General features: G+C 65.9%; 852 protein-coding genes, 9 tRNA genes, 6 rRNA genes, 7 pseudogenes and 3 riboswitches (2 of these 877 cut by a window edge). Of the genes and pseudogenes, 426 read left to right on the top strand and 448 right to left on the bottom strand.

Annotated elements, in window-relative coordinates:
• Together JOE41_RS13740 and JOE41_RS13735 are read left to right on the top strand one after the other, a co-directional pair.
• Positions 1-569: pseudogene (locus tag JOE41_RS13740) on the top strand (cobalamin-independent methionine synthase II family protein) (its annotated part extends 516 nt beyond the left edge of the window); the annotation flags it as partial.
• A gap of 219 nt (positions 570-788) precedes the next feature.
• Positions 789-1421 (top strand): uracil-DNA glycosylase, encoded by a 633-nt coding sequence (locus tag JOE41_RS13735; protein WP_011690388.1) that lies wholly within the window; start codon positions 789-791, stop codon positions 1419-1421.
• Positions 1422-1489: 68 nt separating this feature from the next.
• Here the strand turns inward: JOE41_RS13735 and JOE41_RS13730 are convergent, their stop codons facing one another.
• The 4 genes from JOE41_RS13730 to JOE41_RS13715 form a co-directional block, all read right to left on the bottom strand.
• Entirely contained in the window at positions 1490-1912 is a 423-nt protein-coding gene (locus JOE41_RS13730; RefSeq protein WP_011690387.1) for a DUF3151 domain-containing protein, read from the bottom strand.
• Positions 1913-1914: 2 nt separating this feature from the next.
• Positions 1915-2934: a class II fructose-bisphosphate aldolase gene (gene fbaA, locus JOE41_RS13725; protein ID WP_209752670.1), complete on the bottom strand. Its 1020-nt coding sequence runs from the start codon at positions 2932-2934 to the stop codon at positions 1915-1917.
• A 208-nt stretch (positions 2935-3142) separates the two neighbouring features.
• A complete protein-coding gene (locus JOE41_RS13720) occupies positions 3143-3817 on the bottom strand; it encodes a TrmH family RNA methyltransferase (protein WP_011690385.1) in 675 nt (224 codons plus the stop codon).
• Between the two features lie 70 nt (positions 3818-3887).
• Positions 3888-4919: a hypothetical protein gene (locus tag JOE41_RS13715; RefSeq protein WP_245200717.1), complete on the bottom strand. Its 1032-nt coding sequence runs from the start codon at positions 4917-4919 to the stop codon at positions 3888-3890.
• Between the two features lie 278 nt (positions 4920-5197).
• On the opposite strand from JOE41_RS13715, the gene JOE41_RS13710 reads away from it, so the two are divergent.
• A complete protein-coding gene (locus JOE41_RS13710; RefSeq protein ID WP_011690383.1) occupies positions 5198-6028 on the top strand; it encodes an HAD-IIA family hydrolase in 831 nt (276 codons plus the stop codon).
• 21 nt (positions 6029-6049) lie between these two features.
• On the opposite strand, the gene JOE41_RS13705 is transcribed toward JOE41_RS13710, so the two are convergent.
• The 4 genes from JOE41_RS13705 to pyrE all read right to left on the bottom strand — a co-directional run bounded on the left by JOE41_RS13705 (position 6050) and on the right by pyrE (position 9379).
• Positions 6050-7093, bottom strand: a complete 1044-nt coding sequence (locus tag JOE41_RS13705) for a thioesterase domain-containing protein (RefSeq protein ID WP_209752668.1) — start codon at positions 7091-7093, stop codon at positions 6050-6052.
• 50 nt (positions 7094-7143) lie between these two features.
• Positions 7144-7737 (bottom strand): hypothetical protein, encoded by a 594-nt coding sequence (locus JOE41_RS13700; protein WP_043429315.1) that lies wholly within the window; start codon positions 7735-7737, stop codon positions 7144-7146.
• A gap of 151 nt (positions 7738-7888) precedes the next feature.
• On the bottom strand, positions 7889-8671 hold the full coding sequence (locus JOE41_RS13695; RefSeq protein WP_011690381.1) for a GAF and ANTAR domain-containing protein: 783 nt from the start codon (positions 8669-8671) through the stop codon (positions 7889-7891).
• Between the two features lie 123 nt (positions 8672-8794).
• Positions 8795-9379: an orotate phosphoribosyltransferase gene (pyrE, locus tag JOE41_RS13690; protein ID WP_011690380.1), complete on the bottom strand. Its 585-nt coding sequence runs from the start codon at positions 9377-9379 to the stop codon at positions 8795-8797.
• A gap of 148 nt (positions 9380-9527) precedes the next feature.
• Between pyrE and acsA the strand changes: the two genes are divergently transcribed.
• The 5 genes from acsA to JOE41_RS13665 are packed head-to-tail and all read left to right on the top strand — an operon-like array spanning position 9528 to position 14994.
• Positions 9528-11351, top strand: coding sequence for an acetate--CoA ligase (acsA, locus tag JOE41_RS13685; protein WP_209752667.1), 1824 nt, complete (start codon positions 9528-9530; stop codon positions 11349-11351).
• Entirely contained in the window at positions 11348-12349 is a 1002-nt protein-coding gene (gene pdhA, locus JOE41_RS13680; RefSeq protein WP_209752666.1) for a pyruvate dehydrogenase (acetyl-transferring) E1 component subunit alpha, read from the top strand. The genes acsA and pdhA (JOE41_RS13680) overlap by 4 nt, the downstream gene beginning before the upstream one ends.
• A complete protein-coding gene (locus JOE41_RS13675; RefSeq protein ID WP_209752665.1) occupies positions 12346-13326 on the top strand; it encodes an alpha-ketoacid dehydrogenase subunit beta in 981 nt (326 codons plus the stop codon). Before pdhA (JOE41_RS13680) ends, JOE41_RS13675 begins: the two co-directional genes overlap by 4 nt.
• Positions 13319-14755, top strand: a complete 1437-nt coding sequence (locus tag JOE41_RS13670; RefSeq protein ID WP_307800704.1) for a 2-oxo acid dehydrogenase subunit E2 — start codon at positions 13319-13321, stop codon at positions 14753-14755. The genes JOE41_RS13675 and JOE41_RS13670 overlap by 8 nt, the downstream gene beginning before the upstream one ends.
• Positions 14752-14994: an acyl carrier protein gene (locus tag JOE41_RS13665; RefSeq protein WP_011690375.1), complete on the top strand. Its 243-nt coding sequence runs from the start codon at positions 14752-14754 to the stop codon at positions 14992-14994. The genes JOE41_RS13670 and JOE41_RS13665 overlap by 4 nt, the downstream gene beginning before the upstream one ends.
• On the opposite strand, the gene JOE41_RS13660 is transcribed toward JOE41_RS13665, so the two are convergent.
• The 11 genes from JOE41_RS13660 to JOE41_RS13610 all read right to left on the bottom strand — a co-directional run bounded on the left by JOE41_RS13660 (position 14973) and on the right by JOE41_RS13610 (position 28979).
• Entirely contained in the window at positions 14973-16235 is a 1263-nt protein-coding gene (locus tag JOE41_RS13660) for an FAD-dependent oxidoreductase (RefSeq protein WP_209752664.1), read from the bottom strand. The genes JOE41_RS13665 and JOE41_RS13660 overlap by 22 nt on opposite strands.
• 80 nt (positions 16236-16315) lie before the next feature.
• On the bottom strand, positions 16316-18676 hold the full coding sequence (locus JOE41_RS13655; RefSeq protein ID WP_209752663.1) for a gluconokinase, GntK/IdnK-type: 2361 nt from the start codon (positions 18674-18676) through the stop codon (positions 16316-16318).
• The gene (gene manD, locus JOE41_RS13650) at positions 18666-19895 is read right to left on the bottom strand and encodes a D-mannonate dehydratase ManD (RefSeq protein ID WP_209752662.1); all 1230 of its coding nucleotides are present in this window, start codon (positions 19893-19895) and stop codon (positions 18666-18668) included. The genes JOE41_RS13655 and manD overlap by 11 nt, the downstream gene beginning before the upstream one ends.
• 5 nt (positions 19896-19900) lie before the next feature.
• Positions 19901-21349 (bottom strand): mannitol dehydrogenase family protein, encoded by a 1449-nt coding sequence (locus JOE41_RS13645; RefSeq protein WP_209752661.1) that lies wholly within the window; start codon positions 21347-21349, stop codon positions 19901-19903.
• The gene (gene uxaC, locus JOE41_RS13640) at positions 21346-22749 is read right to left on the bottom strand and encodes a glucuronate isomerase (protein WP_209752660.1); all 1404 of its coding nucleotides are present in this window, start codon (positions 22747-22749) and stop codon (positions 21346-21348) included. Before uxaC ends, JOE41_RS13645 begins: the two co-directional genes overlap by 4 nt.
• Before the next feature lie 4 nt (positions 22750-22753).
• Positions 22754-23659, bottom strand: coding sequence for a sugar phosphate isomerase/epimerase (locus JOE41_RS13635; protein WP_011690369.1), 906 nt, complete (start codon positions 23657-23659; stop codon positions 22754-22756).
• Positions 23660-23663: 4 nt separating this feature from the next.
• On the bottom strand, positions 23664-24830 hold the full coding sequence (locus tag JOE41_RS13630) for a Gfo/Idh/MocA family protein (RefSeq protein WP_209752659.1): 1167 nt from the start codon (positions 24828-24830) through the stop codon (positions 23664-23666).
• Positions 24827-25675, bottom strand: coding sequence for a sugar phosphate isomerase/epimerase (locus JOE41_RS13625; RefSeq protein ID WP_209752658.1), 849 nt, complete (start codon positions 25673-25675; stop codon positions 24827-24829). Before JOE41_RS13625 ends, JOE41_RS13630 begins: the two co-directional genes overlap by 4 nt.
• 2 nt (positions 25676-25677) lie before the next feature.
• Positions 25678-26601, bottom strand: a complete 924-nt coding sequence (locus JOE41_RS13620) for a carbohydrate ABC transporter permease (RefSeq protein ID WP_209752657.1) — start codon at positions 26599-26601, stop codon at positions 25678-25680.
• Positions 26598-27611, bottom strand: a complete 1014-nt coding sequence (locus tag JOE41_RS13615; RefSeq protein WP_209752656.1) for a carbohydrate ABC transporter permease — start codon at positions 27609-27611, stop codon at positions 26598-26600. The genes JOE41_RS13620 and JOE41_RS13615 overlap by 4 nt, the downstream gene beginning before the upstream one ends.
• Before the next feature lie 6 nt (positions 27612-27617).
• Entirely contained in the window at positions 27618-28979 is a 1362-nt protein-coding gene (locus JOE41_RS13610) for an ABC transporter substrate-binding protein (RefSeq protein WP_011690364.1), read from the bottom strand.
• 213 nt (positions 28980-29192) lie between these two features.
• Here JOE41_RS13610 and JOE41_RS13605 point away from each other — a divergent pair, with 213 nt between their 5' ends.
• Positions 29193-30257, top strand: a complete 1065-nt coding sequence (locus tag JOE41_RS13605; protein ID WP_011690363.1) for a LacI family DNA-binding transcriptional regulator — start codon at positions 29193-29195, stop codon at positions 30255-30257.
• 64 nt (positions 30258-30321) lie between these two features.
• A complete protein-coding gene (nadE, locus tag JOE41_RS13600; RefSeq protein WP_011690362.1) occupies positions 30322-31143 on the top strand; it encodes an ammonia-dependent NAD(+) synthetase in 822 nt (273 codons plus the stop codon).
• Between the two features lie 173 nt (positions 31144-31316).
• On the opposite strand, the gene JOE41_RS13595 is transcribed toward nadE, so the two are convergent.
• On the bottom strand, positions 31317-32273 hold the full coding sequence (locus JOE41_RS13595; protein WP_209752655.1) for a plastocyanin/azurin family copper-binding protein: 957 nt from the start codon (positions 32271-32273) through the stop codon (positions 31317-31319).
• Positions 32274-32719: 446 nt separating this feature from the next.
• On the bottom strand, positions 32720-33505 hold the full coding sequence (locus JOE41_RS13590; RefSeq protein ID WP_043429310.1) for an IclR family transcriptional regulator: 786 nt from the start codon (positions 33503-33505) through the stop codon (positions 32720-32722).
• A 199-nt stretch (positions 33506-33704) separates the two neighbouring features.
• On the opposite strand from JOE41_RS13590, the gene JOE41_RS13585 reads away from it, so the two are divergent.
• Genes JOE41_RS13585 through JOE41_RS13575 form a run of 3 tightly spaced genes read left to right on the top strand, consistent with a single transcriptional unit; the run spans position 33705 to position 36363 of the window.
• The gene (locus JOE41_RS13585; RefSeq protein WP_209752654.1) at positions 33705-34445 is read left to right on the top strand and encodes a CoA transferase subunit A; all 741 of its coding nucleotides are present in this window, start codon (positions 33705-33707) and stop codon (positions 34443-34445) included.
• 32 nt (positions 34446-34477) lie between these two features.
• Positions 34478-35182, top strand: coding sequence for a CoA transferase subunit B (locus JOE41_RS13580; RefSeq protein WP_209752653.1), 705 nt, complete (start codon positions 34478-34480; stop codon positions 35180-35182).
• Positions 35179-36363, top strand: coding sequence for an acetyl-CoA acetyltransferase (locus JOE41_RS13575; protein ID WP_209752652.1), 1185 nt, complete (start codon positions 35179-35181; stop codon positions 36361-36363). The genes JOE41_RS13580 and JOE41_RS13575 overlap by 4 nt, the downstream gene beginning before the upstream one ends.
• Here the strand turns inward: JOE41_RS13575 and JOE41_RS13570 are convergent.
• Positions 36360-36914, bottom strand: coding sequence for an ankyrin repeat domain-containing protein (locus JOE41_RS13570; RefSeq protein ID WP_209752651.1), 555 nt, complete (start codon positions 36912-36914; stop codon positions 36360-36362). The two genes, JOE41_RS13575 and JOE41_RS13570, sit on opposite strands and share 4 nt — an antisense overlap.
• 218 nt (positions 36915-37132) lie before the next feature.
• A complete protein-coding gene (locus JOE41_RS13565; RefSeq protein ID WP_209753633.1) occupies positions 37133-37726 on the bottom strand; it encodes a heme-binding protein in 594 nt (197 codons plus the stop codon).
• Positions 37727-37945: 219 nt separating this feature from the next.
• On the opposite strand from JOE41_RS13565, the gene JOE41_RS13560 reads away from it, so the two are divergent.
• The 8 genes from JOE41_RS13560 (at position 37946) to JOE41_RS13525 (ending at position 46681) form a co-directional block, all read left to right on the top strand.
• Positions 37946-39166 (top strand): sensor histidine kinase, encoded by a 1221-nt coding sequence (locus tag JOE41_RS13560; protein ID WP_209752650.1) that lies wholly within the window; start codon positions 37946-37948, stop codon positions 39164-39166.
• A complete protein-coding gene (locus JOE41_RS13555; protein WP_011690353.1) occupies positions 39163-39789 on the top strand; it encodes a response regulator transcription factor in 627 nt (208 codons plus the stop codon). The genes JOE41_RS13560 and JOE41_RS13555 overlap by 4 nt, the downstream gene beginning before the upstream one ends.
• Positions 39790-39859: 70 nt before the next feature.
• Positions 39860-40915: a zinc-dependent alcohol dehydrogenase family protein gene (locus tag JOE41_RS13550; RefSeq protein WP_011690345.1), complete on the top strand. Its 1056-nt coding sequence runs from the start codon at positions 39860-39862 to the stop codon at positions 40913-40915.
• A gap of 96 nt (positions 40916-41011) precedes the next feature.
• Entirely contained in the window at positions 41012-42163 is a 1152-nt protein-coding gene (locus JOE41_RS13545; protein WP_209752649.1) for a diguanylate cyclase, read from the top strand.
• Between the two features lie 108 nt (positions 42164-42271).
• A complete protein-coding gene (locus JOE41_RS13540; protein WP_209752648.1) occupies positions 42272-42589 on the top strand; it encodes a hypothetical protein in 318 nt (105 codons plus the stop codon).
• A 9-nt stretch (positions 42590-42598) separates the two neighbouring features.
• The gene (locus JOE41_RS13535; protein ID WP_209752647.1) at positions 42599-45319 is read left to right on the top strand and encodes a PEP/pyruvate-binding domain-containing protein; all 2721 of its coding nucleotides are present in this window, start codon (positions 42599-42601) and stop codon (positions 45317-45319) included.
• Between the two features lie 90 nt (positions 45320-45409).
• Positions 45410-46333 carry an alpha/beta fold hydrolase gene (locus tag JOE41_RS13530; RefSeq protein ID WP_011690341.1) on the top strand — a complete coding sequence of 308 codons (924 nt, stop codon included), beginning with the start codon at positions 45410-45412 and terminating at the stop codon, positions 46331-46333.
• A 144-nt stretch (positions 46334-46477) separates the two neighbouring features.
• On the top strand, positions 46478-46681 hold the full coding sequence (locus JOE41_RS13525; RefSeq protein WP_009357211.1) for a cold-shock protein: 204 nt from the start codon (positions 46478-46480) through the stop codon (positions 46679-46681).
• A 112-nt stretch (positions 46682-46793) separates the two neighbouring features.
• Here JOE41_RS13525 and JOE41_RS13520 read toward each other — a convergent pair whose 3' ends face one another.
• From JOE41_RS13520 to JOE41_RS13505, 4 genes are all read right to left on the bottom strand, one after another.
• Entirely contained in the window at positions 46794-47387 is a 594-nt protein-coding gene (locus JOE41_RS13520) for a recombinase family protein (RefSeq protein ID WP_011690340.1), read from the bottom strand.
• A gap of 577 nt (positions 47388-47964) precedes the next feature.
• The gene (locus JOE41_RS13515) at positions 47965-48204 is read right to left on the bottom strand and encodes a PLD nuclease N-terminal domain-containing protein (RefSeq protein WP_209752646.1); all 240 of its coding nucleotides are present in this window, start codon (positions 48202-48204) and stop codon (positions 47965-47967) included.
• Between the two features lie 737 nt (positions 48205-48941).
• A complete protein-coding gene (locus JOE41_RS13510; protein ID WP_209752645.1) occupies positions 48942-49226 on the bottom strand; it encodes a hypothetical protein in 285 nt (94 codons plus the stop codon).
• A 1118-nt stretch (positions 49227-50344) separates the two neighbouring features.
• Complete coding sequence (locus JOE41_RS13505; RefSeq protein WP_209752644.1) at positions 50345-50689, bottom strand: hypothetical protein; 345 nt, start codon at positions 50687-50689, stop codon at positions 50345-50347.
• Positions 50690-51350: 661 nt separating this feature from the next.
• Between JOE41_RS13505 and JOE41_RS21230 the strand changes: the two genes are divergently transcribed.
• Entirely contained in the window at positions 51351-51611 is a 261-nt protein-coding gene (locus JOE41_RS21230; protein ID WP_374068712.1) for a PLD nuclease N-terminal domain-containing protein, read from the top strand.
• A gap of 170 nt (positions 51612-51781) precedes the next feature.
• Positions 51782-52336 (top strand): hypothetical protein, encoded by a 555-nt coding sequence (locus JOE41_RS13495; RefSeq protein ID WP_209752642.1) that lies wholly within the window; start codon positions 51782-51784, stop codon positions 52334-52336.
• A gap of 603 nt (positions 52337-52939) precedes the next feature.
• Here the strand turns inward: JOE41_RS13495 and JOE41_RS13490 are convergent.
• On the bottom strand, positions 52940-53599 hold the full coding sequence (locus tag JOE41_RS13490; protein WP_209752641.1) for a hypothetical protein: 660 nt from the start codon (positions 53597-53599) through the stop codon (positions 52940-52942).
• A gap of 207 nt (positions 53600-53806) precedes the next feature.
• Here JOE41_RS13490 and JOE41_RS13485 point away from each other — a divergent pair, with 207 nt between their 5' ends.
• Positions 53807-54838: a DDE-type integrase/transposase/recombinase gene (locus tag JOE41_RS13485; protein WP_209752640.1), complete on the top strand. Its 1032-nt coding sequence runs from the start codon at positions 53807-53809 to the stop codon at positions 54836-54838.
• Positions 54838-55626: an IS21-like element helper ATPase IstB gene (gene istB, locus JOE41_RS13480; RefSeq protein WP_209752639.1), complete on the top strand. Its 789-nt coding sequence runs from the start codon at positions 54838-54840 to the stop codon at positions 55624-55626. The genes JOE41_RS13485 and istB overlap by 1 nt, the downstream gene beginning before the upstream one ends.
• A gap of 919 nt (positions 55627-56545) precedes the next feature.
• Here istB and JOE41_RS13475 read toward each other — a convergent pair.
• Both JOE41_RS13475 and JOE41_RS13470 read right to left on the bottom strand, forming a co-directional pair.
• Entirely contained in the window at positions 56546-56794 is a 249-nt protein-coding gene (locus tag JOE41_RS13475) for a hypothetical protein (RefSeq protein ID WP_307800703.1), read from the bottom strand.
• A gap of 412 nt (positions 56795-57206) precedes the next feature.
• A complete protein-coding gene (locus JOE41_RS13470; protein WP_209752638.1) occupies positions 57207-57455 on the bottom strand; it encodes a hypothetical protein in 249 nt (82 codons plus the stop codon).
• A gap of 260 nt (positions 57456-57715) precedes the next feature.
• Here JOE41_RS13470 and JOE41_RS13465 point away from each other — a divergent pair, with 260 nt between their 5' ends.
• From JOE41_RS13465 to JOE41_RS13455, 3 genes are read left to right on the top strand one after another with little or no spacing between them, the layout of a single operon-like run.
• Positions 57716-58051 carry a hypothetical protein gene (locus JOE41_RS13465; protein WP_209752637.1) on the top strand — a complete coding sequence of 112 codons (336 nt, stop codon included), beginning with the start codon at positions 57716-57718 and terminating at the stop codon, positions 58049-58051.
• Between the two features lie 30 nt (positions 58052-58081).
• Complete coding sequence (locus JOE41_RS13460; protein ID WP_011690323.1) at positions 58082-58570, top strand: hypothetical protein; 489 nt, start codon at positions 58082-58084, stop codon at positions 58568-58570.
• A complete protein-coding gene (locus tag JOE41_RS13455; RefSeq protein WP_011690322.1) occupies positions 58551-59024 on the top strand; it encodes a DUF1990 family protein in 474 nt (157 codons plus the stop codon). Before JOE41_RS13460 ends, JOE41_RS13455 begins: the two co-directional genes overlap by 20 nt.
• 106 nt (positions 59025-59130) lie before the next feature.
• Here JOE41_RS13455 and JOE41_RS13450 read toward each other — a convergent pair whose 3' ends face one another.
• Complete coding sequence (locus JOE41_RS13450) at positions 59131-59667, bottom strand: hypothetical protein (protein WP_011690321.1); 537 nt, start codon at positions 59665-59667, stop codon at positions 59131-59133.
• Between the two features lie 426 nt (positions 59668-60093).
• Here JOE41_RS13450 and JOE41_RS13445 point away from each other — a divergent pair, with 426 nt between their 5' ends.
• The 3 genes from JOE41_RS13445 to JOE41_RS13435 all read left to right on the top strand — a co-directional run bounded on the left by JOE41_RS13445 (position 60094) and on the right by JOE41_RS13435 (position 62283).
• Complete coding sequence (locus JOE41_RS13445) at positions 60094-60531, top strand: VOC family protein (protein ID WP_011690320.1); 438 nt, start codon at positions 60094-60096, stop codon at positions 60529-60531.
• 215 nt (positions 60532-60746) lie between these two features.
• Positions 60747-61085 carry a YciI family protein gene (locus JOE41_RS13440; RefSeq protein WP_209752636.1) on the top strand — a complete coding sequence of 113 codons (339 nt, stop codon included), beginning with the start codon at positions 60747-60749 and terminating at the stop codon, positions 61083-61085.
• A 202-nt stretch (positions 61086-61287) separates the two neighbouring features.
• Complete coding sequence (locus JOE41_RS13435) at positions 61288-62283, top strand: patatin-like phospholipase family protein (RefSeq protein ID WP_209752635.1); 996 nt, start codon at positions 61288-61290, stop codon at positions 62281-62283.
• A gap of 87 nt (positions 62284-62370) precedes the next feature.
• Here JOE41_RS13435 and JOE41_RS13430 read toward each other — a convergent pair whose 3' ends face one another.
• A complete protein-coding gene (locus JOE41_RS13430; RefSeq protein ID WP_209752634.1) occupies positions 62371-62730 on the bottom strand; it encodes a hypothetical protein in 360 nt (119 codons plus the stop codon).
• A 286-nt stretch (positions 62731-63016) separates the two neighbouring features.
• Between JOE41_RS13430 and JOE41_RS13425 the strand changes: the two genes are divergently transcribed.
• A complete protein-coding gene (locus tag JOE41_RS13425) occupies positions 63017-63898 on the top strand; it encodes a helix-turn-helix transcriptional regulator (RefSeq protein WP_209752633.1) in 882 nt (293 codons plus the stop codon).
• 201 nt (positions 63899-64099) lie between these two features.
• Here the strand turns inward: JOE41_RS13425 and JOE41_RS13420 are convergent, their stop codons facing one another.
• Positions 64100-64486 carry a hypothetical protein gene (locus JOE41_RS13420; protein WP_245200715.1) on the bottom strand — a complete coding sequence of 129 codons (387 nt, stop codon included), beginning with the start codon at positions 64484-64486 and terminating at the stop codon, positions 64100-64102.
• A 129-nt stretch (positions 64487-64615) separates the two neighbouring features.
• Between JOE41_RS13420 and JOE41_RS13415 the strand changes: the two genes are divergently transcribed.
• Positions 64616-64975, top strand: coding sequence for a hypothetical protein (locus tag JOE41_RS13415; RefSeq protein ID WP_011690314.1), 360 nt, complete (start codon positions 64616-64618; stop codon positions 64973-64975).
• Between the two features lie 35 nt (positions 64976-65010).
• Here JOE41_RS13415 and JOE41_RS13410 read toward each other — a convergent pair whose 3' ends face one another.
• Complete coding sequence (locus JOE41_RS13410; protein ID WP_209752632.1) at positions 65011-66780, bottom strand: alpha/beta fold hydrolase; 1770 nt, start codon at positions 66778-66780, stop codon at positions 65011-65013.
• Between the two features lie 205 nt (positions 66781-66985).
• Positions 66986-67384: a DUF1304 domain-containing protein gene (locus JOE41_RS13405; protein ID WP_209752631.1), complete on the bottom strand. Its 399-nt coding sequence runs from the start codon at positions 67382-67384 to the stop codon at positions 66986-66988.
• A 121-nt stretch (positions 67385-67505) separates the two neighbouring features.
• Here JOE41_RS13405 and JOE41_RS13400 point away from each other — a divergent pair, with 121 nt between their 5' ends.
• A complete protein-coding gene (locus JOE41_RS13400) occupies positions 67506-68543 on the top strand; it encodes a helix-turn-helix transcriptional regulator (RefSeq protein ID WP_209752630.1) in 1038 nt (345 codons plus the stop codon).
• Positions 68544-68570: 27 nt separating this feature from the next.
• Here JOE41_RS13400 and JOE41_RS13395 read toward each other — a convergent pair whose 3' ends face one another.
• From JOE41_RS13395 to JOE41_RS13380, 4 genes are all read right to left on the bottom strand, one after another.
• The gene (locus JOE41_RS13395) at positions 68571-68837 is read right to left on the bottom strand and encodes a hypothetical protein (protein ID WP_209752629.1); all 267 of its coding nucleotides are present in this window, start codon (positions 68835-68837) and stop codon (positions 68571-68573) included.
• 229 nt (positions 68838-69066) lie between these two features.
• A complete protein-coding gene (locus JOE41_RS13390; protein ID WP_209752628.1) occupies positions 69067-70002 on the bottom strand; it encodes a hypothetical protein in 936 nt (311 codons plus the stop codon).
• A gap of 24 nt (positions 70003-70026) precedes the next feature.
• Positions 70027-70746: a TetR/AcrR family transcriptional regulator gene (locus tag JOE41_RS13385; protein WP_209752627.1), complete on the bottom strand. Its 720-nt coding sequence runs from the start codon at positions 70744-70746 to the stop codon at positions 70027-70029.
• A 76-nt stretch (positions 70747-70822) separates the two neighbouring features.
• Positions 70823-71224, bottom strand: a complete 402-nt coding sequence (locus JOE41_RS13380; RefSeq protein WP_011690307.1) for a cytochrome c oxidase subunit 4 — start codon at positions 71222-71224, stop codon at positions 70823-70825.
• Positions 71225-71379: 155 nt separating this feature from the next.
• On the opposite strand from JOE41_RS13380, the gene JOE41_RS13375 reads away from it, so the two are divergent.
• Both JOE41_RS13375 and JOE41_RS13370 read left to right on the top strand, forming a co-directional pair.
• Positions 71380-71922 (top strand): GNAT family N-acetyltransferase, encoded by a 543-nt coding sequence (locus JOE41_RS13375; RefSeq protein WP_209752626.1) that lies wholly within the window; start codon positions 71380-71382, stop codon positions 71920-71922.
• 61 nt (positions 71923-71983) lie between these two features.
• Positions 71984-72556 (top strand): dihydrofolate reductase family protein, encoded by a 573-nt coding sequence (locus JOE41_RS13370; RefSeq protein ID WP_011690306.1) that lies wholly within the window; start codon positions 71984-71986, stop codon positions 72554-72556.
• Between the two features lie 25 nt (positions 72557-72581).
• On the opposite strand, the gene JOE41_RS13365 is transcribed toward JOE41_RS13370, so the two are convergent.
• Complete coding sequence (locus JOE41_RS13365) at positions 72582-73715, bottom strand: acyl-CoA dehydrogenase family protein (protein ID WP_245201115.1); 1134 nt, start codon at positions 73713-73715, stop codon at positions 72582-72584.
• 160 nt (positions 73716-73875) lie between these two features.
• Here JOE41_RS13365 and JOE41_RS13360 point away from each other — a divergent pair, with 160 nt between their 5' ends.
• The 10 genes from JOE41_RS13360 to JOE41_RS13315 all read left to right on the top strand — a co-directional run bounded on the left by JOE41_RS13360 (position 73876) and on the right by JOE41_RS13315 (position 84785).
• A complete protein-coding gene (locus JOE41_RS13360) occupies positions 73876-75618 on the top strand; it encodes an AMP-binding protein (protein ID WP_209752624.1) in 1743 nt (580 codons plus the stop codon).
• 30 nt (positions 75619-75648) lie between these two features.
• Positions 75649-76155, top strand: a complete 507-nt coding sequence (locus JOE41_RS13355; RefSeq protein ID WP_209752623.1) for a MarR family winged helix-turn-helix transcriptional regulator — start codon at positions 75649-75651, stop codon at positions 76153-76155.
• Positions 76156-76165: 10 nt separating this feature from the next.
• Positions 76166-76594: a DUF1761 domain-containing protein gene (locus tag JOE41_RS13350; RefSeq protein WP_011690302.1), complete on the top strand. Its 429-nt coding sequence runs from the start codon at positions 76166-76168 to the stop codon at positions 76592-76594.
• A 143-nt stretch (positions 76595-76737) separates the two neighbouring features.
• The gene (locus JOE41_RS13345; protein ID WP_209752622.1) at positions 76738-77370 is read left to right on the top strand and encodes a bifunctional 2-polyprenyl-6-hydroxyphenol methylase/3-demethylubiquinol 3-O-methyltransferase UbiG; all 633 of its coding nucleotides are present in this window, start codon (positions 76738-76740) and stop codon (positions 77368-77370) included.
• 130 nt (positions 77371-77500) lie between these two features.
• Positions 77501-78544, top strand: coding sequence for a LacI family DNA-binding transcriptional regulator (locus JOE41_RS13340; protein WP_307800702.1), 1044 nt, complete (start codon positions 77501-77503; stop codon positions 78542-78544).
• Positions 78541-79521 (top strand): sugar ABC transporter permease, encoded by a 981-nt coding sequence (locus JOE41_RS13335; protein WP_011690299.1) that lies wholly within the window; start codon positions 78541-78543, stop codon positions 79519-79521. The genes JOE41_RS13340 and JOE41_RS13335 overlap by 4 nt, the downstream gene beginning before the upstream one ends.
• 7 nt (positions 79522-79528) lie before the next feature.
• Entirely contained in the window at positions 79529-80491 is a 963-nt protein-coding gene (locus JOE41_RS13330) for a carbohydrate ABC transporter permease (protein WP_011690298.1), read from the top strand.
• 82 nt (positions 80492-80573) lie between these two features.
• Positions 80574-82184 (top strand): ABC transporter substrate-binding protein, encoded by a 1611-nt coding sequence (locus JOE41_RS13325; protein WP_209752621.1) that lies wholly within the window; start codon positions 80574-80576, stop codon positions 82182-82184.
• A 109-nt stretch (positions 82185-82293) separates the two neighbouring features.
• Positions 82294-83787, top strand: coding sequence for a glycoside hydrolase family 32 protein (locus JOE41_RS13320; protein ID WP_209752620.1), 1494 nt, complete (start codon positions 82294-82296; stop codon positions 83785-83787).
• Positions 83784-84785, top strand: coding sequence for a PfkB family carbohydrate kinase (locus JOE41_RS13315; RefSeq protein WP_209752619.1), 1002 nt, complete (start codon positions 83784-83786; stop codon positions 84783-84785). The genes JOE41_RS13320 and JOE41_RS13315 overlap by 4 nt, the downstream gene beginning before the upstream one ends.
• On the opposite strand, the gene JOE41_RS13310 is transcribed toward JOE41_RS13315, so the two are convergent.
• The 4 genes from JOE41_RS13310 to JOE41_RS13295 are packed head-to-tail and all read right to left on the bottom strand — an operon-like array spanning position 84772 to position 89132.
• Positions 84772-85551 carry an enoyl-CoA hydratase gene (locus JOE41_RS13310; protein WP_011690294.1) on the bottom strand — a complete coding sequence of 260 codons (780 nt, stop codon included), beginning with the start codon at positions 85549-85551 and terminating at the stop codon, positions 84772-84774. The two genes, JOE41_RS13315 and JOE41_RS13310, sit on opposite strands and share 14 nt — an antisense overlap.
• A 35-nt stretch (positions 85552-85586) precedes the next feature.
• Positions 85587-86528, bottom strand: a complete 942-nt coding sequence (mmsB, locus tag JOE41_RS13305) for a 3-hydroxyisobutyrate dehydrogenase (protein ID WP_209752618.1) — start codon at positions 86526-86528, stop codon at positions 85587-85589.
• Positions 86521-87633 (bottom strand): enoyl-CoA hydratase/isomerase family protein, encoded by a 1113-nt coding sequence (locus JOE41_RS13300; RefSeq protein ID WP_209752617.1) that lies wholly within the window; start codon positions 87631-87633, stop codon positions 86521-86523. Before JOE41_RS13300 ends, mmsB begins: the two co-directional genes overlap by 8 nt.
• Positions 87633-89132, bottom strand: a complete 1500-nt coding sequence (locus JOE41_RS13295; RefSeq protein ID WP_209752616.1) for a CoA-acylating methylmalonate-semialdehyde dehydrogenase — start codon at positions 89130-89132, stop codon at positions 87633-87635. The genes JOE41_RS13300 and JOE41_RS13295 overlap by 1 nt, the downstream gene beginning before the upstream one ends.
• A 312-nt stretch (positions 89133-89444) precedes the next feature.
• Between JOE41_RS13295 and JOE41_RS13290 the strand changes: the two genes are divergently transcribed.
• Together JOE41_RS13290 and JOE41_RS13285 are read left to right on the top strand one after the other, a co-directional pair.
• Positions 89445-90251, top strand: coding sequence for an exodeoxyribonuclease III (locus tag JOE41_RS13290; protein ID WP_043429281.1), 807 nt, complete (start codon positions 89445-89447; stop codon positions 90249-90251).
• A gap of 10 nt (positions 90252-90261) precedes the next feature.
• Positions 90262-91215 carry a hypothetical protein gene (locus JOE41_RS13285; RefSeq protein ID WP_011690289.1) on the top strand — a complete coding sequence of 318 codons (954 nt, stop codon included), beginning with the start codon at positions 90262-90264 and terminating at the stop codon, positions 91213-91215.
• Positions 91216-91222: 7 nt separating this feature from the next.
• Here the strand turns inward: JOE41_RS13285 and JOE41_RS13280 are convergent, their stop codons facing one another.
• The 5 genes from JOE41_RS13280 to JOE41_RS13260 form a co-directional block, all read right to left on the bottom strand.
• On the bottom strand, positions 91223-92287 hold the full coding sequence (locus JOE41_RS13280; protein WP_011690288.1) for a LacI family DNA-binding transcriptional regulator: 1065 nt from the start codon (positions 92285-92287) through the stop codon (positions 91223-91225).
• Positions 92288-92387: 100 nt separating this feature from the next.
• On the bottom strand, positions 92388-92642 hold the full coding sequence (locus tag JOE41_RS13275) for a hypothetical protein (RefSeq protein WP_052309746.1): 255 nt from the start codon (positions 92640-92642) through the stop codon (positions 92388-92390).
• A gap of 11 nt (positions 92643-92653) precedes the next feature.
• On the bottom strand, positions 92654-93550 hold the full coding sequence (locus JOE41_RS13270; RefSeq protein ID WP_011690286.1) for a carbohydrate ABC transporter permease: 897 nt from the start codon (positions 93548-93550) through the stop codon (positions 92654-92656).
• A complete protein-coding gene (locus JOE41_RS13265; protein ID WP_011690285.1) occupies positions 93547-94584 on the bottom strand; it encodes a carbohydrate ABC transporter permease in 1038 nt (345 codons plus the stop codon). Before JOE41_RS13265 ends, JOE41_RS13270 begins: the two co-directional genes overlap by 4 nt.
• Positions 94585-94590: 6 nt before the next feature.
• Entirely contained in the window at positions 94591-95877 is a 1287-nt protein-coding gene (locus JOE41_RS13260; RefSeq protein WP_011690284.1) for an ABC transporter substrate-binding protein, read from the bottom strand.
• 110 nt (positions 95878-95987) lie between these two features.
• Between JOE41_RS13260 and JOE41_RS13255 the strand changes: the two genes are divergently transcribed.
• Positions 95988-97925, top strand: coding sequence for a glycoside hydrolase family 13 protein (locus JOE41_RS13255; RefSeq protein ID WP_083812649.1), 1938 nt, complete (start codon positions 95988-95990; stop codon positions 97923-97925).
• Here the strand turns inward: JOE41_RS13255 and JOE41_RS13250 are convergent.
• The 19 genes from JOE41_RS13250 to JOE41_RS13160 form a co-directional block, all read right to left on the bottom strand.
• Positions 97922-98533 carry a hypothetical protein gene (locus JOE41_RS13250; protein ID WP_011690282.1) on the bottom strand — a complete coding sequence of 204 codons (612 nt, stop codon included), beginning with the start codon at positions 98531-98533 and terminating at the stop codon, positions 97922-97924. The two genes, JOE41_RS13255 and JOE41_RS13250, sit on opposite strands and share 4 nt — an antisense overlap.
• Entirely contained in the window at positions 98530-99093 is a 564-nt protein-coding gene (locus JOE41_RS13245; protein ID WP_156810740.1) for a DUF6286 domain-containing protein, read from the bottom strand. Before JOE41_RS13245 ends, JOE41_RS13250 begins: the two co-directional genes overlap by 4 nt.
• Before the next feature lie 110 nt (positions 99094-99203).
• The gene (locus tag JOE41_RS13240; protein WP_011690280.1) at positions 99204-99587 is read right to left on the bottom strand and encodes a hypothetical protein; all 384 of its coding nucleotides are present in this window, start codon (positions 99585-99587) and stop codon (positions 99204-99206) included.
• Positions 99584-99775 carry a hypothetical protein gene (locus tag JOE41_RS13235; RefSeq protein WP_011690279.1) on the bottom strand — a complete coding sequence of 64 codons (192 nt, stop codon included), beginning with the start codon at positions 99773-99775 and terminating at the stop codon, positions 99584-99586. The genes JOE41_RS13240 and JOE41_RS13235 overlap by 4 nt, the downstream gene beginning before the upstream one ends.
• Positions 99772-100233, bottom strand: coding sequence for an Asp23/Gls24 family envelope stress response protein (locus JOE41_RS13230; protein ID WP_011690278.1), 462 nt, complete (start codon positions 100231-100233; stop codon positions 99772-99774). The genes JOE41_RS13235 and JOE41_RS13230 overlap by 4 nt, the downstream gene beginning before the upstream one ends.
• Before the next feature lie 88 nt (positions 100234-100321).
• Complete coding sequence (locus tag JOE41_RS13225) at positions 100322-100771, bottom strand: hypothetical protein (RefSeq protein WP_011690277.1); 450 nt, start codon at positions 100769-100771, stop codon at positions 100322-100324.
• Positions 100772-101061: 290 nt separating this feature from the next.
• Positions 101062-102657: a glycoside hydrolase family 68 protein gene (locus JOE41_RS13220; protein WP_209752615.1), complete on the bottom strand. Its 1596-nt coding sequence runs from the start codon at positions 102655-102657 to the stop codon at positions 101062-101064.
• Between the two features lie 398 nt (positions 102658-103055).
• Entirely contained in the window at positions 103056-106847 is a 3792-nt protein-coding gene (locus JOE41_RS13215) for a glycoside hydrolase family 32 protein (protein WP_209752614.1), read from the bottom strand.
• 89 nt (positions 106848-106936) lie between these two features.
• On the bottom strand, positions 106937-108508 hold the full coding sequence (locus JOE41_RS13210; RefSeq protein ID WP_209752613.1) for a glycoside hydrolase family 32 protein: 1572 nt from the start codon (positions 108506-108508) through the stop codon (positions 106937-106939).
• A complete protein-coding gene (locus tag JOE41_RS13205; RefSeq protein WP_209752612.1) occupies positions 108505-109629 on the bottom strand; it encodes an ABC transporter ATP-binding protein in 1125 nt (374 codons plus the stop codon). The genes JOE41_RS13210 and JOE41_RS13205 overlap by 4 nt, the downstream gene beginning before the upstream one ends.
• Entirely contained in the window at positions 109626-110561 is a 936-nt protein-coding gene (locus JOE41_RS13200; RefSeq protein WP_011690272.1) for an ABC transporter ATP-binding protein, read from the bottom strand. Before JOE41_RS13200 ends, JOE41_RS13205 begins: the two co-directional genes overlap by 4 nt.
• Positions 110558-111523 carry an ABC transporter permease gene (locus JOE41_RS13195; protein WP_083812731.1) on the bottom strand — a complete coding sequence of 322 codons (966 nt, stop codon included), beginning with the start codon at positions 111521-111523 and terminating at the stop codon, positions 110558-110560. Before JOE41_RS13195 ends, JOE41_RS13200 begins: the two co-directional genes overlap by 4 nt.
• 93 nt (positions 111524-111616) lie before the next feature.
• The gene (locus JOE41_RS13190) at positions 111617-112594 is read right to left on the bottom strand and encodes an ABC transporter permease (protein ID WP_011690270.1); all 978 of its coding nucleotides are present in this window, start codon (positions 112592-112594) and stop codon (positions 111617-111619) included.
• Between the two features lie 157 nt (positions 112595-112751).
• On the bottom strand, positions 112752-114431 hold the full coding sequence (locus JOE41_RS13185; RefSeq protein WP_209752610.1) for an ABC transporter substrate-binding protein: 1680 nt from the start codon (positions 114429-114431) through the stop codon (positions 112752-112754).
• Between the two features lie 78 nt (positions 114432-114509).
• Positions 114510-115526: a LacI family DNA-binding transcriptional regulator gene (locus JOE41_RS13180; RefSeq protein WP_043430236.1), complete on the bottom strand. Its 1017-nt coding sequence runs from the start codon at positions 115524-115526 to the stop codon at positions 114510-114512.
• 339 nt (positions 115527-115865) lie between these two features.
• Entirely contained in the window at positions 115866-116333 is a 468-nt protein-coding gene (locus JOE41_RS13175) for a universal stress protein (protein ID WP_209752609.1), read from the bottom strand.
• 113 nt (positions 116334-116446) lie between these two features.
• Positions 116447-116522: transfer RNA gene (locus JOE41_RS13170), tRNA-Phe, on the bottom strand.
• A 48-nt stretch (positions 116523-116570) separates the two neighbouring features.
• Positions 116571-116644, bottom strand: a tRNA-Asp gene (locus tag JOE41_RS13165).
• Between the two features lie 96 nt (positions 116645-116740).
• A tRNA-Glu gene (locus JOE41_RS13160) sits at positions 116741-116813 on the bottom strand.
• A gap of 172 nt (positions 116814-116985) precedes the next feature.
• Between JOE41_RS13160 and JOE41_RS13155 the strand changes: the two genes are divergently transcribed.
• Positions 116986-118005, top strand: a complete 1020-nt coding sequence (locus JOE41_RS13155) for a PHP domain-containing protein (RefSeq protein WP_209752608.1) — start codon at positions 116986-116988, stop codon at positions 118003-118005.
• A gap of 40 nt (positions 118006-118045) precedes the next feature.
• Here JOE41_RS13155 and JOE41_RS13150 read toward each other — a convergent pair whose 3' ends face one another.
• On the bottom strand, positions 118046-118648 hold the full coding sequence (locus JOE41_RS13150; RefSeq protein WP_209752607.1) for a LysE/ArgO family amino acid transporter: 603 nt from the start codon (positions 118646-118648) through the stop codon (positions 118046-118048).
• A gap of 69 nt (positions 118649-118717) precedes the next feature.
• Between JOE41_RS13150 and JOE41_RS13145 the strand changes: the two genes are divergently transcribed.
• A complete protein-coding gene (locus JOE41_RS13145) occupies positions 118718-119599 on the top strand; it encodes an ArgP/LysG family DNA-binding transcriptional regulator (protein ID WP_011690264.1) in 882 nt (293 codons plus the stop codon).
• 40 nt (positions 119600-119639) lie between these two features.
• Here the strand turns inward: JOE41_RS13145 and JOE41_RS13140 are convergent, their stop codons facing one another.
• On the bottom strand, positions 119640-119987 hold the full coding sequence (locus JOE41_RS13140; RefSeq protein ID WP_011690263.1) for a VOC family protein: 348 nt from the start codon (positions 119985-119987) through the stop codon (positions 119640-119642).
• A gap of 184 nt (positions 119988-120171) precedes the next feature.
• Here JOE41_RS13140 and JOE41_RS13135 point away from each other — a divergent pair, with 184 nt between their 5' ends.
• The 4 genes from JOE41_RS13135 to JOE41_RS13120 all read left to right on the top strand — a co-directional run bounded on the left by JOE41_RS13135 (position 120172) and on the right by JOE41_RS13120 (position 124343).
• Positions 120172-121167, top strand: a complete 996-nt coding sequence (locus JOE41_RS13135) for a DMT family transporter (RefSeq protein ID WP_209752606.1) — start codon at positions 120172-120174, stop codon at positions 121165-121167.
• 9 nt (positions 121168-121176) lie between these two features.
• The gene (locus JOE41_RS13130; RefSeq protein WP_011690261.1) at positions 121177-121605 is read left to right on the top strand and encodes a metallopeptidase family protein; all 429 of its coding nucleotides are present in this window, start codon (positions 121177-121179) and stop codon (positions 121603-121605) included.
• 14 nt (positions 121606-121619) lie between these two features.
• Positions 121620-122546, top strand: a complete 927-nt coding sequence (locus JOE41_RS13125; protein WP_209752605.1) for a cation diffusion facilitator family transporter — start codon at positions 121620-121622, stop codon at positions 122544-122546.
• Positions 122547-122900: 354 nt separating this feature from the next.
• On the top strand, positions 122901-124343 hold the full coding sequence (locus JOE41_RS13120; protein ID WP_209752604.1) for a C40 family peptidase: 1443 nt from the start codon (positions 122901-122903) through the stop codon (positions 124341-124343).
• A gap of 47 nt (positions 124344-124390) precedes the next feature.
• On the opposite strand, the gene JOE41_RS13115 is transcribed toward JOE41_RS13120, so the two are convergent.
• The 5 genes from JOE41_RS13115 to JOE41_RS13095 all read right to left on the bottom strand — a co-directional run bounded on the left by JOE41_RS13115 (position 124391) and on the right by JOE41_RS13095 (position 131306).
• The gene (locus JOE41_RS13115; protein ID WP_307800742.1) at positions 124391-125251 is read right to left on the bottom strand and encodes an ABC transporter permease; all 861 of its coding nucleotides are present in this window, start codon (positions 125249-125251) and stop codon (positions 124391-124393) included.
• Positions 125252-125270: 19 nt separating this feature from the next.
• Complete coding sequence (locus JOE41_RS13110; RefSeq protein ID WP_209752602.1) at positions 125271-126239, bottom strand: ATP-binding cassette domain-containing protein; 969 nt, start codon at positions 126237-126239, stop codon at positions 125271-125273.
• Positions 126236-127390 (bottom strand): hypothetical protein, encoded by a 1155-nt coding sequence (locus tag JOE41_RS13105; protein WP_209752601.1) that lies wholly within the window; start codon positions 127388-127390, stop codon positions 126236-126238. The genes JOE41_RS13110 and JOE41_RS13105 overlap by 4 nt, the downstream gene beginning before the upstream one ends.
• Positions 127391-127496: 106 nt before the next feature.
• The gene (locus JOE41_RS13100) at positions 127497-130220 is read right to left on the bottom strand and encodes a PEP/pyruvate-binding domain-containing protein (protein ID WP_209752600.1); all 2724 of its coding nucleotides are present in this window, start codon (positions 130218-130220) and stop codon (positions 127497-127499) included.
• Positions 130221-130274: 54 nt separating this feature from the next.
• Positions 130275-131306, bottom strand: a complete 1032-nt coding sequence (locus JOE41_RS13095) for a universal stress protein (protein WP_011690254.1) — start codon at positions 131304-131306, stop codon at positions 130275-130277.
• 473 nt (positions 131307-131779) lie between these two features.
• Here JOE41_RS13095 and JOE41_RS13090 point away from each other — a divergent pair, with 473 nt between their 5' ends.
• Entirely contained in the window at positions 131780-132421 is a 642-nt protein-coding gene (locus tag JOE41_RS13090; RefSeq protein WP_043429272.1) for an NAD(P)-binding protein, read from the top strand.
• A gap of 58 nt (positions 132422-132479) precedes the next feature.
• Here JOE41_RS13090 and JOE41_RS13085 read toward each other — a convergent pair whose 3' ends face one another.
• Positions 132480-133115, bottom strand: a complete 636-nt coding sequence (locus JOE41_RS13085) for a copper resistance CopC family protein (RefSeq protein WP_209752599.1) — start codon at positions 133113-133115, stop codon at positions 132480-132482.
• Between the two features lie 113 nt (positions 133116-133228).
• Between JOE41_RS13085 and JOE41_RS13080 the strand changes: the two genes are divergently transcribed.
• Entirely contained in the window at positions 133229-134671 is a 1443-nt protein-coding gene (locus tag JOE41_RS13080; protein WP_011690251.1) for an NCS2 family permease, read from the top strand.
• A gap of 157 nt (positions 134672-134828) precedes the next feature.
• Positions 134829-135800, top strand: coding sequence for a formimidoylglutamase (gene hutG / locus JOE41_RS13075; RefSeq protein WP_209752598.1), 972 nt, complete (start codon positions 134829-134831; stop codon positions 135798-135800).
• 15 nt (positions 135801-135815) lie between these two features.
• Here the strand turns inward: hutG and JOE41_RS13070 are convergent, their stop codons facing one another.
• Both JOE41_RS13070 and JOE41_RS13065 read right to left on the bottom strand, forming a co-directional pair.
• The gene (locus JOE41_RS13070) at positions 135816-137777 is read right to left on the bottom strand and encodes a hypothetical protein (RefSeq protein ID WP_209752597.1); all 1962 of its coding nucleotides are present in this window, start codon (positions 137775-137777) and stop codon (positions 135816-135818) included.
• 122 nt (positions 137778-137899) lie between these two features.
• Positions 137900-138643: a FadR/GntR family transcriptional regulator gene (locus JOE41_RS13065; RefSeq protein WP_209752596.1), complete on the bottom strand. Its 744-nt coding sequence runs from the start codon at positions 138641-138643 to the stop codon at positions 137900-137902.
• 218 nt (positions 138644-138861) lie between these two features.
• On the opposite strand from JOE41_RS13065, the gene JOE41_RS13060 reads away from it, so the two are divergent.
• From JOE41_RS13060 to JOE41_RS13030, 7 genes are all read left to right on the top strand, one after another.
• Entirely contained in the window at positions 138862-140226 is a 1365-nt protein-coding gene (locus JOE41_RS13060) for an MFS transporter (protein WP_209752595.1), read from the top strand.
• 104 nt (positions 140227-140330) lie between these two features.
• Positions 140331-142121 carry a dihydroxyacetone kinase family protein gene (locus tag JOE41_RS13055; RefSeq protein ID WP_209752594.1) on the top strand — a complete coding sequence of 597 codons (1791 nt, stop codon included), beginning with the start codon at positions 140331-140333 and terminating at the stop codon, positions 142119-142121.
• Entirely contained in the window at positions 142118-142588 is a 471-nt protein-coding gene (locus tag JOE41_RS13050; protein ID WP_209752593.1) for a ribose-5-phosphate isomerase, read from the top strand. Before JOE41_RS13055 ends, JOE41_RS13050 begins: the two co-directional genes overlap by 4 nt.
• Entirely contained in the window at positions 142572-143393 is an 822-nt protein-coding gene (locus tag JOE41_RS13045; protein ID WP_307800700.1) for a triose-phosphate isomerase family protein, read from the top strand. The genes JOE41_RS13050 and JOE41_RS13045 overlap by 17 nt, the downstream gene beginning before the upstream one ends.
• Positions 143390-144190, top strand: a complete 801-nt coding sequence (locus JOE41_RS13040) for a sugar phosphate isomerase/epimerase (RefSeq protein WP_209752591.1) — start codon at positions 143390-143392, stop codon at positions 144188-144190. Before JOE41_RS13045 ends, JOE41_RS13040 begins: the two co-directional genes overlap by 4 nt.
• A gap of 1 nt (position 144191) precedes the next feature.
• Entirely contained in the window at positions 144192-145052 is an 861-nt protein-coding gene (locus JOE41_RS13035) for a phosphogluconate dehydrogenase C-terminal domain-containing protein (protein ID WP_209752590.1), read from the top strand.
• A gap of 189 nt (positions 145053-145241) precedes the next feature.
• Positions 145242-145478, top strand: coding sequence for a hypothetical protein (locus JOE41_RS13030; protein ID WP_209752589.1), 237 nt, complete (start codon positions 145242-145244; stop codon positions 145476-145478).
• 35 nt (positions 145479-145513) lie between these two features.
• On the opposite strand, the gene JOE41_RS13025 is transcribed toward JOE41_RS13030, so the two are convergent.
• From JOE41_RS13025 to JOE41_RS13010, 4 genes are all read right to left on the bottom strand, one after another.
• Complete coding sequence (locus tag JOE41_RS13025) at positions 145514-145750, bottom strand: hypothetical protein (protein ID WP_011690247.1); 237 nt, start codon at positions 145748-145750, stop codon at positions 145514-145516.
• Between the two features lie 165 nt (positions 145751-145915).
• Complete coding sequence (gene hutH, locus JOE41_RS13020) at positions 145916-147508, bottom strand: histidine ammonia-lyase (protein ID WP_209752588.1); 1593 nt, start codon at positions 147506-147508, stop codon at positions 145916-145918.
• 9 nt (positions 147509-147517) lie between these two features.
• Positions 147518-149212, bottom strand: a complete 1695-nt coding sequence (hutU, locus tag JOE41_RS13015; protein WP_209752587.1) for a urocanate hydratase — start codon at positions 149210-149212, stop codon at positions 147518-147520.
• Positions 149213-149417: 205 nt separating this feature from the next.
• Positions 149418-150245 carry an IclR family transcriptional regulator gene (locus tag JOE41_RS13010; protein WP_209752586.1) on the bottom strand — a complete coding sequence of 276 codons (828 nt, stop codon included), beginning with the start codon at positions 150243-150245 and terminating at the stop codon, positions 149418-149420.
• Positions 150246-150461: 216 nt separating this feature from the next.
• Between JOE41_RS13010 and JOE41_RS13005 the strand changes: the two genes are divergently transcribed.
• Positions 150462-150725: a hypothetical protein gene (locus tag JOE41_RS13005; protein WP_209752585.1), complete on the top strand. Its 264-nt coding sequence runs from the start codon at positions 150462-150464 to the stop codon at positions 150723-150725.
• An 87-nt stretch (positions 150726-150812) separates the two neighbouring features.
• Positions 150813-151730: an SDR family oxidoreductase gene (locus tag JOE41_RS13000; protein WP_209752584.1), complete on the top strand. Its 918-nt coding sequence runs from the start codon at positions 150813-150815 to the stop codon at positions 151728-151730.
• Between the two features lie 377 nt (positions 151731-152107).
• On the opposite strand, the gene JOE41_RS12995 is transcribed toward JOE41_RS13000, so the two are convergent.
• Positions 152108-153667, bottom strand: a complete 1560-nt coding sequence (locus JOE41_RS12995) for an HNH endonuclease signature motif containing protein (protein ID WP_209752583.1) — start codon at positions 153665-153667, stop codon at positions 152108-152110.
• A gap of 241 nt (positions 153668-153908) precedes the next feature.
• Here JOE41_RS12995 and JOE41_RS12990 point away from each other — a divergent pair, with 241 nt between their 5' ends.
• From JOE41_RS12990 to JOE41_RS12980, 3 genes are all read left to right on the top strand, one after another.
• On the top strand, positions 153909-155423 hold the full coding sequence (locus JOE41_RS12990) for an amino acid permease (protein WP_209752582.1): 1515 nt from the start codon (positions 153909-153911) through the stop codon (positions 155421-155423).
• A gap of 178 nt (positions 155424-155601) precedes the next feature.
• Positions 155602-155880: a hypothetical protein gene (locus JOE41_RS12985; protein ID WP_209752581.1), complete on the top strand. Its 279-nt coding sequence runs from the start codon at positions 155602-155604 to the stop codon at positions 155878-155880.
• A gap of 79 nt (positions 155881-155959) precedes the next feature.
• The gene (locus JOE41_RS12980) at positions 155960-156595 is read left to right on the top strand and encodes a LysE family translocator (RefSeq protein ID WP_011690238.1); all 636 of its coding nucleotides are present in this window, start codon (positions 155960-155962) and stop codon (positions 156593-156595) included.
• A 120-nt stretch (positions 156596-156715) separates the two neighbouring features.
• Here JOE41_RS12980 and JOE41_RS12975 read toward each other — a convergent pair whose 3' ends face one another.
• Both JOE41_RS12975 and JOE41_RS12970 read right to left on the bottom strand, forming a co-directional pair.
• Positions 156716-157465, bottom strand: coding sequence for a 3-hydroxybutyrate dehydrogenase (locus JOE41_RS12975; protein WP_011690237.1), 750 nt, complete (start codon positions 157463-157465; stop codon positions 156716-156718).
• 76 nt (positions 157466-157541) lie between these two features.
• Complete coding sequence (locus tag JOE41_RS12970; protein ID WP_209752580.1) at positions 157542-158921, bottom strand: MFS transporter; 1380 nt, start codon at positions 158919-158921, stop codon at positions 157542-157544.
• Positions 158922-159053: 132 nt separating this feature from the next.
• Between JOE41_RS12970 and JOE41_RS12965 the strand changes: the two genes are divergently transcribed.
• Both JOE41_RS12965 and JOE41_RS12960 read left to right on the top strand, forming a co-directional pair.
• Entirely contained in the window at positions 159054-159950 is an 897-nt protein-coding gene (locus JOE41_RS12965; RefSeq protein WP_043429262.1) for a LysR family transcriptional regulator, read from the top strand.
• 176 nt (positions 159951-160126) lie between these two features.
• Positions 160127-160873 carry a GAF and ANTAR domain-containing protein gene (locus tag JOE41_RS12960; RefSeq protein WP_011690234.1) on the top strand — a complete coding sequence of 249 codons (747 nt, stop codon included), beginning with the start codon at positions 160127-160129 and terminating at the stop codon, positions 160871-160873.
• A gap of 230 nt (positions 160874-161103) precedes the next feature.
• Here JOE41_RS12960 and JOE41_RS12955 read toward each other — a convergent pair whose 3' ends face one another.
• The gene (locus JOE41_RS12955; protein WP_209752579.1) at positions 161104-162018 is read right to left on the bottom strand and encodes a spermidine synthase; all 915 of its coding nucleotides are present in this window, start codon (positions 162016-162018) and stop codon (positions 161104-161106) included.
• Between the two features lie 216 nt (positions 162019-162234).
• On the opposite strand from JOE41_RS12955, the gene JOE41_RS12950 reads away from it, so the two are divergent.
• The 6 genes from JOE41_RS12950 to JOE41_RS12925 all read left to right on the top strand — a co-directional run bounded on the left by JOE41_RS12950 (position 162235) and on the right by JOE41_RS12925 (position 167434).
• Positions 162235-163194 carry a hypothetical protein gene (locus JOE41_RS12950; protein ID WP_209752578.1) on the top strand — a complete coding sequence of 320 codons (960 nt, stop codon included), beginning with the start codon at positions 162235-162237 and terminating at the stop codon, positions 163192-163194.
• Positions 163191-163613 (top strand): phage holin family protein, encoded by a 423-nt coding sequence (locus JOE41_RS12945; RefSeq protein WP_209752577.1) that lies wholly within the window; start codon positions 163191-163193, stop codon positions 163611-163613. Before JOE41_RS12950 ends, JOE41_RS12945 begins: the two co-directional genes overlap by 4 nt.
• Positions 163614-163646: 33 nt before the next feature.
• Complete coding sequence (locus tag JOE41_RS12940; protein ID WP_011690217.1) at positions 163647-164243, top strand: DUF3618 domain-containing protein; 597 nt, start codon at positions 163647-163649, stop codon at positions 164241-164243.
• An 81-nt stretch (positions 164244-164324) separates the two neighbouring features.
• The gene (locus JOE41_RS12935) at positions 164325-165458 is read left to right on the top strand and encodes a YihY/virulence factor BrkB family protein (protein WP_209752576.1); all 1134 of its coding nucleotides are present in this window, start codon (positions 164325-164327) and stop codon (positions 165456-165458) included.
• Between the two features lie 84 nt (positions 165459-165542).
• A complete protein-coding gene (locus JOE41_RS12930; RefSeq protein WP_209752575.1) occupies positions 165543-166397 on the top strand; it encodes a universal stress protein in 855 nt (284 codons plus the stop codon).
• 35 nt (positions 166398-166432) lie between these two features.
• A complete protein-coding gene (locus tag JOE41_RS12925) occupies positions 166433-167434 on the top strand; it encodes a zinc-dependent alcohol dehydrogenase family protein (RefSeq protein ID WP_209752574.1) in 1002 nt (333 codons plus the stop codon).
• Between the two features lie 40 nt (positions 167435-167474).
• Here JOE41_RS12925 and JOE41_RS12920 read toward each other — a convergent pair whose 3' ends face one another.
• Positions 167475-170636, bottom strand: coding sequence for a beta-phosphoglucomutase family hydrolase (locus JOE41_RS12920; protein ID WP_209752573.1), 3162 nt, complete (start codon positions 170634-170636; stop codon positions 167475-167477).
• A gap of 156 nt (positions 170637-170792) precedes the next feature.
• Entirely contained in the window at positions 170793-171812 is a 1020-nt protein-coding gene (locus JOE41_RS12915) for a polysaccharide deacetylase family protein (RefSeq protein ID WP_209752572.1), read from the bottom strand.
• 188 nt (positions 171813-172000) lie between these two features.
• Here JOE41_RS12915 and JOE41_RS12910 point away from each other — a divergent pair, with 188 nt between their 5' ends.
• Positions 172001-173926 (top strand): heavy metal translocating P-type ATPase, encoded by a 1926-nt coding sequence (locus tag JOE41_RS12910; RefSeq protein ID WP_307800699.1) that lies wholly within the window; start codon positions 172001-172003, stop codon positions 173924-173926.
• Here the strand turns inward: JOE41_RS12910 and ppsA are convergent.
• The 8 genes from ppsA to JOE41_RS12870 all read right to left on the bottom strand — a co-directional run bounded on the left by ppsA (position 173878) and on the right by JOE41_RS12870 (position 184244).
• Entirely contained in the window at positions 173878-176259 is a 2382-nt protein-coding gene (gene ppsA / locus JOE41_RS12905; RefSeq protein WP_209753631.1) for a phosphoenolpyruvate synthase, read from the bottom strand. The genes JOE41_RS12910 and ppsA overlap by 49 nt on opposite strands.
• Complete coding sequence (locus tag JOE41_RS12900) at positions 176252-179053, bottom strand: cation-transporting P-type ATPase (RefSeq protein ID WP_209752570.1); 2802 nt, start codon at positions 179051-179053, stop codon at positions 176252-176254. The genes ppsA and JOE41_RS12900 overlap by 8 nt, the downstream gene beginning before the upstream one ends.
• Positions 179054-179107: 54 nt before the next feature.
• Positions 179108-179929, bottom strand: a complete 822-nt coding sequence (locus JOE41_RS12895; RefSeq protein WP_011690208.1) for a glycosyltransferase family 2 protein — start codon at positions 179927-179929, stop codon at positions 179108-179110.
• Positions 179930-179947: 18 nt separating this feature from the next.
• Positions 179948-181363 carry a bifunctional PIG-L family deacetylase/class I SAM-dependent methyltransferase gene (locus JOE41_RS12890; protein WP_209752569.1) on the bottom strand — a complete coding sequence of 472 codons (1416 nt, stop codon included), beginning with the start codon at positions 181361-181363 and terminating at the stop codon, positions 179948-179950.
• The gene (locus JOE41_RS12885) at positions 181357-182391 is read right to left on the bottom strand and encodes an acyl-CoA dehydrogenase family protein (protein ID WP_209753630.1); all 1035 of its coding nucleotides are present in this window, start codon (positions 182389-182391) and stop codon (positions 181357-181359) included. The genes JOE41_RS12890 and JOE41_RS12885 overlap by 7 nt, the downstream gene beginning before the upstream one ends.
• Positions 182392-182516: 125 nt before the next feature.
• Complete coding sequence (locus JOE41_RS12880; protein WP_209752568.1) at positions 182517-182996, bottom strand: Dps family protein; 480 nt, start codon at positions 182994-182996, stop codon at positions 182517-182519.
• Positions 182997-183117: 121 nt separating this feature from the next.
• On the bottom strand, positions 183118-183795 hold the full coding sequence (locus JOE41_RS12875) for an O-methyltransferase (protein WP_209752567.1): 678 nt from the start codon (positions 183793-183795) through the stop codon (positions 183118-183120).
• A gap of 83 nt (positions 183796-183878) precedes the next feature.
• Complete coding sequence (locus tag JOE41_RS12870; RefSeq protein WP_043429257.1) at positions 183879-184244, bottom strand: thiamine-binding protein; 366 nt, start codon at positions 184242-184244, stop codon at positions 183879-183881.
• Positions 184245-184344: 100 nt separating this feature from the next.
• Here JOE41_RS12870 and JOE41_RS12865 point away from each other — a divergent pair, with 100 nt between their 5' ends.
• Entirely contained in the window at positions 184345-184980 is a 636-nt protein-coding gene (locus tag JOE41_RS12865) for a TetR/AcrR family transcriptional regulator (protein WP_209752566.1), read from the top strand.
• Here the strand turns inward: JOE41_RS12865 and JOE41_RS12860 are convergent.
• The 3 genes from JOE41_RS12860 to JOE41_RS12850 all read right to left on the bottom strand — a co-directional run bounded on the left by JOE41_RS12860 (position 184963) and on the right by JOE41_RS12850 (position 186850).
• A complete protein-coding gene (locus tag JOE41_RS12860; protein ID WP_209752565.1) occupies positions 184963-185253 on the bottom strand; it encodes a hypothetical protein in 291 nt (96 codons plus the stop codon). The genes JOE41_RS12865 and JOE41_RS12860 overlap by 18 nt on opposite strands.
• A gap of 61 nt (positions 185254-185314) precedes the next feature.
• A complete protein-coding gene (locus JOE41_RS12855) occupies positions 185315-186034 on the bottom strand; it encodes a GAF and ANTAR domain-containing protein (protein ID WP_011690200.1) in 720 nt (239 codons plus the stop codon).
• Between the two features lie 78 nt (positions 186035-186112).
• Positions 186113-186850: a GAF and ANTAR domain-containing protein gene (locus tag JOE41_RS12850; RefSeq protein ID WP_209752564.1), complete on the bottom strand. Its 738-nt coding sequence runs from the start codon at positions 186848-186850 to the stop codon at positions 186113-186115.
• 201 nt (positions 186851-187051) lie between these two features.
• Between JOE41_RS12850 and JOE41_RS12845 the strand changes: the two genes are divergently transcribed.
• Positions 187052-187300: a hypothetical protein gene (locus JOE41_RS12845; RefSeq protein WP_043429255.1), complete on the top strand. Its 249-nt coding sequence runs from the start codon at positions 187052-187054 to the stop codon at positions 187298-187300.
• 7 nt (positions 187301-187307) lie between these two features.
• On the opposite strand, the gene JOE41_RS12840 is transcribed toward JOE41_RS12845, so the two are convergent.
• The 4 genes from JOE41_RS12840 to JOE41_RS12825 are packed head-to-tail and all read right to left on the bottom strand — an operon-like array spanning position 187308 to position 189241.
• A complete protein-coding gene (locus JOE41_RS12840) occupies positions 187308-187613 on the bottom strand; it encodes a hypothetical protein (RefSeq protein ID WP_043429253.1) in 306 nt (101 codons plus the stop codon).
• 52 nt (positions 187614-187665) lie between these two features.
• On the bottom strand, positions 187666-187977 hold the full coding sequence (locus tag JOE41_RS12835; protein WP_011690196.1) for an AzlD domain-containing protein: 312 nt from the start codon (positions 187975-187977) through the stop codon (positions 187666-187668).
• Positions 187974-188750 (bottom strand): AzlC family ABC transporter permease, encoded by a 777-nt coding sequence (locus JOE41_RS12830; RefSeq protein WP_011690195.1) that lies wholly within the window; start codon positions 188748-188750, stop codon positions 187974-187976. Before JOE41_RS12830 ends, JOE41_RS12835 begins: the two co-directional genes overlap by 4 nt.
• A complete protein-coding gene (locus tag JOE41_RS12825; protein ID WP_209752563.1) occupies positions 188747-189241 on the bottom strand; it encodes a hypothetical protein in 495 nt (164 codons plus the stop codon). Before JOE41_RS12825 ends, JOE41_RS12830 begins: the two co-directional genes overlap by 4 nt.
• A gap of 88 nt (positions 189242-189329) precedes the next feature.
• Here JOE41_RS12825 and JOE41_RS12820 point away from each other — a divergent pair, with 88 nt between their 5' ends.
• Together JOE41_RS12820 and JOE41_RS12815 are read left to right on the top strand one after the other, a co-directional pair.
• Complete coding sequence (locus JOE41_RS12820) at positions 189330-190238, top strand: ABC transporter ATP-binding protein (RefSeq protein WP_011690193.1); 909 nt, start codon at positions 189330-189332, stop codon at positions 190236-190238.
• Positions 190235-191872, top strand: coding sequence for an ABC transporter permease (locus tag JOE41_RS12815; protein ID WP_209752562.1), 1638 nt, complete (start codon positions 190235-190237; stop codon positions 191870-191872). Before JOE41_RS12820 ends, JOE41_RS12815 begins: the two co-directional genes overlap by 4 nt.
• Before the next feature lie 86 nt (positions 191873-191958).
• On the opposite strand, the gene JOE41_RS12810 is transcribed toward JOE41_RS12815, so the two are convergent.
• Complete coding sequence (locus JOE41_RS12810) at positions 191959-192858, bottom strand: glycerophosphodiester phosphodiesterase family protein (protein ID WP_011690191.1); 900 nt, start codon at positions 192856-192858, stop codon at positions 191959-191961.
• A 50-nt stretch (positions 192859-192908) separates the two neighbouring features.
• On the opposite strand from JOE41_RS12810, the gene JOE41_RS12805 reads away from it, so the two are divergent.
• The gene (locus tag JOE41_RS12805) at positions 192909-194249 is read left to right on the top strand and encodes a DUF445 domain-containing protein (RefSeq protein ID WP_209752561.1); all 1341 of its coding nucleotides are present in this window, start codon (positions 192909-192911) and stop codon (positions 194247-194249) included.
• A 2-nt stretch (positions 194250-194251) separates the two neighbouring features.
• Here the strand turns inward: JOE41_RS12805 and JOE41_RS12800 are convergent, their stop codons facing one another.
• The 8 genes from JOE41_RS12800 to JOE41_RS12765 all read right to left on the bottom strand — a co-directional run bounded on the left by JOE41_RS12800 (position 194252) and on the right by JOE41_RS12765 (position 204672).
• Complete coding sequence (locus JOE41_RS12800) at positions 194252-195475, bottom strand: nitrate/nitrite transporter (protein ID WP_209752560.1); 1224 nt, start codon at positions 195473-195475, stop codon at positions 194252-194254.
• A gap of 43 nt (positions 195476-195518) precedes the next feature.
• Positions 195519-196301: a respiratory nitrate reductase subunit gamma gene (gene narI / locus JOE41_RS12795; protein ID WP_209752559.1), complete on the bottom strand. Its 783-nt coding sequence runs from the start codon at positions 196299-196301 to the stop codon at positions 195519-195521.
• Positions 196302-196303: 2 nt separating this feature from the next.
• Positions 196304-196924, bottom strand: coding sequence for a nitrate reductase molybdenum cofactor assembly chaperone (gene narJ, locus JOE41_RS12790; RefSeq protein WP_209752558.1), 621 nt, complete (start codon positions 196922-196924; stop codon positions 196304-196306).
• Positions 196921-198594 carry a nitrate reductase subunit beta gene (gene narH / locus JOE41_RS12785; protein ID WP_209752557.1) on the bottom strand — a complete coding sequence of 558 codons (1674 nt, stop codon included), beginning with the start codon at positions 198592-198594 and terminating at the stop codon, positions 196921-196923. Before narH ends, narJ begins: the two co-directional genes overlap by 4 nt.
• On the bottom strand, positions 198594-202304 hold the full coding sequence (locus JOE41_RS12780; protein ID WP_209752556.1) for a nitrate reductase subunit alpha: 3711 nt from the start codon (positions 202302-202304) through the stop codon (positions 198594-198596). The genes narH and JOE41_RS12780 overlap by 1 nt, the downstream gene beginning before the upstream one ends.
• Positions 202305-202353: 49 nt before the next feature.
• Positions 202354-203103 (bottom strand): LamB/YcsF family protein, encoded by a 750-nt coding sequence (locus JOE41_RS12775; RefSeq protein ID WP_209752555.1) that lies wholly within the window; start codon positions 203101-203103, stop codon positions 202354-202356.
• Complete coding sequence (locus JOE41_RS12770; RefSeq protein ID WP_209752554.1) at positions 203087-203977, bottom strand: hypothetical protein; 891 nt, start codon at positions 203975-203977, stop codon at positions 203087-203089. Before JOE41_RS12770 ends, JOE41_RS12775 begins: the two co-directional genes overlap by 17 nt.
• A 104-nt stretch (positions 203978-204081) precedes the next feature.
• Positions 204082-204672, bottom strand: a complete 591-nt coding sequence (locus JOE41_RS12765; protein ID WP_011690182.1) for a hypothetical protein — start codon at positions 204670-204672, stop codon at positions 204082-204084.
• Between the two features lie 84 nt (positions 204673-204756).
• On the opposite strand from JOE41_RS12765, the gene JOE41_RS12760 reads away from it, so the two are divergent.
• Positions 204757-206112, top strand: a complete 1356-nt coding sequence (locus tag JOE41_RS12760; protein ID WP_209752553.1) for an MFS transporter — start codon at positions 204757-204759, stop codon at positions 206110-206112.
• On the opposite strand, the gene JOE41_RS12755 is transcribed toward JOE41_RS12760, so the two are convergent.
• The 6 genes from JOE41_RS12755 to JOE41_RS12730 form a co-directional block, all read right to left on the bottom strand.
• Positions 206109-206576 (bottom strand): DUF2871 domain-containing protein, encoded by a 468-nt coding sequence (locus JOE41_RS12755; protein ID WP_209752552.1) that lies wholly within the window; start codon positions 206574-206576, stop codon positions 206109-206111. The genes JOE41_RS12760 and JOE41_RS12755 overlap by 4 nt on opposite strands.
• Before the next feature lie 111 nt (positions 206577-206687).
• Positions 206688-209048 (bottom strand): glycoside hydrolase family 65 protein, encoded by a 2361-nt coding sequence (locus tag JOE41_RS12750; RefSeq protein WP_209752551.1) that lies wholly within the window; start codon positions 209046-209048, stop codon positions 206688-206690.
• Between the two features lie 53 nt (positions 209049-209101).
• Positions 209102-209854 carry an HAD family phosphatase gene (locus JOE41_RS12745; RefSeq protein WP_209752550.1) on the bottom strand — a complete coding sequence of 251 codons (753 nt, stop codon included), beginning with the start codon at positions 209852-209854 and terminating at the stop codon, positions 209102-209104.
• A gap of 162 nt (positions 209855-210016) precedes the next feature.
• Entirely contained in the window at positions 210017-211027 is a 1011-nt protein-coding gene (locus JOE41_RS12740; RefSeq protein ID WP_307800698.1) for a LacI family DNA-binding transcriptional regulator, read from the bottom strand.
• Positions 211028-211203: 176 nt separating this feature from the next.
• Positions 211204-211821, bottom strand: coding sequence for an alpha/beta hydrolase (locus JOE41_RS12735; protein ID WP_209752548.1), 618 nt, complete (start codon positions 211819-211821; stop codon positions 211204-211206).
• Between the two features lie 31 nt (positions 211822-211852).
• Positions 211853-213073 carry a beta-ketoacyl synthase gene (locus JOE41_RS12730; RefSeq protein WP_011690175.1) on the bottom strand — a complete coding sequence of 407 codons (1221 nt, stop codon included), beginning with the start codon at positions 213071-213073 and terminating at the stop codon, positions 211853-211855.
• Positions 213074-213442: 369 nt separating this feature from the next.
• On the opposite strand from JOE41_RS12730, the gene JOE41_RS12725 reads away from it, so the two are divergent.
• The 7 genes from JOE41_RS12725 (at position 213443) to JOE41_RS12695 (ending at position 219380) form a co-directional block, all read left to right on the top strand.
• On the top strand, positions 213443-213700 hold the full coding sequence (locus tag JOE41_RS12725; protein WP_011690173.1) for a DUF6458 family protein: 258 nt from the start codon (positions 213443-213445) through the stop codon (positions 213698-213700).
• A gap of 290 nt (positions 213701-213990) precedes the next feature.
• Positions 213991-214800: a DeoR/GlpR family DNA-binding transcription regulator gene (locus JOE41_RS12720; protein ID WP_011690172.1), complete on the top strand. Its 810-nt coding sequence runs from the start codon at positions 213991-213993 to the stop codon at positions 214798-214800.
• A complete protein-coding gene (locus JOE41_RS12715) occupies positions 214797-215795 on the top strand; it encodes a 1-phosphofructokinase family hexose kinase (RefSeq protein WP_011690171.1) in 999 nt (332 codons plus the stop codon). The genes JOE41_RS12720 and JOE41_RS12715 overlap by 4 nt, the downstream gene beginning before the upstream one ends.
• A gap of 2 nt (positions 215796-215797) precedes the next feature.
• Positions 215798-217870 carry a fructose-specific PTS transporter subunit EIIC gene (locus JOE41_RS12710; RefSeq protein ID WP_011690170.1) on the top strand — a complete coding sequence of 691 codons (2073 nt, stop codon included), beginning with the start codon at positions 215798-215800 and terminating at the stop codon, positions 217868-217870.
• Between the two features lie 56 nt (positions 217871-217926).
• The gene (locus tag JOE41_RS12705) at positions 217927-218205 is read left to right on the top strand and encodes an HPr family phosphocarrier protein (RefSeq protein WP_011690169.1); all 279 of its coding nucleotides are present in this window, start codon (positions 217927-217929) and stop codon (positions 218203-218205) included.
• Positions 218206-218478: 273 nt separating this feature from the next.
• Positions 218479-219111 carry an SRPBCC family protein gene (locus tag JOE41_RS12700; RefSeq protein ID WP_209752547.1) on the top strand — a complete coding sequence of 211 codons (633 nt, stop codon included), beginning with the start codon at positions 218479-218481 and terminating at the stop codon, positions 219109-219111.
• 2 nt (positions 219112-219113) lie between these two features.
• Entirely contained in the window at positions 219114-219380 is a 267-nt protein-coding gene (locus JOE41_RS12695) for a Rho termination factor N-terminal domain-containing protein (protein ID WP_011690167.1), read from the top strand.
• Positions 219381-219406: 26 nt separating this feature from the next.
• On the opposite strand, the gene JOE41_RS12690 is transcribed toward JOE41_RS12695, so the two are convergent.
• Complete coding sequence (locus JOE41_RS12690; protein WP_209752546.1) at positions 219407-220462, bottom strand: Ku protein; 1056 nt, start codon at positions 220460-220462, stop codon at positions 219407-219409.
• A 40-nt stretch (positions 220463-220502) separates the two neighbouring features.
• Here JOE41_RS12690 and JOE41_RS12685 point away from each other — a divergent pair, with 40 nt between their 5' ends.
• The gene (locus JOE41_RS12685; RefSeq protein ID WP_011690165.1) at positions 220503-223040 is read left to right on the top strand and encodes an ATP-dependent DNA ligase; all 2538 of its coding nucleotides are present in this window, start codon (positions 220503-220505) and stop codon (positions 223038-223040) included.
• Positions 223041-223148: 108 nt separating this feature from the next.
• Here the strand turns inward: JOE41_RS12685 and JOE41_RS12680 are convergent, their stop codons facing one another.
• Both JOE41_RS12680 and JOE41_RS12675 read right to left on the bottom strand, forming a co-directional pair.
• Positions 223149-223403, bottom strand: a complete 255-nt coding sequence (locus JOE41_RS12680) for a hypothetical protein (RefSeq protein ID WP_245200712.1) — start codon at positions 223401-223403, stop codon at positions 223149-223151.
• Between the two features lie 75 nt (positions 223404-223478).
• On the bottom strand, positions 223479-223733 hold the full coding sequence (locus tag JOE41_RS12675) for a hypothetical protein (protein WP_245200711.1): 255 nt from the start codon (positions 223731-223733) through the stop codon (positions 223479-223481).
• Between the two features lie 488 nt (positions 223734-224221).
• Here JOE41_RS12675 and JOE41_RS12670 point away from each other — a divergent pair, with 488 nt between their 5' ends.
• Entirely contained in the window at positions 224222-225814 is a 1593-nt protein-coding gene (locus tag JOE41_RS12670; protein ID WP_011690162.1) for an MFS transporter, read from the top strand.
• 146 nt (positions 225815-225960) lie between these two features.
• Positions 225961-227016 carry an FUSC family protein gene (locus tag JOE41_RS12665; RefSeq protein ID WP_209752544.1) on the top strand — a complete coding sequence of 352 codons (1056 nt, stop codon included), beginning with the start codon at positions 225961-225963 and terminating at the stop codon, positions 227014-227016.
• A 9-nt stretch (positions 227017-227025) separates the two neighbouring features.
• Here JOE41_RS12665 and JOE41_RS12660 read toward each other — a convergent pair whose 3' ends face one another.
• The 9 genes from JOE41_RS12660 to JOE41_RS12620 all read right to left on the bottom strand — a co-directional run bounded on the left by JOE41_RS12660 (position 227026) and on the right by JOE41_RS12620 (position 237118).
• On the bottom strand, positions 227026-227802 hold the full coding sequence (locus tag JOE41_RS12660) for an SDR family oxidoreductase (RefSeq protein WP_011690160.1): 777 nt from the start codon (positions 227800-227802) through the stop codon (positions 227026-227028).
• 9 nt (positions 227803-227811) lie between these two features.
• Positions 227812-229719 (bottom strand): IucA/IucC family siderophore biosynthesis protein, encoded by a 1908-nt coding sequence (locus tag JOE41_RS12655; RefSeq protein WP_280873498.1) that lies wholly within the window; start codon positions 229717-229719, stop codon positions 227812-227814.
• A complete protein-coding gene (locus JOE41_RS12650) occupies positions 229716-230279 on the bottom strand; it encodes a GNAT family N-acetyltransferase (protein ID WP_209752543.1) in 564 nt (187 codons plus the stop codon). Before JOE41_RS12650 ends, JOE41_RS12655 begins: the two co-directional genes overlap by 4 nt.
• Positions 230276-231643, bottom strand: a complete 1368-nt coding sequence (locus tag JOE41_RS12645) for a lysine N(6)-hydroxylase/L-ornithine N(5)-oxygenase family protein (RefSeq protein WP_209752542.1) — start codon at positions 231641-231643, stop codon at positions 230276-230278. Before JOE41_RS12645 ends, JOE41_RS12650 begins: the two co-directional genes overlap by 4 nt.
• The gene (locus tag JOE41_RS12640; RefSeq protein ID WP_280873701.1) at positions 231640-233223 is read right to left on the bottom strand and encodes an aspartate aminotransferase family protein; all 1584 of its coding nucleotides are present in this window, start codon (positions 233221-233223) and stop codon (positions 231640-231642) included. Before JOE41_RS12640 ends, JOE41_RS12645 begins: the two co-directional genes overlap by 4 nt.
• A 188-nt stretch (positions 233224-233411) precedes the next feature.
• Positions 233412-233843: an ATP-binding protein gene (locus JOE41_RS12635; RefSeq protein WP_209752541.1), complete on the bottom strand. Its 432-nt coding sequence runs from the start codon at positions 233841-233843 to the stop codon at positions 233412-233414.
• Positions 233843-234172 (bottom strand): STAS domain-containing protein, encoded by a 330-nt coding sequence (locus JOE41_RS12630; RefSeq protein ID WP_209747986.1) that lies wholly within the window; start codon positions 234170-234172, stop codon positions 233843-233845. The genes JOE41_RS12635 and JOE41_RS12630 overlap by 1 nt, the downstream gene beginning before the upstream one ends.
• Positions 234169-236151: a glycosyltransferase family 2 protein gene (locus JOE41_RS12625; protein WP_209752540.1), complete on the bottom strand. Its 1983-nt coding sequence runs from the start codon at positions 236149-236151 to the stop codon at positions 234169-234171. Before JOE41_RS12625 ends, JOE41_RS12630 begins: the two co-directional genes overlap by 4 nt.
• A 409-nt stretch (positions 236152-236560) precedes the next feature.
• Positions 236561-237118, bottom strand: coding sequence for a hypothetical protein (locus tag JOE41_RS12620; protein WP_209752539.1), 558 nt, complete (start codon positions 237116-237118; stop codon positions 236561-236563).
• A gap of 225 nt (positions 237119-237343) precedes the next feature.
• Between JOE41_RS12620 and JOE41_RS12615 the strand changes: the two genes are divergently transcribed.
• Positions 237344-238081, top strand: a complete 738-nt coding sequence (locus tag JOE41_RS12615) for a GAF and ANTAR domain-containing protein (protein WP_209752538.1) — start codon at positions 237344-237346, stop codon at positions 238079-238081.
• 41 nt (positions 238082-238122) lie between these two features.
• Here JOE41_RS12615 and JOE41_RS12610 read toward each other — a convergent pair whose 3' ends face one another.
• From JOE41_RS12610 to JOE41_RS12580, 7 genes are all read right to left on the bottom strand, one after another.
• Positions 238123-238479 carry a GNAT family N-acetyltransferase gene (locus JOE41_RS12610; protein WP_011690149.1) on the bottom strand — a complete coding sequence of 119 codons (357 nt, stop codon included), beginning with the start codon at positions 238477-238479 and terminating at the stop codon, positions 238123-238125.
• Entirely contained in the window at positions 238476-239822 is a 1347-nt protein-coding gene (locus tag JOE41_RS12605) for an acyltransferase (RefSeq protein ID WP_011690148.1), read from the bottom strand. Before JOE41_RS12605 ends, JOE41_RS12610 begins: the two co-directional genes overlap by 4 nt.
• An 84-nt stretch (positions 239823-239906) precedes the next feature.
• Complete coding sequence (locus JOE41_RS12600) at positions 239907-240299, bottom strand: DUF1304 domain-containing protein (RefSeq protein WP_209752537.1); 393 nt, start codon at positions 240297-240299, stop codon at positions 239907-239909.
• Between the two features lie 41 nt (positions 240300-240340).
• Entirely contained in the window at positions 240341-241213 is an 873-nt protein-coding gene (locus tag JOE41_RS12595; protein ID WP_209752536.1) for a class II fructose-bisphosphate aldolase, read from the bottom strand.
• Positions 241213-242631 carry a GntP family transporter gene (locus tag JOE41_RS12590; RefSeq protein ID WP_209752535.1) on the bottom strand — a complete coding sequence of 473 codons (1419 nt, stop codon included), beginning with the start codon at positions 242629-242631 and terminating at the stop codon, positions 241213-241215. Before JOE41_RS12590 ends, JOE41_RS12595 begins: the two co-directional genes overlap by 1 nt.
• A gap of 92 nt (positions 242632-242723) precedes the next feature.
• The gene (locus JOE41_RS12585) at positions 242724-243623 is read right to left on the bottom strand and encodes an NAD(P)-dependent oxidoreductase (protein WP_209752534.1); all 900 of its coding nucleotides are present in this window, start codon (positions 243621-243623) and stop codon (positions 242724-242726) included.
• Positions 243624-243654: 31 nt separating this feature from the next.
• Positions 243655-245163 carry a four-carbon acid sugar kinase family protein gene (locus JOE41_RS12580; RefSeq protein WP_209752533.1) on the bottom strand — a complete coding sequence of 503 codons (1509 nt, stop codon included), beginning with the start codon at positions 245161-245163 and terminating at the stop codon, positions 243655-243657.
• A gap of 151 nt (positions 245164-245314) precedes the next feature.
• On the opposite strand from JOE41_RS12580, the gene JOE41_RS12575 reads away from it, so the two are divergent.
• Entirely contained in the window at positions 245315-246025 is a 711-nt protein-coding gene (locus JOE41_RS12575; RefSeq protein WP_209752532.1) for a FadR/GntR family transcriptional regulator, read from the top strand.
• 48 nt (positions 246026-246073) lie between these two features.
• Here JOE41_RS12575 and JOE41_RS12570 read toward each other — a convergent pair whose 3' ends face one another.
• The gene (locus JOE41_RS12570) at positions 246074-246331 is read right to left on the bottom strand and encodes a metal-sensitive transcriptional regulator (RefSeq protein ID WP_209752531.1); all 258 of its coding nucleotides are present in this window, start codon (positions 246329-246331) and stop codon (positions 246074-246076) included.
• Between the two features lie 151 nt (positions 246332-246482).
• Between JOE41_RS12570 and JOE41_RS12565 the strand changes: the two genes are divergently transcribed.
• Positions 246483-247373 (top strand): SGNH/GDSL hydrolase family protein, encoded by an 891-nt coding sequence (locus JOE41_RS12565; RefSeq protein ID WP_011690140.1) that lies wholly within the window; start codon positions 246483-246485, stop codon positions 247371-247373.
• 77 nt (positions 247374-247450) lie between these two features.
• A complete protein-coding gene (locus tag JOE41_RS12560) occupies positions 247451-247660 on the top strand; it encodes a dodecin (protein ID WP_011690139.1) in 210 nt (69 codons plus the stop codon).
• Positions 247661-247671: 11 nt separating this feature from the next.
• Here the strand turns inward: JOE41_RS12560 and JOE41_RS12555 are convergent, their stop codons facing one another.
• Entirely contained in the window at positions 247672-247869 is a 198-nt protein-coding gene (locus JOE41_RS12555) for a hypothetical protein (protein WP_209752530.1), read from the bottom strand.
• A gap of 86 nt (positions 247870-247955) precedes the next feature.
• Positions 247956-248852 (bottom strand): helix-turn-helix transcriptional regulator, encoded by an 897-nt coding sequence (locus JOE41_RS12550; RefSeq protein WP_245200709.1) that lies wholly within the window; start codon positions 248850-248852, stop codon positions 247956-247958.
• Positions 248853-249039: 187 nt separating this feature from the next.
• Here JOE41_RS12550 and JOE41_RS12545 point away from each other — a divergent pair, with 187 nt between their 5' ends.
• From JOE41_RS12545 to JOE41_RS12510, 8 genes are all read left to right on the top strand, one after another.
• Complete coding sequence (locus JOE41_RS12545; protein ID WP_209752528.1) at positions 249040-249885, top strand: aldo/keto reductase; 846 nt, start codon at positions 249040-249042, stop codon at positions 249883-249885.
• Positions 249886-249975: 90 nt separating this feature from the next.
• Complete coding sequence (locus JOE41_RS12540) at positions 249976-250947, top strand: aldo/keto reductase (protein ID WP_209752527.1); 972 nt, start codon at positions 249976-249978, stop codon at positions 250945-250947.
• The gene (locus JOE41_RS12535; protein WP_209753627.1) at positions 250941-251960 is read left to right on the top strand and encodes an NAD-dependent epimerase/dehydratase family protein; all 1020 of its coding nucleotides are present in this window, start codon (positions 250941-250943) and stop codon (positions 251958-251960) included. The genes JOE41_RS12540 and JOE41_RS12535 overlap by 7 nt, the downstream gene beginning before the upstream one ends.
• A 108-nt stretch (positions 251961-252068) precedes the next feature.
• On the top strand, positions 252069-252899 hold the full coding sequence (locus tag JOE41_RS12530; protein ID WP_209752526.1) for an aldo/keto reductase: 831 nt from the start codon (positions 252069-252071) through the stop codon (positions 252897-252899).
• 133 nt (positions 252900-253032) lie between these two features.
• Complete coding sequence (locus JOE41_RS12525) at positions 253033-253296, top strand: GlsB/YeaQ/YmgE family stress response membrane protein (protein WP_011690132.1); 264 nt, start codon at positions 253033-253035, stop codon at positions 253294-253296.
• A gap of 152 nt (positions 253297-253448) precedes the next feature.
• Positions 253449-253985 (top strand): hypothetical protein, encoded by a 537-nt coding sequence (locus tag JOE41_RS12520; RefSeq protein ID WP_011690131.1) that lies wholly within the window; start codon positions 253449-253451, stop codon positions 253983-253985.
• A 352-nt stretch (positions 253986-254337) separates the two neighbouring features.
• Positions 254338-256497, top strand: coding sequence for a glycogen debranching N-terminal domain-containing protein (locus JOE41_RS12515; protein ID WP_011690130.1), 2160 nt, complete (start codon positions 254338-254340; stop codon positions 256495-256497).
• 14 nt (positions 256498-256511) lie between these two features.
• Positions 256512-257567: a glycosyltransferase family 4 protein gene (locus JOE41_RS12510; RefSeq protein WP_209752525.1), complete on the top strand. Its 1056-nt coding sequence runs from the start codon at positions 256512-256514 to the stop codon at positions 257565-257567.
• A 106-nt stretch (positions 257568-257673) separates the two neighbouring features.
• Here JOE41_RS12510 and JOE41_RS12505 read toward each other — a convergent pair whose 3' ends face one another.
• Complete coding sequence (locus JOE41_RS12505; protein ID WP_245200708.1) at positions 257674-258555, bottom strand: putative protein N(5)-glutamine methyltransferase; 882 nt, start codon at positions 258553-258555, stop codon at positions 257674-257676.
• Positions 258556-258771: 216 nt separating this feature from the next.
• Here JOE41_RS12505 and JOE41_RS12500 point away from each other — a divergent pair, with 216 nt between their 5' ends.
• Positions 258772-261804: an alpha-amylase family glycosyl hydrolase gene (locus tag JOE41_RS12500; RefSeq protein ID WP_209753625.1), complete on the top strand. Its 3033-nt coding sequence runs from the start codon at positions 258772-258774 to the stop codon at positions 261802-261804.
• A 106-nt stretch (positions 261805-261910) separates the two neighbouring features.
• Here JOE41_RS12500 and JOE41_RS12495 read toward each other — a convergent pair whose 3' ends face one another.
• The 4 genes from JOE41_RS12495 to JOE41_RS12480 all read right to left on the bottom strand — a co-directional run bounded on the left by JOE41_RS12495 (position 261911) and on the right by JOE41_RS12480 (position 267155).
• Positions 261911-262954, bottom strand: a complete 1044-nt coding sequence (locus tag JOE41_RS12495) for an NAD(P)-dependent alcohol dehydrogenase (RefSeq protein WP_209752524.1) — start codon at positions 262952-262954, stop codon at positions 261911-261913.
• Positions 262955-263479: 525 nt separating this feature from the next.
• The gene (locus JOE41_RS12490) at positions 263480-263839 is read right to left on the bottom strand and encodes a VOC family protein (RefSeq protein WP_011690125.1); all 360 of its coding nucleotides are present in this window, start codon (positions 263837-263839) and stop codon (positions 263480-263482) included.
• Positions 263840-264052: 213 nt separating this feature from the next.
• Positions 264053-265708, bottom strand: coding sequence for an amidohydrolase (locus JOE41_RS12485; RefSeq protein WP_209752523.1), 1656 nt, complete (start codon positions 265706-265708; stop codon positions 264053-264055).
• Positions 265698-267155, bottom strand: coding sequence for an APC family permease (locus JOE41_RS12480; protein ID WP_209752522.1), 1458 nt, complete (start codon positions 267153-267155; stop codon positions 265698-265700). The genes JOE41_RS12485 and JOE41_RS12480 overlap by 11 nt, the downstream gene beginning before the upstream one ends.
• A gap of 155 nt (positions 267156-267310) precedes the next feature.
• Between JOE41_RS12480 and JOE41_RS12475 the strand changes: the two genes are divergently transcribed.
• Positions 267311-267919, top strand: coding sequence for a TetR/AcrR family transcriptional regulator (locus tag JOE41_RS12475; protein ID WP_209752521.1), 609 nt, complete (start codon positions 267311-267313; stop codon positions 267917-267919).
• 13 nt (positions 267920-267932) lie between these two features.
• Here JOE41_RS12475 and JOE41_RS12470 read toward each other — a convergent pair whose 3' ends face one another.
• The 12 genes from JOE41_RS12470 to JOE41_RS12415 all read right to left on the bottom strand — a co-directional run bounded on the left by JOE41_RS12470 (position 267933) and on the right by JOE41_RS12415 (position 276999).
• Positions 267933-269483, bottom strand: a complete 1551-nt coding sequence (locus JOE41_RS12470; protein ID WP_209752520.1) for an FAD-dependent oxidoreductase — start codon at positions 269481-269483, stop codon at positions 267933-267935.
• Between the two features lie 37 nt (positions 269484-269520).
• Entirely contained in the window at positions 269521-270105 is a 585-nt protein-coding gene (locus JOE41_RS12465) for an HhH-GPD-type base excision DNA repair protein (protein WP_209752519.1), read from the bottom strand.
• A 67-nt stretch (positions 270106-270172) separates the two neighbouring features.
• The gene (locus tag JOE41_RS12460; protein ID WP_209752518.1) at positions 270173-271225 is read right to left on the bottom strand and encodes a HoxN/HupN/NixA family nickel/cobalt transporter; all 1053 of its coding nucleotides are present in this window, start codon (positions 271223-271225) and stop codon (positions 270173-270175) included.
• A complete protein-coding gene (locus JOE41_RS12455; RefSeq protein ID WP_245201095.1) occupies positions 271225-272055 on the bottom strand; it encodes an urease accessory protein UreD in 831 nt (276 codons plus the stop codon). The genes JOE41_RS12460 and JOE41_RS12455 overlap by 1 nt, the downstream gene beginning before the upstream one ends.
• 47 nt (positions 272056-272102) lie before the next feature.
• A complete protein-coding gene (gene ureG, locus JOE41_RS12450) occupies positions 272103-272720 on the bottom strand; it encodes an urease accessory protein UreG (RefSeq protein ID WP_011690117.1) in 618 nt (205 codons plus the stop codon).
• Between the two features lie 12 nt (positions 272721-272732).
• A complete protein-coding gene (locus JOE41_RS12445) occupies positions 272733-273434 on the bottom strand; it encodes an urease accessory protein UreF (RefSeq protein ID WP_209752517.1) in 702 nt (233 codons plus the stop codon).
• Positions 273415-273900 (bottom strand): urease accessory protein UreE, encoded by a 486-nt coding sequence (ureE, locus tag JOE41_RS12440; protein ID WP_209752516.1) that lies wholly within the window; start codon positions 273898-273900, stop codon positions 273415-273417. Before ureE ends, JOE41_RS12445 begins: the two co-directional genes overlap by 20 nt.
• Positions 273901-273922: 22 nt before the next feature.
• The gene (gene ureC, locus JOE41_RS12435) at positions 273923-275653 is read right to left on the bottom strand and encodes an urease subunit alpha (RefSeq protein WP_209752515.1); all 1731 of its coding nucleotides are present in this window, start codon (positions 275651-275653) and stop codon (positions 273923-273925) included.
• Positions 275650-275997 (bottom strand): urease subunit beta, encoded by a 348-nt coding sequence (locus JOE41_RS12430; RefSeq protein WP_209752514.1) that lies wholly within the window; start codon positions 275995-275997, stop codon positions 275650-275652. The genes ureC and JOE41_RS12430 overlap by 4 nt, the downstream gene beginning before the upstream one ends.
• Positions 275998-276005: 8 nt before the next feature.
• Complete coding sequence (locus JOE41_RS12425) at positions 276006-276308, bottom strand: urease subunit gamma (protein ID WP_011690112.1); 303 nt, start codon at positions 276306-276308, stop codon at positions 276006-276008.
• A gap of 114 nt (positions 276309-276422) precedes the next feature.
• A complete protein-coding gene (locus JOE41_RS12420; protein ID WP_011690111.1) occupies positions 276423-276725 on the bottom strand; it encodes a DUF4193 domain-containing protein in 303 nt (100 codons plus the stop codon).
• Between the two features lie 130 nt (positions 276726-276855).
• The gene (locus JOE41_RS12415) at positions 276856-276999 is read right to left on the bottom strand and encodes a hypothetical protein (RefSeq protein ID WP_209752513.1); all 144 of its coding nucleotides are present in this window, start codon (positions 276997-276999) and stop codon (positions 276856-276858) included.
• A 104-nt stretch (positions 277000-277103) separates the two neighbouring features.
• Between JOE41_RS12415 and JOE41_RS12410 the strand changes: the two genes are divergently transcribed.
• Complete coding sequence (locus JOE41_RS12410; RefSeq protein ID WP_245200707.1) at positions 277104-278660, top strand: HNH endonuclease signature motif containing protein; 1557 nt, start codon at positions 277104-277106, stop codon at positions 278658-278660.
• 57 nt (positions 278661-278717) lie between these two features.
• Here JOE41_RS12410 and JOE41_RS12405 read toward each other — a convergent pair whose 3' ends face one another.
• Positions 278718-279353, bottom strand: coding sequence for a DedA family protein (locus JOE41_RS12405; RefSeq protein WP_209752512.1), 636 nt, complete (start codon positions 279351-279353; stop codon positions 278718-278720).
• Here JOE41_RS12405 and JOE41_RS12400 point away from each other — a divergent pair.
• A complete protein-coding gene (locus JOE41_RS12400; RefSeq protein WP_245200706.1) occupies positions 279344-280387 on the top strand; it encodes a 1-phosphofructokinase family hexose kinase in 1044 nt (347 codons plus the stop codon). The genes JOE41_RS12405 and JOE41_RS12400 overlap by 10 nt on opposite strands.
• A gap of 95 nt (positions 280388-280482) precedes the next feature.
• On the opposite strand, the gene JOE41_RS12395 is transcribed toward JOE41_RS12400, so the two are convergent.
• Positions 280483-281766 (bottom strand): MFS transporter, encoded by a 1284-nt coding sequence (locus tag JOE41_RS12395; RefSeq protein ID WP_232223568.1) that lies wholly within the window; start codon positions 281764-281766, stop codon positions 280483-280485.
• Positions 281767-282067: 301 nt separating this feature from the next.
• On the opposite strand from JOE41_RS12395, the gene JOE41_RS12390 reads away from it, so the two are divergent.
• The 4 genes from JOE41_RS12390 to JOE41_RS12375 all read left to right on the top strand — a co-directional run bounded on the left by JOE41_RS12390 (position 282068) and on the right by JOE41_RS12375 (position 286945).
• Complete coding sequence (locus tag JOE41_RS12390) at positions 282068-282796, top strand: GntR family transcriptional regulator (protein ID WP_209752511.1); 729 nt, start codon at positions 282068-282070, stop codon at positions 282794-282796.
• A 134-nt stretch (positions 282797-282930) separates the two neighbouring features.
• On the top strand, positions 282931-284277 hold the full coding sequence (locus JOE41_RS12385; RefSeq protein ID WP_011690105.1) for an L-fuconate dehydratase: 1347 nt from the start codon (positions 282931-282933) through the stop codon (positions 284275-284277).
• Entirely contained in the window at positions 284274-285746 is a 1473-nt protein-coding gene (locus JOE41_RS12380; RefSeq protein WP_209752510.1) for an aldehyde dehydrogenase (NADP(+)), read from the top strand. The genes JOE41_RS12385 and JOE41_RS12380 overlap by 4 nt, the downstream gene beginning before the upstream one ends.
• Positions 285743-286945, top strand: coding sequence for a fumarylacetoacetate hydrolase family protein (locus JOE41_RS12375; RefSeq protein WP_209752509.1), 1203 nt, complete (start codon positions 285743-285745; stop codon positions 286943-286945). Before JOE41_RS12380 ends, JOE41_RS12375 begins: the two co-directional genes overlap by 4 nt.
• Here JOE41_RS12375 and efeB read toward each other — a convergent pair.
• The 4 genes from efeB to JOE41_RS12355 form a co-directional block, all read right to left on the bottom strand.
• Complete coding sequence (efeB, locus tag JOE41_RS12370; protein ID WP_307800697.1) at positions 286938-288323, bottom strand: iron uptake transporter deferrochelatase/peroxidase subunit; 1386 nt, start codon at positions 288321-288323, stop codon at positions 286938-286940. The two genes, JOE41_RS12375 and efeB, sit on opposite strands and share 8 nt — an antisense overlap.
• Positions 288320-289549, bottom strand: coding sequence for an iron uptake system protein EfeO (gene efeO / locus JOE41_RS12365; protein ID WP_209752508.1), 1230 nt, complete (start codon positions 289547-289549; stop codon positions 288320-288322). The genes efeB and efeO overlap by 4 nt, the downstream gene beginning before the upstream one ends.
• A gap of 35 nt (positions 289550-289584) precedes the next feature.
• Positions 289585-290439, bottom strand: coding sequence for an iron uptake transporter permease EfeU (gene efeU / locus JOE41_RS12360; RefSeq protein WP_209752507.1), 855 nt, complete (start codon positions 290437-290439; stop codon positions 289585-289587).
• Between the two features lie 135 nt (positions 290440-290574).
• On the bottom strand, positions 290575-291579 hold the full coding sequence (locus tag JOE41_RS12355) for a LacI family DNA-binding transcriptional regulator (RefSeq protein WP_209752506.1): 1005 nt from the start codon (positions 291577-291579) through the stop codon (positions 290575-290577).
• A 150-nt stretch (positions 291580-291729) separates the two neighbouring features.
• On the opposite strand from JOE41_RS12355, the gene JOE41_RS12350 reads away from it, so the two are divergent.
• Entirely contained in the window at positions 291730-292728 is a 999-nt protein-coding gene (locus tag JOE41_RS12350; protein WP_209752505.1) for a family 43 glycosylhydrolase, read from the top strand.
• Here JOE41_RS12350 and JOE41_RS12345 read toward each other — a convergent pair.
• Complete coding sequence (locus JOE41_RS12345) at positions 292725-294272, bottom strand: alpha-N-arabinofuranosidase (RefSeq protein ID WP_209752504.1); 1548 nt, start codon at positions 294270-294272, stop codon at positions 292725-292727. The genes JOE41_RS12350 and JOE41_RS12345 overlap by 4 nt on opposite strands.
• Positions 294273-294454: 182 nt before the next feature.
• Here JOE41_RS12345 and JOE41_RS12340 point away from each other — a divergent pair, with 182 nt between their 5' ends.
• Positions 294455-295552, top strand: coding sequence for a S1C family serine protease (locus JOE41_RS12340; protein WP_011690096.1), 1098 nt, complete (start codon positions 294455-294457; stop codon positions 295550-295552).
• A gap of 30 nt (positions 295553-295582) precedes the next feature.
• Here the strand turns inward: JOE41_RS12340 and araA are convergent, their stop codons facing one another.
• The 6 genes from araA to JOE41_RS12310 all read right to left on the bottom strand — a co-directional run bounded on the left by araA (position 295583) and on the right by JOE41_RS12310 (position 302554).
• Positions 295583-297118, bottom strand: a complete 1536-nt coding sequence (gene araA / locus JOE41_RS12335) for an L-arabinose isomerase (RefSeq protein ID WP_011690095.1) — start codon at positions 297116-297118, stop codon at positions 295583-295585.
• Positions 297119-297152: 34 nt separating this feature from the next.
• Entirely contained in the window at positions 297153-297833 is a 681-nt protein-coding gene (locus JOE41_RS12330; RefSeq protein ID WP_209752503.1) for an L-ribulose-5-phosphate 4-epimerase, read from the bottom strand.
• Positions 297830-299587: a ribulokinase gene (gene araB / locus JOE41_RS12325; RefSeq protein ID WP_209752502.1), complete on the bottom strand. Its 1758-nt coding sequence runs from the start codon at positions 299585-299587 to the stop codon at positions 297830-297832. Before araB ends, JOE41_RS12330 begins: the two co-directional genes overlap by 4 nt.
• Before the next feature lie 116 nt (positions 299588-299703).
• Positions 299704-300420, bottom strand: coding sequence for a class F sortase (locus JOE41_RS12320; RefSeq protein WP_209752501.1), 717 nt, complete (start codon positions 300418-300420; stop codon positions 299704-299706).
• Positions 300421-300535: 115 nt separating this feature from the next.
• Positions 300536-301369, bottom strand: a complete 834-nt coding sequence (locus JOE41_RS12315; RefSeq protein ID WP_209752500.1) for a DUF4397 domain-containing protein — start codon at positions 301367-301369, stop codon at positions 300536-300538.
• A gap of 159 nt (positions 301370-301528) precedes the next feature.
• Positions 301529-302554 carry a LacI family DNA-binding transcriptional regulator gene (locus JOE41_RS12310; RefSeq protein WP_209752499.1) on the bottom strand — a complete coding sequence of 342 codons (1026 nt, stop codon included), beginning with the start codon at positions 302552-302554 and terminating at the stop codon, positions 301529-301531.
• Positions 302555-302725: 171 nt separating this feature from the next.
• Between JOE41_RS12310 and JOE41_RS12305 the strand changes: the two genes are divergently transcribed.
• Positions 302726-303529 (top strand): dioxygenase, encoded by an 804-nt coding sequence (locus JOE41_RS12305; protein WP_011690089.1) that lies wholly within the window; start codon positions 302726-302728, stop codon positions 303527-303529.
• A 20-nt stretch (positions 303530-303549) separates the two neighbouring features.
• Here the strand turns inward: JOE41_RS12305 and JOE41_RS12300 are convergent, their stop codons facing one another.
• From JOE41_RS12300 to arsB, 6 genes are all read right to left on the bottom strand, one after another.
• Entirely contained in the window at positions 303550-304761 is a 1212-nt protein-coding gene (locus JOE41_RS12300) for an MFS transporter (protein WP_209752498.1), read from the bottom strand.
• Between the two features lie 2 nt (positions 304762-304763).
• On the bottom strand, positions 304764-305210 hold the full coding sequence (locus JOE41_RS12295; RefSeq protein ID WP_209752497.1) for a low molecular weight phosphatase family protein: 447 nt from the start codon (positions 305208-305210) through the stop codon (positions 304764-304766).
• Between the two features lie 45 nt (positions 305211-305255).
• Positions 305256-306641: an NAD(P)-binding domain-containing protein gene (locus JOE41_RS12290; protein ID WP_209752496.1), complete on the bottom strand. Its 1386-nt coding sequence runs from the start codon at positions 306639-306641 to the stop codon at positions 305256-305258.
• 93 nt (positions 306642-306734) lie between these two features.
• Positions 306735-307712, bottom strand: coding sequence for a thioredoxin-disulfide reductase (trxB, locus tag JOE41_RS12285; protein WP_209753620.1), 978 nt, complete (start codon positions 307710-307712; stop codon positions 306735-306737).
• A 37-nt stretch (positions 307713-307749) separates the two neighbouring features.
• Entirely contained in the window at positions 307750-308172 is a 423-nt protein-coding gene (locus JOE41_RS12280; RefSeq protein WP_011690084.1) for an arsenate reductase ArsC, read from the bottom strand.
• Between the two features lie 26 nt (positions 308173-308198).
• A complete protein-coding gene (gene arsB, locus JOE41_RS12275; protein ID WP_209752495.1) occupies positions 308199-309296 on the bottom strand; it encodes an ACR3 family arsenite efflux transporter in 1098 nt (365 codons plus the stop codon).
• A gap of 107 nt (positions 309297-309403) precedes the next feature.
• Between arsB and JOE41_RS12270 the strand changes: the two genes are divergently transcribed.
• The gene (locus JOE41_RS12270; protein ID WP_043429231.1) at positions 309404-309754 is read left to right on the top strand and encodes a metalloregulator ArsR/SmtB family transcription factor; all 351 of its coding nucleotides are present in this window, start codon (positions 309404-309406) and stop codon (positions 309752-309754) included.
• 72 nt (positions 309755-309826) lie between these two features.
• Entirely contained in the window at positions 309827-310060 is a 234-nt protein-coding gene (locus JOE41_RS12265; RefSeq protein WP_011690081.1) for a CATRA conflict system CASPASE/TPR repeat-associated protein, read from the top strand.
• Between the two features lie 48 nt (positions 310061-310108).
• Here the strand turns inward: JOE41_RS12265 and arsA are convergent, their stop codons facing one another.
• The gene (gene arsA, locus JOE41_RS12260) at positions 310109-311872 is read right to left on the bottom strand and encodes an arsenical pump-driving ATPase (protein WP_209752494.1); all 1764 of its coding nucleotides are present in this window, start codon (positions 311870-311872) and stop codon (positions 310109-310111) included.
• A 117-nt stretch (positions 311873-311989) separates the two neighbouring features.
• Positions 311990-312062: transfer RNA gene (locus tag JOE41_RS12255), tRNA-Lys, on the bottom strand.
• Positions 312063-312303: 241 nt separating this feature from the next.
• Between JOE41_RS12255 and JOE41_RS12250 the strand changes: the two genes are divergently transcribed.
• The 3 genes from JOE41_RS12250 to JOE41_RS12240 all read left to right on the top strand — a co-directional run bounded on the left by JOE41_RS12250 (position 312304) and on the right by JOE41_RS12240 (position 314977).
• Complete coding sequence (locus tag JOE41_RS12250; RefSeq protein ID WP_011690079.1) at positions 312304-312963, top strand: hypothetical protein; 660 nt, start codon at positions 312304-312306, stop codon at positions 312961-312963.
• Between the two features lie 378 nt (positions 312964-313341).
• Positions 313342-313959: a DUF47 domain-containing protein gene (locus JOE41_RS12245; protein WP_043429229.1), complete on the top strand. Its 618-nt coding sequence runs from the start codon at positions 313342-313344 to the stop codon at positions 313957-313959.
• Position 313960: 1 nt separating this feature from the next.
• Complete coding sequence (locus JOE41_RS12240; RefSeq protein WP_011690077.1) at positions 313961-314977, top strand: inorganic phosphate transporter; 1017 nt, start codon at positions 313961-313963, stop codon at positions 314975-314977.
• Between the two features lie 7 nt (positions 314978-314984).
• On the opposite strand, the gene pstB is transcribed toward JOE41_RS12240, so the two are convergent.
• The 4 genes from pstB to pstS form a co-directional block, all read right to left on the bottom strand.
• A complete protein-coding gene (pstB, locus tag JOE41_RS12235; RefSeq protein WP_011690076.1) occupies positions 314985-315764 on the bottom strand; it encodes a phosphate ABC transporter ATP-binding protein PstB in 780 nt (259 codons plus the stop codon).
• Between the two features lie 46 nt (positions 315765-315810).
• On the bottom strand, positions 315811-316920 hold the full coding sequence (gene pstA / locus JOE41_RS12230) for a phosphate ABC transporter permease PstA (RefSeq protein WP_011690075.1): 1110 nt from the start codon (positions 316918-316920) through the stop codon (positions 315811-315813).
• Positions 316921-317853, bottom strand: coding sequence for a phosphate ABC transporter permease subunit PstC (gene pstC, locus JOE41_RS12225; protein WP_011690074.1), 933 nt, complete (start codon positions 317851-317853; stop codon positions 316921-316923).
• Between the two features lie 194 nt (positions 317854-318047).
• On the bottom strand, positions 318048-319169 hold the full coding sequence (gene pstS, locus JOE41_RS12220; protein ID WP_209752493.1) for a phosphate ABC transporter substrate-binding protein PstS: 1122 nt from the start codon (positions 319167-319169) through the stop codon (positions 318048-318050).
• Between the two features lie 234 nt (positions 319170-319403).
• Between pstS and JOE41_RS12215 the strand changes: the two genes are divergently transcribed.
• The 6 genes from JOE41_RS12215 (at position 319404) to JOE41_RS12190 (ending at position 326924) form a co-directional block, all read left to right on the top strand.
• Positions 319404-320531 (top strand): aromatic acid exporter family protein, encoded by a 1128-nt coding sequence (locus JOE41_RS12215; RefSeq protein ID WP_209752492.1) that lies wholly within the window; start codon positions 319404-319406, stop codon positions 320529-320531.
• An 85-nt stretch (positions 320532-320616) separates the two neighbouring features.
• On the top strand, positions 320617-321990 hold the full coding sequence (gene radA / locus JOE41_RS12210; RefSeq protein ID WP_209752491.1) for a DNA repair protein RadA: 1374 nt from the start codon (positions 320617-320619) through the stop codon (positions 321988-321990).
• A 111-nt stretch (positions 321991-322101) separates the two neighbouring features.
• Complete coding sequence (locus JOE41_RS12205; RefSeq protein ID WP_011690070.1) at positions 322102-322422, top strand: membrane protein; 321 nt, start codon at positions 322102-322104, stop codon at positions 322420-322422.
• A 119-nt stretch (positions 322423-322541) separates the two neighbouring features.
• On the top strand, positions 322542-324020 hold the full coding sequence (locus tag JOE41_RS12200) for a multicopper oxidase family protein (protein ID WP_209753619.1): 1479 nt from the start codon (positions 322542-322544) through the stop codon (positions 324018-324020).
• Between the two features lie 86 nt (positions 324021-324106).
• Positions 324107-326266, top strand: a complete 2160-nt coding sequence (locus JOE41_RS12195; RefSeq protein WP_209752490.1) for a heavy metal translocating P-type ATPase — start codon at positions 324107-324109, stop codon at positions 326264-326266.
• Positions 326267-326282: 16 nt separating this feature from the next.
• A complete protein-coding gene (locus JOE41_RS12190) occupies positions 326283-326924 on the top strand; it encodes a class I SAM-dependent methyltransferase (protein ID WP_209752489.1) in 642 nt (213 codons plus the stop codon).
• A gap of 56 nt (positions 326925-326980) precedes the next feature.
• Here the strand turns inward: JOE41_RS12190 and JOE41_RS12185 are convergent, their stop codons facing one another.
• Both JOE41_RS12185 and JOE41_RS12180 read right to left on the bottom strand, forming a co-directional pair.
• A complete protein-coding gene (locus JOE41_RS12185) occupies positions 326981-328156 on the bottom strand; it encodes an acyl-CoA desaturase (protein WP_209752488.1) in 1176 nt (391 codons plus the stop codon).
• A 13-nt stretch (positions 328157-328169) separates the two neighbouring features.
• Entirely contained in the window at positions 328170-329294 is a 1125-nt protein-coding gene (locus JOE41_RS12180; RefSeq protein WP_011690065.1) for a ferredoxin reductase, read from the bottom strand.
• A gap of 99 nt (positions 329295-329393) precedes the next feature.
• Between JOE41_RS12180 and JOE41_RS12175 the strand changes: the two genes are divergently transcribed.
• Entirely contained in the window at positions 329394-330596 is a 1203-nt protein-coding gene (locus JOE41_RS12175) for a CdaR family transcriptional regulator (protein WP_209752487.1), read from the top strand.
• 8 nt (positions 330597-330604) lie between these two features.
• On the opposite strand, the gene JOE41_RS12170 is transcribed toward JOE41_RS12175, so the two are convergent.
• On the bottom strand, positions 330605-332020 hold the full coding sequence (locus JOE41_RS12170; RefSeq protein ID WP_209752486.1) for a GAF domain-containing serine/threonine-protein kinase: 1416 nt from the start codon (positions 332018-332020) through the stop codon (positions 330605-330607).
• Positions 332021-332098: 78 nt separating this feature from the next.
• Positions 332099-333712: a peptide chain release factor 3 gene (locus tag JOE41_RS12165; RefSeq protein ID WP_209752485.1), complete on the bottom strand. Its 1614-nt coding sequence runs from the start codon at positions 333710-333712 to the stop codon at positions 332099-332101.
• A 360-nt stretch (positions 333713-334072) separates the two neighbouring features.
• Here JOE41_RS12165 and disA point away from each other — a divergent pair, with 360 nt between their 5' ends.
• Positions 334073-335149 carry a DNA integrity scanning diadenylate cyclase DisA gene (gene disA, locus JOE41_RS12160; protein WP_011690061.1) on the top strand — a complete coding sequence of 359 codons (1077 nt, stop codon included), beginning with the start codon at positions 334073-334075 and terminating at the stop codon, positions 335147-335149.
• Between the two features lie 30 nt (positions 335150-335179).
• Here disA and JOE41_RS12155 read toward each other — a convergent pair whose 3' ends face one another.
• On the bottom strand, positions 335180-336910 hold the full coding sequence (locus JOE41_RS12155) for an exo-alpha-sialidase (RefSeq protein ID WP_245200704.1): 1731 nt from the start codon (positions 336908-336910) through the stop codon (positions 335180-335182).
• 180 nt (positions 336911-337090) lie between these two features.
• Between JOE41_RS12155 and JOE41_RS12150 the strand changes: the two genes are divergently transcribed.
• The 8 genes from JOE41_RS12150 to JOE41_RS12115 all read left to right on the top strand — a co-directional run bounded on the left by JOE41_RS12150 (position 337091) and on the right by JOE41_RS12115 (position 346637).
• Positions 337091-338734: an ABC transporter substrate-binding protein gene (locus JOE41_RS12150; RefSeq protein WP_209752483.1), complete on the top strand. Its 1644-nt coding sequence runs from the start codon at positions 337091-337093 to the stop codon at positions 338732-338734.
• A 33-nt stretch (positions 338735-338767) separates the two neighbouring features.
• On the top strand, positions 338768-339724 hold the full coding sequence (locus JOE41_RS12145) for an ABC transporter permease (RefSeq protein WP_011690058.1): 957 nt from the start codon (positions 338768-338770) through the stop codon (positions 339722-339724).
• Between the two features lie 3 nt (positions 339725-339727).
• Positions 339728-341851, top strand: coding sequence for a dipeptide/oligopeptide/nickel ABC transporter permease/ATP-binding protein (locus JOE41_RS12140; RefSeq protein ID WP_209752482.1), 2124 nt, complete (start codon positions 339728-339730; stop codon positions 341849-341851).
• Positions 341848-342654, top strand: a complete 807-nt coding sequence (locus tag JOE41_RS12135; protein ID WP_209752481.1) for an ATP-binding cassette domain-containing protein — start codon at positions 341848-341850, stop codon at positions 342652-342654. Before JOE41_RS12140 ends, JOE41_RS12135 begins: the two co-directional genes overlap by 4 nt.
• 37 nt (positions 342655-342691) lie before the next feature.
• Entirely contained in the window at positions 342692-343621 is a 930-nt protein-coding gene (locus JOE41_RS12130) for a dihydrodipicolinate synthase family protein (RefSeq protein ID WP_209752480.1), read from the top strand.
• A gap of 68 nt (positions 343622-343689) precedes the next feature.
• On the top strand, positions 343690-344664 hold the full coding sequence (locus tag JOE41_RS12125; protein ID WP_209752479.1) for an ROK family protein: 975 nt from the start codon (positions 343690-343692) through the stop codon (positions 344662-344664).
• Entirely contained in the window at positions 344661-345347 is a 687-nt protein-coding gene (locus tag JOE41_RS12120; protein ID WP_209752478.1) for an N-acetylmannosamine-6-phosphate 2-epimerase, read from the top strand. The genes JOE41_RS12125 and JOE41_RS12120 overlap by 4 nt, the downstream gene beginning before the upstream one ends.
• A 27-nt stretch (positions 345348-345374) precedes the next feature.
• A complete protein-coding gene (locus tag JOE41_RS12115; protein ID WP_209752477.1) occupies positions 345375-346637 on the top strand; it encodes an N-acetylglucosamine-6-phosphate deacetylase in 1263 nt (420 codons plus the stop codon).
• Positions 346638-346639: 2 nt separating this feature from the next.
• On the opposite strand, the gene JOE41_RS12110 is transcribed toward JOE41_RS12115, so the two are convergent.
• The 3 genes from JOE41_RS12110 to JOE41_RS12100 all read right to left on the bottom strand — a co-directional run bounded on the left by JOE41_RS12110 (position 346640) and on the right by JOE41_RS12100 (position 349077).
• Positions 346640-347428 carry a glucosamine-6-phosphate deaminase gene (locus JOE41_RS12110; protein WP_209752476.1) on the bottom strand — a complete coding sequence of 263 codons (789 nt, stop codon included), beginning with the start codon at positions 347426-347428 and terminating at the stop codon, positions 346640-346642.
• Between the two features lie 75 nt (positions 347429-347503).
• Positions 347504-348229, bottom strand: coding sequence for a FadR/GntR family transcriptional regulator (locus JOE41_RS12105; RefSeq protein WP_209752475.1), 726 nt, complete (start codon positions 348227-348229; stop codon positions 347504-347506).
• A gap of 167 nt (positions 348230-348396) precedes the next feature.
• Positions 348397-349077 (bottom strand): hypothetical protein, encoded by a 681-nt coding sequence (locus tag JOE41_RS12100; RefSeq protein ID WP_209752474.1) that lies wholly within the window; start codon positions 349075-349077, stop codon positions 348397-348399.
• Positions 349078-349331: 254 nt separating this feature from the next.
• Here JOE41_RS12100 and JOE41_RS12095 point away from each other — a divergent pair, with 254 nt between their 5' ends.
• The 3 genes from JOE41_RS12095 to JOE41_RS12085 all read left to right on the top strand — a co-directional run bounded on the left by JOE41_RS12095 (position 349332) and on the right by JOE41_RS12085 (position 351218).
• Complete coding sequence (locus JOE41_RS12095) at positions 349332-350150, top strand: A/G-specific adenine glycosylase (protein WP_245200703.1); 819 nt, start codon at positions 349332-349334, stop codon at positions 350148-350150.
• 66 nt (positions 350151-350216) lie between these two features.
• Positions 350217-350651, top strand: coding sequence for a DUF3592 domain-containing protein (locus tag JOE41_RS12090; RefSeq protein WP_011690047.1), 435 nt, complete (start codon positions 350217-350219; stop codon positions 350649-350651).
• Positions 350652-350720: 69 nt separating this feature from the next.
• Positions 350721-351218, top strand: a complete 498-nt coding sequence (locus JOE41_RS12085; protein WP_209752473.1) for a hypothetical protein — start codon at positions 350721-350723, stop codon at positions 351216-351218.
• A 45-nt stretch (positions 351219-351263) separates the two neighbouring features.
• Here JOE41_RS12085 and dhaM read toward each other — a convergent pair whose 3' ends face one another.
• From dhaM to lysS, 9 genes are all read right to left on the bottom strand, one after another.
• Positions 351264-351938 carry a dihydroxyacetone kinase phosphoryl donor subunit DhaM gene (gene dhaM / locus JOE41_RS12080; RefSeq protein ID WP_011690045.1) on the bottom strand — a complete coding sequence of 225 codons (675 nt, stop codon included), beginning with the start codon at positions 351936-351938 and terminating at the stop codon, positions 351264-351266.
• Positions 351935-352567, bottom strand: a complete 633-nt coding sequence (gene dhaL / locus JOE41_RS12075; protein ID WP_209741658.1) for a dihydroxyacetone kinase subunit DhaL — start codon at positions 352565-352567, stop codon at positions 351935-351937. Before dhaL ends, dhaM begins: the two co-directional genes overlap by 4 nt.
• Before the next feature lie 2 nt (positions 352568-352569).
• Positions 352570-353571 (bottom strand): dihydroxyacetone kinase subunit DhaK, encoded by a 1002-nt coding sequence (gene dhaK, locus JOE41_RS12070; protein ID WP_011690043.1) that lies wholly within the window; start codon positions 353569-353571, stop codon positions 352570-352572.
• A gap of 462 nt (positions 353572-354033) precedes the next feature.
• The gene (locus JOE41_RS12065; RefSeq protein WP_011690041.1) at positions 354034-354543 is read right to left on the bottom strand and encodes an amino-acid N-acetyltransferase; all 510 of its coding nucleotides are present in this window, start codon (positions 354541-354543) and stop codon (positions 354034-354036) included.
• Positions 354544-354569: 26 nt separating this feature from the next.
• Complete coding sequence (locus tag JOE41_RS12060; protein WP_209752472.1) at positions 354570-356699, bottom strand: prolyl oligopeptidase family serine peptidase; 2130 nt, start codon at positions 356697-356699, stop codon at positions 354570-354572.
• A gap of 219 nt (positions 356700-356918) precedes the next feature.
• Positions 356919-359411, bottom strand: coding sequence for an ATP-dependent Clp protease ATP-binding subunit (locus JOE41_RS12055; RefSeq protein WP_011690039.1), 2493 nt, complete (start codon positions 359409-359411; stop codon positions 356919-356921).
• 369 nt (positions 359412-359780) lie between these two features.
• Positions 359781-360107: an Lsr2 family protein gene (locus tag JOE41_RS12050; protein ID WP_011690038.1), complete on the bottom strand. Its 327-nt coding sequence runs from the start codon at positions 360105-360107 to the stop codon at positions 359781-359783.
• Between the two features lie 136 nt (positions 360108-360243).
• Complete coding sequence (locus JOE41_RS12045) at positions 360244-360456, bottom strand: hypothetical protein (RefSeq protein ID WP_011690037.1); 213 nt, start codon at positions 360454-360456, stop codon at positions 360244-360246.
• A 2-nt stretch (positions 360457-360458) separates the two neighbouring features.
• A complete protein-coding gene (lysS, locus tag JOE41_RS12040; RefSeq protein WP_209752471.1) occupies positions 360459-361991 on the bottom strand; it encodes a lysine--tRNA ligase in 1533 nt (510 codons plus the stop codon).
• Between the two features lie 100 nt (positions 361992-362091).
• On the opposite strand from lysS, the gene JOE41_RS12035 reads away from it, so the two are divergent.
• The 3 genes from JOE41_RS12035 (at position 362092) to JOE41_RS12025 (ending at position 364782) form a co-directional block, all read left to right on the top strand.
• The gene (locus JOE41_RS12035) at positions 362092-363003 is read left to right on the top strand and encodes an alpha/beta fold hydrolase (protein WP_209752470.1); all 912 of its coding nucleotides are present in this window, start codon (positions 362092-362094) and stop codon (positions 363001-363003) included.
• Positions 363004-363029: 26 nt separating this feature from the next.
• Positions 363030-363884, top strand: a complete 855-nt coding sequence (locus JOE41_RS12030; protein ID WP_011690034.1) for an alpha/beta fold hydrolase — start codon at positions 363030-363032, stop codon at positions 363882-363884.
• A 61-nt stretch (positions 363885-363945) separates the two neighbouring features.
• Complete coding sequence (locus tag JOE41_RS12025; protein WP_209752469.1) at positions 363946-364782, top strand: alpha/beta fold hydrolase; 837 nt, start codon at positions 363946-363948, stop codon at positions 364780-364782.
• Between the two features lie 37 nt (positions 364783-364819).
• Here the strand turns inward: JOE41_RS12025 and JOE41_RS12020 are convergent, their stop codons facing one another.
• The 15 genes and pseudogenes from JOE41_RS12020 to dacB form a co-directional block, all read right to left on the bottom strand.
• Positions 364820-366304, bottom strand: coding sequence for a DHA2 family efflux MFS transporter permease subunit (locus JOE41_RS12020; protein WP_209752468.1), 1485 nt, complete (start codon positions 366302-366304; stop codon positions 364820-364822).
• 103 nt (positions 366305-366407) lie between these two features.
• Positions 366408-367337, bottom strand: coding sequence for a pantoate--beta-alanine ligase (locus tag JOE41_RS12015; protein ID WP_209752467.1), 930 nt, complete (start codon positions 367335-367337; stop codon positions 366408-366410).
• A gap of 1 nt (position 367338) precedes the next feature.
• Positions 367339-368274, bottom strand: a complete 936-nt coding sequence (locus JOE41_RS12010; RefSeq protein ID WP_011690030.1) for a Rossmann-like and DUF2520 domain-containing protein — start codon at positions 368272-368274, stop codon at positions 367339-367341.
• Positions 368267-369921 (bottom strand): annotated as a pseudogene (locus JOE41_RS12005) (PH domain-containing protein). The gene JOE41_RS12010 and the pseudogene JOE41_RS12005 overlap by 8 nt, the downstream one beginning before the upstream one ends.
• Positions 369922-369935: 14 nt before the next feature.
• The gene (locus tag JOE41_RS12000) at positions 369936-370448 is read right to left on the bottom strand and encodes a PH domain-containing protein (protein ID WP_043429222.1); all 513 of its coding nucleotides are present in this window, start codon (positions 370446-370448) and stop codon (positions 369936-369938) included.
• Complete coding sequence (locus JOE41_RS11995) at positions 370429-370956, bottom strand: DUF3180 domain-containing protein (protein WP_011690027.1); 528 nt, start codon at positions 370954-370956, stop codon at positions 370429-370431. Before JOE41_RS11995 ends, JOE41_RS12000 begins: the two co-directional genes overlap by 20 nt.
• A 3-nt stretch (positions 370957-370959) precedes the next feature.
• Positions 370960-371514 carry a 2-amino-4-hydroxy-6-hydroxymethyldihydropteridine diphosphokinase gene (folK, locus tag JOE41_RS11990; protein WP_011690026.1) on the bottom strand — a complete coding sequence of 185 codons (555 nt, stop codon included), beginning with the start codon at positions 371512-371514 and terminating at the stop codon, positions 370960-370962.
• Complete coding sequence (gene folB / locus JOE41_RS11985; RefSeq protein WP_209752466.1) at positions 371511-371870, bottom strand: dihydroneopterin aldolase; 360 nt, start codon at positions 371868-371870, stop codon at positions 371511-371513. The genes folK and folB overlap by 4 nt, the downstream gene beginning before the upstream one ends.
• Positions 371871-371879: 9 nt before the next feature.
• The gene (gene folP / locus JOE41_RS11980) at positions 371880-372815 is read right to left on the bottom strand and encodes a dihydropteroate synthase (RefSeq protein ID WP_209752465.1); all 936 of its coding nucleotides are present in this window, start codon (positions 372813-372815) and stop codon (positions 371880-371882) included.
• Positions 372816-372825: 10 nt separating this feature from the next.
• Complete coding sequence (folE, locus tag JOE41_RS11975; protein ID WP_011690023.1) at positions 372826-373470, bottom strand: GTP cyclohydrolase I FolE; 645 nt, start codon at positions 373468-373470, stop codon at positions 372826-372828.
• A gap of 9 nt (positions 373471-373479) precedes the next feature.
• Positions 373480-375549: an ATP-dependent zinc metalloprotease FtsH gene (ftsH, locus tag JOE41_RS11970; protein WP_011690022.1), complete on the bottom strand. Its 2070-nt coding sequence runs from the start codon at positions 375547-375549 to the stop codon at positions 373480-373482.
• 204 nt (positions 375550-375753) lie between these two features.
• Positions 375754-376305: a hypoxanthine phosphoribosyltransferase gene (gene hpt / locus JOE41_RS11965; protein WP_011690021.1), complete on the bottom strand. Its 552-nt coding sequence runs from the start codon at positions 376303-376305 to the stop codon at positions 375754-375756.
• A 29-nt stretch (positions 376306-376334) separates the two neighbouring features.
• The gene (gene tilS, locus JOE41_RS11960) at positions 376335-377396 is read right to left on the bottom strand and encodes a tRNA lysidine(34) synthetase TilS (protein ID WP_209752464.1); all 1062 of its coding nucleotides are present in this window, start codon (positions 377394-377396) and stop codon (positions 376335-376337) included.
• 69 nt (positions 377397-377465) lie between these two features.
• Positions 377466-378584, bottom strand: a complete 1119-nt coding sequence (locus JOE41_RS11955; RefSeq protein ID WP_209752463.1) for a zinc-dependent metalloprotease — start codon at positions 378582-378584, stop codon at positions 377466-377468.
• Positions 378585-378701: 117 nt separating this feature from the next.
• Positions 378702-380165: a D-alanyl-D-alanine carboxypeptidase/D-alanyl-D-alanine-endopeptidase gene (gene dacB / locus JOE41_RS11950; RefSeq protein WP_374068740.1), complete on the bottom strand. Its 1464-nt coding sequence runs from the start codon at positions 380163-380165 to the stop codon at positions 378702-378704.
• Between the two features lie 160 nt (positions 380166-380325).
• On the opposite strand from dacB, the gene JOE41_RS11945 reads away from it, so the two are divergent.
• From JOE41_RS11945 to JOE41_RS11935, 3 genes are all read left to right on the top strand, one after another.
• Positions 380326-380814 (top strand): inorganic diphosphatase, encoded by a 489-nt coding sequence (locus tag JOE41_RS11945; RefSeq protein WP_028270315.1) that lies wholly within the window; start codon positions 380326-380328, stop codon positions 380812-380814.
• A 163-nt stretch (positions 380815-380977) separates the two neighbouring features.
• Positions 380978-382315 (top strand): carboxylesterase family protein, encoded by a 1338-nt coding sequence (locus JOE41_RS11940; protein ID WP_209752461.1) that lies wholly within the window; start codon positions 380978-380980, stop codon positions 382313-382315.
• A gap of 3 nt (positions 382316-382318) precedes the next feature.
• Positions 382319-383071 (top strand): DUF429 domain-containing protein, encoded by a 753-nt coding sequence (locus JOE41_RS11935; protein WP_209752460.1) that lies wholly within the window; start codon positions 382319-382321, stop codon positions 383069-383071.
• 5 nt (positions 383072-383076) lie between these two features.
• Here the strand turns inward: JOE41_RS11935 and JOE41_RS11930 are convergent, their stop codons facing one another.
• Positions 383077-385512: a phosphoketolase gene (locus tag JOE41_RS11930; protein WP_209752459.1), complete on the bottom strand. Its 2436-nt coding sequence runs from the start codon at positions 385510-385512 to the stop codon at positions 383077-383079.
• Positions 385513-385690: 178 nt separating this feature from the next.
• Here JOE41_RS11930 and JOE41_RS11925 point away from each other — a divergent pair, with 178 nt between their 5' ends.
• Entirely contained in the window at positions 385691-386290 is a 600-nt protein-coding gene (locus JOE41_RS11925; protein WP_011690013.1) for a hypothetical protein, read from the top strand.
• Positions 386291-386333: 43 nt separating this feature from the next.
• Here the strand turns inward: JOE41_RS11925 and JOE41_RS11920 are convergent, their stop codons facing one another.
• The gene (locus tag JOE41_RS11920) at positions 386334-387197 is read right to left on the bottom strand and encodes an HAD family hydrolase (protein ID WP_209752458.1); all 864 of its coding nucleotides are present in this window, start codon (positions 387195-387197) and stop codon (positions 386334-386336) included.
• Positions 387198-387320: 123 nt separating this feature from the next.
• Complete coding sequence (gene serS, locus JOE41_RS11915; RefSeq protein WP_011690011.1) at positions 387321-388601, bottom strand: serine--tRNA ligase; 1281 nt, start codon at positions 388599-388601, stop codon at positions 387321-387323.
• Positions 388602-388690: 89 nt separating this feature from the next.
• Between serS and JOE41_RS11910 the strand changes: the two genes are divergently transcribed.
• Positions 388691-389785: a diacylglycerol kinase family protein gene (locus JOE41_RS11910; protein ID WP_209752457.1), complete on the top strand. Its 1095-nt coding sequence runs from the start codon at positions 388691-388693 to the stop codon at positions 389783-389785.
• 36 nt (positions 389786-389821) lie between these two features.
• Here the strand turns inward: JOE41_RS11910 and JOE41_RS11905 are convergent, their stop codons facing one another.
• The 3 genes from JOE41_RS11905 to JOE41_RS11895 all read right to left on the bottom strand — a co-directional run bounded on the left by JOE41_RS11905 (position 389822) and on the right by JOE41_RS11895 (position 391517).
• Complete coding sequence (locus tag JOE41_RS11905; protein WP_043429215.1) at positions 389822-390031, bottom strand: hypothetical protein; 210 nt, start codon at positions 390029-390031, stop codon at positions 389822-389824.
• A 92-nt stretch (positions 390032-390123) separates the two neighbouring features.
• The gene (gene pheA, locus JOE41_RS11900; RefSeq protein WP_209752456.1) at positions 390124-391107 is read right to left on the bottom strand and encodes a prephenate dehydratase; all 984 of its coding nucleotides are present in this window, start codon (positions 391105-391107) and stop codon (positions 390124-390126) included.
• Between the two features lie 83 nt (positions 391108-391190).
• Entirely contained in the window at positions 391191-391517 is a 327-nt protein-coding gene (locus JOE41_RS11895; protein WP_011690008.1) for a rhodanese-like domain-containing protein, read from the bottom strand.
• Between the two features lie 112 nt (positions 391518-391629).
• Between JOE41_RS11895 and JOE41_RS11890 the strand changes: the two genes are divergently transcribed.
• The 3 genes from JOE41_RS11890 (at position 391630) to JOE41_RS11880 (ending at position 395319) form a co-directional block, all read left to right on the top strand.
• Positions 391630-392373, top strand: a complete 744-nt coding sequence (locus JOE41_RS11890) for a peptidase E (RefSeq protein WP_209752455.1) — start codon at positions 391630-391632, stop codon at positions 392371-392373.
• Entirely contained in the window at positions 392366-393778 is a 1413-nt protein-coding gene (locus JOE41_RS11885; protein WP_209752454.1) for an amidase, read from the top strand. Before JOE41_RS11890 ends, JOE41_RS11885 begins: the two co-directional genes overlap by 8 nt.
• A 71-nt stretch (positions 393779-393849) precedes the next feature.
• A complete protein-coding gene (locus tag JOE41_RS11880; protein WP_209752453.1) occupies positions 393850-395319 on the top strand; it encodes a peptide MFS transporter in 1470 nt (489 codons plus the stop codon).
• 39 nt (positions 395320-395358) lie between these two features.
• Here the strand turns inward: JOE41_RS11880 and JOE41_RS11875 are convergent, their stop codons facing one another.
• Together JOE41_RS11875 and JOE41_RS11870 are read right to left on the bottom strand one after the other, a co-directional pair.
• A complete protein-coding gene (locus tag JOE41_RS11875) occupies positions 395359-395850 on the bottom strand; it encodes a DUF4190 domain-containing protein (protein WP_011690004.1) in 492 nt (163 codons plus the stop codon).
• A 96-nt stretch (positions 395851-395946) separates the two neighbouring features.
• On the bottom strand, positions 395947-396762 hold the full coding sequence (locus tag JOE41_RS11870; RefSeq protein ID WP_011690003.1) for a nuclease-related domain-containing protein: 816 nt from the start codon (positions 396760-396762) through the stop codon (positions 395947-395949).
• 264 nt (positions 396763-397026) lie between these two features.
• Between JOE41_RS11870 and pgm the strand changes: the two genes are divergently transcribed.
• Positions 397027-398676, top strand: coding sequence for a phosphoglucomutase (alpha-D-glucose-1,6-bisphosphate-dependent) (pgm, locus tag JOE41_RS11865; RefSeq protein ID WP_011690002.1), 1650 nt, complete (start codon positions 397027-397029; stop codon positions 398674-398676).
• Here pgm and JOE41_RS11860 read toward each other — a convergent pair.
• The gene (locus JOE41_RS11860; RefSeq protein WP_209752452.1) at positions 398666-399187 is read right to left on the bottom strand and encodes a 2'-5' RNA ligase family protein; all 522 of its coding nucleotides are present in this window, start codon (positions 399185-399187) and stop codon (positions 398666-398668) included. The genes pgm and JOE41_RS11860 overlap by 11 nt on opposite strands.
• 236 nt (positions 399188-399423) lie before the next feature.
• Entirely contained in the window at positions 399424-400029 is a 606-nt protein-coding gene (locus JOE41_RS11855) for a malonic semialdehyde reductase (protein ID WP_011690000.1), read from the bottom strand.
• A 206-nt stretch (positions 400030-400235) separates the two neighbouring features.
• On the opposite strand from JOE41_RS11855, the gene JOE41_RS11850 reads away from it, so the two are divergent.
• On the top strand, positions 400236-401591 hold the full coding sequence (locus tag JOE41_RS11850) for a uracil-xanthine permease family protein (protein WP_209752451.1): 1356 nt from the start codon (positions 400236-400238) through the stop codon (positions 401589-401591).
• 59 nt (positions 401592-401650) lie between these two features.
• On the opposite strand, the gene JOE41_RS11845 is transcribed toward JOE41_RS11850, so the two are convergent.
• Together JOE41_RS11845 and JOE41_RS11840 are read right to left on the bottom strand one after the other, a co-directional pair.
• A complete protein-coding gene (locus JOE41_RS11845; RefSeq protein WP_011689998.1) occupies positions 401651-402187 on the bottom strand; it encodes a hypothetical protein in 537 nt (178 codons plus the stop codon).
• Between the two features lie 49 nt (positions 402188-402236).
• Positions 402237-403133, bottom strand: a complete 897-nt coding sequence (locus tag JOE41_RS11840) for an SDR family oxidoreductase (RefSeq protein WP_011689997.1) — start codon at positions 403131-403133, stop codon at positions 402237-402239.
• 214 nt (positions 403134-403347) lie between these two features.
• On the opposite strand from JOE41_RS11840, the gene JOE41_RS11835 reads away from it, so the two are divergent.
• Both JOE41_RS11835 and JOE41_RS11830 read left to right on the top strand, forming a co-directional pair.
• Entirely contained in the window at positions 403348-403839 is a 492-nt protein-coding gene (locus JOE41_RS11835) for a DUF6328 family protein (protein WP_209752450.1), read from the top strand.
• A 57-nt stretch (positions 403840-403896) separates the two neighbouring features.
• Positions 403897-404559, top strand: coding sequence for a DUF6766 family protein (locus JOE41_RS11830; protein ID WP_011689995.1), 663 nt, complete (start codon positions 403897-403899; stop codon positions 404557-404559).
• 21 nt (positions 404560-404580) lie between these two features.
• Here the strand turns inward: JOE41_RS11830 and JOE41_RS11825 are convergent, their stop codons facing one another.
• From JOE41_RS11825 to JOE41_RS11815, 3 genes are all read right to left on the bottom strand, one after another.
• Entirely contained in the window at positions 404581-405705 is a 1125-nt protein-coding gene (locus JOE41_RS11825) for a glycerate kinase (RefSeq protein WP_209752449.1), read from the bottom strand.
• 84 nt (positions 405706-405789) lie between these two features.
• Positions 405790-406596 (bottom strand): alpha/beta fold hydrolase, encoded by an 807-nt coding sequence (locus JOE41_RS11820; RefSeq protein WP_209752448.1) that lies wholly within the window; start codon positions 406594-406596, stop codon positions 405790-405792.
• A gap of 34 nt (positions 406597-406630) precedes the next feature.
• A complete protein-coding gene (locus JOE41_RS11815) occupies positions 406631-406882 on the bottom strand; it encodes a DUF6480 family protein (protein WP_011689992.1) in 252 nt (83 codons plus the stop codon).
• 191 nt (positions 406883-407073) lie between these two features.
• Between JOE41_RS11815 and JOE41_RS11810 the strand changes: the two genes are divergently transcribed.
• Together JOE41_RS11810 and JOE41_RS11805 are read left to right on the top strand one after the other, a co-directional pair.
• Positions 407074-407862: a histidine phosphatase family protein gene (locus tag JOE41_RS11810; protein WP_209752447.1), complete on the top strand. Its 789-nt coding sequence runs from the start codon at positions 407074-407076 to the stop codon at positions 407860-407862.
• The gene (locus tag JOE41_RS11805) at positions 407846-408820 is read left to right on the top strand and encodes an NAD(P)H-hydrate dehydratase (protein ID WP_209752446.1); all 975 of its coding nucleotides are present in this window, start codon (positions 407846-407848) and stop codon (positions 408818-408820) included. Before JOE41_RS11810 ends, JOE41_RS11805 begins: the two co-directional genes overlap by 17 nt.
• Positions 408821-409074: 254 nt before the next feature.
• On the opposite strand, the gene JOE41_RS11800 is transcribed toward JOE41_RS11805, so the two are convergent.
• Positions 409075-409896 carry a class I SAM-dependent methyltransferase gene (locus JOE41_RS11800; RefSeq protein ID WP_209752445.1) on the bottom strand — a complete coding sequence of 274 codons (822 nt, stop codon included), beginning with the start codon at positions 409894-409896 and terminating at the stop codon, positions 409075-409077.
• A 53-nt stretch (positions 409897-409949) separates the two neighbouring features.
• The gene (locus tag JOE41_RS11795; protein ID WP_011689988.1) at positions 409950-410321 is read right to left on the bottom strand and encodes an STAS/SEC14 domain-containing protein; all 372 of its coding nucleotides are present in this window, start codon (positions 410319-410321) and stop codon (positions 409950-409952) included.
• A 38-nt stretch (positions 410322-410359) separates the two neighbouring features.
• Between JOE41_RS11795 and JOE41_RS11790 the strand changes: the two genes are divergently transcribed.
• The 4 genes from JOE41_RS11790 (at position 410360) to JOE41_RS11775 (ending at position 415450) form a co-directional block, all read left to right on the top strand.
• Positions 410360-412060, top strand: a complete 1701-nt coding sequence (locus JOE41_RS11790; RefSeq protein ID WP_209752444.1) for an ATP-binding protein — start codon at positions 410360-410362, stop codon at positions 412058-412060.
• Between the two features lie 367 nt (positions 412061-412427).
• Entirely contained in the window at positions 412428-413456 is a 1029-nt protein-coding gene (locus tag JOE41_RS11785) for a hypothetical protein (protein ID WP_011689986.1), read from the top strand.
• A gap of 127 nt (positions 413457-413583) precedes the next feature.
• Positions 413584-413922, top strand: a complete 339-nt coding sequence (locus JOE41_RS11780) for an STAS/SEC14 domain-containing protein (protein ID WP_052309626.1) — start codon at positions 413584-413586, stop codon at positions 413920-413922.
• A complete protein-coding gene (locus tag JOE41_RS11775) occupies positions 413912-415450 on the top strand; it encodes a bifunctional diguanylate cyclase/phosphodiesterase (protein WP_209752443.1) in 1539 nt (512 codons plus the stop codon). The genes JOE41_RS11780 and JOE41_RS11775 overlap by 11 nt, the downstream gene beginning before the upstream one ends.
• Here the strand turns inward: JOE41_RS11775 and JOE41_RS11770 are convergent.
• The 7 genes and pseudogenes from JOE41_RS11770 to JOE41_RS11740 form a co-directional block, all read right to left on the bottom strand.
• Positions 415447-416175 (bottom strand): glycerophosphodiester phosphodiesterase, encoded by a 729-nt coding sequence (locus tag JOE41_RS11770; RefSeq protein WP_209753617.1) that lies wholly within the window; start codon positions 416173-416175, stop codon positions 415447-415449. The genes JOE41_RS11775 and JOE41_RS11770 overlap by 4 nt on opposite strands.
• 67 nt (positions 416176-416242) lie before the next feature.
• Positions 416243-417061 (bottom strand): HAD family hydrolase, encoded by an 819-nt coding sequence (locus JOE41_RS11765; protein WP_209752442.1) that lies wholly within the window; start codon positions 417059-417061, stop codon positions 416243-416245.
• 36 nt (positions 417062-417097) lie between these two features.
• The gene (locus JOE41_RS11760) at positions 417098-417607 is read right to left on the bottom strand and encodes a YbhB/YbcL family Raf kinase inhibitor-like protein (RefSeq protein ID WP_043429208.1); all 510 of its coding nucleotides are present in this window, start codon (positions 417605-417607) and stop codon (positions 417098-417100) included.
• 10 nt (positions 417608-417617) lie between these two features.
• A pseudogene (locus tag JOE41_RS11755) lies at positions 417618-418631 on the bottom strand (carbohydrate kinase); the annotation flags it as partial.
• A 27-nt stretch (positions 418632-418658) separates the two neighbouring features.
• On the bottom strand, positions 418659-420023 hold the full coding sequence (locus JOE41_RS11750; protein WP_209752441.1) for a rhodanese-like domain-containing protein: 1365 nt from the start codon (positions 420021-420023) through the stop codon (positions 418659-418661).
• A gap of 88 nt (positions 420024-420111) precedes the next feature.
• Positions 420112-421464 (bottom strand): Na+/H+ antiporter NhaA, encoded by a 1353-nt coding sequence (nhaA, locus tag JOE41_RS11745; RefSeq protein WP_043429206.1) that lies wholly within the window; start codon positions 421462-421464, stop codon positions 420112-420114.
• Between the two features lie 141 nt (positions 421465-421605).
• Positions 421606-422400 (bottom strand): alpha/beta hydrolase, encoded by a 795-nt coding sequence (locus JOE41_RS11740; protein WP_043429204.1) that lies wholly within the window; start codon positions 422398-422400, stop codon positions 421606-421608.
• 255 nt (positions 422401-422655) lie between these two features.
• Between JOE41_RS11740 and JOE41_RS11735 the strand changes: the two genes are divergently transcribed.
• From JOE41_RS11735 to JOE41_RS11720, 4 genes are all read left to right on the top strand, one after another.
• Positions 422656-423762: a GTP pyrophosphokinase family protein gene (locus tag JOE41_RS11735; protein ID WP_209752440.1), complete on the top strand. Its 1107-nt coding sequence runs from the start codon at positions 422656-422658 to the stop codon at positions 423760-423762.
• Between the two features lie 6 nt (positions 423763-423768).
• Positions 423769-425271, top strand: coding sequence for a SulP family inorganic anion transporter (locus tag JOE41_RS11730; protein ID WP_209752439.1), 1503 nt, complete (start codon positions 423769-423771; stop codon positions 425269-425271).
• Positions 425272-425380: 109 nt separating this feature from the next.
• The gene (locus tag JOE41_RS11725; RefSeq protein ID WP_011689974.1) at positions 425381-425575 is read left to right on the top strand and encodes a YegP family protein; all 195 of its coding nucleotides are present in this window, start codon (positions 425381-425383) and stop codon (positions 425573-425575) included.
• 115 nt (positions 425576-425690) lie between these two features.
• On the top strand, positions 425691-426746 hold the full coding sequence (locus JOE41_RS11720) for a bile acid:sodium symporter family protein (RefSeq protein ID WP_209752438.1): 1056 nt from the start codon (positions 425691-425693) through the stop codon (positions 426744-426746).
• Between the two features lie 4 nt (positions 426747-426750).
• On the opposite strand, the gene JOE41_RS11715 is transcribed toward JOE41_RS11720, so the two are convergent.
• The 3 genes from JOE41_RS11715 to JOE41_RS11705 are packed head-to-tail and all read right to left on the bottom strand — an operon-like array spanning position 426751 to position 428307.
• The gene (locus JOE41_RS11715; protein ID WP_011689972.1) at positions 426751-427365 is read right to left on the bottom strand and encodes a TetR/AcrR family transcriptional regulator; all 615 of its coding nucleotides are present in this window, start codon (positions 427363-427365) and stop codon (positions 426751-426753) included.
• Between the two features lie 13 nt (positions 427366-427378).
• Positions 427379-428098, bottom strand: coding sequence for a PAS and ANTAR domain-containing protein (locus tag JOE41_RS21170; RefSeq protein WP_307800694.1), 720 nt, complete (start codon positions 428096-428098; stop codon positions 427379-427381).
• Entirely contained in the window at positions 428092-428307 is a 216-nt protein-coding gene (locus JOE41_RS11705) for a DUF1508 domain-containing protein (protein ID WP_011689970.1), read from the bottom strand. Before JOE41_RS11705 ends, JOE41_RS21170 begins: the two co-directional genes overlap by 7 nt.
• A gap of 332 nt (positions 428308-428639) precedes the next feature.
• Between JOE41_RS11705 and JOE41_RS11700 the strand changes: the two genes are divergently transcribed.
• Both JOE41_RS11700 and JOE41_RS11695 read left to right on the top strand, forming a co-directional pair.
• A complete protein-coding gene (locus JOE41_RS11700; protein WP_011689969.1) occupies positions 428640-429005 on the top strand; it encodes a helix-turn-helix transcriptional regulator in 366 nt (121 codons plus the stop codon).
• A gap of 77 nt (positions 429006-429082) precedes the next feature.
• Positions 429083-429586: a hypothetical protein gene (locus JOE41_RS11695; RefSeq protein ID WP_209752437.1), complete on the top strand. Its 504-nt coding sequence runs from the start codon at positions 429083-429085 to the stop codon at positions 429584-429586.
• A 148-nt stretch (positions 429587-429734) separates the two neighbouring features.
• Here JOE41_RS11695 and JOE41_RS11690 read toward each other — a convergent pair whose 3' ends face one another.
• The 4 genes from JOE41_RS11690 to JOE41_RS11675 form a co-directional block, all read right to left on the bottom strand.
• Entirely contained in the window at positions 429735-431498 is a 1764-nt protein-coding gene (locus JOE41_RS11690; RefSeq protein WP_209753615.1) for a biotin carboxylase N-terminal domain-containing protein, read from the bottom strand.
• 8 nt (positions 431499-431506) lie between these two features.
• Entirely contained in the window at positions 431507-433174 is a 1668-nt protein-coding gene (locus JOE41_RS11685; protein WP_245200701.1) for a 5-oxoprolinase/urea amidolyase family protein, read from the bottom strand.
• Between the two features lie 67 nt (positions 433175-433241).
• Entirely contained in the window at positions 433242-434573 is a 1332-nt protein-coding gene (locus JOE41_RS11680) for an MFS transporter (protein WP_011689965.1), read from the bottom strand.
• Positions 434574-434678: 105 nt separating this feature from the next.
• Entirely contained in the window at positions 434679-435437 is a 759-nt protein-coding gene (locus JOE41_RS11675) for a LamB/YcsF family protein (RefSeq protein ID WP_209752435.1), read from the bottom strand.
• 106 nt (positions 435438-435543) lie between these two features.
• Here JOE41_RS11675 and JOE41_RS11670 point away from each other — a divergent pair, with 106 nt between their 5' ends.
• Positions 435544-436254, top strand: a complete 711-nt coding sequence (locus JOE41_RS11670) for a GntR family transcriptional regulator (RefSeq protein ID WP_011689963.1) — start codon at positions 435544-435546, stop codon at positions 436252-436254.
• A 58-nt stretch (positions 436255-436312) separates the two neighbouring features.
• Here JOE41_RS11670 and JOE41_RS11665 read toward each other — a convergent pair whose 3' ends face one another.
• Complete coding sequence (locus JOE41_RS11665; protein WP_011689962.1) at positions 436313-437353, bottom strand: LacI family DNA-binding transcriptional regulator; 1041 nt, start codon at positions 437351-437353, stop codon at positions 436313-436315.
• 229 nt (positions 437354-437582) lie between these two features.
• Here JOE41_RS11665 and JOE41_RS11660 point away from each other — a divergent pair, with 229 nt between their 5' ends.
• The 7 genes from JOE41_RS11660 to JOE41_RS11630 are packed head-to-tail and all read left to right on the top strand — an operon-like array spanning position 437583 to position 444850.
• Positions 437583-438908, top strand: a complete 1326-nt coding sequence (locus tag JOE41_RS11660) for an extracellular solute-binding protein (protein ID WP_011689961.1) — start codon at positions 437583-437585, stop codon at positions 438906-438908.
• Positions 438905-439843, top strand: a complete 939-nt coding sequence (locus tag JOE41_RS11655; protein ID WP_011689960.1) for a carbohydrate ABC transporter permease — start codon at positions 438905-438907, stop codon at positions 439841-439843. The genes JOE41_RS11660 and JOE41_RS11655 overlap by 4 nt, the downstream gene beginning before the upstream one ends.
• A 2-nt stretch (positions 439844-439845) precedes the next feature.
• Positions 439846-440751 (top strand): carbohydrate ABC transporter permease, encoded by a 906-nt coding sequence (locus tag JOE41_RS11650; protein ID WP_043429197.1) that lies wholly within the window; start codon positions 439846-439848, stop codon positions 440749-440751.
• Between the two features lie 28 nt (positions 440752-440779).
• On the top strand, positions 440780-441973 hold the full coding sequence (locus tag JOE41_RS11645; protein WP_209752434.1) for a Gfo/Idh/MocA family protein: 1194 nt from the start codon (positions 440780-440782) through the stop codon (positions 441971-441973).
• Positions 441974-442000: 27 nt separating this feature from the next.
• Positions 442001-443005 carry a sugar phosphate isomerase/epimerase gene (locus tag JOE41_RS11640; RefSeq protein ID WP_011689957.1) on the top strand — a complete coding sequence of 335 codons (1005 nt, stop codon included), beginning with the start codon at positions 442001-442003 and terminating at the stop codon, positions 443003-443005.
• A 49-nt stretch (positions 443006-443054) separates the two neighbouring features.
• The gene (locus JOE41_RS11635; RefSeq protein ID WP_011689956.1) at positions 443055-443753 is read left to right on the top strand and encodes a ThuA domain-containing protein; all 699 of its coding nucleotides are present in this window, start codon (positions 443055-443057) and stop codon (positions 443751-443753) included.
• A complete protein-coding gene (locus tag JOE41_RS11630; protein ID WP_011689955.1) occupies positions 443738-444850 on the top strand; it encodes a Gfo/Idh/MocA family protein in 1113 nt (370 codons plus the stop codon). Before JOE41_RS11635 ends, JOE41_RS11630 begins: the two co-directional genes overlap by 16 nt.
• On the opposite strand, the gene JOE41_RS11625 is transcribed toward JOE41_RS11630, so the two are convergent.
• The 3 genes from JOE41_RS11625 to JOE41_RS11615 are packed head-to-tail and all read right to left on the bottom strand — an operon-like array spanning position 444847 to position 448274.
• Positions 444847-445821, bottom strand: a complete 975-nt coding sequence (locus JOE41_RS11625) for a ribokinase (RefSeq protein ID WP_209752433.1) — start codon at positions 445819-445821, stop codon at positions 444847-444849. The two genes, JOE41_RS11630 and JOE41_RS11625, sit on opposite strands and share 4 nt — an antisense overlap.
• A complete protein-coding gene (locus JOE41_RS11620; RefSeq protein WP_209752432.1) occupies positions 445818-447242 on the bottom strand; it encodes an MFS transporter in 1425 nt (474 codons plus the stop codon). Before JOE41_RS11620 ends, JOE41_RS11625 begins: the two co-directional genes overlap by 4 nt.
• Entirely contained in the window at positions 447243-448274 is a 1032-nt protein-coding gene (locus JOE41_RS11615) for a nucleoside hydrolase (RefSeq protein ID WP_209753614.1), read from the bottom strand. It lies immediately after the preceding gene.
• Between the two features lie 252 nt (positions 448275-448526).
• Between JOE41_RS11615 and JOE41_RS11610 the strand changes: the two genes are divergently transcribed.
• On the top strand, positions 448527-449504 hold the full coding sequence (locus tag JOE41_RS11610) for a LacI family DNA-binding transcriptional regulator (RefSeq protein WP_011689951.1): 978 nt from the start codon (positions 448527-448529) through the stop codon (positions 449502-449504).
• 11 nt (positions 449505-449515) lie between these two features.
• On the opposite strand, the gene JOE41_RS11605 is transcribed toward JOE41_RS11610, so the two are convergent.
• From JOE41_RS11605 to JOE41_RS11590, 4 genes are all read right to left on the bottom strand, one after another.
• A complete protein-coding gene (locus tag JOE41_RS11605; RefSeq protein WP_011689950.1) occupies positions 449516-450169 on the bottom strand; it encodes a DedA family protein in 654 nt (217 codons plus the stop codon).
• Between the two features lie 157 nt (positions 450170-450326).
• Positions 450327-450878 carry a hypothetical protein gene (locus JOE41_RS11600; protein ID WP_209752431.1) on the bottom strand — a complete coding sequence of 184 codons (552 nt, stop codon included), beginning with the start codon at positions 450876-450878 and terminating at the stop codon, positions 450327-450329.
• A 56-nt stretch (positions 450879-450934) separates the two neighbouring features.
• On the bottom strand, positions 450935-452035 hold the full coding sequence (locus JOE41_RS11595; protein ID WP_209752430.1) for an FAD-dependent oxidoreductase: 1101 nt from the start codon (positions 452033-452035) through the stop codon (positions 450935-450937).
• A 77-nt stretch (positions 452036-452112) separates the two neighbouring features.
• Positions 452113-452667 carry a cysteine hydrolase family protein gene (locus JOE41_RS11590; protein WP_209752429.1) on the bottom strand — a complete coding sequence of 185 codons (555 nt, stop codon included), beginning with the start codon at positions 452665-452667 and terminating at the stop codon, positions 452113-452115.
• A gap of 249 nt (positions 452668-452916) precedes the next feature.
• Here JOE41_RS11590 and JOE41_RS11585 point away from each other — a divergent pair, with 249 nt between their 5' ends.
• The 3 genes from JOE41_RS11585 (at position 452917) to JOE41_RS11575 (ending at position 454078) form a co-directional block, all read left to right on the top strand.
• Positions 452917-453258 carry a DUF1508 domain-containing protein gene (locus JOE41_RS11585; protein ID WP_209752428.1) on the top strand — a complete coding sequence of 114 codons (342 nt, stop codon included), beginning with the start codon at positions 452917-452919 and terminating at the stop codon, positions 453256-453258.
• A 68-nt stretch (positions 453259-453326) separates the two neighbouring features.
• Positions 453327-453728: a YidH family protein gene (locus JOE41_RS11580; RefSeq protein WP_011689945.1), complete on the top strand. Its 402-nt coding sequence runs from the start codon at positions 453327-453329 to the stop codon at positions 453726-453728.
• Between the two features lie 2 nt (positions 453729-453730).
• Positions 453731-454078: a DUF202 domain-containing protein gene (locus JOE41_RS11575; RefSeq protein ID WP_209752427.1), complete on the top strand. Its 348-nt coding sequence runs from the start codon at positions 453731-453733 to the stop codon at positions 454076-454078.
• A gap of 13 nt (positions 454079-454091) precedes the next feature.
• Here JOE41_RS11575 and JOE41_RS11570 read toward each other — a convergent pair whose 3' ends face one another.
• The 3 genes from JOE41_RS11570 to JOE41_RS11560 all read right to left on the bottom strand — a co-directional run bounded on the left by JOE41_RS11570 (position 454092) and on the right by JOE41_RS11560 (position 455288).
• Complete coding sequence (locus JOE41_RS11570; protein ID WP_156810593.1) at positions 454092-454268, bottom strand: hypothetical protein; 177 nt, start codon at positions 454266-454268, stop codon at positions 454092-454094.
• 50 nt (positions 454269-454318) lie between these two features.
• Positions 454319-454391: transfer RNA gene (locus tag JOE41_RS11565), tRNA-Lys, on the bottom strand.
• 12 nt (positions 454392-454403) lie between these two features.
• Complete coding sequence (locus JOE41_RS11560) at positions 454404-455288, bottom strand: SGNH/GDSL hydrolase family protein (RefSeq protein ID WP_209752426.1); 885 nt, start codon at positions 455286-455288, stop codon at positions 454404-454406.
• A 172-nt stretch (positions 455289-455460) separates the two neighbouring features.
• On the opposite strand from JOE41_RS11560, the gene JOE41_RS11555 reads away from it, so the two are divergent.
• Together JOE41_RS11555 and JOE41_RS11550 are read left to right on the top strand one after the other, a co-directional pair.
• Positions 455461-455904, top strand: a complete 444-nt coding sequence (locus JOE41_RS11555) for a DapH/DapD/GlmU-related protein (protein ID WP_209752425.1) — start codon at positions 455461-455463, stop codon at positions 455902-455904.
• A 136-nt stretch (positions 455905-456040) separates the two neighbouring features.
• Entirely contained in the window at positions 456041-456772 is a 732-nt protein-coding gene (locus tag JOE41_RS11550; protein ID WP_209752424.1) for a hypothetical protein, read from the top strand.
• Positions 456773-456779: 7 nt separating this feature from the next.
• Here the strand turns inward: JOE41_RS11550 and JOE41_RS11545 are convergent, their stop codons facing one another.
• Entirely contained in the window at positions 456780-457364 is a 585-nt protein-coding gene (locus tag JOE41_RS11545) for a histidine phosphatase family protein (RefSeq protein WP_209752423.1), read from the bottom strand.
• Positions 457365-457431: 67 nt separating this feature from the next.
• Here JOE41_RS11545 and JOE41_RS11540 point away from each other — a divergent pair, with 67 nt between their 5' ends.
• Entirely contained in the window at positions 457432-458163 is a 732-nt protein-coding gene (locus tag JOE41_RS11540) for an SDR family NAD(P)-dependent oxidoreductase (protein ID WP_209752422.1), read from the top strand.
• A 57-nt stretch (positions 458164-458220) separates the two neighbouring features.
• Here JOE41_RS11540 and JOE41_RS11535 read toward each other — a convergent pair whose 3' ends face one another.
• From JOE41_RS11535 to JOE41_RS11505, 7 genes are all read right to left on the bottom strand, one after another.
• Entirely contained in the window at positions 458221-458892 is a 672-nt protein-coding gene (locus tag JOE41_RS11535) for a DNA alkylation repair protein (RefSeq protein ID WP_209752421.1), read from the bottom strand.
• Between the two features lie 85 nt (positions 458893-458977).
• On the bottom strand, positions 458978-459907 hold the full coding sequence (locus tag JOE41_RS11530; RefSeq protein WP_209752420.1) for an NADP-dependent oxidoreductase: 930 nt from the start codon (positions 459905-459907) through the stop codon (positions 458978-458980).
• A 39-nt stretch (positions 459908-459946) separates the two neighbouring features.
• A complete protein-coding gene (locus JOE41_RS11525; protein ID WP_209752419.1) occupies positions 459947-460702 on the bottom strand; it encodes a lytic transglycosylase domain-containing protein in 756 nt (251 codons plus the stop codon).
• 125 nt (positions 460703-460827) lie between these two features.
• Complete coding sequence (locus tag JOE41_RS11520) at positions 460828-461103, bottom strand: hypothetical protein (protein WP_245200700.1); 276 nt, start codon at positions 461101-461103, stop codon at positions 460828-460830.
• 68 nt (positions 461104-461171) lie between these two features.
• The gene (locus tag JOE41_RS11515) at positions 461172-462080 is read right to left on the bottom strand and encodes a methylenetetrahydrofolate reductase (RefSeq protein ID WP_209752417.1); all 909 of its coding nucleotides are present in this window, start codon (positions 462078-462080) and stop codon (positions 461172-461174) included.
• 27 nt (positions 462081-462107) lie between these two features.
• Positions 462108-463115 (bottom strand): lipoyl synthase, encoded by a 1008-nt coding sequence (gene lipA, locus JOE41_RS11510; protein ID WP_011689933.1) that lies wholly within the window; start codon positions 463113-463115, stop codon positions 462108-462110.
• Between the two features lie 89 nt (positions 463116-463204).
• On the bottom strand, positions 463205-464632 hold the full coding sequence (locus tag JOE41_RS11505) for an L-serine ammonia-lyase (RefSeq protein ID WP_209752416.1): 1428 nt from the start codon (positions 464630-464632) through the stop codon (positions 463205-463207).
• A 273-nt stretch (positions 464633-464905) separates the two neighbouring features.
• Positions 464906-465003: riboswitch (glycine riboswitch) on the bottom strand.
• A gap of 146 nt (positions 465004-465149) precedes the next feature.
• Between JOE41_RS11505 and JOE41_RS11500 the strand changes: the two genes are divergently transcribed.
• Entirely contained in the window at positions 465150-465485 is a 336-nt protein-coding gene (locus JOE41_RS11500; protein WP_011689931.1) for a hypothetical protein, read from the top strand.
• Between the two features lie 3 nt (positions 465486-465488).
• On the opposite strand, the gene JOE41_RS11495 is transcribed toward JOE41_RS11500, so the two are convergent.
• Complete coding sequence (locus JOE41_RS11495) at positions 465489-466274, bottom strand: LysR family transcriptional regulator substrate-binding protein (RefSeq protein ID WP_209752415.1); 786 nt, start codon at positions 466272-466274, stop codon at positions 465489-465491.
• Positions 466275-466371: 97 nt separating this feature from the next.
• Between JOE41_RS11495 and JOE41_RS11490 the strand changes: the two genes are divergently transcribed.
• Complete coding sequence (locus JOE41_RS11490) at positions 466372-466776, top strand: DUF5997 family protein (RefSeq protein WP_011689929.1); 405 nt, start codon at positions 466372-466374, stop codon at positions 466774-466776.
• A 12-nt stretch (positions 466777-466788) separates the two neighbouring features.
• On the opposite strand, the gene JOE41_RS21025 is transcribed toward JOE41_RS11490, so the two are convergent.
• On the bottom strand, positions 466789-467268 hold the full coding sequence (locus JOE41_RS21025; protein ID WP_245200698.1) for a hypothetical protein: 480 nt from the start codon (positions 467266-467268) through the stop codon (positions 466789-466791).
• Positions 467269-467447: 179 nt separating this feature from the next.
• Between JOE41_RS21025 and JOE41_RS11480 the strand changes: the two genes are divergently transcribed.
• A complete protein-coding gene (locus tag JOE41_RS11480) occupies positions 467448-468068 on the top strand; it encodes an AAA family ATPase (protein WP_209752414.1) in 621 nt (206 codons plus the stop codon).
• Here the strand turns inward: JOE41_RS11480 and JOE41_RS11475 are convergent.
• From JOE41_RS11475 to JOE41_RS11430, 10 genes are all read right to left on the bottom strand, one after another.
• Positions 468055-468936 (bottom strand): hypothetical protein, encoded by an 882-nt coding sequence (locus JOE41_RS11475; protein ID WP_209752413.1) that lies wholly within the window; start codon positions 468934-468936, stop codon positions 468055-468057. The genes JOE41_RS11480 and JOE41_RS11475 overlap by 14 nt on opposite strands.
• A gap of 101 nt (positions 468937-469037) precedes the next feature.
• Positions 469038-470573 (bottom strand): glycoside hydrolase family 32 protein, encoded by a 1536-nt coding sequence (locus tag JOE41_RS11470; RefSeq protein WP_209752412.1) that lies wholly within the window; start codon positions 470571-470573, stop codon positions 469038-469040.
• A complete protein-coding gene (locus JOE41_RS11465) occupies positions 470566-471519 on the bottom strand; it encodes a carbohydrate kinase (protein WP_011689924.1) in 954 nt (317 codons plus the stop codon). The genes JOE41_RS11470 and JOE41_RS11465 overlap by 8 nt, the downstream gene beginning before the upstream one ends.
• A gap of 49 nt (positions 471520-471568) precedes the next feature.
• Positions 471569-472663 (bottom strand): LacI family DNA-binding transcriptional regulator, encoded by a 1095-nt coding sequence (locus tag JOE41_RS11460; protein WP_011689923.1) that lies wholly within the window; start codon positions 472661-472663, stop codon positions 471569-471571.
• A gap of 16 nt (positions 472664-472679) precedes the next feature.
• Positions 472680-474080 (bottom strand): NosD domain-containing protein, encoded by a 1401-nt coding sequence (locus tag JOE41_RS11455; protein WP_209752411.1) that lies wholly within the window; start codon positions 474078-474080, stop codon positions 472680-472682.
• 27 nt (positions 474081-474107) lie between these two features.
• On the bottom strand, positions 474108-475025 hold the full coding sequence (locus JOE41_RS11450) for a carbohydrate ABC transporter permease (protein WP_209753613.1): 918 nt from the start codon (positions 475023-475025) through the stop codon (positions 474108-474110).
• 92 nt (positions 475026-475117) lie between these two features.
• The gene (locus tag JOE41_RS11445) at positions 475118-476005 is read right to left on the bottom strand and encodes a carbohydrate ABC transporter permease (protein ID WP_011689920.1); all 888 of its coding nucleotides are present in this window, start codon (positions 476003-476005) and stop codon (positions 475118-475120) included.
• An 83-nt stretch (positions 476006-476088) separates the two neighbouring features.
• Positions 476089-477366: a sugar ABC transporter substrate-binding protein gene (locus tag JOE41_RS11440; protein ID WP_209752410.1), complete on the bottom strand. Its 1278-nt coding sequence runs from the start codon at positions 477364-477366 to the stop codon at positions 476089-476091.
• A 403-nt stretch (positions 477367-477769) separates the two neighbouring features.
• On the bottom strand, positions 477770-477949 hold the full coding sequence (locus JOE41_RS11435) for a PspC domain-containing protein (protein WP_011689918.1): 180 nt from the start codon (positions 477947-477949) through the stop codon (positions 477770-477772).
• A 71-nt stretch (positions 477950-478020) separates the two neighbouring features.
• Positions 478021-478410, bottom strand: coding sequence for a VOC family protein (locus JOE41_RS11430; RefSeq protein ID WP_209752409.1), 390 nt, complete (start codon positions 478408-478410; stop codon positions 478021-478023).
• Between the two features lie 160 nt (positions 478411-478570).
• Here JOE41_RS11430 and JOE41_RS11425 point away from each other — a divergent pair, with 160 nt between their 5' ends.
• On the top strand, positions 478571-479155 hold the full coding sequence (locus JOE41_RS11425; protein ID WP_209752408.1) for a hypothetical protein: 585 nt from the start codon (positions 478571-478573) through the stop codon (positions 479153-479155).
• Positions 479156-479270: 115 nt separating this feature from the next.
• The gene (locus JOE41_RS11420) at positions 479271-479876 is read left to right on the top strand and encodes a hypothetical protein (protein WP_209752407.1); all 606 of its coding nucleotides are present in this window, start codon (positions 479271-479273) and stop codon (positions 479874-479876) included.
• A gap of 3 nt (positions 479877-479879) precedes the next feature.
• Here JOE41_RS11420 and JOE41_RS11415 read toward each other — a convergent pair whose 3' ends face one another.
• The 4 genes from JOE41_RS11415 to JOE41_RS11400 all read right to left on the bottom strand — a co-directional run bounded on the left by JOE41_RS11415 (position 479880) and on the right by JOE41_RS11400 (position 484352).
• Positions 479880-480362 (bottom strand): pyridoxamine 5'-phosphate oxidase family protein, encoded by a 483-nt coding sequence (locus JOE41_RS11415; protein WP_209752406.1) that lies wholly within the window; start codon positions 480360-480362, stop codon positions 479880-479882.
• A gap of 112 nt (positions 480363-480474) precedes the next feature.
• Positions 480475-481998: an APC family permease gene (locus JOE41_RS11410; protein ID WP_011689913.1), complete on the bottom strand. Its 1524-nt coding sequence runs from the start codon at positions 481996-481998 to the stop codon at positions 480475-480477.
• Positions 481995-482930, bottom strand: a complete 936-nt coding sequence (locus JOE41_RS11405; RefSeq protein WP_209752405.1) for a universal stress protein — start codon at positions 482928-482930, stop codon at positions 481995-481997. The genes JOE41_RS11410 and JOE41_RS11405 overlap by 4 nt, the downstream gene beginning before the upstream one ends.
• Before the next feature lie 33 nt (positions 482931-482963).
• Positions 482964-484352, bottom strand: a complete 1389-nt coding sequence (locus JOE41_RS11400) for an NAD(P)/FAD-dependent oxidoreductase (RefSeq protein ID WP_209752404.1) — start codon at positions 484350-484352, stop codon at positions 482964-482966.
• A 141-nt stretch (positions 484353-484493) separates the two neighbouring features.
• Between JOE41_RS11400 and JOE41_RS11395 the strand changes: the two genes are divergently transcribed.
• The 6 genes from JOE41_RS11395 to JOE41_RS11370 all read left to right on the top strand — a co-directional run bounded on the left by JOE41_RS11395 (position 484494) and on the right by JOE41_RS11370 (position 491146).
• Positions 484494-485195: a TetR/AcrR family transcriptional regulator gene (locus JOE41_RS11395; protein ID WP_374068707.1), complete on the top strand. Its 702-nt coding sequence runs from the start codon at positions 484494-484496 to the stop codon at positions 485193-485195.
• A gap of 2 nt (positions 485196-485197) precedes the next feature.
• Positions 485198-486082, top strand: a complete 885-nt coding sequence (locus JOE41_RS11390; RefSeq protein ID WP_209752402.1) for a LysR family transcriptional regulator — start codon at positions 485198-485200, stop codon at positions 486080-486082.
• A 154-nt stretch (positions 486083-486236) separates the two neighbouring features.
• On the top strand, positions 486237-487151 hold the full coding sequence (kdgD, locus tag JOE41_RS11385) for a 5-dehydro-4-deoxyglucarate dehydratase (protein WP_209752401.1): 915 nt from the start codon (positions 486237-486239) through the stop codon (positions 487149-487151).
• A gap of 26 nt (positions 487152-487177) precedes the next feature.
• Positions 487178-488794: an aldehyde dehydrogenase (NADP(+)) gene (locus tag JOE41_RS11380; protein ID WP_209752400.1), complete on the top strand. Its 1617-nt coding sequence runs from the start codon at positions 487178-487180 to the stop codon at positions 488792-488794.
• A complete protein-coding gene (locus tag JOE41_RS11375) occupies positions 488791-490119 on the top strand; it encodes an enolase C-terminal domain-like protein (protein WP_209752399.1) in 1329 nt (442 codons plus the stop codon). Before JOE41_RS11380 ends, JOE41_RS11375 begins: the two co-directional genes overlap by 4 nt.
• Positions 490120-490225: 106 nt before the next feature.
• Positions 490226-491146 (top strand): AEC family transporter, encoded by a 921-nt coding sequence (locus tag JOE41_RS11370; RefSeq protein WP_209752398.1) that lies wholly within the window; start codon positions 490226-490228, stop codon positions 491144-491146.
• Between the two features lie 69 nt (positions 491147-491215).
• On the opposite strand, the gene JOE41_RS11365 is transcribed toward JOE41_RS11370, so the two are convergent.
• The gene (locus tag JOE41_RS11365) at positions 491216-492358 is read right to left on the bottom strand and encodes a hypothetical protein (RefSeq protein WP_209752397.1); all 1143 of its coding nucleotides are present in this window, start codon (positions 492356-492358) and stop codon (positions 491216-491218) included.
• Between the two features lie 287 nt (positions 492359-492645).
• On the opposite strand from JOE41_RS11365, the gene JOE41_RS11360 reads away from it, so the two are divergent.
• Both JOE41_RS11360 and JOE41_RS11355 read left to right on the top strand, forming a co-directional pair.
• On the top strand, positions 492646-493773 hold the full coding sequence (locus tag JOE41_RS11360; RefSeq protein WP_209752396.1) for a mandelate racemase/muconate lactonizing enzyme family protein: 1128 nt from the start codon (positions 492646-492648) through the stop codon (positions 493771-493773).
• Positions 493774-493783: 10 nt separating this feature from the next.
• Complete coding sequence (locus JOE41_RS11355; RefSeq protein ID WP_011689902.1) at positions 493784-494476, top strand: FadR/GntR family transcriptional regulator; 693 nt, start codon at positions 493784-493786, stop codon at positions 494474-494476.
• 191 nt (positions 494477-494667) lie between these two features.
• Here the strand turns inward: JOE41_RS11355 and JOE41_RS11350 are convergent, their stop codons facing one another.
• From JOE41_RS11350 to JOE41_RS11330, 5 genes are all read right to left on the bottom strand, one after another.
• Positions 494668-495489, bottom strand: coding sequence for an ABC transporter permease (locus tag JOE41_RS11350; RefSeq protein WP_209752395.1), 822 nt, complete (start codon positions 495487-495489; stop codon positions 494668-494670).
• Positions 495486-496328, bottom strand: a complete 843-nt coding sequence (locus tag JOE41_RS11345; RefSeq protein ID WP_209752394.1) for an ABC transporter permease — start codon at positions 496326-496328, stop codon at positions 495486-495488. The genes JOE41_RS11350 and JOE41_RS11345 overlap by 4 nt, the downstream gene beginning before the upstream one ends.
• Positions 496325-497155, bottom strand: a complete 831-nt coding sequence (locus tag JOE41_RS11340; protein WP_209752393.1) for an ABC transporter ATP-binding protein — start codon at positions 497153-497155, stop codon at positions 496325-496327. Before JOE41_RS11340 ends, JOE41_RS11345 begins: the two co-directional genes overlap by 4 nt.
• Before the next feature lie 5 nt (positions 497156-497160).
• On the bottom strand, positions 497161-498258 hold the full coding sequence (locus JOE41_RS11335) for an ABC transporter substrate-binding protein (RefSeq protein WP_209752392.1): 1098 nt from the start codon (positions 498256-498258) through the stop codon (positions 497161-497163).
• Positions 498259-498482: 224 nt separating this feature from the next.
• Positions 498483-498565 (bottom strand) — tRNA-Leu (locus JOE41_RS11330).
• A 365-nt stretch (positions 498566-498930) separates the two neighbouring features.
• Between JOE41_RS11330 and JOE41_RS11325 the strand changes: the two genes are divergently transcribed.
• Genes JOE41_RS11325 through pknB form a run of 7 tightly spaced genes read left to right on the top strand, consistent with a single transcriptional unit; the run spans position 498931 to position 508533 of the window.
• Positions 498931-499677 (top strand): DUF3662 and FHA domain-containing protein, encoded by a 747-nt coding sequence (locus JOE41_RS11325; RefSeq protein WP_011689897.1) that lies wholly within the window; start codon positions 498931-498933, stop codon positions 499675-499677.
• Positions 499674-500156, top strand: coding sequence for an FHA domain-containing protein (locus tag JOE41_RS11320; protein WP_011689896.1), 483 nt, complete (start codon positions 499674-499676; stop codon positions 500154-500156). The genes JOE41_RS11325 and JOE41_RS11320 overlap by 4 nt, the downstream gene beginning before the upstream one ends.
• Positions 500157-500158: 2 nt before the next feature.
• Entirely contained in the window at positions 500159-501835 is a 1677-nt protein-coding gene (locus JOE41_RS11315) for a PP2C family serine/threonine-protein phosphatase (RefSeq protein WP_374068706.1), read from the top strand.
• A complete protein-coding gene (locus JOE41_RS11310) occupies positions 501832-503292 on the top strand; it encodes an FtsW/RodA/SpoVE family cell cycle protein (RefSeq protein WP_011689894.1) in 1461 nt (486 codons plus the stop codon). Before JOE41_RS11315 ends, JOE41_RS11310 begins: the two co-directional genes overlap by 4 nt.
• Positions 503289-504749, top strand: coding sequence for a penicillin-binding protein 2 (locus JOE41_RS11305; protein WP_011689893.1), 1461 nt, complete (start codon positions 503289-503291; stop codon positions 504747-504749). The genes JOE41_RS11310 and JOE41_RS11305 overlap by 4 nt, the downstream gene beginning before the upstream one ends.
• Positions 504746-506578: a protein kinase gene (locus tag JOE41_RS11300; protein WP_011689892.1), complete on the top strand. Its 1833-nt coding sequence runs from the start codon at positions 504746-504748 to the stop codon at positions 506576-506578. Before JOE41_RS11305 ends, JOE41_RS11300 begins: the two co-directional genes overlap by 4 nt.
• A gap of 56 nt (positions 506579-506634) precedes the next feature.
• A complete protein-coding gene (pknB, locus tag JOE41_RS11295) occupies positions 506635-508533 on the top strand; it encodes a Stk1 family PASTA domain-containing Ser/Thr kinase (protein ID WP_307800692.1) in 1899 nt (632 codons plus the stop codon).
• Positions 508534-508587: 54 nt separating this feature from the next.
• Here pknB and JOE41_RS11290 read toward each other — a convergent pair whose 3' ends face one another.
• From JOE41_RS11290 to JOE41_RS11280, 3 genes are read right to left on the bottom strand one after another with little or no spacing between them, the layout of a single operon-like run.
• On the bottom strand, positions 508588-509229 hold the full coding sequence (locus JOE41_RS11290) for an aminodeoxychorismate/anthranilate synthase component II (RefSeq protein WP_209752390.1): 642 nt from the start codon (positions 509227-509229) through the stop codon (positions 508588-508590).
• On the bottom strand, positions 509226-509396 hold the full coding sequence (locus JOE41_RS11285; protein ID WP_011689889.1) for a hypothetical protein: 171 nt from the start codon (positions 509394-509396) through the stop codon (positions 509226-509228). Before JOE41_RS11285 ends, JOE41_RS11290 begins: the two co-directional genes overlap by 4 nt.
• A gap of 4 nt (positions 509397-509400) precedes the next feature.
• Positions 509401-510195, bottom strand: coding sequence for a class E sortase (locus JOE41_RS11280; protein WP_209752389.1), 795 nt, complete (start codon positions 510193-510195; stop codon positions 509401-509403).
• Between the two features lie 176 nt (positions 510196-510371).
• Between JOE41_RS11280 and JOE41_RS11275 the strand changes: the two genes are divergently transcribed.
• Positions 510372-510626, top strand: coding sequence for a cell division protein CrgA (locus JOE41_RS11275; protein ID WP_011689887.1), 255 nt, complete (start codon positions 510372-510374; stop codon positions 510624-510626).
• 120 nt (positions 510627-510746) lie between these two features.
• Here the strand turns inward: JOE41_RS11275 and JOE41_RS11270 are convergent, their stop codons facing one another.
• Entirely contained in the window at positions 510747-513029 is a 2283-nt protein-coding gene (locus JOE41_RS11270) for an immune inhibitor A domain-containing protein (protein WP_209752388.1), read from the bottom strand.
• Positions 513030-513181: 152 nt separating this feature from the next.
• Here JOE41_RS11270 and JOE41_RS11265 point away from each other — a divergent pair, with 152 nt between their 5' ends.
• Positions 513182-513793 carry a DNA-3-methyladenine glycosylase I gene (locus tag JOE41_RS11265; RefSeq protein WP_209752387.1) on the top strand — a complete coding sequence of 204 codons (612 nt, stop codon included), beginning with the start codon at positions 513182-513184 and terminating at the stop codon, positions 513791-513793.
• Between the two features lie 1017 nt (positions 513794-514810).
• Here JOE41_RS11265 and JOE41_RS11260 read toward each other — a convergent pair.
• Positions 514811-515692, bottom strand: a complete 882-nt coding sequence (locus JOE41_RS11260) for a rhomboid family intramembrane serine protease (protein WP_209752386.1) — start codon at positions 515690-515692, stop codon at positions 514811-514813.
• Positions 515693-515698: 6 nt separating this feature from the next.
• Positions 515699-516244, bottom strand: a complete 546-nt coding sequence (locus tag JOE41_RS11255) for a peptidylprolyl isomerase (RefSeq protein WP_011689883.1) — start codon at positions 516242-516244, stop codon at positions 515699-515701.
• A 155-nt stretch (positions 516245-516399) separates the two neighbouring features.
• On the opposite strand from JOE41_RS11255, the gene JOE41_RS11250 reads away from it, so the two are divergent.
• Positions 516400-517299: a hypothetical protein gene (locus JOE41_RS11250; RefSeq protein WP_209752385.1), complete on the top strand. Its 900-nt coding sequence runs from the start codon at positions 516400-516402 to the stop codon at positions 517297-517299.
• Between the two features lie 131 nt (positions 517300-517430).
• Positions 517431-518306 carry a glycosyltransferase family 2 protein gene (locus tag JOE41_RS11245; protein ID WP_209752384.1) on the top strand — a complete coding sequence of 292 codons (876 nt, stop codon included), beginning with the start codon at positions 517431-517433 and terminating at the stop codon, positions 518304-518306.
• A 47-nt stretch (positions 518307-518353) separates the two neighbouring features.
• Here the strand turns inward: JOE41_RS11245 and JOE41_RS11240 are convergent, their stop codons facing one another.
• The 12 genes from JOE41_RS11240 to dnaA form a co-directional block, all read right to left on the bottom strand.
• On the bottom strand, positions 518354-519268 hold the full coding sequence (locus tag JOE41_RS11240; protein WP_209752383.1) for a DMT family transporter: 915 nt from the start codon (positions 519266-519268) through the stop codon (positions 518354-518356).
• 132 nt (positions 519269-519400) lie between these two features.
• Positions 519401-519476 (bottom strand) — tRNA-Ala (locus tag JOE41_RS11235).
• 71 nt (positions 519477-519547) lie between these two features.
• Positions 519548-519700: a DLW-39 family protein gene (locus JOE41_RS11230; RefSeq protein WP_156810590.1), complete on the bottom strand. Its 153-nt coding sequence runs from the start codon at positions 519698-519700 to the stop codon at positions 519548-519550.
• A 23-nt stretch (positions 519701-519723) separates the two neighbouring features.
• Positions 519724-519797, bottom strand: a tRNA-Ile gene (locus JOE41_RS11225).
• Between the two features lie 98 nt (positions 519798-519895).
• Positions 519896-520543, bottom strand: a complete 648-nt coding sequence (locus tag JOE41_RS11220) for a DUF3566 domain-containing protein (protein WP_011689879.1) — start codon at positions 520541-520543, stop codon at positions 519896-519898.
• The gene (gyrA, locus tag JOE41_RS11215; RefSeq protein WP_209752382.1) at positions 520540-523248 is read right to left on the bottom strand and encodes a DNA gyrase subunit A; all 2709 of its coding nucleotides are present in this window, start codon (positions 523246-523248) and stop codon (positions 520540-520542) included. The genes JOE41_RS11220 and gyrA overlap by 4 nt, the downstream gene beginning before the upstream one ends.
• Before the next feature lie 66 nt (positions 523249-523314).
• Complete coding sequence (gene gyrB / locus JOE41_RS11210; RefSeq protein WP_011689877.1) at positions 523315-525405, bottom strand: DNA topoisomerase (ATP-hydrolyzing) subunit B; 2091 nt, start codon at positions 525403-525405, stop codon at positions 523315-523317.
• Positions 525406-525818: 413 nt separating this feature from the next.
• Positions 525819-526376: a DUF721 domain-containing protein gene (locus tag JOE41_RS11205; RefSeq protein ID WP_011689876.1), complete on the bottom strand. Its 558-nt coding sequence runs from the start codon at positions 526374-526376 to the stop codon at positions 525819-525821.
• Positions 526373-527572: a DNA replication/repair protein RecF gene (gene recF, locus JOE41_RS11200; protein WP_209752381.1), complete on the bottom strand. Its 1200-nt coding sequence runs from the start codon at positions 527570-527572 to the stop codon at positions 526373-526375. The genes JOE41_RS11205 and recF overlap by 4 nt, the downstream gene beginning before the upstream one ends.
• A gap of 36 nt (positions 527573-527608) precedes the next feature.
• Positions 527609-528493, bottom strand: coding sequence for a phosphogluconate dehydrogenase (NAD(+)-dependent, decarboxylating) (gnd, locus tag JOE41_RS11195; protein ID WP_011689874.1), 885 nt, complete (start codon positions 528491-528493; stop codon positions 527609-527611).
• Positions 528494-528543: 50 nt separating this feature from the next.
• Complete coding sequence (dnaN, locus tag JOE41_RS11190; protein ID WP_011689873.1) at positions 528544-529668, bottom strand: DNA polymerase III subunit beta; 1125 nt, start codon at positions 529666-529668, stop codon at positions 528544-528546.
• Positions 529669-530203: 535 nt separating this feature from the next.
• Complete coding sequence (gene dnaA / locus JOE41_RS11185; RefSeq protein WP_043429166.1) at positions 530204-531625, bottom strand: chromosomal replication initiator protein DnaA; 1422 nt, start codon at positions 531623-531625, stop codon at positions 530204-530206.
• A gap of 467 nt (positions 531626-532092) precedes the next feature.
• On the opposite strand from dnaA, the gene rpmH reads away from it, so the two are divergent.
• The 8 genes from rpmH (at position 532093) to JOE41_RS11145 (ending at position 537703) form a co-directional block, all read left to right on the top strand.
• Positions 532093-532230, top strand: coding sequence for a 50S ribosomal protein L34 (gene rpmH, locus JOE41_RS11180; protein WP_003800212.1), 138 nt, complete (start codon positions 532093-532095; stop codon positions 532228-532230).
• 42 nt (positions 532231-532272) lie between these two features.
• Positions 532273-532683, top strand: coding sequence for a ribonuclease P protein component (gene rnpA / locus JOE41_RS11175; protein ID WP_011693992.1), 411 nt, complete (start codon positions 532273-532275; stop codon positions 532681-532683).
• The gene (yidD, locus tag JOE41_RS11170) at positions 532676-533071 is read left to right on the top strand and encodes a membrane protein insertion efficiency factor YidD (RefSeq protein ID WP_011693991.1); all 396 of its coding nucleotides are present in this window, start codon (positions 532676-532678) and stop codon (positions 533069-533071) included. Before rnpA ends, yidD begins: the two co-directional genes overlap by 8 nt.
• Before the next feature lie 16 nt (positions 533072-533087).
• Complete coding sequence (yidC, locus tag JOE41_RS11165) at positions 533088-534062, top strand: membrane protein insertase YidC (protein ID WP_209752380.1); 975 nt, start codon at positions 533088-533090, stop codon at positions 534060-534062.
• Complete coding sequence (locus JOE41_RS11160; protein WP_011693989.1) at positions 534062-534628, top strand: R3H domain-containing nucleic acid-binding protein; 567 nt, start codon at positions 534062-534064, stop codon at positions 534626-534628. The genes yidC and JOE41_RS11160 overlap by 1 nt, the downstream gene beginning before the upstream one ends.
• 19 nt (positions 534629-534647) lie before the next feature.
• Entirely contained in the window at positions 534648-535298 is a 651-nt protein-coding gene (rsmG, locus tag JOE41_RS11155) for a 16S rRNA (guanine(527)-N(7))-methyltransferase RsmG (protein ID WP_209752379.1), read from the top strand.
• Between the two features lie 87 nt (positions 535299-535385).
• Complete coding sequence (locus JOE41_RS11150; protein ID WP_011693987.1) at positions 535386-536453, top strand: ParA family protein; 1068 nt, start codon at positions 535386-535388, stop codon at positions 536451-536453.
• Positions 536454-536518: 65 nt separating this feature from the next.
• A complete protein-coding gene (locus tag JOE41_RS11145) occupies positions 536519-537703 on the top strand; it encodes a ParB/RepB/Spo0J family partition protein (RefSeq protein ID WP_209752378.1) in 1185 nt (394 codons plus the stop codon).
• Positions 537704-543872: 6169 nt separating this feature from the next.
• On the opposite strand, the gene trxA is transcribed toward JOE41_RS11145, so the two are convergent.
• The 5 genes from trxA to JOE41_RS11120 form a co-directional block, all read right to left on the bottom strand.
• Positions 543873-544199 carry a thioredoxin gene (gene trxA, locus JOE41_RS11140; protein WP_011693983.1) on the bottom strand — a complete coding sequence of 109 codons (327 nt, stop codon included), beginning with the start codon at positions 544197-544199 and terminating at the stop codon, positions 543873-543875.
• Positions 544200-544236: 37 nt separating this feature from the next.
• Complete coding sequence (trxB, locus tag JOE41_RS11135; protein ID WP_209752377.1) at positions 544237-545193, bottom strand: thioredoxin-disulfide reductase; 957 nt, start codon at positions 545191-545193, stop codon at positions 544237-544239.
• Positions 545194-545400: 207 nt separating this feature from the next.
• Complete coding sequence (locus tag JOE41_RS11130; RefSeq protein WP_209752376.1) at positions 545401-547017, bottom strand: ABC transporter substrate-binding protein; 1617 nt, start codon at positions 547015-547017, stop codon at positions 545401-545403.
• A 167-nt stretch (positions 547018-547184) separates the two neighbouring features.
• Positions 547185-549284 carry a murein biosynthesis integral membrane protein MurJ gene (gene murJ, locus JOE41_RS11125; RefSeq protein ID WP_374068739.1) on the bottom strand — a complete coding sequence of 700 codons (2100 nt, stop codon included), beginning with the start codon at positions 549282-549284 and terminating at the stop codon, positions 547185-547187.
• Positions 549285-549353: 69 nt separating this feature from the next.
• Entirely contained in the window at positions 549354-549902 is a 549-nt protein-coding gene (locus tag JOE41_RS11120) for an NUDIX domain-containing protein (protein ID WP_011693979.1), read from the bottom strand.
• Positions 549903-550062: 160 nt separating this feature from the next.
• Here JOE41_RS11120 and JOE41_RS11115 point away from each other — a divergent pair, with 160 nt between their 5' ends.
• The 5 genes from JOE41_RS11115 (at position 550063) to JOE41_RS11095 (ending at position 556028) form a co-directional block, all read left to right on the top strand.
• On the top strand, positions 550063-551553 hold the full coding sequence (locus JOE41_RS11115; protein ID WP_011693978.1) for a CCA tRNA nucleotidyltransferase: 1491 nt from the start codon (positions 550063-550065) through the stop codon (positions 551551-551553).
• A complete protein-coding gene (locus tag JOE41_RS11110) occupies positions 551554-552138 on the top strand; it encodes a histidine phosphatase family protein (protein WP_011693977.1) in 585 nt (194 codons plus the stop codon).
• A 583-nt stretch (positions 552139-552721) separates the two neighbouring features.
• A complete protein-coding gene (locus JOE41_RS11105) occupies positions 552722-552943 on the top strand; it encodes a hypothetical protein (protein WP_011693976.1) in 222 nt (73 codons plus the stop codon).
• Between the two features lie 183 nt (positions 552944-553126).
• Positions 553127-554596: a glycosyltransferase family 87 protein gene (locus JOE41_RS11100; protein WP_209752375.1), complete on the top strand. Its 1470-nt coding sequence runs from the start codon at positions 553127-553129 to the stop codon at positions 554594-554596.
• Positions 554589-556028, top strand: a complete 1440-nt coding sequence (locus JOE41_RS11095; RefSeq protein WP_209752374.1) for an NAD(P)/FAD-dependent oxidoreductase — start codon at positions 554589-554591, stop codon at positions 556026-556028. The genes JOE41_RS11100 and JOE41_RS11095 overlap by 8 nt, the downstream gene beginning before the upstream one ends.
• A 25-nt stretch (positions 556029-556053) precedes the next feature.
• On the opposite strand, the gene JOE41_RS11090 is transcribed toward JOE41_RS11095, so the two are convergent.
• A complete protein-coding gene (locus JOE41_RS11090) occupies positions 556054-556704 on the bottom strand; it encodes an NAD(P)-dependent oxidoreductase (RefSeq protein ID WP_011693973.1) in 651 nt (216 codons plus the stop codon).
• A 79-nt stretch (positions 556705-556783) separates the two neighbouring features.
• Here JOE41_RS11090 and JOE41_RS11085 point away from each other — a divergent pair, with 79 nt between their 5' ends.
• Positions 556784-557188 carry a helix-turn-helix domain-containing protein gene (locus JOE41_RS11085; RefSeq protein ID WP_011693972.1) on the top strand — a complete coding sequence of 135 codons (405 nt, stop codon included), beginning with the start codon at positions 556784-556786 and terminating at the stop codon, positions 557186-557188.
• Here the strand turns inward: JOE41_RS11085 and JOE41_RS11080 are convergent.
• A complete protein-coding gene (locus tag JOE41_RS11080) occupies positions 557149-557862 on the bottom strand; it encodes an ABC transporter ATP-binding protein (protein WP_011693971.1) in 714 nt (237 codons plus the stop codon). The two genes, JOE41_RS11085 and JOE41_RS11080, sit on opposite strands and share 40 nt — an antisense overlap.
• Before the next feature lie 41 nt (positions 557863-557903).
• Positions 557904-558989, bottom strand: coding sequence for an ABC transporter permease (locus tag JOE41_RS11075; RefSeq protein ID WP_011693970.1), 1086 nt, complete (start codon positions 558987-558989; stop codon positions 557904-557906).
• A 201-nt stretch (positions 558990-559190) separates the two neighbouring features.
• On the opposite strand from JOE41_RS11075, the gene JOE41_RS11070 reads away from it, so the two are divergent.
• The 4 genes from JOE41_RS11070 (at position 559191) to JOE41_RS11055 (ending at position 565010) form a co-directional block, all read left to right on the top strand.
• Complete coding sequence (locus JOE41_RS11070; RefSeq protein ID WP_209752373.1) at positions 559191-560495, top strand: sensor histidine kinase; 1305 nt, start codon at positions 559191-559193, stop codon at positions 560493-560495.
• Positions 560492-561148 carry a response regulator transcription factor gene (locus tag JOE41_RS11065; protein WP_209752372.1) on the top strand — a complete coding sequence of 219 codons (657 nt, stop codon included), beginning with the start codon at positions 560492-560494 and terminating at the stop codon, positions 561146-561148. The genes JOE41_RS11070 and JOE41_RS11065 overlap by 4 nt, the downstream gene beginning before the upstream one ends.
• A gap of 99 nt (positions 561149-561247) precedes the next feature.
• Positions 561248-563242, top strand: coding sequence for a penicillin-binding transpeptidase domain-containing protein (locus tag JOE41_RS11060; protein ID WP_209752371.1), 1995 nt, complete (start codon positions 561248-561250; stop codon positions 563240-563242).
• Between the two features lie 85 nt (positions 563243-563327).
• Positions 563328-565010, top strand: coding sequence for an ABC-F family ATP-binding cassette domain-containing protein (locus JOE41_RS11055; protein ID WP_011693965.1), 1683 nt, complete (start codon positions 563328-563330; stop codon positions 565008-565010).
• 39 nt (positions 565011-565049) lie between these two features.
• On the opposite strand, the gene JOE41_RS11050 is transcribed toward JOE41_RS11055, so the two are convergent.
• A complete protein-coding gene (locus tag JOE41_RS11050) occupies positions 565050-565742 on the bottom strand; it encodes a GntR family transcriptional regulator (protein WP_011693964.1) in 693 nt (230 codons plus the stop codon).
• 143 nt (positions 565743-565885) lie between these two features.
• Here JOE41_RS11050 and JOE41_RS11045 point away from each other — a divergent pair, with 143 nt between their 5' ends.
• The 10 genes from JOE41_RS11045 (at position 565886) to JOE41_RS11000 (ending at position 579966) form a co-directional block, all read left to right on the top strand.
• On the top strand, positions 565886-567631 hold the full coding sequence (locus tag JOE41_RS11045; protein ID WP_209752370.1) for an L-lactate permease: 1746 nt from the start codon (positions 565886-565888) through the stop codon (positions 567629-567631).
• On the top strand, positions 567631-570456 hold the full coding sequence (locus JOE41_RS11040; protein ID WP_209752369.1) for an FAD-binding and (Fe-S)-binding domain-containing protein: 2826 nt from the start codon (positions 567631-567633) through the stop codon (positions 570454-570456). The genes JOE41_RS11045 and JOE41_RS11040 overlap by 1 nt, the downstream gene beginning before the upstream one ends.
• Positions 570457-570627: 171 nt before the next feature.
• Positions 570628-571398, top strand: a complete 771-nt coding sequence (locus tag JOE41_RS11035; protein ID WP_209752368.1) for a DeoR/GlpR family DNA-binding transcription regulator — start codon at positions 570628-570630, stop codon at positions 571396-571398.
• Positions 571395-572597: an MFS transporter gene (locus JOE41_RS11030; protein WP_209752367.1), complete on the top strand. Its 1203-nt coding sequence runs from the start codon at positions 571395-571397 to the stop codon at positions 572595-572597. Before JOE41_RS11035 ends, JOE41_RS11030 begins: the two co-directional genes overlap by 4 nt.
• Positions 572598-572662: 65 nt before the next feature.
• Entirely contained in the window at positions 572663-574162 is a 1500-nt protein-coding gene (locus JOE41_RS11025; protein ID WP_209752366.1) for a bifunctional phosphatase PAP2/diacylglycerol kinase family protein, read from the top strand.
• Between the two features lie 160 nt (positions 574163-574322).
• Positions 574323-575267: an ABC transporter ATP-binding protein gene (locus tag JOE41_RS11020; RefSeq protein ID WP_011693958.1), complete on the top strand. Its 945-nt coding sequence runs from the start codon at positions 574323-574325 to the stop codon at positions 575265-575267.
• A gap of 3 nt (positions 575268-575270) precedes the next feature.
• A complete protein-coding gene (locus JOE41_RS11015) occupies positions 575271-576197 on the top strand; it encodes an ABC transporter permease (RefSeq protein ID WP_209752365.1) in 927 nt (308 codons plus the stop codon).
• Between the two features lie 38 nt (positions 576198-576235).
• Positions 576236-577570 (top strand): sensor histidine kinase, encoded by a 1335-nt coding sequence (locus JOE41_RS11010; RefSeq protein ID WP_209752364.1) that lies wholly within the window; start codon positions 576236-576238, stop codon positions 577568-577570.
• Positions 577567-578319, top strand: coding sequence for a response regulator transcription factor (locus JOE41_RS11005; protein ID WP_011693955.1), 753 nt, complete (start codon positions 577567-577569; stop codon positions 578317-578319). Before JOE41_RS11010 ends, JOE41_RS11005 begins: the two co-directional genes overlap by 4 nt.
• A gap of 228 nt (positions 578320-578547) precedes the next feature.
• Positions 578548-579966, top strand: a complete 1419-nt coding sequence (locus JOE41_RS11000; RefSeq protein ID WP_011693954.1) for an amino acid permease — start codon at positions 578548-578550, stop codon at positions 579964-579966.
• A gap of 81 nt (positions 579967-580047) precedes the next feature.
• Here JOE41_RS11000 and JOE41_RS10995 read toward each other — a convergent pair whose 3' ends face one another.
• Together JOE41_RS10995 and JOE41_RS10990 are read right to left on the bottom strand one after the other, a co-directional pair.
• Positions 580048-580332 (bottom strand): hypothetical protein, encoded by a 285-nt coding sequence (locus tag JOE41_RS10995; RefSeq protein ID WP_011693953.1) that lies wholly within the window; start codon positions 580330-580332, stop codon positions 580048-580050.
• A gap of 53 nt (positions 580333-580385) precedes the next feature.
• Positions 580386-580871 (bottom strand): Hsp20/alpha crystallin family protein, encoded by a 486-nt coding sequence (locus JOE41_RS10990; RefSeq protein WP_209752363.1) that lies wholly within the window; start codon positions 580869-580871, stop codon positions 580386-580388.
• 260 nt (positions 580872-581131) lie between these two features.
• On the opposite strand from JOE41_RS10990, the gene JOE41_RS10985 reads away from it, so the two are divergent.
• Genes JOE41_RS10985 through JOE41_RS10975 form a run of 3 tightly spaced genes read left to right on the top strand, consistent with a single transcriptional unit; the run spans position 581132 to position 583733 of the window.
• Positions 581132-581407, top strand: coding sequence for a DUF1508 domain-containing protein (locus JOE41_RS10985; RefSeq protein ID WP_209752362.1), 276 nt, complete (start codon positions 581132-581134; stop codon positions 581405-581407).
• A gap of 22 nt (positions 581408-581429) precedes the next feature.
• Positions 581430-582341, top strand: a complete 912-nt coding sequence (locus tag JOE41_RS10980) for an intradiol ring-cleavage dioxygenase (protein WP_209752361.1) — start codon at positions 581430-581432, stop codon at positions 582339-582341.
• Positions 582342-582389: 48 nt separating this feature from the next.
• Positions 582390-583733 carry a M18 family aminopeptidase gene (locus JOE41_RS10975; RefSeq protein ID WP_209752360.1) on the top strand — a complete coding sequence of 448 codons (1344 nt, stop codon included), beginning with the start codon at positions 582390-582392 and terminating at the stop codon, positions 583731-583733.
• Between the two features lie 24 nt (positions 583734-583757).
• On the opposite strand, the gene JOE41_RS10970 is transcribed toward JOE41_RS10975, so the two are convergent.
• Positions 583758-584426, bottom strand: a complete 669-nt coding sequence (locus JOE41_RS10970; protein ID WP_209752359.1) for a DUF1345 domain-containing protein — start codon at positions 584424-584426, stop codon at positions 583758-583760.
• Between the two features lie 267 nt (positions 584427-584693).
• On the opposite strand from JOE41_RS10970, the gene rpsF reads away from it, so the two are divergent.
• The 4 genes from rpsF to rplI all read left to right on the top strand — a co-directional run bounded on the left by rpsF (position 584694) and on the right by rplI (position 586468).
• Positions 584694-584999, top strand: a complete 306-nt coding sequence (gene rpsF, locus JOE41_RS10965; RefSeq protein ID WP_011693941.1) for a 30S ribosomal protein S6 — start codon at positions 584694-584696, stop codon at positions 584997-584999.
• Between the two features lie 55 nt (positions 585000-585054).
• Complete coding sequence (locus JOE41_RS10960) at positions 585055-585633, top strand: single-stranded DNA-binding protein (protein WP_011693940.1); 579 nt, start codon at positions 585055-585057, stop codon at positions 585631-585633.
• A 125-nt stretch (positions 585634-585758) separates the two neighbouring features.
• The gene (gene rpsR / locus JOE41_RS10955; protein WP_003800144.1) at positions 585759-585998 is read left to right on the top strand and encodes a 30S ribosomal protein S18; all 240 of its coding nucleotides are present in this window, start codon (positions 585759-585761) and stop codon (positions 585996-585998) included.
• Positions 585999-586015: 17 nt separating this feature from the next.
• The gene (gene rplI / locus JOE41_RS10950; protein WP_011693939.1) at positions 586016-586468 is read left to right on the top strand and encodes a 50S ribosomal protein L9; all 453 of its coding nucleotides are present in this window, start codon (positions 586016-586018) and stop codon (positions 586466-586468) included.
• A gap of 136 nt (positions 586469-586604) precedes the next feature.
• On the opposite strand, the gene JOE41_RS10945 is transcribed toward rplI, so the two are convergent.
• Positions 586605-587027, bottom strand: a complete 423-nt coding sequence (locus tag JOE41_RS10945) for a DUF1801 domain-containing protein (RefSeq protein WP_043431235.1) — start codon at positions 587025-587027, stop codon at positions 586605-586607.
• Positions 587028-587187: 160 nt separating this feature from the next.
• On the opposite strand from JOE41_RS10945, the gene JOE41_RS10940 reads away from it, so the two are divergent.
• Positions 587188-587814 carry an FMN reductase gene (locus JOE41_RS10940; protein ID WP_011693937.1) on the top strand — a complete coding sequence of 209 codons (627 nt, stop codon included), beginning with the start codon at positions 587188-587190 and terminating at the stop codon, positions 587812-587814.
• A gap of 80 nt (positions 587815-587894) precedes the next feature.
• Positions 587895-588275 carry a zf-TFIIB domain-containing protein gene (locus JOE41_RS10935; RefSeq protein WP_011693936.1) on the top strand — a complete coding sequence of 127 codons (381 nt, stop codon included), beginning with the start codon at positions 587895-587897 and terminating at the stop codon, positions 588273-588275.
• A gap of 17 nt (positions 588276-588292) precedes the next feature.
• Here JOE41_RS10935 and JOE41_RS10930 read toward each other — a convergent pair whose 3' ends face one another.
• A complete protein-coding gene (locus JOE41_RS10930; protein ID WP_209752358.1) occupies positions 588293-588874 on the bottom strand; it encodes a hypothetical protein in 582 nt (193 codons plus the stop codon).
• 2 nt (positions 588875-588876) lie between these two features.
• Positions 588877-589344 (bottom strand): hypothetical protein, encoded by a 468-nt coding sequence (locus JOE41_RS10925; RefSeq protein WP_011693934.1) that lies wholly within the window; start codon positions 589342-589344, stop codon positions 588877-588879.
• Between the two features lie 689 nt (positions 589345-590033).
• Here JOE41_RS10925 and dnaB point away from each other — a divergent pair.
• On the top strand, positions 590034-591416 hold the full coding sequence (gene dnaB, locus JOE41_RS10920) for a replicative DNA helicase (protein ID WP_011693932.1): 1383 nt from the start codon (positions 590034-590036) through the stop codon (positions 591414-591416).
• Positions 591417-591425: 9 nt separating this feature from the next.
• On the opposite strand, the pseudogene JOE41_RS10915 reads toward dnaB, so the two are convergent.
• Positions 591426-592412 (bottom strand): annotated as a pseudogene (locus JOE41_RS10915) (acyl-CoA thioesterase).
• Between the two features lie 442 nt (positions 592413-592854).
• Between JOE41_RS10915 and aztD the strand changes: the two are divergent.
• Positions 592855-593949 (top strand): zinc metallochaperone AztD, encoded by a 1095-nt coding sequence (gene aztD / locus JOE41_RS10910; RefSeq protein WP_245200696.1) that lies wholly within the window; start codon positions 592855-592857, stop codon positions 593947-593949.
• A 108-nt stretch (positions 593950-594057) separates the two neighbouring features.
• Here the strand turns inward: aztD and JOE41_RS10905 are convergent, their stop codons facing one another.
• On the bottom strand, positions 594058-594492 hold the full coding sequence (locus JOE41_RS10905; RefSeq protein ID WP_209752356.1) for a DoxX family protein: 435 nt from the start codon (positions 594490-594492) through the stop codon (positions 594058-594060).
• Positions 594493-594642: 150 nt separating this feature from the next.
• Between JOE41_RS10905 and JOE41_RS10900 the strand changes: the two genes are divergently transcribed.
• From JOE41_RS10900 to JOE41_RS10890, 3 genes are all read left to right on the top strand, one after another.
• Positions 594643-596019, top strand: coding sequence for an MATE family efflux transporter (locus tag JOE41_RS10900; RefSeq protein ID WP_011693928.1), 1377 nt, complete (start codon positions 594643-594645; stop codon positions 596017-596019).
• Positions 596016-596612 (top strand): hypothetical protein, encoded by a 597-nt coding sequence (locus JOE41_RS10895; RefSeq protein ID WP_011693927.1) that lies wholly within the window; start codon positions 596016-596018, stop codon positions 596610-596612. The genes JOE41_RS10900 and JOE41_RS10895 overlap by 4 nt, the downstream gene beginning before the upstream one ends.
• Before the next feature lie 82 nt (positions 596613-596694).
• On the top strand, positions 596695-597087 hold the full coding sequence (locus JOE41_RS10890) for a hypothetical protein (protein WP_209752355.1): 393 nt from the start codon (positions 596695-596697) through the stop codon (positions 597085-597087).
• A gap of 61 nt (positions 597088-597148) precedes the next feature.
• Here JOE41_RS10890 and JOE41_RS10885 read toward each other — a convergent pair whose 3' ends face one another.
• On the bottom strand, positions 597149-597691 hold the full coding sequence (locus tag JOE41_RS10885; RefSeq protein WP_011693925.1) for a CGNR zinc finger domain-containing protein: 543 nt from the start codon (positions 597689-597691) through the stop codon (positions 597149-597151).
• A 71-nt stretch (positions 597692-597762) separates the two neighbouring features.
• Here JOE41_RS10885 and JOE41_RS10880 point away from each other — a divergent pair, with 71 nt between their 5' ends.
• Complete coding sequence (locus tag JOE41_RS10880; RefSeq protein ID WP_374068704.1) at positions 597763-598836, top strand: DMT family transporter; 1074 nt, start codon at positions 597763-597765, stop codon at positions 598834-598836.
• Between the two features lie 128 nt (positions 598837-598964).
• On the opposite strand, the gene JOE41_RS10875 is transcribed toward JOE41_RS10880, so the two are convergent.
• Positions 598965-599228 (bottom strand): hypothetical protein, encoded by a 264-nt coding sequence (locus tag JOE41_RS10875; protein ID WP_011691158.1) that lies wholly within the window; start codon positions 599226-599228, stop codon positions 598965-598967.
• A 222-nt stretch (positions 599229-599450) separates the two neighbouring features.
• Between JOE41_RS10875 and JOE41_RS10870 the strand changes: the two genes are divergently transcribed.
• A complete protein-coding gene (locus JOE41_RS10870) occupies positions 599451-599723 on the top strand; it encodes a DUF2277 domain-containing protein (protein WP_011693923.1) in 273 nt (90 codons plus the stop codon).
• On the opposite strand, the gene JOE41_RS10865 is transcribed toward JOE41_RS10870, so the two are convergent.
• From JOE41_RS10865 to JOE41_RS10835, 7 genes and pseudogenes are all read right to left on the bottom strand, one after another.
• Positions 599720-602059, bottom strand: a complete 2340-nt coding sequence (locus tag JOE41_RS10865; protein WP_209752354.1) for a cation-translocating P-type ATPase — start codon at positions 602057-602059, stop codon at positions 599720-599722. The two genes, JOE41_RS10870 and JOE41_RS10865, sit on opposite strands and share 4 nt — an antisense overlap.
• 38 nt (positions 602060-602097) lie before the next feature.
• Positions 602098-602328 carry a heavy-metal-associated domain-containing protein gene (locus JOE41_RS10860; protein ID WP_011693921.1) on the bottom strand — a complete coding sequence of 77 codons (231 nt, stop codon included), beginning with the start codon at positions 602326-602328 and terminating at the stop codon, positions 602098-602100.
• A 94-nt stretch (positions 602329-602422) separates the two neighbouring features.
• The gene (locus tag JOE41_RS10855) at positions 602423-602770 is read right to left on the bottom strand and encodes a metal-sensitive transcriptional regulator (protein WP_209752352.1); all 348 of its coding nucleotides are present in this window, start codon (positions 602768-602770) and stop codon (positions 602423-602425) included.
• Positions 602771-602846: 76 nt separating this feature from the next.
• Positions 602847-604045, bottom strand: a pseudogene (locus JOE41_RS10850) (MFS transporter).
• Between the two features lie 209 nt (positions 604046-604254).
• Complete coding sequence (locus tag JOE41_RS10845; protein ID WP_011693918.1) at positions 604255-604824, bottom strand: DinB family protein; 570 nt, start codon at positions 604822-604824, stop codon at positions 604255-604257.
• The gene (locus JOE41_RS10840) at positions 604821-605327 is read right to left on the bottom strand and encodes a universal stress protein (RefSeq protein ID WP_011693917.1); all 507 of its coding nucleotides are present in this window, start codon (positions 605325-605327) and stop codon (positions 604821-604823) included. The genes JOE41_RS10845 and JOE41_RS10840 overlap by 4 nt, the downstream gene beginning before the upstream one ends.
• 86 nt (positions 605328-605413) lie before the next feature.
• A complete protein-coding gene (locus JOE41_RS10835) occupies positions 605414-605746 on the bottom strand; it encodes a hypothetical protein (RefSeq protein ID WP_209752351.1) in 333 nt (110 codons plus the stop codon).
• A 219-nt stretch (positions 605747-605965) separates the two neighbouring features.
• On the opposite strand from JOE41_RS10835, the gene JOE41_RS10830 reads away from it, so the two are divergent.
• The 3 genes from JOE41_RS10830 to JOE41_RS10820 are packed head-to-tail and all read left to right on the top strand — an operon-like array spanning position 605966 to position 607657.
• A complete protein-coding gene (locus JOE41_RS10830; protein WP_011693915.1) occupies positions 605966-606166 on the top strand; it encodes a hypothetical protein in 201 nt (66 codons plus the stop codon).
• A gap of 60 nt (positions 606167-606226) precedes the next feature.
• Entirely contained in the window at positions 606227-607360 is a 1134-nt protein-coding gene (locus JOE41_RS10825; RefSeq protein ID WP_011693914.1) for a sialidase family protein, read from the top strand.
• Between the two features lie 9 nt (positions 607361-607369).
• A complete protein-coding gene (locus tag JOE41_RS10820) occupies positions 607370-607657 on the top strand; it encodes a MoaD/ThiS family protein (RefSeq protein ID WP_011693913.1) in 288 nt (95 codons plus the stop codon).
• Between the two features lie 5 nt (positions 607658-607662).
• Here the strand turns inward: JOE41_RS10820 and JOE41_RS10815 are convergent, their stop codons facing one another.
• The 3 genes from JOE41_RS10815 to JOE41_RS10805 all read right to left on the bottom strand — a co-directional run bounded on the left by JOE41_RS10815 (position 607663) and on the right by JOE41_RS10805 (position 610773).
• Positions 607663-607899, bottom strand: a complete 237-nt coding sequence (locus tag JOE41_RS10815) for a hypothetical protein (RefSeq protein ID WP_011693912.1) — start codon at positions 607897-607899, stop codon at positions 607663-607665.
• A 199-nt stretch (positions 607900-608098) separates the two neighbouring features.
• Positions 608099-609790: an alpha-amylase family protein gene (locus tag JOE41_RS10810; RefSeq protein ID WP_209752350.1), complete on the bottom strand. Its 1692-nt coding sequence runs from the start codon at positions 609788-609790 to the stop codon at positions 608099-608101.
• Positions 609787-610773 (bottom strand): TIGR03885 family FMN-dependent LLM class oxidoreductase, encoded by a 987-nt coding sequence (locus JOE41_RS10805; RefSeq protein ID WP_209752349.1) that lies wholly within the window; start codon positions 610771-610773, stop codon positions 609787-609789. The genes JOE41_RS10810 and JOE41_RS10805 overlap by 4 nt, the downstream gene beginning before the upstream one ends.
• Positions 610774-610901: 128 nt before the next feature.
• Between JOE41_RS10805 and JOE41_RS10800 the strand changes: the two genes are divergently transcribed.
• From JOE41_RS10800 to JOE41_RS10785, 4 genes are all read left to right on the top strand, one after another.
• On the top strand, positions 610902-612119 hold the full coding sequence (locus tag JOE41_RS10800) for a Re/Si-specific NAD(P)(+) transhydrogenase subunit alpha (RefSeq protein WP_307800691.1): 1218 nt from the start codon (positions 610902-610904) through the stop codon (positions 612117-612119).
• Positions 612119-612415, top strand: coding sequence for an NAD(P) transhydrogenase subunit alpha (locus JOE41_RS10795; RefSeq protein WP_011693908.1), 297 nt, complete (start codon positions 612119-612121; stop codon positions 612413-612415). Before JOE41_RS10800 ends, JOE41_RS10795 begins: the two co-directional genes overlap by 1 nt.
• Positions 612412-613785 (top strand): NAD(P)(+) transhydrogenase (Re/Si-specific) subunit beta, encoded by a 1374-nt coding sequence (locus JOE41_RS10790; protein WP_209752347.1) that lies wholly within the window; start codon positions 612412-612414, stop codon positions 613783-613785. The genes JOE41_RS10795 and JOE41_RS10790 overlap by 4 nt, the downstream gene beginning before the upstream one ends.
• A gap of 92 nt (positions 613786-613877) precedes the next feature.
• Positions 613878-614960, top strand: coding sequence for an ATP-dependent DNA ligase (locus JOE41_RS10785; protein ID WP_209752346.1), 1083 nt, complete (start codon positions 613878-613880; stop codon positions 614958-614960).
• Positions 614961-615043: 83 nt separating this feature from the next.
• On the opposite strand, the gene JOE41_RS10780 is transcribed toward JOE41_RS10785, so the two are convergent.
• Positions 615044-616363 (bottom strand): MFS transporter, encoded by a 1320-nt coding sequence (locus JOE41_RS10780; RefSeq protein ID WP_209752345.1) that lies wholly within the window; start codon positions 616361-616363, stop codon positions 615044-615046.
• Between the two features lie 367 nt (positions 616364-616730).
• Between JOE41_RS10780 and JOE41_RS10775 the strand changes: the two genes are divergently transcribed.
• The 12 genes from JOE41_RS10775 to JOE41_RS10720 all read left to right on the top strand — a co-directional run bounded on the left by JOE41_RS10775 (position 616731) and on the right by JOE41_RS10720 (position 628342).
• The gene (locus JOE41_RS10775; RefSeq protein WP_043431229.1) at positions 616731-617471 is read left to right on the top strand and encodes an IclR family transcriptional regulator; all 741 of its coding nucleotides are present in this window, start codon (positions 616731-616733) and stop codon (positions 617469-617471) included.
• Between the two features lie 167 nt (positions 617472-617638).
• Entirely contained in the window at positions 617639-618520 is an 882-nt protein-coding gene (locus JOE41_RS10770) for a shikimate dehydrogenase (RefSeq protein WP_011693903.1), read from the top strand.
• Positions 618520-620409 carry a bifunctional sugar phosphate isomerase/epimerase/4-hydroxyphenylpyruvate dioxygenase family protein gene (locus JOE41_RS10765; RefSeq protein ID WP_209752344.1) on the top strand — a complete coding sequence of 630 codons (1890 nt, stop codon included), beginning with the start codon at positions 618520-618522 and terminating at the stop codon, positions 620407-620409. Before JOE41_RS10770 ends, JOE41_RS10765 begins: the two co-directional genes overlap by 1 nt.
• Before the next feature lie 51 nt (positions 620410-620460).
• Positions 620461-621363 carry a protocatechuate 3,4-dioxygenase subunit beta gene (gene pcaH, locus JOE41_RS10760; RefSeq protein WP_011693901.1) on the top strand — a complete coding sequence of 301 codons (903 nt, stop codon included), beginning with the start codon at positions 620461-620463 and terminating at the stop codon, positions 621361-621363.
• A 4-nt stretch (positions 621364-621367) separates the two neighbouring features.
• Positions 621368-621973 carry a protocatechuate 3,4-dioxygenase subunit alpha gene (pcaG, locus tag JOE41_RS10755; RefSeq protein ID WP_209752343.1) on the top strand — a complete coding sequence of 202 codons (606 nt, stop codon included), beginning with the start codon at positions 621368-621370 and terminating at the stop codon, positions 621971-621973.
• Complete coding sequence (locus JOE41_RS10750) at positions 621970-623475, top strand: adenylosuccinate lyase family protein (protein ID WP_307800690.1); 1506 nt, start codon at positions 621970-621972, stop codon at positions 623473-623475. The genes pcaG and JOE41_RS10750 overlap by 4 nt, the downstream gene beginning before the upstream one ends.
• Entirely contained in the window at positions 623468-624286 is an 819-nt protein-coding gene (locus JOE41_RS10745; protein ID WP_209752342.1) for an alpha/beta fold hydrolase, read from the top strand. The genes JOE41_RS10750 and JOE41_RS10745 overlap by 8 nt, the downstream gene beginning before the upstream one ends.
• The gene (gene pcaC, locus JOE41_RS10740; RefSeq protein ID WP_011693897.1) at positions 624283-624747 is read left to right on the top strand and encodes a 4-carboxymuconolactone decarboxylase; all 465 of its coding nucleotides are present in this window, start codon (positions 624283-624285) and stop codon (positions 624745-624747) included. Before JOE41_RS10745 ends, pcaC begins: the two co-directional genes overlap by 4 nt.
• Before the next feature lie 85 nt (positions 624748-624832).
• On the top strand, positions 624833-626032 hold the full coding sequence (locus JOE41_RS10735) for a thiolase family protein (protein ID WP_011693896.1): 1200 nt from the start codon (positions 624833-624835) through the stop codon (positions 626030-626032).
• Between the two features lie 4 nt (positions 626033-626036).
• On the top strand, positions 626037-626696 hold the full coding sequence (locus JOE41_RS10730) for a 3-oxoacid CoA-transferase subunit A (RefSeq protein WP_011693895.1): 660 nt from the start codon (positions 626037-626039) through the stop codon (positions 626694-626696).
• A gap of 1 nt (position 626697) precedes the next feature.
• The gene (locus JOE41_RS10725) at positions 626698-627393 is read left to right on the top strand and encodes a 3-oxoacid CoA-transferase subunit B (protein WP_011693894.1); all 696 of its coding nucleotides are present in this window, start codon (positions 626698-626700) and stop codon (positions 627391-627393) included.
• Between the two features lie 124 nt (positions 627394-627517).
• Positions 627518-628342, top strand: coding sequence for an IclR family transcriptional regulator C-terminal domain-containing protein (locus tag JOE41_RS10720; RefSeq protein WP_209752341.1), 825 nt, complete (start codon positions 627518-627520; stop codon positions 628340-628342).
• A 10-nt stretch (positions 628343-628352) separates the two neighbouring features.
• Here the strand turns inward: JOE41_RS10720 and JOE41_RS10715 are convergent, their stop codons facing one another.
• A complete protein-coding gene (locus tag JOE41_RS10715; protein ID WP_209752340.1) occupies positions 628353-628814 on the bottom strand; it encodes a pyridoxamine 5'-phosphate oxidase family protein in 462 nt (153 codons plus the stop codon).
• A 110-nt stretch (positions 628815-628924) separates the two neighbouring features.
• Here JOE41_RS10715 and JOE41_RS10710 point away from each other — a divergent pair, with 110 nt between their 5' ends.
• Positions 628925-629911: a diacylglycerol kinase family protein gene (locus JOE41_RS10710; RefSeq protein WP_011693891.1), complete on the top strand. Its 987-nt coding sequence runs from the start codon at positions 628925-628927 to the stop codon at positions 629909-629911.
• A gap of 81 nt (positions 629912-629992) precedes the next feature.
• Here the strand turns inward: JOE41_RS10710 and JOE41_RS10705 are convergent, their stop codons facing one another.
• From JOE41_RS10705 to JOE41_RS10680, 6 genes are all read right to left on the bottom strand, one after another.
• Positions 629993-630721, bottom strand: coding sequence for an aspartate/glutamate racemase family protein (locus tag JOE41_RS10705; protein WP_209752339.1), 729 nt, complete (start codon positions 630719-630721; stop codon positions 629993-629995).
• Between the two features lie 8 nt (positions 630722-630729).
• Positions 630730-632169, bottom strand: a complete 1440-nt coding sequence (locus JOE41_RS10700) for an amidohydrolase family protein (protein WP_209752338.1) — start codon at positions 632167-632169, stop codon at positions 630730-630732.
• A 10-nt stretch (positions 632170-632179) separates the two neighbouring features.
• Positions 632180-633019: an aspartate/glutamate racemase family protein gene (locus JOE41_RS10695; protein WP_209752337.1), complete on the bottom strand. Its 840-nt coding sequence runs from the start codon at positions 633017-633019 to the stop codon at positions 632180-632182.
• Positions 633016-633699 (bottom strand): GntR family transcriptional regulator, encoded by a 684-nt coding sequence (locus JOE41_RS10690; RefSeq protein WP_209752336.1) that lies wholly within the window; start codon positions 633697-633699, stop codon positions 633016-633018. The genes JOE41_RS10695 and JOE41_RS10690 overlap by 4 nt, the downstream gene beginning before the upstream one ends.
• Before the next feature lie 83 nt (positions 633700-633782).
• Positions 633783-635141, bottom strand: a complete 1359-nt coding sequence (locus JOE41_RS10685; RefSeq protein WP_209752335.1) for an MFS transporter — start codon at positions 635139-635141, stop codon at positions 633783-633785.
• A gap of 252 nt (positions 635142-635393) precedes the next feature.
• Positions 635394-636233, bottom strand: coding sequence for an ACT domain-containing protein (locus tag JOE41_RS10680; RefSeq protein WP_209752334.1), 840 nt, complete (start codon positions 636231-636233; stop codon positions 635394-635396).
• 426 nt (positions 636234-636659) lie between these two features.
• Between JOE41_RS10680 and JOE41_RS10675 the strand changes: the two genes are divergently transcribed.
• The 17 genes and pseudogenes from JOE41_RS10675 to JOE41_RS10600 all read left to right on the top strand — a co-directional run bounded on the left by JOE41_RS10675 (position 636660) and on the right by JOE41_RS10600 (position 656629).
• Entirely contained in the window at positions 636660-638228 is a 1569-nt protein-coding gene (locus tag JOE41_RS10675) for a sugar transferase (protein WP_209752333.1), read from the top strand.
• Positions 638229-638243: 15 nt separating this feature from the next.
• Positions 638244-639356 carry a Gfo/Idh/MocA family protein gene (locus tag JOE41_RS10670; RefSeq protein ID WP_209752332.1) on the top strand — a complete coding sequence of 371 codons (1113 nt, stop codon included), beginning with the start codon at positions 638244-638246 and terminating at the stop codon, positions 639354-639356.
• Positions 639353-640348 carry an NAD-dependent epimerase/dehydratase family protein gene (locus tag JOE41_RS10665; RefSeq protein WP_209752331.1) on the top strand — a complete coding sequence of 332 codons (996 nt, stop codon included), beginning with the start codon at positions 639353-639355 and terminating at the stop codon, positions 640346-640348. The genes JOE41_RS10670 and JOE41_RS10665 overlap by 4 nt, the downstream gene beginning before the upstream one ends.
• Positions 640345-641520, top strand: coding sequence for a DegT/DnrJ/EryC1/StrS aminotransferase family protein (locus JOE41_RS10660; protein WP_209752330.1), 1176 nt, complete (start codon positions 640345-640347; stop codon positions 641518-641520). Before JOE41_RS10665 ends, JOE41_RS10660 begins: the two co-directional genes overlap by 4 nt.
• Complete coding sequence (locus JOE41_RS10655; RefSeq protein ID WP_209752329.1) at positions 641513-642181, top strand: NeuD/PglB/VioB family sugar acetyltransferase; 669 nt, start codon at positions 641513-641515, stop codon at positions 642179-642181. The genes JOE41_RS10660 and JOE41_RS10655 overlap by 8 nt, the downstream gene beginning before the upstream one ends.
• The gene (locus tag JOE41_RS10650; protein ID WP_209752328.1) at positions 642178-643311 is read left to right on the top strand and encodes a DegT/DnrJ/EryC1/StrS aminotransferase family protein; all 1134 of its coding nucleotides are present in this window, start codon (positions 642178-642180) and stop codon (positions 643309-643311) included. Before JOE41_RS10655 ends, JOE41_RS10650 begins: the two co-directional genes overlap by 4 nt.
• 113 nt (positions 643312-643424) lie before the next feature.
• Entirely contained in the window at positions 643425-644894 is a 1470-nt protein-coding gene (locus JOE41_RS10645) for an oligosaccharide flippase family protein (protein ID WP_209752327.1), read from the top strand.
• Positions 644894-646171 carry a glycosyltransferase gene (locus JOE41_RS10640; protein WP_209752326.1) on the top strand — a complete coding sequence of 426 codons (1278 nt, stop codon included), beginning with the start codon at positions 644894-644896 and terminating at the stop codon, positions 646169-646171. Before JOE41_RS10645 ends, JOE41_RS10640 begins: the two co-directional genes overlap by 1 nt.
• A gap of 338 nt (positions 646172-646509) precedes the next feature.
• Entirely contained in the window at positions 646510-647373 is an 864-nt protein-coding gene (locus tag JOE41_RS10635) for a glycosyltransferase family 1 protein (protein ID WP_209752325.1), read from the top strand.
• On the top strand, positions 647373-648545 hold the full coding sequence (locus JOE41_RS10630; RefSeq protein WP_209752324.1) for an acyltransferase: 1173 nt from the start codon (positions 647373-647375) through the stop codon (positions 648543-648545). Before JOE41_RS10635 ends, JOE41_RS10630 begins: the two co-directional genes overlap by 1 nt.
• Positions 648546-648582: 37 nt before the next feature.
• On the top strand, positions 648583-649320 hold the full coding sequence (locus tag JOE41_RS10625) for a DUF6492 family protein (RefSeq protein WP_209752323.1): 738 nt from the start codon (positions 648583-648585) through the stop codon (positions 649318-649320).
• Positions 649317-649703 (top strand): annotated as a pseudogene (locus JOE41_RS21020) (VanZ family protein); the annotation flags it as partial. The gene JOE41_RS10625 and the pseudogene JOE41_RS21020, both read left to right, overlap by 4 nt.
• 84 nt (positions 649704-649787) lie before the next feature.
• Complete coding sequence (locus tag JOE41_RS21015; RefSeq protein WP_245201042.1) at positions 649788-650381, top strand: acyltransferase; 594 nt, start codon at positions 649788-649790, stop codon at positions 650379-650381.
• An 8-nt stretch (positions 650382-650389) separates the two neighbouring features.
• A complete protein-coding gene (locus tag JOE41_RS10615) occupies positions 650390-653008 on the top strand; it encodes a WecB/TagA/CpsF family glycosyltransferase (RefSeq protein WP_209752321.1) in 2619 nt (872 codons plus the stop codon).
• Positions 653008-654372, top strand: a complete 1365-nt coding sequence (locus tag JOE41_RS10610) for an O-antigen ligase (RefSeq protein WP_209752320.1) — start codon at positions 653008-653010, stop codon at positions 654370-654372. Before JOE41_RS10615 ends, JOE41_RS10610 begins: the two co-directional genes overlap by 1 nt.
• A gap of 9 nt (positions 654373-654381) precedes the next feature.
• Positions 654382-655209, top strand: a complete 828-nt coding sequence (locus tag JOE41_RS10605) for a chain-length determining protein (protein WP_209752319.1) — start codon at positions 654382-654384, stop codon at positions 655207-655209.
• 244 nt (positions 655210-655453) lie between these two features.
• Complete coding sequence (locus JOE41_RS10600) at positions 655454-656629, top strand: DegT/DnrJ/EryC1/StrS aminotransferase family protein (RefSeq protein WP_083812722.1); 1176 nt, start codon at positions 655454-655456, stop codon at positions 656627-656629.
• Positions 656630-656640: 11 nt separating this feature from the next.
• Here the strand turns inward: JOE41_RS10600 and mscL are convergent, their stop codons facing one another.
• Positions 656641-657099: a large conductance mechanosensitive channel protein MscL gene (gene mscL / locus JOE41_RS10595; protein WP_209752318.1), complete on the bottom strand. Its 459-nt coding sequence runs from the start codon at positions 657097-657099 to the stop codon at positions 656641-656643.
• 161 nt (positions 657100-657260) lie between these two features.
• Here mscL and JOE41_RS10590 point away from each other — a divergent pair, with 161 nt between their 5' ends.
• Positions 657261-658337, top strand: a complete 1077-nt coding sequence (locus JOE41_RS10590) for an FUSC family protein (RefSeq protein WP_209753608.1) — start codon at positions 657261-657263, stop codon at positions 658335-658337.
• Between the two features lie 5 nt (positions 658338-658342).
• Here JOE41_RS10590 and JOE41_RS10585 read toward each other — a convergent pair whose 3' ends face one another.
• The 3 genes from JOE41_RS10585 to JOE41_RS10575 form a co-directional block, all read right to left on the bottom strand.
• Entirely contained in the window at positions 658343-658804 is a 462-nt protein-coding gene (locus JOE41_RS10585) for a hypothetical protein (RefSeq protein ID WP_209752317.1), read from the bottom strand.
• Complete coding sequence (locus JOE41_RS10580; RefSeq protein WP_209752316.1) at positions 658801-661140, bottom strand: molybdopterin oxidoreductase family protein; 2340 nt, start codon at positions 661138-661140, stop codon at positions 658801-658803. The genes JOE41_RS10585 and JOE41_RS10580 overlap by 4 nt, the downstream gene beginning before the upstream one ends.
• Before the next feature lie 88 nt (positions 661141-661228).
• Positions 661229-662494, bottom strand: a complete 1266-nt coding sequence (locus tag JOE41_RS10575; RefSeq protein ID WP_209752315.1) for an aromatic acid/H+ symport family MFS transporter — start codon at positions 662492-662494, stop codon at positions 661229-661231.
• Between the two features lie 136 nt (positions 662495-662630).
• Here JOE41_RS10575 and JOE41_RS10570 point away from each other — a divergent pair, with 136 nt between their 5' ends.
• The 3 genes from JOE41_RS10570 (at position 662631) to JOE41_RS10560 (ending at position 665784) form a co-directional block, all read left to right on the top strand.
• Positions 662631-663404 carry an IclR family transcriptional regulator gene (locus JOE41_RS10570; protein ID WP_209752314.1) on the top strand — a complete coding sequence of 258 codons (774 nt, stop codon included), beginning with the start codon at positions 662631-662633 and terminating at the stop codon, positions 663402-663404.
• A 118-nt stretch (positions 663405-663522) separates the two neighbouring features.
• Positions 663523-664713, top strand: coding sequence for a 4-hydroxybenzoate 3-monooxygenase (locus JOE41_RS10565; RefSeq protein WP_209752313.1), 1191 nt, complete (start codon positions 663523-663525; stop codon positions 664711-664713).
• 39 nt (positions 664714-664752) lie between these two features.
• Positions 664753-665784 carry an FAD-dependent monooxygenase gene (locus tag JOE41_RS10560; RefSeq protein WP_209752312.1) on the top strand — a complete coding sequence of 344 codons (1032 nt, stop codon included), beginning with the start codon at positions 664753-664755 and terminating at the stop codon, positions 665782-665784.
• Positions 665785-665841: 57 nt separating this feature from the next.
• Here JOE41_RS10560 and JOE41_RS10555 read toward each other — a convergent pair whose 3' ends face one another.
• From JOE41_RS10555 to JOE41_RS10535, 5 genes are all read right to left on the bottom strand, one after another.
• On the bottom strand, positions 665842-667677 hold the full coding sequence (locus JOE41_RS10555; RefSeq protein ID WP_209752311.1) for an iron ABC transporter permease: 1836 nt from the start codon (positions 667675-667677) through the stop codon (positions 665842-665844).
• The gene (locus tag JOE41_RS10550) at positions 667674-668771 is read right to left on the bottom strand and encodes an ABC transporter ATP-binding protein (protein ID WP_209752310.1); all 1098 of its coding nucleotides are present in this window, start codon (positions 668769-668771) and stop codon (positions 667674-667676) included. Before JOE41_RS10550 ends, JOE41_RS10555 begins: the two co-directional genes overlap by 4 nt.
• 45 nt (positions 668772-668816) lie before the next feature.
• Positions 668817-669878, bottom strand: coding sequence for an extracellular solute-binding protein (locus tag JOE41_RS10545; RefSeq protein WP_245200694.1), 1062 nt, complete (start codon positions 669876-669878; stop codon positions 668817-668819).
• A 212-nt stretch (positions 669879-670090) separates the two neighbouring features.
• On the bottom strand, positions 670091-670525 hold the full coding sequence (locus JOE41_RS10540) for an acyl-CoA thioesterase (RefSeq protein ID WP_011693861.1): 435 nt from the start codon (positions 670523-670525) through the stop codon (positions 670091-670093).
• 81 nt (positions 670526-670606) lie between these two features.
• Positions 670607-671110, bottom strand: a complete 504-nt coding sequence (locus tag JOE41_RS10535) for a GNAT family N-acetyltransferase (protein WP_011693860.1) — start codon at positions 671108-671110, stop codon at positions 670607-670609.
• A gap of 153 nt (positions 671111-671263) precedes the next feature.
• Here JOE41_RS10535 and JOE41_RS10530 point away from each other — a divergent pair, with 153 nt between their 5' ends.
• The 3 genes from JOE41_RS10530 to JOE41_RS10520 all read left to right on the top strand — a co-directional run bounded on the left by JOE41_RS10530 (position 671264) and on the right by JOE41_RS10520 (position 673072).
• Positions 671264-671770 (top strand): MarR family winged helix-turn-helix transcriptional regulator, encoded by a 507-nt coding sequence (locus tag JOE41_RS10530; protein ID WP_209752308.1) that lies wholly within the window; start codon positions 671264-671266, stop codon positions 671768-671770.
• Positions 671771-671945: 175 nt separating this feature from the next.
• Positions 671946-672188, top strand: coding sequence for a hypothetical protein (locus JOE41_RS10525; protein WP_052309733.1), 243 nt, complete (start codon positions 671946-671948; stop codon positions 672186-672188).
• Positions 672185-673072 carry a serine/threonine-protein kinase gene (locus JOE41_RS10520; protein ID WP_209752307.1) on the top strand — a complete coding sequence of 296 codons (888 nt, stop codon included), beginning with the start codon at positions 672185-672187 and terminating at the stop codon, positions 673070-673072. The genes JOE41_RS10525 and JOE41_RS10520 overlap by 4 nt, the downstream gene beginning before the upstream one ends.
• Here JOE41_RS10520 and JOE41_RS10515 read toward each other — a convergent pair.
• Both JOE41_RS10515 and purB read right to left on the bottom strand, forming a co-directional pair.
• The gene (locus JOE41_RS10515; RefSeq protein ID WP_011693857.1) at positions 673069-673740 is read right to left on the bottom strand and encodes a histidine phosphatase family protein; all 672 of its coding nucleotides are present in this window, start codon (positions 673738-673740) and stop codon (positions 673069-673071) included. The two genes, JOE41_RS10520 and JOE41_RS10515, sit on opposite strands and share 4 nt — an antisense overlap.
• On the bottom strand, positions 673737-675179 hold the full coding sequence (gene purB, locus JOE41_RS10510) for an adenylosuccinate lyase (RefSeq protein ID WP_011693856.1): 1443 nt from the start codon (positions 675177-675179) through the stop codon (positions 673737-673739). The genes JOE41_RS10515 and purB overlap by 4 nt, the downstream gene beginning before the upstream one ends.
• Before the next feature lie 190 nt (positions 675180-675369).
• Between purB and JOE41_RS10505 the strand changes: the two genes are divergently transcribed.
• Positions 675370-675675, top strand: a complete 306-nt coding sequence (locus JOE41_RS10505; RefSeq protein WP_209752306.1) for a hypothetical protein — start codon at positions 675370-675372, stop codon at positions 675673-675675.
• Positions 675675-677102, top strand: coding sequence for a hypothetical protein (locus JOE41_RS10500; RefSeq protein ID WP_209752305.1), 1428 nt, complete (start codon positions 675675-675677; stop codon positions 677100-677102). The genes JOE41_RS10505 and JOE41_RS10500 overlap by 1 nt, the downstream gene beginning before the upstream one ends.
• 30 nt (positions 677103-677132) lie before the next feature.
• Here JOE41_RS10500 and JOE41_RS10495 read toward each other — a convergent pair whose 3' ends face one another.
• Complete coding sequence (locus tag JOE41_RS10495) at positions 677133-677558, bottom strand: phage holin family protein (RefSeq protein ID WP_209752304.1); 426 nt, start codon at positions 677556-677558, stop codon at positions 677133-677135.
• A 60-nt stretch (positions 677559-677618) separates the two neighbouring features.
• On the opposite strand from JOE41_RS10495, the gene JOE41_RS10490 reads away from it, so the two are divergent.
• The 4 genes from JOE41_RS10490 to JOE41_RS10475 all read left to right on the top strand — a co-directional run bounded on the left by JOE41_RS10490 (position 677619) and on the right by JOE41_RS10475 (position 682748).
• Positions 677619-678737 carry a histidinol-phosphate transaminase gene (locus JOE41_RS10490; protein ID WP_011693852.1) on the top strand — a complete coding sequence of 373 codons (1119 nt, stop codon included), beginning with the start codon at positions 677619-677621 and terminating at the stop codon, positions 678735-678737.
• A gap of 149 nt (positions 678738-678886) precedes the next feature.
• Entirely contained in the window at positions 678887-680134 is a 1248-nt protein-coding gene (gene pdhA / locus JOE41_RS10485; RefSeq protein WP_209752303.1) for a pyruvate dehydrogenase (acetyl-transferring) E1 component subunit alpha, read from the top strand.
• Complete coding sequence (locus tag JOE41_RS10480) at positions 680131-681111, top strand: alpha-ketoacid dehydrogenase subunit beta (protein WP_209752302.1); 981 nt, start codon at positions 680131-680133, stop codon at positions 681109-681111. The genes pdhA (JOE41_RS10485) and JOE41_RS10480 overlap by 4 nt, the downstream gene beginning before the upstream one ends.
• A gap of 53 nt (positions 681112-681164) precedes the next feature.
• A complete protein-coding gene (locus JOE41_RS10475) occupies positions 681165-682748 on the top strand; it encodes a dihydrolipoamide acetyltransferase family protein (protein ID WP_209752301.1) in 1584 nt (527 codons plus the stop codon).
• Between the two features lie 103 nt (positions 682749-682851).
• Here the strand turns inward: JOE41_RS10475 and JOE41_RS10470 are convergent, their stop codons facing one another.
• Complete coding sequence (locus JOE41_RS10470; protein ID WP_011693848.1) at positions 682852-683232, bottom strand: hypothetical protein; 381 nt, start codon at positions 683230-683232, stop codon at positions 682852-682854.
• 187 nt (positions 683233-683419) lie between these two features.
• On the opposite strand from JOE41_RS10470, the gene JOE41_RS10465 reads away from it, so the two are divergent.
• A complete protein-coding gene (locus JOE41_RS10465) occupies positions 683420-685012 on the top strand; it encodes an AMP-binding protein (protein ID WP_209752300.1) in 1593 nt (530 codons plus the stop codon).
• Between the two features lie 6 nt (positions 685013-685018).
• On the opposite strand, the gene JOE41_RS10460 is transcribed toward JOE41_RS10465, so the two are convergent.
• Entirely contained in the window at positions 685019-685450 is a 432-nt protein-coding gene (locus JOE41_RS10460; RefSeq protein ID WP_011693846.1) for a universal stress protein, read from the bottom strand.
• Positions 685451-685517: 67 nt separating this feature from the next.
• A complete protein-coding gene (locus JOE41_RS10455) occupies positions 685518-686813 on the bottom strand; it encodes a PLP-dependent aminotransferase family protein (RefSeq protein WP_043431205.1) in 1296 nt (431 codons plus the stop codon).
• A gap of 122 nt (positions 686814-686935) precedes the next feature.
• On the opposite strand from JOE41_RS10455, the gene JOE41_RS10450 reads away from it, so the two are divergent.
• Complete coding sequence (locus JOE41_RS10450; RefSeq protein WP_209752299.1) at positions 686936-687781, top strand: isocitrate lyase/phosphoenolpyruvate mutase family protein; 846 nt, start codon at positions 686936-686938, stop codon at positions 687779-687781.
• Positions 687782-687825: 44 nt separating this feature from the next.
• On the opposite strand, the gene JOE41_RS10445 is transcribed toward JOE41_RS10450, so the two are convergent.
• Positions 687826-688671: a GerMN domain-containing protein gene (locus JOE41_RS10445; RefSeq protein ID WP_245200693.1), complete on the bottom strand. Its 846-nt coding sequence runs from the start codon at positions 688669-688671 to the stop codon at positions 687826-687828.
• 169 nt (positions 688672-688840) lie between these two features.
• Positions 688841-689407, bottom strand: coding sequence for an NAD(P)H-dependent oxidoreductase (locus JOE41_RS10440; protein ID WP_209752298.1), 567 nt, complete (start codon positions 689405-689407; stop codon positions 688841-688843).
• Positions 689408-689534: 127 nt separating this feature from the next.
• Between JOE41_RS10440 and JOE41_RS10435 the strand changes: the two genes are divergently transcribed.
• From JOE41_RS10435 to JOE41_RS10410, 6 genes are all read left to right on the top strand, one after another.
• Positions 689535-690185, top strand: a complete 651-nt coding sequence (locus JOE41_RS10435) for a TetR/AcrR family transcriptional regulator (RefSeq protein ID WP_209752297.1) — start codon at positions 689535-689537, stop codon at positions 690183-690185.
• A 359-nt stretch (positions 690186-690544) separates the two neighbouring features.
• The gene (locus JOE41_RS10430) at positions 690545-691531 is read left to right on the top strand and encodes an ABC transporter permease (RefSeq protein WP_209752296.1); all 987 of its coding nucleotides are present in this window, start codon (positions 690545-690547) and stop codon (positions 691529-691531) included.
• Between the two features lie 2 nt (positions 691532-691533).
• A complete protein-coding gene (locus JOE41_RS10425) occupies positions 691534-692550 on the top strand; it encodes an ABC transporter permease (RefSeq protein ID WP_209752295.1) in 1017 nt (338 codons plus the stop codon).
• Positions 692547-694817, top strand: coding sequence for a dipeptide ABC transporter ATP-binding protein (locus JOE41_RS10420; RefSeq protein ID WP_209752294.1), 2271 nt, complete (start codon positions 692547-692549; stop codon positions 694815-694817). Before JOE41_RS10425 ends, JOE41_RS10420 begins: the two co-directional genes overlap by 4 nt.
• A gap of 55 nt (positions 694818-694872) precedes the next feature.
• Entirely contained in the window at positions 694873-696582 is a 1710-nt protein-coding gene (locus JOE41_RS10415; protein ID WP_209752293.1) for an ABC transporter family substrate-binding protein, read from the top strand.
• A 110-nt stretch (positions 696583-696692) separates the two neighbouring features.
• Positions 696693-697790, top strand: coding sequence for a Gfo/Idh/MocA family oxidoreductase (locus tag JOE41_RS10410; RefSeq protein WP_209752292.1), 1098 nt, complete (start codon positions 696693-696695; stop codon positions 697788-697790).
• Between the two features lie 86 nt (positions 697791-697876).
• On the opposite strand, the gene ald is transcribed toward JOE41_RS10410, so the two are convergent.
• Positions 697877-698995 carry an alanine dehydrogenase gene (gene ald / locus JOE41_RS10405; protein ID WP_209752291.1) on the bottom strand — a complete coding sequence of 373 codons (1119 nt, stop codon included), beginning with the start codon at positions 698993-698995 and terminating at the stop codon, positions 697877-697879.
• Positions 698996-699231: 236 nt separating this feature from the next.
• Between ald and JOE41_RS10400 the strand changes: the two genes are divergently transcribed.
• Positions 699232-700452, top strand: a complete 1221-nt coding sequence (locus JOE41_RS10400; RefSeq protein WP_209752290.1) for a PucR family transcriptional regulator — start codon at positions 699232-699234, stop codon at positions 700450-700452.
• Between the two features lie 12 nt (positions 700453-700464).
• On the opposite strand, the gene JOE41_RS10395 is transcribed toward JOE41_RS10400, so the two are convergent.
• The 5 genes from JOE41_RS10395 to ptsP form a co-directional block, all read right to left on the bottom strand.
• Entirely contained in the window at positions 700465-701814 is a 1350-nt protein-coding gene (locus JOE41_RS10395; protein ID WP_245200692.1) for a D-arabinono-1,4-lactone oxidase, read from the bottom strand.
• A gap of 107 nt (positions 701815-701921) precedes the next feature.
• On the bottom strand, positions 701922-702152 hold the full coding sequence (locus tag JOE41_RS10390; protein WP_011693832.1) for a hypothetical protein: 231 nt from the start codon (positions 702150-702152) through the stop codon (positions 701922-701924).
• A gap of 98 nt (positions 702153-702250) precedes the next feature.
• Positions 702251-702649, bottom strand: a complete 399-nt coding sequence (locus tag JOE41_RS10385; RefSeq protein ID WP_011693831.1) for a helix-turn-helix domain-containing protein — start codon at positions 702647-702649, stop codon at positions 702251-702253.
• Between the two features lie 61 nt (positions 702650-702710).
• On the bottom strand, positions 702711-702989 hold the full coding sequence (locus JOE41_RS10380) for an HPr family phosphocarrier protein (RefSeq protein WP_011693830.1): 279 nt from the start codon (positions 702987-702989) through the stop codon (positions 702711-702713).
• A 33-nt stretch (positions 702990-703022) separates the two neighbouring features.
• Positions 703023-704708 (bottom strand): phosphoenolpyruvate--protein phosphotransferase, encoded by a 1686-nt coding sequence (gene ptsP / locus JOE41_RS10375; protein WP_209752289.1) that lies wholly within the window; start codon positions 704706-704708, stop codon positions 703023-703025.
• 160 nt (positions 704709-704868) lie between these two features.
• Between ptsP and JOE41_RS10370 the strand changes: the two genes are divergently transcribed.
• The 6 genes from JOE41_RS10370 to JOE41_RS10345 all read left to right on the top strand — a co-directional run bounded on the left by JOE41_RS10370 (position 704869) and on the right by JOE41_RS10345 (position 711277).
• Positions 704869-705597 (top strand): TetR/AcrR family transcriptional regulator, encoded by a 729-nt coding sequence (locus tag JOE41_RS10370; RefSeq protein WP_209752288.1) that lies wholly within the window; start codon positions 704869-704871, stop codon positions 705595-705597.
• A 57-nt stretch (positions 705598-705654) separates the two neighbouring features.
• Positions 705655-707628, top strand: coding sequence for a PTS mannitol transporter subunit IICBA (locus JOE41_RS10365; protein ID WP_011693827.1), 1974 nt, complete (start codon positions 705655-705657; stop codon positions 707626-707628).
• Entirely contained in the window at positions 707628-708782 is a 1155-nt protein-coding gene (locus tag JOE41_RS10360; RefSeq protein WP_209752287.1) for a mannitol-1-phosphate 5-dehydrogenase, read from the top strand. Before JOE41_RS10365 ends, JOE41_RS10360 begins: the two co-directional genes overlap by 1 nt.
• A gap of 146 nt (positions 708783-708928) precedes the next feature.
• On the top strand, positions 708929-709468 hold the full coding sequence (locus JOE41_RS10355) for an N-acetyltransferase family protein (protein WP_374068701.1): 540 nt from the start codon (positions 708929-708931) through the stop codon (positions 709466-709468).
• 107 nt (positions 709469-709575) lie between these two features.
• Complete coding sequence (locus JOE41_RS10350) at positions 709576-710025, top strand: MarR family winged helix-turn-helix transcriptional regulator (protein WP_209752286.1); 450 nt, start codon at positions 709576-709578, stop codon at positions 710023-710025.
• 25 nt (positions 710026-710050) lie between these two features.
• On the top strand, positions 710051-711277 hold the full coding sequence (locus JOE41_RS10345; protein WP_209752285.1) for an MFS transporter: 1227 nt from the start codon (positions 710051-710053) through the stop codon (positions 711275-711277).
• Between the two features lie 112 nt (positions 711278-711389).
• Here the strand turns inward: JOE41_RS10345 and JOE41_RS10340 are convergent, their stop codons facing one another.
• From JOE41_RS10340 to rraA, 3 genes are all read right to left on the bottom strand, one after another.
• A complete protein-coding gene (locus tag JOE41_RS10340) occupies positions 711390-712829 on the bottom strand; it encodes a sugar porter family MFS transporter (RefSeq protein ID WP_209752284.1) in 1440 nt (479 codons plus the stop codon).
• 211 nt (positions 712830-713040) lie between these two features.
• Positions 713041-714693, bottom strand: a complete 1653-nt coding sequence (locus tag JOE41_RS10335; protein ID WP_209752283.1) for an MDR family MFS transporter — start codon at positions 714691-714693, stop codon at positions 713041-713043.
• 110 nt (positions 714694-714803) lie between these two features.
• Positions 714804-715334, bottom strand: coding sequence for a ribonuclease E activity regulator RraA (gene rraA, locus JOE41_RS10330; RefSeq protein ID WP_209752282.1), 531 nt, complete (start codon positions 715332-715334; stop codon positions 714804-714806).
• Positions 715335-715444: 110 nt separating this feature from the next.
• Here rraA and JOE41_RS10325 point away from each other — a divergent pair, with 110 nt between their 5' ends.
• The 6 genes from JOE41_RS10325 (at position 715445) to JOE41_RS10300 (ending at position 721070) form a co-directional block, all read left to right on the top strand.
• A complete protein-coding gene (locus JOE41_RS10325) occupies positions 715445-716761 on the top strand; it encodes an MFS transporter (RefSeq protein WP_011693819.1) in 1317 nt (438 codons plus the stop codon).
• Positions 716762-716939: 178 nt separating this feature from the next.
• Positions 716940-717485 carry a TetR/AcrR family transcriptional regulator gene (locus tag JOE41_RS10320; protein ID WP_232223561.1) on the top strand — a complete coding sequence of 182 codons (546 nt, stop codon included), beginning with the start codon at positions 716940-716942 and terminating at the stop codon, positions 717483-717485.
• Positions 717486-717789: 304 nt separating this feature from the next.
• The gene (locus JOE41_RS10315) at positions 717790-719004 is read left to right on the top strand and encodes an NADP-dependent malic enzyme (RefSeq protein ID WP_011693817.1); all 1215 of its coding nucleotides are present in this window, start codon (positions 717790-717792) and stop codon (positions 719002-719004) included.
• Between the two features lie 125 nt (positions 719005-719129).
• A complete protein-coding gene (locus tag JOE41_RS10310) occupies positions 719130-719630 on the top strand; it encodes a DUF456 domain-containing protein (protein ID WP_011693816.1) in 501 nt (166 codons plus the stop codon).
• Between the two features lie 41 nt (positions 719631-719671).
• Positions 719672-720637 carry a hypothetical protein gene (locus tag JOE41_RS10305; protein WP_209752281.1) on the top strand — a complete coding sequence of 322 codons (966 nt, stop codon included), beginning with the start codon at positions 719672-719674 and terminating at the stop codon, positions 720635-720637.
• Positions 720638-720710: 73 nt separating this feature from the next.
• Positions 720711-721070, top strand: coding sequence for a nuclear transport factor 2 family protein (locus tag JOE41_RS10300; RefSeq protein ID WP_209752280.1), 360 nt, complete (start codon positions 720711-720713; stop codon positions 721068-721070).
• A gap of 17 nt (positions 721071-721087) precedes the next feature.
• Here JOE41_RS10300 and JOE41_RS10295 read toward each other — a convergent pair whose 3' ends face one another.
• Complete coding sequence (locus JOE41_RS10295) at positions 721088-721738, bottom strand: LysE family translocator (RefSeq protein WP_011693813.1); 651 nt, start codon at positions 721736-721738, stop codon at positions 721088-721090.
• A gap of 104 nt (positions 721739-721842) precedes the next feature.
• Here JOE41_RS10295 and JOE41_RS10290 point away from each other — a divergent pair, with 104 nt between their 5' ends.
• On the top strand, positions 721843-722298 hold the full coding sequence (locus JOE41_RS10290; protein ID WP_011693812.1) for an Lrp/AsnC family transcriptional regulator: 456 nt from the start codon (positions 721843-721845) through the stop codon (positions 722296-722298).
• Between the two features lie 37 nt (positions 722299-722335).
• On the opposite strand, the gene JOE41_RS10285 is transcribed toward JOE41_RS10290, so the two are convergent.
• The 3 genes from JOE41_RS10285 to JOE41_RS10275 form a co-directional block, all read right to left on the bottom strand.
• The gene (locus tag JOE41_RS10285; protein ID WP_011693811.1) at positions 722336-723004 is read right to left on the bottom strand and encodes a hypothetical protein; all 669 of its coding nucleotides are present in this window, start codon (positions 723002-723004) and stop codon (positions 722336-722338) included.
• Positions 723001-724497 carry a WXG100 family type VII secretion target gene (locus tag JOE41_RS10280; protein ID WP_209752279.1) on the bottom strand — a complete coding sequence of 499 codons (1497 nt, stop codon included), beginning with the start codon at positions 724495-724497 and terminating at the stop codon, positions 723001-723003. Before JOE41_RS10280 ends, JOE41_RS10285 begins: the two co-directional genes overlap by 4 nt.
• 84 nt (positions 724498-724581) lie before the next feature.
• Positions 724582-725049 (bottom strand): Lrp/AsnC family transcriptional regulator, encoded by a 468-nt coding sequence (locus JOE41_RS10275; protein ID WP_043431192.1) that lies wholly within the window; start codon positions 725047-725049, stop codon positions 724582-724584.
• 367 nt (positions 725050-725416) lie between these two features.
• On the opposite strand from JOE41_RS10275, the gene gluQRS reads away from it, so the two are divergent.
• Both gluQRS and JOE41_RS10265 read left to right on the top strand, forming a co-directional pair.
• Positions 725417-726313 (top strand): tRNA glutamyl-Q(34) synthetase GluQRS, encoded by an 897-nt coding sequence (gene gluQRS / locus JOE41_RS10270; protein ID WP_209752278.1) that lies wholly within the window; start codon positions 725417-725419, stop codon positions 726311-726313.
• A gap of 9 nt (positions 726314-726322) precedes the next feature.
• Complete coding sequence (locus JOE41_RS10265) at positions 726323-726928, top strand: HD domain-containing protein (protein ID WP_011693807.1); 606 nt, start codon at positions 726323-726325, stop codon at positions 726926-726928.
• Here JOE41_RS10265 and JOE41_RS10260 read toward each other — a convergent pair.
• The 10 genes from JOE41_RS10260 to JOE41_RS10215 form a co-directional block, all read right to left on the bottom strand.
• Positions 726925-728436: a carboxylesterase/lipase family protein gene (locus JOE41_RS10260; protein WP_209752277.1), complete on the bottom strand. Its 1512-nt coding sequence runs from the start codon at positions 728434-728436 to the stop codon at positions 726925-726927. The genes JOE41_RS10265 and JOE41_RS10260 overlap by 4 nt on opposite strands.
• An 81-nt stretch (positions 728437-728517) precedes the next feature.
• Positions 728518-729783 carry a low temperature requirement protein A gene (locus tag JOE41_RS10255; RefSeq protein WP_011693805.1) on the bottom strand — a complete coding sequence of 422 codons (1266 nt, stop codon included), beginning with the start codon at positions 729781-729783 and terminating at the stop codon, positions 728518-728520.
• Between the two features lie 122 nt (positions 729784-729905).
• Entirely contained in the window at positions 729906-731222 is a 1317-nt protein-coding gene (locus JOE41_RS10250; protein WP_209752276.1) for an ATP-binding protein, read from the bottom strand.
• A gap of 172 nt (positions 731223-731394) precedes the next feature.
• Entirely contained in the window at positions 731395-732018 is a 624-nt protein-coding gene (locus JOE41_RS10245) for a DUF305 domain-containing protein (protein ID WP_209752275.1), read from the bottom strand.
• A gap of 139 nt (positions 732019-732157) precedes the next feature.
• Entirely contained in the window at positions 732158-732673 is a 516-nt protein-coding gene (locus JOE41_RS10240) for a hypothetical protein (protein ID WP_209752274.1), read from the bottom strand.
• A 72-nt stretch (positions 732674-732745) separates the two neighbouring features.
• Positions 732746-733693 carry an L-lactate dehydrogenase gene (locus JOE41_RS10235; protein WP_209752273.1) on the bottom strand — a complete coding sequence of 316 codons (948 nt, stop codon included), beginning with the start codon at positions 733691-733693 and terminating at the stop codon, positions 732746-732748.
• A gap of 186 nt (positions 733694-733879) precedes the next feature.
• Positions 733880-735430 (bottom strand): amino acid permease, encoded by a 1551-nt coding sequence (locus JOE41_RS10230; protein ID WP_011693800.1) that lies wholly within the window; start codon positions 735428-735430, stop codon positions 733880-733882.
• 28 nt (positions 735431-735458) lie between these two features.
• Positions 735459-736874, bottom strand: coding sequence for an aspartate ammonia-lyase (locus JOE41_RS10225; protein WP_209752272.1), 1416 nt, complete (start codon positions 736872-736874; stop codon positions 735459-735461).
• Between the two features lie 49 nt (positions 736875-736923).
• The gene (locus JOE41_RS10220) at positions 736924-737967 is read right to left on the bottom strand and encodes an asparaginase (protein ID WP_011693798.1); all 1044 of its coding nucleotides are present in this window, start codon (positions 737965-737967) and stop codon (positions 736924-736926) included.
• A gap of 43 nt (positions 737968-738010) precedes the next feature.
• On the bottom strand, positions 738011-738706 hold the full coding sequence (locus JOE41_RS10215; RefSeq protein ID WP_209752271.1) for a FadR/GntR family transcriptional regulator: 696 nt from the start codon (positions 738704-738706) through the stop codon (positions 738011-738013).
• A 175-nt stretch (positions 738707-738881) separates the two neighbouring features.
• On the opposite strand from JOE41_RS10215, the gene JOE41_RS10210 reads away from it, so the two are divergent.
• Both JOE41_RS10210 and JOE41_RS10205 read left to right on the top strand, forming a co-directional pair.
• A complete protein-coding gene (locus JOE41_RS10210; protein WP_209752270.1) occupies positions 738882-739178 on the top strand; it encodes a type II toxin-antitoxin system Y4mF family antitoxin in 297 nt (98 codons plus the stop codon).
• The gene (locus tag JOE41_RS10205; RefSeq protein WP_011693795.1) at positions 739175-740404 is read left to right on the top strand and encodes a type II toxin-antitoxin system HipA family toxin; all 1230 of its coding nucleotides are present in this window, start codon (positions 739175-739177) and stop codon (positions 740402-740404) included. The genes JOE41_RS10210 and JOE41_RS10205 overlap by 4 nt, the downstream gene beginning before the upstream one ends.
• Positions 740405-740411: 7 nt before the next feature.
• Here the strand turns inward: JOE41_RS10205 and JOE41_RS10200 are convergent, their stop codons facing one another.
• Together JOE41_RS10200 and JOE41_RS10195 are read right to left on the bottom strand one after the other, a co-directional pair.
• The gene (locus JOE41_RS10200; RefSeq protein WP_011693794.1) at positions 740412-741029 is read right to left on the bottom strand and encodes a uracil-DNA glycosylase; all 618 of its coding nucleotides are present in this window, start codon (positions 741027-741029) and stop codon (positions 740412-740414) included.
• 356 nt (positions 741030-741385) lie between these two features.
• Complete coding sequence (locus JOE41_RS10195; protein WP_209752269.1) at positions 741386-742288, bottom strand: SRPBCC family protein; 903 nt, start codon at positions 742286-742288, stop codon at positions 741386-741388.
• 160 nt (positions 742289-742448) lie between these two features.
• Between JOE41_RS10195 and JOE41_RS10190 the strand changes: the two genes are divergently transcribed.
• Positions 742449-742955: a hypothetical protein gene (locus JOE41_RS10190; protein ID WP_209752268.1), complete on the top strand. Its 507-nt coding sequence runs from the start codon at positions 742449-742451 to the stop codon at positions 742953-742955.
• Positions 742956-743051: 96 nt separating this feature from the next.
• Here JOE41_RS10190 and JOE41_RS10185 read toward each other — a convergent pair whose 3' ends face one another.
• The gene (locus tag JOE41_RS10185; RefSeq protein ID WP_209752267.1) at positions 743052-744581 is read right to left on the bottom strand and encodes an amidohydrolase; all 1530 of its coding nucleotides are present in this window, start codon (positions 744579-744581) and stop codon (positions 743052-743054) included.
• Positions 744582-744593: 12 nt separating this feature from the next.
• Entirely contained in the window at positions 744594-745214 is a 621-nt protein-coding gene (locus JOE41_RS10180; RefSeq protein ID WP_245200690.1) for an SRPBCC family protein, read from the bottom strand.
• Positions 745215-745507: 293 nt separating this feature from the next.
• On the opposite strand from JOE41_RS10180, the gene JOE41_RS10175 reads away from it, so the two are divergent.
• The 4 genes from JOE41_RS10175 (at position 745508) to JOE41_RS10160 (ending at position 749729) form a co-directional block, all read left to right on the top strand.
• Entirely contained in the window at positions 745508-745909 is a 402-nt protein-coding gene (locus JOE41_RS10175) for a hypothetical protein (RefSeq protein WP_156810717.1), read from the top strand.
• The gene (locus tag JOE41_RS10170) at positions 745906-746961 is read left to right on the top strand and encodes a zinc-dependent alcohol dehydrogenase family protein (protein ID WP_209752265.1); all 1056 of its coding nucleotides are present in this window, start codon (positions 745906-745908) and stop codon (positions 746959-746961) included. Before JOE41_RS10175 ends, JOE41_RS10170 begins: the two co-directional genes overlap by 4 nt.
• Before the next feature lie 72 nt (positions 746962-747033).
• Positions 747034-748725: a DUF4389 domain-containing protein gene (locus tag JOE41_RS10165; RefSeq protein WP_209752264.1), complete on the top strand. Its 1692-nt coding sequence runs from the start codon at positions 747034-747036 to the stop codon at positions 748723-748725.
• A 221-nt stretch (positions 748726-748946) separates the two neighbouring features.
• The gene (locus JOE41_RS10160; RefSeq protein WP_209752263.1) at positions 748947-749729 is read left to right on the top strand and encodes an SDR family NAD(P)-dependent oxidoreductase; all 783 of its coding nucleotides are present in this window, start codon (positions 748947-748949) and stop codon (positions 749727-749729) included.
• A gap of 117 nt (positions 749730-749846) precedes the next feature.
• Here the strand turns inward: JOE41_RS10160 and JOE41_RS10155 are convergent, their stop codons facing one another.
• The 4 genes from JOE41_RS10155 to JOE41_RS10140 all read right to left on the bottom strand — a co-directional run bounded on the left by JOE41_RS10155 (position 749847) and on the right by JOE41_RS10140 (position 753891).
• Positions 749847-750506, bottom strand: coding sequence for a GntR family transcriptional regulator (locus JOE41_RS10155; RefSeq protein ID WP_209752262.1), 660 nt, complete (start codon positions 750504-750506; stop codon positions 749847-749849).
• Between the two features lie 120 nt (positions 750507-750626).
• The gene (locus JOE41_RS10150) at positions 750627-751649 is read right to left on the bottom strand and encodes a transketolase family protein (protein ID WP_011693781.1); all 1023 of its coding nucleotides are present in this window, start codon (positions 751647-751649) and stop codon (positions 750627-750629) included.
• Positions 751646-752554, bottom strand: a complete 909-nt coding sequence (locus JOE41_RS10145; RefSeq protein WP_374068699.1) for a transketolase — start codon at positions 752552-752554, stop codon at positions 751646-751648. Before JOE41_RS10145 ends, JOE41_RS10150 begins: the two co-directional genes overlap by 4 nt.
• Entirely contained in the window at positions 752554-753891 is a 1338-nt protein-coding gene (locus tag JOE41_RS10140) for an MFS transporter (protein ID WP_209752261.1), read from the bottom strand. The genes JOE41_RS10145 and JOE41_RS10140 overlap by 1 nt, the downstream gene beginning before the upstream one ends.
• A gap of 184 nt (positions 753892-754075) precedes the next feature.
• On the opposite strand from JOE41_RS10140, the gene JOE41_RS10135 reads away from it, so the two are divergent.
• From JOE41_RS10135 to JOE41_RS10120, 4 genes are read left to right on the top strand one after another with little or no spacing between them, the layout of a single operon-like run.
• On the top strand, positions 754076-754900 hold the full coding sequence (locus tag JOE41_RS10135) for a sugar phosphate isomerase/epimerase (protein ID WP_043431184.1): 825 nt from the start codon (positions 754076-754078) through the stop codon (positions 754898-754900).
• A gap of 48 nt (positions 754901-754948) precedes the next feature.
• Entirely contained in the window at positions 754949-755725 is a 777-nt protein-coding gene (locus JOE41_RS10130) for an SDR family NAD(P)-dependent oxidoreductase (RefSeq protein ID WP_011693777.1), read from the top strand.
• Between the two features lie 45 nt (positions 755726-755770).
• Positions 755771-757534, top strand: coding sequence for a dihydroxyacetone kinase family protein (locus JOE41_RS10125; RefSeq protein ID WP_209752260.1), 1764 nt, complete (start codon positions 755771-755773; stop codon positions 757532-757534).
• On the top strand, positions 757531-758022 hold the full coding sequence (locus JOE41_RS10120; RefSeq protein WP_245200689.1) for an RpiB/LacA/LacB family sugar-phosphate isomerase: 492 nt from the start codon (positions 757531-757533) through the stop codon (positions 758020-758022). The genes JOE41_RS10125 and JOE41_RS10120 overlap by 4 nt, the downstream gene beginning before the upstream one ends.
• Positions 758023-758034: 12 nt before the next feature.
• Here JOE41_RS10120 and JOE41_RS10115 read toward each other — a convergent pair whose 3' ends face one another.
• The 6 genes from JOE41_RS10115 to JOE41_RS10090 all read right to left on the bottom strand — a co-directional run bounded on the left by JOE41_RS10115 (position 758035) and on the right by JOE41_RS10090 (position 765324).
• Positions 758035-759144 carry a sulfite oxidase gene (locus JOE41_RS10115; protein ID WP_209752258.1) on the bottom strand — a complete coding sequence of 370 codons (1110 nt, stop codon included), beginning with the start codon at positions 759142-759144 and terminating at the stop codon, positions 758035-758037.
• A gap of 107 nt (positions 759145-759251) precedes the next feature.
• Entirely contained in the window at positions 759252-761372 is a 2121-nt protein-coding gene (locus tag JOE41_RS10110; RefSeq protein ID WP_209752257.1) for a M12 family metallo-peptidase, read from the bottom strand.
• Positions 761373-761518: 146 nt separating this feature from the next.
• Entirely contained in the window at positions 761519-762379 is an 861-nt protein-coding gene (locus JOE41_RS10105; protein ID WP_209752256.1) for an SDR family oxidoreductase, read from the bottom strand.
• Between the two features lie 2 nt (positions 762380-762381).
• Positions 762382-763386 (bottom strand): aldo/keto reductase family protein, encoded by a 1005-nt coding sequence (locus tag JOE41_RS10100; protein ID WP_209752255.1) that lies wholly within the window; start codon positions 763384-763386, stop codon positions 762382-762384.
• A gap of 50 nt (positions 763387-763436) precedes the next feature.
• Positions 763437-764510: an aldo/keto reductase gene (locus JOE41_RS10095; protein WP_209752254.1), complete on the bottom strand. Its 1074-nt coding sequence runs from the start codon at positions 764508-764510 to the stop codon at positions 763437-763439.
• A gap of 151 nt (positions 764511-764661) precedes the next feature.
• Positions 764662-765324 (bottom strand): hypothetical protein, encoded by a 663-nt coding sequence (locus JOE41_RS10090; protein WP_209752253.1) that lies wholly within the window; start codon positions 765322-765324, stop codon positions 764662-764664.
• Between the two features lie 190 nt (positions 765325-765514).
• Here JOE41_RS10090 and JOE41_RS10085 point away from each other — a divergent pair, with 190 nt between their 5' ends.
• Positions 765515-765934 (top strand): YchJ family protein, encoded by a 420-nt coding sequence (locus JOE41_RS10085; protein WP_209752252.1) that lies wholly within the window; start codon positions 765515-765517, stop codon positions 765932-765934.
• On the opposite strand, the gene JOE41_RS10080 is transcribed toward JOE41_RS10085, so the two are convergent.
• The 3 genes from JOE41_RS10080 to JOE41_RS10070 all read right to left on the bottom strand — a co-directional run bounded on the left by JOE41_RS10080 (position 765931) and on the right by JOE41_RS10070 (position 769271).
• Positions 765931-766761: a TIGR04086 family membrane protein gene (locus JOE41_RS10080; protein ID WP_209752251.1), complete on the bottom strand. Its 831-nt coding sequence runs from the start codon at positions 766759-766761 to the stop codon at positions 765931-765933. The genes JOE41_RS10085 and JOE41_RS10080 overlap by 4 nt on opposite strands.
• 157 nt (positions 766762-766918) lie before the next feature.
• Positions 766919-768904, bottom strand: a complete 1986-nt coding sequence (locus JOE41_RS10075; protein WP_209752250.1) for an acyl-CoA dehydrogenase family protein — start codon at positions 768902-768904, stop codon at positions 766919-766921.
• Positions 768905-768968: 64 nt separating this feature from the next.
• Entirely contained in the window at positions 768969-769271 is a 303-nt protein-coding gene (locus tag JOE41_RS10070) for a hypothetical protein (protein ID WP_011693766.1), read from the bottom strand.
• 292 nt (positions 769272-769563) lie between these two features.
• Between JOE41_RS10070 and JOE41_RS10065 the strand changes: the two genes are divergently transcribed.
• From JOE41_RS10065 to JOE41_RS10050, 4 genes are all read left to right on the top strand, one after another.
• Positions 769564-771012 carry a DUF3375 family protein gene (locus tag JOE41_RS10065; RefSeq protein WP_209752249.1) on the top strand — a complete coding sequence of 483 codons (1449 nt, stop codon included), beginning with the start codon at positions 769564-769566 and terminating at the stop codon, positions 771010-771012.
• Positions 771013-771014: 2 nt separating this feature from the next.
• Positions 771015-771950 (top strand): DUF4194 domain-containing protein, encoded by a 936-nt coding sequence (locus JOE41_RS10060; RefSeq protein WP_011693764.1) that lies wholly within the window; start codon positions 771015-771017, stop codon positions 771948-771950.
• Positions 771947-775411 carry an ATP-binding protein gene (locus tag JOE41_RS10055; protein ID WP_209752248.1) on the top strand — a complete coding sequence of 1155 codons (3465 nt, stop codon included), beginning with the start codon at positions 771947-771949 and terminating at the stop codon, positions 775409-775411. Before JOE41_RS10060 ends, JOE41_RS10055 begins: the two co-directional genes overlap by 4 nt.
• Positions 775412-775682: 271 nt before the next feature.
• Positions 775683-776405: a hypothetical protein gene (locus JOE41_RS10050; RefSeq protein WP_245200688.1), complete on the top strand. Its 723-nt coding sequence runs from the start codon at positions 775683-775685 to the stop codon at positions 776403-776405.
• Between the two features lie 64 nt (positions 776406-776469).
• On the opposite strand, the gene JOE41_RS10045 is transcribed toward JOE41_RS10050, so the two are convergent.
• From JOE41_RS10045 to JOE41_RS10035, 3 genes are all read right to left on the bottom strand, one after another.
• Positions 776470-776964, bottom strand: coding sequence for an FBP domain-containing protein (locus JOE41_RS10045; RefSeq protein ID WP_209752246.1), 495 nt, complete (start codon positions 776962-776964; stop codon positions 776470-776472).
• Between the two features lie 348 nt (positions 776965-777312).
• Positions 777313-777870 carry a TetR/AcrR family transcriptional regulator gene (locus JOE41_RS10040; RefSeq protein ID WP_209752245.1) on the bottom strand — a complete coding sequence of 186 codons (558 nt, stop codon included), beginning with the start codon at positions 777868-777870 and terminating at the stop codon, positions 777313-777315.
• Positions 777867-779852: an MFS transporter gene (locus JOE41_RS10035; RefSeq protein WP_374068696.1), complete on the bottom strand. Its 1986-nt coding sequence runs from the start codon at positions 779850-779852 to the stop codon at positions 777867-777869. The genes JOE41_RS10040 and JOE41_RS10035 overlap by 4 nt, the downstream gene beginning before the upstream one ends.
• A 219-nt stretch (positions 779853-780071) precedes the next feature.
• On the opposite strand from JOE41_RS10035, the gene JOE41_RS10030 reads away from it, so the two are divergent.
• From JOE41_RS10030 to JOE41_RS10005, 6 genes are all read left to right on the top strand, one after another.
• Positions 780072-781193, top strand: coding sequence for an iron-siderophore ABC transporter substrate-binding protein (locus JOE41_RS10030; protein ID WP_374068694.1), 1122 nt, complete (start codon positions 780072-780074; stop codon positions 781191-781193).
• 10 nt (positions 781194-781203) lie between these two features.
• A complete protein-coding gene (locus tag JOE41_RS10025) occupies positions 781204-782262 on the top strand; it encodes an iron ABC transporter permease (protein ID WP_209752244.1) in 1059 nt (352 codons plus the stop codon).
• Between the two features lie 158 nt (positions 782263-782420).
• On the top strand, positions 782421-783428 hold the full coding sequence (locus JOE41_RS10020; RefSeq protein WP_209753602.1) for an iron chelate uptake ABC transporter family permease subunit: 1008 nt from the start codon (positions 782421-782423) through the stop codon (positions 783426-783428).
• A gap of 1 nt (position 783429) precedes the next feature.
• Entirely contained in the window at positions 783430-784245 is an 816-nt protein-coding gene (locus JOE41_RS10015; RefSeq protein ID WP_011693755.1) for an ABC transporter ATP-binding protein, read from the top strand.
• Complete coding sequence (locus JOE41_RS10010; RefSeq protein WP_209752243.1) at positions 784242-785282, top strand: siderophore-interacting protein; 1041 nt, start codon at positions 784242-784244, stop codon at positions 785280-785282. Before JOE41_RS10015 ends, JOE41_RS10010 begins: the two co-directional genes overlap by 4 nt.
• A gap of 144 nt (positions 785283-785426) precedes the next feature.
• Positions 785427-786278, top strand: coding sequence for an SGNH/GDSL hydrolase family protein (locus JOE41_RS10005; protein WP_011693753.1), 852 nt, complete (start codon positions 785427-785429; stop codon positions 786276-786278).
• Here the strand turns inward: JOE41_RS10005 and JOE41_RS10000 are convergent.
• Complete coding sequence (locus tag JOE41_RS10000; RefSeq protein WP_011693752.1) at positions 786275-786562, bottom strand: YciI family protein; 288 nt, start codon at positions 786560-786562, stop codon at positions 786275-786277. The two genes, JOE41_RS10005 and JOE41_RS10000, sit on opposite strands and share 4 nt — an antisense overlap.
• A 22-nt stretch (positions 786563-786584) precedes the next feature.
• Positions 786585-787217 carry an NADPH-dependent F420 reductase gene (locus JOE41_RS09995; RefSeq protein ID WP_011693751.1) on the bottom strand — a complete coding sequence of 211 codons (633 nt, stop codon included), beginning with the start codon at positions 787215-787217 and terminating at the stop codon, positions 786585-786587.
• Positions 787218-787300: 83 nt separating this feature from the next.
• Here JOE41_RS09995 and JOE41_RS09990 point away from each other — a divergent pair, with 83 nt between their 5' ends.
• Genes JOE41_RS09990 through JOE41_RS09980 form a run of 3 tightly spaced genes read left to right on the top strand, consistent with a single transcriptional unit; the run spans position 787301 to position 790458 of the window.
• On the top strand, positions 787301-787780 hold the full coding sequence (locus JOE41_RS09990; RefSeq protein WP_011693750.1) for a MarR family winged helix-turn-helix transcriptional regulator: 480 nt from the start codon (positions 787301-787303) through the stop codon (positions 787778-787780).
• A gap of 46 nt (positions 787781-787826) precedes the next feature.
• The gene (glsA, locus tag JOE41_RS09985; protein WP_209752242.1) at positions 787827-789653 is read left to right on the top strand and encodes a glutaminase A; all 1827 of its coding nucleotides are present in this window, start codon (positions 787827-787829) and stop codon (positions 789651-789653) included.
• Positions 789654-789696: 43 nt separating this feature from the next.
• Entirely contained in the window at positions 789697-790458 is a 762-nt protein-coding gene (locus JOE41_RS09980) for an SGNH/GDSL hydrolase family protein (protein WP_011693748.1), read from the top strand.
• A 9-nt stretch (positions 790459-790467) separates the two neighbouring features.
• Here the strand turns inward: JOE41_RS09980 and JOE41_RS09975 are convergent, their stop codons facing one another.
• The 3 genes from JOE41_RS09975 to JOE41_RS09965 are packed head-to-tail and all read right to left on the bottom strand — an operon-like array spanning position 790468 to position 793281.
• Positions 790468-791223, bottom strand: a complete 756-nt coding sequence (locus JOE41_RS09975) for an FAD:protein FMN transferase (RefSeq protein ID WP_209752241.1) — start codon at positions 791221-791223, stop codon at positions 790468-790470.
• A gap of 55 nt (positions 791224-791278) precedes the next feature.
• Entirely contained in the window at positions 791279-791839 is a 561-nt protein-coding gene (locus tag JOE41_RS09970; RefSeq protein WP_209752240.1) for an FMN-binding protein, read from the bottom strand.
• Positions 791836-793281 carry a ferric reductase-like transmembrane domain-containing protein gene (locus tag JOE41_RS09965; protein WP_209752239.1) on the bottom strand — a complete coding sequence of 482 codons (1446 nt, stop codon included), beginning with the start codon at positions 793279-793281 and terminating at the stop codon, positions 791836-791838. The genes JOE41_RS09970 and JOE41_RS09965 overlap by 4 nt, the downstream gene beginning before the upstream one ends.
• A gap of 480 nt (positions 793282-793761) precedes the next feature.
• Here JOE41_RS09965 and rpmB point away from each other — a divergent pair, with 480 nt between their 5' ends.
• The 14 genes from rpmB (at position 793762) to JOE41_RS09895 (ending at position 816267) form a co-directional block, all read left to right on the top strand.
• Positions 793762-793998: a 50S ribosomal protein L28 gene (gene rpmB, locus JOE41_RS09960; protein WP_011693744.1), complete on the top strand. Its 237-nt coding sequence runs from the start codon at positions 793762-793764 to the stop codon at positions 793996-793998.
• Positions 793998-794165: a 50S ribosomal protein L33 gene (gene rpmG, locus JOE41_RS09955; protein WP_011693743.1), complete on the top strand. Its 168-nt coding sequence runs from the start codon at positions 793998-794000 to the stop codon at positions 794163-794165. The genes rpmB and rpmG overlap by 1 nt, the downstream gene beginning before the upstream one ends.
• A 5-nt stretch (positions 794166-794170) precedes the next feature.
• Positions 794171-794476 (top strand): 30S ribosomal protein S14, encoded by a 306-nt coding sequence (gene rpsN / locus JOE41_RS09950; protein WP_011693742.1) that lies wholly within the window; start codon positions 794171-794173, stop codon positions 794474-794476.
• A gap of 660 nt (positions 794477-795136) precedes the next feature.
• Positions 795137-796660: ribosomal RNA gene (locus tag JOE41_RS09945) — 16S ribosomal RNA — on the top strand.
• 517 nt (positions 796661-797177) lie between these two features.
• Positions 797178-800315 (top strand): 23S ribosomal RNA (locus JOE41_RS09940).
• A 222-nt stretch (positions 800316-800537) separates the two neighbouring features.
• Positions 800538-800654: ribosomal RNA gene (rrf, locus tag JOE41_RS09935) — 5S ribosomal RNA — on the top strand.
• The 16S, 23S and 5S rRNA genes sit together here, the layout of an rRNA operon.
• Before the next feature lie 112 nt (positions 800655-800766).
• Positions 800767-801792: a LacI family DNA-binding transcriptional regulator gene (locus JOE41_RS09930; RefSeq protein WP_209752238.1), complete on the top strand. Its 1026-nt coding sequence runs from the start codon at positions 800767-800769 to the stop codon at positions 801790-801792.
• A 248-nt stretch (positions 801793-802040) separates the two neighbouring features.
• Positions 802041-805103: a glycoside hydrolase family 2 TIM barrel-domain containing protein gene (locus JOE41_RS09925; protein ID WP_209752237.1), complete on the top strand. Its 3063-nt coding sequence runs from the start codon at positions 802041-802043 to the stop codon at positions 805101-805103.
• Between the two features lie 537 nt (positions 805104-805640).
• Positions 805641-807164 (top strand): 16S ribosomal RNA (locus JOE41_RS09920).
• A gap of 517 nt (positions 807165-807681) precedes the next feature.
• Positions 807682-810818, top strand: a 23S ribosomal RNA gene (locus JOE41_RS09915).
• A 221-nt stretch (positions 810819-811039) separates the two neighbouring features.
• Positions 811040-811156, top strand: a 5S ribosomal RNA gene (rrf, locus tag JOE41_RS09910).
• A 531-nt stretch (positions 811157-811687) separates the two neighbouring features.
• Positions 811688-811972 (top strand): HU family DNA-binding protein, encoded by a 285-nt coding sequence (locus JOE41_RS09905; protein ID WP_011693739.1) that lies wholly within the window; start codon positions 811688-811690, stop codon positions 811970-811972.
• 120 nt (positions 811973-812092) lie between these two features.
• Positions 812093-814249 (top strand): cytochrome c oxidase assembly protein, encoded by a 2157-nt coding sequence (locus JOE41_RS09900; RefSeq protein WP_209752236.1) that lies wholly within the window; start codon positions 812093-812095, stop codon positions 814247-814249.
• Positions 814249-816267 (top strand): NHL domain-containing thioredoxin family protein, encoded by a 2019-nt coding sequence (locus JOE41_RS09895; protein WP_209752235.1) that lies wholly within the window; start codon positions 814249-814251, stop codon positions 816265-816267. Before JOE41_RS09900 ends, JOE41_RS09895 begins: the two co-directional genes overlap by 1 nt.
• A 107-nt stretch (positions 816268-816374) precedes the next feature.
• Here the strand turns inward: JOE41_RS09895 and JOE41_RS09890 are convergent, their stop codons facing one another.
• From JOE41_RS09890 to JOE41_RS21010, 5 genes and pseudogenes are all read right to left on the bottom strand, one after another.
• Positions 816375-817367, bottom strand: coding sequence for a hypothetical protein (locus JOE41_RS09890; RefSeq protein WP_011693736.1), 993 nt, complete (start codon positions 817365-817367; stop codon positions 816375-816377).
• Positions 817368-817510: 143 nt separating this feature from the next.
• Entirely contained in the window at positions 817511-819238 is a 1728-nt protein-coding gene (locus JOE41_RS09885; RefSeq protein ID WP_209752234.1) for a helicase HerA-like domain-containing protein, read from the bottom strand.
• Positions 819239-819390: 152 nt separating this feature from the next.
• Positions 819391-819801: a VOC family protein gene (locus tag JOE41_RS09880; RefSeq protein ID WP_209752233.1), complete on the bottom strand. Its 411-nt coding sequence runs from the start codon at positions 819799-819801 to the stop codon at positions 819391-819393.
• Positions 819802-819810: 9 nt separating this feature from the next.
• Complete coding sequence (locus JOE41_RS09875; protein ID WP_209752232.1) at positions 819811-820257, bottom strand: helix-turn-helix transcriptional regulator; 447 nt, start codon at positions 820255-820257, stop codon at positions 819811-819813.
• Between the two features lie 44 nt (positions 820258-820301).
• Positions 820302-820524 (bottom strand): annotated as a pseudogene (locus tag JOE41_RS21010) (hypothetical protein); the annotation flags it as partial.
• 137 nt (positions 820525-820661) lie between these two features.
• Here JOE41_RS21010 and JOE41_RS09865 point away from each other — a divergent pair.
• The 10 genes from JOE41_RS09865 to otsB all read left to right on the top strand — a co-directional run bounded on the left by JOE41_RS09865 (position 820662) and on the right by otsB (position 833018).
• Positions 820662-821468: a hypothetical protein gene (locus JOE41_RS09865; protein ID WP_209752230.1), complete on the top strand. Its 807-nt coding sequence runs from the start codon at positions 820662-820664 to the stop codon at positions 821466-821468.
• Between the two features lie 131 nt (positions 821469-821599).
• A complete protein-coding gene (locus JOE41_RS09860) occupies positions 821600-821839 on the top strand; it encodes a hypothetical protein (protein ID WP_209752229.1) in 240 nt (79 codons plus the stop codon).
• 198 nt (positions 821840-822037) lie between these two features.
• Positions 822038-823027, top strand: coding sequence for an LLM class flavin-dependent oxidoreductase (locus tag JOE41_RS09855; RefSeq protein WP_209752228.1), 990 nt, complete (start codon positions 822038-822040; stop codon positions 823025-823027).
• A gap of 46 nt (positions 823028-823073) precedes the next feature.
• The gene (locus JOE41_RS09850; RefSeq protein ID WP_209752227.1) at positions 823074-823868 is read left to right on the top strand and encodes a FadR/GntR family transcriptional regulator; all 795 of its coding nucleotides are present in this window, start codon (positions 823074-823076) and stop codon (positions 823866-823868) included.
• Positions 823865-824611: a cache domain-containing protein gene (locus tag JOE41_RS09845; RefSeq protein WP_209752226.1), complete on the top strand. Its 747-nt coding sequence runs from the start codon at positions 823865-823867 to the stop codon at positions 824609-824611. The genes JOE41_RS09850 and JOE41_RS09845 overlap by 4 nt, the downstream gene beginning before the upstream one ends.
• A gap of 143 nt (positions 824612-824754) precedes the next feature.
• Positions 824755-826257, top strand: a complete 1503-nt coding sequence (locus tag JOE41_RS09840; protein ID WP_209752225.1) for an aminobutyraldehyde dehydrogenase — start codon at positions 824755-824757, stop codon at positions 826255-826257.
• Between the two features lie 72 nt (positions 826258-826329).
• The gene (locus JOE41_RS09835; RefSeq protein WP_209752224.1) at positions 826330-827604 is read left to right on the top strand and encodes a D-arabinono-1,4-lactone oxidase; all 1275 of its coding nucleotides are present in this window, start codon (positions 826330-826332) and stop codon (positions 827602-827604) included.
• 25 nt (positions 827605-827629) lie between these two features.
• A complete protein-coding gene (locus JOE41_RS09830; RefSeq protein ID WP_209752223.1) occupies positions 827630-829024 on the top strand; it encodes an ethanolamine utilization protein EutH in 1395 nt (464 codons plus the stop codon).
• A 97-nt stretch (positions 829025-829121) separates the two neighbouring features.
• Entirely contained in the window at positions 829122-830222 is a 1101-nt protein-coding gene (locus JOE41_RS09825) for a PP2C family protein-serine/threonine phosphatase (RefSeq protein WP_209752222.1), read from the top strand.
• 168 nt (positions 830223-830390) lie between these two features.
• Complete coding sequence (gene otsB, locus JOE41_RS09820; protein ID WP_209752221.1) at positions 830391-833018, top strand: trehalose-phosphatase; 2628 nt, start codon at positions 830391-830393, stop codon at positions 833016-833018.
• A 21-nt stretch (positions 833019-833039) separates the two neighbouring features.
• Here the strand turns inward: otsB and JOE41_RS09815 are convergent, their stop codons facing one another.
• The 3 genes from JOE41_RS09815 to JOE41_RS09805 all read right to left on the bottom strand — a co-directional run bounded on the left by JOE41_RS09815 (position 833040) and on the right by JOE41_RS09805 (position 835570).
• Positions 833040-833963, bottom strand: coding sequence for an AEC family transporter (locus JOE41_RS09815; RefSeq protein WP_209752220.1), 924 nt, complete (start codon positions 833961-833963; stop codon positions 833040-833042).
• A gap of 144 nt (positions 833964-834107) precedes the next feature.
• Entirely contained in the window at positions 834108-834536 is a 429-nt protein-coding gene (gene panD / locus JOE41_RS09810) for an aspartate 1-decarboxylase (RefSeq protein ID WP_011693710.1), read from the bottom strand.
• A 98-nt stretch (positions 834537-834634) separates the two neighbouring features.
• Positions 834635-835570, bottom strand: coding sequence for a LysR family transcriptional regulator (locus JOE41_RS09805; RefSeq protein WP_011693709.1), 936 nt, complete (start codon positions 835568-835570; stop codon positions 834635-834637).
• Between the two features lie 141 nt (positions 835571-835711).
• Here JOE41_RS09805 and JOE41_RS09800 point away from each other — a divergent pair, with 141 nt between their 5' ends.
• On the top strand, positions 835712-837175 hold the full coding sequence (locus JOE41_RS09800) for an amino acid permease (RefSeq protein WP_011693708.1): 1464 nt from the start codon (positions 835712-835714) through the stop codon (positions 837173-837175).
• A gap of 311 nt (positions 837176-837486) precedes the next feature.
• Positions 837487-841014 carry a bifunctional proline dehydrogenase/L-glutamate gamma-semialdehyde dehydrogenase gene (locus tag JOE41_RS09795; RefSeq protein WP_209752219.1) on the top strand — a complete coding sequence of 1176 codons (3528 nt, stop codon included), beginning with the start codon at positions 837487-837489 and terminating at the stop codon, positions 841012-841014.
• Positions 841015-841164: 150 nt separating this feature from the next.
• On the opposite strand, the gene JOE41_RS09790 is transcribed toward JOE41_RS09795, so the two are convergent.
• Both JOE41_RS09790 and JOE41_RS09785 read right to left on the bottom strand, forming a co-directional pair.
• Positions 841165-841545: a hypothetical protein gene (locus JOE41_RS09790; protein WP_011693706.1), complete on the bottom strand. Its 381-nt coding sequence runs from the start codon at positions 841543-841545 to the stop codon at positions 841165-841167.
• Between the two features lie 229 nt (positions 841546-841774).
• Complete coding sequence (locus tag JOE41_RS09785) at positions 841775-842629, bottom strand: LysR substrate-binding domain-containing protein (RefSeq protein ID WP_011693705.1); 855 nt, start codon at positions 842627-842629, stop codon at positions 841775-841777.
• Between the two features lie 133 nt (positions 842630-842762).
• Here JOE41_RS09785 and JOE41_RS09780 point away from each other — a divergent pair, with 133 nt between their 5' ends.
• Positions 842763-844280, top strand: coding sequence for an MFS transporter (locus JOE41_RS09780; protein ID WP_209752218.1), 1518 nt, complete (start codon positions 842763-842765; stop codon positions 844278-844280).
• On the opposite strand, the gene JOE41_RS09775 is transcribed toward JOE41_RS09780, so the two are convergent.
• From JOE41_RS09775 to JOE41_RS09765, 3 genes are all read right to left on the bottom strand, one after another.
• Positions 844213-845373 (bottom strand): N(5)-(carboxyethyl)ornithine synthase, encoded by a 1161-nt coding sequence (locus tag JOE41_RS09775; RefSeq protein WP_209752217.1) that lies wholly within the window; start codon positions 845371-845373, stop codon positions 844213-844215. The two genes, JOE41_RS09780 and JOE41_RS09775, sit on opposite strands and share 68 nt — an antisense overlap.
• Positions 845370-845519 (bottom strand): hypothetical protein, encoded by a 150-nt coding sequence (locus JOE41_RS09770; RefSeq protein WP_198011525.1) that lies wholly within the window; start codon positions 845517-845519, stop codon positions 845370-845372. The genes JOE41_RS09775 and JOE41_RS09770 overlap by 4 nt, the downstream gene beginning before the upstream one ends.
• Positions 845520-845597: 78 nt before the next feature.
• Positions 845598-845671 (bottom strand) — tRNA-Gly (locus JOE41_RS09765).
• Positions 845672-845937: 266 nt separating this feature from the next.
• On the opposite strand from JOE41_RS09765, the gene JOE41_RS09760 reads away from it, so the two are divergent.
• Entirely contained in the window at positions 845938-846384 is a 447-nt protein-coding gene (locus JOE41_RS09760; RefSeq protein WP_011693702.1) for an SRPBCC family protein, read from the top strand.
• A 30-nt stretch (positions 846385-846414) separates the two neighbouring features.
• Here JOE41_RS09760 and JOE41_RS09755 read toward each other — a convergent pair whose 3' ends face one another.
• Positions 846415-848181, bottom strand: a complete 1767-nt coding sequence (locus tag JOE41_RS09755; protein WP_209752216.1) for a CAP domain-containing protein — start codon at positions 848179-848181, stop codon at positions 846415-846417.
• Between the two features lie 156 nt (positions 848182-848337).
• Between JOE41_RS09755 and dcd the strand changes: the two genes are divergently transcribed.
• Complete coding sequence (gene dcd, locus JOE41_RS09750; protein ID WP_043430109.1) at positions 848338-848913, top strand: dCTP deaminase; 576 nt, start codon at positions 848338-848340, stop codon at positions 848911-848913.
• A gap of 103 nt (positions 848914-849016) precedes the next feature.
• Here dcd and JOE41_RS09745 read toward each other — a convergent pair whose 3' ends face one another.
• The 3 genes from JOE41_RS09745 to JOE41_RS09735 form a co-directional block, all read right to left on the bottom strand.
• Positions 849017-850207: a cation:proton antiporter gene (locus tag JOE41_RS09745; RefSeq protein WP_011693699.1), complete on the bottom strand. Its 1191-nt coding sequence runs from the start codon at positions 850205-850207 to the stop codon at positions 849017-849019.
• Positions 850208-850212: 5 nt separating this feature from the next.
• Positions 850213-850695, bottom strand: coding sequence for a cation:proton antiporter regulatory subunit (locus JOE41_RS09740; protein WP_011693698.1), 483 nt, complete (start codon positions 850693-850695; stop codon positions 850213-850215).
• A gap of 64 nt (positions 850696-850759) precedes the next feature.
• Entirely contained in the window at positions 850760-852163 is a 1404-nt protein-coding gene (locus tag JOE41_RS09735) for an MFS transporter (RefSeq protein ID WP_011693697.1), read from the bottom strand.
• A gap of 221 nt (positions 852164-852384) precedes the next feature.
• On the opposite strand from JOE41_RS09735, the gene JOE41_RS09730 reads away from it, so the two are divergent.
• The 6 genes from JOE41_RS09730 to mnhG are packed head-to-tail and all read left to right on the top strand — an operon-like array spanning position 852385 to position 858906.
• On the top strand, positions 852385-855429 hold the full coding sequence (locus tag JOE41_RS09730) for a Na+/H+ antiporter subunit A (protein ID WP_209752215.1): 3045 nt from the start codon (positions 852385-852387) through the stop codon (positions 855427-855429).
• Positions 855426-856064 (top strand): Na(+)/H(+) antiporter subunit C, encoded by a 639-nt coding sequence (locus JOE41_RS09725; protein WP_011693695.1) that lies wholly within the window; start codon positions 855426-855428, stop codon positions 856062-856064. Before JOE41_RS09730 ends, JOE41_RS09725 begins: the two co-directional genes overlap by 4 nt.
• The gene (locus JOE41_RS09720) at positions 856061-857680 is read left to right on the top strand and encodes a Na+/H+ antiporter subunit D (RefSeq protein WP_011693694.1); all 1620 of its coding nucleotides are present in this window, start codon (positions 856061-856063) and stop codon (positions 857678-857680) included. Before JOE41_RS09725 ends, JOE41_RS09720 begins: the two co-directional genes overlap by 4 nt.
• A complete protein-coding gene (locus JOE41_RS09715; protein ID WP_209752214.1) occupies positions 857677-858222 on the top strand; it encodes a Na+/H+ antiporter subunit E in 546 nt (181 codons plus the stop codon). The genes JOE41_RS09720 and JOE41_RS09715 overlap by 4 nt, the downstream gene beginning before the upstream one ends.
• Positions 858219-858497: a monovalent cation/H+ antiporter complex subunit F gene (locus JOE41_RS09710; protein WP_011693692.1), complete on the top strand. Its 279-nt coding sequence runs from the start codon at positions 858219-858221 to the stop codon at positions 858495-858497. Before JOE41_RS09715 ends, JOE41_RS09710 begins: the two co-directional genes overlap by 4 nt.
• A complete protein-coding gene (gene mnhG / locus JOE41_RS09705; RefSeq protein ID WP_209752213.1) occupies positions 858487-858906 on the top strand; it encodes a monovalent cation/H(+) antiporter subunit G in 420 nt (139 codons plus the stop codon). The genes JOE41_RS09710 and mnhG overlap by 11 nt, the downstream gene beginning before the upstream one ends.
• A gap of 17 nt (positions 858907-858923) precedes the next feature.
• On the opposite strand, the gene JOE41_RS09700 is transcribed toward mnhG, so the two are convergent.
• A complete protein-coding gene (locus tag JOE41_RS09700; RefSeq protein ID WP_011693690.1) occupies positions 858924-859187 on the bottom strand; it encodes a DUF4235 domain-containing protein in 264 nt (87 codons plus the stop codon).
• A gap of 150 nt (positions 859188-859337) precedes the next feature.
• Positions 859338-859480, top strand: a riboswitch (TPP riboswitch).
• A gap of 73 nt (positions 859481-859553) precedes the next feature.
• On the opposite strand from JOE41_RS09700, the gene JOE41_RS09695 reads away from it, so the two are divergent.
• From JOE41_RS09695 to JOE41_RS09670, 6 genes are all read left to right on the top strand, one after another.
• Positions 859554-860186, top strand: coding sequence for an ECF transporter S component (locus tag JOE41_RS09695; RefSeq protein ID WP_011693689.1), 633 nt, complete (start codon positions 859554-859556; stop codon positions 860184-860186).
• A 16-nt stretch (positions 860187-860202) separates the two neighbouring features.
• On the top strand, positions 860203-861822 hold the full coding sequence (locus JOE41_RS09690) for an ABC transporter ATP-binding protein (RefSeq protein WP_209752212.1): 1620 nt from the start codon (positions 860203-860205) through the stop codon (positions 861820-861822).
• Positions 861819-862622: an energy-coupling factor transporter transmembrane protein EcfT gene (locus JOE41_RS09685; protein WP_209752211.1), complete on the top strand. Its 804-nt coding sequence runs from the start codon at positions 861819-861821 to the stop codon at positions 862620-862622. Before JOE41_RS09690 ends, JOE41_RS09685 begins: the two co-directional genes overlap by 4 nt.
• Before the next feature lie 108 nt (positions 862623-862730).
• Positions 862731-864254, top strand: a complete 1524-nt coding sequence (locus JOE41_RS09680) for a UDP-N-acetylglucosamine 1-carboxyvinyltransferase (RefSeq protein WP_011693686.1) — start codon at positions 862731-862733, stop codon at positions 864252-864254.
• 73 nt (positions 864255-864327) lie between these two features.
• The gene (locus JOE41_RS09675; protein ID WP_209752210.1) at positions 864328-865554 is read left to right on the top strand and encodes a glutamate--cysteine ligase; all 1227 of its coding nucleotides are present in this window, start codon (positions 864328-864330) and stop codon (positions 865552-865554) included.
• A 28-nt stretch (positions 865555-865582) separates the two neighbouring features.
• Positions 865583-865906 carry a hypothetical protein gene (locus JOE41_RS09670; RefSeq protein WP_011693684.1) on the top strand — a complete coding sequence of 108 codons (324 nt, stop codon included), beginning with the start codon at positions 865583-865585 and terminating at the stop codon, positions 865904-865906.
• A 51-nt stretch (positions 865907-865957) separates the two neighbouring features.
• On the opposite strand, the gene JOE41_RS09665 is transcribed toward JOE41_RS09670, so the two are convergent.
• Genes JOE41_RS09665 through JOE41_RS09655 form a run of 3 tightly spaced genes read right to left on the bottom strand, consistent with a single transcriptional unit; the run spans position 865958 to position 867843 of the window.
• Positions 865958-867166: an O-succinylhomoserine sulfhydrylase gene (locus tag JOE41_RS09665; protein WP_209752209.1), complete on the bottom strand. Its 1209-nt coding sequence runs from the start codon at positions 867164-867166 to the stop codon at positions 865958-865960.
• Entirely contained in the window at positions 867167-867577 is a 411-nt protein-coding gene (locus tag JOE41_RS09660) for a rhodanese-like domain-containing protein (RefSeq protein ID WP_011693682.1), read from the bottom strand.
• Complete coding sequence (locus JOE41_RS09655) at positions 867574-867843, bottom strand: DUF1737 domain-containing protein (RefSeq protein WP_156810859.1); 270 nt, start codon at positions 867841-867843, stop codon at positions 867574-867576. The genes JOE41_RS09660 and JOE41_RS09655 overlap by 4 nt, the downstream gene beginning before the upstream one ends.
• Positions 867844-867925: 82 nt before the next feature.
• A riboswitch (SAM riboswitch) is annotated at positions 867926-868038 on the bottom strand.
• A 220-nt stretch (positions 868039-868258) separates the two neighbouring features.
• On the opposite strand from JOE41_RS09655, the gene JOE41_RS09650 reads away from it, so the two are divergent.
• The 5 genes from JOE41_RS09650 to JOE41_RS09630 all read left to right on the top strand — a co-directional run bounded on the left by JOE41_RS09650 (position 868259) and on the right by JOE41_RS09630 (position 874254).
• Complete coding sequence (locus JOE41_RS09650; RefSeq protein ID WP_209752208.1) at positions 868259-869554, top strand: NtaA/DmoA family FMN-dependent monooxygenase; 1296 nt, start codon at positions 868259-868261, stop codon at positions 869552-869554.
• Positions 869555-869558: 4 nt separating this feature from the next.
• Positions 869559-871163 carry an aromatic amino acid ammonia-lyase gene (locus tag JOE41_RS09645; RefSeq protein WP_209753601.1) on the top strand — a complete coding sequence of 535 codons (1605 nt, stop codon included), beginning with the start codon at positions 869559-869561 and terminating at the stop codon, positions 871161-871163.
• A complete protein-coding gene (locus JOE41_RS09640) occupies positions 871160-872194 on the top strand; it encodes a PLP-dependent cysteine synthase family protein (protein ID WP_209752207.1) in 1035 nt (344 codons plus the stop codon). Before JOE41_RS09645 ends, JOE41_RS09640 begins: the two co-directional genes overlap by 4 nt.
• A gap of 253 nt (positions 872195-872447) precedes the next feature.
• On the top strand, positions 872448-873488 hold the full coding sequence (locus JOE41_RS09635) for an EAL domain-containing protein (protein WP_307800688.1): 1041 nt from the start codon (positions 872448-872450) through the stop codon (positions 873486-873488).
• A gap of 151 nt (positions 873489-873639) precedes the next feature.
• Complete coding sequence (locus JOE41_RS09630; RefSeq protein ID WP_209752205.1) at positions 873640-874254, top strand: DinB family protein; 615 nt, start codon at positions 873640-873642, stop codon at positions 874252-874254.
• A 100-nt stretch (positions 874255-874354) separates the two neighbouring features.
• Here the strand turns inward: JOE41_RS09630 and JOE41_RS09625 are convergent, their stop codons facing one another.
• Positions 874355-875299, bottom strand: coding sequence for an aminodeoxychorismate lyase (locus JOE41_RS09625; protein WP_209752204.1), 945 nt, complete (start codon positions 875297-875299; stop codon positions 874355-874357).
• Between the two features lie 103 nt (positions 875300-875402).
• Between JOE41_RS09625 and cls the strand changes: the two genes are divergently transcribed.
• The gene (gene cls / locus JOE41_RS09620) at positions 875403-876878 is read left to right on the top strand and encodes a cardiolipin synthase (protein WP_011693674.1); all 1476 of its coding nucleotides are present in this window, start codon (positions 875403-875405) and stop codon (positions 876876-876878) included.
• Between the two features lie 36 nt (positions 876879-876914).
• On the opposite strand, the gene pabB is transcribed toward cls, so the two are convergent.
• The gene (gene pabB / locus JOE41_RS09615; RefSeq protein ID WP_209752203.1) at positions 876915-878963 is read right to left on the bottom strand and encodes an aminodeoxychorismate synthase component I; all 2049 of its coding nucleotides are present in this window, start codon (positions 878961-878963) and stop codon (positions 876915-876917) included.
• Positions 878960-879508: a low molecular weight protein-tyrosine-phosphatase gene (locus tag JOE41_RS09610; RefSeq protein WP_011693672.1), complete on the bottom strand. Its 549-nt coding sequence runs from the start codon at positions 879506-879508 to the stop codon at positions 878960-878962. Before JOE41_RS09610 ends, pabB begins: the two co-directional genes overlap by 4 nt.
• A 160-nt stretch (positions 879509-879668) precedes the next feature.
• On the opposite strand from JOE41_RS09610, the gene JOE41_RS09605 reads away from it, so the two are divergent.
• Positions 879669-880019 (top strand): DUF3846 domain-containing protein, encoded by a 351-nt coding sequence (locus JOE41_RS09605; RefSeq protein WP_011693671.1) that lies wholly within the window; start codon positions 879669-879671, stop codon positions 880017-880019.
• Positions 880020-880032: 13 nt separating this feature from the next.
• Here the strand turns inward: JOE41_RS09605 and JOE41_RS09600 are convergent, their stop codons facing one another.
• The 12 genes from JOE41_RS09600 to JOE41_RS09545 all read right to left on the bottom strand — a co-directional run bounded on the left by JOE41_RS09600 (position 880033) and on the right by JOE41_RS09545 (position 889633).
• The gene (locus tag JOE41_RS09600) at positions 880033-880413 is read right to left on the bottom strand and encodes a hypothetical protein (protein WP_209752202.1); all 381 of its coding nucleotides are present in this window, start codon (positions 880411-880413) and stop codon (positions 880033-880035) included.
• An 8-nt stretch (positions 880414-880421) separates the two neighbouring features.
• Entirely contained in the window at positions 880422-882023 is a 1602-nt protein-coding gene (locus tag JOE41_RS09595; protein WP_011693669.1) for a radical SAM protein, read from the bottom strand.
• Positions 882024-882375: 352 nt separating this feature from the next.
• Positions 882376-883134, bottom strand: a complete 759-nt coding sequence (locus JOE41_RS09590) for a prolipoprotein diacylglyceryl transferase (protein WP_209752201.1) — start codon at positions 883132-883134, stop codon at positions 882376-882378.
• A gap of 23 nt (positions 883135-883157) precedes the next feature.
• A complete protein-coding gene (locus JOE41_RS09585; protein ID WP_209752200.1) occupies positions 883158-884471 on the bottom strand; it encodes a Y-family DNA polymerase in 1314 nt (437 codons plus the stop codon).
• Complete coding sequence (locus JOE41_RS09580; RefSeq protein ID WP_209752199.1) at positions 884464-884895, bottom strand: LexA family transcriptional regulator; 432 nt, start codon at positions 884893-884895, stop codon at positions 884464-884466. The genes JOE41_RS09585 and JOE41_RS09580 overlap by 8 nt, the downstream gene beginning before the upstream one ends.
• A gap of 253 nt (positions 884896-885148) precedes the next feature.
• The gene (locus tag JOE41_RS09575) at positions 885149-886558 is read right to left on the bottom strand and encodes a rhodanese-like domain-containing protein (protein ID WP_209752198.1); all 1410 of its coding nucleotides are present in this window, start codon (positions 886556-886558) and stop codon (positions 885149-885151) included.
• A gap of 117 nt (positions 886559-886675) precedes the next feature.
• On the bottom strand, positions 886676-887059 hold the full coding sequence (locus tag JOE41_RS09570) for a rhodanese-like domain-containing protein (protein WP_209752197.1): 384 nt from the start codon (positions 887057-887059) through the stop codon (positions 886676-886678).
• A gap of 19 nt (positions 887060-887078) precedes the next feature.
• Positions 887079-887441: a co-chaperone YbbN gene (locus JOE41_RS09565; RefSeq protein ID WP_011693662.1), complete on the bottom strand. Its 363-nt coding sequence runs from the start codon at positions 887439-887441 to the stop codon at positions 887079-887081.
• Positions 887442-887499: 58 nt separating this feature from the next.
• Complete coding sequence (locus tag JOE41_RS09560; protein WP_011693661.1) at positions 887500-887796, bottom strand: rhodanese-like domain-containing protein; 297 nt, start codon at positions 887794-887796, stop codon at positions 887500-887502.
• A 33-nt stretch (positions 887797-887829) separates the two neighbouring features.
• Positions 887830-888171: a rhodanese-like domain-containing protein gene (locus JOE41_RS09555; RefSeq protein WP_011693660.1), complete on the bottom strand. Its 342-nt coding sequence runs from the start codon at positions 888169-888171 to the stop codon at positions 887830-887832.
• A 50-nt stretch (positions 888172-888221) separates the two neighbouring features.
• Positions 888222-888980 (bottom strand): sulfite exporter TauE/SafE family protein, encoded by a 759-nt coding sequence (locus tag JOE41_RS09550; protein ID WP_011693659.1) that lies wholly within the window; start codon positions 888978-888980, stop codon positions 888222-888224.
• Positions 888977-889633, bottom strand: a complete 657-nt coding sequence (locus tag JOE41_RS09545; protein WP_011693658.1) for a rhodanese-like domain-containing protein — start codon at positions 889631-889633, stop codon at positions 888977-888979. The genes JOE41_RS09550 and JOE41_RS09545 overlap by 4 nt, the downstream gene beginning before the upstream one ends.
• Before the next feature lie 128 nt (positions 889634-889761).
• On the opposite strand from JOE41_RS09545, the gene JOE41_RS09540 reads away from it, so the two are divergent.
• The 7 genes from JOE41_RS09540 (at position 889762) to JOE41_RS09510 (ending at position 894482) form a co-directional block, all read left to right on the top strand.
• Complete coding sequence (locus JOE41_RS09540; RefSeq protein WP_011693657.1) at positions 889762-890019, top strand: metal-sensitive transcriptional regulator; 258 nt, start codon at positions 889762-889764, stop codon at positions 890017-890019.
• A gap of 76 nt (positions 890020-890095) precedes the next feature.
• Positions 890096-890518 carry a DUF302 domain-containing protein gene (locus JOE41_RS09535; RefSeq protein ID WP_209752196.1) on the top strand — a complete coding sequence of 141 codons (423 nt, stop codon included), beginning with the start codon at positions 890096-890098 and terminating at the stop codon, positions 890516-890518.
• 139 nt (positions 890519-890657) lie between these two features.
• The gene (locus tag JOE41_RS09530; RefSeq protein WP_307800740.1) at positions 890658-890930 is read left to right on the top strand and encodes a hypothetical protein; all 273 of its coding nucleotides are present in this window, start codon (positions 890658-890660) and stop codon (positions 890928-890930) included.
• 241 nt (positions 890931-891171) lie between these two features.
• Complete coding sequence (locus JOE41_RS09525; protein ID WP_209752194.1) at positions 891172-892461, top strand: MFS transporter; 1290 nt, start codon at positions 891172-891174, stop codon at positions 892459-892461.
• Between the two features lie 72 nt (positions 892462-892533).
• Positions 892534-893799 (top strand): MFS transporter, encoded by a 1266-nt coding sequence (locus tag JOE41_RS09520; protein ID WP_209752193.1) that lies wholly within the window; start codon positions 892534-892536, stop codon positions 893797-893799.
• Positions 893796-894173 (top strand): metalloregulator ArsR/SmtB family transcription factor, encoded by a 378-nt coding sequence (locus JOE41_RS09515; protein WP_209752192.1) that lies wholly within the window; start codon positions 893796-893798, stop codon positions 894171-894173. The genes JOE41_RS09520 and JOE41_RS09515 overlap by 4 nt, the downstream gene beginning before the upstream one ends.
• Before the next feature lie 66 nt (positions 894174-894239).
• Positions 894240-894482 (top strand): hypothetical protein, encoded by a 243-nt coding sequence (locus tag JOE41_RS09510; RefSeq protein WP_209752191.1) that lies wholly within the window; start codon positions 894240-894242, stop codon positions 894480-894482.
• Positions 894483-894526: 44 nt separating this feature from the next.
• On the opposite strand, the gene JOE41_RS09505 is transcribed toward JOE41_RS09510, so the two are convergent.
• Positions 894527-895012: a MarR family winged helix-turn-helix transcriptional regulator gene (locus JOE41_RS09505; protein WP_011693650.1), complete on the bottom strand. Its 486-nt coding sequence runs from the start codon at positions 895010-895012 to the stop codon at positions 894527-894529.
• 125 nt (positions 895013-895137) lie between these two features.
• Between JOE41_RS09505 and JOE41_RS09500 the strand changes: the two genes are divergently transcribed.
• The 7 genes from JOE41_RS09500 (at position 895138) to JOE41_RS09470 (ending at position 904601) form a co-directional block, all read left to right on the top strand.
• On the top strand, positions 895138-896100 hold the full coding sequence (locus tag JOE41_RS09500; protein ID WP_011693649.1) for an SDR family NAD(P)-dependent oxidoreductase: 963 nt from the start codon (positions 895138-895140) through the stop codon (positions 896098-896100).
• Between the two features lie 2 nt (positions 896101-896102).
• The gene (locus JOE41_RS09495) at positions 896103-896996 is read left to right on the top strand and encodes an amidohydrolase family protein (protein ID WP_209752190.1); all 894 of its coding nucleotides are present in this window, start codon (positions 896103-896105) and stop codon (positions 896994-896996) included.
• 1 nt (position 896997) lies between these two features.
• Positions 896998-898224, top strand: a complete 1227-nt coding sequence (locus JOE41_RS09490; RefSeq protein ID WP_209752189.1) for an acyl-CoA dehydrogenase family protein — start codon at positions 896998-897000, stop codon at positions 898222-898224.
• Between the two features lie 139 nt (positions 898225-898363).
• A complete protein-coding gene (locus tag JOE41_RS09485) occupies positions 898364-898819 on the top strand; it encodes a MaoC family dehydratase (RefSeq protein ID WP_209742095.1) in 456 nt (151 codons plus the stop codon).
• 67 nt (positions 898820-898886) lie between these two features.
• Complete coding sequence (locus JOE41_RS09480) at positions 898887-900266, top strand: MFS transporter (RefSeq protein WP_209752188.1); 1380 nt, start codon at positions 898887-898889, stop codon at positions 900264-900266.
• Positions 900267-900308: 42 nt separating this feature from the next.
• Positions 900309-901898 (top strand): long-chain fatty acid--CoA ligase, encoded by a 1590-nt coding sequence (locus JOE41_RS09475; RefSeq protein ID WP_209752187.1) that lies wholly within the window; start codon positions 900309-900311, stop codon positions 901896-901898.
• Positions 901899-902027: 129 nt separating this feature from the next.
• Positions 902028-904601 (top strand): ATP-dependent Clp protease ATP-binding subunit, encoded by a 2574-nt coding sequence (locus JOE41_RS09470; protein WP_209752186.1) that lies wholly within the window; start codon positions 902028-902030, stop codon positions 904599-904601.
• Here the strand turns inward: JOE41_RS09470 and JOE41_RS09465 are convergent, their stop codons facing one another.
• The 3 genes from JOE41_RS09465 to JOE41_RS09455 form a co-directional block, all read right to left on the bottom strand.
• Complete coding sequence (locus tag JOE41_RS09465) at positions 904602-905225, bottom strand: LysE family transporter (protein WP_011693642.1); 624 nt, start codon at positions 905223-905225, stop codon at positions 904602-904604.
• 9 nt (positions 905226-905234) lie between these two features.
• Positions 905235-905798, bottom strand: a complete 564-nt coding sequence (locus JOE41_RS09460) for a dihydrofolate reductase family protein (protein ID WP_011693641.1) — start codon at positions 905796-905798, stop codon at positions 905235-905237.
• Positions 905799-905859: 61 nt separating this feature from the next.
• Entirely contained in the window at positions 905860-906675 is an 816-nt protein-coding gene (locus tag JOE41_RS09455) for a methyltransferase domain-containing protein (RefSeq protein ID WP_011693640.1), read from the bottom strand.
• Between the two features lie 217 nt (positions 906676-906892).
• Between JOE41_RS09455 and JOE41_RS09450 the strand changes: the two genes are divergently transcribed.
• Entirely contained in the window at positions 906893-907510 is a 618-nt protein-coding gene (locus JOE41_RS09450) for a dihydrofolate reductase family protein (protein ID WP_209752185.1), read from the top strand.
• Between the two features lie 16 nt (positions 907511-907526).
• Here JOE41_RS09450 and JOE41_RS09445 read toward each other — a convergent pair whose 3' ends face one another.
• Positions 907527-908030, bottom strand: coding sequence for a MarR family winged helix-turn-helix transcriptional regulator (locus tag JOE41_RS09445; RefSeq protein WP_209752184.1), 504 nt, complete (start codon positions 908028-908030; stop codon positions 907527-907529).
• A gap of 220 nt (positions 908031-908250) precedes the next feature.
• Here JOE41_RS09445 and JOE41_RS09440 point away from each other — a divergent pair, with 220 nt between their 5' ends.
• Positions 908251-910467 carry an efflux RND transporter permease subunit gene (locus JOE41_RS09440; protein ID WP_245200686.1) on the top strand — a complete coding sequence of 739 codons (2217 nt, stop codon included), beginning with the start codon at positions 908251-908253 and terminating at the stop codon, positions 910465-910467.
• 13 nt (positions 910468-910480) lie between these two features.
• On the opposite strand, the gene JOE41_RS09435 is transcribed toward JOE41_RS09440, so the two are convergent.
• The gene (locus tag JOE41_RS09435) at positions 910481-911410 is read right to left on the bottom strand and encodes an NAD-dependent epimerase/dehydratase family protein (protein WP_209752182.1); all 930 of its coding nucleotides are present in this window, start codon (positions 911408-911410) and stop codon (positions 910481-910483) included.
• A gap of 157 nt (positions 911411-911567) precedes the next feature.
• On the opposite strand from JOE41_RS09435, the gene JOE41_RS09430 reads away from it, so the two are divergent.
• The 11 genes from JOE41_RS09430 to JOE41_RS09380 all read left to right on the top strand — a co-directional run.
• Positions 911568-912311 carry a TetR/AcrR family transcriptional regulator gene (locus JOE41_RS09430; RefSeq protein WP_209752181.1) on the top strand — a complete coding sequence of 248 codons (744 nt, stop codon included), beginning with the start codon at positions 911568-911570 and terminating at the stop codon, positions 912309-912311.
• Between the two features lie 190 nt (positions 912312-912501).
• Positions 912502-913833, top strand: a complete 1332-nt coding sequence (locus JOE41_RS09425) for an extracellular solute-binding protein (RefSeq protein WP_209752180.1) — start codon at positions 912502-912504, stop codon at positions 913831-913833.
• A gap of 67 nt (positions 913834-913900) precedes the next feature.
• Entirely contained in the window at positions 913901-914809 is a 909-nt protein-coding gene (locus tag JOE41_RS09420) for a carbohydrate ABC transporter permease (protein WP_209752179.1), read from the top strand.
• Positions 914810-914811: 2 nt separating this feature from the next.
• Positions 914812-915714, top strand: a complete 903-nt coding sequence (locus tag JOE41_RS09415; RefSeq protein ID WP_209752178.1) for a carbohydrate ABC transporter permease — start codon at positions 914812-914814, stop codon at positions 915712-915714.
• A gap of 61 nt (positions 915715-915775) precedes the next feature.
• Positions 915776-917311 carry an alpha-N-arabinofuranosidase gene (locus tag JOE41_RS09410; RefSeq protein ID WP_209752177.1) on the top strand — a complete coding sequence of 512 codons (1536 nt, stop codon included), beginning with the start codon at positions 915776-915778 and terminating at the stop codon, positions 917309-917311.
• 94 nt (positions 917312-917405) lie between these two features.
• Positions 917406-917789: a hypothetical protein gene (locus JOE41_RS09405; RefSeq protein WP_011693634.1), complete on the top strand. Its 384-nt coding sequence runs from the start codon at positions 917406-917408 to the stop codon at positions 917787-917789.
• A gap of 312 nt (positions 917790-918101) precedes the next feature.
• Positions 918102-919970, top strand: a complete 1869-nt coding sequence (dnaK, locus tag JOE41_RS09400; RefSeq protein ID WP_209752176.1) for a molecular chaperone DnaK — start codon at positions 918102-918104, stop codon at positions 919968-919970.
• A gap of 2 nt (positions 919971-919972) precedes the next feature.
• The gene (locus JOE41_RS09395; protein WP_011693632.1) at positions 919973-920659 is read left to right on the top strand and encodes a nucleotide exchange factor GrpE; all 687 of its coding nucleotides are present in this window, start codon (positions 919973-919975) and stop codon (positions 920657-920659) included.
• 94 nt (positions 920660-920753) lie between these two features.
• The gene (locus JOE41_RS09390; protein ID WP_011693631.1) at positions 920754-921740 is read left to right on the top strand and encodes a DnaJ C-terminal domain-containing protein; all 987 of its coding nucleotides are present in this window, start codon (positions 920754-920756) and stop codon (positions 921738-921740) included.
• A 43-nt stretch (positions 921741-921783) separates the two neighbouring features.
• Positions 921784-922206 (top strand): heat shock protein transcriptional repressor HspR, encoded by a 423-nt coding sequence (locus JOE41_RS09385; protein WP_011693630.1) that lies wholly within the window; start codon positions 921784-921786, stop codon positions 922204-922206.
• A gap of 109 nt (positions 922207-922315) precedes the next feature.
• Positions 922316-922746, top strand: the 5' portion of a protein-coding gene (locus JOE41_RS09380; RefSeq protein WP_209752175.1) for an alpha/beta fold hydrolase. 403 nt of this gene lie beyond the right edge of the window; 431 of the gene's 834 nt are visible here — the first part of the coding sequence; the start codon lies at positions 922316-922318; its stop codon lies beyond the right edge, outside the window.

Here is a 922746-nt window from a genome sequence, read left to right as displayed (position 1 = left end):
GAATACAAGGCAATCATCGACGCCGGCCTCACCGTGCAGCTGGATGATCCCTCGCTTGCTGAAAGCTGGGACCAGATCAATCCCGAGCCGAGCCTGGCGGACTACCTGAAGTTCATCCAGCTTCGCGTCGAGGCCACGAACTGGGCACTCCGGGACCTCCCCCAGGACCAGATCCGCCTGCACGTGTGCTGGGGCTCCTGGCACGGCCCGCACACCACCGACATCCCCTTCGCGGACATCATCGGCTCGGTGCTTCAGGTCAACGCCGGAGCCTACTCCTTCGAAGCTGCCAACGTTCGGCACGAACATGAGTGGCGGGTCTGGGAGGACACCAGGCTCCCCGAAGGCAAGGTCATCATCCCGGGCGTCGTCTCGCACGCCACCAACGTGGTGGAGCACCCGGACCTGGTGGCGGACAGGATCGTCAAGTTCGCGGAGCTGGTGGGGCGCGAGAACGTCATAGCGTCCACCGACTGCGGGCTGGGCGCCGCGTCCACCCGCAGATTGCCGTGGCCAAACTGGAGTCCCTGGGCGAAGGTGCACGCCGCGCCACCAAGCGGCTGTGGTGACGGCCTAGGGTAATCTCCCTCACCTCGTGCACCTGAATGCCGGGTCTACCGATGACGGCCGGCCCGGCATTTCGCCGGGCTTGATAGACTGATAAGGATCGATCAGGAATCGGTCCACTCACCACATTTTCACACCACACCGTATCTGGCGTGCCGCTAATTGGCCTGCCCGCATCCGATGTGGCAGCGTCACCGATCCCGCAGGAGACACAGCAATACATGACAGCCCTGGCTACTGAATCTTTCCGCGAGCAGCTTCTGAGCCGCCGTTACGAACCCAACGTCGCAGTTGTCAATGAGCTGTGCGATACCTTCCAGAGCCTCAAGCCGGACACTGTGGTCCCCTACGTGGACCCGATGCACGACGTCGACGAGTGCCGCATCATCAGCCTGTACTCCAACATCGGCACCGCCGATGAATCCGGTTTCATCACCGCCGGCGACAGCGAAGCTGCCACCCGCATGCTCGGCGTGCAGTGGAAGCTGGGCCTGCGCCCCGAGTTCGTCATGCCCTGGAACGTCCACCCGTGGCACATCCCCGGCGAACCCAACGGCAAGTTCACGCCGGACCAGATTTCGGCCGGCCTCAAGCCGCTGCTGAAGTTCCTCGCGCTGGTTCCCCGTGCCTCCGTGATCGTGGCCCACGGTACCGAAGCCAACCGCCTGGCCCAGCTGCTCCTGAAGACCGAAGTGCCGCTGCTGTGGCGCCGGGGCCTGAAGACCTACAAGGTCCGCTCACTCAGCGGCCGCGCCTTCGCCGGAACCGAGGCGCGCCAGCAGCAGTACCTCGACGAAATGCACGTTGTGTACGCAGACGCCATGGCCCGCACCGGCCTCACCAAGGCTAACTAACCGCACTGAAGCACATACGACGGCGGCTCCCCACCCGGAAAGGTGGGGAGCCGCCGTCGTTAACCCAGTTACGTGCCTTCGATGGCCGCCTTGGCGGTGGGATCGGAGTCATTGAGGAACTTCTCAATGCGCTCCGGTTCCTCTGCCTCGCCGATGGCCGACGATGCACGGCCCAGCGCGTACAGGGCGCGCAGGAAGCCGCGGTTGGGCTCGTGTTCCCACGGGATGGGTCCTACGCCGCGCCAGCCGTTGCGCCGCAGCGAATCCAGGCCCCGGTGGTAGCCAACGCGGGCGTAGGCATAGGAATCGACAATCCGGCCCTCATTCCAGGCTTCCTCGGCCAGGATGGCCCACAGAAGCGAGGACGTGGGGTGCTTCGCCACAAGATCCAGTGCCTCCTGGCCGAGAGCCAGGTGCTGGTAGATCTCGGACTCCGCGGGCAGGAGCGTGGGCTCCGGGCCCATCAGGTTCCTGCGGAACTCGTCGGACATGATTAGAAGGTCTTTCCGGCCGAGCCGAGCTGCTTGGTGGCCTCAACCACGCGGGCAGCCAGTCCGGCTTCAGCGGAGGCGCCCCAGACGCGCGGGTCGTAGGTCTTCTTGTTGCCTACCTCGCCGTCAACCTTCAGCACGCCGTCGTAGTTCTTGAACATGTGGTCCGCCACGGGACGCGTGTAGGCGTACTGGGTGTCGGTGTCGATGTTCATCTTGATGGTGCCGTAGGAAACGGCGTCCGCGATTTCCTGGTCCGAAGAGCCGGAGCCGCCGTGGAAGACCAGGTCGAACGGGCTTTCCTTGCCGATCTTTGCGCCGACCTGGGCCTGGATGTCCTTGAGGATCTCCGGGCGCAGCTTCACGCCGCCGGGCTTGTACACGCCGTGCACGTTGCCGAAGGTCAGGGCGGTGATGTAGCGGCCGTTCTCGCCGGCGCCGAGGGCCTCGATGGTGGCCAGGGCGTCTTCCACCGTGGTGTAGAGCTTCTCGTTGATCTCGTTTTCGACGCCGTCTTCTTCGCCGCCGACCGTGCCGATCTCGACCTCGAGGATCATCTTGGCAGCGGCGGTGCGCTCCAGGAGTTCACGGGCGATGCGCAGGTTTTCCTGCAGGGTCTCGGCGGAGCCGTCCCACATGTGCGAGTTGAAGATCGGGTTGCGTCCGGCCTTAACCTCGGCCTCCGAAGCGGCCAGCAGCGGCAGGACAAAGCCGTCCAGCTTGTCCTTGGGGCAGTGGTCCGTGTGCAGCGCGATGTTGACGCCGTAGTTCTTGGCTACTTCGCGGGCGAATGCCGCGAAGCCCAGGGAGCCGGCAACCATGTCCTTGGTCGAGGCGCCTGACCAGTAGGCTGCGCCGCCGGTGGAAACCTGGACGATGCCGTCGGACTCTGCCTCGGCGAAGCCGCGCAGGGCCGCGTTCAGCGTCTGCGAGGACGTGACGTTGACTGCCGGGAAAGCAAAGCCGCCCGCCTTTGCGCGGTCGATCATCTCGGAGTAGATCTCTGGGGTTGCAATGGGCATGCTGACTCCTAAAGTGAATTTCGTCTACGGGTTGTGTTGACCCTGGAGTGAACCTCGTCGGCTAGCACCCATCCTAGCCATTTCTGCGCGGGGGCAGTGTTTCGGGTCACTGGCCGGGTAACACTTTGCGCTGCGCGCGCCCGAAGTGGCAGTACGCGGCAGTCCTTGCCTCGCCGGCATTGCCGCGAAGTGCCAACTCGGCGGGGTTTTAGACGTGCTGGCTGAACACGTGGCGGCGGATCCAGGCGTGCATGGCGATGGCCGCAGCGGACGCCGCGTTGATGGACCGGGTGGAGCCGAACTGTTCGATCGACAGGGTGTCCACGGCCGCCTCGTGGACTTCCGGAGTCAGGCCCGGGCCTTCCTGGCCGAACACCAGGACGCAGTTTTTCGGGAGGTCGTAGGTTTCCAGGGGCACGGAATCGGGGAAGATGTCGATGCCGATGATGGCCAGCCCCTCCCCCTGCGCCCACGCCACAAAGTCCTCAACCGTGGGGTGGTGGCGGACGTGCTGGTAGCGGTCGGTGACCATGGCTCCGCGGCGGTTCCACCGGCGTCGCCCAATGATGTGCACTTCCTTGGCGAGGAAGGCGTTGGCGGTGCGCACGACGGTGCCGATGTTGAGGTCGTGCTGCCAGTTTTCGATGGCGATGTGGAAGTCGTGGCGCTTGGAGTCGAGGTCCGCCACGATGGCCTCGTGCTTCCAGTAGCGGTACTTGTCCACCACGTTCCGGCGGTCCCCGTCGGCCAGGAGGTCCGGGTCCCAGTGCTCACCCTCGGGAAACTCGCCTTCCCAGGGCCCGACGCCGACCTCCGCCTTGGGTTCCGGTTCCTCCCCGGGTGGAGGAACGGGCAGGGCTGGGGTCTGGGGGTGGTCAGTCACCCCTCAACTTTAGCGGCGTCCAACCCGGCCGGTGGCCGCAGTGCCCCGGCCGGGACGGACACCGGACCGGCTAGCCGTCCAGCTTCCAGCGGTTCGCCCGGTACGAGTTGCCGATCTTTTCCAGGGCCTCCGGGTTGGCGCTCCAGTAGCTTTCGTGTCCGCTGACGCCAACCATCTGCGGCGTGCCCCACGGTGTCACGGTAAACAGGTTGACGGCCCGGATGGCGTCGCCCCCGGCATTGGTGCACGTGAAGCCGACCACGACAGCGGCCGCACGGCGGAACTCCCGGATTTCCGGCGTCGACGCCTCAAAGCCGCCGGCGCACTTGTGGCCGACGAGATGCTGCGGCAGTTCAGCGGCGGGGATGGCCTTGAGCTTTGCCTCGATGTCCTTGATCGCTGCCTGGACCTTCGCGGGTTCCTTGCCGTACTTGCCTTCCTCCGCCTCTGCGAAGAAGGCGAAGGCCGTGGAAATGCCGTCACCGTCACGCTCTTCGGTGCCCTTGGCGACCTGCTGCATGGGGGCGCCGGTGGACGGATCCTTGGTGATCCCGAACGTGTCGTCGCTGCTCCAGGCGGACAGGTAGGAGAACGAGGATTCCCCGGTGACAAACCGGTTGTACAGCGGGTCGTCGTCGGCCGGAATCTTGGCGGGACCCTGCAGTTCAGCCCACCCTGCCGGAAGCGGGAAGGCCCCGGCGGGCATGCCGTCCGAGCCGGGATCAGCCGACGGCGCCGCGGATTCCTCGGGGGCAGGGCTCTCCCCGGCCGCCTCCGATGACGCGGCTTCGGATGACGTTGCCGCAGGCGCAGGATTCCCTTCCGCCTGCGGCTTGCTGAACGCCGGAATGACCCAGACGAAAACGGCAACCAGCGCAACGATGACGGCGGCGGCAACGGCGGCCAGCACAATGATCAGGTTCTTGTTGTTGCGCTGGGGCTGGGCCGTGTGGGGCTGGGCCGCGTATGGGTGCTGCTGGAACTGCTGCGGCGGGTAAGGACGAGCCTGCCGGCCCTGCGGCGGGCGGGGCACCTCAGGGTACCTCTCAGTATCTCCGGCCCGGTTTTCTCCGGGCGGCGGTGCACTGTAGTTGTTGCTCATGGTGGGCCCTTTCAGGTGCTTGCGGGCATCCTGCGGTTCCCTGGATGCCTGCTGATGTCCGGCGGCGGGGATCCGCCGGCGCATGCCGGCACAACAAACCGCCGCGGATATCCCCCAATCCGTGGCCGCTGGCACCTGGTGCCAGCTACGAGCCTAACGGAACGGCACCGTCCCGGAACGCCGCGGCTTGTCCGTCATTCCCGGCCACCGGATGTTCCGCCGTCCGAAAAATGACAGACTGGGAGCCGGAACCGGCACATCAGCGTTGGAGGATCAGCATGGCAGAGTCAGACGAAGTACGTTCATCAGCAGCGGTTTACCGAAGCGGCCAGGAAATCGAATGCTGGCTGACTGACATGGACGGCGTCCTGGTCCACGAAAACCAGCCGATCCCAGGCGCCGCTGAACTGATCCAGCGCTGGGTGGACACCTCCAAGCGTTTCCTGGTGCTCACCAACAACTCCATCTTCACGCCCCGCGACCTGGCCGCGCGCCTGCGTTCCTCCGGCCTGGAGATCCCCGAGGAGAACATCTGGACTTCGGCCCTGGCCACCGCCCAGTTCCTGAAGGACCAGGTGCGCGGCTCGGATTCCGGGAACCGCGCCTACACTATCGGCGAGGCAGGGCTTACGACGGCGCTGCACGAGGCCGGCTTCATCCTCACCGACCAGAACCCGGACTTTGTGGTGCTTGGCGAGACACGCACCTACTCCTTCGAGGCCATCACGATGGCCATCCGGCTAATCCTGGCAGGCGCCCGCTTCATCGCCACCAACCCGGATGCCACCGGCCCGTCCAAGGACGGCCCCATGCCCGCCACCGGAGCCATCGCGGCGCTGATTACCAAAGCCACCGGCCGTGAGCCCTACATTGTGGGCAAGCCGAACCCCATGATGTTCCGTTCGGCCATGAACCAGATCGACGCCCATTCCGAGACCACCGCCATGATCGGCGACCGGATGGACACCGACATCATCGCCGGCATGGAGGCCGGGCTGCACACGGTGCTGGTCCTCAGCGGAATCACCCACAAGGACGACATTGCCGCCTACCCGTTCCGGCCCAACCAGATCCTGAACTCGGTGGCAGACCTCAAGAGCCAGATCTAGGCCCGGACCTGGCGGGCCGGCTCAGAATGCGGTCATCCTGTGCCCGCCGGAAGGCAGCGGGAAGATCTCATCCTGCAGTTCCTCGATGATGGGCCGGTAGACGAACGGGTTCCACTGCGGGCTGGCATGCGCGGGCAGTGCGTCCTCGGTGCGGCGGTCATTGGACACCATGTTGGCGGCAAACGTCTGTGCCCACGACTGGCGGGCCGTCTCGTAGTTCACGGTGCCATCACGGGGGTTACCGATGAAGGCCATCCTGGTCCCGCCCAGCATGCCGGCGAACCGGGTGGCGTCAAAGTGGTAGATGTAGGCGGATTCGGACTGGATCAGCACGCTGGACGGGGCAATCGGCGACAACTGCTCCAGGCTTTGGTCCAGCACCTGCCGCCAGGACCGTTCGTCCTTGTGCACGATGCGCTCGCCCAGCTCATACCCGCCGCGGAGCACAGTGGGAACCCGGAAGCCGCCCTCGTAGAGAACCACTACGCCTTCGAACCAGCTTTGGTCCAGGACGTCGAACTTGCTGTACGGGCTGGAGTCCAAGAGGATGAATTCAACCTCCACGCCGTGCAGTTCGCGCAGGCGGGCAGCGACCTGGGTGGCCACCATGCCGCCGAAGCTGTGGCCGTAGAAGTACAGGCTGGTCAGCTTTTTGGCGCGGACGTATTCAATGACCGCGATCACAATCTGGTCAATGTCCAGCCCCTCGTTGGAATAGCCGACGGCGGCAAGCTGGCCGCGCTGGCGCAGGGCTCCGCGCAGGGAGTTGAGGATCCACTGTGCTTCCTCCCAGCTGGTTTTATAACCTGGAAACAGGATCCAGCTTGAGTGCGGGTAGTAGCTCTCGGCAAAATCATCGCCAACAGTCAAGATTTTGTTGGTACGGCGTTCCGCCTGGACGTACCTGGTGAAGAACATATCCGCGGCCAGCAGCGACGCCGCGCCCGTCCCCATCAGGAAATTGCGCCGGGAAAAGCGCTTGAGTTCGGCGGCATGCTTGAGGAGGCGGCCCTCGGCTGATCCGGGGCCGCCCTCAGGCTGTGATGGGTCCTGGACACGCGGCACACCTCTACCGTAGCCACAGCGGAACCCGTATATGAAACCCGCGAAACCAGCTAGATCACGGGCTCGGCCGGACGCGCCGCCAGTTCGTCCGTTGAGTTGTTCCGGCCGGCTACGGCGCTTTCCCGCCGTGAAAGCTCCATCCCGATCGCGTCGTACTGCGCCAGCAGCTCCGTACCGGAAATCGCGGCGGGATCGTCCAGGAGACCGAAGACGGAGTCGCTGGCTGCCAGGAGCTCGTCGTCGGAATACTGGGCCAGGGGTCCGCATCCCGAAGGGTCGATGGAGGCCGCGAATTCGCCGGTGATTTCCAAGGTTTTCGAACCGGGTCCGGCGTCAAGGGCCAAGGAGTCCGGCCGCGGCATGAATTCGAGCGAAACGCCTGAGGCGCCGGAGCCGTCGCCGTCGGGGGCCACGCCGTCGATCGCGTTGAGGTCGTTGCGGAGCCCCACCAACGCGGGCGATTCAACGAATGCGGCCTGGGAGAGATCCACCCGGATGTGGGCAGTGATGCCCATGCGGCGGATGCGCCGGATAACATGCACCAGGGCGGGTCGGGATTCCTGGTTGAGGCTGCCCCGGACTTCGATCCGAACAACGTCGGCGACGACGTCCAGTTTAACGAGGGCGTGAAGTTTGCGGTCCATAGGTACTCCAAAAAAGGGTGTCTATGGCCGACGGCTCAACCTTGGACAGCGTATCCTCCGCCGGGCGGCACCACAAGCCCGAAGTTCAGGGCAGGGACGCTGCCCGTGCGACTGTTCGGCCCTGTTTCCAGGCCCTGCTTTGCAGGCCCTTCTACCCGGCCTGGCTTCGGCCCTGTCCGCGGTCCTGGCCCTGGCCGGGCTCCTCGAAGTGGGTCCGCGTGCCCGCTCCTCCCACGGAATCCACCAGCGACTTGGCGATGTCCCGCAGCTTGACGTTGCTGTTGCTGGACGCGTCAGTCAGGATCTGCACCGCCGCCTCCTGGCTGCAGCGGTTCTGCGCCATGACAATGCCTATGGCGATGTCGATGGTGGTCCTTGATTCCAGCGTGGCACGGAGGTTCGTGGCACTGTCCGTGTGCAGCGAGAACCTGACGGCCAGGCGGAGGGCCTGCGAGATTTCCCGGGTGTACTCCCGGGCTCGCGCCGCCGCCCTTTCATCAAACTTCCGCGGAACATCGGAGTAGAGGTTCAGGGCAGCCTTCGCATCGCCCTGCAGGGTGAAGGGCAGCGACAGCACCGACCGCAGCCCGTGGGAGGCGACGGCGTTGGCGTAGTCGGGACCCCACCGGTCCTCTTCGAAGAGATCCGGGACGTGAACCTCGCGTTCCTCCTGCGCTGCAGTCAGGCAGGGTCCCTGCGAAAGCCTGTACTGGATCTCGTCCACCTCGCGCGCCGAATCGCTGCTCCAGCCGATGGTGGCAGCCTTGCGGTCCCGGAGCAATGTGATGCCGCAGAGTGCGTCATCGCCGTCGCCCGCCATCTGGTGCGCGGAAAAGCGCGCCAATTCGTTGAGGAAGTCCTCGAAATCGGCACTCTCCAGAATGAGGTTCTGGATCTGGTCCACGGTGGTGGGTACTGGGTTGGACGGGAGCATGGCGCGTTCTCTCCAGGTGCGTGACTTGTAATTGAGCTACACAAATTGTAGGGTCACGCCTTGCGGCCATCCAAGCCGAATTAGCTTCCGGCTGAATCGTGCCGATACGCTGCCGCCATACCCCTAGCTCAGGCCGAGTTCATCCTTACCGAAGGCGAACAGGTAGGGAACACCGGTCTCGGCCTCGATCTTTTCCTTCGCACCGGTGTCGCGGTCCACGATCACGGCGACAGCCACAACGTTGCCGCCGGCCTTGCGGACACCCTCGACGGCGGTCAGCGCGGAGCCGCCGGTGGTGGACGTGTCCTCAAGCACCAGGACTTTGCGGCCCTCCACCGAGGGCCCTTCCACTTGTCGGCCCATGCCGTAGGATTTCTGCGCCTTGCGGACAACGAACGCGTCGACGCTGCGCCCGGCGTCCCCGGCGGCGTGCATCACGGCGGTGCCCACGGGATCGGCTCCCATGGTGAGCCCGCCGGCGCACTCAAAGTCGATGCCGGCCTCGTCGATTAGCGAGAGCATGACCTGGCCTACCAGCTTGGACGCCTCGTGGTGCAGCGTGATGCGGCGGAGATCAATGTAGTAGTCGGCCTCGGCTCCGCTGGACAGGATCACCTTGCCGCGGACCACGGCGAGTTCTTTGATGAGTTCAAGCAGGCGGGCACGGGCGGCGGCAGCATCTGCTGCAGGGGCGCTGGAGGCAGTCATGGGGTCCAGTTTAGTGGCTCCGCGGTTTGTGACGGCCCGCATCCGCGGTGCCGGGGGGCGGACTCCGGAACGGGGCTAGGACCGCAGGGTAAAGCCCACGGGACTTTCTACTCTATGCAGCTTTCCCGGCGAGGAGTCCGATTGAATCATGACGGCCGGAACCGCTCCATCGACCCGCTGGCCCGCAATCCCCAAGGACATCAGCGGCCTCGCCGTCCGCCCGAATATGGTGGACTACGATGCCAGCCGCGCGGCATTCTCCTGGGATGAGGAGCGGCACGCGCTGGCCGGACTGCCCGACGGCGGCGTCAACATTGCGTACGAGGCGGTGGACCGCCACGCCGCGGGAGAACGGGCAGGCCACGAAGCGCTGCGTTTCATCCGCTCCGACGGTACCGCCCGGTCCCTGAGCTACGCAGAGCTGGCGGAACAGACTGGACGGTTTGCCGGCGTCCTGCACCGGCTGGGTATCGGCCGCGGCGAACGGGTCTTTTCGCTTATGGGCCGCAGCCCGGAGCTGTATGTCGCCGTGTTGGGAACGCTCAAGAATGCCAGCGTGTTCTGCCCCCTGTTTTCCGCCTTCGGCCCGGAGCCCGTCCGTCAGCGGCTCCATCTGGGATCCGGCCGCGCCCTGGTCACCACACGGGCGCTGTACCGGCGGAAGGTTGCCCAGATACGTGACGAACTGCCGAGCCTGGAATTCGTGCTGCTCATTGACGCCGAGGGCCGGCCGGACCCCGGAACCTTGGATCTGGCCGAACTGATGCGGGACGCGCAGCCGCGCGAAACCGTCCCGACCCGCGCCGAAGAAATGGCCCTGCTGCACTTCACCAGCGGCACCACCGGCACCCCCAAAGGCGCCATTCATGTGCACGACGCCGTCACGGCGCACCACGCCACTGGCTTCTTCGCGCTGGACCTGCACGCGGACGACGTCTACTGGTGCACGGCCGATCCCGGCTGGGTCACCGGCACCTCCTACGGCGTGATCGCTCCCCTCACCCACGGCGTGACCACCATTGTGGACGAAGAGGAGATGGACGCGGAAAGGTGGTACCGGATCCTCGCGGAGCAGCACGTCACCGTCTGGTACACCGCACCCACCGCACTGCGCATGCTGATGAAGGCCGGTGCCGGGCACGCAGCAGGGCACGATCTGTCCGCCCTGCGTTTTGTGGCCAGCGTGGGCGAGCCGCTCAACCCCGAAGTGGTGGTGTGGGGCCAGGAAGCCTTCGGCCAGCCCGTCCATGACAACTGGTGGCAGACCGAAACCGGCGGCATCATGATTTCGAACTACCCCGCCATGGAGATCCGGCCCGGTTCCATGGGCCGGCCCCTTCCCGGCGTTGAGGCCGCGATTGTGGCCCGGGACCCGGACGGCAAAGCGGTGATCCTGAACGGCGAGGCCGTCCTCGTGACCGAACCGGAGGGGGTAGGCGAACTGGCCCTCCGTCCGGGCTGGCCTTCGATGTTCCGCGGCTACCTCCACGAAGACGAGCGGTACCGGCGATGCTTTGCCGGCGGCTGGTACCTCACCGGAGACCTCGCCAGGATGGACGCCGACGGGTACTTCTGGTTCGTCGGCCGGGGCGACGACGTCATCAAGTCCTCGGGCCACCTGATCGGCCCGTTCGAGGTGGAGAGCTCGCTGATGGAGCACGAAGCGGTGGCCGAGGCAGGGGTGATCGGCGTCCCGGATCCCGTTGCCGGCGAAGTGGTCAAGGCCTTCGTGGAACTCCGCACCGGGTGGCAGCCCTCGGAGTCACTCAAGCTGGACATCATCGGCTTCGCCCGCAAACGGCTGGGTCCCGCGGTGGCTCCCCGGCTGCTGGACTTCACCGACGCCCTGCCGAAGACCCGGAGCGGCAAGATCCTCCGGCGGCTCCTGAAGGCCCGCGAACTCGGCCTCCCGGAGGGTGACACCTCAACCATCGAGTCACCTCCCGGCCGCTACCCCGGAGCGCCCGTATGACCGGCACCTCAGCGCGCGGCACGGGAAACGCGGACTCCGACCATGCCCGCCACCTGCTCCGCCAGATGCTGCGGGTGCGGCGGCTCGAGGAGCAGTGCGTGGAGCTCTACAGCGCCGCCAAGATCCGCGGATTCCTGCACGTTTATATCGGCGAGGAAGCGGTGGCCGCAGGTGTTATGAGCACCCTGGCTCCGGACGACGCCGTGGTGGCAACGTACCGGGAACACGGCCACGCGTTGCTGCGCGGCGTGCCCGCAGGAGCCATCCTGGCCGAAATGTACGGCCACGTGGAAGGCTGCTGCCGCGGCCGCGGCGGCTCGATGCACCTGTTCGACGCCGGCACCCGCTTCTACGGCGGCAACGCCATCGTGGCGGGCGGACTGCCGCTGGCCGTGGGCCTGGCCCTCGCCGACAAAATGTCCGGACGCTCCCGGGTGACCGTCTGCTTCTTCGGCGAAGGCGCCGTGGCCGAGGGCGCATTCCACGAGAGCCTGAACCTCGCCGCGCTCTGGCAGCTGCCCGTACTGTTCTGCTGCGAAAACAACCTGTACGCCATGGGCACCGCGCTTGCCCGTTCCGAATCGCAGACCGATATTGCCCTCAAAGCCGCCGGCTACGAGATCGCCTCATGGTCCGCGGACGGGATGGATGTGCTCGCCGTCGAGGAGGCGGCCCGGCGCGCAGTGGACGCTGTCCGGGCGGGCGGCGGACCGCACTTCCTTGAGCTGCGAACCTACCGTTTCAGGGCGCACTCCATGTTCGATCCCGAACGGTACCGCGACAAGGCGGAGGTCTCCCGCTGGATGGAGCGCGATCCCATCGACACGCTGCGGACCGCTTTGGAAGCTGCCGGACAGTTGTCGGCAAAGGACTGGAAATCCATTCAGCAGGACGTTGACACCGAAGTGGATGCCGCGGTGGAGTTCGCCGAGGCCGGCACCCCGGAGCCGCTGGAAGACCTGACCCGGTTCGTCTACAGCGAGCGGAGCCCGGAATGAAGACCACCTACCGCGAGGCCATGCGCGCAGCCATCCGGGACGCCATCCAGCGCGATGAACGGGTATTCCTCATGGGTGAGGATGTTGGTGCGTACGGCGGGTGTTTCGCCGTGAGCCTTGGCTTGTTCGAGGAATTCGGTCCTGAACGGATCCGGGACACCCCATTGTCCGAAGCCGGCTTCGTGGGCGCAGGCATCGGGGCGGCACTGGGCGGGATGCGTCCCATTGTGGAGATCATGACCGTCAATTTCAGCCTGCTGGCGCTGGACCAGCTGGTGAACAATGCCGCCACGCTGCTGCACATGTCCGGCGGGCAGTTCAACGTGCCGCTGGTCATCCGGATGACCACCGGCGCCGGCCGGCAACTGGGTGCCCAGCACTCGCACAGCCTGGAAGGGTGGTTGGCGCACATTCCGGGCCTACGTATCCTGACCCCCGCAACCCTGGAGGACGCCCGCGGGATGCTGTGGACCGCACTCCAGGACCCGGATCCGGTGTTGATCTTCGAGCACGGCACCCTGTACAACGTGGCCGGGGACCTCGCCGACGACGCCGGCCCTGTGGATATCAGCACAGCTGCCATCCGCCGGCCCGGTGCGGACATTTCACTCATCACTTATGGCGGCACGTTGCCGGCGGTGCTTGACGCCGCCACCCAACTGGCAGGTGAAGGCATCGACGCCGAGGTGCTGGATTTGCGGGTACTGCGCCCGCTCGACGACGCCGCCGTCCTGGGGAGCGTGGCCAAGACCCACCGCGCCGTGGTGGTGGATGAAGGCTGGCGGAGCGGCAGCATCTCGGCCGAACTGAGTGCGCGGATCACCGAAAATGCCTTCTTCGACCTGGACGCGCCCGTGGGCCGCGTCTGCAGCGCGGAAGTGCCGCTGCCCTATGCCAAACATTTGGAACTGGCGGCGCTGCCTACGACGGAACGCATCGTCGCTGCTGCCCGGGAGGCGGTAGGGGCGCGTGGGTGATTTCAAGATGCCCTCCCTTGGTGCGGACATGGAGCACGGCAAGATGGTGGAGTGGCTCATCAAGCCGGGCGACTACGTGCACCGCGGCGATGTGGTGGCCGTTGTGGACACGGACAAGACGGTGATGGACGTGGAGTCCTTCGAAGAGGGCGTGGTGGCAGAACTGCTGGTGGATGTGGGCACCACCGTTCCCATCGGCACTCCGCTGGCCCGGATCACCCGGACACCCGACGACGGCGCTGGCCAGGCAGGAGGGCGGCCTGCGGGTCCGCACGCGAAGCCGGCTTCAGGAGCGGCAGAGGCAGCAGTCGCGGCAGCTGCCGCGGAGCCGGCAGCCGCTGCCGCTGCGCAAGTTCCTCCCCCGGTCCGGCACCTGGCGCACCAGCTTGGGGTGGATACGGCAGGGATACGCGGAACGGGAAGGCACGGCGCCGTCACCCGCGCCGATGTGGAGCACGCCGCAGCGGCCCGGCCCGGTCCGGCCGGCCCGGCAGCTCCGGCAGCCACCCCTGCACCTGCGCCCCACGGAGCCCGGGTGCGCTCCTCGCCGCGGGCCCGGCGGCTCGCGGACCAGCTCGGCGTCGACATCGGGGGTGTGCCCGGGACGGGGCCCGACGGCGCCGTCACCGAAGCTGACGTCCAGCGTGCCGTAAGCGGGCACACGGCCGCGGCTCCGGCAGAAGAGGCCCTACCGGAAGAAGCCACCGTTCCCGGGGCGGAGGCGCTGCCCCCGAAGGAGGCGCCGCCGTCGGAAGCGCAGGACCGCTTGTCCAGCCTGCGGCGCGCCATCGGCTCGCTCATGACCCGGTCCAAGAAGTCCATCCCGCACTACTACGTCAGCACCACGTTGGACCTGCGCGCCGCCATCACGTGGATGCAGCAGGTCAACGAACAGCGGCCGGTGGCCTCGCGGCTGGTCCCCTCGGCGCTGCTGTTGAAGGCAACGGCCCTGGCTGCCAGGGAGGTTCCGGAAGTCAACGGCTTCTTCACCGACGGGGTGTTCCGGCCGAGCAGCTCCGTGCACCTCGGCGTTGCGGTGGCCCTGCGGCACGGCGGACTGGTGGCGCCCGCCATCCACGACGCCGACACCCTGGCCGTGGATGTGCTGATGCAGCAGCTGCGGGACTTGGTCAGCCGGGCTCGGGCCGGGCGGCTGCAGCGCGCGGAAATGGCCGATCCCACCCTCACGGTGACGAATCTGGGCGACCTCGGCGTGGAGGCCGTTTACGGCGTCATCTATCCGCCGCAGGTGGCCATGGTGGGCCTGGGCAAGCTGGTGGAGCAGCCCTGGGCGCACAACGGGATGCTCGGTGTGCGGCCCGCTGTGACCGCCACCCTGTCCGCCGACCACCGGGTCAGCGACGGGCTCCGGGGCGGCCGCTTCCTGGCCCGCATCGACGAACTGCTGCAAAAACCGGAGGAGCTATGAACGAGCAGGACGCACGGCAGGCGGTGCAGACGGCCATCAGCCAGGTTGCGCCGGACGTTGATTTTGACGGCCTCGACGAGGGCTCCCGGCTGCGGCAGGACCTTGAACTTGATTCGCTGGATTTCCTCAGGCTGGTGGAATCCATCAACGAGGCTACCGGCGTGGACATTCCCGAACGTGACTACACGGCAGTGGCCACCGTCAAAGGCATGATCGATTACCTCGCCGCCCGCGGCTGAGCGCGGCGGGCAAAAGCGGGCGCATGCTCCGGCCTGGGTCCGAAGGCGATGAGGCGCGGCAAAAGCCGACGCACCACCGGGGCGTGCCGGACAAAAAACAGCAGGACCGGCGGAGCACCCGTCCTTCGTCCGGCGAACAGCGGAACGAACACCGCCCGGTGCATGACACGCTGGACGGTCTGGATAATGACGGTGGGCATCCGGCGCCGCCGTTCCACCGCGGCGAGGTCCTTGACCGACACGTTGCCCCTGATCAGGGCCGGTGCCAGCAGTGCAGCTGCCGCCACGGCGTCCTGGATGGCCAGGTTGATGCCCACCCCGCCCGCAGGGGACATGGCATGGGCGGCGTCGCCGATGCACAGCATCCCGTCCACATACCAGCGCCGCAGCCGATCCAGCCGGACGTCCAGCCAGTGAAGGTCATCGAGCGAACGGATGGAGTCCACCCGGTCGGCCAGGTCCGGGCGCAATGAGGCAACCCGCTCCCTGAACCGCTCCACGCCCTCGGAGCGGATCCGCGCATCCGCTCCCTTGGGGCCGAGGTACCCCATCTGGTAGTAGTCGTCGCGGAACAGCGCGATCATGGCTTCGCGGTCCCGGAACGCCGGGACGATGCCTGCCACTGCGCCTTTCTCCGAAGCATGGCGCGGGAGCTTGAACCACCAGGTGTCGAAGGGAACCGGATAATCCTTCGGCTGCAGGCCGGCGGCCCGGCGCAGCACCGAATGGCGTCCGTCGGTGGCCACCACAAGGTCGGCGTGCAGCGCCCCTTCAGTACCCTGGCCCCGGGAACCTCCGCGCGTCCGGTAACGGACGCCGGTGACGCGGCCGCCGTCGAACATTAACGAAGTCGCTTCATGCTCCATCAGGAGCGTGAAGGTGGGTTCGCTCGCGGCCTCGGTGGCCAGGAAGTTCAGGAAGTCCCACTGCGGCATCATCGCAATGTAGTTGTACGGGGGCTTCAGGGTCGCGAAATCGCCCAGCGTGACCAGTCCGACGCCCGGGATGGGAAAGGCGACGTTGTTCAGTTTGCTCTGCGGGAGCCTGCGGAATCCGTCGCCCAGCCCGAGCTCGTCGATCAGCCTGATGGTGGAGGCGTGCACGGTGTCGCCCCGGAAGTCCCGGAGGAAGTCCCCGTGTTTTTCGAGGACCGTGACTTCCACCCCGGCCCGGGCCAGCAGCAGTCCCAGCATCATGCCCGCGGGCCCTCCCCCGACAACAGCGCACCCCGTTCGCTCCATGCACCCACGCTACGCCGGACGCACGAAAGCCGCACGCGAAAATGCTGCGCGTACGGCTTTCGCTTGTTGCCGAAGCCGGGTCAAAGCCGGGTGTCGAAGGAATCGCAGAACACGTTCTCGTTGAACGTTCCCTGAAATTCCGAGCTCCCCATGATCTTCTCGATGGTTGCCCGGATGGCTTCCCGGGTTCCTGCGTGGGCGTGGATGGCGGTCTTCACCATCGGCACGTCAATGAGGTGGTTGGGCTGGTTGAGCGAGACGAATACGGTGGGGACCTCGGTGACGTACCACGGGATCTCCGCGGCCATCGGGGTGGACCACTTGATGCGGATGGCTGCCTCCTGGGCAAAGCCCTTCACATTGGCGAACACGAAGGCGGCATCGTACTTGTCCGCATAATCGCCGGTGGCTTCCTCCGAGATGACCGACATGAAGTTCACGTCGGTCTCCCCTGCGGCCTCCCGCTGGTCCGCCGTCTTGAAAAGGTGCACCTCGAAGCCGGCCGTTTCCAGTTCTTCCTTGACGGTGTCCAGGTAGGCGAGCGGGTCCGCGCGTGTGAAGTCGGCGCCGCCGGAGATGCCGTATAGGCGGATCCGTTTGTGTGTCACCGGGGTGATGGGCAGGTTGTGGGCAGTGTCCTTGACCAGGGTGACGGTCTTGTCCGCAATTTCCGCCGCAATGGCGCGGTGTGCGTCGCTACCGATCACCGCGAGTGCTTCCGCCGGCGGGACAAGCTCGTGCCGTGCCTTCCGGTGGAGGCCCAGTGAAGCCTTGAGTGCCAGTATCCGGCGCAGCGCGTCATGCAGCCGCTGCTCGGTGATCACACCGGACTTGTGGCCGTCCATCATGTAGCCGAAGTCTTCCGCGGGATTGCGGAAGAACAGGAACATGTCGCAGCCGGCGGCAATGGTGGCCGGCACCAGGTCCTTGCGCTTCATGGCCTGGGTGAGTCCGATCATCTGCGAGGCGTCCGTGAGGATCAGCCCGTTGAAGCCGAGCTCCCCGCGCAGCAGGTTCTGGAGCAACTCCGGAGACAGTGTGGCCGGCAGGATGTCCGCGTCCGCCATGCCGGGGCGGAAGTGCCGGGACAATTCCGGTGCCCCGATGTGCCCGATCATGATGGACTGCACGCCGTGGCCGATCATTTCGCGGTACACGTGCCCGTAGCTCCGGTTCCAGTCCTCGTAGCCAAGGGTGTTGTAGGACGTGACCACGTGCTGGTCACGTTCGTCGATGCCGTCGCCGGGGAAGTGCTTCATGGCGCAGGCGGTGGGTGACTCGCTGATGCCGTCGAAATACTCCTGGGCGCGCTCCACCACGATCTCCGGGGTGTTGCCGAAGGACCGGGTGGAGATGACCGTGTTCCGCCAGTTGTAGTGGATGTCCACGATCGGCGCGAAGGCCCAGTTGCAGCCCAGCGCCGCGGTTTCGACGCCGGCAACCTGGCCCATCTGCCGGGCGATGGCCTTGTCCGGGTGCGAGCCGGCCTGCAGGTGCGTGGACACGAACGTGCCGTCGTCGCAGCTGCCGGCTCCTCCCATTTCCGGGTTGGAGGCCACCAGCAGCGGGATCCGGGTCCTGGACTGGGCGTACCGGATGTGCTCCTGCACCGCGGCGGAGGGGCCGGGCCGGTACCGCATGCCGCCCACGTGGTAGTTCTCCAGCACGCTGTCGAGGTACTCCGGGGAGTAGTCGTTGTTGTGGTTGATGAACAGCTGCCCGATCTTTTCCTCGAGGCTCATCCCGGCGATCGTGGAATCGACCCAGGCAACGGCGTCGTCGTCGAGGTTGAACGGCGCAGCCTGGAGGTCGACGTCGAACTGCCGCGGTTGGGTGCCGGCGGCACCTTCGCGGGTGCCTGCTGTCGTGGAACGGGCGACGGCGGCGGTTCCGACGGCGCCAGCGTTCCCGGCGGCAATGCCGGCCATCGCTTCGGCTACCACCTGGTCTACCGGGGCGGCGATGTCCACCACGATGCCGGCTTCATCGGCGTCGAGCGGTTCCAGGGTTGCGAGCTGCGAATCAAGGAGGGCGGGTGGCATGAAGTGGCCGGTGCGCCCTTCAGTGCGTGCCCGGAGCACCTCTTTGCTGCCGTGCAGGTGCAGGAACACGGTGTCGGGGGCCTGTTGCCGGATGGCGTCGCGGTAGCTGCGGCGCAGCGCGGAGCAGGCGAGCACCAGTCCGCCGTCGCCGGCTTCGGCGAGCTCGGCGCCCACGGTGGCCAGCCAGGGCCAGCGGTCCTCATCGGTCAGCGGCATACCGGCCGCCATCTTGGCCACGTTTTCCACGGGGTGGAGGGAGTCGCCGTCGAGGAACGGTACGCCCAGCTCGCGGGCCACGAGGTCGCCGATGGTGGTCTTGCCGCAGCCGGAAACGCCCATGACGATGATCCGGTGCTTGGCCGTGCGTCGCGCTGTCACAGCCCGCGCGTCACCAGTCATGGACGGTGCCGTCCACGAGGCGGTTGTACGGGAGGTAGGCCTGCTGGTACGGGTAGGCGGCTGCGGCTTCGGCGTTGAATTCGACGCCGATGCCGGGCTTGTCTCCCGGGTGCAGGTAGCCGTCTACGAAGGTCATGGACTGTTCGAAGACCTCGTTGGTCTTGTGCGAGTGCTGCATGTATTCCTGGATGCCGTAGTTGTGGATGGCCAGGCCCACGTGGAGCTGCGCGGCGAAGCCCACCGGGGAGATGTCGGTGGGGCCGTGGAAGCCGGACTTGATCTGGTACTGCGCGGCGAAGTCCATGACCTTCTTCAGCGGGGAAATGCCACCAAAGTGCGTGGAGGCTGCCCGGACGTAGTCGATCAGCTGTTCCTTGATCAGGGTCTGGAAGTCGTACACGGTGTTGAATACTTCACCGATCGCCAGCGGAGTGGTGGTGTGCTGGCGCACCAGGCGCAGCCCTTCCTGGTTTTCGGCCGGCGTGCAGTCCTCAAGCCAGAACAGGTCATACGGTTCCAGTGCCTTGCCCAGCTTGGCCGCCTGGATCGGGGTCATGCGGTGGTGGCCGTCGTGCAGCAGCGGGATTTCCGGCCCGAATTCGTTGCGGACGGCCTCGAACACGGTGGGCAGGTGGCGCAGGTACGCCCGGGTGTCCCAGTCCTCCTCCAACGGGAAGGTGCCTCGCCCGGCGGGTTCATAGTCGTAACGCTCCCCCGAGGCCTGGGCCTGCGCGGCCACGCCGTAGACCGCCTTGATGCCGGGGACCGCGGTCTGGATCCGGATCGACTTGTAGCCCAGCTCCAGGTGTTCGCGGACCGAATCAAACAGCGAGGGGATATCCGAACCAGAGGCGTGGCCGTAGGCACGCAGGCCGTTCCGGGACGCCCCGCCCAGGAGCTGGTAGACCGGCAGCCCGGCCACCTTGCCCTTGATGTCCCAGAGCGCCATGTCCACTGCCGCGATAGCGGCCATGGTGACCGGGCCCCGGCGCCAGTAGGAGGAGCGGTACAGGAACTGCCAGGTGTCCTCGATCCTGTGCGGGTCCTTGCCGATCAGCAGCTGCGCGACGTGTTCCTTCAAGTACGCCGCCACCGCGAGCTCGCGGCCGTTCAGGGTCGCGTCACCGATGCCGGTCACACCGTCCTCGGTGGTGATCCGCAAGGTCACGAAGTTACGGGACGGGCTGGTGACGAATACTTCTGCTGCAATGATTTTCATGAACTTCAGCTGTTCCTTCCGGGAATCAGGTGGGCAAGTGTGGCGGTCTCGGAAGACGTTTGGCCGGTGTCCGTGCTGAAAGTGCCGCTCAGACCTGCCACCAGGGCAACGATCTGCGGGTCCCCGCCCAGCTGCGGGCTGATGAGGTTGAGTAGGGAGGCCACCCGCTCAGGGCCGCGGGCCCCGTTCGCCGTGCCGATGGCATCGGACATTGGGTCCTGAAGCTCCTTGTGTACGGCCACGAAGTCGATCCAGGCGGCCAGCATAAGGGCGCTGCCGGCACCGGAGCGGCCCTCGGATCTCTCGGCGGCGAGGACCGGGAGGGCCCGCATCCGGAGTTTCGTGGTGCCGTCGGCGGCAATCTGCGACAAATGATGCGCGATGCGGCCGTTGCCGAACCTGCCGCGGAGTGCATCCCGGTACTCGGGGATGTGGAGATCGTCGCCGCGAAGATGAGCCGCTGCCTCGTCCCAAAAAGCTTCCACGGCGTCCCGGCACGCCGGATCTTCGAGTGCTTGGGCCACCGTGGTGTGCCCCCGGAGCTGACCGGAATATGCCAGGAGTGAGTGGGCGCCGTTCAGGAGCCACAGCTTGCGGTTCTCGTAGGGTTCAATGTCGTCCACCACGACGGCGCCGGCATCCTCCCAGCGGGGCCTGCCTTTCGGGAAATCACCGCTGATGACCCAGTCCCGGAACGGCTCGGCGACCACAGGCGTGCTGTCCCGGTAGCCGCACGCCTGCTCCACCTCTGCGATGTCCGCGTCGGTGGTCCGCGGCGTGATCCGGTCCACGGACGTGCTGACAAAACTGACATTCTCGCCGATCCAGAGTGCAAGCTCGCTGTCCCAAGCTTCTGCCATTCCCGTGACTGCGCGGCGGGCCACGTCTCCGTTGCCGGAGAGGTTATCGCAGCTGACGACGGCGATCGGCCCTGACCCGGCGTCCCTGCGGCCGGCGAGGGCGGAGACCAGCCGGCCCAGCGGCGTCCGGGGCTTCCCGCCGGTACCGGCAACGTGCGCCAGCATGGCGAGATCTTCGGCAATTTCGGGCGCGCCTGCGTGGAAGCTGCCGTCCGGCGCCAGGCCGTATGCGGCCTCGGTGATGGTCAGCGTGACCATGGCGGTGGCCGGGGCGGAGACGAGCTCGCGAAGGCGCCCGAGGTCGGCTCCGTCCACAGCTTCGGTGATGCTTCCGATGACTTCGAAACTGTCCCCGTCGCCGGAACGCTCGATTAGCGTGAACAGGCCATCCTGCGCGGCCAGCGCCCGTGCTGCGTCGGGCCGCCGGCCGGTAAACGCCGCGATCCCCCATTCGGCACCGTTGCCGGCATGTTGCGTGTACCAGGCCTCGTGCGAACGGTGGAATGCTCCGAGGCCCAGATGCACGATCCGCACCGGGGCCTTGGGCAGCGGCATCAGTGCCCGGTTCAGCACCGGCGGTTGGTTGGCGCTCATAGCTTGAACACCCTTCGCGGGGAGGAGTCCACGATGTCCACGATCAGCTCGCGGGCGCGTTCTTCGCTGATCCGGTGCTCGGCTACCAGCCGTGCCAAAAATGAGGACTCGATCCTGCGCGAGGTGTCGTGGCGGGCCGGGATGGAGCAGAATGCGCGGGTGTCGTCGATAAACCCGGAGGACCGGGAGAAGCCGGCCGTTTCCGTGATCGCCGCCCGGAAGCGCAGCATCGCATCCGGCGCGTCCAGGAACCACCACGGGGCGCCTATATACACGGACGGATAAAAACCCGCCAAGGGCGCCAGTTCCCGTGAGAACACGGTCTCGTCCAGGGTGAACAGCACCAGATGGAAGTCCTTGGCCGTACCGAAGTCCTGCAGCAGGGGCCGGATAGCCTCGGTGTAGTTCACGGCGAACGGGATGTCATGACCCGTATCCGCGCCGAAAGCCTCGAACGTGGGACCGTGATGGTTGCGGTAAGAGCCGGGGTGGATCGTCATGACCAGCCCGTCTTCCACGGACATTCTGGCCATCTGGTACATCATGTGGGCCTCGAATGCCTCGCGGTCCTCCGGGCTGGCTTTGCCCGCCAGGGCGCGCTCAAACAGCCGCTCCGCGTCGGCGGCGTCCAGTTTCAGGGTTGCGGGCGTGCGGACGCCGTGGTCAGCGGACACCGCACCGTTTTCCACGAAGTGGCGCCGTCTTGATTCCAGTGCACTGATGTAGCCCGCATATCCGGACGCACCTGAACCGCCGACGCCGATGAGGCGTTCCACGTTGTCCCGCCATTCCGGATGGGCGATGTTCAGGTAAGGGTCCGGGCGAAAGGTTGGCAGGACGCGGCCGGCGAACGCAGGGTCCGCGGCCAGGGCCGCATGGCTGTCCAGGGAGTCCAGCGGATCGTCCGTGGTGGCCAGCACCTCAATGTTGAACTCTTTGAACAGCTGCCGTGGCCGGAATCCCGGTTCGGAAAGCTTGGCCGAAACAGCGTCGAAAATCCTGTCGGCATTCTCCACGGTCGGTTCCTCGTGCAAACCGAAGACGTGCTCGAATTCCTGCCGGATCCAATAACCGGAGGCCGTGCCCTCAAAGTCAGGCCACGCGGCACAGAAGTTGCGCCAGACCTGGCGCGAGTCCGCGGCGGTTTCGCCGAGGCCCAGCTGGTCCATCGGGACGCCCCCTGCGTGGATCAACCTGGTCACGTAGTGGTCCGGTGTGACCAGCAGGGCGGCGGGATCGGGGAAGGGCAGGTTCTGTTCAATCACCGCAGCATCCACGTGGCCATGCGGGGAGATGATCGGAAGACCCTCCACCAGGTTGTACAGCGAGCGGGCTATGTCCCGGACGCCGGGCTCCGCAGGAAGGAGCCGGTCCGGGTGGGCTGCCATAGAGTGCACCATGGTCTCAGCGTGCCCCTGCCCCTGCGGTAAGCCCGGCGAGAGCCGCCGTGCGCCGCAGGTAGTCAAGGTTCCCGGCAGTACGTTCGGCCAGGGGAAGCTCCGTGGAGAAGTCTTCCACCGTGACCCAGCCGTCGTAGCCATGGGCTGCCAACGCCTTGAAGTATTCAAGGACGCTGCCCTGTCCGGACTGCAGCGGTGCCCATTCGTTCTGGAACACTGCGGCACCGGAGGCATCTCTTTCATCCCGGCGGACCCACACGGCGTTCTTGACGTGGATATGCGCCAGGTAGTCCCCCAGCAGTTCGAAGGCAGGCAGGTAGTCTTCCTGCCCCTCGATCAGCAGGTTGCCCAGGTCATGGATGACTCCCACGTGCCGGGGATCCAGGCCCTCCAGCAGACGCCGGGCCGATGAAGCTGACGCCGTAATGGTGCGGTGGTGCAGTTCAACCAGCGCCTTCACGCCGTGGTGGGCAGCACGTTCCGCTACCCATTCGAAATCCCGGCGGGCCGCCTCAAACAGGACAGGGTAGGGGATGCCGCTCGGCTCTTCGTTCCCCCAACCTGCAGACCCCAGCGGCAGGGTTGTCACGCGGACCTGGCCCGCACCCAACGCGGCGGTGGCCGCCAGCATCCGTTCGACGTCGTCGTGGTTGTCACACCGCGCATAGCCACCGATACCGGAGAACTCCAGGCCGGCATCGCGGGTGATGGAGGCGATCCGCTGCAGGTTGCCTTCAAGTCCGGTCAGGGGGATCGTGGCTTTGTTGCCGGCCCAGAAACCGGGCTCGGGCGCCTCTGCCTGGTCCGTAATCCGCCATTCGATCCCGTCCCAACCCTGCGCGGCCAGGTTGGTGACGGCTTCCTCCGGAGTCCAGTCAGGCGTGGAGGCCGTGAATACTGAGAATTTCATCGCGTCAGGCGCTTTCTGTCGAAGTGGACCCTGTGCGGACTTCAAGGTCGTTGTACTTGCCCGCCAGGACGTCCTCGAAGAGGACCGCCTGGTTTAGGGTGGCCGACACGTAAACTGCACGCACGGTGGCCAGGGCATTGACTGCATCGCTCACGGTCACGCCAGGCTGGCGGCCCTCGGCGATGGCTCCCAGGATGTCGCGGTACTGGCGGACGTGCCCGGCCGGATACACCGTGGGATCCTTGGCCTCATAGTCCTCGGCCGGGTATTTGGACAGTTCCTCTTGGGCCTGGTTCCCTCCGCCCTGCAGCCCCATGTCGGCCGAAGCGCCGCCGGCGTCCCTGGCGTGGAAATACTGCAACTGGTCGTTGTCCACCACTGCGGAGCCTTCCGAGCCCATCAGTTGGACCCGTACTGTCAGCCCCGGGTACGCGGCCGTGGTGGCATGCAGGACTGCCAGGCCGCCGTTCTCGAACGTGACAGTGGCAACGGCCGTGTCCTCCACCTCGATCCGCTCGTGTGCCAGGCGGGCCGTGTGGGCGTGGATCTCTACCGGCCGGCCCATGAACCACAGCAACAGGTCCACCGTGTGGACACCCTGGTTCATGAGGGCTCCCCCGCCGTCCATTGACCATGTACCGCGCCAGTCGCCGGAATCGTAGTAGCCCTGCCCGCGCCACCACGCAACGGATGCGATGGCCGAGGTCAGCCGGCCAAACCGGCCCTTAGCCACTGCGTCCGCAACAGCCACGCTGGCCTGGTCAAAGCGGTGTTGGCTGATCACCGACGCAACGACGCCCTGCCGTGCTGCTTCGTTGGCCGCCGCCTCGATCTCCTGGGCCCGGCTCAGATCGACATCCAGCGGCTTTTCGATGACCACATGCTTGCCGGCCGCAAGGACTTCGAGGCCCTGCTGGATGTGCAGTCCGCTTGGAGTGGCAAGGGCCACCAGGTCAATGTCGGCCGCTGCGAAGGCGCTCTCAAGGGAGGTGTGCACCGAGGGCCTTGGCCTTCCGCTCGACTCGATGAAGTCCGCCAGCGACTCGGCCGCATCTGGGATGGCGTCAACCAGCGCCACAATGCTGGTCCCGGGGAATTCCTGCAGGGCAACCGCGTGGGTGCGGCCGATGACGCCACACCCGGTGATGGCCACTTTCAATGTCTTACTCATACCGTCTGGACTCCTGCTTCTGCTGTGACTTTGGCAAACGCGCGGGCGGCAATGCCGAACGCCGTAGGGCCGGAAAATCCGCCGAGGCCGTGCGCGCCGGCAAGATGCGGTTCAAGGGAAGCGAAGCCGTTGAAGCCGTCAGCCTTGAGCGCTTCCACGGTACGCAGCACGTCGCCGTCGCCCTCACCTGCGGGAACAACATGCCCGTTTGAAAAGAGCGCGTCCTTGACCTGCAGGTATTCCAGATGCGGGCGCAACTTCTTGTAGGCCTCGTCAAAGGGCTTCACACCTACCTGCACGAAGTTGGCCGCATCCCAGGCCACCTTCAACGCCGGCGAGTTCACGGATTCGATGATGTCGAGCACACGGTCCGGAACATCCCCGAAGATGTCCTTCTCGTTCTCATGCAGGAGGATCACCCCTTCTTCCTCGGCCACGTCGGCCAGCGCACGCATCCGCTCCAGGACGGCATCGCGGATGCTGTCCACCGGCACGGATTCGCCGTAGTAGAAGGAGAAGATGCGGATGTACTTCGCATCGAGGACCTTGGCTGCGTTGGCAGCCCGGCGCAGGCGCTCCACTTCGTGCTCCACCGGAACGCTGACATCGACCTTGCCAATCGGCGAGGCAATCGCAGACACCTTCATTCCCTTTGCCGTCAGCATGTCGGCAAGTGCGTGGAGCTGGTCATCGGACAGGTCCACGATGTTCGTGCCCCAAGCGCTGCGCACCTCGATGTGGTTGGCGCCCAGCGCCTGCAGCACGGCGATCTGGATGGCGGGGTCGTCGTCGATCTCATCCCCGAAGCCCGACAGAGCCCATGAGGCCTGAGTGGTTGAAACCATGGTTACTTAACTCCTCCGGCGGTCAGCCCGCCAACTAGATAACGCTGGAAAATCAGGTACAGAATGACCACGGGTGCCGCGCAGACAAGTGCTGCGGCCATCATCTGGCCGTAGTACGGGATAGCGCCCCCTTCTTGGGAAGCCCCGAAAATCTGCAGTGCAACGGCTGCGGTCTGGCTTTCCGGCCGGGTCATCACGGATGCAAACAGGACGTCGTTCCACCCGAGCAGGAACGCGAAGATTCCCGATACCACGATCCCTGGCCAGCTCAGGGGCAGGATGATCCTGAACAGGACGCCGAGGTTGCTGGCGCCGTCGATCCGGGCCGCTTCCTCGAGTTCACGGGGAAGCCCGCGAAGGTAGGTGACCATGACCCAGGTGGAGAACGGCATGGCGAACGTCAGGTACGTGACGAACAACCCCCACTGCGTCCCGATCACTTGGATGCCGAGGTACGTTGCAGCCGAAGAGAACAGCACAAACACGGGGAGAACCATCAGCGTTCCGGGCACCGATTGCAGGGCAAGGAGCCCACGGAGAATCGTGAGACGGCCCCTGAAGGTGTAGCGGACCAGGACGAATGCCGTTGACACAGACATGGCGGCCGAGACAACCGCCGTAGCGCCGGCCACGAGGACACTGTTCGCCAGTCCCGTCGCCAGGCCCACGCTGGTCCAGATCTTCGAGTAGTTCTCAAGCGTGAAGCTTGACGGCCAGAACTCGCCGTTGGCCACACCGATGTCCGAGTTCACCGAGGCAAGGAAGATGTAAAGCACGGGGATCAGGACAAGGGCACCAAGGAACACCAGGATAAACGCAAGGAGCGGACGGGGCAGCAGCCGTGTCACTTCATGCTGCCGGGAGGACCCGGGGCGGAGAACACCGGTGCTGGAGGTGCGGGCCCTGCTGGCGGTGGAGGTGCTCATTTCTTGGCTCCAGGTGACTCGGCGTCGTCGAGCTTGACGGCGCGAAGGTAAACGAACAGCGGGATGGCGATCAGAACCAGGGAGACGAAAGCCATGGCAGCACTCAGTCCGAAGCGGAAGCTTTGGAAGCTGGTGACGTAGGTAAGGATGGGGAGCACTTCGACGTCGGCTGGCGCCGGGACGCCGAACAGCACGAAGGGAAGGGTGAAGTTGTTGATGTGGTGCAGCATGCCGATCAGGAAGGCGAGGGCAAGCGGTCCCTTGAGGTAAGGGAAGATGACGTATCGAAGCTTGTTCCACCACAGGGCTCCGTCCAAGGCTGACGCCTCATGGACCTCGTGGTCCACGGATTGCAGTCCGGACAGCGCAAGCAAGTAGATGAATGGCCAAGAGGCCCAGATCTGGACCAGAACCAGCGTCCAGAAGGTCTGCGGCCCGTTGAGCCAGAGCCCGGTTTCGATGCCCACAGTTCCCAGGGCCTTGTCCACGATGCCGTCCGGCTGGAACATGGTGCGCCAGATCGTCGCAACCACAAAGGACGGGAGTACGTACGGGATCAGGAAGATGGACCGGACCACGGCGCGTCCCCTGAAGGCATTCTGAGTTGCCACGGCAGCCGCGATTCCGAGCGGAAGTGTGACCACCATGGCCAGCAGGGAGTAGCTGACGCTCAGCCAGGTTGCGTGGAGGAGCGGCGACGAAGTGAGCGCTTCGACGAAGTTCTCCACCCCGATGAACGGTGAGCTGATCCAGCGGCGCAGCGTGTACTGGTCCAGGTTGAGGGTGGACATGTAGATGCCCAGCACAAGCGGCACCACGATGATGATGAACATCAGTGCCCCGCCCGGGATGAGCATCCACAGCGGGCGGTTGCGTTCACTCAGGCCCTTGCGGCGGCCCTTGCTCTCGCCGGCAGGCGGCGGACCAGCCACGGAAGAGGCGGCCCGGGAGGCCCGGTTTGCGGCGGAGTCCGCCGCAACCCGGACTTCATTGGAAGCGTCTGTAGACATCAGAACTTATCCCTTGGCGGCCCGGTCAAGGGACGCCTGCCCCTTGGTCTGGGCGTCCTTGATTCGAGCCTCGAGGGCCGACTCGTCGAGCCTGCCGCTGGAAAGGTCCGGAATCGACTGAACAGTGACGTTGAGCAAGCCGAGCTGGATGTCGCCCCAAGCACCTGTAAACGGGGTGGCTTTGGACTTGGCGGCGGCATCCGCGATTGGCTTGAGCTTGGGATCAGTGAGGCTGGCCAACGCCTCGGCGTTTGCCGGCAGGTCGCCGAAGGTCTTTTGGTAGTTCAGCTGTTCCTCTTTCGAGGTGATCAGCTTGATGTAGGCGAAGGCGAGATCCTTCTCCTTCGAGTAGTCCGCCACCACGAGGTTATCCCCGGAGAGGATGCTCGCGGCTTCCGCGCCGTCACTCTTGGGGCTGGATTCACCCGGAGCGGTAGTGGGCATCAGTGCGTATTCGTACTTGCCTGCCACGGCCGACTTGTCCAGCGTTGGGATGGAGCTCGACGTCGTCATCATCAGATAACCGGCTTTTCCGCTGGCGAAGGCAGCAACCGCGTTGCTGTTGCTCCACCCGACGGAGGCAGGGTCCACAACTTTGTCATCGGTCAACCAGCCGAAATAAGTCTCGTAAGCCTTCTTGACGGTGGGATCATCCATCTTGAGGCTGTTTCCGTCCACCAGCGGATTGCCGGCTTGGACGGACATGGCCCAGATGAACTTCCACGGGTCGTAGGAGTCTTTGTATCCGGTGGCGATGCCGAACGTGCCGTCCTTGGTCATTTTCTTCGCCTGTTCGGCAAGCTCGTCCCAGCTGGTGGCAGGCTTCTCAATGCCTGCAGCCGCCAACAGCTCCTTGTTGTAAGCCATCACGAAGGGACGGCTTACGAACGGGATGCCGGCCTGGTGCCCCTCGTCGGGGCCGGAGATGCCCAATGCTGCAGGGTTGAAGCGGTCCTTGCCGCCGACCTTCTTCCAGTCGTCGTCGGACAGGGTCACGAAGGCTTTGGTGGCGAAGGCGGTCGGCGTGAACGTGGTGCCGAGCCCATAGATGTCCGGGCCCTGCCCTGAAACCACGGAGGTCTGGATGCGCGTCAGCTCGTCGTTGGCTGAGGCGAAGGTTTCAAACTTCACGTCGGCCCCGGTCTCTGCCTTGAACTTGGCCGCGATGTCGCTCTGCCACTTCTTCTGCTGCTCCGGGTACTGGCTGAGGACGCCGACCAGGACGTTGAGCGTCTTGCCCGTGCCGTCCACCTTTCCGTCGGCGTTTGTTGAACTGCCAGTAGTCCCTGCGCCCGCGCCGCAGCCGGTCAATGCCAAAGCCGCAGCCGTAACGATTGCCGCAAGCCCGGAAGACGATCTAAACCTCATTGTTTTCTCCTCTAGGACACCCACATGGCCACAACGTCATGTGGCGCACATCACTGCAGGCGATTCGAAACCCAGTCTAGGGATAAGGCAATGTTGCGGCAAGCGATTGCCAAAAGTTGCCAAAGGTGTTGAGATGTTACCTATTAGGCACTGCACCCAAGCCCGTAGCGCACACTGCCCGGGGCGATGCGTCAGCCATGAAAGGACTTATCCATGAGCTCTGCGGTGGTGGATGCAGGGGACAACGGGGCCGAGGTCCGCAGGCCGCCCGCCGAAAAAATGCCAACAATCAAGGACGTAGCCGAGCTGGCGGGAGTGGCCACCTCAACGGTTTCGCGCGCACTGTCCAAGCCGGACCGGGTAAACCGGCACACCCGGGAACGGATCGAAGAGGCCGCAGCCCGGCTCAATTACGTGCCCAGCTCGCAGGCTCGGGGACTCAGTTCGGGTCGCACGGACACCGTAGCTGTCCTGGTGCCGGACATTACCAACCCCTTCTATTTCGACATCATCAGGGGGACGCAGCACCAGCTCAAGGCCGCCGGGCTCACCCAGCTCCTGGTGGACACTGAGGAGTCCAGCGAGATGGAGCTTGAGGCACTTCACAAAATGCGGCGGTCAGCGGACGGGTTCATCCTGGCGGCATCGCGCCTGACGGACGCGCAGCTTGCCGACGTTTCCGGTTCGCAGCCGCTGGTTACCATCAATCGCGCCTCAGCGAACGCACCTACCGTGGTGATCGATACGCCGTCCGCCATGATCCAGGCATTGGAGCACCTCGCCTCCCTCGGCCATCACCGGATCTGCTACGTGAGCGGCCCGCCGACGTCGTGGTCCAATTTGCGACGCTGGAAAATCTTCGAGGAGGACTCCGCCCATAGAGGACTCGAAACGCACAGGATCGGCCCCTTCACCCCGAAGACCACATCCGGAGCGGCAGCTGCCGACGCTGCCGTGCGCACCGGGGCAACGGCGTGCATCGTCTTCAATGACCTGCTGGCCATAGGCATGCTGCAGCGATTGCGCGAGAGGGGCATCCGCGTGCCCGAGGACATGAGCATTGTGGGATGCGACGATATTTTCGGCGCTGATTTCTGCAACCCTCCGCTAACAACCATTTCCTCCCCGATCGAACAGGCTGGTCGCGTAGCCGTTTCGATGCTCCTTTCACAGTTGAATCCGCTCCACGGCGGAACCACCAGGCGCCTAGCAGTGATGCCCACCCACCTCACGGTGCGCGGCTCCACGGGGCCTGCGCCGGAGCCTGGCGTCCGCTAATTTCCGGCCGGCTCGGGACGGACACAGTTGAGCATGGTTGACACTGCTGACTAGTCTGGATCACATGCGCGAACTCCAGGCCAGGATCATTGAAGAAATGGGCGTCCAGCCCCGGATCGACCCCGCCGGGGAGGTGCGCAAACGCGTCACGTTCCTGAAGGAATACCTCAAGGCGACGCACACCAAGGGATTCGTCCTGGGCATCTCCGGAGGCCTTGATTCCTCGCTCGCGGGCCGGCTCGCCCAGCTTGCCGTCGAAGAGCTTGCGGCGGAAGGCACGGAAGCCAATTTTGTGGCGGTCCGCCTGCCCTACGGCGTGCAGCACGATGAGGACGACGCCCAGGCAGCGCTGGACTTCATCCAGGCCAAGACCGAGTGGACGTTCAACATCTCCGCCGCGGTTGACGGTTTCGAGGAAGAATTCGAGAAGACCGTGGGCAACGGCATCTCCGATTTCCACAAGGGCAACACCAAGGCCCGCACCCGCATGATCGCGCAGTACGCCCTCGCGGGCGAGCACAACTACTTGGTCATCGGCACGGACCACGGCGCTGAATCCGTCACCGGCTTCTTCACGAAATACGGCGACGGCGGCGCGGACATCCTGCCGCTGTTCGGGCTGAACAAACGCCAGAACAGGGCACTCCTCGCGGAACTCGGCGCCCCGGCACGGATCTGGGAGAAGGTCCCCACTGCCGACCTCCTTGACGGCAAGCCCGGCCGCACGGACGAGGAAGAACTGGGCCTGAGCTACGACCAGATCGACGACTACCTCGAAGGCCGCGACGTCCCGGACGCCGTCGCCGAATCGATTGAGCAGAAATACCTTCGCACCCGCCACAAGCGCACCGTCCCGGTGACCATCTTCGACACGTGGTGGAGGTAGCCTGACCCTGGGATCCACAGGGTCAGGCTCTGATCCAAAACGGGGCACTTTGGGCGCCGGTTGGACCGTTGCGGCCCGAAATAACGGCGTGTCCGTGTCAAAGTGCCCCGCGGCGGCCGGTCCTGGCTACCTCCCGGCCGCCGGATTCATTCACTGGAGTCCGCAGGTTCCGGTCAGTCCCGGACTTCCACGGTGCCCTTCATCCCCATGAAGTCGTGGAGGGCACAGATGTAATCGAACTCCCCGGCCTTGTTGAACTTCACGGTGAAGGTGCTCTTCGGCAGCATCAGGCCGGAACTGAGGTCACCGCCGGTGAAGTCGGCAGGATCGCCCACGGCTGCCAACTCGTCCGCCGGCTCCTCGCCGAAGGTGACGGTGTGCGGGGCTCCCATGCCGTCATTCACGAAGGTCACCTCGTCGCCAACATGGACCACGATGTGCGAGCGGACGAACCGCATCAGCATGGCCGTTTCGTTGTCGGTCCCTGCGATGACGGTATGGTCATCGGCTTTGGCCCGAGCCGCGTCCCATTGCTCGTAGCCGTCCCGCAGGATCTTCCGCTCCTGTTTGTTCGACTGACGGTCGTACTGCGACTGGGTGTAGGGGTACTCAGTGCCGGCATCCCGCACGTGAACGGTCCCCTTCATGGCCATGCCATGAACCAGGCAGTAGTACGTGAACTCGCCCGTGTCCGGGAATTTCAGCGTGTAGCGTCCCACTTCATTGAAGCCGCTGTCTGACACGTTCGTCATGACACCTGAGTTGTAGTACGACTTTCCGTCGTAGGACTTGCCGCCCTGCGCTTCAACGTACTGCGGATTGCCCGGGTTGAACGGCTGCGTGGACTCCAGCGACTGGCCTTCGGCAAGGAACGTCACGGTATGGATTTCTGCCGCGTTCGCTTTCCAGGTGATCTTGTCGCCGGCATTGATGTAGATATTTTCCGGGAGGAAGGACATCCCCTGGATCGCCTGGTCCGATGACTCGGAACCGACCTGGACAGTCCAGGTCCTGGGTGACTTCCCGCCGTCCGCGGCGGCGGTGCCGCTAAGTGCCACCGGCATCAGCAGCGAGATTAACGCCGCCAGGAGCGCGCGCACCAGTCGGCGGCTTTCTTTCTGGAGAGCCATAAGACTCATTCCTTCTGTGTGTTTTCCCTGTGTTGTTGTTGACGGCCGGGAGGCCGGTCTGACGGTTCCGGCATCGCGAATCACGACGTCGGCCCGGCAGACGCCAGCCACGTTTCTCCTCCCCGGGGCTACCCAGGCTTAGGCGGGAAAGAAGTCAGCATGATCCGACGCGCCCGTTATGAGGCGTGGCGCGCCTACGGGTGAACGTGAAATGTATTACCAGCTCGCAGCTACCGCGCTGCCCCCTCGCACGGTGCGGTGCCACGACAAATGGTCCATGCACTGTCCTCCGTTCATCGGAGGGATAACGATTACGGATCCGTTGGACGGTGAGCGCCCGGATGATGCAACCGACGTTGTGCGGCCGGGGCCGATCGGTTGGACACTGCCGATACAGTCCAATCGTGCTCTGGGACAACGGATTTGTCGATACTCACTGCTCAACGTCAGGCGCCGCCCGGCGACCGTGTGAGCAGCGTCGAGATCCGGTGCGCCTCTTCCATCAGGAGGCGGCCAAGCGTCTCCTGCCGCTCCCCCTTGAAACGCGGCTCAATCCCGGTCAGCGACAACGCCCAGGCGGGGCGCCCGCGCTGGTCGAATACCGCTGCACCCATCCCCCAGCTGCCCTCCAGCACGAGCCCCGGATTCACCGAGTATCCGGCCTGCCGCGTCGCGGCCAGGCTCTCCCGCACGAGTGCCTCGGTGTGGCCTGCCGCAAAACTGCCCGCATGATCGGGCCAGTCCGCCAGCAGCTCCTCCTGCTCCGTCTCGGGCAGGAACGCCATGATCGCGGTTCCGGCAGAGGCAACCCCCAGCGGGAAGCGGACCCCCTCGTGCAGGACGAAGGACCGCACCGGGAAGCTGCCTTCCTCCCGGAGCAGGCACACCGTTTCGGCGCCGCGGCGGATGGAGAAGAACGCGCTTTCGCCGGTCTCCTCGGCGAGCCGGCGGAGGCTGGGACGGGCGATGTCCTCGAGCGGGAAGCGGGCTGAGGCCACGGAGCCCATCAGCAGGATCTCCGGACCCAGGACCCAGTTCCCGCTCTGCGGATCCTGGTCCAGCAGCCCCTCCGAGGCCAGTGAGGAAAGCAGCCGGTGCACGGTGGGGCGGGTGAGCCCGGATTCCCTGACGAGTTCCACGAGCGGGGACCCTTCCGGTTTCCGTCCGACAATGCGCAGCAGGGACGCGACGCGGCTGACGACTTGTGCGCCCTGGACCGGTAATGAAGCCATCTTTTTCCTCGGACTTTGCGTTAGATCCTGCAACTAATCCATATTATGGACACTCGCCATCCTATCGTCCACACTGTAAAAACGCCGCTTTTCGCGCTAAAATCGTCCGTTGACAGTGTCCATTTCGGCACCGTAGGCTCCAACACCGGAGGAGCAGTCCACAAAGTGGATTGCGTCAAGAGCTCAATGAGGAGATGTGATGTCAAAGCTGAAATCCGGAGCGGCCGCCGCGCTGCAGGACGTACTGCGGGACGGCATGACGCTCGCCGTCGGAGGCTTTGGCCTCAGCGGCATCCCGGCTGACCTGATCGAGGCGGTCCGCGATTCCGGCGTCAAGGACCTCACCGTGGTGTCCAACAACATGGGCGTGGACGGCAAGGGCCTGGGCATCCTGATCGAAGCCGGACAGGTCCGCAAAGTCATCGCCTCCTACGTGGGCGAGAACAAGCTCTTTGCCGAGCAGTACCTTGCCGGCAAGCTGGAGGTGGAGTTCACCCCGCAGGGCACCCTCGCCGAGCGCCTCCGTGCCGGCGGCGCCGGCATTCCGGCGTTCTACACCAAGACGGGTGTCGGGACCCTTGTTGCCGAAGGTAAGCCGCTGGCCGAGTTCGACGGGGAGACGTACGTCCAGGAGCGCGCCATCAAGGCCGACGTCGCCCTGGTGCACGCGCACACCGCCGATACGGACGGCAACCTGATCTACCGTTACACCGCCCGGAACTTCAACCCGGTGGTGGCCACGGCCGGGGCCGTCACGGTGGCCGAAGCCGAAGTGATCGTGGAGCCCGGCCAGCTGGATCCGAACCACATCGTCACCCCGGGCGTGTTCGTCCAGCGCCTGGTGCGGGCCAGCGGCCGGGTCAAGGACATCGAGCAGCGCACTGTCCGCCCCCGCACCGAAGCCGCCGTAACCTCCGATGCCGTATCCGTTCCGGCCTGAGCGCCGCCCCTACTTTCTTCAGGAGAATCATCATGGCTTGGACCCGGAATGAAATGGCTGCGATCGCGGCCGAAGAACTGAACGACGGCGACTACGTCAACCTCGGCATCGGCATCCCCACGCTGGTGGCCAACAACCTGCCCGACGGCGTCCGCGTGGTCCTGCAGAGCGAGAACGGCCTGCTCGGCATGGGCCCCTTCCCCTACGAAGGAGAGGAAGACGCCGACCTCATCAACGCCGGCAAGCAGACCGTCACGGTCCTCCCCGGCGGCAGCATCTTCGACTCCGCCGCCTCGTTCGGCATGATCCGCGGCGGGCACGTCAAGGTCGCCATCCTGGGCGCCATGCAGGTCTCCGGCAGCGGCGACCTCGCCAACTGGACCATCCCCGGCAAGATGGTCAAGGGCATGGGCGGCGCCATGGACCTCGTCGCCGGCACCCCGCGCGTTGTGGTGCTGACCGAGCACAACGCCAAAGACGGCACGGCCAAGATCGTGAAGGAATGCACGCTGCCGCTCACCGGGCTGAGCTGCGTGGACCGGATCATCAGCGATCTCGCCGTTTTTGATCTTGAAAAGACGGACGACGGCGGCCGGCGGCTCACGCTGACCCGTCTCGCCCCCGGCGTCACCGTGGAGGAGATCCGCGGGAAGACCGAAGCCGCCTTCGACGTCGCCCCCTCCCTCGACGCAACCACGACCATTGAAGCCAGCACCCTTGAAGGAGCCACAGCATGAGCCTGCGCGAACAGTTCGGTAAAGATGTCCTGCTCACCGGCTGGGGCCACAGCCGCTTCGGCAAACTCACGGACGAGACCCTGGAGTCCCTGATCGTCCAGGTCGCCACAGAGGCGATCGGCAACGCCGGGATTGAGCCGGGCCAGATCGATGAGATCTACCTGGGCCAGTTCAACTCCGGCATGATGCCGCTGGCGTTCCCCTCCTCGCTGGCCCTGCAGGTCTCGGAGCAGCTGGCCAACGTCCCCTCCACCCGGGTGGAGAACGCCTGCGCTTCCGGCTCGGCTGCGTTCCAGCAGGGCACCAAGTCGCTGCTGGCCGGTACCGCGAAGACGGTCCTCGTGATCGGCGCCGAAAAGATGACCCACGCAGGTGCGGACGTCGTCGGGGCGGCCCTGCTGGGTGCCGACTACGACATGGCCGGCAAGGCCTCCACCACAGGCTTCACCGGCCTGTTCGCCGAGGTCGCCAAGCACTACGAGAAGCGCTACGGACCGGTGTCCGATGTCCTGGGCACCATCGCGGCAAAGAACCACCGCAACGGCGTCGACAACCCCTACGCCCAGCTCCGCAAGGACCTCGGCGAGGAGTTCTGCCGCACCGTTTCGGACAAGAACCCGATGGTGGCGGACCCGCTGCGCCGCACCGACTGCTCCCCCGTGTCCGACGGCGCCGCCGCGGTCGTGCTGTCTGTCTCGCCTACCGGCGGGGCCACCGCCCCGGTACGGCTCGCCGGCATCGGCCACGCGAACGATTTCTTCCCGGCCGAAAGGCGGGACCCCACCGCCTTCGCCGCAACCCGCGTCTCCTGGCAGCGCGCGCTGGGGATGGCCGGCGTCGGGCTGGAGGACCTGGACTTCGCCGAAGTGCATGACTGCTTCACCATCGCCGAACTGCTCATGTACGAGGCCATGGGACTGACCGAACCCGGCCAAGGTGCCCGCGCCGTCGAGGAAGGCTGGGTCTTCAAGGACGGCAAGCTGCCCATCAACGTGTCCGGCGGGCTCAAGGCCAAGGGCCACCCCGTGGGTGCCACCGGCGTCTCGCAGCACGTCATCGCAGCCATGCAGCTCACCGGCACCGCGGGCGGCATGCAGCTCGCCAACCCCCGCCGCGCCGCCGTGCAGAACATGGGCGGGGTGGGCATCGCCAACTACGTGAGCGTCCTCGAGGCGGTCTAGCCCCACCCAAGCAGGCAGGGCCAGCGTGCCCGGATCAGGGCCGCGATTTCGGCAAACCCCAGCCGCTCCGCGTTGTCCAGGGCGGAGCGGCCTAGGGGATCCTGGATCCCGGGGTCGGCGCCGGCGTCGAGGAGCTGCCGCACCACCTCCTGCTGCCTTGGTCCGCCGCTGTTGAGCAGGATGGCCTCCTGCATGGCGGTCCATCCCAGGCTGTTGACGTGGTTCACGGGCACGCCGGCTGCGATGAGGATCCGCACGGTGTCCGCATGCCCGTGTTCGCTGGCGGGGATCAGCGCAGTTCCGCCAAAGCGGTTGGTGCTCCGGACATCCGCACCCGCAACCAGGGTCAGCTGCAGGATCTCGTTGAACCCCTCGGCCCCGGCATATAGGAACGCCGAGTCCTGGATGGCGTCCTTGGCGTTGACGTTGCCCCCGGCCCGGATCAGCTCCGCCACCGTCGCAGCATCGTTGGCCTTAGCGGCCCGAATCAGCCGCTGGTCGAGCTCCGCCTGCGCCTCAGCTGACAACGCAGGACGTGTCGCTGCCGGCACGGCAGGCGGCCCCGAAGTTGCCGTTGGCGCGTCTGACGGCGCCTCGGGGGCGGAGGAGGTCACAGGAGCGGACGACGGCGGTGTCTCCTGCCGTTCCGGATCTCCGGGGCCCGCCTGGCAGGACGCAAGGCAGGCAGCAACGCCGGCGGAGGCGATGACAACCGCCGATACCTGCCGCGCCCTACGCCAAGTCCTGAACCGCCTCATCAGCCCAAAGCCTACTTTGCAGTTCCGGCAGCAATGGCCTCGGCACCGGCTGCTGCGCAGGCCTCGTCCAGGGCGCCGTCCGGGGCGCCGCCCACGCCGATGCCCGCCACGGAAACACCGTTGACCTTGAGCGGGACGCCGCCGGCCAGGAAGAGCGTGCCGGGGAGGTCCGCGATGCTGGGCCCGTTGCCGTTGATGCGCTTGGCGAGCTCGCTGGTGGGCGTGCCGAAGGCCGCGGCGGTGTAGGCCTTCTGCTGCGCCGCTTCAATGGTGTGCTCGGCGGCGTTGTCGCCGCGGAGGAGTGCCTGCACGGTTCCGAACCTGTCCACCAGGACGACGGTGACGAACGGCAACTTGTCCGCCTGGCACTTGGCGAGGGCAGCCTTGACCGCGTCCGCGGAGGCACCGACGCTGATCCGGTTCTGGGCCACCACGGTCTCCGGTGCCGGCTGGACGTCGGCTGCGGGAACAGCGGCAGGAGCAGCTGCGGGAGCCGCTGCCGGCGCAGACGCGGGAGCTGAGGTCCCGGCGTTGGCTGCGGCGGTGAGCCCACCGGTCAGGAGCAGCGCTCCGGCGGCAGCGGTGGCGGCGATCTTCTTGGACATCTTCACGGGTTCTCCTTGGAGTGGGATTCTTGCGCTTGCCCGGGTTCATGCCGCGGGCCTGGAATCCATCCTTTCCGCCCGGACGCGGAAAGGCATCGGGCGTTAGTCTGCTCCGGCCTACCCCATCAGGCTCGCCTTATCAGCCAAAAGGCTGAGAGACCAGCAACGGCGCGCGCCCTAGCATTGTGGGTAGCACTCCTCCACCGGAACCGGACCCCCATGCCCTCCTCACCACCACCCCTCCCGGCTGCGCCGGTCCCCTCGCCGGCACCCGGGCAACTCCCCCGCCACGGCGCCCCCGGAAGGGGTCCGCTGGGCCGCATTGACGCCGTCGTCCATCTTGGGTTTGCCGTGTTGCTGGTGGCGTCGGCTGTCCGGTACGTGATGCGGCACAGCCCCGCGGACAACCTGTGGGTGCTGGCCCTGGCCGCGGCCGTGTGTTCGCTCTACGCCGTGATCGCCGTGCTCTCGCAGCGCAGGCGGCCGTGGGCGGTGTGGATGTTCGTCCTGGTGGCGCTCTGGGCTGTACTGGTGATCGCGGCGCCCAGCTTTGCATGGTGCTCGTTCGCGCTGTTCTTCCTGTGCCGGACCGCCTTCAGCGGCTGGGTGGCATATTTGGCGGGCGGCGCGACGGCGGCGGCCACCGCCGTCGGGCTGTTCCGGCTGAGCGGCGGCAGCGATATTGCCATGCTTCTGGGACCCTTGGCGGTGGGCGTTATGTTGACGCTGATTTACGACCGGATTGAGCAGGATGCTGCGGAGCAGCGCCACCTGCACGCCGAAGTGTCGCTCGCGCAGGGGCGGCTGGCGGCCAGCGAGCGCCGCGCCGGCACCATTGAGGAGCGCGAGCGGGTGTCCCGGGAAATCCACGACACCGTAACCCAGGGCCTGGCCAGCAGCCTCCTCCTGCTGGAAGCCGCGAACCGGTCCTGGCCCGCCGAGGCCGCGCGGGAGGACGTGCTAACCGCCAGCGGGATGCTGCGCCGCAACCTTGCGGACACCCGCAGCCTGGTCCACGAACTCGCCTCCCCCGGGCTGGACACCGCGCCCTTGCCGGAGGCCCTGTTGCAGGCAGCGTCCCAGTATGTTCCGGGCGTGCGCCTGCTGGTCACCGGCGAGCCGCGCCCCGTCCCGGCCGATGTCCGGCATGCGCTGCTGCGCGTCGTCCAGAGCGCCGCCGCGAACACCAAGCTGCATGCGGGGGCGGCGAACGCCACAGTGACGCTGGGCTTCCTTCCGGGCGCCGTCACCCTGGATGTGTACGACGACGGCGCCGGTTTCGACCCGCATTCGCTGGCACCGCCGTCTGACGCCGGAGGCTACGGGCTCCGGGCCATGCGCCAGCGGGTGGAACAGCTGGGCGGCGTATTCTCGGTGGAAAGCACCCCCGGCGAAGGGACGATCGTGGCCGCGCAACTGCCCACCGGGGAGGAAAAGTGAACCCGATTACCGTGCTGCTGGTGGACGACCATCTGGTGGTCCGCAGCGGGCTCAAGGCGCTGCTGGGAACGCAGCCGGACATTGAGGTGGTGGCGGAGGCGGCATCCGGGGAGGAGGCACTGGCCCTGACGGAACAGCTCAGCCCCGCGGTGGTGATGATGGACCTCGCCATGGGGCCGGGGATGGACGGCATCGAGGCCATCAAACAGCTGCGCCGCCGCAACGCCCGGCAGGCCGTTCTGGTGTTCACCACCTACGATTCGGACGCGGACATTGTCCGGGCCGTCGACGCGGGAGCCATGGGCTACCTGCTCAAGGACGCGGCGCCGGACGAGATTTTCGCCGCGGTCCGCGGCGCCGTGCAGGGCAGGAGCGTGATGAGTGCACCAGTGGCCTCGCGGCTCTTCCAGCAGCTGCGGAACCCGGACGAGATCCTGACGCCACGGGAAGCGGAGCTGCTCAGCCTCCTGACCGAAGGCCTCAGCAACCGGGAGCTCGGCCAGCGGCTGTTCATCTCCGAGGCCACCGTCAAGACCCACCTGGCGCACATCTACGCCAAACTCGGAGTAGAAACCAGGGCCGCCGCGATCGCCACGGCGATCCGGCGCGAGGGGATGCGCTAGCGGATTCCGGCCGCCCGGAGCCGGGTTTAGACTCAGTCCTAGCCCAGCACTCGTTCGAAGGAGCCCCCCCATGCGCGCCACCATCATCCACGGCCCTGGAGACATCCGGGTTGAAGACCGGGACTACCCCACCATCCAGCTGCCCACGGACGTGGTGGTCAAGGTGACTGCGTCCTGCGTCTGCGGCTCGGACCTGTGGCCGTACCGCGGCGTCAGGCCGACCCGCAGGCCCACAGCCATCGGCCACGAATTCGTCGGCGTGGTGGAGAGTACCGGCGAAGGGGTGACTGAGCTGGCGGTGGGTGATTTCGTCATCGCACCCTTCGTGGTCAGCTGCGGCGAGTGCCCGCAATGCCTCAACGGCGTCACCGTTGCCTGCGACCACCTGGCCGGCTGGGGAGGCCGGGACGACACCGGCCACAAGATCGACGGCGGCCAGGGGCAGGCCGTCCGTGTTCCTCTTGCCGAGAGCACCCTGGTCAAGGTGCCGGGCGTCACCGAACCGGATGCTGAACTGACGGCCAACCTGCTGACGCTGTCCGACGTCATGGCCACCGGCCACCATGCGGCGCTGTCCGCGAAGGTGGCGCCGGGCCGGACCGTCGTAGTGGTGGGCGACGGCGCCGTCGGGCTTTGCGGTGTCCTTGCGGCCAAGCGGCTCGGGGCCGAGCGCATCATTGCCATGTCCCGCCACGCGGACCGGCAGGCGCTGGCCCGGGAGTTCGGCGCCACGGACATCGTGGAGGAACGGGGCGACGACGGCGTGGCCAAGGTCCGTGCGTTGCTGGGCGGCGTGCTGGCCGATTCGGTGCTGGAATGCGTGGGCACCAAGGAATCCATGGAGCAGGCCCTGCATTGCGTCCGTCCGGGCGGGGCGCTTGGCTTCGTGGGCGTCCCCACCGGCGGGGGCGAGGTCCCGCTGCGCTATCTGTTCGACTCCAACGTTTCCATCGCCGGCGGCATGGCACCCGCCCGAACCTACATCCCCGAACTGCTGGCGGATGTGCTGGCCGGCAGCATCAACCCCGGGCGCGTGTTTGACTCCGTCATGCCGCTGGAGGAGGCGCCGCAAGCCTACAAGGCCATGGACGAACGCCGCGCCATCAAGGTGCTGCTCACGCCCTGACCCGCCAGGGGCTCGGAATGCGATACTAAGTCTGCGTAGGGACTCGGTCCGGGAACGGTCCGGGTCTTCGCATTGGTTGCGAACTGGGGGAACTGAATGCAACTTGACACCTTGACCCTCCGGGTTGCCTTCGCCATTGTTGCGTTCACGTTGGCGCTCCTGTTCTACTTCGCTGCGTACCGGAGCACGCGGTCCCCTTACAGCGCCTGGTGGTGCGTGGCGCTGACGCTATTCCTCGCCGGTTCAGCGGCCTACCTCTTCAACGGAACACCGCAGCAGGTGTGGGCCAATCCGCTGGGGAACTGCCTGCTGGTTGCCGGCGGAGCATGTGTCTGGGCCGGTGCCCGGTCCCTGCGGGCAGCACGGCCGCGTTCCTGGCAACTGGCGGCGGGTCCCGCCGTGGTGTCGGTGTCATCAGCCCTGGAAAACCCGGGGGTTAACATCTGGGCCGGAGGCGCCGTCTTCCTTGCCCTGATGGGGCTGATGCTGGGCCTGGCGTCCCGCGAACTCTGGCGGTTGGAGCCCGGTTACTCCCGGGTCCGGATTCCGCTGGCCATCGCGGCGGCTTTCTTCGCCGCCTACTACTTCTGCCGACTGGTCGTATATCTGGCTGAAGGCCCGGACGGCCGGGTCTTCGTCACCTATTTCGGCTCCGCGGTGACCACCCTGGTGACCATGGTGCTGCTGGTGGTGGTGTCCTTCAGCATGGCGGCGCTCAGCAGCGAACAGCAGACACGCGCGCTCCGGGCGGTGGCCACCCAGGACGGCCTCACGGGGCTGCTCAACCGGGCGGCGTTCCTGGACCTCGCCTCCGAGGAGCTGCTGCGGCTGCGGCACACCCGTGCGCTCGGCACCCTGGTGCTGGCCGACCTGGACCACTTCAAGGCCGTCAACGACACCTACGGCCACGCGGCCGGCGACGCCGCGCTTCAGTCGTTCGCCTCCGCCTGCAACGAGACGGTCCGCTCAACCGACCTCGTGGGACGCTACGGCGGCGAGGAATTCATCTTCCTGCTGCCCGGTGTGAGCCCGGACCGGGCAGAGGCCATCACCGCGGAGATCAACAAGCAGCTCGAAGCGGTCCGGGGCCCGGACGGTTCCCGGATGCCCACGGTCAGTTACGGCATCGCCCCTATCGGCAAAGGAACGTCCGGCCTTGATGAGCTGATCGCAACGGCGGACGCGGCCTTGTACCGGGCCAAATCGCTCGGCCGCAACCGCACGGTCCGCGGGATCCATACTCCGTAGTCGGCGCAGGAACCGGACCGCAAAGTAGGGCATTTCTCCCCTTTGCGCTCCCCCGCCGCCGGGTCTAGCCTGATCCGCATCAGCATCCACCGCCGTCGAGGAGCCGTCATGGCCGGGTTTGTGCAGATCATCGAATTCCAGACCTCCCGCATCGAGGAGATAGAGCAGCTGGGCCGGCCGTCACGGACCGAGGGAGGCACTCCGCCCACGTTCCGCCGCATCGTGGCCACGGCGGACAGGGACCGCCCCGGGACCTACTTCACCATCGTCGACTTCGATTCCTATGAATCGGCGATGGAGAATTCCAGCCGGCCGGAGACGTCGGAGTTCGCCGCGAAGATGGCGGCGCTGTGCGACGGACCGCTGATCTTCCGCAACCTGGATGTCATGTGGGAGGACAACGGAGAGGCCGCGGAAAACGGCTAGGAGCCGGACATGGCTCACGTCAGCCCCGCTCCGGCGCCGGCCAGCGGCACCGGGAACAGCCTGGTGGTCGATCTTGCCGAGCTGGCATCAGGATCGCTGGCGCTCGTGGGCGGCAAGGCCCTGAACCTCGGCAAACTCGCCGCCGCAGGCTTTCCGGTTCCGGCGGGATTCTGCCTGACCACAACGGGCTACCGGATGGCCGCGCCGGCGGAACTGGACTACATCGCCGCCCGCCTGGACGGGGCGAACGGCCTGGACGGGGCGAAAAAGTACGACGGCGCTCCCGGGCTGCCGGACGACCAGCGGGACGGCCTCGCGCGGCAAGCCCGCGAGGCGATGGCCGCAGCACCGGTTCCGGCCGACGTCGAGGCCGCTGTCCGCGGGGCCTATGCCGCGATGGGCGACGCTCCGGTGGCGGTCCGTTCTTCCGCCACCGCTGAGGACCTGCCCTTTGCCAGTTTCGCCGGACAGCAGGACTCCTTCATGGATGTCATCGGCGCCGACGCCGTCGTCCAGGCCGTCCGGCGCTGCTGGGCGTCGCTGTGGACGGACCGTGCGGTGGCTTACCGCACAGCGAACGGGATCAGCAACCGCGAGGCGGGACTCGCCGTCGTCGTTCAACAAATGGTCGACGCCGGCACGGCGGGCGTGCTGTTCACCGCCAACCCGGTGACGGGCACGCGGACCGAGAGCGTCATCGATTCCAGCCCCGGACCGGGACAGGCGGTGGTGTCCGGGGCCGTTAATCCGGACCACTTCGTTGTGGACACGGCCACTAGCCGGATCCTGCAGGGGCCGCAGGGCCCCGGGACCAGCTTGGACCCGGCCCAGGTTCGCGAACTGACATCCCTCGGTGACGCCGCCCAGCGGCTGTTTGGTGCACCCCAGGACGTGGAGTGGGTGATCGACGCAGGCGGCAAGGCCTGGTTGACCCAATCGCGGCCCATCACCACGCTGTATCCGCTGCCGGAGGACGAATCACCCGGCGGGACCGGCGGCGCGGACCGCACAGCGAGCGGGGACACACGCGTCTACCTGTGCGGCACGCTGCTCCAGGGACTTACCCGACCTCTCACGCCCATGGGCCTCTCCGTGCTGGGCCTCATGAGGAACAGCAAGGGGCCATGGAAATACGTCAACCCGGGATTGCGGATGTACGTGGACCTGACGGCGGTGGTCCGCAACAAATCCGGCCGCAAGGCACTGTTGAGGTTGCTGCCGCTGGCTGACGGGAGATCGGCCGCGGTCTTCCCCGCGCTGCTGGAGGACCCGCGGTTCAGTATTGTGCGTCCGGCACGCAGGTTGCCGGGCAGGAAGCGCACGAAGGGCCATGCCGGGACAGAAGCAAAGGGCACTGAGGAATCCCAGAGCCTGGTGCTGATGGCCGGTCTCATTCCGGCCATGATCAGGGCACTGCTGTGGCCGGACGGGGAGCTTCGCCGGGCGCGGCGCTACCAGGACCGCCTCGAAGCCCGGCTTGCGCTCCCCCTCCCTGCGACTCCGGCGAGACGGCTGCAGCACGCGGAGGACGTCCTGGGAAGCACTGTCAACGGGATCATCCAGGCGACGTTGCCGGGTCCGTCCGTGGGATACCTCATGCTGGCGGCGGCCCGAAGGCTGCTGCGCGGGATTGCCAAACCGCGCGAACTTGAGGCGGTCCTTCGGGGGCTTCCCCACAACGTGACCACCATCATGGACCTGGAACTGTGGCAGCTGGCGGTGTCGCTTGGCCGGGACCCGGAGTCGCGAAGGGTGTTCACGGAGCTGCGGCCGGATGGGCTGGCGGCGCTGTACACGGCGGGCGGGCTGCCGGGCGTTGCGCAGGCGGGGTTGCGAACGTTCCTGTCCAAGTACGGCCACCGGGCCGTGGCGGAGATAGACCTGGGGATGCCGCGATGGGCCGAGGAACCGGACCACCTTCTGGGGATAATCTCGAACTACCTCCGGGTTGAGGATCCTGAGCAGGCTCCGGACCGCCAGTTTGCCCGTGCCGCCGATCACGCGGAAGCCCGGGTCAGCGAACTCGTGGAACGGGCGGCAGCCAGGAGCCGGCTGCGGGGGCGCCTGGTGGCACTGTGCCTGCGCAGGGCACGGCAGCTGTCCGGACTGCGTGAGCTGCCCAAGTTCTACATCGTGATGGTGCTGGCGGAGATGCACCGGCAGCTCACCGCCGTCGGCGAGGAACTGACGCGGACCGGCAACATCTCGGCTGCCACCGACGTCTTCTTCCTGGACTTTGAAGAACTGCGTGTTGCCCTCCGCGGTGCGGACCTGAAGGAAGTGGTCGCCGTGCGCCGTCGGATGTACGACGTCGAACTGCGGCGGCGGCGCGTTCCGCGCCTTTTGCTCTCGGACGGCACCGACGTGGAGGCCGCCATGATGGCGGCGGCGGCCGCGCTGCCCCAGGCGGCTGCCGCGGACCGCCTCACCGGGACTCCGGCCTCGGCCGGCACCGCCACCGGGAAGGTCAGGGTGGTCATGGATCCGGTGGGTGCCCATGTGGAACCAGGGGAAATCCTGGTGGCCCCCTCCACTGATCCCGGCTGGACGCCGCTCTTCCTGACCGCGGGTGCCCTGGTGATGGAGATGGGCGGCGTCATTTCCCATGGCGCAGTGGTGGCCCGGGAGTACGGCATCCCCGCCGTCGTGGGTGTGGCTGATGCCACCGTGCGGCTGCGTGACGGGCAGACCGTCACCGTGGATGGCGCGGCCGGAACCGTGACATGGTGAGGTCCGGCTGACCTTGGTACCGGGGCTTGCTCGGGGCGGGATGCGGTCGTTTTTCGAGGGAACGGGTTCCGCCGGGGCTATCGTTGAGCCATGGCGTCCCCCGAGTACGAGGAATACCCTTCCGCGGACGGGGTGATGGATGATGCGACGCTGAAGGATGCGGAGATCCGCGACTGGAACTGGGCCGTCCTTCCCAAAGGCTCGGTGAGCACTCGTTTTGCGGCGCCGAGCGGGAGTCTTGCGATGGTGGCCATGGGCAAGCCGCAGAACCCGCGGGTGGTGCTGGTTCCCGGTGCCACGGGCTCCAAAGAGGACTTCGCCGTGATGATGCCGGAGCTTGCCGAAGCCGGGTTCTATGTGCTGAGTTACGACCTTGCCGGCCAGTACGAATCGGCAGGCGCGGGGCCGGAGAACCTCGTCCCGCCCCGCAGGCATTATGACTACGAGCTCTTCGTGAACGACTTCGTCGCCGTCCTCGAGTCGGGCGGAGTCCCTGCCCATGTGGTGGGGTACTCCTTTGCCGCGATCGTGGCGCAGATTGCCTATTCAAAGCGCCCGGAGCTGTTTCGCAGCTTCACCCTTCTAAGCTGCCCGCCCCTGACGGGGCAGTGCTTCCGGGGGATCAGCCGGTTCGGGCGGTTCACCGGCTTGGCCAATGGCCGGGTGGGCGCTGCGCTGATGATCTGGGGCATCCGCCGGAACGTCAACAAGGTCTCCCCCAACCGGCTGCGGTTTGTCCGGAACCGGTTCCGGTTTACGCGGCGCCAGTCCGTGCGGGACATCTACGGGCTGATGAAGAATGTCCCGGACCTGCGGGAGCACCTCGCCGCCGCAACCGTGCCGAAATTCGTGGCGGTGGGCGAGCACGATTTGTGGCCGTTGCACTTGCACCGCCAGTTCGCGCAGTCCATCGGAGCCCGGATTTCGGTGTACCGCGGGGGGCACAGCCCGTCCGAAACGTCACCGCATCAGTTCGGCCGGGACCTGCTTGCCATGTACGCCGAGGGCGGCTGAAGCGGACATATAGTGTCGCAAGAGCACTTATACCCTTGCAAGCGAGGCGTCCGCCCCGTACGTTGGGGACAGCGGGGGACGTTCTCCGCTCTGCGGGCCGCCGTGTCTGCAGAGAGAATCAGAGTCACATAAAGGAATGCAGCCATGGCAACAGGCACAGTTAAATGGTTCAACGCCGAAAAGGGTTTTGGCTTCATTGCCCCCGATGACGGATCAGCTGACGTTTTCGCCCACTACTCGGCGATCGCTACCAGCGGTTACCGTTCACTGGACGAGAACCAGAAGGTCGAATTCGATGTGACCCAGGGTCCGAAGGGCCCTCAGGCAGAGAACATCCGCCCTCTCTAAAGGCTTAGGGTAACGGTCGCGGCGCTTAGCCGGGCCACCCTGCACCAACACCAGCCCCTCCGAACCTTTCCGGTCCGGAGGGGCTGTTGCGTTGGCTTCGCCAAGCTTCCGGTTAGCGGGCAGGTCCTGACTTGTGGCGGGCGCGTTGCACCGCCCGGTACACCGTGGACCTGGCCACTGAAAAGAGTTCTGCGAGTTCCCCGGTGGTGTGCTCGCCGGCATCGTGCAATTTGACCAGGTGGGCTTCCTGGGCCGGAGACAGCTTGGGTTTTTTGCCCTTCAGGCGGCCTTTGGCCTTGGCGATTTTCATGCCCTCGCGGGTACGGGCCCGGATCAGGTCGCTCTCGAATTCGGCCACCATGGCCAGGACGTTGAATAGCAACTTTCCGATGGGGTCCGTGGGATCGTGCACCGATCCGCCGATGCTGAGTTTCACATTCCGCTGGGCGAGCTCGTCGACGATTTCGTGGGCATCCCGAACGGACCTGGCGAGGCGGTCCAGCTTGGTGACCACGAACGTGTCACCGTCCCGGCAGGCCGCCATCGCTTCCCTGAGGCCCGGACGGTTCCGGTCAGTGCCCGTCAGCCCGTGATCTACGTAGATCCGGTCCGCGGTGATCCCCATAGCTGACAATGCGTCGCGCTGCGCCGTTAGGTCCTGCTGCTCCGTGGACACCCGCGCGTAGCCGACCAGCAAAGCGGTCATGCGCAACAGTGTGCCACGCGTACTTTTGGTGGACCAGATATGCCACCGTCACCGGGCACTTCAGCGGACGGGTCTTACGGTGGGGGTGCCCGGTCGAGCCTGCGTTTGTGCTGGTGAGGGGCGGGGTCGTCCGGAGGAGGACCGGCTAACGGGACGGCTTGTACGGGCGGGTGTGCGAGAAATGTTTCGCTGTGTTTCGTGGGGTGATGAGTCTGCGCGGGTGCCCGGAAAGGTACCTCGGCATGCGAACTTCTAGCGCGAGTGCCTTCCGGCTCTGATCTGAAGCACTACAAAGACAGCGAACGCGGCGATGGCCAAGAGAAGCGCCAAGATGAATAGCGTGAATGGCCAATGCGGCCCCTGATTACCAAAGCTGGACCACCGCTGACCCGTTACGGCGCCAATTTGGAGATAGACAATGACCCCCGCTGCGATCAAAGCGGCTGAAATCGCGATTATTCCAGTGATCCGTGCTGCCTTTCCATGACAAGGGTCCCCCAATTACTGTCCATGCCTCACGGTTGGCATTAGCATCATGCTTGCCTGGCCAGTCCCTATTCGGGCTACGTTGCCGCACTCAAAGCGTCTTGCCGTAACTCTGCGAGCCGAGGTGAGATGAAAGCCGGGATTTGGCGAACAACCAAGCGATGACACCAAACAGCGGCAGAATGAACATCGCCAGGACCCACAGGATCCGAGCTGTCTGGTCGAGCCGTTCTTCGCGGAGCACATCGAAAATACCCCAGATAATCGATCCCATGATGAACAGCGCGGACACCACACCGAGTGCTGCCAGAGCCCATTCCCAAAGTTCCATGTCGCTCTACCCCCATAGCCGATGCTGACAGGCTAGCAGTGCGACTCCACCGAACCAGCTAGCTGACACAAGGCCCGGTCGCTGTTGCAAATCATTCTGGGGGCCATCGGAGGATGACTTTTAGTCCAGGTCCCAAGAGGGCCAGTTTTTCGACCCGGTAGGGGTTTGGCTCACGATCCTGCATGACCATGATGCCGGCTACCTAAAGGGCGCCGGGCGGTATGCTCGCGCCTAGTATTTATGCAAAGGCGATACAAGCCACAGAAGAGGTAATGCGCATGGGGCCGGCGGTGCTTTTCGTTTCCCTTGTCACTTTCATTGGCCTTGGCATGATCCTTGCAGCCGGACCTCTGTCCAGAGGAGCAGCGAAGGTCAACCTCTTCTTGCCGGACGAGGAAGCAGTCGAGTACCAAAGAAGACGAAAGCGCTCTGTCCGAAATTATGGGATATCTATTGTCGCTGTAGCAGTGGCCTTCGCTCTCTACTACTTTGTCTTCGGCGGCAGATGATTCAAGCCAGCCCATACGCCCTGGCGGCCGGCTGGCGGCCCGGTCAGGGTAGCTTTCTCTTTTGGGCTCGCGGTGGATGCACATTTCGGCATCCGGTGTCTGATGCCCAGTTTTCGGCCCGGTAAGGGTTCGGCTCACGACCCCACCAAGCAGCGCACCGACACTACATAGCCTTCCAGGTCAGGGGCTGCGCCTCTGACCTCGCAGGATGACGATTAAAAGGGTTAGCTACCGGCGCGAGGTGAGTATGTTGTTGTGCAGCTTTATCCAGCCCTCTGACTCCCACTGGTTGGTGTTGGTGCCATCAACCACCAGGACGGCGGATGCGCTAGTGGCACTGCTGACTGTTACGACCTCGCCGCCGCTGGCCATACTGCCGCACCCTGCGACCCATAGCGAGGGGTTGGCGTCTGGAACAACGACCACGCAAGCCTCCCGGGTTCCATCGCTTTTGGCCGCGAAATACGAAACGCCTTTTTCCGCAGCAAGCAAACGCGCGCTTTCGGCCTTCACGTCGGTTCCTTGGAACGTGATTCCGTCCGGCAATCTATCTTCGACGCCGACCTCACGATCCAGAGCTTTGAATCCTGATTGGGCGGTACAGCCACCAAGCAGAATTGCCAAGCCGAACCCGGCCACAATCAGTTGAAATGAGTGACGATTAATAACACTGCCCCCTCAGACGTCGTTGCGCCGACACTACACCAGCCCGGTCAGGGTAGCTTTCCCTTGGCTTGCCCTTTTCTAGCCACTCGTGGCCGCTACTCGTCCGAGAGCCAATTTTCCGCCCGATCAGGGTTCCCCCAAGGACCAACCGCGCAGATACCGCTCGGGTAGGGTGCGTATGAACGAAAATCATTGGGGGAATAATGAAGCTTCTTCGATCGACGCTGCTCGCGAGCCTGCTAGTTTCAAGCCTCGCCGGCTGCACCTACGCAGAGCCCGTGCCGGACCCGGCAAGCGAGTCGAGTCGGCCGTCACCGACTCCCAGCGCGACGGCTGCTGCCGGTCCCGTGACTCTACAAGGTCAATTTCAGTCGCAAGGAGCGACCACCACTGGGACGGCCACCATCCGTGTCACAGAGTCCGGTGCATTCGTGCAGCTAGAAGACTTTACTACAGGTTCCGGAGACGGTGTCCGTCTCGTGCTGAGCCCTGGGACCGTGCGCCCCGGACCCAGTGGTGAACTGGAGCTGTCATCGTCGACACTCATTGAGCTGGGGCCGCAACCCCTCAGCCGATCGAGTAGTCAGCGCATCGAAATGGACCTCAGGATGTGGGAGGCGATGCCCGGGCCCGTTCGCAGCGTCGTGATCTATAACTTTGCCGAAAAGACGGCGTATGGCACGGCCAACCTTGTAGAGATGCCGCATTCCTAAGAGGCCGCGGCCAGCGGGTCGCCAAATTGGCAGTTGAGGTCTAGTTTGGATGCCCCCTCAACTCCCGGGGTCGCCGGACAAGTCCCGAAGCCCGGCAAAGGATCGATTACGGGCGCAGGTGCGACACAAAGCGATCACAGAGCACCGCCGCGAAGCGATCAAATCCACACCCGGCAACAGAATGGCCCAGGGCCCCGCTCATGGATCCATGAGCGGACGGTGCGCGTGCAACGGTTGTGCGGTGATCGTGGCCTAATTTCGCCGCGAGCGATTTTCTATCATTTCTTGTCGCAGCCTACTTTGGACTCGCTGGCGAACCTCGGTGGGGGCTTGGTCCAACACATCATTGGCATCGTCGCCGATGAGCCAAATAAGTCCCCGATGTCCCTGCTCATTCGATGAAACCAGTGCAATCGAATACATGCGGTCACCAGCCTCATCTTCCGCCCAAGTTTTGGCTTCCGACAAAGTCGCATCCGTTAGATCGAAGGTGCTGACCGAGTAGCCGGGCCCAGGCTCCTCAAAAAAGTACACGCGGAAAGTGCTCTGGTGTTGCTCCCAACGGCTGTCTCGTTCGTAGGACGCTTCGACGTGCATGCAGGTGATCTTACGCTTCGAAGAATGGGCCGGGCCCTGGGCCATTCTGTTGCCGGGTGTGGATTTGATCGCTTCGCGGCGGTGCTCTGTGATCGCTTTGTGTCGCACCTGCGCCCGTAATCGATCCCCAAATGAAACGGAGTCTACGGCGCCGGACACTCGAACCCTACTGCCGCTCTTTGGCCTCCATAGCCTGCAGGAGACCGTCTAGTTAGCCCCTGCGTAGGCGAAGCACCCGGACGGTGTGAAAAATGATCAACCCCACTCCGACGCTGACGAATATGGCGTCTGGCCAGCGCGGCGGTTCTGTGGCAAGCCTGTATACGGCTGGAACCATGATGAATATGGCGAGGCCGATACCGAGCCAGGCTGAGAACCTGATTCGCTTTTGCTCTTCCCACGTTTTGGCAGCGGGCTCACTGCTGGTGGCGTGATCGTTGAACGGTCTGCTGTAATGCTCGGGTTCCATGCGGCTGCCCCCTCAGGCTTGGTGTCCCGAGCCTACCCGAGCCACCCATCCCCTTCAGGAGCGGCTACTGGTCGGTGTCGGACCCGGAGAGGGTTGCCGTGTGACTATCTCGGGCCCGCAGTTGGCGGTAACGTCTACCGCATTCGATAGTGAACATCGCCTCCGGCGAGAGCACTGATCCTTGGGGGGAAAATGTTGTCGACCATAGCTCGCTCCACAATTACGAATCCTGTGATTCCTGGATCATGGTTGGCCCTGCAAAGCGTCGTTGCTCTGGCCTATGTCGCGCTGTTGATCGGAGCGTGGATAACCATCTTCCGGGCGAAGGATCAACCACCCAGGACACTCTTTGTGTGGGCGGTGATCGTCTTTGTGCTGCCGTTTATCGGCCCGCTTCTCTGGTTCATCGGAGGGCGAAAGGCTTCGCAACGAAACGGCTCTCTACCTAGCTAGGTTCAAATCGGTCTGTCGATGCTCTTAACCAAGTAGGCTGCGTCGCTTCCAGGTTGGCTCCCTGCTCCGAGAAGGGCAGTCGCTGGGAAAAGTGTCCCGCACAGGGTTCGGCTCTCGTTCAAGGTTCAATTCCTCCTGGCCTGCGTATCAGTGCGGGCTAGGATCAAAACATGGCAGCTGAGATAAGGGAGCCCTCGCCCCTCGGGAGGTGGGAAAAGGCCCTCACGCGGTCGTACTGGTGGGTTCTCTTAGTTGGCTTTTTGGTCTCCAGCATCCTCCGTGAACCACTTGGCTTCTGGCCCGCAATTGCCCTCACAGTCGCCGTCATGGCTGCCCTTACGCTCATAGTCTCGCGACTGGCAGCGGCGGAAAGGAAGATTCGTCTTCTCCGGGACGTGGAGCGCGGACTCATCGAATGCGCAATCCGATACCCCAAGGCTCTCCCCGGTTCACTGAGCAGCAGGTGGGAACAGGGAATCGCAGAAGTGAACAATGGAACTATCAAGTTCCAGCCTCTGCTTGCCGGCATAGGATCCCCCACGGAGCACGTGCGGGAGTTCAGCGAGCTGTCCTTCTACGGATTGCTCGACCTTCCCCCGAAGAAGCCAGCAGAGCTCCAGCGGTCCTGGAAAATCGCGGCAATCGGCACAGACAAGGGAGACCTGGAAGTAGCCACCGGAGAAGCAGGTCTCAGCCTATTCTCGGGCCCGGACGCCAGTCCGTAGGCCGGCGTCGCACATCTGCAACGGACATGCAGTCGGGGTCGTCAAGGCCAGCATCGGGACGAATACCGCCGAATCCCAGCTGCCGGGCATCTGGACTACAGGTCGTACCCACCGGACCTGGCAGTTAAAAACATTGCAGCGCTTGCAAATAGGGACAGCAGGGAGCCCGTGAAGCCAAGGCTCATAAGTGCGATCCGCCGGGAATCCAGCGGCTTGCCTTTCTGACGCGGGTTGCGCGATTCGAAGACGGCTATGGGTACAGTCATCACCAGGCCGACGATCATGTTGCGCGCTAATCATGATGAGGACTCGTTCCGGTTGACCCAGTCCCTACGACGTTCATCGCAAACACAAACAGAATCGCCACAGTCCAAGGCCACCCAAGTGGCGAATAAGTCCTGCCCTCGTACCCATGGGCACAGCTTACTGGTCCAGCCGACTAGCCAACAGGACCCGGAAATGCGGCCGGGGAAATCTTTCTAGGTGAAGGTGTTTCGGCCCGGTAAGGGTTGCAATCCTTCGGACCGCCAATTCTTGGCCACGATGGGCGACAGGTGCCGAAGGGGCCAGTTTTCGGCCCGGTAAGGGTTCGGCTTTGAAACATTAAAACGGCGCGTTGCCGGGGGCTGCCTGCTCCGCTGTGTGAGCCAGGAACCGGCCCGCCCGCCGGAAGTCACGGACGAGAAACCCTACCCCGGCCGCTATTACTCCCACACCAATTGCCATCAGCCAAGCGAACAGACTGTCACCGCGGAGAGCTGAGTTCATAACTTGGGGAATAAAGATGAGCGGATATAACGGCGCCAGAAGCAGTTGCGTGGCGAGGCCCTTTCGTAATTGCACCGCGGCGGCCCGGGTGACCGAAAGATGTTCCGGATCGATGGATGCCTTCCCTGCGATCTGACGACGGACCTGCTTCTTTTCCTCGTTTTCCAGGGAAAGAAGCACATCGATCCTCCCGAACTTTGCTGCCGGTGCCACTTTCTTCGCGTTGTAGACCAAGCCCCCAATCAGGGCGCCGAGAAATCCAAGGAGAATCCCGAAGGTTAGGAAGGTCGGCCACCTCTCCGGTGTGCCTGGGAAAGCCAGGGTTGCACCGATGGTCCCGGCCGCGACCAGGATGAAGAATCCGGCAGGGAAATAGCGGGTGTAATAGGTTTTCACGGCCTCGCCCAGGCCGTTGTCCTCGACGCCCTTGGCTCTTCTCATCGCGTCTACCCAGCGGTCATTGGACTCCGCCATGAGATCGTCAATACCGCTCATCGTCTTCTTCTTCCCCGAAGCACAAAACGCTGACAAGACGCCAGTGAAAACCTGCTTATGCGTCCTGTGTAGATCCTCAAATCCTGAACTATGAGCACCAATAAACCAATGGTCCCAGCCCGCTGTTCCTGGTCAACGAGTCCCCCATGCCTCGCCACTTTGGGTCCCGCGTGTCGGTGACGGTCGAAAACTGAGCCATAGTGACGGTTGAAAACTGAGCCACCGGAGAACCCGCGGATGCCGGCGACGGTGTTGGCGGAGCGTGTGGGCTGGTCCGGGTCCCCGGCATGGTTCCGGGAGAACGTGGCCAGGATCCGGCCGGAGTATGCCCCTGCCGATCCCGCGGACCGGATCAGTTACGAACCCGGGGACCAGGCGCAGTGCGACCTGTGGTTTCCCGAGGTGCGGATACCGGTCGGTGGCGGGAAGTCGAGGGTTCTGCCGGTGCTGGTGATGGTGTCCTCGCATTCGCGGTTCATCCTGGCGCGGATGCTCCCGTCCCGGATGACCGGGGACCTGCTGGCCGGGATGTGGGAGCTGATCGGGTCCCTGGGTGCGGTTCCGCGGCGGCTGATCTGGGACAACGAAGCCGGCATCGGACGGCGGAACAGCTACTCCGCCGGGGTCGCGGCGTTCGCCGGGGTCCTCGCCACCAGAATCGTGCAGGTCAAGCCCTACGATCCGGAGAGCAAGGGCGTTGTGGAGCGGGCCAACCAGTTCCTGGAGACCTCGTTCCTTCCCGGCCGGACCTTCACTTCGCCGGAGGATTTCAACGCCCAGCTCGGCCAGTGGCTTCCCCTGGCCAATGCCCGTCTGGTCCGGCGGACCGGAGCCCGGCCCGCGGAGCTGATCCGCCAGGACAAGGCGGCGATGCTGGGACTGCCGCCGGTTCCGCCCGTGACCGGATTCGCCGCAAGGGTCAGGCTCCCGCGGGACTACTACGTCCGGATGGGATCCAACGACTACTCCGTGCACCCGCACGCCATCGGCAGGTTCGTCGACGTCACCGCAGACTTGGAAACAGTCACGATCACCCTGGACGGGCGATGTGTCGGAAGCCACTCCCGGTCTTGGGGCACCGGCCTGACAATCACGGATTCGGACCATGTCGAGGCAGCCCGGAACTTGCGGAAAGCCTTCCAAAACCCGGCACCCGTCGGAGACACAGCCGGGCTGCGGGACCTGGCTGACTACGACCGGGCGTTCGGTGTCGTCCTCGATGACGGGCAGGTCGCCTGATGACCGAAGCCAAGGAAACCGCCGGCCAGATCGAGTACTACTCCCGGGCGATGAAGGCGCCACGGATCCGGGAAGCAGCAGCGAGGCTCGCGGACCAGGCCCGCGAGGCCGGCTGGACCCATGAGGAATACCTCGCCGCCGTCCTGTCCCGGGAAGTCGCCGCCCGCGAAGCCTCCGGCGCCGAAGCCCGTGCCCGGGCAGCCGGGTTTCCTGCCCGCAAGTCGCTCGAGGACTTCAGCTTCGACCATCAGCCCGGCCTCAAACGCGACACCATCGCGCACCTGGCCACCGGTGCGTTCCTGACCAAGGCGTCCAACATTGTCCTGCTCGGACCGCCGGGAACCGGCAAAACGCACCTTGCCACCGGGTTGGGGCTGCGGGCCACCCAGCTGGGCCACCGGGTCCTGTTCGCAACCGCCATCGACTGGGTCGCCCGGCTCCAAGCTGCTCATCAGGGCGGGAGGCTGCCGCAGGAACTGGTCAGGCTGCGCCGCTACGGGCTGATCATCGTTGATGAGGTCGGCTACATCCCGTTCGAGCAGGACGCCGCGAACCTGTTCTTCCAGCTCGTCTCCTCACGCTACGAGCACGCCTCGCTCATCCTGACCTCGAACCTGCCGTTCGCCCGCTGGGGAGACGTGTTCGGTGACCAAGTCGTCGCCTCAGCCATGATCGACCGCATCGTCCACCACGCCGAAGTCGTCACGCTCAAAGGCTCCAGCTACCGGCTCAAGCACACACGGACAGACTCGCTGCCCTCGACAAGACCGGAAAATACGGCAGAATAACCAACGTCAACGTGGCTCACTTTTCAACCCACGAAATGGCTCACTTTTCGACCGGCGCTGACACCCCGCCTGGAACGGCCCAATTTCCTCTCGCTCAGGGTTCGTTCGTGCGCCGTCGAGTGATCAGTTGCAATTCATTGCGGACCGAACCGCTGGGGCACACAATGAATCAACTACCGGTGGGGGTCGGGCACATGCGTCGAGGTCTAAGAATCGCTGTCACCGCGTTCGTATTCTCGCTCGCGCTCACCTCATGCGCGCCAAGTCCGCTGCCCAAAGAGAGTCATGGACCCGTGGTCTACGATCAAGGCCAAGTCCGGCTGTGTGGCACGGTTATCAGCCGTGGCCGGGACGTCCCGGTGATATCCGACATCGTGAATGGCTCAGTGCAGCCGATTGAGAGCACAAGTAGCACCGGACTCATTTATCTGAGCTTCACCCAGGACTGTGCGAGTGGCGCCTATTATCAAATCGCACCTGCGGATAGTGCGGAAATCTCGCAAGAGGTCACAGGCCCAGCAGGAACTGCGTTGGCAGTCGTACTTAAACCGACCAAAAAAGACTTCACCGTCATTGCGACGACCTCGTCAGGGATAAAGAAGAGCGTAGAGATCCGCCTAACAAGCCTTCCGGGCCCTTCCCCAGAGAGCTGAACTACGCGGCCGGAGGCATCATTCAGGTGACAGTACCAGCCTCCTGTCGGTGCCACTGACGGAATCACATCACTGCGACTGCACATCCTCCCTGTGGCTCAGACTGCCCGTTCTTTGTCGCTTTCACTCTGCGCGTCGCGAGTCGGCTCTCCGGTCTTCGCTCGTCGGACGAGCCCATATTCGGCCCGGTCAGGGTTCCAAGACCGACGTCGCACTGGCCGCTGGCGGAACCGACTTACGCAACGTTCTGAACCAGAGATTGGGACTCAGGCGCCGGCTTGCCTGTTCGCGGCCCGAGCGCCCTGGTGAGGGTGGACATGCTCACGCTGAGAGTCTCCGCGATCTCCTGCAGTTTCTTTCCCTGACGCCGCAGGTCCCTGGCTGCCGCAAGTTTCGTCGCCGGTCATCGCCGGCGGACGTCCGCCGAGTCGTCCCATGGCTTTCGCGGCCGCTAACCCTGCCCTCGTGCGTTCGGACAATCGGGAGCGTTCGTACTCTGCCAGAGACGGGAACATGTCGAAGATCAGCTTCCCGTGCGCGCTGGTCGTGTCCAGCCAGGGTTTCGGCTCACGATTCCCTTACGGGACAGCTCCATCCCGGGGTCTCACAACCTCAGTGCCGCGTATCCCCAGGGTTTTGCGATGCCGTCGCGGGCACCGCAATCGCGAGGCTTCCGGCGGCGACAGCGATCACCGCTCTAGTACGGTCAATAGTCTTGCGACACTTCGGGGATTCTCTGGAAAGAGGCTGGAACTAAAATGACCAAACTATCAGCATCAGCGCGGACAAGGGGCTTGACTGGGCAGGGATGTCCATAGCATCAATGAATTCAAAAGGATATTCAAGCGCCCGTTTCATTAGGTGTGGGGCACGACTGACCGGCTCGGTTCCGGTGGGCCCCAGCTCGCTGCAGCAAGCCTTTCGGACTTATCTCTTGTCTGCGTTTTCCATGGCAGCCCGTCGAGACCTGGTGACTGCTAGTCCGGTAGCGCTTCCTGCTGCGGCCAGGAAGAAGAGCAGCACCAGCAACGGACCGGACATCCCTGGGAAGAGCGGGTTGCGGCCGGTAAGGAAGATTGAAGCCAGTAAGCCCACGATCGAGATGCAAAATATCAGACCTAGTGCTCTCTGGATGCCGCGCTGGCGAGTCGGCAATGACTTGTTAGAAGTAGTCATGGACTTATTCTATCCGGTTGACTGTTAGCAAAATTGACAAGCTTGTAAATAATGGGGGAGTTTGCATTAAAACACGAAAGTTTGTTGGAATTCTGTCTGCTGGATTTCTCGTCGTCGCTGGCGCCACTGCTACTTCGCTGATGGAGGCGAAAGAGGCCTAAGCCTCGATTTGTGGGTACTCACAAGAGGTCCGCACCTACAACTCCATGCTCGCCTGGCTGGGTGTCGCATCCATACTCGTTCCTTGGGGGAACATGAAAATGATCAAACCAATGCTGACTGCCACCCTTGTCGCAGGCCTCACCGGATGTTCCTACACCGGTGCACCGGAGGACTCGGCAACCGACAGTCCTGTCGACCCCACCTCAACCTCCACTCCCGCACCGGAGAGCGGCCAGCCGCAGGTATTTGAGGGAAAATTCGTGTCACAGGCAGCCGTGACGCGCGGCACTGTCACCCTGACGGTAACTCCCTCGAAGGTGGAACTGGAACTGGCTGAGTTCTCGACCGGAGACGCCGAGGATCTGTACGTGCATCTCAACCCTGGCACGCTGGAGCCTTCGGCCATCGGAGAACTCGGACTAAATACCCCGTAGACATTTGTCGCGGCACCCCTGAAGACCCGAATGGGCACCCAGTACTACGATCTGACGGCCGAGTGGCCGTCTCTGCCGAGGACAGGAAGCGTAACCATCTACAGATACAGCTCAGAGTTGGAATTGAAACCAGACCGCCCAGGCGTGAATCACTATCTTCCCGGTGGTCGTGGCTTCCCCATTGGCATTTCAATCCTCCGACCGCCCATTCTTGGCCGCTATGGGCGATATGTGCTGAAGGGCGCATTTTTCGGTCGGTCAGGGTTCTCGTTCCATGACTCGCTGAAGGTGAGCATTTGCACCTGCAGTAGGCTTGCGATGTCCTCGGACAAGCGAATCTTTGGGGGAAGAACTATGGATATTGTCGTAGCTGCCGTATTTATGGCCATTTTCTTTTATGTCCTCTATGGGGTTATCCGTGCGGCGACGCGCGACGGAATCATTGCTGCCCGGCAAAGCTGGAAGGCTGATGCTACTCAGGATGGCCAAGAGGTGACGCATGACGAGCCCGCATCTTGACCAGTGGACTCTCAGCGACCACAATTACCGCCGTTCAGAAGTGACGGCTTTCGTCGGGAGCGGCGACGTGGTTTGGCAGCGTGTCGCCCAGGAAGTGCTCCTCTGGAAGATAAAAACCGCGAGTGGGTTTCTCGTAGACCCCCCGGGCCCTGTATCGCCGGGCGACCGGGTCGTCGTAACTGCGCGCCTGGGTGGCCTCACCGTCGCCGAACCAGTCCAAGTCATCGACGTGGTCCAAGAACCCGGGAGATCCGGGTTTTCGTACCGCACCATGCCTGGGCACCCCGTCGATGGAGAGGAAGCGTTTTTCGTGCACCGTCGTGGCGAGGAAGTGCACCTCACCGTTCGGTCGCTCACGCGAGCGGCATCACGACAGCCATGGCGGCGACTCTTCCCGCTCCTCCTGATTGCACAGTGGATTTTTCAGAGGCGTTACCTACGCGCGCTGCGGTGACGGACGGAACGGCTGCAACCCGCTACAAGCGGCCTCGAGATCCGGGAAGAAATCCCCTGGGCTGGTCGCTCCTCTCTGACCCCGGCACGCGGAAATCAGCGCTTTTTTATCCGTCGGTAATTCTTACTCCGGCGACGGCCCCTGTCCAAGGACCCGTCGGGTCGTGTCGCATCAGCATTGCGGCGACGTATCCCTCCTGCAACTCAACAACCTGCGACAAGACGCCTGAACAATCAAGATCGAGCGACAGTAGCTCCTTTGACCCGGGGCGGGAGAGGAACACTTGCGCATCCGGAATACCCACGCAGGCTGCCGTGACGGTGTACCGGCCGGCGGTCTGCACCTTTACGGTTTTGCTGAAACCAACCCCTGGTCCGTCGGCAGGGCCGGAGTCTTCAAGGAGCACGGAGCCTTGGGCCACTGCGAGGCTCTTCTCCAGTTCGGCGTAGTTGCGCGTTTCGGTATCCAGTATCTCCGGACCCTTCGTTGGGACGGAAGGAGCGGGGCGCGTGCTACGCACCGCGGTGGCCGTCGGATCACCGAAATCCTCATAGGTGCAGGCTGCCAGGACACCCGCCAGCAGCATGCTCAGGACTGTCGCCGCAGCACTACGGACTAGTCTCGTTCCCCCACGACCTGACATGGGCCGAGTCTACGGTCCGTTCGCCGAAAGGCAAGACACATGCGTTTCGATAGCGTTGTGAGCCCAAAGCGGCCAGAGCGCGCGGAATGGGTGGCATCAAAAGACCGTGAACTGCCGATTTCCCCAAAATCAGCGTTGTAATACCCGCCCAGAGGACGGTGGCGATTCCAATGGCTATCGCGAACGCCTGGTACCGTGGGCCGGCTCATTCGCGGGTTTCCGGCAGCGCGTTGAAGGGAAGATTCCTGAGGTTGGTGACATGGTTGAACACGGAAACAGCGGCACTGGGCGCACTGGGAGCCCCAACTGACGTATTTTTAGCCGGATTCGACTAGCCGCAGTGCTACGGCCACAGGGCGGGAGGATGTTAAGTCGAGTCCAGGCTCGCCTCTGGAGCAATTCAATCCGCTTTGGTAGCTTCAACGCATGGCCATCAAACTTGAGAATGTCGGTATCGCCGTTCGCGACCTCGAAGCAACAATCGCCTTTTTCACCGACCTTGGGCTCACGGTCATCGGGCGCGACACGGTCAGCGGCGAGTGGACCGATACTGCCGTCGGGCTGGATGGCAACCACGCCAAGATTGCGATGCTGCGGACCCCCGACGGTCATGGTCACCTTGAGCTCTTCGAATACATCCATCCCAAAGCGATCGAGTCGAACCCAACTCGTCCCAACGACATAGGCATGCACCGCGTGGCCTTCTCGGTCGACGACATAGACAAAGCCCTTGAGATAGCTGCGAAGCACGGTTGCCATCCTCTACGCGGCGTGGCGACCTACCGCGACGAATATAAACTCACGTACCTCCGCGGTCCCAGCGGAATCCTCGTGATGCTTGCCGAGAAACTGAAGAAAGACTGACACCCGAGCGGCCCAATTAGCCTGTGTTGGCCATGGCGGGCGGCGCCAGCCGACGCATAGAGGTGGACGCCCATCCGGCTCGTACCTCCTGGATCATCAGCTCGCCACGGTTGCCTCCTACGCAGAATGCTCGGGGAGCGTTCGGAATGCAGATGGTTGCCGTTAACTATCCATAACCGTTGCTGTCCGGCCCTCCTGCGGGGCACCATCGAGACATGACTAAATACCTTATCTCCTTCCCGAGCGAAGCCATGGTGCTCACCGCCGAAGAATTCCCGATCGTCTCCGCCGAATCCCACGCCGTGATCGAGGAGGCGAAGGCCGCAGGCGTCTACGTATTCGGCGGTGGAATCGATGAGGAAGTCGATCCCGTGCTGGTCTCCGCTGACGGGTCGGTGAGCCCCGAGATCTATCCTGGCTCTGAGCTCAAGGGCGGGTTCACCGTGCTGGAGCTGCCGACGCGCGAGGAAGCGGTCGAGTGGGCGAGGAAGATCGCGGTGGCCTGCCGTTGCTCGCAGGAGCTCCGCGAGTTCGGGTATGACCCGGCGAGCTAGCCGCCACTCGCGTTCGGCCCAGACGGTCCCGTTGCGCACCGCGGGACAGGCTGATAGCTTTCCGGTAATCGTGATCAATCGGCAGGAGGTGAGACCCATGAACGCAGTACCCAAGTGGGCGCTCCCCTTCAGTCCACGACCGCGCGACTGAGGCAGTCGTCGCCGGGGGCGCCAGACAGGCAATTCGCGAAAGGCGACTCCCATGAACACAACACCTGTTTCAACTCCCCACTTCACCTCGACGACGGCCTCCGAACGGCCGTTATCCGGCCAGGATCAGCCGCAGGTTGACGCCGCAATACGGATGGGCGCCGCGGGTGAGCGAGCGCTGGTCCTGGGTGGCGGCGGATCGACAGGCAACGCGTGGCTGATCGGCGTCGTCGCTGGCCTGTTCAGCGCGGGGCTGGACGTCACCACAGCCGACCTCACCATTGGGACGTCAGCAGGCTCGACGGCGGCGGCCCAGATAGCTGGTGCGACCCCTGCCGAGCTACTCGCCGCCGTTCTTGCTGCTGCGCCCCAGCAACGGACTGGTCCGGCCAGGGCCGACGGTGGACGCGTTCCCATTGGGCCGGTGGCCGACCAGATGCGGAGGACGGGCGAGATCATCGCCGCGGCGGAGGATGCGGCCGATATGCGCCGAAGACTGGGCGCAGCCGCACTCGGCATGGATGCGGCGTCCGACGATTCCCGGCGAACACAGTGGCGCGCTACCGTCGCCGCGCGGCTGCCCAGCCAGCACTGGCCTCAACGAACGATGCTCATCACTGCGGTCGACGCCCATACCGGTGAACCGGTCGTGTTCGACCGCCACAGCGGGGTGGACCTGGCGGACGCCGTGGCCGCCAGCTGCGCCAGTGGCTTCGCCTACAGGATCGGAGACAACCGATACATCGACGGCGGCTACCGCCGATCCAGCGAGAATGCCGATCTGGCAACCGGATACCGTCGAGTGCTGGTGCTGTCGCCATTTAGCGGCAGATCACGGGCACCGCTGGAGTGGGGCCTGCATCTGGCAGCGCAGGTGGACGAGTTACGCGCCCGCGGCAGCAAAGTCGAAACAATCTTCCCGGATAGCCGCTCCGCACACATGTTCGGCGCCAATGCGATGGACCTATCGCTGCGTCCGCCCGCTGCTCGAGCTGGTTACGACCAAGGCAAAGCCCTCGCCAAGCAGCTCACCGAGTTCTGGCGCTGAAGCCCTGAAACCCGCCGGTTCCGTGGCCGTGACGACACCTGGCTGCCTCGGATGGCCGAAGGGCAGGACAGATCGGCCCGGCCCCGGTTAGTCACCGCGTTCTTCCATGCCCGCACCTGGCTGGTCCTTCTGAACTTCATTCGGTGACATTGCGGCATGCCTTCCGGACGGTGCTCTCCTGACAACGGGCACAGCTGCTGTGTCGAAAAACTGATATTCCGTCGCCGGGACGCGGATTGTGCCGGCGGCTTCTGCCTTCCCTCGGATGAAATCGTGGTCGTCTCGCGAAAGTACAATCTGCCCGTGTTGATCCTGCTCGATGACCTCATGGGCGCCTTGGCTGATTTTGGCCGACACAGTACGGGGCACCACCAGGCATCCGGGATTTTCCAGAAGCCAGGTACGGGTCTCGGAATCGAGACGCTCCCACTCGTCTTTAAGGCTCATACCGGTGTGTGCCCTTCCGTTCCGGTTTGTCTTGAGGTGAATTCCGTCCAGAGTACGCCTCCGGTCAATCGGTTGACAGCTCTTTCACCGTCTCCGCGAGAGTCACTGTCTTGCACGCGTCAACTACGGCCGTGCCAGACCGGCTATCAGGCCGGGTGGGGAGCGTTGCGGGTTCACGCTTCATCTTTTCAATGCCACCGTCATTTCCATATGGCGGGGAGTCACGGCCGGTCCGGGTAACGCCAGTCCCTCCCTCGTCCCGGGGCGAGGGCGTAGCGTGAAAACCATGACACACAGTGACGACGTGCGGAAGTTCCTGACCTCCCGCCGCGCAAGGATTACGCCAGATGAGGCCGGGCTGCCCGTCTACGGTGGCAACCGGCGCGTTAGTGGCCTGCGCCGCGAGGAAGTCGCCATGCTCGCCGGGATGAGCATCGATTACTACATCCGCCTTGAGCGAGGCAACCTTTCCGGCGCCTCAGACAGCGTCCTCGAAGCGCTCGCGCGCGCTCTTAAGCTCGACGATGCCGAAACGGCCCACCTTTTTGACCTTGCCCGCGCCGCCACGGCCGCTCCCCGTGTACGGCGCAAGCGTAGCCCGCAGACAGTACGGCCGAGCGTGCAACGCGTCATTGATGCAATCACGGCCGCACCGGCTTGGGTCCGCAACGACCGCGGGGATGTCCTCGCCGCCAACGAGTTGGGCTCCGCGCTTTATCTGGACCTGATGGCCGAAAAGACCGCCCCGCCGAACAGCGCACGGTTCACCTTCCTGAACCCGAAGGCGCGGGACTTCTTCGCCGATTGGGAACGCGCGGCAGATGACATCGTCGCTGTCCTGCGGTCCACCGCCGGGAAAAACCCTTACGACAAGGACCTCACGGACCTGATCGGTGAACTCTCAACCCGAAGCGAGGAGTTCCGCACCCGCTGGGCACGGCACGACGTGAAGTACCACCGCGCCGGCCGGAAGCGGCTCCACCACCCGGTCGTGGGGGATCTTGACTTGAGTTTCGAAGCATTTGAACTGCCCGCAGACCCGGGACTGCGCATCAACGTCTACACAGCAGACCCAGGGACACCCTCCGAGGACGCGCTCAAAGTCCTCGCCAGCTGGGCCGCCACCCAGCGGAACACCGCAGAGGCCGCCGTGAAGGAGAATAAATAAACGACCGTCCCTCCACCGTGCTGATCGTCGGCGCAACCGGAAGCATCGGCCCGGCCGTCGACGGAGTCGACGCGATCGTGTCCACCCACGGACCTCCAGCGAACGGCGCAACGTCGTGGTGATCCTGGCCAGCGCATCTGGAACGTGAGGGCGCCTGGCTTCAAAGCACAGGGCTCCTCCCGGCCGGATGACCGGGATGCTCTAATCAACCCGGCGCAGGAGGCTCGCGGCAGCGAGCTGTTCCGAAACGTAGAACACGAAGGGCGGGATGTCACCGGTCCTCGCCAGGACGGCGCCGGAGCCGAGTGCGGCGAGGCCGACGGCGGCGGCTTCCCTCCCCCTGTTGGGCAGGGAAGCCAGGGCACCGGAAAGTGAACCCAGTGCGATCACGTGCAGCCACGAGTAGGCAAGGAACGGCCATCCGGGAAGGCCGCGCGCGGCGAAGCGCTCAAGATCCGAGGCGCGCAAGGCAAGCTGGGACACGAACAACGGCGCCCCTGCGGCGAGCGCGACGGCGGCGGCGGCCGCAAAGGCCCTTGTCCTTCCGGGCGGAAGGGCAAGGGCCACCCGCACGAAGGCAGCAGGCACGGCCGCGGTGCCTGCCGCGGCGATGTGCTGCCCGACGACCCATGAGCGCTTCGCGCCCCCGGGCCTTACGGCAAGAACCCCGGTGTGCCATAGATTGAAAGCAGGGAGGAGAGTGTGTTGGCTTGAGGGATGAGCGCACTTACCGCACCCGAGACCGTTCCCATCGACGGAAAGATCTTCGCGGGTGTTACCAACTCCGGCACCGGCGAGGTTGGTGCAGCAACCCGGTTTCACTACCACCAGGACGATGACATTGTGTGGGCTGAATACTCCGGCGGCGCAATACTCCGCGGCTATCTGGTGGGAACGCGCACGGCAGACACGCTGAATTTCCGCTACTCACATGTCAGTACCGACAGGCTGACGGCCAACGGCGTGTGCGAGTCGCGTATTGAAGTGCTCGACGACGGGCGGGTGCGCTTCCACGAATCGTGGGCCTGGGAGTCACGGCCGGAAACGGGGACCAGCGTCGTGGAGGAGATTCGCTGAGCCGGCGGTAGCTGAGCGGTAGCGGACCGCGAAGGTCAGGGCCTGCGGAGGAATTCCCGTACTGTCTCGACATACTCCGCCGTCCGCGTTGCCATTACCCCGTGGCCCGCGCCCGCGAAAAGCCGGACCTCAGCCGCTGGATAGAGCGCGCGGAGAGCCGCCCGCGCCCGGGGTGAGAATGCTTCGTCCCGCTCGGATTCGATCAGCAGCACCGGTGCCGGCGATGTGGCGGCGGCGGGCACCCCCTGCACCGCTTCGGCCGGCAGATGCGCGAAGTCGTTCATTTCGCGCAATGCGGACAGCAGATCCGCCTTGCCCAGCCGGCTGAGAATGTCCCCCAGCAGTGCGTCCCAGAACTTCGAGTCGCCGTTCGCGCCCGTTACAAACCAGCGGCGCCAATTCCAGCCGGTCAAGAAACGCACAGCGTCTTCCGGAAGGACGGCGAGGCAGCGGATAAGGAGCGGCAGCCCCGGGAGCGGGGCCGCGGCCGGGCCCCCGGTGTTCGCCAGCACGAGTCGGCGCACGCGTTCGGGATGCCGGCGGGCAAAGACCTGCGCCACGAACCCGCCGAACGACGAGCCCAGCACATCCGCCTCTTTGACCCCCTCGGCGTCGAGGATCGCGGCCAGTCCGTCCGCAAGCCCGGCGATTCCGGCGCCGGCGGGATAAGCCGGCGCAAGGACACGGAAGTCCCGTTCCAGCGCTTCGATCAGCAGCAGATACATGTCCGGCACCCGGGTCCCGCCGGAGGGGAGGAGCAACACCTGCTCGCCCGAACCGCCGGCGAGGTAGCGCCAGCGCACGCCGCCGACGTCGACCGTGCGGTATCGGTCGCCGGCACGGAAAGCGGCTAGTTTGGCGTCCAGGGCCGAAGCGGAAAGCCGTTCTTCCCCGCCGCGGCGGGGCGCGCGGCGGGGCGGCTGCGCGGGAGCGCGTTCGCTCCTCCCCGGGGGCGGCGGACGGCCTTCGAGGAAGCGGCCGACGACGGCATCGTACTCTGTCGGGTGGGTGACCGCCGCCCAGTGGCCGCCTCGCCCGAAAACGTGGGCCCTGGCGCCGGGATAGGTGGCCAGCAAAGCTTCGCGTTCGCGCGGTGTGAACCCGCGGTCGTCAGACGCAGCAATCAGCAGCACGTCCGCCGGTCGCTCGAAGGCCGATGCTGCGGAATAAAGGTCCGGATGCGCCGCCAGGTCAAGGAGCACTGCCAGCCGTGCCAGGGCCGATTCCTTGGTGTGTGCTGCGAAGAGGTCTTCCGTGTAGGCGCTGAGGAAAGCACGCTCGTCCTCTTCGGCCCCTTCGAGAAGCCGAGCAATCCTGGGACGGTAAAAAGCGGCGAGGGCGGCCTTGGGCAACACTGAGAACAGACGGACAAAGGCGCTCACCAGACGTGTGTGACCGCGGGTGTAGAGGCCGAACCCGGAAAGGACGAGCCTGTCCACCCGCTGCGGATAACGGCGGGCAAAGGCGTGGGCGACGCCGGCACCAAGGGAGTGACCGAAAACGTTCGCGGACGGGATACCCTCGGCGTCGAGAATGGCTGCGAGCCCGGTCAGGAGTTCTGCCATTGTCCGCACCGCGGGGTACGAGGGGGCGAGGACCCGGAAGCGGGGTTCGAAGGCGGTGATCGTGCGGAACGCGGACTCGCCGAACGAGAACCCGCCGCCCAGGACAAGGAGTGCCGGCCCGGCGCCCCTCGCGCCCGGGGGTGCCTGCCCCGGGACGTAGTTCCATTCGACGCCGCCGACAGTCAGGGAGCGGTACGGGTGCGTGGCCCGGAAGGCCCGTAGCTCGGCATAGCCGTCCATGCATCCTCCCGCCGGATGGCCTGATAGCAGGGAGACTACCCCGCTGCTTCCGCCCGTCGCAAGGGATGACGCGCAGCCGCCGAGGACCCCGGGCTCGTCCACTCGATAGCTATTTAGATGGGTTGTAGCGTTTTAGTTGCGAAGGTCCGTCTGTCCCCCATAGGCGGGCCTTCGTTGTCCGTGAAACTCGCTGGGCAGGCCCCGTTCAGAACGCCGAGGCGACCAGCGCAATCAGGGCGGGCACGGTAGCCGCGAGCGTTCCGGGAATGCTGTCCCCCTTCGTCGGGTAGTGCCCCAAGGCATCGGCCAGTACCATGGTGGCCCCGCCCAGGACCATGTAGGCGCAGCAGTAGGTGACCAGCGTCCGGCCAACCACCTCGCTCCCGGTATTCAGGGCCACTAGTCCCGCAATGACCCCCAGGGCAATGAGGAGGTTCCGGAAGCCCACGGGAATAGCCCACATCATGACCGCCGGGACGTTTTCGGCCGGGGTGCTCAGGAACTTCTGCACTGCGGGGCGGCGCAGGAAGAAGGCCTCGAGGGGAAACACCGCGATATAAATCAGGGCCTCGAGCAGGGCGAACAGCTGGGCAACTGCGTTCATGTTCGAAGCGTACGTCTAGGGTGGAGGTCTTCCCATCCCCGGCCGAGGGGGTTCAGCCAGGGTCCGGAAGATCCCCCAATGAGGGGATTGCAGTCCGCCTTCTGCGGCGGATACTGGAAGCATGTGGGCAGATCGCGCAGAGCGGGCCCGGCAGGAGATCGCCGCTATGGCGGCCACCGGCATGGGCGTGGCTGAGCTGCACGCCGCAGCGCTCGCCGTCGTGCATGAAACCGTACCTTTTCAGCAGGCCTGTTGGGCCGGCGTCGACCCCGCAACCCTGATCATGACCTCGATCACCAACTGGCCGCCCTGGCCGACGCCCGACGAATACGGCGTGCGCTTCGCCGAGACTGAATACGCCGGCACGGAGCCGAACCCCTTCGCGCAGCTGACCCGTCGGCCGATGCCGGCCGCCCGGCTGTCCGATGTACCGCACCGCGACGTGGTCAGGAGCGTGCGGCTCAACGACCTGCTCCGCCCGCAGGGGCTGGAGCACGAACTGCGTGCGGTATTCCGGACCGATGACGTGTGCTGGGCCGTGGGCGGGCTGTTCCGTGAGTCGGGTCCGGACTTCACTGACCGGGAAGTGGATTTCCTGAGTTCCATCGCAGCGGCCTTGGCCGCCGCCACCCGGGTCGCGGTGCGCGTGGAACGGCCCGCGTTGCGCGGGCCGGACGGTCCCGTGATCGTCCTGGTGGGACCGCGCGGCGAGGTGCGTGCCGCCACGCCGGCCGCCGCCACCTGGCTGGCGGCGCTGGAGGACCAGGTTCCCGGCCGTTTCGGCATGACCCTGTATTCCGTGGTGGGCGCCGCAAAGGCCGCTGCCTCCGGGACGGCCCGCATGAGGATGCGCGACGCCGGGGACCACTGGGTGGTGCTGCAGGCCAGCCGGCTCATCACCGGAGACGACCCTGGCCAGATGGTGGTCACGGTGGAACCGGCCACCACGCACGAAATGGTCACCTTCCTGCTCGCCGCCTACGGCGCCACGCCCCGGGAACGGGACGTCTGCCTTGAGGTGGTCGCCGGCTCGGCGACGACGGAAATCGCCGAGCACCTGTACATCTCGCCACACACGGTGCACGACCACCTGAAGTCCCTCTTTGAAAAGGTGGGAGTGGGGAGCCGCGGCGAACTGGTGGCCAGGCTGCTCACCTGAGGCTCAACCAGTGCTGTCCGGTGGCCTTTACGTCAGGGATTCAACCGACGTACCCCGGCCTTGCAGGAGCATCCTCCGGCCGTTGCCGCCGTCGGCCCAGACCCAGAGGACCGAGCCGTCGCGGGTGGAGTCATCCACCACGCCGGTGCCGGTCACGTGCCCGTCGGCGAAGCGGACGTGTTCGCCGGTCCGGAACCGCGGATGCTTGGTTCGCTTCCGGGACGTCCGGACAGACGGGAGGCTTCCCGTCCCGTGTTCTCCCCCGGCATCCGGGATGTCCTGGTCATTGCTCATCGTTACTCTCCTGGGATCGAAACCGGGAGTCCCCCGGTGGCCTGCGCCGACCCAATAAAAGATGGGCCGGCATCAACTGATGCCAGCCCATTACGACCCTGCCTGCTGCTCTCAGGTCACGTGACGCGCACGTAGTGGTTGCCAGCGTAGCCGTGCCCTTGGTATCCGGAACAACTCCGGCCGAGGAACCGAATTGTGACCGGGCACCGGAGGGCGCGGGCCCGAACAGCTACTGCCCGTCGTACCAGTCGAGTACCCGCAGCGCCCTGAGGGTGTTCCAGCGGCTCGGGCGTCCGTCACCGTCCTCCATGGCGAAGTGGATCCGGCCGGGGTGGGTGTTTTCCAGCAGCCATGTACCATCGGGTTGCCGTTTTGAGCGGAGCACCTCCACAGCTTCGGAGACGCGTTCGTCCGGGCGGTTGCCGGCGGCGCGGAAGTAGTCGAGGCCGCGCAGGACGTCGTAGAACCAGCGGGTCGGGTAGGAGAACTCCAGCCAGTCACGGTCGATCAGTTCGCCGGTGCTCTTGCGCCGAAGGAGTCCGCGCTCCAGCAGGTATTCCTCGCCGCGCTGCCTGGCCGCAACCGAGACCGGCGACCCGCCGGTAGCGCGCTCGTACTCCAGCAGGCCTTCCAGAACGTTGATCGTCGTCCCAAACGACGAACGCACCGAGCCTCTTTCCGCCTCACAGTTCCATCCGCCGTCGGCGAGCTGCTCACGCAGCAGACGCCCCACCACGACGTCGACGTTTTCGCCGAAGTACGCGCCGAGTGCGACGGCCATACCGTTGATACACGGCTCCACTTCTCCATCGAAGAACGGCTGGCCGCCTTCCTCCCAACGGCTGTTTTCGCGGACGAGGTCCACGGCACGGCGGGCCTGGCCGCTACGCGGGTCCAGCCCGAAATCCCGCAGCAGCAACAGGCTGTACGTGGTCGCCGTCCAGGGCTGGCCTTTCTCGGACTCATCGAACTGCGCCGGGAAGTACGTGCCGCCGTCCCACTGGCCGTTTTCATCCTGCAGCTCCAGCAGGCGCGCACCCCAGCCTTGGGTGGCCACGCGGGTTCGTTCGGCCTCCACGTCCTCGGGCGGTGCGCCCGTGAGGTCACGCAGGACCTGCCAGCGGATCGCGGGGTCGGAGTCAAGCAGCCAGTCGAGCGCCTCCATCCCCACAAGCTAACACCTGGCGGGCTATCGCTCCAGCTTCGCCTGCTCCGACGTCCAGCCCTGCCGGTGGAAGCGCTCGAACCCGTCCAGGAGGAGGTCAAGCGCGAACTCGAACTCGAACTGGTCGTCGCAGCCCTGCGAAACCACCGACCCGTCGTCGTGATTCGCGGCCAGGGCCACCTGCAAGATGTTCGGATACCGCTGCGCCATCTCGTGGAGCATGGCCGCCTGCGTTTCAGGGGCCAGATCGGCCGGCACCGCGTTGGCTGAATCGTCGAACAACTCCTGGGTAAACCCCCACATGCGGCTGCCGAGTGCATGCATCACGTGATGGGTGAGGTCGACGGAAAAACCGCCGGCCAGGAACATGCCGATGAACGAATCCATGTAGCCAAGGACCGCCGGCGTCCTGGTGGTGCGGGATTCAAGCACCTGGCGGGCCCATGGATGCCGCAGCAAGGACTTTCTCGCCGACAGGACCCTCAGCCGCACCGCGTTCTTCCAGCCGGCGTCGCTGGCGGGAGGATCGATTTCGGCAACAAGCACGTCCACCATGCCGTCAAGGAGTTCCTCCTTGTTGGCGACGTGCTTGTACAGCGCCATCGGCACCACGCCAAGCTCCTGCGCCAGCCTTCTCATGCTGAGTGACTCGATACCCGCTGCATCGGCCAGTACGACGGCGGCAGTCAGGACGCGGTCCCGGTTCAGCGGGATCCGGCGCGTGGCTTCCGCCTGCTGAGTCATGTGGGCACCTTAGCTAGCCGATTCTTGTCAACGAGTGTACTACGTACACCCGTGACTGCTGGAGGGCGCCCCGCTGCTAGTGGGCGTGATCCCCGCGGCTGTACTCGAAAACCCAGCCAATCAACGCAACCAGCGCAAATCCTGCACCGATGTAGACGATCCAAAATCCAATAGCCAGGCCCAGGAACCCGGTTGCCGCGGAGATGCCCACGGCAATCGGCCACCAGCTCCAGGGGCTGAACTGACCCTGCTCGCCTGCGCCTTCGTGGATCTCCGCGTCATGGCGGTCCTCTGGACGCATCCCTACCCGCCGGCCGGTGTAGCCGAGGTAGCCCCCGATCAGTCCGGCCAGGCCTCCGACCAGCCACAAGGCCAGGAAGCCCACTGGCTCGGTCCAGCCTGTGACAAAGCCATAAACCACGCCCACGGGTACGAAGAACATGGCCAGGCCTCCGAAAATCCATGATTCGATCTTCATGGCTCCTCCTTCTATGGCGCATCCAAGTCGGGGCTGCCCACACGCGGTTCCCCTAGCACCAACTGTGGCCTTCAGTACGGTCGGGCGTAAGGGACGAAGGACCCCCTCTCCGTCAATGCAACGGCAGGACAACCCCGCGCGGCTAGAGTCGGACGATGACTGCGGACGCCTCCACGCTGACTGATTCTGTTCAAATACGGCTGCTTCAGGACTCTGATGCCGAGCGGCTGAGTGCCGCCTACCAGCTGAACCGGGACCACCTCGCTCCTTGGGAGCCTGCCCGGAGTGACGAGTTCGTCACGCCCGCCGGCCAGCACGCCGTCATCGAATCGAAACTCGCCATGCATGCCGCGGGGCAGGAACTTCCGTGTATTCTCCTGGCGGGCAGCCGCATTGTCGGGGCGATCACTCTGACTGGCATCGTCCGCGGTCCGTTCCTCAGCGCCAACGTGGGTTACTGGGTGGACAAGGAATTCAACGGCCGCGGCATCGGCAGCGCCGCCGTCACCCGCGTCATGGCTGCCGCGAAGGACGATCTGGGGCTGCACCGGGTTCAGGCGGCCACGCTCAAACACAACGCCGCGTCCCGGAAGATACTGTGCCGCGCCGGCTTTGAAGAGATCGGCCTGGCGCCTTCGTACCTCAGGATAGCCGGCGCCTGGCAGGACCATATCCTGTTCCAACGCATCCTTGAGTGATTCACTGGGAGATACGACGGCGGTCCCGCTCGGGTGCCCGCCCTACCAGGGAGGGACCCACATGCGGAAGATCATTTTGATGGCGTCAGTGTCGGTGGACGGGTACTTCGAAGGGCTGGACCGTGACATCAGCTGGCACCTGGTGGACGAGGAACTGCACCAACACTTCAACGATGAGTGCAAGGGGCTGGGAGGGTTCCTGGACGGAAGGCTCACCTACGAGTTGATGGCCGACTACTGGCCCACGGCGGACCAGGATCCAAACAGCCCGGCGGTCGAGGTCGAGTTCGCGAGGATCTGGCGCGACATGCCAAAGTTCGTCTTCTCCCGGACCCTCACCGACGCCGACTGGAACACCACGGTGATGCACGACGTCGTGCCTGAAGAAATCGCGGAACTGAAGGCGCAGCCCGGCGGCGACCTTGCAGTCAGCGGCGCCAATCTGGCCGCAACGTTCATGCGGCTCGGCCTGATCGACGAATACCGGATCTACGTGCACCCCGTGGTCCTGGGCCAAGGCAACGGCCGGCCGCTGTTCGAGTCACCGGACGTCCGGCTGAACCTGAAGCTGTTAGGCACGCACACGTTCGGCAACGGAGTAGCTCTCCTCCACTATGAGCGTGGCCAGGACTAGCGCGGCTGCGGAATAACGCCAGCCCTCAGACGAACGCGGACTTCCCCGTCACGGCACGCGCCACGATCAGCGAGTTGATCTCGTAGCTGCCCTCGTAGGTGTAGAGAATTTCCGCGTCGCCAAAGAGCTTGCCCATCTCGTAGTCGCTGCTGATGCCGTTTCCGCCCATCAGCGACCTGCCCATCGCCACGGAAGCCCGCGCCAGCCGGGTGGTAGTGGACTTGGCCATGGCCGCCTGCACCATTTCCAGCTTGCCGTCCTGCTGGATCCGGGCCAGCTGCGCCATCAGCGCCAGGGAGGCACTGGCGTTGCCCAGGATTTCGGCCAGTTGCTGCTGTATCAGCTGGAAGCGCGCCAGTTCCTTGCCGAACTGCTTTCTTTCCAGGGCATACGCCCGGGCGACGTCGAACGCGGCCAGCTGGATCCCGGCACCTTGCCAGCCCACCCAGGCCCGCGAATCCCGCAACAGGTCGTTGGCCTTCGAAAAATCCGTGGCGCCCGGCAGGAGGTTGGATTCCGGGATCCGGACTTCGTCCAGAACGATGTCCGCGTTCTGCATGATCCGCAGGCCGATCTTGTTGGAAATCTTCGTGGCGGAGTAGCCGGGACGGTCCGTCTCCACAATGAAGCCCTTGATCTGCCGGTCCGCCTCGTCCCGTGCCCACACCAGCGCAAAGTCAGCAATAGTCCCGGCGCCGATCCAGCGTTTGGCGCCGTTGATCACCCATTCACCGCGCTCCAGCCGGGCTGACGTTTCGAGGCCGCCGGCAATGTCCGAACCGTGATCCGGCTCCGTCAGCGCGAAGGCCCCCAGCTGCGTAAAGGCTTTCAGCCCGGGAAGCCAGCGCTGCTTCTGCGCTTCCGAACCGAGCTCGTCGATCATTCCTACGATCAGCTCGTTGTGGATCCCTACCAGGGCGGACAAGGACACATCGGCACGGGCAACTTCCACATACATCAGGCCCTTGAAGAGTGCCGACGTTCCGTCTGTCTGCAGCCCGCCGAGCCCGAACTTTCCCATCTCTGCCAGCAGGCCAAACGGAAATTCCTCGCGGTTCCAGTATTCGATCGAGGCCGCGCGGATGCGGGACTGGAGGAATTCCCGCACTTCCAGGTACCGCGAGCGCTCCCCCGCCGGCAGCAAATCCACGATGTACATCAGGTCCGCCTCCGGGAACGGCGGCTGCTCCGGAACTGTGGTGGTTTCTCCGTCGTCACGTCGTTGTGGCTGCACCGGCACGCGTCCCTTCGCTCTTCCAAACCCTTGGATGTCCTAGTATATTGCACAGTGACATGGATCACTAGGCGAAAGGGCCCCCATGACAGTCACCGACGACTTCCGGGCCGCGAGGGACAGGCTTCTGGCCCTCCACGAGGACTACGACCAGGCGCGGGATGAGTTCCAGTGGCCACGCTTTGAAGAATTCAACTTCGCCCTCGACTGGTTCGACCAGATCGCGGCCGACCCCGCCAAGGGCGCCATGCCCGCCCTGGTGATCGTGGAGCAGGACGGCAGCGCTACCCGGCGGAGCTTCGCGGAGCTGGCCTTGCGCTCCAACCAGGTTGCCAACTGGCTAAGGAGCCAGGGCGTTCGCCGCGGCGACCGGATGATCATCATGCTGGGCAACCAGGTGGAACTGTGGGAACTCATGCTGGCCGGCATCAAGCTGGGCATCGTGCTGATTCCCACCACCACCCTGATGGGGCCGGCGGACCTGGCGGACCGGGTGGAACGCGGCGAGGCGGGCTGGGCCGCCGTCGGAAGTTCCAACATCGGCAAGTTTTCCGGCGTCCCGGGCAACTACAAACTGATCGAAATCACCGACGGCGGCAACGCCGCCGAAGCTGCCGCCGAAACGACGGCAGGTGTTGCCCGGTACGCGGACGCTGACGGTGCCCCGACAGACTTCACGCCGGACGCACCTACCAAAGCGGACGAAACCCTGCTCCTCTACTTCACGTCCGGGACCACGTCCAAAGCCAAGCTCGTGGAGCACACGCACACGTCCTACCCCGTGGGCCACCTGTCCACCATGTTCTGGATCGGCATGGGACCCGGCGATGTGCATCTCAACGTCGCTTCGCCCGGCTGGGCCAAGCACGCGTGGTCCAACGTCTTCACGCCCTGGATCGCCGAGGCCTGCGTGTTCATCTACAACTACAGCCGGTTCGATGCCAAGGCCCTCATGGAGCAGATGGACCGCGAGAAGGTCACCAGCTTTTGCGCCCCGCCCACGGTGTGGCGGATGCTGATCCAGGCCGACCTCACCCTGTTGAAGAACCCGCCCACCAAGGTGGTGTCCGCCGGCGAGCCGCTCAACGCCGAGGTGATCGACCAGGTGCACCGCGCCTGGGGCCAGACCATCCGGGACGGCTTCGGCCAGACCGAATCCACCGTGCAGATCGCCAACACGCCCGGCCAGCCGATCAAGATCGGCGCCATGGGCAAACCCCTGCCCGGTTATGACGTGGTCCTTGTGGACCCGGCAACGGGAGAAGAGGCCGACGACGGCGAGCTGTGCCTGCGACTGGACCCGCGCCCTGTGGGCCTGATGAAGGCCTACTACGGCGACCCGGAGAAGACTGCGGACGCCTTCCGCGACGGCTACTACCACACGGGCGACATGGCCAGCCGGGACGAGCGCGGCATCATCACCTACGTGGGCCGCGGCGACGACGTCTTCAAGTCCTCCGACTACCGGTTGTCCCCGTTCGAGCTGGAAAGCGTCCTGATCGAGCACCCGGCGGTGGCCGAGGCCGCCGTCGTTCCCTCCCCCGATGCGCTGAAACTGTCGGTACCGAAAGCGTTTGTGGTCCTTGCCGCCGGGCACCAGCCCGGCCCCGAACTTGCCGAGGACATCCTGCGCTACTGCCGCGACCATCTGGCTCCGTTCAAGCGCATCCGGAGGCTGGAATTCGCGGAACTGCCCAAGACCATCTCGGGCAAGATCCGGCGCGTGGAGCTCCGGCACAGCGAGGAGCTGCGGCACGGCGGCGGGCCGCTCCCGGAGGGCCTGGGCGTCGAGTACTCGGAGTCGGATTTCCCGGGTTTGAAAAGCTAGGCTGGAGCAACCCACTTGTCAGGAGGTGCCATGGGAAACCCGCTCCCGCGCGATCCCATCGCCGATGCCCAGCGCAACTGGGAACGGCACGGCTGGGGCGACGTTGCCGCGCCCATGGCTGCCATCACTGCCATCATGCGCACCCAGCAGATCCTGCTGGCCCGGATCGAGGGAGTGCTTAAGCCCTTCGGCCTGACGTTCGCCCGCTACGAACTCCTGGCACTGCTGAGTTTCGCCCGCAGCGGCGCGCTGCCCATGAACAAGGCCAGCGCGCTCTTGCAGGTCCACCCCACCTCGGTGACAAACGCCGTCGACCGCCTCCAGGACGCAGGCCTGGTGGTCCGCTCCCCGCACCCGACCGACGGCCGCACCACCCTGATCGAGCTCACCACCGAGGGACGCACCCTGGCCAAAAGTGCGACGGCGGCGCTCAACTCCGAGGTGTTCGGCCAGTCCGGTTTCGCCGGCCAGGACGTGGAGCAGCTGATCAGGATCCTGGGAAATTTCCGCCGGAACGCCGGCGACTTCGCCGATTGAGGAGAACGCATTGATTCCGGAAATCAACATCTGGGCCGTAGTACTGGCCACCCTGTCCAGCATGGTGGTGGGCTCGGTCTGGTACACCCCCAAGGTCTTCGGCAACTACTGGATGAAGCTCGCGAAAGTCACCCCGAGCGGGGACGCCAAGGACGCCGTCAAGCCCATCCTGATCACGCTGGTGGTCAGCTTCGTCAGCGCCCTGGTCCTTGCCGGATCGGCCGCCATTTCCCAGCACTTCTACGGCGGCAACTTCCTGGCCAACACCCTGATCACGGCCGTCATCCTGTGGGCCGGCTTCACCGCATCACGCTTCATCACCCACGATGCATTCGACGGCCGGCCCGCCGCCCTGACCGTCCTGAACTGCGCGCACGAACTGGTCACGCTGGTGGTTATGGGCCTCATCATCGGACTCTTCGGCATCAGCGCAGCCTAGCCAGGCCGCCCGGCCCGCGTTGTGAAGCCCAAGGAACTGGAGGACGCCGCGACGGCGTATCGTGGCAGTGTCACGGCGTAGCGCGGGCCGTCCCTGAGGGCACGCTGCCGGGACGTGAGTGCCGGCCAGCAAGGAGACCACGGATGAAGTTTGACGAGTCGTTCTGGGATGAACGCTACCGCCAGCACGGCTCTGTCTGGAGCCCCAATCCGAACCCGCACCTGCTGGCCGAGGCGGCCGGACTGCGCCCCGGCTCCGTGCTGGACGTAGGCAGCGGCGAGGGAGCCGATTCACTGTGGCTGGCACGCCAGGGTTGGCGCGTCACGGCGGTGGACATATCATCCGTGGCCCTGGCCAGGGCAGCCGAGAGGGCAGCCCAGGATGCTGAAGCGGCCGCGCGGATCACCTGGGTCCATCACGACCTGACCAGTTCCCCGCCGCCCTCCGGCACCTTCGACCTTGTTTCCGCGCAGTTCATGCACCTGCCCCTGGCCGAGCGGACCGAGTTGTACCACCGGCTGGCAGCCTCGGTGGCACCCGGCGGGACGCTCTTGGTTGTGGGCCACCACCCCTCCGACCTGGAAGTGGGAATCCGCCGCCCCAGCGAGCCCGGCCTGCTGTTCACCCCGGAGGAAATCGCGGCCGGGCTGGATCCGGACGAGTGGGAGATCGACGTCTGCGAAGCCCGGCGGCGGTCGGTGACGGACGCGGCCGGCAACTCGGTCGCCGTCACCGATTCAGTGCTCCGCGCCCACCGGCGGGCACCCCGGCCCTAGGGCGGCCCGGCTCGCCGGCCTACGCATCTCAACAACCAATACTTGACGGCGTCCTATGACGCAGGTTACAGTTTTTCTCGTCAGTTATACGAATAACTGATTCGTATAACCAAGGCCCAAGGAGGTGCCCGTGACTAAGTCCCGACCATCATCAGGTCCCACCATGCACGACGTAGCGGCAGCCGCCGGCGTTTCCCAGGCAACAGTTTCCTTGGTACTGAACTCCGCTTCCGGTTCCCGCTTCTCGGACGAAACCCGGAAGCGCGTGATGGATGCCGTGCAGCAGCTTGGCTACCGCACCAACGCCCACGCCAAGACTCTCCGGGACGGCATTTCGGGCATCATCGGCTTCCTGGGCGACGCCGTTGCCACCGCCCCTTTCGCAGGAAAGATCATCGAGGGGGCACAAGAGCGCGCCTGGGAGGACGGCCTCCTCCTGCTCACCATGAACACGGGTGGCGACAAAGCCCTGGAGGCAGCCTCGCTGGACTCCATGCTGTCTTACAAGGTGGCTGGCGTTGTCTACGCTGGCATGTACCACCGGCGACTCGACGTACCCGAGGCCCTCTCGACAGTCCCTTCGGTTGTGCTGAACTCGCAGGATCGCAAGCTGAGACTTCCCAGCGTTGCGCCGAATGAGGAACTGGGCGGCTACACCGCCACCCGACGCCTTCTCGACGCGGGGCATGAGCGGGTGGCGATGATCAACATCGAAACGCTCGAGAGCGAACTTCCCGCCGCCGTCGGACGCTATAACGGCTATACGAAGGCCATGACCGAAGCCGGACTGTCCGTCCGCCCGGAACTGGTGCGCTTCGGCAGCGGCAATGAGCTGGACGGATTTACCCACACCATGGACCTGATGACGGACGATAACCCGCCGTCGGCCATCTTCTGCGCGAATGACCGCACCGCGTGGGGCGCCTACCAGGCCGCCACCGAGCTGCATCTGTCGATTCCCCGCGATGTATCCATCATCGGCTTCGACAACCAGGAAACCCTGGCCCCGCATCTGCGGCCGGGTCTCACCACCCTTGAGTTGCCCTTCGTGGAAATGGGGCGCCGCGCGGTCGACCTCATCCTGCAGGGCGCCGAGCCGGACGGACGGGTCGAGTTCATGACCTGCCCCCTGATTGAACGGAACTCAGTGACACATCCAAAGGAGAAGCCATGAGCCGCACCTTGGCCCGATCCACGCCGGCACCGCCGCTGGCTCCAACACCCCGGCCCACAAGCAGGAAGCCTCTTCCGCTGCGCCTGAAAAGGGTCGGCAGGGCCTGGCAGTTATACGTATTACTAGTTCCGGCGCTGATTTACATCGCCGTCTTCAAGTACTGGCCCATGTACGGGGTGCAGATCGCATTCCGCAACTACAACCCCGTGGACGGTTTTACCGGGAGCCCGTGGGTCGGGCTGCAGCACTTCATACGGTTCATCAACTCCTACCAGTTCAGCCAGGTCGTGGGAAACACGCTCTGGATCGCCGTCCTGGGCCTGCTTGTAGCCTTCCCGATCCCGATCATCCTGGCCCTCCTGGTCAACCAGCTTCAGAGCGAGCGGTTCAAGAAGTTCACCCAGACGGTGCTGTACTCGCCGGCGTTCATCTCCACGGTGGTGGTGGTGGGCATCATGTTCGTCCTGCTTTCCCCGCGTTCCGGGCTGGTGAACAATGCGATCCAGTTGGCGGGAGGCGAACCCGTTTTCTTCATGGGCTCCGCCGAGTGGTTCCGGCCCATCTACGTGATCTCCGATGTCTGGCAAAACGCCGGCTTCGCCATGATTGTCTACCTGGCGGCCCTGTCCGGCATCGACCCTGCATTGCACGACGCCGCCAAGGTGGACGGCGCCTCCAAACTGCAGCGTATCCGGCACATCGATCTTCCGGGCATCATGCCCGTGATCACTGTCCTGTTCATCCTGGCCATCGGCAACCTGCTCAACGTCGGCTTCGAAAAGGCGCTGCTCATGCAGACAAACCTGAACCTGCCGACGTCGGAAATCATCCAGACGTACGTCTACCACGCAGGCCTGCAGCAGGCCCAGTTCAGCTATTCGGCCGCCATCGGCCTGTTCAATTCCATCCTCAACCTCGTGCTGCTGCTGACCTTCAACTGGGTAGCGCGCCGGGCCAACCAAGCAACCCTGTGGTGATGCCGCTATGACCCTGAACACCAAACCCGTGGCCGTTCCGGCCCCTGCAACCAGGCCCCAACCCGCTAAGCGCATGCAAACGTTCCGCGACAGGTGGGCAGACTCCGCCTTCAACATCGCCGCCGTCACCATCCTGTCGCTGTCCATCATCGCGGTGGTCTACCCGCTCTACTTCATCGTCATCGCATCCATCAGCGATCCGAACGCCGTCTACGAAGGCAAAGTCTGGCTGTTCCCGTCCGGTGTGACACTGGAGGGATACCAGCGGATCTTCGCGGACAGCCGGATCTGGAACGGCCTGGCCAACACCGTGATCTACACCCTGCTAGGCTCGGCGATCAGCGTGACCACCATCCTGTTCGGCGCCTACGCCCTGTCCCGCAAGGACATGCCGGGGCGGAAGATCCTGATGCTCCTGTTCGTGGTGACCATGTTTTTCGACGGCGGCCTCATCACCAAGTACCTGGTGGTCCGGGACCTCGGCATGCTGGACACGGTCTGGGCGGTTGTCCTGCCCGGCGCCGTGGGCGTGTGGAACCTGATCATCGCCCGGTCCTTCTTCGAAAACACCATCCCGGGAGAGCTCCGGGAAGCCGCCCAGATGGACGGCGCCAACGACTTCACGTTCTTCTTCAAGATGGTCCTCCCCCTGTCCAAACCGCTGATCATGCTCATGATCATGGTCCACGTGGTGGCGCACTGGAACTCGTTCTTCGACGCCCTCATCTTCCTGAACGATGACACGAAATACCCGCTGCAGCTGGTGCTCCGGAACATCCTGATCCAGTCGGACGTCTCCTCCGCCGGCACCACCGGTGGAGACATCGAGTCCTACGCCGCGGCGCAGAGAATCGGCGAACTGACCAAGTACGCCATGATCGTCGTCTCCAGCCTGCCCCTGATGATCGCGCTTCCGTTCATGCAGAAGCACTTCACCAAGGGCACCATGATCGGCGCCGTGAAGAGCTGATCCCCGAAGACGAAAAGCATTACCCGACGCCGGAACCCCCTTTCGCCGTCGCCACACCCCCCACCCAGAAAAGGAACGACCCATGGCTACCAGCCGCAAACTCGCCGTCCTTGGCGCCCTGATGGCAGGAACGATGCTGTTCACCGCCTGCTCGGGCAGCTCCAACGGTTCCGCCGCCATCAAAGACTCGTCCGCGGAGTTCGGCTTCCAGGAGACCGGCTTCCCGATCGTCAAGGACACGCTGACGCTCAAGTTCTCCGGAACCAAGTCGGCGCTCGCCCCCGATTACAACACCATGTCCCTGGTGCAGCAGTGGGAAAAGGACACCAACATCCACATCGACTGGGAGAACCTCCCGGAGACGGTGTTCAAGGAAAAGAAAAACCTCATCCTGGCCAGCGGCGACCTGCCCGACGCCTTCTTCAACAGCGGGCTCACCGACGCGGAAATCGCCACCTACTCGGCCAGCGGAACACTGATCCCCCTCGAAGACCTCATTCAGAAAAATGCCCCCAACCTGTCCAAGCTGCTCGCCGACCGGCCGGACATCAAAGCGGCCATCACCTCCTCCGACGGGCACATCTACTCCCTGCCCTCCATCGAAGAACTGGGACTCGTGCAGTTCCCCAACGAGATGGCCATCAACACCGCGTGGCTGAACAAGCTGGGCATCCCGATGCCCAAGACCGTGGACGAACTGCATGATGCCCTGCTCGCCTTCAAGACCAAGGACGCGTCAGGCACCGGTAAAACCATCCCGCTGAGCTTCATGCCCGGCTCCTGGTGCGGTGACATCGTTGACCTCATCGCCGCCTTGGGCGGAGTCCCGGACAACATGGACCACAGGATCGTCCAGGACGGCAAGGTCATCTACACCGCCACCCAGGACGGCTACAAAAAGGCCCTCCAGACCCTGCATACCTGGTATCAGGAAGGCCTGATCGATCCAGAATCGTTCTCCCAGGATGACAAGGCCTACCTGGCCAAGGGCAAGGCCAGCACCGAAAACCTGGGCTCCTTCGTCTGGTGGGAAGTCAAGGAAATGGTCGGCGCCGACCGCGCCGGCGACTACAAACTGCTCCCCGTACTTGAGGGCGTGGACGGCAAGCGGCTCGCCAGCCAGTCCAACAACCAGGAAATCGCCCGCGGCGCCTTCGCTTTGACCCGAACCAACAAATACCCTGCCGCCACCATCCGCTGGGCAGACAACCTGTACGATCCCATCCAGTCCGCCCAGGCCAACTGGGGCCCCATCGGTGAAACCCTGCAGAAGGACCCCGCCACCGGGCTGCTGACCCAGATACCCGCGGCCGCGGGAACCAGTGAAGGCGAACGCCGCCAGAAGGTTGCCCCGGGCGGCCCGAAGGCCAACACCGCGGAGAACTTCGAGAAGGTCGTGGCACCCGAGCCGCGCGCGGCCGAGCGGCAGAAGACCGTCGAGGAAAACTACAAGCCTTTCGCAGCCAACGACGGCTACCCCCCGGTGGCACTGTCCAACGAGGAAGTGCAGCAGATCAGCACCATCGAGACGGACGTGGCCGCCATCGTCAAGCAGACCACGGCGAAATGGATCGTCTCCGGCGGCATCGAGGCGGAGTGGGACGGCTACGTCTCGCAGCTGAAGAACATCGGCCTGGACAAGATGGTGGACGTCTACCAGCAGGCCTATGACAGGTACCAGAAGAACTCCTGACCTTCCCGCATCCCAGCCGCCGGGCACGGACTTCCGTGCCCGGCGGCTCCATCAGCCTGCCCGGGCCCCACACTTCCCGCGGCAACCCCACGAAACGAGACCCTGACCCATGAACACCGCCACGCCCACCCTTGGGGCCTACCGGCCGGCGATGCACTACGCCTGCAAGGACACCTGGCTCAACGACCCCAACGGTTTGGTCTTCCACGACGGCATTTACCACCTGTACTACCAGAACAACCCGTTCGGGAACGTCCACAGCAACATGTCCTGGGGCCACGCCACATCCACGGACCTGGTGAACTGGGACGAACAGCCGGTGGCCATCCCGTGCGACGAAACAGAGGAAATCTTCTCCGGCAGCATCGTGGTGGACCAGGACAACACCGCCGGCTTCGGCCTGTCCGGAACAACCCCGCTGGTTGCCGTCTACACCAGCGCCTACAAGGCCGGTTCGGCACACGAGGGCATGCAGGCCCAGTCCATCGCGTGGAGCACCGACGGCGGATACACCTGGACCAAGTACTCTGGCAACCCGGTCCTCACCAGGAACTCGCCGGAATTCCGCGACCCCAAGGTCTTCCGCTACGACGGCCCCGCCGGAAGCTACTGGGTGATGGCCGCTGTCGAAGCCCACGACTACGCGGTGCTGCTCTACCGCTCCGACGACCTTAAGAACTGGGAATACCTCAGCACCTTCGGCCCGGCCAACGGCACCGGCGGCATCTGGGAGTGCCCGGACCTCTTTGAACTGCCCGTGGACGGAGATGCAGGAAACACCAGGTGGGTCCTGACCGTGAACATGAACCCCGGCGGACCCAACGGAGGATCAGCAGGGCAGTACTTCGTGGGCGACTTCGACGGCGTGACGTTCACCTCCGAGACCACCGTCACGGACGGCATGCAGGACCCGGAGCGCGTGGTTGACTACCAGTGGCTCGATTGGGGCCGGGACTACTACGCGGCTGTGTCCTTCAGCAATGTCCCAGGCGGACGGCGGCTCATGATCGGATGGATGAACAACTGGCAGTATGCCAACCACATCCCCACTTCACCCTGGCGCAGCCCCATGAGCCTAGTGCGCGAAGTTGCCCTCGCCTCGATCGACGGCGAACCCCGGCTCGTCCAGCAGCCCGTGCCTGCATGCACCGAGGGTTCTGTTTCCGGACCTACCCAGCGACTGTCCCTGAACGGCGGAGTAACAGTCGACGGCGGCAAGGCAGTACAGCTGATCGAGGCCACCTTTACGCCGGGGACAGCAAGCGAGTTCGGTTTGGTGGTCTGCGGCTCCGGGAGCGGTTCATCGGGGACCCGGATCAGCATCCGCCCCGGCAGCGGACAACTCATGCTGGACCGAACCAACTCCGGCGACACCGGCTTCCACGAGGCCTTCCCGTCCATCAGCACGGCACCACTGCAGGCAGACGCTGGGACCTACTCCCTGCGGATCTTCGTGGACCACTGCTCGGTCGAAGTCTTCGCCCAGGGCGGACTAGTGACACTTACTGAGCTGATATTCCCGGATCCGGTGCACACCGGCATTACGGTGTTCTCCACCGGGGGAACGGCGGAAGCTTCCCTGCAGCTTACGGACTTGGCATGACCGCGCATCCCGACGATTACCCCGCCGCATCAGCTCCTGACGTCCTGGTGGTCGGCGAGTCCCTGGTGGACATCGTCTCCACAACAAACGGGACGACGGAACATCCCGGCGGATCGCCGGCAAACGTCGCCTATGGCCTCGGGTGCTTGGGCGTGGACACCTCGCTCTTGACGTCCATTGGCGGGGACCGGCGCGGTTCCGTGGTTGAAAATCACCTCGCCCGCGCCGGTGTCCGGGTCCTGCCCGGCTCCCGGCATCCCGGGCGCACCGCCACAGCCACTGCCACTCTCACCGCCGAAGGGTCGGCCCGGTACGACTTCGACATCAGCTGGGAACTTCCCACAGCCGCGCCGATCGTCATCCCCCGAATCATTCATACGGGCTCCATTGCAACCTTCCTGGCTCCGGGGGCAACGGCGGTTAGGGCACTCCTGGAACAGCCACGGCCGGAATGCATGATCACGTACGACCCCAACATCCGGCCGGAACTCCTGGGCACCCAGGCTGAGGCTCGCTCGATGTTCGAAGATCTTGTTCCATTGACGAACGTGGTCAAACTCAGCAATGAGGACGCCATGTGGCTCTACCCCGGGCGCAGTTTCGATGAAGTGGCCTCCCGGATTCTCAAGCTGGGAGCGGAAATGGTCGCCATGACCCTCGGCCCTGGCGGGTCCCTGCTGGCGACCCGAACCGCCAAGCTGTTTATCCCGGCCATCAAGTGCGCGGTGGAAGACACCATCGGCGCTGGCGACTCGTACATGGCAGCACTCATCTACGGGCTGCTCACCAGCGGGACAGACGGCCTGGCACCCTCACAGCTCACAACAATTGGCCATACAGCGGCGATGGCTGCGGCCATCACCGTGGGCCGCGCGGGTGCGAGTCCGCCGACAGCCGAGGAACTGGACGCTGCGCTGACGGCACATGCCTCCAGTGCCGGCATAGCCGGTATGGCGCTTCCTTTCGGGGCTGGTGACGGGGCCCCTAACGGTGCTTGAACTCGGGCTGTCGCTTCTCCGTGAAGGCGGCCATGCCTTCCTTCTGGTCATCGGTGGCGAACAGCGAGTGGAAGAGGCGCCGTTCGAAAAGCACCCCCTGGGCAAGTCCCGTTTCAAACGCGGCGTTGACGGACTCCTTGGCCACCATGGCCGCCGACTTCGACTTGGACGCAATCACCTCGGCCACTTTCACGGCCTCGTCCACCACGTCAGCGGCCGGCACCACCCGGGACACCAGTCCGGCACGCTCGGCCTCCTCCGCGTCCATGAACCGCCCGGTGAGGATCAGGTCCATGGCCTTGGCCTTGCCGACGGCCCGGGTGAGCCGCTGCGATCCGCCCATGCCCGGCAGGACGCCCAGGTTGATCTCGGGCTGGCCGAACTTGGCGTTGTCCCCGGCGATGATGAAATCGCACATCATGGCCAGTTCGCAGCCGCCGCCCAGGGCAAAACCCGAGACAGCCGCCACCACCGGAATCCGGAGCCTGGTGAAATCCTCCCAGCCGCGGAACCAGTCCGCAGCGTACATGTCCATGTAACCCTGGGCAGCCATCTCCTTGATGTCCGCACCGGCGGCGAACGCCTTGCCGGAGCCGGTGACCACCACGGCGCCCACGCCGGGATCCGAGTCCATGGCCGTGACCGCAGCAACGAGTTCGTCCATGGTGGCCTTGTTCAGCGCGTTCAGTGCTTCCGGGCGGTTGAGCGTCACCAGCCCCACGCGTCCGCGCTGTTCCACCAGAATGTTCCCGTACTCTTCCGTCATGCCTGACTCCTCACGTGGTTCTGTTTCAAAACTTCCTAGTGCGCGGACTTGTCCCGGATGTCCGTGATGATGCCGGAGAAGTCCCGGCCCGCGCCGCCCTCAGCCGCAAACGTATCGTAGATCTCCGATGCCAGCGGCCCCATCCGCGCGGCCACCCCGGTGCTCTGCAGCGCGTTGAGAGCCAGCTTGAGGTCCTTGGCCATCAGCGCCCCGGCAAAGCCCGGCTGGTAGTCGCGGTTGGCGGGACTGGTGGGCACCGGCCCCGGAACCGGGCAGTTGGTGGTGAGCGCCCAGCACTGCCCCGATGCCGCGGACGCAACATCGAACAGCGCCTGGTGGGTCAGCCCCAGCTTCTCGCCCAGAACGAACGCCTCACTCACCGCGATCATGGAGACGCCCAGGATCAGGTTGTTGCAGACCTTGGCCGCCTGGCCCGCCCCGTGGCCGCCGCAGTGGACCACGCGCTTGCCCATGACTTCCAGCAGCGGCCGGACGTATTCGAAGTCCTCGGGCAGGGCGCCCACCATGAAGGTCAGGGTGCCTGCTTCGGCCCCCACCACCCCGCCGGAGACGGGTGCGTCCACGGCCCGGTGGCCGGCAGCCACGGCGAGCGCGGACGCTTCGCGGGCCTCGTCCACGTTGATGGTGGAGCAGTCCAGGAACATGGTGTCCGGCCCGGCCACCTCCAGCAGTCCCGGCTGGCCGTCCGTTCCGCGGTAGGCGTCCAAAACGTGCCGTCCGCTGGGGAACATGGTGAGCACCACGTCAGCTCCGGCAACGGCATCGGCGGGCGTCGCCACCGTGGGGACGCCGTGCTCGCGGGCCGCGTCCAGCGCTGCGGGCACCACGTCGAATCCCGCCACCGTGTACCCGGCCTTGACCAGGTTGACGGCCATCGGCCCGCCCATGTGCCCCAGCCCGAGGAACGCGACGTGTTCCTTTGTCACGGGTTTTCCGGATTCCGGTGTTTCAGACATTGCGGGCCTCCTTGGATTGCAGGTTGAGTTCCCGGTCCCCCAGCGGCTCGAAGAACCTCTCGACGTCGGCGGTGGAAACCTCATGCAGGCTGGCCGGCTTCCACTGCGGGTTCCGGTCCTTGTCCACCACCTGTGCACGGATGCCTTCGCGGAAATCCGCACCTGCCAGGAACCGCAGGCCAACGCGGTATTCCTGGGCGAGGGCCTCCTCCAGCGTCAGCGTTCGTGCACGGCGGAGCGATTCCAGTGCCACCTTCACGGCCGTGGGCGACTTCGCCTCGATAGTGGCGGCCGCCTCCGACGCCTCACCGGCAGCGTCGCCGTCGAAAGTGCGGAGCCGGCGGAGGATGTCCTCCGCGTCGTCGCTTGCGTAACAGGCGTCGATCCAGTCCTGCTGTCCGGCCAGCACCGACACGGGCGGCTTTTCCGCGAAGCGTTCGACGGCGTCTTCCGCCGGTTCAGTTTCCAGCGCAGCTGCCAGCGCAGGGAGGTTTCCGGACGCCACGAAGTGGTCCGCCAGGCCCAGGAAGAGGGCGTCCGCGCCGCTCAGATGGGCGCCGGTCAGGGCCGCATGGGTGCCCGTCTCGCCCGGCGACCGGGACAGCAGCAGGGTGCCGCCGACGTCCGGCACGAATCCGATGGTGGTCTCCGGCATGCCGGTGCGGGTGCGCTCGGTGACTATGCGCACGGAACCGTGCGCCGAAATCCCCACGCCGCCGCCGAGCACCAGGCCGTCCATGAAGGCCACATATGGTTTGGGATAGCCGGCGATCAGCGCATTCAGCCGGTATTCGGTGCGCCAGAAGTCCGCGGTGGCTTCTCCGCCCGCAAGCATGTCCTCGTAGATCGCCACGATGTCGCCCCCGGCGCACAATCCCCGGTCTCCGGCACCGTGCACCAGAACGGTGGCCACGCCGTCGTCGTCCGCCCATGCGGTGAGCTGCCCCAGCATGGCCGCGGCCATGCCGGCGGTGAGCGCGTTCACTGCCCTGGGCCGGTTCAGCGTGATGACGCCGAGGCGCCCGCGCCGCTCAAACAGCATGTCCTCAGTGGGCGTCTCATCGGGGCGGTCTGTGTTCGTACCTGCGGTAGGTCCTGCGCTCATCAGCTGCCTTCCGGCATCACGTAGCTGGCGCCCTGGCGGATGCCGGAGGGCCAGCGGGTGGTCACGGTCTTGGTCTTGGTGTAGAAACGGAACGCGTCGGCCCCGTGCTGGTTCAGGTCCCCGAAGCCGGAGGCCTTCCAGCCGCCAAACGTGTAGTAGGCAATGGGCACCGGGATGGGCACGTTGATGCCCACCATACCCACCTGCACCCGGCTGGCGAAGTCACGGGCGGCGTCGCCGTCGCGGGTGAAGATGGCCACGCCGTTGCCGAACTCGTGCTCGCTGCAGAGGCGGAGGGCTTCGTCGTAGTCCGCCGCGCGGAGGACGCTGAGCACCGGGCCGAAGATTTCCTCCTTGTAGATCTTCATGTCCTTGGTGACGTTGTCGAAGAGCGTGGGGCCAACCCAGAACCCGCCGTCGTAGCCTTCCACGGTGAGGCCGCGGCCGTCCGCCACGAGGGTGGCGCCCTGGTCCACGCCGGACTGGATGTAACCCTCGATGCGCTCCTTGGCGGACGCCGCCACTACCGGGCCGAAGTCCGAGTCCTTGTCCAGGCTGTGCCCCACCTTGAGGTGCTTGACCCGTTCCTCCAGCTTGGAGACCAGGGCGTCGGCCGTGTCCTTGCCCACCGGGACCGCAACGGAGATGGCCATGCACCGTTCGCCGGCGGAGCCGTAACCCGCACCCATCAGCGCATCCACGGCCATGTCCAGGTCCGCGTCCGGCATGATCACCATGTGGTTCTTGGCCCCGCCGAAGCACTGTGCGCGCTTTCCGTGGGCGGCTGCGGTGGCGTAGATGTACTGGGCAATGGGCGTGGAGCCCACGAATCCGATCGCTTTGACCCTCTCGTCCTCGAGCAGCGCATCCACTGCTTCCTTGTCCCCGTTGATCACGTTGAACACACCGTCCGGGACGCCTGCTTCGGTGAAGAGCTCCGCGAGGCGCAGCGGCACGGAGGGGTCACGCTCCGAGGGTTTGAGGATGAAGGCGTTGCCAGCAGCAAGGGCAGGTCCGGACTTCCACAGCGGAATCATGGCAGGGAAGTTGAACGGCGTAATTCCGGCCACCACGCCCAGCGGCTGGCGCAGCGAATGTACGTCGATTCCGGTCCCGGCATTGTCCGAGAATTCGCCTTTGAGCAGGTGCGGGGCGCCGGCCGCGAACTCCACCACCTCGATGCCGCGCTGGATGTCCCCCTTGGCGTCCGGAAGCGTCTTGCCATGTTCCGAGGAGAGCAGCGCGGCGAGTTCGTCCAGGTGCTCGTTCACCAGGTCCACGAACTTCAGCAGGATCCGGCCGCGACGCTGGGGATTCATGGCACCCCACTCCACCTGGGCCTTCTCCGCGCTGGCAATGGCATTGCGGACTTCGTCGGCGCTGGCCAGCGGCAGCCTGGCCTGCACCTCGCCGGTGCAGGGATCGTAGACGTCGCCGAAGCGCCCGGAGGTGCCGTCGACCCGTTGCCCGTCTATGTAATGGGAAAGCTCGCGAACCATGGCGGAATGCTCCTTTGCATGTGACCTACATCATCCTGCTGCTGAATATACTCGGACTTCCTACTAAATTCCAGACCGCCGCCGTGGCCGCACGGGGCTGCCGCCGTCGTCGTACTCCTGCCCATCCGCTATCTCCGACGCCGTCGTGGGGCACTTTGAGGCGTATTCGCCGCAGAGAAGCCCCAACCAGCGGCGTGTCCGCGCCAATGTGCCCCGTTTTGGCCGGCAGCCACGGTGGTTGCGGGGCGAGCCTGCCGCCGCACTCCCGCCAGTCCGCTATCCCCGGCGCCCAAGTTCGGTAAGTTAGGAACTGTGAAGATTGCTACCTGGAATGTGAACTCCCTCCGTGCCCGAGCCGACCGCGTGGAAGCCTGGCTTGAGCGCAGCGACTGTGACGTCCTGGCCATCCAGGAAACCAAGTGCAAGGACGACAATTTCCCCTGGGAACTCTTTGAGCGCATGGGCTACGAAGTGGCCCACTTCGGCGTGAGCCAATGGAACGGCGTGGCCATCGTCTCCCGCGTTGGCCTTGAAGATGTGGAGCGCTCCTTCGTGGACCAGCCGGTGTTCGGCAAGAACGGCAAGGACGCCATCCAGGAGGCCCGTGCCATCGGTGCCACGTGCGGCGGGGTCCGGGTGTGGAGCCTCTACGTTCCCAACGGCCGCGCCCTCGACGACGAACATATGCCCTACAAGCTCAGCTGGCTGGACATGCTGAAGACCCACGCCCAGGCCTGGGTCACTGAAAATCCCGAGGCGCAGATCGCGTTGATGGGCGACTGGAACATCGCCCCGCAGGACGACGACGTCTGGGACATCGACTTCTTCCGCGCCAACGCAATGACCCACGTCAGCGAACCCGAGCGCGCCGCCTTCCGCGCCTTCGAGGACGCTGGATTCCAGGACGTGGTCCGCCCGCACACCCCGGGCCCCGGTGTCTACACCTACTGGGACTACACGCAGCTCCGCTTCCCGAAGAAGGAAGGCATGCGGATCGACTTCGTCCTCGCTTCCCCCGCCCTCGCCGCCCGCGTGACGGGCGCGTCAATCGACCGCGAGGAACGGAAGGGCAAGGGCGCCTCGGACCATGCGCCGGTCATCGTGGAGCTGGCCGACTGATGGGGCCGCTATGACGGGCAACATCTACCGGGGCCAGGCGGGCCTGCCTTTCTCTTCCGCACTGCGGATCTACGAGCCGCTGTCCGCGTTTCCCGAAGAGCAACGCGCTGCACTTCGGGCTGCAGGTGCCAGGTCGGCGTCGCGGGCAGCCGTGGAGAACGCCGAGTTGCAGGCGTCCCTCGGCCGGATCACGCGGCCCGGCGGCGACCCCTTCCCCACCGGGCGCACCGACCTGGTCCGGGTCATTCCGGCTCCCCCGGAACCGGAGCAGCCGCGCACGCAGAAGCCGGCCGTCGGCCCCGATGAGTCCGGAACGTCCGACGCCGGGGGGCCGGGTGACGCCGTAGACGGCGCCGACAGCGCGGACCAGGCGTTGTTGTACTGCCCCAGCCAGCTGGTGCTGCGCGCTGGCCTGGCCGCCAACGCACTGATGGAGGGCATCCACGGTCCGCTCGCGCAGCTGCTGATTCCGGAGGAACAGCGGGACAAGCACCAGGAACGGATCGACCTGGTGAAGGCCCGCGAAGGAACCAGCCGTGTCCACACGCGTGCTTCCACCTGGGGCATCCCGTTCAGCTGGTTCTCGCTGTTCAAGGAGTCCGACCCCCAGGACGTGGTGGAGTCCGGCGGTCGGATCATCACGGTCCGCGTGTGGGCACCGATCGGCGAAGCCCTGGAGCGCGTCCGCTATGCCGTGGCCAACCTGGCCCTGGCCGCCCCGGACCTGGACATGCTGGACGACATGACCCAGCTCACCGAGTGGCTGGAGCTCTTCCACCCCGGGTCGGTCGTGGAGTTGGATTACGGCGCCGTCGCGGACAAGGTGTATCCGGACGATTCACCCATGGACGTGCGGCTCGGCATCGAATGCCTGGCCGAAGGAGACATGACCGGGGCTGCCGCGGCCTACCGCCGGCTCGCCTCGCGCTGGATTCCCATCAGGCAGCTCGCCCGCGCATCCTAAGACGGAACTAGGCCTGCCCGTGGGACGGGGGCGGCGCCGTCGTCCTCCTGACGATCAGCTGGTGGGGCGCAACTTCTGAGTGGACCGCACCGACCGCGCCGTCCAGTTCGTCCAACAGCATCTTGGTGCCGAGTTCAGCCTGCTCGTCAGGCCGCTGACGCACCGTGGTCAGCCCCATGGCATCCGAGAAGTCGTGGTCGTCGATCCCGATGACGGAAAGGTCTTCCGGCACGCGGACGCCCATTTTGCTGGCTTCAAAAATGACGCCCATGGCCATCTCGTCCGACGCGCAGAAGATCGCAGTGGGTTTCGGACCGGGCCGGGCCCACATCCGGGTGAAGGCATCCTGCCCGCTCCGGACAGTGAAGTCGCCCCACTCGTCCCACTCAGGACGGACAGGCAGCCCGGATCCTGCCATGACGTCCTGGAACGCCTTGATGCGGACGCGGGGAACATCGAAGTTGAGGTCGGTTTCGTCGTCGCCATGGAGAAGGGCGATGTCCTTGTGGCCGAGGCTGATGAGGTGACGGACGGCGGTGGACGCCGCAGCGTAGTCATCGATGCCGATGTAGGGGCACTCTTCCACGTGGCCGCCCACCACCACCAGGGGGATGTCGATCTTTTGCAGATGCTCTATTTCCTCGTGGGTCAGAGCCATACACAGCACCAGGAGGGCATCGATCTGCTTGTAGACCATGGTCTTGCTGAAGAGCCGCTCGCGGTTGCTGCCGTGGCCGCCCAGGTTGAATAGCGACAGGTTGTACTGGCGCGCATGCAGTTCACGGTCCGCACCCTCGATGGCCTTGGAGAAGAACCATCGGCTGACGAACGGTGCCAGCACTCCGATGGTTTTGGTCCGTCCCGTGGCCAGGCCCGAGGCGGATGAAGATGCCACATAGCCCAAGGCGCCGGCCACCTCGAGAATTTTTTCCCGGGTGGCCGGCGAAACCCTTGGCAGGCCGCGGACTGCGCGGGAGACTGTGGCAGTGGAAACCCCGGCTGCGGCGGCGACGTCCTCAATGCTGACGCCCGAATGGCCGCCCCGTTGAGCCCTGTCTGTTGTGCGTGCCACAGTTTCCCCTTGCTTGCTGTTCGCAGATTCTTGCTACCTGTGCTTCCCCTGCGGCAACAAGCCAGTCTAATCCGCCCAGCCTTGAGCTCTGGATCAGCTCCTATTTCTTACGCGTCGCGGTCCTTGCGGGCAGGCGCCGGCGGAGCCGCACCATGCCGTAGAGGGCAAGAAGCACGCCCAGCAGTCCCAGCGCCCATCCGACCGCAGGCTGGGCGGTCACCTCCATCCAGACGGTGACCACCACCAGCACAACAGCCCAGAACCCGAGGAATCCGATGATGATGTCGAAGTCCTCCCCGGACCGGGCCCGCCGATGTTCACTGCGGACCCGTCCGTGGTTCTGTTTCCCGTCCACAGCCGAACCTGTCACTTGACGGCACCGGCGGTAAGGCCGGCAACAATCTTGCGCTGGAAGACCAGGACCAGGATCACCAAAGGAATGGTGACGATGGTTCCGGCGGCCATGATGGCCGTGTACGGAATCTGGTTCGGTTGTGCGCCAGCGAAGCTTGCGATGGCAACCGTTACCGGCTGCGTCGCGTCGCTGGACAGCTGGCTTGCAATCAGGAATTCATTCCAGGAGGAGATGAACGCCAGGATGGCCGTGGTGAAGATGGCCGGTGCCGCCAGCGGCAGGATTACCTTTCGGAATGCCTGCCCCTGGGTGCAGCCGTCCACCCGCGCCGATTCCTCAAGCTCCCACGGCATTTCACGGAAGAAGGAGGTCATCGTATACACGGTCAGAGGGAGCACGAAGGAGATGTTCGGGATGATCAGCGCCTGGTACGTGCCCATCCAGCCGATGTTGGTAAAGAGCTGGAACAGCGGGGTGATGAGGGCGACGCCCGGGAACATGGATGCGCCCAGGATGAAGCCCAGCACCAGGTACTTGAAGCGGAAGTTCAGCCGTGCCAGGGCGTAGGCCGCGAAGACACCGATCAGCAACGACACCACCGTGACGACGACGCCGATGAACACGCTGTTGCGCAGTGCATCCCCGAACCTGTTGCCAAAGGAGGTGTCGAAGGCGGTGTTGAAGTTGTCCAGCGTAATGTGCGTCGGCAGTATCGAGGTGTCGTAGGTGAAGTCCACATCGCGGAACGCCGTCACCACCATCCAATATGCCGGCGCCAGGCACCAGATGAGGATCACCGCGGCGCTGATGTATGTGCGCCCCTGTGCAACCTTTTCCCGGTTCTGCGCTGTCTTCCTGCCCTTGTCCTGCTTTGCCCGCAGGGCAGTCGCGGCTGTTCCGGCGCTCATTTCTTCCCCTTACCGGTGGTTCCGCTTTGTTCCACGACGTTCGCACCCAGGAAGCGTACAAAGATGAACGCGACGATGAAGATGATGATGAACGTAATGGTGGACAATGCTGCCGCCGCGTTGAAGCCTTGCCTGATCTGGTTGATCACCAGGATGGACAGCGTGGTGGTGTTGTTGGCCCCGCCCGTCAGGATGTATGGCAGGTCGAACATGCGAAGTGCGTCCAGGGTACGGAACAGGACTGCCACCATCAGCGCCGGCTTGACCAGCGGCAGGGTGATTAGGCGGAACCGCTGCCAGGTGCTGGCACCGTCAACCTTGGCGGCCTCATAGACCTCTGCGGGGATCATCTGGAGGCCGGCGAGGATGAGGAGGGCCATGAACGGCGTGGTCTTCCAAACGTCGGCGATGATAACTGCCCACTTGGCCGGCCACTCGCTGCCGGTCCACAGGATGGTGGTATTGAACAGCTTGTTCGCGATGCCCTCAAAAGCGAAGATGAACAGCCACAGCTTGGCAGTCACGGCGGTGGGAATGGCCCACGGGACCAGGACTGCTGCGCGGACCAGGCTGCGTCCCCGGAAGGTCCTGGCCATGATGAGGGCCATCCAGAAACCGAGGACGGTTTCCAGGGTCACGGTCACCACGGTGAAGAAGAACGTGGTGGCCGTCGCGGACCAGAACTGGGCGCCCAGTGTACCGGGAGGGCAGGCCACGGTGCCGCCGCCGGGAGCGGAGCACTGCTGGGCAAGCCAGTTCACGTAGTTCTGGACGCCTGCCGGGCCGCCCGCCGTGAAAAGCCCGGTGACGGGATCCAGGCCGGCGTCCTTTTGGAAGGACATAACGAGTGCGCTGATGATCGGGTAAACGATCACAACCGCCAGCGCGATGATCGTGGGGGCCAACAGCCACGATGCCCACCTGCCCTGGCTGGCGATCCGGTTGTCCTCCCCCACCCCCTTGGGTGCGTGGTGGATCTCGGGACTGCCCGACGCCGGCTTTTTTACCGGCGTCGGGCCCAATTCGGTAGCCATGAGGGGCTACTGTCCCGCGCTAGCTGATTCGATGGACTTTTGCATGTCCGACAGAGCGGATTCCACGGACTTCTCCCCCTTGATGGCAGGGTAGGCGTTTTCCTGGATGGCTTTGGTCACTGCAGGGTAGAACGGCGTCACAGGGCGCGGTACCGCGTTTTCGATGGACGTCTTCAGGACCGGCAGGTAAGGCAGCTTGGCCACGAGCTCTTTGTCCTCGTAGAGGTCACCGAGCACGGGGGCCAGCGAACCCTTGGTGGCGAAGAACTTCTGCTGCTCTGCGTCCGTCAGGAACTTCACGAAGTCCAGGGCAGTGGCCTTGTTCTTGGAGTACACGCTCACGGCCGCGCTGTGACCGCCCAGCGAGGAGGCGCCGGGGCCGTCCTTACCGGGGAGGGCGGTCATGCCCAGGACATCCTTGACCTTGGATGATGCTTCAGTGGTGGCCAGGTTGTACACGTACGGCCAGTTGCGGTGGAAGAGGAGTTTCCCGTCCTGGAACGCCTGGCGTCCTTCCTCTTCCTGGTAGGTGATGGCTTCCTTCGGGATGTTGCCGTCCGCGTAAGCCTTCGCCAGGTTCTCGAGGCCGACCTTGGCTTCCGGAGTGTTCAGGCTCGGCTTGCCGTCCTTGTCCAGCACGGAACCGCCGAAGGAGTTGATCGCCTCGGAAGCGTTCACGGTGAGGCCTTCGTACTTCTTGAACTGGCCCGCGTAGCAGCCGATGTTGTTGGCCTTGGCGATGGAGCACATCTGCATCATCTCGTCCCAGGTCTTGGGCGGAGTGGGGACGAGGTCCTTGCGGTAGTAGAGGATGCCGCCATCGGAAGACACCGGTGCTGCGTAGAGGGTGCCCTTGTACGAGCCGGCCTCAATGGTGGGTTCCAGCATGCCCTTGGTGTCAACCGCCATCTTGTCCTTCAGCGGCTGGAGCCAGCCCTTGGCGGCAAACTCAGCCGTCCAGACAACATCGACGCTGGCAACGTCATAGTTGGGGTTCTTTGCCTGGTAATTCTGGACCAGGTCGTCGTGCTGCTGGTCGGCGGAGTCAGTCTGTTCCTTGAACGTGACCTTCTCGTTCGGGTGTGCGGCGTTCCATTTTTCAATGAGGGGACGGACGACGTTGCTGTTGTCCTTGCCCTGGACGTAGGTGATGGGGCCACGGCCGTCGAGGCCTTGTTCAGCGTCGCCGCCGCCACCCCCGCCCGTAGTGCCGCCTCCGCCACCACAGGCGGAAAGTGTTAACGCCAAAACGCCGGCAGTAGCTGCCGGCAAAAGGAAGTTAGGGGATTTCATATGGAGAGACTCCTCGCTGAGTGTCGAGCAAAATCGGCGGTGCGGTTGAAGTGGTGCCCATCACACTAGTAACGTTGCGGTGAGAAATGCAAGCGTTTACACCGAAGTTTATGGAAAGGATATCTGTGGCACACAGCCCAGTCCCGACTGACGGCTCCTCGATTCCGGCGTGGTGGGCCAGCGCCGTCGTGTACCAGGTTTACCCGCGGTCCTTCGCCGATGCCAATGGCGACGGGATGGGGGATCTTCGCGGAGTGACGGCTCATTTGGACCACCTGCACAGGCTGGGCGTGGATGCCGTCTGGCTGTCCCCCTTCTACAAGTCACCCCAGGCCGACGCCGGTTACGACGTAGCCGACTACCGCGAAGTGGACCCGCTCTTCGGTACCCTGGCGGACTTCGACGAAATGTTGCAGAAGGCTCACGGCCTGGGGCTGAAGGTCATCGTTGACCTGGTGCCCAACCACACCTCGGACGAACACGCCTGGTTCCGGGAGGCCCTCGCGGCACCGCCCGGCTCACGCGAACGGGACCGTTACATGTTCCGGCCAGGCAAGGACTCCGTCCCCGGTTCGGGGAGCGGTGACCTGGCCCCGAACAACTGGAAGTCCATCTTTGGCGGCCCGGCCTGGACCCGCGTCACAGAGGCAGACGGCGCGCCCGGCGAATGGTACCTGCACCTCTTTGACACCAAGCAGCCTGACCTGAACTGGGATAACGCCGAGGTCAAGGAGGAAATGCGCTCGGTGCTGCGGTTCTGGCTGGACCGCGGCGTGGACGGCTTCCGCGTGGATGTGGCGCACGGGATGGTCAAGGAAGCGGGGCTTCCGGACTGGGAAGGCTCCGCAGCCATGGTGGAAGGAGCAACCGAGCTGCCTGGCGATGCCCATGGCGGCCATACCGAAGCCGAAGAACCGCACCGCGCCCACCCGGCAGCCGCCACTGACGCTGCCGCGGCGACAGCAGCCGACGACGACGAGCACCAGGCCGTCTCGCCGCTCTACCCGCCCTCGCCGTTCTTCGACCAGGACGGCGTGCACGAGATCTACCGCGACTGGCACCGGGTACTGGCCGAGTATGACGGCGACCGCATGATGGTGGCCGAGGCCTGGGTGGAGCCGGCCGAGCGGTTGGCCCGGTATGTCCGGCCCGATGAAATGCAGCAGGCGTTCAACTTCGACTTCCTGCTGGCCGGCTGGGATGCCGGTCGGACGGCGGTGGCCATTGAGGATTCCCTGCGGGCGGCCGCCACGGTAGGTGCCACCACCACGTGGGTCCTCAGCAACCACGACACGGTCCGGCACTCCACCCGCTTTGGGCTGAAGGACCCCACCACGTTCCCGAAGGGAATTGCTGCGGAGGATGAACAGCCGGATGCCGCGCTTGGCCTCGCCCGTGCCCGGGCAGCCAGCATGGTTTCACTTGCCCTCCCCGGTTCGGCGTACCTGTACCAGGGCGAGGAACTGGGCCTCCCGGAGCACACCACCGTTCCCGCCGAAGCGCGCCAGGACCCTACCTTCTTCCGGACGAACGGCATCGAGCGGGGTCGCGACGGCTGCCGTGTACCGCTGCCCTGGAAAGCCGCCGAGCCGGGCTACGGCTTCGCCTCAGCGTTCCCGGGCGAGGCACCTGCCGCTCCCTGGCTCCCCCAGCCGGAGTCCTTCGGCGAGCTGGCCGCCGACCGGCAGGACGGCGTCGACGGTTCCACGTTGGAGCTGTACCGTGCAGCGCTGGCGCTGCGCAAGGAACACCGGCTGGGCGCCGGGAGCTTCCGCTGGGCCGACGTGCACGCACCCGCGGACGGAGTGCTCGCCTTCCACAACGGGGATGTCCTGGTGATTGCCAACATGGGCCTTGCCGCCGCCACCCTGCCGGAAGGCTATCGGGTTGCGCTGGCCAGCGCGGATGAAGCGGTGACGGGCGGCCCGGCCGAATCAGGGACGGCCGAAACAGGCCCGGCCGAAACAGGTACGGCCGGATCGGGTACCCGCCCGGACGGCGCCCGGAAACTTGCGCCGGACTCCGCCGTATACCTCGTGGCGGTCTAGCGGACGCGTTCCGCCCTGCCGAAGCGGGAACGGGCGCCGGAGCCGATGTGGATAAGCACAGGGATGCGCTTGCCCACAACGGCGTCCAGCGCCTCCACGAGGGCTGAGACATCAGCCGCGAGGAGGTGCGGGGCCACGCCCTGGCGGGGCTGCAGACGAATCTTCAGCGCGGGCTCGCCACGGATCTCGTAGGTGGCCACAGTAGCGCCGGCCAGGTCCTGCCGCCCGGCCAATGCCGCGCGCAGGGCCTGTTCGGCGACGCCGCCGCCGATCCGCACGTTGCCGGGGAAACCCGCGGCGTCGTCCTCGGCAACGATCAGGTTGGCGCGGCCTTTGCCCTGCTGGGCCACCCAGGCGACCATCAAGGCAATCACCGCTGCCAGCACCAGCGCGATCACGGCCCACAGCCAGCTTTCCTCGCGGCCGGGGATGCCTGTCCGCTGGAGGAGCTGGCTCATGCCGCTCCACACACCGGCGGACCACTGCTGCCACCACGAAGCCACCGCCGGAACGGTGGCCAGCAGGACCAGCAGCAGCCCGATGACCAGCAGCTTCACACCCAGGATTCCGATGAGGATCCGGTTCAGCGTACGGGGGGTGTTGTTCATGCCCCGATCACCCCTGAAGCGGCCACGTTGACCCGCACTTCCGGCATCGGTTCAAGAGCCATTTCCCGCAGCTCCGCCAGCACGGCGGCCAGCACAGCGTTCTCGCTGACAGGCACCCCGGAGGTGGGCCGCACGTTGACAGTCACCTGGCGCTGCGCCACCACCACCATCACCTGTTCCTGCGTGACGTTCGCGGCCAGCCGGGCACGGCGGGCGAGCGCGGAGGCGATGACTTCATCGTCCACCACCACTCCGGCCCGTGGGTCCGGGAGCAAATGCCGCGCACGGCGGCCGGGCAGGACGGCGTTGAGCAGGAAAAACAGCCCCGCCATGGCGGTCACGGCCCCGATGGCGCCGAGCAGCAGCGGGGGCATGCCCTGGGGAAGCGCAATGATTCGTTCCGCGGCGGTCTGCGGATCGATGAGCCACGGCGGCTGCCCGACTGCGCGCACTGCGGCTTCGAGGAGGCCGTACCCGCACAGGACGATCACCAGAACCGCGGCAACCCCGGACACTGCGGCACGCGAGGAACGCGTTTCGCGGTCCAGGATCCGGCGCATACCGGCGCCCCGGGGATCCGGTTCTCCAGCGGCGGAGACGCCGGTACTCGTGCCGGAGGCGCCATTTCCCGCTGCGTGGCTGCCCTTTGAGCGGACGTCGGTGGCGTTGTTCACTGGACCCTTCCCCCTTCGCTGATGGCGGCGCCGCTGATCCGGATGTCCACGCGGCTCAGCTGCGCCCCGCTGAGTTCCGCCACGCGGTGCAGGATCACGGGCCTGGCCGCGATGGCACGCTCCCGGATGGAGCCGCCGAAGGCGGCGACGCGGCCGGGGTCGCGCAGGACAGTGGTCAGCGGCGGGATCCTGATAGGCAGGACGAGTGACAGTGCCAGCAGGCCGTCGTCGTCGGACCAGTCAGCCCGGACGTCGTGCGCCGGGACGCCCAGCGCTTCAGCGGCGGCTGCCCGCGCAAGGCTGGTGAGCGCCTGCGTACTGATGCGGTTGTGCCCGGCCATCACGGAGCCACCGGCCACGGTTCCGGCCGTGCTGCTCATGAGGATGAGCGCCGGCCCGTGATGGCATCGAACACGCTGCGCAGGTCAAGTTTCCCTTCCGCGGCGCGGCCAAGGAGGGCACCGATCCCCATGAACAGCAGCGAGACGAGGAAGCCCCAGATGCCGAACTGGAAAGACATAAAGGCCACGAAGGCCCCCACTGCTATTCCCACCACGGTCAGGTTCACTGGATGGCCTCCCTCTCAGTCCGGGCTTCCACGGGCAGGCCTGGCTTTGCCGGCGCCGCTACGTAGACGTCATTGATCTCCACATTGACCTCGATGACCTGCAGGCCAACGAGCTCCTCCACTGCGGCATAGACGGCGGCCCGCACCTGATCCGCCAGGGAATGCAGCGGCGTCCCGTAGACGGCCACGAGGTTGATGTCCACTGCCACCTGCGTCTCGCCGACCTCAGCGTGGACGCCGGCGGCGTGGTCGGAGCTGCCGACAGCGTCCCGGATGGCCCCTAAAGCGCGGGACGGGCCGGTGCCCAGGGAATAGACCCCCGGAACGGCCCGGGCTGCGATGCCTGCGACCTTGGCTACTGCCGTTTCGGAAATGACGGTGCGTCCGGTGCCGGCCGGCAGGGCAACGACTGGATCAGCGTGGGCTCCCGGCGCGGGATGTGGGTTCTGGTATTCCATCAGGCACTCCCCTTCTCTTGAACACCACACTATCCCTTGGCCGCGACAAGCGGCCGGACGCGGGTGAAAATCGCCAAGCCGAAGCCTGCTATTTGCAGTTGGCGGCGAGCCAGGCGGTAACCGGGGCCATCGCGGCGTCGAACTTTCCGCTGGAGTACACGGTCTGGTCGCTCAGCCCGGCGACAGCCACCGCATTGAGGTTGGCGAAATCGGCCTTGAGCCCGTCCGGAACGCGTTCAGCGGTTTCGCTGAGCTCCGCCTTGAGCTGTTCCAGTTCCGCCGTTTTGCCCTGGGCCGCCGAGAGCGGAAACAGTGACGCGCCGGTGGCCTGCTGGGAGATGGTGGTGCATGCCTCCGCCGCGGAGGGAAAGTCCCCAAAGGGCCCGGAGCTCTTGCTGGGGCTCGGCGTCGCGGTTGCCGTGGCAGGACCGGGGGCGGACGACGACGGCGCGCCGCCGGCTTCCGGCGCGGAGCATGCGGTGAGTGCCAGTGCGGCGAAGAGGGCTGCTGCGGTCAGAGGGCGTGCAATGTTTTTCAAAGGTCACTTTTCTGGTCGAGATTGCGCCGCCCGTTCCGTGGAGGCCTCGAGCGGCAATGGCGTTCTGTCCCCGGCGTGCGAGTCTAGCCGGAATGGCTCCCGGGATCCCAAGCGGCCGGCGCGGCGGCCCCCGGTAAAGGCGGCCGCGCGTCCGCATTTAGTCCGTATATATGTCCGTATATATGTCCGTATATATGTCCGTATATATAGGTATAAAAAGCCGCAGGGACGCCCGGATGAGATCCGGACGTCCCTGCTGTTTAGGCGGGTGTTGAGTTCCCCGCTGCGGGTTACTTGTAGAGGCCCTCGCCGCCAACATTGAGGTTGGTGGGCAGGTAGCCGAACGGGCCGAGGCCGTTCTTGCCGAAGGTGCGGTCCACCTGGGATACGCCGTCACGGAAGTTGATCTTCACGGTGGGCGAGAGTGAGCCGCCGCGGACGCCGTTCACGTTGTCAATGAAGGACTGCACCAGGCCGCCCGGCTGCACGTAGTGCGAGTAGGCCTGGAACTGGCGGCCGTTCTGGTTCGGGGTGGGTGCCTCCGGGGACTCGGACGGAAGGTTCAGGTCCGTCGGCGAGCCCAGGGCCAGGCCGCTGTTGTTCATCGGCTGGTAGTCCGAACGGACACCGTCGCCCACGAAGCCATAGACGCCGTCGGGGCCGCGCATGCCGGCCGCGTAGGTGAACTGGTGGCTGATGGTGAACAGGTAGTACTTGTTCTTGCCGCCTTCATTCTGGATGAAGATCTGGGGACGCTCGGTCTGGTCGTTGACGCAGTTGGCCGAAAGGATCGGCGGCAGGAAGGACCACTTGGTCAGATCCTTGTTGTCCGCCACTGCCAGCCCCACGTTGGCGGTCTGGTAGTAGGCGCCGCTGCTGTTGACCTCGTTGAGGTTCTCAGCGTTGGGGTCGCCGGCCTTGTAGCCAAGGTCCTCGGGCTTGCACTCGTATTCGCCGCGGGTGCCGCCGGTGTTGCCTTCGAAGACCATGAAGGTCTTGCCCGGGTGTGCAGGGTCGGCGAACGTGTACGGGTCGCGGAAGGCGAAGCCCGGGTTCTGGGCCTTGTTCTGGTACATCTTGCCGTCCGGCTCCAGCAGCTTGGTGTGCTTGAAGCCGTCGAACGTGACACCGTTCTGGTCGGCGTGGATCTTGCCCAGCGCCTTGGCGATGGCCGCGTCCGGTGCGATGCCGCCGCCGCCTGCATTGCGTTCGGCAACGTCGTAGAACGTGGTGGCCGTGTAGAACACATTGACCTGGTTGCCCTGCATCAGGCGGGTGGAGCCGGACCATTCGGTGTTGCCGATGGAAGCGCCGTCAGCGAAGACGTGTCCGCCGTAGTTCCACTTGTCCTTGGCCGGGTCGGCGTTGGTCTTGCGGAAGAAGTAGCCGATCCGGGCGTTCCAGTGGCGCTGGTCGAAGCCGTAGCCGGCGTGGCGGTCAGCGACGAGGGAGAAGATGACGTCCCAGCCCTTGTAGCTGATCTGGTTGGCGTTTTCGTCGGTCAGGGACCACGTGTCCCAGACCCAGACGTCGTCGTTCATCGCGGGGAAATCCTCAGGGATTTCCGGCATGGTGACATCCGGGCTCATGGAGTTCTGGCCGGGAGCCACGGTGGAGTCGCTCTGGGCCATGATCTGCTTGGCATCGGCGCGGGTCCACTTTGAGGTGAAGTCCGCCGCCGGATCGTAGGCCTTCTGGCTGTGGTCGGTGGGCAGCGGGAAGCCGGGGGTGGGTGCCGGCATCTGCTGGGTGGCGGGCGGGTCCGAAGGTTCGTTGGCCTGGGCCGACGGAACGGCAAGGAAGGCGGAAGCCGCCACGGCCGCCGCCAGTGCTGCGGCGGCGGGGCGCCACCGCAGCATCCGGTGTGTATTGGGGTGCTTGTGCATTTTTGCTCTTCTCGCGGAGTTGAGACCATTCGTGGAAGACGGGCGTGTGCCCTCATACCCCGAAACTCCGGTTGTCCCGATGACACGGCAGGCGTCATCGAGGACGCCTTTGTGTCGAGGGGGACGGGGCTTGGGTAGGGCCCCGGGAGGCGATTCGGAAAGGACTCCTTTCCTGCGCCGGTCTCTACGCTGGCACGTTGAAGCATGCTTATCAAACCGTGTTTCAAGGCTGCGAAAACCGAGTTTCGCTCTAATTGTGCAAGCGCTTACATTCCCCATTGCGCGCGCGTGCCACAGCTAATTTTCCGAGTCAAATGTTGCATCATAAATCAGACTTAGTGTGAAATGTCACGCTGCCGTCACCCGGAGTTCACCTTCTGCGACGGACCGGACCAGGCTCATCTCGAGCCTGTCACCAGCACGTCCTGATAGGCTGCCCGGCCGTCGAACACGTTCAGTCCCACCTTGCCGGCGGACAGGGAGGCATCATCGACGGCGAGGATTTCCACGCCGTCGAGCTTCACCGTCAGCCGCTCCCCCGCCGCGGCGGCTTCCACGCTGTAACTGACGCCGTGGCTGAGCAGCACAGGGACACTGGCCAGGACGCTGGCGGCGGAATCGAAGACGCCGTCCTGCAGCTTGAAGATGCGCGCCAGCCGCAGGTTCGGGTCGAGGTTGACGTAGTACGCTGTGGCACCGTCGGCCGAGGCCCGCAGCAGCACCGACCCCGCGCCGCCGTAACCCCGTTCCGGCACCCTGTCGCTGTTGAGCATGGCCCCCGCGTAGGGTCCGCTGCCGAAACGGACTGTCGCGGCCACCCGGACATCCGAGTACGTGGCGGCGCTCAGGGCGGTGGAGTCCTTGTCGAACGTGCCGGCCAGCCCTGCTCCCGTGCTTTCCCAGCGGCCGCCGGGAACCACGGAGTAGGAATCCAGGTTGTGCCGGGCCGTGCCGCTCACCGGGCCAAGGACGGCCGACGGCGCCGCCGCAGTGAGGCGGGAGGTGTCCGCCAGCTGGTGTACTTTGGCGGACACCAGCCGCGCGGACCCGCCGGTGGTGCTGAAAGACAGCCCGGTGGAGGACGGATCCGGGAAGACCAGGGAGGTGATGGCTGCCGTGCCGTCCCCGCCGAAGAGCTCCACCGAGGAGGAGTCCACCAGGGCCCGCAGCTTCACCCGCCGCTCGCTCCCCCCTCCGGCCAGCGCCACTGTTTCGGAACTCCATGCCGTGCTGGCATTGTCCGCCGCGGCACCCGCGAAATAGCGGGTGAAGTCTGCCCGGCCGGATTGCCCGCGGTCCACCGTCATGGTGCCGGTGCCGGTGCCGGTGCCGGTCGCCGAGGCTGTCCCCGTGCCGGCGGCGTAGCGGAGCAGTGTCTCCTGGGCTTCCCCTCCGGCAGCGCCGCCCGCAGTGCCTTTGCGGAGCCCGAAGGTGAAGCCCGAAGCCCCGCCGGAGGACGGGATGGCCACCTCGGCCTCCAGCTCGAACGACCGGCCGGAAGCAGCGGACAGCGGGTTGGCCGACGTCGGCGTGACCGTGACGTCGGACGCCTGCCACGTGGACGTGCGCAGCCCTGCCAGTTCGGTTATGGGTTCCTGCGTCAGCCGGGGCCCGACGCCCGGAATGTCTTTCAGGCTCAGCTGCCGGGGGACACTCAGCTGCCCGTTCCAGCGGCCGGTGGGCGGGCTGAAGGCATAGTCCCAGTTGCTCATCCAGCCCAGCATGATCCGCCGCCCGTCCGGGGCACCGAAGAAACTCATGGCAGCGTAGTAGTCGCGGCCGGAGTCGGCCTGGAGCACCTCGTCCGGGCCGGTGTCCGGGGTGAAGGACGTTCCGTTCCATGTTCCGGTGACATATTGCGCCGCGGAGCCGTTGGTGGGCCTGACGGCACCGGTGCTCCACCAGAGCACCCATCGTCTGGCGCCGGGCTGCCCTTCCACCGGCAGCTCGAAGAAGTCCGGGCATTCCCAGACCCCGCCGCGGACCCAGTCGCCGTAGCCGAAGGCGCTGGTGAAGGTCCAGTGGACCAGGTCGGTGGACGTGTGGAAGCGCAGGTGGTCCCCGCCGGCCACCACCATGATCCATGTGCCGGTGGCGGCGTCCCAGGTGACTTTGGGGTCGCGGAAGTCCCAGCTGCCGGCAGGACCGCCGGGGTTTTCCACCACTGGCTGGGCCTGCACGATGGACCAGGTGCGGCCGTGGTCCTTGCTGTACGCGGCGCGCACGGACTGGTTGCCGTTGGCGGCATCGTGGTTGAAGCTCGTGTAGAACGCAACGAGCCCCTGCCCGCCGTCGAACAGTCCGCTGGAATCATTGGCATCCACCACCGCGGAGCCGGACCAAGACTCCCCCGCAGCCAGGTGCGGCAGGGCTATGGGCAGCTGCTTCCAGTGCAGCAGGTCGGTGCTGACGGCGTGCGCCCAGCGGCCGCGGTCCTGGTGGAACAGGTGGTATTCGCCATCGAAGTACACCAGGCCGTTGGGGTCCGAACTGTTCCCGGAATTCTGGCTGTAGTGGTAGGCGGGCTGGTAGAGGCCGTTCATGTAGCTGGCGACGTCGTCTGCCCGGACGTTCTGGAAGTAGGCGCCGCCGCCGCTGACGCGCAGACCGAAGCCGCTGCCTGTCGCCGGCCCGGCCGGCCCGGCAACGGACTGGACGCCGTTGATCAGCGCGGTTGCCTGCCCGCCGCGGACGGTGAGTTGGATGCGGTTGAGCTGGCCGGCGGCAAAGCTGTCCGGCGGTACGGGCCCGCCGGCAAGGACGGTCCCGGTGGTGCGGTCCTTCAGCTGCACCGTTCCTGCTCCGGGGTCCACACTGAGTTCGATGCCGCCGGTGCCGTCGGGCGCGCTCCGGACCACGACGGCGGCCGTTGCCGGGGCGGCGACGTCCAGGTCAAGGGACGCGACGACGTCGGACGCCACCGCCGGGACGAAGCGTGCCGCATCCGCGCCGGCGGCCAGGCCGTCGGTTGCCCCGCGCAGGCCGCGGACGTCCGGTTCCCAGCTTCCCGAGGCGGTGCGCCAGCCCTGCAGGGAAGTGTCCAGGCCTTTGAGGGTCATGCCCTGGAACACGGTGCTGCCGTTGAAGGCGAGGAGGCCAATGTGCCCGGAGCCGTGCGCTGTGTCTGTTGCAGTGATGGCCGGGGCGTAGCCGTTGGGGTCCAGCAGGTCCGTCTGCCAGTGCACGGCGAGCTGCCCGCCGTCGGCCGTGACGCGCAGCCGGTATACCGCGTTGACGGTGATGGCGGTCGCGAAGGTGCCCAGGGTGGCGTTGTCCTCGATACGGTACAGCCGCAGCCTGCCGGCGTTGGCGTCCGCTTCGGCCCCGTACCCGGTGGTTCCGGCAGTGTTGGTGCGGAAGAGGACCGCGCCGACGGCGTAAGGCGACGTCACCTGGACATCAGCGGTGAAATCCGTGACCTGCGGCGCCTGGTCGGTGGCGACAGCCCTGATGTTGGTGCCGCCCGGAGCGGTCCCCCGAAGGCCGGTGGCCGAGGCGGTCCAGCCGGCACCGTCCGCCGCCTGCCAGCCGCTGACGTTGGCGTCGATGGTGCGCACCCGGGGCTCGCTGAAGTTCACCGAGCCGTTGTAGGCGTGGAGGCCCACATGGCCGTCCTGGTACCGCTGGTCGGTGGCGTCGATCCGCGGCACTCCGTCCACCGCCACATAGATCCGGGGCCCGTCCACGTGGACGTCCACGGAGTAGCTCCGCCCCGTGTCCAGCGGGACCGTGGCGGCAGGTGCCACATCCTGTCCAGTGGCCAGATCGAACAGCCGCACCCTGTCCAGGTTGGGATCGATGGTGGCCGCATAGCCGCTGCTGGCATCGGCAGCACTGCGGAAAACTAGGGCGCCTACGGCGTACGGGCTGCCGGGATCGACTGTGACTCCGGCCGTGTACCGGGCGGTGGAGCTGATGCGCTGTTCGCTGATGGCGGCCGCGTTTTGGTCCGGGGAGGCCACGGCGGACTGGCCGCCGTCGGACTGCCTGGTCCAGTTTCCGCTGATGCCCACCACGTCCGGCATGGGACTGTTGCTGCTGCCCAGCGTGATCGGCCCGGCGGGGAAAGGGCCGCCTGGAGCGGCTTGGGCGGGCGCGGCCAGCATGGCCGGGGCCAGCAGCGAGCCGGCTCCCAGCGCGCCCAGGCCTAGCGCGGCCGCGGTAATACCTGCAACTAACCTCTTTGACATTCAGATCACCTTTGATCTTGGAATTCTCTCCGATACGGACCTCGCTGCTCCAAAAGGGCGGTTACGGAGCAATCGACGGTGTGGGGCTCCTACGGGAACAGCGGGCGCGGGGCGCCGAAGACTCCCTCCATCCGCCAGGCGTCCAGCTGCAGCAGCCGGACTGTACCGGCGGCGGACAGCCTTACGTTTTCCCCGCCGAGCGTCGGATAGGCCCGGGCCGTGAGCGGTTTGCCGTTGGCGAAGATCTCCAGCGCCGAGCGGTCCACCAGCACGCGGAGGTGCAGTTTTCCGCCGGGCAGCTGCACCGGGCCGGACTTTTCCTCCGCGTCCACGGTCCGGTCCAGGCTGCTGTTCACGCGGTCCAGGAGCACATAGGACTGCTCGGAGCCGCCGCTGCCCACGGTGTAGCCGACCTCGATGACTGTTTCTTCCGCCCCGGCCGGCACACCGTCAGGGCCTCCTGGGCCGGAGCCAAGCACGCCCAGCCGGAAGACGCTCCCGGGCTCCAGTTCCAGGTCAAGCTCCAGGTCCAGCTGGTTCCCGGACACCCCGGCCAGGACCTCGCCGGTGCCCACCGTTCGGGGCCCGGTCCGGACGTGGTCGCGCCGCAGCAGCTCCACCTCCGGCACGGGAGCGAAGGCCAGCCTGCCGTGAGCATCCAGGGAGGCCACCCGCGGCAGGCTCATCACGCCGGACCAGCCGGCTTCGACCATGGCGCCATCCGTTCTGCCCTCCTGCAGCCAGCCGAACATGACCCGGCGGCCGGACTCGTCCGCGAAGGACTGCGGGGCGTAGAAGTAGCGGCCGCCGTAGTCCAGCCGGTGGAGTTCGCGCGGCGTGTAGGAATCCCCGGCATAACTGCCGGTCCAGTACAGCGGGTGGCGGGTATCGCCGTCGTGCCAGGCCGAAAAGACGAGCACGTCCGTGCCCGGCGTCTGGGATTCCAATGCCCTATCCCCCAGAATCCCGTCGCCTGCGCGGAACAGGTCCACGCACTCCCACATGGTGCCCTGCCAGTTAGTGGCTGCCGGGTCTCCGGAGGACGCGTCGCCGATGACCAGCGGGCCGATGTAGTCCCAGCGCCGGAGATCCGCGGATTCGTAGAGGAACGCCGTGCCGCCGCGCCCGCGGATGCCGGATCCCACGAGCTGGCGCCAGCGCGTGCCTTCCCGCCAGACGCAGTGGTCGCGGTAGGCGGTGATGTCCACGCCGGCCGGCGGCGCCGGGATCACCGGGTTTTCCGGGGCTTTGGTCCAGTTCACGAGGTCCGGCGAGCCGACCGCCACGCAGGGCAGTTCGCTGCCGCCCTGCCGTCCGGAGTACACCAGGGTGGGCGTCCCGCCGTCGTTCACCAGCACACCGGACCAGCAGCCGTCGGCATCCGGACCGCCGGAAGGCTCCAGTGCCACGGGCTCGTCGGTCCAGTGGACCAGGTCCGGGCTGGTGGCGTGCCCCCACAGGATGCGGTGGTGGAAGGCTCCCTCCGGGTTGTACTGGTAGAAGAGGTGGTAAGTCCCGCTCCACTGGGCCACACCGTTGGGATCGTTGAGCCAGCCGGCGGGCGAGACAAAGTGGAAGCGCGGGCGGAGCGGGTCCGCCTCGGCCCGCGCCACGAGTTCGTTCCGCGGCACCGTGGCCAAAGGATGGGTCATTTCGGTCATGAGGAAGCCTTGTTTTCTGTGCGGGATCCGTCCGTTGGCGGCGTCTCCGGTGTTTCGAGGGGCTCGGCGGACAGGGCGTGGCTTGCCGCAGTGGCCGGCGGCCGGTAAAGGTGGCAGCGCACCCAGTGCTCATTTGCGGGATCGCCCACACGGTGCCGGACGGGTTCGGTGGCGGAACAGCGCTGCTCCGGGTCGCCGTCGAACGCGCACGACGCCGACTCCATCACCGCTGCGCGCAGTGCCGCCCGTTCGCGGGGATCGTAGGATCCGGTCCGGGCGGGATCCGGCACCGCCGAGACCAGCAGCCGGGTGTACGGGTGGCCCGGGTTGGCCAGCAGGTCCAGCGATTCACCTTCCTCAACCAGCTCCCCGGCGAACATCACGGCGATCCGGTCCGCCAGATAGCGTGCGGAGGCGAGGTCGTGGGTGATGTAGAGCATGGAGATCCCCTGCTTGTCCCGCAACTGGCGCATCAGGTTGAGGATGCCGATCCGCACGGAAACGTCCAGCATCGACGTGGGTTCGTCCGCGAGGATCACTTCTGGTTCCACCGCGAGCGCCCGGGCGATGGCCACGCGCTGCCGTTGCCCGCCGGAAAGTTCATGCGGGTAGGAGTTGAGCATGTCCGGAGTGAGGCCCACAGTGGTCATCAGCCCATCCAGGCGGGTGCGCAGCTGCGCCGGGGTCCCGGCCTTGCCGTGCAGGGTGAGCGAGCGGGTGAGGAAGTGCTCGATCCGGTGGACGGGGTTGAGTGAGCCGAAGGGGTCCTGGAACACCATCTGCAGCTGCGAACGGTATTCCCTTGAGGCCTGGAAACGGTCCCTTTTTAGCACGTCCGTGCCATTAAGCAGGATCTGGCCGGCGGTGGGCTTCTCCAGCCGTGCGATGCAGCGGGCCAGCGTGCTCTTGCCGGATCCGGACTCGCCCACCAGCGCCACGATCTCACTTTTCCTGATGGCAAGGTCCACGCCGCCGAGGGCGCACACCGAGGCCCGTGAGAACAGCCCGCCGCTGTGGAAATCCTTGACCAGGCCTTTCACCGCCAGGGCGGGAGTGTCGCCGTGCCCCCGGTCCTGGCTCTTAGGTGCCGGTGCCGGCCGTGCTGATACCGGGGTGCTCATGGCTGTGCTCCTTGGAGGGCGGGAACGGGGGAAACGAAGTGTCCGGGCGAGGCTTCCCGGAGATCGGCGATGTTGCTGAACTTGACGCCGTCGGCCAGGCCGGCCAGGGGAACCCGGGGTCCGGTGAGCGGAGGGAACGCGCCCATCAGGGCCTGGGTGTAGGGGTGCAGCGGGGCGGCGTGGATGTCCTTGGCCTTGGCCGTCTCCACGATCCGGCCGCCGTACATGACGGCCATCCGGTGCGAGAGCTCCACCATGAGGGACATGTCGTGCGTAATGAACAGGACGGAGAACCCCAGTTCGCGCTGTAGCTCCTTGATCTGCGCCATGATCTCCTGCTGCACCACCACGTCCAGGGCGGTGGTGGGTTCATCCAGGATCAGCAGGGAGGGCTTGAGGGCCACGGCCATGGCAATGACAGCGCGCTGCCGCATACCGCCGGAGAGCTGGTGCGGGTAGGACTTCAGCCGGGCGGGGTCGATCCGCACGAGTTCCAGCAGTTCGGCTGCCCGCCGGAGCGACTCCTTCCGGGTGTAACCCGCGTGGGTGGTGTAGATGTCTATGATCTGGTCCCCGATGGTCATCACCGGATTCAGCGAGTTCATGGCGGACTGGAACACCATGGCCACGTCCTGCCAGCGGAAGCGGCGCAGCTCTTCCGGGCCCATGGCCAGGACGTCTTTGCCGCCGAAGCGGATGCTGCCCGCGGCGATCTCCGCCGGGTCGCGCAGCAGCCGCATGATGGCGTTGGCGATGGTGGATTTGCCGCAGCCGGACTCCCCGGCCAGGCCGAAGATTTCGCCGGTGCCGATGCTGAAGGAGACGCGGTCGACGGCGGTGGTGGAGCGGGTGTCGCCGCGGTACTTCACGGTGAGGTCCTTGATTTCCAGGACCGGTTCGTGGGAACCGAAGGACGTCTGGGAAACGGTCATGCCGATGCTCGCTTTCCGGATTGTGCGGGCTTGCGGGCCGGCTTGGCTGCCCCGGGCTTCTGTATTTTCCTCAGCTGTATTTTCCGCAGGCGCGGGTTGGTAACCTCGTCCACCGCGTAATTGATCAGCGACAGCGAGAACGCCACCAGCGCGATGCACAGGCCGGATGGCACAAACACCCACCAGCTGCCCGTGAGCAGTGCGCCTTCGTTGCCGGCCCAGTAGAGGTTGTTGCCCCAGGAGACCGTACTGACGTCCCCCAGGCCCAGGAACTCAAGGCCGGCCTGGGCTCCGATGCCGTAGATGATGCAGGCCAGGAGCGTTCCCATCACGATGGAGGCCATGTTGGGCAGGATTTCGCGGAACATGATCCGCAGGGGGCGTTCGCCGGTGACCACGGCAGCGGCTACGAAGTCCTTGGAACGGATGGACAGGGCCTGGGAGCGCAGCACCCGGGCCGAGCCCGCCCAGCCGGTCACCACCAGGACCAGGATCACCGTGCCCAGTCCCGGCGGAAGGAACGCGGCCAGGATCACCAGGAGCGGAAGTCCCGGGAGGAGCAGGAAGATGTTGGTGGTAAGGGAGAGGGCTTCGTCGATGAACTTGCCGAAGTAGGCCGAGGCCAGGCCCACCAGGATGCCGATGAACGTGGACGCGAAGCCGACGGTCAGGCCCACGAGCAGTGAGCTGCGCGCACCGTGGATGGTCAGGGCCAGGACGTCCTGGCCCTTGGCCGTGGTGCCCAGCCAGAACTCGGCGTCGGGCTCCTGGGACGCCATGCCGGTGATCTTGGAGGGATTGTCCGGGTACAGCACCGGAGCAAGCAGCGCCAGGGCGATGAAAATGAACAGGATGGCCGCGCCGGTCATGGCCTTCTTGTTGGTGAGGAGCCCGTGCAGCAACGTGCGGTTGGGCCTGCGGACGGAGGCTCCGGGCGGGAGGCCGGTGCCGCCGTCGGGCATCCCTGCAGTGTTCCCGCCGGTGCCGCCGGCGAGGCTCTCCCCCGGGACGGTGGAGTCGGTGGTTGCGATCGAAGTGGTCATGGTCCGTCCTTCCTAGTTGGCGCGGACACGCGGGTCGAGGCGGACGTAGAGGATGTCCACCAGGAAGTTGGCCAGCAGCACGGCGGCGGTGATGGTCAGGAAGAGGCCCTGCATGAGCGGGTAGTCGAGCCCCTGCACGGCGTTGAGGAGCTGGTAGCCCACCCCCGGGTACGCGAACACCACCTCGGTCAGCAGCGCCCCGCCCACCACGAAGCCCAGGCTCATGCCGAAGCTGGTCACGGACGGGAGCATGGCGTTGCGGGCGGCGTAGCGGAACATGATCCGGCCGGGGCGCAGGCCCTTGGCTTCGGCCATGGTGATGTAGTCCTCGGCGTTGGTGGCGATCATGGTGTTGCGCATGCCCAGCATCCAGCCACCCACCGAAACCAGCACGATGGTGAGGGCCGGCAGCACCAGGTGCATCCCGACGTCGGACATGAACTCCCAGCTGAAGCTGGGCTCAATGGTGTCGCTGAACGCGTGCCGGATGGGAAACCAGCCCAGCGTGACGCCGAAGAGGTACAGCGCGCCCATGGCGAGCCAGAAGTACGGGAAGGAGCCGATGAAGATCAGGATGGGAGGGAGCGCCGAGTCAATGGCGCCGCCACGCCGCCACGCGGCCAGGATGCCCAGCAGGTTGCCCACGACGGCGGCGATCACCAGCGCGGTTCCGCCCAGCAGGAGGGTCCACCCCACCTGCGAGGCAATCACTTCCGTGACCGGGGTGGGGAAACGGGAGATGGAGACGCCCATCTGGCCGGTGACCATGTTGTGCAGGTAGTCGACGTATTGCTCCCAGATGGGCCGGTCGTCGACGCCGAGCAGCTTGCGCAGCGCCTCGATCTGTTCGGGCTGCATGCGGTCCTGGGTGCGGGCGAACATGCGGGATACGGGGTCCCCCGGCATAAAGCGCGGGAGCAGGAAGTTCAATGTGATGGACACCCAGAAGGCGATCAGGTAGAAACCCAGGCGGCGCAGGATAAAGCGCACGGTTTCCCTCCATTCAGGAATTGCAGAGATGGGGGCCCGTTACCTAGGGCCCCAAGCGAGCTTGCGAACTTGGGGAGGTAACGGGGAAGGGCGCACACCCGGCGCCGGAAACAGCGCCGGGCGTGCGGTCTGGGACGGCCTCGGAGGGGCCGGGGCCTTACTTGGCCGGTTCCAGCGACGTCAGGACCAGCACCGTGGTGGGGGCGCGGACCGACAGGGTGGCGTAAGGGTTCTCTTCCGTGGGCCAGCCGGTGAACCGGGTGTTGTTGTAGGCGCCCCATTCCGGGCCGGCAAACAGCGGGACGGTCGGGGCAACCGCGCTGTACTCCTCCTGGAGCTTGTCCGCGATCTCGTGCTGCGCGTCCTCGTCAGCGGCAGCGGCGAACTCGGTCAGCAGGGCGTCGGCTTTGGGATCGCCGAAGCGGTGGTAGTTCTCAAAGGCCTTCTCCCCTACCGGCTTCACCGTGCTGGTGCCCATGATGCCCGCGAAGTACTTGTACGGGCTGGGATCGTTGGCGCTCCACACGATGCCGGAATCGAAGTCACCGGTCTCGTAGCCTGCCACCACGGCAGCCCAGTCCGGGGAATCAACCTTGGCCGTGACGCCCACCTCGGCGAGGTTCTGTGCGATCACGTTGGCCACGGACAGCCAGTCGGAGGACGCCGCGCCCACCGAGATCTTGAACTCGAAGGGCTTGCCGTCCTTCAGCGTGCGCTTGCCGTCCGCGCCCTTGGCGTAACCGGCCTTGTCCAGGAGCTTGTTGGCCTCGTCGACGTTGAGCTTGGTCCACTCGCAGTCGTCCTGGACGGCTTTGTTCTTCCACGTTTCGTAGTTGCCGGAAAGTCCGGTGCAGTCCGCCGGCTTGGTGTAGCCGCTCATGCCGATCTTGGTCACCTGGTCCCGGTCCACTGCCATGCTGAGGGCCTTGCGGACGTCCGTGTCGTTGAACGGGGCCTTGGTGGTGTTGAGCTGCCAGTTGATCATGGACCCAGTGGGCGGGAACCAGTACTTCCGGTGGTCCGGGTCCTTGGAAATGAAGGTCTTCTCGATGTTGGGCATGTACTGCGGCGCCCAGTCCACGTCGCCGTTCGCGGCGGCGAGGTTGGCGCCGTCGTTCCCGGCGAAGGCGAGCATCTTGATGCCGGCGATCTTCTGCTTCTCCGGCTGCCAGTAGTTGGGGTTTTTCTTCAGCACGAAGGACTGTGCCTGGAAGGTGTCCACTTCGGTGTAGGGGCCCGTGCCAACGGGCTTTTCGTTGGCATCCTTTTCGGGGTCGGCAATTTTGGACCAGACGTGGTCCGGAAGGATGCTCAGCTGGCCGAGGTCGAACAAGGCCGGGGACCAGGCGGTTTTGAAGCTGAACTTGACCTGGTTGGTGCCCTCGGCCGTAACGGTGTCCAGGTAGTCGTGGCCGCCCTTGATCTTCTTCTGCAGCGCGAACGTGGTGACCACGTCGGCAGGGACCAGGGGCTGGCCGTCGGACCACTTGACGCCGTCGCGGAGGGTGAAGGTGATGGACTTGCCGTCCTCTGCGGCTTTCCATTCGCTGGCCAGCCACGGAGTGGTGTCGCCGTTGGCCGGGTTGTAGATGAGCAGGGACTCGTAGATGGCCTGCTGGGTCATAGGTGCCACGGTGGGGGCGAACGGGTTGAAGTTCCGGACAAACGTGCCCATGTCCTCGCGGGGAATGGTCAGCAGAGCGGTCTGGGCCGAAGCATCAGCCTTCGCGGAACCGGTGTTGCCCGCGTTGGCGGAGCACCCGGTGAGCACCATGGCGCCCATGGCCAGTCCGGCCGCTGCGATGCGGGCAGACCTCAGGAATCGTGCTTGTGTCATGATGGGTATCTCTTTCCTCGTCTTCGCTGGTGAAGGTGAAGGTGTGGTTGGGGTTGCTGTTCAGTAGTTGATTTGCCGTCAGACTGAATAGCGTTCTAGCAGCGGACAGTCGACCATTTGCTGATGTGCAGTGATCGGCTGTCCGGCTGTAAGGCTTGCGAGTGTCTGGACACCCAGCGCACCCATCTCCTCGAAGGGCAACGCAACCGTGGTCAGCTTGGGCCTGAGGTAGGCCGCAATGAGTTCCTGGTTGTCGAAGCCGATCACGGCGATGTCTTGGGGGATGGCGAGCCCGCGCTCCTTGATAGCGTCGTAAGCGCCCATAGCCATCCGGTCGTTGAGGCAGAACAGGGCAGTTGGCCTGCCTGCCCCGGCCTGATATTTATCAAGAATTTCGCAGGCGGCCTCGTAGCCGCCATCCGCCGTTGCGTGTCCCGAGACGACGAGTTCAGGATCCAGTTCCAGCCCAGCTTCGGCCAGTGCTTCGCGGCACCCCTCCAAACGGCCGACGGCGGCGGGAATGTCCGGATCCAGGTTGATGACACCGATTCTGGTGTGGCCCGCTTGCAGCAAACGCTCGACGGCGACGCGGCCTCCGGCCCGCTCGTCAGGGACGACCGAGGGCAGCTTCCCGTCCGCGTCGAAGCAGTTGATCAGGACAGTGGGCACCTCGTTGGCGCTTTTGGGAACGTGCACGGCCCGGTGGTACGTGGCTGCGTAGAGAAGTCCTTCCACTCTTTGTTCCAGTAGCTTTTCAACGGCCGCGTCTTCCATGCCCTGGTTTGGTCCTGTTGCATCGGCCTGGTCGGAGGGCGCGATGAGCAAGAACCGGCGGGACAGCCAGGCCTGGTCCTGCGCGCCCTTGATGATGTCGACGGCGAACGGTGCCGTGACGATCTCTGTGACGATGCCATACCAGTCGCTGCGCTGCGACGCGAGGGCACGTGCACCCGCGTTAGGCCGGTAGCCGAGGGTCTGGACCGCTTCGAGGATGCGGTGCTTGGTCTCTTCCGAAATGCTGGCGTTCTCGCGGTTGCTCAGGACGAAGGAAACCGCGGTTCGGGACACTCCGGCGGCCTTGGCCACGTCCGCCATGGTGACGCCCCGGTGTGCGGGAGCGGTTTTGGGGACGGCAGGGGCCGACCGGGCCGGTGCGGCCGGACCCGACGCCGCTGCCTGTGTGCTCTTCGCCATTGAATGCTCCGAAAGTCTTGCCAGCGCTGGCCACCATGGTCAGCTGAAACCTATTTACTAACGCGCGTTACTTCGAGCGTGTGATTTAGGTTACGCGCGTTACTCCGATGCTGTCAACGACCAATTTTCGACGGCGGTCCCGGCCTCGGCGGATGACGGGCCGGCGCCGGCCCCAGGAGGGCGCTTGCCTCAGGAGGACGCTGGCCTCAGGAGGGCGCTGGCCCCAGGAGGGCGCCGGCCTCAGGAGGGCGCGCCATCTTGCGGGTCGGCCCCGTGAACCACCATCACGGGACACTGGGCATGTTCCGCGCAGGCCGAACTGACCGACCCCAGCAAGAGTCCGGCAAAGCCGCCGTGGCCGCGGGAACCCACAACAAGCATCCGGGCGCTGCGGCTTTCCTCGATCAGGACGTAGGCGGCATGCCCCATGACCGTCCGCTGGGTGAGTCCTTGAGGGGGCTTATCGCCGAAGGCAGCAGAGAGCGCTTCCTTGAGGACCTCCCTGGCGCCTGCTTCGGGGTCCCAGCCCGACGGCGTGGACCAGCCGAATCCCGTATCAACCGGGAAGTGCCAGGCCGCGACGGCCGTAATGGTGGCGTCCAGGGCCGGAGCAATCCGGGCGGCCCAGCGCAGTGCTGCGACCGACATGGCGGAACCATCAACGCCGACGACGATCCGAGGTTTCTCTTGGCTTTGTGACGGGCCCATGCCTGAGGATAGCGCCGTCCGCGGAGCCGAACATCGGGCCGAAGGGCACTACCTTCGCGAAAGCCGCGATTAAAGAAGAAAAGCACCAGTTCCGAAGAACTGATGCTTCCCAGTGGTGGCTCCGACCGGCGTCGATCCGGTGACCTTTCGATTTTCAGTCGAACGCTCTACCAACTGAGCTACAGAGCCTAGGTGACATGTCACCTTGACGGCCGGAATTTCTTCTGGCAATCAGAGCGACCCTGACGGGACTTGAACCCGCGACCTCCGCCGTGACAGGGCGGCGCGCTAACCAACTGCGCTACAGGGCCTTGCTATTTTCTTGCTGTCTGCAATATCGCTACTGCAATTTTTCAAGGCCTTTAGCCTACCAGACTTTTTTCTCCGGTTTGACCACATTCCTTGAGTACCCCCAACGGGATTCGAACCCGTGCCGCCGCCGTGAAAGGGCGGTGTCCTAGGCCGCTAGACGATGGGGGCCTGAACTCAATCCGGCTCTATCAGGGCAAAAATAAAGGGCCGAAGCCTTTCGTTTTTGCCCTTTCGAGTTGCTCCGAACTGGACTATAAAAGTGTAGGGCAGACCCCGGGAATATCCAAAATCGGCACCGCGCTGCCGCAGGATCCGGTGCAGTGCGGTGCAAGATGGACTAATGGATGCCGTTGATGCCCTCAATGAGATCGCGTTTTGGCTGGAACGCGAGCTGGCCCCCACGTTCAAGGTCCAGGCCTTCCGGAAAGCGGCCGGGATCATCGGCGCCCTCGATCCGGGCGAGGTCGCGGCCCGGGCGCGCAACGGCCGGTTGAAGAGCATGAAGGGGATCGGGGACCGGACCTTCGAGGTGATCAGGCAGGCGGTGGACGGCGATGTCCCCGACTACCTCGAGGGCCTGCGCCAACGCGGGCAGCAGCCGCTCGCGGAAGGCGGCACGGAACTGCACGCCGCCTTGCGCGGAGACCTGCACAGCCACAGCGACTGGTCCGACGGCGGGTCTCCGATCGAACTCATGGCCGATGCCGCCCGCACCTTGGGCCGGGAGTACCTTGCCCTGACCGACCACTCCCCCAGCCTCAAGATCGCCAACGGCCTGAGTGCCGACCGGCTTCGGGAACAGCTCGACGTCGTTGCGGACGTTAACGCCGACGGCGGCGGTTTCCGCCTGCTCGCCGGCATCGAGGTGGACATCCTGGAGGACGGGACCCTGGACCAGTCCCCGGACATGCTGGACCGGCTGGACGTTGTGGTGGCGAGCGTCCACTCGAAGCTGCGTTCCGACCGGCGCACCATGACCGCACGGATGATGGGCGCCATCAACGATCCCCACATGAACGTCCTCGGCCACTGCACCGGACGGCTGCTGCAGGGGTCCCGGGGAACGCGGCCCCAGTCGGAGTTCGATGCCGAACGGGTTTTCGCGGCATGCGCCGAGCAGGGTGTCGCCGTCGAAATCAACTCCCGTCCTGAACGGCAGGATCCGCCCGACGAGCTGATCCGGCTGGCCCTCGATGCCGGCTGCCTTTTCAGCATTGACAGCGATGCCCACGCTCCGGGCCAGCTGGATTTCCTGCAGTACGGCGCCGCCCGTGCGGCCTCGAACGGCGTGCCGGCCGAGCGGATCGTCAACACCTGGCCGCTGGACCGCCTGTTGGAGTGGTCCGGCGGCGGCACGTAACAGCCCGGAACTGACGGCCTGCCGGATGCTCAGACGGAACTCAGCTGACCAGAAGGGCGGCCATCGCCAGCATGACGGCGGCGATGACGGCATCAAGGATGCGCCACGCTTTCCGTCGCCGGAAGACCGGCGCCAGGAACCGTGCACCGACACCCAGGGCCGTGAACCAGGCGATGCTGGCCAGTCCTGCGCCGGCGGCGAACCACCACCGGCCGTCCGGGCCGTGCGTACTGGCCAGCGAGCCGAGCAGCAGCACGGTGTCGAGGTACACATGCGGGTTCAGCCAGGTGAAGGCCAAGCCGGTTCCCAGGACGGCCACCCAGCTGACAGCGCGAGCTGGTTCAAGCTGTCCAAGCACTTGCCCGCGGATGGCCCGCCAGGCGGCAAGGGCTCCGTAGCCCGCCAGGAAAGCGGCCCCCGCCCAGCGCACCACCTCGATCACGGCCGGCGCCCGTTCAATGACGACGCCGATGCCGGCCACGCCCAGCACGATCAGCACCAGGTCCGAGACGGCGCAGACCGCGATGACCAGCGCCACATGCGTGCGCTGGATGCCTTGGCGGAGGACGAAGGCATTCTGGGCGCCTATGGCGACAATGAGGGACAGCCCGCTGGCCAGTCCTGAGAGCACGGGAAGAATCACGCTTTCAACGGTATGAGGACTCTCCGCATGAAGCCAGTTAAAGATTCTTTGACTAGATAAGATCAGCTAATGATTGACATCCATCCGGATCAGGCGCGGACTCTCGCTGCCATCGTCTCGCAGGGGAGTTTCGACGCCGCCGCCAGCCACCTTTCCGTCACTGCCTCCGCCGTGAGCCAGCGCATCCGCGCGCTCGAGGTCGCCGTCGGCCGGCCCGTGCTGAGGAGGACGAGGCCCATCGAACTGACCGACTCCGGCCAGGCCGTGGTGCGGTTCGCCCGGCAGCTCGAAATGCTCTCGGCAGACCTCGCCGATGAACTGCAACCGGGGAATCCGCACCCGGACACCCGCCTCACGCTGGTGATCAACAGCGACTCGCTGCACACCTGGGCGCTGGCCGGGCTGGCCGCGGTGGCAGGCACGGTACAGCTCGAGATCCTGCGCGAGGACCAGGACTATTCGCTGGAGCTCCTTCGCAGCGGGGCAGCGGCGGCGGCCATCACTGCCACCGCCAAACCCGCCCCCGGCTGCACCTCGCGCCGGCTCGGCATTATGCGCTACCTCCCGGTATGCACCCCGGCCTTTGCCGGAACGTGGTTCGACGGCGGTGCGACGGCGGAGTCGCTGGCCACGGCTCCCGTCATCATCTTCGACCGCAAGGACGACCTGCAGGACCGGTACCTGCGCCGGTTCAGCCGAAAACCCGTGCAACCGCCGCGCCACTACGTGCCCGCGGCCCACGAGTTCGGCGAGGCAATCCGGCTGGGCATGGGGTGGGGACTGCTTCCCGAGCTGGAAATCGGCGACGACCTCGGCCAGGGCACGTTGCAGCTGATGGCTTCCAGGTCCTTCGTCGATGTCCCCCTGCACTGGCAGCAGTGGCGCTATGGTTCGGCCGTGCTGGACGGCGTGGCCGCGGCGATCCAGGGTGCTGCGCGCGTGCTGAGGTGAACGCTACAGACCCGAAGGCACTCCACCGCGGAGAGGGACGCTAGCACTGGCAGACCATCAGGGCGTTGCCGTCAGGATCCCGGAAGTTGAACCATTGCCCGTGCTGGATGTCCGCCGGATCGGCGCCCAGTTCAACCGCAAAAGTGTGCGCTGCCTGGACGTCTGGGGTGTCGAGATGAAAGGCGGGCACCTTGAAAACGACGTCCTGCGAATAAATCCTGCTGTCCAGGACGAGTCCGGTGCCCTCAACCGGCAGCACATAGAGGTGGCCGAAGAGGATCTCGCCGTCGGCCGGTACGCCCAGCAGCCGGCAGTACCAGTCCCTGGCCGCTTCCACGTCGCTGACCGGGACGAAGACGGTGCCAATTCTGGGCGTAATCGGATTCATGGAGCTCCTTCCCATCCCATGACCCGACAGCCAGGGATAGACGGTTTCGACGAGGTGGCTCGAGTCTAGATCGTGCGGGTCCGGACACGGGGTCTTTCGCAACGGGGAAACATTGGCAGGATCTCGACTAGACGTGGCTGATTTCCGCCAGCCCCACCGCTGCTGCAAGGACTAGATTGGCAGCATGGCAACCACCGCCGAATCCGGCCCCACGCCGTCCGCCGGCCCCCACGAAGGGTCTCCGCACGCCGCACCAGCACCGCAGCCCCCGTCACACGGCAACACCTCCGTGCCGCTTCCCTCCCCAGGCAAGACGCCGGTCAACAGGCTGGGCGTCGCCGCCGTCCTCGTCACCGTGGTCCTCTGGGCCTCCGCGTTCGTGGGCATCCGCGCCGTGGGCCCAAGCTTTTCACCCGGTTCCCTCACTCTGGGACGGCTGGCGATTGCCGCCGTCGTCCTCGGCCTGGTGGTGCTGCCCAAGCTGCGGATACTGCCCAAGGGCCGGGAGTGGTGGCCCATCCTCGCCTACGGCGTGATGTGGTTCGGCGGCTACAACGTAGCCCTCAACGCCGCCGAGCACCTGCTGGACGCCGGCACTGCCGCGCTGCTGATCAACGTCAACCCCATCCTGGTGGCGGTGATGGCCGGCCTGCTGCTCAAGGAGGGTTTCCCGCGCTGGCTGATCATCGGGAGCCTGATAGCGTTCGCCGGCGTCGCGGTAATAGCGCTCAGTTCCGGACAGCGTTCGACGGCGGATGTGGCCGGCGTGCTGCTCTGCCTCCTGGCCGCTGTGCTCGCCGCCGTCAGCGTGATCATCCAGAAGCCGGTGCTGAGGAAGTTCCCCGCGGCCCAGGCCACCTGGTTCGGCATCATGGTGGGTGCAGTCTGTTGCCTGCCGTTCAGCGGCCAGCTGGTGGCCGAGCTGCAGCAGGCTCCGCTCCCGGCCACCCTGGGGCTGGTCTATCTGGGGATCTTCCCGACGGCGATTGCCTTCACCACATGGGCGTACGCGCTGTCCCTCATCGACGCCGGGAAGCTGGCCGCCACCACGTATCTGGTGCCCGGCACCACCATCCTCATCTCCTGGCTGGTGCTCGGCGAAGTGCCCACTGTCTGGGGCCTTGTGGGCGGCGTGATCTGCCTGGTGGGAGTGGGGCTGACGCGGCGCAAATCCCGCTAGAGTCTTGGTATGCCCGCCAACCTGCCGCCCGGCCTGCCGATCGTCCCGGACGGGACGGACAACGACGCACCGTTCCCTATGACCGGGGCGGATTTCGAGTCGGCCGTCAGCGACGCCTTGGAGCGCATCCCGCCGGAGGTGGCCAAGGCCATGGACAACGTAGCCGTGTTCATCGAGGACGACTACGTCCCGCAGCCCGGCGAGGACCCGGAGACGGTACTGCTGGGGCTTTACGAAGGCGTTCCGCTCACCGAGCGTGACGCCTGGTGGGGAGCGGGGTCGCTGCCGGACCGGATCACCATCTACCGCCAGCCCATCCTGGAAATCTGCTCCTCCCGGGAAGAAGTGATCCAGGAAGTGGCGGTCACCGTGACGCATGAGATTGCCCACCACTTCGGCATCAGCGACGAACGGCTGCACGAACTCGGCTGGGACTAGCTAGCCTTGTAGGCATGGGACACGACCACAGCCACTCTCACGGCATCTCTGCCACTGGCACGGGCAAGCACCGCAAGCGCCTGATCGCAGTCCTCGGCATCACCCTGGCAGTGGTCCTGATCCAGATCATTGGCGCCGTCATTTCCGGTTCCCTGGCCCTGCTCGCCGACGCCGGCCACATGCTGTCCGACGCCGCCGGCGTGTTCATCGCCCTGCTGGCCGCATGGATTGCCACCCGGCCCGCGAGCGACCAGCGGACCTATGGCTACCAGCGCGCCGAGGTCCTCGCCGCCCTGGCCAACGCGCTGGTGCTGATTGTCATTTCCGTGCTGATCTTCACCGAAGCCGTCCGGCGGATCGGCTCGGCTCCCGAAGTCCAGACCGACGTGATGCTCTACGCCGCTGTCCTGGGTGCCGTGGCCAACCTGGTGTCCTTGCTGATCCTGCGCAGCGCCCAGAAAGAGAGCCTCAATGTGCGGGGTGCCTACCTTGAGGTGCTCGGGGACCTGCTGGGATCGTTCGCCGTCATTGCCGCTGCCGTGGTGATCATGGTGACCGGCTTCCAGGCGGCGGACACCATTGCCTCCATGGTCATCGCCGTGATGATCCTTCCCCGGGCGTGGCACTTGCTCCGCGACGTGGTGGACGTGCTGCTCGAGGCCACCCCCAAGGGCGTCGAGGTCCAAATGATCCGCGAGCACATCCTGTCCGTGCACGGCGTGGTGTCCGTGCACGATATCCACATCTGGACCATCACCTCCGGCGTGCCCGTCTTCTCGGCCCACGTGGTGGTGGAGGACGCCGTTCTCAGCGCACGCGGGGCGGACCAGGTGCTGGACAAGCTCGCCACCTGCCTGGGCTCACACTTCGACACCGAACACTGCACCTTCCAACTGGAGCCCGAAAGCCACTCCGAGCACGAGTCCCACCAGCACGCCTGAGCGGTAGCGCCCAAGGAGGAGCTCACTTCGCGATGGAAGGCGTCTCCGGGGCGGACGTCGGTGAACGGGGCGGCATACGCGGGCGCCCCGGCGGCCTTCACCCTGCCGCTAGCGTGTCGGCTACCTGTTAAGTCCCCTTTACTAAGTCCGTTTCCCCGACACGCCGCCGCCTAATGTGACGAAATGACATTGTTGTTGTTTATGTTATTGATGTGACTAGTGTTGCCAAAGTTGCGGCTAGCCACGTAGCCTCGGGTGTGCTGGGTCTCCGCAGCGGGGCATTTGCTTGTGACAATCACCGGTGAAAAATCAATCTCCTCGCTCACTCCAGCCTGACTGTTGCGAGGTTACTTGATGGGTTTGACCGGATCCGGCCGCAAAGCGGCTGTGCTGTGCACCGCCGTCGTACTCCTCGGATCCCTCGCCCTGCCGGCCGGGGCTGCGCCACTTCCGCGGACCGCAGTGGCCGCCCTGAGCGTTCCGGTCTCACCGGAAATCCCCTCTCCCGAAGAGATCGCGGCAGCCAAAGCCAGCGAAAGCGCGACGGCGGACCAGGTCACCAGAATCGACCGCATCCTGGCGGACGCGGCCGCCGCCCAGGAAGCAAGCTTTGCCGCCGCCATGCAGGCCAACAATGCCTACGGCGATGCCCTGGTCACCTTGGCGATCCGCCGGGATGCAGCCACGCTCGCCTCAGCGAGGGCAGCCTCCGCCGAGGCTGAACAGGCAAAAACCCGCAAGCAGGTAGGACAGCTGGCCGGGGACCTGTACCGCAACGGCGGACTCAATCCGGCGCTGAGCACATTTGTCAGCGGTAACGGCGAAGTGCTGAAGCAGGCCGCCACACTGGAAGCCATCTCCGCAAGCCGCAGCCGGGCATTTCAGGCGGCCGAAAACGCCGCTTCGGCGGCCAAGTCCCTGACCGCCGCGGCGGACGACGCCAACCGCGCCGCAGATGACGCGGCCAGAACGGCGGAGGACCGCAAGGTTGAAGCCGAACGCGCCAACGCCGCCCAGGCGAAGGCTGTGTCCGAGGCGAAGGCCCAGCGGACCGTGCTGGTGGACCAGCTGGCAAACCTCAAGAACACTACGGTGGCACTCGAATCCGCCCGGGTCGATGCCCTGGACCGCCAGCGCGCCCAGGAACGGCTGGCTGCCGTCACCGCCGCCGCGGCCGCCCAGGCTGCGACGCAGGACTCCGCTGCACAGACCAGGCCCGTCGCACCGGCCCCGGCCGCACCCGCCGCACCCGCCCCGGCGCCGCCGGCACCTGCTGCCCCTGCGCCTGCGAATCCGGCACCGCCAGCACCAGCTCCTCCTGCACCGCCGGCTCCTGCGCCCGCACCCGCAGCACCCGAGCCAGTCACCCCCGCGCCGGTGGTTCCCGCGCCCGCACCAGCCCCCGTCCCTGCCCCGTCCCCCGGCGGCTCCAACCAGACCGCCATTTCGGTGGCACTCAGCAAGGTGGGATCACCGTATTTCTACAAGTACGGCGGCTCCGGCCCGCTCGGGTTCGACTGTTCCGGGCTGGTGCAGAACGCGTTCGCCGCTGCCGGCAAATACCTTCCGCGCACGGCGGCCCAGCAGTACGCCCAGGCACCCGTGCACGTGCCTCTCTCCCAGGCGCTGCCAGGTGACCTCCTGGTCTGGGGATCGGCCCCCGATTTCTATCATGTGGGGATCTACCTTGGCGGTGGCCGCGTGGTCCAGGCCCTCAACCCGGAGGATGGCATCACGGTGACGGACCTGGCCTGGATGGCTGGCATGCAGCTCCATCCCACCGTGGCCAGGTACTAGGACTGCCGGCACCGGAGCCGCCTCCGTGAGGATCGGACGCTCCGGGGCTAGGACAGAACGTCCTTCGTGATGAACCGGCCGTAGGCGAGTGCCCCGAAGACTGCGATGTAGCCGGCCTGCAGCAACGCGTTCCCTGCAAAGGAATCCCACGCAATGGGCTGTCGCAACAGGTCTGCAAAACCGAACCAGTAGTGGCTGAACAACCAGGGGTGCAGCCACTCCAGCTGGGGCAGCTCGCCCATTACCTGGGACACCACGGACGCCACGATGGTGGCCGCCATGGCGCCCACCGGGACATCCGTCAGGGTGGACAGGAAGAGCCCGACGGCGGACAACCCCAGCAGGGACACCGTCAGGTAGGCGGCTACGAGGACCAGGCGCAGGACAGCCTCCTGGGCGGTGATCACGTCGCCCGACAGCAGCGTCACAGGTCCCACCGGAAACAGCGCAGCTCCAATGCCCGCGCCGGTCAGCGCCACCACCAACGGGGCCGCGATGCAGAACGCAGCAGCGCCCGCATACTTGACCAGCAGCAAACGCACGCGTCCGGCCGGCGCCACGAGGAGATAACGCAATGTCCCCAGGCCCGCCTCGCCCGCGATCGTGTCCCCGGCCACCACGCCCACCGTCAGCGGCAGGAAAAGCGGCACACACACCAGCAGCGCCGTCACCCCCACGAACAGCCCGTTCTGGCTGATCCTGTCCAGGAAGGCAGGACCGCGGCCAGGCGGGACAGCCGAGGAGACCCGGACGGCGACGGCCATCAGCACAGGCACGGCCGCGAGCGCCAACAGCATGGCCCAGGTCCGGCGCCGGCGGAAAAGTACGCTCAGTTCAGAGGCAAGCAACGGCCATCCGGAGGACGCCTTGGCCGGTGCCGGCCCAAGCGCCGTATCGCTGGCGGTCACGGCGCCTGCGGCCGCATCTCTATTGGGCAATGTCGAACCCCTCCCCCGTCAGCGCCACAAAGCGGTCTTCCAAGCTGCCCTGTTCCACAGCGAAGCCGCGCACCCGCACCCCCGCAGCCACAAGGGCGGCTACCACGGCCTCAGGCTCCACGACCTCCCCTGACTTCCCGCCGTCGCCGTAAACCAGCGCTCCATTGCTCCGACCGCCTGCCGGGGACATTCCCAGCGTCGCGAACACACCCTCGGCCAGGCCGGCGTCGGGCGTGACCAGGCGGATCCGCGTCTTGCCCGCGTCGCGCAGTTCAGCGAGCGTTCCCTGCGCCACCAGCCGCCCCGCACTCATGACCGCCGCGTGGGTGCAGATCTGCTCCACTTCGGCCAGCAGGTGGCTGGAGACGAAAACCGTGGCACCGTCCGCCGCGAGGGAACGAACCAGGGAGCGCACTTCCCGGGTTCCCTGCGGGTCCAGCCCGTTGGTGGGTTCGTCGAGCACCAGCAGTTCCCGGGGCGAGAGGAGCGCGTTGGCGATGCCCAGGCGCTGTTTCATGCCGAGCGAATACGCGCGGACCTTCTTCCCGGCCGCGTGCGTCAGGCCCACGCGTTCCAGCGCGGCCTCCACCCGGGCACGCCGCGTTGAGGTTGCGGCATAGGGGTCTGCAGCATCGAGGCGCCGAAGATTGGCCGCCCCGGAAAGAAACGGGTAGAACGCGGGCCCTTCCACCAGGGCGCCCACGCGCGGCAGGACCTCGTGGAAGCGGTCCGGCATGGCGAGCCCCAGCACACTGACTGAGCCTTCCGTGGCCGCCGCAAGGCCCAGCATCATGCGGATGGTGGTGGTCTTGCCGGAGCCGTTCGGTCCCAGGAAACCAAACACGGACCCCTTCGGGACGGCCAGGTTCACACCGTCCACGGCCAACTGATGGCCGAACCTTTTGCTGAGGCCGCGCGTCTCTATGGCCAGTTCCACGCCCCGGCCTGCGGCTGTCACCTCGCGGCGGCAGCGGTCAGCAGGCGTTCCGCGGGAACAGACCCGACAAAGACGCGCCCGTCATCGGTCAGCAGCACATTCATGACGGCGGTGCTGAACAGCCGCCCGCCCGGCACCGCAACAGCCGCCTGCTGAAGCAGCGGATCGCTGGACACCATCGCCCCGGCTTCCGCCGACCCCGGGCTGGCGGGGAATTCAACCACGCTCTCCCAGCCGGTACCGGTCACTGTGGGCCGCGGGTGTCCGGTGCCCGGATCCCTGGAGCCGGGAACTGCCGCATCGGGAACCGCGCCGCCTTCCTTGGCGTGTCCGGGCCAGCTCTCCGTGCCATGGGCCGGCACTTCGATTTCCTTGACGGTGGCGCCCGGCGGCGGGCTGAAGGCGAACAGCGAGGCGTCCGGCACCTGGAGCGACAAGGTGGTGAACGCCAGCTTGAACGCGGGTTCTTCCTGGCCGCGGGCCTTCAGTTCGACGCTGAGCGGCAGGCCGCTCTGGCCGTCAACGGCGATGGCAATCGAACCGATCAGGGTACCCTCGGTCCGAGGCGTGATCATCAGGTTGTATGCCGCCCGGCCCGCAACGGTGACCTCCGGAAGCACAGCAATTTCAGTCGTGGGATCAGCGGCGGCAAGCAGCCGTGCCGCCAGGTCCTCCGGCGTCGGCATCACACCGTCGGTGCCGGAACCCGGATGCTTGAACTGGCTGAAATCGTTGTGCTTGCCGGCATCGGCGGGGAGGGTCAGGTGGGTGGCGGTGTTGTCCTTGGAGCTGTACAGCCACACCTGGTCTCCGCTGCGCACGGCATTGCGTTCAGCGAGGCGGTCCAGCACCTGGACCCGGACGTTGCTAGGTCCGTCCATGAAGACCCGCGCGGTGTGCGGGCCGCTCAGGAGTTCCAGGGCCGAGGCGGCGCCACTGCCGGCGGACGGCCCGGTCTTGGGCAGTTCCGGTAGGCCGATCTGGGAGGTCTGCTCCAGGGTCCCGGAGAGGGACGGAGCAGCGTGGTGCGCCACCATCGCCAGGACTTCTTCCGTCGTTTTGGCGGGCAGGGGGTCGCCTGCGCTTGCGGGAAGGGACCCGGCCAGCGCAGCGGCGGCAATAACGGCGGGCACGGCGGCGGCAGGCATCCACCGCAGCCACTTTCTGGTCATGACAACTCCGCTCCAACATCGCAGCTTATTGATTCCAGAGTACGCTCCGGACCCGCCCGGTACACCCCCTCGGGACATCGCCCGTCCTGCCGTGACGCGGGGACGCTCAGCCCGCAGCCGGCGCGACGGTGCCGGCCCCGCCGTCGAGCGTTATCACCTGGCCGGTGCTGATAGTGGAGGTGGCGTCCGGGACGCCAACGACGGCGGGAATTCCGTACTCCCGGGCCACCACCGCGCCGTGGGAGTTGGGGCCGCCCATTTCCATGACGAGTCCGCCGGCCGTGAGGAACAACGGCGTCCACCCGGGATCGGTTGACGGGGCCACCAGGATTTCTCCGGGCTCCAGTGCGGCGCCCTGCGGATCCAGGATGACGCGAGCCTTGGCAGTGACGGTTCCCGCCGATGCCGGCGTGCCGGACAGGAAACCGTCTTGGGCACCCGTCGCCGCAACCTGCAGCGCCTCGGGTTCCGTTCCGTCCGAAAGCAGCACCCGGGGAATGCGGCGGCGGGAGAGTTCGGCGTCGTAGGCCTCGCGGCGTTCCGCCACGGCCTCCCGTAGCGACGCCCCGGCCAAGCCCCGGTGCGCTTCGGCAAAGTTGAGGAAGAAGATGTCGTCGGCGTCGGCGATGCTGCCGGACGCGGCGAGCTCCGCCCCCACGGCCATGAGCTGCTTCCGGGCCGAAGCCAGGCCTTCGACAATGTGGTACTTCGGCAGTTCGCGCAGCCCGGCAAACAGCCGGGTCCGCTTCAGCGCGCCCCGCACCATCCGGGCGCGCAGCCTTCCCGCCGGGCCCCCCTTGCTCCCCGCAACTGCCACCAGCCGCTCCATCTGGGCATCCGCCTCGCGGGCGGCCTTGGCGAACTGACGGTCCGGCGCCAGTGCAGGATCGTCGAGTTTGAGGTAGTTCGCCAGGACTCCGAGGATGTGCGCGGGGTCGTCGGACCAGCGGGGCATACCGAGGTCGATCTCCGCGACGGCCCGGTGGCCGTACCGTCCCAGGAAGCCCGCCAGCCCTGACTGCACGACGGCGGGAAGCCCGCCGTCGCTGTACCGCCGCGCCAGCTCAGGCGGGGAGGCCTCCTCGAAGATCGCGGCCGCCACGGGGTGGGCGCGGATGTCCGTGGCGAGCTGCCACAGGGCCAGGTCCATTTCCGTGGTCACGTTGTTGGGGAGCCCGCGGAGAACGGCCTGCAACGCACCGGACTCCCCGCCCTGTCCGGCCAGCTTCCCGGCTACCGCCAGGAGCGCGAAGCCCAGGGCCGGCAGTGGCAGCACTGCCGGGACGATGGGGAAGAGCCCCTCGCTGAGGATACGTTCGGCATGGTTCAGCCGTTCCGCCGGCGTGGCGGTGGCCGGAACCACGAGGGCAGCCCGGTGCCGTGCGCCGAAGGCGTCCACGCGGCGGAGGGCCGCTTCCGGCCGAAGCAGCGCCCGGAGCAGCGACTCCGGGACCTTCGCCCTGGCCGCCACCGGCAACACGTGCCGGAGGAGCCGCCACGGGGACCTGATGGTCACCGAAAACTGCGGGTCGGCGAACAGCCTGCGGAGCACCGTGGCGGACCTGGCCTCCATGATGTCGAAGACGCGGGGCACGATGGCGCGTCCCGCGCTGCTGCGGACCACCGGCGTGAGGTCAACGAAAAGCCGCTGCCCTGCCTGCCGGTAGGGTGCAGGACCGTTGCGCGGCTCGGGCACGTCGAAGCCGGCCGCACGGGCGACGGAGGACGCGATCAGCCGGAAACCGGCCAACCCCATCGGGGTGAGGGGGCGTGTCAGCCCCTGGGCGAGGCTGAAGCACAGAAAGACGCGTGTTCCCTCCGGCTCCGGCAGGTCGGGACGGGCGTCCGGCAGCGGATACAGCGTGGTGATGGGCCGGGACTGCACCAGCCAGAGCTTGTCCGCGGCGTCGACGGCCCATTCGATGTCCTGCGGCGCCTCGTAGTGCCGTTCCGCCCGGGCGCCCAGCGCGGACAGTTCCCGAAGCTGGGCATCACTGAGGGAAGGAGCGGAATCCGGTGCCAGAATGATCCGCTCGGTGCCGCCTCCGTGAAGCGGCCTGATGGCGATTCCCTTATCCCCGGGCTGCCGTAGCAGGATCTCGCTGGTGGCCGAGTCCACCACGAAGTGGTCCGGATTCACCGCTCCGGAAACCACCGCCTCGCCCAGCCCGGGACTGGCATCGATAACTGCCTCATGGCGCCGTCCCGTCACCGGGTTCGCGGTGAACAGGACGCCCGCCACGGTGGCAGCCACCATGCGCTGGACCACCACCGCGAGCGCCACTGTTGACGGGTTAATCCCGTGTGTGGCCCGGTAGGCCACCGCCCTGTCCGTCCAGAGCGACGCCCAGCACTGCCGGACCGCCGAAAGGACAGCGTCGGCGCCCACCACATTCAGGTACGTGTCCTGTTGCCCGGCGAAGCTCGCGAAGGGCAGGTCCTCGGCCGTCGCCGAAGACCTCACGGCCACCGGAACGTCCGTCCCCATCGCGGCATAGGACTTCCGGACCGCACTGGCAATCTCCTGCGGAATGTCCGCGCGCAGGATGAGCTCCCGTGCCCGGGCGGCCAGCCCGGCCAGGGCCGCCAGCTCATGGGGTCCGGTGGCGGCCAGCGCGCCGTGCACGTCTTCGAGCCCTGCCGGACCCACCGCCCGCCGGTAGGCGTCAGTGGTCAGGCAGAAGCCCGGCGGCACGGGCAACCCGGCGCGAGTGGTTTCGCCCAGGTTGGCGGCTTTGCCGCCCACCCGTAGCAACATTCCGGCGTCGATGTTCGCCAGGTTCAGCACCAGCCCGTCCGCCGACGCGTCCGGAGTGTTGGCCTGGTTCACCGCTGGCCTCCTGGGGAATGCGCCGGACGGAGTGACTGGAAAGTCGGGATAGGGTTACGCTGCGCCGAGCATGGGGCCGAAGCTGGGACGGTCAGCGAGCCGCGGGTCGTCCCGGTCCGGAACCACCAGCACCGGACCCTTGGCATGGTGAAGGATTCCGTCCGACGTCGAGCCCAGCAGCATTCCGGTGAAGCCGCCGCGGCCGCGCGTTCCCACCACCACCAGTTCCACGTGCCGGCTGGCTTCAACCAGCACGTCGATGGGGGAACCGTCCACGATGCGGGTCTCCACGGTCAGCTTGGGATAGTGGCTCTTCAGCCAGGCCACACCGGCGTCGAGCTGAACACGGATGTCGGCAAACAGGGCCTCCCGGTCCATGGGTGCGGGGACCCACGCCAGTGAGCCGCTGTACTGCGGCACGGCGCACACAACGCGAAGCGGCGCTCCGAGCCGGAGGGCCTGGTCCGCGGCCTCCAGGACGGCAATCCGGGCCTGCTCGGAACCGTCAACGCCCACCACAACAACGTGTTCCACCGGCTGGTGGCCGGACTTGGCCTGTTCGGCCTTGACGTGCTTGTCGTCCGTGGTCTCGCCCAGGCGGTCCGCGCAGATCAACGGCACGGTGACCGTGGGGCACTTCGCATGTGCCGGCAGGGCGCTGCTGACCGAGCCAAGGAGCCTGCCTACGAAGCCGCCCCGGCCGCGGGTGCCGAACACCAGCAGCTCTGCGGTTTCGGACATCTCCAGCAACACACCCGAGGCGTCGCCGTTCTCCACGGAGGCGTCAACGTCGATGTCGTAAGGGGCCACCTTGTCCAGGGCCTGCTTGAGGATGGCCTCCGCACCTTCGCGGATCACCGAGTCGTCTACGGTGGCATAGCCGCCGTCCAGGCCGGACGCTGCAAAGATCGGCACGGAGTATGCGGTCACGATATGCAGGGGGCGATGCCGGCGCTCAGCTTCCCGGGCGGCCCAGACGAGGGCGCACTGGCTGTGGTCGGAACCGTCCACACCCACCACAATCCCCTCGGGGGCGGCAGAACCGCCGTCGTCATCCCTTGACGGGTGCACCTGATCTCGGTCCATGGGGTCCGCCTCCTCGCGATACTGCCTGATGTTGCCGCTATTCTGCCAGAAGTGGCCGTCCGCCGCGTGAACCGGGAACCGCAACCTGCTTTTGGCTGAAAATCCGCTCTATTAGCCCACTATTCTCGGTTGCCGGACAGTAAGCAAGCACCCCAAAAGGGGTGCTCAAGCGGCTTCCGGAGAGGCTGCATACGCCTAAGCCAACTCCCACTTTTTACTCCCCGGAAACATAGAGATCCCACCTCCGATGAGCCAAATAACAAGTGTGAGATTGTTGGGGTAGCCAATGTCCGGCAAAGGCTATCCAGCGCTCCAAAAGTTCTGTATTGTCGAGGCGTTGCGAAACTGAGATATGTGTTTCAGAACACATTTACAGCTTTATGCGCGACGGCCGGACTTTGGGGGTTACGGAACGTGCAGGGGAACGAGGCCTGCACAGTGAACCATTCGAGGAGGAACGAGCAGTGTCGAGCATGCCAATTTATGGTGGGACCGAGCAGACCACTACGGTGATCATCGGCTCAGGGCTTCCGGGCCTGGCGATCGCCAGCGAGCTTCGGCGGCGCGGCGTGGACTCCATCACCGTGGATGCGCTCGAAACCCTGGGCGGAATCCAGTCCGCCAATACCGTGTCCCTGCCGCGCTGTGACGCGCCGAACTCAGCCACCTTGCAGGAGCGGAACGAAATCCTGCGGCACCTCAGGAACTACGCCAGCAGCCACAAGCTGGACATCCGCAACAACACCCGCGCCGTCCAATTGAACCTGCTGGGCACCGGCCTCTCCGAGCCTCCCGTGCACCAGTGGGCCGTCCACACGCCGGACGGCATCCTGCTGGCCCACCACATTGTCCTGACCCGGGGCGCACACAGCCAGCTGCGCCGTATGCTCGCGGACCTGGGGCTGGCGCTGGGGCAGAACCTGGTGGCCGCCATGCGGGCCATCGGAATGTACCTCGTGGGCGTCGGGGAACTCATCACTCCCACGCCCAAGGAAGTGCTCCGCCAGGCAAAGGTTGTGGGGCAGGCGATTTCCGCCAAGGTCTATCCGGAAAGTGTCCCGTCAGTGCTCACGGGAAGCTTTGCCGCGCTGCCGGCCCCGGCGTTGCTGAACTGACCGGGTTTCCCGCCCGCTCACGGCCCCGGCTGCCCGGGGCTCGACTGCGCGTCCTGATCTACTGCTCCCCGGCGGCGTCGTCCGCCCCGTTGTCAGTGGACTTGAGGTTTCGCTTCGCCAGAACGCCCAGCGCCACGAGGATGCCCAAGGCCGTTCCGGCGAAAAGCACCAGGCTCCAGGGGAACGGCTCCGACGCGTCAGGCGCCGGCTCAGGCGCGGTGGTGGTGCCAGGCTGCGCGGTGCCGGCCGTGGGGACCTCCCCCGCCGTCGTCGAACTGCCCGGCGTCGAGGCGGTGGCGCCGGAACCCGGAGCAGCGGCAGTGGCGGTGAAGGTGAAGGTGCCTTCGATCGGGTGCGAATCGGAGCTGACCACCCGCCACACCACAGTGAACTCTCCGGCCGGGGCGCCGGGCCGGAGCTTCTGCGACGCCACGTTGTCCACAATCTCCACCGGACCCTCCGCCCAGTTGGTGCCCGCCGCATCCTTCACCTGGAACTGTGAACCGAGGGCCAGCGGGTCCCTGTTGAAAGTCACGGAAACCTTCTCCGGCGGAGTGGCCACGGTGGAACTCTGGGCCGGGCTGCTGGACTCGGCGGCGTCGTGGGCGGAGGCGGGGGCAGCTGCGGCCAGCACGGCGGCCGTGAAAAACAGTGCCCCTATGAGGGCGCTCAGCAGGTGGCGGATGGAACGCATGCGGGGCTACTCCTGTGTGTTGGCTTCCTTACAGACTAGGCGAAATCGCAGGGTCGCAACCCGGCAACCTACTAGGATTCAAGTAATCCCCAACACTCTCCCCCGGAGGACTAATGCTTAAGCAGGGCTCTGCACTGGACCGGTACTTCAAGATTTCCGAACGGGGGTCAAACTACTCCCGCGAGATCCGGGGAGGCTTTGCCACCTTCTTCGCCATGAGCTACATCGTGGTGCTGAATCCCCTGATCCTTTCCGGCCCCGACTCCAGCGGCGCAACCCTGGGCTTCCCGGCAGTCGCCGCCGTCACTGCTTTTGCCGCCGGCATCCTGACCATCCTCATGGGCGCCTGGGCCCGGCACCCGTTCGCCATGGCCACAGGGCTGGGCGTCAACGCCTTCGTGGCCGTCACGGTGGCAACGAACCCGGGCCTGACCTGGCCGGACATGATGGGCCTGGTTGTCCTCTCCGGCGTCACCATGCTGATCCTGGTCCTCACCGGTTTCCGGACCGCCGTGTTCAAGGCTGTTCCGGATGGCCTCAAGACGGCCATCGTGGTGGGCATCGGCCTGTTCATCGCCCTGATCGGGCTGGTCAACGCCGGCTTCGTGCGCCGCATCCCGGATGCCGCCGGCACCACGGTCCCGGTGGGCCTCGGCTTCGACGGCAAGCTGCTGGGCTGGCCCACCCTGGTGTTCGTCTTCGGACTCATCCTGACCATCGGCCTGCTGGTCCGCAAGGTCAAAGGCGCCATCCTTATCGGCATCATCGCCTCCACCATCCTGTCCGTCATCCTTGAATTCACCCTGCACATCGGCCCGAGCTTCGACGGCAAGAACTTCAACCCGCAGGGCTGGTCCCTGGTGGCACCGAAATTCACCGAATGGGCTGCACCCGACCTGTCACTGATCGGCAAGGCCAACCCGATCGGTGCGTTCGAGCACCTCGGCTTCGTAGCCGCGACGCTGCTGGCCTTCGTGATCCTGCTCAGCATCTTCTTCGACGCCATGGGCACCATGGTGGGCCTGGCCAACGAAGCCGGCACCGTGGACAAGGACGGCAACATCCCGGACGTGGACCGCGTGCTGCAGGTGGATGCCCTCGGCGCGATCGTGGGCGGCGGCGCGTCCGTTTCCTCCAACCAGATCTACGTGGAATCAGGCGCAGGCATCGGCGAGGGCGCACGCACGGGCCTGGCTTCGATCGTCACCGGCCTGCTGTTCCTGGTGGCCATGTTCTTCACGCCGCTGATCAACCTGGTCCCGTTCGAGGCCGTGGCTCCCGCCCTCGTGGTGGTGGGCTTCATGATGGTTTCGCAGGTGGGCAAGATCGACTGGCAGGACTGGGGCATCGCGATTCCCGCGTTCCTGACCTTCACCCTGATGCCGTTCACCTACTCAATCGCCAACGGCCTGGGCGCCGGCTTCATCGCGTACGTGCTGATCCGCACATTCCAGGGCCGCGTGCGCGATATCCACCCCCTGATGTGGGCCGTTGCGGCCGCGTTCCTTCTGTTCTTCGGCATCGGGCCGATCGAGCAGGCACTCGGCATCCACTAAGCCACTTCATCCCCCTTCCCGCCGAGATGGCACTTCGCCTCGAAATCATTGCCGCGAAGTGCCATCTCGGCGGCGTTTAAGCGTGGTGTCCGGGATTCGGGACAGTCCGACGGCGCCGGGGCTGGTTTTCGGGGCTCCGCTGCGGTGAGCTTGGAGTATGCCTCACAGAGCCCTCACAGTCGATATCCCGCCGCTCACGTGGAGGGGCCGTTTCGACGGCGACGGCGCCGAGCACCGCCGCTGGTGGCAGGCGGTCGCCCCGTATCGCCACGAAACTGCCGCCCTGCAGCCGGAAAGCCATGCGCCCGGCCACCGCCCCGCCGTCATTCTCGGTTTCAGCAGCGATGCGGGAGTGCTGCGCAACAAGGGCCGAGTGGGCGCCGCCGCGGCCCCCGGCGCCATCCGCGCCGCCTTGGGGCCCCTCGCCTTCCACCTCCCCCGCGACGTGTTCGACGCCGGCGATGTGACCGTCAAGGACAACGCGCTGGAGGCTGGCCAGGCCCGTGCCGGGCTGGCTGTTTCCGAAATGCTCGACGCCGGCAACCTCACCGTGCTGCTGGGCGGCGGCCATGAGACCGCGTTCGCCAGCTACCTTGGCGTGGCCGGATCCGAAGCCGTACGCGGCGGGAAGCGCCTGGGCGTGCTGAATCTGGACGCTCACTTCGATCTCCGCGAGGCACCCGAGCCGTCCTCGGGCACGCCTTTCCTGCAGATGGCCAGGGCGGAGGAAGCCGCCGAACGCACACTGAACTACGCCGTCGTCGGGATCTCCGAGCCAAACAACACCCCCGTGCTCTTCAAGACCGCCGAACGGCTGGGCGTGAAGTACCTCCTGGACGAGGACTGCACGGCGGAAGCCACCCGGAAGTTCGTGGCCGATTTCCTGGACACCGTGGACGTGCTCTACCTGACCATCGACCTGGACGTGCTGCCCGCCGCCGTGGCCCCCGGGGTCAGCGCACCGGCTGCGTTCGGGGTGCCCCTGCCCGTGATCAGCTCGGTGTGCCGCCAGGTGGCTGCCAGCGGGAAACTGCTGCACCTGGACGTGGCAGAGCTGAACCCGAAGTTCGACATCGACCAGCGCACGGCCAAGGTGGCCGCACGGCTGGTCAACACGCTGCTGGGCTAGGCCTGTCGCCTGCCGTCAGTCCCGGAAGGTGACCACGGCGGTGGCCCACGGTCCCAGCGTTACCGCCAGAACCCCGTTCTCCGGTGATGATGCCTCCGCTGGCGCCGCCTGCGCCCGGGCGCCGGAGGCTGCCCCGATGACCGTGACCTCGGCCGCCCCCGAAGCGGCTCCGTGCGGAAGCGCGAGGTGGGCTGTGGCCTCACGGGGGCTGAGGTTGCCGACGAACAGTTGCAGGCCGGCGGCCGACTGCACCGGGTAGACCGTTACGGGGCTCTTTCCGGCTGGCCTTTGTGACGGCACGGGGGTAGCGGCCAGCACCGGATCCGCTTTGGACGCAGCGAGCCTCTGCAGCAGCTCGCCTGCCGGGTTGAGTGTGCCGTCTGCTGCGGTGATGCCGCGTGGCGGCCCGGCTTCGAAATAGGTCACGGAGGCGACGCCGTCGACGGTGAGCGCAGCGAGGCTGGCGAGGGTCCAGGCGGCGGTGAAGCTGTGGTCCTGGAACTCGTCCCCCTCGGCCTCCTGGTCCGGGGCGTGAAGCCTTGGTTTCAGCGTGACGGGTCCGACGTGCACGGGACGCCCGTCGCCGAGCTTCAGGGCGTTGGCCGCGGCGAGCCGCTGGACGGGGACAGTCTCCACAATGTGGGGAACTTCCGTGCTGTGGACCTGCGGCGCCAGGCTGAACGTCAGTGCGTCGGCGTCCTGCGGAACGGGGCTGCCGTCACTGCTGCCGGCAATCCAGCGGTTGAGTTCGGTGAAATGTGAGCGAGTGCCGGCCAGAAGCTGACCGTTGAAGCCTGCGTCGTCCAGCGATGCCTTCAGCGCGCCAAAAGCCGCCGGGTCAGTGCACTGCGTCCCGGGGTGGAACAGGGACAGACGGACGACCCGGGACAGCGATCCGCCCAAGGCGGTGCTGAGAACCTCCGCAACGCCCTCGGCTGATTCGGACACGACGCGCACGTCCAGTGCAGCGCCGTGGCGGTCCGCCTCCCGTGTTGCGGCGGCAAGCTTGCCGGGCCACAGTTCCCGGGGCTCGAACAGTTCCACCAGGACGGCGTCGAGGCCGGACAGCTGTGGTCCTCCGCCGGCGTTCCCGAAGCCCCCGGCGGCGGTTTCCACAGTGTCCACGGAAATCGCCAGCGGCGGAACAGTGCCGGACGGTTCGCCCACCGTGAACGCCGCTGGTTCGTGGCTTTCGCTGAGGGGGTTGTCCGGCGTCTCGATGCTGAGGGCTTCGATGCTGACCGACTGGTTCACGGTGTCCTCCGCGGCAACGTCCACCGGGATGGGCAGCGCGGACGGGGTGCTGTACGTCTTGAAGGAACCGTCGCTCCAGTTCCGCTGGTCCTCGGTCTCGAAGACGTCGCCGGAAAAGCCAAGGTCAAAGGCCGTCCCGGCGTCGGCCCATTCCAGCGAGGAAATGTCCTTGAAAACCAGGTCCGGCCTGATATCCGTGGGGAAGGCTCCGCTGGTAACGGTGCCGTCCGGCGAGACCACGTTGACATCCCGTCCGGCTTCGCTGGTGGGATGGAGGACAACCAGTCCGATCCGGTTGCGCCGGAAGGCCGTTTTCGCCCGGCCGGAGAAGGATACTTCGACTGTGGCCGGGGTGATCCGGAGCATCAGCATGCCTTCGTACGCCGGGACTGTGCCGGGTGCGGTAGTGCCGGGTGCTGCTGAGCCGGGTGCTGCGTAGTCAACGTGGATTCGGAGGCTGGTGCCGTCGTCGTCCTTCAGTTCCGCAACATCCCGGACCGACGGCGCAAAGGTGCGCCATTCGTGGTCCCGCACCACCGCCTTGATGGCACGGAGGACGGGGCGGCCCCCGTAGCTGATGTTGGCCAGTTCGTCCCCGATCAGCTCCGCCGTCCAGACGCCCACTGCGAGCTTGCGGATCTGCGGATCAAGGCGCTGTTCGAGCGGCGGGCGCCGGTCGGAAACCGCCGGGGCGGACAGTGTTGCGGAGTGCTCGGTAGACACGGGAGGCTGCTCTCTGGTGGCTGGTGACTGCGCCCAGCTGACCCCGGGCCGGTCCTGTGGACTTGACGATATCGGATGAGGCGCGGGGGCTCAATGGCCGTCCGCTAGGGCATCTTGAGCGGCTACCGAGCGGCGTCGTAGCCAGCAAGCAGGCGACGGGACGCGGTGTCCATGTGCGACGCCATGGCATCGGTCACTGCGGTGGCGTCGTGAGACTCCAGGGCCGTAAAAATGGCCCGGTGCTCCGCGAGCGCCGCGGCGGCATGGCCTTCGTCCGTCAGCGCACGGTCAACCCAGATCCGCAGCAGCGAGCGGATGCTCTGCAGGAGCTCCTGCAGCACCTGGTTTCCTGAGCTGGCGGCGATTTCCTTGTGGAAGGCGGCGTCAGCTTCGACGAAGGCCGCCAGGTTGCCCAGGTTCTTCTCCATCGAGTCGAGGTTGGCGCGCATTCGCGCCAGGGCTGCTTCGGTAATCCTCATCGCAGCAAGTTGCACCGCCTGAACCTCCAGGCCGCTGCGCAGCTCAACGAGTTCGCGGGTACGCGGCTCGCCGAGCATGAGGCCCCAGCTGAGTGTCCGCGGCAAGAGCTCCGAGACGCCGTCGCGCAGGTAAGTTCCGGATCCCGGACGGACGATCACGATGCCCAGGATTTCCAAGGCGGCAAGTGCCTCGCGCACGGCCGAACGGCCTACCCCGAGCGAAGCGGCCAGCTGGCGCTCGGCCGGAAGACGGGTTCCGGGCGCAATGTCGCCGCTGGTGAAGTAGGCCATTAGCCTCTCCGCCACCTCGGAGACGACAGAGCCCTGACCCATGGAACCGAGCGCGGCACTGATTTTGGCCGACGAGGCGGCGGAGTTTGCGGACACATTCACAGCGTAGCAACCGGACGCGGCAGCGCCGACAGAGCCGGCCCTCAACCCTTTGAAATTAAATCAGTCAACCGGTTGACCAATTTGCGCTTTCAGCCGTATGGTGGAAGTCACAGGCCTAGCCCCGCTTGATACGCCCCCGCCGCTAAGCCTCGAAACCAGCCCCACGCCTCCAGCGCAGGATGCGGCCGGGACATCAACATCTAGGAGTCAACGTGGACACCACACAATCGGTGGTCGAAAAAACTGCAATCAGGAAAGTGGCAATCCGGCTGGTGCCGTTCGTCGCCCTGATGTTCTTCATCAACTACCTTGACCGGACGGCCATCTCCTTCGCCGGCCCCAACGGCATGAACAACGATCTGGCCCTTTCGGCGGCTCAGTTCGGGTTCGCCTCCGGCGTCTTCTTCATCGGCTACATCCTGCTCGAGATCCCGAGCAACCTGGCACTGCACAAGTTCGGCGCCCGCCGCTGGCTCGCCCGCATCATGGTCAGCTGGGGCATCGTCTCCCTGCTGTTCACCTGGGTGGGCAACGTGGAGCAGCTCTACGTACTGCGTTTCATCCTGGGCGTGGCAGAAGCCGGCTTCTTCCCCGGCGCCATCCTCTTCCTGAGCCTCTGGGTTCCATCCCGGCACCGCAGCAAGATCCTCGCCCTCTTCTACTTGGCCCAGCCTCTCACCACCGTGATCGGTGCCCCGCTGGCCGGCCTCCTCATCCAGCAGCACGGACTCTTCGGACTCGCCGGCTGGCGCGTCATGTTCTTCGGCGTCGCCATCCCCGCCATCATCGTTGGCATCGTCGCCTGGTTCTACCTGGCTGACTCCCCCGCCAAGGCCAAGTGGCTGACGCAGGAGGAAAAGACCTGGCTGACCGGTGCACTGGAGCAGGAAAAGAAGGAAACCGCCGCCAGCAACAGGCACGTCAGCGTCCGCACCGTCTTCGGCAACGGCCGGGTCTGGATGCTCTCGGCAATCTACTTCGGCTTCATCTACGGCCTGTACGCGCTCGGGTTCTTCCTGCCCACCATCATCGCGGGCTTCGAAGGCATCTACGGCACCAAGTTCGACGTCTTCCAGAAGGGCCTGATCACCGCGATTCCGTACCTGCCCGCGGCTTTCGCGCTGTACTTCTGGTCCAAGGACGCCACCAAGCGCGGCGTCAGGACCTGGCACATCGCTCTCCCCGCCCTCATTGGCGGCCTGAGCATCCCGCTGGCACTGTTCGCCGGCTCGCCGGCAGCAACCATCGCAGTCATCACCATCACTGCGATGTCCATCTTCGCCGCCCTGCCCAACTTCTGGACGGTACCCACCCAGTTCCTCACCGGCGCAGCGGCAGCCGCAGGCATCGCCCTGATCAACACCGTGGGCAACCTGGCCGGCTTCAGCGCCGGGTACGTCACCGGCTGGCTCAAAGACCTCACCGGCGGGTACACGGTGCCAATGTTCGTCGTCGGCGGCTTCATGCTCCTGTCCTCCATCCTCATGGTGGTGCTGAGCCGCTCCGGCAAGGTCAGCGAAGGCGTCCCGGTCGAGGCACTGGACCCGGCAGGAGCCGGACACCACTCCGAGCCGTAGGCACGACCTCACCGTTCTTCTTCAACTAACCGGTGGTGGAGCCTGTCGGGACCGATCCGACAGGCTCCACCACCGGGGCCAGCCAATACTCCAGGAGCTTTCGCATGACCCGCCTGTTCAATGAACCAGCAGACTTCGCTGACGAGATGATCGAAGGCTTCGTTGCCTCCCACGGCCGCTGGGTGAAGCGCGTCTCCGGCGGCGTCGTCCGCAACACCAGGAGCGCACCGGACACGGCGGCGCTGGTGATCGGCGGCGGCTCCGGCCACTATCCGGCGTTCGCCGGCCTGGTGGGGCAGGGCCTGGCACACGGCGCCGCCATGGGCAACCTGTTCGCGTCCCCCTCCGCCCAGCAGATCTACCACGTGTCCAAGGCCGCCAACAACGGCGGCGGCGTGCTGCTGGGCTACGGCAACTACGCCGGCGACGTCCTGCACTTCAACCAGGCACAGGACCGCCTCCGCGCGGAAGGCATCGACTGCCGCAGCATCGCCGTCACCGACGACGTCTCCTCCGCCCCGCCGGCCGAACGCGCCAAGCGCCGCGGCATCGCCGGAGATCTCACCGTTTTCAAGGTGGCCGCCGCGGCCGCCGAGTCCGGCTACTCGATGGACGACCTCGTCGCCATCGCCGAGCGCGCCAACGACCGCACCCGCTCCTTCGGAGTGGCCTTCACCGGCTGCACCCTGCCGGGCGCCGATCACCAGCTGTTCTCCGTCCCCGAGGGCCGGATGGCCGTGGGCATGGGCATCCACGGTGAGCCCGGCATCGGCGAGGCAGACATCCCGACGGCGGACGAACTCGCCGAACTTCTGGTCGCCAAGCTCCTCACCGAGATCCCCGACGGCTTCGAGGCGTCAGCCGGTGCCCGCGTTGTCCCCATCCTGAACGGACTGGGCAGCGTTAAGTACGAAGAGCTGTTCGTGGTCTACCGCCACGTCGCCCGGCTCCTGGCTGAAGCCGGCCTCGAAGCCGTGGACCCGCAGGTCGGCGAACTCGTGACCAGCTTCGACATGGCCGGCACCTCCCTCACCCTGTTCTGGCTCGACGACGAACTCGAGACCCTCTGGAATGCCCCCGCCGATGCCCCGGCCTTCCGCCGCGGAGCGGTCACTGCCGAAGCGTTGGACGCGTCTGCCGGAGGCACAGACAACAGCGAGTTTGCCGACGTCGAACTTTCCATCCCTGAGGCCACGCCGGATTCCCGCGCCGGTGCCGTCCGGGTCCTGGCAGCGCTGGGGGCCGCCAAGGCAGTGGTGGACGCCAACGCCGATGAACTGGGCCGGATAGACGCCATTGCCGGCGACGGCGACCACGGCATCGGCATGGAACGCGGCGTCCGCGCCGCCGTCGACGCCGCACGCGACGCCGTCGCCCGCGGTGCCGGCTCAGCCACCACCCTGCACTACGCCGCGGACGCCTGGGCCGACAAGGCCGGCGGAACGTCCGGCGCGCTCTGGGGCATGGCCCTTCGGGCCGTCGGTGACGCGGTGGGCAACACGGAAACGCCCGGCGCCGGGGCCGTCGCCGCCGGAGTCGCCGGCGCTGCGTCCGCGATCATGGACTTCGGCAAGGCCAAGCCCGGGGACAAGACCCTGGTGGACGTCCTGGTCCCGTTCCGCGACGCCCTGGCTGCCGGCGTGAATGCCGGGCAGTCTCTCACCGAAGCCTGGGGCGCCGCTGCCACGGTTGCGCAGCAGGCCGCCGAAGACACCGCCCGGCTGCTACCCCTCATGGGCCGTGCCCGCCCGCACGCCGAGAAGAGCCTCGGCACCCCGGACGCCGGGGCGGTCTCCATGGCACTGATAGTCCGGGCAATCCACAACACTTTGGCGGAGTCGAAAGCTGCAGCGAACACCGCCACCCAGAACAAAACTGTTAAGGAGAACGCATGAGCGCCAAACTGCGCCTGGTCATCGGGTCCGACGACGCCGGATTCGAATACAAGGAAGCCCTGAAGGCTGACCTGGAGGCCTCCGAGCTGGTCGAATCCGTAACCGACGTAGGGGTGGACGCCACCAGCCACACGCCCTACCCGTCCGTGGCCATCGCCGCCGCCGAACTCATCGCCGCCGGCAAGGCCGACCGCGCCCTGCTGGTCTGCGGCACCGGCCTCGGTGTGGCCATCGCCGCGAACAAGGTCCCCGGCGTCCGCGCCGTCACCGCGCACGACAGCTTCTCCGTGGAACGCTCCGTCCTGAGCAACAACGCCCAGGTCCTCACCTTCGGCCAACGCGTCGTCGGACTGGAACTCGCCCGCCGGCTCGCCCGCGAATGGCTCACGTACACCTTCGACGAGACCTCCGCCTCGGCCGAAAAAGTCACCCTGATTAAGGACTATGAAGGTGTCACTTCCTGCTAGCACAGCAACAAAACCGAAGGCCATCATCGGCGTCAGCCTGAAGCTGTACTTCGGCTACCAGCGCTCAGTGGACTACTGCCGCGACGTGGCCGCCATCGCGTTCGCGCACCCCGCAGTCCAGAGCGGCGACATCGAGCTCTTTGTACTGCCCTCCCTTCCGGCACTGCCCGAAGCGGCCCGCATCCTGGGCGCGGCCGGTGCCGCCGCCGGAGCCCAGGACATCTTCTGGGAAGACGAAGGCGCGTTCACCGGAGAGGTGGGCGGCAGGACCGTGGCCGAAGTCGGCGGCCGCTACGCCGAAGTCGGACATGCGGAACGCCGCCGGATCTTCGGCGAGGACGACGGGATCATCGGGCTCAAGACCGCCGCCGCGTACCGCAACGGCCTCACCCCGGTCCTGTGTGTGGGCGAACTGCAACAGGGATCCGTCGAGGAAGCAGTCGCCCGGTGCACGGCCGAGATCGATGCCGCACTCAACCGCGCGCAGTCCCTTGGACCGGCGGCCCGCACCATCGTGGCGTACGAGCCGCAGTGGGCCATCGGCGCCCCGGAGCCGGCAACCCGGGAATACATCAGTGCCGTCATTACCGGGCTGGAAGCGCACCTGCGCACTCTGCCCGGACAGGAGGACAGCCGGGTAATCTACGGCGGCAGCGCCGGACCCGGCCTGATCACGGAACTGGACTCAGCCGTCGCCGGTCTCTTCCTGGGCCGGTTCGCGCATGCTCCAGAGGCGCTGAAGACCATCCTGGACGAGGCCGCCGCACGGCTGGGCCTGCTGGCCGGAACGGCGGCCAGAGCATGAGCTCAGCAATCGGCCTCAGCAGCTACGCCTTCTTCTGGCAGCTCTCGGACCAGGTCTCCGCACCGCTCAGCATCCACCAGGCCCTGGAACGCACCGCGGCCCTGGGCGTGCATCTGTTCCAGATCTGCGACTACGCCCCGCTGGAAGCCATGACGGACGCCGAACTCGAAGCCGTGCGGGCCACGGCGGACCGCCTTGGCCTTTCCCTGGAGCTCGGCACCAAGGGCATCCGTCCGGAGCATCTCAGGAGATTCCTACACATCGCCGGCATCCTGGGCGCGCCCCTGCTGCGGACCATGTTCAACGTCCCGGACCACACGCCCACTGCGGAGGAAGCGGTGGCGATGTTCACTGAAGTCCTGCCGGAGTTCCAGTCCGCCGGGGTGAAGATCGCGGTGGAGACCTACGAACAGGTTCCCACTTCCCGGATCCTGGATGTCATCCGCGGAGTGGACAGCCCCTACCTCGGCATCTGCAGCGACCCGGCCAACACGGTGGCGGCGCTGGAGATGCCGCGTGAGGTGATCGACGCCGTCGCGCCTTACGTCCTGAACATGCACATCAAAGACTTTGCGTTCAGCCGCAAGGAGGGGTGGGTCGGGTTCACGTACTCCGGCGCTCCCCTCGGCGAAGGCCTCCTCGACTATGACTACATGGCCGGGAAGTTTCAGCCCACAGAAAGAAACATCAACCAGATCGTCGAACACTGGCTGCCGTGGCAGGGCTCCGAGGCGGAAACCATCCGCCTCGAAAACCAGTGGACCCGGCAAAGCATCGATTTCCTAAGGAGCAAGTGAAATGTCAGCAGAACAATTGACCGTCGCCGTCATCGGAGCCGGTGGGAAAATGGGGATGCGCGTTTCCCGGAACCTCCAGAAGAGCGCCCACACCGTTTTCTACAGCGAGAACTCCCCCGCCGGCCAGGACCGGGTCCGCGCCGAAGGCCGTGGGATCACCTCCACCGACGACGCCGTCAAGGGCGCCGACGTCGTGATCCTCGCCGTCCCGGACACCGTCCTGGGCGTCGTATCCGAAGGCGTGGTCCCCCAGATGAAGGCGGGCGCGATCCTGCTCACCCTGGACCCCGCCGCCGCCTACGCCGGACTGCTGGCCAAGCGCGCCGACGTGGTCCAGGCCGTTGCCCACCCGTGCCACCCGTCCGTGTTCCTGGAGCGCACCACCAAGGAAGAGTGGGCCGACACTTTCGGCGGCGAGGGCGCCCCGCAGAACGTGGTTGCCGCGATCGACGAGGACGCACCGGCAGCGACCCGGGACTCGGCCGAGGCCGTCATCCGCACCATCTACGCGCCCGTCATCGACGTCCACTGGGTCACCGTGAAACAGCTCGCCATCCTCGAACCCACCCTGGTGGAAACCGTGGCCTGCATGATCGGCACCCTGCTCAACGAGGCGCTGCACGAGACCGTGCACACCGCCGGTGTGCCAGAGGAAGCCGCCAAGGCCATGCTGTTCGGTCACGTTCAGATCGCCCTGACCAACGCCCTCCGTGGTTCCAACCCGTTCTCCGAGGCCTGCGAAATCGCCATCCAGTACGGCAAGGACACCATCATCAAGGACGACTGGAAGAAGATCTTCGACGACTCCGAGCTTGACGGCGTCATCGCCAAGATGCTGAAGCTGGACGCCGTCAAACGCTAGGCAAATGGCCCTTCCCGCGCACTGCGGCTGCACTCCGGCTTCCGGTAGCCGGGCTTAAAACAGGCTGCCCCTCCGGGCTTCGGTGAACCCGAAACCCGGAGGGGCAGATGCCAGACATCCTACGTATTTTGACATCGCCAGTAGAATGGACTGAGGCCAACCGGCACATAGTTTAGAGAAAGTCCTGCAATGAGCTCAGCCACCATGGAATCCCAGACCACGGACATTCGGTCCATCCACCTGACCTTTGCGACCGCCGAAGAGGTCCACCACGGCCTGGACAACGCCGTCAAGGAACTCATCGAAGCTGCCGTCGAGGACGGCAACTGCGGCATCCGCGTCACCCGCCACGAGCCGGGCGCATTCACCGTGGCCTTGGACGAGTCCGTCCCCTTCGGTGAAACCTACGAGGACATCGCCGCCTAACTCCGCGGGTTGGATGCTGGCCCCGCGTCCTGGACTTATGTCCTCCGGACCTGGACGCCGTCCGATTTCATGAAGAGCTGGGTTTCCGGCGGCCCCGAAGGCACCAGCCAAAGCACGTTTCCACTCACGGAAATTTCCTCGACTTCACCCGCGGCCACAACATGCGCATGCTTGAGGATTTCGACCCGCTCGCCTGCTTTGAGGGTTCTCCAGTCGGAAACCGTGGCGGCAAATGCCGCCCGCCTGGACAGAACCGTCCCCCGTGCTTTCATTGAACTTCTACCCCTTTGTATATGTTCTTTTGCCACAACATCTTTGGTGTGGGCTTCATCACTACATCTTTAGTTCTACTACAATTCCCGGGCCCCCGCCTGTTGTGTCGCGCAGTATTTCGGGGGCGCCGGGAAATTGTCATTTTCGGTGCATAATATTCACTTTTAGGCCAGAATTCCGACGGCGGATTCGGCTGCCGCGCGGACCTCGCCGGAGGCGACGAGCCGGTCTGCGGCCTCCAGTTCCGGCGACAGGAACCTGTCCGTTCCCGGCCCTTCCACCACGTTGCGGAGCGCCGCAATGACCGCGGTTCCGGCCGGCCCCGGGGTCAGTTTTCCCCCGGATAGCTGCGTCCGCATGTCAATGGCCCGCGCCGAAGTGACCAGCTCGATAGCCAGGACGCGGCGCAGGTTCTCCACGGCTTTGCGGAGTTTCCGGGCAGCATGCCAGCCCATGGACACGTGGTCTTCCTGCATGGCCGAGCTGGGGATGGAGTCCACCGACGCCGGGACCGCGAGCCGCTTGTTGTCCGAGACCAGCCCGGCCTGTGTGTACTGCGCGATCATCAGGCCGGAGTCGACGCCGGGGTCCGCAGCCAGGAAGGCCGGCAAGCCGTGTGAACGCGCCGGGTCCAGCATGCGGTCGGTCCGGCGTTCGGCAATGGAACTCAAATCCGCCACGGTAATTGCCAGAAAATCCAAAACGTAGGCCACCGGGGCGCCGTGGAAATTGCCGTTGGAACTCACGCGGCCGTCCGGCAGGACAACGGGATTGTCGATGGCGGCGGCGAGTTCGCGCGAGGCGACCAGTGCTGCATGGTCCACTGTGTCGCGGACGGCGCCGGCCACTTGGGGTGCGCAGCGCAGCGAGTAGGCATCCTGGACCTTGGTGTCGTTGATCCGGTGCGATGCCACGATCGGCGAGTTGGAAAGCACACGCAGCATGTTGTCCGCGGACGCAGCCTGGCCCGGGTGCGGGCGGAGCGCCGCGTGCAGTTCGGGCAGGAACACCTGGTCGGTGCCGAGCAGCGCCTCGACGCTGAGCGCGGCGGTGATGTCCGCCGTCGTGAGCAGCTGGCGGATGTCCGCGATGGCCATCAGCAGCATGCCCAGCATGCCTTCGGTGCCGTTGACCAGAGCCAGCCCTTCCTTCTCGGCGAGGACGACGGGTTCGATCCCGTGCTCGGCCAGTAGTTCGGCGACAGGCTTTTGGCCCTTGTTCCCGTACAGCGTGCCGTCCGGACCTTCTGCTTCGCCTTCGCCCATGAGGACCAGGGCGCAGTGGGACAGCGGCGCGAGGTCTCCTGAGCAGCCGAGCGAGCCGAACTCGCGGACCACCGGGGTGATGCCGGCGTTGAGCACGTCCACCATGGTCTGCAGCACCACGGGGCGGACCCCTGTCCGGCCGGAGGCGAGGGTCTTGGCCCGCAGGAACATGATGCACCGGACCACCTCGCGTTCCACGGCCGGCCCCATGCCGGCGGCGTGGCTGCGGATCAGCGACTTCTGCAGCTGGGTGCGCAGTTCGTTGGGGATGTGCCGGTTGGCCAGCGCGCCGAAGCCGGTGGAGATGCCGTAGGCCGGGACCTCGCTGTGGGCGAGGTCGTCGATGTGGGCGCGGACCTTGGCTACCGTGTCGAGGGCTTCCTGGGAGATGGTCACCTTGGCGTCGTGGCGGGCGACCGCGACGACGTCCTCGGGGGTGACGCCGCTGGAGCCGAGGGTGACGGTCAGCGGTTCGTGGGTGGTGAGAGTCATTGGGTGTTCCTACTTTTCGTTCATGGGGATGCGGACGCCGCGTTCCTTGGCGACCTCGACGGCGCGGTCGTAGCCGGCGTCGGCGTGGCGGATGACGCCCATGCCGGGGTCGTTGGTGAGCAGGCGTTCGAGTTTTTCGGCGGCGAGGTCGGTGCCGTCCGCGACGGAGACCTGCCCGGCGTGGATGGAGCGGCCGATGCCGACGCCGCCGCCGTGGTGGATGGAGACCCAGGTGGCGCCGGAGGCGGTGTTGAGCAGGGCGTTGAGCAGCGGCCAGTCGGCGATCGCGTCGGAGCCGTCGGCCATGGCCTCGGTCTCGCGGTACGGGGAGGCGACGGAGCCGGAGTCGAGGTGGTCACGGCCGATCACGATGGGCGCCTTGACCTTGCCTTCCTTGACGAGCTGGTTGAACAGCAGCCCGGCCTTGGCCCGTTCGCCATATCCCAGCCAGCAGATGCGGGCCGGCAGCCCTTCGAACTCGACCCGATCGGCGGCGGCGTCGATCCAGCGGTGCAGGTGCTTGTTCTCGGGGAACAGTTCCTTGATGGCCTCATCGGTGACGCGTATATCTTCGGGGTCACCGGAGAGGGCCACCCAGCGGAACGGGCCAAGTCCTTCGCAGAACAACGGGCGGATGTAGGCCGGGACGAAGCCGGGGAATTCGAAGGCGCGGTTGTAGCCGCCCTTGCGGGCCTCGTCGCGGATGGAGTTGCCGTAGTCGAAGACCTCGGCGCCGGCATCCTGGAACTCCACCATGGCCTGGACGTGCTTGGCCATCGAGGCCTGGGCCTTCTTGGTGAAGCCTTCGGGGTCGGCCGCGGCCTCGCGGTGCCATTCCTCCACCGTGATGCCCTCGGGCAGGTAACTCAGCGGATCGTGCGCGGAGGTCTGGTCCGTGACGATGTTCACGGTGAGCTCGCCGGCGTTGTGGCGGCGCAGGATCTCCGGGAAGACCTCGGCCGCGTTGCCGACGTAGCCCACGGACCAGCCGCGGCGCTCTTCCTTGGCCTTGAGGACCTTGGCGATGGCGGCGTCGAGGTCCGTTTCCACCTCGTCGAGGTAGCGTTTGCCGGCGCGGCGGCGCAGGCGGGTCTCATCGACGTCGACAATCAGGCAGGCGCCCTCGTTCAGGGTGACGGCGAGGGGCTGGGCGCCGCCCATGCCGCCGCAGCCGCCGGTCAGGGTCAGCGTGCCGGCGAGGGTGCCGTTCTCGTCCCCTGTGAGTTTGCGGGCGATCGCGGCGAAGGTTTCAAAGGTGCCCTGCAGGATCCCCTGGGTGCCGATGTAGATCCAGGAGCCGGCGGTCATCTGGCCGTACATCATGAGGCCCTCGGCCTCGAGGCGGCGGAATTCGGGCCAGTTGGCCCAGTCGCCGACGAGGTTGGAGTTCGCCAGGAGCACGCGCGGTGCCCATTCGTTGGTGCGGAAGACACCTACCGGCTTGCCGGACTGAACCAGCAGGGTCTCGTCCTTTTCCATGGTTTCCAGGGTGCGGGTGATGGCGTCGAACGCGGCCCAGCTGCGGACCGCGCGGCCGGTGCCGCCGTAGACCACCAGGTCGTCAGGGCGCTCGGCCACCTCGGGGTCCAGGTTGTTCATGAGCATGCGCAGCGGGGCTTCCGTCTGCCAGCTCTTGGCGGTGAGCTCGGTGCCGCGGGCTGCTTTGACCGGGCGGGCACCGGTGGTGAAATCGGCGGGTGCCATGGGGGCGCTCCTTCGTTGTTTCGGTGGTTCGGGGGAAGAGGTTCTGTATCAACTAAAGCCTGTCGGCGGGCGCGGAAACAGGGCTTTCGGAAGGGTGCTGTCCGGTATTCCAGACGCGCGCCCCGTGCCCGAGTGGCTGGCAACTAGCGTCGCGGAAAGCGCGGTTGACGACGTTAACGGCGAGCTGGTTGGGACGGGCTGCGGACTAGCTCGCGGGGCGGCCGTGGATGCGGACGGAGAGTTCGTCCGCCACTTTCCGGACGCGGGCAGCGAGGGCCGGCCATTGGTCCGCCGGCAGTTTGTCCTCGAGGAACGTGACGGCGACTGCCGCCGTCGGCCATCCCACGTGGTCCGTGACTGCGGCGGCAATCGAGCCGAACCCTGGCGTAACCTCGCCGTGTTCGGTGGCATAGCCGCGCTGCCTGACCTGATCCAGGTGCGAGGAAAGCGCCGAATACTTCATGATGGCGCCCTCCACGTCGTGCCGGGCCGTGAAGGCGGCGGCATTCGGGTACAGCGCACGGACCTGCGACTTGGGCAGTGCCGCGAGGATGGCCCGCCCGCTGGCCGTGAGGTGGCTGGGCAGCCTGACGCCGACGTCGGTCACCAGGGACGGCCTGTTCTTGGCGCGTTCCTCCACGATGTACAGCACATCGCGGCCGTGCAGCACTGCCAGGTGAGCGCTTTCCCCCACCACGTCCACCAGCGAGGCGAGCATCGGCCGGCCGATCCGGGACAGCGGCTCCTGCCGCGAATACGCGGAGCTGAGTTCGAAGGCGCTGATGCCCAGCCCGTACCGCTGTTCCTCATGCAGGTGCATCACGAAGCCGTTGGCCTCCATGACGCCGAGCAGGTGGTAGACGCTTGAGCGCGGCAACCCCAGGGCCGTGGCTATGTTCGACGCCGCCATCGGCCCGCGCTTGGAGGCCAGGAGTTTGAGAATACGCAAAGTATTTTCCGCCGCCGGGACTTTCGACGCCACCTTCGCGGGCGCCTTTGCCGCTGTCCGTGCGGGCGCTTCGCCGTCCGCCATGTTTCCTCCATCGTTCGCGCCGGATCAAAGGGTGTCCGGTATCCCGTACTTAAGCGTGTTCCTTGCGCGACACCGCATACGGCAATCGAACCACTTTGCCGTCCGGGATACCAGACATGCGTGAGGGCGGGGACCGGCCGGGGGACTTCCGACCCTATGCCACTTCTCCCGCCCGGTGCTTCGATGGAGTCCACGCACTGTTGCGAGGAGGCCACGATGGTCTGGATTGCCGGGCTCTTCCTGGTTGCCCACGGCTTGATCCACCTCGCCATCTGGCTGCCGAAGGCCGATCCTAAGGCACCCTTCGACGCCGGCCACTCCCCTTTCGCCGGCAATGTCAGGCACACTGCGGCCGCCATGGCCGTTGCGGCCGCAGTTGTGTTGGCGGCCGCAACGGCCTCGGACTCATTGGCGGGGCATCCTGGTGGCCGCCAGCAACCATCACCGGGGCAGCCCTCTCAACCGCGCTGCTCCTGCTGACCTTCAACAAGTGGTGGCTCATTGCCCTCGGCATCAACGCCGCCATCATTGTGCTGAGCGTCCAGCAGAATGCCTAGGAACCCAGCCATGACCAAACCGCTGGCAGGAAAAGTCGCGCTGGTGGCCGGGGCCACGCGGGGCGCCGGTCGGGGCACCGCCGTCGCCCTCGGCGAAGCGGGCGCCACCGTGTACTGCACCGGACGCAGCGCCGGAGGCCGCAGGTCCGACTACAACCGGCCGGAGACCCTCGAGAAAACGGCCGTGCAGGTCAATGCCGCCGGAGGAGTCGGCATTCCCGTAGCGGTGGATCACCTGGACCCGGCGGCCGTACAGTCGCTCGTGCAGCGTATCGACGACGAACACGGACGCCTGGACATTCTGGTCAACGACATCTGGGGCGGGGAAAAACTCATCGAATGGGACGCTCCGGTGTGGGCCCACCACCTGAATTCCGGCCTGCTGATGCTGCACACTGCCGTCGATACGCACCTGATCACCAGCCATTTCGCGCTCCCGCTGCTCATCCGGAACCCCGGCGGCCTGGTGGTGGAAATGACCGACGGCACCCGCGAGTACAACGCCGGGCACTACCGGGTGTCGACGTTCTACGACCTCGCCAAGAACGCGGTGCTGCGGCTCGCTTTCAGCCAGGCGGAGGAACTGAAGCAGTTCGGCTGCACCGCCGTGGCCCTCACGCCGGGCTGGATGCGCTCCGAAATGATGCTGGAGCACTTCGGCGTCACCGAAGAGAACTGGCGGGATGCTGCGGCCGTCCAGCCCCATTTCGCCGCTATCTCCGAAAGCCCGCGCTTTGTGGGCCGCGCCGTTGCGGCGTTGGCGGCGGATCCGAACGTGCATGGTCGCACCGGTGGCTCGTTCTCGTCCGGAGGCCTGGCGCTGGAGTACGGCTTCACCGATATCGACGGTTCACGGCCGGACTGCTGGCGCTATCTGGTTGAGGTCCAGGAAGCGGGGCGCCCGGCGGACGCCAGCGGCTACCGCTGACGTCCGCCGCGTAGCTTGCCCGTTTGGCGGGCTCCGGCGCGGCAGTACCCCTGCCGACGTTGGCCAGCGCCACCGGCGCCCGCATCGTTGTGGCCGCCGCGCGCTGCACGTATCGGGGGCCGTGCCGGCGTCGGGCGCAAAGCTCACCGCGGACGATGTCGGAGCGTTAGTCACGTTGGCCTGCCAGATCGAGGACCACGCGTCCTTTTCAGCCTGGGCCGCGGCTTCTGCAACCGCAGTGTCTGCGGGGAATTTTACCCGAGGTTTTCCGTCGAGAATCCCAGGGCGCCGGGACATGAGTCCATCGCCCAACGCTCGGCAAGACAAAGGAGACCGGCCGCACTTTCCCATGCAGCACTCTCCGGTGCGGCACGTTCCTATGCAGCCGCGCAGGAGTCGTAGGCCAGGAAGAGCTCCCAGTCCTTGAAAGGGTCCTCGGCTAGCAGATGGTCCGTCCGATCGAATTCGGGTGGCGGTTCGTCCAAGTAGTCGGGCATGCCTGAACCCAGCACACCCGGCTCCACTGTCCCCGGGTCGGGGTCGCCTGGATCACGACTGGTGGCCATGGCCAGGATCTCGGCAGGCCAGAGGGGTGGTTCCCAGTCTGGTTGTTCGCTGGCGTAATGGCGGCCCGTGGGTGAAGTCCAGCCGGGCGGTTCATGGGTTCCGGCGCCGGCGGGTGTCCACGCAGTGCTGTGTTTGAGTCGGTGGTGTTTGCGGCACGGTTGGCCGAGGTTGCTGATCCCCGTGGGCCCGCCTTCATCCCAGGCGAGGAGGTGGTCTGCATCATTGTCCAGTGACTGGTTGTTACAGCCGGGGAACGGACATTTCCCGTCCCGCAGCCGCAGCCACTGCCGCAGCGCTTTGGGGATGCGGTAGCTCGTCCGGCCGATCTCCAACGGCGCACCATCACGGGGGTCAGTCAGCACCCTCAGGAACGACGAAGCCCCTTCGGCGACCAGGGCTCGCCCCATGGACGGCGGGACCGGCCCGTACCCATCCAGCATGGCAGGTTCCTCGGTCAGTCCCAGCAGCGAAAGCGCTGGAACGGTAATGAGAACCTGCGCTGCAGGGGAAGGCAACTCTCCAGCCGCTGAGTTGGCTGCAGTTTCGAGGCCTGAAGTGAGGAGCCAGGTCGCGGCGACGTCGGCGCGGAGCTGGGTAAGGGTCCTGGCTTCGTCAGCTCCCTGGAGGGATCTTGCAGCTGTGGTGATGCGGTCCCAGACGCCCGCTGCCTGGCTGGCGGGCAGGTACGCGGAGAGCCAGGCCATGCCGTCGCGATCCGGCGTGTATTCCACCCGGCGGTCGGCGGCGCTGCGACTATGGCGTTTTTCGATGCTGACCGGATGGTGCCGTTCCCGCCACGTACGGGCCTTCGCCCGGAACCGGGCCGGGACTAGGTCGCCGACAGGACAGCCGCGCACAGCGGAAGGCGCATCCGGGTCCAGGAAGTGTGCCTCTAATCCGGCAGCCCCCGCTTTGTCGAGGTTGTCGGTTTCGTCCACCATCACCCGGGCATGCTGCCAGGAAATGCTGCCGGACTGCAGCGCGGACAACGTCAGCGGCAGCGTGGTGGTTAGTGCATGGGCTTCCGCCAGGAGGGCACCGGCGGTGCGTTCGCTGACGGTCAGGACACACGCCACCTCAGCGGTCACGGCCATGTCCTGCACGGAGTGTTCCTGCGGGGACAGGGCGGGCGGCGCCATGGCTCTGGCAGCACGGGCGTATCCAGCAGCGAGGTGCACTTTCAGGGCTGCCATCCCGGCTTCCACCCGCGCCGCCGCAGCCAGCCCGTCCAGGCACGCATCCGCCTGCTCCCGAAGGGGGTCGTCACCGGTGGAGCCCGGGTTGCCCGGCCCGCGGCCGACACAAGCGGCCAGCACAGCGATGGATGCCTCAACGGCCTCCATCGTCTCCACAGCTGCACTGCTTTCCATATCCAAAGCATCCCAGGAGGCACCGACATTTCTTGATGGCGCCGCTCATGGCGCCTCCGCGGGCCCCCTGCCCGTTCGGGCCAGGCGAGACACTCCCGGCCCCGGCCGTTGGCAAAGATCCCGGAGGTTCAACAAACAGTCTGAAATGAAAGACACCAAACCTCCGTGAGGCTCATCACGTAGGGCGCGAAAATGGTCTGCTGGATAGCGATCCCCCTCCCAATGACGAGAAGGTATTCGCATGCAACAAGCTCCAACAGCAGCCAAAGCGGCGGCTCCCGAAAACACCACCACGGCCCCCGGCACCGCCGGAGGCACTGTCCGCGCCGCTGCGGGCACCGCCGTCGACGCTGTCCTGAACCGCGGACTCAACGTCCGCCACATCCGCTTCATGGCCCTGGGGTCGGCCATCGGCACGGGCCTGTTCTACGGCTCAGCCTCCGCCATCCAGAAGGCCGGCCCGGCGGTCCTCCTGGCTTACATGATCGGCGGCGCCGCCGTGTTCATGGTGATGCGGGCACTCGGCGAGATGGCCGTGCGGCACCCCGTATCCGGCTCCTTCGGCCAGTACGCCAGCCGTTATCTCGGCCCCCTGGCCGGGTTCGTGACCGGGTGGACGTATGTGTTTGAAATGGCGATCGTCGCCATCGCCGATGTCACGGCCTTCAGTATCTACATGGGTTTCTGGTTTCCGGACGTGGAGAGGTGGATCTGGGTCCTGGCCATCATCTTCTTCCTGGCCGCCCTGAACCTGCTCAGCGTCAAGGTGTTCGGGGAGCTGGAGTTCTGGTTCTCGCTGATCAAGGTCGTGGCCATCATCGCCATGATCGCCGGCGGTGCAGCCATCATCATCTTCGGCTTCCAGGCAGGCGGGGCCACCGTCGCACCGGGGATCGGCAACCTGGTGGAGCACGGGGGCCTGTTCCCCAACGGCTTCGAAGGGCTCCTGGCCTCGTTCGCCGTCGTGATGTTCGCCTTTGGCGGGATCGAGACCATCGGCGTCACCGCCGGTGAAGCGGCCGACCCCAAGAACGTCATTCCCAAGGCCGTCAACACCGTGCCCGTGCGCGTGCTGCTGTTCTACGTGCTGACCCTGGCCGTACTGATGAGCCTGTTCCCCTGGAACGAGGTGGGCACCAACGGCAGCCCCTTCGTCCAGATCTTCAGCGGCCTCGGCATTCCCGCCGCCCCGCACATCCTCAACGCCGTGGTCATTACTGCTGCCTTGTCCGCCATCAACAGCGACATATTCGGTGCGGGCCGCATCCTTTTCGGACTGGCCCGGCAGGGCCACGCACCAGCCAGCTTCGGCAAGGTCTCGCGCAACGGTGTGCCGTGGATGACTGTTGTGATGATGGCTGTCGTCCTGCTGGTGGGCGTGGTCCTGAACGCCGTCATGCCGGAGGACGTGTTCCTGCTGATCGCCTCAATCGCAACCTTCGCTACCGTCTGGGTGTGGGTCATGATCCTGGCATCCCATGTGGCCATGAAACGGGAGATCGCCCGCAAGGGGCTGCCGGCGTCGGAATTCCCGTCTCCCTGGTGGCCCGCGGCCTCCGTCCTGACCATCGCATTCATGGCGGTGGTGATCGCGATCCTGGGTGCGTTCGAAGACTCCCGTGTTGCCCTCTACGTGGGCGCGGTGTGGCTGGGCGTGCTGGTGCTGGCCTACCGGGTTTGGGTCCGCGGCCATGGCCGCGTCCGTGCCGAACTGGTGGATGAGACGGCGTCGAGCCACGCGGAACCGGGCAAGTAGTCCCCAAAAAATTCCGAGTGTTGGACGGTACAGAAGGGGTAGGAGTTACGCATGCGACGCGTGGGGTTTGGCCTTTAGGTTAGACAGCAGGCGCAGGCCGGACTATCGAACCTTCTGCTGCAGCTTCCGGACCGCCTGCACGTCCTGCCGGTCCAGGCACTGCAAAGGAGTGGTTTTGATGAAGGATCTTCCAGCTTCCCGGCCTACCCTCCCCCGTGACAGGCGCCGCTTGATCTCCTGGCTCAGCGACGCTGCGGAGAAAGTGCGTGCGGCCACCGTGCCTTTCAAGATCGGCGACGTTGTGCTCGGGGACGACCCGTTCAACGGCCGCAGGCTGGGCGTGGTGGCCGTGATCCGCGGCTCGTCGCTGGGCCTGCGGACGGCCGCTGACGCCCACCCCGATTTGGTGCCCGAGGTGATCTACTACGACTACCGCCAGGTGAGGACGCCGGAGTAGATCACCAGGAGTGGACGTCGGCGCAGGATTTCGGGGCGGGCGGCCGGTTCCCGGCCGCCCGCCGGCGCTAGAATCAGTCATGGTTCCGCTTAGCAATCTGCTGACATTTGCTGTGGCAGCCTCCGTCCTGATCGCCGTCCCCGGGCCCAGCGTGCTGTTCGTCATCGGACGCAGCCTGGCCCTGGGCCGCAAGGGCGGTCTGCTGAGCGTCCTGGGAAACGCGCTCGGAATGGTTCCGCAGATCGCTGCGGTGGCGCTCGGTGTGGGTGTTGCGCTGGCACAGTCAGTACTCCTGTTCACCATCGTCAAATTCGCCGGTGCCGCCTACCTCGTGTTCCTCGGTATCCAGGCCATCAGGCACCAGGGGAGAAGTACGACGGCGGCCGATCCCTCCCGCTCCGCCTCCACTTTCCGTGTCCTCCGGCAAGGATTCATCGTGGGCGCCACCAACCCAAAGTCACTGGTGTTCTTCGTTGCGGTGCTGCCCCAGTTCGTGGAGTACTCCGCTGGCGGGATCCCGCTGCAGCTGGCCAGCCTCGGGGCCGTGTTCCTGCTGATCGCGCTGGTGTCGGACAGCATCTGGGCGCTGGCAGCGGGCACGGCCCGCCAGTGGTTCGCCCGCTCCCCTAAGCGCATTTCCACACTGAGCACCACGGGAGGAGCAATGATGATCGCCCTCGGAGGCACCCTCGCCTTGACAGGCACAAAGCACTAGTTAGGGCCGCCCGCAGTTGGAAGCGAGCGGCATCGGGCATGTGGAAGCGTGCGTCTAAGCGAGGAACGAGCGAGCACGCGGAACATGTCCGGGCCGCCCGCAACTGCGGGCGGCAGCAAACTACCGCGCCGACCAGCCGCCGTCCATGGTGTAGCTGGCTCCGGTGACCATGCCGGCGTCGTTCGAGGCGAGCCAGGCGACCAGAGATGCGACCTCCTCCGGCTCCACCAGCCGCTTGATGGCGGACTCGGTGAGCATGATCTTGGCCAGCACCTCGGATTCGGGGATGCCGTGGACCTTGGCCTGGTCGGCGATCTGCGACTCCACCAGGGGCGTGCGCACGTAGCCGGGGTTGATGCAGTTGGACGTGACCCCGTGAGCCCCGCCCTCCAGCGCCGTCACCTTACTCAGCCCTTCAAGACCGTGCTTGGCGGAAACGTAGGCGCTCTTGAACGGGGAGGCCCGGAGCCCGTGCACCGACGAGAGGTTGATGATCCGGCCGAAGTTGTTCGCATACATGTGTGGCAGCGCCGCCCGGATCAGCAGGAAGGGCGCCTCCAGCATGAGGGTGATGAGCCGGCGGAAATCAGCCGGATCGAAGTCCTCAATAGGGCTGATGCGCTGGATTCCGGCGTTGTTGACCAGGATGTCGCAGTCCAGGCTGGTGGTTGCCAGGGCATCCACGTCCAGCAGGTCCACCGCCCAGACCGTACCGCCGACTTCATCGGCGAGTGCTGCCGCAGCGGCCTCGTCCACGTCCGCGATCACCACTTTGGCGCCCCGTGCGGCCAGGGCCCTCACACTGGCTGCGCCGATCCCGCCGGCTCCTCCGGTGACCAGTGCCTTGCGGCCGTTCAGCGTGTGTTCCATAACCAGCCTTCCTGTTCAAATGATTCAACGGGCCAGCCGGCTCCAGCAGGGCTGGAGCCGGCCACAATCCAGTAGCTCAACGTGCGGCTGCTACCGCCAGGCCTTCGCGCTCGGCGTCGGCCCGGTCAACTTCCTCGAGGGCAATGCCCTTGGTTTCCTTGAGGCTCAACACTGCCACCGTGGTGATGGCACACGCCACCACCAGGTAGATGGCGGTGGGGACCCACGATCCGGTGTCCTTGAGCCACTGCGTGGCCAGGAGCGGCGCCAGCGAACCGGCGAAGATCGAGGTGACCTGCGAGCCCAGCGACACACCTGCGTAGCGCATCCGGGTGGGGAAGAGCTCCGCCATGAGGGCCGGCTGGCCCGCGTACATGAACGCGTGCAGGCACAGGCCGATGGTCACTGCCAGGACGATGACCACGGCGTTCTTGGTGTCGAACATGGGGAAAGCGAAGAACGGCCAGGTGGCACCGGTGATGGCGCCCACCAGGTACACGGGCTTCCGCCCCCAGCTGTCCACGAGCCGTCCCACCTGCGGGATGACCAGGAAGTGGATGAGGTGGGCGATCAGCAGTGCCAGCAGGAGCGAGGACGTGTCGTATTTGTGGACGCTCTTGAGGTACACGATCGCGAAGCTGACCACGAGGTAGTACATGATGTTTTCCGCGAACCGGAGGCCCATGGCCTGCAGGATGCCCTTGGGGTACTTGCGGATGACCTCGCCGACGCCAAAGCTGACGGCCTGCTCCTGCTCCAACCGGGCTTTCGCTTCGAGGAAGATGGGCGACTCGGAGACGTTGGTGCGGATGTAATAGCCCACGAACACGATCACCGCGGAGAGCCAGAACGCCACGCGCCAGCCCCAGCTGAGGAAGTCGGCGCTGCTGAGGACGTTGGACATGATGAACAGGACCAGGGTGGCCAGCAGGTTGCCTACGGGAACGGCGGACTGGGGCCAGCTGGACCAGAATCCGCGGGACTCGTTGGGGCTGTGCTCGGCGACGAGCAGCACGGCGCCGCCCCATTCGCCGCCCAGCGCGAAGCCCTGGATGAAGCGCAGGAACACCAGGAGTGCCGGGGCAAGGTAGCCGATCTCAGCGAAGCCTGGGAGGCAGCCCATGAGGAAGGTGGACACGCCGATGATCACGATGGTGAGCTGAAGGGTGGGTTTGCGGCCCAGCTTGTCTCCGATCTGGCCGAAGACGATGCCGCCGAGCGGGCGGGCCACGAAGCCGACCGCGTAGGTGATGAAGGCCTGGATGATGCCGTCCAGCTCATTGCCGGTGGCCGGGAAGAAGTACTTTCCGAACACCAGGGTTGCTGCAGTGGCGTAGAGGAAGAATTCGTACCATTCCACTACGGTGCCAACCATGGAGGCTGCGACGATTTTCTTCAGGCCGGCGCCCTTTGGGGCGGAAGCGGCCGGTGTGGCAGAGCGTTGTTCTACGCTCATGTTGGTTCTCCTTAGTGTCCACGGTGACACGCGCTGTGATCCACAGCACTGAATGGGCTCAGATGAGTATTGCCGCAGAAACTCCGCGGTTCAATGGCCAAACCGGCACTCGTTGTGTGCAGAATTGCAGATATGGAAGCTAATCCTGATGACCTCCTCGTCCTGCTGGCCGTCTCGCGGTCAGCCAAATTCACGACGGCGGCGCAGGCCCTGGGCTTGAACCACACCACCGTTTCGCGCCGGATAGCAGCACTGGAGAAAACGCTGGGCGGCCGCGTCCTCTCCCGCGCCGCCGGCGCCTGGGAACTCACGGAACTGGGCGCAGAGGCCGTGATGGTGGCCGAGCAGGTGGAGAAGGCCGTGCGCAGCCTGGGCAAGCCCGGCCAGGCGCCCGACCCCATCACGGGAGTTGTCCGCATGACGGCCACGGACGGCTTCAGCGCCTACGTCGCCGCGCCGGCTGTGGCGAAACTGCGGCGCAAGCATCCGGGACTCAGCGTGGAGATCGTAACCGTCACCCGCAGGGCCCTGCAGCAGCGCTCCGGGCTGGACATCGAGGTGGTGGTGGGCGAGCCCCAGGTGCACCGCGCCGAGGCCTTCAAACTGGGCGAATACGTGCTGGGCATGTACGCCTCCCGGGCTTACCTTGCCGAAAACGGGACACCCGCAACGGTGGAGGAGCTGACGGAACATCCGCTGGTCTACTTCGTGGACTCCATGCTTCAAGTGGACGACCTCGACGCCCCGCGCAGGCTCGTCCCGGCCATGAAGGACGGACTGAGCTCCACCAACGTGTTTGTCCATGTCGAAGCGACCCGCGCCGGTGCGGGCATCGGCTTCCTGCCCTGCTTCATGGGCGACCTGCACCCGGACCTGGTCCGGTTGCTTCCGGATGCTTTCTCCGAGCGGCTCCCCTACTGGATGGTGCTGCGGCCCGACTCCATGCGGCGGCCGGCTGTGGCGGCGGTGGTGCAGGCGCTGCGGGACCAGACAGTGGAGCACCGGGAACACCTGCTAGGCAGGAGCTAGGACCTATGTTCATGACCCCCGGCACGGCGTAGTGTCAGAAGCAGGAGATGTCGGAGAGCCTTCGCTGGTGTGAGCGCGTCGAATCTGTGGATGTCCACCATCGTGGCTGCGGGCGACCAAGAGTCCGCCGCTCTTGCCCGGCCCCAAGGGCCCGGCCTTCTAGGATCGAGGCCGTCATGGCTCCCGGCACAGGCGACGCTCCGAGTCCTGAGCAGCTCCAGGACCTGCTGCTGGAAAGCCCGGGTTTCGCGGAGTTCCTCCTGGGCCTGACCACTATTTCGGCCTCCCGCCTGGGCGGACTGAACCCCATGCTGTGCGCCATCACGGTAGAGCGCGACGGCAGCCCCGCAACGGTGGCCAGCAGCGACAACGAGGCGCTGCGGATGGACGAGAAGCAGTACGCCTACGACGACGGTCCTTGCCTGACAGCCCTCCGGCAACAGCACACGGTCCTGGTCCCGGACCTGGGAAATGACAGCCGGTGGGAGAATTACGCCCGGGCCGTTTCGGGAGAAGGCATCCGTTCCGTCCTGGCGGTCCCCATCCGCACCGACCCCGGCGCCGCTGCTGCCCTGAACTGCTATGCCCGGAGCACCGACGCTTTCGACGCCGCCACCATCGCCTCCGTCGAGGAGCACACGGATTCCATTTCCCGGATCCTCCGCCTCGCGCTCCGGGTCCATCCTGCAGAGATCTATCCGGAGCACCTCCGGTCAGCCCTCAAATCGCGGGCTGTCATCGACGCGGCGGTTTCGCTGATCATGGTCCAGAACCGCAGCAGCAGGGACCAGGCCATGGAACTGCTGCACCTGGCCGCGCAGGCCAGCGACAGCAAGCTTCACACCATCGCCGCGGACATCCTCTCCGGTGCCGAACTTCCCGGCGGGGGCACAACTCCCGGCGGAGGCATCCGGCAGGAATGAAGGAAGCCCCCGCGCGAGTCAGGGACTCAAGCGCGGAGGCTTCCTGCCCTCCGGTCTTGGGGGAAAGCGGAGAGCTTCCACAAACTTACAACGCCCGTAGGGCCCAAAAGCAAAAAATAGCCCCGAAAGCCGATTCTTGAGGCAACTTTGCGCTTGCCGCGCCCTTTGTTGCACCGGCCTTGCGCGTTTGTTGCGGGAACGGGCCGGATGTCCTAATGCGAGCCCGGCTGCTAGTCCGGCGCGCCGGGCGAATGCGGTGCCGGATCGTGGCGGACGGCTGCGCCGGCGGCAAAAGCACGTACCTTGGCGTCATCCCAGATGTGGGCCGGGACGCCGCCGCCCAGGAGCCTGCGGGCCAGCCGGGGGTCGTCGTCGAACGGCTGGTCGCTGCCGGCCATCACCATGTTGCCGTACCGGCGCCCCTTGAGCATGGCGGGGTCGGCGATGATCAGGGTGTGCTCAAAGACGGCTGCGATGGTGGCGGCGTCCTCGCGGGCGTTCTTCAGGTCAGGAGCGTCCCCGGAATTCACCACGTAGATCCCGCCCGGGGCCAGCACCCGCCTGGCATGCTCGTTGAACTCGGCCGTGGTCAGCGGCCGTGGAGTGAGCGCCCCGGCAAACACATCGCGGATGACCACGTCGCGGGTCTGGGGCGTGAGCGACTCGGTGACCTCACGCGCTTCGCCCACACGCAGCCGCAGCAGCGGGGCCTTGGGCAGGTCGAACCAGCCTCGGACGTACTCCGCCAGCTTTCCGTCCAGCTCCACTACCACCTGGCGGGCTTCCGGGTACGCGGCATGGAAGTAGCGCGCCAGCGAGCACGCACCTCCGCCCAGGTGGAGCGCCCGCAGCTTCGGCCTGCCCTCCCGGGGCCACCGGGATTCGACCAGCGCGGACATCCACCGCATGTATTCAAAATCAAGGAAGAGCGGATCCGCCAGGTCGATGTGCGAGCTCATGACGCCGTTGATGCGCAGGAGCCAGCCGTTCGAATTGTCCTGGTCCGCGATCAGCTCGCAGTCCCCGGTGTCGATGTAGTACACGCCCTCAACCGGACCGTTTGGGCGGGTTCCCTTGGGCACTTCCACTACTCCCGGCGTCGAACGTTCAGCGTTCCTGCCGGCAGACCGGCCCTTACGTGCCATCTAGCCGGCCACCGCATTGCTCATGCTTCAACCCTAGTTGACCGGCAGGGGGCTTCAACTGCCACCCGAAATTTCCTCCGGCCGGAAAATTCCGGGCCAAAAAAACTAATACACCAAGGGTACTTACTATCTGATAGTAATCATGCTTACTATTTAGTAGCCAGTTATTGCTGGTTCTTGATCAGCAGCCGACCTTCTTGGAAAGAGAGTGCGAAGATGACAGAGAACCGATGGCCACAGGACGGTAGCTACGGCACCCCTGGGGTCGCAGAGCAAACGGCCGTCCCGGCGACGCCGGAAACCGACGCCGCCTATGACACCTCCTACGCGGCACCGCAAGGCACGTCGAAGACGGAGACGGCCAAGCACGAGGCCGGGGACGTTGCCCATCAGGCGACAGACTCCGCCCAGCACGTAGCGGAAACAGCTAAAGCCGAGGCAGCCAATGTCGCCGGTGAGGTCAAAGCAAACGCCAGGGATCTGTTCCACCAGGCGAGGACGGACCTGACGGACCAGGCCGGTACCCAGCAGCAGAAGGTGGCCAAGGGCCTCCACTCGATTTCCGGCGAGCTCCGCACCATGGCTGACGCCTCCGATCAGCCCGGCGTGGCCACTGACCTGATCCGCCAGGCGGCGGACCGGTCCGCCTCTGTGGCGTCATGGCTGGAAGGCCGGGATCCCGGATCCTTGCTCGACGAAGTGAAGACATTCGCCCGGCAGCGCCCGGGAACATTCCTGATGCTGGCGGCCGGAGCCGGAATCCTCGCCGGCAGGCTGACGCGCAGCCTCAGTGCCGGGGCACCGGACTCGACAGGCGCTACGCTCAGCGGCGGCACCTCACGGGCTCCGATTTCCAGCGTGCCCGGCTACGTTCCCGACACCGGGACAGCAGTTCCCCCGCCGCCGGTGCAGCTGCCGGCCCCCGATGCCAACACGGCCGGCCTGTCCGTCGCCGGAGCAGGCGCCGGCAGCTATGCCGGCACCAGCGCCTATACCGACGAGCGGACCGGCGCCGACAGCTATTCGGAGGACACGTACCCGCCCAACCCGCTGGCGGACGAGGGAACCGGGCACGACCAGTGGGCCGCAGACCCGCTGGCTAAGGACCCGCTGGCCACCGACCCCCTCGCCGACGATCCGTACCGTGACGACCCCCTGCGCGGAGGGCAGCGATGAGCAGTCAATTTCCGGAAACCACTCCCGAGGCGGCGCACATCAAAGCGGATAACACCTCCCTCGGTGACCTGCTCGGCGACGTGACGCGGGACATCTCCACGCTGATGCGCCAGGAGGTGGAACTTGCCAAGGCCGAACTGAAGCAGTCGGCTTCCCGGGCCGGAAAAGGCGGCGGGATGTTGGCCGGGGCCGGAGTGGCAGGCCACTTTGTCCTCCTGTTCCTCTCCCTGGCCCTCTGGTGGGCGCTGGGAACGGTCATGGGACTTGGCTGGTCCGCCGTCGTCCTCGCCGTGATCTGGGGCATCGTCGCCGCCGTCCTGGCATCCGTTGGCCGTAAGCAGCTGAACGCGATCAAGGGCATGCCGCAGACAGCGGAGACGCTCCAGGAAATACCTCCCACCCTTAAACCCAGCCACTAGACCCAGGCACAAAGAGAGCTCGAGGTACACACGATGAGTGAAAACCCGGACGCCATCCGCGCCGACATCGAAGCAACCCGCGCGCGGCTCGGCACCAATGTCGACGCCGTGGCGGACAAAGTCACCCCGTCGAACATCGTCCACCGGCAGACGGACAAGGTTAAGGACGCCGTGTTCGGAGTAAAGGAGAAAGTCATGGGAACAGCTGAGCACGCCACTGACCGGGTGCATTCCGGCACCGGCAGTGCGGGAGCCCACCTTTCGGACGCCGGTACGGCCATCGGGGACACTCCCCGCCAGGTCCGCGCCAAGACGCAGGGCAACCCGCTCGCTGCAGGCCTGATCGCCTTCGGCGCCGGGATGCTGTTCTCCTCGCTGATCCCGGCGAGCGAGAAGGAGCGCGAGGCCGCCGATGCCCTCAAGACGAAGGCCGAGCCGCTCACCACGGAGCTGACCGAAGCTGCCAAGGACGTTGCCCAGGGCCTGAAGGCCCCGGCACAGGATGCCATGGAGAATGTCAAGGCAACCGCCATGGAAGCGACGGACCACGTCAAGGCCGAAGGCCAGGGTGCAGTGGACGACGTGAAGTACCGCGCCGCAGACGCCAAGGACAACGTCCAACAGGTGTAGCCCGCCCCGGAAGACGGCCGGTTGCCCTCGCTGACGCGGTGGGCAGCCGGCCGCTGCGCTTTACCACGAAAGAAGATTCCAATGGCTAAGAACCCTGCCACCGAGAACGGCACCGCAGCCCGCCCCGACGCTGAAACGCAAGAGAGCAGCACTGCCAAAGCCCGCACTGCGCCTGCGCCGGATGATTCCCGCAAACCGGACAGTCCCGCCGATGTCAGCAAGCCGTCGTGGAAGTACATCGCGAAGAAGACCTTCCGGGAGTTCACCAAAGACCAGTGCCCGGACCTCGCTGCCGCACTGACTTACTATTCGGTCCTCTCAATCTTCCCGGCATTGTTGGCACTGGTCTCCCTGCTCGGTATTTTCGGCGACGCCCAGAAGACGACGTCCGGGCTTCTCGACATCGTGCAGGGCATAGCACCGGGTGACACCGTAAACACGATCCGCCCCTTGGTTGAAGACCTGTCAAGCTCCCCGGCGGCCGGCTTCACGCTGGTCATTGGACTCCTCACCGCACTGTGGTCCGCGTCGGGCTACGTAGGCGCCTTCGGCCGCGCCATGAACCGGGTGTACGAGGTCGACGAGGGCAGACCGTTCCTCAAGCTCCGGGGCACCATGCTCGGCGTCACTGTCGTTAACCTGCTGATCGTCGTCGTGCTGGCCGCGATGCTCGTGCTCAGCGGTCCGGTGGCGGAGTCCGTCGGGAACGTGATCGGCCTCGGCGACGCCTTCCTGGCCGTCTGGAACATCGCCAAATGGCCGGTGATGCTGGTGCTGGTCATCGCGGCGATTGCCGTCCTGTTCTACGCCACCCCCAACGTCAAGCAGCCGAAATTCCGCTGGATGAGCATGGGATCGGCCATAGCCCTCGTGGTCTTCCTGCTGGCGTCCCTGGCATTCGGCTTCTACGTTGCCAACTTCAACAGCTACAACAAGACCTACGGCGCCATCGGCGGTGTGATCATCGCGCTGCTGTGGCTGTGGATCCTGAACATGTCCCTGCTGTTCGGGGCCGAGTTCGACGCCGAGATGGAGCGCGGCCGCCAGCTCCAGGCCGGCATCGAGGCAGAAGAAACCATCCAGCTGCCGCCGCGGGACACCAAGCAGAGCGACAAGCTGCAGGTCCGGGAGGAAGAGGACATCCGGCGGGGACGCGACCTGCGTGAACGCCACGAGCGCGAGCGCCGGGACCGCGAACAGGACCAAAGCCCCTAGCGCAAACCGCATGCCCGGTCTCTACTGGGTGGACATTGCGCCCGGGTGGACATTGCGCCGCCCCCGTCTATGAGGGGAGGTTCCATGCCGGCTCCAGCACGGAATCCGGGCGGACCGGTCGCGGTGGGCTATGACGGATCCGAACCGTCCCAGCTGGCCGTCCGATGGGCCGCCGGGCACGCCGCCGCCACGAACCGGACATTGAAGATCGTCCACGCGTGGGTATGGCCCGTCTTCACCAAGAATCTTGGTCCGGTCAAAGGCGTTGAAGGCAGCGGGCTGAGGCATGCCGCCGAGGCCACCCTCCAGGAAGGCCTGGACCTGGCCCGCTCGGTTACGGCCGGACTGAAGGCCACGGTGGTCATCGACGGCGTTATTGAGCCCGGGCTCCCCGCCCAGGTCCTCCGCTTTGCGGCGGAAGGCGCGGGCGTGCTCGCCGTGGGCCACCGCGGCATGGGCCGGTTCCTGGGCCAGCTGGTAGGTTCCGCCTGCCTCGACCTGGCCGTCCACTCCCCCTGTCCCCTCATGGTGGTCCGCTACCCGGGCCGTCCCGGACAGCCAATAGCGGCCGGAATAGACGAAAAACCGCGGCACACGAAGGTGGTGGCGGAGGCGGCCCGCATGGCGGCCGGCTTGAACGTCCCGCTGCAGCTGATCCATGTGGCCGGGGACGAGCACCAGGCACAACACGGGCGGCATGCACCGCTCCACGGCAAGGAGCTGCTGGACCAGGCCGTGGAACTGGCCCGGAGCCTTGCCCCCGACGTCCCGGTGGAGGGCATCCTGCTGGAGAGCCACCCGGTAGCAAAGGACCTCCTGGCCGCCGCGGCGCAGGCCGACGTCCTGGTCCTGGGTGCGCATCACCGCGAGGGACATCCGGGGAGCACTGTGTCTTCGGCGTTGGAGCGGGCACTGTGCAACGTGCTGATCACGCGGTGAGAGCCGTGGCGGAATAATCGGACAGGAAGTGTGCCGTGCGTGCTTGGTGGGTTGGCAAACCGGGTCCCGTGGCGGGGCATCCCCTGGTGTTCGGTGACCGCCCCGACCCAAGCCCCGGGCCGGGCGAGGTCCTGCTGTCTGTTCGGGTGTGCGGAGTGTGCCGCACCGACCTCCACCTTGCCGAAGGCGATCTCCCGCCGCGCAGGACCGGCGTGATTCCCGGCCATGAAGTGGTGGGTGAAGTGGTTGACCTTGGCGAAGGCGCCACCAGGTTCCGGATCGGGGAACGCGTGGGTGTGGCCTGGCTGGGCGGCACCTGCGGACACTGCCGTTTCTGCCTCCGCGACCAGGAGAACCTGTGCCTGTCGCCCACCTTCACGGGCTGGGACCGGGACGGCGGTTACGCGGACCGCGTGACGGTCAATGAGGACTACGCCTACCGGATACCGGACGTTTTTCCGGACGAGCAGGCCGCACCCCTGCTGTGCGCGGGCATCATCGGCTACCGGGCCCTGGCCCGCGCCCAGGTTCCGGACGGCGGCCGCCTCGGCATCTACGGTTTCGGCGGCTCCGCCCACCTGGCCGCACAGGTGGCCATGCACCGCGGAGCCAGCGTGTACGTCATGACCCGCTCGGAGGAAGCCCGGCGCCTCGCCTTGGAGCTCGGAGCGGCTTTCGCCGGTGACGCCGACGACGAACCCCCCGTGCCGCTGGATGCGGCCATCCTTTTTGCACCGGTGGGGTGGCTGGTGCCGCAGGCGCTGCGCGCCCTGGACCGCGGAGGCACGCTGGCGGTGGCCGGAATCCACCTGAGCGACATCCCGCCGCTGCACTACGGATCGGAACTGTTCCAGGAACGGCAGCTGCGCAGCGTCACCGCCAATACCAGGGCCGACGGCGAGGAATTCCTTCGCGTCGCCGCGGAAATCCCGCTTCGTCCCACCACCGTCCCTTACCGGATGGAAGATGCCGCGCGGGCCCTGCAGGACCTCGCCGCGGACCGCATTACCGGGGCCGCCGTACTGCACATGGACTAGGCGCCAACGGGTGACCGGTCTCGGAGATTCCGTGCCCGGATCAGGTGGCCAGCCGGAATTCGTGGTCCTGCCCGGCATGCAGCAGGACGTGTTGGGTCCCAAGCCGGACCAGCACCGGCGAAGCGTCGCCCGGGTCCGCGGAAACCAGCAGGCGGCCTTTCTCCAGGTGCACCGCCAGCAGCTGGTCCCGGTAGCGCACATTGAAAGTAACCCTGCCGAGTTCCGCGGGCAGGCGGGGGGAGAAATCCAGGGCGTCCCTCGTAATGCGCAGGCCGGCGAAGCTGCGCTGGATGACGTCGATGGAACCGGCCATGGCGCCGAGGTGGATGCCCGCCCGGGTGGTGCCGCCCTGGGTGTCGTCAAGGTCCGCGTCGAGGGCTTCGCGGAACGTGTCCCACGCCCGTTCCGGATCAAGCTGCGCCAGGACGGAGGCGTGCGCCACCCTGCTCAACGTTGACCCGTGCGCCGTCCGGGCAAGGTAGAAGTCGACGGTCCTCGCGATCTGCTCCGCCGTCACCGTGTACCCGAGCCGGTCCAGGAAGGTGGTGAGCTGGTCTTCGCCGAGGACGTAGAGCAGCATCAGGGCGTCCGCCTGTTTGGCGAGCCGGTAGTGGTTGGTGCTGCTGCCCTCGGCTTCGAGGATGAGGTCCAGCCGCTGGACGTTCCGGTAGGTGCGGCGGTAGTGCTCCCAGTCCAACTCCTTGAGATTCTCATACCCGGCGAATTGGCTCATGATGCCGTCGGCGTGGAAGGGAACAAACACCCTGCGCCCGAGCCGCGCCCAGCCGTCAATTTCGTTGTCCGTGACCCGCAGCCTTTCCCGGAAGTCGTCCATGTCGAAGCCCCGCACGGAACTCATGATCCATACCGCCTGGTCGCATACCCAGGCCGCCATGACATTGGTGTAGGCGTTGTCATCCAGGCCGCCGCCGGGGTTGTCCGGGTAGCCCGTGTGGTACTCGTCCGGACCCACCACCGCGCGGATATGGAACCTGTCTGCGGCGGGATCGTACTCCGCCATCGACGCGAAAAGGCGGGCAACCTCCACGATGATCTCCGCACCGTGGTGGGTCAGCCAGGCGCGGTCCTGGGTCGCTTCGAAATACTGCCAGGCGTTGTACGCGACCGTCAGCCCGGAGTGGCGCTGCAGGTGGGAGTAGTCCGGCACCCACCGGCCGGAACGGGTGTTGAACAGGAGCCGGGGTGTCTCCTCCCTGCCGTCGCTCCCGCTTTGCCACGGAATCATGGCACCTGCGAAGCCGGCCGCCCTGGCCGCATCCCGGGCCGTTCCCAGCCGCCGCCACCGGTAGTCAAGGAGGGCCCGCGTCACGGCCGGAAGCCGGGATGTCAGGAGCGGAAGGACAAACAGTTCGTCCCAGAAAATGTGGCCCCGGTAGCCCTCGCCGTGCAGGCCGCGGGCGGGGACACCGGCGTCCAGCTCCGCCGTGTGCGCCGAAATGGTCTGGAGCAGGTGGAAGACATGCAGGTTCAGGATCAGCTGTGACTCGGTGGAGTCATCGACCTCGATGATGAAGGGAGTGAGCAGTCCCCGCCACGCCGCCTCGTGGCTGGCCAGCAGCACCTCGAAACCTCCCCCGGAGCGGTTGAGGACATCAACGGCCGCTGTCCGGGGCGAGGAAATGGCGTGGTCGCGGGAGGTCGCCACGGCCACGGTCTTGGTGGCAGTTGCCGGCTCGCCGTCCCGCAGCTCCACGTCAAAGCGGTGCACGAACAGTCCTCCCAGCTCCTCGGGCCTGGCCGGATGCAGGCTGGCCGGGACGTCTGTCCGGATGGCCACCGCCACCCCGATCCTGCTCTGGATGGTCTGGACGAGGACAACCTGGGTGGCGGCTCCGGGCCCGTCATCGGCCCCCGAAACCGTCACATCTGTCAGGTGCCGGTTGGACAGGAGCGCTTCCACCGCCACGTTCGAGTTGGTGATGTCCGTGTCGCAGCCACTACGGATACTCACCTGGCCACCCCAGCCGACGGCTGTCACCGTCATCTCGAGGGCGGCGAGGTGCGGTTCTGCCATGGAGACCAGCCGGCGCTGGACCACATCAAGCTGCCTCCCGGCGTCGTCCTCCAGCACAGCTTCCCGCGTCAGCAGCGCTCGCTTCAGGTCCAGCGTGCGCCGCTCGCTGCGGAGCCGCAGTCCACCTTCGGACCACCATTTTCCGCCCTCCACGCACAGGTCCAGCGGCAGCCAGTCCGGCATGTTCACCATGTGCTCGTCCTCGGTCTCCTGCCCCTGGATCACGCTGGTGAGCCGGTTGTAGACGCCGGCCAGGTAGGTTCCCGGGTAGTGCACGTCGTCCTTGCGGTGTTCGGGGGCCGCCCCCCGGGTTGCCATGTAGCCGTTGCCCAGGGTGGTCAGGGCCTCCCGGTGGCCCTCGTGGGCGGGGTCGAATCCCTCATAGACCAGCTGCCAGGGATCCGCGATGACCAGGCCAAGGTCCAGTTCACTGACGTCGTCCAGGACGAAATCGGCGCCCGCGGCTTCCAGCTCGGCCCGCTGTCCGGCCCGGTCGATCCCCACCACCAGCCCGAAGCCGCCGCGCCGGCCCGCTGCCACGCCGGCCACGGCATCCTCGATGACCACCGCCCGTTCCGGTGCCACCCCGAGTTCGCCGATGGCGTGGAGGAACAGCGCAGGGTCCGGCTTGCCGGCCAGTCCCAGCTGCGCCGCGGTGTTCCCGTCGACAACGACGTCGAAACCGTCTTCGAGGCCGGCGGATGCCAGCACCGCGCGGGCATTCCGGCTGGCGGTAGCGAGAGCCACCGGGACCTTCCCGGCCTTGAGGCGTTCGAGCAGCGCCAGTGTTCCGGGGAAAACAGGGACGCTCCGGAGCCTCAGTAGCCTTTCGAAGATCCCGTTCTTGCGCGCCCCCAGCCCCACCGCCGTCCACTCCGCGGGGCCGTCCGCGGGCCCGCCAGCCGGCAGATCCACCCCTCGCGAGTGCAGGAACGACGCCGCTCCGTCCTCCCGGGTGCGGCCGTCCACATAGCGCAGGTAGTCGGCATCCGTGAAAGGATCGCGCCGTGCGGTCGGCGGAATCCGGGGGTCCTGGAGGACGTCGTCGAACAATTCCTTCCATGCCGCCGCGTGGAGGTCCGCTGTGTCCGTGACGACACCGTCAAGATCGAAAACCACGGCGTCAACCGGGGCCAGCGCGGCGGCGGCGGTTGGCGACTCAGTCATGGCTCAGTCCTACCAGCATTGGCTTTGCCTGCCCAGTGACATTGTGCCCGTTTTCGGGCCGGCTTCCCGGCTGGCGGCCGGGCTGGCGGCCCGCTGGCTTCCCGGCTGGCGGCCGGGCCGGTTTCCCGGCCGGCGGCCCGCTGGCTGTCCTGCCGGCTACCCTGCAAGCAGGCTGTCCAGCGTGACGAAGCCGTAGCCGGCCTGGCGCATCCTTTCGATCATCTGCGGCAGGGCATCGGCGTCCAGGGTGGAGCCGTCGTCCGGGTTCGAGCCGATGTGCATCAGGACGATTTCGCCCGGCTGCAGGGCGGACAGCGCGCGGTCCGCCACAAGCTGTGCCGTGATGCCGCCGCTGGTCCCTTTCCAGCCGAGGGTGTCCACGGACCAGCGCACGGGCACGTAGCCCAGGTTGTTCACAGCAGCGATGGTGCGCGTGTCACGGGCACCGAACGGAAACCTGAACAAGGGACGGGGGTCCGCTCCGGCGGCCACTATTGACTGCTCCGCCGCGCGGACCTGGTCTACGATCCCCGCGTCCGGCAGTCCGGTGAAGTCGGGGTGGGTCTGGGAGTGGTTGCCCACCCGGTGGCCGCCGGCCACGATGGCAGCCACCCCGGCGGGATTGGCCGCGGCCCATGCCCCCGTCAGGAAGAACGTCCCACGGACTCCGGCACTCTCCAGGGTCTGCAGGATTGACGGCAGGCCGGCCGAGTTGGCGCCCGCGTCGAACGTCAAGGCAACGGACGGGCCTGCGCCGGGTACCAGCTCCACGTCCTGCCCGGCCAGTCCGGCAGGAAACGGGGCGGCCGGCGGAGGTGGCTGGGGAACGGGCAGCGTCTCCGGCGGTGGCGTGGGGCCGGGCGCAACAGGTGCCGGGGCGGTCGATTCGCCCGGAGTTTCGGGCGCCGGTGACGGCGGGGGCTCCGACGACCCCGGGACCCCTGGAACAGCGGTGGCCGGCGTCGAGGGCGGCGCAGTGGCTGAACTGGAGGATGCCCCGCTTTCGGGCGGAGGACCGCTTTGCGGGTCCGTGCCCCGCGGCGCGCCGGCCAGGATCACGGCCAGCACAACCGCGGCGATGACAGCAGCCGCCACCAGGGCCCCCGCCGCCAGCCGGCGACGGCGCGGATCAAGCGGAGGTTCAAGCGGAGGTTCAAGCGGAGGTTGGCCGGCCATGTTCAACCATGACAGCCAGGGCTCGTCCGCGCCTAGGGCTGAAGGGCCTGCCGGGCATGACCCCACTGTGCTTCAAGGACCTATTCCCCTACCCCCGCAGCCCGGGTTCAATGGAGTGTTACCCATAGGTGTGCCCGGGCCGGAGTGCCCTGGCGTGCCAGCCAACCAGACAAAGGCGGGACTTAGCTGTGAAACTTGTGCTCCGGTATCCGCTCGTTGCGGGCACGGTGCTGGCGCTGCTTGCTGTCGCCGTCCTGCTGGCATCGGGCCAACCGGTCATTGCCCGCTTTGCCGCCAGCGGCTATGCCCTCGCGGTGGCTGCGTACTTGTCCGTCGGGATGCTCCGGCGGCTGCGCCAAGGGCACTGGGGCATCGACATCCTGGCCGTGACGGCGATAGTCAGCACGGTGCTGGTGGGCGAGTTCATTGCTTCCATGATTATCGTGCTCATGATGGCTGGCGGCACGGCCCTTGAGGACTATGCGGCCGGGAGGGCGAAGAGCGAACTCAGTGCGCTGCTGGCGCGCGTCCCGCAGACAGCCCACCGGGAGCGGAACGGCGCTGCCAGCAACGGCACGGCCACCAACGGCGGCGCCGAAAACGGCGCCCACGAGGACGTCGCGGCCACCGACGTCCGGGTGGGAGACATCCTGCTGGTCAAGCCCGGCGAGGTGGTTCCGCTGGACGGTGTGCTGCTTTCCGACGCCGGCACGTTCGACGAATCGTCGCTCACCGGTGAAAGCATGCCGGTGGAGCGCGCCGCGGGCGAGGGCATCATGAGCGGTTCCGTCAACGGTGAGGCGGCCGTCCGCATGCGCGTCACCGCCGTCATGGAGGATTCGCAGTACAGCCGGATCGTGGAACTCGTGAAGGAGGCGTCGGAGAGCCGCGCCCCCATGGTGCGCCTGGCCGACCGCTACGCCATCCCCTTCACGGCGTTCGCCTATGCGCTGGGAGCCATAGCCTGGATCGTCAGCGGCAGCCCCACCCGGTTCGCCGAAGTGCTGGTGGTGGCCACTCCCTGCCCGCTGCTCATCGCTGCCCCCGTGGCGTTCCTCGGCGGCATGAGCCAGGCGGCCAAGTCCGGCATCATCGTCAAGTACGCCGGGGTCCTGGAGCAGCTCGGCAAGGTCCGGACCGCCGCCTTCGACAAGACCGGAACCCTCACCTACGGCAGGCCCTCGCTGGTGGCCATCGTGACGGCCGACTCCATGGACCAGGACGAATTGCTACGGCTCGCGGGCTCCGCGGAACAGTACTCCTCCCACGTCCTGGCCGCGTCCGTGATGGAGGCCGCCACCTCACGCGACCTCCGGTTCGAGACCGCCAGTGAGGCGCTGGAACAGGCCACGCACGGGGTGCGGGCAGTGTTCGACGGGCGGGAAGTAGTTGTGGGCAAGCCCTCCTTCGTGGCCGAATATGCGCCCGGCGTGGTGGAAACGGAACTGGTCAGCGGCCAGCTGGCCATCTACGTGGGCATCGGCGGGGTGTACGTCGGGGCCCTGGTCATGAGCGATCCGCTGCGCGCCGAGGCCCGGCGGACCCTGGCCGAGCTGTCCGCGCTGGGGGTCACCGAAACGGTGATGCTGACCGGCGACGCCCTGGCGACGGCCCAACACATCGCCGCCGAAGTGGGCCTTACGGACGTCCGTGCCGAGTGCCTGCCGCCGGACAAGGTGGACGCGGTTAGGTCCCTTCCGCTCCGTCCCGTGATGATGGTGGGCGACGGCGTCAACGACGCCCCCGTCCTGGCCGTGGCCGACGTTGGAATCGCCATGGGCGCGCGCGGTTCCACCGCGGCGGGCGAGTCTGCCGACGTCGTGATCATCCTTGACGACCTGTCCAAGGCGGCGCAGGCGGTGCGGATCGGGCAGCGCACTGTCCGGGTGGCTATGGAAAGCATCTGGATCGGCATCGTGCTGAGCGTGGGGCTCATGGTGGCCGCGGCGGCGGGCTACGTGCCGGCCATCGCCGGCGCCCTGTCGCAGGAACTCGTGGACCTGGCCACCATCCTCAATGCGCTGCGCGCGCTGAGCCCGGGCCGGCACGGAGCACCGCCGAAAGATCAGGCCGATGCCTCCACGTCCGCGATCACCCGCACGGTCTTGAGGTAGCTGTCCGGGTTGAGCGAGATGGAGTCGATGCCCTCGCCCACCAGGAAGGATGCGAAGTCCGGGTGGTTGCTTGGCCCCTGGCCGCAGATTCCAATCTTGATTCCGGCGGCGTGCGCCTTGCGGATGGCTTCGCTGATCATGGCAGTGACGGCCTCATCGCGTTCGTCGAACAGGGCGGCCAGCTGCTCGGAATCCCGGTCCACGCCGAGGACCAGCTGCGTGAGGTCGTTGGAACCGATCGAGAAGCCGTCGAACTTCGGGGCGAACTTCTCAGCCAGGACCACGTTGGAGGGGATCTCGCACATCATGTACACCTGCAGGCCGTTTTCGCCGCGCACCAGACCGTTCGCCGCCATGACAGCCAGCACGCGGTCCGCTTCGTCCGGCGTGCGGCAGAACGGGATCATCACGATGACGTTTGCGAAGCCGATGGTTTCCCGCACCCGTTTGAGGGCGGCACATTCCAGCGCGAAACCCTCCCGGTAGCGCTCGTCGTAGTACCGGGACGCGCCGCGGAATCCCAGCATGGGGTTCTCTTCGGGCTGTTCGAAGGAGCTGCCGCCGATCAGGTGTGCGTACTCGTTGGTCTTGAAGTCGCTGAGCCTGACGATCACCGGATGCGGATGGTACGGCGCCGCGATTTTGGCGATGCCCAGCGCCAGCGCCTCCACGAAGTACTCCCGCGGGTCCGCGTAGCCGCTGGTCAGCTCCTTGATCTGGCGGGCCTCGTCAGCGTCCGTGACGCGCTCCGGATGGACCAGCGCCATCGGATGGACCCGGATCAGGTTGCTGATGATGAACTCCATCCGGGCCAGGCCCACCCCCGCCGCCGGCAGCCGCCACCACTGGAACGAGGCCCCCGGGCTGGCGATGTTCACCATCACGGCGGTGCGGGTGGCGGGAAGTGCGCCCAGGTCCACGTCCTCGGTATCGAACGGGACCGTGCCCTCGTACACCCTGCCCTGGTCCCCTTCCGCGCAGCTGAGCGTCACCGCCTGGTCCTCGCCCAGGACGCTGGTTCCGTTTCCGGTGCCGACGACGGCGGGAACCCCCAGTTCGCGGCTCACGATGGCCGCATGGCTGGTGGTGCCGCCGTGGTCCGTGACGATCCCCGAGGCGCGTTTCATCACCGGGACCCAGTCCGGGTCCGTCATCTCCGTGACCAGGATGGCGCCGTCGCGGAAGGTGTCGATGTCCCGGGTGCTCCGGATGACGCACGCCGTGCCCTGCGCGATCGAATCGCCGATCGCCGCGCCGGAGGCCAGGACTTTGCCCGTGCCCCGGAGGTGATGGATGGTGAAGCGCGTCCCGCTCTTGAGCGCCTGCACGGTTTCGGGCCGCGCCTGCACCATGAACAGCTCCCCGGTGACGCCGTCGCGGGCCCACTCCATGTCCATGGGGCGGCCGTAGTGGTCCTCCACCGTCACCGCCCAACGCGCCAGGTCCAGGATTTCGGCGTCGTCCAGCACGAACGAGCTCCGCTCCTCCGCGGACGTGTCCACCGTCCGGGTCCGCGCGTGGCCGCCGCGGCTGTAGACCATTTTCCGGGCCTTGGAACCGAGGGTCTTTTCGATGATCGGGGCCAGGCCCTTGTCCGCCAGGAGCGGTTTGAACACCACGTACTTGTCCGGGTTGATACTGCCTTGGACCACTGTTTCGCCGAGCCCCCAGGCGGCGCTGATCACGGCCGCGCGGGGGAAGCCCGAATCGGTGTCGATGGAAAACATCACACCGGAGGCGCCGACGTCGGACCTCACCATCCGCTGCACCCCGATGGATAGTGCCACGTCAAGGTGCTCGAATCCCTTGACCTCGCGGTAGCTGATGGCGCGGTCCGTGAAGAGGGATGCGTAGCAGCGCCGGCAGGCGTCCAGGAGTTCGCGCTCACCGGAAATGTTCAGGAACGTCTCCTGCTGTCCCGCGAAGCTGGCGTCCGGCAGGTCTTCTGCCGTGGCGCTGCTGCGGACGGCAACCGAGAGCCGGTCCAGTCCCGCCCGTTCGGCGAGGGTGCGGTAATGGCTGCGGATGGACTCGGCGATGTCTTCCGGGAATTCGCTGGCCAGGAACAGCTCACGGATGGCCTCGCCCGTTGCCCGCAGCGTCGTCTTGCCGGCCCGGTACTCCGCGATCCGGGCGCGCATGGCGGCGTCGATGCCGTTGGCTCCGATGAACGTGCGGTAGGCGGCCGCCGTCGTGGCGAAGCCGTCCGGCACCCGTACTCCGCGGGACTTCAGCGAGCGCGTCATCTCCCCCAGTGAGGCATTCTTGCCGCCCACCTGGGGCACATGCTCCATCCCGATCTCGTCGAACCACACCACGTGGCTTTCAGCCATGGCTGCTCCCGCCGCTTGCTCCTCCATGGATTGATCCTCGTTTGCCGGGCTCCCGCAGGTCAGAGGCTTTGGACCTCATCTGCCGCTGCACGGCCGGCAGGCCGGCTGGCCGCCCGGCCGGCGGGACCAGCGGCGGCGCAGGAGCGGCGGGGCCCGGCCGGCGGCCCCGGACCATCTTGTAGATCCAGTCCGCGACGATGACGGCGGGCATGGCGGCGAGCGCCACGGCCAGGCCCCCGGGCGACGGCGGCGCGTGGCCCAGCAGTGTGGCGACGGGACCGATGAACAGGAACACAGCCAGCAGTCCCAGCTCTGCCAGCACGGCCCAGAGCAGCAGCCGGTTGCTGAACCAGCCCAGCCGCCACGGCGGCGCCGAGGCGCTGCGGCAGGCGAAGGCGTTGGCGAGCTGCGCCAGGACCACGGTGGTGAATGCGGCACCCGAGGCGGCCATCAGCACATCCGACGCCGGCAGTTCCGCGCCGGGGCGCCACCCCGCACCCAGTAGCACGGCGGTGTACGCGGTCATCTCGAAGAGTGCTTCCACCGGCCCCAGGAGCCCGAACACCCGGAACATCAGGGCCCGGTCCATCAGGTGCCTCCGCTCCGGCGGCCGTTTGAGCGCACCCTTGCTGGGGGCCTCGCTGCCGAGGGCCAGCGCCGGGAGCAGGTCGGTGCCGATGTCCAGGGCCAGGATTTGCAGCACGCTCAGCGCCAGCGGGAAGCGGCCGCCGGAGAGCGCCCAAATAACGAACGGGGTGAGCTCAGCGACGTTGTCCGTCAGGTGGTAAGTCAGGAACCGCCGGATATTCGCGTACGTGGCGCGGCCCTGCTCCACTGCGGCGATGATGGTGGCAAAGTCGTCATCCAGGAGCACGAGGTCCGCCGCCTCACGGGCTACGTCCGTGCCGCTCAGCCCCATGGCTACGCCGATGTCTGCCTGCTGGAGGGCCGGGCCGTCGTTGACGCCGTCGCCGGTCATCGCCACCACGTGGCCCTTGCGCTGGAGCAGGCGCGCCACCCGGAGTTTCTGTTCGGGCGTGACCCGGCTGACCACCACACCGTCGCGGTCCAGCAGGGCGGTCAGCACGGCGTCGTCCTCCGGCAGGGTGTGTCCCTCCAGGACCAGCTCGGGTGATCCGATCAGCCCGGTTTCCCGGGCGATGGCGGCGGCGGTGAAGGCATGGTCGCCGGTGACCATGGCCACCTTGATGCCCGCGTCGCGGGCGGCCTCGAGTGCAAGGCGGACCTCGGCCCGGGGCGGGTCATGCAGGCCGATCAGGCCCAAGAGTGTCAGATCCTGCTCAACCGACTCCAGCTTGAAGCTGGCGCCGGGCAGGCCGGGCAGGGGCCGCTCCGCCACGGCCAGGACCCGCAGGCCGTGGGAGGCCATCCGGTCCACCATCTGCCGGGCCCGGTCGGCGCCTTCCAGGCCGCACAGCGGAATCACGGACTCCGGGGCGCCCTTGACATACAGGGTGGTGCCCACGATGGCGGACTCGCGGAGCCTGCGTGGATCAAAGGCAAAGCGGTGCGAAACTTCGGGCTCGCCGGGATCGTGCCCGGGACCTGCCAGCCGGCTGGCCAGCGCGTGGATTGCGGCCTCCATGGGGTCGCCCTCGGCAATCCATTTGCCCTCGTGGAGCACCGCGCGGCCCACGGAGGCGGCCAGCGCCGCGGTGCTGAGGTGCCGGGCTTCCCCGGCCCCGCTCCCGGTGACCTCGGCCTCGGGCCCGTACCCTGCGCCGATGACGCTGAGCACGCCCTCCGGCGTCCAGACCTCGACGGCGTTCATCCTGTTCTGGGTCAGCGTGCCGGTTTTGTCCGTGCAAATGAAAGTGGTGGAGCCGAGGGTTTCCACCGCTTCCAGGTTCCGAACCAGGGCGTTGCGCTGTGCCATACGCTGTGCTCCGACGGCCAGGGACAGTGTGACCGTGGGCAGCAGGCCTTCGGGCACGAGCGCCACGGCCACCCCGATCGCGAACAGGAACGCGTCCCGCCAGGAAATGCCGACCAGCAGTGAAAGTACAAAGAATAGCCCGCCGATGCCCAGTGCCACAGCGGCGATGATGCGGACGATCCGTTGCAGCTCCCTCGCCAGCGGGCTGGGCGGCGCCTTTACCTTGCCGGTGAGGGCGGCGATTTCCGCGAGCCGGGTGCCGCCGCCGGTGACCGTGACGATGCCCTCCGCCTCGCCGTTGACCAGGAAGGTTCCGCCGAACACGGTGTCCCCCGGGGCCTTGGCCAATGGTTCGCTTTCGCCGGTGAGCATCGACTCGTCCACGGAGCACCCCGCGGCCAGCGCCAGCCGGAGATCCGCCGGTACCCGGTCACCGGCCACCAGCACCACGGCGTCGTCCGGCACCAGTTCGGTGGTGTGGACTTTGACGATGCGGTTGTCCCGGCGGACCGACACCATGGCTGGCAGCAGCTCGCGGAGCTTGGACGCGGCATGCTGTGCCCGCTCCTGCTGGATGTAGGCGAACACCCCGTTCACCACCACCACCACCACGATCGCCACGGCCAGCTGTGGCATTCCCGCGATGTAGGCCAGCAGTGCTGCGCACCAGAGCATGATGGCAAAGAAGTGTGTCATTTCGGCCAGCAGCCTGCGCCATCCCGGGACGGCGCGGGCCTGCGGCAGCCGGTTGGGTCCCACCTTGCGCAGCCGGAGGGCAGCCTCCTCGGAGCTGAGTCCGGCGGTCAGCGGCAACGCACCGGCACCGGATGCGGCACCCGGAATCACAGCCGCAGCCTGCCAATCACGGGCAGCACCGGACACGCGGAACCACGGCATTCACGGGGAACCCCATGGATCGAGGATGCGGCCCTAGAGGTCAGGCTCCTAGGGTCAAAGGTCACCACTGTCGCGGTGCAGCTCCAGCGAGGGCACGTCCCGCACTGGCAGGTCCATTGCCAGCGCCCGGAGGTAGGCGCCGAACCCCTGGGGTGCGCGGGCATGCGTGCGGCCCGACGTCAGCACCCGGATGGTGTCGGTGGCCTGCACCGTGTAAGCCTGTCTACGCAGGTTTTCCACAAGGATCCGGTCTTCGTGGACGCGCATCCGGGGAAAGCCGCCGGCTGCGAGGTAGGCAGAGGCACGGACACCGAAGTTGGCGCCGTAGATGTGCGGATGGTCCTCCCTGAACGGGTGCCGCTCCAGCCACCGGCGCAGGATCGCAGGCTCTGTTCCGGCGGGGTCCGGCTCCACGGATCCCAGAACGGCGTCGGCACCGGCATCGGCCAGTTCAACCTGGCGCACCAGCCAATTCCGCGGGACGGCGGAGTCGGCGTCGGTATTCGCCAGCCAGACGCGTCCGGCCCGCAGCCCCGCGGTGATTCCGGAAGCCAGGACTCCGGCGGCCCGGCTCGCCCCGGTGCTTCCCAGCCTGACTTGCACGGCCTCGAACCGCGGATCGGCGGCAACATAGCCGGAGGCGATGTCCGCAGACCGGTCAGTGCAGCTGTCGAGGACCACGGTGATGGCCAGATCCACCCCGGGCCGTTCACATTGCAGCGTGTCGGCGGCGGCACGGAGGGCCGCCAGCGCCCGGTCAAGGTGCTGGTCCTCGTTGTGGGCCGGCATCACCACCACCACCCGCTCGATGCCCTGCCCGGACCGGACCTCCCCGGCAGGATAGTCCCCTGCCCGTTCCGTCATCTCACTGGTCATCTCAGGTCACTGGCCATCTCAGGGTGCGTCCGGACCGCTGGCAGGATGCGGTTCCGGTACAGCGGCTCCGGCCCTGGCCCCGTCCGGGGCAACCAGGACTTCCAGGACGAAGTCCTTCTCCCGGTACAGCCCTTCCGTAGGCCAGCGGAGTTGCTGCCTGGCCAGTGCGTGGACGGTATCCCCGTCCAGTTCCCAGCCGGATACCGGGTGGCGCCAATGGCAGAGCACCAGGGTCCCGCCGGGGTTCAGCGAACCTTCCACCTGCGCGAACAGTTCCGCCAGCTCCTCCGCGGTCAGGTAGTACCCCGTCTCCGAGACCACCACAAGGTCGAAGCGGCCTTCCGGCCAGTGCTGCGGAACAGTGAGGTGCAGGGTCCGCGCGGAGGGATAGCCGGAGAGGCGCTCCGCAGCCTGTGCCAGGGCGGTGCTGCTGGCGTCAACCGCCACGAACTCCCGGCAGCGGGACGCCAGTTCCACGCTGAGCGTGCCGATGGAACAGCCGATTTCCAGACCCGAACCGTAGTTGGCCTCGGGCAGGATGGCCAGTGTGAGTGCCCGCTTCCGCCGTTCGTACCAGCTGGTGGTGTAGCTCCAGGGGTCGGCGCTGCGGCTGTGCACGGCATCGAAGATCTGCTCGGCGCCGCCCGCGCTGTTGGTTCCGCCGGCGGGCCGGTGCCAAGCGAACGTTTCCCAGGCGCGGGAGAAATGGTCCAGGAAGCTACCGGCAAGGAGTGCCTCGTCGCCGGGCTGGTCGGAAAGCGGTTGTGTCTGCGAGGAGTGGGCGAGGAGGGCCGCGGCTTTCGCCCGCTGCTCGTCCGGAGTGAGCGGCACACGGACCCAGGACTGCCAGGCGCGGTCCTCCGGTGATGCCCACAACCAGTACCAGACCGGGTATTCCAGCAGCCCGTGGCCGCCCTGCGCCGCCACTTCGGCGGCCACGGCGCCTAGGACGTCGTGGTCCGTGTGGCCGTCGGAGCGGTAGGGCGCCACGATCACCACCTGGTTCGCCGGGCGGCCGGACGCATCGATCGTTTCCCGAACGGCGGCGGCGATGCGGTCCCGGTCGGCGTCAAGGTGGCCGTCCCGGAAGTGCAGGAATTGCCGGGACGCTGCGGGGGCCAGCCCGGACACAGCGGCCCTGAACTCATGGAGCCGGACGGCGGCGAGCTGGTCCGGCGTCGTGGTCGGAGAGTCCGGGTGCGATGCCTCCCCGGCAGTGCAAAGCAGCACGTCCACAGCCGAGCCGGCGGCGTGCAGGCGGGACAGGAACCCTCCGGCGCCCAGGGTTTCATCGTCCGGATGGGCCGCCAGCACAATGAAGGTCATGGCGGCGAGTTCGCCCGGGTCCAGGGGAAGCTCGGGGAGGACGGACAGGCCGCTGGCCTCCCATTCGGACTCGGCGGTGCCGGTGTCCGCGTGCGAGAAGGTCACCATGAGCGGTCCCCTTTCAGGGTCAGGGCACCAAGCTGGGCGTCGTCGCGCATTGCGTGGTGCTGCCGGATGTACAGCGACAGGTCAGCCATGCGCTTTCCGTACGCTTCGTTGAAGGCCAGCGGGCCCGGGCCCAGGTTCTGGGCCACCACCGTCTGGACGCGTTCGACGGCGGTGGCAACGGTTCCGCGGATGCGCAGCGCCTCGCTCCACGCGCCGGAGCCGGACAGCTCACCGGCGTCGATCCGCGCCGCCGTCCGGGCCAGGTAGCCGGCCAGGGAGGCGATGATGCGGTCTGTTTCACCCAGGTGCGCCAGGGCGATCTGGTCCGGTTCACGCCCCTTGTCCGCGGCGGCGGCCAGCGCGGAGCGGAAATCGCGGGCCACGGCAACGGCTCCGCCGAACCAGCACGCCGCCACGCCCATCCCGCCCCAGGCGAAGCCCGGGCGCTGGAAGTACCAGCCTGGTCCGCCCACCGGCACGGCGCTGACGCCGTCAAAGTGCACGGTGCCGCTGGGAATTTCGCGCAGGCCCCGGCTGGTCCACTGGGGGGTCTCGCAGGAAACCCCGGGCGAGTGCAGGTCGACGGCGAAGGCGGCGCGGCCGCCTTCGAGGTGGGCGGTCAGCACGGCGCCGTCCAGCCGGGCAGCGAGCGAGCACCAGGGCTTGGAACCGTTGAGGACGTATCCCCCGGTGCCGTCCGCGGTGGCTTCGAGCCGCAGCCCCGGCCCCTCCGCGGCAAACACACCCCAGGCTCCGTCGGCCGTCCCGTCCACAGTCCTGCTTGCGGCCGGGTCCGCCTCTCCGGCTTGGGAACCGGCTTGGACGAGGATGGCGACGGCGTCAAGGTGCGGTTCGAGCACCCGGCCGGCGGCCACGTCGACCGCAGTCACGGACGCCAGCAGTTCCCACAGCTCCGCGGTGCTGCCTTCACCCGGGCGGGGCGCCGTCCGCCCGATCTGACGCGCCAGCGCCAGCAGTGCCGGCACATCTCCCGCTGCGTGACTCACTGCCTCGAGCATCGGCGCCATCGCCCCCAGCCGTTGCGGCGCCGAACTGATCCGCACGGCCCTCGCTTCTGACTGACCGTTGCCTCCGCGCGTCAACTCCTGGTCCGAACCTTGCGTGCCGGGATCCATTCCGCCTGCCGCTGCATTCAGTCTTCGTCCGGCACTGTGACCGGGGCCTTCGCCGTCATGGTCTCGGCGTTGACCATCCAGGCCAGCTGTTCCAGTCGCGAAATCCCGGCGTGAAGCAGGTCGGCGCTGGTGGGATCTTCCTCGTCCACCTCGTCATGGACGTCCCGCATGGTCTTCACGGTCCGCTCCAGCCGGGCGGTGATCAGTTTGACGGCGTCCTTGGTGGCAGTGAGTCCCTCGGGGAACGGGTCCAGACGGGTGTCGGCCGACACCGTGGCGCTCCTGCCGTCAGGCAGCGCGTGCAGGGCGCGCATGCGCTCGGCGGTTTCATCCGCGAACAGCCGGACGCTGGTGACAATTTCGTCGAGTTGCAGGTGGAGGTCGCGGAAGTTTGTTCCCACAATGTTCCAGTGCGCCTGCTTGCCTTGGACGTGGAGTTCGATCAGGTCCGTCAGGACCATCTGCAGATTGCTGGCAAGTGTCGGTGAGGCCTTCATTTCTTCCTCCGGTGCAGGCGGTGCGGGACTGGGCCGTCCCGCGTTAGCTCATTCTAAGCATACTTAGCATTTGGGCGGGGTCCGGCCAGTTTGGCGGCCGCCGGACGCCGCCCGGGGTCACTCAGCGCACCACGGCCAGCGCAAAGCCGTCCCAGCCCTTCGAGCCCACGGTCTGCACGACCGTCCCGTCCAGACGCGGGTCCCCACCCATCATTTCCAAGGCGCTGATGATTCCAGGCGCGTTAACCCCGTCCATGGACGGATCGAGCAGCGCCCCCTCCCACACCACGTTGTCCATCACGATCGCGGTGCCCGGCCGGCCCAGCCTGATGGCCCAGTCCAGGTACTTCGGATTGTTTTCCTTGTCCGCATCGATGAACACAAAATCGAAGGGTCCGCGGCCGTCGTCCTTCAGCCCCGGAAGTATGTCCAGTGCGGCCCCAATCCGGATGTCCACCTTGTGCCCCAGCCCGGCGGCGTCCACGTTCGCGCGCGCCACGCGGGCGTGCTTGGGGAGGTATTCACACGTGACGAGATCGCCGTCGTCCGGCAATCCCTGGGCCATCCAGATGGTGCTGAAGCCGGCCAGCGTACCGATCTCCAGGACGCGGCGGGCGCCGGAAAGCTGCACCAGCAGCTTGAGCAGCTTGCCTGCGTTGGGCGCCACTTCGATAGGCGGCATGCCGGCATCGGCGGCGGACGTGACGGCCCTCTTGAGCGGGCTGCCGGGGCGCACCACGACGTCCGTTAGATACTCTTCCACCGCCACCCACCGGGGCTCGGGCCTGTGCTCAACCATGGGGCCAGTCTGGCAGTTGACGCTGCCCTGCGGAAGGGAAGAACCAGTCAACAGAACACGGCAGCGGAAATCAGCTGCGGAAATCAGCCCGCGTCGGCGATGGCTGTTTCCAGCCGTTCCACTTTGGCGGTGAGCTCGCCGGAGTAGCCGGGGCGGATGTCCGCCTTGATGACCAGGGACACGCGGCTGCCGAAGCGCCCCACGGCCTCGGTGGCCTCCTTGACCACGGCGAACACCTCGTCCCACTCACCTTCGATGGTGGTGAACATGGAATCCGTGTGGTTCGGCAGGCCGGAGTCACGGACAACCTTGACGGCGGCAGCGACGGCGTCGTGCACCGAAGCGTCTGCGTCTGCCAGCGCAGTGGAATCAGCGGTGGAGTCGGCAGACGAATCGCCGGCAATGCGGGCCGGCCGGCCGGAGGGTGCAACGGAGAATGCGAGCAACATGGACCCAGTCTGCCACAGCGGCGAACGTCATATAGGAGTACATTCGGCGCTACCAATCAGTAACCCGGGCGCTCAGCGCCGGCGTTGCTAACCTTGAAAAATGAACCTCGCAGTGGAACGCAAGCCCCTTCGTGCGGATGCTGCGCGCAATGTGGACAAGATCATCACCGCCGCCCGGAAGTGCTTCCGTGAGTACGGCCCGGAAGTGCCGCTTCAGACCATCGCCGTGACAGCCGGCGTGGGACCAGCAACCCTGTTCCGGAACTTCGCGGACAAGGAGCAACTGGTCCTTGCCGCACTCAACCGCCAGCTCCGCCTGATGGTTGATCCCGTTATCGACGACGCCCTGGCCGGCCCTGATGCCGCCGCCGGACTGTTCCGCGTGATCGACTCGCTGATGGCGGCGGCCAGCGAAGATGCCAACCTGCTCGGAGCCGTGGCCGGACGCCGCGGGCTGCTGACCGGAATCACCGGCAGCCTCTTTGAGTCGGTGGCTGTCCTGCTGGGCCGCGGCCAGGCCCAGGGCACCCTGCGCACTGACATCTCCATGACGGACGTGATCCGCCTGCTGGCCATGCTGATCGGCGTCGTGGACACCATGGAACCCGGATCCGATGCGTGGCGGCGCCCCGTGGCACTGGTAGAGGATGCCATCCGCACCGAGCGCCCGCGCCGGCCGCTCCCGCCGCAGTCCCCGCTGCCGGGCACGGCCTTCGATTCAGTCGTCCTGGCCTGATTCGTCCTCCGGCCGTTCCGGGTCGTCATGGGTCCGGTCGTCGTGCAGACGGCCGGCGTCCTCGGACCCGCGGCTGTAAGGCGCCCTGCCCTCCGGGGCATTGATCTCGTCCAGCCGCTCGTTCAGTGCATGGGCCAATATGTCCCGCTGCAGGGCCGGCAGCGCGATTGCACCGTGGGTGTAGGCCTCGATTTCAAACTGGCCGGCAATGCCGCCAATGCTGAAATACCTCAGCCACAGTTCCTCAACGGTGAGGTCGGCATTCCGGAGCATCTCCTCAAAGCGAAGCCTTTGTTCATCTTCGTCCTTGCCCAGGGCCAAAGCGCACCCCCGTTCACCGGGGCAGCTGGGTGGAGGACACCAGCTCCGCGGACACGTCACGCAGCGACCTCTTGGCCCGCCGCGACTCCATCAGGAGGTCTTGCATTGCCGTGTCCTCGTCCAGGCCGTGCCGGGCCATGAGTATTCCCTTGGCCACCGCGATGATCTCGCGGTGGGCCAGGGCGTCGCGGAGGTCCTCGCTCAGCGTCCGGGCGCTCTCACGCGCCTGCACGTTGATCAGGAAGATGGTTGCCTGCGCTGCAAAAAGCTCCAGCAGGCGCACTGTGGTGTGGTCGAAGCTGTTCTCGGAGCGGGCGTAGACCTTCACGGCGCCCAGGGCGGACTCCCCGGCGAGCAAGGGCGCACTGACGGAAGACCGCAGGCCCAGCTCGGCCGCGGCGCGGGCCCACTCCGGCCAGCGCCGGTCATGCAAGGCGTCACTGACCAGCACGGGTTCGCCACTGGCCCAGGCAAGGAGGCAGGGCCCCTGCCCCAGCTCGTACTGGCGTTCGTCGGCAACCTGGACCATGGGATGGGAAGCACTCGCCGTATGCTTCCGGCCGTCAGAGTCGATCAGGGTGACGCCCGCTCCCGCGGCGCCGGGTACGGCCAATTCCGCTGCGGCGGTGATGAGCTCGAGGGCCTTGGACACCGTCTCGTCCGTCAGCAGGAGTTCGGACGCGCGGGCAAAAATGGCCGCCAGTTCGTCCGCGAGGGGCAGTTTCACCGCCATGGCCGCACCCACTCCACTGCTATGCCGCCCTTCGCGCGTTGACTGGAACTCTTAAAAGCATAGCCGCAGGGAGCTAAGTCAACCGTGGAAGTGGGTGGCCTCCGGCGTGGTATTGAAGTTTCGCAGCAGCTCCTCCGCCACGACGCGGAGCTTGACGTTGCGGTTATTGGAGACTTTGCTCAGGATCGTGAATGCCTCGGCCTGCGAGCAGCGGCTCTGGCCCATGACAATTCCCGAGGCGAGGTTGATGCTGGTGCGCGACTTCAGCGCTTCGAGGAGGTCGTCGTTGAGGTCCTTCGAGGCCCCGATGCGCACAGCCAGCCGTACGGCTTTGCTGGCACGTGCGGCGAAGGCTTCACAAATCACGATTGCCTCGTCGTCGAACGCTCCTGCCTCGGGTGCGAAGAACGCTACGGATGCGGCGGCATCCGGATCCAGCTGCAGCGGGAGTGCCAGGACGCTGAGCTGGCCCGCCTTCACCACGGCCCGGTTGTAGCGCGGCCAGCGGGAGTCGGCCCGGGCATCGGGCACGGAAACCGTCGCCCCGGCTTCAAGGGCCGCCAGCGAGGGACTAAGTCCGGTGGCCCGCTGGATTTCCCCAAGCAGCCGCGCGCCGGGTCCGCTTCCGGCGGAGGCCTCGGACCGCCTCGAGCGGACCAGCGTGACGGCGCACAGCACAGGCAGCCCGGTGGTCTTGCCGATGAAGCCGGCGGAGAAAACGGACAGCTCCGTGAGGAAGTCCTGCACGTCGGTGCTTTCCAGAACCAGGTCCTGCAGCCGCTCCGCCAGGTACTGGCCCAGCCGGGTGCCGGTCAAGTCCGGCCCCCGGTGCTGTTTCCCTCCGGCTGGCCGGAGGGAGGCAGCCCGTGCGAACGGCAGGGCCGGCGCCGGGCCGCAATATTGTGGCTTGCGCCACACGACCCTAGAATTATGGAGGTTACGCAGTCAGCCACCCCACCTCTTCGTGGAGTTCGACATGGTTTACGAACTACGTACAGCCTCCCCTTCGGCGCAGCCATGACGCGGCAACAGCTTGCCCTGCTCATGAACGGCGACGCCGACCCGCTGCGGATCATCTCCGCGGCCAGCACCTCCGAACTGCAGGCCCTTACGGATGCTCTTTTCAGGGATCTGGACACGTCGCATCCCGTGTTTGGGGCGCAGGTCTGGTACGACCTCGCCCTGGAGGAGCTGGAAAACAGGATCAATGGAGCCTCCCCAGAGGCAGACGGTTTTACTGGTACGGATTCGTTCGGAGCGGCCTAGGCCCGGGTCATTCCGCCGGCTTGTTGCCGGCCTGGCCTTCGTCCCGGGCTTCTCCGCCTGTTGCCGCCTCGCCGCTGGGTGGTGCCTCGCCGTCCTGGGCCAGTTGCGTCTCCCGCTGGTGGGCTTTCATGTGCTCCTCGTGCAGGTGGTCCGCCTCCTGAAGATGCTGCTGGAGCTTCTCCTCGGCATCCCTGCGGCGGCGGGACATCTCACGCATTTCACGGGTGGATTCGGATCCCGGCGATGGCACGTAGGGCCTGGACTTGGGGTCTCTTTCGGCAGCAGGAACCGCGGGCGCTTGTTCTTCGCTCATGGTGGCATCCTTCCACAGCATGCAGGGCACTACTAGGGCCTAATGGCCGTCGTTAGCTCCAGCCCAGCATCCTCAGCCCGGCCGCGGCTCCGGCCCCGGCCAGGACCACCACCAGGAAGGGGGCCCGGAACCAGAGCGCGATTCCGGCCGCCGCCAGTGCGCCCGCCCGGGCGTCAAAAGCCAGCGCCTGGCCCGACGCCACCGCGTTAACAACGGTGAGCGATGCCAGCAGGCCGATGGTCATGGTGCCGGCAATCCGGGACATCCGCGGGTTACGCAGGAGGCTGGCGGGGACCAGGTAGCCCAAAAGCTTCCAGGCGTAGCCAAAGAGGCAGGCCAACAACAGCCAAAGCCAAAGATTCATTTCGCGGCACCTCCCGCATCGGGGCGCGGACGCAGCTGAGCGCCTTCGTCCGAGGGCCCGTGGTGGTGTTCGGCATAGGGGTCCACATCAGGCTCCAGGCCTTCGTCGCTCCGTCCGTGGCTGAACCAGCCGATCGCCGCGGCCACAAAAGCTGCTATCAGGATGGGAACTCCCGCGGGGACGAACGGCACCGCCAATACCGTGGCCAGGGCGCACACCACAGCGATCGCCACCGGCTCGCGGCCCTTGAGCCGGGGCCAGAGCAGGCCCAGGAAGGCCGCCACCGCGGCGCCATCGAGCCCCCATTGTTTGGGATCCCCCAAGGCGCCGCCTGCCAGCGCCCCGACGGCAGTGAACACATTCCACAGCACGAAGATGCCGATGCCCGCCGTCCAAAATCCGCGCTTCTGCTCCCCCGGGTCGGTTTGCCCGGTGCTGGTGGCGGTCGACTCGTCGATGGTGACGTGGGCTGCGGCGTACTTCCGCCAGCCGCGCGGCTGCAGAAGCGCGTTGAGCTGCATGCCATAGATACCGTTGCGCATGCCCAGGAGCGTGGCCGCGCCCATGGCGGCCACGCCGGATCCGCCGCCCGCCACCACGCCAATGAACGCAAACTGCGAACCGCCGCTGAACAGCAGCAGGCTCAGCGCCATGGTCTGCCAGAAGTCCAGCCCGGACGTAACGCCCAGAGCCCCGAAGGAAATCCCGTAAAGCCCCGTGGCGATGCTGATGGACAGCCCCACACGCACGGCCGGGGATTGGAGCAGCTTCATGCCGGCCGCCCGGCAACAGGTCTGCCCGCAGGCGTCCCCGGCGCAGGCTTCCCCACTGCCGTTTTTCGCAGGCTCCAGGCCCAGAGGATCAGCGGCACCTGAAGCGGCAGCCGCGCGGTGTGCACCTTCCGCTGCCCCGGGCTCCCCGCCGGGCCATACGCCCGGCGCAGTGCGTCGACGTGCCCGGCAAGGAATACCGCCAACATCGCGGCGACGCCCCCGGCGGCAGCTTTGCGTGTGGCCGGGATCAGGAGTCCGACGGCGGCACCCGCCTCGAGCAGTCCGCTGAGCGCCACCCATTCATCACGGGTCATCACGGCGCACGGGCCGTTTGGCCGGGCTCCGGAGTCATCCCGGCACAGGAAGTCGGGAACCACCTGGTGGAAGAAGGCGGGGTCGCGGAAGTGCTTCATGGCGCTCGTCAGCAGCAGGGCGCTCAGGGCAGCCGCTGAGAGTGTCTGGGTGGCCCGGGCGGACCAGGTGAATGGCATGGATCCATGCAACCACAGCCGCGGACACCCCGGTAAACGGGACTTTCCGCCCGTGTCAGGAGCCACAGCGCGGCGTAGCTTGTTGACTATGAGCAGCGTGGTGGAAATGACCGGCGTCGTAAAGCGCTTCGGAACGGTAACTGCCCTCGACGGGCTCGACTTCAACGTGGCGGCGGGCGAGGTTCACGGCTTCCTGGGTCCCAACGGGTCCGGCAAGTCCACCACGCTGCGGCTTCTGCTGGGCATGCTGCGTGCCAACTCGGGCTCGATCCGGGTGCTGGGCATGGATCCCTGGCACGATGTTGCCGCGCTGCACCGGCGGCTGGCGTACGTGCCTGGCGACGTTGCGTTGTGGCCGAACCTGACCGGCGGCGAGGTGATCGACCTGCTGGGGCGGCTCCAGGGCGGACAGGACCGCGCCCGGCGGGACCGGCTGCTGCGGACATTCGACCTCGACCCCACCAAGAAGTCGCGCACGTATTCCAAGGGCAACCGGCAAAAAGTTGCCCTGGTGGCCGCCTTGGCCACCGACGCCGAGCTCTTCCTCCTGGATGAGCCCACCAGCGGGCTGGACCCGTTGATGGAGGACGCCTTCCGCGGGTGCGTGCGGGAGCTGCGGTCGCAGGGCCGCACGGTCCTGCTGAGCAGCCACATACTGAGCGAGGCCGAGGCGCTCTCGGACAGGGTCAGCATCATCCGCGCCGGCCGGGTGGTGGAGTCCGGGCCGCTGGAGCAGCTGCGGCACCTGACCCGGACGTCGGTCACGGCCGACGTCGCGCGCGTGCCCGCGGGCCTGGATCTCCTGCCCGGCGTCCACGACGTCGTGGTGTCGGACCACCGTGTGAGCGCCCAGGTGGACCCCGTGGCGCTGGGCCCGTTTCTGCAGGCCCTCACGGCCGCCGGACTGCACGCCCTGACCAGCCAGCCGCCCACGCTGGAGGATCTGTTCCTGCGCCACTACGGCCCGGCCGGATCGCTCGAATCGGCACGGCGATGACCCGCACCGCCGAGGCCCGCACCGCGACGACCCGTGCCTCCACGAACGGAACGCTGGCCGGCACCGGCGTTATGCTCCGGCTCGCCCTCCGGCGGGACCGCTGGATGCTGCCGCTATGGATACTGGGCTTCGCCATCATTGCCTACTCGACCGCGGCGGCCGGGGCCGGGCTGTACCCGGACGAGCCCAGCCGGGTGGCAGCCGCCACCGCCTTGAACGCCACGGCGTCCATGGTGGCCCTGTTCGGGCGGATCTACGATCCTGCCTCGCTCGGCGCCCTTTCGCTCATCAAATACACCGCTTTCATGACAGCCATCCTGGCCGTGCTGATGGTCATCCTCACCATCCGGCACACCCGGGGGGACGAGGAAAGCGGGCGGCTGGAACTCCTCGGCGGCGGGCGGCTGGGACGGGACGCACCGCTGGTGTCCGCGCTGGCCATCAGCTTTGCAACCAGCATCCTCACCGGGTTGCTCTCGGCGGCCGCGCTCGCCGTCGGCGGCCTGCCCGGCACCGGATCACTGGCCTTCGGACTGGGCTGGGCCGCCACCGGGATGGCCTACAGCACCGTGGCAGCTGTGACGGCACAGGTGACGGCCAGCGCCCGGGCGGCCACCGGGTTCAGCATCGGGGTCATTGCCGTGACCTACGGGCTGCGCGCAGTGGGCGACCTCGCCGAACCCGGCCCTTCGGTATGGTCCTGGCTATCGCCCATCGGGTGGAACCAGCAGATCCGGGCCTACGCCGGCGACCACTGGTGGGTCCTATCGTTGCCCCTGGCCCTCTGCGCAGCCCTTGTTCCTGTTGCGTTCCTCCTGCGGGCCCGTCGCGACCTCGGGGCCGGACTGCGGGATGAGCGGCCCGGCCCGGCCCGCGGAAGGCTCTCCGGCGTCCTTGGCCTCGCCGTGCGCCTGCAGTACCGCGTCCTGGTGGCGTGGGGTGTGGCCTTTGCACTCTTCGGGGTGGTCATCGGCTCGCTCGTCGGCAACGTGGCCGATTTCCTGACTTCGCCGGGCGCCCAGGACCTGATGCGGGCGCTGGGCGGCCCGCAGGCCCTCACCGACGCGTTCCTCGCAGCCGAGATCAGCATCATGGGGGTCCTCGCGGCGGCCTACGGAATTTCTGCCGCCAACCACCTCCGCAGCGAGGAATCGGCGGGGCACACTGAGGCCCTGCTGGGCACGGCCACCACCCGCATCCGCTGGGCGGGCAGCCACTACGCCGTGGCGTTGGCCGGCGTTGGGCTGCTGCAATTACTGACCGGGGTCTCCATCGGCATCGGAGCCGCAGCCGCCGTCGACAACGCGGAACTGGTGGGCAGGTCTACAGTGGCGGCTTTGGCCCAGATTCCGGCGGCGTGGGTGCTGACCAGTGCCGCCCTGGCCGTATTCGGATGGCTGCCCCGGATGACGGGGGCCGTCTGGGTGCTGCTGTTGGGACTGATTGCACTGGGTGAATTCGGTGTGCTCTGGAACGCTCCGGAATGGCTGATGGATCTCTCGCCGTTCCGGCACAGCCCGCTGCTTCCGGTGGACGCGGACGCAATCCCGGCGCTTGTTGCCCTCACGGCTGCAGCGGCGCTGCTTGGCGCACTGGGCTTCGCGGGATGGCGGCGGCGCGACCTTGCCCCCTGACGCTACCTTGCCGCCTGAACGGCACGAAGGAGCCTGAGCGTGGACGCCTGAACCGTGCGGCTGCGCCTATCAAGAGGCGCACCCCGTCAGCTGACCGGATGCCTTCTTTCGGACAGCCGGGCCAGCACCTGCGCCGGCCGGTTGGTGGTGATCTCGTGGATTCCCAGCTCCCGGCACAGGGCCACGTCCTGATCCGAGTCCACGGTCCAGACCCTGAACCTGCGGCCGGAATCCATCCAGCGTTTCACGGTGCGGGCGTGCTCGCGGACGTAGTCGATACCCGGTCCGGCCAGCCGGACTTCGCAGTCGTTCAGGATGCGTTCGCCCTCCGCCTGGGCCGCACGCATCACGTTCGCCAAGGCCCCGCCCGTGATGACGCCCAGGCCCAGTTCCTCGCGGATTTCCTCCGCGTTGACGTCATCCACCAGCTGGCAGACGAATTCTGCGGGAACGCTCTTGAGCAGGTGCTTCACGGAATCCGGGCTGAAGCTCATGAAGGAGACACTGACGTTGTCCACCTTCGAGGTGCCGGGATCCCAGCCCTCGGCTGCCAGCACCTCCAGCACCCGGTCCTCCAGCGCCAGCAGGTAGGGGCTGGGGTGCTTGAGTTCGATGGCGAGCCCGATGTCCCGGCCAGCCGCGCGGAGGATGTCCAGCAGCTCCGGCAGCGTCAGGAGCTGGTCGAACTTTCCGCCGTACTCGAGGGGAATCCTGGCGCCCTTCCAGGAGGAGAAATCCAGCAGCCGCAGTTCCTCGAGGGTCCGGTCGGCCACGGGCCCGGTGCCGTCCGAGGTGCGGTCCAGGTTCGCGTCATGCAGCAGGACCACGTGCTGGTCCCGGCTGAGGTGGACGTCGCATTCCACGCCGTCCGCGCCGTCCGCGATGGCCTGGAGATAAGCTGCGCGGGTGTGCTCCGCGAAGGCGGCACTGGCTCCACGGTGGGCGTAGACAAGGGGCCGGGCGGAGACAGACTCGTCGGTAGTCATGGTGACACGTTAGCGGACACCCGCAGCGGATGCGGGACTAGGCTGGGCACATGCAGGTGAACAGTGAACAAACCACCCGTCCCGCTGCAGCGAGCCCGCCGCATGCCGGCTCACCCGCTGCCGGGGCAGCCGTCGCACCGCCCCGTCCCGGCAGTGATGCCGAAAAAGCCGCCGCGCTGCGGAAAATGAAACTCCTGGCGCTGGGGCTGCTGATTGTGATGGCGGTGATTTTCGTCGTCGCTTTCGCCCTGCAGAAGCAGTACCCGTGGCTGGAATACGTCCGGGCCGCGGCGGAAGGCGGCATGGTGGGCGCTCTCGCGGACTGGTTTGCCGTGACCGCGCTGTTCAAGTACCCCATGGGGATCAAGATCCCGCACACGGCCATCATCCCGCGCCGCAAGGACCAGATCGGCGCGTCGCTGGGCGAGTTCGTCGAGACGAATTTCCTCTCCGAACAGGTTGTGCAGGAAAAGCTCGCCTCGGTGGACATCGCGCGGAAGGCCGGCGCGTGGCTGTCCGGCCCCGGCGGCGCCGAGCGCGTGGCGAAGGAGGGCGCCGCCGTCATCCGCGGCGCGTTCAAGGTATTGAACGACGACGACGTCCAGGCCGTGATCGAGTCAATGGTCCGCAAGCACCTGCTCACTCCGCCGTGGGGGCCTCCGGTGGGCAGGCTCGCCGAGAGGATCTTCGCCGACGGGCACCATCACACCCTGGTGGACCTGCTGGTGGACCGGACCGTGGACTGGGTGCGGGACAACCACGAAACCGTCAGCAGGCTGGTGTCGGACCGGTCCCCGCAATGGGTTCCGCAGTTCGTGGACGGACTGGTGGGAGACAAGGTCTACGTGGAGATCCTCAAGTTCACCAAGGCCGTGCAGGCCGATCCGCAGCACCAGGTGCGGCAGTCCATCGACACCTACCTCGCGTCGCTTGCGCAGGACCTGCAGCACGATCCGGTGATGATCGCCCGGGCCGAAGGCATCAAGGCCCAGGTGCTGGGCGATCCCGAGGTGCGCGAACTGGCATCCCGCACCTGGGGCACCATCAAGGCGGCGCTGCTTGGCGCCGTCGACGATCCGCACAGCGAACTGACCGTCAAGTTCAAGGCCGCCGTGCACGACTTCGGCACCCGGCTTGTGGTGGACCCCGAACTGGCGGGCAAGGTCAACGCGTGGATCGGTGACGCCGCGGGCTACCTGGTGAAGACGTACCGCTCGGATATCGCCGGCGTGATCACGGATACCGTGGCGCGCTGGGATGCCGTGGAAACCTCACAGAAGATCGAGCTGCAGGTGGGCAAGGACCTGCAGTTCATCCGGATCAACGGCACCGTGGTGGGCGCCCTCGCCGGGCTGGCCATCTTCACGCTGGCGCACCTGGCCTTCGGCTGACCCTAGGCGGCGACAACACTCGCTTTGATCCGGCCCCTGACGCCGAAGATGGTGAACACCAGCGCCACAATGGCCGTGACCACCAGCAGGAGCAGCCCGATCGAGTAGCTGTGGGTGGCGGCGTCATACGTTGCCCCCATCACCAGCGGCGGAAAGTAGCCGCCCAGTCCGCCCGCCGCACTGACCACTCCGCTGATGCTGCCCACCTTTCCGTGCGGGGCCAGCACGCCCACCCAGGCGAACACCCCGCCGGTGCCCAGGCCTAGCGCCGCCGCCATGGCGACGAAGGTCAGGCCGGCGGGGACCTCGCCGTCGGGCTGCAGGTTCACCACCCACGCCAGGACGGCGACGGCCGTGAGCGAGGTGATCACCACCGGTTTGGGCCCGAGCTTGTCCGCGAGCACACCGCCAACCGGGCGGGCCAGGACTGCCGCGAGGGCGAACCCTGCCGTGCGGGCGCCGGCGCCGCTGGGATCGAAGCTGTACACGTCCCGCAGGTAGGTGGGCAGGTACGTGGCGAAGGAGACGAAGCCGCCGAAGACGACAGCGTAGAGGAAGCACATTTTCCAGGTGATCGGTGTCTTGGCTGCGTCCAGGAGCTTGGGCAGCACCGGAGCGTTGCTTCGGGTCCAGCCCGGGGATTCCTTCATCAGGAACCAGACCAGGGCCGCCATCACGGCGAGGACGCCGGCGATCAGCAGGTGCGTGGGGAAGTACCCGATTGCGGCGACGAGCCGGGGATTCAGGAAGGCGGCCAGCGCCGTTCCGCCCATGCCGGCACCAAAGACGCCGGTGGCGAAGCCCCGCCGGGACGGCTCGTACCAGCCGCTCACAAAGGGGATTCCGACGGCGAAGACGGTTCCGGCGACGCCGAGCAGCAGTCCGGCGCCCAGCACCAGGGGAAAGGAGCGCAAGGTCCCGCCGGCGGACACGAGCAGGATCGGCAGGATGGAAGCGAGCAGCACGAAGGTGAACATTGCCCTGCCGCCGTACTTGTCCGTCAGGGTGCCCACGACGATCCGCCCCAGCGAACCGACGAACACCGGCATAGCCACCAGGACGCCCGTGGTGGCCGGGTTGAGCTGCAGGTTCTGCGTGTAGAAGGCACCGAGGGTGGCCACGGAGTTCCAGGCCCAGAAGCCTGCCACGGACGCTGCGGTGGCCAGTATCAGGTTCCGGGTCTGGCGCGTGGGCGCGGACGTTGGGGACGGTGCTGTTCCAGCCACTCTTCACTCCTTCGGTTCAGCCGGCTTTGGTCAGTCAGCCGCTTCAGCGGTTTCGGGTGTCCCTGTCCTTGGTCCCCACGGGCGACCAGCCGCGCCGGACGGCAACGTCACGCGAGCGGTACACGATGTAGGGGCGGAAGAGGTAGTGCAGCGGTGCGGTGAATGCGTGGACCAGCCGGGTAAACGGCCAGATGACGAACAGGGCCATGCCCACCAGGGTGTGCAGGTGGAAGGAGAACGGCGCCCCGGCCATGGCCGCGACGTCCGGCTGGAGGATGAACAGCGAACGGAACCACGGCGCTACTGTCTCGCGGTAGTTGTGCCCGTGCCCGCCCTCGAAAACGCTGGCCAGCGTGGTCCAGAGGCCGAACACGATGGCGGCGGTAAGCACCACGTACATGGTTTTGTCGTTCTTGGTGGTGGCCATGAACACCGGCCCGGTGGTGCGGCGGCGGTAGATCAGCAGGAGGATGCCGCCGAGCGTCCCCACTCCCGCTATGCCGCCGACAAACAGGGCGTTGAAGTGGTAGAAGTCCTGGCTCATTCCCACCGCCTGCGTCCATGCCATCGGAATGACCAGTCCAAAGAAGTGGCCCGCGATCACGGCCAGCAGCCCGAAGTGGAACAAGGGGGAGGCGATCCGCAGCAGCCGGGACTCGTAGAGCTGGGAGGACCTGGTGGTCCAGCCGAACTGGTCGTACTTGTACCGCCACACCAGACCGCCCACCAGCACCACCACCATGACGTACGGCAGGACGCCCCAGAGCACGGTGTCCAGGGCGGAGATTTCGACGGCGGATCCGGGCTCAGCTTCGAATGCCGGCATGGTCAGGCCCCCTTCACGGGCAGGAGTCGCGGATCGTAGGGGTCCAGTCCCACGGCTTCGGTGGGCGGGCCGTAACCGGCCATCCGCATCACGGCCTGCTCGTCCGCGGGCGATTTGCCGGGCAGGGTGGCGCAGACGGCCTGCAGGATCCGGGCGTGCGGCAGCTCGTCCCGCAGCAGCCCGAAGCGGAGCATCTCCAGGCTCGCCCGGAAACGGGTCAGCAGGTCCCGCCCGGCCGCCAGGTCCACCACGGCGGCGAATTCCAGGACCATCGGCAGGTAGTCGGGCAGTTCACCGCGGGTGTCCACCAGGACGTCGCTTTGCCGGTAGGTCTTCTTGAAGTTGCCCAGAACCTCGCCGCGGCGCCGGGTGTCCCCGTCCGTCCAATAGCTCAGGTGCAGGGCGTGACGCTTGCCGAGGTCGAATTCGCGGACGTAATGGGCCTGCACCTCCATGAGGGGCGTGGATTCCAGCAAGTCCAGCACCCCGGCGAAATCAGCGACGGCTCCGGGGAACTCCCCCAGTGCGTCCCGCATGAGCGGCGCCCTGCCGATCAGTTCCTCATCCGGGTAGGACAGGCACCAGGCCGCCGCAAGGTAGACCACCTGCTGGCGCCGGCTCACGGCTGCTCCCCCGGGGTGTGTCTTTCCGGGAACAGCCCGGGAGGGGCGCCGGTGCCGTCCCAGTTGAGCAGGTTCACCCGGCCGCGCAGGGTTGTTTCACCGGGGGCCTCGCCTGAGGTTTGGCGGTCCTTCAGGGCGTTGAAGGTTTCCACCGCCACCGGAACGGGCCGGCCGCTGGCTTCGCCGAACGGGGAGGAATCCTGCATGCCGGGGCCGCCGTCGAAGTCCAGCGAGCAGCCCATCTCCTCCAGGTCGTGAGCCTGTTCCACGTGGGCCTTGGGAATGACGTAGCGTTCCTCGTACTTCGCGATCGCCATCAGCCGGTACATCTCGTACATCGTTTGCCCGTCCATGCCCACGGATTCAGGGATGGAGTCGTCGGGGTCGTTGCCCAGGCTGATGCCGCGCATGAACGAACGCATGGCAGCGAGCTTCTTCAGCACCGCGGTGACCCGGTCCGCGTCCCCCGCGGTGAAGAGTTCCGCGAGGTATTCCACCGGGATGCGCAGCGCGTCGATGGCGCCGAAGAGGTTGCCGGTGTCCTCGCCGTCGTGCCCCTGGTCCCGCAGCAGGTCCACCACGGGCGAGAGCGGCGGGACGTACCAGACCATCGGCATGGTCCGGTACTCGGGGTGCAGCGGCAGCGCCACCTTGTAGACCTTGGCCAGGGCATACACGGGCGAGCGCCGGGCAGCGTCGATCCAGTCTTCCGGGATGCCCTGGGTCCGGGCCTCGGCCTGGACGGCGGGGTCGTTGGGGTCCAGCAGCACATCCATCTGGGCGTCGTAGAGTTCGCGGGGGTCGGTAACGGCCGCGGCGGCGGTGACGGCGTCGGCGTCGTACAGGAACAGCCCCAAATACCGCAGCCGGCCCACGCAGGTCTCCGAGCAGACCGTCGGCAGCCCCACCTCCACCCGCGGGTAGCAGAAGGTGCACTTCTCGGCCTTGCCCGTCTTGTGGTTGAAGTAGATCTTCTTGTACGGGCAGCCGGTGACGCACTGCCGCCAGCCGCGGCATTTGTCCTGGTCCACCAGCACGATCCCGTCCTCCACCCGCTTGTAGATTGCGCCGGAGGGGCACGAGGCCATGCAGGACGGGTTCAGGCAGTGCTCGCAGATCCGCGGCAGGTAGAACATAAAGGTCTGCTCGTACGCGAACTTGATCTTGTCCTCGGACTCGCGCCGGACCTTCTCCACGATGGGGTCCAGGTGGCCGTTCTCGACGGATCCGCCCAGGTCGTCGTCCCAGTTCGCGGACCAGGTGATTTTCGTGTCCTTGCCGGTGATCAGGGACTTTGGCCGGGCCACCGGGAAGTCGTCGCCCAGCGGCGCGTCCACGAGGGTCTTGTAATCGTAGGTCCACGGCTCGTAGTAGTCCTTGAGCTCGGGCTGGACGGGGCTGGCGAAGATCCCCAGGAGCTTCTTCACCCGGCCCCCGGCCTTCAGCACCAGCTTGCCGCGCTTGTTCAGCACCCAGCCGCCGTGCCACCGCTCCTGGTCCTCGTAGCGGCGCGGGTAGCCCTGGCCGGGCCGGGTTTCCACGTTGTTGAACCAGACGTACTCGGTGCCCGCACGGTTGGTCCAGGCCTGCTTGCAGGTCACGGAGCAGGTGTGGCAGCCGATGCATTTGTCCAGGTTCATGACCATGCCCATTTGAGCCATGACACGCATCAGTACTGCACCTCCTGGGATCGACGGCGGACGGTGGCAACCATGTCGCGCTGGTTACCGGTGGGGCCGAGGTAGTTGAACGCGTAGGCCAGCTGGGCGTAGCCGCCGATCAGGTGCGAGGGCTTGACCAGCAGCCGGGTCACCGAGTTGTGGATGCCGCCGCGTCTTCCCGTGGCTTCCGACTTCGGCACGTCGATGGTGCGTTCCTGCGCGTGGTGGACGTAGACCACGCCTGCCGGCATCCGGTGGCTGACGATCGCCCGGGCCACCAGGACCCCGTTGATGTTCAGGCACTCCACCCAGTCGTTGTCCTTGATCTGGATCGCCTCGGCGTCGGCGGGGCTCATCCAGACCGTGGGGCCGCCGCGGGAGAGCGAAAGCATCAGGAGGTTGTCCTGGTATTCGGAGTGGATGGACCATTTGGAGTGCGGGGTGAGGTACCTGACCACCACTTCCATGGCCCCGTCCCGGCCTAGTTTGGGTTCGCCGAAGAGCCGGTGCATGTCCAGCGGCGGCCGGTAGATCGGCAGGGCTTCGCCGATATCGATCATCCAGTCGTGGTCCAGGAAGAAATGCATCCGGCCGGTCAGGGTGTGCCAGGGCTTGAGACGCTCCACGTTGATGGTGAACGGTGCATAACGCCGGCCGCCCGTCTCCGAGCCGGACCACTCCGGCGAGGTGATCACCGGGACCGGTCCGGCCTGGGTCTGGGCGAACGTGATGAACTTTTCCTCGGAGCCCTCGGACAGGTCAGCCAGCTTCCTTCCGGTGCGTACTTCCAGGTCCTTGAAGCCCTGCACGGACAGCGCCCCGTTGGTGGTGCCGGAGAAAGCCAGGATGGCCTCGGCCATTTTCGCGTCGGTGTCGATCGCCGGCCGGCCGTCCGCGGCGCCGCCGAGCATCACGCCGTTGGAACGGCTGAGCCGCTCCAACGGGCCGGCGAGTTTGTATGTGACGTTCTTGACCGTGAAACCGAGCTTGTCGGCCAGCGGCCCGACGGCGGCGAGCTTGTCCGCGATGGCCGTGTAGTCCCGCTCCACCACCGAAAAGACGGGCATGTTCTGCCCGGGCACGGCGGGTATATCCGTGTTCCGCCAGTCCCGCACGATCCCGCCGGGCTGCGCCAGCTGGCCCGGGGTGTCGTGCTGCAGCGGCACGCTGACCAGGTCCCGGCGGATGCCCAGGTGGGTTTTTGCCATCCGGGAGAACTCCCGTGCCAGCAGGTGGAACATCTCGAAGTCCGTTTTGGTCTCCCATGGCGGGTCGATCGCCGGCGTGAAGGCGTGCACAAACGGGTGCATGTCCGTGGAGGACAGGTCGTGCTTCTCGTACCAGGTGGCGGCGGGGAACACGACGTCGGAGAGCAGCGTGGTGGAGGTCATCCGGAAGTCGGCTGACACCAGCAGGTCCAGTTTTCCTTCCGGCGCCTGCTCGTGCCACTTCACGTCCCGGGGCTTGAACCCTTCGGCGTGGTCCTTGCCCAGGACGTTGTTGTGGGTGCCCAGCAGGTTCCGCAGGAAGTACTCGTTGCCTTTGGCCGAGGAACCGAACAGGTTGGAACGCCACAGCACCAGCGTCCGCGGCCAGTTCTCCGGGGCATCCACGTCCTCGATCGCCGGGTTCAGCGTGCGGTTCTTCAGGGCGTCCGCGATGTAGCCCGGGGTGTCCTTCGCGGTGCCGGCGGCGACGGCGGCCTCCGCCTCGTCCGCGAGGTCCAGCGGATTCCGGTCGAACTGCGGGTAGAAGGGCATCCAGCCGAGCCGGGCGGACTGGGCCAGCGCGTCTGCGGTGTGCATGCCGTCCAGGGCTCCGGTGGACAGCGGGGATTTCAGTGCGTCCGCGGAGTAGCCGTCCTGCCGCCACTGGTCCGTGTGCATGTACCAGTACCCGGTGCCGATCATGGTCCGCGGCGGGCGTGACCAGTCCAGCGCGTTGGCCAGCGACACCCAGCCGGTGGCCGGCCGCGTCTTTTCCTGCCCCACGTAATGCGCCCAGCCGCCGCCGTTGCGGCCCATGCAGCCGGTCAGCATCACCAGCGCCAGGACTGCCCGGTAGGTGGTGTCGCCGTGGAACCACTGGCAGATCCCGGCACCCATGATGATCATGGAGCGGCCCTTGGACTGCTCCGCGTTACGGGCGAACTCCCGCGCCACCCGGATGCAGGCCTGGGCGGGGACGGACGTGATCTCCTCCTGCCAGGCCGGGGTGTAGGGCGTCGCGGCGTCGTCATAGCCGGCGGCCCACTCCCCCGGGAGCCCTTCCCGGCCCACGCCGTACTGGGCCAGCATCAGGTCGAACACGGTGGTGACCAGCTGGCCCTCAACCTCGATGACGGGCACGCCGCGGCGCAGCACGCTGCCCTCCCCGCCGGCATCCTCGAAGCACGGCAGCAGGACCTCGGCGCTGTCCCCGGACACTTCGCGCAGCGACAGCGCCGGTTCGATCCCTTCGAGGTCCAGGTTCCACTTACCCTCGCCGCTGCCGGAGTACCGAAAACCCATGGAGCCGTTGGGCACGGCGGTCCGCCCGGTCTTCTTGTCGAACAACACGGTGCGGAACGCAGCGTCCTCTGCCCCGGCTTCGGCGGGGAGGTCCATGGCGGTGAGGAATTTCGACGGCGTCAGCCCGCCGTCGTCGTGCCGTTCCAGCCGGACCAGGAACGGCAGGTCCGTGTACTGCCGGACGTAGTCGGAAAAGAACGGGACGTCGCGGTCCACGAAGAACTCCTTGAGCATGACGTGCCCCATGGCCATGGCCAGCGCGGCGTCCGTCCCGGCCTGGGCGGGGAGCCATTCGTCGGCGAACTTGGTGTTGTCCGCGTAGTCCGGGCTGACCGTGACCACCTTGGTGCCGCGGTACCGCACCTCGGCCATCCAGTGCGCATCCGGGGTCCGCGTGACGGGGACGTTGGAACCCCACATCATGAGGTAGCGCGCATCCCACCAGTCCCCGGATTCCGGGACGTCCGTCTGGTCGCCGAAGACCTGCGGGCTGGCCACGGGCAGGTCCGCGTACCAGTCGTAGAAGGACGTCATCACCCCGCCGATCAGCTGGATGAAGCGGGTTCCCACGGCATGCGAGACCATCGACATTGCCGGAATCGGCGAAAAGCCGGCGCAGCGGTCCGGGCCGTAGGTCTTGATCGTGTTCACGTGCGCCGCGGCCGCGATCTCAATCGCTTCCTGCCAGGAGACCCGGACCAGGCCGCCCTTGCCGCGGGCCTGCTGGTAGCGGCGCCGCCTGTCCGGATCACTGGCGATCTCGGCGAACGCCAGCACCGGGTCCCCCAGCCGGGCCTTGGCCTCGCGGTACATTTCCACGAGCACACCCCGGGCGTACGGGAAGCGGACCCGTGTGGGCGAGTAGGTGTACCAGGAAAAGGCCGCCCCGCGCGGGCAGCCCCTAGGTTCGTATTCCGGGCTGTCCGGACCAACGGACGGGTAGTCGGTCTGCTGGGATTCCCACGTGATGATGCCGTCCTTGACGTACACCTTCCAGGAACATGAACCGGTGCAGTTCACCCCGTGCGTGGAGCGGACCACCTTGTCGTGGCTCCACCGGTCGCGGTAGAAGATGTCGCCCTTGCGGCCGCCCTCCCTGAACACCGCCCTGCCGTCGTCGGTCTGGTCCCATTTCGTGAAGAATCGGCCCAGCTTCAACATTGCATCTGATGCGGGTCCATCTAACCCCGCATGGGGTCCGGAAGCCATGCCCTCAAGCTAGGTGGCAGGTTCAAGCCCCCGATAGGGCCGAACGGCACTACGCGAAGGGCTCGATCTCCACACCGGCTGCTTCCAGCGCTTTGCGCACGGCGGCTGCCGTTTCCACCGAGCCGGGAGTGTCACCGTGCAGGCACAGCGAATGCGGCTGCAGCCTGATCACGGTCCCGTCCAGGGCTTCCACTTCACCGTGCAGGGCGAGGCGGACCGCGCGTCCGGCGATCTCTCCGGCGTCCTCCAGCAGCGCGCCGTCCTGCGAGCGCGGCACCAATGTTCCGTCCGGGAAGTAGGCGCGGTCCGCGAAGGCTTCGTGGAACACCGGGTGGCCGGCTTCCGCGGCGACGGACAGCAGCGCGGACCCCTGCTGGCCCAGGATGGGCAGCCCGGGATCGTAGGCCTGCACGGCGGCGATCACGGCGGAGGCCTGCTCGGCGTCATGCACTGTGCGGTCGTACAGCGCGCCGTGGGCCTTGACGAAATCCACGGACGCCCCGACGGCGTGCGCCACGCCGTCGAGCGCGCCGAGCTGGTACAGCACCGCCCCGAAAAGGTCGTCGAAGGTCATGTCGATGGACCGCAGGCCGAAGCCGGGGAGGTCCGGGTAGCCGATGTGGGCCCCCACGCGGACGTCCAGCTCATAGGCCGCCCGGCACGTGTCCAGCATGGTGACGGGGTCTCCGGCATGCAGGCCGCAGGCCACGCTGGCGCTTGTGATGAGCGGGAACATGGCGGCGTCGTCCCCCATGGTCCAGGAGCCGAAAGACTCCCCCAGGTCAGCGTTCAGATCCAATGAATCCGCCTTTCAAGGTTGGGTCCCCACCTGGGGTGTTTGCGCCGGGGTCACTGGTGCCGGCGTCAAGGGCGGCCGGGGCACTGGTGCGGCCGGTTGTCCCGCCGCTGGCGGGCGTGCCGGCGGCTACTTCGCCGGGAATTGTGTCCGGCATGGGGCCAAAGGCCTCTTTGGCGCTTGCGACGACGGCGCGTCCCATCACGCGGTTGCCCACCCCGCCCACCACGGCTCCGACGCCGAACGGCAGTGCCCGGCCCAGGAGCGCGGTTCCCTGCCGCTGCAGGAGGTTGCGGAGGAACGCGCGCTGGATCCGGTCCCGAACCGATCCGAAGCCGGGGAAGGAAGTCTTGCGGGCGAATACGGAACCCCAGGCGTCCGTGGGACCCTTGCTGCGGCCCGCGGCCTGGCCGCTGAGGCTGCCGAGGAGGGCAGTGCCTTCTTCGCCCAGCATGATGGCCATGACCATAAGACCGGCTTTTTCCGGATCGATCATCCGGATGCCGTGCAGCTCGGCGAGGGACGTCGCGTACAGGGCGGTGGCTTCCAGGAAGCCGACGGTTGCAGCGGCCGAGAGGCCCAGCGCGGCGACTGTGCCGACGCCAGGGATGACGGCGGATCCGCCCACCAGTGCGCCGCCTCCGGTCACGGCCAGCAGGTAGTCGCGCTCCAGCTTGTCAGCCAGCTGCGCCGCCGTGGCACGCGGGTGCCTGCGCTGGAGCCGCCGGAGGTTGGCGAGCACCAGCGGGCGCTGGACTTCGACCGCGCGCAGCATCATGCTGTGCAATCCGGGCTTGGGCTTTCCCTCGGAGTCGAACACCGCCTTGTGCGCGGTCTTTTGTGCAATTCTCATTGCCGGGTTCTTCCGCATGGCCATCGTCACCTTTCCTGGAACGGGAACAAGCCGCCGGCGCAACCGTGGTTTGCCCCGTGCGGGGACAGCTCGTGGCTGCCACTCACCCTTAACACTAAGCCACCTTGCTACATCACCCAGGATTCGGCCACCGCAATATAGGCGGACGACGACGGCCCCCGCGGTCCGGGATACACCGACGGTGCGCCCGGCCATTCCACCCCGAACTCCGACAGCCGTCCCGTGCTGCAGGGCAGGTACACGTTGCTCAGGGCTGCGCTGTTTCCGCCGAGCTGGAATTCGGGCGCCAGGAACTGGCGGCGGTCCAGGACGCCGCTGATCTCCAGCTCCGCCTTGCCCCCGACGGCCCGGAAGCCGCGTTCGAGGTCGAGCTCGACGTCGAAATCGTCCTGGGTGTGGGTGATTTCAGCCAGCGGAAACCGGGCTGCCTCGGGAAAGTAGCGGGTCAGTTCATTGGCCAGGGTTTCGGCGAAGTAGCCGTTGGAGCCGTAGCTGCGCCAGCCCTGGCGGGTGGCGACCAGCAGGGCGTTTCCCGTGCCCCATCTGGACCACTCGGCCATCCAGAAGGAGGCGAAGCAGCTGGCGGGTTCGCCGGGGATGTGGACGCCGTCGCGGTCCACCGGATGCAGTGCCAGTCCCGGGTTGCTGCCGATGAATGCCATGCTGCGGCGCCATGAGCCTGCCGGACTGTTCCCCATGGGTTGAGCCTAACGGGGCAGTGGCGGAAATGGTTGCCGGCAGGCGCGGCGGCGCGGCTGGAGGAGCACGCCTAGACTGTCCATATGCCCACCCCCAGAGCCCTCAGGCCCTTTGCGCACCGGGAGTACCGGGTGCTGATCGCGGCGCTGGCCGTCTCGATTTTCGGCTCCGGCATGTGGGCCGTGGCCATGGTCTACCAGGTGATCCACCTGGGCGGCGGTCCGCTTCAGCTGTCCCTCGTTGCCACCGCCGGCAGCGTGGGACTGGTGGCGTTCGTCCTGGCCGGCGGGATCGCGGCCGACCGGGTGCCTCAGCGCCTCCTGATCATCGCGGTGGAGGGCACCAACCTCGCCGTGATCGCCGCCATCAGCGGACTGGCGCTGGCGGGCTGGCTGCAGCTGTGGCACCTTGCCGTGGGCGCCTTTGTCCTGGGTGTGGGGGCGGCGTTCTTCTTCCCGGCTTATTCGGCAATCCTGCCCAGGATCCTGCCGGCCGAGGACCTGCTGGCGGCCAACGGCATGGAGGGGACCATGCGCCCCATCCTGCAACAGGCGGCCGGCCCCGCCGTCGCCGGCATCCTGGTGGCAGCCTTGTCCCCCTCGCACGCCGTCACGGGCGTGGCGGCATGCCACCTGCTTGCCTTCATCATCCTCAACTTCCTCGGCCAGCACGCCCTCGAAGCGCCCGGCACCGAAGGCATGGGCGGCGGCCCCGCGGGTGGCACGGGCGGCGGCCCCGCGGGTGGCACGGGCGGCGGCCCCGCGGCGGAACGGGGCAAAACGTCCTTCTTCCATGACCTCCGCGAAGGTGTCAGCTACACGCTCCGGACGCCCTGGCTGTTGTGGACGCTGGTCTGGGCCTGCATCTCGGTGCTGTTCCTGATCGGACCCATCGAGGTGCTGCTGCCGTTCGTTGTCCGTGACCAGCTCGGCGGCGATTCGCGCATGTTCGGTTTCCTGCTGGCGGTGATGGGCGTCGGCGGGGCTGCCGCTTCGCTGGCCACGGCGTCCTTCGCGCTGCCGCGCCGCTACCTCACGGTGATGATGGTTTCGTGGGGTGCCGGCAGCCTTCCGCTCGCGGCCGTCGGAATCATGGACAGCTTCTGGATGGTTGCTGCGGCGCTCTTCGTGTTCGGCGCAACCGGAGGCATCGGCATGGTCATCTGGGGTACGCTCCTGCAACGCCGCGTTCCCCCGCACCTGCTGGGCCGGGTCTCCAGCCTGGATTTCTTTGTATCGCTGGCACTCATGCCCGTCTCCATGGCGCTGGCGGGTCCCGTGGCAGAGGTGGTGCCCACGTGGGTGATCTTCCTGGTGGCCGGCGGCGTGTGCCCCGTCATGGCCGTAGTGGCAATGGTGGTGGCCCGGATGCCGGCAGACGAGCTGGCCCACCCGCTGGACCGCAGTGCCGGGGACCGGGAGTCGGCGGACAGCCCCTAGGCCACGTTCCCCGCGCCGCGCGTTCCCAGTCCGCTGCGGGGCGCCGTCCGGGGAGCCGCCGTCAGCGCCTTCCGGAGGGCCAGGAAAAGCAGCACCAGGCCGGCGGACAGCAGGATGTGTCCGGTTCCGGCAATCCCGGCGAGGGCTTTGGAACCGGCGTCCGCGCCGGCGGCAACGAGCGACCCCTTGACCAGCATCATTCCGCCGGTCACCACCACGCCGGCGTTCCAGGTCCGGAAGAACCAGGCCGACAGCTTCGGCGCGGCAGCGGAGAGGCCGAAGACCTTCTCCAGCATCAGCACCATCAGCAAAACGACGAAGCCCAGCACCAGCCAGTGCGTGTGCACCAGGCCCAGCTGGGACTCCCCGGTAAAGCCGTAGGCCTTGGTGAACTCACGGTAGTAGAGGCCGGAGAGGACACCGGCGATGGCATAGGCAAAAGAGGCATGGAAGAGTTTTTTCACGTCTCCAGTCTTTCGCCGAAGCACGACGGCGGGATCAACCGTTCGGTTGATCCCGCCGGACCGTTCGGACTACTGCCCGTTGGGACCACTGCCCGCTGGGAGCACTGCCGCCTAGCTGCGGGCGCGCACTATCGGGATGGACGCCGTCGGAAGTCCGCTCGGGAAGATAGTGGGCTCCGGCGCGCCGACGGGGGCCAGCGGCACCCGGGTAACGTCGTTGCCCACGGTGAGCAGCTCGCCGCGGACGTCAACCTCCAGCGGCTCGCCGTCCCGGATGCTGAGGCCGATGGATTCCTGGCCAAGCTCCACGAAGAGCAGGCGGCCCCGCACCTTGAGGTGGAAGGTGAGGCCCTCCCATTCGGACGGCAGCCGCGGGTCGAAGAACGGAACCTCCCCCTGGTCGCGCAGGCCGGCGAAGCCGCTGACCAGCGAGCTCCAGACACCGCCGGTGGAGGCGATGTGCACGCCGTCGATCGTGTTGCCGTGGGTGTCGTCAAGGTCGATGTACAGCGCGTGGGTGAAGTGGTCCAGCGCGGCTTTCCCGTAGCCCACCTCGGCGGCCATGATCCCCTGGACGCAGGCGGACAGGGTGGAGTCGCCGGTGGTGATTGGATCGTAGAAGTCGAACGCCCGGCGCTTTTCCTCGGCCGTGAAGTCCTGCCATTGCAGGAACATCGCCAGCACGGTGTCCGCCTGCTTGAGGACCTGGTGGCGGTAGATCACAAGGGGGTGGAAGTTCAGCAGCAGCGGGTACTTGGACCGGGGCGTGCTCCAGTCCCACGGCTCCAGGGTCATGAAGTCGTTGTCCTGCGAATACACCTCGAGGTCTTCGTCGTAGGGCAGCTGCATCCGAATGGCGGCCTGCTCCCAGAGTTCGCGTTCGGCGTCGTCGATTTCCGGGTGGTCCAGGGCCGCCGCGGTGCGCAGGTTGAACCGCGCCATGACGTTTGTGTAGAGGTTGTCGTTCACCACTGCCGTGTACTCGTCCGGGCCCGTAACGCCGTGTATGTGGAACAGTCCGTCCTTGCCGAAGAAGCCGAGGGACACCCACATCCGGGCGGTTTCGATCAGCAGCTCAGCGCCCATCCCCTGCTTGAAGTCCGCATCGCCGCTGGCCCACACGTACCTGTTGGTGGCGAACGCGATGGCGGCGGCAATATGGAACTGGGCCGTTCCGGCGGCGTAGTACGCGCTGGCTTCGAGCCCGTTGATGGTGCGCCACGGGAAGAGTGCGCCGTCCACGCTCAGTTCCTTGGCGCGAACCTTCGCGTCCGGCAGCATCTCGTGCCGGAACTCCAGGACCTGGCGCGCGTTGTCCGGGTTGGTGTACGTCAGGTACGGCAGCAGGTACACCTCCTGGTCCCAGAAGTAGTGACCCTCGTAGCCGGAGCCGCTGACACCCTTCGCCGGGATCCCGGCAACGTCCGCTCGGGCGGTGGCCTGGGCCAGCTGGAAGAGGTTCCAGCGGATGGCCTGCTGCAGTTCAGGCTGGCCACCCACCACAATGTCCGTGGTGGCCCAGTAGTCCCGGTAGTGCGTCTCGCTTTCGGCGAAGATCGCGCTGACGGGCTGCAGGGCGCCCTCCGCTGCCTCGGACGGGTCCTGCGGGGAACCGCCGTCCACGGCTCCTTCGCGGAAGGCCCGCGCCACGGCGTAGCTGGCGCTCTTTTCGAGGCGGAACGGCTGGTCCGCACCCACGGCGAGGACGTACCGGACGCTGCTGTCGTCCTGGTCCACCAGGGTCTCGAACGGCTGGACGTCGGCCGACGTCCAGTGGTCCACGGCCAGGCCGACACGCTGCCGGGAGTCGGCTGCCTCCCAGGACAGGCGCAGCGAGCCGTCCCCGCCGTCGAGCCGTACCGGCAGCAGGACGCGGCCGGCGTGCCGTCCGGCGCGGCGCGGATCGTGCGTGGAGTGGTCTTCCACGGGCTGGTCCTGGCGGTTGATCACGGAGGATGTCACGTCCGCATAGACGTCCCGGTCCGCAGCAACTTCGAGGCTGATGCCCAGGGCGCCGCGGGTCTGGTAGCCCACTGCCCGTCGCTCGGTGGTGGTGACGGTGGCGCCGGAACGGCACTGCCAGGTGATCCGGCATTCGTAGATGCCGGTGGCGAAGTCAACGGAGCGGCGGTAGTCCAGCACCGTTGATTCGCTGAGGGTGAGCGTCTCGCCGTCGATGATTACCGTGAAGTTGTTGACATCCGGGATGTAGAGGATCCGCTGGCCCGTGCGGGCGAAGCCGTAGGCGTTCTCTGCGTGCTTGATGTCCCAGGTTTCGTGGAAGCCGTTGATGAAGCTGCCGGGCAGGTCAGCGTCGGCGGAGGCCCAGTGGGCGCCGCGGATGCCAAGATGGCCGTTGCCGAGGCTGAAGAGGGTTTCCAGGGTTCCGGCGTTTCCGGGCAGGTGGACGGTCTCCACGAGCTGCCAGGGGTCGTTCGGGAAACGAGCACGGTCAGAGGTGATGAGTGCCATGGCTGTTGGGGTTCCTTTTGGCGTTGGTGCAGGTTGGGGGGCGTGTTGTCGGTCTAGAGGAGTTCGTTCAGGTCCTCAACCACCAGGGTGGCGCCGGCGTCCAGGAGCGTCTGCCGGCCGGCTCCGCGGTCCACTCCAATCACCGAATGGAAGGTCCCGGCGTTCCCGGCCTGAACGCCGGACACGGCGTCTTCGACCACCACGCACTCCTCGCTGGGGAGGTTCAGCAGTTGCGCCGCGTATTCGTACGTGGCCGGGCTGGGCTTCCCGGGCAGCCCCGCGGCAGCGGCGGCGACGCCGTCCACCACCACCGGGAAGTGGTGCGCCAGTCCCGCTGCCTGCAGTACGGCCGGCGCATTCCGGGAGGAAGAGACGACGGCGACCTTGAGTCCCAGTGAGAGCACGGCTTCCAGGAAGCGCACGGAGCCTTCGTAGGGTGCTACGCCGCCGGCTTCAACGATGTCGTTGAAGACCTTGTTCTTGCGGTTGCCGAGGCCGTGGACGGTGTCATTGGCAGGATCGTCGTCCGCCGGGCCTTCGGGCAGCACGATGCTGCGCGAGGCGAGGAAGTCCCGGACGCCGTCGAACCGGGGCTTGCCGTCAATGTGGTCGAAGTAGTCGCTTTCGCGGTAGGCGTCCGCTTCGGGAACGTCCTGCAGGTAGCCGTCGAACAGTTCCTGCCAGGCGCGTTCGTGGACGATCGCCGTGGGCGTGAGTACGCCGTCGAGGTCGAAGAGGATGGCGGACGCGCCGGACCAGCTTGAGGTGGTGCTGTTACCGGTGGTGCTGTTGAAAAGCTCAGTCATGCGGTACTCGGTGTCCTTTCAGACGGCGGCAGGGGAAGTGCATGGATACTGCAGGTTTGGTGCGGACCGGAACCATCGGGTCCTGGGGCCGGGCCGGCGGAGTCGGGCGTCGGCGGCCGAAGCTGGCGTTTAGCGCTCAGCGTTTGCACTGACCGTTTTCACTCAACGTTTCCGTCGTGCGGTTTTGCGTTCGATCAGTTTGGTATCCAGCACGTGGCTGGCGGGGGCACTCAGCGGCCCCGGACGTTGGAGTCCTTCGATCAGCAGGTTGGCGGCGAAGGCGCCCTGATCGGCTACCGGCTGGGCGATTGTGCTCAGTCCAAGGAACCAACTCATCTGATGATCGTCTATCCCTATGATGGACACGTTTTTCGGCGCTGACAAACCGAGCTCGCGCAGGGCCATGAGGGCACCGAAGGCCGTTTCGTCGCAGCCGGCGAAGATCGCGGAGGGCATCCTGCGGTTTTCGATGAGCTCGGTCATTGCCCGGCGGCCGCCTTCGATGCTCGAACCGGCGTCCATGACCAGGTCCGGGTCCACGGTTAAGTGGTGCTCGGCAAGCGCCCGCTGGAAACCTCTCAGCCGGTCCGTGGCCGTGGCAACGGTGCGTTCCCCCGGTTCGCGCCCGGAGAGAATGGCGAGGTCCCAGTGCCCCAGGCCGAGCAGGTGGTTGGTCGCCTTCCATGCCGCGTCCTCGTTGTCGATTCCCACGTTGTCCCATGGGACGTTGTGCATGCCCACGCTCGCAACCGCCAGGCCGGAGGACGCCAGGGCGTCGATTTCATTGTCGCTCAGGGCGATGTTGAGCAGCAGGACGCCGTCCACCCGCTGCGCCAGGGCATCCAGGTCGCCGAAAACCTTGCGGTGGACGCTGGGTGTGTTGCGCAGGCTGATGAGCACAGTGTCGAAGCCGCTGTCGGCGAACACTTCCTCGGCCGCCTCCACGGCCTGGGCGAAGAACCACGCCGTGGCAGTGGGCGCGATGATGGCCACGGACCCTGTGGTGCCCCCGGCAAGGCGCGATGCCGCCGATGATGCTTTGTAACCGAGTTTGGTGGCGGCGTCCGCCACCTTCACGTGGGCCGTTTCCGAAACGTTGGGCAGCCCCCGGAGCGCCCGGGAAACGGTGCAGATGGACAAGCCCGACAGTGCGGCTACGTCCTGGATGGTCACGCGCGGTGCTCTAGCCATGCGACACGGGCTCAGCCCTTTCTTCTCCTGAAGTCCTGGGCCCGGTACATGGCCGAAGAAGAGTGTAAGCGCTTACAAATTTAGCGCGCAACTGGTTTTTTTCATGAGTGCGGATTGTTGCGGATTTACCTCAAACAACAGGGGCGCTGTTTTGCTCCTCAGCGCAGGACGTAGTGGCGCAGGAAGGCGCTCACGTCCACCATTTCCGCCTTGGAAATCGTGTGGCCCATTCCCGGGTAGGTCCGGGCGGTCAGCTGGGTATTCCGGTGGAGCCATTCCGCGGTGTGCTCCACGGCGGCGTCGTTGATCACCAGGTCGGCCTTGTCCCGGCCCCAAAAGAACGGCGGCTTGGCGTCGAACGATTCACTCATGGCCAGCAGTTCGTTGTCCAGGACGAATCCGGACAACCCCACCACGGCCCGGAAGTCCTGCGGCCGCAGCCGCAGCAGCGTGCTGGCCATGGCCATGCCCTGCGAAAAGCCCAGCAGGCTCACGCTGCTGTGCTGCGCCTTGACTGAATTGATCCAGTCGAACACCTTGTTGCTGACGGAAACGACGTCAGCGAAGTCATGGGTAAGGAAATAGTCCAGCAGGAACCAGCCGTAGTCGTCGCCGATCACCTTGGGCGCGCGCAGCGCCGCGCAGGTAAACTCGGGCGGCAGCTGGCCGAAGAGGTCCGACATGCGCACCTCGTCCGTTCCGTAGCCGTGCATCATGACCAGCAGCGGCGTGCCGGCGCGCTGGTTCTCCGGCCTGGACCATACGACTGTCTCCATCGCATCAGCCTAACTTTCCGGGGAGGCGGTCTCAGCCCGCAGTGATCACCAGTGAGGCGCTGTGGCCGCCGAAACCGAATGCATTGGAAATGCCAGCCTTAGCCGCGAGTCCCCGGGTTGTCTCCGAAACGATGTTGAGGTGGATGTCCGGGTCTGTGTTGTCGAGGTTGAGGGTGCCCGGAATGGCGCCCGTGCGGAGAGCCTGGATGGTGACGATTGCACCGAGCGCGCCGGCCCCGCCCAGCAGGTGCCCGGTGAGGGATTTTGTGGAGGTAACCGGAACCGAATGTCCGACGACGGCGCCGATGGCTTCCGCTTCGAGGCGGTCCCCCACCGGCGTGGAGGTCGCGTGGGCATGCACGAAGCCGATGTCCTCTCCGGTGAGGCCGGCAGCGGCCATGGCCTTCTGCAGGACGCGGCGCTGCATGGCGGGGTCCGCGGCAACAATATCCACGGCGTCGGAGGTGACGGCGCTGCCTGCGATGACCCCAAGCACCTCGGCTCCGCGGGCGCGGGCGTGGTCTTCGCGTTCCAGGACCACGATCCCGGCACCCTCGGCCATCACAAAGCCGTCCCGGTCCCGGTCAAAGGGCCGGGAGGCCGCCTGGGGGCTGTCGTTGCGGGTGGAGAGCGCCCTGATCTGCGAGAACCCGCTGATGGTCAGGCCGTTGATGCAGGAGTCCACCCCGCCGGCGATCACCACGTCGGCGGCGCCGCTCCGGATCATGTCGGCCGCCTGCGAGATCGCCTCAGCGCCGGAGGCGCAGGCGCTGACCGGAGTCCGTGCCCCGCCGCGGGCTCCCAAGTCGATGGAGACCCAGGCCGCGGGCCCGTTGACCATAATCCGGGTAAGGGTGTGCGGGGAGACCCTGCGCGGCCCCTTGACGTCCAGGGTCCGGGTCTGTTCCAGGGTGGTGTCCAGTCCTCCGTAGCCGGAGCCGATGACCACGGCGAGCCGCTCCGGGTCGGTCCCGGGCCGGCCGGCGTGCGACCAGGCTTCGCGGGCGGCGATGAGTGCCAGGTGGCCGCAGCGGTCCATCCTCTTGTATTCCAGGGTGGAGAGCAGCGACGGGACATCGGCCGTAACGCGTCCTGCGATGCGCACCGGCAGTCCGGCGGACCACTCCTCGTCGAGGGGTACGATCCCGGAGCGCCCGGCCAGGAGCGCGTCCCATGTTTCGCCGGCAGTTGAGCCGACGGGAGTCACGGCTCCCAGACCGGTGACTACAACCGCGGGGAATGGTTCTGACATGGGTAACACTGCTCCTGGGACTTGGTGACGCCGGATCCGTTGACGCTTCGCGCTGTTCATCGCGGATGCATTCCCCGGCTGGCAAGGGAATGCGTGCGCAATCCACAGTACGCGGGGCACACCGCCGGCCGCCGGTGTTACCTCGGGGCGACCATCAACCGCACGGCCGCCACCATCAGTTCGAAGTCGGCGCCCTCCGCGGATGGGTGCATTGCGTGCGCAGAACCGCGCAGAATAACGACTCGGACACAGCCCCGGCGCGCGGCGTCCGCTTCATTGAAACGGCCGGGGGTGGCCTGTAGCCTTTCGCTAGACAGCATGCTGATCAAGTTTTTGCCCGCAAGTCCCCTGGACAGCTAGGAGCAAGTCATGAGAATCGGTTCTTCCATTTTTCTAATCGCCATTGGTGCCATCCTGGCGTGGGCCATCACACCTGGCCTGATCCCGAACGTGGACCAGACCCTGATTGGCTACATCCTGATGGCGGTGGGCGTGATCGGCCTGATCGCATCACTGGTCCTTGCCTCGCCGGGGCGCACCCGCCGGGTGAGTGAAACCCGGTCAGTGGTGGACCCGAACACCGGGGAGCGCATTGTCCGCAACGAGAGCCGGGACGGCGGCATCTAGCCATGATCCTCCGGCCGCCGGTGTCAACGGACAGTCGCCCCGGTCGCCAGCGCAACGCATTGAGAACATCCCGGAAGCCGGGCCAGACCACCACGGTCGGGCCCGGCTTCCGGCGTTACGGGACGACCAGCATCTTTGTTCCTGTTGTTTTCATTGACAAACCAACAAGAACAAAGATAAAGTCAAGCAATTCAACATCATGTGATGGCAGTCACTGAGGCTTATCACTGACGCCAGTCACAGGGGCTTCGTCCCTGCAGGACCCGCACTATTTACGCAATGGAGGGTAAGTGTTCGCCGAGGAGCGCCAGCAGCTGATCGCAGGTCTAGTCGCCGAGAGCGGCCGTGCCAGCGTGACCGCCCTTGCCGAACGTTTCAACATCACCACCGAAACCGTCCGGCGCGACCTCGCCGCCCTGGAATCGGCCGGCACCGTCCGCCGGGTCCATGGCGGCGCCGTCGCCCCGGACCGCATCAGCACCACCGAGGAAAGCATCCTCGAGCGGACCATCCAGCGGCAGCCGGAGAAACTGCGCATCGCCGAAGCCGCCCTGGCTTTCATCCCGCAAAGCCCGGCCGGCAGCATCCTTGTGGACGCAGGCTCCACCACGGAAGCCCTGGCAGACCTGATCGCCCTGCGCCTGGCCGACCCCTCCGCTTCCCCGTCCGCCGGCTCGGAGAACGAACTGGTGGTCATCACCCACGCGATCCCCATCGCCGCGAAACTGGCCGGCGAGCCAGGCATCGCCCTCCACCTCCTGGGCGGCAGGGTCCGCGGCCTCACCCAGGCTGCGGTGGGGCAGTCCACTGTGGACGCAGCCCACCGGATCCGCCCGGACATCGCCTTCATCGGCGCCAACGGAATCCACTCGGCCTTCGGGCTGAGCACGCCCGATCCTGAAGAAGCCGCCGTCAAGGCTGCCTTCGTCCAATCGGCACGCCGCATTGTAGTGCTGGCCGATTCGTCCAAGCTGGATGCGGAAACGCTGGTCCAGTTCGCCTCGTTGAAAGATCTGGACACGTTGATTACAGACAGTGAACCCAGCCCGGAACTAGCAGCGGCGCTTGCTGACGCCGGCGTTGACGTGGTGGTCGCATGATTGTCACCCTCACCGCCAACCCCAGCCTCGACCGCACCGTGGCCCTCCCCTCGCCCCTGCTGCGCGGGGAAGTGCAGCGGGCAATCTCCGTCAGCCAGGAGTCAGGCGGCAAGGGCGTCAACGTCTCCCGGGCCCTGGTTGCTTCCGGACTGGAAACCGTGGCCGTCCTGCCGGGCGGCGACTCCGATCCCGTGCTGGCGGGGCTTCGTGACAGCGGAGTCCCCTTCGCCGCCCTTGCCATCCACGAACCGCTGCGCACCAACGTGGCGTTGACGGAACCGGACGGGGTCACCACCAAGATCAACGAACCCGGCCCGGTACTGAGCGAAGAGCAGCAGGAAGCCCTGATCGGGCTACTGCTGGAGCGTTCCCGCGGTGCCAGCTGGGTTGTCCTCGCCGGTTCGCTCCCACCCGGAGTTCCGGCGGACTTCTATGCCACCGTCACCCGGCGGCTACGCTCCACACACGCCGGCAACGGCACCCCACAGTCGACACCGCGCATCGCCGTCGACTCGTCCGGCGCTCCCCTCGCCGCCGCCCTCTCGGGTGGCGCGTCAGGCATGCCGGATCTCCTCAAGCCCAACGCCGAAGAACTGGCTGAACTGGCTGCCGCAGCCGGTTTCGCCACGGCGTCCACCGCTGACGAACTGGAAGCGGATCCGGAGGCTGCCGCGGCAGCCGCCGCCGCCGTCGTGCGTTCCGGTGTAGGTGCCGTGCTCGCAACGCTCGGTTCCAAGGGTGCGGTACTTGTGACGTCCGACGGCGCGTGGCTGGCCACGCACCCGCCGGTCAAAGCGGTCAGCACGGTCGGCGCGGGAGATTCCTCCCTTGCCGGCTACCTGCTCGCCTCCAGCCTGGGCGCCGCCCCGGCCGACTGCCTCCGTCAGGCGGTGGCACATGGTGCCGCTGCCGCCTCCCTGCCGGGCTCCACAGTTCCGGCGGTCCACCAAACCACCCCTGATGCCGTAACCATCACGGCCCTCCGGAAGGACTGACAGTGACTCAGCTCATTACTACTGATCTGGTCGAGCTAGACCAGAACCTGGGCAACTCGCCCGAGGACGTGATCCGCCATCTGGCCGGCAGGGTTGCCGCCACAGGACGCGCCACCGAGGCGGAAGGCCTCTTCACGGACGCCTTTGCCCGGGAGTCCAAAACCGCCACCGGCGTTCCTGGCGGAATTGCCATTCCGCACTGCCGCTCCACTGCGGTGACGGTGCCCACCCTGGCCATGGCCCGGCTCTCGCAGCCTGTGGACTTCGGCGCCAAGGACGGCCCGGCGGACCTCATCTTCTTCATCGCAGCCCCTGAAGGTGCGGACCAGGAGCATTTGAAGCTCCTGTCCAAGCTGGCCCGCTCGCTGATCAAGAAGGACTTCACCGCGGCGCTCCGCGCAGCCACCACGCAGGCCGACATTGTTGAACTGGTGGAAGGAGCCCTGGCCGACAAGCCCGCGGCCGCCGCAGAACCCGCAACAGCAAGCGCAGCAGCCGGGGCAAGCGCAGCCGCAGCACCGTCCGCCGGTGCCGCCACCGGTTCCCGGTCCGGGGGTCCCAAGCGCCTCGTGGCCGTGACGGCCTGCCCCACGGGCATCGCCCACACCTACATGGCCGCCGACTCCCTCGTCGCAGCAGCCAAGGAAGTCGGTGTGGACCTGCAGGTGGAAACCCAGGGTTCCTCCGGAGCCAAGCCGCTGGACCCCGCCGTCATCGCGGCCGCCGACGCCGTGATTTTCGCGGTGGACGTGGACGTCCGCGGCAAGGAGCGCTTCGCCGGCATGCCGGTCATCAACGCTCCGGTCAAGCGCGGCATTGACGAGCCGGACAAAATGGTCCAGGAGGCACTGGCCGCCGCGGACAACCCCAACGCCCGCCGGGTCCCGCACTACGGCGCCGAGGAGCAGGCTGAAGCCGAGGCCACCGAAAAGGGCGAGCACATCGGCCAGAAGCTGAAGAAGGCGCTCCTCACCGGTGTCAGCTACATGATCCCGTTTGTGGCCGGCGGCGGTCTCCTGATCGCCCTGGGCTTCCTGATGGGCGGCTACCTGATTACCCAGTTCGCGGACGCCATCGTGGTGGACAACAGCATCTTCAACCTGCCCACCGAATACCCTGAGAACGCCTGGGGCCCGCTCGGCGCCTACCTCGGTGCCGTGCTCTTCAAGATCGGCGCCCTGTCCCTCGGCTTCCTGGTCCCCGCATTGGCCGGCTACATCGCCTACGGCATCGCCGACCGCCCGGGCATCGCACCGGGCTTCGTGGCAGGCGCCGTCGCAGGGTTCATGGGTGCAGGCTTCCTCGGCGGCATCGTGGGCGGCCTCCTGGCCGGCTACATTGCCCATTCCATCGGCAAGATCCAGGTGGCCCGCTGGCTGCGCGGCCTGATGCCCGTGGTGATCATTCCGCTGGTGGCCTCCCTCGTGGCTTCCGGCCTGATGTTCCTGATCCTGGGCGCTCCGATCGTAGCCATCACCAAGGGCCTGAACGGTTGGCTCTCCGGACTCACCGGTGCCAGCGCCATCGCGCTGGGCGTCATCCTGGGCCTCATGATGTGCTTCGACCTCGGCGGCCCGGTCAACAAGGTTGCCTACTCGTTCGCCGTCGCCGGCCTGGGTGCCGCAACCCTGGACAACCAGGCACCGTGGCAGATCATGGCAGCCGTCATGGCCTCGGGCATGGTTCCGCCGCTGGCCATGGCCCTCGCTTCCACCGTCCTGGACAAGAAGCGTTTCAGCCTGGCCGAGCGTGAAAACGGCAAGGCCGCCTGGCTGCTGGGAGCGTCCTTCATCTCCGAAGGCGCCATCCCGTTCGCCGCGGCCGATCCGCTCCGCGTCATCCCCGCCAGCATGCTCGGCGGCGCAGTCACCGGTGCCATCTCCATGGCAGCGGGCGTAGGCTCGAAGGCCCCGCACGGAGGCATCTTCGTCTTCTTCGCAATCGACAACTTCGTGATGTTCGTCGTCTCGATCCTTGTCGGCACCGTCGTCACCGCCCTGGCAGTGATCGCCCTCAAGCGCTGGGCCGTCCGCAAGTCCGTTGATACCGTGGAGCCGGTTCCAGTAACTGTCTGACCCGGTTCGGTATTCTGACCAACCACCTGTCTCGACCTGATATCCAAGGAGCACACATGTTCGAACGCACCGCCACCATCGCCAGCCGCGTGGGCCTGCACGCCCGCCCCGCCGCCATCTTTGCCGAGGCAGCCGGCGAGTACCCGCACGAGATCACCATTGCCCGCCAGGGTGAGCCGGCCGACGAAGCCATGGACGCCGCCAGCATCCTGTCCCTCATGAGCCTGGGCGCCTCGCACGGCGACGTTGTGGTCCTCCGCGCCGAAGGCGACGGCGCCGACACCGCCCTGGAGCACCTGGTCCAGATCCTGGAAACCGATCACGACGCCGAGTAGCGGCACGGCGGGCTAGTACAGCCCGCCTCCGGTACGGCAGTCAGCGGCCGGCCCGTGCGCCACCTCCCTTGTACGGGCAGGCGGCGCACGGGCCGGCCGCTGCTTTTAACCCGGGGCTTGTAGCTCCCGGACTCTGGCTCACGGACATTTAACTAAGCAGCCTTAGTAAATCCTTGTGTTTGCCTGACGGCCCGATTAGCGTGGCATTGTGGCGACACGCCGATCAACACACCCGCAATCGGGGGCAGTCCCCGGCGGAAAGAGGATGAGACAGTGGCTACCCTGCAGGAAACCATCGAGGTGGATGTTCCCGTGTCCACCGCCTATAACCAATGGACGCAGTTCGAGTCATTCCCGGAGTTCATGCGGGGCGTGGAGTCCGTCGAACAGATCGACGAGACATCCCTGCGTTTCCGGACGGACATCGCTGGAGTCAGGCGCGAATACGGCGCGCAGATCACCGAGCAGCTGCCGGACCGGCGCATCTCCTGGGTCAGCACGGACAAGCCGCGCAACGCCGGCGAGGTCTCCTTCGAGCCCCTCGGGCCGGAACGGACCCGGGTCACCGTAGCGCTGGAATGGGAACCGGAGGGACTGCTGGAGAAAGCCGGCTCGGCGGTGGGCGCGGACACCCACCAGATCAGCGCCGACCTCAAGCGGTTCAAGCAGTTCATCGAATCCCGCGGGATTGAGACAGGCGCCTGGCGTTCTGCCGTGGACAACGGAGAAGTCGAGGAAACCGACGAAGAGGCAGGCTTCGCGGCCAACGCCCCGGCGCACCACGGTCACGAGTCCGCCGCCCACGCATCCCACCCGCAGCCGCCGCACACGCCTGCGCCTTCGCCGCAGCGTCCGGCAGGGGTGGACCCTTTCATTGACGACGCTGAACCATCGGATCCGAGCTGACCATGCCTGAGAAAAAGAACCCCGGCCTGAAGGATCCTGAGCTGTACGAAGAGCTTCGGGAAGACGGCGCCTCGAAGCAGAAGGCGGCCCGCATTTCCAACGCCGCCGCCAATAAGGGACGCTCCGCAGTGGGCCGCAAGGGCGGCAAGAGCGGCGACTATGAAGACTGGACGGTGGCTCAACTCAAAGCGCGCGCCAAGGAAATAGGGCTGACGGGTTACTCCCGCAAGAAGAAAAGCGAGCTCATCTCAGCGCTTAGAAACTCCTGAGCGCAGCTGCCATGGGTTACCGCACTTCAGGCCCCTTTTCGCCGGCTCTTGGCCGGTTCCTTGGCGGCCGTCTCCGCTGCAGCTGCCTTGGTGGCGGTCTTGGCGGGAGCCTTGGAAGCGGTTGTCTTGGAAGCGGTCGTCTTGGAAGCGGTCGTCTTGGAAGCGGTCGAACGGGCCGCCGTCGTCTTGGTACCCGCGCCTTTCGACGCTGCCGACCTGCCCGAGGCAGAAGAACGGGAGGCCTTCGCGGGAGCCTTCCCGGCGTCGTCGGCCTGTGCCGCATCGGCACTCCCGCCGCCCCGCTTCTTTTCCAGGCTTCGCTTGAGGGCTTCCATCAGGTCGATCACTTCGCCGCTGCCCGCTTCGGCAGCCTCTGCCCCGAACGTCTGTTCCGTGTCCAGGGACTCGCCCTGCTCGATCTTGGCGTCAATGAGCTTGCGGAGCTGCACCTGGTAGTCATCCGTGAACTGGCCGGGCTCAAAATCCCCGGCCATGGAGTCAACCAGGGCCGCGGACATCTCCCGCTCCTGGGCGGAGATCCGCACGGTGGTTTCCAAGGCGGGGAAAGCTGGCTCCCTGACCTCGTCCGCCCACAGCAGCGATTGCAGCACCAGGACGTCGTCTTTGATCCGCAAAGCGCCGAGCCGGGTCTTCTCCCGGAGCGCGAACTGGACCACGGCCACACGGTCCGTGTCCTCCAGTGCCCGGCGGAGGAGGACGTACGCCTTGGGGGACTTCGAATCCGGTTCCAGGTAGTAGCTCTTCTCGAACATCATGGGATCGAGCTGCTCGGACGGAACAAACTGAACCACTTCGATCTCGTGGCTGCTCTCCGCCGGGATGGACTTGAGCTCGTCACGGGTGAGGATCACCGTGCGGCCGTCCTCTTCGTAGGCCTTGTCGATGTCCGCGTAATCCACGATCTCGCCGCAGACTTCACAGCGGCGCTGGTAACGGATGCGCCCGCCGTCAGCGCCGTGGACCTGGTGGAGCCCGATGTCGTGGTCTTCGGTGGCGCTGTAGACCTTGACCGGCACGTTGACCAGCCCAAATGCGATAGCGCCTTTCCAGATGGCTCTCATGGATCAAGTGAACATCAGAGTTGCCCGGAGGTGAAGGCCTTTGGCCGGCAGTAGGGAACGTGTCCGGATCCAGGGCCGCGAACTGGTGGTCACCAACCTGGACAAGGTGATGTACCCGGAGACCGGCACCACCAAGGCGGACGTCCTGGCGTACTACACCGCCGTAGCGCCGGTTCTTGTCCCCGCCGCGGTGAACCGGCCCGCCACCCGCAAGCGCTGGGTCAACGGGGTGGGCACCGCGGAGGCACCGGGCGAAATGTTTTTCCAGAAGAACCTGGAGGACTCCACGCCCGGCTGGATTCCGCGAGCCTCGATCCGGCACAAGGAGCGCACCAATCAGTACCCGCTGGTCAACGACGCCGCCACCCTGATCTGGCTGGCCCAGATGGGTTCGCTGGAAATCCACGTCCCGCAGTGGCGCGTGGACCCGCACGGCAATCCCATGAACCCGGACCGGCTGGTGCTGGACCTTGACCCCGGCGAGGGCGCCGGGCTGGCCGAGTGCGCCGAAGTGGCACGGTTGGCCCGCGCCATCCTGAGGGACGTTGGCCTGGATCCTATCCCGGTGACCAGCGGCAGCAAGGGCGTCCACCTCTACGCCGGCCTCGACGGCACACAGAGCTCGGACCAGATCTCCGAGTTCGCCCACGAACTTGCCCGCGCCCTGGAATCGGACCACCCGGACCTGGCTGTCAGCGACATGAAGAAGACCCTCCGCACAGGCAAGGTTCTGGTGGACTGGAGCCAGAACAACGCGGCGAAGACCACTATCGTCCCGTACTCCCTTCGCGGCCGGCTCCGCCCCACTGTGGCGGCCCCCAGGACGTGGCGTGAGTTGGCCTCCCCCAAGCTGAAGCAACTGGACTACCGGGAGGTCATGCGGCGGGTCAAGGACGGCAAGGATCCGTTCGCGCCGGTCTCCGCGGGCGGCAGCCACGTGCGGGGCCATCCCGGCGGCGGGGGCTCCGCCGCCGGGCCCCGCGACAGTACAACTGCCGACGGCGGCAGCACGGACCCGAGGCTGGAAAAGTACCGCTCCATGCGGGATCCGGAAGGGACCCCCGAACCGTTCAGCGCCGACCGTCACGGGGCCGACCCCAACGCCGGCACCATCAGGGAGCGGTTTGTGATCCAGGAGCACCACGCCAGCCGGCTGCATTACGACTTCCGGCTGGAGCGGGACGGCGTGCTGGTGTCCTGGGCGCTTCCGAAAGGCGTACCAACCTCAGGGACGCAGAACCACCTTGCAGTCCAGACCGAAGACCACCCCATGGACTACCTCGATTTCGAGGGCACCATCCCCAAAGGCCAGTACGGCGCAGGGAACGTCACCATCTGGGACCACGGCTACTACGAATGCGACAAATGGATCGCAGGCAAGGAAGTCATCGCAACCCTCACGGGGGCGGACGGCGGCGGCCTTGGCGGGACCCGGAAGTTCGCACTGATCCGGACCAGCCGGGACAGCGACACCTCGAAATCGCCGGAGCAGGCCCAGTGGCTCATCCATCTGATGGACCGCAAAGGGCACGCGCCGGCAGCCACAGGCACTCCCCCGGCCACAGGTGGCCCCGCAGAGGCAGCGAAGCAGGACGAGCCGCCGCCGGATCTCTCGCCGGCGCCGGATTTCCTGCCAATGATGGCCAGCGCCGGGACCCCGGCCGACCTCCGCGGCCTGGACTGGCAGTTCGAACTGAAATGGGACGGTATCCGTGCGCTCATCATCGGCGACGCCGACCGGATCCGGCTCATCAGCCGAAACGGCAATGACATGACCGCAAGCTACCCGGAACTGACGGACCGCAGCTGCTGGCCGGAGCAGAGCTTCACCGCCGACGGCGAGATCGTCGCCGTCGGACCTTCCGGGCGGCCCGATTTCGGGCTGCTACAGACGCGGATGAAACTGACCAAAGCGGCCGACGTCGCCAAAGCGCGGGCAGCGACTCCGGTCCGGCTCATGGTGTTCGACCTGCTGTCCGACGCAGGCGAGGACCTCCGCAGGATGCCCCTCCGGAGGCGCCGGGCACGTTTGGAGCAGTTGGATTGGCCGGACGGCTGCCCCGTGCACCTGTCCGAAGTCCTGGACCACGAGGTGGAGCACATCCTCGAGAGCGCCAGGGAACTTGGCCTCGAAGGAATCATGGCCAAGCGCCTTGACGGCCGATATGTCAGCGGCGAGCGCAGCAGGTCCTGGCTGAAGCTGAAGTTCGAGCGCACCCAGGAAGTGGTGGTGGGCGGCTGGCGCCCCGGCAAGGGGTCCAGGCAAGGCTCCGTGGGGTCATTGCTGGTGGGCATCCCCGATGGCGCCAAGCTGCGGTACGTGGGACGCGTGGGCAGCGGATTCAGCGACCGGGAACTGAAGGAACTGCGGCTGCAGGTGGATACGCTGTCCAGGAAGACCTCACCCTTCACCGAAGTTCCCGCTGCCGACGCCTCCGATGCCCACTGGGTGGCTCCCGGACTGGTGGGCGAAGTTACCTTCGGGGAATGGACCGGCGGCGGGAAACTAAGGCACCCGGTATGGCGCGGCTGGCGCTTGGACAAGAACGCCGACGACGTCGTGGCGGAATCCGGATGATGCCTCATCGCGGGACGGCACGGAAATGCCCCGGCGCCCGCCTTGTTGCAGGCGGGCACCGGGGCATTGTCGGGTCCGTAGCACCGTAAGCCGGCGCGCTCGGAGCCCCTAGTCGTGGTGCGGAATCTGCGGCCGGCTGGTCCGGTGGATAGCACCCACCGCAGTCTCGTGTTCGCGGCCGTGCAGCGTGCCGCGGTCTTTGGGGTGCTTGTGTTTCCCGCTGCCGTCCGGCCACTTGGGCCCGTTTTCCGACGCAGGGGCGGCGACGGGCTCAGTCTCCGGCGCGGGTACCTCGTCCATGGATTCCGTCAGGTGACTGGCGAGTTCCGGCTCCAGCTGTTCCCCAGGATTCTTCTCAGCCATTTGTGCTCTTCCTTTCCGCATTGAAATGAAGTGTCCACCAATAGTAGGACTGCAGCTACTCCTTGTCTGCAGGCCCTACCAGCGGACTTTTTTCTGGGCAGGGCCTTGCTTGCCGCTTGCCTGCGTGGGCTTGTGGCCGTGCGAGACGCTCTGCGAACCTGCGCCGCCGCGGGACTTGCTTGCCAGCATTTCCCGCTGGGCGTCAGTCAGCCGCGATTTGATGCCCTGGCCGGCATCCGGCGCTCCGGCATCCCGGGCTTCGGCCTCGGGCACGTCGGGGCCCGGGCCTGGTGTCTGTTCGGCGTTCCGGGTGGTGTCTTTGTCAGTCACGGATGTTCTCCTTGGGGTGCGGAATCGGGTGGCGGTAATGAGCTGCGGACGCACACGCTGCAAGATCGCGGTGGAGAAGTCACGACGACGAGAGCCGGCCGGAGGATCAACACGGAAGTACGCCTCCCATGGGTCAACCTTAGGCAGTAATCCGGCCGGTTGGGAACCCCCGGATCGGACTGCCTCGGGCGCCGGCGCGAAGCGGTGTCCGGGCCCGTGCACCGGCCGGTTTTGGGTCCGTTTGGGCCCATTCCAGCCACTCGACCGAAAAAGCTTTGGCCACAGCAGGTCACATCGCAGGATTCCCAATGCTGGCGCGGTGAAACGGCGCAAAACAATTTCTCTTTTTGCACCGTCTCGGCCCTGGAAACAGGGGATCATACGCCACTGAACTCGGAAACTCCATGGAATTCGCGTAAAATTGAAAGCCTGCCCGGAGCGGGGCAGCTACAAGTCGCAAGCAAATGACCTCCACGGGAGAAGCCCAAATGCCCAAAGACCGAAGCATGACCGACTCTTCAGCAGGCGTGAACAACGCCCGCGGAACCGACAATATTTTGCCTGAGGGCGTTGCGCCCCAGGGCGCCAAGAAGCCGAGGCTGCTGCCTCGCCGCAGGCTCAAAGTCTCCGACGTCAACGTCGTCAACAAGCCAATGCTCAAAAAAGCACTCGGCGGAACCATCGTGGGTAACACCATGGAGTGGTACGACGTCGGCGTGTTCGGCTACCTGATCACCACCATGGGTCCGGTGTTCCTGCCGGAGTCCGACCCGTCCACGCAGACGCTGTTCCTGCTGGGCACGTTTGCCGCCACCTTCATCGCCCGTCCTCTTGGCGGCGTGATCTTCGGCTGGTTCGGTGACAAGGTTGGCCGCCAGAAGGTCCTGGCAGCAACCCTGATGCTGATGGCGGCCAGTACGTTCGCCATCGGCCTTCTCCCCGGCTACGCCCAGATCGGTTTGTGGGCGGCCGGATTGCTGGTGCTGCTGAAAATCGTGCAGGGCTTCTCCACCGGCGGCGAGTACGCCGGAGCCACCACCTTCGTGAGCGAGTACGCTCCGGACAAGCGACGCGGCTTCTTCGCCAGCTTCCTTGACCTGGGAAGCTACCTCGGCTTTGCAATCGGTGCCGCCCTCGTTTCAGCCCTGCAGCTGACCATGGGCCAGGCTGCGATGGAAGAGTGGGGCTGGCGCATCCCGTTCCTGCTCGCCGGTCCCCTGGGCCTCATCGCGGTCTACTTCCGGAGCAAGATCGAGGAATCCCCGCAGTTCCAGGCCACCCTGGACGCGCAGGAAGAACTCAGCAAGGACGCTGCCAAGTCCTCCGACGCTGCTTCCAAGAGCCCGGTGGGCGTTGTCAAGGCCAACTGGCGGCCCATTATTGTGGCCATGATCCTTGTGGCTGCGGCCAACACCGCCGGCTACGCGCTGACCTCCTACATGCCGACGTACCTCACGGATGCCAAGGGTTACGACCCTGTCCACGGCACGCTGCTGACCATCCCGGTGTTGGTCGTCATGAGCCTGTGCATTCCGCTGACTGGAAAGCTTTCGGACCGCATCGGACGCCGCCCGGTCCTGTGGATCGGTGCCGTGAGCACCATCGTGCTGGCCACCCCCGCCTTCCTGCTCATTGGCGTTGGCGAGATCTGGTCGACCCTGGCCGGCCTGGCACTGATCGCCTTCCCCGTCACGTTCTATGTGGCCAACCTGGCCTCGGCCCTGCCCGCGCAGTTCCCGACGGCCAGCCGGTACAGCGCCATGGGTATCGCCTACAACTTCTCGGTAGCGATTTTCGGCGGCACCACGCCTTTCATCGTGGCGGCGCTGATCAAGGCGACCGGCAACGACATGATGCCCGCGTACTACCTGATGGCTACATCAGCCGTTGGCGCAGTGGCCATCTACTTCCTGAAGGAATCCGCCAACCGTCCGCTGCCCGGCTCCATGCCTAGCGTGGACACCCAGGCGGAGGCCCACGAGCTGGTGGCCACCCAGGACGAGAACCCCCTGATCGACCTGGACGACATGCCGTTTGAGGATGAGCTGCGGGAAACCGAAAAGGTTCCTGCGAGGGCCTGACCTCGTAGTCAGTCGCCCCGCCCGACGAGGCCTGCTTTGCATGATGTTCCTTTGTGACAGCCGTGCAGAGCAGGCCTCCCGCGCGTCTGGCAGACTTTTTTGCGGAAGAGCGCACCGAACGAACGCACGAAAGACCGGAGGTACCCATGGCCCGCACCCTCAGGCGGCATCTCCGCGACCTGCACAGCCTCGGTCCGGCCAACAGTGATCACCTGTCCGCCCTCCGCGTTGCCGTGAGCGTGGCAGTGCCCTCGCTGGTCCTGCTCGTGTTCGGGCGGCCGGAGCTGATCATCTATGCCGTGTTCGGCGCCCTGACCGGAATGTACGGGCGTTCGGAGCCGCACCAGCTCCGCCTCCGGCACCAGGCCCAGGCCGCACTGGTCCTGGTGAGCGGGGTTGGCGTTGGCATCTTCCTGTCCGTCAACCACCTGCATTCATGGTGGCTCGTGGGGGTGGAAGCCGTCCTGGCCGGCGTCGGTTCGGTCTTCTCAGACAGAGTGAACCTGAAGCCCAACGGCCCCTTCTTCGGCATCCTTGCGCTGGGTGCGTGCGCCTCAGTGCCCACAACGGTTCCCTGGTTTGCGGCGCTCCTCATCGCCGCCGCCTCCGCGGCGTTTTCAATCCTCATCGGCTTTGGCGGCTGGGTGCGGGGCCGGAGGTGGCAGCCGGGAGCGGCCCGGGCCGCGGCACCCCTGCGGGGAGTGCGGCGCTACGCTGCGATGATCCACGCTGCGCGGTATGTGCTGGCGGTCGGAACTGCCGGCGCCATCGGAGTACTCAGCGGCAGCGGCCACCCGCACTGGGCCATGGCCGCCGCGGCTGTTCCCCTGGCCGGAGCCGACCTGCCCAGCAGCGTGCACCGCGGCCTCCACCGCATGATGGGGACGTTCCTCGGACTGGTGGTGGTCGCCGTCGTACTTCTTCCAGAGCCGTGGGCGCCGCTGACGCTCTTTCCGGGGGCGGAAGCGGCAGTGCTGGCCTTCCTGGTCATCATCTTCCAGTTCACGACTGAACTTTTCATGACGCGGCACTACGGCCTGGCCATGGTGTCCTTCACGCCTGTGATCCTGCTGATGACACAGCTTGCAGCCCCGGCCGACCCCTACGTCCTCATCACGGAACGTGCCGTGGAAACGGTCGTGGGGGCGGTGATCGGCATCCTGGTCATCGTGCTGGTCCGGCGCCGCCGCCGGACCAGCTAATCGCAGCAGCTACTTCGCGGGCCTGCGCGGGGGCCCGGACGTGAAGCGGGCGGGCAGCATCCTTGAGGCGGCGGCGACGATCTTGTACCGCCTGGTGGGGATGGAAACCGCACGGCCGCGGTCATTGTCCGCCAGTCCTTCCCGGACCACGCGGTCAGCGTGCAGCCACAGCCAGCGCGGGGCCACGGTCTTGTCCATGCCCATGCGGTCGTGGAATTCGGTGTGGGTGAATCCCGGGCACACCGCGGTCACCTTCACACCGCTGCCGGCATATGCCAGGTTGGCCCAGCGGCTGAAGGTCACCTGCCACGCTTTCGCGGCCGAGTAGCTCCCCCGGTTGGCGAAGGCGGCAACGCTGGCCACATTGATGATCCTTCCCGAACCCCGCGCCAGCATGCCCTGCAGCGCTGCGTGGCACAGTTCCATGGGCGTCTGGACATGGAGCCTGAGGTGCCGCCGTTCCTCGTCCAGGCTGTTCTTGTCGAAGGGCTTCAGCAACCCGATCCCCGCGTTGTTGACCAGGATTTCCACCGGCCGTGCGGGGTCGGAGAGGCGTTCGACGACGGCGGCCACCCCGGCGTCGTCCGTCAGGTCCGCGGACAGCACCTCCGCGGTGATGCTGTAGTTGTTTTCCAGTTCATGCGCCGCGGCCCGCAGCCGCTCAGCGTCCCGCGCGACCAGGACCATGTGGTGGCCCTGCTCGGCGAGCTGGCGGGCAAACTCTGCGCCTAGGCCCGCGGTGGCGCCGGTGATCAGGGCTGTGGTTCCGGGAACTTGTTCCGTCATGGCAGAAGCCTAGTCCCTTGCGCCGGGCGCCTCACCCGGAACTTCCCGGGCGGACGTTGCGAGGGGGTTCGCCAGCCGGCCGGCCATCTGCAGGCCTCCGGACGGGTCCGCCAAGTCCAGCATCTGCTGGTTGTTGCGCAGCTGCAGCCTGTTCAGGCAGGAGAACTGGAAGTCGGGCGCAAACAGGTCGTGGCGGGCAAACTGGTCTGCCAGCTCCGGGTGTTCCGCCTGGTAGTCGCGAATGGCTTCAGCCGCGATGCGCCAGAATTCCTTGCCGCCAAGCACGCCATCCTCCTCGAGGAGGGCACCGAGGAACCGGAAGATGCAGTCGAACACATCGGTGAAGATTGCCAGGACCTTCTCGCCGTCGGGAATATCCGCCTTGATCCGGGACACGGCGTCCGGCAGCTCGAGCCGGTCCCCCATCACTACGATTTCCTCGGCAATGTCCTTCATCACCGCACGCACGGGCACGCCGTTTTCAAGGACCAGGATCACGTTCTCCCCGTGCGGCATGAACGCCAGCTCGTAGCGGTACAGGCAGTGCACCAGCGGGACGAGATAGGCCTCGAAGTACCGCCGAAGCCACTCCGCCGGTGCGAGTCCGGACTGTTCGATCAGCGCGGACGCCATGGGCCTGCCGGCCGAGTCAACGTGCAGGAGCGAGGCCATGGTGGCCAGCTGCTGCCCGTCCTCCAGCAACGGCAGCGGGCTCTCCCGCCACAGCGCCGACAGCATTTTCCGGTACGGCGAATCCTTGGCGGATGCCGCCTCGTAATAGCCGTTGTGGTATCCGATGGCGGCCACCTCGCGGATCATCGCAAGTCCCCGGCCCCGCAGGGCCTCGTCGCCGCCGATCAGCTCCTGAAGCCAGTCGTTGATGGCCGGGGTGGCCTTCATGTACAGCGGCGAGAGCCCGCGCATGAAGCCCATGTTCAGGACAGACATGGCCGTCTTGACGTAGGCCTTTTCCGGCGCGGACGTGTTGAAGAATGTCCTGATGGACTGCTGCGCCTGGTAGCTGTCAGCCCCGATGCCGAGGTGGACAACGTGCTGCCGGGCGATTTCGGCGGCAAAGGTCACCGTCAGCTTGTTCTCCCACTGCCAGGGGTGCACCGGCATCAGGAAGTACCGGGCCGGGTCCAATCCCAGGTCAGTGAGCTCGGCATCGAAGAAGGCCAGGACGCCCGCGCCGAGTTCGGCGTCAAGGTGGGCGGCATAGTCCAGCCCCTCGCTGGAGGTGAACACCGCCTTGCTCCGGTGCACTGCGATCCATTCCAGCTGGACGGGAGCGCCGGCTTCCGGAGCGAAGGCACGGTAATCGTGGATGCCGAAGCCCAACCGGCCGTTGTTGGCCACGAAACAGGGATGCCCCTCAGTCATGCTCCGTTCAATGGCCTGGAAGTCCGTGGCCGCATCCGCGCCGCGCGTCACACCGGCCGCCAGCTCAGCGGAGGACGGCTGGCCCATCCACTGCTTGTATGCATGGCTGGAGAGCGTGCTGCTGATCTCCTCAAGGTAGACCGGGAGCATCTCCGGCCGGATCCCCAGGGTGTCGCGGAATTCGGTGATGAACCGAAGCGCGTCCAGGGGCGCGTCCTCCCCCTCCCGGCTGCACGTGATCGAGCCGGCATCCACGGACCAGTGCTCAAGGGGCAGGATCGTAGCGGAAAAGCGGTATTCAACCGTGGCGTCATCACTGAGCACCCGGTAGTCCCGGGACCGGGCTGCGGATTCCCTGCCGCCCCCGGCCGGGTCCCCGGCGCTGGTTGGTTCCGGGCAGAGGATGCGCTCATGGGAGAACTCGGCGAGCGCCTTGCGGACAAGGTGGCGGTTGGCCGCCGCCCAGCGTTCCGGGGTGAGGTGCGTTGCCGCGTTGCCCGTGGTCAGGACGGCTTCCAGGTCAGCGATGGTCATAGTGATGCTCCGGGGTGGGTCGGGGATGGATGGCGGGCGGCGCGGGCGGCATGGAAGGCTTCCCGGGTGCAGAAACTGAGGAGGGCCTGCTTGTCCGGCAGGGCGATCTCCCCGGCAGGCCGGAATCCCAGCCGTTCGTTGAGGACATGGATCTTGTGGTTCCGGGCGTCCGGCTCAACCACCACGCGCTCCACCCTGTCCTTCGCGAAGAGCCGGTCCAAAACCGCTTCCATCACGGCGGCGGTATAGCCGGTGCGGGGCGGCCCGGCCGGCGGTGCCACCAACAGGTGCATGCCGATGTCCCCCGGCTGGACGGCATAGAGGCCGGCCAGGGGTGAGAAGGCCGGAAGGTACTCCTCCATCAGGAAGGCGGGAACTCCGCCGTCGAGCCCCAGCAGCGCGTGGTGATGCCCGCTGGACTGGATCTTTGAGTACTCCCGGACAACGTCCGGCACGGTGGCGGACTGCATCCCCCAGAAAGCGGCATAAGGACGGGTCACCCAGCCATGGAGGAGCTGCGCGTCGGATTCCGGGTCGAAGCAGCGGAACATGAAACTCATGCCGGCACCAGTGCCGGCGCCGGCACCCCGAACTCCTGGAAGGCAATGCTTTGTTCCACGGGATAGATCTCACGCCCGCAGATTTCGCGCAGGATGCAGGAGTTGCGGTAGGCGGCCATGCCGAGGTCCGGCGTAACGAAGCCGTGAGTATGGAGTTCGGCGTTCTGGACGAAGATCTCGCCGGGCTCGACGCCAGTGCTGTAGTTGCGCTCCACCGCGAACCTGCCGGTGCCGTCGCGGGCGATGCGGTCCTGCACTCCGGACAGGAACCCCGGCTCGCGGTAGCCGTAGCCGGTGGCAAGCACCACGGCGCCGGTGTCCAGCGCGTAGTCCGCGCCCTGCTCCTCGTGCCGCAACTGCAGGGTGTGCGTACCGGCTGCCGGGTCCCAGGAGGCCCCGGTGAGTGCCGAGTGCGTCAGCAGCCGCGTATCCACGACGCCGGAGAGGCTCTTGGCATACAGGAGGTCGTAGATGGCGTCGATGAGCTCGGAGTTGATGCCTTTGTACAGGTTCTTCTGGCTCTTGATCAGGCCGTCGCGCTGCTCCTCCGGAAGCCCGTGGAAGTAGTCCACATACTCAGGCGACGTCATCTCCAGGGTGAGCTTGGTGTACTCCAGCGGGAAGAACCGCCCGGACCGGGTGACCCAGTTCAGCCCGTATCCGTGGGCGTCGATCTCCTGCAGCAGTTCGTAGTAGATTTCGGCGGCGCTCTGGCCGCTGCCCACGATGGTGATGCTCCGCTGCTCCTGCAGTTCACTTTTCCGCGCCAGGTAGTCGGCGTTGTGGAGCACCACACCGCCTCCGTTGGCTGCCGCCTCGATTATTCCGTCGCAGGCTGCCGGTAGGTACGGCGACGTTCCGGTGCCCAGCACCAGCCGCCGCGCGCGCAGCACCTCAGGCCCGGCCGGACCGTCCACGGACAGCGTGTACACGCCGTCGTCGTACGTGATCTCCTGGACGTCCGTGCCGAACCGCACCGATTCGAGTTGGCCGGCCACCCACTGGCAGTACTGGTTGTACTCGGCGCGGAGCGGGTAGAAGTTTTCCCGGATGTAGAAGCGGTAGAGCCTGCCCGTCTGCTTCAGGAAGTTCAGGAACGAATACGGGGATGTGGGGTCGGCCAGCGTCACGAGGTCCGCCATGAACGGGACCTGCAGGTGGGCGGGCTCCAGCATCATGCCGGGGTGCCAGTCGAACGAGTCGCGGCGTTCCAGGAACACTGCGTCGAGCCCGTCCACAGGCTCAGCAAGCGCGGCGAGTCCCAGGTTGAAGGGTCCAACGCCGATTCCGGCGACGTCGTATATGCGGCCCGGGGTGCCGACGCCTGAAGTACTGGAGCCAGCGGCGCCGGAGGCTGCGCTCACGCTGCGGCCTCCTGCCCGGCAAGCAGCGCTTCGCCCGTGCTGCGGAGCAGGTCGATGATCGCGTTGATGTCCTCCGGGGTGGCCTCGGCGTTGAGCAGCGTGAACTTCAGGTAATGCCTGCCGGCCACCGTGGTTCCGGCCACCACCGCGTCGCCCGAGGCAAACACCGCGGCCCGGATGGCCGGATTGAGGATATCCGCGATGTCCTCCTCAACGCGGGTTCCGTCAGCAAGGACCGGGCGGTACCGGAACACGAGCGTGCTCAACTGCGGCTCGGCGGCCAGCTCAAAGTCCGGGTCCGCGGCCAGGGCCTGCCCGGTGCGGGCCGCCAGGTCGATCGCTTCGTCCAGCAGGGCACCTACGGCATCCGCCCCCATGATCCGGAGCGTGAGCCAGAGCTTCAGCGCGTCAAAGCGCCGCGTGGTCTGGATGCTCTTGTCCACCTGGTTGGGAATCTCCGCCAGCGCGGCGCTCTCCGGATTGAGGTAGTCCGCATAGTAGGTCACATGCTGCAGCATGGCCCGGTCCCGCACCAGCAGGGCACTGGAGCTGACGGGCTGGAAGAATGTCTTATGGAAGTCCACGGTGACCGAGTCGGCCAGGCAGATTCCCTCCAGCCGGTGCCCGTAGCGGCCGGAAACCATGAGCCCGCCGCCGTAGGCGGCGTCGACATGGAACCACGCCCCGTAAGCCTTGGAGAGGGCGGCCAGTTCCGCGAGCGGATCCACCGCGCCGAAATCGGTGGTCCCGGCGGTTCCCACGACGGCCATCGGCACCAGGCCGGCGTCGGCAGTCCGCGCGAGTGCGGTCTTCAGCGCGGCGTGGTCCATCCGGTGGTCGGGTCCATACGCGACCGGCACGACGGCGTCGTACCCCAGCCCCAGCATGGACGCCGATTTGCGGATGCTGAAGTGGCTGTCCTCCGAAGCGAAGACACGCAGCTTGTCCAGCAGGCCCGGCAGCCGGAGGGACTCGTTGCCGGGCAGCTTCCGCAGTCCGGCGACTGCGTGGTTGCGGGCAATAAGCAGCGCCTGGAGGTTCGACTGGCTTCCGCCGGACGTGAACACGCCGTCGGCCGTGTCGCCGAGGGACAGCCGCTCCGCGGTCCAGTCGATGAGGCGGCGCTCGATCATGGTGGCGCCCGCGCTCTGGTCCCAGGTGTCCATGGAGGAATTCACGGCGGACAGGATGCTCTCCCCCACCAGCGCCGGGATGACCACCGGGCAGTTCAGGTGGGCCGCGTACTTCGCGTCGTGGAAGTAGACGGCGTCCTTCAGGTACACCTCTTCAAGTTCAGCCAGCGCGGCAGCGGTGTCCGGGAGGGGGCGTCCCAGGTCGACGGCGGCGACGCGTTCCCTGAGTTCGCGGGGTCCGACGCCGGAGAACGGTTTGGTGGTCCGCTCCAGTTTGGTGGCCACGGCATTGACGCCCTGGAGGACCTGGGCCACGTAGCGCGGCGCATTGCGGGAGTTGAACAGGTGGTTGGTGGCGGCGAGGGCGAGCTCCACCCGGGAGCCGAAATCGTGCCCGGCAGTCGGGGCAGGCAGGCCCAGGGGTTTTTCGTCCACAGGGGGCAACAGCGTCACAAGGTTTTCCTTTGGTAGGCGTTTGGCGGCGCGCTAACGTAGCAAGGCAAGCCTTACTTAGGTAAACCTTTTAGTCAAACTTTTGTGAGCTAATTATGAAATTGGCGTATTTCGGGGGTGTTCGGGGTCAACCGGGCGTCATTGACTGTCCCCTACGCCGCGGTTGGGGCAGAATTTGCCGCCTAGTGCGTGGCGCTGGCTGCTGTCCTGCGGCGGCAGAGCAGCGTCCAGCGGTTCCCGGTGTCCTCCTTGGCGTAGGAAAACTGGTCCAGGGCCACCTTGGCAAGGGCGAGTCCGCGGCCGCTCCCGGACATGTCGTCCGGCAGTTCCGCCGCCGTCAGGTCGATGCCGGCGGGCCGGGCATTGTCCGTGAACTCGGCATACAGTCGCGCCGGTTCGCATTCCACCGCCAGGACGAACCGCACGGGGTCGGTGCTGGACGGCTGCGAGTGCTCGATGATGTTGGACGCCACCTCGATGAGCGCAGTCTCGAACCGGATGCGGTCCATGGGCTCGATTCCGGGTTCGCCCGCCCAGACTTCCTCCAGCAGGTCATGGACCAGCTCCAGGCTTTCGGGAACCGCGGCGGCCCGCAGGCCGAACTGGCTGCTCATCAATAGGCCCCATCCACCGAGGCGACCGGCTGAAGCACCTTGTTCAGGTTGGTCATTTCCAAGACCGCCGTGATCTGCGCCGTGGGGTTGGCCAACCGGAGGTCACCGCCGGCCTGCCGCGTCTTTTTCAGCCCGGTAATCAGCGCGCCCAGGCCGGACGAGTCAATGAAATCGGTGCCGGCCAGGTCAACCACCAGCCGAACCGTGCCGTCGCTGATGAGCGCGTCAATGTTGGCGCCGAGGTGCGGCGCCGAGACCATATTGAGCCGGCCCACGGGACGGATCACGCCCACTCCGTTGGCCAGGGTCTCGTTGGTGAATTCGATCATTGACTTACCTCTTTCTTCTTGTTGCTGTCCAGCCAGGCGTCGTAGCCGGGGTATCGCACAGCCTCGATGACCACGCTGAAGATCAGCAGGTCGAAGGCTATCCATACAAAGTTGACGGAGCTGCCCAGGACGTCGCCCTGGCCCAGCAGCAGGCGGATGACACCCACAACGGCGGCCAGGACCAGGACAATCATGGCAATCAGCTGCGGCCGGACCAGGTGCCACGGCAGCCGGTTGCGTTCCTGCAGCGTCTTGGGGGTGACCCTGAAGTCCAGGTCCCGGCCCAGGAACACGTTCCCGAATGCGGAAGTGACGGACTTGATCCAGGTGGGGAAAAGGGCCAGGGAATACTGCTGGCCGCGCCATGTCTTCACGCCGCGCCCCACCACCAGGAACAGGATCTGGTTGACCACCAGGAACGGGACGAGCCGGAGGAAGAACTCGTTGCTTAGCGACTGCACCGGCAGGATCCCCAGTGTGAGGTAGATGACGGGGGCGGCGATGTAGGCCACCGCGGCGAACCCGGCAAGATAGCTCCACATGGTTGCCAGGTACATCAACCGCTGGGCAATACTCAGCCCTTTTTGCAGCAGCGGATTCTCCCGGAACATGACCTGCATGGTTCCCTGCGCCCACCGGAGCCGCTGCGTGAGCATCGAATCGAGGTCCTCGGGGGCCAGCCCGTCGGCCAGCTTTTCGTGGTGGTAGGCCGACTCCCAGCCGAGGGAATGCAGCCGCATGCACGTGGCCATGTCCTCGGTGACGGAGATGGTGGCCAGGGGCATGACGGCCTGTGCCTCGCCGGCCTTCTCGGCGTTGACGGATTCGATCAGGACGCGGACGGTTTCCACCGCTCCCAAGGGAGACCAGTCGCGCTGGGAGAGCCTGTCCAGCGCAACGTCGTCGATGACCGCAAGGGAGCCGTCTGCGTCGATCGTCCGGGACAACCCCTCGATGGAGTTCAGCTCGGCGTGCAGGGCCGCGAAGTCTTCAGCAACGAGGTTCCGCGCCACGGTGTCCACGCGTTCCTGGAACCGGTAGGTGACGTCGGCAATGCTCTGGCCGTCGCTGAGCTCACGGCGGACCTGCCGCAGGTCGGTCGCCACGGTGGTCAGCGCCGCGGCCAGCCGTTCCTGCCCGTGGCCAAGCTGCCGCCTCGCCTTCGCCACCACCTTGTCCGCCGTTCGAAGCGCCTTGTTCAGCGCCAGCTCGGTTTCCGAGACGTAGCGCATCACGCCCAACTGCATCAGGGCTTCACGGCGGATGATCGCGTTGGAGCCGCAGAAGAATGCGGCGTTCCAGCCGTCCTTGCCCTGCTGGATGGGACCATAGAACAGCGGCGCCTGGCTGCCCAGGGGATCATTGGGCGGGACATTCACAAACACCTGGGGAGTCTGGACCAGCGCCATCTTCCGGTCGTTGAAATAACCCAGGGTGTGGTCCAGGATCTTGGGGTCCGGCACCTGGTCGGCGTCAAGGATCAGCATGAATTCGCCGTCTGTGGCGAGCAGCGCGTTGTTCAGGTTGCCGGCCTTCGCATGGCGCGGGCGGTTGGTCCAGTCCTCGGACCGGGTGATCCAACCGATGCCTTCCGCTTCCGCGATGGCACGCAGCTCGGCGCGGTTGCCGTCGTCGAGGATCCAGGTGCGGTGCGGGTACTCGATGTTCTTTGCTGCGCGGGCCGTTCCCATCACCAGGTCAAAGGGCTCGTTGTAGGTAGTGATGAACACGTCGACGGTCAGGCCCGGCGGCGGCGGCGGTGTATCCCGCTGCCGGTAACGCCACATGGTGACGCCGAACAGCAGGGAATCCACCAGGGAGTATGTCTCGGCCAGGACCAGAGGAACCGCGATCCACCATGCCTCCCAGTTGATCGACACCATCCAGCGCCAAATGATGTAGTTCAGGCCCAGGATGGCCGTGGCCAGGACAATCAGCCTGATCGTCAGCTCTCGCAGTCTCAGCCGGCGCGGGTTCATGGCTGCCTCCGTACAACGGTTGCGGTTACGTCGTCCACCACCGGGCAGAAACCGTGACCCGCGCCCGCGAAATCCACCCAGGGCTCGCCCGTGCCGTCTTTGGACTTCGACCAGGCGGTATTGCCGTCCAAGGTGGTATAGGCGATGGGCGCCCGGGCACGCCTGATTAACCGGTCCTGCGGAAGTCCACATGCTTCCGGCCCGGATTCCACCACGTCACGCCCCAGCACGCCCGGCTGTCCCCCTGGATCCTCGTCGCTTCAGTCAGCCGCCCGGTGAGGATCCGGCTCCGGTGTGAGACCGATGGAGCGGGAAAAGCGGACTGTCCTGAATCAGTCCAACCTTATCTGCACGGCACGGAAAGGGCTAAGGCTCGGAGCGACGTGTGAACCGGGACCGCGGTGGGAGGTCAGCCGGCTGCGACTTCCTCCTGCGTTGGCCCCTCGGGTTCCGTGAGGTGCCGCTGATGGAGTTCCTCCGCGGCCAGTTCGTACCAGGTGTGCGCCCCGAAGACGGGGCTGCGGGTGTCCAGGTGCCGGTACAGTGCGTCGGCCAGTTTGCCGAGGGCGTCGTCGGACAGCGCCTTGACGGTTGATGCGGGATCCAAGTTCCCCTCGAGGTACTCGGACAACTCCAGGCCGTCAATGGTGCGCTGCTCGCCGGCGGCCGCCGGAGCGCCGTCGACGTCGAACGCGGTGGCGGCCTCAGCGTCCAGGAGGGCGTTGATTTCCCCGTCCAGGATCTCTTCGCCGCCTGCAAGCCCGGCATGCTCAAGGCAGATGGGAAGTTCCGCGGGCTCGGCCAGGGTGAGCCGGAAAGCATCGGCGCCGCCGGCGGCCTGGTGGTCGGCAATGTGGCGCAGGTACATCAGGACCTCGGGGTCCAGATGGGAGGCATTGTGGAGGTCCACGGTAATATCCTGCTCCGGCGAGAGCCGGCGCCCGCGGCGCATAATGTGCAGCAACACGGGGTAATTCGACTGAGTCAGGCATCCGGCGACTTCCAGGGTCACCCGTCCGGGATCAACATCCACACGGACCAGCACACGCAGCTTATGGTTCAAGGGTTCTCCCAATGAGACGTCCAAGAGCCAGCTTCATAACTCACCTAAACCATACGAAATTGTTGCCCGCGCCACAAGCTGACCTTCCGGCCAGAGTCACACGGCTACGCCCGGATCTAGACTTGAAACATGGACAAGATCACGCTGGACACATCGGTGGCGGGACAGTTGCAGGATCTGGTCATCAGCAGCCAGGACGTCAGCGGATTCCTGGCGGAGTTCTGTGAGCTTTCCGCCGACTCCCTCTCACGCACCCTGGGCCAGGACGTTTCCTGCGCGGTCACACTGAACCGGCACCACCGGACCACCACGGCAGCCTGGAGCAACCCGGAGGCCCGCCTCTTCGACGAGATCCAGCGCAACTACGGAGAGGGCCCCTGCCTCCACGCGATGTCGACGGGCACCACGGTGCTGGTCCGGGACACGCGCACTGACTCCCGGTGGCCGGAATACGGCCACGCAGTTGCCTCGCTGGGGCAGTTGAGCGTGCTGGGCATCCCCCTCACCCTTGACTCCGGCGCTTCCGCGGCGCTGAATGTGTTCGCTCCGGCCCCGAACGTTTTCAGTACTGCCGCGATTCAGAAGGCTGAGCTCTTCGCTGTGCAGGCCGAGAAGGCGCTTCGCCTCGCAGTAAGAATCGGCGTGCAGCAACAACTGGCTGAGGACCTGCACTCCGCCACGGAGTCCCGCACGGCAATAGACCTCGCGGCCGGGATCATCATGGGCCAGAACAGGTGTTCACAGGAGGAAGCGATGGCCATCCTCACCAAGGCTTCCAGCGGACGGAACCTGAAGCTCCGGGTCGTGGCGGAAAAGCTCGTGGAATCATTTACCCCCGGGTCACCCTCCACGCATTTCGACGGCTAGGGCGCCGTCAACAGTCGGGCGCAAACCTAGGAAGCAGTGACCTAGGAAGCAGTGACGGGGTCCGTCGGCGGCTGCTCGGGCCAGTCGATGAACTGGCCGTACGCGTCGTGCTTTTTCAGGTAGCCGTAAATGAAGGGGCAATGCGGGATGATCCGCTTGCCGGCGGACACCACGTCATCGAGGGCGAAATGCGCCAGCACCTTTGCCAGGCCCTGCCCTTTGAACTCCTCCGCCGTATCGGTGTGGATGAAGTCCACGTGCCCCGGTCTGTCCACGAAACGCGACTGGACCGCCAGCTTCCCGCCGACACGCAACTCGTACCGGTGAAGGTCATCATTCCGGGTGGTGGTGACGTCCGGGCTGAACGTGTCTTCAGTGGATACCGTGTTCTCCGTCATGGTTCGACATTGGCACTTAAAGGCCCTTGTGGCAATGGTCCGCCGGAGGCGTCCGGCGGACCGCCGGGCCGCACAGGAATCCGGCCAAGCAGGAGCACGGCCAGCGCAAAGCATGCCGCTCCCCCGCCCAGGAGGGCGAGCGTCAGCCCGTTGATGGCCGCGTCAACCACCGGGATGAAGACCGCCACGACGGCGAGGACCACCGCGGCGGCGGGCCGGCGGCGGGAGTGGGCTGACGCCGTCGGCCGTTCTTCCAGCCTCCCGAAGACGGCCAGCGCAGGCAGCAAAAGCGCCATGACGCCGAGCAGGACCATCGGCCGCGACCACCACCAGGCGGCCGTCCCGGCCGGCGGTTTGGGGAAATCGGTGAGCAGGATCAGCCCGGACATCGCGGCCAGTAGCGGCAGGTGCCACAGGTAGATGGTCATGGCGCGCCGTCCGGCCATCCCCACCACGGTCTGGACCCACTGTGCCGAGGCCGCCCCGCCGAGCACCGGCCGGGCGAGCTGGAGCGCCGCCGCCTGCGCCGCGCCCAGGAGCAACAGGCAAAGGTTGGGAGGATTCAGGTTTACCAGCATGTTGCCGCGGTACAGCCCCAGGCCGGTGACCAGGCCCAGAATGAGGTTGCTCGCAATGATGACACCCACCAGCGTGGACGCGCCGGGCTTCCCGGCCGGGGCATCGGCGAGCAGGAACCCCAGCTGCTGGACAGCGCACCAGAGGAACAGGATGTTGGCGTAGGCCAGCAGCGGCAGGGATCCGCGAAAGCAGTCGACGGCCACCACCAGGGCGGTGAGGCCGGCAAGTGTCAGCCACGGTGCGCGGTCATGGAGTGCCGCCAGCCAGGGGATGTTCAGCTGGGCCGCCAGGTACGCAGCCAGGAACCACAGCGGCATCCCGGCGCCGGTGACGATCAGCTCAACCACCTGCGCTTCCACGCCCGACAGCCGCGCAGCCCACAGCGCGGCGAACATCACGGCCAGCAGCGCGGCGGCCGGACGGACAAGCCGCAGCAGCCGCGCCTGGGCGAACTCGACGCCGTTGCCGCCGCGGGCCTTGAGCCGCCGCCAGGACTGCAGCCCGGTGATTCCGCCAGCCACGAAAAAGAGCGGCATCACCATGAAGATCCAGATGATCGGCTCGAACCAGTCCTGCAGGGCGAGGGTGTTTTCGGTGGTGACGGTGCCGTCGGGGTGAAGCACGGGACTGACCATCATGGTGTGGCCCACCACCACCAGGGCCAGGCAGAAGAAACGGGCAAGGTCGATCACCGCGTCGCGGTCCGGTGCAGGAAAGTCCTGCCCTGCGCTTGCCTGCGGCTTCTGCTGCTGCGGAACACCCATTGCGCTCCTTACGGAGGCGGAACGATTCTCTGCGTACTGTCCATTGTCCGCCGGGCCTCCGTCAAGGGCCATAAGCCATGCCGCTCAGGCGGCCAGCAGCCCCAGGAGGCCGAGCGCGACGGCGAGAAGCGGCGTCGTGCCTTGTGTGGCGGCCTCGCGGAGGTACTTGCGTCCGCTCAGCGCCAGGACGGCGGCAGCGAGCAGCATGGAACCGCAGGAAGCGAAAATCAGGGTCCAGCCCACCGGCGGCTGGCCCCACAGGACCGCGCCGATGCCGATCAGCGCGCCGACGGCAAGGAACAGGTTGTAGAAGCCCTGGTTGTAGGCCATCGGCCGGGTGGTCTCGGCGTCGGCCTGCGAGGCGACCCCGAAGCGCTTCCACGTGGCCGGCCGGGTCCAGGTGATGGATTCCATGGTGAAGATGTAGACGTGCAGCAGGGCGGCGATGAACGCAAAAACGAGGGAGGCCGGGATCATGGCTCGATCCTAGCCTCCCCCGTTGGAGTTTTTTCGCGGACTCAGCGCGTGAGGGTGGACAGGGCGCCCGCGGCGAACTCCCTGGCCGAGGCGTTCCACTTCACGAGCAAACCCTGGAGGTTCTCGCCGTCCGCACGGTGCGGGCCGGTTTCGGATTCCAGCGTGGCCAGCACGCCGGTGCGCAGTTCGGTGTTGAAGTTCACCTTGCCCACGTTCATGGCGGCGGCCTTGACCAGCTCCTCCGCCGGAATGCCGGAGGCGCCGTGCAGCACCAGCGGGATATGGGTGCGCACTGCGATGTCCTGCAGCACGTCCCACCGCAGCTGCGGCTCGCCCTTGTACTTGCCGTGCACGTTGCCCACGGCCACGGCCAGCAGCTGGGCGCCGGTGCGGGCAACGAAGTCTTCCACCTGGGCGGAGTCGGTCAGCCCGGCGGCGCCTTGCGCAGAAGACCCGACGGAGTCCGCCCCGAAGGCGCGGTCCTCGTCACCGGCCAGCCCGCCCAGTTCCGCTTCAATCACGACGTCGGCATGGCCTTGCGCTTCCAGCACGGCGCGCACTTCGCGGACCAGGGCGATGTTTTCCTCGTAGGGCAGCGACGAACCGTCCGCGAGGACCGAATCCGCCCCCGCCGCGACGGCGTCGGCAATCACCCGGAGATCGGAGGCGTGGTCCAGCTGCACGGCAATCGGGACGCCGGCGGAGTCCGCCAGCCCGCGGAGTGCCGTGATGAGCCGCAGACCGTTGGGGGTGCCGGCCGTCTTCGGAGCCACCAGCAGGATGGCCCCGCGGCCGGCTTCTTCCGCCGCCTCCACCACTGCCAGGGCCGTGGTGAAGTCGTAGCAGGTGAAGGCCGGGACTGCTGCGCCCTGTTGGAGGGCGGAAACTACCAGGTGGTCGAGTCGGGCACGCATCAGGCGCTCAGGCCTCCCACGAGGATCCAGGCAACAAAGGTCAGCGCGAAGCCGGCCAGGCCCAGGATGGTGGTGAGGACCGTCCAGGTGCGGAGACCGTCGGACACGGACAGGCCCAGGTAACGGGTCACAATCCAGAAGCCCGAGTCGTTGACGTGGCTGAGCCCGAATGCGCCGAAGCCGATGGCAACCAGGATGAGCGCTGTCTGTACCGGCGAGTAGCCGCCGTCAGCCACTGAGGCAGCAAGCAGGCCCGCTGTGGTGATGATGGCGACGGTGGCGGAGCCCTGCGAAGCGCGGAGGATGGCGGCGAGGATGAAGGCCATCAGGATCACCGGGAGGCCCGCAGACTGCAGTCCTTCGGCCAGCGCCTTACCGATGCCGGAAACTGTCAGGACCTTGCCGAACACGCCGCCGGCGCCGGTTACAAGGATCACGATGGCTGTGGGAGCCAGCGCAGAGTCCATGACTTCACCGGTGTGCTGCGAGGACCAGCCGCGGCGGATGCCAAGGAAGTAGTAGGCCAGTCCCAACGCCGTGAGCAGCGCGATCAGGGGTGCGCCAATGAACGCGGCGAGCTGGGACGCGAAGGAATCCTTGGGCAGCATGACCGCGCCCACCGTGCCCACCATGATCATGAGGATGGGCAGGACAATCAGGGTGATGATCATGGCAGGACTGGGCGCCGTTTTGACGGCGGTGAGCACGGACGACTTCGACGTTCCCTGGGGCGCATCCTGTTCAACTTCCGACTTGCCGCTGCCGAAGAGGCGGAACTGCTCGGCCGTGGTGGACAGCATGCTGTATTCGCGGCGGTTCAGCTTCTTGGCCACAAAATAGCCGAGGAACCCCACGGGGATGCAGATGAGCAGGCCAAAGATTGTGGCCCAGCCGATGTCTGCCTTGAGGATGCCGGCACCGCCGACGACTCCGGGATGCGGCGGAACGACGACATGGATTGCCAGCATGATGGCGCCGACAGGAAGTCCGATCTTGACCGGGTTCACACCAGCAGCTTTGGAAAAGCCGTAGATGATGGGAATCAGGATGATGAATCCGACGTCGAAGAACACCGGTATGGCGAGCAGGAATGCTGCTGCCGTGAGGGCTGCAATAACCCGGCGGGGGCCCAGCAGTTGGGTGAACTTTCCGGCAAGCGACTGCGCCCCGCCGGAGATTTCGATCATCTTTCCGAGCATCGCGCCGAGGCCTACCAGGATGGCCACGGAACCGAGCGTCCCGCCCATGCCTTCCGTGACCGTTTTGATGATGTCCGGAAGGGGGATTCCGGCGACGAGTGCTACGCCGACGCTGACCACAAGCAGCGCCAGGAAAGCGGGAATCTTGAACTTGATCACTGCCACGAGCAGCAGGGCTACGCCTGCGACTGCTATGGCCAGAAGAGCTAGAGCGCTCATAGGGTGTCTCCTTTGACGTCGCCGGCAACGCCCGGCGAGGTGGTTCGACGACGACGGAGGGGGGACCGCCGTCGTCGGGCTTTAGGTGGGGATTAAGCGTTGCGCTTGGTGGGGGCGACGACCTTGATGACGGCGGAGTCGTCGGCCGCGGCGAGGCCCTGGGCCTGGCCCAGGAGGTAGAGCTGCTCGGCTGCGGCGGCAACGGGGGCCGCCAGGCCGGCGGCCCGGGTGGCCTTGCCCACGATGCCCATGTCCTTGACGAAGATGTCCAGGCGGCTCAGCACCTCTGCACCACCCTCGTTGTAGGCCTCCAGGATCCGCGGGCCGCGGTTGGAAAGCATGAACGAACCCGCTGCACCGGCTTCGAGGGCCTTGAGGGTCTTCTCCTGGTCCAGGCCGAGGGCGTCGGCCAGGGCAAGGGCTTCGGCAGCGGCGGCGATGTGCACGCCGCAGAGGAGCTGGTTGACGGTCTTGAGCGCCTGGCCGTCGCCGGGCTTGTCGCCCACAACGGTGAGGGTGGAGGCCAGCAGCTCCAGGGCGGGGCGGGCCTTTTCCTGCGCCTCGGGCGATGCGCCCACCACGATCAGCAGGTCGCCTTCACCGGCGCGCTTGGGGCCGCCGGAAAGGGGCGCGTCCACCAGTTCGACGCCGTATTCGGCCAGCCGGTCCACCGTGGCCGGGATGGCGTCGGTGCCTACGGTGCTGCCGAGGATCACGACGGCGCCCGGCTTGAGCACGGACGCCACGCCGTTCGCGCCGAAGAGGACGTCGTTGAGCTGCTCGCCGTTGCGCACTGCCAGGAGCAGGGCGTCGGCACCTTCGGAGGCTTCGCGGGCAGAGGCGAAGGTGCGGATCCCGGCTTCTTCGGCGAGCTTGAGGCGCGGCTCGGCGATGTCGAAGCCGTGGACGGTGAGCTGGCTGGCCAGGCGGGTGGCCATGGGCAGGCCCATGGCGCCGAGCCCCAGGACGGTGATGGTGTAGTTGCTGGTCATGGTGTTCTCCATTGAATGAGTGGCGGGAGGCTTAGAAGGTGTTGCTGAGCTTGCGGGTGACCTCGGCGAGGGACTGGTCGTCGCCCACGTTGCCGGCGAACACGATGAACGGGATGCCCTTGGCGGGGCCGTCCACCGGTTCCCACAGGCTCACGATGCCCGGGAGCATGGGGCCGCGGACGATCGCGTGGCGGATTTCCAGGCCGTGCGCGGCGACGTCCGAGGACGTGATGCCGCCCTTGGCGATCACGAAGCGCGGCGGAAAGGTCTTGAGCGTGCGGTTCACGACCGCGACGACGGCAGCGGACACCGTCCGCGCGATCCGCAGGCTTTCGGCGGCGTCGTCGGTCCTGATGAGCAGTCGGCTGGTGTGGACGATGACATCGCCGCCACGCAGCGCCTCCACCACCATGTCCACCGTCTCGTCAAGGTAGCTGGCTGCGGCATCGCCCAACAGCTTCTCGACGTCGATCTCGACGATGCGCGCTGCGCTGTGCTGTTCGGTGAGGGCCTTGAGCTGGCGGGTGGTGACGCCGACATGGGAGCCGACGACGATGAGCCCGCCCGCTTCCGAGGGGGTGTTGCCGGCGTAGGCCTCTTCGCCGCTGAGCTCGGCGCGGATCTCCTGGCCGATCCGGGCGCGGACAAACGGCGGACCCACGCGGTACAGGAGTTTCTTGCCGCGGCGTTCGGCTTCCTCGAGGCCCAGAGAGAGGGCGCGGAGGTCGTTTTCGGAGACGATGTCGGCCACGATCGGGGTGGACTCGGTGGCGGACTCGATCGCGTCGGCGATGGCCTTGGCGGAGATGTGCGGATCGGTGGAAGCCCGAATGATGTTCAGGTCCAGGACGATCACGGAGTCCGCGGCAAAGCGCCCCTGCGACTTCTCCTCCACATACTTGGCCATTTCGGAGTTGGCGAAGCCGAAGGAGGCATCCTTCGCGAACTCGGTCTCGGCCACCGGCGTCAGCGTGCCTGCTTCGTCCCCCGTACCGCGCATGTAGTGCACGCCGCCGATGGTGACCCGGCCGGCGTCAGGGAACGCCGGAATGATGACGACGCCGTCAGTCGCCTCGCCGCTGACGGCGGCCACGGTGGCGGCGATGACATCCGGCTCGAGCGGGTAGTGGCCGCGGAGGGTGGAGTCGCTGCGGCTGACGAAGCCGAGGCGAAGGCCGGAACCGGCGGTGCCGGCTTCGCTCCCGGCTGAGCCTGCTGCGGTCAGGGCGTTGCGGACGATTTCTTCGTTCCGCGCGGCAGCCTCTGCCGCGTCCAGGCTGCGGGTGTTGGTCAGTACGTAGACGGCGGGCTTCGTCTGGTTGTCCCGGATGTGGGCGAACGCCCAGGTGAAATCCGCCACGTCCCAGCGGGTGAGGACGGGCAGGTCCGCAACGGACTGGGTGCCGGTGGGGTCGTCGTCGAGCACTACGAGCACTCGGGGGGAGGCTGCCGAAGACGCCGCCACAGCGTCGGCAACCAGCTCAGCGGGAATCTGGACCTCTGCCGGAAAGGCTGCCAGTACATCTGCTTCAAGGGGCACTTTGCACTCCGTTGTGTATGAAATCTCTGTGCGGGTAGGTATTTGTAAGATGTCAGACATCTAACATTTGAATGCTAGTGTGGCACAAGGCACAGGGACGCGCAAGTAGACTTGTCGGACAAATCGTCGCTCACCGCTGAACGGGGGAAAATTGGCACGTAAATCACTGGTCGGCGTGGTGGCCGATGAGCTCCTGGACCGGATCATTGCCGGCGAGTTTCCTCCCGGCTCCAGCGTCCCCGGCGAGCTGGAGCTGAGCGCGAAGCACGAGGTCAGCCGGATGACCGTTCGCGAAGCCATGAAAACACTCGAAGCACAGCGCATCCTGAGCGTGGAGCGCGGGCGGGGGACGTTCGTCAACCCGCTCAACCGCTGGGCTTCCCTGGAAGCAGTGCTCCGCGCAGCCTCTGAGGGCGTGAATGACGCCTCCGCCGCAGTCCAGCTAATTGAGCTCCGCCGGATGCTGGAAACAGGGGCGTGCGAACTCGCGGCGGGCCGCATCAGCGACGCCGAGATAGGTACCCTGCACGGCTACGTGGCAGCCATGCGCAAGGCCCATGACACCGACGACCTGGCCGGCTTCGTGGAAGCCGACCTCGCCTTCCACGACGTCATCCTGCGCGCCTCGGAGAACGTTTTTGTGGCCGTCCTGTTCGAGCCGCTGCACCGCGTACTGGAAAAGCGCCGGACGCAGACGTCGAAGTTCCGCGACATCCAGGAGCATGCGATCGGGCACCACCAGGCAATTGCGGACGCCCTGGAGTCGCGGGACGCCGGCCGCTCACGCAGTGCCATGGACGCGCACATGCAGCAGACCCTGGATGACCTGAAGACATACGTGCTCGAGGCGAACACCGCCTGACGCCTTAGCCTCCCGGCGAGGGAGCGGCCGCTAAGCGGGGGCTCGCGGCTAGGCGAGCGAGAGGAAGAGCTTCTCCAGTTCAGCCCTGTCCAGGCTGGGGTCCTCCTGCTGCAGGCACTGCTGAAGGCCCGTGGCAATGATGGAGAAACCGGCCCTGTCCAAGGCGCTGGAAACAGCGGCCAACTGCGTGACTACACTCTTGCAGTCGCGGCCCTCTTCGATCATCCGGGTTACAGCCGCGAGCTGCCCCTGCGCGCGGCGCAGGCGGTTGATGACCGGCTTCATGTCGGCGGGATCGAGTTCCATTGCTTCCTCCGTGGCTCTAGGACTTTATTCATCTTATACCCCCCTTGGTATTAACTGCTGCTTGTGTAGCTGGACTCACACCGGCCCGGGCCTTGGGATCACGCGGAATTGCGCCCTTCGACCCTGTTGCCGGGCCCGTGATGGGGTCACCATGGGAAACGTGAGTACGTTCAGCATTCCTGGACCGGCGCGGATACCCTCCGCGGCGACCACTCCGGCTCCGCACCCCTGGAACCGATACGTGGCACTGGGAGATTCCTTCACTGAGGGGTACGGCGATCCGGAGCCGCAAAGCCCGGGCGGTGTCCGGGGCTGGGCAGACCGGGTAGCGGAGGAACTGAGCCTGGGCCACCAGGACTTCGCCTACGCAAACCTGGCGGTCAGGGGCCGCCTTCTCCAGCAGATCATGGATGACCAGCTGGGGCCCGCGCTCGAACTCAGACCTGACCTTGTCACACTCTCGGCCGGCGGCAACGACCTCGTGTTCCGCGGCAGTGATCCGGACAAGCTGGCAGAGAGGCTGGATCCGGCCATCGGGCTCCTCAGCGCCACCGGGGCGACCGTGGTGCTCTTCACCGGACCGGACTGGGGGAACACTCCGGTCTTTGGCCGCATCCGCGGCAAGGTGGCCATCTTCAACGAAAACCTGCGCACCATAGCGGCCCGGCACGACGGCGTGGTGGCCGACCTGTGGACACTGCGCCAGTTGGCGGCTCCGCACATGTGGGATCCCGACCGCCTGCACTTCTCCCCGCTGGGCCACCACACCATTGCGGCGATGGTGCTGGAGACGCTCAATGTGCCCCACACCCTGAAGCCGCTGGAGCCCAAGGTGCTGCCCGTCAGCAGTTGGCGGGAGGCCAGAAGCAGTGACCTGGTCTGGGCCAAGGACTACCTGTTCCCGTGGGTGGTGCGCCGGGTCCGGCAACGGCCGGCGAACCTGGGCCTGAAAGCCAAACGACCGGAACCCGGCCCGATATTCGGTCCGGGCGTGGCACATGGCCCGTTCCCAGCCGGCCCGCTTACCGCCGGAAAGCCCTAGTCGCGCTGCGCTGCGTCCGCTAATCTGCAGGGACGGCCCGCAGTTCCGGGTGTCAATGGAGATTATGAGGAGCGAAGTTGTCGAATCACACCTACAGCATTTCTGAAATTGTCGGAACTTCAAACGAGGGTGTGGACGCAGCCGTCCGCAACGGGATCGCCGAGGCCGCGAAGACCCTCCGCAACCTGGACTGGTTCGAGGTGAAAGAAATCCGCGGACACCTTGAAAACGGTCAGGTGGCCGACTGGCAGGTGACCATCAAACTGGGATTCCGCTTGGAGCGCTGAACCCCGAAATATCAGCGGGACGTTTCCTGTGACGTCTTGCGCCGCCAGACGGTGGGCGAGCCGTTGTAGGACGGGAAAATGTGTCCTTCGAAGAAGGTGTGGCCATCATGCGGCGCGTCCGCGGGAGCCCACAGTCCGGATGCCGGGCAGTGGGTTCCTGTGGCGCCGGCGGTGGCCACCCGTTCCCTGAGCAGTGCGATGCGCTTCATCGTTGAATCCCATCCTTGGTAGTCGAAAAGGTCTATTCCAAGGCTAGGAAAGCGGCCAGGATCCCCCAATGGGCGTATGCCCAAAATCAGCCTGTTTCGTGTGGCAGCTGCACAACTGCAGCGGCCGGTCCCGACGCCACACCGTCCATCCCGGCCCCGAAGCTGCCCAGCAGCGTTAAGGAATCGGCCGAAGCCGAACCCGGTTTCGCGGAGAATATCCGGAGGACCTGGTCCGGGTCCTCCGGGAGGACCAGGTTTTCAAAATCCAGCTCCAGGTCTCCGACCACCGGGTGGCAGAGCCGTATGCTGCCCGCCGAAGGAGCGGCCACGCGGTGCCCGGCCCACCATTGGCGGAAGTGTTCGCTATGGACCGCGAGTTCGCCCACCAGTTGATTGGCCTGGGCGTCGTTCGGGTGCCGCCCGACATCCACGCGCAAGGCTCCGACGGCGTCGGCTGCCACGGCCTTCCAGCCGGGGAACAGTTCGCGGGCGCGCGGGTCCAGCAGGAGCCAGCGCGTGAGGTTGCGCTCCCCTGCCGGCATGGCCGGGAAATCCGCAAACAGCAGGAAGGCTAGCGGGTTGCCGGCCAAGACGTCGCTCCGGCGGCCCAGGACCAGCGCGGGGACGTCACCCACCGCGCCGAGGAGCTGGCGCAGGGCCGGGCGGACACCCTGGGCCGGGATCGGCGAGCGCTGAGATTCGGCGCAATTCTCCAGAAGGTCCATCATGTGCGCCTGCTCGCTGGAATCCAGGCGCAGGGCCCGCGCCACTGAATCGAGCACCGCCCTTGACGGGTGGATGTTGCGGCCCTGCTCCAGGCGTGTGTAGTAGTCCGTGCTCACGTCCGCCAGCCGGGCTATCTCCTCGCGGCGCAGCCCGGCGACCCGCCGGGCGCCGGAGGTTCCGGGCAGCCCCGCATCCTCCGGCTTCAGCCGTGACCGCATGGCCTTCAGGAATTTTCCAAACTCGGCGCTCTGACCCATGCCTTCCATTGTGCACGGCCGGGGAGCTTCCGCTCCACAACGAACGTAGGACTGTCAGTCCTAGGAAAAACAGGAACAGGCATGGCTACTGACAGGGCGTGGCTAAGTGCATAGGCTCGAAACGTAGCCAGCACGAAAGCGGTTTCCCGCTTGCCCTTCGACGATCCCTCGACCGGAAGAACCGACGATGTCACAGACGCAGCAAAACACCATCCCGCAGTTGACCCTCAACAACGGAGTCAAGATCCCGCAACTCGGCTTCGGCGTGTTCCAGGTGCCGCCGGAAGAAACGCAGCGCATCGTCGAAGATGCGCTCGAAGCCGGCTACCGCCACATAGATACCGCCGCCGCCTACCGAAACGAGGCCGGAGTGGGGGCTGCGATCTCCGCGTCGGGCATTCCCCGCGAGGACATCTTCATCACCACCAAGCTCCGCAACGGCGAACAGGGCAACGCCCACGAGGCATTCCAGAACAGCCGCAAGGCACTCGGCGTCGAGTTCCTGGACCTCTACCTGATCCACTGGCCCGTCCCCTCCCAGGGGCTCTACACCGAAGCTTGGAAAGCGATGGAAAAGCTGTACGCCAACAGCCAGATCCGCGCCATCGGCGTCTCGAACTTCCTCGGCGAGCACCTCGACACGCTCCTCCCGGCGGCGGACGTGGTCCCGGCGGTGAACCAGGTCGAAATCCACCCCACCTTCCAGCAGCAGGAACTGGCCACCAAGTGCAGGGAACTCGGCATTGCCGTGGAGGCGTACAGTCCCCTCGGCCAGGGCGCGGACCTGAATGCAACGGCCGTGAAGGATCTTGCCGGCAAATACGACGCCACTCCGGCCCAGATCGCGCTGGCCTGGCACCTCGCCCAAGGCACCATCGTCATCCCCAAGTCTGCCGATTCGAAGCGCATGCGGGAGAACCTGGGGGCCGTCGCAGTGGAGCTCTCCCCTGCCGAACTCAGCGAAATTAGCGCCCTGGAGTCGGGTGCCCGCGCGGGCGCCGATCCCGCCGTCGCCGCCTTCAGCCAGATGTAACCGACCGTCGGTGATTGAGCCTGTCGAAACCGATCTCGACAGGCTCGATCACCGGAGCAACTGAACCACAGCCAGATAGGACATCTCAGCATGCAGTACACACACCTTGGCCGTTCCGGCCTGCAGGTTTCCCGCCTGTGCCTGGGCACCATGAACTTTGGACCCCAGACCGAAGAAACGGTCGCGCACTCCATCATGGACTCCGCCCAGGACTCCGGGATCAACTTCTTTGACACCGCCAACGTATACGGCGGCACCGACCACCGCGGCTGGACAGAGGAAATCATCGGCCGCTGGTTCGCCCAGGGCGGCGAACGCCGCGAACGCACAGTGCTGGCCACCAAGCTCTACGGCACCATGACGGACCGGCCCAACGAATCCAAGCTGTCCGCCCTGAACATCAGGCGGGCGCTGGACGCGAGCCTCAAGCGGCTCCAGACCGACTACATCGACATCTACCAGTTCCACCACATCGATCGGAACACCCCCTGGGACGAGATCTGGCAGGCCATGGAGGTGGCTGTCCAGCAGGGCAAGATCCTCTATGCGGGCAGCAGTAACTTTGCCGGCTGGCACATCGCCCAGGCGCAGGAATCCGCTGCCCGCCGCAACTTCACCGGCCTGGTCAGCGAGCAGTCCATCTACAACCTCCTGACCCGTGACCTGGAGCTGGAAGTCATCCCGGCCGCACAGCAGTACGGGCTCGGGCTGATCCCCTGGTCGCCGCTGCACGGCGGCCTGCTGGGCGGCGTGCTGAAGAAGGAGCGCGAAGGCGTCCGCCGCACCGAAGGACGGGCGGCCGAAACCCTGAAGAAGCACCAGGAGCAGATCCGCCAGTACGAGGACCTGGCCGACGACCTGGGCCACGAGCCCGGAGACGTTGCCCTCGCCTGGCTGCTGCACCAACCCGCGGTCACCGCACCGATCGTCGGTCCCCGCACGCAGGAACAGCTCGACGCCGCCATCCGCGCACTGGACGTGACGCTCGACGAAGACGCGCTCAAGCGCCTCGACGACATCTTCCCCGGGCACCGCACCGCCCCGGAAGACTACGCCTGGTGAGTCTTCCGGCTACGGTTGCGGCGCCGTCGGACATCCTGTTCATCGGCGGAACCGGTGTGATCAGCGCGGCGGCGGCAGAACACGCCGTCGCGCTGGGCCACCGGCTGACGATCCTGAACCGCGGGAAATCGGCCGGCCGTCCGACTCCGGAAGGCGCAGAAGTCGTCACCGCCGACATCCGGGACAGCGCGGCCGTGCGCGAGGCGTTGCGCGGCCGCACCTTCGACGCCGTCGCGGACTTCATTTCGTTCACCCCGGAACATGCCGCGGCCGCCATCGAGCAATTTTCCGGCAGGACCGGCCAGTACGTGTTCATCAGTTCCGCCTCCGCCTATCAGAAACCGCCCGCCCGGCTGCCGATCCTGGAGTCGACGCCGCTGCGCAACCCCTTCTGGCAGTACTCGCGCGACAAAATAGCCTGCGAGGACCTGCTGATGCGGGCGTACCGCGACGACGGCTTCCCGGTCACGGTGGTCCGCCCTTCACACACTTACGACCGCACCAAAATCGCCCTGTTGGGCGGCTGGACGGACATCCACCGGATGCGGGAGGGCCTGCCGGTGCTGGTCCACGGCGACGGAACCTCGCTATGGACGCTGACGCACAGCAGGGACTTCGCCAAGGCCTTCGTGGGCCTGCTGGACCGGCCGCAGGCGGTGGGCGAAAGCTACACCGTCACCTCGGATGAGTTCCTTCCCTGGGACCAGGTGTACCGGCTGTTTGCCCGGGCGGCAGGCGTCGCCGAGCCGGAACTGGTGCATGTGGCTTCTGAAACCATCGCGGCCCACGATTCCGAACGCGGCCCGTGGCTGCTCGGAGACAGGGCACACTCCGTGGTGTTCGACAACTCCAAGGTCAAGTCCCTCGTGCCCTCATTCCAGGCCTCCATCCCGTTCGCGGACGGCGCCCGAGAGATCGTCCGGTGGCATGATACCCACCCCGAGTTGCAGCAGGTCGACGACGGTTTCATGGAACTCAGCGACCGGCTGGTCGGCTGGTCCCGCCGGCGGTAGGCCAACGGTGGCCACCCGTTCGATTCCGCGGCCCGGGCCTCGGAATCGTTGGAATACCGTGCCTTCTGACATCTGTGCAAACCGACTCCGATAGGAAAGACTTTCCAAATGGCACTCTCACCAGTGATTGAGCTCAATGACGGACACCGGATTCCCCAGATCGGACTGGGGACCTGGCCGCTGGACGATCACCAGGTGGCTGCCGCCGTCGTGAACGCCGTGGAAGCCGGGTACCGGCACATCGACACCGCCGTGAAATACGGCAACGAAAAAGGTGTGGGAAACGGCATCCGCTCCAGCGGCCTTGACCGATCAGAACTGTTCATCACCACCAAACTGGACGGAGAATTTCAGGGGCAGGACAGGGCGGTGGCCGGCCTGGACGGATCACTCAAACGCCTCGGACTGGACTACGTGGACCTGCTTTTGATCCATTGGCCACTCCCCCGGCGGGATGAATTCATCTCCACCTGGAAAACTTTCGAGCGGCTGCAGGCGGACGGAAAAGTGCGGTCAATCGGTGTGTCCAACTTCAAACCGGCGCACTTGGAGCGACTCATGGCTGCCTGCGATGTTGTACCTGCCGTCAACCAGATCCAGGTCAGTCCGGCCATCACCCGGATAGTGGATATTGCCTACAACCGGCGCCATGGAATCGTCACCGAGTCGTACAGCCCCCTGGGTGCGGGCAGCGACCTCCTGAACGCGCCAGTGCTGGGGAGAATCGCCCAAAAGCATGGCAAGACCCCCGGTCAAATAGTGCTCCGCTGGCATGTTGAGCAGGGCCTTGTCGCCATCCCCAAAACGGCCAATCCAGAACGCATGAAAGAGAACCTGGACATCTTCGGTTTTACGTTGGACGCGGACGACACATCCGCCATTGCAACGCTGGACGGAGGCGACGAGTCCGGGGTTAATTCCGACGTTCAAGGCCACTGAAAATCGGCGCTCCCAGGAATTCACAGGGTCGCCGACTGGCAGATTAATACTAAGCATGATTAGTATTAGGTAGAAGGATGTAGCGTGCCCGGGATCCGGGCACCTCCTCAATGAAAGAAGAAGGAACGATAAAATGGGTTTTTTCGCATTTCTGATTCTGGGCCTTATCGCTGGAGCAATCGCTAAGGCAATCCTCCCGGGCCGTCAGGGCGGTGGCATTTTCATCACCCTGCTCCTGGGCGTCGTAGGAGCTTTCCTCGGCGGCTGGATTGGTAGCCTGCTCTTCGGTGTTGGCATCAACGAGTTCTTCTCGCTGTCCACATGGCTCCTGGCCATTGGCGGCGCGATCATCGTCCTGCTTGTTTACGGCATGATCACCAAGCGCACGGCCCGCTAAAGCGGAGACCGGCCTGAGAAACGGCCCCGGGATTTTTCCTGGGGCCGTTTTTTCATTCAGGCCCTACAATCTGCGGGCCCTAAACGGCGGGCGACCGTCCCCTTCACCGGCCCGTCCACGTACGGAACCTTCTCACGGAGCAGGAGTACATCATGAAAGCAAAACTTCTTTTCGGTACCGGAATGGCAGCAGGCTTTGTCCTGGGGTCCAGGTCCGGACGCGCCGCGTACGAAAAAATCAAGGCGAGGGCTGCGGCGCTCTGGGACAGCAAGCCCGTTCAGGACAAAGTGGCTGCCGCAACCGAGGCGGTCAAGGAAAAGGCTCCCGAGGTTTCCGACCAGCTAACGGAAGCCGCCCGCCGCGCCGGCACAGTAATCAGTTCCGCTGTGCACCGGGACAAGCCAAGCGACAGCGCCAAGGACAGCCCGGCTGCATCCGGCGTCCCCGCCACCGAAGGCGAGCTGCCCGCCGGTGACTATGTCCCCTCGCACAGCACTCATCCGGAGACCGTGAACCTCGGGACTGCTGACAGCAGTACCGCCGGCACCACGGACAGCGCCACCGCCGGCGGCATGCCTGACACCACCAGCGATCCTGCCCTCAATGACTCAACCGGCCAGGACTGGTCCGATGAGGGAGGCGCGACGCCCGCCGGCGCCGCCACCAACACGAATCCTGAGCGGACCTAAAAACCCGTCAACAGCTGTGCCGACCCGTCCGGACCATTGGTTCGAGGCGGGTCGGCCCATGTCTGCCCGCATTCCCCCGCCTCGCGCCGCGCGTCCCAGGGCCCTGCGCTCCCGCGCTGCGCGCATCCCGGGGCCCCGCGAGGGCCCGTCGACACGCATCCGTCCCAGTCCATCGCACGGGCCCCTGGCAAGGGTCCAAAGGTCCTTGTCGGGTGCTGCGCGGAATTTTAGAATGTGGGTGGCTAAGCAGTCAGCCATTGAATCCCCCGGTCCGGAGTGATTTCATGAGTTCTCGACGCCTGGCCCCCGTTCCCCCGGCACCTGCGGCGCGGGCCCTTGCCCGGCGGCGTTCATGAGCGGCTGGAACCTGGACACGGCCGGATCGGTCGGCCCCAATGCTGTCACCATCGTTGAGGGATCATCATTCTTCATTTCCGCCGGCAACGGTGACCTGGACCCCGGGCTGGCCCACGGCGTCTTCTACCAGGACACCAGGATCCTGTCCCGCTGGAACCTGCTGGTGAACAACCACGTGGTGGAAGGTCTCCTGGCAGTGAACCCGGAGCCGTACCGGGCCGTCTTCACCGGCCGGGCACCCCAGCCCGACGGGGCAGCCGATCGGCCCATGGTGGTTGAGCGGGACCGGCAGGTGGGGGACGGTGTCCGCGAGACACTGACCCTGCGGAACTACTCCAGCAGCCCGGCGCCCTGCAGCATCAAGCTGGCGGTAGAGGCGGACTTCGCGGACCTGTTCGAAGTGAAAGCCGGCAGGAAGACCCGTCAGCTCCGCCCCTCCCACCGGCCGGAGGGTGACCGGCTGATCATCAGTGGCCGCCACAACGGGCGGCTGCTCGGCGTGACCATTCGCGCGCCGGGAGCGGACGTGAACCGCCACGGGGTGATGTTCAAAGTGACGGTTCCCGCTAAGGGATCGTGGACCGCCACCATCGTGGTCACGCCCAGCTCCGACGGCAGCGAACCGGCGGGCAGGTTCTCCGCCAGCACTCCGCAGCACGAATCGGCTCCCGCCCTGCGCCACCGCACCTGGGGCGCGGCTGCGCCCGTCATCAGCATGGACAATCCCATGCTCGAAAAGATCCTGCGCCAGAGCCAGCGGGACCTGGGATCGCTGCGGATCACAGACCCCGCGCATCCGGACCGCACGGTAGTTGCCGCCGGCGCCCCGTGGTTCATGGCACTGTTCGGCCGCGACGCCCTGCTGACCTCCCTTATGGCGCTTCCCGTGGATCCCGCTATCGCGCTGGGCACGCTGCAGACGCTTGCCGAACACCAGGGCCAAAAGATCAACAAGATCACTGAGGAACAACCCGGACGGATCCTCCACGAAGTGCGCCTCGGGTCCGGCGCCGCCTTGTCGCTGGGCGGAGAAAGGACTTACTACGGAACGGCGGACGCCACGCCTCTGTTCGTCACGCTCCTTGGTGAAGTCAGTCGCTGGGGACTGGAACCGCGGGCAGTGCAGGAGCTCCTGCCCAACGCGGACCGCGCGCTGGAGTGGATTACTCACCACGGGGACCGCGACGGGGACGGCTTCGTGGAATATGAGCGCGCCACCCGGCATGGCCTGCTCAACCAGGGCTGGAAAGACTCCTACGACGGGATCAATTTTGCGGACGGCACCCTCGCCGAACCGCCTATTGCCCTGTGCGAAGTGCAGGGATATGCCTACAGCGCCTACGTGGCCCGGGCACTGCTCGCACTGGATGCCGGCGACACCGCCCTCGCCCGGAGCTGGGGCGACCGGGCGGCCGCACTGAAGGATGAGTTCAACCGCAGGTTCTGGCTGCCGCAACGCGGCTACTTCGCGGTGGCCCTGGACAAGGACAAGCTGCCCGTGGACTCTTGTGCCTCCAACATGGGGCACTGCCTGTGGTCGGGAATCGTGGACGACGACAAGGCGCCCTTCGTGGCGCAGCGCCTGATGGAGCCGGACATGTTCTCCGGCTGGGGCGTGCGTACCCTGTCGTCAAGCATGGGTGCGTACAACCCCGTGAGCTACCACAACGGCTCCGTGTGGCCGCATGACAACGCCCTGATTGCCGCCGGACTGATGCGATACGGCTTCATTGAAGAAGCGCAGCGGGTGGCCATGGCCCTGTTCGACGCCGCGGAAGCGTTCGGCGGGAGGCTGCCGGAACTTTTTTGCGGTTTCCCACGCGAGTCGGGCAGGCCCCCGGTGGCCTATCCGTCGTCGTGTTCTCCACAGGCCTGGGCCTCGGCCACTCCCATCCACCTCATCCGTGTCCTGCTGCGCCTTGATCCTTCCGCTCCCACCGGCCGCCTCTGGGTGAGCCCGGCCTTCCCTGAGGGATTCGGCTACCTGAAGAAGGAACAAGTGCCGCTGGCTGGCTCCCGCCTGACCATCGAGGTGTCAGGCAACGCCGTGCAAGTGACGGGGCTGCCGCCGTCCATTGAGCTGCATCTGGGGACGCAGGAACCCCTGGCGGACCTCATCCGGGTCCACCACGACCACGGCCGGAAGGCCGGCTGATGTAGGAGGCGCAAATGCGTATTGGCATCCTGGCACCACCATGGATACCCGTTCCCCCGCCAAGCTATGGCGGAACGGAATCGGTGGTCCACACCCTCGCCGCGGGGCTCGCCGAAGCGGGGCACGATGTTGTGCTCGCCGCCTCGAACGACAGCACCTGCCCCGTGCCGAGGGTTCAGGGATTATCGGACTCCTCGGAGCTCAGCATGGACTCGGGACGGCAGGAGCTCCTGCATGTGCTCCGCGCTTATGACGCCATGGAAGACGTGGACGTCATCCACGACCACACGCTGCTCGGTCCGCTGTGCCAGCGGACCATGCCAGGGGTTCCCCGCGCCACCACTTTGCACGGACCTTTCGACGAGGAACTAACCCTGATCTACCGGGCCATGCAACGGGAGACAGCACTCGTAGCCATCTCGCACCATCAGGCCTCCACCGCGCGGGGAGTGAAGATCGACGCCGTCATCCACCACGGCATCGACGTCCGGGGCGTCCGGTACAGCCCGTCGCACACAGGCGGAGCGTGCTTCCTGGGACGGATGCACCCGAACAAGGGCCTCCTGCAGGCCATCATGGTGGCACGCCGTGCAGGCATCCCTTTGCGGATCGGCGCGAAGATGCGCGAACCGTTCGAACTCGATTACTTCCACGACGTGATTGAACCGCTGCTCGGCCCGGATGTTGAATACCTTGGCGAGCTGGGCACGGCGGACAAGTACCGGCTGCTCGGCGAGTCCGTTGCGCTGCTGAACCCGATCCAGTGGCCGGAACCGTTCGGAATGGTGATGATAGAGGCCCTGGCCGCCGGCACGCCGGTGGTGGCCACACGCCGGGGCTCGGCTCCTGAAATCATCAGTGACGGCGAAACAGGGTTCCTGGCGGACAGCCTGCAGGGCCTCGCCGAGGCACTGCAGGGCTGCAGCTGGCTCCGCCGCAGTGACTGCCGGCGGTCGGCTGAGCAGCGCTTCAGTTCCCAACGGATGGTCCGGGAGTACATCCGGTTCTATTCGGAGCTCCTGGAGGGATCGCCCCGCGCCTCGAAGCAGGCCGCCGCCGCCGGATTCTGACGTGCATGGATTCCGCCGCCGCCGGATTCTGACGTGCATGGATTCCGCCGCCGCCGGATTCTGACGTGCATGGATTCCGGCGTGCACGGCGGAGCGCAACGACCCGTCAGTCCCGCCTGAGGCCGATCGCCACCGTGGCGTCCAGTTCAGGGTCGCTGGCCAGCCGGGCGGCGAGTCCCGCGCTCCGCATGAGACCGATGGTCCGCCGCGCCTGCCTCCGGCTTGTCTCGATCAGCACGTGGCCGCCCGGGGCAAGCCAGGCCGGCGCCCCGGCAATAACCCTCCGCTGGATATCCAGCCCGTCCGGTCCGCCGTCCAGCGACATCAGCGGCTCATGTGCGCGGGCTTCCGGGGGCATGGTCCCGATCGCGGCCGTTGGCACATAAGGGGCGTTGGCTACCAGGACCGTTATGCGGCCGCGCAGCCGCGCCGGCAGGGCTTCGAAGAGGTCCCCTTGATGGACATGGCCGCCGGCCGGCTCGATATTTCCCTTGGCACATAGCACCGCAGCCGGGTCCAGGTCCGCGGCATGCAGTTCGATTCCGGCCACGCGTGCTGCCAGCGCCGCCCCGACGGCGCCGGAACCGCAGCACAGATCCACGACGCGGGGCCCGCCGCCGCCGTGGGTGGCGCGGAGCAGCAGCTCCGCCTGCCGGACGAGGAACCCGGTGCGGCGGCGCGGCACAAACACTCCTGCCGTGACGCCGATGCGGAGCCCGCAGAATTCGGCCCAGCCGAGGATATGCTCCAGCGGCAGGCCGGCCACGCGCCGCTCGATCATCGATTCCAGCTCCGCGGCGGAGGCAGCCGCGCCGGTGAGCAGGAGCGCTTCCTCCTCGGCGAATACGCAGCCCGCGGCCCGGAGTCGTTGGACCGACTCATCCGGACGACGGCCCTCCGGACTGTCCGAAGGCACGGTCCGCGAGGGCGGTATAGGGCGTTCTGGCGGCAACGGCAGCTCCCTCAGCTCCGGGTTGGTGGGTTTCATGCTACCGAATCCGGACTGATACCAAGCAACCTTGGGATTTGCTGGAAAAAGTCGGTGCAAGCGCTTACAGTTGTGACTTGGCTCTCAGAAGCCGGTCTCCCGCATCGTCCTTCACAACAGCAATGTAGCTTTCCGGAAGGTTTCCTTATCGTGTTTTTCCGCAGTTCAAACCCCAAGAATCCACCCTGCAACCAGCCGGGCAGGGGCCTCGCCGCGGTGGTTGCAGCACTGGTTGCCGCAGCCGCTCTGGCGGCCCCCGCCCAGGCGGCCCCCGCCCAGGCGGCCCCGGAGCCGAAAGGCCCGGGTGCGCCGTCGGCCTCCCACTCGCTCCGCGCCCCGGTGACGGACGAGAACTTCTACTTCGTGATGGCGGACCGTTTCAGCAACGGAAGCAGCGCAAACGACGACGGCGGACTGGGCTCCGATCCGATGCTCTCCGGGTACGACCCGACCAAGAAGGGCTTCTACAACGGCGGTGACCTCAAGGGCCTGCTGGACAAGATCGACTACATCCAGGGCCTGGGCACCACGTCCATCTGGCTGACGCCCAGCTTCAAGAACAAAGCGGTCCAGCCTGAGGACAAATCTGCCGGTTACCACGGGTACTGGGTCACCGACTTCACCCAGATCGACCCGCATCTGGGCACCAACGCCGAACTGAAGGCGTTGATCGACGAGGCGCATTCACGCGGCATGAAGGTCTACTTCGACATCATCACCAACCACACCGCGGACGTGATCGGCTACAAGGAAGGCGCCCGCACGGCGTACAAGTCCAAGGACGTCGCGCCATACAAAACAGCCGACGGCGAGGTTTTCGACGACCGCGACTACGCCGGCACGGACACCTTCCCGGAGCTGGATCCAGCCACTTCGTTCCCCTACAGGCCGGTCCTGGACGAGGCCGAGAAGGACCTCAAGGTTCCGGGCTGGCTCAACAATCCCGCGCTCTACCACAACCGCGGCGACACCACCTTCCAGGGCGAGGACTCCTTTTACGGTGATTTCTTCGGCCTGGACGACCTCTTCACCGAGAACCCGGAAGTCGTTGACGGCATGACGAAGGTCTACGAAGACTGGATCAAGGATTTCGGTGTGGACGGCTTCCGGATCGACACCATGAAGCACGTCAATGACGAATTCTGGCAGGAGTTCGGGCCCAAGGTCCTTGAATACGCCAAGGAACAGGGCAAGGACGAGTTCTTTATGTTCGGCGAGGTCTTTGACACCTCCAAGAGCTTCACCTCGCAGTTCACCACCCGCAACAAGATGCAGGCCGTGCTGGACTTCCCGTTCCAGGACGCAGCGCGGAACTTTGCCTCCCGGAGCCAGTCCGCCAGCCAGCTGGAGACGTTCTTCGCCGGGGACGACTGGTACACGGATGCCGACTCCAACGTCTACGAACTCCCCACCTTCCTGGGCAACCACGACATGGGCCGGATCGGCAGCTTCATTGCCGCGGACAACCCCGGTGCGGACGACGCCGAACGCGTTGCCCGGGACCGGCTGGCCCACGAGCTGATGTACTTCTCGCGCGGCAACCCGGTGGTGTACTACGGCGACGAACAGGGCTTTACCGGCCCCGGCGGGGACCAGGATGCACGCCAGACGCTCTTCGCCAGCCAGGTGCCCGAATACCTGGACGATGACCTGCTGGGCACCGACGCCACGCATGCCACGGACAACTTCAACACCGGCCACCCGCTGTACAGCAAGATCAGCGAACTAGCAGCGCTGACCGCTGAGCACCCGGCACTGCGCAACGGCGCCCACCAGAACCGGTACGCCGCGCAGGGCCAGGGAATCTATGCGTTCTCCCGCACTGACGCGAAGGACCAGCGCGAGTATGTCGTGGCGGTGAACAACAGCGGCACCGCGCAGACTGCCGCGGTGCCCACCTATATCGCCAAGCGCAACTACAGCCGGATCTACGGCGACGCCGGCGGTTCTGCTGCCGAGTCCAAGACTGCCGACGACGGCAAGCTCACCGTTACCGTCCCGCCGCTTTCCGCGGTGGTCTACGAATCGTCAGGGCGGATCCCCCGCTCCAAGGCGGCTCCCGCCGTCGGCCTCCAGGAGCCGGCCACGGCGGAAGGCGACAACGGCAGGATCCGGGTGGCGGCCGACGTCGACGGTTCCTCGTTCTACGAGGTCACCTTCCAGGCGCGCACAGCAGGCGGGGAATGGGAGCCGATCGGCACGGACGACACCGCCCCGTACCAGGTCTTCCATGACGTCACGGGACTGAACCCGGGCACCGCCGTGGAATACCGCGCGGCGGTCCTGGACAACGGCGGACACACCTCGGTCAGCGCGGCCCGCACGGGCACGGTCCCCTCCCCGGTCCTCGCCATGCAGAAACCGGCAGAGGGCAGCAGCGTGGACGGCAAGGTGGAAGTCAGCGCCACGGCCAGCCCGGAGAAGGCTGGTTACACGGTCAGCTTCGAACGCAGCGTGGACGGCGGCGGGTGGGCTCCGATCGGGTCGGACAGTTCCTCGCCGGCGTACACCGTTTTCGATGATCTCACGGCGCTGGCACTCGCCGACGGCACACAGCTCCGCTACCGGGCAACCATGTCCGTCCCGGGCGCGGAGAACGTAGTCAGCGACATCCGGACCGTGGTGGCCGGTGAGATCCCGCAGCCGGACTCCGTGACCGTGGCGGGCAGCCTGAACTCCGAGATGGGCTGTCCGGACGACTGGCAGCCTGCGTGCCTAAAGGCCTTCATGGCACTTGACCCGGCGGACAAGGTCTGGCGCCTGACCGTGCCGGAACTGCCGGCGGGAACGTATGAGTTCAAGGCCGCGCTCAACGGCAAGTGGGACGAGAACTACGGCGCCGGCGGCGCGTTCGACGGCGGCAACATCGTGCTGGAGCACCCGGGCGGGGCCGTGACGTTCCGCTACGACCACACCACGCATGTGCTGAGCCCCGTTTACGCCTCACAGCAGCCCGGAGCCGTGGCCGCGGCAGGGAGCATGAACCTGGAACAGGGGTGCCCGGAAGACTGGATGCCCGGCTGCGACCAGGCCCAGTTGGTGCTGGACCCCGCCGACCTGGTGTGGAAGCTGTCAGTGCCGGCCCTTCCGGCCGGCAACTATGAGTTCAAGGCCGCGCTGAACCGGTCCTGGACCGAGAGCTACGGCGCCGGCGGTTCGCCTAACGGTGCCAACATCAGCCTGGCGCACGACGGCGGCCCGCTCACCATCCGGTACGACCATTTCACGCATGTGATGACTTCCGGATAGCGGTTCCGCTGGTGAAACAGTAAACGCAAAAGCAGCGCCGCCCTCTCGTGAGGACGGCGCTGCTTTGTGGTTGCGACCGCTTCTAGGGTCGCTGCCGTGCTGTGCGCTAGTTGAGCGTCGCGGTGTCGATGACGAAGCGGTAGCGGACGTCGGAGGCGAGGACGCGTTCGTAGGCTTCGTTGATCTTCTCGGCCGGGATGACCTCGATCTCGGCGCCCAGGTTGTGCTCAGCGCAGAAATCGAGCATTTCCTGGGTCTCGCGGATGCCGCCGATCATGGAACCGGCGAAGGAGCGGCGGCCGGCGATGAGTGCGAACGCGTTCACGGGGAGCGGCTCGGCCGGTGCGCCGACGTTCACCAGGGCACCGTCAAGGGTCAGCAGCTGCAGGTAGGAGCTGATGTCGATCGAAGCGCTGACGGTGTTGATGATCAGGTCGAAGCTGCCGGCCAGGTCGCTGAAGGTGTTCTCATCGCTGGTGGCGTAGTAGTGGTCCGCGCCCAGTTTCAGGCCGTCTTCCTGCTTCTTGAGCGACTGGGACAGCACAGTGACCTCGGCGCCCATGGCGTGGGCGATCTTGACGGCCATGTGGCCGAGGCCGCCCAGTCCGACGACTGCGACCTTCTTGCCGGGGCCTGCACCCCAGTGGTGCAGCGGCGAGTAGGTGGTGATGCCGGCGCAAAGCAGCGGCGCGGCGACGTCGAGCTCGATGCCCTCGGGGATCCGCACCACGAAGTCTTCAGTCACCACGACGTGCGTGGAGTATCCGCCCTGGGTTATGGTGCCGTCGCGGTCAACAGCGCCGTAGGTGCCGATGTTGCCCTTGAGGCAGTACTGTTCCTCGCCCTTCTGGCAGTTGACGCACTCGCGGCAGGAATTCACCATGCAGCCGACGCCGACGCGGTCGCCTACTGCGTGCTTGGTGACTTCGGAGCCAACTTCGGTGACGATCCCGGCGATTTCGTGTCCCGGTGCCAGCGGGTACTGCTGGGGTCCCCAGTCGCCGCGGACGGTGTGGATATCCGAGTGGCAGATGCCGGCGAACTTGATGTCGATCAGCACATCGTGCGGGCCGACGTCGCGGCGTTCGATGGTGGTGGGAACCAGGTCTCCGTCAGCGGACGGTGCGGCGTATGCGTTAGCGGTAAGCAATATTCTCTCCAATGTTGGGTGAGCAATTCGTCTGGTTGGGTGGAAGTCTTGTGGGCGGATCAGCACTTTGAGCGCTGTGCGGTCGGCCATTGCGCTGTAGCCGGCAGCGGCATCGTCGAGGGCTACAGTTTGGTAGAACACCTTGCCGGGCTGAATTGTTCCCGAGAGGACGTCCGGTACTTAGTCGGCGTGCGCCGTCGTCGGCTGCTCAGTTGTCTGCTGTTCCGGCCGGCGATGGGGTCTCTGTTGCCATGGTGGTGCTCCTTAGGAGGTTTTCGCTGCCGGACCAGCAAACCGTGTTCCTCCCGCGCACGGAAGGTTCTGTTGATACGGGTACTGGCAAGGCCTCCCAGACAGCCAAGGAACAAGGGGGGCGGAATGGTTGAGTCAACGTCGGCTCGATTCGTCACGAAGGGGAAGTTAGGGGCTTCCCCAGCGTCCCGGAAACGGCCTTGCGCCCGCTAGCGGAGTTTCATTGACTGACTGAAGCGTCCGCGGACCCTTGGAATTCGGCGACGCGAAATGTCAGCTTAGGCAGAGGCAAAACGGGTGGCCGGCAGGGTCCAGAAAGACGCGGAAGGTGGTGCCGGGCTGTGTCTCAGCCTTGGTGGCGCCCAACCTGATGGCCTCTTGTTCGCCGTCGTCCAGGTCCTCCACCACCATGTCCATGTGCATCTGCTGCGGGTGGGCCTGGCCAGGCCACTCGGGCGCCTGGTAGCCGTCCACCTGCTGGAAGGCAATGCAGTTGCTGCCGTCGTCGGGCCGGATCTCCACCCAGCCATCGTCAACCCTCTCGTTCCAGCCGAGCAGGGCACCATAAAAGCCCGCGAGGGCTTTCGGATCGGGGCAGTCGATAACAAAGCTTGGGAAGCGTGCGATAGCCATAGCGGCATGTTACCGGCCCGCCGCGGGGCCTGTCCTTAAACCCCGCCGTCGCCCTCCAGGACCCCCATCTCGTCCGGAAGCGAGGCGCGGGTGTGGAACATCAGTGTGACGTTTTTCTTCGATTTGGGGAAGAACGAGGGGCTTCGATAACGGCCGGATTGCGGTTTCGGTCATGTTCCGGGTTGTCCGTAGGTACAGGCCAGGCCGGCCGCACTACCGGGCTGACCCGACCGTCAGGTGCTGCGCCCGCCCGTCTACGAACGTGGCCAGAACCCGGGCGGCAGCCAGGTCATCCGGGGCAACCGTCAGCGGGTCGACGTCGAACACTGTGAAGTCCGCGCGCTTGCCGACGGTGACGGACCCGGAGACAGCCCACTCCCCTGCCGCTTTGGCAGCGTGCGAGGTGTAGCCTTCGAGCGCCTGCAAAGCCGTGAGGGCCTGGCCCGGAACCACCGGCTGTTCGCCAGGGTGGCCGGACCGCCGTCGTAGCTGCGCGTCCGCCAGGATGGGCAGCGGCTCGAACGGGGCAATCGGCCAGTCTGATCCGAGCCCCAGGGTAGTCCCCGTCGAGCGGAGGTCGGCGCACCGCCAGGCGTTGTTCGCGCGTTCCGTTCCGAGCCGCGTGGACCAGTTGTCCGACTGGTCGGCGCGGGAGTAGTGGGTGCAGTGCGTCGGTTGCATGCTCGCCACCAGGCCCGCGCGGGAGAACCGCTCAATGAGGGCGTCCGGGACGGTTTCGAGGTGTTCGATCCGGTGCACGGCCTCCGGTGCAGCCGACCGCACCGCGGGAGGCAGGGACTCGAAGGCGCCCAGGACCGCAGCCACTCCGGCGTCGCCGATCGCGTGGGTAGCGGTGGAAATCCCGCGGCCGGCGAAGAAGCGCACCGCGGCCGCATACTCCTCCGGGCGGGGCCAGAACGGGGTCACCGACTCCCCATAGATATCGGGCTCAAAGAGCCACGCAGTGCCGTTGTCCACCGTCCCGTCAACGAACAGCTTGATGCCGGCCACCTCCCAGCGTTTGCCGCCCACCCCGATCTGCTCCGCGAGCCGGCGCCAGTCTTCCTCGCCGCTGCCGGGCATGCACCACGGTGAGATCCGCAGTCGCAGCGGGAGGCCGCCGTCCATGCCGTCCGCGGCGTCCTCTTCAAGCGCCCGGAAGAGCTCCAGTGAGCCCTCTCCGCAGTCCATCACGTGCGCTCCCGTCAGCCCGGAGCGGGAGAACTGCCTGAAGAGTTCCGCCAGCCTCGCCTTCCGTTCGTCGAAGGACTCCGCCGGCATCAGCCGCGCCACCAGCTCGATGGCTGCGGCCTCCAGCAGGAGCCCCGTGGGCCTGCCGCCGGGATCGCAGACCACCTCCGACGCCTGGTCAAAGGCCCTCGGTCCGGTGACGCCCGCGATTTCGAGCGCCCGGGAACTGGCCAGTGCGGAATGCCCGTCGAAGAGGCGGATAAGGCACGGTTGTCCGGAGACGACGTCGTCAATAAGCTCGCGGTGGGCGGCGGCGGATCCGAACACATTGGGGTCAAGGCCCCAAGCGCGCACCCAGTCCCCGGGCGGGGTTGCCTCCGCTGTGGCACGCAACAATGCGCGCACCTCGGCAAGGTCCTTGGCGCCGGACAGGTCGCAGCCACGCGTCAGATCCAGCCCGAAGACAGGGTGGATGTGGCAGTCCACCAGGCCGGGGGTCAGCACGGCGGAACCGAAGTCGACGACCTCCGCGGCCGGCCACGCCTCCGCATCCGAACGGCTCCCGACGGCGGCAATCACGCCGTCCCGGACAGCCACGGCCTGTGGCGCGGGGCCTTGGGCGGACCCGCCCTCCATGGTGTGGATGGTGTCGGCAAGGATGATCACATCAGGATTCATGGGTTTCGAAGCTTCCAATCTGCGCGAAGGTCGCGGGACGGTGGCGGCGCACCCAGCGGGCGGCCAGGAGCCCGGCGGTGAAGACGAGCGGCGCCACCAGGATGAGGATGGTGTTGGTCAGCGTGTCGGCGAAGGTCAGCAGCTCGATGTTCAGGCCGATCAGCAGCACCACGCCGAAGAGCAGGATGGCCGACGCCAGGCTGAGCGGCACCATGAGTTTGTGCGTCGCCGCGGCGGGATTTCGGCGGAGGTAGAGGAAGGCTGCGACTGACACCAGGCCCTGGAGCCCCACAATGCCGAAGATCCCCGGCGTATTTACCCAGATCAGGAGCTGCTGGTAGGGGTCGGCGTTGAGCAGCGCGCAGACGGCAACGACCACGGCTGCGAGGATTGTCTGCAGCTGGCCGGCGCGGTGCGGGGACTGGAACCTGCGGTGGGTTCGGCCGAGGAAGGCGGGCAGCACGCCGTCGCGCGCCAGCATGTAGACGTAGCGGTTGATCGCGTTGTGAAAGGCCAACTGCGAGGCGTAGACACTGGTGACGATCAGGACGTACATCACCACTTCGGCCCACGGGCCCACGTAGTGGTTGATGGTCTGGAAGAACATGCCGCCGGCCAGCTCGCCCGCGGCTTCGACGGCGCGGTCTTCCCCGTAGGCCTGGACCACGGTCCAGACGATGAAGGCGTAGAAGACTGACATGAAGCCGACGGCGATGTACATGGCCCGCGGCACGGATTTGTCCGGGTTGCGTGCCTCGGAGCGGTACAGCACGGTGGATTCGAAACCCATGAAAGCGGCGAAGCAGATGCCCAGGATTGCCAGGACGCCGGGGCCAAAAGCGTTTTCCGGGCTGAAGGAACCCGCGCTGATCCCGTGGGCACCGCCGCTGCCGAGGATGCCCGCTCCCATCACCGCCAGGATGCCCGTCTCGGCAACCAGGAGCACGCCCAGCACCTTCGCACCGACGTCGATCCCCCGGTAGCCGAGGAACCATACGGCGGCAACGGCGGCGAGGGCGATGGCCGGCCAGGGCACTTCCAGTCCGAACAGCACTTTGAACATGTCGTGGGTCTGGACGGCGAAGAGTCCGTAAACGCCGATCTGGAGGCAGTTGTAGGAGACGATCGCCAGGATGGCGGAGGCCAGCCCTACGGTCTTGCCCATGGCCAGCGAAATGTACGTGTAGAAACCGCCGGATGCCTTGACATGGCGGGTCATGGCCATGAAGCCGATGGCGAAGAGGGTGAGCACGATGCCGGCCATGAGGTAGCCGGCCGGGGCGCCGATGCCGCCCACGCCGATGGCTACGGGTGCCACTCCCGCCATGACGGTGAGCGGGGCTGCGGCCGAGATGACGAGGAAGGCAATGCCTCCCGTTCCCAGGGCATTGCGCTTGAGGGAGCCGTCCGCGGACGACGTCGGTGGTCTGGTTTGGGTATCCGGCACGAGTCCGTCCTTTCTGGGGAGCCCTGCTAAACGAAAGGCTTTCGTTTATTATGGAGGCGTGTGGCGCAGAGCACAATACTTTTCCCAAAACGGACCAGCGCAGTCCCTCCGGCTAGGCTGGGCTTGACCTTCAAGAGCTGCAGTCAGGAGAACCCATGGGGCGCCCGCTCCTCCCGCTGATATCCGTGGAGGCCCTCACCACGGCTGCCTTGGAGCTGGTCGATGAGAGCGGCGACTTCAGCTTCCCGAAGCTGGCAAAGAAGATCGGCGTCAGCCAGTCCTCCATTTACAACCACGTCAGCGGCCGGGACGAGATCCTGGAGCTCCTGCGCCACCGGATCATCACCGAAGAGCCGTATCCGCCGGTGGACCACAGTGACTGGGAAGCGGCCCTGCGGGTCCTGATCCGCGCCTACCGGGACGCATTCGTCCGGCACCCGCGGCTGGCACCGCTCCTGGTCCTGCAAACGATCACTGATCCGGACGTCATCGGGCTCTACGAAGACCTGGCACTGGCCCTCGAGGCGGCAGGATTCCGGGGGCGGGACGTCGTGGCGGCCATCTCCACCATCGACAGCTTTGCCCTCGGTGCGGCGCTGGACCTCGCGGCCCCGGACATCGTCTGGGACCCGCCGGCGGAGGGGTATCCCACTCTCAAGCGCGCAGTCGGCAATGCAGGACCGTCGGAGGAGCGGGGCGGGCACGCCTTCGACTTCGGCCTGGACGTGATCATCGGCGGGCTACGGGCCAAGCTGGCCGGTTAACGCCGGGCTGCGCTCAGCTGGGGTCCGCCGGGGCCGGGCTGGCCGCGAGGTTCCGGGTGGCCGGCCCCTGGATGACGGTGCCGTCGGTACTGAACCGGGAACCGTGGCACGGGCAGTCCCATGTCACGTCGGCCGCATTGAACTCCACCGTGCAGCCCAGGTGCGTGCAAACGGCCGAAACGGCGCTGACGCCGCCCGCAGGACTGACGTAGACGGCGGTCTTTGCTCCGTCTACGTCCACGACCCTTCCTTGACCCGGGGCGGCCTCGGGCGGTGCGGCCGGCGCCCTATGAGGAGGCTCCCTGGGAGGAGCCGCCTCCCGAAGATCTGACGCCGGAGGCACGGCACCTTGTGCTGGGACGGTCCTGGTGCTGTCAAACAATGCCGCCCACGGGTTGGTGCGGCCGCAGAGCAGATCCCGGAGGATCAGGGCGGCGGCCGTTCCGTTGGTCAGCCCCCATTTGCGCAGCCCGGTGATCACGTGGACATGCCGGAAGTCCGGCGACAGGTGCCCGACGAAGGGCAGCCCGTCGGCGGGCATGGCGTCCTGGGTGGACCAGCGGAAGGCGATCTCTCCGGCGCCGAGGCGGTCCCTGGCGAAGGCGGCGAGCCTGCCGTACCGTTCGGCGGAGTCAACCTGCTCCGAGGCGGGGTGCCCTTCACCGCCGGCAAGGACGTAGCTGACGCCGTCGACGTCGGCAGTCAGGATGGAGCGCATCGGTTCTTCAACGCTGACAAACGTGGAATCCAAAGGGGCAGCGTCAGTGCGGGCAGCAACGATGTACGAGCGGTGCGCGTAGGTTCGCCCCGCGAAGAATCCGTTATCGCCGAACGGCATATTCGTGGCGACAATGATTTCCTTCGCCCGGACCGATCCGCGCTCCGTGTCGACGACAGCCGGAAAGCCGTCCCGGAAACCCGTGGCGGGTGAGTCCTCGAAGACGAAACTTCCGCCCCCGTCCACAGCTCGGGCCAGCCCCTGCACGTACCGGAGTGCGTGGATCTGCGCCTGGTTATCAAAGCGGACCGCCCCGGCGACCGGGAACGATCCAACCGGGAACGGCAGCGGCACCTCGGCGGTGAAGAACGAGGGAAGTCCCAGCCCGGCCGCGAGCGCCGCTTCTTCCCGGACCAGGGCGAGCGCACGCTCCGATTCCGCGTAGGTGTAGTTGGAAACCCGCCTGAAGCCGCAGTCGATTCCTTCGCCCGCCACAGTGTCCGCCACGTGCTCAATGGCGGCTTCGTTGGCCTGGCCGTAGGTGCGGGCCGCCTCTTTGCCGTGGCGGCCCGCAAGTTCGGTGTAAGCCAGCCGGTGCAGGGACGTGACCTTGCCGGTGGTGTTCGCGGTGACTCCGGTGCCCACGCGGGCTGCTTCAAGCACGGCCACCGTCTGGCCTGCCCGCTTGAGGGCCAGCGCAGCGGTCAGGCCGGCGATGCCGCCACCGATCACGGCCACGTCAACGTCGAGGGCATCATGCAGGTCCTCATCGAGGGCGGCGTACTGCACCGGTCCGCCGGTGGCCGCCCACAGGGAAACAAGCCTGCCTGCAAGCCGATCACCCACGGTCCCGCCTTTCACGCCCTGGCCTTTTCCCGGGCAGTCAGTGCCCGGCGGTCTTTGCGGCCTTGGCAGCGGCCTTGGCCGCCTGCTTACTGGCGCGCACCTTGGTCAGCGACTCCGGGTCAACGATGTCTGCCACGGACAGGTACGAATCCTGCTGGCCGTAATGGCCAGCAGCCTCTCGCCAGCCTTCGGCCTGAAGCCCGCACTGCTTTCCCAGCAGCGCGAGGAAGATCTTGGCCTTCTGCTCGCCGAATCCCGGCAGCGCCTTGAGCCGGCGCAGCACCTCCGGTCCGTCGGGGTCACCCTGCGTCCAGATGGCCGTGGCGTCCCCGTTCCAGTCCTGGTGCACCGTTTCGGCGAGGGCCTGGACACGTCCGGCCATGGATCCGGGGAACCGGTGGACCGCCGGGCGCTCCTTGAACATCTCAACGAAGTCCCGGGGGTTGTACCCGGCGATCGCCGCAGGATCCATGGAGCCGATGCGCGTCCGGATCTTCTCGGGACCGGCAAATGCCGATTCCATGGTCACCTGCTGGTCAAGCAGCATGCCGGTGAGCAGTGCAAACGCGTCGTCGCTGAGTAGTTTGTCCGCTGCGGGGTCCCCTGTGATGTGCAGTTCCATGCGTCCTATCCTCCCACCCGGTCCTGCCCGCGTCATGGGGTGCGTCTTTGGCCGCCCGGCGGGCAAGCTATACGGCCGTTGAAGCGCCCTTCACCCGCCCCCGCCACGCGGCAACGCACCACACGGCCAGCAGCACACCTACCAGCAGCAGGCCGGCCTCGCCCAGGTCCACCGTGCCCAGCCAAGTGGTGAGGGGATCCTCCAACCCCAACGCCGCATTGAAGAATCCGCCCAGGGTGATCGCTGAAATGAACAGCGCGGATACGGCCGAGATACCGGTGACCAGGGCGTTGAAACCGAGCTTCCGCTGCGGGTTGTGGATGGCTGACCGGTACATGCGCATCATGGCCACGCCGTTGACCGTGTCGCACAGTGTCATGGCCGCGGTGAAGGCCATCGGGAGCGCCAGCAGAGCCAGCGGGGAGACCCCGGCGAGGGAGGCCGCCGTCGTCATCACCAGCAGCCCTATGGTGGTGGCCGTATCGAAACCCAGCCCGAACAGGAAGCCGATCACGTAGATGTTCCGCGGCCGCCGGACCTTGGACAGCGGTTTGGCCAGCAGGCATGCCACGAATCCCTTCGCTTCAAGGTCCCCTTCCCGCAGCTCACCGCCGCCCTGCACGTTCCGGTAGGCCCGCGCGGCCCGCAGGAACGCCGAGCCGTTGAACAGGCCCATGGCCAGCAGGAACAGCCCGGAGACGCCGCTGCCGATCAGGCCCAGGACCAGGTTTCCGGTGGTTCCGTCCTCCATGAACTGACCCACCATGGCGGCACCGCCCACCACCAGCGCTCCGGCCAGGATCACCACCGAACTGTGGCCCAGGCTGAAGGCGAACCCCACGCTTACCGGATCCTTGTGCTGGGCCACAAACTTCCGCGTCGAGTTGTCGATCGCGGCGATGTGGTCCCAGTCGTAGCTGTGTTTGATGCCCGCCAGGTAGGCGGTGAGCACCAGCCCCAGCGCCAGGGGTTGCGCGGCACCCGCCGAACTGACAAGCAGCAGGACGACGGCGGCAAGATGCAACGCGGCCACCGCACCCAACGCGAACAGCAGGCGGGTCCGGAGCGGCAATTGCTCCCGATCCCGGTACATCGCGGCGAACCCGGTCAGCGGGGTCATCAGTACTTCCTCAGGTTCAGGGGTGACTGCCCGTACCAGCGTTCACGCAGCAGGGCGGTGCAGGCGCCCAGCAGCCGGTTGAGTTCCTCCGTGGAGTTGGAGAGCGACCGCAGCACCAGGCCGGTGGTTCCGCCGACCGATGCGGTCAGGGACACCCCGGTGCAGGCATCGTGCCCGGCAGTCAGCGCGTGGAACTCGTCGGCCAGCGCCTGCTCCACCCGGGCGTCCACCACCACAAGCGAACCCAGGTGGCTGTAGCCCTCCATGAAGCCCATGCCGGTGACGTCGTTGAGGGGCGGCCGGATCAGCAGGTTGTCGAGCGCCAGGAGCCCGGTACCGCCGGGCGTCTCCACCTGGATCTCATTGCGGAGCCGCAGTTCCTCGTACCGGAACGATGCCCCGTCCGGGGACCACCCCGGCGTCACCACTTCCGCCATCACCAGGCTCGACGACGGCCGCACGGTGATGCGGGTGTTCTGCCGGTAGCTGGCCTGCCGGTACGCGATCAGCTGGTCCGGGGCCAGCTCGAGCTGTGCCCCCTCCCCCAGCCGCAGGCACATCCGCTGTTCGGCGAAGGACCCGGGAGTCCGGTAGATCTTCGTGGCGGACTGTGTGGTCAGCAGAAGCTTCGCGCCATCCCCAACCTCAACGTCAATGACGTAAAGATCGGCCCCAAGGTAGGCCCCGCCCGGATTCACCACGACATAGCAGACCTGCCCTGAGTCGTCGAGATAGTGCGGCCGCAAGATCCGCAAGGCGCCCCGGTGGTACTGATGTGCGGCCACGGACCTACACCCGCGAACAGCGACGCGCAACGCAAGCTCCCCCATCGGGGTTTCAGTCTCGACGAGCTCGACCTCCGGGGCCGCCGTCGTGCTCACGATGCCAGGTCGAGCATCAGGACATCGCGCCGCACCCATTCGATGACGGCGTCAAGGCCTTCGTCGGTCTTGAGGTTGGTGAAGCAGAACGGCTTCTCGCCCCTGAACTCGCGGGAATCCCGTTCCATGACGGCGAGGTCCGCGCCAACGTGCGGTGCAAGATCGGTCTTGTTGATGATGAAGAGGTCCGACTTGATCATGCCCTGGCCGGCCTTGCGCGGGATCTTCTCGCCCTGGGCCACGTCTATGATGTAGATCGAAAAATCCACGAGCTCGGGGCTGAACGTGGCCGAGAGGTTGTCGCCGCCGGATTCCACGAAGATGACCTGCAGGTCCGGGTGGCGCTTCTTGAGTTCCTCGATGGCCGCGGTGTTCATGGACGTGTCCTCGCGGATGGCGGTGTGCGGGCAGCCGCCGGTTTCGACGCCGATGATCCGGTCCTCGGGCAGGATGCCGTTGGCGGCCAGGATCTTGGCGTCCTCGATCGTGTAAATGTCGTTGGTGATCGCGGCCATGGAGATCTCGCGGCTCATGTGCCGGGTGAGCCGCTCCACGAGCTGCGTTTTGCCGGCGCCAACCGGTCCGCCGATGCCGATCTTGATGGGTTCAGACATTGTGTCCTCCTGCTAGCTCATGAACATGCGGGCACGTTGACGCTCGTGCCGCATCTGCGAAATTTCCAGCCCGGGGCTTACGGCCCCGAAGTCGTCCGGCGCCAGGCGGCCGATCCGTTCGACGGCGGCAGCGACGTCGTCGGACGCTTTCCTCAACAGCCGCTGGCCGGCGTTCTGCCCCAGCGGGATGGCGCGGACGGCGTTCTGGGTCAGTGACGTGACGGCGGCGAAAAGGTACGCGGCGAGCGCTTCGGTGAGCGGCACGCCCAGGGAACGGGCGACGACGGCGAACGCCAGCGGCTGGTGGCCGGCGGCCCGGCCTGCACCCACCAGCGCCCGGTACTCCGCCAGCTCCGGGGAAGGGAACACCTCGGTCCCGATCTCCAGCAGCCGTGTCCCCATTTTGGTGCTGGCCTCCCGCAGCTGCCGCGGCAGGAGCTGCGCCGTGAGCAGTGCGTCCAGTTCCGCAAAGGAAACGCCTTCATAAAGGAACCTGATGGCCAGCCCGTCGGAGTAGCTCAGCTGCTGCCCCACAAACGCGGACAGCCACACGCCGAAGGACGCCTCATCATGAACCAGGCCGCGCTCAATGTAGGTCTCAAAGCCGAGCGAGTGCGCAAACGCCCCGGTGGGCAGGGCGGAGTCGGTCAGCTGCTGCAGCGCGAGCTGGTAGCTACCTGCCGCGGCCACGGCGTCAGTGCGAGTGTTCGGCATGGCGGAAGGGGACCGGCATGACGCGTTCCTGGCGTTCGTAGGGCACCCCGACATGTTTGAGGTAGTCCTCCACAGTGTGGTCGTACTGGCACACCATCACGTCGGCCGCATACTCGGAGCCGGCATCGAAGAACTGTGCCTGCAGGTGCCGGTTGCCGAGCGAGTGCGCCACCACGCCCATTTCGTGGATGCTCCGGGGCGCCACCACCAGGACGTCGGTGGGCAGCACGGAAATCACGATCATGTTGGTTTCGGCCACATGCAGGATGTCGCCGTCGCGCAGGTCCCCGGAACCGGCGGGCAGCCGGATGCCGACTTCCTTCCCGTGGTCCGTGGTGACACGCTGGATCCGCTTCACCAGCTGGGCGCTGGGCAGCACCACTTTTTCCTGGTGCAGCCCGGCGAACGCTCCGGCCTCGGAGGCAGGGAGCTCGTGCAGGTTGCCGAGGATTTTCTCGATGATCACGTGGGGCTCCGGGGTCGGGATTCTAGAAGAGGAAGTAGCGCTGGGCCATGGGCAGGACGTCGGCCGGTTCACACGTGACGTCGTCGCCGTCCACCGTCACCTTGTATGTTTCCGGGTCCACCTGGATGTCCGGCGTGGCGTCGTTGTACTTGAGGTCGGCCTTGGACAGCGAGCGGATCCCGGACACGGCCCGGATGACCTTCTGCAGGCCCAGCTCTTCCGGGACCCCGGCGTCGATCGCGGCCTGCGAAAGGAAGGTTATGGAGGACTGCTGCACCGCCTTGCCGAACGCCGCGAACATGGGGCGCATGGTGCGCGGCTGCGGCGTGGGGATCGAGGCATTGGCGTCGCCCATGAGGGCGTAGGCGATCTGGCCGCCCTTGAGCACCAGCTCCGGCTTCACTCCGAAGAACGCGGGGTCCCAAAGCACCAGGTCAGCGAACTTGCCTTCCTCCACCGAGCCGATGGAGTCGGCCATGCCCTGCGCGATGGCGGCGTTGATTGTGTACTTCGCCACGTAGCGCTTGAGCCGGAAGTTGTCGCTGTCTTCGGAACCATGGGCACCGCCGGCCGGGTCCTTCAGCACGCCGCGCTGCTTCTTCATCTTGTCCGCCACCTGCCAGGTGCGGGTGATCACCTCACCCACCCGGCCCATGGCCTGGGAGTCCGAGGACGTGATGGCAAAGATGCCCAGGTCCTGCAGGACGTCCTCGGCAGCAATGGTCTCTGCGCGGATTCGGGAATCGGCGAACGCCACGTCTTCCGGGATGTCCGGGTTGAGGTGGTGGCACACCATGAGCATGTCCAGGTGCTCTTCGATGGTGTTGCGTGTGTACGGAAGCGTGGGGTTGGTGGACGCGGGCAGCACGTTGGGCAGCCCCGCGATCTTGATGATGTCCGGGGCGTGGCCGCCGCCGGCACCCTCGGTGTGGAAGGTGTGGATCACCCGGCCGCCAATGGCACGGATAGTGTCCTCCACGAAACCGCACTCGTTGAGGGTGTCGGTGTGGATGGCTACCTGGACGTCGTATTCGTCCGCCACCTTCAGGGAGTTGTCGATCGAGGACGTGGTGGAACCCCAGTCCTCATGGACCTTGAGCCCGATGGCGCCTGCCCGGATCTGCTCGGCCAGCGGTTCGACGGCGGAGGCGTGGCCCTTGCCGAACAGCCCGATGTTGATGGGCATTCCCTCGGTGGCCTGCAGCATCCGCTGGATGTGCCATTTGCCGGGCGTGACGGTGGTGGCCTTGGTGCCTTCGGCCGGCCCTGTTCCGCCACCCACCATGGTGGTCACGCCGCTGGTGAGCGCGGTGGGCACCTGGTCCGGGGAGATGAAGTGGATGTGCGTGTCCACGCCGCCGGCGGTGAGGATCTTCCGTTCCCCGGCGATGATTTCGGTACTGGCGCCTATCACGATGTCCACGCCGTCGGTGATCTGCGGGTTGCCGGCCTTACCGATCTTGATGATGTGGCCGTCCCTGATCGCGACGTCCGCCTTGTAGATGCCGGTGTAGTCGAGGATGACGGCGTTGGTGATGACGGTGTCCGGCACATCTTCATCCCGCGTCACCTGGCCGTTCTGGCCCATGCCGTCGCGGATTACCTTGCCGCCGCCGAACACCACTTCCTCGCCATAGACCGTGAGGTCCTTTTCTATCTCAAGGAACAGCTCGGTGTCCGCGAGGCGGATGGAGTCGCCCGTCGTAGGGCCGTAGAGGTCCGCGTACTGCCTGCGGGTCAGTTCGAAGCTCATTTGGCCTCCGTCTTCGCTTCTTGCCGGGCATTGCCGGCATCGAGCGTGCCGTTGACGGCGTTGCTGAGGCCGTACACCTCGCGGCTGCCCGACAGCTCGATAAGCCGGACCGTCTTGCTGTCCCCCGGCTCAAACCGGGCCGCGGTGCCCGCCGGAATGTCCAGCCGGCGGCCGTGGGCAGCAGTGCGGTCAAACTCAAGGGCGGCGTTCGCTTCAGCAAAGTGGTAGTGCGAACCCACCTGGACGGGCCGGTCACCGGTGTTAACAACGACGACGTCGATCGCGTCGCGTCCGGCGTTGACCACCACGGGCGTGGAACCAAGAACATACTCGCCTGGAATCATGGCCGGCCCTATCGGATCGGATCGTGGACAGTGACGAGCTTGGTGCCGTCCGGGAACGTGGCTTCGATCTGGACGTCGTGGATCATTTCCGGCACGCCCTCCATGACGTCGTCCCGCGTCAACAGCGTGGTGCCGTAGCTCATGAGGTCGGCGACGGTCCGCCCATCCCGGGCGCCCTCGATCAGTTCGTAGCTGATGATTGCCACGGATTCAGGGAAGTTCAGCTTCAGGCCGCGGGCCTGTCGGCGCCGGGCAAGGTCTGCGGCGACCACGATCATGAGCTTTTCCTGCTCACGGGGCATCAGATGCATCGAAAATCCCTTCAACGTACTGCTTGTGTAACCACAGTAGGCCGGTCACGTTTCCGCGAGATTTCCGGGGCCCGTCTCCCGGTTCAGGGGCGGCGGGAGACGGCGCGGCGGCCCTTAGCCTTCACATTCAACGCAATAGGCGTGGCCGTTCTTTTCGCGGGCGATCTGGGACCGGTGCCGGACCAGGAAACAGGAATAGCAGGTGAATTCATCCTGTGCCTGCGGGATGACCTGGACTACCAGTTCCTCGGCGACGAACTCGCCGCCGGGGACCATGCCGTCATCGAGGGCGTCGGTCTCATCCAGTTCCCGGACAACGCTTCGCGCGTCGGGGGCGTTGGCGGACTGGAGCGCCTCCAGGGAGTTCTCCTGGGATTCCTTGACGTCGGATCGTACTTCGTCGTAATCGGTTGCCACTTTGGGTGTTTCTCTTTTCTGATGTTCTTGCCCTGACGGGAATGCAACCTACACCATCGCACCCTTATTCCCGATACACCACAACGAACTAAGTCGAAGTGGTGTAATGTTCGGCACGCTGCGGAAGAAATCAGGTGGCGGGGGCTGCAGTGGAGCCCCTGACCGGCGGCCGGGTGGCCAGTTCAACATGGGTTTCCAGTACTTCCTTGTCCGCCAGTCCGCCAGCCGCAGAACTGGAGCGCCGTGCGCCCATTTCCTGCAGCGGCCGGGCCACGGATGTCAGGTTGGCACGCGGCGAGGTGGCGGCGCTTCCGGCGGTGTGTGCCAGGGCAACCCTGATGCCGGGTTTTTGTCAGACCCTGCTGTCATGCTGTGGGTATGGACGGCAAGGCGGTTGCGGAGACGTTGGAGGCCATGGGGGCCTCCCTTGCTGCGTTGGCTGCGTGTGCCGGCCGCGGGGCCGGGAACGGCGCCGGGAACCTGGCCTCGTCTGGTGCTGATCCTTTGCGGGACGAGGCGGACGCGTGCCTGGACGGCCTGGCGGGGGTGGGTGGCCTGGAGGCCATGCTGGCCGCGGTGAAGGTGCACTTCGCCGCCGGGTACGTCCGCGCTGCCGCGGCCTTGGCGGCCCCGGCCGTTTCCCCGCGGGAGCGCACCGCGCAGGAGATGGCGGTCACGGCGGAGGTGGCCTGTGTCCTGACGGTGGGTGAACGGTCGGCAGCGGCGTTCCTGGCGGAGTCAGCCCTTCTGAGTACCGGGTTGCCGCTGACGCTGTCCGCGCTGCGGGCTGGGGGCATTTCGTGGCAGCACGCGCGCATCATGTGTGATGAAACATCCGGTCTGGACCCGGTCGCGGCTGCTGCCCTGGAGGCTCATTTCCTGGACCCCGGGGCTCCCTTTGCTGCGCGGGGCTGCCCGGCCGGGCAGCTGGTGCCGGGCAGGTTCCGGGCCAAGGCGCGCAGCTGGCGTGAGCGGCACCATCCGGTCAGCCTCGAAGCACGCCACCGCAAGGCCGTGGAGGACCGCCGGCTGGACTATGCCCCGGACCGGGACGGGATGGCCTGGCTCTCGGCCTATGTGAGTGCGGACGTGGCAGCGGGGGTGTGGGCCCGTGCCACGGACGCGGCGCGTGCCCTGCAGGGCCCGGCCGAATCCCGGACCCTGACCCAGCTCCGTGCGGACGTCGCCGCTGACTGGCTCATCGCCGGCGTTGCCGAGGGTGTTCCGTCGCCGAAGGCGCAGGTGTTGGTGACCGTCCCGGTGGTGTCGCTGCTGGGCGCGGGGACGGAACCGGCCACCCTGGACGGGTATGGTCCTGTTCCGCCGTCCATGGCCCGACGGCTTCTCGGCGAGGGCGCCGGATCGTTCCTGCGTGTGCTGACCGACCCGCGCAGCGGGGCGCCGCTGGAGATCGGACGCAGCAGATACCCGGTTCCGAAAGCGATGCGCCAATGGCTGCGGCTTCGGGACGGCCGGTGCCCGTTTCCCGGCTGCAACAACCACTCCCTGGATAACGAAGCGGACCACCTGCTGGCCTGGTCCGCAGGTGGCGGCACCGGTATCACCAACCTGGGCCAGCCATGCCCGAAGCACCACCGGCTCAAACACACCACAGCATGGACGCCGGTCGGGGCCACCCGGGACCAGCCACCGGGCTGGATCTCACCCGCAGGACGCTCCTACCCCAGCGAACAACAGGACTGGGAACCACCACACTGGCCCGACCTACCCGCCGGAGCGGAGGGCAACCCCGCAGGCGAAGACCCCGCGGTGGAGGACGACGACCCGGAGTGGGTACCGGACTGGGAACCACCCCACTGGCCGGACCTACCCGCCGGCGCCGAGGGCAACCCCGGCGCCCCCGGTCCCGGAGAGACCGGGCCACCATTACCCGCCGACCCCTTCCCCGACTGGGCCCTATTCATCGCGGCCTAGGACCACCCGCGCCTCCGCTGCCCAGTCAACCTTGGTAAGGAGTTGCCGCCTTGGGGGTCACCGTTGTGGATGCGCGCTGCTGTCTGCAGCCGTCGACTGCCGATGCCGGCGGATCCGCCATGTGACCAGCACGCCGACTGCCACTGCGGCAACAACGATGGCAGCGGCACTTCCGGCAGTGCGTGCCACTTCGTCGTACAGGTTCCCGGCAAGGTATCCGAGTGTCACGAACAGACTCCCCCACAGCACGCCGCCGGTGATGTTCCACAGCGCGAAGCGCCGGTAGGGCATGCCGCTCAAGCCGGCCAGTGCCGGCATCACGGCGCGGAAGAAGGCGGTGAAGCGGCCAAGGAAGATGGCCGGACCGCCCCGCCGCTTCAGGAACTCCTGGGCTTTCTCCAGCTGGTGGCGCTTCCGGTCGAAGGTCTTGAGCGACATCAGCCGGGGGCCCAGGTGCTTGCCGATTTCGTACCCCGCCGTGTCGCCCAGGATCGCGGCGGAGACCACTACGGCAATCATCGCCGCGAGCGGGATGCTGCCCTTGCCGGCGATTACACCTCCCACCACCGCCGCGGTTTCGCCGGGAATGACAAAGCCGATAAAGAGGGCGTCCTCGGCGAAAACGAACGCGAACACAACACAGGCCACCAGTACCGGGCTGGCGTTGAGGAGTCCGTCGAAGAATGCCTGCATCAGCAACAGTGTGGCAGTTGGGACGGGTTGCCGTCAGCCCTTCAGGTCCCGGCGTCTCCTATGCTGGGGCCATGGACGCCTCGCAGCAGTTGGGCAGTAAGCCGATTCTCACCCTGACGGTGAACCCGGCATTGGACATCAGCACCTCAACCGAGCAGGTCAGCAGCGGCCATAAGCTCAGGTGCGGCGCGAGCCGCCTCGACCCGGGCGGCGGCGGCATCAACGTGGCGAGGGTAATCCAGCGCCTGGGCGGACAAACCCTGGCGGTGTACACCGCAGGCGGACCCACGGGGGAAGCCTACCGCCGGCTGATCGAAGCGGAGCGCATCCCGACGCTGGCGGTCCCCATCCAAGGGAGCACCCGCCAGGACTTCACCGTGGATGAGACGTCCACCGGGAAACAGTTTCGGTTCGTGCTTCAAGGCCCGGAGCTCAGGGAACCGGAGTGGCAGGCCTGCCTGGACCTTGTGGCCGCTTCCATGCCGATGGGCGGCTACGTGGTGGCCAGCGGCAGCCTTCCGCCGGGAGTCCCGGACGACTTCTATGCGCGGGTTGCCCGCCTGGCACGTCAGGCCGGTGCCCACTGCGTCGTCGACGCCTCCGGGCCGGCACTCACCGAGGCGCTGGCTGCGGGAGTGTTCCTGGTTAAACCGAGCCTCCGCGAGCTGGGGACGCATTTCGGTGCCGCCCTCGACAGTGAGCAGAGCCAGGTGGACGCCGCATCCGCCCTGGTGGCTGACGGGGCGGCGGAACACGTCGCCCTGACACTCGGCGAGTCCGGTGCCCTGCTCGCGTCGAAGTCCGGCCTCATCCGGCTAACGGTGCCGAAGGTGCCGGTGGTCAGCACGGTGGGGGCCGGCGACAGTTTCCTGGGTGCTTTCGTACTCCGGCTAGCGCAGGGGCAACCGCTGGACGCGGCGTTCCGGGCCGCCGTGGCCGCCGGCAGTGCCACCGTCATGACCCCTGCCACCGAACTTTGCCACCGGGCCGACGTGGAACGGCTGGAGGCTGAGCTCGCCAACACAGCACCGTGACCGGCCGCGGACGTCCTGCTTGCCCTCGTTCCGCCTCAGCAGCGGACGCGTCAGGCGGCGGCAACCTGTCCGGGTTGCCGCCGCCCTTTCTGCGGTTATGCGACCGCTACGGGCTCTTTGACCTTCAGGGGTTCAATCTTGCCCATGACAAAGAGGTAGTTGGCGGCACCCACGAGCGAGATGGCTCCGATGACCGCCAGCGGGGCCACGAAGGAACCCGTCTGGTCCACCAGCACGCCGATGAGGATCGGGGTGAAGATTCCGGCCAGGTTGGAGGCGAAGTTCTGAAGTCCGCCGATGGATCCGACGTGCTTGGAACTCGGGGCAACGTCCGCGGGTAGCGACCAGATGCCGGTCGCTGCGACGGTAAGGCTTGAGTAGGCAACGGAAAGCAGCGCCAGGGCCATCCAGGCTTCCGGCACGAGGGCGGCAAACATGATGACCGAGCCACCTGCGAGGCCGCCAGCGATAGCGGTCTTGCGGACCTTAGTAACGGATGCCCCGGCCCGGACCGCGCGGTCCGCCAGGTATCCGCCCAGCCAGCCGCACAGCACCGCGCAGATGCCGGGGATGGCACCGAAGAAGCCAAGCTTGAGCAAGTCGAATCCGCGTTCCTTCACGAGGTAGCTCGGGAAGAAGGTGATGAAGAAGTAGATGGCGCTGTTCAAGCAGAAGAAGCCGAACATCATGCTGAGGATGGTGCGGTACTTGAAGAGCGAGCGCCACGGCAGCTTGGCGGCGTTGGCGTCGTCGCTGCCTTCGCCGCGGGCGCCCCCTTCTTCGATGTACGCCACTTCGGCGGCGTTGGCACCGGGGTGCTCCTGGGGGCTGCGGTACACCTTCCACCAGACGGCCGCCCAGATCACGCCGGCGATGCCGATGATGATGAATACCGCGTGCCAAGACGTCAGCGCCACGATCAGGGTAACGATGGGAAGCGCAATGACGGCCCCCACCCGGGAACCCGAATCCCAGATGCTTGTGGCAAAAGCCCGTTCACGGACGGGGAACCAGGTGGCCACCACCTTGGCTGCCGTGCTGGGCGCGGGGCTTTCGCCGACGCCCAGGAGGAAGCGGGCCGCGAAGAGGGACCAGAAGCTCGTCGCCGCGGCGGTCACCATGGTGAACACGGACCACCAGAGCGCCGCCAAGGAGAAGGACTTGCGCGGTCCGACCTTATCCACGTACCAACCGGCAGCCAGCTGGCAGAAGTCGTAGGCCCAGAAGAAGGCGGCAAAGATCAGGCCCTGCTGGGTGGCGGTCAGTTCGAAGTCCTTGCCCATGAAGGGCAACGCAACACTGAGGCTGGAGCGGTCCAGGTAGTTGATGCTCAGCCCGATGAAGGCAAGCCAGATAATGACCCAGCGCTTCCGGGTCATGAGGCGGGGATTTTTTGGGGATGACGTACTGGCAACTTTACTTCCGAGCGCAGTCATGTGGTCTCCTTCGACGTGAACATGGCTTCGGGCGCCTGTGGCGCCGGGGGAAGACACCGAAGATATCGATGCCAAATCATATAGGAATCTGGTTAATCATATAGAAAATGTGATCCGGATCAAGTCCCCCTCAAAAAACGTGCGCAGCGGCACCCCCATGCCCGGCGAATGGCCCGGTGGAATATGATTCCCCCAGCGACTCCCACCCGAACAACACACCCAACCAGCACTAAGAGGTCAGCGCGTGCCCCCACGTCAGTCTTCCGATATCTCCCGCGGCAAAGCAGCCGTCAGCGATGTGTATTCGTCCATGCGCGCCTCCATCCTCGAAGGCGAAATCGCACCCGGCACGCGGATCAACATCGACGCCGTATCGCGGAGCCTGGGCGTATCGCAGACGCCGGTGCGCGAAGTGCTGCAGCGGCTCGAGGGCGACAACCTGGTGGTCTACAACCCCGGCCGGGGCTACAGCACCACGCCCCTGCTGGACCTGGCCGAACTGCGCTCCCTCTTCGAGTTCCGCCTGCTGGTGGAGCCCTGGGCGGCGCGTTCGGCGGCCGTTGACCGGCTGGCCAATCCCTCCGCCGCACTCGAGAAGGAAATTACGGCGTTCCGCGGTGCCATGACGTCCTCGGGAGACCTGCGGCAGGACTTGGTGGCCCACGACACCCGCTTCCACGACACGATCCTGGCCGCCGCCGGCAACACCGTGGTCCGCCACGCCTTCGCGCAGACGCACTGCCACCTGCACACCTTCCGCCTCTACCCGGCCGATGTCGACGGCGCCATCACCGTCGCCGAACACTCGGCCGTCCGCGAGGCCATCAGGGCATGCCAGCCCGAACGGGCCGAAGCGGCCATGGCGGAGCACATCCGGAACTCGTTTGCCCGCTTCGCCCAGGCCTTCGAAGGCCATGCAGACCTCGCGCCGCTGGAGGACGGCGGCCCGCCCAGGCGGCACATCGTGGATTAAGTCCAGCGCCCCGGCCCCTCGGCCGGGGTTCTTTTTTGCCATCGCTACTTGATCTGGATCACAGTTCCTATATGATTGTGGAAATTCATATAGGAAATCACTACACCTTTCAGATCGCCCGAGAGAAGAGATCCATGCCTTCCATCACATCCATCACCACGCAGGACGTCCGGTTTCCCACGTCCCTGGAACTCGATGGGTCCGACGCAGTCAATGTTGACCCCGACTACTCAGCCGCCTACGTCGTCATCCGCACCGATGCGGGCGATGAAGGCCACGGCTTTGTGTTCAGCTGCGGCCGCGGCAGCGAAATCCTCACGGCGGCCATCAACTCCTACGCGGAGCTGCTGCGGGGCCGGGACATCGAGGAACTGATCTACGACCTCGGGAGCGCCTCCAAGCGCCTCATCCACGACTCGCAGCTCCGCTGGCTCGGCCCGGAGAAAGGTGTCACCCAGATGGCGGCCGGCGCGCTGGTCAGCGCGCTCTGGGACATCCGCGCCCGCCGCGAAAACAAGCCGCTCTGGCTGCTCCTGAGCGAAATGTCCCCGGAAGAGATCGTTGACGTCGTCGACTTCACCCACATCCGTGACGCCCTGAATCCGCAGCAAGCCCTGGACATCCTGCGCGCAGGCCAGGACGGCAAGGCGGCCCGCATCGCAAGCCTCAGGGCGGACGGCTACCCCGCCTACACCACGTCGCCGGGCTGGCTGGGCTACAGCGACGAGAAGCTGGTCCGGCTCAGCAAGGAGGCCGCCGCAGCGGGCTTCTCCATGATCAAGCTCAAGGTCGGCGGCGACCTCGCCGACGATCGCCGCCGCATGGCCCTCGCCCGGCAGGCCGTGGGCAACCTGCCCATCGCCATCGACGCCAACCAGCGCTGGGAAGTGTCCGAGGCGATTGAATGGGTCAACCAGCTGGCCGAGTTCAATCCCTACTGGATCGAAGAGCCCACCAGCACCGATGACATCCTGGGCCATGCGGACATCCGGAAGGGAGTAGCCCCGGTCCGCGTCGCCACGGGCGAGGCGGTAGCCAGCCGTATTGTGTTCAAGCAGCTGCTTCAGGCAGGGGCCATCGACGTCCTGCAGCTGGATTCCACCCGGGTGGGCGGCGTCAACGAGAACATCGCCAACCTGCTGCTGGCCGCCAAGTTCGGCGTCCCGGTCTGCCCGCATGCCGGAGGCGTTGGCCTGTGCGAGCTGGTCCAGCACTTCTCCTTCTTCGACTACGCCGCCATCACCGGCAGCCAGGACGGCCGCATGATCGAATACGTGGACCACCTACACGAACACTTTGCCGAACCGGTGCGGATCGTTGGCGGACGCTATGCCGCCCCGGAACGCCCGGGCACCGGCGCCGAGATGCTCAGCGCCTCACGGACGCGCTGGGAATTCCCCTCCGGCGCAGGGTGGCTTGAAGTGGGCAACCGCGCCGCCGTCACCGGCGCGAGCCTTGCACCTGCCGGAGCCGGCCGATGAACACCACCGCCGGCCAGCTGAACGCATCAGTCGAGGCCGCCCACGCTGCCTTCGAAAAAGCCCGCCTGGCAGGTCCCGGAACACGGGCAGCCTGGCTCGAAGCGGTGGCCGCCGGCCTGGAAGGCGACACTGTGACCCTCATCGGAATCGCGGCCGCGGAAACCCACCTCGCCGAACCACGACTCCAGGGCGAGCTGAAGCGCACCGTCTTCCAGCTCCGGCTCTTCGCCGACGAGATCCGCCGCGGCGAGCACTTCGACGCGACGATCGACCATGAGGATGCCGCCTGGGGCATGGGGCCGCGGCCCGACCTTCGCCGCTACAACGTGCCGCTCGGCGTGGTCGGCGTCTTTGGGGCGTCCAACTTCCCGTTCGCCTTCAGTGTGATGGGCGGTGACTCCGCGTCGGCCCTGGCGGCCGGCTGCGCCGTCGTCCACAAGGCACACGACGGACACCGGGAACTTGCGGTCCGCACGGCCGAAACGGTGACCACCGCACTCGAGGCTGCCGGGGCGCCGTCGGGCCTCTTCTCCCTGGTCACCGGCCGCCAGGCTGCGGAGGCGCTGGTTGACCACCCGCTGGTGAAGGCCATCGGGTTCACGGGTTCGACGGCGGGCGGCCGGGCTTTGTTCGACCGTGCAGCTGCGCGGCCCGAACCGATCCCGTTCTTTGGCGAACTGGGCGGCATCAATGCCGTTTTCGTTACCGGCAACGCCTGGTCCGCGCGCCGCGAGGAGATCCTCGGCGGCTTTGCCGGCTCCTTCACCCTGGGAATGGGTCAGTTCTGCACCAAGCCGGGTGTGCTCTTCCTCCCGGCCGGGGAAACTGAGAAGGTCCGGGACAGCCTCCGGAAAGCCCTCGCGGACTTCGCGCCGGCGCCGCTGCTCAGCCAACGGCTGCACGAAGGGTTCCGGCAGGCAGTTGCCGGGCTGCGGGACACGGCGGGCGTGCAGGTGCTGGTGGACGGCGATTTCGCCGAGTCGCCGGCGCCCACCGTCCTGATGACCACGGCCGATGCTGTCCGCCGGGATCCCGGCATCCTCCGCCAGGAGATGTTCGGACCGGCCAGCCTGGTGGTCGAATACAACGACGACTCCGAGCTCGCCGCCCTTGCCGGCCTCCTGGAAGGCCAGCTGACAACCACCCTGCAGGCGGAACCGGACGACGACGTCGCCGAACTTGCCGGCAGGCTCGCGGACATCAGCGGACGCCTGCTCTGGAACGGCTGGCCAACGGGGGTGACCGTCAGTTACGCCCAGCACCACGGCGGGCCGTACCCGGCCACGACGTCGGGCACCACCTCCGTGGGGACGGCCGCCATCCGGCGTTTCCTCCGGCCGGTGGCCTTCCAGTCCTTTCCGGAGCCGCGGCTGCCGGAGCCGCTGCAGGATGCGAACCCGTGGAACGTCCCGCAAAGGGTCGACGGCGTTTGGCAGCGGCCGTCCGCACAGCCGGACGGCCAGCCGTGACGGCGCTGCCGGCTCCGGTCGCGGCAGTCCTTCCGGAGGATGCGGAGGATGCGCTCCTCATCGGCCGCCTGTGGGACGTGGAAACCTCCGGCCCCCGGGTTGTGGCGGTTCAGGGCGGGGATGTGTTCGACCTGCAGCACCTCGCCGGCACAGTGTCGGAGCTGCTGGAACGAGCGGATCCGGCGGCGGACGTGCGTGCCGCCATGAGTACGCCGCGGTGGAAGACGGCGGACGTCGTCAGTGCGTCCCTGAGGCAGGACATCACGCGTCCGCACCTGCTGGCCCCCGTTGATCTGCAGGTCATCAAAGCCTGCGGGGTGACGTTCGTGGACAGCATGATCGAGCGGGTCATCGAGGAGCGCTGCGGCGGGGATGCTGGCCGGGCTACCGAAGTGCGTGACCTCGTGGGCAAGGCGCTGGGCGGCAGTATCGGCGAGGTACGGCCGGGCTCCCCCGAGGCCGCCGAAGCCAAGCGCGTGCTGATGGCCGAAGGGCTGTGGTCGCAGTACCTCGAGGTGGGCATCGGCCCCGACCCCGAGGTCTTCACCAAGGCGCCCGTGCTGTCATCCGTCGGACTGGGTGCCGGCGTCGGAATTCCTGCGTTCTCCTCCTGGAACAATCCGGAGCCGGAGCTGGTCCTGATCGCCACGTCCGGGGGCAAGGTGGTGGGTGCGACGCTCGGCAATGACGTGAACCTCCGCGACGTTGAAGGACGGAGTGCCCTGCTGCTGGGCAAGGCCAAGGACAACAACGCCTCCAGCGCCCTGGGGCCGCTGATCCGGCTGTTCGACGGTGGGTTCACCCTCGAGACCCTGCGGCAGGAAGAGATCCTGCTCCGGGTGGAGGGCGCGGACGGGTACCGGCTCGAAGGCCGGAACACGGTGGCCCGGATCAGCCGGCCGTTCGAGGAGCTGGTGGCCGCGACTTTCGGCAGCCACCACCAGTACCCGGACGGCTTCGCGCTCTTCACGGGCACACTGTTCGCGCCCACGCAGGACCGGGACGAACCCGGGCAGGGCTTCACCCACAAGATGGGGGACGTGGTCACCATCCGCAGCCGCCACCTCGGCGCCCTGGTCAACACGGTGGGTGCCGCCGAAGAGCTTCCGCCCTGGCGCTTCGGGCTGCGTCAGCTGTTCGCCTACCTCGCCGGGGAGGAGCGCTCCGCTTCAGCTGCAGGCGCCGCCAGCGTCAGCTGAAGAGGCCTTCTCCGATGAAGCCGCCGGGCCTCGTGCCCGGCGGCACCGCGGCCAGGGCGGAGCCGGTGTGCTTGAGGTACTCCACGGCCAGGGTGTCCTGCTTGGCCATCGCCATCTGCATGGGCACATAGTGCGTGCGCGGGTCCTTGACGAAGGCGATGAAGAACAGCCCGGCGTCGAGGTGCCCAAGCCCGTCGGATCCGTCCGTGTAGTTGTACCCGCGGCGCAGCATCCGGACGCCGCCGTTCTGGTCGGCATGGGCCAGCCGGACATGTGAGTCCATGCCCATCAGGGGCTTGCCGTCCTTGCCCTTGATGGTGAAATCAGGGGCGGTGAATTCCTTGCCGCCGGACAGCGGGGCGCCCTCGGCCTTGGTCCGTCCGATCAGGGCTTCCTGCTCGCCCAGGGACGTCCGGTCCCAGATCTCGATGTGCATGCGGATGCGGCGGGCCACAAGGTAGCTTCCGCCCTCCATCCAGGCTTCTCCGGGCCGGGTGCCTGCCCCGGCCCAGACGTGGTTCTCCAGCAGCTCCGTGTCTTCGACCTTGAGGTTGTTGGTGCCGTCCTTGAAACCGAACAGGTTGCGGGGCGTCTGCTGTGCGCGGGACGTGGAGGCCGTGCGCCCGAAGCCCAGCTGGGACCAGCGGACGCGGACCTTGCCGAACCCCAGCCGGGCCAGGTTGCGGACGGCGTGGACGGCCACCTGGGGATCGTCAGCGCAGGCCTGCACGATGATGTCCCCGCCGCTGCGTCCCGCCTGCAGGTCATCGCCCGGGAAATGCGGCAGGTCGATGAGGGCATCAGGGCGCCTGCCCTCGAGCCCGAACCGCACCTTTCCGTCCTTTTCGAACAGGCTGGCACCAAAGCCGAAGGTCACGGTGAGCTTGCCGGCGCTGAGTCCCAAGGCCTCGCCGGTGTCCTGCGGCGGGGCGTCATAGGAGCCGCCGGCCGCGCCGGTTTCGCCGGTTTCGCGGCCTTGCGTCATGGCCTCCGAGGCGGCCGTCCAGTCCGTGAGCAGCCGGATCAGCTCGTCGCGGTCCTCGGTGAGGACATCGAAGGCCGCCATGTGCAGCCGGTCCTGCGCCGCCGTCGTAATTCCGGCCTGGCGCTCCCCGTGGAACGGGACGGTGTCATCAGCCGGTTCCACGGCCGGCTCTGCCGCGAAGACGGCGTCGCGGCCCCACAGCCCGGCGGCAATTCCGGCAAGCGCCCCGGCGCCACCGACCCCGGCGAAGGAAAGCAGGCCCCGTCGAGAGACGCCGCGGGCGGCGGCGGCTTTGGCGTCCGCGGCACCGTTGGGGGCGCTGTCAGCTGAGGCCGGGGCCTGGGAGGCGTCCCCCACCCCGTCCTGGCCGCCGCCGAAGGGGCAGCCGCTCACAGTACGACTGCCGCGGTGAGGTTGGACAGCGGCTCACCCAGGGAGTCCACCAGGGCGGCGAGGCGCTGGACCTGCTCGGGGCTCAGTTCGTTGTAATAGGCAAAACCGTCGCCCTTGGCGTGGGTCTTCAGTTCGGCCTGCAGGGCGGCGAACTTGGTGTCGAGGCTCTTGGAAAGCTCCGGGTCCTTCTGTGCCAGCACCGGCTTGAGGTTTTCGAAGGCAATCCGCGCGCCGTCCACGTTGGCCTGGAAGTCCCAGAGATCGGTGTGGGACCAGATTTCCTCTTCACCCGTGACCTTGCCCGTGGCTACCTCGTCCAGCAGTTCCTTGGCTCCGTTGCCCAGCTTGTCCGCGGTGAGCTCCACGGTCCGCGTGCGCTGGGCCAGTTCCTCCGTGTCCGCCACCAGCTGCGCCGCGAGCTTTTCGCGCTCCGGTGCGGCCAGCGGCTGGAAGCCGGCCGGCGGAAACAGGTCCTTTTCCGCGCGGTGCCAGCCGGTCCATTCCTCGCCTTCGGCCAGGTCCGCTTCGCGGGCGTCCAGCTTGGGATCGAGGTCGCCGAAAGACTCGGCTACCGGCTCGATGCGTTCCCAGTGCATGCGCGTTGCGGCATAGAGATTCTTTGCCGTGGCCGCGTCGCCGGACGCGTACGCCTCGGCGAACTTCTTGGTCCCGGCCAGGAGCTGTTCGGTCTGGTCCTTGACGTAGGCCACGTACTGGGCCGTCCCATGGTCGCTCAGCGCCTTGAGGTCGCTGTCCACCGCGGGCTGGCTGCCTGATTCCGTCACCTCGAAGCCGGCCCGGATGCCGTCACCCTCCATTCCGGGCTTGCAGGCAGTGGTGTACTTCCCGGCAGGGACCGTGACCACCAGGTTCCGGGTCAGTCCCGGCCCGATGTTTTCCACCTCGCCCAGGATGCGCAACCCGTCTTCCGCCAGCAGGTAGAACTCGGTGACCTGCTCGCCGTCGTTCTGGACCGCGAAAGTGAGGTTGCCGCTTTTCGCGGACGCCGTGGACATCTTGCAGGCATCGCCGGTGCTGGTGACCTGGATGGGGCCCGCAGCCCCGGCCGTGGAGGCCGGCGCTGCGTTGTCCGTGCAGGCGGCCATTGTCAGCGGAAGGACTGCGACGGCGGCTGCCGCTGCCAGGCGGGCGGCCGCGCTGTGCCGGCGGCCGGGCGTGCGGGCGGCCGCTGAGCGGTCAAATTCGGGCAGGCTGGGGCTGGGCATGGAGGTGTTCCTTTGGGGGATGCGAGGGGTGGGGGTCAGAAAGCCGTTACGGCAGCCCGGGCGGCTGTGTCCGGCTGCGATGATGCGCGGCCGCGGCGGTTGGAACGAAGGTAGAAGAACAGCACGGCCGGGACATACAGCAGCCATGCTGCCGCTTCCAGCCAGGTGGTGGCAGGTGAGAAGTTCAGGGTGCCTTTGAGGACGGTCCCGTACCAGGACGACGGCGGGACGGCCGCCGAAACGTCGAAGGCCAGGCTGTGGAGTCCAGGGAGGATCCCGGCCTCCTGGAAGTCATGGACGGCGTAGGCAAGCACGCCCCCGGCGATGACGACAAGCGCGGCGCCGCTCCAGGTGAAGAACGCTCCGAGGTTGATCCTGAGGACTCCGCGGTGGAGCAGGAATCCGAGCAGGACGGCAGTGGCCAGCCCCAGCAGTGCGCCGAAGAGCGGCGTTGCCGACTCTCCGGTGGCCTGGGCCGCCGCCCACAGGAAGAGCGCAGTTTCAAGGCCTTCCCGGCCAACAGCCAACGCGGCGACGACGGCCAGCCCCCAGCCGGCGCCATCTGCCGCCCTGTCCACTTGCGAGCGGAGTTCGGTGCCGAGGGAACGGGCGGTACGGGCCATCCAGAAGACCATCCAGGTCACCAGTCCCACGGCCACCACGGAAAGGCCGCCGCCGATGGCTTCCTGCGCCTCGAACGTGAGCCCGCGCGGACCGAAGGTAAGCAGCGCACCGAACCCCGCCGACACGGAGACGGCCACTGCGACGCCGGCCCAAAGCCTGGGCAGCAGGTGCTGCCGCCCGGTCTTGAGGAGATATGCCATCAGGAGCACGACGATGAGAGTCGCCTCAAGGCCTTCGCGCAGGCCGATCAAGTAGTTTGCTGTCATTAACGTAGAGCCTCAATTATCGGAGCCAAGGTTAGGCTTGCCTCATACGAGGATCACCCAAGGTCGAGAATTAAGCAACTCAAACGTGCCCTAATTAGCCGTACGTTACGTGCCGGGTTCCGGCTCAGCTCCGACCTAGGGGGCCGAGTCCCGGATCTTCAGCTCGAAACCGGCCTCGACCCGGAGGCCCTCCGCGGCAGGCTCCACGCCCTCGATCCTGTCGACGAGCAGTGCGACGGAACGCTCGGCGATTTCCGCCATGCCGGGCGACACCGTCGTGAGGGACGGCGACGCGAAACGGGCCTCATCGATGTCGTCGAAGCCTGCCACTGCGACGTCTTCCGGCACGCTGATGCCGCGGATCAGGAGCTCGTGCAGGGCGCCCAGCGCGATGGCGTCATTCAGGCCAAAAACGGCGTCGAACCGGACGCCGCTGCCGAGCAGGCCGCCCACTGCGGAGGCACCGCCGTCGCGCCGCCAGTCGCACTGCACCACCAGCGCGGGATCGAAGTCCACTCCCGCAGCATCCAATGCCTGCCGGTAGCCGTTCAGGCGCAGGCCGGGACTGTCCGTTGTGTCTCCTGCCGAGGCACCCAGGACGGCGATGCGGCGCCGGCCCCCTGCGAGGAGATGGCCGGTGATCGCCGCTGCGGCCTCGGCGTTCTTCATGGTCACGAGGTCGAACCGCGGATCCGCAATGTGCTCCCCCAGCATGACAACCGGCTTGGCGCCCCGGTGCGCGGCGACGGTTCCGGCATCAAGGGTCAGCGGGGTGAAAAGCAGACCGTCCGTGAGCTGGCGGAACGGGCCCTGGAGCGCACTCAGCTCGTTCGCGGCGGTGGCCCCGGACTGCTCCACCAGGACGCGGTAGCCGCGGGCGGCCGCAACGGTCATCAGCCGGGACGCGAGTTCCGCGTAATACGGGATGGAGAGGTCGGACAGCACCAGCCCCAGCATGCGGGTCTTCCCGGAGCGCAGGCTTCGCGCCGTCAGGTTGGCTTCGTAGCCCAGTTCCGCGATGGCATCCAGCACTTTTTGCCTGGTGGCCGGCCGGATGAACTCGTAATCGTTGAGCACATTGGACACGGTCTTCAACGAGACGCCGGCGGCGCGCGCAACGTCATTCATGGTCACAGCCACAGGTGATTCCCTTCCCGGCAACACTTTCAGCTACATCGTTGCAGACCGGCACGGTTTTTGCCCTGTCCAGGCACTATACAACGTTATAGAATTGGGCCTGGCCGCAGCATCCGAACCGGCCCGCCGCCCGCAAGTCCCGAAGGATCAGCCATGCCGCCTGCCGCATCCCCCCTCTTCCGCTGCCCGGTGTTTGACGGCGCCGCCGATCCCACCGTCATCCACCGTCGCGGCACGGGCGAGTGGTGGATGTTCTACACGGCCCGCCGCGCCACACTCGCCACAGGCGGCGTTGACTGGATCACCGGCACCCGGATCGGAATTGCCGTCTCCACCGACGCCGGAGCAACCTGGCAGTACCGCGGCGTGGTGGAGGGGCTCGATCCGGAAGACTCCCCCGGATTGAACACGCACTGGGCCCCGGAAGTCGTGTGGCACGACGGCGGATATCACATGTTCCTGACCTGGGGCGCGGGCGCTCCGGGCACCTGGGCCGAGCAGACCAGGCGTCGGCTTGTGCATTTCACCAGTCCAGACCTGGAGCAGTGGACGTTCGAAAGCCGGGTGGACGTCGGCTCCGAGAACGTCATCGATGCGGCGTTCGCGGTAGTCGCGGACGGCCGTCCGCGCCTCTGGTTCAAAGACGAAGTGGACGGCTCCACCACCTGGTCGGCGGTCCGGGAAGGAGCCCCGGAAGAAGCTGACGGTCGCTGGCGGGCCGAGGGCCAGGTGATCGGGCTGCCCGCCCACGAAGGTCCCAACGTTTTCCGGCTGGGCGGCTGGTACTGGATGGTGGTGGACGAATGGCGCGGCCAGGCCGTGCACCGCTCGGCCGACGGCCTGTCCTGGACCCGGCAGGAAGCCGGCGGCGGCCTCATCCTGGACGCTCCGGGCGCCGGCGCGGACGACGCCACCTACGGGCGGCACGCGGATGTGGTCACGCAGGGCGATCACGCCTACATCTTCTACTTCACTCATCCGGACTGGCAGGACACCGAGATGGCCAATGGCCTGGCGGATCCGTCCCGGGCTGTCCGGGAGCAGCGCACCAGCATCCACGCTGCACGGCTGCATGTGGAAGGGGACGTCCTGGTCTGCACACGCGACCTGGACGCCCCCGTTCACCTCGACCCGGCACTGCTCGAGGACTAGCTGCCCGCCCCGTCGACGGCCAGGCGGATCATGCTCCAGGAGACGGCGGGGAGCTCCGCGGTGAGACGGCCGCCGTCGAGCTTTACGCTGACGTTTTGGCCGGGCAGCACCGAGGTGGAGTCGTCCGCCGTGGCCTGCCAGTACGGGTCCTTGTTGGCGTACGTGACCGACTCGATGACCTTCGCGTTGCCCAGCCCGGCGACGGCGGCGCTCAACGTGATTGAGTCAGTGGCCGAGCGGTTCACGGCAAACACCACGGCTTCCCCGGCGGCGGCGTCGAAGGTGGCCACGGCGGACAGCGCGGCAAAGTCCGCGGTCTTGCCGCCGCTGAGCCGCGGGGACTCGACGGCGAGCTGCAGCACCGTGCCCTTGGCGTGCTCCGACGTCAGGGCGAACGGGTGGAAGGTGGTCTGCTTCCAGGCGCGGCCGCCGGGTTCTGTCATGATCGGGGCGATGACGTTCACCAGCTGCGCCAGGCTGGCGGAGTGGACGCGGTCGGTGTTGCGGAGCAGCGTGATGAGGAGGTCGCCCACAACCACGGCGTCCGCCACGGTGTAGCGGTCCTCGAGCAGCACGGGGGCCACGGGCCAGTCCTTGCCGGCGGGCGTCTTGGATTCGTCGCGGCTCATGTGCCAGACGTTCCACTCGTCGAAGGAGATGTTCACCTGTTTAGTGGACTTCTTGACCGACTTCACGTGGTCGATGTGCGCCACGATGTCCTTGATGAACGCCTCCATCCGGTGGCCCGAGGAGAGGTGTTCCTGCAGGTCGCCGAAGTCCTCGAAATACTGGTGGGCGGAGATCAGGTCCACGAGTTCGTAGGTTTCGGTCAGGACCACGCGCTCCCACTCACCGAAAGTGGCCATGGTGGGCGCGGAGCTGCCGCAGGCCACCAGTTCCAGGTCCGGCTCCACCATCCGCATGGCGCGGGCGGTGTCGGCAGCGAGCCGGCCGTATTCCATTGCGTTCTTGTGGCCGATCTGCCAGAAGCCGTCCATCTCGTTGCCCAGGCACCACATTTTGATGCCGTAGCCGTTTTCGGCCCCGTTGGCCCGGCGCTGGTCGGAAAAGGCCGTGCCGCCGTCGATATTGCAGTACTCCAGCAGGTCCAGGGCCTCCTGGGTCCCCCGGGTTCCCAGGTTCACGGCCATCATCGGCTCGACGCCGGCCTTGGCGGACCACTTGGCGAACTCGTCCACGCCAACGTGGTTGGGATCGGTGGAGTGCCATGCCAGATCAAGCCGCGCCGGCCGCTCCTCCACCGGCCCCACGCCGTCCTCCCAGCGGTAGCCGGAGACAAAGTTCCCGCCCGGATAGCGCACCGTGGACACGCCCAGCTCGCGGGTAAGTTCCAGGACGTCCGTCCGGAAGCCGTCCCCGTCGGCCTTCGGGTGGCCCGGCTCGAAGATGCCGGTGTAGACGCAGCGTCCCAGGTGCTCCACAAAAGCGCCGAAGGTGCGGCGCCGGACCGGCCCTACGGTGAAGGCCGCGTCCAGGGTGATCTTGGCGGTTATCCGGCCTGCGGCGGATTCGGTAGTGCTCACGTAGGCATCCTCGTTTTCATATTTTCTACAACGTTATAGAAAACCATTGTTAGCGTTCAACATCAGGACGTCAAGAGGGGACTTCCGGACCTATGGCCCTTAGGGAACGGCGGGCTACTTTTTAAGGGCAAAGATCTGTGAGGCCGGCGCCTCTAAAAACCAGGCCAGCGAAAGGGAGTCCGATGATCTCAGCGCGAGCCGGGACCGGCGTCCGGGCCGGCGCAGCCCTGGCCCTCTTGGCAATCCTGGGCTCCGCCGTGACCGGATGCACGGGGGCGGACCAGCGCCCGGCCCCTGCGTCCTCCTCAGCTGCAGGATCCCCTGCTACAGGCTCCTCCGGGACAGCCCCCGCTACCCGGCCGGGCACCCCGCAGGCTGCCGCGGACATCCCGTCCATCGTGGAGAACGTCCAGCCGTCCGTTGTCACGGTGCTCACCCACGGCGGACTGGGCAGCGGCGTGGTCTTCGCGGCGGAGGGACTGATCCTCACCAACGAGCATGTGGTGCGGGGCAACACCGAGGTGGAGATCGCCTTTGCCGACGGCCAACGGGTTGCAGGCACAGTCAAGGCCACGGATGCCATTTCGGACCTGGCCCTCGTGGAGGCGAAGCGCACAGGGCTTCCTGCCGCAAAGTTCCAGTCCGAACTCCCCCGGGTGGGCGAACTGGCAATCGTGATCGGCTCTCCGCTGGGTTTCGAAAACACGGCGACGGCGGGCATCATCTCCGGTTTGCACCGCGAGATCCCGGGGTCGGCGGCCAGCAGCCAGTCGCTGGTGGACCTGATCCAGACTGATGCGGCCATCAGCCCCGGGAACTCCGGCGGCGCGGTGGTGAATTCCCGGGGCGAGGTGATCGGCATCAGCGAGGCGTACATCCCGCCGCAGTCCGGGGCGGTGGCGCTGGGCTTCGCGATCCCCGCGGCGACCGCCGTCCGGGTAGCCGGGCAGCTGCGCGAGGACGGGACAGCGGACCACGCCTTCATCGGACTCCGCCCGGGCGAGATCACCTCGCAGATCGCAGACACGCTGGGACTGGAAAACACCCGCGGCGCCCTGGTGCTCTCGGTGGTGGACGGCGGCCCCGCGGACCGTGCGGGCATCCGGCCCGGGGACGTCCTTGTCTCCTTGGACGGCAAGGAACTGGCCTCACCCGAGGACCTGCTCGCCGAACTCCGCGGCAAGAACCCGGACCAGACCGTTAACGTCGGCTACCGCCGGGGCACGGAAGCCAAGGAAGCCAAGGTCACCCTCGCTGCCCGCCCCGCCTCGGGGGGCTGAGCGGACAGCCGAGGGGCTGAGCTGAACCCCTTAGAGCCCGCCGGCCAGCCTGTAGTAGGCGGCGTTCCAGTTCAGTTCCTTCTTGAACTGCCTGATGGTGGTGCCCTCGTCGATGGTGAGGAGCTCGGTCTTCGCGATCTCGGCGAAGTCCTCGAACACGTCCATGCCCACCTGGGTGGAGAGCACCGTGTGGTGGGCCGCGCCGGCAGTCAGCCAGGCCGCGGCGGAGGTCGCGAAGTCCGGCTTCGGAGACCACAGCGCACGCGCCACCGGGAGGTTGGGCAGGGGCTCGTCCAGGTCCACGACGTCAACGGCGTTCGCCACGAGGCGGAAGCGGTCGCGCATGTCGGACAGCGCCACTACAACGCCAGGGCCGGCGTCGGTGTCAAAGACCATGCGGACGGGGTCTTCCTTGCCGCCGATGCCCAGCGGGTGGATCTCGACGCGCGGCTTGGTGGCGGTCAGCGACGGGCAGACCTCCAGCATGTGCGCGCCCAGGATCTTTTCCTGGCCGGGGGCGAGGTGGTAGGTGTAGTCCTCCATTAGTGATGCACCGCCGGGCAGGCCAGAGCCCATCACTTTGGCGGCGCGGACCAGGATGGCGGTCTTCCAGTCGCCCTCGGCGCCGAAGCCGTAGCCGTCCGCCATCAGCCGCTGCACGGCCATGCCGGGCAGCTGGCGCAGTTCACCCAGGTCCTCGAAGGAGGTGGTGAACGCGGCCGAGCCGTTGGCCTCGAGGAAACTGCGCAGGCCCAGTTCGATCCGGGCGCTGTAGCGCAGCGATTCGTGCCGCGCTCCCCCGGCCTTCAACTCGGGGACCACTTCGTAGAGGCGCTCGTACTCCGCAACGAGCGCGTCGACGTCGGACTCCGCGGCGCCGTGCACGGCGTCGGCGAGCTCATTCACGGACCAGGTGTTCACAGAGACGCCGAAGCGGAGCTCGGCCTCGGTCTTGTCGCCTTCGGTGACGGCCACGTTGCGCATGTTGTCGCCGAAGCGGGTCAGTTTCAGAGTGCGGACGGCGGCCCAGCCGGCGGACGCGCGCTGCCAGACGCCCACTTGCCGGGTGACCTCCGGGTTGGACACGTGGCCCACCACGGTCTTGCGGGGGATGCCCAGGCGGGACTGGATGTAGCCGAATTCGCGGTCGCCGTGGGCGGCCTGGTTGAGGTTCATGAAGTCGAAGTCGATGTCCGCCCAAGGCAGCTCAACGTTGGCCTGGGTGTGCAGGTGCAACAACGGTTTACGCAGCAGGTCCAGGCCCTGGATCCACATCTTGGCCGGGCTGAACGTGTGCATCCATGCCGTCACGCCGATCACGGAATCGTCGGCATTGGCTTCCAGCGCGGTGCGGCGGATGGCGTCCGAATCCGTAAGGACGGGCTTCCAGACCACCTTGACCGGAACGTCTGAGGATCCGTTCAGCGCGTCGGCAATCTCCTGCGACTGCGCTGCGACCTGTTTGAGGACGTCCTCGCCGTACAGGTGCTGGCTGCCGGTGAGGAACCAGACCTCGTACTGGCTGAGCGATGTTCCGTTGGCGGATGTGTAATTGGGGTTGCTCATGGGGGCTCTCCTGAAGAAGTGTGGGTGGCCGGCGCTACTGGCCGTAAACGTTCTGGTAGCGGGCATAGAGGGAATCGATGCTTGCCTGGTCGATGCTGAGCGGTTCGCCCAGCTGCCGGGAGATGTGGACGGTGCGCGCCACTTCCTCACACATCACGGCGGCCTTCACCGCGGACCGGGCATCCTTGCCGATGGTGAACGGGCCGTGGTTCTGCATCAGGACCGCCGGCGATGTGGAGTTCCGCAGCGTCTCCACGATTCCCTGGCCGATCGAGTCGTCGCCAATCAGCGCGAACGGACCCACCGGGATGCTGCCGCCGAATTCGTCGCTCATCATGGTCAGCACGCAAGGAATGGCCTCTCCGCGGGCCGCCCACGCCGTAGCGTAGGTGGAGTGCGTGTGCACCACGCCGCCCACTTCCGGCATATGCCGGTAGACGTATGCATGCGCCGCAGTGTCCGACGACGGCGAGAACGGCGGATTGGCCCACTCCCCGTCCGCCGGGGCGCCGTAAAGGTCGGTGACAACCATGCTCTCGGGGGTGAGGTCTGCATACGAGACTCCGGACGGTTTGATGACCATCAGGTCCTGTCCGGGAACACGGGCGGAGACGTTGCCGGCTGTCCACACCACCAGTTCATAGCGGGTCAGCTCGGCATGCAGTTCGCACACCTCGCGCCGCACCTGCGCAATGGTTTCCAGGAGACTGCTCATGCCGGCACCTCCTCTCCTGCTGCTTCGATGGAGGTCGCCTCAGCGGCGGCGGCAAACGACGGCCTGGCCCCACGCTGGATCGCCTTGAGGCGGTGCATCACGCTGTTGGTGCCGCGGCCGAAGTAGTCGTGCAGCGCGCGGTACTCGCGGAAGAGTTCCTCGTAGGCGGCAACATTTTCCGGAATCGGAATATAGACCCCGCCGGGCTCTGAGCCCATGGCGGCGGCTGCGGCGCGGATGTCCGGGAATTCACCTGCCGCGACGGCGGCGTGGATCGCCGAGCCCAGCGCCGGCCCCTGGGCGGACCCGATGGTGGAAAGCGGCAGTCCGGTGATGTCTGCGTAGATCTGCATGAGCAGCTTGTTCTTCAGCAGGCCGCCGGCCACGATGAACTCCTTGACCGGAACTCCCGAGTCGCGGAATGCCTCCACAATGGTGCGCGTGCCGAAGGCCGTGGCTTCCAGCAGCGCGCGGTAGGTGTCTTCAGGCCGAGTGGCGAGGGTCTGGCCCACCACAACGCCGGACAGTTCGTGGTCCACCAGCACGGAGCGGTTCCCGGAGTGCCAGTCCAGGGCGATGAGCCCGTGTTCGCCGATGGCCTGGCGGGATGCCAGGTCCGTCAGGTATTCGTGGATGCCCAGGCCCTGTTCGGCGGCAGCCCGGTGGTACTCGGGCGGGACGCCGTTGCTGGTGAACCAGCCAAAGATGTCGCCCACACCGCTTTGGCCCGCTTCGTAGCCCCACAGCCCGTCCACGATCCCGCCGTCCACCACACCGCACATGCCCGGGACTTCCCGCAGCTCGTCGCCGTTCATGACGTGGCAGGTGGAAGTGCCCATGATGGCCACCAGCTGACCGGGCTCCACGGCCTTCGCCGCCGGGGCCGTGACGTGCGCGTCCACATTGCCCACGGCCACGGCGATGCCTTCCGGCAACCCGGTCCAGGCCGCGGCCTCGGCCGTCAGCCTGCCTGCGGCGTCGCCGAGCCGGCCAATGGTGTGCTCCAGCTTGGAACTGACAAAATCCTTGAAGTCCGGGTTCAGTGCGGACAGGAATTCTTCGGACGGATAGCCACCGTCCTGGTAGATGCCCTTGTACCCGGCGGTGCAGGCGTTGCGGACGTAGTTGCCGCACAGTTGCCAGACTATCCAGTCGGCGGCCTCCACCCAGTGGTCCATTGCGGCGTATGCTCCCGGGTCCTCCTCCAGCAGCTGGAGCCCTTTGGCGAACTCCCATTCGGAGGAGATGAGCCCGCCATAGCGCGGCAGCCAGCTTTCTTCGCGGGCGGCGGCCAGGGCGTTGATGCGGTCCGCCTGCGGCTGGGCGGCATGGTGGCGCCACAGCTTGACGTAGGCATGCGGGCGGTTGGCGAATCCGGGAAGCTCGTTCAGCGGTGTGCCGTCGGCCTTGACCGGGACCATGGTGCAGGCCGTGAAGTCGGTGGCGATGCCCACCACGGCGGCGGGATCGATCCCGGCGTCGGCTATGGCAGCGGGCACCGCCCGGCGCAGGACTTCGCGGTAGTCATCAGGCACCTGCAGGGCCCATTCCCCGGGAAGCCGCGCAGCGGCTCCTTCCGTTACGCCCGCCAGATCCGCCGGAAGGGCCTCAGTGACCACGGCATGCGGGTACTCAAAAACGCCGCTGCCCAGTTCCTTGCCGTCCCGAACGCGGACCACCACGGCCCGTCCGGACAGCGTGCCGTAGTCCACGCCGACAACGTAGCTGTCGGAACCGTCTGCTATGACGTCCATCAATTCCTCCAATAGTTTCCGCCGCTCTGCGGTTGCTCCTAATTGTTAGCGCTAACAAACTGAAAGTCAACAGAAGGGGGAGGGCCAACAGGGAAGGAGGCCTGCCGCAGCTCCGCTTACTCAAGGGCCGCGGTGACAATCACGTTGTCGCTGTAGTCCATTCGGTCCTGCAGCCACCTGCCGCCGCAGGTGACGATCTTGAGTTCGTGCGGACCGTAACGGCGGAAAAGTGAACCACCATCAAAGCTGTCTTTGGCCATCAGCTCCACACTGACCACCCGGTAGTTCAGCGCGGGCGCGCCCCGGCGTCCCACCTGGACCGCAGTTCCCGGTGCCAGTGTCTTCAATTGCGAAAATGGCGCCTGCTCGGAGGTTGTGTCGACATGCCCGGCGATCACCGCTGTCCCGGCAGCCGCTCCGGGGGCCGGGCCGAACCTGTACCACCCGGCCTGGTCGAAGCCCTCAGGGATCTCCATGGCCCTATCTGGTGAGACCCCCACCGGTACCACTGTCATATTGATGGACGTTCCGTCGACAGAGAGTGAGATCGGGGCCGGCGCTGCCTCAGCGGATTCCGGCAGCTTGGCCGGCCGCCGCGGAATGGATTCCTTGCTCTGGGCGGGGCTCTGCGACGCGGCCGGCGCCGCGGCAGGCGGGGAGGGAGTCGCGGCCGGCAAAGCACCTTCGCTCCTCACTGCCGCCGAGGGTTGCGGAACGGGCTCGGAGGGAGCGCACGCCGCGAGCAGGAGCGCCGCTGCGGCCCCCGCGGCAGCCCGGCGCAGAAAGGAATAACGACGGTGGGACGCCCCTGCCGTCGTGGCGCCTGGTTTCATGACCGGTCCTTCCCGCGGCAAGCACCTTCAGGGCTTGCAACGTTGGCTGGTGAGAAATAGGGCCCGGCCGCCAACAATCGTCGGACGGCCGGACCTACTGCTGCTGGACCGCTTGTTAGCCTTTACGCCGGCCGCCAATCGTGCGGGCTACACCCACGCCGCCGAGGAGCAGCGCCAGGGCTGCAGCACCGAACCCCACCGTGACAACCGCCGGTCCTGCCGCTGAGGTCCGGGACGAGCCGTCACGGGCTCCCGGTACCGAACCCGGCGCGGAATGCAGCCCCTCGATGGTCTGCACGGCCAGCTGGAGATTATTGTCCGCCAGGCTGCCCCAGGCGTAGACAATCGTGTGCGTGCCTTCGGCGACAGTGACGTCAGCAGGGCCGATCACCGGCGTGGTGGCGCCGGTCGCCGCCACTGCTGCGGAGATGGTGGCGGGGTCCAGGCTGAGTGTCTGCTCGCCGGGGTTGGCCAGGTTGGAAATAACAGCTGTTCCGCCGGCCAGGACATCCACCGCGGGCGCCGCAGCTGCGTGCCGGACGGTCAGCTTGCCTTTGCCTGCTGCGGTCTGCGAGACGTCGTTGGTAAAGAAGTTCGCCGTCGGCTTGCCCGCCGCGTCGAGGTTGGCCACGGCCGTATAGTTCCCGCTCGCGGCGAGCGTCACGGTGACTGGACCGATGACAGGAGCCGATGCATCGGCGGCATCCGAGGCAGTGATGGCGATTTGATAGGCACCTGCCGGCAGCTCCAGCGGCCCGGCAAGGGTCCCGGGAGCGAAATCGTCAAGGGTGCGGTCGCCGTTGACCCAGACATCCACGGTGAGCCCGGGAACGCCGTGCAGCACCGAAAGCCGGGCGTCTCCGTCGGCCGCCTGGGCCGGGCCGGCGAGGGCGATTGCTGCCGCAATTGCGGCTACTCCGGCGCCGGCTGTGAAAATGCTTCTGCGCATGTCCTTCTCCTTCATCGGCCCGGCAGGCGGGCAATTTTGCTTACACCCCTAACTACCGGCGCAGCATCGAATCTGGATGCACATGCATATAAATTTCTTCAAAAAGTCTTCTCGGGGGGACAGGATGCAGCGCCCGGCCCGTTATCGGGAAGGGTGCAGTCAGCGGGGACTGGCATCCGGTCGGGCCGTGCTAGCACGCACCACGATCCTGGGTTCCACCACGGTTGTTCCCGCCGCCGCGCCGTCCTCGAGCAGCCTCAGCATCAGGTCCACGCAGCGACGGCCGAGCTCCTCGAAGTCCTGGCGGACGGTGGTTAGCGGGGGCGTGAAGTAGCCCGCCTCGGGCTGGTCATCGAAGCCCACGACGGAGACGTCCTGGGGCACTCGCACGCCGGCTTCGCTGAAGGCGCGCAAGACGCCCAGCGCCATCTGGTCGTTCCCTACGAATACCGCTGTGGCATTGCGTTCGACGGCGAGCTTCTGTCCGATGCCGTAGCCGCTGCCGGCGCTCCAGTCCCCTTCGACGAGAAGGTCGGCAGGCAGCCCCTCTGCCGCGAGGGCCTCCCGCCAGCCTTCGGCCCGCTCGGCGGCATCGATCCAGTCCCGGGGCCCGGAGATATGCCCGATGCGCTCGTGGCCACGCTCAATCAGGTGCTCGACGGCGAGCCGTGCCCCCATCTTCTGGTCCACCATGGCTCCGCTGAACCTGCCTGCCCCGCTGGAACCAACCACAACCACGGGCACGTCCAGGTTCAGCTGTTCCAAGGCCTGCAGGGTTCCGGCGTGCGGCACCAGGGCCACGATGCCGTCCACACCCTGGTCCATAAAATGACGCGCGGCATCCGCGATCGATTCCGCGCCGACCTCGCGGATGGCCGCGATGCTCACGAAGTAGCCGGCATCGCGGGCGGCCTGCTCCACGCCGAGCAGCGTGTTGGCGGGCCCGTACTGCGACAACTCGCTGGCCAGGACGCCTATGGTGTGCGAACGCCGCGTCACCAGGCTGCGTGCCGCAGTGTTCCGCCGGTACCCCAGTTCGGCAATGGCCGCCTCAACGCGTTCCCTGGTCGCCTTGCTCACGTTGGGGTGGTTGTTGATGACGCGGGATACGGTTTGGTGCGAGACGCCGGCACGTTCCGCTACATCTTCAAGTCGCGGAAGGCGCCGCTCGCTGCTGTAGGCCATGAAGCTATTGTGCGCGAGCCGGCAGCGCATCCACGAAACGTCCGGGATGTCCGCCGGATTCCTCGTAACTGAGTGTTGGGCAAAACATCATCGACCGTAGCCCGGGCCACTTCCTGATTCGATCAAAACCTAATGGTTGAAGATTCAAGTAAAAGCTCCTAGAATGGAGACATGACGCAGACACTTGACCGCCCGCCCGTTCTCTTCCTGAGCCACGGCGCCCCTCCCCTCGCCGACGACGCGCGGTGGACCAGCGAGCTCAGCGCCTGGTCCGGCGCCTTCGGCAGGCCCACGGACATCCTGATGGTGTCCGCACACTGGGAAAACGCCCCGGTGACCCTCAGCGCCACCACGCGGAACCCCGGACTCGTCTACGACTTCTGGGGCTTCCCGCAGAAGTACTACGACGTCAGCTACGACGCCCCCCGGGCGGTGGAACTCGCCACTGAGGTGGAGAAGCTCGTTTCCACCCATGGCCACCACGTGGAACGCGACGAGGAACGCGGCCTGGACCACGGCGCTTACGTGCCGCTCGTGGAAATGTATCCGGAGGCTGATATCCCGGTGCTCCAGATGTCCATGCCCACCCTGGATCCGCAGGGCCTGTTCAACCTGGGCAAAACGCTGGCCCCGCTGCGGGACCGTGGCACGCTTATCGTCGGATCCGGCTTCACCACGCACAACCTCCGCTGGTTCAACCCGGCCGGCGGCCCGGACACCGCACCGCCGGCCGCTTCGAGCGAATTCGACCACTGGGCCCAGGAAACCATGGCGGCCGGCGACGTCGATTCCATCCTGGATTTCCTGCACAAGGCACCGGCAGCGCTGGAGGCGCATCCGCGCAGCGAGCACTGGGCACCGCTTTATGTAGCCCTGGGTGCCGCCTACGAGTCCGGCGACCTGAACGCGAAAACGGCTATCGACGGCTTCTGGTTCGGCCTCTCCAAGCGCTCCTGGACGCTGACGGGGAAATAGCGGGCGTTAGCCGGGCGGGTTTAGGGAAGGATCCTCCGTGGGCGGCGTGAGGCGACGACGGCAATGACGGCTGCGGTCCCTGTGGCGGCAGCCGTGGCGTAGGCCATGTTCGTGTAACTTCCCAGCCAGGCTGCCAGTGCGGGTCCGGCGGCAGGGGCGATGGCGGTGACAGCTGTGAGCGGTGCGGCGAACAGTCCCTGCAAAGTGCCAAGATGTTGGGTTCCCCACCGGTCAGCCACCACAGTGGCCTGCAGCAGGGTCTGGCACCCTCGGACCGCGCCCGCGAGCATGCCGGCGGCCATTAGTGCGGGCACCGGCCCGGGCATGACGGCGAGGAGCAGGGCGGCGCCGGTGGCGGTACCGGTGATGACCGGCAGCCGCGCGGCCTGCGGGATGGCGCCGAAGAGCAGACGTCCGCCGACCTGTCCGGCGCCCACGAGACCGAGCCCGAGCGCGGCCGTGGTGTAGTCGGCTCCTTTTTCGATCAGCAACGGGATGACATTCAGCGTCACGGTGTAAAGACCCAGGCACAGCAGGACCATGAGGGCCTGCAGGCCAAGGAATTCACCACTGCGCCTGACGGTGCGCACCGCGTCCCGTCGCTCAGCCGCAGGTGGCGTGATAGCGGCAGGGGCCCAGTCCCGGTTCAGGAAGCGGGCGTGCAGCGGAACGGTGATGATCCCCAGGGTGCCGGCGAGGATGATGAAGGCGCCTCTCCAGCCGAACGCGTCGGTCAGGGCTGCGGTGAAGGGCGCGAAAATGGTGGATGCGAACCCGGCGACGAGGGTCAACACGGTCAGCGGCCGCATGCGCGCGGGCCCGTACCAGCGGCTGATCACCGTGAAAGCCGGCTGGTACAGCACGGCGGCCTGCGCGGCCCCGGCGACCAGCCAGGCCGCAAAGAACACGGGCAGGTTCGGTGCAACCGACACTATGGCCAGCGCCAGCACTCCGATGAGGGACCCGCCGATCATCAGCGTGCGCGGCCCCGTCCGGTCGAGGATCCTGCCGACGAAGATCCCGGCCACCGCGGAAACCAGCAGGCCGGCCGAAAATGCGCCTGTCACGCCTGCCGGGCCCCAGCCGGTGTCCTCGCTGATGCGCGGGACTGCCGCGACCAAGGCGTAGTACAGCACGCCCCATGCGGTCGTCTGGGTGAGGCACATTGCGGCGAGTCCGCCGCGCGGTGCACCCTCCGCGACGAGGATCCGGGTGGGAGCGGGCGCTGGCACGGTCAGTTCCCGGTGAGCTCCGCATACAGCTTCCGGACGCGGCTCCTGATGTCATCCCGGACCAGGCGCATGCGTTCCATGCCCGCGATACCGCGCTCAGAGGGCTCGTCCGTATCCCAGACCTCAAGTCGCTTGCCCGCGGGGGCTTCGACCTTTGCCTCGTTGCCCAGGACGATGACGACGTCGACAGCGTTCAGTACGTCGTCGGTGACGGGTTTGGGGTGTTCACCCGTGATGTCGATGCCGAGCTCCGCCAGCGCGTCCACGGACTGCGGGTTCAGCGACTTGCCGGGTTTCGTCCCGGCAGAGTGCACCGTGACGGTCCCGGCGGCGATCTGGTTCATCAGTCCCGCGGCGAGCTGGGACTTCCCGCCGTTCTTGCTGCAGACGAACAGGACGCTGGGCGTTTTGTCCTGCAGGCCCGGGCGGTGTTCAGTGTGGTCGGTCATGTCATTACTCCAGTGTGGTCAGTTGACGAAAGCGCCCGAAGGAGATCAGTTGCCGTCGGAGCGGCCGTGGGCCAGGCCAGTGGGGAATCCGACGAGGACCGGCTGGGGTGTTCCGCAGCAGCCGCCGGAGGTTTCGGCCACAAAACCTCCGGGCGTGGCCGCGGGGATGTCGCAACTGGTGCCGATATCGGAGGAGCAGACACCGGTTTCGGGCAGCTCGAGCTGGACGGTGTCGGCCGCCTGCCGGTCCCCTGCCAAGGCCGCGGCGACGGAACGTACTTGCTCATAGCCGGTGGCCAGCAGGAAGGTCGGGGCCCGGCCGTAGGACTTCATGCCGACAATGTAGAAATCGGCCTCCGGGTGGGCCAGCATCCGGGCGCCATGGGGTTCGACTGTGCCGCAGGAGTGGAACTCGGGGTCGATCAGCGGGCCGAGCTCACGCGGGGCTTCCACGCCGGGGTCGAGTTCCAGCCGGAGCTCACGGAGGATGCCCAGGTCCGGGCGGAAGCCGGTGGCGGGAACCACGATGTCGGCGTCGAGGGTGCGGCCGTCCGTTGAGGTCAGGGTGACGGCGCCGTCGGCTGCTGTGAGGGATGCGATCCCGAACCCGGTGTGGAGTTCCACGGCGCCGGAGTCGACGAGGCCGCGGAGCCGGCTGCCGAGCTGGCCGCGGGCGGCAAGGCCGTCAGCATCGCCGCCGCCGTAGACCTTGGCCGCGGAGGAGCCGCGGATGGCCCACACGATTTTCGTCCCGGGCACCTGGGCCGCGAGCTCGGAGAGATTGATCAGGGTGTTGGCGGCCGAGTGGCCGGCGCCGACGACGACGGCGGTGCGCGCGGCAAAGGCTCCCCGGTCACGGCCCAGCACGTCAGGCAGCGGAGAGGAGATACGGGCAGCCGCGTCAGCCTCGCCGGGGGCGGGCAGTCCGGAGGTGCCGAGCGGGTTGCGGGTGGACCAGGTGCCGGAGGCGTCGATGACGGCAGCAGCCCGGTAGTCGCGGACTTCGCCGTCGGCGTGTTCCACCCGGACCACGAAAGGTGTGGTGTCGCGGTCACGGCTGTGGGTTTTGTCCATGCCGTGCCGGGTCACTGCCACGACGCGGGCGCCGGCGTGCAGGCGGGACGCGATGGCGGGAAGTTCAGCCAAGGGAGTGAGGTAGTGGTCGATGAGTTCACCGCCGGTGGGCAGTGCGGTCGGCTCCGGGGCTTCCCAGCCGGTCCCGGCGAGCAGGCGGACGGCTGCTGCATCGGTGTTGTACTGCCATGGTGAGAACAGCCGGATGTGGCGCCACTGCTCGATGGCGGAGGCAGGGGTTGCGCCCGCCTCAAGGATCAGCGGCTCCAGGCCGCGTTCCATCAGGTGTGCTGCCGCGGCAAGGCCGATGGGCCCGGCTCCAATGACAGCTACGGGAAGGGTGGTTGTTACATCCATGGTGTCCTCTGATTCATCCGGCGGGGTGGCGGTTCAGTGCGGGGGCTTGCCGGTCCTTGTGGGACCGGCAGGCGGCGGAGGGGCTGTGAACTACTAGGCGTGGGTTGGTTCTTCGACCAGGGCGGTCGCGATGCTGTCCGCATCATCCAGTGCGGCGAGGTAGCGTTCGGCGTCGAGGGCGGCGGCGCACCCGGTGCCTGCAGCGGTGATTGCCTGGCGGTAGCGGTGGTCCACGGCGTCCCCGCAGGCGAAGACGCCGGAGAGGTTGGTGACCGTGGTGGGCGAGTCCACCTTGATATAGCCCTCGGCATCCAGGTCGACCTGGCCCTCGACGAGTTCGGTGCGCGGCACGTGTCCGATCGCCACGAAGATGCCCGTTGCGGGCTGTTCGCGGGTTTCTCCGGTCCGCGTGTCGGTCAGGGTGACGCCGGTGACCTTGGGATCGCCGTGGATGGCGGTGACGGCGGAGTTCCAGGCGAAACTGATCTTCGGGTTGTCCTTGGCGCGCTGCGCCATGATGCGGGAGGCGCGGAGTTCGCCTTTGCGGACCACCACGGTGACGGTCCGCGCGAAGCGGGTCAGGAAGGTGGCTTCCTCCATGGCGGAGTCCCCGCCGCCGACGACGATGATGTCCTGGTCGCGGAAGAAGAAGCCATCGCAGGTGGCGCACCAGGAGACACCGTGGCCACTGAGCTTTTTCTCCTCGGGCAGGCCCAGCTCTTTGTAGGCGGAGCCAGTGGCGAGGATGACGGCGGGTGCCTCGTGGATGTCTCCGGTGCCGGTGACCACGCGCTTGAGGTGTCCGGTCAGCGCCACTTCCGTGACGTCGTCGAACACCACCTGCGCGCCGAACCGCTGCGCCTGCTCCTGGAGTCCGTCCATCAGCTCGGGACCCTGGACGCCCGCGGGGAAACCCGGGAAGTTCTCCACTTCGGTGGTGTTCATCAGGGCGCCGCCGGCCGTTACCGAGCCGGCCAGGACCAGGGGCTTCAGGCCGGCGCGCGCGGCGTAGATCGCAGCCGTGTAGCCGGCGGGGCCGGATCCGATGATGATCAGCTGTTCGGTGCTCACTTCGGTACTCACGGGAGGTCTCCTAGGTTTCTGGCGGTTACTTGGCGGCGGGGGTAAGGGAAGCGATGAGGTCCTCGATGCGGGCCTTGATGTCGTCCCGGATGGGGCGGACGGCGTCCACGCCCTGGCCGGCCGGATCTTCGAGTTCCCAGTCTTCATAGCGCTTGCCGGGGAAGATCGGGCAGGTGTCGCCGCAGCCCATGGTGATGACGACGTCGGATTCCTTGACGGCCTCGGTAGTGAGGACCTTGGGGATTTCGGCGGACATGTCGATGCCGAGTTCGGCCATGGCCGCCACGGCGGCCGGGTTGACCTTGTCCGCGGGCTGGGAGCCGGCGGAGCGGACCTCGATGGCGCCCTTGGACAGGGTGGTGAGGAACGCGGCGGCCATCTGGGAGCGGCCGGCGTTGTGGACGCAGACGAACAGGACGGAGGGTTTCTTGGCGGTTTCGGTGCTCATCGGGGTTCTCCTGAAGGTTCTTGGGGTCAGATGGAAAGGGGGCTGGTGGTGAAGTGGCGTTTCCGGGCCCAGAGGGCCACGTAAACCAGTGCAACAAGGACGGGGACTTCGATCAAGGGTCCGACGACGCCGGCCAGCGCCTGCCCCGACGTGACGCCGAAAGTGCCGATCGCCACTGCGATGGCGAGCTCGAAGTTGTTGCCCGCGGCAGTGAAGGCCAGTGTGGTGGTTTTGGCGTAGCCCAGGTCCAGCCATCTTCCGATCAGCATGCCGGCGCCGAAGACCACCAGGAAGTAGACCAGCAGGGGCAGGGCGATCCGGACGACGTCAAGCGGGCGGGAGGTGATGGTCCCGCCCTGCAGGGCGAAGAGCAGCGTGATGGTGAACAGCAGCCCGTACAGCGCCCACGGTCCGAGCTTCGGCAGGAAGGTTCCTTCGTACCAGGCGCGGCCCTTGGCCTTTTCGCCGATTGTGCGGGTGAGGAAGCCGGCCAGCAGCGGGATCCCCAGGAAGACCAGGACGGAAGCGGTGATGGCCCAGAAGGAGAAGTCCGCGCTGGTGGTGGGCAGGCCCAGCCAGCCCGGCAGCAACTGCAGGTAGAACCAGCCCAGCGCGCCGAACGCGATGACCTGGAAGACGGAATTGATGGCCACCAGCACAGCGGCGGCTTCGCGGTCCCCGCAGGCGAGGTCGTTCCAGATCATCACCATGGCGATGCAGCGGGCCAGGCCCACGATGATCAGGCCGGTGCGGTAGTCGGGCAGATCCGGGATGAAGATCCAGGCCAGGGCAAACATGAACGCCGGGGCGAGAACCCAGTTCAGCACCAGCGAGGTGATCATCAGCTTCCGGTCCCCGACCACGCGGTGCGCCTGGTCGTAGCGGACTTTCGCGAGCACCGGGTACATCATCACCAGCAGCCCGATGGCGATCGGCAGCGAAACTTCGCCCACCTTGACTGCTTCAAGTGCAGTGTTCAGGCCGGGAACGAAGCTGCCGAGGAACAGGCCCAGGACCATGGCAGCGATGATCCACACCGGCAGGAACCGGTCCAGGGTGGAGAGTTTGCCAACGACGGCAGCCTCGCCTTCACGAGTGGGCGAAGAGACGGTCTGGGTGCTCACGGGACTCCTGTGCTGCGTTTATGGGGCTCTACGAAAGATTGATGGTTGTCGATATGAAGTATTCCCAACTATATCGATGAATGTCAATCTGTGTGCATAATAGACCCATGAATTCTCTGCAAACTGTTGAGCCGGCCCTCGACGAGGCCTGCTGCGCGCCGTCCGGTCGGCCCGTCCTCAGCGCTGAGGATGCACGGCGCAAGGCCCTCGTGTTCAAGGCCCTCTCCGATCCCAACAGATTGCGGCTGCTGTCCATCGTCAAGAGTGGCGGGTCCGGGGAGGCCTGCGTCTGCGATCTCACCGAGCCCCTGGACCTGGGGCAGCCCACCGTGTCGCATCACCTTAAGATCCTGGTCGATGCCGGCCTGCTGCACCGGGAGAAGCGCGGCACCTGGGCCTACTACTCCATCGTTCCCGGCGCCATGGAGCAGACGGCCGGCCTCCTGGCGTCCCTGTGACCCACAGTCCGGCGCCGGGTGCCACTGTCCGGGCGAAGGCCGCCACAAGGACTGCAACCAGGGAGAACACTTATGGATAACGAGACCACCGCCACCGAGGACCGGCTGCGCGCGATGCTGGAGAACGTCAGGACGGCCACCGCCAACACCCGCCAGGCGATGGACTCACCGGGCGACGAGAACTGGGTGCAGGATGGCGAGTCCGATGCCGAATACCTGCGGGGCATCCAACGGGACACGATCGCCAGGCTTGAGGCCACCGCCCGGGACATCGAAGCACTGCTGGCCCAGCGCCTGGACGGCTAGCCAGCAGCGTCTTCGGGCCCCGCCGCGCAAGCGTCTTCGGGCCCCGCCTCAGGCCGGCAGGGAGCTGAGGACGGTCAAGGCAGACAGCTTCTCCTCGCCGATGGGTTCCTCGGGCAGCAACGGAATGAGCGCTACCCGGTCCGTCAGGGTGTGCACCTTTGTGATTTGTTCAATTTCGCTCGCGGCGCGGGCCCGCAGGAACGGCGTCTGCGGGTGCGCGGCTGCGATCGAGTTGTTGATCACCCAGGCCCATGGATGAATTCCGGCCCGTTCCAGGTCACTCTTCAACTCTTCGGCTTCCAGTACCGGCGTTGTTTCGGCCAGGGTAACGAGGACAACCTTGGTCTGGGCCGGGTCCTGCAGCCGCATGAGGGGCGTCACGAATCCCATGGTGTCGCCGACCTGGCGGGCAATCTCCCGGTGGTACGAACCGGTGGCGTCCAAGAGCAGCAGGGTGTGTCCGGTGGGTGCCGTGTCGATCACCACGAAGTGCCGGCGGGACTCTTGGACCACCCTGGAGAACTGCCTGAACACAGCCACCTCGTCCGTGCACGGGGACATCAGGTCCTCGGCCAGCGCGGCGCGTCCGTCATCGTCCAGGTTCCGGCCCTTGGTCTCCATCACATGGATGCGATATTCCTGGATGGCCGCTTCCGGATCGATGCGGGAAACCTTCAAGCCCGGGATGGAACCATGGAGCGTCTCCGTCAGGTGGGCCGCGGGATCGGTCGTGGTGAGGTGGACCGCATGCCCGCGTTTGGCCAGGGCGACCGCAATAGCAGCAGCGACAGTGGTCTTCCCGACTCCGCCCTTGCCCATGCACATCACGAGGCCGTGCCCGTCGAGCTCGACTTCGTCCACCAGGGCAGCCAGCGGGGCATCCTCAATCTCGGGAACCAGCGCGGCGTCGTCAGTGATGGGGGCGCCGGAAGTAGGCGCGAACAGGGATTCAAGCGCCGGAATGCCGACCATGTTGCCCGGCTTCAGGTCCAGGACATCGCGGGGCAGGCCGGCGACCGCATCGGGAATGGCCTCCATGGCAGCAGCCTCCCGGGCGCGCAGGGCCTGCGCCAGGGCCTCCTCCCCCGCCGCGTCGGGCAGGACGCCGTTGACGACGACGTAACCGCTGCCGATCCCGATCTGGTTGAGCTCCAGATACGTCCGCTCGATCTCGCCCAGCGACGATGTTTGCGCACGGCTGACCAGCACAAGCCGGGTCTTCGCCGGGTCCGTGAGGGCCTGGACCGCCTTTGCATATACCTGCTTGTGCTTCTCAAGTCCTGACAGGGGGCCAAGGCAGGACGGGTCCCCCTTGCCTGCCGCCAGGAAATCCGTCCACGAGCCAGGCAGCTGTAACAGCCGGATCGTGTGGCCCGTCGGGGCGGTATCGAAAACGATGTGGTCATACTCCCTGTACGAGCTGTCGTCGGCGAGCAGGTTCGTGAATTCGTCGAACGAGGCGATCTCCGTGGTGCAGGAACCTGAGAGACTCTCCGCGATGCCAGCCAATTCAGTCTCGGGCAGCAGTCCGCGGACGGGGGCTATGATCCGTTCCCGGTAGGCTTCGACGGCCTGTTCAGGGTCAATTTCCAGCGCAGTGAGACCTGGTACATCCTGGATGGCAGTGACGGTGTTCCCGATGGTCACGCCGAAGACCTGTCCCACATTGGACGCGGGGTCGGTGCTGACCAGCAAGACCTTCCGGCCGGCCCTGGCAAGGGTGAGCGCTGTTGCACACGCCACGGAGGTCTTGCCCACACCGCCCTTCCCGGTGAAAAACAGGAAGCGGGGTGCGTTCTGGAGAAACTTCACCCGCCCAGCATATCGACGATGGTCGATGGACGTAAGGGCGGCCACCTCCTGGCAACAAAAAACCTCCGGCCTCCTGTCACCAGGAAGCCGGAGGTTTTCCACTCTTCGCTAAAAGAGTGGGCCCTGTGGGGATCGAACCCACGACCCACGGATTAAAAGTCCGATGCTCTACCAACTGAGCTAAAGGCCCCAGCTGACTGCCGTGAATATGCGCAAATGCGCACGTCAGCGAACTATCAGCCCAGTCCATTTCTGGACGTTAAATACTGTACCCCACGCAGGGGGCAGCTTTGACACAACGGCGCGCGTCGACGTCGTGCGTCAACGGTGAGAACCGAACATCAACAATGGCCGCAAAGGCGTCCCCAATACTCCTTAAGCAGCCCGGCGGCAAGCTCGATAACAGAACAGCACAGGAGTAGCGTGGGGGCATGAGCGAGCAAGCTGGATCCAAGCCCTACGGCGGTGCAAACCGGCATCACAAGCCCAAGCCTTTTGCGCCCATCGACTTTGAGCCGTTCGCGGGCGGCGCAGACCCTGCCCGGGTCTCCGAGGCTGCGCACCTTGCCGCCCAGGCACTGGTGCGCCACGGCCGCGACAGCGACGATCCCAAGGTGACCAAGCGCCTGGTCAAGCTGGCGGACGAGCAAGGCCTGGAAGCCATTGCCGAAATGTGGGCGGAAAGCCCGGCAAGGTCACTGCCCGGCGCGCTCTGGCGGCTCTACGCGCTGCGGGCCGCCACCATCCAGGACCCGGAGCGGATCTCCGTGTACTTCAAGGCCGGCAAGGACACGGCGCAGGTTTCCAATGTGGTGGCCGGCGCTGCCGAACCGCCGGGGGCGGACGAAATGAAGACAATGGCGGATGCCATCCTTTCCGGAGCGTTCGACGGCGAGTTCGACGTCGCGCTGGAACGCTCCGCCGCGTTCTGCCGGGTGGTTGCCCTGGGCCAGGCCACCCTGGCCGACGGCGCCGAGCACAGCAACGAGAACCACGCCAGCAAGCTGACCCGCAATTCCCACCTCCTGGTGAAGACCGCCGAGGATCTGGAACACGCGGCAAACGCCTGGCGGCTGGGCGAACTGGACTGAGGCGAACTGGACTGAGGCGAACCGGACCGGGGCGCGCCGGTCTGGGGTGAACCGGGCCGGGGCGCGCCGCGAGGCATCCGTGCGGCAGCGCCCGCTGCGCAAGTCCGCCACTGTTACGCACGGAGGGGCCCGGCTGTCAATGTTGACTTGGTTCAGCCAAAGTAGAAAACTGAAACCGGTGCCGAACCGCGAAACCCCCGGGCTTCAACATTTAGCCGCCTAGAGCGGCCTACCGCCGAGAGGCGTATCCGGTTCGGCACCACTTTTATGCCCGCGTGGATCTGCCGGTAAAGTAATCCCCATGTGCGGGTCAACGTCAAGTCACATGGCCCGCGGGCCACATTCCCTGCCGCTCCCTGCCTTCACCGGAACCCGAAGGTGAAGCTCCGCCTCTTTCCGCAGGAGCCCGCAGGGCTGCACCTGCTCTCGCAGATGGCCCGCCAGATCGTCCTCGCCACCGCGACGCTGGCCGAAATCCTCGGCGTCCCGGCCACCGAGCACAACCGCCTGGTCGAAGACATGCACGATCACGAAGCCAAATCCGCGGAACTGCACTTCGCGCTGCTCACCCACATGCGCACCAGCTTCGTGAATCCGCTCCCCCGCGAGGACATGTACGCCCTCTCCCGCTACCTCAACGAGGCCATGGAGAAGCTGGACGCCGCTGCGGAACTGGTGGCCCTGTACAAGCTCGAACGCCTCCCCAGGCGCGCGGCGGACCAACTCGAGATCATCAGCCGGCAGGCCGAGCTCACCGTGGATGCCATGCGGCAGCTCAACAACCTGGACGACCTCGAGGATTACTGGATCGAGATCCTCCGCCTGGCCAAGCGGGCGGAACGGACCCACCGGGTGTGGGTTGCGGACATGATCAAGGACATGAAATGGGCCCAATACGCCCGGAACCGGGACATTGCCAACCAGCTGGTGGAAGTCACCAAGGACATGCGGCGGATCGCCACCCAGGTAGGCAGCATCATCGTCAAGGAATCCTGACGTGACCCTGTTTTTCTTCACCGTGGTGGTGCTGTTTGCCGCCGCATTCGCGTTCCTGAACGGCTTCAGGGACGCGTCAACGTCCGTGGCCCTGGCCGTACGGACCCGGGCACTGACCCCCACGGTGGCCGTCCTGCTTGCCGCCCTCTTCAACTTCGTCGGCGCGGGACTCAGCGGGCTCCTGGCGCTGCAAGTGAGCAGAACCTGGATCTCGCTGCCGCCAGGGGAAAACGGCCTGACCATCCTCATTGCCGGCCTGCTCAGCGCCGTGGCCTGGGGCATTTACACCTGGTGGCGCGGTATTCCCTCCTCGTCCACGCACGCACTGGTAGGTGGGCTGGCCGGCGCAGGCCTGGCCAGCGTGCTGGTGGGCGGCAATGCCGTGGACGGGGTGAACAACTCTCTCTTGTTCCAGGTAGTCCTGCCCCTTTTGGTGTCCCCGGTCATAGCGTTTGTGGGCGCATACCTGTTGGTGTGGCCGGCCACGTGGGCGGCCCGCTACACGCCGCCCAGCGTAGTCAACAGCCGGTCGCGCCGCGCCCAGGCCATTGCTGCCGGAGCAGTGGCCTTCGGCCACGGCCTCCAGGACGGACAACGGACCGGGGCGGTGCTGCTTCTGGCGCTCCTCGCCGCCGGGCTGTCCGACGGCGGCGGCATTCCCGGCTGGGTGCCGTTGCTTACCGCGGCAATGCTGGCGGCCGGAACCCTGGCCGGAGGCTGGCGCATTTCCTACACCATCGGCTACAAGCTCACCCGGATCGATCCGCTCCGGGGCTTCGTGGCCCAGCTGTACAGCTCCGTGATCCTGCTGCTCGGGGCCATCGGGCTGCAATGGCCCATTTCCACTACGCACACAGTGACGGCCGCCGTGCTGGGTGCCGGGAGTAACCAGGGGTTCCCGGTGACCAACCGCAAACTGGTCCTCCGGATCCTGGCGTTTTGGGTCCTCACACCCGTGCTGACGGCGGCTGCCGCCTTCGTGCTGGAGCTTTCGCTCTCACCCCTGACGGAGCTTTAGGTTTCGCTTATCCGAAGCGGCCGGAGACGTAGTCCTCCGTGGCCTTCTGGGTGGGGTTGCTGAAGATGGTGTGGGTGTCTCCCACCTCGATCAGCTTGCCCGGCTTGCCGGTTCCCGCGATGTTGAAGAACGCGGTCCGGTCCGAGACGCGCGCGGCCTGCTGCATGTTGTGCGTGACGATGACCACCGTGTACTGGTCTTTAAGGTCGTTGATGAGGTCCTCAATGGCCAGCGTGGAAATGGGGTCCAGGGCGGAGCAGGGCTCGTCCATCAGGATGACCTGCGGTTCCACGGCAATGGCGCGCGCAATGCACAGGCGCTGCTGCTGGCCGCCGGAAAGGCCCGACCCCGGCTTCGCCAGGCGGTCCTTCACCTCGTTCCACAGGTTGGCACCCTGCAGGGAGCGCTCCACGAGGGCGTCGGCCTCGCCCTTGGAGATCTTCTGGTTGTTCAGCTTCACCCCGGCCAGGACGTTGTCCCGGATGGACATGGTGGGGAACGGGTTGGGCCGCTGGAACACCATGCCGATCTGCGAGCGGACGGTCACGGGGTCCACGCCCGGTCCGTAGAGGTTGTCTCCGTCCAGCAGCACTTCGCCTTCAACCCGGGCGCCCGGAATCACTTCGTGCATGCGGTTCAGCGTCCGCAGGAACGTGGACTTGCCACAGCCGGACGGGCCAATGAATGCCGTGACGGACTTGGCTTCGATGTTGATGTTGACGTCCTCAACGGCCAGGAACTTGCCGTAGTAGACGTTCAAATCCTTGACGTCGATGCGCTTAGACATGGTATTCCTTCACTTGCTGGATACGAATTGAATTTTACCGGCGGAGCTAGCGGCCGGTCTTGGGTGCGAAGATCCTGGCGATGAGCCGTGCGCCGAGATTCAGGAGCATGACCAGGATGATGAGCACCAGCGCGGCGCCCCAGGCCCGCTGCGAGGACGGATCCGGGTTGGACGGCGAGGTGGGGTTCAGGATCTGCGTGTAGATGAAGGTAGGCAGCGAGGCCATCCAGCCGCCGAACACATTGTTGTTGATGGACGTGGCGAAGCCTGCGGTCACCAGGATTGGGGCGGTTTCGCCAATCACTCGTGCAATCGCCAGGGTGACGCCGGACGCAATGCCGGAGATCGCCGTCGGAATGACCACCTTGAGGATGGTGCGCCACTTGCGGACGCCCAGGGCGTACGCCGCTTCACGGAGTTCGTTGGGGACGATCTTGAGCATTTCCTCGCTGGAGCGCACTACCACCGGGATCATGAGGACGGAAAGCGCGACGGCTGCAACGGCGCCCGTCTTGGTGCCGGGCCCCACGACGGCGAAGAAGAAAGCGGCGGCGAAGAGGCCGGCAACGATTGACGGGATACCCGTCATGACGTCCACAAAGAACGTGATGGCCCGGGCCAGCGGACGGTCCTCGCCATACTCCACGAGGTAGATCGCGGTCAGCAGGCCCACCGGAACCGAGATAACCGTGGCCAGCAGGGTGATCTGGATGGTGCCCATGAGGGCGTGGTAGATGCCGCCCACTACGGGCGCACCCTCTTCAACGCTCTTATTGTCGAAGGCGCCGGTGACCCCGTTCATGGAGGTGGTGAGGAAGCCCGGGTCCAGGAGTCCGGGGAGTCCGTTCACCAGGACAGTCCAGATCACGGAGATCAGCGGCAGCAGGGCCACCAGGAAGGAACCGACCACCAGGCAGGTGGCCAGTTTGTCCTTGGCCCTGCGGCCTCCTTCAACGGCGGCACTCCAGCCCACCAGGCCGGCCGTGAACAGGATGGCGGAGACGATGCCCCAACCGAACGCGTTGAAGCCGATCACGGCCAGGATGGCGGCGCCGACCACCAGGGCAATGGCCAGGACGACGTACGGGGCGAATTTGGGCAACTGCCCTTTGGTGAGCGCGGAGCGCTTGCGGACGGGAGTGAGGGTGGAGGTCATTTAGTTGGCTCCCGAGAATTCTTTGTGCCGGCCGATGATCCAGCGGGCAATCATGTTGACGCCCAGCGTGATGACGAACAGGACCAGGCCCGCCGCGATCAACGTGCTCACCTTCAGGCCGCTGGCCTCCGGGAAGTTCAGGGCGATTTCGGCGGCGATGGTCTGGTTGCCGGACTGGATCAGGCTGGCGGTGAGGGCACCGGAGGACAGCACCAGTGCCACGGCCATGGTTTCGCCCAGGGCCCGGCCCAGGCCCAGCATCACGGCGCTGACGATGCCCGGGCGGCCAAACGGAAGGACAGCCATTTTGATCATTTCCCAGCGGGTGGCGCCCAGGGCCAGGGCGGCTTCCTCGTGCAGCTTGGGGGTCTGCAGGAAGATTTCGCGGCTCAGAGAGGTGATGATGGGAAGGACCATGACAGCCAGCACGATGCCGGCGGTGAGGATGGTCTTGCCGGTGGCGGACGCGGGGCCCTGGAAGATGGGCAGCCAGCCCATGTTGTTGGCCAGCCAGTCGTATGCCGGGGAGATCTCCTTGGCCAGGAAGGCGGCGCCCCAGGCGCCGTAGACCACCGACGGGATGGCAGCCAGGAGGTCGACCACGTAGCCCAGGCCGGAGGCGAGGCCGCGCGGGGCAAAGTGCGAGATGAAGAGCGCAACTCCGATGGCCACGGGAGTGGCAATGACCAGCGCAATGACGGCAGCGATCACGGTGCCGATGACGATCGGCCAGATGTAGGCGAAGAAGCCTTCGCCGCCTTGGATCTTGTCCGGCGAAGCCACGAGGGCCGGGATCGCCTGGACTACCAGGAACAGGGCCACGCCGAAGAGCACGGCAAGGATCAGGCATCCTGCGGCCAGGGCGGCTCCGGAAAAGACCTTGTCTCCGGCGCGTCCTGCGCCCCGGGACTGTGTCAGGGAGGTGGTGGTCACAAACGATCCTCTGGGTTCGAATAGAACCGACTGCATGGTCCGGGCTGAGCCGGCAAGCAGCGGTGAAACTGGCAGTACTTCGGACAAACACCTAGGTTCCCTGCCCCGGATGGCGGTCTATGACCGCCCCATCCGGGACAGGGAACCTGGCTCAGGCTCGTGTTTCCACTATGCCTTGCTGTGCAGTGAATTCCCTAGGACTTGACCTTGATGGTCTCGATGGCCTTGGCAGCCTTCCCCTGGAGTTCCTTGGAGAGGGGTGCGGACTTCGCGGCGTCTGCTGCAGCCTGCTGGCCGGCGTCGGAAACCACGTAGTTTTCGAAGGCCTTCACCAGGTCAACGGTTTCCTGGGTGGCGTAGGTGGAGCAGACCACGTGGAAGGAGACCAGGACAACCGGGTAGGCGCCCTCGATGGTGGTCTTGCGGTCCAGCTTGATGGACAGGTCGTTGGCGGAACGGCCTTCAACGGGCTTGCCGGCGTCCACGGCCTTGGCCGCAGCCTCGGCGGAGATCTTGGTGAAGGTATCGCCCACCTTGACCTGGGCGATGCCAAGCTTGCCGCTGACGGCCGAGTCATCGGCGTAGGTTACGGCGCCCGGGGTGTCGGTGACGGTCTTGACCACGCCGGAGGTGCCCTTGGCGTTCTCGCCCTTCAGGGATGCGGGCCAGACGCCGGCAGCCTTGTCGGTCCAGACCTCAGGAGCTGCGGCGGCCAGGTAATCGGTGAAGTTGCTGGTGGTGCCGGAGTCATCGGAACGGTTGACCGGCGTGACCTTGAGGTCCGGCAGCTTGGCGTCCGGGTTCATTGCTGCGATCGCGGGATCGTTCCAGTTGGCGATTTCGCCGCGGAAGATCTTGGCCACGGTGGCGGCATCCAGCTTCAGTTCCTTGACATCCGGAATGTTGAAGGCGATGGCGATCGGGGAGATGTACACCGGAATGTTGATCGCACCCTCGGGGCCGCACTTTTCCTTGGAGCTGGCGAGCTCCTCGTCCTTGAGGTAGGCGTCGGAACCGGCGAACTGGGCCGAACCGTCGATGATGGCCTTGCGTCCGGCGCCGGAGCCATCCGGGGAGTACTGCACGTTGGCACCCTGGTTTGCGGATGCGAAGTTGGTCTTCCATACGTCCATGGCTGCACCCTGGGCGGAGGAACCGATGCCGGTCAGCGTGCCGGTGACCTTCGCTCCCGTGGCAGACGGGGCGCCGGACTGTGCCGTATTCGTGGCGTTGTCGGAACCGCAGGCGGTGAGCGCGAGTGCGCCGGCTGCGATGACAGCGATAGCCGCGTGGCGGCCGAAGCGGAGTGCCTTCACTGATGTACCCCTTCCAGGGATTTCTGATGCGTAGCGGACCGGAGACGTCCGAACATAAGAAGTTGCGTACTTTTTGTACCTTTATTGAAGTTATGGGCCCTAGGTAACGGGATATGGGGACGAAGGTGAACGGAGGGTTAACGACGGCGGGACATCCGCTTACATGTGCAGCGTCACCATTGCGCACATCACATCTCCGGTCGTAGTGCAACGCCAGTGAATAGACTGGAAAGCATGGCCATCCCAGCAGGACTTTCAGCAAGCGGGCGTTTCCTGCGCGGCCGCATCCGCACCGGCCTGGTCCGGAGCCGCAACTCGCTGATCCCCGCCGTCCAGATGACCGGGTGCGCCGTGGGGGCTTATGCCTTCGCCGAGTACGTACTGGGGCATTCGGGTCCCCTTTTCGCGGCGACGTCGTCGCTGATCGCGCTGGGCTTCTCGCGGGAGCCCCGGCTGCGCCGGGTGGTTGAGGTGGGCCTGGGCTGCACCATCGGCATTGCTGTGGGCGACCTGCTCCTGCACTGGCTGGGTGGCGACATCTGGGTGGCTGCCGTCGTGCTCCTCACCTCCATCCTGCTGGCGCGTTTCCTGGACAGCGGCAACATCTTCACCACGCAACTGGGGCTTCAGTCGCTCCTGGTGGTGCTGCTGCCGGCGCCCGCCGGGGGGCCGTTCACCCGCAGCATCGATGCGATAGTGGGTGGACTGTTCGCGCTGCTGGTCACCATCCTCATCCCCAAGGATCCCCGACGGGAACCGCGCAAGGACGTCCGGAAACTGCTGCACGAGCTCGCCGAGGTACTGCGCGAATGCGCCCAGGCCCTACTTGAAAGCGACTCCACCCAGGCGTGGCATGCCCTGATCCGCGGCCGAAACTGCCAGCCCCTGGTGGACGCAATGCGCCATACCCTGCGCGCTTCCGGCGAGGTGGCCACGCTCGCACCTGCGTACCGCCGGCACCGGGATGAACTGGACCGGCTCGAACAGTCGCTGGACTTCATCGACCTTGCGCTCCGTAACAGCCGCGTTTTTGCGCGCCGGCTGACGAGCGCCATCAACCATGCGGCGTTGTCCGACGAAGCCACGGAAAACATCGCCGAGGTGCTGCAGGAAACCGCTGCCGCCATCGACGAGCTCTCCCTGGGCCTTGCCGAAACGCACGAGGGCGCGCGGCGGGCCCATCTCCGGACGGCCCGGCAGGACCTGAGCGGGATCGCGCTGCGACTTCACCCGAAGCTGCTGGAAGTCCAGCGCCTCGAGGGCGAAACGGTGGTCATGCTGTTTCGCCCGCTGATGGTGGACCTTCTCGAGGCCAGCGGAATGGACGCCCGGGAGGCCCGGGACATCCTCCCGCCGCTGTAGCAAGAGCCCGCAGGTTGAGCTCCTCGACACCAGGATCCCGACGAGCTGGCGCCGGGATGTCACTGCCCCCGGATAGTGTGGAGAAATGGCAACTAAGACTTCCCGGGCGTCCAAAGCCCCGGCCTACAAATGTGCCGAATGCGGCTGGACCACCGTCAAATGGGTGGGGCGCTGTGGCGAGTGCCAGGCGTGGGGCACCGTTGAGGAAACCGGCGCTGCCGTTGCACGCACGACGGCGGCCACCACCGTTCTGGAGCCCGCCCGCCGGATTGCCGACGTCGATGCCACCACCGCGGCGTTCCTCCCCACGGGCGTGGACGAACTGGACCGCGTGCTCGGCGGGGGGCTTGTCCCGGGCGCCGTGATCCTGCTGGCCGGCGAGCCCGGCGTGGGCAAGTCCACGCTGCTCCTGGATGTTGCCGCCAAATTCGCCCGCACGGCGCAGGACGTCCTCTACATCACGGGCGAGGAATCCGCGGCGCAGGTCAAACTGCGGGCGGACCGGATCGACGCCGTCGCCGAATCCCTGTACCTGTCCGCCGAGACTGACCTGGGCCAGGCGCTCGGGCAAGTGGAGAAGCTCGAACCGCGGCTGCTGGTGGTGGACTCCGTCCAGACGCTCAGCAGTGCCGACGTCGAAGGCAGCGCCGGCGGCGTCTCCCAGGTGCGCGAGGTGGCCGCCTCCCTGATCGCCGCGGCCAAGCGCCGCAACATGACCACGCTTCTGGTGGGGCACGTGACCAAGGACGGCTCCATCGCCGGCCCCCGCCTCCTGGAGCACCTGGTGGACGTGGTCTGCCAGTTCGAGGGCGAGCGCCACTCACGGCTCCGGCTGCTACGGGCCGTGAAAAACCGGTACGGACCCACGGACGACGTCGGCTGTTTCGACCTCAACGAGGACGGCATCGTGGGCCTCGCCGATCCCAGCGGCCTGTTCGTCTCCCGGACCAAGGAGCCTGTGTCCGGCACGTGCATCACGGTGACCCTGGAAGGCCGGCGGCCGCTGCTGGCGGAGGTGCAGTCACTCCTGGCTGAGAGCGCCAGCTCGCAGCCCCGCCGTGCCACCAGCGGCCTGGACAGCTCCCGGGTGGCCATGCTGCTTGCCGTGCTCCAGCAGCGCGCCGGCTGCCTGCTGCACAAGGATGATTCCTACGTGGCAACGGTGGGCGGCGTGAAGCTCAGCGAGCCGGCAACCGACCTTGCCGTGGCCCTGGCCGTGGCGTCGGCCAAGGCGAAGAAGCCGCTGCCCATCCGGCTGATTGCCTTTGGCGAAGTGGGGCTGGCCGGTGAAGTCCGTCCCGTTCCGGGCATCAACCAGCGCATCCAGGAAGCCCACCGGCTGGGCTTCACGCATGCCGTGGTCCCCGCAAGCCCCAACGGCCCGGGACCGGTTCCGGCCGGTTTCTCCGTCCGGGAAGTGGGGCATCTGGCCGAAGCCCTGAGCCTGCTCATCAGCTGAGCGTCAGATGGTGGACCCGCCCGGCGTGGATCAGCGACTTAGGACCCTAGTGGAGCCCGTGAACCGGGCGCACTGTTGGCATAGGAAGTGCAGGCCACGAAGGGAGCAGCCATGATGTGGGGTTACGGTCCGGACATGGGTTGGATGTGGCTGTGGGGAGTACTGATGCTGGTGGGCATAGCCCTGCTGGTGCTGGTTGCCGTGCGGTTGTTCTCCGGCGGCGGCCGCGGCGGGTTCCAAAGCGGTGGCTTCACTCATACCGGCCAGCCGGGACCGGGCGGTCCGTGGCCTGGGGCCGGCGGTCCGGGACCGGGCGGCCCCGGACAGGGACGCAGCCGGGCGCGGCAGATCCTCGACGAACGGTTCGCGAAGGGGGAACTGACCTCTGACCAGTACCGCGAGCAGGTCAGGATACTCGGCGAGGAGCACTAGTGCCTCCCGCCAGCACGCCTCCCGCGGGTCCGCAGCCGGGTCCGCAACACTCCGCCAGCCCGCCCGGCCCGAAACCCAGCCGCGAACCGACGGCTGGCCACCGTCCCGCAGCCCGCCCCATGAGCCGGCGCAGCGCCCTGCTCCTGGGCGGTCTCGGCGCGGCGGCCACTGCAGCCGGCGGCGCGGGGCTGTGGTGGTCGGTGGCTTCCCGGTCCTCATCCCGGCCGGCCCCGGTAACCGGCGCCGAATTGTCCCAGCCGTCCGAGCTGCGCAGCGCCGGCGGCCGGCTGGAGGTCCGGCTCGACACTGCGGCGGGCCGGATTCAGCTGGCCGGGCAGCAGGCCCGGGCCATGGGTTACAACGGCGGGAGCCCCGGCCCAACCCTCCGCCTGCGGCCGGGCGACGTGCTGAGCGTCCGGCTGGCCAACAACCTTGACCAGCCAACAAACCTGCATGTCCACGGACTGCACGTCTCCCCCGAGGGCAGCGGGGACAACGTGTTCGTCGTGGTGAATCCTGGCACCGTCCATGACTATGAGTACCGGCTGCCGGCAGACCATCCCCCGGGAGTGTACTGGTACCACCCGCACCACCACGGCATGGTGGCCGACCAGATTTTCGCCGGCCTCTTTGGCGCGATCATCGTGGAGGATCCGGAACCCGTTCCGGTCAGCACCGAACGCGTCCTGGTCATTTCCGACACCACGCTGGACGGCGGCGGGAACGTTGTCCGGGTGTCGCAGATGGAACGGATGCTGGGCAGGGAGGGCGAACTGCTCCTGGTCAATGGCCAGAGCAATCCGGAATTCACCGCTATGCCGGGTCAGCGAGAGCGGTGGCGCATCATCAACGCCTGCGTGGCCCGTTATCTCCCGCTGCGGCTTGACGGCCAGCAGCTTCAGTTACTGGGCATGGACTCGGGCCGTTACCGCACGCCGTCGCCCGTGGAGGAACTGCTCCTGGCACCAGGCAACCGGGCGGACCTGCTGGTTGCCACAGCCGCCGGCGAGTCGGTCTTGCGAGCCGCATATTACGACAGGGGCAGCATGGCCGGCATGATGGGCCAGCGCGGGCCCCGGCAGGCAATCCAACCGGGGGCGGCGGGCGCGGCGCTGGCGACGTTGCGCGTGGCCGGAAGCACCGCACCATCTCCAACGCCCCCGCCGCCACTGCCGGCAGGCAGGGACCCGGACGACCTGCGCACGGCCGCAGTGGCGGCGCGACGGCAGGTCACGCTCTCTTCCGGTGCAGGGATGGGCATGGGCGGGGGCATGATGGGCTTCACCATCGACGGCAGGGAGTTCAGTCCGGCGCGGACGGACACCGTGGTGGCGGCGGGGAGCGTGGAGGAATGGACCCTGACCAACGCCAGCCCCATGGACCATCCGTTCCACCTGCACGTCTGGCCGATGCAGGTCATCGAGGAGGGCAGCCGCGCGCCGGACCGGCCTGAGTGGCGCGACGTAATCAACGTTCCGGCGCAGGGCCGGGTGAAGGTCCGGGTGGCTTTCAGGGACTTCTCCGGCAGGTCCGTCTACCACTGCCACATCCTCGATCATGAGGACCTCGGAATGATGGGCGTCATCGAAGTCCGGTAGCAGGAGACCCTTGCCATTTATACCCCCCGGGGGTATGTTGTCGGTAGATCCCCATCACCAAGGGTGAAGCCTCAAAGGAGCACATCATGGAACCCCGCCACGGTGCAGGCCAACTGCACACCGGGCAGCCGGATCAGGGCCAGCCGCACGCCGGCCACTCTGCGCATCCGGAGCACGGCACCCACCATCTGCCCGGCCAGGGCACTCAGCCGGCCGGCCACGGGCCCGTTGACGACGAACACATGGTCCACAGCCACGGCCAGCATGCCGGCCACAGCGTGGCGATGTTCAAGAACAGGTTCTGGCTGACGCTTGCCTTGGCCGTGCCGGTGGTCTTCTTCAGCCCGATGTTCGGGCACCTCCTGGGCTACATGCCGCCGGCCTTCCCCGGCTCCACCTGGATCCCGCCGCTCCTGGGCACCGTGATCTACCTGTACGGAGGCAAGCCGTTCCTCCGCGGCGGGCTCACCGAACTCAAGTCCCGGAAACCCGGCATGATGCTTCTGATCGGCATGGCCATCACGGTGGCCTTCGTTGCGTCCTGGGCCACCAGCCTGGGGATCGGCGGATTCGATCTGGACTTCTGGTGGGAGCTGGCGCTTCTCGTCGCCATCATGCTGCTGGGCCATTGGATCGAAATGCGGGCGCTCGGCTCGGCCCAGGGGGCGCTGGATGCCCTGGCTGCGCTGCTTCCCGACGAGGCGGAACGCATCACGGACGCCGGCTCCGAAACCGTCGCAGTTTCCGAACTCCGCTCCGGCGATCTCATCCTGGTCCGCTCGGGCGGGCGGATGCCGGCTGACGGCATCGTCAGCGACGGGCAGGCGGAGTTCGACGAATCCATGATCACGGGCGAGTCCAGGACCGTCCTGCGTTCGCCGGGAGATCCGGTGGTGGCCGGAACGATCGCGACGGACAACGCTGTCAGGGTACAGGTCTCCGCCATCGGCGAGGACACGGCCCTGGCCGGAATCCAGCGGCTCGTTGCCGAGGCTCAGGCGTCGTCCTCCAAGGCCCAGGCCCTCGCGGACCGGGCAGCGGCGTTCCTCTTCTACTTCGCCGCTGGCGCCGGCGTCATCACCTTCGCCGCCTGGACGCTGATGGGCAGCATTTCCGACGCCGTGACACGCACCGTGACGGTGCTGGTCATTGCCTGCCCCCATGCGCTAGGGCTTGCCATCCCGCTGGTGATCGCCATTTCCACCGAACGCGCAGCCCGGGCCGGCGTGCTGATCAAGAACCGGATGGCACTGGAGCGCATGCGGACGGTCGACGTCGTGCTTTTCGACAAAACCGGAACCCTCACCAAGGGCGAGCCCGAACTCAAGGACGTGGCCGCAGTTGAGGGGATGGACCGGGACGGGCTACTGGCTCTGGCCGCCGCCGTGGAATCGGACAGCGAGCATCCAGTGGCACGCGCAATCGTCGCGGCCGCCCGCGGGCGCGGGCTCACCGTCCCCAAAGCCACGGACTTCAGCTCCATGACCGGCCGCGGCGTCCGTGCCGGCATCGACGGCAGGACTGTGTATGTGGGCGGTCCCGCCCTGCTCCGCGAACTGGGAGCAAACGAGCCGGAGACGCTTGCAGCCGTCACGGCAGCCTGGATGGACCGGGGAGCCGCCGTCCTCCACGTGGTGGACGACGGCGGGCGGGTCCTTGGCGCCGTCAGCCTTGAGGACGCCGTGCGACCGGAATCCCGCCAGGCTGTGGCGGCCCTGCAGAACCGCGGGATCAAGGTGGCCATGATCACCGGGGATGCGCGCCAGGTGGCCCGGGCGGTCGCCGCCGACCTCAAGATTGACGAGGTCTTCGCTGAAGTGCTCCCGGCGGACAAGGACAAGAAGGTCGCCGAACTCCAGGGCCGCGGACTCCGGGTGGCCATGGTGGGCGACGGGGTCAACGACTCCCCCGCACTGGCCCGGGCGGAAGTGGGCATCGCGATCGGCGGCGGGACGGATGTGGCAGTGGAGTCCGCCGGTGTGGTCCTGGCCGGCAACGATCCACGGGCCGTGCTGTCCATGGTGGACCTTTCCCGGGCGAGCTACCGGAAGATGTGGCAGAACCTCGTCTGGGCCACGGGCTACAACATCATTGCGGTGCCGCTGGCCGCCGGTGTGCTGGCCTTCGCAGGGGTCGTCCTGTCCCCCGCCGCGGGTGCCGTGCTGATGTCCGCCTCCACCATCGTGGTGGCCCTCAACGCGCAGCTGCTGCGCCGGCTGAAGCTCAACCCGGCGCAGGCGCGCTGAACACGAGGAGCCACCGATGCCGGAAGCCAGCCAACGGAATTCGTCCTTCGGACAACACTTCGCCCGCGTAGGTCCGCGCATGGACGCGCGCGGCGCAGCGGACCACCGGCGGCGCCTCGTCGAGGCAGCGCACGGCACCGTCGTCGAAATCGGGGCGGGCTACGGCGCCACCTTCCCCTTCTACCCTTCCGCCGTGACCAGCGTGCTGGCGCTCGAACCGGACCCGACGCTCCGGGCGCTGGCGCTGGCGGAGGCAATCCGGGCACCGGTTCCCATCACGGTCCAGGACGGCACAGCGGAATCACTGCCCGCGGCGGATGGATCCGTGGACGTAGTGGTCTCCAGCCTGGTCCTGTGCAGCGTGGCGGACCAGTCCGCCGTCCTGACGGAAACGCTGCGGGTTCTCCGGCCCGGCGGCCTCCTGCTGTTTTACGAGCATGTCCGCTCCGAACACCCTGTACTGGCAGCTGCCGAGGACCTGTTCACCCCGCTATGGAGCCGGCTGGCCGGAGGATGCCATCCGAACCGGGACACAGCCGGCCGGATCGCGGCCGCGGGCCTCACGCTGCAGCACGTGGAACGCTTCGGGTTTTCAGCCCTCCCCGGCAATCCGCGGATAGCCCACGTTCTCGGTGCAGCGGAAAAGTTGCGGACATGACAAGGGCGCCTGCCGCAATGGCAGGCGCCCTTTCACTCAAACCTGGGAGTAGGTGGTTAGGCCTTCCTGGGCGGCAGCGCCAGCTTGAAGACCTTTGCCCACGTGGAGCCGACCTGCTTCCAGATCGGGCCCGTGGTGTACGGCAGGCCGTAGCGCTTGCAGATCTCCTGCACCTTGGGCGCCACCTCGGCATAGCGGTTGGACGGAATGTCCGGGAAGAGGTGGTGCTCAATCTGGTGCGAAAGGTTTCCGGTCATGAGGTGCATGAACTTGGAACCGGAGATGTTGGCTGAGCCGATCATCTGGCGCACATACCAGTCCCCGCGGGTCTCCCCTTCCACCATTTCCTCGGTGAACGTGTCCGTCCCCTCGGGGAAGTGCCCGCAGAAGATCACCGCGTGGGCCCAGACGTTGCGCACCGCATTGGCGGTCAGCGTGCCGTAGAGCGCCTGCTTCCCCGAGCCGGTCAGCATCGCGACGGCGGGAGTGGCGGCGTAATCCTTGGTGAACTGCTTGAGCGCCTTGACGCCCAGGGCCTTGAGGTCCTTGACCAGCGCTTCCTTGGACTTCTTGCCTTCCTTGTAGTCCTGGAGCTCAAGGTCGTAGATCGCGATGCCCCACTCGAAGACCGGTGCCAGGATGGCGTTATACAGCGGGTTGCCGAGGTTGAACGGCTTCCACTCCTGCTGGGGGTCCATCCGCAGCAGGTTGTATCCGACGTCGTTGTCCTTGCCCACCACGTTGGTCCAGCGGTGGTGCAGGTCATTGTGGGTGTGCTGCCAGGCGCGTGCCGGGGTGACAAAGTCCCATTCCCAGGTGGTGGAGTGGATATCCGGGTCCCGCATCCAGTCCCACTGGCCGTGCAGCACATTGTGCCCGATCTCCATGTTTTCCAGGATCTTGGCCAGGCTGAGCAGGGTGGTGCCGGTAATCCAGGCAGCCTTGTTCCGGCTCACCAGGAGCGTCGCGCGGCCGGAGATCTCCAGCCCGCGCTGGATCTTGATCATCCGTCGGATGTACGCGGCGTCGGAGGCGCCGCGCTTCGCCAGAATGTCGTCCTTGATGGCATCAAGTTCGCGGCCCAGCTCAGCCACCTGCTCGTCGGAGAGGTGTGCTGCGGCCGGCGGACGGACCAGGGGGCTGCCGGACGCGGCCAGCGCACCTCGCCGCGTCTTCGCGGGCACGACGGCGTCTTCCGTGGTCTCGGCTTCGTGGTTGGTAACTATTGCCATGCGGTGGTGCTCCTCAAATGTCGAGGTTAACGGGTCCGGCGGCTGCCGATACACACGTCTGGATTAGTTGGCCCGGCTCGCCGTGGACTTCGCCGGTGCGGAGGTCGCGGACATGCCCTGCCCGCAGGGGGATGAGGCAGCTGTGGCAGATGCCCATCCGGCAGCCGCTGGGCATCAGCACGCCGGCGTCTTCGCCGACGTCCAGCAGCGGCGTACTTCCGTCCGCCTCCACCTCGCGGTCGGAGGCTTCAAAGGTGACCAGCCCGCCGTCGTGCCCTGCACCGGCTGCCAGGCTGGTGGTGAAGCGTTCGATGATGAGGTTGATCGGGTCGGCCGCAAACGGCCCCTCCGGCTGGTGGGATTCGCCGTCCGCCGCGGAACTTTCGGCCGCCGCAGCGGCGGCCTCTGCGGACCACAGCGCCTCGGCGTCGTCCAGGAAGCCCTCCGGGCCGCACGCATAGGCTGCGCGATGGCGCCAGTCCGGGCAGAGTTCGTCCAGCACGGCGGGAGAGGTGAAGTCCATCCGGCCGCGTTCGCCGGTAAACCAGTGGGTGACCTTGAAGTTGGGGAACTGGTCGGCAAGCTCCGAAAGTTCTTCCCGGAAGATGCTGTCTTCCGGGGTCCGGGCTGAGTGGATCAGCACGACGTCGGAGTCCGGGCGGTGCGGCACCAGCGTGCGGACCATGGACATGACGGGGGTGATGCCGCTGCCGGCGGTAAGCATCAGCAGCGGGCGGGGGTGCTCCGGGAGGACGAAGTCGCCCTGCGGCGGAGCCAGGAACAGCACGTCGCCGGGGCGGGTGTTGCGGACCAGTACGCCGGAAACGGCACCTACGTCGGTGACCGTGATGGCGGGATCCTGCCCGGCGGGGGCGCTCAGGGAATAGGAACGCCAGTGCCGCACGCCGTCGAGTTCGACGCCGATGCGGGCCCACTGGCCGGCCTGATGGGCCTTCCAGCCGCGGCCTGGTCGGAAGAAAATGGTGGCGGAATCGGCCGTCTCGGCGACCACCCTGGTGACTATGCCGCGCAACTGGCGGGCAGAGAACACAGGATTGAAGAGCGACAGAATATCTTCTGGAGCTAGCGGGGTGGTCAGTACAGATGCGGCGCGCGCCAGCTTACGGAGCCGGATCATGTTATTAACCTTATGTTGGATCGAGGCATATTTCTTCTCCCAAGGCATACGATCGAACGTTCTAAACTGTTCCCCCGAAACAACTTATGGAAGTCTCTCATGAACCCTCCGGCCTCGAAGAGTCCCGCCGCTCCGGCTTACGATCCGCCGTGGCTCGCCCTGCCCCGGGAGGTCAGCGACCTGCTGCGTCCCAAGATGCCCGGCATCGTAGAGGCCATCATCGACGCCGTCCCGCAACTGGTTCCCGCCTACGCCAGGCCTATCGAGGGCCGCTTCGGGCGCGGCCTGCGGCGCGGGGTGGCAGCGGCACTGGAGCGGTTCCTGCAGCTGCCGGGCACCAGGCTCCCCGCCCTGTCCGAGGAAAGCCGGCAGCTCGTGGCGGGGCTCGGCAGCGGCGAATTCCGCCAGGGCCGAAGCATGGACGCCCTGCTGAGCGCGTACCGCATGGGTGCCCGCGTGACGTTCCGGGAGATGTCCCGCATCTCGATGGAAAAAGACCTGGGCCAGAGTGTCGTGGTGGACCTGGGCGAATCGATCCTGGCGTACATCGACGAACTGTCCGCCGTGAGTGCCGAGGCCTACGCCTTTGAACAGTCCGAGCGAGCCGGGGCCGTGGACCGGCGCAGGACCGAACTGCTGGAGCTGCTGCTGATGGGCCAGGCGGACGAAGCGGCCCTGCGGCAGGCGGCCTCCATGGCCGACTGGTCGCTGCCGGCGAGGCTCGTGGTGGTCACGCTCCCGCTGGACCGGTCCGCAGGGCTTCGGCTGCAGCTGGGGCCGGGAACACTGGTGGTTGAGCGCGAAACGGATGCCGTGGCACTTGTCCCGGCCCGGAAGTCCGAGGCCGCCCGGGCGGCGCTGGAGAAGGCGTTGAAGGGCAGGTCCGCTTCCGTGGGGCCGGCCGGCAGCTGGGAGAAGGTACCCGACTCGCTGCGGCTCGCCGTGCTGGCGGCCTCGGTGCTGCCGCCGCGGGAAGGCCCCGAGGATCCGCCCATCTGGGCGGATGACCACCTGGCCCAGATCGTGCTCGGCTCCGAGCCCTCGGCCATCGCGGAACTGGCGGAGCGCAGGCTTGCGCCGCTGGAGGGCCTGCGTCCGGCGCAGCGCGAACGGCTGGCGGAGACCCTCCTCTCCTGGCTGCGGCACTGGGGCCAGCGGGCTCCGGTGGCGGCCGAGCTTGGCATCCATCCGCAGACAGTGGGTTACCGGGCGGCCCAGCTGCGGGAGCTCTTCGGCGATGCGCTGGAAGACCCTCGGGCCCGGTTCGAGCTGGAACTGGCCCTGCATGCGGGGCGGCGCTAGGCGGCCGTTCATCGGGCGGACGCCACTGCGCTGCGGCTTTGCAGCCGCAGCTCAAGGTCGTTCATCACGATGGCGGCCAGGTCCTCCAGGGCGCGGGAATCCTCGGCGGTGAACTCCCGCGGCTGGCGGTCCAGGATGCAGATGGTCCCGAGGTTGTAGCCGTCGGGAGTGCGCAGCGGCACTCCGGCATAGAACTGCAGTCCGAACTCCCCCGCGACGAGCGGGTTCGCCAGGGTGCGAGGGTCTGTGACTGCGTCCGGAACCACCCAGACCTCGTCCTGCAGGATGGCGGAGGCGCACAGCCCGGGGTCCCGCCCGATCTCGCCTACCTCGGTCCCGTGATGGGCCTTGAACCAGATCCGGTCGTGGTCCACCACGCTGACGATGGCCACGGGCACGGAGAACATCCGCGCAGCCAAGCCTACGATCCGGTCGAACGTGCCGTCCGGGGGCGAGTCCAGGATCCGGTAGCGTTCGACGGCGCGCATCCGCGCCTCTTCGTTCGCGGCGGAACCGTACGACGGCGGTGCTTCCGCCGGCACCTCGGACGGAGACGGACTGATGCTCCGCCGGCGCCCGGCGGCGCTGATGACTTCCTGCCGGAGGGCAAGGGAAACGTCCCGGGCACCCGGCCGGGCCGAAGGCTCGCGGGACAGCATGGAACTGAGCAGGGCAGCCCATTTCGGTGCCACGACGTCGGGGATGTGCGGATCCCGCAGGAGCCGTGCCATGGCTGAGGCGATCGGCGCACCCGGGTACACCGGATTGCCGGTCAGACCCTCGAGCAGGACCAGCCCCAGGGAGTACACATCGCCGGGCGGTCCCACCGGCTCGCTGGCGGCCTGTTCCGGGCTGAGGTACTGCGGGGTGCCGGAACTTTCCGCGGGGCCGGTGCGGTTACCGTCCCCGAGGATCATGGCCACGCCGAAATCGCTCAGCTTGGCACGTGGCCGGCGGTCATCGTTGTTGTAGTCCACCAGGAGGATGTTGGCCGGCTTGACGTCGCGGTGGACGATGCCGTGATGGTGGATATACGCGAGTCCGTCGGCGAGATCGTGGCCGATCAGCGCCAGATGCGCGGCGTTGATGGGACCCTGGGCCGCGCGTGCGCGCAGGTCCGGTCCGCGGACCAGTTCCATGACCAGGTACGTGCGGCGGTGCCGGGGATCGCTGAAGTCCGCTCCTGCGTCCAGCAGGGTGACCAGCGCGTGGTGGCTAATTCCGGCCAGGATACGGACTTCCTCCCCCTGGCGGCGCGTGTGGTCCAGGTTTCCGGGATCGTCGCGGAAGAGTTTGACCGCGACTTCGCGCTGCAGGAGTTCATCGAAGGCCCGGTAGACGCCGGACTGGCTCCCGCGGCCAATCAGGGCCTCAATCCGGTATCGGCCGCTGAGGAGGTAGCCGGGTTCCATGCTTGCAGCCATGATCGGCCTCTCAGCTGTTTATTTGATAAGTATGCTTATGATATCCCGGCGATGGTCGCGGAGTCGACGCAAGGCCCGCTATTTGGCGGGGTTGTGCGTGCCGATCGGCAGCAGTGTCAGGTCCGGGTGGTTCTTTTCGATCCGGCGCAACGCCCAAATGTCGTTGAACAGGGCCAGGTATTCACCGTCGGAGCGCAGCAGCACCTCGGCGCCCGGCACGTTGGCCAGGGCGGGCATGGCGTCCGCCGTCGAAATCCTTGCCATCGAATACGGGAGCCGCTCCAGGCGCATCGGCGCGCTGAAGTCGTGCGCCATGCGGTCCTCCACCACCTCGAACTGCATGGGGCCGACGGCGGCGAGCACCGGCGCCTGGTCGCCGCGGATGTCGGAGCGGAGCACCTGGATGACGCCTTCGTGCTCGAGCTGCTCAATGCCGCGGCGGAACTGCTTGAAGCGGCTGGGGTCCTTGGAGCGTGCCACTTGGAAGTGCTCCGGCGCGAACAGCGGGATCGCGGGGAACTCCACGGGTTCGTCCAGGAACAGGCTGTCACCCACCCGGAGGGACGAGGCGTTGACCAGGCCGACCACGTCGCCGGGGAACGCTTCGTCAATGACCTCGCGCTCACGGCCGAACACCTGCTGGGCGTACTTGGTGGCGAATGACTTGCCGGTCCGCGTCTGCGTCACCACCATGCCGCGCTCGAACACGCCGGAGCATACGCGGATGAAGGCCACGTGGTCGCGGTGGGCCTTGTTCATGCCGGCCTGGACCTTGAAGACAAAGCCCGCGAACGGGGCATCCACCGCACGCGGTTCGCCTTCGACGTCGGGCCGCGGCGCCGCCGGCGGGGCGAAGTCCACCAGGGCGTCGAGGATTTCCTTGACGCCGAAGTTGAGGGCCGCGGAGCTGAAGAGGATCGGAGTGGCCTTGCCTGCGTGGAAGGCGTCGACGTCGAACTCCAGGTTGGATTCGATGACCAGCCCCGCTTCGTCCACGGCGTTGGACCAGTCCTCGCCCTGGTTGACGGCGGCTTCCTCGGGGGTGAAGTACTCGGTGAGCGCGATGTTGGCGCCGGCGTTGTTGCGCTGGAACCGGGCGAAGCGGTCGTTGCGGAGGTCCCACACGCCGCGGAAGTCGCCCGAGATGCCCACAGCCCAGGTCAGCGGCATCGGCTGGAGTCCCGTGCGCTCGGTGATTTCGTCCATGAGGGCCAGCGCATCCAGGCCGGGGCGGTCCCACTTGTTGATCACCGTGATGATGGGCAGGTTGCGCTGCTTGCAGACCTCGAAGAGCTTCATGGTCTGTGTTTCCAGGCCCTTGGCCGCGTCAACCAGCATGACTGCGCAGTCGACGGCGGCCAGGACGCGGTAGGTGTCCTCGGAGAAGTCCGCGTGGCCGGGGGTGTCCAGCAGGTTGATCACGGTGTCCCGGTAGGCGAACTGCAGGGCTGCGGAACTGATGGAGATGCCGCGGTCCTTTTCCATCTGCATCCAGTCCGAGACCGTTTCCTTGCGGTTGGCCTTGCCGCTGGACGCGCCGGCCGTGCCGATCACCTTCGCATGCAGGGCCAGCGCTTCGGTGAGCGTGGACTTGCCGGCGTCAGGGTGGGAAATGACCGCGAAAGTCCGACGCCGGGCAGCCTGCTTGTGAATCTCCTGGACTCGGGCGGGGCTAAGGACTTCTTGAGACACGGTGCTACTTTCGCTGCGACATGGGGGCTGGTAAGGGATGCGAACGTGAGGTGAACGCGATTTTAACGCGGGGGCCGGCAGGCGTGAACTGTGCAGCCAAGGTTTCCAGTTTATCGCAGGGCGGCAGGAGCCGCCGGTGGGCGCCCCAACTGCCGTCTCCCGCCGCCGTCGCCAGGGGCCTTCCGGAGCGCCGGCAGCACCAGTCCAAACGGGCCACTTTGAGGCTTGTCCGTGCGGTTAATGCGCTTCTTTGCCCCTAGTATGGAGCCAGTGGGGAAATGAGTACTTTTGATCCTGCCGGCGGAATCGTAAAACCGGCATACTTGCAGGCAGCGGCTTGCACCTTTGAAGGGAAAACCTATGGCTCGGAGCCCTGAAGATTCGCTTAAGGCGACTCTGGGCAGAGTGGCTCCAGGCACCGCTCTGCGCGATGGCCTGGAACGCATCCTCCGCGGGCGCACCGGCGCGTTGATCGTTCTGGGCTCGGACCGCACCATTGAATCCATCTGTTCCGGCGGATTCGATATCGGGATCGACTTCTCCCCCACCAGGCTTCGCGAACTCGCCAAAATGGACGGCGCCATCATCTGCGACAAGGACGCCGGCAACATCCTCCGGGCCGCTGTGCAGCTGGTTCCGGACTCGAGCATCGAGACCCAGGAGTCCGGCACCAGGCACCGCACGGCCGAACGCGTCGCCATCCAGACCGGCGTCCCGGTGATCTCCGTCAGCCAGTCCATGCAGATCATCGCCCTCTACGTGAACGGCCTGCGGCACGTCCTGGAAGGCTCCGAGAAGGTCCTTGCCCGCGCCAACCAGGCGCTGGCCACCCTGGAACGCTACCGTTCCCGCCTGGACCAGGTCACGAGTTCCCTGTCAGCGCTGGAAATCGAGGCCATGGTGACAGTCCGGGACGTCGCGGTGACGCTGCAGCGCCAGGAAATGGTGCGCCGGATCTCCGAGGAAATCTCCCAGTACGTCCTTGAGCTCGGCGAGGACGGACGGCTGCTTTCGCTGCAGCTGGATGAACTCACAGTGGGCCGGGGACCCGGCAGCGATGTGATCATCCGCGATTACGCCGGACCCAACGCGTCGCCGGAGGACATAGATGGGGCCGTCAGCGCCCTGCTGAGCCTCGGCCCCACCGAGCTGATCGACCTGAGCAGGATCGCCGGCATTATCGGCTTCGCGGGCGGCGTTGAGACCCTCGATGCAGTCGTGCAGCCGCGCGGATACCGCCTCCTGTCGGGCCTGAAGGCGGTGCCCAAGGCCGTGGCGGACAGGCTCGTTGACCACTTCGGCGGCCTTCAGTACCTGATGGCAGCCACCATCGATGACCTCATGACCGTGGACGGCATCGGCGACCAGCGCGCCCGGACGGTCCGGGAGGGACTAAGCAGGATGGCCGAGGCGAGCCTGCTGGACCGGTTCCTCTAGACGTCGCCGCGCACCAGCTCGCGGCTTGGTTTACACCGGGCCAATGTCCACGCTGCCGTCTGCCATGTTGAACGTGAAACGGCGCTCCAGCCGCCCGTTCCCGCCGGCCGCCGTCCACTCCACCCCGTACCTGACGTCCAGCGAACCGCGCCCCACATCCTGCGCCGTCACGGTGCAGACAGGGGTGAAGTACAGCGATTCCTCGCCGGGCTGCAGGTCTGCCGGGCCGAACTCTTCCGCCCCCGGACCAGTCAGCCGCACGCCGGCCAACACCTCCGGGCCGCTGTTGCGTGCGCGCCCGGTGAAGGCAAGGATGTCCCCCGCCTTGTAGCCGGTGGTGACCGGCCCGTAGTTCAGGTCCTGCGCCTCGCGGGTTCCGACCACTTGGGCTGACTCCGGCGAGTACCCCTGGCCGATCTCCTTCCACGTGTGGACGTCCCACTGCCCCGCATCGGCGGCCAGCACGTGGAATTCGCCGGCGTTCTGCCACACCTCGGGACGGCCGGGCGTGATGGAGCGCAGTTCCATGTCGAATACCATCCCCGATGCCGCGGGGCCGGAAGCCCTTCCGGAAGGCTGGTCTGGCCGAGCAGAGTCCTGGCGGGCGTCACGGCGGTTGCCCTGACGGAGTGCGGCGGCATCCGTGAGCTGGGCCGGCGGAATGGAGCAGAACACAATTTCCCGGTAGCCCTGGCGCTCGTAGAGGACTCCGATGTTCCCGTCGGGCAGCCTGGCCGCCGTTGAATACGCCGAGCTGCCCGGGCAAATGACGAGCTTCGCCGGCCAGCTGGCCCCGTTGTCCCGGGAGAGGCTGAGCACGGTGTTGCGGCGCAACGCGGTGTCGTGGTTGTTGGTTGCCAGCAACCACGCGTCCGTTTCTGCGGTGGCGTGGCCTAGCGGAAGCGGCAGACCGTCAAATCGGGTCACCGAGCCGTTGTCGCTGGGATCGGGAAGGTCCGCAATGGCGGTCAGCGGACTCCAGCTGTGCCCGCCGTCGCCGGAGAGCGCTGATAGCCGGCGTGGAGTGGCGCGGCTGTGGAGCAGGAGCCTGCCGTCGTTGAGGCAGGCGACCTTGTTCTCGTTGGGTGCCGCCTCGCCAACTGTCGGCGCGCCTGCTTCCCCACCCGCCGTCGAAGGACCGATGAACTCCCCCAGCGTCCAGGTTTCGCCGTGGTCGTCGCTGTAGGCGGACGCCGCCAAAATGTTCCCCTGCACCAGGACCACATACTGCTGGACGAGTCTCCCGGAGAACGGCCCGGCATGGATTTGGATGCCCTGACCCGCCGCGGCGAAGATTCCGGTAATTCCGCGGCCCCGGCCGGCCGCGAGCTTGAGCTGGTCCGTGAGTCGGCGGTGCCGCCAGGTCAGCCCGTCGTCGTCGGAGTAGCTGACGTCGCAGTGCTGGACGTCGCCGTCGTTCCCCGCTCCTTCGGCGGCTTCAAAGAAGCCTGCGCGAGTGCCGGCCGCGTGGAACATGAAGATCCGGCCCGTTTCGGCGTCCACCAGCAGGCTTGGATCCCCGTACCCTTCAAGCCCGACGCCGGTGCGCACCACCTGCTGGGCTTGCCAGGACCGGCCGCTGTCCCCGCTGCGCCGTAGCAGAAGATCTATCGGGCTGGGAAGATCATCAAGGTTGGGTCGTCCGTCATAGGCGGCGAGCAGGGTGCCGCGGGCCGTCACAGCCATCGCGGGAATCCTGTACTGCCGGTAGCCGCCCCTGCCGCGTTCAGCCAGTACGTGTTCCGTGGCGGGACGCGCCATTGGAATGCCATCGGCTGAAGAAAAGAGGTGGGATGTCATATCTCCAGAGTAAATGCCCGGTAACGCAAGTCAAAGCGACCCCGCTCACACTTGACGGAAGCATGTGACCACCCTTACAGTTTTTCCTACGAGCATCGGACGTCCTACATCCGATAACTATTCTGAACGGTGAGGCATCTCATGGATAAGACGATCAAGAACCGTCCGCTGGTCAACTCCGCCAGCCGCCGGAGTTTCCTGAAATTGAGTGGTGCGGCGGGCATCGCGGCTGCTTTCGCCAGCTCACTGGCGGCCTGCGGGGGCCCTGCTGCCACCACGGCAGGCGCTTCCGGTTCAACGGCGCCGATCAACAAGGACCTCATCATCGAGGCCGGCATCTCCTACGCCCTGTCCACCGGGTTTGATCCGCTGTCCTCCTCCGGCGCCACACCCCTGGCCGCCAATCTGCACGTCTACGAAGGCCTCATCGAACTGCACCCGGCCACCCGCGAGCCGTACAACGCCCTGGCTGCCGCGGACCCCAAGATGGTCAGCCCCACCACCTACCAGGTGTCCCTCCGCCAAGGCGCCAAGTTCCACGACGGCACTCCGGTCACGGCAGACGACGTTGTCTTCTCGTTCACCCGTGTGATGGATCCGGCAAACAAGTCGCTCTTCTCGCAATTCATCCCCTTCATCAAGGAAGTCAAGGCCGTTGATGCGGCCACGGTCGAGTTCACCCTCAAATACGCTTTCCCGGGCTTCGGCCCGCGGATTTCCGTGGTCAAGGTTGTCCCCAAGGCCCTGGCCAACTTCCCGCTGGGCTCGGAACAGCTCAAGGCCTTCGATGCCAAGCCGGTGGGCACCGGCCCGTACAAACTCATCTCGGCAGTCAAGGACGACAAGATCGTTTTCGAAGCCAACCCTGACTACAACGGCCCCATGCCGGCCCTCGCAAAGGGCATGACCTGGCTGCTGCTCTCCGACGCCGCAGCGCGCGTCACCGCCATGCAGTCCGGCCGCGTGCAGGCAATCGAGGACGTCCCCTACCTGGACGTGGACGGCCTCAAGACCAAGGCCGCCGTGGAATCCGTCCAGTCCTTCGGCATGCTGTTCCTGATGTTCAACTGCACCAAGGGACCGTTCAGCGACAAGCGCGTCCGCCAGGCCCTGCACTACGGCCTGGACAAGGACTCCATCATCAAGAAGGCCCTGTTCGGCAACGCCAAGGCAGCCAGTTCCTACTTCCAGGAGGGGCACCCGGACTACGTCAAGGCGAAGAACGTCTACTCCTACGACGCCAACAAGGCCGCGGACCTGCTCAAGGAGGCCGGGGTCACCAGCCTGGAGTTCGAACTGCTGACAACGGACACCGCCTGGGTCAAGGATGTCGCCCCGCTGATGCTCGAATCCTGGAACAAGATCCCCGGGGTGAAGGTCACACTCAAGAACCTGCAGTCCGGTGCCTTGTACGCGGACCGCGTGGGCAAGGGCGACTACAGCGTGGTTGCGGCTCCGGGCGACCCCTCGGTCTTCGGAAACGACGCCGATCTGCTGCTGAGCTGGTTCTACGCCGGGGACACCTGGATGAAGGGCCGCGCCAACTGGGCCGCCACCCCTGAGCGCGCACAGCTCGTGGACCTCATGGCCAAAGCCGGCCAGTCCGCCGGGGACGAAGCCAAGAAGCTGACCGGCGAAATCGTCGACCTCGTTTCCGAGGAAGTGCCGCTGTACCCGATCTTCCACCGCCAGCTCCCCAGCGCGTGGGATTCCACCAAACTCAGCGGCTTCAAGCCGCTGCCCACCACCGGCGTCTCCTTCGTCGGCGTCGGCCGCACGGCCTAGGCCAAAGCCACACCAGATCAACCGGAGAATACATTGGTCACGATATTGCGTCTGCTCGGCCGAAGGCTCGCAGCACTGCCCCTGATGATTTTGGGCATCACCTTGCTGGTGTTCCTGGTCCTGCAGGCCGCACCCGGCGACCAAGCCAGCAGTGCCCTCGGTGAGGGCGCCAGCGAGGAAGCCAAGGAACAGTACCGGCAGGACAACGGCCTGAACGACCCGTTGTTCCTGCAGTACCTGGGCTTCCTCGCCAAACTGCTCCGCTTTGACCTGGGAGTCACCACTCCCCCGGCGAAGTCTGTGGCCACCATGATCGGTTCGGCCTTCCCGCTGACCCTCCAGTTGACGCTGCTTGGCGTGCTGATCGCCGTTGCACTGTCGCTGGCCTTCGGAATCGTCGGGGCTCTCTACCGGGACAAGTGGCAGGACCAGCTGGTGCGGGTGTTCTCAATCGCGGCGGTCGCCACGCCGTCGTTCTGGCTGGGCATCCTGCTGATCCAGTGGTTCGCCCTCGGCTCCAGCCCGATGTTCCCTTCGGGCGGCATCGCGACGCCGGAATCCGGTTTTGGCGGCTGGCTCAACTCGATGGCCCTGCCGGCCCTCGCCCTCGGTATTCCGGTCTCGGCGTCCCTCATCCGCGTAGTCCGCACCTCCATGGTGGAGGAACTGGACCGGGACTACGTCCGCACAGCCATCGGCAACGGCGTCCCCTACCGCGAAGTAGTGTCCCGGAACGTGCTGCGGAACGCCCTGGTCACCCCGGTGACCGTGCTGGGACTCCGGATCGGCTACCTGCTGGGCGGCGCCGTCGTGATCGAAATGATCTTTGCCCTTCCCGGCATGGGCCAGCTGATCCTCAACGGCATCACCAACCTCGACGTCAACCTGGTGCAGGGCGTAGTGCTGACCATCTCGGTCACCTTTGTCCTGGTGAACATCGCCGTCGACCTTCTCTACCTGCTCATCAACCCCCGAATCAGGACGGTCTGACCCATGCGAAGCAAACTCGCTGAACGGCTCAGTGCCCCCGGGATCCGCTTCAAGGCCCTACCGTGGAGCTCCCGCTTTGCGCTCGTGTTCCTGGTGGCCGTCATCGCCGCCGCCATCCTGGCTCCGGTACTCGCCCCGCACGACCCGCTCGAAACCTTCATCCCCGCCACCTCGCCCGGCGGTGAGCACCTCTTCGGCACCGACCGGCTGGGCCGGGACATCTTCTCCCGACTGCTGTACGGCTCGCAGTCCTCGCTGCTGATCGGCCTCGGCGCCGTGGCGCTGGCGGTAGCGGCAGGCGCCCTGCTGGGATCCCTGGCAGCCACGTCCAGCAAAGCTGTCAATGAACTGATCATGCGCCTGATGGACATCCTCATGGCGTTCCCCGGCATCGCCCTGGCCGCGGTCCTGTTGGCCGCCTTCGGCAACTCGATACCCACCATCATCGTGGCGATTGCGGTCATCTATACCCCGCAACTGGCCCGCGTGGTGCGTGCCAACGTGCTGTCGCAGTACGGCGAGGATTACGTCCGCGCCGAACGGGTGATCGGTGCAGGCCGGTTCTACATCCTGCTCAAGCACATCGTCCGGAACACCGCAGCCCCCGTCCTCGTATTCGCCACGGTCATGGTGGCGGATGCCATTATCCTCGAGGCCTCGCTGTCCTTCCTCGGCGCCGGCGTGCAGGATCCTGCTCCGTCCTGGGGCAACGTGATCTCCTACGGCCGCAACCTTGTCCTCTCGGGCGGCTGGTGGGCCACCACCTTCGCCGGCCTCACCATCCTGCTGACCGTCCTGGCTCTGAATATCCTGGCCGAAGGCCTCACCGACGCCATGGTGAACCCGAAACTGCGCAGGGCTCCCGTCGTAAAGGACGACGACGGAACTGCTTCATCGGTTGCCGGCGCCGCTGTGGACACTGAGGTTGCCACGTCCGTCGCCCAGCCGTCCGTGGTGGAAGAACACGAGCTCGACGGCGTCCGCGCGGCTTCCGGTGATGCCCTCACCGAGGAGCACTACAACACGTCAGCCCTGCTGACTGATGCAAAGGTGGCCGCCGCCAGCCCGCACGTCCTGCTCGACAGGGAACTGGAACTGCTGGCGGCCATCGAAGCCAAACGCACCGACCGCCTCCCCCAGGTCCCGTCCGGCGCACGCAACGTCCTGGAGGTCAAGAACCTGTCCATCCGTTTCCCGGGCCGCTTCGGCGACACCGCGATCGTGGACAACGTCTCCTTCACGGTCCGCGAGGGAGAAACAATGGGCCTCGTTGGTGAGTCCGGCTGCGGCAAATCGATCACCTCGCTTGCCATCATGGGGCTCCTGCCCAAGACGGCGCAGATCTCCGGATCCATCACGTTCGATGGCAAGGAACTGCTGGACCCGGCCACCGGCCACAGCAGCCCCAAGGCCTACGAAGGGCTGCGCGGCCAACAGATCGCCATGGTCTACCAGGACGCCCTGAGCTCCCTGAACCCCTCCATGAAGATCAAGGAGCAGATGGAGCAGCTGACCCGCCGCGGCGGACGCAAAACCCCCACTGAGCTGCTGGAGATGGTCAAGCTGGATCCCGTCCGCACGCTGGCCAGCTACCCGCACGAGCTCTCGGGCGGCCAGCGCCAGCGCGTGCTGATCGCCATGGCGCTCTCCCGTTCACCGAAGATCGTTGTTGCCGACGAGCCCACCACCGCCCTGGACGTCACCGTCCAGAAGCAAGTTGTGGACCTGCTCAACGAACTGCGCGAACAGCTCGGCTTCGCCATGGTCTTCGTCAGTCACGATCTTGCGCTCGTTGCATCCCTGGCGCACCGCATCACGGTCATGTACGCGGGCCAGGTGGTGGAATCCGCGCAGGCCTCCGAGCTCCTGCAGAACCCGAAGCACGAGTACACCCGGGGATTGCTCGGTGCCGTCCTGTCCATCGAGGCCGACGCCGTCCGCCTGCACCAGATCCCCGGCACCGTGCCGTCCCCGCGCGACTTCGCCCCGGGCGACCGCTTCGCGGCGCGCTCACTGCGTGCCGACGCCGATCCCAACCAGCGGCTGGTCCTCACAGCCGTTCGATCCACCCAGGGCAACGACGCTGACCACTACTGGGCGAGCCACCTGAAGGAGGACGCGAAATGAGTGAATCAACCGGCAAGCCGGTCATCGAACTCAAGGACCTGAAGGTCTACCACCGTGCGCGCACCGGCGGGCTGTTCCGGCCGAACATCGTCAAGGCAGTCGACGGCGTGGACTTCACCATCAGCCGAGGCGAAACCGTCGGCATCGTGGGTGAGTCCGGCTGCGGCAAATCAACGCTGGCTTCGGTACTCGTGGGGCTCCAGCAGCCGACGTCGGGCCAGGTCCTCTTCCATGGCAAGCCCGCCATCAAGCGCAACGCAGCCATGCGCAAGGAATTCGGCCGCTCCGTCTCCGTGGTCTTCCAGGACCCGGCAACTGCCCTGAACCCGCGCATGACCATCCAGGACATCCTGACCGACCCCCTGCAGATCCACGGCATAGGCACCGGGGCCACCCGTGCTGCCAAGGTCAAGGAACTCCTGGCGCTGGTAGGACTGCCGCAATCAGCGGCCGAGGTCACGCCGTCGCAGGTGTCCGGCGGCCAGCGCCAGCGTGTGGCGATCGCCCGCGCCCTGGCGCTGGATCCGGACATCATCGTCGCGGACGAGCCGACGTCGGCCCTCGACGTCTCCGTCCGCGCCCAGGTGCTGAACCTGCTGTCCGACCTGAAGACCCGCCTGAACCTCGGCATGGTGTTCATTTCGCACGACATCCAGACCGTCCGCTACGTCTCGGACCGCATCTGCGTCATGTACTTCGGCAAGATCGTCGAACAAGGCACAGCCGCACAGGTCTTCGACAACCCGGGCAACGACTACACCAAGAAGCTGCTGGGCGCCGCGCCCAGCCTGCTCCACATCTAGCTTTTCCCTTCATCAGTTCCAAACAACGGAGAATTCTGTGTCCACTCAGTTCCAGGGCGTCATCCCCCCGGTCATCACCCCCCGCCACGCCGACGGCAGCATCGACACCTCGTCGCTGAAGAACGTCACCAGGCACCTGATAGATGGCGGCGTGTCCGGCCTTTTCGTCCTCGGGTCCTCCGGTGAAGTCCCCTACATGACCAACGCGGAGCGTGAACTGGTGGTCTCCACCATCGCCGACGCGAACGCGTCTGTTGGTGCTCGCGCAGTACCCCTGATCGTGGGCGCCAACGAGCAGACGACCAACCGCGTCATCGAAGAGGCCAAGAAAGTCATCGACCTCGGCGCCGACGCGATCGTGGTCACGTCCATGTACTACGCCATCGGCAACGCCGCGGAAACCGAAACGCACTTTCGCAGCATCCACGCCGCCGTCGACAAGCCGATCTTCGCCTACGACGTCCCGGTCCGCACCCACTTCAAGCTGCCCACGGACCTGCTGGTCCGCCTGGGCCGCGACGGGGTGATCGCCGGCGTCAAGGACTCCTCCGGCGACGACGTCTCGTTCCGCCAGCTGCTCCTGGAGGCCAAGGACATCCCGGACTTCGACATCTTCACCGGCCACGAAGTCGTAGTGGACGGCGCCCTCCTCGGCGGCGCCCAGGGCGTTGTCCCGGGCCTCGGCAACGTTGACCCCGCCGGTTACCGCCGTCTGTTCGACGCCGCCCAGGCCGGCGACTGGGCCACCGCCGCCCGCGAACAGGACCGCCTGGCCGACCTCTTCGAAATCGTTTACGCCCCCAACGGCCGGGTTTCCGGCGGAGCCGCCGGCCTGGGCGCCTTCAAGACCGCCCTGCAGCTCATGGGTGTCATTGAATCCAACACCATGAGCCAGCCCATGCTGTCCCTGAACGACGACGAAGCCGCCGCGATCCGCACTATTCTCGAGCGCAACGGCCTGGTCTAGGTCCAGCCCCGGCAATCGGGGTTCGGACCACGTGGTCGAGGAGGTCGAGATCCTTTGTTAGGAAAAAGATGATTCACGCAATCGGCGTTGACCTGGGTGGCACCAAGACTGCTGCCGGGGTTGTTTCGGGGGCCGGGGAGGTGCTGTTTTCGGCGACCATTCCGACGCTGAACCGCGACGGCGGCGAAGCGATCCTGAACGCGACAGCGGCGCTGGTTTACGAGCTCACTTCCCGGGCCAGGGCAAATAACCTTGGGATTGTCGGAGTGGGCGTCGGCTCGGCCGGCGTCATTGATGCCGGGCGAGGTGTGGTGGTGTCAGCAACGGATGCCATCCTGGACTGGGCCGGGACTGAGCTGGCGGCGGGGCTCGCCGGACGGCTCGGCCTCGCCCCGGAGTCGGTGCGTGCCGTTAATGATGTCCACGCGCATGCGCTCGGCGAGGCATGGACCGGGGCTGCCGCCGGAACCTCAAGTTCGCTGCTGGTGGCCTTCGGCACAGGGGTCGGCGGCAGCTTAGTCCTGGCGGGTACTCCCGTCCTGGGTCACCGCTACGTGGCCGGTCACCTGGGCCACATAGCGTCCCCCTTCGCGTACAGCCGCGGCCGGGCCCTGCCGTGCGTCTGCGGAAGGGCCGGCCATGTTGAAGCGATTGCGTCCGGGCCGGCGATCCGCGAGGCCTACGTGCGCCTCGGCGGCTCCCCCGAGGTCCCGGACACCCGAGCGGTTTTCGGGTTGGCGCACGACGGCGATGCTGCCGCCGCGACGGCGGTCAGGGACGCCGCCACCGCTGCCGGGCAGGCGGTGGGAGGCCTCGCCAATGTTCTGGATCCTGAACTCCTGGTAGTGACCGGCGGCCTGGCCGACGCCGGCGAACTATGGTGGAAGCCGATGGAGGCAGCCCTTCGGGCTGAATTGCTGGCTCCGCTCGCGGGGATGCCTGTCCGCCCGGCCGCCCTGGGCAACACTGCTGCCGTGATCGGCGCCGCCAGCCTTGTCCTCAACCCGCCCAGCTCCGTAGAAGACTTCCGGGAGACACTTTGATCCTCACGCCACAGGGCCTTACCGCTCTCCGTTCACAGCTGGTTGTCTCCTGCCAGGCCTATCCCGGGGAGCCCATGCGGGACCCCCGAACCACCGGACAGATTGCCGCGTCAGCGGTGATAGGCGGGGCTGCCGCGGTCCGTGTCCAAGGGCTGGCGGACGTCCAGTTCACCCGCGCCGCCGTCGAAGTTCCCGTCATCGGACTCTGGAAGGACGGCCACGACGGCGTGTTTATCACCCCCACGCTTCGCCACGCGCTGGCCGTGGCGAACGCCGGCGCCCATGTGGTGGCCCTGGACGGCACGCGCCGCGAGCGCCCGGACGGGCTATCGCTCGCGGAGACGATCGCCGGCATCCGTGCCGAATCCCACGCGCTGGTGATGGCCGACTGCGGTTCCCTGGACGACGCCGCGGCAGCTGTGGACGCAGGGGCCGACATGGTTGGCACCACCCTGGCCGGTTACACGGGCGAGCGCCCCAAGACAGCAGGCCCCGACCTTGCCCTGCTGGAGCAGATCGCCTCCGCGGAGCTCGGCAGGCCGCTGATCGCCGAAGGACGGATCCACACCCCTGCCCAGGCCCGCCAGGCGCTCGACGCCGGCGCTTTCGCCGTCGTTGTCGGAACCGCCATCACCCATCCGGCTACTATCACCGGCTGGTTCTCCGACGCCCTGCGTTCCTGATCCGCCCCTGCACTGAAAGCAGCACTCTTGACCCCGGCAGACCTGTTCCCTTCAACTTCCCGGCATCCGGCCGAAGGCCGGACCTTCGTCTTGGCCGGTACGGTGCTCTCCGACGGGCGCGCCCTGCCGGACCACGTAGTGGCCGTCGTTGGCGACAGAATTGCGTTCGCCGGACCGCAGGACTGCTTTGACGCCGCGGACTACCCCCGGGCAGTGGAGCTGGAGCTGCCTGCCGGGGGCTTCATTCTCCCAGGGCTGGTGGACCTGCACTGCCACGGGGCGGCGGGCGGAGACTTCCCCGGCGGCAACGGGGACGCGTGCCGCACGGCAGTGGACTTCCTGCACCGACACGGCACCACCACGCTTCTGGCCAGTCTTGTCACGGCCTCCCGTGACGACCTGCTCACAGGGATCAGGTCCCTTCGGGTGCTCGCCGGTGAGGGCCTCATCGCCGGCATCCATTCGGAGGGGCCGTTCCTGTCCGCTGCCCGGTGCGGTGCCCAGAATCCCGGATGGCTTCGGCACCCCGACCTTGCCCTGGCGGCCGAAATGCTGGCGGCAGCCGGCGGTACGTTGAAGAGCATGACCTATGCCCCGGAACTGCCCGGTGCCCGGGATTTGGTGAGCCTGCTTGCTCAGCATGGCGTCACACCGTCACTGGGCCACACCGATGCGGACCCAGGCACCGCGGCTTCCTCCCTCGAGCACGCTGCGGAATCCCTGGCGGCTGCTCCCGGCTCCTGGGCCGGTACGCGGCCCACCGTGACGCATCTTTTCAACGGCATGCCGCCGCTCCACCACCGGAATCCGGGACCGGTGTCGGCATGCCTGCGGCTGGCGCGCGCCGGAACCGCCGCCGTCGAACTCATCGCCGACGGAGTCCACCTGTCGCCTGAGACAGTGCGCATGGTGTTCGAACTTGTGGGAGCGGAAAACGTTGTGCTGGTCACCGACTCGATGGCCGCAACCGGCCTCCCGGACGGGGACTACGCTCTGGGGCCGGCGGCCGTTTCGGTCCGCGACGCCGTCGCCACCCTGCAAAGCAATGGCGCGCTTGCCGGCGGCACAGCGACCATGCTTGATGTGGTGCGCCGGACCGTCGCCGCCGGGGTGTCGGCCGCCAACGCCGCCGCTTCCGCGAGCTGCGTGCCGGCCAGAATCCTGGGAATGGACAATGAAGTCGGGAGCGTTCGGCCCGGCATGCGTGCCGACCTCCTCGCTGTGGACGCGCAATTCAGTCTGCTCACGGTGCTGCGGGCCGGGACCCTCCTCGGTTCCGCCGCAAGCTGACCCTAGCGGCCGGGGCCGGTTCCAGCGGCGCCGGCCCCGACAGCCACCGGAGCTGCGGTCCCTGGCGTCGTTGCGCGTCCCATCAGGGCAGCCGCACCTTCGTCCCCAATCACCGTCACGTGCGGATGGCGCTGCAGGACGGACGCCGGGCAGTCCGCCGATACCGGTCCGGTAAGGGCCCGGTGCAGTATTTCCGCCTTATCCGCACCGTGCACCACCAGCAGGAGCTGCCGTGCCTCAAGGATGGTGCCGAGGCCCTGGGTGATGCATCGCTCCGGCACGTCCCGCGGCGAGTCGAAGTAGCGCGCATTCGCTTGCCGGGTTCGTTCTGCAAGGACTTCTACCCGGGTGCGTGAATCGAGCGCGGACCCGGGCTCGTTGAAGGCCAGGTGGCCGTTGTGGCCGATGCCCAGCAGCTGGATGTCGATCCCGCCGCAGGCCGCGATGGCCGCTTCGTAGTCGCGGGCAGCCCGTTCGGGATCGGCTGCGCTTCCGTCCGGGACGAACACGTTGGCCGGGTTGAGCCCGAGCCTCCCGGTGACTTCGCGTCGCACAACCTCGGCATAGCTTTCAGGGTGGCCAGCAGGCAGGCCGACGTATTCATCCAAGGCAAAACACCGGATGCGCGACATCTCCAGCCCGTATCCGGCGAGGGACCGGTAGACCGGCAAAGGGGATCCTCCCGTGGCCACTCCCAGCACGGCGTCAGGATTGCTTCGGATCACGGCGGCCAGGAATCCCGCGCCAACTGCTCCGGCGGCCGCGGCGTCCTGAACTGTGAAGAATTCCATGCTTATGAGGCTCTTTCCTTGTTGGGTCCGGCCTGTGAGGCAGGTTTGTTGTGGTTGTGGTGCCGGTTGGCAGGCCTAACGGGCTGCGACTATCCTGAGTTTTCCGCGGATGCCGTCGAAGTGGCGCTGCAGGCGTTCGGAGGCCAGCGCCTTGTCGCCCGCCGCCACGGCCTGGTAGATGTCGGCGTGGTCCCGCACCTGTTTGCCCAAGTCCACAGGTCCGGGGCCCAGCTCCAGGTGAATTTGACGGTAAACCTTCCAAAAGACGTCCATCAGGTTCATCAGGAGGTCGTTGCGGAGCGGAGCGAATAGCCGGCGGTGGAATTCGGCGTCGTGGATAAACAAGGGTTCCCCCCTGGCCGCCGCGTCCTCCATTGCAGCCAGGGCGCTGCGGAGATCGTCCCGCTGCCCAGCGGTCATCAGGTCCATGGCCGAACCGATCAGGCCGGATTCCAGTGCCTGGCGCACGTCCACCAGCTCCATGGCTTCATCGCCCCGGTGGCGCAGGGAGAGCCGCCCCCGGAAGGCAAGGCCGTCCGCCAGGGCGTGGAAGTTATTGGGCGCCACGAACGTGCCGAAGCCGTGGCGGATCTCGATGACGCCGAGCGCCTGCAGCACCTTCAGCGACTCCCGGATGGTATTGCGTCCGACACCCAGGATCGCGGACAGCTCGCCTTCAGTCGGGAGCGCATCGCCAACATCGAGCCCCTGCTCCAGGATCAGCTCCATGATCCGCGTCTGCAGGGCGTGCGATCGAAGCTGCGCACTGAAGCGGGCGGATGACACTTCTTGCGGGGCCATTGTCACGGCTGTCTCCTCGGAGTCCGACCTGCCGCAGAGGCAGGACTAACTTCATTCTACTGGAGATGGGACGTCCCTTGTCCTATTTTGTGACAAAAGTTTGCATCCTCCCTGATGACCGGAGTGCGTCATCAGGGCGGGCAGGGGTGCGGACTGACAGGTAATGCCTAGAGCAGTTGGAAGACGGCCTTGGAGCTGGACTTGGTACCCAGCCGCGCGACGAACATGTAATAGGCTCCGCCGGCGCCGGGCTTCGCGGCCACAGCGCCGCAGCCGGGAACGCTGCGGTTGCGCTGCCACGGGAAGTTGGCGGTCTCGCTTTGGCCCGGCGCGATGGTCTTTACGAGGTCCCCGCTCTCAACCTGGCAGTCAACCGAGGAGAAGATGCGGTCGGAGCCGCTGGTGACGGTGTACTCCATCTGGGACGTGCCCAGGTTCACCTCACACGCCGCTTTCCCGCCGTTGGTGACTTTCAAGCTGAGCAGGGGGGTTTCACCCGCCGCGTAGGCAGCCTTATCGGTGGAAGCAGAGACCGTGACCAGGGCCTGGTCACACGTGGGCGTCGCCGGCGTACTGGGCGTGGGTGACGCGGAGGGCGTGGCCTCAGGCTTGGCGCCCTGCCCGTCCGATCCGTTCCGGTCAGTGGAAGAGGCCTGCTCGGAGGACCGCATGGCCCCGGATACGGCTGCGAAGCCCCCCAGCGCCACCGAGGCGACGAGAAGCAGCACCAGGCCAACGAACAGCCTGCGACGGCGGTAGACAGCCTTCAGCGGGGGCCGTCCAGCCTGCCGGCCGGGGGTGCCCTTCGGTTTCGAACCGTTCTTTCCTGAAGTGCCTTGCCTGACCATCCTTCTAGGCTAGAGAACGCCGGGCGCATTGGGGCACCACCACGCCGGGAGGCGGACCGCGGGCCAGTATCCACTACAGTATTTGCATCGAAGCCTTAGCCGTACCCACTGCCCTGCCCCCGGCGAGTCGCCCCGCATTACCGCCGCTTGCCGCCCTCCATGACGCCCTTGACGACTGGTTCGGAACCACAGCCAGGGATCTGCCGTGGCGCGACCCCGAGTGCTCCCCGTGGGGTGTCCTGGTCAGCGAGATTATGCTCCAGCAGACGCCCGTTGTCAGGGTCCTGCCCGTCTGGGAAGACTGGCTCCGCCGCTGGCCGTCGCCGGCGCACCTGGCGACCGAGGCCTCCGGCGAGGCAGTCCGGCACTGGGGCAGGCTTGGCTATCCCCGGCGGGCCCTGCGCCTGCATGCAGCCGCCGCCGCCATCGTGGAGAAGCACGACGGCGGCGTGCCGGGAACGTACGACGAACTGCTGGAACTCCCCGGGGTGGGCAGCTACACGGCGGCCGCCGTCGCCGCCTTCGCCTTTGGCCGCCGCGAAACCGTGGTGGACACCAACATCCGCCGCGTCCACGCGCGGCTCTTTTCCGGCACCGCGCTGCCCTCGCAGTCACTGACAGCGGCCGAAATGCGACTGGCCGCCGAACTGCTGCCGGCCGACGTCGGACTCTCCGTCCGCTGGAACGCGGCGGTCATGGAGCTGGGGGCACTGGTCTGCACGGCGAGGGCGCCGAAGTGCGGTGAATGCCCGGTGCGGGGGGCGTGCGCGTGGCTGGCGGCCGGCGAGCCGGCGCCGTCGTACACCCCGAAGGGCCAGTCCTGGCACGGCACCGACCGGCAGGTACGGGGAGCCGTGATGGCCGTCCTCCGGCTGGCGGACGGACCGGTGGCTCCGGACATGTTCCATCAGCCCGCTGCGGACCTTGGCTTCGAAGCCGAAGGCATCGGTGTTCCGCTGGCAGCGCTGCACCGGCTGAACTCCGCACCCGAGCAGCTGGAGCGCGCCCTGGCCGGACTGGTCAGCGACGGCCTGGCGGAACTGCACCCGGCCGGCCTGACGCTGCCCGCCTGAAGGCCGTCCGGAATGTGAAGCGACGCAGGCAGTGGCATACTGCTTGCTGACGCGAAAGGGAGAACCGTGAAAACCGTGCTGTACATCGTCTGGGCCTTGTTCGTCGTCGCGGCCGCTGTGTCGATCACCGTGGCCGTGCGTAAGGGCAAACGCCTGGAGAAGCTCGCCGAACAGTGGCCCAGGGTCCAGGCCACCGTGACCGGCAGCAATGCCGGATGGTCCAGCGCCGTTGGCTCCTCCGGATCGCGCCACCGCCTCTACCGCCCCACCTACCGCTTCGCCGACCCGCACGGAACCCTGTACTTCGGGGAGTCGGACGTCCCGTTCCGCACCGAGCCGGTGCCTGGTTCAACCGTGGACGTGGCCTACAACCCGGCGGATCCGAACCAGTCCATCCACCAGGCATCCAAGGAGAAGGCCGGCATGGGCTGCATGATCGCCTTCTTTGCCGTCTTCGCGGTGGCCTCTTTCCTGTTCATCGGCATCTTTCCGGTCAGCTAGCGCCCGGCGTTCCCGCTCATCCGCCCGGCAGCATCTGGCGGCGCAGCCCGGACGGATCTACGCTGAAGCATGCGCAGCTTGGGCGTATTTTTGGTAGCTGTCACGACGTCGCTGATCCCGTCCGCGTGCCTGCCCGAGGCAGTGCCGTGCCCGGCAATTGCGCAGGCGCCGGTGGTGGCGCTGACGGTGGCGGCCAGTTATGCATCCACGGCCAAAGCCATCCACCTGAAGGCCTGCCAGGACGGCACGTGCCGGGAAGCCGACCTTGAGCTGATGCCCGGCAGCACCGCCGTGGACCAGGGCTGCGAACCCTCGTCGGGCCCGGACGGCACGTGTTCAGCAACGTCCTCGCCTGACGGCACGCTCACGGGGATGCTGATGATGGACATCCTGACCGAATCGCGCATTGACGCAACGGCCACCGGCACCTCCACGGCGGGGGCTCCGTTGCCTGAGCGGACGCTGAGCTTCATGCCCAGGGCGGAGTACCCGTACGGAGAGCAGTGCGGAAAGTTCATCACAGCAAGCTTGGTGCTGGATGCAGAAGGCCTCCGGCAGGCCGAGTGACGGCGGGGTCCGCGCAGCGCAATGCTCCGGCCGACGGAGCGGTCCTCAGGGCTCCCCGAACCCCGCTTCCACCAGGCCGCCGACGTACTTTACGGCCCTGGCTGCGTCCGGACCCCAGGCCTCGACGTGGAGGATGGATCCTTTGCCCGCGCCCAGGGTCATCAGGCCGGTCATGGAAGCGCCGTCCATACCGTTGACCGTCACCTCCGCATCCAAACCGGCCAGTCCGCCGGCGATCTTCGCTGCCGGCCGGGCATGCATGCCGGCCTGGTTGACCAGTTCGAAATCGCCCGTGGCTTCGGGGGGTCCCAGCGTCTCCGCCTCGGACGGCGCCTCCGGCGCCGGTGCGCGGCGGACCGCCTCGGCAGCCTGCTTCACTCCCGTGGCGTCCGCCCCCGACTGCGCCGCAACCGCTGCCGCCACCAACCCCTCGACCAGGGGAGCATCGGCCAGCAGGACAGTGTCAGGATCCGGCAGGAACTCCACCGCCGATTCTGCCGTCATCACGGCGGACCCGAGGTCCGTGAGCACCACGATGCCGTCTTGGCCGGCCGCCTGTTCCAGGGCGGCCATGACCTTTTCGAGGCTGGTGCCGATCCGGCCGTCGTCGGTACCGCCGGCCGGAAGGATCACGACGTCGGGCGCCATTTGTGCGGCCAGCTCCGCCGCGCCGTCGGCGATCTTTTCGCTATGGGACACCACCACGAGGCTGACCGTCATCCGGCCGCACCGGCCGCGGCGCGCAAGATGAGTGCGGTGGAAACTGCGCCGGGGTCCCGGTGGCCGGCGCTGCGTTCGCCCAGATAGCTGGCCCGTCCTTTGCGGGCGATGAGCGGATCAGTGGCAACGGCACCCGCCTCGGCGGCTTCCGCGGCCGCCAGAAGGACCTTGAGGACATCCCCGTCCCCCGCAGCGGCCTGCGCTGCCGCGGCGTCGACGGCGGGCGTCCAGGCGTCCACCATCGTTTTATCGCCGGATTCGGCCTTCCCCCGGGCCACAACGCCGTCGCGGGCGGCCTGGATGGCAGCAGCGAGCGCGGCGGGATCGATGTCCTCCGTATCGCCCAACGAGGTGGAGGCACGCAGGAAAGCCGTGCCGTAGAGGGGCCCGGCCGCTCCGCCCACTTTGGACATCAGTGCCATGGCCGTGAGTTTCAAGGCAGCTCCCGGGGTGGCGGGCGGCGCTTCGGCGAGTTTCTCCATCACCGCCTTGAAGCCGCGGTCCATGTTTTCGCCATGGTCGGAATCCCCGATGGCGCGGTCCAGCTCAATCAGTTCCACCCGGTGGTCCGCCATCGCCTGCGCGGAAAGGGTCAGCCACCTTACGGCCCAGTCAACGTCCAGCCCCACGGTCAGATGCCCCAGCGCAGCGCGGCAGTGTGGACCGGGGCGTCCCAGAGGCTGGTCAGTTCGTCGTCGAGCCGAAGAACAGTGATGGAGCAGCCCTGCATCTCCAGTGAGGTGATGTAGTTGCCCACCAGGGAGCGCTCCACCGTGACGCCTTTCTCCGCGAGAACCTGCGCTGCACGGCGGTACACGATGTAGAGCTCGCTTTGCGGCGTCCCGCCCATGCCGTTCACGAACAGGAGCACTTTCTCGCCGGAGGCAATGCCCAGGTCGGACAGGATGGGCTCCAGGAGGCGGTCGGTGATGCCGTCGGCGTTTTCCATGGGGATCCGGTGCCGTCCGGGCTCGCCGTGGATCCCGATGCCGATTTCGATTTCGTTCTCTTCCAGGTCAAAGCTGGGCACCCCTGCGTGCGGGACCGTGCAGGCGGACAGCGCGACGCCCATGCTGCGGACGTTTTGGTTGACCCGGTCCCCAATGGCGGCGACGGCATCCAGGTCATCCCCACGTTCCGCTGCCGCACCGGCGATCTTCTCCACCAGGACAGTTCCGCCTACGCCGCGCCGGCCCGCCGTGTACAGCGAGTCCTCCACGGCGACGTCGTCGTTGACCAGTACGGTGCGGACCTGCACGCCTTCGGCTTCCGCCATTTCGGCGGCCGTTTCGAAATTCAGGACGTCGCCGGTGTAGTTCTTGACGATGTGGACGACGCCGGCACCCGAGTTTACGGCGAGGGTCGCAGGAATGATCTGATCAGGGGTGGGCGAGGTGAAGACGGCACCCGGCACAGCGGCGTCGAGCATTCCCAGCCCGACGAAGCCGCCGTGAAGCGGTTCATGGCCGCTGCCGCCGCCGCTGACAAGGCCCACTTTCCCGGCCACGGGGGCGTCCTTGCGGGTAATGAACTTCGGCTCGGCGCTGACGGTCACAATGTCCGCATGCGCAAGGCCGAAGCCTTCCACGGACTCGTCTACTACAGCGCGGGGATCGTTGATCAGCTTCTTCATTGGAGTGCTCCCTGGAGTGACCTGGCGGCTTTGTCTTGACCCTACTACCGCGGCCGGAGCAACGGTAGCGCCCTGTCGAATCGTGCAGCCACGTCGGGATTAAGGGCAAAAGAAAGGGACAGCCCCCAATTGACTGTCCCTTTCCTTTCCTGTCTTGTATCCCCCGGCCGGGCTCAGCGGTTTCCCCAGGAGCCCGGGAGAAGATCCGGCCACGCCGCGGCGCCGATATGGAATGCTGACGCTTCACAGGGCCGGCCCAGAGGATCACTACGGGTCGGATCCGCAGGAAGATCCATTTGGAACGCCGAAAAATCCGGAAAAAATGGCGTATTCGCGCATTTCTGTCCTTTGAAGTGGTTTCGGAATTCGGGTACTACCAAGCAGCCGTGATTAATTTTATACATCGATTCGATATATGGGAAGGGCTAGAAGTGAGACTTAATCCGCACGGCGGGGGAAGGCCTAGAGGAACCTGATCATGCGCGTATTGCCCAAGGTGTTGGGCTTGACCCGGGCGAGGTCCAGGAACTCCGCCACGCCTTCGTCATGCGAGCGCAGCAACTCGGAATAGACCACCGGGTCCACCGCCGTCTGGTCCGCCATGACGTCGAAGCCGTGCTTCTTGAAAAAGTCCACTTCGAAGGTCAGGCAAAACACGCGCGAGACGCCCAGCGCCCTGGCTTCCTCCAGGAGGCTTTCCACCAGGACGTGCCCTACACCCTTGCCGCGCCAGGCATCGGAGGCAGCCAGGGTTCGCACCTCCGCCAGGTCCTCCCACATGACGTGCAGGGCGCCGCAGCCGATCACCTCGCCGTCGGCCGACTCCGCGATCCTGAACTCCTGCAGGCTTTCGTAGTAAGCCACCGTCTCCTTGGCCATGAGGATCCTCTTGTCCGCCAGCGGAGCCACGAGGCGCTTGATGGCAGCTACATCGCTGGTGCGGGCAGGGCGGATGCGGAAGGTCTCAGTCACAGCCCCATCTTACGAGCCGGAGATGGCTAGAGCCCCAGTTCAGCGGGCAAAGGCGCGTCCTGGTCAAGCACGTTCCTCGCCAGGAAGTGCTCGACGACCCCGTACCAGACCTTGGCGTGCTGCGGCTGCAGGATCCAGTGGTTCTCGTCCGGGTAGTAGAGGAAGCGATGCGGCGTCCGGCCGTTGTCGTCGGCCGCCAGCTGCGACTTGGACAGCAGTTCGTACCAGAGCCTGAGCCCCTCGCCGATGGGCACGCGGTAGTCCTTGTCACCGTGGATCACCAGCATGGGGGTGCTGATCTTCTCGACGTGCAGGTGGGGCGAATTCGCCAGGGCCATCTCGGCCGTCATTTCCTTCAGCCAGTACTGCGACGCGTCGGTGGTGGGGCCGAACTGGTCCAGGGCCCACAGGCTGGCATGGGTGACGATCGCGTTGAAGCGGTCCGTCTGCCCCGCCACCCAGTTGGCCATGTAGCCCCCGAAGGAACCGCCCATGGCAGCCGTCCGCGACGCATCAATGTCCGGCCGTTCCACCACGGCGTCCGTGATCGTCATGAGGTCCGTAAATGGCGCCTTGCCCCACTCGCCCCAGCCCCGCTGAATGTAGGACTGGCCGTAGCCGGTGGAGAGGGCGGGATCCGGCAGGAGGACGGCATAGCCCCTGGCCACCAGGAGCCACGGGTTCCAGCGCCACGTCCATGCGTTCCACGAGCCGAGGGGTCCGCCGTGGATCCAGAGCAGCAGCGGCGCCTGGTTCTGCGCGGAGGCACCCTCCGGCAGGGCAAGGTAGGCGGGAATCCGGGCGCCATCAGCGGCAGTCGCCTCTATTCGCTCCAGTGATCCCTGGATACGGGGGCGCTCGGCGGGAGCCTGGAGCCTGGTGACCTGTCCGCTCGCCAGGTCGATCCGTACCGCCTCGGGCGGAAATTCGTACGAGCTCCGCAGCGCATAGGCGCTCAATCCGTCCGGTGAAACCACGACGTCGGCATAAGCCGCCGCGTCGAGCGTCACGCGGGTGACTTGGTCCTCGCCGGCCCCGGCCCCGGCCGCGGCGGGAGTGATCCTGAAAACGGGGGAGGCGCCGTCGTCGTCGGCCGTTACCAGGAGGGCAGAGCCGTCCGGCAACCAGGCAGCTTTGATGGCCCAGCGGTCCCACTCATGGGCCAGCGGCCTGAGGTTGTCCTCCGGCTCACCCGGCGCACTGACGTCCAGCAGGTGGAGCTTGACCCGCGGAGCCTGGCGGGGAGTGGTGTCGGATTCACTCAGCACAACGAGCGTGCGGCTGTCGGGGCTCACCGGCCCCGCGAAGTAGCTCATGCCTTCCCGGTCCAGCAGGATCTTGTGCGTTGCGGTGGCCACGTCGATGGCCACCAGGACGGAACGTGAGTCCGCTTTGGCGAGGGGCTTATCGAAGCTGGTGTAGATCGTTCTGCCGTCGGGGCTGACCACGGAATCCGCATTGCGCAGCATGCCTGCCGCCTCCGGCGTGAGGTTCCGGAGCTTCAGCGGTGCGGCCGCGTCAACCGTCGCCGGCTTGCCGGGATCCTTGTCCTCACGCGGCTCAACGGCGAAGATACGCGGCTGGTCCGGCCCCAGGTCCGCATCCCAGTACCGCACCGGGTAGCCGCTGTGAAGGATCGCGGACACCTTGTTGTCCTTGCGGCTCTTCCGCCGCGCCTCGTCCGCTTCCTCGTCGGCGGAACCCGCCAGCACGGACGCCGTGACGAATGTGGCGCCCGAGTCCTTTGCAGTGATCACCTGGCTGATCCCGCCTGCGCGCGAAAGGACCACGCGGGCTTCGCCGCCATCCGCCGGCAGTTGCCAGAGGGCGCTGACGGGGTCGTCATCAGGGCTATCGGGATCGGGGCGGGCCGACGTGAAGTAGAGGTCCCCCGTGGAGGCGAAAGCCGCGCCGGCCTCGCCTTTGGCGCTCCGGGTGATGCGGCGGGCATGCTTCTCCCCCGCGGGGTCCAGCTCCCACAAGGCAGTGACATACTCGGTACCCTTGCCGTTCAGCGTGGAGACGGTGGTCACCAGGCGCTGTCCGTCCGGGCTCAGCGCCAGTCCACTCACTCGGGGTATGGCGAGGTAGTGGTCGATGTCGTGGAAAGGGGTCGCCGGTTGTTCGCTCAGGATCGCTGAGTCCTCAGAAGCCATGAAGAGATTCAACACCGGACGTGCGCCGGATCACAGTAAGTTCACTACTAGTGAAACACTGCTCTCACAACCTGCCCGCGCCGAACTGGAAGGCGCGGGGCGCAAGTCGGGACGAATGTCTCGGCCGGCCGCGCCGGGCTCAGCCACGGGAACGGAAGCAGGACAACGCGAAAGGCCCGCCGGCTCCTTGCGGAGCTGGCGGGCCTTGGCGGTAATGCTCTAGACGCTCGGGGCGATTTCGGGGATGCGCGGCTTGGCGTTTCCTTCGAAAGTGAACTTGGCGTCGTCACCTTCGCCGTCCACATCCACCACTACGATGTCGCCCGCGTGGATCTCTCCGAAGAGGATCTTCTCGGACAGCTGGTCCTCGATCTCGCGCTGGATCGTGCGGCGCAGCGGCCGTGCACCCATGGCGGGATCGTAGCCGCGGGTGGCCAGGAGGACCTTGGCGGCCTTCGTGAGCTCGATACCCATGTCTTTGTCCTTGAGGCGCTTCTCCAAGCGGCTCACGAACAGGTCCACGATCTCGATGATCTCGTCCTGGGTAAGCTGCGGGAACACCACAACGTCGTCAACACGGTTCAGGAACTCGGGGCGGAAGTGCTGCTTGAGCTCTTCAGTGACCCGGGCGCGCATCCGGTTGTAGCCGGTCTGCGTGTCCGTGCCGGACTGGAAGCCGGTGGCAACGCTCTTGGAGATGTCCCGGGTGCCGAGGTTGGTGGTCATGATGATCACGGTGTTCTTGAAGTCCACCACGCGGCCCTGGGAGTCGGTCAGGCGGCCGTCTTCCAGAATCTGCAGCAATGAGTTGAAGAGGTCCGCGTGGGCCTTTTCCACTTCGTCGAACAGCACCACGGAGAACGGACGGCGGCGGACCTTTTCGGTCAGCTGACCGCCTTCCTCGTAGCCAACGTAGCCCGGAGGCGCACCGAAGAGGCGCGACACCGTGTGCTTCTCGGAGTATTCGGACATGTCCAGGGTGATGAGGGCATCCTCTTCACCGAAGAGGAACTCCGCGAGGGCCTTGGCGAGCTCGGTCTTGCCGACGCCGGTGGGGCCGGCGAAGATGAACGAGCCGCCCGGACGCTTGGGGTCCTTGAGGCCTGCACGGGTGCGCCGGATGGCCTGGGACAGGGCCTTGATGGCCTCGTTCTGGCCGACGACGCGCTTGTGCAGTTCGTCTTCCATCTTCAGCAGGCGCGAGGACTCTTCCTCGGTCAGCTTGAAGACCGGAATGCCGGTGGAGTTGGCCAGCACCTCGGCGATGAGATCCTCATCCACCTCGGAGATGTCGTCCATGCCGCCGGTCTTCCAGTGGCGTTCCTTCTCGGCCCGCTCGGCAATGAGCTTCTGCTCCTTGTCGCGCAGGGAGGCGGCGCCTTCGAAGTCCTGCGCATCAATCGCGGACTCCTTCTCCATCTTGAGTTCGGCGATGCGCTCATCCATGGCCTTCAGCTCCGGCGGAGCGGTCATCCGGCGGATACGCAGGCGTGCACCGGCTTCATCGATGAGGTCAATCGCCTTATCCGGCAGGAACCGGTCCGAGATGTAGCGTTCGGACAGGTTGGCTGCGGAGGCGAGGGCACCGTCGGTGATGGTCACCCGGTGGTGGGCCTCGTAGCGGTCACGCAGGCCCTTGAGGATCTCGATCGCGTGAGCCACGGAGGGTTCCTTGACCTGGATCGGCTGGAAGCGGCGCTCGAGCGCTGCGTCCTTTTCGATGTGCTTGCGGTATTCGTCCAGCGTGGTGGCACCGATGGTCTGAAGCTCGCCGCGCGCCAGCATGGGCTTCAGGATGGATGCGGCATCGATGGCGCCTTCGGCGGCACCCGCACCCACCAGGGTGTGGATTTCGTCGATGAACAGGATGATGTCGCCGCGGGTGCGGATCTCCTTGAGGACCTTCTTCAGTCGCTCTTCGAAGTCACCGCGGTACCGGGAGCCTGCGACCAAAGACCCAAGGTCCAGCGTGTAGAGCTGCTTGTCCTTGATGGTCTCCGGGACGTCCCCGCGGACAATCGCCTGGGCGAGTCCTTCGACGACGGCTGTCTTGCCGACGCCGGGCTCGCCGATGAGGACAGGGTTGTTCTTGGTGCGCCGGGAAAGGACCTGCATAACGCGTTCCATTTCCTGTTCGCGTCCGATGACCGGGTCCAGCTTGTTCTCGCGCGCAGCCTGGGTCAGGTTGCGGCCGAACTGGTCCAGGACCACGGAGCCGGCGGGAGTTCCCTCCGGCTGACCGGCACCGACGCCTGCGCCGGTGGTCTCCTTGCCCTGGTAACCCGAGAGCAGCTGGATCACCTGCTGGCGGACGCGGTTGAGGTCCGCTCCGAGCTTCACGAGCACCTGGGCGGCCACGCCTTCACCCTCGCGGATGAGCCCCAGCAGGATGTGCTCCGTGCCGATGTAGTTATGGCCCAGCTGCAGGGCTTCGCGGAGCGAGAGCTCCAGCACCTTCTTGGCGCGCGGGGTGAAAGGGATATGGCCGGACGGGGCCTGCTGGCCCTGGCCAATGATCTCCTGCACCTGCTCGCGCACGCCGTCGAGCGAAATGCTCAAGGACTCCAGAGCTTTGGCGGCAACGCCCTCACCCTCGTGGATCAGACCCAAGAGGATGTGTTCGGTACCGATGTAATTGTGGTTCAGCATGCGTGCCTCTTCTTGGGCAAGCACAACTACGCGACGGGCACGGTCCGTAAATCGCTCAAACATTTCGCCACACTCCTAGCTACGACGTACTTTGATGCTACGTGGCTGACCCGGACTTGTGGAGCGTGTTCGCCACAGGGGAAACCCGGGTCGGGCTCCGGGGGTTGACGCCTCCTGCCGGCGGGGGTTCCGGACCACCCGCTCCCGGTGCGTATTGGCTGTGTTGCGGGCCGGGAATCCGGCCGCCGGCGGGGCCCAATTGCGCCGCACCGGCCCGGTACTTGTCTCCGGCCAGTTTCCCGCCGCAATAACCCCGGAATAATCGCCGCCGCTTTACCCTGGCCGCCCGGCACTGCCGGGCAGGGTATTCAAATGGCAATGCCCCCGCCGATTGGCAGGGGCATTGCTTTACCACGCAAAACTGCGGCAGTGCTAGGAATTTGCCTTCTGGTAGGCTTCCTGAATTTCAGCCTGGATGCGGCCGCGGCTGTTAACCGCATAGCCATTCTCCCTGGCCCACTGACGAATCTGTGCAGAGTCCTGATTACGGCCGCCGGAGACCTTGGTGCGGGTGGCGCGGCCGGTGGACGTCTTACGTGCGCTTGAAACAAACCGCTCCACGGAGGAGCGGAGTTCTGCAGCATTGGCGGCTGACAGGTCAATTTCGTAGCTGACGCCGTCAAGGCCAAATCGGACAGTTTCGTCCGCGGTTCCCCCATCCAGATCATCGACAAGGATGATTTTTACTTTCTGTGCCATATAAATTCTCTCTTTTGGAAAGGACGGGTATGCAGAAAAGCAGGATGTATCTGTAAAAAGTATCCCTCGGTTTATGGCAACGCGTCAAAGCGGCAAAAGGTTCCTGTGAATGGTGGGCAGGAATATGCAGGAAGTATTAGTTTGTTCCGTCGCCGTTGCCGGCATTCGTTCCGGTATTTGGCGCGCCATTCGGTCCGGGCTTGGATTCGGCCGCACTGGCGTCAGCCTCGGCCTGGGCCCGCGCTTCAGCCTGGCGCTCCGATTTGTCCGCATTAAAGATTGACTTCATGGCAAACCAGAACAGCAAACCGACCACGAGGGAGGGCAGGAGGACTGCGACGTACTCCACGGTCAGTGCCCTTCGGGCTTCAGGAGCGGGAAAAGGATGGTCTCGCGGATGCCGGCCCCGGTGAACAGCATCACCAAGCGGTCAATGCCCAGCCCGATGCCGCCCATGGGCGGGGCGCCGTACTCCAGCGCCCGGAGGAAATCCTCATCCAGCTGCATGGCCTCGACGTCTCCGGCCGCTGCATGCATTGACTGTTCCGTGAGGCGTTCCCGCTGGATTACGGGGTCGATCAGCTCGGAGAAGGCCGTGCCACGTTCCATGCCGCCGATGATCAAGTCCCAGGCCTCGATCAGGCGGTCGTCGTTGCGGTGCTGGCGCGCGAGCGGCTGCGCGGAGGGCGGGTAGTCGTAGACGAACGTGGGGTTCAGCAGCGTGGGTTCCACGATTTCGCCGAACAATTCAACGGCCAGCTTCTCGGCATCCCACTTCGGATCCACCTTGACGTCGTGCTTGGCCGCCACGGCCCGCAGTTCCTCCACGGTGGTGCCCGGCGTGATTTCCTGGCCCACGGCGTCGGACAGTCCGGGGTAGACGGCCAGCCAGGTCCATTCGCCGTCGAGGTTGATCTCCCCGGCTTCGGTCTGGATGGTGCGGCCCACACCGGCGGCGTCAGCGGCGTCGAGGATGATCTCCTTGATACGGTCCGCCATGACGAACTGGTCGGCCCAGGCTTCGTAGCATTCCAGCGTGGTGAATTCCGGGCTGTGCGTGGAGTCCACGCCCTCGTTGCGGAACACCCGGCCCATGTCGTACACGCGGTCGATGCCGCCCACCACTGCCCGCTTGAGGTACAGCTCGGTGGCAATGCGCAGGGTCATCTTCTGGTCGAAGGCGTTCATGTGGGTTTCGAACGGCCGGGCCAGGGCGCCGCCGTGGACCAGTTGGAGCATCGGGGTTTCCACCTCGACGTAGTTGCGGCGGTGCAGGCTTTCCCGGATGGAACGGGTGATCGCGGCACGGGTGTAGACCATCTCGCGCGCTTCATCACGGACCATCAGGTCCACGTAGCGCTGGCGGACGCGGGTTTCCTCGTTCAAGCCGGCGTGCAGAACAGGCAGCGGGCGCAGCGCCTTCGACGCCATGGCCCAGGAGTCGGCCATAACGGACAGTTCGCCGCGGCGGGAGGAGATGACCTCACCCTTGATGAAGACGTGGTCGCCCAGGTCCACCAGGGACTTCCATTCGGCCAGGGACTCTTCGCCCACGTTGGCAAGGCTCAGCATGGCCTGCAGGCGTGTGCCCTTGCCGTCCGTGCCGCCTTCCTGGAGCGTGGCGAAGCAGAGCTTGCCGGTGTTCCGGATGAACACGATGCGGCCTGTGACGCCCACAATGTCTCCGGTGGTCTCGTCGGCCTCAAGGTGCGCGTACTTCTCCCGGATCTCACTCAGGGAATGCGTGCGTTCAACACCCACCGGATAGGCCTCGACGCCGCGCTCAATCAGCTTGGCGCGCTTCTCCATGCGAATGCGCATCTGCTCGCTGGCGTCCGCCGGTTCGGCAGCATTAATCGGGGTGGGGGTGTTTTGGGAAGTCACAATCCCTAAGTTTACCGGGAGTTCCCCGGCTTGTTTTCCGGCCGCCCGCGATCCGGCTCACCCGGAAGGACGCTGCGTGGAGGGGAATAGACTCGGGGCTGTGGAAACTCGGACGATTAGCACGGACGACGGCGACGGCCACCTTGAGCTGCACTCTTTCGGTAGCGGCGGAAACAGCGCCGGGCAGCCCGGCATCGTCGTCATTCACGGAACGCTGGTAACTGACGCGCTATACCGCCCGTTCGCGATGAAGATCGCGCGCCTGCTGGGGCGGCCGGTTCATACCTATAACCGCCGCGGCCGCGGCGGTTCCTCGGGCCAGCCTGAAGACTATTCGGTGGCCACGGAGGTCAGCGACCTCCGTGACGTCATGCGGGCAACCGGCTCCACGGACGTGGTGGCCCACAGCTATGGCGGCTTCGTGGCCCTGCAGGCGGCCCGGACCGAACCGATCCGACGGCTCGTGACGTACGACGCCGCGGTTTCCCTGTCCGGCAGCCTGAGCCGGCGGTGGCGGCCGGAACTTGAACACTCGATGGCGGCCGGACAGCTTGACCACGCCTGGGCGCACCTGGTGCAGGGCCTGGAAACAGCCGGGCCGATCTCCAAACTCCCGCTGGGTGCCTTACGCATGCTGAGCATCCTGTCCGCCCGGACCCGCCTTGGCGCCGAAATGCGGCAGCTGCTGCCCACCGCGGTGGTGGAAATGCGGGCCGTGTTGGACGCCGACGCCGAGCTGGCGGACTTCGCCGACGTCACCACACCGACCCTGATGCTCAGCGGAGGCTGGAGCCCGCCGTACTTCGCCGAGACCGGCCGCCTGCTCGCCGAGGCAGTCCCGTCGATCGAGTTCGCACTCGTGCCCGGGCAGCTGCACGAGGGCCCGCTACGCCCCGGGCATCGCCTGGCCCTCACCACCGCGCGCTTCCTGGCCAACGACGCCGGCCTCCGGCTCCAGCGGATCCGCGCCGCCGGGTACCCGCTGGGCAACCGTTTTAGGATGGGCCCGTGAAGGAAATCCGCGAACGTGGGGGAACAGTGAAGCAGCAGCTCATCACCACGCACGACGGCGGGCGGCTGGCTTTGTACAGTTACGGAACCGTGGATGCCCCCGGCGAGCGCCGGGTTGTGGTGATCGGCGGAGCCTTCCTCACGGCACTGATCTACCGGCCGTTTTCCGAGGCACTGTCCAAGGGCCTCGGCGACGGCTGGGCGGTGGACGTCTACGACCGGCGCGGCCGCGGAGAGTCCACGCCGCAGCCGGCGGACTACTCCATGGCCACCGAGATCGCCGATGTCAGGACCATCATGGACGCCACCGGCGCCCGCAACCTTTTCGGGCACAGCCTGGGGGGCTCCGTGGCGCTCAATGCGGTGCAGGAGTTCGTCGGCACCGCACACCAGCCGGACAGGCTTGCGGTCTATGACGCTGCAGTAAACATCGACGGCAGCGTGGATACGTCCTGGCTGGACAGTTTCGAACGCTCAGTCAACGAGGGCAACGTCCCGCACGCCCTGGCCAAGCTCAAGAAAGGCATGCAGCCCGGCACTGCCATGGCCAGGATTCCGGAGCCGGTCCTCGCCGGGCTGATGGCGCTGGTGTCGCGGACCAAGGTGAACCGGCTCTTCAAAGAGGTCATGCCCAGCGGCGTGGGCGAGCTCAAGGCGGTGTTCGACGAAGCCGACCACGTCCGGGATTTCTCCGTCCTCCCGCCGAACACCAGGTTCATGGTCGGCTCCAAAAGTCCCAGGTACTACAAGGTGACAGCCGAACTGCTGCACCGGGCCGTTCCCGGGAGCGTCCTCCAGGTGTCACCCAAATGCGTCCACGCCTCCATACCCGCGGCCGTGAAGGAACTGGTCGCGGACATCTCCGCCTACTACAAGGGCTGATGCACGTGCTTGCCGGCCCCTCCTGCTGTGCGGTTCCTGCCGCCCCGGGTAGGCTCGGAACATGACGCGCGAGAACATCAAAACACCCGACGGCGGAACGCTGGAGCTGTACACCACGGGAGCGGAGCTGGCTTCGGCGGGCTCGGGCGTCGTCGTCGTTCAGGCCTCAATGGTCACCGCCGCGGACTATACGCGCTTTGCCCAGAAGCTGAGTGCGTCGCTGGGCCGCCCGGTGCACACGTTCAACCGTCGCGGGCGGGGCGAATCGTCGGCGCAGCCGAACGACTACACGCTGGACGTTGACATCCGGGACCTGGACACAGTGATGAGGCACACGTCCAGCACGGATGTCTTCGGCCACAGCTTCGGAGGCGCCGTGGCGCTCCACGCCGCACGGACGCTCCCGGTGGAACGGCTGGCAGTCTACGATCCCGCCGTCTCCGTGAACCACAGCGTCAAGGCCGACTGGATCGCCGAGTACGAACGCGCCACCGCGGCCGGCGACGACGACCGTGCCCTCGCCGTGCTGCTCCGGGGACTTGAGACGGGCGGGGCCTTGTCCTCGCGGATGCCGCTCTCCATGCTGACCCTGGCCAACAAGCTGACCGCCGGAACACCGGTGGGCAAGCAGCAGCGCGAACTGATGAAGACCGGCGTCCGGGAGATCAAGGCGATCATCGCGGCGGACATGCCTGCCGAGCCGTTCCTGGCATTGCCGCTCGAGACGCTCATTATTGTGGGCGAGAAGAGCCCGGCCTACTTCGGGATCGCGTGCGGCCAGATCCACGATGTCCTGTCCGGTTCGAGCTACACCATCCTGCCGGGAGCCGGCCACGACGGCGTCAACCGTGCGCCGGACAAGCTGATCACCGAACTCAGCGAGTTCTTCGCCGGCTGACCGCCGTTTCACCGCGCACAGCGCCCAAAGCCGGGAGCTAGTGCGCTGCAGGGGCCGTATGCTCCGCGCCGGCGGTCTTGCGCATCATGGCGGAAAGACCGACGGCGGCCACGGCTATGATCGCGGCCGTCAGGAACGCCGCGTGCATGCCGGCGACGATGCCTGATCCCGCGGACACTACGGCGTAGATCGAGACCAGGAGCGCGGTTCCGGCAGCACCGGCCACCTGCTGCAGCGTGCTCATGATGGCCGATCCGTGCGAGTACAGGTGCGGCGGCAGCGGGTTGAGTCCGGTGGTGAACGCCGGAGTGAACAGGAGCGCCAGGCCAAGGCTGAGGACCACGTGCAGCGTCACGATCCACCAGACGGCCGTTTCCGCATTCAGCATGGAGAACTGCCAGAGGGACAGCACCATCATGACCGAGCCGGTGACGGTCAGCGGAAGCGGGCCCACCTTGTCGAAGACACGGCCGATGAACGGGCCCAGCAGGCCCATTGCCAGGCCTCCGGGCAGGAGCGCCAGGCCGGTCTCCAGGGATTTCAGGCCGCGGATTTCCTGCAGGTACAGCGGGAGCAGGATCACGGCGCCGAACAGGGCGATCATGGCCACCACCAGGAGCAGCACGGACACGGTGAACATCCGGAAGTTGAACGCGCGGAGGTCCAGCAGGGGTCCTTCGGACTTCTGCAGCTTCAGCTGGCGGAAGACGAACGCCGCCATGGCCACCAGGCCGATTGCCAGCGCAGCCACGGCAGGGGCGCCGGGACCGCTTTGTCCGCCGTGGCCTCCGCCGATCTGGCTGAGTCCGTAGACCAGTCCGCCGAAGGCGGGAACAGTCAACAGCACGGACAGGATGTCCAGCCGGGTCTTCTCGGATTCGCCGATGTTGGTGAGGTAGCGGGCCCCGATGGCGAAGGCGGCCAGGGCGATGGGCAGGACGAACACGAACATAAAGCGCCACGTGAAGTGCTCGAGGATCAGCCCGGACACTGTGGGGCCCATGGCCGGGGCCACCGAAATGGCGATGCTCACGTTGCCCATGACGGCGCCGCGGCGCTCGATCGGGACCAGGGTCAGGATGGTGGTCATCAGGAGCGGGAGCATGATGGCCGTGCCGCCGGCCTGGACGATGCGGGCCAGCAGGAGGACTTCGAAGCCCGGAGCCAGCGCGGCGAGGAGCGTGCCGCCCGAGAACAGTCCCATGGCCAGCATGAAGACGGCCCTGGTGGACAACCGTTGCAGGATAAATCCGGTGGTGGGGATGACCACGGCCATGGTGAGCATAAAACCCGTGGACAGCCACTGCACCGTGGGGGCGTCGACGCCAAGGTCCACCATGAGCCGCTGGAGGGCGACGTTCATGATGGTTTCGTTGAGGATCACTACGAAGGTGGCAACGAGCAGGGTGACGATGATGGTGACCGACTCGCGGGACATCTTCACCGGGGCCGCCGTCGACGCCTCCACAGCGGCGGGGGGCACGGGGTCGCCGTGGGCGTTGGAAGAGACGTCTGTAGACATGGGGATCCCCTTAGGGAGATGTGAAGTGGTTTCCGGCGAGCATCGTCGCTGCAGATTCCAACAGTCTATCCCCCGGGGTAATTCCCGTCACTGGAAAAAAACCTCAGGAACTGAGCGGCACGTTGTCAATGAGCCGGACCGGCCCCACCTTCGCCGCGATGATGGCCAGGCCTTCGCCGCGGAATGGTGTTTCCTTGCAGTTCTCGGCCAGGGGCTCAAGGGTCTCCGGGTCCACCACGTCGAAGTAGTCCAGTCCCACCAGGGGCTGGGATTCCACCAGGGCCTGGGCGGACTCCAGATCCAATGGTTCGTGGGCGTTGGCGCGCTCCTCGAGGAGCCTCAGCGCGCGGGACAGCACCAGGGCGGCCTCGCGTTCCTCACCGGACAGGAACCTGTTCCGGCTGCTCAAGGCCAGCCCGTCGGCGGAGCGGACGGTTGGAACAGCCACGATCTCCACGGGGAAGTTCAGGTCCGTCACCATGCGCCGCACCAGCGTCAGTTGCTGGGCATCCTTCTGGCCGAAGTAGGCGCGGTACGCCGGCAGGCCCGCACCGGCGCCGGTCACGAAGGCGCCTCCGCCGGGGAGCCCGGTCCCGGGGATGCCGTAGTGCAGCAGCTTGGCCACCACCGTGAGTGCACCGTCGAAATGGCCCGGGCGGGATGCGCCTTCCCATTTCCCGGCCAGCCGTCCGGCCGTCACCCGGACCAAGGGCTCGCCGCCCGGATAGACCTCCTCCACGGCAGGTGCGAACACCAGGTCCACGCCCTCGGCGTCCAGGAGTTCCATGTCCGCTTCGAGGGTGCGGGGGTAGCGGTCCAGGTCCACAGCCTCGCCGAACTGCAGCGGATTGACGAAGATGCTGGCCACCACAACGTCGTTTTGTTCGACGGCGGTGCGCGCCAGCCTGGCATGGCCTTCGTGCAGGGCGCCCATGGTGGGAACAAGTCCCTGCGACGAGCCCTGTTTTTCCGTCAGCAGCCGTGCGCTCTCGGCCCTCAGCTGCGCTGCGGTGGTCACCAGTTTGATCGCCAAGTCAGTTTCCTCCAGTGGCCTGCGGCCCGTCGTTGTCCACACCGTCGTTGTCCACACCGTCCAGGGCTTTCCGGATGGCATCCAGCTGGTCCGGTTTCAGCAGTCCCCGGCTCCCGGCGCGGTGCGCTGTGGCCCGCGCCATGGCCAGGTAGGCCTCCAGAATATCGCCGCCGGCACCGGCGTCGTGTTCCCGCAGGGCCTCCGCATGCGCGGCGACCGTGCCGACATCGCCCCGGGCCACCGGGCCTGTGAGGGCGGACTCGCCGGAGGCAAGCGCGTTCTCCAACGTTGCCCGCAGCAGTGGTCCCAGCATGCGTTCGGGGGATTCCACGCCCACTTCGCGCAGCAGCTGTGAGGCCTGGGCTACGAGGGTGACCAGGTGGTTCGACCCGTGCGCCAGGGCCGCGTGGTACTGGGTACGGTCGCCTTCCGCAATCACCACCGGCTCGGCGCCCATCTCCACCACCAATGCCTGCGCAATGGGCAGCATTGCAGCGTCCGCCGTCACCCCGAATGTGCAGTCCAGCAGCCGGGTGAGGTCCAGGCTCATGCCGGTGAAGGTCATGGCGGGGTGCAGCGCGAGCGGAACGGCACCGGCTGCCCGCACCGGGTGCAGGATGCCCACGCCGAAGCGGCCCGAGGTGTGGGCCACGAGCTGTCCGGGCTGCCAGGCGCCGAGCTTGGCGAGGCCTTCCACAAGCCCGCCGAGGGCGTCGTCGGGGACTGCCAGCAGCACCAGCTCGGAGCGTTCCACGATGTCCTGCACGTCGAGCACCGGCACGCCCGGGAGCAGGGTTTCGGCGCGTTCCCGGCTGGCGTCCGAGACGGCGGAAACCCCGACGACGGCGTGCTCCGCGGCGCGCAGCGCCGCACCGAGGACTGCGCCCACCTTGCCGGCTCCAATGATTCCGACGCCGAGGCGTCCTGGCTTAGCCATGGTGCGGGCCTTCCTGGTGGGTTTGTAGGTCGACAGGCTTGGTTTCGACGGGCTTGGTTTCGCTCCCCGCCTCCACAGCCGCTTCCGGCGCGACCTGCGCGAGCCATTGCTCGCTGGTCTGGCGTTTGCGGGCTTTCCGGGCACGGGCGGCCTGGGCATCGAACAGGTCGCGGGCCTCGTCCAGTCCGGCTTGGATGACCCGCGGGGACACCGGTCCGGCCGTGGTGTGCAGTACGAGGTCCGCCACCCGGAAGCGCCTCGCCAGCGGCCCCTGGTGCAGGGCCATCGACTGCGTGCGCTGGTGCGGAACCACCACCAGCTCGCGCCACAGGCGGCCGGAACGGATCAGCAGCGCCGTATCCGTGGCGGTGAACCCGTTGCGGCGCCAGCCCAGCGGTGCCAGCAGGCGCACACGGCGGGGGCTGGTGACGAACCCGCCGTCGGGCTCTTCGCCCGAAATCCCCCGGAGGGTGACGGGCTGGAGGGAGACGGACCCGCCGGAGACATCCCGGCGGGGGCCAGACCGGTCAGGCCGGCGGCAAAAACGCGGGCGGGGTCCGGCGTACCCGGGTCGGGGAGCACCAGCGCAAGCATCCTCATGACGTCTGCCAGGACGCCCACCGGGAGAAGCGTGGTGCGCGACGCGCCTTCCCCGTTGCTGCCGGGGCCGCCGTAGCCGGCCACGTTCACCTGCATCCGGTACCAGCCGAAGATCCGCCACAGCGGCGGCTGCGTGACTTTTACGGCCTGGATCCTGCCGGGCGGCAGGGTCTGCGCCTGCGTATCCAGCAGCCCGTAACGGAGCCGGATGCCGTCGGGCGAAATGGCGGCGGTGAAGTTGTAACCCTTGTTGAACGCCCCCCAGTACGCGGCTGCCAGGCCGAGGACGGCGGGGATCAGGTAGAAGTAGAAGCCTCGGCTTTCAGTGATGGCGGACAGCACCACGGAAGCCACCGCGCCCAGGACCACGAAGAAGCTCTGCTCACTGAGCAGCAGCGAACCGACAAGGCGCGACGGCGGCACGGACAGGACGGCGTATTCCGGCGCCTCCGGCAGGGCTGCTTCGGGTCGGGCGGGGTCGGGTTCCAGGCCGGCCGCCCGGGCCAGGATGGTGGCCCGCAGCTGGCGGGCGTCGTCAATGCGAAGGTAGGCGAGGCGCACGGCCGATTCGCCGGCGTCGGCCACCTCGAACTTGAGTTCGGCGAGGCCGAAGATCCTGGCCAGGAGCGGCTGCATGATGTCGATGGCCTGCACCCGGTCCAAGCGGGCCTGGCGCTGCTGCTTGAACAGGAAGCCGGTGTTCACCCGGACGAAGCCCTCGGCCACCTGGTACCGGGTGAAGTACCACGTGGTGATGAACCCCAGGACGGCCAGCACCAGGACCGCTCCGCCGCCGGCGAGCAGGAACGGCACGCGTCCGGTAAACATGTCATCCATCAGGGGCCTGCCCTGCAGGAGCCGCTCGAAGGTATCGCGGCCGAAGAAGAAACCGATGGCGGCAAGCGCCACCCAACCCCGGATAAACGGTGAGGCGGGATGCACCCGCAGCCACTCGCCGTCGGGCTTTCCGGTGATCTGCCCGGCAGGGCCGGGGCTCGGCCCGGCAGCACCCTGGGCAGGCCCGGGTCCGGCCCCGCCGGGTGTCACAGCGCTGTCAGGGGTCACAGCCCGGCCAGCCGTGCAGCGCCCCGGGCGGACAGCTGCTCGCGGAGCCGCGCCCCCTCGTCGGCCGGCAGGCCGGGAATCTCCGCATTGGTCCCGGCCGAAGCGGTGTGCAGCTTCAGCGTGCAGAGGCCCAGGCCGCGTTCCACGGGACCCACACCGATGTCCACGTACTGCATCCGGCCGTAGGGAACCACCAGTGTGCGCTGGAAGAAGATGCCGCTGCGGATCAGGAGGTCGTCGTCGCGCTCGGCGTAGCCGATGGCCCGCACCTGGCGGGGTATCAGCAGCAGCCGCCAGACGGCCAGCAGCAAAGTGACTGCCGGGACGGTGACGGCCAGCCAGAGCGGGACCCACTCCCACCAGCCCGCCAGCCTGAACACGAGCGGCAGCGACAGCAGTGCCACGGCGATGAGGTTCCCCAACGCCCATTCGACCAGTCGGACTGTCACGTATTTGGGCGAAACCCGGAGCCAGGAAATCCCCGGCGGATCAATCGCCTCGGTAGGCATATTCGCCTTCCCCTTTGGGCTTGCGGGCGCCCCGTCCCGGTGTTCCCGTGGCCCCGTCGGCGTCGCCGTCTTCGGGCGGAATCCGGCAGAAGCGTTCCACCACAAGCCCCACGATGATCATGGCCAGTCCCCCGCCGGCCATGGAAAAGGCCAGCCAGGTGATTCCCTGGTCGCTGCGCAGGTTCCAAAGCCTGAGCAGGTCCAGGAAGATTCCCGCGTGCCAGCCCAGCAGCACCGTTCCGGTGTACGCACATGCCTGGGCGAGGACCAGGGTCCAGGCGGCCAGGATGGGGTTCAGCATTTTCTTCTTCTTGCCGTTCCGCCAGCGCAGAACGCGGATCCCCAGCACCAGCGTGAGCGCCACGATCACTCCCATGGTCACCAGCCCGGTCTGGGGGAGCACGGGGGTGGCAAGGCCGTAGCGGGTGGTCATGACGGTCGCGAACCAGCCGGCAATGGCAAGGACCAGCCCAACGACGATCAGGAGGAACGGATTGACGGGTTTCACGGCCTACTCCACTGCCCCTGCCGTGGGCAGGCCGTCGAAGTCGCCGAAACCGTCGAAGGGGGCAAGGTCCGGGAAGTCCGCGGCCCTGGCGGCGAGTTCGCCCACCCGGACGCCGTTAAGCTCTGCCGAGGGGTCGATGAGCGACCACGGGTAGAGCACAAACGCCCGCTCCGCGGCGCGGGGATGCGGGAGGGTCAGTGCCGGATCCGAACTCACGACGTCACCGTAGGCGATGATGTCCACGTCCAGGGTCCGCGGACCCCACCTGACTTCGCGCACCCGGTGGTGCTTGTTTTCCACGGCCTGGCAATGGCGCAGCAGCTCCGAGGGCGGCAGCGAGGTTTCCACGGTGATCACCATGTTAAGGAAGTCAGGCTGGCCCTCAGGTCCGCCGACGGCCTTGGTCTGGACTACCGGGGAAACCGCGATCAGCCGCACTTCCGGACGGTCCACGAGGTCCGCGACGGCGCTGGAGAGGGTGTCGTTCCGCTCGCCCAGGTTGCTGCCGAGGGCCAGTACCGCCCGGACATACGGGTTGTTCGAATACGGCGGGTTCATGACCGCCGCCGATGCACGCTGACGGAGACGTCGCCGAACTCCACCTCAATGGGGGCCTTGGGCTTGTGCACCGTGATGTCCACGGCGGCCAGCGGGAATTCCTTCAAGAGGTCTTCGGCGATGCGGACGGCCAGGGCCTCGATCAGGTTAAGCGGGTCGCCGGTGATCCAGTGCTTGATGCGTTCGGCCACCTCGCCGTAATGGGCGGTGTCCAGGACGTCGTCCGAGGCGGCCGCCTTGGTGAAGTCCAGGTGCAGCACCGCGTCAACGATGAACGGCTGGCCGTTGCGGCGTTCAAAATCGAACACCCCGTGATGGCCGACGGCGGTAACACCGCTCAGCGTGATTGTGTCCATGGTGGCTGCCTAGTTGGTGGGACTGGAATGGCTGAGCGGTCCGGCGGACATCCGTGCGGCAACCTTGACGGCGTCAAGGCTGGGTCCGACGTCGTGCACCCGCACAGCCCATGCGCCGCGGGCGGCGCTGATGGCTGTAATGGCGGCAGTCGCGTGGTCCCGTTCGCCGGGTGCGGCAGCCTTGCCCGCCACGGTCAGCAAGGTACCGAGGAAGCGTTTGCGGGAGGCGCCCACCAGAAGCCTGTGGCCCAGCGCCTCCAGCGGAGCCATGTTCCGCAGGAGCTCCCAGTTCTGGGCATCATTCTTGGAGAAGCCCAGGCCCGGGTCCACGATGATCTGTTCCGGCGCCACTCCGGCCGCATACAGTTTGTCCCGCACGCCCACCAGTTCAGCGGCTACTTCCTCCGCCACGTTGCCGTAGTCCGTGAGCGAGTTCATGGTCTTGGCATCGCCGCGGCGGTGCGTCAGCACGTACGGAGCACCGGTACGGGCGGCCAATTCGGCCATCTCGGGCTCCATCGTCAGCCCGGAGACGTCATTGATAATGGTGGCACCGGCCTTGAGGGCAGCGGCAGCCGTAGAAGCGTGGGTGGTATCAATGCTGACCAGGGCGCCGGCCTTGACCATGGCCTCGACCACCGGCAGGACACGGCGCTGTTCTTCTTCGGGGCTGACTTCCTCCGCGCCTGGGCGGGTGGACTCGCCGCCGACGTCGATGATGTCGGCACCCGCGTAGAACATCCGGAGGCCGGCGGCGATGGCGGTGTCCGGCGTCGGGTGCGTGCCGCCGTCGCTGAAGGAGTCCGGGGTGACGTTCAGGATGCCCATCACCAGCGTGCGGTCCGTGGGGAGATCTTCAAACTTGGCTGCCGGCCGCGGTTTACGCAGGATGGGCAAGGGGCTTGTTGCGGGTCCGGTTCCAGGGGCTGCAGCTAGGGAGTCCATAGTCTGTTTATTACCTTCCGAGTATGAGGCTCATGGCTTCGGCACGGGTGGCCGGGTCATGCAGTTGACCGCGCACGGCGCTGGTGACGGTCTTGGCACCGGGCTTGCGGATGCCGCGCATGGACATGCACAGGTGTTCGCATTCCACGACCACGATCGCTCCGCGCGGCTTGAGGTGCGTTACCAGTGCTTCGACGATCTGGGTAGTGAGCCGCTCCTGCACCTGGGGGCGTTTGGCGAACATGTCCACCAGCCTGGCGAGCTTGCTCAGCCCCGTGACCTTGCCGTCGTGGGACGGAATGTAGCCAACGTGCGCCACGCCGTGGAACGGCACCAGGTGGTGCTCGCAGGTGGAGTAGAACGGGATGTCCTTGACCAGGACCAGCTCCTCATGGTCCAGGTCGAAGGTGGTGGACAGGATTTCCGCAGGGTCGTGGTGCAGGCCGGCGAAGACCTCAGCGTAGGCCTTGGCCACCCTTTTAGGGGTGTCCAGGAGGCCGCCGCGGTCCGGGTCTTCCCCGATGGCCAGCAGGATTTCCCTGACCGCCGCCTCGATCCGTGGCCGGTCAACCTTGATATGGCCGGCATGCTGCGCGTGGTCTGCAGCTGAGGGACCGGGGCCGGCGGAAACGTCGTCGTCGTCGAAATGAGTCACAGAAGAAGCTTAGCCGTGCTGCGGTCCGTCGGTGCTGACGTCCGTAACACCGCCGCCGAAGGTCTCCTGCCCTGCCACGCCCTGCGGGTGCGGCGGCCGAGCGTCCAGCGGCTCCTCCAGGCGGGCTTCCTTGGCTTCCTCCTGGGCTTCACGTTCGGCCCGCTCGTGCCGGGACTCGACGGGGCCGGCGCTCTGCACCGGGCGGGTTTCCTTGGAGAGCCACACCTCGCGGAAGTCGCGTTTGCGGATGTCCCGGAAGACGTACGCAATCTCGGCCTGGTTAAGGGTCTCCCGCTCCAGCAGTTCCAGGGCCAGGGAGTCGAGGATGTCGCGGTTCTCGGTGAGGATCGCGTAGGCCTCGTCGTGGGCCTGGTCGATCAACCGGCGCACTTCCTCATCCACGATGTAGGCGATCTGGTCGGAGTAGTTGCGCTCGTGGCCGGCATCGCGGCCCAGGAACGGCTCGCCGCCGCCCTGGCCGAGGCGTACTGCGCCGACTCGTTCACTCATGCCGAATTCCGTGACCATCTTGCGGGCCGTCGCCGTGGCCTTCTCGATGTCGTTGGAGGCGCCGGTGGACGGATCGTGGAAGACGATTTCCTCGGCCACGCGGCCGCCCATGGCGTACGCCATTTGGTCCAGCAGCTCGTTGCGGGTGACGGAATACTTGTCGTTCTCCGGAACCACCATGGTGTAGCCCAGGGCGCGGCCGCGGGGCAGGATGGTGATCTTGGTGACCGGTGCCGAGTTCCGCAGTGCGGCAGCCACCAGGGCGTGTCCGCCTTCGTGGTAGGCCGTGATCTTGCGCTCGTGCTCCTTCATGACGCGGCTGCGCTTCTGCGGACCGGCCATGACGCGGTCGATGGCCTCGTCCAGGGCACGGTCGTCGATCAGGTTCGCATTGGAGCGCGCCGTCAGCAGGGCAGCTTCATTGAGGACGTTGGCGAGGTCGGCGCCGGTGTAGCCGGGGGTCTTCTTGGCAACGGCCTTGAGGTCGACCCCGGGAGCCATCGGCTTGCCCTTCGCGTGGACCTGCAGGATCTGGTCGCGGCCTACCAGGTCCGGGGCTTCAACGGTGATCTGGCGGTCGAAGCGGCCGGGGCGCAGCAGGGCCGGGTCCAGCACGTCGGGGCGGTTGGTGGCGGCGATCAGGATGACGTTGGTCTTGACGTCGAAGCCGTCCATTTCAACCAGCAGCTGGTTGAGGGTCTGCTCGCGTTCGTCGTTGCCGCCGCCGATGCCGGCGCCGCGGTGACGGCCAACGGCGTCGATTTCGTCCACGAAGATGATGGCGGGTGAGCTGGCCTTGGCCTGCTCGAAGAGGTCGCGGACACGGGACGCACCCACGCCGACGAACATTTCAACGAAGTCGGAACCCGAGATGGAGAAGAACGGCACTCCCGCTTCACCGGCTACGGCGCGGGCCAGCAGGGTCTTACCGGTACCCGGAGGGCCGTAGAGCAGCACGCCCTTGGGGATCTTGGCCCCCACGGCCTGGAACTTGGCCGGTTCCTGGAGGAATTCCTTGATTTCCTGGAGTTCCTCCACAGCCTCGTCAGCGCCGGCGACGTCGCTGAACGTCACCTGGGGCATGTCCTTGTTGACCAGCTTGGCCTTGGACTTGCCGAACTGCATGATCTTGGACCCGCCGCCCTGCATGCGGGAGAGCAGGAACCAGAAGAGGACGCCCAGCAGCAGCACGGGAATCAGGAGGGAGAACAGCCCGGAGAACCAGTTGTTTTCGATGGGCTGGTCGGTGTAGCCGCTCGAGGGGTCGGCGTCGGTTACGGCCTTGACCACGTCCGCGGCGCGGGCGTTGACAAAGAAGAACTGGACGTTCTTGCCCTTGTCCTGACCGTCGATGACCAGGTTGTCCTTGAGGACAAGGTCTACGCGGTTCTCCGCATCAAAGATCTTGGCCTGCTCCACCTTGCCCTTGTCCGCAAGGAGCTCGAGGCCCGGTTTTGTGTCGATCCGGGTTGCGCCTCCGGGGGCGAGCGTGGCAAAGGCCAGCAGGAGCATTCCGACCACAACAACGATCCAGATGCCCGGGCCCTTGAAGAAACTCTTAGCTTTCATCTGATCGGGGGCTGGCCCCGTCCCTCCTGGTAGTGCTGCACGGCGACTGGTCTGCGCGCGTGTGGTGCTGCGTCAGCTTCTAGCTATACACCGTTCGGAGTGAATCACGCACGGTGCAGGGCAAAAGTTCCCTCTAGGCGTAGCGGTACAGGGCCGCGGCCCGCTGGGGGTCCGGCCGGCCGGGAGGGATCCCGGGAAAGGCGGCTATTCGTAGACGTGGGGCGCGAGCGTTCCCACGAAGTCCAGGTTGCGGTACTTCTCGGCGTAGTCCAGGCCGTAGCCCACTACGAATTCGTTGGGGATGTCATAGCCGACGTATTTGACGTCGATCTGGACCTTGGCCGCCGTGGGCTTGCGGAAGGCGGTGCAGATTTCCACGGACGCGGTGCCGCGGGATTCCAGGTTGGTCTTGAGCCAGGACAGCGTCAGTCCGGAATCGATGATGTCCTCAACGATCAGGACGTCCTTGCCCATGAGGTCCGTGTCGAGGTCCTTGAGGATGCGCACAACGCCGGACGACTGGGTCCCGGAACCGTAGGAGGAAACTGCCATCCAGTCCATGGAAACGTGGCTGTGAAGTGCCCGCGCCAGGTCTGCCATGACCATGACCGCGCCCTTCAATACGCCGACGATGAGGAGCTCCCGGCCCTCGTAGTCCTTGTCGATCTGTGCAGCGAGCTCGGTAATCCGCTGCTGGATCTGATCCTTGGTGTAGAGAACGTGCTTGAGGTCTGCCTGGACGTCGTTTGAATCCACCAATGGCTCCTGTGTAGATGCGGGTGCGACTATTCTTGGGGCGGCTTTTGAGGCCGGAATACTAGCTTCCCACAGCGCGCGGCTTCGCGGGGACCGCCGTTGGCGGCATCTCCTGCCCGGCCCGGCGGATTCTGCCCTTCGCCAGCGAGGATTTGCGCCAGCGACAGCCGGTAGGCGCTCACTCCGCCGGGGAGTTCCACGGGGCCGGCGGAACCCTGCCGGCGCAGGAGTGCCTCCGCGGCAAGCAGGCGCTGATAGCTCGGCTGCTGGCCTCCGACGGCGGCGGCTGCCTTGGCAATCACCCGGAACCGGATGGCGGGGGCCAGCTCGCCCAGCGCAGCTTCGGGGAGGCTGATCTCCCCGCCGGACTGCTCCGCCAGTTGCTCATACGTGCTGTTGGCCACGTCGTCGAGGTAGTCGGCGTCCAATTGCAGGATGGCGGCCGTCCTGGCCAGGGACTCCGCGACGCCGGGACCGAGCTTGTCTTCCAGCATGGGGAGGACCTCCACGCGTGTCCGTGACCGGGCAAAGGACGGGTCGGCGTTGCTGGGGTCGTGCCACGGGTCCAGTCCTTCGACCGCGCAGATCTCCAGGGTGTCGGCGCGGCGGAGGCCCAGGAACGGCCGGAGCAGGAGTCCGCGGACGGGCCGCATTCCCGCCAGCGAGCGTGTTCCGGAGCCCCGGGCGAGACCGAGCAGCACCTGTTCCGCCTGGTCGTCCAGGGTGTGGCCGAGGAGGATTACATTGGCACCGGCCTGGGCTGCTGCTTCCTCCAGGGCCGCGTGGCGGGCGTCCCGGGCCGCGGCCTCGGGGCCGATCCCGGTCGACGCGACGTCAACCTGCCGCACGTCCACGGGGGAAAGCCCCAGGTCCCGGAGGACGTCGGCGGTTTGGGCGGCGACGGCGGCGGAGCCGGGCTGCAACTGGTGGTCAACGACGACGGCGCCCACCGACACGGGGTGGCCGTCCACGTGGCCGCGGCGGCCGAAGTAGGATGCGACGGCCGCGAGGGCCAGGGAATCCGGGCCGCCGCTGCAGGCGACGAGTACCCGTTCGGGGTAGCCGGCCTCGGCCAGGGCGTTCTGCAACATTTTGCGCGCCTTGCCGACGACGGGCGACAACCGGCCGGGCCGCCGTCGTCCGCTTGGGGCGTGGGACAACTAGAGCCCCATCCGCTCGAGCCAGAGCTTGGCGTCATGGATTTCCGGTTCCGTGGGCAGGTTCGCAGCGGATTCCCAGACCCGGTTGAAGCCTTCCATGCCGGCCACGTCCACCACGGCGCGGACGAATTTGGCGCCGTCCGTGTACTGGCGCATCTTGGCATCGAGGCCCAGCAGGCTGCGGATGAATTTCTCCACGACGCCCCGGTCCTTGCCCCGGGCGTTGAAGCGCTGCCGGATGGTCTTGACGGACGGGACGATGCTGGCGTCGACCGCGTCCATCACCACGTTGGCGTGGCCTTCCAGCAGGCTCATCACGGCGGTCAGGTGTGACAGGGAGGCTTTTTCTTCCGGGTCCTGGAGCAGGTCCAGGATAGCGCCGCGCCCGGGAGCCGTTCCGGCGGCCGTGCGGTCCTTGAGTGACTTGGCCGCAGCCGACGCGCGCTCGAGGAGGGTGTCGACGTTGCCCAGCAGGTGCTCGCTAAGGTTGTCGATCTCGTTGAGCATGTGGTGGCGCAGCCAGGGTGCGGCCGCGAACTGCACGCGGTGCGTCTGTTCGTGCAGGCAGACCCACAGCCGGAAGTCCTCGGGGGCAACGTTGAGTTCGCGCTCCACCTGGACGATGTTCGGCGCAACCAGCAGAAGGCGTCCGCCGGCGGGGGCCGTTGAGTCTTCGGCGAGTGCCGAGAAAGGATCGTACTGGCCCAGGACCTTGCTGGAGAGGAAGGCGAGCACGGCGCCCAACTGGCTTCCCGTGATGGCGCCGCTGACGGACGCCGCACCGGGGCTCATGGTTCCGCGGCGGCCCTCCAGCATCTTTTCCATCGCCGGCTTCAGCATGACGGCGAAGCTCTGGGTGTTGGCCTTGGCCCAGGAGGCGCGGTCCACCACCAGCACGGAGGAATCGCGGAGGTCCCGCGCGGCTTCCAGCCCGGTGATGTCATGGACGTGCGGCACGGAGATGTCCGCCATCAGGCGCAGGTTCTCCACGGCCGTCCCGATTTCGGCGGAACCCAGCGAAGGGCCTGCCGGAGCCAGCCGCGCAGCGGTTGACGCCGCGAGCTCCCAGTTGATCAGCGCCTGGGCCTGTACCGATGAATCGCCTGCAGTTGACTCCATAGCGTCCATCAGATCACAGCACCCCGAGGTTGCGCCTTAAGTTCGCTGACCGGCGAACCGGCCGCGTGCCGGACGGGCGGGCGTTGCGGGCGGCACTGCTCCGGCGGGGGCCGCCCGCTAGCGGCAGCCGCAGGACGCCAAGGCTGACGCCGTGCGGTCCAGCGCCGTCCTGTTTCCCGCAGCGCCGGGCTCCAGGCCGTTCCCTATAAAGGAGAACACCAGGAGGCGTCCGTCGGCGTCCACAACATAGCCGCTGAGGGCAATCACGGAATTCAGGGTTCCGGTCTTTGCCCGCACCAGCCCCGCACCGCCCTCCGTGGACGCATCGGTGTACCTGCTGCCCAGCGTTCCGGTCAGGCCTGCCACCGGAAAGCCGCCGATGGCTGCCCGCAGGCTGGGCTCGGTTCCGGAGGTGATGGCCCTGACGATCTCCGACAGCTGGCCGGCCGATACCTGGTTTCCCAGTGACAGGCCGGAGACGTCGGCCACGCGGAGGCCGTCCGTGGGGATTCCCAGGTCCTGCACCTGCTTGTACACAGTGGACGTGGCGCCGTCATTGCTGCCGGGTTGTCCGGTGGCCAGGGCCGCCAGGCGGCCCAGCACCTCCGCCAGGTAGTTGTCCGAGGTCTGCAGCATCAGGTCCACCTGCTGGCGGAGCGTGGCGGACTGGACTTCGGCCAGCACCTTGCCGGTTTCCGGGGCTTTGGCGCGCTCGACGCCGGGAGCGACGGACAACCCGGCGGCGGCACCTGCCGCTGTGAGCTGGGCGGAGAACGCCTCCGCCGCGCTCATGGCTGCGTCCTGCGGGCGCGGTCCGGTGGTAACCGCGGGATCGTACCTGGCCGAGTTGAGGGCCAGCGGGAACAGGGGCGCGGTCTCCCCTGCGGCCACATCGTCCGGGCTCCACGTCGGGTTCAGGGCGGGACCGGTAAATAAGGAGTCGTCCAGCCGGACCTGCACCGGACCCTTGACGCCGTTTTCCTGCAGAGACTTGACCGTGAGCCGGGCAAGCGTGGCCAGCCCGGCGTGCCCCATCACGGCGTCACGGGAGGACTCCCCGGCACCCAGCAGGACGTCGCCGCCGCCGGTCAGCACAACCGATCCCGCCTCGGCGCCGGCAACCACAGTGGTGCTGAAACGCTGGTCCGGGCCAACGGCCCGCAGGGCGGCAGCGGCTGTCAGAAGCTTCATGTTGGAGGCAGGCACCCTGCCGTTCGAGCCGTCCCGGTCAAACAACACCTGGCCGGTGGCGGCGTCCTGCACCACGCCGGCGAATGACCCGCTGCCGTCGGTCTTCAGGGTGGCGTTGAGCTGCGCGGCGAGCGTGTCCGGCCACGGGACGGGGGCCGAGTCCTTGAGGGGTGAAATGCCTTGCGGAAGGGAAAGGTCCCGCGGGACCTGCTGCCAGGCGGGAACCGCGGACGCAGTGCTTTCCGGGTTTGGCAACTGGCCCGTCAAAGCGGGGGCGACGAGCATGGCCGCCGGGACGGCGAGGGCCACGATCAGGATGGTCAGCAGCGCCAGCGGCAGCTGCCGCCTGATGTTCTCAAACCAGGGATGCGTGGCCGCGCGGCTCATCATGCGTTTCATGCTGCTGCTGGTCCTTTAGTCCTGAAATGTCCCCACTAGTTCATGAAACCTGGGCCTATCGCTATATCCTCAATAGTAGTCGGCGGCACCGACACTCCTTTTGCTGGTATTTCCGTGTGCCGCGAACACCCCTGAAGTCGAGGAGCATTCCATGAAGCATGACGTGACCATCGAGATCCCCAAGGGATCACGCGTCAAGTACGAAGTCGATCACGAGACCGGCCGCGTCCGCCTGGACCGCGTCCTGTTCACCTCCATGCAGTACCCCACCCACTACGGCTTCTTCGAGAACACCCTCGGCGAAGACGGCGACCCGCTGGACGCACTGGTGCTCCTGCAGGACTTCGATCTTCACCCGGGCGTCATTGTTGAAGCCCGCCCCATCGGCGTGTTCAACATGACCGACGACGGCGGCGGGGATGCCAAGGTTCTCTGCGTTCCCACCGACGCCCGCTTTGACCACATCAAAGAGGTCAGCGACGTGAGCGAATACCTGATCAAGGAAATCGAACACTTCTTCACCCGCTACAAGGACCTGGAGCCGGGTAAGTGGGTCAAGGCCGAAGGCTGGGGCGACCGCGCCGCTGCCGAAGCCGAGCTGGAAGCCTCCATCAAGCGCTACGTTCCGGCAGCGCACTAGCAACACCCCGTCGCACACTGGCGCGAACGGACACTTGAGGCCCTGGAATCTGCGGATTCCGGGGCCTTAAGTGTCTGTTCGCGCGCTGGAGGGTTCACGGGAACCCGGCGCCCGCCGTCGTCGTTTTCAGGGGTGTGCCAGGAATCCGTGAAATCGTTGCCCTATGAATGCCCCCGCCGTTAGTCCTCCGTGCTTCAGTCCTCCCTGCGGGCCGGTCACCGGCTGGCGGGACGGCGACGTCGTGCGCGCCACGGGAATTCCCTACGCCACGGCGGGCCGTTTCCAGCCGCCGGCAAGTGCACCCGACTGGACCGAGGTTCGTGCAGCCACCTCGCTTTCGCCGGCGTGCCCGCAGGGTCCGGTGCCGTTCCTGGATGACATCCTGGGAACCCGCTACGGTGAGCTTCCCGGTAGCGAGGACTGCCAGCGCCTGTCGATCACCATTCCGGCGGACCTCGCAGACGGCGAGCGCGTCCCTGTCATGGTGTGGCTCCATGGCGGGTCCTATACCTCCGGCTCCGGGGATCTGGCCATCTTCGACCCCAAGGCCCTGGTTGCCGAGAACCGGGTCATCGTTGTGTCCGTGACGTATCGCCTGGGCCTGTTCGGGTACCTCGCGACCGGCACGGGACGCCCAGCCAACCTTGGCCTGCTGGACCAACTGGAGGCGTTCCGCTGGGTGCAGCGCAACATCGGCGCCTTCGGCGGCGATCCGGAACGCGTCACCGCCTTCGGCCAGTCAGCAGGCGGCGACGCCGTCGCCCATTTGATGGCGACCCCGGAAGCACCATCACTGTTCCAGCGCGCCATCATCCAGAGCGCACCCCTGGGCATTACCCGGGGCCGGGAAAAAATGAGCGCTGCCATGGGCGTCGCCGCGGAACATGTCACCGAAGACACCCCGGCGATGGACGTGGTTGCCATTGAAGGGCGTGTTTCGCAGGTGGCCCGGAAGTTCGGGCTGAAGGCTGCAATGCCCTTCGGCACGCAGTACGGACACGCACCCCTGCCCCCGGAACACGAGATTGAAGCCGCGTGGAACGCAGCCGCCCCTGGAATCGAGGTCCTGATCGGCCATACCGCCGACGAGGCGCGCATGTTCCTGCCTGGCAACCCCGTCGCCAGCCGTCTCGCCAGGGTTCCGGTCGTCGGGACCGCCGTCGTAGACGCAATCAGCCGGGCCGTGACCGAAGCCGTGTACGGCCGGTCCGCCAGGAAGTTCGCCCGGCGGCACGCCCGGGCGGGAGGAAAAGCGTACAGCTACGTGCTTACGTGGGCCGCGCCCGGCAACTTCTTCGGGGCCGCCCACACTGTTGACCTGCCGCTGCTGTTCGGCGACCAGCAGACGTGGGCGGGCGCCGGCCTCGTCGCGGGCGCCTCCTGGGACGAGATCAACGCCCAGGGCCGTGCCCTCCGCGCCGTCTGGGCCCGGTTCGCTTCCGGGGAAGGCCTCGGGAACGGCGGGGAACTCCCCGGCGCACTCCGCTACCGCCCGGTTTAGCCCGTGAAGACCTTGGGCGTGGACCTCGCGGCGGCCACCAGGAAGACCGCGGCGGCAGTCCTTGACTGGACGCATGGCGGTGCAAGGCTGATCCATTTGTCCCTGGACGTCACTGACGAGGACATCGTGGAGCTGTTCGACAGCACTGACATGACGGGCATCGACTGCCCCGTGGGCTGGCCGGACGCCTTCCTGCCCTTCATCGCCGGGCACCTGAACTCCGACGCCCGCCCGGTGCTGGACCACGACGGCATCGAGGGCCGCCGGCTGCTGGCCTACCGGGACACCGACCGGTTCGTCACCGGCGCCACCGGGCTGATCCCGCTCAGCGTCTCCGCGGACCGGCTGGCCCACCCCGCCATGCGCTGCGCGGTCATCCAGGCCAAGATCGCCCGGGACTACGGGCCGCAGGCCAGGGACGGGTCGGGCAGGCTGGCGGAGGTCTACCCGGCGGCTTCGCTGAAACTCTGGGGAATCCACGCCCGCGGCTACAAAGGGCGCGGCACCCCGGAAGCGGAGCGGCTGGCCCTGATCCTGGACAGCCTGGCCCAAGCCGCGCCCTGGCTGGACCTGGCCGGACATCCTAAGGCCCTCGCGGCCTCGGACGACATGTTCGACGCCGTCATCGCCGCCCTCACAGCCCGTGCGGTCAGCCTCGGCCAGACCTTAATGCCGCCCGTGGACCACGCTGCTGCCGCGCTCACCGAGGGCTGGATCCATGTGCCGTCAGGCCCGCTCGCAGCCCTCACCGGGTAGCCGGATCACCCGCCGCCGAGCGTCCAGTCGCTGATCTCGGCCTGGTCTTCGCCGTGGCTGCGTGTGTGGTTGTGCGCCCGGATGCGGCTGTCCTGCAGCGACTGGCGCAGCAGGGAGTGCCGCTCCGCCAGGCCGGGAACCCGGTCGATCGCGTCGATGGCCAGCTGGAAGCGGTCGATCCCGTTGAGCATGGCCATGTCGAACGCCGTCGTGGTGGTGCCCTCTTCCTTGTATCCCCGGACGTGCAGGCCTTCCTGGTTGGTCCGCCGGTACGCCAGCCGGTGGATCAGGGACGGGTAGCCGTGATAAGCGAAGATGACGGGCTTGTCCGCAGTGAAGATGCCGTCAAAATCGCGTGACGTCAGCCCGTGGGGGTGTTCGCTGGCGTCCTGGAGCCGCATCAGATCCACTACGTTGACCACCCTGATCTTCAGCCCCGGCGCACCGTTCTTGAGCAGTTCGGCCGCCGCCACGGTTTCCACCGTGGGTACGTCTCCGGCGCAGGCGAGGACCACGTCCGGCTCCTCCCCCGGCACCTCCGAGCCGGCGAACTCCCAGATGCCCAGTCCCCGCTGGCAGTGGTGAGCGGCGTCGGCCGGCCCCAGCCAGGTGGGTGAGGGCTGCTTGCCGCTTACAACGATATTGACGTAGTCCCGGGACGCCAGGCAATGCTCCATGACGGACAGCAGCGTGTTGGCGTCCGGCGGCAGGTACACACGGATGACCTCGGCCTTTTTGTTCACTGCGTGGTCGATGAAGCCCGGATCCTGGTGCGAGAAGCCGTTGTGGTCCTGCTGCCAGACGTGGGAGGACAGGACGTAGTTCAGCGATGCGACCGGCTGGCGCCAGGCGAGCTCCCGGTGGACCTTGAGCCACTTGGCGTGCTGGTTGAACATCGAGTCGACAATGTGGATGAAGGCCTCGTAGCAGCTGAACACTCCGTGCCGGCCGGTCAGCAGGTAGCCTTCCAGCCAGCCCTGGCACAGGTGCTCGCTGAGCACCTCCATCACGCGGCCGGCGCGCGCAAGGTGTTCATCGGCGTCGTCGATCCGGTACTGCCACACTTTGTCCGTGACGTCGTAGACGTCCTGCAGGCGGTTGGACGCCGTCTCGTCGGGGCCGAAAAGCCGGAAAGTCTCAGGGTTTTGGACAATAACGTCCCGCATCCAGCCGCCCAGGGTGAGCATGGCGCTGACCCGCTCAACGCCCGGCCGGGGCACCTCGACGGCGTGCTTGCGGTAGTCCGGCAGCTTGAGGTCGCGCAGCAGGATGCCGCCGTTGGCGTACGGTGTGGCACTCATTCGCAATTCCCCCGCCGGAGCGTTTTGCGCGACGTCGGGCCGCAGACGTCCGCCGTCGTCGAAGAGTTCCTCGGGCCGGTAGGACTGGAGCCATTGTGCCAGCTGCGCCAGGTGCTCCGGGTTGGTGCGGACCTCGGACAGCGGCACCTGGTGGCTCCGCCAGGTGCCTTCCACCTGTTTGCCGTCCACCTGCTTGGGGCCGGTCCAGCCCTTAGGTGAACGCAGTACGATCATCGGCCATTGGGCGGCCCCTGCCTCGTCTGCCGACGGAGTCCCGGCGGCGCGGCGCTCGGCCTGGATGGCGCGGATTTCGGCGAGGCAGGTGTCCACGGCCGCGGCGAAGTCGCGGTGGGCCCCCTCGAAATCGTCCGGGTCCTCCACGGTGACGAAATGGGGTGTGTGGCCGTAGCCGCGGAGCAGCTGTTCGAGCTGGGCCTCCGGCATCCGGGCCAGGACCGTGGGATTGGCGATCTTGTAGCCGTTCAGGTGCAGGATGGGCAACACGGCACCGTCAGCCACGGGGTCCAGGAAGTTGTGCGAGTGCCAGCTGGCCGCCAGCGGCCCGGTTTCGGCCTCGCCGTCACCGATCACGACGGCGGTAATCAGCTTGGGATTGTCGAAGACGGACCCGTAGGCGTGCGCCAGGGAATACCCGAGTTCACCGCCCTCGCTAATGGAGCCCGGAGTCTCGGGAGCCGCGTGGCTGGGGATGCCGCCCGGGTAGGAGAACTGCCGGAACAGCTCCGCAAGCCCCGCTTCATCGTTGCCCACGTTGCTGTAGATCTCCGAGTAGGTGCCCTCCAGCCAAGCATTGGCCACTACCGCGGGACCGCCGTGGCCGGGCCCGGCGATGAACAACATCTCCTGCCGGTCCCGCCGGATGACCCGGTTGAGGTGGGCGTAGACGAAGTTGAGCCCGGGGGTGGTGCCCCAGTGGCCCAGGAGCCTGGACTTGGTGTCCTCCGCGCGGAGGGGTTCGCGCAGCAGCGGGTTGGAGCGGAGGTAGATCTGGCCCACGGACAGGTAGTTGGCCGCCCGCCACCAGCGGTGCACGAGCCCCAGGTCGCTGCTGTCTACCTCTGTCCTCACGTCATTCGTTGTGGTGTCACTGACTGTGTCCCCACCGAGGGCGTTGGCCATGGCGGTCCTCCGATTCCGTCAATGCCGCCGTCGGCAGCGTCCTCCCCCATCGCAACACCTTCCCGGCTCCGGCACAACCTCCGGGCGGGGCGGGTCGTCCGGCCCATCGCGGCAACTTTCCGCTTCACCACTGTTCCCGTCACCGGGGGGACGGTCACCGGGTATTCTGTGATCCACAATGTTCACGCTGACCATCAACCAAACGGACAGCCGGCGCGACGGTGACCGGGTACCGCAGTTGCTCAAGGACCTGCGGCACATACCGGCGCGCCTTGACTTCGACCGCTCAGTGGAGGACGAGGTCCAGGGCATCGTTGAGTTCCCGCAGCAAGCGGTGGAGGCGGCCCTGATCGCCCTGCGCTGCGGCAGCTGGTTCGTGGGGATCGGCGTCGGGCCGGTGAATGAGCCGCTGCCCAACCAGATCAAGGACGCCACCGGGCATGGCCTGATCTATGCCCGCCGCGCCGTGGACCGCCTGCGGAACGGCAAAGAACGCGTCCCCGTTGCCGTTGACGGTCCGTTCGCCGATCTCGCCGCGGAAGCTGAGGCCGTCCTGAAGCTCCTCGGCCACATTGTGCATGACCGCAGCGCAGCAGAGTGGCGCGTCCTGGACCTGCTGACACCCGGAGTCCGGGGCCAGCAGAAAGCTGTTGCCCACGAGCTTGGCATCACCACCCAGGCCGTCAGCAAGGCCGTGGCCAGGGCCCAGTGGAACGAGGAACACGCAGCCCGCCCGGCAGCGGCCCGGCTGCTCCAGCTGATCCTCGAGGTCCGCTGAGCCGGTGCTGCCCGCGTTTGGCCGGCGCCCCGGAAGCAGTGACTTAGGAAAGCAGGCTGCGGAGAACGTGAGCGGCGCCGTCGTCGTGGACCGACATGGTGACCTCGTCTGCAGCGGCAAGCACTTCGTCGGGGGCCTGCCCCATGGCGACGCCGCGGCCGGCCCACGTAAGCATCTCGATGTCGTTGCGGCCGTCACCGATCGCCACCGTGAGGTGCGACTCGATGCTCAGGTGTCCGCGCAGGTGCTCCAGGGCGCTGGCCTTGGTCACGCCTTCGGCCGCGATGTCCAGCCAGGCGGTCCAGCCAACGGAATAGGTGACACCGGACAGGCCGATGTGCTTGATCGCCTCGTTGAATTCTTCGGATGTGTTCTCTGAACTGAACACCACAACGCGCACAGCGGTGGCATCCAGCATGGTCTGGAAGTCCACGCCGATTGCCTCCACGCCAAAGCTGGCGTCCTGGAAGCGCTCGGTGGAAAGGAAGTTCCCGTGTTCGTCCTCCAGCGCGTACTTGGCCATGGGAAGCCGCTTGCGGAGGGCACGGAGCGCCGGGCCCGGATCGAACGTGGCCTTGCGGATGACTTCGTAGCCGTCGGGGTGGGCCGGATCGAGCCGGAGCGTCACGCCGCCGTTGCAGCACACCGCGTAGCCCGTGTCGATGCCGATCTGCTCGATGATGGGCAAGGTGGCATTCAGGGACCGGCCGGTGGCAATCAGGACTTCGTGGCCGGCGGCCACGACCGCCTGGGCCGCATCACGGACGGGAGCCGACATATGGCCGTCATGGTTGACCAGGGTGCCGTCGACGTCCAGGGCCACCATGAGCTTCTGGGCGGGGTCGTTCTTGCCGTTGTTTCGCTGGTCGTCGTTGCCAGCGACTGAGGTTTCAGTCAATGTTGTCATTCACCTAGTACAGCAGACGCCCCGGGACACCCGCTAGGACGCACGCCACAGCCACTGTGAACTTGTGGTAAACACCCACAGTTTGTCCACACTGTGGGTGTTTACCTAGGGAAAATCCGGGAACTACAGTACCGGCAGTACTTCCAGGCCGCCGAGGTACTTCTGGAGTGCCCTCGGGACGTTCACCGAGCCGTCCTCGTTCTGGTGGTGTTCGAGGATGGCCACGATCCACCGCGTGGTGGCCAGCGTGCCGTTCAGGGTGGCGACGGCCCGGGTCCCCTTCGGTGCGCCGTCCTCGTTGAGCACGCGCTCACGGATGTTCAGGCGGCGCGCCTGGAACGTGGTGCAGTTAGAGGTCGAAGTCAGTTCGCGGTAGGCGCCCTGCGTGGGCACCCAGGCTTCGCAGTCGAACTTGCGGGCCGCCGAGTTGCCGAGGTCGCCCGCTGCGGTGTCGATTACCCGGTAGGGGAGCTCGCACTTGGCCAGCATCTCCTCTTCCCACGCAAGCAGGCGCTCATGCTCGGCGGCGGCCTCTTCCACCGTGGTGTAGATGAACATTTCCACCTTGTTGAACTGGTGGACCCGGATGATGCCGCGGGTGTCCTTACCATGCGACCCTGCTTCGCGCCGGTAGCAGGAGCTCTGGCCGGCGTAGCGGATGGGGCCTGCAGAGAGGTCCAGGATCTCGTCCGCGTGGTAACCGGCCAAGGCCACCTCCGAGGTGCCCACCAGATACAAGTCGTCTTCGGCGAGGCGGTAGATCTCGGCGTCGTGCTTGACGTCGAATCCGGTGCCCTGCATCGTTTCCGGACGGACCAGCGTGGGGGTGATCATAGGGATGAAGCCAGCGTCGATGGCCTGTTCCATGGCCATCTGCAGGAGTGCCATCTCCAGCCGGGCGCCCACGCCGCGGAGGAAGTAGAAGCGTGAACCGGACACCTTGGCGCCGCGCTCCATGTCGATGGCGCCGATGAGCTCGCCGATTTCCAGGTGGTCCTTCGGCTCGAAATCGGGGAATTCGCGGGGTTCGCCGACGGTCTTGACCACGATGTAGTCGTCCTCGCCGCCCTCCGGCACGCCGTCCACAATCAGGTTGGGTATGGCGCGGAGCAGTTCCTCCTGCTGCGCCTGGGCAACGTCGGCTTCAGCCGATGCGGCCTTGACCGAGGCGGCCAGGACTTTGACCTCCGCCAGCAGGGCCTGCTTTTCCTCGCCCTTTGCCTGTGCCACCTTCTTGCCGAACGCATTCTGCTCGGCGCGGAGGTTTTCGAAGCGGATCAAAGCCGCACGCCGTGCCGCGTCTGCCGAGATGATCGCATCCACCACGGACTCGTCGGCGCCGCGGGCGCGCTGGCTGGCACGGAACTTGTCCGGATTTTCGCTGAGGTCTTTTACGTCGATCACCAGACAAGAGTATCGAATCCGCCCGCCATGACGCGGTGGGCCGTGCGCACGCCGGGGCGGACCTCTGCGCGGGATAGTGTTGGAGCACCATGAACGATTGGCTGCTCTACCTCATCCTTGCTGCGGCCCTGGCTTTCGCGGTCTCCAGCTGGTGGGGCGTGCGGCGGCTGAAGGCGCTGCATACGCGCAGCGCCGTCCAGGAGGACACGCACCATCCGGGCATGGCGCAGCAGAAGGTGGCCGTGGTCATGAACCCGGTCAAGGCGAAATCGTCGGAAGCCCGTGCACTCATCCAGCGCGCCTGCCTGTCCGCCGGCTGGGAAGCCCCCCTCTTCTTCGATACAACTGCCGAGGACCCCGGGTACGCGCAAGCCGAGGCGGCAGTCGCAAGCGGGGCCGACGTCGTCCTGGTGGGCGGCGGGGACGGCACCGTGCGTGTAGTGGCTGAGAAGCTCGCCCGCACGAACGTGCCCCTGGGCCTGGTTCCGCTGGGCACGGGAAACCTGCTGGCCAGGAACATCCACCTGGACGTCAACGACCTCCACGGCAGCATCCAGACAGCGCTCTTTGGGCACCAGCGGCACATCGACACGGCCCGCATGGGTATCAGGAACTCCCGGACGGGTGCCTCGTCAGAGCACGCATTCCTGGTGATTGCCGGCATGGGCATGGATGCCGAAGTCGTCGGAGACACCAACGACGGGCTGAAAAAGGCGGTGGGCTGGCTCGCCTACACGGAGGCAGGAGTCCGGCATCTGCCGGGGCGGCGCAAGAAGGTGTCCATCGCCCTGGACGACCAGCCGGAACAGTCCCGGAAGATCCGCAGTGTGCTGTTCGCCAACTGCGGCCTCATTCCGGGCGGCATCGACTTCATTCCGCAGGCAATGATCGACGACGGAATGCTGGACGTGGTGGTGATGAGCCCCCGCAGCGCCATCGGGTGGATCGCGATGTACACAAAGGTCATGTTCAAGCACAAGGGGAACCTGCCGGTGATGAGCTATTACCGTTCCGGCAAGATCGTCATCAAGTGCGCCGAGCCGGTGGCCACCCAGGTCGACGGCGACCCGTGCGGCGAGGCGACCGACGTTACGGTTCAGGTGGAGCCGCGGTCCCTGCTGGTCCGGGTTCCGGAACGCAAGGGCGGCGAAACGCCCGCAAGGGAAGCGTCGGCCCCGCATTAGGCATCCGGGAGGGAGGCCACCTGCGGAGACCGGGACCTAGGCGCTGGCCTTCTTCTCTTCGGCCTCCGCTGCGGCCTTTGCCGCGGCACGGGCTTCGGACTGCTCACGGATCATGGCTTGCTCCTCTTCGAAGCGCAGGCGATCCGCCCTGTCTGCGTCGTCTCCGTCCCAGTCCTGGTTATCGGCAGTCGGCTTGGGATTGACTATCATTCCCTGGCCGTCGTTATCGCTGCTGGATCCTGACATGACCCGCTCCTTCCGGTAGAGGCCTTCCCCAATGGATCAGGCAAGCATACGCACTGCGGTGCAGGCGGGGAAGTACCCGGAAGGGCATTTGCCTAAGCTGTGGGCGAACCTTGCGGGGCATGAACAGGCTCGATCGATGCCCCTTTGAGTATCCCCGCCACCCATTCATGTGCAGCCTGGAATGCTTCGTCAGAGGTGTGCTGGGCCACGTCCGGGCTCTGCGCATCCGCCCGCGGGTAGGACCCCAGGAAGCGGGTGGCCGGGCTGATCCGGTGCAACCCCGCCAGGGCATCGGCCACACGCGCGTCCTCCACGTGGCCGTCGGCGTCGATGCTGAAGAAATAGTGGCCAAGGTACTGCCCGGTGGGCCGCGATTCGATGCGGCTTAGGTTCACGCCGCGGGTGGCGAACTGGTCCAGGATCTCCATCAGCGCACCCGGCCGGTCCTCCGGCAGCGGAACCACGACGGTGGTCTTGTCCGCACCGGTGCGGTGGGGCAGCGCCCCGGGCCGGCTGACCAGGACAAACCTCGTGACGGCACCGGGGTTGTCCCCAATGTTCTCCGCCAGCACATGCAGTCCGGGCTGCTCAGTGGCCACAATCGGGGCGCAGATGGCGGCGTCGTAGTGGACGCCGCCCTCGTCCAGCAGCCCCATGGCCCCGGCCGCCGTGGAGGAGGCAGGAATGTATTCCACATCAGGCATGTTCGCTTCCACCCAGAGCCGGCACTGCGCCCAGGCGTGGCCGTGGGTGGAGATCCGGCGAATATCCTCGATTTCCACGCCGGGGCGGGCAACCAGGACAAAGCTGATGGGCACCAGTGCCTCGCGGACGATCCTCAGTTCCGCACCGGACGCGATGGCATCCAGGGTTGCCGTCACGCCGCCCTCCACGGAATTCTCGATGGGCACCATGGCGGCGTCGGCGGAGCCGTCACGGACCTTGTCCAGCGCCGTGTTCACGTTGGAGGAGGGGATGCGGACAGCCTCGCCTGCGCCTGGCACCTGCATCAGCGCAGCCTCCGTGAAGGTTCCCTCCGGACCGAGGAAAGTGTAGGTGACGGGTTGGGCGGGCATGGACTGTCCTTCGTGATCATGTCAAGGCCGCCCCGTGGGCGGCCTATGGGGAAATGCTGGCGCCGCGCGTTCCGGAGCGCGTGCTAGAGGATGACGGGTTTGAGGCCGTTGTCCGACACCAGCGGCAGGCCCGACTCGAGCCATTGGTCCATTCCGCCGGCCACGTTGAAAGCGGAATAGCCTTGCCCAACAAGCCACTTGGCCGCCCGGAAGGAACGGCCGCCGGTGCGGCAGATGACATATACGTCCTCGTCCGGGTCCAGCTCGCCGAGCCGGGCCGGCAGCTGGTCCAATGGAATGTGCAGGGCACCTTCGGCGTGTCCGGCCGACCACTCGTAGTCCTCCCGCACGTCAAGGATTCTGGCGTCGGCGGGAACGTCGGTCACGGTCACGGTTTCGAAGTCGCTCATGGAAGTCCTCTCCGGAGAATGCAGGTCTGCCTCCAGCGTAGCCTCCGCGGGAGGCGGGCACGCCGAATCCGGGGCACGTTACGCTTCAATGGACCGCAAAGGAGAATCGTCGATGGCAGCCCAACAGCCAACCATCCTGGCCACGTCCGGCGGATATAAGGCCGGCCGGCGCTCACGGCTGGAGTTTGACGCCCTGCTGCACCACGCCGTCGAACTTTCCGGCGTCACCGGGCGGGCCCCGCGCGTGACGCACATCGGCACTGCGGCGGGTGACCAGCGCTCTTTCAACGCGGAACTGGACCAGGCCGCCAAAATAGCCGGCTTCGATTTCAGCCACCTCAATCTCTTCACCATGCCCAGCATCGACGACCCGGAAGCGCACCTCCTGGAACAGGACGTGGTGTGGGTCAACGGCGGTTCGGTGGTGAACCTCCTGGCAGTCTGGCGGGCGCACGGTCTCGACGGAATCCTGCGGCGCGTGTGGGAAGCAGGCGTGGTCCTCGCCGGCGTCTCGGCAGGGTCCATCTGCTGGTTCCAGGGCGGCACCACCGATTCGTACGGCCCGCAGCTGCGACCGGTGACCAACGGCCTGGGATTCCTGCCGTATGCCAACGGAGTGCACTACGACTCGGAGGTCCAGCGCCGCCCGCTGGTGCACCGGCTGGTGGCCGACGGCACGCTGGGCGAAACCCACTGCACGGACGACGGCGCGGGGCTGGTCTATTTCGGCACTCACTTGGCGGAGGCGGTCACCGAAGTGCGGGGCAAGGCAGCCTACCGCGTCACCCGCCATATCCAAGGTGGCGGCGCCGCGACCGCCGCCGAAGAGCGGCTGGAGGCCCGTTTCCTTGGCTGACATCCACGAATTATCAGCGGTCGGGCTCCGTGACGCCCTGCACTCGGGCGGGCTCTCCGCCCGGGAGGTAACGGAGCATTTCCTCGCCCGGATCGAAGCCCTGAATCCAGGCCTCGGCGCTTTCATCACCGTGACCGGGGAACAGGCCCTGGCCGATGCCGCGGATGCGGACGCACGCTACGCCCGATCAGCCGGGCAGCTTCCGCTGCTCCACGGCATGCCGGTGGCCTTCAAGGACCTGACGGATGTGGCCGGTGTGGTGACCACCCACGGGAGCGCGGCCCTGGAGCACAAACCTGCGTCCGTGGACGGCGCGTTGGCGGCGGTGTTGAGGGGCGCCGGTGCCATCTCGCTGGGCAAGACCCAGGTTCCGGAGTTCGGACTGACCGCCTACAGCGAAAACCTGATCGCACCGCCGTCGCGCAATCCGCACGCGCTGAGCCGCAGCTCGGGCGGATCCTCGGGCGGAAGCGCCGCCGCGGTGGCCGCCGGCCTGGTTCCGTTCGCTCCGGGGTCCGACGGCGGCGGCTCAGTGAGGATCCCTGCGGCGGCCTGCGGCCTGGTGGGTCTGAAACCGGGGCGCGGGCTCGTCCCGGCCGGTGAAAGCACCGGCGATCCGGCCCGGCTGGTGGTGGCAGGCCCGCTGGCCCGGTCGGCCGGGGATGCCGCCCTGATGCTGGACGCGCTGGTGGCCGAGCCCGAAGCCGACGGATACCTTGCGTCTGTGTCCCGGCCGCCGGGCCCGCTGCGGATTGGCGTGAGCCTGGACAGCCCGTGGCAGGCTATTTTTCCGTTTACGCCCGCTGCGGAATCCATGGATGCGCTCAACGAAGGCGTCCGCTTGCTGGAAGCGGCCGGCCACTCCACCGCCGAAGCGGCCGTCCGGTATGACAACCGCTACCCGGATGCGTTCACCACGGCGTGGACCGCCGGCGTCGGGAGCGCCCGGATTGCGCCGCAACGCGAAGCACTCCTGACCCCGCTGACGCGCACGTTCCGGCGGCGCGCACAGCAGCGGAGCGCGTCAAAACTCAACGAAGCCCTGGGCTTCCTGCGGCAGTTTGAACGGGACACCGTAGCCCAGTACGCGCAGTGGGACCTCATGCTGATGCCGGCACTCGCCCAAACCCCCCGCCCCGTCGGCTGGTTCACGGGGGCCTCACACGGTGACGGTTACTGGCCCGTCTCGGAATGGGCCGGCGACGCGGACGGCGACTACCGGAAGCAATGTGAGTACGCCCCGTGGTCCAGCATGGTCAACGTGTGCGGCCTGCCCGCCATCAGCATTCCCGTGCACTGGACGGGGGGCTTACCCGGCGCCGGACTGCCCATGGGCATCCAGCTGGTGGGGCCGGCGGGATCCGAGAAGGTACTGCTGCAGGTGGCGGCGCAGATCGGGTTCTGACGGCGTGTCCGCCTTGCTTTCCTGCCAGCGGCAATGTGACAATCGCGCGGCCGGGTGCCACCCTTAAGTAAATGAGCACAACTCATTTATCCGACCGCCCCGCTACAACGCAGGGCGATACGTCATTTTTTGGCCACCCAAAGATGCTGGCCAGCCTCTTCTCCGTAGAAATGTGGGAGCGTTTCTCCTTCTACGTGATGCAGGGCATCCTCCTCTATTACATGTACTTCACGGCCGCGCAGGGCGGCCTCGAAATCGAGCAGGGCCTGGCCGCCGGCCTGGTGGGCGCCTACGGCGGCGGAGTCTATCTCTCCACCATTCTGGGCGCGTGGCTGGCCGACCGGCTCTTCGGTTCGGAACGGGTCCTGTTCGGCTCGGCCGTCCTGATCATGGCGGGCCACATCGCCTTGGCGCTTGTCCCGGGCATTCCCGGACTCATCGCCGGCCTGGTGCTGGTGGGCGTCGGCTCGGGCGGCCTCAAGGCAAATGCCACCGCGCTGGTGGGCACCCTGTACGGGGAGAAGGACGAACGCCGCGACGCAGGCTTCTCCATCTTCTACATGGGCATCAACGCCGGCGCGCTGATCGGCCCGCTGGTTACCGGCTGGCTGCAGGAAAGCCGGGGGTTCCACTGGGGCTTCGGCGCCGCCGCCGTCGGAATGGCCCTTGGCCTGGGCATCTACGCGATGGGACGCGGGAAGCTCCCCGAAGCGGCGCACCACGTGCCCAACCCGCTCCCTGCGGCCCAACGCACCAGATACGGGCTGATCTTCCTGGGCATCGCCGCCGTGGTGGCGGTTCTCCTGGCCACCGGCGCCGTGAACGCCGAGAACCTGGCCATGTCCATGGCGTACGCGGCCATCGGCGCTTCCGTGCTCTACTTCGGCCTGATCTTCTCCAGCAGGAAGGTGACGGGCGTCGAGCGCAAGCGCGTGGTGGCCTTCATCCCGCTGTACATCGCCTCCGCGGCGTTCTGGGCACTGTTCCAGCAGCAGTTCACGTTCATTGCCGTGTACTCAGAGGAGAAGCTGGACCGGAACCTCTTCGGCTGGGAGATGCCTGCCGCCTGGGTGCAGTCGATCAACCCGGTGTTCATCATCATCTTTGCCGGCGTCATGGCGGCCCTGTGGACCCGGATGGGCAACAAGCAACCCGGCTCGGCCCTGAAGTTCTCCATCGGCCTGTTCGTGATGGGCCTGGCCTTCCTGGCCTTCATTCCGCTGGCCGGCAGCGGCAAGACGCCCCTCCTGGCACTGGTGGGCATCCTGTTCCTGTTCACCCTGGCGGAGCTTTTCCTCTCCCCCATCGGGCTGTCCGTCACCACCAAACTGGCACCCCAGGCCTTCCATACGCAGATGGTGGCCCTGTTCTTCCTGTCCGTTTCGCTCGGCACCACCCTGGCCGGCATACTGTCCGGGCTGTATAACCCGGACGACGAACTGCCGTACTTTACCGGTATCGGCGGCACGGCCATGGTGCTGGCCGTCGGCCTCGCTGCCGCCTCGCCGGCCATCAAGAAGCTGATGGCCGGCGTACGCTGACCCGATGCCGGGGTGCGGGACTGGTCGGACTGAACCCGCCTAGTACCCGTACCCGGCGTTGGCCGCCGCGAAGATCGCCGCCACGGCAAATGTCAGTACAATCGCCGTCAGCGCCAGGCCGATGTAGCCGAGGACCAGGCCTCCTATGGCGAGTCCGCGGCCGGCAGGCTCGCGGAGCAAGGCCAGATGCCCCAGGATCACTGCGGCAAGCTGCGGCAGGATGAAAAGACCCAGTCCGAGGAACACCGCGATGCCGCAACACAGGCTGGCGATGCTCAGGCCCTTGGGCTCGGGTGGCATCCCGTAATAGGACGGCTGCCCATAGGCGGTGCCATACGGCCCGGGCTGCTGGCCGTATTCCGGTTGGCCATACCCCGGCTGGCCGTACGGCCCGGGCTGCTGGCCAAATCCGGGCTGCTCACCATAAGGGGCACCAGGCGGCACGGGCTGTGATCCCTGAGGTGGAATATACGACGGCGGCTGGTAGCCCTGGGGCGTCCCCTCGTCGCCGGGGGCAGGCTGGTTCGTCATTGGGAAATCCCTTTTTTGGTGGCTATAACCAGCCTACCAACGCGTCGCCCGGGCGGGCGCTGCCGTGATACACCCGTGATATGCCGGCCAGCCGGACTACCGGCTCCAGAGCGGCGCCGAGAGCGAGAACGCCACGATCCCCAGGACCAGCAGGCTCCACAAAAAGGCTGCCAGCTTGCCCGCGGAGGCTTGGTTTCCGAGTTGCGGGGGACTCGCCGCGGACCGGTATCCGACGCGCGCCGGCACCGGCGATGGATAAGCCCCGCGCTGGTACGGACGAGGTGCGGGATGGCGGGCCGCGTTCCCGCGGACGTCCGGCACTGCAGGCGCCTGGGGCTGCGTGAGTTGCTGTCCCAGGTGCGAATACAGGCCAACCACCGTCTGCGGATCAAGCACCGCCGGGAGCGCCGCAATCCGTGCCACCACGCGGTTGATGCCCAGCACTTCGATTCCGGATTCTGTTACCTCTGCAAAGTCGGGGTGGCCGGTGAGGCAAATGATGGAGCGGACCAGGCGCCGGTGCGGCGCGCCGAGCAGTGCGGCCACGGCTGCCGCCTGCCCCAGGGCGCCCTCCACTGCCGGGTTCCGCGAGTAGCCGTTCTGCCTCAGGATGCCGTCCCTGACCTCAACGGTGCCAGACCAGTTCTTGGCATCCACCACCACAACGCCGCCCGGCCCCACCAGGACGTGGTCGAGGTTGGCCAGCGGCCGGCCGGGCCAGTGAACGTCGTGCAGCATGAACCAGCCGTCCGGGGTCAGCCGGCCCAGCCGGCCGGCAGTGCGGCGCTCCCCCTCCGCCCCGGCGCCCCACGTTTCGGCCGCGCGTTCGGCATGGTCCAATTGGCGTTTGAGCCGTGCAATCCGTTCCGCGGCCAACCGTGACTGTTCTGACGCTCCCTCGCCTGCTGCCATGGAATGTCCTCCCCTTGGATTCGCCGCAACGCTGACGGCGGCGGAGGGCCCGCCGTCGTGATTTGTTTAGAAAATTAGCAGCCGCGGGATGGCCGGTATATAGGTAGTTTTGGCGCGGCCACTCGCTTTTTCACAGCCAATTACTGCCCCCAAATAAATGCAAAGAGGAATGAATTGGTAAATGCCGGATGAAATTCGGCGTCATAGGGCCCGGATTCCGGACAAAGCGTGTTGCGTCCCGCCGTCGTCTGGCATGCTGGTGCCATGGCTAGCCGCGCGGGCACAGTTGCCCAACCCCAAGACCTTGTTGACCTCACTGCGCTCCTGGATGCGTACTACGATGTTTCCCCCGATCTGAGCGATCCGGGCCAGCGCGTTGCGTTCGGCACCTCCGGCCACCGGGGATCCAGCTTGAAGGCTTCGTTCAACGAGCCCCACATCGTGGCCATTACCCAGGCGATCGTGGAATACCGCGCCGGCCAGGGCATCACCGGACCGCTGTACATGGCAAAGGACACCCACGCCCTCAGCGAACCGGCACAGAACTCCGCACTCGAGGTGCTGGCAGCAAACGGCGTGAACGTGCTGATCGACGCCCGTCACGGCTACACGCCCACGCCGTCGCTGAGCCACGCCATCCTCACCCACAACCGGAACGCCCCTGCCGGCGCACCCCAGGCTGACGGTATCGTGGTCACTCCCAGCCACAACCCGCCCGGAGACGGCGGCTTCAAGTACAACCCGCCGCACGGCGGACCCGCTGACACGGACGCCACCGGCTGGATTGCCAACCGGGCCAACGAACTCCTTGAAAACGGACTCCGGGGCGTCAAGCGCATCCCGGTAGCCGATGCGCTGGCGGCTGAGACCACCGGCAAGTTCGACTTCCTCAGCAGCTATGTGGACGATCTCCCGTCCGTCCTGGACCTCAACGCCATCCGCGAGGCCGGCGTCCGGATCGGCGCCGACCCCATGGGCGGCGCCTCGGTGGACTACTGGGGCGAGATCGGCGAGCGCCACCACCTGAACCTCACCGTGGTGAACCCCACGGTTGACCCGCAGTGGGCCTTCATGACCCTGGACTGGGACGAAAAGATCCGGATGGATTGCTCCTCCCCGTCGGCAATGGCCTCACTGATCAACCGCATGTCCAGCGGCGCAAATTTTGACGTCGCCACCGGCAACGACGCCGACGCTGACCGCCACGGGATTGTCACACCGGACGGCGGCCTGATGAACCCGAACCACTACCTCGCCGTCGCCATCGACTACCTTTACCGCCACCGCACCGGCTGGAACCCGCAGTCCGTGATCGGCAAGACCCTGGTCTCGTCGTCCATCATCGACCGTGTGGCCGAAAGCCTTGGCCGCAAGCTCGTCGAGGTGCCGGTGGGTTTCAAGTGGTTTGTTCCCGGGCTGTTGTCCGGCGAGGGCGCGTTCGGCGGCGAAGAATCCGCTGGCGCTTCCTTCAACAAGATGGACGGCAGTGTGTGGACCACCGACAAGGACGGCATCCTGCTGGCGCTGCTGGCTTCGGAAATCACCGCGGTCACCGGCAAGTCACCCTCGCAGCTCTACAAGGGACTCACTGACCAGTTCGGCGATCCCGTCTATGCCCGGATCGACGCCGCAGCAACGCGCGAACAGAAAGCGGCGCTCGGCAAGCTTTCCCCGTCCGACGTCACCGCCACCGAGCTCGCCGGTGAAACGATCACGGCCAAGCTCACCGAGGCTCCCGGCAACGGCGCGTCCATCGGCGGCCTGAAGGTGGTCACGGAAAACGCCTGGTTCGCCGCCCGCCCGTCCGGCACCGAGGACGTCTACAAGATCTACGCAGAGTCGTTCAAGGGCGCCGATCACCTCAAGCAGGTCCAGGCTGAGGCCAAGGCCCTGGTTGACGGGGTTATTTCGTAAGTTCCCACAGATGGAGGATGCGCCGGACGGAATGGTTTCCGTCCGGCGCCATGTCCACCAGGGCGACGCGGTCCAGTACGACGACGTCGCCCGGTCGAGGGCGCTTGTCCCCGTGATGGGACACATGGGGACGGTAGTTTTCCAGGATGTGGTGCGGCGTGGGCACACGGCCCGGCAGCCCCATAACGGTTCCCACGAGTGACTCGTGAAGGTCCTGCAAGGGCCGGCTGGGCTCGACGAGGCTGACCGGGACGGACTCCTGCCGGCCGAAGCCGGCATCCTCGCCAATGGTGAGCCGCGAACCGAGGGCAGCCCGTACGGGCTCGTCGATAAGGCCGGCAATCCGGTCGTCGAGGCCGGCGACCTGCCCGCCGCCGCCGGTACCGGCGTCGCCGGCCTGCATCTCGACGTCGAACCTCACCAGGGTGATATGCAGGGGCCAGTCGTCGCGGGGAAAGACGAGCCCGTCAGAGACGGGCTCGGTGAAGGCCACCAGAATCAGGTTGCGCATAGGGCCAGTTTGCCACGGCGCCGTTCAGCCTGCGCCGTCCCCGCGGGAGCGCGGGCACAGTAGCCAGAGTGGCGATTTTGACTAAAATGGGAACTGGCCCCGGATACATGCCGTGCACTCAACCGCAGAAATGTTGTCCAGAGTGCCTCCGGCGTGTCCCCCATCGTGCCCGGGGCCTCTTAGCGCGGCGGGCCGCTTGCTGAGCCGTTGCGGGACCGCCCGGGACGGGTGCGGACTTAGACGGTGCGGACCACATCTTCGTAGGCGAACTTCGGCTTTGCTGCGCCCCAGGCGTCGGGACCGGGCTGGCCGATGTTGACCACCAGGAAGCTCTTCTGGTCCCCGGCGGGGAAGAACGCCGCGTCAATGGCGGAGAAGTCGGCGCCTGTCATGGGGCCGGCCGCGAAACCGAGCGAGCGGACGGCCAGGATGAAGTAGCCGGCCTGCAGGTGGGCGTTGTTGTTGCCCGTGATCGCCGCAAGTTCCGGTGCGGCGTCGTACATGGCCTTGGGCGCGTTGTAGCCGGGAAGGAAGTTGTCCCACTGGTCCTGCCAGGCGGTGTCGTAGCTGAGTACGGCCACAAGCGGGGCGGACGCCGTCTTGGCGCGATTACCTGAAGAGAGGGCCGCCACCAGCTGTGCGCGGGCCTCGTCGGAGCGAACATACGTGACGCGCAGCGGCTGGGAGTTAAACGCGGTGGGGCCAAACTTGGTCAGCTCGTAGATGGCGCGGGCCTGCTCGTCCGTGACCTCTCCGGTGAAGGTGTTGGCCGTACGGGCTTCGGCGAAGATCGCGTCCACTGCGGCTGCGTCGATCACTGCTTCTTCATGGGCAATTGTCATCTGCCTACCTTTCGCTGGGCCTGCGCACCCGGAGGCGGCCGGCGGTTCTGCTCTCCATAGTTGCAACTTCAAGCGAATCTTTCCTCTTCCCGCAACCGCGCGTGACGTTCCACACAGCGGCGAACTGCACGGCCCGCGCGGTAATGTTGCTCCGGAAGATTCCTTCCCCGCTCCCGACACCCATTTTCTTTGAAAGGCTCCCGGCCATGAGCATGCTTGGTACCAAATGGAAGCTTCACGGCAACGGAAAGTCGGTCCGGCCCGGTGAGGTGGTGGCACCCGGTGAACGGCTCACCTGGCCCCTCACCATCGGGGTGGGAATGCAGCACGTGGTGGCCATGTTCGGTGCCACGTTCCTGGTGCCCATCATTACCGGCATGCCGCCGGCCACCACACTGTTCTTCTCCGGCATTGGAACTTTGCTCTTCCTGGTGATTACGCAGGGCAAGGTGCCCAGCTACCTCGGTTCGAGCTTTGCCTTCATTGCCCCGATCATGGCCTCCCAGCAGCAGTTCGGGATTCCCGGCGCACTGGGCGGCGTGGTTCTCGCGGGCGCCGGGCTGGCCGTCATCGGCGCCGTGGTCCAAAAATTCGGGGCCGGCTGGATCAACCGCCTGATGCCCCCCATCGTCACCGGTGCCATTGTGGCCCTAATCGGGCTGAACCTGGCGCCGGCCGCGAAAAACAACTTCGACGCCGCCCCCGTCACCGCGGCGATCACCCTCGCCACCATCATCCTGGTCAGCGTGCTGTTCAAGGGCATCCTGGGCCGGCTCAGCATCCTGGTGGGCGTGGTGGTGGGCTACTTGGTGGCCATGATCCGCGGCGAGGTGGACTACGCCAAAATGGACGCTGCCGCGTGGGTGGGGCTGCCGCATTTCCAGACTCCCGAATTCCACCTTGGCGTGGTGGGCCTCTTCGTTCCCGTGGTGCTGGTGCTGGTTGCCGAAAACATCGGCCACGTGAAGTCCGTGTCCGCCATGACCGGCCAGAACCTCGACGGCGTGTCCGGCCGCGCCCTGATGGCGGATGGTGCCGCCACGGTGCTGGCCGGCTTCGGCGGCGGTTCCGGAACCACCACCTATGCCGAAAACATCGGTGTCATGGCCGCCACAAAAGTGTATTCGACGGCGGCTTACTGGGTGGCCGGCATCTTCGCGATCGTCCTGAGCTTCTCCCCCAAATTCGGCGAACTGATCGCCACGGTTCCCCCGGGGGTGCTGGGCGGGGCCGCCACCATGCTCTACGGCATGATCGGCATCCTGGGCGTCAAGATCTGGGTCCAGAACAAGGTCAACTTCTCCAACCCGGTCAACCTGACCACCGCAGCGGTGGCCCTGATTATCGGCATCGCCAACTACACCTGGACCATCGGCGAACTGACGTTCACCGGCATCGCGCTGGGCTCAGCTGCCGCGCTGGTGATCTACCACGGCATGAAGGCGATCGCGAAGGCCCGCGGCAGCGTCGCGGAACCGGAAACCGAACAGGCGGGGCTGCCCCCGGCAGTCAAGGCCGCAATCAACGCCGCGGCCAAGCGGACGCCGAAAAAGCGCCCTTAAAAACGCGGGCGGGCGGCCGCAGTGCAGCCGCCCGCCCGGGCTGTTAAGCCGACGCCGAATTATCCGGCGTCGAAACTGTCGTCGCCGCGGTCCTTGGGCGCCTTGCTGTCCGGCAGGTCGGTGCCGCTGCCGTCCGGAATCCCGGCCGCGTCCGGGTTAGGTTCCGAGGAGAACGGCCGTCCGGCGTCGGGATCCTCCGTATTGGACTCATCCATCTCCGCATCCGCGGACGGCACTGCGACGTCGCCTTCGGCTGACTGCCCTGTGTTCTCCGGCTCGGTGTTCTCCGGCTCAAAGCCGGGGTCTGCGCTTTCGTTTTCTGCGTTCATCTGGTCCTCCGTTCCTCCGAAGCGTCCTGCTCCGGGTTCTCCTGCACTGTCCTGGTCCTCGGCGCCGAACTGGCTGAGGTCAGGCACCCCGGCGGGGTAGGTTTCGCCGTCGGGGCTGTCCTGGCTCAGGCCGGCCGCGTCGAAGGCCTCTTCCTCACGCGGCTGGGCGAATTTCTTCGTGTCCGCGCCGCCCATTTCCTGCTCGACTGTGGGCGTTCCGTAGCCGCCTTCTTCCTCGATGGGCGTGCCTTGGTTCTCCTGCGTCATGTCGTTCCTCCTGGGTAGTCGGGCGTGAATGGAAAGTCTGTGGCAAGCGCTAGAGGCCCTTACCGCCTGTCACCGGAAGAACTGCCCCGGAGATGTAGGAGCCGTGGTCGGAAGCAAGCAGGACGTAGGCTGCAGCGAGCTCCGCGGGCTGTCCCGCCCGCCCGAGGGGAGTGTCCTGGCCGAACTTCGGCAGCTTTTCCGGCCATTCAGTGGCGGGAATCAGCGGCGTCCAGATGGGTCCGGGTGCAACGGCGTTGACCCGGATGCCCTTGGGGCCAAGCTCCTGGGCCAGCGCCTTGGTGAAGGCGACCTGGGCGCCCTTCGTCATGGCGTAGTCGATGAGCCCCGGCGACGGGTTGAAAGCCTGGATGGAGGCGGTGGTGATGATGGATGCGCCCGCCTTGAGGTGGGGCACTGCCGCCCTGGCCGTCCAGAGCAGGGAATACAGGTTCGTCTTGAAGACGCGGTCGAATTCCTCAGTGGGAAGCGTCTCAAAGCTGTCGCGGTTCTTTTGGTAGGCCGCGTTCAGCACCACCACGTCCAGCCTGCCGAACTCCGCCAGGGTATCCGCCACGATCCGGGTGCTGAACTCTTCGCTGCGGCCGTCGCCCGGCAGCAACAGGGCCCGTTGCCCGGCCTTGCGGATCCACGCCGCCGTGTCCTGGGCGTCGGCTTCCTCTTCCGGGAGATAGGAAATCGCGACGTCGGCCCCCTCGCGGGCGAACGCAATGGCCACGGCCCTGCCGATCCCGGAATCCCCGCCGGTGATGAGCGCCGCCTTACCGGTGAGCGCGCTGCTTCCCTCGTAGCTTTCCTCGCCGTGGTCCGGCTGCGGCTCCATGGGAGCCGTAAGCCCGGGCTGCTCCTGGACCTGCTCCGGGAACGGCCCCTCGTGGTAGCCCGTCCTGGGGTCCCGCGGCTGGTGGTCCTTCTTGTTGTCCGTCATAGTCCACCTCGCTAGCGTCTCGGTTTTGTGCTGGGTCCGGTCCGTGACCGGCCCTTCGAAACTATCCCAGCAGACAGGGCAAGTCCATCGTTTTGGACAAATTAGTCAGCAAACTTAGTATTGCCCTGCAAACGGAGTATTGCTTGACGAAGGCTTCAAGCCTAGGTTGAGAGTTAGTTGCGCGCGGCGGCGTGCCAGGCCCGGAGGTGAGCCCATGTCAGAAGGCGACGCGGTGGTTGGCGACGGCAGGAACGAATCCGTCAATCAGCAGATGGACCGCAACTGGGGAGAGCTGATCCAGGAGCTCCGGGTACTGCAGACGGGAGTGCAGATCCTCGCGGGTTTCCTCCTGACCATTCCTTTCCAGGAGCGGTTCAAGACACTGGACGACTACCAGGTGGGGCTCTATCTGGCCAACGTGATCCTTGCCGCACTGACCACCGCCGTCATTCTCCTTCCGGTCAGCGTGCACCGCAGGCTCTTCCGTAAGCAGCTCAAGAAGACGCTCGTCTCGAGTGCGGACCGGATAGCAAAAGTGGCGCTTACCGGCGTCGCACTCCTCAGCGCGGGAACAGCGTCACTCGTGTTCGATGTGACCGCCGGGCGGGATGCCGGACTCCTCGCAGGCGGAGGACTCCTCACCGCCATGGTCCTGCTGCTTGTCCTCGTGCCGAACTGGCTCCTCAAACGGGCATCGAAGGTTTAACCACAGTGCCAGGGCGGGACCTGCGCCAGAATCCAATCAAACCCTCCGGGAGGCGCCATGAAGAAGTGGGTTAAGGAACACGGGCTGATGCTTGCCAACATTGGACTGTTCGCACTGTTCTTCAGCGGCATGATAGTCAGCGGCGCAAGCGACTACAGCGAAGACCAGCTCGCGCACGGACAGCCGGCAGTAGGAATTGCCGGCTACCTTGCCACCGGCGCATTCCTGGAAGCGACCTTCGAGAACTGGGAATCGGAATTCCTGCAGATGGGCATGTATGTCATCCTGACGGTCTTCCTCTTCCAGAAGGGCTCCTCGGAATCCAAACCGATGGACCGCACAGCGCCGCAGGACCAAGACCCTCGGAACGCAACGGTGAAGGCCTCCACTCCGTGGCCTGTGCGCCGTGGAGGGGTGGTGCTCAAGTTGTACGAACACTCACTGTCGATCATGTTCCTGCTGCTGTTCCTCGCATCCTTCACCCTCCATGCCGTCGGCGGCAGTGAGGAATACAGCCAGGAGCAGCAAAGCCACGGACAGCCTGGCGTGACGCTCCTTGGCTACCTCGCCACGAGCCGGTTCTGGTTTGAGTCATTCCAGAACTGGCAGAGCGAATTCCTGGCCGTAGCCGTCCTGGTCGGGGCTTCTGTCTACCTGCGCGAACGGGGCTCCCCCGAGTCCAAACCTGTGGCGGAACCGCACTACGAGACCGGCGCCTAGCTGCAATCCTGGGGTGCCGCGTCAGGCCCCTTCGAGGACCTGGCTTGTGGCCCAGGTGAGGTACTTCGCGGCGTTGGCGATGGCGTCTTCCGGGCTGGTTGCGACGTCCAGCAACTGAGCCGCGGCCACCACGCCGTGCTCGGCAAGGTCCTCCGGGGTGACCAGGATGCGACCGGCCACCACTATGACCGGGATGCCCCGCTCGCGTGCTGCGTCCGCCAGGGCAATCGGGGCCTTGCCGGTCAACGACTGCGAGTCCATTGACCCTTCACCGGTGATCACCAGGTCAGCCTCAGCCAGCTGGCCGGCAAGGCCGGTCAGGCCCGCCACCAGGGCGAAGCCGCCTTCGAGGGTGGCGCCGCTGAAGGCAAGGAACGACGCCGGGAACCCCCCGGCCGCGCCGGCTCCGGGAACGTTGACGTCGCGTCCCGTGGCCTGCCGCAGAACGGAACCCCAGTTGCGGAGCCCGGCGTCCAGCAGCTCCACGGCGTCCGCGTCGGCCCCTTTCTGCGGGCCGAAGACGTGGGCCGCTCCATCGCTTCCGAACAGCGGGTTCTGGACATCCACTGCGATCCGGAACTTCACGGACCCCAGCCGGGGGTCCAGGCCCGACACATCCACGTCCACAACGTCCACGAGGGAACCGCCGCCCAGGGGAACCACGTTTCCGGCCGCGTCCAGCGGCTTCAGGCCCAGGGCGCGCAAAGCGCCGCTGCCGCCGTCGGTCATGGCAGAGCCGCCCACCCCCAGCACGATTTCCGAGGCTCCGGTGTCCAGTGCGGCAGCGATCAGCTGGCCACAGCCGTAGCTGTGGGCGCGCAGCGCATTCGCGGGCGTAGGTTCCATGTGCGCGAGCCCCGATGCCTGGGCGGTCTCAATCACTGCGGTTGCACCGCCGAACGCATCCTTGCGGAGGGCCCAGGCGGCACCGATGGGCGCCAGAATGGGACCGACGACGGCGTTCAGCCGTTCCTCGTAGCCGGCGGCGACGGCAGCTTCCAGGGTGCCCTCCCCGCCGTCGGCCACGGGGAATTGCGTGGCGACCGCATCCGGATAGACGCGCAGCGCCCCCTCGGCGATGGCGCTGGCCGCCTCGGCAGCGGTAAGTGACCCTTTGAACTTGTCCGGAGCAATGAGAATGCGCATGTGTCTATCCTGCCAGCATCTCCCGGAAAGCGCTTGCCTGACCTGTAACGTAGCAGACGCTACGAGGCGGCCGGACGGGCAGGACTACTGACGGTTCACGGTCTGTTCCGGGGCACCGGAGCCGGGGAGGCCGGTAAAGCCGGTGATCGCGTCGGCCACCTGGGCCGTGCCGGTGTGCTGGACTACGTGACCGCAGCCGGGGACCTCCACCAGCGTCCCCGCCGGTGCGCGCCGCGCAAGGATGCGGCACCACTCCCCTGTTGCGATGGGGTCGGAAGCGCCGCGAAGGATCATCACAGGCGTGGTTAGCCCGCGGATCCGCTCCTCGGTCCGGTAGTTCATCATGACCCGCAGCTCCTTGAGGTACCAGAGTGGCCCGCAACGCAGGTAGTCACTGAACACCAAGGCGTTCGAACCGGGGGTTTCATGGAGGAGCGCGTCCTTGGTCAGCGCCAGGATCTGGCGGGGCAGCGTGCGGCGCCGGACATCCACCACGGGTCCCATCAGCACCACGTGCGGCACCTGTTCCGGCCGCTGCAGGGCGGCTTCCAGGACGAACTGAGCCCCCATGGAGTGGCCCACCAGGACCCGCGGCCCCACCCCGGCCTGATCCAGGACGTCATGGATAAAGGCTGCCTGGTCCGCCACCATGAGCTGGCGGTCCGGGCGCGGAGTGGAGCCGAAGCCCGGAAGGTCGATCGAGATAGTGTCCGCCACCCCGGCCAGGACGTGGTGCAGCCGGACAAGGTAGCGGTGGGAGACGCCGATCCCGTGGATGAGGACAAAGGTCGGGGCGTCCGCGCGGGGCCGGACGTCCGATGTGGCACGCGAAGCGTACATCCGACCGCGGAGGCCCCCGGCTTCGACGTCTGTGGTTACGGCACCCTTCATCCGTCGACAATAGCCCTCCGCGGCCAGGATCCAGCTATTCCTCGTGCCCCTGGTCGCCGCTCATGGAGTCTTCCGCTGGTGGCGTTTCGCCGGGCGGAACACCGCCGCCGGGCTCCAGTCCGGTGATGTTGCCTTCCAGCGGGTCGGGGTTCGCGGTGGCCGCCGGGTCCTTGGATGCCCGGTCTTTTGCTTCCGTTTTGTCAGTTTCCGGCCGCCCGGAGGCCGCTTCGGCGCTGCCGGGCCGGTCCGGATTCGAGGGGTCGTTCTCCGGGTGGTAGGTGCTCATGTTTGGTCCGTTCTTCGGGGTCCGCCTCGTGGGATAGCGGAGACGTGCAGGCTGATGGGTGGCCAGCCTAGCCTTCCCTGATTACCGCGACAAGGACTCACAGGCAGTAGTAACGTGGGCTTTCCTGAGCTATACGCAGCCAATGAGGGCGCACGCGGCCCGGGAAACGGGCCCGGACCAAGGGGGTAGCAATGCCGCAATCCTATGACCGCAATTCTTCCGGAAGAGGTCCCACGGGAACTGGACTGACCGAGCTTGTGCTGGTGCGTCACGGCGAGAGCGCGGGGAACGTGGCCGCGACGATGGCCAGACAGGCCGGAGCCCACGTCATCGACGTTCCGGCCCGGGACGCCGACGTGGAACTTTCCGCCACCGGACGCGATCAGGCCCTCGCCCTGGGCAGGCTGTTCGCTGATTTTCCGGAGGATCAGCGGCCCGCGGGAGTGTGGTCTTCGCCCTACGTCCGCGCCCGGCAGACGGCCGAGCTCGCCGTGAAAACCGGCGGCTGGCCCGCAGGTATCCTCATTGACGAACGGCTCCGCGACAGGGAACTGGGCATCCTGGACATGCTGACCTCCGCGGGCGTGGAGGCCCGGCTGCCGGAGGAGGCGGCGCGGCGGCGCTGGCTGGGGAAGTTCTACTACCGGCCACCCGGCGGCGAGTCCTGGGCAGACGTCGTGCTTCGGCTCCGCTCCCTCCTGGCCGATCTTGAACGGCAACCCGGCGGCGGCCGGATCATGCTCGTGTGCCATGACGCCCTGATCCTGCTGTTCCGCTACATCCTGGAAGGGCTCACCGAACCGGAACTCCTCGATATTGCCGCGACGTCCACCATCCTCAACGCTTCCCTCACGCGGTTCGTCCGCCCTGAGGGAGGCGGGCCCTGGATCCTGGAGAGCTTCAACATGGCCGACCACCTGGTCAGCGAAGGCGTGCCGGTGACCGAACATGCGGGAGATGCCAATGTCCACCCCGCATAGCAAAACGGCGGCACAGCCGGTCACGCCCACCCTGCTGCGCGACTGGCCGCTTCCGGGAGGCGGATCGGGCAAGGACGACCGCGGATCCGTGCTGGTCATCGGCGGAGCCCGAAAGACCCCCGGCGCGGCGCTTCTGGCGGGCACGGCGGCCCTGCGCGCCGGCGCGGGCCGGCTGACCCTGGCAGTCGCCGGTTCCACCGCGGTGCAGGTTGCGGTGGCCCTCCCGGAAGCGGGGGTGGTGGGCCTCGCTGAAACGCACGACGGCGCCGTCGAAGGTTCCGGGGTATCGGTCCTGGCCGAAGAACTGGACAAAGCCGCGGCCGTCCTGGTGGGACCGGGCCTGGACGACATGGACGAAGCGGAGTCCCTCCTGAGGGAGCTGCTGAAACTGGATTCCGGGAACGCCGGCGGCGACGGACGAAACCCCGGCGGCTCCGCCAGCAGGCCGGCGCTGGTACTCGACGCCTACGCTTTGGGCTGCCTTCCGGGGCTCCTCGGCGAACTCGGACCATGGGCAGGGCGGCTCATCCTGACCCCGAACGTCACCGAATCCGGAGTCCTGCTGGGACGGGAGGTCGAGGACCTGCACCGGGACGTTGCGGAAATTGCCCGGCGTTACGGTGCCGTGGTGAGTTGCCAGGGTGTCATCGCCGACCCCGGTCCGGGCGGGAAGGAGGGCGGAAGCCCGGGGAACGCCCCCGGAACCGGCAATATCCAGCTGTGGGAAATCACCACCGGCTACGGCGGCCTGGGCACCTCCGGCAGCGGGGACATCCTGGCCGGTGCCATCGCAGGCCTGCGCGCCCGGGGAACATCGGATGCACAGGCGACGTGCTGGGGCACCCACCTCCATGCCGCCGCCGGCGACAGGCTGGCGAGCCGGTTCGGCAGCCTCGGGTACCTGGCCCGTGAACTGGCTGATGAACTGCCCGCCCTGATGATGGAACTTGGCACCTAAAGGCTTCCCAACCGGCCAGGACCGCCGTTGAGGACCTGGCGGGCACAGCGCCCAGAACCGACGACGGGCATACGCCGGATCCCGACGACAACCGGGATTGAGCGACTCTTCCCGGCGCAGCGCCCCCGGCCCCGGGGGCCTGCCCGAACCGGAACCGGGCGACCTGCGCGCGGATCCGTCCGAGGCGGACGGCGACCCCTTAACCAGCATGGGCCGCGGCTAGCATCGGGCCGCACGGGGTGCGGAAGCGGCTCCTAGTTCCTTGCCTCCAGCACCGCAAAGTATCCGGGGATGAGGTCGGACCGCGCGGGGTTGGACAAGGGCATCGTCTCGATCGTCGTGGGCCCCTCCTCGATTAGCTCCCAGCGACTGGCCGGGAATGCCAGGCTCCGCTCCTTGGGGCCGAAGCGTCCCGGCATCGGCAGCCCGCGAATGGCGCCTTCAAGCGGCGCGGGAATGGACCGGAGCGTTGCGCCGAGGTGCGTCACGTAGTCCACGGCGTTTCCCCGGAAGTTGGTTTCGGCCAGGAAGACGCGGCCGTTCGCCCGCGTAATGGCGCGGGCATTTTCAGCCAAGGCATGCCGGTCACGTTCGCCCAGGACGTGCAGCACGCCGCGGATGAATACATTCGCTCCACCTCCTGCCTTGCCTCCCGTGTCCAGTACGGCAAGCTCCTCCAGCAGTCCGCTGCCCGCACCGGATGCCGTCATATCAGCGACGGCGTAGGAAATGTTGGCCAGACCGGCAGTCTCGGCGCGGGCACGCCGGACTGCGTGCGCAGAAACGTCGACCCCCACCGCATGCGGGAAATGCCCGGCCAGCTGCCTGGTGAAGCTGCCGTTGCCGCACCCGATGTCCACAATCGGCAGCCCGGGGTCCAGGTGCAGCCTGAGCCTGTCCACGTAGCCCTGCATCTCGTGGTCGCTTCCGGAGTCCCACAGCACGTCGCCGGAGGCTCCCGTGGTTTTCACATTGGACCAGAACCGGTCCCAGGCAATGTGATGGTCCCGCGGCGCGCCCGCGGACAACCGCACTAACTTGGGGACCAGCAGATACTTTTTCAGGGCGGCGAGCATTGTCCAAATATAAGGGCACCGGTGGTGACGCCCGGAAAATTAGGCGCCACGGGTCATGTGAGAGCAAGCCACGTCAGTGCGTCCCGCTCAGATGTGAAGAACTTGGTGGGGCACGGCACCGCGTTGATCCCCAGGAAGAAGTTTGCCAGGACCCGGTCAACCGGCGAGGACCCCAACAGGGCTATCCGGGAGGCCTGGCACGGGCGGCCGAACACTGCGCGGGCGCCGCGGGACACGTCTGCGGTGGTGGCCATGTCCACCAGCATGGGGTGCCGGTCATCGCCGCATAACTGGTTCACCCTGAGCATGGCGCGCTCCGCATCCGCGGCCGTTATCGCGGCCCCCCGCGGCCACGTCAGCCGAAGGATTCCGTCGCCTCCCAGCGTCAATCCCGCTTCCGTGCCCACCTCGCTGTCTCCGGACATATCCGCGCTTCCTCCCGCCAGGGTTTGGCCTGCACGGAATGCGTGCGACCCATGTCACCCTACAATGTACTCAACCGGGGACCGAAGGGGGCAGTGTGGTAATTCAGACGGCGGAGAATTCACTCGTACCACGCACGGCCATCGTGGCGGATCCGGACAGCGGACGCCTGTCCGCCACGGCCGGGGTCCTGGTAGCCGCGGGGTTCGAGGTCTCCACGGCCTCAAGCCACGAAATTTTGACCGGGCTCCTGGAGCAGCACAAGCCCAGCATCATCGTCGCGGACCATTCTTTTGGGGGCCCGCCGGTGGATGCACCACTGCTTCTCCTCGTCGATCTGGCCGACGAATCCGCGGCGGAAAGCCTCCGGACGCTCGGCATGGCGGACTACATCGCGAAGCCTGCCGCGCCGGACGAGCTGGTCCACAGGGCGGACGTCCTGATCAGCCGCGCCGCACAACGCTCCGACGCCCGGCAAAGCGCCGAACGGCTGCGTGAAAAGCTCCGCCTGGTCTCCTCCAACATCCGTGCCACGCACGATCCCCGCCTGATTTCGGATTGCCTGGTGACGGGATTCGGGGAGACGTTCGGTGCCGACCGCGTACTGTTCACCACGTTCGACGACGACCGCGTGCCCCGGATTTCCGCCGAGTGGCACCGTCCCGGCCTCCCCCCGGTCCCGGACGGACTGGGGCTCCAAGAGTCCTCCGCGCACCGCGTAGCGGACCGGCTGTGGTCGGAGGCCGAAGTTCTTGCGGTGGAGGACCACCACGTCCACGAATGGTCCCCTGAGGACCAGGAACTGGCGGCCTGGTCAGAAGATATGGGCCCGTGGGCGTCCGCATTCGTTCCCGTGGGCGAGGGAAAGTCATCGCTGGGCGTCATATGGATTGCGCAGCTGGACGAGCCGCGGGTCTGGACACGCACCGAAATCTCCCTGATCCAGCACGTTGCCGGCAACGTGGCGTACGGGCTCATCCAAAGCCATCTGATGAGCGCCCAGCAACAGGTGGTCAAGCAACTGCGGCAGCTTGACCAGGCGAAGACCGACTTCCTGGCCACCGTCAACCATGAGCTCCGGACCCCGCTGACGTCCATCTCCGCCTACCTGGACATGATCCAGGACGGTGTGGGGGGGCCCGTGCCCCCCGAAGTGAGCCGGATGCTGGACATCATTGTCCGTAACTCAGAGCGGCTCCGCCGGCTGATCGAGGATATGCTCACCGTTTCCCGCCAGGACTACGACGGCGCCAACCTGCACCTGGGTCCGGTCCAGCTGGGGCACACCCTGCAGATCGTGACGGTGGCGCTGCGTCCGCTGGCGGAACTGGGTGACGTTTCCATCTCACTGGAGCTCTGCGACGGCGACCCCGCGATTATCGCCGATGAAGTCCAGCTGGAGCAGGTGTTTACCAACCTTGTTTCAAATGCCATCAAATTCACGCCACACGGAGGCAGGATTGTTGTCAGCTGCCGTTTTCAGGCAATGACGGACGGGGAGCCGGGGGTAAATGTTCATGTCCGCGACACGGGGGTCGGAATCCCGGAGGAAGAAATCCCGCATCTTTTTACCCGGTTTTTCCGTGCCTCCAATGCCACTTCCACTGCCGTGCCGGGCAGCGGCCTGGGGCTTGCCATTGCGCACGACATCGTGAAGTCGCACAGGGGGTATTTGGCGGTCAGCTCCGAGCTCGGCGCAGGCACCACCATCACTGTTCAGCTGCCCGTTTCCGGCCCGTAACCTGTGGCCGGACCTTAAACGAAACTGCCCCCGGATATAGAATCCGGGGGCAGTCTTCTCGCCGAACTAGTTAGGCCACCAACCGATGGAGGACTGCGTAGTCGTCGTCTTACTTGAGCTGCTGACAGTTGTGTCCGACTTAGGAGCGGCGTTGGCGGGTGCTGCAAATCCAGCGACAGCCAGAACGCCGGTGAGCAAGAATGTTGCGGCAATCTTCTTCATCCGTTGGTCCTTTCAATCAATTAGGTTCGATCATGCATTACGAGCGTCATTATACGGCCGGATCATCAACGTAAAAGCCATGTAATACGAAAGTAATTCCCAGGACCCGACTCCAGCGGGGGCAGCGAGGGTGGATAATTGGCAAATGCCGTCTCCCCGGAATTTGACTCCCTACGTAGTGGCCGAGCTGCAGGCCCGTGAAAGCGCCAGAAATCGCGATTATGCCGCAGCAAAAGCGCAAGCCGCCGCAGCCGCCGCCCTGGCTTTGGAGTCCGGGGATTACTCCGGCTGGTGGAACATGATCTACCTGAAAGCCGAATGCCTCCGTGACGAGGGTTCGATCTCCGAGTGCTTGGAAATTGCCAGGTCCCTTGCCGAATCTCCGCTTTCGGCGGATCACGCCCTGCTGGCCGCCCGGGCGTACACGCTGCTGGCTGTGGCACAGCAAGGGCTTGGCCGGCTTCCCGATGCCGTGTCGTCGGCTGCTGCAGCTGCCAACCTGGTGGCTGGCGACGCCGAGTACGTTTATCTCCATGTGGAAGCACAGCGTGCCCTTATCGCAGCCCTCGCCGAGAGCCGCCGACTGGACGAAGCGTGGGAACAGTGCCTCCTGCTGGAAGGCCTGCTCACGGAGCTTGTGGATGAGGACACCGCCGGCAAGGCCTATTGGGTGATCGGAAACGTCGCGTTCCTTACCGGCAGGGTGACAGACGGAGGCCGCTACCACGATATGGCTGCGGAGAGCCTCTCACCGTCAAAGGACGTGGACCTCTGGGCCAGGTTCAACCGCGCTTCTGCGGTGATGCGCCTGGAGGCTGAGCTCACCGAACCTGCAACGCTTCGCTGCATTGAACGGGCAGAACTCGCCACTGAAGTGGTGGGCGGCAGCGACCGCGACCTTCTCGAGATGTCCTTCGCCCGTGCGCACTGGAATTTCCTGACCGGCGACATGGCCACCGCCATCAACATGCTCAGGCCGCTTTGCACCGAAGCCGGGATTTTAGCCACCCAAACGGCCGGAGAAGCCTCTTTCCTGCTGGGAAAATCCCTCCTTGCCAACGGTGAGCGCGACGAAGCGCTGCAGCGGCTGGCGGATGCTGCCGAGCTGTTCGACAATGCCGCCGCCTCGGAACGCAGCGCCCAGGTGCGCGCGTTTGCGGCCGATGTACGCTAACGCTCTCCGGACGCGGATGGACGGTGTATTTTAGTCGCAAGGCCTCACCGGAGTTTCGGCGGGGCTCGGGAGGCCAAACGGCTCCTCTCATATGTTCGGGGGATTGATGTCTAAGCCGCTTGGATTGATGCAAGAGCAGATTGTCCGGATCGTGCTTCCCCGGGACGAGCACTTGGACGAACAGTCGGCACAGCTGCTGGCTGCCGGCCTGCAGGCGCCGCAGTGGGGCTCCCCGTTGGCCGTACTGATGGATGTGACGGACGTAGCGTCGGTGAGCCGGGCGGCGAGGGCAGTCTTCAGCAATGTGAGCACCGTGGCTGCATGGGCACTGCTGGGCCGTACGCCGGTGGACCGGATCCTGGCCCATTTCATCCTTGGCGGTGACTTCAAGTCCGGGCCCGCGAGCTACTTCACGTCCGAAACTGACGCACTCAAGTGGTTGAAGGAAACCACCCATGTTCACTGACGGCGATCCGCGCCTGGGCAAGCTGCTGGACGGGATCGTCCGCCTTGCCGCAGGAGAGCTGCACTCCAGGATTGAAGTGTCCCCCGCCAGGGACGAACTGGATGCCGTCATCATGGGAACCAACCTCCTCGCCGAGGACCTGCAGATTATGTACCAGGAGCTGGAACAGCGGGTGGAACTGCGCACACGGCTGCTCAACGAGGCGCATCTGGAAATGCAGAAGATGGCACTCACGGACTCTCTCACGGGCCTGGCGAACCGTGCCGCTCTGGTCAGCGCCATTAATGAGGCACTGGCGGAGGCCGGGCAGGGTGGCCTGCCGCCGGCGCTCCTGCTGCTGGACCTTGACGCCTTCAAGGGCATCAACGACACCCTTGGCCATGCTGCCGGTGACCAGGTCCTGGCCGCGGTCGGGGAGCGCATCAAAGGTTCAGTCCGCGACACGGACACAGTGGCCCGCCTGGGCGGAGACGAATTCGCCGTACTGATGCCCGCTACCACGCTGGCCCGCGCCGCGAGCGTGGGCAACCGCATCCTCGCTTCCCTGGACGGCCAGGTGGAACTCGAGAACGACTCCGTCCAGTGCGGTGCCAGCATGGGGCTGTGCATTGGTGGAGCCGGCCAGAGCGCGGAACAGCTGCTCATCGAGGCTGATGTGGCCATGTACGCGTCCAAGGCCGGGGGCCGCAACCGGCTCAAGGTGTTCGAACCGGCGATGCTGCACGCCCGCCAATTGCGCAGCCAGCTCATTGAGGACCTGCGGACGGCCATTTCCGGCTCGGAGCTGGTGCTTTATTACCAGCCCGTGGTGGACCTGACCACAGGGCGGATCGAAGGCGCGGAAGCCCTGGTCCGCTGGAAGCACCCGTCCCGCGGGATGGTGATGCCGGACGAATTCATTCCGCTGGCGGAAGACGCCGGACTCATTTCCGAGCTGGGCGGCTGGGTCCTGCGCACCGCCGTACGGCAGTTGAGGGACTGGCGGGCAGAGGGCCGTGCGGGCGACGAATTCTCCATGCGCATCAACATCTCCCCCACGGACCTTCAGCGCCTCGAGTTCATCGAAGAGGTCCGGGATGCCCTCAGCGAGGCGGAGCTCAACCCGGAACTGCTGGTTCTCGAGCTGACCGAAGGTGCCATCGTCAGCGGCAACGAACTGGACCGCTACTCCTTGAACAGCCTGCGGAAGCTGGGTGTGGGGCTGGAAATCGACGACTTCGGCACTGGCTACTCCTCGATCAGCTACCTGCGCAGGCTCCCCGTGGACAAGGTCAAAGTGGACCGCTCGCTGCTGAAGGACCTGGGGACGGACCCGGCCCAGCCAGCCCTGATAGCGGCAATCCTCCAGCTGATCCGGGCCTGCGGCCTCGAGGCGGTCTGGGAAGGCGTGGAGAACGCGGAACAGGCAGAGCATCTGGCCAGCATTGGCTGTGTCAGCGCTCAGGGATATTACTTCGGCCGGCCGGTCCCGGCGGACGAGTTCGCAGCCGTGCTGGATGCTCAGCGGGCGTCACGCCACGGCGGCTAATCCCACTGCCCCCGGTCCTGGAGCACCTGTTTGAGGAGATCTGCCCGGTCGGTTACGATGCCGTCAACGCCAAGGTCCAGGAGCCGGTCCATCTCTGCGGGATCGTTGATGGTCCACACATGGACCTGGAGGCCGTGCCGGTGGGCGCGGCGGACAAAGGCCGGCGTGACCACCCGGATGCCACCGTAGCTGACCGGAACCTGAAGCGCGTGGACGCCCCGCAGGAGCCGCCGCATGACCGCTCCCGGAAGAACCGGGCCGAGCATTGTGAACAGAGCGTTGGAAACCATGCCGGCGGACGCCGCGACCGGCCGGCTCAACTGCTTAACGACAGCCCGGCGCCGGCGGTCGGAGAAGCTCGCAATCAGTACGTGGTCGTGAACGCCGTACCTCTCAATCGCGGCGGCAAGGCCGGTCACAGAGTTCCAATCCTTGACATCAAGGTTTAGCCGCACGTCGGGAAAGGCCCGGACCATCTCTTCGAAGAGCGGGATGGGTTCCACGCCGCCGATCCGTGCCCGTGCAACGGTCCCGGCAGGGAGCCGGGCGATGCGGCCCTGCCCGTCAGTGACACGGTCCAGCGAGGGGTCGTGAAACACCAGGAGCACGCCGTCGGCGGTGGTGTGAACATCCATTTCCAGGTACCGGTAGCCGAGTTCGACGGCCGCGCGGAACGCCGCCATCGAGTTTTCCAGCCCGTCCGGAGAAAACCCGCGGTGCGCCATCGCAATCCGCGCGGAGGCGCTTCCGGCGGCGAAGAAAGGCTGGGAGTCCGTCAATTCAGTCGCCTGGCTAGACGGGCTTCACGCCAAGTCCGGCGAGCTTGGCTTCGAGGATCTGGGCCACGCCGTCGTCGTCGAAATGGGGTGCCTGTTGCCCCGCTGCCCGGATGGCCTCCGGGTGGCCACTGGCCATTGCGTAACCGTCGCCCGCCCAGCGCAGCATCTCTATGTCGTTGGGCATGTCCCCGAACGCCACCACATCAGCGGCGTCAATGCCCAGGGTGGCGGCGTATTCGGCCAGCGTCACGGCTTTGTTGACGCCCGGCAAGGCGAGCTCCAGCATGGCCACGGTGGGTGCTGAGTGGGTGGCCGAAGCGAGGTGCGCCACCGCGGGTGACACCTCGGCCAGGAAGTCGTCGGCGGTGCCTTCGCGGACGATGGCCAGGAACTTCACCACGGCGTCGTCCGCGGTGAGGGTGCTGGCCAGCGGGGCGGGAGTAAATTCAGTGAGGAGCTCACTGGAATCGTTTTCGATGAAGCCCGGCTCCAGGTGGAAGCCGGTGAGGGTTTCCGCCGCGAACAGCGCGGATGGCCGCAGCTGCTTGATGATGCGGCGCGCTTCGAAGACCGCGTCCAGGGCAAGCGAGCGTGCGGACACCAGGCGGCCTGCCTCGAGGTCCCACACCACTGCGCCGTTCGAGCAGATCACCGTTCCCGCATGCCCCAGCTGATCCTCCAGGGGGTGCAGCCAGCGGGGCGGACGTCCGGTCACGAAGACCAGTTCGACGCCGGCGTCACGGCACGCGTGGAAGGCGCGGATGGTCCGATGGCTGATTTTGCCGTCATGCCCGAGGATCGTTCCGTCAATGTCACTTGCTACCAGCCGCATACTGCCAGTCTACGTTGGCCCGATAGTGGCGGCCGCTCAGCGCTCGAAGATGCCGGTGAGGGTTCCGCGGCCCAGCACGTGCCCGGCCAGTTTGGCTTCCAGCTTTGCCGGGCTGAACCCGGCGTCCAGGCCGAGGTGCTCCACGTCGAGGGCGTAGACGGTGACGATGTAGCGGTGCGGGCCGTGTCCGGGCGGCGGCGCGGCCCCGAGGTAGCCGTGGAAGCCGCCGTCGTTCTTCAGCTGCAGCGCACCGGCCGGAAGGAGCCGGCCGCCCTCGGCGCCCGCACCGGCGGGCAACGACGTGGCGCCCGCGGGGAGGTCCAGCACCGCCCAGTGCCAGAAACCGCCACGGCCCGGGGCATCGGGATCGAACACCGTGACCGCATAGCCCTTGGTTCCGGCCGGCGCGCCGCTCCAGCTCAACTGCGGCGATTCATCCTTGCCGCCGGCGCGCATCTTGCCGCTGCGCTGGGCGGGCGGCAGGGTTTGGCCGTCCTGGAAGGACTCGCTGCTGACGTTCAGGGACGGCGAATGGTGGGAAGACATGTGCTGCCTTTCAGTTGCTGGCGGAGTCGGCATTCCTCAGGTCGTCTCCGGAGAGCGCGGCGTTGCGCTCCAGGCTTTCGAGCTCGAAGTGGTTGAGTTCCGCCCTGGTGGGCGGGTTGGCTCCGGGGCGGGACACGGTGACGGCTGCAGCCCACGCGGCATGGGCCAGCAGTTCACGGAGCGATTCGGCCGGCAGTTCCCGCAGCTCCTTCCGGTTCTGTGCACCGTCCAGGCCGCGGTCCACCAGGCCGGAAATCAGTGCGGCCATAAAGGAATCCCCGGCACCCACAGTGTCCGCCACCTCCACCTTGGGCGCAGGGAATTCGGCTTCGCCGGCGGCGGTGATGCCCCAGGGGCCGGCCGCTCCGCGGGTCACCACCACCAGCGCGGGCCCTCCGGGACCGCCCAGGGAAAGCCAGCGCCGGGCCGAATCCAGGACGTCCACACCGGGGTACAACCACTCGAGATCCTCGTCGGAAGCCTTCACGACGTCAGCGAGGCTGACGAACTTTTCCGCCTGCCTGCGGGCGTAGTCCACGTCGGTGATGATGGTGGGACGGCAGTTGGGGTCGAAGCTGATGGTGGCGGACGGGTGGGCGTGTTCGACGGCGGCAAGCACCTCGGCGGCGCCCGGCGCCAGCATCGTGGCAATGGAACCGGTGTGCACCAGGGTGGTGCCCTGCAGCATGAACGGCAGCCGGTCCGCGAGGCCGGGAAGCTCCCAGGCGAGGTCGAACGTGTAGCTGGCGGCGCCGTCGTCGTCTATCAACGCGGTGGCCACGCTGGTGGGCAGGGCATCCGGACCCTGCGGCACCATCACCGAGCTGGATTTCAGGTGGGCGGCCACGGACTCGCCGTAGGCGTCGCGCCCGAACCTGCCGATGAACTGCACGGGATGGTCCAGCCGCGCCAGTCCAACTGCCACATTGAGCGGGCTGCCGCCCACGTGGGCCTCGATTCCCGAGGATCGTTGGACAACGTCGACCAGGCCTTCGCCAATAACTGTGAGCATGGTCATACTCTGCCAGAGAACGGGTGCGCGCGCTCCTGATTACGCCGAAGGGCCCTTCTCCAAGGGGACGCCAGCTCTTCCGGCATCCTCGAACCTCGCGTCCAGATGCACCACGTCCCTGCCTGCACGCTGCAGCAGGCTGGCCGCCACCCCGGCGCGGTAGCCGGTTCCGCAGTGGACCCACAGCTTCCCGGCCGGCACTTCGTCCATGCGGGTGAGGAGCTGGTGGACGGGAACGTTGACGGCTCCGGCCACGTGGGAGGCGGCGAACTCGTCCGTCCGCCGTACATCGAGGACCGTGTCACCGTCGGCGCGGCCGGCCAGCAGGCCGTCCCAGCCGACGCGCGGGTAGGAGTCGACGGCGGCGTCCGGCGCCAGTGCGCGCGGTTCGGTTCCGACGGCGGCATCCGGCGAATCGATGCCGATGCGGGAGAGATCGCGGATGGCTTTTTCGACGTCGTCCCGCGAGCCGACGAGGGTGAGCTTCTCATCCCACGGCAGGACCCAGCCCAGGTAGGTGGTGAAGTTGGAGCCGCTGCCGTATTCGAAGCTGACACTGCCCTTGAGGTGGTTGCTGGCAAACGCCACGCGGCGGCGGAGGTCGACCACCCATTCGCCGTCTTCCAGGCGGCGGGTGAGCTCAGCCGGGTCCACCGATTCCGGGACCGCGAGGTCCGCGGGACCCGGGCCCTTGGCGTTCATGGCCCCCATGTGCGCGTAGTACGCCGGGTACGCGGAGAGGTTGGCGATGAGTTCCTGGACGAAGTGGTCCTCGTCCGGATCGGTCAGGGCGTGGTTCGCGGTGAGCTGCTCACCGACAGTGGAGGAACCGGAGCGGGTGGCCGGCCCGGACGAACAGAACGACCCGAAGCCGTGGGTGGGGAAGAGCGCTGCGTCATGCCGGGCCTCGGCCACGAGGCGGCGCACGGACGCGTACTGGTCGCGGGTCAGGCCGACGGTGTCGGACGGAGCCACGAGGTCCGTCCGGCCGACTGATCCGTAGAGCAGGCTGCCGCCGGAGAAGACCGCCTGCTTGTCGCCGTCGTCCACGATGAATGACAGGTGCGTGTGGGTGTGGCCCGGAGTGGCCACGGCCCTGACGGTCAGCGTGCCCACGCGGACGGTCTGGCCGTCGGTGATGGCTTCGCGCTCGAACTGGACCGGGTCCGCGGCGTTGACCAGGTAGGTCGCAGCATGGGACTTTGCCAGTTCCAGGCCGCCGGTGACGTAATCGTTGTGCAAATGCGTCTCGGCGACGTGGGTGATAGTCACCCCCGCTTCGCGGGCGGCGGCCTCCACGCGGTCCGTGTCCCGCTGCGGGTCGATGACGAGGCCCACCGTGCCGTCGTGGACCAGGTAACTCCGGTCCCCCAGTTGCGGGGTTTCGATGACAACAACGTCCATGGCATCCTCCTCGGGCGGTGGCGGCGGCTTCCGCACCCTAGCAAAACCATACCCCTAGGGGTATGGTGCGGCAAGGGGGGTCAGGCCGTCAGCCACGGCTTTCGTGCTGGTAGACGTCGGGGATGCCGTCCTGGTCCGAGTCGACCTTCTCGAGTTCCTCCGCGCGGCGGTACTGGCGGTTCCTGGCCCGCAGCACCACGGTGGCCAGGATTGCGGCGAGCAGCGATGCGGCCAGGATGCCCACCTTGGCGTGGTCATCGTGCAGGCTGCCGTGGCCGAAGCTGAGTTCCGCGACGAGCAGGGACACGGTGAAGCCGATTCCGGCCAGCAGCGAGACGCCAAAAACATCGATCCACTTGAAGGATCCGTCCAGCCGCGCCCTGGTGGCTTTGGTGAGGATCCAGGTGGTGCCCATGATGCCGATCGGCTTGCCGAGGACGAGCGCCATGATGATGCCGATGGCCACGGGGTCAGCCAGGGCGGAACCCAGGCCTTCCCAGCCGCCTACGGCCACACCGGCGGAGAAGAAGGCGAAGATGGGAACGGCCACGCCGGCGGAAATGGGACGGAACCGGTGTTCGAAGATCTCCGCGAGGCCGGGGCCTGCTTCGGGACCCCCGCTGGCCTTGGACCGAAGGACCGGCACGGCGAATCCGAGAAGGACACCGGCCACCGTGGCGTGGATGCCGGAGGCGTGCACCAGTGCCCAGGTGACGATGCCGAGCGGCAGCAGGATGGCCCAGGCAGCCATGAAGTGGGCGCCGAAGAAGCGGCGGTACCTCTGGGCCAGGAAGGCGTACAAGGCAAGCGGGATGAGGGCGAGCAGCAGCGGGGCCGCCTGGATGTCGCTGGAGTAGAAGAACGCGATGATGCTGATGGCGATGAGGTCGTCCACCACCGCCAGGGTGAGCAGGAAGATGCGCAGGGCGCTGGGCAGGTGCGAGCCGATGATGGCCAGCACCGCGACGGCGAACGCGATGTCCGTTGCGGTGGGGATGGCCCAGCCGCGCAGGGTTTCCGGGCTGTAGATGTTCACGGCGGCGTAGATCAACGCGGGAACAAGCACGCCGCCGGCCGCGGCCGCCACGGGCACGATCGATTTGTTGAGCTGGCGGAGGTCGCCTGCCACGAACTCACGCTTCAGTTCGAGGCCAACCAGGAAGAAGAAGATGGCCAGCAGTCCGTCGGCTGCCCAGGCGCCCAGGCTCAGCTCGAGATGCCAGGGTTCGTAGCCGATTTTGTAGTCCCGCAAGGCGAAGTAGCTGTCGGAGACCGGCGAGTTTGCCCAGATCAGGGCAATGACGGCGGCGGCCACCAGGAGGGCGCCGCCGACTGTTTCCTTGCGCAGGATCTCACCGATGCGCAGCGATTCGGCGTAACTGCCGTAGCCAAGGACGGTGCGCGGTTTGGCGTCGGGGGCGGGCGTGGGTGCGGGGCTCATGAAGCGTCCTAAACGTTGAGTCGACAAAATCATGCCGACCAGACTTCCCGGCGCACCTTGGACCAGTCTAGGCGACAGACTCCGCCGCCGGGTAAACACGCCGGGCAGACGCCGGACCTCCGGAGCCGCCGGGGCCTCCGTTCAGCCCAGGAGTTCCTGCACCAGGTCCCGGCACTTGCGGTAAGCCGGCGCCTTGGGGTCAATCAGGGAAAAGTGGTCGCCGGGCACGTTCAGCAGCTGCACGGGCGCACCCGCGGCCTTGGCCGCGCCGGCGTAGGTCAGGGATTGGCTTGCGGGAACATCGTCGTCGTCGCTGCCGTGGACCGCGTAAACCGGGACACCCAGCGGGACCGCGCTCATGGGGTCAACAAACTTGTGCCGTTTCGGGTACTTCGCTGACGAACCGCCCAGCAGGTTGCTGACCGCGCCGTTGCTGAGGTTCAGCTTTTCAGCCTCGGCCAGGTTCAGGAGTCCGGCCTGGCTGACCACCCCGGTAAGGTGCACGGCACCGTCGTCGTTCTTCCGCTGCAGCTGGCGGTCGGCGTCCGGCGCGCCGAGCTGCCCCAGGCGGGAACGGCCAGCCGCCCAGACTGCAAGGTGCCCGCCGGCCGAGTGGCCCAGCGCCACCACTCTTTCGAGGCCCAGCCCGTGCATCGCGGCAACGTCCCGGAGCTTGTCGATGCCCGCCAGGACGTCCTCGAAAGTGTGCGGCCAGCCCCCGCCGTTGCCGGCGCGCCGGTACTCCAGGTTCCAGGCCGGCATTCCGTGCATGGCGAGGTCCCTGGCCAGCGGTTCGCCCAGTTCGGCGCCGTACTGCGAGCGCCAGTACCCGCCGTGGATGACCACCACCACGCCCCGGGTTCCAGGTGCGTCCGGCAGGAAGAGTTCGCCCCACTGGCTGGGGTCATCGCCGTATTGGTACTTGTGCCGCTTCACTGCGTCCTCCTTCGGGCCCGACGAACAGGAAGCGGACAGTGCCCCCAGTGTCACCGCTGCGGCAGCGCCCAGCCCCGTGGAAAGAAGGGTCCGACGCTGCACATCAGCCATGTGCCGAGCCTACCTTGGGAGCCGGACAGCTTTGCGCCAGCTGGGTCGACGGCGTCGCCGTGCACCTTGCGCCGGCGCTACGGGCCGGTCCGCCGCGAGGGTGTTAACCGCCCGGCTGTCGCAGGCCGCCCGTAAGCTGGAACCATGGCTACCAACTGGGACCGCCTGGACGCAGGCCTGCGCGAATCCGTGCAGGAAAACGTGGAGCTCTACGAACGGGTCCGCCCTGCCCTGAAGCTGGTCACCCGGGAAGTCCTGCTCACGCTGCGCAGCATGCTCAAGGACACCGAGGTGACGCCCCTGTTTGTCACCGGCCGCACCAAAACGGTGGAGTCCTTTAAGGAAAAGATTTCCCGCACGGAGAAGCCGCTGGAACCGGCCGGGCCGCCCGTACTGAAGTTCCCCGACCCGTTCCGGACCCTCAATGACATGGTGGGCGTCCGGGTGATCACCAAGCTGCCGGCGGAGAACGCGGTGGTGGCAAACCTGATCAAACGCCAGCGCCAGCTCTTTGACTGCCGCGGCGACCGGGAGAAGGACATCGGCTCCATTGAGTCCGGCACGTACGGCTACTCCAGCCGGCACCTGATCCTGCGGACCATCCAGAACGAAGCCGTCAAGGATTACCAGAAGGTGTTCAACCCGGACCTCCAGCCCAACGGCAGCTACTTTTTCGAATGCCAGATCCGCACGGTCTTTGCCCACGCGTGGAGCGAGATCGAGCATGATATCCGCTTCAAGGCCGAGGATCCCCGCGCCTGGACTCCGCACTTTGACCGGCAGTTCACCGCCACGGCGGCAATGCTGGAAACAGTGGAGGGCGCCTTCGCGGACCTGCACGAACGCTATGAGGAAGTCCGCGGCTACTGGGACACGGACGGCGAAGGCGGTGCGCAGCTCACCCCGAACCGGATCCGCGACGTCTGGCGGACACTTCTTCCGCACGTTGACCGTAAAGTGGATGATGACTGGGGCTGGGCAGCTGAACTCATGGCCGCCCATGGCCTCAACCAGACCGTGCAGCTGGCAGAGCTCCTTAGCGCCAACCGGATCACCGAAGTCCGCAAAGCCCTGGACCACAGGTATTCCCCCGGGCCCGACCGGCTGCTGGATGACCTGCTGCTGTGGCAGTACGGCACCAAACACATCGACCTCACCGCGGAGGCGCCCGACGCCGTGCCGCACCCCCGGCGCGACAGCCTCCTGCGGCGGCTGAAGCAGATCGAGCGCTACCGCCAGACCAAGCTCTAGGACATCATGAAGCCCGAACAACTCCAATCCGTCCGGGCTACGCTCCGTTCCCCGCGCCGGCTCAAGACGGAAGCCCTCGCCGGACTGGTGGTGGCGCTGGCGCTCATCCCGGAGGCGATTGCGTTCTCCGTCATTGCAGGCGTTGATCCCCGGATCGGGCTGTTCGCGTCCTTCACCATGGCCGTCACGATTTCCTTCGTGGGCGGCCGGCCCGCCATGATCTCCGCGGCCACCGGCGCGGTGGCCCTGGTGATCGCACCGCTGATGCGGAGCCACGGCCTGGACTACCTGATCGCCGCAGTGATCCTGGCGGGGGCCTTCCAGATCCTCCTGGCGCTCCTGGGCGTCACCAGGCTCATGCGCTTCATTCCGCGGTCAGTGATGGTGGGGTTCGTTAACGCGCTGGCCATCCTGGTGTTCATGGCTCAGCTGCCCGAGCTGATCAACGTGCCGTGGCTGGTCTACCCGCTCGTGGCCGTTGGCCTGGTGATCGTGATTGGACTCCCGCGGCTCACGTCAGCAGTACCGTCCCCGCTCGTGGCGATCGTGGCCCTGACGCTGTTTGCGGTGCTCGCCAAGATCGACGTTCCCGCCGTCCAGGACAAGGGCCAGCTTCCGGAAAGCCTGCCCACCCTTTTCATTCCCAACGTGCCGCTGACGCTGGAAACCTTCCAGATCCTCGCCCCCTTCGCGCTGTCCATGGCGCTTGTGGGCCTGCTCGAATCCCTGATGACGGCGAAGCTTGTTGACGACATCACGGACACCCGCTCGAACAAGACCCGCGAGTCCTGGGGCCAGGGCGTGGCGAACATCGTCACCGGCTTCCTGGGCGGCATGGGCGGCTGCGCCGTGATCGGCCAGACCATGATCAACGTCAAGGGATCCGGCGCCCGGAGCAGGGTCTCTACGTTCCTGGCCGGCGTCTTCCTGCTGGTCCTGGTGGTGGCGCTGGGCGACGTTGTGGGCCTGATACCCATGGCAGCGCTCGTGGCCGTGATGATCTTCGTCTCCGCCATCACGTTCGACTGGCACTCCATCGCCCCGAAGACGCTCAGGCGGATGCCCAAATCCGAAACAGCCGTCATGTTGATCACGGTGGGCACCGTGGTGGCCACCCACAACCTGGCCATCGGAGTAGGCGTCGGCGTCCTGGCGGCCATGGCCATGTTTGCCCGGCGGGTGGCGCATTTCGCCACGGTTGAACGGACGGAGATCGAGCTCAATGGCGAGACCGTGGCAACGTACACCGTGGACGGAGAGCTCTTCTTCGCCTCCTCCAACGACCTCTACACCCAGTTCGAGTACGCCCGCGATGCCGCACCCACGGTGGACCGCGTCATCATCGATTTGCATGCCTCGCACCTGTGGGACGCATCCACGATCGCTGTCCTGGACGCTGTCACCGAGAAGTACCGCAGGCACGGCCGTGAAGTGGAGCTGATCGGCCTGAACTCCGCGAGCACCCAGATGCGTGAGCGGCTCGCCGGAAAGCTCAACGCCGGGCACTGACGGACCAACAAAACGTTGTGTTGTTTGTGTGACAAGAATTGTCATCTAGGCTGGTTAGGGAGGAGCCTGCGACCACCTTGCAGGCGCACCACCTTGGGGGAGGTCCAGCATGGCAGGAAAATTTGAACTCGTCGCCGCCGAACAGGGCGGCGTCCGCATCCGGCTCGTCAACGGCGCAGGCAACATTCTTGCCGTCTCAGGGATCTACCGGGACAGCGCTGCGGCCGCTTCCGGCGTCACAGAGATTCGCGAGCACGCGGCCACCGCGCACATCGCAGATTACAGCGGCCCGCCGGCGCAATAGAGCGGCGCCACGGGGTGCCCGGTGGCGGGCCAGGCCGTGGTGCCGACGCGACATAAATGTCAGACGTCTGTTCACGAACTGGCCGGATCAGGGGTCGGAGTGTGAGCATTATTGGATGCTTGAGGCAACCAAATCCCACGAACACCCCAAGGCCGGCGCCGATGCTGATGCCGCACCGCTGAATCCGGCACTGGCGGCAGAGGCCAAAATCGCGCGAATCGCGGTCACCGTCTTTCCGCTGCTGGTGGTGGCTGCCGGCATTGCCGGTTTCCTGCTGCCGGGCGCCTTCAAGCCGATGGCCCCCGGCGTCCCGTACCTGCTGGGCGTCATCATGTTCTGCATGGGCCTGACGCTCACCCCGCCGGACTTCGCGTCCGTGGTCAAGCGGCCCTGGGCCGTGGTTCTGGGCATCGTGGCCCACTACGTGATCATGCCGGGCGCCGGCTGGCTGATTGCCGTGGCGCTCAACCTCCCGCCCGAGCTGGCCGTGGGCCTCATTCTGGTGGGCTGCGCGCCGTCCGGGACCGCCTCCAACGTGATGGCCTTCCTGGCCAAGGGGGACGTTGCCCTCTCGGTGGCCGTGGCCTCGGTCTCCACGCTGATCGCCCCGATCGTCACTCCCCTGCTGGTCCTCTTCCTGGCCGGATCCTTCCTGCAGATCGACGCCGGAGCGATGGTCGTGGACATCGTCAAGACCGTCCTCCTCCCGGTGATTGCAGGCCTGCTGGCACGGCTGTTCCTCAAGAAGCTCGTCGCGAAGGTGCTTCCGGCACTCCCCTGGGCCTCCGCCGTCGTGATTTCCCTGATTGTGGCGATCGTGGTGGCCGGCAGCGCCAGCAAGATCGTGGCCGCCGGCGGCATCGTGTTCCTCGCCGTTGTGCTGCACAACGGCTTTGGCCTGGGCCTCGGATACCTCGCCGGCAAGCTCGGCAGGCTGGATGACAAGGCCCGCCGCGCGCTGGCCTTTGAAGTCGGAATGCAGAACTCCGGGCTGGCCGCCACACTGGCCACCGCGCACTTCAGCCCGCTGGCCGCACTGCCCTCGGCGGTGTTCTCGCTATGGCACAACATCTCGGGCGCGATTGTGGCCGCATGGCTGGCCCGGCGCCCGCTGACTGATGCCCCTGGCCGCGATGCCCAGGTTCATAGCGCAGCCGCCCGGGACGCCTGAGCGCTCAGTTCCGGTGGTGCTCGATCAGCCAGCCGGCCATCTGCTGGGCCCGCTTTGACGCCAGGAAGTCCCCCTCGGTGGCCGAGATGATCGAGCCCTTCATCAGGATGTGCCAGGACCGGGCGAATTCTTCGGTGCGACTCAGCCCGGCTTCCTCCGCCAGGGCCTGGATGTGGCCGCGGATCCTGGTGAGGTAGCCGATGCTCGCCTTCCCCAGTGGATGGTCGGGACCCATCTCCAGCAGAACATTGATGAACGTGCAGGCCTCGAAGTCGTCGCGGTGGAACCAGTCACCGAACACGTCGAAAATCGCGAGCAGCCTCTCCTCGGGAGTGGTGCCGCGGCGGCGGGCTTCGGAGACGATGAGGTCCACGGTCCACACCTGGTCACGGAGCGCCAGGAAGGCCAGGACCAGGGCATCCTTGGACGGGAAGTGCCGGTAGAACGTCGCCTTGGCTACGCCGGAGCGGCTGATGAGTTCATTGGTTCCGACATCGCGGATCCCGCGGCGGGAAAACAGCTCATAAGCGGTGGCAAGAATGCGGTCCACGGGGTCATCGCGGCCCGCCATTGCCTGGGCGGGCAGCAGGGTGGAACGGTTGGCGTCGTCGGCAGTCATCGTAGAAGGAATTTTACATGGAGCCCTGTTGACGCCTCCCCGCAGGTCCGTGGACGCCGATTGTTCCGGGCCTGCGTCCGGCAGGCCCGCGGTGGAGTGCCTGAACGAAACCGTCCAGCAGTGCGGGGTCCTTGGCGTTGTTGGCCAGGGCCACGAGCTCTGTTGCGGTCCTGGCCAGCTTGATGTTGCTGTGCTGGCTGTGGGCGACGAGCAGCTTGAACGCCTCCTCCGATCCGATGCGCAGGGCACCCATCAGGATGCCTTTGGCCTGCTCTATGGTGCTGCGGCTGGCGTTGGCCGCTGTAACGGCCGCCCTGGCGAACTGCTCCGTCTCGCGCTGCAGCATCTTGGTGAGGTCTATCACGAAGGCGTCAATGTGGCTCAGCCTGCCCGCCTGGTCAAGCACGCCCTCGCCCGTCGTCAGGATCCTGTGCTCGCGCAGGCGCGCGTCAATTAGCCGGTCGTAGCTGAAGAAACTTCCCCCGGCGTTCCGGATTCGGGTCAATATCTCCAATCCGCGGCTTCGGTCGTCGGGATGCTTGTGCGAGAGCAGCAGGTCCAAGGTGGGCACGATCTCGCCGCGCCGATATCCGTGAATATGGAAAAGCTCCTCGGACCAGTCGAGCTTGCCGGTCACCGCGTCATACCGGAACGTCCCGGCGATGCATTCCCCGGCGGCGAGGAGACTGGAGTGCGCCTGCGGGACTTTCCGCGCGGTCACGGGGCTCACCACGCAGGGAAATCTGCGACGGCGGCCGGCCGCCTGAGCGATTCAGTGACAAAGCCCATGCCTGCGTACTCGCGCACCGCGGCGATCCCGGCTACTGCGGCCCGCTTGTCGGGGAACGGCCTCGACAGCGCCATGACCGTGCCGTCGGGTGCTGTCAGTTGAAATCTGAAGGAAGTGTCTGAGTCGGCGAATAGTTCGAACATGCCTGCCATTGAGCCCTCCTGAAACCCGGAGTCATGCCACTCCCGGTGACGCCATTGTCAGCGGAAGCAGCCTGAATCCATCCCCGGGTAGCCGGCCGCTTCTGAACAGCCGGTTCGAATTGATGAATTCATGAAATTCTGAACTACCCAACGCATCCGCGCAAGTGGCGCCCACGGACTAAATCCATCGATCATCCCAAACCAGCCGGAGCTACGATGTACATGCACTTCACGCCAACTGGCCGTGGGGGCGAGACAGACTTTTCTGTCTGGCATAAGCTGTATTCCTTGAACAAGCGTTATGGTTATCGCCCGGCTGTGGACGGAGGAAGGGAAGCCCGATGAAGGACGAGTTGCCCACAGGTCTGGTCCTGAGTGATGTAAAGGCCGAACTTTTCAAGTCCATGGGACACCCTGTACGGATCCAGGTCCTGGAGATGCTCGCCGACGGCCCCGTGGCCGTCAGCCGCCTGCGGGACGATACCGGCCTGGAGCCCTCGAACCTCTCCCAGCACCTTGGCGTGCTCCGCCGCCAGCGCCTGGTCATCCCTTCGCGCCAGGACGGCCGGCTGTTTTACGAGCTGTCCTGCCCCGAAGTGAGCAGCCTCCTCCTCTCGGCGCGCTCCCTGCTAGGCACTGTCCTGCAGTCGACCCGGCTGACCCTGAAGTCCGTGGACGTGCCCGCGAAGGAAGCGGTGGGCCACTAGCCTCCCGGCAACTCGCACGGGGCGGCGCCTTAGGGTTGTCTGCAGATTCCCTTCGGTATCCGTGTGAGGATGAAGCTGTGAGCCCCGTTCCCAAGCGTGCCGGTGTGTTGTTCGATTCCGGCCGGATGTTCTACGGCAGGCTGCCCCGGGCCATCATCGGTGGCAGCGCCTTACTGTTAGCAGGAATCCTGCTGGCAATCTTCATTACCGACGCGCTGCAGTCGGAACCCGTGGCATGGACTTCCATTGCATGCGCCCTCATCCTGATCACTTTCCTGGCGTTCGGCTTCTCCAGGATCCAAGTCCTCGAAAATGAAGTGCGGTTGCGCTGGTTTCCGTTCTACCGCCGCAGGATTCCCATTGCGGCGATCCGACGGGCCGCCCCGGCAACAGTCCACGGCCTGCGTTACGGATTCGGGCTGCGGTTCGGCGCCTTCGGGCTGGGAATCATCCAGGATACGGGCCCTGCCGTCCAGCTCGACGCCGGGCGGGGATATCTGCTGAGCCTTGGGTCAACGGACCGCCAGGCACGGTTCCTCGCAGCGCTGGCGGCTGCGGGCGTCAACGTCCAGCGCTTCTAACACCGGGTGCATTCTGCCCGCAGGTGTTCACGACGCGGGCGACGTACCCCTTTTCAAGCCACTGGGCGCGCCATACCGGCGCTTCGAATGCCTCGCTCAGCGGCCCGCACCACGGCATTTGGGCCCTCGCGCGAGCCGCGGAATTCACCTAGCCGATCAGCGCGAGCACCGCCCCGACACTGACCACGCCGCCGGCCTCGGCGCGGATGCCTGTCACCGTTCCGTCGCGGTGCGCCGTCACCTGCGTTTCCATCTTCATGGCTTCAAGAACGACGACGGCGTCCCCCGCCGACACTTCGGCGCCCGGCTCCACGAGCCACTTCACGACGGTTCCGGCCATGTCAGCGCGCAGCTCGCCGGGGTCGGCTGCGGAACCTGCGGCAGCACCGCCGTCGGACGCTCCATCCAGCGAGACGCCTGCGGGGAGGGCTCCGCCCGAGCGTGCCCAGCCGTCCAGCAGGTCAGCGGGCAGCCCGACTGCCAGGCGGCGGCCGTCCAGTTCGACGGTGATGGTGCGGCGTTCGCCCTCGGGGGCGGTGGTGCTGTAGCCCGGATCCGCCGGGATGCGGTCCGCGAAGTCCGTTTCGATCCAGCGGGTGTGGATGCCCAGCCCGGTCTCGGAGGTGAAGTCCGGCGATTGGAGCACCGCGCGGTGGAACGGCAGCACCGTGGCCACGCCGGTGATCTCAATTTCGGCCAGCGCACGGCGTGCCCGGCGAAGCGCCTGCTGGCGGTCCGCTCCGGTGACGATCAGCTTGGCAAGGAGCGAATCGAACTGCGGTGCGACGAAGGATCCGGCGCGGACGCCGGTGTCCAGGCGGATGCCCGGGCCGGTGGGGGCGTGGAACTCGGCGATGGTTCCGGGCGAGGGCAGGAAGCCGCGCCCCACGTCCTCGGCGTTGAGCCGGAATTCGAAGGAGTGGCCGCGGGGTTCGGGGTCCGCGGTCATGCGCAGCGCCTCGCCGTCAGCGATCCGGAACTGCTCCTGGACCAGGTCGATCCCCGTGGTTTCCTCGGTGATGGGGTGCTCCACCTGCAGCCGGGTGTTCACTTCCAGGAAGGCCACGGTGCCGTCCGCGGCAACCAGGAATTCCACCGTGCCGGCGCCGGAATAGCCGGCTTCCCGGCAGACCGCCTTCGCCGCGCTGTAGATCTGCTGCCGCTGATCGTCGCTGAGGAACGGTGCGGGTGCCTCTTCCACGAGCTTCTGGTGCCGGCGCTGCAGGGAGCAGTCGCGGGTCCCGACTACTACGACGTTGCCGTGGGTGTCGGCCAGGACCTGGGCCTCGACGTGCCGCGGACGGTCCAGGTAGCGTTCCACGAAGCATTCGCCGCGGCCGAAGGCTGCCACGGCTTCGCGGACTGCGGAGTCGAAGGATTCCTCGATCTCGTCCATGTTCCGGACCACCTTGAGGCCGCGGCCGCCACCGCCGAAGGCCGCCTTGATGGCGATGGGTAAACCGTGCTGTTCCGCGAAGGCTCGGGCCTCCGCCGCCGAATCCACGGGACCGTCACTGCCGGCCACGAGGGGGGCGCCGGCGCGGACGGCGATTTCGCGGGCGGTGATCTTGTTGCCGAGCTGCCGGATGGCTTCCGGCGCCGGGCCGATCCAGGCCAGCCCGGCATCCAGCACTGCCTGCGCGAAATCGGCGTTCTCGGACAGGAAGCCGTAGCCGGGGTGGACGGCGTCCGCACCTGACCTGGCAGCCACCTCGAGCAGCTTGGGGATGTTCAGGTAGGTATCCGCCGGGGAGTTGCCGTCCAGGCTGAAGGCTTCGCTGGCAGCACCCACGTGCATGGCATCGGCGTCGATATCCGCGTACACGGCGACGGATTCCAGCTGGGCGTCGTCGCATGCTCGGGCAATCCGGACGGCGATCTCACCACGGTTGGCAATCAGGACCTTGCGCATCAAGTTACTCACTTTTCTTGGGGAGTCTGTTCGGGGGAAGTCTGTTCGGGAACAATGCGGAAGCGGATGCTGCCGCCGATCGGCACCTGGGCGGCAAGGTCCAGCTGGTGGTCCACCACCACGCCGATCACCGGGTAGCCGCCCGTGATCGGGTGGTCTGCCAGGAAGAGGACGGGAAGGCCCTCGGGCGGGACCTGGATGGCCCCGGCCACGGTGCCTTCGCTGGGCAGTTCGCCTTGCCGGCTGCGTTGCAGGGGCGTGCCGTCCAGCCTCATGCCCACCCGGTTGGACTGCGGCTTCACCACCCAGTCCTGCCCGCACAGGGAGTCAATGGCGGACTGGTCGAACCAGTCGGCCCGCGGGCCCAGCACAATGTCCAGGACGGTGACGCCGTCCCCGGGGAAGTCCGGCTGGAGTTCGGGACTGCCCACCACGCCGGATTCGGTGACGTCGCCGGATGCCAGGAGCTGCCCGGCGGCCAGCGGTGCAGGCCCGATGCCGGACATCGTGTCGGTGGAACGGCTGCCCAGCACCGGCGCGGCGTCCACCCCGCCACGGACGGCCAGGTAGCTGCGGAACCCCGACTCCGGTGCACCGAGCGTAAGGATTTCGCCGTCGAGCAGGGCAAACGGGGTGGCCATGGGGACGGTGCGCTGCCGCGCAGGCTTGCCGGCGTCAGAATCGGATCCAGCGTCCGACGGTGAATCAATTGTCAGGGCCGATGGCGCCCCGGCGACGGCAAGGACCTGGTCCCCGACGGCCTGGACCCGAAGACCGCCGGCCACGCTTTCGATGGCTGCGGCGGAAGAACGGTTGCCCACCAAACGGTTGGCCCTGCGCAGCGAAGCCCGGTCCAGCGCGCCGGCGGCAGAGACGCCCAAGGCAGAGTGGCCGTGCCGTCCAAGGTCCTGGAGGAGGCTTTGCAGCCCGGGCGAAACGACCCGCAGCCCGGAAGGTGTTTCCTGGCCCGGCAGCTCCTCCGGCATCCCTGCAGCGGGTGCAGCGTCGGACGCTGCCGGCTCCGTTGCCATGGTCACAACGTCGCGGACGGCGCGGAACTGGACCCGGTGGCCCGGGCTGGCCAGGGCCGGCTCGGCCCGGTTGAGGTCCCACATGCGGGCGCCGGTGCGGCCGATCAGCTGCCAGCCGCCCGGGGACCTGCGCGGATACACCGCCGAATAGTTGCCAGCCAGGGCCACGGATCCGGCGGGCACGGCGGTGCGCGGTGAGCTCCGGCGCGGTACTTCCAGCGTCTGGTTCTCCCCCACCATGTAGCCGAAGCCGGGCGCGAACCCGGCGAAAGCCACCGTCCAGACCTGGCCGGTGTGGGCTTCGATGACGCCGTCCGTCCCCAGGCCGGTGAGCCGCCCGACTTCGGCGAGGTCCTCGCCGTCGTACACGGTGTCGATGAACACCAGGCCGCCGTCCTGTTTGGCCCGGGCAGTGAGGTCCAGCTCCAGCAGGAGCCCGCCCATGCGGCGGGCAGCCGCCGGCGAATCCGCGCGGACCATGACGGTCTGCGCTGCCGCAAGTACGTCCACCTGGCCCGGCAGCGGCGCTTCCAGGAGCAGGGCCTGCAGGGCGAGGACCTCCTGCGTTCCGGAAAGCTCCGCGAGCACCGCGCGCGTTCCTACGGGCCGCACCGAAAGGACCTTGTGGACGGTCAGGGTTTCCATGGCTGCTGCTTTCATCGTTGCCGGTGGCTTGAACGGGATTTCGTGCCGGTCAGGTTGACCGCGCCGGCTAGGCGTGGGAGTCCGCCAGGAGGCGCTCTTCTTCAGCGGTTTGCGGGTTCCGGCCGAGGGCCAGGCCCACCACGGTAACTGCCGCGGCCACCAGGAGATAGGCCGCGATCAGGAACCAGTCGCCGGAGACGGCGTAAAGGGCGGTGAAGATCAGGGGTGCCACGGCTCCGCCGATCACGCCGGCCAGGGTGTAGGCCAGCGAGCTGCCGGCGTAGCGCAGGCGGGCCGGGAACTGCTCGGTGATGTAGGCGGCCTGCGGGCCGTACATGAAGGCGTGGAACGCCAGGCCGATCACCACGCCGATAATGAGCATCAGCACGGACTTGCCCTCGATCATGAGGAAGAACAGGGGAATGTAGAGGGCCGTGCCCACCGCGGCGATGCCGTAGACCAGGCGGCGGTTGAAGCGGTCCGTGAGGGCGCCGGCCAGCGGTATCAGGAACAGCTGGAACGCCGAGCCGATCAGGATGGCGGTGAGGACGTTGCCGGTGGTCAGGCCGAGTTCCTTCGTGGCGTAGACGGCCACGAACACGGTGAACAGGGCGTAGAGGACGTCCGGGCAGACCCGGGACAGTGCGGCGGCAATAAGCGCGCGGGGTTCCCTGGTGAACACCTCGGTGATAGGGGCCTTGGGCTGTTCGCCGTGGGCCGCGATGGCCTTGAACACCGGGGTTTCCTCGAGCTTGAGGCGGATGATCAGGCCGAAGACCACCAGCAGTGCGGACGCGAGGAAGGCGACCCGCCAGCCCCAGGAGAGGAAGGCTTCGGTGCTGAGCGTGGCTGCGAGCACGGCCAGGACGCCGTTGGCCATCAGGTTGCCGGCGGGCGGGCCGATCTGGGCCGCGGAGGACCAGAAGCCGCGCTTGTTGGCGTCACCGAATTCGCTGGAGAGCAGGACGGCACCGCCCCATTCGCCGCCGACGCCGATGCCCTGGGCCAGGCGCAGGAGCACCAGGATGGTGGGGGCCGCCACGCCGATCACGGAGTAGTCGGGGAGCAGGCCGATAAGGACGGTGGCGACGCCGATCAGCATCAGGGTGACCACCAGGACGTGCTTGCGGCCGATCTTGTCACCCAGGCGGCCGAAGATGACGCCGCCGATGGGCCGCGCCAGGTAGCCCACGGCGAAAGCCGAGAAGGAGAGCAGGAGTCCGACGAACTCGTCATTGCCCGGGAAGAAGATCTTGGGGAAGACCAGCGCCGAGGCCACCGAGTAAATGGCAAAGTCGTAGTACTCCAGCGAAGTGCCGGTGAGGCTGGCGATATAGGCCTTCAGGGCGCCGGGCGGGATCTTCCGGCCGGAGCGGGCGGCCGAGTGGTGTGTGGTCATGGTCTTCCTTCAAGGGTGCGGTGGTGCTGCCTGCGTGCTGGGGCGCGGTTGCTTGGCGGAACTTTTTACTCCGCCGAGCGGTAACGGGGTGAAGCGAACGCGGTCTTAGGCAAAAGCTCTGATGTCGATGCCGGCGTCGGAAAGCGCAGCCCTTACTGCGACGGCCATGGCAACGGCCCCGGGGGAATCGCCATGGACGCAGATGCTGTCTGCATTGATTCTCAGGATGGAGCCGTCCACGGTGCGGATGGCGGAGTCGGCAGCCATCCGCAGGACGTGTTCGGCCACCTGGGCCGGGTCATGCAGGACGGCTCCGGGGAGCGAGCGGGAGACGAGCGTACCGTCGGGGTTGTAGGCCCGGTCGGCGAAGGCTTCGGAAACAGCGCGGAGTCCGGCTGCTTCGGCAAGGCGCAGCACCTCCGAGCCGGGAAGGCCGAGGATGGGCAGCGAGGCGTCGATCGACTTGACGGCGTCGACGACGGCGCGTGCCTGGGCGGTGTGGGAGACGATCGCGTTGTATAGCCCGCCGTGCGGCTTTACGTAGCGGACGCGGGCGCCTTCGGTGGCGGCCAGCGCCTGCAGCGCGCCGATCTGGTAGACGATGTCGTCAGCCAGTTCGCCGGGATCGATGTCCACGAACCGGCGGCCGAAACCGGAGAGGTCGCGGTAGCCCACATGGGCGCCGATCATCACGCCGGCCTGCACGGCTTCGCGGCAGGTGCGGCGGATGACCGTGGGATCGCCCGCGTGGAAACCGCAGGCCACGTTGGCGCTGGACACGGATTGGAACATCGCCGTGTCGTCGCCCAAGGTCCAGCGACCGAAGGACTCGCCTACGTCGCTATTCAGGTCCATGTACACCATTGTGATCCTCGTCTCATTGATTTGCTCCTACTAGGATGCACCAAATTTAGCGATTGTTCAACAATCCTTCGATTCAACGATGTGACGATCGTGTAAATTCTGGAGTATGGCCACTTCAGCAGCAGCAACCCGGGGCACCTCCGCAGCACTCTCAAGCGCATCAACGGCAGCAGCCCGGCTGCGCGTCGCCGTGCCGTCGGTGGCGGACAGGGTGGCTGATGAGCTGCGCCTGCAGCTGGCTGAAGGGGTCCTGCTCCCGGGCGCGCGGCTGACCGAGTCCACGATCGCCGAGGACCTTGGCGTCTCCCGCAATACCGTGCGCGAAGCCTTTGCTGAGCTCGCGAGCGAACGGCTGGTGATCCGCCACCCCAACCGCGGGGTTTTTGTGGCGAGCCTGGAAGCCGGCGATATCCACGACGTCTACACCGTGCGCCGGACCATCGAAGTCAGCGCCATCCGCGGCGGGGGCAGCCCGGAAGCCGTGGCCGCCGTCCGGGCCGCGGTGGAGGAAGGCAAGCTCGCGGCCGCAGCGAACGACGACGAGGGGCTGGGCACCGCGAACCAGCACTTCCACGGCGCGATCGTGGCCCTGGCCGGCAGCCGCCGGCTGAACACCATCATGTCCCAGGTGCTGGCCGAGATGCGGCTGTTCTTCCACAAGGCAACGATGGATGCGCACTTCTACAGCGGCTACCTCAAGGACAACGAGGAAATCTGCGAGGCCCTGGAGGCCGGTGAACTCGAGCGGGCCGCCGAGCTGCTGCTGGCATACCTGGACCGTTCGGAAGAGAAGCAGGCCGAGGTCCACGGGGAGTAGGGCGTGCCTGCCCTCCTAATGCCGGCTTAGCCCCCCGATGAAAGCCCCACCGGGGATTTCAGGCCACGGGAGGGGCCGTGGAGTCACGGACAATCACCTGCGTGGCCAGTTCGACGCGGTGGGAATCGAGGACTTCGCCGCGTGCTTGGCGCAGCAAGGAACGCAGCGCTGCGCGTCCCATTTCCTCCAGGGGCTGGGCCACCGAGGTCAGCGCGGGGACGGATTCCTGGCCCTGGCTTGTCCCGTCAAAGCCAATAAGGCTGATGTCGTCGGGGATCCTGAGGCCGTGGCGACCCGCTTCACTAAGAACGCCCAACGCAATGCTGTCGCTTCCGGCAAAGACGGCCGTGGGGCGCTGCTCGAGCTCGAGTAAGGCTTTGAGGCCGGACACTCCCGCGTCCCTTCGGAACTTGCCGCCGGAAACAATGTATTGAGGGTCGACGGGTACGCCCTGGGCCATAAGAGCCGCCATGTAGCCGTGCAGGCGAGCCTGGTTGCATTCAGAGCCCTCGATGCCGCCGATGTAGGCTATGCGCCGATGCCCGAGCTCCAGCAAGTGTTCCGTGGCGGCCTTGCCTCCGGCCCAATTTGTCGCTCCCACACTGACCACATCGGCCGAGGGCGGGTTGAGGGGGTCAATTACGACGACGGGAATTTGCCGGCGGCGGAACGCATGCAGTTGCGCCTCGCTGAACGCTGACGTCACGACGATCATTCCCGCCCTGCCCTCATCCAGCATCCGCTGGGCGCGGCCCTCGGGACTGATCCCGCCCGAAGGCGCCTGGCCGGTGACGCTTACCAGAATCTCAACATCGGCACCGGCGGCAAAGCGCAGTATCCCATTCAGGACCTCGACAGTGTAGGCCGAATCGAGGAAGTCAATGACTACCTCCACGACGGTGGCAGCCTCCGCAGCGGAACGGCGCTGGAGCGGGGACTGGTATCCGGCCTTCTCCAGGGCGGCCAGGACGCGGGCGCGGGTTTCCGGCGCAACATCGTCACGGCCGTTCACCACCTTCGACACCGTGGGCGCCGATACCCCCGCCTGCCGCGCCACAGTGACGAGCGTTGGTTTGTCCTGACGGGTCTTGGTTGCCATAAGATTCGAAACCTTTCGATAATTTCGCCGCTCCAATTGTGCATAAACTGACGCACGCTGGTCAAGCAGGGTCAATGGGCCATATTTAAATCCTCGGAAACCCCTTGACTACGGCACTTTTGTGGCATTAGTTTAGACCGTGACCTAAATCACGAGTGCGAAACATTTCGAGTGATTCCCGGAGGCTGTGCCTCGGAATACTCACCAAGCGATCACAGATGGAGAAGCAATGAAGCAACCCCAGTCCTCCCGGCGCTCCTTTCTTGCCCTTGCCGCCCTTGCACCTTTCGCCGCCATGGTGACCAGTGCCTGCGGGACATCGGGGCCGGGCGCCTCCAGCGGCGGGGGTGCCAGCATGTGGTACCTCTCCGGTGAGCCGAACCAGACCACCATGCAGAAGGCGGTGGATGCGTTCGGTTCAGCGAACCCGGACAACAAGGTCACAGTGACCTACTTCCAGAACGACGCATACAAAACCAAGATCAAAACGGCGATCGGCGCCGGCCAGGCGCCGACCATCATCTATGGCTGGGGCGGCGGGACCCTAAAGACCTATGCCGAGGCTAAGCAGGTTGAAGACCTGACCAGCTGGCTGGCAGAGAACCCGGACCTGAAGGACAAATTCTTCCCCGCATCCTTCGGCGCCGCCACCGTGAACGGTAAGGTCTATGCGCTGCCCAACCAGTACGTGGCCCCGATCGTGCTGTTCTACAACAAGGAACTGTTCGAAAAGGCCGGCGCCCAGCCGCCAAAGACCTGGGACGACATCATGTCCCTCGTCAAGACCTTCAACAACATGGGTGTGGCGCCCTTCTCCCTTGGTGGACAGTCCCGGTGGACCTCCATGATGTGGCTGGAGTACCTGCTCGACCGCATCGGCGGAGCCGAAGTCTTCACAGCCATTTTCGAAGGCAAACCCGATGCATGGAAAGATCCAGCCGTGATCGAGACGGGCACCAAGATCCAGGAGCTCGTCTCGGCGGATGGCTTCATCAAGGGCTTCTCATCCATCGCTGCTGACTCCAATGCTGACCAGGCCCTTCTGTTCACGGGCAAAGCAGCCATGATGCTCCACGGTTCCTGGACCTACGGCGCTATGAAGAAAGGCGGCCAGAACTTCGTCCAGGACGGCAAGCTCGGCTTCGTCCAATTCCCGGTCGTTGCCGGCGGCAAGGGCGATCCAAAGAACGGCGTGGGAAACCCCGCCCAGTACATGTCCATTTCCTCAAAGGCCTCTGAAAAGGAAAAAGAGACGGCGAAGAAGTTCTTCAAGGACGGCATCCTGACCGACACGGTCATAGACACCTACATCAATTCCGGGTCCGTTCCCATTGTCAACGGCATCGAGGACAAGCTCAACACGTCTCCGGACAAGGACTTCCTGAACTTCGTCTACGACCTGGCCAAGAACGCACCGAACTTCCAGCAGTCGTGGGACCAGGCACTCAGCCCGACCGCCGCCGAAGCCCTGCTGAACAACATCGACCAGTTGTTCCTCAAGTCGATCACGCCTCAGCAGTTCGCCGAGAACATGAATGCCACCCTCGGAAAATGAGTAACGCCGTCTCCACCGCCCCAAATACTAAGGCGGCCGCCAGAACTGCAACCGTAAAAGGCGGTCAGCGTGACAAAGCCCTCGCATGGCTGACAGCGCCCGCCTTGTTCTTCTTCGTGGTATTCGCCGTCGTGCCGCTGGCCGGTGTACTCATTCTGAGTTTCGCCAGTTGGGACGGGATCGGTGCCATCGGATCAGCGGGACTGGGCAACTGGTTCTCAGTGCTTGCGGACCCGGGGCTGTACAACGCTCTGGGGCTGACCTTCCTGATCATGCTCGCTTCGTGGCTCGTCCAGACTCCCATCAGCCTCCTTTTGGGTGTCTTCACCGCCGGCAGCCAGCGCTACCGGGCGGCCCTGGCGGTGCTTTATTTCCTGCCTTTGCTGCTCTCCTCCGCAGCAGTCGCGATCGCCTTCAAAGCCCTGCTGGACCCGAACTTCGGCCTGGCCACGGGCCTCGGATTGCCGTTCCTGGCCCAGGACTGGTTGGGGGTCCCGCACCTGGCCGTGGGTTTGGTCATCTTCGTTATTGCCTGGCAGTTCGTGCCTTTCCATACGCTCATTTACCAGGGCGGAGTGCGGCAGATTCCTAAATCACTTTATGAAGCAGCCGAAATCGATGGGGCGGGAACAATCAAGCAGTTCTTCCACATCACTCTTCCCCAGCTGAAGTACACCATCATCACTTCCTCCACCCTGATGGTCGTGGGGTCGCTGACCTACTTCGACCTGATCTTCGTCCTCACCGGCGGCGGCCCGGGAAATTCAACCCGGATCCTGGCCCTGGACATGTACCTGCGGGGCTTCCGGGCCAACCTTATGGGCCCGGCAAGCGTCATCGCCGTCATTCTCGTACTCATCGGCCTTGCACTTGCCTTGTTCCTCCAGCGCCTTGGAGGCAAGGACAAGCAAGGCAGCCAATTGGAAGGTATGTAGGGGTGAGCACTGTACTGAAAAGCAGCGCGGAGGAAACTCCCGCCGGCGCCCCATCGAACCCGGCCGCCCCCAAGCGGGGGCTGGGTTCACGGATGAGGCGGCTGAACGTCCCAGCAGGTCTGGGCGGCTGGATCTGGCTGGCCATCATCATCATTCCGGTCTACTACGTGGTGATCACCAGTCTGAAGACGCAGGCAGGCTACTTCGGCCAGAACCCGCTGGCCCTGCCCGCAGAGCCAACCTTGGAAAACTACCAGATGGTCCTTGAGGCCGACTTCGCGAAGTACTTCATGAACAGCACCATTGTCACGCTGGGTGCCGTCATCCCGACGGTGCTGATCTCCTTCATGGCCGCGTTCGCAATAGTCCGGGGCAAGGGCAGGTTCCTTAAGCTGGTCAACGGCATGTTCCTGATGGGACTGGCAATCCCGCTGCAGGCAACCATCATCCCGATCTACCTGATGATCATCCGCCTCAATCTTTACGACAGCCTGCTGGCACTCATGCTTCCCTCCATTGCCTTTGCCATTCCGTTGACGGTGCTGATCCTGTCCAACTTCATCCGCGACGTTCCGAACGAACTGTTTGAGTCGATGCGGCTGGATGGGTGCAGTGAATGGCAGACCATGTGGCGGCTTGCCCTGCCGCTGACCCGCCCTGCGATCGTGACCGTCGCCATCTACAACGGCCTCCACGTCTGGAACGGATTCCTGCTTCCGCTGGTCCTCACCCAGAGCCCTGGCCTGCGGGTCCTTCCCCTGGCGCTGTGGACCTTCCAGGGTGAATACAGCGTCAACATCCCGGCCGTGCTTGCCTCGGTGGTGCTCAGCACCTTGCCAATCCTGGTGCTTTACGTCGTGGGCCGCCGGCAGTTGCTCAGCGGCCTCACCGCCGGATTCAGCAAGTGATACACGGCCCCTTAGAAAGGAGACACGCATGACCACCGCAAAACCACTGCGCGTCGGCATGGTGGGCTACGCGTTCATGGGCGCAGCCCACTCCCACGCCTGGCGCACGGCGCCCCGGTTCTTCGACCTTCCGCTGCAGCCCCGGCTCACCGCCGTTGCCGGCCGGAATGCCGACGGAGTGCGGGCCGCAGCAGACAAGCTTGGCTGGGAATCGGTTGAGACCGACTGGCGGCGCCTGATCGAGCGCGACGACATCGACCTGATCGACATCTGCACGCCGGGCGACACCCACGCGGAGATCGCCATCGCAGCCCTCGAGGCCGGCAAGCACGTGCTGTGCGAGAAGCCGCTCGCGAATTCCGTTGAGGAAGCTGAACGGATGACTCTCGCGGCGGAGACTGCCGCCAAGCAGGGCATCCTCTCGATGTGCGGCTTCAGCTACCGCCGTACTCCCGCCCTGGCACTGGCCAAACGGTTCGTGGAGCAGGGCCGGCTCGGCGAGATCCGCCACATCCGGGCGCAGTACCTGCAGGACTGGCTCTCCGACGCCAACGCCCCCATGACCTGGCGGCTGGACAAGAGCAAGTCCGGGTCCGGCTCCCTCGGCGACATCGGTGCGCACAGCATCGACGCCGCCCAGTGGGTGGCCGGACAGAGCATCACCGGCGTTTCGGCGCTGCTTGAAACGTTTGTCCCGGAACGCCCGCTGGCCGGGGACCTCGTGGGCCTCGGCGGCCACGGCGACCTCAGCGGCGACGCGCCCCGCGGGAAGGTCACCGTGGATGACGCCGCCATCTTCAGCGCAAAGTTCGACGGCGGCGCTGGCTCCACGGGCGCGATCGCCGTCTTCGAAGCCACGCGGTACGCGCTGGGCCGGAAGAACGCCATGCGTTTGGAACTGAACGGCACCAAAGGCTCCCTCGCCTTCGATTTCGAGGACATGAACGTCCTGTCCTTCTACGACGCGGCGGAGTCCCCGGACGCCGGCTTCCGGAAAATCTTCGTCACCGAACCCGAACACCCGTACGTCGGCAACTGGTGGCCCACCGGCCACGGACTGGGCTACGAGCACGGCTTCACGCACCAGGTAGTGGACCTCGTCACCGCAATCGGTGAAGGCCGCCAGCCGGAACCGTCCTTCGCGGACGCGTTACAGGTCCAGCGGGTTTTGGCCGCCGTGGAGGCCAGCGCCGCCAATTCGAGCCAGTGGCAGAAGGTCTAGGAACGTGAACGCAGGAGAAGGAACGCCATGACACGACCAATCACGCTTTTTACCGGGCAGTGGGCCGACCTGCCGTTCGAGGAGGTGGCCCGGCTCGCCGGCGAGTGGGGCTTCGACGGGCTGGAGATCGCCTGCTGGGGCGACCACTTGGACCCCCGCCGGGCGGCGGAGGACGACAACTACCTCCAGGGCCGGCTGGACATCCTGGAGAAGCACAACCTGAAGGTGTTCGCCATCGCCAACCACTTGACCGGGCAGGCGGTGTGTGATGACCCCATCGACGAACGCCACCAGGGCATCCTGTCCGCGGAGGTCTGGGGCGACGGCGAAGCCGAAGGAGTGCGCCGCCGGGCCGCCGAGTCCATGAAGGACACGGCACGGGCAGCCGCCCGCCTCGGGGTGAAGACCGTAACAGGCTTTACCGGCTCGTCCATCTGGAAGGCGGTGGCCATGTTCCCGCCTGCTTCCGAGGCAATGATCGACGCCGGCTACCAGGACTTCGCGGACCGCTGGAACCCCATCCTGGACGTCTTCGACGAGGTGGGGGTCCGTTTCGCCCTGGAGGTCCACCCGTCCGAAATCGCTTACGACTACTGGACCGCCAAGCGCACACTGGAGGCGATCGGGCACCGCAAGAGCTTCGGCCTGAACTTCGACCCGTCCCACTTCATCTGGCAGGACCTGGATCCGGTGATGTTCCTGCAGGACTTCGCGGACCACATCCTCCACGTGCACGTCAAGGAGTCGGTCCGCCAGCTCGATGGCCGCAACGGGCGCCTGGGTTCCCACCTGGCATGGGCGGACCCCCGCCGCGGCTGGGACTTCGTCACCGCCGGGCACGGGGACGTCCAGTGGAACCGGATCTTCCGGACCCTGAATGCCATCGGCTACACCGGCCCCACCAGCATCGAGTGGGAGGACGCCGGCATGGACCGGCTCGTCGGCGCACCGCAGGCACTGGCCATGGTCAAAGAACTCGCCCGGATCGCCCCGCCGGCAGCAGCTTTCGACGCCGCCTTCTCCAGCCGCTGACCCACACTTTCCGGCCCCGGCCGGCAGCCAAACAAAAGGAACCCCCGACATGACAGAACGCAAGAACGCCCTGGTGGTCCGCGGCGGCTGGGACGGCCACCAGCCGTACGAGGCCACGGAACTCTTCATCCCCTACCTCAAGGACAACGGCTACGACGTCCGCGTTGAGGAATCCCCCAAGGTCTACGCCGACGCCGAATACATGGCAGGCGTGGACCTGATCATGCAGTGCATGACCATGACCACCATCGAAAAGGACGAGTTCGCCGGGCTGCGGACCGCCGTCGAAAACGGCACGGGCCTGGCCGGCTGGCACGGCGGGATCGCCGATTCCTACCGCAACAACTCCGACTACCTGCACCTGATCGGCGGCCAGTTCGCCTGCCATCCCGGCAAGCACCCGGACGAGTGCGTCGGCGAGCAGTCGGACAACTACGTGCCCTACACGGTCAACATGCTCCCGGCAGCTGCGGAGCACCCCATCACGCAGGGCATCGCTGACTTTGACCTCGTCACGGAGCAGTACTGGGTCCTCAGCGACGACTACATCGATGTCCTGGCCACCACCACCCAGAAGGTCCGGGAATGGGATCCGTGGAACCGGGAGGTCACCTCGCCTGCCATCTGGACCCGCCAGTGGGGCAACGGCAAAATCTTCGTTTGCACTCCCGGCCACCGCACCGAAGTCCTGCAGGACAAGAACGTCCGCACCATCATTGAAAGGGGTTTGCTGTGGGCAAGCCGTTGAACGTAGGAATCATTGGCTGCGGCAAGATCGTTGCCCAGTACCTGACCAACTTCCGCAGGCTGGAGCAGGTGCGTCTGGTGGCTGTTGCAGACCTTGACACCGCCCGCGCACAGGAGATCGCAGACAGCTACGAAGGCGTCCGGGCCGTTTCGGTCGATGAGCTGATTGCGGCGGACGATATCGACCTCGTCCTAAACCTCACTATCCCCGCCGCCCATGCCGATGTTGCGCTCAAGGCCATCGCTGCCGGCAAAAGCGTCTACGGCGAGAAACCGCTCGCTGCCACCACCGACGAAGCCCGGGAGGTCATAACCGCCGCCCGCGAAGCCGGCGTTGTGGTCGGTTGCGCCCCGGACACAGTGCTGGGTACCGGCATTCAGACGGCCAGGAAGGCCATCGACGACGGCCTGATCGGTTCCCCGATCGCGGCAACGGCTACCATGGTCACGCCCGGCCACGAGCGCTGGCACCCGAATCCGGACTTCTACTATCAACCCGGTGGCGGACCGCTTCTGGACATGGGCCCCTACTACGTGAGCGCCCTCGTGACGCTGCTGGGTCCCGTCGTCTCGGTAATGGGCGCCGCCAGCCACACCCGCACTGAGCGCACCATCGGCTCCGGCGAGCGTGCCGGACAGGTCATTCCAGTGAACATCGACACGCACGTCACCGGTGTCCTGGTCCACGCGTCGGGGGCCCTTTCGACCCTGGTCATGAGCTTCGACGCCGTGCAAAGCAAGTCCCCCAATATCGAAATCCACGGGGAGAAGGGTTCGCTCTCCGTTCCTGACCCCAACCACTTCGACGGCGACGTGCAGCTCTTCCGGCTCGGAGGCGAGTCCTGGGAAACGCTCCCTGTATCCGCCGGATACATCGACTCGGGCCGCGGCTACGGCATCGCGGACATCGCAGCAACCCCGGCGGGCGCCGAACCGCGCGCCGGCGGGGCGCTGGCGTTCCACGTGCTCGAAGTCATGGAGTCCGTGCTCGCGTCAGCGCACACGGGAGCCTCGGTGCGGATTGCCAGCACAGTCGAGCGGCCCTCGGCCGTCGAACTGGCGGATCTGGCCGCTCTGCCGCAGGAAATCAACTCCTAGCTAAGCAATCTCGCCCTCATCCGGTCCACGTCGGCCACGCCGGCGTAGGCAGCCTGCGTGCCCTTCCGGGTAGCGGCGAGTGCCGCCGCCACGGAGGCGAAGGCAGCGGCTTCGGCGAGCGGCTCGCCGGCGGCGAGCCGTGCGGCCACGGCGCCGGTGAACGCATCACCGGCGCCCGTGGTGTCCACCGCATGGACCGTGACCGGCGCGATCCGGGTGACACGGTCCGTCCCTGAAACCAGCGAGTCGAGCACTACCGAGCCGCTGGCCCCCAAAGTGACCAGGACCCGCTGTAGCCCGCGCTCGGCGAAACGCTCCCGGACGCCATCCCACGCGGCGTCGTGCGCTTCCGCACCAGGCATCTCCCCGGACCCCAGAAACAGCGACGCCTCGTGCGCATTGACCAGCAGGACATCGGTCAGTTCCGCCAGGCCCGGGGGGATCTCGCCATAAGGTGAGAGGTTGAGCAGGACTGTCGCGCCGGCGTCGTGCCCTGTCCGGGCGGCGGCTTCAACGGTGTCCAGGCTGACCTCTAGGCAGAGACACACCACGGAGGCGCCGGCGAACACGTCCGCTGACGCCGCGACGTCGGCGGGAGCAAGGGTTCCGTTGGCTCCCGCCGAGATAATGATGTTGTTCTCGCCGTGCGCGTCCACCGCGATCACGGCGACTCCCGTAGCGGCGGACTCCGAGGTGCGCACGTGCGAGATGTCCACGCCGGCGCCGGCGGTTGAGGAGAGGAGCATCTCGCCGTTGGAGTCGTCGCCCACGGCGCCGACGAGGCTGACCGCCCCGCCCAGCAGGCTGGCTGCCACGGCCTGGTTGGCGCTCTTGCCACCGGGATTCACGGCGAATCCGGTGCCGTGGACCGTCTCTCCCGGCAGCGGGAGCCGTTCGCAGTAGATGGTCAGGTCCGCATTCAGGGAGCCGACGACGACGATCCGGCCGTGCGCTTCCGCTCCGGCGCTCATTCGGCCACCTCGGCTTCAACCGGCTTGGGGATCAGGAGCGAGGCGCCGAAGGCGGCAACGGTGATGACCAGACCGACCACCACGACGGTCAGGTAGGACGCCTTGGCATCGCCGAGGGCGGAGGTTGCCACCAGCACGGCGGGCAGCACCAGGAAGCTGAGTCCGGCGCCGAGGTTGAAGGCACCTGCGTTCATGCCCGGCAGGAAGCCCGGGTTTCCGGCGGGAGAGAGTACCACTCCTAGTCCGTTTAACATGATGTTGACCGTACCGGCGTACATGATGCCCAGCAAGACCGTTCCGGCGATCATCATCGGCAGGCTGCCCAGGCCGAAGAACGCAATCAGGGCGAGCGCGGCGATGCTGCCCAGCAGGCCGATGCGGAGCACCCTGGTGTAGCCAAGGACCGGAGCCAGCCTGCCGCTGAGCGGGCCCACCACCCAGCCAAGCAAGGCGTACGGGGTCAGGATGATCAGCGACATTTCCGTGGGACCCACTCCGAAGCCCGGAGCCGCCGCCTGCACGTAAGCGGGGACGATGCCGTTGATGACTGCGAAGATTCCGGTCATGGTGAGCGTGGTGGTCAGCAGGGGCGCCCACGTGGAGCGCTGGCGCAGGTGGACGGTTTCCACCATGGGCTGCTTGGAGCGCTTTTCCACGGTCCAGAAGGCGTAAAAGGCGACGGCGGCGACGGCCACCAGCCCGATGGCCAGCACGAGGGTGCCCGCCGAGAAGCCGCCCACCAGCTTGGAGCCCTCGTTGAGGGCGGTCAGCAGCGCGCCGACGGCCACAACAATGAAGAAGACGCCGAGCCAGTCCATGGTGGTGCCGGCCGCGGGCTTGCTTTCGCCGGCGAGCAGCGCGATCAGCGCAGTGGCCACCAGTGCCAGGACCACCATCAGCCAGAAGATGCTGCGGAAGCCGAAGTGCTCGGCAAAGTAGCCGCCCACGAAGGAGTCAACGCCTGCCACGCCGCCGTTGACCGCCGTGATGAGGCCCATGAGCGTGCCGTATTTGCGCGGGTTGCTGACGGCGGAACGCAGCATGATCAGGCACAGCGGAACGGTGGGGCCGCTGACGCCCTGGATGATGCGGCCTACGAAGAGCCACGTGACGTCCGGGGCGAGCGCGGCAATGACCGAGCCGACGGCCATCAGCAGCATCATGCCGATCAGGATCTTCTTCCGTCCGATGATGTCGCTCAGGCGCGGCAGGAAGAGGGAAAACAGCGCGGCCGCGGTGAAGAACCAGGTCTGGGACAGGCCGATGACGGCCTGGTCGGTGTTGAGTTCCTTCCCCATGGTCACCAGGGCCGGGCTGAGCATGGAGGCATTGAGCTGGAACGCAACGCAGGCGGCCAGCAGGGCCACCATCAGGGCAGTGACGTTGCCGCGGGTGGTCTTGGTTTCGGTGAGGGTGGTCATCTACTTGACCCCTCCGGTTGCTGCGCCGGCTGCGACGACGGCCGGTGCCGCGAGCGCGGGTTCGCCGATCCGGATGAGGGCGTCGGTGACGAGGTTCCAGAACCTTTCGTGGTCCAGGTCAACGGCCACGGAGGTGTTGCAGTCTGCCGGGGCCGGGGCACGGAAGTCTGCAACGGTCATCCCGAGGGTCAGCCTGCCGTGCAGTTCGATGTCCACAGGAACCTTACGGGTGGTGACGATGCTGGGATCGATCACGTAGGCCACGGCGCAGGGGTCGTGGACCGGCGGGTAGTCGAAGCCCTGGGCGTCCTTGTAGGTCTTGGTGAAGAACTCCATCAGTTCCATGACGAACCTCGCGGGCGCGGTGCCCACGGCGGCGATCTTCTCGACCACCTCTGGGGTGGCGAGCGCCTGGTGGGTGAGGTCCAGGCCCACCATGACCACGGGCCAGGCCTCGTTGAACACGATGTGAGCGGCTTCGGGGTCGATGATGATGTTGAATTCGGCCACGGCGCTCCAGTTGCCCACGTGGTAGCCGCCGCCCATCAGGACGACTTCCTTGACGCGTTCAACGATGCGCGGTTCCTTGCGGGCGGCCATGGCGATGTTGGTGAGGCCGGCGGTGGGGACAAGGGTCACGGTGCCTGGCTCATGCGCCATGACCGTATCGATGATGAGGTCGACGGCGTGGCGCGGGTCCAGCTCTATGGCGGACTCGGGCTGGGCGGGGCCGTCCATGCCGGTTTCGCCGTGGATGTCCGGCGCGGTTTCGATGGTGCGCACCAGCGGGCGGTCGCAGCCGGCGGCGAAGGGGACGCCCGTGATGCCGGCGATCGTGCCGACGGACAGGGCGTTGCGGGTGACTTTTTCGAGGGTCTGGTTGCCCACCACCGTGGTGACGGCAAGCAGTTCGATATCGGGGTTGCCGTGCGCCAGCAGCAGGGCCACGGCGTCGTCATGCCCGGGGTCGCAGTCCAGGATGATCTTCTTGCGGGCAGGGGTCACGGGGTTGGGGTCCACGTCTATCTCCACGTCGTTGGGGGCCCGCCCGGAGGCGGGGTGCAAAAGCAAACAGGGAGAGCATGACACCTCCGCAATGATTACGTCAAGCGCTTAACGTTAATTGCGTTAAGCGCTTGATGCCTTGTGCGGCAAGAAGTCTCACGTGGAGCGGCGTAAGGGTGCGCCGGGCCCACTACGATCGAGGGTATGGAATCCGCGCACCACGTACAGCACCCGCCGGGCACGGGACCCAGGGCCGCAGCGCCGCGGGTCACGGCGGCCATGGTTGCCGCCCGCGCGGGGGTTTCCACGGCCACCGTGTCCCTGGTGGCCAACGGCAAGACCCGCGGCCGTGTGTCGGAGGACAACATTTCGCGGGTGCGGGACGCCATCTCCGAACTGGGCTATGTGGTGGACGGCATCGGCAGCTCCCTGGCCAAGGGCGTGAGCTCGATTGTCATCCTGGTGGCGCCGGACATCTCCAATCCGTTCTTCGCCAAGGTGATCGCCGGGGTGCGCGAATCCCTGGGCGCGGACTACCAGCTGCTTTTGTCCGTCACGGAGGCCGGAGAGTTTCCGCAGGCCGACGACGTCCGGAAGCTGATGGCGCTACGGCCCGCAGGGCTTCTGGTGGACGCCCCGGACGCCGAATTCCTGGAGGAACTGTCGGCCGCGGGCCCGCTGGTGCTGCTCGACGCTCCCGGCCTGGAAGCCTACGCCCCGTCGGTGAACCTTGACGTGGCGCACGGCGCCCGGGAGCTGGCGGCGCACCTGGCCGCCGCGGGGCACAAGTGCGCGGCCTACGTGGACAGCGTGACGGGCACGGCCACCTTCGACGTGCGGCGCACCGCGTTCCTCGAGGAAGCAGCTGTGCGCGGGATTTCAGTGCCGCCCGAATGCATCATCAGCACCACCATCGACGTCGGGACCGCGGCCGCGGCGTTCGCCCGGGCGTGGCCGCAGTGGCGGCGGAACGGGGTCACCGCCGTCGTCTGCGGTACCGATACGCACGCCTACGGCGTGCTGCAGGAAGCGCGCGTTGCGGGGGTGCGGATCCCCGAAGAACTGGCGGTGGCGGGATTCGATGACCTGCCGTATTCCGCGACCAGCAATCCTGGCCTGACAAGCGTTCACCTCCCGGCCACGCCCCTCGGGCTCAAGGCCGGCGAGCAGTTGCGCTCCCTCATGGAGGGCCGCCCGCTGGAGCAGCCCCAGGTGACACTGGAAAGCTCCTTGGTGGTCCGCGGCTCTACAGCCTGACGAAACTCCACTCAGCGCTGGTTCTGGTCCACGCGTTCACGCTGCCGCCGGTAGGCCCTGATCGAAACCCAGGCAATCACGGCCGCTAGCGCGGCATAGACGGCGTAGTTGAGGTACTTGGAGTACTCCTCGATCAGCCGGTACTGCGCTCCGAGGAGCACACCGAGACCGATCAGCAGGGCATTCCAGAGCCCGCTCCCGGCAATCGTGAAGATGCTGAACGTGGCCAGGTTCATTTTCTCCGCACCCGCGGGCAGGGAGATCAGGCTGCGCACACCAGGCAGGAACCGGCCGAAGAACACCGCGGATTTGCCGTGGCGCTGGAACCAGTCGGCCGCCTTCTCGAAGTCCTCACGATCCATCAGCGGAAGCCGGGACAGCCCGCGGATGGCCCGCTCCAGGCCAAGCTTCGCGCCAATCCAGTACAGCAGGAGCGCACCGGCGTAAGCGCCGAGCGTGCTGGTGACGAACACCAGGGCCAGGCTCATGCTCCCCTGCTTGGTGAGGAAGCCCGCCAGCGGCAGGATGACTTCGCTCGGGATGGGCGGGATGATGGTTTCGGCAAAGGTGAACAGTCCCACGCCCCACTCCCCCAGCGTGTCGATACCGCGGGCGGCGAAGCCGGCTATCCCCGTGAGCTCGTCAACGGCATTTGCGGGCATCATGGCTGGCCCCGATTCAGGTCAGGTTCTTGCCTCACGGATGCATACCCCCCGTTGTCCGGACGCACCGTCAACACCAGCCACAGCGGGCAACGGGAGTCGACAGCCTATCGCTGCCAGCCTAGCCGAAGGTTGCGGAGTGCCGGGAAAGCGCCGCCGCTCAGCGGGCTGCGGGACGGATCCTCAGGAAACCGAAGGCGGCGGAGAGCAGGAGCATCCCGCCGCCGATGGCCATCAGGTATCCGGCAAGGGGAACGGTCCCCGCCGCGGCGCTGCCGGAATCCGGCGGAGCGGCTGTCAATGTCCGCGCTGAGCGGGACGGCACCGGCGACGACACCCTCGCCGGAGTGGCAAAGCCTGCAGCTGACGGCGTACCGGCCGACGCTGAAGGGGCGGACGCTGACCCCAGACCGGCCACGCTTTCCTGCGACGGCAGGTTTTCTGCTGCGGAACCGGGAACTGCGGGCTGGGTGCCTGCGGGACCGGACCCGCCCTGGGGTGGTTCGGGACTGGCTGGCCCGGCAGGGGCAGTTGCCGAAGCTGTGGGCGCCGGGGAAGGCGGGCCGCCGGAAACGCAGAAGCCGCCCGCGGCAGCCGGAACCTGCTTGTCCGGGCAGGGTGCGGCACTTGCGGGCGCCGCGACACCCAGGAAGAAGGCGGCGACGACGGACAGCACCGCGAGGATGCAGAGAACCAGCCGACCGTTGCGCATGTCACCCTACGCTACCCGCTCCGGCAAAATCCGTCCTGCGGCCCGGCGGCCTGACCCTAGCGCCGGGCGGTGAAGCGGGCGGGTGCGCCCCCGCCGTCGGCCAGGTCTGCAAGCACCCGGCCAACGGCCGGGGTGAACTTGAACCCGTGGCCGGAGAAGCCGGCCCCCACCACTACGGGACCGAAACGGTCCAGCACGAAGTCCTCGTTGGCGGTGCTGGTGTACGTGCAACTAATGGGAGCCGCTGACTCCGCATCCACGCCCGGCAGCCACTCCCGGACGTAGCGCATCAGCGCCTCCAGCTGGACAGGTTCGGGCGTGAAGCTGCGCCCGTCCGGGTCCGTCACCGGCCCCACGCCGTGCCAGCCTGCCTTGATGCCCTCGCCCGGGGTGAGCATGCCATAGACGGGGCTGTACCAGTACGCGTCGCGGGGGTCGTCCGGATCGGGGTTGTGGTTGAAGCTGGGCCAGGTCAGCGAGTCGTCCAAGGGCGTGAAGTGCGCCGGCTGCTCCTGCGTGACCACGAGCCTCGGGAGCGGGACCGTGCTCCCGAGAAGCTTGCTGGTCCATGCGCCAGCGGTGACCACCACACGGCGCGCGGTGATCTCGCCGGAGTCAATGACCACGACGGCGCGGTCGCCCTCAACGCGGATGTCGCGGGCCGGCGTCGAGTATTCAAAGCGGGCGCCGTGCGCCTCGGCGGCGTGGCGAAGCGCCAGCAGCGCGTCAGCGGCACGGACCCGTCCGGAGCCGGGCACCACCAGGACGTCACCCCTGAAGTTCATCCCCCGCCAGCGCTCTGCCGCCTCTGTTGCGGGAAGGAAGTGGCTCTCAATGCCGCGCTCGGCGTGTGACGACCGGACGTCCCGCAGCCGCCGGACGTTGCCGTGGTTCACCAGGCCCACGAGGTCCAGGAGCTGCATGCCTGTTGCACCCTCGAGCTCGTCCCAGAGATCCTTGGCCTCGGTGACCAGGTCCAGGTAATCGCCCTCGGCGTAGGCCATGTTGAAATTGCGGGTCGCGCCGTGGGAGGCGCCGATGTGATGCCCCTGTTCGAATTGCTCCAGGAGAACAACGGACCTGCCGCGGCGTGCAAGCTGCCACGCAGCAGCGGACCCCATTGCCCCTCCGCCGACCACGACGACGTCAACTTCCATCACAGCTCCACCCAACTCCGTCCCGCGGCCTCGTCAAGAGGCCTGTTGCCGGGACCTATTCTTCCGGGTTGCCGGTTTCACCCTGCGAAAGTTACGTCCTGGGTGTCTTCAACCGCAGCAGTGCGGCCTGGTGCCGTGTGGTACTTCCAGTAGAGGTTGGTGTGCGCGATGACCTTGTCCGGCGGCGGGGCGCCCCACTCGCTCTGGTCCTCGGTGGTGTGCGCATCACCAACGAGCGTCACGTCGTAGCCGCGGACGAAGGCGCCGTGGATCGTGGAGCGGATGCACTCGTCCGTCTGCGCGCCCGCCACCACCAGGCGCCCGACAGCCGCCGCGGCCAGGACATCTTCAAGGTCGGTGTCCTCGAAGGAGTCCGCGAACGACTTGTGCACCAGCGGTTCCGGTTCCTGGCGCGTCAGCTCCGGGACGTACTCCCAGGGTGCGCTTCCCTTTTCCAGTTGCTCATCCGAGTGCTGGATCCAGACGATCGGCACGCGTTCGCCGCGCGCTTTGGCCACGAGGGTGGCGATATTGGCGACGACGGCGTCGCGCTGGTGAACATCGGCCACCACCCCGTTCTGGACGTCGATCACCAGCAAGGCGGTGTTGGGTCGATCCGACAGTGTGGTCATAACGAGCTCCTCAGTTTGTGCCGGGATGCGCGACGGCTCTGCAGTGGCAATCCGTTGCATGCATTTTACGTGGGCTTAACTTGATCGGTCTTGTGAGCCTACAAGGGGCCGCGACAGACTTGAAGCACTTGATGAACTGATCAATTGATCGTTCGACCAGACCAGCGGAGGTTGTTCGCAGAGATGCGTTCGGCCCGTTTCGCGGCGAAGCTGCCGGCGGGCCGGCTCCGCAGACCGGAAGGATTAGTTATGGCCGGGAAGTTCGAAGTTTTCGTTGATGCAGAGCTGCAATACCGGTTCCGGCTGACGACGCCGGAGGGAGCCGAACTGGCTGTGTCAGGCGCGTACCGCGACAAGCCGTCGGCAGTGGCGGCCATCGAGGCGGTCCGCGAATGCGCGGGAATGGGACTGATCAGCGACCTCTGCCCTGCCGGCAATTCGGTCCAGGCACCCACCGAGGCACCGGCTGCTGCGACGCCTGCCCCGGCCCCGGCGGCCTGCGACACCCGGCGGTTCCCGGTTGACGGGTTCCGCAAACACGCCGCGGCCCGCCGTGCCCCGGCCGTGCCCCACTGGTCGGGGGCAGCCTGACCCGCGGCCGGTAACGTGGTGGGCAGTAGAGGGAGCATGCTGCGACCTGCCGCGCGGAGGGATTCACATTGCCAGAAGATTCGAACACCGGAGCACCTGATCCGAGGGGCCGACTGACGTCCCGGATCCTCCGAGGCGGCACCGAACCCGATCCGCGCTTTACCCTGGCGAACGAGCGGACGTTCCTGGCGTGGATCCGGACGTCGCTGGCACTGCTCGCCGGCGGCGTTGCGGTCGAAGCTTTTATGGCCGAGCTCCTGGGTCCCGAACTGCGCAAGACCATTTCGGTCCTGCTGCTCGTCCTGGCGTTGCTGATCGGGGGCGGCTCCTTCTTCCGGTGGGTGAACGTGGAACGCGCCATGCGGCGGAAAGCGCCTATGCCACTGCCGCTCATGGCGCCGGTGCTGGCAATCGGCGGAGCCCTAGTGGCGGCCATCATGGTGGTGTTCGTGATCGTCCGGCCGGCCTGAGCATGGCCACCCGGAGCGGTGCCGCCTGGCACGGCGATTCCGGCCTCCAGCCGGAACGCACCGATCTTGCCTGGAGCCGCACCACCTTGTCGATGGTGATCGCTGCGGCCGTTTTCCTGCGGTGGCTGCCCCACCACGGCTGGTTCGTCGGGACGCTCGTCGGCGGCGCCGTCGTCACCGCCCTGGCCATCAACCTCACCCAGAAACGCCGGTTCCACTGGGCCGTCCGGGGTATCAGACAGGAAACCATGCCACCGCATATAGGTTCGACGGCGGCAGTGGCCGCGAGCGTCGTCGTCCTCGCCCTGCTGGGGATTTACACCGTACTGTTCCTCCCGCTGCAGCCGTGACCGGTGCGGGCGGTCAGAAGAGCGCCAGCTGGCCGTCTAGTGATCCGTCGGAGTCGGGCAGCGCCCCTTCGGCCGCGCTGAGTCCCACCATGTCCTTGACGTCCGGCAGCAGCTCGCCAATGCAGGTCTGACCCTCCAGCACCGGGATCACCGCCATGTTTGCACTGCCATCGATGCTTGAATCTGCCACTGGGTGAGTTTATTGCAGGGCACCGACGCTGACGGGGCGACACTCCAACGTGCACCCGGTGGGGCTCGAACCCACGACCCGAGGATTAAAAGTCCCCTGCTCTCCCAGCTGAGCTACGGGTGCGCCGTACCCCGCTCACGCCCGGCCCTCCATGGCGACGGCTGGTTGGCCGGAACTGTTGACCGGAGCAGCAGCGGGCCGCTTCGCGGTCGGTTCCGTGGCAACAGCAGGCCTGTGGACCCGTCGCCACGCCCAAGGCAGCAGGTACCTGCGGGCCCACACAAGGTCCTCGGCCCTGGCGCGGCGCCAGTCGCCCTGCGGCAGGTCCCCCGCCTGCAGAGGCTGCAGCGGGTGCCGCACCCCGAGCGCATCGAGCACCCTCCTCGCCACGGCATAGTGACCCAGCGGTGACAAGTGCAGCCTGTCCCGGTCCCACATCCGCGGGTCCCGGAGCTCCCGCAGGCCCCAGAGATCGGCGATCACGGCGTGATGCCGGGAGGCGATCTCCCGGACGTTTTCATTGAACACCGCAACCTTGCTCCGGTTGCGGCCGAGCACCGGCGTTGACCCCCAATCAGGCCCGGTGAAGAGCACCAGGGTGGCACCGGAAGAACTCAGCAGCGCCACGCCGTCGTCGAGCTTGTCCGCGAGCTTGTCCGGATCGCTGCCGTGAAAGACCATGTCGTTGCCTCCGGCCGAAAGCGTGATCAGATCCGGCTGCAGGACCAGCGCGGGGCCGGCCTGGCGGGCCAGGATCTGCTCCAGCAGCAGGCCGCGCACGGCCAGGTTGGCATACGCGAAGTCCGTATGCCCTGCGCTCAGCTCCTCTGCCACCCGGTCGGCCCAGCCGCGGACGCCGCCGGGACAGCGGGGGTCCGGATCCCCCACTCCTTCGGTGAAGGAGTCCCCCAGTGCCACGTACCGGCGCCACGGATGCCCGTCTGCGGCAGCCGGATATCCCGTGCTGCGCACACCACCTTGGGGCTGGCGGCCTGACAGGTCCTTGTCATTCGTTGTCACCACACACCTCCTTGTGGGAAGCCTGCGCCCTTTCTCTGATTAACCACGGAACCGGTCCACATGTTCCGAAAATCGGGCGGAATGCCGTGTTTGTGAAAGGAATGCCTGCTGCTCGCCGGGTGTTAAAAAGAATGTCCGTTGTTATCGGTGACAGCGGACTGACGGGAAGGTAATGAGCAGGAAAATCGAAACAGTCGAGGACGACGCCGGGAAGGTCATCAGCTACCACCGGCACCCCAACGGCGGCGGCCTGATCGGCCGTGGGGCCGAGGTGGACGAGTCATCCTTCATCAGTCCAACCGCCTACGTGGAAGCAGGCGCCCAGGTGGGGCCCGGGTGCCGGGTGGGCGGCGGCAGCTGGATCGACCGGCGTGCGCGGGTCGGCCACCGGGTGGTGATCGGTGATGCTGTGTACGTGGGGCAGGGAGCGGTGATCGGGCACCGGGCCCGGATCGGCAGCCACTCCAAGATCGGAGCGGGCGCCATTATAGGTCACGGAGTCCGCCTTCACGGCGACAGCAAGGTCGCCCAGGGCAGCCGCCTCCCGGCCAGGACCAGGGCGTCGGCAAGCCCTCCGCCACCGTCCCTTACGGATGGTGACCGCCAGGCCGCGTGAAGCTTGCCGCCCTGCCGGTGGGCGTCCCTGTTCTGCACCCAAGCCAGGCAGGGCCCAAAGCCTCTCGTGGGTCGCGCCGGAGTGGGATTACGTTAAGGCATACCCACCGTTAGGTCATTGAAAGCGGGGACGCGTGATGGGTGGCGCAAGGGATCCTGATGGCGGATATGGCCGCGATGATCAACCTGACGAGGTTGTCCCCGACGGTGAGGACGCGGGCTACTTCGACGATACCGCTGCCCCGGAAGAAGCTCCCCTCCCCGAAGTTCCGGCGGCTATCATCCGGGAAACGGTGGTTGCCCGGCAAGAGGAACGGTTCGGCGGCATCAAGATCGGCGCGGCCTTCTTCGGCTGGCTGACTGCAACCGCAATGACCGTCCTGCTGGCGGCCTTGGCCATGGCGGCCACCCGGACAGGCCTGCTGACCGCCGCGGATACGGCCGCAGGTTACGGTCAGGCTTGGTCCTGGCCCGGGGGCGTCACCGGCGCTGCCCTGCTACTCCTGATCCCTCTCCTCGCCTACTTTTCGGGTGGCTATGTCGCGGGACGGATGGCGCGGTTCAACGGCGTCGGCCAGGGACTGATGGTGTGGCTGTGGGCGGTCATTGTGGCTGCGGCAGCAGCCGTCGTCGCCATGGTGAGTGGCATTGTCGGCGGGGGCCAGTTGAATGTCCGGAACACGCTCAACGAATTGCTTCGCCTGCCCGTGAACGAGGGCCCGCTGGGCACGGGCAGCATTGTCGCGGCCATCGCCGTCGCCGCGTTAGCCCTGCTGGGCTCCGTCCTGGGCGGCATGGTAGGAGTTCACTACCACCGGAAAGTGGACCGGGTGGGATTCACTCCGACGGAAAACTACTACCAGCCTTAGTCCGGGCTCAGGCCTGGACGGAAGCTGCGAAGCGTTCGCCGTTGAAGTATTCCAGCTGCCAGCCGTCAACGGCGTGGTGATGGGCGAGGTTGAGCACGGCGTTGTCGACGCTTTGCAGCGTGCGGCCGATGGCACGGCTAAGGCTCACGCGGATGAGCGTGCCGTGGGCGACCACCAGGACGCGGCGTCCGCGAAACTCTTCGGCCAGTGCTTCCAGCGCGGCCAACCCGCGGGAGGCTGCCTGGTCTTCGCTTTCCGCGCCGCGGAAACCGCCGGGGATGCGCAGGGCTTCAAGTTCGGGACCGGCCTGCAGGCCCTCCGCCTGCCCGAAGCTGCGCTCGGTGAGTTCCGGCACGTGCCGGGCCACGCTGAGGCCCAGCCCGTCGGCAATCAGGCTGGCGGTTTCCGCGGCACGGCTCAGCGGCGAGGATACGATCGCGTCCCACTCGTGGCCGGACAGGACGGCGGCGGCGTCGCGTGCCTGTCCGCGGCCGACGTCGTTGAGCGGAATGTCCGTGGATCCCTGCAGCCTGCGCTGCGCATTCCAGTCAGTCTGGCCATGGCGGACAAGGGCGAACGTCGTAAGGGTCATGCCTTCCATTGTGCCTTGACCCGTTGGCATTATCGTTGGAGACCATCTATCCGACGCAGGAGGGGCGATGGCACGCATCTTTATCACTGGCTCAACCGACGGACTTGGACGGTCTGCCGCGCAGTCCCTCCTCGACAAGGGCCACCACGTCATCGTGCACGCACGGAACGTCCAACGGCTGGCCGTGATACGGGATCTCCTCGCCCTCGGCGCCGTCGGCGTAGTCGGCGATCTGTCAGACATCGAGCAAACACGCGACCTCGCCCGCCAAGTGAACCGGAGCGGGCCGGTGGACGCGGTGATTCATAACGCGGGCGTGCTCCACGGCCCGCACATCTTCCAGGTCAATGTCGTCGCCCCATGTCTTCTGACCGCCCTCATCCATCGCCCTCGCCGGCTGATCTACCTCAGCAGCGGCATGCATCGCGGCGGCCGCGCCTCCCTTGCCGCCATCGGTCAGGGTGCGCATCTCCAAAGCGTCTCCTATTCCGACAGCAAGCTCTACATCACCACCCTTGCCGCAGCCATTGCCCGGCTGTGGCCGGACGTTCTGAGCAACTCAGTGGACCCCGGCTGGGTCCCCACCAGAATGGGCGGCGCCGGCGCTCCGGACGACCTGCGGCTCGGTCACCTCACCCAGGAATGGCTTGCCACCAGCGACGACCCGGAGGCAGTCACGAGCGGCGGCTACTGGCACCATCAGCACAGGGAAAAGGCACACCCCTCCGCCAACGATCAACGGTTTCAGGCTGAGCTTCTCAACCTCCTCGCCCGACTCACCGGGGAGAGCCTCACCTAGGGTCCCCGCACCGCGGGCTCAGACGGAAAGCTGGTTCGACCGGAGTCCTTCCGGGAATCAGCCCGCGCTCTGCCGGCGCACGATCTCGTTGATCCAGATCGGGGCGAAGGGCGAGGTGCAGTTCGGCGGCGTGGGGTAGTCCTTGAGCACCTCGAGCCGTTCACCGATATCGATCGCCCGGGCACGGTGCCCGGCATGGTGGATCCCAATCTGCGCAAGGCAGGTGTTCATTGCCCACTGCAGGCGGTCAGGGGCATCCTTTATCTCCGTCTCGATGGTGTCGAGGAGCCCTGACAGGTCGAGTCCCTCAGGATTCTTCGCGGCCCGCTCGCTGGTCAGCGCCCAGCCGGCGCTGGCGACCACCGGATCGGGATCCGCAGTCCAGGCCACGCGCAGCCCTTCGGCATGCGGGCTCCGCTTGACCACGTAGTTCACCAGCCAGTCCTGTACCTTGGGTGCCCGCGACTGACGCAGCATGGCATCCAGTTCCCCGCGTTCGAACTCCTTGGGCCGGCAGATCAACAACCCGAGCAGCCGGGCCGCGGTGTCTTCCGTCGCCCACAGCTCGCGTGCAAGGGCCTGCTGGGGCTTCAGCCGCTTGGCGATGGCGCGCAGCCTGGAGAGGTTCACGCCGTGATCATCGCCGTGCTTCTCGTTGACTGAGCGCATCCTCGGGTCTTCGAGTTCGGCCAGTTCGGCTTTCAACTCGGCAACTGTCGTCTCGGACATTCCATCCTTCCGGTCATTTACCCGCTGCGTCCCAGCCTAAGGCCCAACGAAGAAAGGGCGGCCGGAATTCGACCGCCCCTCCGCATCATGCGGCGTCGTCGACCGTAATCACAATCTTGCCGCGGGTGTGCCCCTCCATGTTGAGGCGGAAGGCATCTGCCGACTGCGCCAACGGGAAGGTTTGTGCCACCTCGACCCGGAGCTTGCGCTCATCGACCAGGTCGGCGAGTTCCTGCAGCTCGGCGCCTACGGGGTTGACCCACATCCAGGTACCGCCATGCTGCTCGACCTCGCTGTCCGCGATGGAGGCATGCCTGCCTCCATCAGCCAGGACAGCCAGCGTGGATTCCAGGTTGCCGCCCACGAAGTCCGCGACGACGTCTACGCCCTCGGGGCACAAGGCTCGGACCCTGTCTACGAGTCCTTCGCCGTATTGGACGGGCTCGGCACCGAGCGACCGGATGAAGTCATGATTCTTTTCTGATGCGGTTGCAATCACCTTGGCGCCGAGCGCCGCGGCAATCTGGATACCCAAGGACCCGACGCCGCCCGCGCCGCCATGGATCAACACGGTCTCCCCCGCCTTGAGGTCCAGGCGGTTCAGGACCTGATATGCCGTCAGGCCGGCCAACGGAAGTCCTGCGGCCTCGTTCCATGTCAGGGATGCGGGCTTGCGGGCCAGGAGCCGTTCCGGCAACGCGATGTATTCTGCGAAACTACCGCCGTGGACATAGTCCTTGCGGCCATAGGAAATGACTTCATCGCCTGGCCTGAAATGCGGGGCGTCAATGCCGGCCGACTCGACCACCCCAGCCACGTCCCATCCGGGAATGGCCGGGAATTGCAGGTCCATGGCCGGGTCCAAGTAGCCGGCCATGATCTTCCAGTCGACGGGATTTACCGCTGCCGCCTTGACCTTGACCAGGACCATCCCCGGCCCGACCTTGGGTAGCGGCTGCTCCGTCAGCTCAAGGACGTCCGGACTTCCGTATTCGCTGTAAGTAATTGCCTTCATGAACGCCTCAACGGATACTTTCCGGACACTATTCCGGACCTACCCGGCAGGCCTCGACTGTTCCGCGTATGCGTTTGCCTGGCCGCGCACCTGGCGGACGTAGGATTCGGATTGATTGTAGGAGAGCACGGCAGCGGTCCAGCCCCGGGCGGTGGTGAGGTCACGGCCGCCTTCACACAGGTACGTAGCGGCACTGAGTGCGGCGTCGTCGATGTTCAACGGGTCGGCGACACCGTCGCCGTTCCCGTCCCGCCCGGCCTGTTCCCAGGTGGAGGGGATGAACTGCATGGGTCCGACAGCGCGGTCCCAGAGGGCATCGCCGTCGAGCACGCCGTCGTCCGTGTCCGGGATCGCGGCGAAACTGTCGCCGTCGAGGCTGGGCCCGATAATTGGTCCGCTGACCTGCCCGGCGCTCGACAGGCTGCCGCCTCCGTGGCTCCCGTGCGCGGACTCAACGAAACCGATGGCAGCCACCGTATTCCATCCGATCCGGCACACAGGCGTGGCCGCGTTGGCGAGCTCCGCCGCAGCTGCATAGGCCTGGAGTGCCCGGGCCGGTATGCCTGTCTGCGTCGCGGTCTGCCCGAGCCATTCCGCGTCCATCGTGCTGTCAGTAATATCCACGGCGCGGGCGCTGAAGCCCTGCAGCGTCGCAAGTTTCGCGCCAGATTGCGGCGGTGCCGACTGGCTCCAGGACCCAGCCGCGCCGGACGGACCGAGCACCCAGAACAGGAGCCCGGTGATGACGCAGGTCGCGACAAGGCAGAAGACGGCTAGGCGTTTCAGGCGGAGCATGGACTCGAGGGTTCTCCCTTCCGGTGTGTTTTGATCAGCCGGAAGCAACTTACACCATCTTCCGGTTGTTCAATTCTTGGCACCAAAAAAGCCCCGGACCCAATGGTCCGGGGCTTAGTCGCCTGCTACCGCTCGATGCTGACGGCGAGATCCAGGTGAATGCCGCTGTCGGCCACAAGGCGGTCCTGGAGGTAACGGGCCAGGCTCGAATCGGTGGCGGTGTGAACGCTATTCGCCACCGCCCCCCGCAGGAGGGCCTGCGTATCCGTGGACTTAACCACGTCGAGCGGTGCCCAACCACGATGGCTGGAGGTAAGTCGCTCAATATCCGTGCGGAAAGAGCGCTTGTGGTCCTCGCGGACAGTGGCACGGACGGTGAACGGGATGAAGGCAATAGGCAAAAGAGGTCCTCTCAAGAGGCAACCGGTGATCGGCGCCCCGAAGATTACAAGTCGCATCGGGGCCCCTGTTATTCCCCCGAAACAGCCGACGAGTCCGACGTCACGGGCGGCGGGGAAAGCGGCCGTACCGCAGAATGACCGTCCGGTTTCCGCGCTGCACCTCGGATCAAAGCGGACTGGAGTGCTGCGGAGGCGGTCGCCTGATCCGGTCCGCCGGGGGCCGGGTCAAGGTTGTTGAAGCTGTAGAGGTGGATGCCGGCAATGATCCCCGCCGCGCTTTCCAGCCCGGCCACCAGGCTCTCCGGCGAGTAGCGGTCGCCGCTCAGGAGCTTGCGCGCCAGCGGCCCCTTGCGGCTGAGGAACTTGAGGGAACTTCCGACGCCGATCTGCGTCGCCAGCGAGACCAGCTTGGTCCGCGGGACGGTCCCGGCCACGCCGGCCCAGACGGGCAGCTGCACCCCTTCGCGGCGCAGGAGTGCCGCGAAGTCAAGGATTTTCGGCGCAGAGAAGCACATTTGCGTGACAACGTTCGATGCGAGGTGCTGCTTGGCCAGCAGGGCGTCCAGCAGGTCCACCGGCCCCACCGAGGGGTGGCCTTCCGGGTAACCGGCAACTCCTGCCCGCATCCTGCCGCCGGTGTACTGCGCGATGTCTTCCAGCAGGGGAAGGGAGGACGCGTACGGGCCTGCGGGCTGCTTCCGGTCTCCGCCGATCACAAACACTTCGTTGATGCCGGAGACATCGCAGTCACGCAGGATTCCGGTGAGTTCGGACCGGCCGGGCACGCTCCGCGCCGCGAGATGCGGAATGACAGAATAACCGAGCACGCCCAGCTGCACGGCGGCACGCATGGTCCGCTCAATGCCGTGGTGGGGCAGGCACGTCACGGTGAGCGTCGTGGTCAAAGGCACGTGCGCCTTGACCTGCTCAACGATTCCCTCTGAAGGGATGATTTCGATCCTGGTGGGGAACATCATTGGTCCTCTCTGGCGGTCAAATGGTTCTCAGGAGTGTGCTGCGATGAGCGAGCTGGCTTCCTGGCGGGTGCTGCCGGAGGACTCGATGTGCGCGAGTTCGGCCGGGATGTCCCAGCCCTTCTTGCGCATCGCGGTGGCCCAGAGCCGGCCGGCACGGTAGGAGGAGCGCACCAGCGGTCCGGACATCACGCCGAGGAAACCGATCTCTTCGGCCTCCGTGGCGAGGTCGACGAATTCCTGCGGCTTGACCCAGCGGTCCACCGGCAGGTGGCGTTCGGACGGGCGCAGGTACTGGGTGATCGTGATCAGGTCGCAGCCGGCCTCGTGCAGGTCGCGCAGGGCCTCGGAGATTTCCTCCCGGGTTTCTCCCATGCCCAGGATCAGGTTGGATTTGGTGACCATTCCCAGGTTCCGGCCCTGCGTGATGACGTCCAGCGACCGGTCGTAGCGGAACGCGGGGCGGATGCGCTTGAAGATCCGCGGGACGGTCTCGACGTTGTGCGCGAAGACCTCGGGCTTGGAGTCGCAGATCGCGGCGATGTGTTCGGGTTTGCCGGAGAAGTCCGGGATCAGGAGTTCGACGCCGGTGCCCGGGTTCAGTTCGTGGATCTTGCGGACGGTCTCGGCGTAGAGCCAGACGCCCTCGTCGGCGAGGTCGTCCCGGGCCACGCCGGTCACGGTGGCGTAGCGCAGCTGCATGGCCTGGACCGAGCGGGCCACCTTGGTGGGCTCAAACATGTCCACCGGTGAAGGCTTGCCGGTATCGATCTGGCAGAAATCGCAGCGCCGGGTGCATTCGGAGCCGCCGATCAGGAAAGTGGCTTCCTTGTCTTCCCAGCATTCGAAGATGTTCGGGCAGCCGGCCTCTTCACAGACGGTGTGCAGGCCTTCCTTCTTCACCAGGTTCTTGAGCTGGACGAACTCCGGGCCCATCTGGACCTTGGCCTTGATCCACTCCGGCTTACGCTCCACCGGAGTAGCCGCATTGCGCTGCTCAATACGCAGCATCTTCCGGCCTTCTGGTGCCAGTGTCATGGTTCTCTTTCCTTTGTGCGTGCGCCGGTAGTCCGGCAAAATTTTGGTGCGGGAGGGGTTGCTGGAGCCGTCCCGGTCGGGCTAGGGAGTCAGCATTCGACGACGTTGACGGCGAGGCCGCCCATGGCGGTTTCCTTGTACTTGGAGGACATGTCCCTGCCGGTCTCGCGCATGGTCACGATCACCTCGTCCAGGGACACCCGGTGCGTGCCGTCGCCCCAGAGCGCCATCTTCGCGGCATTGATGGCCTTCGCCGCCGCGATCGCGTTCCGCTCGATACAGGGGATCTGCACCAGCCCGCCGATCGGATCACACGTCAGCCCCAGGTTGTGCTCCATCGCGATCTCCGCCGCGTTCTCCACCTGCTGCGGCGTCCCGCCCATCACCTCGGCCAGGCCCGCAGCGGCCATCGACGACGCCGAACCCACCTCACCCTGGCAGCCCACCTCCGCCCCCGAAATGGACGCCTGTTCCTTATAGAGCACCCCGACCGCACCGGCAGCGAGCAGGAACTTCACCACCACATCATCCCGGTCCTCCCGGCTGGCCCGGTCCATGCCCGGCGCGAAATGCAACGCGTAATACAACACCGCCGGGATGATCCCGGCCGCCCCGTTCGTCGGCGCCGTGACCACCCTGCCGCCGGACGCGTTCTCCTCGTTCACCGCCAACGCGATCAGGTTCACCCACTCCTGCCAGTACTTCGGATCCCGGTACTCCGGGTCCTGGCCCCGGTTCTCCTTCAGCAAACGCTCGTGCCAGTCCGGCGCACGACGGCGGACCTTCAGCCCGCCGGGCAGCAGCCCCTCACGCTTCAGGGACACCGCCACGCACTCCTCCATCACCGAGTAAATGTGCAGCAACCCCTCCCGGATCTCCGCCTCGGACCGGGAGGCGCGTTCGTTGACGAACATGATCTCCCCAATGGACAGGCCCTTGGACTGGCACCGGCCCAGCAGCTCCGCCGCAGTCCGGAACGGCAGCGGCAACTCCTTCTTCGACTCCTCCAACTCCTGCTGCGCCGCGTCCTCCTCGCCCTCACGGACAATAAACCCCCCGCCCACCGAGAAGAACGTCGCCGCATGCAGCACCTCCCCGCCAGCATCCGTGACAGTGAAAGTCATCCCGTTCGTGTGCCGCGGCAGGATGGTCAACGGCCGCAACACCATATCCTTCACCCCGTACGGCAGGACCACCCCGGCACCATCAACAGCACCGGCCAGCCGCAGCATCCCGGACTCCGCGATCGCCGCCAGCCGCTCCTCCACCTCGGCCGGGAGGATCTTCTCCGGATGGAACCCCTCCAGCCCCAGCAGGATCGCCGTCATCGTCCCGTGACCGTGCCCCGTCGCGGCGAGCGAACCATACAAATCCACCCGCAGCCCGGCCACCCTCTCCAGGGCACCGGAAGCCTTCAGCTCCCCGGCGAACACCGCCGCAGCCCGCATCGGACCCACCGTATGCGAACTCGAAGGCCCAATCCCGATGGAAAAAAGATCAAAGACACCAACAGCCATGGCCGGGTTCCTTAGCTGCCCAGGCGCTGCGGGGCGGACTGGGGACGCGCACTGGGGCGGCAGGACACGCAGATGCGGCGGCCTGCAAAGGTGGAAGAGGACGGCTGAATCGTCACGAGAGGAACTCCATAATTCAGGTGGCGCAGGGCGCCACGTTGATTCGGGTTCCTCCCCGCTCTGTATTTGACCTGAGAGTTTCCGCGGACCCTGCTGTTACAGCGTGCCGCTTGCACCGTCGGTGAGCCCGGGGACCGGACTACTTTCCAGAGTTGCCTCGCCGCGGCGGTACGTGGGCCTGAGAGATTCCTGGGGAGGATTTGCTCCTACGGCGCCTGCTGAACGTACCGGCAGGACTCTCCCGCCGCAGATCAAAAGCGTGTATCACTTGTCGGTGACACGGCTCACACATTATCTGTTGCCGGGACGACACGCAACAGAGTCACGTCATATGGGTCATTCGTGCCGCTGACGGGAGGGATCCGTCGGTGGCCGAGGCACCGCTTGCTACGCTGGAACCATGAAATCCCGCCTCGCCGCCCTGTCCGCTGCTGCCCTCATCGTTGTACTGACCGGCTGCGGGCAGGTCCAGGACGCAGCCGAAAAGGCCGTGAGCGACGGCGCCTCCCAAGTTGCCACAGCAGCCGCCGACCAGGTCAAGGGACAGGTGTGCGCGCTCGTGGAGGACGGGCTTGTCAGCGTCAAGGACAAGGAACTGCTGGGCGGCCTCGTGGCCGGGGCCGACACCGCCGGCGTGCCGGCCGAGATCACCACTCCGCTACGCCAGATCGCCGAGGCGGGCGATCAGGTTCCCGCCGAGTCCGTCACCGCGCTCAAGGATGCCTGCACCGCCTAAGCCCTAGCGCTTGCCCTTCTTGCGCGATCCCTTGCCGCGGCCCTTGTCCGGATTGGGAGCGTATCGCTGGGCCACCTTGGGTTTTTTGACGCCGGTTCCCCGCCGGTCCGGTTTCGGTTCCTTCTTGGGCGGCTCCACCTTCGCCGACGGCTGGCGGGAGCTCTGGGCGGTCCGTCCGCGGACAATCCCGATGAACTCCTCGATCACTTCATCCATTGCCTGGTCCGCCGCCTCATCCCCGGCCCCACGCGTCGCTTCACGCGTGGCCTCATTGGGCCAGGCAAGGGCGATCTGTGTGGTGGGTGCGCCGGTGAGCTTCCGCGCCACCGTGTCCTTGACGTTGAAGTGGCGGGCGACGGACATCGGCAGGATCACGAGCCCGGCACCCGAGGCAACCACCTGCAAAGCAGCTTCCGGGCCGCCGAGCTCCGCCACATCCAGAAAGGTCTCTGCGGCAAGGTCCGCCAGCGCCACCTCTTCGAACACCGAAATCTCATGTCCCTTGGGAGCAACCACCACCGGCTGCTCCTCATACAGGGGAATCACGTTCAGGCCCTCACGCTCCACCGGCAGGCGGACGAAACTGAGGTCGGCGGAACCGTCACGGAGGACCAAAAGCTGGGCGCCGTCGTCGGACATAAAGGACTGCAACGGAACATCCGGCATCCGCTCTTCCCAGCGCCTGATCCACTTCCCCGGCGTTACTCCGGCAACGTAGGCGAAGCGCAGCACGCGCCCTTCCGGTTCAGCGGGTGCGGATGCTTGCGGGGATTCTTCTTCAGCGGACACACGTTCACAGTACCGCCAGAGCTGCGGGAGAGCCCTGCTGGTGCTGTTTGGTGCTGCTCTGGTGCCTTGTAGGCGGTCCGCCGGATACCCTTGAAGTATGACCTCTGCAAACTCCCAGTCCATGAAGCCGGCCACCGTTGCCAAGAAGCTTGGCATCTACCTGCCCGCAACACCCCAGGAGTTCCAGGATTCGGTTATCACCCGCGCCGATTTCGCCGAGCTCCAGGCCAACCCGCCGGAGTGGCTGGCCGAGCTCCGCCGCAACGGCCCGCACCCCCGCCCGGTGGTGGCGCAGAAACTGAACGTTTCCATTAGCGGCCTGGCCCGCGGCGGCGTCGAGGAAGCACTGACCTCGGCGGAGATCACCGCGCTGCTGCAGGCTCCCCCGGCTTGGCTGGTGGCCGAACGCTCCACGCACGCTGCAGTCCGCGCCGAAGCACAGCGCGTCAAGGACGAGGCCGCCAAGAAGGACGCCAAGAAAGCCCGTGCCAAGGCCGAGTAAGGCCCTGACGGCTTAATGTACGGGACGAAGGTCGTCCGGATCGCCTCGGTGGAACATTCGCCGGGGCGCCACGCCTTCGAAAAGGACCCACACCGTGGAGGCATCTTCGGTCATGGCGTCAACAATTCCCGACGCCGTGACGCGGTTGCCCCGCACAATCGCCACCTTGTCGCCGGGACGCAGTTCCGACCAGTCAGTTTCCTGCCGCAAGGGTTCACCGGCCGGGTCTGCGGCCTGGTGCCCGTGCGGAATCTGCGGACCTGCACCGAACAGCCATGCGGAGACATCGCTGCGCAGCACGAGATGCGGTCCGCCCGTTGCACTCACGCTTCCCGTGGGCACGTAATAGCCGCGGCCCGCCCCCGACCCGCCGGCGGCCCTGTCCAGGGCATCGAGAAGGCGCCTGGTGAGGTGGCCCTGGGGACCAATCTCCCGGAGCTCGTCGAGCTCTTCCGGGGAGAGCCGTCCCAGCACAGCAGCTATATCGGCCATGATGGATCCCTTCTAGCGGATGGTGCCTGAAGAACCACGCTAGAACCCCGTCATTAACGGCGCGTGAAATCGGGACGGCGAACAGAAAACAAGTTCCGCGGGGGACGAACAGCGCCGGCCTGGCGTTAAACGATCAACTGCCGGCCCCCTTCGCTGCACCAACTATCCGCCCCAAGGAAATGAGCCACCCCCTGTTAATCGTCCTCACCGGAATTGACGGTGCCGGAAAGACCACCGCCGCACGCGCAGCCGTGGAAGCCGCCCGCCTGGCCGGCGGCAAAGCCGTGTTGCTGCGCAACCATGCCGGCCGCCGCAACATGACGCAGTGGTCGGAGCGCTCCGGAATTCACCTCAACCGCCGCGTGGCGGATGCACTGGAGACCGGGATCCGGACGGTCAACGTTCTGGTGTCCCACGCCCGCGCGCGCAACTTTTCAGGCCTGGTGGTCATGGACCGTCACCTGTACTGCCAGCTTGCCCTGCGCAGCGTCCGGGGCCTCCCGCCCGGCCGGTTGCTCCGCTGGCTGCTGCGCCGCCTTCCCGCACCGGACCTGGTGATCCACTTCGACGTTAGTTCGGAGCAGGCCCTAAAACGCATCCTCCTGCGGGGAACGGACACCGAAACACTCGAGGAACTGACGGCCCTCGGCGAGGCGTACCGCGCCCTTCCTGAGTTCGCCGGATTCGTCCGCATCGACGCCGGCGGGGCGCAGGACGAGGTGCTGGCTGCGCTCACCGACACAATCAACGGCGCAGCCGGCGGCGCAGCCACAGGGGCTGGACGGATCAGCGCGAAATAATCGACGTCACTGCGCTGACGAAGGGAGGCAAGGCAACCACCGCCGCCAGGCCCAGAGCCGCGCGGCCGCCCCAGGACGGCGCTGTTGCCCGCCGCAGGGCACGCGCGGACCGGACTTTATCCGGACCCGTTTGCAGAGGTTCCCGCCCGGCGCGGCCAAAATGCGCGAGCCACAAGCACAGCATGACAACCAGCGCACCGATGCCGAGCAGGATGCCGGCGGGCGGGAAGAGGATGGCTCCGACGAGCGGGAGGTAGTACTTCCAGTCCCGGCCGGTCGGAAGGGGAAGACGCTGGCTGAACGCGCCGGCCACGGCGGCCACCACAGCGCCGTGCAGGACGGCCAGCGCGGAAAAGAGGATCACGGAAAGCCAGCCGGGCCCCACAATCGCGAAGTCGATGTTCTCAGCCCGAAGCGGGTCCACGGAGGCGCCGAAGACCAGGAGGAGCAGCACCCCCAGCGCGGGGCCTGCCCAGCGGCCGGCGGGGAGCCAGCGGCGGATGAACAGGTAGATGAACGCGGCGGCGAAACCTGCCGGAAGTCCGCCAAAGAACAGCAGGGCAATGCTGCCCTCAATGGTGGGAAATCCCACGTTGGCCTGGGCCTCGGTCAGTCGACCCTGGGCCGACGCCGGCGAGGTGGCGGCCAGTATGCGCATCGCCAGCCTGCCGCCGGCCCACGCGACCATGATCCCGGATGCGAGGGCGGCCGCCGTTGCCACGTTGGCCCACCAGAGGTAGAGCCGCAAGGGGGAAACCGGGGCGCCAGGGTCGGCGGGCCTCCGGACGAGGTGCCCGCCCCATACGATGACCATGATGACGGCAACCAGCAGGAATAGAGTGCAAACAACCACGATGGCCAGCGCCACGGTTCATCACCACCAATGTTTGGTTGATTCATTCTGTTCCCGCCTCGGGTTGTTGAACAGAGGCCCTCACCTGCCCGACGGGCTATCCGGCGTCATCGCGTTCAGGACAAGCCCGTGACGGCCAGTTTCCGAACAAAGGCCGCGCCGCCCTCCACGCACACTTCGGTGCCCAGGCTTCCGGACATCGGGAAGACCAGATCGCTCAGGACGACCCTGCCGCCTTGGGCAAAGACCTCCACCGAGCACTGGTCGACGATTACGCGGAGCCTTAGCACGCCGGCTTCGAGCTTCACCGGTGCCGACTCGGCAGACGCGAACTTTCCGTGGAAGGCGGTGTTTCCGGAGTTGCGGCGATCCAGGGTGAGCAGGCCCGTCACGGCATCGAGGCTGAGAACCGTTGCGGCGCTCCCGCCGGATGCGCCGAGAAGCCGGAAAACAACGGTCCGGGCCGTGCCGGGCAGGATCTCGGCGTCGATCAGCTGGGCTGATCCGGGCATTGCGTCGGGCAGTTGCAGCACGGAGTCGTGAAGTTCCACGTCCTGGATGGCGCAGGCCGGCTCGCCGCTGGCCAATGGCAGTACCGGGCGCTGCACCAGGCGGGGCAAACCGTCCACCGTCGCGAGCTCGATCTCGCGGGCAAGCGACATCCCGGAACGCCATGGAGACGTGGGCAAGAAGTTGGCGTAGTCCCAGTTGTTCATCCAGCCGATCATGATGCGGCGGTTCTCCGGGGCATTGCTGAAGGAGACGGCGGCGTAGTAGTCACGTCCCCAGTCGAGCCACAGACAGCGGCTGAGATCCGTGGTCCCGTCGGCATCGGCTGGAACGAGTGAATCAGGGTCGGCAGTGAACTTCACCCCGTCGAAGTCGCCGACGAAGTACTGCCCTCCCGAGCCGCCGGCCACGGCACCCGGATTGACATTGACTACGAGGACCCACTTGACGTTGTCCGGGTCTCCGTCGACGGGGAGCGGGAACAGGTCGGGGCACTCCCATTCGCCTCCTGTGGCGTTTGCAGGGCCGAAGGTGCTCAGGTGTTCCCAATCCTTGAGGTCGGCCGAGCGGTACAGCACAACCTGCTGGCGCCGGGCCTCCACCGCCACCATGACCCAGCAGGAACCGGCAGCTCCCTCGTAGCGGAATACTTTGGGATCCCGGAAATGGGCCGAGTCGCGGCCAAGCACCGGATTGCCTGCGTACTTGTTCCACGTCATTCCGGCGTCCGTGGAGAACGCGAGAGACTGGGCTTGTGTCCCTTGGTGCACCGAGCCTTCCTTGAAGGCGCTCGTGTAGATGGCCACCAGGGCCGGGTCTTCCACTGTGCCGAATCCCGACGTATTGCCGTGGTCCACCACGATGCTGCCGGAAAAGACGTCTTCTTCCTCGTCGCAGGCGATGGCAACCGGGTGTTCGGTCCAGTGCAGAAGGTCGGTTGAGGTGGCGTGCCCCCAGGACATGTTGCCCCAGACGTTGTCGAAGGGGTTGTTTTGGTAGAAGAGATGGTAGACGCCCTGGTGCCACACGAGTCCGTTGGGGTCGTTCAGCCAGGTGTTCTTGGCTGTGTAGTGAAGTACCGGCCGGAAGTCGGGGGCGGTGTCTTCGGCGGGGGCGGCAGGGTGCATTGTTGTTTCAGTCATCGGAGTTCCTTCGGGACGTCCGGGCCAGTTCCTGCGAGCGGATCAGTTCTGCCCGTGTCGGCGGGTTCGCCCCGTGCCGTCCGACCGTTATGGCCGCAGCGAGCGAGGCGGCTGTTCCGACGCGCGTGAGCTTGCCGTAGCCGAAATCGTCCTCCGGGTCCTCGATGAGGCCAGCGATAAGCGAGGACATGTAGGAGTCGCCCGCGCCGACAGTATCTTTGACGACCACTGGCGGTGCCGGCACTTCGATCTCGGCGGCGTTGGACCGCAGATAGGACCCGGATGCGCCATCCGTGATGATTGCCAGTTCTGTCCCGAGATCGAGCAGCCGCCGCGCGACGCCGTGAGGAGGCGTGCGCGGGTAGAGCCACTGGGCATCCTCCGCACTGAGCTTCACCACGGTAGCGAGGGCAACTGTGTGTTCGAAGGTCCTGAGCGCTTCAGCGTGGCTGTGGAGCAGTGTGGGGCGGATGTTGGGGTCGTACGTGATCAAGCAGCGGCGGGAGAAGAGCTCCAGCAAGGATCGGACCCGGGTTGCTCCGGGCTCCATGAAGGCGGCCAGTGAGCCCGTGTGCAGCACCTTCGGGAGGAAAGTGGGGCTGATTTGGGGGAGGTTCCATTCGAAGTCGAATTCGTATTCTGCGGAACCGTTGCTGTCCAGCAGCGCCCTGGCCGTGGATGTGCGGTTGAGGTGTTCGGCTCCCGGAAGCAGGCGTACTCCCGCGGTGTCCAGGTGTCGTTGGATGCTCCTGCTGCGTTCATCGCTGCCCAGTGCGGTGAGAAATGCGGTGCTGACGCCCAGGCGGCCGAGTCCGTACGCGACGTTCATCCCTGATCCGCCTGGGAATTCGACGGGCCCTCCCGCGGTATCAATGATGTCGATTATCGCCTCGCCGACGACGACGACATCTGTTTCAGGGCAGGGGGGAACTGGGGAGCTGTGCATTCGAGGTCCTTAGAAGGTTGGGCGCGTCCTCTAGTGGACGCGCTCGAGGTCAGGTGTTGGCGCGTGGAGGTGAGTCCGGTGCTGCTCTGGTCGAGGCGCCCTTATGTTCGGGGGAGGCGACGGAATCGCGCAAAACCATGGGACAGGGCAAGACAGTCGGATGAGCGGCGAACAGCCGCAGGTCAGTTTTTCCCTCAATGGCGTCGATCAGGTTGTCGGTTGCCCACGCGCCCATTTCGTAGTGGGGCAGGGCGACCGTTGTCAGTGCGGGGTAGAGGTTTTCCGCGATGAGTTGTTGGTTGTCGAAACCGACGAAAGAAATGTCGTCCGGAATGCTAAGACCAAGTTCCCCGGCGGCCCGGTACGCGCCCATGGCCATGCGGTCGTTGTAGCAGAATACGGCCGTGGGCCGGTCCTCCTGCTTCAAGAGGCGGAGGGCCGCCTCGTAGCCGCCGCGCACCTCCGAATGCTCGGACTGGACCAGTTCTTCGTGGAACGTCAGCCCTGCGTCTGCCAGCGTGTCCTTGAAGGCCGTCAGCCGGGAGTGAGTTGCCGGCACGTCGTCGGTGTTATTGAGCATGCCGATCCGGGTGTGCCCGGCGTCGATCAGGGTCTGCACGGCCGACCTTGCGCCGCCCACTTCGTCGGGGATGACGGCGGAAACAGTGTGGCTGATGTCTTCAGAGTCCACCAGGACGGCCGGCAGTCCGGCCAGGTTCTTGGGGACAGCCAGCTCCCGGTGATACATCGTGGCGTACAGGATGCCGTCCACCTGCCGGTCCAGCAGATCCGCCACCTGGCTTTCCTTGGAATCCTGGGAACTGGTGCTGGTGGAGTTGATGATCATGATGCGGTAGCCGCGGGCCCGCGCCGTTTCCTCGGCCCCGAGGATGATCCTGCCTGCGTGCGGGGTGGTGGCGATTTCCTCGCTGATGAACCCGATCATCCCTGAGCGTTGAGTGCGCAGGGCCTGGGCGAGCCGGTTGGGCCCGTAACCCAGCCGTTGGGCCGCTTCGTGGACTCGTTCCCTCGTTCCTGCGCCCACTCGGGCGTACGCGACATCATTGAGGACGTGGGAGACGGTCGTGACAGAGACCCCGGCCGCGGCCGCCACGTCCTTGATACCGACTGATCTATTGGTCATTTGGTCTCCCACGTCCTTATGTTGTTGCTGATTCTACGTGCGGCTCAACAAGTGCGTGGGCTGCCTGGAAACCGACGGTGGGTGTGGCCCTCAAGGCGTTCACGGCCCTGTCTGCGATAACTTGGGCGTCGCTTCCGGAATCAAGGATCGTATTCCGAGCTGATTCGGAGTCGACCACGACGGCCGTAACGGCGAGGCCGTCCGACGCCTCGGTTGTTAACAGAGCGTCCACCTGAGCGGAAAAGCAGGACTCACTTGGCTTTGATTGGACGTCCATCGCCACCACGTGGTTGTTGGAGACGAAGTTACCAACCCCCGACGTGAGCCGGATGATGACAGGCGTCGCACCTGTCGGCCGGATGCTCTGTGAGTCGATGACCTCGGAGAAGTGGTTGCCGATGACAGAGTTGTTGCTGCCGCTGACACGGAGAAGCCCGTAGAGGTCGTTCAGTCCGTTGTCGACTCCCAGGAAGGGCGTCCAGGGCTCATGGTCACGCAGGAAGTGATTCGTGGCCACGAGGTTTTCTGAACTGTTCGCTGCGAGGATCAGCATCCCGGGGTAGAACGAATGCAAACGGTTATTGGTGACGCTTGAACGCGTGACGCCTACGAAATGGATGCTGCTTGCGCCACGGGGGAAGACGTTGTTCGCAGTTACCAGGAGGCCGCCGTGGTTCTCGGCGTAGATTGAGTGACCTTTGAAGCCTGCTCCGACCAGGTTGTCGGTGATCTTCGATGCCTGCCCCCACCCGCGCAGCTCGATGCAACTGCCGCATTCAGCGATGAAGTTGTCGTGAATGGAAAGTGCGTCCGCGTTGTAGATGGTGAGGGCGTTCTCAAGGTAGACAAACCCCATGCCGGTTATGCGGAAAGAGTCATTGGCGTTCGCAACATAGATACCGGTCTTGCCGTTGACGTAGGTGTTTTCCGGATGCAACCCCGAGCCATCCGGGTCGAAGTGCAAGCCGTCGATGCAGAAGTTGGAGAACTCCACCGAGCTGATCCGCGGGCTCCCGCTCCGCTCAACGTAGAAAGCGGCTCCCTTGGATTCCTCCCCGTCTCCACCTTCGTCTCCGCCGGGCGGAATGTCGACGATAATCCGGCTCCCACCGGGCCACAGCTCATGGAGCCCGGGCCATTCGTCTTCCGGAACATTGAACCGGATGCTGGACGACGTAAAGCCGTGTCCCGAGCCATGGATCCTGAGGAAGCTGATGTCGATCAAAACCTGCGTACGAAGGTGGTAGTCCCCCGGCGGAATGTAGATCACCGCGCCCGGCTTTCCTCCATTGTTCGCATCGGTGACCGTCTGCCGGTCCTTGATGTCAGCGATGATGCTGTTGATGACTTCACCGACGTCCTCGGACGGATTGCCGACGGGCCACGTGGTCACGTCGTAGTAGTTGTTGCTTGACACAGGTTCTTCCCTTTGTGTTGTGGTGTCTCAGCCCTTGACGGCGCCGAGCGTCATGCCTGCGACGATCTTGCGCTGCAAGAGGAGTGTGAGAAGGATGACCGGGATCGAGTAGACGGCGGCCAGCGCCGTCATGGATCCCCAGTCCAGGCCGAACTGGGTCTGGAAGTTCGCGATGACCACCGGCGTGGTCTGGGAGCGGATCGCCGTCATGAGGAGGGCGAAGAGGAACTCGTTCCAGGAGGCCAGGAAGGCGAAGATCGCGGTGACTGCGATGCCGCCGGAGACCACCGGGATGACCACCCTCCACAGGGCGCCGAGCCTGCTGCAGCCATCCACAGTGGCCGCTTCCTCCAGGTCCTTGGGCACGGCTTCGAAGAAGCTGGACATCAGCCAGATGGACAGCGGCAGCGAGATGGTGGTGTGGGCGATGGAGAGGGCAATCGGGGTGTCCGAAAGTCCCACGGAGGACATCATCGATGCCAACGGAATGCCGATGGCTACCGGCGGCACCATGCGGGTGACCAGTGCGGCCATGATGAACACCCGGCCGCTCGGTGTCTTGTAGCGGGTGATCCCATACGCCGCGGGAACCGCCAGGATCAAGGACAGCAGGGTGCTGATGATGGCGGTCTGTGCGCTGTTAATGAACGACGCCAGCACACCACTGCGGCCCAAGGCGTTGGCGTAGTTCTCCAGCGTCCATTCCCTGGGGAGAATGGTGGGCGGAACGGCGATGGTGTCGATCGGGGTCTTGAAGGATGTGAACAGCAGGTACAGGAATGGGAATCCGTACAGCACCATGGCTCCTGCCAGCAGGATCCAGAGAATGATCCGGGTGCTCCGCTTTCCAGCCTCGAGACCTTCGGCGTGGTGCCGGCGGGGGCGGCGGCCGTTACCTGCCGCCGTCGTCGGAGCCTCCTGGCTGTTGTTCTGTGCGGGAGGCACGACGCCGGCGGGCCGGGGACGGTAGGCCACCTCCCCGGCGGCGTTTCCGCCGGTTGTTCCTCCGCCAGTGGGGCGCGTCTCGGCGATGCTCATCAGTTGTCCTTTCCTGGCCGCCAGATGGTGGTCACCGCGAAGAAAGCGACGGCGAGCATCGCCAGCAGGTAGATGGTTCCCATGGCACTGGCCAGGCCCGGATCGCCGAAGCGGATCATAGTCCGGTAGATCAGCAGGCTCATGGTTTCCGAGGCGGACTGGGGGCCGCCGTTGGTTTGGATCAGAATGGTGTCGAAGGCCCTGGCGGCATCGATCCCGCGCACCACCAGCGCCACGGCGATGACCGGCCGGAGCAGCGGCAGGATGATCCGGAACAGCAGCGCGGGGGCCTTGGCGCCGTCGAGGCGGGCAGCCTCAATGAGGTCGCCCGGGATGTTCTGGAGTCCGGCGAACAGCACCAGGCACATGAAGGACGTGGTGAGCCAGATATCGGGAACAGCCACGGAGAACAAGACGATGTCCGGGTTGGAGAGCCAGCCGATCTGGTTGGGGTCTTGCAGGATGCCGGCTTGGTGAAGGAGGGTGCCGATCAGGCCGAAGTTGTCAATCATTAGGAACTTCCACAGCAGCCCGGCGACGATCGGCGCGATCATCAGCGGGTACAGGAAGACGGTCCGCCAGATCTGGGACTTCCTGCCCAAAGTGGTGAACAGGAGCGCCATGCCCAGGCCAAGGGCGAACTCGAGGGTCACCACCACCACGGTGTAGGCGAGGGTCCGCCAGCCGGCCCCGATGAAGTCCTCGGACGCGAAGGCCCGCACGTAGTTGTCCAGGCCGACGAAGTCGCGGGGACCGCCGACGATTGGGGAAATTTTGAAGAAACTGTCCGCGATGAGGCGGAACAGCGGGTAGGCGACAAAAACTGCCAGGAACAAGGCCGCCGGGGTCATCAGATACAGGGCGAAGCGGCGATCATTGATACGCACGGGATACTCTTCCGCTGGTTGGGTCCGCGGCCGGCACCCCTTCTGCCGTCATTGCAGCATCAGGCGGTGCCGGCCGCGAAGTCTCATTTGACGAGGGCCTGGATCTTGGTCTTGGCTTCAGCCAGGAGGGACGCGCTGTCCCCTCCGGCCACTGCCTTCTGCAGCGTCGGAACCAGGACCGTGTCCACAATCTGCTGCCACTTCGCCGTTGCCGGGCGGGTTGCCGTGGCCTCGCCGTTGAGCGTCTCGATCAACGGCTTGAAGCTCTCATAACCGGGCTTGTCCTGGTACTTCTCGAAGGCCGAGATGCGGGCGGCGAGCCCCAGTTTGGACTCGATGCCCAGGTCGTTGTGGTCGTAGGCGCACTTGATGAACTTCTTGGCGGCGTCTGCGTTCTTCGTCGTCTTGGGGACGGAGAGGTACCACGGTCCCGGGACGCCGGCGACGCCGGCGGATCCGCCGATCATGGGCGCCGCGCCCACCTTGCCGTAGACAGCTGCGTCGGCGGGGATCTGGCGGTAGGCGTGGGCCCAGAACCTGGTCATCGCGGTCTTGCCCTGGTTGAAGAGGTTCTGCGCGGCAGCCCAGTCGACCTGTGCCGCTCCGGACGGCGCGGACTTAACAAGGCTCGTGTAAAAATCGAGGGCTTCCTTGTGGGCCGCGTTGTCGACCACGACGTTGTTCTGGTCGTCCAGGACCATCGGGGACCCGGCCTGGAGAACATGGGCCAGCCATTCGGTTTCGACGGCACCCTTCACGTCGGTGCCGTACATGCCATCCTTGGTGAAGAACTCCGAGATGTCCTGGTACTGCTTCCAGGTGGTGGGGGCTGCAAGTTCGTATCCGTACTTTGCCTTGAAGTCGGCCTTGTTTTTGGCGTCCTCGAAGAGGTCCTTGCGGTACAGGATGATTTCGGCATTGGTCCAGGCGGGCATGCCGATGAAGTGGCCATCAACGTTGGCTTCCTTGACCAGTGCGGGGAAGATGTCCTTCTTGGCCTCATCGGTGAAGAGCTCGTCGATGGGCTGGACCGCATCCTTGAAGCTGGGGAGCCAGACGGAGTCCAGAGCGGCGACGTCGAAGGAGACAGTGCCGGAGGAAAACTCGCTGGAGAGCCTGTTGAACAAGCCGTCGTAGGGCAGTTCGACGAAGTTGACGTCGAGGCCGGTGTCCTTTTTGCAGGCCTCGGCAACGCCGGCGAGCTCGGCGTGCCCGCCCGCTTCGACAAGGACGTTGACGGAGCTTGCGGCGCTGCCGGACGACGCCGGACCCCCAGCGCCGCATGCGGTGGCCGTCAGGGCCACGGCCGTGCAAAGGCCGCCGATGGCGGCGAGCCTGGAGATGGTCTTTCGAGTGGACATCGCTGTCGACTTTCTCTCGGAACGGAATGGAAAGAATGTTTGCGGGGTGAAGAATCGTTTTGCCAAAACGACTTGGCAACACCCTAGGGGCGTCCGTTCAGGCGTGTCAAGCGTCACAATGCAAATTTTTTGGGGCCTTGACGCATGGGCGGGAGCAGCCCTAGAGTCGACGTCGAAGGCAGAAGAAACGGTTTGGCATATTTTGGCCGATTTGGCAGGTTTTGGCATCCGCCGGGTCCATCCGTGACAACGGAACCGAAGCACCGACGGACGTCTCCGCGTACGGCTGTATGTGGGGAGGCTGACTCACGGTCTCAGCCCGAGGCGCACATGGCAGTATGGCCCAGTTGCAGCCCGGCACCGGCCGGAGCTGCACTGCGCCCGATCCCGTTGAATCGCGGCGTTACTCCTTGGGCATGACGATCCACAACGCGATGTAGACCAGCTCGCCTACACCGAACAGGCCGAACAGCACAAAGCCAATGCGGACGAGGGCTTTTGAAATACCGAACCGGGCTGCGAGGCCGGCGCAGACGCCAGCGATCATCTTGCCGTTCCTGGGCCGTACCAATGCTGCGCTCATGCGGCCACAGTACCAGCCGGCCTCAGGGTCCGGTCCAGAGTCCCTTGCCCCCCAGTCCAGGTGAAGACGGACTAGTCCTGGTGCAGCTGCACGTAGTTCCCGCAGCCGTCGTCCAGCACCACAGAAATCCCCGTGGGGCCCTCTGTCGGTTCGCCCTGGAAGATGACGCCGCGGGCTGCCAGCCGCTTATGCTCAGCCCGCACATCGGGGACTCCGAAGACGATCGCCGGCAGCCCGGCGTCGTGGAGCCCGTTCATGTAGGTCGCTGCGATCGGATTGTCGCTGGGCTCGAGCAGGAGACCAACCGATCCCGAACTGCCCCCGGCGGAGCCGGGATCCTTCACGATGTACAGGTTGTATTCGGGCATGGCCATGAGCGTTTCAAAACCCAGCGTGTCCGTATAGAACTGGTGGGCAGCGGCCGGATCCTTGACATGGATACTGCACATTTTTAGTCGCATGGTGCCTAGGCTACCGGTGCGCGGCCCGGCCGGGAACGGGGCCGGGAGGCCACCTTCTGCCAGGCCCCCGGGGTCGGCCCATTGACGCACCGGGGCGGGGGGATTCCAATTGAAGTAGCGGAAACAGCCCGCCCGGGCAGGTTCCGTTGGAGGTGGAACGGTGTCTGTCATCACGGAATCGGTCCCCATGGGGCCCTTACAGCTAGCAGTCTGTGCCGCCGTCGTGGTGTGCGGCGTGGCCGGCGCCGTCTCTTCGGCGCGGTACCACGCCAGGCGCGATGCCGGGCAAATGACGGACGCCGTCTTCTGGGACGGCTTCGCCGGACTGGTGGTGGTGTTCCCGGCTGTCCTCATACCCTTCCTGGCGTCGCCGTGGCTGGGCCTCGGCGCGGGATTCCTTGCCGCCGCCACCGCCGTGGCCGCATATGTGTGGAGTCCCCGCGTGATGGCACGGCAGGAAGCGAGGCTCCACGATGCGGCCGCACAGGCAGAGATTGCAGCCGCGGCCGCAAGGCACCGCACAGTGCTGAGCAGATGGCAGCGCTATGAGCTGGATCCCGCGTGCTGCATCGACTACCCCGACATGACAGATGTGCGCCGGCCGGAAACGGCGGCCCTGATAAAGGCCATGCGGGAGGCTGAACGGCTCCGGGCAGTCGAGCCCGCCAGCTACCTTCCGGCCGTCACCCGGCTCGAACATGCCCTGGGCCGCGCGGAAGCCGCAGCGGGCGTGCCCTCGCGTTAGGGTTCGCGGGCGCCCCCCCGAATGGCACCGTGCCGTGGGCGTCGGCAGCCAGCGACGTTAACCGGTGTGTCGGAACCATTGGCAAGGCGGCAGGCGGCGGCGGTAGCATCCCATAATGGAGCCTTTAGCCACGGATACACGAGACCAGCACGGCAGGTTGCGATCTGACCGGGGAGTCTGGCGGCAGGCAACAACCCTCGAAGCCGCCGGAGAACTGACTGCGCGGTGGCTTGAATCCCACAGTGAGTACCAGCCTGGAACCTTTGCGCCCAGCATCGATAAGGAGACGCGGCCCATCGCCGCCGAACTGGCGGAGATCAACAGGAACGGCCTCTTCACCAAGGAATCCCAGCCGGGCATGCGCGGCGATACCGGCCATGCACAGAGGCAGTATGTAACCGGCTTCTGCAGCGCCGAGGCCGCAGCTGAACTCGTTGCCCTGTCCACCAGGTCCGAACTCATCACCATTGGCCACGCCCCCGGCGAGGTGAGCGCGGCCGCCGTCCCGGTGACGTTCGACGGCGGTGCAGTGGTCACCGTCCTCGGGTCCAGCGAAAACCCGGTGGACGAAGACGCACTCCGCGACTGGTCCGAGGAAACCAACGACGCACTGGCCCTGCTCCTCGCAGATTCCTGGTACGTGGAAGTCCTGGATCCGGTGTGGGGCCGGAACGACGTCCTGTTGCCGGAGGTGCTGGCGGCCCTCCGGCAACTGCAGTGAGGACTACAGGTCCACTGTGCCGCTTTCGCCAACGCTCATGCGGCTGTTCGTCACCTTCGACTTGACCCACTGAAGAACCGTGGCCGCCCGGCCGCCCGGGCTGGTCCAGTATTCAGCGGAGTCAGAATCAACGCGCAGCAGCACAACCTCAGGCGTGTCCGGGCCGTCCGGGAACCAGGCCTCGACCACCTGGTTCCACATGTCGTGGATCTTCTGCCTGTCGGTAACGATTTCCGCGGTGCCGGCCACGGATACCCATTCGGTGTTCTTGCCGAAGGACACGTTCACCCTCGGATCGGCGCGGATATGCGCCACTTGGGAAGTTTCCGATGACGTGAAGAACCACATGTCGCCGTCGTCCTTGACTTCCTGGACGGCCAGCGGCCGGCTCACCAGCGCGCCTTCTTCGTTGATGGTGGTCAGCATCCCGATGTGGGAATCGTTGATGATCTTCGTGACTTGGCCGATGTTCTCAGTGTCAGACATGCACTCACCTCGTTCGTGTCGAACGGGGAAGTTCCCCGCCAGCCCAGCCTATTAGTAAGTTTGCTTACTTTCAACGATGGTCCGGAGCTTCGGTACGCCAGTGGGCGGCGGCTCAGATTCCCCGCGCCAGCACCTGTCCCTTGAAGAACTCCGGGCGGAGCCTGGACATCACCAGCATCAGCACCACTCCCAGCAGGATCACGCCCATGCCCAGGATGAACACCAGGCCCACACCGCCCACGGAGGAGCCGGACCCGTAGGCGGGATCCATGGAGTCATAGGCGGTCTTGAAGAACATGACCAGCAGGATGACCCCGCCCAGGAGCGGCGCCAGGAATTTGAAGAAGAAAGCATGGACTCCGCTGAAGGCCTGGGCGCGGAAGAACCAGACGCAGGCCAGGGCCGTGATGCCGTAGTAGAAGCAGATCATCATCCCCAGCGCGGTAATGGTGTCCCAAAGCGCGTTCTCGGAGGTGGTCCGGGTAATGACGTAGAACGCTGCAGCGGCGATGGCTGCGGCAATGGTTGCATAGCTCGGGGACTTGTAGGTGGGGCTGATCCGCCCGAACTTGGCCGGGAGTGCCTTGTAGTGCCCCATGGAGAGAAGCGTACGGGCGGGCGACACAAACGTGGACTGCAGTGAGGCGGCTGAACTGCTCAGGATGGCCAGCGACATCAGGATGGCGAACGGACCCATGACCGGGCCGGCGAGGACGGCGAAGATGCTGCCCTGGTTATCGGGGTTGCCCGCGCCCAGGCCGGTGTCGCCGATGCCGGCGAATGCCAGGGTGGAGAGCGCCACAGTCATGTAGATGATCACGATGACCAGAACGGTGACGGTCGCGGCACGGCCAGGCGTCTTTTCCGGGTTCCGGGTTTCCTCGTTCATGGTGAGCGTGACGTCCCAGCCCCAGTAGATGAAAATCGACAGGGACACCCCGGCAGCGAAGGAAGAGAACGAGTCAACGGCGAACGGGTTGAACCAGTCGGGCGAAATGGCCGTGGCATCAAAAGCCGACCCGTTGGCAACATGGCTGAACGCAGCCACCGCAAACCAGCCGAGCACCAGGAGCTGGAACGCCACCAACACATACTGGACACCCTTGGTGGTCTCCATGCCGCGGTAGGAAATCCAGCACGCCAGCGCAATGAACACCAGCGTTGTGGCGATATTGAGCGGCAGGTTCTTGCTCAGCTCGCCCAGTTCCGGATTGCTGAAGAGCTGGGCCAGCATGAGGTAGAAGAAATCGACGGCAACGGCGGCAAGGTTGGACAGCACGATAATGGTGGCCGCAATCAGCCCCCAGCCGCCCATCCAGCCAATCCACGGTCCGAATGCCCGCGATGCCCACGTGAAGGACGTACCGGCGTCGGGCATGGCGTTGTTGAGTTCGCGGTAGCCGAACGCCACGAGCAGCATGGGGATGAATCCCACCAGGAAAATGGCCGGCAAGTGGACCCCGACCTCGGACACCGTTGGCCCGAGCGCTGCGGTGAGGGTGTAGGCCGGGGCGATGCAGGAGACGCCGATGACGACTGCGCCGATCAGCCCTACTGATCCGGCCTTCAGGCCTTTGGCACTAATGCCCTTGTGATCGGACTGCGATGTCGCGGACGTCGCGTGCTCTGTGGTCATGATGGTGCCTCTCCGGAGGTTTCATTCGACGTTGAATGGGTCTGGTGCTTGAGTGCGTAGTCGCTCGGCACCACGATCATGGGCACCGGCAGGGCGCGGAGGATGCGATGTGCGGTGGCACCCAGGAAGATGGACCGGCTCCTGGCCAGCCGGCTCGATCCGATCACCAGGACTTCGCCGTCCTCCCAGTCGAGCCGGTCCACGGCCTCCTCGATACTCCTGCCCTGAGCCACCACGACGTCCGTCTTCGCGGCGAACCGGGAGCCCGCTTCGCCGCCGGGAAGAGCGGCCGACACTCGATTGCCGGCATGGTTGCGGGCCGCTTCGGCGACGTCCGGCGACGCGCCGTCGTCGAGGCTTAACCCGCCGTCGTCGAGGGTCAAAAGGGACACTACCCGCAACGGCACATCACGGTTTGACGCCATCGAAACGGCGTAGTCCAGCAGCTCGCCGGCGCCGGGGCGGGCGCCGAGTCCGCAACTGATCCGTGTCAGGGCTTCCCTGCGGTGGTATCCGTGGGGTGCCAGGGCCACCGGGACGGTGGCTGCGTGGAGCAGCGCACCGGCCACGGATCCGATCGTGAACCGCTTGAACAGCCCGTTGCTCGTGGCCCCGATGATCAGCATGTCCGCCTGGAATTCCTCGCACGCATCCATGAGGGTCTGGGCGTCCGACTCGCCGCTGCGAACGTGCCCTTCCGCCGGGACATCGGCCGGGACCAGCGCCAGCGCCTCGTCGAGCCACGTCCGGGCCTGCTCATGGAGCAGGTTTTCGAATCCGGCCTTCGGCGCGTGGGCCGCGCTGAACGGCGACACCTCGGGAATGGCCACCACAAGGTCCAGCGTGGCTCCACGGCCCCGGGCCAGTGACACGGCCAGATTTACGGCGTCATGGCCCCTGGCATTTGCTGAATACCCCACTACGTAGCGCATCTGGCCGTTCCTCTCTGAACTGTCGTTGGATTCCTACTGCGTGACCGAAGCGCGGTGGGCGACGGCGGCAACCCGTGCGGCGGTCATCTGACCCATCCGGATGGCACCGTCGACGTGCTGGTACCCTTCGGCCGCCAGGTCGGAGGAACTCCAGTAGATGGGGCCCACGGGCTGGTGCTGGTCCTTGCCGTACCGGTGCAGGCCACCGAGGTCGTAGCTGGAGGCATAGGCGCCGCGCGTCCATTCCTCAGCGCCCCAGTCGGACTCGTAGTACACCTCGGGCTCCAGCGCCTTGTCGCCCAGGAAGGCCGCGATGGATTCCAGGATGGTGCGCTTGCGCTCTTCGGCGCTCAGCTCAAAGACGGCGTCGGCTTTCTCGTCCGAGACGAAACCCACCAGGGTGCCTCGGGAATCCCCGTGGTTGGTGTTGTCGTACACTTCCTGCACCAGCGAGCCGGCGCTGAAGCAGGTGCCGGAGAGACCCTCCTCGCGCCAGAACGGGGTCTTGTAGACGGCGTGGACCTTGATGACCAGTCCCAGCGACTGGTGCTGGTGCATCTGGTGCTGGCGGCGGGGCAGCGGCGGGTTGAAGGAAACCCTCGAATACAGGTTGGGCGGCACCGCCATGATCACATAGCGGGCATTCACCGTGGCCCGTTCCGACACCACGGTGACGCGCGGGCCGCCGTCGTGCTCTTCCGTCCAGTTAATGGTGCGCACCGGGCTGTTAAGAACGACGTCGTCACCCAGTTCGCGTGCCTGCAGCAGCGAAACCTGCTGCATGCCTCCCACAACCCGCTTGTCCAGGATGAAGTCCTCATCCGTCAAGTGGCTGAAGGATCCGGCGGAGGCAGCCATCAGGACGGCCTGCAGTGCGGAGAACGCGTGGGCGGGCTTGGTCAGCATGCCGCCGGCGATGAACAGGCCGATGTTGTTGCAGGCCTCCTCATCCGGGGAGTTCTGGCGGAGCCAGTGATGGAAGGAGACGGTGTCCAGCTCGCGGGCCTTGGGGTGGGCCCAGGGCTCGGTGGGGCCGATTTCCGCCGCCAGCCCGTCCAGCAGGCCAATCAGCTTGTCCATTTCCGCGGCCGTGGTGTCGCTGACCGGGAAGGAGTCCCCGGTGTAGCGGGTCTTCCTGCCATCGGCGCCGATGTAGATCGACTCGCCTTCGCGGTAGCGGGAGTACGTTTCCAGGCCCAGCTCGTCCAGGAGTTCCAGCAGCACCGTCTGGTCCGGCGAGACCCACTGGCCACCGATTTCCAACATGGCGCCGTCAACGGTGTCCGTCCAGGTGCGGCCGCCCACCCGGTCGCGCGCTTCCAGCACGGCCACGCTGAGGCCTGCCTTTTTCAGTTGGCGGGCCGCGGTGAGTCCCGAGGGGCCAGCGCCTACGACGACGACGTCGCGGTCAAGTTCCAGCATGATGTCCTCTCTGTGGCCGCGGGAGTGATGCGTACCACTAAATGAATGCCATTCATTTAGGAAAACTATAGCGGCTCCGACGCCGTCGCGGAAGGGGTCAATGGAATAATGCTGGGGACCCCGCCAGCAGAAAGGCCGACGATGCCGGCAGCCGCCCGCCAGAACACCCAACCCTCCGCTGACCCCACCGAAACAGAGACTCCGCCGAAGCGACGCGCGGGCCGGCCTGCTTCAGCGGTACTGGACCAGGCGGTGATTACCGAGGCAGCGCTGCGCCTGATCGGAAGAAGCGGCTATGACGGGCTTACCATGGCCGCACTGGCCCGCTCACTCCACGTGGCACCGTCCGCCCTCTACAACCACGTGACGTCCAAACGTGATGTGCTCGTCCTGGTGGAGGACCATCTCGCGGCCCTCGTGGACGTGTCCGCGTTCGGCCGTGAACCGTGGGACGAAGCCGTGCGGCGGTGGGCGTGGAGCTACCGGGACGTTTTTTCCAAGCACACGCCACTCATCCCGGTGATCGCGGTCCTGCCGGTCACGGACGCGCCCCAGACCCTGGCCATGTACGAGACCGTGAGCGAAGGGCTGCGGGAGGCCGGCTTCCCCGAGGAGCGCATCATCTCCTCGATCGTGGCGCTCGAGTCCTTTATTTTCGGCTCGGCTTTCGACGTCACGGCGCCGGCGGACATCTTTGATCCGGGCAGCATGGCGGAATCCACGCCCAATTTCACGGCTGCGGTGCAGAGCCTTGCCGAACAAGGCCACGAAAAGCCTGCCGACATCGCCTTCAGCCTGGGCCTGGAGGCATTGATCTCGGGGCTCGGGACGCTGCGGAAGTAGGAATGTTCACCTTTGACCAGCTAGCAGGGTTCATTGCCGTCGCGGAAGAACTTCACTTCGGCCGGGCCGCAGAACGGCTCAACATGACCCAACCGCCCCTGAGCCGCCAGATCCAGAAGCTTGAGAGGACCGTGGGCGCGGCGCTGCTGGAACGCGACAACCGGAAGGTCCGCCTGACGGCCGCGGGCACGGCTTTCCTGGAAGAAGCCCGACGCCTCATGGCACTGGCCAATCGTGCGCCTCTCACGGCACAACGAATCGCGTCCGGCAGCTCCGGCCTGATACGGATCGGCTTTACGGCGGCCAGCGGCTTCAGCATCCTGGGCCCGCTCCTGGAGAAGATTTCGGCAGGGCTGCCCGGCGTGGATATCGACCTGCAGGAACTCGTGACGGGTGAGCAGGTCGCCGGGCTGCAATCCGGCGAGCTCGACCTCGGCCTTGCCCGGCCTCCAATCAACAGGGACATTTTTGCTTCGCACGTGCTTCAACGCGAGACGATGGTGCTTGCTGCGCCGTCCGGGCACCCCCTGACGGAACTCAACCGGCACGTCAGGGAAGACGACCTCAAAGACGTGCCCCTCATCATGCATTCACCCGGCGAAGCCAGCTATTTCTACGACCTTGCGGTCAGGATGCTCCAAATCCAGCATGCCAACGTGGTTCACACGGTCAGCCAGATCCTCACTATGGTGTCCCTGGTTGCGGCGAAGCGCGGAGTAGCCCTGGTCCCCCGATCCACTTCCCTTCTTGGCGTTCAGGGCGTCGAGTTCGTGCCGCTGGAAGGCAGTGCGAACTATCCGGTGGAGCTGCACGCCGTCTGGAACAGCAGTATCACCAACCCCGCCCTGTCCCAAACCCTGAAAGTCCTGGGATACCGGGACGATTGAGTCCGGCTGCACCGGGAGACGTGGCTGGTAGGCGATACCGCGAGGGTATCAATGCATACAAAAATGAACTTAGACAGGCATCACATGGCTCCCTAGGCTGAAGGGGAAAACATCTACTGCCGCACCGACGCGGCGCCGACATGGAGGACTCATCGTGGCCAAACATTCACCCCAGGAACTTGCCAGCGTTCTCAAAGACGGGTTGCTCTCCTTCCCGGTGACCTCGTTCGATTCGCAGCTCCAGTTCGACGAGGAAAACTACCGCAAGCACCTTGCCTGGCAGGCCAGCTACCCGGTGGCGGGCCTCTTCGCCGCCGGCGGCACAGGCGAAGGGTTCTCCCTGACGCCGGCTGAATCCGCCCGCGTGGTCCGCGCCGCCGTCGAAGAAGTCGGCAGCACCGTTCCGGTTCTGGCATCCGCGGGTGGGTCCACGGCCCAGGCCATTGAAAACGCCCAGGCCGCAGAGACCGCCGGCGCGGAAGGCATCCTGCTGCTGCCGCCGTACCTGACGGAAGCGGACCAGGGCGGCCTGATCGAGCACGTCAGCGCCGTTTGCAGTGCCACCTCGCTCGGCGTCATCATCTACAACCGCGCCAACGCGATCTACAAGGACACCACCGTGGCTGCCCTGGCGGACCGCCACGAGAACCTGATCGGCTTCAAGGACGGCGTGGGCGACCTCGAACACGACGCCCGCGTTTACGCCAAGCTCGGTGACCGCCTGTTCTACCTTGGCGGCCTCCCGACGGCCGAGACCTTCGCCCTGCCGCTGCTGCAGCTGGGCATGAGCACCTACTCCAGCGCGATGTACAACTTCGTCCCGCAGTTTGCCCTGGACTTCTACCAGGACGTGCGCAACCACGACCGCGTGGCTGTAAACAAGAAGCTCAACGACTTCGTCATCCCGTACCTGGATATCCGCGACCGGGTCAAGGGATACTCCGTTTCCATAGTCAAGGGCGGACTGGATGCCATCGGGCGCTCCGCAGGCGGCGTCCGTCCCCCGCTGCAGAACCTGGCCCCGCAGGACCTGGCAGACCTCAAAGCGCTCATCGCCACCGTCTCCTGATCCAGCGTCTCCTAGGAGTAACCACAATGACACTCACCGGACATTCCCTGATCGCCGGGCAGGCCGTCGCCGGCGAAGGCAAGACTGCCTTTGGCTTCAACCCCGCCAGCAACGAACAGCTTGAGCCCGCCTACACCCTGCTCACCGAGGACCAGCTCAAAGCCGCCACCGCCGCGGCCGGCGAAGCCTACCCCTCCTTCAGCACACTCGATCCCGAGACCCACGCGAGCTTCCTGGAAGCCATCGCGGACAACATCGAGGCCATCGGCGACGACCTGATCGTCCGCGCCGGACAGGAGACCGGACTGCCGGCAGCCCGACTACAAGGTGAACGTGCCCGCACCACGGGGCAGCTCCGGCTGTTCGCCACGGTGGTCAGGCAGGGCGACTTCCGGGGGGTCCGGATCGATCCGGCCCTGCCGGAGCGCACGCCCCTCCCCCGCGCCGACATCCGCCAGCGCCAGATCCCGCTGGGACCCGTGGCGGTGTTCGGTGCCAGCAACTTCCCGCTGGCCTTCTCGACGGCGGGCGGAGACACCGCTTCGGCCCTCGCCGCCGGCTGCCCCGTGGTCTTCAAGGCGCACAACGCCCACCCCGGCACCGGTGAGCTCGTCGGCCAGGCCATTGTGAAGGCGGTCCGCGAGGCAGGCCTGCACCCCGGCGTCTTTTCGCTCATTTACGGCCCCGGCAGCAGCATCGGCCAGGCCCTTGTGGCGGACCCGGCCATCAAGGCTGTGGGCTTCACAGGTTCGCAGAGCGCCGGCATTGCGCTGATGCGCACCGCAGCAGCCCGCCCGGAGCCCATCCCGGTCTACGCGGAAATGTCCTCGCTCAACCCGGTCTTCGTGTTCCCCGGCGCCCTCAGCGGCTCCGCCGAGCAGATCGATGCCCTCGCCCAGCAGTACGTCACCGCCGTCACAGGCAGCTCCGGCCAGCTCTGCACCTCCCCCGGCCTGCTGTTCGCCCCCGCAGGTGAGCTGGGCGACAAACTGACTGCCGCCGTCGGCCGCGCAGTATCCGCCTGCGCCGGCCAGACCATGCTGACCGCAGGCATCGCCGGCTCGTGGAACACCGGGGCCGAGGCGCTCGGATCCGCCGCCAACGTGACCGTCGTCGGCCAGGGAACCGCCGGTCCCACCGAAAACGCGCCGGCCCCCACCATCTTCGGGACCGACATCGCCGACTTCGTCAGCAACCACGTCCTGCACGCCGAGATCTTCGGCGCGGCCAGCCTGGTGATCCGCTACTCCACCGCCGGGGAACTGATCGAGGCCACCAACCGGCTCGAGGGGCAACTCACCGCATCCCTGCAGCTCACCGAAGAGGACTACCCGACGGCGGCGCAGTTGCTGCCCGCCCTCGAACAGAAAGTGGGTCGGATCGTCGTGAACGGCTGGCCCACCGGCGTCGAAGTGGGCCATGCCATGGTCCACGGCGGTCCCTTCCCCGCGACGTCGGACACCCGCACGACGTCGGTCGGCACCCTGGCGATCAACCGTTTCCTCCGCCCGGTCGCCTACCAGAACCTGCCCCAGGAACTGCTCCCCGCTCCGCTGCAGGACGCCAACCCGTGGCACCTGAACCGCCGGATCGACGGCACGGTCGAAGCCGCAGCCGACGCAGAAGATAAGGTCAACGCATGAGCACCCAGCCCACCATCGCCACGGTTGAGGTAGTTCCCGTCGCGGGGTACGACAGCATGCTGATGAACCTCAGCGGCGCGCACGGACCGTTCTTCACGCGCAACGTGGTGATCATTACCGACTCGGACGGACGCTCCGGACTCGGCGAGGTCCCCGGCGGCGAGAAGATCCGCACCACCATTGAAGAGGCCGGGGCGTTCATCGCCGGCAAGCCCGTGGCCCGCTACCGCTCCCTGCTGCGGGAAATCGCGGCCGAGTTCGCGGACCGCGATGCCGGCGGCCGCGGGCTGCAGACCTTCGACCTGCGGACCACCGTCCACGCTGTCACCGCCGTCGAATCCGCCCTGCTGGACCTGCACGGCCAGTTCCTGGGCGTCCCGGTGGCCGAACTGCTCGGTGACGGGCAGCAGCGCTCCTCCGTTCCGATGCTCGGCTACCTCTTCTTCATCGGCGACCGCCGGCGGACGGACCTGCCGTACCTGGTGGAGGATGCGCCGGCGGACCGCTGGGAGCGGCTGCGCCGGCAGGAAGCCATGACACCTGCGGCCGTCGTCGCGCTGGCCGAAGCGGCGCAGGAACGGTACGGCTTCAGCGACTTCAAGCTCAAGGGCGGAGTGCTCTCCGGCGACGACGAAGTGGACGTGGTCACCGCCCTGGCCCAGCGCTTCCCCGACGCGCGGGTCACCCTGGACCCGAACGGCGGCTGGCTCCTGGACGAGGCCATCCGGTTCGGCAAGCGGATGCAGGGCGTGGTTGCCTACGCCGAGGACCCCTGCGGCGCCGAGGGCCGCTTCTCCGGCCGTGAGGTCATGGCCGAGTTCCGCCGCGCCACCGGGCTCAAGACGGCAACCAACATGATTGCCACGGACTGGCGCGAAATGGCCCACGCGATCCGCAGCAACGCCGTCGATATTCCGCTGGCAGACCCGCATTTCTGGACCATGCACGGCTCCGTCCGGGTGGCGCAGCTTTGCCATGAATTCGGGCTCACCTGGGGCTCGCACTCCAACAATCACTTCGATATTTCGCTGGCGATGTTCACGCACACGGGTGCAGCAGCCCCCGGCGAGATCACCGCACTGGACACCCACTGGATCTGGCAGGACGGCCAGGGGCTCACCAAGGACCCGCTGCAGATCAAGGGCGGCGCCATCGAGGTCCCGGACGCGCCCGGCCTGGGCATCGAACTGGACCGGGACGCTCTGGACAAGGCACACCAGTTGTACCTGGAGCACGGGCTGGATGCCCGGGACGACAGCATCGGGATGCAGTATTACGTCGACGGCTGGTCCTTCGACCCGAAGCGCCCGTGCCTGGTGCGCTAGGCGCCCTGCGAAGGAACTGAAGCTTCCGCACGGCCGGCCCTCCTGATGCAACAGGAAGACGGCCGTGCGGGACCCAAGACATACAGATAGATAGAAGGGCGCACTTTTGGGCGGGGTTGTCTCCGGAATACTCATCGTCTCCGCTGTGATTGCCGTGGGCTATTTCGCCGCCCGCTTCCGGATTTTGGGACCGGAAGTCCAAGGCGCGCTGACCCGAACCGCCTATTACGTCACCAACCCGGCGCTCCTGTTCACCGTGGTGGCCGGCAGCGATATCCGGGCGGCCCTCGGAACGGACGCCCCGCTGGCGCTGCTCTCGGCAGCGATCGTGGGGCTTCTTTACTGCATGGCCAGTTTCCTGTTTTTCCGGCGGCCGGCAGCCGAGACCGCCGTGGGCGCCATGGCCAGCAGCTACGCCAACGCGAACAACATCGGCATTCCTGTTTCCTTGTATGCAGTGGGCACGGCGCAGCATGTGGCCCCCGTGCTGCTGGTGCAGATCCTGGTGATGGCGCCGTTCTACCTCACGGTCCTGGGCCTGGTGTCAGGCTCCAAGATCTCCTGGAAGAAGCTGCTCCTCCAGCCTTTCGCCAACCCCATGATCATCGCCTCCGGACTGGGCGCCGCCGTTGCCCTGACAGGCTGGAGCGCCCCGGACCTGGTACAGAAACCCATCGACATGCTGGCCGGGGGCGCCGTGCCCATGGTGCTGCTGGCCTTCGGGCTGTCCCTCGCCGGACGTGCACCGCTACAGAAGGATGACGGCCGGGTTGAAACGCTCGTGGCAACGTTCCTGAAGATTGCCGGGATGCCGGTGGTTGTCTGGGTCCTTGGCCGGTTTGTCTTCGGACTGGAAGGGCAGCATCTGCTGGCAAGCGTCATCATGGCCGCCCTCCCCACGGCCCAGAATGTGTTCCTCTTCGCGTCGCCGTACGGCCGCGGCATGACCGTGGCCCGCGACGTCATTCTCTGCACTACCGTGCTGAGCGTCGGGGCGCTGCTCGTGGTGGCGTTGCTGGTGCATTAGGGCCGGGTTAGTGCCAACGGTGCGGGGGCTGCGGGCCCCAACCCTGGCGCACCCTGTCGTAGTCCGGAATTAGCGCCAGGGAGGAGGGTTTCTTGCAATGATCTCCGGGGTGAGGATCATCCCGCCGAAATCGGCCCGTGCCTGTGCCAGTATTTCCGGATCCGGGTCGATATTGGCATACCAGAGCCGCAGATCTTTGGCCTCCACCAGATGCTTGCCTCCACCAAGGCTGGTGATGTTCCACTCGGAGAGGTCGTTGGCGTGTTCCAGGTGGGCGTCGGTGAGGAGCTGGATTCCGTGGGCGTCGGGGACGCAGCGCGCGTTCAGGTGCCTGTTGTAGCGGACGTGATATTCCTCGACGTGGGGAAGAGTCGGCCTGGCATATGAGAGTTCACTCCAGCTGCTGGGGGCGGCGCTGTATTGGACGAATGCCAGGTCCGTATCTGCAGGGAACGCTGTCATGGCACGGGTGACCTGGGCTAGCCGGTCCTGCCAAGCTATGGTGTCGTCCATAACCCCGTAACAGGCCCGGCCCAGGGGGCTCATCGACGCCCAGGTAAAGCGGCGCGGCTCTGACCGCAGGTAGGCCACCCTGGCCATGGCGAATTTGATCGCCCCGACTGCCAGTGCCTGCCCAAGGTTCGGGTTCCTGGTGCGAGTTTGGTGGATCCTGCGTGACAGGTAAACGTCGGCGTCCTCGAAGCGGCCCCACGCCGTGGCGGCTTCGGCGATTTGCGCTGTAAGGACCGTAGGGACGTGCCAGGCGCGGCGTTCTTGCTCGGCGTCCAGCAGTGCCAGATCATCGGTCTGGTAGGACACGAACGCGTTCAACTGGAGCGGCACGTCCACCGCGCCGCTTAACCATTCCGGGAAAAACGCCTCCGGCGCGGCGGCGACCCGCCCGGATTTCCCGAGGGTCTCCAAATGTTGGGCGAAAGCAGCGAACCAGGCGCGCACTCCTTCCTCGGTTCCGGCCCTGCTCATCAGCGCCACCGGACCGGCGTCCGAGTCCGAGACCCCTGCCGTGAACACGTCATGGCCCCAGCCGGCGTCATCGACGGCCTGGTTCGCCATCTGGACGGCTGCCTCAACTGCCTCAAAGACATCCTTCGAACCACGGGGCCGGAACTGCAGCCACAGTTCTTCGTACTGGGCCTTCCGCCACGCCTTTGACAGGGCAGTCCAGACAATCTCGACTTCGGCTCCCGGCATCCGATTCCCCAATCCGCAGTTCTTCCACAAGTCTCCGGCGAACCTACCTGATTCCATTGCCAAAAGGGCTCTTGCGATCAATAACTTGTCTCGTAACCCCCATCCGAGACTCGTGACTGCATATCTGCCAATGAGCTGGCCCATCAGCCTTCGCAATCCCAGCCCCACGTCGCGGCCGAACGCCGCCGACCGCTACTACGGTAATCCACTACTTGTGATACAAGTTTATAACTTGTATCATAAGAACTGCGGGCGATGATGCCCCCTTCCGATTCCGAGGAGCACCCATGAGCACCGTCGATCTCATTCGCCATGTGAAACTTTCCACAGCGAGGCTTCCCCTCGCCGTGCCGATCAGTGATGCCAAGGTATTCACCGGCCGCCAGAAGCCCATGACCGAAGTGGTGTTCCTGTTCGCTGAAATCACCACCGAACAGGGCCACAGCGGCATCGGCTTCAGCTACTCCAAGCGCGCCGGCGGACCGGCCCAGTACGCGCATGCCAAAGAGGTAGCCGAGGGAATCATCGGCGAGGACCCTAACGACATCGGCAAGATCTACACGAAGCTGCTCTGGGCAGGCGCCTCCGTGGGCCGCTCGGGCGTGGCCACTCAGGCGCTGGCCGCCATCGACATCGCCCTCTACGACCTCAAGGCAAAGCGCGCAGGGCTTCCCCTGGCCAAGCTTCTGGGCTCCTATCGCGACTCGGTCCAGACGTACAACACGTCCGGCGGCTTCCTGAATGCCTCCCTGGATGAGGTCAAGGCCCGCGCCACCCAGTCCATCGACGACGGCATCGGCGGCATCAAGATCAAGGTTGGACTCCCCGACAGCAAGGGGGACCTGCGCCGCGTGGCCGGAATCCGCGAACACATCGGTTGGGACGTGCCGCTCATGGTGGACGCCAACCAGCAGTGGGACCGCGCCACTGCCCTGCGGATGGGCCGGCAGCTCGAGGAATTCAACCTCATCTGGATTGAAGAGCCGCTGGATGCCTACGACTTCGAGGGCCATGCCCACCTGGCCAGCGTCCTGGACACCCCCATCGCCACCGGTGAGATGCTGGCCTCCGTGGCGGAGCACAAGGGCCTGATCAACGCCAACGGCTGCGACATCATCCAGCCTGATGCGCCGCGCGTCGGCGGCATCACCCAGTTCCTGCGCCTGGCTGCGCTGGCGGACGAACGGGGCCTGGGCCTCGCACCGCACTTCGCCATGGAAATCCACCTCCACCTCGCGGCCGCCTACCCCCGCGAACCGTGGGTGGAGCACTTCGACTGGCTCGACCCGCTGTTCAATGAGCGCCTCGAAACCAAGAGCGGTCGCATGCTGGTTCCGGACCGCCCGGGCCTCGGCGTGTCCCTCAGCGACCAGGCCCGCGCCTGGACCACCGAGTCCGTGGAGTTCGGCGCGTAACCTTGAACCCATGAGCCGGAACCTGACCGCGGACCTCGCCGCCGACCTTCGCACGCGCATCGTTGACGGCGTGATCCAGCCGGGCGACAAGCTGCCCAGCGAAAACACGTTGATCGGCGAGTTCGGCGTCAGCCGCACCGTGGTCAGGGCAGCCCTGACCCGGCTGCAGGCAGAGGGACTGGTGGAAACCGAACGGGGGCGGGGAAGCTTCGCGCTGACCCCGCCCCCGCACGGCGATCCCCATGCCCCAGGCGGCCGGCCGGTGACCAGTCTGGAGGACCGGCTCCACCTGCTCGAGTTCCGGGTGGGCGTAGAAGCGGAGGCTGCAGCCTTGGCCGCCCGCAACCGGACGGACCGGCAACTGAGGGCCGTGCAGAAAGCTCTGGAGGACTTCACATCCAGCAGCGGCCACCCGGCGCATGCGATGAAGTCCGACTTCGAATTCCACAAGGCCATCGCCGCCGCGTCGGGAAACCCTTTCTACTCGGATTGCCTGGCGTCGCTGGGCCAGACCATGATCGCCATGCCCCGCACCCGGCTGATGACCGGCGACGAACACTATGCCCGCGAACACTTCGATCAAGTGGTCCACGAACACGAGTCGATTTACGCGGCCATCGCGGAGGGCGACGTGCCGTCGTCATCGGCTGCCATGCGCAGCCACTTGGCCAACTCGAGGCGGCGGCTCCGGGCCGGGCGGTAGCACTTCCGGCCTCCCGGTCGCGCGCAGCGCGAGCTTTACTCATCGCCGTCTTCGAACTCCCCAGCAACGTAATTTCGCCCGCTGGGTGGTGCCGGCCGGCCTGCGGGTGGTCGCCCTGCTCGTCAACCTGGGCGGCTTCGTGGCCCCGTTCGGCTTTTCGGCATCATCAAAGAACAGACGACGGCGGCGGGTCACCCGGACGACGATGGCGCCCGGCCGGGCCTCCGCAGCATGGCCTCCTCCAGGAGCGCCACCACGGTGTAAAGGATGATCGAAACAAGGGTGATCACCACCACCGACGCCCACACCTCGTTGTTCCTTGCCCGGGACACGGCGGAGATGATGGCGTAACCGATTCCCTTGCCGGTGGCGAGCCACTCCGCCAGCAACGCGCCCGTGATCGCCCCCGGAATGGAGATCTTCACGGCCGTGAAGAACGCCGGCAGGGACGAGGGCAAAGCAACCTTCAGCAGGGCCGTCCAGCGTGAGCCGCCGTAGACATCGATCACTTCGATCATGGCCGGGGACGCCGAGCGAAGCCCGAACACGATCGTCACCAGGGCTGGGAACAGCACCACGATCCCGCCGATGGCAGCAACCGCCGGTTCCTGGCGGCCGAAAATCAGGATTATGATGGGTGCCAGCGCCACGAGCGGAACCGAGCGCAGCAGCATGGCGACCGGCATCAGGGCATTCTCCACACCGCGGAACAACACGAACACACCGGCAATCACAACGGCTCCCACCATTCCCGCGGCGAACCCCAGGAATGAATCCACCATGGTTTGGCCGAGGTTCTGCAGGATGGCCTGCCGGTTAGCCTCCGCTGCCGGAACCGAGAACAGGAAGTTGAAAACATCCAGCGGTCCTTTGCCGACGAACGGCGAGATGTTGAAGACCTTCAACAACGCCACCCACAGCAGCAGCACCACGGCCAGGGAAACCAGCAGGCCGACGACCGCGCGCCCCGCGTCTTTCAGCGCGGCCAGGACAGCCGCGGATCCCGGCATCATGCTGCCGCCCGGCGTCCGGAGGACCACGGCGCAATGAATCGTGCCAGCAGCGCAAACACGCCATAGCCGGCGCCGGCAAGCAGCCCCGCCACCAGGGCAACTCCCCACGCCCTGGCAATTTCGAGGTTCTGTTGCGCATTGACCAGCGCCGGGCCGATCCCGCGGTCCACGCCGCCCACATATTCGCCCAGCACGGCGCCCAGCACGGCGGCCGGAACGGCGATTTTCAGCGCGTTCAGGATTCCGGGCAGGGCGGAGATGAGCTGTACCTTGACCAACTGCTTCAGCCGTCCTCCGCCGTAGACGGCGACGAGGTTCAGGCTTGCCCTGTCGGCGCTCTTGAGCGCGGCCAGCGCACCCACCACGGTGGTGAAGAAAACCGAGATGCCCGCCAGCAGGACGGCCGTGCCCGAGGATTCCCCCCGCGCGGGCGAGCCGATAACGATGAAGGCCAGCGGACCGATGGCAACGATGGGCAGGCAATAGCTGATCACCGCCAGCTGGGTAATCAGCCGTTCCAGGGACGGAAGCACCAGGACACTCGCGGACAACAGCAGCGCGCCGGCGTTCCCCCACAGATATCCCGCGGAAGCCTCCGCCATTGTCACGGCCAGGTTGGGCCAGTAAAACCCGACGCCGTCACTCGCCAGCTGTCCCAGAACTTCCGGCGGCGTCGGAACGGCGCCGCCGGAACCGTCCGCACTGGCACCCACTCCGGAAAGCACCGTCGCGGCAGCTAACCACCAGAGCACGACGGTGGCCGCTACGCCGATCCCGGCCGCGGCCCACGGCGGCAGCGGCCGGGCCGCCGTCGTACTTAACAGGAACGACCGCGTCATGGTGATTCCACCTCCTCAAGGGGTGCACGGGCGCCGAAAAGGAGCTCGGATGCCCGGTCACACAGCGCATGGAACTCCGGGGTCCGCATCATTTCCGGGGTCCGCGGCCGGGGCAGGTCCACCGTGATGATCTCCTTGATCCGCCCCGGACGGGCGCTCATCACAGCCACCACATCGGAGAGGAACATGGCCTCCGCGATGCCATGGGTGACCATCAGGGTGGTGGCAGGCTTCTCCGTCCAGATCCGCAGCAGTTCCAGGTTCAGCCGCTGCCGGGTCATGTCGTCCAGCGCCCCGAACGGCTCATCAAGCAGCAGCACCGACGGCTTGAGCGCCAGGGCCCGGGCAATGGACACCCGCTGGCGCATGCCGCCGGACAGCTGGGCCGGCTTGGCCTTCTCGAAACCCTTCAGTCCGATCAGCTCCACCAGGTCGTCCACCATGGCGTGGTCAACCGGAAGACCGGCCACCTCAAACGGCAGCCGGATGTTGGACACCACGCTCCGCCACGGCAACAGCGCGGGATCCTGGAAGGCGATCCCCAGCTCGTGCCGCGTCCGCAGCTCGGCCGGTGTGTGACCGTCCACCCTCACGTCTCCGGTGGTGGGGGTTTCCAGCCCGGCAAGGATCCGCAGGATGGTGGACTTGCCGCATCCTGAGGGTCCCAGCAACGAAAGGAACGTCCCCTTGGAAGTCATCAGGTTGGCATCTTCCAGCGCCACTACGCTCTTCCTGCCCATCCGGAAGCTCTTACCCAGGTGCCTGAGCGATATGCCGGTTCCGGAAAGCAGTCCCCCGGCCACGGCCTCCGTGCTCACGTCAGTCATGCGTCCTACTTCAGGTCCGGGTTCTCGGCATAGACCTCGTCGAGGAGGCTCAGGTCAAAGATCGCGTCCGCGGTGGTGTCGTAGCCGGCGAGCTTGAGGATCTCGATGTTCTTGTCCATCAGCTCCTTGGATACCGTGAACAGGCCGTTGCCTTCCGTCTCCGGTGTGGCGATGAGCTTGGTGTTCTGGGCTTCCGCCTGGCCCTTTTCCTTGGCCATGGTCAGGCCCAGCTCCTTGCCATAGACCTCGACGGCGAGCCGTGCAGACTCATCGGGATCGGCCAGGGCGTCTTTCCAGCCCTTGATGGTCGCCGCCAGGAAGGCCTTCAACTCCGGCCTCTTGTCCTTGATGGACTCGTCCGTGACCACGAAGCTCTCGGCAACGAAGGGCAGGCCGTTATCCGCAAACGGCAGGACCGCCGTCTTGTGTCCGCCCAGTTCAAGGGTGAGCACTTCATTGGTCAGGTACGCGAAGAACCCCTCGACGTCGCCGTTCAGCAACGGCTGCGGATCGTATTGCACCGGTACCTTGGTGACCTTCGTGGGGTCGATCTTGTTGACTTCCAGGAGGGCATCGAACAGCGTTTCGTTCACGCCTGCCTGCACGCCGATCTTCTTGCCCACGAGGTCCTGCGGTGCAGTGATCGAGTTGGCAGCCAGCGAAACGATGGTGAACGGGTTCTTCTGGTAGGTGGAACCAATGATCTTCAGCGGCGCTCCCTCGTTGAGCACCACCGGGGCCACACCCACGGGCGACGACGTGCCCACCAGGGCCTTCCCGGAGAGGACCATGGTCTCCGCCGAAGCCCCTCCCGGGCCGCCCGCGATCAGGTTGACGGCGCTGAAGCCCGCGTCCTTGTAATAGCCCTTGCTGTCGGCAAAGTACTCGCCGGCGAACTCCGCGTTCTTCAGCCAAGACAACTGGACCTCGAGTGTGCCGAAATCGGCAGCCGCCCCTGAACCCGTGCCAGAGGCAGCCGGGGCAGCGGATCCTGATCCTCCCCCGCAGCCGGTCAGCGCCACAAGCGCCGCCGATGAAAACCCTGCCAGCACCATCCGCCGCGATGGGCGCAGGGCGCCTTTTTCCGAACTGAAAGCCGTCATTCTTCTTCTCCAAATCGGGGGGCGGTCAGGTATGCAGGCGGCCTCGCAGGCCGTCAGGCTCCGACACTATGGAACGGTTGTTTCAGGAATCAGCCCGAGCCGTTTCAGAGAAGTTAACTGTCGTTTAGGGGCGCTGGTCCGGCGGGCGGGACGACGGGCCCGTCAAAGAGTGGCGCGTTAAAGCAGAAGAGCCCCGGTCCTAAGACCGGAGCTCTTCATTTGCGTGCGCGAGGGGGGATTTGAACCCCCACGCCCTTTCGGACACTGGCACCTGAAGCCAGCGCGTCTGCCGTTCCGCCACTCGCGCGCAACTTCTTTCACCCGACAGGAGCCCGTTTTCCGGACTGCCAGCCTCGTAAAAGCAGCGAGATCAAGCATAACGGACAACCACGGCAAAACACCAATCGGGCTCTGCGGCTGCCCCTGCGGGCCAAATCGTTCCCCGCACCGCCCCCCCGGGATATGCCCCTGGAACGGCACCGTCCGCCCCGGACCGGGCCCGGCTGATGCGAACTATTCTCCCCGCCCCGGCGTTGTGCATTAAGGTCATTCACAGCCCCGCCCAGTAGTATCAGATGTAGGAGTGCCCGTCCCCGGCGCACTCCCGGCTGTGTTTTGAGCTGAGTTCCGAATCGTGTGCTGCCCCGCAGCCGTCAGGAGAGGAGAGGTGCCATGGGAATGCTGGACAAAGTCGAGCGCGGCATCGAAAAGGCCGTCCGCGGTGTCTTCTCCACCGGCTCGCGGGCCCAGGTTGAGCCTGTGGAAATCGCCAGCCGGCTCCGCCGGGAGGTGGACCACAAGGCCATCACCATCGCCGCCGGGCGCACCCTCGCACCAAATGTGTTTGATGTCCGCCTCAGCGAAGACGACTTCAAGCGCGCCCAGGAGTGGGGCACGCCCCTGGCCGAAGAACTCTGCGATGTGGTGATCAACCACGTACGCAGCCAGGGCTACACGCTTCAGGGTTCAGTCCGCATTTCCTTCCGGCGCGATAGCGAAATCCGCGCCGGCGATTTCGAAATCGACTCAAGGACGGAAAAGGCCTCAGGTTCCGCAGCAGCCCCGCCCTTGCCGCGCAACAACGTGCCCGCTGCGCCCAGCCGCCAGCCTGTACGGCTTCAGCCGGTCCTGGACATTGACGGCCAGCGCTACTCGCTGAACGCCGCGTCCATCGTGCTGGGCCGCTCCTCGGAGGCGGACATCCTGGTGGACGATACCGGGGTCTCGCGCCGCCACCTCGAAATCCGCACCACCAACGGCACTACGGAGGCCGTCGACCTGGGATCCACCAACGGCAGCTACGTCAACGGACGCAAGGTCGTCGGCAGCGTCGACCTCACTGACGGCTCCACCATCACGATGGGACGGACCAAAATCATCTTCCGCCTTTTGCCCGCCAACTCCGGTGGCCGCCCGTGAGCGAACTGACTATTACGGCATTGCGATTCGGGTTTCTCCTGCTGCTCTGGGTCCTCATCTTCAGCATCGTGTCGGCAATGCGCCGGGACCTGATGATCGGCAGGAAAGCCGCAATGGGCGCTCCCACCGCCCGCCAGGTACGCAAGCATCCTGAACTGGCCGAAACCGCACCGCCGCCCGCGAAGCAGCAGGCCCGCCAGCTGGTTGTGACGGAAGGTCCGCTCAAAGGCCACACCATTCCCCTGGCAGACAGCCCCATCCTTCTTGGCCGCGCCCAGGAGGCCACGCTGGTCCTGGAGGACGACTACGCCTCCGGCCGGCACGCCCGGCTCTTCCCGCAGGGCAGCCGCTGGTTCATCGAGGATCTTGGCTCGACCAACGGCACGTACCTGGCCAATCAGCAGCTCACCCGAGCCCTCCCGGTGGAGCTCGGTGTCCCCGTGAGAATCGGCAAGACGGTCATCGAATTGAGGCCATAGCCGTGGCCGTCCCGGAAATTCCCGCCGACAAGGGCTCCACCCCTACGCGGCCGCTCATCATGCGCTACGCCGCCCGCTCGGACGTGGGACGAATCCGAGCCAAAAACGACGACTCCGCCTACGCCGGACGCCATCTGGCCATCGTGGCGGACGGCATGGGCGGCCACGCCGGTGGCGACGTGGCTTCCGCAGCGACCGTCCTGGACATGCTCCACCTGGACCACGGTCACTACGACGGCGATGCCGGCACCGTGCTGGCGGATGAGATCCAAACCGCAAACTCCCTCCTGTCTGAACTGGTCCACATCAATCCAAAGCTCGCCGGCATGGGGACCACCGTCACGGCGCTGCTCCTGGCCGAAGGCAAACTCCACTTCGCCCACATCGGCGACTCCCGTGCCTACCGGCTCCGCAACGGCGAATTCAAGCAGATCAGCGTGGACCACACCTTTGTGCAGCGGCTCATCGACGAAGGCCGGCTGCGCCCCGAGGAAGCGGAAACCCATCCGCACAAGAATGTGCTGATGCGGGTCCTGGGCGATGTGGACGCCAGCCCGGAGCTCGACCTGGCCACGCTTGACGTCGAACCCGGCGAACGGTGGCTGCTCTGCTCGGACGGCCTGAACTATGTTGCGGGGCACGTCGTGGAACGCACGGTACGTGAGACCAAGGACCTGCGCGAATGCGTCGAAACGCTCGTGGACCTCACCCTTGAAGCCGGCGCACCGGACAACGTCACGGTTGTGATGCTTGAAATCGCGGAACAAACCCCCGACGACGTCCGTACAGCCGCCGTCGAGATCGTCCCGCCCCTTGCCGGGGCGGAGGAGGCGGCCAAGGCGTCCACTCCCGTCGCTCCAGCCAAGTCTCCGTCCGCACTTCCGCAGGACGCCAAGCCGAAGGCTGCCGAAGACAAGGGCAGCAGCGACTCCGGCGGAGAAGACGCCGGCACCGGGCCGGCATCCAAGCCGGGCGAGCCAACCACGACGACGGACCCTCACCTGGGCGAGCATCTCTCTGCCGCCGTCCTCCGCGAAGAACTTTCCACACGTCCCCACGAGTTGGTCGGCGCAGCCGCCGCCGCTGCCGAATCCGGATCCATTCCCACGATTGCCGGCCGCACCGTCGCACGCCGTGCCGCGACCGTCCTTACCCACAAATCGGATCAGGACCGCGAGGAAACCGACGAATACAAGCCCGCCGCCAAACCGCGCCGCTGGGTCACGATCGCCACGGCTGCGGCCCTGCTCGTCATCCTCAGCGTTGGGCTGTGGCTCGGATATGCCTGGACCCAGACGCGTTACTACATCGGCGAATACGATTCGCGGGTTGCCATCTACAACGGTGTCTCCCAGCGCCTGGGACCAATCCAGCTCTCAACGCTGGAAACCGTAACGGACATCCGCATGTCCGACCTTCCGGAGTTCTCGCAGCAGCGGGTCCGCCAGACCGTGCCGGCACGCGACCTTTACGACGCACAGCGGATCGTCAAGAACCTCGACCTGACCGGGACGACGTCACCGGCGGAGGATTGCCCTAGCGCCTCCGCCACGCCCACGGCCTCCCCAACCGCTTCGGGCGCCGCGCCGGCGCCCGGCGGCACGGCTGCACCCCCCGGATCACCGACGAAGTCCGCTACCCCCAGCCCGTCCACCAACGCTTGTGAGGAGGCCAAGTGACACAGATTGAGCCCACCCCCAAGCCGCGGAGGAACACCGAACTGGCGCTGCTGATCCTTGCCCTGGCCGTGGGCATCGGCGCCAATGCCCTGGTGGGCGTGGACCAGGAAAAAGCCTTTGACCAGGATTTCTGGTTCCAGTCCAGCCTGCTCGCTGCCGCCGCCCTTATCTTCCACATCGTGCTGCGGATCCGTGCGAAATATGCCGATCCGGTAATACTTCCGCTGGTGGTCGCCCTGAACGGCCTGGGCCTGGCCATGATCCATCGCCTGGACGCCCCGGGGGACGATACGGGCAACAACCAGCTCCGCTGGACCCTGATTGCCATGGCCGTGGCCATCGCGGTCATCTGGTTCCTCAAAGACCACCGGATTCTCCGGCGGTTTACGTTCATTTCCCTGGCCGCCAGCGCGCTCCTGCTGATCCTGCCGCTGATCCCGGGCATTTCGGCCGGTGAAATCCTCGGCGCGCGTGTCTGGATCAAGCTGGGCCCCATGACCTTCCAGCCTGGCGAAATCGCCAAAATTACATTGGCCATATTCTTCGCCGGGTATCTTTCCTCCAACCGGGACCTGATTCTCCTCGCAGGCCGCAAACTAGGCCCGTTGCAGTTCCCCCGGGTCAAGGACATGGGTCCGATGATCACCGCCTGGCTGGTGAGCATCGGAGTGCTGATCTTCCAGCGGGACCTCGGGTCCTCCGTGCTGTTCTTCGGCCTCTTCATTGTGATGATCTACGTGGCCACGAGCCGGATCAGCTGGGTAGTGATCGGTGTGGCCCTGATCCTGGGCGGCGGATATGTGGCGTCCAAGGTTTTCTCCCACGTTGGCCTCCGCATTGACGGGTGGCTGAACGCCTTCACGGACGAGGTCTACGGGCGCCAGTTCGGCGGTAGCTTCCAGATTGTGGAAGGCCTGTTTGGCATGGCCAACGGCGGCCTCGTGGGCACCGGCCTTGGCCAAGGACGACCGAACCTCGTTCCATTTGCCAACAGCGACATGATTATCGCCTCCTTCGGCGAGGAACTCGGCCTGATCGGGCTCTTCGCGATCGTGCTGATGTACCTACTGCTGTTTACCCGCGGTTTCCGGGCCGCGCTGGGCACGCGGGACGCCTTCGGGAAGCTGCTGGCCTGCGGCCTGTCCTTCGCCATTGCACTCCAGTGCTTCGTGGTGATTGGCGGCGTAACGCGGCTGATTCCGCTGACCGGACTCACCACGCCCTTCCTGGCAGCAGGCGGATCCTCGCTGCTGGCCAACTGGATCATCGTTGGCTTGCTGCTGATGATTTCGCACACCGCACGCGGCCCGGTGGACACCACTCCCATGCCGCAGGGTGCCGCGCCCGGCGAACAGAAGCCTGTTCCGCCTTCTCCGCCGCGTCCGGCCAAGCAGCCCGGCCGGCAGCCCCCGTCCGCCCAACCCGACGCGCCAACTGAAGCGGTGAAACAACTATGAACCACGCCATCCGGAATTCATGGATCGCCGCTGTAGCCATGTTCGCGCTGATCTTCGGCGCCCTCAGCTATGTGCAGGTGGTGGGTGCCGACGAACTGCAGGCCAACCCCTGGAACAAGCGCGCCATCCTGCAGAACTACTGCAACGACCGCGGAGCCATCATTGTGGGCGGGAAACCCATCGCGCAGTCCGTTCCCGCCTCGGAAAGCTGCAAGTTCCAGCGGACCTACACGGAGCCTGAACTGTACGCCGGCATCACGGGGTACTTTTCCAAGAACTACGGCGTCACCGGGCTGGAAAGTGCGCTCAACGAGCAGCTGGCCGGCAGCTCTGACCAGCTCTTCCTGGACCGCGTGGGCCAGCTTTTCCTCGGCAACCAGCCCAAGGGCGCCTCCGTGGAACTCACCTTGGACCCTGCCATCCAGAAGCTCGCCTACGACCTGATTCCGGACGGTCAGCGCGGCTCCATCGTGGTGACGAACCCGAAAACGGGTGACATCCTGGCCATGGTCTCCAAGCCGTCCTACGATCCCAACCTGATCGCGACCCAGGACGCGGCCGCGGAGGCGGCGAACTTCAACGAGCTGAACAAGATTCCGGGGATCAACCTGAACCCGAACGTCAGCGGCCCCACCGGTGCGCTCCTGGCGCCCGGCTCGGTGTTCAAGCTCGTGGATACGGCCGCCGCACTCAGTTCGGGCAAGTACAACAAGGACAGTGAGCTGCCCAACCCCGCCGAGATGAGCTTCCCCGGGATCCAGTACAAGCTGCCGAACTACGCCGGGGGCAACTGCTACACCCAGACCACGGCGAGCTTCGCTTTCGCGCTGCAGCAGTCCTGCAACACACCGTTCGCTTCCATCGCCCGGGACCTGGGCCAAAAGGCGATCGCCGACCAGGCCGCGAAGTTCGGCTTCGGGGAGGATCTGGGCGACCAGCTGAAACTCGATTACGCGAAGAGGGCGTTCCCGGAGGAGGAGCTGGACCCGGCAGGGCTCGCCCAGTCCGCGATCGGCCAGCGCGACGTCCGGGCTACCCCGCTGCTGATAGCGCTGATGACGTCCGCCATCGCCAACGGCGGGGTCCAGATGCGGCCCAACCTGATCAAGACCGTGAGGTCCCCGGACCTGAGGGTCATCAGCGAACCGAAACCAGAGGTTCTCCGGACCTCCACCAGCCCGGAGATTTCCCGGCAGATCACGGAGTGGATGACCGGTGTGGTCAGTGAGGGCATCGGCCGCGGGGCGGCCGTACCTGGCGTCCAGGTGGCCGGCAAGACCGGCACTGCCGAGCTGGGAACCGACGGCTTGAACAATTCATGGTTTACCGGGTTCGCCCCGGCCAACGACCCCCAGGTGTCGGTGACCATCGTCATGCAGGGCGTGGACATCACCACCGGTGCACAGCTAACCAGTCCGAACGCGAAGAAGATTTTTGAGGCGGTGTTGAATAAGTGAGGCCTACATCAGGAATCACCCTCGGCGGGAGATTCCAGCTGACCACGCGTATTGCGATTGGCGGGATGGGAGAAGTCTGGAAGGCCAAGGACCTTATCCTTGGCCGGATTGTCGCCATCAAGGTGCTCAAAGAGGAGTACACGGGCGATCCCGGGTTCCTCCAGCGCTTCCGTGCGGAGGCGCGTCACACGGCGTTGCTGAACCATGTGGGCATCGCCAACGTCTTTGACTACGGCGAAGAGGAGGGATCGGCGTACCTGGTGATGGAGCTGGTCCCGGGCCAGCCCCTGAGCAGCATCATCGAACACGAACAGGTCCTTTCCCCGGACCGGACGCTGTCCATGATCGCCCAGACCGCCCGGGCCCTCTCGGTGGCCCACTCACAGGGTCTGGTGCACCGCGACATCAAGCCCGGCAACCTGCTGATCACTCCGGACGGCCGCGTCAAGGTCACCGACTTCGGCATCGCCCGGCTGGCGGACCAGGTCCCGCTGACCCAGACCGGGCAGGTCATGGGCACGGCCCAGTACCTCGCGCCGGAGCAGGCCACGGGCCAGACCGCCACCGGCGCCTCGGACATTTACTCGCTCGGCGTCATCGGCTACGAGTGCCTTACGGGTCACCGCCCGTTCTCCGGCGAATCGCAGATCGCCATTGCCCTTGCCCAGGTCAATGACGCACCGCCGCCGCTGCCGGAAACGCTGCCGACGCCGGTGCGTGCCCTCCTGATGTCCATGCTCGCCAAGGATCCCAAGAACCGCCCGGCCAACGCCATCAAGCTGTCCGAGGCAGCGGAAGCCATCCGCAACGGCGACATCGCCGCCGCGCACGCCGCCGTTCCCGGAATGCTGCTTTTCGAAGCGGCCACGGGACCGATCACCGCGCCGGTGGACATTCCCACCGCCGCCACCGGCGTCATCGAATCACCCGAAAAGGACAAATCGACGACGGCGACGTCCGCACTCCCGGTGGTCGGTGCTGCGGGCGCCGGCGCAGCGGCAGGGCTTGCAGCAGGGGCCGCGGCCGGGGCAAGCGGTCCGGGCAGCACACTGTCACGTGCTGACGCCCTGGCTGCCCAGCGCAGCTGGGACCAGGAAGAGGAGCAGGACCGCTACGACGAACCGGTGGACGAGCCGCAGCGCCGGGGCCGTAGCCCCTGGACGTGGCCGCTCATCGCCCTTATCGTGCTCGTCCTCTTCGCACTGGCGGGTATCCTGCTGACCCAGGCAGGCATCTTCTCCCCGTCCGGCCCTGTCGAATCTTCGGCCACGTCGAGCAGCGCGAAGCCCAGCAGCAGCAGCGCCTCACCGACGTCCACTTCAGCCAGCCCCACACCCAGCAGCGCAAGTCCCACGCCCACTCCCACGCAGTCGACTCCTGAAACCATCAACCTGATCCCCGATGCCTACCTGGGCCAGCCGTACAACACGGTCCGCAGCCAGCTCGTCGGCCTGGGATTGACCGTCAAGGGCGACCCGGTCTTCAGTGACGCAGCGCAGGGAACGGTCACCAACATCGAGCCTTCCGGCCCGGTAGCCCCGGGCGAGACCATCACGGTCACTTATTCGAAGGGCCCGGACCCGAGCCAGGAGTCTTCGGTGCCCGCGATCGGCGTTGGCAGCTCCGAGGCCCAGGCGCAGAAAGCGATCGAAGACGCCGGATTGCGCTGGGTAAAGGGAGCAGATGTGCCCGGCAGCGCCGGGCAAAAGGCCGGGACCTTTGTTAGTTCAGAGCCGGGCGCCGGACAAAAGGTGCCCGCCGGATCCGTGGTGACCTACCACCTCGCGGCTGAACCCGTGCCCACTCCGAGCACGTCGACGACGAACTAAGGCGCACCGTGCCGAACTCACCCCGTCTCCCGTCGCACAGAGAGGACAGCCTCCCAGTGAACACCCAGCGCGTCCTCAACGGACGGTACGAACTCGGTGAGCTGATCGGCCGCGGCGGTATGGCGGACGTCCACCGGGGCCTGGACACCCGGCTGGGCCGGACAGTGGCCATCAAGCTGCTGCGACCGGACCTTGCCCGGGATCCACAGTTCCAGGCGCGGTTCAAGCGCGAAGCCCAGGCCGTGGCCGCGTTGAACCATCCTTCGATCGTTGCCATCTACGACACCGGGGACCACGCAGTGCCGGGCGGTCCCGAGGACACTGTCCGCGTGCCGTACATCGTGATGGAATTCGTGTCCGGAAAGACCCTGAGGGATCTCATCCGTGCGAAGGAAGTCAGCATCGACCACGCCATCGACTTCACGCTCGGCGTGCTCTCCGCCCTCGAGTACAGCCACCGGGCGGGAATCGTACACCGGGATATCAAGCCCGCCAACGTGATGTTCTGCGAAGACTCGGACACCATCAAAGTCATGGATTTCGGGATTGCCCGCGCCATGGCCGATTCGTCCGCCACCATGACCCAGACCCAGGCGGTCGTGGGCACGGCGCAGTATCTCTCTCCGGAACAGGCCCGCGGTGAAACTGTGGACGCCCGGAGTGATCTCTACTCCGCGGCGTGCCTGCTGTACGAAATGCTGACGGGAAGGCCTCCGTTCATCGGTGACAGTCCCGTATCAGTCGCCTACCAGCACGTCCGCGAGATTCCGGAACCGGCCAGCAGCCTCAACCCCGAGGTGTCAGAGGCCCTGGACAGCGTCCTTTCGAAGGCCCTGCAGAAGAACCGTGCTGACCGTTTCCAGGATGCGGCCGCATTCCGGCGGGCACTCCGGGCGGCCCGCAACGGCATCCCCGTGCCTGATGTGGCGGCGGGCGAGGCCCCGACAGATCCCAACAACACGGTCCCGGCCGGGGAGCGGACGGCCCTCGCCGCGCCTTACTCGCTGACGGGGGCAAGCTTCCTCGATGATTCACCGAGCGGCCGGCTGCGGCCCGTCCATGACACCCTTGGCGACGACCAGGCGATTCCGGCGCAGGTTTATGAGCCCTCGGAATCCAGTGATCTTCCCCTCGGGTTTCCGCCGGAACGTGAGCGCACCCCGCGGCAGAAGTCCCGCCGTCGAACCTGGATTGCCACGTTGGTGATCTTCACCCTGCTGGTGCTGGCCGGCGGCGGCCTCTGGCTCTACAACATGATGAACCAGGCGCCCCCTCCGGTGGCGAAGGTAGAGGTGCCGGCCGTATCGTCGCTGACGGAGTCCGAGGCGCTTCAGCGGTTGTACAACGCCAGGCTGAGCCCGCAGATCACCAGGTTGCCGCACGACACCATCACCAAGGGCACGGCCATCGGCACGGTGCCGGCCGCCGGCACCGCCATGGAACCGGACTCGAAGGTAACCCTGAACATCTCCGACGGCCCGAGCGCCGTCAAAATCCCGGATGATCTGCCGGGGCGGACCGAAGCGGCGGCCCGGGACGTTCTTCGCCAGATCGGCCTCGCCGGCGCCCCCGGAACCACCATGGCCAACAGCGCCACCGTTCCCACCGGAATCGTGATCACCACCAAGCCGGCGCCGGGTCAGACCGTCGCAGTCGGAAGCACCGTGGAAATCGTGGTGTCCACCGGCAAGGTGGCCATGCCCGAACTCCGCGGGCTGCCCAGGGCGGAGGCGGAGACGGCACTCAAGAACCTGGGCCTTGGGATCGATGTGAAGGAAGTCGAAAACTCCGAAGTTGAACCGGGGAAGGTCACCGAGCAGAGCGACGCCGTCAACTCGCTGGTGGAGCAGGGCAAAACCATCTCCATTATTGTTGCCAAGGCGCCGGCGCCCAGCCCCAAGCCGACTCCAACGCCGACGCCCACGCCTACCGAGACGAGCCGGGACCGGGGATAGTAGGCCCGCCCTGTCGCCCGAGGAGTTTGCGCCTGAAGGATAGGCGCGCCGCCCTCAGTGCTGGATGAGGGGACTCAGTTTGGCAGCCCGCTCGGCCGCGCCGGCCATGCCGAGTGATTCTAGCCAGTTGCCCAGCATCTGGTAACCACCCTCAGTGAGGACCGACTCCGGGTGGAATTGCACACCGCAGAGCGGTGCCGTCCGGTGCTGCAGGCCCATGATCACGCCGTTTGCCGTCTGGGCTGTGATCTCGAGGATGTCCGGGATGGTTTCGCGGACGGCGGCCAGGGAGTGGTATCGCGTGGCAGTGACAGGGGAGGGAAGTCCCGCGAAGACGCTGGCTCCTTCATGCTCCACGAGGGAAGTCTTGCCGTGCATCAGCTCCGGGGCGTGCGTCACCGTGGCCCCGTAGGCTTCGGCCAGTGCCTGGTGGCCCAGGCAGACGCCGAACATCGGCTTGTCGTGGCTGCCGCACCACTTGATCAGATCAATGCAGACGCCGGCCTCCGCGGGGGTGCCGGGGCCCGGGGAGATGAGGACGCCGTCGCGCGCGTCGGCCATCTCGATTGCCTCAGCAAGGGTGACGTCGTCGTTGCGGACCACCGTTGTTTCGGCGCCGAGCTCCTGGAGGTAGCCCACCAGGGTGTAAACAAAGCTGTCGTAGTTGTCTACGACCAGGATCTTGGTGGTGCTCATTGTCGAGTTACTAAACCAATCGTTGAGTCGGTGAACTGGGTGAACTGTGACATCCAGGGGAAGAGGAACTGAACCATCAATACCAGCACGCCGGCCAGCAGCACCAGTGAGGTGGCAATCCTGAACCACAGCGGCCCGGGCAGGTGGCGGAAAATCCATCCGTACATGGCGTCAGCCCTTCCCGAGTGCCTTGGCCACTTGGGCCGCGATTTCTGCCGGCGGTCCAGCCGAGGCGGGCTGCCAGTGGTCCAGCAGTGAATAGGCAATGATGCGTTCCTGCGAGCCGAAGCGCGGATTGCAGCTGGTCATGGTGAGGTAAGCCTCCGTGGGCCGGGCGGCGGGCTGGGTGGGTACGGGGAGCAGCACATCCGTGGCCGACGGAAGCACGATCTGGTTGTTCCTGAAGACGTAGACATAAAACCCGTCCCTGGTCTGGACGTAGATCTTGTCCCCGGGGACCAGGGTGTGGATGTTGTCCAGGACCGCCCCGTGGGTCTGGCGATGGCCGGCCACAGCGAAGTTGCCGGTTGCCCCGGGCATCGCCGTGTCACTGTAGTGGCCAAGGCCCAGCGTATCCAGGACGTCCGTGGAAGTTCCCTGCACGATGGGCCGGGTGTAGTCCGCGCCAAAACGGGGGATGTATATGATGCCGATGGTTTGGCCGTGTCCTGGCGCTTCGGCGACCTTCGGCGGACCGTAGTCGGTCGGGGCCGGTGTCGAGGCGTCAGGCGCATCGGATGCCGCGGGAGCTGCGGAACCGCCCAGTTCCTGGGCGAAATTTTTGATCGTCTCGCTCTGCTTCGCATCGGACTCCACATTGGTCCACCAGAGCTGCCATGCGACGAACAGGAGCAGGATGACTCCCACCGTGATCAGCAGTTCGCCAACGATCTGGACGACTATACGGAGAACCCCGACGCCGCGTGCCGGCACGGCAGCAGTCGTCTCCTTCTCCAGCAACACCACGTGGTCTCCTCAATTGGCTGCCTGGACTGGCGCCGGTGTGTTCTGAACTACAGCTAGAATTGGCTGCTAGTAAGAATTCAGACCTGACCAAAGGCGCCAACCCCGCCGGCATATTCCTTCCTGCAGGATATCAAGCCGGAGGCTCCGCCCTTGATTCAGCCCGACGAGGAGGACCCGTGCCCGAGTCAAAGCCACGAAAGAAGACCGTTCCCGCGGGAAAGCCGGCTTCTGCATCGCAGGCGTACAAGCCGAACGCGGTGTGGTTCAAGCCCGTCATGTTCGGCCTGATGATCCTCGGGCTGCTGTGGATCATCACCTTCTACATCAGCGAGGGTGCCCTTCCGGTCAGGGATTGGGGATCGTGGAACATCGTGGCCGGATTCGGCATTGCCATCGCGGGTTTTTTGATGACCACCCGGTGGCGTTCGTAGCCCCAGGCGTCCGTTTGGCCGGCACCGTCCGGCGAGCACCCCGCGTTTAACGAAAAGCCGGACCGGCACATTGTGCCGGTCCGGCTTTTACTTTGCCGGTTTATTGCCGGCCGCTGCTGATTACTGGCCGGGGTTGAGCACGTGGATCGCCAGGTCGGTGCCGGCGTCGGACGTGACGGAAATCTCCACGCCGTGACCCGCAACCTTGACGCTTCCGTACGGGTTGTCGGAGCTGTAGTAGGCCAGCGGATCGCTGTCCTTGAAAACTCCGATCGGGGCGCTGCTCGGTGCGCAGGCGTCAAGTGAGCTGATCGACGGACTGCGCTTGGTGCCGGTCTGCACTTCCTTCGCGATGCACAGCGGATCCGTAGCCTCCAAACCGAAGGTCGCGTCGAACGGCTGGCGGCTGTTGCCGGGCATTGTTCCGTCGGACCACTTCAATGGTGCCGGGCGGGCATCCACGGGCAGCGCCGAGCCGGCGCCGGGGTGCGCCGACACATTGTTGTCCGCGTATGAGTCGTCGATGTACCAGACCAGCATGCCGTTCTGGTACTTGAAGAAATCCACCCAGTTCGGTGCCGAGATTCCCTTGGTGAAGGCATACGGTCCTTCCGCGAGCGTGGCGTCGAAACCCACGTACTCCCGGTTCTCCACGAGGTAGTACTGCTCAGTGGTCTGGGTTACGGAACCGCTGCTCATTTGCCACGGGTCCTCGGCAATCCACCGTCCCGCGCCGGATTCGACGTCGTCACTCAGGATTACGGTCTTTCCGGCCGAAATCGTGATGTCGTCTATGAAGGCACCGGGGTTGTGGACGCCTCCGTCGGTCTGGTACCTGAAGCGGAACAACGATTCCAGGCCCGCGGCGTCATAGGAGTAGCGCAGCTGCCCCCAGGAGGCGGAGCCGCTGAGTGGACGCCCGGCGGACTTCCAGGTCTTTCCGCCGTCGGTGGAGTACTCACCGTAGAGGTAGTCGTAGTTCGCTTCGACGTCGTACCACGCATTCGCCGTAATAGTCACGCGCGATTGGGCCGGGACGGCGTGGGCCAGGGATTTGTTGAGGTTATCCGCGCTGCCCGTCCACCACGCCTTGCTCCCTGAGGAGGGAGCTGTGTAGTTCGTGGTGGTGGTCTTGTCCGGCAGGTTGACCCGGACGGCCTGGTCCTTGCCGTCAACCTGAAGTTGGGACGGATTAAGGACAAAGTCCCCGCTCGATCCCGTGGTCACCGTGCTGTGATCGAGCCAGCCGAGGAAGAGTTTCTCTTCGGGTCCCATCAGGCCCGGGGTGGTGCCGATCCCTTCGTTGGCAGTAGAACCGTGGCCCAACCAGGAGCCTGAACTCATGAGGGTCCAGAACGCCGTACTGTTGGTGGCAGCTCCGGTGGTGTCATAGAAGTCCGGCAGTCCGAGGTCGTGGCCGAATTCGTGGGCGAACACGCCGACTCCGCCGTTTTCGGGTTCCGTCGTGTAATCACCAAGCCAGTATTTCGAGGATCCGATCCGGGTACCGCCGGAGAGGTTACCCTCCGGTCCGGCAGAGCCGAACTGGTTGCCGAAGGCGTACCAGCGGTGCGACCAGATTGCGTCCTCGCCCAGGGTGCCGCCGCCGCCTTCCTCGCCTTCGCCGGCGTGGACCGCCTGGAAGTGGTCGATGTAACCGTCCGGTTCATCGAAGTTGCCGTTCCCGTTGAAGTCGTAACGGTCCCACACATCAAATTGTGCAAGGTACGCGTCAATTTCAGCCGGTGTCTTGCCGGCCGCCAACTGGGAATCCCACCACGCGTTGCCGGAGTCCCGGACAAAAGCCCATGCGCCGCCCGTGTCCTCGGTGGCGTTGTCGCCGTAGAAGGATCCGTTGTTGGGCACCTTGACCCAGTTCGTCACCGTATTCGTGACCGAGTACTGGTTGTTGGAAACGGCCTCGTAGTAGCCCTTCATGGATTCGCCGCTGCCATTGAAAAGTTCTTCGTAGTAGGCGGGGCTGAAGTCCTTGGTCCACAGCGTGGTGTTGTCCACCGAGCGGTCCGGTTCAGCAATCGTGTTGTGCAATGGACCGGGCGTCGTTCCGAACCGCCCCGAGCCCTGGTCGCCGAACTCGGCCAGGATCGTGAAGATCTTGTCCTGTTTGGCTGTCTCTACCTCGGCGAATTTGTCCGGCGCCAGCTGGACCACGCCGTCGTCATTGGCTTTCGCCTGCCCCTTGGCCACCTTTTCAATGGCTGCCTTCCGCCGTTCAACGAGTTCCTTCGTCCGCGGTCCGGGACGGTTGTCCTGCCGGACTGCCGCGGCGGCCCCGCCCGACCCTTCGTCGACAGGTGGTGCGGCTACGGCAGGGGCCTGGATGCTGAGCATCCCGAGAACGACCCCCGCCACGCCGGCCACGGCAATTTTGGTTTTCCTCACACGTACCTCCCAGTAATTTGTGATCAGAGCCAAAGCATAATGTGAGAGTCATCGTTCGGCTATGGAATTCGCGGTCACCGGCGCATATCCTTCCCCGGCCGCTGAATATGCTGGAGTTTGCAGCACGATGCAGGACTAGCTAAGGACCCTAGATGACCCCGGATGAACGCGGCACCATCATCGGCAGTGACGGTCTGGCCCGGCCGCCGTGGGCTGCGGTGGACCCGCTGCTCCAGGCCTACTACGACACTGAATGGGGCATGCCGGTCCGTGACGAGCAGGGCCTGTTTGAACGCATCAGCCTGGAGGCCTTTCAGGCCGGATTGTCCTGGGCCACCATCCTGCGGAAGAGGCCAGCTTTCCGGTCTGCGTTCCACGACTTCCAGCCCGATATGGTGGCAGCGTTCACTGAAGAGGACGTCGAACGCCTGATGCTCGACGCCGCCATTGTCCGGAACCGGCTCAAGATCAGGGCAGCCATCACGAATGCCCGCGCCACCATCGCACTGCGGGATGACGGTGGTTTGGTGGACTTCGTCTGGAGCTTCCAGCCTGCGGTGACGCCGCGTCCGCAGAATCACGCGGAGATCCCCACAACATCGCCCGAATCCGTTGCCCTGTCCAAGGCCCTGCGCCGGAAAGGTTTCGCTTTTGTGGGGCCCACCACGATGCACGCGCTCATGGAGGCGATCGGCATGATTGACACGCATCTGGTAGATAGCCACCGGCGGGGCTCCTCCGGTGTGTGGACGGAGCGGGCCTGAGTTATCCCAAGCTGTGGGGAAACTTATCCACAGTGTTGAAAACTTCCGGATTGATGAGCGGCATTTCCGCTGGCCATGGCCTGCGCCGACCCACTCGGAGGATAAATGACAGGACCGTAAGTTATTAACAGTGTGGATTGTCTGTGGATAACCGCTGGGGGACCGCAAATCCGCCTGCACCGGGACTCTGACAGCGGCTAGGTTCCGGCTGCCGACCCCACGGCGCCCGCCGGGCGGACTTATCCACTTACGAACAGCGCTATCCCCAGAAGTTATCCACAGCTGGGGATAAACCGGGGGATAATTGGACCCCCGGTGCCAAAGACTGCGCCTTCCAGCTGAATTCCTTGGTCAAGCTACGATCCCGCGAGTTATTAACACTGTGCATAACCTGTTGACTAGCCCCTGGACCGCTCGTGACTCAGACGCCGAAGGTGCTCGTCCGGACCCTTGGTGAGGGCGGAGGATGCAAGTGCGTATACCCCGCGCCGGGCAGCTTACGGGAGTGCGATCAGCTCCGGCCCTTGAGGCAAGCCGGGCAAGGACCCGCCTTGGCGGCCGAGTTGTCCACTTAACCACAACCCGGAGGAACAACTTTATCCACAGATGTGGACAATCTTCCGGCTTCCGGTCGCTAATCGCCAGCCGGCAAGGGGTCCGCGGGGCAGCGGGCCCGAACTACACGCGTGTAAGTTACCAACAATGTGGATAACTACTGTGGAAAACTTTCCGGCGGGCGGGTAGTTGCCACGCACCGGAAGGAACGGGGTGCGTGACAGGCGTGCGTGGCAGCGAACTGATGGCAGCCGTACGCAGACCGGCTGGTGTGGAACGGAGAGCCGCCGGGGTGGGGTGCGGCCGCAGGAAGGGCACAGGACAGCAGGATAGGCCGCAAAGCGGCACCAAAGGCGTGGGGTTTGCAGGCAGCAGAATGGGCCGCAGGGCGGCGGCCGGCGAACAACGGCACGGGCGTACGCACATGCCGTCACAGGCGGTGCGGGTTAGCGCTGGGAGTGCTTAGGCGCCGGCCATTCGCAGGGCCGTGGCGGCGACAAGCAGGCCCAACACGAGCACAAGGCCTGCCGACTGCCAGAGCCAGCGTCGCGGACCGCGGGGAGCGTAAGCGATTGCTGCGGCGCAGGCAGCGCCCGTGACCAGGCCGCCAAGGTGGGCCTGCCAGGCAATCTGGGGGACGATGAAACCGATAACACCGTTGATGGCGATCAGCACCCAGAGCTGCTTCGTGTCCCCGCCGCGGTGGCGCTGCACCACCAGCATGGCGCCGAAGAGTCCGAAGATCGCACCGGACGCCCCCACGACGCCGGCGAGCGGCTGGCCGGGAGTGTAGGCAGGCGTCAGCAGAAGGTAGCCGACGGATCCGCCCACCGCGGCCAACAGGTAGAGCGCGAGGAAGCGGATGCGCCCGAGGAGGGGTTCCAGTGCTTGCCCGAACATCCACAGCATGTACATGTTCAGCACGATGTGCAGGATGAAACCCTGGGAATGGAGGAACGCGGAGGTCAGCATGCGCCATGGTTCGAAGACCCCGTACTCGGGGGTGGCGTAGACCGTGGCGAAAGCGAAATTCTGGTAAATGCCGTCATTCGGAACTATCCATTGGAGCACGTAGACGAGCGCACACACTGCGATGATCCCGAAGGTCACCAGTGGCCGGCCGGCAACGGCGGTTCCGCCGTAGACCGTCCTGGCTGCCGGCGTCGTACGTTTTGTTTCGTTGACGCAATCAATGCATTGGAATCCGACGGCGGCCGCCCGCTGGCATTCCGGGCAGGCCGGGCGCCCGCAGCGCTGGCACCGGACATAGGAAGGCCTGTCCGGGTGCCGGGGGCACACCGGAATCTGGGCGGACGGCTCAGCCGCCGGAATTCCGTAACTCATGAGGGGTTAGAGCTGCTCGACGTCGATGCTGTTAATAACGACATCCTCGACCGGGCGGTCGCCCATGCCCGTGCGGACACCTTCGATGGCGTCCACGACCTTCTTGGATTCCTCATCAGCAACTTCACCGAAGATGCTGTGCTTGCCCTGCAGCCAGTCGGTGGGGATGGTGGTGATGAAGAACTGCGAGCCGTTGGTGCCCTTGCCCATCTGGATGCCGGCGTTGGCCATGGCAAGCTTGTACGGCTCGTTGAAGGTCAGCTCGGGGTGGATTTCGTCGTCGAACTTGTAGCCCGGTCCGCCCACGCCGCGGCCCAGGGGATCTCCGGCCTGGATCATGAAGTCCTTGATGATGCGGTGGAAGATGGTGCCGTTGTACAGCGGGGTTCCGGTCTTGTCCTCACCGGTTTCCGGGTGGGTCCAGGCCTGCTCGCCGGTGGCCAGGCCAACGAAGTTCTTGACCGTCTTGGGCGCGTGGTTGCCGAAGAGGTTGACGACGATGTCGCCGAGGCTGGTGTGGATGGTTGCTTTTGCAGTTGCGATGGCAGTCATAGGCCCATTGTTCCACGTCGGCCCAACACGGCATCAGGCCTTCCACACAGTTCCGCGCTAGGTGAAATCGGCCCGAAATGGGCCTGAAGAATAGCCGGTGGGGGTCAACCCACGTAGGCTAACAACAGAACCGTCACATTAATCGGGAGGTAGTTGTGAAGAAATCGGATCGTATTGCCCGTGACCTGGAGCAGTCAGTCAGCAGCGCGGTAGAGAACGCCAAGGATTGGGCAGCCCCCCGCGTAGAAGCAGCCGTGGACTGGGCGGTTCCCCGCCTGCAGCACGGCATTGACACAGCATCCCCGAAGATCCAGGAAGGGCTCAAATCTGCAGCCCACAACCTGGCCGACGGCGTCGCCACCGTAACGCCGCGCATCCAGGACGGGCTTGCACACCTCGCGCCCAAGATCCATGACGTTGTGGACAGTGCCACCCCGCGCCTCCACGAAGCACTGGACAAGGCCACGCCCGTCATCTCCCAGGCCCGCGACCGGGTGGTCGTGGAGTACCTGCCCAGGCTTTCGGACCAGATCGGCCACGCATCCGAGGCAGTGCACCGCACGCTCGAAAGCGCGCCGGCACACGTGGATGCCGTCGCCCAGAAGCTTGCGGATTCCGGTGTTGTGCATTCCATCCAGGATCAGGCCCAGGCCGCAGGGCACCAGCTCAAGGCTGCCGCAGCGGAGGCCACCCGGGTTGTTACCGGGGAAGCGGCCAAGCCGCAGAAGCCGAAGCACCGCGGACTTCTTATTTTCGGCGTCATCGCCGCAGCCGTCGCCGCCGGCGTTGCAGCATGGAAAGCATCCAAGCCCGTTGAGGATCCTTGGAAGACCCCCGCGCCGGTAACCCCGGCACCCGTTCCCGCGACGACCGTCAACGACGTCACTGCCACGGCCAAGGACGCTGCGTCAGACGACGCCGCGGCGAAGGCTGCCGACGCCGCCGACGATGCCAAGGACGAGGCTGCCAAGGTTGCCACGGATGCCAAGACTGCTGTGAAGAACATCGCTTCGAGCATGAACAACAACGGCTCCGCCAAGGCAAACGAGAACTAGAAACCGGCCGTAACGGCACGGCACAAAAACAGGGGAGGCCCGCACATTTGTGTGCGGGCCTCCTCCGTTGTTTCCCCGACCTTCACCCGCAGTCCCGGGGTGAGGCCCACAAGGGTGCTAAATTTGTGGTGATGTCACCCGATAGATCCCCCGAGGATGCCTCGCACGACGCTGCGCTTATGCCGGGCGTATCCATCGTCATACCGGCGTACAACGAGGCAAGCGTCATCAGGCAGTGCCTCATTGCGGCCATCTACCAATCGGTGCCGGCGGCGGAGATCATCGTTGTGGACAACATGTCCAAGGACCGCACGGCGGACATAGTGCGCCAGATGCAGCAGGAATATCCGGAAAGTCCCATCATCCTGCTGAGCCAGGACCGGGACCAGGGCCTCATACCCACCCGGAATTTCGGCCTCAACCACGCCACCGGCGATGTCCTGGGCCGGATTGACGCGGACTCCGTCGTGGAACCGGACTGGGTGGAACAGGTCCAGAAGGCTTTCCTCGACCCCGCTGTCCAGGCTGCCACTGGCCCGGTGGTGTATTACGACATGCCGATGCGCCGCTTCGGACTCAAAGCGGACGACAAGATGCGCCAGCTAATGCTCAAGCTTGCCAAACACCAGTACCATTTCCTCTTCGGTTCCAATATGGCCTTGCGCCGTTCAGCGTGGGAAACCATCCGGGACGAAACCTGCCGGGATGAGAAGGACGAGATGCATGAGGACATTGATCTGTCCCTGCATCTGGCGGACCATGAACTGCGCGTGCAGTACTGGCCCCAGATGGTGTCCGGAATGTCCGCCCGCCGCCTCGAGGACTCACCGCGCGACTACCGGTACTACGTGACCAGGTTCGACCGGACCTATAAGGCCCACAACGTCAAGAAGATGGCCCTCAAGGCACCGATGGTGGTGTTCTTCTCCGTGTACTTCCCGGCCAAGCTCCTGCGGGCCATTCACACCGTGAACTCCGCCCAGCCCGTGCGCCGCGGCGGCCAGTAGCTCCAGTCGGCTGGACGGCCCGGCGCACCCACCAGGACCGACCGGGTTCAGTCCATACCCAGCTCCGCCAGGCGGGCTTCGCCGGCGGGCGGGGGCCGTCTGCGCCGCTGACCAGCCACCACGACGGCGAGCCCTACCAGAATGAGTGCCAGCCCGGCATAGGTCCCTCCCGGCAGCGTCTCAGCCAGGAACACGGCGGCCAGCAGCGCAGCGCCGGGAATCTCCAGCAGGATGATCATCGAAACCAGCAGCGGGCTCATGGTGGCCAGCAGGTGGTTGAACGCCGTGTGCCCCACCAGCTGGGCGCACACGGTAATGGCCACAATTCCCAGCCAGCCGGCGGCCTCGAAGCCCACCAGCGGCTGCCCGGAGGCAAGGGCCAGCAAGGCCACCAGGGCAGCGCACATGCCGTAGCAGAGTGTCGTATAGGTGCCGGTGCCCATGGTCTCGCGTGCCTTGCCGCCCGCCAGCGTGTAGAGGCCCGCCAGCGCGCCTCCTGCCACGGCCAGCACGTCCCCCAGCAGCGCATCCGGGGAGGTGCCCATGTCGAACCCCGTGATGGCGACAACGCCGCCGAACGCCATTCCAAGGCCTACCAGTACCTGCCAGCGGTGGCGTACGCCCCTGAACAGCTGGAACACTGCGATCCAGCCGGACTGGAGGCAGACCAGCGCCGTGGCCGCGGCTACGGACGTGAGCTGGAGCGAGGTGATGAAGCAGGCGAAGTGCAGTGCAAGAGCTACTGCTGCCAGGGCCGACCAGCGGAACTCGCGGCGCGTCACCTTGCCGAACTGCCGGGGGTTTCCCACCAGGACCGGAGTGGCCATCACCGCGGCTCCGATGGCGTTCCGCCAAAAGGCGATGGCGAGGGCACTGACCGTGGTGGCGCCCAGTGTGGCGGCGATAAGGGGCCCGGATGAGGCCACGCCGAGCACGCCCAAGGCGGCAAGGAAGAAGTTCACCGTTCCAACAGTAGTGGTGCCTCCCCGTGGTGCCGGTGCGATGGGCTGTCGTGGACGACTACGCGGAGCGCACGGGTCGAAGGCAAAGCAAAAGGCCCCGGATTGCGTTTCCGCATTCCGGGGCCTTCCTTATGGTGGAGGCACGGGGACTCGAACCCCGAACCCCCTGCTTGCAAAGCAGGTGCGCTACCAATTGCGCCATGCCCCCATAAGAAGCAACCCGTCAATCATACCCTAGTTCCGGATGCCTTCTGACCAGCATCCGTACCGGGATCCGGACTATTCGACAGTGTCAGTCGAATCGCTCCAGACCGTCTTCCGGGCTTCGGATTCCTGCACCTTCTTGAAGAGCAGCGCGCCTGCGATAGCCACTGCAACAACCAGCAACTTCTTCACATGCACCCCGTTCCGGTCCGGTTTTATCCGAACCATTTCCAAAACCTGTGCAGGTTCCGTGGGCGTACCAGGACTTGAACCTGGGACCTCTTCGTTATCAGCGAAGCGCTCTAACCGCCTGAGCTATACGCCCCGATGCCTCATCGGGCCGAGACATGACTTTACAGCACATCCCGGCCCGATCTCAAATCGAGGCATTTCACCGGTGGAATTCCGGCGAAATTCCGTGGACTAATCGTCCGTGAGGGTCACGCCGATGCCACCGACAAGGGTGGCGGAGATGTTGTACAGCACGGCCGAAAGCATCGACAGGGCAGTCAGGAGCACCACATTCACCACGGCGATGATGACCGCGAACGAGGCCACCTGGCCCAGCGAAGCGACCTTCTTCAGTTCGAACCCGCCGCCTTCGGAACCGGCAAGGGTTCCAAGCAGGCTGTCCACCTGGTCGAAGATGCCCGTGAGGTCCAGGACGGTCCACAGGACGATGGCCGCAACGACAGTGACGATGCCAAGCGCAACGGACAGCAGGAAGGCCATCTTCAGCACGGACCAAGGGTCCACCTTGCTGATGAGAAGCCGGGCACGGCGGACCTTGGCCTTCGGAGCCGGCTTGACCAGGCCCGGGGCACCCTGGGCGCCGCCCTGGGCAGGCCGCTGGGCCGGAGCCCCGGGACGTTGACCCTGGGGTGCCTGGCCGGGGCGCGGCCCCTGCGCCGGACGCTGGCCGGGGACCACGGGGCGCTGGGCCGGAGCACCCGGCGTCGAAGGCCGCTGCTGGGGACGTACGGGGGCGTTCACGCGCGGAGCGGACGCCGGCTGCCTGATCCCGCCGGGAGTGTTGCTGTTCGGCTTGGGATATGAGTCGGAATTACTCACTCGTTACCTCCGGTATTTTCTTCGTCCAGCTCAGCGTTGTCCGATGACTCGTCGGATTCCACGGCCGGTGCTGAATCTGCCTCTGCGGACCCGCCATGGGATCCGGCATCTTCAGCCAACGTTACGTCATCCCCGGCCGCAGCCGGGCTTCCTGCCGGGTTTTCCGGGTCGATGCCATCGGCCTCCTCACCCTCCAGGCCGCGTTCGCTGTTCCGCGCCACCTCGATGATGCGGTCGTTTTTGTCCGGCTTGGCGAAGATGACGCCCATGGTGTCACGGCCCTTGGCAGGCACTCCGGCCACCGAGGACCGGACCACCTTGCCGCCTTCCATGACAACGAGGACTTCATCCTCTTCCTGGACAATGAGGGCACCTACGAGATGGCCCCGCTCTTCCTGGTATTTTCCGACCTTGATGCCAAGGCCGCCGCGGCCCTGGAGGCGGTATTCCTCCACCGCGGTCCGCTTGGCGTAGCCGCCTTCGGTGACGATGAAGACGAACGAGCCGTCCTTGACGACGTCGGCCGCCAACAATTCATCGTCCTCGCGGAACTTCATGCCGGTCACGCCGGAGGTGGCCCGGCCCATCGGACGCAGCGCATCGTCGGTGGCCGTGAAGCGGATGGACTGGCCCATCCGTGAAACCAGCATCAGGTCATCGGTTTCCGAGACAAGCTGGGCGGAGACGAGTTCGTCGCCGTCGCGCAGGTTGATCGCGATGACGCCGGCGGAACGGTTGGTGTCGTAGTCCTCCAGGCGGGTCTTCTTGACCAGGCCGCGCTTGGTGGCCAGCACCAGGTACGGGGCGTGCTGGTAGTCGCGGAGGTCCAGCACCTGGGCAATGTGCTCATCCGGCTGGAACGCCAGCAGGTTGGCTACGTGCTGGCCCTTGGCGTCACGCCCTGCTTCCACAAGTTCGTAGGCCTTGGCGCGGTAGACACGTCCCAGGTTGGTGAAGAACAGCAGCCAGTGGTGGGTGGTGGTGACGAAGAAGTGCTCCACAACGTCGTCCCCGCGCAGCTGGGCGCCCTTGATGCCCTTGCCGCCGCGCTGCTGGGAGCGGTAGTTGTCGCTGCGCGTGCGCTTGACGTAGCCGCCGCGCGTAATGGTGACCACCATTTCCTCTTCGGGAATGAGGTCTTCCATGGACATGTCACCGTCGAAACCCATCAGGATCTTCGTGCGGCGGTCATCTCCGTGCTTGGCGACAATCTCGGAAAGCTCGGTACTGATGATTTCCCGCTGGCGCTCCTCCGAGGCAAGGATCGAGTTGTACTCGGCGATCAGGGCCTCGAGTTCAGCGTGGCGGTCCTGGATCTTCTGGCGTTCCAGCGCTGCAAGCCGGCGAAGCTGCATGTCCAGGATGGCGCGGGCCTGCAGCTCGTCGATGTCCAGCAGCTGCATCAGGCCGTCGCGGGCCGCTTCAGTGGTGTTGGACGCGCGGATGAGGGCGATGACCTCGTCCAGCATGTCCAATGCCTTGAGGAGGGCACGCAGGATGTGCGCCTCCTCTTCGGCCTTGCGCAGGCGGTACCGGGTCCGGCGTGCGATGACGTCCATCTGGTGGGCGACCCAGTGGCGGATGAAGGCATCCAGGCTGAGCGTCCGCGGAACACCGTCCACAATGGCCAGCATGTTTGCAGCGAAGTTGTCCTGCAGCTGGGTGTGCTTGTAGAGGTTGTTCAGCACCACCTTCGCCACGGCGTCGCGCTTGAGCACAATCACGAGGCGCTGGCCGGTACGTCCGGACGTTTCGTCGCGCAGGTCGGCGATTCCGGAGATCTTGCCGTCCTTGACGAGTTCAGCGATCTTGATCGCCAGATTGTCCGGGTTGGCCTGGTAGGGCAGTTCGGTGACCACCAGGCAGGTACGGCCCTGGAGTTCCTCCACATTGACCACGGCCCGCATGGTGATGGAGCCGCGGCCCGTGCGGTAGGCGTCCTCGATCCCCTTGTGGCCCAGGATGGTGGCCCCCGTCGGGAAGTCCGGGCCCTTGATTCGAAGCAAAAGCTCTTCCAGCAGCTCTTCGCGGCTGGCAGTCGGGTTGGCCAGGTACCACTGCACGCCGTCGGCAACCTCGCGGAGGTTGTGCGGCGGAATGTTGGTGGCCATGCCGACGGCGATGCCCGAGGACCCGTTGACCAACAGGTTGGGGAAGCGGGCCGGCAGGATGGTGGGTTCCTGGTTCTTGCCGTCATAGTTGTCCTGGAAATCGACAGTTTCCTCGTCGATGTCCCGGACCATTTCCATGGCAAGGGGGGCCATCTTGGTTTCGGTGTACCGCGGTGCTGCTGCGCCGTCATTGCCGGGCGAACCGAAGTTGCCCTGGCCCAGGGCCAGCGGGTAGCGCATGGTCCAGTCCTGGATGAGGCGCACCAGGGCATCGTAGATGGCCGTGTCACCGTGCGGGTGGTACTGGCCCATGACCTCGCCCACCACGCGGGCGCACTTGTTGAAGGAGCGGTCCGGGCGGTAGCCGCCGTCGAACATGGCGTAGAGAACCCGGCGGTGGACCGGCTTGAGTCCGTCGCGGACGTCCGGCAACGCACGGCCGACTATAACGGCCATGGCGTAGTCAAGGTAGGAGCGCTGCATTTCCGTCTGCAGGTCCACCTGCTCCACGCGGTCGACCAGCACGTCGCCCTCCAAAACGGGCTCAACGGGGCCGGCGGAATCCGCAGGAACCTCGGGTGTTTCGTCACTCATAGTCTATATTTTCCGTTTCAGGTATATGTCGCTTCAGGAATACTTGCGGGCTTGTTCGCAGGCCCGTTAGATATCCAGGAACCTGACATCCTTGGCGTTTTGCTGAATGAAGTTTCGGCGTGATTCAACGTCCTCGCCCATTAGCACGGTGAAGATCTGGTCGGCCGCGAGGGCGTCGTCCATGGTGACCTGCAGCAGAGTCCGGTGGTCAGGATCCATGGTGGTGTCCCACAGTTCCGTGTAGTCCATCTCGCCAAGGCCCTTGTAACGCTGGATGCCGTTGTCCTTCGGAATGCGGCGTCCTGCGGCCTGACCGGCCAGAAGCCGGGCGTCGCGCTCCCGGTCGCTGTAGACATAATCGTGGGGCGCGTTGGACCACTTGATCCGGTACAACGGCGGCTGGGCGAGGTACACATAGCCGTTCTCGATCAGCGGCCGCATGTAGCGGAACAGCAGCGTCATCAGCAGCGTGGTGATGTGCTGGCCATCCACGTCGGCATCGGCCATGAGCACGATCTTGTGATAGCGCAGCTTGGCGAGGTCGAAGTCCTCGCCAATGCCGGTGCCGAATGCAGTGATCATGGACTGGACCTCGTTGTTGCCGAGGGCCTTGTCCAGCCGTGCCCGCTCAACGTTCAGGATCTTGCCTCGCAGCGGGAGGATGGCCTGTGTTTCCGGGTTCCGGCCGCGCTTGGCCGAACCGCCGGCGGAGTCACCCTCCACGATGTAGACCTCGCACTTTTCCGGGTCCTTCGAGGAGCAGTCCGACAACTTGCCCGGCATGCCGAAGGACTCCAGCGGGCTCTTGCGGCGTGCGTTGTCGCGGGCCTTGCGGGCGGCCATGCGGGCCTGCGCTGCGGAAATTGCCTTGCGGATGACGTCGCGGGCCGGGCCGGGATTGCGCTCCAGCCAGTCGCCTAGGCCGTCGGTGACCACGCGCTGGACGAAGCCCTTGACCTCGGAGTTGCCGAGTTTGGTCTTGGTCTGGCCTTCGAACTGGGGTTCCGCCAGCTTCACGGAAATGACGGCGGTCAGGCCTTCGCGGATGTCATCACCCGTGAGGTTGTCGTCTTTTTCCTTGATGATGTTCTTCTCCCGCGCGTAGCGGTTGATGAGCGACGTCATGGCGGCGCGGAAACCCTCTTCGTGGGTTCCGCCCTCGTGCGTGTTGATGGTGTTGGCGTAGGTGTGGACGCTCTCGGAGTATGCGTTGGTCCACTGCATCGCCATTTCCAGGGCGATTTTCCGGTCTTTGTCCTCGGTTTCGAAGGCGATGACGTCCTCATGGACAACGTCGACCTTCTTGCCGGAGTTCAGGTGTTTCACGTAGTCCAGCAGGCCGTCGTCGTACTGGTACACAACTGTCCGGTATTCGGCGGCGACTTCGCCTTCGGTGGGAACGTTATCGAGATCCAGGTCCCCGTCTTCCGACGACTCCAGTGCCTCACGGCGCTCGTCCGTCAGCGTGATGCGCAGGCCCTTGTTGAGGAACGCCATCTGCTGGAAGCGGGCACGCAGCGTTTCGAAGTCGAATTCCGTGCTCTCGAAGATGCTTGCATCGGGGTAGAACGTCTGCGTCGTACCGGTCTGGTCCGTCTCTTCACCTTTGACGAGGCTGCCCTGGGGTTTGCCGCCATCGGCGAAGGACATCCGCCAGACGTGGCCCTGGCGCCGCACTTCCGTGTCCACACGGCTGGAAAGCGCGTTGACCACGGAGATGCCCACGCCGTGCAGGCCGCCGGAGACGGCATATCCGCCGCCGCCGAATTTTCCGCCGGCGTGCAGGATGGTCATGACAACCTCAACCGTGGGCTTGTGTTCGGTGGGGTGCATGTCCACGGGGATGCCGCGGCCGTCGTCCACCACTTTGACGCCGCCGTCGGCCTGCAGAACAATTTCAATGTGGGTGCAGTACCCGGCCAGGGCTTCATCCACGGAGTTGTCCACCACTTCGTACACGAGGTGGTGGAGACCGCGGGGTCCCGTGGAACCGATGTACATGCCGGGGCGTTTCCGGACAGCTTCGAGTCCTTCAAGGACGGTGATGTCGCTCGCACCGTATCCCTTGCGTTCGGCTGCCTCCGCCGGCGCATCAGGTGTACGGGCATCCTCAGCTGCGGGTTCCACTGCCGGGATATCTGCATTGTCGTTAGCCACAGGCGCTTTCGACTCCTCTGTATTCGTATGGCCGGCCGTCACCGTCTCCGATAGAAGAGGCTCCTGCCAACAGGCACGTCACTGATGACGCCGATTACTTCGTTGACTGGCGGAACCGTCCCCCGGCCGCAAAAAAGCGCCGGAAAACGGACTCAGTCAACGTTTCACCGGCGCCCAGTTATCTACCACGATTCTACCGTGCTGGAGAGTGTAATCCCGCATTCCAGGCCCGCAAACGCGGGGGAATATGGTGCTGGCAGGCCGTTGGCCCCACCTGCAAGGCTCCAGGGGTCCGGGTTCTGGGTTCCTATACGGCCACGGGTCGTTGGAGCGCCCTACACGCCGTTTGACCATTTTTCAAGAGTCCGTGCCAGCGGCTGCCGGGAACGCACGGGCAGCCAACGTGTTCCGCGCTATCCGTACGTGTCGCGGGGACCGCGGCCGTTGACCGTCCGCCCGCCCTTCCGCCAGCTCGGAGCCGCCGGTCCGAGGACCTGGATCTTGGTGACCACGCCCTCGCCCAGTTCGGTCCGGAATTTCTCGAGGAGGCTGAAGCTGAGCAGGCGCAGCTGGGTGGCCCACGCCGTGGAATCGCACCGAACGTGGAGCGTAGTGTCGGTGAAGCTCTCCGGCGTGCAGTGCGCCGAAATTTCCGGACCCACGAGGGTGCCCCACTCCGCCATCACGGACCCGACTGCCACCGGTGACGTCCAGCCGCGTTCGGCCACTAGCCGCCCCACCACTTTGCCCAGGCCCAGCGGGTCCCGGCCCGTGCCGTGGAACTGGGTGAAACCCCGGGTTCCGGCACTGCTGCGCCCCGGCTTCTTGGCTGCGCCGCCGGGAAGCGGAGCCTTCCGTCGGATTTCACCGCGGGCAGCGGCCGCCTCGCGCATCCGGTTGAGCGCCGCCTGGGCAGCATCGATGTCGTCTGGGTCGCGGCCCGGCTGCAGGCCGCCAGCATCTTTATTCATCGGGATTCCGACTCATCGATTCCTCCCGGGACCACCTTCACCCGCCGCCCGGCCAGCTCGTCTGGAATGTCGGCGTCGACGGCGGCGGTCACCAGCACCTGTTCGGCACCGGATACTATTGCCGCCAGTTTACGCCGCCGCTGAACGTCGAGTTCGGCAAACACGTCGTCAAGGATAAGAATCGGTGCGGAACCTCCGGTGCGGGCGTCGTCGAGCATCACGTAGTAGGACGCCAGCCGCAGGGACAGGCACATGGACCACGTTTCGCCATGCGAGGCATACCCTTTCGCGGGCGCCTCACCGAGGATAAGTTCGACGTCGTCGCGGTGGGGTCCCACAAGGGAGATTCCCCGTTCCAGTTCCTTGCGGCGGGACGCCGCAAAAGCCTGCACGTAGCGTTGGGTGAGTTCCTCGACGGACAGTGCCCGGAGGTCCTCGACGCGTTCGACGGCGGCGGGTTCCGCAGCGTAGCCGGCGCCGTCGTCGTCCAGTATGCCCTGGAGCGTGGAACGGTAGATCGCGTCAGCTTCCTTGGACCCGTCAGTCAGCTGGGCATAGGCAGCCTTCAGGTGGGGCCGGATCCGTTCCACCAGTTCCAGGCGAGCGTGAAGCAGCTCGGCGCCGGCCCTGGCCATGTGCTGGTCCCAAACATCGAGGGTGGCCTCGTGACCGGCTGTGAACTTCCCCGACCGGCCCGATTTGAGCAGCGCGTTGCGCTGTTTGAGGACACGGTCGTAATCGGTTCGAGTGGCCGAATGTCGCGGCATCAGGCTGACCAGCAGCTCGTCAAGGAAACGACGGCGGTTGGATGGATCCCCCTTCACCAGCGCAAGGTCTTCGGGTGCAAAAAGAACCGTCTGGCAGATACCCAGGATGTCGCGGGCACGGACGGGGTTGCTGCGGTTGATCCGCCCCCGGTTCGCGCGGCTGCCGTTGATTTCCAGCTCCAGCACGGTGGACTGCCCGCCCCGGACCAGCTTCGCCCTGATCAGCGCGCGCTCGGTACCGAAGCGCAGCAGCGGAGCGTCCGAACTGACGCGGTGCGAGCTGAGCGTGGCCAGGTACCCGATGGCCTCCATGAGGTTGGTCTTGCCGATGCCGTTGTACCCCACGAGCACCGTCACCCCGGGTTCGAGGGTGAGGTCCACCTGGGCATAACTGCGAAAATCGGTCAGCGAGAGCTTTTCTAGGTACACGCGGTCTTCAGGATTCCCGTACTGCCCGGATTGCCGCTACTTGGCCGGACGGGTGGCGTGCCCGCCGAACTGGTGGCGCAGCGCGGACACCATCTTCATGGCCGGCGAGTTGTCTTCGCGGGACGAGAAGCGGGCGAACAAAGCCGCTGTGATGGCCGGCGCGGGAACCGCATTGGCGATTGCCTCTTCAACGGTCCAGCGTCCTTCCCCGGAATCTTCGACGTAGTCGTCGATCGAGGCCAGGCCCGGATCTTCGTCCAGCGCCTTGACCATGAGGTCCAGCAGCCAGGAACGCACTACCGTTCCTTTCTGCCAGGCGCGGAAAGTCCCCGGCAGGTCCGTGACGATGTCCTTGGCAGCCAGCAGTTCGTAGCCCTCTGCGTAGGCCTGCATAAGCCCGTACTCGATGCCGTTGTGCACCATTTTCGCGTAGTGGCCCGCGCCGATGCCGCCAACGTGGACGAAGCTGTCCGCCCGGTCACCCTCGGGGCGGAGTGCATCAAAAGCGGGCATGGCCCGTTCAATATCGGCGGCATCGCCGCCGGCCATCAGGCCGTAGCCGTTCTGTAGGCCCCACACACCGCCTGACACTCCGCAGTCCGCGAAGCGGATGCCCTTTTCAGCCAGCGCGGCGCCGTGTTTCTGGTCTTCGGTGAAGCGGGAGTTGCCGCCGTCAATCACCAGGTCGCCGGCGTCGAGCTTGGAACCCAGCTCGGTGATGACGGCGTCAGTGATCTCGCCCGCCGGAACCATGACCCAGATGACGCGGGGAGCCGGAACAGCCGCGATGAGTTCGTCCACGGTGGCGACGTCCGTGACGTCAGGGTTGCGATCGAAGCCGGTGACTTCAAGGCCGCCCTTGCGCAGCCGCTCGCGCATGTTGAAACCCATTTTTCCAAGGCCGATTAGTCCGATGTGCACGGTAGGAACTCTTTTCTGCGCTGGTGTGGTGGAGGGGCTGCGGCTGCTGCCTAGTTGGGCAGGCGCACCGGCATGACCAGGTAACGGTAGTCGTCCTGGTCTTCGCCGTCGGCGTCGACCTGCGCCGTGATCATGGCGGGCTTGGGTGCCGTGGTGAAGGAAAAGCGCACGAACTTGGTTTCGATGACGCTCAGGCCCTCAATCAGGTAGTGCGGGTTGAACGCAACCGTGATTTCGTCGCCCGTCAGCTGGGCCTCAAGTTCTTCCGAAGCCTGCGCATCTTCGCCGGTGCCGGCGTCCAAGTGGAGCTGGCCGTCGGTGAAGGCCAGGCGGACAGGCGTGTTCCGTTCGGCGACCAGGGAGACGCGCCGGACAGCCTCGACCAGTTCCTGGGTCTGCACGGTGGCGTGGATCGGGGTGGCATCCGGGAACAGTGAACGGATCTTGGGGTAGTCGCCATCCACAAGGAGGGACGTGGTGGTGCGTCCGCCGCTTTCGAAGCCGATGAGCCGGCTGTCGTCGTCGGCCAGGGCGAGGTTGATGTCACCGCTGTTGCCCAGCGTTTTTGCAACTTCGTTCAGGGTTTTGGCCTTGACCAGGGCGCTGGTGGAGATTCCCGGGGTGACAGGCTTCCAAGGTACCTCGCGCATGGCCAGACGGTAGCGGTCTGTGGCCAGCAGGGTGATGAGGTCGTCTTCGATTTCCATCCGGACGCCAGTGAGGATCGGCAGGGTGTCGTCCTTGCTCGCGGCGATGATCACCTGGGAGACAGCCTGCGCAAAGGAATCGCCCGGGACGGTTCCGCTGATCGTGGGCAACGCCGGCAGCGGCGGGTATTCGGCTTCGGGCATGGTGGCCAGGTGGAAGCTACTGCGGCGGCAGGTGAGCGTGACTTTGTTGCCGTCGGTCTCGACGTCAACCGGGGCAGATGGCAGGCTGCGGCAGATGTCCGCGAGCAGGCGGCCCGAAACCAGAATGGTGCCTTCAACGCTGATGTCGGCCGGTATTTCAAGGCGGGCCGACGTTTCGTAGTCAAAGCTCGAGAGGCTGACGGTGCCTGCTTCGGCCTTGAGGAGGAGCCCGGAAAGCACCGGAACCGGAGGCCGCGGAGACAACGACCGGGCGGTCCATGTGACGGCTTCTGCCAGGACGTCCCGTTCGACTCTGAACTTCACGGAAGGGTGCCGCCTTTCATTGCTGCTGCCATTTTCTCAACGCGAACTCCCTTAGGGAACTCGAAAAACCTGCCCCCGGACACCGGAACCTGCATGGTCCACGCTTGCTGAACCACAAACAGACCCAAGGATGGGAGCGCTGCTGACAGCTTAGCCGGAAGATTCAGGATTTCCCCATCCCCGGCAGGCCCGGAGGCCCTTTGGGGCCGAGGCCACGAGGCTGTGTGTGGCGGAGAAGGAAATTGTTGTTTGAGGGAATTTCAATTTTTTGGGATTAGTAGTGTTAATAACTGCTGTGGAAACTGTGGATAACCCCGTCTCACGGCACGATTCCGCGGTTAAGCCCTGTTCATCCGTTGTGGGCGAAGCAGGTTTTAAACAGGGTGTGGATGGGGACAACTTTTTTGGCCGTTTCGCTGATCCACAGATGCCTTAAGGGTTTTAAGCCCATTAACCGGGGTTGTCCCCTTAACTATCCACAGGCTTATCCACATGCGCCTGTTAATAAGGTAAGAGTGCGGGGCGGAAGCCCGGCTTAGGAATCCCGCTGCTGCTGTTTGATGCGGTTGGTCAGCTCCGTAACCTGGTTGTAGATCACACGACGCTCGGCCATCAGTTCACGGATCTTGCGGTCGGCGTGGATCACCGTGGTGTGGTCGCGGCCGCCGAGCTCCTGGCCGATCTTGGGGAGCGACATGTCGGTCAGCTCCCGACACAGGTACATGGCGATCTGCCGTGCCGTCACCAGCGTGCGCGTCCGGGATTTGCTGCAGAGTTCCTCCATGCTGAGCTTGAAGTAGTCTGCGGTCTGCGTGAGGATCTGCGCGGAAGTGATCTCCTGGGCGCCGTCGTCCGTGATGAGGTCCTTGAGGACCATTTCGGCGAGAGCAACGTCCACCGGCTGCCGGTTCAGGCTGGCGAACGCGGTGACGCGGATGAGTGCGCCTTCGAGTTCGCGGATGTTGCTGGAGATTTTGGACGCGATGTACTCAAGTGCGTCGTCCGGCGCGGACAGACCTTCACTGAGGGCCTTCTTGCGGAGGATCGCAATACGGGTTTCCAGTTCCGGCGGCTGGATGTCGGTCAGCAGGCCCCACTCGAAGCGGGACTTCATCCTGTCCTCGAATCCTGCGAGCAGCTTGGGCGGCTGGTCGGAGGTGATGACCACCTGCTTGTTGTTGTTGTGGAGCGCATTGAACGTGTGGAAGAACTCCTCCAGCGTGCGGTCCTTGCCGGCCAGGAACTGGATGTCGTCGATCAGCAGGACGTCCACGTTGCGGTACGTGGTCTTGAAACTGGTGCCTTCATCGTCCCGGATGGAGTTGATGAAGTCGTTGGTGAATTCTTCGGAGTTCACGTAGCGGACCCGGATGCCGCTGTAGAGGCGGCGGGCGTAATGCCCGATCGCGTGCAGCAGGTGGGTCTTTCCCAAGCCGGAGTCACCGTAGATGAACAGCGGATTGTAGGCCTTGGCCGGTGCCTCAGCGACGGCGACGGCTGCGGCGTGTGCAAACCGGTTCGAGGAACCGATCACGAACGTGTCGAAGACGTACTTCGGGTTGAGCCGGCCGAATTCGTGGGACGTGCTCGGCAGCATGGGCTGCGGCTTCAGTTCCACCGTGGGATCAGTAGCGAGGGAAAGTTCGACGGCGGGTTCCGGCTCCGTGTGGACGGGCACCAGATCGGTGTCCACGTCGATTGCGCAGCGGATGTCGTCGGAGAAGACGTTGTGCAGGGCGTCGTCGAGAGCTTCTTTGACCTGGGTCTGCAGGACTTCGCGGGTGAGTTCGTTGGGTACGGCCACCAGGAGCGTTGAGCCGATGAGGCCCTGTGCCTGGGCGAGGATCACGAAGCCGCGCTGCCGGGGTGAAACCCGGTGGTCCTGCTCCAGAAGACTCACAACCCGCCGCCAGGAACTTCCGACAGTATTCGCGTGGTTGGCTTCGTCTACTGTCATCAATCAGTTCCTCAAACTTGCTTGCCTGCATTACCTGCAGCCACAAGTCCTGAACCAGGGGTCTGGTTCCGGCTTAATCCACAGGGTTATGCACAGAGCGTGGATAATCGGCTACTGAGCCACTCTAGGGGATGAAAAGCCTAGAAGATAGCTGGGTGCAGCCTTGTGGATAATTACACCGTTGTGGTTCGAAAACGTGCCCTGTGAGCCACTTCATCCACAGGCTGTGGGCAGAGGTTGACCACAGCAGCCGCAGGGTGGTGAAGACCAGTCCGGTTTGACTACGCGACGCTTCCTGGCCTAACGTTGTGAAGTCCTTTGTGTCCGCTTTTCGACCTCATTTGAATCTCTCTGACGTTCTGCGTCCTACGAGCCGAGGGCAGCGTGCATATACAAAACTTAGCGTCGGCCAGTTCTTCCCCTTTTTGATCGGGTGGGCGCACCTTTGATCCACTGGAGTAACTAACGTGAGCAAGCGGACTTTTCAGCCGAATAACCGCCGTCGAGCCAAGAAGCACGGCTTCCGCCTTCGTATGCGTACCCGTGCCGGCCGTGCCATCCTGGCAGCCCGTCGTGGCAAGGGCCGCACCGAACTGTCGGCCTAAATACACTGACTCGTCGGTCACCATCCCTTTGCGAGTTTAACGGTGCTAGCCACCAGGAACCGTCTGAGGACATCAACCGATTTTTCAACAACTGTACGTTCCGGCGTCCGCAATGGACGCCGGAACGTAGTGTTATATACGGTAGCTATTGCTGCTGACGAACCAAGCCGGATCGGATTCATCGTTTCCAAGAGTGTCGGGAACGCTGTTGTCAGGAACCTCGTTAAGAGGAGACTGAGGGAAGCCGGTGCTTTGTCGTTGCAGCAGTACGGTACCGGGTTCGCCATTGTGGTCCGGGCACTGCCTGCGGCCGCGGCTGCCAGCTGGGACCAACTGCTGGCAGACTACAACGCCGCTCTGGAAACGACCATGAAACGGCTGGGCGGCCGCCTTCCTCGGGCCGCTTCAGTGGTTTCACGGGAAACAAGACAGGAAGGGACACCGCGTGCGTAACTCGATTGCCGCCGTCGTCCGCTTCTTGAAACCCGCTGCCGTCCTGGTGGGCAGGACGCTCTGGAACCTGCCCCGCAACTTTCTTATTCTGCTGCTGATGACCTACCGCAAGGTGATTTCGCCCTTGTACGGCCAGGTCTGCCGCTTCTTTCCTTCGTGCTCGGCATACGCCCTCGAAGCAATCACGGTCCATGGCGCCGTCAAGGGAAGCTGGCTTGCGGCCCGGCGCCTGGTTCGCTGCCATCCTTGGAATGCCGGCGGTGTGGACCATGTCCCCGCCGGTCATCGCCACTGGCCTGAAAACCAGACCCCCACAATTGTTGTACTGAACAACCCGGACAAGTACCTGGCTGCACAGTCTGATGGAGAAGGCCGCACTGCGGCCTAACGAATAGGGATATCGTATGGACTTCTTTGAAACAATTATGTTTCCGTTCAAGTGGCTGGTGTCAGTCATCATGGTGGGCTTCCATGAAGGCCTGAGTGCCATTGGCCTGCCGGCTGCCAACGGCTGGACGTGGACGTTGTCCATCATCGGGCTGGTGCTGGTCATCCGTGCCGCCCTGATTCCCGTTTTCGTCAAGCAGATCAAGGCCCAGCGCGGTATGCAGCTCCTGCAGCCGGACCTGAAGAAACTGCAGGACAAGTACAAGGGAAAGACCGACCAGCTGTCCCGCCAGGCCATGGCGCAGGAACAGATGGCCATGTACAAGAAGCACGGGACCAACCCGTTCTCGGCCTGCCTGCCCATGCTGATCCAGATGCCGTTCTTCTTCGCACTGTTCCAGGTGCTCTCCGGCATCACGGCCGCCCGGACCAAGGGTGCCGGTATCGGGGCAATGAGCCACGAGCAGGTGGTGCAGTTCGACGATTCCAGCATCTTCGGGGCCACGCTTTCGGCTTCCCTGCTGCACGGCGGCGCCGGCAACCAGACCGCAGTCTGGATCCTCTCGATCGTGATGATCCTTGCCATGACGGCCTCGCAGTTCATCACGCAGAAGCAGATCATGGCCAAGAACATGTCCGAAGAGGCCATGGCCAGCCCGTTCATGCGCCAGCAGAAGATGATGCTCTACATCCTGCCGGTCGTCTTCGGCGTGGGTGGCATTAACTTCCCCATCGGTGTCCTCATCTACTGGACCACCACCAACCTCTGGACCATGGCACAGCAGTTCTTCGTTATCCGCCGCATGCCGACGCCGGGTTCCCCCGCCGCCAAGGCCCTCGCCGAACGCCGTGCCGCCAAGGGCCTTCCGGCCCTGCCCATCCTGGGAGGCAAGAAGGCCGACGTCGAGGCTGAAGCTGCCGCCGCTGCCGCGGTTGCCGAGGCCAAGGGCCAGCGCATCCAGCCACAACGTAAGAACAGGAAGAAGAAGTAATGTCTGTCGATAGCACCGAAAACGCCGTTTCCGGCGAGGCCATTGAAGACCAGGACGACGCCCAGGATGAGATCCAGGACGAGGGCAAGGGCTCTTCTGCGAGCCGGCTGGAAGAAGAGGGCGACGTCGCAGCCGACTACCTCGAGGAACTGCTGGATATCGCCGACATCGACGGCGACATCGATATCGAGGTCCGGAACGGTCGGACCTATATTTCCATCGTGGCCGAGGAAGAATCAGCGGGGCTCGAAAGCCTTGTTGGCCGCGACGGTGAAGTGCTGGAAGCCCTGCAGGAGCTGACCCGCCTGTCGGTCCTGTCAGCCACGGAGAACCGCTCGCGCCTGGTGCTGGACATCAACGGCTACCGGCAGGAGCGCGCCGGCCACCTGCAGAAGATTGCAGAGGACGCCGTGGCCTCCGTCAAGGAATCCGGAAACGCTGTGGCGCTGGAGCCGATGAGCGCCTACGAGCGGAAGATCGTCCACGACGCTGTGGCCGATCTCGGGTTCGTTAGCGAATCTGAAGGCGAAGGTGCCGGGAGGCACATCGTTGTCTCCGCAGACTGAAGACGCCGGGACACTGACCATGGTTGACATTACTGCCGCGGAACTCAAGGCGGCCGAGGCCATCTTTGGTGACCGCCTGGAACTGGCCGAGCGCTATGTGGAGCACCTGGCCACCTCCGGAACTGAGCGTGGGCTGATCGGACCCCGCGAAGTGCCGCGGCTTTGGAGCCGCCACGTTCTGAATTGCGCCGTCATTGAGCGCGAGATTGCCCGGGGAAGCCACGTCGCGGATGTCGGGAGCGGCGCCGGATTGCCCGGGCTGTGCCTGGCAATTGCGCGCCCTGACCTTGAACTGACGCTGATTGAGCCGCTGGAACGCCGCGTCATCTGGCTGCAGGAGGTCGTGGATGACCTCGGACTGACCAACGTCACGGTGATGCGAACCCGGGCTGAACTGGCCGTCGGTATGGTGAATGCCGATGTGGTCACGGCCCGGGCTGTGTCTGCATTGTCCAACCTGGCCGGGCTAACCATCCCCCTGCTCGGGGGCAAGGGTGAGGTCGTTGCCATCAAGGGACGCAGCGCCGGTGAAGAGATTGAGAAGGCTGCCAAAGCCATCCGCAAGCTCGGCGGCGTTCAGACCTCCGTGGTGGTTGTTGGGGAAGACCTCCTCGAGGAACCCACCACTGTAGTCCGCATCATCGTTAATAAGACGCAAAAGATTGCCTAGCAGCTGGCCCGGTGCCGCGGGTCTTTTGGGGGAAGCGGTTAGGCTAGTGAACGGCAGAAAAAGCCGAATGAGAGTGAGTGTGTCACAGTGACCAGTAGCGAAGCCTCCACACAGCGGATACCCCCGTTCGTGTCCCTGGGGTCCGCACGGGCTATGGTCGCGCCCTCGATTGCGCCGACTGACTCGTGGAATCATCTGAATTCGGTTGCAAGCCGTTCCAAGTCCACCGCAGTTTCACGTGAAACTTCCGGATCGGTCAGCGGAAACATCATGGACTCCATTGATGACTCGAGCCCCATCGCCCGTGAATTGGCCCACGAAAATAAACGGCGCGAGCGGCTGATCGGCCGGCAGCTCCCGAAGCCGGAGAAGACCCGTGTCTTCACCGTCTCGAACCAAAAGGGCGGGGTTGGCAAGACCACCACCACCGTCAACATTGCAGCCGCACTCGCTGCAGCCGGACTGAACGTCCTCGTCATCGACATTGATCCCCAGGGCAACGCCTCTACCGCCCTTGGTATTGAGCACCACGCAGACGTGGACAGCATCTATGATGTCCTGATCAACGATGTACCCCTCAAAGACGTTGTAGCCCAGTGCCCGGACATTGCGAACCTGATCTGTGCACCCGCCACCATTCACCTGGCCGGCGCGGAAATTGAACTTGTCTCGTTGGTCGCTAGGGAACAGCGACTCCGCCGTGCGATTGACGTCTACGCCAAGGAGCGCCAAAAGGCCGGCGAGGCACGTCTCGACTACATCTTCATTGACTGCCCGCCCAGCTTGGGCCTTCTGACAGTCAATGCCTTCTGTGCCGCCAGTGAGGTCCTGATTCCCATCCAGTGCGAGTACTACGCCCTGGAAGGTCTCAGCCAGCTGCTGAAGAACATCGAAATGATCCAGAAGCACCTCAACGCTGATCTGGTCGTCTCCACCATCCTCCTCACCATGTACGACGGTCGAACGAACCTTGCCGCGCAGGTAGCTGCCGAGGTCCGTGAACACTTCCCTGAACAGGTTCTCGGTGCTGTGGTGCCGCGGTCAGTCAGGATCTCCGAGGCGCCCAGTTACCAGCAGACTGTGATGACCTACGATCCGTCCTCCAGCGGTGCACTCTCCTATCTGGAAGCCGCAGCGGAAATCGCTGAACGTTAGAATTTTCAACAATTGCACTAGCCAGAGCCGGATCTGCCGGGCTCTTCCATTGGAGGGATTTATCCATGAGCGATAAGCGACGCGGCCTCGGTCGCGGTCTTGGCGCACTCATTCCAAGTTCCGCTCCGGCTAACGCATCCGGCAACGGCGCAGCACCTTCGCGTCCGGTGGATCTGTTTTTTCCGGAGGCCAGGAAGACGGCTACTCCAGTCGCGGTGATTCCCGTCGAGGACGACGCAGCTCCTTCAGTGTCCCCGGCCCCCAGTAAGTCCCCCGGCGTTACGCCGTCGCCTGATTCGAAAGCTCCTGTTCGAAAAACTGCGGCCAAGTCAGCCCCCGCCAAGAAGGCCGCTACCGAAAAGCCTGAGGGGAATGCCGACACTTCGGCTTCAGTAGCTGTAGTCGCCGACGCCGGGCCGGAACTGGTGGAAGTCCCCGGGGTCAGGTTCGCGGAGATTCCGGTTGGCGATATCCATCCCAACCGGAAACAGCCGCGTTCCGTCTTCGATGAAGACGACATGGCGGAGCTCATCCACTCCGTCCGGGAAATAGGCGTTCTCCAGCCAATTGTTGTCCGTACTTCAACCGAAAAGGGTGGCGAACCCTTTGAGCTGGTCATGGGTGAACGCCGCTGGCGGGCAGTACAGGCCGCGGGGCTGGAAACTATCCCTGCCATTGTCAGGGATACCACTGACGATGACCTGCTTCGGGATGCACTTCTCGAAAACCTGCATCGCAGCCAGCTGAACCCTCTGGAAGAGGCGGCCGCGTACCAGCAGCTGCTCGAGGACTTCGGTACGACGCATGAACAACTTGCCGACCGCATCGGCCGCTCCCGGCCCCAGGTGTCGAACACTCTGCGCCTGCTCAAGCTGCCGCCGTTGGTGCAGCGCCGGGTAGCTGCGAGCGTTTTGTCCGCTGGCCACGCACGCGCACTGCTGGCCCTGCCCGATGCGGCTGCAATGGAGCGTCTTGCCCAGAAGATCGTCGCTGAGGGAATGTCGGTTCGTGCAACTGAAGAAGCTGTCACTCTTTACCAGAGCCCAGCAACGCCGGCTAAGAACAACGTTCCCCGCCCGGGTGCCCGTCATGAGCGGCTGGACTATCTCGCGTCTTCTCTGTCGGATCGGCTCGATACCAACGTGAAAATCTCGTTGGGTGCCAGAAAGGGCCGCGTGAGCATCGAGTTTGCCAGCGTGGAGGACTTGAACCGGATCATGGAAGTTCTGACCCCGGGGTCAGAAAACTAGTTTTATAGTAAAAGTTCGGGGCCTGTTTCACGTGAAACAGGCCCCTTTTTTGTGGCTGGCGGGGGTAACGCTGTTGCCCAACCCTTTCGAGGTTGTGGTTCATCCTTTAGGAAACTGCCGGATCGCTGCCGGGGGTACGTAGCCGAAGGAAAGGCAGCCGCTCAAGTCCGGGCAGCAAGGATTGGAGCGGGCAACCCAGCCGCCCTGGTGGCGCACGGCGTTCTGTGTGAGTCGCTGCCAGTCCCAGGCTCCGTTGCTGCCGCCCCTGCGGTGGTGCCCCACCGGGGCTCTGGGGGCTGTACGCCGGGCGCGAGGAGCCTGACGGCACCACCTGGGCCGCTGGGCCTCGGAGAGCGCTCCGTGGCCGTTCTGACGGAAGCTGTTGCTGTAGTTCAACTGCGGAATCGCTGCACGGCCATGATTTGGCCCGTTTCCGCTCGGCGGCGAGGGCCCGGCGCTGCCAATTGTGGCAGCCACGCTGTCGATACTGTGTGTGGTGTGCGCACACAGCGGCAGGCGTTAGGACTATCAGGAGGCCCTCCCAAGCCTGTTGTATGTGCACGGTTCTACCGAGGCTGTGGTTGTGCCCCGTTGTTCCGGTGTTTTGAAAGTTGTCTTCGGTAGTGGACGTCGTTCGCGGGAGGAAGCCATATTCTGTATGCCAACCATGCAGTAATTGTGGTTCAGGGGCCTCACGACGCCTTGTGAGCATGATGTTCGCGGTAGCAGGTCGCCTCATGTTCTTGGGCCTGCTTGGCGAGTGGCGGTGTTTCCTGTGCGACGAACGGGCAATGTGCGGAGCAGGCGCCACTGTTCGTGTTGTAGTCGGAACTGTGCCAGAGGGTCCGCAGTTGGGTGCGTGGCGCCTGGTGGTCTCGCCGCCACGAGTGCGTCCCCGCCCGTGGCACGGTGTATATGTTTCACGTGAAACCCCGGGGCTTAGAACGTGGCACTGGTGGTCTGGCCGGGAGTTCTACCGCGCTACTTTCCGGGTAGATCTAGACGAAGTGAGGCCCCCTGGTATCGGCATGCGGCCGCCCGTGGTTAGGTAAAGTCGCTGCCCACGCTCTCGTTGTTTAGTGAACGCGGTCGCCGGCAGCCCTGTTGCCGCCGCCGCGTGATGGTGAAATCTCAATCATATTGGTCCAGGCGGTCTTCCCGACCGCACGGTGTCGCAAAGCCTTCGGTCCGTCTCAACCGTCCTTGATCGGCTCGCTGCCGGGTTCGCTGTGATTCGCTCGTCGCTTCAGGGTCCGACAGACTGCCTAGACGAGCAAGGGTTGCGCTGAACACTATGGTTTGTTTCACGTGAAACCTACTCGTGAATGCCGGTCCGATGTTGTCATACTTCTTTGAGCCCCGGTAGCCAGCTGGCAGGTGATGATCAGAGCGGCGCGGGACGGAAGGGAGCTCTGCCAGCCTGGTCCCATCGTCGTCAACAGCCCGATGACCACCACCCGAATGTGTACTCCCCCGTGAGTACGTAATGTGGCTGCGTCGGGGTGAGGGACCGAAATGGCAGCTGGGCGCCGAATACAAGGAGTCCGCAGGAAGCCTGATCGGGATCGCGTGCAGCCCTGTTTCCTGGCTTCCCCGGCATTGCTCGTAGCTAAGTAGGGAGCACAAACCGGCCGCAGCAATTATCGGTGCCGGAGTGCCAGTGGGCAGACCGGAGCACCTATTCGGGTTGGCCATGGAGTGTGTTCATACCCGAGCAGGATGCCAGGCCTCGTGAGCGTCGGGATGGGTTGAGGTAGCAAAAGCCATTCGTGTTTGCGTCGAGCGATTGACCAACCTGACAGATACCAGTCCGTGAGTTCCTCCGGCATTTGATCGATGGCCTTGGCATGGAGACGCAGTGCCGGTTGATCCCTTCAGCGAAGGAGTGGCAAAGAAAATGTATCCATGATCAAGTTTCTGTCTGATCTAGTTGCCGTCGTCGTCCAAACTCCTCCCCTGCCGACACTTGGCATGGGAGGACGCGGTCCTGATGTGGGGGCAGCTTCGTTGTGTGGATGAAGTTTGGCCCTCAGCCCGGGGCGGTCCTATGGCGCAGATTGGTCATTTGCATCTATTCCTTGAATGTTGCTCATCGGAATTCGGGATCCGCCAGCATCGAGGTGTGGCAGTCTTCAAGTGGTCATGACGCCACCAGTTCTGTCTTGAACGACGTCAGAGGTGAAAGCTCTCGTCATTCAGAATGGTCGACCTCGGTGGATAAGACGGTGCATAACATGGTGGATATCGCTGTGGATAACTTTGGGGATAAGCAGAGGTTCAAGGCCCCACCACCGGCCCCTCCCAGACGTGCGCAGGCCGGATGAAGGCCGGGTAGAAAGCGCCGCCGCAGCACCGTTTCACGTGAAACATTGCTTGTCGCTAACGAAACCTCCTCCAGTGCGTGTAATCATGCGGAAATCAGCTAAAAACAGCACAATTAATGATGATTGCAGACGCCCCGGAAGGGCGTAGCCTTTCCAATTCCCATAGGACACAGAAGATGACGCAAGCCACGTTAGGACTTCTGCCGACTCGGTACAAAGCTATGTCCAAAGTCACGAGTAGGGGACAACCTGGATCCGTGTGGACAAACATGTGGATAACTTCTGTGGAGAAAGAGGGAAGCGGTGGGGACAACTGATCTTCAAACCCGTTCCAGGAGACTAGACACCGGTCTTACCGCGGACGCGTGGAATCAGAATCATGGAGCCGTCAAGTGCCGCCGGAGTCCGCAAGGCTCTCCCAACCCGTCCAGCGAGGGGGGACGTGGGTGACCGGACGGCGCGGAGTCGAACCCGGCCGTACGCTCGGTCGAGGGGGCGGCGAAGAGCTAGTGGGCATTTGGTCGACGCCCGCCGTTACCGGAACAGCTAGTGCATGGCGCCATTTCGCTAAGCCGCTGGGACGGTGGCGTTACCGCTCTCGCGTACGCGCTGCTTGGTTATGGAAGCAACTCCGGTGGCCCCAAGAGCAGCCGTACATAGTCCAACGGGCCTGGCTTCGCATGGTGTCGCGGGCCCCTTGAGTTCCTCATGGGTGGTCGGATCGGTCGCAGGCTCCCGAGCTCAGACCATTTCGGGACTACCCAAACAAATGAGTCGTCGCGCCGGGCCTCTCTCTCCCGTTACGGAACTTGCGCCTACGTGGGGTGATGCCGCGGGGCCAAGGTTCGGACGTCCTGTGCCTGTGCCATCCCGGCTCCACAGAAGGAGGCTGAAGCGGTATCCATGAGTGCTGCGGAAGCGTCGGGCCTTAGGACCGTGGCTCATTCTTCGCCGGCCGTATTGGCATGAGGTTCACGGCGTACCAAAGGCCATGACCGCCAGGGCAAGGTGCGTGGAAGAAGTAGAGGGCATCGCTGGACGTCCGGTCATGACTGTTTTGGTCCTGGCTCTCCCCCGAGGAGGGCCGCAGGGAAGGCTCAGGAGTGTGCAGTCGCTTTGAACGGAATAGGTCCGGCGAGCAGTGCATGTGTTTGAGCTCCTGGTGGGCAACTCTCCTGATGGGAACTGCTAGCCTTGTCCACCTGCCCGCCCGTGGCACACGTTGACTTGGCGGCTCGAGTGGCGTCTCGTGACTTACGCCATGGACATTGGCGGTGCGACGTCGACCCGGATTGCGAATCGGACTGTCGGGAACCGCCGCCGGGACTCTGGGTTAGGTGGGTGATGGCACCTGATGCGGATACTGCGGCGGCTACGGCTGCGTGGGTCCTGGCGTAGACCTTGGTTCTTGGTTCTCCCTTGTTCTTCGGTCATGAAGAGAAGGATGCTCCGCCGACGTGGGCCCACGTAACTCGAGCTGCGGTGCCATTCCGGTGGAGCACTTATCCACATCCCTCGTTCCTTTGGTCCAGTCGTGGTTTGCCTGCAGGGTCAGTCCCGCCGTCGGTATTCAGTGACAACTAAGGGTTGGCTACCAGGTAGAGAGGTGGTGTTCAGGACGCAGGCGTTCGGCAGGGCGGCGCTGTGCATATCGCTTACCGGACTGCGCCGGTCCCAGTCCTAGTTTTGCGATCATTCGTTCCAGGTTGACGGGCTGGCTAACTGGGCAACGAGTCCATTGATGCGCGTCATGTTTCACGTGAAACATGACGGTGTACAGGGCGCGTCTGCTAGCGGACCCTCGGGTTGTAGGTCTATAGGCGACGGTTCCTTGAAGCTCGAGTTGCTGCGAACCGGATTACTTCATTTCGAGCGGCTTCCGGTCCACCGCCGGCAAGGTCATTTGCGCCGCTCTGTAGTTGCAGAAGCGGAAGTCTCAGGTTGTTTGGAGGAAGTAAGTAGGACGACGTACATATCGACTCGCGGCTGCCGGTGCGAACGTTCCTGCCCTGGATCAGTGGGGCCCGGCCGGGCCCCGACCACTCAGCTGCTATCCGGTTCTGATGTTGGTGTGACACCTGCCCATGAACGTAGTGCCGGGGATCCCTCTAAAGACTGGAATGGGCCAATGTCCTTCCCCGGGGGAAGTGTTGAGTTTGCCAAGCGTCCGCGGTCAGTAGGTCTGCTTTGCCGTCGAAGACTTCGGGTTTGACCGCTGCAACGGGGACGGCAATGTTTCACGTGAAACAGCTGACCCTCGATGCTGCCCGCCATAAGGCGGCGGATGGCTGCCTTAGGTGCCAAGCGCAGGGCACCGGTCGCAACTTCTGATCTGGGTTGCTAACGGAAGCAGAGATGGCGCGTCTTGTACGCATTGAGGCTCAGGGACCGACCGCCCCCACTCCCACCCCGTCTCCATCAGAGCTTGGAACAATGCTTGGTGATTCAGTCATACTCCCAAGGTCCGTGGTCACCCCAAACGGGAACTGGTCGGAAGTAGCTGTCCACGGAGGGAAAGCATCTACTTGGGTGCCCCCACCGGACGTGTCATGTTCGACCAGTTCTCTGCATTTAGTCGGTCGCCAGCGCTTCCTAGGGGCTGTGAACGGCAAATTCCGGGGCGAAGACCATGCCGAGCTTCCAAATGATTGGAATTCCTCCCCCGGGGGCTACTGGGGTCGGAATGATATGTTCGCTGGGCGGCGCGAGAGCCGGGGCGGGTTGCGTCGCCCATGGTCGCCTCCTTGAGTCAACGAAGGGTAAGCCTGCCCCGTTGGGCTGACCTCGCTCGACTTGAAGTCGGAGGGATGGCCTCCGCAGCACGCATCGTGACCGCATATTCCGTATTCCATGAATTGCCGGTATCGACCGCAACGCCGTCCAAGGCTCTTGCTCCGTGCGGCGCCCATGCTGCTGTGATTCTGGCGCCTGTGCTTGCCAAGTTGGAACCCTCCCCTTCCATCCGACGGTGGAGAACTTGGCTCCCTCCAAACCAGTGCGGCAGCGGGGTCAGGGGTCGGCCCCCCTTGGTCCCCTGAACGTTTCACGTGAAACAACGTCAGTCTGAGACAGGACTTGGGACTGAACGGCTGGCCCCCCGCTCGTCAGGTTTTCCGACAGCCTGATGTTCTCGAAGCACGTGTGGATTCTTCTTAAATCGGACCTCGAAGCGATTGCTTTGTACCGCCGGCTTTCAGCCAAGGCGGCAGGCGCCTCATCCAGCGAAATGGACCGGACTAAGAGCGGGAACTGACACTCCGCTGTTTCACGTGAAACAGCACCCACCCCGGGAATGAATTTCGCTTCGACTAACCGGTTGTGGCACCGCCAGGCAGCGAGGTTCGCTGCTGCGGTGAACGATGAACCGGCGCCGTAGGTCGGGGGCCGCACCAGTCATAGCCCTGACTTCCTGCCCTACGTCGTCTCCCCTATAACCTTCGGAACGCTACTCGGTTCCTGGTCAGTACCAGCCCATCACGCTGCGCCCCTGTGGACTCACGCTCGGACTTAACGTGACTCTTCGGGTTTGGTCTGGCGTTGACCTGGCGTAAGCCGACTCGTCAGGTGCCAGAGTCTTGAGTGGCCGGATTGTGGGGCCAATCAGCCTACCCCTATTCAGGTCCGCCTAGTGCTTCCGGCGGGAACGGCCTTGAGCGGAATTACGGTCATTAAGCAGCCGATATGAGTTTTATTTCGGCCCCACCTGGAGGTACCGCGTTCCCGGCCCGCACTGCTGACCCTTAAAAGCAAAAGCGGTGGCTGGCACCCTTGAGTGAGTGCCAGCCACCGCCAATGGCTATCCGGAATCCCGGGCAGGGTGAGGTCCGCCCAAAGTTGTCCGGCTACTAGGATAGGACGTCAGCGAATTCCTTCTCGAAGAACTGCTTCGGCTTGGCGCCGATGACCGTGTTCTTCACTTCGCCGCCCTGGAACAGGTAGACGGCCGGAATGGAGGTGATGCCGTACTCGGCAGCGATTGCCGGGTTGTCGTCAACGTTTACCTTGACTACATTGACCTTCTCGCTGTACTCAACGGAGATCTCGTCCAGGATGGGGCCCAGCTTGCGGCAGGGACCGCACCACTCAGCCCAGAAGTCGACGATGACCGGCTTGTCGGCCGAGAGTACATCCGTGCTGAAACTTGCGTCCGTTACGTCTTTTGCGTTGCTCATTACCTTGTTGTTTCCCTTCGGATCAATGGTGCGCTGTTTAAGCGTGGATGTCTGCGAGGTAGTGCTCGACGTCGATAGCTGCCACGCAGCCCGAGCCGGAGGCGGTGATGGCCTGGCGGTACGTGGGGTCCACGACGTCGCCGGCGGCGAATACACCCTTAACGCTCGTCCTGGAACTGCGGCCGTCAACGGCAATGGTGCCCTCGGGCGTGAGCTCGAGAGTGTCCTTGATGAGCTCGGTGCGGGGATCGTTTCCGATGGCCACGAAAACGCCCGTCACAGCCAGTTCAGATGCGGTGCCGTCAACGAGGTTCTTCAGCCTCAGTCCGGTGACCTTGTCCCCGCCGAGGACGTCCTCGACGCCTGTGTTCCACACGAACTTGATCTTCTCGTGCGCCTGCGCACGGTCGCCCATGATCTTGGACGCCCTGAGAGAATCCCGGCGGTGCACTACCGTGACGGACTTAGCGAACTTGGTGAGGAACAGTGCCTCTTCCATGGCGGAGTCTCCACCGCCGATAACGGCGATGTCCTGGTTCTTGAAAAAGAAACCATCGCAGGTTGCACACCAGCTAACGCCGTGGCCTGACAGTCGCTTTTCATTGGGAAGGCCGAGTTCGCGGTATGCCGATCCGGTGGACAGGATAATGGCGCGGGCCTGGAAGGTCTCCCCCGTGGCGATGGTGACTGTCTTGATGTCGCCGTCGAGATCCAAAGCAGTGACATCCTCGAACTGGATCTCCGTGCCAAAGCGTGCAGCCTGCTTTTCGAAGTTCTCCATGAGGTCGGGACCCATGATGCCTTCAGGGAATCCAGGGTAGTTTTCCACGTCGGTGGTGTTCATCAGTTCGCCGCCGGCAGTGACGGAACCGGCAAGGAGCAGTGGCTTCAGGTTGGCTCGCGCCGTATAAACTGCAGCCGTGTAGCCTGCAGGGCCGGAGCCGACGATGATGACATCACGTACCTGGGACGCGGTGTTTTCTGCGGTGCTCACTGAACGGTGAACCTCTTCCTTTGTCGATGCGCCTGCTGTTGCTGGCCGGCCACATGGCACAACCCATTGTTGATCCTGAATATTCCGGGCATGGAGGCAGACCAACAAGACGCCACCACTCAGGGTACCGTCTTGCCGGGCCGGGAGACACCGTGTTACCGGGCCACCGAGGTACTTCGGGCCCGTTCCTGCCAGATGTCAGGGAAGCTACTGAACCTTGATCTCAGCGAGGCGGAGACCGTAGCCGAAGCGGGTCTTCGGCGCAGCCAGCTTGGGGAGATTCTTGATGGACACGATCACGTACTGTGCCGTGACCGGCTCCGGGAGCGGCATGGTCAGGTCCGGTGAGGTAAAGCTGTTGGTTCCCACCTGCTTGGCGCCTTCCAGTGAGGGCCGGTCATTCGTCAGGACGCTGATGTTACCGCCGCTGCCGCCCAGCTGGCTGAGAGTAATGGAGGAGACTTTCGAGGGGCTCTTCAGCTTCACGACCAGGGAAACATCCGGAGCAAGCCCGCCCCAGTTGTCCGTGGCGAATTCCATGTCAGACCAGTAGCTTGCCCCGTTGCCATCGAATGTCTTTGAAAGGTCGCCGTCGTAGGTGGCGGCAAAATCGAAGGTACCCAGGCGGGAGACGCCCTCGACGGCGGGCGGACCTGCCACCGGCGCTGAGGACCCGCTGGCTGTCGGAGCCTCGGACGTCTGGGGCTGGGATGCATTGCTGGAGGTTCCCGGTGCAGGATTGCTCTGGGGTTCGCTCTTAAACAGGCTTCCCAGGTTGGAGACTGCAAAGATCAGTCCGACCACCAACACAGCGGCCAGCAGCCCGCCCACAAGCCAGCGCATTGACCGCGGCTCGCGCTCGGGAGGCTCTTCGTCGTCGTAGTATTCGTCTGTTTCGTCGCGGCCGCCGCCGGCGAATGCCGGGAAGGTGGCTGCCATGCGCTCCCGGGCGGTCCTGGCGGGGCCGGTGGAGGGTGCCTCCCCTTCCGGGTAGTCGTAGTCGCTGTTCTCCCAGAGGGACACCTTGGGAGAATCCGTAGCCGGAGCCTGTGTGTTGATGGCTTCGGTATTGCGACTCCCGGTGGGAACAGCGCGCTGCGGCGTGGTGGCCTGGGGTGCCGTGGAAGGGGCGTTGGACTCCTTGGCCGCAGCCGCGGCTCCGGCCGCAAGCCCCGCCGCACCTGCGACTCCGGCGCCCGACCCTGCGACTCCGGGGCCTGTTCCGCGTGCACCGCCGGTGCGCGCAGCGCCTGCATCGGAGCCAGAGGAACCAACAGAGGGGGCCGCCGCCGGTCGCACCGGTGCGGCACGTGGCGGAACGACAGGGGGGACCACCGGCGGTGACGACTGCTTGCGGTCCTGGGCGGCCGGCTGGTTGTTGCCGTAGTTGATGTAGCCGGCCTCGACCTCTTCTTCGTCGTACTGGCCGTCATACGTTTCCGGTTCGTGCGACCGTGCCTGTCCGAAGATTTCACTGCCCAAGGTGTCCGTGAAGAAGGGTTCCACGTAGGGCGGGTTGGAGGCAACCACAAGGTCCAGGAGATCGGCAGCAGAAGTGTGGTTGGTGATCAGGTAGGTGGTGGAATCGCTGACGCCAAGGTCCAGGATCTGCACATTTCCGGGCCGCTCCCCGGTGGCAACCTCGCGGGCGCTCTGGGCGACCTGCTCCGCATTGTCCGGACCCGCAACGAGGATGCTTACCGGCCGGTTGAGGACCTGGTCAACGCCATCCAGCACCAGATCATGGTCGTGTGAGGTCAATACGGTGGCGGTGACCTTGTAGCGGCCGCCGAGCACTGATCCAACATCGATCGGGTGGGACACGGGTTCCTCCTAGACTGTCCGGGGAACCGCGCCTCAATCATGCGAAAGCGGATACGCCGGTTAGCCGGTTAATTTCTGGTCTGTAACTACTACCCTAGTTAGCTTCTGATCCTAGCCGATGGTGCGTTACGGCCGTGTGAGACAGGCTCGGTGGACCCGAGGCGGTCTCACCTTTTCTTCTTGCGCCGACTCTCTGACCGCCTGCTGAAGTGCGGGTTGCGGCCGGCCGTGCCCTGGAAGGTGCGGCGGCCCGGCAACGGGATTTCCTCCCGCAGGATGCCGCCCCTCGCGGTGTTGGGCACTTCCTCGGCCGGCAGGTATTCGCCCGGGGAACCGCTCTGCTGCACATCGGGGTGCGCCGCCGGGTCGTCAACCTGCGGTCCCGCACGGAACGACGCAGCGTCGAATTCGCCGGATATTCTCGGGATCAGGCCGGTGTCCACCGAGACAGTGGCGCGCTCCGGCGTCGTTCGTTGCGGGGCGGAGGGGGTGCCGGCCGGGGAGCCCGGGGCAGGCTCCGCCGGTTCGGCGGCGGGGGCGGCCCCCCGGCCCAGGCGGCCGAGCAGCGGCTGCAGCAGGTCGCGCAGTTCCGTGACGCGGAAAAGTTTCAGCAGGAAGAGGTACGCCACGAGCATCACGGGCCCGACGACGACGATGGTCACCAGGGCCTGGATCCTGCCGCTCCAAGCGAAGCCGTCGGCACTGTAGCTCCCCATCAGCCACAGGGCGCCGGCGCCGGCCAGCGCGGAACCCAGCGCTGCATATCCCATCCGGATGTATGAATTGGCGATCCGGGGGCCGTCCAGGTGCCCCAGGAGGCGGCGGAGGAAGAACGAGCTCACAACCACGGAAAGGATGTTTCCGCCCGTGTAGAGGATGGCAATGGCGAAGATGATTCGGTCATAAGGCAGGAACTGGATGGCAAAGGCCGCCACCACATTGACGATTGCCAGAACCAGTTGGATGTAGAACGGCGTACGGGCGTCCTCATTCGCGTAGAAGACCCTGGACATCATGAAGTTGGCGCTCATGAACGGTGTGCTCAGGGCCAGGATGGTCAGGGTCTGGGCGAGCATTACGCCGTCCTGCACCTTGCCGCCGGAGAAGAACATGCCCAGCGGACCGGCCAGTGCAAACAGCGCCAGCGCCCCGAAGACCGTGGCCACCGCCATGGTGCGAAGCCCGTGGGAGAGCGCGTCCCGGAGCCCTGCCCGGTCTCCGTCCTGGGAAGCCCGGGTCATGCGGTTGAACAGCACTGTGGCGAGCGAGAGGGCGATGATGGAGTGCGGCAGCAGGTACAGCTGGCTGGCCACCTCCAGTACGGCGTTGCCGGGCAGGGTGGCCGCGGCGGTGAGGTCCCCCGCGCGCTCGAGGCGGAGCCGCTCCGTACCCGGAATCGTGGCAATGCGCATGACGTAAAGGAAGGCGAGCTGCCCGACGGCGGCAGTGAGGAGCGTCCAGACGCTCAGCTTCGCGGCCTGCCCCAGGCCGACCCCGCGCCAGCCGAACCTGGGCCGGAGACCCAGGCGGAGGCGGAACACCGGGATCAGCAGGATGGCTGTCTGGGCCACCACGCCGATGGTGGAGAAGCCGGCTATGAGGAAGGTCTGGGTGGGTCCCCAGTTGTCCAGGGTGTGCGGATTGGTGACGTTGGCGCCGAGGATCCAGATGAACATGCCCAGGCCGGCGATGGCCACAACGTTGTTCAGGATGGGTGCCCACATTGCCGGGCCGAATGCCCCGTTGGCGTTCAGCACCTGCGTCAGGAGGGCGTAGAGGCCGTAGAAGAAAATCTGGGGCAGGCACCAGAACGCGAAGGAGACGGCGAGGGATTTCTGTTCGGCCGAGTAGCCCTGCGTGGTCAGCTCGATGACCCACGGAGCCAGCAGGGTGACCAGCAAAGTCAGGCTGAGAAGCACCACCACAGCCAGCGTCAGCAGGCGGCTGATGTAGTCCGCTCCCCTGTCCGGCGCCTTGCTGGCCTTGATGATCTGGGGCACCAGGACGGCGTTGAACACGCCGCCGGCCACCAGCAGGAAGATCAGGTTCGGCAGGTTGTTGGCGTTGATGAAAGTGTCATTGACCGTGGAGCCCAGGCCCAGGGCCGCTCCAAGCATCCAGGTCTTGCCGAAGCCCAGGAAGCGGGAGACCAGGGTCCCGGCGGCCATGATGGCGCTGGAACGGGCCTCTCCGTGTTGGACAGTCCTTGATTCGGCCTGGGAATCGGCGGAGCCGGATTCGGGGGAAGCTGGATTGGCTGCTGACATGGCCTTCATCGTCTCAAAGGTGCGCATTTAGGCACGTGGGCGGCGCTTCATGGAATCAGTCACGGGACCTCAGAGGTGTTCCGGCAGGACTTCTCTGGCGAGGTCGGCAATACGGCGCTCATTAGGGAAGGACAGCTTGCGGGCAAGTTCCTGGATGGGCACCCAGGCGACGTCCACAGCTTCCTGGTCGGGATCGTTTTCGATGGTCAGCTCGCCGCCCGTGGCCCGGAGCAGGTAGTGATGGACGGTCTTGTGGACGCGGTGGCCGCTGACGGTGAACCAGTAGTCGATGCTCCCCAGCGGGGCCAGGATGTCGCCGCTGATGCCGGTTTCCTCGGCGATCTCGCGGACTGCCGCTTCCTCGTTCTTTTCCTTGCCCTCCGGGTGGCCCTTCGGCAGGCACCATTCGAGGCGTCCGCCGCGGTTAAGGCGGGCGATGATCGCGACCCTCAGTTCGCCGTCGGACGTGTCAACGACTACGCCGCCGGCGGAGATTTCCTCGACCGTGGGCAGCGAGGCCGGCCCGGGGTGCTGGGCGGGCGCGACATGGGCACCGATTGCCGACGGCAACGGTGGGTTTGTCCTCCTGCCAGGAGCACTCGGTACGGGATGGGCCATGAAGTCCACTCTAACGACTCTTGCCCGTTGGTGATGACCGGAACATGACAAGAAAGTGGACTGCGTATGACGCGGATTCCCGAACCTGCGGTGTAACGGCGCGGTTAGGCGGGTCCGATTGGTGCTTGTTGGCGTGGTTTTCTGACAAGCTTAAGTAACTATGGCGCACGCACATCAAAAGTCCGACCCGCACACCGTCGATTTCCAGGTGGACCCGGTGGTCCTGGAACTCGGGCAGCGCTTCGTCGACGCCGGGTATGAACTGTCGCTGGTGGGCGGGCCCGTACGTGACCTGTTCCTGGGCAGGCGCTCCCCTGATCTCGACTTCACCACGGACGCCACGCCGGACCAGACTCTGGCACTGATACGCAAGTGGGCGGACAACTTCTGGGAGATCGGCAAGGCGTTCGGCACCATCGGAATGCGGAAGTCCGGTTTCCAGATTGAAATCACCACCTATCGCGCCGAGGCGTACGATCCGGAGTCGCGGAAACCCATGGTGGCGTTTGGGTCCTCGCTGACCGATGACCTGCTTCGCCGGGACTTCACGATCAATGCCATGGCGCTGCGGCTGCCCTCAATGGAACTGATTGACCCCTTCGGCGGTGTGCGCGACCTCCACGCCTCCGTGCTGGCCACGCCCGGTGCACCGGAGACGTCCTTTTCCGATGACCCCCTGCGCATGATGCGGGCGGCCCGCTTTGCCGCCCAGCTCGGCGTGGCGGTCCGCGGGGACGTCAAGCACGCAATGTCGCAGATGGCGGAACGGATCAGCATCATTTCCGCGGAGCGTGTCCGCGAGGAACTGGTGAAGCTCATCTGCGGAGCCCACCCCCGCGTGGGCATCGACCTCCTCGTGGACACCGGCCTGGCCGAATTCGTCCTGCCGGAAGTGTCCGCCCTGCGCCTGGAGGCGGACGAACACCACCGGCACAAGGATGTCTACCAGCACTCGCTCCAGGTGCTGGAGCAGGCCGCCTCCCTGGAGACAGATTCCGACGGCGCAGTGCCCGGCCCCGATTTTGTGCTGCGGTTTGCGGCCCTCATGCACGACGTCGGCAAGCCGGCTACGCGCCGTTTTGAACCGGGCGGCGCGGTGAGCTTCCGCCACCACGACATGGTGGGTTCCAAATTGACCAAGAAACGGATGAAGGCCCTCCGCTTCGACAACGACACCATCAAGGCAGTGGCACGGCTCGTCGAGCTGCACATGCGCTTCTACGGTTACGGGGAGGCCGGCTGGAGCGACTCCGCGGTCCGCCGGTACGTTACGGACGCAGGGCCGCTCCTGGAGCGCCTGCACCGCCTGACCCGGTCAGACGTGACCACCCGGAACCAGCGCAAGGCGGACCGGCTGTCCTTTGCCTATGACGACCTTGAGGCGCGCATCGCCGCACTGCGTGAGCAGGAATCGCTGGAAGCGGTACGACCGGACCTGGACGGCGGCCAGATCATGGCCCTGCTGGGGCTGAAGCCGGGGCCCGTGGTGGGCAAGGCATATAAGTTCCTGCTTGAACAGCGGATGGAGCACGGCCCGCTCGATCCTGTTGTGGCAGAGGCCAGGTTGCGCGAGTGGTGGGCGGACCAGCCCGAGGCCGCCGAACACCAGCCGGCCGCCGGCGTCGAACTTTCCACTACCGAGGAGTCATAAGTGGTTTCACTCAACAGCACTGCCCGCCCCCAGCTCTGGATCCTGCGCCACGGCGAAACCGAATGGTCCAAGAGCGGCCAGTACACCGGACTCACCGACCTGCCCTTGACGGTAGAGGGCGAGCAGCAGTCCGTGGAGGCACGCAAAGTGCTTGACGCCGTCGACTTCGACCTGGTGCTGACCTCGCCGCTGCGGCGGGCACGCCGCACGGCGGAATTGGCGGGATTCCCCGACGCCGAACAGGAACCCCTCGCGGTGGAATGGAACTACGGCGATTACGAAGGAATCAGCTCCGACCTGATCCGGAAGGATAACCCGGAGTACCTGATCTGGACCCATGGCGTGCCCAACGGGGAAGCCCTGGAGGAAGTGGCTGCCCGGGCGGACAAGATTGTGGCACGTGTGCTGGAATCCGGCCTGGACAACGTGCTCATAGTGGCCCACGGACACTTCTCCAGGATCCTGACTGCGCGCTGGTTGGGACTGGACCCGCACGAGGGCCGGCATTTCATCCTGGGGACCGCGAAAGTCTGCACCCTCGGATGGGATAAGAAGACTCCCGCAATCGTCCGCTGGGGACTATAAAGACGATTTATAAATATTCGGGGAATCTTCCAAATTCAGTAGTCAAGACCCCTGAAGATAGTGTAATTTTATTCCTGACTCCAGTGCGCTTTGCCAGGGTCACCGGCGCCCGCTGTCCAGTAGTCAACTGGGCCGCGGCATAGCAGAAAAGGAGGTTGGGAAAATGATTACTTTGACTAGCGGATGGAAGATGACCATCACCGCCTTCCCGGCCTTTGCTGCTGCCTCGCGCCCACTTCACGGACTGACTGCCTCCTGACCTGCAGATTCCGGCCCTCGGGCCGGAATTGAGTTAACCGGCTTCCCATCAGGGAAGCTGCCTGGCAGTCAGCCGTCTACGCGGGCCCATTCGGTTGCGCAACACCCCATAGTTCGGAACCCAGCTTCTTGTTGGGGACTGCGGCGCAGCTGCATCCAGGGGCCAACCTTCGCCTGGCGAAATCCATCAATTGCCTCGGTCTTTATGTCCGGGCATATCCACCGGGCATTCCTATGCCCTAATTTCCGCCATTAATTCAAGCAATTAATTGGCCTTAATTGTCATGCCCAATTTCGGGCGCAATCAATCATCAAAGGATTCAACGTGAGCATCAACGCCACTGCCACCGCGCAGGCCGATCATGGCCGGCGCCGCCGAGCAACATCACGGGAGGAGGTAACCATGCTGAAAATACTCCGAAGCGTCCTGCGCTTTGGCTGGCAGCCGGCTCTGAAGAACAAGACGCTGTTCAACGGCCAGCTTCTGGACCAGAACCGCGAAGACGTCTACGTCGTACTGCACCAGATGGGCGGCATCATCCGCTGAGGCCAAGGCCCTGTTTCTTGAGCTCCCGTGCTGCAGTCGGGAACGGAAATATCCAGGAGGACCCGATGGCGACGACCCATATCCATGCTCAAAAAGCCCACGCGGCCACGCGTGGGCTTTTTGTTTGCCGGAGCAGCTGTATACCGGAGCCGGATCCCGCAGGAGCGACGGTAAGCTCGAGGAATGCAGGAGACAATGCCGCCGGCGCACCGAAAACGGTCCCGCCTGGTTATCCCCAGCCGAAGTGATCTCCTGCTCAGGAACTTCACCGAGCTGATCGGCGGACCGATGGGACGGCGGGCCGCACCGGGCATCGTCTCGCCGGGATTCTTCACCGTTGAACGCGTCCTCATTATCCTCACCGTGCTGGCAGGCCTGGCAAGCATCATGGTCAAGAACTACTGCCGGGTGAACGGCTGGGAGTCGCCGGGCCAGTTCTATTCCACCTGCTACTCCGATTTCCCGGAACTCTTCCGCAACCGGGGACTCGGCGAGGGCACCTTTCCCTTCTTCAGTGAAGGCAGTTTCTTCGAATATCCGGTCCTGATGGGCATCATCGCGGGACTGACGGCCATGCTGGTGCCCGGACAGGGCGCCACTGACGCCCGCATTCTTGGCTACTTCGACGTCAACGCCACCCTCATCGCCGCCGTGTGGATTGTCACGGTCCTTGCCACGGCGCGCATGAGCGGGCGCCGGCCCTGGGATGCCGCCATGGTTGCGGTGGCCCCCGGAATCATCCTCGCCGGAGTGATCAACTGGGACATGTGGGCGGTGGGCCTGCTCGCCGTCGGCATGTATTTCTTTTCCCGCGAACGGCTAGTGCTGGCCGGCGTCTTCATTGGCCTGGGAACGGCCACCAAGCTGTATCCCCTACTGGTCTTCGGTGCGATCCTCCTGCTTGCCCTGAGGACAGGAAAAATCCGGCCGCTGCTGGTCACCGCAGCGGCCGCCGTCGCTGCCTGGCTCGCCGTCAACGTCCCCATCGCTGCAATGAACCCCTCGGGCTGGAAGTACTTCTACCAATTCACGGAAGACCGCCCGGCCGGTTACAGCTCACCCTGGTTTGCGTACAACCTCGTGGCCGGGCGCCTGCAGTGGCTGCCCCTGGGGCCCGAAGCCATCAACACCCTGGCCCTCAATCTGTTCCTCATCAGCTGCGTTCTCATCGCCGTCCTGGCCCTGACGGCCCCCAGCAGGCCCCGCCTGGCGCAACTGGCGTTCCTGATCGTCGCAGCGTTTATCCTGACCAACAAGGTGTACTCACCCCAGTTCGTCATCTGGCTGATTCCGCTGCTGGCCCTGGCCCGTCCGCGCTGGCGTGACTTCCTGATCTGGCAGGGCATCGAAGGGCTGCACTGGGCGGCCGTGTGGATGTACCTGGGACAGGTGACCAGCGGCGGCCCGACGCAGCACAATATCGACATGCCGTATTACGTATTGGCCGTGGGTCTGCACATGATCGCAACGGCCTACCTGATGGCCCGTGTGGCCTGGGATATCCGTGACCCCGGCCACGATGTGGTCCGCCGCCACTCGGTGGACGATCCGCAGGGAGGCCCGTTCGACGGCGCGCGCGACTGGTTGCGCCTGAATCCGGCAGACCCGGCGGCGTCGGCACTCCCCTGGCGGCGGACGGCCGGCAATGCCTGAGGTCACCGTCGTAGGTTCGGGGCCGAACGGACTTGCCGCTGCCGTGACCATGGCCAGGGCAGGCCTCAAGGTGCACGTGTTCGAAGCCGCGGAAACCGCCGGGGGCGGTCTGCGGACCTCGGAACTCATGCAGCCCGGCCACCTGCACGACATTTGTTCGGCCGTCCAGCCGATGGCCCTTGCCTCGCCGTTCTTCCAAGCCTTCGAGCTGTCCCGCCGGATTGACCTCGTCACTCCGGAGCTTTCCTTCGGATCACCTCTGGACGGCGGCCGGGCTGCCTTGGCCTACCGTTCCCTGGACCGCACTGCCGCAGGACTCGGACCGGATGGGCCCGCTTACAAGCGGCTGATGGCACCCCTCGTGCGCCGGGCGGACGGCATTGCCGACTTCACGCTTAACCAGCTCCTGCGGATCCCGCGCGATCCCGTTGCCGCCGTGCTTTTCGGCGTGCGGACACTGGAGCAGGGCTCTGCGGCATGGGACGCCAGGTTCAGCGACGAGCTTGTGCCCGCCCTGCTGACCGGCGTCGCAGCACACTCGGTGGGGCGGCTGCCGTCGCTGGCACCGGCAGGGGCCGGCCTGATGCTCGGGACGTTGGCACACGCGCAGGGCTGGCCGATCCCCGTGGGCGGGTCCGCATCCATCGCCCGCGCCATGGTGCGGGACATCGAAGCCCATGGCGGGACAGTGGAAACCGGACGGCGGATCGAATCCCTGGCGGAGCTGCCGCCGGCCAGGGCGACCCTCCTGGACATCGCGCCGCCCGCGCTGGTCAGGCTCGCCGGGGATAACTTGCCGGCCGGATACCGCCGGTCGCTGGAGTCGTTCCGCTTTGGGAATGCCGCCTGCAAGGTGGATTTCATCCTGTCCGGACCTGTCCCGTGGGAGGCGGCCGGATTGGCCGACGCCGGAACTGTCCACGTGGGCGGCACACGCGCAGAGATGGCCGAGGCCGAGAACCAGGTGGCTTCCGGGAAGCATCCGGAACGGCCTTACGTCCTGGTGTCCCAACCGTCACGGTTTGACGATTCCCGCGCTCCGTACGGACGGCACATCCTGTGGACGTATTGTCATGTTCCGTCAGGTTCAACGGTGAATATGGCGGAGGCGGTGACGGCCCAGCTGGAACGTTTTGCGCCGGGCTTCCGGGACCTCGTGGTCCAGGTCCATGTGACCACGGCTGCCGGGCTGGCGGAATACAACCAGAATTACGTAGGAGGGGACTTTGCGGCCGGGCTTATGGATCTCCGCGGATTGATCCAGCGGCCGGTGATCAGTCCCGTGCCCTGGCGAACGCCCCTGGCAGGCGTGTACCTGTGCTCCTCGTCCACACCTCCCGGGCCCGGTGTCACCGGCATGCCCGGCTTCCATGCGGCAAGGTATGCCCTCAAGGACATATTCGGCCTGAAGGTCCCCCCGCTCCGTTTTTGAGGCTGCGGATTCCGGAATCAGGCAATCAGGACACGGGTTGGGCCGCGGCGACGGCGTCCGTGTTTGCTTCAGGGTTCGCCACCGTGAAACGGGCGCGGACGTGGGACGGTTTCTCCAGCTCGTCCAGCATGGCTACGGCGAAGTCCTGGGTGGTGATGGACCGCCCCGCAGGCGAATTGTCGGCCGTGACGTACTTACCGCTCCGGGCCCCCGGCTGCATCACGGGGGCGGGCGCCAGCATGGTCCAGTTGAGGGCCTCCGGGGCTGAGCGGATCTCATCGTAAGCGGCGGCCATGCTGCGGGCTTCGGGACGGTAGGGCTCGGGGAAGTCGGGGGAATCGCACAGGCGCACGCCGTTGATTTCGAGAGCCCCCGCTCCGCCCACCACCAGCAGTCGCGTTGTGCCGGCGCTGCCGAAGGCCGCCTTCATCGCAGCCAGCCATTCGCCGTGATCCCCGCCCGTGCGGCTGGGCACCGTGGCCAGCACAACGGCGTCGTGATCCCTGGCAACGCTGGTAAACGTGTGCACGTCCGCCAGTTCCGCCCGGCACGCGGTGGCGCCGGGTACCGCCGCGCCAGTCCGCGAAATGGCCGTGACGTCGTGGCCCCGCCGCAACGATTCTTTGACGATCTGGCCGCCCACCATCCCGGTGGCACCATACACTGCGATTTTCATGCCGCTCCTCGTATTGGGTACCGTAGGAATTCACAGTATCTCTAGGATACCTAGAGGCTTAGAAGAAACGAGGTACCGAATGGATACCCTTACGCGCGAGGCCACGCCAGGTGCGGACATCATGGATCCGCGGTGCCCGTCCAGGGTTGTGTTCCAGCGAATCGGCGACAAATGGGCGTCGCTGGTGGTCCAGGTGCTGTCCGACGGCCCCGTCCGCTTCTCCGAATTGCGCAAGCACGTCCACGTGATCACGCCCAAGGTCCTGACGCAGACCCTAAGAGCGCTGGAACGCGACGGGCTGATCACCCGGACGGTATACGCCCAGGTCCCTCCCCGGGTGGACTACCAGCTGACCGATTTGGGGTTGTCGCTGCTGGGCCCTCTCACTGTCCTCCGGGAATGGGCGGAGTCCAACGTTCCCAGCATCCTGAACGCCCGGGATGCCTATGATGAAGCCCGCGACGGGGCACTGCCTGAGGGCTGAAGGGAACGGATCCGCCCGTCCCGCATGGTGGCCACGGCATCCGTCAGTGACACGAATTCTGTGTCGTGCGTGACCATCACCGTGGCCACATTGAATTCGTCGGTGACCTCGCGCAGCAGCCGGACAATGCCGGCGCTTCGCTCGTGGTCCAGCGCCGCCGTCGGTTCGTCCACCAGCAGTACCTTGGGCCGGCCCATTAAGGCCCGTGCAATGTTGACGCGTTGGCGCTGACCACCCGACAACTGGTGAGGGCGTTTGTCCCGGACTGTACCGAGTCCGACGACGTCCAGGAGCTCGGCCGCGCGCCTGCGGGCGGCCGCCAAGGGTTTCCCGCGCAGGTGGTCCGCCAGTACGAGCTGTTCGGCCGCAGTCAGTGACGGCAGGAGGTTGGGTTGCTGGAAGATGATGCCGATCTTCTCCCGGCGCAGGGCTGTCAGCTCAGCGTCCCGGAGGCCGGTGATCACCTCGCCGTCGATTGTCGCAGCGCCGGACGTGGGCCGGATGAGCGCAGCGGAGACTGCCAGCAGGGATGACTTCCCGGACCCTGAGGGGCCCACGAGGGCTAGGAAGTCCCCTGCGCCGACGGCGAGACTGACCTGGTCCAGTGCCTTGAGGGTGGCGTCTCCGTCCGGGTACTCGAGCGTGACGTTGACGAGGTTGAGCGGGGTGTCCAATGAGTATTCCTTTCGAGGAATATAGCTGTAGTGGGGAGAAATCAGTTGCCGCCGAGGGCAAGTAGCGGGTCAACCCGGGTAACGCCGCGGACCGCCACGACGGCTCCGCTGAGGCCCAGGAGCAGGATTCCGGCAATGGGAACGAGCGTGGTGTCCGGTGTGACCAGGAACGGGGCAGCCTGTGCCGCAAAAATCCCGCCGAGCAGTCCTGCTCCGCCGCCGGTAACCGTCCCTGCTGCCAGCACCATCCCGGCCTGCGCCATCGCATCGCGGAGCACATACCCCGGGGACCCGCCCATTGCCTTGACGACGGCAATGTCGCGGGTCCGCTGAACAGTCCATACCGTCAGGAACGCCACGATCACCAGGGCCGAGATGCCGTACAGGAACGCCTGCATCAGCACCAGCGAGCCGTTTTCGCTTTTGAACGACCCCAGCGCCTGGAACGAGCCTTCACGGGTGGCGCTGACTGTTCCCGCCGCCGCGTTGGCGGCGTCCACGTCAACCCGGGCGCCGGCGTCGAACGTTACGGCCAGCACGGTGCCGAGTGATCCGTTGCCTGCGCGGGCCAATTGCCGCCAGTCGTTCAGCGACGTCCAGATGACGCCGGTATGCGAGTACCACTCGTCCGGGACGATGTCCGCAACGGCAAGTTCCGCCCCGCCCACCGCAAGGCGGCTGCCGGGGCTCAGGTGCAGGTCCGCAGCGAGGGTTTCGCCCACCACTACTGTTCCGTCCTCCGGGTCCCCCGAGTTTCCGTTTCCGGATCCGAAGACGGCCACGTTTGCGGTGCCGCCCGGGGCTCCGGCGGGGCCAACGGCCTGAGCGCGGGCCTGGCTGATGCCGAGCGCCTCCACCCCCGAAACCCCGTCCCGTCCCGACCAGGCGGCCAGCTGGTCGCGGCTCACTTCCGATTCGGTGAAGGATGCCTTGGCCGGAGTGCCGGCGGGGGCTCCGAACACGATCTGGTCGGCCCGCAGCGCGGTGATTGCCGACGTCGACTGGTTTCCCAAACCGGCGGTGAGGCCTGAGAGCATCACGAGCAACAAGGTGATCAGGGCGATAACGGCTGCCATCAGGGCAAAGCGTCCTTTGGCAAAGCGGAGATCGCGAATAGCGAGAAACACGGGTTTCCTTTCGTGGCGGTGTGGCGTGCTGGTTCCACTCTTCCGCCGCGTGCGGCACTGCACATCGGCAGGCCGGTTGGTCAGCCGGAGACAGCTGGTGGAACCGCGGATCAACCAAAAGGTTGATCTCGGGCCGCGGGGCCCCTTTTCGCCGGGAAACCCGGGCCCCGGAGGATACGCTGGATTGATGCGAGGCAAGTATTGATACCGGGTGAATCCAGCGGGTCCGCGATCATCCTGCGGCTGCTGAGGGTCAGCCTCCACGTGGGCTTCGCCGTCCTGCTCCTCGTGGCCACGGCGCGCGTCCTGGTGTCCGGCCCCGGGCTGACCGGCTGGCTCAGCCTGGCCCTCGCCCTGCTGCTAGCAACCGTCTACGTCATCGGCACCGTGCTGGAGAAGCGCCACTCCACGGATACGGACCGCTTCGATCCACGCTCTTATGCGGTGTGGTGGCTTGGCGCCGTCTCGGTCCTGTGGCTGGTGCTGATATGGTCCAGCGCGGACTTCGTCTGGCTGGCCTTTCCGCTTTTCTTCCTGCAGCTGCACATACTGCCGAGGCGCGTGGCCCTGCCGGTTATTGCGGCGTCCACCGTGCTGGTTGTGGTGGCGCTCTGGTTCCACAACCGTGGCACTGCCGGGCCGGCGCTGGAGCTGCCGATGGCATTGGGACCGGTCTTCGGTGCAGCCTTCGCCGTGATCACCGGCCTCGCATACCGGGCGCTCTACCTTGAAGCGGAGAACCAGCGGCTGGCGGCCGAGGAATTGCGCCGGACGCGCGGGGAACTGGCCCGCAGCCAGCACGACGCCGGCACGCTGACCGAGCGGGCACGGCTGGCCCGCGAAATACACGACACCCTGGCCCAGGGCTTCTCGAGCATTGTGCTGATGGGCCGTTCGGCTGAGAAGGCGCTCGACGACGGCGACACGGCAACGGCGCGCGAGCGGCTCCGGACGATGCAGGAGACTGCGTCCGCCAACCTCGCAGAGGCGCGCAACTTTGTCCGCGGCCTGCAGTCCCCGGCGCTTGAGCAGATGTCCTTGGCGGGCAGCCTCCGCCGGCTCTGTGAAAAGACCGAGGCCGAGGCGGCGGCACGCGGAGCCGGCTTTCGTTGCCGCTTCGACCTCGAAGGCACTCCCGTTGAACTCTCCAATCCATACTCCACCACGCTCCTGCGTGCCGCCCAGGCGAGCCTCGCCAACGTGTGGGTTCACGCGAAGGCAAGCACCGCCGTCGTGACCCTGTCCTTCATGGGAACAGAAGTGGCCATGGACATTTACGACGACGGCGTAGGCTTCCGGCCGGAGCCGGAGGGATCCGGGGGCAGCCCGCAGCGCAAGGACGGTTCCGGGTACGGCCTCCGCTCGCTCCGGGAACGGGTGACGGCCCTGGCGGGAACGTTGGACATCGAATCCGCGCCGGGTGAGGGAACCGTGGTGGCCATCCGGCTCCCGCTGGTGGAGAGTGCGGCGGCCGCCGGGAAGCCGGCAAACGGGGAGCGGGCATGAGCGGAATCCGGATCCTTCTGGTGGACGACCACCCCGTGGTCCGTGCCGGTCTCCGCGCCATGCTGAGCGACTTCGAGGGCATCACCGTGGCGGCCGAAGCCGGCGACGGTGCCGCTGCGCTGGCCCAGCTCGCCAGGCTCCGCACACTGGGCGAGCCCGTGGACGTGGTCCTGATGGACCTGCAAATGGGTGCAGGCATGGACGGCGTCACGGCCACACGGAAAATCAAGGCCGGCGAGGCGGGCATTCCCGCCCCGCCGGTGCTGATCCTCACCACCTATGATTCGGACGCCGACATCCTGGCCGCCGTCGAAGCCGGCGCCAGCGGCTACATGCTCAAGGATGCCCCGCCCGAGCACATCCGCCAGGCCGTGCTCTCCGCCGCGGCAGGCGGGACGGCGTTGGCCCCCGAGGTGGCCGCGCGGCTGGTGGGCAGGATCCGTAATCCCGAACCGGCGCTGTCCGCACGGGAAATCCAACTGCTGCAGCTCCTGGCCACCGGACTGCCGAACCGCGCCATCGCCCGGCGGCTCTTCATTTCCGAGGCAACCGTCAAGACCCACCTGGTGCACATCTACGGGAAACTCGGCGTGGACAACCGCACCGCGGCCATTTCCGTGGCGACGCAGCGCCGGATCATCCGGCCCGCATGAGCCGGCGTCCCGTCCGGCGCCGGCTGGCCGCCTGACGGGCTTCCTTCAGCACGATCATGTGACAAGAACTTTGTCGGGGCTTGCGGGCATAATGGCGCGATGGGGAACTTTCAGAAACTTTCGCTTGCTCTTGTTGGCCTCGTTATCGGCGGATCGCTGGTGGCCTGCGACGACGGCCGTGCCGGGGCGCAGGACGCAGCGAAGCAGCTCGCTTCGGCGGTGGCGGCGCTGGACGTCGGTTCCGTCGCCTTTGATGGTACCGACGCCGCAGCAGCCAACGAACAGCTGAAAGGAGTTTTCCAGGGGCTCGATCCTGCCAAACCGGCTGTCGAAGCAGGAGAGTTGACGCTGGAGAAGGACACTGCCACGGTCCCGTTGAACTACAGCTGGAAGATCGGCTCCGGTGAATGGAAGTACACTGCCTCCGCCGAACTGAAGAAGTCCGGTGACAAGTGGCTGACCGTGTGGAAGCCGGCCCTGCTGGTCCCTGAACTGGCGGACGGCGAAGTTGTCGGCGCCGCCACGGACTCCCCGCAGCGGGCAGATATCCTGGGCGCCGGTGACGCAAAACTCGTCACCTACCGGCCGGTGGTGAACGTAGGCATCGACAAGCCCAGGCTGGCTTCCGCCGACCCCGCCGCGTCCGCCACCCGGCTCGCCCAACTGGTGGGAGTGGACCCCGCAGCCTACACGCAGCAGGTCCAGGCGGCAGGCCCGGAGGCTTTCGTCACAGCCATCACCCTTCGCCAGGACGGCCGGACCATCACGGACGAGCAGATCGCCCGTATCCCCGGCGCCAGGTCCATCGCAGGCCTCCTGCCGCTGGCGCCAACCCGCACCTTCGCCCGCGCCCTATTGGGCACCGCTGCCGAGGCGAATGCCGAACAAATCGAAAAATCCGGCGGAGCCCTCAAAGCCGGGGACACCACCGGCACCGGCGGGCTTCAGCAGCAATATGACGCCCAACTCCGCGGCACCGACGGAATCCAGGTCTTCGCAGAAAAGGCCGGGCTTACCACCGAGGAAAGGCAGGCCTTGCCCAACCAGGGCCGCCGGATCCTGTTCCAGGTTGGGATGAAACCGGGAACGCCGGTGAAAACCACCCTGGACCCCAGGCTCCAGCAGCTCGCCGAGGACGTCCTAGCGGATGTTGGCCCTGCGTCCGCCATCGTGGCCCTACGCCCCTCCAGCGGCGCCATCCTGGCCGCGGCGTCAGGACCGGGCAGCAACGGCTACAACACTGCCATGCTGGGACAGTACGCTCCAGGCTCAACCTTCAAGATGGTGGATTCGCTGGCCATGATCCGCAACGGCATGACGCCGGACTCCAAGGTTGAATGCACGCCCACGCTCACGGTGGACGGCCGCACGTTCAAGAACGCCGAGGGCTATCCGGAGGACTCGCTGGGATCCGTCACGCTACGGGATGCGTTTGCGCACTCCTGCAACACCGCCTTCATCGCGGCCCGCGATTCCGTCAGCCAGGCCCAGCTTGAATCCGCGGCCACCTCCCTCGGTGTTGCCGTCGAGGCGCCCGGGCTGGGAGCGGATGCCTTCCTTGGCTCAGTCCCCGGGGAAGCTGAGGGAACCGAGCATGCCGCATCCATGATCGGGCAGGGCAAGGTGCTGCTCTCGCCGCTGGCTGCCGCCGTGATGGCCGGGTCAGTGGCCAAGGGCTCCCCCGTGTCCCCCACGCTCGTGCTGAACGCGGAAGCAGGGGCCGGCACCGCAGCCCCTGGGGCGGCCGGAACACCGACGGCCGCCGGAACTTCGCCGTCGTTGTCCTCCACCGCGCCTGCTCCCGCTAAAGCTGCGGAGAAGCCGGTCACGGCGGCAGAAGCTGCGGCCCTGGCCGACATGATGCGGGCTGTGGTCACCTCGGGCCACGCCGGATTCCTGGCCTCGGTGCCGGGGGAACCGGTGGGCGCCAAGACCGGCACCGCCGAATTCGGCAATGAAAACCCGCCCAAGACGCACGCCTGGATTGTGGCCGTGCACGGCGACCTCGCGGTAGCCGTCTTCGTCGAAGAGGGTGGCCTGGGAGCCACGACATCCGGGCCCCTGCTCAAGGACTTCCTGGTCGCTGCCGGTTAACCCGGCACTAGCGCAGGTAGGCGGGGTCGGGGAGCATACCGGGCCGCTGGAGGTACGGGCGGGCTGCCGTGGGAAGATTGAAGGCGTGGCTCATATTGACGTTTCCAATATCGATTACTTCCTCTCCGACGGCACGCAGCTGCTGAACGGGGTGACCTTCAAGGTTCCGGACGGCACCAAGACGGCTCTGATCGGACCCAACGGAACGGGCAAGACCACGCTTTTCCGTATCATTTCCGGCGACCTTGTGCCGGATGAAGGCGTGATCGGCCGGTCCGGGAACATGGGCATCATGCGCCAGTTCGTGGGCCAGGTCCGGGATGACTCCACAGTCCGCGACCTCCTCGTCTCCGCGGCGCCGCCCGCCCTGGCGGCCGCTGCCCGCGCCGTTGACGACGCCGAGCTGGCCATGATGGAGCACGACGACGAGCCCACCCAGATGCAGTACGCCCAGGCGATCGTGGACTGGGGGGACGCCGGCGGCTACGACGTCGAGACGGTCTGGGACGAGGTCTGCATGGCCGCGCTGGGACTTCCCTTCGACCGCGCGCAGCACCGCCCGGCGTCGAGCCTTTCCGGCGGCGAGCAAAAGCGGCTGGTGCTGGAGGCACTCTTTGCCGGTCCCGACGAGCTGCTGCTCCTCGATGAGCCGGATAACTACCTCGACGTCCCGGGCAAGCGCTGGCTCGAGGCCAAGCTGAACGAGTCCAAGAAGACCGTTTTCTTCATCAGCCACGACCGCGAACTGCTGAACAACGCCGCCGGCCGCATCGTGACGCTCGAACCGGGCATCAACGGGGCCGGAGCCTGGATCCACGGCGGCGGCTTCGGCTCCTACGTGGAGGCGCGGGCGGACCGCAACGCCCGCTTCGAAGAGTTGCGCAAACGCTGGGACGAGGAGCACGTGAAGCTCAAGGAACTCGTCAACATGTACAAGAACAAGGCGGCGTTTCGCTCAGACATGGCCAACCGGTATCACGCCGCCCAGACCCGGCTGGCGAAGTTCCTGGAAGCCGGGCCGCCCGAGGCCCTGCCCATCGAGCAGAACGTGCAGATGCGGCTCAAGGGCGGCCGCACGGCCAAGCGTGCGATCGTCGCGGAGAAGCTGGAACTCACCGGGCTGATGAAGCCGTTCTCCACCGAGGTCTGGTTCGGGGACCGCGTTGGCGTGCTCGGCTCCAACGGGTCCGGCAAGAGCCACTTCCTCCGCCTGCTCGCCACCGGGGGAACCGATCCCGAGCGGGAGCACCTGCCCGTGTCCGACGTCGAGATCGCCGAAGTGCCGCACGAAGGCACCGTGAAACTCGGCGCCCGCATCCGTCCCGGCTTCTTCGCCCAGACCCACGTCCGGCCGGACCTCCTGGGCAAGACCCTGCTGGAAATCCTGCACCGTGGAGACGAACACCGCTCCGGGCTCGGCCGTGAGGCAGCGGCCGGTGCACTGGACGGATACGGCCTGGCATCCCAGTCGGAGCAGAAGTACGAATCCCTGTCCGGCGGCCAGCAGGCCCGGTTCCAGATCCTGCTGCTGCAACTCTCCGGCGCCACCCTGCTGCTACTCGATGAGCCCACGGACAACCTGGACCTGCACTCGGCCGAGGCGCTGGAACGCGCCATCGACCACTTCGAGGGGACCGTCCTGGCCGTGACGCACGACCGCTGGTTCGCCCGGACCTTCGACCGCTTCCTGGTGTTCGGTTCCGACGGCAGGGTTTACGAATCCGCGGAGCCGGTCTGGGACGAGAAGCGCGTGGAGCGAGCCCGCTAGCAAACGACTGGCTGGGTGCGGGCCTGGCGGGTGTGCCGGTTACTCCGGCAGCAGTTCGGAGCGTACCCCGGCTTCCGGGCCGGCAGTTCCTCCCATGGCGGCCACCAGCCGCTCCCTCGCCCGCCCGAGGTGCTCGTCGAGCAGTTCGGCGGCGGCGTCTCCCTGGCCCGCCTCAATGAGTTCGAGAATCTTCTGGTGTTCGGCCTGGATCAGGGCGGTATCCAGCAGGTGCAGGGACTGGATGCGGACCATGCACAGCCGCACCTCACCCACGAGCGAGCGGTACATCCTGCTGATCCGCTCGTTGCCGACGGCGTCAATCAGGCTGGTGTGGAACCGCATGTCCGGTTCGACGACGTCGAGCGGAGCGCCCGTCTGCACCGCAGCGATGTCGCGGTTGGCCTGCAGGGCCGCTTCCGGTACGTCCCTGGTGCGGGCGAGCCTGCGGAGCACTTCGCTTTCCAGATAGGCGCGCGCCAGGTAGATATCCCGCACCGAGTCCGGTCCGAGGTCCACCACCCGGGCGGTCTTGTGCGTCCCGCGCTCCAATAGTCCCTCTGCGACGAGCTTCTCGATGGAGGCCTTCGCTGTGGGACGTGCCACCTCATAGGACGAGGCGACCTCTGTCTCGGTGAGGGTCTGGCCGGAACCGAGATCACCGGCAAAGATGCGGCTCCGCAAATCCGCGGCGATCGCATCAACGATCGAAACTGCTGCAATTCGGCCGGCCACCGGAGCTCCATTCCCGCCAAGAGTTCTTGATTCATCTCAATCTTGCCAGACAAGTCAACAAGTCTCTCTTGACCATCATGTGTACTTGTTAGACAATCGTAGGGCGCCACGGTGTTGTGACGCCTAACACAATCTGGAGACACATGTTTCAGCAGATCCTCGATCCCATTGCCGGATCCCTAGTGATTTCAGCCCTCTGCGCGGCGCTTCCCCTCGTCCTGCTCTTCGTCCTCCTGGGCGTCTTCAAGGTCAAGGCACCGAAGGCGGCCCTGGCCAGCCTGGCGCTTTCCCTCGTCCTGGCCATCGTCGGCTGGCAGATGCCGGTCAACCAGGCCCTGAGCGCCACCGCAGCCGGCGTCTTCTACGGCCTGTTCCCCATCCTGTGGATCCTGGTCAACGCGCTGTGGATCTACCGGCTCACAGTGGCCACTCCCTGGTTCGAAGTGCTGGGCCGGACCATCCGCTCCATCTCGAACGACCTCCGCATCCTCTCCATCCTGATCGCCTTCTGCTTTGGCGCGCTGCTGGAATCCCTGGCTGGCTTCGGCGCACCCGTGGCAATCTCTGCGGCCATGCTGATGGCCGCCGGCATGAAGCCGTTGAAGTCGGCTGTGGTGTCGCTGCTGGCCAACACGGCTCCCGTCGCGTTTGGCGCCATGGCTGCGCCGATCATCGCCCTGAACGGCGTCACCGGCCTGCCGCTGCACGACCTCTCCTCGATGGCCGGACGCCAGACCCCGTTCATTGCGCTCATTGTGCCGCTGCTGCTGGTGTTTATCGTCGACGGCCGGCGCGGCGTGAAGCAGACCTGGCCCGTGGCCCTGGTGGCCGGCGTCGCCTTCGGCGCGGCCCAGTTCGTTACCTCCAACTTCTTCGCCGTGGAACTCACCGACGTCGTTGCCGCCGTCGTGACAGTGGCCGCCGTGCTGCTGATGCTGAAGGTCTGGCAGCCGAAGGAAGCCATCGGAATGAGCGGTGCCGTGGAAACCGCCCCGGAAGCTGCCCACGCCACCGCCGTCGTCGGGTCCGCTGCCGGTTTCCGCCGTAGCGGTTCCGGCGCCGGGCCGGCGGCCGGTTCCGGTGCCGGACACCCGGCAGCGACAGCAGCTTCAGGCACCACGGTGCCGACCGACAACTCCCGGCCGGAACCACGGCAGATCTGGATGGCGATCGCCCCATACCTGATCATCATCGCGGTGTTTTCGGTGGCCCAGATCCCGTTCGTCAAGACCTGGCTCGGTCAGGTGGGCAGCGTGACATTCGCCTGGCCCGGCCTGGACATTACCGATTCGGCCGGCAAACCGGTCGCGGCCACCAAATTCAAGCTTGACCACCTCAAGGCCACCGGCACGCTGCTGATGTTCTCCGGCCTGCTCACGATGGTGCTGTACAAGGTCACTGCATCACAGGGCCTGCGCATTTACCGGGACACGCTCGTGCAGCTGCGCTGGACAATCGTCACCGTCACCGCCGTCCTGGGGCTGTCCTTCGTGATGAACCTGTCCGGCCAGACCACCACCCTCGGCTTCGCGCTGGCCTCCGCGGGCGGCTTCTTCGCCATCCTCTCCCCGCTGATCGGCTGGATCGGCGTAGCCCTCACCGGCTCCGACACGTCCTCCAACTCGCTGTTCGGCCAGATGCAGGCCACCGCAGCGGCGCAGACCGGCCTGTCTCCGGTGCTGATGGCCGCCTCCAACTCCTCCGCCGGTGTGATGGGCAAGATGCTGTCGCTGCAGAACCTTGCCGTGGCCTCGGCGGCGGTGGGCCTTGACGGCGCCGAAGGGACCCTCTTCCGGAAGCTGCTCGGCTGGAGCCTCGGCCTGCTGGCGCTCATCACCGTGCTGATCTTCCTGCAGTCCACCCCCGTGCTGGGCTGGATGGTTCCCTGATGGCTCCCCTGGACATGGCTGGCCTCCGCGCGGCGGTGAAAGATCCGGCCCAGGTGAGGACCCGGGCCATCGACCTGCACGCGAACGCCCATGACGCCTCGCATTTCCTGCTGATCCCGCAGGCTGTGGTCACGGCCGGCAGTGCCGCCGACGTGGGGGGACTGCTGCGCGCCAGCGCCGCCCAGGGCGTGCCGCTGACCCTCCGCTCCGGCGGCACCAGCCTGAGCGGCCAGGCGGTCACCGACGGCGTGCTGGTGGACGTCCGCCGCAACTTCAAGGACATTGAAGTGCTCGACGACGGCGCGCGGGTCCGCGTCCAGCCCGGCGTCACTGTCCGGGCGCTCAACGCGAGGCTGGCCCGCTACGGGCGGAAGTTCGGCCCGGATCCGGCCAGCGAGGCTGCCTGCACCATCGGCGGTGTGGTGGCCAACAATTCCTCGGGCATGAACTGCGGCACGCTGGACAACACCTACCGCACCCTGGAGTCGTTGACCGTGGTCCTGCCCTCCGGCACCATGATCGACACCGGAGCGCCGGACGCGGACCGGAAACTCCGCGCCCTGGAACCGGAACTGTACGCAGGCCTGGCCCGGCTGGCGGAGCGCGTCAGGAACAATCCGGACTCCGTGCATAGGATCCGGCAACAGTTCTCCATGAAGAACACCATGGGCTACGGGCTGAACTCCCTGCTGGACTTCCAGACCCCGGTGGACATCATGGCCCACCTGATCGTGGGCAGTGAAGGCACCCTGGGTTTCGTGGCAGAGGCTGTCTTCCGCACCATCCCGCGGCTCCAGCATGCCGCCGCGGGCCTGCTGGTGTTCCCCGACCTTGAGGCCGCCAACGCAGCCCTGCCGGCGCTCGTCGACACGGGAGCCGCCACTATCGAACTAATGGATGCGCTGTCACTCAAGGTGGGCCAGACGCTCAAGGGAACTCCCGCCGTCGTGCAGGACCTGGCGGTCCGGGAGCATGCCGCCCTGCTCGTGGAGTACTCCGCCGGCAGCGCCGGTGACCTGGCGGAACTCCAAGGCAACGGCGAGGGTGTGCTCCAAGGCCTCGGGCTGGCCGCACCTGCCCGGTTCACCGGCGACGGCCGGGAACGCGGACGGCTCTGGCACTTGCGCAAGGGCCTCTACGCCTCGGTTGCCGGAGCCCGTCCGCAGGGCACCACCGCGCTGCTGGAGGACATCGTCGTCCCCGTCCCGGTGCTGGGCCGGACGTGCCGGGAACTGATCCGGCTCTTCGACAAGTACAGCTACAGCAACAGCGTGATCTTCGGCCACGCCAAGGACGGCAACGTGCACTTCATGCTGACCGACGGCTTCGCCACAACGGCAGAACTGGACCGCTACAGCGCCTTCACTGAGGACATGGTGGACCTGGTCCTCGCCGAGGGCGGATCACTGAAGGCCGAGCACGGGACCGGGCGCGTCATGGCCCCCTACGTCCGCCGGCAGTACGGCGATGAGCTCTACGACGTCATGCGCAGCATCAAGCAGCTCTTCGACCCCGCCGGGATGCTCAACCCCGGCGTGCTGATGGATGAGGACCCGCTGGCGCACCTGCGGCACATCAAGACCGCGCCTCCCGTCGCCGAGGAAGTGGACCGCTGCGTGTCTTGCGGCTACTGCGAACCGGTGTGCCCCAGCAAGGACATCACCCTCACGCCGCGGCAGCGGATCGTCACGCTGCGCGCCGTCGAATCCGCGCGGCTGGCGGGGGACACGGCGCTGGTCAGGGAACTGGAGAAGGACTACGAGTACGAGTCCGTGGACACCTGCGCCGTGGACGGGATGTGCCAGACCGCCTGCCCGGTGGACATCAACACGGGATCACTCGTGAAGAAACTACGGAAGGACGACGCCGGCCCGCTCGCCAACGGGGCGTGGAACGCCGCCGCCAGGCACTGGGAAGGCGTCACCCGCGGCGCTGCCCTGGCGCTGACGGTGGTGGACAAGCTTCCGGCCGCCGCCATCACCCCGCCCAACAAGGCTGCCCGGGCAGTGCTCGGCAAAGACACCGTACCGCTGTATTCCGCCGAACTGCCGGGCGGCGGTTCAGTGCGGAAACGTCCGACGCCGACGGGCGAAGTTGACGCCGTCTACTTCCCGGCCTGCGTGGGAACCATGTTCGGACCCGCCGGCGCGGGGTCCGACGCACGGGGACGGGGCGTCCAATACAGCTTCGAGCAGCTGTGCGACCGGGCCGGACTCACCCTCCTCGTTCCGGAAGGCATCGACGGCCTGTGCTGCGGCACGCCCTGGTCCTCCAAGGGCATGGCCGCGGGCCAAACAACGATGCGGGAGAAGACCCTGGCCGCTCTCCGCGAAGCGACCCGGGACGGCGAGCTTCCGATCGTCTGCGATGCGTCCTCATGCACCGAGGGCCTGCGCCAGGCGGTCGAGTCGGATTCACCCGCAGCCGGGCAGCGCGCCCTGCGCATGGTGGACGCGGTGGACTTCGCCGCGGAACGGATCCTCCCCCGGCTCCCCGGCCACGGAAAGCTGGAGTCGCTTGCCCTCCACCCCACCTGCTCGTCCACCCGGATGGGCCTCAACGGGGCACTGGGCGTCGTCGCCGGGGCTGTGGCCGAACGGGTCGAAATTCCGGAAAACTGGGGCTGCTGCGCGTTCGCCGGGGACCGGGGCATGCTGCACCCCGAACTGACGGCATCGGCCACCGCGAAACAGGCCGCGGAAGTGGCCGAGATGGGCGCCGCCGCCCACGCCTCATGCAACCGGACCTGCGAACTGGGCATGACGCGGGCAACGGGTGCCCAGTACAGGCACGTGCTGGAGCTGCTGGAGGAAGTCACCCGCTGAAGCTGAAGCCGGACGCTCTCTCACTTCCTGCACGTTTTCCGCCAACGCTCTCTCACCAGTGAGAGAGCGTTGGCGGTTTTGTTGCCGGAAGTGAGAGAGCGTTGGATCTCCGGACCAAGTGATTCGCTCATAGCTTCTGATTAAATGATCATTTTCAGTTAGCATTTGAACATGAAGACTGAAGAGCGGCACCGGTTGATCGGTGAGTTGCTGCGGAGCCGCGAAGAGGTGACCGTCGACGAGTTGATGGCAGAGTGCGGAGCGTCCGGGGCCACGATCCGCCGCGACCTGGATACGCTGGCAGTCCATGGCGTCCTCCGCCGGGTGCACGGCGGGGCCAAGAGCCTGCTGCTCCGCGGCGAGAACCCCGGGTACGGGCAGCGGGAGCTGGAAGGGCAGGATGCCAAGGCCCGGATTGCCGCCGGCGTTGCCGGCCTGCTGCAGGACCGCGAACACGTCTGGCTGGACAGCGGCACCACCGCAACCGAAATAGCCCGCCAGCTGCGGCATCGCGAACTGACGCTGATGCCCATGTCGCTGCCCGCCCTCAACGCTTTGACGGCGGAAGGCCAGGCCGGGCATCATCCCGCCCTGCTGGTTCCGGGCGGAAGCCTGATTCCGGGGGAGCTGTGCTTCCGGGGCCCGCTCGCCGAGGCAAACATCCGCTCCCTCCGATTTGATACGGCCGTGGTGACGCCCTGCGCGGTCAACCTCAAAGACGGACTGCTGGCGCACGACCTCGACGACGCCGCCGTCAAGCGCGCCGGCCTGGAATCCGCTGGCCGGGTCATTGCCGCCTGCGCAGGCTCGAAATGGAACGCCGCAGCCGTGGCGCTCGTCGCCGCCCTGGACTCCGTGGACATCATTGTCACGGACAGGTCATTCGGCCCGCAGGAACTCACGCAACTTGGAAAACTCTCAGTGAAAGTAGTGAATGTATGAGCATCGCCGTCTCCACACAGAAGCTGAACGCTGCGGCAGCCGCCACGTTCCTGATCTTCGGGATCAACGGACTTGTGTTTGCCAGCTGGGCCGCCCGCATACCGGCCGTCACCGAAATCCTGCATGTCACCTCGGGACAAATGGGTACGCTGCTGCTTTGCACCGCGGTGGGTTCACTGATCGCCCTTCCTACCGCGGGATGGGTGGTGGGACGGATCGGAACCGCCAACACGGTCCGTGCCAGCGGACTCCTGGCAGCGGTGGCAGGCGTGGGCATCGCCCTCTCGCTGACGGCCGAATCAGTGCCCGGGACCGCGGTGGCGTTGTTCTTCTTTGGCATTGGCATCGGCTTGTGGGACGTTTCGCAGAACATCGAAGGGGCCGACGTCGAGCACCGGCTCAAGCGCACCATCATGCCTCAGTTCCACGCGGCTTTCAGCGGTGGCGCTTTCGTGGGCGCCCTGATCGGCGCTGGCCTCTCCGGTCTTGGAGTGGGACTGCCTGCCCACCTGCTGGTCATTGCCGCCGTCGTAGCAGTCCTGACCATGGTGGCGCCGCGCTACTTCCTGCCGCACATTGCCGCCGAGGTCCCCGCCAGCGGCGAATCAGCCGCACCCAAGGATGCATCCGCATGGCGGGACAGCCGCACGCTGCTGATCGGCGTTGTGGTCCTCGGTGCCACCCTGACCGAAGGTGCGGGAAACGACTGGATCGCCAAAGCCTCCGTGGACGGTCTGGGTACCAGCGAATCCACCGGCGCGCTGATGTTTGCGGTTTTCGTCCTGGCCATGACGGCCATGCGGTTCTGCGGCGGGTTCGTGATCGACAAGTACGGCCGTGTCGCCGTGCTGCGCGCCAGCATGGCCGCGGCCGCCGCGGGTCTTGGCCTCTTTGTGCTGGCGGGCAACGTGTGGCTGGCCACGGCCGGGGCCGCGCTGTGGGGAGTCGGCGCGGCACTGGCCTTCCCGATGGGCATGTCCGCCGCAGCCGACGATCCGAAGAAAGCTGCCGCCCGGGTATCGGTGGTTTCCACACTGGGCTATATCTCCTTCCTGGCGGGGCCGCCGCTCCTCGGCTACCTCGGTGACCTCACCGGCATCCACCTCGCCCTGCTCGCCATCATGGTGCCCATCCTGGTGGCGCTCCTCCTGGCCGGAGCGGCCAAGCCCTTGCCCGGTGCGCCAATCCGCAACGAGTAGTACCGGCCATACGCGCCAGCCGCAGCCAACCCCGGCAACCGCCGTGTCGGCGGTAGGGTGGGGAAATGCGAAGGATGCTGAGGAAAGGCCCGGGCCTGGTGGCCGGACTGGACCGGACATTACTCAAAGCCGTGTCCAACCTGCCGGGCGGAAACCATGATGTCCTGTTCCGCCGGCTCTCGGCGGCCGCGAACCATGGAAAGTTGTGGGTTGCGGTGGCCGGAGGGCTGGCCCTCATACCCGGCAGGCCCCGCCGTGCGGCCTTGCACGGGCTGATTGCCCAGGGCGTGGCATCGGCCGTCACCAACGTGGTGTTCAAAACGCTCCTTCCCCGGGCCCGGCCACTGCCTGAGCATCTTCCCGTGTTCCGGTTCGTCAACCCTCAACCCACCAGCTCTTCGATGCCATCAGGCCATTCCGCGTCCGCCGCGGCTTTTGCCGTGGGGGTGGGGCTGGTGCAGCCGGCCATTGGCGTAGCGCTGGCACCCCTGGCCGCCGGCGTTGCATATTCCCGGGTCCACACCGGCGCCCACTGGCCTTCGGATGTACTGTTCGGGTCGGCACTGGGAGCCGGAGCGGCCATGATCACCCGTAAGTGGTGGCCCGTGCGGCCGCCCTTCCCGGAAACCGCCCGCACCCCCGCCCAAGCGGCCACATTGCCCGGCGGCGAAGGCCTTAGCATCGCGGTCAACACGCTGGGCGGTTCATATGCGCCGGAAACCATAAAGGCATTGCAGGATGTATTCCCATCAGCGCATATACATGAGATTGACGAGGACGGGGACGTCGCCGCAGAGATCAGGGCGGTGGCCGACCGGCCCGGAGTAAAGGCGCTCGGCGTCTGGGGCGGTGACGGAACGGTTGGCACCGCGGCTGCAGTCGCGGTCGAACTTTCCCTGCCCTTGCTGGTGCTCCCCGGCGGGACGCTCAACCACTTTGCCCGCGACGCCGGAACCTCCACCCTCGAGGACGCCGTGGAGGCGGCTTCGGCCGGTGCGGCTGCCCGGGCGGATGTGGGGCACGTCCGGGTGGAACGGGGGCTCGCCGGAAGCCCCGAAAGGCTGGAACGGACCATGCTCAACACGGCGAGCATTGGCCTCTACCCCAACCTGGTACGCCGGCGGGAACAGCTCCGGCCGGCCCTCGGCAAACCGCTGGCCGGAGTGGCCGCAATGTTCCGGACGTTCGCGGCCGGCACGCCGACCACCATGATTGTGAACGGCGTCCGCCACAAGCTATGGATTCTTTACGTCGGCCGGGGCCGCTACTACCCCCGCGACCATGCACCGCTGGTGCGGCCGGTGATGGACGACGGCGTCCTGGACCTGCGGATGATCACTGCCGATGAGTCGTTCGCACGGATCCGGCTCCTGTGGTCCGTCCTGACGGGCACAGTGGCCACGTCCAAGATCACGCACTTGAGTGAGTCCACGAAGGTGACGGTGGAAGCAGCGGGGTCGCCCATGGCGCTGGCCGTGGACGGGGAAGCCATGCCGGGCGTGCGCCGCGTTGAGTTTTCGGTGCTCCCCGGAGCGCTGACCTACTACTCCCCGACGCCGGCGTAGGCCGCCTGGTGGTCATCCCTTGGGACTACCCTGATTCCACCCTGAATCATCCCTGAGACCGGCGAAAAGGGAACCCTGCGTCTGTAGCGTGGAGGGTACGAACGGAGCTGCGACGAGCAGAGCCGTCACCGCATCCACAGCTACGCAAAGGAACGCTTCCATGATTGAAGCAAGAGGCCTGTCCAAGGTCTACGGCGAGAAAACCGCCGTGGGCGGAGTGGATTTCACGGTCCAGGCGGGCCGGGTGACCGGCTTCCTGGGCCCCAACGGAGCCGGCAAATCCACCACGATGAGAATGATCATGGGACTGGACTCGCCGACGTCGGGCTCGGTCACCGTCAACGGGGTCCCGTTCACCAAGCACGCGGCTCCCCTCCGTGAAGTGGGAGCCCTGCTGGACGCCAAGGCCGTTCACACCGGCCGTTCGGCCTACAACCACCTGCTGGCCATGGCCGCGACGCACAGCATTCCCAAGAAGCGCGTCAACGAGGTCATCGAAATGACCGGCCTGGCCGATGTCGCCAAAAAGAAAGTCAAAGGATTCTCGCTGGGCATGGGACAGCGGCTGGGCATTGCCGCCGCATTGCTGGGGGATCCGCAGACCATCATCCTGGATGAGCCGGTCAACGGGCTGGACCCCGAAGGCGTGGTGTGGGTCCGTAACCTGGTGAAATACCTGGCCTCGGAAGGACGGACGGTCTTCCTGTCCAGCCACCTCATGAGCGAAATGGCCGTGACGGCGGACCACCTGATCGTGATCGGCCGCGGAAAGATCATCGCGGACGCCCCCATCAAGGACATCATCACGGGGAAGGGTGCGAGCCGCACCCGCGTCCGCACCGATGAGCCGGACCAGCTGATGCACCTCCTTGCCGGAACCGGGGTTTCGGTAGAGGCACAGGACCACGAACTGCTGGAGGTCAAGGGCCTGGATCCGCGCCAGATTGCCCGCGCAGCCCTCGACAACCACGTCATGATCTACGAACTCACCCCGCTCCAGGCAAGCCTCGAAGAGGCCTATATGGAGCTGACCAAGGATGAGGTCGAATACCACTCGCTTATCACCACGGGTGCCACGGCTCCCATGCAGACCGGAGGGAAGTAAGCCATGGGCTCTACGACTTTGGAACCAAACCCCTCCGGCCGCAGGGCGGAGGGCGGAGCAGGACCCCAGGCCGGCGGTCCCGCCGGGCAGCCCGCCCGCCCGCCCGGCAATTCGGCATCCCCGGGCCCCGGCCCCAGTTTCCTGCGGGTGCTGAACTCGGAATTCATCAAGTTCCGCACCCTGTTGTCCACGCTGATCCTGCTTGGCTCCACAATGCTGGTGATGGTGGGCTTCGGTGCCCTGGCGGCGTGGTCCACCGGCCAGTTCCGCGAGCAGATGGCATCGGACCCGGAAGCCGCGGCCCAGATGGCGGCCCAGGGCGGGGACATCGCGGTGAGTGCCCCAACGTCGGGCATTGCATTTGCCCAGCTGATCCTCGGATCCCTCGGCGTGCTGCTGATGAGCTCCGAGTTCACCACGGGAATGGCGCGTTCCACGTTCGCAGCCGTGCCGAAGCGGACGCCCGCCTTCGTGGCGAAATTCCTTGTGGTGGTAGTGGTGTCCTTCGTCCTGACAGGCGTCTCGACACTGCTGGCGGGCCTGGTGTCAGTCCCGATCCTGGACAACTACGGCCTGAGCCTGGACCTTGCCAGCTCCCAGTCGGTCAAGCTCCTGCTCGTCAACAGCCTCTACGTGGCGGCGGTGGCCTCCATCGGCATGTCGCTGGGCAGCATCATCCGTAATTCCGCGGGGGGCATCATGAGCCTGGTGGGCCTGTTCTTCGTGGCTCCCATCGCCTTCCAGCTCATTCCCGGCGACTTCTTCGAGGAAGCCCGAAAGTACCTTCCCGGCAACACAGTGACGCCCCTGACTGCAGTGGAACACATGGACGGAACCCTCGAGGTCTGGCAGGCGGCCCTGGTGCTGGGCGCGTGGGTGGTCATCCCGGCAGCCCTGGCCATGGTTCTGCTCAAGAAGCGGGACGTTTGAGCGGAAAGGGTGGCCGGGCCGCCGTCTAGGCTCATCACATGAACGAAGAACCGCCGGCAAAGGACGCATCAACCCCCACCCAGATTGATGCGTCCTTTGCCGAACTCGCAGACCGCCGCCGCGGCCGACTCCGCCGTTACCTGTACCGGCGGCCCAGGGTCATGGATGCGGTGGTGGTGCTCTGCTACCTGTTGCTGGTCACGCCCACCGCCGTGGACGCCGTGCTCGACGGCGGCTGGGCGGCCACCGCGCTGCTCGCCGCAGTCGCAGCGGCCCTCCTTTTCCGCCGGTCCCATCCGGTGGCCGTTGTTGCCGTCGTCGCCGTGCTGGAGGTGGGCATCACCGTCCTGCACCCCTGGGGCTCCAACGTTTCCGCGGGGCTGTGGTTTGCGCTATATGCGTTGGCCGTCCAGCGGTCCCGCCGGTTCTCCATCACGGCGCTGGCACTGGCAAATGCCCCGCTTTCCCTGTTGTACTTCCTTACCCTCGTGGGACCGCTGGAACGCGCCCTTCCCAACGGCGGCCCCGCAGCGCCGGAGAATTCGCAGCTGGTCTTTGGCATCGTTGCCGGCATCACCATCACGCTGTCCAACGTCATCGCCACCGGCATCGGCATCTCCATCCGGCAGCGGCGGGAACACGAAGCGGAAATCGCGGCCTGGGCGGCCCGGACCGCGGCACTCGGTTCAGTCACCGAACGCAACCGGATCGCCAGGGAGATGCACGACGTCGTGGCCCACTCCCTGACGGTGATGCTCACCCTGTCCGACGGCGCCGCAGTGGTGGTCAGGAAGAGCCCGGAGCGCGCCGCTGAGGTCCTGGCGGAGATTTCCCGGACCGGACGCACGGCCCTGGGAGACATGCGCCGGGTGCTGGGCGTCCTGCGCGACGAGTCGCCGGCGGGCCAGGCGCCCAGGCAACCCCTGAGCGCCGGCAACAGCCTGGCCAAACTTCTCGAGGGCTTCCGCACGGCGGGGCTGCCGCTGCACTATTCGCATACCGGGCCGGCCCTTCCCGAGGACGCGGCCTTCCAACTGACCGTCTACCGGATCGTGCAGGAATCGCTCACCAACGTCCTCCGCTACGGCCGGGCGCTGAGCCGGGTGGAGGTGGGCATGGTCCGGGTGGGCGGGACGGTCACCATTGAAGTGCTCGACGACGGCAGAGGCACGGTGGGGTACGGGGCGGCGGGCCCGGGCGGGCCTGGCGCAGCGGCGGGCGGCGCCAGGGCGCTTGGTTCCGGCCAGGGCCTGACCGGCATGCGTGAGCGGGCCGGCATTTACGGCGGTACGGTGGAAGCCGGACGCCCTGCCGGCGGCGGATGGCGCGTCCGGGCAGTTCTGAATTGGAATGGGGACCAAGGAAAAACATGAATGGCAATACACCGATCAAAGTCCTGCTGGTTGATGACCAGCCGCTGCTGAGAATGGGCTTCCGCCTGATCCTTGAGGGCGAGGACGACCTTCGGATCGTGGGGGAAGCATCCGACGGCGCCGAAGCGATCCGGCAGGTCAGGGAAGTGGACCCCGACGTGGTGCTGATGGATGTCCGGATGCCGGTCCTGGACGGAATCGAGGCAACCCGGGCCGTGACCTCGTCCGGCTCCCACGCGAAGGTGATCATCCTGACCACCTTCGATCTCGACGAATACGCCTTCGCCGGGCTGCAGGCGGGCGCTTCGGCGTTTCTGCTCAAGGATGTGGCACCGTCCGAACTGGTGAGTGCCGTGCGTGTGGTGGCGAGCGGCGACGCCGTGGTGGCGCCCCGCGTCACGCGCCGCCTGCTGGAAGCGTACGTCCGGGAGGGCAACCCGCCCGCAGTCAACGGACAACGGGCAGGCACCTCCGCCCCCGCAGCCGGCCGGGGTCGGCATTCGCTCGGAGAAGAGCAGCAGAGGGACCCCCTGCTGGAGGCCCTGACGCCCCGTGAAATGGAGATGCTGGAAGCCATGGCAGAGGGACTGTCCAACGCCGAGATCGCCCACAGGTTCTTCCTTTCCGAGGCGACGGTGAAAACGCACGTGCGCCGGATCCTCGCCAAACTGCATCTCCGGGACAGGGTGCAGGCGGTGGTCTATGCGTATGAGACCGGGCTGGTGGTACCCAGCAATCCGGACTATTAGCTACTCTTAGGTAGATTTCGGGCACATTTCAGAGTTGTCCTAAAGGTCACTCCTGTTGCGTATTGATGTGCTTCATTGTGTGAAGCTCCCTTTGTGGGTACGTCAAAATGTTCGACTGCACATGATCCGGGCGGTGGCTTCCGGTCTAGGGTGAAAAAGAAATGTGGCCTGCAACACGGTGATCCGTGTAGCCCGGGGCCCACACCCTCAACGAAGGACGGCGCTTCCATGCACGCTGACCAACAGCTTTCCAAGTCCCTGAAACCACGGCACCTTTCCATGATCGCCATCGCCGGCGTGATCGGGGCCGGGCTCTTTGTGGGTTCCGGTGCTGCCATCCAGCAGGCCGGTCCCGGCATCCTGCTCGCCTACATGGCCGCAGGAATTGTGGTGATCCTGGTGATGCGGATGCTCGGTGAAATGGCTGCAGCCAACCCCGAGACCGGATCGTTCTCCACATACGCGGACAAGGCGCTGGGCCGGTGGGCCGGATTCAGCATCGGCTGGCTCTACGCATGGTTCTGGATCATCGTCCTGGGGATCGAAGCCACCGCCGGTGCGGCCATCATGCACCGCTGGGTTCCGGGCATCGATCAGTGGGTGTGGGCCCTGGTCCTCATGGTCCTCCTGACGCTCACCAACCTGGGCTCGGTGAAATCGTACGGAGAATTCGAGTTCTGGTTCGCCTCCATCAAAGTCGCCGCAATTGTGCTGTTCCTGCTCTTCGGCGTGGCCGCCATCCTGGGCCTGATTCCCGGAGTTCCGGCACCCGGACTGGACAACCTGGTCAACAACGGCGGATTCCTGCCCAACGGCCCCGGAGCAGTCCTCGCCGGCATCCTGGTGGTTGTGTTCTCCTTCTTCGGCGCCGAAATCGCCACCATTGCCGCCGGCGAATCAGAGAACCCGGTGGACGCCGTCAAGAAGGCCGTGAAGTCCACTGTCTGGCGCATCCTGGTGTTCTACATCGGCTCCATTGCCATCGTGGTCACCCTGCTGCCGTGGAACTCCGCATCCGTGGCCAAGAGCCCGTATGTCGCAGTGATTGAACTGTTCGGCATCCCCGGCGCCGGCACCATCATGGACATTGTGGTGCTGACTTCGGTGCTGTCCTGCCTGAACTCCGGCCTCTACACCGCGAGCCGCATGCTGTTCTCCCTCGCCCGCCGCGGGGACGCACCCCGCGCCTGGACAAGGATCTCCGGCCGCGGCGTACCTGCCTCCGCCGTGCTGGCCTCAACCGTGGTCGGGTTCATCACTGTGGGCCTGAACTACATCGCCCCGGACACCGTGTTCCTGTTCCTCGTGAACACCTCGGGTGCGATTGCGCTGTTCGTCTGGCTGGTTATCGCCTCCTCGCAGCTCGTCCTGCGCCAGCGCATGGGTGCCGCCGCCAAGGACCTTGCCCTGAAGATGTGGCTGTTCCCGTACCTGACCTGGGTGGCCATTGCCAGTATCGTCGCGCTGCTGATCGGCATGGTGATCCTGGAATCCACACGGGAGTCGCTGCTGCTTTCACTGGGCCTGGCCGCTGTGGTGGTGGGCGTGGGTGTCTGGCGCTACCGCAAGGGTCTGGGCGCCACTGGCACCGTTACGGAAGAAGCCGCGCCGGAAGAGGCCGGAGTGAGTGCCGGCCCGGCGTCGTAATTCAAAGGCGCTAGCCCGGGAAAGGGCTTAGCGCAGCAGCAGGAGCGGGCACAGTCCGCCCGGAAAGGAGTCCGGCCACCTTCAGTCAGGGTGGCCGGACTCCTTTCCGTTTGGATCCGGCTGCACCGCGTCGAAGAACCGATGATCCCCGGCTGCGGCGGATGATCCGTGAACGCGGGAGCGAATGAAGCTGACGTCTGCCGCCGTGAGCTGGATGGCACCGTGCTGGTCGAGGACCACGGGCTCATCCGCAACCCGGGCGACGATGGTCGAAATCGTCCTGGGCAGCACAACACACCCGGGATTGTCCATGAGCCACCGGCGGGTCGCGGGATCAAGCCGGTGCCACTGTGATTTCAGTTCCATGTGTTGTATTGCCTCTTTCCCGGTCGGGCTGTTGTTCGATGTCGGAGCTGCGGCTAATCGCGGCTAATGGGAAGCCGTTTCTCGGCGGCATCGGTTCCAGGTGCCGTGGGAAGAGGGGTCCTGACTTCCAGGACGCCGTTCCGGAAGGACACTTTGATGTCCTGGTCCGTCACACCCTCCGGCAACGGCAGGTTGCGGGTGAAACGGCGGTACCTCAGTCCGGAAGGAAAGCGGTCCCCTTCGGAGTGGCCGCCGGCCCCATCGCGCCCGGCCTGGATGTGCAGCACTCCGCCGGCCACGGAAACCTCAATGTCCTTGTCCGGATCCGCGCCAGGCATCTGTGCCCGGACCACGAGGGTCTCCCCGTCGACGTACTCGTCGACATTGACTTCCTCGACGCTCACGGGGCTTGGCGCGTGCGCGTGTTCGAAGGGACGCGCCGTTGCACCGACGAACGAGGACGGTGTCCTGCCCGTTCCTTCCTGGGCAGACGGCCACCGGGCCGATTCGAACGGGGACCATTTCAACGCACCGGACATAGCTCTCTCCTGATTGTTCTCCTGGCAAAGGCAAACCGACATCCGTTGGCGGCCCGGACCCAAACCCCAGTAGATACCCATCCCCGGACCGGGCAACAGGGCCCAAAGTCCCCGGATGGTGCGGGACTGAACCCGGTGACCGGGGGAGCCCGCGCCCATGTCCGGAATTTATCCAAGCAGAGGACTTTCGCCCCTTACCGGTTGAAGGGATGCGGGACACCATGGATGGGAATCCCCACGATCACCTTTGGAAGGAAACCATGGCGGGACAATTTGAACTTTTCGCGGACGATGCAGCCGAGGTGCGTTTTAGGATGATCGCCCCCGACGGTACGGTGCTGGCCGTATCCCGGCCGTATCCGGATACCAGGTCGGCCGCTGCCGGCATCGAGGCAATGCGGGAATGCGCCGGCACGGGCCTGATCAGCAACCTCTGCCCAAGCGTCCTCGAGCCGGTGAAGGCCCGCACCATGAAAACCCCCGCACCTTCGGCAGTCGCACAGCGGGCTCACAGGAAAGGCCTATGCGCGGCATAGCCCGTCGGCGTTTGATGTGTCCATGACAACCTCAACGCAACTTCCCCGCGAGCCCCATCCCGACCATGACCGCGGCCTGGAATTCGACCTCTCCACCCTGATGAGCCGGCGTTCCCTGGGCCTTTTTTTCGGCGCCGGCACAGCCGCCGCGGCGCTGGCGGCCTGCACTCCCGGCGGGTCCGCTTCCGGAACCGCGAGCACGACGGCGGCCGCCAGCAGTTCCGCAACCAACACCCCGGCTCCGTCAGTGACAGGGTCCGCCACACCATCCGCATCACCCACGCTAACCCGGGCCATCGCCGAATGCGGCGTGGAAATTCCGCAGGAAACAGCTGGGCCTTATCCCGGGGACGGTTCCAACGGGCCCAACGTCCTGGAGGCGTCCGGCGTGGTCCGGCAGGACATCACCGCCAGCTTCGGAACCTCCACCACCAAGGCGGAAGGCATCCCGCTGACGGTCACCCTGACTCTCCTGGACAACGCCAGCGGCTGCAAACCCCTTGCCGGCGCCGCCGTCTACGCCTGGCACTGCGACCGGGACGGCAAATACTCGATGTACGACGCCGGACTTGAAAATGAGAACTTCCTCCGCGGTGTCCAGGAAGCGGATGCCAACGGGCAGGTGTCTTTCACCACCATCTACCCCGGGGCATACAACGGACGCTGGCCGCACATCCACTTCGAAGTCTTCGAATCCATGAGCAACACCACAGCGGCCGGCCAGGTGCTGGCGGTCTCCCAGATCGCCATGACGGAAGCCGCCTGCAACGAGGTCTACGCCACGGCAGGCTATGAGTCCAGCGCCCGGAATTTTCCGAACACCACGCTCACCTCGGACAACGTGTTTGGCGACGACGGCGGCATCCACCAGCTGGCCACCATGTCCGGTTCAGTGGCCGGCGGCTTCTCGGCAGGACTCAACGTCACGGTGTAGGACAGGGCCTCAGGCGCGGGCCGCCGGGTCACGGCTAGACTCGGAGCCATGCCTTCCCACGCCACTGCCGCACACCACATCCAGGACCTCGGCGCGTACGTCAGCGCCTCGCCGTCGAGCTTTCACGCAGTACAGGAAGCCGCGAGCCGGCTGGACCGGGCGGGCTTCACCGGCCTGGACGAACTGGCGGCGTGGCCGGCCGGCGGCGGCACGGATGGCGGCGCGGCAGGGCGGTTCTATGTGGTCCGCGACGGCGCCCTGATCGCATGGGTGACGCCGAAGAATGCCGGCCCGACCACCGGCTTCAACATCCTCGGGGCCCACACCGATTCGCCGTCGTTCAAACTCAAGCCCAAGCCCACCACGGGAAAATTCGGCTGGCTGCAGGCCGGTGTGGAAGTCTACGGCGGCCCCCTGCTCAATTCCTGGCTGGACCGGGAACTGCAGCTGGCCGGCCGGCTGGTGATGCTGGACGGTACGCAGTGCCTGACCGCCACGGGGCCGCTGCTGAGGTTCCCGCAGCTCGCCATCCACCTGGACCGCGCGGTCAATGAGGGCCTGGCGCTGGACAAGCAGCAGCACATGAATCCCGTCTTTGGGCTCGGCGATCCGGGAGCTGAGGACCTCCTCGCGCTGCTGGCGGAACGGGCCACTGCAGCGGCGCCCGGCTTGGCGCCGGTGGATCCCGCACAGATCGGCGGGTACGACGTCGTCGTGGCGGACACGCAGCCGGCCGCGGTTTTCGGGGCCAAGGGTGAGTTCTTTGCCTCCGGACGGCTGGACAACCTGTCCGCCACCCACGCGGGACTGGCCGCGCTCATCGCCCACGCCGAAGCCGGGAACCATCCGGACGGGGGGCCCATCGCGGTGCTGGCGGCGTTCGATCACGAGGAGATCGGCTCCAATTCGCGGTCGGGGGCCTGCGGACCGCTCCTCGAGGACGTTTTGGTGCGTATCTCGGACGGCCTCGGAGCGTCGGTCAGCCAGCGCCGGCAGGCCCTGGCGGCGTCGTTCTGCGTGTCGGCCGATGCCGGCCACGCGGTGCACCCGAACTACGCGGAGCGCCATGACCCGGTCAACCGGCCGGTGCTCAACGGCGGCCCGTTGCTCAAGATCAACGCCAACCAGCGCTACGCGACCGACGGCCCGGGTGCCGCCTTCTGGGCGCGGCTGTGCGACGACGCGGGGGTCCCGTACCAGGAGTTCGTCTCGAACAACGTGATGCCGTGCGGGTCCACCATCGGACCGCTGACGGCGACGCGGCTGGGCATCAGGACCGTGGACGTGGGCGTGCCGCTGCTGTCCATGCACTCCGCCCGTGAACTCTGCGGCGTGGAAGACCCGTTCCGGCTGGCCCGTGTGACCGAACTGTTCTTCCGGACGGCGGCTTAGCCAGAGAGTGAAACAGGGCAGGCGTTAGGCGAGCCCGATCACCAGGTTGATGGTGGCGGCCAGGATGACGGTGCCGAAGAGATAGGACAGCAGGCTGTGTTTGAGGGCTTCGGCTCGGATGAGGTGGTTCTGCAGATTGGTGTCGGACACCTGGTAGGTCATGCCCAGGCTCGTGGCCAGGTAGGCGAAGTCCGTGTACTGCGGAGGCCGGTCCTGGTTGAAATCGATGCCGCCCGCGTCCGATCCGCCGCGCTTCCCGGGACTGTAGTACAGCTCGGCGTAGCGCAGGGTGAAAAGGGTCTGCACCAGGATCCACGACAACGCGACGCACGCCAGGGCCAGGAGGCCGCCGCTCAGTCGCGAGCCGCCGTCGGATCTGTGCGAGTCCACGACAACGGCTGCAACTGCGGCCAGGCTCGCGACGTTGGCCACCAGGATCAGCAGGTCGGTGGTACTGCGGGACGGGTCCTCGGACGTCGCGTGGGCGCGGGTCCCGGCGGGATCGAGGCGTCCGACCACAAGCCAGACCCAGGCCACGTAGACCAGCGCGGCGCTGCCCCAGCCGACGGCCGGCGCCTCCACCCAATATCCGGAAAGTCCGGTGGCCGCAGCGGCCGCCAGCCCGGTCATAACCATGGCAAGAAACCGCAGCCGGCTTCGTTTCACCCTGGCGGGCAGGGGGCTGGTGTCCATATGTCGATACTCTAGTCAAACAAACAGGCCGCGCCCGGATCCGGGCTGTTTTTCCACATAGGGACCTGGAGCGTTTCCGCCCGGGGCGGACCCGGGGCTAGCCTGAAGCGGTCACGAATCGCCGAAACCGGCCTAAATGCACTAGGATATTGAAGTCTGTGCTGCGTCCTGCCTCCGTTTTGGGGACCGGATGCGCACGGCACCGCAAATGAACCTCCTGTTACGGAAATGCCGTAACCGCTTAGCCCAAAGGAGGTGGGTTCACATATGCGTCCTTACGAATTGATGGTAATCATCGACCCCGAGGTCGAAGAGCGTACCGTTGAGCCGTCGCTTCAGAAGTTCCTGAACGTCATCACCAACGATGGTGGAACCATCGAAAAGGTTGACATCTGGGGCCGTCGTCGACTGGCTTACGAAATCAAGAAGAAGTCTGAAGGTATCTACGCCGTGGTGAACTTCACCGCCAAGCCGGACACCGCCAAGGAACTTGACCGCCAGCTGAGTCTCAACGAGACCATCATGCGCACCAAGATCACCCGCCCCGAAGAGCAGAAGGTCGTTGCTGAGTAATTTCAGCACCGTGCATTCAATCTTTATCCCGCAGGAACGAACAAGGAGGCAGTAGATGGCAGGCGAAACCACTATTACGGTCATCGGTAATCTCACCAATGACCCCGAACTGAGGTTTACACCGTCAGGTTCGGCAGTAGCGAATTTCACCATCGCTTCTACGCCCCGCACCTTCGATCGCCAGTCGAACGAGTGGAAGGACGGGGAAACCCTGTTCCTCCGCGCTTCCGTCTGGCGTGAAGCAGCCGAAAACGTCGCAGAATCCCTCACAAAGGGTATGCGGGTTATCGTTTCCGGACGTTTGAAGAGCCGTTCCTACGAAACCAAAGAAGGCGAAAAGCGCACCGTTATCGAGCTCGAAGTCGATGAAATCGGCCCGAGCCTGCGCTACGCCAACGCCAAGGTCAACCGCACCCAGCGCTCCGGCGGCCAGGGTGGTCAGGGTGGCTTCGGCGGCGGCAACAGCGGCGGTGGGTTCGGTGGCGGCCAAGGTGCAAGCCAGGGCGGCAATACCGGCGGAAACTGGGGCGGCAACCAGCCCGCGGCAGCGCAGGAAGACCCTTGGGCAACGCCCGGTGTCAGCAATGCAGGCGGCGGCTGGGGCAACGGCCCGGATTCCGAACCTCCCTTCTAACCAATAATTCAGGTCCGGCTCGGAACCCGCCGGGATGCCTTACGGCTCCCGGGTGAGTACCGCCGTCGAACCACCACCATCCCGTGGATCAATATCCACGGGCTCCATAGAATAGGAGCTCCACGATGGCTAAGGCTGAACTCCGTAAGCCCAAACCAAAGTCCAACCCCTTGAAGGCCGCTGACATCACCGTCATCGACTACAAGGACGTAGCATTGCTGCGCAAGTTCATCTCCGACCGCGGAAAGATCCGCGCCCGTCGCGTCACTGGCGTCACGGTGCAGGAACAGCGCAAAATCGCCCAGGCAATCAAGAACGCCCGCGAAGTTGCTCTGCTGCCTTACTCCGGCGCTGGCCGCGGCTAAGGAAGGGATTAACTAAAATGGCAAAGCTCATTCTGACCCACGAAGTAACCGGTCTCGGTGCTGCTGGCGATGTTGTCGAGGTCAAGGACGGTTACGCACGTAACTTCCTGCTGCCCCGCGGTTTCGCACTGACCTGGTCCAAGGGTGGCGAGAAGCAGGTTGAGTCGATCAAGGCTGCCCGCGTTGCCCGTGAGCACGCTTCCCTGGAAGACGCTCAGAAGCAGGCCGCTGCACTCTCCGCCAAGCCGGTCAAGCTCGTTGTCAAGGCTGGCGAGACCGGACGCCTGTTCGGTACCGTCAAGCAGGGCGACGTGGCCGACGCTGTTGAGGCCGCCGGTCTCGGCCGCATCGACAAGCGCAAGGTTGAACTGCCGGCACACATCAAGTCGGTTGGTTCCTACCAGGCCAACGTCCGTCTGCACGACGACGTTGCTGCTGTGATCGAACTCGACGTAGTCGCAGGCAAGTAGTTCCTCCGGCCATTCGCCAGAGCGCTACGAAGTCCTGAACTGCTGAAGGCCCCCGCTTCGGATTCCTATCGGAACCGAACGCGGGGGCCTTTGTTCTTAAATTCCAGGCTGCTTTCAGTGCATGGTGTCCGCGGGGCTATTCCTGGTGCATCACCGTGGTGGAGTGCCGGTGGCCCGCCCGGATGAGTTCTGCCAGTACGGCTTCATCCACGTCTTCCAGCTTGTTGATGTAGAGGCATCCTGCGCCGACCTTGTGCTTGCCTAGCCGCGGCAGGAGCTCCGCAGCTTCGGGCGCGTAGGTCAGTCCATAGAGTGAGAGGCTCCCCTTTCGCGGGGAGAAGCCGACGGCTACCGTGTCCCCCTCGCGGCCGCTCTCATACCGGTAGTGATAGCTGCCAAAACCCACGATGCCGGGGCCCCACATCACGGGCGTTTCGCCGGTGTGTTCCTTCATGAGGGCCAGGAGCCGCAGGCCGTCCCGCTGGCGGGCCGGATTCTCCACACCGTCAAGGAAGTCCTCCACGGAGGCGTCCGTTGCCTGGGTCTTGTTTTCAACCATGACGGCAGTCTGGCAGACACCGCTGCGCTTGTCAGCAGGGTCGCGGCAGCGTTCCACAGCAGGGTTCGGTTGCCGCGGAATAAAGACGGGCCCAGGCGGGTTTACTCGATAGATGCAAACGCATGTAGTCTGATTTACCGTTGACCCTCAGGAGTAAACCGTGGAAACCCGCCGCATAACCGTCCTCAGCGCCGGACTGGGCGTACCGTCGTCGAGTAGGCTGCTGGCCGACCAACTCGCAGCCGCAGCCGAACGCAGCATCACTGCCGCCGGCTATGAGGTATCCATCGATGTGGTGGAACTCCGCGATCTGGCCGTGGACATTGCCAACAACTTCGTCACCGGGTTCGCGCCACCGCGGCTGGCCGAAGTGATTGCCGGTGTGGAGGACTCCGATGGCATCATCGCCGTCACGCCGGTGTTCAGCGCCTCCTACAGCGGCCTGTTCAAGTCCTTCTTCGATGTCCTGGACCCCAAGGCGCTGGAGGGGAAGGCCGTCCTCCTTGGGGCAACCGGCGGCACCGACCGCCACCAGATGGTTCTGGACTACGCCATGCGGCCCTTGTTCAGTTACCTGCGGACCCGCACTGCTGCCACCGGCGTGTTCGCCGGGCCCCAGGACTGGGGAAACACGGACGACGGCGGCTCGCCCCTTTCGGTGCGGATCGAGCGGGCAGCAGAAGAGTTCGCGGGACTTGTTGCAGCTTCGCGGCCGCAGCGTAAGCCGGACGCCGCAGAGTCCCTGCCGTTTGAACAGCTGCTGGCGGGAATCTCGAACAGCCGGTAGGCGCGGCGCCCGGCACCAGGCCGGGCGTGTCCTCCGCACGTTCGCCGAACTATTCCAGGGGTCCGCTCGTTGTGCGGGACATGAAATGCCCTGTGGATTCAGTAGACCTGGTAATGAGTGAGCGCAGCGGAGTGGAGATCGATTACTGTCCGCAGTGCCGAGGCGTGTGGCTGGACCGCGGCGAGTTGGACAAGATTATCGACCGCGCAGCCGAGTTGATGGGGCCGGGGACGCCGGCTGCTCCCGTTGCCCCGGCGGCTCCCGCTCCCGGGCTGATTCCGCCGCCGCTGTACAACAACCTTGACCCGCGCCGGGATGACAGGCGGCCGGATGACCGACGCTATGACGAGCGCAGGGACCGGCCCCGCTATGATCAGCCCCGCCATGACGACCGACGCTACGACGACCGACGGCGGCCCAAGAAGAAAGAAGGCTGGCTCGGGGAGCTCTTCGATTTCTGAGTGGTCAGGCTGGATGCTCAGTCGTCGAGCAGCGCAATGAACTCCCTGGCCTGTTTCATGGAAATGTCCGAGTGCCGGGTCAGTGCCGTTGCTGCTCCCTCAGTGTCACCGCTTTTGGCCAGCGTGCGGATCCGGCCGTAGATCTCGTCGTTCAGCATATTGCTGCTGACCTCCCGAGTGACGTCGCCTTTACTGGCGATCGCGCGGTAGCGGTACGGGAAACGCTCGGGAGCATCGTCGTCGTCATGCTCCGGGGCCTCAGGGGCCGCTGAGTGGAACGGCTGCGGGTGGGCGGCCAGGGCGCCGACGGCGTCGCGGGAGGCCCGCAGGCCCTCACCTGATGCTTCGTAGTAGAGCTTGATGGCCGCCATGGCTTGGCCTTGGGCGATCAGGGCGTACAGGCGCCGGTGCTGGTCTTCGGTGAGTTTGGCTGCTGCGGCCTTGGCAGCTTCTACCGGATCGCCGGGCGGCGTGCCGCGGCCCGTCTTGGCGGCAGAACCCGTTGCGCCGGCGGTGCGGCGTCCTAGAGCACGGGCCGCCAGCAGGACGGCGGCCCCTACGATGAGCAGGATCAGGACGGGGATCACTAGCGATTCCATTGCTAAAGCCGATCTACATAATTTTTTGCGGTCAAGAGATCTGAGTGCGTTGCCTGCCGCAGCATCTTGATGGCTTGCAGTTTCTGGCCGTTGCGGGCCATGGACTGCAGCTGGAGGGCGAACTGCGGGTTCAATTGGCCGCCGGGGAGGACCGGACCTTGGTAGCCATGCATGCCAACGCCGGGACTGGACCCGGCCTGGGCGCGCAAGGCCGCCCGTGCGTGGTCTGCCTGCTGGGACTGCTGTTGCTCGTTCTGGCTTGGCCGGGTGGCGGCATCAACCCGTGCCCGCGCGGCGGTGGCTGCCTGCACCTGGGCGGCGTAGTGAGCCTGCGACCGTATGGCCAGTTCCAGCTGATAGCGCTCCGCATCCGAGATCCCTGTGTCCCGGGGTTTCAGTGCCGTGGAAACCGCCCAGATTACTGCCACAAGGATGAGGGCAGGCAGCATAACTATGAATACATCGCCCATGGATAGAGCTTATGCCAGTTCGCTGTTATCCACAGCATATTCTCGGTTGCGCATACAGCGCTGAGAGGAAAGCGTCAATTCGGACCCCGTGGAGCGGCCTAAATCACACAACGGGTATATTCTCCGTCACTTGTCCCCGAGTTACTGGCCGGTATCCCCAGTGGGAACCTGCAAGCTGTGGATGAACGTTCCCTAAAAGAATCTTTCATCCACAGGCCATTTTTAGCGTTTCCGCAGGTCAGAGCCATATTCGGTCTCAAAGTTTCTTGGTTTCCACAGGTGGACACACAGGCTGTGCACAAGCAGCGGCCGGTAGTCCACAACTTATCCACAGGTGTGCATGCATGTGGGCTTGGTGCCCGGGGGAAGGGGTACTAACGTAGCGGGATACCTGTTTATGGGGCATCAGTACTTGGTTTCGGGAGTCCGCAGAAGCATATTGCAGGCGATCCCGGGCCCGCCCGGACCACGAATTGTGGATAACCTCCGCAAAATGGGGATAACCGGGCTTACGGCCGGAACAGCGGGCGCGGGCGCAGTCCCGCGCAGGAGGACTGTCAGTGCCGGGTGGTAGTACTTGTCCTGCCACTAAGCGGGGTTTCGCTGCGCCGCGGCAGCCCGATGGCAGATAGCTACAGCACCGACGGCATCAAGGAATGCGCCGCGGTACACAACGGAGGACGGCAGCTTTGTCAGTTACGCACCTGGACTCAATCGAGGGCACCCGGGGTTCCGAAGGCAGCCGCAAGCCGCCCCAGGACATCCCCGCTGAGCAATCAGTTCTTGGCGGCATGATGTTGTCCAAGGACGCCATCGCCGACGTAGTGGAGATCCTGCGGGGCCAGGACTTTTACCGCCCCGCGCACGAGACCATCTACGAAGCCGTGATTGACCTTTACGGCCGTGGTGAGCCCGCCGACGCCGTCACAGTGTCCGATGAACTGACCAAGCGCGGCGAGATCAACAGGATCGGCGGGCCCGCGTACCTGCATGAGCTCATCCAGACCGTCCCCACGGCAGCCAACGCCGGATACTACGCGGAGATCGTTGCCGAGCGTGCAGTCCTGCGCAGGCTGGTCAATGCGGGTACCAAGATCGTCCAGCTGGGCTACGGCTCGGACGGCGAAGTAGAAGACCTCGTCAACCAGGCGCAGGCCGAGGTATACGCCGTGGCCGAGCGGCGCACCGCCGAGGACTACGTGGTCCTCAAGGACGTCATGGAATCCACGGTGGACGAAATCGAAGCCTCAGGCCATCGCGGCGAGGGAATGGTGGGCGTACCTACGGGCTTCTACGAATTGGATGAACTGACCCACGGCCTGCACCCGGGGCAGATGATTGTCATCGCAGCCCGTCCGGCCGTCGGCAAGTCCACGTTTGCGCTGGACTTTGCCCGGTCCGCCGCCATTAAGAACAACCTCGCCACGGTGATGTTCTCCCTGGAAATGGGCCGGAACGAAATCGCCATGCGCCTGCTCTCCGCAGAGGCGACCATCGGCCTCCAGGATCTCCGGAAGGGCACCATCAAGGACGAACAATGGTCCAAGATCGCCACGACCATGGGCAGGATGAATGACGCGCCGCTGTTCATCGATGACAGCCCCAACATGTCGCTCATGGAAATCCGGGCCAAGTGCCGCCGGCTCAAGCAGCAGCACGACCTCAAGCTGGTCATCCTGGATTACCTGCAGCTCATGAGCTCCGGTAAGAAAGTGGAATCGCGCCAGCAGGAAGTCTCGGAGTTCTCCCGTGCACTGAAGCTGCTGGCTAAGGAGCTCCAGGTGCCCGTGATTGCCCTGTCCCAGCTGAACCGTGGCTCGGAACAACGCCAGGACAAGCGGCCCATGGTCTCTGACCTCCGTGAATCAGGCTCCATCGAGCAGGACGCCGACATGGTCATCCTGCTCCACCGCGAGGACGTCTACGACAAGGAATCGCCGCGCGCCGGCGAGGCGGACATCCTCATCGCCAAGCACCGTAACGGCCCCACGAAGGACATTGTGGTGGCCTTCCAGGGGCATTACTCGCGGTTCGCCAACATGGCGGCAGACGCAGGCGGCGGCGGCTTCTAGCCAACCCGACTATGCGGGCTCCTGCACGCCACCAGCGGAGAGCAGGTGGTTGGGCAGCCGGTTTCCCGGTGCCCGGCCACGGATTTCCAGCAGCTCCCGGGCATGGGCGTGCAGGCGCTAGTCCTCCTCCGAGACCGGCATCCACGGCGAAATCGGCACGGAGTTCCCCGCAGCGTCCCTGGCCACCATTACGGTCAGGCAGTACGTCGTCAGGTTCATCTCCCGCCCCTTGGGATCCCCGGAGCGGACGTGCACCGCAATGTGCATTCCCTTGGTGCCGGTGTACACGAGCCGCGCCTCCACTTCCACGACATGGCCGATCAGCAGTGGCCGGTAGAAACGCACCCCGCCGGAAAATACCGCCACGGTGTCCTTGCCGCAGTACCGGGACGCACAAACATAGGCGGCCTCGTCGATCCACTTCATGACGATGCCGCCGTGCACCTTGCCGCCCCAATTGACATCCGTGGGGGCGGCCATGAACCGAAGGACCACCCGTTCCGCGGTGCCGGCGTCCGTATATTCCTGTGCATTCATCGCCTGGACGATGTCCTCGCGGACCTTGATCCGCGCCAGGGCGTGGTCACGCTGCTCGATTTCCTCGGGAGTGGAAGGTTCGAACTGCGGGACGGGCGCCGGTTTACCGTCCGGGCCCACCGCCACAAAAATCACCATGCACTGGCTGCGCATTGTGGCCGCCCCGCCTTTGGGGTCGCCCGAGGACACCACCGTGCGGATATGCATGGAGGACCGGCCGGTATAGACGATCGTCGCGGTGACTTCCACCATGTCCCCGCTGTTGACCGGATCGGCAAAGTGGATGTTACCCACGTAGGCCGTGACACAGTACGACTTGGCCCAGCCAACCGCTGCGGCATAGGCCGCTTTGTCCACCCACTCGAGCACGGTTCCGGCATCCACGGAGCCGCTGTGGCCGACGTCCATGGGGGCCGCTAGAAAGCGGAGGGTCACTGAATTGGCGGCAGTCTCGCTCATGCTGAGAGTTTACTGATGACCCGGCATACCGGCGGGTCCGAATGACACAAAGGCCGCAGAACCCGCCACATGCGGGCGGGGCCGCGGCGCGCCTTGTCAGGACAGGCGGGTAGTCCTGCACATGACTGTTCAGCTTGCCCTTCTAATGAGAATGACTATCATTTAACTTATGAAGAATCAGCATAGCGTCAATCGCCGCCGCCTTAGACCCTCTTTTCCTCCACTTCGCCCGGCGCGGCGGCCCGGTTCGAGGGTTTCCCCTAACGGCTTTCCGGGAGCGGCGGGACTTGCCGTTGCCGCCCTCGTCCTGAGCGCTTGCGCCGCGGACCCGGGGCGGGGCGATGACGGCGCCCAGTCGGGAGGCGGCGCGTCATCCGCCGGGCAGTCCACCGGGTCGTCCAGTGCAAGCCAGGAGGTCCAGGGCCCCGCGCCCAGGCTGGTATTGACTCATGCCGGGGGCATCACGGTGCTCGATGCCACCTCACTGGAGGTCGTGGGGGAGGCCGAGCTTACGGGCTTCAACAGATTGAACCCTGCGGGCGACGGCCGGCATGTCCTGGTGTCCACCGGAAACGCGTTCAGGGTGTTCGATGCGGGCGTGTGGACGGAGAAGCATGGCGATCACGGGCATTCCTACGCCGTTGAGCCGTCCCTCACGGCTGCCTCGTTCGAAGCCAGCAAGGCCGGCCACGCTGTCTTTCATTCCGGCCGGACCGCCCTCTTCAGCGATGGTTCCGGAAAGGTGGAGCTCTTCGACCCGGCAGGACTGGGGGAGAGTGCGGGTGTCCTTCCGGACAGTGATGTCTACATGACTGCGGAAGCCCATCATGGCGTAGCGGTGCCGCTCGAGGCGGGCGAACTCCTCGTCACGCTCGGAGACGAGGAGTCGAGGCGGGGGATTGCCGTGCTGGCAGCGGGAGCGGGGCAGGACCGTGTGGAACTGGTGCGCAACGAGGACTGCCCCGGCGTGCACGGCGAAGCAGCCGCAGGCCCGGATACAGTCGTGGTGGGCTGTGAAGACGGCATGCTGATCTACCGGGACGGGAAGATTTCCAAAGTGGCAAGCCCCGACGCCTACGGGCGGATGGGAAACCAGGCGGGCTCGCCCAGGTCGCCGGTGGTTCTGGGTGACTACAAAGTGGATAAGGATGCTGCGCTGGAACGGCCCACGCGCGTCTCGCTCGTCAATACGGAGACGGCCACCCTCCAGCTGGTGGAACTCGGTACGAGCTATTCGTTCCGCTCGCTGGGCAGGGGTGCCGCGGGCGAGGCCCTGGTCCTGGGGACCGACGGCGCCCTGCGTGTCATTGACCCATTGACCGGAAGCATCACGTCCACCATCCCCGTCGTTGACGCCTGGGAGGAATCGGAAACGTGGCAGGACCCGCGCCCGACGCTGTTTGTGCAGGGCTCCACCGCCTATGTCACGGAGCCTGCAGAAAGCGCGATCCATGCCGTGGACCTTGCCTCGGGCAAAGTAACCAAATCGGCGGAACTCGCGCACGTGCCCAACGAGCTGATGGGAGTCTCGGGCTAGCATTCCGGCGCGGGAATACTTCTACAGGGTGGATGCAACGACGCCGGGCCAGCCACGTGAGTGGCCGGCCCGGCGTCGCGCAGGTCTTGGTCTTTGGCGCTTCCCGCCTTAGGCGAGGATGCGGAGCTTCGAGTTGCTGCCGCCGAACAGTGCCTGGTCGACGGCCAGCCTGCCGGCGCCGGTCAGGGCAATGGCCAGCGCTCCGGCTGCAAGCAGCAGCACCAGTTCATAACCGCCCGTTGCGGCAAAGACACCGGCGGAGGCATGCACAAGGAACAGGGCGCCGAGCATGTCCACGGCGAGAAGGGCTGCGAAAACGCGGGTCAGTACGCCCAGGACCAGCGCGATTCCACCCACAAGCTCGAGGGTGGCCACGGCAGGGGCCGCCAGCTCAGCAGCCGGGACGCCCATCTTGGCGAACGACGCCTGGGTGCCGGCAATGGTCCATTCGTTGAACTTCTGCCAGCCGTGGGCTGCGAACAGGAAGCCCGCTATGACGCGCAGGATAGTGAGTGCTGTGGTGGTCAGTGTGGACTGGGTCATGGGAATTTCACCATTTCGAGGTCGGGAGCATTGCCGTGCGTCCTCTTCGGACGCGGTTGAAGCTTCAGTACTCAACCTTGCCAGCTGGTTAGTTGAAGAGTCAACCAATGGGGTCGGCATGTGACAGGTCTCTCCAGCTAGGCTGGCTCCGTGCCAGAATCACGTGCCACCTCCCGGACTGTTCCCGCCAGCCGAAACGCCCGGGAAATCCTCCGCCTCGCCGTGCCGGCATTCGGCGCCCTCATCGCGGAACCGCTCTTTCTGTTGGCGGACTCGGCCATAGTGGGCCACCTCGGCGTGTCCCAGTTGGCGGGGGTGGGGCTGGCGTCGGCAGTGCTGCACACGGCCGTGGGCCTCATGGTGTTCCTTGCATACTCCACCACCCCTGCAGTTGCCCGGGCCATCGGCGAGGGCAAGCTTCCCAAAGCCCTCGCGGCAGGACGGGACGGTGTCTGGCTGGCGCTTGTCCTGGGCCTAATGCTGGCGGCGGCAGGGTTCGCCGGCGCCGAAGTGCTCGTTGACCTGATGGGCGCTACGGGCGACGTCCGCCGGTTCGCCGTGGACTACCTCCGCTGGTCCATGCCCGGGCTCGTCGCCATGCTGCTGATCTTCGCCGGGACCGGTGTGTTGCGTGGCCTCCAGGACACCCGGACCCCCTTGGCGGTGGCCTCTGCAGGGTTCACCCTGAATGTCCTCCTCAACCTGGCGTTGGTTTACGGCCTGGGCTGGTCCGTGACCGGTTCCGCCGTGGGCACCAGCATTGCCCACTGGGCCATGGCCCTGGTGTACCTGGTGATCGTCCGTCGCAATGCGCGTGATCACGGGGTTTCACTCCGTCCGGACTGGCGGGGCGTGCGTGCCATGACCAAAGTGGGGTCCTGGCTTATGCTTCGGACGCTCAGCCTGAGGATCGCGATCCTCGCGACCGTGCTGGTGGTCACGGCCCAGGGCCCGGTGAACCTGGCCGCCCACCAGTTGGCCATGACCATCTTCACCTTCCTGGCCTTCGCCCTGGATGCCCTGGCCATTGCCGCCCAGGCCCTGATCGGCAAGGAACTGGGAGCGGCAAACCCTGCCGCGGTGCGGGACCTGACCCGGACCATGATCCGCTGGGGTGCGTGGTTCGGGGTGATCACGGGAGTGCTGCTGGCAGCTGCGGCTCCGTGGGCCGGCGCCTTGTTCACGTCCGACGCCGGCGTCCAGTCCGCACTGATGCTCGCCCTGTGGGTGCTCGCCGCCGGACAGCCCGTGGCGGGCTATGTCTTCGTACTGGACGGCGTCCTGATCGGCGCCGGCGACGCGAAATACCTGGCGATTGCCGGCGTCGTGAACCTCGCGGTGTACCTGCCGCTGCTGGCAGCCGTCCGACTCGCCCATGTCGACGGTGCCGCCGGGCTGGCGTGGCTGTGGGTGGCCTTTTCGCTGGGTTACATGTCCGCCCGGGCGGTAACGCTGGGACTACGGGCAAGGACTGACAAGTGGATGGTTCTCGGGTCGAATCCGCTGCGCACTAAACTGGATCCGTGACCCTTCCCGCAACTCCTTCCGATCCCGCTGCCCTGACCGCTCCTGCTGCGGACCTGTGGAAGCCCGTGCTCACCAGGGCCCTGCTTGCCCTTGCCTTCGGTGCGGTGACGGTCTTCTGGGCGTCCCCGTCGGCGTCCGAAATGGGCTGGACCGGCGGGCTCTACTTGCTGGCGACCGGCGTCATACTGATCCGTGGAATCGGGAAGTTTGGCTTGGCGGCCAGGCAGCCTGCCGGCAAGGTCATGGCAGCCGCCGGGGCAGTCCTCACCGGTGCCGGTGTGGCCGTGGCGTTCCTGGGCAGTGAACTGGTGTTCGGTGTCCTGGCGGCCCTGGGCCTGGGCCTGCTGGGAGCTGCGGAACTCTATCTCGGTTTCCTGTACCGCGGACGCAGTGTCCTGGCGCGCGACTGGCTTGCCTCCGGGGTGATCGGGCTGGGGACTGCGGTGGCCCTGCCGTTCTTCATCAGCCTCGGAGCGCATGCGCTGTTGGGAGTGGCCGGTGGCGGAGCGATCATTTCGGGGGTTCTCTGGATCCTGGCCGGCCTGACCCTGCGGCACGATGCGCGGTCTGTTTCCAGCGAGGCCGTAAACTAGTAGGGAACGGTTCTACTTCGCGTAGAACAATCGCTTGACTTAAGCGGCAGGGCCCAGGCCGTGCTGCACGGGAGGAAACACCTTGGCACAGCAGAAACCAGGAGAACCGCGAAACTTGCGGACCTCGGTCAAGGGACCCCTCATGTTCTCCGCATTCTGGGCTGTCCTGGCCTTCTTTGCCGTGCTGATCTTCGCCTCCGGCGGCAGCGCCCGGTCCCCTCGTTTCGATCTCGCCTTCACGGGTGCGGGGATTGCGTTCATCGTGACCCTGGTCATCGCGGCGATGCTTTCCATGAGCCACAAGGACAATGCCGACCACCTGGGTAAGGGGTCCGGCGTCAACCTGAGTTCCAAGAAGTCTTCCGGCCATGGCGGCTATTCGGCGCGTCCGGACGCGCAGACTCCCGGTGCGCAGGCTCCCGGTGCGCGGGCTCCCGGTGCGCCGGATGCCGCACCCGGCGCCGATCCCCGCTAGATCCTCCGGGGGCTTCCCCGGCACCAGTTCCCTCAAGCAACGCTTCTTCCGCCACGCGTCCCTAGGACGCGGCTTTCCGTGCGCGGTAGGCGGCCACGTGTGCCCGATTGGCGCAGTTTCCGGTATCGCAATACCGCTTGGACCTGTTCCGGCTGAGGTCCAGCACGACGGCGTCGCAATCCTCCGCGGCGCACACCAGCATCCGGTCCATCTCCTTGCTGCGGATCACGTCCGCCAGCGCCATGGCGGCCTCGGTGCCCATCCGGTCCGCCAGCGGGGCCTCGCGGGTAGTGGCGTGCAGGTGCCAGTCCCATTCGTCGTGCTTGATCAGCTGCGGAAGGGCATTGGCTTCGCGGAGCAGGCGGTTCACCGTCCCGACGGCCGCGTCCTCGTCCATGGTCCAGAGCTCGGTGAGCTGGCTCCGCAACTTATGGACGCTGGCCAGTTCAGCCGCGTCCCGTGACCTCGCACCGGAGAAGCCCTCAGCCAGGAGGAAGCGGTCCAGGTCCGCGATCGTGGCGAGATGTTCTTCGCCGTTAGCCGCGCTGTTGATCAGTCCCACAACGGTGCGAAGTGCCACTTCAGTGTCAGGGGCAAAAACCATCTTGACTCCTTACAGGGGCGGGGCGTAATGTCATGACCATTACCCCACTTTACTCCTGACAGGAGGCAGCCGTGCCTGCCGCAAGCAAACGCGCCGATGCGTCCTTCCAGGGCGCCGCGTCCAGGGTCGGCGCCCCCCGCCGGCCGGCTGCCGGGTTCCTGGCATCCGGGCTCGGCGTGGCGCTATTCTCTTCAGCCGTCTTCGGCCTTTCCGGATCTTTTGCCAAGGCCCTGCTCGAAACCGGGTGGACTCCGGGTGCGGCCGTGACCGCGCGCCTGACTGGGGCAGCCCTCATCCTCGCGATCCCGGCAGTGCCCGCACTGCACGGCCGCTGGCGCCAGCTGAGGGACAACTGGCTGACCATCCTGCTGTTCGGGCTCATCGGGGTCGCAGCCTGCCAGCTGTTCTACTTCAACGCCGTCGAGCGGCTCTCCGTGGGCGTTGCCCTGCTGCTGGAGTACCTGGCCCCGGTGATCATCGTCCTCTGGCTGTGGGCCGCGAGCCGACGGCGTCCGCGCCCGCTCACCATTGCGGGAACGCTGCTTTCGCTGGGCGGACTCATCCTGGTGCTGGACCTTACCGGTGCCGTGAAGATCGACGTCGTCGGCGTCCTGTGGGGAGTCGCCGCAGCCGTCTGCCTGGCGATCTATTTCTTCATCACTGCAAAAGAAAATGACACCCTCCCGCCGATCGTCCTCGCATCCGGCGGCCTGATGGTGGGCGCCGTGGTGATGTGGCTGGCGGCTGCCACCGGACTTCTGCCGATGGCGTTCAGCACGGCGGACACCAAACTGGGGCCGTGGGTCACCCCGTGGTGGGTTTCGCTGGGCGGCCTAATCATCCTTGCCACGGTCCTCGCGTACGTCTCGGGCATCGTTGCCGCGCGGGCGCTCGGTTCGAAGGTTGCATCATTCGTGTCGCTCACCGAGGTGCTTTTCGCCGTCATCTGGGCGTGGCTCCTGCTCGGTGAACTGCCCGGTCCCATCCAGCTCCTCGGCGGTGTGCTGATTGTTGGCGGCGTCGTCCTGGTCCGCGTGGACGAGCTCCGCGGGCCGCGGGTAGCGCCGGCCTCTTCAGGCGGACCCGGTGCAGCGCCGGTGCCGGCGCCGCTGGACCACGCGAACGACGTCGAACCCGTCCCCTAATCTGCACCACGCGAATCTGCACCACGCGGCGGTCATCGCGTTAAGCGGCTTCGGTTTAAAGGCGGATGCCCCGGACGCTTTGTTGCGTCCGGGGCATCCGTTTCAGCGTTGCCAGCGGCGGGCGTTCCCTAGCGGGAAGCCTCTTCCTGCTGGGCGGCGTTCTTGCTGGCCTGCTTGCCGGCTTCTTCCAGTGCCCGGGCCACGCGGGCCAGGTCCGTTACGTGGCGGCCGGACCATTCGCTGCGGAACTTCTCCGCGTCCGGGCCCTTCCAGTCGGTGCTGTCAAGAGCTTTCGTCAGCTGCGACTTAGCCTTCTCGATCTCGGACGAACCAGCCTGAAGCTTGGTTCCGAGCGCCTTGAGCTGAGCAATGTCTGCACCCCAAATAGCCATTAGTTTTCTCCTTCAGTCAACGGACCCGATCCGATCGGCATCCCCAGCGGCCCCCGGCTCATCCGGAAGATCCATTACCTAGAAACTATCCCGCGGCCCGGTCACTGTCGATGGGCACCGCTCCCCATGCAGCCCTACCCGTGAGGGCAGCTGCCGGGCCAGTGGTATCCGTACTAGGCTTCGGACCTCGATCCCAGGCGGTCCAGAGCCTAGCATGGGACTATGTGCCGCAATATCCGGACCCTGCATAACTTTGAGCCCCATGCCACGTCGGCCGAGGTGGAAGCCGCTGCGCTGCAGTACGTGCGCAAGATCAGTGGCAGCACCAAACCGTCGAAAGCCAACGAGGAGGCGTTCAACCGCGCCGTGCACGAGATCGCGCACGCCACCCAGCACCTGCTCGATTCCCTGGTGACACATGCCCCGGCCAAGGACCGGGAAGAGGAAGCCGCCAAGGCCCGTGCCAAGGCGGCCGTCCGCTTCGGCGCCGCCTAAGCGCCCCGGCCGCCGGTCTTGCCGAAGCTGCGAAGCCGGAGCGAATTGGCCACCACCAGCACCGAGCTCGCTGCCATGGCTGCGCCGGCGATCATCGGATTCAGCAACCCCAGTGCCGCCACGGGTATACCGACTGCGTTATAGAAGAACGCCCAGAACAGGTTGGCTTTGATGGTGGCCAGCGTTCGGCGGGACAGTTCGATGGCCTGAGCCACTTGTCCCAGGTCATTGCCCATCACGGTCAGGTCCGCGGCTTCGATGGCCACGTCGGTGCCCGACCCCATGGCTATGCCCAGATCGGCCTGGGCCAGGGCTGCTGCATCATTCACGCCGTCTCCGGCCATTGCAACGGTTGCGCCGCCAGCCTGCAGTTTCCGCACGGCGTCGACCTTGCCCTCCGGCAGGACCCCCGCGAACACATCTTCCGGAGGGATGCCGACGGCGGTGGCCACCTGCTCGGCCACTGCGGCATTGTCCCCGGTCAGCAGGATCGGCCGGAGGCCCAGCTGCTTCAGCCGTGAAATCGCGGCAGCCGATCCGGGCTTGATGGTGTCGCGCAGGGAGACTATGCCCGCAGGTTCCCCGTCCACGGCAACCCAGATGGCGGTGGCACCGGATTCTTCGGCGGCCCCGAGTGCCTCCTGCTGTTCCGTCGTGACCGTTATGTCGTTGTCCCGCAGCCAGCCCGTCCGTCCGGCGATGACCAGCCGGCCTTGCACGGTTCCGGATACCCCGCCTCCCGGCGCGGAACGGAAGTGTTCGACGGCGGGAAGCCGCCCGCCGTCGTTCCTGCGCTCCGCGGAGAGAGCAGCAGCCGCAATGGCCTGGGCCACGGGGTGCTCGGAGGCGGCCTCGACGGCGCCCGCAAGGCGCAGCACTTCGGCGCTGCTGTACGTGCCGAAGGCCCGCGTGCCGTACACGGCCAGGTGGCCGGTGGTCACGGTGCCGGTCTTGTCCAGCAGGATGGTATCCACGGTGCGGGTATCTTCAAGCACCTGGGGGCCTTTGATCAGGATCCCCAGCTGCGCCCCGCGGCCCGTGCCGGTCAGAAGGCCCACCGGCGTGGCCAGGCCCAGGGCGCAAGGGCAGGCGATGACCAAAACCGCCACAGCCGCCGTGAACGCCGCGCGGATTTCGGCAGGCTCAATCACCGGGCCGCTGAAGACGATCCAGAGCACGAACGTGAGGACGGCGATGGCCAGCACAATCGGAACGAACACCGCACTGATGCGGTCCGCCAGGCGGGCGATGGGGGCCTTTCCGGTCTGCGCCCGGGCAACCAGCCGGGCCATCTGGGCCAGCGTGGTTTCGGATCCGACCCGGGTGGCACGGACCAGCAGGCGGCCGGAGGTGTTGATCGTGGCCCCGGTGACAGGGCTGCCCGGAGCCACCTCGACGGGTACCGACTCGCCCGTCACCAGGGAGGTGTCCACGGCCGAGGCACCGTCAACCACCACGCCGTCCGTGGCGATTTTCTCGCCGGGGCGGACCACTACGACGTCGCCCACCATGAGTTGGTCGGCGGGAATCCTGAGCTCGGCGCCGTCAACCAGGACCGCGGCATCCTTGGCGCCCAGGTTCAGCAGCGCCTTCAGGGCGTCGCCCGCCTTCTGCTTCGCGTTGGCTTCCAAGAAGCGGCCCAGCAGCAGGAACGTGGTGACCACGGAGGCCACCTCGAAGTACAGTCCGCCCGTACCCATCTCCATGCCGGGGTGTTCGGTCATGCGGGGATCGGCCAGCAACTGCCAGGCGGAGAACAGGTAAGCGGCCGTGACGCCCAGGGAGACCAGGGTGTCCATAGTGGATGCGAAGTGCCGGGCGTTGATGGCCGCAGCGCGGTGGAACGGCCAGGCCGCCCACGTCACCACCGGCAAGGCGAGCACCCCCGCCACCCAGCCCCAGTTGGAGAACTGGAACGCCGGAACCATCGATATCGCGAACACCGGGACGGTGAGGATGGCGGCAACGATGAGCCGCGTTTTAAGTTGGGCAGCGGCGGCAGGGTGCGTTAGGTGGTCGCCGTCCGCGGGCGGCCCACCGCTTTTGGTTGAGCCGGCCGAAATCTCAGCGTCGCCACCCCGTCTCGGGTAGCGCGGGGGCCGCACCCGGGCTTTGTAGCCTGCCGCCTCTACCGTGGCCGTGATCTGCTCGTCGGTGATGCCGGCGGGGACCGTGACCTGGGCCGATTCGAGGGGCAGGTTTACCGAGGCTTCGACGCCGTCGAGCTTTCCGAGCTTGCGTTCCACCCGGCCGACGCATGAAGCGCAGGTCATGCCTTCGATGTCGAGTTCGATGACCCGGGTTCCCGGCTGGTGCAGCAGTTGCTCGTTACTCACGGCGTGTCCTCAATTTGGGTGGGATGGGTTCGTGCGGTTCAGGCCTCGTTGGCCACCACCAGGTAACCGGCCTCGGCTACGGCTTCGCCGATCTCGGAACGGGAAAGGGCCTTATCGGATGTGATGGTGACGGTGGAGATGCCGCCGGCGTTGAGGTCGACGTCGACCGTTTCCACGCCTTCCAGTGCTTCCAGTTCTTCGCTCACGGAGGACACGCAGTGTCCGCAGGTCATGCCGGACACGTTCACGGTGGTGGATACGGGGCTCATGGTTTGCTCCTCTTTCTCGGTGGTGCCGGTGGTGCCGGCGGCACCGGATGGACCCGGTCGGGTCATCCGGATGGTGTGGTGGGTGGGATGACCGCTACCGCAGCAGGCGCCCGATGGCATCGGTGGCCTCCTTGACCTTGAAGTCGATGGCTTCCGCGCGGAGTTCCGGGTCCGGTTCGGAGGCGGCACCCACGACGCAGTGACCGATGTGCTCCTCGACGAGGCCCAGGCTCACTGCGTGCAGGGCCTTGTTCACGGCCGCAACCTGGGTGAGAATGTCGATGCAGTACTTGTCCTCATCCACCATCCTGGCGATGCCGCGGACCTGGCCTTCAATGCGTTTGAGCCGGCGCAGGTATGCCTCTTTGTTCGAGGTGTAGCCATGCTGGGGGACGGTTCCGGCGTCCACGGTCCGGGGTTCGGCGTCTTCTGCTGAGTCCATGTCCTCAAGATATACCCCTAAGGGGTATATGACAAGTACCCCCGGGGGGTATGGTGTGCGACTGCCGGGCCGGATGTCACGGTTTGGCGGCCGGTTCCGGCGACGGCGCCCGGCGGCCGATGCTGCCGACGCCGAGCAGGGACGCGGCGGCGACGGCCGCGGCAAGGACTCCGAGGCCCAGCGGCAGAGCTGAAGCTGTAGCCACGGCGCCAACCAGGAGCGGACCACCGGCGTCGCCAAGCTCCCGTCCCAGCTCGGCTGTTCCCATGGTCCGTCCCAAACGCTCAGGCGGAGTGGTGGCGGCAAGGTGCGCGAAGCCCAGCGGCGTGGCAACACCGATTCCCGTGCCGATGGCCGCCGCAGCGCAAAAAATGGTGACCGGTCCCGGAAGCAGTGCCACCGCGGCGATTCCGGCCGCCGTCAGCAGCAGCCCGGCTGTCATGCCGGGGCCGTCATGGAGCCGGCCCTCGTCACGCAGGCGGCCGATCCAGGGTTGGGTGGCAGCGGACGCGAGTGCCAGCACGCTGACCGCGGCAACGGCCGCCACAGGGTCCAGGCCGTGCCGCGTTGCCAGCGCAGGGAGGAAGCCGATGGCTGTGCCCAGGGCCCCGGTGGCTGCCGCAAGAACGAGCGTAGGCACGAGGAAGCTCCGATGGGTTACCTGGCGGGCAAGATCCAACAGCGTGTACCGCGGGCGGGGCAGAGGGGCCAGCTGCGGCAGCGTCACCATCGCCCACACCGCAGTGGCCGCCGCGAGGATGGCCAGGGCGGCAAAGAGAAGGGTGAAGCCGCCCAGGAAGATCAGGCCGGCACCGATCAGCGGGCCCGCGACGTACCCCAGGCTTTTCCACGAGCCGTAGCGGCCGAAATACGTTCCTGCGTTGCGGCCGGCAAGCCTGGCCACCATCGCCGAGGACGCCGGGAAAACGCAGAGGCGGCGGCGCCCTGGCCGATCCGGGCGAGCCCGAGCATCAGGGGGTTGGAGCCCCACAATCCGATCAACGACATCAGCGCAAACGCGAAAAGCCCTGCCACGACCACCGGCTTTGTGCCGATGCGGTCGCTCAAAGCTCCGAAGACCGGTTTCAGCACCACCTCGGCGAGGTCGTAAACAGCCAGGAGGACGCCCAGATTGAGCAGGCTCAGGCCGATATCACCGCTGTGGGCGCCCATCCCGGCTGCGATGCTGTGGGCACCAAAGGCTGTGACAAAGCCTGCGGCGTACAGTGGCGCGGTGACGGCTGCGGTCGGCGTGGGGATTGGCGCTGTGGTCACGGGATTGCTCCTGGCATGCGGCCGGCGCCGCTTTTCGCTTGACTATCCCCGGAATCCGGCCTGGCATTAAAAAGCTCCGGAGTGCGTTATTGGGGGATACGCACTCCGGAGCAGCTTCTGGGGCAGGTCCAACATCTTCCTGCGAACTCCAGCTTACGTGGCGGTAGCGGTGAGCGCCACCACCCTGAATAACTACTTTCGCTTTACTTTCACAGGGTCTTTCGTCCTGTCTTCCTGCCCCTTGTCTCTTGAGGCTGACTCCCGCCCAGGCTGAGCTGGGTGGCATGGAAGTCGAAATGTTCGATGGGATAGGCGTAGACCTCTGCCAAGGACATCCAGGGTGTGAAGAACGGGTCCCAACGGTCCGGAAAGGACATCCCGCGGGCCATCGCGGCGGCTGTCTCGCGCCGCATCCGCCGCTCAAGGGAGCGCGTCACCCGCCGGAGCTTCGCGGCCATCCGCCTGCGGTTGTACACGCGGGCCGCAGCCTTGGATCCGAGGTAATTGACGACGTCGAACGGTGCGGTTCCGGCATTCAGCATCCACGCAAACCCCCGGCTTAAAGGCGCCGGGAGCACCCCGAAGATCCGTACCAGGGGCAACAGGGCCTGCACCACCATGTAGCCGAAAACCATGTGGAACAGAAGCTCCTCGTTGGTCCAGCGGGTGCCGGCGCTGGTGCGGCGGAGGTCCGCGTCGGACGCGGAGGCCAGCCACCGCTCGAGTTCCCTGCAGTTGCGCTCATAGCCATGCAGGACCTTGCCCGGAACGGCGGTCACGCGGGGGTGTCCCGGTGGGCGCCCATATGTGCCGGGACCACCAGGACGGGGCGGTCCTGGTGGTGGGTCAGCCACGCAGCCACGGAACCGTTGAGGGCTGCCGAGAGGCGGTGGCCCAGACCGCGCTCGGGTGTTCCCACAATGATCATGGAGGCGTTGGCCTCCGCTGCCACACGCCCCAGGGCACGGGCGGGGTCCCCGGACAGGATCCGCAGCGTCCATTCCACCGATTTCGATGCGCAGGCGGCCCCCACGACGCCGCGGAGCTCTTCGCTCACGGCCCGGACGTCGGCGTCGTCCTTGTCCGGATGCAGGGACAGCCGGTGCGCTGACCGCGCCGGGTCCCACTCGACCAGGTAGCTTGCCTCGTCCACGTAGGCGCACAACAACGGAACGCCCAGTTTTTCTGCGAGGCCGGTAGCCGAGTGCAGTACCTCTGCGTGCTGGCCGGGCAGCACTCCGACCACCAGGGGAGGCGGACCGCTGAAGCGTTCAGGAGACATACTCCATTGTGGCCCCGCGTGCATTCATTGAACAGCGCGGCCACGCAGCAAGGTCACCCGGCACTGCCTGCGCCGGGGCGGCTTAGTCAGGGCCGCCCTCCGGAGCCTCCAGCGCAGGCTTGGGGCGCCGCCAGGTGAGGGTCACCGTGAAGTTTGAGCTGGTGCTGGCGGCGGCAATGAACGCCCCGGCTTCGGCCCACGCCCCGCACTGGAAGTTCGGCGACCGGCGTGGTCCGGCGGGCAGCCACGGCCGAGGCCAGGACCGTGGACTCCAGTTCCGCGCGGCGTGCCAGGATCCCGTCCACATCCAGCCTGAACAGCCCCGACGCATTGCCGCCTGCCGGGGCCTGAACGACGCGCACGGTGTACTCACCCGGCTCGGAACCTGATGCGAGTTCGAGTTCTATGTCGCCGTCCATGACAACCTTCTCAGTGCCGTGCGGAGCCTCCACAGCGGGCCTCCGACGCCTGTGGTGCGGGTGCGCGGGGCAGGCCCACAAGACAAGATTGGCGCAGTGGAAGTGCCGGCACAAGGGTCAACGGGCGCGCGGCCCGGGAACGGAGCGCCACGGCCGTTGGACCCTTGTACACCCCCTCGCCGCGGATTAACGTTGACGCATAAGGAGAGGTGGTCCGCGGTGGAAATCTACATGTGGTGGCTTGATCTGGACCTGGCCAGCAAGGAATGGCTGCGCGAGAATCTGCGCGCGGACGAACTGCCGTTGTTTGTGCTTCAAGGGATTGCCGAGGCCGGCGGACCGCACCCGGACACCGCTACGGGAGTCCTCACGAACGCGGACTGGGACTTCATCGAGACGCAGTCTGAATTCGTGGACTGACCCTGCAGGGCGCATAACGTCGCGCAAAAACCATTGCGGCCTCCGGGTCTGAGTGGTTGCATGGGGTGCATGGCCACCGAACAGAGTTATGTCCTAGCAATCGGAACCAAAAAAGGGCTGTGGCTGGCGACCAGCCACGACCGGCAGACATGGTCCATGTCCGGCCCTCATTTCCTGATGAGCGAAGTCCCCAGCATCGGCATCGACACCCGCGACGGCCGTACCCGCATCATGGTGGGTGTCCGCTCCGAGCACTGGGGGCCCACTGTCGCGCACTCGGATGACCTCGGCGCGACATGGACCGAGCCGGAACAGGGCGCCATTAAGTTCCCGGACGGCACTGACGCCGCGGTGGAGCGCATCTGGCAGATTTACCCGGACGCCGAATCCCGCCCCGGGGTTGTCTGGGCCGGGGCCGAACCCATTTCCGTGTGGAAGTCCACGGACGGGGGCGAACACTTCGAACTCAACCGCGGACTCTGGGACCACCCGCACCGCAGCGAATGGGGTGCAGGGTACGGCGGAGCGGCCGCGCACTCAATCGTCGTCAATCCCTCCGGGGAAAATGTGCACGTTGCCATGAGCACCGGCGGCGTTTACCGCTCGCTCGACGGCGGTTCCTCCTGGGAGCCGCGGAACAAGGGAATCTCTGCGTACTTCATGCCTGATCCCAACCCCGAGTTCGGCCAGTGCGTGCACAAGATCGCGGCCGATGCCGCCGTCGAGGGCCGGCTGTACGCCCAGAACCATCACGGCGTGTACCGCACGGATGACAACGGAGAGAACTGGGATTCGATAGCGGAAGGACTTCCGGCCGATTTTGGCTTTGTGATGCTCACCCATCCCCGGCGGGCAGGCACGGCGTGGGTGGTCCCGCTAAAGGCCGACGGCGAACGCATTCCGCCGGACGGGAAGCTGGCAGTACACCGGACGGACGATGCCGGGCAGACCTGGAAACGCCTTGATTCCGGGCTGCCGCAGGGCGAATACAACGCGGTGCTCCGTGACGCTGCCTCGGTTGATTCCGCGGAACCGGCCGGGGTGTACTTCGGAACGCGCGGAGGCTCGGTCTACGCCAGCCCGGACGAGGGCGAGCACTTCACCGAAGTGGCGTCACATCTTCCGGACGTCCTGTGCGTCCGCGCTGCGGTAGTGTCCGCGGCCCTGGTGCCAGACGCTCCGGTACCCGTTTAAGGGTCCGTTGTGGCTGACATCAGCGTGGTGCTGCCCAGTGTCCTCCAGCCGCTCGCCGGCGGGCAGTCCATCCTGACTACGCCCGCCGACGGTGCGGTGACTGTGGGGTTGCTGCTTGACTCGCTGGCCGGGGACTATCCGGTGCTTGCGAGGCGGTTGAGGGATGAGACCGGTGCCCTCCGCCGCTACGTGAATATTTACGTGAACGGGGACGAGGTCCGGCGCTTGCGGGGACTGGAAACTGAAGTGGCTGCCGGCCAGGAGGTGGTGATCATCCAGTCCGTGGCCGGCGGCTGAAGGGCTCAGGCTACTCGCCAAATGCTGCATTCGTCCGAATTGATCGCTTTGCGCATCCCGGTCTGACGGTCCATGATCCATACAACGCCGATGCCCGGCGCAGTTTCCTGCACGCGGCCCCGACGGATCACCACATCGTCATAGCTGGGACCCACGGAGAGGCGGGCTTCAATCTCGTCGCCGCGGTGCAGCTGGTCCAGGGCGCGAACGCGGGTCACATGGGTTTTGGCTTCCTTCAACATGGCGGGGCCTCCTGAGCTGGAGCTTGTGCTGTTGCCTGCAATTGCCGGCACATCCAGTGTCCTGCGCCATTGTTGCCGCCGCGTTTCACGCCGGTAATGGCCGCGTTAGCTTTCCGCGCCCGCGACGTTTCCGTGCCCCGAAGCAGCTGAAGGAAGCCCACCGCCGCGGCTGATCGGCGGTGTCATATCCGCCTCGGCGCTATATCCGCCTGTCGGCGGGGTGCTGGATCCGGAACCAGCGGTAGCCGTAGCGTTCCAGCTCGAGTTCGAAGCCGCCGTCGTCCGCCAAGGGGACATTGTCGCCGTCGAGCAGATCCCGCAGGATGGCACCGCCGAATGCCTCCTCCGGATCTTCCGGCGAGGAAACCCTTGCCGAGACGGAGGCCGGCTGCGCGGCCATGTTGTGCGCCAGGACCAGCGTTGAACCGGCGCGGGTGCAGCTGTGCAGGAGCACTCCGGGATTGGACTGCTTGATGAGCTCGAAGTCGCCCCAGGCAAGCTCCGGACTCTCCCGGTAGCTTCGGATCAGTGCGGCGATGAAATTCCACAACGAGTCCGGGTCACGCTTCGCCTGTGCCGCGTTGATGTTCTTAGGCCCGAAGTAGCCGTCAACTACCTGCGCCACCAGCTTGTCCGCCGGAGCGGTGGAGAACCCGCCGTTTGCCGTGTCAGTCCACTGCATGGGGGAGCGCACGGCGGAGCGGCCCTTCGCCCGCAGGTCCTCACCCATCCCGAGCTCCTCGCCATAGAAAAGGACCGGGGTTCCGGGGAGGGAGAACATCAGCGAGTAGACCATTCGGATCCGGGTGGGATCGCCGTCGAGCATCGGCGGCAGGCGGCGCCGGAGTCCCCGCCCGTACATCTGCATGTCCGGGTCCGGCCCGAAGGCGGCGAAAACCTCCGCGCGTTCCTCGTCGCTCAGCTTGTCCAGCGTCAGTTCGTCATGGTTGCGGACGAACATGGCCCACTGGTTGTCCGGATGGATGGCCGGCCTGCCGGCCAGGGTTTTGGCCAGCGGACGGGCGTCCTCCCTGGCCAGGGAAAGATAGAGGTTCTGCATGCTCAGGAAGTCGAACTGCATGTTCAGCTCGTTGCCGTCCGGACCGCCGAAGTATTTCAACTGCTCCTTGTAGGGGAGGTTGACCTCTCCGAGCAGCACCGCGCTGCCGTTGCGCCGGTTCAGGAAGCTGCGCAGCGCGGCCAGGTAGTCGTGCGGATCGATCTTGGCCGCGTCCTCCTTGGACACGCCCTGAAGCTCCAGGAAGAACGGCACGGCATCCAGCCGGAATCCGTCCAGCCCCATCTGGAGCCAGAACCCCATGGACTTGGCGATCTCGTCGCGGACCTTCGGATTGGCGACATTCAGGTCCGGCTGGTGCTTGGCGAACATGTGCAGATACCACTCGCCCGTCGCCTTGTCCTGGGTCCAGATGGACGTTTCCTCGCCGGGGAAAACCACTTGTTCCGACGTGTCCGGGGGAGTGTCCTTCCGCCACACGTAGTAGTCACGGTAGGGATTGTCGACGGACTTCCTGGATTCCTTGAACCAGGGGTGCTTGTCCGAGGTGTGGTTGATGACGAAGTCCGCGATCACCCGCATTCCCCGGTCCTTCGCCGTCCTGATGAACTCCACCACATCGCCCAGGGTGCCGAGCCGCGGGTCCACACCGTACATGTCGGTAATGTCGTAGCCGTCGTCCCGGTCCGGCGAGGGGTAGAACGGCATGAGCCAGATGCACGTGACCCCGAGGGCCGCCAGGTAGTCCACGCGCTGAATCAGGCCGCCGAAATCTCCGGTGCCGTCGCCGTCGTCGTCGAAAAAGGTTTCCGGGTCCAGGCAGTAGACCACGGCATTCTTCCACCACAGATCGGACGTCTCTGCGATCCTCATGCCGTCACCGCCTGCGTCCCGCTGCCGGCCCGCAGATGCGGCAGGACGTGTTCGGCAAACGCTTCGATGAAGGGTTTCTGCTGCTGGCCCACGAAGTGCAGGTAGAGCTCGTCGAAGCCCAGGTCCGCGTACTCCTGCAGCCATGTGGCGTGCTGGTCCAGGCTGGAGGAGATGTTGACGGCCTTCCGGACCTGGTCCTCGCCGACGTCGGTGCTGACGCCGTCAAAGTGGGCCGCTGTGGGAAGGTCCCAGGGGATGGGCGGCGCGAAGACGTTGGACCGCCACTGGTCCAGGGCTACGGAAACCGCGTCCTCTTGCCGCGGCGCCCAGGACAGGTGGATCTGGAGCACCGCCTTGCCCTTGCCGCCGTTGTCCCGGTAGGCGGCCAGCATCTCCTGCAGTTTGGCGTGCGGCTGGTTGACGGTGACCAGTCCGTCCGCCCAGGCCGCCGCACGCCGGGCTGTCTGCACGCTGATGGCGGGGGCGATGAGCGGCGGCCTGGTTTCCGGAACGTCCCAGAGGCGTGCCTGTTCCACGGTGACCAGTCCGTGATGGGTGACTTCTTCGCCGTTGTGCAGGCGCCGGATGACATCAACGCATTCCTCGAGGCGCTGCTGGCGTGTTTCCTTGGCCGGCCACGCATCACCCGTGATGTGTTCATTCATGTTTTCCCCGCTCCCCGGCGCCATCCAGAACCGCCCGGGGAACATGTCCGCAAGGGTGGCCGAGGCATGCGCGATGATGGCCGGGTGGTAGCGCTGGCCGGGAGCTGTGACCACGCCGAAGCGCAGCGAGGTGGTGGCCAGCGCAGCCCCCAGCCAGGACCAGGCGAAGCCGGAGTGGCCCTGCCGCGCTGACCAGGGTTCAATGTGGTCCGAGCACATGGCGGCGTCGAAGCCCGCCTGCTCCGCCAGTTGGACGTCCTGGAGCAGTTGTCCCGGGCTGATCTGTTCATGCGACGCGTGAAAACCGATAGTAGCCATCGTTAATGTCTACCGGCGGGGAGGAGGTGTGTCGAGGAATTACGCGTCTTTCTGCATAGACTCTAGCCAGTACCGACCCGGGGAAGCGATGAGCCGGGACAGCGATGACGCTGGAAAGGGAGTGGCGGGTGAAGCTAGGCATTGCGCGGGAACACCGTGAGGGCGAGCGGCGGGTTGCCGGAACACCGGAGACGGTGCAGCAACTCATTGGCCTGGGCCTTGAGGTCCTGGTCGAATCCCGGGCGGGAGCCGCGGCCGGCTACAGCGACGAGGCGTACGTCCGCGCGGGCGCCCGGGTCGTCCCCGTACTCGAGCCCGGATCACTCGACATCCTCGCCCACGTGCGCCCCCTGGAACCTGCGACGGCGGCGGCCTTGCGCCGCGGGGCCGTCACCGCGGGCCTCGCGTCGCCGTCGTCCGAATTGCCCACGGTCCGGGCGCTCGCCGCCGCAGGGGTGACCTCCTTCGCGATGGAACTGGTGCCGCGGATTTCCCGGGCGCAGTCGATGGACGCCCTGTCCTCCCAGGCCCTCGTGGCCGGTTACCGCTGCGTACTGGAAGCGGCCATCCGGCTGCCGAGGTTCTTCCCGCTCTTTATGACGGCGGCGGGCACCGTTCCGCCGGCACGCGTGCTGGTGCTCGGCGTCGGTGTGGCCGGCCTGCAGGCCATCGGCACGGCAAAACGGCTGGGCGCGCGGGTCTCCGCGAACGACATCCGGCCCGCCTCGGCCGACGAGGTCGCCTCGATGGGCGGCACGTTCATCAAGCTCGACCTGGAGACGGCAGAGGCCGCGGGCGGCTATGCCCGCGAGCTCAGTGCGGACCGCGGCGCCCTGCAGCGGCAGCTCCTGGCACCGCATGTGGCCCAGGCGGATGTGCTGATTACGACGGCGGCCGTCCCCGGCCGGAGGGCCCCGCTCCTGGTGAGCCGGCAAATGGTGCAGGGAATGCGGCCCGGATCCGTCGTGGTGGACCTCGCAGCGGAGTCCGGCGGCAACGTGGAGGGATCGGTGGCCGGCCGGGACATCCAGGTGGACACCGCCGACGGCCAGGGCACGGTGACGCTGGTGGGCCTGAAGGACGCCGCCTCCGCCATGCCCGCCGACGCCTCCCGGCTTTATGCGAAGAACGTGGCCAACCTGCTCGCCCTGGTGGTCCGCGGCGGAACCCTGTCCCTGGACTTCGGGGACGAGGTGGTGGCCGGCACGTGCCTGACGCACGACGGCGAGGTTAGGCACGCGCCCACGGCGGAGGCGCTGGCAGCGGGTCCCGGTGCAGCGGTTCCCGCTGACCCGCTTCCCACTGATCCCGGGAACCGCCGGTCCGATAACGAAGGGGTGGCCTGATGGACGGCATCAGCCTGCTCACGATCACCGTGCTGGCGGTCTTCGTGGGCTTCGAAGTGGTCTCGAAGGTGTCCAGCACCCTGCACACACCGCTGATGTCCGGGGCCAATGCCATCCACGGGATCATCCTGGTGGGGGCCATCATCGTGGCCGGGCAGGCCGCGGACCCGTGGGTCCTCGGCGTCGCGCTGCTCGCCGTGGTGCTGGCCACGGCCAACCTGGTGGGTGGCTTCGTGGTGACGGACCGCATGCTGGAGATGTTCCGCGGCCGCAAAGACGGGACGGGCCCGCGATGAGCATCCTGGACCCGACTTGGACGGGACTCCTCTACCTGGTGGCCGCAGTCTTGTTCATCCTGGCCCTCATGGGCCTGAACTCGCCCCGCACCGCCCGCCGCGGCAACCTCGTGGGCGCCGCCGGAGCTTTACTGGGCGTAGCCACCGTGTTTCTTTCGGCCCGGCTGGACAACATCCCGTGGATCCTCGGGGCGATTGCCGTGGGCTCCGCCGTGGCTGCTCCGGTGGCACGGCGCGTCAAGATGACCCAGATGCCGCAGCTCGTTGCCGCCTTCAACGGAGTGGGAGGCGGCGCCGCCGCCCTCGTGGCGTTGCTTGAACTCGCCCATACGGAGGACGCGTGGGTCCGGCTGGCCATTGCCTTCACCCTGCTGGTGGGCGCGGTGTCCTTCGCCGGTTCCGCCGTCACGTTCGCCAAGCTGCAGGAACTCATGACCACCCGGCCGGTGGTCTTCCCCGGACTGCCGGTGATCATGGGCTCGGTGCTGCTCGCCGCCGTGGGTGCCGGCACCGCCGTCGTTCTGATTGGTTCGCTGCCTCTGGCCCTGGTGCTGCTGGTGCTGGGACTCGCCGCGGGCATCTTGCTGGTGCTGCCTGTGGGCGGCGCGGACGTGCCGATCGTGATTTCGCTGCTGAATGCCTTCACCGGCCTGGCCGTCGCGGCCTCGGGCCTGGTGCTGGGCAACGTGCTGCTGCTTGTGGCCGGCACGCTCGTGGGTGCCTCCGGTACCATCCTGACCCGGGCCATGGCTGCCGCCATGGGCCGCAGTGTGGCGGGCATCCTGTTCGGGGCGTTCAGGGGAGGATCGACGGCAGGCTCCACCGCCGTCAGTGAGCGCCCGGTGCGCTCCTCCAGCGCGGAGGACGTCGCCGTGCTGCTGGGTTACGCGCAGCGCGTGATCATTGTTCCCGGCTACGGCCTGGCCGTGGCGCAGGGCCAGCATACCGCCGCGGAACTGGCCAAGGCCCTGCAGTTGCGCGGAATCCAGGTGGACTTTGCCATCCATCCCGTGGCCGGCCGGATGCCCGGGCACATGAACGTGCTCCTGGCCGAAGCGAACGTGCCGTACGAGGAACTGAAGGAAATGACCGAGATCAACTCGGAATTCAAAACCGCCGATGTTGCCCTGGTGGTGGGCGCCAACGACGTGGTCAATCCCGCCGCGAAGACCTCCTCCGGCTCGCCCATCTTCGGGATGCCCATCCTGGAAGTGGCCGACGCCCGCCAGGTGGTCTTCCTCAAGCGCTCCATGCGCCCCGGCTTCGCGGGCATCGAGAACGAACTGCTCTACGAACCGCAGACCACGCTCCTGTTCGGTGACGCCAAGGACTCGCTGACCAAGGTGCTGGGGGCGGTCAAAGCCCTGTAGCCGCCGGACCCCCGACCCGCCTGAGCGCTGCTGCGGAGGTTCCGGCCCTGCGGGGGTGGTGCGACGCGTACCGGCGGGTAAGAATGGGCGTTATGCAACTGCCGGTGATGCCCCCGATCGCGCCCATGCTCGCCAAAGCCGTCAGCGCCCTGCCCGAAGTCCCGGATTCCGGCCCGAAATGGAGCTTTGAACCCAAGTGGGACGGCTTCCGGTCCATCATCTTCCGCGACGGCGACGAGGTGGAGATCGGCAGCCGCAACGGCAAGCCCATGACCCGCTACTTCCCCGAACTCGTAGAGGCGCTGAAGGCGAACCTGCCGCCCCGCTGCGTCCTGGACGGCGAAATCATCCTGGTGGGTGCCTCCGGTGACCGGCTGGACTTCGAGGCGCTCCAGCAGCGGATCCACCCCGCCGCCAGCCGGGTCAGGCTCCTCGCCGCCCAGACTCCGGCCAGCTTTGTGGCGTTCGACCTGCTGGCGCTCGACGACGAGGACCTCACCGGCCGCCCGTTCTCGGAGCGGCGCAGCATGCTGGAGAAGGCCCTCGCGGGCAGTGCCGCGCCGATCCACCTGACTTCCACCACCCGGGACAACGGCACAGCTCAGCAGTGGTTCCACAGGTTCGAGGGCGCCGGACTCGACGGCATTGTGGCCAAGGCACTGGACGGCAGCTACCAGCCGGACAAACGCGTGATGCTCAAGGTCAAGCACGAACGCACGGCGGACTGCGTCCTGGCCGGCTACCGCGTGCACACCAGCGGACCGGACCGGATCGGTTCCCTGCTGCTGGGGCTCTACAACGGCGACGGCCAGCTGGCCAGCGTGGGCGTGGTGGGCGCCTTCCCCATGCAGCGCCGCAAGGACCTGTTCGAGGAACTCCAGCCCCTGGTGGCTGGCTTCGACGGCCACCCCTGGGCCTGGGCCAAGCAGGAGGAAGGCAGCCGGACGCCGCGGAACGCCGAGGGCAGCCGGTGGAGCGCTGGCAAGGACCTGTCCTTCATCCCGCTCCGGCCCGAGCGTGTGCTGGAAGTGAAATACGACCACATGGAGGGCGAACGGTTCCGGCACACGGCCCAGTTTGTCCGCTGGCGCCCCGACCGGGACCCTGCCTCCTGCACCTACGAGCAGCTGGAAGAGCCCCTCAAGTACGACCTCGCCGAGGTGCTGGCCACCTAGACGGCGCCTAAACCCAGGCGGCCGCCCCCCGGGAGGGGACGGGCCGCCGTCGTGCGTCTACTGTCCCTTTGAGGGAACGCGGCTTACTTCAGGCCGAGCTCCCGGGTGGGAGTCTTGAAGGATTCCTTGGCCGTGAGGGCCGAAATCGCCGCGATACCGCAGATGACTGCCGTGAAGATGCTGATCTGGACCCAGCCGCCGGGCTTGATGCCGCCCATTGCAGCCACGATCGCCGGGGCGAAACCGGCCATCAGGAAGCCGAGCTGGGTACCGATGGCCAGGCCGGAGAAGCGGACCTTGGTGCTGAACATCTCGGCGTAGAAGGACGGCCAGACTGCGTTGGAGGCTGCGTAACCGAAGGAGAAGAAGCCGATGGCGGCCAGGAACATCAGCGGGACGCTGCCGGATTCGAGGCTCAGCAGGAACACCGGAGTCAGGACGGCGCTGGCCACTGCGCCATAGATGAAGACGGGCTTGCGTCCGATCTTGTCCGACAGCATGCCGAACAGCGGCTGGGTGCCGAGGGCCACGAAGTTGGCGCCGACCACGAGCCACAGGGTGGTGGTGCCGTCAACGCCGGCCACGGTCTTGGCGTAGCTGATGGCCAGCGTGCCGAACACGGTGGACACGGCGGCGATGAATGCGCAGGCCACAACCCGGAGGACGTCGCGCCAGTGGTGCTTCAGCAGGTCGGCCACCGGCAGCTTGGAGATGGCGGCGGATTTCTGGGCTTCGGCGAATGCCGGCGGCTCGTGCAGGGTGCGGCGGATGAAGAAGGCCACCAGGACCACTACGGCGCTGAGCCAGAACGGGATGCGCCAGCCGATGCCGTACTTGACCTCGTCCGGGAGGGCGAGCACGGGGATGAAGACGAGGGCGGCGAGGATCTGGCCGCCCTGGGTGCCGGTGAGGGTCCAGGAGGTGAAGAAGGAACGGCGGTTGTCCGGGGCATGTTCCAAGGTCATGGAAGACGCACCGGCCTGCTCGCCGGCTGCGGAGAGGCCCTGGCACAGGCGGGCAAGCACCAGCAGGGCGGGAGCCCACCACCCCACCGTGTTGAAGTCGGGGAGGCAGCCGATGACGAAGGTTGAGGCTCCCATCAGCACCAGGGTGAACATCAGGACCTTCTGCCGGCCCACCCGGTCGCCGAAGTGGCCCAGGATGACGGCGCCCACCGGGCGTGCCACGTAGGCAAAGCCAAAGGTGGCAAAGGACATGATGGCGGCGTTGGCATCAGCATTGGGGAAAAACACGTGCGGGAAGATCAGCGCTGCGGCTGAACCGAAGATGAAGAAGTCGTAGTACTCGACGGCGCTTCCCAGGAAGCTGGCGAGGGCCGCCTTCTTCGGTGTCCCGGCCGGTGCAACGGTGCCCGGCGTCGTGGACGGGAGTGTCTGGCTCATGGTGTTCCTTTGTGTGACGACATTGTCGCGGATGGATCAGGATTTTCGCAGCTGCCGCACGTGGGGGGCCAGGCCTTGATTGGTGGGCCCTTGCTGGCGGCGGCCGGTGGTCCGTGTGAAGACCCGGACGAGTAGCCACATGGTGGGAGCTACTTGTGCGATATAGCAATGATGACTGTGAGGGCTGTCACCTGTCAAGAAAAATGATCACTATCTAGAAATAGCTCTCACAATGTGGCAACATCGAACTATGAGTGTGAATCAAACCACAGGGCTGGAAGCCGCCGGAACAGCCGCCGCGGCCACGGATGGAACAGCCGCAACGGCGAAGGCGCCCAGGGCTGCAAAGGATGACTCCCGGACGGACATGGTGGGCAAGGCCCTGGGTCTTCTCGTCCTGCTGGGTGATGAGCCGCGGGGCGCCAGTGCTGCGGAGCTGTCCCGGCGGGCGGAGCTTCCGTTCAGCACCACGTACCGGCTGCTGGGCTCGCTCACGCGCGACGGTTTTGTGGACTACGAGCCGGACGGCCGCCGCTACCATCTGGGCCTGCGCGTCTTCCAACTGGGCCAGCGCGTATCCAACCACCATGGATTTGCCGGAACGGCGCTGCCTATCCTTCGCCGGGTCACTGAGAAGACCGGGGAAGCGACCATCCTCTCTGTCCGCGACGGAAACCATCACCTCACCGTCAACAAGGTGGACGGGCCGCAGACGTTCCGCGTCACGAGTGATCCCGGGCATCTGGGTGCCCTCCACACTACGTCGGTGGGCAAGGCGCTGGTGGCTTTTGCCGAGGATGCCGAGCGGAAGCGCCTGGTGGAGGAGTTGGAACTTGAGCCGCTGACGGAATTTTCCATCACGGACCGGGAGGCCTTCCGGTCCGAGATCGAGCAGGTCCGCCGTCGCGGCTACGCCGTCATGGATGAGGAGAATGAGCTTGGCATGCGCGCCGTGGCCGTTCCTGTCTTCAATGCCCAGGGCTACGCCTTCGCGTCGCTGGCCACGGCGGTTCCGGTCTTCCGGCTCGGCCTGGAGGATCTGGTGGCCCTTGTCCCCGTGCTCCAAGAGGCCGCTGCGGAACTGTCTGCAAGGCTGCCGCAGAGATAAGCCGGGCCGCCCGCAGTGGTGGTCGTCGGCGTCGTCTTTTGTTCGTCATAAGAACATCAGTGCAATATATGAACATTTCCTGTACTGTAATCCCTATCACCCGGCACGCCGCCGGCGCCCAGCGCGTCCCCGGTACGCCGAGTGCCGTTGTCAAAGGAGCTATACGGATGAGCAATCGAGCAGAGTCCTTTTTGGTGGGCCTCGTAGGTGATGGCGTGATGCCGTCGCTCACGCCCCACATGCACGAGCGCGAAGGCGACGTGCAGGGCCTGCGGTACCTCTACCGCCCCATCGACCTGCTGGAGCTGGGCCTGCCGGGTGAATCGGTGGGCGAGCTCCTGCAGAGTGCCCACCGCATGGGCTTCAACGGGCTGAACATCACGCACCCGTGCAAGCAGCTGGTCCTGGACCACCTCGATGAAATTGCACCGGACGCCCGCCGCCTGGGTGCTGTCAACACCGTGATCATCCGGGACGGCCGCTTCACCGGCCACAACACCGACTTCTCCGGCTTCGCGGCCGCCCTCGCCTCCGGGCTGCCCGATGCAAAGCTTGACCGCGTAGTCCAGCTGGGTGCCGGCGGCGCCGGTTCAGCCGTCGCGTACGCCCTTCTCACCGCCGGCGTCCGCCACCTTGACCTCGTGGACACGGATGCCGCCCGCTGCGCCGAGCGCGCCGCCGAACTGGCCGGGTTCTTCCCCGACAGCTCGGTTACGGCCCGCACGACGGCGGAGCTGCCGCAGCTGATGCCGCTCGCCGACGGCCTGGTGCACTGCACTCCCGTGGGCATGGCCGCGCACCCGGGCGCGCCGCTGGATCTGTCACTGCTGGAGTCCCGGCACTGGGTTGCGGACATTGTCTACCGCCCGATCGACACCGAACTGGTCCGTGAAGCCCGCGCCAAAGGCTGCGAGGTACTTGACGGCGGACGCATGGCCGTGGGCCAGGCAGCCGACGCCTTCCGGATCTTCACCGGCCTCGAGGCCGACGCGGACCGCATGCGCGCCCATTTCCTGGAACTCGTTGCCGCCGAAGAGGTGACCGCCTGATGCGCACCGGAATCGCCACCGTGTGCCTGTCCGGCACGCTCAAGGAAAAAATGCAGGCATGCGCCATCGCCGGCTTCGACGGAATCGAAATCTTCGAGCAGGACCTGGTGACGTCCTCCCTTAGCCCCGAGGACATCCGGAAGACAGCCGCGGACCTGGGCCTGACACTGGACCTCTACCAGCCGTTCCGCGACTTCGACAGCGTCCCCGAGGACCTCCTCGCCGCCAACCTCCGCCGGGCCGGGGCCAAGTTCAAGCTGATGTCCCGCCTGGGCATGGACACCATCCTGGTCTGCTCCAACGTCGGCACGGCGACCATCGACGACGACTCCCTGCGCGCCGAACAGCTGGCCCGGCTCGCCGGACTCGCCGCGGACCACGGCGTGAAGGTGGCCTACGAGGCACTCGCCTGGGGCAAGTACGTCAATGATTACGAGCACGCCCACCGCCTGGTGGAGACCGTGGACCACCCGAACCTGGGCACCTGCCTGGATTCCTTCCACATCCTTTCCCGGGACTGGGACACGGCGCCCATCGAAGCGTTCAGTGCGGACAAGATATTCTTCGTCCAGGTGGCCGACGCTCCAAAGCTGTCCATGGACGTCCTGTCCTGGAGCCGCCATTACCGGGTCTTCCCGGGCGAGGGCCAGTTTGAGCTCGCCAAATTCATGGGCCACGTGGTGCGCGCCGGATACACCGGACCGGTCTCGCTGGAGGTCTTCAATGACGTCTTCCGCCAGTCCGACGTCGAACGCACGGCAGTGGACGCCATGCGCTCGCTGATCTGGCTGGAGGAGCAAAGTGCCAAATGGCTGGACGCAAACGAAAAAGCGGCCGGCCGCCGTCGCTATCCCATGGAACTGGCCACCCTCCCGCAGGTGGCCGAACCGGCCGGTTTCAACTTCGCCGAGGTCAAAGCGGCCGACACCGCGGGCCTGGAAAAGGTGCTGGGACAACTGGGATTTGAATTCAACGGCAGACACCGCACCAAGGACGTGCAATTGTGGAGCATGGGCCACGCACGCGTGATCATCAATGAGGCTTCGGCAGGCGCCGGGGACTCTTCGCCAGCGATTGCCGCCCTCGGCTTCGATGTCGATTCTCCCGTGATCGCCGCGGCCCGCGCCCAGCAGCTCAAGGCGCCCGCCGTGCCCCGCAAGAGCCAGGCCGACGAAGAAGTGTTCCAGGGATTCGCTGCGCCGGACTCCACCGAGATCTTCCTCTGCCAGGGCAGCCCGGACGGCACCGCAGCCTGGACCCGCGAGTTCGGCGAAGGGCTGGAGTTTCCGGGCGCCGGCGGACGCAACGCGGTGATCGACCACGTGAACCTCGCCCAGCCGTGGCAGCACTTTGACGAAGCTGTGCTGTTCTACACCAGCGCCCTGGCCCTGGAGCCGCAGCCGTTCGCGGAGGTGCCCAGCCCCAGCGGACTGGTGCGCTCCCAGGTGATGCTGACGGCCGACCGTGCCGTGCGCCTGGTGCTGAACCTTGCCCCGGTGATCCAGCAGGACGGCGCGGATTCGGGCACCGCGCACCGGAAGACCTACCAGGAGCACATCGCCTTCGCCGTGGACGACCTCGTGGAGGCAGCCCGCGCAGCCCGGGACCGGGGCCTGGATTTCCTGCAGATCCCGGCCAACTACTACGAGGACCTGGACGCGCGGTTCGACCTCGACCCCGCCTTCCTGGCCACGCTCCGGGAGCTCAACCTCTTGTACGACCGCGACGCCGACGGTGAGTTCCTGCACTTCTACACCGCCACCGTGGGCAGCGTCTTCTTCGAAATGGTGGAGCGCCGCGGCGGCTACGACGGCTATGGGGCGCCCAACGCGCCGGTCCGGCATGCCGTCCAGTACGACCACCTGCACCGGCTGGGCCGCACCAGCTGAACAGACCAGCCATCACCACCAACCATCAACAACAACTGAAAGGAGGCTGCTGTGCCTGAAGACATCAACCTTGAAATTTTCAATGCCGACCCGATCACCGAAGACGTGTCGGACGCGGCGCCCGAGGCCGGAACCGGAGCCGCACCGAAGACCTATGCGCCGCTTGACGCCGCTGTGGAATCGCAGGCGGACCTCAGCGCAGAAATGAAGTCGATCGGCGAAGCATATGCGGAGGCGCTCAAGAACGGAGCCAAGGCGGAAATCCAGCCCCGGCTGGACTACGCACCGTACCGCAGCAGCGTCCTGCGCCACCCGACCAAGGACCTGCACCACGCGGACCCGGAAACCATCGAACTGTTCTCACCGGCCTTCGGGCACATGGACGTTCACGCGCTGGAATCGGACCTGACCATCCAGCACAACGGGGAACCCCTGGGTGAACGCATCCTTGTGTCCGGCCGTGTGCTCGACGGCGACGGCCGTCCCGTAGCGGGACAGCTCGTGGAGATCTGGCAGGCCAACTCCGCCGGCCGCTACATCCACAAACGGGACCAGCACCCCGCCCCGCTGGATCCCAACTTCACCGGCGTGGGCCGCTGCATCACCGGTGCCGACGGCTCCTACAGCTTCACCACCATCAAGCCCGGCGCGTACCCGTGGAAGAACCACCTCAATGCCTGGCGGCCGGCGCACATCCACTTCTCGCTCTTCGGGCAGGAGTTCACCCAGCGCATCGTCACTCAGATGTACTTCCCCGGTGACCAGCTCTTCCCGCTGGACCCCATCTACCAGTCCATCGTTGACCAGGATGCCCGGGACCGCCTGGTGGCCACCTACGACCACGACCTCACCCAGCCTGAGTGGGCGATCGGCTACAAGTGGGACATTGTCCTGACGGGCTCCAAGCGAACCTGGACCGAAAACGAAGCATTTGGCACAGAAGGCGAGGAGTAGTCGGATGAGCAACCCCACGAAGCTGACCCCCACCCCCGGCCAGACCGTAGGCCCCTTCTACGGCTACGCCCTCCCGTACGAGAAGGACCGTGAACTGCTGGCTCCTGGTTCGCCGGGCTCCATCCGGCTGCAGGGCACGGTGTACGACGGCGCCGGCCACCCCATCCCGGACGCGATCCTGGAAATCTGGCAGCCGGACTCCGAAGGCAACGTCGTACACCGGACCGGTTCGCTGGTCCGCGACGGCTACACGTTCACCGGCTTCGGCCGGAGCGCGGTGGGCAACACCGGCGTGTACACCTTCACCACGGTCAATCCCGGCCCCACCGAGCCGGTTCCCGGAAAACCAGCGGCGGCTCCGTTTATTTCCGTGGCCGTGTTTGCCCGCGGCCTGATGAACCGGCTCTTCACCCGGGTGTACCTGCCGGAGAACGAGGAAGCTTTGGCGGCCGATCCGCTGCTGTCCTCCCTGGATCCCGAACGCCGCAGCACGCTGATTGCGCGCCGCGACGCCGATGGCGGACTCACCTGGGATATCCGGCTGCAGGGCGAGGGTGAAACCGTGTTCCTCGACTTCGAGGGTGCGGCTGCCGGGGGCGCCGCGCAGTGACTGCTTCCCACCTGTCGGATGGCGACGTCGGACTCCTTAGCCCCGTGTCGGCGTCGCCCTCGGTGGCGGTGCTGACGGGGGACCGTGCGGTCCTTGCGGCGATCCTCGCCGTCGAGGCCGGCTGGGCCTCGGTACTGGAGAAGGCCGGCCTCGCGCCAGCCGGCTCTGCCGCCGTCGTGGATGCCGCCGCGGACGTGGACCGCTATGACGTGGCCGGCATCGCCGTCCGCGCGCAGGGTGGGGCCAATCCGGTCATCCCGCTGCTGGCTGACCTCCGCGCGGAGGTCAAGGCACTGGACACGGAGAGCGTTGGAGCACTGCGTGCGGTGCACGCCTCGCTGACCAGCCAGGATGTGCTGGACTCGGCGCTGATGCTGCTGGCCAGGAACGCCGTGACCGCACTCATGACTGACGTTCGTGCAATCACGACGGCGCTGGCGGTCTTTGCGGAGCAGCATGCGGACACGCTGTGCGTGGGCAGGAGCCTGACGCAGCACTCGCTGCCGTTTACGTTCGGGCTCAAGGCGGCGCAGTGGTTCCACGGACTGGCCGCCGCTGTCCGGCGCCTCGAGGCGGTGGAGCTGCCGCTGCAGACGGGCGGCGCCGCGGGAACGCTTGCGGCCGGGACGGTGCTCACCAAGGGATCGGTGGATACGCCCTTCGACCTGTCGGGCAACCTGGCCGCGCACCTTGGCCTTGCGGTGGCACCGGGTCCGTGGCACACCAACCGGCTGGCTGTGACATCGCTGGGCGATGCCCTGGCAGCGGTGACGGACGCGCTGGGCAAGATCGCCGGCGACGTGCTGTTCCTCAGCCGGCCGGAGGTGGGAGAGCTCGCCGAACCCCGGGCCGCCGGTCGCGGAGTGTCCTCGGCCATGCCGCAGAAGCAGAACCCCGTGCTGTCCGTGCTGGTTCGCAGCGCCGCGCTGCAGGCACCCGGCCAGGCCGCGCAGCTGCACCTGGCAGCGGCCAATTTCAACGATGAACGTCCCGACGGCGCCTGGCACAGCGAATGGCCGGCCTTCCGCCAGCTCCTTCGGCTGGCACTCGGCGCCGCCGGGCACCTGCGGGAACTCGCGGAGGGCCTTCAGGTCTTCCCGGATGCCATGCGCCGCAACCTCGAACTGTCCGGGCCGCTGCTGCTCAGCGAGGGAGTATCCGCCGCCGTGGCGCCGCTGCTCGAAGAACGGGACGGCCGCACCGGCAAGCAACAGCTCCAGGACGTGGTGGACCGGACGCTCCAGGCCCCGCCCGCCGAGCAGTCCGGAACATACCGCCGACTGCTGCGGGAGGCCGCCCCGGCCAGCGCCCTGTCCGACGAACAGCTGGAAGAACTCCTGGATCCCGCCAGCTACCTGGGCCAGGCCGGCGAAATTTCCCGCCGCATCCTGGCCGCTTTCCCCGACTTTGCCGGCAGCGGTGAACCACCGGCTGACGCAGGCCGGCCCATTCCCGCCGGAACCACTACCGAAACAGACCTGAACGGAGACCCCCGTGGCTAGACCAACAGTCAAGGCAGTACTGCTCTCGCCCCAGCGCCCGCTGGGGGACAAGCCCTTGCTGGTGGTGGGCCCGTCGCTGGGGACGTCCTCACTGCTGTGGAGCCAGGCTGGCGCGCTCCTCGGCACCGACCACGACGTCGTCGCCTGGGACCTGCCCGGCCACGGCGTGTCACCGGCTGCGAAGGAAACGTTCGACGTCGCCGAACTGGCTGACGCCGTCGTCGACCTTGTTGACTCGATTGCCCCGGGCGAGAGGTTCCATTACGCCGGCGTGTCCCTCGGCGGTGCCATCGGCCTGCAGCTGGGAATCAAGCACGGCGAACGCCTCAAGAGCCTGTCGGTGCAGTGCACCGGTGCCAAGATCGGCACGCCCGAAGGCTGGCTGGAGCGCGCGGAGACCGTCCGCACCCAGGGCACGCCCGTGATGATCCAGGGTTCAGCCGAGCGCTGGTTCGCGCCCGGCTTCATGGATCGCGAACCGGAGCTCAGCGGCCGGCTCCTGCACTCCCTGCGCGATGCCGACCGTTTCAGCTATGCCTTCTGCTGCGAAGCCCTTGCCGGCTTCGACGTCCGCGCCGAGCTGGGCAGCATCCGTGTTCCCACGCAGGCTGTGGCCGGCGTGGAGGACGCGGTTGCGCCGCCGTCGTTTGCCAAGGAGATCGTCGAAGGAATCACCGCCGGCGGCGGCACCGCAAACGCCGTGACACTGGAGGGAGTGGCACATCTGGCTCCGTTCGAGGCGCCCGCCCATGTTGCCGAACTTCTGCGGAGCCTCATCACCTGGAGTGAAACCAGCGGAGCGGCCAAGTGACCGGCCCCGAGACCCCCGGCGGGGCGCCCGCCGGCCCGGAACGGCACGGGGTCGTCCAGCCGGGTGCCACCAGCCAGGACATCTACGACGGCGGCATGGTGGTTCGCCGCGAGGTGCTGGGCGCCGCGCACGTTGACCGCGCCAACGCCAACAAGGACTCCTTCACCGAAGACTTCCAGGACATGATCACCCGCATCGCGTGGGGTGGCATCTGGACCCGGCCGGGCCTGACCCGGCAGATGCGCTCCGCCGTCACGATCACTGCCATGGTGGCGCACGGGCACTGGGAAGAACTGGCGATGCACATCCGCGCAGCCATCACCAACGGCCTGAGCAGGGACGAGATCAAGGAAATCCTGCTGCAGACCGCCATTTACTGCGGAGTTCCCTCCGCCAACACCGCCTTCAAGACAGCGCAACAGGTCTTTAGAGACATGGACGCTGCCGCCCCGCCCAACTAGGCAGCAACAGGTGTCGTTTTGAGCCCTCATATCGACATTAACTGCGACCCAGTCGGGACTATCAGACGGAATTAGAGGAATAGTTATGAATCAAGCTTTTGTGTACGATGCCGTGCGCACGCCCTTCGGGAAGTTCGGCTCCGGCCTCGCTGCCGTCCGTCCCGACGACCTTGCCGCCCACGTGATCGGTGAGATCGTCAAACGCGCTCCAAAGCTCGACGTCGAGCGGATCGACGAGGTTGTCTTCGGCAACGCCAACGGCGCCGGAGAGGAGAACCGTAACGTCGCCCGGATGGGCACCTTGCTGGCCGGGCTGCCCGTGTCGATCCCGGGGACCACGGTGAACCGGCTCTGCGGCTCCTCCCTGGACGCGGCGATCATCGCCTCCCGCCAGGTCAATGCCGGGGACGCGGAGTTGATGCTGATCGGCGGCGCCGAGTCGATGTCCCGTGCCCCGTGGGTTCTGCCGAAGACCGAGAAGCCGTACCCGGCCGGCGACCTGAACCTGGCCTCGACCACCCTGGGCTGGCGGCTGGTGAACAAGGCGATGCCGAAGGACTGGACTATTTCCCTGGGCGAGGCCACCGAGCGTCTGGCTGAAAAGTACGGCGTCACCCGCGAGCAGCAGGACGAGTTCTCCGCGAACTCCCACAACCTGGCCGCCGCGGCGTGGGACGAGGGGTTCTATGACAACCTCGTTGCCCCGGTGCCGGGCACGGACCTGGTCCGTGACGAGGGCATCCGTGCCGGGTCCTCGGCGGAGAAGCTCGCGGGGTTGAAGACCGTGTTCCGAGCCGAGAACGGCACGGTCACCGCCGGCAACGCGTCCCCGCTCTCGGACGGTGCATCCGCGGCCTGGATCGGGTCGGAGAACGCCGCCGGGCTCCTGGGCATGGAACCGCTGGCCCGGATCGCCGGCCGCGGTGCGCACGCGAACGATCCGCAGTACTTCGGCTACGCGCCGGTAGAGGCAGCGAACAAGGCCCTCGCGAAGGCGGGCATCGGCTGGGACCAGGTAGGTGCCGTCGAACTGAACGAAGCGTTCGCCGCGCAGTCCCTGGCCTGCGTCAACGCGTGGGGCATCGACCACGCAATAGTGAACCGGCACGGCGGCGCGATCGCGATGGGCCACCCGCTGGGTGCTTCCGGCGGACGCATCCTGGGCACCCTGGCCCGGTCCCTGCAGGCCTCGGGGGAACGCTGGGGCGTCGCCGCGATCTGCATCGGCGTCGGCCAGGGCCTCGCCGTCGTCCTCGAAAACGTCACCACGGGAACTAAGGGCTAACAACATGCTGAATTTTATTGACACTGTCGGCGAGGCCGTCGCCGGCATCAAGGACGGGTCCACCGTGATGATCGGCGGCTTCGGCAACGCGGGCCAGCCGTTCGAACTGATCGACGCGCTGCTGGACTGCGGCGCCCGCGAGCTTACCGTGGTGAACAACAATGCCGGCCAGGGCGACCAGGGCCTCGCCCTGCTCATCAAGGAAGGCCGGGTGAAGAAGATGATCTGCTCCTTCCCGCGGCAGTCCGACTCCTGGCACTTCGATGCCAAGTACAAGGCCGGCGAGATCGAACTGGAACTCGTCCCGCAGGGCAACCTGGCCGAGCGCATCCGGGCCGCCGGCGCCGGCATCGGCGGCTTCTTCACGCCCACCGGCTACGGAACCATGCTGGCCGAGGGCAAGGAAACCCGCATCCTTGACGGCCGCGGCCAGGTCTTCGAGACCCCCATCCACGCCGACGTGGCGCTCATCAAGGCGCTCAAGGCGGACGGCGTCGGAAACCTGGTGTACCGCAAGACCGCCCGGAACTTCGGCCCGATCATGGCCGCCGCCGCGAAGCACACCATTGTCCAGGTCTCCGAGATTGTGCCCACCGGCGGACTCGACCCGGAGAACGTCGTGACCCCTGGCATCTACGTCAACAGCATTGTGAAGGTGGCCTGACATGAGCGCACAGACAAGCCGCGAGACCGGCTCGATCCAGAGCAGCGACCAGCCCCTGGGCCGCGACGACCTCGCCCGGCTGGTGGCGAAGGACATCAAGCCCGGCTCTTTCGTGAACCTCGGTATCGGCCAGCCCACATTGGTCTCCAACTACCTCGAACCGGAGCAGAACATCACGCTCCACACCGAGAACGGGATGCTGGGCATGGGCCCGGAAGCCAAGGGCGATGAGATTGATGAAGACCTCATCAACGCCGGCAAGATCCCCGTGACCGAGCTGCCGGGGGCGTCCTACTTCCACCACGCCGACTCGTTCGCGATCATGCGCGGCGGCCACCTGGACATCTGCGTCCTCGGCGCGTTCCAGGTCTCAGCCACCGGTGACCTCGCCAACTGGCACACCGGCGCGCCGGACGCCATCCCCGCGGTGGGCGGCGCCATGGACCTTGCCACCGGGGCCAAGGACGTCTTTGTGATGATGACGCTGCTGACCCGCGACGGTGCGTCCAAGATCGTGGAGGCCTGCACCTACCCGCTCACCGGCGTGGGCTGCGTGACCCGCGTGTACACGGACAAGGCCGTGTTCCTCACGGGCCCGGACGGCGTCCAGGTCCGCGAAACGTTCGGCTGCACCCTCGAGGAGCTCCAGGCCCTGGTGCCCGTCCCCCTCACGGCAGCCCCCGCCGTCGAACGCTAACCTCACCGCAGCGCGAACCGGCAGAAGATGACGCCAAATCCCCGATTTGGAGTCATTAGCTGCCGGTTCGCGCTCAGGGGAGACGACGGCGGCTAATAGGAGGCGGCTAATAGGATTGGTAACCATGACCGACGCAGCAGCCGAGACCGCGCCCAGGCCTTCCTCTGCGCCCCAGGCCAGTGACCAATACGTTCAATCGCTGGCCCGCGGGCTGGCGGTGATCCGCGCTTTCGACACCGACCACCCGGTGATGACGCTCACCGAAGTTGCTGCACGGACGGACCTGACCCGGGCCACTGCACGCCGCTTCCTGCACACCCTCGTGGAACTGGGGTACGTGCGCACGGACGGGAAGACGTTCGCCCTCACCGCGCAGGTGCTGCAGCTCGGCTACGCCTACCTGTCCGGGCTGTCGCTGCCCCAGCTTGCCCAGCCGCACCTTGAGGAGCTTTCGCTGCGGCTGGGGGAGTCGACGTCGGCCGCTGTCCTGGACGGCAAGGACATCGCCTACATCGCGCGTGTCACCACCCGGCGGATCATGAACGTGGGCATCACGGTGGGAACCCGCTTCCCGGCCTACGCCACCTCCATGGGCCGCGTGCTGCTCGCGGCGCTGCCGCCGGCCGCATTGAAGCAGTACCTCGCGGAGGCTGAGATCAGGCCGCTCACTCCCCGGGCCAGCGGCACCACGAAAGACCTTGTGGCTGCCCTGGACGCGGTCCGCGCGCAGGGCTGGTGCCTGCTGGACCAGGAACTCGAACTTGGCCTAATGTCCATAGCGGCGCCGGTGTACCACGGCCCGACGAAGGTGGTGGCGGCGATCAACGTGTCGCTGCAGGCCCAGTCGGTGGCCGCCAAACCGGATCCCAAGGCCTACCTGGAGATGGTGCGGAAGGAAACTGTGGAGACGGCCCGGCTGATTTCCGCGGACCTTTCAGCCAAGCACTAGCCCGTGTGGCTCATTCCTTCTTCCCCGGCGTGATCGGCTCCAGGGGCGGCCACCATTTGGTGGGCGGACCGATGACAAACCGGCGCCCGGTCAGTTCGCTGGGCGTGATCCGGACCAGGATGTCCTTGGCACCCTCCTGCCACGGCGACGGAGTCTCGTCAGGAGCGTCCTCGCCCGGCTGCACGGCCTCGGCGACCCCCTTGACCACCACGCTCCACGCGATGGTCCCGTAGACGTTCAGCCCGTCGGCTTCAAGAACCACCGGCTCCCCGGCGAGCACAGCGTCGAGCTTCGTCCCGGGACCGGTCCGGAAAATTATGGTGCCCTCGTCCGGCAGGTAGTTCACCGGAAAGATCTCCGGGGCAGCATGGCTGATGACGGCCAGCCGTCCCACTGACGCGGAGCGAAGGTGCCGCCAGCATTCACGGACGGTGAGTTCTGTTATTTCCGGCCCCGGCCCAGAGGTGTTCATGGTGCTGAGCCTAGGCGTCAGGTCCGCGTTGCGGCAAGGCAGTAAGACCCTGTTTTCAGTTACGCTTCAGTTTAGTGAGAACCCCCGACCATTTGCCCGTGAAGGATGCCATGACCCAGCACAATAATGAGCCGGAGAACACGAACACTCCGGAAGGCAGCGCCGCGCCGCAGGCCGGCACCGGTCCCAAGCGCGCCGCCGTGATCATCAATCCGGCCAAACCGGTGGACTTCGATATTCGCGGCATGATGGCCAAGCACTGTGCAGATGCGGGCTGGGATGAGCCCATGTGGATCGAAACCAGCAAGGAGGACCCCGGCGTCGGACAGGCGAAGGAAGCGCTGAGCCGCGGGGCCGACGTCGTGATTGCCGCCGGCGGCGACGGCACCGTTCGGTGCGTGGCAGAGGTCCTCTCCGGCACTTCCACGCCCATGGGGCTGCTGCCGCTGGGCACGGGAAACCTGCTGGCCCGCAACCTCGGCATGGACGTCACCGATATTGAAGGCGCCATGGCCGGTGCCCTGACGGGCGAGGACCGCAAGATCGACGTGGTCCGTGCCGTCCGGAGCGATCCGGACAAGGAGCAGCACTTCCTGGTGATGGCTGGCGTGGGTTACGACGCCACCATCATGGCGGACACGAATGAGGACCTGAAGGACAAGGTGGGCTGGCTGGCCTACGTTGATGCGGGCATCAGGAACCTTCCCGGCAAACCGGTGAAGGCGAGCATTGTCATCGACGGCAAATCAGTGGTCCATCGCCGGGTCCGCAGCGTCATGGTGGGGAACTGCGGCAAGGTTCAGGGCGGACTGGAAATCTTCCCCGACGCGAAGGTGGATGACGGCCTGCTGGATGTCGTGGTCCTGGCGCCCCGGGGCAAGCTCGGCTGGTTCTCCGTTGTGGCCGGCATGATCGGCAAGGGCAAAGGCAAGGACACGTCCGTGGAGTACTTCCAGGGCAAGGACGTGGAGATCACCCTTGAACACGCCGATGATTACCAGCTCGACGGCGACCATGAAGGAGACGGCAAGCACGTCCGCATGACCATGCTTCCCGGCGCACTGACGGTCAGGATGAACGCGCCCGCTGCCGCCTAGACGGCAGCGCGCAGCAGACTCAAGAGGGTTCGACGGCGGCCCGCTCCCAGTGGGCCGCCGTCGGTTCTTGCCTGGGCTGGATCAGTCCGTGAGCAGCCTGCCCCACCTCGGTGCGAGCAAGGGGGACCCGGCAAGTTTGAGGCTTTGCCACAGGGTCACGGCCACGGAGTCCAGCACCGGTACGCCGGTTTCTGCCTCCATTTCCGCTGCGATGTTGGCGCCGTACAGGTTGGTGCAAAGGTAGATCAGGGCGTCCGGCCGTGCCGCCGCGAGCTCCAGAGACCCCGGCCGCATCTCGTCCTCCGTGACCCGGGCAAACGACTCGTTGTCGCTCAGCCCGAGGGCCCGATGGCCGATGGTCTTGATGCCGTCCCGCTCGTAGGAGGCCATGATGGCGTGGTTGACGTCCGCCGTGTAGGGCGTGAAGAGCCCGATCCGCTCCGTGCCGAAGGATTCGAAAGCCGCCAGGTAGGCGAGCGTGGACGTTGTGGCCGGGATGCCCGTCGCGTCGACGATCTCACCGACCAGTTCGCGGTCGTGGTCGGCGCCGAGCCAGGAGCCTGACGTGCCGTTCCAGGCGATGACGTCCACGTCCGCCGTCGCCAGCAGCTCGGCGGCGGCCCTCATGACAGCGGGGTCGAACTGCCTGTCCGAGGAATCGTCCAGCGCGATGCGGGTAACGGGGATCCTGGTGAAGTGGATGGTGACGTCGTCCCGGCCGCCCAGGATGCGGTAGCTCTGCGGCTCCAGGCAGGTGTTGGAGGACGGCACGATCATGCCGATGCGGGTCTTACGTGCTTCGGAAGGCATGGCTGCTCCTACTTAGCTGCGGAGAGGGTGGCCGGAGTGGCGGCGGACGCCGTGGTGGACGAGAGGTGTTCGCGGAAGCCGTTCCGGGCCACGAAACGTCCCACGGCTCCGGGGTCATGGAAGCCGGCGCCGTCGAGCACCACCCTTCCCGCGGAAACCACGACGGCGGGCCAGCCGGTCAGCGTGCGGCCGTCGAACGGTGAGAAATCAGTGCCCATGTGCAGCGCACCGCCGTCCACCGTCCGTTCCTCGGCAGGATCGAAGATCACCAGGTCGGCGTCGAAGCCCTCGGCGATGGTTCCCTTGCCGGGGACTGCGTTGATGCGGGCGGGGCCGGCGGCGAAGACCTCCACAAAGTCCTCCACCGACGAGCCCGCGGACGCCATGGCCGTAAAGGTGACGGGCATCCGGGTTTCGACGCCAGGCAGGCCGTGCGGCATGGCGCGGATGTCATCGGTGCGCTCGCGCTTCTGCGAGAGGTCGTAGCAGGAGTGGTCCGAGGAAACCGTGTGGATGGCGCCGTCGGCCAGCCGCTCCTTGAGCGCGGCGACGGTTTCGGGGCTGCGCATGGGCGGGCAGCAGGCGTACCATTCGGGGAAAGCGGAGCCATACACCGTGTCATCGAGCGTGAGGTAGTGCGGGCACGTCTCGGAGAAGGCTTCCTGGCCGCGGGCCCGTGCCTCGGTGACCAGGTCGACGGCGCCCGGCGTGGATTGGTGCACGAAGTACACCGGTGCCTTGGTGTACTCGGCCATGGCCAGGGTTTCCTTGACCGAGATTTCCTCGGCGAGCTCGGGGCGGGTCCGGTGCAGGTGTTCGATGCCGATCCTGCCGTCGTCGGCGTGCTGCCGGGTGCAGTCGCTGATGATGGGGTCGTGTTCGGCGTGGATGTAGGTGAGGCCGTCCAGCCGGACCATCTCTCGCATCACTTTCAGGATGGTGTCGCCGTCCGCCATGGTGGTGCCGCGGTTGGTGGTGTACATCTTTACTGAACGCACCCCCTCGGCGGCGAGCTGCTCCAACTGCCAGGGCACGGTCTCGTCCCAGCTGACCACGGAGCCGTGGAGGGCGACGTCGCAGCGGGATTCCAGCGCCAGTTCCTTCTTGTGCAGGACGGCCGCCAGCGGGGTTTCCTGCGCGTCGCGGGGAATGCCGAAGTCGATGATGGTGGTGGTGCCGCCCCACAGTGCCGCGGTGGAGGTGGTGCGGTAGTCGTCCAGGGTGCGGAAGCGTCCGGTCACCTGGGCCACGTGGCAGTGGCCGTCCACGCCGCCCGGAATCAGCAGCTGTCCGGTGGCGTCGATGGTGCGGTTAGCGGCGGGGACGGGTTCCGCGGCATCGATGAGCTGTTCTATGCGGCCGTCGCGGACCACCACGTGGGCGTTCCGGCGGCCGAAGCTGTTGACCACGGTGCCGTGGGCGATGACGAGTTCGGGAATGCGGGACATCTTTGTCCTCCTAGTTCTTTGAAGCGGTGCGTGCTGACTGTGCTGACTGCGCGGCTGCCAGGGCGGCGTCGAGGTTTTCGGAGAGTCCCTTGCGGGCCTTGACCGGCGGCGGCGCGAAGGCTCCCGCGCGGTGCGGGCCGGATTGAAGTCCGACGACGGCCTCCGCCATGCGGATGCCGGCGGAGATGCCGTCCACCACCGGAACCGGGATCTGGCCGCTAAGTTCGCGGGCCAGCCCGGCGAGGGGCGCGCCGGCGAGGATGACGACGTCGGCCCCGTCCTCGGCGACGGCCTGCCGGCTGAGTGCCAGCAGCGTTTCCTTGAAGTCCTGCTGCACGGAGGCGATGCCGTTGAGCGAATCGTTGATGGAGCGGATGGAGGCCAGCCGGCCGCCGAGGCCGAAGCGCTCCACACAGTCCAGGTACCAGGGCCGGATCCGGTCGGAGATGGCGATGATGGAGAAGCGGTGCCCCTGCAGGGCTGCGGCGCACAGCGCGGCTTCGGTGATCCCGATGACGGGAACGTCCGTGAGCTCCTTCAGGGCGGGCATGCCCGGATCACCGAAGGCCGCGACGACGACGGCATCGACGGGTGCCGCGTCGATGCGGTCCGCGGGGTCGGCGCCGACAGACGGGCCGTCGTTGGCGGTTCCCGCGGTGTATTCGGCGATCACCTCGGCCACCGCGCCGGCGGCGATCAGGGACTCGAAGCGGGTTTCGATGTATTCGACACCTTGGGCCGCGGTGCGGACCACCAGTTCGGTGCCCGGCGAGGCGGAGCGCAGGGCCTCCGATTCGATCAGCGCCGTGACGTCGTCGCTGATATTGGGGTTGATGACGAGGAGTTTCATTTTTTCTTCCGGTGAAGGGCGGGTTCGGTTTTCTGGAAGTCGTCGGGGAACTGTTCGCGGTATTTGCCGATGTGCGACGCCGACTGCGCCGCGGCGCGGTCCGGGTCGCCGCTGGCGATGGCGGCGTAGAGTTCCCGGTGCTCCCGGATCAGTTCGGGCAGGTCGCTCACGTGCCGGAACAGCCAGTGCATGCGGCCCTGCAGGGGTTCCAGTGCGGACTTGAGGAAGCCGTTGTCCGCGATCCGGGTGATGGCGTCGTGGAATTCGCTGTTGGCGCGGTGGGCCTCCATGACGGCGCCCTTGGCGAGGCAGCGTTCGGCCTCGTCCAGCAGCCCGGCAAGGTATTCAAGGTCCTCGCCGGTGGCCCGGACGGCAGCAAGCCGGCAGGCAAGCACCTCCAGCGACTGGCGGACATCGAAGAGGTCCTCCACATCCTTGGGGCTGAGCGAGCTGACCTCGGCGCCGCGCGCACCCCGGTCGCTTAGGAGCCCTTCCTGGCGCAGCATCCGCAACGCCTCCCGGACAGGCAGCCGGGAGACGTTGAACTCTGCTGCCAGGTCGCGTTCCACCAGCCGGGTGCCGGGAGCGTAGTGCCCTTCGAAGATCCTGCTGCGGAGCGTGTCCCGGACAGTCTCGCGGAGGGGGCGTTCCTTGTCCTGGGTTTCTTCTGCGGTAAGCATGGTGCTCCATTCGGGTCTCTTGACGGGTGGTGCGCTCCCGGCGCCGGGAGGGGTGCTGCGGTGCCTAGCTTAGGGCCGCCAGCTTAGACAGGGAGGCGTTTGTTGTAGTCCAGCACCAGGACGGACACGCCCATGATGATCGCGGACCCGACGAAGTACAGCAGCGCCCAGGTGTAGGAGCCGGTGGCACCGACGATCAGCCCGACCGCGATGGGGGTGACGAAGCCGGAGATGTTGCCGCTGAAGTTCATCGCCCCGCCCAGGACGCCGGCGTTGGTCCGGCCGCCCAGGATGGAGGGAATGCTCCAGAACAGGCCGACCCAGCGGAGGAAGAACATCACCACGGAGAGGAGCACGACGGCGGTGGTCGGGTCTGCCACGACGGTCACCCCGACGAGGCCGCCCACCACAACGACGCTGGATGTTCCCAGCAGTGTGCGCATGACGCGGTTTGCCGAGGCCCCGGCTGCCCGCCACTTGTCGGCGATGGTGCCGCCCAGGATCTCACCGACGAAGCCTGCCCCGAAGATCACGAACGTGGACCAGCCGATGGTCTTCAGGTCGAAGCCCTTGGCCTGGGCGAGGTACAGCGGGCCCCAGGTGAGCAGGCCGTAGAACACGCCGTTGAAGCCCAGCCAGCCGAAGCACATGGCCCAGAAGGAACGGAATTTCAGGTAGGGCAGCAGGGCACGCTTGCCCTTGCTGCCGTCCAGCTCGGCCTCGGCGTCCTCGGCCGCGTGGGAGGCCTCGATGTATTCGGCCTCTGCGGCGTTGACTCCACGGTGCTGGCGCGGGTTGTCCCGGACGTACCACCAGACGGCCAGGCCCATCAGGACAGTGGCGGCACCGGCGATGACGAATGAACTGCGCCAGCTGCCGGTCGCGGCAATGAGGCCCGCGATGAGGATGCCGCCGAGCCCGGCGCCGAGCGGAGCGCCGGCGTCCAGGATCGTGGCGCCGCGGCCGCGTTCCGACTTGTGCATCCAGATCGCGTTGAGCTTGCCGCCGGCCGGCATGACGCCGGCTTCGGTGACGCCGATGCCGAGCCGGGCGATGAACATGCTGAGGAAGCCGCCGGCCATGCCCGAAGCGGCCGTTGCGGCGCCCCAGCCCACGCAGGAAGCGGTCATGACCTTGCGCGGGCCGAACTTGTCGATCAGCAGACCGACCGGGATCTGCATCAGGGCATAGGTCCAAAAAAAGGCCGAGAGCAGCAGGCCCACGAGTTCGGGAGCGAGGTTGAATTCTCTTTGGATGATGGGGAGCGCCACCGAGATGGAGCCGCGGTCGATGTAATTGACGGCGACCAGGACGAGGAGCAGCAGGAAGAGTTTCCAGCGGACGTTGGTGCGCCGTTGCACGCCGTCCTTGCCGGTTTGGCTCTCAGGGGATTGAACTGCGGCTGGATCGGTGCTGGAAGTTTCGGTACTTGGAAGAGACACAGCTTCTCCTTCACGGGGAAGATTGCGGGCAGGGGAAAGACTCTGGTGTTGTGGCTGGCCGCGGCCGGATCCGGCGGAGGCCTTACTGTCCCGGCCTGGATCTGGGTACGCCTTCATGGCGACAGGCTCCGGGAAGATGGTCACTTTTGGGATCCCGTTTTGGGATCCCAAAAACAAAGATAGAAGTGACCCGTGCCACTGTCAAGGGTTTTTTGCGCAGTGCCCGCCGGACGGCCTATTTACCGATTGTGACTACCGGCTGTCGCTGTGCGCCAGAATTTCCGCGAGCTCCGCCAGCCGGTGTGCCCGCGCTGATTCCGCCGGAGTGAACGGTTCGCCGGGCCGGTAGAAGGTGGCGGGCCCGTGCCACGCCGTCGGGATCTTCAGCACCGTCCCGGCGTCAGCGGTGGCCAGGAGTTCCTGGCGCCCCTCAGCAGCGACGGGGACAAGCCTGGCGGAAAGCAGCTCGGCAACGGCCAGCGGAAGCTCATCCGGGTTGCCCGCAATCCGGGCGGCGAGGCTGAGTGCCCTGGTCTGGCCGTCCGCCATGGCCAGGGCCGTGGTGGGCCAGACGTGCGGATGCCTGCCGCCGCCGTCACGCAGGGCGTCCAGGAGTTCACGTTCGCCAAGGTTCCCGGGCGCGGAGAGGACGAACTCGTCGAGTACGCCGCCCGCTACCGGATGGATGTGGATGCTGAGGATGTTCGTGTCCAGCCGCGCCAGGGCCTGCGTGACTTTCTGGAGCGACCCGGGCTGGTCGCGCAGCACTGTGCGTGCCCGCCAGAGGGCAGGGGCGGTATTCAGCCGTTTCCGGTGCCGCAGGGCGGGAGCGTGCAGCCAACTCCTCAGCATCCGGGCTGCGGAAGGCTCAGCCACCCAGATCACCAGCACTGTTGCCGTCAGGGTAAGGACCAGGACCTTGGCCACGTAGGGGAGGTGGGTTTCCACCACCGCAGCGTGCACCAGGAGCTCAATGGGCAGCATGACGGCGATATTCGCGAGGGTCAGCCGTGCTTTTGTCGGTTCCGGCATTTGCCCGCAAACTTCGCAGCTCAGGTCGGCCGCTTCGGTGGACTGTGCCTTGCGCTTCATACTCACATCATGGCCCGGCCCTGTTTCAATGGCGTTGCGACCGCGTCACGATCGCCAACATCCTTGGAATGGCGCGGATTTTTGGAGTACTTGCCCGGCCCGCAAGCTGCGGCCGGGAGGTTCCGGTTGCAGCTTGGTTGACGGCGCCGTGCAGGTAGTCCCGGGTGTCCTGGGCCTTAAGGCCGGCGCGTAATTTCCGCCTGCCTACCTAACGGTCATCCAGACGTCCGAGTAGCACCCGCATAAAGTACCGGACCGCTGCATAGAAAGCCGGGTAGGTTGCCCTCGTGACGGGGACAGGCGCCCACGGCTTGTATTGGGGAAGGCATCAACCGGTGCCGCCTACCAACGTCGGGGGGATAGGCAAATGGCGACCTCGTCTGCAGGCATATCGCTGTGGTCAGCCCTCAGTATGCGGGGGCTGAAATGAGCCAACTGGGTAAAACAAGCCCGTTCGTGCTGAAGTTCACTAGTCCCGGAGTGAGTTCCGGGACGGTCGCCGGCCCGCCACGGGCCGCCGTCGGGCATTCCCTTGGAGGCACCGAAGGGCAGCTGCCCGGGCGCCGGCTCTCCGGCCGAGAATGGGCGCGCTTCCTTGCCCGCTTCCTCCGCCTGACCGACACCCTGGTAGTCGTTTTTTCGGTGCTGATCGGATACGTGATCCGGTTTGACGGCGGGCACTCTTTTTCCGAAAGCGGCGACAATGCGGTGGGCGCCGTCCTGGCCGCAGGCCTCGTGGTGTTATGGACCGGCGCCCTCCGCTTTTACCGGACCAGGGATCCCAAGGTGCTCGGAGTCGGTGCAAGCGAATACAAACGCGTCGCCGTTGCAACCACCCGGGTGTTTGGCCTGCTGGCCGTGTTCCTGGTGGTATTCCGGCTGGAACCGGCCTGGGCCTTTTACGTCGCATCGTTTCCGTTGGGGCTCCTGGCCCTGGTGGGGAACCGCTGGTTCGCCCGCCGCTGGTACAACCGGAAACAGTCCGATGGTCAGTTCCTGGTAAGGGCGATGGTCATTGGACAGCCCGAAGATGTGCGCTACGTTCTCGGCCGGATCGCCAAGAAGACCGGTGCAGCATACGAAATCCTTGGGGTGTCGCTACCTGGTGCCCGCCGGGGAATGATGCTCGACGTCGACGGCCGCCGCGTTCCAGTGTTGTCCTCTACCGACGACGTTGTCCGGACCGTGGGATGGTACGGTGCCGAGGCCGTCATCGTGGCGGGACCGGTGCCGGGAGGCAACCAGTACATCCGGGAGCTGGGGTGGCGGCTGGAGGAGTATTCCGCCGAACTGGTCCTCGCTTCAACGCTCACGAATGTCGCCGGGCCGCGGATCCACTGGCGGCCGGTGGAGGGACTGCCTCTGATGCACGTGGACGTGCCGCAGTACAGCGGCGGCAAGCATGTTCTCAAGCGGCTGCTGGACATTGTGGTCGCCTCCGCGGCCCTCATCCTGCTGTCGCCGCTGTTCCTTGTCCTGGCGGTCATCGTCAAGCGGAACGGCCCCGGACCCGTGTTCTTCAAGCAGGAGCGCGTCGGCAAAGCAGGCCGCCCGTTCAGGATGATCAAGTTCCGTTCCATGGTCACCGACGCGGAAGCGTCACTCGCGGCACTGATGGCCCGCAACGAGGGCGCGGGCGTGCTGTTCAAGATGCAGAACGATCCGCGGGTGACCAGCTGCGGACGCTGGATGCGCCGCTACTCACTCGATGAACTTCCGCAGTTCTGGAACGTGCTCACCGGCGAAATGAGCCTGGTGGGCCCCCGGCCACCGCTGCAGCGCGAAGTGGAGGCCTACGAACGGCATACCCACCGGCGGCTGCTCATCAAGCCCGGAATCACCGGACTCTGGCAGGTCAACGGACGCTCGGACCTGCCCTGGGATGAGGCCGTGCGCCTCGATCTCTACTACGTCGAGAACTGGTCGATCATGGGGGACGTCATCATCATGTGGCGGACCTTCAAAGCAATGTGCATGCCTGCGGGCGCGTATTAAGTGGAGGGGACAGATATGGAATCGTCACAGGAGTCCTACCGCCGGGACCTTGACCTTATGGCATCCGCGGCACCGCTGCGGGCCGCCGTGATCGGTGCCGGCTACTGGGGGCCAAACCTAGCCCGGAATTTCAAGGCCAGCCCGGACTGGCAACTTGCAGCGATCGTGGACATGGACCGCGACCGGGCCGCCAAGCTTGCGGCAGCCCACGGCGGCGTGCCGGTCTGCGAATCAATTGACGAACTGCTGGACACCGTTGACGTCGACGCGGTGGCCATTGCTACTCCGGCGCACACCCACCACGGGATCGCCCTGACAGCGTTGCGCGCGGGAAAGCACGTGCTTGTGGAAAAGCCCCTGGCCGACAGCAGGGCCAAAGGCGTGGAGATGGTCGAAGAAGCAGAGAACCGCGGGCTAATCCTGATGGCCGACCATACGTACTGTTACACCCCCGCCGTCCTGAAGATCCGCGAACTGATCGCGGAGGGCTCGTTGGGCGAGATCTTGTTCATCGACTCGGTGCGCATCAACCTCGGGCTTGTGCAGCCTGACGTTGACGTGTTCTGGGACCTGGCTCCGCACGATCTGGCCATCATCGATTTCATCCTGCCCGGCGGCCTCCGTCCCGCTGAAGTGGCCGCCCACGGAGCGGATCCACTGGGAACCGGACGGGACTGCGTGGGGCACCTGACGTTTGCGCTGCCGAACGATGCCATGGCGCATGTGCACGTGAATTGGCTCAGCCCTACCAAGATCCGCCAGATGGTGGTGGGTGGTTCCCAGCGGACCCTCGTCTGGGATGACCTGAATCCGCAGCAACGGCTGAGTGTGTACGACCGCGGCGTCAGCCTGGACCGGAAATACCGTTCGCCCGCGGAGAAGAAGGCATTCGCCATTTCCTACCGGCTGGGTGACACATGGGCGCCCGCGCTGGCGGAACACGAGGCCCTCGGCCAGATGGTGGCGGAATTCGCCAGCAGCATCTGGCATCACCGGCCTGCGCGGACCAGCGGTACCTCCGGGTTGCGGGTGCTCTCCGTTCTGGAAGCGGTCAGCCGCAGCCTCAGCGGTGATGGGGCCTCGGTCGCCGTCACGGGCAACGAAACCCAGTTGGAGGGACGGCGATGAGCATGCTCCAGGGGGCGCGCGTCCTGGTCACCGGCGGAGCCGGCACTATCGGATCCACCATTGTCGACCACCTGGTCACCGCCGGCGTTGAACGGATAACCGTCCTGGACAACCTGGTCCGGGGCCGCCGGGCCAACCTGGACGACGCGGTGGCCACCGGCAGGGTGGAACTCGTCGAAGGGGACCTGCGCGACCGAGACCTCGTCCACGACCTCACCCGCGGCAAGGACATCGTCTTCCATCAGGCGGCCATCAGGATCACCCAGTGCGCCGAGGAGCCGCGGCTCGCCCTCGAAGTGCTGGTGGACGGCACGTTCAACGTCTTCGAGGCGGCGGCCGAACACGGTGTGGGCAAGCTGGTGGCGGCATCCAGCGCGTCGGTTTACGGCATGGCGGAGGAATTTCCCACCAGCGAACGCCACCACCACCACAACAACGACACGTTCTACGGCGCGGCGAAGTCCTTCAACGAGGGAATGGCCCGCAGCTTCCGCGCGATGACCGGCCTGGACTACGTCCTCCTGCGCTACTTCAACGTCTACGGGCCGCGGATGGATGTGCACGGCCTCTACACAGAGGTCCTGGTGCGCTGGATGGAGCGCATCGCGGACGGGCAACCGCCGCTGATCTTTGGTGACGGACGGCAGACCATGGATTTCATCCACACCCGTGACGTTGCCCGGGCCAACATCCTGGCCGCCGGAAGCAGCGCGCGCGAGGGTGTCTACAACGTGGCCAGCGGGGAAGAAACAAGCCTCCTGCAACTCGCCGAGGCGCTATTGCGGGCCATGAATTCCGAACTGCACGTGGAACACGGACCCGACCGCGCCATCAACGGCGTTGTCCGCCGCCTCGCGGATACTTCTGCGGCCCGCCTTGACCTTGGCTTCGCGGCCGAAACCGGACTTGAGGACGGGCTCCGCGAACTCGTGGACTGGTGGCGTCCGCTTCGCGGCGAAATTGCCGCCGCCCGGGTCGGAGGCGTGCGGTGACCATTAGCCAGGATCAGGCGCTGAGCCGGATCAACGTCATGAAACCGTGGCTTGGAGTCGAAGAAGCTGAGGCCGTCGCCGAAGTGATTGCCTCCGGCTGGGTGGCCCAGGGTCCCCGCGTGGCGCAGTTCGAGGAAGCCTTCGCCGCCGCCCAACAGGCGATGTTCGCCGTCGCCGTTTCCAACTGCACCACCGCCCTGCACCTGGCACTCAAAGTGGCGGGGATCGGTCCGGGAGACGACGTGGTGGTGCCGTCCTTCTCCTTCATTGCCACCGCGAACGCCGCCGGCTACGTGGGAGCGAGGACTGTGTTTTGCGACGTCGAAGAGGAGACCGGCAACGTTTCCGCACGGACCATTGCCGCAGCCCTGACCCCGGCCACGAAAGCTGTGATCGTGGTGGACCAGGGCGGAATGCCGGTGGACCTGGATCCCGTCCGGGCGCTGTGCGACCCCCTCGGCATCACGGTGGTCGAGGATTCGGCGTGCGGGGCGGGCTCCACCTACCGGGGCAGGCCCGTGGGGGCCGGCGCGCAGTTGGCCGCGTGGTCCTTCCACCCGCGCAAGATCCTGACCACGGGTGAGGGCGGCATGCTCACCACGTTGAACCCCGAGTGGGCCGGCCGGGCACGAAGGCTGCGGGAACACGCCATGAGTGTCTCCGCCAACGACCGCCATGCCGCCCTCCTGGCACCGGCGGAGGAGTACCTGGAAGCGGGGTTCAACTTCCGGATGACGGACATGCAGGCCGCCGTGGGGCTGGTCCAGCTGGGGCGGCTGGCGGAGGCCGTGGCCCGCCGCCGCAAAATCGTGGCCGGCTACCAGTCTGGTCTTGACCGCGTCGGAGGTCTGCGGCTGGTCCGTGATCCGGCCTACGGCACCAGCAATTTCCAGTCCTTCTGGGTGGAGGTCCTGCCGTCATTCCCCCTCAGCCGGGAGGAACTACTGGAGCGCCTGGCACGTGACGGCATCTCGGCCCGCCGCGGGATCATGGCCGCGCACCGGCAGCCCGCCTACGCCGGACGGGATACCGGCCAGGCCGACCTCTCTGTCACCGAACGGCTGACGGACAACACCCTGATCCTGCCGGTTTACCACCAGCTGACGCCGGGCGAACAAGCCCGGGTACTGCGGTCCATCCGCCTGGCGGGCGGTGAGGGAACCCGTGGCTGACCTTATTCTCATCGCGGCCAGCGGGCTCGCCCGCGAAGTGCTCGCCACAGTGCGCGACAGCGGCCAGTTCGACGTCGTGGGAATCCTCGACGACGATGCCGACAGGGCGGGCACCACAATGGACGGATCGCACATCCTGGGACCGATCAGCCACGCGCTCAACTACCCGGACGCGAAGATGGTGGTCTGCGTGGGCGCAGGCAACACGCGGGCCGGGATAGTGGCCAGGCTTGCCGGACTCGGCTTCCCGGAGCGGCGCTACGCCACCGTGGTGGACGCCTCGGTCCGGCTCCCGGAAGGGTGCCGGATCGGCCACGGCAACATCCTGCTGGGCCATGTCACCCTGACAGCCGACGTCACCATCGGCAACCACGTGGTGGTGATGCCCGGGGTAACCCTCACCCACGACGACGCGGTGGAGGATTTCGCCACGTTCGCGGCTGGCGTGTCGCTGGGCGGCGGTGTCCGGGTGGGACGGGCCGCCTACCTGGGCATGAACTCCTGCGTGCGGGAACGGACGGCCATCGGTGCCGGCGCCACCGTGGGGATGGGGGCCGTAGTCCTGGCCGACGTTCCGGCCGGAGAAACCTGGGCCGGCGTTCCGGCGCGGGCCATTGAACGCGTCATGCACACAGCTGCTGTTTCAGGAGGCGAACGATGACTCTTTCACCAACTTTCCCCTTGTCCGTACCTCTCGTTGACCTCGGTGCCCAACAGCAGGAAATCGCCGAGGAGGTCGAGAGCGGCATCCGGGAGGTTTTCGCGCGGACCTCCTTCATCGGCGGTCCCGAGGTCGCAGAGTTCGAGCAGGCCTACGCCGGTTTCCTCGGTGCCCGGCACTGCGTCGGCGTCGCCAACGGCACCGATGCATTGGAACTGGGCCTCCGTGCGGCCGGGGTCGGGCCCGGCGGCGAGGTCATTCTGCCGGCCAATACCTTCATTGCCACAGCCGAGGCCGTAAGCCGGATCGGGGCCACCCCGGTACCCGTGGACGTGGACCCCGATTATCTGCTGATCGATCCAGCCCGGGTCAGCGAAGCAGTGACCACGGCGACCCAGGCGATCGTGGCCGTACACCTGTTCGGGCAGACAGCCTTCGTTGAAAAGCTAAAGGCTGCCGCTTTCGGCTGCGGCGCCGTCATCGTCGAAGACGCGGCCCAGGCGCAGGGCGCGTCCCGGCACGGACGGTTCGCCGGCACCCTGGGAAGCGTTGCTGGCACGAGTTTTTACCCGGGCAAGAACCTCGGGGCGGCCGGGGATGCCGGGGCGGTCCTGACTAATGATGACGCGATAGCTGCCCGGGTCCGCCTGCTGGGCGCCCATGGCAGCTCCGTCAAGTACGAACACGACGCGATCGGCATGAACTCGCGGCTGGACACCATCCAGGCAGTGGTGCTGAACTCCAAGCTGCGGCGCCTTGCGGCCTGGAACGAACGACGGCGGGAGGCCGCCGCCCGCTATTCGGAGATGCTCAAGGACGTACCAGGCATTGTGCTGCCCCGCTCGGCCGATGGCAATTTCGACGTCTGGCACCTCTACGTCATCCGGATCCTGGACCGGGACCGCGTGCTCGCCGCGCTGAACGGGGCAGGAATCGGCGCCGGCATCCACTATCCGGTTCCGATGCACCTGAGCCGCGCGTACCGGCATCTGGGGTTGTGCCGGGGGTCATTCCCCGTCGCAGAAGAAGCCGCGGCAACGATGCTCTCCCTGCCGATCTACCCGCATATCACTGCACGACAGCAGGAGTACGTTGTCGGCCAGTTGCTCGCGGCCATGGACCGGTCATGACGCAGGGAAGCAGCGGGCCCGGGGCAGGGCTGCCGGTGTTGGATTTTTCGCAGCACACGTCTCCGGAAAGTGGTAGCGGAGCGGTAGGGCTCGCGCAGCGGGTTAGGGGAGGAGTGCTCTGGAATGCCGGGGGCACCGTCCTTCTTCGGCTCAGCAACATCGCGGTGATGGCTGTAGTGGCCCGCATCGTTGCACCGAACGAACTTGGGATTTTTGCCCTGGCCATGGTCGTACAGGCATTTCTGACGTCAATGGCGGAACTTGGCGTTGCTTCCGCAATCGCGCGGACGGATCTGGACATCGATAAGATTGCCCCTAGCGTGGCGACGATTTCCCTGTGCTTCAGCCTCGCGCTGGCCTCGGCGATGGCTGTCTTCGCCGAGCAGTTGGCCGTTGCGCTCGGGTCCGCCGAAGCGACCGGGGCGATTCGAATTCTCGCGATCAACGTCGCGCTTATCGGATTCTTCGCGCTGCCCGGGGCACAGATCCTGCGAGACTTCCGCCAAGACGTGCTGTTCTGGGCCAGCGTCATCTCATTTGCCGTGGGCAGTGGAGTGCTCGTCGTTCTGGCCTGGTTGGGCGACGGCGCAATCGCATTCGCTTGGTCACGCGTTGCGGGGCAACTAGTGACGGGTCTGGTGATAGTAGCCTGCCTACGCAAGATTTATTTCCCAGGGCTGGACACGAAGTACCTGTTACCCCTGCTCAGGTTTGGTATTCCGCTGGCCATGGCCAACCTGCTCAGCCAGGTTCTACTGAACGTGGATTATGTCTTCGTCAGCCAGTTCATGTCGACGGCGGATGTGGGCATCTACATGCTTGCCTTCAATGTTTCCAACTGGTCCGCGGCAGTCATAGCCACGGTGCTCAACACGTTGGTGCTCCCGGCATTTTCGACGATCAAGCGCGATGGCGGGGACGTGCGGGCTGCGCTGTTCCGCGCGGTGAGGACCGTAGCTTTGGTCGCCTGTCCGATTGCGGCTTTCACGGCTGCCTTCGGGACTGAACTCATAGTCACGATCTACGGGGAAAAGTGGGTCGCCGGCGGTCCCGTACTTACAGTGCTCTCCATCTTTGGTGCCGTATTCATCCTCAACCTGCTTTTTGCCAACATCATCATCTCGTCAGGTCGGACAGGCATCCTCTTCACCGTTCAGGCTTTGGCCCTCGTCGCGTTGCTTCCGGCGTTGTTCCTCGGCGTCACTTCAGGAGGCCTCGTCGGCGTGGGAGTCGCGCACATTGCGGTCATCGCTGGGGTCACGCTGCCGGTCTACCTCGTGGCAATGCGGAGAAGCACCGGGGCGGAGACAACGTTTGTACTCCGTGCCCTGCTCCGTCCGGCAGCGGGGGCCATCCTTGCCGCCGTGGTCGCGGCCCTGGTTACGGATGCGATTCAGGAACCGCTCTTGAGACTTTTGGCGGGCGGCGTCACGGGAGCGGTCGTCTTCGCGCTCTGGACGGGCCCGCTGCTGTTGGAGTTGCTGCCTGAGTGGGCCGTTGCCAGGTGGCGGGGCGCACGTGCACGGCGCAGCGCCGGACAACACCCGGACTCGGCTAACGGACAGACGAAAGAGGACTTGTGATGCTTCGCGTTCTGGTTCAGGTAAATCATCTCGGCCTGGGAGGCACGCAGATCAACGCTGTCGACCTGGCGGCGGCGTCCACGGAGTATGGATTCGAATCCGTAGTCGTCGGCCCCGAGGACACGGTGCCCGCAGTGGGGCCGTCGCTTCTGGACGTCGCGGCGGCACGCGGGGTGAAGCTGGAATCCTACGATCGCGGCTCCCTGGGTGTGCGCGGGGCGACGACGGTGCAGGGCGCCTGGACGCTGTCGCGCCTGGCATCACGCCACAGCGCCGACATAGTCCATGCCTACAGCACCGGTTTCAACAAGGCGGCCTATTGGGGCCCGTGCCTGCTCGGGAGGAGGCCGCTGGTGATCACCGTCTACGAGATGGAAGTCGATCCAGCGGTTCAGGAGCGGGCCAGCCTGATCGTCGGCACAAAGTACTTGTCCGAAGAACAAGCCACTCGGCCCGGAGCGACGGAGCTTATAAGCCCGCCCGTTGATTTGGACCGAGACAACCCCGATCTGGTTTCTGGCACTGCCTTCAGGGCCGTGCACAACGTCACTTCCGCACAGACTGCCGTCGTCATGGTCAGCCGGCTGGACGAAGAAATGAAGGCACTTGGAGTGGATGTCGCGATGCAAGCAGTCGATGCCATGTCCGATCCCGCCGTTGTCCTGATCGTCGTAGGAACCGGAACCGCCGGAGAACGCCTGAACCGGCAGGCTGCCGCCATAAACGCCAGGCAAGGCCGTCAGGCCGTGATCATGGCCGGTCCCACGTCCGATCCAAGGGCAGCCTATTCGGCGGCCGACATAGTTATTGGCATGGGCGGATCGGCGGCGCGCGGCCTGGCTTTCGGAAAGCCGCTCGTTGTCGCGGGTGAGATGGGCCAATTCCGAACGTTCGGGCCTGAAAACGCAGCGGCCCTGTTCCGCAACAGTTTTTGGAGCAACGTACCCTCCGCCGACGCCCGGGGCGAGTTGCTGGCATGTCTGCGTCCGTTGTTGGACAGCGCCCATCTTCGCGGGGAACTCGGCAGGTTCGGCAGGGATTTCGCCGCCGAGAATTTTGGGCTTCGGGCTATGGCCCGGAAACTGTCGGGGGTCTACGGATCGGCCGTCAGCACAAACGGTCCCTTGGTGTGGCTACGCGATTTTCCGTCACAGGCATCGGCCCCCATCCGGTGGTTCGGCCCAAGGGGGACCGGACCGCTCCCCCTTCCGCAACGGCCATTCCTGGACAACAAGGCGATGGCATGCGTGACTCCTGGCACCGAAAGGGATTCATAATGACGACTATCGGCCTTCGAGAGATACTGGCGCGGACCAAAGCTCAGGGGATGGCGGACACAACAAGGCGCGGGGTCCGCTCTCTATATGGCATTTTGAACGAGAGGATGGACCTCCGGGCCTTGGATTTTCCTCTGGACGATTGTGATATTGCCCCCGGTGTCCGTCCAGCCGCGCCGCTTCGGGAGTTCGCCCAGGGCCGACAGCACATCGGCTGGCTGTGCACCCCGCCCGGCGCCGGTTCCGGCGGGCACACGACACTGTTCCGGATGGTACGCGGAATGGAGGAACGCGGGCACCGCTGCACCCTCCTTCTGTACAACCGCCACAAAGGGAACATGGAACGCCACCGGGCAGTCATCAGGGAGTGCTGGCCGGAACTGACCGCCGATGTTCAAGAAATGCCAGCGGTTCTCGCTGGCTTTGACGCCTGCGTGGCGAGTTCCTGGGACACTGCGCACGTACTAGCTGCCCGGACACCCCGGGGATCCAACATGGGTTCCTACTACTTCGTTCAGGACTACGAACCGTACTTCTATCCGCGTGGCTCGCTCTATGCACTTGCCGAAGACAGCTACCGCCTCGGATTCACCCACTTGGCGCTTGGGGAAATGGTTGCCAGAACGCTTCGACGAGAGGTGGGTATCCGTTCGGAGGTTATTCCCTACGGCAGCGATCTGTCCGGTTACGGACTGGGCAACACGGGCCGGCGCTCCGGCGTCGTATTTTTCGCCCGGCCGGGCGTCGACCGGCGCGGATATGAACTCGGGCGCCTCGCGCTTGTGGAATTTCACCGACTTCATCCGGAGCAGGAGATACATACCTACGGGTCCAGGGTCCGGGGCTGGGGCATTCCGCTGACCCAGCATGGCATGTTGTCTGTCAGCGAACTCAACGAGCTTTACAACCGCACGATTTCCGGGCTGGCGCTGTCCTTTACCAACATCACCCTTGTCGCCGCGGAAATGTTGGCCGCAGGCAACATAGCTGTTCTCAACGATCACGAATTTTCGCGGCCAGTGCTCACCAACCCCGAAGCCGTGTGGGCTGCGCCCAGTCCTGCCTCACTGGCCCTGGCACTGAGCTCAGTGGTCACGGATCCAGGCCGAAATGACCGGTCCGTGCGTGCCGCAGCCCACCCGGGACCAAGCTGGGCCATTACCCAGGCGGAAGTTGCGCTGAAACTGACGGGGGCGTCCTGATGACTAATCAAGCAGCTCCAGGGCGAACTGTTCTGCACGCCGGTCCGGCTCCGGCCAGCCGGGTGGAATGGCTCGACGGAGTCCGCGCCTTGGCCGCCGTCTTTGTGGTTCTTCACCACATCTGGCTGATGAGTTATGGGGGCTATCCCGGTAACCGCGGACCTTGGCTGACGGACTGGATGGTCTACGGGCATCTGGCGGTATCCGTCTTTATCGTGGTTTCCGGTTTTTCGCTGACGCTCTCGCCAGCAGGACACGGTATGAGGCTGAAGGACGGCGGCCGGGGATTCATGCGGCGGCGCTTCTGGCGGATCGTGCCGCCGTACTGGGCGGCTCTGGGGATTTCGGTACTGCTGATTGGGTCCGGGCTGATCAGCTCTCCATCGGGGGAGCCTGTCACGGCCAGGGATGTCCTCGTCCATCTTCTTCTGATCCAAGACGCAGTGGGAAGCACGCCACCCAACGGGGTTTTCTGGTCCATCGCCGTCGAATGGCACATCTACTTCCTTTTCCCTTTGCTGCTTCTGTGCTTCCGGCGGTACGGCATGACGGTGACGGTCCCGGCGGTGGCTCTGCTCGTGGCGACGCTGCATGTGGGCGGCTTCTTTCTGCCAGCCCTCGCTGCACTCGATCGCTTCACGCCCGCATTCCTAGTGCTGTTTGCAGCAGGAGCCGCGGCAGCGCATCTGTCGAAGCGTGGCCACGCGGCAGCTTCCAGCGTGGCCATTGCAGCCGCTTTGACGGCCGGATTCCTGGCAGCGGCAGGGCTCGCGGGCTCGGAGTGGATAGTGTCGCAGTATTTCTGGGTGGATTTGGTTGTGGGCTGTGCCGCGGCTGCACTGTTCAACACCCTGGCCCAGGGCCGGTTGCGGCGGCTGGCCCGAATACTGTCCGCACGGCCGCTGGCCTTCGTGGGGGAATTCGCCTTCAGCCTGTACCTTGTGCACGCCTTGGTCCTTGAGTTGCTTCGTGTGCACGTGGTCCAAGCCGCCGGCCTCAGCGATGCCATGGCGTTCTGGACGCTTATGGCCTTAGGCATCCCCGCAGTCATGTGTATGGCCTATATGTTTTTTCTGCTGTGCGAACGACCATTCCTGACCATCCGCAGCTTCCGGGAGTTGGTGGGAGCGCTGAAACGACCATTCCGCCGCAAGGGCAAAGCTCGGGCATGACCGTGCCGGTCGGCAGACACACCAAAGGAATTTAGACATGAACACGATTACCATCTTGACGCCGTCGTTCCGTCCCGACTTCGACCGACCGGTCCAACTGCATGAATCCCTGCTTGAATTCACGGACGAATCCGTGACGCATCACGTGATCGTGCCCCGGCGGGATCTGGCATTGGTCAGCCCCCTGGAATCGCCCCGGCTAAGGGTGTGGCCCGAATCCGATTTCCTCCTGGCGGGGTTTGTCGCGACAGACCGACTTGCCGCCATGGTGAAAAAGCTGCCGTTCCTGCCTTCCATGGTGCGGTTCAGCGCATTAAACCTGCGTCGGCTTTGGCCTCCCGTTCGTGGCTGGGTGCTCCAGCAAATTTCGAAGTTGTCGGCCGGTCCGAAGCTTGGCACGGACGCCACCGTGATTATTGACTCGGACGTAGTACTCCTGCGGCCGATGCCTGCCGAACTCATCTTCCAGGGCAGGACGGTGCGTCTTTTCGAAATGCCAAATGCCATCTCCAGTGACATGGACCGGCATGTGAAGTGGACCCAAACGGCTCACCGGCTTCTAGGACTTCCCGTCCCGGAATCCGTCACCCACCCGGATTATTTGGGGGGAATCATCACGTGGGATCCGGATGCCTTAGCCGGGGTCCGTGTCGGGCAATTCATCGCAGACTTCGGACCAACGGATATTGCCGTCCACATCCAGTCGAACTCCATGACCAGCGCGGAAACCACAGGCCACGTGCTGTCTGCACTCCGTGCTGAGGCGAAAAGATGAGTACGCCCGCACGTCGCAGAACCCTCCTCGTGCTCCTTGGTGCCTACGTTGCGTCCCTGGCCTGCATTGCTTTCTGGCCCACTCCGGTGGACCGCCCACTGGCAGGATTCTTGAAAGATGTCCTAGCGGTCCTGCATACATACGACGTAACAGCAGGAATCCGCTACAGCCATGTGGAGGGCGCGGCGAACATCATGCTCTTTGTCCCGCTTGGCCTGCTGGTTGCCCAATTCTTCCCACCGCGACGCTTTTGGATAGCGCCTGCGACGGGCTTGTTGACGTCTACCGTGATCGAGGCCATCCAGTTCCTCCTGCTCAGCCAGCGCCAAGCCAGCTTGCGGGACGTCACCAACAACACGCTTGGCGCTCTGCTTGGAGCCTTCCTGGCCCACGTGACGAACCGCCGTCGCGGCGCGGCTCAAAGCGAGCCGGGAGCCGGAACAAAACGAAATTCCGGGAGGAACGACATGATCACCATTGCCAACACAGCTGACGTGGCGGACACAGCATCCATCGGTGACGGGACCCGGATCTGGCACCTAGCCCAGATCCGCGAAGATGCCAGATTGGGAAACAACTGCAATATCGGCCGGGGGGCCTATGTTGGTCCGGCCGTGCAGCTGGGCGACAACTGCAAACTGCAAAATTACGCACTGGTCTATGAACCCGCGCGCATATCCGACGGTGTCTTCATCGGACCCGCCGCTGTGCTCACCAATGACCTCCACCCCAGGGCCATCACCCCCGATGGAACACTGAAGGGTTCTGAGGACTGGGTGGCAGTCGGCGTCACGGTCGGCAAAGGCGCCTCGGTGGGTGCGCGTGCGGTCTGTATCGCGCCCCTCAGCATCGGCGAGTGGGCCACTGTGGCCGCTGGCGCCGTCGTGACCCGTGACGTTCCGGCCTATGCCGTGGTGGCAGGCGTGCCGGCGCGGCAGATGGGCTGGGTGGGCGAAGCGGGCCACCCGCTTAAGCAGGACGACGGCGGCAGCTGGCTCTGCCCGGCCACGGGGCGCCGCTACTTCGAAATCAACGGGCAGCTCGTGCCCGCGCAGAACTGAGGGACAACATGGAAAAGTTGGACAGAAACAAGGTAATCCTGGGCGGCACACCGGTTGACCTGATGGATCCCGAGCCGGCTCTGGAACTCATCCTTACCCGGGCCGGCCGCCGGGGATTGCCACCGCTGGGGGTGGCGTCCGTCAACTTGGACCACCTGCATCATTTCGGCGTCCGCGGTCGTTGGGCAGGCACGCTGCATGCAGACCCGGCCAGCCCTGTGGACTGGCTCTATTTGCTCGACGGCGCGCCGCTCGTGGCTCAGTCTCAGAGGCTGACCGGGCACCGCTGGCCCCGGCTGGCCGGCAGCGACCTCGCTTCCCCCCTCCTGGCACGAGCTGAGCAGCTGGGACTCAGGGTGGGTTTCTTGGGCGGCTCCGCGGCGAACCAGCGGTTGCTCGCCCGGAAGATTGAGGAAGAATACCCGCGGCTCCTGGTGGCAGGCATGTGGTCGCCGGACCGGGAGGAACTGGCCTCTGCGGAACATTCAGTGCGGATCGCCAAGGACATCGCCGAAGCCGGCGCCCAGATTCTCTACGTCGGGCTTGGCAAGCCCCGACAGGAACTGTGGATTGACCACTACGGGGCATTGAGCGGGGCCGCGGTGCTGCTGGCCTTCGGCGCAGCCGTCGATTTCCTGGCCGGCCGGGTACACCGTGCTCCACAGTGGGCAAGCGAACACGGGCTCGAATGGGGCTACCGGCTGGCGCTTGAACCCAAGCGCCTCGCCGGCCGCTACCTGATCGACGGACCGCCCGCTTATGTGAAGCTGCGGACAGCTTCCTGTACCGTTCCACCCGTGGTGCCGGAGCGCCTAGCCTCGGCCGTTCCCGCCCCGCGGACTCCCGGACGGTTCACCGGTCCAGAAGGCTCGACGGACGCCGTCGTGATTGTGGTCACCTATAACAGCATTCAGGGAATTGGTTCCCTTCTGCAGAGCCTGCGGGCCGAAACGGGCGACCTCACCCTGCGCGTGGTGGTGGCGGACAACGCCTCCGCTGACGGCACGCTGGGTTTTGTGCGCAGCCAGCATCCTGATGTGATCGCGTTTGCCACCGGCGGAAACCTGGGATATTCCGGCGGGATCAACGCCGCCATGCGCAAGGCCGGAGAAAGCGCCACCGTGGTGGTGCTCAATCCTGACCTGACCGTGGGACGCGGGAGCCTTACGACCATGCTGCATCGACTGGATGCTTCGCATGCCGGAGCCGTTGTACCCCGGCTCCTCAATGACCGCGGGTCACTAAGTCCCTCCCTGTTCCGAGAACCAAGCATCACGAACGCCTTCGGTGACGCATTATTAGGGCGCCGGGCTGCTAACCGTCCAGGCTGGCTTGCGGGTACAGACTTCAGCCCGGAAAGCTATGCCCACGCGCATACGGTTCAGTGGGCCACGGGGGCCGCGCTGATGGTTCGGCGCGACCTCGCCGACTCGCTGGCGTGGGATGAGTCCTACTTCCTTTATTGGGAAGAGACTGACTATTTCCGTAGCCTGCGGACGATGGGCGAAACTGTCTGGTACGAGCCCGCCGCCGCCATGACGCACGGCGGCGGCGGTTCAGGAAGTTCGGCTCAGCTGAACGCCCTCCTTGCCGTCAACCGGGTGCGCTATATCCGCAAATACCACTCGGCCGCATACTCCGCGGTCTTCCACGGCGCCGTAGTGCTGTCCGAGGCGCTGCGCTGCTGGAAGGCCGACCGGAGGGGTGTTCTCCGGACAGTTCTCAACGAAGACCGCTGGGCTGCCCTCCCCGGCCCCTGCAAAGACCCGGACGCGGGATACTTTCCGAGGGGTTCGGTGATCATACCGGCCCACAACGAGGCCAACGTGATCGCCAGGGCACTCGCCCCGCTGGCGCCGTTGGCTGCTGCCCGGCAGGTGGAAGTAATCGTTGTCTGCAACGGCTGCACAGACAACACCGCGGAGATTGCCCGGCGATTCGACGGCGTCACAGTGCTGGAATCCACAGCAGCGTCCAAACCGTCTGCCATGAACGCCGGGGACGCAGCGGCGACCGAATGGCCCCGGCTCTACTTGGACGCCGACGTCGAAATCACTGCTAATGCCCTGCGTGAGTTGTTCCTCGCACTGACCCCCGGCGGGCTGCTGGCGGGGCGTCCGGCTGCGCGCTATGACCTGCAGGGCGCCCATCCGCTCATCCGGGCGCAGTATCGGGCGCGGATGAGGTTGCCTTCCAATGCCACGAGCCTTTACGCTGCCGGCGCCTTTGCGCTGTCCAAGGAAGGGCATCTTCGGCTGGAGGAATTCCCGGAGGTGCTGGCGGACGACCTGTTCGTGGACAGACTTTTTGGGCCGGCAGAAAAGGCCGTTCTCGACGTCGACCCCGTGGTGGTGCGCCCACCGCGGAGCCTGAAGGACCACATGGCTGTGATGCGCCGCGTTTGCCGCGCCAACGCCCAGGTAAACAGGATGGAAGGACAGCGGAGCAGCACCGCGAGGACCGTTTCGGAATTGATCCGTTCAGTCCGCGGGCCGCTTTCGGCAATGGACGCCCTGATCTACGCGGGCTTCGCAATTGCCGGGCGCAAGGGGGCTGGCGTGCCTCGCCCCGGCTGGGAACGGGACGCCAGCAGCCGGCTGTCAACAACGGACGGGTTGCGACGCTGATGAATTACTCGGAGCTGCATCCGGCATCGGGTCTGACGCCCGCCGGGCCGCCATGGCTGCTGAAGGCAACCATGTTCTCGGTCATGGCGGTTCCGGCCTACCTGGTTCTGGAACCCATCGGGGCCAGTGCCAACCTCCCCGAACTGCTTGCGTTGGGTCTCTTTTGTTTGTGGACCATCTCCACTGTCCTGGGCCTGCACGACCCCGTGCCGTTCCGGCACCCCGGGCGTGCAGCATTGCTGATGCTGCTCCTGGCATCGTGCGTGAGCTACGCACACCTATTTGCAGGCCTCAGCGGAGCCAGCACCGTCGAGGGACGTGCCGCCGCCGACCGATGGATGCTCCTGATGATCGCGTCGGCAGGGATCGCTTTTGTTACGACTGAATCGGTGCGCAACCTTAATGATGCAAGGGCCTTGGTCCGGTGGGTTTTGGCTGGTGGAACGATCTGCAGCGTGGTGGCGATTATTCAGTTCAGCACGCACACGAATCCGATGGACTGGTTCAAGGTGATCATGGTCGGATTCGTCGAAAATGGAACCGCCAGTGCCTTCCAAGCGCGCGGCGCACTCATGCGAGTGGCAGGAACCACGTTGCACCCCATCGAATTGGGGGTTGTCAGTGCCATGCTGCTCCCGCTATCCATTTGGCGGGCATTTCATGATCCGAAGGGCCGGAAGACACTCCAGTGGATAGTGGTGGCACTGTTCGCCGTGGCGAATGCAATCACCGTTTCCCGATCAGGCCTAATCAGCATTGTGATAGCCCTTGCCATCACGGTCATGTTCGTGCCTCGGACTGCCAAGATGTGGGCAGCCGTGATCGTGCCGGTGGGTACAGCCGCAATGTTTGTGGGAGTGCCCGGTCTGATTGGCACCATGTTCTCCACCACTACGGCTGGCAGTTCGGATACGTCCATCACATACAGGACGGAAGATTATCCGTTGGCACTGCGCCTTGTGACTGATCGTCCGTTGTTCGGGACCGGACCGGGCACGTGGATCCCAGCACAACCTAAGGACATCTTTGATAACGAATACCTGCTGGTCGCCGTGACGATGGGCGTCATCGGGCTGATTGCTATGATCGCGTACCTCGCTGTCCCGGCGATTGCAGCATTGGCAGCTGCGCGGCATGCACAGGACAAAGAACTGAAGTTGTTGGGAGCATCAGTGGCCGCCGCCGGGCTTATAGCGACAGTGGCGTCCGGAACCTTCGACTCGATGTCTTTTCCGGTTTTTGCTTTGCTTTGTCCGTTTTTCACAGGTCTGTCAGGTGCCACCTGGCTGATGGTTAAGAATCAACTGGACCCGGTCCGGAATGCTTCCCTTGGAGCTGCATCCGGCAAAGTCCCCTGGGGGTAGGAAGAAGCCATGGATCCGATTTCCGTACTCAAGACGCTTTGGAGGCACAAGTGGGTGGCCATGCCAGTCGTTGTGCTGACCATGTTCGCATGCGTCTATGTCATGTTCTTTGCCGAGCGGAGCTATCAGGCCAAGATGAGCTATGCACTGATTACTCCTAAGGTGCCAACGGCCATCGAGCTGGAAACCAACCCCCAGCTGGCCAAGGTCAACGGCGACAACCCGTACCTCCGGAGCCCGGACAGCACCCTGTTGTCTCAAGTGCTGATGACCAAGTTGGGGGCCCAGGAGACGATGAAGTCCCTTCAGGAACGGGGTCTTGGCACCGAATACACGGTAGCCCAAGCCAGTTCCTTCGGGTCGGGAATGCTCCTCGAAGTGTCGGCATCGGGCACGTCTCCCCAGCAGGCGGTGGACACGGCCGTCGCTTTGGGAGATCGGTTGACCACCACATTGCACGATGTGCAGAAGATCAACGGGGCCGACGAAAGCTACCTCTTCTCCGCGCTCCCTGTCGATGGTCCGGGCCAGGCGGAGGAGATGTTTTCGAGCCGGCTGAGGACGCTGATCATTGTGGCCGTTGGCGGAGTGGTGTTGGTCTTCGGGGCTGTCTCTATCGCCCGTTCCCTTGAGCTGTCCAGCGCCGGCCGACGAACGAAGGAAAAGCCGGCCAGGCACGCCGGTACGCCCGAAGCGGAGGTCTTGGAGCCGGCAGGGCCCAGTACCGCCACAAGGCGTCAACGGGACCGTGGTGCCCACCATCCGTCGGACGCTGAAACCGGGTTATTGGACAACTCCCTCCGCGTCCCCGTTCCGGACAGGGAGCGCAGGACCTGAGCCGCCCGACGACCGCCCGTACCTGCCAGGGGCCCCGGCAGGTAACACGGGGGTGTCCGGCGGCAAGTAGACCAAGTACTGCCTTGCTCCACGGGGAGTACCGCGGTTTCCAAGCGGGTATTCCGCGCTGTAAAGGCGGTGCTCGGCGGAAAAAGGCGCGTACGTTACTCTCGTGACCGCACCGTCGGGTGGCGCGTTGAATGGAAGGGCATACCTATTTCCTTTTGACGAGCGGGAGGTCCCGGTGACCATCAGCGAAGACCGTGCGGTTAGCCACATCGGCGTGATGAGGCCATGGCTCGGGCAGGAGGAAGCGGACGCCGTCGTGCAAGTGCTTTCTTCGGGCCGGATGGTTCAGGGGCCTCGCGTGGGGCAGTTCGAAGAGGCATTCGGCTCTGCCCAACAGGCGCCGTACGCCGTCGCAGTCTCCAGCGGAACCGCCGCGCTCCACCTGGCGCTCAGCGTGGCCGGTGTCGAACCGCAGGATGACGTCGTCCTGCCCTCGTTCTGCTCAGCAGCGAACGCCGACGCCGTCAGTCGCCTGGGCGCCCGGACGGTCTTTGCCGATGTCGAGGCGGGAACCGGCAATGTGTCCCGGAGGACCATCGAGGAGGCCCTCACGCCGGCCACCCGGGCGGTGATCGCGGCGGACCAGGGAGGGATGCCAGTTGACCTGGAACCCATCCGCGAGCTGTGTGACCCGCTCGGCGTCACGGTCATCGAGGACGCCTCCTGCGGTGTGGGCTCCACGTACCAGGGACAGCCGGTGGGAGCCGGCGCCGAATTGACCGTGTGGTCCTTCGATTCGTTTGAGGTCCTGACCACCGGCGAAGGCGGAATGCTGACCACCCGGAATGAGGGGTGGGCAAGCGCAGCCCGGGACCTTCGTGATGAGGGCGGGAGCGGTGAGGGAACCGATCACCGCATGACCGACCTGCAGGCTGCCATCGGCCTGGTCCAGCTCGGGCGGCTGCAGGAAGCCGTCGCCCATCGCCGGGAAATCGTGGCCAGCTACCAGCTGGCGCTCGCGCGGATCGGCGGGCTCCGGTTCATCAAGGACCCCGACTACGGCACCAGCAATTTTCAATCCTTCTGGCTCGAAGTGCTGCCGTCCTTCGCCGTGGCCCGCAATGAGCTTCTGGAACGGTTGTCACGCGACGGCATATCCGCCGGCGCCGGGATCGCGGCGGTCCACCGGGAGCCGGCCTACAGGAACCGGGACACCGGCGCGGCAGACCTCTCAGTCACGGAACGGCTGGCGGACCGGCTGGTGGTCCTCCCGGTTTACCACGAGCTGACTCCGGGCGAGCAGTCACGGGTACTTCGCTCCGTCCGGCTCGCTGCCGCCGGAATTCCCACCACGGTGCGGCGGGGCAAATGGAACGGCGGGTTCCGGCGGGCCGACGCCGCCAGCGCCTGACTGCCTCGGAGTCAGCGTGGTCCTTCCGGTTCTTTTGACGTTCCTGCGCTGGTGAGTTCCCGGTCGTTGCCGGCGAGCTGGGTCAGCAGGTCCCGGATCTCGGCCAGCAGCGCTGTGTCTGCCGGGATGGGCTCCTCCTCGGGCTCCGCCGTGGCCAGCCGGCTCTTCACCAGTGAGTTGATCTTGTTCATGGGCGCTACGAAGATGAAATAGACCACGGCCGCCGTGATGAGGAAGGTCACGAACGCGGTGAGCACGCCGCCGATGTTGACGAACGTCTTGTCATTTCCGGGCCAGATGTGGAAGCCCAGCCCTTCCGTCTGGACGCCGCCGGCCGCTGCGATGATCGGGTTGACGATGTTCGTGGTGAACGCGGCCACCAGCGCCGTGAAAGCCGTGCCGACGACGACGGCGATGGACAGTTCGATCACGTTGCCACGAAGGATGAAATCCTTGAATCCTTTGAGCATGGGGTCCTCCGGTATTCGATTCAGTCGGTGATTTAACCGATTGACAATACCAGTCCGCGCCTTCGCGCCGCCGTCGTTACCGCGCCCGAGGCCGTAGGATTTGGGGTGGACGCCGACGCTGCCGCCATCAGACTGGCACCGTATGGAAAGGCGTGACCCCCGTGAAGCTGTTCGCCGAGATGTTCACGATTGCCCCCGGCAATAAGGACCATCAGGTCGCGATCCGGTGCGCAGTTGGTGTCTTTGTTCCGCTGATCATCCTTGTCCTGATAGGCCGCAGCGACCTGGCAATCTTTGCTTCCTTTGGCGCCTTCACCGGAATCTACGGCCGCGGGGAGATGCACCGGAAGCGGCTCTTCATCCAGGTGCGCGCCGGTTCGCTCATGCTGCTCGTCATATTGCTGGCAACCCTGTCCGCCCGCGCCGGCCAGGCCCTGGGGCTGTCGGACGCCGCGAGCACCTGGGCGCAGGTGGCGGCCACCACCGTGGTGGCCGGAGCGTGTTCGCTGGTGATCGCCTTGTGGCGGCACCGGCCGGCGGGCTCGTTGTTCCATATCTTTGCCTTCGCTGCCGTCGCGTCGATTCCCAGCCAGCCGCCGCTCTGGCAATGCATGCTTGTCGCCGTCCTCACCACCGTGTTCTGCCTGCTGGTCGGCATTTCCTCCCGCCTGGTCCGGAGCCGGCGGACGCCGTGGTCCATGCCCGAACCTGCCCGGCTGACGCCCGATGAAAAGCGCGCCGCCTGGCTCGAGGCCGTGGGCTACATCGTGGCAGCTGGCCTGGCGGGCACACTGTCCACCCTTGTGGGCCAGCGGCTGGGCTTCGGCCACAACTACTGGGCCATGGTGGCTGCCGTTGTACCGCTGGTGGGCCGCACCACCCGCCACCGGGTGGCCAGGGGCATCCAGAGAATCATCGGCACCGTGCTGGGCCTGATCTTGCTGGCGGGTGTGCTGCTGCTGAATCCTGCGCCCTGGCAGATGGTGCTGGTGATCGCCGCGTGCCAGTTCGGCGCCGAGATGTTCATTGCACGCCAGTACGTCCTGGCGCAGATCTTCGTTACGCCGCTGGCTCTCAGCGCCACGTTGCTGGCTGCGCCCGCTGCCCCCCAGGTGCTGTTGCGGGACAGGATCGTGGAGACAGTCATCGGCGCCGCCGTCGGCATTGCCGTAGTGGTTGCCCCCGCCGTGTGGCGGCGGATGCGGGCCCGGAGCGGCGCCCGGCCCCTCTCGGCGTAGGTGTTCTATTCGGCAACAAGCAGGGCCTGGGGTGCGGCCTGTTTCATGCGCGTCCGCAGCCACCGGAGCTGGAGCTCGGTGTCCCCCTCGCACTGCGACACGACGTCCAGAAGCTGTTCGTCGCGGTCACCCTTCGCCGCCTGCGCCACCATCATCCAGGTGACATCGATGTGGTTGACCAGCACGTACAGGTCCTGCAGGTCCAGGAGCAGGGCCAGGGGCCCGGAACGGACTTCCCGGATTCCGTTAGCTGTCAGCCGGTGTTCCTCCTCGCCTTCGGTTTCCTCCCCGTAGCGTTCAATCACGGGACTCAGCGCCTCGCGGTGGGCGTCGCACTGCTTGGCGAGTGTTTCGAGCAGGAAGTGCACATCGGGCTCCTCGCCGTGCCCGTGCGCCACTACTCGAAAAGAGCTCGCCAAGGCGGCTTCAGCTTCCTGCAGCAGGCCGAGGTAGACGGGAAGTTTCATGCCGGCCCCTGCCCGGGGATCTTTTCAAGCCGCACCGCCGCGTTCTTGAAGACGGGCTGTTTGGACACTGGATCCCACTCCGTCAGCGTCAGTTCATTGGCTGCCCGTGGCCGGCCGCCCTCGTCGGGGCCGGCAGTATCCCAATAACCGTAATGGAACGGGGCGAAAACGCACCCAGGCCTGATATCCGCCACCCGCACCGGCAGTTCCAGCGTGCCCCGGCGCGACGCCACACGGACCATGTCGCCCTCCGCCACCCCGAGCTTTCCGGCGTCCTCCCGGGACATCTCCAACCACGGCGCGGGAGCGGCGTCGTTCAACGGCTTGCTGCGTCCGGTTTTTGTCCTGGTGTGGAAGTGGTAGACCGTACGGCCGGTGGTGTACCGGAACGGGTAGTCCTCATCAGGTTCTTCGTGCGGGGGTGTGTAGTCAAGTGCCTTGAACCAGGCCTTCCCTGACTGGACGCTCGCTTTGTAAGTCGTGGAACCTACGGTGGCGCCTGTGAGCAGGTCGTGTCCGAATGATTCGCAGTAGGCCGGATCGGTGGGAAAGTGCCCGTCGGTGTACAGCCGTTCGGTGCCTTCCCGGTGTTCGTCATTGCATGGCCATTGGACGCCGCTGGCGCCGCGGAGCAGCTCGTAGCTCAAGCCGGTGTAGTCGCAGGGGCGGCCGCGTGTGCATTCCTTCCATGCCTCAAAACCGTCTTGGGGGCCGGTCCAGTCCAGCAGGGGCCCGCCGTCCTTGTCCCTGAAATCCATGCGGCGGGCGTAGTCCAGGAAGACGTCCAGGTCGCTGCGTGCTTCGCCGGGCGGGTCAACCGCCTTCTCCGAAAGGTGGACCGTGCGGTCCACATTCGTAAAGGTCCCGGTCTTCTCTCCCCAGCCCGCGCACGGAAGAACGACGTCGGCATATTGCGCAGTTTCGGAGAGGTAGATGTCCTGCACCACCAGGAACAGGCTCTCCTTGCGCAATATGTCACGGATCCTGGCGAGCTGGGGCATTGAGACGGCCGGGTTGGTGGCCGATATCCAGAGGAAGCCGATGGATCCCTGCTCCGCGTAGCGGAAGATCTGCATCGCGTGGGTAGGTGGTGACCAGTCCGGGATGACGGACGGGTCGATGTTCCAGATGCGCGCGAGTTCCTTCACATGTTCCGGATTCTCCCAGTTCCGGAAGCCCGGGAGGTCGCCGTCGGCCCCGCATTCCCGGTTGTTCTGCGCAGTTGGCTGGCCGTTCATTTGCAGGATTCCGCACCCTTGCCTGCCCAGCTGGCCGCGGAGCAGGTGAAGGTTGTTCACCTGGCAGGCGGAGGCTGTGGCGTGGGCGGACTGGTAGAACCCCTGCAGGACCGTGGACAGGACCCGTTCACTGGCGCCAAAGATTGCCGCGGCCCTGCGGACGTCCGAGGCTTCCACGCCGCAGACTTCGGCCACCCGTTCGGGCGTCCACTTGTCCACCACGCCGCGCAGCTGACCGACGTTGAGGGTGTGCGCGTCGATGTAGTCCTGGTCAATCCAGCCGTTGACGAACAGTTCGCGGATCAGGCCGTTCATGAGTGCCAGGTTGGTGCCCGGCCTGACGGGCAGATGGACCTCCGCCGCCCTGGCAACCTCCGTTTCGCGGGGATCCACACAGACAAGCCGCGGCGGGTTTGGCCCGGACAAGCGGTCCAGGAGACGGCTCCAGAGGACAGTCTGGGTCTCTGCCATGTTGTGTCCGTAGAGGAACACGGCATCGCATTCGTCGATGTCCGCATAGCTGCCGGGCTGTCCGTCCGCGCCGAAGCTTTCCTTCAGCGATGCGGCCGCAGTGGCGGTGCACAGTCGTGTGTTGCCGTCCATGTGCGGCGTGCCGATTCCGGCTTTGCCGATGATGCCCAGTGCGTAGTATTCCTCCAGGAACAACTGTCCGCTGGTGTAGAACCCATGGCTCAACGGACCTTTCGAGGCAAGCAGCTCCTTACTTCGGGCCACGATGCGTTCCATGGCCGTGTCCCAGTCCGTGTCAACCAAGCGGCCATTCTCGCGGATCAGCGGCCGGGTCAGGCGGTCCGGGTGCTGCATTCCCTGCCAGCTGCCAAACAGGCCCTTGGGCCCAAGCCGGCCATGGTTGACCCGGTCCGTGGCCCGTCCCCGGATGCCCACCATCCGGCCGTCCTTGACGGCGATGTCGCATCCGCAGCCGTTGCTGCAGAGAACGCAGGCGGACTGCACCCATTCATCGACCTCGCCTGCCTCGATGTCCGCCTGCAGCACCATGTCGACGCGCTCGGGCCATCGTCCTCCCTGGGCGTAAGGTGTGCGGGCGCCCCAGATGTCGGCAATACGGTCAACCATGAGCTCACCTCGAGGAAATAAGTAGGCTTACTTCCTGCCTAGGCTACACTCGTCAGGCATGCTTGATAACCCGCCGCGGTGCGGGGATTTAGGAAGGCCCGACGGCGGTCCGCTTGCCCGCCGCCGCGGTGACCGCCTGCGGGACCAGGGCGAGGGCTGCAACGGCGAGAACGGCCGCGGCGGCAAAGACATAGAAGCCCCAGGGGTAAGCGATTCCGGCGGCCACAAGGGTGCCTGTCACGGCCGGACCGAGGATGGCCCCCAGGCGTCCGACGCCTGCGGCGAAGCCCAGCGCGGTGCCGCGCAGCCGCGGCGGGAACAGCTGGCTCACCCAGGCGTACACCAGCACCTGTGAGCTGAAGACGAAGACCCCGGTGACGAAGACGGCCGCGTTCAGGAGCAGCTCGTTCTGGATTTTCACGCTAAGTACTGCCAGGAACACGGCGGAGAGCCCGAACCAGAGAAGCACGATCTTCTTGGTTCCGTGCTTGTCCGCCAGGATACCGGCCACTACCAGGCCCGCCACGGCGCCCACGTTCAGGACCAGCAGGAGGGAGAGCCCGGCGCTGAGCGTGTAGCCGGCGGACGACATGAGCTGCGGCAGCCAGGTATTCAGTCCGTACACCAGCAGCAGGCCCATGAACGAGGCCACGGCCACACCGGCGGCCACGAGCGGGTACGGTTTCCGCCCGAGGTCCTTGAAGCTGGCACGGTCTTCCACCGCAGGAGCGGGTTCTTTTGCCGCGGCCTTGCCGGGCGCCGGAAGGGAGATGACGGCGGGCAGCGTTTCCGGCAGCTTGAACCACAGGAACGGGACCAGCACGAAGCCCGCAAGGCCGCCAACTACGAACATGATGCGCCAGTCAGGGATGACCATGAGCGCCAGGAAGGCGGTGGCCACTGCGCCTGCGTGGTAGCCCGTCATGGTCCGGGTGGTGGACTTGCCGGCGGATCCCGCGGGGGCGTAATCGTTCATGTAGGCCAAAGCGGCGGGAAGGCAGGCGCCCAGCCCCAGGCCCGCCAGCAGCCTGAAGGCGCTAAAGACTGCCACGTTGGGGGCAAAGACCACGGCAATGGTGAAGATGGAGAACCACGTAACGCAGGCAACCAACAGGTTCCGTCGGCCGAATCGGTCGGAAAGCGGTGCAATGAACAGCGCTCCGAGGCCCACGCCCACCAGGGAGATAGTCGCAGCAAAGGTGGCGCCCACGGCGTCGAAGCCAAGGTCGTGGGTCTTGATGAGCGTGGGGATGACGGTGCCAAGCACTACCAGGTCAAAGCCGTCCAGGACCATGGCCAGCCAGCAGAGCCAGACGGGCCAGCGTGATTTGTTTTCCAACGACGTCGTTGACATTGCTACCTCAAAAAGTTGATTGGTGCGCTCTGTTTCCGTGCGAAACAAGCCGGGATCAAAGGTTCCCCACCCTGAGATTTGTACCACTGGGCAGTGTTATGTGGGACACTTCGAACCATTCAATGGAAGGGGAAGTATGGCCAACTCGGTTTCCGGGGACTCTGTGGTGGACCGCGTGGTCCGCGTCATTGCCGCTTTTCCGGAGGGTGTGAACGTGCTTCCGCTTTCGGAACTCGCCGGGCGGGCGGGGCTGCCGCTCACCACGGCCCACCGGCTGGTGCGCCAGCTGGCCGGACACGGCCTGCTGGACGTCGGTGCCGGCGGTTCGGTGCAACTGGGGCTCCGGCTCTGGGAGCTCGTTAACCGCAATTCGCCCACACTGGAACTGCGCCAGGCCGCCATGCCGTTCATGGAGGACATTCAGCAGGTGCTCAATCAGAACGTGAACCTTGCGGTGCTGGACGGCTGGGAAGCCCTTTTCGTCGAGCGGCTTTCCCGGCGCGGCTCGGTGGCGAACCGGGCGCAGGTCGCCGGCCGCATGTCCGTGCACGTGTCCTCGGCCGGGCTGGTCCTGATGGCCAACCAGCCGCACGCGGTCCAGGCGGACTACCTTGCGGGTTTCACGGATCCTGCCGGCAGGTTGACGGTGGAAGAACTGCGCATCCAGTTAGGCCAAGCTGCACACCAGGGGTACGCCCAGCTGGCCGGTGTGGTGGACCCGGACACCTGGGGCATTGCCGTTCCGGTGATGGACCGGAGGAAGCGGACGGTGGCTGCGATCGGCGTCGTGGTTCCCTTGCGTGAGATGCGCCTGCAGGCGCTGGTCCCGGCCCTGCAGACAGCCGCCCGCGGCATCGGCCGCCGTCTCGCTGAATCGCAGAGCCCTGCAGAGCTGCGGGTTCAGACCTAAATTCCGTTCAACGGAATCACTGTAACGCGGATCACGCATCGGGGCGCACACTGTTTCCAGACGATCCAACAGGCCCCGGGCACTCCCGCCGGGCCCCGCAACGAAGCGAGGAAACACCATGGCAGCCCGCAAAGTACTCACCACCCAAGTGGCCATTCTGGGTGCAGGACCGGCAGGCCTGATGCTCTCGCATCTGCTCGCCAAGTCCGGCATAGAATCCACCGTCATCGAAATCCGGAGCCGCCAGGAAATCCAGGAGACAGTCCGCGCCGGCATCCTGGAGCACGGCACCGTGAACATGTTGGTGGACAGCGGCGTCTCGGACCGCGTGCTGCGCGACGGTGACCGGCACGACGGCATTGAACTGCGCTTCAACGGCGAAAGCCACCGGATCGATTTCCAGGACCTGGTGGGGGAGTCGGTGTGGCTCTACCCGCAAACCGACGTGTTCATGGACCTGGCCGCTCGCCGCGAGGCCGACGGCGGAGACGTCCGCTACAGCGTAACGGACACCACCATCCACGACATCGAAGGATCCCCAAAGGTCTGGTTCACGGACGCCGACGGTGTGGAATATGAGCTGCAGGCCGATTTCATCACCGGCGCGGACGGCTCCCGCAGCCACTGCCGCTTCCAGATCCCTGAGGCGGACCGCAAATGGTACTTCCACGAGTACCCCTTCGCGTGGTTCGGCATCCTGGCTGAGGCGCCCCGGAGCTCCGACGAGCTGATCTACGCCAACTCGGACAACGGCTTTGCGCTGATCAGCCAGCGGACCGAAACCGTTCAACGGATGTACTTCCAATGCGATCCCAACGAGGACGTGAACAACTGGAGTGAGGACCGCATCTGGGACGCCTTCCGCAGCCGGGTCAACGGCAACGGCTTCGAGCTCAAGGAAGGCCCGGTCATCGACAAGATGGTGCTGAAGTTCCGCAGCTTCGTCCACGCCCCCATGCGCCACGGAAAGCTCTTCCTGGCCGGCGACGCCGCCCACACCGTCCCGCCCACCGGCGCCAAGGGCTTGAACCTGGCCATCCACGACGTCAAGGTCCTTTTCGAAGGGCTGGAAAGCTACTGCAAGGGCGGTTCCACGGTGCTGTTGGACGCCTACAGCGACCGCGCCCTGGAGCGCGTCTGGAAGGCACAGCAGTTCTCCTACTGGATGACCTCGATGCTCCACACGCCGGTGGACGCCGACGACTTCTCCCGGGCCCGCCAGCTGGGTGAACTCAACTCGGTGGTCTCCTCCCGCCACGGCCGGGCCTACCTGGCAGAGGCCTACACCGGCTGGCCCGGGGCCCACTAGGCACGAGGGCGGCAGCAGCTCCGGCCGTAGACTCGGGAAATGTACGGCATAACAATCGTGGGCGGAGGCATCGCCGGGCTGGCCCTCGCCGCGACGCTTGATCCGGATCGCTTCCACGTCACGGTGCACGAGCAGCGGAACACGCTGCCGACAGTTGAAACGTCCCTGGCCATGTGGCCGGAGGCCCAAAAGGCGCTCGGCGCCGTGGGGATCCTGCCGCAGATTCAGGCGGCAGGCTCCGCCTTTGACGCCATGGCACTGCGGGACGTGTCCGGGAAGGCGTGGTTCCGGGCCGCGGTTGCAGGCGTGATCGGCGTTTCACGCGCTGACCTGCTTCGCCTCCTGGACTCTGCCGTGCCGCAGTCCGTGACCCGGGTGTCCGGTGCGGTGACCGCGTTTCCCGACTCAGGGCTCCTGGTGGGAGCCGACGGCGTCCACAGTGTGGTCCGCCGGCAACGGTGGGGCTCGCGGTCCCTGGAACGGCTCAGTCCCTACCTCGCCTTGCGCGGGATCATCGATGAACCTGTCGCCGGGGATACGGCCGGCGAATACTGGGGCCGCGGTGAATTGTTCGGCATCGCTCCGGCATCCCGGCAACGGACCTACTGGTACGCGTCCTACCGGTCGGACCTGGGGCCCGGCGGCGTCGATATCGCCGCGGCACTGGATCTCACCCGCCGGCGCTTTTCAGGAAAGGCTCCGGGAATCGTTCGCGTTCTCGCCGGGGCAGCCCCCGAAGGGACGCTCGCCCAGCGGATCTGGACAGTGCCCGCCCTCGGGGACTACGCACGCGGGGGCACCGCGCTGGTGGGAGACGCGGCGCACGGCATGACGCCTAACCTTGGACGCGGGGCCTGCGAGGCCCTGGTTGATTCGGTTACCCTCGCCGGGCTGCTCAACTCGCGGCCGCTTCCGGAGGCGCTCGCGGCCTACAATAAGCGGCGCGTGCTTCGCAGCCAGGCCTTACGGGTGGCGTCTTCCGCGATGACCCGGCTTGTGCTTGACGAATCGGCCCAGCCGTTCCGGGACAGGATTCTCAGCGTCGCCGGGCGGCTGAGCCGCACCGCTTAGCGGGCGCCGTCCGCCTGGTTGCGCACCGCCGTCGGACGCGGTCTTTCGGGGCTGGGCTTAGGGCACCGGACTCGGCGCGGACGCCTTGGCGTCCGCTGTCTCCGCAACGGGCGATGCCGCGGGAGCAGTCGTGTCGGCAGCGGCGCCGGATCCGCCGCGTGTCCCGTCCTTCCGCCGACGCATGGCAGACCGGCCGCCCGACCTTCCGTAGACCAGGTACATCGTCAGCCCGGTGATGACCATCAGCAGCACCGTGTACACAAAGGTGTTGGAAACACCGTCCACGCCTTCTGCGCCGTCCGTGTTGGCCTTGATGACAAGGCCCAGCGGCTGGACCAGCGGGTGGGCCAGGAAGATGGCGGTGTCGTAGTCGTCCAGCATGCTGTTGAAGTTGAGGGCAGCGATGGCGGCAGCGGCGGGAAGGACCAGTGGCAGCAGGATGCGCCGGAAGACGTAAATCGTTCTTGCCCCCATGATGGTTGCCGCCTCCTCCAGCGATGAATTCACCGACGCAAAGGACGCCTTGAGCATCCTTAACGTGAAGGGGATCTTCACCGTGACAAACGCGATCAGGAGGATGACGGTGGTCCCGGTCAGGACGGCACCGCCCACCAGCGGATTCGGGTGGTCGTAGCTGATGATCAACCCCAAAGCCAGCAAAGCCGACGGCAGGATCCACGGGATGTGCAGCAGGTACTCGAACGACGCCGTTACCCAGTTCTTGTGTTTCTGCAGGATCCGCGCCACGAAGAGCAGGCCGCCCACGGCGATCACCGCAGCAAGCGCGCTGTAGACAACGCTGATGACAAATGGCCTCAGGCCGGAGGGCTGGGTCAGCACGCGCACATAATTGTCGAAGGTGAGACTGCCCGGCGAGAGCTGTCCGGTCTGGATGGCGGCGCCGTCTGCGAAGGAAAACAGCACAATCAGGACCACTGGCAGGGTGTACACCGCAAACAGCAGGTAGGCGGCCGCGTGGACGGCAATGTTTGCTGCCGGGTTGGAGATTTCCTGCTTCTGGAGCGCCGAGGAAACCTTGGATACGGAAAAGTAGGTGCCGCCCTTTTCCAGGCGCGACATGACCGCGAGCATCACGATGGTGGCCACACCGAGGATGACGGCGAGCAACGCCGCCAGGTCTCGGGAGGTGGGGCTGTTCGTGAACGTGAGGATCATCGGGGTGATGGTCTGGAAGTCGCGTCCGCCCAGGACCTGCGGCGCGCTGAGTGCCCCCAGGCCGGTCAGGAAGGACAGGATGGTGACGGCGAAGAGGGTGGGCTTCAGCATCGGCAGCACGATGCGGCGAAGGATGGTCCAGGTTGACGCGCCAAGGTTTCTGGCCGCTTCGATGGTCTGGTAGTCGACGCCTTTGAGGGCGTTCGCAACGAACAGCATGTGGTTGGTGGTGGTGGCGAAGGTCATCACCGCCAAAACGGCGAAGAATCCCGAAAACCATCCCGGATCCATCCCGGGAAAGATGTTCAGCAGGAATGCCGTGACGATTCCCTTGTCGCCGTAAATGAATTTGTAGCCCGCCGCCAGCACGATGCCGCCGTAGATGAACGTGGTGGCGTAGCCCAGGAACAGGATCCTGGAACCGCGGATCCTGAAGTAATGGGTGACCAGGACGATGAAGATGCCCACCACGTTCACCGTGATGGAGAGTGCCACTGCCAGCAGGAAGCTGTTGCCCAGGGATTTCATGGCGCGCTGGGAGGAGAAAAGCTTTTCGGCCGCCCGGCCCGAAAAGTTTCCTTCGGGGAAGAAGGTTTCGATCAGCACGTTCGCGTTGGGCCAGACGAGGAACGCCGCGATGAACCAGGTCAGGACCGTTCCCACGATGATGATGAACGGGGAACGGAACATGCTTCTGGCTGAGTTGCCGCTGCTCATCGGAGGGACGCTGCCTGATCCTGCGCTGCCTGCTCCTGACCGGCCGGATCCTGCGAGGCAAGCGCGGCGCCGGTATCGGGGTGGTACTGCAGCACGTGGCCCGGCTGCACGAATATCGTGGTTTCCGCCCCCGTCGCGGGATGCACCCCGCCGTCCTCCTTGACCAGCAGGCGGATGTCGGCGCCGTGGCTGCGCACCACGTAACGGCTGTGGAGCCCGTGATACGTGCGGGACACCACCTTTCCGGAAAGCCCGACGGCGGTGCTGCCGGCTGCGGGCGGCGTCAGCGAGGCTTTTTCCACCCGCAGGTAGGAGTTTGCTGCCGTGCCGAGCCCGGCGTCCGAGAGCCTGTTCAGTTCATTGATGAAGTCCGCGGTCAGGGCGGAGCTGTCGCCGATGAAATTGCATACGAATTCGGTGGCCGACCGGTCGTAGATGTCCTGCGGAGTGCCCACCTGCTCCACCACCCCCTTGTTGAAGACGGCCACGCGGTCGCTCATGGCCAAGGCCTCGTCCTGGTCATGGGTCACGTACACAGTGGTGATGCCGAACTCGCTCTGCAGGTCCTTGAGCTGTTGCCGCAATTGGTGGCGCAGCTTGGCGTCGAGATTGGACAGCGGTTCGTCGAGGAGCAGGATCTTGGGCCGAAGCACCAGGGCGCGGGCAACGGCAACCCGCTGCTGCTGGCCTCCCGACAGCTCTGCCACGTTCTTGTCCAGCTGTTCATCGCTGAGCTCCACCCGGCGCGCGATGTCGCGCACCAGGCGGTCGCTCTCGGCGGACTTTTCCTTCCGCACACGTAGGCCGAACGCGATGTTTTCCCACACACTCATGCTCGGGAACAGAGCATAGTTCTGGAAAACCATCCCCACCTGGCGCTTGTCGCTCGGCAGGCGCGTGACGTTCTTGCCGTCCACATGGACCGACCCCGCGGACGGCTCGATGAAGCCTGCCAACGTCCGGAGTGCCGTCGTTTTGCCGCACCCCGACGGGCCCAGCAGCGTGAAGAATTCACCGGGCCGGACGTGGAGGTCCAGGTGCGGGATGGCAATAAAATCGCCGAAGGAAACTTCGATGTTGTCCAAGCGGATCATGGGAAACCTGTCTTGTGGGACTGCGGAAGCGGGGGGCGGCCAGGGTTACGTCATGTACTCGAGCTCGATCTTTTCCACCCACGAGCCCATGTTTTCCTGGACGAAGTTCCAGTCGATCTCCTGCTGCTTCAGTCCGTTGAAGAACTCCACCACCTCCGGCCTGGCCTTGGCGGCGGCGCTCTTGTTCACCGGCATGGAGTTGAACTGCTGTGCAAACTCACCCTGGACGTCGGCACTGCCGAACCAGTCGATGAACTTTTGGGCCTGTTCCTTCTTGTCGGTTCCCTTCACCAGGGCGACCTGCTCCACGGCGAGGGGGACGCCCACGGACGGCACCACCGTTTCGACATTCACCTTGAAGGACTTCTCACGTTCCGCCACGATGGACGACGGCATCTGACCCATGTCCACGTCGCCAGACGCGATGCGGGCGAAGAGATCGGTTTTCGCGACGGCGGGGCTGCCGTTCTTGAAGTACTGCTCCACCTGCTTCCAGCCTTCATCGGAGATGCCCAAGTCACCGGAATCGTCCTTGTAGCGGGCGAGAATACCGGCGAATACCAGCTGCGCCGTGGCGGTTCCCAGACCAGTGACCCGCTCATAGCGTGTTTTGAACTCGTCTTTGGACCACAGGTCCGTCCAGTCCTTCGGTGCCTGCTCCTGGGTGAACTTATCCGAGTTGTAGCCGAGCATAATGGCCTGCTTAACCAGCGGCCAGTAGGCCTTGTCGTCGTCGCTGTCTGCGAGCGAGGGATCCACTTCGCCTGCCCAGGCAGGCTCATAGGCCTCGATCGCACCGGCCGCTTTGACCTGGGCGAAGTACATGTTGTTGAGGCCGAAGGCGACGTCCGCAATGGGGTTGTTCTTTTCGGCGATCAGTTTGTTGGTCGCGTCTGCGCCGCCGGCGCCCACAATCTCAATCTTGAAGCCGGCGTCCGCTGCCTTTTTCGTCAGCCACTCTCCGCGGCCCTCTCCGTTGGAGTTGGTGTACACCACCAGAGTGTCGCCCGACGCCCCTGCGGCGGAGGAACTTCCGGAGCTTTCGGGAGCCGCGCTGCCGGCGCCGCAGCCGGCTAGAAGGGTGATGGCGACGGCGGCGGCAACCATTGTCTTGAGTTTGTGCACGATTGAGACCCATTTCTGAACTGGAACCGGAGCATTGTCCGGCAAGCCTATAGCGGCTCATGCCGATTCGGGCCGTTTATAGCTATCGATTCGATAAACTACCCGGCCCCGGCGTTCGAGTCTTGTCCAGGCGCCCCAACAGCGCATGCCCGTGGCTTTAACGCATCGTGAACTTCCGGAGTACCCCGGAAGGGTCAGTCCTGTTCCAGGGTCTCGGTCAGGTGGTGGGTGGGGATGCGGTCGCGGTCGTAAGTGATCTCGGTATAGCCGTGGGGTTCGGGCTTGCCGTGCGGGTCGAGGTTCACGAACACGATTTCCTCGATGGTGAGGATGCTCTGCCGGGTGATCATGTTCCGCACTTCGGCGCGCATGGTCAGCGATGTCCGGCCGAATCGCGTGGCGGTCAGCCCCATCTCAATCAGGTCTCCCTGTACCGCGGAGCTGACGAAATTGATTTCGGAAATGTACTTGGTGACTGCCCGGCCGTTGCCAAGTTGCAGGATGGCGTAGATGGCCGCTTCCTCGTCGATCCATTTCAGCAGGCTCCCGCCGAACAGCGTGCCGTTCGCATTGAGGTCTTCAGGGCGCACCCATTTGCGGGTGCGGAAGGTAATGTCTGCCGATTCCATAAGGCGAGATTAGCCGACGGGCCTGCGCCTGCCGCAGTATGACGGCGCGCCAAGTCACGACTGCGGCAGGCGCTGCCGCAGTCAGGCCATGGCAGTGTGGGCGGCGCTGTGGGAATCGATCTTCTTGGCGTAGCAGTAGGAGTGCTCCATGCCGATGTAGGGGCCGAAGTTCGGAATTTCGTCAAAGCCGCAGCTTTGGTAGAAGTTCCTCCCGTCCGGCTGGGCGGAGCCCGCTTCGGCGGTGATGGAGGTGACGCCCATGCCGTACGCGTGCGCCTCCAGTGCTGCAAGGATGGAGCTCGCCACCCCCGAACCGCGGGTGTAGGGAAGTACGTACAGCCGCTTGATTTCGGCCGTCGTGGAGTCCAGCATCCTCAGTCCGCCGCAGCCCACCGGCTGGCCGGAGCTCTTCTCATAGGCCACCAGGAACACGGCGGTATCCGCTTCCGACGGCGGCGGGCCGGGTTCGTGGTCCTTCGTGCCGAAGCGGGCGTCCAGTTCCGCCTGCTGTGCCGCACGCAGGTCGGCGCCCACGGGGTTGGCCCAAGTGACCTGCCTGATGTTGAGACGGGGGTTGGTCTGCATCACTGCCTCGATTCGCCGAAGGGTTATGCAAAATAAGCCTAAGAGGGTGCCGTTACCGCGGTGTTTCCTGCGGGTAAGCGGCCGGAGAACAAGATGTCCGCCCGTGAGGATTTATCAAGTCCGTCTAGATATCAGATCGGCTAGTATTACTCAATGGCTTTGAACAGCAGTGCCGGATCCGGCTATTGGTACGGCGCCGACGGGCAGTTCGACCATGGCGCAGCCGTATTGCAGTCCCTGCGTGACTATCGCAATGCCGAGGTGGCAACGCGCCGGGCAACCAGGGATTCGATGGGCATGGGGGAGACGGATATCCTCGCCCTGCGATACCTCCTGCGCGCACGGGCCTCGAACAGGGCGGTTGTTCCCAAGGACCTCAGTACATTCCTGGGCATTACCAGCGCCTCCACGACTTCGCTGATAGACCGCCTCGTCGGCAGTGGCCATGTGCGTCGCGAGCCGCACCCCACCGACCGGCGATCGTTGATAGTCGTACCGACCGTCGAATCCGATACCGAAGTCCGGGCCACCCTCGGAGCCATGCATCGCAGGATGATGGCGGTGGCGGAGGGGCTGACCGCGGAAGAAGCCGGCGTCGTTATCGCTTTTCTCCAGCGAATGCGCGAGGCGATCGAGCCGGACGACCATCCCTTCACCTGAGTAGATAGTTAGACAAGCTAGTTATATTGACTACTTATATGTATGCTTACTATTAATAGGGTTGACCGTAGGTAGTTTGGCGCTTGGCATAGGGAGTTGGGTTCGCTTGGTTACGTTCACACGATTTGACGGACGGGGCCAGGGGACCGAAATGACTGCGGGGCCATCAGGCACCATGACCGATTCAGCCCGTATCCCGGACGGATCCGGCGCGGCTGGATACCCGCCCAAGCACTGCGGCGTTGCCATGGAATGGTCCAAACCGGCCGCGCAGACCATGTCGGCCTACTCCTACGATGCCGGCGAAGCCCTGGCCGACCTGCCCGAAGTGTGGCGGTGCCGATGCGGCTTCCAGCTCGACTCTTGGGTAAACGCGGCACCCGCCGCCAGCCTCCTGGCCGATATCCGCATGTCATGACCAGCGACTGCGGCGGCCAGCCTCCCGAGATATGGGATGCCGGTTCGGACACGCGCTATCTGCTGCATGAAAGGTTAGGCGTCGGTGCCACCGCCCAAGTGTTCCGTGGTACCGACCACCGTGACGGCCGTCCGGTCGCCGTTAAAGTGGCTGCACTGGCGGACAAGCGGAACGGGGAACGTATCGCCGCCGAGGCTGTCCTGATGGAGGGATTGCGCCATCCGGCGCTCGTAAAATTTGTTGACAAGGGCACCGGGGCGGCGGATTCCCGCTGGGCAGGCTGCCCCTTCCTGGTCCAGGAACTGGTGTACGGCAGCAGCCTTGCGGAAACAATCCGTTGGGGGCCAGTGCCCGGGAGCGAGGTAGCTCCTTGGGCGGTGGGTCTCCTGTCCGGACTGCGGCACCTGCATGCGCGCGGGATCGTGCACCGTGACATCAAGCCGGCGAACCTGCTGCTGAGCCGCCTGCGCAAGTGCCCTGTCCGGATCATCGACTTCGGCATCGCTGCACCTGCCGGAACCGAGCCGGAGCCCGGGACGTCTTCCGGCACCGTTCAGTACATGAGTCCGGAGCAGGCGAACGGCGAGACAGTCCGGCCGGCTGACGACATCTATGCCTTGGGGCTGGTGCTGCTCGAATGCCTGACGGGAGTCAAGGCCTTTCCCGGGACGGCCGCCGAGTCCCTGGTCGCAAGGACGCTGAGGAGCCCCGGCATACCGCAGCATCTCGGTTCACAATGGGCATCGCTGCTGGGATCGATGACAGCCAGGCATGCGGCGGAGCGCCCCACAGCACTGGAGGCCACGGCAGAGGCCGCGATGCTCCTGCAGCGCCCGCATCCCCTGCGCCGACGGGTGGAGGCGCGCTCGGGGAGCTACTGCTAGGCCTGTCTGCCGGTGGGGTCTTGCGCGGTCGGATCGGCCAGAGCCAGGCCGCCCACGGGGCTGTCGTCCCAGTGGATGAGCTTCCAGCCGTCGTCGGGATCGCCCTCCAGGGCCACAATGCCGGTGTTGTTCAGCACATGCTTCGCGGCAAAGTCCGGCTCAATGTTGCCTGCCCGCAGTCCTGCCCATACGCGGATGGCCGCCCCGTGGCTGACCACGGCAACGGATCCGGAATCCCCGATTCCGTTTGCCCGCTCCGCCACTGCAGCGATCGCGGCGTCATAGCGGTCGAAGAAGTCCCGGCCGCTGGGACCTGCAGGCATCCGGCGGTCCAGGTCGCCGTCGGCCCAGGAAAATATGGTGCCCAGGTACCGCTTGTGCGATTCATGGTCCGTCAGCTTTTCGAGCGCACCGGCTTCGATCTCGTGGATGCCCTCAATCACCTCAGTGTCCAGCCCGTGGAGCCGCGCCAGCGGCGCTGCCGTGATCTGGGTCCGGACCAGGGTGGAGGCGTAGAGGGAATGGATCCGCTCATTCGCCAGGGCGCGGGAAAGAGCCTCGGCCTGGCGTTCGCCGAGTTCCGTCAGCCCCGGTCCCGGGTGAGCGGTGTCCAGCTGCCCCAGGACGTTGCCGGGGGTCTGGCCGTGGCGAATGAGCAGAAGCCTCATTTGAGGTGGTCCACCAGCTGGTCCGCGATGCCTGTGTACTTGCCCGGTGTCAGGGCCAGCAGCCGGGCTTCGGCGTCCGCGGAGAGGCCCAGGCCCTGGACGAATTCCTGCATCCGGGCGGCATCCACGCGCTGTCCGCGGGTCAGGTCCTTGAGCCGCTCGTAGGGGTTTTCCATTCCTTCGACGCCGGCAATCGCCTCGGCGCGCATCACCATTTGGATGGCCTCGCCCAGAACTTCCCAGTTGGTGTCGAGGTCGCCCGCCAGGACGTCCTCGGCTACGTCCAGGCGCTCCAGGCCCTTGACCACATTCGAGATGGCCAGCAAGGAGTGCCCGAAGGCCACGCCGATGTTGCGCTGGCTGGAGGAGTCGGTGAGGTCGCGCTGCCAGCGCGAGGTGACCAGCGTGGAGCCCAGCACGTCCAGCAGGCCGGAGGAGATCTCCAGGTTGGCTTCGGCGTTCTCAAAGCGGATCGGGTTGACCTTGTGCGGCATGGTGGAGGAACCCGTGGCGCCCGCCACCGGGATCTGCGCGAAGTAGCCGATGGAGATGTAGCTCCAGATGTCGGTGCACACGTTGTGCAGGATCCGGTTGAACCGCGCGACGTCGGCGTACAACTCCGCCTGCCAGTCGTGGCTTTCGATCTGGGTGGTCAGCGGGTTCCAGGTCAGGCCCAGGCCCTCAACGAAGGACTTCGCCACGTGCTGCCAGTCCGCGCCGGGAACGGAAGCGACGTGGGCGGCGTAGGTGCCGGTGGCGCCGTTGATTTTGCCCAGGTATTCCGTCCTGGCAATCCGGTCCAGCTGGCGGGTCAGGCGGTGCGCGATGACGGCCAGTTCCTTGCCCAGGGTGGTGGGTGTGGCCGGCTGTCCGTGCGTGCGGGAAAGCATGGGCACGCTGCGGTTGTCGTCAGCCATCCTGCTGATCTGGGCCACCAGCGCCTTGGCGGCGGGCAGCCACACGTCCTCCACGGCGCCCTTGACGCCCAGCGCGTAGGAGAGGTTGTTGATGTCTTCCGAGGTGCAGCCGAAGTGCACCATGGCGGTAAGCCGCTCAATGCCGATGGCCGGCAGCCTGCGGCCGATGTAGTACTCGACTGCCTTGACGTCGTGAACCGTTACGGCCTCGATGTCGGCCAGCTCGGTGACCGACGCGGAGTCGAATTCCGTGACGATGGCGCGGAGCTGGTCCTGCTGTTCGGGCGTCAGCGGACCGGCGCCCGGGAGGACGCTGTTGCTGGTCAGGTGGATGAGCCACTCGACTTCCACGGCCACGCGATCCCGGTTGAGGGCCGCCTCGGACAGGTAATCCACCAACGGTGCGACCGCGGACTGGTACCGGCCGTCCAGCGGGCCTAGGGCGATCTTGTCCGGCGAGGCGGCAAGGGCCAGGCGTCCGGAAGGCGTACGGGTCTCAGCTGTGGCGGCAGTTTCAGGCATGTGCTGATTCTTTCACGAAGTCGCGCTGCCCCTTAAGCGCGCTGTCCGTGTGACTTCTCCCCGCCGGGCCTCAGGTTCGGGTGCCCTCCGTTTTCCACATAGCCGACGCCGCCAGTTCCATGCCGCTGCACCGCTCCGTAGCGTCGTTATTACCGACCATGGGGAACGACAAAAGTCAGGGGACAAGGGAATGAGCGGCAGCATCACTGCAGCGGATGCCAACACCTGCGGTTCGCGAAGCTTTGAGGTGCAGCAGCTGGCCTGGCGCGTCGCGGGCTTTGCGCACCGCCTCGATACGTCGATGCTCGCCTTCCGCCGGGTTCAACTCTCGGAGTGGCAGTCGCCGGCCGGCGAGGCGTACCGCACCGCCATCTCGCTGCAGGCGGCCGCGCTGAGTCGCGCACGGGAGCGGCTGATGGCGGCCTATGAAGCTGTCCTCCGCCACTCACAGCAGGTTTCTGTCTCATCCCAGCGGACGCCCGGCGGAGGGTACTGATGGCAGAGGCCACGCCCTCAGGAAGCGGCGGACAGCTACCACCGCTGGAGCCGGCAACGGACCGCAGCATGCGGATCCGCGGCGGAGTCGGAGGAATCAGCTTTCAACTGGAAGAGCTTATGGCCGGTGTGGCTGAACTTGACGGCATGGCTGACGAACTCGCTGCGGTTGAGATCGGGGTCCGGCGGATCTGGGAAGAACTGTGTCCCTACGAGAACGATCCCCGAACAAGCGGCACGGCCGCACTGATTGCGGTGGGTGAAGGGGGCCAGGCAGTCCGCGCCGTCAGGGAAGAACTCCAACACCTCAGCAGCCAGGTCCGGGCGAGCCGCCGGGACTACGAAACGGCAGAGTCATTGGCCGCCGCGGGGGTCCGCATGCCGGACGACGGCTGGGGCTTCCTGCCTGCGCTCTATCTGGACCTGAAGACCACGTTTGTGCCGAGCCGCGACGCTGCCGAGGCGCTCGCGGCGCCTTTGTCACTCGCACTGATGATAGGAATTTCCCCTGCGGAGCTGGCTCGCGCGTTGGCAGCCGAGGTTGCAGCAGGCCGGGGTTTCCTGGCCATTGGCCCGTTGATGCGGAGGCTGGCGGAGGGCACGCTTCCCTTCCTCAAGCCGCGTCCCGTCACGGCCGTCGAGGAACTCACCCGGGATGTGGTCGTGGACACCTCGCCCGCCGGCCTCCTCGCCAGGCTTCGCGAACTTGACGCTGAGGGCCACGGAAAGATCGAGGTGGTGCAAGTGGAGGCGGACGGCCGAAAAGCGTATATCGTCATCATCCCGGGAACCCAGCCCGGGGATCCGGCAGGGGGTTCGAACCCGCTGGATGAGGCCGGGATTGCCGAGGCCCTGGGCTATGGCTCGGAATACCTGAATGCTGCCGTGCTGTCGGCATTGCACCAGGCCGGTGCAGTCAAAGGGGATCAGGTAGTGGCTGTGGGCTACAGCCAGGGCGGGGCACATGCCATGAACCTCAGCAGTGACAAGGCGTTCCTCGCCGAATTCGACCTGAAGTATGTGCTGACGGCCGGTTCACCGGTGGGCGCGATTTCGCCGGCACCGGGAATCACGTCCCTCCACCTCGAACATCGCCAGGATTGGGTTCCCGGTAGTGACGGAACTCCTAACCCGGACACCAGGGAAAGGGTCACCGTCACGCTGACCGACAGGGTGTTCAGGCCGCCGGGTTTTGATCTCAACCTGGGGCCGGGCCACAACATTGGCAACTACGAGGAGGGCGCCAAGGCAGTGTCGGCCAGCAAAGACCCGTCCCTGGTCGCGAACACGGCGGTCCTCGCTGGCGTTGTTGGCGCGGGAGGGGCAGGGACCGCCACCCGCTTTGCCGTAAACCGGGAACCGAAGGCCCCGACGGCGCGCCAGCAGGACAGGCCGCTCCAAGGGGCAGCCAGGTGGGTCGGCCGCTAGGCGGGCAGGTGCTGGGGCGCGCTAGCCCGCTTAGCGCCGGACGCCGGTGATCCTGCCCGCAACGAGGGAGACCACCGTGATGATGATGGCAGCCAGCACGGCAGTCCAGAAGAAGGAGTCAATGGTGAAGTGGACGGGGGTGTAGCTGCTCAGCCAGGACGTCAGGAACAGCATGGCGGCGTTAATGACGATCGTGAACAGGCCCAGCGTCAGGATGGTGATCGGCAGGGACAGCAGGCTGACGATCGGCCGTACCAGTGCATTGACCAGGCCGAAGATCAGGCCAATGAAAAGGTAGGCAAGAATTACACCAAGCGGATCCGTTCCCTGTGTGACACCACCATGGGCAACGGCTTCCGTCGTTGCGGTGGTGGAGATATCCAGGCCGGGCAGGATCCAGCTCGCGATCCCGAGAGCCAAGCCGTTGATGAGAACCCGCAAGATGAAAGAGAACATGGCCCCATGCTTTCATACGGCGCAGGAAAGCGGCAGGACCGGAGAAGTAGGCTAGTTGGCATGACTTCACCAGAGAACCCCGCCGGGGGAATCAGGCCCCGTCCGGTCGTGGACAGGCTGCCCCGCTATGCCGCCGGCAAGCCCCCGGCCGCCGTCGAGGGCCTTGCCAGCTACAAACTGTCCTCGAACGAGAACCCGCTTCCGCCCCTGCCTGCAGTGCTGCAGGCCATCGCGGACCAGACGGACTTCAACCGCTACCCGGATCCGCTCAGCAGCAAGCTCCGGGGGGCGCTTGCGGAATTCCTGCAGGTCCCTTCCGAAGACATTGTCACCGGTGCTGGCAGCCTCGGCGCCCTGAACCAGCTCCTGGTGACCTTCGCCGGGCAGAACGACGACGGCAAAGCCGATGAAGTCATCTACGCCTGGCGGTCCTTTGAGGCCTACCCCATCTGCGTCGGGCTCGCCGGGGCTGAGAGCGTGCGGATCCCGCTGACGCCCGACGGCCGCCACGATCTCGACGCCATGGCAGCAGCCGTCACCGCGCGCACCAAAGTCATCCTGCTGTGCACCCCCAACAACCCCACCGGGCCCATCCTTGAAGCCGAAGAAACCGAACGGTTCATCCGCTCGGTCCCTTCGGACGTGGTCATCGTCATCGACGAGGCCTACCAGGAGTTCGTTCGCGCGGAGCACGCCGTGAACGGGATCGAGATGTACCGCAAGTACCCGAACGTGGTGGTCCTGCGGACATTCTCCAAGGCCCACGGCCTGGCCGGGCTTCGTGTGGGGTACAGCGTCTCCAACCCGGACCTTACCCAGCACCTCCGGGTCGCCGCCACGCCGTTCGCCGTATCCCAGATCGCCGAGCGCGCAGCCGTCACGTCCCTGCAGAACTTCAGCCAGGTTGTAGAAAGGGTACAAAGGCTGGTGGATGAGCGTGACCGCGTCACGGCCGGGTTGCGAGAGCTCGGCTGGTTCGTGCCGGACGCCCAGGGCAACTTCGTGTGGCTCGATCTGGGCGAAAACAGTGCGGACTTCGCAGCACTGGCGGGAGAACGTGCCCTGTCCGTGCGGGCGTTCGGCAATGAAGGCGTCCGGGTGAGTATCGGCGAGGAGGAAGCGAACACCCGTTTCCTCAAACTCTGTGCAGACTATACAAAGCCGCCACGGAGTTCCTAGCGCTTAACATAACGCCCCGCGTCCGCCTACTGCGGATAAAGTAAGGGACAGTAAGCCAATATATATGCCACATCTGGAATCTATTCCGGATGCGGCATATATCCCAGCGAGATTGCGACGCATTCAAGTGCGGCAAGCAAGGAGACGGTATGGGCGCCACACATCTGCCCGCTACCGAGTTCGACGGAACCGGGGTAGACGACCAGCTCGAGGCGGAAGCCGAGGCCGTACTGGGTGAACCTCCCACCCGAATGGTCCAGCTCCTGGGGCCGGACGGCACCTTGGGCGAGGACCCGGTCTTCTCCGCCTATGCCAACCGGCTCGACGCTGAAAAGCTGCGCGGGTTCTACGCGGACATGGCAGCCATCCGGCGGTTCGACCAGGAGGCAACCGCGCTCCAGCGCCAAGGGCAGCTGGCCCTGTGGGTGCCCCTGACCGGCCAGGAGGCCGCCCAGATCGGATCCGGACGGGCCAGCCGGCCGCAGGATTACATCTTCCCCACGTACCGCGAGCACGGGGTCGCCCTGACCCGCAACGTTGACCTGGCCGAGCTGCTGCGCCAGTTCCGCGGTGTGTCCAATGGCGGCTGGAACCCCAAAGACACCAACTTCCACCTTTACACCCTGGTCCTCGCGGCGCAGACTCCGCATGCCGTTGGCTACGCCATGGGTATCCAGCGGGACCAGAAGCTTGCGGCCGCCAACGCCACCCCGGACCAGCCGCAGGAACCGAAGGCCGCCGTCATGGTGTACTTCGGCGACGGAGCCAGCTCTGAAGGCGACGTGCACGAGTCCATGGTTTTCGCCTCTTCGTACAACGCGCCGGTGGTCTTTTTCTGCCAGAACAACCACTGGGCCATCTCGGTGCCCAGCACCGTGCAAACCCGGGTCCCCCTCGCCGACCGCGCCAAAGGATACGGTTTCCCCGGCATCCGGGTGGACGGCAATGACGTCATCGCAGTGCATGCCGTCACGGAGTGGGCTTTGGAACGGGCCCGTGAAGGAAAGAGCCCGGTGCTGATCGAGGCCTTTACGTACCGGGTCGGCGCCCACACCACGGCGGACGATCCCACCAAGTACCGCGGCTCCGATGAAGAGGCGCAATGGCGTGCGAAGGACCCCCTCGAACGGCTGGAGAAGTACCTCCGGGCCGAGGGTATGGCTGATGACGCCTTTTTCGCCACGGTCAAGGCCGACGGCGACGAACTCGCCGCCTATGTCCGCAAGACGACCCACGACCTCGAAACCCCGGACATCCGGACGGCATTCGCGAACACTTACGCCGAGGCCCACCCGCTGGTGGCCGAAGAGCTGGCCTGGTTCGAGGAGTACAGCGCGGGCTTCGCTGACGAAGCAAGTACAGACGAGGCAGACAAAGACGGGGCAGCCAACCGATGACCACCATGACCATCGCCAAGGCCATCAACGAGGGCCTGCGCGCGACGCTGAACAACAACCCCCGCACGCTGCTCATGGGCGAGGACATCGGCCCGCTCGGCGGCGTCTACCGCGTCACTGACGGGCTGATCGGCGAATTCGGCGCCGACCGCGTCGTGGACACCCCGCTGGCCGAATCCGGAATCATCGGAACCGCGATCGGACTTGCCCTCAGCGGCTACCTGCCGGTCTGCGAGATCCAGTTCGACGGCTTCGTTTTTCCGGGCTTCAACCAGATCACCACCCAGCTGGCCAAGATGCATGCCCGCAGCAACGGAAACCTCACCGTGCCGGTGGTCATCCGCATCCCGTACGGCGGCGGCATCGGCTCGATTGAACATCACTCCGAGTCCCCGGAGGCGCTGTTCGCCCACACGGCCGGCCTGCGCATCATCACCCCTTCCAACGCGCATGACGCCTACTGGATGATCCAGCAGGCGGTCGACTGCCAGGACCCGGTTATCGTCTTTGAGCCGAAGCGGCGCTACTGGCTCAAGGGTGACGTAGACACGGAGTCGCCCGGCGCTTCGGCGGATCCGTTCACGGCCCACGTGCTGCGCGAGGGCGCCGACGCCACCGTGGTCGCTTACGGTCCGCTGGTCCCGGTGGCACTCGCTGCGGCCAGTGCCGCTGCCGAGGACGGCCACAGCGTTGAAGTGATCGACCTCCGGTCCATCTCGCCCATTGACTTCGACACCGTTACCGAGTCCGTCAAGAAGACGGGACGCCTGATCGTGGCCCATGAGGCACCGACGTTCGGTGGCATCGGCGGCGAAATCGCGGCCCGTGTGAGCGAGCGTGCGTTCCTGTCCCTCGAAGCGCCGGTGATCCGTGTTGGCGGCTTCCACATGCCCTACCCCGTGGCCAAGGTGGAAGAGGACTACCTGCCGGACATCGACCGCATCCTCGAGGCGCTGGACCGCGCCCTTGCCTACTGACAACTGCGTCCTGAAGATTGCCTGCTGACGACGCCTTCCAAACCGAGGACCCCATGACTGTAAACAAGTTCAACCTCCCCGATGTGGGCGAAGGGCTGACCGAGGCCGAGATCGTTTCGTGGAACGTCAAGCCCGGTGACAGCGTCGCGATCAATGACATCCTGTGCGAAATCGAAACGGCAAAGTCCCTCGTGGAACTCCCTTCGCCGTTTGCGGGGACGGTCACCGAACTGCTCGTTCCCGTGGGGGTCACGGTCGACGTCGGCACTCCGATCATCAGCGTGAGCGACGCCGTGTCCGGCGACCCCACGCCTGCGGATGCGCCTGTTCCGGTGGCCCCCGCAGCTGCAGCACAGACGCCCGCAGCTCCCACCGCGAACGCCCCGATGTACGGGAAACTCTTCGAGGATCACGACGAGCAAGACAGCGGGACGCCAGGCGCGCAGGCTGTTCCCGCCTCCGGCAAGGCCGTAGGTCCCCTGGTGGGCTCGGGTCCCAAGGCCGACGCCGTCAAACGCCGCCCGCGCAAGGCGTCGCCGTCCGCGGCGGTACTGCCGGCACCGGCCGAGGCCACCTCGCCGGTAGTTGAGCCCGCCCCTTTGGCCGAGCCGGTCGAAACCCAAGGCATCTGGATCAACGCCGGCGCAGCTTCCGCCTCCGGCACCCCCGACACCGCGGGGGTTCCCGAAGAAGCTTCCGGGCGTCCCACCCTCGGCGGTACCATCAGCGGCCTGGTCAACCGGGTCCTGGCGAAGCCTCCGGTGCGCAAGATTGCCCGCGACCTCGGGATCGACCTCGCAGACGTTGTCGCCACCGGCGCGCGTGGCGAAGTCACCCGGGAGGACCTGGTGAGCTACCAGGCCCAGCGCGACGCCGAGGTGGACAAGGCGGACACCTTCTGGGGCAAGTCCGGCCGGCCCCAGGACCAGCGGATCGAGCGGATTCCCGTCAAGGGTGTCCGCAAGGCCACGGCCAAGGCGATGGTGGAGTCCGCGTTCGCCGCACCGCACGTGAGCATCTTCGTGGACGTCGACGCCAGCCGCACCATGGAGTTCGTCAAGCGGCTCAAGGTGTCGCGTGACTTCGAAGGCATCAAGGTCTCCCCGCTGCTGATCCTGGCCAAGGCAGTGATCTGGGCCGCCGCCCGCAACCCCAGCGTCAACGCCACGTGGGTGGACAGCGCCGACGGCAGCGACACGGCCGAGATCCACGTCAAGCACTTTATGAACCTGGGCATCGCAGCGGCAACCCCGCGCGGCCTGATGGTGCCGAACATCAAGAACGCACAGGACCTATCGCTCAAGGAACTGGCTCTGGCACTCAACGACCTGGCCACCACTGCCCGCGCCGGCAAGACCCGGCCCGCGCAGATGCAGGGCGGCACCCTGACGGTCACCAACATCGGTGCCCTGGGCATCGACACCGGCACCCCGATCATCAATCCCGGCGAGGTGGCCATCGTGGCGTTTGGCACCATCAAGCAGAAGCCGTGGGTCCTGGACGGCGAAGTCATCCCGCGTTGGATCACCACCCTGGGCGGTTCATTCGACCACCGGGTGGTGGACGGGGACCTCTCGGCGCGCTTCATGGCGGACGTCGCGGCAATCCTTGAGGAGCCTGCCCTCCTGCTGGACTAGGACGCATCGGACTGGATGAGGGCGTCCCGGACGGGAATCGCCAAGAACGAAGGAACCCCGCCGCTGGAAAATTCAGCGGCGGGGTTCCTTCGTGCCAGGCGGCCTAGTAGGCGGGGTAGTTCGCGAGCATCTGGGCCAGGGCCGGATCGGACGTCAGTCCGCTCAGGGCTACAGCCGCTGCGATCATCGCGCCGGAGAAGCCGGTGACGCACGCAGTGACCACCGCAAAGAACTTCCAGTCATCGCGCATGACGCTTCGGATGGTCTCCGGAAGATTCAGGCCGGGAGCGATCAGGTTGGGGGCGGTGTCCGTGGAACCGTCGTCGAGGAACGCGATCACCCGGTCATTGGCGCGGTCCACACGCATGGTGCTGATGTGGTTCCCGTGGCGGGCAAGAAGGATGTCGTGCCCTACTAGCTGGCGGCGCTGAAGCGTAAGAATGATGTTCCCCTGAGGTCGACGGTACTCGGATGTCCGCACCATCGAGCACCTTCCAATTTTATCGCTGTAAACCGCGTGATTCCGCCGAAAATCGGGTGAGGCTGCCCACCAGGGAGAGTGACGCCGGTCAAGCCGGGGACGCTGCATCCTTGACATGCCGAACTAGAGTTGCACCAGCTGCCGCCGGAAATTACCGCCAGCTGCTGGAGCGGATCAAAGGAGATGTTGCGTGTTCTCAAGCCCCTTTTCGGATGTTGTCATCCCGGACCAAAGCGTTTATGAGTACCTCTTCGGGGGTCTCACGGAAGCGGATCTGGACCGGACCGCCGTCGTAGACGGCAGCAGCGGCGCGGAAACCTCCTACCGCCAGTTGCTGGAACAGATCGACGCCGTGGCGGGAGCAGTCTCCGCACAGGGACTAGGTCCGCACGGGGTTGCCGCAATCCTCTGCCCCAACGTCCCGGCGTTCGCTGCCGTCTTCCACGGCCTGCTCCGGGCCGGCGCCACCATCACCACCATTAACTCGCTCTATACCGCCGATGAAATCACGCTTCAGCTGCAGGACGCCGCTGCAACGTGGCTGTTCACGGTGTCCGCCCTGCTTCCGGGTGCCGTGCAGGCGGCCGAGCGTGCCGGGATCCCGGCGGACCGGCTCGTGGTGCTCGACGGCGCCCCGGGTCACCCCTCGCTGAAGGACCTGCTCACCGCCGGAGCGCCGGTACCTGCCGTTTCCTTCGACCCGGCCACCCATGTGGCCGTGCTGCCGTACTCCTCCGGTACCACCGGGCGGCCCAAAGGCGTGAAGCTCAGCCACCGCAACCTCGTGGCCAACGTGGAACAGTCCCGCGGGCTTCTGAAGGTGAAGCCGCAGGACCGGCTTCTTGCCCTGCTGCCGTTCTTTCACATCTACGGGCTTACTGTCCTGTTGAACCTCGCACTGCGGGAACGGGCCTGCCTGGTCACCATGCCCCGGTTCGACCTCGCCGAGTTCCTGCGCACCATCCAGGACCACAAATGCACGTACCTGTTCATCGCGCCGCCGGTGGCCGTGGCGTTGTCCAAACACCCGCTCGTTGCGGAGTACGATCTCAGCACCGTCCACACCACGCTGTCCGGTGCCGCGCCGCTCGACGGGGAACTCGGCGCCACGCTCGCCGAACGCCTCCATTGCCGTGTGCTGCAGGGTTACGGGATGACGGAGATGAGTCCTGTGTCGCACCTGATCCCGGTGGATGCGCCGGACGTTCCGGTGAGCTCGGTGGGCTTCACGGTGCCCAACATGGAATGCCGGCTGGTGGACCCTGCCACAGGCGAGGACATCGACATCCCGGCGGAGGGAACCAGTGCCCCGGGCCACCTGCTGTGCCGGGGACCGAATGTCATGCTTGGATACCTCAACCGTCCGGAGGAAACGGCCGACACCCTGGACCCGGACGGTTTCCTGCACACCGGTGACATCGCGACAGTCCGGGCCGACGGTGTGGTGACCATCGTGGACCGGCTGAAGGAACTCATCAAATACAAGGGATACCAGATCGCACCGGCCGAACTTGAGGCGCTGCTGCTGTCGCACCCGGGCATCGCCGATGCCGCCGTGATTGGGACACCCGACGCCGACGGCCAGGAAGTGCCGATGGCCTTCGTCGTGCGTCAGCCGGGCGGGGAAGGGGAAGCGCTCGATGAAGACGGCGTCATCGACTTCGTGGCCTCCCGGGTGGCACCCTTCAAGAAGATCCGCCGGGTGGAGTTCATCGAGGCCGTGCCCAAGTCCGCCTCCGGGAAGATTCTTCGCAGGATGCTCAAGACGGCCCAGTCGGCCTGAGAAGCGCTAGTCGGCCACGTCAGTCTTGGCGATGTAGACGTCGCACGGGGCGTTGTGCGCCACGCTGTTGGCGACGCTGCCCAGGACCCGGCCGAGCCCGCGCATCCGGCGGTTGCCCACCACGATCATGCGGGCGTCGAAACGCTCGGCTTCCTTGATCAGGGCTTCCGCCGGTTTGCCCCGTGCCGCTGAGTAAGTGACCTTCAGTTCGCCCGTGCTCAACCGGGTGGCAACGTCTTTGGCCACCTTTTCGGCGTCCCCTGCGTCGGACACAATCCAGCGGTCGCTGCCGCTGCCGTAGACCTCTGTGCGGTCACTGTCAAAGGCCGTGACCACATGGAGGGTCGCGCCCAGTGACGCGGCCAGGCCCTGTGCTGTTTCTGCGGCCCGCATTGCGGTCTCGCTGCCGTCAACACCGACAACAATAATTCCGGTCATGCTCCTGCTCCTAAGGGATCGGTCAGCCTAATGAAAAATGCCCAGCTGCATGCAGTGATGCTTCAGGCTACAGCGCCGCGACGGCGTCCCGCAGTACCGGCGCGAGCCGCCGTACGCCCTCGGCAATGGTCTCGGGCGGAACCGCACTAAAGGCGAGGCGCAGTTTGTTGGACGGTTCGTCCGAATGCGTGAATGCCGCTCCCGGAATGAACACCACGCCGGCGTCGATCGCCTTGCGCAGCAGCGGGTACGTGTCCACGCCCTCGGGCAGCGTTACCCAGACGAAGAAGCCGCCCTCGGGCCGGGTCCAGCTGAGCCCCTCCGGCATGTACTCCTCCAAGGCGGCGAGCATCGCCTGGCAGCGCTCGGCGTAGAGCCCACGATAGGTTTCGATCTGCCCTTTCCAGTCGTAGTCACGCAGATAGGCGGAGACCAGCATCTGGTTCAGCGTCGACGGGCAAAGGGTCACGGCCTCGGACGCCAGGTAATAGCGGCGCTGGAGGTGTGCCGGCACCAAGGCCCAGCCAATCCGCAGCCCCGGGGCAAAGATCTTGGAGAACGAGCCCATGTAGATGACGTCGTCGGGATTGGCCGCCCGCAGCGGGGCGAGGGGCTTGCCGTCGAAGCGGAGGAGTCCGTAGGGGTTGTCCTCCAGCACCAGGATATTCGCCTTGCGGCATATATCCACGATCTCCTGCCGCCGCTCCACCGCCAGGGTGATGCCGGAGGGGTTGTTGAAGTTGGGGATGGTGTAGAGGAATTTGATGTTCTTCCCGGCGGTCTGCAGGGCGGCGATCCGGGCTTCGAGGAGGTCCGGCACCAGGCCGTGCTCGTCCATAGGGACGGTGGCCACCTCCACCTGGTAGGCCTCAAACGTGTTCAGGGCGCCCACGTAGGTGGGGTCCTCCACCAGGACCACATCCCCGGGGTTGCAGAACACCTTCGTGGCCACGTCCTGGGCAGACTGGGAACCGGCAGTGATCACCACGTTCCTGGGATCCGCGTCGAGGATTCCCTCGGCCGCCATCACCTCGCAGATCTGCGTGCGGAGCTCTTCCGTCCCCTGGCCGTTGCCGTACTGGAGCGCCGTCAGGCCCTGTTCGCTGATGATCTTCGCTGCCGTCTGGCCGAGCCGTTCGAGCGGCAGGGACTGCAGGTAGGGGCTGCCGCCGGCTAGTGACACCAGGCCCGGGCGGAGCGAGATGTCAAAGACGTCGCGGACGGCGGACTGCTTGATATTGGCTGCGCGCTCCGAGAAAAGTTCATCGTGGCGGTGGGCGGACGTTGCCGCGCGTTCGATTGCGTCAATGGCTTCGGCCGGCAGGACATCGGCAGCGGCGGCGTCGAGTGTTTCGTGGGTCACATTCACAGGATACAGCCATATGTTGTCAATTAGGCAACGTTTGTTGATAGAAAATCCGGTTCAGTTCCCGGCGCGGTCACGGAATGCTTTACCTTGGGCGACGCAGGGCATGGAATGGACCCATGACATCGCACAGTCGCTCGGGATCCCCTGCCGCCGTCTTCCACGCACTCCACGACGGCGCGGCGCCGCTGGTCCTGGTGAATGTCTGGGACGTGGCGTCCGCCCGTCTGGTGGAGGAGGCAGGGGCGGCGGCACTGGCCACGTCCAGTTCCGCCCTGTCATGGAGCCTGGGCTTTCCGGACGGGAACCATCTTCCGCGCGAGCTGGCCGTTGCGGCCCTTCGCCGCATCGCTGCCTCCACGGAACTGCCCGTTACCGCGGACATCGAATCCGGGTACGCGGACACAGGGGGCACGTTTGACGACGGGGAGCTGCGGGAAACCATCCGCAGTGTCCTGGCCGCCGGGGCCGTCGGTATCAACTTGGAGGACTCCGGCGACGAGCCGCTGACTGACGTGGGAGAACAGGCGCGCCGGATCGCCGTCGTCCGCCGCGCGGCGGAGGAAGCGGGCGTAGACCTGTTCATCAACGCCCGCACCGACACATACCTGTCCGGCAGGTTTGCGGACAGCGCCTTTACGGAAACCCTTCGGCGTGCGGATGCATACCTGGCCGCAGGGGCCAACGGAATCTTCGTGCCCGGAGTGCAGGACCTGCACGTGCTCCATGATCTGTCCCGGCGGATCGCCGGGCCCCTGAATGCGCTCGCCGGCCTGGGTGCGCCCTCCGTGGGGGAACTGCACGACGCCGGGGTCCGCCGGATCAGCATCGGCGGCAACACCGCGAAGGCTGCGTACGCCACCGTCTCCAGGGTGGCCGGCGACGTGCTCGGGGACGGCAACTGGTCCGAACTGGCCGGCGCCCGCAGCCACGAGGCCATGGATGAACTATTTCGGCGGAGCTAACTGCCCTGCCCCTTCGGAGGTCCCAATTTGCCGCAGCCTCCTGCTCACCGGAGGCTTAGGACGTCCGTCAGCCGCTGTCCGTCCACGTAGATTTCCGCACGCGCCGCGCCGACGGCAGACACGGCCGTGTGCGTGAGCTGGGCTTCGAGGCGGGGGAGGTCGCAAACGCCGCCGGGCCGGATGGTTCCGGTCAGGTTCACCACCACCGTGGTGCCGTCGAAGTAGGCGGAAACGTAGTCCAGCGCGGAATTATGCAGGGAGTTGTACAACCCGTCCGGGGAGTCGCCGCCGCCCAGCAGGACACCGAAGGCGGCCCGGAGCGGTTCCTCCGCTGCGGCGGTGCTGTGGAAGACGGCCACCAGGCTGTCGTTGCAGCCGAACCGCACGCCGGTGCTCCCGCCGTCGTCCAATGCCACGAAGTACACCGGCGTTCCGCCGGCGAGACCGCTTCGCGGCACCGCCTGGCCGGCCGCGCCAGATTCCTTCGGAGCTGCCAGGCTGCCGGATCCGGAGGCGCCCGGGCCGCCTGACGCTGCAGTGGCGGGCACGGTGCCGCCGGTTGTGGATACGGCGGTGGCGCCGTCGACGGCCGCGGCGCCGTTGATGCCTGCCTGCGGGATGATGCTGCCGCCCGTCATGGGTTTAGCCGCCGGGATGGAAACTGCAATGTCCGGTCCGGAGGGGGCGGATGCCGGGAGTGTGGCGGTTGTTGTTGTTGTTGCGGCGCCAGGGAACGGCGGCGGGAGAGGTTGCGGTTCCGGCACGCTGCCCGGCTGGGCGGTTGTACCTGCCAGGGACGCCGCAGGGGGCAGCGAGCAGGATCCGAGCCACAGCGGAAGTATCAACGCGGCGGCCGCCGCAGCTGCCCGGACCCCAGGCGTGACCATCATGAAGGCACCGCACTTCCAGCTCTCGCACGTCCCCGTCTCCACGTTACGGCGGTGCAACTGTGTACGGAATATGTGCTGAGTGACGGTTCTGCGTCAGCTCCATCACGGAATGGTGACGCAAAACGCCCCCGGCGCTAGCCGAGGGCGTCTGGCGCGGTTAAGGCTGTGGTCAGGCAGCCTTGGCGGCTGTTCCGGCGTTGGCCAGGGCGTCGAATACGCCCTTGATCTGCTCCACAACTTCGGCGTCATCCTTGGGGTGGACTTCGGCAAAGCGGACCATCGAGCCGGGGACAGCCAGCTTGGCATCTTCAAGGACCCGGGCGCCGGCGATGCCGACGGCCTTGCGGGCCTCGTCCTGTGCCCAGACTCCGCCGTACTGGCCAAAGGCGGTGCCGACGACGGCGGTGGGCTTGCCGTTGAGGGCGCCGGCGCCGAAGGGGCGCGACAACCAGTCGATGGCGTTCTTGAGCGAAGCGGGCACGGTTCCGTTGTGCTCCGGCGTGACCAGCAGCAGGACGTCGGCGCCGTTGGCGGCGGCGCGGAGGGCGGCGGCTGCAGCCGGAACCCGGCCCTCGACGTCAATGTCCTCGTTGTAGAACGGGATGTTGCCCAGGCTTTCGTGGATGACAACCTCAACCTGCTCGGGCGCGTTCAGCTGGATGGCTTCGGCGAGCTTCTGGTTGGTGGATTCGGCGCGCAGGCTGCCGACCAGCGTAAGTACGGTGCCCTTGGACATGTGAACTCCTAGTTTCCGGCCGCGGGAGGGGTCCGCAGGCTTATTGGTCGCGGAGGCTGGTGAGTGCCTTCACTCATGCTAAACGGACTACGGTCCGGATATTATTCCCCGGGCTAGAATAAAATCTGTGAGCCTCATCCCAATCCGCTCCGGATCGCCACAGGGCGGGGAAGCGGAACGCAGCGACGCCGCCCGCAACCGGGAACTGCTTCTCAGGGCTGCCCGTGAACTCATTGAGGAGTGCGGGGCGGACGGCCTCACCATGGACCGGCTGGCCGAGCGCGCGGGCGTCGGTAAAGGTACTGTCTTCCGGCGGTTTGGCTCCCGGGCAGGTCTCATGATGACGCTGCTCAGTGACTCGGAGGCCGAGTTCCAGGGCCGGTTCATGTTCGGTCCCCCGCCCCTCGGCCCGGGTGCTCCGCCACTGGACCGGCTTGCGGCGTTCGGTGCTGCGCGGATTGCCTATGTCCTGGAGTACGGGGAACTGGCCCGGGCCGCGGACGCCTCCGGCTACAACCGCTTCGATGTGCCGGCCGCTGTGCTCTGGCGCCGGCACATCGAAATGCTCCTGCGGGCGGCCGGAGTGACAGCGGATCCCTGGCTCATGGCAATGTCACTCAGCTCCACCCTGGACCCGGAAAGGTTGCTGTACGCCGTGCGGGTGCACCAGGTGACTCCGGAGCGACTTACCGAGTCCTGGCGCGAACTCGTCACCCGCGTGGTGAGCTGTCCCGGCGGCTTCGACACCCGGACAGGGAATACTTCGAATGAAAGGTAATCCATGGCCCGGGATTGCACGGGTCAAATCAATCCTCCGGATTTATTCATAACGATCTGATACAGGACGCCCGTGTTTCCGCTCCAGCTCACCAGGGAGGCCTCCGCATATGTGGTAGTTTCCTCTGGAATGTGACCCGCAACATAGTCCACCAGGACAAAGCCACTGGGCTCGCGGGGCGGCCAGACACCCGCTGGCCATGATCCCGAATCGGCGGCGGAACCCCTGCCGGTTGGGGGATGACGGAAGGATCGACTGCTGTGAATGCTGATATGACACCCGCCCGTAACGACGCCTCCGAAGCGCCGCCGTCACGGCGCGACGCGGAACTGGCTCCGGCGATCCTGAGCTAGGCAGACGTGTTCCGTTACCTCGCCAAAAGGGCAGCTACCTACCTGCTCATGATCTTCCTGACCACCACGGCGGGGTACTTCCTCGCCGTCAGCACGCTTCAGCCGGCGCTGCTGGAGCAGGAACGCATTCCGCGGCCGACGCCCGAGCAGGTGACAAACTCCTTCCGCCTCAAGGGCCTTGATCCGACGCTGAGCCCGTGGGAGCGCTACGTTGACTGGCTGACGGCAGTGGTCACGCGCTGGGACTGGGGCCGAAGCCCCAACGGCGCTTTCATCAATGCCGAGTTCGGCGACCGCGTCTGGATCTCCACCCGGCTGTTCCTGGCCTCCATCGTCCTCACCCTGATCATCGGCGTGGCACTGGGCGTGTACACCGCAGCCCGGCAGTACAAGTTTTCCGACCGCGCGATCACCTCTTACAGCTATCTCGTATACATCGTGCCCGCGCCCATCGCCTACTTCCTGGTCCAGCTGGGTGCCATCAACATCAACGAAACGGTCGGCGAACGGATTCTGTTCGTCACCGGCATCTCCACCCCCGGGCTGGAAGGCAACGGCTGGGTCCAGTTCCTGGACATGCTGGCCCACTACGCCGTGCCCACGTTTGCCATCACCATCGTGGGCTGGGGGACCTACCAGATCGCCCAGCGCCAGTACCTGCTGGACAACGTCAACGCCGACTTTGTCCGGACGGCCCGGGCCAAGGGCCTCACCCGCAACCAGGCCATCACCCGCCACGCCCTTCGGGTCTCGTTCATCCCGGTGGCGCAAAGCATTGCGTTCACCATTCCGGCCATCTTCGCCGGCGGATTCTTTGCCGAGAAGATCTTCGCCTGGCACGGCGTCGGCTCCTGGAGCATCGACGCGATCGCCTTGCAGGACGTGAACGCGGCCACGGCCACTTTGGCTTACGGCTCGGTGATTTTCGCGATCGGAGCCATCCTCGCGGACTTTGCCACCACCCTTGTCGACCCGAGAGTGCGGGTGCAGTAGCCATGACCAACCTGAACGCGGTAGACCCCGGCGCCGTCGCCGAGGAAGCAAGGATCGAGAACGACGACGTCGTGATCGCCAAATCCGCGATCATCCTGCGGCGTTTCCTCCGCAACAAGACCGCCGTGGCAGGCATGGTCATCTTCCTCGCCCTGACGGTGTTTTCCTTCGTGGGCGGCTATTTCACCCCGTGGGACAAGGAGACCATCGACCCCTTCAACATCGGCATGCCGCCGTCTGCCGACCACCTGCTGGGCACGTCCCAGGCGGGCATCGACCTTTACGCCCTCACGGTCGAAGGCACCCGGATCTCCATTTTCATCGGCCTGGTGGTCGGGCTGGTGTCGGTACTGATCGCCGCCGTGTACGGCTGCACCATGGCCTACTTCGGCGGCAAGGTGGACAAGGTCATGCTGTTCATCCTCGAAGCGCTGATCATGATGCCGGCCCTGCTGGTGGTGGCAGTGGCCACCAGCGGCGGCGGCAACGGCCTGCAGGAAAACCTTCCCAGCTGGCTGCTGCTAATCATCGTCCTGCTCGTCTTCAGCTGGATGGGTACCGCCCGCCTCATCCGTTCCCTCTCTATGTCGCTGATGCAGCGCGACTTCGTCAAGGCCGCCCAGTACATGGGCATCCCCGCCCGACGGATCGTCTGGCGGCACCTGGTGCCCAACATCGGATCCCTGCTGGTCCTGGACATCACCCGCGGCGTGACCGGAGCCATCCTGGCTGAGGTCGCCTTCTCCTTCATCGGCATCGGCATCAAGGTCCCCGATGTCAGCCTGGGCGTGCTGATAGGCCAAGCCACGTCGCAGGTGTCCACCTTCCCCTGGATGTTCTGGGTTCCTCTGGTGGTGATGTTCCTGCTGACGGGTTCGCTGGCCATGATGAACGACGGGCTGCGCGATGCGTTCGATCCCAGCTCAAGCTCCGTGGGCAGCGCCAAAATGGGCAGCGCCAAAAAGGGCAGGGCCCAGACGGGCAAAACAGCCAAGACCACAGCAAAGAAGAGCAAATGAGCAGCGAAACCACCGCCAGCACGGAAATGACTGCGGAGCGACTGCACGTTGCGGGGCTGCACACCCCGGGTGATTCCCCGGCGGATGCTGTCCTGTCCGTCCGGGACCTCAACGTCCGGTTCAATTCGGAGAACGGTGTTGTCCACGCGGTCCGCGGCGTGGACTTCGACCTCCTGCCCGGCAAGACCCTCGGCATCGTGGGGGAGTCCGGCTCAGGCAAATCCGTCACCTCCCTGGCCATCATGGGCCTGCTCCCCGCCATGGCCGAGGTCACCGGCTCGGTGCGGCTGAACGGCAGGGAACTGCTGGGCCTCAGCGACAAGGCCATGTGCGCGTACCGCGGCAACGACATCGCCATGGTCTTCCAGGACCCGCTCTCTTCCCTGACGCCCGTGTACACGGTGGGCCACCAGATCATCGAGGCGCTGACGGTCCACCACCCGAAGATGAGCAAACAGGCAAAGGAGGCCCGCGCCGTCGAACTTCTTCGCATGGTGGGCATTCCCAGCCCGAAGGACCGCCTGAAGGCGTTCCCGCACGAATTCTCCGGCGGCATGCGCCAGCGCGTCATGATCGCCATCGCGATTGCCAACAACCCGCGGGTGCTCATCGCGGATGAGCCGACGACGGCGCTGGACGTCACCATCCAGGCGCAGGTCCTGGAGGTGCTGCACACCGCGCAGGAAGAGACCGGAGCCGCCGTCGTGATGATCACGCACGACCTCGGCGTGGTGGCCGGCATGGCGGACGACATCATGGTGATGTACGCGGGAAAGCCGGTGGAGACCGGCAGCGTGGACGACATCTACTACAGCCCGCGGATGCCCTACACCATGGGCCTGCTGGGCGCAGTTCCCCGCGTGGACGTTGCGGAAAAGTCCTCGCTGGTGCCCATCGAAGGCATTCCGCCCAACCTGATCCACACGCCCACCGGGTGCTCCTTCGCGCCCCGCTGCCCCTTGGCGAGTGACGCCTGCCTGCAGGGGGAACCGGAGCTGTGGCCGGTCAGCGGCCCGCGGGCAGCGGGGAACCCCACCGGCAGCGGCGCCCACAAGGCGGCCTGCATCAAGACGGACTCCCTTGGCGCGGAAGTGGATGTCCACGAGATCTTCCGGGCCCCGGCCGTTCCGGTCTCCCGCTTCGACGCCGTTCCGCGGCAGGAGCGCCGGACCGTCCTGGAACTGAAGGACGTCCGGAAGCACTTCCCGCTGCTGAAGGGCTCACTCATTAAACGGCGGATCGGCACGGTAAAGGCCGTGGACGGGCTGAGCTTCGATATCCGCGAAGGAGAGTGCTTCTCGATTGTCGGCGAGTCCGGCTGCGGGAAGACCACCACCCTGCTGGAAATCATGGAATTCCACAAGGACCAGGACGGCGAGGTGACCATCGGCGGCCTGAGCAACAAGGCGGCCTCCGATGCCCGGACCAAGGCCGCCATGCGCAAGGAACTCCAGATGGTGTTCCAGGACCCCACCGGCGCACTGGACCCGCGCTTCACGGTCTTTGAAGTCCTGTCCGAGCCGCTCGAAAACGCCGGCCTGGCCAAGCCCGCGATCCGGAAACGCATCATGGAACTGATGGAGCTGGTGGGCCTCCAGCCGGATCACGTCAACCGCTTCCCCAACCAGTTCTCCGGCGGCCAGCGGCAGCGCATCGGGATTGCCCGCGCGCTCGCGGTCAATCCCAAGCTGGTGGTCCTCGACGAGCCCGTGTCAGCGCTGGACGTGTCCGTGCAGGCGGGCGTCATCAACCTCCTGGACAAGCTCCGCGCAGAACTCGGCCTGAGCTACCTCATGGTGGCGCACGACCTCTCCGTGGTGCGCCACATCTCCAACCGCGTGGCCGTGATGTACCTGGGAAAGATCGTGGAAATCGGGGATGTGAACAGCGTCTTCGACAACCCGCGCCACCCCTACACCCGCGCACTACTGTCCGCGATCCCGGTACCGGACCCGCAACTGGAACGCACCCGCGAACGCATCATCCTGCAGGGGGACCTCCCCTCGCCGCTGGATGCGCCCAAGGGCTGCAACTTCGCCACCCGCTGCCCGGTGTTTGCTGCGCTGCCTGCCGTGAAGCAGGAGAAATGCCTCACGCTCGAGCCGCCCCTGGAAACTGCCGCCCCTTCGCAGGCTGCCCCGGCGGCCCGGACAGCCGCGGCGTCAGTCCAAGATACCGGCCGGCTGGCGACGGACCAGCAGTTCGCCTGTTTCTTCCCGGACGGCGAACTCGACGCGGAAATGCTTGTTGTCCACGAAAGCCCATGACTTGCCCAGATCCCCCAATGCACCAACTCTCGCACCAAAAAATGAAGGGAAACCCATGAAGAATCTGACCAAGATTGGCGGGGCGGCCGCCCTAACGGCAGCGCTTGCGCTCACAGGCTGCGGCGGAGGCGGGACCTCCTCCGGCCCCGAGGCAGGCAAAGGCCAGGACTCCGGCAGCGACCTCACCAAGCTGATCAGCATCAATGCCAAGGACGCCAAGGACCTGGAACCGGGCGGCACCGTGACCCTTCCGCTGGGCAACATCGGTCCGGACTTCAACGGCTTTTCCAACAACGGCAACAGCGCGGACAACACCGCGCTGCACCGCCCCATCGACGGTGCGGGAACGTGGGGCTGCTGGAACTTCGACTTCGACGGCACAGCCACGCCGAACAAGGACTTCTGCGAAGACGTCAAGAGCGAGGTCAAGGACGGCAAGCAGACCATCACCATCAAGGTGAACGAGAAAGCCACCTACAACGACGGCACGCCGATCGACGTCAAGGCCTTCCAGAACACCTGGAACATGCTCAAGGGTGAAAACAAGGACATCGACATCGTCAGCTCCGGCGCGTACGAGTTCGTTGATTCCGTGAAGGCCGGTTCCAGTGACAAGGAAGTTGTGGTCACCACCACCCAGCCGGTATTCCCGCTGGATGCCCTCTTCACTGGCCTGATCCACCCGGCAGTGAATACGCCGGAAATCTTCAACACCGGCTTTACCGGCGACATGCACCCGGAGTGGATGGCCGGCCCGTTCAAGCTGGACCAGTACGACAGCGCCGCCAAGACCGTGACCCTGGCCCAGAACGACAAGTGGTGGGGCACCAAGCCGGTCCTGGACAAGGTGGTGTTCCGCCAGCTGGAGACCAGCGCCCAGATTGCAGCGTTCAAGAACGGTGAAATCGACGGCGTCTCGGCCAACACCATCGCGCTGTACAAGCAGCTCGACGGCACCAAGAATTCAGAGGTCCGCCGCGGCCAGCGCCTGTTCGCAGGTGGCCTGAACCTGAACGCCCAGAAGGCTCCGATGACCGACGTCGCCATCCGCAAGGCGATCTTCACCGCCGTGGACCGCGAAGCACTCCGGAAGGTCCGCTTCAACGGCCTGAACTGGGAAGAGACCAGCTCCGGCTCAATGATGCTGCTGCCGTTCTCCAAGTACTACCAGGACAACTACCCGGCCACGGAATCCGGTGCCGAAGCAGCCAAGAAGGTACTGACCGATGCCGGCTACAAGCCCAACGCAGCGGGCATCATGGAGAAGGACGGAGTCCCGGCCGCCTTCAAGATCAGCAACTTCGGTGACGACCCCACCACCCTGGCGTTCGTGCAGACCCTGCAGAAGCAGCTCCAGGCCGGCGGCATGGACGTAGGGATCGACCAGCGCGCCTCCGCCGACTTCGGCAAGGTACTGGGAAGCCGCGACTTCTTCCTGAGCGTTTCCGGCTACACCGTCGGCGCTGACGCGACCGACGCCGTCAAGCAGTTCTACGACTCCAAGACCAACGAGAACGGGTTGGGCGACGCGGAGCTGGACGCCGAGATCAAGGCCCTCAGCAGCATCGAGGACAACGCCGAGCGCAACAAGGCGGCCATGGAGGTTGAAAGGAAGCACATGGCCAAGTACTTCTCCATGGGTGTTGTGATGAACGGCCCGCAGATCTCGTTCGTCCGCACGGGCCTGGCAAACTACGGCCCGTCCCTGTTCAAGAGCCTGTCCCAGGTTCCGGACTGGACCAGCCTCGGCTGGGAAAAGAAGTAACAACAGCAACGCTGCGCTAGCGCCGGGGCCGGCATCTCCGTGATCTCTTCACGTGGGGGTGCCGGCCTTCGCCGTCCCCATAACTCCTCTCCGGGGGTAGCGTTGGTTTCATGACCACAGCAGCAACTTCGGGCTCCGGCCAGGGCAAGCCCGCGATCCGGACGGCGGTCGCCGGGTTCGGGTTGTCCGGCCGCGTGTTCCACGCCCCGTTGATCGCCGCCAATTCGGCCTACACCCTGGACGTCATTGCAACGTCCGACGCCGGGAGGCAGTCCGACGCGTCCGGCAGCTACCCGGCCACGCGGCTCGTGGACACTCCTGCCGATATTCTGGCGCGCGCCGGCGAACTTGACCTGCTGGTCCTGGGCACACCGCCGGCCACGCACTATCCGCTGGCCAAGGCCGCGCTGGAGGCGGGGCTCGACGTCGTCGTCGACAAGCCTTTTGCGGTGCGCAGCGCCGAAGGCCAGGAACTGATGGAACTCGCCGGCCGGCTGGGCCGTGTGCTGACTGTCTTTCAGAACCGCCGCTGGGACGGCGACTATCTCACCGTGAAGGGTTTGCTGGAAGGCGGCGTGCTGGGCGACGTGACCCGGTTCGAGTCCCGGTTTGAGCGGTGGTCCCCGGAAGTCTCCAAGGCATGGAAAGCGGGTGCCACGGCGGACGACGGCGGCGGGGTGCTTTTCGACCTCGGTACGCACCTTATCGACCAGTCGCTGCAGCTATTCGGGCCCGCCACGGTGATGCACGCGGAACTTAGCGCCCGGAGGCCAGGAGAAAAGACCGACGACGATGTCTTCCTGGCCCTGCAGCACGAGTCCGGTGTGGTCAGCCACCTCTGGATGAACATGCTTTGCGCCCAGCAAGGACCCCGCTACCGGCTGCTGGGCTCCAAGGGCGGCTTCACTAAGCACGGCGTCGACCCGCAGGAACCGTACATTGTGGCCGGCGGTGGGCCACTGGACGAGGAATATGGTATCGAGGACGCCGAATGGGCCGGCTCGCTGGGGCGCGACGGCCACCTGGACCGGCTGTCCACCGAGCGGGGAGCGTACCCGGCGTTCTACCGGATCCTGGCGGACAAAATCCACGACGGCGGCACCGCCTCGCCGCTGCCGCTTCCCGTGGACCCTGCGGGCCCGATCGAAGTGCTCAAATTAATCGAAAAAGCACGGGAACTGGCAACGCGTAACTCCGTTAACGCATGAACGGCGTCCATCCGGAAAGCGTGCGTCTAAGCGACGGTGGGGAGCGAGCACGCGGGGATGGACGCCGTTCATGCGCCGGTCAGGAGTTATGCGGAGACCAGTTCGTGCCAGTCGGCTACGAGCGGCAGGTCATGCGCTTCGGAGACCGAGTGGTGGGCGACCTGCCCGGCGGCGATGTTGAGGCCGGCTGCGAGGGCGGGGTCCTTCTCAAACGCGGCCTTGACGCCGAGGTTGGCCAGGGCCACGCCGTAGCGCAGGGTCACGTTGGTCAGGGCGTAGGTGGACGTGTTCGGAACCGCGCCGGGCATGTTGGCCACGCAGTAGAAGATCGTGTTGTGGACCTTGTACGTGGGTTCCTGGTGCGTGGTGGGGTGGGTGTCCTCGAAGCAGCCGCCCTGGTCCACTGCGATGTCTACGAGCACGGAGCCGGGCTTCATCCGGGAGACGAGCTCGTTGGTGACCAGCTTGGGGGCCTTTGCGCCCGGGATCAGCACGGAGCCGATGACCAGGTCCGCGTCCACGACGGACTTTTCGATTTCGTACTTGTTGGACGCGACCGTCTTCAGCCGGCCCTGGTACTGGGCGTCGAGTTCGCGCAGGCGGTTGATGTTGATGTCCAGGATGGTCACGTCCGCGCCGAGGCCCAGGGCCATGGCTGCGGCGTTGGTGCCGGCGACGCCGGCGCCGAGGACAACAACCTTGGCCGGACGGACGCCCGGGACGCCGCCGAGGAGGACGCCCTTGCCGCCGGCGGGGGCCATCAGGGAGGTGGCGCCGACCTGGACGGACAGGCGTCCTGCAACCTCTGACATCGGGGCCAGAAGGGGCAGGGTGCGGCCTTCCTGGACCGTCTCGTAGGCGATCGCGGTAACGCCGGAGTTGATGAGCTCCCTGGTCAGTTCGGGCTCGGCGGCCAGGTGCAGGTAGGTGAAGAGGATCAGGCCCTTGCGGAAGCGGTGGTATTCCGCGGCGATGGGCTCCTTGACCTTCATGACCATGTCGGCGCGGGCCCAGACGTCATCGGCTTCGGTGACGATCTCGGCGCCGGCGATGGCGTATTCCTCGTCCGTGATGCCTGAGCCCAGGCCTGCGCCGCGTTCCACCAGGACGGTGTGGCCGTGGGTGCGGAATTCGTGGACACCGGCGGCGGTGATGGCCACGCGGAATTCGTTGTTCTTGATCTCTTTAGGGACGCCGATGATCATTTCTTGGGCTCCATTGTTGGTGGCCTTTGTGGGCCGAACGTGCGGGGAATCTGGTACTTCCAGAATAAATCCGGGTGTGAGGTAGCTGACAGGATGCCGCCAAGCCGGCAGGCGGGCTTCCGCTTGTTTCCGGGCTTTTTGAAATCGACGACTAGACATCTGTCGAGCTGTGAAGCGTCAGGTGTCGCCTGCTGTCCGTTCACGTTCCGGCGGCGGCGGGCAGTAAGGTGGCAACCATGCACCAGCAGGATGTGGAACAGCTCGTGGAGCAGGTAGCCGTAAAGCTCGGCCGTGGACTGTCGCTCGAAGATCTCGACGGCGTTCTGCTCGCCTACAGCTCCAATCAGTCCCACGCGGACCGGGTCCGGGTGAACTTCCTGCTCAGCAAACGCGTACCGGCGGACGTGAAGGCGTGGCAGCTATCGCACGGTATCGCGACGGCGGTGCGTCCCGTCGTCGTACCCGCCAACGAGGATCTTGGCATGCTGGGACGCGTCTGCGTCCCGCTGCTGGTCCGCGGTTTCCGCGTCGGTTACCTGTGGGTGCAGCAGGACATTGACGACCAAAGCGCGACGGCGATTCTCACCCAGCTGCCTGGCGTCCGGGACGAACTCGAACTCCTGTCCGGGCTGCTCCTCGAGTCGAACACGGCCGAATCCGAGTTCCGGCGCCGCAGGGAGCAGGAGTTCCTCAGCGCCTGCCGCGGTGAAGCAAATGCCGTTGCCGCCGTGGCCGGCTGGAAGGAGGTGCAGGGCCGCGGCCCGTGGCAGCTGGTCACAGTGCTCGACGCCGACGGCTGGGCGGAGGGATCCGACCCCATCGCCTCAACCCTGATCCACCGGTCCTCGGCCCTGCAGGCGACCATCGGGGTGGACGCGGCGCTCTTCAGTGCCGGCACGGAAACCCACGCGGTGGTCCTGTTCCGGGAATCTACCGGGCGGGCGGCCCATGCGCAGGTCCTGGTCCACTACCAGCTCGAACTTGCCAAGCGGTCCGGGCGGCCCGTGCACCGGATCATCCTTGGAACAAGCGAAGGCTTCGCCAAGCCGCGTCAACTGGCAGACGCCTACCGGCAGTCCAAGCAGGCCGCGCAGGCCGCCGCAGTGGATCCCCAGCTGGGCGAGCTGGTGGATTGCCGGGCCACCGGCGTCTACCAGCTGCTGGCCTCCGCCGGTGGCGGCGCCGGGGCCTGGGCCGACGCCGGTTCCGTCTACTGGCGCATCCTGGAAGACCACGATCGGAACGGTGAGCTCCTGCCCGTGCTGGAACTGCTGTATGACAATGACGGTTCAGTGCAGGACGTCGCCACCAGGCTGCATCTGCACCGGAGCAGTATTTACAACCGGCTGGGCCGCATCCGGCAGGTCCTTGGCGTGGATCCGCTGAAGGGCATGGTCCGGCTCGAACTCCATGCGGCCCTCAAGGCCCGCCGCTGGGCAGGACGCCCACGGATTTAGGCGGCCGCCGACCTAGTTTCCGAAGACCTTCCGGGCCAGGAACTCATTGCGGAATTTGTGCTCCGGATCCATCCGTTCGGCAAGGTCTTTGAAGTCGGAAAAGCGCGGGTACAGCTCGGCCACGGCATCGGCGCCGGCATGGAACAGCTTGCCCCAGTGGGGCCGGGCGTTGAATGGCGCCAGGGCCTCCTCCATGACGGGGAGGACCTTCTCCACCTCATCCTGCCGCTGCTTCCAGGTGAAATGGAACCCCACCGAATCCTGTCCGTAAGCGGTGCTCAGCCAGAGCTTGTCCGCCGCCACGGTGCGGATTTCCGAGACAAGCAGCAACGGGGTGATGCGGTCCGAGAGGGCGCGGAGCTCCCCGATGGCGGCCACGGCATGTTCGCGGCGGACGAAGAACTCGCTCTGCAGTTCCTCGCCGCTGCTGGGGGTGAAGGCCATGCGGAAGTGCGCCAGCCGCTCGGACCAGGACCCCGGAACCCCGAGCTGTTCGGTGCAGTTTTCGGCCGAGACTCCGGGCAGGGGGTGCCGGGCGACCCCCGCCCGCGTCCCGCCGAAGAACGTGCCGGCGGCGAAGGCCTCGCCAGCCAGGGTCGAACCGGCATCGGAACTGGCGGCCGAGCCGGATAGGCGGCTCTTGAGCCAGGCCTGCGCCACGTCGTCCCCGCTCCAGTCCGTGAACAGGCTGACGCTGTAAGCACTGGAGGTGACGGCGTCGAAATTTCCCAGAACCGTGTCCCACGGAAGGGCTTCGAAGACGTCCTGCCGCACCGTGAAGGTGGGCTCGATGTCCAGCGTCACCTTGGTGACGACGCCCAGGGCGCCAAGCCCGACGACGGCGCCGTCAAAGCCGGGCGAGCTGCCGCGGTTGAGGCGGTGGACGGTTCCGTCCGCTGCTACGAGTTCCAGTGCGGCAACCGAGGTTGCCAGGTTGCCGTTGGCATCGCCGGACCCGTGGGTTGCGGTTGCGATGGCTCCGGCCACGGAGATATGCGGGAGGGAAGCAAGGTTGGACAATGCGAAGCCGGCAGATTCCAGCTGCTCCGCCAGGGTGCCGTAGCGGGTGCCGCCGGAGACAGTGACGGTACGAGTGGCGGCATCGATGCGGATGCCGGGGTCCAGGTCTTCAAGCGAGACCAGCGATCCGGGGGAGTCTGCGATGGCATTGAACGAGTGCCGGGAGCCCAGGGCGCGGATTTTCGAGGCGCCGGCCACCACCCCCTGGACTTCCTCGAGGGTGCGCGGACGGTGGATCGAAGCGGCCGTGTAGCGGTAGTTACCGGCCCAGTTCAATTCCGGAGCGGAACTTCCGGCTCCTGTGCTGCCGCTTAGCCCGGGCAGTTCGCTGACAGTGCGCATTGCATCCCTTTCGCGCCGGACCAAGGGGGCCATCGGCAAAGTGTTATCGCTAACAAGTCTGGGGAGCGGTGCCGCCTCATGTCAATGGCCATCCATGGCCAGATGCGTCAGCGGTCCTCGACCGACGTCCGGGACTGGCTTTGCTCGAGGAGGCGGACGGCAGCTTCGCGCCGGCGGCGGGCGAGGTGGCTTTCCAGGCCCTTGGAGACGGCAACAAACGCCACGCAGCTGGCCATAAAAGCGGCGGTGTTGTTCAGGCCCATGGCCGTTCCGAGGGCGGCAGTCAGCAGCATGGCGGCGAATCCCGCCACAATGTGCCACCCTCTGAACTTACCCACAAATAAAGGGTAACCCCGGCCTTTGCGGCGTTTCGGCGGTAAGCGGGGATCGTTGCTTGATCCTTATCACTGCTTCACAAATCGCATCCGGCGCTACATCAAAGCGGCTCGTCGCTGCTGCCGGCCGCCTTGGTCTTCTTCTGCGTCTCCAGCCACTCCATGATGGCCGCCAGCCGGATCCGACGGTGCGTGCCGCGGTACTCCACCGGAATTTCGCCGCGGTCCGTCATATTGCGAAGGTACGTGTGCGAGATCCCGGCGAGGTCCGCGGCCTGGGAGGTGGTCAGCATTTCCTCAACGCTGCTGACCGTCACCGCTTCGCCACGGCTGAAACGGCTCAGGAGATCCACGACGGCGTCGCGCGCCTGCGGCGGCAACCGGTGGACCGTGCCGTCCACAAACACGGTGATGTCATGGCTGCCGTCGAGGGCACGCTTCAGATTCAGGGCTTCATCGCCGGGAAGCCCGGCGGTCACGCGGGGAGCAATCAGTGCCATGCGGAAATCCTAGCGCCCCCGGCGTGACCCGGCCGGTATCGATGATCCGGTACCGACGCCGCTATTCGGCGTCGAGGTCCGTCTCCAGGAGGGTGACCAGAGCATCCAGTGCCTGGTCGGCGCCGTCGCCGTCGGCCCGCAGCACCACGACGTCTCCCTTGGCGGCCCCCAGCGTCATCAGCGAAAGGATGCTGGCGGCATCGAGTGCTTCCTCCGCAGGCTCGCCCTGCATGGAAATGGTGACGTCAACGCCGGCATTGCCGGCCGCTTCGGCGAACAGCGCGGCAGGGCGGGCGTGGAGGCCTGAGCGGCTGGCGATGGTTGCGGTACGTTCGGGCATTGCTTCTCCTGATGGATTGTCGGTGGGCGGCTTTTAGAGGCCGAGTTCGGCGAGCACGGGCAGCTTCTCGCGCACCCAGGCCCGGGCTTCAGTGGCACTCGGTGCGGACAGCGCCAATTTGGCCAGGTCCTGCGCTTCGGCCAGCGTGACGGTCTTGAGCACGGCGGCCACGGCCGCAAGGGAGCGTGCGGTCATGGACAGTGTGGTGACGCCCAGCCCGGTCAGCACGACGGCGAGGGCCGGATCCGCGGCAGCCTCGCCGCAGACGCCCACGGGTTTGTTGTGACCTTCTGCGCGCGAGCCCTCAACGGTGAGGCCGACGAGGCGCAGCACGGCGGGCTGCCAGGGCGTGTTCAGCGCGGCCAAGGGGCCGAGTTGGCGGTCGGCTGCCATGGCGTACTGCGTGAGGTCGTTGGTTCCCAGGCTGGCGAATTCCACTTCCCGAAGGATGGCCTCGGCCGTCAGCGCGGCAGAGGGGACCTCCACCATCACGCCCGGGGTTTTGATCCCGGCATCGGCGCACATGGAGGCGAAGCGGGCGGCCTCTTCCGCCGTGGAGATCATCGGGGCCATGACCCACACGTCCGCTTCGGACTGCTTCTCGGCCAGGGCGATTGCTTCCAGCTGGCGGTCCAGCACGCCCGGCGTGGTGAAGTCCGTGCGGTAGCCGCGGACGCCCAGTGCGGGGTTGGGCTCGGTGGAGTCGGTCAGGAAGGGGAGCGGCTTGTCGGCGCCGGCATCGAGCGTCCGCAGCACCACCTTCTTGCCCGGGAAGGCATCAAAGACGCTCTTGTAGGCTGCTGCCTGTTCTTCCACGGTGGGCTCGGTGTCCCGTTCCAGGAAACAGAATTCGGTACGGAACAGTCCCACGCCCTGGGCGCCGAGCTTCGCGGCCGCCTCGGCATCCTTGCCGCCGCCTACGTTGGCGAGGAGAGGCACCAGGTGGCCGTCCGCCGTCGCGCCCGTGCCGCTGAACTCGGCCAGCAGGGAAGCTGTGGCCGCCCATGCGTCCGCTGCGGCACGCAAGGATTGGTCGGGCTCGGACGTGACGGTGCCGGCGGCGCCGTCCACATAGACCTCGGTGCCGTCCGGGAGCTCGTCCACGCCTACTGCGGCGACGACGGCAGGAAGGCCGAGGGAGCGGGCGATGATGGCAGTGTGGGACTGGGGGCCGCCGCCTGCCGTGACGAGCGCCAGGACCTTGTTCGGGTCCAGGGTGGCGGTGTCGGCGGGGGCCAGGTCCTCGGCCACCAGGACGAACGGCGTGTTGGAGGCGGGGATGCCGGGGGCGGGCACGCCCCGCAGCTCGGCGACGATCCGTGCGCGCACGTCCAGGACGTCCGTGGCGCGCTCGGCCATGTAGCCGCCCAGGTTGTGAAGCATTTCCGAGACGGAGGAGCCGGACTCCCAGATGGCGCGCTCACTCGAGACGCCTCGGGCAACGAGCTTGGCCGCGCCCTTGATCAGCATGGTGTCCTTGGCCATCAGTGCCGTGGCTTCCAGGACAGCCTTGCCGTCGCCCGTCGCGTGGGCGGCACGGGCCTTCAGTTCGTCGTGCACAGCCTGGGACGCCGACTTGAGGGCGGCGGTCGCGTCCTCGGCCGTGACTCCGGCCGGCAGTTGTTCGCCTGCCGGCGGTTCGCTGATGGGCTTGGGCATTTGGCGGATGCTGCCGATGATCCGGCCGGGGCTGACGCCTACTCCTGGGAAGTTCTGCACTGAAGGTCCTCGTTCTCTGCCGTAAGCAGGCCCCGCCATTCGTTGCCCGGGCGATTGCCCGGACCGTCGCGACGGCTACGTCCGACGGCTTTGCGGTGCCTGAAAAAATTGTATGTGATGCAGTTCATATAGCGGTGCTATAGGTGATAGGGTAGCGGTTATGAGTTTCGATGGCCAGCTACCGCCCAAAATGAGGTTGTTGCGTGCGGCAGCCGAGTTGCTGGCCAAATCAGGGGGCGCGGCCGTTTCCACCCGCCAGATCACCCAGCTGGCAGGTGTTTCCGCTCCCACCCTCTATCACCACTTCGGTGACAAGGAAGGGCTGTTCGACGCCGTCGTCGCGGCGGGTTTCGAAGAATATGTGGCCGGCGAACGCGACTTTGCGCCCTCCGGGCATCCACTGGAAGACATCCGGCGGATGTGGGACAACCACGTTCAGTTCGGACTGAACCAGCCGGAACTGTATCTGGTCATGTTTGGCAACATTCGCCCTGAGAGCCGTCCAGCCATCGTTGCCGATGCCGAGGCCCTCATGGAGGAAATGCTGAACAAAGCTGCTGTGGCGGGGCAGTTGAACGTCCAACCGCGGGAAGCGGCCAGGAGCATCCTGGCGGCGAACGTGGGAGTGACGCTCATGCTGATCGCGGAACCTGCCGCAGAACGCAACCTTGAATTGTCCACTATGACCCGCGACGCCATGATTTTCGCAGTCTCCGCGGAGCAGGCCAGTGGCGCCGGACCGGAAACATCCGGGAAATCGTCGGTGGTGGTGGCGGCAATCGCCTTGAACGCCGCGCTCCAGGCGTCGCACTCGGATCAGCTCTCCAGCTCGGAACTCAAGCTCTTTCTCGAATGGCTCCACCGGATCTCCACAAGTTCCACCAGCTAGTCGTCGAAAATATCGGACCATCCTGCGGTGCAGCAGGAATCACGGTTAGGAAATCACATGGCAACAGAGACAGTTGCAAAACCCCGCACCAGCCTGCGGGTTGGCGTCCAGAAATTCGGGACGTTCCTGTCCGGAATGATCATGCCCAACATCGGCGCTTTCATCGCCTGGGGCATCATCACGGCCTTCTTCATTCCGGCGGGCTTTACTCCCAATGAGGAACTGGCCAAGCTCGTTGGCCCGATGATCACCTTCCTGCTTCCGCTCCTGATCGGCTACACCGGCGGCCGCATGGTCCACGGCGTCCGTGGCGGCGTTGTCGGCGCGGCCGCAACCATGGGCGTGATCGTCGGTACGGACATCCCCATGTTCATCGGCGCCATGATTATGGGCCCGCTGACCGCATGGATCATGAAGAAGCTGGACAAGATCTGGGAAGGCCGGGTCAAGCCGGGCTTCGAGATGCTGATCGACAACTTCACCGCAGGCATCGTGGCAGCAGCCATGGCCATCGTGGGCATGCTGGTGATCGGCCCGGTGGTGAAGGCCTTCAGCAACGGCGCCAGTTCCGTCGTCGAATTCCTGGTCAACAACGGCTTGCTGCCGTTCACCAGCATCTTCATCGAGCCGGCCAAGGTACTGTTCCTGAACAACGCCGTGAACCATGGCATCCTGACGCCGCTGGGTACGGAACAGGCACTGCAAAACGGAAAATCCATCCTGTTCCTGCTCGAAGCCAACCCGGGTCCCGGCGTGGGCATCCTGCTTGCGTACATGATCTTCGGCAAGGGCCTGGCCAAGGCGTCAGCCCCCGGCGCCGCCCTGATCCAGTTTGTTGGCGGTATCCACGAAATCTACTTCCCGTTCGTACTGATGAAGCCCATCATCATCCTGGCCGCAATCGGAGGCGGGATGACGGGCATCTTCACCCTGGTGCTCACCGGCGCAGGCCTGCGCTCCCCGGCCGCCCCGGGCAGCATCATCGCCGTCTTCGCCGCGACCGCCAGCGACAGCTACTTCGGAGTCGCGCTGTCCGTGCTGCTCGCCGCCACGGTGTCCTTCCTGATCGCTTCGGTGATCCTGAAGTCCAGCAAGACCCCCGTGGGCGAAACCGAGGAGGACAGCCTGAGCGCCGCCACCTCCCGGATGGAGTCCATGAAGGGCAAAAAGAGCTCCATCTCCTCCACCCTGACCGGCGCGGGAGCAACGACGGCCGTTATGGCTGGCCCCATCAAGAACATCGTGTTTGCCTGCGACGCCGGCATGGGCTCAAGCGCCATGGGCGCTTCGGTTCTGCGGAACAAGATCAAGGCGGCCGGCTTCCCCGACGTCAAGGTCACCAACTCCGCCATTGCGAACCTGAGCGACACCTACGATGTGGTCATCACCCACCAGGACCTGACCGAGCGGGCCAAACCCGCCACGGGCAGCGCCGTGCACGTATCCGTGGACAACTTCATGAACAGCCCGCGCTATGACGAGATCGTGGAGCTGGTCAAGAGCAGCAACACCGAAGGAACGGCCGGCGCCGCTGCTCCCGCTGCCGCTGCGGCGCCAGTGGCGACTGCAGCCCCGTCAGCTGCCGAAGCCGCAACGCCGTCGGACATCCTGGTGGCTGACAGCGTTGTGCTCAATGGCACGGCCACCACCCGCGACGCCGCAATCGACGAAGCGGGCCGGCTGCTGCTGGACCGCGGCGCCGTGGACAGCGGCTACATCGATGCCATGCACGAACGCGAGGAATCCGTGTCCACGTACATGGGGAGCTTCCTGGCCATTCCGCACGGCACCAACGCCGCCAAGGACCACATCATGAAGTCCGCCGTGTCCGTGATCCGTTACCCGAACGGCATCGACTGGAACGGCAAAGAGGTCAAGTTTGTGGTGGGCGTGGCCGGCATCAACAACGAGCACCTGCAGATCCTGTCCTCCATCGCGAAGGTGTTCACCAACAAGGCCCAGGTGGCACAGCTCGAGGCGGCCACCACGGTTGACGAAGTGCTGGAACTGTTCGGAAAGGTCAACGCATAGTGAAGGCTGTCCATTTTGGAGCCGGGAACATCGGCCGCGGCTTTGTGGGACTGCTGCTGCACCAGGCAGGCTACGAGCTCGTGTTTGCCGACGTCGCGGAGGAGCTGATCTCTCAGCTCGCCGCCGCGGACAGCTACGACGTCCACGAGGTGGGGGATAACCCCACGGTCCGGACCGTGGATAACTTCCGGGCGCTCAACTCCGCGACCCAGGAAGCGGACGTGGTGGCGGAAATCGCGACGGCGGACGTCGTCACCACGGCGGTGGGGCCGCACATCCTCAAGTTCGTGGCCCCCGTGATTGCCAAGGGCATCGCCGCGAGGGCCGCCGGGCTGGCCCCGCTGCAGGTGATGGCGTGTGAGAACGCCATCAACGCCACGGACATCCTGCGGGATGAAGTGGCAGCGCAGTGGGACCCTGCTACGGGACCGCTCGAGGCCGCGGCCGTGTTCGCCAACACGGCCGTGGACCGGATCGTCCCCAACCAGGAGCCGGGCAAGGGCCTGGATGTCACGGTGGAGACGTTCTACGAGTGGGTCATTGACCGGACGCCCTTCGGGGACAATGTGCCGGTCATCCCGGGCGCCACGTTTGTGGACAACCTGGAGCCGTACATCGAACGGAAGCTGTTCACCGTGAACACCGGGCACGCCGCCGCTGCGTACTTCGGGTTCGAGGCGGGGCTAAGCAAGATCTCCGAGGCCATGGCGGACCAGGATGTGGCTGCGGATGTGCGCGCTGTCCTGGACGAGACCAAGGAGTTGCTGATCCACAAGCACGGCTTCAACCGCGAGGAGCAGGAAGCCTACGTGGAGAAGATCCTGAGCCGCTTCACCAACCCGCACCTCCCGGACACCGTCAACCGGGTGGGCAGGGCACCGCTCCGCAAGCTCAGCCGGCACGAGCGGTTCATCGGCCCGGCGGCGGAGCTGGCCGAACGCGGAATCGTGCCGGAGGCGCTTCTGGGAGCCATTGCCGCTGCCCTGCGATTCAATGATCCCGCCGACGCCGAGGCCGCCGAGCTGGCGCAGATCGTGGCGTCGTCCACGGCCGCCGAGACCACGGAGAAGGTGACCGGCCTGACGCCCGGGCATCCGCTCTTTGCCGCCGTCGAGGCGCTGGTGGAAGAGGTCAAGGCGGAGGTTAAGGCCTAGGGCCTCCCCAGCCGACGCTCTCTCACTTCCTCCCGCTTTTTCATAGACGCTCTCTCACCCTGAACTGGTCCACCGCCTGGCCGGGTGAGAGGGCGTCTGTGTTTTTGGCGTCGGAAGTGAGAGAGCGTCTGTGGCAGGCTGGTCGCGTGACCTCCGAGCGATTCAACCAGCCCGCACTCCCGGACCAGCCCGCCCTGCTGACCCTCGACGTCGACGGCGGCATTCTCCGCCTCCGCCGCGCGACGCGGGCGGACCTCCCCCTGATCCTGGAGCTGCTGGCTGACGACCGGTTGGGTGCGAGCCGCGAGGACACCTCGGACATGGCACCGTATCAGCGTGCCTTCGAAGCGATCGACGCCGATCCTTGCCACCTTCTGGTCGTCGGCGAGCTCCTCGTGCAGGGGAAGCCGGCCGGCCCGGTTGTGGCCACGTTCCAGCTGAGCTTCATTCCGGGCCTCTCCCGGCGGGGGTCCTGGCGCAGCCAAATCGAAGCCGTGAGGGTGTCTGCCCAGTTGCGTGGCCTTGGGATCGGAGCCGCCATGGTTACGTGGGCAGCCGACGAGTCCCGCCGTCGGGGGTGCTCGCTGATGCAGCTGACCACCCACAAGTCCCGCAGAGATGCCCACCGCTTCTACGAACGTCTCGGCTTCGCAGCCAGCCATGAAGGCATGAAGCTCACGCTTTGACGCCCCGTGAGGCGGCCCGAAGGGAGAGAGCGTTTGGCCTTTTCGTGCGAAAAGTAAGAGAGCGTTTGGTTGATTTTTAGGTACCCTAACTGTTAGGCTACCTAACTATGAACAACGTTCAGTCCGCGCCCGTCGCGCTGCAGACCCTCGCCCAGGATTTCCGGGAAGCGCTCCGCCACAGCGTCTACCTGGTCCGCCGCCTCGACGCGGAGGGCGAGCTCAGCGCCGCGCAGCTCGGCACGCTCAAGATGCTGCTTGGCGACGGCGTCCGGGTCGGCGAAATAGCCAGGAACCTGGGCGTCCGGGTGCCCAGCGCCACCGAGCAGATCATCAAGCTCGAGAAGGCCGGCCTCGTGCGCCGCGACCCCGATCCGGACGATTCGCGCGCTGTGCGGGTTGTGCTGACCGCGGAAGGCCGTGCCGCCGTCGACTCTGCCAATGAGCGGCGCAATGCCGTCATGGCCGGAATCCTCGAAACCCTCACCGATGATGACCGGCAGGCCCTCGCCGCCGCGCTCCCGGTGATCGAAAAGATCAATGGAACCCTTCACAACTAATACCCACAACCTAGGAGTGCCCTTCATGGAAGGCCAGCTCGCCGCCACGCGGCCAGCAGTAGAAGAAACCCTGGAAGCCGAGAAGGCCTCCTTGCTCAAGCAGCCCAAGGCGGTGTGGGCCACGGCCCTCGCTGCGGTGTTCGCGTTCATGGGGATCGGGCTGGTGGATCCGATCCTCCCGGCGATCGCCAAGAACCTGGACGCCACCCCAAGCCAGGTGTCCCTGCTGTTCACGAGCTATTTCCTGGTCACGGCGGTGGCCATGCTGATCACCGGCTTTGTGTCGTCCCGCATCGGCGGCAAGAAGACCCTGCTGATCGGACTGGCGGTGATCGTGGTCTTCGCCTCGCTGTCCGGAATGTCAGGCAGCGTGGGTGAACTGATCGGCTTCCGCGCCGGGTGGGGCCTGGGCAACGCGCTCTTCGTAGCCACCGCCCTGGCCGTCATTGTGGGAGTGGCCAGCGGGGGCGCCGGCACGGCGATCATCCTTTATGAGGCGGCACTCGGCCTGGGCATCTCCCTCGGCCCGCTCCTGGGTGCCCTGCTGGGCGGCTGGCAGTGGCGGGCACCGTTCTTCGGCACCGCCGTGCTCATGGCAGCGGCCTTTATCGCCCTCATCGCGCTGCTCCCCACCACCCCGCTGCCGGAGCGGAAGGTCAGGCTCCGCGACCCGCTGCTCGCCTTGGGCCACAAGGGGCTGCGGACGACGGCGGCCAGCGGCCTGTTCTACAACTACGGCTTTTTCACCATCCTGGCTTTCACGCCGTTCATCCTCGGCATGGACGCTTACGGCATCGGCGGGGTGTTTTTCGGCTGGGGCGTGGCCGTCGCGGTCTTCTCGGTCTTTGTGGCGCCTGTGCTGCAGAACCGGTTCGGCGCCACCAGAGTGCTCACCGGCACGCTGGCCGTCCTGATGCTGGACCTGGCAGGGCTGGGGCTGGCCGCCGGGCACTCGGTTCCCGCCGTCGTCGTACTGGTGGTGGTTTCAGGTGCGCTGCTGGGCATCAACAACACGGTGTACACGGAACTGGCCATGGGCGTCTCCGACTCGCCGCGGCCGGTGGCGTCAGCCGGCTACAACTTCGTGCGCTGGATGGGCGGCGCCCTGGCACCGTTCGCGGCCGCCCAGCTGGGTGAGCACTTCGGCCCGCAGGTTCCGTTCTTCGCCGGCGCCCTGGCCATGGTGGTTGCCATCGCGATTGCCTTTGGCGGACGCCGCTTCCTGGCGGCCCACGAACCCCACGTGGTCTAGTCCGAACGACCCTCTCTCACTTCCTGCCGGTTTGCCACAAACGCTCTCTCACCTGCCGTGCCGGGGTGAGAGAGCGTATGTGTCTTTCGGTCCAAAAGTGAGAGAGCGTCGGCTAGACCTTGACGGTGCCCTTCGGGACGAACAGCGTCTCCGCCTGTTCCAGGGACATCCCGTTGGTCTCCGGAACCTTGAACATCACGAAGAAGAACGACGCCGCCGCGAACAGCGCGTACATGGCGTACGTCAGGGGCAGTGAAGCTGCCGCCATCACGGGGAAGCTCAGGGTGATGGCGAAGTTGGCGATCCACTGGGCAGCCGCGGCGAGGCCCAGTGCGCGGGCGCGGATCCGGGACGGGAAGATTTCGCCGAGGAGCACCCATACCAGCGGGCCCCACGAGGCGCCGAAGCTGACCACGAAGACGTTAGCGGCCACGAGGGCAACCGGACCCCAGGCGCCGGGCAGTGAAATCTGCTCACCGGACCCGGTTGCCGAGGCGAAGGCCAGGGCCATGGCCCCCAGCGAAACGGCCATGCCCACGGAGCCTGCCAGCAGGATGGGGCGCCGTCCGATGCGGTCCACAAGTGCGATGGCTACGAGGGTGACCAGGATGTTGGTGACGGACGTGGCCACCGAAATCGTGAGCGAGTCCTTCTCCTGGAAGCCCACGGCCTTCCACAGGGTGGTGGAGTAGTAGAAGATCACGTTGATGCCCACGAACTGCTGCAGCACGGAGAGCGTGATGCCGATCCACACCACGGCCTGGAGGCCGAAGACCTTCCCGCGGAGTGAGCCCTTCTGGCCTGCGAGTTTGTCTTCCTCGATGGCGGACTGGATTTCGCGGATATGGCGGTCGGTGTCCTCTGCCGGGGCGATGGTTTGGAACACCTTGCGTGCCTCGTCCTCCTTGCCCTTGAAGACCAGGAAGCGCGGGGATTCCGGCAGGGTGTAGGCGATCCAGCCGTACACGACGGCGGGGACGGCACCGGCGAGGAACATCCAGCGCCAGGCCTCGAGTCCGAGCCAGAGCGGCTGGTCCGCGCCGCCTGCCGAGTTGGCGAACAGCGCGTCGGAGAGGAGGGCGGCGAAAATACCGGTGGTGATGGCCAACTGCTGCAGCGACGCGAGCCGGCCGCGCACATGCCGCGGCGAGATCTCCGAGATGTACGCAGGGGCAATGACGGAGGCCAGGCCGATGCCGAGGCCGCCCACCAGGCGCCAGAAGATCAGGTCCCAGACGCCGAACGCGAAGCCGGTGCCGGCGGCGCTCACCAGGAACAGGATGGCGCCGAGCTTCATGGCGGGGATGCGGCCGTACTTGTCGGCCACCTTGCCCGCGAGGAAGGCGCCGGCAGCGCAGCCCAGGAGGGCCACGGCCACGGCGAAGCCGGTGACGGCCTCGCTCAAGGCAAATTCGTCCTTGATGGCGTCCACCGCGCCGTTGACTACGGAGGAATCAAAGCCGAAGAGGAACCCGCCCACCGCTCCCGCGATTGCGAGGCCGATCACCTTGCGGGGAACGCCAGGGCGGCCTTCGGTGCTGGATGTGGACATGGATCTCCCTTGGGCTTTTTGATGCGTTGGGTTTTTAGCTGTGCGGACATCGTTGACCACGGAACCGGCCCTGTTGGCCGGCGCACACGCGCTAAACAGTGTGCCACTTCACGCTGTGAGGTTCCACTTAGGGCGGGTGGACGAAGGAAACAACACGGGAGGCGGCCCGGAAGGCCGCCTCCCGTGGCATGCGCAGGAACGGTGGACGGGCTTAGTGGGCCGCCACCGCTTCCTTTGAAGCCGTCTTCGGGTCCGTCAGCTTCTTCTTCGGCAGCGCGAAACTGATCAGGAAGGCAACCCCGGTCAGCACGGCTGCAGTGAGCATCACGGCGTCGATCGACTGTGCGAAGCCCTCGGTGATGGGGCGGGTGAGCACGGGGTTGGCCGTGTGTAGCCAGCTGGTGTCGTTGAGGGAGTCGTTGGTGGCGCCGTTCTTGAAGAACTCGTACAGCTTGGCGTTGGCGGGGTCGGCGGCCACGGAGGGGTCCTTCAGGACCTTCAGGTAGTCGGCGTTCTGCATGGCATCCTTCATGCCGGTGGCGATGCGGTCCGCGGCCAGGCTGAACAGCATGGAAATGAAGACCGCGGTGCCCACGGCGCCGCCCATGGACCGGAAGAACGCCGCGGAGGAGGTGCCCACGCCCATGTCCTTCGGCGGAACGGACACCTGCATGGCCAGCGTGAGGGGCTGCATGCAGAAGCCCAGGCCCAGGCCGAAGAAGACCGCGATGAGGCCCGGCACCCAGAGCGCGGTGTCGACGCCCAGCGAGAAGCCCATCACGGTGGCGGCCGCGGTGAGAACAGCAGTGCCCATGATGGGGAAGATCCGGTAGGTGCCCGACGCCGAGATGGTCCGTCCGGCGGTGATGGAACCGGTGAGGATGCCCACGGTGAAGGTGATCATCATCAGGCCGGCCTCGGTGGGGGTGAGGCCCTTGACCAGCTGGAGGTACATCGGGAGCATCGCGATGGCGCCGAACATGCCGATGCCGATGATGAAGTTCAGCAATGAGGACAGGCCGAACGTGAGGTTCCGGAAGAGCCGGAGCGGAATCAGAGCGTAATCGCCGGCGCGCTTCTCGGCCAGCAGGAACGCGATGATGCCCACCATGCCCAGTCCTATGCACAGGAGGGACGCCGCCGAGGTCCAGCCCCAGCTGCGGCCCTGTTCGGCTACGAGGAGCAGCGGAACGATGGCCAGCGTGATGGCCGCGGCGCCCCAGTAGTCGATCTTCTGCTTGACGTGTTTGGCGGGCAGGTGCAGGTAGAGGAAGACGACGGCCAGTGCGGCCAGCCCGATGGGCAGGTTGATGAAGAACACCCAGCGCCAGCCGTCAAAGCCCAGGATGTTCGCGGACCCGGCGAAGGCGCCGCCCACCACGGGGCCGAGGACCGAGGAGATGCCGAAGACGGACATGAAGTAGCCCTGGAACTTGGCCCGGTCCTTGAGGGCCACAATGTCGCCGATGATGGTCAGCGCGAGGGCCAGCAGGCCGCCGGCGCCCATGCCCTGGATGCCGCGTGCGATGGCCAGTTCGGTCATGGAGTGCACCGAACCGGCATACAGCGAACCCGCCAGGAAAATTACGATGGCGGCCAGGTAGAGCGGCCGGCGTCCGAAGATGTCGCTGAGCTTGCCGTACAGCGGTGTGCTCACCGTGGAGGTGATGAGGTACGCGGTGGTGGCCCAGGCCTGCAGGGAGAGCCCGTCGAGGTCGTTGGCGATGGTGTAGATCGACGTGGACACGATTGTCTGGTCCAGCGAGGACAGGAACATGCCGAGCATGAGACCCACCATCACTGTGATGGTCTGACGCTTCGTCAGGACGTCCCCGGCTACGGGCCCGGCGGCGGTTTTGGACATGACTGCTCCATTACAAAGAAAAGGGAATCAAGCTTGATAGTTGCTTTCAGTAACTATCTTACTTTGCGATTTGTTCCCTTTATCCTGCGAAGCCGCTGCGAAATGAAGAATTAACCTTGGCGTTCCACCAGGATGCCGTCCGGATCACACCACATCATGGCGCCCGGGCGCACCGTGACGCCGTCGATCTCCAGATCCACTTCCGTTTCGCCTGCGCCGGTTTTGGAGCTCTTGCGCGGATTGCTGCCGAGCGCCTTGACGCCGAGCGGCAGGTCGGCCAGGACCTCGCGGTCCCGGATGGCGCCGTTGATGACGACGCCGGCCCAGCCGTTTGCGACGGCGCTCGCGGCGATCATGTCCCCCATGAGCGCCGTCCGCAGGGAACCGGCACCGTCCACCACCAGCACGGCGCCGTCGCCCGGGGTTCCGAGCGTGGACTTAACCAGGGCGTTGTCCTCCAGGCACCGGATGGTGCGGACCGGCCCGCTGAAGTGCGAGAGGCCGCCCAGCGACTGGAACTGCAGCGCGATGGAATCGAGTTCCTCGCCCCGTTCGTCATAAAGGTCGGCAGTGTTGATTCTGCGGCTCTCGGGGATGCCTTCGTTGTCGGGGGTTTCCGGGGTGGCTGCGGAAGCGGTCATTGGTCCTCCTTGGAATCGGCTTATCGGGGGGGCATCACAACCCGCATGCGGGCCGTGATGCTCACGATAGTCTGATCGGACACCAATCATCAGTTCCCGGGGGAGCCGCCATGAGCCTGTCAGATCTGCCGGGGCACGTCCCGGACCCCTCCGCTGTGGCCTCGCCGCAAGCGGGAAGCCCGACGGCGGCGCTCGCCGAACCGGAGCGGCGCGTCCGTCCGCTCTGGACCACCGGCGTGGTGCTGGTGAATGTGGGAATCAACGCGGCTTTCTTCGGCCCCATCCAGGTTCTGCTCGGCCAGCAGGCCGCGCACTTCAGCGAAGGTGACAAGGAAGCCATTCTGGCGCTCGTCACCGGCGCCGGAGCCGCTGTCTCCCTGGTGGCCAACCCGCTCTTCGGCGCCTTCAGTGACCGCACCACATCACGGCTGGGCCGCCGGGTGCCGTGGGTTGTGTTCGGGGCTGTTCTTGGCGCAGCCGCACTCATTGCCCTGGCCGGCGCTCCGAACGTGGCTGTCATGACCATCCTCTGGTGCCTGGTCCAGGCAGGCTGTAATGGCGCCTACGCCGCCATTACCGCCGCGATCCCGGACCGTGTGCCGGTGCCTCAGCGAGGTGCCGTCGGCGGGCTCGCCGCGATGGGGCAGACGGTGGGAATCCTGATCGGCGCGGTGATCGCCGCCGTCGTCAGCGGGAACTTCGGGGTGGGGTACCTGGTGTGCGCGGGAGCGCTGATTGCCGGCGTGGCACTGTATTTCTTCAAGAGCGACGACGTGCCGCTGCCCGCGGAGGCACGCCCGCCATTCAGCCTGGCCGGTTTTGCCAGGGGTTTCTGGATCTCGCCCCTCCTCTATCCGGACTTCGCCTGGGCCTGGTTGACCCGACTGCTGGTGAACATCGGCAACCACATGGTCACCCTGTACCTGCTGTTCTTCCTGACGGATGCAGTGCACCTGAAGGAGACGCAAGGGATCGAGCCCGCCTTCGGCGTGCTGATCCTTACCGGCCTGTACGCGGTGATGGTGATCGTCACCAGCGTGATCGGCGGTCCGCTCAGCGACCGCATGGGCAAACGGAAGCCGCTGGTTATCGCCTCGTCTGTGATCATCGCCGTCGCGTCGCTGATCCTCGCATTTGCTCCCAACTGGGCGGGCGCCATAGCGGGCGCTACGGTCCTGGGAATCGGCTTCGGCGCCTACCTGGCAGTGGACTTCGCCCTCATCACCCAGGTTCTGCCCAGCGCCCTGGACCGCGGCAAGGACCTCGGCGTCATTAACATTGCCAATTCGCTGCCGCAGGTCCTGGCACCCCTCATTGCATTCCCGTTCGTCACGCTGTGGGGCGGCTACGTTTCGCTGTACGTCGCCGCCGCAGTGATCGGATTGCTGGGCGCTGTGTTCGTGGTGAAGATCAAAGGCGTGGACTGAAAACGGCGCACCGCGGCGGCTTCGGAGCCCACCGTTTTGACTAATCGGCGCCATGACCGGTGCCGTATAGTGGACTCGAATTGCTGCGGCAGTGCTGTGATGGGGATCGCCTGACCGCTATACGAAACCCACTCCCGGAACGCTGCTGATGCTTGAACTCAATCCAGATCTTCCCCCCATGGCGTCGCCGCCGACCCTGCCCAGACAACAGATCCGCTACGCCCGGATCCTGGATGCCGCCGCAGGATTCGCGCGGAAAGGGCTGGACTCCGTGAGCCTGTCCGAGGTGTCCGCGAAAGCCAATGTTCCGCTGGGAACCCTGTACCGGTACTTTCCTTCCCCCACCCACCTGATGCTGGGCCTCTACCGGAAGCAGCTAGGAGAGCTGCAGGTGGGAAGTTGGCCGGAATCCGGCGGAGGCCGTGTCCATTCCGTTGCGGGCGTGATGATGGAAATCTTCCACATGCGGCTGATGCAGCCAGCCGTGGAGCAATGCCTGAGCCAGTGCGTCTACGCAAAGGACAAGGACACCACGGTTCTCCTGCGCGAGATCGACGTGATCGCAGAGCAGGCCGTCACGGCGGCAACCGGTGACGCCGCCAAATCCCGCGTTCTGCTGCTGACCGTCTCCGGCCTGGTGCAGGCAGTCCGCTGCCGCAGGCTGTCACTGTTCGGGGCCGAAGAGGACCTGAAAAAAGCGTGTTCGCTCCTCGCCCGCTGCTAGCGCAGGCGTAACCGGTCTAGACCACCAAGGCATTCATGACGGCAAATTTAAGTGACGTAGCTCACCTGGAAGTGTGAATAAACGTTTTATCATGCCGGGTGGTCGGCCCAGTGTCCATTCTGCCGCCGCGCGTCTGTTTACCATTGCAGAACCGGAGCGGCTAGCAGCCCGTACCTTGCAGGAGCTTCACCGCGGCCCCACCATCCCTTGGGCCGCAGAATTTCCAGCCAGCCCACCTTGAGCCTCCTATGTGCTTGAGCCTTCATGTGCCGTGTGCCCACGGCTAGCCCCAGGAGACAACGACGTGTCCACTGAAACAATCACTCCCGCTGACAGCTCCGCCAGTTCCTCCGAGGAGGCAACCGTGCTGACCGACCAGGAGATCTTCGAAGCCCACCAGGGCGGCAAGCTGTCCATCTCCAGCACGGTTCCGCTGTCCAGCAAGCGCGATCTTTCCATTGCCTACACTCCGGGTGTCGCCCAGGTCAGCCGCGCCATCCACGGCGAACCCGAGCTCGCCAAGACCCTTACCTGGGCCCAGCGTCTGGTGGTTGTGGTCAGCGACGGCACCGCCGTGCTGGGCCTCGGCAACATCGGCCCCAGCGCGTCGCTTCCCGTCATGGAAGGCAAGTCCGCGCTCTTCAAGGCCTTCGGTGACCTGGACTCCATACCGCTGGTACTGAACACCACCGACGTGGACGAGATCGTTGAGACCCTGGTACGCCTGCGCCCCAGCTTTGGCGCCGTGAACCTTGAGGACATCTCCGCCCCGCGCTGCTTCGAGCTTGAGGAAAAGCTCATCGAAGCCCTGGACTGCCCCGTCATGCACGATGACCAGCACGGCACCGCCGTCGTGGCCCTCGCCGCGCTGACCGGCGCAGCGAAGGTGACCGGCCGCGAACTCGAAGGACTCCGCGTTGTGGTTTCCGGTGCAGGTGCCGCGGGCATCGCTGTCGCGGAAATCCTGCTCACCGCCGGCATCCAGGACGTCGTCCTGCTCGATTCACGCGGCGTCATCAACAAGGACCGCGCGGACATCGCAGCCGACCCCGCCAGCAAGAAGGGCCAGATGGCGCAGCGCAGCAACCCGCGCGGAATCACCGGCGGCCCCGGCGAGGCGCTGCTCGGAGCCGATGTGTTCATCGGCGTCTCTTCCTCGAAGCTGGACGAGGAGCACCTGAAGCTCATGAACCACAGCTCCATCGTGTTCGCCCTTTCCAACCCGGATCCCGAAGTCCTGCCGGAGGTCGCCTCACGCTACGCCGCCGTTGTGGCCACGGGACGCAGCGACTTCCCCAACCAGATCAACAACGTGCTGGCCTTCCCGGGAATCTTCCGCGGAGCGCTGGACGCCGGCGCCCGCCGGATCACGCCCGCCATGAAGCTTGCCGCCGCCCGCGCCATCGCTGAACTGGCCGAAGCAGAGCTGTCCGCCGACTACATCGTGCCCAGCCCGCTGGATCCGCGAGTCGCACCGGCCGTTTCCGCCGCCGTGGCCGCGGCGGTCGAGGCGGAGTAACAGCGGAGCATCCTCCGCCATGAAGTTCGACGGCGGTGCCTCCCGTGCTGGGGAGGCGCCGCCGTCGTCGTTTTCGAAAGCAGCCGCCGGGCGCTGCCCGCCGCAGGCAACCCTAGACTGGGGGCATGAACCCCGAGATCCTCGTGACCGTCCTCTGCGGCCTTGCCATCGTTGTGGGCGTGGCCGGCACCGTTATCCCCGTGCTGCCGGGCAGCATCCTCATTGGACTCAGCCTGCTGGCCTGGGCCATCTGGGGTGGCGCCGGAACAGCCGGGTGGGTGGTGTTCGGGGTGGGCCTGGCCTTCGTGCTGGCGGGAATGGCTGCCAGTGCCGTGCTCACGGGACGGAAACTCAGGGAGCATCGCATCCCCAGCCGCAGCGTGGTGACCGGGCTTGTCTTTGGAGTGGTGGGCATGTTCCTCATCCCGGTGGTGGGGCTCTTTGTGGGGTTCGCTGCCGGCCTGCTGCTCAGCGAATCACACCGCACGCGTGACTTCCGGACCGCCATGACCACCAGCTGGGCAGCCCTGAAAGCCACCGGCGTGGGCATGCTGGTGGAGTTTGGCCTGGCCTGCCTCGCCGCGAGCACCTGGATTATCGGTGTCTGGGTGGCCGCCGTCAGTTAGGCTCCCAGCGGCTGCCAAGCGTGCACCACTAGCATGGAAGCATGAGCGCCGGACAGACCTCAGGACCGATTTACCGCGACAGCCGAGACCTCACCCCGTTCGGCGTCGCGCAGGTCCGCACGCCGGTGCGTGACCTCGCCGACGGTGTCGGCGGGATCCTGCACACCGCCCTGGGCGGCCGGAACGGTGCTCTCCTTAGCGTGGACGGCCCCGTCCCCAGGCTCAAGCGGCTCCCGGGGAAGGCTGCCAAGACGGTGTACGACGCGGTCTTCCACAACACCGACCCCAACCGGCTGATCGCCGCCGGCCGCGCCTACCCGGGGTGGGCCGGGCTGTGCTACGTCATGGCCGGGCTCCTCGCCTACAAGCAAGGCGGATACCTGCGCGCCTCGGAGCTGCTGCAGCGGGGCCTCACCACCAGGAACGACGACGACGCCAACCAGTTCGCGTCCGGCTACCTGACGCGCGTGGTCACCCGGGTTGAAGTAGCCGAACGCATCGACGTTCCGGTGCTGTTCAGTGAGGAAGCCGTGTTCCTGGCACTTTCGCACTCGCTGCGGGAAACGGGCCACCTTGAGGCGGCGCTGCAAACCGTGTCCTCGCTGCCGCCGTCGCTGCCTGCCGCCCTGGCCCGCTGTTCGCTGGCGCACTCCCTGGGGCGGGACAAGGAGGTGGTGGTCTGGACTGAAGGGCTGCTTAATTCCGATGACCTCGCAGCTGCGCTGCTGCTGCTTCGCGCCCGTTCGTTGCGGCGGCTCGGGGCCCACACTTCAGCCCAGTCCGCGCTGAAGGAGGTTCTACGGCGCCGCAAGACGCATCTTGCGTTACGCAACGATGCCCTGACGGACCGCGCCCTGCTGCTGTTGGACAACGGGCGGAAATCACTCAATCCCCGGGACTGGCTGCGGGGGAAGCCCGCCGAACTGGAAACCTTTGAAGTCATCCGCAAGGACGTTGAAGAGCGCAGGCTCTGGGAACAGGAATGGAAACAGCTGGACCGGGAATGATCCGCGGGCCGGTACTGCCCCCCCGGGCAGCGGGACCCTTGTAGGCGGTGCCGGGTCGGGGTACAACGGACCAATGAGCGACGCAATCAAGCAGTGGATGGAAAAGTACATTACGGCGTGGACCACCAATAAGCCCGAGGACATCCGGGCACTCTTCACGGAGGACGCCGTGTACGCCACCCGGCCCTACGACCCGGATGCGTGGCGCGGGCACGAACAGATCGTGGAACGCTGGCTGACGGCGGCAGACGAGCCAGACGAATGGACCTTCGAGTGGTCGCCGCTCGGCTCAGACGGTGACCTGCATTTCGTCCAGGGACGCACCACGTATCTGGGGGACCGCCCCAGCTACGAGAACCTCTGGGTAGTCCGGCTTGGACCGGACGGGCGCGCCACGGCCTTCACCGAATGGTTCATGGAGCGCAAGGCCTAGCCTGGCACTGGAGGGTGCTACTGCCAGGTGATCCCGGCCGCCAGGGGAATCAGCTGCTCCGACAGCAGCACGGACCCCAGCGCCACCATGATGATTCCGCTGGCAAGGGTTACCCGCCGGGCGGCCCCGGGCCGCGAGTGCAGCAGCTTCCGGGACAGCAGGGCCACGCAGGTGTACACGACAGCCACCAGCAGGACGAATGTCAGGCCCAGCAGCGCGGACTGCACCGGAACGGGCAGGGACGCCTCCGGGCTGACGAACTGGGGAACCAGCGCCACGAAGAACAGCAGCCCCTTGGGATTGATCCCGCTCGTGCCCACGCCCTGGAGGAAGGTACGGAACTGGTTGGACTCTGCCTGGGGAGCCTCGCTCGTGCTGAAAGTGGCGCCGCGCCATGAGCGGATGGTGCCGAAGCCCAGCCACAGCAGGTAAGCGGAGCCGGCCACGGTCAGCCACCCGAGGACGCCCGGAAGGCCAGCGAGCAAGGCGGCCAGTCCCGCCACCATCAGCACTGTGTGCAGGACATAGCCGCCGCACAGGCCGGCCACCGCGGGGACGAAGCTGCGCTGTTTCAGGCCCGCCGCGATGGAGTAGGCCCAGTCCACGCCCGGGGTGCAGGCAAGGACGCCGGCAACCACCAGGAATGCGAGGAATAACTGGGGATTCAATGCGGCCTCCTACGATGTGCTGATAGGAGAAACTCTAGGGAAAACGCCGCCACAAGTGTTCCCTGATTTACTCCGGAATTGCAGCGACTCGGTAAGATAATTGCGTGATTGACCATATTGACAGAAATATCTTGCGCCACCTCCAAGAAGACGGCCGGATGACTGCCACTGCGCTGGCCGCAAAGGTGGGACTCACGGTGGCGCCGTGCCACCGGCGGCTGCGCGACCTGGAGTCGTCGGGGGTGATCCGGGGCTACCGCGCGGACATCGACCCCGCCGCCGTCGGGCTCGGGTTTGAGGCGATCGTTTTCGTGACGCTGCGGCAGGTGGACCGGCCCACCATGGAGATCTTCGAGAACCGGGTGGCGGACAATCCCAACATCGTGGAGGCGCAGCGGCTGTTCGGCTCGCCGGACTACCTCCTGAAGGTGATCGCGGAGGATCTGCCCGCCTACCAGCGCTTCTACGACGCCGAGCTCACCTCGCTGCCCGGGGTGGAGCGGCTGACTTCAACGCTGGTGATGAAGAACCTGAAGTCGAACGCCGGCCCGCCGGTTTAGGGGTCCGGATTCCCTCGCGAGGGCCGGGGCCTGCCAGTCAGGCTGCCGGGCTGACGTGGACGATGATCACCTGGGTGTCCTTGGCGCCGTCGTACCGGAGGTCGTAGTTGACCTCCAGCCCGGTGGACGTCCCCGGGGTGATGGAGAAGTCGCTTTTCTTCGCGGGGTCCGCTTCCGCGGAGGCAATCCACCGTTCGGCGGAGACGCCGTCGATTCCATAGCGCTGGACGCCGTCGCGGATCAGACTGACGTACTGGTCCACTGAATCGGCCGTGAGGAAATAGGTGACTTCACTGAAGTCGGGGCGCTTGTCCGTGGTGTTGAAACGGATCCGGTCCGTTTCGCCGGTGATCTCGCCGCTGGGTGCGGCGATCGTCAGCGCGATCTTTCCCGAGTCGCGGGTGTTGATCTCCGGGCCGTAGCTCTCCTCGGCAACCCGGACGTCCGCCTTCTTCAGGGAGCCCGAACTCATGTCCAGCCGCGCGGTCTTGGTGGCGCGTATCTGCTCCACGCCGGCGGCGTCGAGGGTGGAAAATTCGGAGGTACTCACGGTGCTCCCTTGGGACGTCGGTTCGGTGGCGTTGGGGCTGCTGATCTTGCAGCCGGTAAGGGCGAGGCAGCAGGCAAGGGCAACAAGAGCGGCGGCCTGCCGGCCAAGGCGACTCGTTAACGTCGGCTGCTTTAACGTCGGCTGCGCGGGCGTCACTGGTGCACCTCTGCGTCGAAGCCGGAGACGAAGCGGTCCATGATTCCCGGAATGTTATTGGTGGGGCGGTATTGGTCCACGCGGTCGTTGAAGTCGGAGCCGATGATTTGCCGGGCTCCCGCGGGGTCGGTGGCCAGGAGGTTCTGGTAGGCCGGCAGGGTGTCCTGCTGGATGAGGGCCCAGCGCTGGTCGGCGTTGGCGATGTTGCCGTCCGGGAAGCCGGTGGTGAAGTCCGTGCGGAACTGGGCGGGATTGTCCCAGCTGGTGAAGGGCACGTTTTCCGGGCCCGGACTTTCCACACTGAACTTGTAGGGGAACACTTCCGGGTAGCTCCTGGCGCCGGGGATGGACGGTTCGCCAGCCAAAGTGACCATGTACGTCACTGCCTCCCCGCTGGCGTGGCTGCGCATGGTGTCGTAGTCGTCGGCGATGATTTCGTTTTGCTCCCGGTAGAGGAGGGCAGTGTTGCCTTCCTGAACCTGGGCCGGGTCGCCGGAGTCGATCTGTGACCAGGCGCGTGCTGTCGGGTGATCGATCACCCCGGAGTCCCGGAGCCGGTTGATTTCGTCCAGTCCGTCAGTCATATAAGCCTGGTGCTGCCGGGCCTGGTCAAGGAAGATCTCCTTGTTCATGTCCAGCATGCTGGTTTCGTAGAATTTGATCTCCTGATCAGTCATGCCCGCAAGCTGCTCGATCTGATCCAGCATGGGAAGCGGAATGTCCGACGCCGGGTTGTCCGCGATCTGCTGGGCGAGGTCCCGCATCATGGCCATGTCCTTGAATCCGCCGGCAAATGACGGACCGATCATGTTGGCCATGCCCGCCCACTGCAGGTCCGGGTTGGACAGGTAGGCCTGGCCGTAGAAATCGTAGACCTTCTTGATGGTCTCCCAGTTGTACTCGGTGCCTTTGGAAGTATCCCAGTCGGCCGGGTCGATCCCCATGTCCCGCATGGCCTGCCGGTTCCAGTAGTCAGTGAGGAAGGCCGAATACTCCGGCGAATTCTTGTCAATCAGCCCGGAGTCGGCAGCTGCGTCGAGGGCGGCCTTTGCCGCGTCGGGGTTGGCAAGCGCCCAGTTCCTGAACTCGTCACTGTTCAGGTACGCATCGCGTTCCTCAGGCGTCATGCCGTTGAGCCGGTCCGTCAGTTCCTGGGCGGCGCCGTCCGTGGGAGAACTGCCACCGGTGCCGGTGCCGGGGCCGCCCGCGCCGCCGCCTGCTGATCCGGTGCTGGCCCGGTCCTGCTGCTCCGCGTTCTGCAGGAGGGCTTTGGATACGCTGTGGATGCCCGCAGCCGCAGCCCTGAGCGTCTTCGCGTGGGAGCCGTTCCAGTCGCTGCGGAAACGCTCGCCGTCGTTGCCTTTCCAGGGGCTGGAGGCGATGGAGCCGCCCAACTGTTGCCCCAGCTGCTCCAGCCGGCTTGCGCCTTTCGCCAGATCCTTCGCGAGCTGGCGTAGCTGTGCGACGTCCGCACCGTAGAAGTTTCCCGCCACTTTTCCCCCTGGTTGAAGTCCACGGCAAGCCTAACGGCTCAGGCGGGACGCGGCGATGGGGAGGACTCCCCGGTGCCCCTGGCTTCAGGCACCCAGCAGCCCGGTGGTCCGGTAGGGAATGACCTCGCGCAGGAACATGCTGGTGGACGTGCGGACGATCCCGGGGCAGAGGCGGATTTCCTCGGACACCCGGTAGAGGTCGTCCGGGCTTTTGGCCACCACGCGGATGAGGAGGTCGGTGTCGCCGGCCGGCGCGTGGCATTCCAGTACTTCGGGGATCTTGCGCAGCGCGGCGATGGCTTCGTTCAAGTGGCTCTGGTCCAGTTCGGCGCTCACCGCTGCTGCCACGCCGCGGCCCAGCGCCGAAGGCAGCACGCGGCTGCTGTTGGGGCGGAGGGCGCCCGACGCCGTCATCCGCTCCAAGCGCGACTGTACGGTTCCTCGCGCCAGGCCCAGCTTCTGTGCCAGCACCATGATGGGCACGCGTGGGTCGTCGTCCAGTGCGGCCAGGATCCGCCGGTCCGTTGGATCGAGTTCCTGCAATCTGACCACTTCCTGCCTGTCGTCCGCCCGGTGATTGATCAAATTGACCAAAGAAGCACCAGCTCGTTGCGCCTACTGTAGGGCTTCTGTTGAAATGATGGCAACAAGGGAGGCAGGCTACCGCCGGATCCCGCAGGCTACAGGAGCCCCGGCACACCACCCGGTCCCTGGACAAGGTTTCCCGCAAGGCGGCCGCCGCTGATTGGCACTTGTTCACGCATCGTCATTCGCAATCGTTATTCCGCTAGCAGTGCAACGGGTCCGGAGCCACGCTCCCGGGCCCGGCACGGCAAGAGCCCCTGAGCCACCGACGCCGGATCACCCGGAGTGTTCGGTAGCTGAGGGGCTCTTGTGTTGTCCCGATTAGGCTGGTGCCATGACATCAGCCGGCCGTTTCGCCCCCAGCCCTTCCGGCGAACTCCATGTGGGGAATCTCAGGACGGCGATCCTGGCCTGGCTCTTCGCCCGCTCCACCGGCCGGCGGTTCCTGCTGCGCGTGGAAGACCTGGACCGGGCCCGTGCGGGCGCTGAGGCGGAGCAGCTCCGCGATCTGGCGGCGATCGGCGTGACCTGGGACGAAGGCGTCGTGCGCCAAACAGAACGCGAGCCGCTGTATGCGGAAGCGATCAACAGCCTGGCCGCCGCCGGCCTGACGTACGAATGCTTCTGTACCCGGCGCGAAATCCAGGAGGCGCCGTCCGCGCCGCACGCCCCGCAGGGTGCCTACCCCGGAACATGCCGGAACCTCGATCCGGCGGAGCGTGACTTCAAGAAGTCGATTCGGCCCGCTGCCATCCGGCTTCGCTCGACCGTGACCGACTGGACGGTGGAAGACCGGCTGCACGGCACATACACCGGCGTGGTGGACGACTTCGTACTACGACGGAATGACGGGGTGACTGCCTACAACCTGGCAGTGGTGGTGGATGACACGGCGCAGGGTATAGACCAGGTGGTGCGCGGGGACGACCTGCTGCCCTCCACGCCCCGCCAGGCCTACTTGGCTTCCCTCTTGAATATTCCCGTTCCGGAATATGCTCACGTGCCGCTGGTGGTGAATGCCGACGGCGCCCGGCTGGCCAAGCGCGACGGCGCCGTGACACTGGCCGACCTTGCCGCCGCCGGGCTGGATGCCTTGCGGGTCCGGGACATCATCCTGGAGTCGCTTGGGCTCCCGCCCGGACCTCTGCCGCGGGCCCTCACGCACTTTGATCCCTCGGCGCTGCCGCTGGAGCCGTGGGTGTGGCCCGGTGTACCGGACGCAGGCGCGTAGGCTGGAACCATGCCAGAAACAGGAACCACGGACTCAAACGTCCCCCAGCCACGATTCACTGTTGAGACGGCCAAGGTCCTCGCCGAAGTTGCCCATAACCGCCAAAAGGACAAGCTGAAGCGGCCGTACCGCGAACATGTTCTCGCCGTCGGCGATGCGCTGGCGGACTTCGACGACGACATCCGGATTGCCGGCTACCTGCACGACATTGCGGAGGACACCCCCATCACCCGGCAGGCTCTGCTGGACATGGGTGTTTCCGAACGCGCCGTGGGCATCATTGAGCGTGTCACCAAGCGGTTGCACGACAACCCGGACGACTACCAGGCCGGCATCCGGTTCATCGCCGAGGACCATGACGCCACCCTGGTCAAAATCGCCGACAACGCCCACAACTCACTGCCCGAACGGGTCAAGGCGCTGGCGGAAAAGTGGCCGGACAAGCCGCCCGTCACCCGCTATGACGATGCCCGGCCGGTGCTCTATGACGCGGTGCCCGTTGAAGAAATCCGGTTGATCCTGGCCCGCGTGAACCCCTGGTTGCTCGAAGAACTGGACGACCGCTTGGACGAGGCGGACGACACCGACTACGAGAACCTCTCCTACGAGTCCTAGCGGACGCCCTCCCAGAGGTCCCGTTCCCATGACCGGGGGTCGTAGACGACTCCGGCGCCGGTATTGAACAGCATGGTGGCGCGGCGCTCGGGATCGTAGCCGGGCCAGCCCGGATCGCCTGTAGAGGCGAAGGAAATCCACGCGGCGTGCATGGCATCAGCCAGTTCCTGCGGCGGGTCTGTTCCAAGCAGCGGTCCGAAGAGCCTGGAGCTCGTGTCCAGGGTGTCGAAAACGAACGGCACCTCCATGGCGTGGACTGCGCCAAGGCCCGGGGCAGGCCAGGCAAATTCGTACATGTACGTACGCGCCGACGCCGTAGACAATGCTTTCGCATGGGCATCCGCCAGGCGTAGCGCCGGAATCCGCACCCACCAGTCGGTTTCCACAGCGGCAAGCAGCTCGCCGGGAGAACTGGCCGGATAGTGGGACCGGTACTCGCGCAATGCAGTCTCGGCGGGGAGCCCGTACACGCCGATTGGCGGGAAGCCGTCCACACTCCTGGACTCCGCCAGGTCGCGCTCCGTGACCTTGGCGATTACCCCGGTAATGGCAAGGAACAGCTTCCAGTCCTCGGCATTGCTGCCGATCATGACGTCCACTGTGGAGCCGGCGCCGGCAGCGATCCGTTCGATGGGGCGGCGGGGAATGACGTCGCCGTCGACTGACGGTTGCCAGAGCATCGAGCTGGCCACCACCTCGGGTCCCCAGCGCGCCGGGTCCGGGCGGGCCGCCAGGTCCGCCTTCAGCTCCGTCTGCGCCGCGAGGAATCGCTGAACGGGGACCGCTGCCATTGCCTCCCGGGTCGGCGAAACCCCGAGCTTCTCGGAAAGGAATCCGCCGATCCTTTGGGCGGTCTCGGTGGGGAGGACATGATGGGCGGCGCCGCTCTGAAGGATGGCCCGACGGAACAGCCCCTCGGCGCGGGGCATCGAGAGGAGAACTCCGATGCTCATGGCACCTGCCGACTGGCCGAACACGGTGACGTTGGCGGGATCTCCGCCGAAGGCTGCAATGTTGTCACGGACCCACTCCAGGGCCGCCACCTGGTCGAGGAGGCCGATGTTGGCCTGACCGTCACCAAGGTCCAGGAACCCGTCGGCGCCGACGCGCCAGTTGATCACCACACAAATGACGCCATCCCTGGCGAAGGTCCTGCCGTTGTACGACGCCGTCGAGCCGATTTCGAATGCGCCGCCCTGGATCCAGACCATAACCGGCAGGCCGCCGTTGCCGGGGTCCGGTGTCCAGACGTTGAGGTTCAGGCAGTCCTCGCCGGCCAGGGCTGTGTCCCACTCCGTACCCGCACTTTCCGGAGGAGCAAGCTGGAAAGGGGAGTCGCCGTACTTCATGGCGTCCCGCACGCCGCTCCAGGGCTGGACCGGCTGCGGCGGCCGAAGCCGGTTCACGCCCGCCGTCGACGCCGCGAACGGAATGCCCAGGAAACAGTGCACGCCGTCGGCAAGGCTGCCACGCAGCTGGCCGTGCGTGGTCTTGACGACAGTGTCCATGGCTACCACCTCACGGGTCGGGGGTTTCTGGCCCTGGGGACACCTTGGCAGCCCGCGGCGGTGTTGTTGAAGGGCCGAAGGTCACCCCTTGGTGGTCGGGCCCGTCGAGACCTCCCGCTCCAACCGCTCCAGTGCTGCGCTCATTTTGCCGGTGCCGCGCTTCTCGTCAATGACAATCGAAACGCCCAGCGCCAGCACGATCACCAGCAAGCAGACGGGCACGGAGACCCCGGCAGCGGCGAGCCCAACGCTGCCCGCCAGCGCCGCGAGGACGCCCGCCGCGACGGCAATGACGGTGCGGTCCACGCAGATCATCACGCTGTAAAGCCACGTCAGGGAGAGTTTGAACACCGCTACGGGGGCCGCGATGCAGGCCACGGCCAGTGCGGCGCCTATATGGGCCTCATCGTCGATGTAGTAGGCCGCCACGTGCAGTCCGGCGCCGGTTGCAGCGATGGCAGCAAAGATGGGGATGTGCCCGTAGCCGAAGAAGAAGGAGCGGTGCCGCTGAAGGTGGAGGGCACGGCCGGCGGGCAGGATGAAGTAGATCCACCACATGGCGAAGGCCAGCGCCGTGCCGCCGAAACCCACCAGGGCGGCGTCGACGCTCCAGCCATGGTTTGCCACGATGGCGCGGAGGGTTTCGATGGCGCCGATCAGGCATTCGCCGAGGGCAATGATGGCCAGGAGCCCGTAGCGTTCGGCAATGTGGTGCGCGTGCCACGGAGTCCGCATGGAACGTTCCGCCACGTACGGCGTCGCCATTTCCAGCACGTAGAGGGGGACGGTCATCAGGATGGTGGCCAGCAGGTCCGCCTGAATGATCAGCACTGCGATCCAGCCGAGCTGCACCACACCGAGGTAGGTTGCATAGCGCAGGCACGTCTGGCGGCGGGCCGGGTCCTGCCGCGCCGCACGCAGCCACTGGAACACCAAGGCCAGGCGCATAATTACGTAGCCGCCCACAATGACGGCGTTGTCCACATGGTCGCCCTCCACCAGTGAGCGGAACAGCGGCTCGATCCCCATGGCCAGAATGAGCACACCAAGAATCTGGATCATAGTGACCACCCGGAAGACCCAGTCGTCCGTGTCGTACGCGCTGGCGAACCAGGTGAAGTTGATCCATGCCCAGATCACGGCAAACATGGCGAAGGAGAACCCGAGCAGCCCTGCACCGAAGTGGGCCTCGGCGATTTCGTGGGCGAACTGGCTTCCCGCCACTCCGAACGCGATCACAAAGGTCAGGTCGAAAAACAGCTCCAGCGGAGTAGCTGCCCGATGCTGCTCATGCGGGTCGCGGCCGCCCATGCGGGCCATGGCATGCCTGAGGGGGTTGGAAGACATGGGTCAAAGATTACCGCCGAAGCCACAGCAGACCGATATACGTGAGGTCGAAGACGCTGCAGAGGGCGTCGCTGTCCAGGTGATGCCGCTGACAACAGCGGGGAACAGAACCCCCCGGCCTGCTACACCCGGCCCAGCGAGTCGATGTCCTCAAGGAAGTCCTGGTGGACCTCCTTGCTCACCGTGGTCCGCGTGTCGGCAATGGCGTCGAGGTAGTCCTGCGTGGCGGGACCCTTCCGGACCGCGTCGCGGACGGAGACGTCGCCCCCGGAAGCCAGCCCGCCGTCGTCGTACACTGCCTTTTCCAGCGCACGCTGGGAGGCGCTCCGGGCCGCATACTCAATGTCCGCGGGGGAGAATCCCTCGGTGCGGTCCACCAGCAGCTCAACGTCCACGTCGTCCACCACGGCGGCCGGGATGAAGCGCTGCCACATGGCCTCGCGGGCCTGGCGGTCGGGCAGGCCGATGGGGATCACGTAGTCGAACCGGCCGTGGCGCAGGAAGGCTGTGTCCAGGGCGCGGATGAAGTTGGTGGCGCACACCAGCAGGCGGCCGGGCTGTTCGCGGAAGGCCGGGATGATTTTCAGGAGCTCGTTGGTGACGCCCTGCAGCGGGGACGGCGGCTCGCCGGACCGCTGGGATGCGATCTCCTCCACCTCGTCAATGAACACCACGGCATGTTCCAGCTCGGCGATTTCCAGGAAGGTCTCCCGGAGGGCTCCGGCCAGGCCCTTCGGGTCGGCCGCGAGCCGGGAGGGGAATACTTCCACGAACGGCCATTCGAGTCGCGACGCGATCGCCTTCGCAAACGTTGTCTTGCCGGTTCCGGGAGGGCCAAAGAGGACGACGGCGCGCGGCGGCACCACGCCGAATTCGTCCGCCAGGTCCGCCTCGGCCAGGGGAAGCACCAGCCGGCGTTCCAGCAGTTCTTTCTCGTTGCGCATGCCGGCAACGTTTTCCCAGAGGTCGCGGGCCAGGATGCGGCCGCCGAGCAGGCCCAGGGGCTCGAGCTCCTGGCGCTGCACGGGGATGGTGCGTTCGAAGTAGCGAAGGTTCTTCTTGAGGACGAAGCCGCGGCTGAGGAAGGCTTCCACACGGGTTTCGGACTCCGGCATCAGCGCGGACAGTTTGTTCAGCCCGTGCGGTGCCATCCGGTTCTCGACGGCGGCCAGCAGCGAAGTGCCGATCCCGCGGCCGCGGTATTCGGGGAGCGTGGCCAGGAAGACGATCCAGCCCTGGTCGTGCGCGGCGCGTCCGACGGCGGCGCCCACCACCATATCGCCCTGCACTGCCACTACGGCGTGGTCCTTTTCGCAGGATGCCAGGACCTCGGACAGCGCATAGACGGGCTCCACGTTGGTGGCCTTGAGCGATTCCCAGAGGTGCAGGATGCCGTCAAGGTCGGCCGAATGGAAATCCCTGATCCGCCAGGTGGTCATGAGCGTTTCTCCTGTGGTGGTTCGTCGTTGAGCCAGCGTGAACTTCTCCGCTGAGCATATGCGAACCTGCACCCGGCCGGGGTTGCGGCGGCGTTGCATTACGCCAGCGCAACCCCGGGCCGCGGCTATCTGTGCGCGAGCGGACACTTGCGGCCCGTGGACGACTTTGCCGTTACGGAGCCGCGGAGGCCAGCAGCTCCTTCATTTCCTCGATTTCGGACTCCTGGGCCGTGACGATTTCCTGGGCGAGCTTCACGGCGCCGCTGTTCTGCCCGTCGGCTATTTCGGCCTTTGCCATCTGCACGGCGCCCTCGTGGTGCGCAATCATCTGGGTGAGGAACAGCCTGTCAGCTTCCTTGCCCTGGGCGGCGTCGAGCGCCTTGAGGTCGTCGTCGCTCATCATGCCGGCCATGCTGTGGCCTGCTTCGCCGTGCCCGGCCATGGCCGTGGGTTCATTCCAGCCTTTGAGCCAGCCGTTCATCTGTTCGATCTCCGGGCCCTGTGCGGCCTTTATTTTGGTGGCCAGTTCCGTGACGGCCGGGTTGATGCCCTGCTTGCTGAGCATCATGTCGCTCATTTCCACGGCCTGTGCGTGGTGCGGAATCATGGACTGGGTGAACAGCGTGTCCGCGGAGTTGTGGCCCATGGCCCCAGGGCTGCCATCCGGCGCGCTGGAGCTCATCGCCCCGTGGTTCGCGGGCATCGTTGAGGAGCCGGGGGTGGCGTTCGAGCCGCAGCCGGCGAGCGTGATGACGGCTGCCAGGGCAGCGGCTGAAAGGGTGATTGGTTTCTTCATGTGAATGGTGTCCTTGGGGAATCCGGCACGGGGCGCCGGGAGGGGCGGCTGCCAGGCTTCCTGCGCGGGGTTCAACGCGGGGAACCGGCATCCAGGGGCAGGTGGAAGCACCGGAAGCGTCACGGTGCAGCTCCCGGTTTTATGTCCGGCTAATGGAGAGTTCGCCGGGCGTTGGACTGCCAGGAACGTGCGTGGCGGCACACAGCACCCGGGCTGTGTCCGCGGCCGGTTCCGGGCCGGCGAAAGAGGTGGTGCCGGGCGATGGCGCGGAGAGACCCGCAGTAGCCGGGGCGGGAATGCAGCTTGCGTGCGGAGCAGACATCTCACCGGTTGCGCCGGTGGAGACGCACGACGGCGGCGGTTCCGGTGCGCTGCTGCCCATTGGCCGGGCGGACGCCGGATCCAAGGTCGCGGCGTGCACCATGCCGTCCGCCATGGCATTCGGCGCGGTGCGGGCCGCTGTACTCGGCGCCGCGGCGTGGGTTGCGTGGGCGCCGGCAACAGCCGCCAGGGCGCCGGGGCCGTGCTGCGTGTGCGAGGACGCCAAGACGTGCATGCCGATTAATCCGGCGAGGATTGCGAGGACGCCAAGGAACAGGGCGGTCCGAAACCGGCGAGTCACAGGGAGAGGCAGGGAGCCGGCAATGTGAGGCATAGCGTTCTCCCTTCCCTTGTTGCCGTGCGCAGTGGCTGTTGAGTCCGCACCGTTCAACGAAGGGTGCGGCTCTTAGATTCCCAGCGTACCCATCGTGTTCCGCAGTGTGTCCGCCGAATGCTGCAGGGCGGCCAGTTCTCCATCGTCCATCGGCGTGTGAAGGACGCGGTGCACACCGCCGCGCCCCACGACGCTGGGCAGGGACAACGCCACGCCGGAGATTCCGTAGGGGCCGTCCAGCACGGTGGACACGGGCAGCACGGCGTTCTCGTCACGGAGCAGGGCTTCCACAATCCGCGCACCGGAGAGGCCGATGGCGTAGTTGGTGGCACCTTTGCCGGCGATGACCTTGTAGGCCGCCTGCGTCACCTCTCGTGCCGTTTCGGCAAGGTATTCCGGGGTGAAGATGCGTTCGCCGTCAGCTTCCCAGTCGAGGATGGGGACGGGCCCGATAGTGGCGCCGGACCACACCGGAAACTCCGTGTCGCCGTGCTCGCCCACCATGCTGGCATGGACGCTGGCCACGGAGACGCCGGCGCGGCGGGCCAGCAGCCAGCGCAGCCGTGACGTATCCAGCACGGTGCCGGAGGAGAAAACGCGCTCCGGGGGCAGGCCGGAGATCTTTTGCGCCGCCACGGTGAGCACGTCGCAGGGGTTGGTGACCAGGACATAGACCGCGTCCGGGGCTTGCTGAAGCAGTTGCGGCATGAGCTGTTCGAGGATGCCGACGTTCGTCCCGGCCAGGTCCAGGCGCGTCTGGCCCGGAGCCTGCTTCGCACCGGCCGTGATCACGACGACGTCGGCGCCTTCCGTCACCGCGATATCGCCGCCGCCGGTGACGGTGGCGGCCGCCGCGGCGAACTGGGTGCCGTGGGCGAGGTCCAGGACTTCCGCTTCGGCTTTGAGGGCATTGACGTCGAACAAGGCGATGTTGCTTGCCGAACCGCGGATCAGGGCGGCGTAGGCCAGCGAGGTGCCCACGCTCCCGGCGCCCACCACGGCAAGTTTGGATCCTGACATGAGCTACCTCTTCCCCGGCCCCGGAGCTCCAGGACCCGCGCTGATGGTGCGACTGCCCGCAATGGCTTCATGCTACCGATTTAGCAGCGGCCACACATCAGCGCGAACGGACACTTGCGGCCCGTCTATCCGGAGATTTCAGGGCCGCATGTGTCCGTTCGCGCTAAAGGAACCGCCTGGCTGGAGTTAGCTCTTGTTCTTCGCGCCCGGGCCCGGGCGGTTGGCTACGAGCGGGTACGGGCCGGTGAAGCCGTCGCGGACCGCGGCGATCTCCAGGACGCGTTCCCGGCAGAGGCGCCAGCCCAGCATCAGCGCGGGGATGACGATGACCAGCGAAGCGATGGTCCAGGTTCCCACGGGGGAGTCGAAGGCCATGAGGACAAGCACTGCCAGCAGGAAGGCCAGGGTGATCCAGCCGGTCACCGGGGCGCCGGGCATACGGAACGCCGGCCGGAGGAGTTCGCCGCGCTTGGCGAGCCGTGCCAGCTGCATCTGGCACATCACAATCACGGCCCAGGTGCTGATGATGCCCAGGGACGCCACATTCAGCACGATTTCGAAGGCTTCGGCGGGCACGACGGCGTTGAGCACCACACCAAGGACGGCCACGGCTGCGGTCAGGGCAATGCCGCCGTAGGGGACGCCGGCCTTGTTCATGCGGGCCGCGAACTTGGGCGCAGATCCGGCGACGGACATGGAGCGCATGATCCGGCCGGTGGAGTACAGCCCGGCGTTGAGCGAGGACAGCGCCGCGGTGAGGACCACCAGGTTCATGATGGCGTCCACGCCCTCAACCCCGATGGAGCCGAAGAACGTGACAAACGGGCTTTCCCCGGCTTTGTAGGAGGTGTACGGCAGGAGCAGGGAAAGCAGCACCAAAGATCCGACGTAGAACACCGCGATACGGAAGATGACCGTGTTGATGGCCCGGGGCATGATCTTTTCCGGGTTCTCGGTTTCACCGGCAGCGGTGCCGATCAGCTCGATGGAAGCGTAGGCGAACACCACACCCTGCATAACAACAATCGCGGGAAGCAGGCCGTTGGGGAACAATCCGCCGTTGTCCGCGATCAGGCTGAAGCCCACCTGCTGGCCCTCCACCGGCGTGCCGAAGATGACGAAGTAGATACCCACCACTAGGAAGGTCACCAGGGCAACCACCTTGATGAGCGCGAACCAGAACTCAAGCTCGCCGAAGACCTTGACTGAGATCAGGTTCAGGCCGAGGACCAGGATCAGGGCCGTCAGCGCCCAGGTCCACTGCGGAACGTCCGCGATGGGTGCCCAGTACTTCTTGAAGAAGTTCATGTAAAGCGCGACGGCGGTGATGTCCACGATCGCCGTCATCGCCCAGTTCAGCCAGTACAGCCAGCCGGTGACGAAAGCAGCCTTCTCGCCGAAGAACTCGCGGGCGTAGGAGACGAACGATCCGGATGAGGGACGGTGCATCACGAGCTCGCCGAGGGCGCGCAGGATCATGAAGGCGAAGAAGCCGCACACCGCGTAGCTGATGATGAGGGCCGGCCCGGCAGTGGCAAGCCGGCCGCCGGCACCCATGAAGAGCCCGGTGCCGATCGCGCCGCCGATGGCGATCATCTGGACCTGCCGGGGCTTGAGTCCCTTGTGGTAGCCCTCATCCTCGCGGTGGAGGGAGGCTTCGGAGGCGTGGGCGTGCGCCGGGATGGTGTGGTCGGTGATGACCTGCTTTTGGGCAGTGTCCTGTTGGGGCTGTGTCATGGGGGTCCTTACAAGATGAGGTCGGGGACTACTTGCTTAGGTTGGCCAGGCGTTGGGGGCTAAGGAGGTCTTCGAGTTGCTCGGCGGTGAGCAGGTTGTGTTCGAGGACGAGTTCGGCGACGCCTTTGCCGGTGGCGAGGGCTTCCTGGGCGATGGCGGTTGCGGTGGTGTAGCCGAGGTGGGGGTTGAGGGCGGTGACGAGGCCGATGGATTGTTCGACGGTTCGGCGGAGGTGGTCGGTGTTGGCGGTGATGCCCTGGATGCAGCGTGCGGTGAGGGTGCGGCAGGCGGCTTCGAGGTGGGAGATGCTCTTGTGGAGGCTGTGGACGATGATGGGTTCGAAGGCGTTGAGCTGGAGTTGTCCGGCTTCGGCGGCCATGGTGATGGTGACGTCGTTGCCGATGACTTCGTAGGCGACCTGGGAGACGACTTCGGGGATCACGGGGTTGATTTTGCCGGGCATGATGGAGGATCCGGATTGCACGGCGGGGAGGTTGATTTCGCCGAAGCCGGCGCGGGGGCCGGAGGAGAGCAGGCGCAGGTCGTTGCAGATTTTGGAGAGTTTCACGGCGACGCGTTTGAGGACGCCGGAGAGGTGGACGAAGGCGCCGACGTCCTGGGTGGCTTCGATGAGGTCCGGGGCGGTGACCAGGGGCAGGCCGGTGATTTCGGCGAGGTGGCGGCAGGCGGTGGCGGCGTAGCCGGCGGGGGCGTTCAGGCCGGTGCCGATGGCGGTGGCGCCGAGGTTGATTTCGTGGATGAGCAGGTCCGCTTCGGCCAGGCGGAGCCGGTCTTCGCCGATGGTGACGGCGTAGGTGCCGAATTCCTGGCCGAGGGTCATGGGGACGGCGTCCTGGAGCTGGGTGCGGCCCATTTTGACGACGGTGCGGAATTCGAGGGCTTTGGCGGCGCAGGCGTCTTCGAGTTCGGCGAGGGCGTCCAGGAGTTCGCGGGCGGCGAAGATGGTGCCGAGTTTCACGGCGGTGGGGTAGACGTCGTTGGTGGACTGGGAGAGGTTGACGTGGTCGTTGGGGTGCAGGCGGGTGTAGTGGCCTTTGGGGTGTCCGAGGATTTCCAGGGCGCGGTTGGCGATGACCTCGTTGGCGTTCATGTTCGAGGAGGTTCCGGCGCCGCCCTGGATGACGTCCACGACGAACTGGTCGTTGAGTTTGCCGTTGAGGACGTCGGTGCAGGCCGCTGCGATGGCGTCGGCGCGTTCGGCGTCGAGGAGGCCGAGTTCGTGGTTGGTGCGGGCGGCGGCGAGTTTCACGGCGGCGAGGCCGCGGACCAGGTGCATGTTGGTGGAGAGCGGCTGGCCGGTGATGGGGAAGTTCTCCACGGCCCGGAGGGTGTGCACACCCCAGTACGCGGCAGCGGGAACATCCCGGTCACCCAGCAGATCATGCTCGGAACGGAAGGCGGCGGGGGAAGCGTTTTCGGTCATGGGGATCCTCGGGAGGCGTGGCTGGGGAGAAGAGTTGGGGGCAGGGCGGCTAGGTTGCCGGAATGAAGTCGGTGGCCGTCAGCTGCCCGACGGGGTGGCCGCCGCCCAGGACGGCTCCGGTGGCGATGCCCGCGAGCGGTGAGGTGTCGACGTCGAGCGCTTCCAGTACGCGGACGGTGGCCGGCATGCGGGCGCGGTCCCCGCCGTCGGAAATTTTCACGGCCACGGCGCGGCCGTCCGGGAGGCCCACGAGCTGGACCCCTTCGAAACCGTCCTTGGCCACCGCTCCGGGGAGCAGGCGCATCAGTTCGGTGACATCGCGGCCTTCGCCGGCCACCATTTCGGGGTGCTGGATCATGGCCCGGCCGACGGCGGCTTCCGGACTTCCGGGATCTGTCACCACTGCGGCGGCGAGGCGGCCGAAGGCGCGGGCCATGCCGCGGAGGGTCAGTGCGAACAGCGGAGTGCCGCAGCCGTCGGTGCTGGTGCGCTCGGGTTCTTCGCCGGTGAGTTCCCGGACTGTGGCGGCGACGAGCTGCTGCAGGGGGTGTTCCGGATCCAGGTAGCCGCGGACCGGCCAGCCGTTGATGACGCAGGTTGCGGCCATGGCGGCGTGTTTGCCGGAACAGTTCTGGGTGAGCCGGGTAGCGGTGCCGCCGTTGCGGAGCCATTCGTTACGTTCGTCCGGCCCGTACGGCAGGTCGGTGCTGTTTTCCAGCGCGTCGGCCGTAAGCCCGTGCAGTTCGAGGATGCGGAGCGCGCCGTCACGGTGCACTGCTGCTCCGGAGTGGCTGGCCGCGGTGAGGGCCAGAAGGTCGGCAGGAAGGTCGAGGCCGGCACGGACCATCGCCACGGCCTGCAGCGGCTTGAGTGATGAGCGCGGGTAGAAAGGTGCCAGGGGAGCACCCGCAGAGAACAGCGTGCGGAGGCCGCCGTCGGCTGATTCGTCCGGGGCGGTGGCGATCACCGAGCCGTAGTGGATGCTTTCCACGAGCCCGTCGCGGGTCTGCACGGCCAGCGGAACGTGCTGCGGCAAGGCTGTTAAGTCCGGGGCCGGAGCCTGGGCGTGGACGGGCAGGGCAGGGGAGAGCATGGAGTCCTTGGGATCGGTGACGGGCGTCGGTTGGGCGTCGCGGCTATTGGCTGAGGATGGAGTCGAGGGCTGCGCCTACGGCATGCAGGTGTTCCTGCATCGCGGCGCTGGCCTCGGTGGCATTGCCGGATTCAATGGCGGCCAGGATCCGCTGGTGTTCCTGGTCGGAGGCGTGCTGGCGGTCGGCCACCATGTTGAGGGTTTCGGATTGGTGCGCCAGGGCGTCGCGGATGTCGGAGACCACGTTTTCAAACACCTTGTTGTGGCTGGCCCGGGCGATGGCTGCGTGGAAGCTGGAGTCGAGGGCAACCCAGGATTCGGGGTCGTCCTCGGCGGCCATGGCGGCCACGATATCCCGCAGGCCTTCCAGCTCTTCGGCCGTCCGGCGTTCGGCGGCCAGGCCGGCGGCCGGGACTTCGATGTGCGGGCGGGCCTCGGTGAGGTCCAGCGCCGAGTACTGGCCGAGGACCAGGTCCTTGGCCACCCGGTTGGCGACCACAAAGGTGCCGCGGCCGGTCTTGGTGGTGGTGAGGCCGAGGGCGTTGCACGAGCGCAGCGCTTCACGGACCACGGAACGGCTCACCCCGTACTGCTGGGAGAGCGTGGCTTCGGAGCTCAGTTTGGCGCCGATCTCGAGCTTGCCGGACTCGATTTCGGCGCGGAGGACGTTGAAGACGGCTTCGGCTGCGCTGAGGCGGGCGAGGGGCTGTCCTGCTGTCCGGCTGTCTGACAGGTTCACGCTTAAAATATGGCACGGGTCACACGGGGTGTCAACTGTGAAGCGGATCGCCCGGAACCGGACGTTGGATATTCGGTACGTTCATTCCGATTCTTTGCTGTACAAGGGCGCTCCCCGTCCCTAGACTTGGAATTCCAAGGGAAACGGTACGTTCGTACCTGTCTGGGGAGTCTGAATGGCCGATACGTTCGCTGACATGCTTGCCGCCGAAGTCAGGGCCAGGCGTGCAGCCCTGCAACTGACCCAGCACGACCTTGCCCACCTCGCAGGGGTATCCGAGCGCTTCGTCCGATTCGTGGAGCAGGGGAAGCGCAGTGTGCAGCTGGACTCGCTCCTGGCGTTGCTCGAAACCCTTGGCCTGGAGCTTCAGCTGACCACGCGGACCCGCCCTGCGGCCCGCGCCATTGGGGGCATCCGCGCCCCCGCGGACGGCCCCGCTCCCGGCAAACCGCTGGGAGAGGACCAGAAATGAGGCACCGCGTCGCCGATGTCTACAAGGCCGGCGTGCTGGCCGCGCGGCTGGAGCGGCACGACGGCGGCACCAGGTTCAGTTACCTGCCGGCGTACCTCGCGGCGGGAGGTCCCGCCGTCGCCAGTTCCCTGCCGCTAAGCGCTGAACCGGTGCTGTCCGCGGCGGGGGCCGCGCCGCCGTACTTCACCGGGCTCCTGCCGGAGGGCAGGCGGCTGAACGCGTTGCGACGATCGGTGAAGACGAGCGTTGACGACGAACTCTCGCTCCTGATCGCCGCCGGGGCCAACCCGGTGGGCGATGTGCAGATCGTTGGCCACGGTGAGCCCCTGGACCCGGACGAACATGCCGTCGAGCTTAACCCGAAGGCCCCGGTCGACTTCGACGCGCTGCTGGGCGACTCCGGGCTGATCGACCCCGTGGCGCTCGCCGGCGTGCAGGACAAGCTGTCCGCCGGGATGATCTCCATGCCCGTGGCCAGTGCCGGCCGGCGCTACATCCTCAAGCTCAATGCCCCGGAGTTCCCGCATGTGGTGGAGAACGAGCTGGTGATGTTCCGCTACGCCGCCAAGCTGCGGATTCCGCTGAGCAAAGTGCGGCTGATACGGGATGTAGAAGGCCGGCCCGGGCTCCTGGTGGAGCGGTTCGACCGGATCCCGCTGGCGGGCGGCGCGCACGGAGCGGTGCAGCGGCTCGCCGTCGAGGACGGTGCGCAGGTGCTGGGGCTGTACCCCGCGGACAAGTACAACGTGGCGTACGGGCAGGTGTGCCGCGCCCTGGCGGAGTACTGCGCGGCGCCGCTGCCTGCGCTGCGGAACCTTGCCATCCAGGCGGCATTCGCCTGGCTGAGCGGGAACGGCGATCTCCACGCGAAGAATGTGTCGATGGTGCAGCAGCCCTCGGGGGAGTGGTCCATCGCGCCGGTCTACGACATCCCCTCCACAGTGGTCTACGGGGACAAAACACTCGCCCTCACGCTGGACGGCAAACGGACCGGGATCTCGCGGAAGCATTTCCTGGGCTGGGCCGCCGGCCTGGGGCTGACGGAACGCGCCGCCGTGCAGGTGCTGGAGCTGGGATTGAAGGCGTCGGGTCCGCTGGTGGCCGACCTTGAAGCGGGTACGGCTTTTGCCGGAGCGAACGACGACGGCGCCTCACCGTTTTCGTCGATGGTCACCAGGTCATGGCTCAAGGAGCTCAAACACCGGCGCCGGCTGCTGGAAGCGTAGGAAGCGACTAGAGGTGCTGGATCCCGGCGCGCTGCATTGCGTCCCTGTAGATCTCGACGCTTTTGCTCAGCAGTTCTTCCTGCTTGTTCGCGGAAACCGCGAAGGCCCGGCCGCCGAGGGCACTGGCTTTGTAGATCTTGATTCCGGAGTTCTTCAGGGACTGGTGGTACGTCTTCTCGAAGAGGGTAAGGAAGGTCTGGGCATCCGTGCCGTGGGCGATGATGGCCGAGACGCGCCTGTTGATCTTCAGGAACTGGCGGAAAGGACGCAGGCCGTCCGTCTTTTCCTGGACGTTGAGGGCGGAGGGGAGGTCGGGGTCCCGCACCCACGGGTAGGCATTCCACGGCATGACGTAGCGGGGGTCGAGTTCCACGATTTCGTAGATCGACGTGGCCCGCCGGGCCGCTTCATCGTCATTGAAGTGGGATACGAAGCCCGATTCGGTGCCTTTGCCGGGGCTGACATGGAGACTGACGATCCTGCATTCGTCCTCGTCATGGACGGGGTCAATGTACGGGACTATGGAGCCCGGCTTCTTTTCCATGAGTTCGTCGCAAAGCTGGGTTACAGCAGCGATGTTCGGTTCCTGCAGCAGGGCCTTTTTTTCGTCCCAGTCAATCGTCACGATTTCTCCCTCAGCACACGGCGTCCAGAATCAGGCGTCTGGTTCCACTCTACGCTTTTGGCCGGGGTTGATGTTCTGCGGATTTCAGCAATCGGCAGAGGCGGCAACGCATCCGGGCTCCAAAGCAAGAGGCTCCCGGCCTATTTCCTCCCGGACCGTGCGGGCGTACGCTTAAAGCGCCTGCAGGTAACCGTTCAGATAACGCGGGCCGTTCGGGACATGAGAATGTCCGGGCCGTCTCATAGCGAGATCGCGAAGGTACCTGCAGGTCTTTGCTGTTTAAGCCGGTCTTTGGGATTGCGGCGGCGATCACGTCGGTGATCGCCGCCGCGTCCACTGCTCGCAGCGAGACAGTGCTAGTGCTGGCCGAGGCTGCCTGCCGCAGGCGGAAGGCCGCCGTCGCGGTTTTCTTCGTCCCTGCGCTCGGCAGCGCTCCTCGTGTCGCTGTCGGCGGTCTCATCCGAGTCGCCTTCGAAATCGACCAGGCCGTTGGTCTGGTCGAACGGCTTGGCGATCCGGTCGTCACTCAACGCGGAACCGGGGCCGGATACCGTGCCGGCCGCTTCAGCGGGCTCCACATAGCCGGAAGCGTTGGTCGCCGGAACGGCTGAAACCGGGGTCTCCGAAACGGGAACCGGGGTGCTGGCGGGCTCCGTGTCCTTGTCCCGCATGCTCGCGGCCACGCCGGCTGCCGCTGCGGCGGCAACCCCCACACCCGCCGCGACCTTTCCGGAGAGGCCGGCCTTGCCGGAATCGCCGCGTGACGCCGCTGCCGCCTCCACTCCGGGAGTCCCCGCGGAGGCGCCTTCGTTGACGGTCCCGCGCCAGGCGCCGCTGGCATAGCCCTCGTCCTCGATGAAGTCCTTGAACCTCTTCAGGTCCCCCTCAACCTGCCGGTCGACGACATGGAGTTTGTCTCCGATGGTCTCCACGATGCCTTCCGGCTGGTATTCGAGGGACAGCTGTACCGACGTCTGGCCGCCGCCCACGTCTTCGAAGGTCACGGTCCCCGCGTTGGTCGCGCCTTCCGTGGCAGCCCACGCCACCTTGCGGTCCGGGACCTGCTCCAGGATCTTGGCCTCCCACTTGCGGCGGACGCCGGCGATTTCAGCCACCCATTCAAGGCGGTCGTCGCTGAGCTGCGTCACGCTCTTCACACCACCCATGAAGTGCGGAAATTCCTCGAACTGGGTCCACTGGTTGTACGCCGTGCTTGCCGGGACGTTGACCAGAATGCGTTTCTCGACCTTCGTGCTCATGGTGTCTCCTTTGACTAGAAAAGGGTTGAACGTTGCCTGGCGATGACGATGATTCGCCAAGTAATCAGCATGCTTACTATAACTTTGATGTCGCCATCCGGCTAGAGTTTCTTTGGCGGCCGCCGCCACTCCACGTGTTCACGAGCCAAGGACCCCCATCATGCAGGTCACCAAGAGGGCACTCCGGGAAGACGGGTTCGCTGGCTTCCGGACCTTCGCTGAAGTCGAGGTCAACCGGATCCCGCAGGCACCCGGGATCTTCGCTGTCCTCCAGCCCGAAGGATTCCAGGCGCAATTCCTGGCCAGGAGCACGGCCGGGGTTTTCAAGAAAAAGGACCCCTCGCTGCCGGCGGAAAAGCTCGCTGCCGAATGGGTGGACGGCGCGGAGGTCCTCTACGTTGGAAAGGCCGGACCGGGGAGCAAGGGCAACCGCGGCCTGCGCCGGCAGATCCAGGAGTTCCTGGACTTTGGCAACGGTAAGCCTCCCGGGCACTGGGACGGGCGGCTCATCTGGCAGCTCGCAAACGCCAAGTCCCTGCTCATCGCCTGGAAGGAGCTTCCCGCCGGCGGGCTGAATGAAGCTGAGGCCAAGTATCACGCAGACTTCCGCGAGGTTTATGGCCGCCTGCCGTACGCCAACCTTGTGCAGTCCCGCGTCAAGGGTTAGGCATGAGCCGCGTTCGCGCCGTAAGTTGCTGTCGGCGCCGCTGGAGTGCGACGACGGCGGGCGGCGGTTGGGGCCTTAACTGTCCGTTCGCGCTGGTCAGGCTTCGGACGCAACCGTCCCGCCGCCGTCGTACGTGAACCTGCCGGCAACCAGCGTCGCCGCCACCGGCATCGACGCGAAGACCTCGTGCGGTACGCCAAGCGGGTCGTCGTTGAGCACGGCGATGTCCGCGGGATCGCCTGCACGGATCCGGCGCCTTCCCCGGGCGGACGCCGCCAGGGCTTCCTCGCGGGTGATTGCCTGTTCCGGGTGCCAGGGTCCGCGTCCGTCCGGGCCGGACCGGGTGGTCGCGGCCGACATCGCGGTCCACGGATCCAAGGGCGCCACGGGAGCGTCCGAACCCAGCGCCAGGGTGGCTCCGGCAGCCAGCAGGGACCGCAGCGGGAACGCCCGGTCGGTACGGTCACCCCAGTTGGCGTCGGCTGCGTCGCGGTCGTCGAGGGCATGCGCCGGCTGCACGCTCGCCGTCAGGCCCAGTCGGCCAAAGCGGGCGAAATCCTCCTGCCGGACGAACTGGGCGTGTTCGATCCGTCCCCGGATGCCGGCAGCCTCGAAGGCGTCCAGCGCCACCTGGTTCGCGGCATCGCCGATCGCGTGGACTGCGGGAACGAAACCGGCTTCCCTCGCCCGGACCAGCAGCGCCAGCAGTTCCGGTTCGCTGACGGTGAGCAGCCCCCGCCCGCCGTGCGGATAAGGGTCCACGCAGTAGGCGGTGCGCGTGTTGAGGGAGCCGTCGATCAGCACCTTGAGTGGCCCCACCCGGAGCAGGCCGTTCCCGCCGGGGATGTCCTGCCCTGTCCGCATTGCCTCGCGCCGCGCACGGTCCAGATGCTCCGGATAGACGCCCGCTTCCACCCGCAGCGAACGGAAACCGCCGCTGACCCGCCGCAGCCACACCTCGCGGTTCCACGTCATCTCGAAATCCACGATCCCCACCACCCCGCGGGCGGCTGCCTTCCGCGCCGCCTCATCGACCCAGGCGTCCACCACTGCGTCAGGCAGCCTGCCGAGCTCGCGGGTCAGGGCAAACGCCGGCTCCTCCCTTAGCAAGCCGCTGGCGTCCACGTGCACCCCGTAGCGTTTCGCGGCAGCGCTGTTCAGCCACACACAGTGGAGGTCATGGCTGATGAGCGCTGCGGGACGGCCCTGCGTCGCGGCGTCGAGCATCGCCAGGCTGGGAACGTCCGCCCAGAGGGCGTCGCGGAAGCCGACGCCCACCAGCGTGGGGTCGCTGCCGCCGTCGTTCTCGCCGTGCACCGCAACGCTGAGGCGACCGTCTGCGAGACGGGACCGGACGACGTCGACGGCGTCTCCCGCCGACGCGGCGTGCGACAGGTCGATGCGGTTGGCGGCCATGGCCCACTGGGTCATGTGCACATGCTCATCCCACAGGCCCGGGATGGCGTACCGGCCCGCTAGGTCGACCGTGCGGGCACCGCTCCGGTGCTTATCCGCCGCCGTTATCCGGCTGACCACCCCTCGGGCAATGTGAATATCCAAACAGTCCTTCCCACCGGGCTGCCGGACGGAGGCAAGGACGAGATCGGGTGCAGCGGGTTCAGGCATACGGAAAGGCTACTAAGAGTTCCCCTCTGCGCGACTCCTGATCCCGTGGAGCATGCGCCGGGACATGACGAAACTGGCAACCTCCACCACCTCGACCAGGCACCGGGCCCACCACTGCCGGTAGGCGTACCGTTCCCGTACCACCAAGCGGGTGGCGCCGGCGGGCTGCGGCTGCAGGACAAACGCCCAGGTGAAGTCGAACGGCCCGGGCGGGGATCCGGGAGGAACGCGCAGTACGAGCGCGTTGCCCTGGTCCACTAACGCGACTTCCAGGTCCGCGGAAGCAGCCGGGGCCAGGTGAAAGCGGTCGCCTGCCTTGATGTCCTGCCACTCCGGGTGGATACGGTCGGCACTGTGGATGTCCAGGCCGGCCAGGTTTTCGAGGAAGTCGTAGCTGTAGAGTCCACCGCGTCCCTGCCCCATCTGCGCCAGCCAGGGCCACACTTCATTCGCCGGAGCCTCGATGGTGATGGCCCGCGTGGACTGCAGATCCACCGTGGACAGGAGATCGTCGCCCGGCAGCCCGCCGTCGGCTTCGGCGTCCGTGGCGCCCCAGCGCAACTGAAAGCGCCGGAACAGGAAGGCGGACGCCACCAGCCAGGCGAACACTGCGGGCTTGGAAAAATGTTTCATGGTCCGTGGCTTCGTCATCGGGCAATTCTCCAGACCGCCGATTCCCCTGTCACGGGCCATAAGCCCCGGGGGCGCCGTGGTTCGCCCACGCAGGCCTCCGCATAGGGGTCTTTCGTCCCTTACCGTTGCTGCGCCGGGCCGCCATCCTTGATGTGGGGCATCTCACGCCTGCGTTACTCGCGCACGCACCTTGGGGAGGGGATATGCTTCGCCGATCAACACCAGGTCTCGCTACAACATTGGGGAAGGGCTGGCGCAGTGCGCCTCCCGGACATAGCAGGAGACCCGGCTTCATGAATCAACACGCCCGAACTGTCCTGGGTACTCGACCCTCCGTCCTCTCCCGTCATGGAGCCCCATCCACCACGCACTATGAGCACTCTGACCACCGGCTTAAGGTGGTGGTCCGCATCGAAGCGGACCTGGAGGCTGCCAGTATCGAAGTCCGTGGCGTCGTAACGGGGGCCAACCTTCGCGCCCTGTACGTGGTCGCGCGGCGCACCACTTCACTGCTGCACGGCAAAGAACTCACCATCGATCTCTCCCGCGCCCGGGTCACCGACACGGTCCTTGAACAACTCCACGAATGCGCCCGCCTCTCCCGGCTGGCATCCGGGGTGGACCGTTCGGTGGTCGCATGCAACGTGAAGATCGTGGACCCCGGCTTTATCCACAGAGTCAAGGAGTACGCATGAAAGCGCTCGTCTACGGCGGTCCCGGCGAAAAGTCATGGACCGACGTTCCGGATCCCGCCATCCAGAACCCCAGCGACGTAATCGTCAAGGTGGACACCACCACCATCTGTGGAACGGACCTGCACATCCTCAAGGGGGACGTGCCCGCAGTTCAGAAAGGCCGGATCCTGGGGCATGAGGGCGTGGGAACCATCACCGAGGTGGGCTCCTCGGTCACCAGCCTGAAAGTAGGGGACCGGGTCATCATCTCCTGCATCAAGTCCTGCGGCCACTGCGCCAACTGCAAGACCGGTCTTTATTCGCACTGCATGGGCGAGGAAGGCGCAGCAGGTATCGGCTGGGTCTTCGGACACCTGATCGACGGTACGCAGGCCGAATACGTGCGGGTCCCATACGCGGAGAACTCGCTGCACCTTCTCCCCGAAGGGGTCAGCGACGACCAGGCCGTGATGCTCTCCGACATCCTGCCCACCGGCTTTGAAATCGGTGTGCAGTACGGGCGGGTCAAGCCGGGGGACACCGTGGCGGTTGTAGGCGCGGGGCCGGTCGGGTTGGCAGCAATCGCCACCGCCGGGCTGTACGGCGCGGCAACCATCATCGCGATCGACCTTGACGCCAACCGGCTTGAAAAGTCCCGCGAATTCGGCGCCACGGACGTCGTGCTCTCCGGCGACGCCGACTGGAAGGAACAGGTGCTGGCGCTCACGGACGGACAGGGCGTGGATGTGGCCATAGAAGCGGTGGGCATCCCGGCGACCTTCGGAATGTGCACGGAGATCGTGCGCCCCGGCGGCAACGTGGCCAACGTCGGCGTGCATGGAAAGTCCGTCGAACTCCATGTGGAGAACCTCTGGATCCAGAACATCAACATCAGCATGGGCCTGGTCAACGCCAACACCACGCCGATGCTCCTCAAGCTGGTGGCGCAGAGGAAGGTTCCCGCGGAGAAATTCGCCACCCACCATTTCACGTTCGACCAGTTCATGGACGCCTACGACACCTTCGCCCGCGCAGCCGAAACCAAGGCACTCAAAGTCGTGATCACGGCGTGAAATCGGCGCCCGCTCAAGGAGCGGGCGCATAAGACTCCGGGGGGCCAAGCAAGAGGCAAGAAAGGACTGGCCATGAAACCAGGCCGGATAGTCATGCTGGTACTCGGCACCCTCGCGGCCCTGATGGGGCTTGGACTGCTGACAGCCGCCGGCGCCGTCGGATGGGTCAATTTCCAGCAGCGCGACAACGGATATTTGACCACACCCACAGAGCGCTACGACGTGGCCACTCGGGCCATCACCTCGCCCGGCCTGAACGTCCTGGTGGACGAGGAACTGCCGGATGTCCTGCCCGTGGACAGTGCAGGGCGATTGCTGTTGCGCGGCACGTCCGCGTCCGGCCAACAGATCTTCATCGGCATCGGACCCCAGGAGGACGTGGCCCGGTACCTGGAGAACGTCCGGCACTCCGAAATCACCGAGTTGAAGTCCTACCCGTTCCGCGTCCAGTACCGTGAGGTCCCCGGAGACGCCGTACCCGCTGCCCCGGGCGCCCAGTCATTCTGGTCCACGTCCTCCCAGGGAACTGGAACCCAGCAGATTGAGTGGGACCTGCGCAGCGGCCGCTGGGCAGTGGTTGTCATGAACGCCGACGGCGCCGCTCCGGTCTCCGTGGACCTGCAGGCGGGCGTCCGGTCCGATCTGTTGTGGCCGGTCTTCATTGGGCTCCTGATCGGCGGCATCGCCCTGCTGGCGGTGGGGGTGCCGCTGATTGTGGCCGGCGCCGCAGGGCTCGGCAAGCACGGCCCGCCGCCGCATTACCCGGCGGCCGCACCCGCGGGTCCCGGTCCCGTACCAGTAGGCCCGGACTCCCAGGCCCCCTACGCCACGGCCGCAGCGGCGATACCGCCCGGAGGCGGCCGTACGCCGCTGCCCACGGACCCGCAGCCCTCGGACACCTCCCGGTACCCCGTGCGGCTGAATGGCTACCTCGACCCCGGGCTCTCCCGCGGCATGTGGCTGATCAAGTGGTTCTTGGCCATTCCGCACTACATCGTGCTGTTCTTCCTGTGGTTCGCCTTCTTCGTGACCACCATCGTGTCCGGCTTTGCCATCCTGTTCACCGGCCGCTACCCGCGCTCGCTGTTCAACTTCAATGTGGGCGTCCTGCGGTGGAACTGGCGGGTGGCTTTCTACGCCTACGCTGCGATCGGGACGGACCGTTATCCGCCCTTCACGCTGGCGCGGACCGACTACCCGGCAGATTTTGACGTCGAGTACCCCGAGCACCTCTCCCGCGGCCTGGTGCTGGTCAAGTGGTGGCTGTTGGCCCTTCCCCAACTCCTGATCGTCGCCGCCTTCTCAGGCGCGGCAAGCACCTGGGGCAACCGGCGTACATGGGTGGATGGCAGATGGGTGGACGGCACCTGGGTTGATGGAACCTGGGTGGGATACCAAGGCGGCGGCGGGATCTCGCTGATCGGCCTTCTGGTGATCGTGGCCGGGTTCAGCCTGCTGTTTACGGGGCGCTTCGGCCGAAGGCTTTTTGACCTGCTGATCGGCCTGAACCGTTGGACCCACCGCGTTATTGCCTACGTGGCGCTGATGCGGGACGAGTATCCGCCCTTCCGTCTCGACATGGGGCCGACGGATCCTGCCGACGCTCCGCCGACAGGCTATCTGCCGCCGCCGGTCCCCGCCTCGCAATCCGCCCCGCCGCCCGTGCGGCCCCCGGGCCCTCCCGCGCCCCCGGCCGCGCCCGCGGAGGCGCCTCCCTCAGCTGGCCCGCGCACGGAGCCCCCGGGAGAACCGCGCCAACCCTAGGCATACGGCAACCCTAGGAATACGGCAACCCCAGGAATCGGTGGCCACCACCACCAGGTTCCCGCCGGGGTCCTGGATGGGGAATCCTGACTGCACCATGGCCCGAATGTGCCCCCGGGCAGCCACCCGGTCAAGGCGCGTACGGAGGCAGCACCCTTGCCACCCGCCGCCCACAGGAAGATAGTGGGAGGATCTGACCACTCCCGGGCAGGAGGCCCGCAATGCTGCTGGAACAAGGTACCGGGCCGGCTGGCCTGCTGCAGGGCCGGACCGCTTTGGTGTACGGCGCCGGCGGTCCCGTCGGAGGCGCCGTGGCCCGGGCCTTCGCGGCGGAAGGTGCGGAAGTCTTCCTGGCCGGGCGCACGGAGTCCCGTCTCCTCAAAGTAGCCCGGGACATCCGGGAGGCGGGCGGCAGCGCGGATACCGCCGTCGTCGATGCCCTCGACGAAAACCAGGTGGATGCCTTCGTGGACCAGGCCGCAAAGAAGACCGGGCGCATCGACGTCTCCTTCAACCTGATCTCCTACGGGGACGTCCAGCAGCCGCTGATGGAGATCTCCGCCGACGACTTCAGCCGGCCCGTCAGCGCAGCTACCCGGACGCACTTCCTCACCACCCGCGCCGCGGCGCGGCACATGATCAGGCAGCGCTCCGGCGTCGTGCTGATGTTCGGCGGCTCAGGTCCGCAGACCCTGCACGGGCTGGGCGGGTTCAAGATCGCGCTGGATTCCGTGGAGGGGCAGCGCCGGCAGTGGGCGCTGGAACTGGGCAAGAGCGGCATCCGCGTGGTCACGATCGTGACGGGCGGGATAGTGGAAACACTTCCCTGGCAGACCGAGGGCCGCGAAGAGATTGTTGAGGAAATCACCAGGAGCGCGCACCTGAACCGGACAGCAACGCTGGAGGACGTGGGCAACGTGGCGGTGTTCATCGCCTCGGACCGGGCCGGCGCCATCACCGACGCCACAGTGAACATTTCCTGCGGCGCCATTGTGGACTACTGAGCCGTTGCGCAGGACGTAGCGGCGCGCTGTCCCTTGCTCAGCCCGGCTTTGTGTTCGGCGTGCCACGTCCTCTTATGCCCGGTCATGTGCCCGGCGGAGGGGCTGGAGCTGAACCGTCTATGCCACCAGGTTGTCCGCGGCGGTGTCCATGTGTTCGCGGATGGTCTTGCGGGCCAGGGAGGCGTCCCCGGTTTCGATGGCGGCCACGATGTCGTGGTGGCGGTCCACGCTCATGTTCGAGACGCCCTTTTCCAGCCCGGCAAACATGATGGACATCCGGATGGAACCCTCCAGCGATTCCCAGGAGTGGAGCAGCGTCTCGTTACCGGTGAGGCGGCACAACGTGCGGTGGAATTCGAGGTCTGATTCGATCCGGTCTTCGAGGCTGCCCTTGGCCGCCGCATCCATGGCGCCGATCGCCGCGCGCAGCGAACCGATCACATGCTGGCGGTCCGGCAGCTCACACAGGGTCCGGGCGGCAAGGGATTCCAGCGCCGCCCGCACGGAGTAGATATCCCGGATTTCCTTGGCATCGAGGTGCCGGACGGAAAGGCGGCCCCGCGGACCCGCCGACAAAAGCCCTTCCTGCTCAAGCTGCCGCAACGCCTCCCGAAGCGTTCCCCGGCTGATCTGGAGCATGTCCGAGAGTTCAGTTTCCACCAGGTGCCGGCCCGGTTCCAGCTCTCCGCTGGTGATGGCGGTGCGCAAGGCGGAAAGGGCCTGCTCGCGGAGGCTCTTCTTCTGCAGTCCCAGCAGGGGTGCTGTCACTCCGGCCATCGTGGCACTTCCTCACTGTCAGTGGTCGACTGTTTACAGTCGGTGCGTTAACTTTTGATGTTACGGCAGAAGCGCGGACCCGTGTGGTCCCGGGGCCGCGCTCCCGCCGCTCGTTCCCGGCTAGCCCAGTTCTGCCAGGACCTTCGCCACGATCCGCTGGACGGACAGGCCGTAGCGCTCGTGCAGCGTGGGCAGCGCACCGGCGTCGAGGAACTCGTCCGGCAGTGCCACGGGCACCACCCGCTTGCCCAGTCCCGCGGTGACGACGGCGGACGCAACCGTTTCGAAAAGGCCGCCGATCACGCTGTGGTTTTCCAACGTCACCGCGAGGCGGTCGGTATTGATCTCGGCCAGGACCGTCGCGGCGTCGAACGGCTTGATGGTGGGGGTGTGAACGACGGCGACGTCCACGTTGTGTTCGGCCAGCGCCTTGGCTGCCTGCAGCGCCCGCATGGTCATGAGTCCGCTGGAGATGAAGACGACGTCGTTCCCGCCGCGCAGGACCTTCGCCTTGCCGAGCTCGAAGGTATAGCCGTATTCGTCCAAGACCGTGGGCACGTTCCCGCGGAGCAGACGCAGGTACGTGGGCCCCTCGCTGGCCGCGAGCTGGGGGACGGCCTGTTCGATGTCGATCGAGTCGCAGGGGTCCACGATGGTCAGGTTGGGCATGCCGCGGAAGATCGCCATGTCCTCGGTGGCCTGGTGGCTGGGGCCGTAGCCGGTGGTCAGGCCCGGCAGGCCGCCCACGATGTTCACGTTGAGGTTCGGTTCGGCGCTGTCGAGGCAGAGGAAATCGTAGGCCCGCCGCGCGGCGAAGACGGAGTAGGTGGACGCGAACGGCACCAGCCCGGTCTCGGCCAGTCCCGCGGCGGCCCCGAAGAGCAGCTGCTCGGCCATGCCCATCTGGAAGAACCGTTCCGGGAAGGCCTGCGCGAAGATGTGCATGTCCGTGTATTTGCCCAGGTCCGCGGTGAGGCCCACGATCTTGTCGTTCTCCTGGGCAGCCTTCACGAGTGCATGTCCGAACGGCGCGGAGGCCGTTTTCTGGCCGGGATCAGCGAAGGACGCGATCATGGCCGAGGTCTTCAGCTTGGGGGCGGCGCCCTTTACTGCGGTGCCCGTTGAAGCGGTGGCGGTGCTCATCGTGCGGCCTTTCCTTCGTATCCTGCGGTCAGCTGTTCGCGGCATTGCTGCCATTCGTGTTCCTCGATGCGCATGAAGTGCGCCTTCTCGCGCTCCTCCAGCAGCGGCACTCCGCGGCCCACCTTCGTGTCGCACAGGATCACGGAAGGACGTCCGACGGCGGCGGCCTGGGCGGCTGCGTTATCGAACGCCGCCAGCAGCGTGCCGACGTCGTTCCCGTCCACCCGCTGGGTATACCAGCCGAAGGATTCCCACTTTTCCGTTACGGGCTCGGTGCGCAGCACGGTGTCCGTCTTTCCGTCCGCCTGCAGCGCGTTGATGTCCACCATCGCAGTCAGGTTGCCCAGCTGGTGGTGGTGCGCGCCCATGGCGGCCTCCCAGGTGGAGCCTTCGTCCAGTTCGCCGTCGGAGAGGAAGTTGTAGACCCTCGCCCCGGAGCCCTGGTATCGGAGGCCGAGTGCCATGCCCACCGCGATGGTGAGGCCGTGGCCCAGGGAGCCGCCGGAGATCTCCATCCCGGGGGTGTACGTGGACATCCCGGACATCGGCAACCGGGAATCGTCCGAGCCGTACGTCCCAAGTTCTTCGACCGGAACGATGCCGGCCTCGGCCAGTGCGGCGTAGTGTCCGATCGCGTAGTGCCCGGTGGAGAGCAGGAAGCGGTCCCGCGCCTCCCATTCCGGATCCTCGGGGCGGAAGCGGAGCTGGTCCGCGTAGACGGCGGCCAGCATGTCCGCCGCGCCGAGCGCCTGGCCCACGTAGCCCTGGCCTTGCACCTCGCCCATGTTCAGGGCGTGGTGACGGATGCGGTAGGCGGCGGCGCTGACGCCGGCGACGCGTTCGGTCGCGGGAGCCATGGTTTCCTGGGTGGCAGTCATGTGGGCTTCTTCTGTGGCGGTGGTCATCAGGCGTTTACTGTCTGCGGCGTGCTTTTGGTGGCCTCATCTGCCAGGCGCCGTTCGCGCTTGCCCCAGGTTTCCCGGGTGACGAGGGCGGCCCAGAGCCCGATGGCTGCGTAGAAGCTGAAGAGGAGGGCCGGGCCCATCCAGCCCAGGCTGACGAAGAGGAGCGTGGTGATGAAGGGAGTGAAGCCGGAGACCATGGCGGAGATCTGGTAGGCCAGCGAGGCTCCGGAGGAGCGGGTCTTTGCCTGGAACAGTTCGGGGAACCACGCCCCCTGGGCGCCGGCCAGGGAGTTCTGGCAGACAGCGTAGGAGATGACGATGGTGGCGATGATGAAGATGAACATTCCGGTGTTGACCAGCAGGAACATGGGGATGCCGAACAGGAGCGCGAAGGCTGTGGACCAGATGTAAAGCGGCCGGCGCCCGATCCTGTCGGTGAGCCTTGCCCAGGCCATGGTGGCGAAGATGCCGATTGCGGAGGCTATGCAGAGGGCGACGAGCGTCTGGGTCTTGTCAGCCAGGTGCTGGGTGTGCAGGTAGGAAATCATGTAGGTGATCGATACGGCGTAGCCCGCGGTCTCGGCAATGCGGAGGCCGATGCCCCGGACGATGCTGCGCCAGTCCGTCTTGATGACCTCGAGGATCGGCGACTTGACGATGGAACCGCTCTCCTTGACCTCGTCGAAGACCGGCGATTCCGGCACCTTGGAGCGGATAATCAGGCCGACGACGACGAGCAGGATGCTGGCCAGGAACGGGACGCGCCAGGCGAGTTCGCCGCCCAGGTTGACGCTGACCAGGAAGACGAGGTTGGCCAGGAGGAGGCCAACGGGGAAGCCGGCCTGCACGATGCCGGTGTACTTTCCCTTGGACTTCCAGGGCGCGTGCTCGTAACTCATCAGGATGGCGCCGCCCCATTCGGCACCGAAGGCGAGGCCTTGGACGACGCGGACGAACACCAGCAGCGCCGGCGCCAGCAGGCCGACCTGTTCGTAGGTGGGCAGGAGGCCGATGAGGAACGTGGCGACACCCATGAGGATCAGGGAGGCCACCAGGACGGGCTTGCGGCCCACCTTGTCGCCGAGGTGGCCGCCGATGATCCCGCCGATGGGGCGGGCGGCGAAGCCGACGCCGAGCGTGGCGAAGGCGGCCAGGGTGCCGGTGACCGGGTCGCCGGTGGGGAAGAACGCCGTTCCGAAGTACAGGGCGGCGGCAGTGCCGAAGCCGATGAAGTCATAAGTCTCGATGACGGCGCCGACACCGGAGCCGATGGCGACGCGTTTAGCGTCCTTTGTGCCGTGCACGTGGCCGCGCATTTTCAGAGCCTCATTGCTCATTGCTGAATCCCTTTCGAAGAGCGGGCAACGCTTCCGCACCGCCGCTGTCGACTGTTAACAAATGATATGCCAGTGTGACCCGGGTCATGCTCCAATGTCAACAGTCAATGTTGGAGGTTGACTGTCAACAATGAAACGCATACAGTGATTCACATCACCCCACCCTTTCAGAGGATCAATGAAGATGTTCAACTCCCGACTCGGCTGCTCGTCCATCAGCTTCCGCCACCAGGACCTGGTCACGGCCCTGAGGACCATCGGCGGCCTTGGCTTCGAAGAAATCGACCTCGGCGCCCTTCCCGGCGTCTGCGACCACGTCCCGTATGAACTGGATGCGAACGCCGTCACGGCTGTCACCGCGGAGGTTGCCGCTTCCGGGCTGCGGGTCCGCTCGGTCAACGGGGACATCGGAGACCTCAATGCAGTGCTCGACGCCGGCGGGCAGGGCGCCCGCGAACGGCACCTGGAGGCGCTGCTCACCCTCGCGGCCAATACCGGCGCGAAGGCGCTGGTGCTTCCGTGCGGTGCCCTGGGCCACAATCCGGTCCGGAGCGTCGAGGAGGACCTCGACACCATCGCGGCCCAGCTCATCCATGCCGGGCAGCGCGCCGCTGAATTCGGCGTAGAACTCTGGACCGAATCGCTGCACTTCCTGAGGTTCTGCTGGAACCTGGAGCGCGCCGAACTGCTGGCGGACCGGCTGGCGGGCTCGGGCGTGGGAATCGTCATGGACTTCAGCCACATCGTTGCCGCCGGCGAAGACCCCCTTGAATACCTCGAACGGCACGACGGCCGGATTACCCACGTCCACATCAGGGACGCCGTACCGGGAAACATCAACCTCAGCATCGGAAGCGGCCAGGCGGACTTTGCCGCCGGGCTGCGCTCGCTCGCAGCGCGCGGCTACACCGGCCACTTCTCGCTGGAACTCGAAACCCGGGACGTCACCCACGACGAACGCCCCGCGGCCGCCGCCAAGGCAGCCAGCTTCATCACAGACCTTATCTAGAGCACAGCCTTACCCGAACCACCACCAAGCAACCCAAGGAGCACCACCATGAGCACCACCATCCAGCGCACCGCCGTCCTCACGGGGGCCACTTCGGACCGCGGCATCGGCATCACCACCGCACGCCGCTACGCCAACCAGGGCTGGGCGGTGGTGATCCTGGACCTCGACGGCGAGAAATCCGCCAAGGTCGCCGCCGAAATCGGCAACGAGTTCAACGTCCCCGCCTTCGGCCACGAGATCGACGTCGCCAATGAGGGCTCCGTCAACGCCGCCTATGCAGCCGTCGCCGCAGAAGTCGCCGCCGGTAACCTTCCCCCCGTGGGCGCGCTGGCCAACATTGCCGGCATCACCTCGCCGGTGCCGTTCCTGGAAACCACCCTGGAGCTCTGGCACAAGGTGATGGACGTCAATGCCACCGGAACCTACCTGGTCACCAAGGCCTTCCTGCCGGACATGATTGCCAGCGGCTGGGGCCGGATTGTGAACATGTCCTCCGTCTCCGCGCAGCGCGGCGGCGGCGTCTTCGGCAAGGTCCCCTACTCCGCCGCCAAGGCAGCCATCCTGGGCTTCACCAAGGCGCTCGCCCGCGAAATCGGCGCCACCGGCGTGACCGTCAACGCGATCACCCCGGGCGCCGTGGACACCAACATCCGCGTGGGCAGCACCGAGGAACAGGAGGCCGCCATCAACGCCGGCATCCCCCTGGGCCGCAACGCCACCACCGAGGAAATTGCCGCCGTCATCACATTCCTGTCCTCCGAGGAATCGGCCTACCTCACGGGAACCACCATCGACATCAACGGCGGAAGCCACATCCACTAGCAGTCTCGCCATTCAGAAGACCGAGCGCAGCCTGGAGAGCCCACCATGACCAGAATTTTCAACGATCCGTCCGATTTCGCCGAGGAAGCCCTCGCCGGTTTCTGCGACGTCCACGCAGGCCTGGTTCGCCAGGTTCCCGGCGGGGCCGTGCGCCGCCAACGCCCTGCCAAACCCAAGGTGGCCGTCCTTGCCGGCGGCGGCTCCGGCCACTACCCGGCCTTCGCCGGCCTGATCGGTACCGGACTGGCCGACGGCGCCGTAGTGGGCAACATCTTCACCTCGCCGTCCGCGCAGCAGGCCTACGCCGTGGCGAAGGCGGCGGACTCCGGCGCCGGTGTGGTGTTCACCTACGGCAACTACGCCGGGGACGTCCTGAACTTCGGCATGGCCAGCGAACGGCTCGCCGCAGAGGGAATCCAGGTGGAAAACGTCCTGGTGACGGACGACGTCGCCAGTGCCCCGCCGTCGGAAGCGGAGAAACGCCGCGGCATCGCGGGCGACTTCACGGTCTTCAAAATCATGGGCGCCGCCGCGGAGGCGGGAGCCGGCCTGGCCGACGTCGTGCGCCTGGGCCGGAAGGCCAACAGCCTGACCCGAACCATCGGCAGTGCCTTCAACGGCTGCACGTTCCCCGGCGCCGAGGCTCCGCTGTTCACCCTCAAGGACCGTCAGATGGGTCTCGGCCTGGGCATCCACGGCGAACCCGGCCTGTTCGACACCGAACTGCCGCCCGCCAAGGAGCTGGGCCAGGAATTCGTCTCCCGGCTGTTGGCGGAGACACCGCACGGTGCGGGCGACCGCATCGCCGTCATCCTCAACGGCCTGGGCTCCACCAAGCACGAGGAACTCTTTGTCCTCTGGCTCACCGTTGCCCCGCTGCTCCGTGCCGCCGGCTACACGCTGGTCATGCCGGAGGTGGGAGAACTGGTCACCAGCCTGGACATGTCCGGTGTCTCCCTCACCATCACCTGGCTGGACGAGGAACTTGAGCCGCTGTGGACTGCGCCGGCTGAAACGCCCGCCTACCGGCGGGGCAACGCCGCCCTGCAGTCCGGCGACCTGATGGCGGAACATGCGTCAGACGGCACCGCCGCGCCCAGTGCCTTCGAAGCCACCGAAGAGTCGCGCGGCTACGCGGCCAGCTGCCTGGCGGCGCTCGCCGCCGCCCGGGACTCACTGCACTCGGCCGAAGCGAGGCTCGGGGACATGGACGCTGTCGCGGGCGACGGAGACCACGGGCGCGGGATGGTCCGCGGTATCGACGCGGCCGTGGCCGCAGCCGGGGACGCCTTGGCCCGCGGTGCCGGAGCAGCCGCGGTTCTTTCGGCCGCCGGGGACGCCTGGGCTGACAAGGCAGGCGGAACCTCCGGCGTGCTGTGGGGTGCAGGCCTGCGGTCCTTCGGCGAAGCCCTCGGCAACCAGCTGGCTCCGGGACCTTCGGAACTGGCCGCGGCTGTCGCGGCATTCTCGGCACGGATCACCGGCCTCGGCAAGGCGGACATCGGGGACAAGACCATGGTGGACGCCCTGCTGCCCTTCACCGAAACGTTCAGCCGGCTGGTGGCCGACGGCGGCAGCCACGCGGCGGCAGCCGAAGCGGCATGGGCCGAAGCCGCCGCGGTGTCCACGGCGGCAGCGGAAGCCACCGCCTCCCTGCGGCCGCTCAAAGGCCGCGCCCGGCCCCTCGCGGAAAAGAGCGTTGGCACGGCGGACCCCGGCGCCACGTCACTGGCCATGATCTTCACCGTGATGGGCGCGCACCTTGCAGCGCCGGTTCCATCCCGCCAGCCCGCCGGAACACCGTCATGACCAGGGAAGGACAGGCCGTGGGTATCCGACTCATCCTGGGCGCCGATGAAGCCGGCGTGGACTACAAGGACCGGATCATGGAGGACCTGCGGAAGGACCCCCGGGTCAGCGAAATCATCGACATTGGCGTCAACCGCAGTGATGCCCCCGAGAAGTTCACCACCCCGTACCCGTACGTGGGGATCTCCGCCGGGGAAATGATCAAGGACGGCCTGGCCGACCGGGCCATCCTGTTCTGCGGCACCGGCATCGGCGTAGCCATCGCCGCGAACAAGGTGGAAGGAATCCGGGCAGCCACGGCCCACGACTCCTTCTCGGTGGAACGCTCGGTGCTGTCCAACGACTGCCAGGTGCTCACCATGGGCCAGCGCGTGGTGGGTGTGGAGCTCGCCCGCCGGCTCGCCCGGGAGTGGCTGGGCTACACCTTCGACCCCGTATCCGCCTCGGCGGGCAAGGTCAAGGTCCTGACCGACTTCGAAGGCTGCTGACGCGGGGCAGGGCTACTCGACGCTCACCTTCACGCGCTGCACCACGTTGTTGCCCATGCCCTGGTAGTTCCAGACCTGCTCCAGCGGCTGCGTTGATCCCGTGGCGTCGGTGGCCCGGCAGGCGAGCTCATGCTCGCCCCGGTCCGCCACCCACGGCAGCGTCCATTCGCACCAGGCAAACGGCCCCGCCGGGTGTCCGAGGTGCGCGGTCACCCATTTCCCGTCAATCCCCACTTCCACGCGGACCACGGAGCCTTCACCGGACCAGGCCCTGCCCGTAAGCATCACCGGGCCGGCGGAGAGGACCCTGCTGCGGGTGAAGAAGTCCGGGATGCCCGGCGGAATCATCAGCGAACGCACCTTGATCCGGGAGACCGGAGTGCCGGCGTCGTCCGCGTCCTTCTGGTAGCGGTACGCCACCGACTGCTGGAATCCCTCAAACGGGTGGGTCAGCACCTGAATGGACTCCAGCCACTTCACGCTGGCCATGCCGTACCAGCCAGGGACCACAAGGCGCAGGGGGTAGCCGTGCTGCGGCGGCAGCTCGCGACCGTTCATCTCATACGCCAGGACGACATCGGGGCGCATCGCCTCCTTGATCGGAAGGCTGCGCGCATACGTCTGCCGGACTCCGCCCTGGATGCCGGCGTCGGCGCCGGTGAACACCACTTCGACGGCGTCCTCGTCAACGCCGGCCTGGGCCAGCAGGTACGCGAGCGGAACCCCGGTCCACTCCGCCGTTCCCACGCCCTCGAGCCGCCACGGCTGGCTCAGCGGCCGCGGATGCAGCAGCGAGCGGCCGTTGCCGGCGCACTCCAGCGTGACCGGAATGCTGATGGTCGGGTCCCGGCGAAGCGCCCGGAGGTTGATCTCGACGGCGCGCTGCACGGCACCGCCGATCCGCAGGTGCCAGGAGTCGGCGTCAATGAACGGGATGTCGAAGTGCGTCAGGACGTAGTGCAGCCCCGGCGGTGTGGTGGCCTCCCGCAAGGCCTCCAATGGCATCGAATGGTTCCTGACGGCCAGCTGCAGTTCCTCTGCGGTGAGCGGACCGTGGGTGGGCTCTCCTGCGTGCGCCGCGGGCTTCACGGACTGACGGCGCCGGGAAATCTGCTTCGTCATGGCACAGGTCTACGCCGCTGCCGCCGGTGCGTCAAGGCCGGATCCACACGGCAATGCCGGGCTCCCCGAGAGGGAACCCGGCACCAGCGACTGACTTCGAACCCGTTCTAGCGGACGACGACAGCGGGAGAGCCGGCGGCAACATACTCGGCGTTTGTGGCCGCAACCAGGCCGGCCGGGGAAACGTAGTAGAGGGAAGTGCTGCCGGTCAGCTTCACAAAACTGCTGCCCGGAATGAGCGTGCTTGTCTGCGGCGTGGGCATGCCGTAGCTCTGCCACTGCGCAAAGTTAAGATGGCTGCCCTTGTAGGTGCTTCCCACCAAGTAGATGGCGCCGCTCCAGGAATTCTTCACGAAACGGCCCGTTCCGAGATCCATGAATGTCCGTTTCGCCGCGGGGATGGCCATCCATTCCGCGTAGGTGAGTTCGTGGACGTTGCCAGACGGAGACTTGAGGTAAATGGTGGGCAGGTTGCTGTACTTGCTGGCGATGGAGCCGCCGATGAAGCCGGTGACCACCGGAGTGGGGTAGCCGGCGGCGCTCCAGTCGGAGAAACTCAGGGCAGACACTTTGGCGTCGTATTCGGCCTGGCCGGCTGCTGTTGACTCCACCTTGAAGATCGTGGGCTCCCACGCATACTTCACATATCGCACGGGCAGGCTGACGGTGGGTGATCCGGCGCTGGTCCACTGTGCCTGCGACGCCGTGGTCTCCCCGGCGGGGCTGTAGTAGTACAGGACGGAGTCATTAAACTTGCTGAAGAAATACGTTCCGGCCAGGAGCTTGTAACTCACCGGGGCGGGCTGGCCGTAGGCAGTCCAGTCGGCGTAGCTCAGGGCTTTGCCCTTGTTGGTGCCGTCCACCGCGTAGATGGTGGTGCTCCAGCTGTTCTTGACAAAGCTGACGGCCGGAAGGGTGGCGTACGCGGGGAACCCCAGATCCGAGTACTCGCTCCAGGTCAGCGACTTGAAGGAGCCGTCGGGACGTTTGCCATAGATGCTCGGTGAATCGACGTGTTTGAAGTAGGAGGAATACGGGCTCTTGCCCCGGATAGTGATGGTGGCCGCGCTGCTCGTGATGGAGTCTATGGTGATCGTGGTGCCTGCGGCAGTGGTGAACCTGCCCCCTTGCCAAGCCAGGTTCGGATGGTACCAGCCGTCATAGGGTTTGGTATTGGGCATAAGGATCATTGACGCAGCCGGATCCGACGGATCGGCCTTCAGGATCTGCACGCCCTGGTTGCCCGACACTGCGGTGATGGCGTCGTAGCCCACAGGCATGCGAAGTTCCACGTAATAGACCTCGTTGCTGATGGGGTCGGTGAACTTCAAAGCACGGTAGTCACCGGTGCCGGCCCAGGGCGTGACCTTGAAACTCTTGGCACCCAGGATGGTACCGGCATCGCGGATCTCATAGCCGTTGCCGAACGAGCCCAGGTCGTAGTGGTAGGAGTCGATGGTGGGGATGGCGGCGCGCGTGGGACCCATGACAGACGTGTCATTGCCGTACGCACGCGACCAGCAGTTGCCGTTATCCAGCCGGCCGAACGACGCCGTCGAGTCGGAACTTCCGTCGGAGCACTGGATGCTGTTGGCGTGGTCCAGACCGAAGACATGGCCGAACTCGTGGGTCATCACCGTATTCGTGTACGTCCCCGGGTAGGGCATCAGGACACGCCCGCTGGTGGCTCCGCCGGACCAGCCAGCGCCAAGATTTCCGCCCTGACCGTAAACCACCACGTCGTTTCGGGGCATGAAAATCACCAGGCTGGTGTTGGCTGTTTCGATCCAACCAAGTTCCTTGGTGACTCTCTCCAGGATGTCGTCGAAGTTCCAGTCCGAGCGTGCGCTGGTCTTGAACCCTTTGACAACGTCAACAATAGACAGGGACAGCCGCCCGCCGGACATTCCGTTCCAGTAATTGCTGGCGGCGCCGATCGAATTCTTGGCGGCGTCCACATTAATGGCGTCCGTCTCGGCGGTAGTCTTATCCGCGGTCTGGATGGTGACAAGCGATACCTTAACGTTGCCGGCACGGGGGAGCCATTCCGTGGTGAGCGACCCGGACGTGACCCCCGAAGGCAGTGACCGGATGAAGTCGACGGGCCCTGGCGGCGGCGCCGGCGGTGCGTCTACGGCCTGCGCCGGAGCGACGGCCACGAGGCTTCCCGAGACCAGGAAGGTCAGTAAAGTCAGAGCCCGCAGAACCGCGGAAGTTGTAAAGCGCATTGGATCCCCAAAAAGTGCGTGCTGTAGCAACATGCCCCGGCCGAATGGCGGGTGAGCAAAGCATAAACCGTTATTGGGGTTTTGAGAATAACAACAGCAACTCTAAAGAACTCGAACAACACCGTTAACACGCAACGTGACGGACGTTAGAGGTGATGCGCCTCCTCGAGGAAGGCCGCGAGACCCTGGGGTTCCCTGCCCGTAAGGACATGAACGTCCGACGTCGGCCCGGCCAGTTCGCCGTTGGCTATGGCCGTGTACGTGCTTACCCAGGCGTCCACCTGCCAGGCCGGGGCACCGTAGGACGCGCGGGACGCATAGGCCTCCTCCACGGTTTCATTGTGGTACCTGACAGTCCGCCCGGTACCGGCGGTAAGAAGCTCCGCGGCCCGCTGCAGCGAAATGTCCTCCGGTCCGGTCAGGTTATAGGTCCGGCCCACGTGCAGTGCCGGGTCACCCAGCACCGCCGCGGCGCACCGGGCGATGTCCGCGCGGGTCACCGCAGCCATGACGCCGTCGCCCGCCGGGCCCCGGATGACGCCGTCTTCTCCGGTGAGCAACGGCAGGAAGTCGAGGTAGAAGTTGTCCCGCAGCAACGTGTACTTCATCCCGGAGGCCTTGATCCGCTCCTCGGTGGCGTAATGATCCCTGCCCAGCGTGAACGTGCAGTCCGCGGACGCGCCGAAAAAGGACGTGTACACCACATGCTCAACCCCGGCCGCGGCAGCCGCGTCAACGAACGCGAAATGCGTCTGGAGCCTGTCCTCCGCCTCCGCGGCGGACACCATGAACAGCGTTTTCACGCCCGCCAGGGAGGCCGCTGCCAGCACCGGATCGCCGTACGTGGAGACCACCGGCACTGCGCCCGGAAGATCAGGCGCCCGTGCGGCGTCGCGCACCAGCAGCCGCTGCGGCAGTCCGGCGTCGGCGAGGATCCCGACGACGAGCCTGCCGAGCTGCCCGGTGGATCCGGTGACGGCCAGATCGGGAAGGTCCCCGGCCGCCATGGCTAGGCCTCCCGGGAGGCGGGCGACTTGGTCTGGGCCGGGTCCCGTTCAGCCAGCGAGCCGATGGCGTCGTCGATCTTATCCATGATGGCCTGGTCCAGCTTGACGCCGGCGGCCGCCACATTGCCGGCAATCTGCTCGGGGCGGGACGCGCCCATGATCGCCGAGGCCACGTTCTTGTTCTGCAGCACCCATGCGATACTCAACTGGGCCATGGTCAGCCCGGCCTCCTCCGCGATCGGCTTGAGCTGCTGAACTCCGCTCAGGACCTCGTCGGACATCCAGCGTTCGATCATCCGGGCGCCCCCCTTGCTGTCCGTGGCGCGGCTTCCTTCCGGGGCCGGTTTCCCCGGCCGGTACTTGCCGCTCAGCACGCCCTGGGCCATGGGGGACCAGACGATCTGGGACAGGCCCAGCTCTTCGGATGTCGGGACCACTTCGGCTTCGATGACCCGCCACAGCATGGAGTATTGCGGCTGGTTGGAGATCAGCTGGAACCCCAGGTCCTTGGCGAGGGCGTGGCCGTCCCTGATCTGGTCCGCCGTCCATTCGCTGACGCCGATGTACAGTGCCTTGCCCTGCCGGACAATGTCCGCGAACGCCTGCATGGTTTCTTCCAGCGGCGTCTCGTAGTCGTAGCGGTGGGCCTGGTAAAGGTCCACGTAGTCGGTCTGGAGGCGTGTCAGGGAACCGTTGATGGACTCCATGATGTGCTTGCGGGACAGCCCCACATCATTGTGGCCCTTGGGTCCGGTGGGGCCGAACACCTTGGTGAAGATTTCCAGGGACTCCCGGCGCTCGTCCTTCAAGGCCTCGCCCAGTACCTTCTCCGCCGCCGTGTTGGCGTAGACGTCCGCGGTGTCGAACGTGCTGATGCCCGCGTCCAGTGCCGCCCGCACGCACTGGGTGGCCACGTCGTTCTCCACCTGGGAGCCGTGCGTGAGCCAGTTGCCGAAAGTGATTTCGGAGATCTTGAAGCCGCTGTTGCCGAGGTATCTGAATTCCATGGTTTTCACCGTAGCCCACTTGGTTGCTCAGGGTAAGGGCTTTCCGCCAGCTACCTTCGCCGGAGCTCCGCATACTCCAGGGAGGGGACCACGGCGCCGGCGTCCCGCTCCACGAAATTGGTGCCCGGGGGCACCAGCTCGTCGATGGCATCCAGCACGGATTCGTCCAGCACCGTGTCCGCAGCCTTCAGGTAGGCGTGCAGGTGCTCCTCGCTCCGCGGCCCAATGATCACACTGCTGACAGCCGGGTGGTTCAGCGCGAAGCCGACTGCCAGGTCCACCAGCGGAAGTTCCAGCTTGTCCGCCAGCCTGGCCAGGGCATCTGCGGCGTGCAGCTTGCGCTCGCTCGCCGGGCCGGAAATGTCGTACCGTCCGGGAAGCGAGTGAACGCGCGTGGGCGGCTTCCCGGCATCCAGGACAAAGCTCCCGGACAGCCAGCCGCCGGCCAGCGGACCGTAGGCCAGCACTCCGAGCCCGTACTGCTGGGCGATCGGCAGGACATCACGCTCGGTGCCCCGGACCAGCATGGAATAGGGGACCTGGTTGGCGACGGGCGGGATGAGGTGGTTGGTGGTTGCCAGCCACTGGGCCTCCACCAGCTGCGCCGGAGTGAAAACGGACGTTCCGTAGTAGAGGATCTTGCCTTGGCGGATGAGGTCGTTCAGTGCCGTGATGGTTTCCAGGACGTCGGTGTTGTAGTCGGGACGGTGCGCCTGGTACAGGTCGATCCGGTCCGTCTGCAGGCGGCGGAGGCTGCCCTCCACTGCCTGCATGATCCAGCGCCTCGAGTTGCCGGAGTGGGCCGGGTTGGCGCTCATCTGGCCGTGGAATTTGGTGGCAATGAAGACATCGTCGCGGCGGCCCTTCAGGGCGCGGCCCACCACCTGTTCGCTCTGCCCCTGCGAGTAGACGTCCGCCGTGTCCACGGCGGTGATGCCGGCGTCCAGGGCAGCGTTGATGATGCGGATGCTTTCATCGGCGCCGGTGGGCGCATAGCCCTGGGCGGTTCCGCCGACGCCCGCCGGGTCCGCCCGTGCGCCCTCGCCGAAGTTCATGGTCCCCAAAGTGAGCGGGCTGATCAATGTCCCGCTGCGCCCGAACACCCGTAGCTGGTTGAGGCTCATTCCCGGTTTCCTCACGTTTGACTCCCACGGCCGATTGCTGTGGATCGTCACGAGGCTACACAAAATCGGGAAGGCAGAGGACGCTGGCGAAGTACTTCTTAGTCTTGAGTAGTCCGGGGTAACGCAGCGGACATCAATGACGAATTGTGAATTAGCCGGCGCGGCGGTGCTCAGCCGGCGGGAGGCGTTTCAGCGCGCCGGGATGCCCGGCAAGGGAAACCAGTGAGCCGGTGTCCAGCATGGCCGTCCGTCCCGGTGCAGGCGGCTTTTCGAAGGAGTGCGGGGTGGCCTTGACGGTGGCGTGCTGGTCCGTGGCGGACTCCACGAGGGGAGCGACCGCCCTGACGTCTTCCACCGGGGCATCCGGGCTGGGGAGATCACGAACAGTGACCTTCACCTCGGGCGGTGCCGACGCCTGGGCCCTGGCTGCAGCACGGGCGTCTGCCCGGGCGACGGCCGCGGCCCAGTCCCCGGCCAGGGCTGGAGCTTCCCCGCGGGGAGTGCGGGTGCCCGCCGGTTGTTCCTTTTCGCTGCGCAGCTTCGTTTTGAGTGCGCCGGACACAAGGGCCGTCTTCAGGCTGAATGTCCGGCGCGGCATGCGGTCGGCGCTTATCGCAGGGGTCCGGACGGGGCGGGGGGACCTGGCGGGGCGGCGGCCGAACAACGCCATGACCGTGACGCCCACCAGCCGGCCGAGCCCCGCAATCAGCAGGGTGGCCACGAAGACGAGGAAGAGTCCGATGAACATGACGAAGGCCACACCGAGCGTGCCAAAAAAGGTCAGGTTCAGGGCAATGGTGGTGGGATCTTCCATTTACCTCTCCTCACGGCCTGCAGCGCCTGTGTACGGGTAATACGACCCGCCGATAAGCACCCCTTAACAATACGGACTTTTGCCGGGCAACACGCCCGCATCGAGGCCCGCGACGGGGTTGTGTCGAAGCTGTTATCGGATATGACACAGACGGTTCCGGCCCGGTCCGGCATATAGTCTGAGGCAGCCAATGGAACCCCCTGCCATCACGAAAGGACTATCCGTGCCCCACCCCGGAAACTGCCCCTGCCTGTCCGGTGAACAGTACGCGGACTGCTGCGGCCGGTTCCACAGCGGCGACGCCGAAGCCCCCACGGCGGAACAGCTCATGCGCTCCCGGTACAGCGCCTTCGCGGTCCGGGATGCCGCCTACCTGCTCCGCACCTGGCACCCGGATACCAGGCCCGCGGAACTCGACCTGGATCCGGCCATGGAGTGGCGCCGGCTGGACATTGTCTCGACGCTCCGCGGCGGACCGCTGGATTCGGAAGGAACCGTTGAGTTCAAGGCCCACTTCCGGCACGACGGCGAGCGGGGAGTCCACCACGAAACCGGCCGGTTCCTGCGCTTGGACCGCCGTTGGTACTACGTCGACGAGGCTACGCCTTAGCGGTCAGCGTCAGCTTCAACCGGAGTGAACCCGGCCCGGTCCACCTTGCGGTGGAACCGCATGCCCGCCATGCCGCCCACCACGGCGCCAATCAGCGCAACCACGGCCACCACGATGGCGGCAGTAATTCCGGTGGTGGTTAGCTGTCCTTCATTGACCGGGATCCGCGGGAAGCTGTTCAGGTTGGCCAGGATGTTGAAGCGCTCGCCGGCGATCATGGCCAGCAGTGCAACAAGGATTGCGAAGATCACGGCCCAGACCCACACCATGAATCCCTGTTTGGCGCCGTTGAAGCGGGCCATGCGTCCGGCTACGTAGCCGCCGCAGTAATAGGCCACAAAGAGAATGACCAGCAGCACGATGATTCCCACCAGTCCGACGGTCTGGTCGGAGGATGCCTGGTTCACGGCTTCGTTGACGTCCGTGCTGGTGGCGAGCCCCACTGCTGTCCCGGCTGCTGCCACCAGGGCCGTCAGCAAAACGGCTGTTCCCGTCGCTGCCAGCCAGCCAAAGAAGGCGGAGCCGATCTTGATGCCGCCGAACTGTTCCTTCTCCCTGGCAACCACGGTCTCGCGGGTGGCGGCATTCGGGTCGGCAGCCACAGCGGGTTCGGCGGTAACAGGCACCGGGTAGGCGCGGGTGTCGTCGTCGTAATCCGTGACGGCGCCGTCATTGCGGGCGGGACGCGCAGCGTCAGCGTAACTCCGCCGGCCCTCCAGCCTGTCCTCCACGCCGTTACGGTCCACCCGGCTGGCGTCGAGGCCGTCGGTGGCCTCGCCGCGGGCGCGTCGGGACTGTCTGTCTTCGGGCCCTACTGTGCTGCTCATCAGGCGTTCTCGCTTTCATCGATCGGACCGGGACCATTGTTTGGGCCGGCCACCGCTATGCGGAGACGTGCATGGTGCTCTTCTCACCACCTAACCACGGCACACCGGTGGTAGCAAGGATGCTTAGCATCTGGGGCGGTCCGAAAACCAGCGTAAATCAGCGGTATTTGCGGTGCAGGTTCTCCTTCACGGATGCCCGGGGAGACGCATCGGCGATCCATGGCCCGGTGCCTTCGGACTGGTCCAGGACCCCCGCCTCCAGCCAGGTGTAGTCGCCGGCGAGAACCCTCTCCGTGAGCGCGCGATCGGCGTCGTCCGTATTCCGCCAGAGCTGGTCGAAGTACTCGTCAACGCGGACCCGTGCCTGTTCGCAGTACGCTTCGGCGAGTTCATAGGCGGTGGCGGCCTGCTCGGGCGCAGTGTGGAGCATGCCTTCAGCCCGCGAACAGCAGGCCGCCATGGCGAACAGCTCGGCCCCGATGTCAACGATCCGGCCCAGGAAGGCCTGCTTGTGCTCCAGCTTGGCCTGCCACCGTCCCATCCCGTAAAACGTCTGGCGGGCCAGCCGCCGCGAGGACCGCTCCACGAAACGCAGCTGCTTCGCCAGCCGGCCGAACTCCGTGTAGGACCGCGGGTCCATCCCGGCGCCAGCCACCAGCTTGGGCAGCCACTTCGCGTAGAAACCTGAAGCGCCGACGGCGGCCCTCGCCTTGTCGGACAGGCTGGCATCCGCGGAGGCAAGGTCCCCGGCGGCGGCGAGGTGCGCGTCCACTGCCTCACGGGCAATCAGGAGCCTCATGATTTCCGAGGACCCCTCGAAGATGCGGTTGATCCGGAGGTCCCTGAGCTGCTGCTCGGCCGGCACGGCGCGCTCGCCGCGCGCCTCCAGCGAATCCGCCGTCTCGAAGCCGCGTCCGCCGCGGATCTGGACCAGCTCGTCAGCTATCCGGCAGCTGATCTCCGTGGACCAGAGCTTGGCGAGGGCGGCCTCGATCCGGACGTCCTTCTGGCCCGCGTCGGCCATTTCGGCGGACAGTTCAAACACGGCGTCCAGGGCGAAGGCGCTCGCTGCAATGAAAGCGATCTTCTTGCCCACTGCCTCGTGCTTGCCCACTGGCCGGCCCCACTGGGTGCGTGCGTTGGACCATTCACGGGCGATCTTCAGGCTCCACCGGCCGGATGCCACACAGAGGGCCGGAATGGAAAGCCTTCCCGTGTTAAGGGTGGTGAGGGCGATCTTTAGGCCCTGGCCTTCCCGCCCGAGCCGGTTGGCCGCGGGTACCCGCACCTGGTGGAAGCGCGTCACCCCGTTTTCGATGCCGCGCAACCCCATAAAGGCATTGCGGTTTTCCACCGTGATGCCGGGGGAATCCATTTCCACCACGAAGGCGCTGATGCCGCCTTTGTGGACGGTGCCGTCCGAATCCCTATGCTCCGGGACCAAGGCCATGACCACCACCAGTTCGGCGATCACGCCGTTGGTGGTCCACAGTTTGACGCCGTCCAGGATGTAAAAGTCGCCGTCGTCCGTGGGAACTGCAGTGCTGCCCATCCGGGCGGGGTCGCTCCCGACGTCGGGTTCCGTCAGCAGGAATGCCGTGATGGCGCCGGCGGCGCAGCGGGGAAGGTACTCCTGCTTCTGTTCCGCAGTGCCGAACACCTTGACAGGCTCAGGGACGCCGATGGACTGGTGTGCGGAGAGCAGCGCCCCGAGGCTCGGGTGCACCGAACCCAGCAGGGCCAGCGCGCGGCCGTAGTACACGAGGGAGAGGCCCAGGCCGCCATACTCGCGGGGGATCTTCATGCCGAAGACGCCCAGCCCTGCCAGGCCTGCGATGTATTCGTCCGGGATTTTGGCGTTCCGCTCGATCACCCGGCCGGACATGGTCCTGGAGTAGGCGGTGAGGCGGGCCATGAACTCTTCGCCGCGTTCCACGTCCTCGGCCCTGGCCTCGGGCCAGGGATGGATCAGTGAGAGATCGAAGCTGCCCAGGTACAAGCCCTTGGCGAAGCTGGGCCGGTCCCAGGAGGTTTCGCGGGCGGCCTCGGTGATGGCCCGGGCGTCGGCCTCGGTGGCTTCCGGCCCGATCTTGTCGGGCGCTACGGGAACATCGGCGGCTGGACTGTCAGTGGCAGAGCTCACGGGGCATCTCCTCTAACCGGGGTGGCCGGCTCGAGCCCTGGGTCCGCCTCGGGTGGAGAACCCTTCAGCTGTCCCTCAATGCTACCCGCGGGTAAGTTCCCGTGCTAGGGGCAGGCTGCCCCTGAAAGTCGCCGGGGAGTTCCACGGTGGAGGCATGGTGCACCATTCGGTCCCACAAGTGGTTGATGCCGTGGACCAATCCCACCAGGGTGCCGGCAATGATGAACCAGGCGAACCGGCCCACCCCCACGAGCACCATGGCCAGGAATCCGGCCGTCATCATGAAGCCCACGATCAGCATTCCAAACACCAGCGTTCCGATGAACACGAACGTGCCTGTTTCAACTGCACTGAGATCGAACTGCATGTTTCCCCCTGCGTCACTGCCTGGATGGATCAAGTAGGACGAGCGTAGGGTGCGGGCGCCGCCGTCAGCCAGACTCAGCACGCCGTGGCGGAGGGGTTGATACGGGATCGAAATGCTACCGGTGCGTAGGTCACGGCGCGGTCACTGAAACCCCACCAGTAACACGCGTAACAGGAGAGCTGCCCACGAAGTGCGCCGGACCTGCCGGCCGGGGCACTGCGTTAACCTTGTAGTTGGCAGTTTTCGGGTTTTCCGCTGCCCGACGAGTCCTGTGGCAGCTGAAGGAGAGTGTGTGTCCCGATCCGCCCCGTCCTCCGCGGACGCGATCAGCGCCCGGCTCCGGGACCTCGAACTCCTCACCAAGGGACCTGCCTGGGCGCTCACCCGGTCCGCGCCGTGGGTCATCGCCGTCCTGCAGGCTTCCTTCACCCGAACCCGTCCGCAGCTTCCGCTGGAAGAGTTCCATGCCGACGTCGATGCCTTCCTTGAGCAGCTCCGCCGCCAGGACCCCGGACTGGGCGGAATGGCCAACGGGAAGTCCTTCGGCGACGAATGGACCCGTAAGAACTTCCTGACCCGCCGTAACCAGTCGGGTCAGATCGTCTACGAAGTCACCGAGCCTGCGGCCCGCGTCCTCGCCTTCCTGGACAGCCTCTCCAGCGAACGCTCCACGCTGAACGGTTCCCGGCTGGGGACGCTGCTGGGCGACGTCGAGAAACTTGCCAATGAGACCAACCCGGACCAGAGCGCCCGGCTGGAGTCGCTCGAGGACGAGATCGAGGAGCGGCAGCAGCTCATCGAGGACATCAGCTCCGGGGACTTCGACGGCTTGCTGGACGATGACGAAGCGGTGGAGGCCGCAGGAAACATCCTGGACCTCGCCGCCAGCCTGCCGGCGGACTACAAGAAGATGCGTGACCGGATCGAAGAACTGGTGGGCGAGCTCCGCAACCAGATCATCGAGGAGTCCCTCAGCAAGGGCGCCACCATGGCACAGGTGCTGGAGGCGGACAAGCGGCTCAGGCAGAGTCCTGAAGGCAGGACGTTCCGGTCATTTACGGCATTCCTCGAGGACCCGCAGCAGCAACTGCGATTCCGGTCCGCGATCGGGGAGGTGCTCAGCCGCCAGTTCGCGGACGACCTCAGCCATGAGGACCGCGAGACGCTGAAGAACCTGGTGGCTGAGCTCCGGACGCAGCACGGCCAGATCCAGCGGATCTACGGCAAGCTGAGCGAAAGCCTCAACACCTACGTCCAGAGCGACGATTTCCGCCAGTCCGTGCGGCTGCGGAAGGTGCTCCGGGAGGCTGAACAGGCCATCCGTTCGCTGCCCTACGAACGTGAACGCCCCGGCCTGGTGCCCGGACCTGTGCTCTTTAACGCGGGTTTCGAATCCTTGTCGATGGTCAAGCTCTTCGACCCCGACGAGTTCGCGGCGCCGCCCAAACTTGCCGACCCCATAGCCTTCAGCGACTCGGACCGCGTGCGCTCGCCGCGCACCGGGAAGGCCAAGCCGGCGGCCATCCGCGCCGCGGTCGCCGGAGCGGCCACCCTGCCGGAGGCATGGGAGCAGCTTCCGCCGGAGGAACGCCACATCAACTCCATCCGCGCGCTGCTGTCCCAGGCCCTGCACGACGGCGCCGGCTTCGACCGCGCAGGCTGGGACGCCATCGACTTCGAACAGATAGACGGAACCACCCGCAAGGCATTCCTGCCGGTGGTCACCCTCAAGAAGGATTGACGATGACTGACGAGATGACGACGACGGCGGACGCCGGCGTCGACGGTGAGACCCCGGACGTGCGACCGGCGCCCGAACACATCCACGGCGCCCCTTTCGCGGTAACGCCCAAGGACACCTTTGTCGACGGTGCGGCGCTGTTCCCGGGCGACACCGGCGTGCTGCCGATGAAGGTCCGCCAGGCCCTGGTGAAGCTGCTGAAGGGCCCGTACATCGACGGCGGCCGGGATGAGAAACTCTGGACTACGCTTCTGGACAACCAGCTGATCCTGCGCAGCCGGCTGTCCGAGCTGTTCCTGACGCTGCAGCTCGACCACGAACGGAAGGTGGCAGTGCTGCGTCCGGTGGATCCCGAGGCCATCGGCGGCAGCACCCGCTCCAGCATCCTGCGCCAGCAGCGTGCGCTCAGCCGGGTGGAAACCATCGTGCTGCTGCGCCTGCGGCTCCTGCTGGACCGCCACGTCACGGCCCAGACGGATCCCACGATCACGAAGGAAGAAATCGCCGAGCTGGTGGCCCACTACCAGCCGTCCGGCCAGCAGGACGCGCTGCGGGATTCCGACGTCGTGAACCGCGCCATCACCAAGCTCCTGGCCCGCCAACTCCTCATCACCACCGGCCTCGAGGACGTCTACACCATCTCCAACGCACTCCCCCTGGCCCTCCCCTTCGAAAACATCGGCGACATCCCCGCGCACATAGAAGCGCTCGTGGCGGCAACAGCAGACCCCGCAGGTACAGAACCCCTTTTGGAACTGGACCGGGAGAACCCCGTTCGCTCGGATGACGGCACGGAAGACGACGATTCGGTGACTGACAGCAGCGACGACGCCGGGGACATGCGGCAGCATGCGTCTAAGCGAGGAACGAGCGAGCATGCAGAGCATGTGTCCGGTGGCGCCGCGACAGGCGACCACGAGGAAGGGAACGCCAAGTGAGCATCGCAACCATGCTGCCGATGGGCGAGCTCACCAACCCCGGCCAGATGCGTCTCGCGCTGGTGCAGGTGGTCAACTGGGGCACGTTCCATGGCGCCCACACGATGCACGTGGACCGTAACGGCACCCTGCTGACGGGCAACTCCGGAGTGGGCAAGTCCACGCTGTTTGACGCGATGCTGCGTGTGTTCGATGCGCGGCCGCGCTCCAACGAGGCCGCGGCGCAGCGCTCCGGCGCTGTGGAGGACAAGCGGACAACGTTCACGTACATGCGCGGCAAGGTGGGCGACAAGGCTGTGGGTGAGGGCTCTGCCAGTGCCTTCCAGCGCCCCGGCGCCACGTGGTCCGCCGTCGCCCTCACGTTCGACAACGCGGCCGGCACGAAGGTGACGGTGTCGGCGCTCTTCGACCTGCCCAAGAACGGCACGGAGTCGAGTGTCGGCCGGTATTACCTGATCGACAACAAGCCGCTGGACCTTGCGGCGATCGAGGGCATCGCCGAGAAGCGCTTCACGAAGGCTGCGCTGGACACGATCTTCCCGGACGCGCAGGTCTTCGACGTGCACAAGGCGTTTGCCGAGCGGTTCCGGCGCCTGCTGGGCATCAATTCGGACCAGGCCCTGCCGTTGCTCCGGGTGATCCAGGCCGGCAAGGGCCTCGGCGGCAGCGTCAACACCTTCTTCCGGGACCAGGTGCTTGATGCTCCCGCCACGCTGTCCGCAGCGGATGACGTCGTCGAGGAATTCAGCAACCTGATGTCCATCCGGCAGCGGCTGGAGGACGTGCGGCAGCAGCGCGACCAGCTGGCTCCGGTTCCGGGCCTCAACAAGGAATACGCGCAGTCCCTCCTGGATGCGAACCGCCTGCGGGAACTCGCCGGTGAAGAATTCGATGCCTACAAGCAGCAGCTCGCGGTGACGGTCCACGAAAAGACCCTGGTCCGTTACAAGGACCTCGCCCGGGCCAAGGCTAAGGACCTTGCCGCGGAGCGCGCGGTCCGGGACGGCCTGGCGAAGGACCTGCGCCAGCTCGAGGCGGACTATAACAACCAGGGCGGCAACGCGATCTCGGCGATCGAGCAGTCGCTGGAGAATGCCCGGGTGGGACTCAAGCTCCGCCAGCAGGTGGAGGAAGCCGCGCGGCAGGCGTTGGCCGATGCCGGGCTGAAGCTCGAGTGGTCGGCCGAGGGCTGGGAACAGGCGCACACCCACGCAGCCGACCGCTCGGCGGAACTGCAGGATGACTCCGAGGCGCTCAAAGAGCTGCGCTTCGAGGCATTCGACGGCCACGCCACGAAGAAACGTGAGCTTGCGGCGGCCCAGCAGGAACTCGTCTCGCTGAAGACGCGCAAGTCCCTGCTCCCGCCGTCGAGCATCGAAAACCGGACCGCCATCGCGGCGGCAACCGGCGTGCCGGAGGAGCAGATGCCGTTCGGCGGCGAACTGATCGACGTCGCCGAAGGGGAGGAACAATGGCGGCCCGCCGCTGAACGCGCGCTGCGCAACCTGGCCACCACGCTGCTGGTTCCCGGCGAGCACTTCGCCGCCGTCACCCGCTACCTGAACCACAACTCCGTCCGCGGCGCGCTCCGTGCCGTGGACGTGTCCAAGCCGCTCGCTGGCGGCGCGCTGGCCGTTGAAAACGCGGCCGACGGCGATCTGCTGACCAAGCTTGACATCCTCACCACCGGGCCGGCGGCCGACGCCGGGCAGTGGATCCGCGAGCGGATCGCGGTCGACTTCGCCTACCCATGCGTCGAGGACCCGGACGAACTCGCTGCGCTGGACAAAGGCCTGAGCCTGGGCGGCGTGGTCAAGCGCAACCGCCACACGGTGGAGAAGGACGACCGCTTTGCCAGCAGGCAGGACTACGTCCTGGGCTTCGACAACGCCTCGAAGCTCGAGCTGGTGGCTGCACAGGTGGAGGACCTGCAGCAGGAACTGGCGAAGGCCGCCGAACTCGCGCAAAGCCGCGAGGAGTCGCACCAGGGAATGACCCGCCAGCTGGAGGCCCTACGCCGGATCGCCGAGGACAACCGGCCCTGGGAGCAGGTTTCCGCGGCTGTCGCGGAGGACGAGCTCGGGAAGATCGAGCAGCGGCTCAAGGATGCCCTCGCCGCCCAGGCCGACCTGGAGCCGTTGCGCGCCAACATCGAGGCGGCCCGGCAGAAGCACCAGTCCAGCACCGAGGCCGCAGCGGTCCTGCAAAGCGAATACAAGGCGCTGGACCACCAGCTCACCGCGGCGGATTCGCTGCTGGAAGCCGCGCGCACCCGTCTGCGCCAGGCACCGCCGTCGGACGCCACCGTCGCCGCGCTGGAACAATATTGTGCCGACTTCGGCGGCGTGGACGACGTCGCGGAAATGCATGAGCTGGACAACCTGGCCCACCAGGTCCGGACCCGGCTCCTCGCAGAACTGCACGCTGCAGAGTCCCGCGGCCAGGCCACCTCGGAGCGCCTCACCCGTATCTTCGAAGGATTCGTCCGCGAATGGGGCACGGCGATCTCCGCGGACCACGGCACCTCGATCGGCGCCGCCGGGGAGTTCGAAGCCCGGTACCATGCGATCGTCAGCGACGGCCTGCCCGCGCAGGAAGCCGAGTTCCGGCAGTTCTTCAACCAGCGCACGCACGAATCGTTCAGCACCCTGCTGCACCTGCTGGACGAGGAACGCCGGTCCATTACCAGCCGCATCCTGCCCCTGAACGGCATCCTGTCCGAGGTCAACTTCCACGAGGGCAGCTTCCTGGAACTCGACATCAAACAGACCCTGCCGCCCACCGCGAAGCAGTTCAAGGACGCCATCCAGAATGCGCTCAGGACGCGTCACACGCGGCCCTCGCGCGCTGCGGGAGCGACAGCTGCCGGCGCCGAAACGGACGACGACGCCGAGCTCACCAACCGCTACAAGTCGCTGGAAACGCTCGTGAAGCGACTGGGGTCGCAGACGCCGGAGGACCGGCGCTGGCGGGCCGAGGTGCTGGATGTGCGCGGGCACCTGTTCATCCAGTGCAAGGAGCACCGCGAAGTACTTGGTCCGCGCGGCGGCAAGCGGACGGACGTGTTCATGCACGCGGATACGGGTTCCATGTCCGGCGGCGAGCGGCAGCGGTTCACGGCGTTCATCATGGCCGCGGCGCTGAGCTATCAGCTGGGCATCGCGGAGCAGGGCTTCACCACCTACGGCACCGTGATGATGGACGAGGCGTTTGTCCTTGCCTCGGAGGAATTCGCCGGTGCGGGCATCAAGGCGCTGCATGAATTCGGCTTCCAGCTGCTCCTGGCCGCTCCGGAGAATGTGATTGACCTGTCCAAGCACCTGGGCTCCGTCACGGAAATCCTGCGGGACAAGCGCACCAACCGCTCCGGAGTCCTCACGGCTCCCGTGATCGGGCCGCGGGCGGGTGCTGAAGGCCAGTGGAGGTCCGAGGCGAACCCGGTGGATATCGTCCTGCGCTAACTCCGGCCGCCTAACAGGACGCTCTCTCACTTCCTGCGGGTTTTTTACGGACGCTCTCGCACTTTTCGTCCGTCGTGACGTGTTCGGACATTTATAACAAATCGATGGATTTATTCGCAGCGGTATGGAGGTGCACTGTCCCTGCGTGCGATTCTGTAGTGCACAACACATCGCCACATGCTCCATCAGGGTCATCACGAGCCACTGCCATCGCGGCGGGACCGGAAGCCAGCCCCACCGAGCTGACGGCCTCTTCGTGAAAGGCACCATCATGCATTCCGCACGTCGCGTCCCCTTCATCGCCGCCCTCGCGACCGCCGCAGCCCTCAGCCTGGCCGGCTGCGGGGCGGCCGTCCCCGCGGCTTCCTCCGGCGGCGCATCGCCGTCGGGCATCGGCACCTCCTCGGAGTCGGCAGGCGCAACATCCGCACCCGCTACGGCGGGCCCGACGACGAGCGGTGCCCAGCCGTCGTCGTCCGCTCAGGTTTCCGCCGGCATCGCGACGTACACATTCCCGGACGGGCGCCTGTCTTTTAATTACCCGGCGGACTGGCGGGTGGAACTGTTCACCGGGGCGGGGGAGCCGTCCCTGTCCCGAACGGCGACCGTCTTCGATGCGAGCGGTACGGAGCAGGTCACCGTGTATTCCGGACAGATGGCTGATGCTGTTAGCCATCCGGTCAACCGGACAGTCTTCGAGTCCGAACCAGTTCCCGGCCTCAGCAGGCAACCTGCTCCCGCCGCCCACTATTCCTTCTATGTGGACAGGATGGATGGCAGCCCGACGTACCGCATGCACCTGACGGCCGGGACGCCCGCGGCCGGTGAGGGCTCCCGGGTTGACGGGATCATCCGCATCGGCGAAGAGGTCCTGGTGGCCGACGTCCGGTTCATCGAGAAGCCGTTCGCCAGCGACGAGGCGGCAAAGTCGTGGCTGGCAGGGGCCGAGGGGCAGGCACTCAAAGCGCTGTTGTTGAGCATTTCGTACAGCTGACTTCTCCGGGCCGGCGCTACCCTGTCGGCCGGGCGGGAACGTGCCCGCCCCCGCCCCGACAGCCCTAGCGTCCTTGGACCCGGTTGATGAACAGTTCCGTCCGCGCTGTCAGTCCGTCGATCTGCCGAAGAACGACGGCGGCCGGGTCCGGGTTGATCTCATTGGCCGGCGGTTCCACGCGCACGTTCCCGCTGCACAGGAAATCGGCGCAGATCAGCGTCCCTATGGTGTTGCCGTTCCGGCCCGACTGGCCGGCGCGTTTGGCAACCCACAACAGGACGTCGTCCCTGGAGAACACGTCGCGGCACAGTTCGCATAGTACGGACCGGCTCTTCTTGGATCCGCCCTCGGGAGCGCGGAGCATGATTCCGGTCAACCCCGAGGGGCCCGGGACTACGAGGTAGCCGCGGAGCGGCATCTTGGCGTCCCGCCACCCCAAAAAGTCCAGGCTGTCCCAGTCCAGGGAGTCGAACTCCCGGGGCAGGGTGAGCTTGGCCGCCTCGGAACGGCTGGCATTGATGAAGGACGAACGGATCTGCTGGGCAGTGATTTTCTGCATGACAATGAGCTTTCGAAAACGTAGGGTCCCCAAGGGGGAATAGCAGTCTCTTGTCAGCTGATTCCGGGCGCACCAGGAGCCCAATGAAGGAAGATACCTGTCGGACGGCTAGGGGCAGGTCCGGCGCGGGAAGGCTGACGTCGCCGTGGCCGCAAAGCAGGCCATTCCGGCCGCCCCGCTTCCCGCGGCTGCGATGACCTCGACGGTCTTCGGCATGCTCATTCCCCTCGTTGTGCAGGCAGTCCGATCCGGACCGCCTGATTGCCGGGCGCCAGCGGCCCGCCCCGCCATCCTCCCAAATGCGCAACGCGTCGGCAACCGCAGGCTGCGGCCGGAAGTGAGAGAGCGTTAGGGGCGGGTCTCGCCGCACGCGTCGACCTGTGCCTGCACGATGGCCCCGTAGTGGGCCACCAGGTCGTCGAAGTCCCAGTCGTCGAACATGCCGAGAGTCCTTACCGCTTCGCCAAAACCGGTCATGAGCGCGACGACGGTGGATGCGTAACGCCGGTCCGGCGTCGTATCCTCCAGGTGCGTGGCCATGGCGGTGAGGTACCGTTCGCGCGTTTCTGCGCGGGCGGCGTCGGGCGTCGGGGAGTCCTGTATGGTGAACGGGAGCATGGCCCACGGCTCTTTCAGCCCGCGTTCCCGGCGCATCAGGACACGGAACACCAGTGTCGCGCCGAGCTCGGCGGCCGGGACGTCGAGATCGGACAGCAGCGACTCGTCCGGTTTGGCGGCGGCAAACAGTTTTTCCTTGGAGCCGAAAAGCTTCATCACCAGGGCTGCTGAGACGCCGGCGTCAGAGGCGATGTCGCGGACCGTCACGCCGCGGTAGCCGCGCTCGCCGAACAGCCTGCCGGCCGAATCCAGGACGGCGTCGCGGCTGGACACCACGGCCGCGCTCACGCGTCCACCAGCTGTCCGGCCGGGGCGTCCATCGCCAGGTCCGCGGTCACCGACCGGTTGTCCACGGCCAGCTTCCGGGCGATGGCCTGGTGGGTCGCCGGGTTCAGCAGGGTCACGATGTAGCGCCCGGCCAAGGGCAGCGGCAGTGAATAGCGTCCCTCCGAATCGGTGCGGACTGTCGCCACGTGTTCGCCGGAGGCCTGCAACAGGGTGACCACCGCGTCCGTGAGGGCCGTGCCTCCCACCGTGGCGGTTCCGGCCAGTTCCAGGCGGTTTTCCAGGTGGAAGTTCTGCTGGAGCGTGCGGCCGTCGAAGTCGAACACCTCTGCCATCGGCGCCCAGCCGGCGGCGTTGGCCACCATCAGATATGTTCCCGCCCCGGGCAGTGCCACGGAATAGTTGCCATCGCTGTCCACCCGGCTCCAGTCCACCGGTTCGCCGCTTGTCTGCAGGACGGTGACGACGGCGGGAGTGACCGGGCGGCGGTCGGCCGTCAGGACGCGCCCCTGCACCACCAGTTCGGTGGCGGCCGGCGCAGGGAGGGCCGCCTTGGCTGCGGCCGCGGCCCGCGGGATGAACACGGCAGCCACCATGGAGGCCGCGGACGCCAGGGCGGCCATCCAGAAGACGTCCTTGAATGCCTCGAAGGACGGCAGCCGGGCGGATCCCACGGTAATGGTCACTGAGGTGAGGACGGCGGCGACTGCTGCACTCGACGTCGAGGTTCCAATGGACCGCACCAGGCTGTTGAGGCCGTTGGCCGAGGCTGTTTCGGTGATGGGCACGGCGCCCATGATCAGGGTGGGCATCGCGGCGTAGGCGATGGCGGTGCCGATGCTGACCACCGTGGAGCCGATGATCACCGAGGCAATGGAATCCCAGAAGAAGACGCGGCCAACGTACCCCACCACCATGACCGCCGCGCCCGAGATCAGCGCAGTCTTCCCGCCGAACCGCCGGATGATGCCGCCGGAAACGGGAGCGAAGACCACCATGGCCAGGCCGGATGGAACCATGCAGAGGCCGGCGGTGATCACGCTGAGCTGGAAACCGTAGCCGGTGGAGGTGGGCAGTTGGAGCTGCTGGGTGGTCAGCAGCATGTTGGCGAACATGGCGAAACCCACCAGCAGGGATGCCAGGTTGGTCAGGAGGACAGGGCGCCGGCCGGAGGTGCGGAGGTCCACCATCGGCTGGCTGACCTTCAGCTCGTAGGGCAGCCAGGCGGCCAGGAGGATGGCGGCGGCGAGGAACAGAAGCAGCACCGGTTCGGAACTCCAGCCCCACGATCCGCCCTTGGAAATGCCCAGGAGCAGCGCTGCCAGTGCCGCGGAAAGAATCACTGCGCCGAGGTAGTCGAAGCGGCCCGGTGTGCGCACCTTGGATTCGGGAACCACCAGGACGACGGCAGCGAGCAGCAGCGTGCCGGCGCCACCGGAAACCCAGAAGATGGACTCCCAGCCCAGGCTTTCGTAAAGCAGCCCGGCCAGCGGGAGGCCCAGTGCGCTGCCGATGCCCAGCGTGGCGCTCATCAGGGCTACGGCGGATCCCATCTTTTCCTTGGGCAGTTCGTCGCGCATGATGCTGATGCCTACGGGAATCAAGGCCGAGGAGAACCCCTGCAGTGCCCGGCCGACGATAAGCCAGAGGAAGCTTCCCCCCACCGCGGCCACGATGGAGCCGGCAACCATGATGGCGAGGCAGATCACCATCATTTTCCGTTTGCCGTACATGTCCGCGCTGCGGGACACGATCGGGGTGGCCACGGCGCTGGAGAGCAGCGTGGCGGTGACCAGCCAGGACGCGTCGTCGGCCGTAACGCCGAGGATTCCGGGGAAATCCGGAAGGAGCGGCACCACGAGGGTCTGCATCAGCGCCACCACCGTGCCGCTCAGCGCAAGGACTGCCGTGATGGCACCGGGGGACATGGATCTATTGCGGGATGGGGGCATCAGGGCGGGACCTTCTGGGCGTGAGGCGGCCACAAGGGGTGAACGCGCGTTTACTGTCCCTTCAAGTGAACCACTGTTCACCCCGCGCACCCAACGAATTCGGGCGTGTGAAGCCTCACTTTTGGTCCGCGGCAGCCGACCAACCAGGCAGGCAGGCCTGATTGAGACAATTACGTTACGCAAACCTTCCGTAATTCACAGAAGGGTAGGCTAGCCTTACTTAGGTTCGCATCATTGACCCTAAGGAGTTCCGTGACTTCCCCCCTCTTCTCCGGCCTCGGCGCCGGCCGCAGCGGATTCGCCGCCGGTCCGTCCCGCCGCATGCTGCTCAAGACCGCCGGCAAGGCAGCGGCCGTCCTGGCAGCAGCAGCCCTCTCGCTGACTGCCTGCTCCACCGGTCCGGCGGCATCCGGCACCGGCACGGCGACGGCCAGCCAGTCCGGCAGCTCGCAGTTCCCCGTCACCATCAAGCACGTCTTCGGCGAGACCACCATCGAGTCCCAGCCGCAGCGCGTGGTCACGGTTTCCTGGGTCAACGACGACGTCGCACTCGCCCTGGGCGTTGTCCCCGTGGGCGTACCCAAGAACGAATGGGGCGGCAACGACAAGGGCTCCACGCCGTGGAAGGACGCCAAGCTGGAAGAGCTGGGTGCCGGCTTCGGCACGGAAAAGGCGCCGGTCCAGTTCTCCGAGGCGGACGGCATCAACTTCACCGAAATCGCCAAGCTCAACCCGGACGTCATCTTGGGCGCCTACTCGGGCCTGACGGAAGAGGACTACAAGAAGCTCAGCGAGATCGCCCCGGTGGTCGCCCACCCGGAGATCGCCTACGGCACCTCCTGGCAGGACTCCACCAGCATCATCGGCAAGGCACTGGGCAAGGAAACCGAGGCCACCAAACTGATCTCGGACACCGAAGCCACCATCAAGGACAAGGTTTCCAAGTATCCGCAGCTGGCCGACAAGAGCTTCATCTACGGCAACTTGGAGCCCGCCAAGAGCGACGGCGTGAACGTCTACACCGGGAACGATAACCGTCCGCGCTTCCTCTCGGAGATCGGCATGAAGCTCGCCCCGGTTGTGGAGGAAAACTCGAAGGGCTCCAAGGAGTTCTTCATCCCGTGGTCCGCCGAAAAGGCCAACGAACTCGAATCGGACATCTTCGTGACCTGGGTTCCTGACTCCGGCACCACCGATTCCATCAAGGCCGATCCCCTGCTGGGCCAGATCCCGGCCATCAAGAACGGCGCACTGGTTGCCGACTCGGACAACACGCTCACGCTGTCCATCTCGGCGTCGTCGCCCCTGAGCCTGCCGTGGTCGCTGGACACCTTCCTGCCCCAGCTGGCCAGCGCAGCGGACGCAGTGAAGTAGGCATCTCACCATGACACCAAGTACGACGACGGCGGGCCGGGGCGGCGCGTTAAGTCCGCCTTCCGTCCGCCCCGCCGCACGCAAGCGGGCCGCGTGGCTGATTACCGCCGTCGTCGTACTTGCCCTTTTTTCCGCAGTTTCGCTGGCCGTCGGCGCCCGCGGGCTTCCCCTCGACACCGTGTGGCAGGCGCTCATCCGGTTCGATCCCGCCGACGGCGACCACGCGGTGGTCCATGCACGCATCCCGCGCACCGTCCTGGGACTCCTCGCCGGCGGTGCCCTCGGCCTGGCCGGCGCCGCCATGCAGGGCGTGGCCCGCAACCCGCTGGCCGACCCCGGCATCATGGGTGTCAACGCCGGCGCCGCGCTGGCCGTGGTCACCGGAATCTACGTTTTCGGGATCTCTTCCCTGGCCGGATACATCTGGTTCGCCTTCATCGGCGCCGCGGCGGCTGCCGCCGTCGTTTACCTCGTCGCCTCGCTGGGCAGGGAAGGCGCGACGCCGGTGAAACTCGCCCTGGCGGGCGCCGCCCTCAGCGCCGGGCTGTACTCGTTGATGAACGTCATCCTGGTTTCGAGCCAGGACACGCTGGACCGGTTCCGGTTCTGGCAGGTGGGCGGAATTGCCGGGCGCGACTGGTCCGTGGTGCTGCCCGGCGTGCCGTTCCTTATTCTCGGCGCGGTCATCGTGCTGGCTACCGGCCGCATCCTCAACAGCCTGGCACTGGGCGATGACATTGCGCGCGGACTCGGCCAGCGGGTGGGGCTGGTCCGCGGTGTGACTGCCTTGGGCATCGTGTTGCTGTGCGGGTCAGCCACCGCCCTCGCCGGGCCCATCGGCTTTGTGGGGCTCGTCATTCCGCACGCCGTCCGCTTCCTGACCGGACCCGACTACCGCTGGATCCTGCCCTTTTCGCTCGTCCTGGCGCCGGTGCTCCTGCTGTCCGCGGACATTCTCGGCCGGGTTGTCCTTTTGCCCGGTGAAGTCCCGGCGGGAATCATGACGGCCCTGGTTGGCGCGCCGGTCTTCGTGTGGCTGGTCCGCCGCGGGAAGGGGGCCGGACTGTGAGCAAGGCAGACCTCGCCCACGTCGGGCGCGAACTGGGAGACAACGCCCCCGGTGCCGGGCGCGAACGGGCAGTTGATGCCCTCAAAACCGCGAAACCAGGGCCATATCTGCCCGTTCCCGCTGGTAAGGGGCACCGCAACGGCCTGAACCGGACCGCCATGCTGGCGTTCGCCGTCGTGGTCCTCTTCGCCGTCAGCGTTCTGCTGGGCAGCTACACCGTCACGATCCCCGACTTCTTCAAAATCCTGCTCGCCCACCTCACCGGCGGCCAGAAGATCCCCGGCGCAAGCTTCATCGTTATGGAAAACAAGCTTCCCCGCGCCGTGATCGGCACCATGATCGGTGCCGCGTTCGGCCTTGCCGGCGCCCTCTTCCAGACGATGCTCCGCAATCCGCTGGCCAGCCCGGACGTCATCGGCATCAGCTACGGTGCCAGCGCCGCCGCCGTCACGGCAATCGTTGTTTTCGGAGCGTCCGGGGCCGTGGTCTCCGGTGCCGCCCTCGCCGGTGCGCTGGGGGTTGCCGCGCTCATCTACGCCATCTCCCGCGGCGGGTCCCTGGGGTCCGGCGGCGGAAACAGCGGCAATGCGGCCGGCAGCCGGCTGATCCTGGCGGGCGTGGGCATCGCCGCCGCCCTCCACGCCGTGGTCAGCTTCCTCATGACCCGGGCGGACATCCGCACGGCGGCCGACGCCCTGGTGTGGCTTAACGGCTCCCTCAATTCCGCCAGCTGGGACCGCGCCGGCGTCCTTGCCCTCGCGCTGCTGGTCCTCATCCCTGCGGCAGCCGCACTCTCCGGCCCCTTGCGCATCCTGGAACTGGGCGATGACGCCGCCGCCGGGCTCGGCATCAGGGTCGGCTTCACGCGGCTGGCCGTCGTGGTCGTCGCCGTGGCCCTCGCGGCGGTGGCGACGGCGGCGGCCGGCCCTGTCGCGTTCGTCGCCTTCCTGGCCGGGCCCATCGCCCGACGCTTCACCGCAAAAGCCAGCCTCCCGGCGTCGGCCCTCGCCGGGGTGCTGATAGTACTGGCGGCGGACTACTTCGCCGCGAACATCGCGCCCCTGCTGCTGGACGGCACCGTCCTGCCGGTCGGCGTGGTCACCGGCGCCCTGGGCGCCCCGTTCCTGCTGTGGCTGCTGGTCACCTCCAACCGAAAGGATGCCTGAGATGGCTGTTCTGCGCGCCACGGACCTCACCCTCAAATACGCCCAGCGCACAGTTGTGGAAGGGCTGCAGGCGGAGATCCCCGAGGGCAAGGTGACCATGATCGTGGGCGCGAACGCGTGCGGGAAGTCCACCCTGCTCCGCGGACTGTCCCGGCTGCTGAAGCCTGCGGCCGGGACCGTGGCGCTGGACGGCAAGGACATCCACACCCGCTCGGCCCGGGACGTCGCCCGGACCCTGGGCCTCCTGCCGCAGCATCCCACTGCGCCGGACGGCATCATGGTCCGCGACCTGGTGGGACGCGGGCGGTACCCGCACCAGGGCTTCTTTCGCAGCTGGTCAACGGACGACGACGCCGCGGTGCAGCGCGCGCTGGAGGCCACCGAAACGCTGGAACTCGCCGGGCGCAACGTGGACGAACTGTCCGGCGGCCAGCGCCAGCGCGTCTGGATCGCGATGGCGCTCGCCCAGGAAACTGACGTGCTGCTCCTGGACGAACCCACCACCTACCTGGACCTCGCCCACCAGGTGGAAGTGCTGGACCTGGTCACCGACCTCAACCGCACGCGCGGCACCACCGTGGCCATCGTCCTGCACGACCTGAACCTCGCGGCACGGTATGCGGACCACGTGATCGCCATGAAGGGCGGCCGGATCGTGGCCGAGGGCGCGTCCACCGACGTGGTCACTGAGGACCTGGTCCGGGACGTTTTCGGTTTGGACTCCCGGGTACTTTCCGACCCCGTTTCCGGCACGCCGCTGATCATTCCGCTCGGCCGGCACCACACCACTGCAACTGAACTGGAGTTCGTTTCATGAAGACCCGCGACATTGCCGGTACCGAACCCATGACCCTGGCCTTCGACGTGACCGTCACCGCCGTGCAGGAACTCAGCCCAAACTTCCGCCGCATCACATTCGGCGGGTATTCGCTGCGTGACTTCGGCGTCCATGGCGGAACCTTGGACCTTCGCGTGAAGCTGATGATCCCTTCCCTTGCCGAGGACGGCACCCGGCTGCCGCTGCCTGTTTTCCAGACGGAGCAGTCCGGCTGGTACCGGGAATGGCTGGCCATGGACCCGGCGACCCGCGGCTCCATGCGCACTTACACCGTCCGGCAGGAACGGCTCGATGCCGTCTACCCCGAGATCGATGTGGACTTCGTGATGCACTTTGACTCGGCGGGCAACGGCGGTCCCGCGGCAAACTGGGCACTGAACGCTAAGCCCGGGGACGCCCTCACCCTCATCGGACCCAACAACCGCGCGGCGCACTGCGTTACGGCCGAGATCTACTCAGGCATCGAATGGCGTCCCGGACTGGCCCAGCGCGTGCTCCTCGCAGGCGACGAAACCGCTGTCCCTGCCATCAGCGCCATCCTGGAAAGCCTCCCGCCTTACATGAGCGGGCACGCGTTCCTTGAGGTCCCCGAAGCCGGCGATTTCCTGGACCTGAAGTCGGACGCCGACGTCGAAATCACCTGGCTGGCGCGAGGCGCCTCGATCGGTCGATCGCGCCCCCATGGCGAACTCCTGCAGGCGGCCGTCCGCGCCGCCGTACCCGAGCCAGGCTGGGTGGGCATCAAGGCCGCGTCCGGCGGGGCCGGTCCGGAACCCGAGGATGTTGACGTGGACCAGGAGATCCTCTGGGAGACGCCCGCGAGGATGGAAACCGCGGCCATCGCAGCCACGAAGAACCCCGGCATGCCCGCTGGAGCCATGCCCTTCTACGCCTGGATTGCCGGCGAGGCAGGGGTCATCAAGGAGATGCGCCGGTACCTGGTGCGCGACGTCGGGATCGACCGCAAACAGGTGGCGTTCATGGGCTACTGGCGGCAGGGCAAAGCGGAGCTGTAAGCCTTTTGTCGGTTTGGTGCCCCGTCAGCGCCGGCGGACAGTATTCCAAACGCTCTCCCACTTCCGGCGGGTTTTTCCAGTCCCTCTCACCCCTCGTCGTCGGCCGTTAACCCTGTCTTTTCTTTGTATGAGTAGGGTGCCGGGATGGGTTCATTTCCTTTGCTTCCGGACAGGGATGGGCGACGGCGGTTTGTTGCCCTGGGCGACTCGTTCACCGAGGGCGTGGGGGACCGGAGCAAGCGGCTGCCCAACGGGGTGCGCGGCTGGGCCGACCGGGTGGCTGAGAAGCTGGCCAAAGCCGAACCCGGGTGGGAGTACGCAAACCTGGCCATCCGCAGCAAGAGGCTCCGCCACATCATCGACGAGCAGCTGGAACCGGCGCTCGCGATGGAGCCAACGCTGGTCACCCTGTATGCCGGCGGCAATGACATCCTCGACTTCGGCACCGATGTGGAGGCGCTCATGGCCGAGTACGAGGCCCTCGTGGCCCGGCTGGCTGCCACGGGTGCCACGCTGGTGTTGTTCACCGGTTTCGACGTCAAGGTTTCGGCCGTCCTTGAGCCGTTGAAGAAACGCAACACCGCCTACAACCAACGCGTCCGGGACATCGCCGCCAGGTACAACGCCGTTCTGGTCGACTACTGGTGCTTCGATGCCTTCCATGACCGGCGGATGTGGGACTCGGACCGCTTGCACATGTCCAAGGCCGGCCATAAATACCTCGCCGCCCAGGTTCTGGACCATTTGGGTGTTCCGCACAAGATCAGCCCGCTGGAGTGGGAGCCGCCGGGCAAAATGAGCCTGCGGGAGTGGGAACAGCGGCAACGGCGATGGGTGCACGACTGGGTCCTGCCGCTTTTCGGCCGCAAGCTGCGCGGCGTGACCCTGGGGGACAGCCTTAGCCCGCGCTGGCCGGAGCCCGTGAGGGTTCCGCGGAAGGGCGGGCTGAAGAAACTCTTTGAGAAGGCTCCGGAGGCGAATCTCCCGAAGGGCTAGCTGTCCAGGAGGTTTTCGTAACCGGGGGCCACCCTGCCGGCGTGGAATTCCTCGACATCGAACTCCGCCACGCCGTTCGTGTAGAAGGGGTCCTTGACCAGCGCCGCGTCAAGGTCTGCCCGGTCCGCATTGGACAGCAACAACGCGCCGGTGCGGGGAATCTTCCGGCCGGCCACAATGAAAATGCCCTGGTCGAAAGCGTCCTGCAACCACTCAACGTGTGCTTTGAGGTGGAAATCGACGATCTCTTCGGGAACCTTGTAGGTCAGGGAGACTACGTACATGCGGTCAGCCTACCGGTTCCTGCTAAGGAAGCAGTTTCAATGCGCTGTTCCAGTTGTACTGGGGGTGGGCGTCGCTGGCTTGGAGCCCGATAATGAGCAACTGGAAGGCTTCCAGTTCCCGCGCCCGGCGCAACGGCCCCACGTCGACCGCGCGCAAACCGGAATCATTGATGAAGCCGGCCACAGCGGCCTTGGCCTCGGCGGAATCCCCTGCCAGCAGGACATCGAGGGTCTGCCCGGCCACTTCTCCGGCGGCCAGCGTGGAGGCGAAGACAGTGTTAAAGCCTTTGACCACGTTCGCGCCCGGAACCAGCGCCTGGATCTCCTCGGCCGCGGAGCTCCCGGCAGGCACGGTGAGGGAGTCGAGGGTTTCGTTGTTGACGGGGTTGGAAATGTCCACGATCGTCTTGCCGTTGAGTGCCTCGCCGTAACGCCCGGCGATTTCCTTGGACACGTCAAAATGGGTGGCAAGCACAACGATGCTGCCTTCAATGTCCTGTCCGGTGGTGCCGGGGGTCGCGTTCGTTTCGGCAGCCAGTGCGGACGCGGCCACTGCATCGCGGCTAAGGATCTGGATGCTGCGGCCGGCACTGGCTGCTCGCGCAGCGATTCCTGCCGCCATGTTTCCCGTGCCGATGATCGTGATGTCAGTCATGGTCCTTCCTTCGATCTGGACGGCGGTTGATGGGAACAGCCCGGGCTTGAACTGTCAATCAATTTTTCTCCTAGGATGTATCCATGACCGAACCGCGCTGGCTCAACGCCGACGAACGCCGTGCATGGCTGGCCCAGCTGAGCATCAACACCTTGCTGCCCGCAGCGCTGGATACGAAATTGCACGCGGCGGGCAAGCTTTCGCTCTTCGACTACAACGTACTCGCCATGCTCTCCGAAGCGGAAGGCCGGTTCCTTCCCATGAGTGAACTCGCCGCACGGACCAGCGCCTCGCTGTCCCGCTTGTCGCATGTGGTCACCAAGCTCCAGAACCGGGGGTGGGTGGAACGCCGTCCGCATCCGCGCGACGCGCGCGTGACCACAGCCCACCTGACCGACGCCGGCATGGCCACCATTGTTGAGCTGGCACCCGGCCACGTGGAAGCGGTCCGGGCGCTGTTCCTTGATGCCCTGACCGAGCGCGACGTCGCTGACCTGGCCCGCATCGGCGAGAAGATCGTGGGCCGTCTGGACGCCGATCACTGGATCCTGCGCGAGTCCTGACCCGCGACGCGTCCCGGGGGCTGGCCACGCCCGTAGTGTTGGTTCCATGGAATCGCCCATCCAGAGCTACCTGCGCCAAATCCACGCCGAGATCGCCCAGCTCAGGGACGGCAAGCCCTACGGCACCATTCCGGCCATGGCCAACGTGGACCCTGACAACTTCGGCATTGCCCTGGCCACCGTGGACGGGCAGGTCTATGAGGTGGGGGACTCCCGCGAGGAATTCACCATCCAGTCCATCTCGAAGCCTTTCACTTACGGGCTGGCACTGGAGGACCTCGGCAGCGACGCCGTGGATGCCAAGGTGGATGTTGAACCTTCCGGCGACTCCTTCAACGAGATCTCATTGGCCGAAGGGACAGGCCGCCCGGCGAACGCCATGATCAACGCGGGCGCCCTCACCGCCACGTCACTGATCAGGGGATCCGGCGGCCAGTCGAGCTTCAAACGGATCCTCAGCACATACTCGGCGTTCGCGGGCCGTCAGCTTTCGGTCAACGAGAAGGTCTTTGAGTCCGAGTTGAAGCACGGCCACCGCAACACGGCGCTGGCCCACCTGCTGCGGTCCTTCAACATCATCGAGGACGACCCCACGCCTGTCCTGGAGGACTATTTCCGCCAGTGCTCGGTCATGGTGAACACCTTCGACCTAGCCATCATGGCCGCCACCCTCGCGAATGGCGGAAAGAATCCTCTCACCCACAGGCAGGTACTGGACATCGGCCCGGTGGAACGGGTGTTGTCGGTGATGATGACGTCCGGCATGTACGACGACGCCGGTGCCTGGATCAGCAGCGTGGGCATGCCCGGAAAGAGCGGTGTTGCCGGCGGGATTATCGCCGTCCTGCCGGGCCAGGTTGGGCTGGCGGTCTACTCTCCGCCGCTCGATGAACACGGTGGCAGCGTCCGGGGCCTGGCAACTGCCCAGCGGCTCTCCCGCGACATGGAGCTGCATTTCGTCAGGGCGGCGCGCACCGGGCGTTCGGCCATCCTTGCCGCATATGACGTCACCGAAACGCCGTCCGGCATCCGGCGCAATGCCGAAGCGTCCGACGTCCTCCGTGCCCACGGGCACCGGGCCCGGGTGATCGAACTCAACGGCGACCTCCTCTTCGCCGGGAGCGAATCCATGGCGCGCGAGCTCAGCGGACTGGATGACGACGTCGAACTGGTGGTTCTGGACTTCCGCCGAACCGATCAGGTGAGCGAGGTGGCGCTGCGCCTTCTCGAGGCGGCGCGTCAGGGCCTGTCCGGCGGGGGTCGCGAGCTGGTGCTGATCGAAGCGGACGGGGCGGTGGCGGATTCCCTTGGCGAACGGGACGGGCACCCCGACGGGGCGGTGCCGTCGTTTTCGACCCGGAGTGCCGCCGTCGAATTCTGTGAAAACCGGCTGCTGGCAAAGTACGGGGACGGGCTGCTGCTCCGGGACCACGTTCCGGTCACCGACTCGCCCGCGCTGGCGCCGCTCGAGGAGGCGGACGCGCTGGCCCTGCAGGGCCTCATGACAGCAAAGAAGTACGACGACGGCGACGTCATCCGCCGCATTGGCCTGCGGTTCGGCGGGGTCTACTTCATTACCTCGGGCAAGGTCAGCAGTACGTCGCCGGGGCCCACCTCGGACCGGGTCAAGCTCAACACCCTCAGCGCCGGCATGACGTTCGGCGAGCTGGCGCTGGGCAGCGGAAACCGGCAGGAAACGACGGTCAGGGCGGACGGCCCGGTGGAGGTGATGGTGCTCAGTGCCGAGGCAATCGCCGACCTGGAGTCCACAGATCCGAGGCTTGCCATCGCCCTGTGGAAGGCCCTGACCCGGGATGCGTACACACGGGTGGAACAGTACCTGCGTGAATCGGCCGTCCGGATCCGCGAATAGCCGCCGCTTGGTTGCTCACGGCAACGGATGGCAGACTATCGATATGGATTTTGCCGCCCGCTATGTCGCCTTGGGAGATTCGTTCACGGAAGGCGTCGGTGACGACGATCCGGCACGCCCGAACGGCGTGCGGGGCTGGGCGGACCGCGTGGCCGAGCAGCTCGGTGCGGCGGATCCGGCCTTCGGCTACGCGAACCTCGCCATCAGGGGCCGGAAGCTCCGCCAGATCATGGCGGAGCAGGTGGACGCCGCCATCGAACTCAAACCCACGCTGGTGACCATTTACGCCGGGGCCAACGATATTCTCCGCCCCAAGGTCGACATCGACGACCTTTTGGCGGAGTACGACGCCGGCATCCGCAAGTTGAGTGCCACGGGTGCCACCGTGGTGATGTTCACGGGTTTCGACGCCCGCGGTTCCAAGGTTTTCGGCACGATGCGCGGCCGCACCGCCATTTACAACGAGCTGGTGCGCGGCATTGCGGGCGACCACGGCGCCCTGCTGGTGGATTACTGGCGCTTCAGCGAATACTACGACTGGGGCATGTGGGCCAAGGACCGGATGCACATGTCCGCGGCCGGTCACGCGAACATGGCCAAGAGGGTGCTGACTGTCCTCGAACACGATCACTCCATCGATGTGCCGCCCATGACTCCTGTGCCGGAGCTGAGCCGGGCGGATGCGATCCGGGCCAACGCGCGCTGGGTGCGCGAGTTTGCGGGACCCTGGGTGGTCCGCCGGGTCACGGGCAAGTCCTCGGGTGACGGCCTCCAGCCGCGGTACAGCCAGCTCACCCGGCTCTAGCGCCGGAGGCTAGCGCCGGAAGCCCGGTGTCGCGAGCAGTTCGCCGCCGGTCCGCGCAGCCAGCACCTCGATGTCCCACCCGTCCGTTGCGCGGTCCAGCATCGGCAGGCCGCCGGCCACGATCGCCGTCGCCAGCACATCAGCAGTGACGATGTCCGCCGCCGCAACGGAGACTTGGCGGAACACCGGCGCAACCCGGCCTGCTCCGGCGGCCCAGATGTGGTCTCCCCGCTCCGCGGAGCCGGAAGTTGCCAGTGCATGTTTCGCCCCGGCAAAGCCGCCCAGCGGGTAGCCGGCAATAAGGGTGCGGCGGTCTTCCGGATCAACAATCCCGGCCCTCCACGGCTCGGTTTTTCCGGATTGCGTGGTCCCCGGTGCGGGGGATCCGCTGACCAGCACGTCGCCCCCGGCGTTCAGGCACCAGTCTCGAAGGCCCAGCGCCAGAAGAGAGGTGCCCGCCTCCTGGATTGCATATCCCTTGACGATCCCGGACAGGTCCAGGACGCCGTCGGGCCGTTCAGGGGTGAAGGCCCCCTCGGTCAGCAGCCGCCAGCTGACGGCGTCGGCGTAGAGGCGGCGCATCTCCTTGGACGCGTCCGGGAGCGCTATTTCCGCCCGCGCCAGCCTGCTGGCTTCCGAGTCAGGCCGGTAGAGACTGAACGTTTCGTCGAGTCCGGCGAAGAGCTGCTCGACGACGGCGGTGGCCGCAACCAGCTCGTCCGCACCGGAGGCTGCGGGCAGGGTGAGGCTCACCACCGTTCCCATGCAGCTGAAGGTCCTGGCCCGCAAGACGGGCTGAACTTTCGCGCCGGTCCGGTGATCAGAGGTTCGCTGCATCGATGGCCGCCTGGAGTGAGCTCAGGTAGGCGTCGCTAGTCACAGTGGCGCCTCCAATGGTCTGGACGTCCGCTGACTGCGCAGCGAGGACTTCGGCCTTGAGGAGGGGTGCGGCCCGGTTGCTGATCTGGATGGACTTGCGGTCGTCGTCTGTCAGCTGGAGGGCCTGAACGTCGGTAATGGATCCGGCCGATACCGTGATCTGGACCTGGACGGCGCCGAAGCGCGTCTGCACCACACTGCCGGCGTAGGTGCCGCCGGCCTTTGCGGCGGCCCCGGTTGCGGGCTCCGCAGCAGTGCCTGACCCTGTCCCGGTAGTGCCGTTGCTGCGGCCGGTGCCGGTGGTGCCGGAGGCGGCGCTTGAGGAGCCTGAGCCTGAGCCGGAGGAACCCGTTGCGCCGGTAGCGCCGGTGGTCCCGTTGGTTCCTGCCGACGTGCTGCCTGCGGCGCTTTGGGTGTTCTCCACGTGGATGCCTGATTGCCACCCCGCAAGAAGGATGCCCGCGGAGGCAAGTGCTGCTGATACTGCTGCGCGGATTCTCACCAGTCAAACCTTTCGTAGTGGAGTTGGTCTTCCTTGACGCCCGCGGCGCGGGCGTCGGCAATTACGTTTCGGGCCCACGCCGCCGGCCCGCAGACATAGACGTCCGCGTTTGCGACGTCGGGGGCATAGTCGGCCAGTCGATGGCCGGCCCGTGTGGCGCTGTCCGGGAGCCAGCTTCCCGTGTGACGGACCGAGCGGGCGCCGGTCAGATGGAACAGGGTGGCTCCCCGGTTCCGGGCAAGTTCCAGGATCTCGTCGCCGAGGTACAGTTCCTGCTCGCTGCGGCCCCGAAGGATCACGGTCGCCTGCCCTGGCGCGAAAGGCGTCGATTCAAGGAGGGCCCGAAGGGGCGTGATCCCGATCCCGGCGCCGATCATCACCACCCTGTCGCGGCTGCGGGCCGCGGTGCTGAAGATTCCGTACGGTCCCTCCACGGCGACCTTCGTCCCCGGTTTCACGGCGGCGAGCTGGGCAGATCCGCGTCCAAGATTGCGGACGGTGATCCGCAGCAAGCCGCGCCCTGAGGAATCGAACTGCAACGGCTCGGCGGAGAGGCTGAACGGATGAGGGTGCCACCACAGGCCCGGGGCCAGGAACCTCCAGATGAAGAACCTGCCTCCGGTTCCGGCCAGTTCGTCAAGGTGCAGCCCGTGCATCTCAATGCTGACCACTCCGGGTGCCACCTGCACCACGCGGCTGACGGTGAGCTGATGCCGGAACGTGGCAACGACGGGCTCAAGGACGCGGTAGTGCAGGAGCGCGGCGCCGGTTGCGATGCATACGGCCAGCCAGTACCAGCGCTGCCAGGTGCCCTCGGCGAACAGTCCGCCTACGCTGAACTGGTGGGGCAGCGACGTTGCGACGGCGGCGTAGGTCAGCAGGTGCACCGCGTACCAGAACTCGTAAGGAAAGCGCCTGCGGACAGCCACCAGGGACGTCACCACAACGGCGATGAACAGCGCCATGGAAATAAAGGCCAGCCACATGTCCGGCACCAGCACCCAGAGGGACACGGCTTCGCTGACGGGATCAAGCCCTTCGGCCATTCCGTAGCCGATGGCGATCAGGATCCCGTGCCCCAGCAGGAGGTAGAGCGACGGCTTCCCGAGCTTCCGGTGGAATTCCAGGGCGCGGTCGTGGCCGACGGACTGGTCGATGAGAGGAATCCGGGCCGCCAGCAGCAGCATCAGGAGGACCAGGTCCATGCCGGCCAGCCCGGCCACAATGCCCAAAGCAGTGAAGGATCCGGCGGGTGTCGAGAATCCTGTCGTGCCGCCGTCGGCCAGCCACAGTGCCACGGCGGCTGCAACGGATGCCCAGGCCGCCGTTGTCAGCAGGTCGGCGCGGAACAGGCGACGGCGGTGCATGGCCGTGAAAGTTCCCCGCCCCTTGCGGGAGCCGTTGGGCCCGGCGGGCAAAGCCGGCAGGAGTTGTGTGTTCATGCTTCAACATTGCGGCCGGATCCTTTCATTCTGCTGTGAAAAGACTGCGGCGCCGATGTGACTTGGGAACGGTGAGGCTGGCGGCCTTATACACCCGGGGGCGGGCAACGACGGTTACCCGATTGGCCTTTAATTAGTCAAGCTCGTAGACTTGGTAGGCGCTAGGTGGCGCGGAGCGTGTGCAATTGCTCCGGTTGGCGGGATCTGTCCTCAATATCGACAGTCCTCAAGGCCGGTAGTTAGGGGCTCAAGTTGCGTGCACTCCTGTATTCGCCCAGCATCCCGGTACTTCGCAGTGGATTCCGCTGCCCGGTACTCGTGGCCAACCATGTTCGCCCGTAGTGCGGAAAACAGCCGGCTCTTGCCGACTGTCCACGCCTGCGGACCGCCGAATATGTGAAAGCTGGATGCGGACGCCACCTGTCGCACGGGACGCGGAACGCTGCGGACCGTTTCATTTATTTCACGAGGAGAGTCGTCATGGCAGCACACTGCCAGGTGACCGGAGCCGAGCCGGGCTTTGGACACAGCATTTCGCACTCGCACCGCCGCAACAAGCGCCGGTTCGACCCGAACATTCAGAAGAAGCGCTACTGGGTTCCGTCCCTGCGCCGTAATGTCACCCTGCAGGTCTCTGCACGTGGCATCAAGACCATCGACGTGCGCGGCATCGACGTAGTCGTAGCCGCCATCCTGGCACGAGGAGTGAAGCTCTAGTGGCTAAGGACAAGGACGTACGTCCGATCATCAAGCTCAAGTCGACCGCTGGCACGGGTTACACCTACGTCACGCGCAAGAACCGTCGTAACGACCCGGACCGCATGGTTCTGAAGAAGTATGACCCCCGCATCCGTAAGCACGTCGAATTCCGAGAGGAGCGCTAAGCACTATGGCTAAGAAGTCAATGATCGCTAAGAACGAACAGCGTAAAGTCATCGTCGAGCGCTATGCCGCAAAGCGCCTCGAACTGAAGAAGGCCCTGGTTGACCCCGCGTCGACCGACGAAGCACGCGAAGCTGCACGCCTCGGCCTGCAGAAGCTGCCCCGCAACGCCTCCCCGGTACGTCTGCGTAACCGCGACATCATCGATGGACGCCCCCGCGGTACCTTCCAGAAGTTCGGTATCTCCCGTGTTCGCTTCCGCGACATGGCGCACCGCGGTGAGCTTCCGGGCATCACCAAGTCTTCCTGGTAATTCAGCACAGCTGATTCCAGTGGTCTAAGAAGGGCCGGCAACCTCACGGTTGCCGGCCCTTCTTGCGTTTAACCCGCCCTCGAGTGCGGGCGGTCAGATACGGTGATGCAGCACACACAAACCAGGTACGACGACGATGTCCCTGGGAGCGCCCTCGCGGCCCCTTCCGCCGCGGATTGGCGCGGTTCAGCACCCCGCGTGGGGAGGGTTTGCGGTGGGACCAAAGTAGGTGTATTGTTTTCTAAGTCGCCGAGAGGGGGCCGGCGAGAAGCCGGTTGCCGAAGGTGGCCAAAACCCCTTCTAAACAGCCTGAAAAACGGTTCGTCACTTGGCGTGCTGCTTGAGGGCGGGGATGGTCTCGATGACCGGCGGATCGCGGAAACGTTGATTTGCTTTGAGTCTCAGGATCGGGTAAGTTTGGGAAGTTGCTCCGGAGCGATCCTTGACCGTGTGGTTGTGGTGGTGCCGGGTGTGTCTGTTGTTTGAGAACTCAATAGTGTGCCAAGTTTGTTGATACCAATTTATTTTATGGATTGGTTGAATTGACTGGATTATGCCACCCCGTGGTGTGGTCTGGTTTTTACAGCTGGTTTCAAATTTTGTGCAGCCGCTTTCTTCCGTTTTCCCGGGGGTGGTGGTTGTGTCTGTTTTTGTTTTACTTCAACGGAGAGTTTGATCCTGGCTCAGGATGAACGCTGGCGGCGTGCTTAACACATGCAAGTCGAACGATGATCCCAGCTTGCTGGGGGATTAGTGGCGAACGGGTGAGTAACACGTGAGTAACCTGCCCTTAACTCTGGGATAAGCCTGGGAAACTGGGTCTAATACCGGATATGACTCCTCATCGCATGGTGGGGGGTGGAAAGCTTTTTGTGGTTTTGGATGGACTCGCGGCCTATCAGCTTGTTGGTGAGGTAATGGCTCACCAAGGCGACGACGGGTAGCCGGCCTGAGAGGGTGACCGGCCACACTGGGACTGAGACACGGCCCAGACTCCTACGGGAGGCAGCAGTGGGGAATATTGCACAATGGGCGAAAGCCTGATGCAGCGACGCCGCGTGAGGGATGACGGCCTTCGGGTTGTAAACCTCTTTCAGTAGGGAAGAAGCGAAAGTGACGGTACCTGCAGAAGAAGCGCCGGCTAACTACGTGCCAGCAGCCGCGGTAATACGTAGGGCGCAAGCGTTATCCGGAATTATTGGGCGTAAAGAGCTCGTAGGCGGTTTGTCGCGTCTGCCGTGAAAGTCCGGGGCTCAACTCCGGATCTGCGGTGGGTACGGGCAGACTAGAGTGATGTAGGGGAGACTGGAATTCCTGGTGTAGCGGTGAAATGCGCAGATATCAGGAGGAACACCGATGGCGAAGGCAGGTCTCTGGGCATTAACTGACGCTGAGGAGCGAAAGCATGGGGAGCGAACAGGATTAGATACCCTGGTAGTCCATGCCGTAAACGTTGGGCACTAGGTGTGGGGGACATTCCACGTTTTCCGCGCCGTAGCTAACGCATTAAGTGCCCCGCCTGGGGAGTACGGCCGCAAGGCTAAAACTCAAAGGAATTGACGGGGGCCCGCACAAGCGGCGGAGCATGCGGATTAATTCGATGCAACGCGAAGAACCTTACCAAGGCTTGACATGGGCCGGACCGGGCTGGAAACAGTCCTTCCCCTTTGGGGCCGGTTCACAGGTGGTGCATGGTTGTCGTCAGCTCGTGTCGTGAGATGTTGGGTTAAGTCCCGCAACGAGCGCAACCCTCGTTCCATGTTGCCAGCGCGTAATGGCGGGGACTCATGGGAGACTGCCGGGGTCAACTCGGAGGAAGGTGGGGACGACGTCAAATCATCATGCCCCTTATGTCTTGGGCTTCACGCATGCTACAATGGCCGGTACAAAGGGTTGCGATACTGTGAGGTGGAGCTAATCCCAAAAAGCCGGTCTCAGTTCGGATTGGGGTCTGCAACTCGACCCCATGAAGTCGGAGTCGCTAGTAATCGCAGATCAGCAACGCTGCGGTGAATACGTTCCCGGGCCTTGTACACACCGCCCGTCAAGTCACGAAAGTTGGTAACACCCGAAGCCGGTGGCCTAACCCCTTGTGGGAGGGAGCTGTCGAAGGTGGGACTGGCGATTGGGACTAAGTCGTAACAAGGTAGCCGTACCGGAAGGTGCGGCTGGATCACCTCCTTTCTAAGGAGCACCTACAACAACCCTGCCCCGTGTATGCGGGTGTGGTGGTGTTGTCAGGAGTACGCCCGTTGCGCAGACGTAAGTTCTGCGGCGGGTGCTCACGGGTGGAATATCAGCAAATAGCGGCCGGTGGTTCTTTTTCCTGACTTAGTACGGATGTTCTTCACGTGTGGAGGGTGTCCTGGAAGGGTTCGGGGGGAGGGGTTCCGGTTTAGTGTTTGGCACACTGTTGGGTCCTGAGGCAACAGGGCCATGGCGTGGCCGGGTTTCCTTTGCGGGGGATGCGGTTGTGGTGTGGGTTTGTTTGTTTCTGGTTTCCTGGCTGCACCGATCATGCATGTTTGTGTGTGTGGGGTGTGTGGTACGGGGTTGTTGTTTGAGAACTACATAGTGGACGCGAGCATCTTTTATAAGAAGCAATTTCCAAGAATATGAACCTGGATCTGTTGTTCTGTCTTTCGGGATGGAGCGGTGGTTTCTGTGGTTCTCTCGAAAATTAGCGTTTTTGATCTTTTGTGGTCAAGTTTTTAAGAGCACACGGTGGATGCCTTGGCATTAGGAGCCGAAGAAGGACGTAGGAATCTGCGATAAGCCTGGGGGAGTCGATAACCGGACTGTGATCCCAGGGTGTCCGAATGGGGAAACCCCGCCAGGGACGCGAGTTGCCTGGTGACCCGCATCTGAACACATAGGGTGCGTGGAGGGAACGCGGGGAAGTGAAACATCTCAGTACCCGCAGGAAGAGAAAACAATAGTGATTCCGTTAGTAGTGGCGAGCGAACGCGGATCAGGCTAAACCGTTCCATGTGTGATAGCCGGCGGGCGTTGCATGGTCGGGGTTGTGGGACTTTCCGTATCAGTTCTGCCGGACTGGTGAGGTGTGATGTGCAGGCATAGGTGAACGGTCTTGAAAGGCCGGCCAGAGAGGGTGTGAGCCCCGTAACCGTAATGTTGTGTACCGCCTGGAGAGTATCCCAAGTAGCACGGGGCCCGAGAAATCCCGTGTGAATCTGTCAGGACCACCTGATAAGCCTAAATACTCCCTAATGACCGATAGCGGACCAGTACCGTGAGGGAAAGGTGAAAAGTACCCCGGGAGGGGAGTGAAACAGTACCTGAAACCGTGTGCTTACAATCCGTCGGAGCCAGTCTGATTCTGGTGACGGCGTGCCTTTTGAAGAATGAGCCTGCGAGTTAGTGTTACGTCGCGAGGTTAACCCGTGTGGGGAAGCCGTAGCGAAAGCGAGTCTGAATAGGGCGTTGCAGTGGCGTGATCTAGACCCGAAGCGAAGTGATCTACCCATGGCCAGGTTGAAGCGACGGTAAGACGTCGTGGAGGACCGAACCCACTTCAGTTGAAAATGGAGGGGATGAGCTGTGGGTAGGGGTGAAAGGCCAATCAAACTTCGTGATAGCTGGTTCTCCCCGAAATGCATTTAGGTGCAGCGTTGCGTGTTTCTTACCGGAGGTAGAGCTACTGGATGGCTAATGGGCCCTACAAGGTTACTGACGTCAGCCAAACTCCGAATGCCGGTAAGTGAGAGCGCAGCAGTGAGACTGTGGGGGATAAGCTTCATAGTCGAGAGGGAAACAGCCCAGACCACCAACTAAGGCCCCTAAGCGTGTGCTAAGTGGGAAAGGATGTGGAGTTGCGAAGACAACCAGGAGGTTGGCTTAGAAGCAGCCATCCTTAAAAGAGTGCGTAATAGCTCACTGGTCAAGTGATTCCGCGCCGACAATGTAGCGGGGCTCAAGTACACCGCCGAAGTTGTGGCATTCACATTTTATCCAAGCCGCCTCCTTTGTGGGGTTGGTTCAGGAGTGTGGATGGGTAGGGGAGCGTCGTGTGGGCAGTGAAGTCGCGGTGTAAACCAGCGGTGGAGCCTACACGAGTGAGAATGCAGGCATGAGTAGCGAAAGACGGGTGAGAAACCCGTCCGCCGAATGATCAAGGGTTCCAGGGTCAAGCTAATCTGCCCTGGGTAAGTCGGGACCTAAGGCGAGGCCGACAGGCGTAGTCGATGGACAACGGGTTGATATTCCCGTACCGGCGAAAAACCGCCCATGCTGAACAGGGGATACTAACCGCCCGAGACCTGCCCGATCACCCTTGTGGTGTGAGGGTTTTGGTGGAGCGCGGGACCTGATCCTGGGAGGTAAGCGTATTAACAGGTGTGACGCAGGAAGGTAGCCGAGCCGGGCGATGGTTGTCCCGGTCCAAGGATGTAGGGCGAACGGTAGGCAAATCCGCCGTTCATGATGCCTGAGACCTGACGGGACCCCTTTAGGGGGGGATTCGGTGATCCTATGCTGCCTAGAAAAGCATCGACGCGAGGTTTTAGCCGCCCGTACCCCAAACCGACACAGGTGATCAGGTAGAGAATACTAAGGCGATCGAGAGAATTATGGTTAAGGAACTCGGCAAAATGCCCCCGTAACTTCGGGAGAAGGGGGGCCCCAACCTTGATGGACACTTGCTGTCCGGAGGGGATCGGGGCCGCAGAGACCAGGGGGAAGCGACTGTTTACTAAAAACACAGGTCCGTGCGAAGTCGCAAGACGATGTATACGGACTGACTCCTGCCCGGTGCTGGAAGGTTAAGAGGACCGGTTAGCCGCAAGGCGAAGCTGAGAATTTAAGCCCCAGTAAACGGCGGTGGTAACTATAACCATCCTAAGGTAGCGAAATTCCTTGTCGGGTAAGTTCCGACCTGCACGAATGGAGTAACGACTTCCCCGCTGTCTCAACCATAAACTCGGCGAAATTGCAGTACGAGTAAAGATGCTCGTTACGCGCAGCAGGACGGAAAGACCCCGAGACCTTTACTATAGTTTGGTATTGGTGTTCGGAGTGGCTTGTGTAGGATAGGTGGGAGACGTTGAAGCCCGGACGCCAGTTCGGGTGGAGTCATCGTTGAAATACCACTCTGGTCACTTTGGACATCTAACTTCGGCCCGTAATCCGGGTCAGGGACAGTGCCTGATGGGTAGTTTAACTGGGGCGGTTGCCTCCTAAAAAGTAACGGAGGCGCCCAAAGGTTCCCTCAGCCTGGTTGGCAATCAGGTGTCGAGTGTAAGTGCACAAGGGAGCTTGACTGTGAGAGAGACATCTCGAGCAGGGACGAAAGTCGGGACTAGTGATCCGGCGGTACATTGTGGAATGGCCGTCGCTCAACGGATAAAAGGTACCTCGGGGATAACAGGCTGATCTTGCCCAAGAGTCCATATCGACGGCATGGTTTGGCACCTCGATGTCGGCTCGTCGCATCCTGGGGCTGGAGTAGGTCCCAAGGGTTGGGCTGTTCGCCCATTAAAGCGGTACGCGAGCTGGGTTTAGAACGTCGTGAGACAGTTCGGTCCCTATCCGCTGCGCGCGCAGGAAATTTGAGAAGGGCTGTCCTTAGTACGAGAGGACCGGGACGGACGAACCTCTGGTGTGTCAGTTGTACTGCCAAGTGCACCGCTGATTAGCTACGTTCGGATGGGATAACCGCTGAAAGCATCTAAGCGGGAAGCTCGCTTCGAGATGAGATTTCCATACACCTTGTGTGTGAGAGGCCCCCAGCCAGACCACTGGGTTGATAGGCCGGATGTGGAAGCGAGGACTAACGACTCGTGAAGCTGACCGGTACTAATAGGCCGATAACTTACACCACACACCCTTTTCGTGAACGGATTCAAAAGACGTTCACACCATGGAAAGGGTACAAAGAAAAAACAAGACTGCTTGCGTCCACTATGTGGTTCCCAAACAACAAACCCGTTGCTTGAGGAACAAACACAACAACATAACAACACCACACCTGCCCTGAGCGGCAGGAGCATGTTGTAACCACTAATTTTCCCAACCCCCGCACCGGGGGTCCGGGTAAAAGGGTTACGGCGGTCATAGCGTGGGGGAAACGCCCGGTCCCATTCCGAACCCGGAAGCTAAGACCCACAGCGCCGATGGTACTGCACCCGGGAGGGTGTGGGAGAGTAGGTCACCGCCGGAACATCATTCAGGTCGAGAGCCCCAACCAGGCAACTGGTCGGGGCTCTCCCACGTTAACCACCAAAACCCCTTTGCCGGCCGCTCCCGCACCGCCGCCCCTAGACTTACACTTCATGAGCCACAAACCGTCCGGTTACCCGGCCAAGCCGGCCACCATCCTTGACGTGGCCGCGGCTGCCGGGGTTTCGCGCCAAACAGTTACCCGGGCGATGAATGACATGCCTGGGATCAAGGAATCTACTCGCCTGCGGGTGCAGAAGTTGGCGCAGGAGCTCGGTTACACCCCGAGCCGTTTCGCTAAGGGCCTCGTCCAGGGAGCAAGGACCTCAGTTGGCTTGGCGATCCCTGATCTCACCAACCCCTATTTCCCGGCGTTTGCCTCAAGCGTCGTGGAATTGGCCACGCTCCGAGGATGGCACGTGGTGGTAGACGACTACGGTCATGGCGGCCGCAGCGGTCTGGATGCCGTAGAGCATCTGGCGCCACAGGTGGACGCGGTGATCGGCTACCTTGGCGGTTACGCCGACCAAGCCCAGACCGTTCTGGGCCGTCGTCCGCTGATTGTCCTGGACGAAAATCCCGGAGGTGCAGCCGGTAGCATCAACTTCGATTACCAGCATGCGGCGAAGGTTGCTGTCGCTCAGCTGATGGATTCGAAGCGCCAGCACATCGCCTACCTCGAGGCGGGGTCAGCCTCTGAGAGTGACGAACCTGTCCCGTGCACTGTCCGCGGGAAAGCTGTGGCTGGACGCCTGGACGAACTCGGGGCGTCGTGGTCCCTCATAGTTGCCGAAGAGACAGCGGAGGCAGCCAGGGAGGCAGCAGCTGCATTTCTTCGGGAACATCCGGAGACCGACGGGATCCTGGCATTCAACGATTTGATGGCCGCCGGCGTATTGAAGGCACTTTCAGGTTCAGGGCTCAGGGTGCCCGAGGACTGTGCGGTCATCGGCATGGACGGTATCCCGCTCGGCGAGCTGCTAAGTCCCCAGCTCAGCACTATGGCGCTGGACCTCCGCGAGGTCGGAAGGGCCGCCGTCGAACTTCTGGTTGGGTTGCTCTCGGGGGCGGTCACTCCGGGATCACAGTCATCACGGACAACCTTGAAACATCGGCTGGTCCTCCGGGAAAGCACCTGACGACACACTACTGCCGCCGCGGCGGCGTGCCGAACTGGTCCGGTACCTGGCCTCTGACGAATCCGCCTCAGTGCCGGGCTCGGAGTTTGTGATCGACGGCGGTGGAATTGCCGGGACCCTGTGGACCCTTTTCAACCACGCTGCATTCGCGTACGATCGGTAAGAACGTGAACGTTCACGATTGTCAGTCGGTCGCAGTCGCGCGCCATGTGCGATGACCGGAGCCAACACCAGACCCGAGGACCACCATGCCCGTTGAGCCCACAACATCCAGCCTCTCCTCCGCTGCGGGCCGCGGCGCTGGACCCGGGTCCGAGGCAGCGGTCAGGCAGGCGGTGCACGCCCCGGAGCGGATCCTCGACGTCGCCGCCGAGCAGGTGGCCGCACTCGCTTCCGTAGCCCCGCCACAGGGCACGACGCCGGCACGGGCCTACCTTGTGAGTGATGCCCCGCGTCTGCCGCTGAACGGTGTGTGGAAGTTCAGGCTTCACGCGGGCATCCGGCAGGCGCCACAGGACGGCTGGCAGTCGGGCGGCGATCGTCCGGATTTCGGCGACCTCCCGGTACCGTCCAGCTGGCCCATGCACGGCCACGGAACGCCCTGGTACACGAACGTTCAGTTCCCCTTCGCCGTGGAACCGCCGCATGTTCCTGACGCCAATCCCGTCGGCGATCTCTTCGTCGAGTTTGAGGCGGGCCCGGAGTACTTCCCGTCAGCCTTGATCCGCTTCGACGGCATAGAATCGGCCGGAACTGTATGGCTGAACGGCACCTTGCTTGGCACCACACGCGGCAGCCGGCTCGCCCACGAATTCGATGCCACGGGTGTGCTGGTACCGGGACGGAACGTGCTTGCAGTCCAAGTGGCGCAGTTCTCGGCAGCCAGCTATGTGGAAGACCAGGACATGTGGTGGCTGCCCGGCATCTTCCGGGATGTGACGCTGCAGGCGCGGCCGTCGGAGGGGCTCGACGACGTCTTCGTCCACGCTGACTATGACCATCGCAGCGGCGAAGGCATCCTCCGCGTAGAGGCGAGCCGGGCAGGGCAGCCGGCTGCCGCCGTCGTGCGCATCCCTGAACTGGGGCTGGAAGTGCCCGCCGGGGAGGAGCGTCGGCTCCCGGGCATCGAGCCGTGGTCGGCAGAATTGCCGCGGCTGTACGACGCCACTGTCAGCACCACGGGGGAGACCGCCTCGGTGCAGCTCGGCTTCCGCACCATCAGTATCGAGGATGCCCAGTTCAAGGTGAACGGCCAGCGGATCCTGCTCCGAGGCGTCAACCGCCACGAACACCATCCCAAGCTGGGCCGCGTGGTGCCCAGGGAGGTCATGGAAAGCGAACTGCGGCTGATGAAGCAGCACAACATCAACGCCATCCGGACCTCGCACTACCCGCCGCACCCGGACTTCCTGGCGCTGGCGGACCAACTTGGCTTCTACGTGGTCCTTGAATGCGACCTCGAAACGCATGGCTTCGAACAAGGCGGCTGGCAGCAGAATCCCAGTGCCGATCCGCAGTGGCAGCAGGCCCTCGTGGACCGAATGTCCCGGACCGTGGAGCGCGACAAGAATCACGCGTCGGTGGTTATGTGGTCCCTGGGCAACGAGGCCGGCACGGGCGAAAACCTTGCAGCGATGTCCAGCTGGACCAAACTCCGCGACCCCTCCAGGCCCATCCATTACGAGGGCGACTGGAGCTCCGCCTACGTGGACGTATATTCGCGGATGTATGCAAGCCAGGCGGAAACGGAGCTGATCGGCCGTGGCGTGGAACCTCCTTTGGATGACGCGGACCTTGACGCGCGGCGGCGCGCCATGCCGTTCGTCCTGTGCGAGTACGTTCACGCCATGGGCAACGGCCCGGGGGGCATGTCCGAATACCAGGAACTTTTTCACCGGCACCCGCGGCTGATGGGCGGCTTTGTGTGGGAGTGGCTGGAGCATGGCATCACCCGAACGGCTCCTGACGGGCAGGAATACTTCGTCTATGGCGGCGACTTCGGCGAGGAAGTCCACGACGGAAACTTCGTCACTGACGGCCTGGTGGATGCCAACCGGGTGCCGCGCCCGGGCCTGCTGGATTTCAAGAAGGTCATCGAGCCGCTAACCATTGACGTGGCGGCGGACTGGTCCGGGTTCTCGCTCACGAACCGCTTCGATTTCGCCGACACATCGGGGCTGGAGTTCCGCTACTCTGTGGAGGCCGACGGCGTCACGGTCGACGGCGGTCCGGTTGACGTTGCGCCTGTGGCGCCGCACGAATCAGCCGACCTCCGGTTGCCGGCCGGGCTGCTGGAACGAGCGGGGCTGGCTCCTGCCGTGCTGACGGTCAGGGCAGTTCTCAAGGAAGACGCCGCCTGGGCGGACGCGGGCCACGAAGTTGCGTGGGGCCAGAAGTCTGCCAATGTGCGGGTGGCTCCGGTGCCGGCGGCAACTTCCGCCGTTCAGGTGGACGGTGGCCTCCTTCGCCTGGGGCCGGCTGCCTTCGATCGCGCGACGGGTTCGCTTGTTCGGCTGGGCGACACTGCAGTCGAGGGGCTTCGACTCCTGCTGTGGCGTGCACCCACGGATAATGATCTTGGGGCGGAGTGGGGTAGCCCGGATCCCCGCCCAGTAGCCACACAGTGGCTGGATGCGGGACTCAACCGGATGCACGCCCGGCTTGTCGGCATTTCCTCCCGGCCCGCGGCAGGCGGCGGGGACGAGCTGGTGGTGCGGACGCGGGTTGCAGCCGCCGGTAAGCAATTCGGGGTGCTGGCCGAATACGCCTGGACCAGTGACGGCTCCAGTGTCAGCGTGCGGACAACGGTCACACCCGACGGTTCGTGGGTCAACGCCGGCTGGCCAGTGCCGTGGGCGCGCATAGGAGTGGAACTCGTGATGGGTTCGGCCACCAAGTCCGTGGAGTGGTTCGGCCAGGGGCCGCACCACAGTTACCCGGATACAGGCCAGGGCACCAGGCTTGGCTGGTACGACCTGCCCTTGAAGGACCTGGACGTGGAGTACGTCCGGCCCCAGGAATCGGGCGCCCGTTCCGGCGTGTACTCGGCAGCGTTGGAGCTCGACGCCGGCCGGCTTACCATCGGCGGCGAGCCGTTCGCACTCACCGTGCGCCCCTACAGCCTGGCGGCACTGGAAGCCGCCACCCATCGCCCGGACCTTATTCCGGACGGCCGCACCTACGTGTACCTCGATCACGCCGTACTCGGAGTCGGAACTGCGGCCTGCGGTCCGGGGGTGCTGGAAGGCTACCGGCTGGCGCCGCGGGAAGCCGACTTCTCGTTCGTCTTTGGTGTGACTCAGTCCACATAGAGTTGTAGCGTGCCGCGGAACGCCCAGAAGCAGCGGAACCGGCCGGAAATCCTTGTCATTCCGGGGTTTTTGGTTGGGTTCTTGCTGTGTGGGGGTGGATTTGTGTGGGGTGCTGTGGGCGTGTAAAGTAATTCGAGTCGCCGCCGCTGATGCGGAGAGATTGCGACCGACCCCCTTCTGAATGGCCTGGAAAACGGCGCTGTTATGGCGTGCGGATATCGGGTGGGGATCCTTCCTGTGGTGCTTGTGGCTGGCGGAATGCCGGTTTGCATTGTGTTGCGGGATCGGGTAAGTTTGGGAAGTTGCTCCGGAGCGATCCTTGACCGTGTGGTTGTGGTGGTGCCGGGTGTGTCTGTTGTTTGAGAACTCAATAGTGTGCCAAGTTTGTTGATACCAATTTATTTTATGGATTGGTTGAATTGACTGGATTATGCCACCCCGTGGTGTGGTCTGGTTTTTACAGCTGGTTTCAAATTTTGTGCAGCCGCTTTCTTCCGTTTTCCCGGGGGTGGTGGTTGTGTCTGTTTTTGTTTTACTTCAACGGAGAGTTTGATCCTGGCTCAGGATGAACGCTGGCGGCGTGCTTAACACATGCAAGTCGAACGATGATCCCAGCTTGCTGGGGGATTAGTGGCGAACGGGTGAGTAACACGTGAGTAACCTGCCCTTAACTCTGGGATAAGCCTGGGAAACTGGGTCTAATACCGGATATGACTCCTCATCGCATGGTGGGGGGTGGAAAGCTTTTTGTGGTTTTGGATGGACTCGCGGCCTATCAGCTTGTTGGTGAGGTAATGGCTCACCAAGGCGACGACGGGTAGCCGGCCTGAGAGGGTGACCGGCCACACTGGGACTGAGACACGGCCCAGACTCCTACGGGAGGCAGCAGTGGGGAATATTGCACAATGGGCGAAAGCCTGATGCAGCGACGCCGCGTGAGGGATGACGGCCTTCGGGTTGTAAACCTCTTTCAGTAGGGAAGAAGCGAAAGTGACGGTACCTGCAGAAGAAGCGCCGGCTAACTACGTGCCAGCAGCCGCGGTAATACGTAGGGCGCAAGCGTTATCCGGAATTATTGGGCGTAAAGAGCTCGTAGGCGGTTTGTCGCGTCTGCCGTGAAAGTCCGGGGCTCAACTCCGGATCTGCGGTGGGTACGGGCAGACTAGAGTGATGTAGGGGAGACTGGAATTCCTGGTGTAGCGGTGAAATGCGCAGATATCAGGAGGAACACCGATGGCGAAGGCAGGTCTCTGGGCATTAACTGACGCTGAGGAGCGAAAGCATGGGGAGCGAACAGGATTAGATACCCTGGTAGTCCATGCCGTAAACGTTGGGCACTAGGTGTGGGGGACATTCCACGTTTTCCGCGCCGTAGCTAACGCATTAAGTGCCCCGCCTGGGGAGTACGGCCGCAAGGCTAAAACTCAAAGGAATTGACGGGGGCCCGCACAAGCGGCGGAGCATGCGGATTAATTCGATGCAACGCGAAGAACCTTACCAAGGCTTGACATGGGCCGGACCGGGCTGGAAACAGTCCTTCCCCTTTGGGGCCGGTTCACAGGTGGTGCATGGTTGTCGTCAGCTCGTGTCGTGAGATGTTGGGTTAAGTCCCGCAACGAGCGCAACCCTCGTTCCATGTTGCCAGCGCGTAATGGCGGGGACTCATGGGAGACTGCCGGGGTCAACTCGGAGGAAGGTGGGGACGACGTCAAATCATCATGCCCCTTATGTCTTGGGCTTCACGCATGCTACAATGGCCGGTACAAAGGGTTGCGATACTGTGAGGTGGAGCTAATCCCAAAAAGCCGGTCTCAGTTCGGATTGGGGTCTGCAACTCGACCCCATGAAGTCGGAGTCGCTAGTAATCGCAGATCAGCAACGCTGCGGTGAATACGTTCCCGGGCCTTGTACACACCGCCCGTCAAGTCACGAAAGTTGGTAACACCCGAAGCCGGTGGCCTAACCCCTTGTGGGAGGGAGCTGTCGAAGGTGGGACTGGCGATTGGGACTAAGTCGTAACAAGGTAGCCGTACCGGAAGGTGCGGCTGGATCACCTCCTTTCTAAGGAGCACCTACAACAACCCTGCCCCGTGTATGCGGGTGTGGTGGTGTTGTCAGGAGTACGCCCGTTGCGCAGACGTAAGTTCTGCGGCGGGTGCTCACGGGTGGAATATCAGCAAATAGCGGCCGGTGGTTCTTTTTCCTGACTTAGTACGGATGTTCTTCACGTGTGGAGGGTGTCCTGGAAGGGTTCGGGGGGAGGGGTTCCGGTTTAGTGTTTGGCACACTGTTGGGTCCTGAGGCAACAGGGCCATGGCGTGGCCGGGTTTCCTTTGCGGGGGATGCGGTTGTGGTGTGGGTTTGTTTGTTTCTGGTTTCCTGGCTGCACCGATCATGCATGTTTGTGTGTGTGGGGTGTGTGGTACGGGGTTGTTGTTTGAGAACTACATAGTGGACGCGAGCATCTTTTATAAGAAGCAATTTCCAAGAATATGAACCTGGATCTGTTGTTCTGTCTTTCGGGATGGAGCGGTGGTTTCTGTGGTTCTCTCGAAAATTAGCGTTTTTGATCTTTTGTGGTCAAGTTTTTAAGAGCACACGGTGGATGCCTTGGCATTAGGAGCCGAAGAAGGACGTAGGAATCTGCGATAAGCCTGGGGGAGTCGATAACCGGACTGTGATCCCAGGGTGTCCGAATGGGGAAACCCCGCCAGGGACGCGAGTTGCCTGGTGACCCGCATCTGAACACATAGGGTGCGTGGAGGGAACGCGGGGAAGTGAAACATCTCAGTACCCGCAGGAAGAGAAAACAATAGTGATTCCGTTAGTAGTGGCGAGCGAACGCGGATCAGGCTAAACCGTTCCATGTGTGATAGCCGGCGGGCGTTGCATGGTCGGGGTTGTGGGACTTTCCGTATCAGTTCTGCCGGACTGGTGAGGTGTGATGTGCAGGCATAGGTGAACGGTCTTGAAAGGCCGGCCAGAGAGGGTGTGAGCCCCGTAACCGTAATGTTGTGTACCGCCTGGAGAGTATCCCAAGTAGCACGGGGCCCGAGAAATCCCGTGTGAATCTGTCAGGACCACCTGATAAGCCTAAATACTCCCTAATGACCGATAGCGGACCAGTACCGTGAGGGAAAGGTGAAAAGTACCCCGGGAGGGGAGTGAAACAGTACCTGAAACCGTGTGCTTACAATCCGTCGGAGCCAGTCTGATTCTGGTGACGGCGTGCCTTTTGAAGAATGAGCCTGCGAGTTAGTGTTACGTCGCGAGGTTAACCCGTGTGGGGAAGCCGTAGCGAAAGCGAGTCTGAATAGGGCGTTGCAGTGGCGTGATCTAGACCCGAAGCGAAGTGATCTACCCATGGCCAGGTTGAAGCGACGGTAAGACGTCGTGGAGGACCGAACCCACTTCAGTTGAAAATGGAGGGGATGAGCTGTGGGTAGGGGTGAAAGGCCAATCAAACTTCGTGATAGCTGGTTCTCCCCGAAATGCATTTAGGTGCAGCGTTGCGTGTTTCTTACCGGAGGTAGAGCTACTGGATGGCTAATGGGCCCTACAAGGTTACTGACGTCAGCCAAACTCCGAATGCCGGTAAGTGAGAGCGCAGCAGTGAGACTGTGGGGGATAAGCTTCATAGTCGAGAGGGAAACAGCCCAGACCACCAACTAAGGCCCCTAAGCGTGTGCTAAGTGGGAAAGGATGTGGAGTTGCGAAGACAACCAGGAGGTTGGCTTAGAAGCAGCCATCCTTAAAAGAGTGCGTAATAGCTCACTGGTCAAGTGATTCCGCGCCGACAATGTAGCGGGGCTCAAGTACACCGCCGAAGTTGTGGCATTCACATTTTATCCAAGCCGCTCCCTTGTGGGGTTGGTTCAGGAGTGTGGATGGGTAGGGGAGCGTCGTGTGGGCAGTGAAGTCGCGGTGTAAACCAGCGGTGGAGCCTACACGAGTGAGAATGCAGGCATGAGTAGCGAAAGACGGGTGAGAAACCCGTCCGCCGAATGATCAAGGGTTCCAGGGTCAAGCTAATCTGCCCTGGGTAAGTCGGGACCTAAGGCGAGGCCGACAGGCGTAGTCGATGGACAACGGGTTGATATTCCCGTACCGGCGAAAAACCGCCCATGCTGAACAGGGGATACTAACCGCCCGAGACCTGCCCGATCACCCTTGTGGTGTGAGGGTTTTGGTGGAGCGCGGGACCTGATCCTGGGAGGTAAGCGTATTAACAGGTGTGACGCAGGAAGGTAGCCGAGCCGGGCGATGGTTGTCCCGGTCCAAGGATGTAGGGCGAACGGTAGGCAAATCCGCCGTTCATGATGCCTGAGACCTGACGGGACCCCTTTAGGGGGGGATTCGGTGATCCTATGCTGCCTAGAAAAGCATCGACGCGAGGTTTTAGCCGCCCGTACCCCAAACCGACACAGGTGATCAGGTAGAGAATACTAAGGCGATCGAGAGAATTATGGTTAAGGAACTCGGCAAAATGCCCCCGTAACTTCGGGAGAAGGGGGGCCCCAACCTTGATGGACACTTGCTGTCCGGAGGGGATCGGGGCCGCAGAGACCAGGGGGAAGCGACTGTTTACTAAAAACACAGGTCCGTGCGAAGTCGCAAGACGATGTATACGGACTGACTCCTGCCCGGTGCTGGAAGGTTAAGAGGACCGGTTAGCCGCAAGGCGAAGCTGAGAATTTAAGCCCCAGTAAACGGCGGTGGTAACTATAACCATCCTAAGGTAGCGAAATTCCTTGTCGGGTAAGTTCCGACCTGCACGAATGGAGTAACGACTTCCCCGCTGTCTCAACCATAAACTCGGCGAAATTGCAGTACGAGTAAAGATGCTCGTTACGCGCAGCAGGACGGAAAGACCCCGAGACCTTTACTATAGTTTGGTATTGGTGTTCGGAGTGGCTTGTGTAGGATAGGTGGGAGACGTTGAAGCCCGGACGCCAGTTCGGGTGGAGTCATCGTTGAAATACCACTCTGGTCACTTTGGACATCTAACTTCGGCCCGTAATCCGGGTCAGGGACAGTGCCTGATGGGTAGTTTAACTGGGGCGGTTGCCTCCTAAAAAGTAACGGAGGCGCCCAAAGGTTCCCTCAGCCTGGTTGGCAATCAGGTGTCGAGTGTAAGTGCACAAGGGAGCTTGACTGTGAGAGAGACATCTCGAGCAGGGACGAAAGTCGGGACTAGTGATCCGGCGGTACATTGTGGAATGGCCGTCGCTCAACGGATAAAAGGTACCTCGGGGATAACAGGCTGATCTTGCCCAAGAGTCCATATCGACGGCATGGTTTGGCACCTCGATGTCGGCTCGTCGCATCCTGGGGCTGGAGTAGGTCCCAAGGGTTGGGCTGTTCGCCCATTAAAGCGGTACGCGAGCTGGGTTTAGAACGTCGTGAGACAGTTCGGTCCCTATCCGCTGCGCGCGCAGGAAATTTGAGAAGGGCTGTCCTTAGTACGAGAGGACCGGGACGGACGAACCTCTGGTGTGTCAGTTGTACTGCCAAGTGCACCGCTGATTAGCTACGTTCGGATGGGATAACCGCTGAAAGCATCTAAGCGGGAAGCTCGCTTCGAGATGAGATTTCCATACACCTTGTGTGTGAGAGGCCCCCAGCCAGACCACTGGGTTGATAGGCCGGATGTGGAAGCGAGGACTAACGACTCGTGAAGCTGACCGGTACTAATAGGCCGATAACTTACACCACACACCCTTTTCGTGAACGGATTCAAAAGACGTTCACACCATGGAAAGGGTACAAAGAAAAACAAGACTGCTTGCGTCCACTATGTGGTTCCCAAACAACAAACCCGTTGCTTGAGGAACAAACACAACAACATAACAACACCACACCTGCCCTGAGCGGCAGGAGCATGTTGTAACCACTAATTTTCCCAACCCCCGCACCGGGGGTCCGGGTAAAAGGGTTACGGCGGTCATAGCGTGGGGGAAACGCCCGGTCCCATTCCGAACCCGGAAGCTAAGACCCACAGCGCCGATGGTACTGCACCCGGGAGGGTGTGGGAGAGTAGGTCACCGCCGGAACATCATTCAGGTCGAGAGCCCCAACCAGGCAACTGGTCGGGGCTCTCCCACGTTAACCACCAAAACCCCACCACCCACCCACAAACCCCCACCGCCCCCTGGGACGCTCTCTCACATCCGGCACCCCTTCCTGCCCACGCTCTCTCATTACCTGCCGTGTTGTGCCGGAAGCGCTCCCACCCCCTGCGGCACCCAGCCCCTGGCACGTGGGCCACACACCGCCGTCGAACCCCGCCACAACCGGGAGAGCGTCCCCAGGGGGAGTGCCAAAGGTGAGAGAGCGTCGGCAGGGGGAGTGCCAAAGGTGAGAGAGCGTCCCGCGCTGGTCCTCAGGCGGGAGCTTCGGCGGCCGTCCGCTGATGGCGAAATAAGGGGTCAAAAGGCCTCAAAACCGGTGATTTACCTCAAAAAATGGCGGAAACACGCGGAATTTGCGGACCTGACCGCGGCAAGCTGGTAAGTTTTCGAACAGTGGCTTGTGCGCATGCCGCGTTCAGGCTCCAGAAATCATGACCGTCCAGGAGGACATAAATGGCTAAGAACCGTAGTGAACTTGTTGCAGAGGTAGCAGGCAAGGCCGGCACCAGCCAGGCAGCCGTCAACTCCGTGCTCGATGCACTGTTCGAGGTTTTCGAGACCTCTGTCGCCGCGGGCGAGAAGATCACCATCCCGGGCTGGCTCGCAGTTGAGCGCACCGACCGTGCAGCCCGTACGGGCCGCAACCCGCAGACCGGCGAGACCATCCAGATCGCCGCCGGCCACAGCGTCAAGCTGACCGCGGGCTCCAAGCTGAAGGCTGCTGTCTCCAAGAAGTAGCATCCGGCGTCCAACGCTTGAAAGGGAGCGGCAACCTCAGGGTTGCCGCTCCCTTTGCGTTGTGCTCCGCAGTCAGGCCGTCGATTCGCGGCGCAGGCACCCGTAGCGGACAATGGATAGGTGCCCTCCGCAGCAAAATCCCGCCCCACCCATCCGCAGCCTTCCCCCACTCCGGGAAAGACGGGGGTCTCTGCGGGCGCTGCGGGCATTTCCCGGCCGTGGCAGTTTGCCGGCCTCGCCGCGCTCTTCCTGGGGCTAACAGCGGCCCTCCTGTTCTCCGGAGCGGCTGCCGCGCGCGAGGTCTCTGATCCCGGCGCCCTGATTCGCTGGGGGCTGCCCATCAGCAAAGCCATCCACAACGTCTCACTGGCCACGGTGATCGGCGGCCTGGTTTTCGCCGTCGGCATCCTGCCACGCAATGCCAACGCTTCCCGGTCCAGGGACACCGCCACAGCAGAGCACCCTGCGTTCTCCCGTGCGCTGGCCGTGGCGGCAGGTGCAGGCGCAGCGTGGACGCTGTCAGCCATTGCCGTGCTGGTGCTCACCTACTCGGACGTGGCTGGCCAGTCGCTCTCCGGTGATGCGGAATTCACCCGCGCACTGGTCTACTTCATGACGGACATCGAAACCGGCCGCGCCTGGCTCGCCGTGACCATCGTGGCGGCCGTGGTGACTACCGCCTTGTTCGGGGTCAGGTCGCTGACCGGGCTGGCGATGACGCTGACGCTTTCACTGGTGGGCATGGTGCCCATCGCCCTCATCGGCCATTCCTCGAGTTCCAGCGACCACGAAGGGGCCATCAACTCCCTGGCCCTGCACCTGGTGGGCGTGTCCGCCTGGGTGGGCGGCATCATCATGTTGGCCGTCCTGTCCGGCATCCTGACCGGAGGCAACACCAGCGCCGGCTCCAAAGCAGACATCACAGAGCCCACGCTCCGCCGCTTCTCTTCCCTTGCCGGATTCGCCTTTGTCCTGGTGTTTGCCTCCGGTGTCATCAATGCCAGCATCCGGATCACCAGCTGGCACGACCTCTTTGGATCCGCCTACGGGCAAATGGTGCTCGCCAAGGCCGTGGCCACCCTGATGCTTGGCGCCATCGGCCTGATGCACCGCCAGTGGGTCATCCCGCAGCTGAACCGCAAGGGCGGGGCTGCGCTGTCCTCCCGACGGGTGCTCTGGCAATTGGTCATCGCGGAACTGCTGATCATGGGCGCGACGTCGGGAATCGCCGTCGCCCTTGGCCGTTCCGCCCCGCCACAACCCACCACCTTCGCTCCTGACGCCTCCCCGGCCTTCATCCTCTCCGGCTACGAACTGCCGCCTGAGCTGACCCCGGAACGCTGGCTCACCGAATGGCGTCTGGACTGGCTCTGGATTGCCGTAGCAGCGGTCGGCCTGGTGTCGTACTTCCTCGGCGTGGCCAAGGTCCTGCGCCGGGGCGACAAGTGGTCCTGGTTCCGCAGCGTCAACTGGGTGATTGGACTGGTGGTCCTCACCTGCGTCACCTCCGGTCCGCCGTCGGTGTACGGGCGAGTGCTGTTTTCCGCCCATATGGTGGATCACATGGCGCTGACCATGGTGGCCCCGATTTTCCTGGTGCTGGGCGCCCCCGTAACGCTCGCGCTGCGCGCCCTGCCGGCCCGCGCTGACGGCTCGCGGGGGCTGCGCGAATGGCTGCTGCTGTTCGTGCACTCCAAGTTCTCCCAGCTGGTCACGCACCCGCTCTTCGCCGCGGCCAACTTTGCCGGTTCAATCGTGCTGTTCTACTACTCCGACGCGTTCGGCTACGCCATGCGGGACCACGTGGGCCACGAGCTCATGAACCTGCACTTCGCCCTCACCGGCTACATCTTTGTCCTGACCATGATCGGAACGGACCCGCTGCCCCGCCGCGCACCATATCCGATGCGGTTGCTGCTGCTCTTGGCCACCATGGGCTTCCACGCATTCTTTGGGGTGGCGATCATGGGAGGCACCGGGCTGCTGGCCGCGGACTACTTCGGAAACCTGGGCCGGACCTGGGGGCCCTCCGCGCTGCTCGACCAGCAGATGGGCGGTGCAGTGGCCTGGGGCATCGGCGAAGTACCCACGCTGCTTGTGGCAATCGGCGTGGCAGTGATGTGGTCCCGCTCGGATGCGCGGGAGTCCAAAAGGACCGACCGGGCCGCGGACAGGAATAACGACGCCGATCTCACTGCTTACAACGATATGTTTGCCAAGTTGGCTGAACGCGACGCCAAGCTGGCTGAACGCAACTCAAAGCTGGAAGGACGCTGATGAGCGAAACCGTACGGACCCACCACCGGGTCCGCGCCTCCGAACTGGTTGGCCGTAACTGGCTCAACACCGGCGGGAAGTCCCTGGACTTGGAATCCCTGCGCGGCAAGATCGTGCTCCTGGACTTCTGGACCTTCTGCTGCATCAACTGCCTGCACGTACTCGATGAGCTGCGGCCGCTGGAAGAGAAGTACTCGGACGTCCTGGTGACGGTGGGCGTGCACTCGCCGAAGTTCGAGCACGAGGCCGACCCCGTTGCCCTCGCCGCCGCCGTGGAGCGCTACGAGATCCACCACCCGGTCCTGGACGACCCCGAACTGGAGACCTGGAAGGCCTACACCGCCCGCGCCTGGCCCACCTTGGTGGTCATCGATCCCGAGGGCTACATCGTGGCGCACCTTTCCGGTGAAGGCCACGCGGACGGCCTGTCCGTGCTGATCCCGGAACTTATCGCCCAGCATGAGGCCAAGGGCACCCTGCACCGCGGCGACGGCCCGTACGTTGCGCCGGAGCCGACGTCGGGCACCTTGCGCTTCCCCGGAAAGGCACTCTTCCTCCCGGCCGGCCGGGGCACCTCCGCCATCGGCGGACCGGAGGCAAAAGCGTCCGACGCCGGGACTTCCGACGCCGGCTCCTGGCTCGTCACCGACACCGGCCACCACCGCTTGGTGGAGCTGGGCACGGACTTCCACACGGTGCTGCGCACCTACGGCTCCGGGACCAAGGGACATGCCGACGGCCCCGGCGCCGACGTCGACTCCGTCAAACCCACCGCACAGTTCAACGAACCGCAGGGCCTGGTCCTCCTGCCGGAAGACGTGGCAGCGAAGACGGGCTACGACGTCGTAATTGCCGACTCCGTCAACCACCGCCTGCGCGGGCTGTCCCTCACGGACGGAACCGTCAGCACGCTCGTCGGCAACGGCGTGCAGCGCCTGCTCGAGACAGGGCCGGCGCGGGTGGACGAGGATGCGGCTGGCTTCACCGGACGCCTCAGTGACCATCCCCTGGACGTTGCCCTGAGCTCGCCGTGGGACGTTGTCTGGTCCGCCAAGCTCAATGCCGTGGTTGTTGCCATGGCCGGCGTCCACCAGATCTTCAGCTTCGACCCGATCTCCGGAGCCGTATCAATTCTTGCCGGTAACGGCCTGGAAGGGCTCCTGGACGGCGCCGCGCACGAAGCCTGGTTCGCCCAGTCGTCCGGCCTGGCCGAGGACGCTGACGGCAACATCTGGGTGGCCGACTCGGAGACCTCCGCGCTGCGCAAACTGGTAATTGACGACGCCGGCACGGTCACCGTGGAGTCCGCCGTCGGCAAAGGCCTTTTCGACTTCGGCTTCCGCGACGGTCCCGCCGCGGAAGCACGGCTGCAGCACCCGCTCGGCGTCACCGTTCTGCCGGACGGATCCGTGGCCATCGCCGACACCTACAACGGTGCCGTGCGCCGTTACGACCCCGCCACCGGGACGGTGTCCACGCTCGCCCGCGGTTTGTCCGAGCCCTCCGACGTGATTGTGGACCACACGCACACAGCCGGCTCGGAGCCGCTGCTGGTGGTGGTGGAAGCCAACAAGCACCAGCTGATCTACGTGCCCATCCCCAAGGAGGCCCAGCAGGTGGACGAGGGCGCGGTGCAGACGCACCGGCCCAAGAGTCCGGTCGCTCCCGGCACACTGGAGCTGACCGTTCGGTTCACGGCACCCACCGGGCAGAAGCTCGACGACCGCTGGGGGGACCCCACGCAGCTGAAGATTTCCTCAACGCCGCCCGAGTTGCTGGTTGCCGGCGGTGGAACCTCGGTGGGGCTGCAGCGGACGCTGGAGCTCTCCGCCGACGTTCCCGACGGCGTGCTGCACATTACGGCGCGCGCAGCGGCCTGCGACGGCCCCGAAACGGCCGACGGCGAGATCCCCGACCACGCTGCCTGCCACCTGTACCAGCAGGACTGGGGCATCCCGGTGGTGCTGCAGGCCGACGGCGACACTGAGCTGGTCCTGGACCTCCGCGGCATGGACTGAGGTTCTCCTCAAACGCACCACAGAAGGCTGCGGCCCGTGACCCTGCGTCACGCGCCGAAGCCTTTTGGCGTATACGGGGAAGTGGCTGCCGCCCGGCCGGAGCCGGCCTAGTAGCTGAGGAGCGGGGTGACCCTGATGGTGTCGCCGTCGACGTCCAGGCGGGTCGTGAAGCTGAAGTCGTGCTCCACGTCGAGGTCGCCCACGATGCCGGTGAACAGGTCGGTTTGCTGCGCCTTCAGCCGTGCCTTCCCGTCCAGCGGGGCCACCACCCAGCGGCCGCCGAAGGGCTCGATGGAAACCTTCGGGTATTCGCTGATGCTCCAGTCGATGGTCCCCGGCGTCACCCGGTTGAACGTGGCGTGGTAGAACGGGCAGTCGGGCTGGAGTTTCTGCTCCTTCACGGCTTCTGCTGCGCAGGCATCCAGGAATTCCTTGACCTTGGCGCCCACGGCGTCCTTCAGTGCGGGGGTGGCTTCGGTCAGGAGGCTCAGCGGGGCGGTGGGGACGTCACGTCCGGACACCGTGGCACGGGTGGGCGGGGCGGAGAAGTACTCGCCGTTCAGGCTTGCCTCGTACTCCCCTGGATAGAAGACGGCGAAGGAATTGCGGCCGTTGGGCATGTTCACCGGAACACCGTTGAGGGTGGCCTGGTTGGAGTTGACCACTGTGACTTCCAGGACGGGAAGCTTGGCCGGCACGAACGCCCACTTGTTAAAGAAGAGCCATTCGGTACCGGTCCGCTCCAGCAGGAACTCGGTGCTGAGCCGGCTGCCGTCAATGGTGTAGTCCATCGGAACCATGACCTGGTTCCCGGAGCGTTCCTGGGTCTCGCCGAACTTCACGTTCGTCACCCGGGAAGCCGCCGTTTGCAGGGCCGTTCCGTCGAGCATGGCGGCGTCGCTCTCCGGGACAGAGGCGCGCAGGAGGCCCAGGGCTTTCTCGCCCTCGCCCTTCTGCAAAGCGTCCAGATATTCCCGTACCGGCTGCTCGGGACTCGCCACCGAGGCGTTCACCAGGTTGACCGCGACGATGGCTCCGGCGATGGCAAGCATCAGGCCCAGCAGCCATCCGGCCGCGATCCTCACCAACGCTTGACTCATCTGCACGCACCTTACGTTACCTGCAAGGCGCGTGAAAGCAGGTGTGGGGGACCTCCGGTATGACGCCGCCCGGTGGCTGTCAGACAGTCCGACGGCGGCCGGCCGGCACCCTTGCCAGCCCCGCCGCGGCGCTAGCTGCTGCTCTACCGGCGGCGGCGGGAGGACGTGCCGAAGACGCCCCGCAACAGCTCCCGGCCCAGTTGGGTTCCGAGCGAGCGGGCCATGCTTTTGAGGCCGCCGCCCAAGGCTCCGGCGAGATCGTCAGCCATGCTTCCGCCTGATTCCTTCCGGGCCTGCGGCGCTGTGCGTTCGCCGCTGCGTGGCCGTTCCGGTACCGGGGCGGGTCTGCTGCTGGGGCGGCCCAGAATATCTTCCTCGATGCGCCGGGCATCGGCGTCCACGGAGGCCTGGTCCATGGTTCCGGGAACAGGGCTACCGGGCGCGGGGCTATTGGGCACAAAAATTTCCGAGTTCGGAGCGGGAGGCTGCCCGGGCGCCGCGGCTCCCGTGGGGGCGGCGCCCTTTCCTGAGATCTTCTCGTAGGCGGAGACCTTGTCCACGGCCGTGCCGTATTTTACGAGCAGCGCGGAACCGGCCACGGTGCTCTTGACGAGGTCCTCCGTGCTGGGGCCCATCAATGATTCCGGGGCGCGGAGGCGGGTCAATGCCACCGGGGTGGGGGCGCCCTTTTCATTCATCACCGTGATGACGGCTTCACCGATTCCGGCCGAGGTCAGCGTTTCCTCGAGGTCGTAGTCGCTCACCGGGAACGTGGACACGGTGGCTTTCAGGGCCTTGGCGTCTTCCGGGGTGAACGCGCGCAGGGCGTGCTGGATGCGGTTTGCCAGCTGCCCCAGGACATCGGCCGGCACGTCCTTGGGCGTCTGGGTGACAAAGAAGATGCCCACGCCCTTGGAACGGATGAGCCGGACAGTGGTGGTAATCGCCTCCAGGAACGCCTTGGAGGCATCGTTGAAGAGCAGGTGTGCCTCGTCGAGGAAGAAGACCAGTTTGGGCTTGTCCAGATCCCCGGCTTCGGGCAGGTCCTCGAACAGGTCCGCGAGCAGCCACATCAGGAAGGTGGAGAACACCATGGGCTTGGTTTGCAGCGTGGGCAGTTCCAGGCAGGTGATGACGCCGCGGCCGTCAGGGGCGGTGCGCAGCAGTTCGGCGGTGTCGAATTCGGGCTCGCCGAAGAAAGCTTCCATGCCCTGTGCCTCAAGGGTCACCAGTTCGCGGAGGATGACGCCGGCCGTCGCCTTGGAGAGCCCGCCCAGCGCCTCGAGTTCGTCCTTGCCCTCGTCCGACGTGAGGAACTGGATGACCGCCCTGAGGTCCTTGAGGTCGATCAGTTCCAGGTTGTTCTTGTCCGCAAAGTGGAAAGCGAGCTGCAGGCTGGATTCCTGGGTGTCGTTGAGCTCCATGATCCGCGAGAGCAGGATGGGGCCGAAAGAAGTGATGGTGGCCCGGACAGGGATGCCGTTGCCGTCGCCGCCGAGAGCCAGGAATTCCACGGGAAAAGTCCTGCCCGCCCAGGCCTGGCCGATGCTGTCCGTGCGCGCTTTCAGTTTTTCGCTGCCGGTTGCGGCGGTGGCCAGCCCGGAAAGGTCTCCCTTGATGTCGGCGAGGAACACCGGCACCCCGGCCGTGGACAGCTGCTCCGCCATCATGTGGAGCGTGACGGTCTTGCCGGTACCTGTTGCGCCGGCCACCAGTCCGTGCCGGTTCATCATGGCCAGGGGCAGCCGGACGGGGGCGTCCTTGTGGAGCTCGCCGTCGACGATCGCGGCCCCCAGTTCGATGGTGGCGCCGTCCAGGGTGTATCCCTTCTGGATGGTGGCGACTTTATCTGCAGTGGATTTGATGGCCATGCCGATAGCTTAGCCGCGGGGGCCCAGATCTTTGCTGAATGCCAGGAACTTGATGGTTTCCGGATCTGCCGCTTCCCAGGGAACCAGTCGCGGACAGCATCAAACTGCAGCCGACCGACTGGCAGGAGTACCCCTACTCCGCCCTTCGGCAGTCAGTCCTTCGGGGCCTGGGCGATCCGGACCATGTTGCCGGAGGGGTCGCGGAAGGCGCAGTCGCGCGGCCCCCAGGGCTGGTCGATGGGTTCCTGCATCACCTCCGCGCCGGACGCCCGGACCTTCTCGAACGTTGCGTCCAGATCGTCGGTGCGGAAGACCAGCATGGGCAGGACCCCCTTGGTGAGGAGTTCCTGCAGCATGTCGCCGTCCTCCTGGGAACGTCCGGCATGCGGCTCGGAGAGCACGATCTCGAGGCCGGGCTGGACAGCGCTGCCGAGCGTGATCCAGTGGAATCCTCCGGAGGCCACGTCGTTGCGTAATTCGAGGCCGAGGGCGTCCCGGTAGAAGCCGAGGGCCTTTTCGGTGTCGCTGACGGTGATGTTGCAGTACTGGAGTGAAATGGTCATGCAACCAAGCTATTCGGCGGCCGTCAGAACCGCTTCTTGAATCCTGCTCACTTGTGCGGGTCGCCGGCTGGGCCGCGTGGCAAGCCTGGCCACGCAGCCCGGCATCGCTTCCACCGCGCTGTGCTCTCGTACCCGGTACGCACTGGGCGGTTCGCCCACGAGCTCCGTGAAGCGTGAGCTGAACGAGCCCAGCGACGTACAGCCCACCGCCATGCAGGCATCGGTCACGTTCATGCCGCCGCGGAGCAATGCCATGGCCCGCTCGATCCGGCGGGTCATCAGGTAGCTGTAGGGAGTCTCGCCGTAGGCGGCCCGGAACTGCCGCGAGAAATGCGCCGGCGACATCAGGGCCTTGCGCGCGATGGTGGGCACGTCCAAGGCCCGGGCGAAGTCCCTGTCGATCAGGTCCCGCGCCCGGCGCAGATGCGCCAAGTTGGCGAGCTCTTGCGGGGTCATGTCACGAGCGTACGCCGCGGCGCCCGGGAACGCCACGGCGAAGGTCAGTCGCCGGGTTTGACCGTGAAACGGGCCACGGGTTCCCTTTGAAAGCGTCGGATTTCGTGCTTCAGCACGTCCTCCACGAACCACGGGGTGTTGGATCCGGTGCCGCCGTTGAGTTCCTCGTCGTCGGAGAAAACGGTGAGGCGAGACGGCCGCGAACGCAAACTTCCCGCCGTCGTCAACGGCGCTGAGGAGGCCTGCCCTACCGTGGCAGAACGGCATCACCATGCCGGGGTTGCGATGTGCACCGTGTGGCCGCGTCGCAATGTCCGGTGCGATACCACCAACTCCTCCGCCGAGCAGCCCGTGGGGTGCAAGCTGAGTATTCCTGCCAGCGGGGGCGCGCAGTAAGCTTTGGCATGGCCACATCACTGCTGAAGATGGTTCTGTCCGTTGCCACGGCACTTGCGCTGGCCCTGATGGGCGGCAGTCCGGCGACGGCGGGACCGCCGCGTACGCCCGACCGCGTAGGCATCGATGTCTCGTGGCCGCAGTGCGGAAAGACCCTGCCCGAGGGGCTGGCTTTCGCGATCGTGGGCGTCAACAACGGACTCGCGAACAACACGAATCCCTGCCTCGGGGACCAGCTTGACTGGGCCGATTCGACGATTGTGGAAGACCAAGTCACCAGCCAGCCGCGCGTCGCCCTCTACGTGAACACCGCCAACCCCGGGCTGGCCGGTTCCTGGTGGCCCAAATCCAACTTCTACATGGGCACCGTCGTGGACAATCCCTACGGGAAGTGCCAGGGCAAGAACGACAAGGCCTGCGCCTATATGTACGGCTACGCGAAAGCATACGACGACGCCGTGCTGCGCGGCGTTGACGGCCCGGAGGACTACTTCTGGTGGCTGGATGTGGAGGCAGAAAACAGCTGGCAAGCCGACACCGAAGCCAACCGGGCCGACCTGGAAGGAATGACCGCCTACTTCGAAAGCATCGGCGCCGACGTCGGAATCTATTCCACCGGCTACCAGTGGGGCAAGATTGCGGGGACGGTCCCCTCCACCAGCAACCTGGCGGGGCTTCCCAGTTGGCTCGCGGGTGCACGAACCCTGAAGGGAGCCAAGTCCAACTGCTCTCTGGAAGGGCTCACGCCGGGCAGCACAGTGGAAGTAACGCAGTATGTCTCCAACGGCCTCGACTACAACTACGCCTGCGAATAGCTGGCTTGTAAGCCGTGTTACAGAAGTTCAACAGATTGTTTGGAATTAGTCTCAGTGGAACCTGACTACTGAAGACAAAAAACAGGTATATAAACACCAAAGTCGAGTGGAACATACTGATGTTTTCCTGAGTGAACACCACGGAGGCCCAACTTAAGACCCTCCAAGCGCAGCTGACAGCGCTGGACCAGCAGGTGACGACTGCCCAAGGACAGCTGAGCACGCTCACGGCCCAAAAGAAGACAAACAAGGACGCCATCGAGGCCCAGCGCATAAAGGTCAAGTCCCTTCAAGACCAGCTCGGCGCCGTTCAGGGCCAGATAGCAGCCATCGACGGGCAGATCCTGCTGGGTGGCTGCGTAGCGAAATAGCACAAGCGAGCTAAAAAGGAGCGGGGTCGCCGGAAACGGTGGCCCCGCTCCCGCGTGTCCGGCGCCACGACTCCCGCGTGTCCGGCGCCGCGGCGACGTTGAGAAATAACCCGGGCGCCGCCGTCGTTGTCGCCAGTGTGCCTGTTCCGCAAACGGAACGGCGCCGCCAACGCTCCGCTATGAAAGGCCGGCTCCTCCGTGACTGTTCCGCTTTCCATCCTTGACCTGGCCACCATCGCCAAGGACCAGACCGCAGCCGAGAGCTTTGCCGGCAGCGTGGCCATGGCGCAGCGGGCGGAGGAGCTGGGGTACCGCCGGGTCTGGTACGCGGAGCACCACAACATGTCCTCTATCGCTTCGTCGGCAACGAGCGTGCTGATCGCCCACATCGCGGCCAACACCAGCACCATCAGGCTGGGTGCCGGCGGCGTGATGCTGCCCAACCACTCCCCGCTCACCATCGCCGAGCAATTCGGCACGCTGGAGACCCTGCATCCGGGCCGCATCGACCTCGGTCTGGGCCGTGCGCCCGGCAGTGACCAGAACACCATGCGAGCACTCCGGCGCGACCCGATGTCCGCGGACAGCTTCCCGCAGGATGTCCTGGAACTGCAGGGCTACCTCACCGGCCCCACCCGCATCCAGGGCGTTGAGGCGACGCCGGGCAAGGGCACCAACGTGCCTCTGTACATTCTGGGGTCCTCGCTTTTCGGGGCCCGGCTCGCAGCGCAGCTTGGATTGCCGTACGCCTTCGCTTCGCACTTCGCTCCCAATGCCCTGCAAGACGCGGTGGCCATCTACCGCCGGGAATTCAAGCCCTCGGCCCAGCTGGATGCCCCGCACGTGATTGCAGGCGTCAACGTGATAGCGGCCGATTCCGCCTCCGAGGCCCAAGAAATGTTCCAGGCCACCAAGCGCGCCCGCGTGTCCCTGTTCTTTGGCAACGGCAGGGTGTTCACCGACGACGAGGCGGACATGATCCTCGACTCGCCGCAGGGCCAGCACGTAGCCCAGATGATGAAGTACTCGGCGATCGGGACCCCTGACGTGGTGATGGACTACCTGGACGAGTTTGCCGCCCACGCTGATGCGGACGAACTGATCGTGGCCCACCAGAGCAACGGAACCGAGGCCCGCCTGCGGTCCGTGGAACTCCTCGCCAGCGCTGCGGGACTCGTCCGCGCCTAGAGGCACCGCCCCGTGCCGCAAACCGGGGCGGTGCTAGTGTTGCCGCGTGAGTGCACACAGCCCGGACGTCGACACGGCGGTCCACGTCGGGACCATTGACATGATCGCCCAGCTGCGCGGGGTCGATGCGTCTGGTTCCGGCTTATCGGACCGGATTTCGCGGCAGCTCGAAAGTGCCATTGCGGTGGGCCTGCTCAACGACGGGGACAAGTTGCCGCCGGAAAATGTCCTGGCTGAACAGCTTGGCGTATCTTCGATTACGTTGCGCCAGTCCCTCGCCGAGATGCGGCTCAAGGGCCTGGTTGAAACGCGCCGCGGCCGTGGGGGCGGCAGCTTCATCAGCGGAAAGGCGCTGGCCACTCCGGAGCAGCTGCTATCCGAGTTCAGGCGCCGCAGCCCGGAGGATCTGCGTGACTTGGGCGATCTTGCCGCCACGGTAGCGGCCGGTGTAGGACGGCGGGCGGCACTCCGGGCGGACGAGCAGGATTTGCGGCGCTGCCGCGAACTGGCGCACCGTTTCGCACGCGCCTCGACAGCCGAGGAGTTGCGGCGAACCGATAGCCGTTTCCATATCAGCCTCGGCGTGGCCGCCCAGTCGCGCCGGCTGACCAACGCCACCATCCAGGTCCACAGCGAGCTGGCGGCGCTGATGTGGATTGCCGGGGCCTCAGCAGGATCCATCAAAACGGCCAGCGAAGAGCACGACGCCATACTCGACGCCATCGAACGACGCGACGAGGAAGCCGCCGACCGCCTCTCCGCAGCACACTTCGAGCGCGAATCCGAAACGCTGCTGGACTTCTTCCTCGAACTGGCTACCACGACCCCGGAGGAAGCATGAGCCCGGAACAGCTCTCGCGGATCATCCGCACCACGGCGGAGCTCATCGGCGCTCGCCTGGATGCAGTCTTTGATGACCTCAACAGCCTGCTCCCGGATATCGTGCGCATCGCCGAAGATGCTCCGGACCGACGACCCGCGAAGGTGGATTTCGAGCCGCTGCGCCCGCAGTTGCAGGCCATCATTGCCCGCCACGAGGGATTGGTAGACGGTGCGGGCATAGCCTTCGGCCAGGATGTCCTTCGGGACGCTGCATCTTGGCTGGAATGGTGGCGAGTGGGGCAGGGCGGTGAACCAGAATTCGCGGCCCACGTTTTCAACCCTGATTCCATCCGGTACTACGACTATTCCGCGATGAGCTGGTTCCAGCTGCCCACCACAAGCGGGCACTCCTTGGCCATGGGGCCCTACATCGACAGCGGCGGCACGGACCTCAACATCGTGACCCTGGCCGTTCCTTTCCAGACCGCGGAGGGGAGCCCGAGCGCGCTGGGGGCGGATATTTGCCTGCCCGTACTGGCGTCAATCTTCTTGAAATCCGTCGCCTCGAGGGACCGTGCAGTGGTCCTGGTGAACGACGGTGGACGCGTGGTCACATCCAATACCGCGCGACACTCCACCGGAACGCTCCTGAGTGCCGCTGACACTTCGGCGCTAGCGGCACTCTTCGAGGATTACGTGCCAGTGCCTTCCGCAGTGCCCGGGCGAATCCCCTGGCATATGGGAATCCTAAAGAACGGCTAGCCGCCTCGCGGACAAAAACTTCCCTCGCACCCTTGTCAAACCTTTAAAACTAAAGTTCAATGGAATTATCTTCCCCGAATGTGATGCGGCGCACACTGCAAGCGCCCCTCGCAACAACGCACCCGAGAAATCCGGAGTCCGCGATGACACAGATAATTTCCCATACCCTCCCCGAAGTCCGCCGCGCCGGCGGGGCAGGCCACCGCGACGATGCGCTGGCTCCCGCCGGCCACTTCATCAACGGCAGCTTTGTCCCCGGCAGCGGCGGCAGCATCGACGTCGTCAACCCCGCTACCGGAGAGACCATCACCGCCGTGGCGGCGGGGACCGCTGAAGACGTAAACAACGCCGTGGCCGCCGCCCGGGCCGCTCAGCCGGCGTGGGGCGCCATGACCCCGCGCGAGCGATCCGAAATCCTGCACTTGATCGCGGACCGGTTGGCGGCGAACTCCGGTGACCTCATGCGGCTGGAGTCCTTCAACACCGGAAAGCCCCCGGCTGTGGCAGAGGACGATGTCAGCAGCGCCATCGACACCTTCCGATTCATGGCGGGGGCCTGCAGGACAATGACGTCCCTTGCCGCAGGCGACTACGCTGCAGGGCATACTTCCGTCATCCTGCGCGAGCCGCTCGGCGTCGTTGGTGTCATCACGCCGTGGAATTATCCACTGCTGATGGCGGCCTGGAAGCTCGCTCCCATCCTGGCCGCCGGCAACACCGTGGTGCTCAAGCCCTCGGAACAAACACCGTTGACCACGCTGAAGCTGGCCGAACTCATCGCGGATATCGTTCCGGCCGGCGTCGTCAACATCGTCACCGGCTACGGTGATCCTGTGGGATCCCGGCTGTCCGCCCACCCCGACATCGCACTCGTGGCGCTCACCGGCAGCGTTGGCAGCGGCTCCGCCGTCGCCGCCGCGGCTGCACCCTCGCGCAAGCGGGTGCACCTTGAGCTTGGCGGCAAAGCCCCGGTCCTGGTGTTCGCTGATGCGGACCTCACCGAGGTTGCCCGGGGCATCCGGACCGCCGGCTTCTGGAATTCCGGCCAGGAATGCGGCGCAGCCTGCCGGATCCTGGTGCACGAAAGCGTCGCCGAGGCCCTGACCGAAGAACTGGTCCGCGAAGTCGGCACCCTGGTGGTCGGCGAGCCTGGCGCAGGGGCCGACGTCGAGATCGGGCCGATGGTGTCTGAAGCTCACTTCGAGCGGGTGAAGGGTTTCCTGGAACGCGCCGCCGACGAAGGGCTGCACACAGCGGTGGGCGGCCGTCCGCTGCCGGGGCCCGGCTACTTCATCGCTCCCACCGTGTTGACCAATGCCCGCGAGGGCTCCGAGGCCACTCGCAACGAGATATTCGGGCCCGTGGTTACGGTGGAGACCTTTGCGACTGATGAAGAAGCCGTCCGCCGGGCCAACGAGACCGAGTACGGCCTGGCCGCGTCCGTATGGACAAGCGATGCCAAACGCAGCACTGCGATTCCCCGGAATCTGGATTTTGGCACTGTCTGGGTCAACTCTCACCTAGTACTCGCCAACGAGGTGCCGTGGGGCGGCTTCAAGGGGTCGGGTTACGGCCGTGATCTCTCGCTCTACGCCTTGGACGACTTCAGCCGGACCAAGCACGTCATGACCAACCACGGCGCCTAGGCACTCGACGCCCGCACCTGTCCCGGTGCATTTCGCACTCCGCAATTTTCGTTGACAAACCAAGGACACACCATGCCCACCAAGACCCAGACCACCGAGTTCCCCGCCGTCCCGCATGAAATCCACCGCCAATGGAGCAACTGGGGCGGAAACCAGTCAGCCACCCCCGCCTATACCGTCCGCCCCCGCACCGACGAGGAAGTGCTCGAGGTGGTCCGCTATGCCATCAAGGCCGGCCTGCCCGTACGCGCCGTTGGTGCCGGGCATTCTTTCACCCCGCTGGTGCAGACCGGCGGGATCCTGCTGGACCTGGCGGGGATTTCGGGAATCACCGGAACCGACACCGAGCGGCTGCGGGCACGGGCCCGGGCCGGCACTGCGATCAGCGACTTCGGCGAGCCGCTCTGGAACGCCGGACTTTCCCTGAGCAACCAGGGGGATATTGACAAGCAAGCCATCGCAGGGGCGCTGTCCACCGGTACCCATGGCTCCGGCGTCGAACTGGGCAGCTTCTCCTCCGCCCTGCGCTGGGCGCGGCTGATCAACGGCCACGGCGAGATTGTGGAAATCGGCGAAAACGACCTGCGCGAGCTCAAGGCCGCGCAGGTGGCCCTGGGCACGCTCGGAATCCTTCTGGAAGTGGAGCTGGCTGTCTCTCCGCGCTACCATCTGGCCGAGCAGATCACGTACCCCACATGGGGTGAAACGGTGGCGAATTGGGATACTGATATTGCCAGCAACCGCCACTATTCCTTCCTCTGGTGCCAGGGTGAGGAGTCCGCGGGGCTGTATGAACTGCCCACCCCGGCGGGAGAATCCATGATTAACCGCAGCTACACCAAGCGCTACAACGCCGTGGACCTCGATGAAAGCACCGATCTTTCCAGCGCTGAAGGGGCCCGGCGGGACCGCGCATACCGCATCTACGCCGGCGGCTTCATGATCCCGTTCCACGAGCTCGAATACTACGTGCCCATGGAGCGCGGCCGGGAGGCAGTGGAGGCGCTGCAGGACCTGATCCGTACCCGCCACGCGGACCAGAAGTACCCCATCGAAGTGCGTTGGGTGAAGGCGGAAAACGGCTACCTCTCCCCCTTCCAGGGCAGGAACACCACCGTACTTTCCGTCTCCGGAGCACCCGGCACCAACTACTGGCCCTACCTGCGCGATGTCGACGAGATGCTCCAGGATTTCGATGCCCGCGCCCACTGGGGCAAGATCCACTTCCTGACCCGCGAACGGGTCGCAGCGCTGTACCCGGGGTATGAGGAGTTCGTGGCCGTGCGCCGGGAATTCGATCCTCACGGCGTCTTCCTCAACGACCACACCCGCGCCCTGCTGGCCTGATCAACGAATCGGAACCGGACCAACCATGGAAATCATCGGCCAAGTAATCATCTACATCATGATGGCGTTCCTGCTCGTCGGGGCGGTCAGTGCCATCTTCAACGACGAAAAAGGCTTCGGGAAGGAGTTCAAAGAGGGCATTTACTCTATCGGGCCCATCTTCCTGCCCGTGGCGGGCATCATGTGCTTCATCCCCATCCTCAGCGACCTGGTTGCCCGCTATGTGGCACCGCTGTACTCGTTGCTGCACGCCGACCCCTCCCTGGCGGCAACCACGCTCATCGCCGGCGATATGGGCGGCTACCACCTTGCCCACGAGACCGCCGGCAGCCACAGCGCCTGGATCATGGCCTTCGCGGTCAGCTTCACCGCCGGATCAACGATCATCTTCTCCATCCCGGTGGGCCTGGCCATGCTGCAAAAGCGTGACCACAAGTACATGGCCCTCGGCGTAATGGCGGGCCTCCTGGCCATCCCCTTTGCCGTCTTCATCATCACGTTGCTGCTGCAGACCGCCCATACCCCTCTGCGCGAGGATGTCTCCACCAGTTCGGCCTCGACGGCACCCTTCGACCTGCCACTGGGCGAGATCCTTCTCAACCTGTTGCCGCTGACGGTCTTCGTGATCCTGCTGGCGGTAGGGCTGCGGTTCGCTTCCCGGATCATGGTCACCAGCTTCATCTACTTCGGCCGGTTCCTGGACATCCTGATCAAGCTGGCCCTGGCGCTGTCCGTGGTGCAGTACTTCACCAACGTGTTCGACGTCTTCGGGCCGTGGCCGCTCGCGCCGTTTATTGCCGACGCCGATGACCAGTTCCGCGCACTGGAGGTGGCCGGCTATATCGGAGTGATGCTCGCCGGCGCTTTCCCCATGGTCTACGCCATCCGTACTTGGCTCGCCAAACCGCTGGAAAAAGCCGGCGGGAAGCTCGGCTTCAGCGAAGAAGGGGCCACGGGCCTGCTCGCCGGGGCCGCGAACATTTTGGCTCTGTTTCGCATCATCACGCTGATGCCGCCCCGGGATAAAGTGCTGACCATCGCCTTCGCAGTCTGCGCTGCATTTACCTTCGGAGACCACTTGGCGTTCAGCGCCAACTTCCAGCCGAACATGGTCTTTGCCCTCATTATCGGCAAGCTCGCCGGCGGCGTGATCGGCATCGTGCTGGCGCTCTGGCTGGCGCTGCCCTACGCCCGCGTGCTGGAATCCCAGGACCGTGCAGCGGGTGTGATCGGTGCCGACGAATACCGCCATTCGCACCTTCCCGCCCACGCGAGGGCGCACGCGAGGATGGAGCCGGTCGGCGGGGCTTCCGGTGTCATGGCCGACAAATCCGTAGACGGCGGTCCTGATTTGGACCCGCCTCGGCTGAACAGTCCGGCAACGCCCGGGCCCGGGGGCGGAAGCGCGGTCCGCGCCTAGAGGCACCGGATCCTCCAGCGGCCCGGCACCCGTGTGGCAGAACGATCCGGCTGAGGCCGATGTGACAACACCAGCCTGCACGGAGTCTAATAAGGGCATGACTGATGAGCCGGAGGTACGCCGCGCCCTGGTCATTGAGGACGATGACGACATCCGCGGACTGCTGGTCCACATTCTCACCAAGCAGGGCTTCCAGGTGTCCGCCGAATCCACCGGGCGGGCCGGGGTCGAGCTGATGCAGCGGGAGGGCGCCGAACTGGTGACGCTGGACCTCAACCTGCCGGACATCGACGGCGTTCAGGTCTGCCGCGAACTGCGCAAGTTTTCCGATGCCTACATCCTGATGATCACAGCCCGCGGCGAGGAACTGGACCGCCTTACCGGGCTCGACACCGGCGCGGACGACTACCTCACCAAGCCGTTCAGCCCCCGCGAACTCGCGTCCCGGATCACCGCCCTGTTCCGCAGGCCGCGCGCCAGTGCCGTCCACGAGGCCGCAGCCCAGGACGAATTGCGACGCGCCGTCGAAGTCCAGCGCAGCCTCCTGCCGGCGGAGGGGTTGTCCCTTGACGGGTTCGACATCGCAGGATCCTTCCGGCCCTCCCGCAATGTGGGCGGCGACTTTTTCGATTGGTACCCCAGCGACGGCGGCCTGCAAATGACGCTCGCCGATGCGATGGGCAAAGGCATGGGCGCCGCGCTGATTGCCGCCACAGTCCGCGCCGTCATGCGCTCCGTGGCCCACCGGACGCCGCTGAGTGAGGCCTTCAGCTCGGCCGGCAGGATCCTGGAAGCCGACCTCGAACAGTCCGCGTCCTTCGTCACACTCTTCCACGCCAGGCTTGACGCGGCCACCGGGATCCTCCAGTACCTGGACGCCGGCCACGGCCTGGCGCTCCACATCAGGGCGGAAGGAAGCTGCTCACGGCTGCTCACCAGCGGACCACCGGTGGGAGCATGGCCCGACCAGGAGTGGGATGCGCACCAGGTTTCGCTGGAGCCCGGCGATTGCCTGGCGGTGGTCAGCGACGGCCTGCTGGATGTCTACCCCGACGTCGAGGTCCTCACGGCCGTCGTGGCCGGCACCGTTTCCGGCCGCGCCAGCGCGCAGGCTGCCTGCGACGCCGTCCTTGAGCTGGCCTCGGGCCGCGACGTTTCCGATGACGCCACTGTGGTTGTGCTGAAACGGGCACTGTAGTGCATCGGGTACGGTAGCTGCCGCGCCGCCTTCCTGAATAGGGGCCGCACACACGTTACATTCCCGCAATGACAGGGATATTCTGGTGTAACGACGGCATCGGAGACTGGGGGTATGTCCCTCGCCGGACTTTTCTCATCATTGGGGATTATCCGAAGGACGTCGCCTGTGCCTACTCCGCTCAACCAGTCCGTGGCCGATTCCGCCCTCCTAACGCGCTCCCTGCCGCTCGGCCTGCTCCGCGCCTTTGTTCAGTCCGATGCAGCCGACGACGGCCTCACGCCAAGCCTGCTCGCTGAACTCAAGATCCTCGCACGCACTCCCGGGCTGCTGGTGGCCTGCAACTACGGCGGCACGCTCTGCGACGCGGAGGGGATCTCCACCGAAACCCTGCCGCTGGGCAGCGCCGCGATCGCTCTCCGGGCCCTTGCCGCACTACCCAACACCCACGCGGCCGTCATCTCCGGCAGGTCGCTGCGGGACCTGGCGGCAGTTTCCAGGCTTCCGGCGGAGGTGCACCTCGTGGGCTCCCACGGCGCCGAATTCGACATGGGCTTCGCCCACGGCCTGTCCCTGGCCACCGAATCGGTGCTGCAGCAGGCCAGCCAGGCCCTCGTTGAAACCATCGGCGCCTACAAGGGGATCAGCATCGAGCGCAAGCCCGTTGCGGTGTCCGTACACACCCGGCCGGCCTCGCCCGCGATTGTTGCCAAGGTGCTGGAAAAGGCCGAAGAGGTGGCCCGCGCCCACGGCCTGTTCTACATCGTGGACGGCTCCGTGCTGGACCTTTCCGTGGTGGAGCCGTCCAAGGCCGATGCGCTGGAGCACCTGCGCGCCCGCTTGGGCGTGAGTGCCGCCCTCTATGCCGGCGACGCTTCCAGCGACGAACTGGCAATGGCCACCCTGCGCGGCCCGGATATGGGCATCAAGGTGGGGGAGGGCGCCACCGCGGCCACCCACCGCCTCCGGGACCCCGAGTCCTTCGCGCGGGTCCTGGCCATCCTCTTCGAACTGCGGCGGGCCTGGCTTTTCGGGGAGGACGCCGTTGGCCTGGAGCGCCACTCGATGATCGGCAACGGCTCGTCCACTGCGCTGATCACGCCCGAAGCCAAGGTCTGCTGGATGAGCCACCCGCTGCCGGACTCGGGGTCCCTGTTCGCCCATATCCTGGGTGGCGACGCCGCGGGCCACTTCTCGGTGGAACCGGTCAAGGCATCCCAGGTCTTGGGCCAGCGCTATGTGGACAGCACCATGATCGTGGAAACCCGCTGGGCTGACGTCACCGTGACCGACTATCTTGAGCCGGCCCCGGACGGGATCACGAGCCTGGTCCGCGTGCTGTCCGGCAGCGGCGCCGCCCGGATCGTCTTCGCGCCCCGGCCCGACTACGCCAACGCCCCGTTCAGCATGGAGGCGCGGGGCGAGGAACTGCACGTGGTGGGCACGTCCGACCCGATCATCCTGCTGGCTCCCGGCGTCAGCTTTTCCATCACTTCGGACGGCCGCCATGCCACTGCCACCGCGGACGTCAACCTGCGGAATGGCCCCGTGGTGCTCAACCTGCGCTGCGGCGACACCGAGCCAACTCACGCCGGGGTGGGCGGCGAAACCGAGCGCCGCGCCGCCGTCGCCCATCACTCCCGGCGGTGGGTCCAGGACCTGGACCTGCCGGGCGTCAAGCCGTCGCTGGTGCGCCGTTCGGCGCTGGTGCTGCGCGCACTGGTGCACGAACCCACCGGCGCCGTCCTGGCCGCCCCCACCACCTCGCTGCCGGAAGGAATCGGCGGCACCCGGAACTGGGACTACCGCTACTGCTGGTTGCGGGACGGGTCCATGACCGTCAATGCGCTCGTGGACCTGGGTTCCACGACGGAAGCGCATGGGTTCCTGCGCTGGCTGGGCCGGATCCTGGACAACGCCCCCGGACCGGAATGGCTGCACCCGCTGTACTCGGTCACCGGGGCGCCGCTGTCCACTGAGGCCATCATCGAAAGTCTGCCCGGTTACGCGGGATCACGCCCCGTCAGGATCGGCAACGCCGCGGACCACCAGGTGCAGCTGGATGTGTTCGGGCCCATCGCGGAACTGATCTGCGCGGTGAGTCAGCGCGAGGGCACTTTGGAGGATTCGCACTGGGAGCTGATGATCCAAATGGCCTCCGCCGTGATGGCCCGCTGGCACGAGGCCGATCACGGGATCTGGGAAGCGCGCCGCGCACCCCGGCACCACGTCTACACCAAGGTGATGTGCTGGGTAACCCTGGACCGGGCGCTGCGCACGGCGGCCAGGCACGGCAGGGCGCCGGAACCCGAGTGGGCACCCACCGCCGCAACCATCCGCGAGGAAGTCCTCCGCGAAGGCTGGGATGACGGTGCGGCGTCCTACACCGTTGCGTACGACAGCCCGGACCTCGACGCCGCCGTGCTGCACATCGGCCTGTCCGGCCTGCTGGATGTGAACGACCAGCGGTTCCTGGACACCGTCACCGCTGTGGAGCGGGAGCTTCGGGTGGGACCCACCGTTTTTCGGTACAGGTACGACGACGGGCTGCCGGGTTTGGAGGGCGGCTTCCACATCTGCACCACGTGGCTCATCGAGGCCTATGTGGCGGTGGGCCGGATCGAGGAGGCGTGGGACCTGTTCGACCAGCTGGTAAACCTGTTCGGCCCTACCGGACTGCTGCCCGAAGAATACGATCCCGGGACCGAAACCCATCTGGGCAACCACCCGCAGGCTTACTCCCATCTGGGCTTCATCCGCTGCGCCCGGATCCTGGACCAGCACCAGAAGAACTAAGGCGTTGGCCGGGGTGCGGGCCTAGGTAAGGAGCAGGGCCACGCAGATCATGGCCGGCACTGCCACCACCGTGGTGACCAGCACGGTGTCCTTGGCCACGATGATGCCCGTCCGGTAGCGGCTGGCCGCGACGAAAACGTTCTGCGCGGTGGGCAGTGCGGACGTCACGACGACGGCGAAGAGGGCCTGCCCCTCCATGCCGATCAGCCGCGCCACCAGATAGGCGATGGAGGGGTGGATGACGAGTTTGAACGTACTAGCCAGGAGCACGTCGATGCGGCGGCCGGTATCTGCCTGCAGGGGCCGCGACCCGTTCAGGCTCATGCCGAAGGCGATCAGCATGGCGGGGATGGCCGCACCGCCGATCAGGTGGATGGGCTGCATGACCAGCTCCGGCACCTGCCATCCCGTTCCCGCCACCACCAGGCCCAGTGCGGAACCCACGATCATCGGGTTTTTGAGGATCATGAGGGCAAAACCGGCGGGCGTGGTCCGGTGTGAGCTGGTGGTGGCATCCAGGGCCATCAGGAAGAGCGGGGTAAAGAAGGCCAGCTGGAAGATCAGCAGCGGCGCAACGTAGCTTGCATCGCCGAGGACATACACGGCAATGGGAATACCCAGGTTGGCGGAGTTCGCCAGGGACGCGCTCATGGACGACATCAGCGATTCGGGCACGGTCCGTTTCAGCAGGAACCGGACAATCACGAAGAAGATTGCGGCCGTGACCATCGCGCCGACGGCGGTCACCAGCAGGGGAGCGGCAAAGACATCGTGGAGCTTGGCCTTGCTGAGGGTCTCGAACAGGAGCGCAGGGCTCGCCACGAAGAATGTCAGCGCGCTGAGCACGGACCGGGCGTTTTCTCCCAGCACCTTCCGGCGGCCAACGAACATGCCCACCAGGATGATGAACCACACCACGAAGAAGCCCGCGAGAACGCCTAGCACCCGGACGTCCCTGGCGGTTTCCCTGGCAGGCCGGGCGGGTGGGGTTCGGCGTTCACGATCCCAGCTAATCAGATTTATTCAGCCTGAAGCCGGATTGTGGGCAGGATCTCGGCATCCGGACGGGGCCGTTCCGGGGGAGGGGGCCTAGTTCAGGGCGGAGTTGTTGAGTGCGAACGGCGGCCGCATGAGGCCGCGGGTGTGCCCTTCAGCGGGGTCGTTGCCGATCTGGACAATCTTGTTGTCCTTGTCAACATGGACCACCTTGGGCGTGTAGGCCTTGGCTTCTTCGGTGGTCATCTCGGCATAGGTGATCAGGATGACGATGTCATTCTCGTGCATTAGGTGAGCAGCCGCGCCGTTGATGCCGATAACCCCGGAACCGCGCTCTCCGGCGATGGTGTACGTCTCCAGCCGGGCCCCGTTGGTGACGTCAACGATCGCCACGAGTTCTCCGGGAAGAATGTCCGCAGCCTCCAGCAGGTCCAGGTCAACGGTGACCGACCCCACGTAGTGCAGATCGGCATGCGTGACAGTGGCCCGGTGGATTTTGGACTTAAACATTGTGCGATTCATAACGTGCCCAGTCTAACGCCCGGCGCCCTTCCGCGCTGTGACGTAGGGAACTTCCCGCCGTGACCGCAGGGCCGCCGTCGCGCTGTTTTCCCCGGGGATCACGCGGATTTGGCCTCCGGCGGCACCGGGCCGGCGGGGGCAATCGAGTCGGCTGTGACGGCCAGTACCTCGCGGGCGGCGAGGATGGCGGGCCGCTTGGCGCTGGACCTCCGCACGGACGTGAAGACGGTCCGGTGCGGGTTGCCGGGCAGCAGCAGCAGCTGCGCCGACGTTTCCCTGCCGGTCCAGACAAGATCGGGCATCAGGCCCACGGCGTTGCCGGACTCAATCAGCCGGATCTGCGCCTGCAGGTCCGCCGTTTCGTACCGGACGTCAGGCTCGAAACCCGCGCTGCGGCAGGCCTGTTCAGCCCAGTGCCGGGACGCCGCACCCCGGGGCTCCATCACCCAGGCCAGGTCCGCCGTGTCTTCGAGCGAGCGGACGGGCGGCATGCCCTTGTCCGCTCCGGGTACGGCCAGCCGGATGGCGTCCCCGGTGAGCCGGAGGCGGTCCAGTTCCGCGTAGCGCGGGGCGGCATGGCCGGGGTACTGCTCGGCGATGACCAGGTCAAAGTCCCGGGCCCATGTTTCATGCAACGCCGTTTCCGGCTCCCGCTGGACCATCTCGATCCTGACTTCAGGATAAGTCGCCGCCATCCGGGTCAGGGTGCCCGGCATCAGTGCAAGGGCGGCGGACTGGAAGACGGCTATCCGGACCGTTCCGGAAACTGTGGTCAGGCTGGCGGCCAGATCGGCCTCGGCCTGTTCCAGCGTTTCAAGCAGGTGGGCAGTGTGCGCCACCAGGACTTCGGCTTGCGGTGTCAGCTGGACCCGGCGCCCGGTCTTGCGCAGCAGCTGCACCCCGGCCTCCTTCTCCAGCAGTGCCAGCTGCTGCGAAACCGACGAGGGACTGTATTGGAGGGCATCCGCCACCTCGGCCAAGGTTCCACGGATCTTGAGTTCACGGAGCAGCCTCAACCGCCGGACGTCGAGCATCGCTGTTCCTTCGCTAAATCTAATGAATATTAATTAGGAGAATTCACTTTATCTAATGCAATTGGGCTTGCATACTAAACAGACTGAGTTACCCCCATCACAGGGCGGATTGATGGGTCCACATCTAAGCAGGAGTCCCTGATGAGCACAAAAGATTTAGCCCAGTCGATCATGCGGCGTAAGCCTATTGACGACATAGAAGAAGAAAATAAACACAGCGGGTTGATGAAAAGCCTGGGCCTGTGGCAGTTGACGGCCATCGGCGTCGGCGGCATCATCGGCGTCGGCATCTTCTCCCTGGCGGGCCTCGTCGCCCACGGCAGCGAAAGCGAGCCGGGCGTGGGGCCGGCGGTGCTGTTTTCCTTCCTGATTGCCGGCCTTGCCTCTGCGGCCGCCGCGTTGTCCTACGCGGAATTTGCCGGCATGATTCCACGTGCGGGCTCGGCCTACACCTACGGCTATGTGGCCCTTGGTGAAGTGATCGGCTGGTTCATCGGCTGGGACCTGCTCCTTGAGTACATTGCCATTGTGGCCGTCGTGGCCATTGGTATTTCCGGCTACTTTGACGCGTTCCTCTCCGGCATCGGGGTCCACATGCCCGTCTGGATGACATCCACCCCGGACGAGGGCAAGGGCGGAATCGTCAACATCCCGGCCATCGTCGTCTGCCTCATCGTGACCTGGATCCTGTCCCGCGGCACCCGGGCGTTCGGCCGGTTTGAACTGGTGGCGGTGGCCATCAAGGTTGTCCTCATTCTGTTCATCATTGGCCTGGGCATCTTCTACATCGACACGAACAATTACAACCCGTTCATGCCAAGCGGCTTCGGCCCGGTGCTGGCTGGTTCGGCCACCGTGTTCTTCGCTGTCTTTGGCTACGACGCCATGAGTACCGCGGCAGAGGAAGCCACCGATGGCAAGAAGCACATGCCGAAGGCGATCATCCTCTCGCTCATCATCGCCATGTTGCTCTACGTGGCGGCCACGCTGGTCCTCACCGGCATGCAGAACTACAAGGACATCGATCCGAAGGCCGGATTCGCCTCCGCGTTCACCGGCGTCGGCCTGCCCGTCATTGCCACCATCATCTCCGTGTTCGCGGTGCTGTCCATCCTCACCGTGATGCTGACCTTCCTCCTCGGGGTCACCCGCGTATGGTTCTCCATGAGCCGCGACGGCCTGCTCCCGGGCTGGTTCTCCAAGACGGACCATCACGGCACTCCGCAGCGCGTCACCTGGATCGCCGGTGTTGCTTCGGCCCTGCTGGCAGGCGTCTTCCCGATCAAGGCCGTCGCAGACCTGACCAACATCGGCATCCTGGCCGCGTTCGTGGTGGTCTGTTTCTCGGTGATCGTCTTCCGCTACAAGAAGCCGGACGCTCCGCGCGCCTTCCGGCTGCCCTTCATGCCCCTGGTTCCCGCATTCGGTGTGCTGGCCTCGGCCTTCCTGATGTTCCAGCTGCACTGGGAAACCTGGCTGCGCTTCGGCATCTGGCTCGTGGTCGGGCTGGTCATCTACTTCGGCTACGGCCGCAAGCATTCCCTGATGAACCCGGACAGTCCACGGCACGAAGAGGCCGTCGAGATGCACCGCCCCCTGGCGTAGCCACCCAAAGCCCTCTCGCTTCCTGCCACAAACAACCGGACGCTCTCTCAGATCCGGTGCCATATCGACGAACCCTCTCTCACCCCGGTGGGAGGGGGTTCGTCGTTTCCGGCAGGAAGTGAGAGAGGGTCCGTCAGAAAGGGGCAGGAAGTGAGAGAGGGTCCGGGTGGTTTCCGAACGTTCGGGCGGGATTCAGAATCATCGGATTTTCTAACCTGTATTGCTCAGAAAACGTCGCTTTATCTTAAGTTACGGCAGGCTCATACTGGTGGAAAGAAGGTCCTCACCAACGGAAAGAACGAGTGTTAGCCATGACCCATATTTCTACGGAGCCCGGTGTCCTCGCCGGAAAGACGGTCACCGAAACGGCCCCCGCGGGCGGTTCCCACGTACCCGAGGCCCAGGCCCTGGCCGGGGATACCATCGGTCTGGTGCGCCACTGGTTGACGGAGGCCGCCAAGGTTCCCGTGGACGCCTCCGCTGAACAGCTCGCCGGCGTGCTGAAGGACCCCAACGGGCTCGACTTCACGGTCGGCTTCGTCGACGGCGTGGTCCGCCCGGAAGACCTGCATGTCGCCGCCCGCAACCTGGCAGCACTGGCCCCGAAGGTTCCCGCGTTCCTGCCCTGGTACATGCGCAGCGCCGTCCGTCTTGGCGGCACCATGGCGCCCGTCCTGCCGCAGGTCGTTATCCCGGCGGCCCGGAAGGTGCTCCGCGAAATGGTGGGCCACCTGATCGTCGATGCCACGGACGCCAAGCTTGGTCCGGCCATCGCCAAGATCCGCAAGGACGGCATCAAGCTCAACGTCAACCTCCTCGGCGAAGCCGTCCTCGGTGAGCATGAGGCTTCCCGCCGGCTCGAGGGCACCCACACCCTGCTGGCACGGCCCGACGTGGACTACGTCTCCATCAAGGTGTCCTCCACCGTCGCCCCGCACTCGGCCTGGGCCTTCGACGAGGCCGTGGAGCACGTCGTCGAAAAGCTCACTCCCCTCTTCGCCCGCGCCGCGTCCTTCGCCTCCGGCGGGCAGAAGGCCAAGTTCATCAACCTGGACATGGAGGAGTACAAGGACCTGGACATGACCATCGCGGTGTTCACCCGGATCCTGGACAAGCCCGAATTCAAGGACCTCGAGGCCGGCATCGTGCTCCAGGCCTACCTCCCGGATGCCCTCGCCGCCATGATCCGCCTGCAGGACTGGGCTGCTGAGCGCCGCGCCCACGGCGGTGCCGCCATCAAGGTCCGGGTGGTCAAGGGTGCCAACCTGCCCATGGAACAGGTCGAATCCTCCCTGCACGACTGGCCGCTGGCCACCTGGGGCACCAAGCAGGACTCGGACACCAACTACAAGCGTGTCATCAACTACTCGCTGCACCCGGACCGGATCAAGAACATCCGGATCGGCGTCGCAGGCCACAACCTTTTCGACATCGCCTTCGCGTGGCTGCTCGCCAAGCAGCGCGGTGTGGAGTCCGGCATCGAATTCGAGATGCTGCTGGGCATGGCGCAGGGCCAGGCTGAAGCGGTCAAGAAGGACGTCGGCTCGCTGCTCCTCTACACGCCCGTGGTGCACCCGGCCGAATTCGACGTCGCGATCGCCTACCTGATCCGCCGGCTCGAAGAAGGCGCCAGCCAGGACAACTTCATGTCCGCCGTCTTCGAACTCTCCGAAAACGAAGTGCTCTTCGAGCGTGAGAAGCAGCGCTTCCTTGCCTCTCTGGCAGAGCTCGACGACGAAGTCCCCGGCCCCAACCGCCGGCAAAACCGCAGCCTCCCGGCCGAGCCGATGCCGCATGACTCCTTCGAGAACACTCCGGACACTGACCCGTCCCTGCCCGCCAACCGCGACTGGGGCCGGGCCATCCTGGAACGCGTTCCGTCCTCCACGCTGGGCAATGCCTCCGTGGAAGCGGCCACCATCACGGACGCTGAGACCCTCAACACGGTGATCGCCACTGCCGTCGAAAAAGGCAAGGCCTGGGGCGCCCTCAGCGGCGCCGAGCGCGCCGCCGTCCTGCACCGCGCCGGCGACATCCTGGAGGCCCGCCGCGCGGACCTGCTCGAGGTCATGGCCAGCGAAACCGGCAAGACCATCGACCAGGGCGACCCCGAGGTCAGCGAAGCCGTGGACTTCGCCCACTACTACGCCGAGTCCGCCCGAAGGCTCGACGACGTCGACGGCGCCACCTTCGTGCCCGCGAACCTCACCGTTGTGACCCCGCCGTGGAACTTCCCGGTGGCCATCCCGGCAGGCTCCACCCTCGCGGCACTCGCCGCCGGCTCCGCCGTCGTGATCAAGCCCGCCAAGCAGGCCCGCCGCAGCGGTGCCGTGATGATCGAAGCACTCTGGGAAGCCGGTGTGCCCCGTGACGTCCTCACCATGGTCCAGCTGGGCGAACGTGAGCTCGGCCAGCAGCTGATCTCGCACCCGGCCGTGGACCGAGTGATCCTGACCGGCGGCTACGAGACCGCCGAACTGTTCCGCTCCTTCCGCAAGGACCTGCCGCTCCTGGCCGAGACCAGCGGCAAGAACGCCATCATCGTCACGCCCAGCGCAGACCTGGACCTTGCCGCCAAGGACGTGGCCTACTCGGCCTTCGGCCACGCCGGACAGAAGTGCTCCGCCGCCTCGCTGGTGATCCTGGTGGGATCCGTGGCCACTTCCAAGCGGTTCCACAACCAGCTGATCGACGCGGTCACCTCACTCAAGGTTGGCTACCCCGCAGACCCCGCCAGCCAGATGGGTCCGATCATCGAACCCGCCAACGGCAAGCTCCTGAATGCCCTCACCACCCTCGGCGAAGGCGAAAACTGGGCCGTTGAGCCGCGCAAGCTCGACGAAACCGGCAGGCTCTGGAGCCCGGGTGTCCGCTACGGCGTGCGCCGCGGATCCTACTTCCACCTCACCGAGTTCTTCGGCCCGGTGCTTGGCGTCATGACGGCGGATACCCTCGAGGACGCCATTGCCATCCAGAACCAGGTGGAGTACGGCCTGACCGCCGGCCTGCACTCACTCAGCACCGAGGAAGTGGGACTCTGGCTGGACACCATCCAGGCCGGCAACCTCTACGTAAACCGCGGCATCACCGGGGCCATCGTGCAACGCCAGCCGTTCGGCGGCTGGAAGAAATCGGCCGTCGGCGCCGGTACCAAGGCCGGCGGGCCCAACTACCTCGTCGGCCTGGGCGAATGGGTCAGTAAAGCCAGCACCGCGGGCGGAGCATCGGCGGCCGTGACCAACTCCGGCGTTCGCCGCGTGTTGGGTGCCGCGAAGGGCTCACTGGACGCTCCCGCCGTCGAAGCCCTGGAGCGTGCTCTGGCCTCCGACGCCCTTGCCTGGGTCGAAGAGTTCGGCACCGCCAAGGATGTTTCCGGGCTGAGGGCGGAGCGGAACATCTTCCGCTACCGCTCCCTGCCGGTAACGGTCCGCCTCGCCGAAGGCGAGCCGGTGGCCGCCTTGGTCAGGACAGTAGCCGCCGGCGTCCTGGCCGATTCGGCACTGACGGTTTCCACCGCCGTCGAGCTCCCCGCTCCGCTGCAGGCAGCGCTCGCCGCCCTGGACATCACCGTCACGGTGGCGGACGACGCCGCGTGGCTGGCTTCCGCAGCCACGCTCGCTGAGGCCGGAAAGCTGTCCGGCGGTCGGATCCGGCTTCTTGGCGGCGACGCGAAGGCACTGGCTGAAGCCACCGGTGGACGTCCGGACCTGGCCATCTACGCCCACCGGGTCACCGAAGCCGGCCGCGTGGAACTGCTGCCGTTCCTGCATGAGCAGGCTGTCAGCATCACTGCGCACCGGTTCGGGACGCCCAACCACCTCTCGGACAGCCTGATCTAAGGGGCTCCTTTTCTCAAGGGGTTGGGGGCCGCCTTGCCAGTGCTGGTTCCAGCCAGAAATAAATCGCCGCCGTCAGGCACCCTCGGGTGCCTGACGGCGGCGATTTATTTGCTGACGTGAAACTGTGTAGGTGAACGGCACCAACCGTTATTAGCCCAAGTACCAGCCTGGCGGCACCCACGAGGCAGGGACCGAGTGTGCCGAAAATTCTTCGCATCCGGTGCAGAAATACGTGACTTCGCCCGGCTTCCGGAGCGTGCCGTCGTGCCGGTACTTTGCCGGGACAAACGTCTCCAGGTAAATGAATTCATCCGTCCCGCAGCGTTCGCAGTAGGGGCTGCCTACAAACTCGGTGTCCACCAGGGTGGCGGCGGGGTGCGGTTCGCGCTGACTGACCAGATCAGCGTGTGCGCTTGTTTCGTGGTGTGCCGGCGTGTTGCGGTGCGTCCCTACGGCCAGCGGGCGTACCGTTTTGAGGGAGTGGACTGTATTTGAGACTGAAAGATGCGGGTGGTTCGTGGTTGGCGTCATAGCATGCCTATCCCGAACTTTGTCCGTCAGGCGCCCCAGGGCAGCGTGGGCGGACACGGTTCGTCATCGAATCGTTGTCAGCGGCTTCTGCTTAACCTTTAACAAAATTCAGCATAATTTACGCACGTAATAACTTCAATCACTTACGTGGAATAACCACTTGCCCGGGCCCGACTACCTACTTACTTGGTCAGCTCCAGTGGCTTCACCCAACGACAGGTACGAAAGCCTAGGCGGGTCGCTTCAGGGTGCGCCCTACAATCGCCTGGGTTAGCGCATCGATTACTTCGGCATTGGCTAAGGGATTTCGGATCAGGGTGAAGTCGACGTCTCCCACGGGAGGCAGGTCAAAGCGGCGGGTGATGATCTTGAGGTCGTCCGGAACCAGCGAGGACGGCATCACGGCGACTCCGATTCCCGCCCGAACAGCGGCCAGGACCCCGCTGATCTGCCGGGTGGTGCACGTGATTCGCCAGGTCCGTCCCCGGGATTCCAGGGCGTCGATGGCAAGCTTCCTGCTGAGGCTGGGCGACGGGTAGGCGATCAGCGGTACAGGGTCTCCGGGCTCCAGCACCGTCTGCTCCAGGCCCACCCACGCGAAGGCGTCGTGCTGGACCACCGTTCCGTCCTTGGCGCCGGCCACCCATTTCACGAAGACCAGGTCAAGTTGGCCGGCATTCAGTTTCCGGTAGAGCTGATCGCTCTGGCCCACGGTGAGTTCAAGGTTGATCTGTGGATAGATCTGGCGGAACTCACGGAGGATACGGGGGAGCCCGGTGATCGCGAGGTCGTCCGCCGTCCCGAAGCGGAGCCGGCCGCGCATCGCGGACCCGGAGAAATAGCGGGACGCGGCATCGTGGGCCGCAAGGATGGTCCGCGCGAAGCCGGCCATGGCATCGCCGTTGTCCGTCAGCCGTACGTCCCTGGTATCCCGGGCAATCAGGACCCGCTTGGCCGCGGCTTCCAGCTTGCGCACATGCTGGCTGACCGTGGGCTGGGCAAGCCCCAGCCGTTCCGCCGCCTTGGTGAAGCTGAGGGTCTCTGCAACCGCCAAAAATGAGCGGAGCTGGGCGGGTTCAAACATGGCACTCCTGCGGGGCTGGGGAATGACTATTGCGGTTCGCAATGTTAGTTATAGGAACAATACGCTTCCACAATCCCATCGGGCCACCATAGCGTGGACGTATCCCGCCCGCCCGCAGCTTTGAGGATTCCCTGTGGCACCCCCTCCGCCTTCCACGGCAACCGTCAGCCAGCCCGTCATCGATTCCGCCGCATCTCCGCCGCTGCAGAACGCACCGCAGACCCTGCCGCAGCCGCGGGACGTCACTCAGCCGATCGCCGTCGTCAGCGAACGCCTGCCCTGGCGCCACACCTTCATTTCCCTCCGCGTCCCCAACTTCCGCATTTTTGCCATCGGACACTTCATCGCGGTGATCGCGCTCTGGATGCAACGGATCGCGCAGGACTGGCTCGTGCTGCAGCTTTCCGGCTCCGTCACGGCGGTCGGCATCACCGTGGCGCTGCAGTTCATGCCGTCGCTGGTGCTGGGGCCGTGGGGCGGGATGATGGCGGACAGGTTCCCCAAACGGAAGATCCTCATCCTCTGCCAGTCGGTGGCCGCCGTGCTTGCCGCCGCCCTTGCCGTCCTGGCGCTGAGCCAGCGCATCGAAGTGTGGCACGTCTACGCGATCGCCCTGGTCCTGGGATTGGTCACCGTGCTGGACCAGCCGGCCCGGCAGGTCTTCGTCAACGAACTCGTCGGCCCCACGTACCTGCGCAACGCCATCAGCGTGAACTCCACGACCTTCCAGCTGGGCGGCCTGATCGGGCCCGCACTAGCCGGGCTCCTGCTCACCGCGGTGGGTGCCGGCTGGGCCTTCGCCGCCAATGCCGTGGCCTGCTGTTCCACGGTGGCAATGCTGCTGCTCCTGCGCAAGGACCAGCTGTTCATCACTGCGCCCGCGCCGAAGCGCAAGGGCATGCTTCGGGAGGGGCTACAGTACGCGCTGAGCAAGCCCACCATCTACTGGCCCTGGCTGATGGCAGGGTTCATCGCAGTTTTCGCCATGAGCCTGCCGGTGCTGCTGGCCGCCTTCGCGGACAACGTGTACGACGCCGGCGCCGGAGGCTACGGCCTGCTGAACGCGCTGGTGGCGCTGGGTGCGCTCGCCGGGGCTGTTACCTCCACCCGCCGCCGGCAGCTGCGACTGCGGTCGGTGGTGCTGGGTGCCGGAATGTACGGGCTGATGCTCTGCCTCGCGGCCCTGGCGCCGTCCATGGTGTGGTTCGGCGCCGCCATGGTGCTCTCCGGATTCTGGTGCCTGATGTTCCTAACCGCGGCCAACCAGCTGGTGCAGATCAGTTCCAACATGGGAATCCGGGGACGCGTCATGAGCCTGTACATCATGGTGCTGATCGGCGGGCAGGCCATCGGCGGTCCCATGATGGGCTGGATTGCCGAGCACCTGGACCCGCACACCGCCATCCTCGTTTCCGGCGGGGTGCCGGTCCTGGCAGCGGTGACTGTCGCCGTCGTACTGGCCCGGCGCGGTGAGCTGACCCTCAAAGTGAACCTCAGGGACCGGCACCACCTCATCCGGATAGTCAGCCGGAAGGCAAAGAAGCCGGGGCGCGGGCCCTCAGGGCCGGCGCCCCGGCCCGCTGCTACGCGTCCAGAGGGGCGTGCGGGTACTCCGCCTGCCGCTGCTGGAACTGCAGCACGTCCTTGTTGAGGATCTCTCCGCCGCGGATTTCGATGGCACGGGCGATCGTGTCGTTTCCGGCCCAAGCCTCGGGGCCGGAAATGACGGTTTCCAGGAAGGGGAGCAGCGCCTCGCTGATCTCCCAGCTGGAGGAGTTCCACAGGTAGGAGGGGCTGTGGTCCACCGCGTAGTAGTCAATGTGGTCGCCCACGGTGGGCATGGGCTCGGCGAACGTGGTGGTTTTCGCCCAGCTGAAGCCCATTCCCTCGTCGCAGGAAACGTCCACGATCAGGCTGCCGGGACGGAACGCGCTGAGGTCCTCTTCACGCAGGTACGTTAGCGGGGCGTTGGGGTCCTGGAGCGTGCAGTTGACCACGATGTCGCTTTCGGCCAGGAACGGCGCCAGCGGAACCCTGCCGCGTTCGGTGATGACCTGGCTGAGGAACGGCGCCTTGTCGTCATGGTCGAACTGGGCGATCCGCACCGAGTGGATGGGCGAACCCACCGCGGCGACGCCCCGGTTGGTTAGCACCTGGACGTCGTGGATGCCGTGGGCGTTCAGCGCCGTGACGGCACCGCGGGCTGTGGCCCCGAAACCGATGACGACGGCGGTGAGCCGCCGGCCGTAGACGCCCGTGGAACCGGTGAGGGCAAGGGCGTGGATGACCGAGCAATAGCCGGCCAGTTCGTTGTTCTTGTGGAAGACGTGGAGGCCGAAGCCGCCGTCGCCCGCCCAGTGGTTCATGGCCTCGAAGGCGATCAGCGTGAGCTTCTTGTCGATGGCCAGCTGGGTGATGGCGCGGTCCTGGACGCAGTGCGGCCAGCCCCAGAGGACCTGGCCGTCGCGGAGTTCCGCGAGGTCCTCCGGCTGCGGCTTGGGCAGCAGGACGACGTCGGCGTCGGCAATGATTTCGCCGCGGGTGGCAATCCGTCCCACGAGGGAGGCCAGATGGGTGTCCGAAACGCCGAACCGTTCGCCGTAGCCCTGTTCGAGGATGATGTTCCGCCGCAGTTCGGGTGCGATGCGGTCCAGGTGGAGGGGGTGGAGCGGGAGCCGGCGTTCGTCAGGTTTGCGCGTGCTGGCGAGGACTCCGAGGCTGAGATGGTTCGCGGAACCGGTCACTTCTTTTTGGGGCTCGCTGCCTTGGTGGCGGTTGCCTTGTCGAGGGAGCTCGGCGGCGCTGCGGCTGCCCTCTTGTCGGCGCGTTTTTCCTTGATGGATTTGCCGGATTTCGCGGATGCTGCTTGACGCGGGGACTTGTCAGCCATGATTGCTCCTGTAGCGGAACCGAAGGGGTTCCTGACTTCTGACGATACAGGTAGCCGCCTAATGCCCGGCGGAAGGAATGGAGCGGCTGACGGGAATCGAACCCGCGTATCAAGCTTGGGAAGCTAGCGCTCTACCATTGAGCTACAGCCGCAGAGGGACCAGCCACTTACCTCGGCCATGTCCCGGTTGCGTCAACCGGATTTACTTTACCCCAGCCGTGCGCACTCCCAGAACAGGGACACGACCGTCGGGCGACAGCATGCTTTCGATAACTCTTCGGTCCGTTCGATAACTGTTCGGTTAAGGCACGGCCGTGGCCGCTGGGAAGCAGTCCGAGCTGACTATCCTATTGGGGTTAGCTGCAGTATCAGGGGAACGGGCTACGCAAGAAAGCTGTCCGACAATCAAGGGATCCCCGTGGCATTTGCAGAGTACGAGGTCGTCGTGGAACGCGATGCCATGACCGTGTACCAGTTCCTGCAGGACGGGCTGAACCTTCCCTCGTGGCGGGAAGGGATCCGGAACATCGAACTGCGTTCAGGTGCGCTGGGAGCCTGCGGCGCGGTCTACCAGCAGACCCTGGCCGGCCCTGCGGGACGCCCCATCGCCGCCGACTTCCAAATCACGCAGCTCCGGCCGGGCGCCGAGATCCAGTTCCAAGTGGTTGCCGGCCCGGCGCGCCCGCACGGCGGCTATTACCTGAGCACCGAGGGAACAAGCACCCGGGTCAGGTTCGCCCTGGAGTCGCGGCCCAAGGGACTGGCCGGGCTGATGGACTTCATGATCCAACGGACCATGAAGTCGGAAGTCGCGCAGTTGGAACGCCTTAAGGAAGTCCTGGAAGCCCGGCCCGCGGAGCCGTAACCCGCGAGACCCGCGCGCAGGGTAAGGCGGCTATTGCGCGAGGCGCTGTCCCGCCCACGTTCCGGGGATGGACGACGGCGACGTCAAGGCGCCCGTGCTGAGGTCCCAATACTGCACCACGTCGCCGGCTCGTCGGAGGGCCAGTCCCGTTGAGTTCAGGCCCGTGACATCCCGCAGCGGACGGATGGCTGTAACGTCCGACCATCCGCTGGCCACCACAGCCCGGGTTTCGGCGCGCGGTGCCGGCGCGCCCGAGCCGCGGAAGAGCCGGACATAACCGTCCGACTGCCGGGCCAACAGGTCCTGGAAGCCGTCGCCGTCGTAATCCGCCATGGCCAGCCGGTTGGCTGAAACGCCGGACGCCATCAGAGTCCGCTGCACAAGGTCCGCTTTGCCCCGGTTGGGGTACAGCCAGAGGTTCCCGGAGGTGTCCAGCGCCACCAGTTGCGGGAGGCGGTTGTTGGCACACCAGCCCCCGACCGCCAGGGTCATTCCCGCCCACCCGGACTGGCCCAGTGTCACGCCTGGAAGGAATCCGCCGCCCACCGAGCCGGCGTGCAGCGTGACCCTGCCATCAGTCCACTGGACCAGGATGTCAAAGACTCCGTCCCGGTCCCAGTCGGTGACAAAGAGTTCCTTTGCGGAGCCGAATCCGGTCCCGATGACCTGTTGTGCGCCGTATTGCCGGTTTCCCAGGGACGGGCGGTTGATGAGTTCCCCGGATGAGTTCACCGACACGAGGTCGCCGGGACCCTTGATCGCGGCCGCCGCAAGGTCCGCCGACGGCGGCATGTGCCGCACCAGCGGATCGCACACGCTGGCGGGCTGTACGGGCATTTCAGTGCTGCCGCCCGGGCTGCTGGTGGTTCCCGCGGGCAGCGTGCCGTATCCGAAGAAGTCCACCACGCCCCACATGGTGTAGCGGTTGGGCGTGGTCTGCCAGTTGCCGTCCGTGAAGGTGATCCCGATCCCCATCACATTGAACCGCGGGTCCTTCAGGATTGCATTGTGGGCGGGCGAGCCCTTCCACCACTCAACAAGCTGGGCGGCGTCGCGGTCCCAGCGGACGGCAATGACCTCGCCGGCGCCATTGGTGGGGCTGAGCGCCCGCGAATCGGTCCAGAAGCTCGAGCGGTGCTCGATCACTTCCCGGGCCGCGATGCTGTCGGACCACTCCTGGGCCATGGCGGCCACTGTGGCGTGGTACTTCACGGCGGGCAGTCCGAACGAAGCCCGGTAGCTGTTGATGGCTTTGAACACCGCCAGGATTTGGGACGACGCGTCGTCCCTGACGAGGGCCTGCGTCGTCAGTGATTCGGTTCGGAGGGCTTCGGTGCCCGCCGTGGGTGCAGGCCGGGTCTGCAGCCCGGCCTGGGTGAGGGCCGCCAGGTCGGCGTCGGTGGCGGACAACGGGGGGACGGACGCCGGCTCGGGAGGGGAGTCTCCTGCTGGCAGCGGCGGCGTGTTGGTGGAGAGTGTGCCGGCGCCGCCACCGGCGCCGGCCGTTCCTGAGGTATTGACCAAAGCGGCAGTTGTGCCGTCTGGGTCCCCTTCCCTGACCGCCGGGTCCACGGCGGGGGCGAGGCGCTGCCCTGGTGTGTCATCCGCGGTGCCCGTGCCGGCGTCGTACACGAACGATGGCGGGCCGAGGGCGACGCTTTGCGCCTGCTGGTCCGCCACGGCGGACACATCGGGTTTTGGGCTTGAGGAAGGTCCCCCCAGCTGGCCGGCCGCAGGCGTGATGAGTGCCAGTGCGCAGATCATGGCTGCCAGTGTCCGTGCCGAAATCTTCCTCAAGCCAACCCCAGATCCGTCGGTGCCGCCTCCTTCAGGGCGAAGGCAACCCGTCACAGCCGCAACATCAGACTCATCCTGTATCGGAGATGACGTTTCTTATCAGCAGTAACAGTAACCCCGGGCAACGGGCGCGGCAATGGTGCGGTATTTTTGAGTGTGCTGATCTCTGACCGCGATATTCGTGCCGAAATTGATTCCCAACGGATTGTCCTGGATCCGTACGACCCGGTGATGGTCCAGCCGTCGTCCGTGGACGTCCGGATCGACCGGTTCTTCCGGTTGTTCGACAACCACAAGTACGCGCACATCGACCCTGCCGAGGACCAGCCTGAGCTGACGCGCCTGGTGGAAGTTGACCGCGGAGAGCCGTTCATCCTTCACCCGGGCGAGTTTGTGCTGGGCTCCACTTATGAAACCGTCACCTTGCCGGATGACATTGCGGCACGGCTCGAAGGCAAGTCCTCGCTGGGCCGGCTGGGGCTGCTGACGCACTCCACCGCAGGGTTTATCGATCCCGGGTTCTCCGGCCACGTCACGCTGGAGCTTTCCAACATGGCCACGCTGCCCATCAAACTGTGGCCCGGCATGAAGATCGGCCAGCTGTGCTTCTTCAAGCTCAGCTCCGCCGCCGAATTCCCCTACGGCTCCGGTGAGTACGGCAACCGCTACCAGGGCCAGCGTGGTCCCACCGCCAGCCGCAGCTACCTGAACTTCCACCGCACTGAGATCTGAGAGAGCGTGCCCGAAAAGGCGGCAGGATCTGAGAGAGCGTGCCCGAAAAGGCGGCAGGATCTGAGAGAGCGTGCCCGAAAAGGCGGCAGGATCTGAGAGAGCGTCAGATGGGGCGGGCGGCCGGCCGCGGTTTTGCCGGGCGGCGCAGCATCTTCACAACCGGCTCCACGTAGCGTGCCGCCAGCGGACCCATGATGGCCATGATGAGCACGTAGGCCGTGGCCAGCGCCGCGAGATCGTGCGGCACCACACCGGAAGCCACCGCCAGGCCGGCAATGACGATGGAGAACTCACCGCGCGCAATCAGCGCAGCTCCCGCACGGAACCGGCCCGGCAGGCCAATTCCTGCCCGCTTGGCCGCCCAGATTCCCGTGATCATTTTGGTGGCGGCGGTGAGGACCGCCAGGATCAGCGCCCACCCCAGTACCGGCGGGATGGATGATGGATCGGTGTTGAGGCCGAAGACCACGAAGAAGATGGCCGCGAACAGGTCCCGGAGGGGTTCGAGGATCCGGGTAGCGCTGTGAGCCGTGGCGCCGGAAATGGCGATGCCCAGCATGAACGCCCCCACCGCGGCCGAGACCTGCATGGCGGCGGCGAGACCGGCAACCAGGAGCGCCGCGCCGAGAAGGTTCAGCAGGAACACCTCGGAATTTTCGCTGTGTACTGCCTTGGACACGTGGTGCCCGTGCCGGAGGGCCACTACCAGCACCACAGTGACCACAGCGAGCGAAATTCCGACGGTCTGCAGCCCCACCAGGAAACTGACCCCGGCCAGCGTGGCAGTGAGGACGGGCAGGTAGACGGCCATCGCAAGGTCCTCGAAGACCAGGATGGACAGAACCACAGGGGTCTCGCGGTTACCGATCCGGCCGAGGTCCGTAATCACCTTGGCTGCGATGCCGGAGGACGAGATGTACGTGACGCCGCCCATCACCATTGCTCCCACCAGGCCCCAGCCCAGCAGCACGGCCAGGCCGGCCCCCGGAATGAAGTTCAGGACGAGGTCCAGGACGCCGGCCTTCCACGACCGCCGGAGGCCGGTGACCAGTTCAGCCGCCGTATATTCCAATCCGAGCATGAGTAGCAGCAGGATCACGCCGATCTCGCCGGAAAGATGCGCGAATTCGTGCATACCTTCGAGCTTGACCAGTCCACCGGCGCCGAAAAACAGCCCGCCCACCAGGTACAGGGGAATGGGGGACATCCCGATCCGCCCGGCCAGCCTGGCCAGCAGGCCAAGGCAGAACACGACGGCCCCCAGTTCGATGAGGGTTAGCGCGAGCGGATCCATGCCGCTCAGCCGTTGCGCAGGATATCGGCTGCTGTATCGAGACCTTCTTGCGTGCCGACCGCCACGAGCAGGTCGCCGGGGTGAAGGACGACGTCGGGTCCAGGGGAGGGGAGCACCTCGCCTTCCCGCATGATGGCGACGATGGAGACACCGCTGCGGGTGCGGATGCAGGCTTTGCCCATGGGCTGGTTGTGGAACGGTGAGTCCCCGCCGATGGAGAACTGGCGGGTGACGATTCCCGGGATTTCGCGGTGCTCTTCGGAGAGCTGCATGGCCAGGCGCTGCCCGCCCAGCAGGTTGCCCAGGGCGGCGGCTTCTTCGGCCGTCAGCGGGATGGACGCCTGGCACGTGTCGGGATCGTCCCAGGTGGAAACAATCAGCTCGGTCTGACCCTCGCGGTATTCCACCACGCCGATCCGGCGGCCCGAAGCGGTCATGAAATCCTTGCGCCTGCCAAGGCCAGGGAGGTCTGTCTCATCCACGTTCATGGCACCAGCCTAGTCCGCGCGGACGGTGTTGGGGTGTCGAAACCTCGAATTGCCGGCGGGACCCTCAGGCCGCCGGAACCACGGCGATTTCCACCTTTCCGGGAGCCTTGACCGGAAGCAGCACCAGCAGCCCGGCGAGGAGCACCACCATGATGCCGAGGATCCCCCAGCGCTGGGCTTCGCCGGGTGCCACGAGCGGCGACGCCACCGCGATGCAGAGCGTGAAAAGCGTTGGCGCCAGGAAGCTGACCGCCCGGCCCGTGGTGGCATAGAGGCCGAAGAGCTCCCCGGATTCGCCATGCGGCGCCAGCCGGGCAAGGTACGCGCGGGAGGAGGACTGCGCCGGTCCAACGAAAAGGCACAGGAACAGCCCGAACACCCAGAACGTGGTGGTGCCCGGCCAGGCCTGGCCGAAGAAGACATAGCTGCCGTTGCCCAGGACCAGGATGACGGTGCCCGCAACCAGCAGGCCGGCAAGCGAGCCGATGATGACGGCTTTGGGTCCGATCCGGTCATCCAGGAAGCCGCCGATCATGGCTCCGACGGCCGCAACGACGTTGCCGAAGATGGCAAAGAAGATGACTTCCTTCAGCTGGAAACCGAAGGTGCCCGCAGCGATGATCCCGCCAAAGGTAAAGACGGCGGCCAGGCCGTCGCGGAAGATGGCACTGGCAAGGAGGAAGTAAATGGTATGCGGGCTGGTCCGGTAGATCGCCTTGATGCGGCGCACCAGCAGGCCGTAGGAAGCCAGGAACCCCAGCTTCGGGCCCCGCTGCGGCCTGCGCAGTTCCGGCACGGCGAACAGGACGGGCAGCGCAAAGATGAAGAACCAGAGGGCGGAGAACACCGCCACGAGGCGGATGTTGAGGCTGTCTTCGGTGGACGCCCCGAACCACGCGAAGCTGGGCTGGACGAACAGCTGCAGCACGATCAGGAGCGCGACGATGCCGCCCAGGTAGCCCATGCCCCAGCCGAAGCCGCTCACCTTCCCGATGTTCTTCGGCGTCGAAATCTGCGCCAGCATGGCGTTGTAGTTCACCCCGGCGAATTCGAAGAAGACGTTCCCCAGCGCGATCAGTGTGACGCCCAGCAACAGGAACTCCGGCCGCGGAAACACAAAAAAGCACAATCCGGTCAGGACCGCGACGGCGGCCGTGTTGACTCCCAGCCACAGCTTCCGGCGGCCGCCGGTGTCCGACCGCTGGCCCGTCACCGGCGCCAGAAGGGCGATGGCCGCCCCGGCGATCGCCAGCGCACCGCCGAGCACAGCGGAGGCCTGGTCCTCGCCGCCGAAGGCGTTGGACGTCAGGTACACCGTGAAGACAAACGTGGTCATCACGGCGTTGAAGGCCGCCGAGCCCCAGTCCCAGGCGGCCCACGCAAGGACCTTGCCCTTGCTGGTGGCCGACGTTCCGGACTCCAGTTCGGACGGGGGCTGGGTAGCCGCGGAAGCGGCAACGGGGTTCATAGGCTGAATGCTATCCGCCCCTGGCGATACGACGAACCATTTGCAACGGCGAGTGAACAGGCGGTGGAAACTCTCCGGCGGCAGGGAGAATCCGCCCCGCGCGGCACTGGCAGGTGGCAAAAGTGTTTGCATCCGCTTGATAAACTGTGTGCACCGAACCTGACGAATGACCGCCTGCTCCAACTTTTGACAATCGAATTCCTGACGTTGCGGAGATACCAGTGATCACAGTCCTTGCCGTGCATTTCGCGGTGGCTGCCGTGGCGCCGTTCCTCTTCCGAAAGTTCCGCAGGAACACGTTCTACGGGCTGGCTGCGGTCCCCGCCGGTTCCTTCGTCTGGCTGCTCCTGCAACGCGACGCCGTGTACCAGGGAGAGTACGAGCAGGCCTCCGCGGCACCACCCTTCACGGGCAGCGACGTCACTGAACTCCTTCCCTGGATCCCGGAACTCAAGATCGAGCTGGCGTTCCGGATGGACCCGCTGGCCTGGATCATGTCACTGCTGGTACTCGGCGTGGGTGCCCTGGTGCTGGTCTACTGTGCGCGCTACTTCAAGAACAAGGACAGCAACCTGGGCGGGTTCGGTGCCCAGCTCCTGGCCTTCGCGGGGGCGATGTTCGGCCTGGTCACCGCCGATGACCTGCTCCTGATGTTCATCTTCTGGGAACTCACCACCGTCCTGTCCTACCTGCTGATCGGCTACGCCCGCACCCGGCTCTCCGCCAGGCGCTCGGCCCTGCAGGCCCTGATGGTTACCACGGCGGGCGGCCTGGCCATGCTGGTGGGCCTCATCATTCTGGGGTCCAGCGCCGGAACCTACCGGATCTCGGCAATCCTGGAACAGGCTCCCGGGCTGACCACCGGCCCGGCAGCGGGGGCCGTGGGCGCCGCCGTCGTCCTGATCCTCATCGGTGCCGTGACGAAGTCCGCGCTGATACCGTTCCATTTCTGGCTCCCCGGAGCGATGGCGGCGCCCACACCGGTGAGCGCGTACCTCCATGCCGCCGCGATGGTGAAGGCCGGCGTCTACCTCGTGGCGCGGCTGGCGCCGGGCTTCGCGGAGACGGCGTACTGGCTGCCCATGGTGCTGGGACTGGGCCTGGCCACCATGCTGGTGGGCGGCTACCGCGCGCTGCGGCAGACCGACATCAAGCTGATCCTGGCGTACGGCACGGTGAGCCAGCTGGGCTTCCTCACTATGGTGGTGGGCCTCGGCAAACCCGATGCGGCGCTGGCCGGGTTGGCCCTGCTCCTGGCCCACGGACTCTTCAAGGCCACCCTGTTCCTGGTGGTGGGCATCATCGACCACCAGTCCGGAACCCGCGATCTCCGCAAGCTCTCCGGCGTCTACAAGTCCTCCCGCGCCCTGGCCGTGGTGGCGGCCATCGGTGCCGCGTCGATGGCCGGCATCCCGCCGCTGGCAGGCTTCGTGGCCAAGGAATCGGTGTTCGAGGCCTTCGTGCACTACGGCACCTCCGGTGATGCGGCCGGCTCCTGGGGCCTGGTGGTGCTCGCCGGGCTGGTCCTGGGGTCCATCCTTACCTTCGCCTACAGCGCGCGTTTTATGTGGGGTGCCTTCGCGTCGAAGCCCGGCATCGAATCCACACCGTTCAAGGCCATCAAGCCGTCCTTCCTTGCAGCCCCCGCACTGCTGAGCCTGCTGACCATCGTCTACGGCCTGTGGCCGGCGCCGGTGGACGCCTGGATCCAGCCGTACGCCGCAGAATTCGTGCACGACGGCGGCGATCCGGCCACCGCCGCCGGCCACCTCGCGCTGTGGCACGGACTCACGCCCGCGCTGGGCCTGACGGCCATCACCTTCGTGCTCGGCCTGGCGATGTTCTATGGCCGCAACATGGTCGCCAGGGGCCAGAGCCTGGTGCCGGCGTGGGTGGACGGCGACCGCGCCTACCAAATCACCATCGGCGCGCTGGATGACGTTGCCGTGTGGGTCACGGGACGCACGCAGCGTGGTTCGCTGTTCTTCTACCTCGCAGTGATCCTCACGGTGGCGTTCGCCCTTCCGCTCACCGCCCTGCTCATCGCCGGGAAGCCACTGCCGGACGGGCTGTACTTCATCGATCCCAATTCGCCGCTGCAGCTGGTGGCCGGAGTCGGCATCGTGATCGGGGCGCTGGCAGCCGTGCGTGCGAACAAGCGGTTCCTCGCCGTGCTGATGGTCTCCGTGACCGGCTACGGCATCGCCCTGATGTTCGCCCTGCAGGGCGCACCGGACCTGGCCCTGACCCAGATGCTGGTGGAAACCATCATCCTGGTGGCGTTCGTCCTGGCCATGCGCAGCCTGCCGGCCGAACTCCGGGACCGCACCGGCGGCAAGTACCGGGTGATCCGCGTGATCATCGGGGCGGCGTTCGGCGTCACCATGATCTTCGTGGCCATCTACGCGATGGGCGCGCGGGTCGCGACGCCCGTCGCGTTGGAGTTCCCGCGGCTTGCCTACGAAGGCGGCGGGGGACTGAACATCGTCAACGTCACCCTCGTGGACATCCGGGCGTGGGACACCTTCGGCGAGATCTCCGTTCTGGCACTGGCCGCCACCGGTGTCGCCAGCCTCATCTTCGTGAAGGGGCGCGGCGACGGCATCCGGGCCTCGTCCTCCGTGGCCGAAGGGACCGTGGGCCGGCGCTCCGGTGCCGGACAGAGCTCCCGTGACAGCGCCGCGTTGGCCCTGAGCCGCAAATTTGCTGCCTCCAACAGGGACGCCTGGCTCGTGGCAGGGCGCACCATGGCTCCCGAGCGCCGCTCCATCATCTTCGAAGTGGTCACCAGGCTGGTGTTCCACTCGATGATCGTCTTCTCCATCTACCTCCTGCTCGCCGGTCACAACCTTCCGGGCGGCGGATTCGCCGGCGGTCTGACGGCCGGGCTTGCCCTGACCATCCGCTACCTCGCCGGCGGCCGCTTCGAACTGCGGGAGGCCACCCCGGTGGGTGCGGGAACGCTCCTGGGAATCGGGTTGGCCACGGCAGCGGCCTCCGGAGTGGTGCCGCTCCTGCTGGGCGGGCAGGTGTTCCAGAGCGCCATCATCGAACTGTGGCTGCCGGTGTTCGGCGACATCAAGTTTGTCACCTCCACCATTTTCGACATCGGCGTCTACATCGTGGTGGTAGGTCTGGTGCTGGACGTGCTGCGCAGCCTGGGCGCGGAAATCGATGAGCACTTTGAAGAGAACCCCGAGGGCGAGACCGAAGGGCAGGAACCGGACGGAATTCCCGCCGAAACCACGGGGAGGGGGAAAGCATGAGCGTCAACCTGACATTGCTGACCGTCATGGGCGCGCTCTATGCCTGCGGAATCTACCTGATCATGGAACGCAGCCTCACCAGGGTGCTGCTGGGCCTGATGCTGCTGGCCAACGCCACCAACCTGCTGATCCTGGCCACCGGCGGCTACGCCGGCCTGGCACCCATGTTCAGCAAGGACACGGACCCCCGCGACTACAACGACCCCCTCCCGCAGGCACTGATCCTGACATCGATCGTGATCTCCTTCGCGGTGACCGCGTTCATGCTTGGCATCATCTACCGGACCTGGGTGCTGGCCCGCCGCGATGAGATCCAGGACGACGTCGAGGACATCCGTGTTGCCGAGACCCCCAGCTTCGACGCGGAGGATGATTCCGAGATTCCGGTAGAAACCTCGGAGTTCCCGCTGACCATGATCGGTTCGGACGGCAAGGGCATCACCGGTTCGGACCTGTCCGCCGACAGCGGTTCCGGCCGCGGCGCTTCAAGCGACGGCACTTCAGGCGACGGCCCGCAGGGCGGCGTGGCCACGGTCAAGGCCGGCGACCGCAAGATCAAAGCCAAGGACGCCGCTGCGGAAGAGCAGCCCGGCTCCCAAAACGTGACCCCCGGCCCGGAAGGAGGCGTGAAGTGAACATCGCAAGCTTTGCCCCGCTCGCCGTCGTACTTCCCATCCTCGGTGCCGCCCTGACGTTCGTGCTGATCCGGCACTCCAAGGCCCAGCGGGCCGTCAGCATTACGCTGCTCTCGCTGACGCTCCTGCTGGAATGCGTGCTGCTGGCGTCCGTCTGGGACGGCGGAACCGCGGCCGTCAACATCGGCGGCTGGCTGCCCCCGTGGGGCATCGTGATGGTGGTGGACCAGTTCTCGTCCCTGATGCTGGTGGTCTCCTCCACGGTCAGCCTCGCGGTGCTCGTGTACGCCACCGGCCAGGGCATGGCCGACGGCGACCAGGACGCGCCGCTGTCGATCTTCCACCCCACCTACCTGATCCTGGTGGCCGGCGTGTCCAACGCGTTCCTGTCGGGCGACCTCTTCAACCTCTACGTGGGGTTCGAGATCCTTCTGACGGCGAGCTATGTGCTGATGACCCTCGGCGGAACCGGCCCCCGCATCCGTGCCGGCGTGACTTACGTGGTGGTCTCCGTGGTGTCCTCCGTCCTGTTCCTGATCGCCATCGCCATGATCTACGGCGCCACCGGAACCATCAACATGGCGGACCTTGCCGTCAAGCTCGCGGACCTGGACTCCGGAACGCGGATGCTGCTGCACGTGATGCTGCTGGTGGCCTTCGGCATCAAGGCGGCTGTCTTCCCGTTGTCCTTCTGGCTTCCTGACTCGTACCCCACGGCACCAGCCCCCGTCACGGCGGTGTTCGCCGGCTTGCTGACCAAGGTGGGGGTCTATGCCATGGTGCGCACCGAGACGCTCCTCTTTCCGGGGGACTCGCTGAACACTCCGCTGATGGTGGTGGCATTACTGACCATGGTGGTGGGAATCCTGGGTGCGCTGGCCCAGAGCGACATCAAGCGCCTTCTTTCGTTCACCCTCGTCAGCCACATCGGCTACATGGTGTTCGGGCTGGCGATGTCCTCGGTGGCCGGACTTGGCGCGGCGGTGTTCTACGTGGCCCACCACATCACCATCCAGACCAGCCTCTTCCTGGTCACGGGCCTGATCGAACGCCGCGGCGGAAGCTCGTCGATCGACCGCGTCGCCGGCCTGGCCAAACTGTCCCCGATCCTGGCCCTGCTGTTCTTCATCCCCGCCATGAACCTGGCCGGCATCCCGCCGTTCTCGGGTTTCCTGGGCAAGCTCGGGCTGCTGCAGGCCGGTGTGCAGCTTGGCACCCCGCTGGCCTACGCCCTGGTGATCGGCGGTGTCGTGACCAGCCTGCTGACGCTCCTGGCCGTCGCCCGTGTGTGGAACCGCGCGTTCTGGCGCAAACCCGAGGACGCCGAGAACCCGGACCCCGTGCTGCTCGCGGCCCCTGAGGATTCCGAGACGGGCGACCGCGCAGGCAAGCGCAACGTCACGCTGCTGCCGCGGACCATGGTGGGATCAACCCTGGGCCTCGTGGCCTTCGGTGTGGCCCTCACCGTCTTTGCCGGGCCGCTCTTCCGGGTGGCGGACCAGTCGGCCGTGGAAATGCTGGACCGGTCCGCCTACATCCAGGCCGTGCTGGGCGAAAACGCCCCCGTGCCCCCGATCGCGCAGCCTGAACCCGTCCAGCAGGAGGGGAACAAATGAACCGCCGACGGATCTCAATCCGGCAGGAACTGCCCCTCCTGGTCTGGCTGGTGTTCGTCTGGGCAGCGCTCTGGCAGGACTTCAGCCCCGGTAACCTGCTGTTCGGTGCGCTGATCGCGGTAGTGGTGGCACGGCTTTTCTACCTGCCCCCGGTGGAGCTGGGCGGCCGCTTCAGCATCGTGCGGGCAGTTCCGTTCGCACTGGTGTTCCTGGCCAAGGTTGTGGCCGCCAGCTTCCAGGTGCTGTACCTGGCGTTGGCCCGCGGGCCCAAGGTGACCAACGCGGTCGTCGCGGTCAAGCTGCGCAGCCACTCGGACCTGATGGTGACGGCCACCGGCCACGTCATTTCGCTGATCCCGGGTTCGCTGGTGGTTGAGGTGGACCGCTCCACGTCCACGCTCTACATCCACGGACTCAACGTGCGGAGCGGAGAGGACATTGTGAACCTGCGCAAAGAGGTCCGGGACGCCGAGGCGGCACTGATCAGGATCATGGGCACCCGCGAGGAACTGGCCGCACTGAAACAGGAGGTAGCGGCATGATGGGCGTTGTCCTGGCCGTGACGGCCGTGATCCTATCCCTGGCGGCAGCCGGGGCGATTGTCCGGATCGCCATCGGCCCGTCCCTGCTGGACCGGGTGCTGGCCTCTGACGTGCTGCTGGCCATCATCGGTGCCACGCTCTGCATAGACATGGCCGTCAACCGGCACCTGAACAACCTGATGCTGCTCGTGGCGCTGTCCATCATCGGGTTCATCGGATCCGTGACCGTGGCGCGCTTCGTGGCCGACCGGCGGGAGCAGCCCCATGAATCCTGAACCATCTGCCGTGGACACAATCATTGATGCAGTGTCGGCCGTCTTTATGGTGGTGGGCGCCCTGATGTCCCTCGGTGCGGCGGTCGGCCTGTTGCGCTTCCCCGACCTGATGAGCAGGATGCACGCCGCCACCAAGCCCCAGGTGCTGGGGCTGTTCCTGCTGCTGGCCTCGGTGGGCCTGCAGCTGCGGACCTGGTGGGTGTGGCCCGTGCTCTTCGTGGCGTGGATCTTCCAGGTGCTCACCGTTCCGGTGTCTGCCCACATGGTGGGCAGGGCAGGCTACCGCACCAAGCACCTGCACAAGGAACTGCTCACCACGGATGAACTGGAGGCCGTGGTGCTGAAGGCAGCCGACAAAAAGGCCGCCGCCAAGCGCGCCGCCGACGAGGATGACGGCGGCGCAGCCTAGCGGCGGCCCTCAAATGCCTAGACGATGTCCTGGCTCTTGGCGAAGCGGGTGATGGCACGCTGCGTGCCCCGGTTGGCCAGGACCTGGATGATGGCGCTGACAGCCGCCGAGATCAGCGCAAAGGTCAGGGCGCTGCGCAGGGTGGTGGGGACGTCGTCCTTGTCGCCCTTCGGGGGCTTGCGGCCGGTGATCTTTTCCCAGACGACGTCAACGGCCTTGGTGCCGGCGAATCCGGCAAGCAGGCTCACTCCGGTTCCAAGCAGCTTGATGAAAAAACTCACTCCAGTACCCCTTACAGGTGGGAAACGACGGAAACAGGGCTTCCCCTAGCCTAGCCGCATCAACCCGGCCGCATCACCGCCCATTGTGACACCCTCCCCGGGATTTCGCGGGCCCGCGGGTGTAAACTGATCCACGCCCACAAGGGCGAATTGATACGACAGGGGAGCGTCGCCGTCGGGCATCACTGGAACATTCCAGGGAACCGGAGGCGGGCGCTGAGAGTGCGGACAGCCGCAGACCCTCGAACCTGATCCGGTTAGTACCGGCGCAAGGGAGTCGAGTTCTCAGAGTGTCCGGCAGCTGGCGGCGGAAGCCGCGGACTGCCCGGGTAGCACTCTCCCCTCCTGTACCTCAGGAGGAAGAAAATGACTGGAATGACGGCCAAGCAGACGCTTGGCAACAGCAAGTACAACTGGCGTGTGGTGGACATTGTGGTTGCCGCGTTGATCGCAGTAGCCGGCGGCGTCATTTTCTGGGCCTGGTCCCAGGGGGCCGCTGCCGTTTCGCCGCCCATGAACGCCGTCTACCCGCCGCTGACCGGCCTCATCGCAGGCGGCTGGATGATTCCCGCCGTCCTGGGCATGCTGATCATCCGCAAGCCCGGAGCCGCCCTGTTCTGCGAAACAGTGGCCGCCACCGGTGAGCTGATCATGGGCTCGCAGTACGGCGCGTCCGTGCTGTTCTCCGGCTTCGTGCAGGGGCTCGGTGCGGAGATCATCTTCGCGGTGTTCGTTTACAAGAAGTTCAACCTCCCCGTTTCGCTACTGGCCGGTGCCGCTGCGGGCCTCTTCTGCGGCCTGAACGACTCGTTCGCCCCGTGGGGGTGGAATATCGCCTACGCCGCCGGCGACAAGCTGGCTTACATCATCTTCACGGCCATCTCCGGTGCGATCATCGCCGGCGGCCTGTCCTGGATCGCCACCCGCGGCCTGGCCCGGACCGGCGTGCTGAGCTCCTTCGCCTCCCGCAAGGCAGCGGCGGAGCCCGTCTTCTCCTGATGAACGCACACTGCTCATGACGTCTTCCGACACCGTCCGCCCGGCAGCGGTCACGGCACGCGGCTGGGGCTGGCGGCATGCCGGCCGGTCCCGGCCCGCCGTCCACGGCCTGGACCTGGACATTCGGCCGGGCGAACGCGTGCTGCTGCTGGGTCCATCCGGCGCGGGCAAATCCACGCTGCTGCATGCCCTCGCCGGGGTGCTCGGTGACAGCGACTCCGGAGCCCACCACGACGGAACGCCGGATGCCGACGACTCCGACGAGACCGGCACCCTGCTGATCGACGGCGCCCCGCCGCGTGCCCGGCGCGGGCGAGCCGGCCTGATGCAGCAGGACCCCGAGACGCAGGTGGTCCTTTCCCGCGTGGGGGACGACGTCGCCTTCGGCGCCGAGAACCTCGCCGTCCCGCGCCCGGACATCTGGACGCGTGTCGGAGAGGCGCTCGACGACGTCGGGCTGGCCCACTTGCCGCTGGACCACCCGACGTCGGCCCTGTCCGGCGGGCAGAAGCAGCGCCTCGCGTTGGCCGGCATCCTCGCCATGCGCCCGGGGCTGCTGCTCCTCGACGAGCCCACCGCCAACCTGGACCCCGCGGGCGTCCTGGAAGTCCGTGACGCCGTGGGCCGTTGCCTGGACAAGACCGGGGCAACGCTGGTGGTGGTGGAACACCGCGTGGGCGTATGGAAAGACCTTGTGGACCGGATCGTGGTGCTGCAGCCGGGATCCGCCACGGACACCGCGGTGCTCCTGGACGGCCCGCCGGACCAGGTCCTGGCAGAGGCCCGGGACATGCTCGTTGCCGCCGGCGTCTGGGTGCCCGGGTATGTGCCCGCCACCCGGGCGCGGACCGGTGCCACCGAAGCACCCGGCACCGGAGCGCAGGGCGGCCCGGGAGAGCCGGGCGCCGGGAACCTCCTGCTGGCCTCCGAGAACCTTGCCGTGTCCCGCGAACGTCCCCGCCGGCGGCGGTTCAAGGCTGTCCAGCCGGTACCGGTGCAGTCCGGCATCACGGCGCAGGTCCGTGCCGGCCAGGCACTGACCATCACGGGGCCGAACGGTTCCGGAAAGTCCACGTTTGCCCTGACCCTCGCCGGCCTGCTCCAGCCGGTGGCGGGCACGGTTTCCGCCACGGTTGACCTCAGCGAAGGTGCCGGCATTGACCCGTACAAGTGGAAGGCGGAACAGCTGATCTCCCGGATCGGAACCGTGTTCCAGGAGCCGGAACACCAGTTCGTCACCGGCCGGGTGCTGGATGAGCTGATGTTCGGCCCGCGGCACCTGGGCCACGGAGAGGACCGAGTGGACGAACTCCTGGAGCGCCTCCGGCTGACCAAGCTGGTGGACGCCAACCCCTACACACTCTCCGGCGGAGAGAAGCGCCGGCTGTCCGTCGCCACCGTGTTGGCCGCCCATCCCCGCGTGCTGATCCTCGACGAGCCCACCTTCGGGCAGGATGCCAATACCTGGGCGGAACTGGCGTCCTTCCTCTCCGAACTCCTCGACGCCGGCACCGCCGTGGTGTCGGTGACCCACGACCAGGAGTTCAGCGACGTCCTCGGCGGCACCGAGCTGAACCTTGGCACGCCTGAGCCCGGCCGTCCCGGCCTGCGCAACCCGGAGGTGGCTGCACCGTGAGGGAAGCGCTGACCCTGCAGGCGAACCACGCCCTGCTCACCCGGGCCAATCCGCTGGCCAAGTTCGCCGTCGTGATGCTGATGACCGTAGTGCTGGCGCTGTCCATCGACTGGGTGTCCGCCTCCGTTGCGCTGGCCTTCGAGCTGCTGCTCTTTCCGCTGGCCGGACTGACCGTCGCGCTGCTCTGGCAGCGTGGCTGGCCACTGATCGTGGCGGCTGCACTGGGCGGCTGGAGCACTTCGATCCTGGCGCCGGACGCCGGAAGGATACTGCTCGACGTCGGGATCTGGTCCATCAGTGAAGGCTCGCTGGAGCTGGGGCTGGGATTCCTGCTGCGGGGGGTGGCAATCGCCCTTCCCGCGGTGCTGTTGATGAGCTGCACGGACCCGACCGACCTGGCAGACGCCCTCGCCCAGAAGGCGAAGCTGCCGCACCGTTTCGTGCTGGGTACGCTGGCCGCCATGCGGCTCGTGGGGCTGATGGCCGAGGAATGGCAGACGATCGGCATGGCCCGTCGCGCCCGCGGTGTGGGCTCGCACGGCAGCCCGGCACAGCGCCTCCGGGCGACGCTGGGGCAGAGCTTCGGACTCCTGGTCCAGGCCGTGCGCCGGGCGTCGCGGCTTGCCGTCACTATGGAGGCGCGGGGGTTCGGCGGCGCGCAGCGGACCTGGGCGCGTGAGTCCACGTACAGCCCGCTGGACGTCTGGGTGGTTCTCGGCGGCGTGCTGATTGCGGCGGCGGCCGTGTCCGCGGCAGTCGGGGCAGGGACCTGGAATATGGTGTTTCTGGAGCAGCAATAGCGGCCGGCTGACACCCTGCATATCGCACGACATGGATATTGTGTGAGTTCAAGTGCACTTTTCCGCGTTTCGCGTTCCCGAATAGCTCATGCGTGATATTTTTCTTGTATGACTCAAGAGACTGCTGAACATGTAGGCCTGCTGCTCCGCGATGCCCGCGGGGAGAAGGGCTGGACCCAGGGACAGCTGGCCGCCGAGCTAGGCACCAGCCAGAGCGCCATCGCCCGGATGGAACAGGGCAAGCAGAACCTCAGTCTCAAAATGATCCAGCGGCTCGAGGCCATTGTGGGCCGCAGCATCGTCAAAGTGGGCCGGCCGCAGATGACACACCTCCGGGTGGAGGGCGGCCGCACTCTGTCCGGTTCGGTGGACGTCAACAGCAGCAAGAACGCAGGAGTTGCCCTTCTCTGCGCCAGCCTCATCAACCGCGGCACCACCACGCTGCGCCGGCTGGCCCGGATCGAGGAAGTGAACCGGATCGTGGAGGTGCTCACCAGCATCGGCGTCGAATGCACCTGGCTCAATGCCAACGATCTGCAGATCCGCCGCCCCGCCGTGCTGGACCTGGATTCCATGGACGTGGAGGCTGCCCGCCGCACCCGCAGCGTGATCATGCTGCTGGGGCCGCTCCTGGACGAGTCCGCGGAGTACCGTCTCCCGTACGCGGGCGGCTGCGACCTCGGCACCCGCACCGTGGAGCCGCACATGCAGGCCCTGCGCCAGTTCGGCCTGTCCGTGGAAGCCACCTCCGGCTTCTATTCGGTGCAGGCACCGCCGGCCGACGGCGACAACCGCACCTTTGTGCTGAGCGAACGCGGTGACACGGTCACCGAGAATGCCATCATGGCGGCCGCCCACCGCCGCGGCACCACCGTGATCCGCAACGCCAGCCCGAACTACATGGTCCAGGATCTCTGCTTCTACCTGCAGGGCCTCGGCGTGAAGATCGACGGCGTGGGGACCACCACCCTGAAGATCACCGGGCTGCCGTCCATCGACGTCGACATTGAATACTTCCCGTCCGAGGACCCGATCGAAGCGATGAGCCTCATCACCGCCGGCATCGTGACCAATTCCGAGGTCACCATTCGCCGGGTCCCCATTGAGTTCATGGAAATAGAACTCGCCACCCTGGAGCAGATGGGCCAGGAACTGGAGATCTCCGGCGAGTACTTTGCCCGTAACGGCCGCACCCGGCTGGTGGATGTCACCACCAAACCCTCCGCATTGCATGCCCCGACGGACAAGATCCACCCCATGCCGTTCCCCGGCCTGAACATCGACAACCTGCCGTTCTTCGCCGTCATTGCCGCCAACGCCGAAGGCCAGACCATGATCCACGACTGGGTCTACGAGAACCGTGCCATCTACCTCACCGAGCTGAACAAGCTGGGGGCCCGCGTCCAGCTGCTGGATCCGCACCGGATCTACGTCAACGGACCCACCAGGTGGCGTGCCGCCGAGGTGGGCTGCCCGCCCGCCCTCCGCCCGGCCGCATGCATCCTGCTGGCCATGCTGGCCGCCCGCGGGGTTTCGGAGCTGCGCAACATCTACGTGATCGAGCGCGGGTACGAGGACCTGGCCGAGCGGCTCAACACCATCGGCGCGAAGATCGAATACTTCCAGGACTGACCCGTCCGGCGCCGAAAGAAGGCGCCGTTGCGGCGCCTGTCGTACAGGGCGGTCACGGGGGCACAATGTATGCATGCGAACTTTCGGGGTTGAGGAAGAGCTGCTGATTGTGGACCCCGTGACCGGGGAGCCGCTGGCACTGGCGGACGCCCTGCTGACAGGGCGGAAGCTTGCTGCGGACGATGCTCCGGACAAGCCCCGGATCCTGGACCCCCACGATCCAACCCGTGACGACGGCGACACCGGGCTCACTGCCGAACTGAAACTTGAACAGATCGAGACGCAGACCCGTCCGTGCCTGAACTATGAGGAGCTGCTCCTCCAGATCCGCCAGGGCCGGGCCCTGGCAGATACCGCCGCGAAGAAACACAATGCGCGGGTGGCCGCGCTGGCAACATCGCCGATTGCCTCCACGACGCACACCACACCGAACCCCCGCTATGCCACCATGCAGGAACGCTTTGGCCTCACCGTCCATGAGCAGCTGACCTGCGGTTTCCATGTCCACACTTTCGTCGAATCCCCGGAAGAAGGCGTGGCTGTCATCGACCGGCTCAGGGACAAGCTGGCGGTGCTCACGGCGCTCAGCGCAAATTCGCCGTACTGGAACGGCGTGGAGACCGGCTTCGAGAGTTACCGCACGCAGGCCTGGAACCGCTGGCCGACGTCGGGCCCGTCCCAGATCTTCGGGACGCACTCCATGTACCGCCGCGTGGTCACCCGGCTGCTGGACAGCGGCGTGCTGCTGGACGAGGGCATGATCTATTTTGATGCGAGGCTCTCCCGGAACCACCCCACCGTGGAAGTCCGGGTGGCGGACGTTTGCCTGCAGGCCGAGGACGCCGCCCTGATCGCCGTGCTGGTGCGGGCGCTGGTGGAATCGGCCAGCAGGGAATGGCGGGCCGGTGTAGACCCCGCGCCCGTGCCGACGGTGCTCCTGCGGATGGCCGCGTGGCAGGCAAGCAACTGCGGACTCCGGGGAGACCTTCTGGATTTCGGCACGTTCCGCCCCGCTCCCGCCGAGGAAGTCGTGGAGGCGCTGGTGGACTACGTCGCGCCCGTCCTGGCGGAACAGGACGAGCTGGAACTGGCCTGGGAAGGCGTGCGGAGGATCCTGGACCGGGGGACCGGTTCGGAACAGCAGCGGCTTGCCATGCAGGAAGGCCTTGCCGGTAACCCGGAGGCCGCCGCCGGGCTGGCCGCCGTGGTTGCCCACGCGGTGGACGTGAGCATGCGCCGGACCGAAGCCGTCACCGCGCGCGAGAAGGCGCCGGTGCTGCTGCGCGTTCGCCAGTCCTGAACAGGTTCCTACTACCCCGGAGCGCGCCATGGAAACCGAATACGCAACAGTCGCCGGCCACGATGTCACCACCATCACCTGCGTCTGCGGAAACACCGTCAGCGACGAAGGGCTGATCCAGGCCAACTCCGAAGGCATGCCCGTCCACCTTGGCGAGGGCACTCCTGTCCCGGCCGGACTGGCCGAGTGGCCCGGGGATGAGGACCTCTACACGCTGTGCCCGGCATGCGGCCGCGTCTACCATGACACCGTCATCGAAGAGACCGGCACCGCGCCAGTCGCCTTCACTGTGGACGTTGCGGCCGCCCCGATAGCCGAAGCGATCCGCCTGCACTGGGAGCTGGACACCTGACGTTCGGCGCGGAAGGCCTTCGTAGCTTGGCGCTGATCAGGGGCGGGATGGTCAGATCTGTTTGAGCGCCTGCTCCAGGTCGCGGATGAGGTCGTCAACATCCTCGAGTCCGACCGACAGGCGGACCACGCCGTCGCTCAACCCGATGGCGGCCCGGCCATCCGGCCCCATGGCACGGTGCGTGGTGGTGGCCGGGTGGGTGATGAGCGTCTTGGCATCGCCGAGGTTGTTGGAGATGTCGATGATCCGCAGCGCGTCCAGCAGGGCAAAGGCTGCTTCCTTCGCCGTGCGGCCCGCCGACGGCAGAAGCTCCAGCGTGAGCACGGTACCGCCGGCCTTCATCTGCTTGGCCGCCAGCTCATACTGCGGGTGGGACTTCAGCAGCGGGTACTTGACCCAGCTGACCGCCGGCTGGCCTTCCAGCCACTCGGCCAGGCGAAGCGCGGAGGCCGAGGAATGGTTGACGCGCAGCGCCATGGTTTCCAGGCCCTTCGTCAGCACCCAGGCGTTGAAGGCGGAAAGCGCCGGCCCGGTGTGGCGCATCAGCTGCTTGACCGGGCCTTCGATGAACTCCTTGGTGCCCAGGATGGCGCCGCCAAGGACCCGCCCCTGGCCGTCAATGTGCTTGGTGCCGGAGTACACCACCACATCCGCGCCGAGCTCCCCGCAGCGCTGCAGCAGGGGGGTGGCAAAGACATTGTCGACGACGACGGTCGCCCCGGCAGCGTGGGCCAGTTCGCTGACCGCGGCGATGTCCACGATCTCCTGCATCGGGTTCGACGGCGACTCGAAGAAGACCGCCGTCGTCGGTTCCGCCAAAGCGGTCCGCCACTGTTCCAGGTCCGGGCCGTCCACGAACACCGTTTCGACGCCCCACCGGGGCAGGATCTCGTTCAAAATGACAAAGCAGGAGCCGAACAGCGACCGGGCGGCAACCACCCGGTCACCGGCAGCCAGCAGGGCACCCAGTGCCGTAAAGACGGCGGACATGCCGGACGCCGTCGCAAAGCACGCTTCGGTGCCCTCGAGCAGCCGGAGGCGTTCCTGGAAGGTGGCCACGGAGGGGTTGCCGTACCGGGAGTACACAAACCGTTCGTCCTCGCCGGTGAATGCCCGCTCGGCAGCTGCCGCGGATTCGTAGACGAACCCCGAGTTGAGGAAGATCGGCTCGGCGGTCTCCTGGAAATTGGTGCGGTCGAGTCCGCCGCGGACAGCCTGGGTGTCAGGGCTCCAGCCAGCGGCGTCGGGATTGAAGGTCACTTAGTTCTTTCCGAGATTGGTGGGCAGGCCGCGGTTCTTCCAGCCGTTGACGGTGCGTTCGCCGTAACGGTCCGGTTCGCCTTCGAAGCCTTCGAGGACGTTGTAGGCGGTGAACCCGGCCCGGGTGGCGGCAATGGCCGCGGCAACGGACCGGACACCGGAACGGCAGAGGAACACCAGTTCGACGCCGGAGTCCTCGGGGGCCTGCTGCTTCAGCTGGTCGACAAAATCCGGGTTGGGGATGCCGCCGGGGAAGGTCCACTGGATAAAGAGGGGATCGTTATCCGTGGCTTTGGTGTCCGGGATGCCGATGTGCGCCCACTCGCCCTCAGTGCGGACATCCACCAGGACGGCGCCCTGCTCCAGTTTGGCCCAGGCGTCCTGCGGGCTCAGGTCTCCGGCGTAGCTCATGCGTGGCCCTCGAAGCCTTCGCCCGGGAAATCGGCGTCGAACTCAAGTTCGTCCACTGCAGTTGCCACCGCCGCGTCGGAGCTGGCGACTGCCTCGGGCAGGATCACGGCCTGGGCAACGATCACGCTGGTGCCGTTGAAGGTTGCCGCCGGGCCTCCGTGCAGGACATAGCCGTCGGCCAGTGCTGCGGAAATGCGCTCGCAGAACGAGCGGTCGTCGGGGCCGGTGATGAGCCGGTAGGCCAGCCTTTCCTGCGGCAGTGCCAGGGCCGGTTGTTCCTGGCCGGCGGCGGCTGGTTCGGCTGCCGGGGCCAGCTGTGCGGGTGCGTCGGACACGACGGATCTCCTTCTCTCACGCTTGCAATTCGAATATCGATATGCCGAGTATTCACCTGAGGCACCCCGCCGTGGAAGGAGGGTTGCCGACCGGCCAGTCAGGGCTTGGCGCCGGTTCTCATTACTCCCCAAAAACGTAACACTTACGACGGCGGCCCGCACCGCCGTCGTCGTCATCTTCCGTAACGGGAACGCCCGCACCGCGGCCCCGCATCCGCCCCGGCGGTACCCCCGGCTGCAGTTACAAAAGACCCTGCCGGGGGGATAATGACGGGAGATGAACCGCTGTAACGCCGGATGAAATCAGGCAGCCGTGAATGAATCGAATCGGAATACAGGCAGTCCCATGCTGCACTTCGGTTGGTTTGTGGGTCACGGGTTCGGCGTCCAGGGGTGGGGTACGCCCGGGTATGGCATCGGGTACGACTGGAAAAAACCCGCCCTGTACCAGCACGCCGTGCGGGAATTCGAGCGGGCAGGGCTGGACCTTTTCATCATCGAGGACTCGCTCACCGTACCGGACACGTACGGCGGAAGCGCCAAGGTGTCGCTGGCGCAGGCGTCCTTTGCGCCGAAGCACGATCCGCTGGCACTGGTGCCCTACCTGCTCTCCGCCACGGAACACCTGGGCATTGTTCCCACGGTGAGTGCGTCCTTCTACCCGCCGTTCACCGCTGCCCGGCTCCTGGCCACGCTGCAGCATTTCTCCAGCGGCCAGCTGGGCTGGAACGTGGTGACCTCCGGCAGCGATCTTGCTGCGCAGAACTACGGGCTGGACCAGCAGATCGAGCATGACCTCCGCTATGAGAAGGCGGAGGAATTCGTGGACGTGGTGCGCAAGCTCTGGCGCAGCTGGGAGCCGGACGCCATCGTCGAGGATTCGGACGCCGGCATCTTTGCCGACCATACGAAGGTCCATCCGATCAACCACGACGGCCAATTCTTCAAGGTCCGGGGCCCGCTCAACACCGCGCCGCTGCCTGAGGAACCGGTGCTGGTGCAGGCTGGGGCGTCCCCGCGGGGCAAGGCTTTCGCGGGCGGCAACGCGGACGTCGCAATTGCCCTCGCCAGGGGCGCAGACGGCATGAGGGCCTACCGTGATTCGATCCGGGCCGAGGCGGCCGCGGCGGGGCGGGACCCCGACGACGTCAAGGTGCTGTTTGTCCTCAAACCCACCGTGGTGGGCTCCCGCGCCGAAGCGGACGAGCTCCGGGAGCAGCGCCGCCAGCTCACGCAGCGCGACATCGACAGCCAGCTGAACTCCATCTCCTACCTCTCCGTGATCGACTTCCAGCAGTTCGACCTCGACGCCCCGCTCCCCGAGCTCACCACGAACAGCAACCAGGGCACCCTGGATCATTTCGCCAAGGCGGGTCCTCCCGGGTCCACGCTGCGCCAGCTCCTGCAGGCCCGCAGCGGCGGCGCCGGGGACAGCATCATCGGCACGGCCGAGGAAATTGCCGACTACGTCGAAGAAACCGGCGTGCAGGTGGGCGGGGACGGCTTCCTGTTCTCGGGTTTCGTTGATCCGGCCACCGTTCATGGTGTGCTGGACCGGCTGGCCCCGGTGCTGCGACGCCGCGGGCTGCTCCGGACAAGCTATGGCGACGGCGGCTTCCGCCGGAACCTGCTGGACTTCTAGTGCCATGGGCGGCGGCAGCGGAGACTTCCTGATCGGCACGGCGCACCTGCGCGCCAGGGACGTCGCCGAGGCCGCGGCTGATCCCGCGGTTAAGTTCGTCCTGAGCGTGGACGCCCTGGAGCTGATCGGGCTCTCGCGTGAGGTGGTGCAGCAGGCCATCGACTCCGGCCACCGCGTCTACGGACTCAATACGCTGCTGGGATCCGGGCGGGACACCGCCGTGGAGAAGAAGTCGATCCTCGCCTACCAGGTGCAGGTGGTGCGGTACCACAACAGCGGGGTGGGCGTGTTTCTCGGCGCCGATGAGGTCCGGGCCGTGATCCTGGCGAGGCTTGTGGGCTTCAGCCGCGGCGGCTCCGGCGTCCGGCCGGAAACAGCCCGCTTCTACGTTGAAATGCTCAACCGCGGCGTGGTCCCCGCCATCCCGCGCGAAGGTTCCGTAGGCTCCGCAGACCTGACCCACCTCGCCGCAGTGGCCGCCGTCGCCATCGGGGAGGGCCAGGCGTTGGCAGTGGACGGCCAGCTGCTGCCCGGCGGCCAGGCCCTGGCGGACGCCGGGCTGGCTCCGCTGGAACTCGCGCCCGGCGAAGCCCTGGCCCTGGTTAGCTCCAACTCCTATTCCATCGGCGTGGGCGCGCTGGTGCTGCACCGCATCCTGCGGCTCGCCGACCTGGCGGACACCGCGCTCGCGTTGTCGCTTGAGGCGACGGCAAGGCACGACGGCGGCGGCAACCTCAGCCCGTTTTCGCCGGCTGTGCAGGCGGCCAAGGCAGTGCACGGGCAGTCGGTCACGGCGGCCCATGTGCTACGGCTCCTCGAGGGCGGGTGGCTGGAGGACCCGGAGCGGGAGGTGTCGGTGCAGGACGCGCTTTCCTTCCGCGCGGCACCCCAGACCCACGGCGCCATCCGGTGGCAGGTCACGGCGCTGGAAGACGCTCTGGAAGTGGAACTGAACGGCCGGGGCGACAACCCGCTGACCGACATCGGCTCCGGCCGGATGGTCTCCGGCGGTAACTTCCAGCCCATGCAGCTGGCCCTGGCATTCGAGGCGCTGCGCCTGGGACTGGCCCACCTCGGGATCAGCAGCGAACGCCGGATCGCCAAGCTCTACCCGCCGCAGCGTCGGATCCGCCAGCGGCACCTCGAGGCCGCCACGAACGGAGCACCGCTGGAGCCGGAAGAGCTGCCCGGACTGCTCTGGTATTCGGCCGCAGGCCTGCTGTCCGAGCTCAAGTTCCTCGCGGCGCCGGCAACACTTGGTGCGCCCACGCTGTCCGCCGATGTCGAAGACCACTCCACACTGGCGCCGCTGGCACTCCAGCAGCTGGAGCGTTCCGTCGATGCTGCCGGGAAGCTGCTCGCCATCGAAGCGCTGACAGCGGCGTACCTGCTGGGGGCGGCGGAAGCGCGCGCGGTGCGGCCGCTGGGAAACGGGACGGCCGCCGTCGTCGACCGTCTTTCCGGCGTGCTGGCCCGGCACCTGCCGGCCGCGGCGCTCGTGGACGAGGCGCGCGTTGAACTGGACGCGTTCCTCGGCAACGGCTTCAACAGTGCCCTGAACGGCGGCCGGGATTCCCATGCCGTCGGCGGCACGGAAAGGCAGCGATGAGCACCATGACAGGCAGGCACGCGGTCCGGGAGGCTGATGTTGCGGCGGATGCCGCCGCCGTCCTGGCACAGGTGGGAAACACCCCGCTGGTGCCGCTTGACGTCCTGGGCAAGGGGCTGGGCAGCACGGTTTACGTCAAGCTCGAATCCGACAATCCCGGCGGCTCCATCAAGGACCGGACGGCCCTGAGCATGGTCCGCGCGGCTGAGCGCAGCGGTGAGCTCCGGCCGGGGGCAACCATCGTGGAGAGCACGTCCGGGAACACCGGGATCGGGCTGGCGCTGATTGGTGCCCTCACCGGACACCCCGTGGTGGTGGTCACCGGGGACACCATCTCATCCGAGAAGCTTGCCGCGCTGCACCGTTACGGTGCCAGGGTGGTGGTGACGGACTGGACCGCGCCGTCGGAGTCGCCGGAGAACGCACGGGCGGTCGCGGCCCGGATCACGGCAGAGAACCAGGGCGCCTGGCGGCCTCAGCAGTTCGACAATCCGGCCAATCCGCTGGCCCATTACGAAGGGACAGCGCCGGAAATCTGGCAGCAGACGTCCGGGAGAGTGACGCATTTCGTGGCCGGGATCGGCACTGGCGGCACCATCAGCGGCAATGGCCGGTACCTGAAGGAAAAGACCGGCGGCCATGTGGAGGTGATCGCCGCGGATCCTGTTGGTTCCGTGTACAGCGGGGGCAACCCCGGCGAGATCCTGGTGGACGGCGTGGGCAACTCCTGGCCGGAAGCCGAGTGGCCCAAGATCTTCGACCGCGGCATTGTGGACCGCTTCCTGCGCATTCCCAACAACGAGGTGTACACCACGGAGCACCGGCTGCTGAATGAAGAGGGGCTGTCCCTGGGACCCTCGTCCGGGCTCGCGGTGGCTGCGGCGCTCAGGGTCGCTCGTGCCGCGCCGCGCGGGTCCGTGGTGGTGGCGATAGCTCCCGACGCCGGCAGCAACTACCTGAGCAAGGCCTTCAATCCTGTGTGGCTGGCCGACAAGCACATCCATCTGGCCGCTGAATTCGTGGAGGAGTAACTCGCCTGCTTAGCATTACGACTCGGATACAGCTAGAGACAGACGGACCGGTCGCGTTGTACTCTTTTGAAACGTTCGCGGTTCCCGCATCCTCGAATAAGAATGCGGTGCAATCATGGACGGGTCCCGGGCTCAGCCGGGACCAGCACTTATAAAGGAATAGCCAATGTCAATGGATGAGACTTCTTTTCCAGCATTGACCGATGGAGAATCCACTGCTTTCCGGGGACCGCAGTCGGTGCCGCCTTCGGACGTGAGTGATCCGACGATCCGTGGACAGGCGCGGGACATCATCGAGTCTGTACTGGGTGACGCCACTCCGCAGAGCGAGTGGGCTCGTGAACAGTTGCGAAGCCGGATGGAATCGTACCCGGGTAATCCCGAACGCGCCCTCCTTGAGCACCTCATGGCCACCCGGAGCATCACGGACGAGCAGCCGGAAGAATCCGAGGCCACCCTTCCCAGCCCCGACTTGCCGACTCCCGATGAGGACTACGGCAACACGGTGCTGTTCACCCGCCGGAGCAGGCGCCGCATCGAGGCGATCCTCGGCGACAGGATGCTCCTCACCGCGTTCCAGCCCATCCACGAGCTTCGTAGCCGGAACGTCGTTGGTGTTGAGGCGCTGACGCGTTTCGTCAGTGACGACGGCGCGAGTGCGGACCACTGGTTCAATGAGGCTGCTGCCGTAGGCCTCGGACCCGACCTTGAATTCGCTGCCCTGCAGGCAGCACTCGTTGCCGCCGAACAACTGCCGGCCCACGTCTACGTGGCTCTGAACCTGTCACCGGTCACCTGCCTGGACCCCCGGCTCCGGGCGTTCGTGGAGCAATCCCAACTGGCCGTGGACCGGATCGTCATCGAGTTGACGGAGCGGCTTGCCGAGCATGAATACGATCCCGTCGTGGCAGCGCTGGCACCCCTTCGCTTGCGCGGACTGCGGGTAGCTGTCGACGGCGCCGGAGCGGGTTTCGGCTCGATGAGCCAGGTCACGCACCTCAGCCCGGACATCATCAAGCTCGACCGCAGCCTCATCGCGGGAATCGACCATGCCGCCGGCCAGAAGACCCTGGGCGCGGCCATGGTGGAGTTCGCCCGGCAAATCGGCGCGGACCTGGTGGCCGAAGGAATCGAAACCCAGGCCGAGCTCGCCTCGGTGATGGACCTTGGGATGGCCTACGGGCAGGGATACCTCCTGGGCCGTCCCTCGGTCCAGCCCCTCGACTGGGCCGCCTGGCGAACCTCCTCCGATCACGAAGCCTCCATTTCGGGGTCCGCCGGCCCGGCCAACTAGACGCTCTCTCACTTGTGGCCGTCTGAGTCGGGACCCTCTCTCACTTGTGGCCGTCTGAGTCGGGACGCTCTCTCAGTTGTGGCCGCCTGAGTCGGGACGCTCTCTCACTTGTGGCAGCCCCGTTGGGCGAGGGGTGGGTATAGTGCGCGCTATGGATGACAAGGCAACTCTGCACCGTTACCTGCGCACGCGGCGCGTGGACCTCCTCGCCAAACTCGACGGGCTGGATGAGTACGACGCCCGGAGACCCCTAACGCCGACCGGCACCAACCTCCTGGGCCTGGTGAAGCACGTGGCCAGCGTGCAGCTCGGATATTTCGGCGAGGTCTTCGGGCGCCCGAGTCCGCGGAACTTGCCCTGGGATGCTGAGGACGCAGAATCCGACGCCGACATGTGGGCTGGTCCGGAGGAAACCCGCGAGCAGATCGTTGAACTCCATCGGTTCTCCGCCGAGCACAGCGACGCCACCATTGACGCACTGCCGCTGGACGCCCCCGGCGAAGTGCCTTGGTGGCCGGAGGAACGCAGGCACGTGACCCTCCACCAGATCCTGGTGCACATGTGCGTGGAAACGGCCCAGCATCTGGGCCACGCGGACATCCTCCGCGAGCTCATCGACGGATCAGCGGGCCAGCGGCCGGGCGACCCCAACCTGACGACCCGCACCCCCGAGGAGTGGGCTGCGCACCGCTCCCGGATCCACGCGGCTGCCCGCGCGGCCGCGGACCAAGTGAGAGAGCGTCAGGATTTACCCGACATCAAGTGAGAGAGCGTCAGGATTTACCCGACATCAAGTGAGAGAGCGTCCGGGGAAAGGGGGGGGCAAGATGTGAGAGAGCGTCCGGGGGAGGGGGTGGAAGGAGGGGCTATTCGATCGTGGCGAACAGCTGGTTGAGCTCGTCGGTCAGCTGCTTCCGGAGGGCGGGCGTGCCGATTTCCTTGCCGTCAATATGGTTCACGGGAGCCAGCAGCCGGATGCTGGAAATCAGCCACACGGCGTCGGCATCGAAAAGGTCCCTCGGCTCCAGCGGGCCGTAGCCGAGTTCCCAGCCCGCAGCTTTGGCGGCAGCAAAGAGCGCGCCCTGAGACGTTCCCGGGAGGATGCCGCTGTCCAGCTGCGGCGTGATGAGGCGGCGCACCGTGCGGGTGCCGCCGTCGCCGTCGTCGACTGTGTCAAGGTGCGCCAGCAGGACGGTGGACGTGGGGCCTTCGAGGACCCGGCCGTCGGACGAGGTGAAGATGACGTCGTCCGCTCCCTGGTTGTGGGCGTACCGCAGGGCCGCCATGTTCACCGCGTAGGAGAGCGTCTTGGCGCCCAGCAGCAGCCACGGCGCCCGTTCACCCACTTCACTGTCGTAGCCGCGGTCCAGGAGGATGACGTCTATCCCCGTCTCGCGCTGGCGCCGGCCGGCGGCGGGGACGGGGGAAGCCTGGACCCAGCAGGTGGGGCGTGCTCCGCCCTCGGCGCCGCGGGTGCAGATCAGCTTCACCACCGTCTCGTCTTCCTCCGGTGTGCCGGCGGGATGCTGGGAACGGTATTCGGCCACCGCCGTCGCTATGGCCCGGCGCCAGGTGTCCTCGCCCGGGATGTCCAGCTCCAGCGCGCGGGCCGAACCCTGCAGCCGCCGCAGGTGGGCGTCCAGCTTCCGCGGGTTTCCGCCCACGGCCAGCATGGACTCAAACACGCCGTCGCCGCGCGTGGCACCTTGGTCCGTGGCCATCAGCTGCGGCTGCGAAGCATCGGCAATCCGGCCGTCGTCGAACCGGGGATCAAGGAATACGAGAACGGTGGCCGGGGCAGCAGGAGTCATGCCTCCAGCTTATCCTCGGTCCCGGACGCCGGCCGCGGGATAGGCTGTGCTGGATGCCTCTCCGGAACCGGTCCGGCGGGCGAGTAACCGTGGGAGTCTGTCTGTGTTGTGGCCGTTTCCGCTGGTGGGCACCGCGCCTTACTGGCTTGTGCTCGCGCTGAGCATTGTTGACCTGGTGATCCGGGTGCTGGCGTTGGGAATCATTCCGGGGAACCGCCGTCCCACCACGGCCATGGCCTGGCTGCTGGGAATCTTCTTTGTGCCCGCCCTCGGCCTGATCCTGTTCCTGCTTTTTGGAAACTTCAAACTCTCCCGGAAGCGCCGTGCACAGCAGGATGCCGTGAACAAGCGGGTCCGCGCCGGCACCTCCCAGCTGGCCGCCGTCGAAAGCGAATACGACGGCCCGGAATGGGTAGCGTCGGCGGCAGAACTGAACAAGACCCTTGGTTCGCTGCCCATGGTGGACGGCAACAGCGTGGAGCTACTGCCCGGTTACCCCGACTCGATCAAAGCCATGGCCGCCGCCGTGCGCGGGGCGAAGAACTTCGTCAACGCCGAGTTCTACATCATGAGCACGGACCACATCACCGATGACCTGTTCACCGCACTGGAAGAGGCCGCGGAGCGCGGCGTCCAGGTCCGAGTGCTGTTCGACCACCTCGGCACCCTGCGCATCAAGGGCTACCGCAAGCTCATCGCGCGCCTGAAGGCCAGCCAGATCCAGTGGCGGCCCATGTTGCCACTGAACCCCGTCCACGGCCAGTGGCGCCGTCCGGACCTGCGCAACCACCGCAAGATCATGGTGATCGACGGCGAAATCGCCTTCACGGGCTCGCAGAACCTGATCGAACCGTCCTACAACAATCCCCGGCACCGCAAGGTGGGGCGCGAGTGGGTGGAGCTCATGGCATGCATGCGCGGGCCGATCGTCACCACGCTCAACGTGGTATTTGCCACCGACTGGCTCAGTGAGACGGACGAGTCCCTGGAGGACCAGCTGGCCTACCAGCCCGAGACGGCAGCGGGCGCCGTGACCGCCCAGGCCGTGCCCAGCGGCCCCGGCTTCATCACCGAGAACAACCTGCGCCTCTTCAACACCCTCATCTACTCCGCGCAGCACAAGATCTCCATCTGCAGCCCGTACTTCGTCCCCGATGATTCGCTGCTCTACGCGGTGACGACTGCGGCGCAACGCGGCGTCGACGTCGAACTTTTCGTCTCGGAAAAGGGGGACCAGTTCCTGGTCCACCACGCGCAGCAGTCCTACTACGAGGCGCTGCTGGAAGCGGGCGTGCGGATCTACCTGTACAAGGCGCCGTTCGTGCTGCATGCGAAGCATTTCACCATCGACGACGAAGTAGCGGTGCTGGGGTCCAGCAACATGGACATGAGGTCCTTCTCGCTGAACCTGGAGGTTTCGGTGATGCTCCTTGGCGCCGACATCGTGGCCAAGATGCGCGCCGTGGAGGACACCTACCGGGGCATCTCCCGTGAACTGACGCTCGAGGACTGGATGGAACGGCCCATGGCGGTCAAGTACGTGGACAACGTCGCCCGGCTCACGGCCACGCTGCAGTAGGGCCGCCCGGCGTCAGGGCCCCCGCAGCAGGCGGGTTCAGCTTTCCGGGAAGTCCGCGCCCAGCGCGGACAGGACCCCGTACGCCTTGGTCCGGATTTCGTCGTACTCTTCCTGCGGTGAGGAATCCGCGGTGATGGCACCGCCGACGCCGAGGCTCAGTTCAGTGCCGCCGGCACCGTCGGCGCGGATCACCAGGGTCCGGATGGCCACTGCGGTGTCCATCGCCCCGCTCAGGGAGAAATAGCCGATGGCGCCCGAGTAGACCCCGCGCGGCGCCCCTTCCAGACGGTCCAGGATGGCCATGGTGCTGATCTTCGGCGCCCCCGTCATGGAGCCCGCGGGAAAGCATGCGGCGACGGCCTCGGCGCGCGGCAGCCCCGGCCTCAGCTTCGCATCGATGGTGCTGACCATCTGGTGGACCGTGGCATAGCTTTCGATCGCGCAGAGCCTGCTGACAGTGACAGACCCTGCCACGGCGAAGTGGCTGAGGTCGTTGCGGAGCAGGTCCACGATCATGATGTTCTCGGCCCGGTCCTTGGGGGAAGACTCTAGGTCCTCGCGCAGCTCCCGGTCCCGGACCGGTTCCGCGGCCCGCGGGCGGGTGCCCTTGATCGGCTCGGCGCGCATGCCGCCGTCGGCCGCTATCCGCAGGAAACGCTCCGGCGACGTGCTGGCGACGGTGAGGCTCCCGAACCGCAGATAGCTGGCGAACGGTGCAGGGTTTTTCCGGCGCAGCGCCAGGTAGGTGCGCCAGGGATCCAATCCGTCCGCACCGGCCGGCACGGCTGCGCTAACGGCCGTGGTGAGGCACACTTCGTAGGTGTTTCCCTCGGCGATTTCTCGCTGCGCGTCGGCGATCTTGAGCTTGTAGGCCTGCTCGGTGTCACGGCCCGTGAATGCGGGGGCGGGCCCTGTTCCGGGTACGACGGCGGCGCTGGCGCCCGGTTCCGAGGGGCCGCCGGCCGCCGCGACGGCTGAGCGGGCGAATGCCAGCCACTCCGCGGCATCGGGAGCCTCCAGGGCCAGGAGCCACACGCTGCCATCCCGATGGTCCAGGACCACGGCCCGGCCGGCGAAGATCATGGCGGCATCGGGGATTCCGGACGGAACGTCGCTGCCGCCGGTTTCGCGCTTGAGTTCGTAGCCCAGGTAGCCCAGCCAGCCGAGGGTGAATTCGCAGGGGTAGCCCTCCGGCGCGCGGAGGGCGCGGCGGCCCCAGACGGCATCGAGCCAGCGGAAGAACGGTCCGGCGATGGCAACCGTGGCGGTGCCGGTGGTCAGCCGGGTCACGCCGGAACGGTGCCGGACGTCCTGGCCGAAGCTGCCGCCGTCGTCCGCCATGATGCTGAAGCGGCTGCGCTCGGCGGCCGCTCCGTCCGTCCTGAGCGAGGAATCCAGCCACACGGCATTCGGTGAGTCGCCGTAGAGTGCACCGAAGAGCCGGGCGGCGTCGGGAACGCAGTCCAGCCGTTCGGCATGGAGCTGAAGGCCGCGGCGGGCCGAGAGCTCGGGCAGCAGCACGGCCGCAAGGGCGGGAAGGTACTGGAGGGCCCGGAGGACATCATCCGGCGCGGTGCCGTCGGCCAGATTGAGCACCCGGATGTCGGCATGGTCCTGCACCCTGTCCGTTGCCAGCCACTCATCCTCCTGAGCTGCCCACTGGTCCCAGAACGGTTCGTAAGTGCTGCCGTCGCGTGCCAGGGCGCGGGTGCGGCGGTCGACGTCGGAGGACTCCGCCCAGACCACGGCGTCCAGCAGCGGGCGGGCGGATGCCGCAGCGGCGCCCACACCCTCCACGATGACGATCTCTGCCGGAAGTGTTGTGCGCGACTGGCCGTCGTAGTGGTTCTCCCAGTCCCAGCTGACCCACTCGGCAGCTTCGCCGCGGCTCAGCGGGGCCAGCACGGTGGTGACATAACGTTCGATGCCCGCCGCCAGGCCGTTCCAGCCGGGATAGACGTCCTCCAGATGGAACAGCGACACCTTGTGATGCTCCCGCAGCCGCGCGGCAAGCTCGATTGCGAGGGTGGTTTTTCCTGCGCCGGACCGGCCGTCGACGGCAATGATCACGGGTGCAGGGGTCATGAAATAGAGCGTACCTGCTGCCCGGGCTGCTTCTGTTGCTGCACTTCCCGCCGCACATGGTCCACGATTCCGGGAACGGCAGCCTTGATGAGGTCCCAGGTGATGTCGAAGTCGGCATGGCCGCCGTACCAGGGGTCCTCGATGCCCTGGTCCAGGAGGTCCCTGCCGGAGACTGCCGGGTCGAAGCTGCGCAGCATCCGGATCCGGGCCAGCGCCTCGCCGTCGGGGGCCGTCGCCCGGAGCCAGCCGTAATGGTCCACGTCCAGGGCGAGGATCAGGTGACGGTCACGGAACCACTCGGGACGCCACTCCCGCGCCACGTGCGCGTTGGAGGCGAGTTGGTGGGCGGCCAGCTTTCGGGCGGCCCGGGGATCGATGGGGCGGCCGGCCTCATAGGCTGTGGTTCCGGCTGAATCCACCACGACGTCGCCGGCGAGCCCCGCTGCTGCGAAGGCCTTGGCCAGCATCAGCTCGGCCATCGGGGACCGGCAGATATTTCCGGTGCACACCGCGATGATCCGGTATGGGCTCGACATTGAGGACATGGAGCAAGCATGGGGGATGGTGCCCCCTCTTGGCTAGTCACAAGCCGTGCGCATTACGGGCGCGTCAATATTGTGTCGAATCCTGTCATATCCGGTGGACGCGGGCAGCACGCGGGAACAGATTGAGTGGCATCTCAGTTATCAGTACTGAGGAAGAAAAATGAGCACTACATGTACTGCACTGGTCATTCCGGCCCGGTTGGGTGACGCCCTGAAAACCGTGGCTCTTGAGGCGACTACCAACACTCTTCAGCAGTTGGTCGGGGGACACCTGGAATCCGTCAGCCGCGGCGACTGGCATGTCTACCTGAACGCCGAAGGCCATCTCATGAACCTGCCGGCGAACATCCGCGCAGCCCAACTTATCCGCGAGGCCGGCCTCGACCTGTCCGATGCTGCCAGGGGTACGGCTGTGTTCCTTGGCCGGACCGAGCGCGGAGGCGAAGCGGACGTTCCGGAGCACCTGCTGCGGCGGGCTGCGGAAATGTTCGGCTCCCCGCTGGCCGCCTAGGTCGGCCGCCTGCTCAGAAGCCGGCCAGGCGCGCGACCAGCGCGTACATCCCCCAGAGGCCGGCGCCCAGGAGGAGGCCGAGGTAGGTGAGCACCAGCCTGGTGTCGCGCAGGTAGCACTTCGACTTTGTCAGCCCCTTGCGGCGGGCCTTCCAGTATCCGACGAACCCGATGGCCGCGAACACGGCCAGGGCAACCGGACCGGTCAGCCAGCCCAGCACGGCGATTGTGGCGAAGATGCAGAGGCGCAGCGGATCGAACGGAACGCCGGCCTGCGGATCCGGGTCGGCGCCCGGCTGGACACCGTGGGCGCCGTGGCGGACGCCGTGGGCGCGCATCAGCTGCGACGGCAGGGGGCCGGAGGCGATGCGTTTCGCGTCGGAATCGGAGCTCATCATCATCCTCAGAGTTGGCGCACCGGGAGCAGCTGCACGCCCGTGGCCGTGCTCATCCGTTGTCTGGACAGGGCAGGCCACGCCTGGACGGCGCAGAAGGGGGCGCACTGGTGATCGCCTGCGTCACTCTTGGTTCCGACGTGCACGCAGCATTGGGTGAGCCTCTCCTCGATCATGGTCGAAATGTCCATGAATGGCTTGACCATGATCCGTGTGACGCGTTCGGCCAGGAGCCTGCGCAGCCGTTGCTGCTGACCGGGGAGCTTGCCGGCCGCCAGCGTGGTGAGCGTGCCTATCCCGAGGTCGCACTGAGTGCAGATGTTCTTCCAGAGATCCGCTGTCCGCGGGTGGGAAAGCGACGACTGTTCGCTCAGCAGATCGAGCAGCGAGGACTTCATCAGGCTGCGCAGCTCCAATGGGATTGCTCTGTCTGCGATGCGGTTGGCGAGGCTGTCAGGATTGAGCTCCAGCCAGGCGAGTAGCTGGTCGTGCCCGATGAGGGCGGTCAGCGACCGCCAGACGCCGGAGTCGTCCTTCAGCATGTAGCCGACGGAGGCGCAGTGCGGATGCGAGCAAGGGAGGGCTGTCAGGTCGTGCCACGAGACGACCCCGTTGGTTTGCTCCGCCAGCCTTTCGAGGACGCCCGTGTGGGTGAGCCGGTCCATGGGATCGATGCCGTGTCCGCGGCCGGAACCGAACACCGGCTGGAGTGCGACTCCGCCCACGAACGGGGTTTCCAGGGCGCGCATGACGACGGCGCCCACTTCGCCGTCGTTGACGCCGAGGGTTGCTGTCATCGTCAGGGTCGTGAAGACGCCCGCCTCGGACAGGCGCGAGATCGCCGCATCCTTGAAGCGGGTCAGATCGCCTCCGCGGTGGTGAATCGATGCCTCCTTGGAGGGTCCGTCGTATTGGAGGTACACCTCCACCCGGTCTCGATGCTTCGCCAGGAGGGCGAGCAGCTCGTCGTCGGTCGCCATCAGCATGCCGTTGCTGTTCACCATGATCCGGACGATCGGCCGTGCGACGAGTTCCTCCAGTAGTTCGGCGAGATGAGGGTAGAGCGTGGGCTCGCCGCCGGAGAGCATCAGCACATCAAGGCGCCCGTTCTCGCGGGCAAGCCGTGCATCGACGTTCGCGAGCACCTCGGCGAGCGGCGCCACGCCTTGCAGCTGCGGGCCGGAGGAGGTGAAGCAAGTGGGGCAGCGTAGGTTGCAGTGCTCGATGATGTCCTGCAGAAGGATGCACGTGTGCTGCGTCTGCATGGCGGGAAGCCCGTAGGCGTACGCCTCGGGTACCGGGCGGAAGTTGTCCGCCTGGTCGGGGATGTGCTGCTTGGTGGGCGCCTGCCATTTCTCCAGGTAGCGCAGGATTTCGGGCGATTCGTCGTACAGCGTGCGCACCAGTCCGTGGTCGGGGCAGCCGCGTTCGAGCCACACGCGGTCGTCACGGATCAGCAGTGCCCCGGACAGGCGCCGCACCTGGGCAAGCGGGGGATTCGTCTCGTGGCAGCGGGGGCAGAACGCCGTGACATACCGGTGGATGCGGTCGCCGCGCAGCGGCTGGCCAGGTCCAAGCGGCGTCCGGGAAGAGAACGAGGACGGATTCATCTCAGGCCTCTCATCTGCGCGAGGGATCCGACGCAGATCCCACCGCCGAGCAGGGTGAAGACTCCCAGGCCAATAAGGAGCCCCGCGCCGAACCGGGACGTGCGTGGCCGGACCGCCAGCACAACGGCTACCGCCAGATACACGGCGATTGGTACGAACGCTGCGGGCCCAGCGAGAAAGGTCTTGTACCCTTCATCCGGAGCGATACCCGATGTTGTCCCAAAATAGAGGGCATAAAGGGCAGGAGTCCCCAACAGGATTCCGAGCACCATGGAGCCACGCCTGGGTGCAGAGGGCGGCCCCTCTATTTGGGGCGGGGGCGGGTTCCGGGGAACGTCAGGGGTGTCCTCGCTCATGCCACTCTTCCTTTCAACTCCGGGCGGAGCGGTTTCCCGAACACCCGCCAGATCCGCCAGCCCAGCAGGGGAAGAACCGCCAGCAGGAACCACTGGGGGCGGCTCATTCCCAGCCAGATCACCTCATTGCCGCGGACAAACTCCACCCCGAACCTGAACAGCGCGTAGGCGGTCACATAGCAGATGAAAAGGTCGCCGGGGTGTGCGAGGCGGTCTCGAAAACGCCACATGACGGCGAACGCGGCGGCGTGGAACACGATCTCGTAGGCAAAGGACGGATGGAGTCCGGCCCCGGGGGGCCCGCCGATCTGCGCCGCTTGCGCCGGGCTGAGGACTATTCCCCAGGCGCCCCCGGTCGGGGTGCCGGGCAGTTCGGTGAGGAGGCAGCCGATCCGCCCAACGATCAGGGCCAGTGCCACCGACGGTGCGAGCAGGTCACCGGTGGATTCCCGGTAGCCTGTCAGCCGTTTGCCCAGATGGACCCCGAACCATGCGCCGACCAGGCCGGCGAGGATGCTGCGGTCGCCGTTGCCCCACCAGTCCGCCAGGGAGACCTGCCGGGAAATATCCCAGGTGAGCACGCGTGATCCGATGGCCCCGAAGGCGACGGCGAAGCCTGCGATGGGCCACAACCGGGGATCAGTCAGGCCGCGGCGGCGCTTTTCATAGGCGTAAAACAGCAGGGCTGCGAAGATTCCGAGCCCCGTCATAACGCCGTGCACAAGCCCATTTCCCGCGAAGGGAAGCCCGATCATGTGCAGAGTGTAACAGCGGGCGCTCAGGCTGCCTTGACCACGGGAAGCTCGTCCCAGTGCGTGGTGTACCTGGGCGAGAGCATGGTGCGCTGCATGGACCAGTCCGGCCCGCCCCGCATTCCGGCATGGCCGAGGCCCACGGATCCGCGTCCGTAGCGGCGGGTGATGTCCTCCAGCAGGGGGCCGATGCCGCGTTCTTCGTGCGGGTTGGCAAACACCGGCAGGGGTGACTGCTGGCCCGAGGGGCGCAGGTCGGTGACCATGATGCCCGCGCGGACGTATTTGGTCCCTTCCTGGATCCGGGGGAGCAGGGCATGCGCCGCTCTGGTCAACAGCACCGGGTCCGCGGTGGGCATGGGCAGGGTGACGCAGACCGACGGATAGGACGTGTCCAGCGGGTTGTAGTGGGAGGTACCGGCGAAGGCCGTGAGGACCTTGGCCTGCAGGCTGTGCTTGGCCAGGCGGGCGCTGGCTTGCTGGCCGTAGACGCTCATGACCTGTCGCAGGTCCGCGGCGGTGGTGATGGGCGTGGAAAACGAGCGGCTGAAGATGAGCTGGTCACGTCCAATGCGCTCTGCTTCCATGGGGATGCACGCGGTGCCCTGCAGTTCCAGGACCGTGCGCATCAGCACCACCGAGAAGCGGTCACGGATCCGGACGGGATCGGCGCGGGCAAGGTCCAGGATGGAATGGATGCCCATGTTGTTCAGGCGTTTTGTCAGCCGGGCAGCCACGCCCCAGAGTTCGATGACGGATACCCGGCCCATCAGCGCTTCGCGGGCCGGGGGCGGCATGGAGTCCCAGTGGCACACGCCGTTGAGGCCGGGGTTGTTCTTCGCCCACTTGTTGGCCAGCTTCGCGAGAGTCTTGGTATTGGCAATTCCCACGCAGACCGGCACCCCGACGTTGCGGCGGACAGCCGTCTTGATGGTTTGTCCCAGACGCAGGAGCTCATCCGGGGTCCCTTTGACTCCCAGGAAGGCTTCATCGATGCTGTAAACCTCCAGCCAGGCCGAGTAGCGCCCTAGAAGCTCCATCACGCGGGCGCTGATATCCCCGTACAGCTCATAGTTGCTGGACTTGGCCACCAGCCCCCATTCCTTGGCCCGGGGCGCGATCTTGAACCACGGCTCGCCGACGGGGATGCCCAGCGCCTTGGCTTCGGGGGACCGGGTGACCGCGCAGCCATCGTTATTCGAGAGGACCACGAGGGGGCGGCCTTCCAGCGAGGGATCGAATGCCCGCTCGGCTGAGGCATAGAAGCAGTTGACGTCCACCAAGGCAATCTGCCGGGCCGTGTCCTGCGCCCGCCTCTCAGGCGCCCGCGACTCAGACATGGTGCAGGCACCGCGTGGCCACGCCCCAGATCACCAGGTCCGACAATGCCGGGACCCTGATATCCGGATACCGGGGGTTGTCCGCCTGCAGCACTACTCCGGATGCCGTAACCCTGAGCCGCTTGATGGTCAGTTCACCGTCCAGGACCGCTATGACCACTGATCCGTCCTTGGGGTCCAGGGCACGGTTGACGATCAGCTCGTCGCCGTCGCTGATCCCGGCCCTTTCCATCGAGTCTCCGGACACCCGCACGATATAGGTGCTGGTGATGTCCTTGATGAGGTGTTCATTGAGGTCGATCCGGCCGTCAAAGTAGTCCTGCGCCGGCGACGGATAGCCCGCCGCGACGGGTACCGGGGAGATCAGTACCGACAGCAGGGACGCGCCCGCCTCTATCACGCGGGGACCGATAACTATGCCCACAACACACCTTTATTCGAATATATGTTCGATAATTCAGTGTAGACCCAGGCTCCGACATTGGATATTCCCTGCGAAATTTCCTGGCGTCTTCGCGTCGGCGGGTCACCGCGCAGCGCGCGTGAGCGAACCAGGGCCATCTCCCGTCCCCGGTGAACGAGTTCTCCGTTCGCGCCCAAGGAAAGACCCCCGCCCGGAACTGCCCGGCGGGGGTCTTGTGCGGTGGATCCGCTGCGGCCTCGGCCGGGCCGTTGGATTAGCGGGTCGAAGCGGTCTGCAGCGACTGTTCCATAGCTGCCCACGCGGCGTAGCTGCCGTCGAGTTCGACGACGTCGTACCCGGCCCGGCGCAGCGCGCTGGCGGCTACGGAGTTCCGCACACCCGACTGGCAGTAGGACACGATGGTGCCGGCGGCGGGCAGTTCATCCAGGTGCCACATGACGCGGCCGCCGCTGAGCTGGTGCGAGCCCGGAACGTGCCCGGCCTTGTGCTCGGTCTTGTTGCGGACATCCAGAACCATGGCGGCGTCGAAGCCCTCGAGTTCCTCGGGCTGGATCAGCTTCGGTGTGAAGGTGGGCAGCCCGTCGATGCCGGTCAGGTAGCCCGCCACGTTGTCGATGCCCACGCGTACCAGGTGGTCCCACATGCCCTGGGCCTGCTCCTGGTCCTTGGCCAGGAGCACCAGCGGGTTCTGATCCGTCTCGGGGTTCACCACCCAGGCGCCGTAGCTGGCAACGGATTTGCCGGCCGGAACGTTCAGGGACCGGACCACGGTGCCCTGGTGGACGTCGCCGTTGGGACGGGTGTCGATGAAGGTCAGGGTGTCTTCTGCCAGGCTCCTTGCGACGTCGGCCGCGTCCAGTTCCTGCAGCGGCGCACGTTCGCCCATGATGGCGGGGCCTTCGCGGTTTTCGCGCTTCATGCGGCCGAAGTAGGCGTGCGCGTCCGGCTGGCCGTCGAGCAGTTCGTCGATGAACCCCTGCTCGTCGTTGGCGGCCAGGTACGGGCCCCACCAGGCGTACAGCCGCTCGTAGCCCACCGTGGATGACGGGATGGCGCCGAGGGCCTTGCCGCAGGCGCTGCCGGCGCCGTGTCCCGGATAGACCTGGACGAAGTCGGGCAAGGGCAGGAACTTGTCACGCAGGCTGGCGAACAGCTGCTTGGCACCCAGGAAGCGGGTATCCACGCCGCCGGCGGCTTCGTCCAGGAGGTCAGGGCGGCCCAGGTCGCCGGAGAAGACAAAGTCGCCCGAGAGCAGGTACCCGGCCTCGCTGCTGAATGCGCCGTCCGTAATCAGGAAGGACAGGTGCTCCGGAGTGTGCCCCGGAGTGTGGAGCGCCTGAACGGTGATGTTACCGATGGTGATCTTGCTGCCGTCGAACAGGCGCTCACCGTCGAAACCGTACTGCCAGTCGGGGCCGCCCTCTCCGGAGACATAGATCTTTGCCCCGGTGGCGGCCGCGAGTTCACGGGTGCCTGAGAGGTAGTCGGCGTGGATGTGGGTCTCGGTAACGGCCACGATCTTCATGCCGTTGGCTGCTGCGAGGGAGCGGTAGGTGTCGATGTCACGGCGGGCGTCGACAACAACTGCCTCACCCTTCCGCTGGCAGCCAATGAAGTAGCTGGCCTGGGCGAGGTCTTCATCGTAGATGCGTTCGAGAAGCATGGGTTCTCCTTCGTAAAAGCTTGCGGGGTTCCGGGGTGGCTCCCCGTTGGTCTAGTTAAAATCATAATACCCCGGGGGGTATACAGCAAATGGCGTGGCGCTGTGGTTTTGAAGCCGTCAGCCGGTGCTTCGGCCGCGCCAATTCGCAAGTTTCTCCAGTGCAGATCTCCAGCGTCCGGACGGAAGTTCGTCTGGCGCCGGCGGTGCATAGCTCACCGGATGGCCTTCCCGGTACCACTCCGTCATGCCGCCCGCGATGTTGACCGCGTCGTGGCCCTGGGCAGTGAGGAGCGCAGTGGCCTTGCTGCTGCGCTTGCCTGACCCACACAGGACGTAGAGCGTGCTGTTTGGCAGGTCCTGCTGCCGGAAGGGCAGTTCATCGAGGGGGATGTTCAAGCTGCCCGGGATATGGGCTACGGCATATTCATCCTGACGCCGCACGTCCACCACCACCGTGCGGGGCCAGATTGCCGCCAGGTCGCCGGGCGTAATACTGCGCATCGGCTTCTGTGGATATGCGTCAGGACTGATGCTGCGCTGCCTGCTCGCGCAGTGTTGCCATATCGAGGTTTTTGACGCCCTGGATGACCTGCTCCAGCCCTGCCGCGTTGAGGGCGCCTGGCTGGGAGAAGACGAGGGTCTTGTCCCGGAATGCCATCAGCGTGGGGATGGACGTGATGCCGGCAGCGGCAGCCAATGCCTGTTCGGCTTCCGTGTCCACCTTGGCGAAAACGACGTCCGGGTGCTTCTGGGAGGCTGCGTCGTACGTGGGGGCGAACATGCGGCAGGGGCCGCACCAGCCGGCCCAGAAGTCGATGAAGACAATGTCGTTATCTTCAAGGGTCCGGGCAAGCGATTCTTCCGTGATGTCGATGGTTGCCATGGCTGAATTCCTTAAGTATGGCTGGAGGGGGTGGATAGCTGCGGTTGCGGCAGGCGTGTCAGGCGGCGGGGAGTCCTGCGCGGCTCCATGCGATCATGCCGCCGGTCATAGTGTCGGCGCTGAATCCGGCGCCACTGAGCGCATCTGCCACGCGGGCGCTTCGATTGCCGCTGCGGCAGACGACGATGACGTGTACGCCGGGGTCCAGCTCGGAGAGGCGGGCCTGCAGCTGCCCCATCGGGATGTGCAGGGCGCCGGGGATCATGCCTTCGGCGACTTCGAAGTCTTCGCGGACATCGAGGACTTGTGAGCTGGCGCGCCGTTGCTCAACTTCGGTGACGGTTATTTCTGCCATGACGGGTTCCTTTCGGGAGTGTGGGGTGGATGTTTAGCGGACCGGTTCGCCGGCTTGGCGCCAGGCCCCGATGCCGCCGCGGAGCGAATATGCCTCGTAGCCCTGGCTGGCCAGCAGCCGCGCGGCCGAGGCTGAGCGGACTCCCGATTGGCACATGGCGACGACGGGACGGCCCTTTTGCAGGCCCGTTACGCCGGCCTGCAGCTTGTCCAGGGGCAGGTGCTTGGCCTGGGGTGCGTGGCCGCTTCGCCATTCCTGCGCGGAACGGACGTCGATCAGCACCGCCCGCGATACCAGGAGCTCCTTGGCCTCGGCCACCGAGACGGTTTTGTACGGTTTGCTGAAAGCCTTCTTCAGCGAGTCGATAAGGCTCATGGGGTTCTCCTTCGTGGGACTTTTGGTGGTGTGGGACGGGCGGGTGCCGGTCAGGCTGTGACGGTGCTCGCCGTGACCCAGGCGGCGACGGCGAAGATCAGAACGGCGAATGAGACGCGGACGTGCCTGTCCTTGAGCAGGCGGGCCAGGCGGGCCGCGGCGAGCGAGCCGAGGATGGCCGGCACCGTGAAGGCCAGGACCGTGGACCACTCGATGGTGAAACCGGCGGCGTGAGCTCCGAAGCCTGCGGCGGAGTTGATGACGATGATGGCCAGGGAGGAGGCGACGGCCTGCTTCATGCGCAGCCCCAGGAAGAGCGTGAGTGCCGGTGTGATGAGGAATCCGCCGCCAACTCCCAACAAGCCGGTCAGGAAGCCGACCAGCAGCCCGACTCCAACGGCCTTGGGGGCGCAGGATCGGAAGGCCCTCGCGGGGCCCGTGCTACAAGAACCCTCCAGTTCTTTGGTGCGCATCAGCATACGGACGCCGGCAACCACCATGATGCCTGCGAATGCCAGCATCAGTACGTTCGGATCCAGCAGCCGGCCTACGGCCGCCCCTCCCCAGGCGGCCGGGATGCCGGCAGCCCCGACCAGCAGGACAACCGGCCAGTTGATGCCTTCGCGGAGCCGGGGCAGGAGTGCTGCCAGTGACGAGAGGCCTACCACCACCAGGGAAGTGGGGATGGCCTCCGCGGGGCTTAGGCCCACCCCGTACACCAGGGCAGGGACGGCGATGATCGAGCCGCCGCCCCCGACTACGCCGAGCACGACCCCGACGAGTAGCCCCAGGGCCAAAGCTGAAATCATGCCGCCTGCGCCCGGTCCTGATCGGTCTGCAACGCTGCCGTGGGCAGCTGCAGGATGGCGGATTCGCGGGTGGGTTCCTTTGCCGCCTTGTTCCACGGCATCGCCGAGAGTGCCTGGCCCATGGCGCAGGTGTTGGTCGCGGCGGAGAATGTCAGGCCAGTGCCGATGGCTCCTGCGAGCAGGCGGATTTTGGGTGAAACGAATTTGCCGCCGGCCAGGCCCAGCACCACCAGGGAGCCGGCTGCCAGGCGGACCTGGCGTTCCAGGTCCCAGCGGGCCTTGCCGCGGACAACGTTTCCGCCGGCTGCTGCGAAGCCCGGCACGCCGCCGGTCAGGACATAAGCGGTACCGATGCCTGCACCGCCGAGGCGCTGCCGTGCCTGCTCGGCCCGTGCTCCGGACTGGCAGACAAGCACAACGCGGCTTCCCAGCCGGGTGGCCAGTTCGTCGGTGTGCTCGGAAAGCAGGGGGAGCGGGACGTTGTACGACCCCCGGATGTGCAGGGATTCGAATTCTGCGGCCGATCGTACGTCGATCACCACAAGGTCCTTGTGTTCTTGAAACCAGGTCTGCAGCGTTTCCGGATCCAGGGCGGTGACTGCGGGGGCCGCAAGTGAAGCGGAGGAGGATGCCGAAGCGGAGGGGCGTGTCATGGATGTCCTTTCAAGACGGATCAGACAGAAGCTGAATACCCCACCGAGTATTGCAGATACCCCTGGGGGTAGTCAAAACACCCCGGGGGGTATACGCTGGAAGCATCCAACCCTTACCCGGAGGCACCATGGAACTCGATTCAACCGACCTCGCCCCGGTCATCAACCGGCTCAAGAGGGCCCAGGGGCAGCTTGCCGCAGTAACCCGGATGCTCGAAGAAGGCCGCGAGTGCAAAGACGTCGTGACCCAACTGGCCGCGGTGTCGAAGGCACTGGACCGCGCGGGATTCGCCATCATTGCCAACGGACTGGAGCAATGCCTTGTCCGCAAGGATGCGAGCATGGACACGAAAGACCTGGAAAAGCTCTTCCTGTCCCTTGCCTGAGCCGCACCCAAGCCGCAAAACCACCGACAAGAACACCCGACCGTTCCGGCCCACCGGCCATAGCCAAGGAGACAATATGAGTTATACCCACACCGTGACCGTCCCGCTGTCCTGGACCGACGCCGTCGAACAAACGCGGGAGGCGCTCGCCGGACAGGGGTTCGGCATCCTTTCGGAGATCAACGTCCGCGCGACCTTTGAGGCCAAACTTGGCGCCGAGGCCGCTGACGCCCTGGGCGACTACGTCATCCTGGGCGCGTGCAACCCTGCCCTGGCCAGCCGCGCGCTTGCCGCCGAACCGGACCTCGGTGCACTGCTGCCCTGCAACGTCGTGGTGCGCCGCGGCCGCGACGCGGACATGACAACCATCCAGGCCATTGATCCGCAGACCATGGTGCAGCTGAGCGGCAGTCCCGCCGTTGCGGAAGTGGCCAACGACGCCGACACGCGGCTGCGCGCCGCGCTGGAAGTGCTGTCCTCGGTAAAGAGCCCTGGCTGAGCAGTTCCCGGCACGGTCTCTGGTTATTTTCGTCACGGTTTCTGCGTCCTGCCGGAATCCTGGTTTGGCTGGCCCCATACTGAGATTGACGCGGTAAAGTCCGGCGCCAAACCAGTCAGGAGGAAGAGCATTGAACACTGTGATGACCGTAGTGACGAACGAGTATTTCCCTGCTGCAGCGGTGCTCTCCGGAGTCGTTCTTTTTTGGACGGTTGCCTTCCTGGGCGGACTGTCCCTCCTCAGCACCAGCCAGCCGCCCATTGCAACACTCACATGGCTGCTCTTCGTCTACACCGCAGCAGTCCTCTCGCCCTTGGCGGGACTCCTGGCCACGGCGGACCTCGTCCGCCGCTGGTGGCGCAACCGCTCCGCACGCGCCGCAGGCCGCGTGGCCGGAACTACGTCTGCATAGCGCAACCGGGGGAAAACGGGTAGCGTCCACTCGCACGCAGCGGGGCGGAATCTCCTAAAATTGTTATGGGGCCGGCGGCGAAAAGCCCGCTGAGACCCGGGCTGTCCCCAGTCGCCGTCGGCCCTTCCGATCGGCGTGTTTACGCTGTGGGGCGGGATGCCCGGCGCCCGTTCCGTGCGTCACCGGATGCCTGCCCTGCCCTCTAGGCAGACCACGCTTACGGAAACCAAGGAACGTACCCATGACGCCCGGAAACACCTCCCCGAAACATCAGCCCGGCACTAGGGGTGCCATAACCCTGGGGCTGCGGCAGAATCTTGCCCAGTTCATGATCCTGGTGGCCGTCAATGCCCTGGTCGGCGGCACGCTGGGCCAGGAGAGGACCGTCCTGCCCCTCTTGGCCGGTGAGGTCTTCAAGCTGGACCTGTACACCAGCGCCTTGACGTACATCCTGGCGTTCGGGGTGGCCAAGGCGGCCACCAACTACTTCGCCGGAACCCTGTCGGACCGTTACGGGCGCAAGCCGGTCCTGGTGGCGGGGTGGCTGGTCGCGCTGCCCGTCCCGCTGATGCTGATCTTTGGGCCGTCATGGGGGTGGATCGTCGCGGCCAACATCGTCCTCGGCATCAGCCAGGGGCTGACCTGGTCCACGACGGTCATGATGAAGATGGACCTCGTGGGTCCTTCACGCCGGGGCCTGGCCATGGGCCTCAACGAGGCCGCCGGCTACCTCGGCGTCGCCGGGACCGCCCTGGCCACCGGCTACATCGCCTCCACTTACGGGTTGCGCCCCGGCCCGTTCCTGCTGGGTGCTGCCTTCATCGCCGTCGGCCTGGGCCTTTCCGTGCTCACCGTGCGGGAAACGCACCACCACGCCAGGGCTGAGGCCGCCAGCCACGTTGCGGTCCACGAGGGGGCGCACGGGCAGCTGAGCAACCGCGAGGTGTTCACCCTGACGAGCTTCCGTGACAAGTCGCTGTCCGCTGTCAGCCAGGCGGGCATGGTGAACAACCTCAACGACGGCCTGGCCTGGGGCCTTTTTCCGGTCCTCTTTGCGGCCGCCGGATTGACAATTGAACGCATCGGCATCCTCGCGGCGGTGTATCCGGCCGTGTGGGGCGCCGGCCAGCTGGTGACCGGGGTGCTGTCGGACCGGATCGGGCGCAAGCCCCTGATCGTGGGAGGCATGCTGGTGCAGGCCGTCGCGCTCGGCATGGTCGCCTTTGGTGCCGGCTTTGAGATCTGGCTGGCCGCGGCAGTCCTGCTGGGGGCAGGCACGGCCATGGTCTACCCGACGCTGCTGGCCGCCATCGGCGACGTTGCCCACCCCGAATGGCGGGCCACGTCGGTGGGGATCTACCGGCTGTGGCGCGACGGCGGCTTTGCGGTCGGCGCCCTGCTGTCCGGAATCATTGCAGACGCCTACGGCATTCCTGCGGCAGTCGCCGTCGTTGCCGTCCTGACCGGAGTGTCCGGTGTTGTGGTGGCTGTCCGGATGCGCGGCGCCGATCACAAGCCCTCCTTCCGCTAGGCGGTTGCATCGAGGCTCGGCTCAGCTAGTCTATAAGTGCACATTAGTGCACATATGCACTTGAGGAGTCTGGTGCTCGCGGTCCTTCGCAACGGAGTCTATGCCCGGTTGTTCTGTGCCCAGATCGTGGCTTTGGCGGGGACGGGTCTGTTGACCATCGCCCTGGGGCTGCTGGCGTATGACCTCGCGGGCAGGAACTCCGGGGCCGTCCTTGGCACAGCGCTGACCATCAAGATGTTGGCCTATGTGGGGCTGGCCCCGGTGATCACCGCGCTGGTGGCGCGCCTGCCCAGGAAGCCCGTTCTGATCGGAGCTGACCTCGTGCGGGCGGCCATGGCCCTATGCCTGCCGTTCATCACGGAAACGTGGCAGATCTACGTGGTGATCTTCCTGCTTCAGTCCGCGTCCGCAACGTTTACCCCGGCGTTCCAGTCGCTGATACCGCTGATCCTGAAGGATCCCAGGGACTACACGTACGCCCTTTCGCTGTCCCGGCTCGCCTACGACATGGAAGCACTCGTCAGCCCGGCCGCCGCCGCGCTGCTGCTGACGGTAATGAGCTACAACAGGCTGTTCATCGGTACGGTTGCAGGCTTCCTGGCCTCGGCGATCCTCGTCGCCATGACGGCCATTCCCCGGTCCGCCGCGCCCGGAGGTCCTCAGCCTTCCCTCTGGCACCGGACCACGCTGGGAACGCGGATCTTTTGGCACAACCGGCGGCTGAGGTCGCTTCTCGCGCTGAACCTGGCGGTGTCCGCGCCGACTGCCCTGGTGCTGGTCAATACGGTGGTCTACGTCCGGGACAGCCTGCACCGTCCCGGATCCGATCTCGCCGTAGCCCTGGCCTGCTTCGGTGCCGGTTCCATGGCCGTCGCCCTGGCTGCCCCGCGGCTCCTTGACCGCTTTGGAGACCGTGCTGTCATGATGACCGGAGCCGCCCTGATCCCGCCGGCGCTCGCCGGTGCCGCCGCGGTGATGTTCCTGGCGACTGCGGAGACGGGGTGGTGGCCGTTGCTGGCGCTGTGGCTCCTGCTGGGGGCTGCCACTTCAGCCGTCCTTACACCGTCCTCCCGGTTGCTTCGGGAGGCCTCCACCGAGGGTACCCTTCCCTACGTTTTCACGGCCCAGTTCTCGCTCTCCCATGCCTGCTACATCCTGAGCTACCCGCTGGCAGGCTGGATTGGTGCCGCCGCGGGCCTGGGCTGGGCTGCAGCAGCGCTGACGATCCTTGCGATACTTGGCAGTGCAGGAGGCTTCCTGTTCTGGCCCGGAAAGACCCCTTTAGGACCAGGCCCAGCTTTAGGATCAGACCCAGCCGCCATCAAGGAGCACAGTTGAGCAGCCAGCCGAGCAGTCCGTTCAACGCCGGAACTGAGGAGCCCTCGCTCGTCCATCCGGTCACACCTGGCGCGGAGTTGCTTGAAAATGCCGCCGCCACGCTGCGGATGCTGGCCGAGCCGACCCGCCTGCATCTGCTGTGGCAGCTTTCGCAGGGCCCCAAGAGTGTCACTGAACTCACTGAGGCGGCAGCCGTACCGCGGACCGTAGTCAGCCAGCACCTGGCCAAGCTCAGGCTTAGCGGAATGGTGGACGGGAGGAAGAGCGGCAGGCAGGTCATCTACTCGCTGCACGACGGCCACCTCGTCCGGCTGATCCGGGAAACCATCAACCACGCGGACCATCGGACCACGGGAGAACCGTTCCACGACTGACCCGGCTGCGGTATTCTGGCTTCGGGCTATGCAGGCAGCCTCCGGATTCTTCGCTGAGGATGTCCCATGCGCCGCAAACTACACGCCGACAGAAGCCGCCACGCCGGCATCGCCGAACGGCGTGTCATCAAGGCGTACGCCTCCTTGTCCGCTGTCCCCACCGGTGAGCTCGAAGCGCTGGCCGGCCTCCTCAGGGACTGCAACACCCCGGGCCCGAACCACGCCGGCCTGGTGGGGCCGGTGGTCATGGCAGAGTTGGCGCGGCGGAACCAGGCCGCCCGAGAGGGGCGCTCCCGCCCGGCCCGCTAAGCCGGGCCCGGCACCCCGCTAGGCCCGCCCGGCCCGGCCCGCCCTCATTCGGGCAGCCCGGCACCCCACAATGCTTTGCGGAGCAGTGCCTTGAGCTGGGCCGATTCCTCCGCGGGCAGCCCGTCCAGAACTTCCGCCTCAGCCCTTCGTGCAGCCTCGCTGGCCTGGCCGAGCAGTTTTCCTCCCTTGGCGGTAGCCGTCACGGTCTTTGCCCGGCGGTCCTGCTTCCCGGGCGCCCTCGCCACCAGGCCACGCTTCTCCAGCTCATCCACGAGGGCCACAATCTGGCTCGGGTCCAGGCTGAGGAAGTCGGCCATTTCGCGCTGCGTCGGCTCGAGCCCGCTGTTTGCGAGGATCAGGACGGAGTAGGAACGCTCTTTGAGGTCGAACTCGGCCAGCGCCCTGTTGTTCACAACGGACCCTGCGGCGTGCAGCTTGGCCAGCAGGAAGCCGAGGTCCTGGCTGATGGACGCGGCGACCAACTTGTGGGCCTGTTCGGTGCGCTGACCGCCCTGTATCTCGATCGTCATGCCCAACTCCAATAATCCTCAAAATAAATCGTTGACATTTTCAACTATCCATAATTTCATGGATACAGAACAGCATCCCACGCCGATGGCGGGAATGCACGAGGTCAGCTAGCAAAGGAGCAGCCATGAGCCTGTCAGGCAAAGTAGCAATCGTCACCGGAAGCGGCCGGGGCCTGGGCCTGGCCTACGCCCGGGAACTCGCCCGGCAGGGCGCCGCCGTCGTCATCAACGACGTGGACGCCGAGGTGGCCGCGGAAGCGGTCCGGACCATTGAGGCCGACGGCGGGAAGGCCACCGCCGTCGTCGCTCCCGTCGGCAGCACGGAGGCGGCCAGGCAACTTGTGCAGGCAGCCGTGGAAAACTTCGGCCGGCTCGACATCCTGGTCACCAACGCCGGCATCCTGCGGGACAAGAGCCTGCTGAAGATGACCGACGAGGATTTCGACGCCGTCATCAACGTCCACCTCCGCGGCACCTTCACGTGTGTCCGGGAAGCGTTCGCCTACTTCAAGGAGAACGGTGTTGCCGGCCGGATCATCACCATCGGCTCGCCCACCGGGCAGCGCGGCAACTTCGGCCAGACCAACTACGCCGCCGCCAAGGCCGGCATCGTGGGCATGGTCCGCACCTGGGCCCTGGAAATGAAGAAGGCCGGGGTAACCGCCAACGCCGTCATCCCGGTGGCGGCCACGGCCATGACAAAAACCGTTCCCTACTTCCAGAAGGCAGTGGAGGCGGACGAGCGCGGGGAGGCCATGCCGGCTTTCTTCCGCCACGAACTCGGTTTTGGAACGGCCGACGACGTCTCCGGACTGGTCGCGTTCCTCGCCTCCGATGAGGCGGCCGGCATTACCGGCCAGGCCATCGGCGCCGGCGGCGACCGGCTCCAGCTCTGGACCCACCCCGAGGCGGCGGCCACCGAATACCGCGAGGGCGGCTGGCGTTACGAGGACCTCGTGGCCAACTTCGGCCCGCTCTTCGGCGGGAAGCTTCAGAGCGTGGGCGAGGAGTTCCTGCCGCTGCCCGAGGACCTGCAGCCCGACGCGCGTCCGGCCGGGAACCAGCCGGCTCCCGTGAAGGTGGGCTAGCCATGCCTGCCACCCGCTATGAGCTCGGCATCGACGCCGCGAAGCTCGACGCGATCGACATGCACGTCCACCTCGAAGTGGACGGCCACGGCCACGAGTCGCTCCCGCCGGCGCTCACTGAAGCTTCGGCCAAGTACTTCAAATCCGAGGACCGCACCCCCTCGCTGGACCGCATCGCCGAGGTGTACCGGGAACTGAACATGGCCGCCGTCGTTTTCACCGTGGACGCGCGCACCCAGCTCAAGCACGAACCCAACAGCATTGAGGACCTGATCGCCGGCGCGGCCCGGAACAACGATGTGCTGATCCCCTTCGGCAGCGTGGATCCCCGCACGGGGGCCGAAGCCATCCAGGGCGCCAAGGACCAGGCCATCGACCTTGGCGCCCGCGGCTTCAAGTTCCATCCCAGCCTGCAGGGCTTCGACCCCTCGAACGAGCAGTTCTATCCGCTGTGGGAGACCCTGCAGGAACTGGGCCTGCCGGCCATTTTCCACACCGGCCAGAACGGCATGGGCGCAGGCCTCCCCGGCGGGTACGGCATCAAGCTGGCCTATTCCAACCCGCTCCTGCTGGACGCCGTCGCCGCCGACTTCCCTGAACTGCAGATCATCATGGCGCACCCCTCGGTGCCGTGGCAGGACGAGGCAAACTCCATCGCCACGCACAAGGCCAACGTACATATCGACCTCTCCGGCTGGTCGCCCAAGTACTTCCCGGAGTCGCTGGTGCGCATGTCCAACTCGGTCCTGCAGGACAAGGTCCTGTTCGGCACCGACTTCCCGCTCATCACGCCGCAGAAGTGGCTTGGCGCCTTCGCGGACCTGCCGCTCAAGGACGAGGTCAGGCCCAAGATCCTCAAGCACAACGCGGTGCGCCTGCTCGGACTGGGCGGCTGAGATGAGCCTCGATACCGATACGGGGACTGTGGCGGCGGCCCGCCTCTACGGCGTCTGCGACTACTACGACGCCGAATCCCTTCTCACGGAGGACGAGCGCCGCGTTCTGGGTCGGCTGCGGAACTTCCTGGACCGGGAAGCGCAACCGCTGCTGGCCGACTACTGGGAACGCGGGGAGTTCCCCACACAACTCGCCCAGCCCCTGATCGACCTGGACCTGATGGAACCGGCGGAGCTTACGGGCGCCCTGGGCGCAAAAAGCAGCCCTGCCCGGGGCATCTACCAGGGTTTCCGGATCTTCGAACTCGCCCGAACGGACGCCTCGCTGGCCACCTGGTACACGTCCCAGGCCGGACTCTTCCGCACCGCCATCCGGGTGGGCGCCTCGCCGGAGCAGCAGGCCGAGTGGATGCCGAAGGTCGTCGACTTCTCCCTCAAGGGCGTCTTTTCCCTCACTGAACCTGACTCCGGTTCGGACATCGCCGGAGGGCTGTCCACCACAGCCCGCAGGGAAGGGGATTCCTGGGTGCTGAACGGCGCCAAGCGCTGGATCGGCGGCGCAGTAAGCGCCGACGTGCTGGCGGTCTTCGCCCGGGACCAGGAGGACGGGCAGGTCAAGGCCTTCCTGGTGGACCGCCAGGCTGAGGGCGTGACACTCGAGAAGATCCACGGCAAGACTGCGCTGAGGATGATGCAGAACGCCCATATCAGGCTCGACAGTGTCCGCGTGCCGGATTCCATGCGGCTGCACAACGTGAACTCCTTCAAGGACGTGGCCGCGATGCTCCGGGCCATGCGATCGGACGTTGCCTGGATTGCCACCGGCATCCAGGCCGGGGCGTTCGAAGCCGCCCTCCGCTACGTCACCGAACGCACGCAGTTCGGCCGCCAGTTGGGCTCCTTCCAGCTGGTCCAGGAAAAACTGGCACGGATGCTCGGCAACGTCACCTCCTCGCTGTCCCTGGTGGTCCGGCTGACTGAACAACAGGCCCGCGGCATCTACCGCGACCAGGACTCCGCACTCGCCAAGATGCAAACATCCCTGCTGATGCGCGAAACCGTGGCCCTGGCCCGCGAGGTGGTGGGCGGCAACGGAATCACCCTCGAGACGGACGTGGCCAGGTTCCACGCCGACGCCGAAGCCGTCTACTCCTATGAAGGCACCCACGAAATCAACGCACTCATCGTGGGCCGCGCCCTCACCGGCGAAAGCGCCTTCACCCGCTGACGCGCCGCTAACCGGACGCCGCTGACGTACCGCTAACCGGACGCCGCTAACTGAATCGAACAACAACCAAAACCCGACGGCGGCAGCACCGCACCGCCGTCGTACTTCCGCAACTCCAAAACCACACCAGGAGGCCCACATGCCCAATCTCGTCGTCGACTTCGACAAACTGCTCACGCTCGCCGGAACCGATCTCGGCGTGACCGAATACCGCGAAATCACGCAGGAGCAAATCAACAAATTTGCCGACGCCACGGGCGATGACCAGTGGATCCACGTAGACCCGGAGCGCGCCAAGGACGGCCCGTTCGGCGCCCCGATCGCCCACGGGTTCCTCACCCTCTCGCTGATCATTCCGTTCTGGGGCGAGCTGTTCGACGTGGACGGCGTCACCACCAAGGTGAACTACGGCCTGGACAAAGTCCGCTTCACCTCCCCGGTGAAGGTGGGCTCGCGGATCCGCATGCAGGCCACCATTGCCGAGGTCACCGAGGTCAAGGGTGGCGCCCAGATCAAGGTGGCCAACACCATCGAGATCGAAGGCCAGGAGCGGCCCGCCGTCGTGGCCGAATTCCTGGCCCGCTTCTACAAATAATCACCACGGAACCCGCCTTTCCAAACACAACCCCCCTTTTTTATCCCTCTGTCCTAAAGGAACAGCCATGTCTGGACTCACTCAGCTTCAAGCCATGGGTACGGCCGAACGCCGCAAGGAAGCGCGCACGGTCATCGCCTCCAGTTATCTGGGCAGCACCATCGAGTACTACGACTTCCTCCTCTACGCCACGGCCGCCGCCGTCGTTTTCCCGAAGGTCTTCTTCTCCGGGATGGACGAATGGGTAGGCGTGGTGGCGGCCTACGGCACCTTCGCCGCCGGCTACGTGGCCCGCCCCCTCGGCGGCATCATCTTCGGCCACTTCGGCGACAAGCTGGGCCGCAAGGGAATGCTCATCGTCTCCATGCTGGTCATGGGCGTGGCCTCCACCCTGATCGGCCTGGTCCCGGGCGCCTCCGTGGCGGGGCCGTGGGGCGCCGTGATGCTGGTGGTCCTCCGCATCTTCCAGGGCATCGCCGTCGGCGGTGAATGGGGCGGCGCCGCCCTGATGGCGCTGGAACACTCGGAATCCGGCAAGCGCGGCTTCGCGGCGTCGTTCGTGAACGCCGGTGCCCCGACGGGCGCCGTCCTGGGCACGTTCATCATGGGCGCCTTCTCGTCACTGCCGAACGACCAGTTCCTTGCCTGGGGCTGGCGCGTACCGTTCCTGCTTTCCTTCGTGCTGCTGGGCGTGGGCATGTTCGTCCGTCTGAAGGTCTCCGAGAGCCCCATCTTCAAGGCTGCCCTCGAACAGGAAAAGCGCGTGCAGGCCGAAGCGGCGCGGACGGAAGGCGCAAGCGGAGCCCGCGGCACCGCACCGGTCCGCCGTGAAATTCCCCTGCTCCAGGTGCTCCGCCGGCCCAAGACCCTCATCTTCACCATGCTGGCCGGAGCCGCGGGGTTCGCGCTGCAGGTGGTGCTGGCAACGTTCGCGGTGACCTTCGCCGTCTCCAAGGGCGCCGACCGCCAGGGCGTGCTCTACGCCTACGCCGCAGCCTCCCTGGTCTCCATCGTCTTTGTGGTCCTGGGCGGCAGGCTCTCGGACAAGCTGGGCCGGCGGCCGGTGATGGTGGGCGGACTCGTGCTGTTCATCGCCTACCTCGTGCCGATGTTCCAGCTGCTGTCCTCCAACGACATCATGCTGATCTTCGTGGCGTTCGCCGTGGGCCTGATGATCCACTCGACGCTCTTCGGCCCGCTCGCGGCCTTCGTCTCCGAACAGTTCGGCACCACTTCGCGGTACACGGGAGCCTCGCTCGGCTACCAACTGGCAACCCTGCTCGGTGCGGGGTTCACGCCCGGCATCGTGGCGCAGATCTTCAAGGACTCCGGCCAGAACACCGGTTCGGTGGTCTGGTACCTCGCCATCATGTCCGTGGTGTCGATCGTCTTCATCCTGCTCACCCGGGAACCCAAGAACAACGATCTCCAGACAGTCCGGCTCTGATCCGGCCGCCAGGGACTACCGTCTAATTAGAAAGGATTTGCCGTGGAAAATTTTGGCATCGGCTCGTGGCTGCAACGGCGCCGCCCGAAGTCGGGCAACAAGACAGCAATTATCGCCGGAGACCGGGAGGTCAGTTACGAGCAACTGGCGGAACGCTCGGCCCGGCTTGCCAATGCCCTCCGTGACCGCGGCGTGGCCCGCGGGGACCGGGTGGCCTACCTGGGGGAGAACGATCCGTCCTTCCTGGAGACCCTTTTCGCCTGCGGCCTGGCCGGAGCCGTCTTCGTCCCACTGAACACGCGGCTGGCGCCCCCGGAAATTCAGTTCCAGCTCAGGGACTGCGGCGCCGTGCTGCTGGTGCACGCGGAGAGCCTGTCGGACCTGGCGGTCCGTGGCGCGGCCGGCACCGGCGCCGTCCGGCGGATCGCCGTCGACGAAGCCGCCCCGACAGGAAAGCACGACGGCGGCGCTGCCGCCGTGCGGGGGGACCAGCCGGCGGAACGCTACGAAGACGTGGTGGCGTCCGGCGCGAACGTGGCCCCCGACGAGCCGGTGGGCCTGGACGACGGCGCCATGATCCTCTACACCTCGGGCACCACCGGTCACCCCAAGGGTGCCCTGCTGACCCACGGGAACATCACGTGGAACTGCATCAATGTGATTGTCGATTTCGACTTCGCTTCCACGGACGTTGCCTTGATGATCTCCCCGATGTTCCATGTGGCGTCGCTGGACATGGGCGTCCTGCCCACACTGCTGAAGGGCGGGACCGTGGTGCTGGAGGCCCGGTTCGATCCGCTGCGGACGCTTCAGCTCATCGAACGGCACCGGGCCACCACCATCAGCGGGGTGCCCACCACCTACCAGATGCTCTGCGAACATCCCGCCTGGGAAACCACGGACCTGAGCTCCCTGAACAAGCTGACCTGCGGAGGGTCGGCGGTGCCGCTGCGCGTGCTGGATGCCTACGAGAAGCGGGGGCTGCACTTTTCGAACGGCTACGGGATGACCGAGACGGCGCCGGGTGCCACCACGCTGCCGGCGGCGCGGTCCCGGGACAAGGCCGGATCGTCCGGGCTGCCGCACTTCTTTACGGAGGTCCAGATAGCAGACCTCGCCAGTCCCGACACGGAGCCGGCGGCACCGGGCACGGTGGGTGAGATCCAGATCAAGGGTCCCAACGTCATCCACGAATACTGGAACCGGCCCGACTCGACGGCCGATTCCTACACCGCGGACGGCTGGTTCAAGTCCGGCGACATGGGCTACAAGGACGGCGAGGGCTTCGTGTTCATCTCGGACCGGCTCAAGGACATGATCATCTCCGGCGGCGAGAACATCTATCCGGCGGAAGTGGAGCAGGCCATCACCGAGCTGGAGGCCGTGGGCAGCGTGGCGGTGATCGGCGTGCCGGACGAAAAGTGGGGCGAAGTGCCGCGGGCCGTGGTGCTGCTGCGGGAGGGGGCGCAGCTGAGTGAGGAGCAGCTGCGGGCCCACCTGGACGGGCGCCTGGCCCGCTACAAGATTCCCAAGTCGGTGGTGTTCGTGGACGAGATGCCGCGGACGGCGAGCGGCAAGATCAGGAAGGCGGACCTGCGGAAGCTGACCCCCGCAAACGGCCAGCTGCAGTAGCGCGAACGGGCACTTGCGGCCCCGGGGGCGGGCGCGCACGGACAGTTGCGGTCCCGTCCCCGGACCGGGAATAATCTTCGTAGCTAGAGACTTGAGTCAATTGCACTCAACTTTACCTACGGAGGGTACATGCCAACGTTTTTTGGACCTGCCGGTACCGGCAGCGGTTCGTTTGACGAGTTCCTCGCGCGCTACCTGCAGGGCCAGCGCGCTGCCCGGTCCGGGCGCCCCACGGACATCACCCGGCTGCTGAGCCGCCGCACCCATGAAGTGCTCTCGCTCGCCGGCCAGTTCGCCGTGGACCTCGGACACGGCGATGTGGATGCCCTGCATATCCTGCGGACCATGGCCGGGGCGGAACCGGCCACCAGCTACGTGCGCCGCGCCGGGGCCGACCCCGCGGCAGTGGCCAGGGCAGCCGAAGAACGCCTGCCGGAGAAATCCGGCCGGGCGGCGACAAGCGCCCCTGCGCTGACGCCGTCCGCGCAGCGCGCACTGCTCGATGCCTACCAGGTAGCCCGGGCGTTCGGGTCCACCTACATCGACCCGGAGCACCTCTTCTTCGCCCTGGTGCTCAACCAGGACGCCCCCGCCGGGCAGGTGCTCGCTGCGGCCGGCGTCACGCCGGAGTCCTTCCAGGCCGGGGCGCGCGAAACTTCCGGTACCGAGCCGTCCGGAGCCGGCGCACCGGACGCTGCAGCATCCGCAAGCGGTACCGGCACCGCTCCGGCGACCCCGATGCTGGACACCTACGGGACTGACATGACGGCCCTGGCGCGCTCAGGCGGCCTTGACCCGGTCATCGGGCGCTCCGACGAAACAGCCCAGACCATTGAGGTCCTCGCCCGGCGCACCAAGAACAATCCGGTGCTGATCGGCGAAGCGGGGGTGGGCAAGACGGCCATCGTCGAAGGCCTGGCCCAGGCAATTGCCGCCGGCACTGTGCCGGAACAGCTCCGCAACAAGCGGGTCATTTCGCTGGACCTTCCTGCCATGCTCGCAGGGACCCGCTACCGGGGCGACTTCGAAGAGCGGCTGACCAAGGCGATGGACGAAGTCACCGCGAACCCGGGGCAGTTCATCCTGTTCATCGATGAGCTGCACACCGTCATCGGCGCAGGCGGCGCAGGGGAAGGTGGCATGGATGCGGGCAATATCCTGAAACCGCGGCTGGCGCGTGGCGAACTCCATGTTGTGGGTGCCACCACTTTGAACGAATACCGCAAGGTGGAGAAGGACCCCGCGTTCGAACGCCGGTTCCAGCCCGTGCAGGTGGGGGAGCCCGCCGTCGAGGATGCCGTGCAGATCCTTTCCGGGCTGCGCGAGCGGTATGAAGAACACCACGGTGTCCGCTACACCGACGAAGCGGTCAGGGCCGCCGTCGAACTGTCCGCCCGGTACGTGACGGACCGGTTCCTTCCCGACAAGGCGATCGACCTCATGGACCAGGCCGGTGCCAGGCTGAGCCTGAAGCTCGGTTCCCGGCAGGACGCTGCCGCCCTGCGCGAGCGCTTGGTGGCGCTTGAGGAATCGAAGACCGCCGCCATAGCGGCGGAGGACTTCGAAGCGGCCTCCCGGCTCCGGGACGAAGCGAACGCGCTGAAGGAAAAGCTCGACGGCGGCGCGGCCAGCCAGGAAGGCCCCGGCAGCGAGTCCGCCGTCGTGGGTGAGGCGGAGATTGCCGAGATCATCTCCCGCGCAACGGGCATCCCGGCGAGCCGGATCACCGAGGGTGACCGTGAACGCCTGGCCAGGCTCGAAGAGGACCTGCACCAGCGTGTTGTGGGCCAGGAGGATGCCGTGAGCCTGATTGCGAAGTCCGTTCGCCGCAACCGCACGGGCATGGGCGCCGCTGGCAGGCCGATCGGGAGCTTCCTCTTCCTGGGCCCCACCGGCGTGGGCAAGACCGAACTCGCCAAGGCGCTCGCAGGCTCGCTCTTCGGCAGCGAGGACTCCATGATCCGCTTCGACATGAGCGAGTTCGGTGAACGGCATACGGTGAGCCGACTGGTGGGTGCCCCTCCGGGGTACGTGGGTTACGACGAGGCCGGGCAGCTGACCGAGCGGGTGCGGCGCAATCCGTACTCGATCGTGCTGCTCGACGAGGTGGAGAAGGCCCACCCGGACGTGTTCAACCTCCTGCTGCAGGTTCTCGACGACGGGCGCCTGACGGACGGGCACGGACGTACCGTGGACTTCCGCAACACGGTGGTCATCATGACCTCGAACCTGGGGTCGGAGTTCCTGGCCAGCAAGGCGGGACCCACCGGGTTCACCGCGGCGGGGGACGCGTTCGGCTCGGAGAAGGCCCTGCGCGACCGCGTGCTGGCGCGGCTGCGTGAATCGATGCGGCCGGAGTTCCTTAACCGCATCGACGAGATCGTCCTGTTCCGCAAGCTCGACCGGGCCCAGCTGCGCCAGATCGTGCGGCTGATGCTGGACGAGACCGACGCCCGCCTGCGCTCGCAGGGCATCGGGCTGGTGGTCAGCGAGGACGCGGTGGACTGGATTGCCGAGCGGGGCTACGAGCCCGAATACGGTGCCCGGCCCATGCGGCGCGTGATCCAGCGCGAGCTTGATGACCGGATCGCCGACCTGCTGGTGGGCTCCGGCCTGGCCGCCGGGGGACAGGTCACGGTGTCCGCGGACGGGCCCGAACTGGTGGTGGCTGCGGGCCGTCCGGAGGTTCCGCTGGCCGCCTAGCTAGTGGATCAGCGCGAGCATGATGCCCACGGCCACGAAGAGAACCCCGAACGTCCGGTTCAGGATCTTCTGCCCGTGGGCATTGTGCGTGAAACGCTGGAAGGACTTGGCTGCGGCGGCGAAGAAGAACCACATCACCAGAATGTCGATGACCACCACGGTGACGGTCAGGACGAGATACTGGGGCAGCAGCGGCTGCTCAGGCCTGATGAACTGGGGCATGAAGGCCAGGAAGAAGACGACGGCCTTGGGGTTGAGCAGATTGACCCACAGACCCCGGCGGAACATGGATGCCGCCGGTTCGTTCCGAAGCTCGGCGGCCTTCTCCTGGTCCAGGTCCGGCTTGTGCAGGAACTGCCGGATGCCCAGATAGACCAGGTAGGCTGCGCCGGCATACCTGATCACGTTGAATGCCACAGGCGAGCTGGCCACCAGGACGCCGACGCCCAGGGCCACGATCAGAACGTGGATCACCAGTGCAGCCTGCTGGCCCAGGATTCCCCAGATTGACCGCCGGAAACCCGAATTCAGCGAGTTGCTCATGGTGTTGATGGCGCCTGCTCCGGGGGTGAAGCTGATCAGGACGCCGGCGCCGGCCAGGGCCAGCCAAAGGGAGGGTTGCACCCATCCAGTTTAGTGGGGCTGGGCCGAGGGGCGGATGCCATAGCTGAGGATCATGTTCCCCTTGCTGGTCCGCTGCGAATCCTGCAGCTCCAGCCGCGTCACCGGGTCCCCGTCCTCGAACAGCCGCCGCCCACTTCCGGCAATGACCGGGTGCACCATGAGCATCAGCGAGTCGAGCAGCCCGGCGAACAGGAGCTGCCGGGTCAGAGAGATGCTGGCGAACACGGCAATTTCGCCGCCGTCGCCGTTCTTGAGGCCGGCCACGAACTCCTCCAGCGGTGCGTCCATAAGCCGGGAGTTCTGCCATTCGAGTTCGCCCGACAGCGTCCTGGAGGCCACGAACTTCTGCAACGGATTGATGAACGCGCCGAAGTCGGCGTCAGCGGCCGCGCCAGGCCAGTAGCCGGCCCACTGCTCGTAGCCCACCCGGCCCAGGAGCCCGGTTTCCACCCGGGCCATCATTTCGTTCATCCCGGCGCCGAGCTCCTCATCAAAGCTGTCGAACTGCCAAAGATTGGGGGATTCAACCACCCCGTCCACAGAGTAGAAAAGGCCGGCGGTCAACTTGCGCATGGGGATTCTCCTCGCTGATGGTTTTCTTGCGTCCTAGGTACGGATGGTCCAGCGCGGCAGCCTAGGCCCGCGCGATGACCTCGCCGTTGGGGATCAGGAACCAGCCGTCGTCGGTGGAACCCCAGCGGTGCCAGCCTGCGGAAATCCGGGCGAGGTCGGCGGCGTTGGCGAAGCCGTATTCCAGGGCCTGGTCCGCGAACGCCGAATGCAGCACGCGCTCGCCCCAGACCCGGGCCTGCCACCGGCGCTGCTGGCCCGTGGCATACAGCCAGTTGCTGCTGGAGGGGGCCACGTCCGTGAACCCTGCGGCCTGCGCCCACGAGACCAGCCGGCGGCCGGCGTCGGGTTCCGCGCCGTTGCGGCGTGCGATGCGCTGGTACAGCTCCATCCATTCGTCCAGTTCCGGGACGGCAGGGTACCAGCTCATGCCGTGGAAATCGGCGTCGCGCACTGCCACGATGCCTCCCGGCTTGGCGACCCGGCGCATTTCGCGCAGGGCCTCCACGGGGTCCGTCAGGTGCTGGAGCACCTGGTGGGCGTGGACGACGTCGAACGTTTCGTCGTCGAAATCCAGGTCGTAGATGTTTCCGGCCACGAACCCGACGTTCTCCACGCCGCGTTCGGCGGCAAGCGCGGCGGCATGCGCGATCACGTCAGGGGAGCGGTCCAGCCCGGTGACCTGTCCCGGCGCCACGAGGCCGGCGAAGTCGCAGGTGATGCTGCCCGGCCCGCATCCCACATCCAGCACGGAAGTGCCCGGGGTGAGGTACGGGATCACGAACGCGGCGGAATTCTCTGCGGTCCGCGAGGCATGGGCGCGGACCACGGACTCGTGGTGTCCGTGCGTGTACACGTCTTCAGGCTGCTGTGCACTCATAAGGAAACGCTACCGCTCCGCCAGGAAAATGCGCGTCAATCGAGCGGACCAAAACAGGCAGTTGCCGCGGCTCGGCTGAGGCGTGTCCAATGCGCAGCGGGCCTCGCGTCGAACCGTTGAGACCGGTTGCCTCGCAGGGGGCCGCGTGGCAAGCTCGAAGTGATCCCCGTCGCCGGGCGACGAAGGCGACGACGGGCGACAGAGGACGGAGCAAGGCATGGGACTCATTCACATCGACCTGTTCACAACGCTCGACGGCGTCGCGCAGGCGCCCGGCGGGCCGGACGAGGACCCCTCCGACGGGTTCGCGTTTGGCGGCTGGCAGGCACCTCTCATCGACGAAGTCGTTGGCGAACAGGTCGACTCCGGGATGGCCGGGATGGACGCGCTGCTGCTCGGGCGCCGGACCTACGACATCTTCGCCGGATACTGGCCGCAGGCGGAAGGGGGCATCGCCCGGCTGTTCAACCGCATCCCGAAATACGTGGCCTCGCGCGGGACGCCTACCCTCGAGTGGGCCGGGTCCACGCTGCTTGGTCCCGATGTCGTCGCCGCCGTGCGCGAACTGCGCGACCGGCACGAGAACATCCACGTCATCGGCAGCCTCGACTTCGTGCAGACCCTGTTCGCGGAGCGGCTCTTCGACCGGCTCACGCTCTGGGTGTATCCGATCCTCCTCGGCGGCGGCAAAAAGGTCTTCGCCGGCGGGGTGGTTCCGACCAACCTCAGACTCATCGAACCCGTCGTCGCCTCACCGAAGGGTGCGGTGCTGCAGCGCTACGCCGTTGCCGACGGCACGCCTGGCGTCGGCGATATGTCGGCCGTGGAGCAGTAGACGGCGGAGCCGGACTTCACTGGCCCGTGCCCTCGTCCTGCCCTGCGGCCTCCTGTGCCGCACGGATGGTCGCCTGGGTCATGGATTCCATGAAGCGTGCCGCCACCTCAAGCTCCGCGGGGGTGAATTCAGCCATGGCCGCGCCCATGTGGCGGGCCAGCGGCAGGAACATGGCGCCGCCGTCGCGGTAGGCCTTGGGTGTCATCCGGAGCTGGACCTGCCGGCGGTCGGAGCCCAGCCGCTCGCGGACCACGTGGCCGGACTGGTCCAGCCGGTCGATCAGGGCTGTGGTGGCGGGGGAGCTGAGGTGGAGTTCCTTCCGCAGGACGCCGGGTGTGACCACCATGCCCTTGGCGGCATGCCGCATGATGACGGCGAGCGCGTTCAGGTCCGTGCGATGCATGTCATTCCGACCGCCCGCCGTGTCCACGTAGCGGTTGGCCTCCAGGGTGAACTCCTGAAGCAGCAACACAAGCGCCGGCGGGCCGCCGGGAGTGCGGGCTGCGTCGTCGTCTGCCATCCCTGCCTCCATCCGTTTCCCAAGCTGTTCTTACGGCCGCCGTCCTGAGGATCTTACTTCAGCGCGGTGCCCCGCCAGCCTGGCATTGCTTCCGGGCCGGGCAGCCATCCCCGCGAGGGAGGACATCTTTCAAAACAAGCTAGGCTGGCACTTATCTCCACAGCAGAGATAATCTATGCTGGAATCAATTCTAGTCCGCCCGCGACCTCCAGAAGGAACAATGAAACCCAAACCCCACTCCCGGGAGCGAGTGCCGTTCTGGCTCCGCTGGCTGGTTCCCGTGTTGCTCGTGCTTACCTGGCTGGCTGTCGCCGGTGTTGGCGGCCCCACTTTCGGCCGTTTGGAAGAAGTGTCGTCCAACGACCAGGCTTCGTTCCTGCCGTCCGGCGCAGAAGCCACGGAAGCGCAGGACTGGCAGGCAAAGTTCAGGGACTCTGACGAGATTCCGGCCGTCATTGTCGTCGAGAGCGATTCGGCCTTCACGCCCGCGCAGCTGGGCGAGGCTGCCGCCCTCAAGTCCAAGCTGGAGGAACTGCAGGCAGTCGGCACGGTCATCGGGCCCATCCCGTCGAAGGATGGCGAGGCCGTCCAGTTCGTGGTGCCCATTTCCTCCTCCGGCGAGGTCAAGGAGATCGTCCAGGAGCTCCGCGATGAGGTCAAGGCGTCAGCTCCGGAGGGGATGCAGACATTCGTGACCGGTCCAGCGGGATTGACCGCAGACCTGGTGAGCGCCTTTGCCGGCATTGACGGCATCCTGCTCCTCGTGGCCCTTGCCGCAGTGTTCATCATCCTGCTGATTGTCTACCGCTCGTTGCTGCTGCCCATTGCGGTGCTTTTCACGTCGGTGTTCGCGCTCTGTGCGGCCATCCTGCTGGTCTTCGGCATGGCCAAGCTCGGCTGGATCCAGCTCAGCGGCCAAAGCCAGGGCATCCTCTCCATCCTGGTGATCGGCGCAGCGACGGACTACGCGCTGCTGTATGTGGCCAGGTTCCGCGAGGCGCTGACCCACACCACCAACCGCACCGCGGCCGTCCTCACGGCCTGGAAAGCCTCCTTCGAGCCCATCCTGGCCTCCGGCGCAACTGTGATCATCGCCCTGCTCTGCCTGTTGTTTTCCGACCTCAACTCCAACAAGGCGCTGGGCCCGGTGGCGGCAGCCGGCATCCTGTGTTCGCTGTTTGCAGCCCTCACGCTGCTCCCGGCCCTGATGGCGCTGCTGGGTCGCACCGCCTTCTGGCCGTTCCGGCCCAAGCTGGTGCCCGAGGCTGAACGTGAACCTCAGTTCGTCACCGGACTCGAAGGCCAGAAGGGGCTGTGGCGGGCTACCGGCTCCCTCGTGTCCCGTCGGCCCCGGACTGTCTGGATCGCCTCCGTGCTGTTGCTCCTGGTCGCATCCGCGGGCATCCTGCAGCTCAAAGCCAACGGGGTGCCGCAGACCGATGTCATCCTCACTGCCTCCAATGCGGTGGACGGCCAGGACGCCTTGGCGCGCCATTTCGACGCCGGTTCCGGCAGTCCCGCGGTGATTGTCGCCGACGAAGCGAAGGCCCGGGAGGTGCTGGACAAGACAAAGGCGACCGACGGCGTCGGCGACGCCTACCTCCTGGCGGAGGGGAGCGTGCCGATCACAGGCGCCCCGGGTGCCCCGAGCGCGCCCGATGTCCGCGAGGGAAAGGTGCTGATCAATGCGACCCTGAACTACGCGGCCGACTCCGGTGACGCCGAGAACGTCGTGGTGAAGCTCCGCGAGGACCTCAAGAAGATCGACGCCGGCGCGCTGGTGGGCGGCGTGACCGCCACGGCCCTGGACACCAACACCACTGCCCAGCGCGACCTGGTGGTCATCATCCCCGTGGTCCTCGCCGTCATCCTGGTGATCCTCATGCTGCTGCTGCGCTCGGTACTGGCCCCGATCCTGCTTGTGGCCTCGGTGGTTCTTTCCTACGCCGCCGCCATGGGCGTATCGGCACTCGTGTTCAACAACATCTTCGGGTTCCCCGGCGCCGATGCCACGGTGCCGCTGTTCGGCTTCGTGTTCCTGGTTGCCCTGGGCGTGGACTACAACATCTTCCTGATGAGCAGGGTCCGTGAGGAATCACTTAAGCACGGCACCCGGCCCGGAATCCTGCGGGGCCTCGGCGTGACGGGCGGCGTCATTACGTCCGCGGGCGTGGTCCTCGCCGCGACCTTTGCGGCGCTGGGCGTCATCCCCATCATGTTCCTGGTCCAGCTCGCCTTCATCGTCGCCTTCGGAGTCCTGCTGGACACTGTGCTGGTCCGCTCGCTGCTGGTCCCGGCGCTCTCCTACGATCTCGGCCGGCGGATCTGGTGGCCCGGCAAACCGGGGCGGCTGGAGGACGACGAGCGGGCGCTCGCCGGCTCGCGCGGCGACGAAGGCAGCCTGGAGACCGATCTGGAGGGTGCCGGGCGCAGGTAGGCGCGCCGCGGCGTCACGCCTGGGCCCTCCACCACGCCACCGTTGCCGCTGCGGCTTCCGGTAGCGGGGTCGGATGCAGGCCCAGGCTGGCCTCGCTCACCCGCGAGTCCATCACGAAGGGACGCTCGAACTGGTAGAGCATCTCGGCCAGTTCCCGGGTGCCGGAGGAGAAAAGTCCCACGGCCCTGAGGAGCCGGCCGGGAACCGCACCCATTTTGGGTGCCGGTGCCCCGCCCGCTTCCGCGAAGGCCGCCGCAAGCTGGCGCTGCGTGACGGCCGGGCCCGTGGGTGCGTGCCACACCCGGTTCCACAGGGACGGCGTCTGGGCGGCACGGATCATGGCGGCAGCAAGGTCCGGCACGTAGGTGAAGGAGTGCAGCTGGTCCGCGCTGCCGATCACCAGCAGCCTCTTTCCGGCCAGCACTGCCGGGACGACGCGTTCGCCGGCGTGGGAGGTCCGCACCCGCGGCCCGAAGAAATCGCCCGCCACAACACTGACGGTGTTCGTGGGGGACGCCGCGCGCGCCTTCAGCAGGGCTGTCCGGACACCGCGCTTTCCGCCCTCCGCCTCCCGCGGACTGTCCTCCGCCATCACCTCGTCCGGCTGGCTATAGGAATAGAGGCTCTCAGGAAATACGACGACGGCGCCCGCCTCGCCTGCAGCCGACAGCACCGTCTCCTCCGCCGCCGGAAGTTCCCGCTGCCACGCCTCCGCAGTGTAGGCGGAGCCGTGGATGCAGTGGAAGACGGCGGACGCCCCCGCGAAGGCCGTGCCGAGCAGTGCAGGGTTGGAGACGTCCACGGACATCCTCTCGATGAGGGCGTGATCCGGTCCGCTGCCGGAGCGCGTCAGGACCCGCACCCGCTTCCCTTGGCCGGCAAGCTGCTCCGCCACGGTCCAGCCAACGGGGCCGGCGCCGGTCACCACATACAGTTCGGTCATTGAATTCTCTTTCCTCCGGATGTCCCGTGCGCGCTTGCTTCGGCGCGTGAATAAGAGAGCGGTGCTCTCGGAAACAAGGATGCCCTGCCGGATGCCGCTCGTCAAGAGCACTGCTCTCTATTGTTGACACCGCTCTGGGTCGTGGAATGCTGGAGGCATGCCAGTTACCGATGCCGCCACCCCGGCGCTCCGCACGCCGCGGGAGCGCGCCCGGGCGCAAACCGTCGCCGATATCGTCCGCCTCGGACGGGAGCACCTGGCCCGCCACGGAGCGGCGGCACTGTCGCTTCGGGCTGTGGCCAGGGAGCTGGGTGTGGTGTCCTCCGCCGTGTACCGGTATGTGCAAAGCCGGGACGAACTGCTGACCCTTCTGCTGATCGACGCTTACGGCGAGCTGGGTGACGAAGTGGATGCCGCCGTCGGCCGCGTTGCGGAGGGGGACTTTGCCGGGCGCTTCCGGGCGCTGGGCCGCGCTGTCCGCGGCTGGGCCCTCCGCGAGCCCGCCCGCTACGCCCTGCTGTTCGGCAGCCCCGTGCCCGGGTACCGGGCCCCGGCGGAGCGCACCACGGAACCGGGGACCCGGGTGGTTTACAGCCTGATGGCCCTCCTTGACAACGCCTGGCGGGCCGGCGCCCTGGGGGCGGAATCCGGGGCCGTGGCTGCGGCGCCTCCGGCTGCAGTGCCTCCGGCTCTGGCTGCCGACTTGAAGGTGATCCGGGAAGAGCGGGGCCTGGGGCTTACGGACGGACTCCTGGCACGCGGGGCGCTAGTGTGGACATCCCTTTTCGGGGCCATCAGCTTCGAAGTCTTCGGCCAGTATGGCGAGGGCACCTTCTCTGCCAGGGACGAGCTGTTCGAACATCACCTGCAGGTGCTGGCCGGCATCGCCGGGCTCGAATAGCAGCTGCTGCATCGGGCCGCAGCAGGGTGGCAGCCGCTCCTTTGTGAGCGCTAACAAATTTTCCTTGTGTCTAAATTTACAACGATGTAAAGTGTGTCTCAGCCCACAGCCGCCGGGCCCGGCCCAACCGGGCCGCAGGAGCCCGGACGGCCGGCGATCTTTTCCAACGGCTACGTCCAAAGGAGTGACGGTGAAGCAAGTTGATTCACGCCCGATGCGGATGACACGCAGGCAATTGCTGCTCGGGGGCGGTGTGCTCGCAGGCAGCCTTTCACTCGGCACCAGCCTGACAGGCTGCGGAGGTGCGGCCCGGGCGGCCGGCAACGACATCCGGTTCTGGCATCTCCTCTCCGGCGGGGACGGCATCAAGATGATGGCCATGATCGACAAAGTCAACGCGGACCACCCTGACTTCAGGGTCAAACCCACCGTGCTCGCGTGGGGCGCCCCGTACTACACCAAACTGGCCATGGCCTCCGCCGGCGGACGGCCGCCGGAGGTGGCCGTGATGCATGCGGCCCGTGTGCCCGGCTACGCTCCCGGCGGACTGCTGGACGCCTGGGACCTGGACCTTCTGGCGGAGTTCGGCGTGCGCCCGGAGGACTTCGCCCCAAGGATCTGGGAGAAGAGCCAGTTCAACGGCCAGGTATTTTCGCTGGCGCTGGATTCGCACCCGTTCGTGATGCTCTACAACACCGAGGTGGCGGACAAGGCCGGCGTGCTGGGGAAGGACGGCCGCCTGGCGGAGATCTCCTCGCCGTCGCAGTTCCTCGAGGTGAGCCGTGAACTGCAAAGGGTCACCGGCAAGCACGGGCTCTCCTACGGGTACCTGGGTGATGGCGCGCAGATGTGGCGCCTGTTCTATACCCTCTACCGCCAGCACGGCGCGGACTTCGTCCTGGATCCCGGGAAGCCGGCGCGGGTGGAGCGTGACGTGGCCATCGACTGCCTGGAGTTCATCACGTCGCTGCTGGATAACACCATTTCCACAAAAAGCGGCGACGGCGGCACCGCCATCGCTGAGTTCGCGGGCCAGGGTTCGGGGATGCTTTTCACCGGTGTGTGGGAGCTGCCCACAATGAAGACAGCAGGAGTTCCGCTCGGCGCCAGCACCATTCCCACCCTTTTCGGAACGCCGGCGGCCTTTGCCGACTCGCACTCGTTCGTGCTGCCGCATCAGGCCACGCTGGACGAGACGAAGCGCCGCGGCGTGTACCAGTTCGTCGCGTCGATGCTGAAGGGATCCCTGAGCTGGGCGGAGGCCGGCCACATTCCGGCCTACCAGCCGGTGGTGAAGTCCAAGGAGTACGCGGCCCTGACCCCCCAGGCGGACTACGCGCACGCAGCAGACATCATCAACTACGACCCCGAAGCCTGGTTCACCGGTTCCGGGTCCGACTTCCAAGGCTATTTCGCCGAAAACGTCCAGAACGTGTTCCTTGGACGGGACAAGCCCGCAGACGGATGGGATGCCTTCATGAAGCGCATCAATACGGTTCTCGCCATGCCGAACCCGGTGTGAGCACCAGACCCGGCAACGCCGCCGATCCCCGCTTGAGCATCAACCCGCTTGTGACAAAGGAGTCCCCATGAGCACCGCCCGCACGACAGCGCCCGCCGCGAGATCCCAGCGCTCCAGGCGTGACAATATCCACGGCTGGGCTTTCTCTGCCCCGTTCCTCGTATTCTTCCTGATGTTCCTGGTCTGGCCCATGATTTCCGGCGCCATCATGAGCCTCACCGGAAAGTCCCTCACCGGCGCCAACAGCGGGTTCATCGGCCTGGCCAACTACATCGAGGCGTTCGCCGACTCGGACATGTGGCGCTCGCTGGGGAACACACTGTACTTCACGCTGATCAGCACGGTGCCGCTGGTGGTCATCGCCCTGGCGCTGGCAGCACTCGTCAACATGGGACTACCGGCGCCGTGGCTGTGGCGGCTCTCCTTCTTCTCCCCGTTCCTGCTGGCCTCCACGGTGGTCTCGCTGTTCTTCGCCTGGATGTACAACCCGGAACTCGGCCTGTTCAATGACCTGCTCGCCAAGCTGGGCATTCCGCCGGTGGCGTGGCTGAACGATCCCGCCGTGGCGATGTGGGCCATCGTGATCGCCACGGTGTGGTGGACCGTCGGCTTCAACTTCCTGCTGTATCTGGCGGCGCTGCAGAACATCCCGCAGCAGCACTACGAGGCAGCCTCGCTCGACGGCGCCGGCGGCTGGCGCCAGTTCTTCTCCATCAGCCTTCCGCAGCTGGGCCCCACCACGGTGATGATCGTGATCCTGCAGATCCTCGCGTCCCTGAAGGTCTTTGACCAGATCTACCAGATGACCGAGGGCGGCCCGGGCGGGGCCACCCGTTCGATCGTCCAGTACGTCTTCGAGGCCGGATTCACAGGCTACCGGCTGGGCTATTCGGCAGCCATTTCCTACATCTTCTTCGGTCTGATCCTGGTTATTGCGTTGGCCCAGGTCTTCATCACACGGAAAAGGAGCGCCTAGCCATGGCTACCACCACACTTTCCAAGCCTGCTGCACTCCAGCCCAAACGTGCCGCCGGGACGGCGCCAAGCAGGCGCCCGAAGACGCCGCTGTCCCGCATGCTGGCCACCGTCATTGTGTCCGTCCTCGCCGTTGCGTGGCTGGTGCCTTTTGCTTGGGCAACAGTTACCGCACTGAAGAGCGAAACGGATGCCGCGTCAACCCCCATCAGCTGGATACCGGCGTCGGGCTTCACGCTTGATGCCTTTGCCAAAGTGCTGCAGAGCGGCAACATCCCCACCTGGACGCTCAACTCGCTGTTCACGTCCGCGGCGATCACCGCCATCACCCTGGTGATATCCGCGTCCGTCGCATACGCCATTTCGCGGATCGATTTCCGCGGCAAGAGGATGCTGATGGGCGTGATCGTGGCATCCATCATCATTCCGCCGCCGGTCCTCATCATCCCGCTGTTCCAGCAGATGCAGTCACTGAACCTGATCGACACGTACTGGGCGCTGATCCTGCCGCAGGTGATCCATTCGCCGATGGTGTTCGTGCTCAAGAAGTTCTTCGACCAGATCCCGCGGGAACTCGAGGAGGCCGCCTTGATGGACGGCGCCGGAAGGCTGCGGATCTTCACCACCATCGTCCTGCCGCTGTCCCGGCCCATCCTGGCCGCCGTCGCAATCTTCGTGTTCATCGGTGCGTGGAACAACTTCCTCTGGCCGTTCATTGCCACCAACGAAAGCTCGCTGCTGACCCTGCCCGTGGGCCTGCAGACCATCAAGAGCGCCTACGGGATCCAGTACGCCCAGAACATGGCGTCCGCGCTGCTGGCTGCGTTGCCCCTCATCGTGGTGTTCCTGTTCTTCCAGCGCCAGATCATCAGGGGCGTGGCCACCACCGGCTTGGCCGGCACCTAGTCCCGCCACCCCGTCCCGCCCGCAACAAACACCCGCCAACCCACATCAGGACAGGAGCAAAATGTCCCGCGCACGCATCACCATTGACCGCGACTTCACCGTAGGTGACGTTCCCCGCCGGATCTTCGGATCGTTTGTTGAGCACATGGGCCGCTGTGTCTACACCGGCATCTACGAACCGGGCCATCCCCGGGCTGACCAGCGCGGCTTCCGCCGCGACGTCATGGACCTCGTCAAGGAGCTCGGCGCCACGGTGGTCCGGTATCCCGGCGGCAACTTCGTCTCCGGCTACAACTGGGAGGACGGCATCGGGCCCGTGGCGGAGCGGCCGCGCCGGCTCGACGGCGCCTGGCACACACTGGAAACCAACGCCTTCGGCCTGCACGAATTCGTGGACTGGTCCCGCGAAGCCGGGGTGGAGGTCATGGAGGCGGTCAATCTCGGCACCCGGGGCGTGGATTCCGCCCGCGAGCTGGTGGAGTACGCCAACATTCCGTCCGGCACGCGGCTGTCCGACCTGCGCCGCAAGAACGGCCACGAGGATCCGTTCAACATCAAGCTGTGGTGCCTGGGCAATGAGATGGACGGACCGTGGCAGATCGGACACAAGACGGCCGAGGAATACGGCCGGCTGGCGCAGGAGGCCGCCAAGGCCATGCGCTTTGTGGACCCGGAGATTGAACTCGTGGCCTGCGGCAGCTCCAACTCCGGCATGCCCACCTTCGGCGCCTGGGAGCAGACCGTCCTGACCCACACCTACGAGCAGGTGGACTACGTCTCGCTGCACGCCTACTACCAGGAGCACGACGGCGACGCCGGGAGCTTCCTGGCCAGCGCCGTGGACATGGACTACTTCATCGAGTCCGTGATCGCCACCGCGGACGCCGTCCGGGCCAAGGGGAAACACAAGAAACACATCAACCTCTCCTTCGATGAGTGGAACGTCTGGTACACCCGCCCCGGGGACGCCGACAGCCCCGCGGAAGTGGGCAGGCAAGGCTGGCGGGAGCACCCCCGCGTCATCGAGGACAAATACAACGTGACGGACGCCGTCGTCGTCGGGACCTTCCTCAACTCCCTGCTCCGCCACGGTGACCGCGTCAAGATCGCCAACCAGGCGCAGCTGGTCAACGTGATCGCACCTATCCTCAGCGAGGAAAACGGCCCGGCGTGGAAGCAGACCATCTTCCATCCGTTCGCCCGCATGGCCGAACTGGCACACGGGCAGATCCTGCGGCTGGCGGTCGACTCCGACAAATACAGCAACGCAAAGTTCGGCGACGCCGACCTGGTGGACGTCAGCGCCACCTGGAACGAGGAAACCGGGCGCATCGCCTTGTTCCTCGCCAACCGCGGCCTTGAAGAAGCCGCCGACGTCGAAGTGGTCCTTCGCGGCTTCGATGCCCGGCAGGTGGTCCGGGCCGACGTGCTGCGGATCCCCGACGGCGCGGACCGGTTCATCACCAACACGCAGGACAATCCCAATGCCGTGGGCCTCACCCCGCTCGAAGGTGTCAAGGCTGCCGGCGGCGAAGTCCGTGCGAGCCTTCCGGCGCTGTCCTGGGCGGCCATCGAACTGGAAGCCGTGCGCAACTGAAACGGGGCGCCCGCCCCTGTTGGAGCGCCGGGCGGATGGATAGACTGCCCCTGCGTCCGTCCGGGCGCCCGATGCTTCCAGGAGGGAACCGTCAGTGTCAGAGAACAGCGAATTCGAAGCGGAAGAACAGCGCAGTACCGAACCGGCGCCGGCAGTCGAAGGGGAAAGCGGCCAGTACGTCGACGGCGACTACGGCAAGGCCGGACTTGCGCATGAGGCCGAGGCGGCAACCGGCGACGGCGAATATCCCGAAGGCGATTACGGAACCGCCGGGGCGGTCGAGGAACCTGCCGGCGCCGTGGAAGGCGAATACGAAGCCGGCGACTATGGCAAGGCCGGCACGGCGGGGGAGAACCTGGTGACTCTGGAAGAAGCCGAGTACCCGGACGGCGACTACGGCAAGGCCGGTACTGCCGGTCCGGCCCCCGGTGCTGCCGGCCCGGCGGATACTGCCGCGGAGACCGGCGACGTTCCCTGACAGCCCCTGACCGGCGGCCGGCGTACCCGGCCGCCGGTTTCACGCACAGCGAAACCGCAGCCACGCGACCGGATGTCCGGCGGAAATCCGCGGATTTTCAAGCTTGCAGTTCTCCGTGTGCGCCCACATCCCGCTGGCGATTCACAGAGTTGAGTGCAATTGACTCAACTTTGGATTGACTTAATTCCGGCCCCGAGTAGAGTTGAGTGTAGATCGCTCAATCAGTGGGCGTGCCTGAATTTCGACCAGCCTGAATCGTCCGTCCCGGCGACCCGGCGCCGGATCGTTTCCAAGGAAAGAAGGAAGCAACACATGTCACGTGCAGTAGGTATCGACCTCGGAACCACTAACTCCGTCGTCTCCGTTCTCGAAGGTGGCGAGCCCACCGTTATTGCCAACGCCGAGGGTGGCCGCACCACGCCGTCCGTCGTTGCGTTCTCCAAGTCCGGCGAAGTCCTGGTCGGCGAGATCGCCAAGCGCCAGGCCGTCAACAACATCGATCGCACCATCGCCTCCGTCAAGCGCCACATGGGCACTGACTGGAACGTCGCCATCGATGACAAAAAGTACACTGCGCAGGAAATCTCCGCGCGCATCCTGATGAAGCTGAAGAACGACGCCGAGTCCTACCTCGGCGAAAAGGTCACCGATGCCGTGGTCACCGTTCCCGCGTACTTCAACGACGCCCAGCGCCAGGCCACCAAGGAAGCCGGCGAAATCGCGGGCCTCAACGTCCTCCGCATTGTCAACGAGCCCACCGCGGCGGCGTTGGCCTACGGCCTGGACAAGGGCAAGGAAGATGAACTCATCCTCGTCTTCGACCTCGGCGGCGGAACCTTCGACGTCTCCCTGCTGGAAGTAGGCAAGGACGAAGACAACTTCTCCACCATCCAGGTGCGCTCCACCGCCGGTGACAACCACCTCGGCGGCGACGACTGGGACCAGCGCGTGGTCAACTACCTGCTGAACCAGCTCAAGGTCAAGGGCATCGACCTCTCCAAGGACAAGATCGCCCTGCAGCGCCTCCGTGAAGCTGCCGAGCAGGCCAAGAAGGAACTTTCCTCCTCCACGAGCACCAACGTCTCCCTCCAGTACCTCTCCGTCACCCCCGACGGCCCGGTCCACCTGGACGAGCAGCTGACCCGTGCCAAGTTCCAGGACCTCACCAAGGACCTCCTGGACCGCACCAAGAAGCCGTTCCAGGACGTCATCAAGGAAGCCGGCATCAAGCTCTCCGAGATCGACCACATCGTGCTCGTGGGCGGTTCCACGCGCATGCCCGCCGTGTACGAGCTCGTCAAGGAACTCGCCGGCGGCAAGGAGCCCAACAAGGGCGTCAACCCGGATGAGGTCGTCGCCGTCGGCGCCGCACTGCAGGCAGGTGTCCTGAAGGGTGAGCGCAAGGACGTGCTACTGATCGACGTCACCCCGCTGTCCCTCGGCATTGAAACCAAGGGCGGTGTCATGACGCACCTGATCGAGCGCAACACGGCCATCCCCACCAAGCGGTCCGAGACCTTCACCACGGCTGACGACAACCAGCCGTCCGTGGCCATCCAGGTCTTCCAGGGTGAGCGCGAGTTCACCCGCGACAACAAGCCGCTGGGCACGTTCGAGCTGACCGGCATCGCTCCGGCTCCCCGCGGCGTCCCGCAGGTCGAGGTTACCTTCGACATCGACGCCAACGGCATCGTCCACGTCTCGGCGAAGGACAAGGGCACCGGCAAGGAACAGTCCATGACCATCACCGGTGGCACCGCGCTCTCCAAGGAAGACATTGACCGCATGGTCAAGGACGCCGAGGAGCACGCAGCCGAGGACAAGGCCCGCCGCGAGGCAACCGACACCCGCAACACCGCGGAGCAGCTCGCCTACTCCGTGGACAAGCTGATCGCGGACAACGCCGACAAGCTGCCTGAAGAGGTCAAGACCGAGGTCAAGGCCGACGTCGACGCCCTCAAGAAGGCCCTCGAAGGCACCGATGACGCCGCCGTGAAGACCGCCTTTGAGAAGCTGCAGGCTTCCCAGAGCAAGCTCGGCGAAGCCATCTACGCGCAGGCCGGTTCGCCGGACGGTGCCACGGGTGCTGCAGGCGCAGAGGGTGCCGCAGGCTCTGAAGGTGCCAAGGCTGATGAGGACATCGTCGACGCCGAGATCGTTGACGAAGACGAGAAGAAGTAATCATGCCGCATCACGGTAACGAGGAAGAGCACGACCCTTCCGCAGGCCACGCCCGCGACAGCCGCGAAAACGAGCGCCAGGAGAACGAGCCGCAGAAACCGGTCATCCACGACAACCGCAAGGTTGATCCGAAGACCGGCCAGGCCCGCCACCCTGACCAGGAACACGCACCTGCAGCGAACACCGGTTCCGGGGACGCACTGTCCCAGGCCGAGGACATCCTCAACAGCGTTGAGGTTCCGGCCGAGGAATCTGTGGCCCAGGGCGTAGGCGCCGAGGAGGCGGAGGAACTCAGGAATGATCTCCGCCGCCTGCAGGCCGAATACGTCAACTACCGCAAGCGCGTGGAACGCGACCGAGCCGTGGCAGGGGAGATGGCCGTCATCGGCGTCCTGAACTCGCTGCTTCCGGTGCTGGACGACGTCGACGCCGCCCGCCAGCACGGCGACCTGGCCGACGGCCCGTTCGCCGCGATCGCCGCCAAGCTGGAGAGCGCGCTGAAGACCTACGGCCTGGTGCGCATCGATGAGACCGGCGTGGAGTTCGATCCCACGATCCACGAGGCCCTCATCCAGCAGCCCGGCCAGGATGTCGAAATCGACACCGTCAGCCAGGTCCTGCGCTCCGGCTACAAATCCGGCGAGCGGGTCCTGCGGGCAGCCCAGGTCATCGTCGCAGTTCCGGCCTAGCATTACCCCATCGAGATGGCAGTTCGCATCAGTGATTCGCAAGAACATTGCCGCGAGCTGCCATCTCGGCACAAAGATTTGAAAGGAAACGCCATTGGCTAGCCAGGACTGGGTCGACAAGGACTTCTACAAGATCCTTGGAGTCGCCAAGGACGCTTCCGACGCCGATATCAAGAAGGCTTACCGGAAGCTCGCTCGGCAGCACCACCCGGACACCAACGCGGGGAATGTCGCATCGGAGAAGAAGTTCAAGGACATCTCCGAGGCGTACTCCGTGCTGTCCGATCCGGACGAGCGCCAGCAGTACGACGCCATCCGTGCCATGGGCGGCGGTGCGCGGTTTGCTCCCGGCGGCGGGGGCGGCGCAGCGGGCGGTGCGGGCTTCGAGGACCTCTTCGGCGGCCTCTTCACCGGCGGCGGCGGACGCCACTCCGGGGGCTACAGCACCTCGGGCGGCATTCCGCCGGAGTTTGCCGACCTCTTCGGCGGACAGTTCGGCGGACCCGGTTCCGGTGCGGGATTCCAGCGTGCCCCGCAGAAGGGCGCCGACCGTACGGCCACCACCACCATCTCCTTCGCCGGTTCCATCCGCGGCACCACCATCGGCCTGCGCGAACCGGACGGCGATGTGATCGACGTCCGAGTCCCGGCCGGGATCAAGGACGGACAGAAGGTCCGCGTCCGCGGCAAGGGACAGTACGGCCCGGCAGGCAACGGCGACCTGATGGTCACCGTCAACGTCAAGGGCCATGACTTCTACACGCGCGACGGCGACAATCTCCGCATCCATGTTCCGGTCACCTTCCCGGAAGCTGCCCTGGGTGCCGACATTGAAGTGCCCACGATCGACGGCGAGAAGGTCAAGGTCCGTGTCCCGGCAGGGACGCCGTCCGGCCGGACGCTGCGCGTCAAGGGCCGCGGGGTCAAGCACGCGAAGGCCACCGGCGACCTGCTGGTGACCATCGACGTCGTGGTTCCGCAGAAACTGACCAAAGAGGCGGAGGACGCCGTGAAGGCGTTCGCCGCGGCCACTGACGGCCAGGACGTGCGGGCGGGACTGGCAGCCAAGGCGCGCCTCTAGGAAACGCACGTGCACGGACTGGGACTAGCGGGAGGAGCCGGCCATGGACATTGATTTCGATCAGCCGATCTTCGTGATCTCCGTGGCTGCGGAGCTGGCGGACATGCACCCGCAGACGTTGCGCCAGTATGACCGCCTGGGCATCGTCTCGCCCAGCCGCGCGCCCGGCAAATCCCGGCGGTACTCCCAGCGGGACGTCAACGTGCTCCGCGAGGTGCAGCGGCTCTCCCACGAGGGGGTGTCGCTGGAGGGCATCAAACGCATCCTCCAGTTGGAAAACCAGGTGGCTGCCCTGCAGCGCCGGGTGAGCGAACTGACCGAAGAACTCGGCCGCCGGCGCAGCCCGCTGGATTCGCGCATTTTCGCGGCCGGAGCAGCCGGCGACGTGGTGAGCCTGGCCCGCGGCCAGCGTCCCCGCGCCCGCTCCCAGGCTGTGGTGGTGTGGCGGCCCCGCCCCACGGAGTGACCGCGGGCGGGAGCGTGCTGTGGGTTCTTGACAGCTCAGGGATGCCGGAACAGAGTGGATGGTTACGCCTGTTCACTGCCAGTCTTCACTGTCCCGGAAGGAACGCCTCATGGCTTTTGTCTCTGTTGGAAAAGAAAACAGCACCACCGTAGAGCTTTACTATGAGGACCACGGGCAGGGACAGCCGGTGGTCCTCATCCACGGGTACCCGCTGGACGGCGCATCGTGGGAACGGCAGACCAGCGCGCTGCTGGAGGCGGGCTACCGGGTCATCACCTATGACCGCCGCGGATTCGGCAAATCCAGCCAGCCCACCGAGGGCTACGACTACGACACCTTTGCCGCCGACCTCAACGCCCTCCTCACCGAACTCGACCTGGCCGATGCCGTGCTGGTGGGCTTCTCGATGGGCACCGGCGAGGTGGCCCGCTACCTCAGCACCTACGGCTCGGACCGGGTTTCCAAGGCGGTGTTCCTCGGATCCCTCGAGCCGTTCCTGTTGAAGACGGAAGACAACCCCGACGGCGTCCCCCAGGACGT

The sequence above is a fragment of the Arthrobacter sp. PvP103 genome, assembly GCF_017833075.1.
In the GTDB taxonomy this organism is placed as follows: Bacteria; Actinomycetota; Actinomycetes; order Actinomycetales; family Micrococcaceae; genus Arthrobacter.
The sequence above is the reverse complement of the archived record's forward strand: the minus strand, read 5'-3'. Positions and strand labels throughout refer to the sequence as shown.

Coding starts and splice junctions, on each gene's coding strand:
- JOE41_RS13735 (WP_011690388.1), top strand. CDS start 789: ATGACAGCCCTGGCTACTGAATCTTTCCGCGAGCAGCTTCTGAGCCGC.
- JOE41_RS13730 (WP_011690387.1), bottom strand. CDS start 1,912: ATGTCCGACGAGTTCCGCAGGAACCTGATGGGCCCGGAGCCCACGCTC.
- fbaA (WP_209752670.1), bottom strand. CDS start 2,934: ATGCCCATTGCAACCCCAGAGATCTACTCCGAGATGATCGACCGCGCA.
- JOE41_RS13715 (WP_245200717.1), bottom strand. CDS start 4,919: ATGAGCAACAACTACAGTGCACCGCCGCCCGGAGAAAACCGGGCCGGA.
- JOE41_RS13710 (WP_011690383.1), top strand. CDS start 5,198: ATGGCAGAGTCAGACGAAGTACGTTCATCAGCAGCGGTTTACCGAAGC.
- JOE41_RS13700 (WP_043429315.1), bottom strand. CDS start 7,737: ATGGACCGCAAACTTCACGCCCTCGTTAAACTGGACGTCGTCGCCGAC.
- JOE41_RS13695 (WP_011690381.1), bottom strand. CDS start 8,671: ATGCTCCCGTCCAACCCAGTACCCACCACCGTGGACCAGATCCAGAAC.
- pyrE (WP_011690380.1), bottom strand. CDS start 9,379: ATGACTGCCTCCAGCGCCCCTGCAGCAGATGCTGCCGCCGCCCGTGCC.
- acsA (WP_209752667.1), top strand. CDS start 9,528: ATGACGGCCGGAACCGCTCCATCGACCCGCTGGCCCGCAATCCCCAAG.
- pdhA (WP_209752666.1), top strand. CDS start 11,348: ATGACCGGCACCTCAGCGCGCGGCACGGGAAACGCGGACTCCGACCAT.
- JOE41_RS13675 (WP_209752665.1), top strand. CDS start 12,346: ATGAAGACCACCTACCGCGAGGCCATGCGCGCAGCCATCCGGGACGCC.
- JOE41_RS13665 (WP_011690375.1), top strand. CDS start 14,752: ATGAACGAGCAGGACGCACGGCAGGCGGTGCAGACGGCCATCAGCCAG.
- JOE41_RS13660 (WP_209752664.1), bottom strand. CDS start 16,235: ATGGAGCGAACGGGGTGCGCTGTTGTCGGGGGAGGGCCCGCGGGCATG.
- JOE41_RS13655 (WP_209752663.1), bottom strand. CDS start 18,676: ATGACTGGTGACGCGCGGGCTGTGACAGCGCGACGCACGGCCAAGCAC.
- manD (WP_209752662.1), bottom strand. CDS start 19,895: ATGAAAATCATTGCAGCAGAAGTATTCGTCACCAGCCCGTCCCGTAAC.
- JOE41_RS13645 (WP_209752661.1), bottom strand. CDS start 21,349: ATGAGCGCCAACCAACCGCCGGTGCTGAACCGGGCACTGATGCCGCTG.
- uxaC (WP_209752660.1), bottom strand. CDS start 22,749: ATGGTGCACTCTATGGCAGCCCACCCGGACCGGCTCCTTCCTGCGGAG.
- JOE41_RS13635 (WP_011690369.1), bottom strand. CDS start 23,659: ATGAAATTCTCAGTATTCACGGCCTCCACGCCTGACTGGACTCCGGAG.
- JOE41_RS13630 (WP_209752659.1), bottom strand. CDS start 24,830: ATGAGTAAGACATTGAAAGTGGCCATCACCGGGTGTGGCGTCATCGGC.
- JOE41_RS13625 (WP_209752658.1), bottom strand. CDS start 25,675: ATGGTTTCAACCACTCAGGCCTCATGGGCTCTGTCGGGCTTCGGGGAT.
- JOE41_RS13620 (WP_209752657.1), bottom strand. CDS start 26,601: ATGAGCACCTCCACCGCCAGCAGGGCCCGCACCTCCAGCACCGGTGTT.
- JOE41_RS13615 (WP_209752656.1), bottom strand. CDS start 27,611: ATGTCTACAGACGCTTCCAATGAAGTCCGGGTTGCGGCGGACTCCGCC.
- JOE41_RS13610 (WP_011690364.1), bottom strand. CDS start 28,979: ATGAGGTTTAGATCGTCTTCCGGGCTTGCGGCAATCGTTACGGCTGCG.
- JOE41_RS13605 (WP_011690363.1), top strand. CDS start 29,193: ATGAGCTCTGCGGTGGTGGATGCAGGGGACAACGGGGCCGAGGTCCGC.
- nadE (WP_011690362.1), top strand. CDS start 30,322: ATGCGCGAACTCCAGGCCAGGATCATTGAAGAAATGGGCGTCCAGCCC.
- JOE41_RS13595 (WP_209752655.1), bottom strand. CDS start 32,273: ATGGCTCTCCAGAAAGAAAGCCGCCGACTGGTGCGCGCGCTCCTGGCG.
- JOE41_RS13590 (WP_043429310.1), bottom strand. CDS start 33,505: ATGGCTTCATTACCGGTCCAGGGCGCACAAGTCGTCAGCCGCGTCGCG.
- JOE41_RS13585 (WP_209752654.1), top strand. CDS start 33,705: ATGTCAAAGCTGAAATCCGGAGCGGCCGCCGCGCTGCAGGACGTACTG.
- JOE41_RS13580 (WP_209752653.1), top strand. CDS start 34,478: ATGGCTTGGACCCGGAATGAAATGGCTGCGATCGCGGCCGAAGAACTG.
- JOE41_RS13575 (WP_209752652.1), top strand. CDS start 35,179: ATGAGCCTGCGCGAACAGTTCGGTAAAGATGTCCTGCTCACCGGCTGG.
- JOE41_RS13565 (WP_209753633.1), bottom strand. CDS start 37,726: ATGTCCAAGAAGATCGCCGCCACCGCTGCCGCCGGAGCGCTGCTCCTG.
- JOE41_RS13560 (WP_209752650.1), top strand. CDS start 37,946: ATGCCCTCCTCACCACCACCCCTCCCGGCTGCGCCGGTCCCCTCGCCG.
- JOE41_RS13550 (WP_011690345.1), top strand. CDS start 39,860: ATGCGCGCCACCATCATCCACGGCCCTGGAGACATCCGGGTTGAAGAC.
- JOE41_RS13545 (WP_209752649.1), top strand. CDS start 41,012: ATGCAACTTGACACCTTGACCCTCCGGGTTGCCTTCGCCATTGTTGCG.
- JOE41_RS13540 (WP_209752648.1), top strand. CDS start 42,272: ATGGCCGGGTTTGTGCAGATCATCGAATTCCAGACCTCCCGCATCGAG.
- JOE41_RS13535 (WP_209752647.1), top strand. CDS start 42,599: ATGGCTCACGTCAGCCCCGCTCCGGCGCCGGCCAGCGGCACCGGGAAC.
- JOE41_RS13530 (WP_011690341.1), top strand. CDS start 45,410: ATGGCGTCCCCCGAGTACGAGGAATACCCTTCCGCGGACGGGGTGATG.
- JOE41_RS13525 (WP_009357211.1), top strand. CDS start 46,478: ATGGCAACAGGCACAGTTAAATGGTTCAACGCCGAAAAGGGTTTTGGC.
- JOE41_RS13520 (WP_011690340.1), bottom strand. CDS start 47,387: ATGACCGCTTTGCTGGTCGGCTACGCGCGGGTGTCCACGGAGCAGCAG.
- JOE41_RS13515 (WP_209752646.1), bottom strand. CDS start 48,204: ATGGAACTTTGGGAATGGGCTCTGGCAGCACTCGGTGTGGTGTCCGCG.
- JOE41_RS13505 (WP_209752644.1), bottom strand. CDS start 50,689: ATGCACGTCGAAGCGTCCTACGAACGAGACAGCCGTTGGGAGCAACAC.
- JOE41_RS21230 (WP_374068712.1), top strand. CDS start 51,351: ATGTTGTCGACCATAGCTCGCTCCACAATTACGAATCCTGTGATTCCT.
- JOE41_RS13495 (WP_209752642.1), top strand. CDS start 51,782: ATGGCAGCTGAGATAAGGGAGCCCTCGCCCCTCGGGAGGTGGGAAAAG.
- JOE41_RS13490 (WP_209752641.1), bottom strand. CDS start 53,599: ATGAGCGGTATTGACGATCTCATGGCGGAGTCCAATGACCGCTGGGTA.
- istB (WP_209752639.1), top strand. CDS start 54,838: ATGACCGAAGCCAAGGAAACCGCCGGCCAGATCGAGTACTACTCCCGG.
- JOE41_RS13475 (WP_307800703.1), bottom strand. CDS start 56,794: ATGTTCCCGTCTCTGGCAGAGTACGAACGCTCCCGATTGTCCGAACGC.
- JOE41_RS13470 (WP_209752638.1), bottom strand. CDS start 57,455: ATGACTACTTCTAACAAGTCATTGCCGACTCGCCAGCGCGGCATCCAG.
- JOE41_RS13465 (WP_209752637.1), top strand. CDS start 57,716: ATGATCAAACCAATGCTGACTGCCACCCTTGTCGCAGGCCTCACCGGA.
- JOE41_RS13460 (WP_011690323.1), top strand. CDS start 58,082: ATGGGCACCCAGTACTACGATCTGACGGCCGAGTGGCCGTCTCTGCCG.
- JOE41_RS13455 (WP_011690322.1), top strand. CDS start 58,551: ATGACGAGCCCGCATCTTGACCAGTGGACTCTCAGCGACCACAATTAC.
- JOE41_RS13450 (WP_011690321.1), bottom strand. CDS start 59,667: ATGTCAGGTCGTGGGGGAACGAGACTAGTCCGTAGTGCTGCGGCGACA.
- JOE41_RS13445 (WP_011690320.1), top strand. CDS start 60,094: ATGGCCATCAAACTTGAGAATGTCGGTATCGCCGTTCGCGACCTCGAA.
- JOE41_RS13440 (WP_209752636.1), top strand. CDS start 60,747: ATGACTAAATACCTTATCTCCTTCCCGAGCGAAGCCATGGTGCTCACC.
- JOE41_RS13435 (WP_209752635.1), top strand. CDS start 61,288: ATGAACACAACACCTGTTTCAACTCCCCACTTCACCTCGACGACGGCC.
- JOE41_RS13430 (WP_209752634.1), bottom strand. CDS start 62,730: ATGAGCCTTAAAGACGAGTGGGAGCGTCTCGATTCCGAGACCCGTACC.
- JOE41_RS13425 (WP_209752633.1), top strand. CDS start 63,017: ATGACACACAGTGACGACGTGCGGAAGTTCCTGACCTCCCGCCGCGCA.
- JOE41_RS13415 (WP_011690314.1), top strand. CDS start 64,616: ATGAGCGCACTTACCGCACCCGAGACCGTTCCCATCGACGGAAAGATC.
- JOE41_RS13410 (WP_209752632.1), bottom strand. CDS start 66,780: ATGGACGGCTATGCCGAGCTACGGGCCTTCCGGGCCACGCACCCGTAC.
- JOE41_RS13405 (WP_209752631.1), bottom strand. CDS start 67,384: ATGAACGCAGTTGCCCAGCTGTTCGCCCTGCTCGAGGCCCTGATTTAT.
- JOE41_RS13400 (WP_209752630.1), top strand. CDS start 67,506: ATGTGGGCAGATCGCGCAGAGCGGGCCCGGCAGGAGATCGCCGCTATG.
- JOE41_RS13395 (WP_209752629.1), bottom strand. CDS start 68,837: ATGAGCAATGACCAGGACATCCCGGATGCCGGGGGAGAACACGGGACG.
- JOE41_RS13390 (WP_209752628.1), bottom strand. CDS start 70,002: ATGGAGGCGCTCGACTGGCTGCTTGACTCCGACCCCGCGATCCGCTGG.
- JOE41_RS13385 (WP_209752627.1), bottom strand. CDS start 70,746: ATGACTCAGCAGGCGGAAGCCACGCGCCGGATCCCGCTGAACCGGGAC.
- JOE41_RS13380 (WP_011690307.1), bottom strand. CDS start 71,224: ATGAAGATCGAATCATGGATTTTCGGAGGCCTGGCCATGTTCTTCGTA.
- JOE41_RS13375 (WP_209752626.1), top strand. CDS start 71,380: ATGACTGCGGACGCCTCCACGCTGACTGATTCTGTTCAAATACGGCTG.
- JOE41_RS13370 (WP_011690306.1), top strand. CDS start 71,984: ATGCGGAAGATCATTTTGATGGCGTCAGTGTCGGTGGACGGGTACTTC.
- JOE41_RS13365 (WP_245201115.1), bottom strand. CDS start 73,715: ATGTACATCGTGGATTTGCTGCCGGCGGGGGAGCGCTCGCGGTACCTG.
- JOE41_RS13360 (WP_209752624.1), top strand. CDS start 73,876: ATGACAGTCACCGACGACTTCCGGGCCGCGAGGGACAGGCTTCTGGCC.
- JOE41_RS13355 (WP_209752623.1), top strand. CDS start 75,649: ATGGGAAACCCGCTCCCGCGCGATCCCATCGCCGATGCCCAGCGCAAC.
- JOE41_RS13345 (WP_209752622.1), top strand. CDS start 76,738: ATGAAGTTTGACGAGTCGTTCTGGGATGAACGCTACCGCCAGCACGGC.
- JOE41_RS13335 (WP_011690299.1), top strand. CDS start 78,541: ATGAGCCGCACCTTGGCCCGATCCACGCCGGCACCGCCGCTGGCTCCA.
- JOE41_RS13330 (WP_011690298.1), top strand. CDS start 79,529: ATGACCCTGAACACCAAACCCGTGGCCGTTCCGGCCCCTGCAACCAGG.
- JOE41_RS13325 (WP_209752621.1), top strand. CDS start 80,574: ATGGCTACCAGCCGCAAACTCGCCGTCCTTGGCGCCCTGATGGCAGGA.
- JOE41_RS13320 (WP_209752620.1), top strand. CDS start 82,294: ATGAACACCGCCACGCCCACCCTTGGGGCCTACCGGCCGGCGATGCAC.
- JOE41_RS13315 (WP_209752619.1), top strand. CDS start 83,784: ATGACCGCGCATCCCGACGATTACCCCGCCGCATCAGCTCCTGACGTC.
- JOE41_RS13310 (WP_011690294.1), bottom strand. CDS start 85,551: ATGACGGAAGAGTACGGGAACATTCTGGTGGAACAGCGCGGACGCGTG.
- mmsB (WP_209752618.1), bottom strand. CDS start 86,528: ATGTCTGAAACACCGGAATCCGGAAAACCCGTGACAAAGGAACACGTC.
- JOE41_RS13300 (WP_209752617.1), bottom strand. CDS start 87,633: ATGAGCGCAGGACCTACCGCAGGTACGAACACAGACCGCCCCGATGAG.
- JOE41_RS13295 (WP_209752616.1), bottom strand. CDS start 89,132: ATGGTTCGCGAGCTTTCCCATTACATAGACGGGCAACGGGTCGACGGC.
- JOE41_RS13285 (WP_011690289.1), top strand. CDS start 90,262: ATGACGGGCAACATCTACCGGGGCCAGGCGGGCCTGCCTTTCTCTTCC.
- JOE41_RS13270 (WP_011690286.1), bottom strand. CDS start 93,550: ATGAGCGCCGGAACAGCCGCGACTGCCCTGCGGGCAAAGCAGGACAAG.
- JOE41_RS13265 (WP_011690285.1), bottom strand. CDS start 94,584: ATGGCTACCGAATTGGGCCCGACGCCGGTAAAAAAGCCGGCGTCGGGC.
- JOE41_RS13260 (WP_011690284.1), bottom strand. CDS start 95,877: ATGAAATCCCCTAACTTCCTTTTGCCGGCAGCTACTGCCGGCGTTTTG.
- JOE41_RS13255 (WP_083812649.1), top strand. CDS start 95,988: ATGGAAAGGATATCTGTGGCACACAGCCCAGTCCCGACTGACGGCTCC.
- JOE41_RS13250 (WP_011690282.1), bottom strand. CDS start 98,533: ATGAACAACACCCCCCGTACGCTGAACCGGATCCTCATCGGAATCCTG.
- JOE41_RS13245 (WP_156810740.1), bottom strand. CDS start 99,093: ATGCGCCGGATCCTGGACCGCGAAACGCGTTCCTCGCGTGCCGCAGTG.
- JOE41_RS13240 (WP_011690280.1), bottom strand. CDS start 99,587: ATGAGCAGCACGGCCGGAACCGTGGCCGGTGGCTCCGTGATGGCCGGG.
- JOE41_RS13230 (WP_011690278.1), bottom strand. CDS start 100,233: ATGGAATACCAGAACCCACATCCCGCGCCGGGAGCCCACGCTGATCCA.
- JOE41_RS13220 (WP_209752615.1), bottom strand. CDS start 102,657: ATGCACAAGCACCCCAATACACACCGGATGCTGCGGTGGCGCCCCGCC.
- JOE41_RS13215 (WP_209752614.1), bottom strand. CDS start 106,847: ATGTCAAAGAGGTTAGTTGCAGGTATTACCGCGGCCGCGCTAGGCCTG.
- JOE41_RS13210 (WP_209752613.1), bottom strand. CDS start 108,508: ATGACCGAAATGACCCATCCTTTGGCCACGGTGCCGCGGAACGAACTC.
- JOE41_RS13205 (WP_209752612.1), bottom strand. CDS start 109,629: ATGAGCACCCCGGTATCAGCACGGCCGGCACCGGCACCTAAGAGCCAG.
- JOE41_RS13200 (WP_011690272.1), bottom strand. CDS start 110,561: ATGACCGTTTCCCAGACGTCCTTCGGTTCCCACGAACCGGTCCTGGAA.
- JOE41_RS13195 (WP_083812731.1), bottom strand. CDS start 111,523: ATGCCCGACGGCGGCACCGGCCTCCCGCCCGGAGCCTCCGTCCGCAGG.
- JOE41_RS13185 (WP_209752610.1), bottom strand. CDS start 114,431: ATGACACAAGCACGATTCCTGAGGTCTGCCCGCATCGCAGCGGCCGGA.
- JOE41_RS13180 (WP_043430236.1), bottom strand. CDS start 115,526: ATGGCGGACGTGGCCAAGGCCGCCGGAGTGTCCCGAACCGCGGTTTCC.
- JOE41_RS13175 (WP_209752609.1), bottom strand. CDS start 116,333: ATGGGCCCGTCACAAAGCCAAGAGAAACCTCGGATCGTCGTCGGCGTT.
- JOE41_RS13155 (WP_209752608.1), top strand. CDS start 116,986: ATGGATGCCGTTGATGCCCTCAATGAGATCGCGTTTTGGCTGGAACGC.
- JOE41_RS13145 (WP_011690264.1), top strand. CDS start 118,718: ATGATTGACATCCATCCGGATCAGGCGCGGACTCTCGCTGCCATCGTC.
- JOE41_RS13140 (WP_011690263.1), bottom strand. CDS start 119,987: ATGAATCCGATTACGCCCAGAATTGGCACCGTCTTCGTCCCGGTCAGC.
- JOE41_RS13135 (WP_209752606.1), top strand. CDS start 120,172: ATGGCAACCACCGCCGAATCCGGCCCCACGCCGTCCGCCGGCCCCCAC.
- JOE41_RS13130 (WP_011690261.1), top strand. CDS start 121,177: ATGCCCGCCAACCTGCCGCCCGGCCTGCCGATCGTCCCGGACGGGACG.
- JOE41_RS13125 (WP_209752605.1), top strand. CDS start 121,620: ATGGGACACGACCACAGCCACTCTCACGGCATCTCTGCCACTGGCACG.
- JOE41_RS13120 (WP_209752604.1), top strand. CDS start 122,901: ATGGGTTTGACCGGATCCGGCCGCAAAGCGGCTGTGCTGTGCACCGCC.
- JOE41_RS13105 (WP_209752601.1), bottom strand. CDS start 127,390: ATGACCAGAAAGTGGCTGCGGTGGATGCCTGCCGCCGCCGTGCCCGCC.
- JOE41_RS13095 (WP_011690254.1), bottom strand. CDS start 131,306: ATGGACCGAGATCAGGTGCACCCGTCAAGGGATGACGACGGCGGTTCT.
- JOE41_RS13090 (WP_043429272.1), top strand. CDS start 131,780: ATGCCAATTTATGGTGGGACCGAGCAGACCACTACGGTGATCATCGGC.
- JOE41_RS13085 (WP_209752599.1), bottom strand. CDS start 133,115: ATGCGTTCCATCCGCCACCTGCTGAGCGCCCTCATAGGGGCACTGTTT.
- JOE41_RS13080 (WP_011690251.1), top strand. CDS start 133,229: ATGCTTAAGCAGGGCTCTGCACTGGACCGGTACTTCAAGATTTCCGAA.
- hutG (WP_209752598.1), top strand. CDS start 134,829: ATGCCTCACAGAGCCCTCACAGTCGATATCCCGCCGCTCACGTGGAGG.
- JOE41_RS13055 (WP_209752594.1), top strand. CDS start 140,331: ATGACCCGCCTGTTCAATGAACCAGCAGACTTCGCTGACGAGATGATC.
- JOE41_RS13050 (WP_209752593.1), top strand. CDS start 142,118: ATGAGCGCCAAACTGCGCCTGGTCATCGGGTCCGACGACGCCGGATTC.
- JOE41_RS13040 (WP_209752591.1), top strand. CDS start 143,390: ATGAGCTCAGCAATCGGCCTCAGCAGCTACGCCTTCTTCTGGCAGCTC.
- JOE41_RS13035 (WP_209752590.1), top strand. CDS start 144,192: ATGTCAGCAGAACAATTGACCGTCGCCGTCATCGGAGCCGGTGGGAAA.
- JOE41_RS13030 (WP_209752589.1), top strand. CDS start 145,242: ATGAGCTCAGCCACCATGGAATCCCAGACCACGGACATTCGGTCCATC.
- JOE41_RS13025 (WP_011690247.1), bottom strand. CDS start 145,750: ATGAAAGCACGGGGGACGGTTCTGTCCAGGCGGGCGGCATTTGCCGCC.
- hutH (WP_209752588.1), bottom strand. CDS start 147,508: ATGACTCTCACCACCCACGAACCGCTGACCGTCACCCTCGGCTCCAGC.
- hutU (WP_209752587.1), bottom strand. CDS start 149,212: ATGGCACCCGCCGATTTCACCACCGGTGCCCGCCCGGTCAAAGCAGCC.
- JOE41_RS13010 (WP_209752586.1), bottom strand. CDS start 150,245: ATGGCGGACGGCGAAGCGCCCGCACGGACAGCGGCAAAGGCGCCCGCG.
- JOE41_RS13005 (WP_209752585.1), top strand. CDS start 150,462: ATGGTCTGGATTGCCGGGCTCTTCCTGGTTGCCCACGGCTTGATCCAC.
- JOE41_RS13000 (WP_209752584.1), top strand. CDS start 150,813: ATGACCAAACCGCTGGCAGGAAAAGTCGCGCTGGTGGCCGGGGCCACG.
- JOE41_RS12995 (WP_209752583.1), bottom strand. CDS start 153,667: ATGGAAAGCAGTGCAGCTGTGGAGACGATGGAGGCCGTTGAGGCATCC.
- JOE41_RS12990 (WP_209752582.1), top strand. CDS start 153,909: ATGCAACAAGCTCCAACAGCAGCCAAAGCGGCGGCTCCCGAAAACACC.
- JOE41_RS12985 (WP_209752581.1), top strand. CDS start 155,602: ATGAAGGATCTTCCAGCTTCCCGGCCTACCCTCCCCCGTGACAGGCGC.
- JOE41_RS12980 (WP_011690238.1), top strand. CDS start 155,960: ATGGTTCCGCTTAGCAATCTGCTGACATTTGCTGTGGCAGCCTCCGTC.
- JOE41_RS12975 (WP_011690237.1), bottom strand. CDS start 157,465: ATGGAACACACGCTGAACGGCCGCAAGGCACTGGTCACCGGAGGAGCC.
- JOE41_RS12970 (WP_209752580.1), bottom strand. CDS start 158,921: ATGAGCGTAGAACAACGCTCTGCCACACCGGCCGCTTCCGCCCCAAAG.
- JOE41_RS12965 (WP_043429262.1), top strand. CDS start 159,054: ATGGAAGCTAATCCTGATGACCTCCTCGTCCTGCTGGCCGTCTCGCGG.
- JOE41_RS12960 (WP_011690234.1), top strand. CDS start 160,127: ATGGCTCCCGGCACAGGCGACGCTCCGAGTCCTGAGCAGCTCCAGGAC.
- JOE41_RS12955 (WP_209752579.1), bottom strand. CDS start 162,018: ATGGCACGTAAGGGCCGGTCTGCCGGCAGGAACGCTGAACGTTCGACG.
- JOE41_RS12950 (WP_209752578.1), top strand. CDS start 162,235: ATGACAGAGAACCGATGGCCACAGGACGGTAGCTACGGCACCCCTGGG.
- JOE41_RS12945 (WP_209752577.1), top strand. CDS start 163,191: ATGAGCAGTCAATTTCCGGAAACCACTCCCGAGGCGGCGCACATCAAA.
- JOE41_RS12940 (WP_011690217.1), top strand. CDS start 163,647: ATGAGTGAAAACCCGGACGCCATCCGCGCCGACATCGAAGCAACCCGC.
- JOE41_RS12935 (WP_209752576.1), top strand. CDS start 164,325: ATGGCTAAGAACCCTGCCACCGAGAACGGCACCGCAGCCCGCCCCGAC.
- JOE41_RS12930 (WP_209752575.1), top strand. CDS start 165,543: ATGCCGGCTCCAGCACGGAATCCGGGCGGACCGGTCGCGGTGGGCTAT.
- JOE41_RS12920 (WP_209752573.1), bottom strand. CDS start 170,636: ATGACTGAGTCGCCAACCGCCGCCGCCGCGCTGGCCCCGGTTGACGCC.
- JOE41_RS12915 (WP_209752572.1), bottom strand. CDS start 171,812: ATGGCCGGCCAACCTCCGCTTGAACCTCCGCTTGAACCTCCGCTTGAT.
- ppsA (WP_209753631.1), bottom strand. CDS start 176,259: ATGGCTGAAAGCCACGTGGTGTGGTTCGACGAGATCGGGATGGAGCAT.
- JOE41_RS12900 (WP_209752570.1), bottom strand. CDS start 179,053: ATGCCGTGGTTCCGCGTGTCCGGTGCTGCCCGTGATTGGCAGGCTGCG.
- JOE41_RS12895 (WP_011690208.1), bottom strand. CDS start 179,929: ATGACCAGTGAGATGACGGAACGGGCAGGGGACTATCCTGCCGGGGAG.
- JOE41_RS12890 (WP_209752569.1), bottom strand. CDS start 181,363: ATGGTGACCTTCTCGCACGCGGACACCGGCACCGCCGAGTCCGAATGG.
- JOE41_RS12885 (WP_209753630.1), bottom strand. CDS start 182,391: ATGGCGCCGATGCTCGAGGCAGTGAGTCACGCAGCGGGAGATGTGCCG.
- JOE41_RS12880 (WP_209752568.1), bottom strand. CDS start 182,996: ATGAAGGCCTCACCGACACTTGCCAGCAATCTGCAGATGGTCCTGACG.
- JOE41_RS12875 (WP_209752567.1), bottom strand. CDS start 183,795: ATGGTTGAGCACAGGCCCGAGCCCCGGTGGGTGGCGGTGGAAGAGTAT.
- JOE41_RS12870 (WP_043429257.1), bottom strand. CDS start 184,244: ATGTTGCTCGCATTCTCCGTTGCACCCTCCGGCCGGCCGGCCCGCATT.
- JOE41_RS12865 (WP_209752566.1), top strand. CDS start 184,345: ATGAACCTCGCAGTGGAACGCAAGCCCCTTCGTGCGGATGCTGCGCGC.
- JOE41_RS12860 (WP_209752565.1), bottom strand. CDS start 185,253: ATGCTCCGGAATGCCGACCTCACCGTTGAGGAACTGTGGCTGAGGTAT.
- JOE41_RS12855 (WP_011690200.1), bottom strand. CDS start 186,034: ATGGCGGTGAAACTGCCCCTCGCGGACGAACTGGCGGCCATTTTTGCC.
- JOE41_RS12845 (WP_043429255.1), top strand. CDS start 187,052: ATGACGCGGCAACAGCTTGCCCTGCTCATGAACGGCGACGCCGACCCG.
- JOE41_RS12840 (WP_043429253.1), bottom strand. CDS start 187,613: ATGAGCGAAGAACAAGCGCCCGCGGTTCCTGCTGCCGAAAGAGACCCC.
- JOE41_RS12835 (WP_011690196.1), bottom strand. CDS start 187,977: ATGAATCTTTGGCTTTGGCTGTTGTTGGCCTGCCTCTTTGGCTACGCC.
- JOE41_RS12830 (WP_011690195.1), bottom strand. CDS start 188,750: ATGAAGCTGCTCCAATCCCCGGCCGTGCGTGTGGGGCTGTCCATCAGC.
- JOE41_RS12825 (WP_209752563.1), bottom strand. CDS start 189,241: ATGCCATTCACCTGGTCCGCCCGGGCCACCCAGACACTCTCAGCGGCT.
- JOE41_RS12820 (WP_011690193.1), top strand. CDS start 189,330: ATGAGCAGCGTGGTGGAAATGACCGGCGTCGTAAAGCGCTTCGGAACG.
- JOE41_RS12815 (WP_209752562.1), top strand. CDS start 190,235: ATGACCCGCACCGCCGAGGCCCGCACCGCGACGACCCGTGCCTCCACG.
- JOE41_RS12810 (WP_011690191.1), bottom strand. CDS start 192,858: ATGACTACCGACGAGTCTGTCTCCGCCCGGCCCCTTGTCTACGCCCAC.
- JOE41_RS12805 (WP_209752561.1), top strand. CDS start 192,909: ATGCAGGTGAACAGTGAACAAACCACCCGTCCCGCTGCAGCGAGCCCG.
- narI (WP_209752559.1), bottom strand. CDS start 196,301: ATGCCGGCATTCGAAGCTGAGCCCGGATCCGCCGTCGAAATCTCCGCC.
- narH (WP_209752557.1), bottom strand. CDS start 198,594: ATGCGTGTCATGGCTCAAATGGGCATGGTCATGAACCTGGACAAATGC.
- JOE41_RS12780 (WP_209752556.1), bottom strand. CDS start 202,304: ATGGCTTCCGGACCCCATGCGGGGTTAGATGGACCCGCATCAGATGCA.
- JOE41_RS12770 (WP_209752554.1), bottom strand. CDS start 203,977: ATGGCCATGCGGAAGAACCCGGCAATGAGAATTGCACAAAAGACCGCG.
- JOE41_RS12765 (WP_011690182.1), bottom strand. CDS start 204,672: ATGGGGAACAGTCCGGCAGGCTCATGGCGCCGCAGCATGGCATTCATC.
- JOE41_RS12760 (WP_209752553.1), top strand. CDS start 204,757: ATGCCCACCCCCAGAGCCCTCAGGCCCTTTGCGCACCGGGAGTACCGG.
- JOE41_RS12750 (WP_209752551.1), bottom strand. CDS start 209,048: ATGGCACTCATCACCTCTGACCGTGCTCGTTTCCCGAACGACCCCTGG.
- JOE41_RS12745 (WP_209752550.1), bottom strand. CDS start 209,854: ATGACTGAGCTTTTCAACAGCACCACCGGTAACAGCACCACCTCAAGC.
- JOE41_RS12735 (WP_209752548.1), bottom strand. CDS start 211,821: ATGGAGACAGTCGTATGGTCCAGGCCGGAGAACCAGCGCGCCGGCACG.
- JOE41_RS12730 (WP_011690175.1), bottom strand. CDS start 213,073: ATGTCAGAACCATTCCCCGCGGTTGTAGTCACCGGTCTGGGAGCCGTG.
- JOE41_RS12725 (WP_011690173.1), top strand. CDS start 213,443: ATGAGAATCGGTTCTTCCATTTTTCTAATCGCCATTGGTGCCATCCTG.
- JOE41_RS12715 (WP_011690171.1), top strand. CDS start 214,797: ATGATTGTCACCCTCACCGCCAACCCCAGCCTCGACCGCACCGTGGCC.
- JOE41_RS12705 (WP_011690169.1), top strand. CDS start 217,927: ATGTTCGAACGCACCGCCACCATCGCCAGCCGCGTGGGCCTGCACGCC.
- JOE41_RS12695 (WP_011690167.1), top strand. CDS start 219,114: ATGCCTGAGAAAAAGAACCCCGGCCTGAAGGATCCTGAGCTGTACGAA.
- JOE41_RS12690 (WP_209752546.1), bottom strand. CDS start 220,462: ATGAGAGCCATCTGGAAAGGCGCTATCGCATTTGGGCTGGTCAACGTG.
- JOE41_RS12680 (WP_245200712.1), bottom strand. CDS start 223,403: ATGGCTGAGAAGAATCCTGGGGAACAGCTGGAGCCGGAACTCGCCAGT.
- JOE41_RS12670 (WP_011690162.1), top strand. CDS start 224,222: ATGCCCAAAGACCGAAGCATGACCGACTCTTCAGCAGGCGTGAACAAC.
- JOE41_RS12665 (WP_209752544.1), top strand. CDS start 225,961: ATGGCCCGCACCCTCAGGCGGCATCTCCGCGACCTGCACAGCCTCGGT.
- JOE41_RS12660 (WP_011690160.1), bottom strand. CDS start 227,802: ATGACGGAACAAGTTCCCGGAACCACAGCCCTGATCACCGGCGCCACC.
- JOE41_RS12655 (WP_280873498.1), bottom strand. CDS start 229,719: ATGACCATCGCTGACCTGGAAGCCGTCCTGACCACGGGCAACGCGGCA.
- JOE41_RS12650 (WP_209752543.1), bottom strand. CDS start 230,279: ATGAGTTTCATGTTCCGCTGCTTCGACCCGGAATCCGACGCGCAGCTC.
- JOE41_RS12635 (WP_209752541.1), bottom strand. CDS start 233,843: ATGAGCAGCCAGTTCGGCCTGCGGGCCGCCGCGGTTCCCGAAAGCCTG.
- JOE41_RS12630 (WP_209747986.1), bottom strand. CDS start 234,172: ATGATCGAATTCACCAACGAGACCCTGGCCAACGGAGTGGGCGTGATC.
- JOE41_RS12625 (WP_209752540.1), bottom strand. CDS start 236,151: ATGAACCCGCGCCGGCTGAGACTGCGAGAGCTGACGATCAGGCTGATT.
- JOE41_RS12615 (WP_209752538.1), top strand. CDS start 237,344: ATGGACAAGATCACGCTGGACACATCGGTGGCGGGACAGTTGCAGGAT.
- JOE41_RS12610 (WP_011690149.1), bottom strand. CDS start 238,479: ATGACGGAGAACACGGTATCCACTGAAGACACGTTCAGCCCGGACGTC.
- JOE41_RS12605 (WP_011690148.1), bottom strand. CDS start 239,822: ATGGGTGTTCCGCAGCAGCAGAAGCCGCAGGCAAGCGCAGGGCAGGAC.
- JOE41_RS12600 (WP_209752537.1), bottom strand. CDS start 240,299: ATGATCCCGGCCTCCCTCGTTTTTGCGTTCATCGCCGCCCTGCTGCAC.
- JOE41_RS12595 (WP_209752536.1), bottom strand. CDS start 241,213: ATGCGTGCCCGACTCGACCACCTGGTAGTTTCCGCCCTCCAACAGGGC.
- JOE41_RS12590 (WP_209752535.1), bottom strand. CDS start 242,631: ATGAGCGCTCTAGCTCTTCTGGCCATAGCAGTCGCAGGCGTAGCCCTG.
- JOE41_RS12585 (WP_209752534.1), bottom strand. CDS start 243,623: ATGACCAGCAACTACACCATCACCGTCCTGGGGCTCGGCGCCATGGGC.
- JOE41_RS12570 (WP_209752531.1), bottom strand. CDS start 246,331: ATGGAACTCGATCCCGCCGACATGAAGCCGGTCATCAACCGCCTGCGC.
- JOE41_RS12565 (WP_011690140.1), top strand. CDS start 246,483: ATGGGAAACGTGAGTACGTTCAGCATTCCTGGACCGGCGCGGATACCC.
- JOE41_RS12555 (WP_209752530.1), bottom strand. CDS start 247,869: ATGAAGCGCATCGCACTGCTCAGGGAACGGGTGGCCACCGCCGGCGCC.
- JOE41_RS12550 (WP_245200709.1), bottom strand. CDS start 248,852: ATGGGTCAGAGCGCCGAGTTTGGAAAATTCCTGAAGGCCATGCGGTCA.
- JOE41_RS12545 (WP_209752528.1), top strand. CDS start 249,040: ATGTCACAGACGCAGCAAAACACCATCCCGCAGTTGACCCTCAACAAC.
- JOE41_RS12540 (WP_209752527.1), top strand. CDS start 249,976: ATGCAGTACACACACCTTGGCCGTTCCGGCCTGCAGGTTTCCCGCCTG.
- JOE41_RS12530 (WP_209752526.1), top strand. CDS start 252,069: ATGGCACTCTCACCAGTGATTGAGCTCAATGACGGACACCGGATTCCC.
- JOE41_RS12525 (WP_011690132.1), top strand. CDS start 253,033: ATGGGTTTTTTCGCATTTCTGATTCTGGGCCTTATCGCTGGAGCAATC.
- JOE41_RS12520 (WP_011690131.1), top strand. CDS start 253,449: ATGAAAGCAAAACTTCTTTTCGGTACCGGAATGGCAGCAGGCTTTGTC.
- JOE41_RS12515 (WP_011690130.1), top strand. CDS start 254,338: ATGAGCGGCTGGAACCTGGACACGGCCGGATCGGTCGGCCCCAATGCT.
- JOE41_RS12510 (WP_209752525.1), top strand. CDS start 256,512: ATGCGTATTGGCATCCTGGCACCACCATGGATACCCGTTCCCCCGCCA.
- JOE41_RS12505 (WP_245200708.1), bottom strand. CDS start 258,555: ATGAAACCCACCAACCCGGAGCTGAGGGAGCTGCCGTTGCCGCCAGAA.
- JOE41_RS12490 (WP_011690125.1), bottom strand. CDS start 263,839: ATGGCTATCGCACGCTTCCCAAGCTTTGTTATCGACTGCCCCGATCCG.
- JOE41_RS12485 (WP_209752523.1), bottom strand. CDS start 265,708: ATGAATCCTGATGTGATCATCCTTGCCGACACCATCCACACCATGGAG.
- JOE41_RS12475 (WP_209752521.1), top strand. CDS start 267,311: ATGGGGCGCCCGCTCCTCCCGCTGATATCCGTGGAGGCCCTCACCACG.
- JOE41_RS12465 (WP_209752519.1), bottom strand. CDS start 270,105: ATGGAACTGCACATCACAGGGGACCCCGCAGCGGACAAACTACTCAGC.
- JOE41_RS12460 (WP_209752518.1), bottom strand. CDS start 271,225: ATGACCCCGCTGACCGGGTTCGCCGCGATGTACCGGGATCGGGAGCAA.
- JOE41_RS12455 (WP_245201095.1), bottom strand. CDS start 272,055: ATGGGGGAGCTTGCGTTGCGCGTCGCTGTTCGCGGGTGTAGGTCCGTG.
- ureG (WP_011690117.1), bottom strand. CDS start 272,720: ATGTCTGAACCCATCAAGATCGGCATCGGCGGACCGGTTGGCGCCGGC.
- JOE41_RS12445 (WP_209752517.1), bottom strand. CDS start 273,434: ATGCCGAACACTCGCACTGACGCCGTGGCCGCGGCAGGTAGCTACCAG.
- ureC (WP_209752515.1), bottom strand. CDS start 275,653: ATGAGCTTCGAACTGACCCGCAGGCAGTACGCGGACCTCTACGGCCCT.
- JOE41_RS12430 (WP_209752514.1), bottom strand. CDS start 275,997: ATGATTCCAGGCGAGTATGTTCTTGGTTCCACGCCCGTGGTGGTCAAC.
- JOE41_RS12425 (WP_011690112.1), bottom strand. CDS start 276,308: ATGCATCTGATGCCCCGTGAGCAGGAAAAGCTCATGATCGTGGTCGCC.
- JOE41_RS12410 (WP_245200707.1), top strand. CDS start 277,104: ATGGACGGCAAGGCGGTTGCGGAGACGTTGGAGGCCATGGGGGCCTCC.
- JOE41_RS12400 (WP_245200706.1), top strand. CDS start 279,344: ATGCCTGCATCAGCAACAGTGTGGCAGTTGGGACGGGTTGCCGTCAGC.
- JOE41_RS12405 (WP_209752512.1), bottom strand. CDS start 279,353: ATGCAGGCATTCTTCGACGGACTCCTCAACGCCAGCCCGGTACTGGTG.
- JOE41_RS12395 (WP_232223568.1), bottom strand. CDS start 281,766: ATGACCCGGAAGCGCTGGGTCATTATCTGGCTTGCCTTCATCGGGCTG.
- JOE41_RS12385 (WP_011690105.1), top strand. CDS start 282,931: ATGCCTTCCATCACATCCATCACCACGCAGGACGTCCGGTTTCCCACG.
- JOE41_RS12380 (WP_209752510.1), top strand. CDS start 284,274: ATGAACACCACCGCCGGCCAGCTGAACGCATCAGTCGAGGCCGCCCAC.
- efeO (WP_209752508.1), bottom strand. CDS start 289,549: ATGCCCAGCCCCAGCCTGCCCGAATTTGACCGCTCAGCGGCCGCCCGC.
- efeU (WP_209752507.1), bottom strand. CDS start 290,439: ATGACAGCAAACTACTTGATCGGCCTGCGCGAAGGCCTTGAGGCGACT.
- JOE41_RS12350 (WP_209752505.1), top strand. CDS start 291,730: ATGCCGCCTGCCGCATCCCCCCTCTTCCGCTGCCCGGTGTTTGACGGC.
- JOE41_RS12340 (WP_011690096.1), top strand. CDS start 294,455: ATGATCTCAGCGCGAGCCGGGACCGGCGTCCGGGCCGGCGCAGCCCTG.
- araA (WP_011690095.1), bottom strand. CDS start 297,118: ATGAGCAACCCCAATTACACATCCGCCAACGGAACATCGCTCAGCCAG.
- JOE41_RS12330 (WP_209752503.1), bottom strand. CDS start 297,833: ATGAGCAGTCTCCTGGAAACCATTGCGCAGGTGCGGCGCGAGGTGTGC.
- araB (WP_209752502.1), bottom strand. CDS start 299,587: ATGGACGTCATAGCAGACGGTTCCGACAGCTACGTTGTCGGCGTGGAC.
- JOE41_RS12320 (WP_209752501.1), bottom strand. CDS start 300,420: ATGAAACCAGGCGCCACGACGGCAGGGGCGTCCCACCGTCGTTATTCC.
- JOE41_RS12315 (WP_209752500.1), bottom strand. CDS start 301,369: ATGCGCAGAAGCATTTTCACAGCCGGCGCCGGAGTAGCCGCAATTGCG.
- JOE41_RS12310 (WP_209752499.1), bottom strand. CDS start 302,554: ATGGCCTACAGCAGCGAGCGGCGCCTTCCGCGACTTGAAGATGTAGCG.
- JOE41_RS12305 (WP_011690089.1), top strand. CDS start 302,726: ATGACGCAGACACTTGACCGCCCGCCCGTTCTCTTCCTGAGCCACGGC.
- JOE41_RS12295 (WP_209752497.1), bottom strand. CDS start 305,210: ATGACCGACCACACTGAACACCGCCCGGGCCTGCAGGACAAAACGCCC.
- JOE41_RS12290 (WP_209752496.1), bottom strand. CDS start 306,641: ATGGATGTAACAACCACCCTTCCCGTAGCTGTCATTGGAGCCGGGCCC.
- JOE41_RS12280 (WP_011690084.1), bottom strand. CDS start 308,172: ATGAGCACCGAAACCGCCAAGAAACCCTCCGTCCTGTTCGTCTGCGTC.
- JOE41_RS12270 (WP_043429231.1), top strand. CDS start 309,404: ATGAATTCTCTGCAAACTGTTGAGCCGGCCCTCGACGAGGCCTGCTGC.
- JOE41_RS12265 (WP_011690081.1), top strand. CDS start 309,827: ATGGATAACGAGACCACCGCCACCGAGGACCGGCTGCGCGCGATGCTG.
- JOE41_RS12250 (WP_011690079.1), top strand. CDS start 312,304: ATGAGCGAGCAAGCTGGATCCAAGCCCTACGGCGGTGCAAACCGGCAT.
- pstB (WP_011690076.1), bottom strand. CDS start 315,764: ATGTCTAAGCGCATCGACGTCAAGGATTTGAACGTCTACTACGGCAAG.
- pstA (WP_011690075.1), bottom strand. CDS start 316,920: ATGACCTCCACCCTCACTCCCGTCCGCAAGCGCTCCGCGCTCACCAAA.
- JOE41_RS12215 (WP_209752492.1), top strand. CDS start 319,404: ATGGCCATCCCAGCAGGACTTTCAGCAAGCGGGCGTTTCCTGCGCGGC.
- radA (WP_209752491.1), top strand. CDS start 320,617: ATGGCAACTAAGACTTCCCGGGCGTCCAAAGCCCCGGCCTACAAATGT.
- JOE41_RS12205 (WP_011690070.1), top strand. CDS start 322,102: ATGATGTGGGGTTACGGTCCGGACATGGGTTGGATGTGGCTGTGGGGA.
- JOE41_RS12200 (WP_209753619.1), top strand. CDS start 322,542: ATGAGCCGGCGCAGCGCCCTGCTCCTGGGCGGTCTCGGCGCGGCGGCC.
- JOE41_RS12195 (WP_209752490.1), top strand. CDS start 324,107: ATGGAACCCCGCCACGGTGCAGGCCAACTGCACACCGGGCAGCCGGAT.
- JOE41_RS12190 (WP_209752489.1), top strand. CDS start 326,283: ATGCCGGAAGCCAGCCAACGGAATTCGTCCTTCGGACAACACTTCGCC.
- JOE41_RS12185 (WP_209752488.1), bottom strand. CDS start 328,156: ATGGCAATAGTTACCAACCACGAAGCCGAGACCACGGAAGACGCCGTC.
- JOE41_RS12180 (WP_011690065.1), bottom strand. CDS start 329,294: ATGATCCGGCTCCGTAAGCTGGCGCGCGCCGCATCTGTACTGACCACC.
- JOE41_RS12175 (WP_209752487.1), top strand. CDS start 329,394: ATGAACCCTCCGGCCTCGAAGAGTCCCGCCGCTCCGGCTTACGATCCG.
- JOE41_RS12170 (WP_209752486.1), bottom strand. CDS start 332,020: ATGGCTGCAAGCATGGAACCCGGCTACCTCCTCAGCGGCCGATACCGG.
- disA (WP_011690061.1), top strand. CDS start 334,073: ATGGCTCGGAGCCCTGAAGATTCGCTTAAGGCGACTCTGGGCAGAGTG.
- JOE41_RS12155 (WP_245200704.1), bottom strand. CDS start 336,910: ATGGCGCGTCCCGCCACGGAACACGTACTGGCTGAACGCGGCAGGGGC.
- JOE41_RS12150 (WP_209752483.1), top strand. CDS start 337,091: ATGGATAAGACGATCAAGAACCGTCCGCTGGTCAACTCCGCCAGCCGC.
- JOE41_RS12140 (WP_209752482.1), top strand. CDS start 339,728: ATGCGAAGCAAACTCGCTGAACGGCTCAGTGCCCCCGGGATCCGCTTC.
- JOE41_RS12135 (WP_209752481.1), top strand. CDS start 341,848: ATGAGTGAATCAACCGGCAAGCCGGTCATCGAACTCAAGGACCTGAAG.
- JOE41_RS12125 (WP_209752479.1), top strand. CDS start 343,690: ATGATTCACGCAATCGGCGTTGACCTGGGTGGCACCAAGACTGCTGCC.
- JOE41_RS12110 (WP_209752476.1), bottom strand. CDS start 347,428: ATGGAATTCTTCACAGTTCAGGACGCCGCGGCCGCCGGAGCAGTTGGC.
- JOE41_RS12105 (WP_209752475.1), bottom strand. CDS start 348,229: ATGGCCCCGCAAGAAGTGTCATCCGCCCGCTTCAGTGCGCAGCTTCGA.
- JOE41_RS12100 (WP_209752474.1), bottom strand. CDS start 349,077: ATGGTCAGGCAAGGCACTTCAGGAAAGAACGGTTCGAAACCGAAGGGC.
- JOE41_RS12095 (WP_245200703.1), top strand. CDS start 349,332: ATGCTCCAGCAGACGCCCGTTGTCAGGGTCCTGCCCGTCTGGGAAGAC.
- JOE41_RS12085 (WP_209752473.1), top strand. CDS start 350,721: ATGCGCAGCTTGGGCGTATTTTTGGTAGCTGTCACGACGTCGCTGATC.
- dhaM (WP_011690045.1), bottom strand. CDS start 351,938: ATGACGGTCAGCCTCGTGGTGGTGTCCCATAGCGAAAAGATCGCCGAC.
- dhaK (WP_011690043.1), bottom strand. CDS start 353,571: ATGAAGAAGCTGATCAACGATCCCCGCGCTGTAGTAGACGAGTCCGTG.
- JOE41_RS12060 (WP_209752472.1), bottom strand. CDS start 356,699: ATGGCTTCTGAGGACTCAGCGATCCTGAGCGAACAACCGGCGACCCCT.
- JOE41_RS12055 (WP_011690039.1), bottom strand. CDS start 359,411: ATGTTTGAGCGATTTACGGACCGTGCCCGTCGCGTAGTTGTGCTTGCC.
- JOE41_RS12050 (WP_011690038.1), bottom strand. CDS start 360,107: ATGGCACAGAAAGTAAAAATCATCCTTGTCGATGATCTGGATGGGGGA.
- JOE41_RS12025 (WP_209752469.1), top strand. CDS start 363,946: ATGACGCGCGAGAACATCAAAACACCCGACGGCGGAACGCTGGAGCTG.
- JOE41_RS12020 (WP_209752468.1), bottom strand. CDS start 366,304: ATGTCTACAGACGTCTCTTCCAACGCCCACGGCGACCCCGTGCCCCCC.
- JOE41_RS12010 (WP_011690030.1), bottom strand. CDS start 368,274: ATGGCTAAGCCAGGACGCCTCGGCGTCGGAATCATTGGAGCCGGCAAG.
- JOE41_RS12000 (WP_043429222.1), bottom strand. CDS start 370,448: ATGCCTACCGAGGCGATTGATCCGCCGGGGATTTCCTGGCTCCGGGTT.
- folK (WP_011690026.1), bottom strand. CDS start 371,514: ATGAACCCGCCGTATTCGAACAACCCGTATGTCCGGGCGGTACTGGCC.
- folB (WP_209752466.1), bottom strand. CDS start 371,870: ATGGACACAATCACGCTGAGCGGTGTTACCGCCGTCGGCCATCACGGG.
- folP (WP_209752465.1), bottom strand. CDS start 372,815: ATGGACTCCCTAGCTGCAGCCCCTGGAACCGGACCCGCAACAAGCCCC.
- ftsH (WP_011690022.1), bottom strand. CDS start 375,549: ATGAAAGCTAAGAGTTTCTTCAAGGGCCCGGGCATCTGGATCGTTGTT.
- tilS (WP_209752464.1), bottom strand. CDS start 377,396: ATGTTGCAGAACGCCCTGGCCGAGGCCGGCTACCCCGAACGGGTACTC.
- JOE41_RS11955 (WP_209752463.1), bottom strand. CDS start 378,584: ATGGAGTCAACTGCAGGCGATTCATCGGTACAGGCCCAGGCGCTGATC.
- dacB (WP_374068740.1), bottom strand. CDS start 380,165: ATGATGAGCCGCGCGGCCACGCATCCCTGGTTTGAGAACATCAGGCGG.
- JOE41_RS11945 (WP_028270315.1), top strand. CDS start 380,326: ATGAAGCATGACGTGACCATCGAGATCCCCAAGGGATCACGCGTCAAG.
- JOE41_RS11940 (WP_209752461.1), top strand. CDS start 380,978: ATGAATGCCCCCGCCGTTAGTCCTCCGTGCTTCAGTCCTCCCTGCGGG.
- JOE41_RS11930 (WP_209752459.1), bottom strand. CDS start 385,512: ATGGCCAACGCCCTCGGTGGGGACACAGTCAGTGACACCACAACGAAT.
- JOE41_RS11925 (WP_011690013.1), top strand. CDS start 385,691: ATGTTCACGCTGACCATCAACCAAACGGACAGCCGGCGCGACGGTGAC.
- JOE41_RS11920 (WP_209752458.1), bottom strand. CDS start 387,197: ATGACAACATTGACTGAAACCTCAGTCGCTGGCAACGACGACCAGCGA.
- JOE41_RS11910 (WP_209752457.1), top strand. CDS start 388,691: ATGAACGATTGGCTGCTCTACCTCATCCTTGCTGCGGCCCTGGCTTTC.
- JOE41_RS11905 (WP_043429215.1), bottom strand. CDS start 390,031: ATGTCAGGATCCAGCAGCGATAACGACGGCCAGGGAATGATAGTCAAT.
- pheA (WP_209752456.1), bottom strand. CDS start 391,107: ATGCCCGCCCAACCCGTCACCTACACTTTCCTCGGTCCGGAGGGAACC.
- JOE41_RS11895 (WP_011690008.1), bottom strand. CDS start 391,517: ATGAGCGACTTCGAAACCGTGACCGTGACCGACGTTCCCGCCGACGCC.
- JOE41_RS11890 (WP_209752455.1), top strand. CDS start 391,630: ATGGCAGCCCAACAGCCAACCATCCTGGCCACGTCCGGCGGATATAAG.
- JOE41_RS11880 (WP_209752453.1), top strand. CDS start 393,850: ATGAGCACAACTCATTTATCCGACCGCCCCGCTACAACGCAGGGCGAT.
- JOE41_RS11875 (WP_011690004.1), bottom strand. CDS start 395,850: ATGACGAACCAGCCTGCCCCCGGCGACGAGGGGACGCCCCAGGGCTAC.
- JOE41_RS11870 (WP_011690003.1), bottom strand. CDS start 396,762: ATGGCAGCAGGCGAGGGAGCGTCAGAACAGTCACGGTTGGCCGCGGAA.
- pgm (WP_011690002.1), top strand. CDS start 397,027: ATGGCTAGCCGCGCGGGCACAGTTGCCCAACCCCAAGACCTTGTTGAC.
- JOE41_RS11860 (WP_209752452.1), bottom strand. CDS start 399,187: ATGCGCAACCTGATTCTGGTGGCCTTCACCGAGCCCGTCTCTGACGGG.
- JOE41_RS11855 (WP_011690000.1), bottom strand. CDS start 400,029: ATGACAATTGCCCATGAAGAAGCAGTGATCGACGCAGCCGCAGTGGAC.
- JOE41_RS11850 (WP_209752451.1), top strand. CDS start 400,236: ATGAGCATGCTTGGTACCAAATGGAAGCTTCACGGCAACGGAAAGTCG.
- JOE41_RS11845 (WP_011689998.1), bottom strand. CDS start 402,187: ATGACGCAGGAGAACCAAGGCACGCCCATCGAGGAAGAAGGCGGCTAC.
- JOE41_RS11840 (WP_011689997.1), bottom strand. CDS start 403,133: ATGACGGACAACAAGAAGGACCACCAGCCGCGGGACCCCAGGACGGGC.
- JOE41_RS11835 (WP_209752450.1), top strand. CDS start 403,348: ATGTCAGAAGGCGACGCGGTGGTTGGCGACGGCAGGAACGAATCCGTC.
- JOE41_RS11830 (WP_011689995.1), top strand. CDS start 403,897: ATGAAGAAGTGGGTTAAGGAACACGGGCTGATGCTTGCCAACATTGGA.
- JOE41_RS11825 (WP_209752449.1), bottom strand. CDS start 405,705: ATGCGCATTCTCATTGCTCCGGACAAGTTCAAAGGGTCACTTACCGCT.
- JOE41_RS11820 (WP_209752448.1), bottom strand. CDS start 406,596: ATGAAGGGTGCCGTAACCACAGACGTCGAAGCCGGGGGCCTCCGCGGT.
- JOE41_RS11815 (WP_011689992.1), bottom strand. CDS start 406,882: ATGAGCACCTACCACCCGGAGAACGACCCCTCGAATCCGGACCGGCCC.
- JOE41_RS11810 (WP_209752447.1), top strand. CDS start 407,074: ATGCCGCAATCCTATGACCGCAATTCTTCCGGAAGAGGTCCCACGGGA.
- JOE41_RS11805 (WP_209752446.1), top strand. CDS start 407,846: ATGTCCACCCCGCATAGCAAAACGGCGGCACAGCCGGTCACGCCCACC.
- JOE41_RS11800 (WP_209752445.1), bottom strand. CDS start 409,896: ATGCTCGCCGCCCTGAAAAAGTATCTGCTGGTCCCCAAGTTAGTGCGG.
- JOE41_RS11795 (WP_011689988.1), bottom strand. CDS start 410,321: ATGTCCGGAGACAGCGAGGTGGGCACGGAAGCGGGATTGACGCTGGGA.
- JOE41_RS11790 (WP_209752444.1), top strand. CDS start 410,360: ATGCGTGCGACCCATGTCACCCTACAATGTACTCAACCGGGGACCGAA.
- JOE41_RS11785 (WP_011689986.1), top strand. CDS start 412,428: ATGCCGTCTCCCCGGAATTTGACTCCCTACGTAGTGGCCGAGCTGCAG.
- JOE41_RS11780 (WP_052309626.1), top strand. CDS start 413,584: ATGCAAGAGCAGATTGTCCGGATCGTGCTTCCCCGGGACGAGCACTTG.
- JOE41_RS11775 (WP_209752443.1), top strand. CDS start 413,912: ATGTTCACTGACGGCGATCCGCGCCTGGGCAAGCTGCTGGACGGGATC.
- JOE41_RS11770 (WP_209753617.1), bottom strand. CDS start 416,175: ATGGCGCACCGCGGGTTTTCTCCGGACGGGCTGGAAAACTCGATGGCG.
- JOE41_RS11765 (WP_209752442.1), bottom strand. CDS start 417,061: ATGCGGCTGGTAGCAAGTGACATTGACGGAACGATCCTCGGGCATGAC.
- JOE41_RS11760 (WP_043429208.1), bottom strand. CDS start 417,607: ATGTCTTCCCACCATTCGCCGTCCCTGAACGTCAGCAGCGAGTCCTTC.
- JOE41_RS11750 (WP_209752441.1), bottom strand. CDS start 420,023: ATGGACGTTGTTGTCATCGAAACCCCGCAACTGGGGGACCGGAGTTAC.
- nhaA (WP_043429206.1), bottom strand. CDS start 421,464: ATGAGCCCCGCACCCACGCCCGCCCCCGACGCCAAACCGCGCACCGTC.
- JOE41_RS11735 (WP_209752440.1), top strand. CDS start 422,656: ATGGCTACCAACTGGGACCGCCTGGACGCAGGCCTGCGCGAATCCGTG.
- JOE41_RS11730 (WP_209752439.1), top strand. CDS start 423,769: ATGAAGCCCGAACAACTCCAATCCGTCCGGGCTACGCTCCGTTCCCCG.
- JOE41_RS11725 (WP_011689974.1), top strand. CDS start 425,381: ATGGCAGGAAAATTTGAACTCGTCGCCGCCGAACAGGGCGGCGTCCGC.
- JOE41_RS11720 (WP_209752438.1), top strand. CDS start 425,691: ATGCTTGAGGCAACCAAATCCCACGAACACCCCAAGGCCGGCGCCGAT.
- JOE41_RS11715 (WP_011689972.1), bottom strand. CDS start 427,365: ATGACTGCCGACGACGCCAACCGTTCCACCCTGCTGCCCGCCCAGGCA.
- JOE41_RS11705 (WP_011689970.1), bottom strand. CDS start 428,307: ATGGCAGGCATGTTCGAACTATTCGCCGACTCAGACACTTCCTTCAGA.
- JOE41_RS11700 (WP_011689969.1), top strand. CDS start 428,640: ATGAAGGACGAGTTGCCCACAGGTCTGGTCCTGAGTGATGTAAAGGCC.
- JOE41_RS11690 (WP_209753615.1), bottom strand. CDS start 431,498: ATGCGCAAGGTCCTGATTGCCAACCGTGGTGAGATCGCCGTCCGGATT.
- JOE41_RS11685 (WP_245200701.1), bottom strand. CDS start 433,174: ATGGAAACCCTGACCGTCCACAAGGTCCTTTCGGTGCGGCCCGTAGGA.
- JOE41_RS11680 (WP_011689965.1), bottom strand. CDS start 434,573: ATGACCACACACCACTCGGCCGCCCGCTCCGGCCGGAAGATCCCGCCC.
- JOE41_RS11675 (WP_209752435.1), bottom strand. CDS start 435,437: ATGGTGTACATGGACCTGAATAGCGACGTAGGCGAGTCCTTCGGTCGC.
- JOE41_RS11670 (WP_011689963.1), top strand. CDS start 435,544: ATGGCCACTTCAGCAGCAGCAACCCGGGGCACCTCCGCAGCACTCTCA.
- JOE41_RS11665 (WP_011689962.1), bottom strand. CDS start 437,353: ATGGCAACCAAGACCCGTCAGGACAAACCAACGCTCGTCACTGTGGCG.
- JOE41_RS11660 (WP_011689961.1), top strand. CDS start 437,583: ATGAAGCAACCCCAGTCCTCCCGGCGCTCCTTTCTTGCCCTTGCCGCC.
- JOE41_RS11655 (WP_011689960.1), top strand. CDS start 438,905: ATGAGTAACGCCGTCTCCACCGCCCCAAATACTAAGGCGGCCGCCAGA.
- JOE41_RS11645 (WP_209752434.1), top strand. CDS start 440,780: ATGACCACCGCAAAACCACTGCGCGTCGGCATGGTGGGCTACGCGTTC.
- JOE41_RS11640 (WP_011689957.1), top strand. CDS start 442,001: ATGACACGACCAATCACGCTTTTTACCGGGCAGTGGGCCGACCTGCCG.
- JOE41_RS11635 (WP_011689956.1), top strand. CDS start 443,055: ATGACAGAACGCAAGAACGCCCTGGTGGTCCGCGGCGGCTGGGACGGC.
- JOE41_RS11625 (WP_209752433.1), bottom strand. CDS start 445,821: ATGAGCGCCGGAGCGGAAGCGCACGGCCGGATCGTCGTCGTCGGCTCC.
- JOE41_RS11620 (WP_209752432.1), bottom strand. CDS start 447,242: ATGACCACCCTCACCGAAACCAAGACCACCCGCGGCAACGTCACTGCC.
- JOE41_RS11610 (WP_011689951.1), top strand. CDS start 448,527: ATGGTTGCCGCCCGCGCGGGGGTTTCCACGGCCACCGTGTCCCTGGTG.
- JOE41_RS11605 (WP_011689950.1), bottom strand. CDS start 450,169: ATGATGCCCGCAAATGCCGTTGACGAGCTCACGGGGATAGCCGGCTTC.
- JOE41_RS11600 (WP_209752431.1), bottom strand. CDS start 450,878: ATGCGCAACGGTCGGCTGGTTCTCTGCATCCTCGCGGTGCTGTCCGTC.
- JOE41_RS11595 (WP_209752430.1), bottom strand. CDS start 452,035: ATGGAAGTTGACGTCGTCGTGGTCGGCGGAGGGGCAATGGGGTCCGCT.
- JOE41_RS11590 (WP_209752429.1), bottom strand. CDS start 452,667: ATGACCACACTGTCGGATCGACCCAACACCGCCTTGCTGGTGATCGAC.
- JOE41_RS11585 (WP_209752428.1), top strand. CDS start 452,917: ATGGCCGGGAAGTTCGAAGTTTTCGTTGATGCAGAGCTGCAATACCGG.
- JOE41_RS11575 (WP_209752427.1), top strand. CDS start 453,731: ATGGCCACCCGGAGCGGTGCCGCCTGGCACGGCGATTCCGGCCTCCAG.
- JOE41_RS11555 (WP_209752425.1), top strand. CDS start 455,461: ATGAGCAGGAAAATCGAAACAGTCGAGGACGACGCCGGGAAGGTCATC.
- JOE41_RS11550 (WP_209752424.1), top strand. CDS start 456,041: ATGGGTGGCGCAAGGGATCCTGATGGCGGATATGGCCGCGATGATCAA.
- JOE41_RS11545 (WP_209752423.1), bottom strand. CDS start 457,364: ATGACCCTTACGACGTTCGCCCTTGTCCGCCATGGCCAGACTGACTGG.
- JOE41_RS11540 (WP_209752422.1), top strand. CDS start 457,432: ATGGCACGCATCTTTATCACTGGCTCAACCGACGGACTTGGACGGTCT.
- JOE41_RS11535 (WP_209752421.1), bottom strand. CDS start 458,892: ATGTCCGAGACGACAGTTGCCGAGTTGAAAGCCGAACTGGCCGAACTC.
- JOE41_RS11530 (WP_209752420.1), bottom strand. CDS start 459,907: ATGAAGGCAATTACTTACAGCGAATACGGAAGTCCGGACGTCCTTGAG.
- JOE41_RS11525 (WP_209752419.1), bottom strand. CDS start 460,702: ATGCTCCGCCTGAAACGCCTAGCCGTCTTCTGCCTTGTCGCGACCTGC.
- JOE41_RS11515 (WP_209752417.1), bottom strand. CDS start 462,080: ATGATGTTCCCCACCAGGATCGAAATCATCCCTTCAGAGGGAATCGTT.
- lipA (WP_011689933.1), bottom strand. CDS start 463,115: ATGACACTGGCACCAGAAGGCCGGAAGATGCTGCGTATTGAGCAGCGC.
- JOE41_RS11505 (WP_209752416.1), bottom strand. CDS start 464,632: ATGGCTGTTGGTGTCTTTGATCTTTTTTCCATCGGGATTGGGCCTTCG.
- JOE41_RS11500 (WP_011689931.1), top strand. CDS start 465,150: ATGAAATCCCGCCTCGCCGCCCTGTCCGCTGCTGCCCTCATCGTTGTA.
- JOE41_RS11490 (WP_011689929.1), top strand. CDS start 466,372: ATGACCTCTGCAAACTCCCAGTCCATGAAGCCGGCCACCGTTGCCAAG.
- JOE41_RS21025 (WP_245200698.1), bottom strand. CDS start 467,268: ATGGCCGATATAGCTGCTGTGCTGGGACGGCTCTCCCCGGAAGAGCTC.
- JOE41_RS11480 (WP_209752414.1), top strand. CDS start 467,448: ATGAGCCACCCCCTGTTAATCGTCCTCACCGGAATTGACGGTGCCGGA.
- JOE41_RS11470 (WP_209752412.1), bottom strand. CDS start 470,573: ATGACTGAAACAACAATGCACCCTGCCGCCCCCGCCGAAGACACCGCC.
- JOE41_RS11465 (WP_011689924.1), bottom strand. CDS start 471,519: ATGCACAGCTCCCCAGTTCCCCCCTGCCCTGAAACAGATGTCGTCGTC.
- JOE41_RS11460 (WP_011689923.1), bottom strand. CDS start 472,663: ATGACCAATAGATCAGTCGGTATCAAGGACGTGGCGGCCGCGGCCGGG.
- JOE41_RS11440 (WP_209752410.1), bottom strand. CDS start 477,366: ATGTCCACTCGAAAGACCATCTCCAGGCTCGCCGCCATCGGCGGCCTT.
- JOE41_RS11435 (WP_011689918.1), bottom strand. CDS start 477,949: ATGAGCGCAGCATTGGTACGGCCCAGGAACGGCAAGATGATCGCTGGC.
- JOE41_RS11430 (WP_209752409.1), bottom strand. CDS start 478,410: ATGCGACTAAAAATGTGCAGTATCCATGTCAAGGATCCGGCCGCTGCC.
- JOE41_RS11420 (WP_209752407.1), top strand. CDS start 479,271: ATGGAGCCTTTAGCCACGGATACACGAGACCAGCACGGCAGGTTGCGA.
- JOE41_RS11415 (WP_209752406.1), bottom strand. CDS start 480,362: ATGTCTGACACTGAGAACATCGGCCAAGTCACGAAGATCATCAACGAT.
- JOE41_RS11410 (WP_011689913.1), bottom strand. CDS start 481,998: ATGACCACAGAGCACGCGACGTCCGCGACATCGCAGTCCGATCACAAG.
- JOE41_RS11405 (WP_209752405.1), bottom strand. CDS start 482,930: ATGCGCTACGTAGTGGGGTATTCAGCAAATGCCAGGGGCCATGACGCC.
- JOE41_RS11400 (WP_209752404.1), bottom strand. CDS start 484,352: ATGCTGGAACTTGACCGCGACGTCGTCGTCGTAGGCGCTGGCCCCTCG.
- JOE41_RS11395 (WP_374068707.1), top strand. CDS start 484,494: ATGCCGGCAGCCGCCCGCCAGAACACCCAACCCTCCGCTGACCCCACC.
- JOE41_RS11390 (WP_209752402.1), top strand. CDS start 485,198: ATGTTCACCTTTGACCAGCTAGCAGGGTTCATTGCCGTCGCGGAAGAA.
- JOE41_RS11380 (WP_209752400.1), top strand. CDS start 487,178: ATGACACTCACCGGACATTCCCTGATCGCCGGGCAGGCCGTCGCCGGC.
- JOE41_RS11375 (WP_209752399.1), top strand. CDS start 488,791: ATGAGCACCCAGCCCACCATCGCCACGGTTGAGGTAGTTCCCGTCGCG.
- JOE41_RS11365 (WP_209752397.1), bottom strand. CDS start 492,358: ATGCCGGGAGCCGAAGTCGAGATTGTCTGGACTGCCCTGTCAAAGGCG.
- JOE41_RS11360 (WP_209752396.1), top strand. CDS start 492,646: ATGAGCACCGTCGATCTCATTCGCCATGTGAAACTTTCCACAGCGAGG.
- JOE41_RS11355 (WP_011689902.1), top strand. CDS start 493,784: ATGAGCCGGAACCTGACCGCGGACCTCGCCGCCGACCTTCGCACGCGC.
- JOE41_RS11350 (WP_209752395.1), bottom strand. CDS start 495,489: ATGATGCCGGGATCCGCGGCTGTCCTGGCCGCGCTGAAAGACGCGGGG.
- JOE41_RS11345 (WP_209752394.1), bottom strand. CDS start 496,328: ATGACGCGGTCGTTCCTGTTAAGTACGACGGCGGCCCGGCCGCTGCCG.
- JOE41_RS11340 (WP_209752393.1), bottom strand. CDS start 497,155: ATGACTGACGTGAGCACGGAGGCCGTGGCCGGGGGACTGCTTTCCGGA.
- JOE41_RS11335 (WP_209752392.1), bottom strand. CDS start 498,258: ATGACGGCTTTCAGTTCGGAAAAAGGCGCCCTGCGCCCATCGCGGCGG.
- JOE41_RS11325 (WP_011689897.1), top strand. CDS start 498,931: ATGGGAATGCTGGACAAAGTCGAGCGCGGCATCGAAAAGGCCGTCCGC.
- JOE41_RS11305 (WP_011689893.1), top strand. CDS start 503,289: ATGAACCACGCCATCCGGAATTCATGGATCGCCGCTGTAGCCATGTTC.
- JOE41_RS11290 (WP_209752390.1), bottom strand. CDS start 509,229: ATGAGCACCACCAAGATCCTGGTCGTAGACAACTACGACAGCTTTGTT.
- JOE41_RS11285 (WP_011689889.1), bottom strand. CDS start 509,396: ATGTACGGATGGATTTTCCGCCACCTGCCCGGGCCGCTGTGGTTCAGG.
- JOE41_RS11265 (WP_209752387.1), top strand. CDS start 513,182: ATGACCCCGGATGAACGCGGCACCATCATCGGCAGTGACGGTCTGGCC.
- JOE41_RS11260 (WP_209752386.1), bottom strand. CDS start 515,692: ATGAGTTACGGAATTCCGGCGGCTGAGCCGTCCGCCCAGATTCCGGTG.
- JOE41_RS11255 (WP_011689883.1), bottom strand. CDS start 516,244: ATGACTGCCATCGCAACTGCAAAAGCAACCATCCACACCAGCCTCGGC.
- JOE41_RS11245 (WP_209752384.1), top strand. CDS start 517,431: ATGTCACCCGATAGATCCCCCGAGGATGCCTCGCACGACGCTGCGCTT.
- JOE41_RS11230 (WP_156810590.1), bottom strand. CDS start 519,700: ATGGTTCGGATAAAACCGGACCGGAACGGGGTGCATGTGAAGAAGTTG.
- gyrA (WP_209752382.1), bottom strand. CDS start 523,248: ATGAGTGACGAAACACCCGAGGTTCCTGCGGATTCCGCCGGCCCCGTT.
- JOE41_RS11205 (WP_011689876.1), bottom strand. CDS start 526,376: ATGAATAAAGATGCTGGCGGCCTGCAGCCGGGCCGCGACCCAGACGAC.
- dnaA (WP_043429166.1), bottom strand. CDS start 531,625: ATGACAGTAGACGAAGCCAACCACGCGAATACTGTCGGAAGTTCCTGG.
- yidC (WP_209752380.1), top strand. CDS start 533,088: ATGGACTTCTTTGAAACAATTATGTTTCCGTTCAAGTGGCTGGTGTCA.
- JOE41_RS11160 (WP_011693989.1), top strand. CDS start 534,062: ATGTCTGTCGATAGCACCGAAAACGCCGTTTCCGGCGAGGCCATTGAA.
- rsmG (WP_209752379.1), top strand. CDS start 534,648: ATGGTTGACATTACTGCCGCGGAACTCAAGGCGGCCGAGGCCATCTTT.
- JOE41_RS11145 (WP_209752378.1), top strand. CDS start 536,519: ATGAGCGATAAGCGACGCGGCCTCGGTCGCGGTCTTGGCGCACTCATT.
- trxA (WP_011693983.1), bottom strand. CDS start 544,199: ATGAGCAACGCAAAAGACGTAACGGACGCAAGTTTCAGCACGGATGTA.
- murJ (WP_374068739.1), bottom strand. CDS start 549,284: ATGTCAGCAGCCAATCCAGCTTCCCCCGAATCCGGCTCCGCCGATTCC.
- JOE41_RS11120 (WP_011693979.1), bottom strand. CDS start 549,902: ATGGCCCATCCCGTACCGAGTGCTCCTGGCAGGAGGACAAACCCACCG.
- JOE41_RS11115 (WP_011693978.1), top strand. CDS start 550,063: ATGGCGCACGCACATCAAAAGTCCGACCCGCACACCGTCGATTTCCAG.
- JOE41_RS11100 (WP_209752375.1), top strand. CDS start 553,127: ATGCAGGAGACAATGCCGCCGGCGCACCGAAAACGGTCCCGCCTGGTT.
- JOE41_RS11095 (WP_209752374.1), top strand. CDS start 554,589: ATGCCTGAGGTCACCGTCGTAGGTTCGGGGCCGAACGGACTTGCCGCT.
- JOE41_RS11090 (WP_011693973.1), bottom strand. CDS start 556,704: ATGAAAATCGCAGTGTATGGTGCCACCGGGATGGTGGGCGGCCAGATC.
- JOE41_RS11085 (WP_011693972.1), top strand. CDS start 556,784: ATGGATACCCTTACGCGCGAGGCCACGCCAGGTGCGGACATCATGGAT.
- JOE41_RS11065 (WP_209752372.1), top strand. CDS start 560,492: ATGAGCGGAATCCGGATCCTTCTGGTGGACGACCACCCCGTGGTCCGT.
- JOE41_RS11060 (WP_209752371.1), top strand. CDS start 561,248: ATGGGGAACTTTCAGAAACTTTCGCTTGCTCTTGTTGGCCTCGTTATC.
- JOE41_RS11045 (WP_209752370.1), top strand. CDS start 565,886: ATGTTTCAGCAGATCCTCGATCCCATTGCCGGATCCCTAGTGATTTCA.
- JOE41_RS11040 (WP_209752369.1), top strand. CDS start 567,631: ATGGCTCCCCTGGACATGGCTGGCCTCCGCGCGGCGGTGAAAGATCCG.
- JOE41_RS11035 (WP_209752368.1), top strand. CDS start 570,628: ATGAAGACTGAAGAGCGGCACCGGTTGATCGGTGAGTTGCTGCGGAGC.
- JOE41_RS11030 (WP_209752367.1), top strand. CDS start 571,395: ATGAGCATCGCCGTCTCCACACAGAAGCTGAACGCTGCGGCAGCCGCC.
- JOE41_RS11025 (WP_209752366.1), top strand. CDS start 572,663: ATGCGAAGGATGCTGAGGAAAGGCCCGGGCCTGGTGGCCGGACTGGAC.
- JOE41_RS11020 (WP_011693958.1), top strand. CDS start 574,323: ATGATTGAAGCAAGAGGCCTGTCCAAGGTCTACGGCGAGAAAACCGCC.
- JOE41_RS11015 (WP_209752365.1), top strand. CDS start 575,271: ATGGGCTCTACGACTTTGGAACCAAACCCCTCCGGCCGCAGGGCGGAG.
- JOE41_RS11010 (WP_209752364.1), top strand. CDS start 576,236: ATGAACGAAGAACCGCCGGCAAAGGACGCATCAACCCCCACCCAGATT.
- JOE41_RS11005 (WP_011693955.1), top strand. CDS start 577,567: ATGAATGGCAATACACCGATCAAAGTCCTGCTGGTTGATGACCAGCCG.
- JOE41_RS11000 (WP_011693954.1), top strand. CDS start 578,548: ATGCACGCTGACCAACAGCTTTCCAAGTCCCTGAAACCACGGCACCTT.
- JOE41_RS10995 (WP_011693953.1), bottom strand. CDS start 580,332: ATGGAACTGAAATCACAGTGGCACCGGCTTGATCCCGCGACCCGCCGG.
- JOE41_RS10990 (WP_209752363.1), bottom strand. CDS start 580,871: ATGTCCGGTGCGTTGAAATGGTCCCCGTTCGAATCGGCCCGGTGGCCG.
- JOE41_RS10985 (WP_209752362.1), top strand. CDS start 581,132: ATGGCGGGACAATTTGAACTTTTCGCGGACGATGCAGCCGAGGTGCGT.
- JOE41_RS10980 (WP_209752361.1), top strand. CDS start 581,430: ATGACAACCTCAACGCAACTTCCCCGCGAGCCCCATCCCGACCATGAC.
- JOE41_RS10975 (WP_209752360.1), top strand. CDS start 582,390: ATGCCTTCCCACGCCACTGCCGCACACCACATCCAGGACCTCGGCGCG.
- JOE41_RS10970 (WP_209752359.1), bottom strand. CDS start 584,426: ATGGACACCAGCCCCCTGCCCGCCAGGGTGAAACGAAGCCGGCTGCGG.
- rpsF (WP_011693941.1), top strand. CDS start 584,694: ATGCGTCCTTACGAATTGATGGTAATCATCGACCCCGAGGTCGAAGAG.
- JOE41_RS10960 (WP_011693940.1), top strand. CDS start 585,055: ATGGCAGGCGAAACCACTATTACGGTCATCGGTAATCTCACCAATGAC.
- rpsR (WP_003800144.1), top strand. CDS start 585,759: ATGGCTAAGGCTGAACTCCGTAAGCCCAAACCAAAGTCCAACCCCTTG.
- rplI (WP_011693939.1), top strand. CDS start 586,016: ATGGCAAAGCTCATTCTGACCCACGAAGTAACCGGTCTCGGTGCTGCT.
- JOE41_RS10945 (WP_043431235.1), bottom strand. CDS start 587,027: ATGGTTGAAAACAAGACCCAGGCAACGGACGCCTCCGTGGAGGACTTC.
- JOE41_RS10935 (WP_011693936.1), top strand. CDS start 587,895: ATGAAATGCCCTGTGGATTCAGTAGACCTGGTAATGAGTGAGCGCAGC.
- JOE41_RS10930 (WP_209752358.1), bottom strand. CDS start 588,874: ATGGAATCGCTAGTGATCCCCGTCCTGATCCTGCTCATCGTAGGGGCC.
- JOE41_RS10925 (WP_011693934.1), bottom strand. CDS start 589,344: ATGGGCGATGTATTCATAGTTATGCTGCCTGCCCTCATCCTTGTGGCA.
- JOE41_RS10905 (WP_209752356.1), bottom strand. CDS start 594,492: ATGACCCAGTCCACACTGACCACCACAGCACTCACTATCCTGCGCGTC.
- JOE41_RS10885 (WP_011693925.1), bottom strand. CDS start 597,691: ATGGTTTTTGCCCCTGACACTGAAGTGGCACTTCGCACCGTTGTGGGA.
- JOE41_RS10875 (WP_011691158.1), bottom strand. CDS start 599,228: ATGGCTATTTGGGGTGCAGACATTGCTCAGCTCAAGGCGCTCGGAACC.
- JOE41_RS10870 (WP_011693923.1), top strand. CDS start 599,451: ATGTGCCGCAATATCCGGACCCTGCATAACTTTGAGCCCCATGCCACG.
- JOE41_RS10860 (WP_011693921.1), bottom strand. CDS start 602,328: ATGAGCCCCGTATCCACCACCGTGAACGTGTCCGGCATGACCTGCGGA.
- JOE41_RS10855 (WP_209752352.1), bottom strand. CDS start 602,770: ATGGACTCAGCAGAAGACGCCGAACCCCGGACCGTGGACGCCGGAACC.
- JOE41_RS10840 (WP_011693917.1), bottom strand. CDS start 605,327: ATGTCTCCTGAACGCTTCAGCGGTCCGCCTCCCCTGGTGGTCGGAGTG.
- JOE41_RS10835 (WP_209752351.1), bottom strand. CDS start 605,746: ATGGACGGCGACATAGAACTCGAACTCGCATCAGGTTCCGAGCCGGGT.
- JOE41_RS10825 (WP_011693914.1), top strand. CDS start 606,227: ATGGGGTGCATGGCCACCGAACAGAGTTATGTCCTAGCAATCGGAACC.
- JOE41_RS10815 (WP_011693912.1), bottom strand. CDS start 607,899: ATGTTGAAGGAAGCCAAAACCCATGTGACCCGCGTTCGCGCCCTGGAC.
- JOE41_RS10810 (WP_209752350.1), bottom strand. CDS start 609,790: ATGAGGATCGCAGAGACGTCCGATCTGTGGTGGAAGAATGCCGTGGTC.
- JOE41_RS10805 (WP_209752349.1), bottom strand. CDS start 610,773: ATGGCTACTATCGGTTTTCACGCGTCGCATGAACAGATCAGCCCGGGA.
- JOE41_RS10795 (WP_011693908.1), top strand. CDS start 612,119: ATGGACGGCATCAGCCTGCTCACGATCACCGTGCTGGCGGTCTTCGTG.
- JOE41_RS10790 (WP_209752347.1), top strand. CDS start 612,412: ATGAGCATCCTGGACCCGACTTGGACGGGACTCCTCTACCTGGTGGCC.
- JOE41_RS10785 (WP_209752346.1), top strand. CDS start 613,878: ATGCAACTGCCGGTGATGCCCCCGATCGCGCCCATGCTCGCCAAAGCC.
- JOE41_RS10780 (WP_209752345.1), bottom strand. CDS start 616,363: ATGAGCCAGACACTCCCGTCCACGACGCCGGGCACCGTTGCACCGGCC.
- JOE41_RS10775 (WP_043431229.1), top strand. CDS start 616,731: ATGGTGGGCAAGGCCCTGGGTCTTCTCGTCCTGCTGGGTGATGAGCCG.
- JOE41_RS10770 (WP_011693903.1), top strand. CDS start 617,639: ATGAGCAATCGAGCAGAGTCCTTTTTGGTGGGCCTCGTAGGTGATGGC.
- JOE41_RS10765 (WP_209752344.1), top strand. CDS start 618,520: ATGCGCACCGGAATCGCCACCGTGTGCCTGTCCGGCACGCTCAAGGAA.
- pcaG (WP_209752343.1), top strand. CDS start 621,368: ATGAGCAACCCCACGAAGCTGACCCCCACCCCCGGCCAGACCGTAGGC.
- JOE41_RS10735 (WP_011693896.1), top strand. CDS start 624,833: ATGAATCAAGCTTTTGTGTACGATGCCGTGCGCACGCCCTTCGGGAAG.
- JOE41_RS10730 (WP_011693895.1), top strand. CDS start 626,037: ATGCTGAATTTTATTGACACTGTCGGCGAGGCCGTCGCCGGCATCAAG.
- JOE41_RS10725 (WP_011693894.1), top strand. CDS start 626,698: ATGAGCGCACAGACAAGCCGCGAGACCGGCTCGATCCAGAGCAGCGAC.
- JOE41_RS10720 (WP_209752341.1), top strand. CDS start 627,518: ATGACCGACGCAGCAGCCGAGACCGCGCCCAGGCCTTCCTCTGCGCCC.
- JOE41_RS10715 (WP_209752340.1), bottom strand. CDS start 628,814: ATGAACACCTCTGGGCCGGGGCCGGAAATAACAGAACTCACCGTCCGT.
- JOE41_RS10710 (WP_011693891.1), top strand. CDS start 628,925: ATGACCCAGCACAATAATGAGCCGGAGAACACGAACACTCCGGAAGGC.
- JOE41_RS10705 (WP_209752339.1), bottom strand. CDS start 630,721: ATGCCTTCCGAAGCACGTAAGACCCGCATCGGCATGATCGTGCCGTCC.
- JOE41_RS10700 (WP_209752338.1), bottom strand. CDS start 632,169: ATGTCCCGCATTCCCGAACTCGTCATCGCCCACGGCACCGTGGTCAAC.
- JOE41_RS10695 (WP_209752337.1), bottom strand. CDS start 633,019: ATGAAACTCCTCGTCATCAACCCCAATATCAGCGACGACGTCACGGCG.
- JOE41_RS10690 (WP_209752336.1), bottom strand. CDS start 633,699: ATGCTTACCGCAGAAGAAACCCAGGACAAGGAACGCCCCCTCCGCGAG.
- JOE41_RS10680 (WP_209752334.1), bottom strand. CDS start 636,233: ATGAAGCGCAAGGCACAGTCCACCGAAGCGGCCGACCTGAGCTGCGAA.
- JOE41_RS10675 (WP_209752333.1), top strand. CDS start 636,660: ATGAGCCAACTGGGTAAAACAAGCCCGTTCGTGCTGAAGTTCACTAGT.
- JOE41_RS10670 (WP_209752332.1), top strand. CDS start 638,244: ATGGAATCGTCACAGGAGTCCTACCGCCGGGACCTTGACCTTATGGCA.
- JOE41_RS10665 (WP_209752331.1), top strand. CDS start 639,353: ATGAGCATGCTCCAGGGGGCGCGCGTCCTGGTCACCGGCGGAGCCGGC.
- JOE41_RS10650 (WP_209752328.1), top strand. CDS start 642,178: ATGACTCTTTCACCAACTTTCCCCTTGTCCGTACCTCTCGTTGACCTC.
- JOE41_RS10640 (WP_209752326.1), top strand. CDS start 644,894: ATGCTTCGCGTTCTGGTTCAGGTAAATCATCTCGGCCTGGGAGGCACG.
- JOE41_RS10635 (WP_209752325.1), top strand. CDS start 646,510: ATGGAACGCCACCGGGCAGTCATCAGGGAGTGCTGGCCGGAACTGACC.
- JOE41_RS10630 (WP_209752324.1), top strand. CDS start 647,373: ATGACTAATCAAGCAGCTCCAGGGCGAACTGTTCTGCACGCCGGTCCG.
- JOE41_RS10625 (WP_209752323.1), top strand. CDS start 648,583: ATGAACACGATTACCATCTTGACGCCGTCGTTCCGTCCCGACTTCGAC.
- JOE41_RS21015 (WP_245201042.1), top strand. CDS start 649,788: ATGATCACCATTGCCAACACAGCTGACGTGGCGGACACAGCATCCATC.
- JOE41_RS10615 (WP_209752321.1), top strand. CDS start 650,390: ATGGAAAAGTTGGACAGAAACAAGGTAATCCTGGGCGGCACACCGGTT.
- JOE41_RS10610 (WP_209752320.1), top strand. CDS start 653,008: ATGAATTACTCGGAGCTGCATCCGGCATCGGGTCTGACGCCCGCCGGG.
- JOE41_RS10605 (WP_209752319.1), top strand. CDS start 654,382: ATGGATCCGATTTCCGTACTCAAGACGCTTTGGAGGCACAAGTGGGTG.
- mscL (WP_209752318.1), bottom strand. CDS start 657,099: ATGCTCAAAGGATTCAAGGATTTCATCCTTCGTGGCAACGTGATCGAA.
- JOE41_RS10585 (WP_209752317.1), bottom strand. CDS start 658,804: ATGAAACTTCCCGTCTACCTCGGCCTGCTGCAGGAAGCTGAAGCCGCC.
- JOE41_RS10580 (WP_209752316.1), bottom strand. CDS start 661,140: ATGGTTGACCGTATTGCCGACATCTGGGGCGCCCGCACACCTTACGCC.
- JOE41_RS10575 (WP_209752315.1), bottom strand. CDS start 662,494: ATGTCAACGACGTCGTTGGAAAACAAATCACGCTGGCCCGTCTGGCTC.
- JOE41_RS10570 (WP_209752314.1), top strand. CDS start 662,631: ATGGCCAACTCGGTTTCCGGGGACTCTGTGGTGGACCGCGTGGTCCGC.
- JOE41_RS10565 (WP_209752313.1), top strand. CDS start 663,523: ATGGCAGCCCGCAAAGTACTCACCACCCAAGTGGCCATTCTGGGTGCA.
- JOE41_RS10560 (WP_209752312.1), top strand. CDS start 664,753: ATGTACGGCATAACAATCGTGGGCGGAGGCATCGCCGGGCTGGCCCTC.
- JOE41_RS10555 (WP_209752311.1), bottom strand. CDS start 667,677: ATGAGCAGCGGCAACTCAGCCAGAAGCATGTTCCGTTCCCCGTTCATC.
- JOE41_RS10550 (WP_209752310.1), bottom strand. CDS start 668,771: ATGATCCGCTTGGACAACATCGAAGTTTCCTTCGGCGATTTTATTGCC.
- JOE41_RS10545 (WP_245200694.1), bottom strand. CDS start 669,878: ATGGTTGCCGCCGCCGTCGCCATCACCCTTCTAGCCGGCTGCGGCGCC.
- JOE41_RS10540 (WP_011693861.1), bottom strand. CDS start 670,525: ATGGAATCGGCAGACATTACCTTCCGCACCCGCAAATGGGTGCGCCCT.
- JOE41_RS10535 (WP_011693860.1), bottom strand. CDS start 671,110: ATGCAGACCAACCCCCGTCTCAACATCAGGCAGGTCACTTGGGCCAAC.
- JOE41_RS10530 (WP_209752308.1), top strand. CDS start 671,264: ATGGCTTTGAACAGCAGTGCCGGATCCGGCTATTGGTACGGCGCCGAC.
- JOE41_RS10525 (WP_052309733.1), top strand. CDS start 671,946: ATGACCGATTCAGCCCGTATCCCGGACGGATCCGGCGCGGCTGGATAC.
- JOE41_RS10520 (WP_209752307.1), top strand. CDS start 672,185: ATGACCAGCGACTGCGGCGGCCAGCCTCCCGAGATATGGGATGCCGGT.
- JOE41_RS10515 (WP_011693857.1), bottom strand. CDS start 673,740: ATGAGGCTTCTGCTCATTCGCCACGGCCAGACCCCCGGCAACGTCCTG.
- purB (WP_011693856.1), bottom strand. CDS start 675,179: ATGCCTGAAACTGCCGCCACAGCTGAGACCCGTACGCCTTCCGGACGC.
- JOE41_RS10505 (WP_209752306.1), top strand. CDS start 675,370: ATGAGCGGCAGCATCACTGCAGCGGATGCCAACACCTGCGGTTCGCGA.
- JOE41_RS10500 (WP_209752305.1), top strand. CDS start 675,675: ATGGCAGAGGCCACGCCCTCAGGAAGCGGCGGACAGCTACCACCGCTG.
- JOE41_RS10495 (WP_209752304.1), bottom strand. CDS start 677,558: ATGTTCTCTTTCATCTTGCGGGTTCTCATCAACGGCTTGGCTCTCGGG.
- JOE41_RS10490 (WP_011693852.1), top strand. CDS start 677,619: ATGACTTCACCAGAGAACCCCGCCGGGGGAATCAGGCCCCGTCCGGTC.
- pdhA (WP_209752303.1), top strand. CDS start 678,887: ATGGGCGCCACACATCTGCCCGCTACCGAGTTCGACGGAACCGGGGTA.
- JOE41_RS10480 (WP_209752302.1), top strand. CDS start 680,131: ATGACCACCATGACCATCGCCAAGGCCATCAACGAGGGCCTGCGCGCG.
- JOE41_RS10475 (WP_209752301.1), top strand. CDS start 681,165: ATGACTGTAAACAAGTTCAACCTCCCCGATGTGGGCGAAGGGCTGACC.
- JOE41_RS10470 (WP_011693848.1), bottom strand. CDS start 683,232: ATGGTGCGGACATCCGAGTACCGTCGACCTCAGGGGAACATCATTCTT.
- JOE41_RS10460 (WP_011693846.1), bottom strand. CDS start 685,450: ATGACCGGAATTATTGTTGTCGGTGTTGACGGCAGCGAGACCGCAATG.
- JOE41_RS10450 (WP_209752299.1), top strand. CDS start 686,936: ATGACATCGCACAGTCGCTCGGGATCCCCTGCCGCCGTCTTCCACGCA.
- JOE41_RS10445 (WP_245200693.1), bottom strand. CDS start 688,671: ATGATGGTCACGCCTGGGGTCCGGGCAGCTGCGGCGGCCGCCGCGTTG.
- JOE41_RS10440 (WP_209752298.1), bottom strand. CDS start 689,407: ATGTCCAAGGGCACCGTACTTACGCTGGTCGGCAGCCTGCGCGCCGAA.
- JOE41_RS10425 (WP_209752295.1), top strand. CDS start 691,534: ATGACCAACCTGAACGCGGTAGACCCCGGCGCCGTCGCCGAGGAAGCA.
- JOE41_RS10420 (WP_209752294.1), top strand. CDS start 692,547: ATGAGCAGCGAAACCACCGCCAGCACGGAAATGACTGCGGAGCGACTG.
- JOE41_RS10415 (WP_209752293.1), top strand. CDS start 694,873: ATGAAGAATCTGACCAAGATTGGCGGGGCGGCCGCCCTAACGGCAGCG.
- JOE41_RS10410 (WP_209752292.1), top strand. CDS start 696,693: ATGACCACAGCAGCAACTTCGGGCTCCGGCCAGGGCAAGCCCGCGATC.
- ald (WP_209752291.1), bottom strand. CDS start 698,995: ATGATCATCGGCGTCCCTAAAGAGATCAAGAACAACGAATTCCGCGTG.
- JOE41_RS10400 (WP_209752290.1), top strand. CDS start 699,232: ATGCACCAGCAGGATGTGGAACAGCTCGTGGAGCAGGTAGCCGTAAAG.
- JOE41_RS10395 (WP_245200692.1), bottom strand. CDS start 701,814: ATGCGCACTGTCAGCGAACTGCCCGGGCTAAGCGGCAGCACAGGAGCC.
- JOE41_RS10385 (WP_011693831.1), bottom strand. CDS start 702,649: ATGGCACTGATTGCTCCCCGCGTGACCGCCGGGCTTCCCGGCGATGAA.
- JOE41_RS10380 (WP_011693830.1), bottom strand. CDS start 702,989: ATGCCCGAACGTACCGCAACCATCGCCAGCCGCTCAGGCCTCCACGCC.
- JOE41_RS10370 (WP_209752288.1), top strand. CDS start 704,869: ATGAGTTTCGATGGCCAGCTACCGCCCAAAATGAGGTTGTTGCGTGCG.
- JOE41_RS10365 (WP_011693827.1), top strand. CDS start 705,655: ATGGCAACAGAGACAGTTGCAAAACCCCGCACCAGCCTGCGGGTTGGC.
- JOE41_RS10350 (WP_209752286.1), top strand. CDS start 709,576: ATGAACAACGTTCAGTCCGCGCCCGTCGCGCTGCAGACCCTCGCCCAG.
- JOE41_RS10345 (WP_209752285.1), top strand. CDS start 710,051: ATGGAAGGCCAGCTCGCCGCCACGCGGCCAGCAGTAGAAGAAACCCTG.
- JOE41_RS10340 (WP_209752284.1), bottom strand. CDS start 712,829: ATGTCCACATCCAGCACCGAAGGCCGCCCTGGCGTTCCCCGCAAGGTG.
- JOE41_RS10335 (WP_209752283.1), bottom strand. CDS start 714,693: ATGTCCAAAACCGCCGCCGGGCCCGTAGCCGGGGACGTCCTGACGAAG.
- rraA (WP_209752282.1), bottom strand. CDS start 715,334: ATGACCGCTTCCGCAGCCACCCCGGAAACCCCCGACAACGAAGGCATC.
- JOE41_RS10325 (WP_011693819.1), top strand. CDS start 715,445: ATGAGCCTGTCAGATCTGCCGGGGCACGTCCCGGACCCCTCCGCTGTG.
- JOE41_RS10320 (WP_232223561.1), top strand. CDS start 716,940: ATGGCGTCGCCGCCGACCCTGCCCAGACAACAGATCCGCTACGCCCGG.
- JOE41_RS10310 (WP_011693816.1), top strand. CDS start 719,130: ATGAACCCCGAGATCCTCGTGACCGTCCTCTGCGGCCTTGCCATCGTT.
- JOE41_RS10305 (WP_209752281.1), top strand. CDS start 719,672: ATGAGCGCCGGACAGACCTCAGGACCGATTTACCGCGACAGCCGAGAC.
- JOE41_RS10300 (WP_209752280.1), top strand. CDS start 720,711: ATGAGCGACGCAATCAAGCAGTGGATGGAAAAGTACATTACGGCGTGG.
- gluQRS (WP_209752278.1), top strand. CDS start 725,417: ATGACATCAGCCGGCCGTTTCGCCCCCAGCCCTTCCGGCGAACTCCAT.
- JOE41_RS10265 (WP_011693807.1), top strand. CDS start 726,323: ATGCCAGAAACAGGAACCACGGACTCAAACGTCCCCCAGCCACGATTC.
- JOE41_RS10260 (WP_209752277.1), bottom strand. CDS start 728,436: ATGGACACTGTCGTCAAGACCACGCACGGCCAGCTGCGTGGCAGCCTT.
- JOE41_RS10255 (WP_011693805.1), bottom strand. CDS start 729,783: ATGTCTTCCAACCCCCTCAGGCATGCCATGGCCCGCATGGGCGGCCGC.
- JOE41_RS10250 (WP_209752276.1), bottom strand. CDS start 731,222: ATGACCACCTGGCGGATCAGGGATTTCCATTCGGCCGACCTTGACGGC.
- JOE41_RS10245 (WP_209752275.1), bottom strand. CDS start 732,018: ATGAAGAAACCAATCACCCTTTCAGCCGCTGCCCTGGCAGCCGTCATC.
- JOE41_RS10240 (WP_209752274.1), bottom strand. CDS start 732,673: ATGCCTCACATTGCCGGCTCCCTGCCTCTCCCTGTGACTCGCCGGTTT.
- JOE41_RS10235 (WP_209752273.1), bottom strand. CDS start 733,693: ATGTCAGGATCCAAACTTGCCGTGGTGGGCGCCGGGAGCGTGGGCACC.
- JOE41_RS10230 (WP_011693800.1), bottom strand. CDS start 735,430: ATGACACAGCCCCAACAGGACACTGCCCAAAAGCAGGTCATCACCGAC.
- JOE41_RS10225 (WP_209752272.1), bottom strand. CDS start 736,874: ATGACCGAAAACGCTTCCCCCGCCGCCTTCCGTTCCGAGCATGATCTG.
- JOE41_RS10220 (WP_011693798.1), bottom strand. CDS start 737,967: ATGCTCTCCCCTGCCCTGCCCGTCCACGCCCAGGCTCCGGCCCCGGAC.
- JOE41_RS10210 (WP_209752270.1), top strand. CDS start 738,882: ATGGCCGATACGTTCGCTGACATGCTTGCCGCCGAAGTCAGGGCCAGG.
- JOE41_RS10205 (WP_011693795.1), top strand. CDS start 739,175: ATGAGGCACCGCGTCGCCGATGTCTACAAGGCCGGCGTGCTGGCCGCG.
- JOE41_RS10195 (WP_209752269.1), bottom strand. CDS start 742,288: ATGAGCACGAAGGTCGAGAAACGCATTCTGGTCAACGTCCCGGCAAGC.
- JOE41_RS10190 (WP_209752268.1), top strand. CDS start 742,449: ATGCAGGTCACCAAGAGGGCACTCCGGGAAGACGGGTTCGCTGGCTTC.
- JOE41_RS10185 (WP_209752267.1), bottom strand. CDS start 744,581: ATGCCTGAACCCGCTGCACCCGATCTCGTCCTTGCCTCCGTCCGGCAG.
- JOE41_RS10180 (WP_245200690.1), bottom strand. CDS start 745,214: ATGAAACATTTTTCCAAGCCCGCAGTGTTCGCCTGGCTGGTGGCGTCC.
- JOE41_RS10175 (WP_156810717.1), top strand. CDS start 745,508: ATGAATCAACACGCCCGAACTGTCCTGGGTACTCGACCCTCCGTCCTC.
- JOE41_RS10170 (WP_209752265.1), top strand. CDS start 745,906: ATGAAAGCGCTCGTCTACGGCGGTCCCGGCGAAAAGTCATGGACCGAC.
- JOE41_RS10165 (WP_209752264.1), top strand. CDS start 747,034: ATGAAACCAGGCCGGATAGTCATGCTGGTACTCGGCACCCTCGCGGCC.
- JOE41_RS10160 (WP_209752263.1), top strand. CDS start 748,947: ATGCTGCTGGAACAAGGTACCGGGCCGGCTGGCCTGCTGCAGGGCCGG.
- JOE41_RS10155 (WP_209752262.1), bottom strand. CDS start 750,506: ATGGCCGGAGTGACAGCACCCCTGCTGGGACTGCAGAAGAAGAGCCTC.
- JOE41_RS10150 (WP_011693781.1), bottom strand. CDS start 751,649: ATGAGCACCGCCACCGCTTCAACGGGCACCGCAGTAAAGGGCGCCGCC.
- JOE41_RS10145 (WP_374068699.1), bottom strand. CDS start 752,554: ATGACCACCGCCACAGAAGAAGCCCACATGACTGCCACCCAGGAAACC.
- JOE41_RS10140 (WP_209752261.1), bottom strand. CDS start 753,891: ATGAGCAATGAGGCTCTGAAAATGCGCGGCCACGTGCACGGCACAAAG.
- JOE41_RS10135 (WP_043431184.1), top strand. CDS start 754,076: ATGTTCAACTCCCGACTCGGCTGCTCGTCCATCAGCTTCCGCCACCAG.
- JOE41_RS10130 (WP_011693777.1), top strand. CDS start 754,949: ATGAGCACCACCATCCAGCGCACCGCCGTCCTCACGGGGGCCACTTCG.
- JOE41_RS10125 (WP_209752260.1), top strand. CDS start 755,771: ATGACCAGAATTTTCAACGATCCGTCCGATTTCGCCGAGGAAGCCCTC.
- JOE41_RS10120 (WP_245200689.1), top strand. CDS start 757,531: ATGACCAGGGAAGGACAGGCCGTGGGTATCCGACTCATCCTGGGCGCC.
- JOE41_RS10115 (WP_209752258.1), bottom strand. CDS start 759,144: ATGACGAAGCAGATTTCCCGGCGCCGTCAGTCCGTGAAGCCCGCGGCG.
- JOE41_RS10110 (WP_209752257.1), bottom strand. CDS start 761,372: ATGCGCTTTACAACTTCCGCGGTTCTGCGGGCTCTGACTTTACTGACC.
- JOE41_RS10105 (WP_209752256.1), bottom strand. CDS start 762,379: ATGGCGGCCGGGGACCTTCCCGATCTGGCCGTCACCGGATCCACCGGG.
- JOE41_RS10100 (WP_209752255.1), bottom strand. CDS start 763,386: ATGGAATTCAGATACCTCGGCAACAGCGGCTTCAAGATCTCCGAAATC.
- JOE41_RS10095 (WP_209752254.1), bottom strand. CDS start 764,510: ATGAGCCTCAACCAGCTACGGGTGTTCGGGCGCAGCGGGACATTGATC.
- JOE41_RS10090 (WP_209752253.1), bottom strand. CDS start 765,324: ATGGAAGATCCCACCACCATTGCCCTGAACCTGACCTTTTTTGGCACG.
- JOE41_RS10085 (WP_209752252.1), top strand. CDS start 765,515: ATGGAACCCCCTGCCATCACGAAAGGACTATCCGTGCCCCACCCCGGA.
- JOE41_RS10080 (WP_209752251.1), bottom strand. CDS start 766,761: ATGAGCAGCACAGTAGGGCCCGAAGACAGACAGTCCCGACGCGCCCGC.
- JOE41_RS10070 (WP_011693766.1), bottom strand. CDS start 769,271: ATGCAGTTCGATCTCAGTGCAGTTGAAACAGGCACGTTCGTGTTCATC.
- JOE41_RS10060 (WP_011693764.1), top strand. CDS start 771,015: ATGACTGACGAGATGACGACGACGGCGGACGCCGGCGTCGACGGTGAG.
- JOE41_RS10050 (WP_245200688.1), top strand. CDS start 775,683: ATGCATTCCGCACGTCGCGTCCCCTTCATCGCCGCCCTCGCGACCGCC.
- JOE41_RS10045 (WP_209752246.1), bottom strand. CDS start 776,964: ATGCAGAAAATCACTGCCCAGCAGATCCGTTCGTCCTTCATCAATGCC.
- JOE41_RS10025 (WP_209752244.1), top strand. CDS start 781,204: ATGACACCAAGTACGACGACGGCGGGCCGGGGCGGCGCGTTAAGTCCG.
- JOE41_RS10020 (WP_209753602.1), top strand. CDS start 782,421: ATGCTGGCGTTCGCCGTCGTGGTCCTCTTCGCCGTCAGCGTTCTGCTG.
- JOE41_RS10015 (WP_011693755.1), top strand. CDS start 783,430: ATGGCTGTTCTGCGCGCCACGGACCTCACCCTCAAATACGCCCAGCGC.
- JOE41_RS10010 (WP_209752243.1), top strand. CDS start 784,242: ATGAAGACCCGCGACATTGCCGGTACCGAACCCATGACCCTGGCCTTC.
- JOE41_RS10005 (WP_011693753.1), top strand. CDS start 785,427: ATGGGTTCATTTCCTTTGCTTCCGGACAGGGATGGGCGACGGCGGTTT.
- JOE41_RS10000 (WP_011693752.1), bottom strand. CDS start 786,562: ATGTACGTAGTCTCCCTGACCTACAAGGTTCCCGAAGAGATCGTCGAT.
- JOE41_RS09995 (WP_011693751.1), bottom strand. CDS start 787,217: ATGACTGACATCACGATCATCGGCACGGGAAACATGGCGGCAGGAATC.
- JOE41_RS09990 (WP_011693750.1), top strand. CDS start 787,301: ATGACCGAACCGCGCTGGCTCAACGCCGACGAACGCCGTGCATGGCTG.
- glsA (WP_209752242.1), top strand. CDS start 787,827: ATGGAATCGCCCATCCAGAGCTACCTGCGCCAAATCCACGCCGAGATC.
- JOE41_RS09980 (WP_011693748.1), top strand. CDS start 789,697: ATGGATTTTGCCGCCCGCTATGTCGCCTTGGGAGATTCGTTCACGGAA.
- JOE41_RS09975 (WP_209752241.1), bottom strand. CDS start 791,223: ATGGGAACGGTGGTGAGCCTCACCCTGCCCGCAGCCTCCGGTGCGGAC.
- JOE41_RS09965 (WP_209752239.1), bottom strand. CDS start 793,281: ATGAACACACAACTCCTGCCGGCTTTGCCCGCCGGGCCCAACGGCTCC.
- rpmB (WP_011693744.1), top strand. CDS start 793,762: ATGGCAGCACACTGCCAGGTGACCGGAGCCGAGCCGGGCTTTGGACAC.
- rpsN (WP_011693742.1), top strand. CDS start 794,171: ATGGCTAAGAAGTCAATGATCGCTAAGAACGAACAGCGTAAAGTCATC.
- JOE41_RS09930 (WP_209752238.1), top strand. CDS start 800,767: ATGAGCCACAAACCGTCCGGTTACCCGGCCAAGCCGGCCACCATCCTT.
- JOE41_RS09925 (WP_209752237.1), top strand. CDS start 802,041: ATGCCCGTTGAGCCCACAACATCCAGCCTCTCCTCCGCTGCGGGCCGC.
- JOE41_RS09905 (WP_011693739.1), top strand. CDS start 811,688: ATGGCTAAGAACCGTAGTGAACTTGTTGCAGAGGTAGCAGGCAAGGCC.
- JOE41_RS09895 (WP_209752235.1), top strand. CDS start 814,249: ATGAGCGAAACCGTACGGACCCACCACCGGGTCCGCGCCTCCGAACTG.
- JOE41_RS09890 (WP_011693736.1), bottom strand. CDS start 817,367: ATGAGTCAAGCGTTGGTGAGGATCGCGGCCGGATGGCTGCTGGGCCTG.
- JOE41_RS09885 (WP_209752234.1), bottom strand. CDS start 819,238: ATGGCCATCAAATCCACTGCAGATAAAGTCGCCACCATCCAGAAGGGA.
- JOE41_RS09880 (WP_209752233.1), bottom strand. CDS start 819,801: ATGACCATTTCACTCCAGTACTGCAACATCACCGTCAGCGACACCGAA.
- JOE41_RS09875 (WP_209752232.1), bottom strand. CDS start 820,257: ATGACCCCGCAAGAGCTCGCCAACTTGGCGCATCTGCGCCGGGCGCGG.
- JOE41_RS09865 (WP_209752230.1), top strand. CDS start 820,662: ATGGCCACATCACTGCTGAAGATGGTTCTGTCCGTTGCCACGGCACTT.
- JOE41_RS09845 (WP_209752226.1), top strand. CDS start 823,865: ATGAGCCCGGAACAGCTCTCGCGGATCATCCGCACCACGGCGGAGCTC.
- JOE41_RS09840 (WP_209752225.1), top strand. CDS start 824,755: ATGACACAGATAATTTCCCATACCCTCCCCGAAGTCCGCCGCGCCGGC.
- JOE41_RS09835 (WP_209752224.1), top strand. CDS start 826,330: ATGCCCACCAAGACCCAGACCACCGAGTTCCCCGCCGTCCCGCATGAA.
- JOE41_RS09830 (WP_209752223.1), top strand. CDS start 827,630: ATGGAAATCATCGGCCAAGTAATCATCTACATCATGATGGCGTTCCTG.
- JOE41_RS09825 (WP_209752222.1), top strand. CDS start 829,122: ATGACTGATGAGCCGGAGGTACGCCGCGCCCTGGTCATTGAGGACGAT.
- panD (WP_011693710.1), bottom strand. CDS start 834,536: ATGAATCGCACAATGTTTAAGTCCAAAATCCACCGGGCCACTGTCACG.
- JOE41_RS09805 (WP_011693709.1), bottom strand. CDS start 835,570: ATGCTCGACGTCCGGCGGTTGAGGCTGCTCCGTGAACTCAAGATCCGT.
- JOE41_RS09800 (WP_011693708.1), top strand. CDS start 835,712: ATGAGCACAAAAGATTTAGCCCAGTCGATCATGCGGCGTAAGCCTATT.
- JOE41_RS09795 (WP_209752219.1), top strand. CDS start 837,487: ATGACCCATATTTCTACGGAGCCCGGTGTCCTCGCCGGAAAGACGGTC.
- JOE41_RS09790 (WP_011693706.1), bottom strand. CDS start 841,545: ATGACGCCAACCACGAACCACCCGCATCTTTCAGTCTCAAATACAGTC.
- JOE41_RS09785 (WP_011693705.1), bottom strand. CDS start 842,629: ATGTTTGAACCCGCCCAGCTCCGCTCATTTTTGGCGGTTGCAGAGACC.
- JOE41_RS09770 (WP_198011525.1), bottom strand. CDS start 845,519: ATGGCTGACAAGTCCCCGCGTCAAGCAGCATCCGCGAAATCCGGCAAA.
- JOE41_RS09745 (WP_011693699.1), bottom strand. CDS start 850,207: ATGGATCCGCTCGCGCTAACCCTCATCGAACTGGGGGCCGTCGTGTTC.
- JOE41_RS09740 (WP_011693698.1), bottom strand. CDS start 850,695: ATGAACGTGGATGAGACAGACCTCCCTGGCCTTGGCAGGCGCAAGGAT.
- JOE41_RS09735 (WP_011693697.1), bottom strand. CDS start 852,163: ATGAACCCCGTTGCCGCTTCCGCGGCTACCCAGCCCCCGTCCGAACTG.
- JOE41_RS09725 (WP_011693695.1), top strand. CDS start 855,426: ATGAGCGTCAACCTGACATTGCTGACCGTCATGGGCGCGCTCTATGCC.
- JOE41_RS09715 (WP_209752214.1), top strand. CDS start 857,677: ATGAACCGCCGACGGATCTCAATCCGGCAGGAACTGCCCCTCCTGGTC.
- JOE41_RS09710 (WP_011693692.1), top strand. CDS start 858,219: ATGATGGGCGTTGTCCTGGCCGTGACGGCCGTGATCCTATCCCTGGCG.
- mnhG (WP_209752213.1), top strand. CDS start 858,487: ATGAATCCTGAACCATCTGCCGTGGACACAATCATTGATGCAGTGTCG.
- JOE41_RS09695 (WP_011693689.1), top strand. CDS start 859,554: ATGACTGGAATGACGGCCAAGCAGACGCTTGGCAACAGCAAGTACAAC.
- JOE41_RS09690 (WP_209752212.1), top strand. CDS start 860,203: ATGACGTCTTCCGACACCGTCCGCCCGGCAGCGGTCACGGCACGCGGC.
- JOE41_RS09680 (WP_011693686.1), top strand. CDS start 862,731: ATGACTCAAGAGACTGCTGAACATGTAGGCCTGCTGCTCCGCGATGCC.
- JOE41_RS09675 (WP_209752210.1), top strand. CDS start 864,328: ATGCGAACTTTCGGGGTTGAGGAAGAGCTGCTGATTGTGGACCCCGTG.
- JOE41_RS09670 (WP_011693684.1), top strand. CDS start 865,583: ATGGAAACCGAATACGCAACAGTCGCCGGCCACGATGTCACCACCATC.
- JOE41_RS09660 (WP_011693682.1), bottom strand. CDS start 867,577: ATGAGCTACGCCGGAGACCTGAGCCCGCAGGACGCCTGGGCCAAACTG.
- JOE41_RS09650 (WP_209752208.1), top strand. CDS start 868,259: ATGCTGCACTTCGGTTGGTTTGTGGGTCACGGGTTCGGCGTCCAGGGG.
- JOE41_RS09645 (WP_209753601.1), top strand. CDS start 869,559: ATGGGCGGCGGCAGCGGAGACTTCCTGATCGGCACGGCGCACCTGCGC.
- JOE41_RS09640 (WP_209752207.1), top strand. CDS start 871,160: ATGAGCACCATGACAGGCAGGCACGCGGTCCGGGAGGCTGATGTTGCG.
- JOE41_RS09630 (WP_209752205.1), top strand. CDS start 873,640: ATGGATGACAAGGCAACTCTGCACCGTTACCTGCGCACGCGGCGCGTG.
- JOE41_RS09625 (WP_209752204.1), bottom strand. CDS start 875,299: ATGACTCCTGCTGCCCCGGCCACCGTTCTCGTATTCCTTGATCCCCGG.
- pabB (WP_209752203.1), bottom strand. CDS start 878,963: ATGACCCCTGCACCCGTGATCATTGCCGTCGACGGCCGGTCCGGCGCA.
- JOE41_RS09610 (WP_011693672.1), bottom strand. CDS start 879,508: ATGTCCTCAATGTCGAGCCCATACCGGATCATCGCGGTGTGCACCGGA.
- JOE41_RS09605 (WP_011693671.1), top strand. CDS start 879,669: ATGAGCACTACATGTACTGCACTGGTCATTCCGGCCCGGTTGGGTGAC.
- JOE41_RS09600 (WP_209752202.1), bottom strand. CDS start 880,413: ATGAGCTCCGATTCCGACGCGAAACGCATCGCCTCCGGCCCCCTGCCG.
- JOE41_RS09595 (WP_011693669.1), bottom strand. CDS start 882,023: ATGAATCCGTCCTCGTTCTCTTCCCGGACGCCGCTTGGACCTGGCCAG.
- JOE41_RS09590 (WP_209752201.1), bottom strand. CDS start 883,134: ATGATCGGGCTTCCCTTCGCGGGAAATGGGCTTGTGCACGGCGTTATG.
- JOE41_RS09585 (WP_209752200.1), bottom strand. CDS start 884,471: ATGTCTGAGTCGCGGGCGCCTGAGAGGCGGGCGCAGGACACGGCCCGG.
- JOE41_RS09575 (WP_209752198.1), bottom strand. CDS start 886,558: ATGCTTCTCGAACGCATCTACGATGAAGACCTCGCCCAGGCCAGCTAC.
- JOE41_RS09570 (WP_209752197.1), bottom strand. CDS start 887,059: ATGCGCAGTATTACGCCCGGCGACCTGGCGGCAATCTGGCCCCGCACG.
- JOE41_RS09565 (WP_011693662.1), bottom strand. CDS start 887,441: ATGGCAACCATCGACATCACGGAAGAATCGCTTGCCCGGACCCTTGAA.
- JOE41_RS09560 (WP_011693661.1), bottom strand. CDS start 887,796: ATGGCAGAAATAACCGTCACCGAAGTTGAGCAACGGCGCGCCAGCTCA.
- JOE41_RS09555 (WP_011693660.1), bottom strand. CDS start 888,171: ATGAGCCTTATCGACTCGCTGAAGAAGGCTTTCAGCAAACCGTACAAA.
- JOE41_RS09550 (WP_011693659.1), bottom strand. CDS start 888,980: ATGATTTCAGCTTTGGCCCTGGGGCTACTCGTCGGGGTCGTGCTCGGC.
- JOE41_RS09545 (WP_011693658.1), bottom strand. CDS start 889,633: ATGACACGCCCCTCCGCTTCGGCATCCTCCTCCGCTTCACTTGCGGCC.
- JOE41_RS09540 (WP_011693657.1), top strand. CDS start 889,762: ATGGAACTCGATTCAACCGACCTCGCCCCGGTCATCAACCGGCTCAAG.
- JOE41_RS09535 (WP_209752196.1), top strand. CDS start 890,096: ATGAGTTATACCCACACCGTGACCGTCCCGCTGTCCTGGACCGACGCC.
- JOE41_RS09525 (WP_209752194.1), top strand. CDS start 891,172: ATGACGCCCGGAAACACCTCCCCGAAACATCAGCCCGGCACTAGGGGT.
- JOE41_RS09510 (WP_209752191.1), top strand. CDS start 894,240: ATGCGCCGCAAACTACACGCCGACAGAAGCCGCCACGCCGGCATCGCC.
- JOE41_RS09505 (WP_011693650.1), bottom strand. CDS start 895,012: ATGACGATCGAGATACAGGGCGGTCAGCGCACCGAACAGGCCCACAAG.
- JOE41_RS09500 (WP_011693649.1), top strand. CDS start 895,138: ATGAGCCTGTCAGGCAAAGTAGCAATCGTCACCGGAAGCGGCCGGGGC.
- JOE41_RS09495 (WP_209752190.1), top strand. CDS start 896,103: ATGCCTGCCACCCGCTATGAGCTCGGCATCGACGCCGCGAAGCTCGAC.
- JOE41_RS09490 (WP_209752189.1), top strand. CDS start 896,998: ATGAGCCTCGATACCGATACGGGGACTGTGGCGGCGGCCCGCCTCTAC.
- JOE41_RS09485 (WP_209742095.1), top strand. CDS start 898,364: ATGCCCAATCTCGTCGTCGACTTCGACAAACTGCTCACGCTCGCCGGA.
- JOE41_RS09480 (WP_209752188.1), top strand. CDS start 898,887: ATGTCTGGACTCACTCAGCTTCAAGCCATGGGTACGGCCGAACGCCGC.
- JOE41_RS09470 (WP_209752186.1), top strand. CDS start 902,028: ATGCCAACGTTTTTTGGACCTGCCGGTACCGGCAGCGGTTCGTTTGAC.
- JOE41_RS09460 (WP_011693641.1), bottom strand. CDS start 905,798: ATGCGCAAGTTGACCGCCGGCCTTTTCTACTCTGTGGACGGGGTGGTT.
- JOE41_RS09455 (WP_011693640.1), bottom strand. CDS start 906,675: ATGAGTGCACAGCAGCCTGAAGACGTGTACACGCACGGACACCACGAG.
- JOE41_RS09450 (WP_209752185.1), top strand. CDS start 906,893: ATGGGACTCATTCACATCGACCTGTTCACAACGCTCGACGGCGTCGCG.
- JOE41_RS09445 (WP_209752184.1), bottom strand. CDS start 908,030: ATGGCAGACGACGACGCAGCCCGCACTCCCGGCGGCCCGCCGGCGCTT.
- JOE41_RS09440 (WP_245200686.1), top strand. CDS start 908,251: ATGAAACCCAAACCCCACTCCCGGGAGCGAGTGCCGTTCTGGCTCCGC.
- JOE41_RS09435 (WP_209752182.1), bottom strand. CDS start 911,410: ATGACCGAACTGTATGTGGTGACCGGCGCCGGCCCCGTTGGCTGGACC.
- JOE41_RS09430 (WP_209752181.1), top strand. CDS start 911,568: ATGCCAGTTACCGATGCCGCCACCCCGGCGCTCCGCACGCCGCGGGAG.
- JOE41_RS09420 (WP_209752179.1), top strand. CDS start 913,901: ATGAGCACCGCCCGCACGACAGCGCCCGCCGCGAGATCCCAGCGCTCC.
- JOE41_RS09415 (WP_209752178.1), top strand. CDS start 914,812: ATGGCTACCACCACACTTTCCAAGCCTGCTGCACTCCAGCCCAAACGT.
- JOE41_RS09410 (WP_209752177.1), top strand. CDS start 915,776: ATGTCCCGCGCACGCATCACCATTGACCGCGACTTCACCGTAGGTGAC.
- dnaK (WP_209752176.1), top strand. CDS start 918,102: ATGTCACGTGCAGTAGGTATCGACCTCGGAACCACTAACTCCGTCGTC.
- JOE41_RS09395 (WP_011693632.1), top strand. CDS start 919,973: ATGCCGCATCACGGTAACGAGGAAGAGCACGACCCTTCCGCAGGCCAC.
- JOE41_RS09385 (WP_011693630.1), top strand. CDS start 921,784: ATGGACATTGATTTCGATCAGCCGATCTTCGTGATCTCCGTGGCTGCG.